Origin of the sequence: Haloferax gibbonsii, from assembly GCF_001190965.1 — an archaeon.
GTDB classification, from domain to species: Archaea; Halobacteriota; Halobacteria; order Halobacteriales; family Haloferacaceae; genus Haloferax; species Haloferax gibbonsii.
Window position 1 is genome coordinate 653568 of record NZ_CP011947.1, and the last position, 875291, is coordinate 1528858.

Below are 875291 nucleotides of genomic sequence, written 5' to 3' on the forward strand. Positions count from 1 at the left end.
GTCGGCGGCGCGCTCGATTTCGCCGGTGTCCTCGCGCAGCTCCGGCGGGACGAGCGGGAGGTCGAGCGCGGCGTACATCGACTCCTCGGTGTCGCCGGCGACGCGGGTTCCGGCCCGCGGGCCGTCGTCGGGGGCGTCCACGTCGGAGACGTCGAACATCCCGTACTCGTTCATCTTGAGGCCGCGGTCGATGGCGATGTTGCGGAGGTGGACGTTGTGGTCCTTGCTCCCGGTGAAGTACTGGAGCGCCGCGCCGTACTCCGCGGGGGCGACGACCCGGAGGTCGACCCGCATCCCGTTCACCCGGACGCTCGCCTTCTGCTCGCCCGCCTCGATGGTGTCGCCGACGAGGTCCCACGCGAGGAAGCGGTCGATGACCGCCTCGGCGTCGGCGCTCTCGGCGAGCACGTCGATGTCGCCGACCGTCTCGCGCCACCGCCGCATCGACCCCGCGGGCTCGACCCTGCCGACGGCGTCGTGGTCGCCGAGGTACGAAAGCAGGTCGTCGGCGACGGGTCGCGCCTTCCCGAGCAGTTCGCGGCCGGTCGCCTCGCGGGCGAACTCGATGCCGTCGAGGATGTTCGCCTCCGTCTTCGCGCCGAACCCCTTGACCTCCTGTATCTCCCCGTCGCGGGCGGCCGCTTCGAGGTCGTCGAGGTCGGCGACGCCGAGCGCCTCGTACAGTTTGCCGACCGTCTTCGGGCCGACGCCCTCGACGCTCGTCAGCCCGGCCATGTCCACCGGGAGGTCCGCGCGGAGCTCCTCCAACTCCTCGATGCTGCCGGTCTCGACGTACTCGACGATTTTCGAGGCGATGGCGTCGCCGACGCGGTCTATCTCTTGGACCGCGTCTTCGCCCTCCGCGGCGAGTTCCTCGACGGGCTTCGGATGCTCGCGGACGTTCTCGGCGGCGCGGCGGTAGCTCGACGGCTTGTAGGCCACGTCCTTCGCCTCCAACAGGTCGGCGAACTCCTCCAGCAGGCTCGCTATCTCGTCGTTTCGGCTCATCGGCCGCCCCGTTTGCCCTTGCCGCCGTCGCGCCCCAGCGCCTTCTTCAGGAAGCTCATCCACCGCTTCTGGTCCGCGGCGTTCTGGCGGTTTTCCTCCTGTTCGAGGTCGACCGCCCGAAGCTGTTCGAGGGCGTTCAACGCCCGGTCGATGCCGACGATGTCCTCGGCCAGCCGCCGCCCCTCGTCGTAGCTCACCTCGTTGTCCTCGATTCGCTGGAGCCGTTCGAGGCGCTCGCGGCGGAGGTTCCGCTTCGCCTGGTCGACGCGCTCCCGCTCGCCCGAGGGGATGGTGTCGCGGCGCTTGATCTCGAAGACGAACTCCCTGAGGTCTATCTCCTCGCCTTGGACCTCGATGCGGTCGGGAATCTGCGTGCCGACGGTCGCACCTTCCCGATTGACGCGCTCCAAGAGCTGTTTACGCTCGAACTCCTTCACGTCCGGTCGTTGTCCCGCGCGGCACTTCGCTCCTTCGCCCGTTCCGACCCGACTCTCTCGACTCGCTGAGCGTCCGGCGGAGAAACAGGTCCGAAACCCCCGAATAACGGTTATTCTCTCGGCCGTCGTACTCTCTCCTGAACCATGTCTATTGGTACCAATCAACATAGTAGTACCGACGCTCCGGACGCCGGCGACTCGTCGACCGCGTTCGGTCGGGCCCGGCTGTACGCGTTCTACCTGCTCGCGGTCGTGACGCTCGGGATGGCGGCGGTCTTCGTCAGCGAACTGCTCTCGTTCGCCGTCGTCGGCTGGGGCGCGGGCGGCGACGTGCTCGCCGAACACCGCCTGCACGTGATGGTCATCGCGGCGAACGTCTGGATAATCATCCTCGGCGTCGCGAGCCAACTGTACCGTCCGCTGAAGCGGGTCGCACTCATGCAGGTGGCCTTCGCCGTGACGACGCTCGTCCTCGTCGGCACTATCGTCGGCGGCGGGCCGGTCGAGGAGGTCGTCCCCTTCTTCGTGCTCACCGGGCTGATGCTACTGTTCCATCCCGCGGGACGGGACGTCATCTCGGTCGGCGACGACTACAGCCCGGCGCTCCTCGGCCTCGTCGCGGTCGCGGCGCTCCCGGTGCTCGCGTTCGCGGTCAACCAGTTCGGTCTGCAGGCGACCGGCGACGTTCACGCCGTCGCCGGCCACTACATGGAGATGACGACGATGGCAATCGGACTGCTCTTGCTCGGTCTCGTCGCGGCCGCGGGCGCGCCCGGACACCGCTTCGTCGCGTGGCTGACCGGCGGCCTCGCCGTCTACTTCGGCGCGGTCTCGCTCGTCTTCCCGACCCAGGTGTCCAGCGTGGGGTCGATGTGGGCGGTCGCGCTCGTCGCGTGGGGGCTGGCGTTCGTCGTCGCGAGCGAACTTCGGGTCAGCGGTCGGACCGCCGTCGCTCAGGAGCGCCCGTTCTCGATGCCCGGGCAGCCGCGGGTCTAGGCTGCGCGGACGGTCCCGCACGCGGGCTGCCCGGCCGGTCGAGATAGCCTGATTCGCGTCTGACACGTCGTCGTCGGTGGTAGCGCCCCGCCCTCGTCCGGTGAGATTCGCCGCTTTCTCCGACAGCGGCCCCGTATCCGTCGTCTCTCGTCGCAAACTCCGGCGGAGAGACGAACCTTCTTATGGTTCTCTTGGATACCGTGAGGTATGGGTTTGTTCGACCGACTCCGCGGCAAAGACCACCCCCGCGTCGCCTTCATCGGCATCGACGGGGTTCCGTTCACTCTCCTCTCTGAGCATCCCGACGAGTTCCCCAACTTCGCGGCGCTGGCCGACGCGGGCTCGGCGGGCGACATCGACAGCATCGTCCCGCCCGAGTCCTCGGCGTGTTGGCCGGCGCTCACGACCGGCGTCAACCCCGGCGAGACCGGCGTCTACGGCTTCCAGGACCGTGAGGTCGGCTCCTACGACACCTACGTCCCGATGGGTCGGGACGTGCAGGCCACCCGCGTCTGGGACCGCGTCACCGACGCCGGCCGCAAGGCCACCGTGATGAACGTCCCCGTGACGTTCCCGCCCCAGCGCAACGTCCAGCGCATGGTCTCGGGCTTCCTCTCGCCCGGCGTCGACAAGGCCGCCTACCCCGACGACTTCCGCGACGCGCTCTCCGAGATGAACTACAAGATCGACGTGAACGCGAAGCTCGGTCACGACGAGGACAAGACCGCGTTCATGGAGGACGCCCGCAAGACGCTCGACCGGCGCTACGAGGCGTTCGAGCGCTACATCGACCAGGACGACTGGGACCTCTTTTTCGGCGTCTTCATGACGACCGACCGCGTCAACCACTTCCTGTTCAAGGACTACGAGCGCGACGGGAAGAACAAGGACGCCTTCATGGATTTCTACCGCACCGTCGACGACTACCTCGGCCGCATCCGCGACGCCCTCCCCGAGGACGTGACGCTCATCGTCGCGTCCGACCACGGCTTTACCTCCCTCGACTACGAGGTCCACTGCAACACGTGGCTCGAGGAGAACGGCTGGCTCTCCTACGAGGACGACGACCACGACTCGCTTTCGGACATCGACAAAGACTCGAAGGCGTACTCGCTCATCCCCGGCCGGTTCTTCATCAACCTCGAAGGGCGCGAGCCCCGCGGGTCGGTCCCGCAGTCGGAGTACGAGGACGTCCGCGACGAGCTCAAGGCCGAACTCGAAGCGCTCGAAGGCCCCGACGGCAACAAGGTCGCAGACCGCGTCGTCGTCAAGGAGGACGCCTTCCGCGGCGACCACGACGACATCGCCCCCGACCTCGTCGTCATCCCGAACCACGGCTTCGACCTGAAGTCCGGGTTCAAGGGCCACGACGACGTGTTCGGCGTCGGCCCCCGCAACGGCATGCACTCGTTCGACAACGCGACGCTCTACGTCGACGACCCCGGTGCGGTCATCGAGGACGCCGACCTCTACGACATCGCGCCGACCATCCTCGACCTCATGGACATCGAGTACAGCCGCACTGAACTCGACGGCGCGAGCCTCATCCAGCAGTAAGCGACCGCTTCGGCTTCCGGTTCCGTCTTTTCGCGGACGCTCGCGGCGGTTTATCGCTTACTGCCGGACCGCGCTCCGCACGTCTTGTTCGAGACGGTCGGCGTGAGCCAGTCGCGCCTCTCTCGCCTCGGCGGCCGTGACCGTCTCGCGGTCGGCTACCTCGTGCGACACAGGGCTGTACGCGTCCACGTCGAACCCCATCCGGTCGAGGTACGACCGCACCGCCTCGGAGTCGAGGCCGTCCTCGATGGCGGCGTCGACGTAGCCGAGAACCGCGTCGAACTCGGGGAGGACGACCCGGTCGTCCGTCACGCCGCCGGCCTCGCCCTCGATTGCGAGGGCCGCGTCGTCGAGGCGGTTCACCACGCCCGCGACGCTGTTCGCCAGCCTGAGCACGTCGCTCGGGAGCGCGCAGTCCGGCGAGCGCCACTCGACCGTGCCGAACTCGGCTCTGAGTTGCACCGGCGTCCAGACCGCGCTCTCGGGGTCGAAGTTCGCCTCGACGGTCGCCCGGTCGACGCCCGCCTCCTCGGCGCGCACGACGAACTCCTCGAACCGGCGTTCGAGGCGGCGCGACCACTCCCGCGTGTCGTCGGCGTAGCGCCACAGCCGGCCCTGGTGGGGCACGTCGTCGTAGGCCATCCGGCGGTACAGCTTCGACCGCGCGCCCGCCGCCAACCGCGTCCCGTCGTAGTACGGCGAGGAGTTCACCAGCGCCAGCGCGGGGTCCAGCGCCACGAGCGCGTTGTACTGGTCGATCTCGCGGCCGGGGCGCTGTTCGACGTGGACGTGCGTCCCCACGCAGTGCCGCGCGTACCGGAAGTCCGACCCGATGACGCGGTTCTGGATGCGGGTTCGGTCGCTCTGACGCTCCGTCACCGTCTCGGTGCTAATCGGCGTGGCGAGCGGGACGAGCCGCTTTCCGACGTCCTCGGCCCGCGAGAGGACGTCGCCGAGCCGCTCGTACAGCTCCTCGCGCAACTCGGCCGCCGAGTCGCACGGCGTCGTCTTCACCTCCAACACCGGCTCGACGAACTCCCGCTCGGCCCCCGGCGAGGCGTCGACGAGCTCGCCCGGGTCGGTGAGCGACCCGTCGCCGTCGGTGACCCAGTACTCGACTTCGACGCTTCGCCGGAGCGGGTCGACCGTCGACTCAGACATGGTGACCCCGGCGTCGCGCCGAGACGGCTCCTACGCTCATCGTTTCGTTCCACCCACATCCAATCATTGGTAACACATAGCACGGATTGGGGGCATGACGGAAAAGTCATTCGCAGATTGGGGAGAAGTCCGTCATTCGGTGGACGAACGTCTTGAAAAAGTGGAATTATGTGGTCGTTAGTCGCGCCAGTGTTGGCCGGTCGCCATCACAGCAGGTCGTCGAGGTCGTCGTTGTGCCACATCTCTTTGGGGTCCTCTCGCGTTTCGGTCTTCGCCTGGTCGATGGCCTCGCGGGCGCGTTCCATGAACGACTCGACCCGCTCGGAGCGCTCGACGCCGCCGAGGAGGACGAGCGACGCGAGACGGCCGCTCTCCAGCGGGAAGTCGCCGCCGCGGACCTGCAGGCTGCCGGTCTCCTCTTCGACCCAGCGGCGCGCTCGCTCGACGCCCTTCCGCGGGATGGTGTCGGGTTCGCCGGCGATGATGACGAGCGCAGAGTCCGCGTCGCTGGCGTCCGGCAGGCTCGTGCCCGTCAGCACGGCGCGACGGGTCGTGCTCATGACCGCGTTGATGTTGTCCTCGGCGTCGGGAGAGGCCTCGGCGCTCGCGTAACCGAGCGCGGCGATGCCCCCGGAACGGAGGGTGTTGATGACCTCAGAGGTGTCGACGACGCTCTCACCGACGCCCTCGGTCGCCTCGCCGGCCGCCAAGAGCAGACCGACCCGCCGGGCGATGGCGTCGTTGATGGCGTCGTAGCCCTCGCTCATCGACTCGCCGGACGAGCGGAAGGCGTCGTTGTCGACGAGGAGGACGGCGTCGGACTCGCGGGCGATGGTCTTGAGCGAGCGGCCGGCGTTCACCTGATACATCGCTCCTTCGTCTTGTCCGGGCAGGATTCCGAGGACGTACACCGGCACGTCGTAGACGCGGCGGAGCGCCTTCGCGAGGACGGGCGCGCCGCCGGACCCGGAGCCGCCGCCGAGCCCGGCGACGACGAAAATCGACTCCGCTTCGGCCGTGACGCGGCCGTCGAGGGCGGACATGACCTCGGTCTGGTCCGCCTCCATGACCTCGGCTCCGAGCTCGTTGTCGCCGCCGACGCCGTGACCGTTGACGCGGTCTTGGCCGATGAGCACGGTCTCGACCGGAAGCGGCTGGAGGTCCGCTTTCGCGGTGTTCACCGCGACGGCGTCGAGCACCGCGCCGAACCCCATCTGTCGGTCGAACGACTGGAGGGCGGTGGTGAGCTTCCCACCCGCTTGGCCCACACCAATCAGGACGGTTTTCATACCACAGTCCACTCCGTCGCTCGTCTTGAACGTTCCCCACGGGAGAACTGCTCGGCCGCTCGAACCCCGTTCAACCCCGGAGCTTTATCAGGGATAACGGGACCAGGCCGCCCCATGACAGCCGACCCAGTCCACTTCGACGCTGACGGTGACGCAGACGCCGGCACGCCCGCTTCCCGCGGACCGGTCGCGGCGGACCACACCGCCGACCGCACTGCCGACCTCGCCGCGCGGCTCGACGCGGTCGAGCGAACCATCACCGACGGCGACGCCGACTTCTCGTCGCTGGAGGACCTCGCGTCCGTCGAGCGTCGGGTCTCCAAGCTCGAATCGGCGGTCGAGTCGCTCACCGAGCGCCTCGACGAGGTGGACGCCGCGACGCAGGCGGTGCGCGGCTACCTCGGCGGCGTCCGCGCGGTCAACGAGGACGTCGAGCGCCGGGCGAACGCCGCGCTCGCCAAGGCCGAATCGCTCGAAGCCGACCTCGTCGACGAGACCGCGTCTCCCGCGCCGTCGCAGTCGGCTGACACACTCGCTGCGGAGGCGGTGTCGCACGCCGAACGACCCGCCGACGGGCGCGGCGGTACTCCCAGGCGCGAACCTAGCAGCCGAGCCACCGACTCCCGGGCCGCCGACTCCGCCGACCGCGGACTGGCCGCCCGCCTCCGCGACGCGCTGTGATTCGCGTCGTCCTCGCGTGCCTCCTCGCGGTCGCCATCGCCGGCGTCGTCTTCCCGGCGGCCGACGCGGCGAGAGCGGACGCGACGACCGTGAAAATCGGCTCGATGGCCGACGACGTCGCGCACGCCGCGACGGCGCTCGCGGCCGCGGAAGACCCGACACCCGCCGGTGTGGCGGGTGCGCGGCGTCACGTCGTCCTCGACGTTCCCGTCGGGTCGTGGCGGGCCGCCGGCGTCTCCGAACTCGCGGTTCGCGGCGGCGACGGCGTCGAACTCTCGGCGAGCGTCGCCGGCGGCCCGACCGTCGTCCGTCGCGTCGGCGGTCCTCGGATTCGCGTCGTCGGCGACCGACTCGTCCTCGGGCCGGGCGAACACCGACTCAGGCTGACGCTCGAAGCCGACGCGGGCGGTTCGGTCGTCGTCCTCGCCCCCGCGACGGCCGACCCGCCGGCGGCGTAGGTTCAAATACCCGGACGGGACCACGCCCCCGTATGCCCCTCGACTCCTCTTCCATCGGACCCCTCTCCGAAACCGTCGCCGCGGCGCTCCCGGACGCGCTCGGCGACCGCCTCGCCGACGCGACCGGCGTTCGGGTCGCACCCCGCGATTCTCCCGACGAGTGTGGCTGTGTGACCGCGTTCTCGACGCCCGCCGACCGCCCCGACGACGACACCGTGACGCTCGCGGTCGACGCCGGGGACTGCCCGCACCGCGGGTCGCTCTCGACCGCGCCCGCCTGTCGAGCGACGGTCGTGGGCGCGCTCGAAACCCGCGACGCCGACCGGCTCGTCGTCCGCGCCGACGGACTGGAGCGCCGGTACGACGACGCCGCGACCGGCCTGCTCGTCGCCGCCGGCCGGTTCGCGGAGCGCGTCCGCTTCCGCGACGACCGCCTCGCCGACCGCGCCCGCGAAGACCCGCTCGGGGCCGCCCACGAGGCGACGGGTCGCGCGGGGCCGGTCCGCCGCGCGGCCATCGAGACCGGACTCGCAGCGGGTGCGTCTCGAAGCGCCGACTACGGCGACGCGCTCCGGGCGGTCGTCGGCCCGACGCTCGCGCGCTCCCGAGTCGACCCCCGTCCCCCGGCCGACGGGCGACTCGTCGGAGCGACCGACCTCGACACCGGCGCGGTCGCCCGCCGGTACGAGAGCGCTCGCGGCCCCGTTTACCACCTCACGCCGCCCGAATCGGCGCTCGACCAGCGCGCGGCGCGGACTCTCGAAGCCGCCCACGACAGACTCGCCAGCGGTGCCGTCGACGCCGGCCCGCGCGCACCGGGCCGCGCCGTCAGACTCGTCGCCGACCCGGACGACCCGGTCGAGACGCTCGCGGCGATACTGGCGAAGCACACCGCGGGCCACGGCGTCCTCGACGACCTGTTTTCCGACCCCGCGGTCTCGGACGTGTACGTCTCGACGCCCGCCGACGAGAACCCGATTCGCGTCGTCGCCGACGGCGTCTCGATGCCGACGAACGTCCGCCTCGCCCCCGGCGGGGCGGAGTCGCTCGCCTCCCGCCTGCGTCGCGTGAGCGGCGCGTCGTTCTCCCGCGCCGACCCGACGCTCGACACCGTGGTCGAGGCCGGCGGCGCGACCGTTCGGGTCGCGGGCGTGACCGCGCCCGCCAGCGACGGCCTCGGCTTCGCGTTCCGCCGCCACGACGAGACGCCGCTGACGCTCCCCGCGCTCGTCGCCAACGGGACGCTCTCGGCCGAGGCCGCGGCGCTCTGCTCGCTCGCGGTCGAACGCGGTGCCTCGGTCCTCGTCGCCGGGTCGCGCGGGGCCGGCAAGACGACGTTCCTCGGCTCGCTCCTGTGGGAACTCCCGCGCGACGTTCGCACGGTGCTCATCGAGGACACGCCGGAACTCCCGGCGTCGAGTCTGCTGGACGCCGACCGCGACGTGCAGACGCTCCGAACCGACACGACCGGCGGCCCCGAACCGACGCCGCAGGAGGCGCTTCACGCGGCGCTCCGGCTGGGTGACGGCGCGCTCGCCCTCGGCGAAGTCCGGGGGGAGGAGGCCGCCGTGCTCTACGAGGCGATGCGCGTCGGGGCGAACGCCAACGCGGTCCTCGGAACGATTCACGGCGACGGGGCCGCCGACGTGCGCGAGCGCGTCGTCTCCGACCTCGGCGTCCCGGCGTCGTCGTTCGCCGCGACCGACCTCGTCGTCACCTGCGAGCGCGCGAACGCTCACCGGGTCGCACGCGTCGAGGAGGTCCGGCCCGTCGGCGACGACGCGACGTTCGAGACGCTGTTCGAACACGACGGACGCACCCTCGAACCGACGGGGTCGGTCGCGCGCGGCGACAGCCTCGCGGTCGAGTCCGTGGCCCGTCCCGACGAGTCGTACGCGGACGTACTCGACGCGCTCGACGCTCGCGCTGCGCGTCTCGAATCGCTGGCTGACACGGGACGAACGACGCCGGACGACATCGCCGCGGCCCGTGCGGAGCGTGGTTCGGGATGCTGAGTCCGGACACGGCCACGAGCACGGGAGCGGGAGCGGACTCCGCTTCGACTCGGATACTTCACTCGGCCGCGACGACGCTCGCGCGGCTCTCGCCCGACTCAATCGACGCCGAGCCGAGCGACGACCTTCGTCGGTCGCTCGCGTTTCTCGGCTCGAATCTCGCCCCCGAGACGGTCGTCGCCGCGGGCTACGGCTCGTCGCTTCCCGCCGGGCTACTCGGCGGACTGGTCGCCCATCTCGCTCGACTCCCGACCGTCACGGTCGTCTTCGTCGCGCTCGCGGCCGCGCTCGGTGCGGCCCACGCGATTCACACGCTCCCGGTCTGGCTGGCGACGCTCCGCCGGACGCGGGCGCTCGGGAACGCGCCGGAACTCGTCGGCCGTATCGCGCTCCGGATGCGCATCGAGCCCTCGGTCGAGCGGGCCAGCGCGTTCGCCGCGCACGGCGGCGACGACCCGCTTTCGGCCTCGCTCGCCGCACACGTCGACCGCGCCCGCGGGACGCCGACGGCGGGGCTCTCCGAGTTCGCCGACGCCTGGCGCACGTGGTTCCCGGCGCTCGACCGCTCGACCGCGCTCCTGCAGACCGCCGCCGACGTTCCCGCCGGCGAGCGCGACCGGGCGCTCGACCGGGCCCACGAGGTCGTCCGCGAGGGCACCCGCGACCGCCTCGCCGACTTCGTCGGCTCCGTCCGCGGGCCGGTGACGGCGGTCTACGCCTTCGGCGTCCTGCTCCCGCTCGCGCTGGTCGGCGCGCTCCCGGCCGCCCGCGTCGCCGGCGTCGGCGTCACCGCCGGGCACGTCGCCTTCGTCTACGACGTGGCGCTTCCCGCCTGTCTCCTCGCCGCGGTCGGATGGGTGCTCGTTCGGCGGCCGGTCGCGTTCGCGCCGCTCTCGGTCGACGCGTCTCACCCCGCGGTCGACGACCACCGCGCTCTCGGCGTCGCCGGTGGCGCAGTCGCCGGAATCACCGGCTTCGTCGCCGCCGACGCGCTCGTCGCGCCGTGGCTCGCGCCGCTCGCCGTCGTCGGCATCGGAACCGGAACCGCGCTGTTCGTCGCGGCCCGCCCGGTCGTGGCGCTCAGAGCCCGCGTCCGCGCGGTCGAAGACGGCCTCTCCGACGCGCTCTACCTCGTCGGTCGCGCCGTCGGCGAGGGCGAGGCCGTCGAATCCGCGCTCGCCCGCGCGGCCACCTCGGTCCCGGGCGAAACCGGCGACCTGCTCGAAGAGGCCGTCGGCGTCCAGCGTCGCCTCCGCGTGGGCGTCGTCGAGTCGTTCCGCGGCGAGTACGGCGTCCTCGAATCGACGCCGAGCCCCCGCGTCGCGGGCGTGGCGACGCTCCTCGGCCTCGCCGCCAGCGAGGGTCGACCCGCCGGTCGCGCAATCGTCTCGATGGCCGACCAGCTCTCGGCGCTCTCCCGACTCGACGCCGAGGCCCGCCGCGAACTCGCCTCGGTCACGGAGACGCTGTCGAACACGGCCGCCGTCTTCGGGCCGCTCGTCGCCGGTGCGACCGTCGCGCTCGCCGACGGGATGGCCCCCGCGAAGACGCTCGACCAGACGGCCGTCGCGACGCCGCTTTCGACCGCCGACCTCGGGCTGGCCGTCGGCGCGTACGTCCTCCTCTCGGCGGTCATCCTGACGACGCTCTCGGTCGGCGTCGAACACGGTCTCGACCGTCACCTCGTGGCCTCCCGCGTCGGCCGCGCGCTCGTCTCGGCGACGACGACGTTCGCAGTCGCGTTCGCCGCCGCGGGGACGCTCGTCTGAGTCGCGGTCCTCGGGACGCTCGTCACCGGTTCCGTTTCCGTCGCCGTCCCGTGCTGAGGTTTATATACCCGGACGGGACCACCCCGGTCTATGCTCGACGCACCGCTCGATACGCTCTACACGTGGGCCGCACTCTCGGTGGCCGCGACCGTCCTCGTCGGGACGGTCGCCGGCCTCCCGACGGCGCCCGCGCCCGACGCCTCGGGAGTCGCCGACGCCGTCGACGCCGTGGCCGTCGCCGAGTACGACGCGACCGCCGAACACGAACTCGACGCCGACGCCGTCCGCATCGGCTCGCACCGAATCGGCCTCCGCAACGACGGCGGCGCGGCGCACGCCGCGTTCGCCTTCGGCCCGGTGACGCCGGCGACCCCCGACTCCCGGCTCGGGTCGGTCGCCGCCGGCGCGTCCCCGAGCGCCGTCTTCGACTCGCCCGCCGCGTTCGCCGCCGCGGCCGAGACCGCACGCGACCGGAACGTCTCGTGGCGGCCCGCCAGCGAACCGCTCGTCGTCCGCCACGTCACCTGGGAGGGAACCGATGTCACCGTCGTCTCGGCGTAGGGCGCAGACCTCGCCGGTCGCCGCGCTGACCGCGCTGTTCGTCGTCTGCGCGGCCATCTCGGGCTACGCGACGGTCCTCGACGACTCGCTACCGACGACCGACCGCGACCTCGCGCCGGCGACGCTGTCGAACGTCGAGTCCGCCCTCGCCGACGACTCCGGCGTGGTCGTCAGCTCCCGGCTCTCGGACGCGCTCGACGCCTGTCCGGACGGGTTTTCCTGCCGCGTCGTCGTCGCGGTCGACGGCGACCGCCGCGCCGTCGGCCCCGCCGCGCCTACCGACGCCGACGCCGATTCGACTCGGGTCAGCGTTCGCGTCGAACCCGGTCGCGTCGGCTTCGGGACGCTCCGCGTCGAGGTGTGGCGATGACCGACCTCGTCTTCGACGTGACCGTCTGCTTGCTGCTCGTGACCGCGAGTATCGGTCTCGTCGTCACCGCTGACGCCGGCGCAGACACCGGAATCGACCGTGACACCGCCGCTATCGACGCCGACGGGGTCGCCTCGTCGCTGGCGACGAGCACCGCGACGGTCACCTACTCGCTCGCCCCCGGCGTCGAGGCCGCGGACCCGTCGCTCCTCGATGCCGGCGGCGTCGACGCCCGCGAACTCGACCGAACCGCGCACAGCAGCCTCGCCGGCCTCCTCGCCCGCGCGACACTCGGGGCGGTGACCGTCGACGGCGTTCGGCTGACCAGCGCCCGCGACGACTTCCGGGCCCGGGCCGCCGCCCGCGTCGCGTCCGAACTCCCGACTCGCGGCGTCTCCGTCGCCGTCGCGTGGACGCCGTTCCCCGGTGCGCCGGTCCGCGCGACCGACGCCCTCGGACCCGAACCGCCGTCCTCGGAAACGGTTCACTCCGCGACGCTCGACGTGCCGAGCGGGTTCCCCGCGGCGCGCGAAGACGCTGTCGCCGCCAGCGACGACGGCTTCGACGCCGTCGCTCGCGTCGCTGCGAACCGGACCGTCGCCGGGCTGTTCCCGCCCGCGCTCGCCCGCCTCGCGCTCCGCGGCGACGAGCCGGTTTCGACGCTGATGACCCACCGGTACGAACGAGCCGGCGCGCTGGTGAACGCCTCCGTCGCGCCCGAAGTCGCCCGCGAGGAGACCCGCGCCGCCAACGCCGACCTCGCGGCCGCGCTGGCGCCGCGCTTCGCCGACGCGATGCGCGCCCGGTACGACACCCCGCGCGCCGCCGCCGAAGCGGTCTCCGTCGGACGCGTCACTGTCGTCGTCAGGACGTGGTCGGCGTGAGGCTCGCCGACGACGACCGCGGTCGGGTGCCCTTCGCCCTGCTCGGCGTGTTGCTCCTCGTCGGGAGCGCGACGTTCTCCGGCGCGCTCTCGGCTCACGACCCCGTTGCCGACCGCCGCGTCGACGACGCGATGGACCGCGCGACCGCACAGGCCGACGCCGCCGTCCGCGCGGCGGTCGGAGACGCGGCGCGCGAGGCCGCGGCGAACCCCGTCACCTCGCCCGCGAACACGACCGTCGGGCGACTGCTCTCCGAGGAGCGAACCTTCCGCGACTACCTCAGGCTCCGAATCGCCCTCGCCGCGACAGAGCGGCTTCGGGCCGTCTCCGTCGCCCGCGGCGACGTGAACGCGACCGCGACCCTGCCGCGACCGACGAACGAGTCGGCCCTCCGCGACGCGATGGACCGCGTCTCGATTTCGGGCCGCGAGAACGGGACCGTCCTCGTCGCGACCGTCGAGAACGTCTCGGTCGAGGTCGCTCGCGGCGGTCGCACGGTCGCCGCCGAGTCCGTCACCGCGACGGTCGGCGTCCGGACGCCCATCCTCGCGCTCCACGACCGAACCGAGACCTTCGAGCGCCGCCTCGACGCGAACGCGCTGGACGGCGGCACGCTCGACGCGACGGTGACGACCGCGCTGTGGGTCTCGGCGTGGTCCCGCGGCTGGAGCCAGTACGCCGGCGCGCCCGTGGACAACGTCGTCTCGAACGACCACGCGGCGCTGGCGACGAACGCCGGCGTCCTGCTCGCCGAACAGCAGGCGTTCGGAACCACCGACGCCGATGCTCGCGGGGCGACCGGGCGTGCCGCCGTCCACGCGGGTGCCCGGAGCCTGCTCTCGCAGACCGGCGTTCCGGCCGCGCCCGAACTGGCGAACGCGCTTCCCGCACCGAACCCGTCCGCCGAGTCGGCCGCGAACGAGATTCCGACGAACCGGACCATCGACGCCTCCGTCGGCTCTGCGGCCGACCACGCGCTGGTCGGTCTCGTCGACGGCCACGGCGACGCGCCCACCTCCGACGACGTGGTCGCGGACGCCCATCGCGCCACCGTCGCAATCGAATCCGACGCGACCGTCATCTCCCGGAGCGACGACCCGCCGGTCGACCTCGGAACCGAGTGGGAACTCGTCGACACCGCGACCGAGACGGCTTCGTCGGTCGAGACGGTGGCGACGCGAACGCCGGCGCTCGAAGCCGATACCGTCGTCGTCGACGCGGGCTCCCGCATCGTGACGACGAGCGAGACGACCACTCGGACGTGGCGTCGGGGCAACGAGACGTTCCACACCGAAGAAACGACGGAGACGAGGACGCGCGTCGACCTCGCGGCCGTCGTGGACCCGGCCGCCGTGTCCGCCCCGGAACGACCTCTCGACCCGGCGGTCGAACCCGGCGGCGCGCTCGACGGCGAGAACTTCGCCGCGGCCGCGGACGCGGCCGAAGACGCGGTTGCGACCCGCGGCGGCTTCGATGACCTCGCCCGCGACGTCGCCGACGGCGACGCGCCCGCCCGACAGCAGACGACCGCACCGATGGCTCCCGGCCTCGACCGCTGGATTCGCTCCGACCTCGTCGCGCTCGCCGACCGCGTCAAAAACCGCAGTGTGACGGTGTCGGCTCGGCGGGTCGCCGCGGGCGAGGTGAACCCCGCCGCGGAACTCGCCGCCGGACTCCGCGCCGACCGTCCCGAACTCGTCGGCGCGCCGGCCGCCTACGACGGCGTCTCCGACCGGGCGCGCGTCGCGGTTCGCGCCGCGTACCTCGACCGCGTGCTGGCGGCGCTCGACCGCCGGGCGAACCGGACCGCGGCGGCGACCGGCGCGGCCGACGACGCGAGTACGGACGCGAACCTCGGGTCGCTCTCGGAGGCGGTCCGAGCCGAGGAGGTCGCTCGCGCGACGCTCGGCGAGACCCGAGCGGACGGCGCGAACGGAACCGGCAACGAAAACGGCGTCCGCTTCGTCCCCGACGCGGACCCGATGTACCTCTCGCTCGGCGGCCTCTCGGGGTCCGCGATGCCGACCGTCTCCCGCGGCGGCACCTACCACCCGCTCGTCGCCCGCAACACCAACCTGTTCACGCTCCCCTACGGCGACGCCGCCGACACCGTCCTCGAACCGGTGTTCGGCGCGAACCGCCGCGTCCCGCTCCGCGTCGCGGCCCGCGCTCTCCTCGCCGCCGACTCGACGCTCGCGGCGACGAACGGCACGAACGAGACGCTCGCCGACCGGCGCGACAGGCTCGAAATCGCGGTCGACCGGTCGACGGTTCCCGCCGAAGAGGCCGCCAGAGACACGCTCCGCGCGCACACCGACCGCTCGATGACGGAGCGTCAGCGGATTCTGGAGCGCGCGCTCGGCGAGTGGGACGACCCGGCCCACCGGGCGCTGGCGGTGACGAACGGCTCCGCGGCCCGCACAATCGCCGTCGAGGCCGCCGGCGCGGGAACCGTCGAGGCCGACCTTCTCGAACGCCGCCTCGACGAGGCGTTCCGAACTGTCCGCCGGGACCGCTCGACGACGGTCCCACAGCGGCTCACGAACCGGACCGTCGAGACGACGCGGACCGCCCGTCAGCAGGCCGTCGCCGACACGGCGACCGACGCGGCGATGAGCGCCACCGAGAAGGCGGTCACCGACCGCGTGAACGACACGCTCGATTCCCGCTTCGACACGTCGTTCAAGCGCGTCCCCGCCGGGATGCCCGTCGCGCCCGTCCCGGGGTACTGGTACGCGACGGTCAACGTCTGGGACGTGGAAGTGGCCGGCGAGTTCGCGCAGTTCCGCGTCCACGCCCGCGGCGACGCCGAATCCCTCACGTACGCCCGCGACGGCTCGACCGTCGCTCTCGACTGGGACGGCGACGGCGTCGCGGAGACGGTCGGCCACGGCGACCGCGTCACGTTCGACGTTGAGACGACAATCGTCGTCGCGGTGCCCCCGTCGGGCGTCGGCGTCGGCGACATCGACGGCGACGCGGACGAGCGCTCCGAGGGCTGGGCTGGCGGACCGGGATGCACCGTCGCGGGCGACTGCCATGCGGACGGGTAGCCGCCAATACGACCCGAGTGGCAACCGTTTTGCCGCCGGAACGCCGAATCGCGGTGTATGTTGCACGACGCCGCCGCGGAGCCCGGAACCCTCTCGGCAGACGAGTTGCGAGCCGCCTACGAGGACGAGATTCGCCGCGCAGTCGACGCCGCCGGGTCGGAGACGGCCGCCGAGGCCGCCGGCGTCTCGGAAGCCGCGCTCTCGAACGGCGTGTTGGACCTCACGCTCGAACAGGCCGCCGCGGTCCTCGAACTCGCCGACGGCAACCCCGACGCCGACGCCATCGTCTGGGAGTTCCGCGACCACCTCCTCATGGGTATGACGAGCGGCATCCTCGACGTCGACACGCTCGCGGCCGAGGTCGACCTCGACCTCTCCGGACAGGAGATTCAACAGGCAATCGAGGGGCGCACGGCCGCCACGCTGAACGAACTGGCCGCCATCCACCACGTCATCGCCGTCCGAAACGAACGATGAGAGTCGCCATCCTCGGCTGCGGCTACGTCGGCCTCGAACTCGCACGCACGCTCGTCGCCGACGACCACGACGTATGGGGCGTCCGCCGCTCCGACGACGGCCTCGCCGCCGTCGAAGCGACCGGCGCGGAAGCGGTCCGCGCCGACGTGACTGACGCCGACTCGCTGGCGTCGGTCCCCGACGTGGACCACGTCGTCTTCGCCGCGAGTTCCGGCGGCCGCGGGGCCGACGCCGCCCGGACCGTCTTCGTCGAGGGTCTCCGAACGGCAATCGACCAGTTCGCCGCCCGCGACTCGCCGCCAGAACGCCTCGTCTACACGTCGAGCACGGGGGTCTACGGCGACCACGGCGGCGACTTCGTCGACGAGTCGACGCCGCTCGACCCGACGACCGACAAGACGCGCGTCCTCGCGGAGGCCGAGCGCGTCGCCCGCGAGCACGCCGCCGAGCGTGGAATCGAGGGAACGGTCACCCGGTTCGCCGGGCTCTACGGCCCCGACCGCTACCGGCTCGAACGCTACCTGAACGGCCCGGTCACCGCGGGCTACCTCAACATGGTCCACCGGGACGACGCCGCGGGCGTCGTCGCGTACCTCCTCGAAACCGACCGCGCCCGCGACGACACGGTCCTCGTCGTCGACGACGAACCCGTCTCGAAACACGAGTTCGCCGACTGGCTGGCCGACGAGTGCGGCGTGCCGCGTCCGGAGAAGCGTACGAAGGAAGAACGCCTCGACGTCGGCGACCTCTCGGAGGCCGCCCGTCGCCGCATCCTGACGAGCAAGCGCTGTTCGAACGACCGCCTCCGCGACCTCGGCTATTCGTTCACGTATCCGACGTATCGCGAGGGTTACCGGGCGGCAATCGACGCCTACCGGGCCGGCGACGACTGAGCGTATTCGGGGGGCGACAGGTTCGAATCCCCGAAATTCTGTCACTCAGGACAACTCGATTAGGGGGAATATTCATACGGTAGGCCCCGGTCGTGTTGTGTATGTTCGGTCCGGTGGGGCAGTTCGACACGGGTGCTATCTTCGAGTCTATCGACTCGTTCGTGCGCGCGCACCCCGAAATCGCGGCGGCGCTCGTCGTCGCGCTCGGTGCCCTCTCGCTCGTCGTCTACGCCGCGATTCGCTTCAAGCGGCCGATGGGCACGCGCTTCGCCGAGGCGCTGGAGGACGTCGACGAGGTCGCCGTCCTCATGCACCCGAACCCGGACCCCGACGCCATGGCCGCGGCGATCGGCGTGGCCTGTCTCGCAGAACAGGTCGGTACCACACCGACCATCCAGTTCGCCGGCCAGATTCGACATCAGGAAAATCGCGCGTTTCGCACCGTTCTCGACCTCGACTTAGACCCTATCGACCACGTGAGCGACCTCGCCGCCGAGGCGGTCGTCCTCGTCGACCACAACGCGCCTCGCGGCTTCGCGGGGGCAGAGGGCGTTCTCCCCTACGCCGTCGTCGACCACCACCCCGGCGACGGGACCGGCGAGGTGTTCACCGACGTGCGCACCGACTACGGCGCGTGTTCGAGCATCATCGCCGAGTACTTCCGCGACGTGGGCGCGAAGCCCGTCCCGCCGGACATGCACGCCAGCGAGGTGAACGCCTCGTACACCGTCCCCTCGCAGGTCGCGACGGGCCTCGTCTACGGGATTCTCACGGACACCAAACACCTCACGGCGGGCTGTTCGGCGGCCGACTTCGACGCCGCCGGCTTCCTCTTTCCCGGCGTCAACGAGGACCACCTCGACCGCATCGCCAATCCCGAGGTCTCCCGCGAGGTGCTGGAGGCGAAGGCCCGAGCCATCGCCGGCCGCGACGTGCGCGGTCCCTTCGCGGTCGCCGACATCGGCACCATCTCGAACGTCGACGCCATCCCGCAGGCGGCCGACGAACTCATCCAACTCGAGGGCGTCACCGCGGCGGTCGTCTGCGGCGAGCGCGAGAGCAACGTCTACCTCTCGGGTCGCTCCCGCGACGACCGGGTTCACATGGGTCGGACGCTGGAGGCCGCCCTCGACCACTACCGCGGGGCGAGCGCCGGCGGCCACGCCCGGATGGGCGGCGGCCAGATAATCCGCCCCGACGCCGTCACCGACGGCGGCAACGGCGAGTCCATCGCCCGCGACGAACTCATCGAACACGTGTTCGAGGCGCTGTCGGGCGATATCTGACTCGCAGGCGGCCGCCTCCGAACCCGGACCGGTGGCCCTTAACCGTCGGCAGCCGTAGCCCCGCCCATGGCTACAGGACGGGCGACGTGGGCCTACCGCGACCGGTTCGGTGACAGTTTCGGCCGCACCTTCTACCGCCGGTTCGGCCCCGGCGTCGTCTCCAGTATCGGCATCGGGACCTACCTCGGCGAGCCGACCGACGCGGTCGACGACCGCTACCGCGAGTCGCTCGTCTCCGCGCTCGAACACGGCGTCAACCTCGTCGACACGGCGTCAAACTACCGTCACGGCCGCGCCGAGCGGGTCGTCGGCGACGCGGTCCGCGGGGCCGACGTCGACCGCGACGCCGTCGTCGTCGCCTCGAAGGCCGGGTTCGTCCCCTTCGACCGCGAGCGCCCCGACGACCCCGGCGCGTACGTCCGCGAGACGGTCCTCGACGCGGGCCTCGCCGACCCGCACGAACTCGCCCACGGCAGCCACACCATCGCACCCGCCTTCGTCGACGAGATGGTCGACCGGTCGCTCGACCTGACCGGACTGGACCACGTCGACTGCTACTACCTGCACAACCCCGAGACGCAACTGGCCGTCGCCGACCGCGAGACGGTGTACGACCGAATCGAAGCCGCCTTCGAGGTCCTCGAACGCCGGGCCGCCGCCGACGACATCGGTCGCTACGGCGTCGCCACGTGGGAGGCGCTCCGGGTCGCGCCCGACCACGACGCGTACCTGTCGCTCCCCGAACTCGTCCGCCGGGCCGAGCGCGCGGCCGACACCGTCGGCAACGACGAGCACTCGCTCGAAGCGATTCAGCTCCCGTTCAACGTCGTGATGGCCGACGCGTTCACCGTCGAGGCCCACGACACCGACGCGGGCGAGGCGATGAGCGCGCTCTGGTACGCCCACGAGCACGGCCTGCACGCCTTCACGAGCGCCAGCCTCGCGCAGGGCGACCTCGCGACGGAGATTCCGGCGTCGGTGAACTCGGTGCTCGCCGGTGACACGGCGGCACAGCGGGCGCTCAACTTCTCGCGGAGCGCGCCCGGCGTGACCGCGGCGCTCGTCGGCGCGTCGTCGGTAGCACACGTCGCGGAGAACATCGCGGCCGGCACGTTCGACCCCCTCGGGGCGCGGACGTTCGATTCGGTGTTCGAGTGAGCGGCCGCCGGTTCCCGTCGGGCGTCCGCTGTCAGTCGGTTCGTCTTATCTGAGTTCTTTCCACTCCCGCCCGCAGTCGGCGCAGATGCGGAGGGAAAACACCTCGTCCGGGTCGTTTTTCTTCTTCAGCGACTCGCCGCACTCGGAACAGGTCAGTCGTCCGTAGGTATCCTTCTCCAACTCCCCGTCTCGAAGCCCCTTCCGCGTTGTCTTCATAGGTGTCCGTTTGTGCAACGAACATAAAAACCCGACGACGAACCCCCGTTTTCGCCCGCACGACGCGCCGACGACCCCGCTCAGTCGAAAGTGTTGTGACCCCGCGGCGCGCGGTTCCGTCCGTGTCACGTGGCCGCCTCTTCGGAACGCTCTGCGGGATGGTGCTGCTCGTCAACCTCGCGCGGGTCGTCTTCGCACCCCTTCTCGGGGAGTTCATCACGTTCTTCGCGGTCGACCGGGCCACCGTCGGCATCGTCGCCACCCTCGTCTGGCTCGGGAGCGCCGTCCTCCGCGTGCCCACCGGCTGGCTGCTCACCCGCGTTCCGAGACACCGCGTGGTGCTCGGGACCGGCGTCGTCCTCGTCGTCGCCTCGGGCGTGACCGCCAGCGCGACCACCGTCGAGACGCTGATGGTCGGCGCGGTCTCGATGGGGCTCGCCTCGGGGGCGTACTTCGTCGCCGCCAACCCGCTCGTGAGCGAGCTGTTCCCCGACCGCGTCGGCCGCGCGATGGGCATCCACGGCACCGCCAGCCAGCTCGCGGCCGTCGGCGTCGCCCCCTTCGTCACGCTCGTCCTCGCGGTCGGTCCCGACCTCGTCCCCCGGCTCCCGTTCGTCTCCGCGGCGTGGCAACTCGTCTTCGTCTGCGTCGGCCTCGCGGCCGCCGTCGTGACCCTCGCGCTCTTTTTCACGGCCCGCTCGACCGACCTCCCCGACGCGGGCGCGGCCGACCGCGACCTCCTCGGCGCGGCCCGGAGCGAGTGGCGCGTCATCCTCACCGGCATCGTCATCCTCGGCTTCACCGGCTTCGTCTGGCAGGGCCTGTTCAACTTCTACGAGCTGTACATGGTGTCGAAGGGACTGCCGGCGACGACGGCGCGCAACATGCTGACGGTCATCTTCGGCGCGGGCGTGCCGGCGTTCTTCCTCTCGGGGCGGCTCGCCGACAAGCTGCCGCGCATCCCGTACATCCTCGGCGTGCTCGTCTCCTTCGTCGTCTCGGTGTTCGTCCTGACCGTGACGACGAGCCTCGTCGGCCTCCTCGTCGTCACCGCGGTCGTCGGCTACGTCATCCACAGCCTCTTTCCGGCGCTCGACGCCTACCTGCTCGACACGCTGCCCGACGAGAGCCGCGGGAGCGCCTACTCGGTGTACTCGTTCGGCATGATGATATTCCAGGCCAGCGGGTCGGGCGTGGTCGGCACCCTGACCGACTTCGGCTACGCGTTCGACGAGGTGTTCTTCTGGTTCTCGGTCGGGCTGGCGGTCGTCGTCACGGGTCTCATCGCCTTCCAGCGCGCCGGGCGCATCCCGAACTGACCCCCCGGACCGCCCGGCCGCTCCCGGAGCGAAGCCGGCAGCCGGCTCGGCTCTCGCCGCACTTTTGCTCGCCCGGTCCCTCGACCGACACGATGGAGTACGTACAAGAGCGGGTCACGACGCTCCACGACCTCTCCGGTTCGGTCCCCGACGCCCCGACCGACCGCGCCGCCGTGGTCGTGCCGATGACGGAGCGCGAGTACGCCGGCCTCGCCGCCGAGCGGGTGCTCTCGACGCTGGAGTCGCTCTCGCCGGCGCGGGTCGTCGTCCCCCTCCGCGCGCCCGCCGACCGGGTGGCCCCGTTCGCCGACTGGCTCGACGAGTACGACCTGCCGCTCGACGTGCTGTGGTGCGACGGCCCCCGGGTCGCCGACCTCCTCGACTCCCACGGCCTCGACGGCGAGCGGGGCAAGGGCCGCGACGTGTGGCTCGCGCTCGGCTGCGCCGCCCGCGAGGAGTACGTCGTCGTCCACGACGCGGACACGAAGACCTACGACGAGCGCTACGTCCCGCGGCTCCTGTTTCCGCTCGCGCACGGCCACGACTTCTCGAAGGGCTACTACGCCCGCGTCGAGGAGGGGCGGCTCTACGGCCGGCTGTTCAGGCTGTTTTACGCCCCGCTCGTCCGGGCGCTCGAGGACGAGACTGACGCGCCCATCGTCCGGTATCTCGACTCGTTCCGGTACGCCCTCGCGGGGGAGTTCGCTGCTACCTCGGACCTCGCGTTGCGGATGCGGTCGCCGCGGAAGTGGGGCCTCGAAGTCGGCACCCTCGGCGACGCCTTCGCCCGCGCCGGCTTCGACCGGAGCGCGCAAGTCGACCTCGGCGAGTACGAACACGACCACCGCTCCGTGAGCGGGCCGACCGGCCTCTCGGACATGAGCGAGTCGGTCGGGCGGACGCTCCTCCGGGCCGTCGTGGAACACGGCGGGAGCGTCGAGTTCGACACGCTCGCGGAGCGCTACCGCGAGGCCGGGAACAGACTGGTCGAGCAGTACGCGGCCGACGCCGCGTTCAACGGGTTCGACTACGACCGGGCGGACGAGCGCGAGCAGGTCGCCACCTACGCCGAGGCCATCTCGAAGCCCGGCGAGGACACGCGGCTCCCGGCGTGGCGGGACACGTCGCTGTCGCCCGACGCGGTGCTCGCGGCCGCGAGCGACGACCTCGCCGACGTGCGGGAGGCTGCGGGCCGATGAGCGAGGCGACCTACGACGACCTCGCGGGCGTCGTCGACCTCTTCGGGGCGCTCACCCGCGAGGAACTGGAGACCGCGCTGGACGAACTCGCGTTCAAACAGGGCCGCGAGACCGACGGCGACGCCCTCTCGGACGCGATTTCCGACGCGGTCGACGCCTACTACCTCGTCCCCTACGAGGACGACGAGACGGACGCGGAACTCCTGACGGTCGGGCCGATGGCGTTTCCGACGCTCCCCGACCGGGCGGAGGACCTGCCGCACATCCTCGATTACCCCACTCGCGAGGTGCCGCGGGACGAACTGGCGACGCAGGTCGAAAGCCGTCTCCGGGCGGCGGCCGCGAGCGCGGTGCAGACGGGAGACGACGACGAAATCGATCGCCTGCTGGACGTGACGTACGACCTCGAAGCGTGGGCCGACACCGACGTCGGGTCGATTCGCGAGCGCCTCGACGCCGCGCTGGACGCGGAGGGGCAGGCCTAAGTCTCGGCATCTCTTTACGAATCGTGACGATGGACCTCGCGGGCGTCACCCGACACGAACCGGTGACCGTCGACGCGGGCCGGCGGGCGGCCGTCATCGCTCCCGTCGTGTTCCGCGACGAGCGGCCGCACATCCTGTTTACCAAGCGCGCCGACCACCTCGGCGAGCATCCGGGCCAGATGAGTTTCCCCGGCGGCGGGCGCGAGCCGAGCGACGCCGACCTGCGGGCGACCGCGCTCCGCGAGTCCAACGAGGAAATCGGGCTCCGGCCCGAGGAGGCGGCCTTTCACGGCCGACTCGACGACATCCTCACCGTGACCGACTACGCCGTCTCCCCGTTCGTCGCCACGGTACCCGACCGCGAGTACGAACCCGACCAGCGCGAGGTGGCCGAAATCGCGGTGCTCGCGGTCGACGACCTGACCGACCGCACGAACTACGAGTCGGAGCGCCGCGACCACCCGCAGTACGGCGAGATTCGACTCCACTTCTTCCACGTCGACGGCTACACCGTCTGGGGCGCGACCGGGCGGATGCTCGTGCAACTGCTCGAACTCACGACCGACTGGCGCGCCCCCGAGGAGGTCGACCGCGTGGTCGACCCCGACGCCGACTACCCGGTGTAGCGTCCCCGCTCGGCGTCTCGTTCTCCTCGGCGTACTGCCCCCGGTGCGCCCGCTCGCGGTGCCTGAGTCAGTTCCGAAAAACAGCGTCAGCGTGTCGTCGCCCCCGCGACAACTCCCTTTCCGCCCCCCGTGCCCCCCGAGTACCTCCTCAGCCGAGGAGGTACTTGAGCGCGGGGCGCTGGCGGACGAACTCCATCTTCTCGATGATGGCGTCGAGGCCGAGGATACGGCCCGCCGCGAGGGTGCCGACGATGGCGAACATCATCAGCCCGAACAGGTCGCTGTTGACGAGACCGTGGCCCCAGTCGGCGTTCCCGAGGTAGAAGAACACCATCAGGACGCCGCCGAAGAAGGCGGCGAGCCGGACGAGTGCCCCCACGATGAGCCCGAGACCGATGAGGAACTCGCCCCACGGAACCATGATGTTCGTGAGGTCGAGGAGCCACGGAGTCGCGGCGGCCCACGCGAAGAAGCCCTGCAGCGGCGAGGCGGCGGGGGCGTTCGCGAGGTAGCCGCCGGCGTTGAACGCTTCACCGGTTATCTTCCCCCAGCCCGCGTGGAGGAACCAGTAACCGGTGATGAGGCGGGTCAACACGAGCACGTAGCCCGTGACGCCCCGCGAGTAGTCGAAGTCCATCCTGTTCCCCAGCATCTCGATTTGTGCGTTAGCGGCCATCTCGGTTCACCTTACATCTGAATCGTCGGCCGCGAACCCCATATAACGGCGACGCGATTTCCGAATCTATAGAACTGGGAATCACCGAAAACGGGCGTCTGAGACTGTCACGATTCATTTTCGACTACTACTTCGAGTTTAGAATTGCGTCCTGAATACAATCGTGGCAGTACGACGGACGAATCATCGGTATTCCGCCGTGAGACGAGTCGTCACGCGATTCGCCGCCGCTCGCCGCCGCTTCGAAACGGGGTATATAAACGTCGTCGGGAGAGCTATCATCGCCGTCACCGACAGGGTTTTGGCCTCCTCCGCGCTATCCGTTCTCACATGGTCGCACAGACGATGGATCGCGTTCCGCGACGGTACTGAAAGTTCTGTGGTGATAGTATGTTGACCGCCGAGCGTGCGGTCTCGAAAGCCGGTCTGGACGCTGTCGCACTCAAGCCCGCCGAGTGCGACGTGCGCGAGGCGCTGTCGGTCCCGCTCGACATCGTGGCTATCGACTACGAGGGCCGCGAGCGACTCCCCGACGAGGACGTGCTTCGCGAACTCGCGGCCGAAAAAGAGATTCGACTGACCACGCCGGTCCGCGCCGACGGCTTCGACCCGCTCGGCGACGACTCGCTGTACGAGTGGCTCCCCGACGGGATTCGGCAGGTGCTCGTGGCCGGCCACGGCGCGTATCTGACCGACGACGAGGCGCGCCGCGCGGTCGCGCCCCGTCTCCGCGCCGCGAGAGAGCGCGCGCCCGACGCGTGGGTCGGCACCGAGGGCATCGAACGAATCGCCCTCGCCGCCGGCGGCACCCAGTACGAACTCCTCTCGCGGTCGACCCGTAGGGACGTTCGGGCGCTCCGGGCCGCCGGCTTCGACGGCGAAATCGCGGTCTACGCCCCGACCGCCCTCACCGACGACGACGACGAGATTCTCGACGCCGTCGGCGCGTACGTCTCTCGCCGCCGTCCCGTCGCTCGCGCGCTCCCCGACGACGCCGCGACCGACGCCTCGGCCGAGGGCCGCGCCCGCGAGGTGCTCCTGAAGGCCTCGCGCGACTACGCGCTCATCGGCTCCGTGACCGACGTGCGCCGGCGAATCGACGACCTCCGCGACGCCGGCATCGACCTCGTGGTCGGCTACCCGGCCCGCGGCGTCGACGAGTTCGCCGAGTAGTCCGGCGCGCCGCCAGCCGGTCACCCGCGCTCGTCCCGTCCCTGCACCGAGCACCGGAGGCCTTTTACGCGGCCGCCGGAGAGGACAGGTGACGGCACGGTCGGGTGGCTCCTTTCGGACCCACGTGGTTTCCACGCGGGCCACGGCCGGCCGACCTACCCCGTCTCTCTACACATCCTGAGCGACCGCGCCGCGCGGGTCTCGACCGACGTTACGACCGCGAGCGGCGGCCATTCAAGTCGCTCGCCGACGCAGACGGGGTATGAACGAATCGGCGCGCGTCGCCGTCGTCGGCGCGGGCGCGGTCGGCCTGACGACCGCCTTCGACCTCGCCGAGCGCGGCGCGCGAGTCACGCTGTTCGAACGCGACGCGCCCGGCGGCGGGTCGACGGGCCGCGCCGCCGGCATCTGCTACGACGCCTACGCGGAGGACATCGACGTGGCCGTCGCCGACCGCGCGATGGCCCGGTTTCGGAGCCTCTCGGGCGAGGGCGGGTTCACCTTCCACGAGACGCCCTACGTCTTTCTCGCGCGCGAGGGCGACGACGCGGCGGCCGCGGCCCTCGAAGAGTCGGTCGAGCGAATGCGGGTCCACGACCGCGCGGTGTCGCTCGTCGGAGCCGACGAACTGGCCGACCGGTTCCCGATTCGGACCGACGACGTGCTCCTCGCGGGCGTCGCCGAGAACGCCGGCTGGGCCGACCCGGCGGCCTACGCGGACCTGTTCGTCGAGAAGTGCGAGTCCGCGGGCGTCGAGTTCCGCGTCGGCGACGCGGTGTCGCTCCGAACCGACCCGCCGGGCGTCGCCGTCGACGACGTGGTGACCGCCCGCTTCGACGCCGTCGTCGTCGCGGCCGGCGTCCACTCGCGCCGCCTGCTGGCCGACGCCGGCCACCCCATCGCGCTCAAGCCGTACCGGGCGCAGGCGCTCGTCGCCGACTGCGACTACCGCGGACCGACCGTCTACGACGCGACCGACGAGTCGTACCTTCGGCCGCACCCCGGCGGCGTCCTCGCCGGCGACGGCGTCGAACCGGTCGAGCCCGACCCCGACGACTGGGACCCGACCGCGGACGACTGGTTCGTCGCCGACGCGCTCGACGCGGTTCGGCACCGGGCGACGGTCGGCGACGCGGGCGGGTCAGAGCTCGAACTCGACCGCGCGTGGGCCGGCCTCTGCGGGGCGACCCCCGACCGGAACCCGCTCGTCGGCGCGGTCGCCGACGGCGTCTACGTCGCCGCCGGCTGGCACGGCCACGGCTTCATGTGGTCGCCGGCAATCGGTGAGCGACTCGCCGAGGCGGTGCTCGGCGACGGTCGGGCGTCGATACCGGACGCGTTCGACCCTCGGCGCTTCGACGGCGACGAGGAGTTCGCGGTGGTCGAGGGGATGACGCTCGACGGGGAATGAACGAACGGGAAAAGAGGGCGGTCGCCGCGTCGCGCCCGAAACGACACTTCAGGCGTCTTGGTCGTCCACGTCGCCGAAGTCGACTTCGTCGTCGGCCTCGGACTCGGTGTCGGTGTCGGCCTCGCCTTCGTCTTCCTCCTCGGTCACGGCGATGTCGCTCGCGCGCTCGTCCTTGGGAATCCGAATCTGGAGCGTGCCGTTCTTGCCGACCGTGGCGGTCCCCTCGGCGGCTTCGACCGACGCGTCGGAGGGGATGGTCGCCTTCCCCGAGAGCGTGAGGCCGCGGCCGGGGAAGCGCATCTCGTAGCCCTCGTGGAAGTCGCGGAAGCGGTCGATGCGAATCTCGACCTCGCCGTCGAGGAAGCGGACCTGCACGTCCTCGGCGCGGGCACCGGGCGCGTCGAAGACGACGAGGTAGGCGTCCTCGGATTCGAGCAGGTCGTGGGCGAGGGGCTTGCGCTCTTGCATCTGGCTGACGCCGCGGCCGACCCGTTCGAGGACGGCGTTCGCCGCCGACTCGCCGAACTTCCGCAGGTCGCTCATAGCTGAATCTCCTCCAGGAAGCGGGACTCGCCGCAGTACGGACAGGAGAAGTCCGCCACCGTCACGTCGTCGGGCATGTCGTAGGTGTAGTGCAGCTCGAACATGTCGAGTTCGCAGTCCTCGTTGGCGCACTTGACTTCGAGGGTCGCGGGCATGGCCGTCAGTTACGCTCCCACGCTCATAAACGCGCGGGAGGCGGAAGCGACTCACGGACCGCGCCATCGTCGACGCCTGCGGTCGCCCTCCCACGACTACCCCCGTCTGCGACCGCCGACCGGTTGCGTTTTCCGCGTCGAACCCGAACCGCGACCGATGACCGACCCCGCCGACCTCACCGTGACTATCGTCGACGGATACGTCGACGAGCCGGCGCACTTCGGCGTGCCGCCGTACATCTCGACGTATCCCAGGTTCACCGCGGGTGCGGTGGTCGACGCGGGCGTCCCCGAGTCCAACGTCGTCTACCACACCATCGACGAACTCCGCGAGGACAGACAGAAGTGGCGCGACGTGGCCGACGCCGACCTCATGATTTACATCGGTGGCATGACCGTCCCCGGCAAGTACGTCGGCGGGACGCCCGCCGAACCCGACGAGGTCCGCGAACTCGCGTGGGTCGCCGAGGGCACCGCGCTCATGGGCGGGCCGATTCGATTCGGCGTCGGCGACGAGAACGCCGGCGGCCAGGACATGGAGCGCAAGAACCTCGACTACGACTTCGTCGCCAAGGGCGACATCGAGGCGGCCGCGTACGACCTCGTCGACACCGGCCTCGAAGGCTTCGGTAACCGCATGCGCGACAACGAGGAACTCGACCGCTGGGCCGCCACGGGCGCGTTCGTCGTCGAACAGCACCCCAACCACCCCGACCACCTCATCTGCGAGATGGAGACCTCGCGTGGCTGCGCCTACCGCTGTTCGTTCTGCACCGAACCGCTGTACGGCAACCCCGCGTTCCGAACCGCCGATTCCGTCGTCAAGGAGGTCGGGAACCTCTACAACCGCGGCGCGCGGCACTTCCGGCTCGGCCGACAGGCCGACATCCTCGCGTTCGGCGGCGACGGCGAGGCCCCGAACCCCGACGCGCTCCGCCGGCTCTACGGCGGCATCCGTGAGGTCGCCCCCGACCTCGGCACGCTCCACCTCGACAACGTCAACCCCATCACCATCGTCGGCTGGCCCGAGAAGTCCCGCGAGGCGCTCCGCATCATCGCCGAGCACAACACGGCCGGCGACACCGCGGCGTTCGGCCTCGAATCCGCCGACCCCGTGGTCCAAGAGGAGAACAACCTCAACGTCTCCGCCGACGAGTGCTTCGAGGCGGTCAAAATCGTCAACGAGGTCGCCGGCTGGCGGCCCGGCGACGACCCGGCGGACGCGCCGACCCACGGCCCGGACGCCGCGAACCGACTGCCGAAGCTCCTCCCCGGAATCAACCTCCTCCACGGGCTGAAAGGCGAGCGCGAGGAGACGTTCGAGCACAACAAGCGGTTCCTCCAGCGCGTCTACGACGAGGGGCTGATGGTCCGCCGCATCAACATCCGGCAGGTGATGGCGTTCGACGGCACCGACATGTCCGACACGGGTGCCGACATCGCCCGCGACCACAAACAGCTGTTCAAGACGTACAAAAAGGAGGTCCGCGAGGAAATCGACCGCCCGATGCTCCGCCGGGTCGCCCCCGCGGGCACGGTCCTCCCGAACGTCCACCTCGAATACCACCAGGACGGCCGGACGTTCGGCCGCCAGCTCGGGACCTACCCGCTTTTGGTCGGGATTCCGGGCGAGCGCGAACTCGGGAAGACCATCGACGTGGCCGTCGTCGACCACGGCTACCGCTCCGTCACCGGCGTTCCCTACCCGCTTGACTTCAACGAGGCGTCGATGGACGAACTCACCGCCATCCCCGGCATCGGTCGCTCGACCGCCGGCGACATCGTGGTGAACCGACCCTACGCCGACGCGGCCGACGTGGGCGTCGACGCCGACGTGACGAAGTACGTTCAGTAGCCGACTCAGTTCCCAGAACCTGATTCTTCACGTGCAACCGCGCTCTCTCTGCGCGCCGACAACGGCCGTGCGTTCACTCGCAAGCGTGGTGCGTCGTTCACTTGCAGCCGTGGTCTGTCGGTCGCGGGAGAGCGTCCCGTCGAGACGAACGGCGTCGAACCGCGAAAAGAGCGCCGTCAGAAGTCGTCTTCGACGACTTCGCCGACGGCGAAGTTAGACTTGACCTCGGTGATTTCGACCTTCACGCGCTCGCCGACTTCGGTGCCGGGGACGATGATGACGTAGCCGCGTTCGACGCGGGCGATGCCGTCGCCCTGCTTGCCGATGTCCTCGATTTCGACGTAGCGGAGTTCACCGGCTTCGACGGGCGGTTGCGGTTCGGCCGAGGGCGTCGGTCCGGCGTTCGATTCGGACTCGGCGGGCTCGTTCGACTCGCGGGAGATGAGCGCGACGCGGTAGGTCTCGCCGGGTTCGACGGTTCCGGTCTCGACTTCGCGGCGCGGGATTTCGACGACGTATCGGTCGTCCTCGGTGCGAACGTCAGCATTGAACAGACACAGGAGTTTATCTGAGATTTCCACCGTAAGACCTCCAATATGTGGTCAGGCCGGAGTGTTAAAGATGTACCGCAGTCATCGGGATTCGACTACTGAACCCGCGTCCCGTCGAGCCGTTTCGCGCCCTCCGAGTCGTGGACGACCACCTCGCCCGGCCCGGTCTCGACCGGCTCGTAGGCCTCGGTGACACCCCGCGCCTCGCGTAGCTCTCGGACCGCCCGCTCTTTCAGCGCCCGCGCCAGCTCCTCTGCGTCCTCCCGAGAGATGTCTCGTCCGAGCCCCTCGCACTCGTGGGCGCGGACGACGCCCTCCTCGTCGACGGCCTCGCCCATCGGCTGGCTCGTCCCGCCGAGGGCGACGCTGAACGGGTAGGTCTCGCAGATGAGGGGGCGGTCCTCGTGGACCTGACAGGCCCCCTGCCCCTCGTCGTCTTCCTCGTAGAACCGGCAGTCGCCGCAGGCGCTCGTCTGGAGCGCCCACTCGAACGTCTCGCCCTCGGGGCCGTCGTCGCCCTCGACGAGGCCGTAGGGCATCGGGCGAGCAACGTCCCGCCACTCCATCGGGGTTCCCGACTCGTCGTTCGAGTCGTCTCCGCCGGTCCCATCGCCGTCGGGGTCGGTGGCTCCGCCGGCCTCCTGCAGGGCGCGCACCTCGTCGGGAAAGACGGTCGCGGTGTGCGGTTCGGGGCCGTCGTCGCCCTCGTAGCCCTTGCAGCAGGCCCCGCAGCGCGTGCACTCGAAGCCGATGGACTCGATGGCGTCGGCGAGTTCCGACACGTCGAGGTCGCGGGCGCGGTCCAGTTCGGCGTCGAGGTCCATACCCGCGATGCGGGCGCGAGCCCAAAGAGGGGCGCGGTTTTTCGCGGGAGCGCGAGCCTCGGCCACCCGCGGACCCGGACGCCGACGACGCGCGACCTACCGCGGTTCGACTCGCTTCGCCTCCGGGTCCCACCGGACCCGACGCTCGGCGGCGAGTTTCTCGATGTGCGCGACGACCGTCGCGCGGGCGAGGTCGCGCACGGCGGACACGTCCTTCTCGTAGGCGGCGTCGGTCACGGCGTCCGGCGTCGCGTTCCCGGCCAGCACCGCGTCGAGGACGGCCCGTTCGCGGTCGTTTCGGTGCGCGACGAGCCGTGCCAGCGTCGCCCGCGGGTCCGTGATTTCGGGGCCGTGACCCGGAAGCAGCCGCTCGGGACCGCGCGCGTGGAGTCGCCTGAGCGCGACGAGGTAGGCGCGCACGTCTCCCTCGGGCGCGCCCACGACGACGCTCCCCTCGGCCACCGCGAGGTCGCCGCAGAGCACGCCGTCGCCGGCGACGAAGCTCACGTGGTCGCGGGCGTGCCCCGGCGTGTCGAGCACTTCGACGCCCGCGCCGACGGGGAGAACCGACCCCTCTGAGAACGTTCGGTCCGGTTCGACGCCGGTCGCGTCCGAGAAGGCGCGCTCGCGGCCGCGACGACACCAGACCGTCGCGCCCGTCTCGCGGGCGTAGGCGGCGACCGCGCCGACGTGGTCCGCGTGGGTGTGGGTAACCGCGATGTGGTCGACGCCCTCGCGCGCGACGAGGGAGTCCAGTTCGTCGGTGCGGGCCGCGGGGTCCACGAGCAGCGTGTCGCCGCCGTCGGCGACGAGGTAGGCGTTCGTCGCGCCGGTCGGCGCGCGGGTGGCGACGGGGACGGAGACGCGCGTGACGTGCATACCGGCGGCTACGCTCGCCGACGGGTTATAGTAGCGTTTGCAAGTCAATGTACACTCAATCGTACGCTGTCGTGCGATTGGATGTGTAACCAGTGCAAACGCTACTATAGATGGTTCGAGAGAAGTGGTGGCTTGGTCTGCGGGAGTGCGCCCCCGCGGGCGTGTTCTGTCGCGCTATCGGTGGACCGCGTGCTTACGTGTTGAGGAAGTAGACCTGCTTTCGCGCGTCCTTGAAGGAGTAACGCGAGCCGACGAGGTCAGACTCTTCGAGACGGTTGAGCGCGTAGCGGACGGTGCGGTCCGGCAGCAGCGACTCCTCCGCGAGCTGGCCCTGCGAGAGGGGCGCGTCGCTTTCGAGGACTTTTGCGACGAGCTTCGCGCTCGGGGGAAGCTCGCGGAGGCGCTCTCGGAACTCGGATTCCGAGAGCAGGTCTTCAGTATCTGGCTCTGCAGTGGTGGTGCTCATACCCGACACAGTCGGTTGCTCCGTGTTAAGGGTTAGCTACAAGTGTGTGAAAAGAATCCAGACACATAATACACATATTAATATCGTGCGTTTGTTGGAAAATCGCCCGCGAGTAGGCGTCTCACTCCGCGTTTCGCATTCTATCGACCGAAGGAGTGCCGAGTCGATAGCTCCCGAGCGGCGCGTGACACGCCGGGCAGTGGACGACGAGCCACCCCTCGCTGACGTGGCGCGTCAGTTCAGCCGCATCACAGGTCTCACCGCAGTTTCTGCATGTTGGCATATGGCACGATACGCGCTCAGCGGGGGAAAACCTCTCTGTCGTCGCTCGCCGAACCCCGCTTCCGCACCGCGTATCCAGTACCGTTTTAGGCTCCCCCCCGCGAGTATGCGTAGCGTGAAAGGAAAGGAGTGGTACCAGGCCGACGAGGTCGCCCAGGAGTACGACTCGAAGCGGTTCTCCAAGGGCGGTCGCCTCATCGACCGGCGAGAGAAGGAGGCGGTCCTCGCGGCGCTCGGCCCCGTCGAGGACAAGAACGTCCTCGAAATCGCCTGCGGGACCGGCCGGTTCACCGTGATGCTCGCCCAGGAGGGGGCGAACGTCGTCGGACTGGACATCTCGCGGGCGATGATGGTACAGGGGCGGGAGAAGGCCCGCAGAGCGGGCGTCGCCGACCGCATCGAGTTCCTCCGCGGCGACGCCGCGCGGCTGCCCTTCCCGGACGACCACTTCGACGCGGTGTTCGCGATGCGGTTTTTCCACCTCGCGGACACCCCGGCGAAGTTCTTAGCCGAAATGGCTCGCGTCTCGAAACAGCAGGTGTTCTTCGACACGTTCAACGACGGGAGCCTCCGGGTGGCCTACAACTGGCTGCTCCCGATGGGGTCGCGGCTCTACTCGGAAGGCGACGTGCGGCGGCTGCTCGGCGACGCCGGGCTCGACCTCGCCGACGCGAAACACGACTTCGTCATCCCGTTCGGCTTCTACCGGAAGGTCCCCAACGGCATCGCACAGCCGTTCCGTTCGCTGGACCTCGCCGTCGGCGACTCGCCGGTCGGCGACGACCTCGCGTCCGTGTCGTACTGGAACGCGCGGGTCGAGTCGGCCGACGAGCAGTCCCGCGCGGCGACCCGGGCGAGCGACGCCGAGTGAGGCGTTCTCACGGCAGAATTTAACACGATTCTCGATTCACATTTAAGTACGTCCACCGCAACTGTCGGGTATGGATCTCTCGGTTGTGCTCCCGACGCTCAACGGTCGGGACCGGCTCGCCACCAGCCTCGACGCGCTGGCCGAGCACGCCCCCGACGCGGAAGTCGTCGTCGTCAACGGCCCCTCCGCCGACGGCACGACCGGGATGGTGAGAGAGCGCGACGACGTGGACGTGCTGGTCGAAATCTCCGACCGCAACCTCAACGTCGCCCGCAACGCCGGCCTCGAAGTCGCCGGCGGCGACGTGGTCGCGCTCCTCCGATACGACCTCTCCGTGGAGTCGTCGTGGCTGTCGGCGCTCGAAGACGGCATCGCCGACGCCGACGTGGTCACCGGGCCGATGCACCAGACGCTCCGCAACGGCATGACGACGGAATCCCTCGAACGGAACGCCATCGGCGGCCGCACGGTGACGTACTTCAACGGCGGCAACGTCGCGTTCCGCCGCGAGATCATCGACGCCCTCGACGGCTTCGACGAGTACCTCCAGACGGGCGGCGCGCGCGACGCGGCGCACCGACTCGCCGGCTTCGACCGCTCGGTCGCGTGGGCGCCCGAGATGTGCGTCCGCCGCGAGTTCGAGGCCGACGGCGGCATCTCCGAACGCGACTGGGGCTGGAAGTACCGCTCTCTGACCTATCGGCTCGTGAAGAACTACGGCGTCAGGCCGGGGACGGTCAAGCGGACGACGAAACACGCGATTTCGGACGGCGTCGACGCCGCGCTCGGCGTCGTGAAAGGCGACGTGACTCCCTCCGGGTGGGTCGGGACCGGCCGCGACGTGGTCGGCGGCATCGCCACGGGCGTCTCGGACGGGTTGGTCGCCCGCGCCCGCGACCGAACCCGCGCCCGAAACCCCCACGGCCGGTCGAAGCGCGCCGACCGCGCCGTCGCCCGGTACGACTGGCGCTGACTCGTTTTACCGCTCTCCGGGGCCGAGCGCCTCGATGACCCGCGCCGCGTTCTTCGAGAACGCCTTCGCCAGCGCGTCCTCCGACACGTCGAGCGTCAGAATCTCCATGACGCCCACGTTCGGGTGGGTCTCGGGCGCGCCGCTGCCGAACAGCACGCGGTCCGGGTGTTCGAGGAGCGCGCGTTCGAGGACGCTCCGGTAGCGGACGAAACTCGTGTCGAGGTAGAGGTCGTCGTGGTCGTCGAGGAGGTCGATGGCCTCGTCCATCAGTCCGCGGTCGAGCGGGAAGCCGCCGAAACTCGACAGGATGACGGGGAACCGACCGAGCAGCGACTCGGCGACGGCGCTCGGCTCGAACGCCTGTCCGCCCTCGACGAAGACGGGAAGCCCGACGTCCTCTAGCATCGCGAGCGTCTCGTCGTCGGGGAGCCCGTCGACAGCCGGCGCGAGCGAGAACCCGTGGAAGCGGTCGTCGTAGGCGTACTGCTCGATGTCGCCGGGGTCGGCGTGGTGGTCCGCCCGCGACGACGTGAGGTTTCGGAGCCGCGCCGAGGCACGACCGCTCGGGTCGCGCGGCCCGTTGATGCGGGCGAACGCCAGAAACGGCCGGTCGACGCTCATCCGCGCGACCGCGTTGTTCGGACGGAGGTAGCTCTCCTCGACCCGCTGTGCGCCCGGCGAGACGACGGCGCGGACGACGCCCGCCTGATGCAGTTCGCGCTCCAGCCGCTCGGGGCTTATCTCCCGCCCGCGCGCCGCAATCGACTGCTCGTCGGGGTCGAGGCGGGCGTTCACGTCCACGACCCTGAACCCGTGTTCCAACTCCAGCATTGTCGAGTCACTCATCGGTGTCCGCCAAATAGGTTGCAGAATCCGCCGTAGTCGTTTCATCGAGTACACAGTACCGACGCGTTCGTTCAGCGTCGCGTGACGTTCATTCCTTCACGACGGTAGGGAGAGACGCTGAAACGCAGTTTTTTGGCCTACTCCACCTATCGTCCACGCGTGTGCCTCATCGTCGAGGTCGTCGCCCCGCTGTCCGCGCTCCCGTTCGGTCCCGCGGCCGAGGAACACGACGTCGAACTGGAGCTGGAACGGTCCGTCCCGACCGCCTCGCAGGCGGCGTCGTTCGTCTGGGTCCGCGGTCCCGACGCGGGGGCGTTCGGAGAGTCGGCGCGGTCGCTTCCGAGCGTCGACGACCTCACGCTCGTCGAATCCGTCTCGGACCGGGCGCTCTACGGCGTCTCGTGGGACGTCTCTCAGGCTCCGATTTTCGACGCGTTAGTGTCCAGAGACGCGGTTCTCTTAGAATGTCTCTCGACCGATGACTCGTGGTGGCTCAAGCTCCGCGTCTCCTCGCACCGCGTGCTGACCGACCTCAGACGCGAGTGGGCGGCCCACGGCATCGACGCCGAGTTCGACCGCATCACGTCCGTCGCGGCCGAGGAAGCGCCGGCGAGCGAGGGACTGACCGACACGCAAGTCGAAGCCCTGATCCTCGCGCTCGACCGCGGCTACTTCGACGAGCGACGGGACACGTCGCTCGACAAGCTCGGTACGGAGCTCGGAATCTCGCGGCAGGCGGTCGCGGCCCGCCTCAAACGCGCCTATCGAACGCTCGCAGAGCGAATTCGCGACGAGCGACCCCCACAATAACGGGTTACATAATCAACGCACACCAATAGGTACCCGACTACCCATTCGGACTATATGGACGACCCGCTCGAAGATGGAGCCGGGTCCGTGGTAACCACCTCCGTCGACCGCTACGACGAGGTGGCGGTCGCCATCGCTTCGGCGGTCGCGACTGCCACGGAACTCAGCCCACTCGAACTCCCGCCGCTCTCGGACATCGGTGTCGACCCCGAAGCGCTCGACGTTCTCTTTCGCCTCTCTCACGACCCGTCTCGAAGGTTCTCGTTTCAGTACGCGGGCTATCTCGTCTCGCTGTTCGGCGACGGAACGCTCACCGTCGACACGCTCGACGAGTAGCGAGGCGCGACCGGCCGCCGACCGCGACACGAACCCCATGGCGGCTCCCCGAACCCTGCGACGCCCGCCCCGCGCTCGAATTCGAAAACCGTCGCCCTGTCGTGCGATTTCGTAGCTCGGCCTCGCCGAAACGTATTTATAGAACTGCAATCGTTGATAGCGGTTGAGGTTTCAACATGGCTTCACGAATGCAGCAACCGTTATACATTCTCGCAGAGGGGACGAACCGAACGCACGGCCGCTCCGCGCAGGACTCCAACATCCGCGCCGGAAAGGCGGTCGCCGAAGCCGTACGGACCACACTCGGCCCGCGCGGCATGGACAAGATGCTCGTCGACTCCTCGGGCGAGGTCGTCATCACGAACGACGGCGCGACCATCCTCGAGAAGATGGACATCGAGCACCCCGCCGCGCAGATGATCGTCGAAGTCTCCCAGACCCAAGAGGAGGAAGTCGGCGACGGCACGACCACCGCGGCCGTCCTCACCGGCGAACTCCTCGCGCACGCCGAGGACCTCCTCGACGACGACCTCCACCCGACGGTCATCGTCGAGGGCTACACCGAGGCCGCCCGCATCGCCCAAGAGGCCATCGACGACATGGTCCTCGACGTGACGCTCGACGACGACCTGCTCCGCAAGGTCGCCGAGTCCTCCATGACCGGCAAGGGCACCGGCGACGTGACCGCCGACGTGCTCGCCAAACACGTCGTCAAGGCGGTCCAGATGGTCCACGGCGACGCCGACGGGGCCTTCCACCGCGACGACGTTCGCGTGCTCACCCGCACGGGCGCGTCCTCCTCGGCGACCGAACTCGTCGAGGGCGTCGTCCTCGACAAGGAACCCGTCAACGAGAACATGCCCCGCGCCGTCTCCGACGCGACCGTCGCGGTCCTCGACATGAAACTCGACGTGCGCAAGGGCGAGGTCGACACCGAGTACAACATCACCTCCGTCGAACAACTCACCGCCGCCATCGACGCCGAGGACAGCGAACTCCGCGGCTACGCGAAGGCCCTCAAGGACGCCGGCGTCGACGTGGTGTTCTGCACCAAGTCCATCGACGACCGCGTCGCGGGCTACCTCGCCGACGCGGGCATCCTCGCGTTCAAGAGCGTGAAGAAGTCCGACGCTCGCGCCCTCGCCCGCGCGACCGGCGCGAAGCGCCTCGGCTCGCTGTCCGACCTCGACGAGTCCGACCTCGGTCACGTCGACTCCGTGAGCATCCGCACCTTCGGCGACGACGACCTCGCGTTCGTCGAGGGCGGTTCGGCGGCGAAGGCCGTCACGCTGTTCCTCCGCGGCGGCACCGAACACGTCGTCGACGAACTCGAACGCGCCATTCAAGACGCGGTCGACGTGGTCGTCGCCGCCATCGACAAGGGCGGCGTCGTCCCCGGCGCGGGCGCGACCGAAATCGCCATCGCCGACCGCATCCGCTCGGAGGCCGCCGGCATCGAGGGTCGCAAGCAACTGGCCGTCGAGGCCTACGCCGACGCCATCGAGGCGCTCCCGCGCACCCTCGCCGAGAACACCGGCATGGACCCCATCGACGCGCTCGTCGACCTCCGCTCCCGATACGAAAACGAGGGTATCGCCGGCATCATCTCCACCGGTCGCTCCGGCGAAATCGGTGACCCCGTCGAACAGGGCGTCATCGACCCCGCCGCGGTCAAGCGCGAAGCCATCGAGTCCGCGACCGAGGCCGCGACGATGATCGTCCGCATCGACGACGTCATCGCGGCCAAGTAACCGAACCGTCCGCAGAACACACTCCCCCATCCAACCCATCCTCCGGCGGCGCGCTCCGCCGCCGGGCCACTTCGTGTCGCTTTTTCCGTCTGTCCGCTCTCACACGGCCGCTCCAGAGCCGTGCCGCGGCGCGAGCACATATCAACTGGCCGCTACGTTCTTCAGTCGCGAGCGTCGAACTGCACTCCATGTCCGACGAAGTCGGGCTTCCGGAAGCCGTGTCGATGGCGATCGGTGGAATGGTCGGCGGGGGTATCTTCGCCGTGCTCGGCGTCGTCGCCGGCGCGGCCGGGACCCTCGCGTGGGCGGCGTTCGTCGTCGCCGGCGTGCTCGCGGTCTGTGCCGGTTACTCGCTCCTCCGGCTGAACGGTCTGTGCGAGTCGCCGCGGTCGCCCGTCGGCTACGTCGAGCGGTTCACCGACAGCACCACGCTCTCGGGCGTCGTGGGTTGGACCTTCGTCTTCGGCTACGTCGGGACGATGGCGATGTACGCCTACGCCTTCGGCGGCTATTTCGTCGAACTCACCGGCGTCTCGTCGGTCGCGTCGGTCTCGATACAGCCGTTCGTCTCCGCGCTCACCGTCGCCGCGTTCGTGGGCCTCAACGTCTTCGGCGCGCACGCCTCCGGGCGGGCCGAAGACCTCCTCGTCGGACTCAAGGTCGCCATCCTGCTCCTGTTCGGTCTCGGCGGCGTCGCCTACGGCGCGACCCACGGCGGCCTCGGGTTCGGCCTGTCGAACGTCGGTATCGGCCCGCTCGTCGCGGCCGCCGTCTCCTTCGTCGCCTTCGAGGGGTGGGAGCTCCTGCTGTTCGACCAGGAGAACATCGCCGACCCCCGGGAGACGGTCAGAAAGGCGGTTTACATCTCCATCGCGGGCGCGACCGCTCTGTACGTCCTCGTCGCGCTCGTCACGACCAATCTCGCCGGAATCGACGCCATCCAGCGGCACGCCGAGACCGCGCTCGCGGTCGCGGCCCAGCCGTTCCTCGGACAGGCCGGGTTCGTCCTCATCTCGGTCGCGGCGCTGTTCTCCACGGGCAGCGCCATCAACGCCACGCTGTTCAGCTCCGCGCGGCTCTCGAAGCGCCTCGTCGCCGACGACCTGCTCCCGAGTCGGCTCCGCGACGACTCCGCCGACGAGCCGATTCGCCCGCTCGTGACGCTCGGGGTGCTCGCCGCCGGGTTCGCCTTCCTCGGAAGTCTGGACGCCATCAGTTCGTTCGCGTCGCTCGCGTTCATCAGCATCTTCGGCGGCCTCTCGCTTCTCGCGTTCCGGGAGCGCGAGAACCTCCGGACGACCGTGATTCCCGCCGTCGGAACCGTCGGCGCGCTCGGCTCCGCGGTCGCGCTCCTGTGGCACCTGTTCGACGCCGAGCGCGGGACGTTCTGGACCGTCCTCGCGCTCGCGGTGGTCGTCGTCGGCGTCGAGGTGCTCTACTTCGAGCGCGAGGCCATCGCGGACGAGGTCCAGTCCGCGGAGCGGCGCGTGGAAAACGAACTGTAACGTCCGGCGCGCGGCCTCGGATTCGCCACTCAGACCCGCGGTAACCGCCAGTCGTAGCGGAGCGCGAGCAGCCGAACCGAGAAGACGAGCGCGGCGCACAGCCCCGAGGGGACGCCGGTCGGCGCGCCGGCCGCGCGGGCGGCGAGGAACCCGATGCCCCCGACGACCGCGGGCGTCGCGTAGAAGTCGTCGCGGAGGACGACCGGCACGCGCCCGATGAGAATATCGGCGATGGAGCCGCCGCCGACGGCCGTGATGGTCGCGAGGATGACGACGCCGAACGACGTGACGCCGGCGTCGACGCCGACGAGCGCGCCGGTCGCCGCGAACGCCGACAGCCCGACCGCGTCGGTGGTCAGGAACGCCGGGTGGTCGCGCACGCGGCCCTCTATCGAGTGGATGAGGACGATTGCGAGGCCGACGCCGACGAGCGCGACGCTCATGTCCCACGTCGCCGCGAGCGAGGCCGGCAGCCGGTCGACCAGCACGTCGCGGGTCGTCCCGCCGCCGAGGGCGGTCACGATGCCGAGCACGGAGACGCCGAACACGTCGAGACCGGCCTCGGCGGCCTTGAGCGCGCCGGCGACCGCGAACGCGAGGAGGCCGACGACGTTCATCACCGCGAAGGGGTCGACCTCGGGGACGACGACGGTGACGGGGACGGCGGCGGAACTGAGGGCGAGGGCGGAGACGAGAACGCCCATCAGTCGACCCGGAGTTCCACGCGGTCGCCGGGCGCGAGGCCGAACGCCTCGTCGCCGCGGCCGTGGTTCACGTCGCACTCGACGTTGCCGTGACTGCCGACGGTGACCAGTTTCTCGCCGCGCGGGACGGCCTCGAAGGTGCGACCGACCGGGACCGACTCGCCGTTTACCGTCGCGCGGTCGCCCGCCGCGTCGCGGACGAACTCGCCCGGGACGTTGGTGATGCAGTTGCCGAAGTCGTCGACGACGAGCACCTCGCCCGTCGCCTCGCGGCCGTCGGCCGAGACGGTCGCCTCGGGGAGGCGGCACTCGGCGAGCGAGTCGACGGGAATCGGTTCGAAGCGGTCGACCGACCCGAGCGCCGACGCGCCCGCGACGTGGGCGTCGGCGGCCGCGGGCGCGAACACGTCCCGCCCGTGGAAGGTCGTCGAGTCGGGGTTCGGAACGTCGATTTCGTAGGCTTCGACCGGTGCGTCGGCGTCGCCGAGGGCGTCGACCACGCGTCTCGCTGGCGGGCGGAGAACGCCGTTGTCGGGGCCGACGAGAACGTGGTCGCCGACGCGGAGGACGACCGCGCGCCGGTCGGTCCCGACGCCGGGGTCGACCACGACGAGGTGGACCGCGGGCGGGAAGTACGGAAGCGTCTCGCGGAGCCAGAAGGCGGCCGCGCGAACGTCCTGCCGCGGGAGGTCGTGGGCCACGTCCACGAGTCGCGCGTCGGTCCGCGAGAGGACGACGCCCTTCATCGCGGCCGGGTACGCCAGCCCGAAGTCGGACGCGAGCGTAATCATCTCAACAGGGGTTCGAGTCGCGGCTCCCGTCGTCGCCGACGCGCTCCGACCCGTCGGTGGCCGTGACGCGCTGGAGGCGCTCGATACCGTCGATTTCGCGGACCACGTCGGCCACCTCGTCGGGGACGAGCGACTCCCAGTCGCGGTCTTCGATCATGCGCTGGCGAACCTCCGTGCCCTCCAGCACCTCGCGGTTGAACATGGGCGACTGGTGGACCTCGACGCCCGCCTCTTTGAACAGTTGGATGACGAGCGGGTTGTTGGAGTACGCCACCTCGAAGGCGGGGGACATCGACTGGACGTGGCTGACCCACACCGAGTTGCGGTCGAGGTCCTCGATGGGGACCGCGTAGGTCGCGATGTCGAAATCCGAGACGGCCTTGTTGACCATCATGATTCGTTCGCCCGCGGTGAACGGGTTCCGCGGCGAGTGCGAGTCGCCCGCGGACCCGATGCCGAGGACGAGCTCGTCGACCTCGGTGGCAATCTCTTCGACCATTCGGTGGTGGCCGTTGTGGTACGGCTGGAACCGGCCGATGTAGAACCCCCGCATGCATCGGGCGTTAGTCCGGATTACTTATAAATACGCCGAGTCACGAGAATTCCGGTATTCTGGTGGTAGGGCCGTCGAAACGCGAGGTTACGGCAAGGTACGCCGGATGCACCCGGGGAGAAAGTATATCAGTCGCAGGGCCTACGTTAGAAGTAGCGACGACAGTTCTATGAGTAACGATACGAACACCGACGACAGCCTCCACGAGCGGGAGGATTCACCCGACGACGCGCCCTCCGAAGAGGGCATCGACGACGGGGGGACGCTCCAGCACGACGAGGCCGAAGAGGTCGACAAGAAGACAATCGACGACCTCGGGAGCGATGTCGAAATCGACGCCGACGTGGCCGAGAACGTGGACGAAGACGACCTCCTCGGTGGTCTCCGGATAGAGACGACCGACGAGATTCCCGTTCCGGACCGCCTCGTCGACCAAGTCATCGGGCAGGAGCACGCCCGCGACGTCATCATGAAGGCGGCCAAGCAGCGCCGCCACGTCATGATGATCGGCTCCCCGGGGACGGGGAAGTCGATGCTCGCCAAGGCGATGTCCGAGCTTCTCCCCCGCGAGGAGCTTCAGGACGTGCTCGTCTACCACAACCCCGACGACGGCAATCGCCCCAAGGTCCGCACGGTCCCCGCGGGCAAGGGTGACCAAATCGTCGAGGCGCACAAAGAGGAAGCACGCAAGCGCAACCAGATGCGCTCGTTCCTCATGTGGATCATCATTGCGGTCGTGCTGGGCTACTCGCTCATCATCGCCCAGCAGGTCCTGCTCGGCATCCTCGCCGCGGGTATCATTTACCTCGCGTTCCGCTACGGCTCGCGCGGTAGCGACGCGATGATTCCGAACCTCATCGTGAACAACGCGGACCAGAAGTCCGCGCCCTTCCAGGACGCGACGGGTGCCCACGCGGGTGCCCTCCTCGGCGACGTCCGCCACGACCCGTTCCAGTCCGGCGGCATGGAGACGCCCAGCCACGACCGCGTCGAACCCGGCGCGATTCACAAGTCGAACAAGGGCGTCCTGTTCATCGACGAGATAAACACCCTCGACGTGCGCAGCCAGCAGCACCTGATGACGGCCATCCAGGAGGGCGAGTTCTCCATCACGGGCCAGTCCGAGCGCTCCTCGGGCGCGATGGTCCAGACCGAACCCGTCCCGACGGACTTCATCATGATCGCCGCGGGTAACCTCGACGCGATGGAGAACATGCACCCCGCGCTCCGCTCCCGTATCAAGGGGTACGGGTACGAGGTGTACATGGACGACACCATCGAGGACACCCCCGAGATGCGCCGCAAGTACGCGCGCTTCGTGGCCCAGGAGGTCACCAACGACGGCCGGCTCCCGCACTTCACCGAGGAGGCGGTCGAGGAGCTCATCCTCGAAGCCCGCCGCCGCGCCGGCCGCAAGGGCCACCTCACCCTCGAATTCCGTAACCTCGGCGGCCTCGTCCGCGTCGCTGGCGACATCGCCCGCGGCGAGAACGCCGAGCTGACCACCCGCGACCACGTGCTGCAGGCCAAGCGCCGCGCGCGCTCCATCGAGCAGCAGATCGCGGACCAGTACATCGAGCGCCGCAAGGACTACGAGCTCTCGGTCAACGACGGCTTTGTCACCGGCCGCGTCAACGGCCTCGCCGTCATGGGCGAAGACTCCGGCATCATGCTCCCCGTGATGGCCGAAGTCACGCCCTCGCAGGGCCCCGGTCAGGTCATCGCGACCGGCCAGCTCAAGGAGATGGCCGAAGAGTCCGTCCAGAACGTCTCGGCCATCATCAAGAAGTTCTCCAACCAGGACCTCTCGGAGATGGACGTGCACGTGCAGTTCGTCCAGACCGGCCAGCAGGGCGTCGACGGCGACTCCGCGTCCATCACGGTCGCGACCGCCGTCATCTCCGCGCTGGAGGACATCCCCATCGACCAGTCTGTCGCCATGACCGGCTCGCTGTCGGTGCGCGGCGACGTCCTCCCGGTCGGCGGCGTCACCCACAAGATCGAAGCCGCCGCGAAGGCCGGCTGTTCGACGGTCATCATCCCCGCCGCCAACGAGCAGGACGTGATGATCGAAGACGAGTACAAGGAGATGGTCGACATCATCCCCGTCTCGCACATCAGCGAGGTCCTCGACGTCGCCCTCGAAGGCGAACCCGAGAAGGACTCGCTCGTGGACCGCCTCAAGAGCATCACCGGCTCCGCCCTCAACAAGGGCAAGGGCGTCAAGGGGCCGTCCAGCCCCAGCCCGCAGTAACGCCGGATGACCGACTGGGCGGCGTTCGCAGGCTTCACCGGCCTCGTCCTCGCCGTCTTACTCTCTCTCGCGCACCTTTCTCGCGGCGTCCCGCACGCGGAGGGGACCGGCTCCGACGCACTCGACGCGCCCGCCGCTCCGGGCGACGGCGCTTCCGATTCCGACTCCCGAGCGACTGCCGCGGGCGACTCCGTTTCGACCGCTGCCGAGTCGGACGAGACCGACCACTCGGCCGAACTCGACACCGTCTCTCTGGCTTCCTTTTCGGTCGATTCGGCCGACGCGTCACCGCGTCCCGAGTCGTCGACGCCCGCGGAGGGCGACGTTGCGGACGACGACCACGCTGACGTTGACACCGCCCCTGAGTCCGAATCCGAACCTGAGTCCGACACCGACTCCGACCGGGCGACACCCCCCGGCGTCACCGCGGCCCCCGTTTCGGCCGTCTCGGAACGCTCCGGCTCCGCCGAGGACCTCCCGCCGCACCTCCTGCTGGCTAACGTCGCGCTCTCGCAGGCCTTTCTCGGCGGCTTTCTCGGCCTCGGCGCGTGGTACGCGGGCGTGCCGGCCGCGGCGCTCGGCCTCTCCGCCGCCGACCTCCCGACGCAACTCGCCGTCGGCGCCGGACTCGGACTCGCGCTCTACGGGGCCAACCGGGTCGGTTCGACGGTCAGCGAGCGGTTCGGCGTCGCGCCCGACGAGGCGGTCCGCGAGTCGCTGACGCCGCGGACGACCGCGGGCTGGGTGTTCCTGTTCGCGGTCGCGCTTCCGCTCATCGCCGGTTTCGAGGAGTTGCTGTTTCGGGGGGCGCTCGTGGGGGCGGTCGCCGCCGGCTTCGACGTGTCGCCGTGGCTCATGGCGGCGGTGTCGTCGGCCGCCTTCGGCGCGGGTCACGGTGCGCAGGGCCGACTCGGCATCATCGTCACCGGCCTCCTCGGGTTCGTCCTCGCGGCGGCGTTCGTCCTCACCGAGAGCCTGCTGGTCGTGGTCGTCGCCCACTACCTCGTGAACGCGTTGGAGTTCGCCGGCCACGAACTGTTCGGCTGGTAGCGGGCGTCGGACGCGCCGCCGAGTCCCGCCGAACCGCTCGCCGTCGCGGCGGCGGCGCGGGGATGCGTTCAAGTGCCCGCATCACGCGTAGCCAGTATGGATATCGATACGCGGCAGTTGACGCAGGCGGGGCTCATCGGCTATCTGGCGCTCGTCGTCGCGGCGTTCGCCACGGGGAACCCGACGCTCCGACTCGCGGCCGACGCCGCCTTCGGACTGACGGCGATTCTCCTCGGCGTCGTCACGCTCAGGATTCCGGTCGACAGCCGACTCAAGTACGTCGCCGGCGGCGGCTTCGTCCTCGCGGGCATCTCACAGTTCGCCGAACTCGCGACCGGCGTCGGCTCCGTCGGCCTCGCGAGCACGCTGTTCCTCCTCGGCGGCCTGCTCGGCTACCTCGCGCTCCGCCGGGAGACCGACGCGATGCCCTTCTGAATTCCGGCGACTGCGACGGTGACCGCGACGATGACGGCGGTGACCGCGGTTGCGACAACGACCGAAAACTAGATTCCTTCCGACTTCCGGAGCGCCTCGACCACGTCGTCGGGGGCGGCGCTCGGGCCGTCTTTCACGCGGTGGTCGGGGACGACGACCGGAACGGGATTGGCCGCGAGCGCCTCGCGGACGACGCGCTCGGAGTCGTCGTCCTCCGGGTCGAGGCCGGACATGCGGACGAGCAGGGCCACGTCGACGGTGTCTCCTCGCGGGACGTTGCGAAGCGACTCCAGCACGCTCCGCTGGTCGGTCGGGACGGTCAGACCGATGGGGACCGACGAGAGGTCCGTCTCGCCCCGGTCGATGGCGGCCAACACGGCGTCGAGGTGGTCGTGGTCCGACTCGGCGTCTGCCGGCAGCGAGTCCGGAAACGAGACGTTGATGACCTTTCCGCTGACCACGCCGACCTGCACGGGGCGACCGAGCGTGGACGATTCGCGCGCGTAGATTCCCGAGACGGGCATACGTTCGGCTCCCGTCGCCGGACGCTTGACCCTTCCGGCGACGGCGCGCGGTTTCGGGTCCGTCTCCGCGCGCCGCTCGCCCGCGTGCACGCGAGAGACGGTGAGTGTCCCCGACGACGCAAGCCTTATGTACAAATACGTGCGTTAGTGTACATCAATGAACGCTAGTGGAGACGAATTAGCTCCCGACGTGCGCGCCATCTTGGAGGCCGCGCGGGAGCGACCCGGCGGGGAGACGCGCGTGTCGGTCGACGCGCGGTCGTTCCCCGAGGCCGTGGCCGCGACGGAGGCCGCGGGCCGGGTCCCGGTCATCGCCGAGGTGAAGCCCACGAGTCCGACGACCGAGGGCGTCCGCGAGGACGACCCGGTCGAACTGGCCCGCGAGATGGTCGCCGGCGGCGCGACGGCGCTGTCGGTCCTCACAGAGCCCGAGCACTTCGGCGGCTCGGCCGAGTCGCTGCGGCAAATCCGGGAGGCCGTCGACGTGCCCGTCCTCCGCAAGGACTTCATCATGAACGAGGACCAACTGGACGTCGTGGAATCCGACCTCGTGCTCCTCATCGCGCGGTTCGTTGGCAGCGCGGAACAGAGTTCCGCGGGCGATTCGAGCGGGCGAGGCCCGCGAGAACACGATGACCTCCCGGACCTCGTCGAGGCGGCTCGCGACCGCGGCTTCCAGCCGCTCGTGGAGGTCCACACGCGCGAGGAACTCACCGCGGCGCTCGCGGCCGGAGCCGACATCGTCGGCATCAACAACCGCGACCTCGGGAAACTCGAAGTCGACCTCGGCACGTTCGAGGAACTCGCGCCGGAAGCGCCCGACGACGTGCTTCTCGTGGCCGAAAGCGGCGTGAAGACGGTCGAAGACGCGCAGCGGATGCGCGAGGCCGGTGCCGACGCCCTCCTCGTCGGGACCGCCATCATGGACGGCGACGTACGACGGAACACGGAGACACTCACACAATGAGCGCAGACGGCAAATTCGGCGACTACGGCGGACAGTACGTTCCCGAGGCCCTCATGCCGGCCATCGAGGAACTGACCGACGCGTACGAGCGATACGTCCTCGACAACGAGGACGGCTTCATGGACGACTTCCGCGCGCGACTGCGGGACTTCGGCGGGCGGCCGACGCCGCTTCAGCGCGCGGACCGGCTCTCCGAGCGCTACGACCGCGAGGTCTACCTCAAGCGCGAGGACCTGCTTCACGGCGGCGCGCACAAGCTCAACAACGCGCTCGGGCAGGTCCTACTGGCGAAGTACATGGGCAAAGAGCGCATCATCGCCGAGACCGGCGCGGGCCAGCACGGCACCGCCACGGCGATGGCCTGCGCCCACCTCGATATGCCCTGCGAGATTTACATGGGCGAACGCGACATCAACCGCCAGCGCCCCAACGTCTTCCGGATGAAGCTCAACGGCTCCGAGGTGAACCCCGTCACGGTCGGCCGCGGCACGCTCAAGGAGGCCATCTCCGAGACGATGCGCGACTGGGCGACCAACGTCGAAGACACGCACTACGTCATCGGCTCCGTCGTCGGCCCGCACCCGTTCCCGAGCATGGTCCGCGACTTCCAGTCGGTCATCTCCGAGGAGGCCCGCACGCAGGCCAGAGAGAAACTGGGTCGGCTCCCCGACGCCGTCGTCGCCTGCGCGGGCGGCGGCTCGAACACGATGGGCGCGTTCGCCGAGTTCGTCGACGACGAGGAGACCGCGCTCTACGCCGTCGAGGCCGGCGGCTCGACGCTCGAAGTCGACGAGGAAGCCGGCGTCGCGCCCAACTCGGCGTCGCTCACGACCGGCACGGAGGGCATCCTCCACGGCGCTCGCACCCGGCTCCTACAGGACCGCGACGGACAGATTATGGAGTCGCACTCGGTGTCGTCCGGGCTCGACTACGCCGGCGTCGGTCCCGAACTCGCGTACCTCGTGGACACCGGTCGCGTCACCGCCGTCAACGTCGACGACGACGAGGCGCTGACCGCGTTCCACCGGCTCTCGCAGATGGAGGGTATCATCCCCGCGCTGGAGTCGGCCCACGCGTTCGGCTACCTCGAATCGGTCGCCGGCCCCGACGCGCCCGACTCGGCGGAGGCGGACGCCCTCGGCGAGTACGTCGTCGTCAACGTCTCCGGCCGCGGCGACAAGGACCTCGAATCGGCCATCGAGGAGACCTACGAGCGCGACATCGACATCGCGCCGAACATGGACGAGTTCACGGGGGGCCTGTGATGTCGCTCGAAGACGCCTTCGCCGACGGCCCGGCGTTCATCCCGTACCTCGCCGCCGGCGACCCCGACTACGAGTCCTCGCTGAAATACGTCGAGGCGCTCGAACGCGGCGGCGCGGATATCATCGAACTCGGGCTTCCGTTCTCGGAGCCCATCGCCGAGGGGCCGACCATCCAGAACGCGGTGGTTCGGTCGCTCGAAGGTGGCATGACGCCGACGCGCTTCTTCGAGTTCGTCGAGGACCTCGACGTGTCGGTGCCGCTGGTCTGTATGACCTACTACAACCTCATCTACCGCTACGGAGACGACCCCGGCCCGCGGCCGTTCGTCGAGAAGGCGGCCGAAGTCGGCATCGAGGGCTTCGTCGTTCCCGACCTGCCGGCCGAGGAGGCCGGCCCGCTCCGCGAGGCCTGCGACGAGTTCGGCCTCGACCTCGTCTTCATCGTCGCGCCGACGACCCGCGGCGAGCGCCTCGACCGCATGATGGAACAGGTCTCGGGCTACGTCTACGTGCAGGCGCGTCTCGGCACGACGGGCGCGCAGTCGAGCGTCTCCGACCAGACCGGCTCGTCGCTCGAACGACTCGCCGACTACGACGTGCCCAAGGCGGTCGGCTTCGGTATCAGCAGCGGCGACCACGCGGAGCGCATCGTCGCGAGCGGCGCCGACGGCATCATCGTCGGCAGCGCGCTCGTGGACATAGTCGCCGACGGCCACGAGAACGGCGACGACGCCGAGACGGTCGCCGACCGCCTCGAAACGCTCGCCCGCGAACTGAAAGAAGGTGCAGTGGCCGGCGCCTCGCAACGCCCACCGCATCCGGAACGCACATAACCGCTCTGCCACCCTTTCTCATACATGAACACAGACATCGGACTCTCCGCACGACTCGAACGCATCTCCACAGACGGGCGATACCTCATCGTCCCGATGGACCACGGCATCACCCTCGGCCCGGTCACGGGCCTCGTCGACATCGAATCCACCATCGACGGCATCACCCGCGGCGGCGCGGACGCCGTCCTCACGCACAAGGGCACCGCCCCGCGCGTCCACCCGAACAAGAACGGTAAAGGCTACATCGTCCACGTAAACGGCTCGACCGTCATCGGCCCGGACGAAAACGACAAGCGACTCACCGGCACCGTCGAAGACGCCCTCCGCGTCGGTGCCGACGCCGTCTCCTTCCACATCAACGTCGGCTCGAACTACGAGCCCGACCAGATGACCCAGCTCGCCGACCTCTGTTCCCGCGCCGCCGACTTCGGCGTGCCCGTGCTCGCGATGTCCTACGCCCGCGGCCCCGGCATCGACGAACAGGACCCCGAGGCGCTCGCCCACGCCGTCCGCCTCGCCGAGGAAGTCGGTGCCGACGTGGTGAAGACGGCCTACAGCGGTGACGCCGACTCCTTCGGCCGCGTCGTCGAGGCCACGCGCCTGCCGGTCGTCATCGCCGGCGGGAGCCGCGGCACCGACCGCGAGACGGTCGAGATGGTCCGCGGCACGATGGACGCCGGCGCGGCCGGCGTCTCGATGGGCCGTTCCATCTTCCAACACGAGAACCCCGAAGCCATCACCCGCGCCGTGAGCGCCGTCATCCACGACGACGCCGACGCCGATACGGCTCTCGAACGCGCCGGCCTCGGAATCGAAGCGTAACGCGGCCCTCTTCGGACGACGGTTCTGTTTTCGGCTCCCTTCGGTAGCCAGCCTACAGATAGATACCCGCCGAGCGCGAACCCCGAGTATGCGCGTCACGATGTGGGAGTTCGCGGTCGACGTGGACGAACGACTCCTCGAATGTCCGACCGACTCGCTCCGAACACAGCTCGCCGAGTACGAACGCGGGGAGCGACGCGAGTTCGACGTGGACGTGCGATTTCCCGACTCCTTTACCGGCGACGTGATGCGCGTGATGGCGTCGATTCCGTACGGCGAGACGCGAACCTACGGCGAGGTCGCGGCCGAACTCGACAGCCACGCGGTCGCCGTCGGCCAGGCCTGCGGGCGGAACCCGGTCCCGCTCGTCGTCCCGTGTCACCGCGTCGTCGGCACGGACTCCCTCGGCGGCTTCTCCGCCGCCGCCGGCGTCGAACTGAAGCGCGCGCTCCTCGACCACGAGCGCGGCGCGGTCCAGACGGGGCTGGACGCGTTCTAACCGATTTCATATCGCCGTAACTGGTTTATCGAGCTTCGATTTGGTCGGGAAACGCCGCGCGGGCTAGTATTTCTCGACGACCCTCGGTCGAACCCAACACAGTTCGACTTCCCGTCCGGCGCTCGCCGAACGGTCCAGCTCGGCCCGCATTCGATTGCTCCGTCTTTCTGTGTCGGCGACGGCGTACCGTTCCCGGAACGCGACCCGAGTCACCGGCCCGCTGTCGATGACGGTGACGGACATGCGTCTTTCCCACCGCAACCCCCGGAGTTTCGTGCGGAATGTCGGGTGGTGCGTGTACGGTTCCGACCGATTCTGTGCCTGGAGTCAGTACCGCGATAGCCCGGTCGAACTCGCCTCCCAACCCGTCGGAGGTTCGGGCATCACAATCGATTCCGGGCCGTGCAGTCGATTCGTCTCTCGACTGACCGCCGCGGTCAACCTGTCTGACCGCGAAATTTCGTTCCGAACCGCGTCTCAGTCATCGTCCTATCTGAACGACGTTTTGGACTCGACAGCCCCGGTCGAAGTCTTCGATTCGACCGCGAGTACCCTCCGAACTCGGCCGTAACCACCGTGTGCTCTACGAACCCGTTTTCCGGACCCAACAGCCGGAGTCTCGGACTCGCGTCAGCGCGTTCGAATCGGTCGTTCGACTCCGAATTTCGACCCGGGTCCCCCAAAATAAATCGTATAGCGCGATATAGAATTGCGGGGGCGCGGCCACACCGACCCCGAGGGACCCGTTCGCCGTCCGTTGATTCATTCGCCACGTTCAAGCCCACCCACCGAGTGAAGTCGATAATGACACGAAGCGTCTGGCTCAAAGCCGACGACGCGGTCGGCGACTGGGAGACGCGGAAGCGACGCATCACGGCCGGACTGGAAGCCGGCGTCGACTGGGTTCTCGTCGACGAGGCCGACGTCGAGAAGGTGCGCGAACTCGGTGACGTCAACATCGCCGCGTTCCGGACCGACGCCGACGTTCACGTGATGGAAGCGGAAGAAGACGACGCGGACCCCGAGGCGCTCGCCGACGCCTATATCGTCGGCAAGGACGGCGAGGGCGACGCGACCGTCGAACTCCCCTCCGATTTCTCCGGTTCTGCCGACCTGACGACGCTCCGCCGCGGCGACGACCTCGCAAACGGGTCGTACGTCCGCATTCTGAGCAAGGACTACGAGGCGTTCGCCGAGGAGGCCGCCCGCGACGGCGACTACACCATCGTCATCGGCGAGGACTGGACCATCATCCCGCTGGAGAACCTCATCGCCCGCATCGGCGACGAGACCGACCTCATCGCTGGCGTCACGACCGCCGAGGAGGCCAAGACCGCCTTCGAGACGCTCGAACTCGGCTCCGACGGCGTCCTCCTCGACAGCGACGACCCAGACGAGATTCGAAAGACCGTCGAGGTCCGCGACGAGGCCGAACGCGAGTCGCTCGACCTCGTCTGGGCCGAGGTCACGGAGGTCGAACGCACGGGCATGGCCGACCGCGTCTGCGTCGACACGGGCACCATCATGGACCACGACGAGGGGATGCTCGTCGGCTCGATGGCTCGCGGCCTTTTCTTTGTCCACGCCGAGACGGCGAAATCCCCGTACGTCGCGTCTCGGCCGTTCAGGGTCAACGCCGGCGCGGTCCACGCCTACGCGCGGACCCCCGACGGCGGCACCGTCTACCTCTCCGAACTCGAAAGCGGCGACGAGGTGCAGCTCATCGACACGAACGGGAACACCCGCGAGGCCATCGTCGGGCGCGTGAAGATAGAAAAGCGACCGATGTTCCGAATCTCCGCCGACTACGAGGGCGACCGCGTCACCACGCTCCTGCAGAACGCCGAGACCATCAAGGTCCACACCCGCGAGGGACGGACCGCGGTCACGGACCTCGAACCCGGCGACGAGATGCTCATCTACTACGAGGACACGGCTCGCCACTTCGGCGAGGCCGTCGAAGAGAGCATCATCGAGAAGTAATTCCGGAGAACCGTTTTTTCGGGGCGGACCACCGACGCGAGCGCCTTATCCTTCGACCGTGTACCACTCGAGTTCCGTCGCACACCACGGACAGAAGTCGAGGTTTCGGTCGAGTTCGCCGCCGCAGACCGGACAGGTCGGCTCGCCGTTCGCGTTGCGGCCGCGGGGGCGAATCCCGACGCGGTAGGCGTCGAACGCGCTCAGGAACAGCAGTCCGAGGACGGGAATCAGCACCTCTCTCGGAACCGAGTCCACGGTCACGGTCGCCGGGTCGGCGAACGTCGAGAGCAACACCAGCCCCGCGCCGACGACGAAGGTGAACCACGCAATCGCGCGTCGCCACTCGCGGAGGTAGACGTGGCCCGCCCCGGCGATTCCGAGCGAGGCACCAACCACGCCGACGAGGGCTGCGACGAACGCGCGACGACGAGCATCGGGCATTGTTCGTTGGCGTCGTCGTCCGCACTCTTAAACGTCTGGATTATCCGATAGTCAGTCAACCGGAACCGAAGCCCGACGGGACGCGTTCGAACGCCCCGGATTCGAGCGTTTCGAGGTTAGTCGGTCGTCTGCGCGTCTTCCGGAGTCGGCGTCGTCCCCGCGGCGCTGGCGGCCCCGGCCCCGTCGTGCGGTTCGTGTTCGACGACGAACTCGCGGTCCGACCCGTCGGCCGACGCCTCGACCGACGTCACGCGGTACAGACGGATGCGACGCTCCTGTTTCGTCACGACCGGGAAGTCGTAGTGCTCGGCGTCGTGGCCGGGGCGCTCGTCGCGGTCGGCGACGAACTCCCGGTGGTCGTCGAGCCGGCGTTCGACCTCCGCGCGCGAGCGTTCCGGGAGGTCGTCGAGCCGCGTTTCGAACCCGGAGACGAGGTCGGCGTCGAGGTCGTAGCCGACCGAGTTCCGGCCCGCGAGCATGGCCGCGAGCGTCGTCGTCCCGGTCCCGGCGAAGGGGTCGAAGACGGTGTCGCCGTAGACGGAGTACATCCGAATCAGCCGGAGCGGAAGCTCGACGGGGAACGCCGCCGAGCGCTCTCTAGTGCCCGAATCGAGGCGCTGGTCGGTCCCGCCGAACTCCCAGAGGTCGGAGAACCAGCGGTTTCGCTCCTCCCAGAAGAAGGCGCTCTCGTAGCGCCGGTCGTCGCCCGGCGGGAACGACCGCGCTTCGCCCTTGCGGACCACGAGCACGTACTCGTGTTCGAGCGTAACGTAGGCGTTCGTCGGGAGCGTTCCCGACCCCATGAACTTCGTCAGGCTGTTGGTCGGCTTGCGCCAGACGGCGTCCGGAAGCGGCGTCAGCCCGCGCTCGCCGAGCGCGGTGAGCACGCGGGCGTGGTTGGGGTACTGGCGAAACGACCCGTCGAGGCTCCGGGTCGCGTCGCCGACGTTCACGCAAGCCAGCCCGCCGGGGGCGAGCACGCGGGCCACCTCGTCCCAGACGGCGTCGAGCTGCTCGTGCATCGCCTCGAACGCGGCGTCGCCGTCGCCCTCGTCGAGCGCCGCCGCGACGGCGTCGTCGCGCGCCGAAAAGAGGTCGTCCCACATCTCTATCATGGGGTACGGCGGCGACGTGACGACGAGGTTCACGCTCTCGTCGGCGAGTCCGGTGTCGGCGGCGTCGCCCACCGTGAGGGCGTGAGTCGTGCGCATCGTACGGACGTGTTCGCCCCGAAACAAAACCCTTCGCCTCGGTGCGGAGCCGGTCGCCCCCGCGCCGCCGGTCCCCGCGGTTCGAAGCCCCGGCCGGCCGCTCGCCGCGTCGAGCGCCGCCGCTGGCGAGCGAATAACCGAAAATCGAGTCGTCTCGTCCGATTCGAACCGCCGTCCGGCGCGGTCGTCCGGCGCGCGTGCTCAGACGAGGCCGAGGTTCTCCTCGGCTTCGAGGAGTTCGTGGTAGCGGTTGCGGATGGTGACCTCGGAGATGTCGGCCACGTCGCTGACGGCGGCCTGCGTGGTCTTCTCGTTGGTGAGGAGGGCGGCGGCGTAGACGGCGGCGGCGGCGAGGCCGACCGGCGACTTACCCGAGTGGACGCCCTTCTCCTTGGCGTTCTTCAGGAGTTGGCGCGCGCGCATCTTCGACTCGTCGGAGAGGCCGAGTTCGCTGGCGAACCGCGGGACGTACTGTTCGGGGTCGGCGGGCTTGACCTCCAGCGAGAGTTCGCGGGCGATGTAGCGGTAGGTGCGGGCGACCTCGCTCTTCTCGACGCGCGAGACCTCCGCGATTTCGTCGAGCGAGCGCGGGACGCCGGCCATGCGGGCGGCGGCGTAGGTACACGACGTGGCGACGCCCTCGATGGAGCGGCCGGGCAGCAGGTCGTCGTCGAGCGCGCGGCGGTAGATGACCGACGCCGTCTCGCGGACGTTCTCGGGCAGGCCGAGCGCGGAGGCCATGCGGTCGATTTCGCCGAGCGCCTGCTTCAGGTTGCGCTCTTTGGAGTCGCGGGTGCGGAACCGCTCGTTCCACTTGCGGAGCCGCTGCATCTTCTGGCGCTGGCGCGCGCCGAGGGAGTTTCCGTACGCGTCGCGGTCGCGCCAGTCGATGTTCGTCGACAGGCCCTTGTCGTGCATCGTGTTGGTCGTCGGCGCGCCGACGCGGGACTTCTCGTCTTTCTCGCGGGCGTCGAACGCGCGCCACTCGGGGCCGCGGTCGACGGAGTCCGCGGTCACGACGAGTCCGCAGTCGTTACAGACGGTCTCGCCGTGTTCGTCGTCGGTGACGACGTGACCGCCGCACTCGGGACACTGCAGCGTGTCGCCCTTCGTGTCTTCCTGTTCGGTTTCGGCCTCCTGTCGGCCGTTCTGCGTGTTTCGTTCCTGCTCCTGTGCGCCGGGGTTTCGGGTCCAGATTCGTTCACTCATGGATACGACGGCGGGTGCTCCGGGATGGGGTGGTTAGAGGCGGCTAGAACCCGGATGCTGTCCGTAACACCAGCAACCGCAGACGACCGCATAAATGGTTTGGTATCGCTTTCGGCGAGCGGCCTCGTTTGGCTGTGTGAGGCCGTCGCACGGGTGATTGAGGTTCATGAGGGATTCGGCGATTCACCGGTCACTCAGCGGCGGCTTCCCACCGACCGTAACGCGATACATACTTTTCTCGAAGGGGCGTTGCCACGACTACGCATGGCCGCCCACCCCCGCGTCGTCTCGCTCGCGCCGAGCGCGACGGCCATCCTCGATGCCGCCGGTCTCGACGCTCACGTCGTCGGGGCGACCGCTCACTCGCCGACCGACAAGCCGGTCGTCGGCGGCTGGCTGAACCCCGATTTCGACCGGGTCGACGAACTCGACGCCGACGCCGTCTGCACCTGCGACGACCTCCAGTCGGACGTCGCGGCGGCGGCCCGCGACCGCGGCTACGACGTGTTTCACGTCGCGCCCGCGACGCTCGCCGAGGTGTTCGACTCGTTTCCCGTCGTCTGCGACGCCGCGGGCGACGCCAGCGCCGGCGCGACGCTCGCCGAGGACTGCCGCGACCACCTCGCCCGCGTCGCCGACGCGGTCGACGACCGCGACCGCCCGACCGTCTACTGCGAGGAGTGGGCCGACCCGCCGATGGCCGCCGGCAACTGGGTCCCCGACCTCGTCCGCGCCGCCGGCGGGTCCGCCCCGCTCGTCGCGCCCGGCGAGCGGTCCGCCGAAGTCGACCCCGAGACCGTCGCGGCCGCCGACCCCGACCACGTTGTTCTCCACCCCTGCGGGAAGGGCGAACGCGGCGACCCCGAGGCGTTCGAGGCCCGCGGGTGGAATCTCGACGCCGCGGTCCACGCCGTCGACGACTCGCTTCTCAACCAGCCGAGCCCGACGGTCGTCTCCGGCGTCGACCGCCTCGCGCGACTGCTACACCCCGACGCCGACTTCCCCGAGCCGTGGGAGCCCGCGACCGCGACCGAATCCGACGAAGGGAAATAACCGGGCGACGCGCTACCGACATGGACATCGCGGTCGGAAGCGGTAACCCGGTGAAGCGGCGCGCGGTCGAACGAACCTGCCCCGACGCCTCCGTGGCGGCGGTCGCCGTCGACTCCGGCGTCTCCGAACAGCCGACGGGGAACGACGAGACCATCGCGGGCGCGGTCACCCGCGCGGAACGAGCCCTCGACGCGGGCGACTACGACTTCGGCGTCGGCATCGAGGGCGGCGTCGCGACCTTCCCGGCCGGCGACGGCACCGACGGGCGGGACACGTATCTCGTGATGTGGGCGGCCGTGACCGACGGCGAGCGCGTCGGTCGCGCCGCGGGGCCGAGCCTCCCGCTCCCCGCCCGCATCGTGGACCGCATCGACGCGGGCGAGGAACTCGGGCCGGTGATGGACGACGTGCTCGGCACCGACGACATCGCGAAAAACGAGGGCGCGGCGGGCGTGTTCACCGGCGGTCGGCTCACCCGAACCGACGCGCTCGAATCGGCCGTGACGGGCGCGTTCGCGCCCTTCCGGTGTGAACTGTACTGAGTCGCTCCGTTACTCCGACTCGGCGAGTTCGTGGTCGCGGTCGCGCACGTCGGCGCTCTCTTCGACCGCGGTCGTCAGCGAGACGTTGAGCGACAGCATCGACGCGACGCCGCCGACGATGGTGACGGCGTTTTTCACCGCGTGGTCGAGGACCGCCGCGGCGAGCGCGGCCGCGGGCGTAATCGGCGCGAGGGCGGCCATGAACACCGTGAAGGCGATTTCGTAGAGGCCGACGCCGCCGGGCGAGAGCGGGAGCACCTTCGCGAGGTTGCCGACGCTCACGGCGAAAAACGAGACGCCGACGAGGACGACGGGGTCGATGTCGACGCCGAGCGCGAGCAGGACGACGACGGCCGTCACCACGTCGACGGTCCAGATGGCGAGGCTCGTCAGGCCGACGCGGCCGAAGGCGGCGCGGTTGCCGGCGACCGCCTGCAGGTCGGAGACGAACTGCTCGATGACGCCCGCGACGAGTTCGACGTAGGAGTCCGACGAGAACCGGCCGACGAACGCCCGGACGACGTTCCGGTCCGCGCGGGCCGACAGCGCGATGCCGATGACGCCGAGGATGGCGACGACGCCGACGCCGGTGGCGACGTAGGCGACGGTGCGCACGTCGTCGGCGGACACGTCGACCGTGCCGCCGCTCACGCCGGTCGCGAGCACCGTGGCGATGTCGTCGAGGCCGCCGGTCGCCGCGAGGCCGACGAGGACGACGCCCGCGAGCCCCGCGATGGTGAGCAGGTCGAAGACGCGCTCGACCGCGAGCGACGCGAAGCCCGAGGGGTACGGGATGTTCCGGCGTGCCTTCACGACGTAGGCGCGCACGGCGTCGCCCGCGCGGGCGGGGAACACGAGGTTCCCGGTCTGACTGATGAATATCGCCCCCGTGAGGAAGCCCGCCTTCTCGCGGTAGCCGAGCTCGGCGAGGATGTCGCGGTAGCGAATCCCCCGGAGCGGCCACGAGACGACGTAGATTATCGCGGCGGCCGCGACGAGCGCGGGGTCGGCCTCGCCGAGGACCGCGATGACCTCCGAGGGGTCGATGTAGAGCGTCATCAGCGCGAGCGCGAGGACGGTCAAAAGCAGGCCGGCGACGATGGTCACCCGGCGGGTGATGCGCGGCCGGACCGTGAGCTGCCACCACGTCCGGAGAATCTGGCTCCCCATCCCGAGGATGTCGCGGACGAGGTCGACTTTCGTGTCGCCTTTCGGCTCCCAGTCCACGGGGAACTCGGCGACCCGAAAGCCCGCGCGCTGGGCGCGGACGAGCATCTCCGTGTCCCAAAACCAGTGGTTGTCTTCCACGTCGTCGCGGAGCGCCTCGAACGCCTCGCGGCTGAACGCCTTGAAGCCGCACTGGTGGTCGCGGAGGTCCGAGCGGAGGAACAGGCGGACGAGCCCGTTGTAGGCCCGGCTCGGCACGCCGCGTTTCCGCGGGCGGTCGGCGACGCGGTCGGGCATCCAGCGCGACCCGGTCGCGGCGTCGTACTCGCCGGAGCGGACGCGCTCGACCAGCTCTTCGAGGTGGCGCATGTCCGTCGCGAGGTCCGTGTCGAAGTAGACGAGCGTGTCGCCACGGGCGGCCTCGAAGGCGCGTTCGAGCGCGCCGCCGCGACCGAGGCGGGCGTCGCTGTGGTAGTGGCGAATCCGGTCGTCCTCGGCGGCCAACCGGTCGGCTATCTCCGGCGTCTCGTCGTCGCAGCCGTCTTCGGCCACGATGACTTCGAAGGCGTCGGCGGGGAGGAACGATTCGAGCGTCTCGACGGTGACGCGGACCGTGTTTTCGATGGTCCGCGCCTCGTTGTAGGCGGGGAGGACGACGCTCACTTCGACGCCGGCCGCGGTCGCGGCGGCCGGGCGTCGTTCTGTCGGGCGACCCATTGTCGTCGTATGGTCGCTATCCGCGTATGAATTTTCTGTCTTGGAACAGGTACGGTCCGTGAGACGGACAGTTCGGAACGTTCGGGTGTTCGGCGGCCGCTTCGATGCGCCCCGGCGCGGCCCGACGCGCTCCGATGCGTCCGGCCTGTTCCCTCGTTGGTGTGTCCGCGTCGCGTGGGTGTTAGGCGACTGTACCTGCGACGGCTCGGTGGAGCCCTCCCGGCGGCTCGTTTTCGGTGAAAATCGCAAGACAGCGCCGTGTTAAGTTCCCGTACCAAACCCCTGATAGGCGTCTCGTCTCTCTGTGTAGGTATGAGCACGACCGCCTCCGCGACCGCAGTCGAGGGCGAGGTCCTCGACGCCAACCGCAGTCTCTCGGAGAAACAGCTCCGCATCCTCGACTACCTCCGCTCCAACGCCGGGGCGAAGACGTACTTCAAGTCCCGCCTCATCGCCGACGACCTCGACCTCTCGGCGAAGGAGGTCGGCGCGAACATGCGCCCCATCCTCGACGGCGACTTCGACGTGAGCGTCGAGAAGTGGGGCTACTCCTCGGGCACCACGTGGAAGGTGACCGTCTGAGCCCCCGCTGACGTTTCACTCAGGCCCCGCCGCACGCCGTCCTCGGCGTGCACCCCGGCGCGTCCTCCCTCGCGCCGCTCCCACCCGGAACGCCGTCGTCTCCCACCCACGCGTCGTTCCATCCCCGTTTTTCGGGTTTTCTCGCGTCCCAGCCCCGCCGCTGGGAGTCGGTATGGACACGGAACCGTCACACGGTACAGCGTCAGTCGCCCGTCTCGACCGCCGGCCTCGACTCGTCCGACCTCGTCAGGGGTCGAACCGGATGAGTTCGGCCGCGTCGTCGGCGAACGCCGCGGCGTCGGAGCCGAAGGAGTCGGCGTAGCGAATCAGGAGCGTGATGACCGTCTCGGGGTTGCGGACCGCGTAGCCGTCCTCGCGCGAGAGGAGGCCCACGGCGTCGAGTTTCTTCGCGTACGTGCTCACCGTCGCCCGCGAGACGCCGAGGCGGTCGGCGAGTTCGCTTCCCGTCGCGTCGGGGTCGCGAAGCAGGTGGACGAGCATCCCGCGCGGCGTGTCGCGGCGGAGATAGCCGAGCGCGACCTGCTCGAACTCGGAGAACCGACTCGCGGGGAAAAACCGCTTGTAGTCGCCGTCGCGGCGCACTTCGAGCGTGTCGTCGTCGACGAGGTTCCGGAGGTGGTACTGCGTCTCGCCGGTCCCTAACTTGAGGTCGTCGCGGACCTTCGAGAAGTGCGCGCCGGGCGTGGACGCGACGTAGCCGACGATGGCGTCCCGCGCGTCGCTCGACCCGGACGAGTCGTCCTCGCTGTCGTCGCCACCCCCGAGGCCCACGAGCGGCGTGGCGGCCCCGAGCGCGGCGAACCGACGGAGGGTCGCGCGCTTGTCTTCGTCTACCCGGCGGTTCGACATCTACTCCCACATACGAGACGGCGCGAAGAAAAGGGCTTCGGCATTTACAACCGTCCGAGTCCGGGACCGTCCGCCGATGCGACTATTCGAGGTCCTTCTCGAAGGACATCTCGCTTTCGTCGTCGCCGTCACCGTCGGCGTCGGGTTGCCCGTTGCTCGCGGTCTCCGTGTCCGCCGACCCGCCGGTCGCGGCCGCGTCGTCGGCGCCCTCGCTTTCGGCGACGACCTCGTCGGACGACTTGATGGGTTCTTCTTCCTCGTCGGCCTCGGCGATGACCTCGTCGGGCGACTTGATGTCGTTGACCTCGGCGCCGGCCTTGATGGCTTCGGCCTCCTGTTCGAGCTGTTCGACGTCCATCTCGGCGGCCTGGTCTATCTGGCCGAGAATCTCCTCGATGTCGTCGAGCCCGATGAGTTCGCGGGTCTCCTCGTCGAACTGCTTGCTGGAGAGGCCTTCCATGTCCTGCACGTCGGAGCCGGTGAGCTGTTTGCCGTAGCGGCCGACGAGCGACGTGAGCTCCTGCGGGAGGACGAACGTCGTGGACTCGCCCTGTCCGATGCGTTCGAGCGTCTCCATGCCCTTGTCGATGATGGCGCGCTCGCCCATCGACTCGGCGGATTTCGCGCGAAGGACCGTCGAGATTGCGTCACCCTGCGCTTCGAGAATCTGCGACTGCTTTTCACCCTGCGCGCGGATGATGTTCGACTGCTTTTCACCCTCCGCGGTCTCGACGGCGGAGCGGCGTTCACCCTGCGCTTCGAGAATCATGGCGCGGCGGCGGCGCTCGGCGGAGGTCTGCTGTTCCATCGCCTGCTGCACGTCGGCGCTGGGGTTGACCTCGCGGACCTCGACGGACTCGACGCGGACGCCCCACTCGTCGGTCGGCTCGTCGAGTTCCTTGCGGATGCGCGCGTTGATTTCCTGACGCTTGTTGAGCGTGTCGTCGAGCTCCATGTCGCCGAGGACGGCCCGGAGGGTCGTCTGGGCGAGGTTGGAGACAGCGCGCTTGTAGTTGTCGACCTCGAGGAACGCCTTCTTCGCGTCCATCACCTTGATGTAGACGACGGCGTCGGCGGTCACCGGCGAGTTGTCGCGCGTGATGGCTTCCTGTCGGGGCACGTCGAGCGTCTGGGTCCGCATGTCGAACGCGTAGGTCCGAGAGACGAACGGCGGGATGAAGTTGATACCCGGTTCGAGGAGGCGTCGGTACTCCCCGAACACCGTGAGCGCCTTCTTCTCGTAGGCGTCCACGATTTCGACCATCTGATACACCGTCACGATGGCGAGGACGAGCACGAGGAGGCCGACGACGACGCCTCCGATGCCCAGTCCCGCCTGGAGGGCAAGTAAGTCCATACGCCCGTGTTGGGTTGGACGAATGATAAGTATTCGTGTGGTGCGGCCGTCACGTCGGACGATTTCGGCGGCGACGAGGGCGCAGTCGGCCCGAACCGCGCCGGTCGGCGCGCGGCGGCCGCCGGTCAGACGCCTTCGGTACCCTCTCGTTCGAGTTCTTCTTCGCGCTCCGCGGACTCCTCGCGTCGCTGCCGCGCCCGCTCGCGGGCGAGTTCGCGGTCGATTTCGTCTTCGCCGGGGCCGACTCCCTCGACGGTCACGACGTTGCCGCCGCCGGGGTCGACGACGATGACTTCGGTTCCTTCCTCCAGTTCGCCGTGGACGGAGCGGGCGGCGTAGTAGGGGTTAAAGCCGCCCTCGTCGAGTTTGACCTCGCCGCTGGTCGGCGTGACGCGCTCGGTGACGCGCCCCATCTTCCCCGTCAACGCGTCCGAGTCGCTCGTCTTTCCCTCTCCTTTCCCGCCGTAGAGGTCGAGCTCTCGGTAGCCGTAGAGCGCGAGCGCGCCGAAGACGAAGACGAGCAGACCCAGGATAAGCGGGGTCGCGAGCGGCGCGATGAGGAGGCCGGCCAGTCCCGCCGCGAGGAGGGCGACGCCGAGGACGACGAAATGTGCGCCGGGGGCGATGGCCTCCGCGAGCGACAGGCCGAGCCCCGCGAGCACGAGCAACAGCGGAAGCGTCTCGGGGGTGATGAGACCGGTCTGTAACGGGAACGGCAGGTATGCCATACCGGCTCTAGGGCCGTCGCCCGATTAAGGATTGAGGGTCGAATTCGTCGCGGGGGGCGCGGTCGGTGCGCGATTCCCGTGGCGGGGCGGACTCGCCCGCGCTCAGTCGTCGCCGTTCGGGTCGGTCGAGACGGTGTCGTCGTGGACGAACGCCACGGTGTCCTCGTTCGTCGGCTGGACGAGGACGGTCCCGGTGGTCGCGTTCGTCGGCACGGCGAAGACGGTCCAGACGTGCGTGCTCTCGCCGGGAGCGAACAGCGCGCCGTTGTCGAAGCCGGTCGCGTTCGACAGCGGCTGGTGACCGTAGCTGACGCCGTCAGACTCGAACACGAGCGCCGACTGCGGTAGGTTCCCGGGTGAGCCGCTCGCGGCCGTCGCATTGAGTCCGACGACGACGAACCGCTCTCCCTCCGGCGCGGCGTACGTTTGGTTACCCACCTGAAGCGAGTCTGCCGTCCGCGCGTTCCACCGAGCGACCAGGTCGGCCGAGTCGGTGCTCGCGCCCGAGAGCGCGGAGATGGCGACGCCGTTTCCGCCGGCGCTCGACCCGCCGAGCCCGTCCACCATCGGCCCGAGCACGGCCACGGAACCGAGCGCGAGGACGAGCAACAGGACGGCGACGACGACCACGCGGACGCTCGGCGGCGACCCCGATTTCAGGTCGTCGACCGACGACGGCAGTCTGTCGCGGAGCGAGCCTCCAGAGGAGTCACCACCGCCGCCGCCGTCGCCGCCATCGCCGCCGGTGAGCCCGGCGAGCCGTTCGCGTACGGCGGCTATCGGGAGCGACGCCAACGCCTCTTCGACCGGCTCGGGCAGGTCGAACGGCAGGCCGAACTCGACCTCCGCCGTCTCGAACACCTCGCCGTCCGTGTACTGTTTGACGGTCTGTTCGAGTCCCTCGTCGGCGACGGTCTCGCCGAGTTCGTCGCGGTCGAGCAGCGTCACGTCGTGGTTCGTGGCGAACCCGCGGACCGAGTCGTCGAACTCGCCCTGCGTGGCGACGACGACGGTGTCGATGCCGCGTTTTTTCGCGTGCGCGACGAACCCCTTGACGTGCCCCGTTCCCACCGTCGTCTCGACGGACGGGAGCACGAGCATGAGCCCTTTCGTGCCGTCGCCGCGCTGCCCCTGTACGAGGTATCGACCTTCGCCTCGGGGCTGGGCGTTCGTCTGCCAGTTCCGTTGGGTCCAGAGGTCCGAGAGGAAGTGGACGAACTTCGTCGGTTCGAGTTCGACGAGTCTCGTCACTGTTCGCGTCCCTCCGGTCCGTCGGGGGCGGGTCGTCGGTCGTGTCCGCGTCGGTCGTGTGTCATCTTGTCGCCTCGGTGTTCGTCAGCGTCGCAGTCGCCGCGCGGCCAGTCCGGTGAGGACGAGCGCGACGACCGTCAGCCCCGGCGAGAACGGGATTCCGGTGTTCGTTCCGGCGGCGGCCGGTTCCAGCGGCGTCCGTTCGACGACCGGGAACGGCGTCTCGGTTGTCGTTTCCGCGGTCGGTTCTGTTGGCGTCGCGGTCGGCGTGGCCGTCGGCGTCGGCGTCTTCGCGCCGGGTTCGAGTCGGACCATCGCGTCGTCGGCGACGATGGTGCCGACCGTCTCGTTGTCGTCCGCGGTCGCGTTGCCGTCGGTACCATTACCGTCGCCGCCGGTCCGGTACGGCGCGTCGACCGCGACCGAGAAGTTCCCGTCGCGGTCGCGGTCCGCGTAGGCGATGGCGAGCAACTCCGCGTCGGCCAACTGTCGGCGGTCGAAGTCTACGACGACGTTTCGATGCGTCCCCGGCGGGAGGTACGCGCTCGTCCCCAGCGGCTCCTCGTCGGCGGTCTCGACGGCGACGAAGCCGCCGACCGAGAGGTTCACGCGGCTGATGGTGACGAACGTCCCGTCGGTCTCCTGGTCGACGAACCGGAGGTTCGCCTCGGAGTCGAGGATGCGCATCGTGTGTTCGGTCTCGTCGCGGTAGTCGCGCACCCAAAGCGGGAACGTGAGCCCGCGGTCCTCGGGCGCGAACGTGAGGTTCTGCGAGACGGTCCGGTTCGCCGTGACCGTCATCGGCACGAGCCTCAAGAACGGCTGGCCGGGGGCGCGCGCCCGGAGTTCGACGACGCTGTTCGGCGCGAGGGTGGTCTCACCGGTGACGTTCACCCGCAGTGACTCCCACGGGTACACCGTCTCGTTTCGCACCTCGATGGAGACGGTCGGTTCGACGAGCCGCACCCGCGAGCGCGCCGTGATGGTGTCCTCGTCGACGAAGTCGCTGTGGTCGCCGCGGAGCGTCACCTGCAGTTCGTACTCCTCGGTGTCACCTTCCAGCGGGAGCTCCGAGGTGTCCCAGACGACCAACACCTCGTCGTTCTCGAAGTCGGTGACGACGGTCGTCCCGTTTTCCGGCGTCGCGAGGAACGTCTGTTGTTCTCGGTTCGGCCGGACTTCGAGCTGATTCAGCGTGATTTCGATGCCGCGCGCGTTCGCGCCGCCGGTCACGTCGTCCGGGTTCAGCGCCGATTCGAGCCCGCTCTCGTCGAGGCGGACGACCGCGAGGTCGCCCTTGGCGACGGTCGTCCGCTCGGTCATCACGCCCCGAACGTCCCCGGGCGACACCGACGCGTCGGAGTCGTTCAGGCTCGCGGGCGCGACGTTGGTCGTCGCCGACGTGTTCCCGCGCTCCGCGACGTCGAGTTGGCCGATGGCGCGTTCGACGCCGTCGATGGTGACGTTCATCATGTACGTCGCCGGCTCGATGGGCTCGCCGAGGTGGCCGGTGTGGAGCGTCTTGTTGCCGCCGCCGGAGACGTACGTCTCGGGCGCGCCGGTCGAGTTGTAGGTGTCGACGGTCAGGGTGGTCGTCCCCGACCCGACGAGGGCGACGGTCAGGTGGTAGCCGTAACCGTCGCCGCCGATGTGGAGCGTGCCCGGCTGGGAGTGCTGGACACGTATCTCGACGACGTCACCGCGGGTGACGGTGGTGACGTCCTCGCCGAACGACGCGGTCGGCTCGTCGGCGGCGACTGCGGGCGTCGGAACCCAGAGCGCCGCGAGGAGAATCAACGCGGCGACCAACACGGAGGGTGCGCGGACTGCGTAACTCATTTGGTGTGTCCCGGTCGGGGGGTTGACGGTGGTTCCCCTCGGGGTCACATAAATCAACAGTCCCGATTATCAAAACGGAAAGTCGGATGGTCGAGGTTCGGACCTCGCGGCGGCTCGCGACCGGCGCGCCGTTGGGCGGTCAGACCGCGCCCGGGAACACGGTGATGACGATGAGCCCGACCGCGAGGAGGACGCCGAGGAACACGAACGCGACGTTTTCGGCCCGCGGTGACCCGGGCTCGATGGGGAGCTGTTCGATCTCGGGTTCGTCGTCGACGATGCCGTCGGGGCCGACGTCGTCGACGCCGAAGCGCCACTCGCCGTCGCCGTCGCGGTCGTCTTCGGCCTCGGGAGAGGGTGCGCGGGACATCGAATCGTGGGTAGGCGTCGCGGCGGGAAAGGGCTACCGCACTACTGCCGGTTGCCGCGGTCGTGGCTGATGACGTCGCCCTCGTAGACGATACCGCGCTCGGCGTGGAGCGTGACGGTCGCGCCCTGCTTGATGGTCTTCGGGAGCGGCGCGCCCGACACCATCGGGATGTCGAGTTCGCGCGCGACGAGCGCCGGGTAGCCGGTCATGCCCGCGCGGGCGTCGACGATTCCGGCGAGCTTGTCGGCGTCGCCGTCGAACTCGCCGTCGAACTCGGCCGACAGCGCGAGAATCGCGCCCTCGGGCACGTCCGTGAGGTCGCCGTCCTCGGTGCGGTAGAGGGGGCCGGCGACCCGGCCGCTGACGATTTTCCGGCCCGTGGCGACGGGCTCGGCGGCGACGTGAACCTTGAGCATGTTCGTCGTGTTCGTCCCTTCGAGCTCCGTCATCATGCCGGAGAGGACGACGATGGTGTCGCCGGACTCCGCGACGCCGGCGTCGAGCGCGGCGGTGACGGCGTCGTCCATGACGCCCTCCACGCTCGGGCTGTAGTCGGCGTACTGCGCCGAGACGCCCCACGAGACGGCGAGCTGACGGCGCGTCCGGTCGTTCGGCGTGACGGCGACGACGGGGACGCCGGGGCGGAACTTCGCGGTCTTCCGGGCGGTGTAACCGGACTCGGAGACGGCGACGACGGCCGCGGCGTTCACGTCGCGGGCGAGGTAGCGCGCCGAGCGGGCCAGCGCCTCGGTGCGGGAGCCCTCGTCGGCGGTCGGGACGCGCTGTTCTTGGCTCTCGTCGTACTCGGGGCTCTCTTCGACTTCCTCGACGATGCGGGACATCGTCTCGACGACGCGGACGGGGTGGTCGCCGACGGCGGTCTCGCCGGAGAGCATCACGGCGTCGGTGCCGTCGAGGACGGCGTTGGCCACGTCGGACGCCTCCGCGCGGGTCGGGCGGCGCGAGCGGACCATCGAGTCGAGCATCTCGGTCGCGGTGATGACCGGCGCGCCCGCGGCCTGCGCTTTGCGGATGGTGCGCTTCTGGATGATGGGAACCTCTTCGAGGGGGCACTCGACGCCGAGGTCGCCGCGGGCGACCATCACGCCGTGGGCCGCCTGGATGATTTCGTCGAGGTTCTCGACCGCGCCGGCGCGCTCGATTTTGGCGATGATGGGAATCTCCGCGCCGAGGTTCTCGAGGGTGTCGCTGATGGTGTAGACGTCCTCCGCGTCGCGGATGAACGAGGCGGCGACGTAGTCGACTTCCTTCTTCGCGGCGAGCTTCAGGTTCTCGTAGTCGGAGTCGGTGATGAGGTCGATGTCGAGGTCGACGCCGGGGACGTTCACGCCCTTGCGCGAACTGAGTTTCCCGTCGGAGACGATGGTCGCGTGGACCGAGTCGTCCTCGACGCGCTCGACGGTGGCCTCGATGCGGCCGTCGTCGAGGAGGATGGTGTCGCCGGACTCCGCGGCGGTGATGGAGTACGACAGCCCGACCGCCTCGGGCGTGGCGTCGTCGCCCTCGTAGAAGCGGACCTCGCTTCCGGTTTCGAGGTAGATGTCCTCGTCGATGTCGGCGGTTCGGACCTCGGGGCCCTGCAGGTCGAGCATGGCCGCGAGCGGTTCGTCGGTCGCGTCGTCGACGGCGCGGATGCTGTCGATGACGTCGGACCGGTGTTCGACGTTGCCGTGGCTCGCGTTCATCCGGGCGACGCTCATGCCGGCGTCGGCGAGCCCGCGAATCGTCTCCCGGTCGAAGGACGCGGGACCGAGGGTGCAGACGATTTTTGCGTTTCTCATGGCGTCGCCTACGAGTGACTGATAAAAAAGCCCGATGATGAACTCGGTGTCGAGTAACGGGTTCGCATACGTACTCTCTATAGTTCGCCCGTCGAACTGACCGCTCGGTCGCCGTCACGAAACTATAATGGTCGTTCGGTAAATTCCTCCGTCGTATCTGACGTAGCCGGGGTCGCGGAACTCGTTTCTGTCCGTTCCCTCCCGGAGGGTCACGGTCTCGCCTCCGAGCGCCTCCCGAAACGCCGACTGCTGGGCCGGCGCGAGGTTCTGGTACGAGACGGCCCCCTCGCCCTGCGGGAGGTCGTCGACCCGGGCGACGCTCAGTCTCGCGGTCCCGCTCGCGCCGCCGAGACAGCCCGTCGAGACGACGAGCGCCGCGGCGAGTAACACGCTGAGTCGCATGGCGGCGCTCCAGCGTCGCCGCTCAAATCGGCTCCGGTTGCGACGCGGGATTCGAGCGTCGAACGCCGACTCAGCCGGAGACGGTCGTCCGGTAGATGTCGCCGTCGTACCGGACGTAGCCGGGGTCGGCGAACTCGTTTCTCGCGGCCTCGTTCGGTATCGCCGCCGGTTCGCCGGTCGAGACTGCCTCCTCGAACGTCTCGCGTTGGTCGGGGTCGAGGTTGCCGAAGGCCACCGCGCCCTGTCCCTGCGGGAGTTCGTCCACGCGCTCGACGGTCAGGGTGCCCGCGCCGCCGCCCGTGACCGCGGCGACGACGCCCGCGAACACCGCGAGCGCGACGACGATTCCGACCGCTTCCCGTCTTCCGATTCGCATGGGCGACGCTCGGGAGTCGGCGCAGTTAGGCGCTGTGGTCCACGCCTGATACGAGGGCGGTGGGGCGGTCGAGACGGCGAGTCGGAAAAACCGGGTCGCGAGCGGTCGCGTATCGGGTCGCAGACGGTCGCTTACTGGACTTTCGTGCCGGGGACGGCGTCGCCGTGGGTCGTCAGGATGTCGGCCTCGTCGCCCGCGGCCAACAGCATCCCGTTGGACTCGACGCCGAACAGCTCGGCCTTCTCGAGGTTGGCGACGATGATGACCTTCGACCCGGCGAGCGAGTCGAGGTCGTGAAGCTGTTTGATGCCGGCGACGATTTGGCGCTCTTCGACGCCGATGTCGACGGTGAGCTTGGCGAGTTTGTCCGCGCCGTCGATGCCCTCGGCGGCGACGATTTCGCCCACGCGGATGTCGAGCTCCTGGAAGTCCTCGAAGGAGATGCGGTCGTCGGCGAGGGGTTCGAAGTCGATGTCGGCGTCAGAGTCGGAGTCTGCGTCCATATCCTCCTCGGCGTCCTCGTCGGACTCGTCGCTTTCGGATTCCGTCTCGGCCACGCGCGCTTCGAGCTTCTCGTTGAGTTCCTCGACGCGCTCGTCTTCGATTTTCTCGAACAGCGCCGCGGGCTCGCCGAAGGACGCCGGTGGAGCTTCGAAGGCGTCGTCGACGCCGGTGTCGGTCACCGAGCCGTCCTCGCCGAGTTGCTCCCAGAGCGCCTGCATCTTGCCCGGCGCGACGGGGAAGAACAGCACGGCGATGGCCTTCGCGATTTGGACGCAGTCGCGGATGACCTGCGCCGCGGCCTCGGGGTCCTCGTCGGTGAGCTTCCACGGCTCGTTGTGCTGGATGTACTCGTTGCCGAACTGCGCGAGGCGGACGGCGGCGTTGCCGGACTTCCGGACCGAGTAGTCGTTGATGCCGGCTTCGAACTCGTCGATGGCCTCCTGAATGCGGGCTTCGACTTCCTCGGACACCTCAGCCTCGGGCGTCCCCTCGAAGTTGCGGTACGCGAAGAGCATCGACCGGTAGAGGAAGTTGCCGACCGTACCGACGAGTTCGCTGTTCACGCGGTCTTTGAACTTCGACCACGAGAAGTCCACGTCCTGCTGGAATCCGCCGTTGGTGGCGAGGTAGTACCGCAGCAGGTCGGGGTGGAAGCCCTCGTCGAGGTACTCGTCGGCCCAGACGGCGCGATTGCGCGAGGTGGAAAAGCCCTTGCCGTTGAGCGTGATGAAGCCGGAGGCCATGACCGCGCGCGGCTCGACGTAGCCCGCGCCGCGGAGCATCGCCGGCCAGAAAACGGTGTGGTGCTGGATGATGTCGCGGCCGATGATGTGGACGATGTCACCGCCGGACTCCGTCCGGCGAGCCTCCGAACCCGCGTCGGATTCAGAGACACCGGCGTCCTTCCACGCGGCCTCCCAGTCGAAGGTGTCGGCGCCGACGCGCTCCGTGTACTGCTTGGTCGAGGAGATGTATTCGATTGGCGCGTCGACCCAGACGTACAGCACGAGGTCGTCGCTATCGTCACGCCCAGACTCCGTCTGGTCTGCCTCCGAATCCTCGGCGGATTCGGAGACGCCGGGGTAGTCGATGCCCCAGTCCATGTCGCGGGTGATACACCAGTCCTGCAGTTCGCCCTCTATCCACTCGCGGGGCTGGTTCTGGGCGTTCGAGGTGCCTTCGAGGCGGTCGATGAACTCCTGGAGGTAGTCTTGGAGGTCGGAGACCGCGAAGAACTTGTGCTCGCGCTCGCGGTACTCCGCGGCGTTGCCGGTGAGCGTCGAGGTCGGGTCTTCGATTTCGCCGGGTTCGAGGTGGCGGCCGCAGCCCTCGTCGCACTCGTCGCCGCGGGCGTGCGCGCCGCAGTACGGACAGGTGCCCTCGACGAAGCGGTCGGGGAGCCACTGGTCCGCCTCGGGGTCGTAGGCGACCGGAATCTCTTTCTCGTAGACGTAGCCCTCGGCTTCGAGCGTGCGGACGATTTCCTGGGTCAGTTCGGTGTTCGTCTCGTCGTGGGTGTGGCCGTAGTTGTCGAACTCGATGTTGAAGCGGGGGAACGTCGCCTCGTACTTCTCGTGGTGGCGGAGCGCGAACTCCTCGGGCGTGACGCCCTCCTTCTCGGCGTTGACGGCGACGGGCGTGCCGTGCATGTCCGACCCGCTGACGAAGGCCGTCTTTTGGCCGAGTGTTCGCAGCGAGCGACTGTAGATGTCGCCGCCGACGTACGTTCTGAGGTGGCCGATGTGGAGGTCGCCGTTGGCGTACGGCAGTCCACACGTCACCACCGCTGGCTTCTCCGTGGGGAAGTCCTCGTGACTCATATGTGTCGTGTATCTCGGAAGCGGGCCTAAAGCCCGCCGCTTCGGATGCGTCTGTCTGGCGGTGCGATATCGCCCCGAGGTTCGCCGGACCCGACCGTCGTCTCACGTTACCGAGGCGACGGCCGGAGGCGGGTCCACCCGCGGCTAAAAGGGAGCGCGCATACGCATGTTGTCGGGGAGACCCGTCGCGGTCACACCGGTACTGAAGCCGAGCGCGCGTATAAATTATCGGGACCGCTCGGGACCGCCGCACTCGACTGGCTGCGGACGACCGGGCTGCGGACGACCGCGACGGCGACGCGCCAGCACGAGTCACGCAACCGCTATCTCGTCGGCCGACGCCCTGTTCGGCGTGACTACGACTACCGCCTCCCAACCCGCCCGGAGCGTCGGCTTCGCCGCCGTGTTCGCCATCCTCCTCGGGCTGTTCGTCTCCGGCTACGGTCTCCTTCTCGTCCCGCAGTCGCCGCTCGGCGGCGGCTGGATTCTCGCCATCGGCGTCTCGCTCGCGCTCGCCGGTGTCTTCGCAATCGAGTCGGTCGGCCGACGCCTCGGCCTGTCCGCGGCCACGTGCCGGACGCTGTCGCTGTCGTTCGCGGCGCTCGCGGCCGTCCTCTTCGTCGCGTTCGTCGTCGTCAACTACGCGTCCGTCGAGTCGTTCGAGGCGACGTCCGAGACGGCGACGGGTTCCGAAGCGAGTGGCTGACAGCGGTACTGACGGCGGCGCGACGACGACAGCGAGGTGAGCCGACCCGCGCGCGCCCCGCTCAGAGGAACGCCAGCGCGGCCTCGATACCGATGACCGTCACGATGAGTCGGCCGCAGGAGCCGACGAACGTCGCGGCCGCGAACTTGAGGTAGTCGTCTTCGAGGACCGAAAACGCGTAAATCGAGAGCGTGTCGGGAAAGCCCGGCACGCAGAGCGCGGCCGCGAGTCCGGCGAAGCCCCAGTTCTGTGCGATTTGGACGGCCTTGCGCTCGGTCCACCCCATCACGTCGACCGGGAGCCGTTCGAGCGCCCGTTCGACGTAGCCCGACTCCGTCGTCTGACGGCCGATGTAGAAGGCGAAGACGCTGCCTGCGGCCTTGCCCGCGCCGCTGACGAGGATGATGACCGCCAGCTTCGCGCCGTAGGGGAGCCCGAGGTCGAGCGGGGCGGCGAGGACGATTTCGCTCACGCCCGGGAGGGCGAAGGCGATGAGAAACGAGTACGCGAAGATGATGACCAGCCCGACCCAGCCGGTGGCCGTCTCGACGAGCGACGAGAGCCACGAGAAGTCGGGGTACAGACTGAGCGTCAGGTCTGCGAGCGATGCGAACGCGGTGAGAGACACACGAGAGGGTCGAAGCCAGTCGGTTGTAAGTTTTCAGGTTCGGACCGGCTCAGTTGCGCGTCGGCCCCGACCGGAGGTCGTCGAGGTCCGAGAGGAACGCCCGGAGCGACTCGCGGGAGACGTGCGGCATGCAGACGATGCGGAGTTCGCCGCTCGCGGTCCGCGAGATACGCCAGCCGAGGTCCCGAAGCGACTCGAACTGCCCGTCGGGGACGCTCGCGGCGACCAGCGGGAGGTCCGGTTCGACCGCGTCGTAGCCCCGAGAGCGGAGTTCGTCGTAGAACCACTCGGCGTTCGTCTGCTGGCGCTCGTAGGCGTCGCGGTAGCCGTCGGGCCAGAGTTCGCGCATCGCGGCGGCCGCGGAGGCGACGCCCGCGCCGCTTCGGGTGCCGGTGAGGCTCGCCTGCGACGCGGATTCGAGGTACGGCGTGTCGACCGCCAGCGAGTCGACGACCGACTTGTCGCGGAACAACAGGCCGCCGGCGGGGACGACCGCCTGCCCGTACTTGTGGGGGTCGATGGTCATCGAGTCGATTGGCGCGTGAGCGAACGACCACTCGTGGTCGGTGAAGGGGAGGATGAACCCGCCCCACGCGGCGTCGACGTGCATCAGCGCGCCGGCGTCGTGGGCGACCGCGGTCAGCTCGGGTATCGGGTCGACGCGGCCGAACTCGGTCGTGCCGGCGACGCCGGCGACGAGGACGGTGTGGTCGTCGACGGCCTCGCGGACGGCCGCGACGTTCGCGCGGTAGTCGTCGTCGACGGGGACGATTCGGAGTTCCACGTCGAGCACGTCGGCGGCCTTCTGGAAACTGAAGTGGATGCTCTCGGGGGCGACGACGTTCGGGTCGTCGTCGCGGGCGTGGTTGCGCGCGGCTCGGATGGCCTGGATGTTGGCCTCGGTCCCGCCGCTCGTCACGTAGCCGTGGGGGGTCGAGAGGCCGGTGATGTCGCCGAGGTACGAGAGTGCGTCTTCTTCGAGGGCGGCGACGGCCTGATAGGTCGCCGGGTCGCCGGGGTTGGTGGCAAAGAACCGCTCTGCGGCCTTCCGGGCGGCCGGGTGCGGTCGGGTGCACATCGAAGAGAGGACGCGGTCGAACTCCTGCGGTGCCGCGCGCTGCATGCATCCCACTATAACCACACCCAGTATATCGGTTCCGCTCCATTGCGCCGCGTCGCCCAGCCGATGGCGTCGCTACCCGGACGAGAAAAGACGGGAGAGGGTGGTTCGACCTCGACGTTCGCCGGAGTCAGCGAACCGAGTCGAGGAGGAGTCGCTGTTCGACGCGCTTGACCTCGTGTTGCACGTCGCGGACGGCGTCGATGTTGGCCGAGATGGAGCTGACGCCCTTGTCGACGAGGAACTGAACCATCTTGGGCTTCGAGCCGGCCTGCCCGCAGATGCTCGTCTTCACGCCGACCTCGCGGCACGTCTCGATGGTGTCGCCGATGAGTTTGAGCACCGCCGGGTGCAGTTCGTCGTAGATGTCGGCGACGTGCTCGTTGTTGCGGTCCACCGCGAGGGTGTACTGCGTCAGGTCGTTCGTGCCGAACGAGGCGAAGTCGATGCCGGCGTCGGCGAGCTCTTCGATGCAGAGCGCCGCGGCCGGCGTCTCTATCATGACGCCCCACTCGCGCTTTTCGGGGTCGATGCCGGCCTCGCGCATGTGCTCTTTCGCCCGCAGCACGTCCTCGGCGTCGTTGACGAGCGGGAACATGACTTCGAGGTTGTCGTAGCCCATGTCGAACAGGCGGCGGAACGCCTGCAGTTCGAGACGGAAGACGCTCGGGTTGTCGAGGCCGCGGCGGATGCCGCGGTAGCCGAGCATCGGGTTGTGCTCGCGCGGCTCGTTCTCGCCGCCTTCGAGCTGTCGGAACTCGTCTGTCGGCGCGTCGAGGGTGCGGACGCGGACCGGCCGCGGGTAGAACTCCTCTGCGGCCTCGCGGACGCCAGAGACGATTTCGTCCACGTAGGCGCGCTCGCCGTTCTGCTCGATGAACCGCTCGGGGGTCTTGCCGAGCGTCAGGACCATGTGCTCGATGCGGAGCAGGCCGACGCCGTCAGCGCCCGTCGCGGCGGCGCGCTCGGCCGCCTCGGGGATGGAGACGTTGACCTTGACCTCGGTCGCGGTCATCGGCTTGACGGGCGTCTTGGGGCGGGCCTCCTCGACGGGCTGGCGCTGTTTCTCCTCGGGCTCTTCGCCCTCGCGGACGGTTCCCTTGTCGCCGTCGATGGTGACGACCTCGCCGTCTTCGAGGGTCTTCGTCCCGTCGCCGGTGCCGACGACCGCGGGCACGCCGAGTTCGCGGGAGACGATGGCCGCGTGGGAGGTCATGCCGCCCTCGTCGGTGACGATGCCGGCGGCGCGCTTCATCGCGGGCACCATGTCGGGCATGGTCATCTCGGTGACGATGATGTCGCCCTCGGCGACCTGGTCGAGGTGGTCGAGCTTGGTGACGATGCGGGCGCGGCCGGAGGCGATGCCGGGGCTCGCGCCGAGGCCGCGGATGAGCACGTCGTCGCCGGTCGCGGCCGCCCGCGAACGTCCGCTGTCGCCCTCGTCTTCCTCGCCGTCGTCAGCCTCGGCGATAGTCGTAATCGGGCGCGACTGGAGCATGTAGACCTCGCCCTCGTAGACGGCCCACTCCACGTCCTGCGGCGTCTCGTAGTGGTCTTCGACCAGTTCGCCGAGTTCGAGCAGGCGGGAGACCTCGTCGTCGGTGAGGACGCGCTCGTGGCGGCGGTCGCTCGGCACGTCGCGCATGACGGTCTCGCCGCTCTCCTCGTCGCGGACGCACATCGTCTTCTTGTCCGCGATGGTCGCCGTCTCGACCTCGCCGGTCTCGCGGCTGATGACGTAGTTGTCGGGCGAGACGGTGCCGGAGACGACGGCTTCGCCGAGACCCCACGCGGCCTCGATGATAATCTCCTTCTTGCCGGTCGAGGGGTGTCGGGTGAACATCACGCCGGACTTCTCGGCGTCGACCATCTGCTGGACGACCACCGCGATGTCGACCTTGTCGTGGGGGAAGCCCTTGCGGTTGCGGTAGTAGATGGCGCGCTCGGAGAACAGCGAGGCCCAACACTCCTTGACGCGGTCGAGGAGGTCCTCCTCGGTGATGTTCAGGAACGTCTCCTGTTGGCCCGCGAAGGAGGCGTCCGGCAGGTCCTCGGCCGTCGCGGACGACCGGACGGCGACGAAGGCGTCGCCCTCGCCGACGCTCCGGTAGGCGTCGAGGATTTCCTCCCGCACGTCGTCCGGCATCGGCGTCTCCATGATGAGGTCGTGCGCCGTCTCGTGGGCCGCCTGCAGCGCCTCGGAGTCCTCGTGGTCGACCTCGACCGCGGCGAACAGCTCGTCGTCGATGCCCGCGTCCTCGATGAACGCGCGGTACGTGCTCGCCGTCACGACGAATCCCGGCGGGACGGGAAGCCCCGCACCGGTTAGTTCGCCCAGCGACGCGCCTTTCCCGCCGACCAGGTCGAGGTCGTCAGCCCGTACGTCGTCCAGCCAGACTACAGCCATGTGATGTTCGTATGGTCCCGCACCCCGATAAAGAAGTTTGCGAACGAAACAAGTATGAATGAAAACTCACTCGAAGGCGAGTATGAAATTGCGGCGTCGACCCGGAGACGGACGTTCTCAGGACTCTCGGCGCGCCCGTCCGTGTTCTTCGCAGAGGATTTCGCCGGTGTCCGGGTCGAGGTAGAACGTCGACCCGGCTTCGACCGGCTTCCCGCAGACCCCACAGCCGTCGTCGTGTCGGAGGAAGTACTTCCCCTCGGCGTGGCCCGTCTCCAGTCGTCCGGCGGCGACGGCCGGTCGCGTCAGTCCCTCGCCGATTTGGGTTCGCTCAGCGCTGTCGGCCTCCTCGAAGCGAATCGGTCGCATGCCGGCTCTTCGTTCTCCCGCGGCAAATCGGTACGGGCAGCGAGGGGTTCATAATCGCTCGCCACGTGACTTCTAGCGTGCTTCCGGAGTGGGTCTTTCTGCTCCCGCCGTGGCTCCTCGTCGGCCTCGCCGCGGGCGCGGTCGCCTCCGTCGTCGTCGCCGGCGTCTTCGTCGTCGGCGGTCGTGTCTTCCCGGAGCGGCGGGTCTCCCGCGGCCCCCGCGTCGACGGGACGGGCCGCCGCCGCCACGAAATCCGCGACTACCTCACCGCCATCGACGAGCGGTTCGTCGAGGACCGCCTGATCCGCGGCGAGACGGTGGCGTTCTTCCTCCCCGACCGCGGCGTCGCCATCACCTTCGACGCGCAGGCGTTCTTCCGCCTCGAACGCGCCGGCGTCTACGCCGTCCTCTGCGAACACGAGATGCCCGGCGGCCAACTCGGCCGGCGGCTCCCCTTCGACGTGCCGGACATCGAGCCCGAACTGGCCGACCTCGACGACCCCGTGTCGGCCGCGTTCGACCGGCTCGACCTCCCCGCGAACGCCTCTTCGGACGCCGTCAGAGACGCCTATCGCGCGCGGGTGAAGGACGTACACCCCGACCACGGCGGCGACCGCGAGCGGTTCCGCGAGCTACGGGAGGCGTACACGATGGCCCGAGAACACGCGGAGAGTTAAGCGGCGAATTCGACGTCGAGAAACCCCGAAACCGGCGCGGAGCTACGGCTCCGTCACTTCGAACAGCACGCCCGCGTCGCGGAGCGCGTCGGTCACGCGCCCGGCGGTGTCCGTGCTGGCGACGACCGCGGCGTCGAGTCCGCGGGCCGCGGCGTCGGCGGCGACCTCGCCCGGCGCGAACCACGTCTTGACCTCGACCGACGCGTGTCGGCAGGCGACGACGGCCTCGACGCCCGCGGCGACGACGATGTCGGCCTCGTCGCACGCCGCCGCGAGCGCGTCCGCGTCGACCGCGTCGGACTCGGCGAGCCGCGCGGGCGGCACCTGCAGCACGCGGACCGAACCGGGTTCCATCTCGATGACGCCCTCGAAGCCGGTGACGCTGGCCGCGTCGCCCGCCTCGGCGTCGGTGGTGGCGACGCCGATGGCCGGCCCGTCGTCGCCGGGCGTGGCGTGTAGCAGGCCGTCGCGGAGCGACAGGGTCACCGTGTCGCCGGCCGCCACGTCGTCGGTGACGATTGCGGCGTCCTCGTTGACGCTCTCCAGCACGTCGTCGGTGACGTGTTCGGCGAACCGCTGGAGGGCGCGCGCCTCCTGAAACAGCCAGTCGACGCCCTCTTTCGTCACGCGGTAGCGCGACCGGCCCTGCTTTTCGACGAGCCCGTCTTCGACGAGGTCGCGGATGTACTCGGAGACCGCCTGACTCGTCACCCCGACCGCCTCGGCGATTTCGCCCTGACTCACCGCCGGCTGCCGGTCGGCTATCTCGGCGAGGATGCGAAAGCGGGTCGCGGTGCGCTTGTCCTCCAGTGCGCCGCTCATGTGCCGAACGTGGGACGCACCGACTAAAAAGGCCCCTGCTCCGACGCCGGCTCCACCTCCAATTCCGCCGGCCTCTCGCGGGCGTTCGCCCCGGCGCACGCCGCCGATGGTGATTTGTCTCCGACGCCCCTCGATTCGGTCGTGACCCGCGTCTCCGTCCGCGAGCGCGCCGTCTTCTTCCCCGACGCCGACGCGCTCGTCCTCTCGGACCTCCACGTCGGCCGAGCGGACGCCTCGGCGGTCGATTTTCCGCTCGGCGAGGGGACCGACCTCGCGGAGCGCCTGCGAGCCTACTGCGCCGAGTTCGCCCCCGGCGAGGTCGTCTTCGCCGGTGACGTGCTCCACCGGTTCGACCGCGTCACGGAGCGCCACGTCGCGGCCCTCGAAGCCCTCGCGGAGACGTGCGGCGACGCCGGTGCCGACCCGGTGTTCGTCGCCGGCAACCACGACACGATGCTCGCAGAGGGCTGGTCGGGAGACGTACACGACGAGTACCGCCTCGCGGACGGGACGCTCGTCTGCCACGGCCACCGCGAGCCCGACGGCGACGCCGACCGGTACGTCGTCGGCCACGACCACCCGACGCTCGCCGTCGAGGGTCGGCGGCGACCCTGCGTCCTCTACGGCCCCGACGCCTACCGCGGCGGCGACGTGCTGATGCTCCCGGCGTTCACCCGCCTCGCCGCGGGCGTCGAAGTAAACGGGATGCGCGGGGCCGACTTCGACTCGCCGCTGGTGCGCGACGCGGACGATTTCAGGCCGCTCGTCCGCGACGCGGAGGCGGGCGAGACGCTCACGTTCCCGCCGCTGGGGAAGCTCCGTCGGTTGCTCTGAGCCGTCGGTTCCGGGCGTTTTAGCCCGCAGAGACCGACTTCTGCTTCTCGCCCGACGAGAACCGAGATTGGTGGCTTTGGCTCGCGGCGACGTACTGCTAGTCGTCATGCCCGCCATCGCCACCGCCGTTCGAACGCACCGATTCGTCAGTTTCGTCGCGCTGACGTTCCTCTTCACGTGGCTCGCGTGGGTCCCGGCGGCGCTCCTCGTCAGCGCCGAGCGCATCGTTCCCGTGTCGTTGCTCGTCCTCGCGGGCGGATTCGGGCCGTTCCTCGCCGCCATCGTCGTCGCCGCGGCCACCGGCGACCTTCGCCCGTGGCTTCGTCGCGTCGTGAGTCCCCGCGCGCCGCCGTTCGTCTGGGTCGCCGCCGCGGTCCTCCCCCCGGTCCTGTTCGGCGCGACCCTCGTGTTCACCGTCGCGCTCGGGTGGACGTTCGAGTCCGCGGCGCTCGGTCCGGCGACCCTGTTCGCGGCGCTCCTCGTCTCGTCGTTCATCAGGGGCGGACTCGAAGAACCGGGCTGGCGTGGATTCGGACTGCCGGTCCTCCAGCGGCGACTCGGCGCGTTCCGCGCGTCCCTCGTCATCGGCGTCGTCTGGGCCGCGTGGCACGCGCCGCTTTTCGCCATGCCCGGGAGTTCGCAGGCGGGCACGTCGTTCGCCTTCTATCTCGTGTCGGTCGTCGGAATCAGCGTCGTCACGACCTGGCTCTACAACGAGTCCGGCGGGCGCGTCCTCGTCCCCGTCGCGTTCCACTCGGTCTGGAACGCGACCTCGGTCTTCCTCTCGACGGGAATTAGTGGTGACGGCCTGCTCCCCGCCGAGGCCGCTCTGGCCGCGGCCGCGTGGCTGTTCGTCGGCGTGCTCGTCTACCGATACGGCGCGGCGCGCCTGTCTTCGAAGCCGCTCCCGACGAACGGGCTCTCGTTCGCGGGCGAGCGCACTCGCAAGGCCGAACTGCCGCGCGAAGACGGTCCCGCGCGGTCACTCGACTGACCGCCACAGAAGGTAGGCAGACCGCTCCGCAAGGCGCGCACCGGCTCAGGAGAGGTCGTCGCGGACGGCGTCGGCCGCCTCTTTCCCGCTCCGCATCGCGCCCTGAATCGACGACCACGCGGTGTAGTCGCCGGCGAGGTACGCCCGGCCGGGGGCGTCGCGGGTGTTCGGAAGCGACTCGTGGACGCCGGGCGGTTGGGCGAACTGCGCGAAGGAGATGTAGTCGGTGTGGAGCAGTTCGAGGTCGTCGAAGTAGCGGTCGGGGTACCACGCTTCGAGCGTCCGCCGAGTCTTCTCGAACAGTTCCTCCTCGGAGTTGTCCTGTGCGGCCGCGCCGAGGAACGTCGCGTTCAGGAGTTCAGCGCCCGGCGGGGCGTACTCCGGTGCGACGGTCGACAGCGGGACGACCGTGTTGGGGTCGGGGCTCGGCGCGTTGAGCATGATTCGCTTGCCCGCGTCGAGGCCGCTCCCGCTCGGGAGCGTGTAGTACTGGGTGACGCAGCCGTGTGCCTCGGTCGGAATCGACCCGACGCCGGTCAGTCGCCGCGCCTCCTTGGGGTCGGTGGCGACGACGACCGCGTCGGCTTCGAGCGACTCGCGGCCCGTGGTGACGACCGCGCCGTCGCCGTCGGACTCGACCGACTCGACGCGCTCGCCGAGGCGGACGGTCGCGCCCTCGTCGCGGGCGGCGTCGGCGAGTTGCTCGGGAACCGCCTGCATCCCCGCCGCGGGGACCGCGGTGCTCCCCGTCGAGAGCATCTTGAAGGTGTACTCGAACACCCGCTTCGACGAGGAGAGCGAGCGATCGAGCGTGATGCCGCCGTAGAAGGGCGCGACGAAGTGCTCGATGTAGTCCTCGGAGAAGCCCCAGTCGCGGAGGTACGACCGGATGCTCCGGTCCGCCGAGGCGAAGATTCCCTCTTCGTCGCGGGTGCTCACGTCCTGTCTGAGCGCCAGCGTCCGGAGCTTGTCGCTCGTCGTCACCTCGGGGTTGCGGACGGACTCGAACAGGCTCCCGATGTCGCGGAAGGGGTCCGAGAGGACCGCGCGCCTGCTCGGTCGGCAGATGGTCGCGCCGGGCGTGAACCGCCGGAGGTCGAGCGCGTCGAGGTCGAGTTCCCGCCGGACCGCGGGGTAGTCGGTGAAGAGGACCTGAAACCCGCGGTCGAGCGTGAAGCCGTCTTTCGTCCGGGTGCGGACCCGTCCGCCGACGTCGTCGCGCCGCTCCACGACGGTCACGTCGGCCCCGTCGGCGGCGAGGTGTCGCGCGGCGACGAGGCCCGCGAGGCCCGCACCGACGACCGCGATGTGGCTATCGTCCATATCTCGTCTCTCGGACGGGCGACACAAAGCCGCTACGGGTGGCGGCCATCGGCCGACGGGAAGGGCTTAGTCCCTCCCCCCGTAAGCCCCGCCCATGCAGACGTCCGACACCTTCTCCGGGCTGGTGTGCACGGAGACCGGCGACGAGTACGACGCGGACGCGACCGGCGCGAGCGACGCCGACGCGCCGCTTGACCCCACCTACGACCTCGACGCGGTCGAGTGGGACGCCGAGACGCTCGCCGAGCGCCCCTTCGACACGATGTGGCGCTACCGCGAACTGCTCCCCTTCGCGGAGCCGGTGACCGCCAACGAGGGCGCGACGCCGCTCGTCGCGGCCGACGCGCTCGGCGAGGAGGCCGGCGTCGGCTCCTTCCTCATCAAGGACGAGGGTCGCAACCCGACCGGGACGTTCCTCGACCGCGGCTTCTCGCTCGCCGTCACCGCCGCGCGCGAGGCCGACGCCGAGGTCGTCGCGCACGCCTCGCCCGGCAACGGCGCGCAGTCGGCGGCCTCCTACGCGGGCCTCGTGGACGCTCGCTCCTACGGCTTCGTCCCCTCGCGGACGCCGTTCCCGAACAAGGCCATGGTGAACGTCCACGGCGGCCAGATGAAGGTCGTCGGCGGGCGCTACCCCGACGCCCTCTCGGCGCTCCACGAACAGCTCAAGAGCGACTGGCACACGCTCCAGGAGTTCGACAACCCCTACCGCCACGACGGCGCGAAGACCATCGCCTACGAGGTCGCAGAGCGCCTCGACTGGTCGGTGCCCGACTGGGTCGTCGTCCCCGTCTCGACCGGCGAACTCGCCTACGGCGTCCACAAGGGCTTTTCCGACCTCGTCGAACTCGGACTGGTCGAGTCGGTCCCCAAACTCGTCGCCGCGCAGTCCGTCGGGTGCTCGCCGGTCACCACCGCGTGGGAGGCCGAAAGCGACGCCCACGAGGCGTGGAACCACCCGGACACCATCGTCGGCGAACTGGAGATTCCGGACCCCGCGGGCGGGTCGCTCGCGCTCCGCGCCGTCCGCGAGTCCGGCGGCGCGGCCGTCGCCGTCAGCGACGACGACGCGCTCGAATCCGCCGTCACCGCCGCCCAGACCGCCGGCGTCGAGGTCGGTCCCGCGGGCGGCGTCGCGCTCGCCGGCGCGTGGGAACTCGCGGACGAGTTCGACGAGGACGACACGGTCGTCGTCGTCAACACCGAGTCCGGGACGAAGAACGCCGACATCCTCCGCAGTCACCTGATGGGACAGGGCGTCTGAGGACCGCTTCGGCCGGCTGGTTCCCCGTTCGAACGTCCACGTTACCTCCATCAGACTTTTACTTTAGACGCATCTAATCCGTGGTATGTTGAGCGACGTGATGGAGGACTACCTGAAGGCAATCTACACGCTCCAGATGGAGCAGGGACCGCCGGTTTCGACCTCCGACATCGCGGAGTACCTCGGGAAGACGCCGCCGACCGTGACGAGCATGGTCGGCAAGCTCGAAGAGCGCGGGCTGGTCGACCGCGAGAAGTACAAGGGCGTCGAGCTGACCACGGAAGGCGAGACCGTCGCGCTGGAAGTCCTCCGGCACCACCGCCTCTTGGAGGCGTACCTCACGGAGCACCTCGACTACTCGTGGAGCGAGGTCCACGACGAGGCGGACGCGCTCGAACACCACATCAGCGAGGAGTTCGAAAAGCGGGTCGCGGCCGCCCTCGGCGAACCCGAGGTCGACCCCCACGGCGACCCCATCCCGAGCGCCGACCTCACGCCGCCGGACTCCTCGGGCCTGTCGGCGCTCTCCGAGTGCGAGGTCGGTGACCACCTCGTCGTCGCCCGCGTCAGCGACCGGGACCCCGCGGAGTTGGAGTACCTCTCCGAGGCCGGCGTCACGCCCGGCACGACCATCGAAGTGACCGACATCGCCCCCTTCGGAATGGTGACGGTGCGCGTCGGCGACGACGGGCGCGAGCAGAGCCTCCCGGAGTCGGTGGCCCGAACGATTCGCGTCCGACCGCCCGACGAGCCGAGTAGCGAGGAGGTGTCGCCGGCGTGACCGGCTGGTGGGAGATTCTCGTCATCGCCCTCGTCTCCCAACTTGCGGTCCTGCCGGGCGAGAAGGTCCAGTTCATCATCGCGGGCCTCTCGACCCGCTTCGACCCGAAGGTCGTCGTCGCGGCCGCGGGGTCGGCGTTCGCACTCTGGACGGCCCTCGAAATCATGCTCGGGCAGGCGCTCAAGAGCGCGCTCCCGCCGGCCGCGCTCGACGCCATCACCGCCGTCCTGTTCGCCACGTTCGCGGTGTTGCTCTATCGCGCTGCACCCGACGCGTCCGCGGGGAGCGAGGTCGCGACCACCGACGGCGGCGTCTCCGGGTTCGACGACGCGCCGACGGTGTTCGGTCGCGAACTGTCGACGCAGGGCTTCGGCGGCTTTCTGCCCATCTTCGCCATGATGGCCGCTGGCGAGTTCGGCGACAAGACCCAACTCGTCACCATCGGTCTGGCCGTGCAGTACGGCGCGACCTCGGCCATCTGGGTGGGTGAGATGCTCGCCATCATCCCCGTGAGCATCGCCAACGCGTACTTCTTCCACCGCTTCTCGGGCCGGGTCGACACGCGCAAGGCGTACCTCGGCGCGGCCGCCCTGTTCGGCTTCTTCGCCGTCGATACCCTGCTCGCCATGGCCACCGACTTCTCCGTCTGGGAGACGCTCGTCGGCACCGTCAGCGACGCCGTCCTCGCGCTGGTCTGACCGGCGGCCGACTATCTGTTCGGGGGGCTGAACCCCTGCGCCGTCGCTTCCGCGCCATTTTTCACGGCATCGCGCCCAAGAGAGAGCCATGTCTACCCTCCTCCCGTCCTTGGGTGCCGGCTTGGTGTTCGGGCTGGCCCTCGCCGCGCCGCCCGGCCCGATGAACGCCGTCATCGCCGAGGAGAGCGTCGTCCGCGGGTGGACCGCGGGCGCTCGCGCCGGACTCGGCGCGATGAGCGCCGACGCGCTGTTTTTCGTCCTCGCGGCGCTCGGCCTCGTCGCGTTCGTCGAGCAGTTCCCGACGGTGCAGGCCGTCATGGTCGGTGCCGGGGGCGTCCTCATGCTCTACTTCGCCTACGGCGCGGCACAGGAGACGGACACCACGTTCCGCGAGGCCGCCGACCCCGACGAGGACAGCGCCGGCTTCACGAAGGCGTTCGTGCTCGCGCTGACGAACCCCTATCAGATTCTGTTCTGGCTCACCATCGGCGTCGGCCTGCTCGAAACCGGGACCGTCGACGTGCTCGCCCACACGCCCTATCTCGGCGCGTCGCTGTCGAATCTGCTCATCGTCGAGACGGGCAGCCCGGCGCTCATCCTCGGCTTCTTCGGCGGTATCGCGCTCTGGGTGACCGGGTTCCCCGCGGCGCTCGTCGCGGCCGAACAGCGCGTCGACTCCTTCGCGCCCGCCGTCGCCGCCGTCAGCGCCGTCGTTCTCGGCGGGTTCGGCGTCGTCTTCATCTGGGACGCGGTGCGGTCGCTCGTGCTCTGACGCGCGGAAAAATGAGTTTCTGAGCCGCTACATGTCGCCGACGATGTCGTCGGCAATCGTGTTCAGGTAGTTGCTGTGGTCGTCGCCGACCTGCCCCTCCACGTCGTGGTCGGTGTAGTTCCCGGGCGGCGTGTCGCCGTCTTCGAGACCGGTCTCGCCGAGTGCCTGGTCGAACTCGATGGTGTTGTACACCCACTGGAGCACGTCGTCGGCCTCGTTGTAGTAGTTGTGAACGTGGCCGGTCCGGTCGCGGATGGCCTCGTAGGTGGCTCGCCCTTCTTCCTCCCCGGGGACCTCGTTGTCGGTCGCGGCCCCGAACGGGTGGACGGTCGCCACCTCGTGGCCCGGGTCGGTCCAATCGCTTCGGCCGTCGAGGGTTCGGAGCGCGCTGAAGACGACCTGCGCGCCGAGCGAGTGGCTGGCGAACCGGAGGGTCGCGCCCGGACAGGCCGCCTTGAGGTCGACGGCGAACTGCGCGAGTTTGCGGCCGTTCGCCCGGGCGATGTCCTGCGACTCGGACCAGCCGTAGTCCCAGCCGCCGCCCTTGTCGTTGTCCCACGTGTAGCCGACGACCGCCCCGCTGTAGCCGGCGGCGGAGAGTTCGGCGTCGGCCGTCGCTATCTTGTCGAGGGCGGCCGCCTCGGGGTCGTCGCCGTCCTTGTCCCAGCCGTGGACGAACACGGTCAGGTCGGAGGCGCACCCGGCGTCGACGCCGGGCACGTCGCCGGAGGTGTCGTAGCCGCGGGTGGTGTGACCGGACGCGAGCGAGCCGTCGTCGTCGAAGTGGTCGCGCGTCGAGACGTGCGGAACCGACGCAGCGGCCGCGGAACCGCTTCCGAGGGCCGCGAGTCCGGAGAGCGCTGCTGCTGTCGTCGCGAGGAACTGCCGTCTGTGTGCCATGGGTTGTCTACCCGCGCGTCTGCGGGTGTCTTTCGTGCGAAGCGAAACGTGATAAATCAAACTACGGTTCGGTACGTTGAGATACTGTCCCACGAGGCGGCCCAAACCGGGTTACCGTGTCGCGCTCGGGGTGACAGACGGGGGGCCGTCCGGCCGCCGAGACGAGAAACACTATGAACCGCCGTGGCCGATTTCCGCGTATGTTCGACAAATCGACGTGGATAAAGCTGCCCCGGAGCGTCCTTCAGGGCCACGGCGTGCTCGACGACCTCTCGGCCGCGGTCGACGAGTTGTACCTCTCGGGCGAGCCGTTTCTCGTCACGAGTCCGTCGCCGAACCGCATCGCCGGCGACCGGGTCCGCGAGCAGTTCGACGGTATCTCCTCGGTCTCCTTGGACCGCGCGAGCTTCGAGTCGGTCGAGCGCGTCGTCGACGCGGCGCGCGAGGCCGACGCGGGCTACCTCATCGCCCTCGGCGGCGGCAAGCCCATCGACGTGGCGAAGATGGCCTCCGACCGCCTCGACTGCGGGTTCATCTCGGTCCCGACGGCGGCGAGCCACGACGGCATCGTCTCGGGTCGGTCCTCGATTCCCGAGGGCGACACCCGCCACTCGGTCGCCGCCGACCCGCCGCTCGCGGTCGTCGCCGACACGGAACTGCTCGCGGAGGCTCCGTGGGAGCTCACGACCGCCGGCTGCGCCGACATCATCTCGAACTACACCGCGGTCAAAGACTGGGAGCTGGCCCACCGCCTGAAGAACGTCGAGTACTCCGAGTACGCGGGCGCGCTCTCGCAGATGACCGCCGAGATGCTCGTCGGCAGCGCCGACTCCATCAAACCGGGGCTCGAAGAGTCCGCGTGGATCGTGACGAAGGCGCTCGTCTCCTCGGGCGTCGCCATGTCCATCGCCGGCTCCTCGCGGCCCGCGTCGGGCGCGGAGCACCTCTTTTCGCACCAGCTCGACCGCATCGCCCCCGGAAGCGCCCTCCACGGGCATCAGGTCGGCGTCGGCTCCATCATGACCGAGTACTTCCACAGCGGCGCGCGCGGCGAGTGGACCGACATCCGCGACGCCCTGTCGACGATGGGCGCGCCGACGACCGCGGACGAACTCGGCATCGACGACGAGACGATTATCGAGGCGCTCACGACCGCGCACGAGATTCGCGACCGCTACACGATTCTCGGCAACGGCGTGAGCGAGGAGGCGGCCATCGAGGCCGCGACCATCACCGGCGTCATCTAAGCCCACCTTTTTACGCCTCGGGTCGCGGGACGACCACTCGGCGCAAAAACCTGGAGGGTAAAAGCCACGAGACTCGGCCTCCGGCCTCGCTCGTGGTACAGCACTTTCGTGTCACACGACGTGGTGCTCTCGGGACTCCGTAACACGGGGTTCCGACCGAAGCAAGTCGACTTCGCACAGTCGCTGGATTGAGTCGAGTCTTGGTGGTACCACTCTCAAACGCCGTCCGGAACCCGAAGACGGAATACGCCGTCTTCCCAAGCCCCGCCCATGGCAACTGCGAGCGCAGACAACCCCCTGAAGGAACACCCCGCGGCCGCGACCGCCGTCCTCTCGGTCGTCGGGTACGCCCTCGTCATCGGGACGTTCCTCGGCGTCGTCCCCGGCAGGGTCTTCCCCGACCTGTCGCTCCCACAGGTGAACCTCCTCTCCGACGCCATCGCCGTCGTGAACACGGTGAACGTCCTCGTCATCGCGGCGGGCTGGCGCTGGATTCGCCGCGACGAGGTCAAGAAGCACGCGGCTGCGATGGTCACGTCGTTCGGCCTCATCCTCGTCTTCCTGGTGATGTACCTCGCCAAAATCGGCGGCGGCGGCACCAAGGAGTTCGTCGGCCCCGCGTTCGCGTACTACCCGTATCTGGCGATGCTGGCGATTCACATCATCCTCTCTATCGTCTCGGTGCCGGTCGTCCTCTACGCGCTCATCCTCGGGATAACCCACTCCGAGCGCGAACTCCGGACCGAGACGCCCCACCGGAAGGTCGGCCGCATCGCGGCCGGCGCGTGGCTCGTCTCGCTCGCCCTCGGCGTCGTGACGTACCTGCTTCTCAACCACATCTACAGCTGGGAGTACACGGTCACCGCCGTCGAGTCCGCGGGCGCGCTCGTCGCACCCGCCGTCGGGCTCTGAGGCGCGTCGCCGGACCGCGCTCCGTTCTGTCGGCGCTCCGGCGGCCGCTCGTGTCGCGCCCTCGAAAACTGTGGATTTTTATTGCGCGGCGTAGTGGCGGCGAATATGCGAGTCGCGCTCGTCTCGATGTACACGACGCACCACGAGGAGACGGGAGCGACCAGACGGCTCCGACGGACGGCCGAACTCCTCGCCGAGCGCGACCACGAGGTGACGGTGCTCTGTGCGAAGTGGTGGGACGGCGAGGTCGTCGAGTTCAAACAGGACGGGGTGACCTATCACCGCGTGACCGACGCGCCCTCCGTCGGCGGCTTCGCCTCCCGCGTTCCCTTCGCCCTCCGCGAGGTTTCCCCCGACGTGATTCAGGTCGCGAGCTACCCGCCGTCGCACGTCGCGGCGGTCAAGACCGCGGCGCGGTTCCTCCGGACGCCGGTCGTCGCCGACTGGTGGACCCGCGACGACCGCGGCGGCTCGCGGGCCTACCGGCGGGCGGCGAAGGCCCCGAACGCCGTCTTGGTCCCCTCCGAGATGGTCCGTACGCAGGTCCGCGAACTCGGCGCGCCGGTCGACGCGACCCGTCTCGTCCCCGAGCCCATCAGCATGGACCTCGTCCGGAGCGCCGACGCCGAGGAGCGCGCGGACGTGGTGTACGCCCGCGACCTCGACGAGCACGCGAACGTCGAGAGCTTCCTCCTCGCGCTCGCGGAACTCCGCGACAAGGAGTGGTCCGCCGCCGTCATCGGCGACGGCCCGGAGCGCTCGACGGCCGAACAGACCGCCCGCGACCTCCGCATCGACGACCGCGTGGAGTTCCTCGGCGAACTCCCGGCTGACGAGGCGGTGCCCATCATGAAGGGCGCGCACGTCTTCGCGCAGACGGCGACGGTCGAGCCTTTCGCGACGAACCTGCTGTGGGCGCTCGCCTGCGGCTGTGTGTCCATCGTCGAGTATCAGGCCCGCTCGTCGGCCCACGAACTCGTCGAGGGCCGCGAGCGCGGGTCGCTCGTCACGAGTCCGCAGGAACTCGCGGACGAAATCGTCGCCGCCCGCAGGTACGACCACGAGACGGTCGACGACGACTTCGCGAGCTACGACTACCGTCGGGTCATCGAACAGTACGAGTCGGTGTACGAGACCGAGCGCGACGACTACGGCTTCTTCTGACTCGGCCACCGTGCCGGCGGCTGTCGCGGCGGCGACCGAACCCGAGCGAGTGCGGCCGCTCGTGACTGGTAAAAATCGAGAGGAGTGACGACCGCGTCAGTCCTGGACGTCGTAGTCGCCACCGTACTTCATGAAGAAGTACGCGAGGCCGAGCGTCGCGACCATCGCGAACGTCGTGGCCACGCCGAGGGACTTCGCGCTGTCGGGGACCTGCGGGAGGTTCGAACCGCCGCCACCGCCGGTGCTGACGGTCGGCACGTCGCTGCCGACGGCGACCGCGCCGAGCATGCCGAGCGCCTCGTGGGGCACGCAGTGGTACTTCGTGATGCCCGCGTCGCCCTCTTCGAAGGTGTATTCGTAGGTGCTTCCGGCCTCGGAGACGGCCGAGCCGGAGTCGAGCGACGCGCCCTCGCTCGCGACGACGTTGTGGCCGCCGCCCTCGCCGGTCCACTCCCACGTCACGGTCGTTCCGGTGTCTATCCAGACGCCGGCGGGCGCGAACGCGAGTGCGCCGCCGTTACCTTCCGCGCCCACTTCGATGGTGACCTCGCTCTGGCCGCGGAGGTCTTCGTAACCCCCGTCGATGCCGTCGAGGTGGCCACCGAAGTCTGGTTCTTCCGTCTGCGCCGCGGCCGTGCCGGAAGTGGCGGCGACCGCCGCGCCGCCAGCGGCCGCCCCGAGGAACGCCCGCCGAGACATATCCACGTTGCCGTCGGTCATGTCCGCCGCTTGGTGTGGGCCTGTAGTGAATACTTTGGTTCTCGTCCGCCGGTCGGGGGTGCCGCGCCTCGATATAGGGGGGCGCCCCGCGGTATCGGCCGCGCCGCCGGGGGGTCGCCTACAGCGTGTAGTCGAACTCGCCCGTCTCGCTCTCTAGGAAGGCCGTCAGGAGGTCGATGTAAGCGACCACGTCGTCCTCGTGGACGCTCTCGGTGACGGTGTGGAGGTAGCGCGTCGGCATCGAAATCGCGCCGACGGGCTTCGCGCCGTAGCTGTTCTGGAAGCCCCCGGTGTCGGTGCCGCCCGCGGGGAGCAGTTCCAGCTGGTAGGCGATGTCGTTGTCCTCGGCCACGCTGCGGAGGCGACGGTGGACCTTCGGGTTGGCGATGGCGCTGGAGTCCTTGAGCTTGATGCCCGCGCCCTCGCCGAGTTTCGTGACGTGGTCTGCGGGGTCGAATCCGGGCACGTCGTTGGCGACGGTGGTGTCGAGGCCGAGCGCGAGGTCGGGGTCGAGGTCGACGCCGAGCGCCTGCGCGCCGCGGAGGCCGACTTCCTCCTGGACCGTCGCGGCGAAGTGGACCGTCACCTCGGGGTTCTCGATGCGCCGGGCGGCCTCCAGCATGGCGAACAGGCAGACGCGGTCGTCGATGGCCTTGCCCGTCACGTGGTTCCCCATGCGGACGGTCGTCTGCTCCATCGTCACGAGGTCGCCGACGGAGACGGTCTCCTCGACGGTCTCTGCGGGGAGGCCGAGGTCGACGTACACGTCCTCGACTTTCGGCTCTTTCTGCTTCTGTTCTTCAGTCAGCGTGTGCGGGGGGACCGAACCGATGACGCCGGTGCGGTCCTCGTCTTCGGTGTGAACCGTCACGCGCTGGGCTTTCAGGACGCGGGGGTCCCAGCCGCCGAGGGCGTCGAGTTGCAGGAAACCCTCGTCGTTGACGTGGCGGACCATGAAGCCGATTTCGTCCATGTGGGCGGCGACGGCGACCTCGTAGTCGCCTTCGCCCTCGATGGTGCCGACGACGTTGCCCATCGCGTCGACCCGGACGGAGTCGGTCGTCGCTTCGAGGTCCTCGCGGACGAGCGCGCGGATTCGGTCCTCGTAGCCGGGGACACCGCTGGTCTCGGTGAGTTGCTTCAGGCGGTCGAAGTCGAAGTCCATGCGAGTGCATGAATTGCCGTTGTAGATAAGTCCATCAGTCCCGGGCGAGCGTGCCGACACTCGGCGGGCCGCCGCGCCGTCTCGCAAAGAACTCTAAATATATTCATTATTGTTCCGGAACCCTTTTCCACCTCTCTACGTAGGTACACGGTATGTCCGACACCGAAGCTCAGCTCCGCGAGCAGTTCATGGACGCCTTCGCGAACGCCGATTTCCCCGTGAAGAACCAGATGTCTCTCGTCCCCGCGCTCCCGAACGGTCCGGGCACGAAGTTCAAGGCCGACGACGTGACCATCACGGCGATGGAGCTGGCCGCGAAGCTCGGCAAGCACCAGGACTTCCCGTACGAGGACGCCGAGAGCCTCGTCGACGACATCATCGCCGGCCTCAAGGCCGAAGACATGATCTGAGTTCGGTCGTCGCGTGACCGAGACGAAACGCGCGCTCTGGGACCGCTTCGTCGACCGCTTCGTCGACGCCGCGGACCCGATTTCACTTTTCGAGACCGCCGCCGACGGGACCGTCGAGACCATCGCGTACGGCCGTTCCGGCCGGCGGACGCTCCGCCGCGGCGAGCGCATGGAGCGCCGACTCCGCGAGGCCGGCGGTCGCGTCGTCGCCGACTACGACCGACGCGAGGGCCGCTACGAGGGGCTCGTTTACATGATGTACACCCTCGACGGCGACGAGGTGGTCCCCCGGTACCTCGGCAAGTGCGGGAAGTTCGGCGCGTCCGGCACCGACCTCAACAGCAACCTCAAGAACGTCGACACGAACGACGGAAAGCTCGCGCGCTGGGGCTACGGGAACTACTACCACGTCGGCGACCTCTCGTCGGCGGTCTTCCGCGGCGACGGGCCGGGGAAGTACGACCGCTGGGTGGACGCGCTGTTCGCCTCGATAGACCCGCCGCGGCTCCGCGAACCGGTGTACTTCTGGGTCGAACCGTGGGCGGTCGGCACCGAGGGGCCGTACCCCGACACGCGGCCGTACCTCGAAGAACTGGAGTACCAACTCATCGGCATCGCCTTCGAACTGTACCCGGAGCGCCTGCTCAACACCGAGGGCGTGCCGACGAACCCCGAGGCCTACGCGAAGATGCGCGGGTGGACCGACCGCGAGGACGCGCGGCTTTCGGACTTCTGACACCCAAACCGATTTCTCGTCGCCGGGGCAATTCGAGGTATGCGAACGTACGACATCGAGCGCTACCTGAACATCAGGAGCGCCTACGGCGCCTCGTTCTCGGCCGACGGCGAGCGCCTGTCGTTCCTCATGGACACGACGGGCGTCCCGCAGGTCTGGACGGTCGATTCGCCCGGCGCGTGGCCCGAACAGCGGACGTTCTACGAGGAACGCGTCACCTTCGCCTCGTGGTCGCCCGAGCGCCCCGAACTCGCCTTCGGCATGGACAAAGGCGGCAACGAGCGCGCGCAGTTGTTCCGACTCGAACCCGACACCGGCGTCATCGAGAACCTGACCGAACACCCGGACGCCAAGCACCGCTGGGGCGGCTGGAGCCACGACGGCGAGCGGTTCGCGTTCACCTCGAACCGCCGCGACAACGCCGTCTTCGACGTGTACGTGCAGGCCCGCGACGCGAGCGGCACCGACGCCGAACTCGTCCACGAGGGCGACGGCTGGCTCACCGTCGGCGGCTTCTCGCCCGACGACTCGAAGCTCATCGTCCAAGAGGCGTACTCGAACTTCGACCAGGACGTGTCGGTCCTCGACCTCGCCACGGGCGAGCTGACCCACCTCACGCCGCATCAGGGGACGGTCCGCTTCCAGAGCCCCGAGTGGGGGCCCGACGGAGAGAACGTCTACATGGTGACCGACCGCGGGAGCGACACGCTGGAACTCGTCCGCTACGAGCTCGCCTCCGGGGAGTTCACGACCGTCGACACCGGCGGCGACCACGAACTGGACGGCATCAGCATCGACCGCGAGTCGCGTCGGCTCGTCTACTCCCGGAACGTCGAGGGGTACACGGAACTCACCTTCGGCGAACTCACCGCGCCCGACCGCATCGACGTGCTCCCCCAACCCGACCTGCCGAACGGTGTCGCCGGCGGCGTCTCGTTCTCCCCGGACGGCGAGCGCGCCGCGGTCACCGTCACCGCCAGCGCCGACACCGCGAACGTCTACGTGGTCGAGTTGGCCACGGGCGACGCCGAGCGATGGACGCTCGCGGCGACGGCGGGCATCCCGCGGGACACGTTCGTGCCGCCCGAGCTCGTCCGGTATCCGACGTTCGACGGCCGCGACATCCCGGCGTTCTTCACGCTCCCCGAGGAGTCGCCGGAGGGCGAGACGCCCGTCATCGTGGACATCCACGGCGGGCCGGAGTCCCAGCGCCGGCCGTCGTTCTCGTCGGTCAAACAGTACTTCCTCTCGCGGGGCTACGCCTACTTCGAGCCGAACGTCCGCGGCTCCGCGGGCTACGGGAAGGCGTACGGCCACCTCGACGACGTCGAAAAGCGGATGGACTCCGTCGCGGACATCGAAGCCGCCGTCGAGTGGCTCCACGACCACCCGGCTGTCGACCCCGACAAAATCGTCGCCATGGGCGGCTCGTACGGCGGGTTCATGGTGCTCGCGGCGATGACCGAGTACCCGGACCTGTGGGCCGCCGGCGTCGACATCGTCGGCATCGCCAACTTCGTGACGTTCCTCGAAAACACGGGCGACTGGCGGCGCGAACTCCGCGAGGCCGAGTACGGGTCGCTCGAAGACGACCGCGAGTTCCTCGAATCCATCTCGCCCATCAACAACGTCGAGAAGATTCGCGCGCCGCTTTTCGTCCTCCACGGCGAGAACGACCCGCGGGTGCCGGTCAGCGAGGCCCACCAGCTCGTCGAGGAGGCGAGGGAACACGCCCACGTCCGCGAACTCATCTTCGACGACGAGGGCCACGGCTTTTCCAAACTGGAGAACCGCATCGAGGCGTACTCCCAGATAGCCGACTTCCTCGACGAGTACGTCCGGAGCGCGCCCGCCGCGGACGACTGAATCGGACCTGCCTTATTTTCCGTTAGAGTCAAAGCGCGGGACATCGAATCCCCGTCTATGAGCGCGGACTCCGAACAGCGAACGATCCGGTGTCTCATCGCGAAGGTGGGACTGGACGGCCACGACCGCGGTGCACACGTCATCTCTCGCGCCTTCCGCGACGCGGGCTTCGAAGTCATCTACTCCGGACTGCATCGCGCTCCGGACGAGATTATTCAGGCGACGGTCCAAGAGGACGTGGACGTACTGGGCATCTCTATCCTCTCCGGCGCGCACAACACGCTCGTCCCGAAGGTGATGGCCGGCCTCGAAGAGTACGGCGCGCTCGACGACACGCTCGTCATCGTCGGCGGCATCATCCCCGAAGAAGACCGGCCGAGACTCCTCGAACAGGGCGTCGACGCCATCTTCGGTCCCGGCACGCCGATGCAGGAGACCATCGACTTCGTGAAGGAAAACGCGCCCGAGCGAGCGTGACGATGAGCCGGGCGGTCGAACCCGACCTCGTCGAGCGACTCCTCGACGGCGAGCACCGAGCGCTCGCGCGGGCCATCACGAAAATCGAGTCGCAGTCGCCGGGCTACCGGGACATCGTCTCGGAACTCCACGCCCACACGGGCAACGCCTCCGTCGTCGGCATCACGGGCAGTCCCGGTGCCGGCAAGTCGACGCTCGTCGACAAGCTTGCGAAGCACTACCGCGACCAGGGAGAAACGGTCGGCGTCATCGCCGTGGACCCCTCCTCGCCGTACACCGGCGGGGCCGTCCTCGGCGACCGCATCCGCATGGCCTCGAACGTCGGCGACATGGACGTGTTCTTCCGGTCGATGAGCGCCCGCGGCCAGCTCGGCGGCCTCTCGACCGCCACCGCGGACGCCGTGAAGGCGCTCGACGCCTTCGGGAAAGACCGCATCATCATCGAGACGGTCGGCGCGGGGCAAAACGAGGTGGACGTGGTGAAGACCGCGGACACGGTCGTCGTCCTCGTCCAACCCGGCAGCGGCGACGACGTGCAGATGCTCAAGGCGGGCATCCTCGAAATCGGCGACCTGTTCGTCGTCAACAAGGCCGACATGGAGGGCGCGTCGCGCACCGTCGCCGAGCTACAGGAGATGATTCACCTCCGCGACGACCCGCGGGCGAACCTCGACACCGGCCACCACGGGGCCGAGGCGTTCGACGACGCCGGTCACGGACACGGCGGGCACGGCGACCACGCGGACACGGGCGAGACCGAGACCGACGCCGACGCCGAGGGCGACCCCTCCGACGCCGACGAACCGCCCGTCTGGACGCCGCAGGTTCTCGAAACCGTCGCCACGACCGGTGAGGGAATCGACGAGTTGGTCGAGACGCTGGACGACCACCGCGACTACCTCGACGCCTCCGGCGAGTTGGCGGAGAAGGCCCGCAAGCGCGCGGGAGAAGAGATTCGCCAGCTCCTCCGAAGCGACGTGAACCGGCTCCTCGAAGCCGAGCTCGACCGCCGCGGCGGAGTCGACGCGTTCGCCGAGGCGGTCGTCGAAAAGGAGACGGACCCCTACGCGGTCGCAGAAGACGTGCTCGAACCGCTTCGGGAGTGTCTGGACGACCGAGACGACTGACGCCGAGCGCCGGGCCGACGTTTTTCCTGCCCACCACCCCGCCACGGGCGGGCGAATTAAGGCCACCGCGCACCATCTACGTGACATGAAACTCCGACGAGCCATCGGACTGGCCGCAGCGGGCGTCGGTCTCGCCGCCGCGACCAACGCCGCCCTCTCGAAACGCGTGGGTCCCCTCGAACCGCCGCTCTCCGGAAACCACGGGACGTACCGCTGGCGCGGCATGGACGTCTCGTACGTCGAAGCCGGCGACGAGGACGACCCGACGCTCGTCTTCCTCCACGGCATCAACGCCGCGGGGTCGTCCGGCGAGTTCCGCGAGGTGTTTTCGACCCTCGCCGAGGACTACCACGTCGTCGCGCCCGACCTCCCCGGATTCGGGCTTTCGGACCGGCCGGCGCTGTACTACTCGCCCGCGCTCTACGAGGACTTCGTCGGCGATTTCCTCGCCGAGTACGACGACCCCGCAGTCGTCGCCTCGTCGCTCACCGCGGCCTACGCCGTCGCCGCCGCGGAGCGAGACGACGTGTCGGTCTCGCGGTTCGTCCTCGTCTGTCCCACGTCGCGCGGCGGCCCGGACCCCAAGGAGTGGCTCCGCGAACTCGTCCGCGCGCCGGTCGTCGGCGAGGCGCTGTTCAACGTCGTCGCCTCCCGGCCGTCGATTCGCTACTTCAACGCCGACCACGGCTACTACGACCCCGAGAAGGCGGGCGAGGAGTGGCAGGAGTACGAGTGGCGCACCGCCCATCAGGAGGGCGCGCGCTTCGCGCCGGCGTCGTTCATCTCCGGCTACCTCAACACCGACGTCGACCTCGGCGAGGCGCTGTCGGCTCTCGACGTCCCGACGACGCTCGTCTGGGGCCGCGAGAGCGACATCACGCCGCTGAAGCGGGGCCGCGACCTCGCGGACGCCGCGGACTGCACGCTCGTCGTCTTCGACGACGCGATGTTGCTCCCGCACGTCGAGTTCCCGAACGCCTTCGTCGACACCGTCCGCGACGCCCTCGACTGAACGGGGCCGAAGCCGCGGCCGCGGCCGCGACCACGAGCCGAACCGACCCAACCCCCTGAACTGAACCGATGTTCGACTCCCTGTCGCTGTTCTCGCTGTTCCTGTACGGAGCTATCGCGCTCCTCGCGGCCGGCTTCTGGGCGTGGCTCCTCGGTTCGTACGTCTTCGGCTGGCGCTCGCCGCTGGAGGCCGTCGAGGCGCGCGAGAGATAACGTGCGACGAGTGTGGCGCTACTCGCTCGCGGGCCGGAACACGAGCAACCGCTCGTCAGTCGTCGCGTTCGTGCCCACGTCTACCGAGACGGTCGTTCCGAGGTCGACCTCGTCGGCGGGGAGGTCGCGGACGACGCCCGTGAGTTTGACGGGGCCGAACGACGCGATGGCCGTCACGTAGGGCGCTTCGTCTGCGAAGTTCGGCGCGGGGACGTGCACCTCGGTGAAGGTGAGTACCTCGCCCGTCTCCGGGAGCGGTTCCGCCGTCAACTCGGCCGCGCCGCAGTGCGGACAGGAGCGCCGCGGCGGGAGCGAGCCGTGACCGTCCGGACACGCGAGGTAGTAGCCCTCGCCGTCGGCGATTGCGGCCAGCCACTCGTCGTAGCCGGTGTCGCTCATCGGTCCACCTCCAAGACGTGGACGACCGCGCTGGCGACGGTTCCGCCCGCGTTGTGGGTGACGCCGACCCGAGCGTCCGGGACGGCGTCGCTGTTGCCGTGGTCGCCGCGCAGGAGCTTCGTCATCTCGACGATTTGGGCGGTCCCCGTCGCGCCGACGGGGTGGCCCTTCGCCTTGAGGCCGCCCGAGAGGTTCACCGGGAGGTCGCCGTCGCGGGTCGTCTCGCCGCGGGCGGCCGCGCCGACTCCCTCGCCGTGGTCGTAGAGGCCGAGCGATTCGAGCGCGAGCACCTCGGCGATGGTAAAGCAGTCGTGGACCTCGGCCACGTCCACGTCGTCGGGGCCGATGCCGGCGTCCGCGTAGGCCGCGTCGGCGGCTTTCGTCGCTGCGGGCGTCCGCGCGAGGTGGGGTCTGTCTTGGAGCGCGGCCTTGTCGCCGCCCTGCCCCGACCCGGTGACGGAGACGGGCGCGTCGAGGCCGCGTCGCTCGGCGTAGTCGTCGCTGACGAGGACGACCGCGCTCGCGCCGTCGGTGATGGGGCAGGCGTCGTAGAGGGTGAGCGGGTCGGCGACGACGGGGCTTTCGAGCGCGTCGTCGACGGTGATTTCGCGGTGGAACTGCGCGTAGTCGTTGTGCATCGCGTTGGCGTGGTTCTTCACCGCGATGTGCGCGAGGTCCTCGCTGTCGCCGCCGAAGGCGTCGAAGTACGCGCGAGCCATGAGCGCGTACGCGCCCGGGAACGTGACGCCCGCGCGGACCTCGAACAGTTCGTCCGCGGCGATGGCGAGCGACTGGGTCACCTCGGCGGTCCCGAGGTTGTTCATGCGCTCCATGCCGCCGGCGAGGACCACGTCGGCCGCGCCGCTCCGAATCGTGGCGACGGCCTGTCGGAAGGCGACGCCCGCGGAGGCGCAGGCCTGCTCGTAGCGGGTCGCGGGGCAGTCGAGGCCGGCGGCCTCGGCCATGACCGGCCCCTGATGGCCCTGCTTCTCGGCGAGTTCGCCCATGAAGTTGCCGTAGAAGATTTCCTCGTAGTCGTCGCGGGAGACGCCGGCGTCCTCGCGGGCGGCGAGGGCGGCCTCCGCGAACAGGTCGCGGCCGGTTCGCTCGGGGTGACTGCCGAACTTCGTCAGTCCGACCCCGGCGATTCGCACGTCAGTCATGAATGAACGTACGTGATAGATGGTCCTTGAACCTGCCGTTCGCCCGTGGGTCGAGTCGCGGTTCGCTCCCGTTTGCCCGCCGTCGCGGGCGCGGCGACTCGAACTGAGTACCTTGTCGGAGTCGGTCGGTTTCGCGCCGAGTCTGACGCCCGTTTTCGACCCATCGCAACGGTTACCACGGCCCCGCGAGACGGTCCACTATGAGTGACTGGATAGGCGACACGTTCACCAGCGAGGTCGGCTGGAACCACCTGGAGACGCTCGTCGACATCGGCAACCGGATGACTGGCTCGCCCGGCGAGCGCGAGGCGATGGAGGCGACCCGAGACGCCCTCGAACGCGTCGGCGCGCGCAACGCCCGCATCGACCCGTTCGAGATTCAAGGCTGGGAGCGCGGCGACAGCGCCCTCTACGCCGCAGACACCACGCAGGACTGCATCGCGCTCCCGCGCAGCCCCGCCGGAACAGCGAGCGGCGAGCTGGTCGACCTCGGCTACGGGCTGCCCGAGGACTTCGACCGCGACCTCTCGGGGAAGGTCGTCGTCGTCTCCACGACGGTCCCCGACCACTACGACCGCTTCATCCACCGCCGCGAGAAGTACTACTACGCCGTCGAGGCCGGCGCGGCCGCGTTCGTCTTCGCCAACCACGTCCCCGGCCAACTCCCGCCCACGGGGAGCGTCGGCACCGCCGAAGCGCCCATCGGCGACATCCCCGCCGTCGGCGTGAGCAAGGAGGTCGGCGCGCGCCTCCGCCGCCGGTTCGACGGCGACGAGGTGACCGTCGACGTGACCTGCGAGACGCCCGCGGCCGAAAGCGGGAACGTCCACGCCGAACTCGGCCCCGACACCGACGAGGAGGTGCTCGTCACGAGCCACCTCGACGCCCACGATATCGCCGAGGGCGCGATGGACAACGGCGCGGGCACCGCGATGGTGGTCGAGGTCGCCCGCGCGCTCGCCGCCCGCGAGGACGAACTCGACACGCGCGTCCGCTTCGTCTGCTTCGGCGCGGAGGAAGTCGGGCTCGTCGGCTCCGACTACGAGGCCGACCGCCTCGGCGACGACCGGGCGAACGTGAAGGCCATCGTCAACAACGACGGCGTCGTCGCCGGGCGGACGCTCAAGCTCACGACCCACGGCTTCGACGAGCTCGAAGCCGCCGCCGACGCCGTCGCAGAGCGGTTCGACCACGATATTTCGACGCTTCCCGAACAGCTCCCCCACAGCGACCACTGGCCGTTCGTCGCCCGCGGCGTCCCGGCGTACATGGTCGGCAGCGAAAAGGAGGGCCGCGGCCGCGGGTGGGGCCACACCCACGCCGACACCATCGAGAAACTGGAATCGCGGACGCTCCGCGAGCAGGCGATTCTCCTGACGGAACTGACAGTCGAACTCGCCGACGCCGACCGCGAGATTCCCCACGCCGACCCGGCGGACATCGCGGCGGCGCTGGAAGCCGAAGACCAGGCCGAGGGGATGAAAGTCACCGGCGACTGGCCGTTCTGAGGCGGTCGGCGACGCGCCCGTCCCGCTCGGGTCGCGCCGGACCTCGCGCAACCGAACCACGAGGGCTTTTATTCGCGGCGGCGTAGCACGGGACGATGCTACGGGGGCTCGCCGCGGGTGGACGACGATGAGATTCGGTATCGTCGGTGACGACTCGGTCGCCACCGCCGTCAGAGCGGCCGGTGCGTCGGTCGAACCGACGTCGGCCGAGGCGGACGCCGTCGTCGCGGTCGGCGAGTCGGCGCTCTCGACGGTCGCGCTCGGCTCCGAGTGGTCGTGTCCGGTCGTCCCCGTCGACTGCGGCGCGCCGTGGTCGACCCCGCGGCGCGGACTCGAATCGCGGCTGTCCTCGGTCGCGGCGGGTGACGGTCGAGTCGTCGACCACCCGACGCTCTCGCTCCGCGTCGGCGGGGACCCCGCGACCCGCGCGCTCTTCGACGCGATGCTCGTCACGAGCGAGCCGGCGCACATCTCGGAGTACGGCGTCACCCACGCGGAGGCGGCGGTCCCCTTCTCGTCGGACCCGACCGACGAGTCGCGCGCGGCGGCGCGCTGGACGCCGGTCGACGAGTTCCGCGCCGACGGCGTCGTCGTCGCCACGCCGCTCGGGAGTTCCGGCTACGCGCGCGCCGCGGGCGGCGCGGTCGTCGGTCCGGCCGCCGGGCTCGCCGTCGTCCCCGTCTCACCGTACGCGACGCAGACGGACTCGTGGGTCCTCCAACCGCCCGTCCGGCTGTCGGTCGAACGCGACGACGCGCCCGTGTCCCTCGTCGCCGACGACGAGGTCGTCCGGGAAGTTCTCCCGTCCGAGTCGGTGGTCATCGACCGCGACGGGAGCGTTCCGCTTCTCGTCGAGTGAGCGCCTCGCTCGGCCGTGATTCAGACACCGAGCGGCGGCGCTCGGCGCGGCGAAAATACGTGTTCCTCGTGAGCGGTGCGAGCGTGACGACGCGGAGAAGAGTGCGTCGCGGAGTTAGACGATGAGGTTCCAGTAGTCCGCGACGAGGAAGAAGAGGCTCTGGAACGCCGCGTACAGGAGCACGAGCGTCGCGGCGACGAGCGAGCCGTTCGGGCGTTCGAGCGGCTTGTCGGTGCGGGCTTCGACCTTACGCGCTTCGAACTCGAAGAAGTCGGTGACGAACATCCCGACGACCAGCACGGTCAGCACCATGCCGCCGTGCGGCTCGACGAGCAGGTAGAGGAACGAGGTCAGGACGAGCGCACCCGAACTAATCGAGTGCGGGAGGTACCGGGAGACTGCCTCCTCTCCACCCTCCTTGGCCTGTCGGACGTGCGACCGGTGACCGAGGAAGCGCGTCGCGAAGTTCGCAAGCACGAGCACGAGCGCCACGTGCGGGACGACCGGTTCGACCGCCGCCAACTGGTCGAGCGGGACGAGGAACTGTAGTGGGTGCATACAGGACCGTCGGAGCGAGACTCATTAGAGTTTTTCCAATCCGACGCGGGAGCGGCGGGGAGGGCGACCGCTATTGTGGGGGGTCTTCGTCGACTCGAAGCGAGATGAGAGGAGAACGGAGCGCGGTGTCGGCTTACTGCGCGTTGCGGCGCTCTTCGAGCGCGGACATAATCTGGTGACCCGCCGGGATGAGCACCCAGAAGGTGAGCGCGCCGAGAAGCGCGAACCAGAGGAACACGTCCATCAGGGTGACGGCGATGATGTTGAACAGTCCCTCGGTCGCGCCGGACGACAGCGGCTCGATGAGCTGTTGTGTGCTCTCGAAACTGCTCGTCCGGTACCACGACGCGAGCACCAGCCACGCGAGTCCGGACCCGGTCAGGATACCCAGACCCTTGATGAATTCGTCAGCCATTGTTCGAGTCTTCGCCGGAGTCCTCTTGAGACTTTCCCATTCCTTGGGCGCGAAATCGGGTGCCGAGCGTGTAGACGACCGCGCCGAACGCGATGATGCCGAGTCCGAAGACCGCGAGGGCCGTGCTCAGTAGGCCGTCCGCGACGCCGATTCCGAGCGCGCCGAGCGCGCCCGCGATGACCGCGCGGAGCGCGCTCACCTGCAGCGTCGCGGCGTCGAGGAAGACGAAGCCGAGGACCACGCTGACGACGGCGATGAGCGTCGAGAAGACGGTGATAGTCTTGTAGAGCCGCATGGGAACGACGATGTCGCGCCGGCCGCGGCGTCCCCGCCGCGTCTCGTCGGCGTCGCCGGTTCGACCGGTTGCGTCGCTGTCTGTCATCAGTGACGCTAAGAAGGGACGGTTGGTAGTGGTTCCGCTCTATTTCGGCGGGCGAAGCCGGTAGTAGCGGCGGTTGAGGTTGTACATGTACCCCTCGCGCATCGTCTTCAGCACCGCGTAGGTGATGGTCCCGAAGACGAACGGGAGCAGGAACGTCAGGTCGAACAGCAGGTCGACGTTCATCGGCATGAGGTTCTTGATGGCCAGAAGCGAGATGGTCATCGCGAACACCACGCCGAAGACGCCGACAGCGGACCAGAACGGCTGCTCGACGGGTCGCCGGGCCGAGCCCTTGTTGAGGAAGGGCACGATGGCGATGAAGCCGACGACGACGCCGTTCGCCAGCACGCCGTAGGTACGGTCGGCCATCAGCTTCTGTCCGCCGAGGATGGCCAGCTCGGGGTTCAGCGGGTTGAGCTTGAGCAGGCCGAACGACCAGTAGAGGTACCAGTCGGGCAGGATAATCGCCGGGGTGCTCGACGGATTCGCGGGGTTGCCGATGTGCGGCGGCATGGTCGCCGAGAGGAACAGAATCATCCCGACGAAGAACGACGCAATCGAGAGGTTACGGACGGTCTCGTGGGGCCACGTGGGGAACGCCAAGACGTCGCGTTCGACGTAGTCGGACTCCGTGCGAAGGTCCTGGTCTTCACGACGTGCGCGCTCGAAGTACTCGTAGGTGAGCCGGGAGAGCCCCGTCTTGCGAGCCTTGCGCTCGCTCCACGTGGGCGTCTCGTCGTCCGGGGCCACGATGCCCGCGCCGTCGGATCGAATCTCCTCGTTTTCGGGTTCGTTGTCGCTCATGATTGTCACCTCAGTGCGGCTCCGCGATGCCCTGCACCCACACGATGCCGATGTGGATCGCGATGAGCGTCGTCACGACGAACGGGAGCAGGAACACGTGGATGATGTACATGCGCTGTAGCGTCGACTGGCTCAGCGAGAAGCCGCCGAACAAGAGCTGTGCGACCCACTCACCGGCGAGCGGGACCGACAGCGACATCTCGACGCCGATCTGCCCCGCCCAGTAGGCTAGCTGGTCCCACGGGAGGAGGTATCCGGTGTACCCGAACACCATCGTCAGGCTGATCAGGACGATGCCGAGAAGCCAGTTCAGCTCGCGGGGTTCCTTGTACGACCCCGTGAAGTAGACACGGAGCATGTGCAGGAACACGGCCGCGACCATGACCTGCGCCGCCCAGCGGTGGACGGAGCGGAGCATGAAGCCGAACTGCAGGTCGCGCATGATGAATTCGATACTGCTGTAGGCCGTCGTGGGGTCACCGGTCGTCGCCGGGGAGTAGTAGAACCCGAGAAGGGCACCACTTATCGCCGCGACGACGTACGCGAGCGTCGAGAACAAGCCGAGCGTGTACAGGGGGTACCAGTACCAGAACTTGTTGTCGAGGTTGTACTGCTCGGTGTGGCTCTTCGGCATCTGGAGGTTGACTCGGTAGTAGAGCGTCTCCAGAAGTTCCAGATAATCGACGATGCGGAGTCGCTTATCCAGCCAGATGAGCGTGGTGAGGAAGGTGGCCTCGACCGGGGTGAGGTCCTTCTTTTTCATCCAGGCCTTGTGGTCGTAGTCGTCTTTGCGTTCGAGACTCATGGTTTATCGCTTGTAGTAGGGGTACACCGCGCGTTTGACCTGTTCCCACGCGTCGTCGCTGCTGAAGGTGACACCGTCGACGTCCTCCTCGCGGACGTAGAGGTCTTCCCACTTGCGACGCCGCTTTTTCACGATCATCACGTCGGGGAGGAACTCCTTGCGGTACAGCGCGAGGATGAACGCGAGGTCCACGAAGATGACGGCGAGGACGCCGCCGAGGAACATGTTCCCCGTGTCCGTCAGGCCCCACCCGGAGACGAAGCCGTAGGTGAAGAGGAACACGAACACGACCTCGATAATCGTCAGGAGGACGATTGCGATGGCCGCTGCGGTGCTCTCGCGCGCCGGTTCGTATCGGTGAATATCGCCGTATGTGCTGCCGGTCGAAGACATTATTCGCCACCTCCGGTGTTACCCGTATTTGGGGACTCGCCGTACTTCAAGATGAAGAACGTGTAGATGATGGTGACGAGGATGCCCAGAATCGTCGCCGAGCCGACCCAGTGGGCCTGAATCGGGACGCCGAGTTCGTGCAGTTCCTTCTCGCCGCCACCGCCGGTGCTGATAGTCGCCACGTCGTCGCCGACGGCGACCGCGCCGAGCATGCCGAGCGCCTCGTGGGGCACGCAGTGGTACTTCGTGATGCCACCGTTCTCGAACGTGAACTCGTAGGTCGTTCCGGCCTCGGAGACGGACGCGCCGGAGTCGAGCGACGCGCCCTCGCTCGCGACGACGTTGTGGCCGCCGCCTTCGCCGGTCCACTCCCACGTCACGGTCGTGCCGGGGTCGATCCAGATGCCAGCCGGTCCGAACGCAAGGTTACCTCCGTTGCCGGACGCGCCGACCTCGATGGTGACTTCGCTCTGACCGCGGAGGTCTTCGTAGCCTCCGTCGATGCCGTCGAGGTAGCCACCGAAGTCGGGTTGAACCTGCGCTCCACCGCCGCCTTCCTGCGCAGCAGCGGTCCCGGCGGCAGCGGTCGCGGCGGCTGTCGCACCGCCAGCCGTTCGGAGAAACTCCCGCCTTTTCATACGGTCGTTCGTCAGGATGGGACGCGCTTAAACCCACCGACTATGCCGTCACGGAGGGTGTTTGCGAGGTGAGCGCGCGCCGGTCTCAGCCCTCAGAACTGAGGGCGTCTCCCTCGGGGGCCTCGACCAAGGACGCGACGTTCTCGTCCCCGTCGAACGTCGGGACGAACTCGGGGCGCGACCCGCCTTCGAGACCCATGACGCGGAGCCTGTCTCGGTACTCCTCGGCGCGGAAGCGGTCCGAGAGTCGGGCGTTCGCCACGACGACGAAGAGGAAAAAGCCGATGACGAGAAAGCCCAGGCCGGCCAGCGGCGCGATAATCGAATCGAGGTCGGGGAGGACGAGCCACGCGCCGATGAGCGCGAACCCGCCGAGTAGCTGCCCGAACGCGACGATTTGGAGCATTCGGTTGCCGAAGTCGCCGGTCCCCTGTGCGACCTCTTCGGGTTCGGGGAGCCTGACGGTCTCGGGCGCGTCGTTCACCTCGAAGTCCTCCATCGAACAGAGCGCGACGGTCGGTTTCACGTCGCGGAGGACGGTCCCCTCGCCCTCGACGCTCCCGTCCGGGTAGACGACGGCGTAGCCCTCGTCGGAGTACGCGAGAATCCGTGGCTCGCCGTTTTCCGTCACGCGTTCGAGGACGGCGAACACTTCGCGAATCGCGACGCGGTAGCGGAGTTCCTGTTCGACGCGGTCGAGCAACTCCTCGCCGACGACCCACGAGTCGGGGTCGAACGCGGCGTCCCACTCTTCGGGGGTCATCTTCGCCATGTCGGCCGGGCCGAAGTTCTCGAAGTCGTACTTGGCTTCGACCTCCTCGCGGAGGGCCGCGAGCTCCGCGTCGGACATCGCGGCGTCGGCGTCCGCGTCCGGTGACGAGCCGTCGTCGGCCGGGGCGGAAGACGAGTCTGACATCGCCACGGAGTAGGGTCCACGCCGGTAAACGTGTTCCGACCCCGAACCGTGTTCGTCGCGTGCGGTCGGCCACGAGCCGCCCATCGGACGCGACCGCTCGCTGGTCCAGCGCTCGAACGGCGGTGGTCCGGTGCTCGAATCCCGGCGGTCGCGGCCGACGTTTAGCTCCTGTCGCGTGGTCTAGCGCTCGAACGGGACGCGGCGCATCGGTCCCTTTAGGCCGACCGGGTGCTAACGCCGTGCGATGGCAGACGAGACGACGCTCGCCACGCTCGCCGCGATTACCGTCACGGCCAGCTTCCCGTTCTACATCTACGGCGCGTGGATAATGATCGACGCCGAGACGGTGTCGTGGGACGTGCTCGTCTACCACCTCAAAATCATCTTCCCCGGGCTCGTGTTGAACACGGTCCCGGTCGTCACGTGGATGCTCCCCCGGCTCTTTCAGCAGCTCAACGGGCTCAGCGCCCTCCACGCGATTCTCGGCCTGCAGGCGTACGCGATGCTCATCTTCGCGCTCACGGGAATCGTCCGCATCTTCCAGGCCAAGTGGGAGGCCGACCTCTACCGCGACCCGGACCAGGACGTGTCGCTCGACGACCTCCACGAGAACATGGGCGCGTGGCGCGGCCGCCTCCGCGTCGGCGTCTTCGGCTACGTCATCTTCTGGGTGTTCGCGTGGCTGCTCGGTATCTACCGCTACCTGAGCGGTTACGTGTTCGTCTGAGCGCTCACCACGCCTCGCCGCTGGCGAGGTCGACCTCGTGGTCGAGCTTCGACGAGGGGCAGACGTCTTCGAGCACGCAGGCGTCGCAGTCAGGGTTGCGCGCGTCGCAGACGGCTCGGCCGTGGCTGATGAACAGGTGGGTGAACTGCTGCCAGTCGCGCTCGGGGACGACCGGCATCAGGTCCTCCTCGATTCGCTCGGGGTACTCCTCTTCTGTCAGCCCGAGGCGGCGCGAGAGCCGCTGGACGTGGGTGTCGACGACGATTCCCTCCACGATGTCGTGGCCGTGCTGGAGGACGACGTTCGCGGTCTTCCGGCCGACGCCGGCGAGGTCGGTCAGCGCCGACATGGTGTCCGGAACCTCGCCGTCGTGCTTCTCGATGATGTCCGCGCACGCGGAGCGGATGTACTTCGCCTTGTTGTTGTAGTAGGTGATGGAGCTGATGTCGTCGGCTAACTCCTCTTGGTCGGCGGCGGCGTAGTCCGCGGCGCCGTCGTACTTCTCGAACAGCTCCGCGGTGACCTTGTTGACGCGCTCGTCGGTACACTGCGCCGAGAGCATGACGGCGATGAGCAGTTCGAGGCGGTTCGAGTAGGAAAGCGAGATAGTGGTGTCGGGGTACTCCTCGTACAGTCGGTCGAGGACCTCCTCGGCTTGCGCCTCGCGGCTTTCGAGTGGCGTGCCCATACCTGTGGGTGCGACCCGGTCGGTTTCAGTCGTTCGGGTTGGGGCGAGGGGTGCGGATTCCTGACCGTCCGGATTCTCGCGGTTTAAGAGCCAGCGTTCGGTGTTATCGACGCGTCAGTCGTCTAGACGGACGGAGTGAGCACGATGACACCAACCACCGACTCCCGACGGGACGGCAGTCCGCCGACCGAGACGCGACCCGAACGAATCGCCGAGACGCCGGGCGCACACGACCGCCGGCGCGACCGGTTCGTCGCCGGCGCGATGCTGTTCGCGTTCGGCCTGCTCGCGTTCATGGGAATCATCACCGCCGAGGCGTTCTACCCCGGCTACAACGCGGGCGTACAGGAGATAAGCGACCTCGGCGCGACCAGGCCGCCAAACAGCATCATCCTTCAGCCGTCGGCGACGATTTTCAACGCGACGATGGTGCTTTCGGGGCTGTTGGTCCTCGGCGCGAGCTACTTCGCGCACCGGGGGCTCCGCGACCGCGTCGTCACCGCCGCCGTCGCGATGCTCGGCGTGGGCATCCTCGGCGTGGGCGTCTTCGACGGGAGCGAAGCCCCGATGCACGGGCTGTTCGCCCTCCTGACGTTCTTCGCCGGCGGCCTCTCCGCGGTCGTCGCCGCGCGGGTCATCGAGACCCCGTTCCGGTATCTCTCGGTCGCGGTGGGCGGGTTCGTCCTCGCCCTCCTGGCGAGCATCTTCGCGTTCGGCCTCCTCGGCCTCCCGCACCCGCTTTCGTTCCTCGGCGCGGGTGGTATCGAGCGCTACGTCGCCTACCCGGTGCTCCTGTGGTTCATCGGGTTCGGCGGCTACCTGATGGGGTCCGCGTCGGAGACGGCCCTCCCCGACCCGACCGATTCGGCCGCGTGAATACCGACGATTTATCATTCACGACCGCGACCGACCGAGTATGTCCGCGCTCGAACTTCCCGGCCGGCGCGAATCGTGGTTGACCGCGGCCGCGACGCTCGGCGGGTACGGTCTCATCCTCGCCGCGATGTTCCTCGCGCTGTTCGTCCTGCCGTACTTCGCGTTCGCCGCGTAGCCACTCGGCGGTCGGCGTCGCGCGAAAAGCGAAGTAGAATCGAAACCGAAACGAAACGCGACTCGCGTCGGTTACGCGAACGCGCGGGAGACTTCCGTCTCGTCCGAGGCTTCCTGCTGAATCTTCTCCCAGGCGTCGAGGAAGTCCTGCATGTATATCTCCGTGCGGTCGTCGCGGATGGCGAACATCCCCGCTTCCGTACAGACTGCCTTGATGTCGGCACCCGAGGCGTTGTCGGCCATCTCAGCGAGCTCGACGAAGTCCACGTCGTCGGAGACGTTCATCTTCCGGGTGTGAATCTGGAAGATTATCTCGCGGCCGTCCTCGTTCGGCTTGGGCACCTCGATGAGGCGGTCGAACCGCCCCGGCCGGAGAATCGCGGGGTCGAGCATGTCGAAGCGGTTGGTCGCCGCGATGATGCGGATGTTACCGCGCTCGTCGAAGCCGTCCATCTCGGCGAGCAGCTGCATCATCGTGCGCTGGACCTCGGCGTCGCCGGAGGTCTTCGAGTCCGTGCGCTTCGAGGCGATGGCGTCTATCTCGTCGATGAAGATGACGGCGGGCTCGTTCTCGCGGGCGACCTCGAACAGGTCGCGGACGAGCTTCGCGCCCTCGCCGATGAACTTGTGCACCAGCTCGGAGCCGGCCATCTTGATGAACGAGGCGTTCGTCTGGTTGGCGACGGCCTTCGCGAGCATCGTCTTGCCGGTCCCCGGCGGGCCGTACAGGAGCACGCCGGACGGCGGGTCGATGCCGACCTTCTCGAACATCTCGGGGCGGTCGAGCGGCATCTCGACCGTCTCGCGGACCTCCTGCATCTGCTCTTCGAGTCCGCCGATGTCCTCGTAGGTCACGTCGGGGCTGTGTTCGACCTGCATCACGCGAGCCCGGACGTCCGTCTCCTTGTCGAGTCGCTTGACGATAGAGAGGGAGTTGTTCACGGCGACGCGCGCGTCGGGTTCGAGCTCCTCGCGCATCTCGTCTGTCACTTCGGTGAGGGCCTCTTGGTTGTTACCGTGCTGCTTGATGATGACCCCCTCGTCGGTGATTTCCTGAACCGTCGCAACGAAGAGCGGCGACTGCTTGAGCTTCTTGTTCTCGTGGGTAAGCCGCTCGAGCTTCTGTTGATACTTGTTGTTCTCGGCGTTCGTGTCGAGGAGCTTGTCGCGCATCTCCTCGTTCTGCGTTTCGAGAACTTCGAGCCGCTCTTGAAGGGCGGTGATCTTCTCCTGCTGCGACGCCGAGTCCTTATCGTAGGGGAGGTCGACGTCGTCCACAGTATCGGTCATCATCCGGCATAGGGTGCAGGTTCATAAGAGGCTTCGGGTGTGTGAGGGATTCGCCGCCTAGGGCCCGTCTGCCGCCCGGATGACGAGTCTGACGCGCGTCACATAAATTCCCCATAGTAATAAATCTGGATAGCAAATATTATCTAATAGCATTGCATGGTACCTCGTACGATGAGCACCACGGAAGCAGTCGAACGCGAGTCCGAGCCCCAGTCAGACGACCGGTGGGAATCGGTTCGGGACATGCCCCCGAGCGCGAAGTTGGTCGCGAAGATTCTCGATTACGAGGACACGCTCACCCAGAGCCAAATCGCCGAAGAATCGCTTCTCCCCCCGCGTACCGTCCGCTATGCGCTCTCCCGGCTGGAAGACGAGGGCGCGGTCGACTCCCGATTTTCGTTCTCCGACGCGCGCAAGCGCCTCTACACGCTCAACATTTAAATCCGAACGCGCGGCCACGTCGCCGCATGTCTTCGCCCGCTCCCGACGACGTCGGCCGCGCGCTCGCCGCGCTCGCCGACGCCGACGCTGACGCCGGTATCCCCGACTACGAGTCGCGCCCGCCCGCCGAAGTCGTCGCCGAGGCGCGAAACGCCTTCGAGTCGCTCCGTTCTGCCGCCCAGTTTCTCTCCGACGGAGGCGAACTAACGCTCCGCCGAGCGGTCGGCGAGGCCGCCCGGCGCGGACACCACGAGTGCGCGCGCACCGGTCGGGCGCTCCTCGCGGACCTCGACCGCCTGCGCGGCGCGCTCGTCGACGTGGGCGCGACCGAGGTGTCGAATCGGCGCTCCCGAACCGCACAGCGGCGACCGCGGGATGCCGACCACTTCCGCTCCGGTCGCACAACCGTTTTCAGCGGCGGTGGCGAACCGGTTGATAGATGACACGGGTGATACACACCGGCGACACCCACATCGGGTATCAGCAGTACCACTCGCCGGAGCGCCGACAGGACTTCCTCGACGCCTTCGAGCGGGTCGTCGCGGACGCGCTCGACGGAGACGTGGACGCCGTCGTCCACGCCGGCGACCTCTACCACGACCGCCGTCCCGAACTCCCCGACCTCCTCGGGACGCTCGCCGCGCTCCGCCGCCTCGACGACGCCGGGATTCCCTTCCTCGCCATCGTCGGCAACCACGAGTCGACCCGCGGGGGCCAGTGGCTCGACCTCTTCGAGCGCCTCGGACTGGCGACGAGACTCGGACGCGACCCCCACGTCGTCGGCGACGTGGCGTTCTACGGGCTCGACCACGTCCCGCGCTCGCGCCGAGACGAACTCGACTACCAGTTCGAACCGCACGACGCCGAGCGCGCGGTGCTCGTCGCTCACGGTCTGTTCACGCCCTTCGCGCACGCCGACTGGGAGACCGAAACCGTCCTCGCCGAGTCGAACGTCGACTTCGACGCGGTCCTCCTCGGCGACAACCACGTCCCCGACACCGCCGAACTCGACGGGACGTGGGTGACCTACTGCGGGTCGACCGAGCGCGCGAGCGCGAGCGAGCGCGACCCGCGCGGGTACAACCTCGTTCAGTTCGGGCCCGACGAGGTCGACATCCGTCGGCGCACCCTCGAAACGCGCCCGTTCGCCTTCGTCGAGGTCGACCTCGCCGGCGACGAGGGCATCGAGCGCGTCCGCCAGCGGGTCCGCGAGTTCGACCTCGAAGACGCGGTCGTCATCGTCGAACTGCGAGGCGAGGGCGACGCCGTCACGCCCGCGGCGGTCGAGTCGTTCGCCGTCGAGGAGGGCGCGCTCGTCGCCCGCGTCAACGACAAGCGCGATATCGACGACGGCGCGGAACTGGCGACCGACGTGAGCTTCGCCGACCCCGACGACGCGGTGCGCGAGCGGGTCCGCGAGATGGGCCTGTCGAGCGCCGCCCTCGACGTGGACGAGACGGTCCGGGCGAGCAAGGTCGCCGACTCGAACGTCCGCGACGAGGTCCGCGAGCGCGTCGAATCGCTGCTCTCCGACGACCCGGGAGCCTTCGTCGCCGCCGAGAGCGGGGATGACCTCGAGAGCGACGACGGCGTCGGGGCCGGGGATTCGGAGGCCATCGAGGGCACGGCGGACGCTGAGAACGCGGAAGCCGCCGAAGACGCGGCCGAGTCCGACACAGGGACGACGACCGAGACCACCGCTGAAACGACGACCGAATCCGACTCTGAGGCCGCCGCGGAACCGGCGGCGAGCCAAGACAGCTCGCTGGGTGATTTCGCGTGAGGTTCACCCGAATCGCCATTCGGAACTTCAAACCCTACGAGGACGCCGAACTCGACCTCAGAGACGGCGTTACGGTCATCCACGGCGTCAACGGCAGCGGCAAGTCGTCGCTCCTCGAAGCGTGTTTCTTCGCGCTCTACGGCTCGAAGGCGCTCGCGGGGACGCTCGAAGACGTGGTGACGACGGGCGCCGACGACGCCGAAATCGCGCTCGAATTCGTCCACGACGGCGGCGAGTACCGCATCGAGCGTCGGATTCGCGTCTCCGGCGACCGCGCGACCACCGCCAAATGCGTCCTCGAAGGCCCCGAGGGAACCGTCGAGGGCGCGCGAGACGTTCGCCGGCACGTCGCGTCGCTCCTGCGCATGGACGCCGAGGCGTTCGTGAACTGCGCGTACGTCCAGCAGGGCGAGGTCAACAAGCTCATCAACGCGACGCCGAGCCAGCGCCAGGACATGATAGACGACCTCCTGCAGCTCGGAAAGCTCGAAACGTACCGCGAGCGCGCCGGCAACGCCCGGCTCGGGGTCGAAGACGTGCTGACGAGAAAGCGGAGCGTCCTCGAAGACGTCGAGTCGCAAATCGAGACGAAAGAGGAGGCGGACCTCCACGCGACGCTCAACGCGCTCGAATCCGAACTCGACTCCCTCGACGAGGAGATTTCGAACTACGAGGGCCAGCGCGACAAGGCGAAGGCGGCGCTCGACGCCGCCGAGGCGACGCTCGACGAGCACGCCGAAAAGCGGGAGCGACTCGACGAGGTCGAGGCGGCAATCGAGGACCTGACCGCGAAAATCTCCACGGACGAGACGAAGCGCGACGACCTCTCGGAGCGCGTCCGCGAACTCGACGCCGCCGCCGACGACCTCGAATCCGACATCGACGACGCCCTCGACCGGGCCGACCTCGACGACGCGAGCGACGAGGCGATTGCCGGCGCGCGGGAGGCGCTTTCGGAGCGCGAATCCGGGCTGCGCGACGACCTCTCCGAGGCGCGGACGCGGGCGCAGGCGTTCGAGACGCAGGCCGAGCGGCTCGCCGAGCGCGCTGCCGACCTCGAATCACGCGCCGAGGAGAAACGCGAGGCCGCCGAGGCCGACGCGGAGACCGCCGCCGAGGCCGAGCGGGAGCTCGAAGCGTTCCGCGAGACGCGCGCGGAGCTTCGGTCGTCGCTCGACGACGCCGAAGCGCGGTTCGAGGACGCCCCCGTCGAACTCGGCGAGGCCGCCGACCTCCTCGAAAAACGTCGTGAGGCGCGGTCCGACGCCCGCGAGTCGCTCGCGGAGACGGAGACCGAACTGAAGAACGCGCGCGAGCGCCTCGCCGAGGCCGAGCGCCTCCGCGACGCGGGCAAGTGCCCCGAGTGCGGGCAGCCGGTCGAGGGCTCGCCCCACGTCGACGCCATCAGCGAGCGCGAGGCCGCCGTCGAATCGCTGGAAGCCGACCTCGACTCGCTCGAATCGGACGTCGAGTCGCGCTCGGCGGCCGTCGAGGCGGCCGAGGCACTGGTCGAAATCGAGAACCGCGCGGGCTCTCAGCGCGACAAACTCGACCTCGCCGAAGAACGCATCGCCGACCGCGAGGAGACCGTCGAGAGCCGCCGGGAGGCCGCCGCGGAGAAGCGCGAGGCCGCCGTAGAACTCGAAGCCGAGGCCGAGGAGAAACGCGAGGCCGCGACGACGCAGGCCGAGCGGGCCGAGGAGGTCGCGGAGACGGTCGAGTCGCTCGAAGCGGACCTCGAAGCACTCGACGAGCGGCGCGACCGACTCGACCGCGTCGAGTCGCTGGTCGACGCGCGGGCCGAGAAAATCGACGCGCGGGACCGGCTCCGCGAGAAGCGCGAGACGCTCGCAGACGTGAACCGCGAGCGCCGCGAACACCTCCGAGAGCGTCGCGAGCGCCGCGACGAACTCCGCGAGACGGTCGACGAGGAGGCGGTCGAGGGGGCGAGACAGCGCAAGCAGAAGGCCGCGGCGTACCTCGAACGGGTCGAAGACGAGGTGCTTCCCGAACTACGAGACAAGCGCGACGAACTCCAGAGCCGCGTCGGCGGCGTCGAGGCCGAACTCGAACAGTTGGACGGCCTCCGGGAGCGCCGCGAACACCTCGCCGAGCGCGTCGACGCCCTCGAATCGGTCCACGAGGAGGTGTCGACGCTCGAATCGACCTACGGCGACCTCCGGGCGGAGCTTCGCCAGCGCAACGTCGAGGTCCTCGAACGGATGCTCAACGAGACGTTCGACCTCGTCTACGCCAACGACGCCTACTCGCGAATCCGGCTCGACGGCGAGTACGGGCTGACGGTGTTCCAGAAGGACGGCACCGCGCTCGAACCCGAACAGCTCTCTGGCGGCGAGCGCGCCCTGTTCAACCTCAGCCTCCGGTGTGCCATCTACCGGCTCCTCGCTGAGGGTATCGACGGCGCGGCCCCGCTCCCGCCGCTCATCCTCGACGAGCCGACGGTCTTCCTCGACGACGGCCACGTCTCGCGGCTGGTCGACCTCGTCGAGGACATGCAGAACCGCGGCGTCAAGCAGATTCTCATCGTCAGCCACGACGACGAGCTGGTCGGTGCGGCCGACGACCTCGTCCGCGTGGAGAAGAACCCGACGACGAACCGCTCGACGGTCGAGCGAACCGACGCGCCGACCGTCGAGAGCGCGCTCGCGGACGACTGAGAGCGGGTCGGTTCCGCCGCGGACGACTGAGAGCGGGTCGGTTCCGCCGCGGACGACCCGAGAGCGACCCTATTCGCTCGCCCGCAGCAGTTCGACCCCTTCTTTCGCGGTCTCAGTCGCCTCGTAGCCGCGCTCCCCGTAGACCGTGGTCTCGGCGACGAGGCCGGCGACCCGGAACTCGGTCAGGAGGCCGTGGAGGTCGCTCTCGCAGAGGTCGTAGGCCCCGAGGAGGTCGACCGCGGGGAGCGGCCCGCGGTCGACGAGGTCGACGAGCAAGCCCAGTCCGCGCTCGGTCGGGACCGCGACGAGTATCTCCCGGACCGGCCCGGGAACGGCTCGTGCGGCGGTTTCGAGCGGAGACTCGCCGCTCACGGCTTCGAGTTCGTCGTTCGGCAGGTGTCGCTCCTCGCCGGTCTCCGGGTCGCGGACGCGGCTGGCGTCGCTCGACTGCTTGACGAGGAGGTACGTCCGGCCGTCTGGCCCGCGAACGGTTCGCATATGTCTCGGCGAAGGGCGCGACGACTGTTAGCGGTTGCGCTCGGGAGCGTCTTCGTCGGTGTCGCTTACATCACCGTCGTCCGCATCGTTCGCATCGTCCTCGTCGTCCCGCCACTCCCCTCGCTTGAACTCTCGGTAGACGGAGTAGACGCGGGCGAGCACGACCACACCGAACAGAAACAGGCCTGCGCCGAGGAGCGTGTCGCCGCGGAAGTAGGCGAGCATCGGGCCGACCGTGACTCCCGCGAGGCCGACGTTCGCGAGGACGACGCTCGCCCAGAACAGGCGGGCTACCTCGGGGTTCACGTCGGGGGAGAACTCCGGCGCGTCGTCGCCGTCGCTCTCGCCGTCCGAATCCTCGTCGGCGTCCTCGCCGGGGATGCGAACGCGGGGAATCGTCGGGAGCTCCTTTTCGGGGTTCCCCCAGCGGGCTTCCGGGTCTCCCCAGCGGGCCTCGGGGTCGCCCCATCGCGTTTCGGGGTCGATTTTCGAGGCCATGTCCGCCGACGGACGCTCCGCGTCGTCGCCTTCGTCTTCCGCGTCAGCGGCGGGCGTTCCCTCGCGTCGCTCGTCGTCCGTCACGCTCGCGTCGAGACGCCGTGCCGAGAAAAAGTGTCCGTTTCGGCCGAGTCAGGCGCAGTCGTCGAGGCGCATCGACCGCGATGCCTCGACCCACGCGAGTGGGTTCTCCGCGTCGTAGAACACCACGCCACCGTCGATATCGTAGGATTCGACCGTCTCGGCTCCCGTCGGACCAGCCGGTCCGTCGCCGTCGATCGTGCCATCCCACCGCTCCGGAGTTGCGTGGTCGGTCATATCGTGTGACAAGGAATGTCACACATGGATATATGTCTTTCCGTGGTTCGGGGTGCAGTTCGCGGAAACGCCGGGGTTTTTAGCCGCGCCATCGAAGCGACTGGCATGACGCAGACGGGTCTGACCGACTTCGGGGGGAACGACGCCGACGGCGCGGGCGACGCGCGGCCTGACGAGGAGGCCGCCATCGTCGCCGGCGACGCCGGCCAGCACGTCTCCGACGTCATCGACACGGACGAGGTGCGGTTTCCCGACCCGGACGGGACGGTCGAACTGGCCGTCACGCAGGTCGACTACACCATCGAGGGCGCGGGCCGCGAAGAGTACCCGGTGATTCACATCTTCGGTCGGACGGCGGACGACGAGACCGAACACGTCCGCGTGCTCGGGTTCCGGCCGTACTTCTACGCGCCCACGGACAGCCTCGACGACGACGCGCTCGACAAGGACGTCATCACCGGCACCGAGGACGGCTACGAGAGCATCCGTGGCGAGGAGCTAACGAAGATTTACGGCCGCACCCCCCGCGACGTCGGCCAGATTCGCGACGAGTTCGACCACTACGAGGCGGACATCCTCTTTCCGAACCGCCTGCTCATCGACAAGGACATCAAAAGCGGCGTCCGCGTCCCCGAGCGCCGCCTCGACGACGGGTCGATTCAGGTTCCCCACCAGGAGGTCGCGCCCGCGGCGGTCGACGCGAGCCTTCGGGTGAACACCTTCGACATCGAGGTCAACGACCGGAACGGCTTCCCCGAGGAGGGCGAAGAGCCGATTATCTGTCTCACCAGCCACGACTCCTACCGCGACGAGTACGTCGTCTGGCACGCCGTCGCCGACGAGGGCCTCGGCAAGCGCCCCGAGTCGTTGCCGAACTACGAGTTCCTCGGGGAGGACGCGGACGTGGAGGTCAGGACGTTCGACGAGGAGGCGGCGATGCTCGACGCCTTCCTCTCGTACATCGAGGAGACCGACCCCGACATCCTCACCGGGTGGAACTTCGAGGACTTCGACGCGCCGTACTTCCTCGACCGGTTGGAGGAGGTCGACAGGACGACCGACCTGAACCTCGACTACAACCGCATGTCGCGGCTCGGCGAGGTCTGGCGCGGCGGCTGGGGCGGCCCGGACATCAAAGGGCGCGTCGTCTTCGACCTGCTGTACGCCTACAAGCGCACCCAGTTCACCGAACTCGAATCCTACCGCCTCGACGCGGTGGGCGAACTCGAACTCGACGCGGGCAAGGAGCGCTACTCGGGCGACATCGGCGACCTCTGGGAGGAAGACCCCGAGCGCCTGCTCGAATACAACCTCCGCGACGTGGAGCTGTGCGTCGAAATCGACCGGAAACAGGACATCATCGCCTTCTGGGACGAGGTGCGGACGTTCGTCGGCTGTAAGCTCGAAGACGCGCCGACGCCGGGCGACACCGTCGACATCTACGTGCTCCACAAGGTCCACGGCGAGTTCGCGCTCCCCTCGAAGGGCAAACAGGAGTCGGAGGACTACGAGGGCGGTGCTGTCTTCGACCCCATCACCGGCGTCAAGGAGAACGTCACGGTGCTCGACCTGAAATCGCTGTACCCGATGTGCATGGTGACCATCAACGCGTCGCCGGAGACGAAAGTCGACCCCGAGCGCTACGACGGGGAGATGTTCCGCGCGCCCAACGGGACGCACTTCCAGCAGGAACCCGACGGCATGATTCGGGAGATGGTCGACGAACTCCTCACCGAGCGCGAGGAAAAGAAGTCGCTTCGGAACTCCCACGACCCCGGCTCGTCGGAGTACGAGCAGTTCGACCGCCAGCAGGCCGCGGTGAAGGTCATCATGAACTCCCTGTACGGCGTGCTGGGCTGGGACCGCTTCCGACTCTACGACAAGGAGATGGGCGCGGCGGTGACGGCGACCGGGCGGAAGGTCATCGAGTTCACGGAACAGGCCGCGAACCAAATCGGCTACGACGTGGCCTACGGCGACAGCGTGACGGGAGATCGCCCGGTCGTCGTCAGAGACCCCGGTGGGACTGTTCGAATCCTTCCTATCGAGGACTTGTTTGCCCGCGGAACGACTGAGTCTGAGGTACTCATCGCTGCCGACGGGGACGTCGTCGCAAGTGCCACTCCCGGGAAGACTCGCCGAGCGCTCGACGGGTGGGAGGCCCTCTCTGTGAACGAAGATGGAGAGGCGGAGTGGCAGCCGATTGCGCAGGCGATTCGCCATAAAACGGACAAACCGGTGGTGAACCTCCAACACAAGTTCGGTGAGTCGACGACGACGAGAGACCACTCGTACGTCGTCCCCGGTGAAGGCGGCCTCACAACTGTCTCTCCGGACGACGTGGCGGAGCCGTATCGCGTCTCCGGGGTGCCCGACGTCGAGCCTGTCGAGCAGGTCGACGTCTACGAGGTCCTTCGTGGGTACGAACGCGAGTACGAGGACGGACGGAGCGTCGGGAGCGATAATTCGATAACGAAGCGGAAACAAATCCACGCGGACGACGAGTATGTCTGGTTCGGCCACGAGCACCACCGAGACGTCGACTCGACCGTCAAAGTCAAACGATTCGTCGATATCGACAGCGAAGACGGTGCAGCACTCATTCGGCTCCTCGGTGCGTACGTCCCTGAAGGAAGCGCATCCACTGGCGAGACGGCGGCGTCGAAATTCGGGGCAAGTATCGCTGAATCCGACCGTGAGTGGCTAGCCCAACTCCAGCGAGATTACTCTCGACTGTTCGAGAACACGACCGCCGGTATCATTACGAGCGACCGACGAGCGGAGCGAACCGTCGAGTATCAAACGGACACAGGCGGTGCGTCGGTCACGTACAACGACGAGACGCTGAAACTGCAGATGATGAACGAACTCGCTGCTGTGTTCTTCCGCGAGTTCGCAGGGCAGACGTCGCGTGGTAAACGGATCCCCTCATTCGTCTTCCACCTTCCTGAGGAGAAGCAAGACTTGTTCCTGACGTTGCTCGTCGAAGGCGATGGATCTCGCGAATTCCCACGATACACCGAAGCGTACGCACAGCGAAACTTCGACTTCGAGACGACGAGCCGAGAACTTGCTGCCGGTCTCTCGATGTTGCTCACGCAACGGGGACAAAAACACTCGCTCAAGTATCGGGACAGCAAAGGCTCGTACACTATTCGGACGTGTAGCTCCTACCGGGAAGGCCGAGACCCCGTGCTGACCGAAGTCGACCACGACGGCTACGTGTACGACCTGAGCGTCGAAGAAAACGAAAACTTCGTCGACGGTGTTGGAGGTATTGTCCTTCACAACACCGACAGCGTCATGCTCGAACTCGGCCCCGACGTGTCGAAACAAGAAGCCATCGAGCAGTCGTTCGACATCGAGGAGCACATCAACGCCGCCTACGACGACTTCGCGCGCGACGAGTTGGGCGCGGACGAACACCGCTTCCAAATCGAGTTCGAGAAGCTCTACCGGCGGTTCTTCCAGGCGGGGAAGAAAAAGCGCTACGCGGGTCACATCGTCTGGAAGGAGGGCAAGGACGTCGACGACATCGACATCACGGGCTTCGAGTACAAGCGCTCGGACATCGCGCAGATAACGAAGGAAGTCCAGAAGAACGTCATCGACATGATCGTCCACGGCGAGGAGACGGAAGTCATCAAAGACTACCTCCACGACATCATCACCGACTTCGAGTCGGGGAACCTGCCGCTCGAACAGGCCGGCATCCCCGGCGGAATCGGCAAGCGCCTCTCGGCGTACGAGACGCCGACCGCGCACGTCCGCGGGGCGCAGTACGCCAACGCCTTCCTCGGGACGAACTTCGGGCGGGGCTCGAAGCCGAAGCGGGTCTACCTCAGGAAGGTCCACCCGTCGTGGTTCCGCGAGATGGAGACCGGCGAGTTCGACCCGCAGGTCGACGACCTCTACCGCGAGTTCAAGCGCGACCCCGACGTCATCTGCTTCGAGTACGCCGACCAGATTCCAGAGGCGTTCGAGGTCGACTGGGACACGATGCTCACCAAGACGCTCGAAGGGCCCATCTCCCGCGTCATCGAGGCGCTCGGGATGTCGTGGGACGAGGTGAAAAGCGGTCAGGAACAGACCGGCCTCGGGAGCTTCATGTGACCGGTCGTATCACCAGGTGATGAAACCGAATTCAGTTACGTAGATGGCGATACCGTAACGTCGTTCGGCTGTCCGAAACCCGGACGAGTGTTCCGAACTGCCGTGATTCTTTGCGGTTTTGAAAACAAATTTTCTTTCTACAAAAGGTGGCGGGGGTGAATGCGCAAGCATTATGGGCGATACTCCCCACCCTTCGAGTACGAGGCAACGAACCAACGATGGCAACTCTCGAGATCAAGAACCTCCACGCACGTGTCGCGGAGGAAGACGGTGAGCAGATTCTGCGAGGTGTCGACCTGGAAGTCAAATCCGGCGAGATCCACGCACTGATGGGTCCCAACGGGTCCGGCAAGTCTACGACTTCTAAAATCATCGCCGGGCACCCCGCCTACGAGGTAACCGACGGCGAAATCCTCCTCCACCTGGAGGACGACGACTTCGGCGACCTCGAAATTCCGGACGACGCCCGCACGTGGAACCTTCTGGAACTGGAGCCGAACGAGCGCGCCGCGCTCGGCATCTTCCTCGGCTTCCAGTACCCCGCGGAAATCGAGGGCGTCACCATGACGAACTTCCTCCGCACCGCGCTCAACGCGAAGATCGACGAGCGCGAGGAGCTCCTCTTCGGCGAGGACGACGAGGAAGAAGAAGAGGAAGCCGGCTACGACACCTCCCCGATGGAGGGTAACGTCGACGACGGCGAAGTCGGCGTCGCCGAGTTCCAGAAGCTCCTCAAAGAGAAGATGGAGCTTCTCGACATGGACGAGAAGTTCATGCAGCGCTACCTCAACGCCGGGTTCTCCGGCGGCGAGAAGAAACAAAACGAGGTCCTTCAGGCCGCGATTCTCGAACCGTCGATTGCGGTTCTCGACGAGATCGACTCCGGTCTCGACATCGACCGCCTGCAGGACGTCTCGAAGGGTATCAACGCGCTGCGCGACGAGCAGGGCACCGGTATCCTCCAGATCACTCACTACCAGCGTATCCTCGAATACGTCGAGCCGGACCACGTCCACATCATGCTGGACGGCAAGGTCGTCAAGAGCGGCGACGCCTCGCTCGCGTCCGAACTCGAAGACAAGGGCTACGACTGGGTCCGTGAGGAAGTGTACGAAGCCGCGTAATCCCCCAACATCATGAGTTCCGACCAAGACCACCTCAAAGAGACAGACACGGAAGCTCGCTTCGAGTTCAAGAAGGAGCAGAAGGCCGCGTTCGTGGCCGAGAAGGGTCTCACCGAAGAGACCATCCGCGTCATCTCGGAGGACAAAGACGAGCCCGAATGGATGCTCGAGCGCCGCCTTCGCGCGCTCAAGCAGTACCAGAAGATGCCGATGCCGACCGACTGGCCCGGCCAGCCTGACCTCTCCGAGGTCAACGTGGACGAAATCGTCCCGTACATCCGACCCGACGTGGAAGTCCGCGGCGGCGTCGACGACTGGCGCGACCTGCCGGACGACATCAAGGACACCTTCGACAAACTGGGTATCCCGGAAGCCGAGAAGAACGCCCTCTCGGGCGTCGGCGCCCAGTACGAGTCCGAAGTCGTCTACCAGAACATGCAGGAGCGCTGGGAGGAGAAAGGCGTCGTCTTCATGAACATGGACCAGGCGGTCCAGGAGCACGAAGACATCGTCAAGGAGTACTTCATGACGAAGTGCGTCCCCCCGAGCGACAACAAGTTCGCGGCGCTTCACGGCGCTATCTGGTCCGGCGGCTCGTTCGTCTACGTCCCCGAGGACGTGACGGTCGAGATGCCGGTCCAGGCGTACTTCCGCATGAACTCCGAGGGCATGGGCCAGTTCGAGCACACGCTCATCGTCGCGGAGAAGGGCTCCGAAGTCCACTACATCGAGGGCTGTTCGGCTCCCAAGTACTCCGCGTTCAACCTCCACTCCGGCGGCGTCGAAGTGTTCGTCGGCGAGGACGCCCACGTCCAGTACTCGACCGTCCAGAACTGGTCGAAGAACACCTACAACCTCAACACCAAGCGCGCCATCGTCGAGAAGGGCGGCCGCATGGAGTGGATTTCGGGCTCGATGGGCTCGAAGGCCACCATGCTGTACCCGGCCTCGATTCTGAAGGGCCGCGGCGCCTCCGACAACCACATCACCATCGCCTTCGCGGGCGAGGGCCAGAACATCGACACCGGCGCGAAGGTGTACCACAACGCCCCCGAGACGAAGTCGACCATCGAGTCGAAGTCCATCTCGAAGGACGGCGGCCGCACGAACTACCGCGGTCTCGTCCACATCGCCAACGGCGCGAAGAACTCCTCGACCGCGGTCGAGTGTGACGCGCTCATGTTCGACAACGAGTCCACCTCGGACACGATGCCGTACATGGAGATCAACGAGTCCACGGTGGACGTCGCCCACGAGGCGACCGTCGGCAAGATCGGCGACGAGGACATCTTCTACCTCCAGTCGCGCGGTCTCGACGACGACGACGCGAAGCAGATGATCGTCTCCGGGTTCATCGAACCCATCACGGAGGAACTGCCCATCGAGTACGCGGTCGAACTCAACCGACTCGTCGAACTCGAGATGGAGGGTAGCCTCGGATAACCAATGAGTGCGCAACTTCCCGCAAACCTGTCCGCAGAGACGGTACGAGAGATTTCGGACGCACGGGACGAGCCGGAGTGGCTCCTCGAGACCCGACTCGAGGCCCTCGAAGCACTCGACGAGCTCGAACTGCCGGACGTCATCCAGACGCCCGGTCGCCGCTGGACGAACCTCGAAGCGCTCGACTTCGAGTCGCTCGTCGACCCGCTGAACCAGGCCGACGAGACGACCCGCGAGTCGCCCGAGGGCGTCGTCGTCCTCCCCTTCACGGAGGCGCTCTCCGAGTACGGCGACCTCATCGAGGAGCGCTTCGGCTCCGTCGTCGACCCCCAGTCGAACTACCTCACCGCCCTCTCGGCGGCGCTGTTCACCACGGGCACGTTCATCTACGTCCCCGAGGGCGTCGACGCCGAGGACGTGAAGATTCGCGCCGAGATGAACTCTCGGTCGCTGTTCAGCCACACGCTCGTCGTCACCGAGAAGTCCTCGTCGGTCACCATCCTCGAAGCCGTCGAGTCCGGCGACAGCGTCGACGACGCGCGGTACTTCTCGAACCTCGTCGAAATCGACGCGGGCGAGAACTCGTACGTCCAGTACGGCTCCCTGCAGAACCTCGACGAGGAGACGTACACGTACTCGCTCAAGCGCGCCGACGCCGACACCTACTCGACCGTCAACTGGATCGAGGGTAACCTCGGCTCGCGGCTCACCCGCAGCGACGTCGAGACCGAACTCAACGGCGAAGCGTCGGAGACGAAAATCGTCGGCGCGTTCTTCGGTCACGACGACCAGCACCTCGACGTCAACGCCCGCGTCTGGCACAAGGCCGAGAACACGACGGCCGACCTCGTGACCCGCGGCGTCCTCGACGACGAGGCGCGCTCGGTGTACGAGGGCGTCCAGGACGTCGGCCGCGACGCGTGGAGTACGAACTCCTACCAGCGCGAGAACACGCTGATGCTCTCGGACCAGTCCGAGGCCGACGCGTCGCCGAAGCTCATCATCAACAACCACGACACCGAGGCGTCTCACGCCGCCTCCGTCGGGCAGGTCGACGCCGAGGACCTCTTCTACATGGTCTCTCGGTCCATCCCCGAAGAACAGGCCCGTAACATGCTCGTGGAGGGCTTCTTCGTCCCCGTCCTCGAAGAGATCGAAGTCGACGAGTTCCGCGACGACCTCGAGGAACTCATCGCGGCCCGCCTGCGGTAGGCAGACCGCTCCGCGGCGCGGCTTCGACGACCGTTTTTCTCGTCCCGCCGACCCGCGAGGGAACCGCTTAAGTCGGTTACTCCCGGAGAGGTGTGTATGTACGTCGTGGGACCGTGTCTTCGAACGTCGAGGGGGACGAGTCCGTGAGCGTCGGGTATCAGGTCACCTCGGACCACCAGCTCGCCCGACTCCTCCAGATCGGTATCGTCCTCGAAGAGGTCGTGGAGGCACGCGCCTACCACCACCACGAGGAACTCGGCGAAGACGCGCTCGACGAGGAGGTTCGAGCCCTTCTTTCGCACGCCGCCGAGGAGTCTGCCGACCACCGCGAACGCCTCGAAGCCGTCATCGACCGGCTGGAGGTCGACAGCGTCCCCTTCGAGGAGATAGAGGCGCTGGTCGAAGCCCAGTACGGCCAGACGAAACCCGAGGACTTCGACGGCGTTCTCTACGACCAACTCTGTAACGAGGAGACCGCCTACAAGTTCTACGACGACGTCATCGAGGCCATCGAGGCGAGCGACGCACAGTTCTCTATCGACCGCGAGGAACTCGTCGCGACGCTGTCGGCGATTCGCGAGGAGGAAGCCGAGGGCGTAGAAGAAGTAACGCGAATCATGGAAGACCGCGAGTGAAACGATGAACACGGCAGACCAATACGTCAAGGCGATTTACCTGCTGCAGGAGATGGAGAACGGCCCGGCAGCCACCGGCGCGCTCGCGGACATGATGGAGGTGAGCCCGGCGAGCGCGAACGAGATGATCGGCAAACTCGAATCCCGCGGCCTCGCCGAACACGAGAAGTACAAGGGCGTCACCCTCACCGACGAGGGAATCGTCCGCGCTCGCGACGCGCTCCAGACCTACTGCATCATCGAGCGCTTTCTCTCGAACGTCCTCGACGTCGAGGAGTTCCGCGCGGAGGCCCGCGAACTCGAACCCGTCATCGACGGGATGATCGCGGAGCGACTCGACACCATCATCGACCGCAACTCCGAGTGCCCCGACTGTTTCGACCCTGAGACGGACGCCTGCGAGTATCTCGAGGTGTGCGGCGCGGAACCCGAGACGGAGACGGAAGTCGCCGATTAATCGCCGCCGGCGACCGGCCGGAACCGAAGCGTTTTCATTTACCAGCGGATAACCGACGAGTGCGCAGTCCCGTGGTGGTGAGCAATCTCGAAGAGATTGCGAGGCACAGGGGACGAGTGAACGACGTGACCGAAGTCCCGTGGTGTAGTGGCCAATCATAGCGGCCTTTGGATTGGTACGGTTCAATGCGTGCCGAGAAGACAGCCGCTGACGGCGGTTCGAATCCGCCCGGGACTACTCAAACTTCTCCGACGAACTAACGCGAAGAGCACGTCGCTTGGCCACGATTCGACGCACGAAGCGTCGGTCAGACGAAAACGCCGCCGACAATACGCCGCCGAGCGATTTTTAATACCGGACAATGACAGTATACTAACATGTCTCTGCTGCACCCGGTGTCGACCGCTCGCCACCTCGCGTACTCCCTCCACTACGCGCTCGTTCGGGCGAACTACGAACGACGGTTCGTCGCCACGAAGAAGCACGTCGGGCGCACGAGTTTCAGGAGCTACGAACTGTACAACCGCCACGGCAACGACGTGCTCCTGCAGGCGCTGTTGCTCGGTCTCGACGACGATGACGTCGTGGTCGACGTGGGCGCGAACACGGGAACCTACACGCTCGCAACCGCGGCCAGCGAGTCCTCCGCGCGGGTGGTCGCCGTCGAACCGCATCCCGAAGTCGTCGGCCAGTTGCGGGCGAACGTCGAGGTCAATGACTTCGACGACCGGGTGGACCTTCTCGAGTGCGGCCTCGGCGAGGCCGACGAGTCGCGGGAGTTCCACCTGTCGAGTTACGACGAGTTGGGTTCGTTCTCGCGGGACCACGCGAGCGCGTGGGAAGCGCAGGTCGTCGACACGGCGTCGGTGTCGATGCGGCGGCTCGACTCGCTCGTCGATTCCGGGACGGTTCCGCCGCCGGACCACCTGAAGGTAGACGTAGAAGGGTTCGGCCTGAACGTGCTCCGGGGGGCGGAAACGGTCCTCCGCGAGTACCGGCCGACGGTGTATTTCGAACTGCACGACGCCCGCGGGAGCCACGACGAGGCGGCGGCGAAGGCCCTGCTCCGGGAGGCGGGCTACGAACTGGTCCCGGTCAAGGAAGGTTGGGTGTGCGAGCCGCGGGCGCGGACCGAGGCGGCCCAGTCGGCGTAGTCGCGGGCGGTCAGTCGGGTTCGGTCGGGGTCGAATCGGCTATTCGAGGACGAAGTTCACGCGCTCGTGAGCCGAGCCCTGGGTGGTCCGGCCGGTGACGGAGACCGTGCCGATGTCGCCCGTCGCCGAGACGTGCGTCCCCGCGCAGGCGGTCCGGTCGAAGGGGCCGTCCGGGTCGCCGATTTCGACGATTCGGACCTCTCGAATCGAGTCCGGAAGCAGGTGCAGTCGGGTGCGCTCGGGGTCGAGCGTCGCCTCGGCCTCGTCGCGGTCGAGGCCGTACCACCGAACGGGGAGGTCGGACGCGACGAGGTCGTTCAGGCGCGTCTCGATGGTCCGGAGGTCGTCGCCGTCGAAGCGGTCGTAGGCGCAGTCGAGATGCGCGTGGTCGGCGTACAGCTGGTTACCGGTCGTCTCGGCGTCGAACTCGTCGAGGAGGACCGCAGAGAGGAGATGCTGGGCCGTGTGGTAGCGGCTGTGTGCCCGCCGCCGCGCCGCGTCGACGCGTCCGAAGACGGCCGTTCCCGGCTCGGGGGCGTCGCCCGCGACGACGTGTTCGATTCGGTCGCGTTTCCGTACGTCCGTCACGTCCCACGTCTCGCCGTCGCCGCTCTCGCCGTCTCTCGATAGGGTGCCCGTGTCGTTCGGTTGGCCGCCGCCGGTCGGGTAGAAATAGGTCCGGTCGAGGACGACGCGGTCGCTTCCGCGGACCGTCTCGACGGTCGCCTCGAACTCGTGTGTCGTCGCGTCGTCGAGGTATCGTGCTTCGGTCACGGCGGGGACGACGCGGTCGTTCGAGTTAACTCCCGCCGATGTGGCACCGAGTCACACCGCCGGCCACGAGACCCGGTCTGGTCGCCCGAGAGCCCGGTTCGCGCGACTCAGGGTGGTCGTAACGCCTAAGAGTGGAACGACCCTCATTCCGTGTAATGAGAATACGCACGTGCCAACACCTACGGAGGTTCTGCCGTGGGCGTTGAAATCAAAGAGTCGGCCGTCTCCGACGCGGAGTTCGAGGATATGAAGCGCTTCGTCTCGGACTATCTCTCTGCGAGCGTCGAAAACGAAGACGACGGCGGGCGGATGCGCTGGTACCCGTGGCACTCCGCGGAGTACCGGTTCAACCACATCCTCAACGTCGTCGACCTCGCGACGCGCATCGCCGACCGCGAGGGCGCTGACGTCGACGTCGTCCGCGTCGCCGCGCTCTTTCACGACATCTCGAAGCTCGAAGCCGACCAGGAGGTCCACGCCGAGGAGGGCGCTCGCGTCGCCCGCGAGTTCCTCAGCACCCACGGCGACTACCCCGAGTCCTTCGTCGACCAGGTGTGTCAGGTCGTCTCCGACCACTCGTATCAGGGCCCGCTGACGGACGTGTCGCTGGAGACCCGCTGTCTCATCGAGGCCGACATCCTCGACAAGATCGGCGCGAACGGCACCGCGCTGATGCTCCTGCGGATGGGCTACGAGGCGCGGACGCACATGGACGCCGCCGAGATGGTCGAGCGCGTCTTCGAGCGCGGCCGCGACGCGTCCGCGCGTCTCGAGACCGACACGGCCCAGAGCTTCGCTCACCAGCGGCTCAAGCGCGTTAAATGGTTCCGCGAGTGGCTCGAAGACGAGGTCCCCGAGATGGACCACGACGGCCAGTTCAGCGGCTGAACGCCGGCGCTCTCAGAGCGTATCGAGAATCGACAGCACGCGTTCTTCGGCGTCGCGGCCGGGGTCGTGTTCGGAGCCGTCGCGGTCGCTGTCGCGGTGGTCCGCGACCGACCGGCGCATCGCCTCCTCGACGGGGGTGGACTCCCACCCGAGACGGGCGAGTTTGTCCGTCGCGAGGACGTGCGGGTAGTCGCGGTAGAGGATGAAATCGTCCATCGAGAGGTCCGTGGCGGCGAGTTCGCGCTCGCCCGCGTGGACCACCTCGACGTCGGTGCCCGCGGCGTCGGCGATGACCTGAACCATCTCTTCGAGCGTGACGAGCCGCCTGTCGCCGACGTTGTAGGCCTCGCCGGCCTCGCCCTCCTCGGCGACGACGCGCATCGCGCTCGCCACGTCCTCGACGTAGGCGCGGTGCCAGACGTTCGTTCCGTCGCCGGGGACGACGACGCGGTCGTAGTTCAGCACGCGGTCGATCCAGTAGTCGAGGCGCTCGGTGTAGTCCTCGGGACCGTAGACGATACACGGGCGGACGGACATCGCGTTGATGCCCCGCGAGGCCGCCTCGAAGACGACGCGGTCGCCCTCGGCCTTCCGCGGGCCGTAGCTCGCGCCCGAGTCGTCTGCCGCCTGCTCGTCGGTGCAGTCGCACAGCGGCGTCTCGTTTTCGCGCTTCGGGATGACCTCGCTTCCGTAGGCCGCGCCGCTGGAGATGTAGACGTAGGCGTCCACGTCGGCGAAGATGTCGACCGCGGAGGCGACCTCGGCGGGCTTGTACGCCACGCAGTCGAAGACGGCGTCGGGGTCGACGGTCAGCTTCGCGGTCCGAAGCGCCTCGTCGTCCGTTCGGTCGCCCTGGACGTGCTGGACGCGCGGGTCGTCCTCGAAGGGGTTGTCGTGGTTCCCGCGGTTGAAGATGGTCACGGCGTAGCCGCTGTCGAGGAGTTCCGAGACGAGGTGGCGGCCGATGAATCGCGTGCCGCCGATGACGAGTGCGTTGTCCATGTCTCGGTCGAAGGCGCGCGCGGTGAAAAACGTGGGAGAATCGGCGGTGGGTTCCGGGGACCCGCGCTATTCGTGGGTGTCTCACTCCACCCGTTCGAGTACCACGCCGTCCTCGAATCCACCGCGCTCGGCCGCCTTCTCTCTCGCCACCGCCTCGACCCACTCCCAGTCCTCGTCGCACCGGTCGAGAACCGCGTCCACGACGGCGAACACGTCTGCGAGTTCTTCGAGGCGTCCCGATTCGGCGAACTCCTCGGCCTCTTCGACCAGTTTCTCGCGCAGCCGCTGGTCGAACTCTTCGTCGTCTGCAATGTGGACGACCGGCGTCTCGCCCGACTCGCGGATGATTCGTGGAATGTCGTCGCGGACGAGTTTGTCGTACTCGCGGGGCATATCGTCGAGTTCGGACGGTCGGTGAAAAAATGGGACGGCAGAGGGGTGACGGAGGGTCTTTCCCCCGAAATCAGTCGGTCGAGAGGCTGACGGTGTCGGTGCTCCGGTTCCCATCCGGCCCGGTGACGCGGAGCGTCACGTCGAGTGTGCCACAGAAGTCTAGCGTGATCTCTGTCGTCGAACCGCGTTCTCCGAACGATGCGCCCTCGCCGAACTGCCACTCGTAGGTCGCCACCTCACCCGTCGACGCGGTTCCGTCGAGGCCGACGGTGGTCCCGGAATCGAGGTCCGTCGAGTCGGCGTCTTCGGGGTCGGTGACGATGCGGGCGACCGGGGCATCCGAGGAGCGCGGGAGATTCCTCGAATCGGGGGCGGTGGGACTCCCTTCGAGGGCGAACACCCCGGCTTGCTCGGTGGACTCTTCTTCCAGATAGCCGGCGAAGATTCGTCCGCCCGCGAGTGCCGGCGTCGATGCTTTTCGGGACGGTGCGCCCTGCTCGTGTCGAACCAGATAGGACCACTGCTGGGACCCGTCTTCGGTCGAGAGCGCGTGTATCGTGGGGTGTCGGCGTTCGCGTTCGAACTCGCCGACGGACTTGGGGATGGCGCTCCCGCCGAGGTAGACGGTGTCGCCGGCGACGCTCGGGTCGCCGTGGAGTTCGGTCGAGGTGTCGTGCGTCCACAGCACGTCTCCGGTGTCGGCGTCGAGCGCGTAGACCGTCGAGAGGACGCCCTCCTCGGCCACCGAGTCCACGTCGAGCGCGGTGGTGACGTAGACGGTGCCGTCGGCGACGGCCGGTGCGCTGATGAACCGCGCCGACTCCTCGCCGTCGGGTGTGAGTCTCGTCTCCCACTCGATGCTCCCGTCCTCGTCGCTGTGTGCGACGACTCGGTTTATCTCGTCCGTGCGGAACCGATTCCCGGAGGAACGGTAGATGCGACCGTTTTTGTGGGCCGAGTCGACGAAGTTCACACCGTCTTCCAGCACCGCCGTCCACCGCCTGCTCCCGTCGTTGGAGTTCCACGCGACGAGTTCGTTCGCCGCGTCGGTGTACGTCGCCATCCCGTAGAGCGTCTCGTCGTCGCCAATGTAGGGATAGGACCGGTACGACGCGTCGGAGCGCCACACGACTTCGCCGCTCTCGGGGTCGAGTTCCGCGACGACCGACTCCTGTTGGTCCGGGTCTGCGCTGGCGTTTGTCAGGTGCTGGACGTAGAGGGAGCCGTCGGCGATGAGCGGCGTCCCGAGCCACTCCTCGTCCGGACTTGCGTAGTCCGCTGGTGTCTTCTGCCAATTAATTTCGCCGGTATCCAAGTCGAGCGCGTGGAGGCCACCGTATTTGACGTCCGAATCGGTGTATCCTGCCTCGCTCGTCACGAAGAGCGTCCCTTCTGCCACGGCTGGTGTGTCGGTCACCCGGCCGATTCCGGGCTCTGACGCCCCGTACTCCGGTGCGATGTATTTCCAACGTTCTTCGCCCGTGTCGACCTCGTAGGCGACGACGCCCCCGCGGAACGTGCTGTCGTTGGTGTAGAACGTCTGGAAGACGGCCCCGTCGTCGACGAGTACCTCGTTCGCGCTGGTCTTATGCCACGTTCCGTCCAGCCACGACAGGGCGGCGTACTCGTCGTCGGGCGCCGATTCGGGAGCGACTGCGCCGGTGCGTCCCGGTTCGGCACGAGACTGCGACCAATCCTCGGTCGTGACCGTGTCCGATTCTGCCGTCGAGTGACTGTCCGCGAGCGAGGTGCCGGCCACGCCGGATGCCGTGAGGGCACCGAGCGTGGCGAGGACTGTCCGCCGCGAGTAATCTCGGGTCATGTCCACGCCGACATGGCCCCGGACGGCTCATCATTATCTGTTCGGTAAGTGATACGAAACAGTCCGAAAAAACACACCGAACAGCAAGAAAACGCGGGATGGCGACCGGACCGTCAGTCGCTGACGGTCGAGTCGGTCCTCAGTCGTCGCTCGTCGTCGCTGCGCCGACTCTGTCGGTACCGGCGTCGACGATTGCGCCCGCCTTCGCCGGAAGTTCGTTACGCACGTCCTCGCGGCCGTCCTCGGCGATGACCTCGGCGTACGCGTCGGGCATCACCTTCACGAAGTCGCCGAGCACCGACTGCCAGTCGTCGAGCAGTTCGGCTGCGCGGTCGGACTCGGTGTACGCGAGGTGGTTCTCGACGAGTCGGGTGAGCATCGCCTCGTCCTTGTCGTCGAGGTGGGTTTCGAGCGTCACCATCTCGGTGTTCGCCTTCGCGGCGAACTCGTCGTCGGGGTCGTAGACGTAGGCCACGCCGCCGGACATGCCCGCGGCGAAGTTGCGCCCCGTCTCGCCGAGTACGGCGACGACGCCGCCGGTCATGTACTCGCAGCCGTGGTCGCCGACGCCTTCGACGACCGCCTTCACGCCGGAGTTGCGGACGCCGAAGCGCTCGCCGGCGAGGCCGTTGACGTAACATTCGCCCTGCGTCGCGCCGTAGAGGGCGACGTTGCCGATGAGGATGTTCTCTGCGGCCTCGTAGTTGGCCTCGGCGGGCGTGTTGACGATGACGCGGCCGCCGGAGAGGCCCTTGCCGACGTAGTCGTTCGCGGCCCCGGTGAGCCGCATCGTGACGCCGCGGGCGAGGAAGCCGCCGAACGTCTGGCCGGCGATGCCGTCGAACTCGCAGCGGATGGTGTCGTCCGGCAGGCCCTCGCCGCCGTGGGCGTTGGAGATGCGGTTCGAGAGCATCGCGCCGACCGCGCGGTCGACGTTCGAGAGGTCGCGGCGGATGACGACCGGCTCGCGGTCCTCGATTGCCTCCGCGGCCTCGTCGATGAGCTTGTGGTCGACGTGCGTCCCGATGTCCGCGTGGACCTGCTCTTCGGTCTTGCGGCGCGCGCCCGTCTTGGGCTCGGCCAGCACCGACGAGAGGTCGAGGTGCTTGGCCTTCTCGTGGTCCGTCTCTATCTGCCGGAGCAGGGACGGACGACCGATCATCTCGTCGAGCGAGGTGAAGCCGAGGTCGGCCATGATCTCGCGGAGCTCCTCCGCGATGAACGTCATGTAGTTGATGACGTGGTCGGGCTCGCCGGGGAAGCGGCGGCGCAGGTTCTCGTCCTGCGTGGCGACGCCGACCGGACAGGTGTTCTCGTGGCACTGGCGGGCCATCACGCAGCCCGAGGTGACGAGCGACGCGGTCCCGAAGATGTACTCCTCGCCGCCGAGGAGGGCGGCGATTGCCACGTCGCGACCGGTCTTCATGCCGCCGTCGACGGAGACGCGGATGCGGGAGCGAAGCCCCGTCGCGCGGAGCATCTGGTTGGCCTCGGCGAGGCCGAGTTCCCACGGGAGGCCCGCGTTCTTGATGGAGGTCTTCGGCGACGCGCCGGTGCCGCCGTCGTGGCCGGAGATGTGGACCACGTCGGCTTTCGCCTTCGAGACGCCGGCGGCGATGGTGCCGATGCCGGCCTCGGAGACGAGCTTGACGTTGATGTCGGCGTCGGGGTTGGCCGACTTCAGGTCGAAGATGAGCTGTTTGAGGTCCTCGATGGAGTAGATGTCGTGCAGCGGCGGCGGCGAGATGAGGCCGACGCCCGGCGTCGCGTAGCGGACGTGGGCGATCATCTCGTTGACCTTCTTGCCGGGAAGGTGGCCGCCCTCGCCGGGCTTCGAGCCCTGCGCCATCTTGATCTGAATCTCGTCGGCCGACGAGAGGTAATGCGAGGTGACGCCGAAGCGGCCGGAGGCGACCTGCTTGACGTTACACTCTTTTTCGGTGCCGAAGCGCTCCGGCGGTTCGCCGCCCTCGCCGGAGTTGGACTTGCCGCCGATACGGTTCATCGCGATGGAGTTGTTCTCGTGGGCCTCCGGCGAGAGGCTGCCGAGCGACATCGCGGCCGTCGAGAAGCGCTTGACGATGTTTTCGACGGGTTCGACCTCGTCGATGTCCACGGGCTCGCGGTCGGAGTCGAACTCGAGCAGGCCGCGGAGCGCCTTCAGCTGCTCCGACTGGTCGTTGACCAGCTCGGCGAACTCCTTGTACTTCTCGTAGTCGCCGGCGCGGACCGACTGCTGGAGCGTGCCGACGGTCTGGGGGTTCCAGCCGTGGTGGATGCCGGCCGAGCGGTTCTCGTACTCGCCCTGCCGTTCGAGCTTCGGGTCCGCGCCGAAGGCGGCGGCGTGGCGGGTCAGCAGGTCCTCTTCGATGACGTCGAGTCCGATACCCTCGGTGCGGATTTCGGTGCCCTCGAAGTACTCGGCGACGAAGTCGGAGGCGAGGCCGACGGCTTCGAAGATCTGCGCGCCGCGGTAGCTCTCGACCGTCGAGATGCCCATCTTGGCCATCGTCTTGAGCAGGCCGTCTTCGAGCGCGTGAACGTACGCGTCGATGGCCTCGCCCTCGTCGGCCCCGTCGGGGCCGGCGACGATGTCCTCGATAGTCTGGTAGGCGAGGTAGGGGTTCACCGCGCCCGCGCCGTAGCCGACGAGCGTGGCGAGGTGGTGGACCTCACGGGGGTCGCCGGATTCGACGACGAGCCCGGCGTGGTTCCGCAGGCCGTTGCGGACGAGGCTGTGGTGGACCGCGCCCGTCGCGAGCAGGCTCGGGATGGCGACCCGGTCGGAGCCGACGTTGCGGTCGGAGAGGACGACGATATCCGCGCCGTCTTCGATGACCGCCTTGGCCTCGTCGCGGACGGCCTCGATGGCCTCGCGGAGGTCGCCGCCCTGCTCGTAGGTGATGTCGACGACGGCGCTGCGCATGTCGTCGTCGAGGTCCTTGATGGCGGCCGTCTCGGCGTCCGTGAGGACGGGCGAGTCGAGGACGAGCTGGCGCGCGTGGTCGGCCGACTCGTCGAGCAGGTTACGCTGGAAGCCGAGCCGCGACTCCAGGCTCGTCACGAGCTTCTCGCGGATGTAGTCGATAGGCGGGTTCGACACCTGCGCGAACAGCTGTTTGAAGTAGGTAAACAGCGGGCGGTTGAGGTCCGACAGCACCGAAAGCGGCGTGTCGTCGCCCATCGAGCCGACGGGGTCCTTGCCGTCGCGGGCCATCGGCTCTATCATGTGGTTGAGCTGGTCGTGCGTGTAGCCGAACGCCGCCTGCGTCGCCCGGAGCGACTCGACCTGTCCGCGCGAGGTGGAGTCCGCGTCGCCGGCGAGCTCGTCGAGGTGGCGCTGCTGTTCGTCGAGCCACTCGCCGTACTTCTCGTCGGTGAGGGAGTCGAACACCTCGGCGTCGGGGATGACGCGGCCCTCGTCGGGGTCGGCCATGAAAATCTCGCCGGGTTGGAGGCGGCCGCGGGACTCGATTTCCGCGGGGTCGGTGTCGAGCGCGCCGACCTCGCTGGCGACGATGAGGCGACCGTCGGTCGTCACCTCGTAGCGGCACGGCCGGAGGCCGTTGCGGTCGAGGACGGCGGCGATGCGGTCGCCGTCGGTCGCCGCGACGAGCGCGGGGCCGTCCCACGGCTCGACCAGCGAGGCGTGGAAGTCGTACCAGTCGCGGCGCGCCTGGTCCATCGCGTCGTCGTTGCGGTACGCCTCGGGGATGAGCATCCGCAGGACGTGCGGGAGTTCGCGGCCGCCCTTGAGGAGCAGTTCGACCGCGTTGTCGACGCTCGCGGTGTCGGACTGGTCGGCCTTCGTGATGGGCCTGAGCGTCTCGATGTCGTCGCCGAAGGCCTCGTGCTGGAGGTCCGTCTCGCGGGCGCGCATCCAGTTGACGTTACCGCGGATGGTGTTTATCTCGCCGTTGTGGATGACCTGGCGGTACGGGTGGGCGAGGTGCCACGCGCCCAGCGTGTTGGTTGAGAAGCGCGCGTGAACGAGCGCGAGTTCGGTCACCATCCGCTCGTCGCCGAGGTCGGGGTAGTAGTTCGGGAGCTGTTCGGCCGTGAGCAGCCCCTTGTAGACGATGGTCTTGCGGTCGAGCGAGCAGACGTAGAACCGGCCTGCGCCCTCGATGGCGAGGGTATCGACCGCCTTCTCGGCGGCTCGACGGGCGAGGTAGAGCGCCCGGTCGAACTCGTCTGCGGTCATCTCGTCGGCCGGCTCGACGAACAGTTGCCAGACGTCGGGTTCCGATTCGAGCGCGGTCGCGCCGAGTTCGGAGTTGTCGGTCGGCACGTCGCGCCAGTCGAACACGGACAGCCCGTGGTCGGCCAGCGAATCCTCGACAACCGCCGAAACGCGCTCGCGGACCTCGTCGTCGGTCGGCATGAACACCGAACCGGCCGCGTAACGGTCCGGAAGCTCGGTTTCGAGGACTGCTTCGAAGAATTCGTCCGGTCGCTGGAACAGGATACCCGCCCCGTCTCCGGTGTTCTCCTCGGCGCCCGTGGTGCCGCGGTGCTCGAGGTTCTCCAGGAGTTCGAGGCTGTCTGCGACGACTCGGTGCGAGGCGCCGTTTTCAAGGTCTACGACGGCCCCAACGCCGCAGTTCGACCGCTCGTCGGTCGGGTCGGCTAACCCGCCCTGAGCGAAGGGTGCGTCTATGTGTGGCTTGGTCATACGCCAATGGTACAGCTACCACCATAAGCAACTTTTCCTGAAACCATAAGGGTGTTACAATGTCATATAAGGATGTATCCATACATAGTATGTCGACTAATGATGATTCGACGCACGACGAAAAATATGAATAATCGTGTGGAACTGTGGGGCGGGCGGCTCAGTAGGACTTCGCGAAGTACGCGGTCTCCTCGGCGTCGTCGCCGCAGACCGCGCAGTCCTCGCCGTCGTGAATCTCCGCGTCCTCGTCGTTCAGGGGAACCATGACGATTTCGGCGGCGATCTGGTCTTTAATCTCGTCCTCGCAGGCCTCGTCACCGCACCACGGCGCTTTCACGTAGCCGCCGTGCTGGCCGATGGTGCCGAGAATCTCGTTGCGGGCGGACGCCTCGCGGACGTTCTCTTCGAGGTTCTCCTCGGCGGCGGCGTAGAGCTTCGCGTACACCTCGTCGAACTGCTCTTGGACGGCCTCGGCGATGTTCTCGCGGTCGAGTTCGACCGACTCGCCGTCGGGGCGGTGGACGGCGGTGACGACGTCGTCGTCGACCTCGTTCGGGCCGATTTCGAAGCGCACGGGGACGCCCTTGAGCTCCCACTCGTTGAACTTGAACCCGGGGTTGCGCTCGTCGCGGGCGTCGAGTTCGACGCGGACGCCGGCGTCTTCGAGCTCGTCGGCGATGTCCTCGGCGTACTCGAGGACCTTCTCCTGCGTGTCGGCCTGCCAGATGGGGACGATGACGACCTGCTCGGGCGCGATGGTCGGCGGCAGGACGAGGCCCTGGTCGTCGGAGTGCGTCATGATGAGCGCGCCGAGCGAGCGCCACGACAGGCCCCACGAGGTCGTGTGGGCGGGCTCTTCGTCCTCGTCTTCGGTCGTGTAGGTGAGGTCGAACGCCTCGGCGAAGGAGGTGCCGAGGTAGTGGGAGGTGCCGGCCTGCACGGACTTGCCGTCGGGCATGAGCGCCTCGACGGTCGTCGTCGTGTCCGCGCCGGGGAACTTGTCGTGTTCCGGCTTCGCGCCGCGGAGCACGGGGATGGCGAGCACGTCCTCGTAGAGCGACCGGTACTGCGAGAGGCGAGTCATCGTCTCGTCCCACGCGCCGTCGCGGGTCTCGTGGGCCGTGTGGCCCTCCTGCCAGAGGAACTCCTTGGTGCGGAAGAACGGCTTCGTCTCCGTGGCCTCCCAGCGCACGACGGAGGCCCACTGGTTCACGCGGAGCGGGAGGTCGCGGTGGCTACGGACCCACCGGGCCATGTAGGGCGCGATGATGGACTCGGAGGTCGGGCGGACGGCGAGGCGCTCTTCGAGTTCCTCGTGGCCGCCGTGGGTGACCCACGCGACCTCGGGGTCGAAGCCCTCGACGATGTCCTTCTCGCGTTCGAGATAGCTCTCGGGGATAAACAGCGGGAAGTACGCGTTCTGGACGCCCGTCTTCTTGAACTCGCCGTCGAGGTAGTTCTGGATGGACTCCCACAGCGCGTAGCCGCGCGGGCGGGTCACGATGAAGCCGCTCATCCCCTCCGGACCGTAGTTCGCGAGGCCCGCCTTCTGGACGACCTCGGCGTACCACTCGCCGGTGTTGTACTGCTTCGACTCGGTGATACCGAGTTCCTGCTCGTCGCTCATTGCCCATCGGTAGCCGCAGCGAACCCTTAAACGCCCCGAAGGTGCCGGCGGGCCGCCCCGCCGCACGGACCGTCTTTCGCCGACGACGTTCGGCGACTCCGGCGGACGCATAGATACATATCGTCGGGTGTCCTACCAGAATGTGGTGGTTGGCGTGCTAACAATGGACACAATTGTGAGCGACGAGCGGCCGACTCCTCGGGAGGAGGCGGTCCGAATCGAACTGTGGGTTCCGAGCGGCCGGCGTGCGGAGTTCACACCGGTTATCGAGCGACTGGACGATATCGTCGAACGCGGCCTCGTCTCGGAGTACACGGTCGAGACGTGGGACCGATTCGTGGACCTTTCCGGCAAGTTGAGCCCGCGCGAGCGCCGCGCCCGCGACCGACTCGCGTCGTACGCGCGGTGGGCGGCGACGCGCGGCGAGCGCTTGGCGGGGTTAGGCGACCCCGAGGTGCGCGGCATCGGCCGGATGGGACCGGAACGACCGACGCGGCGGACCCCGCGGGCGGTCATGGCGGAGTACGAGGACGGCGTTCTCGCGCACGTGACCGCGTGCGAGGAGTGTATCGGTGCGTTCCGCGGACGTCTCAGCGACCTCGATTCGCAGGCCGAACGCGAGTCCGAGCAGTCGTCGGAGCGCGTCCGAATCGAGTGGTAAGCGGTCCGAACACAGTTTTTCCGGCGACACCGCCCCGTCGTCAGCGCCGGCTGTCGAACGGTGAGTCGCCCTCGCGCCACGACCACCCCGGTAGGCGGGTCTGAAACCCCGCGGCGAGCGCGGCGTCGAGGTCGTCGCGTCCGGCGGGACCGTCGGTGTGGACGGCCACGTCCGCGAAGTGGAACGTCGCCTGCGCGAGCAGTCGAAGCGGTTCGCCGCCGGCGATGGTCGCCGCGAGTTCGCGGCCGAGCACCTCGTCCACGACGAACCCCGGATAGTCGTCCTGCACGTCCAACTGTTTGAGGATGCGCACGTAGGCCGCGACGTTGACGCCGACCTCGCCGTCGGCGAACACCGCGTCGACCGCGTCGAGGTAGGCCGCGTCGTCGACCTCGCCGACGCGCGTGTCGAACTGCTCGCCGAGTCGGGTCCGCGTCTCGTTGATGAGCGGGACGACCACGTCCGCGCGCTCTCGAACCCAATCGTGTTCCGCCGAGACGGCCGCCGGTGTGAGTTCCATGGTCGTCGGTCGCCCCCGAGACGCTTCGACTTTGCGAAGGGTTTTATACTGGCGACATGGTACTGTCGGGTAAGCGGGTTTTCCCTGCCTCTTCCCGCAGTCGAGATACCACCGTATTCAGTTCACTATGCTCTCTCCGCAGTTGGCCGAGACTGGCACTCGTACACGTGGACCGTCTCGTGTCGACGCTCCTGAGGTAGGGGTTCCCGAGACCTGCCGGCGCAGGACCGGACGGGTCGCTCGTAACTATGAGCTCCGTAGATAAACAACTCGAGAATTTGAAGGCAGAGATTACGAACGAACTCCCCCGCGACATCTCGGTTTCCGACGTCAAGTACGAGGGTCCCGAACTCGTCGTCTACACGCGCGACCCGAAGAAGTTCGCTCAGAACGGCGACCTCATCCGGAAACTCGCGAGTAAGCTCCGAAAGCGAATCACGGTTCGCCCGGACCCGGACGTGCTGTCCGACCCCCGAGAGGCCGAACCCAAGATTCTGAGCGTCATCCCCGAGGAGGCCGGCGTCACCGACCTCGACTTCCACATCGACACCGGCGAAGTCGTCATCGAGGCCGAGAAACCGGGCATGGTCATCGGTCGCCACGGCTCGACGCTCCGCGAGATTACGCAGAAAGTCGGTTGGACGCCCGAAGTCGTCCGCACCCCGCCCATCGAGTCCTCGACGGTCTCGAACGTCCGCAACTTCCTGAAGCAGGAACGCGAGGACCGCCGCCGCATCCTCGAACGGACCGGTCGGCAGATTCACCGCGAACAGCTCTCGGACGACGAGTGGGTCCGCATCACGACTCTCGGCTGCTGCCGCGAGGTCGGCCGCGCGTCCTTCATCGTCTCGACGCCCGAGACCCGCATCCTCGTCGACTGCGGCGACAAGCCCGGCTCCGACGACGTTCCGTATCTGCAGGTCCCCGAGGCGCTCGGGTCGGGCGCGAACTCGCTCGACGCGGTCGTTCTCACCCACGCCCACCTCGACCACTCGGCGCTCATCCCGCTTCTGTTCAAGTACGGCTACGACGGTCCCATCTACACCACCGAGCCGACCCGCGACCTCATGGGCCTGCTCACGCTCGACTACCTCGACGTCGCCTCGAAGGAAGGTCGAACCCCGCCGTACGAGTCCGAGATGGTCCGCGAGGCCATCAAGCACACCATCCCGCTGGAGTACGGCGACGTGACCGACATCGCGCCCGACGTGAAGCTCACCTTCCACAACGCGGGCCACATCCTCGGCTCCGCCGTCTCGCACTTCCACATCGGCGACGGCCTCTACAACGTCGCGTTCTCCGGCGACATCCACTACGAGGACACCCGCCTGTTCAACGGCGCGGTCAACGACTTCCCGCGCGTGGAGACGCTCGTCCTCGAATCGACCTACGGCGGCCGCAACGACTACCAGACCGACCAGCAAGACTCCGAAAAGCGCCTCATCGAGGTCATAAACGAGACGTACGACCGCGGCGGGAAGGTCGTCATCCCGGCGTTCGCCGTCGGTCGCTCCCAAGAGATCATGCTGGTCCTCGAAGAGGCGATGCGCTCCGGTAAGATTCCGGAGATGCCCGTCCACCTCGACGGGATGATCTGGGAGGCGACGGCCATCCACACGACCTACCCCGAGTACCTCCGCGACGACCTCCGCGACCGCATCTTCCACGAGGACGAAAACCCGTTCCTCGCCGAGGAGTTCAACCACATCGACGGCGGCGAAGAGGAGCGACAGGACGTCGCCGACGGCGACCAGGCCATCATCCTCTCGACCTCCGGGATGGTCACCGGCGGCCCCATCATGTCGTGGCTCCGCCACGTCGGCCCCGACCCGAAGTCCCGGCTGGTCTTCGTCGGCTACCAGGCCCAGGGGACGCTCGGCCGCCGCATCCAGAACGGCTGGGACGAGATTCCGGTCAACGGCCGCGACGGCATGGGCCGGTCTGACACGCTGAAACTCGAGATGGACGTCGAGACCGTCGACGGCTTCTCCGGTCACGCCGACCGGCAGGGCCTCGAGAACTTCGTCAAGACGATGAACCCGCGCCCGGAGAAGGTGCTGTGCGTCCACGGCGACGAGCGCTCCGTGCAGGACCTCTCGTCGGCGCTCTACCACGACTACAACATGCGGACGTTCGCGCCGAAGAACCTCGAGACGTTCCGCTTCAAGTAACGACTCTCGTCCACGGCGACCACACCAGCGCGTCAATCCCCCGCCGCGCGACGATTTCTCACGGACGGCTTCCGGGCGAAGATTAATCACGACGCTCGAACGAGTGTTTGCCATGCGTCTCGCACTTATTGCTCACGACGAGAAGAAGCCGGACCTCATCTCGTTCGCCGAGGAGCGACAGGCCGACCTCGAACGCTTCGAGCTCATGGCGACGGGGACGACCGGTCAGCGACTCATCGACGCCACGGGCCTCGACATCGAGCGCAAGCAGTCCGGGCCGCTCGGCGGCGACATGCAGATCGGCGCGGAGATAGCCAGCGAGACCTGCGACGGCGTCATCTTCCTCCGCGACCCGCTGACCGCCCAGCCCCACGAGCCGGACATCACCGCGCTGCTCCGCATCTGTGACGTGCACCAGACGCCGCTGGCGACCAACCTCGCCAGCGCGGACGCCGTCCTCGACGAACTCATCAGACAGCTCGACGGCGAGGAGTAACCGCCGGGTCCGAGTTGCGTCCGCGGTTTCGTTTGCTTCGACACACGGTATCATCCCTGAGAACCGCGGCGTATCCTTAATTACCAGCGCGCCGGAGGCGACGGTATGAACGCCGCGACCCGCGCGTCCCTGACGCTCGCCGTGATTCTCGCCGTCGCGACCGCCCCGGTCGCCGCCGCGACCGGCCCGACCTCGCCGTGTTTCCCCGGCGAGGGCCACCAGTTCGACATCGGCGGCGAGGGCGCAGGCATCGACCTCGTGGTCTTCCTCTCGGTCTTCGAGAACCTCGGCGGCGAGGGCGGCTTCGGGATGGAAGCCAGCGGCTCCGTCGGCAACGACTCCGTCGTCCAGCTCCGGGCGGGCGTCGCGTTCGATGGCGTCGGCCCCGCGTCGGCGTTCCTCTCGAACCCCTTCTCGCGGTTCAGCGTCGTCTACGACTACTCGATGAACCTCCCGATGTTCGCCGACTCGGGTATCGAATCGAGCTACGAGGACGACGGCTCGCCGGTCAGCGGGCTCAAAACGAAGTCCTGTTAATCAGTCGTCCGCGGCCGCGGGGTCGGTGACGGACTGCGCCGCCGCGTCGACGCCGACCATGTCGCACACGTCGGCCATCGGGCACGCCTCGGGGCCGTCGAGACACGCGGGTTTGCGGGCCGTGCAGAACTCGCGACCGAACTGAATCATCGCGGTGTGGCCGAAGCCGCATTTTTCGTCGGGAATGTCGCGTTCGAGCGCCGCGCGAACGCCCTCGTGGTCGGCGTCGGCCGGCGCGAGCCCGATTCGCCGAGCGATGCGGTGGACGTGCGTATCGACGGGGAAGACGCCGCCGCGGCCGCCCGCAAAGAGGAGGACGCAGTCGGCGGTCTTCGGGCCGACGCCTTTCATCTCTAGGAGCCGGTCGCGGACCGTCGAGGGGTCTTCCTCGCGGACGTAGCGGTCGAAACCGGCCTCGCTCCCGAAGTCGGCCAGCACGTCCTCGGCGACGCCTTGGATGAGCTTCGACTTCTGGTTGTAGAGCCCGCCGGAGCGGATGGCCTCGACGATGCCCTCGCGGTCGGCCGCCGCCAGCGACTCGGCGAGGTCGCCGCCGCCGTACTGCGCCATGAGTTGGTCGTGGGCGGGCTGGCTCGCCTTGTCGCTCGTGTTCTGACTCAGAATCGTCCGGACGAGGCACTCGAAGCCGCCCTGTCCGCCGTAGGCCTTCCGCCAGTAGCGTTCGCCGAGTCGGTCGACGACGACCTCGGCGCGCGTCGCGGTCTCGGGGTCAGCGGGGTCGAACGCCGTCTCTCGACCGCCGCCGCTCGCGCCGCCGCTGATGTTCTCGGAGGGTTCTTCGGGCATGCCCGAAGGTTACGACCGCGCGGTGAAAAGCGCATTCCGTCGGTCGGCTCGCGTCGGTCCGCCGTCCGCGCGGGACTATTCGACTTCGATGGTGACCGTCAGTTCCGCGCCGTCGGCGAGCGCCGAGACGAGGTCGCGGTCGAAGCCCGCGGCGGCGTGGGCCGCGCCGACCGCACCCGTCCGGTCGTCCACGTAGTCGCTCGTGCGGAAGACGACGCTGCGGTCGCCCTCGAAGGAGAGGTCCGGGTGTCCCCGGGCGCGGACCGTCTGTTCGTAGGTGTCGCCGTCCGCGTCCACGCGGACGCGCACGTCGATAGTGGCGTCGTGGGACTGACAGGCCTCGACGAACGCCGGGTCGAAGTCGGCGGGGGTACGGTCGGCCTCGACGCCGATGATGCAGTCGCCCGCGGGGGTGAGCCAGTCGTCGCTCGTCACCTCGAACGTGCTCGCGTGCTCGGCGCGCACGTGCTCGTGGCCGCGTGCGCGGATGACTTCTCTCATGGCGTGGCATCCGACCCGACTCGGTTTAGCCCCCACGGTTCGCATCCCATTTATATACGACCATGGCAAACACTGACATGGTGAATACGGTCGATACGAGCGGTGTGGTAACTGTTTTCACCCGAATTTCCACCGAAGTATTTATTAACTGGTCGCCTGTATGTGTATGTACCTGAGCGCCTCCGGCGTTCCGGCGGCATCGCACGCAGAATGATCGGGAATTCTTATCCACGGTCGGTCGCACTCCCACGAGCAGCCGCCACGCACGGAGTGGTGATGGTATCGAGGATTGATTACGCATGGTAACGAAGCAGGAAGTACTTAGCGAGTTCGACGTGCAGGAACTCGACGAGGCACGAAACATCGATCTCCCAGACGAAAAGCTCGAGAGCGGCTCGAAAGGCGAACTCATCAAACTCGCCGGTCAACTCCGTGACCGCCGCAATGAACTAAACCAGATGGCTTCTGAGCGCGCATCCAAGCGCGACGACCTCAACGCGATGACTCGCGAGAAGGTCGACGAAGCCCAGAAGCACCGCGAGAAGCGCGACGAAATGAACTCGCAGGTGCAGGAACACAAGCAGAGCCGCAACGAGCTCAACGCGAAGGCCAACGAGCTCTTCGACGAGGTCGACGAGATGAAAAGCGACCTCGAGCTCGATGACGGCAAGGACATCGACGAGCTCAAAGAGGAGATCGAGCAACTCGAGTTCCGCCAGCAGACCGAAGTCCTCTCGACAGAAGACGAGCGCGAGCTCATCGAGAAGATCGAGAACAAGCGCGAAGAACTTCGCCAAAAAAAGGACAAGGTCGAAGAGAGCGGTGACCTCGAAGAACTCATCGAAGAGGCAGAAGAGGTCCGCTCCGAGGCGTCCCAGCACCACCAGAAGGTGACCGAGCTGGCCGACGACGCCCAGGAACACCACAACCAGATGATCGAGGCCTACCGCGAGGCCGACGACATCCGCGACAAGGCCGACGAGATGCACGAGCTCTTCGTCGAAGCCCAGGAAGCGGCCGACCGTCACCACGAGGACTTCGTCCGCGTCCAGAAGCGCCTCCGCGAGCTGGACAAGAAGGAAGAGCGCCAGCGCAAGGACTCCCGCGCCGAGGAGCGCGAAGCCGCCAAGGCCGAGGCCGAGGAGATCTACCAGAAGTTCAAGGAAGGCGAGACCCTCGAGACCGAGGACCTGATGAAGCTTCAGAAGTCCGGTCTGCTCTAAACCCCGGTCACTTTCTCTCTCTTCGTCGCGCTTGCGACGTATCATTTTTATCCCGTTCGAAGCCCCAGCGACAGCCATGAGTGATTCACCGTGACCGACAGCTTCACGCGCATCTACCGGTTGGCTATCGTGGTCGTCCTCGCCGTCGTCGCGGCGGCGGTCGGCTGGGTCCTGTTCTACCGCGTCCCCGACACGCTCGCGGACCTCGCGGGGCTCCTCTTGGTCATCGGAACCGTCGTCGCCGCGCTCCGCGTCGGCGGTAGGCTCGCCGCCGCGGCCTTCCCCGACTACGACGTGGCCGAGGTCGCCGTCGAAGGGCCAATTTCCCGCGACGGCGGCGGTGGTCCCGTTCCGGGTCGCGGCGGCGGGACGCCCGCCGACGACATCGTCGAACAGATCGACGCCGCGGCCGACGACGAGAACGTCGACGCGCTCCTCGTCAAACTGAACACGCCCGGCGGCGAGGTGCTGCCGAGCGACGACATCCGCCGAGCGGCCGCCGACTTCGATGGGCCGACGGTCGCGTACGCCACGGACACCTGCGCCTCGGGCGGCTACTGGATCGCCAGCGGCTGCGACGAGCTGTGGTCCCACGACGTGAGCGTCGTCGGCTCCATCGGCGTCATCGGCTCGTCGGTCAACGCCTCGGAACTGGCCGACAAGGTCGGCCTCTCCTACGAGCGGTTCGCCGCGGGGAAGTACAAGGACGCGGGGATGGCCCTCAAAGAGCCGACCGAGGACGAACGCGAGTACCTCCAGGGGCTCATCGACGACTACTACGACGACTTCGTCGAACGGGTGGCCGAGGGCCGGGACATGGACCCGCAGGTCGTCCGCGACACGGAGGCCCGCGTCTACCTCGGCGAGGAGGCGCACGAACTCGGACTGGTCGACTCGCTGGGCACCCGCGACGACGTCGAAGCGCGCCTCGCCGAACTCCTCGGCCGCGACGAGGTCTCGGTCAGGGAGTTCACCCCCGAGGTCGGCCTCACCGACCGGCTCCGCGGCGGCGTCGAGGGCGCGGCGTACGCCTTCGGCGCGGGGGTCGCCTCGTCGGTCGAACCGGACGACGGCTTTTCGTTTCGGTTCTGACGACTGGGAGGCTTTTTAGCCCGCGCCCGCGTTCGTCTTCGACGTGACAACGCTCGTCCTCTGTGTCGACCGGGCGAACGACATCGGCCGCAAGACCGGGCTCTCGACGCCCGTCGTCGGCTGGGAAGCGGTTCGGTCGCTCGTCACCGACGTGGGCCTCGCGGACCCCGAGGATTCGAGCGTCAACTGCCTTCTCGCGGCGCTTCGGACGACGCGCGAACTCAGGGACGAGCGCGAGGACGCCGAAATCGCGGTCATCTCGGGAACGAGCGACAGCCCCGTCGGAGCCGACCGCGCCGTCGCGCGACAGCTCGACGACCTCGCCGAGCGGTACGACGTCGAGTCCGCGGTCGTCGTCATCGACAGCGCGGAGGACGAGCGGCTCGTCCCCGTCGTCGAGAGCCGGTTCCGGGTCGACGCGGTCGACCGCGTGGTGGTCCGACAGGCCCACGACATCGAGTCGACGTACTACCTGCTCAAGCAGTTCCTCGGCGACGAGGAGCTTCGCTCGACGATACTCGTCCCGCTCGGGGTCGGGCTGCTCCTCGTCCCGCTGCTTCTCGTCCAGTTCACGCCCGCCGTCGCGATGGCCGGGCTCGCCGCCCTGATGGGCGCGGTGCTCCTCTACAAGGGGCTCGCTATCGACGAGTTCCTCTCGGACGCGCCCGACCAGATTCGCGACGCCCTCTACTCCGGACAGGTGTCGGTCGTCACCTACGCGGTCGCCGCGGGGCTGGCCATCGTCGGGCTGTTCCTCGGCGCGCTCGCCATCCGGACGCCGGGCGTCGGCGGGAGCGAGGAGGTGCTCGTCCCGTCGCTCCTGTTCGTCTACCACAGCGTCCCGTGGCTGGCGCTCGCCGCGCTGACCGCGAGCGCGGGCCGTCTCTTGGACGAGCTCATCGGGAGCGAGCGCGTCTCCACATCGTATATGAACCTCCCGTTCGGCGTCGTCGCCATCGGGCTGGTCGTCCGCGGGTTCGCCGGTTTCCTCCTCGAACGACAGGGGGAGTTGCCGAACCTCGAACTGCTCGGGCGGCTCGCGCTCACGCCGGTCCAGCGGCTGGCGATGTTCATCGTCGCCGGCATCGTCGTGAGCGTCGTGGGCGTCCGCATCTCGGCGAGCGTCTCGGACGAGACGCTCGAAGACGTGGTCGACACGCCGCGAGAAAACGAGAGCTGAGGTCTTCCGCGCCGCTTTGTCGCTTCGCTCCGCGCCGTTAGTTCGCCGCTCGGTACTCGCCGTGCTTGACGCCGATGGCGAGACAGACAGCCCCGAAGACGAGCATCGCGGGCGTCACCATCATCAGTACGGTACTCGTGGCCATGACGCCCATCCCGACGAGGGCCGCGGTTCCGACGACGACGAGCGCGACGAGCAACGCGACTGTCTTGGGGAGGTCGAATTCCATGCGATTCTGTCGGGACTCGTTCGACAAATCCGTTGCGGCTTCCGACGGCGAATCGAGAGGCGAACCGGAAAAACGCGGGTTCAGTCGCTTACCAGGGCGCGAAGTCGGGGTCGATGCAGCGCTCTTCGGTCTCGATGGCGTCGATGGCGGCCACGTCTTCGTCGTCGAGGTCGAGCGCGAGCGACTCCCAGTTGTCGCGGATGTGGCCCTCGCTCGTCGCCTTCGGAATCGCGGTGACCCCCTTCTCGCGGAGCCACGCCAAGGACACCTGCGCCTCGCTCGCGTCGTGCTTCTCGGCGATGTCGGACAGCACGTCGACGTCGAAGACGTTCCCGCGGGCGAGCGGCGAGTACGCGACGATTTCGATGTCCTCCTCGGCGCAGACCTCGCGGAGCTCTTCCTGCTGGAGGAGCGGGTGCATCTCGATCTGGTTGGCGAAGGCGCCCGACTCGGACAGTTCGACGGCCTCGCGGACCTGCTCGGGCTCGAAGTTGGAGATGCCGACGCGCTTTGTCAGCCCGCGTTCGACGAGTTCGTCGAACGCCGCGAGGGTCTCTTCGGCGTCGTACTCGCGGGACGGCCAGTGGACGTACAGGAGGTCGACGTAGTCCACGCCGAGCTTTTCGAGGCTCTCTTCGGTGCTCTCGATGACGTCGTCGTGGGACAGCTTGTCGGCCCACACCTTCGTCGCGAGGAACACCTCGTCGCGGTCGACGTCGGCGGCGGCGATGCCCTCGCCGACCTCCGCTTCGTTCTCGTACGCTTGGGCGGTGTCGATGTGGCGGTAGCCCATCTCCAGCGCCGTCTGCACCGCGTTGCGACACTCGTCGGCGTTCGTGTTCTGCCACGTCCCGAGCCCGAGCATCGGCATCCCGTTCGCCCGCGGTGCGTCGTCCGCTGAAGCGGCGTTCTCCGTCATGGGCGAACCGTGGGCCGCGAGTTGAAAAGACGTTCCGAAAGGGCGGGCGAATTTCCGGCTTTCACGGCCCGAGAGTGTGTCACACGGCGTCTCACACCCTTCGACGTCCCGCGGCGGATAGTTTATGTGACATGTGGTAGCATATCTGAACGGTGGTCAGGAATGTCGTCCGCATCAGAACCCTTGACAGAAGAGAACACGAACGCGTTCGCACACCGCATCGCGGGTGACTCGCTCGTCTACGAGTGTCCGAACTGCGAGTTCGGCGAGGTGTTGGTGACGGAACTCATCGAATCCGACGACGCCCGGTGTCTCGATTGCGGGACGCGCTACCGACTCCACGTCGAGTCGGTAGAGTAACGAGCGGGTTGGCGGGCGTCCCGGCGACGGTCCCAGTTCGACCCGTTCGCCTCGATTCGCCCGGCCGGTTTTCTCCGCGGCGGCGAGACTGTCATACTCTCAGAGCGCCTCTAGGTGGCATGCCTCAACTACGCACAGCCCTCGCGCTCGCGCTCGTCGTCGCGCTCGCGGGATGCCTCGGTGGACTCGGCGGCTCGACCACGTTCGCGGCCCAGCCCGCGACGATTCCCGCGTCGACCTACGAGGCACACGGTTACGTCCACGGCAACAGCACCGTCGTCCCGCTTTCGTACGACGTCGGCGTCGGTCCCGCCTCCCGCTCCGTCGGCGCGGACGTCTGGGTGTCCGGATACTCGAAGACGACCGACGACGACGATATCACGGCGCTCGTGGTCGTCTCGTCGCCGAACGCCGAGGTCGCCGGCCAGTCGGTCAACCCGCTTTCGAACCTCGGCAACCGCGAGCTCGTCGCGGCCGGTCTCGACTTGCTGGCCGACGCGCAGGCGCTCGGAAACGTCCCCGAGGTCAACGGCGTCCGCGAGGTCGGTGCGCGAAACGTCACGATGCTCGGGTCGGAGACGGAACTCGTCACCTACGCTGGCACGGTCGAAGTTGAAGCCGGCGAGACCGCAGTCGACGGCGAGACGGTCGCCTACGAGGGCGGGACGGCCGAAGTGAGACTCCACCTCGCGACGGTCGAACACGACGGCGACGTGGTGGTCGTCCTCGCGGTCCACGGGGCGGACGTGGACGAGACCGAGGCGGTCGCGGCGCTCGCGGGCGCTGTCGAGCATCCGGGGACGGTCGAAAGAACGGTCGAAGTTCGATGAGCGGGCGGCGCGGCGTCGGCCGCGAGTTCGGCGTTAGTAGAACTCGCGGACGAGGTCCATCGCGTCGTCGGGCGCGCCCGACGGGATGTCCGACATGTTCTGGTCGACGCCGAACTTCTCCTCGTAGGAGACGGAGCTTTCGTCCTTGTAGATGACGCCCTCGTACTCCTTCGACGAGTCGAGAATCTTCTCTTTGGCCGCGTCGTAGTCGGTCGGGTCGTGGTCGGTGTCCGCGAGGTCCACGAGGTTGTCGCGGAAGTAGTCGTAGGTGTCCACGTCGTTGAACGTGACACAGGGACTGAACACGTTCACGAAGCCGAAGCCGTCGTGCTCGATGGCCTCCTGGACGATTTCCGCGTGGCGCTTGTGGTCCGTCGCGAACGACTGCGCGATGAACGTGCCGCCGGCCGCGAGCGACAGCGCGAGCGGGTTGACCGGGGGCTGCTTCGGTCCCTCGGGGGTCGTCGAGGTCTCGAAGTCCTCGCGCGAGGTCGGCGAGGCCTGCCCCTTCGTGAGGCCGTAGATGCGGTTGTCCATGACGGTGTAGGCCATGTCCACGTTGCGGCGGACGGCGTGGATGAAGTGACCCGCACCGATGGAGTAGCCGTCACCGTCGCCGCCGGCGGCGACGACGGTCAGGTCGGGGTTCGCCAGCTTGACGCCGGCGGCGACCGGGAGCGAGCGCCCGTGGACGCCGTGGATGGCGTACGAGTGCATGTACGTCCCGATTTTCCCGGAACAGCCGATACCGGCGACCATGAACGTGTTGTCGGGGTCGGTGCCGGAGTTGGCGAGGGCTTTCATGATGCCGTTCATCGTCCCGAAGTCCCCACAGCCGGGACACCAGGTCGGTTGTTTGTCTGACTTGAAGTCGGTGAAGCGGACGTTTGAGCTCATGCTGAGACCTCCTCTGCGTCGAGGGTGGCTTTGATTTCGTCTGCGAGTTCGTCCGCCTTGAAGCGGACGCCGTCGTATTTGTTAATGCGCTTGACACGGGTCAATGTGTCGTGCTCGACGACGTTGGCGAACTGCCCCGTCGCGTTACACTCGACGACGATGACCTCGTCTGCCGCCTCGATTTCCTCGGTGAGGTCCGGCCGCGGGAACATGTACGGGACCGACAGGAAGCGAACGTCGATGCCGTCCTCTTCGAGGAAGTCGAGCGCCTCGACGAGCGCGCCCTCGTTGGAGCCCCACGAGAGGATGAGCGTGTCCGAATCGGCGTCACCGAACTCGCGCGGCGAGAAGTCCTCGGTCTCCTTTGCGGTCTCGACCTTCCGGTCGCGCTTGTCGACCTGCTCGACGCGCATCGACCGGTCTTCGGTCCGCCGACCGAGTTCATCGTGTTCGAGACCGGTCGACATGTGTGCGCCCTGTTCCGTGCCGGGGAACGCGCGCGGGCTGACGCCGTCGTCAGTGAGCGCGTGCGGCTGGAAGCGACCTTCCTCGTCGAGCCACTCGTCGATGGAGTCGTCGTCGACGACCTTGCCGCGGTCGATTTCGACTTCGTCCATGTCGAACGCCTCGGGGGAGAACGTCTGTTCCGTGACCGCCATCGCGAGGTCGGCCGCGACGTAGACCGGAACCTGGTACTTCTCGGCGAAGTTGAACGCTTCGACGGTCTTCCAGAAGCACTCGTCGATGCTCGTCGGCGCGACGACGAAGCGCGGAATCTCGCCGTGGCCGCCGTAGAGCATCATGTTGAGGTCGCCCTGTTCCTGCTTGGTCGGCATCCCCGTCGAGGGACCGGAGCGCATCACGTCGACGATGACGAGCGGCGTCTCCGAGGTGGCGACGAGACCGAACGTCTCGGTCATCAGGTCGATACCCGGACCGGACGTCGCGGTCATCGACCGCGCGCCGGCGCGTGCCGCACCGAGCGCGAGGTTGATGGCCGCGAGTTCGTCTTCCGCCTGTACGACGTGACCGCCGTAGCGTTCGATGCGGCCGGTGAGATACTCCATCACGTCCGTCGCGGGCGTGATGGGGTAGCCGGCGTAGAAGCGGCAACCGGCGGCGATGGCGCCCATGCCGATGGCCTGGTCGCCGTTGATGAGCACGTAGTCCTCGTCGGTCGTCTCGAGGTCGTAGTCGAACTCGTGGTCGTACTCGTCGTGGACGTATTCGAGGCCCGCGCGAGCCGCCTTCTTGTTGTTCTCGACGATGGCCTCGCCCTTCCCGCCGAAGCGCTTCTGCAGCGCGCTGTCGAGGTTCTCGATGGGGAAGTCTGCGACGGCGCACGCCGCGCCGAGCGCGACGACGTTGCGCATGATAGCGCCGCCCGCCTCCTCGGCGAGCGCCTTGAGGGGGATGTCCAGCCCGACCATTCCCTCGGGGATTTCGACGTCCGCCATCGTCGAGCGGTCGCCGTCGTAGATGATGACGGAGCCCTCGTGCAGTTCGTCGAGGTTCTCGTCGATTGTTCGTTGTGTGAGTGCGATGAGCACGTCGAGTCGGTCGACGACGCTCTGTACGGGGTCGATGGCAGTCCGAACCTTGTACGCGGTGTATCCGCCCCGGATTCGCGAAGCGAAGTCCTTAGAGGTGAACACGTGGCGTCCAGCCCGGGATAGCGCCTGAGCGAAAATCTTCCCCGTGGAGTCGATGCCATCGCCAGCCTCGCCGCCGATGGCCCAGTTGAAGTCCGCAGGCATGCTGAGTGAAATCTACCCATAGCCGGGTCAAAAGCCTTCTGAAAATTGGTGTTAAACGACGGTACCGGCAACATATAGAAATTTAACGAACAAGTTTTAGAGGCGCTAATTGAGATGGTTATGTGAAATAAGGACCCGCCTATGTGGGAAATAACTGGACGAACATCCAATCAAGGTGTGTTTTGCCCTCTCGTGGCAATTCTTTCCGGTTCACACTATGTGCACGGCCGGGACGGTTTGTCCTGCTCTCCGGCGCACGCGTCCGGGAAGGCAAGGCCCTTGTGAGCCTGCGACCAAGCCGCTCGCATGGACGCAATCGTCACCGTCGCCGCGGTCCGCGACGTCGGCCCCGGAACGGTCGCCATCGAGTTCGAGACGCCCGACGGCTTCGAGGCCGAACCGGGCCAGTTCGTCAAGCTCTCCGCCGAGGTCGACGGCGAGTCGTACGCGCGGTTCTACACGCTCTCGTCGCCCGGCGTCGGCGACACGTTCGAGGTGACCGTCGGCATCGACCCCGAGGAGGCCGGGCCGTTCAGCCAGCACCTCGACTCGCTCGCCGCCGGCGACGACATCGAGATTTCCGGGCCGTTCGGTCAGAGCTACTACGACGGCGAGTCGCGCGTGGTCGTCCTCGCGGGCGGCCCCGGCGTCGGCCCCGCGGTCGGCATCGCCGAGGCCGCGGTCGCCGACGGCAACGAGGCCGCCGTGGTCTATCTCGACGACGCGCCCGCGCACGAAGACCGGCTCTCCGCGCTCCGGGACGACGGCGCGAGCGTCGTCGTCACCGGCGACGAGTCCGCCCTCGCCGACGCCGTCTCCGACGCGCTCACCGGCGACGAGGGCGAGCAGGTGTTCGTCTACGGCTTCGCCGACTTCGTCGAGCGCGCGACCGACGCGGTCGAAGCGGCCGGCGGCGACGCCGACGCGGCGAAAGTCGAGAACTTCGGGTAGGCGCTTCGACCGCCTGCCCGCACGCCCAGCGCTGTCCAGCACTGCCCAGCACTATTCTACCGGTCGCCACGCCGTCAGCACCGCGACCGCGAGCGCGACGGCGACCCACCCGACGAGCCCCGCGAGCGCCGCGCCCGGCGAGGTCGAACCGCCGGTCTCGACGGCGACGCCGAGGACGAGCGACCGAAACGCGCCGTTCGGGCTCGCCGCGAGTGCGAGCGGGACCGCGTCGACGCCGAGGTGCCCCGAGGCCAGTCCGGCGACAGCGGCGGCGTCGACGCCGACGACGAAGGCGACGAGCAGGCCGACGGCGAGCGCGATTGCCTGCCGGGCGGTCCGCGCGGCGGCCGAGACGGCGAGCGCGACGGCCGCGACCGCGAGGGCGAACAGGACGGCGAGGACCGAAAACCGGAGGAACGCGACCGGCGAGTCGGCGGCCTCGTTCAGCGCGAGGAACGTCGGGTCCGGCGGCGAGAGGACGGGGACGGTCGCGCCCGCGGCGAGCAGCGACCCGAAGACGACGAACACGAGCGCGAGCCCGCGGCCGAGGTAGACGCCGCCGACGTAGGCCGGACGAGACACGTCGAACGTCCTGAGCACGTCGAGTTCGCCCGACTCGCGGTCCGAGAGCACCGCCCGGTAGCAGAGCGCGACGGCGAGAAGCGGGACGAGCGCCTCCACGAACGGGACCAAATCCAGCACCAGCGGGACGTACCCGCCGCGCGCGCCGGAGCCCGCGGCCGCGACCGCGACGACGGTCAGCGCGAAGACGGCCGAGAGCGCGACGACCGCGGGGGTCCTGACGACCGTCCGAAGCTCGCGCGCCGCGATGGCGAACAGGTCGCCGAGGCCGTCGCGGCCGCCGGCGCTCATCTCCCCGTCACCTCCTCGGTCGCCACGAGGTCGCCGAAGGCGGTCTGGAGGTCGGCCGCGCCGACCGATTCGACCACTGCTCGCGGGTCGCCGTCGGCGACGAATCGCCCGCCGTCGAGGACGACCACGCGGTCGGCGGTCCGCTCGACGGGGCCGAGGTTGTGCGACGAGAGGACGACCGCGACGCCCGCGTCGGCGAGGTCGGAGACGATGTCGAACAGCCGTTCGACCATGCCGGGGTCGAGGCCGCTGGCCGGTTCGTCGAGGACGACCACGGCCGGGTCGCCGACGAGCGCCCGCCCGAGGCCGAGCAGGCGCGTCATCCCGCCGGAGAGCGCGTCGACCCGGCGGTCGGCGGCGTCCGCGAGGCCGACTCGCTCCAACACGTCGGCCACGTCCACGTGGTCGTCCACGAACTGCGCGTAGAATTCGAGCGTGTCGGTCGCGGAGAAGCCGGCGCGGAAGCCGGGCTGTTGCGGGAGGTAGCCCACGCGGGCGCGCCCGTCACTGGCTCCGATGGTGACCGTTCCCTCGTCGGGCGCGCGGACCCGCGCGAGAAACCGCAGGAGCGTGGACTTCCCCGAGCCGTTGGGGCCGACGAGCGCGACGATTTCGCCGGGGGCGACCGACAGCGAGACGCCGTCGAGGACGCGCACGTCGCCGAAGGCGTGGCTGAGGTCGGTCGCGGCGATAGCCGGTCGGTCGGCGGCCGCGGCGGCGGCGCTCTCGCCCGTCGATTCGTCGGAATCCGTCTCGGCCGTCGTCGTGGATTCGGGGTTCGACATCGTGGTGGGTTCGTCAGTCGCTGGCTCCGCCGATTCGCGGTCAGCCATCGGTCTCCTCCGTCGCGTTCAGGGCGGCGAGCGTCTCGGGGCGGACCGGTTCGGCCCGCGGCGCGGCGTCGACGACGCCGGACCCGCGGAGGCCGGACACCGCGTCGCGGGCGCGGCGGAGCGCGCGCACCGCGGGCGACTCCGAGAGCGCGAGCGCGCCGGGTTCCCGGCCGAGTTCGGCGTCGACCGCCCCGGAGGGTTGGTACGCTCGGTCGTAGACCCCGTCGCCGTCGGCGTCTTCGAGCGGGAGGTCGCCCCAGTAGTTGCCCTCGCCGCCGGCGGTCCACGTCCGCATCGGGCCGAGCGACGACTCGACGCGCACGTCGTTGTCCACGATGTCGTTTCGAACGACGACGTTCGTCGGGAACGTCGAACTCCCGCGGATACCGACCCCGTTTCCGGCGACGACGTTTCCGACGTACACCTGCCGGTCGCCGCTCACGTCCATGCCGTAGTCGTTGTCAGCGAAGACGTTGTCCGCGACGTAGGTGTCGCTCCCGGCGGGCATGAACCCGAAGTCCGACTCGCGCACGTCGTTTCCGACCACGAGGTTGCCGACGGGCCGGGTCATGAGGACGACGCCGATGCGGTCCCCGCGGACGACGTTGTCGGCGACGAGCGCGTCCGAGGTGTACATCTGGTGGACGCCGTAGCGGCCGTCTTCCATGCGGTTGTCGCGGACGACGCTCCCGTCGGCGCGGTGGGTGTAGACGCCGTCGCGGCCGTCGAGGAACGTCGAGTCCTGTACGATCGACCGCTCGCCGATGAGGACGACGCCCATGAAGCCCTCGGAGGGCTCGTCGGCCCCGCGGACGGTCACATCGTCGACGACGCTGTCGGCGCTCTCGCGGGCGATGATACCGCTCGCGGGCGTGTCGATTTCGAGCCCGCGGACGGCCGACTGGTTCGCGCCGTCGAGGACGACCCCGGCGTCGCCACGGCCGTAGGCGAGTTCGACGCGGGTGTCCCAGTCGACGGACTCGTTGCTGGCGCGGACCCGGCGGGTCCCGGTCTCGCCGACCCCGGCGATAGAGAGGTTCCCGACCGCGCTCCTGTCGGCGCGGAGGTGGACGACGCTGCCGTTTCCGTCGCCGACGAGTCGCGTTTCGGGTCCGGCCCCGAGGAGCGTCACCGAGCGGTTCAGTTCGACCGCGTCGACCGAGTAGGTGCCCGCGGGGACGTAGACGGTCGTGTTCGCGGGGGCCGACGCGACGGCGGCTTCGACGGTCGGCGCGTCCTCGCCGACGACGGTCGAGACGGGCCTGTCGAACAGCGAATCACTCGCAACGGTGGTCTGGTTCGCCCACTCGTGGTGGGCGGCGACCGACGACTCGAAGGCGTCGAGCCGTGACGAAAGCGGGTCGCCGGCGCGGTCGCGGAGCGTCGCCCAATCGACGATTGTGCCGCCATGGGCGTCCGCGAACGAGCGGGCCGCGTCGGCGTCGGAAAACGGGACGGCAATCGGCCCGGAGGGGACTCGCGCGCCGGAGTCCACGACGAACGACGCCTCGGACGCCTTCGTCCAGCCGGGGGCGCGGCCGTGTTCGGTTCGGAGGTAGCCGTCGTCGTCGAGGTCGGGCGAGACCGTCGCGTAGTCGGTGACGAACACCGCGAGCGGGTCGCCGAACTGGCGGGCGCTCTCGGTCGTGGACACGTCCGCGGCGGCCGTGGTCACGTCGTAGTAGCCGATGATGAAGCGGTACCGCGAGAAGTGGACCTGCGCGAGCGGGACTTCGAAGCCCTCGACTTCGGCCGTGCGAACGTCGACCGACGTGCCGCCGGTCTTGACGGTGTCGTCGAAAGGGACCGGCGCGACCGACCCGGAAGCGGGGACGACGAAGGAGACGCTCGCGAGGACGAAGACGAGCGCCGTCGCGGCGGCGACCCAGCGGGTCGTCTCGGGCGTGACGAGCGCCATCGGTCAGCGCCCGACCCCGTCGAATGCGGGGACCCCGGCGGGGTGAGCCGCCGCGTCGAGGTGCCCCCTGCCTGTCGCGCGGTCGTACATGCCGGTGGCTAGGTCTTCGGGGGGTGATATGCGCGATGGTCTGTCCGTCGAAGCTCGCGGTCGGGGAGCGAACCGACCGAGGGGTCGACTTCGACCCGAATCCTTAATCATCGTCCATACGGATTCACGAGCATGTACGACGAGGAAGATTTGGCGTCCATCCGCGAGGCGCGCGACGAGTGGGAATCGGAGACCCGCGACCCCTTCGTGGAGAAGGGCGGCGAGCGCAAAGACCGGTTCGCCACCGTCTCGAACCACGAGGTAGACGACCTCTACACGCCCGACGACGTGGCCGACCTCGACTACGAATCGGACCTCGGCTTCCCCGGCGAGTCCCCGTACACGCGCGGGGTGTACCCGACGATGTTCCGCGGGCGGACGTGGACCATGCGGCAGTTCGCCGGCTTCGGCACGGCGAAAGAGACCAACGAGCGCTTCCACTACCTCATCGAGAACGGTCAGACCGGGCTCTCGACGGCGTTCGACATGCCCTCGCTCATGGGCAAGGACTCCGACGACCCGCTTTCCGACGGCGAGGTCGGAAAGGAGGGCGTCGCCGTCGACACCCTCCGCGACATGGAGGTGCTGTTCGACGGCATCGACATCGGCGAGGTGACGACCTCCTTTACCATCAACCCCTCCGCGCCGGTCGTCTTCGCCATGTACGTCGCGCTCGCGGACAACCGCGGCGTCCCCCGCGAGCAGATAGGCGGCACCTTCCAGAACGACATGCTCAAGGAGTTCATCGCGCAGAAGGAGTGGGTCATCCCACCGGAACCGTCGCTCAAACTCGTCACCGACACCGTCGAGTTCGCCGCTGAGGAGACCCCGCGCATCCGACCCATCTCGGTGTCGGGCTACCACATCCGCGAGGCCGGGTCGACGGCGATTCAGGAACTCGCGTTCACGCTCGCCGACGGCTTCGCCTACGTCGAAGACGCGGTGGACCGCGGCCTCGACGTGGACGAGTTCGCCCCCCAGCTGTCGTTTTTCTTCAACTCCCACAACTCCATCTTCGAGGAGGTGGCGAAGTTCCGCGCCGCCCGCCGCATCTACCACGACGTGATGTCGGAGTGGTACGACGCCGAAGACGAGCGCTCGAAGCAGTTGAAGTTCCACACCCAGACGGCGGGGCAGTCGCTGACGGCCCAACAGCCGCTCAACAACATCGTCCGCGTCACGATTCAGGCGCTCGCGGGCGTCCTCGGCGGCACGCAGTCGCTCCACACGAACAGCTTCGACGAGGCGTTGGCGCTCCCCTCGGAGGAGGCCGTCACCGTCGCCCTGCGGACCCAGCAGATAATCGCCGAGGAGTCGGGCGCGGCCGACGTCATCGACCCCCTCGGCGGGAGCTTCTTCGTGGAGACGCTGACCGACGAGATCGAGGCCGAGGCGATGGCCTACATCGAGGAGATTCGGGAGATGGGCGACGGCTCGGTCCGCGACGGCGTCCTCGCCGGTATCGACGAGGGCTACTACCACCGCGAGATAAGCGAGGCGTCCTACGAGTACCAGTCGCGGGTCGAAGACGGCGAGGAGGTCGTCGTCGGCGTCAACAAGTACGCCAGCGACGACGACAGCCGTCCCGACCTGCTGCACGTCGAAGACGAGGTGCAGGACCGACAGCTCTCGCGCCTCGAATCCGTCAAGGAAGACCGCGACGACGAGGCGGTCGAAGCCGCCCTCGACGAACTCCGCGAGACGGTCCGAAACGGCGGGAACGTCATGCCGGTGCTCGTCGACGCCGCCAAGGAGTACGTCACGATGGGCGAAATCATGGACGTGTTCGCCGAGGAGTACGGCACCTACCGCGAGACCATCGGCGTGATGTGAGAGTCGCCGGCGCGGCGAACCCGCCCGAAACGTTGGGGATGACATGAACGTTCGCTGACTGGAACGCGCGCCGCCGGCTCGCGTAACCGACCGACGGACCGGTGACTGCCCGCGACGAGAGTCCCCGCTCGGACTGCTGGACTACATAGATTTATCATGGAGGATTGGTGTAGTTAGCACGTACTATGGCAGACGGTGACACCGAACTGGAGGCACGGCTGGTCGAGCAAGAGGAGTTCGAACCCTCCGAGGAGTTCGTCGCGCAAGCGAACGTCTCCGACCCGGCCGTCTACGACGAGTTCGAGGAGAACTGGCCCGAGTGTTGGGAGGGGGCCGCCGAGATGCTCGACTGGGACGAAGAGTACGACGAGGTGCTGGACGACTCGAACCCGCCGTTCTACAAGTGGTTCACGGGCGGCAAGCTCAACGTCTCGTACAACTGCGTCGACCGGCACGTCGAGAACGGGGACAAGAACCGCGTCGCCATCAAGTGGGAGGGTGAACACGGCGAGACGCGGACGTACACCTATCAGGACCTCTATCGCGAGGTGAACGAGTTCGCGGCGGCGCTGCGCGACCTCGGCGTCGAGGAGGACGACGTGGTCACGCTCTACATGCCGATGATTCCCGAACTGCCCATCGCCATGCTCGCGTGCGCCCGCATCGGCGCGCCGCACTCGGTCGTCTTCGGCGGCTTCTCCGCCGACGCGCTGGCGACGCGGATGAACTCCGCGGACTCCCGGTTCCTCGTCACCTGCGACGGCTACTACCGCCGCGGCGACCCGCTCGACCACCTCGACAAGGCCAACGAGGGCCTCGACGGCGTCGACCACGGCGTCGACGCGACGGTCGTCGTCGACCGCCTCGGCGACGACGGCTTCGGCCACGACCTGAAGGGCAATCAGCACGACTGGGACGACCTCCTCGACGAGCACGCCGGCGAGCGAATCGACCCCGTCGAGCGCGACGCCGAAGACATGCTGTTCCTGATGTACACCTCGGGCACGACGGGACAGCCGAAGGGCGTCAAGCACACCACCGGCGGCTACCTCGCGTACGCCGCGTGGACCTCTCACGCGGTGCTCGACATCGAGAAGGAAGACACGTACTGGTGTTCGGCCGACATCGGCTGGATTACGGGCCACTCCTACATCGTCTACGGGCCGCTGGCGCTCGGGACGACGACGGTCATGTACGAGGGGACGCCCGACTTCCCCGACCGCGACCGCCTGTGGGACATCATCGAGAAGTACGCCGTCGACATCTTCTACACGGCCCCGACGGCGATTCGCGCGTTCATGAAGTGGGGCAGCAGGTTCCCCGAACAGCACGACCTGTCGAGTCTGCGCCTGCTCGGCACCGTGGGTGAGCCCATCAATCCGCGGGCGTGGAAGTGGTACTACAAGCACATCGGCAACGAGGACTGCCCGGTGGTAGACACGTGGTGGCAGACCGAGACCGGCGGCATGATGATAACGACCCTCCCGGGTATCAAGAACATGAAACCCGGGTCGGCCGGCCCGCCGCTGCCGGGCATCGACGCCCAAATCGTCGACACGAAAGGAAAGCGGGTCGACGCCGGTCGGGCGGGCTATCTCACGGTGAACAAGCCGTGGCCGGGGATGCTCCGGACGCTCTACAAGAACGACGAGCGCTTCATCCAGGAGTACTGGCAGGAGTACTCCGACACCGACAGCGACGACCCCGACGACTGGGTCTACTTCCCCGAGGACGGCGCGAAAATCGACGGCGACGACTACATCACCATCCTCGGGCGCGTGGACGACGTCATCAACGTCTCGGGCCACCGCCTCGGGACGATGGAAATCGAGTCGGCTATCGTCGGCGTCGAGGGCGTCGCCGAGGCCGCCGTCGTCGGCGGCAATCACGAGGTGAAAGGCGAGGCGGTCTACGCCTACGTCATCACCGAGGAGGGACAGGACGAAGACGACGAGATGCGAAAGCGCATCATCGAGGGCGTCGAGGACGCCATCGGTCCCATCGCCCGCCCCGAGATGGTCGTGTTCACGCCGGAACTGCCGAAGACGCGGTCCGGGAAGATTATGCGCCGTCTCCTCGAGGAAATCGCGAACGGCGAGGAACTCGGCGACACGACGACGCTCCGGAACCCCGAAATCGTCGAGTCGATTCAGCGGCAGGTCGAAAGCGAGTAACCACCGGCTTCACCACCGTCGGCCCCGTCCTATCGCGGCTTTTCTTCGACCCACGCCGACAGCGACGGCTCGTCGCGGAAGTACAGTCGTTCCCGGACGCCGTCTCGTTCGACCACGGCGAGGAGGTGTTTCTCGGAGAGCCGAATCTCCTCGCCGCTGTAGGTGCAGGGTTCGATTCGCTCGTCGCCCGGCCGCCACAGCCGATGGGGGACGACGCGAACGATGGTCTCGTCCCGGCCCGTCGGCGAGCGCCCGGTGTAGTCTGAAAGCGCCATACGCGCGCTACGGACTCCTCGAATAAGGTATTTTCCTGCATAGTTTGTGTAGTAATATAGTCTCTCGCGGCGCGAGTCGTGGGATATTGTGGCTCGGTGTGAGAATAGTTCTCAATTATCCGCGCCGCGGTACCAGCCCGCACATTTATTTTGAACGTTAGTGAAGGATAGCGCGTATGAAGAAACCACTCCTGGTGACGGAGTTCCTCGACCGCGCGCGGCGGTACTACGGGGACGAGGAGGCGGTCGTGGCGACGACCGGCGAGCGCTTTACCTACGACGAACTCGGCGAGCGCGCCGACGGCTTCTCGGCGGCGCTCCAGTCCCGCGGCGTCGAGAAGGGAGACCGGGTCGCGGTGCTCGACCCGAACACCCACTACCACCTCGAAGCCGCCTACGGGTCGATGCAGCTCGGAGCCGTCCACATGCCGCTGAACTACCGGCTCGTCCCGGCCGACTTCGAGTACATGCTGAACGACGCGGACGTGACGGCCGTCTACGCCGACTACGCCTTCGCCGAGAAGATAGACGAGGTCCGCGACGAGATTCCGACGGAGATCTTCGTCACGAACGACCCCGAGAAGGCCGCCGAGTCGACCGACGGCGAGTGGCTCGACTTCGACGAGTTGGTCGCGGAGTCGACCGACTACGAGCGCCCGGAGATGGACGAAGACGACATCGTCACCATCAACTACACCTCGGGGACGACCGGCGACCCGAAGGGCGTCTGTCGGACCCACCGCGCGGAGACGATTCACGCCTACCTCGTCTCGATGCACCAGGACATCGCCGACGACGACGTCTACCTCTGGACGCTCCCGATGTTCCACGTCAACGGCTGGGGGCACATCTACGCGATTACCGGACACGGCGCGAAGCACGTCTGCACCCGCGGGGTCGACGCCGAGACCGTGTTGGACGCCATCCGCGACGAGGACGTGTCGTATCTCTGCGCCGCGCCGACGGTGCTGAACATCCTGATGAAACACTACCGCGAGGAAGGCGGTGTCGAGACGACCGGCGCGAGCCCCGTCCGGGCGGCGACCGCGGGCGCGGCCCCGCCGGAGGCGACGATTCGGACCGTCGAAGACGAGTTCGGCTGGCGGCTCATGCACGTCTACGGGGCCACCGAGACCGGCCCGCTCATCACGACCTCGGAGGCCGGACGCTACCTGGGGGACGGCGACGACCGCTTCGGCGTGAAGAAGAAACAGGGCATCGGCTACCTCGGCACCGACGTTCGCGTCGTCGACGAGGACGGAAACGACGTGCCGAGAGACGACCAGTCCATCGGCGAAATCGTCGTCGCGGGCAACCAGGTGATGGAGAAGTACTGGAACAAACCCGAGGAGACGGAGGAGGCCTTCTCGGCGCGGCTGGAGGGCTACTACCACATGGGCGACCTCGCGGTCGTCGACGAGAACGGCTTCATCAGCATCCAGGACCGCAAGAAGGACATCATCATCTCCGGCGGCGAGAACATCTCCAGCATCGAACTGGAGGACACGCTGTTCGACCACGACGAGGTCGCCGACGTGGCGGTCATCCCCGTCCCGTCCGACGAGTGGGGCGAGTCGCCGAAGGCGTTCGTCGTGCCGACGAGCGGCGACCCCGACGCGCCGGGCGTCACCGCCGAGGCGCTCATCGAGTTCTGTCGGGAGCGCATCGCGACGTACAAGGTGCCGAAGGAAATCGAGTTCGTCGCCGAACTCCCGAAGACCGCGACCGGGAAGATTCAGAAGTACGAACTGCGCGAGCGGGAGTGGGAAGACGAGGGGCGGATGGTCGGGGAAGGATAGGAACGACCGCGTTAAGCCCGCGTTTCTGCGGGTAGCAGGGTCTTAACCGCGGCCGAGGGGTCTCGTTTGGAGGGCGTGCGCGGTTCAGCGGTCGTTGCAGGGGCAGTCGAGGCCGAGGGAACCCGGGTTGTTGTTGAACGCGTCGAGGGTGTCTTTGAGCTTCTCGCCGTCGACGCCGCCGGCGTACCAGCTCGTCTGTTTTCCGTTGCCGTTGCTTCCCCAGCTAGAGTTGCTGAGCCACGTGCCGGCCATGTTCTTGACTTCCTCGATGGTGTAGCCCGCGTAGTAGCCGTACTGGATAGTCGCGCCGCCACTCGTGCATCCCGGGTCGTTACCCGGTCTGTTCCGGAGGTTGAGGATGATGGCGAGGTAGTGTTTCGCCATGATATTCGCCTTATCGCCCTTCGTGGGCGCGACGAGGAACTCGCGCCACTCGTCGTGGGTCTTGGTGACGCCGCGGAGGGTGTATTCCGAGTTGGGTCCCTCGCCGAGAACCGCCCAGTTGTCTTCGGGGTCGCTGTACTCCGCGTGGTTCGCCCAGTAGCCGGGCGTCTTGGGACACATGGTCGCTGCCACGGAGCCGGAAACCGCGGGGATGCCGATACCGATGCCGAGCGCCGACATCGCGCCGAGTCGGAGCACGGAGCGTCTTGTCGGTTTGAATCCGTCGTTCGTGTCGTCTGTCATAGTAGTGCCACGGAGGGTGGCTGATGCATTATTTGCGCTTTGCCGGGTTAGTTATAAATCGGACATTCACGAAGGGCGGGAGCTTAACGGTCGCTGTCGAACCGGGAGAATCACGTTGAAACGGTGGAATCCGCGTATATATATCTAGTATTCTGATAGTTGTGAACCGATAGTCGACCCGCCCACGCGGTCGGCGACGCTGCGGACTCGCGGGCGCAGTGCCCTCACTGAAGCGAGTTCGTCGGCTCTGTTCGCCGCCCTCGACGACCGGCCTAAGGGGGAGGAACGTGGCGAGCAAGTCCACCACCGGCGCGTATTTTACGTCTGCAACGCGTGGGACGTAACGAAGCGCCCGCTCCCCCGGTGCCTCCGGCCGGTGGCTCCCTTATACTATCCCGTAGACGACCCGATACTATCATTATTGTTAATACAAGTAATAGGGAATCCATACATAACTATTATTAACGATGTATCCGCCGATGTGTCTATGGCACGGGATAACAAGTCTCTAAATCGACGAGACGTGCTGAAGGCGACTGGTGCTGTTGGGACCGCTGGCTTGGCAGGGCTGGCGGGGTGCACCGGCGGCGGTGACGGAAGCGATGGAAGCGGCGGTGGAGGGGGTGGCGGCGGAGACGACGAGTATCCGGCGCTGGGCAACTTCCCCATCGAGGGCGACACGGCCACGTTCGGCTTCAACGTCCCGCAGTCGGGACCGTACGCCTCGGAGGGTGAAGACGAGCTTCGGGCCTATCAGCTCGCGGTGAAGCACCTCAACGAGGGCGGCGGCTGGGTCGACTCGCAGTTCGACGACCTCTCCGGCGACGGCGTCCTCGGCTACACCATCGACCACGTGGACGGGGACACGGCCACGGACGCGGACCAGGCGCGGCAGTCCGCCTCGGGGATGATTCAGCGCGACGACGCCATCATGATTTCGGGCGGGTCGTCCTCGGCGGTCGCCATCGCGGTGCAGGGGCTGTGTCAAAACGAGAAAGTCATGTTCATGTGCTGTCTGACGCACTCGAACGACACCACCGGAAAAGACTGCGTCCGCTACTCCTTCCGCGAGATGTTCAACGCCTACATGACGGGGCAGGCGCTCGCCCCGGTCGTCCGCGACGCCTACGGCGAGGACCTGCAGTTCTACCAGCTCTACGCCGACTACAGTTGGGGGCAGACCCAGCAGGCGTCGATGGAGCAGTTCATGACGGACGTCGCCGGGTGGGAGCAGATCGAGTCGGTCGCGACCCCGCTCGGGACGTCCGACTACTCGACGTACCTCTCGGAGGCACAGAGCTCCGGTGCGGACGTGCTCATCTTGAACCACTACGGCCTCGACGGCGCGAACTCCATGCAGCAGGCCATCGACGCCGGCATCGACGAGGACATGGAGATCATCGTTCCGCTGTACAACCGCCCGATGGCGGAGGCGGCGGGCGGTGCGATAGAGGGCATCTACGGCACCGTCGCGTGGGACTCGCAGATAGACAACACGCCGTCGCAGGAGTTCACGCAGGCGTTCCGAGACGAGTACGACCGGACGCCGTCGGGCCCCGCTCAACTGGCGTACGCACAGACGCTCCAGTACGCGGCCGCCGTCGAGCGCGCGGGCACGTTCTACCCGCCGGAGGTCATCAAGCAACTCGAAGACTACGAGTACGACAACATCGGGATGGGCTCGGAGACGATGCGCGGCTGCGACCACCAGGCGCAGCGAGACGTGCCGGTCGTCCAGGGGCTTCCCGCCTCCGAGCAGAGCGAGGGGACGTACTTCAACATCGTCAACATCACCAGCCGCGACGACCTCGGCTACGCGTGCGACGCCGGGCCGGCGGCCGAGTGTGAACTCGGGTCCTACGAGTAGACACTCACCTCCACCGTTATCTTAATGAAAGTTAATCGCAGACAACCACGCACACGTAAATGAGTAAGTTTAGCATACCCATGGTAGTTCGCGCTTCGAACATCCGAGGCGGAGGTGGGGGGCGATGAGCCTTCTGTCGGACGTACTCGTCATCCTGCTCAACGGGCTGCAGCAGGGGGCTATCTACGTCCTCTTAGCGGTCGGTCTCTCCATCATCCTCGGCACGCTCAAGTTCGTCAACTTCGCGCACGGCGCGCTGTATCTCGTCGGCACGTACGCGGGGCTGTTCGTCGCGCTGAACGTCCCGCTTTCGAACGGGAAACTGGCCGAGTGGGGCTTTTCGAGCTTCGGGCTCGACATCGGCTTCTTCGCCGCCCTGCTTTTCGTCCCGCTTTTCGTCTTCGGCGTCGGCCTGCTGATGGAGCGGTACCTCGCGCGGGCGTTCTACGACCGGCCCGACACCGACCAGATTCTCGTCACGTTCGGGCTCGCAATCGTCGTTCAGGAGCTGTTCCGCGTCCTGTTCGGCAGCAACAGCCTGCCGTTCGAACAGCCCGAGCGAATCCTCTCGTTCGGCTCGTTCGCCGGTCTTCCCGTCTCCGGCCCGATAGCGCTGCCCATCGTGGGTAACTTCCCGCAGTGGCGGCTCTGGGTCATCGGCATCACGGCCGTCCTCGTGGCGCTCGTGTACCTGCTCGTCGAGTACACCGACTTCGGTCTCGTCGTTCGCGCCGGGACCCGCGACGCCGAGATGGTCCGACTCCTCGGCATCAAAATCACCCGTCCGTACATCGTGGTCTTCGGCATCGGCGCGGCGCTCGCCGGGGTTGCGGGCGTCGTCGGCGGCCCGCTGAACGTCGTCAACCCGACCATCGGGACGAACATCCTCGTTCCGGCGTTCCTGACGGTCGTCATCGGCGGGGTCGGAAGCATCGCCGGCGCGGTCCTCGGCGGTATCGTCTTCGGCCTCACGACCGCCGCCCTCGTCTCCTTCGCGCCCGCGTGGTCGCAGGTCGGCCTGTACGCCATCGCGGCCATCGTCCTCCTGACGCGGCCGCAGGGCCTCCTCGGCGACGAAGAGGTGACGCCATGAGCGAGAAGGACGCCAACCCGAGCGCGAAGGACGCGCTCGTCGGCGGCACCCTCTTCGGTCGCTGGGAGAAACTCCGCGGCCGCGAGGGGACGGTCGTCGGTATCACGGCCATTCTCGTCGCGGTGTTCCCGTACCTCTTCGCCCGCGCACCCGTCGTCTCGGGGTTCCTGCAGGGCTACCAGAGCCTCGCGACGCTCATCCTCATCTGGGGCATCTTCGCCATCGGCTTCGACCTGCTGCTCGGCTACACCGGACTGCTCTCGTTCGGCCACGCGGCCTTCTGGGGCGGCGCGGCGTACGCCGCGGGCATCGTCGCCAAGAACGTCAGCGGCGACCCCATCGTGATGGTCGTCTCGGGGACGCTTTTCGCCGTGCTCCTCGCGTGGGTGCTCGGCTTCCTGTCGCTCCGCCGCGGCGGCATCTACTTCTCCATCCTCACGCTGGCGTTCGCCCAGATGTTCTACTACATGGCCGCGTCGCCGCTGGCGTTCCTGACCAACGGCGAAAACGGCCTGACCGGCGTCGAGGTCGGCAGTTTCCTCGGCGTCATCCACCTCGAAGCGGACGTGCCGTCCATCGGCGGGATGCTCCTCGGAACGTGGCTCTACGCCTTCGTCGGCGTCTTCTTCGTCGGCGCGGTCGCGGTCGCCTACCGCATCCTCAACTCCCCCTACGGGATGGTGTTCCGCGCCATCCGCGAGAACGAACAGCGCGCGGAGTTCGTCGGACTCAACGTCTGGCGGTACAAGCTCATGGCGTTCATCATCTCGGGCGGGTTCGCGGGCGTCGCCGGGAGCCTCTTTACCATCCACGGTGCGTACGTTCCGCTCCAGTCGCTGTTCTGGACGGAGTCCGGCGACATCGTCGTCATGACCGTCCTCGGCGGCGCGGGCTCGATGTTCGGACCGGTCCTCGGTGTCGGACTGTACCTCTACATCGAGAACATCGTCAGCACCATCCAGGCGCTGACGATTCCCTTCACGGGCATCGTGCTCGTCCGGGACTTCGGGTTCTACTGGCACCTGCTCTTGGGCGTCGTCTTCGTCGCGGTCGTCTGGGTCGTTCCGGACGGCCTGTGGGGCATCCTGAACCGGCTCCGCGAACTCGCGGTCGACCTCGGTTCGAAGGCGGCGAAGCGACTTCGCGCGCGCTCCGAGAACGGAGGTGGCGGCCAATGACGCTCCTCGAAACGGAGAACCTCGTCAAGGAGTTCGGCGGCCTCGTCGCGACCGACGACGTGAACCTCACCGTCGAGGAGGACGAGCGCGTCTCTATCATCGGCCCGAACGGCGCGGGGAAGTCGACGCTCATCAACCTCATCACGCGACGGCTCGACCCGACGAGCGGCGATATCCGGTTCAAAGGCGAGTCAATCGTCGGCCTCGAACCGCATCAGGTGGTCCAACGCGGCGTCTCGAAGTCGTTCCAGACCGCCTCTATCTTCCCCGACCTCACCGTCAGGGAGAACGCCGAAATCGCGGCGCTGGCGGCCGAGCGCGGTGCGTTCGGCTTCGAGTTCCTGAGACACCGCGACAGCCTCACGGACGTACACGGCGTCGCCCGCGACACGCTCGACTCGGTCGGGCTGTTGGACCGCGCGGACACTATCGCGACCGACCTTCCCTACGGCGACAAGCGTCGCCTCGAAATCGGTATCGCACTCGCGAGCGAGCCCGACCTGCTCCTCATGGACGAACCGACCGCCGGCATGTCTCCCGAGGAGACGAAGTCGACGGTCGACCTCATCGAGCGGGTCAAACGCGACCACGGGCTCACGTTCGTCCTCGTCGAACACGACATGGAAATCGTCTTCAGCATCTCAGATCGCATCGTCGTCCTCAGCCGCGGCGGCATCATCGCCGAGGGGACCCCCGACGAGATTCGGGGCAACGAAGCCGTCCAAGAGGCGTACCTCGGAGGTGTCGAGCTATGAGCCTCCTCGAAATCGACGGTATCGACGCCTACTACGGCGAGAGCCACATCATCCGCGACCTCTCGATGAGCGTCGAGGAGGGGGAGATCTGCGCGCTCCTCGGCCGCAACGGCGCGGGCAAGACCACCACGCTCCGGTGTATCGCCGGCGCGACGCCGCCCGACGTTCGGAAGGGGCAGATTCGGTTCAAGGACGGCGACATCACGGGCGTCGCCGCGGAAGACGTGTCGGTGCAGGGAATCTCTCTCGTGCCCGAAGAGCGGCGCATCTTCCCGAACCTCTCGGTCGCCGAGAACCTCCACCTCGCGGAGGTCGTCAACAACAAATCGAACACCTGGGGTCGGTCGCTGTCGTTCGGTCACAAGGGGATGTCGACCGAGGAGGTCTACGACCAGTTCCCTCGGCTGGACGAGCGGAAAGACCAGCGCGCGGGGACGCTCTCGGGCGGCGAACAGCAGATGCTCGCCATCGCGCGCGCTCTGAAGCAGAACACGGACCTGCTTCTCCTCGACGAGCCGTACGAGGGGCTCGCGCCCAAGATTATCGAGGACGTGGAGGACGCGGTCGAGCGCATCAGCGACGCGGGGACGACCATCCTCCTCGTCGAACAGAACGCCGCGGCGGCCATCAAACTCGCCGACCGCGCGTACGTCATCGACCAGGGGAGCATCGTCTTCGACGGGAGCGCCGACGAACTCCGCGAGGACGACGAGACCCGCGAGCGGTACCTGGGGGTCTGACCGTGGCCGCGACCCACGCCGACCCCGAGACGGCGCTCGAAACGCTCATCGCCGCCGGCGCGGTCGACGAAGCGCCCGACGGGACGCTCTCGACGACGGCGGAGTTCGAGAAGACGCTCGCCGTCTACCACGACATCTACGGCGCGGTTTCGACCGAGGAGTTCCACCAGACGGTCTCGGACCTCTTCGGCGTCGCGCCCGAGAACGTCGAGGAGCGACTCGACGAGTTCGGCGTCACCAGAGCCGACGTGGTCGCCTACCTCGCGGCGAAGTCGTTCCTCGACGCGCCGGTCGAACAGGACTCGCTGTTGGTCATGGCGGGCCTGCTCGTCGAGATGACCTCGTCGTCGCCGGTGCCGGCCGCGCTCGACGAACTCGACGACGACACCTTCGAATCCTACCTCGCAGACCACTCGGACGCCGTCGTTTTCGTCTGGCGACGCTTCTGCGAGCCCTGTGACGCGATGAAGGAGGACCTCGGCGCTGTCCTCGACCGAGTCCCGGACGGCGTCGCGGCCGCGGGCGTCGACGGCGAGACGGCCGACGAGTTCTGTCGGTCTTTCGAGGTCGACGCGGCGCCGACGGTGCTGTGCGTTCGCGACGGCGACCTGCGAGAACGAGCGTCCGGCCGTCAGACCCCCGACGAAGTCGCGGGACTCTTCGACCGGGTCTACTAGTCTTTTCGCTTCGTCGTGCCCGTCACCATGACGGGCCGCTCGGAGTTCAGAATCACCGTCTGCGTGACGCTCCCGAACAGCGCCTTCCCCGCCGGCGAGCGCTTCCGCCCGGCGGTGACGATGAGATCCGCGTCCTCCTCGTCGGCGAACTCGATGATGACCTCCGCGGGGTCGCCCGACGACTCGTTGACGTCGTACTCGATACCGCGGTCTTCGAGGAACTCGCCGGCCTCCCGGACCGAGTGAATCTGCGTCGCCGACGCCCCGCTCGGGTTGTCGGTGAAACTGTGGACGAGCGTCACCTCCTTCTCGTCGGGTTCGCCGGGGAGATTCGCGACCTCTTCGACGCACGCGAGCGCGTGCTCCGCGTCGTCATCGACACCGATTACCACGTGATACATACTACCACGTCCCGGTCGCCGGTCTTAGTATTTGTGCTGAACGTTCGTGCGAATTAGGCCGCGTCGTCGAGTCCCGCCGAGACGTAGACCACGAGCGCGAGCGGGGCGCCGAGGACGAGCGCGATGGTCAGCGCGCCGTAGGCCGCAAAGCCGAGGGGCGTCGGCGGGAACGGCACCAGAAAGAGGAACCGGGGGGCGCTGAGCCCCGAGACGAACGTGCCCGTGAGGTAGCCCGCGGCCCCGGCGACGGCGACGAGGGCGGCGTACAGTCCGAGGACGAAGCGGTGACCGCCGACGTTCGAACTCACGGTCCACGCTCGGGGGCGGACGCTGTTAGGGGTTTCCGTTCGCCTCGGGAGGAGGCGGTTCCCGTCCGCGTACCGATGCACCTTTTGCCGCACGCCCTAAGGGTGAGCTATGTCGGATACCGATATCCTCGGACTCGTGCTCGGGGCCATCGCGATACTGATGTTCGCGACGGGCGTCCTCCTCGTCGTCTGAGCACCGCCCGGTTTTCCGCGCCGCCGCATCGAGAGCAGTCGCTTTTCTCCACCGTGACCGTCGTCGCTCGCGAGCGGCGGCGCTGGCGATGTCGTGCTGGCGATGTCGTGATGTTTCAGCGCACGCGAGCGACCGACAGCTACGATAACACAAGTGCGGGCGCGTGGACGCACGGACAGTCAGCGCCGTCGGGCGCGTTCGCTCTCGAAAGACAGCGTCCGAAAAATGAAACCGAAACGCCGGCGAGCGGCGTCGACTACGCGTCGTCCGCGGATTCCGCGTCCGCGTCGTCGACCGTCTGTCCGCCGTCGGTGGCGAGTTCGGTCTCTTCTTCGCCGCCGTCGGTGACGGCCGTCTCCAGTTTGCGCTCGAACCAGGTCCACTCGGCCGTGACGAGGTCGTCGTCGGCGAGGTCCCACGGGTCGCCGTCTTGGACTTCGCGGCCTTCGAGCCACGACTGGACGAAGTTCCAGACGAAGATTATCTGGCCGACGAGCAGGATGAGCGCGCCGACCGTGGCGACCTGATGGAGCGTCGCGAACTGCGGCAGGTAGGTCGCGTAGCGACGCGGCATCCCGCCGTAGCCGAGCAGAATCATCGCGAAGAACGTCAGGTTCGTCCCGACCATCGAGAGCCAGAAGTGCCACTTACCGAGCGTGACCTGGTACATCCGGCCGGTGTAGATGGGGAACCAGTAGTAGAGCCCGGCGAAGCCGGCGAAGGCGATGGCACCCATGACGATGTAGTGGAAGTGTCCGACGACGTAGTAGGTGTCGTGGAGCACGAGGTCCACCGGAATCGACGCGAGGAAGACGCCCGTCACGCCGCCGATGATGAAGTTCGAGACGAAGCCGATACAGAACAGCATCGGCGTCGTGAGGCGAATCTTCCCGTTCCACATCGTCGTAATCCAGTTGAACGTCTTGACCGCGCTCGGTATCGCGATGGCCAGCGAGACGGCCATGAACGAGGCGCGGAGACGGGGGTCGATACCCGTCGCGAACATGTGGTGCGCCCAGACGCCGAACGAGAGGACGCCGATGGCGAGCGTGGAGTAGACGACGAACTTGAACCCGAAGAGCCGACGGCCCGCAAAGCGCGGGAGCACGAGGCTCACGATGCCCATCGGGGGCAACACGAGAATGTACACTTCGGGGTGGCCGAAGAACCAAAACAGGTGTTGCCAGAGAATCGCGCCGCCGTCGACCGAGAAGAACATCGTACCGAAGTTCCGGTCGAGAAGCAGCATCACGATGGCGCTGCCGAGAAGCGGGAACGCGAAGAGGATGAGCCCCGACTGGGTCAGAATCGTCCACGAGAAGATGTCGAGATTCGCCCACGAGACCTTCTCGTTGCGCTCCGTGAAGATGGTCGCGATGAAGTTGATCGCACCCATCGTGGCCGAGACACCGGAGAGGTGCAGGCCGAGGAGCATCAGGTCGACGCCGGCGTTCATCTGGTTGCCGGAGCCGACACCGGCGGAGAGCGGCGTGTACATCGTCCAGGCCGTCTGCGCCGGGATGACGTCCGGGATGGGGAAGAACCCGGCCCAGATGAGAAGCGCCGCCGGCGGCAGGAGCCAAAAGGCGATGGCGTTGATACGCGGGAACGCCATGTCGTCCGCGCCGATGAGAAGCGGGATAAAGTAGTTCGAGAACGCGGCGATGATGGGCGTCCCGAACAGGAACAGCATCGTAATCCCGTGGCTTGTGAGCAACGAGTTGTAGAACGTGTTCGAGATAAGCGTCATCGACGGGTCCGCCAGTTCAATCCGCATCAGGACGACCATGAGTCCGCCCACGGCGAACGCGACGAGCGCGTACGCGCCGTAGAGCATCCCGATGTCCTTGTGGTCGACCGTCGTCAACCAACGGATGACCCCGGATGGTTTCTCCTCCGAGACGTACTGCTCTGCGGTACCACCGACCGTGCCTCCGCCCGCGAGCGGGGTGTACGACCGCCAGTCTTCGACCCGCGCGAGCCACGCGGCGACGGCGATGAGGAAGACCCCCATGAGCACCGTCAGTGCTAACTGTCCGTTAACCTCCATGGAAGTGCCTGAGTAGTGCAGGGTAATGAAAGATTCGGGACCGCCCTGCGATTCGAGGTGCTTTAAGCCGTCTCGTCCGCGGCTTCGACGGCGTCGTCATCCGTCGATTCTTCGAGTTCGGCCGTCTCTTCGCCCTCCGCTTCGTGAAGCGGCTTCGCGCCGGGAACGGTCGCCTGTCCGGGCGCGTAAACGGTGCCTTCCTTCTCGGAGCCCGCGATGGCCTTCCCCGAGAGGTAGGTGAGCGCGGCGAGGAGCACGAACGGCGCGATGAGAAGCGTGTACTGGAGCCCCGAAGTGAGCGATTCGAACCCAAACGGATTGACGAAGGTGAAAGCCACCACGAAAAACAGGATGATGGCCAGCGGAACCATGTTGACCGTGAGGTCGAGGATGGTCTCCTTGTCGAACGTCTTGGTTGCCATATCGAGACAGTCGGGGACGCCGTTCAAATAGATTGTTGGTTTCTCGTCCGGTCGGGGCGGGGTGGGACGGTCGCGTGGGCGTCCGCGGCGGTCAGAAGGTCTGTCGCTGCTCGCGGACGAACAGTTCGAAGACGACGCCGCCGACCACCAGCAGAATCGCGGCCGCGATGACCGCGTAGCCGCGGGTGACGAGGGCGATGTCGGTGAACGCGAGTCCCGCGCCGAACGCGAGGAAGATGGCCGCAAGCGCGGTGACTGCGCGAATCGTCGAGGTGACGTAGCCGGACTCCTTGAGGATGCCGACGACGCTCCCGCCGAACAGGAGCAGGCCGCCGACGGCGAGTGGAAACAGGCCAAACAACAGACCCAACTCGGAGATGGGTATCCCGAGCGCGATGAACACGGGCCACGGACTGGCCGTGCGGTACTGGTCGGAAAGTCCCGGCGCTTCGTCCATACCCGTCCGTTGGACTGTGTGGTAACAAGCCCTTCGGAACCGAGACTAGCGGAGGGAGATGCCCTGTCGCGCGAGAAAGTCGCTGACCGCACGAATCTCGACCGGGCTCCCGATGATTCGGCACGTGCCGCCGTCCTTTCGGTGGACGGAGACGATGAACTCCGTTTCGAGGTCGTCGCGCACGCTCTCCAAGAGGTCGCACGGGAGCACGATTTGCGTGCTATCGCGGAGCGTCCGAGGGTCGGGCATCGGTGTTCATCGGGCGGTCGAAGGGGTCGTGTATAACCGTGCCGATACTTGTCTGTTCGCGCACGCGCGACTACCACGATACCCGACGCGTCGGCGCGTCGAAATCCGCCGCGCGGAAGGAAAGGGTTTTTCGACGGACGCGGCGGAACTGTTGACGATGGGACTGGAGGAGGAGATCGAAGATATCCGCGAGGAGATATCTAACACGCCGTACAACAAGTCGACCGAGGCGCACATCGGTCGGCTGAAGGCGAAACTCGCGGAACTGAAAGAGAAACTCGAAAACCAGAGTTCGGCCGGCGGCGGCCAAGGGTACGCCGTCGAGAAGACCGGCGACGCGACGGTCGCGCTCGTCGGCTTCCCCAGCGTCGGCAAATCGACGCTCATCAACGCCCTCACCAACGCCGACAGCGAGACGGGCGAGTACGAGTTCACGACGCTCAACGTGAATCCGGGGATGCTGAAGTACAAGGGCGCGAACATCCAGATACTCGACGTGCCGGGCCTCATCGAGGGGGCCGCTGGCGGTCGCGGCGGCGGCAAGGAGGTCCTTTCGGTCGTCCGCACCGCCGACCTCGTCGTGTTCATGCTCTCGGTGTTCGAGATAGAGCGCTACGAGCGGCTGAAACACGAACTCTACAACAACAAGATTCGGCTCGACACGTCCCCGCCGAACCTCTCTATCAACAAGAAGGGCAAAGGCGGCATCAACGTGACAAAAAGCGACAGCGTCGACCTCGAAGAGGAGACCATCAAGGGCATCCTCCGCGAGCACGGCTTCGTCAACGCCGAGGTGACCCTCCGCGGCGAGACGACCATCGACGAACTCGTCGACGGCATCATGAAAAACCGGGTCTACCTGCCGTCTATCGTCGCCGTCAACAAGGCCGACCTCATCGACAAAGACTACCTCCCGACCGTCGAGGAGAACCTCCGCGAGATCGGTCTCGACCCCGACGAGGTCACGTTCATCAGCGCCGAGGCCGAGAAGGGTCTCGACGCGCTGAAAGAGGAGATCTGGGACGCCCTCGGGCTCATCCGCATCTACATGGACAAGCCCGGCCGCGGCGTCGACTACGACGAACCGCTCGTCCTCCGCGAGGGCGACACCATCGACGACGCCATCCACGAACTCGGGGCCAAACTCGACGAGCGGTTCCGGTTCGCACGCGTCTCCGGGCCGAGCGCGAAACACGACGACCAGCAGGTCGGCCGCGACCACGTCCTCGCCGACGAGGACGTGCTCCGCATCATCGCCCAGCGGTGACGACCGACCCGGCGACCCGGTCGGCTTCGCGGTCGTCCGCGCGCCGCCGACTCCAGCTACTCCTCGTCTTCGTCCTCGGTCTCGTTCCGTGGTCCGTCCAGACGTTCACGACCGGGGCTCTCACGCTCCTGTTCCCGTGGGGGCTCGTCGGCCCCTCGACCGGGAGCGTGACGACCATAACCGACTTCTTCCTGCGTTTTACGATGGGGCTTCCGGACTACATCCTCGTGTGGCCGGTCGGCGTCGCCTGCTACGCCGTCGCGCTCGGAAGCGCGCTCTCGGGCGTCCTGTTCGGCCGCGAGGACGTTCGACTCACCGCGGCCGGGCTCGCGCTCGCCGGCGTGACTCAGTTAGAGGTCGCCCGCGGGTTTTCGGTCCAACCGGGACGGACCGCGTGGCCGGTCGGTACCGTCCTCCTGTGGGCCGTGGCGGGGTTCGTATATTGGTCGCGCGCGAGCGAGCGCGACCCGCGGTGACGCCGCTTCAGTCGTCCGCGGCCGTCTTGGGCCGGTAGTTTCGACTGACGGCCTTCCACGTCCCCGTTTTGAAGCGGTAGTAGTTCAGCGCCGCCGGAATCGTCGTCTCGGCGAGGAACGCCAGATAGAGTCCGACGAGCCCAAGCGAAGTGACGGAGCCGATGTAGGTGAGCGGAATCGACCCGAGGAACATCCCGACGAACTGGCTGCCGAACGTCCAGCGGGTGTCGCCGCTGGCGTCGAGCGGACCCGCGGACCCGCCGGAGACGCCCTGTAAGATGACTGCGATGCAGGCGACGTAGACGAGGTCGATGGCGATGGGGACCGCCGGATCAGCCGGGTTGTCCACGAATCCGAGGACGATGGGGCGAGCGAATATCGCCACGAGGGCCGCCGAGACGATGTACGTGGCGACGGCGAACCGAATGACTTCGTTGCCGTAGGCCTCGGCGGTCTGCTCGTCGTCCTTGCCGAGCGCCTGCCCGACGAGGCTCGACGACGCCAGTCCGAATCCCCAGCCGGGGGTGTTCATCAGTCCCCAGATACGGCGGGCGATGACGAACGCCGCCACCACGTCCGGCCCGAAGCTGTCGAGGATGGCGAGCATCGGGAACTCGGCGACCGTCCAGACGAGCCCGCGACCCATCACGGGGAGGCCGATTTTGACGAGGTCGACGAGCGTCCGGGGGTCGACGAACGACCCGAAGGGGTCGATGGTGACGGGGAACGCGCCGACCCCGGGAAGCGACCCGCGAGACAGGCCGACTGCGAACGCGCCGGCGACGACGACGTTCGAGAGGACGGTCCCGAGGGCCGCGCCCTCGACGCCCATGTCGAGGCCGAAGATGAGCACCGCGTTGAGGACGATGTTGATGACCGCGCCGCTCGCGCGGAGCGTCATCGCGGTGTAGGCGTCGTCGCTGCCGACGAGGACGCGGCTCCCGATGAGGTTCAGGCCGGCGAAGGGGACGCCGAGGCCGACGATTCGGAGGTACGCCGCCCCGAGTTCGATGGCTCCTTGGTTGCTGCTCAGCACGGAGATGAGTTCGGTGGGAAACAGCCAGAAGACGGCCGTGACGGGGAGCGTGGCGACGACGGTCAAGAGCGCGCTCGACCGTACCGCGAGTCCTAACTCGTCTATCGCGTCCGCGCCGAAGCGCTGGGAGACGAGTGCGATGGTCCCCCCGGCGATACCGCCGCCGAGTGCGAAGGCGAGCCCCCAGTACGGCCCGGCGAACCCGACGCCGGTGATGGCGACGGTCCCGGAGGCGATACCCACCATCGCCACGTCGACGGCGTTCTTCGACATCCGGGCGATGCCGGTGACGACGCGGGGCCACGAGAGGTCGGCGATGCGGACCGCGCGCTCGCGGTCGAGGAGACCGAGTCGGGCGAGCGCCAGCCCGATGCCGAGGATGAGGAGGCGAACGGGATTGGGGACCGGGAACACTGCCGAATCGTAACTTCGGGGAGTACTTATGCACCACGTAACGGACCGAAAGTTCCGGTAGACGGCGTGTGGCAACCATCGACGGTGGGTTCCGCGTTCGGTACGTTTTTCGCCGGCGCGACACATCACTCGGGTATGTCCGGAACCCTCGACCACGTGATGATTCGCGTCGAAGACCTCGAGGAGTCGCTCGACTGGTACACGACCCACCTCGGCTACGAGGAGAAGGGTCGCTGGGAGGCCGACACGTTCACTAACGTCTACCTCGGTCCCGAGGACCTCCACGAGGAGGGCGCGGTCCTCGAACTCACCTACAACCACGGCGACCACACCTACGAGATGGGCGACGCGTGGGGCCACATCGCGGTCCGCGTCCCCGAGGACGAACTCGAATCCTCCTACCAGCAGCTCATGGACGAGGGCGTCGAGGACTACCGCGACCCCGAGTCCTGCGGCGGTCGCTACGCGTTCGTCAAGGACCCCGACGGCCACGAGGTCGAAATCGTCAAGCGGGATCACGGCGCGAAGTGGAGCCTCGACCACACGATGATTCGCGTCGAGGACGCCGACGAGGCGCTCGGCTTCTGGACCCGCAAGTTCGGCTACGAGCACACCGGCCGCTGGGAGTCCGACACCTTCGCGAACTACTTCATGAAGCCCGAGGGCGCGGCCGAAGAGGCGATGGCCGTCGAACTCACCTACAACTACGACGGCCGGAGCTACGAGATGGGCGACGCGTGGGGCCACCTCGCCGTCAGCGCCGACGACCTCCACGACTACTGGGAGACGCTCATGGAGCGCGAGGCCGAGGACTACCGCGACCCCGAGTCCTGCGACGACATGTTCGCGTTCACCAAGGACCCCGACGGCCACGAAATCGAAGTCATCCCCGCCGACTTCGAGTCACCGGAATAACAGGTAGATTTTCTAACACACCGCCGGTTCTGTTTATTCGCTGAACAGTACTCGTTTCTCGACGCTCTCCACGGAGAGACATTCCACAAAGTATTTATCCAATCTCCGGAGAGTCGCTTTCGTACCCCTACCCAAGGTGAAAATCAGCGAGTAATCCCCCCGCCCGACTACCCACGGGCGTACGGGAAAAAGCTGCTTCGCCGCTTATAGACTCATCTATAACAATGACAGCAAACAAACAAGTTCGCGCGGTTCTGCTCGCTGCGCTGATGGTTTTCTCGGTCTTTGCCGGGTCCATCGCGTTCACGGGCACTGCCGCTGCGGCGGCTACGTCGGCTACGGTATCTCCTGATACCGTCGACAAAGGCCCGTCTGCATCCGTCGATGTTACCGTTAACTCTGGCGGAGCGAACGATGTTCACGTATGGCTCGACCTGAACGACGACGGCTACTATAACGCCTCGGAGCCGAACAGCACGGATACCGCGGCCGCTACGGCAACCCTCTCGCTCTCGATTCCGGAGAGCGTCTCCGCCGGTGAGTACAACGTCTCCGCCGCAGAGAGCGCTAGCCTGACCGCCGGTACCACCCAGCAAGAGGCTTACGACACGCTTGATGTCGTTGCCGCCAACCCTGCTGACTTCAACTCCGCCACCCACTTCGACGATGGCACGCCGAAGGTCGAAGTCGCCTTCGACGAGGCCGTCACGGTCAACGAGATGAACGTCACGGACGGCGAGACCAACCTCTCGCAGTCCGTCTCCGTCTCCAGCGGCCAAGTCAACGTCACCCTCAGCCAGGTTTACACCGACGACCTCGAAGTCACGTACAACGTGACGGACACGTCCGGTAACACGGCCACCGCGACTGAGGACGTCACCTTCGCTCCGATCTACGTCGCAAACGAGTCCAACAACACGGCCTACCAGGGCTCCAACGTCGCGGTCGTCGCGAGCGCGGTGGACACCGACGTCGAAGTCGAAGGCGCTGACGACGACAACAACTACCAGTTCTCCGGTTCCACTGGCCCCAACAGTCAGGTCTTCGTCTTCGACACGGACGGCAAGACCCTCGACACGTACCAGTTCACGGTCGGCGGCGCCCAGAAGGCGCAGGTTGACGTTCGCGACCTCGGTCTCGAACTCACCGTCGACGACCTCAACATCACGACCAAGGACGGTATCGAAGGCTCCGTCTCGGCTAACGCGGGCGACCGCACCGTCGACATCGTCGCACTTGACGACGACGGCGACGAGGTCGAGGACACCGAGACGACCGTTACGCTCAACGGCCAGGGTGAAGCCGACTTCAACCTGAGCTCGGTCGACGCTGGCGAGTACACGATTGAGGCGACTGACGCCTTCACGGGCGTCACGCTCGAGTCCGACACGGTCACCGTCTCGAAGGCCAAGGACTCCACGGGTGACTTCGCGTCGTCCGTCATCAACGAACAGGTCGGCGACGTTGCCGAAATCACCGTCACGCTCGACGGCACGGACACCGGGACGGTCACCATCGGTGACTACAGCCTCGGTTACAGCGCGAACGTCACCGTCGAAGACGACAACGACGACGGTGAAGTCGTCCTTCTGTTCAACAGCTACGCACCGAAGAAGACCTCCTCGTTCGACGTTGACGACAGCGACGACGAGTACACGGTCGAGGACATCACCACGGATATCCCGAGCGGTGAGACCCTCGACGCCGGCGATTACGACCTCGAGGTCGCCACCGGCGGCGAGGCCGACAACGTCGCGACGCTCGTCCTCGAAGACCGCAGCACCGACAGTGTCGCCACCTGGACGGCACCCACGGGCGCTGACCTCACCGAGACCGAAGACGTCTACGACGCCATCGAGAACGAGAACCTGACGCAGACGGACTCGCTTGCTAACGGCGACGTCGTCGTCACGCAGGTCTCCGCGACGGGCCTCGAAGGCGCGTTCGACGCGTCGAACTTCGACGCCCTCTCGGGCACGCAGTTCAACCTCACGGTCGAGCAGACGAACCCCGGACCGAACCGCGACGCGAAGGTTCTGGGTATCAACAGCTCGAGCGCCACGATCATCGCTGACGGTGACAACGACACGTACTTCATCGTCTACGACCTCGACGACGTCTCTGCCTCGCGCACGGACTACTACGACAACACCTCGACGCTCTACGAAGTCGAGGACGACGACGCGTTCAACGCGACGTTCACCGTCCTCGAAGACGGTGACCTCGCCGAAGACGACGAGTCGGCCTCCGACGAGTTCGAAGTCGTCACCCCCGAACTCGAACTGGACCAGGACGAGTTCGCGGTCGGTAACGCCGCCGAGCAGTCCATCTCGGGCACGGCCACCGTCGCCCCCGGTACGGAACTCACCATCCGCGTGACCTCCGACGGCGACACCCAGCCGCGCTTCCTGAAGACCGCTTCGGTGTACGTGCAGGCCGACGGCACGTTCTCCTCCGCGTTCGACTTCTCGGAGCAGAACCTCAACGACACGTTCGAAGTGACGGCTTCCGTCGACTCCGGCACGGCTGACGATGCGACCGCTGACGGCATCGTCGGCGAAGCCATGGAGACGACGACGGCCGCGGAAACGACCACCACCGAGGAATCCACGGAAACGACCACCACCGAAGAGTCGACCGAGGAGCCCACGGAAACGGCAACCGCGACCGAAGAGCCGACTGAGGAAGCGACCGAGGAGACCACCGAGTCCAGCACGCCTGGCTTCGGTGTCGTTGTCGCCCTCGTCGCCCTCGTCGCCGCGGCACTCCTCGCAGTCCGCCGCGACAACTAACGACCGCTAATCCACCACCGGGGTTCTCCCGGTCCCCTCAACACTTCTTTATCGACCGCCCACACAGCGGCGGCGCTGCGCGTTCGGGTCGACCCAACGGTCGCGTGGATTCGACGCCCGGAACGACAAGGGATTTATTCGCTCCACCGCATCGAACACGTATGCCCGGTCTCCTCTCCGACGTCCTCGCGTGGCTGGTCATCGGTACCTTCGTCGCCGGCGCGGTCGCCAACGGGCGGGACCGCGAGCTCGGACGGCGGGTGATGACCGCAGCGTGGGTGTTGTTTGCGGTCTTCTGGCTCCAACTCATCCCGCATTTCACGCTCGTTCACAAGAGCTACATCGAGGGGCTGTTGACCATCGCGGCCGTCCCGGCGTCGCTCTACGCCGGCTGGCTCCTCTACAACGGCCGCGACACGCTGTTCGTTCTCTCGCGGGCCGTCGCCGCCATGGGCGTGGTCTACCTTCCCTTCGAGACGATTCCCGCGCTGACGCTGTTCGGGACGACCATCCCGGCCCCGCGGGGCGTCCTCATGGAGTCCGTCGCGGCGCAGACGCGCTTCCTCATCGAGTCGCTGGGCTACACCCCCCAGATGATTCCCGGCGACGAGGGCTATCTGAACACGTTCCTGTGGATGCAGGGCTCTCACCGAATCGAAATCTCGGTCGTCCTCGCCTGTACCGGTCTCGGTAGCATCGCCATCTTCGCCGGGCTCATCGCCGCCGTCGACGCCCCGATGCGACGGAAGCTCCGCGGACTCGCTATCGCCGTTCCCATCATCTACGCGCTGAACCTACTGCGGACGACGTTCATCACCATCTCAGTCGGCAAACAGTACTTCCAGTGGTTCGTCGACGAGGTTCTGTTCCTCTTCGGCTCGTCGGACCCCTACATGGTGTCGTTTTTCATCTCCGACCGCATCATCAGCCAGGCGCTCGCGGTCGTCGCGCTCGTCGGCATCACGTACCTCGTCGTCCAAGAGGTGCCGGAACTCCTCACCGTCATCGAAGACGTGCTCTACATGGTGACCGGCGAGGAGTACGACCTCAGAAGTGAGTTGGGCCTCGACGGCCGGGCGTAGTCGGCTCCGTGCGGACGTAGTCCCGGTTTCGTTCTCGTTCGGTTCGATTCTCGTCTCGCCTCAGTTTTCGTCGTCGAACAGTTCTTCGGGCGCGCCGCCGAGCGCCGAGAGCGCGTCGGCTTCGACGTGGTGGACCTCGCCGGGGATGACGAGCATGTGCAGCGGTTCGCCGAAGTCGCGCTCGGCGAGCGCCGACAGCCGGTCCGCCGCGACGACGGGGTCCGGACTCCCAGCCCGGCAGACGGCCACGCCCAGGGCGTCGCCGTCCCAGTGTTCGGCGAAGAGTTCGGCGGCGTAGTCGGCGGTCATGTACTGGTCGCCGTCGACCTCGACGCCGCGACGACCCTCCCAGTCGACCTTGATGTCGAGGTAGACCAGCGTGTGCAAGCCGAGTTCGCGGTTCGCTTCGAGCGAGTCGACGACGCTCTTCGGCACCGGGTCGCCGCCGTGAACGTACGGGAACGGGAGCGTCACGGCCTTCCCGAAGCGGTAGTTCTGGAGTCCAGTCAGGCCGCTGGCGGCGGACTGGGCGGTCACGCCGTGGACGAGTCGCGTCTCGATACCGCGTTCTTCGGCCCGGAGGCGCAGGTCGACGTGCGTGGTCGAAATCATCGTGTCGCCGGCGGTGAGGAACGCGATGTGATCGTCCTCCGCGGCGTCGAGTATCGGCTCGGGGTCCTGTTCGACGCCGGCGCGGTCGCGGACCTCGATGTCGATGTCGTGGTAGGCTTCGAGTTCCTCGACGGTCGCGCCGACGAGGTGGCTCGTGTAGAACTCCGCGAAGGCGCGGTCGGCGTCCGCGAGCGCCTCCCGCCCTTCGACGGTAATGGAGCGCTCGTCGTACAGCCCGAGGCCGATGAAAGTGAGCATGTCCGTCCTCTGTCGCGGGCGATGATAAGCGGCGTGACCTCCGACGAGACGACGATGCCCATTGTTTGAGATTGTCCAACACACTATTGTAGTTTGGCGGAAAATATCACCTCTGCATGGCAACCGACAGCCGCACACTAGAGACGGAGATGTTCGGACGACCGGTACGGTTCGACTACTCGGAGCGGTGGGTGGGCTACTCGCTTTTCCTCCTCAGAGTGGTGATGGGGTGGACGCTGTTCCAAGGCGGCATCACGAAGCTCGTGACGTACCTCGATGCGGACCCCTCGAACAACTGGACCGCGGCGGGCTACCTCGCCAACGCGATTCCCGCGGGGAACCCCCTGATGGGGCTGTGGAGTTCGATGGCGGGGAGCCCGCTCATCGACATGCTGAACATGTGGGGCTTGACGCTCGCGGGATTGGCGCTCATCCTCGGCGCGTTCGTCAGATTTAGCGCCTTCTGGGGCGCAGTTATGATGCTGTTCTACTGGGCGGCGGCGCTCGAAGGCGGCATCCTCGCCGGACTACCGCTGGCTCACGGCTGGGTCGTCGACGACCACATCGTCTACGCGGTGTTGCTGTTCGGTCTCGGTGCGTTCGGTGCGGGTCGTATCCTCGGCGTCGACGCCTACCTCGAAAACATGGAGTTCGTGCGGCGTAACCGGTGGATGAGTCTCGTCATGGGCTGACGACCGCGCACCAGCGACCGTTCTTTGGCCCCCGGCGCCGAACCCGACGGAACTTTCTCGACTGCCGCGTTTCGTTCGACTGATGTCGACACCTCGTGCGACGGTCTCCTGTCCGACGTGCGGCCTCGAAGAACACTTCTCTAAGCTCGCCGACGCGCGTCTCCGAATCGAAGAACACCGCGCGGAGACCGGACACGACCCCACGTGGGAGTTGGGACGGTTCGCACCCGGCGTGGAGAAGATGGGCGACGAAGCGGGCGTCTGCGGTGTGAACCTCGACGGGGACCGCTGACCGACATTCCGCACCCCAGCCCCGCCGAGCGTCGAGTCAGTGGATATGAGATTCATAACAATACGATATTCCGCCGAACGAGTGGGTATGTGGTGTGAACGGTGCGGACGGGATACGACGGTTCGGAGACACGCGGTAGACGAGTTCACCGGATTCCTCTGTAGCGACTGTCGGGTCGTTTGGGACCGGTTTACCTCGGCGTAGCCGACGGAGGCGGTTCGGGAATCCGTTTCGCCGGCGCCGATAGCTACTTTTCGACCCGGTCGATAGCTGTGTCCGATGGTCGATGGAACCCGAGTCGCGGCCGTAGACGACGTCCCCGAAAACGGGTCGTACCTGTTCACCGCGGAGGACGCGTATTCGCGGACGAAAGAGCTCATCCTCGTCCGATGCGACGACGAGTCGGGCATCGAAGCGTGGCCGAACACGTGCACCCACGAGAACCAGCGGTTCGACCGCGGGACCGGTGCGGCGATGCGCGACGGCGAGATCATCTGCCCGAAACACGGGTCGATGTTCGACGCCTGTTCCGGCGCGTGCGAAAACGGCGAGGCGGCCGGTACCAGTCTCCCCGAGGTGGATGTCACGGTCGCCGACGGCGGCGTCTTCCTGATTGACGACGAGTACACCTATCTCTACGAGGGCGCGGCCCGAGATGACGAGGACGACGAGGATGACGACGATATTCCGAGTTCGACGTCACACATCGGATTTTAGGCCGCCCCTGCGACGCCCCGCCGCCGCGACCGTCGGTGCAGTGGTTGCCTACTGGTCGGAACCGGGCGAGAAGACGCGCTCGGGTCTCGACGCGCTTAGGTCCGGCTCGGGTTCGAGTTCGACGACGTTTCGACGCGGGCTGACCGCCGTTCGCACGGCGACTACTCGAACGGGTTAGTCGACGCTCGCCTTTTCGGAGCGTCCACAACTACTCAGAGATGGGCGCGTGGTTCTGACGCGGCTGCTGCGGGATGGACCATCATCTCTGGGTTTTGAGTTCGGCAGAAAGAGCCGGTGGAGGGATTTGAACCCTCGGCCTATTCCTTACGAAGGAATCGCTCTGCCAGCTGAGCTACACCGGCGCGGTGGGCTTTCGAACGCATTCTTCCGTACCCCGGTTACGTAATTAAGACTTGCGAATCAACCCGGTGTCTGCCGTTCGGCACCAGCTCGCTCACGTCCGCTTCGTCAGGCGAACGTCGAGACAGACGTTGTACTCGTGGGGGGCGTACGACCGGACGACGTGCTCGGTTACGACTTCGACCTCGTACGCCGGCTCGGCGGCGGCGCGGACGGCGGCCAGTCCCGGTCCGAACGGGTCGTCCTCGTGTTGGATGTCGTAGAGGTGAATCACGCACTCGTCGCTCGCGAGGCGGACCGCCGTGTCGAGGAAATCGCTGGCGCTGTGCGGGAGATTCATGATGAGTCGGTCGGCCCAGCCCTCGTAGTCGGCGGCGACCTTGCGCACGTCGCCGTGAATCGCGGTGAGTCGGTCGGCCACGTCGTTCCGCTCGGCGTTCTCGCGGAGGTACTCGACTGCCGCCTCGTTGAGGTCGCAGGCGACGACTTCCGCGCCCGCGGCGGCGGCGGGGACCGCGAAGGGGCCGACGCCGGCGAACATGTCGAACACGCGCTCGCCCTCGCGAATCGCCTCGACGACGCGGTGGCGCTCGGTCGCCAGCCGCGGCGAGAAGTAGACGGTGTCGATGTCGAGCCGGAACTCGTGGCCGTACTCGCGGTGGACCGTCTCGGTCGAGTCGCCGACGAGCACGTCCCAGTCGCGGACGCGGAGCTCGCCTTTGACCTTCGAGGCGCGGTTGACGACGGTCTCGGCCTTGAGGTCTGAGGCGACGATGGCGTCGGCGATGTCGCGGGCGCGGTCGGGGTCGTCCTCGTCAAGGATGACGATGTCGCCGAGTCGCTCGTACGAGGGTTCGAAGCCGAGCAGGTCGGCGGGCGTGGTCTGCGTCTCGCGGGTGGGTGGCTCGTAGTCGACGACCGTCAGGTCGTCGGGGACGGCGTCGGCGTCGACGACGGGAATGTAGAGGGTCCCCTCGGCGACGGTAATCTCGTGGTCGTGGTCGAGCAGGCCGGCGTCGGCGAGGCGCCGGCGCGCCGCCTCGCCGGACTCGCGGGGCACGCGGACGCAGGGGACGTTCATACCCCCACCACTACACGGCTCCGAGTAAGGGTGACGCTTCGCCCCGGACGTATATACGACCCTGATGTATCAGGGACCAAGTATAGATGACTGGCGAGGAAACGATGATTCGCCCACACTCTCGACGACAGTCGTCGTTCGAGTGGGGTGCCTCTGACACGGTCGGGCCTTGCCCGGGCCCACTTCCGGTACCGAGTCTGGGGCGAGTGATTCGGGCGTACGCCGCCGGAATCGCGTCCGTCGATGGCGACGTTTCTCGCGGAACACATCGTTCGAAAATCGACCGTCTCGACCGGGTGGCGTTGTTTTCGTAGCCACGAGTCGGAGACTCGTCCCCGCTTACACCTCGACGTGCTCGCGGTCGATACCGAGGAACGACTCGGCGGTCTCGACCCAGTCGGCGAGCGTTCGAGTCCCATCGTCTCGCTCGTGCGGATAGACGGCCTCGATTTCGTCGTCGCGGAAGACGACGCCCAGCGTCGGCGGAAGGACGACCGCGTCGTGTTCGGGGCCCATCCGGCCCGACCCGACCGTCGCCCGCTCGTCGAGCGTCGGGAGCGCGACCCCTTCCGTTCGCGCCCACAGCCGACACTCGGCGAGTCGCTCGCGGACGACCGCGTCTCGTTTCGTCGGCGCGGTGTCGGACTCGACATCCACCTCGCGCCCCCACGTCCGGACGCACACGTCGTCGACGAGCCCTTCGTCCGCGAGCCGTTCGAGTCGGACCACCAGCGTCTGGTGTTCCTCGCCGAGGCCGTCCCGAATCGGACGAATCCACAGTTCTACCCTCCGTTGTTGGTCGGTCTGCATGCTCCTCACCACCCGGATTACGATACGCTCGCTCCGGACATAAGGCGGACTCTTCCTTCCCGGTGGCCGGGAATCGAGACGGTGGTGGCGGGGCTTCGGTCGGCCGTGAGGTGACCGGAGGCCGAAGCCCGGGCGACCGGGTTCGGTTTTATTCGCTCGGCGCGCGTCTGTGACGGCATGTTCGACCACATCCTCGTCCCGACCGACGGCAGCGACCACGCGGTCCGCGCCGCCGAGTACGCGGTCGACCTCGCGGCGACCTACGGGGCCGCGCTCCACGTCCTCTACGTCGTCGACGTTCGGACCGGACACGCGGACGCGCCCGTCGACGACGGCGATTCCCGGACGCGCGGGGAGGCGGCTGTCGGCGTCGTCGCCGACTTGGCGGCCGACCGCGACGTGCCCGTCGAGACGGAGATTCGGGTCGGCCTGCCGCACGAGACAATCGTCGACTACAGCGAGGAACGCGGCATCGACCTCGTGGTGATGGGCACCCACGGGACGAGCGGGCTGGAGCGATACCTGCTCGGAAGCGTCGCGGAGCGGGTCGTCAGGCTCTCGGACGTCCCGGTGCTGTGCGTACCGCCCGCGGGCGACGGCGAGTGAGGTGCGTCGCTCGGGACTGGCAGACGAGCCGTGAGGCGTGAGTGGCGACCCTCAGCGGACGACCATCACGCTCATCGGCGCACGGCCGGAGACCAACTCGGCGACGCTGCCGAACAGCAGGTCCGTCTCGCCGGCGCGGCCGTGGCCGCCGAGGTAGACGGCGTCGACGCCCTCCCGTCGCGCGAAGTCGACGATAGTCCGCGCGGGGTCGCCGCGGAGGGTCTCGGTCCGGAGTTCCACGCCGCTCCCGTCGGCCAGCGCCGCGAGTTCGTCGAAGATGTCGGCCGCGAGTTCGTCGGCGCGTTCGTACCACTCCTCGGAGCCGTGGAGCGGTTCCGTGCTGATATCCACGTCGAGCGGCGCGCTGTAGCCGGGGTCCGTCGGGTCGATGACGTGCAGGGCGACGACCGTCGAATCGGCGTGCGCGAGGGCCTGTTCGAACGCTCGCTTCGACAGCGGCGAGCCGTCGACGGCGACGAGAATCGTATCCATCACGATTATTCCTACGTCATCTCGACACAAAAACGCTCCCGCGCCGGGTTTTTCTCCGCGGCGTGCGAGGGGCCATCCGTGCTATCCGTCCCCGAACTGTTCGAGTCGCCGCGCGACCGGTGGCGGACGCTCGCGCTCGCCGCCGTCGTCGTCGCCGTCGTCGCGCTCGCCGGCACGACGCTGGTCGACCGCTTCCCGTTTCTCGCCAACCCGACCGCGCTGCGGGCGTGGCTCCTCGGGTTCGGCGCGCTCGCCCCCCTCGCGTTCGTCGGCGTGCAGATCGCGCAGGTCCTCGTCGCGCCCATCCCCGGACAGGCGCTCGGGTTCGCCAGCGGCTACCTGTTCGGCGCGCTCTGGGGGACGGTCTACAGCATGGTCGGCATCGTCCTCGGCACGGCGCTCGCCGTCGGAATCGCGCGGTCTCTCGGTCGCCCGTACGTCGAACGCGTCGTCACCGCCGACGCGCTCTCGGTGTTCGACGACGCGATGGAGACCCACGGGCTGGCCGTCCTCTTTCTCGTGTTTCTGGTTCCCGGCCTCCCCGACGACGCCATCTGCTTCGCCGCCGGCCTCACCGACATCCCGGTCCGCAGGGTCGTCCTCGTCGCGGCGGTGGGTCGGCTCCCCGGCTTCCTGCTCGTGAACCTCGCTGGCGCGGCCGCCGCCGACGGCAACGCCGAACTCACCGCGGTCTTCGTCGGCGCGCTGCTCGGTGCGTCGGTCCTCGGCTACCTCTACCGCGACCGGCTCATGGGCGCGCTCGGGTCGCTCACTGGGCAAACAGCCGGTCGTTGAGCCACACCAGACACAGGTTCGCGGCGAGGAACGGGACGAACGCGCCCGCGACCCAGCCCCACTCGGTGAGCCCGAGCGGGACGACGCCGAAGAGGTCCGCGACCGGCGTGTAGAGGAGTACGAGGTGGAGCGCGAGCGACAGCCCGACCGCGCCGAGGAGCCACGGGTTCGAAAGCGGCGACAGCCGGTAGCGGAGCCGCACCGACTGCGTGCGGACCAACTCGGCGGTGACGAGGAAGGTGAAAAGCACCGTCTGGGCGACGACGAGGTCGCCGGACCGAGAGAGCGCGTAGAAGAACACGCCCAGTCCGGTCGCGGTGAGCGCGACGCCGATGCCGAGAATCGAAGCGACGGTCCGGCGGTCGAGGACGCCCTCGTCGCGCGGGCGCGGCGGCCTGCGCATCACGTCGTCCGACTTGGGGTCCGCGCCGAGCGCGAGCGCGGGGAAGCCGTCGGTGACGAGGTTGAGCCACAGGAGCGCGACGGGCGTGATGACGAGCGCCGACTCGGCCGCGAACACCGCGGGGAACAGCGCCGCGCCGAGGAGCGTCCCGAGGAAGACGACGAACACCTCGCCGGCGTTCGCCGACAGCAGGTAGTTGACGAACTTGCGGATGTTGTCGAAGATGCCGCGGCCCTCCGCGATGGCGTCCCGGATGGTGACGAAGTTGTCGTCGCGGAGTACCACGTCCGACGCGCCCTGTGCGACCTGCGTCCCGCGGTCGCCCATGGCGATGCCCACGTCGGCGTTGCCGAGCGCCGGCGCGTCGTTGACGCCGTCGCCGGTCATCGCGACCGTGTAGCCCGCGTCCTGGAGCGCCCGGAGGATGCGGACCTTGTGCTCGGGCGCGACGCGGGCGAACACGTTCGTCTCCTCGACGACCCGGCCGAGTTCCTCGTCGTCCATGGCGGCCACCTCGGTGCCAGTGACGACCGAGTCGGCATCGATGCCGACCTCGCGGGCGATGGCGCGGGCCGTCCGCGGGGTGTCACCGGTCGCCATCGTCACCCGAACCCCGGCGTCGAGGCAGTCGGCGACCGCCTCGGCGACGCCCTCGCGCGCCGGGTCGGTCATGCCCTGTAACCCGAGGAAGACGAGTCCCGATTCGAGCGTCTCGTCGTCGTCGTCGGGGTCCGCACCGGGCGCGTAGGCGAACCCGAGCACGCGGAGGGCGTCGTCTGCGAAGGCGGCCACGGTCGCTTCGACGCGCTCGCGGCGCTCGTCGGTGAGTGATTCGATTTCGCCGTCCACGAGGACGCGGTCGCACCGCGCGACGATTTCCTCGGGCGCGCCCTTCACGAGCGCGACGGGGCCGTCGCCGGGCGCGTCGAACGCGTCGACGACGACCGACATGCGCTTTCGCTCGGAGGTGAAGGGGACTTCGCGGAGCCTCTCGTCGGGGTCGCGCGAGCCGTCGAGGCCCGCGTCGGCGGCGGCGTTCACGAGCGCGACCTCGGTGGGGTCGCCCCGGTGGGCTCCGTCGTCGAGTTCCTTGGTGTCGTTACAGCGAGCCCCGCAGGACAGGAGCGCCGCGAGCGCCGGGTCCGAGTTGGGTTCCGGGTCCGCGGTGGTCGCCGATGCCGAGTCGGCCGTGGATACTGAGTCGGCCGCGGTCGACGCGCCGCCGTCTCCGGAGGCCGTCCCGGCCGACGCCGAACCGCCGTCCAGTTCGACCGTCCGGTCGTCGGGAAGCCACGCGCGGGTGACGGTCATGCGGTTTTCGGTCAGCGTGCCGGTCTTGTCGGTGACGATGTAGTCGACCGCGCCGAGGCTCTCGACGACCGCGAGGTTGCGGACGAGCGCGTTGCGCTCCATGAGCGTCCGCGACCCCAGCGCGAGGGTGAGCGTGACGACCGCCGGAAGTCCCTCGGGGACGGCCGCGACGGCGAGCGTGACGGCGACGAGGAGCACGACCACCGGGTCGGTCGCGGTGAGGAACAGCTGGACCGCCGCGATGAGCAGGATGAGCGCGACGATGCCGACGCCGATGCGGCGGCCGAGGCGGTCCACCTCGATTTCGAACGGCGTCTCGCGCTGGCGGGCCTGCCCGAGTTGGTCGGCAATAGCCCCGAGTTCGGTGTCCATCGCGGTGGCGACGACGACGGCCTCGGCGCGGCCCCTGACCACGGTGGTCCCGGCGTGGAGGACGCTCCCCCGGTCGGCAAGCGCCGCGTCGGCCTCGACGGGGTCGGCCGCCTTGTCCACCGGGACGCTCTCGCCGGTCAGCGTCGATTCGTCGGCCCGGCAGTCGGCCGCGGTGATGATGCGGGCGTCGGCGGGGACGGCGTCGCCCGCTTCGAGGACGACCACGTCGCCCGGGACGACCTCGGTCGCGGGGACCGCCCGAATCGAGCCGCCGCGTCGAACCGTCGCGTCCGGCGTCGCCATCTCCCGGAGCGCCGCGAGCGCCTGTTCGGCGCGGTAGTCCTGCACGAAGCCGAACAGGCCGTTTCCGAGCAGGATGAGTAGGATGAGCGCCGCGTCGGTGTAGCCCGGGTCGCGGCCGGGTAGGAGGCCGACGGCGAGCGAGAGCCCGGCGGCAAAGAAAAGCAGGAGGATGAGCGGCCCGGTGAACTGCGAGGCGAGGAGCGAAAGCGGCGAGACGCCCTCCTCGTCGGCGAGTTCGTTCGGACCGTGTTCGTCGAGTCGGCGGGCGGATTCGTCGGTGTCGAGGCCCTCGCGGCTCGATTCGAGTCGCTCCAGCGCCGCCTCGCGTTCGAGCGCGTGCCACGGGACGTCCTCGCGTCCGCTCGCGTCCTCCGACTCCCGATGCGCGGTTGCCTGCTCGTGCACGGTTCGACCGAACGACACGAGCGGACGTATGTCCACCGGCGATTTTCACGCCGTCGAAGCCGGCGGTACGATGAATATCGTTCGGGCCACACGTTCGACCATGTGTGTGGTGTGTCAGCGTGTCTAATCGGGTGGCGGAACCGAACGAGAGCGTCTGTCCGTACTGCGGCGTCGGCTGCGGCATCCGCTACGACGCCGACCGGGGGAGCGCCGTCGGGTGGAACGGCCCGGTCAACACGCGGGGCGAACTCTGTCCGAAGGGAGCCGCGGCGTGGGACGTGGTCGAACACGACGAGCGCCTGACCACCCCGCTGGTGCGAGTGAACGGCCGGCTCGTCGAGGCGACGTGGGACGAGGCGTTCGACCGCATCGAACGCGAGTTCTCGCGCGCCGTCGCCGACCACGGCCCCGACTCGGTGTTCTTCTTCTCGTCGTCGAACTGCACGAACGAGGAGAACTACCTGCTCCAGAAGGCGGCGCGGGCGCTCGGGACGAACAACATCGACAACTGCGCGCGGCTCTGTCACGCCTCGACGGTGGCGGCGATGGGCGACCGATTCGGCGCGGGGGCGATGACCAACTCGCTTTCGGACCTCGGGGAGGCCGACGTGTTCCTCGTGACCGGCGCGAACCCCGCCGAACAGCATCCGGTCATCTTCCGGTCGTACCTGCTCCCGGCGCTCAAGTCGGGGACGACGATGATTCACGTCGACCCCCGCGAGAACCAGACGACGAAGGCGGCGGACATCCACCTCCCGGTCAGGCCGGGATTCGATATCCCGCTTCTCAACGCGATGGCCGCCGTCGTCGTCGAGGAGGGACTGGTCGACGAGGCGTTCGTCGCCGAGCGGACCACGGGGTTCGAGGCGCTCCGCGAGCACCTCTCGGGACTCGATATCGACGCGGAAGCCGAGCGCGCCGGCGTCGACCCCGCCGACCTCCGCGCCGCCGCGAGAGCCTACGGCGAGGCGGGCCGCGCGGCCATCTTCACCGGGATGGGAATGAGCCAACACCACTACGGCACCGACAACGTGCAGGCGCTCATCAACCTCCCGCTCCTGACCGGCAACGTCGGGAAGGCGGGCACCGGCGTCAACCCGCTCCGCGGGCAGAACAACGTGCAGGGCGCGGGCGACGTGGGCGCGCTTCCGAACGTCCTGCCGGGGTATCGACCCGTCACCGACGACGACGCCCGCGCCGCCGTCGCCGACGTGTGGGGGTTCGAACCGCCCGCCCTGCCGGGACTCACGGAGGTCGAAGCGACCCACCGCTTCGGCGACGAGGTGCGAGCGACCTACGTCTTCGGCGAGAACCCCGCCGTGACCGAGCCGAACGCGAACCGCGTCCGCGAGGCGTTCGAGGCGCTCGACTTCTGCGTCGTCCACGACGTGTTCCCGACCGAGACGACCGAGTTCGCCGACGTGGTGCTCCCCGGGAGCGTCTGGGCCGAGAAGTCGGGGACGGTGACGAACACCGACCGGCAGGTCATCCGGATGAACCGAAACGTCGAGCCCCCGGGGGACGCCCGCGCCGACCTCGATATCCTCCGGGAGTTCGCCGCCCGCGTGGCCGGCCTCGACGCGCCCGCGACCCCCGAGGGCGTCTTCGACGAACTCCGGCGGGTGACGCCCATCTACGCCGGCATGTCCTACGAGGGAATCGGCACGGGAAGCCAGCGCTGGCCGTTCCCGGTTGGCGCGACCGAGGGGACGGCGATTCTCCACGCCGACGCGTTCGAATCCGGGTCGAAGACCGCCCCGTTCCGGGTGGTCGAACACGTCGACCCGGCGGACCCCGCCGCCGACGGCGAACTCGTACTCATCACGGGGCGGGTCCTCCAACACTTCAACAGCGGCGCGCTCACCCGGCGGTCGGGCGTGCTGATGCGGATGCGCGGCGAGGACTCCCTACAGATTCACCCCGACGACGCCGCCGCTCGCGGCATCGAAGACGGCGCGACCGTGCGCGTGGAAAACGACCGCGGCGGTGTCACGGTCGCGGCCGAGGTGACGCCCGCGGTCCGCCGCGGGACCGTCTTCGCCACGTTCCACTACGCGGAGCCGCTCGTGAACCGGCTGACGGGCGACGCGCTCGACCCGGTGGCGAAGATTCCCGAGTACAAACACAGCGCCGTCCGCGTGGCGGTCGAGCCGGAGGTGGCCGCCGATGACTGACGAACCGTTCGCGTCGTCTACATCGCCCCCGACGCTCGCCGACGCGCTCGGCATCGGCCCCGACGACCTCGTCTGCGCCGTCGGCGCGGGTGGCAAGAAGTCGCTTCTCTACCGGCTCGCCCGCGACCTCGACGGCGTGGTCACGAGCACCGTCCGCATCCCCATCTTCGACGACGAGGTCGCCGAAGTCATCGTCACGGACGACCCCGAGACTGCGGTCGCGGAGACGCCGACCCGCCCGCTCGGCGTCGTTCCGGAGCGCGAGCGCTCCGACCGCTACCGCGGCTACGACCCGGCGACGGTCGACCGAGTCGCGCGCGCCACCGACGACGTGGTGCTCGTCAAGGCCGACGGGGCGCGGTCGCGCTGGCTGAAAGCCCCCGGCGAGGACGAACCGCAACTCCCCGACACGGCGGACCTCGTCTGCCCGGTCGCCAGCGTCCGGGTCGTCGGCGAGCCGCTTTCCGACGAGCGCGTCCACCGACCGGAACTCGTCTCCGACGTGTCGGGCACGGCCGTCGGCGACCCGATATCCGAGTGGGACGTGGCCGCCGTGCTGTCGAACGACTGCGGCGGGATGAAAGACGTGCCCGAGACGGCGCGGGTCGTCCCGGTGCTCAACATGGTCGACGACGAGCGACTGGCCGAGACGGCCGAGGAAATCGCCAGGTGGCTCTGTGAACACCCGCGCGTCGACCGAGTGGTGGCGACGTCGCTCGCCGCCGACGAGCCGGTCGTCGGGTTCTACTGACCCGGCTCCCGGTCCCGGAGGGCTCTTTCTACCGCACCGCGATGGCTCCTGCCAGCGGGGAGCGGGGCTCGGCCGCGAGGCGGCTTATCTGGCGGTTTCGCGGCCCGTCAGCTCGTCGAGTTCGAGTTCGACGAGGTGGAACTCGAGGTCGTCGACCTCCTCGTCGAACACCCGGACGCCGCCGAACAGTTCGTTGATAGTCGTCGCGTCGGGGCGCTCGTCGTCCGGGAGGACGCGAATCGGCCCGCGGGCCATGATACTCCACGAGTCTTTGCCCGCGTCCTCGTAGCAGACGAACGTCGCCTCCTCGGTCTCCTCGATGAACGCGAACTTCTCGCTTCGCCCGTCGTCGGTCAGGCGGAACAGGAGTCGACCGCCGTCGGCGTCGTAGGAGACGTGCGCGGGAATCGCGTAGGAGCGCCCGCCGTCGGCCAGCGACAGCACGCCCGACGAGGCGTTCGAAAGCCGTTCGGTGACGGTCTCGGGGTCGGTCCCGACGGTGTAGACGTACCTGATATCTCGCATACGTGACGTTCGCGGCCGCGACACATGAAACGGTGGTGCGCGAGGCGAGTTCGCTGGACGACGGGTCGGGGATTCAGGGGAGATAGAAGTGCGACTTCGGGAACCGTCTGTGGATTTCCGGGGACGCGTGGCGGACGATGTGCACGTCGTGGGAGTCGTCGCTCGCGACGTTCCCGCCGACGCTGACGAGCGGGACGATGACGCGGCCAGCGTTCTCGCTGCCGACGAAGATGACGCTCGCGTCAGTCTCGGACGCGACCGCTTTGAGTTCCGCGACGATGTTCCCCGGGGCTGGGTTTCGACCGACCGACACGGCCCGAAACGACGCCGACGGTGCGATGTCGACCGCGGTTTTGTGGAGTTCCCCGACGACCGTCTGGCGGTCGAAGACCTCCCGCGACGGGACCCATCCCGCCTCGACGGCGTACTTCGAATCGTCCGGGACGACGGCGACGGCGAGCACGTCGTGGCCGGTTGCCGGTGCGAACCGCGCGGCCCTGTCGAGCGCCGCGTTCGCCAGCGCGGAGCCGTCGTAGGCAACGAGATACATGTCTGCCGGTCGTGCGGCGGCCGTGATAAATCAGTCGTCGGCTATCGATTCGACCCGCTCGCCGGACACCGAGAGTCGGTCGAGCGCGTCCTGTGCGGCGTCGCTCACGGCGTCCGCGTCTCGGTAGGAGTCGCCGAGGCCGACCTCCCGGCGGTGCCACTCCCCGTCGGCGAACGCGAAGATGTCGACCCACCAGTAGAGCGTCAGCCCGCGCGCGAACTCGGTGATGGTGACGCGTCGGTCCGAGTCGGGCGACTCGTAGACGGTCTTAGCGCTCGCCTCGTCGGTGTCCACGTCGGTCTCGACGGTCCACCCCTCCGGAACGGCGAGCGAGAAGGGGTCGTCTGTCATTATCGTTCCCGACGAGGCGGAGCGACTTGATTGGTCCGCTTTCGGCGACCGTCTCGAGAAGGTGTCTCAGTCGAGCGACCGCGCCGAGTTGGCGACGACGAGCAGGCTCGACGTGCCCATGGCGACGGCGGCGAAAAGCGGGTTGAGCACGCCGAGGGCGGCCAGCGGGATGGCGACCGCGTTGTAGCCGAACGCCCACGCGAGGTTGCCGCGGATGCGGCGGTTCACCCCGGCCGAAAGCGAGAACACCTCGGGTATCGCGTCGATGGCGCGGCCGACGAGCACCGCGTCGGCGGCGTCGCCCGCGATGTCCGTCCCCGTGCCGAGCGCGATGCCGATGTCGGCGGCGGCGAGCGCGGGCGCGTCGTTGCTCCCGTCGCCGACCATCGCCACGGTCCCCCGGGTTCGGAGGCGCTCGACCGTCTCGGCTTTCGCCTCCGGCGGGACGCCCGCGAACACGTCTGTCACGTCCGGGTGGTCGCGGAAGCGTCGCGCGGCGCGCTCGGAGTCGCCCGTGAGCACCACGACCTCGCGGCGGCCACCCTCGGCGACGGCGGCGACCACGTCGTCCCACGCCGCCCGCGGTTCGTCGCCGACGACGAGCACCGCCCGAGAGCGTCCGGCCCATCCGACGACGACCGGGACCGCGCCCTCGTCGCGAGCGGCCTCGACGGCGGTCTCGTGAACCGGCGCGAGCGTCACGCCCTCGTCGCGGAGGAGGTCGGGGTGGCCGACGACGACGCGCTCGCCGTCGACTTCGCCCGAGACGCCGCGGTCGTGGACGGTCACGTCATCGGCCGAGACCTCGGGAACCGACGCGCCGGCGTCCTCGGCCGCCTCCACGACGGCGGTCGCGAGCGGGTGGGCGGAGAAGCGTTCCAGCGCGGCGGCCGCGGCGACTGCGGCGGTCTCGTCGCCGACGACCCGAAGGACCGCCATGTCGCCGTCGGTGAGCGTCCCGGTCTTGTCGAAGACGACCACGTCCACGTCGGGGACGGCCTCGAAGACGGCCTCGGAGGCGACGACGATGCCCCGACTCGCGGCCTCCTTGATTCCCGAGGCGACCGCCAGCGGCGTGGCGAGGCCGAGCGCGCAGGGACACGAGACGATGAGGACCGTGAGGCCGACGAGGAGCGCGTCCGTCGGCGTGCCGCCGCTGAACAGCGTCCAGCCGAAGGCGACGGCGGCGAGGACGAGCACCGTCGGGACGAAGATGGTCGCCAGTTTGTCGGCGAGGCGCTGGACGCCCGAGCGGGCGCTCTGGATGTCCCAGAGCAGTTCGACCAGCCGGTCGAGCGTGCTCGTCGCGTCCTCGCCGACCGCGACGACGAGCGGGCGGTCGGTGACGACGGTCCCGCCGAGCACGTCGTCGCCGGGGCGTTTCGTCCGCGGCATCGACTCGCCGGTGACGAGCGCCTCGTCGACCGCGGCGGTCCCCTCGCGGACGGTGCCGTCGACCGGGACGCGCTCGCCCGGCCGGACTTCCACGAGGTCGCCCGGTTCGAGCGCGTCGAGCGCGACCATCTCGACGGCGTCGCCGGCACCGTCAACGCCGCCTTCGACCCTGCGGCGGGCCTCCGAGACGCGGGAGGCCGCGAGGTCCGAGAGCATCCCGGCGGCCTTCCGCTTGATGCGGTCCTCGTAGTAGTTGCCGAGCGTGACGACGAGGATGATTGCGACGGTCACGTCGAAGTAGACGTGGGTCTCGCCGACGAGGACGGCGGCCGTCGAGTAGACGTAGGCGCTCGTCGCCGCCAGCGAGACGAGCAGGTCCATGTTCGGCTGGCCGGCGCGGAGGCTGACGAGCGCCCCGCGGAGGATGGGAAAGCCGGTGTAGAACAGGACGATGGAGGTCATCACCCAGATGTTGCCGAGGATGTAGATGCCGTCGAACACGCCGAGTTCGACGACCGGTTGGACGCCGACGTAGGTCGGGTACAGAAACAGGACGTACCACAGCATCACCATCATGCCGAAGACGCCGCCGCCGATGACGAACCGGGCGACCTGATTGTCGGACCGCTCGGCGGCCTCGCGCTCCTCGGGGTCGCGCGTGCCGTAGCCGTAGCGCGCGAGCGTCCCCGACAGGCCGTCCAAGTCGGCGGTCTCCGGGTCGTAGGTGACCCGGACCATGTCGTTGGCGTAGCTGGCCTCCGCGGCGTAGACGCCCTCGCAGGTCCGCGCGGTCCCGGAGACGAACGCCTCGCAGGTGGCGCAGTGCATCCCGTCGACGGCCATGTACGTTCGCTCGGCGTCGTCGGGCACCTCGTCGGCCCCGCCCGCGAGTTCGCGCTCGACCGTCTCCGGGTCGGCGCTCGCGGCGTCGCCGAGCGCGCGGGTGATTTCGAGACAGCCGCGACAGCAGAACTCGCCGGACACGTCGTCGCCGGTGACGGGCGGCGTCGGCGTCGGCAGTCCGCAGAGGTCACAGCCCTCGGCGTCGGCGTCGCTCCCGGCGCCGGCCGACCCGCGGGACCGCGTCGTGGTCGACATCGTCACAACGGTTGGTAGAAGGGCACGTGAAGGTGCGGGACCGACACGCCCAGAAGCATCAGCCCGTGGGACAGCGGGATGTAGCCGAGGACGAGGAACGCCGCCCCGAGCGCCCGGTGGAGCGTCGCCCGCCGCCGCGCCGAGACGCGCCCGAGGAGCGTCCCGTAGAGGAACAGCGTCGGAATCGTCCCGAGGCCGAGCAGACCGAGCAGGGCGGCGGCCCGGAGCGGTTCGCCCGTCGAGAAGGCGTAGAGGTACGCCGGATAGATGATGGGACACGGGAGCAGGCCGTGAATCGCCCCGAGGCCGAGGATTCGCGGGCCGCCGACGAGCCTATCGACCCGGGCGGTCGCCCACCCGCTGACGCGGCCGAACAGGCGCGTCACCGCGGTCGGGGTGAACCGGTCGATGGCGGCCGACTGCCCGACGAGGTAGCCGACGCCGGTGAGGATGATCGCGCCCCCGACGAGCAGGCCGGTCGTCGCGCGGACGCCGCTCCCGACGGCGGCGACCGAGTCGAACGCGTCGAAAAACAGGCCGCCGACGAGGGCGAAGACGGCCCCGATGGCCGCGTAACTCAGCGCCCGGCCGACGTTGAACAGGGCGTGTTGCCGGACCTGTCGGACGGTGAGCGACCGGCGGTCGACGCCCTCGCGGTCGGCGAGGCGGTCGGCGTAGACGCTGACGAGCGGGCCGCACATCCCGAGGCAGTGCGCCCCGCCGAAGAGGCCCACGAGGAGGAACGCGACGGCCTCGGGCGTCGCGGCCGGCAGTCCGAGCGAGATGCCGCCGTCCATCTCAGGCGGCGTGTTCGCCGTCGGTCTCGGCGTCGCCGTCGCCGTCGTGACCGTGGCCGCCCTCGGTCGGACTCATCAGGAAGTAGATGACCGCGGAGATGAGGAGCACGTTGACGGCCGTGACGACGCCCGCGAGGGGGTTTTTCGTCACGCCGAAGATGACCGCTGGCAGGAGCGCGAGCAGTGCGACGGTTCCGGCGCGTCGTGGCGTGAGTTCCATACCGGTCCATTCGCGACCACGGTGTTTCTGATTTCGCCCATTCCCACCGCGTTGGAATGGGGTGTTGCGTTAAAGTCCCGTTCTTCCTCATGACCGGGTATGGCCGTTGATTCGACAGCAGAGGGAGCCGCGTCCTCTGCCGCGCGCACTTCCACCGACGGAGGCGTGCCAGCAAACGCGGATTCCCAAGGTGATTCCGGGCAGGCAGACCCCCCGGTCGACTCCATCGTCGGGACGGCCGACGACGGCATCGTTCGCGAACTCGGGCACGACGATTTCGACCCGGTCGGGACGCTCGTGATCGTCCTCATCTACATGGCGATTCTCATCGGCATGTGGGTGTTCATGTACTTCGTCGAGTTCCTCGGACGGGGTCTCACGGTGGTGGGATAGATGGAGATTCACGCCTACGAGAAACTCTGGTTGGCGCTGGCGCTCGTCCTCATCGTCGGGTTCATCGGGACGATTACCTACGGGGCCGCCGGCGCGGGAATCGACATGATAGACGACAAGGGCGGAACGGTCGACCCGGCGACGCTCGACCAGCATCCGAAGTTCGGCGACCCCGGCATCGAACGCAACGGCGAGAACAGCTACGACGTGTACGTCGTCGCTCGCCAGTTCGTCTTCGAACCCGGCACGACCGAACCGCTCCGCGTTCCCGCCGGCAGCACGGTCACGTTTCACGTGACCGCCGCCGACGTTATCCACGGCTTCGAGGTCGTCGGCACGAACGCGAACACGATGGCCATCCCCGGGCAGGTCGCGGAGTTCACCGTCGAGTTCGGCGAGCCGGGCGAGTACGGGATGCTGTGCAACGAGTACTGTGGCTCCGGCCACCACGTGATGGAAGGGAAGATTGTGGTTATGGAACAGGAAGAATTCGACAGTTGGTACGACCAGCAACAGGCACAAGGGGAGGCTGAGAACTGATGGCGACCGCATCCGGCGGCGGCGGCGAGTTCGTCGATAAGTTCCCCGACGAGGCGGCGATCATCAAGGCGAGTTTCCTCATCGCGTTCGTCTCGCTCGGCATCGGTGCCTTCTTCGGCCTCGTCCAGGCGCTCCACCGCACGAACGTCCTCCGCGTCATCGACTCGGCGGACTACTACACCATGCTGACGGGCCACGGCGTGCTGCTCGCCATCGTCTTCACCATCTTCTTCCTCTGTGGGGTGTTCCACTGGGCGGTCGCCAGAAGCCTCGACCGACCCGCCGAAAGCGCGCTGTTTTCGTGGGCGTGGGTCGGCCTGATGACGACGGGCGCGGTTCTGGCCACCATCGCCATCCTCGGCGGCTTCGTCCCGAACCTCGGCATGAGCGCGGACGTGCTGTTCACGTTCTACGCGCCGCTCCAAGCCCACCCGATATTCTACATCGGGCTCGCGATGTTCATCGTCGGGACGTGGCTCTCCGGCGCGGACTGGTTCCTCTCCTACCGCGCGTGGCGAAAGGACCACCCGGACGAGCGCATCCCGCTGCAGACGTTCATGGTCCTCACGACCATGATTATGTGGTACATCTCCACCCTCGGCGTCGCCGTCTCGGTGGTGTTCTTCCTCATCCCGTGGTCGCTCGGCCTCATCGAGAGCGTCAACCCGCTTCTGACGCGGACGCTCTTTTGGTACTTCGGCCACCCCATCGTCTACTTCTGGCTGATGCCGGCGTACCTGCTTTGGTACACCGTGCTCCCCAAACTCGCGGGCGGTCGCCTGTTCAGCGACCCGCTCGCACGCGTGGTGTTCCTCCTGTTCCTCCTGCTTTCGACCCCGGTCGGGATTCACCACCAGTACCTCGACCCGGGCATCGCGGAGGGCTTCAAGTTCATCGCCATGACGAACACGATGTTCCTACTCCTCCCGTCGCTGCTCACGGCCTTTACGGTCGTCGCCAGCGTCGAACACGGCGCGCGCCAGCGCGGCGGTGAGGGCTACCTCCGCTGGCTCGGCGCGCTCCCGTGGCGCGACCCCGCCTTCACCGGGATGGCCCTCGCGGGTGCGATGTTCGCCGCCGGCGGCTTCTCGGGCATGATAAACGCCGGGATGAACATCAACTACCTCATCCACAACACGCTGTGGGTGCCGGGGCACTTCCACCTCACCGTCGGCACGGCCGTCGCGCTGACGATGATGGCCGGCTCGTACTGGCTCGTCCCGCAGGTCACGGGCACGAAGCTCTACAGCCGTCCCATCGGCCTCCTGCAGGTCATCATGTGGTTCGTCGGCATGGTGTTCATGTCGAACGCGATGCATCGCGCCGGCCTCGCCGGCATCCCGCGGCGCACCGCCGAACCGCAGTACCAGAACTTCGAGTTCCTGACGCCCATCGGGAGCATCTTCGAGCTTCGGGTGCAGATCGCCCTCGGCGGGACCCTCCTGTTCCTGTCGGTGGTGCTGTTCCTGTTCAACATCCTCCTGACCTCGCTCGGCGAGGAGTCCGACCGGCCGGTCGATTCGTACCTCCCCGAGCCGCTTTCGGGGCCCGAGGGGAGCCCGCGTATCCTCGACAACCTCGCGATGTGGACCGGTATCGCGGCGGTGCTCGTCGTGCTCGCGTACACGCTCCCGCTGGCCGGCATCATCCAGAACGGCGGCGGACTGTTCGGCGGCGGCCTGCCCGTTCCGGCGACCGTCTCGGCCGGCTTCGACCTCGTGATGACGACGGTCACGAGCGCGTTCAACACCCTCTGGGGGGTCGTCGCGTGAAGCTCACGAAGGCGCGGGCGCTCATCCTCATCGCGTTCAGCGTCCCCGTCGCCATCGAACTGCGCACGGTGGCGGGCTTCTTCAACGTCGAGCTCCCGCTCATCGCCGTGGCGGTCATCGAGTTCCTCTTTCTCGCCCTGCTGTTCGTGCTGTACGGGCTCTACGGCGAGGGGTCGGAGTCGGCGGCGTAGCCGACGACTCGAACAACGCTTCGACAGACCGAGCGCTCGTTTCGACGCCTGATTTTCCGATTCGTTGCCGCGAACTCCTCCACGCGACGGCCGCCGTATCGACATAAAACCCCCGCGATAGCGTGGGAGACGACCGCTTCGTTTCCCGGTCGCTGGGAAGCAGTCTCCGTTTATATTCGGTCGTTTCGCGTAGGTACAAGCGATCATGAGCAACCTCGACTTGATGAAGGCCGGAATCGGCCTCGCGGTCGTCATCGGCATCGTCCTCACGGCGGTCGCCGGCTACGCGCTGTTCGCAACGTTCGGCGGTATCGAAGGCCTGACCGTCGCGCCGGAACTCCTCGTCTCCGTCCTCTTCGGCGGCCTGCTCGTCGCGGCCGCCGCGGGCGTCCGGCAGGTCGCTCCCCGGCCCCGAACCCGTATCTGAGCGTTCGAACCGGCCGCACGACCGACTCCGCTGGCCTCCGTTCTCCGTCACCCGACCCGCCGAGCGACCGCGCCGACCCGACGGCCGCGTCGTCGAGGCGAAAAGCGATACCGCTCGAACACCAATAGAATGACATGTACCACACCGTCCTCGTCCCCACCGACGGCAGCGCCCGCTCCCGCGCGGCGGCCCGTCGCGCTATCGACCTCGCGGGCGTCTACGGTGCGTCGATTCACGCCCTCGCGGTCATCGACACCGCCGACCTCGGACTGTGGACCGCTTCCGACGTGCCGGTCGAGCGAGTGCAGGCGAGCCTCCGCGACGACGCCGAGATGGCCGTCGAAGAGGTCGCGTCGCTCGCCGCGGACGCGGGCGTCCCCTGCGAGACGGCGGTCAGAATCGGCGTGCCGTACCGGGAGATACTCGACGCGACGGCCGAGGCCGACGCGGACCTCGTGGTGATGGCGACGCACGGACGGACCGGTCTCGAACACGCGGTTCTCGGGAGTACGACGGAGCGGGTCGTCAGGCTCTCCGACGTGGCGGTATTGACGGTCAGGGAGTGAGTCGACCTCGGCTCAGACCAACGCTCTGAACCCGTCGCGGAGCGCCCGCCGGCCGTAGACCGCGAGGCCGACGGCCCCGGCCGCGCCCAAGAGGAGCGGAATCACGTCGAAGCCGTCGACCGCAAGCCGGAGCGCGCCCCAGACGAGGAACGCGGCGGCCTGCGCGACGTAGAACGCGAGCGTCTCGTTGAACGGGACGAACCCCCCGGCGAGGAAGACGACACAGAGGAGCGCGATGCCGATAACGTCGACGCTCGTCGGCGGGAGCCAGCCGAGCGCGACCGCGCCGACTGCGAACGCGCAGAAAACGACGCCGACGGCGAGCCGTAGCGGCGCGATTTCGGCGAACAGCGATTTGTCCGGCGGGACGACGTTCGAACCGCCGTCGGTCAGGGTCGTCGATGTCGGAGGCACAGTCGCACGTTCGTCCGGAACTGTCAAAATTCTATTCTCTGGTCCGGCCGCGGTCCGCTTACTCCACGGGGATGCGACTGCCGCCGTCCCTGTCGGTCCGGTCGTCGCGGTCGACGGCGGGGCGCTCGTCGAGTTCGACGACGAGCGTCAGCGGGTCGCCCCCGCGGACGATGCCGACGGCGACCGGTTCGCCGGGTCGCGTCTCGGTGATGAGGTAGCGCATCAGTTCCTCGTGGGTGCGGACCGGGTTGCCCTCGATGGCGACGAGCACGTCGCCGCCGACGGGAATCGAAGCGCCGCGGTAGTCGGCCGATTCGTGACAGCCGCGGAGGAACCCCTCGTCACTGTCGGCACCGGCGGCGTCGACGACGAGGACGCCGTGAGGCGCGTCGAGGCCGTTCGCCTCGGCGACGGTCGGCGTCACGTCGAGGGTGCGCGCCCTGAGGTACGAGTGGCGGTAGCGGCCGTCGGCGACGAGGGCCGGAAGGATGCGGTTGGCGATGACGGGCGAGACGGCGAAGCCGATGTTGTCGCCCTGTTTAGCGCGGTTGACGCCGACGACCTCGTAGCCGGGGTCGGCGGTGTCGCCGCCGTCGGCGGGCGAGTCGCCCTCGGGGGCGGCGAATCCGACGAGCGGCCCGCCCGAGTTCCCGGGGTTGATGGGTGCGTCCGTCTGGACCACGTCCGGGATGGCGAACCCGTTCGAGGTGGGAAGCGACCGGTTCGCCCCGGAGACGATACCCGCGGAGATGGAGCCGTCGAGCCCCAGCGGGTTGCCGAGCGCGGCCACCGACCGTCCCGGCGCGGGGTTCTCGGTCGCCAGCGGGAGCGCCGCGGCGTCTTCGGGCAGGTCGTCGACGGCGACGACGGCGAGGTCGGTGTAGGCGTCCGCGCCCACGACCTCGCCGACGCGCCACGACCCGTCGGCAAAGCGGAGTTCGACCCGGCCGGCGTCTGCGGCGTCGGCGAGCCGAGAGACGTGCTCGTTGGTGACGAGATGCCGGTCGTCGTAGACAAAGGCGCTCCCCGCCCCGCCGGGCCGACGGCGGCCGCCGACGTAGACGGAGACGACCGAGGGGATGACGTCGCGGTACAGCGCTTCGAAATCGGGATACGTTGGCATGGTGGTGCGACGGGGCGGCACATACCGCCGGGGCGTCGCTTACCTCGGGTTAGCGCCCAGCGGATTTGAGCGTGTCGTGTGGTGACAGCCGACACGACTGTCACGGGCGTCGACGCGGTCGGTGGCGGCGGCCGCGGGTCGCGAGCGAAACGATGCCGCGAGGCCCCCAATTTAATACTATCTGTAGTAAACGTCGAGACAGCAATGGTCGCACTCGACGTACACGAGGACATGCAACGACTCGCCGACAGCGGCGTCGTCGCGGTGATGCGCGGCGCGGACGCGGACACCATCATCGACGTGGCCGACGCGCTCCACGAGGGCGGCGTCACCGCCTACGAAATCACGGCCGACAACCCCGACGCGATGGACCTCATCCGCGAGGTGTCGGCGTCCTTCTCGGACCGTGAGGCCATCGTCGGAGCCGGGACCGTCCTCGACGCGCCGACCGCCAACGCGGCCATCCAGGCCGGCGCGGAGTTCGTCGTCGGGCCGAACTTCGACGAGGGCGTCGTCGAGACCTGCAACCGCTACGGGACGCTCGTCGCGCCGGGCATCATGACGCCGACCGAAGCGGTCGACGCGTACTCCGCGGGCGCGGACCTCGTGAAGGTCTTCCCCGCCTCCTCGCTCGGCCCCGGCCACCTCAAGAGCATGAAGGGGCCGCTCCCCCAGATTCCGATGATGCCGACCGGCGGCGTCGGCCTCGACAACGCCGCGGACTACATCGACGCCGGCGCGGTCGTCGTCGGCGCGGGCGGCGCGCTCATGGACGGCGAAGCAATCGAAAACGGCGACTTCGAGGTCATCACCGAGACGGCCCGCGAGTTCTCGAACGTCATCGACGACGCTCGGGACGACTGAGATAGGCGGGGCTGGGTCGCCCGAATCGAGAGGCAGGCTGAACTGGCCGGCTTTTTGACGTTCTCAGTTGGTGCTGAGGTTTGGAGTCGTACTGAACAGCGGCCGCTGATGTATTCTCCGACTGGTTTTCGTCCCCAGTTTCTGTCACAAGTGAGGTGCAAGACTATAGTAGCGTTTGCAACTGGTTACACATCCAATCGCACGACAGCGTGCGATTGAGTGTGCATTGACTTGCAAACGCTACTATAGCGGGAGAGTTCAGCAAGACTTCGATGTTCGTTTAACGCGACCAGAAACAGCCGTTAGGTCGGTGTGCATAGTAATCCTCGTGGTTTTCTAGCGTTCACCCGCTTCATCGAGACGGCGAGAGTGGTACTTTTGAAAGAAATGCAATGACAATCCGACAATAATTAGCATGAGACCGAGTGGGAGCGATATTAGTGCAAGAATCGCTCCGGCGATAGCGATGTAAATGAACTTCATGTGTTAGTGATATGCCATTTATAACGTGATAGACCTTGTGGGATTTATAATAATCCCCATATCTCTCACTCTCGGTCCCCGTCCAGATGACGACTGGCCAATGACCGACCCGCGCCCGCGATTCAGCACATCTCGTCGCTGTTATCAGACGAGTGGCTATTCGAGGTAGCCGATCAACGACTGAACTGCGTCCTCGACGACTGCATCCCGTAGCGTTCCTTGCCAGTAGTCGATATCCCCGCTTCCGAGTGACTGGACGCCCCAAGGGACGATGCGACTATCGTCAGGGGTTCCTCCACGTGACCAACTCGCCTCGGGTATTTCGAGGAAATCCTCGTGCCACGTCTTTGTCGTTAACGTCAACGCGATGTACTGGTCGCCGTGAAACGGTTGTCCCTCGTGATTCGAGATGATGAGTCACGGCCGCGCGTCTTCGTTACCCTTGAACGGGTCGTCACCGAAGACGACATCCCCGGGTTCGTACGTCGGGGTGTTCTCTTCGTCCGTCACACCTCGTCCCTCTGACTCGGATGGGCTTCTTCGGGTGCGTGTTCCTGCCACTCGTCTTTGTTCTCGGTCCCCAACTGTTCGTTGAACAGCGCCGTCGCTCGTTCGTATCCACTGTACGAGTGCAGCCGGTCCTCGTCAGTCGTGACTGCCCAGTAGGTCGCCTTGTGCTCGACGAGTCCACGTTGTTTCAACCGGGTCAGCGCGGTGCTTACCGCCCCCTCGTCGAGGTCTGTCTGTGTCGCAATTTCGCGGGCCTGGAACGCCCGGTCGTCGTGGGCGACGAGGAATCCGAGGACTTGGTCCGGGACAGACAGGTCCGTGAGTTCCTCTTCGCTCGTGTTCTCGAAGGTCTCCCTGTCTATCGACATCGTCGAGTGAACGTACTGTTCCCAGCGATAAGAGTGTAGCTAGTGAAATCTGTGAAAATACACTCGGTATGAGCCTTCCCCCTACCCATCCCGGAACTCACGGTTGTTAACAGAGTCAGTCTCTCCGACTCGAACCACCCGCCAATCGCTGTTACCGAATCGACCGCACGCGTTCTTCGAACCCATCGGGAACCACGTCGGCGAGCGCGTCGGGGTCCGACTCGCCGTTGGCCGCGACGAGGTAGGCCGCGCCGTCGGCGTCGCCGTAGACGCGCTGGAAGTCGTAGACGAAGCCCCAGCAGTCGGTCGATTCGGGCACCTCGTCGCTCTCGGTGAGGTACTCCACCTGCCGGACGACCGCGTACTCGACGAGTCGGTTGACCGCCTCGCCGCCCGGCGTGTCCGCGTCGAACACGCCGAGTTCGCGGGCTTCCTCGGCGAGCGGGACGAGCCGCGAGACGGCGGCTTCGACCCCCGGGGGCAGGTCCCCGACGCTCCCGCCGGCGACGGTCTCGTAGGCGGCCGTCACCGCGCCGCAGCCCGTGTGGCCGAGGACGACCACGTCGGTCGTCCTGAGCGCCGAGACCGCGTAGCCGACGGCGTCGTTGACGACGAGTCTCCCGTCGACCTCGGTCCACACTTGGTTGCCGACGTTGACCGACGTGAACAGCTCGCCGGCCCTGTCGGCGCTCCAGGCCGCGTCGGCGGGGACGCGAGAGTCCGAACAGCTCACCGAGACGACCGCCGGCGACTGCGCCTCGCGCACGCCGTCGAAGTGGTCGGCGGCGAGGCTCTCGACGTGCCGTGCGTTCCCGGCCAAGAGTGACTCCAGCACCGTTCGCGTCATTGGTGTAGGTTGCGTCCGCGCGTCTATATAGCTCCCCGCTCGTCGCTCGATTCCTCGGGTTCGTCGGTGTCGCCGGTCTCGTCGGCGTCGTCGCCTTCGTCACCGTCGTCCGAGTCGGAGTCGGTGTCGTCGTCGTTCTCTGCTCCGTCGTCCCTCTCGCTTTCGGACTCGGGTTCGGGTCCGGGCCCGGGTTCGGGTTCGGACTCGACCGACTCGCCCCAGATGAAGGGGTCGTCCGCCTCGGCTTCGTCGCCCTCACCGACCTCCTCAGCGTCTTCGTCGTCCCCGCCGACCGCGGGTTCGGCCTCCTCGACGAACTCGGGCGTCTCGCTCACGTCGGCCTCGGCGTCAGGGGTCGAGCCCGAGTCCGATTCGTCGGGGTCGCGGCCCGGCTCCGCGGCGCGGATGCCGAGCGCGGCCTGTCGGGACTGTTGTCGCGCCTCCCGGCGCGCCGCCAGCGCTTCGCGGAGGCGGTCGTTCAGCGTCTCCCGGAGCTCCGCCGCGTCGTCGACTTCGATGTCCACGGCCGTCGCGTCGCCGCCGACGAGGGAGATGCTCCCGGCCGTGTCCGCCGTGACCGTCGAGACGCGCCAGCGGCGCTGGAAAACCGTCCGCCGCTCGATGACCGTCTGGACCCGGTAGTAGGGGACGAAGCGCATCTCGCGCTTCCAGAAGCCGTTTCGGGTGACGAAGTGGTTCTCGGCGAGCGCGTAGCCGCGGTGCCGCCACTGCAGCGCGCCGGCGACGACCGCAACCGGGACGAGCGCCAGCGGCACGAACCACGGAATCTCCTGCGGGAGGAACCGGTTCGCCCCGTAGAGCGCGAGGGTCGCCGCGCCGAGGACGAGCGAGTACCGGACGGCGTAACGCCGGCGGATGCGCGTCGGCGGTCCTTCGAACGTCGGCTCCTCGACGCCTTCGAGGTCGGCGACGAGGCCGAGCACGCGGTCGCGGGTCGCAAGCGGGATGGCCGCCTCGGAGCCGCGACCGCCGCCGCCCGACCCGTTCGACCCGTCGGAGCTTGGGGCGTAGCCCGCCGTCTCCACGAGGAGCGTCGCGTAGCCGAACCGGCGCTTCAGGGGGTTGTCCTCGACGGTGAGCGTCTGGAGCTTGTCGAGCGGAATCGACCCGTTGTAGCGCTGGAGGAGGCCGCGCTCGTACTGGAGTTCGTCGCCGACGCGGGTCAGCCGGAAGCCGTAGTAGTTCACTACCGCGGAGGCGAAGCCGGCGGCCCACGAGACGAGCGCGACGAGGAGCCCCAGCGCGACGACGCCGACGCCCGCGGCCGCGACGCTCCCGGCGGGGACCGGCACGTCCACGTACGAGGCGACGATGGGGAAGGCGGTCGACCCGAACACGAAGACGAGGCCGGGCAGTCGGAGGTCGAACGACAGCGCGCCGACGATGGCCAGCTCTCGGGGCGTCAGTTCGAACAGCAGTTCCTGTTCGGGTTCGGCCGCGTCGCCCTCGGTACCGCCGCGCTTCAGGCGGGCGACCTCCGACTGGATGCGGCGGGCCTCCTCGTAGCTGACGAAGCGGAGACTTCCCTCGGTCTCGCCGCCGCCGGCGGTTTCGAGGTTCACGGCGGCGATGCCGACCAGCCGCTGGGCGACGTTGCGGGAGATGTCGACGTTCTGGATGCGACGGTAGGGTATCTCGCGGTTGCGCCGGGAGAACACGCCCGAGCGGATGTCCAGCGTGTCCGGTGTGAGTTCGTATTCGAACCGCCGGAAGTAGGCGAGTTCGTAGCCCGCGATGGCGACCACGACGACGCCGACGAGCGCGACGGAGCCGAGGCCGCCGAGGAACCCGCCGAAGGCGGTTCCGCCGGTGAAGGCGAAGAAGGCGAGCGCGAAGACGATGCTGGCGCTGCGCTGGACCGCCCGGTAGGGGACCGAGAGCGGCGACAGCCGGGTCATACCGCGTCGTCGCCCTCAGACGCGATTGCGAGGCGCTTCAGCCGGTCTTGGAGGTCCTCCGCGCCCTCCGGCGTCAGCCCGGGAATCGACACGTCAGCGCCGCGGGAGCCGGCGGTGTAGACGACGGTCGACGCGAGGCCGACGAGTCGTTCGAGCGGGCCGCGGGTCGAGTCGACGTGCTGGACCCGGACGAACGGGACGACGGTGTTGACCTTGGTGAGGACGCCCCGCTGGAGGTACAGCGAGTCGTCGCGGACCTCGTAGCCCCACGCCCGGTACCGGAGCAGGGCGACGGCGACGCCGACGACGAGGAAGACGCCGCCGACCGCGACGGGGACGTACGAGGGTATCGAGACGGGCGCGAACAGCGTCGCCGCGGTCGCCACGCCGCCGACGACGAGCGCGAACACGACCGCTCGGGCGACCCAGAGAAGACGGATACGGGGGTGGAGGCGATTCACGGGAATCCCTCCGAGCGCGTGAACATCGTATACTCCGGCGTCTCTTCGAACGGGTAAATAACTGTGGCCGCGGGAATCGGCCTACGGTGTGGCGGCGAGGCGACGCTCGACCCGGCGGGTCGCGGTGTCGAGCGTCGCGCCGACCTCCGCGAGCGTCGCGAGCACCGGGTACCGGACCGGCAGGTCGGCGTAGAGGAACTCCGTCACGTCCGGCACCAGCCCGGAGAGCGCCCGCCGGTGGTGGGAAATCGTCTCCTGTCGCGCCGCGACGAGCTCCGAGAGCCGCTCGCGGAGCGCGGAAAGGTCGCCGTAGAGCGTCAGCAGCGCGTCGAAGCCGCGTTCGGACAGCGGCGTCCGGTCGAGGTCGTCGAGCCGTTCGAGGAGGGCTTCGATATCGCCGCGCATCGACGCCACCGACTCGGTCTCCTCGTCGACGACTTCGATGAACTTCTCGCGCTCGTCTCGCGACGACGTGGCCGCCGCGGCGACGGTCCGCCGGAGCGGCGGCGAGAGGACGCTCGCCGACCGGAACGCGGTCGCCACGTCCGGGCCGAACTCGGCGGCGAGGCTCTCTTCGAAGGAGTCGCCGTACTCCTCGTCGTAGTGCGGGACGGACATCACGGTCCGCTCGTAGCTCCGGCGCAGGCCGGAGAGCGCCGCGTCGGTCCTTCCTCGCCCGCCCCGCTGGCCCACGAGCGTCGCGGCCGCGGGGGCCTGATTCGGAGTCGACGCCGTCGCCCGCGACGCGGCGACCTCCCGGCGGAACGCCCGGAACGCCTCGCGTTCGTCCACGCAGCGGCGGCGCTCGGCGCGGAGGGCGCTGCGGGCGTCGTCGAGGCGGTCGAGGCTCACCGCCATCGGACCGCCCCCGGAACGTCCGAGCCGACGGCCCTCCCGGGCGGCGCTCGCTCGTCGACGAGGGGGAGCGCCGACAGGTGGCCGCGGTCGGCGTGCGCGGCGATACCCTGTCCGTGGGCGGCCCCGCTGGCGGCGAGGGTGTACGCCTCGGCCATGCCCTTCGGTCCCGCGAGCGGGACGAGTCGGACGGTCGTCCCGCGGCGGTCGATGTCGACCACGACGAACGACTGCGGGAACGAGCAGGTCGCCGGGGCGATGAGTTCGCGGACGCCGCCTCGCACCGCCGTCGCGGGCCAGTGGATGTGCCCGGAGAGCACCAGCGGCACGTCGTGGCGCGCGAGCACCGCGGCGAGGTCGTCGGCGTTGCGGAGCTGGTAGAAGTCGGCGTCGGGGAACTGGCCGGTGTGGCGGCGGGGGTGGAAGACGTTGTGGTGGAGGACGACGACCGGAGTCGCCGCGTCAGCGAGGACGGTGTCGAGCCAGCGGAGTTGAGAGTCGGGTACGGCCCCCTCGTGGGTGTCGGTGAGGGCGAGACCCGGACCGCCGCTGGCGGAGTCGAGGCCGACGATGTCGACGCCGCCGACCCGGCGGACGAACGGGAGAGAGCCGTCGGCGTAGCGAGACGCGAACTCGGCCGGCGTCGGGGCGTCGTAGTCGTCCCAGCGCTTCGGCACGTCGTGGTTGCCGGGGACCGCGACCCGCGGCCCCGGGAGGTCGCGGAGGATTTCGTCGACGACCTCGTACTCCTCGGGGCGGCCGTCGCGGGTCAGGTCGCCGAGGAGGACCGTCGCGTCGACGTCGAGGTCGGCGATGGTCGAGACGGCGGTCCGAAGCCGCGTCTCGCTCCGGTGGTAGACTTTCCACGTGCCGGACCCCGTCGGCGTGACGTGCGGGTCGGCGACGACCGCGAGCCGGGTCGGCGTCTCAGAGACCGGTCGTGCGAGGCGCGCGAGCACCGGGCCGGGACCTCGCTCGGCCGACTTCCCGACCGGCGTCTCCCCGATGGTCGGCGGGGCGTCCGGACTCATCGGTCGATGGTCCGCGTGAACGTCCCCAGCGCGGTCTCCCGGTGGACGCGTATCCGCCCGGTGTCGGGACACAACTCGATTCGAAGCGGCGACTCGGTGGCGCGCGTCTCGTCCCCGTGCATACACGTGGACTCACCCGGACCGAGATGATAAACATGTCGTACAGAATATATATTTTAGAACGTAGATATAGATACTCTCCGGAGCCCTCCGGAGTCGGCTCCGGCGTCAGTTGAGGAGCAGGCCGGCGTCGACGAGGAGGAGAACGGCGACGAGCGCGGCACCGAGGTAGAACGGTGCGGCCTTCTCGGCGGGCGTTCGGACCTTCTTCTCCGCGAGGCCGTCTTTCGCGCGGGCCCGGCCGACTTCGACGAGGCCGGTCAGGACGAACCAGAGCGCGAGCATCCCGAGGACGAGGTGGCCGCGGCCGGAGCCGAACAGGCTGTCGACCGTGTAGCGCGTGCCGGCGAGGTGGCCGCCGGTCGCGAACATCACGAGCGAGGCCCCGCGAGACCACATCGTCAGGCGCGAGACCACCGATTCGAACGCGGCGGCGCGGATGTTCCCGGCGCGGGCGGTCGGCAACACGGCGAGCGCGAAAAAGAGGACGCTCCCCGTCCAGAGACCGCCCACGACGAGGTGGAGCGTTGCCATCACGGTGTCGATGAGTGCCATGTCCGTCGGGTTAGTTCAGCGATGCTTGAAGGTTTCACCTTCGCTCGGGCGGGACCGGCGGGGAGCTGGATGCGGACGACGGCGCGTGAGCGAGTCAGCGAGTCACCGCCGGGGCACCGACCTCAGCGAAGCACGGCGGGCGGCTTCGCCGTCACGTCGAGGTCGGCCGCGTAGTGGAGTATCGGGTCGCCGCCGGGGTGGTCGAAGCCGCAGGCCTCGAACATCGTGTTCGCGCGAATCTCCGCTTCCACGTCCTGTATCGGCCACGGGTCGTGGTCGATGTCGCCGATGACGACGGGCCAGTCGTCCGTGTAGAACCGGTAGTTCTCGACGAGGAACACGTCGAGCGAGCTGGGTTCGAGGGTTCGAACCTCGCCGGTCGGTCGGTAGGTCGCCTCGAACCGCGCTTCCGGCGTCTCGGCCGTCGCGGGCCGGTAGCTCTCGTAGTCGACCGTGCCGTCTCGCTCCTCGACCGAGATGTTCGCGTAGTGGTACGGGAGCCGGTAGCCCAGCCGAGCCATCGTCACGCCGAGGCGGTCCGCGGCGTCGAGGGTGAAGAAGTAGACGCCGCGGGGGCCGCCGTCGGCGGGTTCGACGTAGGTCCGGAGGTTCACCTCGGGGAACCCGAGCCCCACGGGCGACCCGCGCGGGCGGATGTCCGTCATGTCGAACGAGACGACGCCGAGCCACGCCCGCCCGTCGTGGGTGGCCACCGAGAGCCGGTCGGGGAGTCGCGGCTCCACGAGGTCGGGGTCGACCGGCCAGTGGGCGAACAGCGTGTGCCGCCAGCGCATCGACAGGAGGTCCATGACGGCCGTTAGGACCGACGACGGGTGTGGGTTTCGGCGGCCGTGCGGTTGGGCACCCGCGTCGCCGGCCGTCGCCCGCCCACCCCGCCGAAACGAACACCTGTCTGGCGACCAATCTCCGCCCATGGGACTCGAAAACGAAAGCGGCACGTTCGACATCGGCGGCGACCTCACGGTACACCGACTCGGCTTCGGCGCGATGCGCATCACCGGCGACGACATCATCGGCGAGCCCGCCGACGTGGAGAACGCGCGAAAGGTCCTCCACGAGACGCTCGTCCACGGCATCGACCTCATCGACACGGCCGACTCCTACGGCCCCGCCGTCTCCGAGCGCCTCATCGGCGAGGCGCTCGCGCCCTATCCGGACGACCTCGTGGTCGCCACCAAGGGCGGCCTGCTTCGCAACACCGACGGCGACTGGAAGCCAAACGGCGACCCCGACTACCTCCGGAACGCCGTCCTCGGGAGCCTCGACCGCCTCCGAACCGACACCATCGACCTCTATCAGCTCCACCGACCCGACCCGCACGTCGCCTTCGAGGACTCGGTCCACGCGCTCGCCGAGATGAAAGACGAGGGACTGATTCGGCACGTCGGCCTCTCGAACGTCTCGGTCGAACAGCTCGACGAGGCGCGCGACATCGTCGACATCGCCACGGTCCAGAACCGCTTCAACGTCGGCGACCGCGAGTTCGAGGCGAGCCTCGACGCCTGCGAGGAGTACGGTATCGGCTTCATCCCGTGGTACCCGCTCGGCGCGGGCGACCTCGGCGACCGGGCCGACGCCGTCTCCGCGGTCGCGACGAAACACGATGCAACGACCCAGCAAATCGCTCTCGCGTGGCTCCTGCACCGCGCCGACGTGATGCTCCCCATCCCCGGCACGTCCAGCGTTTCGCACCTCCGAGACAACGTGGCGGCCTCGCACATCGACCTCGACGACGAGGACATGGACCGGCTCGCCTGACATGGAGTTCACCGTCGTGCAGGGCGACATCGCCGCTCAGTCGGCCGACGCGCTGGTGAACGCCGCGGGAACGAGTCTCCGCATGGGGTCGGGCGTCGCGGGCGCGCTCCGTCGCGGCGGCGGTCCCGAACTGAACGAGGCCGCGATGGCGAAGGGGCCGATAGACCTCGGCGCGGTCGCCGTCACCGACGCTTTCGACCTCGACGCCGAGGTCGTGATTCACGCCGCGGCGATGCCACACTACGGCGACGGGCGGGCGACCGCCGAGAGCATCCGTGACGCCACGCGAAACGCCCTGCGAGCCGCGGACGACCGGGGTTGCGAGTCGCTCGTGATTCCGGCGCTCGGCTGCGGCGTCGCCGGGTTCGACCTCGCCGACGGCGCGCGACTCATCTGCGAGGAACTCCGGGCGTTCGAGCCGAGTTCGCTCCGCGACGTTCGGTTCATCGCCTACGCGGACGACGGGTTCGAGACGGTCTCGCGGGTCGCCGACGCGGTCGGGGCGGAGACGGAGGAATAATAGTGGGCGACGCGGGCGACCCGGGACTGTCGGCGGGCGGGATTGACGCCGCCGGAGTCGCCGACGAAGACGCCGCCCCGGAGCTGTGCCCCGTCTGCTCGACGCCCTATGACTCCGTCTCGCTCCACGACCGCGGCCTGCTCGTCAATCTCCTCGACAACGAGCGGTACCGTCGCGTCTGCTTCGAGCCGGTCGAACGCGACGGGCGGCCGCACGTCCGGTTTTTCCACCACACCCACGAGCAGGTCGGCGGGGACGACTGACCGAGTGAGAGCGGGGTGGCGAGCGGGTGCGGAGGCGCAAGCGACGCGACCGCACCTGATTCACCTCGACTCGCCTAACTCCACGGGCGTTCCGTGAACTCGCCGGCCTCGATTTCGCGCTCTATCTCGCGGAGCGTCGCGTCGTCGACGCTGACGAGGTGGCAAAGCGGGTGACCGGGCGCGGCGACCGGGTTCTGGAGGACGCCGGCGACGAGGCCGGTGAAGGGGGCCGAGACGCGCTTTTCTCTCGTCTTGAAGTGGTCCGAGATGGTGCAGATGGTGTCGCCCTCGTGGACCAGCGGCACGTCGCCGTACTGCATCTCGACGAGGCCGCCCACGTCGGCGCGGAGCCACGTCTTGTCCGTCGCGGAGTCGATGACGCGCGTCCAGCCCGGCCAGCTGACCGGCTTCTTCGGGAGGACGCCGTACTCGGCGAGGACGCTCTCGACGCCTTCGAGCGCGCGGTCGACCATCGCGGGCTGGAAGCGGTGGGCGCGGCCCATCTCGACGGTGATGGTCGGAATCCCGTCGTTCGTGGCGACGGTGCGGAGCGAACTCGCCTCGGCCTCGCCCGAGAGGATGAGGTTCGCGCCGAACGACCGCGCGAGGCGGGCGACCTCGGGGCGGTTCATGTCGGCGCGGACGTGGTACATCGTCGTCCGGTTGCGCGTCGAGGTGTGGAAGTCGATGCCGAGGTCGCAGGGCTCGACGAACCGACGGTAGATTTGGTTCGCCATGCGCTCGGCCGTGTTCGCGCCGTCGCGGCCGGGGAACGACCGGTTCAGGTCGAGGTCGTAGATGGGGATGTAGCGCTGTTGGGCGAGGTACCCCGGAACGTTCGCCACGTGGATGCAGACGATGGTACCGTGGATGTCGGCGGGGTTGTACCGGCTCGCGACCTCCTGCATCACCTTCACGCCGTTGAGTTCGTCGCCGTGGAGCGCCGCGGTCATGAAGACCGACGGCCCGCCCTGCTCGCCGTTGATGACAGTGACGGGTATCTCGACGGGGTCGCCGAGGTACGTTTCGCTGATTTCGTACCTGAGATGTCGCACCTCGCCCGGCGGCACCTCCGAGTCGTACCTGAACGGTTCGGGGTCCATGGGACGTTCATCGGAGCCGACGGGTAAGAAGGTTGACCGGCTTCCGGCCTCGTCCGGACAGACGCGGGACAATACGGCTATCTCCGCCGCAGTCGTCTGTCTCTCCGAGAGATGTGTATCCACAGATGACGGCGAAACGTCCGGTCTGCAAGCGGTGCGGTTCCCCCGTGGGCCCCGGTGGCGTGGTCGTCCGACACGCCGGCTCGGACCCCTTGCAGGTGTCGGAGTGCGGGCGCTGCGGCGCGATTATCGATATCGGCGGCGGGACCCGTTGGTGAACTGACGCGGCGACGACCGTCGCGTCGATTTACGTCGCTCGCGCGCCATGTCGTCCTCATGGCGACTCCTCGGCTCGACGACCCGCTCGACATCGGCGGGCTCACGCTGCGAAACAGGCTCTATCGCGCGCCGGTGCTCGAATGCGCGGGGACCGGTCCCGAGACCCCCGAGCGCCTCGCGGCCGAACTCGAACCCGCGGCGCGGGCCGGTGCGGGACTCATCTGTCAGGGAGCGACTATCGTCCGCGAGGCGGGCGGCTGCGCCGCGCCGGGGATGACGCGAATCGCGGACCCGGAGTTCGCGGCGTCGCTGTCGGCGGTGACCGAGCGAATTCACGACCACGGCTCGGCCGTCGCGGTCCAGTTGGAGTACGGCGGCCTGCGGAGCATGGAGACGTGGCACGCCGAGTACCGACGCGACCACCCGGATTTGCGACAGCTCGCCGTCTCCCGGCCGCCGCGACTCCTCAGACTCCTCGACGCCCTCGGCTTTCTCGACTACGACGCGCGCGTCATGACGACCGACGAGGTGTACGACCTCGCGGCCGACTTCGGTCGCTCCGCGGCGATGGCCGTCGACGCCGGCTACGACGTGGTCCACGTCGCCGGCGCGAACATGGGTATCGTCCACCAGTTCCTCTCGCCGTTCTACAACCGCCGGGACGACGAGTTCGGCGACGGCGTCCGGTTTCTGGAGGTCGTCGCCGACGAGGTTCGCTCGCGGGCGGGCGACGTGCCGCTCATGACGAAAGTGCCGGCGGAGACGGCCGCGCCGCCCGGCGTCCGCCGACGGCTGACCGAGGACGACGCGGTCGAACTCTGTCGTCGACTCGACGGGGCGGGCTACGACGCGCTCGTCCCCGTCTCGGGGTCGGTGTTCTGGGACGCGAGCATCGTCCGCGGGTCGTTCCCGGCCCGCGCGTGGCGCGACGACCGCTACCGCGACGGCTACGCCGCGGCCTTCGGCGGCCCGCTTCGCGCGCGACTCGTCGAACTCGGCAACCGAATCGAGGCGGCGTGGTACGACTTCGACCCGGCGTGGAACGCCGACCTGTGCCGTCGGGTCCGCGACGCCGTCTCGGTGCCCGTGCTCTGCGAGGGCGGCATCCGAGAGCGCGGCGAAATCGACCGACTGCTCGGTGACGCCTGCGACGCCGTCGGGATGGCGCGGCCGTTTTACGCCGAGCCGGAGCTCCCCGCGCGACTGCTCGGCCGCGACGTCTCGGCCGACACGCGGGTCGTCTGCGAGAACTGCAACAACTGCGCGGTGCCGCAGGCGACGGGCGCGCCGGGCGTCTGTCGAACGCCCGACGTGTTGGCCCGCGCGGGAACCCTCAGAATGGAGGGAGCATACGACACAGACTCCGAGACGGCGGACGACGACGAGCCCGACCCGGTGGGTTAATAAGGCTCTCGTCGGTCAATCTGGGTAATGGCGCGCGACCGGTCCGCGATGGAGTCGGCCGAACTGACGGCGGTGCTCGACGCGCTCGACGACGCGGACGCACGAGCCATCATCAGAGGACTCGAAGAACCCATGACGGCAAGTGAAATTTCAGACACGTGTGACATCCCGCTTTCGACGACGTACAGGAAGTTGGACCTGCTCACCGAGGCGGCGCTCCTCGCCGAGGGGACCCAGATTCGCGCGGACGGTCACCACGCGACGACCTACGAGGTCGCCTTCGACGAGGTTCGAATCGCTCTCAACGAGGACCGCGACTTCGACGTCGCGGTCGGCCGCCCGGAGCAGACGCCCGACGAACGCCTCGCGGACATCTGGTCGCGGGTCCGGAGGGAGACCTGATGGGGCACCTCAGCGCCTCGCCGACGATTACGACGATGATTATCGTCGTCAAGACGGGCATCCTCGTCCTCGGCGGGCTCATCACCTACTTCAGCTACAAGGCGTACCGGAACACCGGGGCGGCGTCGCTCCGCGCGCTCGCGCTCGGCTTCGGTATCGTCACGCTCGGCGCGATGCTCGGCGGCGCGCTCGACGTGATTCTCAACGTCGACCTCGCCACCGGACTGCTCTTCGACTCGGTGCTGACGCTCGTCGGCTTCGCGGTCATCACCTACTCGCTGTACGTCGACTGAGCTGGTTCGGGAGGCCGACCCCGGCCGACTCAGCTCGAACCGTCTCCGGACCAGCCCGTAACTCGCGGTCGCGCCCCCGCCGTTTCTGTCACGTCTCTCGGTCGTGAACCGCAGCGATATCCCGGGGCGTGTCGCTCGTCACCACGAACCAATGGCTGCAGGTATTATTGCTTGAATTGTGCAAAACCGTTATTAGGGAGCGGCCGGTACCAGTAGGTATGTCCGACGACGAACTGAACGATATCCGGCAGCAGAAACGCGAACAGCTCGAATCTCAGCTCCGCGGCGACGGCGGAAGCACGGCGAAAGAAGCCGCAGCTTCCCCCTCGGAGCCCGTCCACGTCGACGGCGCTGAGGACCTGGAAGACGTCGTCTCCACGAACGACGTGGTGCTCGTCGATTTCTACGCGGACTGGTGCGGTCCGTGCAAGATGCTCGAACCCACGGTGAAGAAGCTCGCGCAGAACACCGACGCCGCGGTCGCCAAGGTCGACGTGGACGCGAACCAGGAACTCGCCGCCCAGTACCAGGTCCGGGGCGTCCCGACGATGGTGCTTTTCGCCGACGGCGAGGCGGTCGAACAGCTCGTGGGCGTCCGCGGCTACGACGACCTGAAGAACCTCGTCGAATCCCACCTCGGGTAAGCGTTCTCTCCCCCCGAGACTCGGGGTCGATTTATTGGCGCTCTCGTCCGACCTTCGGGTATGCAACTCCTCGCCGAGCCCATCGACATCGGAACCCGGTCGCCGACGGTCCTTCTGAACGAGAGCGACGCGGCCGAGCTCGGGGTCCACGCGCTCGAACGCGTCCAACTGCGGCGAGACGGGCGGACGACCATCGCCATCGTGGAGCTGACCGACGAACTCGTTTCCGAGGGGACCCTCGGCGTGACGCGCCGGCTCGGTCACATCGAGGGCGAGGTCGAGGTGTCGGTCGCGCCGCAACCCGACTCGGTGTACTACATCCGCAAGAAGCTCGACGACATCGAACTCGAAGCCGACGAACTGTCCCAACTCGTCCGCGACATCTACGAGGAGCGCCTCGCCGACGTGGAACTCGGGGCGTACGTCTCCGCGACCTACACGAACGGGCTGTCGATGGAGGAGACGATGCACCTCACGGAGTCGATGGCGGACGTGGGCGAGACCATCGCGTGGGAAGAGCCGGTCATCGCCGACAAGCACTCCATCGGGGGCGTCGCGGGCAACCGCGTCACGCCGATTCTCGTCCCCATCGTCGCCGCGGCGGGGCTGAAGATTCCGAAGACCTCCTCGCGGGCCGTCACCTCCGCGGCGGGCACCGCCGACACGATGGAGGTCCTCTGCGACGTGGAGTTCTCCGTCGCGGAGATACGCGACATCGTCGGGAAGACCGGCGGCTGTCTCGTCTGGGGCGGCGCGGTGAACCTCTCGCCGGTCGACGACCGCATCATCCGCGCCGAGACGCCGCTCTCCATCGACCCGAAGGGGCAGCTCATCGCCTCCGTCCTCTCGAAGAAACAGAGCGCCGGCTCGACCAACGTCGTCGTCGACATCCCCTACGGCGAGGGCGCGAAAGTCGAGAGCCTCGCCGAGGCGCGCGAACTCGCGAAGGACTTCAACCGCGTCGGCGACCACCTCGGGATGGCGGTCGAGTGCGCCATCACGAACGGGGCCGCGCCGGTCGGCCGCGGGGTCGGTCCCGTGCTCGAAGCCCGCGAGGTCCTCGCCACCCTCGCCGGCGGCGGCCCGAACGACCTGCGGATGAAGGCGGTTCGCCTCGCCGACCTGCTGTTCGAGTCCGTCGGCGTCGACGCCGACGCCGCCGAGATTCTCGACTCCGGGCGGGCCGAAGAGACCTTCCGCGAGATACTCGCCGCGCAGAACGGCGACCCCGACGTGGAGGCCGCCGACCTCTCGCCGGGGCGGCACACCGTCGCGGTCCGCGCCGAACGCGACGGCGTGGTCACGCACGTCAACAACCGCCTCGTCAACGAGGTCGCCCGCCGGGCCGGCGCGCCGAGAGACCCCGGCGCGGGCCTCGAACTCCACCGCCGCCTCGGCGAGATGGCCGCCAGCGGCGAGACGCTGTTCACGGTCCACGCCGAGTCCGAAGACAAGCTCGCCGACGCGAAGGCGCTCACCGAGCGCGTCGAGACCGTCCGGGTTCGACACCCCGACGAGGCGCTCGTCGACCGGGTCTGAGAGCCGTCTCCGCGGCGACCTTTTTGCGTCCGACGCCCGTAGTTCCCGCATGGACGACCGCGTACATCCCGAGGTCCGACGCACCGCGACGGAAATCGACACGATGGAGATTCGCGGCGCGGCGACCATCGCCGACGCGGCCGCTCGGGCGCTCCGGATGCAGGCCACGGAGAGCGACGCCGCCGACGCCGAGGCGTTCCGGGCCGAGCTCCGCGCGGCCGCCCGGACGCTCCACGAGACGCGGCCGACGGCCGTGAGCCTCCCAAACGCCCTCCGGTACGTCCTCCGCGGCATGTCGAGTACGACCGTCGAGGGGCTCCGACAGAACGTCGTCGACTCGGCCGACGAGTTCTGCGCCCGGCTCGAACGGGCGCAGGCCGACCTCGGACAGGTCGGCGCGAACCGCCTCCGCGACGGCGACACCATCATGACCCACTGCCACTCGACGGACGCGCTGGCGTGCGTCGAGGCCGCCGTCGAGCAGGGAATGCACATCGAGGCGGTCGTCAAGGAGACGCGGCCGCGAAATCAGGGACACATCACCGCGAAGCGACTCCACGAACTGGGCGTGCCCGTCACGCTCATCGTCGACTCGGCGGCCCGCCGCTACCTCAACGACGTGAACCACGTGCTCGTCGGCGCGGACGCCGTCGCGGCCGACGGGAGCGTCATCAACAAAATCGGGACGAGCGGCCTCGCGGTCAACGCACGCGACCGGGGGACGCCCATCACGGTCGCCGCCCAGACGCTCAAGCTCCACCCGGGGACGATGACCGGTCACACCGTCGATATCGAGATGCGCGACACCGCCGAGGTCGTCGACGACGAGACGCTCGCGGAACTCGGCAACCCGACCGTCAAGAACCCCGCGTTCGACGTGACGCCGCCACGCTACGTGGATGCCATCGTCACCGAGCGCGGGCAGTTCCCGCCGGAGAGCATCGTCATCCTGATGCGGGAACTGTTCGGCGAGGGGACCAGCGAACCGTGGGCGGAGCCCTAGTCACGACCGGCCGACGAGGTCGGCCATGACTTTCATCTCCGCTTTTCGCAGGTGCTCCGCCGCGGTGCTCGTCGAGCAGTCGAGCCGCGCGGCCACGTCGGCGACCGACCCGGTCCGCGGCTCGCGGTAGTAGCCGCAGTCGACGGCCGCCTCGACGGCCTCGCGCTGGCGGGGCGACAGCGACCCGGCCGAAACGCTCCCCGGCCCCGTGTACTCCCGCACCCGCACGACTTCGAGGCCGCGGCCCTCGGGGAGCTGTTCGACCGCCGACTGGAGCGCCCCGTCGGTCCCGACGAGCGTCATCGAGACCGTCCCGTCGCCGTCGAAGACGACCGGCGGGACGACGATGAGCCCGCCCCGCGTGACGGCGGCCGTCTGCCTCGTTCCCGCCGCGTCGAGCCGCTCGTCGACCACGATGAAAAAGGAGTCGCCTGGGAGCTGGGAGAGCTCGTACGACAGGATGCGCTCCGTCTCCGCGAGCGCCGCCTCGTAGGCCTCGACGTCGGTCCCGAAGACCTCGAAGACGATGGTGTTCCTGTCGGTCACCGCCGGGTTCCAGTGGTGGAGTTCGGTCCGCTCGAACGCCTCGTGTTCGACGACGAACTCGTGCATCGGATGCAGCTGTTCGTCGTCGGGCGTGAAGCGAAGCCTGACCGATTTCATGCCGGCGAATTGATTCGACTGCGACATAAAAACCGGCCGCACTCGTGAGGCAGAACGAGGAACCGACGACCGGACGAACGGGCGGATGTCAACCGTCATGTCACTCGAACGCCCGCAGCAGTCCCCCGAGTCCGACGCCGACCCCGCCGCGCTCGCCGACGACACTTCCGGTCCCCTCGACGCCGACGCGCTCCGGCGGGCGTTGAGCGACGCCGTCCTCGCCACCGAAGCGCACGTCCACGCGCCCGCGGTGCAGGTTCGCCCCGACGCGGTGCAGTCGTCGCTCTCGACGCTCCGCGACGACCTCGGCCTCGACCACCTCTCGTGTGTGACCGCCCAAGAGTACGAGGACCGCTACGAGTCCGTCTACCACCTGAAGTCGTACGACGACCCGACCCGAGAGGCGAGCGTCGTCGTCCCGACGCCCCGCTCCGACCCCGTCAGCCAGTCGGCCGCGCCGGTGTTCCGGACGGCCGAGTGGCACGAGCGAGAGGCGTACGACCTCGTCGGCATCGAGTACGAGGGACACCCGGACTTACGTCGTATCCTCCTGCCGGAGACGTGGCAGGGTCACCCGCTCGGGCTGGACTACGACCAGACGCGCCCGCAGGTGGTCCGGTACGACGAGAACGCGAACCCGCTGGCCGAGGACGGCCGCGCCGGCTCGAACACGATGCTTCTCAACATCGGGCCGCACCACCCGGCGACCCACGGCGTGATGCACCTGCAGGTCACGCTGGACGGCGAGCAGGTCGCCGACGTGGAGCCGGACATCGGCTACATCCACCGCTGCGAGGAGCAGATGTGCCAGCGGGGCACCTACCGGCACCAGATTATGCCGTACCCCGACCGCTGGGACTGGGGCGGCGGCGGCCTCCTGAACGAGTGGGCCTACGCCCGCACCGCCGAGGCGCTGGCGGACATCGACGTGCCCGAGTACGCGCAGGTGCTCCGGACGCTGGCGGCCGAACTGAGCCGCATCCTCTCGCACATGCTCGCGGTCGGCGCGTACGCGCTCGACGTCGTCGGCGACTTCACCGCGACGTTCATGTACGCCATGCGGGACCGCGAACTCGTCCAGAACGTCCTCGAAGACCTCACGGGCCAGCGGCTGATGTTCAACTACTTCCGGCTCGGCGGGGTCGTCTGGGACCTCCCCGAACCCCGCGAGGAGTTCTTCGAGAAGATTCGGACGTTCGTCGACGGCCTCCCCGAGAAACTGCGGGAGTACCACGACCTCCTGACGGCGAACGAGATTCTGCAGGCCCGCACGCTCGAAACCGGTATCCTCCCGCCCGAGGTGGCGAAGGACTACGGCGTGACGGGACCGGTCGCCCGCGGCTCCGGCATCGACTACGACCTCCGCCGCGACGACCCCTACGGCTACTACGACGAACTCGACTGGCAGGTCGCCGTCGAGGACGACTGCGACAACTTCGCGCGCCTGCTCGTCCGCCTCCGAGAGGTCGAGGAGTCGGCCAAAATCGTCGCGCAGTGCGTCGACCTGCTCGAAGAGTGGCCCGACGACGAGCGGACCATCCAGTCGAACGTCCCGCGCACCATCAAGCCGGACGACGACACCGAGGTCTACCGCGCGGTCGAAGCCGCGAAGGGCGAACTCGGCATCTACATCCGCGCCGACGGCACCGACACCCCGGCGCGGTTCAAGATTCGCGGCCCTTCGTTTTCGAACCTCCAGTCACTCCCCGAGATGGCCGAAGGCGAGTACATCCCGGACCTCATCGCTGCGCTCGGGAGTCTCGACACGATAATGGGAGAAGTAGACCGGTAGCCGGGGTGGGACGGCGGGTGTCGCGCGCCGGCGACGGTTCAGTCGTCCGACGGCGGGGCGGGGCCCGTCGCGTTACCCGACCCGTCGGCGACGGCCTGCGGTCCCGACGGCGGCGACCCGTCGGGGGACGTCCCGGCCGACGCGGGAGCGTCGCCGCCGCGCCCGTTTCCGCCGGTGTCGCCGACGTCGAACCGTCCGACGAGGTCTTTGAGCGACTCCGCGGACTTCGACACCTGCCGGATGTTCCGCGTGACTTCGTTTATCGCGGCGGTCTGTTCTTCGGTCGCCGCGGAGACCGTCGCCGTCTCCGAGGTCGTCTCCTCGCTCACGCTCGACACGTCGTCGACCATCGAGACGACCTCCTCGGTCGAGACGGCCTGGTTCTCGGTCGCCTGCGAAATCTCCTCGACGCCGTGTTCGGCCTCGCGAATCGCCCCGGAGATGTGGTCGAACATCTCGATGGCGTCGCCGATGGTCTCGGACCCGCTCTCGACGCTCTCCTGCATGGACTGCATGTCGTCGACCGTGTCGTCGGCGCGGTCGCGCACCTCGTCGATTTGCGCTTCCACCTCGTCGGTGGCCTGACTGGCCTCCTTGGCGAGCGCCTTGATCTCGTTGGCGACGACGGCGAAGCCCTCGCCGGCCTCGCCCGCGCGGGCCGCTTCGATGGATGCGTTGAGCGCGAGCAGGTCCGTCTGCTCCGCGATGTCGTTGATGAGTTGGACGATTTCGTTGATTTCGCCCACCTGCTCGCCGAGGGCTTCGACCCGCTCGACCGCCTCGTCGGCCTCGGTCTCGATGGTCGATATCTCCTCGGTCGCCTCCGCGGCGTGGTCGCGCCCCTCGTCGGCGAGCGACACGGCCTGGTTCGCCGACTGGACGACGCCGTCGGCGGAGGCGGCGACCTCCTCGATGGTCGCCGAGAGGTCGTTCATCTCGTTTGCGACCGTCTGGAGCCGTTCGGTCTGCTGTTCCGCGCCGTGGGCGATTTCCTCGACCGACCGCGCGGTCTCCTGGCTCGCGGACTCGATTTCCTTCGCGCTCGACACCGTCTCGTTGCTCACCGCCGCGAACTCGTCGGCGACGGACTGCACCTCGACGAAGCCGTCTTGGAGCTTCTGAATCCCGGCGTCGAGGTCGGTCATGATGGCGCCGAACTCGCCGGGCAGGTCGGTCCGGAGGTTCTGGTCGAGGTTGCCGTCGCCGAGTTCCTTCCCGGCGGTTCGAAGCGCCGAGACCTGCCGTTGGAGGTTCGACTGCATGTCGTCGAACGCCTCGACGAGCTCCCCGAGTTCGTCGTCGTTGGCGTCGATGTCTTCGTCGTCGTCGAACCGGCCGCGGGCGAGCGACTGCGCGCGGTCCCGAAGCGCCTCTATCGGCTCCGAGAAGTACCGCGCGGCGACGTAGCCGACGCCGACGACGACCACGATGATACCGACGATTAACAGGAGCATGACGTTCCGTGAGGTGTCTGCCCGACTGTTCATCGCCTGTCCGAGCTGTTTGACCGGCCCCGTCACGTCCGACTCGGGGACGGTCGCGACGAGTTTGTACTGCCCGTTGCCGAAGTGGAGCGGCGCGTACCCGACGAAGTACCGGTCCGAGTCGCCGCCTTCGCCGGCCGTCTCGTAGGTGGTGAGGCCGCGCTGGACGAGGCCGGCCGAGAGGTTCTCGGCGACTTCGCCCTCGACGGTTCCGAGCGATTCCTTCGAATCGGTCAGGAGCCTGCCCCCTTCGCCCACGATGGTCATGTGACCGCTCTCGCCGACCTGGATGTCGTCGATGAGCACGTCGAGGAGGTCGAAGTTGAACTGGAGCGTGATGGTCCCCGTAAGTTCGCCCCCGTGGTAGACCGGCGCAGTGACGTAGACCGTGGTCCCGTCGTCGGTCGGTACCACCTCACTGACCTGGATTTCACCCTCCTGAAGTCCGGTCGCGCTCTCGAACCACTCCTCTTCCGCGTAGGAGACGTCGGAGACCGACCGGGTGGTGATGCCGTCTTCCGTGCGAACCGTTTGGACGATCCCCTGTCCGTTTTCGTCGGTGAACAGAACCTCGTCGTAGGCGGGGCGTTCCTCGCCGTCGATAGTCACGGAGCGCGTTCTGAGGTAGCTCTCGAACGAGTCGTTAATCTGGCCGCGGGCGTCGGCGACGGCGGCCGTCTGAAGCTCGTAGTAGTAGACGCTCGGCGCGAGCACCCAGTCGAAGTCCTCGTGGTAGGCGTACGCGACGAACTTCTCCTCGACGGGGTTGCCCTCCTGCGTGGTGTCTTCCCACTCGTACTCGACGATGCCCCAGTCCTCGCCGTTGCGAACGGCGGCGTTAGACTCGATTTCGGCCGGCACCTGGTTGAACGCCGATATCTCGGTGTCGTCGACGGCGTTGACCCCGTCTTCGAGGCCGTGGTGGACGACGAAGTCGAGGTCGCCGTTCAGGACGAACGCGTAGCCGGTCGACCCGACGTAGCCCGGGCGGAACGCGTCGGAGAGCGTCCCACTCTGTTGAACGCCGTTTCCGGCCGTCCCGGCGATTCGCGCCTCGACTTGGTCTTTCACCTGTTGCTGCTCTGCCGAGGTGAGTTCCTCCCAGTCCCGGCCGCCGTACTGGTTCGCGAGCACCGTCTCTTTCGTCGTCTCGACGGTCGCACGCATCTGGAGCGCCATGTACCCTAACTGCGCCTGGCTCTGTTCCTGGACGAGTTCCATCTGGCCCGCCCGGGCGGCCTCGTAGTTCTGTACCGGTGCCGAGTCCGCCAGCGCGAGCGCGTCGATTCGGCGGACGTCGAGCAGGTTCTGTATCTCCTCTTGCCGGGCGGCGACGGTTTGGTTCAGCTCGCCGGTAATCTGCGCTTCGAGCGTCGCCTCGCTCTGTTCTTGTGCGTAATCGCCAATACTTGACATCCCTTGGACGCCTGCGACGCCCACGACTGCCACGGGTAGCAGCGAGATGGCGAGACACAGCGCGATAAGTTTCGTTCGTATCTTCATGATTTAGTTGATATCGGCGGACCCCGGCACCCCCCAATACACGCCGAGCAGCCGGGTGTGTGACCGAATAGCTCTGAGTTTAGCTCTGCAAAAACAACCGTATAAAACTCACCCGCTAATTATTATCGTCGATATTCGACCCCCGAACCACTTCGGGGAACCGTGGAATGACGGGGAATATCCTCTTCGATATTGTAGTAATAACTCAACACATCTCTGGAGATTGTCACGAACTAGCAACACTTGCGGCCGCGGCGGCGGTCGCGCCGCCTCGTCAGCCCCTACCGCGGCGTCTCCGTCCCCCACTTATCGAGGGCGACGGCGAGTTCGGGCGTCTCCTCGGCGGCCTCCGAGATGGACCGCCCCTCGACGTAGGCGTCGATGGCCGACCGGAGCGCGACCGCGCCCGCGCGGGTGCCGTCGGGGTGGCCGTGGATGCCGCCGCCGAGTTGGACGCAGACGTTCGTTCCCGTGGCGTCGAGTAGGTCGGGGAGCAGGCCGGGGTGGAGCCCGCCGGAGGCGACCGGCAGCACGTCGTTCATGCCGTAGAGGTCGCCCGCGAGCCACTCGTTGATGCCGACGGTGTCCTCGTTGGCGAGCTTGCCGAGGCCGGCGGTGCCGGTGTGGAGCTGGTCGACGCCGCAGAGGCGGCTCACCTGCGCGAGCACCCGCATCGAGACGCCGTGGGCCGGGAGCCGGTCGAAGGCGGCGTGCATGGCGCGGTGGGCGTGGATTGCGATGCCGTGTTTCTCGGTGCGCTCGCGGACGGTCTGGAGGCCCGCCCAGCCCGCGGTGATGATGTCCACCATGACGTACTCGCCGCCCTGCGCGGCCACCTCGTCGACCCGGTCGAGCATCGTCTGGGTGTCGGCGGTGACGTTGATGAGGTAGGACTTCTTCTCGCCCGTCTCGTCCTCGGCGTCGTCGCGGAGCGACAGCGACTCCGTGAGGCGGTCGGAGAAGGGGTTGAACGCCTGGTCGGTCAGGTTCTCGTCGTCCTTCAGGAGGTCGACGCCGCCGACCCACGCGTCGTAGCCGACCTGCGCGTGCGCCGCCGTCGAGAGGCCGACTTTCGGCTTGGGGACCGTCGCCGTGATGGGGCGGTCGGTGACGCCGAATACCTCCTCGCGGACCGACGACCCGTACAGCGGACCGGGGTACGACGAGACGACCGACTCGGGCCACTCGCAGTCGAGGAGCCGAATCGTATCGACCGCCTTCATACCCATGATGTTGCCGGCGATGCACGACAGCACCTGCGGCATGTTTCCGGGTTCGAACAGTCCGGCGGGGTAGGCGACCCGAATCAGGTCGCCGTCGATGTCGAACGTCGTCGCGCCCATGTCGGTGAAGTCCGCGCCGGTCTGGAGGGCCGCCCACGTGCCGTTGGAGGACTCCGAGGCCACGCGACTCGCCGCCGCCTCCGTCGACATCCCCGTCGCGGGGTCGATGCGGAAGGTGCAGACGAGGTCCTCGTCGGTCGGTTCGTACTCGAGGTCGAGGAAGTCTTCGTACGTGATACCCATAGCTTCGCCTACGCTCCCGCGGAGCTTAAAACGGCATCCCGAAGCGACTTTGCCCCCTCGACGCGAAGGAGAACGGTTCGGCGCGCAGCGGCGTCATTACGGGGACGTCACGGGGTCACCATGGGTGCGCCACGCGGGCGGCCCTCCGCGTCAGGGCGACAGCAGCGCCCGGACCTCGCGGAACTCCGGCACGTCGGCGTTGAGGGCGGCACAGAGCGCGTCGGCCGCGCCCAGCAACCACTCGGCGCGCTCCACGCGGGACTCCACGTCGCCCGGCCCGATTCGGTAGCGCTCGACGAGTTCCTCGATGTCCGAGCCCTCGGTCCACTCGTGGAGGATGCGGGCGGTCTTGACCGCCGTCAGCCACTCCTCGAAGGGGTCGGCGTCGTGCATCGCGGTGGTGAACTCCGCGGCGTGGCTCCGGGCGTACTGGTACATCAGCGCCCGCTCGCGGTTGCCGAGGTAGGTGTCGTGCATGTCCGGCGTGTCGCAGACGACTTCGAGGGCGGTCCGGGCGGTGACGTGCTCGTCGGCCATCGTCTCGATGGTGCGGATGCCCGAGACGATGCGGGCCCCGGTCGTCGGCGAGACGTACTGTCTGGAGGTCTGTGCGCCCAGCGTCGTCGCCGACAGCGTCCCCTCGGTCGCGTCGAGGAGCTCCATCGCTTCGAGCTCCGAGACCACGTCGGCGACGAGCCCCGCGAGGTCCACGCTCGGGTTCTGGTGGGCGTAGTAGGTCGCCGAGAACACGTCGGCGACGCCGTCGAGGCTGTCGGCGAACCCGGAGGCGACGACCGAGAGGACGTGCGTCCGGAGCGCCTCGGGGTCGTCGAACTGCGAGTCCACGGCCTCCGCGTCGGCCGTCACGTAGCGGTCGAACAGCTCGGCTTTCGTGTCCGCGTCGCCGACGAGGACCGCCTCCCCGAACGGGTCGAGGTGCGGGCGGCCGGCGCGGCCGCACATCTGGTGGACGTCGAGGACGGGAATCCACGCCATCGAGTCGCCGGTGTAGCGCTTCTGGTCGCGGATGACGACCCGGCGGGCGGGGACGTTCACCCCGGCGGCGAGCGTCGGCGTCGCGCAGATGACCGCGAGCCGGCGGTCTCGAAAGGCGTTCTCGACGGCGACCCGGTGGGCGCTCCGCAGGCCGGCGTGGTGGAAGCCGACGCCGGTCCGGGCGCACTCCGAGAGCTGGCGGCCGGTCGCGGTGCCGCCGAGTTCGTCGAGTTCGTCGCCGAGGGCGGGCGCGGGCGAGAGGTCCTCGTCGGCGAGGCGGTCGGCGAGCGCCTCGGCCTCGCGGCGCGACCGGACGAACGCGAGACACTGCCCGCCGGTCTCGACCGCGTCTTCGACGAGCGCGACGGTCGCCTCCGTGGCCTCGTCGTCGTTCGGGCCGGTCGGGGGGACGACCACGTCGAGGTCGGTGCCGTCGTCGAACTCGACGGTCTCGTCGGCGTAGACGCCGGTCCGGAGCGAGACGGGTCGCCACGTGCTCTCGACCAACGCCGCGTCGAGCCAGTCGGCGATGACCTCGGGGTTGTCGACGGTCGCCGAGAGGGCGACGAGTTGGAGGTCCGGAACGCGGCGCTGGAGCGTGGCCAGCGTGACTTCGAGCGTCGGTCCGCGCCCCGGCGCGCCGAGGAGGTGGACCTCGTCGACGACGACGCAGGCGAGGCGCTCGACCCACGGCGCGCCGTTTCGAATCGCCGAGTCGACCTTCTCGCTCGTGGCGACGACGATGTCGTGGTCGCCGAGCGCCGCCTCGTCCGCGTCGAAGTCGCCCGTGGAGATGCCGACGCTCACGCCGGGAAGTCGGTCGAACGTCTCGTACTTCTCGCGGGCGAGCGCGCGAAGCGGAACGATGTAGAGCGCCGGCCCGTCGGCGGTGAGCATGGCGAGTTCCGCGATGAAGGTCTTGCCGCTGGCGGTCGGAATGGCGGCGACGACGCGGCCGCCCTCCGCGACGCCCGCCTCGACCGCGGCGGCCTGCGGCGGGTAGAGTTCCTCGATACCGTCCGACTCGTAGTGGGAGACGAGGGCCGCCGACAGCGGGAGGTCACGCACGCGCATCTGTCACAGTTCTGGTGGCGGACTCACATAAGTATCTTCGCCGAGCGGGGGTTCGCCGACCGACGGCCCCCGAACCGGGCCGAGACGTTCGGCCTCGTGCGACCGTCAGCCACGGCAGGTATTTCCGTCGGCTTCTCGATATATGGATTGATAAACATGAGCAGGCGCGCCCTCTCGGTCGCCCTTCTCGTCGTCGTCGTGTTCGCCGGACTCCCGGCACCGACGCTCGGCGCGGAGGCGACCGCTTACATCGACGACGTCTCCGTCTCGCCCGCACAGCCGACGCCGGGCGAGCGGTTCATCCTCTCGACTACCGTACAGAACGCGCAGAACAGCCCGTCGAACCTCCAAGTGACGGACGTGTACGTCCGCACCGCGAGCGGCTCGAACGACCTCGCGCGGGCCGAAGACCTCGGGACGATTCCGCCCGGGAGCGACCTGCAAATCCCGCTTTCAGTCCGGCTCGCCGACGCGGGGACCTACGACCTCCGCGTGACCGTCGTCGGCCGGAGCGACGGCCAAGTCCAGCGACTCCAGTACCCCGTCGTCGTCCGCGTCCGCGAGGGCGGCCCGCAGGTGACCGTCGAGGTCGGCGACGCGGTCATCGGCACGGAGACGCCCGTCCAGGTCACCGTCTCGAACGGCGAGGAGGAGGTGGCGCGCAACCTTCGACTGTCGGTAGCGGCCGAGGACGCGACCGTGCGGAACGACACCCGCGTCGTCCCGCGCCTCGACTCCGGACAGGCCCAGACGTTCCAGTTCGACGTGACGCCCGGCGCGACCGACTCCGAGGTGACGGCGACGCTGCGCTACACCACCGCCGACGGCAACGCCCGGACGACGACGACCACCGCGCCGCTCGCCGCCGACGAACTCCGAGAGAACGTCCGCCTCGACGCGACCCTCGGCGACGGCGCTCGACCCGCGGTCGTCGTCGACGTGACGAACCTCGGCAACGCGCCCCTCGAAGACCTCGTCCTCTCGCTTCGCGATGGCGACGCGACCGTCGTCGGGAACCCCGTCGGAACCGTCGCGGCCGAGTCCACCCGGACCGTCCGGCTGAACGTCTCGTCGGTCGACCGCGCGACGCTCGACGTGGTCGCCGACTACGAGACCGGCGGGCGCGACGGCTCCGCGGCGACGACCATCGACTACGTCGCCGCCCCCGGTCGGATTTCGCTCACCGGCGTCGACGTGGAGCGCGAAGACGGGAAGATACACATCTCGGGCAGCGCGAGCAACGTCGGCCTCAGCGACGCCCAGAGCGTCGTCGTCCGGGTCGTCCCGACCGACAGCGTCACTCCCGAGCGCCCCTACAAGGAGTACTTCGTCGGCTCGGTGCCCGCGAGCGACTTCGCCTCGTTCGACCTCTACGCCACCGTCGACGACGGCGTGACCTCCGTCCCGGTCGAGGTGACCTACCTCGCCGACGGCCGCGAGCGGACCGTCGAAACGACGGTGGACGTGAGCGACCTCTCGCAACCCGTCGACTCGAACGACGGCGGCGGCGGTCTCGGCACCACGCTCCTCCTCGTCGGCGGCCTCGTCGCCCTCCTCATCGTGGTCGGCGTCGGAATCTACGCCTACAGACGACGCTGATTCGAGATGAACCACATCATCGAACTCCAACGCGTCTGGAAGCGCTACGACACCGGCGGCGAGGTCGTCGAGGCGCTCAGGGACGTGGACTTCCACGCCGACCCCGGCGAGTTCGTCGCCGTCATGGGGCCCTCGGGTAGCGGGAAGTCCACGATGCTGAACGTCCTCGGCCTCCTCGACACGCCGACTGAAGGGACCGTCTACCTCGACGGACAGGACGTGACCGACCTCTCCGACCGGGAGATGACGGTCCACAGAAAGCGCTTTATCGGCTTCATCTTCCAGAGCTTCCACCTGATTCCGACGCTGTCGGCGCTGGAAAACGTGGAGATGCCGACGCTGTTCGGCGACGACCCGACCGCCCGCGACCGGGCGACGCGCCTGCTCGAACGCGTCGGCCTCGGCGAGCGCCTCGACCACCGACCCGACCAGCTCTCGGGCGGGCAGAAACAGCGCGTCGCCATCGCGCGGGCGCTCATCAACGAGCCGCGCATCCTGCTCGCCGACGAGCCGACGGGGAACCTCGACCGGAAGACCGGCCGGAGCGTCCTCGACCTGTTCGACGAGATTCGCCGCGAGGACGACGTGGCGGTCATCGCCGTCACCCACGACCCCCAACTCGGCGACTACGCGGACCGAACGGTCGAACTCATCGACGGGAGGATACAGTGAGCGTCCTCGACGACCTCTTCCGGCGCGTTCCCGCGCTGTTGATGGCGCGTCGGAACCTCTCGCGCAACCGCATCCGCTCGGGGCTCGCCGTCCTCGGCATCATCATCGGCGTCCTCGCCATCGCGTCGCTCGGCATGTTCGGCACGACGCTCCGCACCGGCGCGAGCCAGCAACTCGGCGACATCGGCAACGAGATCAGCGTCTCGCCCAACTTCCAGGAGGGAATCGAGGAACTCACCGAACGCGACGTCGACGAGATTCGTCGCGCGGTCACCGACGGCGCGGTCGTCCCCGTCCGCTCCGAGTCGAAACTCGTCTCGCGAGGTGATCGACAGACCGTCACAACGGTCTACGGGATGGAAGACCCCGGCGCGCTCTACGAGGCCGAGGAGGGGCGTATCCCCGACCGGCTCAGACAGGGCGCGCTCGTCGGCTCCGGCACCGCCGGCCTGCTCGACATCGAGCCCGGAAACACCATCTCCGTCGACGGTCGAACCTACCGCGTCTCGGCCGTGTTGGCCGAACAGGGCGGCATCTCGCTCGTCAGCCCGAACAACGCCGTCATCGTCCCCGTCGAGGACGTCAACGGCACGGGCTACTCGCAGGTCGTCGTCAGCGCCGACTCCGGACAGGCCGCGAACGAGTCGGCGGTCGCCATCCGCGAGGCCCTCAACGAGCGCGAAGAGCGCGTCTCGGTGTTCGAACTCCAGTCCATCACGGCGGGCATCAACGAGTTCTTCGGCATCCTCAACGCCTTCCTCATCGGCATCGGCTCCATCTCGCTGGTCGTCGCCGGCGTGAGCATCCTGAACGTCATGCTCATGAGCACCATCGAGCGCCGCCAGGAAATCGGCGTCCTCCGCGCCGTCGGCGTCCAGCGCGGCGACGTGATTCGCATGATTCTCGCCGAGGCCGGCCTGCTCGGCGTCGCCGGGGGCGTCATCGGCGCGATACTCGCGGTCGGCGCGGGCGTCGCGCTCAACGCGTTCGTCCTGAACGACCCGCTCGCGACCTTCCAGGTGGCGAACCTCCTCTACATCGTCCTCGCGGTCGGCTTCGGCGTCGGCACCAGCGTCCTCTCGGGGCTGTACCCGGCGTGGAAGGCGGCCAACGAGCGGCCGGTGGAGGCGCTCAGGAAGTAGTTGGGACTCCGGGAGCGGAGTTTTGATGAAAAATGGGGCGTCGTCGGCCGCGCGTTGACCGATTACTGCAAAATTTTTTGAGGTTGATTAGGCGTTGGGTCCAGACCATCTCTGGAGAGTCGCGGAACTCGAACCAGACTCGTCGGTCCAGACGACGCGGACGGTCGCACCTGCGAGGTTAATGTCATCTCCTGGCGCGTCTGTCGCGGCTAGACCAAACGATGTGTCATTGACCTCAATTGTTTTGCCGGCATTCATCGGGTCTGGTATGTCCGGTCCGGCAGCCGTGAGCGACTCACTATTTCCTGCACCGTCTACTGCGCCGCTAATCGCTACTGAGAGCCGAGCGGCCGCAATTTGTGACCCACTCTCGTGCGTTATTTTGAGTACGTCTCCCTGCACACCGTCACCGCCGGCTGCATCTGCAGAGTTGTTGTTGTAATCGAAACTGAAACTCGCCTGCGGAGCGGTCGCCGTCTGCTCACCCAGCCCGAGGACGAACGTCCCGATAACGGCCGCGAGAATCACCGTAATCGCGACCATGAGGATAACCCCGATGACCGGCGATACCGCGTCCTCGTCCGTGATGAATTGTGTTAATTTCATGATTGTTTACTGTCGATCATACGCGGCCCACCCACGGTTTCCCTCGTGCACCGGTATGTCCAAGTAGGTACTTTGTAGCCGATTAGCATAAATCTAATCTGCTATAGTATAGCAATAATTAAAATCTGCGAGAGAATAATTTCCACTCAGATGTCATTCTATACAGCCGGACCGCTGGTGGCTGCTACGTCCCTCGAAAAATAGAGTCGAAAACTGCCTAGATGTAGTCGTGCTCGGCGAGGCGCTCGACGGCCTCGCGGAGTCGCTCTTCGCTCGCGGCGTAGGAGATGCGGGCGTAGCCCGGGGCGTTGAAGGCGCTACCGGGGACAGTCGCGACCTTCGCGTCCTGAATCGCGCCCTCGCACCACGCCTGGTCGTCGTCGTCGACGGGGAGCATCATGTAGAACGCGCCCTTCGGGACGGCGACATCAACGTCGTGTTCGGCGAGGAGGTCCACGAGCATGTCGCGGCGGGCCTCGAACGCCTGTCGCATCTCCTCGACGTCGTCGTCGGTGCGCTCCGAGAGCGCCTCGACGCCGGCGTGCTGGACGAAGTTCACGGCGCAGGAGACCGAGTGCGAGTGGAGCTTACCGGCCTGCGAGATGAGGTCCGACGGGGCGTGGAGGTAGCCGAGCCGCCAGCCGGTCATCGAGAACGCCTTCGAGAAGCCGTTGATGGTGATGGTGCGGTCTTCCATCCCGTCGAGGGAACCCAGCGAGGTGTGCTCGAAGCCGTCGTAGACGATGCGCTCGTAAATCTCGTCGGAGATGACGGCGAAGTCGTGTTCGACCGCGAGGTCGCGGACGCCTTCGAGCGCCGCGTCGGAGAAAACGCCGCCCGTCGGGTTCGACGGTGAGTTGACGACGAGGAGCTTCGTCTCGTCGGAGACCGTCTCGGCGAGTTCGTCCAGTGCGGGTTCGAGCCTGAAGTCGTGCTGTGCGAGGTCGACGCGGCTGAGCGTGCCGCCGGCGAGTTTGACCATCGCCTCGTAGGAGACCCACGCGGGGTCGAGGAGAACGACCTCGTCACCGTCGTCGACGAGCGTCTGGAACGTCTCGAAGAGCGCCTGCTTGCCGCCGGGCGTGACGATGACCTCGTCGGCCTCGGCGTCGACGCCGTTGCCGCGGAGCTTCGCCGCGATTGCGTCCTTGAGTTCCGGGATTCCGTTCGACGAGGTGTAGCTCGTGTGTCCCGCGTCGAGCGCGTCCTTCGCCGCCTGCGTGATGTTGTCCGGAGTCGGGAAGTCCGGCGCGCCGACCGAGAGGTCGACCACGTCTTCGCCCTGCGCTTCCAGTTCGCTCGCGAGGTTCGAGATGGCGAGCGTCGCGCTCGGTTCGACGCGGCCGACTCGGTCGCTGAAATCGAAGTTCATGCCAACGCCTCCACCATATCAGTCGCAGCGTAAACCGCTTCCGCACCTTTGCTGACGCGCTCGCGCGCCTCCGCGCCGCTCATGCCGGGGCCGGAGACGCCGAACGAGACCGGCGTGTCGCGGTCCAACGAGACCTCCGTCAGCGACTTCGCGGTCGCGTCGGCGATGACGCGGTCGTGGTCGGTGTCGCCGGTGACGATTGCGCCGACGACGGCGACGGCGTCGATATCGTCGCGGCGGGCGAGTCGGTCGGCCGCGAGGGGCGAGTCGTACGCGCCGGGGACCTGAATCGTCTCGACCACCTCCGCGTCGCGCTCGGCGGCCGCGTCGCGGGCCGCCGCTTCCATCTGCTCCGTGACCGACGAGTTGAATCGGGCCACGACGAGTCCGAGTGAGACCATGGCCGACCCTTCCCGCCTCGGATAAAAGAACTACCGACACCGACCGAATTTGGTCTCCGGCGACGGGCAAGCACAAAAGTTGTATTGTCGGCGTTGCGATGGGTGGGCATGAGTACTGACAGTGGGACCGAGACGGTCACTCGGTCCCGTGCCCTCCTGGCGCTTTCGGGCGCGGTGGTCGTCGCCCTCCTCGTCCGCCTCGTCGACCTCGGCGGCCGAATCTTCCACTGGGACGAAGGCCGCGTCGGCTACTGGATTCTGCGCTATCACGAGACCGGCGAGTTCTCCTACCGGCCCATCATCCACGGCCCGTTTCTCCCCGTCGTCAACGACTATCTCTTCGCCGTCCTTCCGGCGACCGACTTCACGGCTCGACTCCCCGTGGCGCTCGTCGGCGGCCTGCTTCCGCTTTCGGTCTGGCTGTTCCGAGAGCATCTCCGCCGCGACGAGATGGTCGCGCTCGCGCTCTTCTTCGCGGCGAACCCCATCTTGGTCTACTACTCGCGGTTCATGCGCAACGACGTGCTGGTGGCCGCCTTCTCGTTCGTCGCGCTCGGCTTCGTCGTCCGCGCGTACGACACCGGCCGCCTCGCCTACCTCATCCCCGCGGGCGTCTCCTTCGCGACCGGGTCGGCGGCGAAGGAGAACTACGTCGTCTACCTCGCGTGTTTCCTCGGGGCGGCGTTCCTCGTCTTCGACCACCGACTGCTCGCCCGGACCTCGGCCGGCGAGTCCGCCCGCGACATCCTCTTTTCGGAACTGCCCGCGAGCATCCGCGACCGACTTCGCGCACGCGGGGCGGGAAGTCTCGGTTACGGCGCGATTCGGTACGCCGCGGGCGTCCTCGGGGGTCTGCTCGCCTTCCTCGCCGTCTTCGTCTTCTTCTACGCGCCGCGGCCCGACCTCTGGAACGCGCTCGGCGGTTCAACTGCGGTTCTGCCCGTCCTCGAAGCCGGGACCGTCGGCGCGGTTTCGGAGATGTTCGGCAGTTGGCTCGGCGGCGGACACCAGTCCCACGAGTACCTCCCGTATCTGAAGGACTTCCTCGAAACGTTCGTCTACGGCGCGCCGGTGCTCATCGTCTTCGCGCTCGTCGGCATCGTCGTGGACCGCTACGGCGTCGTCGCGGGGCGGGTCCGGTGGCTCGTCGCCTTCGCGACCTACTGGGGCGTCGTGAGCATCTTCGGTTACCCGCTGGCGACCGACATCCAAGCGCCGTGGGTCGTCGTCCACGCGATCGTCCCGCTCGCGGTCCCGGCGGCGGTCGGCGCGGCGTTCGTCTTCCGCTCCGGCGTGCAGGCGCTCGACGCCAAGGACACGGTCGGCGTCGGCCTCGCGGCGCTCGTGCTCGTCGCCTCGGTCGGCGGCGTCGCGGCCGCCAACGTCGACTACTGGAACGCCTCGACCGACGAGGACAAGGAGGTGCTCCAGTGGGCCCAACCCGAAAACGACCTCAAGGCCACGCTCGACGACGTGGAGCGCGTCTCGGCCGCCAACCCCGGAACCGACGTGCTCCTGTACGGGACCCACCCGCCGGACAGCGACGAGACGCACTTCTACGTCTCCAACGAGTCGAACCCGCTCGGCGGGCCGTCGTGGCACAGTCGACTCCCGCTCCCGTGGTACTTCGAGGGCTCGGGCGTCGAGCGCACCAGTAGCGCACCGGACGCGAACGTCTCGGAGGTGACCGCCGACGCGCCGCCGGTCGTCATCGCCTACGAGTGGGACCGAACCGAACTCGAATCCGAACTCGACGGCTACGTCGCGCGCCAGCACGCCTTCAAACTCTGGAGCGAGGACGTGGTCGTCTTCATCGACGAGGACGCCCTCGCCGCCGCGAACGAGACGCGGGGCTGACGCCGGTCGGCGGCGTCCGACGAACCGATTTTCCCCGCGTTCGACGCGTTCCAGCGCCCGTCCCGCCCTGCGTCTTCTGCACCGTTTATATCCACGAATGTGCTCATTTGAACGCATAATGTGGCAACGTTTATGCACCGACGTACTGAACCCGCGACTGTGACCGTCACCGTACCCGGACCCACGCTCGGCGTCGTCGGTGGGGGCCAGCTCGGGCGTATGCTCGGCGAGGCCGCCGCACCGCTCGGCGTCGACATCGTCGTGCTCGACCCGACACCCGACTGCCCGGCATCGGCCGTCGCCGACCAAATCGTCGGCGACTTCGACGACCCCGAGGCGATGGCGGAACTCGCCGCGCGGGCCGACGCGCTGACGTTCGAAATCGAACTCGCCGACCCGGACCTGCTCGACGAACTGGCCGCCGAGGAGGGAATCGAGGTCCACCCCTCGCCCGACGCGCTCCGGACCATCGAGGACAAACTGGTCCAGAAAGACACCTTCGGCGAGGCGGACATTCCGATTCCGCCGTTCCACCGCGTCGACGACGCGGCCGACCTCCGCGACGCGCTCGACGAGTTCGGCTCGGTCATGCTGAAAGCCCGGACCGGCGGCTACGACGGCCGCGGAAACGTCCCCGTCACCGACCCCGAGGACGCCGAGTCCGCCATCGAGGCGGTCGGCGGCCCGGCGATGGCCGAGGCGTTCGTCGACTTCGAGCGCGAACTGTCGGTCATCGGCGTCCGCGGCGAAGACGAGATTCGGACCTTCCCCGTGGGCGAGAACGTCCACGAGGAGGAGATTCTCCGCGAGACCGTCGTCCCGGCGCGGACGACAGACGAAGTTCGCGAGGAGGCCGACCGCGTCGCCCGCGAGGTGCTTTCGCACCTGCCCGGCCGCGGCGTCTTCGGCATCGAACTGTTCGAGACGGCGGCTGGCGACGTGCTCGTCAACGAGGTCGCCCCGCGCCCGCACAACTCCGGCCACTGGACCATCGAGGGCGCGCTCACCTCGCAGTTCGAACAGCACGTCCGCGCCGTGCTCGGGTGGCCGCTCGGCGCGACGACTCGCCGGTCGCCCACCGTGATGGCGAACGTCCTCGGCACCGTCGACGAGAGCCGACCCGCGCGGCTCGGCGGCCTCGACGACGCCCTCGGTGAATCGGGCGTTTCGCTGCACTGGTACGGCAAAGACGAGGTGCGCCCGCTCCGCAAGATGGGCCATCTCACCGCCGTCGGCGACGACGACGTCGACCTCGAAGCGCTTCTCGCACGCACGCGAGACCTCCGGGACGGACTCCACTTCGACTGATACACAATGACGACAGAACGGGACCTCATCGACAAACTGCACGCACAGGCCGACGCCGACCGCGACCCCGAGACGACGCCCGACGTGGGCATCATCATGGGGTCTGACTCCGACCTCGACGTGATGTCCGGCGCGCACGAGGCGCTGGACACGCTCGGGTTCGGCGAGCAGACCGACTTCGACGCGCCGCCCGAAGAGCGGTTCACCTACGAGACGTACGTCGTCTCCGCGCACCGGACGCCCGACCTGATGTACGCCTACGGCGACACCGCGCGCGACCGCGGCGTCGAGGTCATCATCGCCGGCGCGGGCGGCAAGTCCGCGGACCTACCGAACATGACCGCCTCCATCGCGTACCCGATTCCGGTCGTCGGCGTCCCCGTCCAGGAGAAGTCGGTCGACTCGGTCATCGGGATGCCGACGGGCGCACCCATCGTCGCGGTCGACGCCGGCAAGTCGTTCAACGCCGCGCTGTCAGCCGTACAGGCGCTCTCCCGCGGCTACCCCGAGCTCGAAGACCGACTCGTCGAGTACCACGAAGACCTCGTTTCCGACGTGGCCGAGACCTCGGCCGCGCTCCACGACCTCGGCGTCGCGGGCTTCCGCGAATCGCGGTAGCGAAGCGTCCGTCGTCGCCGGTCAGTGTTCCGCAATCGGGGGTCGCTCCGGGCGTCGAAACCCTGCCCGTGCGGGGTTCCGGGCGTCTCTCGCGTATTTTCCAAATAGAAGCTCTCTCGCGCCCGAAACACACAAATCAATGTTTATAGGGGAGCGCTTCTAACCGCCGCACGTCAGGGAGACACGGCATGAGTGATTGGATTGCAATCGGTGCGATGGGGCTGGTTGGTGTCGGCATACCGCTCGCGATGATGGCGGTGTCGGCGCTGCTGCGCCCAAGCGTACCGGAACAAGGAAAGAGTGCCACGTACGAGAGTGGTGAGGTGCCGACAGGCACGGCGCGCGTCCAGTTTAACATTCAGTACTACATGGTCGCGCTGCTGTTCCTCGTGTTCGACATCGAGACCGTCCTGATTTTCCCGTGGACGGTCATTTACCGCTCGGCCCTCGAACAGGGCGCGTCGCTGGCGACGATTCTGACGCCGATGCTCGTTTTCATCGGTATCCTCGTCGTCGGCCTCGTCTGGGCGTGGCGCAACGGCGCAGTCAAGTGGGTCAAAAGCCCGCAGGCAAACCGTCGTAAGACAGAGAGGCAAGATGCATGAGTAGCGAACAGAAGCCATTCGTCACGGACGACACACAGGTACAGACCGAGACTCGCGACGCCCGGATGGCGGGGGCGGACGACCGGTTCAACTCGAAGCTTCGGGAGGCGTTCGGCTCGTCACCGTTCATCCTCACGAAGTTCGACAAGTTCATGAACTGGGTCCGCGGGTCCTCGATGTTCATGCTGCAGTTCGGTATCGCGTGCTGCAGCATCGAGATGATGCACACCTACGGAATCAAGCACGACCTCGACCGGTTCGCGGCGGGTGTGCCGCGCGCGTCGCCGCGACAGGCCGACGTGATTATCGTGCCGGGGACCATCGTCTCGAAGTTCGCCCCGCGCATGAAGCGCGTCTACGACCAGATGCCCGAACCGAAGTTCGTCGTCGGCATGGGGTCGTGTACGATTTCCGGCGGCCCGTTCCAGGAGGGCTACAACGTCATCAAGGGCGCAGAAGAGGTCATCCCGGTTGACATCCACATCCCCGGCTGCCCGCCGCGCCCGGAGGCGCTCATCTACGGTATCGCGAAGCTCCAAGAGCGCATCGCGAACGGCGAGTCCAGCCCGGTGACGGTCAAGCCGTACGAACTGGAGCAGTTCGGCGACCTCGAACGCGACGAAATCGTCGACAAGCTCGCGGCGGAAATCGACGAGGAAGACCTCGTCATGCGGTACAACTGGGCTGATTCGCCATGAGCCTCGAAGAACAACAGTCCGACGACCCCGCGGAACTCGAATCGGGCGTCAGCCGCGGCGACGAACTCGCCGACCTGCTCGGCGACCTCGTCGTCGGCCGCGAAGAACACCTGAACGCGCCAGGGCTCGTCATCCGTCCCGACGAGGTCCAAGACGCGCTGTTCAAGCTCCGCGACGAGGCCGGGTTCGACCACCTCTCGTGTGTGACCGCACAGGAGTACGAGGACCGCTACGAGTCCATCTACCATCTGACGAAGTTCGACGACCGGACCGACGAGGTCTCGGTCGTCGTGCCCACCTCGAAGGACAACCCGGTCAGTCAGTCCGCCGAGCCGGTGTTCCGGACGGCCGACTGGCACGAGCGCGAGGCGTACGACCTCGTCGGCATCCAGTACGAGGACCACCCGGACCTGCGTCGCATCCTGCTTCCGGACACGTGGCAGGGTCACCCGCTCGGACTGGACTACGACCAGGACCGCCCGCAGATAGCGACGCTCCGCGAGCACGCTAACCCGCTCGAGGAGGACCACCGCGCCGGGGACAGCAACACGATGTACATCAACATCGGGCCGCACCACCCGGCGACCCACGGCGTGCTGCACGTCGAGACGGTCGTCGACGGCGAGCAGGTGGTCGACCTCGATTCCGACATCGGCTACCTCCACCGCTGCGAGGAGCAGATGTGTCAGCAGGGGACCTACCGGCACCAGATTATGCCGTACCCCGACCGCTGGGACTACATCTCGGCGGGACTGCTGAACGAGTGGGCCTACGCCCGCACCGCGGAGGACCTCGCGGACATCGAGGTCCCCGAGTACGCCCAGATCATCCGCACGATGGGCGCGGAACTGTGCCGCATCGCGTCGCACATGATCGCGCTCGGCACGTTCGCGCTGGACGTGTACGGCGACTTCACGGCCATCTTCATGTACGCCATGCGGGACCGCGAAATCGTCCAGAACATTCTGGAGGACCTCACCGGTCAGCGCATGATGTTCAACTACTTCCGGCTCGGCGGGGTCGTCTGGGACCTCCCCGAACCCCGCGAGGAGTTCTTCGAGAAGATTCGCGACTTCATCGACGAGCTCCCGCAGGCGCTCGAGGAGTACCACGACATGATCACCTCGAACGAGATTCTCCAGGCGCGGACGGTCGGCACGGGCGTCCTGCCGCCTGAGGTCGCCAAGAGCTACGGTGCGACCGGCCCGGTCGCCCGCGGCTCGGGCATCGACTACGACCTCCGCCGCGACGACTCCTACGGCTACTACGACGAACTCGACTGGGACGTCGTCGTCGAGGACGGCTGCGACAACTTCTCGCGCCTGCTCGTGCGCATGCGCGAGGTCGAGGAGTCGGCCAAGATCATCCAGCAGTGCGTTGACCTGCTCGAAGACTGGCCCGAAGACGAGCGGAACATCCAGGCGAACGTTCCGCGCACCCTGAAGCCCGAAGAGGACACGGAGATCTACCGCGCCGTCGAAGGCGCGAAGGGCGAACTCGGCATCTACATCCGCGCCGACGGCACCGACAAGCCGGCCCGATTCAAGATTCGCAGTCCGTGCTTCTCGAACCTCCAGACGCTCCCCGAGATGTCCGAGGGTGAGTACATCCCGGACATGATTGCCTCGCTCGGCAGTCTCGACATCGTTCTCGGAGAGGTGGACCGGTAATGAGTCTGCAAGCGGTCCTTCCGGACACGATCAGCGGCCTCCTCGGTCTCGAAGGCATCCTCGGCGACGTCGTCGGGGGTCTCGTTGGCGCGTTCCTCATCGCCAACATCATGCTCATCATGACGGCGTTCGCCGGACCGTGGGCGAAGCGGAAGATCACGGCCGCCTTCGGTGACCGCATCGCAGTCAACCGAATCGGTCCGTTCGGTCTCCTGACCATCGTCACGGACGCGGTCCGACTGCTGTCGAAGGAACTCATCGTTCCCGAGGGCGTCGACCGTCCCGCGTGGGACCTCGCGCCGATGGTCATTCCCTTCTCCGCGCTGCTCGGATTCGCCGTCATCCCGATGGGTAACGGTATCCAGCTCGCGGACCCCGAGACCGGTCTCGCGTTCGCCTTCGCCGCGGCGTCTATCGCCTCGCTGGGCATCGTCATGACCGGCTACGCATCGAACAACAAGTTCTCGCTCATCGGCGCGCTCCGCGCGGTCGCGTCGAACATCGCCTACGAGATCCCGCTCGTCGTCACGGCGGCCTCCGTCGTCATCTTCGCGGGGTCGCTCCGCATGAGCGAAATCGTCGCCGTGCAGGCCGAGCCGCTGCTTTCGGTCGCGGGCGTGACGATTCCGACGTGGTTCGCGTTCGTGAACCCCTTCGCGTTCGCGCTGTTCATCATCGCGAACCTCGCGGAGGTCGGTCGTAACCCGTTCGACATCCCCGAAGCGCCGACCGAGATTGTCGCCGGGTTCCAGACCGAGTACTCCTCGGTCTACTTCGTGCTCATCTACCTCGGTGAGTTCATCCACATCTTCCTCGGCGGCGCTATCGCGGCGACGCTGTTCCTCGGCGGTCCGGCGGGCCCGGTCCTGCCCGGATTCGTCTGGTTCACCATCAAAATCTGGGCGTTCTTCCTGTTCACCCAGTGGGCGCGCTCCGCGATTCCGCGCCTTCGCGTCGACCAGTTCCTCGAAATCGGTTGGAAGGGGATGCTCGTGCTCTCCTTCGCCAACCTGGTTCTCACGGCCATCATCGTGGGGGTGATTGTATGATCGGAATCCTGAAAGGCATGGCAGTGACGCTGAGGCACGCGCTCGACGGCGAGACGTTCACGGTCGAGTACCCCGAGACCGCGCCAGAAGTGAGCCCGCGTTTCCGCGGCGTCCACAAGTTCAGCCAAGAGCGGTGTATCTGGTGCCGTCAGTGTGAGAACGTCTGTCCGAACGACACGATTCAGATCGTTCAGGACGACAAGCGCAACGGCGAGCAGTACAACCTCCACATCGGCCAGTGTATCTACTGCCGGCTGTGCGAGGAGGTCTGTCCCGTCGACGCCATCCTACTCACGCAGAACTTCGAGTTCACGGCGGACACGAAAAACGACTTCGTCTACAACAAAGAACAGCTCAAGAACGTCCCGTGGTACAAGGATATCGACCCGCTCAACTCTCGCAACCCCGACCGCAACGCGTGGATCGGCGAGGGCGAAGGAGAGGTCGACTACCAGTAACATGACCGCGAGTGAATCGTTCGAGTCCCGTCAGCCCGCGTCCGCTACCGGACGCTGAGGACGTTCTCGAAATGTTCAAAGGGATATCTCAAGGAGACATACACAATGGTTTATGAAACCATCGCGTTCGCGCTGTTCGCCCTCGTCACCGTGGGCTGCAGCCTGGGCGTCGTCCTCGTGCGGGACATCTGGCATTCCGCACTCCTGCTCGGGGGCGCGCTCTTGAGCGTCGCGGTGCATTACGTGATGTTGCAGGCGGAGTTCCTCGCCGCCATGCAAGTCCTCGTCTACGTCGGCGGGGTACTGATTCTCATCACGTTCGCCGTGATGCTGACGCGTATCGATCCGGAGGTGAGTAGTACATGACCACGAAACCGCAGCTGAAACTCGGTTCGCACCTCGTGCCCGGACTGGCTGCCGTCGCGCTGTTCGTCGTGATGGCGGTCGTGTTCCTCGGCGCGTCGTTCCCGAACCCACAGGGGTTCGCAGAGGGAGCAAACATAACCGCGAGCATCGGCTATTCGATGTTCAACCTCGACTTCGGGGACGTCGCCGGGGAAGGGTTCCTCGCCGCGTTCATCGTCATCGCGGTAACGCTCGACGTCGCTCTTGACGGTGCCATCCACCTCGCACGGCGCGAGGAGGGTGGTCAGATGCGGACTATTCTGACCGACGGCGGCCGTGAACTCAAGCGAACGTTGTTCGACGACGAGGAGGATGACCGCTGATGGTGCCCCCGCAATACTATCTGCTCTTGTCGGCGGCCGTGTTCTGCATCGGCGTTTTCGGCCTCTTGACTCGACGGAACGCGCTGTTGTTCCTGATGTCGGTCGAACTGATGCTGAACGCCGCGAACATCAATCTCGTCGCGTTCTCGCTCTACTGGGGGAACGTCACGGGGCAAACGTTCACCCTGTTCACGCTGGCGCTCGCGGCCGCGGAGGTCGCAGTCGGTATCGGTATCATCCTCGTACTGTACCGTAACTTCGACGACGTGGACGTGACCAACGCGACCACGATGAGGTGGTAATATATGGCAGGTATCTTAGACTTCGCTCCGGCCATCGTCCTCCTCCCGTTCCTCTCGTTCCTGATCGCACTCGGGGCGGGACGGTACATGCCGAAGGGAGGCGCGCTGGCGGGTATCGGCGCGACGGCAGGCTCGTTCGTCCTGTCCATCGCGACGTTCTTCGCCGTCAGCGGCGGACAGACCTACAACCAAACGATTTACACGTGGGCGGAGGGCCTCGACGCCATCAACCTGACGTTCGGTCTGCTCATCGACCCGCTTTCGTCGATGATGCTCGTCATCGTGACGCTCGTCGCGCTCCTCGTCCACATCTTCAGCCTCGGATACATGAACGACGAGGGCGAGACGGGCCTCCCGCGTTACTACGCCGGACTCGGCCTGTTCACGGCCTCCATGCTCGGGTTCGTCGTCGCCGACAACCTGCTCATGGCGTTCATGTTCTTCGAACTGGTGGGCCTGTGTTCCTACCTGCTCATCGGCTTCCACTTCCGGCAGGACGGCCCGCCGAGCGCCGCGAAGAAGGCGTTCCTCGTCACCCGCTTCGGTGACTACTTCTTCCTCATCGGCGTCGTCGCCGTCTTCGCGACGTTCGGCTCCGCCGCCTTCGCGGGCCCCGATGCCTTCCCGGTCCTCGCCGAGGAGGCGCTCGCTGGCGAACACTCGGTCAACACGTTCCTCGGCATGGGCGAACAGGCGTGGTTCACCGTCGTCGGCCTCCTCGTTCTCGGAGGCGTCGTCGGTAAGTCCGCGCAGTTCCCCCTGCACACGTGGCTTCCGGACGCGATGGAAGGTCCGACGCCCGTCTCCGCGCTCATCCACGCAGCGACGATGGTCGCGGCCGGCGTCTACCTCGTCGCCCGGATGTACGGGTTCTACGTGCTGACGCCGACGACGCTCGCCATCATCGCCCTCATCGGCGGATTCACCGCCCTCTTCGCGGCGACCATGGGCGTCGTCAAGAAAGAGATCAAGCAGGTGCTCGCGTACTCGACTATCAGCCAGTACGGCTACATGATGCTCGGCCTCGGTGCCGGTGGCTACGTCGCGGCGACGTTCCACCTCATGACGCACGCCTTCTTCAAGGCGCTGCTCTTCCTCGGTGCCGGTTCGGTCATCATCGCGATGCACCACAACGAGAACATGTGGGACATGGGCGGTCTGAAAGACAAGATGCCCGTGACCTACTACGCGTTCCTCTCCGGGTCGCTCGCCCTCGCGGGCATCGTCCCGTTCGCGGGGTTCTGGTCGAAAGACGAGGTCCTCTACGAGACGCTCATTCACGGCCTCGGCGGCAGTCCGATTCTGCTCGCCGCGTACGCGATGGGTCTGCTCGCCGTGTTCTTCACGGGGTTCTACACCTTCCGGATGGTGTTCCTCACCTTCCACGGCGAGCCACGGTCGGGAACGGCGCGTGACCCCCACGGCGTTCGCTGGAACGTCAAGGGTCCGCTCGCCGTCCTCGGCGTGCTCGCCGCGACGACCGGGCTCGTCAACATGGTCCCGGTCGAGAAGCTCTTCGGCATCGAGGGAATCGACTTCCTACACCAGTTCCTCGACGGGAGCTTCAGTTCGCTGAACGCGCACCACTACGCCGAACTCATCCCGTACAGTTCGGGCTACATCGGCGGCGAGGCCGGAACGGTTGCCATCGGCGCGGCCGTCTCGCTCGGCTTCGCGCTCGGCGGTGCCGCGCTCGCGCACGTGCTGTACAACGTCCCCGAACCCGTCGAACACACGGACAAGCTCGGGAGCATCAAGACCGTACTGTACAACAACTACTACCAAGACGAGTACCAGGTCTGGATCGCGACCGGCGTCGTCCAACCCATCTCGCGCGTCCTCGATAAGTTCGACCAGGGTATCGTCGACGGCGTCGTCAACGGTATCTCCAGCGTGAGTCTGTTCGCTGGCGGTCGCGTCAAGCGCGTTCAGACCGGTGTGGTGAGCAACTACGCCGCGCTCCTCACGCTCGGTCTGACCGCGCTGCTTCTCGGTCTCGGTCTGCTCGGAGGTTGGTTCGCATGATAATCGAAGCGCTCATCGCAGTCACGTTCCTCGCCGCGCTGGTCACCTTCGTCGTGCCGAACCGGTACGCCGGCAAGGCGGCCTTCGCGCTGAGTCTGGCTCCCGTCGTCGGGAGCCTCTACATGTGGCAACAGTACGACGCGAGCGGGAACGCCTTACTCGGCGGGAACATCGCGTTCGAGACAGACGTCGCCTGGCTGCAACTCGGCCAGTACGACATCCACTGGATGGTCGGCGTCGACGGCATCAGCATGCCGCTTGTCGTCCTTACGACCATCCTCACCACGCTCGCTATCGTCAGCGCGTGGACGCCCATCTCGGAGCGTCAGTCCCAGTTCTTCGGTCTGATGCTTCTCATGGAGGCGAACCTGCTCGGCGTCTTCACGGCGCTCGACTTCTTCGTCTGGTTCATCTTCTGGGAGGCTGTGCTCCTGCCGATGTACTTCCTCATCGGCGTCTGGGGCGGCCCGCGCCGCAAGTACGCGGCTATCAAGTTCTTCGTCTACACGAACATCGCGTCGCTCGTGATGTTCATCGGGTTCATCTCGCTCGTGTTCGGTCTCGGCGACTCGATCTCGTCGTTCCGCCTGCCCGAAATCGCGCAGGCGTTGCAGGCCGGACAGCTCGGAAGCTTCGCGGGCCTGTCGGCCGGCGCACTCGCGTCGGTCGCGTTCATCGCGATGTTCTTCGGGTTCGCGGTGAAGGTCCCGGTCGCCCCGCTCCACACGTGGCTGCCGGACGCACACGTTGAGGCCCCCACGCCGGTGTCGGTCATGCTGGCGGGGGTCCTCCTGAAGATGGGTACGTACGCCCTGCTCCGGTTCAACTTCACGATGCTGCCGGAGACGGCGCGCGCCTTCGCGCTGCCCATCGCCCTGCTCGCCGTCGCGAGCGTCATCTACGGCGCACTGCTCGCGCTGGCCCAGCAGGACCTCAAGCGCATCGTCGCGTACTCCTCCGTCTCGTCGATGGGGTACGTCATCCTCGGTCTCATCGCCTACACCACCTACGGCGTCGGCGGTGCGACCTTCCAGATGGTCGCCCACGGCCTCATCTCCGGACTGATGTTCATGGCCGTCGGCGTCATCTACAACACGACCCACACGCGCATGGTGTCGGACATGTCCGGCATCGCCGACCGGATGCCCGTCACGGCGGGCATCTTCGTCGCCGGCGCGTTCGGGTACATGGGTCTGCCGCTCATGGCCGGCTTCGCGGCCGAGTTCTTCATCTTCAAGGGCGCGTTCGAGTCCACGGTGATGGAGGCCATGCCGCTGTTTACCGGCGCCGCGATGTTCGGTATCGTCATCGTCGCCGGTTACCTGCTGTTCGCGATGCAGCGGACGCTGTTCGGACCCTTCCGGTTCGACGGCGACTACGACATCACGGAAGCGCCGTTCCACGACGTCGCACCCCTCGCGGTGCTGCTCCTGCTCACCATCGTGCTCGGTGTCTCTCCGGACATCTTCTTCACGATGATTCAGGACGCGGTTAACCCGATTCTCGAACTGGGAGGTGCGTTCTAGATGACGCCCCTCCAGACGCTCCCGGAGTGGGCGGCGACGGCTCCCGCCATCGTGCTCGCGCTGACGGGGCTCGCGCTGCTGCTCATCGACACTATCGACCCGGACTCCACGAACAACGGCCTTCTGGCCGGCACGGCGACGCTCGGCGCGCTCGCCGCCGGCGGCATCGCCGGCTGGTTCCTCATCGGCGGAACCGGTATGGAGTCCACGGGCGGCGCTATCTCGCTGTACGGCGACGCGCTCGTCGTCGACGGGATGAGCCTGTTCTTCACGCTCATCTTCACCAGCGTCGCTGCGATGGTGACCGTCGCCTCCTACGACTACCTCGCGGACGAGCCCCATCAGGGTGAGTTCTACTCGCTCGTGATATTCGCCACGACCGGCATGACGCTCATGGGGATGTCGAACTCGCTGGCGACCGTCTTCATCAGCCTCGAACTGGCGTCCCTGCCCTCGTACGCGCTCGTCGCGTTCCTCAAGAAGGACCGCGGCAGCATCGAGGCCGGTCTGAAGTACTTCCTCATCGGCGCGCTGTCGTCGGCGGTGTTCGCGTTCGGTATCAGCCTCGTGTTCGCCGTCACCGGCTCGCTGGTGCTCCCGGAAGTCGCCGCGTCGCTCGCCGAAGGCACCGAACTCGTCGGCGTCCTCGGTCTCGGCGTGCTGATGATCGCCGGGGGCTTCGCGTTCAAGACCGCCTCCGTCCCGTTCCACTTCTGGGCCCCGGAGGCCTACGAGGGCGCGCCCGCTCCCGTGAGCGCGTTCCTCTCGTCGGCGTCGAAGGCGGCCGGCTTCGCCGTCGCCTTCCGCGTGTTCACCGTCGCGTTCCCCCTCGAAACCGTCACCGCGGTCGGCGGCGGGAGCGTCGACTGGTCGCTGCTGTTCGCGGTGCTCGCCGTCGTCACCATGACGCTCGGTAACTTCGCGGCGGCGACCCAGAACAACGTCAAGCGGATGCTCGCGTACTCCTCTATCGGTCACGCGGGGTACGCACTCATCGGCCTCGCGGCGATCACCACCGACGGCGGTGCCGCGAACGGTGACGTGCTCGGCGCGAGCATGGCCCACCTGTTCGTCTACGGCTTCATGAACACGGGCGCGTTCCTGTTCATCGCCATGGTCGAAAAGTGGGGCCTCGGCCGCACCTTCGAGGACTACAACGGTATCGCGTCGAAGGCGCCCATCGCCGCCTCGGCGATGACCGTCTTCATGTTCTCGCTCGCGGGGCTTCCGCCGTTCGGCGGCTTCTTCTCGAAGTACGCCCTGTTCGAGTCGGCTATCGGGTCGGGCTTCTGGTGGCTCGCCGCGGTCGGCGCGGTCAACAGCGCGCTGTCGCTGTTCTACTACAGCCGCGTCGTGAAGGCGATGTGGATCGAGGAGCCGTCGAAGCCCCTCGAAATCGGCAGCCAGCCGGTCGGTCTCTACGTGGCGATTATCTTCGCCGCGGTCGGGACGGTCCTGCTCCTGCCCGGCTTCCAACCCGTCATCGAGACGGCGCAGACCGTCGCCGCGGCGCTCTTCTGAGCGTTTCGGCGATTCGGTTCGATTCGGTTTCTTTTATTCTCGCAGTAACTCGCCGAGCGCCGACGCCAGCTCCTCGGAGCGCCTGAGCGTCAGGCCGTCGGTGGTGACGAACACGCCCTTGTCGTCGGCCGTCACCCGGGTGAGGTACCCGTGGTCGAACGCACGGACGGTGTATCGGTAGTTCCCGAGTTCGGAGCCGCGGTAGGCGGTCCGCGCCTGAAATCCGTCGGTCTCGTGTTCGACGAACCCGGTGAGGTCGGCGTCGGCTTCGAGGTCGCTTCGGAGGTATATCTGGTCGCAGCGGTCGTGCGTGAAGTACGTCACGCTCCTGAGGTCGTCGCCGACGACGGTTCGACAGGTTCGGACGAACGACTCGGCTCGCGACTCGGGGAGCAGTTGCGTCTCGAGTTCCATCGTATATGTGTCATGCGTTGGCATGACATAATATCATCGCCGGATGGGAGGACGGTAGGGTTTTGCGGCCGGAGTCCGACCCTCCGTGTATGGTACGTCGCCTGGTTCTCGGCTGCGGGTCGCTCGGCGGGAACCTCGTCGGGCTACTCGCCGACCGCGGGGGGACGGTAACGGTCGTCACGGACCGGAAGGGCCGCGCCGACGACCTCCGCTCGGACGGCATCGCCGCGAGGGAGGGTGACCCCGCAGACCCGTCGAACTACCCCGACGCGGTCGACCTCGTCATCGTCGGCGGGCAGTCCTCGGCGCCGAACCTCGACGCGGCGCGCGCGGCCCGCGACCGATTCCCCGACGCGCCGCTCGTCGTCTACCTCGGCGACGACGCGGACCCGTCGGTCCGCGCCGACATCGACGCGATCGCCGACGAGGTCATCGACCCGCGTCGAATCGTCTCCGGGCGAATCCTCGACGCCGTCGGCACGTCGCACACGGAGCGGTTGAACCGCCTGATGCGGGTCCTCCGCAACCTCGACGGCAGGCTCGCGGTCGTGATGCACGACAACCCTGACCCCGACGCCATCGCCGCGGCGCTGGCGTTGCAGGCCATCGCCCGGCGGGCGAGCGTCGACGCAGACGTGTGTTACTTCGGCGACATCTCTCATCAGGAGAACCGCGCGCTCGTGAACCTCCTCGATTTGGACCTTCGGGTTCTCGACGAGGTTCCGGCGGACGACGAGTACGCCGGCTTCGCGCTCGTCGACCACTCCCGACCGGGCGTCAACGACCGCCTGCCGCCGGAGACGACCATCGACATCGTCATCGACCACCACCCGCCGCGCGCGCCGGTCGAAGCGGCGTACGTGGACCTCAGACGCGGCGTCGGCGCGACGAGCACGCTGCTCGCGGAGTATCTCGAACGGCTCGGAATCGTCCCCGACACGACGGTGGCGACGGCCCTCCTGTTCGGGATTCAGGTCGACACCAACGACTTCACGCGGGAGGTCTCGACCGCCGACTTCGAGGCCGCCGCCTTCCTCATCCCCCACGTCGACGTGGACCTGCTCGAACGGGTCGAGACGCCGAGTCTGACCTCCGAGACGATGGAGACGCTCGCCCGTGCCATCTCGAACCGCGACGTTCGGGGGAACGTCCTCACGACGAACGTCGGCGACATCCGCGAGCGGGACGCGCTCGCGCAGGCCGCCGACCACCTCCTCGGGATGGAGGGCGTCGAGGTGACGGTCGTCTACGGCCTGATGGACGGCACCGTCTACGTCTCCGGTCGCGCCCGCGGGGCGAAAGTCGACCTCGGCGAGACGTTCCGCGACGCCCTCGGCTCTATCGGGAGCGCCGGCGGCCACGCGGACATGGCGGGCGCACAGATTCCACTGGGCATCCTCGACGACGTGGGCGACGACTCGCGGGAGTCGCTCGCCACCATCGTCACGGACATCGTCGCCGGGCGGATGTTCGAGACGCTGGAGCACGCGACGCCGACGCCGAGTCTGGATACCGACGTGGCCTTCGAGTACCCGCTCGATGAGTGAACGCCCACACGTTTTTGCCGACGGTGGCCCTATGGGGTGGGAGATGAGTACCAAAGCGACCGTCAAGGAGTACATGACGCGCGAGGTCCAGACCGTCTCTCCGACCGACACGGTCGCGGACGTCGCCCAACGCATCGCAGAGAGCGACGGGCACAACGGCTTTCCCGTCTGCGACGGACGCAAGGCCGAGGGATTCGTCACGGCGCGCGATATCCTCCTCGCCGACGACGCCGCCCCCATCGAGACGGTGATGGCGACGGACCTCGTCGTCGCTCACCCCGAGATGGACGTGAACGACGCCGCCCGCGTCATCCTCCGGTCGGGAATCCAGAAGCTCCCGGTCGTCGACGACGCGGGCAACCTCGTCGGCATCATCTCGAACACCGACGTCATCCGGAGCCAAATCGAGCGCGCGACGCCGGAGAAAGTGGGCAAACTCATGCGGACGCTCGAACAGATTCACGGCATCACGGTCCACCAAGAGCGCCGCACGGTCTCGCTTTCGAACCTCATTCCCACGCAGGCCCGCGTCTACGCCGACGAACTCGACGGTCGACGGTACGAACTCGAACGCGGCCTCGCGGAGCCGCTCGTCGTCATCGACAACAACGGGACGCTACTCCTCGCCGACGGCCACCACCGCGTCCTCGCGGCCGACCGAATCGGCATCGAGGAGATGGACGCCTACGTCATCGTCGTCGACGACCCCGTCGAACTCGGAATGCAGCGGACCGCCGAAAAGGAGGGCCTCAAATCTATCTCGGACATCGACATCGTCGACTACGCGCGACACCCGCTGGTCGAGACGACGCGCCGGCTCCAGTAGCCCAGTTCAGTTCTCCACGTCGTACTCGTCCTTCCACGCCTCGATGGTCTCGCGGGCCTCGGATTCCGACTCGAACCGCTCGCCCTCGTAGCCGCGGCCCTCGGTGGACTGATAGAGTCGGTCGACCCTGACGTGCCACGCGTTCGGCCCGCGACGGAGCCGAATAGTCGCGTGGCCGTCACTCCGCTCCCACTCCACGATGCGGTCGTCTCGGCGGACCTCCGTCCAACTCATACCGGTGGATGTCGTCCGAGCCCGAAGTGCTTACCCATCCACCAGCGTCGAGGCGTCGACCGTCGCCGAGGCGGCCGGGCGCGTCTCCGCGCCGCAACTCGGGCAGACGGCGTATCCGAGGCGGTCGTAGGGGACCTCCGGAGACGGGCGTTCCAACCCACACTCCTCGCACGTGAAGTACGAGACCCATTCGAAGGACATACTGACACTCAGGATTGTCAACGTATTAATTAATCACCGCTTACCCTCCGAGACGGAGGGTATCGGTGCGGTTATTCGACTCCCCGCCAACGGAGAGACGATGACAGTCGAGAACCCGCGTCGGGCGCTCGGGGTGGTCTTTTTCATCGTCTTCGTCGACCTCCTCGGCTTCGGTATCCTCATCCCGGTGATTCCCCTGTACGCGCTCTCGTTCGGGGCGACGGAGTTCGTCGGGAGCCTGCTCATCGCCTCCTACTCGGCGATGCAGTTCCTCGCCGCGCCCTTCCTCGGTCGCCTCTCGGACTCCCGCGGTCGGCGACCCGTGCTCCTCCTGTCGCTCACGGGAAGCGTGCTCGCGTGGCTCCTGTTCGGCGTCGCCGGGTCGCTCGCGGTGCTGTTCGCCGCCCGGATGCTCGCGGGCGCGATGGGCGGTAATATCGCCACCGCGCAGGCGTACATCGCCGACATCACCGCGGCGGACGAGCGTGCAAAGGGGCTCGGTCTCCTCGGGGCCGCGTTCGGCCTCGGCTTCGTGTTCGGCCCCGCGCTCGGCGGCTTCTTCGCCAGCGAGCCGGTCGTCGCGGCCGCCCGGGGCCTCCTGCCCGCGTTCGTCCCCGTCTCCGAGTTCTCGCTGCCGAGCTTCGCCGCCGCGGCCATCACCGGAACGAACCTCGTCGTCGCGTTCTTCGTCCTGCCCGAGTCGCGGCCGCCCGAAGCGCGCGGGACACCGGCCGGGGACCGCGAGTCCCGCGTCCAACAGCTCCTTTCTGCGCTCCGGTCGCCCGGGCTGGGCACGCTCGTCGCCTCCTTCTTCCTCGTCTCTTTCGCCTTCTCGGCGCTCGAAAGCCAGTTCATCTTCCTCACCAACGACCAGTACGGCTACGGCGCGACCGAGAACGCGATTATCCTCACCTACGTCGGCGTCGTCCTCGCGGTCGTTCAGGGCGGCCTCGTCGGCCCGCTCACCGACCGCTTCGGCGAGTACCGGCTCGCGGTCGCCGGCGCGGGGATTCAGGTGCTCACGCTCGCGGCCGTCCCCTTTTCACCCCAACTGGGCGCGTTCGTCCCCGACCTCGGAAGGATACTTCCAGTCGGTCCCGTCCTCCCGGCGGGCGTGCTCGCGCTCCTCGTCGTGATGACGCCGCTGTCGTTCGGCAACGCCCTCACGAACGTCTCCTTGAACACGCTCGTCTCTCGTTCGGCGACGGACGACGAGCAGGGCGGCGCGTTCGGCCTCACCCAGAGCGCGGGGAGCCTCGCCCGGACGTTCGGGCCGGCGCTGGCCGGCGGGCTCTACACGGCCGTCGCGTTCTGGGCACCGTTCGTCGTCGGCGGCGCGCTGATGATTCCGATTCTCGTGCTCCTCGGACGGCTGGACCGCGAGGCGGTCACGTCGGCGACGGCGTGAAAAAAGGACGCGGAACGGCGAAGCGAGTCGCCGGTCCTTACGCGGGGGTCGGGCCTTCCGGGGCCGACGAGTCGTCGTCGGACCGGAACTGCGAGACGAGGTCGAGCGAGTCGTCGGCGCTGCCCAGCAGGAACAGCGAGTAGTACCGGAAGTAGGTCACGACGGGCATCTGGACGACCGCGCCGACCGCGATGGCCGCGAGGACGAACAGGAGCCCGAGCGCGCCGAAGACGACCAGTCCGACCGTCGAGGTCAACGCGACGTTCGCGGCGTTGAGCGCGAGGAACGCCCCGCCGCCGACGATGGCGAAGGGGATGGCGACGACGAGCAGGGCGAGGAGGGCCGCGATGCCGATACCGATGCTCGCGAGGATGCCGAGGATGAACCGGACGATGACGTACAGCCCGAACTCGGAGAACTCGGCGCGGAACACCGGGACGACCCGCCCCCACGACGAGAGGAGGGTGCGGTCTTCGGCCATCATCGTCGGGACGACGAAGTCGGTCGTCAACTGCATGACGATGGCGACCACGAACACCAACAGGAGCCCGAGCAGTACGAGCGGGATGGCGAAGAGGGCCACCGCGGGCGTGAACGCGACGGAGCCGAGGAACACCGCCGCGACCGGGATTCCGATGACCGCGAGCACGGCGACGAGCAGGCCGACTTGGAACCCGAACAGCCTGACGCCGAGCCAGAAGCGCTCGCGGAACGGTTCGCGGATGCGCACGTCCTTGGAGACGACGGCGTCCACGAGGACGAACTGCATCACGGAGCCGACGAACGACCAGACGATGCTGAGGGCGATAGCGACCGCCGCGAGCGCGATAACCGCGGCGACGACGTTTTCGGGCGTCACGAAGCCGGGCAGCGAGTCGACCGGGATGTCGGTCGACCCGCCCCCGGTCGGGGTGGTCGTTCCGGTGTTGCTTCCGGCACCGCCGCTCCCGCCGAGGCCGCCGACGAAGAGGGCGATGAGTGCGAGGCGCGCCCATCGACCCGCGTCGAACGGGAGGAGGAGCGACGCCGTGGCGTCACGGGCGTCGTCGAGGGCGTCGATTGCTTTCCAACTCATAGCTGACAATGCGACGCCTCGCGAGATAAAGGTGTTCGAGAGCTAAGGTATCAGTTCGCTCGGTGGACTTTCTCGGGGGTGCGGAGGCAGTTACTCGGTGACGGCGGCCAGCGGGTCGAGGTAGCCGGCCCCGTAGTACGCCTTGTCGGAACCCTCGGGTACGGTCGCGGTGCGGCCGAGTTTCGACGCGACCTGATTCGCGTTCAGACCCGGTTCGACCGACCGCACGAGCGCGACGGCGGCGGCGACCTGCGGCGCGGCCATCGAGGTGCCGGCCTTCCAGCCGTAGCCGTTCGCCGAGCCGACGTAGTTCCCGTCGTCGTCGTAGGCGGGCGTCGAGACGGTGTTGTAGACGAGGTCGTAGAACCACGTCTCGGGGTGGGTCTCCTGCGCGGAGAGGAGGGCGTCGCCGCCCGGGGCGGCCACGCCGACGGCGTTGGTTCCGTAGTTCGTGTAGAACGCCGGCGTCTTCGGTCCCTCCTCGGCGTCGCCCGCGTCGAAAGCGGTCCCTTTGGGTCCGGTCGCGCTGACGCTGAGCGCCTGCGCCCCCTCGTTGGGGAGGCTGATGATGCCGCCGTCGTGCTGGAGGTCGGCGCTGTCGTTGCCGGCGGCGACGACGACGACGGTCCCCGAGCGGTTGGCGTGGGTCAGCGTCTTGTTCAGCACGTTCCCGTAGAACTGCCCTTCGCCCTGTCGCGGGACCGGGTAGGAACCGAGGCTGAGGTTCGCGGCGTCGCAGCCGATTTCGGCGCTGTAGACGAGGGCCGCGAGGATGTCGGCGAACGAGGCCAGCGTGTTCGGCGAGAACACGCGGCAGTCGACGACTTCGGCCCCCGGCGCGGAGCCGACGACGCCCGTCTCGTTTCGGTCGTTCGCGGCGACGATGCCCGCGACGTGGGTGCCGTGGCCGCCGCCCGCGGGGACGCCCGCGCCGAAGCCGTCGCCGGTGAAGTTCCGCGAGAGCGACGCGTTGACCGCGTGTTCGAGGTCCGGGTGGTCGGCGGCGACGCCGGTGTCGATGACGGCGACGCGCGCGCCCTCCCCGCGGGTCACGTCGTGGACCGCGGGAATCCGCTGGCTCTGTTTGTCCCACTGCGCGGCGTAGCCGGGTTCGTCGACCGCATCGGCCGGACCCGCGTCCTCGACCGCCGGCCCGTCGAGCGTTATCTCCACGTCGGGCGCGTAGGCCGCGTTCAGGGCGGAGACGGCCGACTCGCTCCCCTCGACGACCACCACGCCGGCCGGCGAGAGGTCGTAGACGACCTCCAGGTCGGCGCTCGTCGCCGCCGACGCGTCGCCGCCCCCGAGGTCGACGATGAACCGGTCGGTCCGCTCGGCCGCGACGACGGTCGACCCGGCGGCGACCCCACCGAGGAGGGAACCACTCAGTTTCAGGAACGTCCGCCTGTGTTGCTGACGCATACCAGACACCGCGGCCGTGAAAAACATAGTTGTTACGGCACATTTTTGAGTTTAAAATAATTCCCCGAAAAACCACAACGTCGTACCGGAGCCGACACGCTCAGGGGAGTCCGGGTCGAACGCTCGGCCCACATGGTAGGTGTCGAAACCGCGCTCCGGCTCGGCGGCGGCCTCGTGTTGTTGCTCGCGAACGCCTTCTTCGTCGTCTCGGAGTTCGCGATGACGCGCGTGCCGCAGTTCGACGAGTCCGCCTTCGAGGGGTCTCGCGGCCTCGAACTCGCGTGGGAGATGACCGAGCGACTGGAGGTGTACCTCTCGGGCTGTCAGGTCGGGATTACTATCGCCAGCGTCGGCCTCGGCGTCGTCGCCGAACCGGCCGTCGCGGCCACCTTCGACGCGGTCCTCGGCGGCGGCGGGTCGGCGGGTTCCCACACGTCGCTGTCGGTCGGACTGGCGCTCGTCGTCATCAACCTCTCGCACGTCGTCCTCGGCGAGCAGGTGCCGACGTACCTCGGCGTCGAGCGCTCTCGCACGGTGGCGAAGTACACCGCGCCCGTCCTCTACGGCTGGACGAAGCTCATGTACCCAGTCATCGTCGTCGCCGACTGGCTGGCAAAGCGCCTGCTGTCGCTCGTCGGCGTCGAGATAACCCGGTCGTGGCAGGAAGCCGAAATCGACGAGGAGGAAGACGGCGACGGCTCCGCCGGCGAGGGACCCCGCCTCAGCCGCGGCGAGGTCCGAAGCCAGATGGGCGACATCCTCGCGCAGGGCTCGCTCCCCGAGGACCGCCGCGAGGAGGTCCTGAACGCGCTTCGCATCGGCGAGTTACCCGTCCGCGACGTGATGGTCCCCGCGGACCGCGTCGTCGCGCTCTCGGTCGACGCGAGCACCGACGAGAGCCTCGAACGAATCCGGGCGAACCCCCAGCACTCGCGGTTCCCGCTCGTCGGCGACTCGCTCGACGACGTTCGAGGCGTCGTCTACGCGCCGACGGTCCTCTCGAACATCGACCGCCTCCAGTCGGGCGACCGCCGCCTCGAAGACATCGCCGCGCCCCCGCTTTCGGTTCTCTCGGACCTCTCGGTCAGCGACCTCATCGACCGCTTCCAGGCGGAGAATCAGGAACTCGCCATGGTCCGCGACCCCGAAGGCGGCTCCGTGGTCGGCCTCGTGACCGCCTCCGACGCCTTCGAGTCCATCACCGGCCAGCTCTACGACCCGCTCGACCTCGGGGCGTAGGCCGCCCGCGGGACGCCCTCGTACCGGCTCCACCCGATGGTTCGCGCCTCGACGCGCTCTCGCGGACCGCCCACGCTTTTCATCCGCCGCCCGTATCCACTCGCATGACGCCCTTCGAACGACGGACCCGCGCGTGTCAGGAACGATTGGCCGACGCGGACGCCGACGCCGCCGTACTGTTCCCCAGTCGAAACCTGCTGTACCTCTCGGGCTTCGACGAGGAACCCGCGGAGCGCCACCTACTGCTTTTCGTCCCCCGCGAGGGCGACCCGGTGTTTCTCGTCCCCGACCTCTACGAGACGCAGGTCCGAACCGAGTCGTGGGTCGGAGACGTGCGCACGTGGAGCGACGACGACGACCCGCGTGACGCCCTCGCCGACGTGGTCTCGAATCTCGACCTCGCCGGCGGGCGCGTCCTCCTCGACGACACGATGTGGGCGCGCTTCTCGCAGGACCTCCGGACGGCGCTCCCCGACGCCGACTTCGGGCTCGCGAGCGAGGTCGTCGCCCCGCTCCGCGCGCGGAAGGACGACGCCGAACTCGACGCGCTCCACCGCGCCGGCGCGGCCGTCGACCGCGCGGTCGAGCGCGTCCGCGACATGGGTGCGGACGCCGTCGGTATGACCGAAAACGAACTCGCGGCGGAAATCGAGCGCCTCCTCGCCGACGAGGGCGGCGAGGGGATTCCCTTCGGCCCGCTCGTCGGCTCCGGCCCCAACGGCGCGATGCCCCACCACAGCCACGGCGACCGCGTCATCGAGTCGGGCGACCCGGTCGTCCTCGACTTCGGCACCGTCGTCGACCACTACCCGAGCGACCAGACGCGGACCGTCGTCTTCGCCGGCGAGCCGCCCGCGGAGTTCGCTGAGGTCCACGGCGTCGTGCAGGCCGCACGGACCGCGGCCGTCGAGACCGTCGAACCGGGCGTCGCCGCCGGCGACGTCGACCGCGCGGCCCGCGAGGTCATCGAGGAGGCGGGCTACGGCGACCGATTCATCCACCGGACCGGCCACGGCGTCGGCCTCGACGTGCACGAAGCGCCCTACATCGTCGCCGGGAGCGACCGCGAACTCGAGGTCGGGAACGTCTTCAGCGTCGAGCCGGGAATCTACCTCCCCGACGAGTTCGGCGTCCGAATCGAGGACCTCGTCGTCGTCACCGACGACGGCGCGGAACTCCTGAACGACACCGACCGCGGCTGGCGCTGTTAGGCGCAAAGCTGTTAACTTCCTGACTGACGTGGCGGGCGTATGGTCTCCCGACAGACGCTCGTCGTCACCGCCTTCGTCCTCGCCGCCCTCCCCGTCGCGTATCTCGTGGAGGCGGCCACCGGGCAGTTCACGGTCTCGTTTCTCGCACTCCTCGCCGTCGGCGTCGTTGCGCCGTCGCTCGTCAACGACTACCTCGACGGGCGCGAGCGCGACGGAAACGGAGTCTGAATCCGGATTCCGAAAAAGCAGTAACGCAGTCGACGCTATCGGCGCGTCGGTCGTTACTCGTCGTCGCCGTCGGCCGCGCCGTCACCGGAGGGTTCGATGTTCCCGATGATGGCGTCGATGTCGGCGTGTTCGTACAGCAGGTCGCGCATGCGCCGGACGGTGCGCTCGTCGCGGGTGCGCCCCGTGCTGACGATGTCCTCGGCGCGGTCGGTCACCGAGAGCGTGTCGCCGTTGACGAGAAGCACCGGAACGCCCTTCTCTTCGGCCTTGCCGATGACGGCCCCGACGGGTCGGTGGCCGCCGGTGAGGATGATGCACTTGACGCCGGGGGCTTCGAGCGCGGCGCGCTGGATGTTCGCGCGGTCGCCGCCGGTGATGACCGCGGCGTTCTTCGTGCGGCGGAAGTAGCGGAGCGCCGCGTCGCCGCCCATCGCGCCGACGAGGAAGCGCTCGACGAAGGCGTCCGTCGGCGCGTCGGTCGCGAAGTCCGCGCCGAGTTCGTTCGCGAGTTCCTCGACGGTGACGCCCGCGAGGTCCTTTTCGGTCGGGACGACGCCGAGGACGGGGACGCCGCGGGCTTCGAGGAACGGCGCGACCTCCGTTTCGAGCTCGTCGTAGGAGGCGTCGCTCACGCGGTTGAAGACGACGCCCGCGAGGCGGTCGGGGCCGATGTCTTCGACCGCCGCGACCACGTCGTCGAGGTCGCTCGGGTGCTGGTAGTCGGCGACGAGGATGACCTCGGCGTCGAGGAGGTTCGCCACGTCGCCGTCGGTGAGGTCCACGATGCCGCCGGTGCGGTAGGAGCCGCCGCCCTCGACGAGCATCAGGTCCTTGCCGGCCGAGATGTCCTCGAAGTGGTGGGAGATGACCTCCGAAAGCTCCTCGGCGTTCTCCTTGCCGCGGACGGCACCCTGGATGAACGTCGGGGAGTAGACGACGGGTTCGAGCTGGTGCATCTCCGCGTCGATGTCGAGCAGTTCGCGGGCGAGCATCGGGTCCTCGTCGAGGGTCTTGCCGGTGCTGGACTGCAGGCGGGTGCCCTTGGGCTTCATGTAGCCCACGTCCAGTCCGCGCTCCTTGGCGAGGACGCCGAGTGCGAGCGTGATTGCGGTCTTCCCGGTGCTTTCTCCGGTCGAGGTGACGAGTACCGTGTTCATTGTTGAATGGTAGGGTAGTGAAGTGTTTAAAGTTCGTCCGGGTCGACGGTGAGTCGAACGTCGACGGCCTTCACGCCGTCCGGCAGCGCGACGAGCGGGTTGATGTCGAGTTCGAGGATGGCCGGGAAGTCGGTGACCAGTTGGGAGAGCCGCTGGATGGTCTCCGTGATGCCGCCGATGTCGACCGGGTCGTTCCCGCGGGCACCGCGGAGCATCGGCGCGGCGTCGATCTCCTTCGTCATGTCCTCGGCTTCCGCCTCGGAGACGGGCGCGACGCGGAACGTCGTGTCCTCGAGGATTTCCACGAAGATGCCGCCGAGGCCGAACATCATGAGCGGGCCGAACTGCGGGTCGCGGTTCATGCCGACGATGGTCTCGACGCCGTCGTCGAGGTTCACCATCTCCTGGACCTGCACGCCGAGGATGTTGGCGTCGGGCTGGTAGTTCTTCGCGCGGGTGATGAGGTCCTCGTAGGCGTCGTAGACCTCCTCGTTTTCGACGCCGACCTTGACGCCGCCGATGTCGGACTTGTGGAGGATGTCCGGGCTGACGATTTTCATCACGACGTCGCCGTCGATGCGCTCCGCGACGTCGAGCGCGTCGGCGGGGTCGTCGACGATGTCGCCCGTCGGCGTCTCGATGCCGTAGGCGTCGAGCAGTTCCATCGCCTCGACGCCGAGGCGGGTCTCGTCGCGCTCCTTGACGGTTTCGAGGATGTCGCGGGCGCGCTCGCGGTCCACGTCGAACTCGGTGGGCGCGTCGTACTCGCGCTGGCGGATGTCGGCGTACTCCGAGAGGGCTTCGAGGCCGTCGACGGCGCGCGAGGGGTCGAAGTAGTTCGGGATGCCGGCGTCTTTCATCACGTCGGAGGCGGCGTCGACGCGCTCGCCGCCCATGAAGCAGGCGGCGATGGGCTTGTCGTACTCCTGTTGGAGTTCGACGGTGTCGGCGGCGAGCTGGTTGTAGTCGAGGACGGCCGTCGGACAGGTCAAGACGAGCGCCATGCCGACGTTGTCGTCGGCGAGCGCCACGTCGAGGGCCTCCTTGAACCGGGCGTTGTCGGCGTCGCCGACGATGTCGACCGGGTTGTAGATGTTCCCCTCGGCGGGCAGCGACTCGGAGAAGGCTTCGAGCGTCTCGTCGGTGAAGTCGGCCATCTTCAGCTCCGACTCGCCGATGGCGTCGGTCGTCATGACGCCGGGGCCGCCGGCGTTCGTGATGACGGCGACGTCCTTGTTCTCGGGGAGCGGCTGGTCGCCCAGCACGCGGGCGGTGTCGAACAGGTGCTGGACGGAGTCCGCGCGGATGACGCCAGCCTGTTCGAGGCCGGCCTCGTAGGCCGCGTCGGAGCCGGCGATGGTGCCGGTGTGCGAGGAGGCGGCCTGCGCGCCGGCGTCGGTCTTGCCGGACTTGACGAGGACGATGGGCGTGTCCTTCGTCACGTCGCGGGCGGAGTCGATGAACTCGCGGCCCGCCGAGATGCCTTCGAGGTAGCCGATGATGACCTCGGTGTCGGGGTCGTCGTTCCACGCCTCGATGAAGTCGGCCTCGTCGAGGACGGCCTTGTTACCCAGCGAAACGATGTCCTTGAAGCCGATGTCCTCGTCGTTGGCCCAGTCGATGACGGCCGTGATGAACGCGCCCGACTGGCTCATGAACGACATGTTGCCGTCGAGGGCCATGTCGGGGCCGAACGTCGCGTTCATGCCGACGTCCGTGTTCATGATGCCCAGACTGTTCGGGCCGACGACGTTGAGGTCGTACTCCTCGGCGATGTCGCGGAGTTCCTGCTCGCGGGCGGCGCCCTCGCTGCCCGTCTCGCCGAAGCCGGCGGTGATGACCACCACGTTCTCGATGCCCGCTTCCCCGGCGGACTTCATCGCGGGGAGGACGACCTTCGGGGGAACGACGATGACCGCGAGGTCGGCGTTCGTCTCGCCGACGTCGCCGTAGCACTGCAGGCCGAACAGTTCGTCGTACTTGGGGTTGACCGGAACGACCTCACCGTCGAACTCGTCGATGAGGTTGTCCATGATTGCCCGCCCGATTGCTCCTTCGCGCTCGGTCGCACCGACCACCGCGATTCGGTTCGGCGCGAACAATTCGGATAGCTCTCCCATTGGTTGTTGATTCCCGTCATTGACTGATAAACTCGGTGGTGTGGGGCGTCTCACGGCCTTTGGTGGCACGATACAGTGGCGCAATTAATCGGTATGGTTCGTGATTTATACCACAGAATTGGGCCGGTTACGCTCGTCAGTAGGGGGTCGACACCGCCGGCCCGCGGCGGCCAAACACATAATGTCATCCCCTGAAAACGATGGGTTGTGTCGAACCCCTCCCCCGACGCGCCGCTTCATCGGTCCACCGGCGCGAAAGTCGCCGTCGTCGTCTTCCTCGTGTTGACGCTCGCCTACGCGCTCCTCATCGCCCAGCAGATTCTCGCGTGGGTGTTCCTCGTCGTCGCCGTCGTCGTCCTCTGGTACGCCGCTCGGCTCGTCGTCGCCATGGAAGAAATCGCGACACAGCTCGGCCGCCTCGCCGACGAGCGCACCGAGTCCCGCGACCGCGGCGACGAATCAAGCTGAGATTAAATCACGGCGGACCCACCCGCACCCGAGACTGTCTCGCCGGTGAGCGAGTCGAACGAGGAACGGACGTTTCGACCCGCAGCCCGCCGCTCCGTCCGGTTTCTCCGAGTATCGGCGAAATCGGAGGGTTCCGATTACGAGATAATTTTATTCATGGTTCTTCTATTCTTAACTAACTATCGGGCGCGCGATGTTCCACCCGGAACAATGTACCCGTTACAAGTCACGTTGACAGAGTCCATCGCAGAGTTGACTAACGCCGTGCTCGCGTTCGTCCCGCGGCTCGTGGGCGCGCTCTTAATACTCATCGTCGGCTGGTTCATCGGCAGCATCGCCGCCCGACTCATCACGCGGGTCGCCGACCGCGTCGAGGTCGACAAGGCGGTGTTGGCGACGCCCGTCGGGAAGATTCTCGGCGGGACCGAAAAGGCCGTCTCGGGCGCGTTCGGGACGCTCGGTAAGTGGTTCGTCTACGCCATCGCCGTCCTCGCGGCCGCCGACGTGCTCGCGGTCGACCTGTTCTCCGAATGGGTCTCGACCGCGGCGTCGTACGCGCCGTCGTTCGTGGCCGGCCTGCTCGTCATCGTCCTCGGGTTCGTCGTCGCCGACTTCATCGGTGACGCCATCACGCGGACCCGCGCCGCGACCGAGACGCCGTACACGAGCGTCTTCGCGGTCGGAACCCGGATGTTCCTCTACTTCACCGCCGTCGTCATCGGTCTGAGCACGATGGGCATCGACGTGGCCATCCTGTTCACCATCGCGCAGGCGTTCGCGTGGGGCATCGCCGCGGCCCTCGCCATCGGCGTCGGCGGCGCGGTCGCCTTCGGCGCGCGCGACTACGTCTCGGCCAACGTCGAGCGCTGGATGGGTTCGGCCCGCTCCGTCGCGGCCACCCCCGTCTCGCCCATGGGCGGCGACAGCGACTCGCCGGAGGGCGCGTCGCCGGCCGACGACTGAACACGCTCCGCCCGGTGCGCTCGGTACGAGTGTACCGCGGAACCGACGTCTTTTCTTCACCGTCTATCGCCGGCGAGCAATCGCTCTCGACGACGAATATATCAGAATACAGATTATAAATACGACGGGAATTTTTGGCCCGTCTAAATCAGTAGAGCGCAGCTATCCGCAATTCAGAGTTTAGGCTAACCAAAAGTATATGGGATATGATAATACTTATCGGCACCGAATGATTACGTTCGGTATGGACCAGTTTTCTGCGCTCGCGTTCGTCTTTCTCGCCGGGCTCGTCACGGCCATCGCGACCGGACTCGGCGCGATTCCGTTCTTCTTCGTCTCCGACGTGAGCGACCGCTGGAACGTGGCGCTGTGGGGCATCGCCTCGGGCATCATGGTGTCGGCGTCGCTGTTCGGACTCGTCTTCGAGGGCCTCGCCAACGGGACGCCGCTGCAACTCGGTATCGGGATGCTCGCGGGCGTCGCGCTCGTCCTCGTCGCCCACCACGTCATCGAGGGCGCGGAGGTCAACCCCAAGCAGTACGAGGAGGCCGACTTCCGCAAACTGCTGTTGATTCTCGGCATCCTCACCGTCCACAGCTTCCCCGAGGGCGTCGCCGTCGGCGTCTCCTTCGCCGACCTCGGCCTCGACGGCGGCTTCCAGCTGTTCGGCTTCGTCGTCCCGCTGCTCGCGGTGTTCATGACTATCGCCATCTCGATTCACAACGTCCCCGAGGGGCTGGCTATCTCCATCCCGCTCCGGTCGATGAACGTCTCGAACTGGAAGCTCGTCTGGTGGGCCATCTTCTCCAGTCTGCCCCAGCCCATCGGCGCGGTCATCGCCTTCTACTTCGTCCGCATCGCGCGGGAGTTCCTCCCGTTCGGCTTCGGCTTCGCCGCGGGCGCGATGGTCTTTCTCGTCCTCACGGAGTTCATCCCCGAGGCGCTCGAACTCGGCGAGCGCCTCCCGCGCGGCGGTCGGGTCGAACTGCTCGCCGGACTCGCCGCCGGCTTCGCTATCATGGTCCCGCTGGCGTTCATCTGAGCGCCGCGGACCCGCCACGACGGCTCAGACGCGCGGCTCTCGCCTTCGACTCGGAACGGCAGAGAAAACAGCGACCGCGAACTCGACTTAGTGCGAGTGGCCGAGCGCGTCCGAGAGCGGGACGCCGAAGCGCTCTTCGAACAGCTCTTCCATCTTCTCGTTGATTTCGGCGATGTCGGCCGGCGCGCCGCCCTCGCTGTGGTGAGCGACGACGTGGGCCTGCTGTGCGAACGCCTGCACGACGACGTCGGCGACGACGTCGGTCGGGTCTTCGCCCTGCTCCGAGAAGATGTCGACGAGGCCCGCGGGGAGTTCGAGCGCTTCGGTGTCTCCGTCCGGTCCTTCGATGGTGTACGTCTCAGTTTCGACCATGCCCCCACGTGGGGTCGGCCGCGGGTTAAGGCTTGAGTTTGCGGGCGCGTCGAACGCCCTCGCGAGCGCCCCGGGCGCCGCGGGCGGGCGGTACGCCTCCTCAGTCGGTCCGCGGAATCGCCGCCGTGCCCGCCGCGAAGAACGCGACCGCGAGCACCGCGAGCACCGCGAGGTTGGTGACCCAGTCGCCGCCGCCGTAGGTGAGCGCCCGGACGCCGCGGGCGAAGTACGTGAGCGGCGAGAGGTTCAGCGCCGGGACGAACCACGGCGGGAGCAGGTCGGGCGTCACGAACGTCTCCGAGAGGAAGAGCAGGGGAAGCGCGATGGCGTTGCTCGCGGCGATGACGCCGTCCTGCGAGTCGGCGACGCTCCCGATGACGGCCCCGAGGCCGCAAAACAGCGTCACGCCGAGCGCGACGAAGGGGACGATGGCGAGCGTCGCGGGCGTCAGCGGAATCGACGCGCCGGTCACGAGCGCCGACAGCGCGAGGAGCAACAGCGCCGCGAGGCCGATGACGACGACGTTGACGAGCGAGTGCGCGAGGAGCCACTCGGCCCGAGACAGCGGCGTCGTCGCCAGCTTCTCGAAGCGGCTTCCCTCGCGGTGGCGCGCGATGGTGCTACCCACGCGCGACAGCGGGGTGAACAGCACGACGACCGCGAGGTAGCCGGCGATATAGTACTCCTTCGGCTCGGCGAACAGGCCGCCGCCGGTCGGCTGGGTCTGCACGAGCGCCCCGAAGATGACGACGATGATGGCGGGGAAGAAGAACGTGAAGAACACCGCCGTCCGCCGCCGGAGGAACGCGTGCCACGAGGCGACGAACTCAGCGCGGACGCGGGCGGCGAGGCTCATCTGTCACCTCCGACCGCGGCGGCCGCGGCGGGCCGGGCCGCCTCGAACTGCTCGCCGGTCAGAGAGAGGTAGACCTCTTCGAGGCCGGGCTGTTTCCAGACGAGCGACTCGTAGACGACGCCCGCGTCGTCGAAGGCGGCGACCACGTCGCCGATGTCGCGCGGGCCGACGCCGTGGACGGTGATGCCGTCTCCCGACACCGTCGCGTCGAGCGCGGCCGGCAGCGACACCGAACCGAGGTCCGCGCCGGCGTCGCCGTCGGTCCGGACCACGAGGCGGCTCTCGCCGCCGTACTCGGCGACGAGGTCGTCCGGCTCGCCGACCGTGACGAGTTCGCCCGCGTTGAGCAGGCCCACGCGGTCGGCGAGGCGCTCTATCTCTTCCATCGAGTGGCTGGTGAGAAACACCGTCGTCCCGCCGGCGGCGAGGTCCTCGACGAGCCCCCACAGCGACCGGCGGCCCGCGGGGTCGATGCCGGTCGTCGGCTCGTCCAAGAACAGCACGTCGGGGTCGTTGACGAGCGTCAGGGCGATGCAGGCGCGGCGCTGTTGGCCGCCCGAGAGGTTCTCGTACCACGTGTCGGCGGCGTCGGCGAGGCCGACCTCGTCGAGTACCGCGTCGGGGTCGCGGGCGTCGTCGTAGAGCCCAGCGTAGTAGGCCACGAGTTCGCGGGCGGAGAGCCGACCCGCGGGTCGGAACTCCTGCGGGAGGACGCCGAGGCGCTGGCGGTCGACCTCGGTCGGGTCGCGCCCGAGGATGGCCGCCGACCCCGAGTCTACCGCGGTCGTGCCCGTGAGGGCGCGAACCAGCGTCGTCTTCCCCGCGCCGTTCGGACCGATGAGGCCGAAGACCTCTCCCTCGGCGACCGACAGGGAGACGCCCGAGAGCGCCTCCACGTCGCCGTAGGACTTCCTGAGGTCGTCGGCGGCGAGTACCGCGTCCATGTCGTACCCGTCGTCACTATCGGGTGGTAAGGGATTCGGAATCGCCGCTCGATTCGAGTCGCGGGGCCGTGGGCGAACGGGAGAGGGCTCGCCAGCCCGGTCGTAGCAAGCCTTACTCCGGTCGCGCCGCTCTACGTCGACATGAACGGTTCCCGACGCGATTTCCTCGCCGCGACCGGCGCGACCCTCCTCGGCGGCCTCGCGGGCTGTGCGAGCGCCCCGACCGACGACGGAGCCGGGGGAACGACCGACAGCGACGCGACGCCAGACGAGACTGACGGGGCGACCGCGACCGCGAACGGCGGGTCCGACGGCTCACTCGCGGGCCTCGAAGTCGCCTACGAGACGCTGGCGACCGGGTTCGCCTCGCCGGTCGACGTTGCCGTCCCCGAGGCGTTCGGCGGGTCGCGGCGGTTCGTCGTCGACCAGCCCGGTCGAATCTGGCTGCACGACGACTCGGGACTACAGAGCGAACCGTACCTCGACATCACCGACCGCGTCGTCGACCTCAACGGCTACGACGAGCGCGGCTTCCTCGGCGTCGCCTTCCACCCCGAGTTCGCCGACAACGGGCGGCTCTACCTGCGGTACAGCGCCCCGCGACGCTCGGGGACGCCCTCGAACTACAGCCACACGTTCGTCCTGAGCGAGCTGACGGTCGACCCCGAGGCGACGACGGTCTCGGCCGACACCGAGCGGGCGCTGCTCGAACTCCCCGAACCCCAGTCGAACCACAACGCCGGAGCCGTCGCGTTCGGCCCGGACGGCTACCTCTACGTCGCCACGGGCGACGGCGGCGGCGCGAACGACGAGGGGCGCGGCCACGTCGACGACTGGTACGACGCCGTCGCGGGCGGCAACGGACAGGACGTGACCGAGAACCTCCTCGGGAGCGTCCTCCGCATCGACGTCGACTCGACCGGCGGCGTCTCCGGCGACGACGACCGCCCGTACGGAATCCCCGAGGACAACCCGCTCGTCGGCTCCGACGGCCTCGACGAGCAGTACGCGTGGGGGCTCAGAAACCCGTGGCGGCTCTCGTTCGACGGCGAGGACTGTTACGTCGCCGACGTGGGACAGGGCGCGTGGGAGGAGGTGAACCTCCTGGAGCGCGGCGGCAACTACGGCTGGAACGTCCGCGAGGGCGCACACTGCTTCCGCGCCGACGACTGCCCGACCGAGACGCCCGACGGCGCGCCGCTTCTCGACCCGGTGTTGGAGTACCCCCACAGCGGGGACGGGCCGTCCGGCGTGGCCGTCATCGGCGGCCACGTCTACCGCGGGGAGTCGATTCCGGCGCTCTCGGGCGCGTACGTCTTCGCCGACTGGCAGTCCGAGGGGAGACTGTTCGCCGCCCGCCCGAGCGAGTCGCGGCCGTGGGACATCGCGGAGATTCCCGTGACGGACCGCGACGACGGCGGGACGAACGTCCTCGCGTTCGGCCGCGCCCCCGACGGCGAACTGTACGTCTGCACCAGCGGGCGGCCGATTGTCACCGGGTCGTCGGGCGCGCTGAACCGGTTGACCGGCGTCTGAGGTCGGGGGCAGGTCGTTCCAGCGCCCGCGAATCAGGCGTCGCCGTCGACGTTGACTCGCCTGCCCGTCGTCGCCGACTCGTAGGCCGCCTCGGTCAGCGCGGTCACTCGGAGAGCGTCCTCGGCCGGGATGGCGAGGTCGGCCTCGTCGCGCGCGGCGTCCACGAAGTTCCGGAGCTTCTTCCGGGTCAACTCCTCGAAGTCGGGCGTCGGCGGCGTGGCGGTGTAGGTCATCCCCCCCTCGGCCACCTCGATGGTCTCGCCGTCGAAGGCGACCATCCCCTCGGTGCCGATGACGCGGAGCGACTCGCCGGGGTCGGGGACGCTCTGTCCGTCGCCGGAGACGCCCACGCTCGCGGTGAGGCGGTCGCCGTCGCGGTCGAGGACGACCGCGAGCGCCGAGTTCACGTCCACGTCGTGGCCGCGGTGGTCGACCGCCGCGGCGACCGTCACCGGTTTCGAGCGCGTCACCCAGAGCATCGCGTCGAGGAGGTGCGACCCCGAGTCGTACAGTTGGCCGCCGCCCGACAGCGACGGGTCGCCGCGCCACTCGTCTTTCGTCCAGCGAATCCACTCCTGTTCGAGGTGGCAGACCACCATGTGCGGGTCGCCGATGCGACCGCTGTCGACGACGCGCCGCAGTTCGTGGAACCGCGGGTCGAAGTGCCGCTGATAGCCGACCGCGAGCGTGAGGCCGCGTTCCTCGGCGCGGTCGACGAGCGCCCGCGCGCCGCCGAGGTCGGTCACCATCGGCTTTTCGAGGTGGACGTGGAGGTCGGCGTCGAGCGCCGCGAGCGCCTGGTCGAAGTGCTTGGTGTGCGGCGAGGCGATGGTCACCGCGTCGAGGAACTCGGCGTCCAGCAGTTCCTCGGTCGTCTCGTAGGTCGGCACGTCGAACTTGTCTCCGAACTTCTCGCGAACCTCGTCTACGGGGTCGACGCCGGCGACCACGCGCACGCCGTCGAGTTCGTTGAGGAGACGGCACTCCAGCACGCCGAGGCTTCCGAGGCCGATACCTGCGACTCTGAACATGCCGTACCAGTCGCGGGGAAGCCGCAAAAGCGTGCGGGCGAGTCGCAAGGAATTACCGGGGGACCGGCGTGGGTCGGCTATGGACGACGCAGTCCTCCAGCGGTTCGCCGTCGTACTCGCGTTGGTCGGGGTGGCTCTCCACGTCACGTCGCTCGCCGAGAACCCGTCGCAGGGGTTCGTCACCGTGGGGTTCGCGGTGCTCCTCCTCGCGCTCGCGCTCGGCGGCGCGCCGGTCGCGCGCGAACTGTTCGAGACGGACGCGACCCGCGCCGAATCGCCCGACGCCGACGAACAAGGCTGAACGTCTCGCCGCTACTCGCACGCTTTAGTCGCCCGCCGTCGTGGCATCGACCATGAGCCTCGACTATCGACGACTCGGGTCGACCGGCACCCGCGTCTCTGAGTTGTGCTTCGGCACGTGGCGGTTCGGACGGAAGAGCAGCGGCGTCCTGGAGACCGACGAGGAGGAGGCCCACGAACTCCTCGACGCGTTCGAGGAGCGCGGCGGGAACTTCATCGACACCGCCAACGTCTACGGCAACCCGAACGGTACGTCCGAGGAGTACATCGGCAACTGGCTGGCCGAGCGCGACCGCGAGGACTACGTCCTCGCCTCGAAGGTGTACTTCCCGTTCGACGAGGACAACCCCAACGGTCGCGGCCTCTCGCGGACCCACATCCGAAACCAGATCGAGGGCACGCTCGACCGACTCGACACGGACTACCTCGACCTCTACTACATCCACCGCTGGGACGAGGAGACGCCCATCGAGGAGACGCTCCGGGCGCTCAACGGCCTCGTCGAGGAGGGGAAGGTCAACTACCTCGGCGCGTCCACGATGGCCTCGTGGCAGCTCACGAAGGCGCTGTGGAAGTCCGACGTGCACGACTACGCCCGCTTCGACGTGACCCAGCCGCTGTTCCACGCCGGCTACTACGAGGACGTGAAAGACTACCTCGACGTCTGCGGCGACCAAGACATCGCGGTTTGTCCGTACTCGCCGCTCGCTGGCGGTTTCCTCACGGGGAAGTACGAGCGCGCCGACCCCGACGACCCCACCGAGTACGTCGCGCCCGACGGCGCGCGCGGGTCGTTCGACGAGCGGTTCGACCGGTTCTACGTCTCCGAGCGCGGCTGGAAAGTGCTCGACGAGATTCGCGCGGTCGCCGACGAGGTCGACGCCAGCCCCGCGCAGGTCGCGCTCCGCTGGCTGATGGACTACCCCGAGGCGACCGTCGTCCCCATCGTCGGCGCGCGGACGACCGAGCAACTCGACGAGAACGTCGGCGCGGCCGACGTGGACATCTCGACCGACCAGTGGGAGCGCATCATGAACGCCCGATACGACGAAGACGGTCGGCGCTGGGGCCACTAAGCGACCGCGGGCGGCGCGGGCGACCGGACCGGCGTTCGACTCTTTTCACGCGATGCCCAGGTCTCGCAGGAAATCGCAGACGACGTGGACGTAGAGCACGACCGCGAGGAACGCCGCGAGCGACCCGAGTCCCGAGAGCGCGAGCGCGCCGACCGCGACGCCGCCGACGAGGTGGTGGCTCAGGAGTCGCTTGCGGTTGAAGTCGGTGCCGAACTCCTCGAACACCCGCTCTTGGTCGAGGAGGCCGACCCGCGGGTTCGTCACCGCGAGCCGCAGGTTCGCCCAGTCGCCGCGCTGGACGCGGGCGATGACGAAGTGGTCGAGGTCGATGAAGACGCTCACGAAGACCGCGCCGGCGACGAGAAGCGGCAGGCTCCCCGGCGGGTCCAACGCGACCGCGGCGACCGCCCCGGCGACTGTCCCGACGACGGCGTGTTCGAGTGACTTCACGTCCCGCCCCGCTCAGTCGACGTGCGGACGGACCCGCCGGAGCACGAGGTCCGGGTCGAACTCGTCTTCCGACTTGTCCCAGACGCGCTCGTCGTCGACGGTGACGGTGAGAACGCCGTGGTCGCCCGTCACGAGCGCTACGCGGTCGAGCCGGTCGCCGAACTGTTCGAGCAGCGCGTGCTGTAGTTGCTCGGCGCGGTCGAGGAAGCCGCAGGGAACGCAGTATTCGATTTCGACGCTTGTCATGGTCGGACGTTCACGGCGAGCGCGTAAAAGCGAGGGGGCGAGTGACCGCTGCCGCGACCGCGACTGTCACTTCCCGAAGCCGGGCCGCCACCGGAGCAAGACGACGGTGACGAGAAAGACCAGCGTCGAGAGGTCGTACGAGAGCGTCGTCACGGTCGCCGCGATGGCCGTCCCGCCGCCGAAGACGCTCGTGGCGACCGAGGCGAGAATGGGCCACGAACACGAGACGCAGGAGAACAGGCCGACGACCCCGGAGACGGCCGCGCCCGCCGCCTCGACGACCGTGTCGTAGACGAGGAACGCGAGCGCCGCGTAGCCGACCACGCGCGCCGGCATGAGGACGAGGTTGAACAGGTCGCCGCCGTAGACGAGCGCCGGACCCCACCCCGGCGGGAGGAAGGCGACCCGAAGGCCGTCGGTCCCGCCCGGCACGGGCGAGGTGACGAGGCCGCCGGCGACCGCCAACAGCGCGAAGTAACCGACCGCGACGGCGGCCGCCTTGCGCTTCGTCGCGGCCGAGGCCGGTGTCACGTCGGTGTCGAACATGACCCAGAGGCCGACGATGACCCACGCGACGCCGTAGAGCGCGTACCGCGGCGCGCCGACGCTCGCCTCGGTGAAAAGCAGGTAGACGAACGCCAGAATCAGCGTCGTGTTCACGGCGAAGGCGGCGCGGAGCAGACTGGCCCGCGAGGGGCGGGGAAGTGCGGATGCGGTTGCCATGTGTGGGGGAGTAGCGGTCGGGGCTCAGAGCGCGAGCGTGTCGACGACGATGGCGAGGAGCAGCATGCCGAGGTAGGCGTTCGAGGCGTGGAACGCCCGGAACGCGGCGGTGTCGTCGCGCTCGTAGTGCAGGCGCACGACGAAGTAGAGGAACGTGCCGCCGAAGAGGATGCTCGTCACGAGGTAGACGACCCCGAGGGCGTCCATGACCGCGAGGCCGGCCGCGGCGACGAGCGTCGCGCCGAGCCACCAGAGGATGTGCTTTCGCGTCTCGGTCTCCCCGCGGACGACGGGCATCATCGGGAAGCCGCCGCGGGCGTAGTCGTCCTTGTAGGCCAGCGCGAGGTTGTAGAAGTGCGCGGGCGTCCACAGGAAGATGACCACGGCGAGGACGACGCCCCCGAGGCCGATGTCGCCGGTGACGGCGACCCAGCCGATGAGCGCCGGAAGCGCGCCGGCCGCGCCGCCGATGACGGTGTTCTGGACCGTGTTTGGCTTCAGGATGAGCGTGTAGACGACGCTGTAGAAGGCGATGGCGACGACGCCGAGGACGGCCGCGAGCCAGTTGACAGACGCGAACAGCGCAACCGACGCGACCGTCAGGAGCAGGCCGAACGCGACGGCGTTGCGGACGGGGACGAGGTCGACCGCGAGCGGCCGGTCGCTGGTCCGCTGCATCCGGCGGTCCACGTCGCGTTCGAGGACGTGGTTGAACGTGCCGGATGCGCCGATAGAGAGGACGCCGCCGCCGAGCGTCGCCGCGATGACCTCGGGCGTGAGGCCGGGCGAGACGGTGCCGGCGAGCGCCATCGCCGCCGACGCGACGAGACAGAGGAGCCACATCAGCCGCGGCTTCATGAGCCGGAAGTACGCGTTGACCGTCGCCTTCGCGCGGGCGATGGGCTCGGTCGGGACGGGCGGTCGCTCGCCGTCGTCGGTCGGGGGACTCATCGAGGGGGTGCCGACCGGCGCGTCGTCGGGGTCGCCGGTGGCCGCTTCGAGCGTCCACGCGAGCGCGGCGACGAGGCCGCCGAAGATGACCATCCCGAGAACCAAGTGGAGCGTCGAGAGCGCGGGGCCGACGCCGACGGTGGCGACGACCGCGCCGAGACCGGCCTGCGCCGGGTAGAGCACCGCCGACGCGGTGACGGTCGCTCTCACGCGGCGGGACGTGTCGGTCCGCCACGCCGAGACGAGCGTGGCGAGCGTGAGGAGACCGACGAGGACGGCCGCGACGCGGTGGCCGAGGGCGACCCAGCCGTCGAGCGTCGCGGGGAGCGAAAAGCCGTCTCCGCACGCGGGCCAGGCGCTACACGCGGCGGTCGCGTCCGTGAGCGCGGTCGTCGCGCCGACGATGAGCAGCAGATAGACGCCCATCGCGGTCGCGGCGAGCAGGCCGTGGAACGTGTTCGAATCGCGATTCGTGGCCACGAAATTCACCTACGGGCCTGTTGGGCCGTCCCGTATTTAGGACCCGCGCTTTTCCGCCTCGCGTTCGGGTGCCGCTCCCCCCGATATGGCGGGGGCGGGTTGATAAACGGCGGGCCGAGAGTCGGTATGCATTTATGCGGTTGTTCCTAAGTCTCGCTCAGCATGAGAAAGACGCGTTTCGCGCTCGCGTCCCTGCTCGCGACGGTCGTGATGGCGCTCGTTGCCACCCCCGCCGCCGCGCAGGCGTCCGCCACGTCGGAACTTATCAATCAGCTCAACGGGAAGCTGCTGTACGTCGCTATCCCGATTACCGTGCTGGTGGAGGTCATCCTCCTCTACACGGTCATCAAGTTCCGCAACAGCGAGCGCGCACTGCCGACCAAGGAGAACCGCCGGCTCGAAATCACGTGGACCATCGCGACAGCGATTATCCTGCTTTTCGTCGGCGTCGCCTCCTACGGCGTGCTGGCCAACGAAAACGTCACGCACCAGGGCAACGACATCGCCATGGACGACGACCCGGTCGTCGTCACGGCCGAGGCCTACCAGTGGGGCTGGAACATGTACTACCCCGAGGAGGGCAACTTCACGTCCGGCAACGAGATTGTCATCCCCAAGGACCGCCCGGTCTACTTCCAGGTGACCGCAACGGACGTGATACATGGATTCCACGTCCCTAAACTCGGCCTCAAGCAGGACGCGATGCCGGGTTCGACGAACACCATCAAGACCGTCGCCTACGAGGAAGGCACCTACCAGGGCTACTGTACTGAGTACTGCGGCGTCGCGCACTCTCAGATGTACTTCACCGTCGAAGTCGTCTCGCAGGAAGAGTACCAGAACTGGCTCGACGAGCAGCAGTCGGCCAACAGCGAGTCGTCGTCCGGCGGCTCGAACTCGACCGCGACGAACTCCACGCAGTAACGGACCTCCCTTCTCTTTCGACGCACCACGCCGAGTGACGACGCTCGCGCTCGTCGCGTTCGGCCGTCGGAGAATGCTTCGAAACGTCGGAATCGAATCGGGTCGTGCCTCGAAGGCGGGCGAGGTCTCAGCAGCGCCGCTCGACGATGCGGTCGATGATGCGGCCCGTCGAGAGGAGTTCGTCGTCGTGGCGCTGCTCGCGCGGCGTCGCGCGCGTGACCTCGCAGTCGATACCGCGGGCGTCGAGGGCGGCTTTGATGCCCGCCTCGTCGTGGTGTTGGTCGTAGCCGAGGACGATGACGTCGGGGTCGATTTTCTCGATAGGGACGAAGATGTCCTCGGCGTGGCCGAGGTGGGCCTCGTCGACCACGTCGAGCGCGGCGACCATGTCGCGGCGCTGGCGGTCGTCGAGTATCGGCTTCGGCTTGTGCGTCACGTTCTCGCCGCGGGCGATGATGACGTGGAGTTCGTCGCCGAGCGACGCGGCGTCAGACAGGTAGTGGACGTGGCCGGGGTGGAGGATGTCGAAGGTCCCCTGGGCGATGACCCGTCTCATCGGTCCAACTCCGCGTCGATGTCGTCCTGCGTGAAGTCGAAGAACGATTCGGGGTCGGGGAGGTCGACGTCGAGCACGTCGAGGTCGCGAACCTCGCCCGACTGGTCGAACGCCTCCCAGTCATCGAGGCCGTAGGGCGCGCCGATGATGATGTGGACCCGGCCGCTCCCGAAGGTGTCGAGGTCGGCGTCGCTCGGTCGGAGGACGCCGTTCGGGTGCGAGTGAATCGACCCGACGGCGCGGAAGTCGTTCGGCACGAGGTCGTTCCTGACGGTCGCGCTGTAGGGGTCCGAGACGGTCCCCGGGATGATGAGCACGTCCGTCACGACGTAGCCGTCGCGGTCGACGCCGAGTCGGCGGGCGTCCTCGCCGCGGAGGAGTCCCATGTACTCGTTCGGATGCGTCTCCGCAGAGGCTTCGAGCGCGAAGTCGAGGGCGTCGGCGGCGATGCCGACGACCTCCCGCGACCGGAAGAGTCGCATACCGAACCGTCCGCGGGCGCTCCATCTAAGGGTTCCGGAACGCCGAGTCGGTCGCCGGAACGGAACCGCCATACTGAGGTCGGCGCTCGCCCAAACTCGGGTGTGACGCTCGATTCCGACCTCGTCGCCCGAGCGACGAACGCGCTCTCCGCGGACGCGCCGCCGACCGCGACGACCGAGCTCGACGGCGGGCACGTCGGGCGCGTCTACCGTCTCGACTTCGACGGGCGCGACCCCGTCGTCGCCAAGGTCGGCGACACGCCGCTCGACGTGGAGGCCGCGATGCTCGACTCGCTCGGTTCCGCCGGGCTCCCGGTCCCCGCGGTCCACCACGCCGACCCCGACCTGCTCGTCCTCGACTACGTCGAGGGTTCGTCCGAGTTGACCCCCGCCGCCGAGCGCGACCTCGCGGCCCACCTCGCCGCGCTCCACGAGACGACCGCGCCGGCGTTCGGCTTCCCCTACGACACGCTCTCCGGCCCGTACCGCCAGCCGAACCCGTGGACCGACTCGTGGGTCGAGTTCTTCCGCGACCAGCGCCTCCTCCCGTGGACCGATGCGGCGCTCGATTCGGGACTCCCGGACGCGACCGCCGAGCGAATCGAGTCGGTCGCGGGCGACCTCGACGCGCTCCTCGTCGAGCCGGCGGCACCCCGACTCGTCCACGGCGACGTCTGGGGCGCGAACCTCCGCGTCCGCGACGACCGCGTCGTCGCCTTCCTCGACCCGGCGTGTTACTACGGCCACCCCGAGGTCGAACTCGCCTACATCGACTGGTTCGACGCCGCCGGCGACGATTTCTTCGACGCCTACGACGAGTCCCGACCCATCGCCGACGGCTTCTTCGAGGAGCGCTCGCCCGTCTACGCGCTGTTTCCCCTCCTCGAACACGTCCGCGTCTTCGGACGAGACTACGTCCCGTCGGTCGAAGACGCGCTTGACGAACTCGGGTACTGACGCCCGGGTCCCCGCAGTTTTCGGGGCGAATCGAGTCGTGGGAACCGGTCGCGCACGTGAGATGCTTTTGTAAAGCTTAACACTACCCCCTGACCTAGCGGGACCATGAGCGACGAGCACGCCGGGGATTCCGGCGACGACTCGGGTCCGAATTCGGACGCACGACCTATCGTCTACGATCTCGCACCGAACTGTACCGCCGACGACGTCGAGACCGACGCCTACTACCACGCCGTCGTCAACGGCGTCGTGGAGTACGGCATCTTCGTCGACATCTCCGACTCCGTCTCCGGTCTCATCCACGAGTCCAACCTCTCGACCGACTACGAGGTCGGCGACCGATTGGTCGTCCGCCTCGAATCCGTCCGAGAGAACGGCGACATCGCGTTCGCCGAGGAAACGCCCGACGACTACCGCACCCTGACCATCGACCACGAGCCGACCATCACGCCTATCTCCGACCTTACAGTCGGCGATTCGGTCACCGTCGAGGGCGTCGTCACGCAGATTAAACAGACCGGTGGCCCGACGGTCTTCCGCATCGCCGACGACTCCGGCATCGTCGCGGCCGCCGCCTTCGAGGAGGCCGGCGTCCGCGCGTTCCCCGAAGTCGACCTCGACGACGTGGTCCGCATGGCCGGCACCGTCGAAGACCACGAGGGAACCCGCCAGCTCGAAGTCGACGGGCTGACCGTTCTCGACGACGAGACCGCGGCCGACGCCCGCCAGCGCATCGACGCCGCGCTCGACGAGCGCGCCGAGCCCGAGCCGGTCGAACCGCTCGTGGAGTGGCCGGCGTTCGAGAAGCTCCGCGGCGACCTCGAAGACGTGGCGCGCCTGCTCCGCCGGACGGTCCTCGAAGGCCGCCCGATTCGCGTCCGCCACCACGCCGACGGCGACGGCATGTGCGCGTCCGTTCCGGTCCAGCTGGCCCTCGAACGCCTCATCACCGAGGTCCACGACGACCCCGACGCGCCGCGTCACCTGTTCAAGCGCCTGCCGAGCAAGGCCCCGTTCTACGAGATGGAGGACGTGACCCGCGACCTGAACTTCGCGCTCGAAGGCCGCGCCCGCCACGGTCAGCGGCTCCCCTTCCTGCTCATGCTCGACAACGGGTCGACCGAGGAGGACGTGCCCGCCTACGAGAACCTCGCGCACTACGACGTGCCCATCGCCGTCGTCGACCACCACCACCCCGACCCCGAGGCGGTCAACCCCCTCCTCGACGCGCACGTCAACCCGTACCTCCACGACGAGGACTACCGCATCACGACCGGCATGATGTGCGTCGAACTCGCGCGGATGATTCACCCCGACGTGACCGACGAACTGCGTCACGTCCCCGCAGTCGCCGGGCTGTCGGACCGCTCGAAGGCGGAGGTCATGGACAACTACATCGCGCTCGCCGAGGACGAGGGCTACGATCGCGAACAGCTCCTCGACGTGGGCGAGGCGCTCGACTACGCCGCCCACTGGCTGCGCTACAACGACGGCGCGTCCATCGTCAACGACGTGCTCAACGTCGGCTGCGACGACGAGGAGCGACACCGCGAGCTCGTCGAGTTCCTCTCGACGCGCGCCGAGCGCGACGTGGACCGTCAGCTCGAAGCGGCCGAACCGCACCTCGAACACGAGCGCCTCGACAGCGGGGCCAACCTCTACCGCATCGACCTCGACAAGTGGGCCCACCGCTTTACCTACCCCGCGCCGGGCAAAACCACGGGCAAGCTCCACGACCGCAAGGTCCAGGAGACGGGCGAGCCGGTCATCACCATCGGCTACGGTCCCGACTTCGCCGTCCTCCGCTCCGACGGCGTCCGCCTCGACATCCCGCGGATGGTCGCCGAACTGAACGAGGAGGTCGTCGGGGGCGGCGTCTCCGGCGGCGGCCACCTCGTCGTCGGCTCCATCAAGTTCGTCAGCGGCATGCGCGAGGAGGTCATCGACAGCCTCGTCGAGAAGATGGCCGAAGCCGACATCGACGAAGAGCTGTCGACGACGGCGTAAGGTCGCAGTCGCGGCTCACGCGGACACTTATTTTATTCTTCGAACTCCAGTCGCCTGAGCGCCGCGACTCCGACGACGACCGCGAGGGCGGCCGCGGCGACGAGCCCCGGCTTCGACTCCGCCCCGCGCCCGCTCGCCCGCCAGTCCGCCGCGAACGCCCCGCGGAAGTACGCCGCCGCGGCCGGGTCCGACAGCGCGAGGACGACTTCGCGGTTCTCGCGGGCCGAGTGGCGGTTCCAGTTGAGACTGCCGACGAGCGCGGTGTCGTCGGCGACGACGCCCTTCGCGTGAATCGCGCCGTACCGGCCGCCGGGTCGCGCGAGGCGGACCGAAAGCGGCGTTCCGGTCCTGTCGGCCCACTCGTTCAACCGCTCCGCGAGCGCGCGGTTTTCCTCCTCCACGTACCACGCGCTTCCGAGGAGGAGCCGAACGCGGACGCCGCGGTCGGCGGCGCGCTTGAGCGCGCGGACGAACGGCCCGTCCGCTTCGACGGTCGGCTGTAACACGTCGATTCGGGCGTCGGCGGCGTCGAGTCGAGAGACGACCGCGGACTCGGCGTTGTCGGGCGCGCGGAGGACGGCGATGCGGTCGACTCGAACGGACTCGGGGGCGATGCGCGAGGGGTACGAGCTGTTCGCCGACTCGGTGCGGACGAACGACCGGCCGACCCGGTACGTCTCCCACGGGGCCGTCCCCGGGAGCGACGCGTCGTCAGCGAAGGTGGCCGCGAGGTCGGCCGCGACGCTCGGCGAGCGCGCGACGACGCCCCAGCCGCGGCTCTTTCGCCCGCCGGTCCCGGCCGGTTTCCAGTTCTCGGTCATCACGAGCGCCGCGTCGTCGACGACGGCGTACTTCGGGTGGTGAAACGAGTGCGGGTCGCCGACGACGCGGACCGAGACGCCGGCGTCGACGAGGCGGTCGAGGACCCGCGCCGACCGCCGCGGAAAGCCGCCGACCGGGCTGTCTTCGACCAGCACCGACACGGCGACGCCGCGCTCGCGGGCGGCGACGAGTTCGTCGGCGACGCGCGCGGAGGAGACGACGTAGCCGGCGAGCAGAATCCGCTCGTCGGCGGACCGGAGCGTCGAGACCGGGCGCTCGGGCGAGTCGGGAAGGACGAACAGCGTCGCGTTCGCGGGGCCGTGGGTCGCGACGCCCCGTCGGGGGAGGGACCGTGGCCACCACGACCACGCGCCGTCCCGGCGTTCGAGGAGCGCGCCCTCGCGGCTCCGGTCGTAGGTAAGGCGGTCGGCGACGACGCCGTTTCCGCCTTCGATGGCGGCGCTGGCGCTCCCCTCGTAGCCGCCGTCACCGACGACGCGGAGCGTGACCGTCTCGCCACCGTTGGCGAGGCCGAGGCCGGGCGCGACGACGGGGAAGTCGGTCAGGTTCGCCGCCGCGTTCGGGTCGGCGGCGACGGCGACCGTCCCGCCGGGTGCGGCGAACGAGACGGTGTCTTCGCCGTCGGACAGCGAGAGTTCGGTTCCCGCGGGCGCGGCGACGGCGACGAACTCCCCGCGGTCGCCGGGCGTCGCCGGGTCGGGCAGCGCGGAGACGATTCGAGGGCCGCCGGACGCCGACGAGTCGGCGGGCGTGGGCGAGTCGGTCGCGTTCGTCGCGCCCGGCGCGGCCGCTATCGGCGCGGGAACGACGGCCGCGAGCAGGACCACGAGCGAGGCGGCGAGCGCGGCGACGAGAGCGCGACGGGACACACCCCGCGGTGGTCGCGTCACCCTACAAAAACGTTCGCGACCGGTGGCTCAGCGCGAGCGGTTTCGAGAGAAAGAACACGAGAGGAGAACCACAGAACCGCGAGGGTGTCGCGTCGTCGTGCGGCCTCAGACGGTCGCTTCGGCTTCGACGTCGTCGCCGAGGAACTCGGCGGCGAGTTCGGCCTCGCGCTGGACGAGGAACGAGCGGTCGTCGACGTAGCCGGCGGCCGCTTCGAGCGCGTCTTCCGTGCCGATCTGTCGGAGCGCCCACGCGGCGCTGGCGCGGACGGAGTCCACGTCGTCGTCGGCGGCGACGTCCGAGAGCGGTTCGACGGCGCGGGTGTCGCCGATGAGACCGAGCGCGCGCGCGGCGGCCGAGCGGACGTTGTCGTTCTCGGTGACGAGTTTGTTCGCGATGGGCTGGGTCGCCTCCTCGGAGCCGATTTCGCCGAGCGCCTTGAACACGACCTTCTGGAGCGCGGGGTCGCTGTCGGTGTCGACGTAGTCGACGAGCATCTCGACGCCCTCCTCGGCCGCCATCTTGCCGATGGCCTTGATGACGCCCTTGTCGCGGCGCTTGGCCTGCCCCTCGATGGTCTCGTAGGCGCTGTCGTCGTTCATCCGCGTGAACGCCTCGATGCAGTACTCCTGCATGAAGTCGGACTGGAAGCTCTCGAAGGCGAGCGCGATCATCTCGACGTTGCCGCGCTTTTCGTGTTCCTTCAGCGCCGACAGCTCCGGCGGGTAGTCCTTGTAGTGGCCGAGCACGTCGTAGAAGCCCTGCACTTGGAGCTTCTCTCGCGTTTCGAGGTCGTCCCACTCCTGGGCGTCGTCGAGGCCGTCCGCGAGGCCGTCGGCGACCTCGATGAGGTCCGCGATGGTCTCCGCGTCCTCGTCGGCGTCGAGGTCGGCGGCTTCGACGGCCGCGATGGCGTCGTCGACGGCGGCGGTCAGCGCGTCCTCGTCGTCGCCGTCGACCGAGACGCCCGCGTCGAGCACGCCGTTGAACTCGTCGGCGAACGTCTCGACCGCGGCGACGATTTCGCCTTCGCCCTGCTCGGTCCACCGGGTGTCCGCGATGGTGGACTTGGCCTCTTCGAGCGTCTCGACGGCGTCTTCGGCGTAGGGACCGCGCTGGGATTCGAGTTCGTCGCGCAGGTCGGACAGGCGCGATTCGAGTTCCTCGGCGGGGTCGTCCTCGTCTTCGTCGTCCGGTTCGGGCAGGTCCGCGGCCTCCACGTCGGCCTCGATGTCGTCGAGCGTGGCCTCGACCTCGTCGAGGTCGGCTTCGGTCTCGGCCGCCTCGAGAGCCTCCTCGGCCTCGGTCAGGCGCTCGTCGAAGCTCTCGGGCGAGAGTTCTGTCGTATCGTCGTCCCCGTCACTCATATGCCGGAAGTCCGTTCGACTGTAAAAAGAGCGTTTCCCTTCGCTTCGCGTCTCCGGGTGGCACCGACCGCCGATTCCATCCGGGCCACTTTTTCGCGGCCCGTCCGTTCCTCCGAGCGTGACCGGTCCAACCATCGCCGTGCCACAGCGCGCGGCGTTCGACCTCGACCCGGCGCGAAACGAGGCTGACGTGCGCGCCCGCGTCGCCGACCTCCCCGAGTCGGTCGACATCGCGCTGTTCTCCGAGTACGCGCTCACGGGCTTCGTCGCGGACAACCGCGCCTTCAGCGGTGCAATCTCGCGGGAGCGCGCGACCGACTTCCTCGCGTCCGTCGCCGCCGACAACGAACTCGACGTGCTCGCGGGCTACCTCGAACGCGACGGCGAGACGCTCTACAACGCGGCCGCATACGTCCGTCCCGACGGCTCCGCCGCGGTCTACCGAAAGCGACACCTCTGGGGCGGCGAATCCGAGGTCGTCACGCCGGGCGACGAACTCGTCGTCACGGACACGCCCGCCGGACGGACGGGACTGCTCACCTGCTACGACCTGAACTTCGTCGGCGACAGCGCCGCGCTGACCGACGAGCGAATCGACGCCCTGTTCGTCGTCGGCGCGTGGCCCGCCGCCCACTCGACGAACTGGCGACTGCTCTGTCGCGCCCGCGCCCTCGACGGGGTGCGGTGGCTCGTCGGCGCGAACCGGACGGGGAGCGGAACGGTCTCCGGCTCCGCGGGCTCGGAGTACGCGGGACGCTCGCTCGTCGTCAGACCCGACGGCGTCGTCGCGGCGGCGCTGAACCGCGGCGAGCGCGACCTCGTCTGGACGCTCGACCGCGACCTGCTCGCCGAACAGCGCGCGTTCGTCGGGTCGGTGGAGTAGCCGAAACCGGACTGCATCACCGGAACCGAGGGGGGTTTTTCCGACCCCGCCCAATCGGGGTCGATGACGGACACGCTCTTTACGCCGCTTTCGCTCCGCGACACCGAGGTTCGGAACCGAATCATGGTCTCGCCGATGTGCCAGTACTCCTCGACTGACGGGTTCGCCGAGGACTGGCATCTCGTCCACCTCGGGAGCCGCGCCGTCGGCGGCGCGGGCATCGTCATGTCCGAGGCGACGGCCGTCTCCCCGGAGGGTCGCATCTCGCCGAACGACCTCGGCATCTGGTCGGACGACCACGTCGAGAAGCTCCGGCAGATAACCTCGTTCGTCTCGTCGATGGGGAGCGTACCGGCAATCCAACTCGCCCACGCGGGCCGGAAGGCGAGCAAGTCCCGGCCGTGGGAGGGGAGCGAGCCGGTCGCGCCCGAAGACGGCGGGTGGACCACCGTCGCCCCCAGCGACGTGCCGTGGCCCTACGAGGGCGAGGCCCCGCCGCTCCGGAAGCTCTCGACCGACGGAATCGACGGCGTCGTCGACGACTTCCGCGCCGCGGCCGAGCGCGCCCTCGACGCCGGCTTCGAAATCGCCGAGGTCCACGCGGCCCACGGCTACCTCCTCCACGAGTTCCTCTCGCCGGTCACGAACCGCCGCGACGACGAGTACGGCGGCTCCTTCGAGAACCGGACGCGGCTCCTCCGCGAGGTCACGGAAGCGGTCCGCGAGGTCTGGCCCGACGACAAGCCCGTCTTCGTCCGCATCTCCGCGACCGACTGGCTGAACGACCGCGAGTCGTGGGACATCGAGCAGTCGGTCCGCCTCGCGGCCGACCTCGACGACCTCGGCGTCGACCTCGTCGACGTGAGCGCCGGCGGCATCCACCCCGACCAGCGGATTCCGAACACCGGCCCCGGCTATCAGGTCCCCTTCGCCGAGGTCATCCGCGAGGAGACCGACGTGATGGTCGGCGCGGTCGGCGGTATCCGAACCGCGCGCCACGCCGACGAGGTCGTCAGCAACGGCCGGGCCGACCTCGCCATCGTCGGGCGCGAGTACCTCCGCGACCCGTACTTCGCGCTCCACGCCGCCGAGGAACTCGACGCCGACGCGGCGTGGCCGCCGCAGTACCAGCGCGCCGTCCCGCGCCGGTAGGGTACCGACCCCGACCCGCGCGGGTCCGCCACCCCTCGAATCCCTCGAACGCTTATCCCCGCGGCGGTCCAACCGTGGGCCATGAGCGACCGACGACGCGACGACGACATCCTCGACTTACTCGACGAACTCGGGGACACGCTCGACGAACTCGGCGCGGAACTCCGCGAGGAGCGCGACCGCGGTCGCGGCCGCGACCGACGCGGCTACGGCGACGACCGCTTTCGGCCCCCGCGTCCGCCGACGTTCGGCGAGGTACTGCGATTCACCGAGTCGTACACCATCCCGACGGTCATCGCCGTCCTCGAAGCGACCATCGCCTCCCTCGAACTCCTCCGCCGTCTCATGCGGCTGTCCGACCCCGGCCGCGCGATGGAAGACGCCAGAAGCGAGACGGAGTCCCGGATGCGGAACGTCCCGAAGAGCGCCGTCTCCGGCGTCGACCGCGCCCTCGACGAACTCAGAAACGCGCTGTCGGAGGCCGACCTGCCGACGAACCCCGAGGCGCGCGACGTGATGGACCGCGCCCGCTCGCTCGCCGACGAACTCGACGAGCGAATCACCGAGGCCGAGCGCGAGCGAACGACCCGAGAGCGTCGCTGGCGCGAGGACGAACGCACGTTCGAATCGGAGTGGCAACGGCGCGACGACGCCCGGCGTTCCCGCGACGAGGGCCGCGCCTCCAGCGACGCCGAGCCGATCGGCACGGGGCCGGTCCGAATCGACGTGACAGAGGAGGCCGACCCGGACGGCGGGGACGACGAGAGCGACGGGCCGAAGGTCGACGTCGACGCCGAACTGGAGTCGATTAAGCGCGAGGTGAAGGGCGGTGAGGCGGGCGACGACGACGGAGACGGGTCCGACGCCGATGCGGGCGACGAGCCGAGCGACCGCTGAGCGGCGGCACGCGCGCCCTCCGTGCGGAGCGATTCCCGGTTACCGCGCCGGTCGAACGTCCACGCGAACCACGTCGCCGACCCACGCCGCAAGCGCGAGGAGCGCGATACCCGCGCCGCCGGTCACGAGGACGGGCGTGAACTGCACGCCGTTGACGAGGACCAACAGCGCGAACAGCAGCGAGATGACGCCCACGAGCGCCAGCGCCGACGCCGCGCCGACGCGCCACCACGCGAGGCCGGTCGTCTTCGACTTCCCGCGGACGACACGGGAGACGCCCGCGGCGACGACGCCGAGGCCGACGAGATAGGCGGCGAAAAACAGGTCGTAGCCCGCGCCCGCGGAGCCGAACGCGACTTCGAGGGCGTCGAAGCCGACGATGAGCAGGTACGTCGGCAGTTGGAACGGTTGGAACTGGACGCCGTAGCCGAGGCCGTACAGCCCGGCCAACACCGCCGTGGCGACCGCCGCGTCGCGCGCGAAGGTGACGCCGCTGGTGCGGTTCATAGGCGAGATAGAAGGTGTAGTTATATCAACACTCGCCCGCTCAGAGCGGTTCGAAGCGGTAGCCGTCCCACTCCTGACTCGCGGGCTCGCGGATTCCCGCGCCGGGTTCGCGGAGTTCCTCGCAGTAGACCGGGCGGACCTCGTCGCCGATGTCGACGTCGTCCTCGCCGGTGACCTGCCCGATGGCGCGGACGGGTTCGCCGTCCACGTCGAACTCGACGATTGCGAGCGTGTTTGGCTGTCGGACGCCCGGCGGCGTCGCCGTGGAGGTGGTCCACGTCAGCACCGTCGCCGTGTAGTCGCTGAGGTCCACCGTGCCGACCGGTTCCTCGCCGCCGGGACCGACCGGGTGGCCGGGGTAGGTGATGCTCCCGTCGGGGTAGCGGTACGCCTCCATCGCGGGTTCGTCGTCGGACATTATCGGGACTCCATGATGGTCGTGGTCACGCAGTTGCCGAAGCCGCCGACGTTGCACGCGAGGCCCACGTCGGCGTCGACCTGCCGCTCGCCTGCGTCACCGATGAGCTGTTTGTAAATCTCGTACACCTGCGCGACGCCCGAGGCCCCGAGGGGGTGGCCCTTCGACTTCAGGCCGCCGGACGTGTTGATGGGAAGGTCGCCGTCGCGGTCGGTGACGCCCTCCTCGACCGCCTTCCAACCCTCGCCCTTCTCGAAGAAGCCGAGGTCCTCCGACTGGAGGAACTCGAGGATGGTGAACATGTCGTGGAGTTCGGCCACCTCGATGTCGTCGGGTTCGAGGTCGGCCATCTCGTAGGCGATTTCCGAGGAGTTGACGACGCCGCCCATCGTGGTCGGGTCGGCGCGCTCGTGGACGACGTGGGTATCGGTCGCGCCGCCGATGCCGGAGATGACGGCGTAGTCGTCGGTGTACTCGCGGGCGACCGACTCGGGGCAGAAGACGAGCGCCGCCGAGCCGTCGGTGATGGGACAGAAGTCGTAGAGGCGAAGCGGGTCGGCGACGACCGGCGAGTCCATGACGGTGTCGAGGTCGACCTCCTTGCGGAACTGGGCGTGGGGGTTGTCGACGCCGTTTTTGTGGTTCTTGACGGCGACCTTCCCGAGCGACTCCCGCGGGGCGTCGTAGGTGTCGAGGTAGAGCCGTGCGGTCAGCCCCGCGAAGGAGGGGAGCGTCACGCCGTGTTTGTACTCCACCGGGTGCGTCAGCGAGGCGATAACGTCGGTCGCCTCGGCGGTCGAGCGGTGGGTCATCTTCTCGCCGCCGACGAGCATCGTCATGTCGGACGCGCCGGAGGCGACCGACTGCCACGCGGCGTAGACGCCCGCGCCGCCGGACGAGGAGGTCTGGTCGATTCGGGCGGTGTAGGCGGGCATCGCCGCGAGGTCGTGGGCGAGGGCGTTCGGGACGCCCGTCTGGCCCTCGAACTCGCCGCTCGCCATGTTCGAGACGTAGAGGTGCTCGATTTCGTCGGGTGAGACGTCGGCGTCCGCGAGCGCGGCCTGTCCCGCTTCCGCGAGCAGTTCGCGAATCCACGCGTCTCGCTGCCCGAACTGGGTCATCGATGCACCGATAATCGCTACGCGGTCCATACGCGCACGTCGTCGCAGCGCGATTTAAAACCGGGCAATCCCTCGCCGGCACGTCTCAAACCGTTTATCAGTCGGTCGCCCGAACGACCGGCCATGGACGCCGAACGCCTCGCGCCGACCGTCGGAATCGTCGGCGCGCTGCTCCTCGCAATCGCCGTCGCGATTCCCGCCGTCGCCATCGAGGGTGGGGACGGACAGGTGGCCGCCTACTACGCCGCCGGTCCGGTCGGCATCTCCTTCGTCGGGATGCTCGCGCTCCTCGAAATCATCGTCTTCCTCTCCGGCGGACAGGAGCGGACCGACCCGGCGACGGCCGCCGGACTCGCCTTCGTCCTCTCGCTTTCGATGCTCGGCATCGCCGCGCTGTGGTCGTTCTCCATCGACCCGACGCTCCTGTTCAGCTTCGACCAGCAGTACTCGTGGCTCACCTACCACCGCTGGTCGGTCGTGGCCGCCGCGTTCGTCACCTTCGTCGGCGGCGCGTGGTACGCCCGCGGCGTGTTGTAAGCCGGCGTCGGCGGTGCCGGTGTCGACGCCGGTATTGACTCGTTTTCTCGCGCTCCGCTCTCGGAGCGCCGCGTCGAATCACCCCGACGGTGTCCCTCGATTTCACCGCACCCGAGTCGAAAGGCCCTTAACAGTCGATGGATAATGAGGGAGTGGACTAGGTCGGGCAGTTAGGCCCTGCTCTCTACCCGCGAAATAGGTCTTCAGCGGGGACCGAACACGGGCGCGTCCGGTCAGACCGGCGCGGGCCCCGGAAGCCAACGTAGAAACCTCGTCCTTCGGGGACAGCGGCTCCGCGTACCCCTTCCGCAGGGAAGGGTTCGCGCGGTTCATCGGTGGTACCCCGCCAGGCGCGGAAGCGAGCAGCGGACCATCGGACGTGCGTCGCTCGAGGGATCGCGGGGTGGAGGAGGCAACCGGGATTCCCCACGTCGGAACGCCGGGCAACCTCGCTGTCCACCCATTCATACCTCATCGCAGTTACCCGCCGACCGGCCGGTCTCTCGGTCGCGGATTCGACGTACAGCGTCCGAGAGCCCTTGCTCCGGCGGTGCGTACCGCACGCGCGACTGTCGGCACTCGGCGAACTGAAATACCGCACAAGGGGTCTGTTTCCCCGGGGGAGACGCTTACTGTTTGTTCTCGGCTTCCGTCTCGGTCGCTTCGGCCGCGGCCTCGGTCTCGTCTTCTTCTTCGTCGTCGTCGCTCTCGCCTTCCTCTGCGCCCTTCTTCAGTTCGTCTTCGATCTCCTCGCGGCCGCGGCGGAACTCGCCCATCGCCTGGCCCGACGACCGGGCCAGTTGGGGGAGTTTGTTCGCGCCGAACAGGAGGACGATGATGAGCAGGACGATGAGCAGTTCTGGGCCGCCCGGGAGTCCGGGGAACAGCGGAATGGAATCCAGCATTACGTTCGGTTACGTTCGGGGGGAAGATAAGAGAGACGGTCCGGGATTGAGACCCGAAGTCGCCGTAGTCCGCGTATCTCGGGGGCTCATGGACGTTCGAGCGGTACGACGGACCGAGCGTCGGACCGACCGCGTCAACCGCGTATCGGTCCCGCCTCAACCTCGGAACTGACCGCGTCAGCCGCGGGCCAGCCCCGCGTCACCGCCAACTGGTCCAGCCGCCGTCGACGACGATGGATTCGCCGGTGACGTACTTCGAGAGGTCGCTGGCGAGGAAGACCGCCACGCCGGCCACGTCGTCCGGTTCGCCCTGCCGACCGAGCGGAATCATCGCGTTCAGCTGCGCCATCTGTTCCTCGCTCGTCTCCTCGGCCCCTTCCGGGCCGATTTTGGTCTTGATAGCGCCGGGGTGAATCGCGTTCACCCGGACGTTGTCCCCGCCGAGCCCGTGGGCGAGCGAGTACGAGAGCGTCCGGACGGCCCCCTTCGACGCGCTGTACGTCGGGTAGTTACCGTTGCCGAAGATGCCGTTGACGCTGGAGACGTTGATGATGCTTCCGCCGCCGGACTCGACCATCCGCGTTGCGGCCGCCTGCGCCCCGAAGTAGACGCCCTTCAGGTTGATGTCCATCATCTCTTGGAACTCCGCTTCGGTGACTTCGAGGAACTCCTCGGGCCGCCAGATGCCGGCGTTGTTCACCATCACGTCCACGCCCCCGAACGCCTCGGCGGCGTCCATCGCCTCCTCGAACGCGGCCGGGTCGGTCACGTCGAGTTCGACGTACGTCGCCGACGAGTCGGTGTCCGATTCGATTTTCTCGTGGGTCGGCGCGCCGCCTTCCTTCGGCTCTTCGCGGATGTCGCAGACAACCACGTCCGCGCCCGCCTCGGCGTAGGCCAGCGCGATTCCCCGTCCGATACCCGAGCTACCGCCGGTGACGACCGCGACGCGGCCGTCGAGCAGACTCATCTGTAATACACCTCACACGAATATGGTGGGAACGATAGTTAAGGATGACCGCCAGTTCCGACGACGTGAGAGTCGCTGAACGCTCTCCGTGGCGAACAGCGGTCCGGAGAAGATGCACCGGCTGGGAATCGAACCCAGATAATTGGCTTGGAAGGCCAATGTCTTACCATTAGACCACCGGTGCTCATTTCATTCGCACCGTGCATCGACGGACTCCGTCCGTCTCAACACCGGTGCTCGCTCGCTTCACTCGCTCGCACCGAGCCTCGGCCTCGCTTCGCTCGGCCGAGACACCGGTGCGCGCGAACGTCGCGTCTATCCCTTCATTCTCGACGCCCCAATAAGGATGTTACCTTTTCGGTCAGGCGACGAGGGAGGTCGATTCGCCGCCCTCAGCGGGGTTGTCGGGGGCGCTCCCGAGGAACTCGAACTCGAACTCCGACTCGGCCTCGGTCTCACCGTCGACGACGACGACCGTCACGTCCCGCTCGTCGGGGATGGCGACGCCTAACTCGCCGTCGGCGTCGGTCGTGCCGGCGGTCTCGCCGTTTATCGTCACCGTCGCGTTCTCCACGGGCGTCCCGTTCCGCGTGACGACCACCGTCACGTTCTCGCCGGCGGAGACGTTCCCGTCGAAGCTCACGGTGAGGTCGCTCTCGGCGTTGACTTCGGCGCGCTCGCCGTCGTCGGTCCCGTTTTCGCCCGCTTCGACCTCGGCGTTCGCCTCAGCCTCGGCCTCGGCTTCCGCGTCTGCCTTCTTTTCCGCGCCGACCTTCGTAATCGGCACGTCCGTCCCGGACTCGCTCACGACGGGCTTGAGGATGTACTTCCCGCTGCCGCCCGCCTCGAACGCCGTGATGTCGAAGACGAAGTCGACGGATTCGCCGTTGCCGACTTCGAAGTCCGTGTTGAGCTGAAGCTTGTTACTCGGGAGCTTCACGTTGACCCGTTCGCCGGTCTTCAGCGTCCCATTCACGTCGCTCACGTGCACGAAGACCTTCGTGTAGTTGCCCTCCGGCACGTCGTACTCGCCGACGAGACTCGCGTTTTCGCCCTGCAGTTCGGTCAGGTCGACGGTCACGTTGTCGACTTCGTAGGTGACGCTCGACTCGCCTTCGGCCGCGTCGGTGTCGTTCGTGTCGGCCGATTCTTCGACCTCGGCGTCAACGTCGGCGTCAGCGTCGACCGACCCGTTGGTCGAGGCGGACGCGTTCGTCGCGTTCGCCGTCGCGTTGGCTTCGAGTTCGACCTCGACGCTCGCGTTCGCCTCCGCGTCGGCGTTCGTGTCGTTCTCGGCGGACTCGGAGTCCGCGTCCTCGGTTTCGACCTCGCTCTCCGACTCGGCGTCGCCGTCCGCGCGGACGAGCGTCACGCGTTCGATGGTGACGTTGAGGTGTTCGAAGTCGGCGATGGCGTTCTGCTCGTCGCTCACGTAGAAGTTCACGGTCCCCGTCCGGGCGGCGTCGCCGTCGGACGACGCGGTCGTCGTCGCGTCGGCGGCCCCGTCGGTCTGCGTCTCGGTCAGCGTGCCGGTCCCGCCCGCGCAGCCGGCCAGTACGACCATGAGCGCGAGCAAGACAGTCGCAAGTCCAGTACGTTTCATCGTGGGAGACCGTACTGGCCGAGAGAACTTTAGAAGGGTGTTCGTACGCCTCGGTTTTCACCGAATTTCGCCGAATTACGGCCTCAGTCGTCCGCGTGTGACTCGTTAAACTGTTTCGCCTTGTCGAGCAGTCCGGGAGAGATACCGGGCACGTCGTCGACGCTCACCGCGCCCTCAGCGCGAATCTCGTCGAGGCTCTTGGGGAACTCGCGGAGCTCCATGTGGATGGCGATGCCGGCTTTCGCGCCCTTGCCCATCGCCACCGGAATCTGGTTGTGACCGGGGGTGATGTCGCCGACCGCGAACACGCCGTCGACGTTGGTCCGGCCGTGGTCGTCCACCGGGACCGTCTCGTCGTCGTTGAGCTCCACGTCGAGCGCCTCGAACAGCGTCGTGTTGTAGTTCGAGCCGTACATGGCGAAGCCGCCTTTGTACTCGCGGACGGTGCCGTCTTCGAACTCGAAGCTCTCCAGCCAGCCGTCGTCGCGCTTCGTCATGCCCGAAATCTCCGATTCGACGATGTCGACGGGGTGCGCGCGGACGAGTTCGTCCGTCTCGTCGGACCATGTCGGCTCGTCGCCGCGGAGCAGCAGGTCCACCTCGTCGGTGAAGTTGAGCATTATCATGGCGACGTAGGCCGCGGAGTCCGAGTGGCCCATCACGTACACCGACTCGTCGACGAACATGTAGGCGTCGCAGTGCAGGCAGTAGTGCAGGCCCTTCCCGGTGCGGGGAAGTGGCGGGTCGGGTCGCTCGTCGTTGAAGCCGACGCCGAGGACGACGCGGTCGGCGACGAACTCGCCCTCGTTGCCGACGAGGCGGAACCGGCCGTCGTCCAACCGCTCCGCGTCGGTCACGAAGTCGCGGTGGATGTCGGTCCCGTAGTCTTCGAGTTGCCCGCGCGCCGTTTCGAGGAACTCGTTGCCGGAGACGTCCTCGGTGACGCCGATGACGTTGTGCGTGTCGAGCATCATGGCCGCGCGGCCGCCGCCGCGGTCCACGAGCGCGGTGTCGTGGCCCAGCCGCGTCGTGTAGAGCGCGGTCTGGAGCCCCGCGGGGCCGCCGCCAACGACGACAACCTCGTACTCCCGTGGTTCGTCGGTCTCGGTCATACACGGAGATTCGTCCCGGCGCTCTTAAGCCCACATCACCTGTGCGCGGCCGGCATCCACCCGGAACGTGTTAGCAATTAACACTGAGAGCCGCGCCCGCGACGCCCGCAGTCCCCAACCGACGTTCAGCGGCCGGCGACGACGGCGTAGCAGTTCCCGCTGGACACCGTCGATTCGACGACCGCGAGGTCGCTCGCGTCGAGGTCGGCGTCGAACTCGTCGGGCGCGTAGATGTGGTAAAATCGGGGCACCGTCTCGCCGCCGGGGAGCGTCCAGTCGACCGTCGTGTCGAAGCCGTCCTCGCGGTCGAACGTGTCGTGGGCGGTGCTCCACGCGCTGACGACCGCGCGGCCGTCGGCGTCGAGCACGCGCGCGAGTTCGTTCAGGCTCGCCACGCGCGCCGCCCGCGGCGCGAGGTGGTGAATCGTCGCCACGTACACCGCGAGGTCGAAGGCGTCGTCGGCGAAGGGGAGCCGCGAGGCGTCGCCCTGCACGAGCCCGGCGTCGAAGCCGCGCTCGGCCGCTCTCGCGACCGCCTCGTCGAGCAGGCCGCGGCTCACGTCGAGGCCGACGACTTCCTCGGCGTGCGCGGCGAGGAGTTCCACGTGCCGGCCGTTGCCGCAGCCGAGGTCGAGCGCGCGGGCCGCCGCCCCCGACTCGGTCGCGTCGGCGACGAACGACTCGACTTCGGGCCACGGGTACTCGCGGGTCGACGCGAAGTGCGACGCGATGCGGTCGTACGTCTCGCGGACCCCGTCTCGGGGTTCGTCTCCGTCCATGCCGGTCGGTCGAGGCGGCGAGACAAAGACCGCACGGGTCGCGGGCGCGGCCGGCGGCTCCGGTCGTCGGCCGAGCCGCGCCGGTTCAGATGAACATGAACGTCACGTAGGTGATGACGAGCAGGACGGCGGCGTGTTTGACCCCGTCGGCGACCTGTCCCTCGCCGAGCTGTCCGGCGATGAGTCCCGAGCAGAGCCCCTGAATCGCCGTGACGTGGAAGAACAACAGCGTGTAGGAGGCGGTGTTCACGTCGCGGAGGCCGGAGAACGCGCCGGAGGTGACGCCCGCGACCTCGCCGGAGCCGATGGCCCCGGCGCTGGCCTGCTCGACCGCCGGGATGAACGACACCGTCAACGCGGCGACGATGCCGAGGAAGACGAGAAACGAGATGTAGATGACGAGCAGGTAGGTGACCATCTCCTGGTTCCGCTCGCGGGCGAGTCGGCGGCTGTCTTGGGCCTCGTTGGCCGCGATGCGGAGCACGGGCGCGAGGTCGCCGCTCGCGCTCATCGCGTTGGTGATGAGCGTCACCGACCGCGACACCATCGGACTCGTCGTCCGGCGGTCCATCCGCCGGAGCGCGGTCTGGGCGTCGGCCCCCCAGTCGATGTCGCGGACGGCGCGGTCGACCTCGTCGCCGAGGGGGCCGAGGTCCGACGCGGACACCCGGCGGAGGCTCTGGACGACCGTCAGCCCGGCCTCGTTGACGCTCGCGAGGCGGTCGAGGAAGTCGGGCATGCTCCGCTCGATGGCACGAATCCGCCGCTTCCGAAGCTCGTGAAACGCCGAGACGACGACGAGCGCGCCGATTGCGGCCTCCACGACGTGTTGGTCCACCGCGTCGGCGACGCCGAGGAGCGTCGGGTCCGCGGGGAACGTGGTCCGCAGGGCGACCCAGACGAGCCCCAGCGGGACGGTGAGCGCGAGCGTGGCGAGCGGATGGCGGCCGAGGGTGTCGAGCGGGCGGTCGAACCAGTCGCGAACCGCGCGGAACCGGTCGTAGGCGGCGAGTCGCTCGCGGTTCGCGCGCCACGGGTCGCCTCCGGCGTCGGTCTCGCCGCCGTCGGTCGCCGGGGCCGAACCGACGCCGCCAGTCGCGTCGATGCGCCGGAGCGACGCGCCCGCGGTCTCCGCGTCGTCGTCGGCGACCGCCGCGCCCCGGAGCGACTCGGTGATGCTGTCGATGTAGACGACGAAGCCGAAACTCGCCAGCGGGATGCCGAGGTAGCCGACGATTCGGATGAGCGTCAGCGTGTCCGCGAGGACGAGACCGATGACGACGAGGACGGTGATGAAAAACAGCGGCCCGGCCACGAGGACGGTGACGTACACCTCGGCGAACGTCGACAGGAGGTCGAGGTACTGCTGTTGTTGGGCCTCCGCCTCCGCCTGAAACCGCTCGTACTGCTCTTGGAGGAACGACGAGAGGTTGCGACCGCTCCCCAGCACGCTGGCGAGGTTCTCGGCGAACTCTTCGAGGCTCGGACTCGGCGTCCGCGTGGCCATCGTCTGGAGGGCGGAGAGCACGTCGGTGCCGAAGGCGTCCATGTCGCGGACGACGATGCTGACCTCCCGCGCCGCCTCGCCGTAGATTGCCTCGTTTCGGGCCAGCGTCTCCAGCACCTGCGGGAACGGCATCCCCGACCGCGACAGCGCGAAGACGAACGCGACCGTCCGCGGGAGCGTCGCCTCGATTTCCGACGAGCGGGTGCGGGCGCGCTCGGTGAGGACGTACCACCGACCCCAGTAGACGCCGAGCGCGAGGAGCGCCCCGAGCGTCGCGCTCGAAAGCAAGAGCGCGAGAAACAGGTCGCGGAGCGGGAGCGCCTGGATGCTCGTGAGCCCGCCGAGGAAGCCGAGGGCGGCCGGAAGAACTTCGCGGATCGCCTCGGACTGAACGGCGAGCGTTTCGAGGGTCACCGCGGCGAGATAGACGCCGAAGACGCTCCCGGCGACGCCGAAGACGGCCGCCATGAGGAGCGTCCGCGAGGCGTACACGCGGTGGGTGACGCTCACGTGGGCCGCTCGCAGTTGGTTTCGCTGCTCCCTGCGCCGGGGGTTCTCGTTGGCGACGTAGAAGCCGAAGACGGAGAGGGCGACCCGCGAGACGAGGAGGTCGGCCGAACGGCTCACCGGCGACAGGACGACGGGGAGAACGAGGAGGACGGCGAGAACGAGGGGGAGCAGGTACAGGTACTGCGCGGCGGCCATCTCAGGCCTCCGTGCCGGCGTCGACGATGTCCTCGTCGGCCTCGACGCGCCGCATCACGTCCTCGGAGTCCGCGTAGTACTCGTTGATGAGCGCGGTAAAGCGCCGGTAGTCCGAGACGTCCTTGTCGAGGAGGTACTTGAGGAACACCTCGCGGCGACGGAGTTCCCGACGGAGCTCCGTCCGCGACCAGCCGTTTTCGCGCTGGATTTCGGTGAGCAGCGAGCTGTCGTTCTGACTGAACGTGTCGGTCTCTGGCTCCCACGCGAACGCCGACGAGTAGTCGAGTTCCCCGGTCCGCTGGTCGATGTCGCCGATTTCGCCGATGGTCTGCGAGCGGCGGACGCGCTCGCCGTCGTGGCGGGTGAGCGTCTGGACGCACAGCAGGTCGAGCGACTGCACCATCGCGCGCGGGACGTTGATGGGCTCGTTTTCGAGGCGGTTGATGACCGTCTCGATGCTGTCGGCGTGCATCGTCGAGAACGTTGTGTGCCCCGTGTTCATCGCCTGGAACAGCGTCACGGCCTCGTCGCCGCGGACCTCGCCGACGATGATGTACTCGGGGCGGTGCCGGAGCGCCGAGCGAAGCAGGTCGTACATCGAGATGTCGGTCCCCTCGTGGAGGCGCTCGCGGGTGACAGACGACAGCCAGTTATCGTGGTAGAGCGCGAGTTCGCGGGTGTCCTCGATGGACAGCACCTTCGACCGCGGGGGGACGAACATCGACACCGCGTTCATCGAGGTGGTCTTCCCCGAGGCGGTGCCGCCCGCGAAGATGAGGCTCTTGTTGTGTTCGATACAGAGCCACAGGTAGGCCATCTGCTCGATGGAGAACGTGCCGTAGCGAACGAGGTCGATGGGCGTGAACGGCTCTTCGGCGTAGAGGCGGATGGTGAAAGCCGACCCGCGCGGGGTGACCTCCTCGCCGAGGGCCAACTCGGCGCGCGCGCCGTTCGGGAGCGTCGTCCCGAGCACGGGGTCGCCGACGCTGATGTGCTGGCCGGAGCGCTGGGCGAGGCGGATGACGAAGTTGTCGAGTTCCTCGGCCTCGAACGAGACGTTGGTGGCGATGTCCGTGTACTCGTCGTGGTAGACGAAAAGCGGCAGGTCGTAGCCGTCACACGAGATGTCCTCGATGTGCGGGTCCTTCATCAGCGGGTCCAGGCGACCGTAGCCGTGGAAGTCCCGCCGGAGGTAGTACAACAGCGTGTAGAAGGTGTTCATGTCGAGCTCCAGCCCGTACTGTTCGAGAAGCGACTGGAGCTCTTCGACGAGCGCCGACTCGGTTCGCGGGTCCGCCTCGCGGCGGTACAAAAGCGGGTCGCGCACGTCGGTTCGAACGCGTTCGAGCAGCGACGCCTCGAACTCGTCGAGGTCGGGTTCGACGGTGTGGTACTGGTGGGCGGTCGCGTCCGTGTCGTAGGTGACGACGACGTAGGCGAAGGGGGCGTTCACCCAGTAACGCTCGACCTCCTCGTGGCCCTCGGGAATCTCGTAGGTCCCGAGCGGCGTGTCGTCCGGCGTCAGCGGGAGCACGTCGAGCTTCGACCCCCGGAGCATCTCCGCGGTCCGGCGCAGGAGCCGCTGGGTCTCGGCGGTCGCGGCGTCGAACTCCCCGTCGGCGAGGAGTCTCAACACCCCTCGGTCGCCCCGCGGGTCGCGCGTCGCCTTCGTCTCGCTCGTGATATCTCGTGCCATCGTCACCCGGTTGGTTGGTCGGGAGGTATGGGGGGTTGGAACTTAAAAGGTCCGCGCGGGAGACTGTCACTCGGCGAGAACGACCCGGCCCGCGGCTCGCGTTCAGGTCCGGTCGACCGTCAGGAGCACGCCGGCGAGAACGAGCGAGATGACGACGCCGAGCGGGAGCGGGATGCCCGGAAGCCCGCGCGTCGCGAGCAGATACGTCGACGCGGCGAGGACGACGCCGACGACGCCGAGGAGGCCGCCGAGGACCCGAACGGGGTCGACCGGCCCGGCTTCGACCCGCTCGTCGCGCAGGTAGTAGACCAGCGAGAACAGGACCGCGAGCGCCAGGACGGCCGCGCCGACGACCCACGCCTGGTAGGCGACCGCGACGGTCTGTCCCGACTGGAGCGACAGCGCGGACAGCGGGCTCCTGACCGCGACGCGGCTGGAGAGGCCCCACGCGAACTGAATCTCGGCGAAGGGGAACCGGACGAAAAGCAGGCTCACGCCCGAGAGGTTCGGCGTGTACGTGACGTTCCACGGGAGGAGCGCACAGAGCCACGTCGAGACGACGGCCAGCGCACCCGCGTGTTCGGAGCGGACCCAGACCATAGGACAATCGCACGGGCTGACAGGTAAAAACTACCGACAGTAGGGGCGGGCCGACGAGACGACGGGCCGCGGGCGGGAACGAACACGCCCGGCCACCCCTCAGGAGAGCCGTTCGGGGTCGCCGTGAGTCAGGTCGCTCGCCTCGACGTCGCCGGTGTTGAGCGTCTCGGTCGGCTCGACGAGGAGGACCTCGGTCGGTTCGAGCGCCACGGGCCGGTGTTCGACGCCGCGGGGGACCACGAGGAGGTCGCCCGACCCGAGTACCGCGTCGTCGCGGTCGCGGAACTCGATTCGAAGCCGCCCGTCGCGGACGAGAAACAGCTCGTCGGTCTCGTCGTGGGCGTGCCAGACGAACTCGCCGTCGAGTTTCGCGACCTTCACCGCGTAGTCGTTCAGCTCCGCGGCGATTCTCGGGGCCCACGTCTCGTCGAACGACGCGAAGCTCTCGTCGAGGTTGACGGGTTCCATATACGGTCCGCTCGCGGCGGCGGCCGATAACCGTTGCGTCGAGAGCGCGTCGAACCGGCGTAATCGGCCGGTTTCGGCGTCGGAACGAGGGTCCGGCGGCGTCACGTTAATAGGCCGCGCAGTACAATCGACAGTACGGAATGCGGCGTGACTACTTCGAACTCGATGTCCGCGATGTCGATTGGTACGAGGACGACGGCGACCCTCGCCAACCGACGGTATCTATCGACTTCTACGGCCCGGCCGAGGAGCTCCGGTCGCGGTTCCTCTCGACCAGCGGCGACGTGCTCGCCGCGGAGGAACTGGACGTCTCCTTTCGGCTGCAAGACTCCGTCGACGACTCCGACGCCCGAGGCGTCGTGAGCGTGACGGACCGACTCACCGGCGACTACGTCCTCGAACTCAACGCTCGCGCCGACGACGTGTTGGACTTCATCCGCGCGGCCCGCGAGTACGGGCGCGCCGCGGGCGACGACGAGGGCCGCTACCGCGTCGACGTGGCCATCGAGGGCGACCACTTCGAGACCTTCGAGAAATCGACGTTCCTCGTCTACGACGGCGACGGGACGCTCCTGCGGAGCCAGAGCCTCATCCCCTCGGGCGTCGAACTCTGACCGAGGCCCTCGGCGGGGCGACCGCGCGGACGACGTTCTCTCTCGACGCGTCCCTCACGCTCGTTCGTGTACGATATCGGGGCGAACCACGTCTTCTTTACCGACCGCTCCCACAGAGAGTACCGTGAGAAACGTAACCGACCGCACGAGAAACCCGTTCGACATGCGACCGTCGTGTGACCGGTACGTCCCCGGCTACGGCGACGCCAACGCCGACTTCCACGTCATCGGCGACCACCCCGGCGTCCACGGGGGCATCGAGACCGGTATCCCCTTTTCGGGGGATGCGGGCGACAGACTGTTCCCGGCGCTCGAAGACGGCGAGTTGCTGGCCGAGGCGGGCGACGAACCGACGGTGAACCGCACGTTCTTCTCGTATCTGCATATGTGCGTGCCGGACGGGACGCCGTCGGCGGCCGACTACACCGACATGGAGCGCTTTTTCGACGCGGAACTCCGCGCCATCGCCGCCCACGTCCTCCTGCCGGTCGGCGCGGTGGCGACGAAGCACGTCCTGAACAACTACACGTCCGTCGGCTGGAAGACCGACGTCGACATGGAGACGCTCCACGGGAAAGAACTCCGCGGGAGCGGCTTTCTCGTGTTGCCCATCAAGGACCCCGACGAGTGGGACGACGGCGACCACGACGAACTCGTCGCCGGCCTGCTGGAGCTCCAGTCGACCGACTTCCGCCGCGAGTCAGACCTCGGTCGCTTCATGCCCGGAGCGGACCCGTACCTGGTCAGATAGCGTATTTTCCGCCGTATTCGACCGTCGTCCGCGGATTCGATAGATTCTTCACGATTCTGCCGTTCGTTCGTCCAGTAACAACCATGAAGGTTACGATATGTTCAGTTGATGCGGCTATATGACTCACATAAGAGCATATTTATCCAGTCGTTCTGGAGGGCGTGGTTCTAATTGGCGATAACAAAGGACTTTTTACAACTAGTGTCCAACGTGGTGTTGACGCGCGTGGTTCGATTCACTTCCGCCGGGCGCGTCAGGCAGCTGTGAGACTGGTGCTCCTCACAGTGGCTTGGTCAGTCCGGGGACCTGCGCTCGGCCGCGGTCCCCGCTCTTAACTCAGACGCGAGCGACAGCTCGGTTTCTCGCCGTCACGCGACCGCGTAATACCTCCCGAGAGCGGTCGCTGTCGGATTAGAGCCTGTCCGCGAGTCGCTTCAGCGCGCCGTATCCGTACGCCGTGACCGGTTCGCCGTGTCCCATGGCGACCACGTCGACCGGCGGACAGCGCGCCGCGAACTCGCGGACGCTCCGCCTGTTCTCCGCGGCGTCGGTCGCGAGTACCCCCGGCAACAGCCCGAGGCTCCCGTTCGACTCGCGGACCATGTCGCCGACGAACGCGACGCCGTGGTCCTCGTGGACGAACGCGGTGTGGCCGGGGGTGTGTCCCGGCGTCCGATACGCGACGAAGCCGCCGAGCTCGTCGCCGTCGCGGACGACCTCCACGGGGTTCGTCGGTCGGTCGAGAAACGACGTGAGCACGCGCTGCGCCGCGCCCTTCGCCGACTGGAGCGACGGCTTCGACGCGCCGGCCAGGTGCGAGGCGTCCGGCTCGGCGAGGTGAATCGGCACGTCGTCGCGGAGGCTGAGCGAGGCGAGCGTCCCGACGTGGTCGAGGTCGAAGTGGGTCACGAGCACCCGGTCGATAGCGCCGGGGTCGAGGTCCACGCGGGCGAGACCGCGGAGGAGTCGGTCGCGGTCCCGCGGCGTCCCGGCGTCGACGAGCACCGTCTCCGAGCCGTCGGAGACGAGGTACGCGTTCACGCCGCGGAGTCGGAACCGCCGGACCGAGTCGGTCGGGATGGCCATACCGAACCGTCGGACGCGAACGACAAAAATCGTGGGCGACGGCGACGCCGCGGTTCGAGACGTTACCGCGAGGCGAAGAGATACCGACCCGCGTCGACGACGAATCCGCCGGCTCCGAGGAGCGGACAGACGACGAACCCGAGGAGGTCGACCGCGACGGGTCGCCCGACGCCGACCGCGCCGGCCGCCACGAGCGCCAGCGGCACGGTCGCCGCGAGCGCGTAGAACCACGTGGTCCACGCGTGGCCGAACCGAGCGATGACAGCGGCGAGCGAGACGGCGAGCAGCGCCGCCGCGACCGGGAAGACGAGCACCGTCGGCGTCGACGTCGAGGCCGCGGCTTGCAGGGCCGCGAGGCTCGGCAGCGACAGCGGCGACGACGCGAGGAGTCCAGCGGCGGGCGCGGCGGTGTCGAGCGACGCGAGCGCGGTCACGAATCCCGCGCCGTCGCCCGCGAGGTGCCACGCGAAGCCGCCGAGGTACGCGAGGAGCGCGAGGAGCGAGACGCCCCACCCGTACCAAAGCGGGTTCGTCGACCCGGATGCGGTCGCGGCCGCCGACTCGGACCCGCCGCGCTCGCGTTCGAACCGGCCGGTCGTCCCCGTCCGACCGGACTGCGAGTTTTGGGCGCGGGTGCGCGACGACCCGCCCGCGGTGGTCGACTGTGTGGAGCCCGTGGACCGCGACGAGGACGACGAGGAAGCCGACCCCGAGGTGCGCGAGCGACTCGTCCGATTCGACCGCGACGAACTCGCGGTCGAGGACGAAGACGACGCGCGTCCGGAACTCGACCGTCGGGAGGACGACGACCGGGACGACGAAGAAGTGGACCGCGACGAGGACGACGAGGACGAAGACGATGTTGTGGACGAAGACGACCGCCCCGACGACCGACTCGAAGTCGACCGGTCGCCGGCGTTCGACCCGCCGGAACCGCCGTCCTCTCCGGCTTTCCCGGGGTATTTGAACTTCGTCAGACCGTCGAGGCGCTTCTCGACGTACGTCCCGTGACCCATCCGGTCGTAGTCGGCGCGCTCGGCGTCGTCGGTGAGGACTTCGTAGGCCTTCCGGACGACGGTGAACTGCGCGGTCGCTCGCTCGTCGTCGTTGACGTCGGGGTGGTACTCCCGAGCGCGCTGACGAAAGGCCTGCTTTATCTCCGCCGTCTCGGCGTCGCGTTCGACCCCGAGGAGTTCGTAGAAGTCCACCGGCATTCGACGTGCGATTCGATGCAACGCCGGCTTTTGAATGTACCGGGCGTTCGGTCGGCGAGCCGGGCCGTCAACGGACCGGCCGACGGCGACCGCCCGACAAACCGCGGGACGCTGGGGTCGCCAAGACCATTCGGAATAATCATGAAGCTCGACGGCCAGGTGGCCGCATGGAACGGATACGGCTGGGTAACACCGTCTTCGAGGGCTTGAACAACGCCTACCTCCTCCCCGGCGACCGGCCGACGCTGGTCGACGCCGGCGTCGCGACCGACTCGGTTCGCCGAGACCTCCGCGAGGGACTCGACGCGGCCGGCTACGGGGTCGCCGACCTCGAAGCAATCGTCCTCACCCACTGGCACGCCGACCACGCCGGTCTCGCGGGCGAACTGCAGGCCGAAAGCGGCGCGCCGGTGTACGTCCACGCCGACGACGCGGGCATCGTCGCGGGCGACCCAGACGCCATCGCGGCCGAGCGCGAGATTCGCGAGCGCCGCTTCGGGGAGTGGCGTATTCCCGAGGAACCGCTCGCCGAAGTGACCGCGTTCCTCGACGGCCACGACGACCTCCGAGGCGACCGGGTCGACGTGACGCCCGTCGAGGACGGCGACCGCATCGCCGCCGGCGACGGCGACCTCGAAGTCGTCCACCTCCCCGGCCACGCCGCGGGGCTGAGCGCCTTCGCCTTCGACGGCGAGCGCGGCCGCGAGGCGTTCGTCGGCGACGCGATTCTCCCGAAGTACACCCCGAACGTCGGCGGCGCGGACCTCCGGGTCGACCGCCCGCTCGAAACCTACCTCGACAGCCTCGCGCGCCTCGTCGACCTCGACTTCGCGCGGGCGTGGCCCGGCCACCGCGACCCCATCGACGACCCCGCCGGCCGGGCGCGCGTCATCGCCGAGCACCACCGCGAACGCACCGAGCGCGTCGTCTCGGTCCTCGACGAACACGGCCCGGCCGACGCGTGGACCGTGAGTGCGCGCCTGTTCGGCGACCTCTCGGCCATCCACATCCTCCACGGCCCCGGCGAGGCGTTCGCCCACTTGGACCACCTCGTCGCCGAGGGCGTCGTCGCGGCCCCGGACGGCGACGGGCGGTACGAACTCCTCGACGCGGACCCGGACTTCGACGAACTGGTCGCGGTCCCCGAGACGAAACGTTAAAACGCCGCTGGAGGGAACGGAGAGCCATGGAACTGCGGGTCATCGACAAGACCGACGAGGAACTCCGCATCGAAATCGGCGGCGAGGACCACACCTTCATGAACGTCCTGAAGGGCGAACTCCTCCAGACCGACACCGTCACGGCCGCGACCTACGACGTGAACCCCGAGCAGTCCGGCGGACAGACGGACCCTGTCCTCTCTATCAAGACGGAGTCCGGCGTCGACCCCCTCGACGCGCTCGCGGAGGCCGCCCGCGGCGTCCAGCGCACCGCCGACGACTTCACCGACGCCTACCGCGCCGGTATCGACGCGTAATCTGCGGGTTCTCTCTCGTTTCGCTCCGACCGTGAGCGGCGCGTTTCTCGGTTACTCGTCTCCGCCGCCCGGTCCCTCGTAGTCCTTCTCGCCGGCTTCGATACGGACTTCGAGCCAGTTCTCCATCGGGACGAGCGGACACTCGTAGCGCGGCGAGTAGGCGCAAAACGGGTTGTACGCGTCGTTGAAGTCGACGACCCACCGACCGTCGTCGGTCCGGTCCGCGGCTTCGAGGTCGAGGTAGCGGCCGGCCCCGTAGGTCTCCTCGGTGTTCGTCTCGTCGCGGAAGGGAACCCACAGGCGGTCCTCGTCGGCGTCGGCGCGATAGGCGTCGAGGGAGTATGCCTCTCCGTCGACCTCGAACTCGAAGCGCCCCCACGCGAGGTACTCGCGCTCGCCGTCGGTCGAGGTGCCGATAGTGATGCGCTCGGGGTCGTCGTACGCCCGGAGTTCGAGTTCGAACCGGAGGTCGGGGTCGGGGTCGAAGTAGTCGAGGCCGTCGAAAAACTCCCGCTGGTCCGGCGGAATCGGCGAGTTTCGGTCCGCGGCGAGATAGCGGTCCTTCTCTTCGCGGTGCGTTCGGAGGGCGTCGAGCCACGCGTCGTCGGTCATCTCGGGTCGAGATACGGCGCGCGAGCGGGTTAAGATTAGTTCCGACTGTGCGGGGGGCGCACGACCGGCGGGCAGGGTCGGTGGCGGGCAGGGCCAGTGGCGGGCGCGGAAAGAGGGACGAAGAAGGACGAAGAGGAGCGAAGAGAGACGAAGAGTGTCGGAGAAGGGACGCGGACGCTTACAGTCGCACCGGCACGTCGCGCTCGTCGAGGTACTCCTTGACGTCCCGAATGGTGTACTCGTCGAAGTGGAAGATGGAGGCGGCGAGACCGGCGTCCGCGCCGGCCTCGGTGAACACCTCGTACATGTCTTCGGGGCCGCCACAGCCGGAGGAGGCGATGACGGGCGTCGAGACGCTGTCGCAGACGGCCTTCGTCAGCGGGATGTCGTAGCCGTCTTTCGTCCCATCGGCGTCGATGGAGTTGATGAACAGCTCGCCCGCGCCGCGCGATTCGGCCTCGCGGGCCCACTCGACCACGTCGACGCCGGTTCCCTCGCGGCCGCCTTTGACCGTACACTCGAACCAGCAGGACTCGCCGTCGACCTCGACGTAGTGCTCGCCGTCCTCGTCGTAGCGTCGCCGGGCGTCCACCGAGATGACGATGCACTGGCTGCCGAAGGAGCGCGCGCCCTCCTCGATGAGGTCGGGGTTCTGGAGCGCCGCGGTGTTGATAGAGACCTTGTCCGCGCCGGCGCGGAGCGTCTCTTTGATGTCGTCGCGGGTGCGGATACCGCCGCCGACGGTCAGCGGGATGAACACCTCGTCTGCGACCTTCGAGACGGTGTCGAGCATCGTCTCGCGCCCCTCTGCGGAGGCGGTGATGTCGAGGAAGACGAACTCGTCCGCGCCCGCCTCGTTGTACAGTTTGGCCATCTCGACCGGGTCGCCCGTGTACTTCAGGTCCTCGAAGTTGACGCCGGTGTAGACGGCCGGGTTCCCGTCCTCGTCGAGGTCGACGTCGATACAGGGGATGATGCGCTTCGTGAGCATTCGCTACCGAATCGTTGGCGAAAGAGCCGTTTCACCGTTTCGACTACGGCAGGTGGTGGGCGGAATTCCGACCACCTCGCCGAGTCGCTCGGTGTCCGCGAGACTGAGCCGGTTCCCTCGCCGTTCCCCGCGGTAGAGCCACCTTGATGACCCGTCCGTGAGAACCACGACGCGATTCCAGTCCGAACGATGGTGGATTCAGCCGAGCTACTCAGCCTGCTGGTGGTCGTCGAGTTCGTGGTGATGGCCGCGATAGTGGCGCTTCTGGTCCCGCTCGACGCCGCGACTCCGTTCCTCCCGCTCGCGCTCGCGTTTGTGGTCGTGCTGTATCTGTCCCGGACCTGACCGTGCTGTTCCGGTCCTGCCCCGTCCGGCGAGGCGTTCTCCCGCGACTGGCTGCCGACTCGTCGGCCGCGCCGGTCGCGCCGTCCGCGGACGACGGTTAGGTGCGTTTTTGTACCGCGAACCCGTCGCCCCGCGTATGAGCGACGACCACGACCACGGCGACCACGGACACGACGACCACCACGCGGACGAGGACGCCCGCGTCACCTCCCCGATGCAGGACTTCTCGATGAGTCAGGTCACGACCGGTATCCTCGTTCTCGTCGTCGGCCTCGTCGTCGTGTTCGGCCTCCCGCTGGCGCTGGCGTAAGCGCGCTCGGGACCCCCGGAACCGGCAATTTGTACGAACTTCCGCGTTCTCTCCGCTTTTACGACCCCCGGCGCTACGACCCGGCGTGAAATCTATCGTCGTCACCGAGTACGGAAGCTCCGACAGCCTCGAACTGCGCGAGACCGAGACGCCCGAGCCGGGGCCGGGCGAGGTCCGCATCGCCGTCGAGGCCGCCGGCATCAACTTCGCCGACATCATGCAGCGGCGCGGGACCTACCGAGACGCCCCGGAGCCGCCGTACACGCCGGGGATGGAGGCCGCGGGGACCATCGACGCGGTCGGCGACGGCGTCGACCGCGAGGTCGGCGAGCGCGTCGTCGCCATGACCGGCGGCGGGGCGTACGCCGAGTACGTCACCACGCCGGCCCCGACGCTGTTCGACGTGCCCGAGTCGATGTCGTTCGCCGAGGCCGCCGGCTTCCCGGTCCAGTTCCTCACCGCGTACAACTGCCTCCACGAGTGGGGCGACCTCGACGACGACGAGCGCGTGCTGATTCAGGCGGCCGCCGGCGGCGTCGGCACCGCGGCGGTCCAACTCGCCGCCCACGCCGGCGTCGAGACGTTCGGCACGGCCAGCACCGAGGAGAAACTCGACCTCGCGGCCGACCTCGGACTCGACCACGGCATCCAGTACACCGAGGAGGACTTCCGCGAGGTCGTCGCCGACGAGACCGACGGCGCGGGCGTCGACCTCGTCCTCGACGGCGTCGGCGGCGAGACGTTCCGGCGCAGTCTGGACGCCCTCGCCGACTTCGGCCGACTCGTCACCTACGGCGCGGCGTCCGGCGACGCGGCCGAGGCGGACCCGACGCGCCTGCTGTTCGAGAACAAGTCGGTCATCGGCTTCCACCTCGGAAGCGCCATGCAGCAGCGTCCCGAATCCATCCTCGGCGCGGTGCCGGAACTGTCCGAACTGCTCGCCGCGGGCGAACTCGACGTGGTCGTCGGCGAGACGTTCGCCCTCGAGGACGCCGCGGCGGCCCACGAGTACATCGAAGCCAGAAAGAGCAGCGGAAAAGTCGTCCTCGAACCGTAGCGAAAGCGGCGTGACGCGGCACCGCGTTTTTTCAGTTTAGTTTCGGTTCAGTCGAGTTCGCGAGCCAGCACGTCGCGCAGATCGGCGATATCGGCCGCGTCGTAGGCGGCCTCGTCGCCGTCGACCGCGACCGAGAGCGTCGCGTCGTCGGTCGTCGTCCCGAGGTCGACGACGGGCACGTCGCCCGCGAGGTCGCGGAGCGCGGCCTCGTCGGTCGTCTCGACGACGACGCGACCGGGCGTCTCCTCGAACAGCGAGACGTAGTCGGCGACGGACACGTCCGCGCCGACCTCCTCGGTGACCATCTCGGCCAGCGCGACCGCGAGGCCGCCGTGGCTCACGTCGTGGACCGCGACGGTCGCCTCGTCCGCGGCGACGGCCTGAATCGTCTCGACCGCCGTCGCGGCGTCGGCGTCCTCGGGGAGCGCCGGGAAGGCGTCGGAGCCGCCGGCGTGTTCGAGGACCGCCGAGCCGCCGAGCGCCCCGCCGGAGTGGCCGACGAGGAACAGGTCGCCCTCGCCCGAAAGCGAGAGGCCGGGCGAGGAGCCGTCCGCCTTGCCGACCATCGCCAGCGTCGGCGTCGGCGGAATCGGGCCGGAGACGGAGTCGTTGTACAGCGAGACGTTGCCGCCGACGACCGGGACCGAAAGCGCCCGGCACATGTCGGCGAGGCCGTCGACGATGCCCTTGAAGCCGCCGTACACGTCGGGCTTCTCGGGGTTGCCGCCGTTGAGGCAGTCGACCGTCGCGAGGGGCGACGCGCCCTTCGCGGCGAGGTTGGTCGCGTTCTCGAAGGCGACGGCGCGCGCGCCGTCGTAGGGCGCGGCGGTCGTCCAGTTGGGGTCCGCGCCGCCGGTGAACGCGAGTTTCGTGTCGGCCTCGGGCACGTCGAGGAGCGCCGCGTCGTCGCCGGGGCGGCGGGCCGTCCGCAGGCCGACCTCGTGGTCGTACTGGCGGTAGACCCAGCGCTTCGACGCCGTGTTGGGGTCGGCGACGACCGCCTCGAACGCCGCTTCGAGGTCGAACACGGGCAGGTCGCGCGTCGCCGACTCGGGTTCGACCGAGTCGAGGTCGTTCATCGGCGCGCCCTCCGCGAGGAACTCCGGCGGCACGTCGACGACGGGTTCGCCGTCGAAGGTACAGACGTAGTTGCCCTCGGCGACCTCGCCGATGACGGCGCTCCCGAGGTCGAAGCGGGCGGCGAGTTCCTGCACGCGCTCGACGTTCTCGGGGGTCACCTCGTAGCACATGCGCTCTTGGGACTCCGAGAGGAGAATCTCGAAGGCGTTCATGTTCGGCTCGCGCTGGTGGACCTTCTCGAGGTCGATTTCCGCGCCGAAACCGCCCTTGGCGACGAGTTCGGAGGACGCGCCGCCGAGACCGGCGGCCCCGAGGTCGCGGGCGGACTCGACGAGGTCCTCGTCGATGAGCGCCTCGTTGCACTCGATGAGCAGTTTCTCCGTGTAGGGGTCGCCGACCTGCACCGCGGGCCGGTCTTCGGTCTCGGCGTCCTCCGCGAGGTCCTCGCTGGCGAAGGACGCGCCGCCGAGGCCGTCGCGGCCGGTCGAACTGCCGACGAGAACGAGTTTGTTACCCGCCTTCTGCGCTTCGGCCGTGACGAGGCGGTCGGCCGAGAGGAGGCCGACGCAGGCGACGTTGACGAGCGGGTTGCCCTCGTAGTTCTCGTGGAACGAGGTCGAACCGGTCACCGTCGGGACGCCGATGGCGTTGCCGTAGTCGGCGATGCCCTCGACGACGCCGTCGAGGAGGTACCGCGAGTGCTCGCGGTCGAAGTCGCCGAAGTAGAGGCAGTCGGCGAGCGCGATGGGGTACGCGCCCATCGAGAGGGTGTCGCGGACGATGCCGCCGACGCCCGTGGCCGCGCCGTCGTAGGGGTCGACGTAGGAGGGGTGGTTGTGGCTCTCGATACCGAGCGTGATGTAGGTGTCGTCGTCCAGAGCGACGACCGCGGCGTCGTCACCGGGACCGATGACGACCTGGTCGCCCTCCGAGTCGAACGCCGACAGAAGCGGGCGAGACGACCGGTAGGCGCAGTGTTCGCTCCAGAGGTTTTCGAAGAGTATCTCCTCGGCCGGCGTCGGGTCTCGACCGAGTTCGGCGACGACGAGGTCGCGGTCCGCGTCGGAAAGCGTCATTCACTGGTATGGTCAGAACGCACATTGTAAACCCTTTCTATGTGCACGAACGTGCGTAAAATGTGGTCGGAGTCGCCGTCGTCGCCCGCATCCGACTCACGCGGGCGTGTACGGCGGCGACTCGGCGCGGATTATCTCCGTCAGCTCGTGCATCTCGTCTTGGAGCAACACGAGCAGGTCGTCCATCGTGACGATACCCGTCAGCCTGCCGCCGTCGGTTATCGGCGCGCGCCGGACGCCGTGTTCCCGCATCTGCCGGAACAGGTCGAAGACGCCCACGTCGGCGTCGACGGTGAACGGTCGCTCGGTCATCGCGTCTTTCGCCGTCATCCCGCTCGCGTCGCCGCCGGCGGCGACGCACTTGAGCGCGATGTCGCGGTCCGTCACGATACCCCGGATGTCGTCGCCGTCCGCGACGACGACCGAACCGACCTTTCGGTCCTCCATCAGCTTCGCCAGCTCTCGAATCGGCGTGTCTTCCCTCGCTGTCACCAGTTCGTCTCTCGGTCGTGCGATGTCTCGTACGGTCATCTCTCTCACTCCGGTGGAACCACGCGGTGTGGGTACGCCACCGTTCGACACGTTCGTCGCCCGCGATATTATTTCTGTATTCTTACATCTCGACCAGTTTCGGCGGTATGTCGGCGCGCGCGGAGTGTCCGCGGACGCGGACGGTCTCTCGCATCGTCGTCATCAACGGCGGCGTGCTCCGATACCCCACCGGAAGCCGTGCGTGAGGTCGACACGCCAATCACACCGGGACCGGGGCGCTTTTTTAGCCTCCATCGTTAGGAGACGGTGTGTTATCGGTCGAGTTGCACTCGCATTCGTCTCTGTCCTACGACGGCCGGGACCCAATCGAGTACCTCCTCGAACAGGCGGTCGCGGTCGGCTTGGACGCCCTCGCCGTGACCGACCACGACGAGATAGATGCCAGCCTCGAAGCCGCGGAACTCGCGGCCGACTACGGACTGGTCGGCATCCCCGGGATGGAAGTCACCTGCGCCGCGGGCCACGTCCTCGCGCTCGGCGTCGAGGAACTGATTCCAGCGGGGCTGTCGTACGACGAGACGCTCGACCGCATCCACGACGCCGGCGGCATCGCCGTCGTCCCGCACCCCTTCCAGAAGTCGCGTCACGGCGTCGCCCCGCACATCTCCAGCGCGCAACTGGCCAGCGCCGACGCCATCGAGATCTACAACTCGCGGCTCCTCACCGGCATCGCCAACCAGCGCGCCGAGCGGTTCGCCAAGCGGCGGAACCTCCCGATGACGGCCGGGAGCGACGCTCACATCGCGGAGATGGTCGGACAGGCCGTCACCGAGGTCGGCACCGACATCCGAAGCGCGGACGCCATCCTCTCGGCCGTCGCCGAGGGGCGAACCAGCGTCGTCGGCAACAAGACCCCGTGGCGTATCTCGTTCCGGCAGGCCGCGGGCGGCGCGACCCGGCGCCTGAAACACGCCCTGACGGACCTCTTTTGATGCGCGGCGCGTCCCCCGACCTCGTCCGGCGCGCCCTCGGCGAGCGCGACCCGCTCCCCGGAACCGCGGGCTTCGCGGGCGAACTCGACGGCCGACTCGTCCGCGACGTGCTCGGTCGCCAGCCCCTCTTCTCCGAGCGCGACGACCCAGAGCGGTGGTCGTTCGACCACCGCGACCTCGACGACCCGGTCGCCGTCCCCGCCGGTCACGCCCGCGAGACGACCGGCGAGGCCGCCGGCGACGACGAACGCGTCTGGTCGCTCCCCGACCCGCCGGCAGCCACCGACCGCGACGCCGCGCTCGAACGCGTCCGCGAGGCCGTCTTCGACTCGGTTCAGTCGGTCGATGACGACGGCCTCGCCGTGGCCTTCTCCGGCGGCGTCGACTCCGCGGTCGTCGCGGCCGGCGTCCCCGACGCCCCCTGTTACGTCGCCGGCTTCGAGGGCTCCCACGACGTCGCCGCCGCCCGCGAGGCCGCCGCCGCGATGGACCGCGACCTCGCCGTGGTCGAACTCACCCACGAGGCGCTCGAACGCGCCGTCCCGGAAATCGTCGCCGCGCTCGGCCGGACGAACCCGATGGACGTGCAAATCGTCCTTCCCCTGTACCTGCTCGCCGAGCGGGTCGCCGAAGACGGCTACGACCGCCTCGCGGTCGGACAGGGCGCGGACGAACTGTTCGGCGGCTATGCGAAGGTCCAGAAGGCCCCCGACGACCCGCGCGTCGAGGCCGAAACCGTCCGCGGGGCGGCCCGCGAGCTGATTCTCACGCTCCCCGACCAGCTCGAACGCGACCTGCTCGTCCTCCGCGCCGCCGGGGTCGAACCCGTCGCGCCGCTGCTCCACGACCGCGTGGTCTCGGCGGCGCTCCCGCTTCCCGGCCAGTTGCTCGTCGACGGCGACCGGCGGAAGGTCGCGCTCAGGGAGGCCGCGAGCGGCGTGCTCCCCGAGTCGGTCGCGGAAGCGGACAAGAAGGCGGTCCAGTACGGGACCTACGCCTCGCGCGAACTCGACCGGCTCGCGCGGCAGGCGGGGTTCAAGCGGCGGATGGAGAACCACGTCCAGCGGTACGTCGAATCGTTGGTGGAGTAGGTCGGTCCCGGTCGGTCTCGTCGCTCCGTTCGACTCAGTTCTCCGTCTCGTCGCCGACGACCTCGATGGCCTCCAGCGCGAACTGCACCGTGTCGGGGTCGAGGTCGCTCTCGCGGAGGGCCGACTCGTCGTACCACGACCAGACCTCGGGGTCGGCCTCGCCCGCCGCGGGGTCGATGTCGCGGGAGTCCACGCGGGCGTAGAAGATGTGGTCGATGTGCTGGTGACCGACCGAGCCGTCGCCGTGGACGTTGATGTCGTAGAGCATCTGCTGGCGGGGCTGGGGGAGCGCCCGGCCGTCGGGCGCGGGGACGGACGGCGTGTCGTCGACGAGTTCGGGGTCGAGACCCGTCTCCTCACGGACCTCGCGGAGGCCGGCCTCGTGGGGGAGTTCGTCGCGGTCGACGTGGCCGCCCGGCGGGATGCGGATGCCGAGGCGCTCGTGTCGGTGAAGCGCCACCGCGCCGTCGTTGACGATGTACACGGTCGAGGTGAAATGTCGGGTCGTCTCCATGGCTGTGGCTCCGGAGCGAGCGGCATGGCTGTTGCGGAACGAGACGAAACGGAGCGGGACGAGACGAAACGGAGCGAGACGCGGCGGGGCGAACCGAACGAACCGGCCGGGTTAGGGCAGTTGGACCTGCTCTTCGGCTTCGAGGAGTTCGTGGTAGCGGTTGCGGATGGTGACCTCGGAGATGTTGGCGACCTCGGAGACCTCGTTCTGCGTCACCTTCTCGTTGGTGAGAAGCGAGGCCGCGTAGACGGCGGCGGCGGCGAGGCCGACGGGGGACTTGCCCGAGTGGACACCCTGTTCTTTGGCGTTCTTCAAGAGCTGTCGGGCGCGCCGCTCGGACTCGTCGGAGAGGCCGAGTTCGCTGGCGAACCGCGGGACGTACTGCTCGGGGTCGGCGGGCTTGATTTCGAGTTTTAGCTCGCGGACGACGTAGCGGTAGGTGCGGGCGATTTCGTCCTTCTCGACGCGCGAGACGCTCGTAATCTCGTCGAGCGACCGCGGGGTGTCGGCCATGCGGGCGGCGGCGTACAGCGCCGACGTGGCGACGCCCTCGATGGAGCGGCCGGGGAGCAGGTCGTCGTCGAGCGCGCGGCGATAGATGACCGAGGCGGTCTCGCGGACGTTATCCGGGAGGCCGAGCGCGGAGGCCATGCGGTCGATTTCGCCGAGCGCCTGCTTCAGGTTGCGCTCCTTGGAGTCGCGGGTGCGGAACCGCTCGTTCCACGTGCGAAGCCGCTGCATCTTCTCGCGCTGGCGGGACGACAGCGAGCGCCCGTAGGCGTCTTTGTTCTGCCAACCGATGTTGGTCGACAGCCCCTTGTCGTGCATCATGTTCGTCGTGGGCGCGCCGACGCGGGACTTCTGGTCTTTCTCCGAGGAGTTGAACGCGCGCCACTCGGGGCCGTGGTCTATCTCGTTTTCCTCCACGACGAGGCCGCAGTCCTCACAGACCGTCTCGCCGTGTTCGGAGTCGGCGACGAGACTCTCCGAGTCACACTCGGGACACGAGAGCGTCTGCTCCCGCTCGGCGTCGGTCTGCTCGGTATCTTTCGTATTCTCATTGCGCACGCGCGCGTTGCCGGTCGTGAAACGTCGGACACTTTCTGTCATTTGTGTGCGAGAGAAGCAACTGGGAACGGTCGTTCTCCGTCTATTCGTATTGACCCTCGTTACTTATATCTGACGGCGGCAGAAGGACGGAATGGGCCGTGTTCGCAGGGTCGGTTCCAGTCGTCTCGTCGGCGAGCTCGCCCGGGCGGTCCCACCCCGCGGACCGGAGGAAACGACCCACACCGAAACTCTTACTCCCGGTCTCCGTCACCTCCGATACATGAGCGATACGCCCGTCGACGCCGACGAGGTTCGACACGTCGCCGAGTTGGCGCGGGTCGACCTCGACGAGGACGAGGTCGAGGAGTTCGCGGCGCAGTTCGCGGACATCCTCGGCTACTTCGACGCCCTCGACGAGGTCCCCGAAGTCGACCGCGAGGACGAACTGGTGAACGTGATGCGCCCCGACGAGGTCCACGACGGCCTCACCCAAGAGGAGGCGCTCTCGAACGCCGCTGAGACCGAAGACGGCTTCTTCAAGGGCCCGCGGGTGTCGTAGATGTCGCTGAACGCCTTCATCACGAAAGAGACGCTCGACGGCTCCGACGACGGCCCGCTGGCCGGCAAGACGGTCGCCGTCAAGGACAACATCTCCACGGAGGGGCTGCGGACGACCTGCGGCTCCGCGATGCTCGAAGACTACGTCCCGCCGTACGACGCGACCGTCGTCGAACTCCTGAAGGACGCCGGCGCGACCATCGTCGGCAAGGCCAACATGGACGAGTTCGGCATGGGGACGACGACCGAGACCTCGGCGTTCGGCCCGACGAAGAACCCCGTCGACGAGTCCCGCGTCCCCGGCGGCTCCTCCGGCGGCTCCGCGGCCGCCGTCGCCGCCGGCGAGGCCGACCTCGCGCTCGGCACCGACACCGGCGGCTCTATCCGCTGTCCCGCGGCGTTCTGCGGCGTCGTCGGCATCAAGCCGACCTACGGCCTCGTCTCGCGGTACGGCCTCGTCGCCTACGCGAACTCCCTCGAACAGATCGGCCCCATCGCGCCGACCGTCGAGGACGCCGCCGCGCTCCTCGACGTCATCGCCGGCCCTGACGACCGAGACGGCACGACCCGCGACGCCGGTGCCGACTCGAACTACGCCGCGGCCGCCGACGGCGACGTCGAGGGGCTCACCATCGGCGTCCCGACCGAGTTCGTCGAGGGCGCGGACGAGGGCGTCGAAGCGGCGTTCTGGGCCGCGCTCGACGAACTCGAAGCGCAGGGCGCGGAGTACCGCGAGGTCAGCATGCCCTCCGTCGAGAAGGCCGTCGCCGCCTACTACGTCATCGCCATGTCCGAGGCGTCGTCGAACCTCGCCCGCTTCGACGGGGTCCGCTACGGCAAGTCCGGCGGTTACGACGGTAACTGGAACGAGGCGTTCGCCCGCGCCCGCGAGGACGGCTTCGGCTCCGAGGTCAAGCGCCGCATCCTCCTCGGCACGTACGCCCTCTCTGCCGGTTACCACGACAAGTACTACGCGAAGGCGCAGGACGCCCGCGCGTGGGTCAAACAGGACTTCGACGAGGCGTTCGAGGACGTGGACGTGGTCGCGTCGCCGACGATGCCGGTCCCGCCGTTCGAACTCGGCGAGAGCCTCGATGACCCGCTGCAGATGTACCTCGCCGACGCGAACACCGTGCCGGTGAACCTCGCGAACCTCCCCGCCATCTCGGTGCCGGCGGGCGAGACCGACGGCCTCCCGGTCGGTCTCCAACTCATCGGGCCGAAGTTCGGCGAGGAGACCATCGTCCGCGCCGCGTCCGCGGTCGAGAACTAACACGAGAACGGCTTTTCACGGCACCGAGCGCCGACCGAGTCGCTCGGTTCCGCGTCGTCGGTCGTCGTCGCGGGTGGACTATCCCCGAAACAGATTCATCACTTCGTCGGCCACGTCCGACTCGACGCCGAGCACGTAGCGGTGACCGGCTTCGAGGACGGTGTCGGGGCCGCCGATTCGGTTCCCCTGATAGTCGACGATGATGAGACTCCCCTGTGGGAGCCGAACCTCGTCGAGTCGCTTGCCGGCGACGGGCGCGTCTTCGGCGACTTCGACCTCCACGATTTCGACGTTGCCACCGATGTCTTCGATAGTTCGAACGCCGCCGTTCGCGATTTCGTTGGTCGCCGCCCGCGCACCGAGTCGCTCTGGGAAGACGAGTCCGTCCACGAACTCCCCGTAGAGTTCGTCCGGCGTCCCGGTGATTCGCATGACGGTCCGAACGTCCGACATCCGCTGCGCGGCCAGGCAGACGGCGAAGTTGGTCGACTCGTCGTCGGTGAGTGCGGCCACCACGTCGCTCCGCTCGGGTTGGGCCTGTCTGAGTATCTCCGGGCGGGAGGCGTCCCCCTCGATGACGGTGGCGATGTACTTGTCGGCGACGTCCGGGATTCGGTCCGGGTCCGCCTCGACGATGACCACGTCGTGGCCCCGGTCGGAGAGGAGTTCGGCCGTCCGCAGGCCCAACTCTCCACCGCCGGCGACGACGACGCGTAAATCGTGTGTTACTGGGTCGGGCATGTGTGTGAATTGGTGTCGGCGTGTAGTAGTCGTCTCGGTGCGGTGTTTCGTCGGCGGGTAGTCTTCGGACGCTCGGGTCGATTCGTCGGTCAGTCGTCGGCTCCCTCCGCCGGTTCAATCGGCTCCGGGTCCTGAATCTCGGGCGGTCCCGCCGGGCCGACGTCGTCGCGCCTCGACAAGAGGAGGTAGACGCCGCCGCCGACGACGAGCCAACCGATGGCCAGCACCCAGGTGAACCAGTCGATAAAGAGGCCCAAAAGCACGTTACAGACGATGCCGAGGACCGGAGTGACGGGGTACAGCGGCACTTCGAAAGGTCGCTGTAGGTTCGGCTGTCGCCGCCGAAGCCGAATCAACGCGTAGTTGACGATGATGAACCCCAGAAGCGAGAACAGGCTCGCAAGGTTCCCGACGATGCGGATGGGAACGACGAGGACGGCGACGAGCATCACCACGGCCGACGCGAGAATGGCGACGAGCGGCGTCCCGTACCGGTGGTGGAACCGGCCGAGGCGGGCGGGTAACTGTCGCTCGCGGCCCATGGCGAACGCCACTCGGGACGACCCGATGACGACCGCGTTGAGCGCCGAGATGGTCGAAAAGACCGCCCCGAAGGCGATGAGCGCCGCGCCCGTTCCGACTATCGGGAACGTCGGCATGAAGCCCTCCGCCGCCTGCGCGATTGCCGTCTCGCCCGCGCCAGCGAGCCCGTCCGCGCCGAGCGTCCCGATGGCGACGAAGACGACGAACAGGTAGACGACCACGGTGACGGCGACCGAGAGGAGGATGGCCCGCGGGATGTTCACCTGCGGGTTCTCGACTTCCTCGGTGACGGTGGCGATGAGGTCGTACCCCTGAAACGCGATGAACGTCAGCCCCATCGCGGGGAGGACCGACAGCGCTCCCTCGGTGAAAAGCGGGTCGAACTCCCCCGCGTCCGCGGCCGTGAGACCGAACGCGACGAACACGCCGAGGATAGCGATTTTGAGTAGCGTGATGGCTGTCTCGCCCCGTCCCGAGGCTTCCGTCGAGAGGGCGTTGAGCGCCACGAGCGTCACGACGGCCCCGAGCGCGTACAGGACCGGCGGCCCCGGGAGGGCGTAGCCGTAGATGTGCCCGAACTCGACGAAGTTCGAGGCGAACCCGAGCGCGTACAGCGACCCCGCGATCATGTACGTGAACCACCGCGTCCACCCCATGACGAAGGCGACGGGTGCGGAAAACACCTCGCGGACGTACGCGTACCCGCCGCCGTTTCGCGGAATCGCGGCCGCGAGTTCGGCGTACGAAAGCGCCGTGAACGTCGTCACGCCACCGTTGAGAGCGAACGCGACGATGGCCGCCGGGCCGGAGATGTCGACTGCGAGCCCCGTCAACACGAAGATTCCCGCGCCGATCATCGCGCCGATTCCGACCATCGTCGCGTCGAGCAGACTGAGACTCACCGTCGGTTCGCGCCCGCCCGAGTGACTCACGGGCGGACCCTCGCTTGGTCGCGGGACCGACTGGCCGGGACCGTCATGTGTCCACATATACCACATCTGTTGATAAATATCCGGTCCACCACCCCGACCGAGACGCCGTAGACGCGCGGGCGGGCTGGACGAACACTCGGTTTACTCTCCAGTAGGGTGACCGAACACGCGGCGACGCCTCATTCGGTAGCTGTTTGCGCGGAAAGTCCCCGTTTGACCAACGAAACGACATGCCGACAGTTTTTCCACCACCCGATGCGCACGCCGGAACGTCATGTACATCATCGTCGTCGGTGCGGGCAACATCGGCACGCCGCTCATCGAAATCGCCACCGAGGGCGGCAACGAGGTCGTCGTCGTCGAGCGCGACGAGGCGAAGGCCGAGGCGGCCGCCGCGACGTTCGACTGCCTCGTCCTCAACGACGACGCGACGGTCAAACAGACGCTCGACGAGGCCGGCGCGGACCGCGCCGACGCCATCATCACGACGACGGACAAGGACGCGACCAACATCATGGTCTGCCTCCTGGCGAAGGAGCTCGACATCCCCGACATCGTCTCCGTCGTCCACAACCCCGAGCACATGAGCCTCTACCGCCAAATCGGCGTCAACACGATGGAGAACCCCCAGCGACTCATCGCGGAGTACCTCTATCGGGCGGTCAAGCGCCCGTCCATCGTCGACTACATGCGCATCGGCGAGCACGCCGAGGTGTTCGAAATCCGCGTCGACGAGGACGCGCCGATTGCGGGGATGACGATTCAGGAGGCTGCCCAGGAGAACCTCCTCGACGGCGACACTCTCATCGTCGCTATCGAGCGCGAGGGCGACGACGACCCCGTGACGCCCCGCGGGAACACGACCATCGGTTCGGGCGACCTCCTGACGGTCTACTCCGCGAAGGGCGCGACGCCCGACGTGACCGACGTGTTCGGCCACTACGAGGACCACTGATGCCCCGCCGCGGACGAACCGTCTCGGGATGGCCCGCCGACCTCGCGGTCATCGGCCGCGACGTGGGCTCGCTCCTCGCCATGGAGTCGGCGATGATGACCGCGTCGGTCCTCGTCGCGGTCGGCTTCGGCGAGTGGTACGCCGCCCTCGCGTTCCTCGTCGCCGGGGGCGCGACCGCGTTCGTCGGGCTGGGCGCGCGGAAGGCGTTCGAAGACGCCCCCGCGCCCCGCATGAAACACGGGATGATAATCGCCGCCGCGGGCTGGTTCGCCACCGCCGCCTTCGGGTCGCTTCCCTTCTTCCTCACGGCGCAGTTCGCCCCGCAGAGCGTGTTCACGGCGCTCGTTCCCGCCGGGGTCGACTACGCCCAGTCGAGCCTCGTCTACTTCCGCGACCCCTTACACGCCCTGTTCGAGAGCATGAGCGGGTGGACCGGCAGCGGACTCACGATGGGCATCCACGAACCGTCGCTCCCGCGGACGATTCAGTGGTGGCGCTCGCTCATCCAGTGGGTCGGCGGCGTGGGCGTCATCGTCCTCACCGTCTCCATCCTCTCGCGGCCCGGCAGCGGGAGCTACGCGCTCTACCGCGGCGAGGCCAGAGAGGAGAAGATTCACCCGAGCGTCGTCTCGACGGTCCGGACGGTGTGGAAGATTTTCGTCGGCTACACGCTCCTGTCGGTGGTCGTCCTCTTTTTCGCCATCCGCGCCAGCGACTACGGGGCCGCGCTCCCGCTGTGGGAGGCGGCGTGGCAGGCGCTCAACCACGCGATGACCGGCCTGTCGACCGGCGGGTTCGCCGTCACCGACGGCTCCATTGGGACGTACGACTCGCCGCTCATCGAGACGGTGTTGCTCCCCATCATGGCGCTGGGTGCAATCGCCTTCCCCGTCCACTACGCCGTCCTGAAGAACCGCGACGTCGACCGCCTCTGGGGCGACCTCCAGACGCGTTGGCTCCTCGTCCTCTTCGCCGTCGGCGCGGTCGCGCTGGCCGTCCAGAACCTCGTCAGTCTCCCCGCGACCGCGGGGTCGGCGTTCGTCGAGACCGCCGACTACTTCGGGCTCTCGGGCGTCGTCGGCGGGCCGGAGTCGGACGCCGTCCGCGACGCCGCGTTCCACTGGGTGAGCGCGCTCACCTGCACCGGCTTTCAGGCCGCGCCGCTCGGCGAGTGGTCAGACGGCGGGAAGATTCTGCTGTCGGGGGCGATGACCCTCGGCGGGGCCGCCGGGTCGACCGTCGGCGGCATCAAAATCATCCGCGGCTACACCATCGCCCGCGGCATCCGCTGGCAGTTCTCCCGCGTCTTCCTCCCCGAGAGCGCAATCGTCAACATCGAGATGAACGGCCGCCGGCTCTCGCGGACCGAGATGGACCGCGAGTTCTCCGAGGCGGCCATCGTCTCGATGCTCTGGCTGCTGTTGCTCGTCGGGTCGAGCGTCCTCCTCGTGAACCTCGCCGGGCCGGAGTTCACCTACGCCGACGCGCTGTTCGAAGTCGCGTCCGCGCAGGGGAACGTCGGCATCTCGACGGGCATCACCGGCCCGTGGATGAACCCGTGGGTCGAGACGATGTTCCTCTTCAACATGTGGGTCGGCCGCCTCGAAATCATCCCGGTGTTGGTGTTCGCCCGGTCGGTCATCTACGGGCTGAATCCCTGACGAAAAGCGGCACTGACTCCCGTTTTTCCGGCGCTATCGCCGCCAGTACTCCGGCGTAAAGATGACCAGCACGGGCAGAATCTCCAGTCGGCCCACCCACATGAGAAGCACCATGTACAGCTTCGAGCCGTTGGAGAAGTCGAGATAGCTCCCCATCGGGCCGACGATGCCGAAGCCCGGCCCGACGTTCCCGAGGGTCGCGGCGACGGCGCTCATCGTTTCGAGGATGCTCACGTCGAAGCCGGTTCGCGCGGCGTCGAGGTGGAGCAGACCGGTCGAGACGAAAAAGAGCACGAGGTACAGGAGCGTGAAGGCGTAGATGCCGCGGATGGCCCGCTCGTCGACCGCGCGGCCCGCGAGCCTGACCGGGCGGACCGCCTCGGGGTGGGCCGTCGTGAACAGCTCTCGGCGGAGCGATTTCACGATGACGTACCAGCGGACGATTTTGACCGCGCCGCCGGTCGACCCGCCGGAGCCGCCGATGAACATCGCGAAGAGGAGGCCGTACTGCGTCGGCGCGCTCCACGCGTTGAAGTCGATGCTGGCGTAGCCGGTCGTCGTGACGATGGAGACGACCTGAAACACCGACTGGCGGACCGCGGGTTCGACGTTGCCGATGATGGCCGTGCGGATACCTTCGAGGTAGAGTTGGTCGTAGGTCTCGCCCGCCGGCGCGACGGACATGAGGCCGTCGCCGAGGAAGAGAATTCCGGCGAGAATGGCCGAGATGACCCCGATGACGCCGAGGTAGGACTTGAACTCGGTGTCCCGGAACAGCCGCTTCGGCTCGCCCGTGAGGACGTGCCAGAAGAGCGCGAAGTTGGTCCCGGCGGCGACCATGAAGGGAACGATGACCCACTGCGCGGCCGCCGAAAACGCCTCGATGCTGCGGGCCTCCGGGGAGAACCCGCCGGTCGGCATCGTCGTCAGCCCGTGGGCGATGGCGTTGTACACGTCCATGTTCGGGGCGTTGCCGGTGACGTGCAGGCCGTAGAGGAGGACGATTTCGAGCACCGTGAGGCCGAGGTACGCGCCCCAGAGCGCGCGGGCCGTCTCGGCGATGCGCGGGGTGAGTTTCTCGATGCCGGGGCCGGGCGCTTCCGCGTCCATCAGCTGTGCGCCACCCACGGAGAGTTCGGGGAGGATGGCGACCGCGAGGACGACGATACCCATCCCGCCGAGCCACTGGGTGAGCTGTCGCCACATCATGATGCCGCGGGTGTGGGAGTTAAACGAGATGTCGCCGAGCACCGTCGCCCCGGTCGTGGTGAAGCCGCTCATCGTCTCGAACAGCGCGTTCACCGGGCTCCCGAGGGTCGACTCGGGGTGGATGGGCGACGCGAGGAAGGGGATGCCGTGGGCCTCGATGAGAAACGGTATCGCGCCGACAATCGTGACGGCCAGCCACGTCACCGCGACCATCAGGAAGCCCTCGCGGGCTCCGATGTCGGGCTCGTCGGCGAGCCGTTCGAGCCCCGCGCCGACGAGGACCGTGACGGCCATCGTGACGACGAACGGGAGCACCGACTCGCCGTAGTACAGCGCGACCACGAGCGGGAAACAAAGAGGCACCGCGAGATACTTCAGGACGGTCCCCACGAGACGCAGGCTGGCTCTGTAATCGACCCGCAATTTCATCCGTGGACTAACGTACCGGGCGCCGGGTTCTTCCCTGTTCGGGTTCGCGGTCGCCCGCGCGACGACGTGACGGGGTCGAGTGTTCGGCGCAGAACGAGGACCGTGCGGCGACGGACCGACTTACAGGTTTGGTCCCACGTCGTCGATGACGCAGCTATCGACGAAGACGACGACGTGGTCGCCGGGTTCGATGACGGTGTCGCCGCGGGGGGTGATGAACTCGCGGCGGCGGGTTATCGCGCCGATGACGACGCCCTCGGGGAGCGTCGCGACCGACTCCCGAATCGGCTTGCCCGCGAGGACGCTCTCGGCGTCCACCTCGATTTCGAGCACCTCGGCCTTGTCCGATTCGATGAGTGCGACGTTCTCCGCGCCGCCCTCGCGGGTGAACCGCGTTATCTCTTCGGCGACGACCTCGCGGGGGCTGACGCCCACGTCGACGCCGACGGCCTCGAACAGGTCCACGTACGGCGTCGTGTCGATGACGGCGACGGTGCGTTCGACGCCGAGGCGGGCGGCGAGCAGCGACACGAGCAGGTTCTTCTCGTCGGAGTCGAGCGCCGAGACGAGCAGGTCGGCGTCGCCGATGTACTCGCGTTCGAGGAAGTCCACGTCGGTCGCGTCACTCTCCATGACGATGGTCCCCGGGAGCAGCTCCGCGAGTTCGCGGGCGCGCTCCGCGTCGTGCTCGATGAGTCTGGGCTTGAAGCCGCGCTCTTCGAGCAGGCGGGCGACGTGGTAGCCGATTTCGCTCCCGCCGACGATGACGACCTCCTCGGCGGTTCCCGGCGGTTCGTCCGGCGAGACGGAACTGGCGAACCCTTGGACGCTCTTGGGGCTGCCGATGACGACGACGCGGTCGCCGGGGCCGATGACGGAGTCGCCGCGGGGGATGGTGACCTCGCCGTCGCGGAGGATGGCCGCGAAGGTCAGCGAGTCGAACCGGTCGGCCTCGCTCACGGTCTGGTTGGCGACGGGGCTCTCCTCGTCGACTTCGAACTCGGCCATCTGGACCTGCCCGCCCGCGAAGGGGTCCACGTCGCGGGCGGCGGGGAGGCCGACGACGCGGACGATGGACTCCGCGGCGAGCAGGTTCGTACAGACCATGAAGTCGATGCCGAACGCCTTCTCGGAGCGCTGCCACGTCCGGAGGTACTCCGTGTTCTTGACGCGGGCGATGGTGAAGGCGTTCGAGATGGCCTTGGCGGTCGCGCAGGCGACGATGTTCGTCTCGTCGTCGTCGGTCGAGGCGATGACCATGTCGGCGCGCTCGACGTCGGCCTCTTCGAGCGTGTCCACGGAGGTTCCGTCGCCGTGGAGCGCCAGCACGTCGAGCGAGTAGTTCAGTTCGTCGACGCGCTCCGGGTCGCAGTCGATGACGACGACCTCGTGGGTCTCGTCGAGGTCGGCCGCGATGGACGACCCGACCTGCCCGGCACCGATGATTATCACGCGCACCAGAGACCAGCCCCTGTCATACCCCTGTGTTGGACAGCGGGCGCGTATGTGCATTTCCCTTCGCGAATACCCCGGCCACCGTCGCTCACGACCCCGGTTTCGCGTGTATCGTGAGTTCAACGCGCCGCGGCCGCCCCTCGATGTCGGCGACGATGCGCTCGACGATGCGCTCGGCCTCCTTTTGGAGCACCGGTCGGAGTTTGTCGATGACCCAGCCCAGCGAGACGAACCGCGGGAGGTCGATGTCGCCCGCGGAGACGCTGTCGGGGTCGTACTCGACCTCGAAGAAGACGCGGCAGGCGGTGTCGGCGTCCGACGGGGCCTCGTCGGGCAGGTCGTCGAGTTCCGCCACCCGCCAGCGGCCGACGGCGTGGACGTCCTTGGTGATGGTCCAGTCGATTCGCGTCGGCGGGGTGACGTCCGTCACCTTCGACTCGGCGGTGTAGGTGAGCTTCCACCACGAAAAGTACAGGGCGTACCGCGTGCCCGGCGACCCGTCGCCCGACTGTCGAACGTCCCGCAGGTGCTTCGAGTAGTCGGCGTACCGCGGGAAGTCCACGAGGAACTCGTATATCTCCTCGGGAGGCAGGTAGACGACGGTGCTGACGGCTATCTCGTCCACGAGCGTCGAATGGGGTCGGCGGAACCAAAGCCTTGTGGGCCGGAGCGCGTCGCTTCGACTGTCAGCCACAGATACAATCGCAACCTATAATCGGCCGGTCTCACCACCTAGAACCGAGATGGTGGGGGGGGACGCTTCGGGACATCAGAGCCGAGATTCGGTCTCTGGCGCGTTCCGACGGCGACTACGCGATAGTGTGCGGTCGAACGGGTTCGGAGCCCGGTGCCGCGACGGGCCGGCGGTTTCCGGACCGTCGCACCGCCGGGGCGGCCGCGGAACTGACGAGAGACTACCGGGCGGCGCTTCGGCGATACGACCCGAACATCCCGTACGACGACCCGCAGGTGTACGAGGTGTCGAAGGGGCCGCCTCGATCGGCCGCAGCGGGGTCGGAAGACGACTACACCCGCTACAGTGCCTTCTGTCACGACACCGCGGGTGCGCTGTTCGAGGCGCTGTCGGAACTCGGCCACCGGGAAGCCGAGACCGCCGCGATGGAGACGTACCTCACGCTGGCCGAGGTCGTCGACGACCACGACGACTTCTGTCTCACCTTGGTGTGGAGCCTGATGAGCGAACTGGACGTCCGCCTCTCGCCCGCCGAGCAGCGGGCGGTCGTCGAGGCGGCCGCGGACCTGTTTTGTCCGACTGCGACGCCGAACCCGGTTGACGCGACGCTCGGGCACCTCGAAACGGCCGGCTTCGTCGAGGGCTACTCGGTGCGGCCGATTCCCGACGCCGAGGCCGATGTCGGGACCGACCGGGCGTCCGAAACTGGCGTCTCCGCGAACGCCCGTACCGACGCTCGGACCGACGGCGACGACAGCTCTCGGACGTGGGAACTCACTTTCGGCGACTACGCGCTCGCGGAGCGGACCGGCCGGATTCCGACGCTCCCCATCGCCGTGTCGCTCCTCCGCCGGACGCCCGGGCGGGCGGTGCGCTTCATCGACGGCGAGGCGCTCTCGGACGGGCGCTGGCGGCTTCGCGTCCGGATGACCCCGGAAGGCGACTCCGCGGGGCTCGTCAGCGTCGAGGCGGCCGAGAACCGCTGGCTCAACGACCCGAGCGCGTCGCTGGGGCGGTAGCGCGCGTCTCGCGCGGCACGGGATTCGGCAGACTTCGGCGACATCCGCACGGTTTTACTCGCCGCTGAGCTATCGCACGGCATGAGCGAGACGAATCCACGAGACGCGCTCGTCGTCGGCGGCGGCGTCGCCGGCCTCACCGCCGCGACGTTCCTCGCGCGCGCCGACCTCGACACCCTCGTCGTCAACGACGGCGAGCCGATCGTTCGCCGAAACGCCCACCTCGAAAACGTCCCCGGCTTCCCGGCGGGCGTCAACAGCCGACTGTTCACCGACCTGCTCTCCGAACAGGCCGACCGAAACGGCGCGGACCGACTGACGGGTCGCGTGACCGACCTCGACGTGCTCGGCGACGACGAGGACCCGCTGTTCCGCGCGACCGTCGAGACCGACGACGGTGAAGAACGCGTCGAGGCGTCGCGGGTCGTCGCGGCCTCGTGGTCCGACGCGTCGTACCTCGAAGACACGGGCGTTGACCTCCGCGCCGCCGGGTCGAAGACCTACGTCGGCGTGGACGACCTCGGCCGGACCGCCGTTTCCGGCATCTACGCCGCGGGCCGACTGACCGAGATTTACCACCAGGCGGTCGTCGCCGCCGGCGACGCCGCGGAGACGGCCATCACGCTGGTCCACGACTCGGGGACGGCGTTCTACAACGACTGGGTCGCGCCGACCGGCTACTTCACCGACCGCGGCCGCGAGGTGCCACCGGCCTGCGAGGAGATAGACGCCGACGAGCGCGCCCGCCGCGAGCGCGAGTCCCGCGAGGTCATGCGCGAGTTCTTCGCCGAGCCCCACGACGAACCCCAGCGCACGCACCCGAGCCTCGTCGACGACGAACTCGGGCGACTCGACGAATAACCGACTCCGATTCGCGCGGGTGCGGTCCGAGACCACCCCGCGCGGACGCGAATCCTTTTAACCGATAGCGGGCGCAGAGACGAGTGAATGCTCGAAGGTGTGAACGTCGCGCTCGGGGTGACGGGGAGTATCGCGGCCGTGAAAGTCGTCGAGTTGGCGCACGAACTCCGACGGCGGGGCGCGTCGGTCCGCGCGGTGATGACCGACGCCGCGACGGGAATCATCCACCCGTGGGCGGTCGAGTTCGCCACCGACAACGACGTCGTGACCGAGATTACCGGCCGCGTCGAACACGTCGAACTCTGCGGCCGCGAGGGCTGGGCCGACGTGTTCCTCGTCGCGCCCGCGACCGCCAACACGGTCGGCAAGATAGCCGCCGCCGTCGACGACTCCCCCGTGACGACCACCGCGACCACCGCCATCGGCGCGGGCGTCCCGGTCGTCGTCGCGCCCGCGATGCACGAGCCCATGTACGACCACCCCGGCGTCCTCGACGCCATCGAGCGGGTGCAGTCGTGGGGCGTGGAGTTCGTCGACCCGCGCATCGAGGAAGGGAAGGCGAAAATCGCCACCGAGGAGGCCATCGTCACCGGCGTGGCGAAAGCGACGACCGAACAGACGCTCGCCGGGAAGTCGGTCGTCGTCACCGCCGGCGCGACGACCGAATCCATCGACCCAATCCGAACCCTCTCGAACCGCGCCTCCGGTCGCACGGGGCGCGCCGTCGCCCGCGCGCTCGCGATTCGCGGCGCGGACGTGACGCTCGTCCACGACGGCGACGACGTACACTACGCCGACGTGCTCGCCGTCGAGTCTGCGGCCGAGATGCTGGAGGCCGTCGAGGCCGCGGTCGAGGCCGACGCCGACGCGCTCGTCTCCGCGGCCGCCATCTCCGATTTCACCGTCGAGGCGGCCGACCAGAAGATTCGCTCCGGCGAGGCGCGCACGCTCGACCTCGAACCCGCGCCGAAGCTCATCGACGCGGTTCGCGAGTCGAAACCCGACCTCACCATCGTCGGCTTCAAAGCCGAGACGACCGGCGACGACGAGGCGATGGTCGGCGAGGCCCGCCGCATCATGGACCGTGTCGGCCTCGCGTTCGTCGTCGCCAACGACGCCTCCGTCATGGGCGCGGACGAGACCCGCGCGCTCGTCGTCCGCGCCGACGAGACGAGCGAGTACGTCGGGTCGAAAGACGGGCTCGGCGCGCGCGTCGCTGACGAACTGAAAACGGAACTCTCGTAAAAAACGACCCGGGCCGGCTCGGGACTACGCGAGTAGTCCGACGAGCACGCCGCCGAGTATCAACACGACGAGTGCGATACTCGTCGCAATCGTCGCCCGAAGGCTCCCGACGGTAATCGAGTCCGCATCGGATCGACCGAGACCGCCGGCGACCCGACGCAACGCGGGGTACGGGTTCGCAATCGCGCCCGCGACGTCGTAGGACGCGGTCGAGACGGCGCGGTCGACGGCGGCGAAGAGACCGGTCGAGCCGCGAACCAGCGCGCGGGTGCCGTAGAAGACAGCGGGATTCAACACGGCGTCGACGTCCGGCACGTTTCCGACCTTCGAGAGCGGTTTCTTCACGACGACGAAGCCGACGACCCCGAGCACGGCGAGCGCGAAGCCTTCGCCGAGGTGGCTGAGCGTGAAGGGGTGCGCGTCGGCGGTGCTTCCGGGCAGTATCGCGAACAGCGCGTCTGGGTACAGCCCGAAGGCGACACAGAGCCCCGCGACGCTGAGCATCGCGACCGACTGGCCCGTCCCGGCGCGGTCGAGCGACCAGTCGCGGTCCGCATCGCGGAAGAACGCGTAGTAGCCGAACTTGATGAACGACATGAACGTTCCGACGCCCCCGGCGAGGAGGAGATAGAAGATGCCGTCCAGATGTTCCTTGTGGGCGGCGGCGGTGATCATGCCCTTGCTGACGAACCCGTTGAAGCCGGGGAAGCCGCTAATCGAGAGGGCGGCGACGGTGAACGCGAGCGCGGTCGCCGGCAACGCCCCGCGGAGGTTCCCCAGGTACTTGAGGTTCTCTTCGCCGGTCCGCGAGAGGACGACGCCGGCGGTCATGAACAACAGCGCCTTGTAGAGGATGTGGTTGTAGACGTGCGCGAACGCGCCGGCGGTCGCGAGCGCCGTGCCGATGCCGACGCCGGCGACCATGTACCCGACCTGTGACTGGATGTGGTACGCCAGGAGCCGTCGCATGTCGTTTTGCATGAGCGCGTAGCCGACGCCGACCACGGCCATCGCGGTCCCCATGTACGCGATTGCGAGGTTCCCGTCGGGGAACGCGCGAGCGAGGCCGTAGACCCCGGTCTTCGTCGTGTACACTGACAGGAAGACGCTCGCGGCGAAGTGGGGACGCGGATACGTGTCGGGAAGCCAGGTGTGCAACCCGACGTATCCGACGTTGACGCCGATACCGAGCGCCGCGAGCGCAGCCGGAACGCCGGCCGCGATACCGCCGGTCGCCGAGAAGAGGAACGACCCCACCTCGACGTAGTGCCAGACGATAGCGCCCATGAGCAGGCTGCCGCCGAGCCCGTGGGCAATCGCGTAGCGGTAGCCCGCGCGCACCGCTTCGCCGCCGTAGTCCCAGACGAGAAGCGTGCTCGTGACCGCCATGAGCTCCCAGAAGAACACCATGGTGAGCCAGTCGCCGGCGAAGACAGCGCCGAGGCTCGTCCCCACGTAGCCGAGGGCGTAGGCCGTCTGGATGTTCCGCGCGTCCGACGAGTACGAGTAGAGGACGGCGGCAGCGCCGATGAGGCCGAAGATAATCCCCATCAACCGAGAGAACTCGTCGACGTTGAACAACACGGCGTCGAAGCCGAGGAACGTCACCGGCAGGTGTGCGCCGGCCGGGGCGAGAAGCGACCAGACGGCCACCCCGCCGGTCGAGAGCACGCCCAGGGCGTGCCCGACCCGACGCGAGACGAACGGCATGACGAGCGCGACCGCGAGCACGACGAACGCCGGCGGCAGGAGTGTGGCTGTCGACATCAGAACACCACCCCCGTCACGTCGGCGACGACGCGCTGGACGAGCGCGAGGAACACCGCCGTCTGGGGAACGACTCCGAGGACGATAGCCCCGGCCGCGGCAATCGTAATCGGGGCCATCATGAACCACGTGCTCTCGGTGCCGAGTCGACGACGTTCCCACCCGCCAGCCGGTGCGCCGCCGTGGTGGTGGTCGTGGTCGGATTCGCCGTCGGTCGCGGCGTCGTGGTCGGACTCGCCGTCAGCCACGGCGACGTGGTCGCTCGGATTCCGGTCGACGGCGTACTGCTCACCCTCGGCGACCGAGTCTTTCGACCCGCCGTCGGCGACTGCCCGCACGCCGCCGATGGGGAACTCGATGAGCGGTTTCGCGTCCGAGTCCTCCGGCGTCTGGAAGAACGCCTGGTAGATGACCGGCCAGAAGTAGCCGATGTTCAACAGGCCGGACGCCAAGAGCACGAACACGAAGACCGTCTGTCCCGCTTCGATGCTCCCGATGAGGAGGTACCACTTACTCACGAACCCGGCGACCAGCGGTAGACCGGCCATCCCGAGGCTCGCGACGGTGAACGCAATCATCGTCAGCGGCATCCGCCGGCCGATTCCCGCCATGTCACTGATATCGTCGGTGTGCGTCTCGACGTGAATCACGCCCGCACAGAAGAACAGAGTGAGCTTCATGAACGCGTGGGCGGGGATGTGGAGCAGCCCGCCGACGAGCGCCGCGGGGGAGAGTAGGGCCAACCCGAGGACGATGTACGAGAGCTGGCTGACCGTCGAGTACGCCAACCGCCGTTTGAGGTTGTCCTGTCGGAGAGCGATGATACTCGCGACGACGATGGTGAACGCGGCGACCGCGGCGAGCGGAAGGCCGACTCCGAGCGAGCCGACTGCGTCGGGACCGTACACGTCGAGGATGACGCGGGCGATACCGAACACGCCGCTTTTGACGACCGCGACGGCGTGGAGCAACCCGGAGACCGGGGTCGGGGCGACCATCGCGTCGGGGAGCCACGAGTGGACCGGCATGAGCGCGGCCTTCACGCCGAAGCCGGCGACGAGCAGCGCGAACGCGGCCCGCGCGACGACCGGGTCGGCGTTCGCGAGCGCGGCGATGCCGCCAGCGGAGAACTCGACGGTTCCGGTCGTCAAGAACACGAGCGCCGTCCCGGCCAGGGCGGCGACCCCGCCACCGAAGGTGTACGCGAGGTACTTCCGACCGGCCTTTCGGGCCTCCTCGGTCTCGTCGTGCGTGACGAGCGGATACGTCGCCACCGTCAACAGCTCGTAGAAGACGTACAGGACGATGAGGTTCGAGGCGAACGCGACGCCGAGGGCGGCGCTGACGCTCCCCGCGAAGGCCGCGAAGTACCGCGTCTGGGCGTGTTCGTCCAGCCCGCGCATGTAGCCGATGCTGTAGAAGCTCGTGATGAGCCACAGGAGGCTCGCGAGCAGGGCGAATATCATCCCGAGCGGGTCGGCCCGGAGGACGAACCGAACTCCGGGGACGAACGTCCCGAGGTCGGTGACGTACGTCGTCCCGTTGAGAACCCCCGGAACCATGCTTGCGACGATACCCAGTGCGGAGACCGCAGAGAGGACGGTGAAGCCCTCCCTGACGTTGGGACTGCGTTTCGATGCGACGATAGTGACGATACCGACCGCCGCGGCTAGCACCGCCGCGAGCGGTCTCAGTGAGAAAACGTCTGTCATTTAGAAGTACACCTCCAGTGCCGGTTGGATGACGGTGATGAGGTCGGAGCCGAGAACGCCGAGCACCACCGCGGCGACCGCCGAGACGACGACGACCGCGCGCATGCCGAACGACACCTCGACGGTTTCGTTTCCGCCGTCGGTCGAGACGGCGTCAGCCTCGGGTTCGGGCGCGGTGAAGTACATTCGCTCGATGACCCGGCCGAAGTACGCGAGGGTGAGAAGCGTGCTCACCACGACGACGGCCGCGACGGACCACGCGCCGGCTTCGACCGCACCGACGACGATGTTCCACTTCCCGACGAACCCGACGGCCGGCGGGATGCCGACCATCGAGAAGGCGAGCACGGCGAACGCCGCGCTCGACACCGGTGCCTTCGCGGCGAGTCCCGCGAAGTCCTCGACCGTCCGCACGCCGAGACCGGTGGCGAATACGCCGACGGTGAGGAACAGCCCGCCTTTCATCACCGCGTGGCCCACGAGGTGGACGACCGCTCCGACGAGCGCCGTCTCGTTCGCGAGGCCGATTGCGGCGACGACCAGACCGAACTGCGAGACCGAGGAGTACGCGAGCATGCGTTTGAGGTCGGACTGCATGACCGCGAGGACCGCCCCGACGACGATACTCACCGACGCGAGCACCACGAGGGCGTCGCCGGCGAGCGAGACCTCGTCGAGGAACTCAGTCGTGTACACCGCGTAGATGATTCGGACGAGCGCGTAGCCGGCCGCCGTCGAGACGAGCGCGGAGATGTACGCGCTGACGGTGTCGGGCGACTCGGCGTAGGCGCCGGGCTGCCACGTGTGCAGCGGGAAGACGGCGACCTTGACCAGGAGGCCCGTCACGATGAGCCCGAAGCTCGCCAGTATCGCCGGCGAGGAGTAGCCGACAGACGCGACCGCCTCGGTGAGGTCCGCCATGTTGAGCGTCCCCGTCATGATGTAGAGGTACCCGACGCCGAGCAGGTAGAGGGACGCGCCGATGGTCCCGACGAACAGGTACTTGAGGCTCGCTAACGCCGCGCTCGGCGACCGACCGCTGGCGACGAGGGCGTAGGTCGCGAGTCCCGTAATCTCCAGGAAGACGTACAGGTTGAACACGTCAGCGGTCGCGAAGACGCCGGAGATGCCGGCCGTGAGCAGTGCGAGTTCGCTGTAGAACGCGTTCGAGTGCGGCCCCGCGCGGCGGGCGTAAGCGAGCACGCCGAGCGTCGAAAGCGACACGAGCACGAGCAGCGGCGCGGAGATGCCGTCGGCGACGAGTTCGATGCCGAACGGCGGTTCGAACCCGCCGACGGCGTACGAGATCCGGCCGACGTCGAGAACCCGCGCCGCGACGGTCGCGGAGAGTCCGAGGTGGACGAGGCCCATCGCGGCCGCGACGAACCAACCGATTCGCTCGAACCGCCCCCCGAGAGCGACGGGGAACAGCGACGCGGCGATGGGAACGACCACGAGGAGGACGAGCGCGTCAGTCATCGACCTGCACCTCCTTGATGACGTCTTCGTCCAGCGAACCGTAGCCGTCGTAGATGCGGATGACGAGCGCGAGCGCGACCGCCGTCAGGCTCACCCCGACGACGATAGCCGTCAGGATGAGCACGTGCGGAAGCGGGCTCACGAACGTCTCTTCGCCGTGGCCGACCACGGGCGGAGCCCCGCCGTCGACGTACCCGGTCGTCACGAAAAACAGGAAGATGCCGACCTGGAAGATGTTCATACCGATGATCTTCTTGACGAGGTTCGGACTGCCCATGACGACGTAGAGTCCGATACCGAACAGCAGGATGCTCGCGACGTAGTTGTAGTGCGTCGTGAGGAGGTCGATCACGCGTCGTCACCTCCGGAGTCGTGGTTGAATCCACCCGCGAGGTTCATGAACAGCGAGACGATGACGCCCGCGACGATTGCGCCGATGCCGAGTTCGACGAGTTCGATACCGTACTTCACGCCGTGGCTGATACCGTAGGCGGCGTACTCCAGGAACGCCCCGTCGAACGCGAGCGCACCGATTCCGATACCGACGAACGTCGTCGCGCCGACGCCGACGAGGAGTCGGATGACGCTGTCGTCGAGCCACTCGCGCGTCGGCTCGATACCGAACGCGAACGCGAGCATGATGATGCTCGACGCGACGATCGCGCCGCCCTGGAACCCGCCGCCGGCGGACTCCGCGCCGTGGAACATGACGAACAGCCCGAACGTGAACACGAACGGGCTGACGACGCGAACCGTCGTCATGATAATCGTACTCTCGACGTACGCGCTGAGAGAGCCGTCGGTGGCGCTCATACGTACACCTCCTTGCGGAGGACGACGAGGACCGCGAGCCCCGCCGCGAGAACGACCGCGGCCTCACCGAGCGTGTCGAACCCGCGGTAGGCGGCCAAAATCGCCGTGACGACGTTTTCGACTTCGGTCTGCGGATAGGCGTTTTCGAGATAATACCGGGTGATCTCCGAGGTCGCGACCGGCGAGGTCGGGTCGCCGATAGTGGGGAGCGACCGAACCGTCGTGAGCAACACGCCCACGAGACCGGTCGCGATTATCGCGGGCCCCCACGCGACGCGCTCGAAGAGTCGGTCCCCGCCCGGCCGGACCGTTCGGACGATTGCCAGGAGGAACAACACCGTCGTGACACCCGCCCCGACGGCCGCTTCCGTCAGCGCGACGTCGGGCGCTCTGAGGAGGATGTAGACGATTGCGACGCCGAAACTGAACCCGGCGAACGCGATAATCGCGCTGAGGATGTCTCGGAGGAAGGCCACGGCGAGCGCGGCGAAGACGACGAACGTCAGCAACACGCCGTAGAGGAGTAACTGCACGTTCAGTCGCCCTCCTCATCGCTCGCGGTCCACGGTTCGATACCTTGGTCGTGGGCCGCCCGTGCGATGGCGTGAGCGGCCGTCGGGTTAGTGATGAGCATGAACAACAGAAGCAAGACCGTCTTGACGGCGGAGACCTCCGCGCCGAACAGGAGCGCGATGCCGCCGAGGGAGAGCACCGTTCCGAGCGTATCGCTCTTCGAAGTCGCGTGGGCGCGGGTGTAGAGGTCGGGCAGTCGGATGATTCCGACGACCGCGACGAAACTGAAGAAGACGCCCGCGAGGACGAGTCCCACGACGAGGTATTCGAGGGGCGTCATCTCAGAGGACACCCCCGCGCTCGACGATGAACTTGGAGATGGCGATGCTGGCGAGGAAGTTCAAGAGCGCGTACACGAGCGCGACGTCCAGGAATCCGGAGAGACCGAACGCGGCGGCGACGAGCGCCAACACGACGACCGTGTTCGTCCCGATGGCGTTGATCGCGATGACGCGGTCTTCCATCGTCGGTCCGCGGACGACGCGGTACAGGAGGACGACCGCGAACGTGATGAACGCGCCCGCGGCACCGAGTAACACCGTCTCGAACGTCGAGAGCTGTCCGAGCATCGTCACTCGTCACCGTCCGTTTGGTCGTCGTCGGTCCACGAGGCTATCGTCCCGCGCTCGGCGGGCGTCGGGATACGCGCCGCCGAGCGTCCGTAGAAGACGAACCGAACGGCGCGTTCGAGCGCGCCGCCCGCGAGCCCGTCTCGGGCGGAGCCGGTGAGCGAGTGGATGATGAGACTGTCGCGGTCCATATCGACGGTCAGGGTCCCCGGCGTGAGCGTGATGCTGTTCGCGAGGGTCGTCACCGAGAGGTCGCCCCAAATCGCCGCGCGGTACCGCTGCATCTCCGGGTCGATGGGGAGGTCCGGGTGGAGGATGATGTAGGCCACAGAGAAGTTGGCCTTCACGATCTCCCACAACAGGTAGGGAACGTAGAGGAGAAAGCGGGCGATTCGGGCGACGCTTCCGGTCGCGGACGGCGTGTTCACGAACGAGATGCGCGCGAAGACCGCCGTCACGACGCCGGCGGAGACCGCGCCGGTGACGAGGTTGAACGTGTCGAAGACGCCCGCGAGGAGGAGGTAGAACCCGAACGAGACGCCGAACATGGCGAGGGCCTTCGAGACGTTCGCTCGGCTGGGAAGTCGGCTGCGCTCGACGACGCGGTCGACCGGCGCTTCCTCGACCAGTAGCCCCGACCGCGCGAGTTCGAACTCGAGGGGCTGGAGCATCGGCGCGCTCCCGCCGGGTTGGTACTCCGGGTCGAGAACGATGCGGTCGAGGCCGCGGTCACGAGCGTACTCGAGGAGTACCTCGGCGAAATCGTTCGGTGAGAAGAGGTATCGGTCCTCGCCGACGACGGCGGTTTCGATAGAGACCGAGACGTCCTCGGCGTCGAGGTCGCCGTCGTCGTCGTAGTCGAGGTCGTCGTTCGCCCAGACGCGCGCCCGTTCGAGGGTTTCGGCGACGGCGTCGGCCGCCGAACGCTCGCTCTCGTCGACCAGTTGCCATCGGACGGGGTACACGAAGTGAACGGTCGATTCTTCGCCGGTCTCCGAGGCGATGCGCCGCGCCTCGCGGACCGCGTATGCGACGGTGTTCCGGAACGTGGACGACTCTCCGACCGGAACGAGAATACGGGAACTCGTATCGGGCATCAGCCACCTCCGAAGTCGGACCGGACGATTCGTCGGGACGTTCGATACTGGCTCATTGGTACTACGTGTCTGTAGCGAAAGCCAAGCAAAACCCTTTCCGCTATCCGACGGTCAGACGCGGGTCGCAGTGTCCAATCGAGACCGCTGAAACGGCGTCGACATCCGAGGTTACGGCTCGTTCGTCGAGTCTCCGGCGAACGGGCTGTAGGGACAAGTGTACTCGTTGCGGATTATCTCTTCTTCCGCAATCTCGAACCCCATATCGCTGAGTTCGCGCCCGATGCGACTCAGGTCGTCGCTGTTTCGACCGAGCGCGACGATGTGGACGTTCTTCTCGCCGGACATGATCTCCCGAACCGAGATGACTCCCTCGACCGAGAGGGCGTTCTTCGCGAGTTCTTCTCGCTTCGAAATCGGCGCCGTACAGAAGATGATCGTGTGGAGCTGGTAGCCGAGCGCCTCGTAGTCGATGTCGAGGTGGCTCCCCCGGATAATCCCGCTCGATTCGAGCTTCGAAATCCGGTTTCGAACCGTGCTCGAAGAGACGTTACGTGCGGACGCGATATCGTTTCCCGACGTGTGTCGCGCGTCTTTCTGCAGCGCATAAAGGATGTATCTATCGAGCTCGTCGATGGATGTCGACGCCATGAGCCGACCAATGGGGCTCCTGAAAATATGTGTTTTGGTCGCGTAAACCACCGACGAACGCGCGGAACGCGGTGAACTGTCCGCCGGGGTCAGAACAACCGACGGTCGAGCGCGCGCATGAGTCGCCCGCGCCGAGCCGCGTCCTGACCGTGAACCGCGAGTACCGAACCGCTCCACTCGTCGATGACCGCCTTCGCGTCCGACGCCCCGTTCCACTCGTCGGCGGCCACAACGAGGAGGTCGCTCTCGGTCGACGGGGCGTGGCGGCCACCGTCCGTGGAGAGCGTCCCCATCTCGACGGGCGCGCTACACAGCTCCGCGATGTCGGCTTTGTACTGTTCGAGGGACTGTCGCCGGGCCGCCGAGTCGGTGGTGTCCCCGCAGTGGCTCAGGTGGATTCGACCCTCGGACTCGCTCGCCAGCGCGTCCGCGACAGCGACTTTCGTCGGGTCGTACGGCCCCTGGCTCGCGAGCAGTTCGACGGTGTGAATCCCGTCGAGTTCGGGTCCCTTGAGTAGACCGGCTTCGCAGGGTGCGTGGCGGAGAATCCACGACGTGTCGGTTCCGAAGAGCCGCTCGCTCACGCGCTTTGTCCCCGTCGGGTGCTCTACGAGGAGGAAGTCGACGTCCTGGTTGTCGGCGTAGTTGACGACCGCGTGTCGCGTGTCGTGGGTGACGATGGTGCCGCACCGTATCGGCACGCCGAACTCGTCGTCGAGCTCGTCGGTCTGTCGTTCGAACTCGACGTCTGCGGGCGATTCGACCGCTGACGCGTAGGCCAAGGACGTCTGGTCCGGCACCGTCTCGAACCGCGCGACCGTGACCCGCCCGTCGTTGGCGCGAGCGAGCCTCGAAGCCACCTGAATCAGCGCCCGCTCTCTGGCTTTCGAGATGTCGTGCGAAATCGCCACGAGGGCGTGGTACTCGTCGCGGTGCGCTTGGATGGCCGCTTCGGCTCGTTCGACCGCGTTGCGGCTGACCTCTTGGCGAACAGCGTCGGCGGCCGCGCCCTCGCGGTCGACGCGAGACCGGGCGTAGACGAAGAACCAGAGGGCGCCCGCGATTGTGAGAACGACCGCGCCGACGAGCGGGACGGTCCCCATCTGCGTGAGGAGGACGAGACCGCTGACCGCGCCGAACACCTGCATCCACGGGTACAGCGGCGAGGTGAACGACGGTTCGTACTCGACGTGTCCCTCTCGGAACGCGACGACGGCGAGGTTGATGAGGACGAACACGAGGAGCTGGAACGCGCTCGCGAGCTTCGCGATGTCGAGCAGCGGAACGAACGCGATGAGGAGCAACAGCACGACGCCCGTGAGGGTAATCGACGTGCTCGGGGTTCCGAACCGGTCGCTAATCGTCGACAGCGACGGCGGGGCGAGTTTGTCTCGGCTCATCGCGAACGGGTACCGCGACGAGGAGAGAACCCCGGCGTTCGCGGTACTGACCAGCGCGAGGACCGCAGCCACGACGACGGCGACGACGCCGGCGGTTCCGAGCGACGCCTCCGCGGCGAGCGCCATCGGCGTCGCGCTCTCGGCGAGGACGCCGCGGTCGGTGACTCCGACCATCACGGCGACGATGAGGACGTAGAGGACCGTCGTGAACCCGAGCGACCCGAGGATGCCGAGCGGGATGTTTCGGTCGGGGTCTTCGACCTCTTCGGCGACGCTCGCTACTTTCGTCACGCCCGCGTAGGAGACGAACACGAGACCGGTCGCGGTGAGCAAGCCGCCGACTCCGCCGTTGAAGAACGGACGGAAGTTCGTCGACTCGACGGTCGGCGTCCCGCCGAGGACGAACCAGACGAGCGCGACGAGCATGATGGCGACGATTCCGACCTGTAGCCTCCCGGTCTGTTTCGCCCCGACGAGGTTGACGACGACGAGGAGCGCCGCGAGCGCGAGCGCGACCGGCGTGACGACCGTGGAGGGGACGTCGAACAGCAACAGCAGGTACGGCACGCCGCCGACGAGTGCGAGCGCACCCTTGAACGAGAGCGAGAACCACGTGCCGATACCGGCGATGGTTCCCAACAGTGGGCCCATCCCTCGCTCGATGAACAGGTAGGTGCCGCCGGCTTCGGGCATCGCCGTCGCCATCTCGGATTTCGACAGCGCCGCGGGCAGCACGAGAATGCCGGCGATCAAGTACGCCAGGATAACCGCGGGACCCGCGATGTCGATCGCAAGCGCCGGTAAAATGAAGATTCCGCTGCCGACCATCGCCCCGATACTGATCGCGAGCACCGAGAAGAGACCGAGGTCTCGTTCGAGCGTTTTTTCCACGTTTATCCTCCCGCTCGGGCGTCCTCTGCCGGTTCGGCGCTCGACCCGACGACCATGTCAGTGACGAGCGACGTGACGCAGATGACTTCCACACCGAGGTCCTCGAACACGTCCGTGTTCTGCGGGTCGTTAACGAGTACGGTGATTCGGTCGACGTCGAACGTCGTCCGCGAGGCCTGCGTGAGAAGCAGGTTCGTCGGGTCGACCCGCCCCACGACGATGACCGCGTCCGCGTCTGCGTTCCACGCGGTTCGGAGGGACTGTGGCTCGTCGAACGCCGCGACTCGCGCGTCGATGCCGCGTTCGATCGCGTGGGCGACCACTGCCTCGTTCTCGTCGATGAACGTGACGGATTCGTACTCCTCCAGTAGTCGCTCGGCGAGCGCGCGACCCGCGTGCTCTCCACCGAGTACGAGTGGTTGGTGTATCATGGGTATGGTCGTGACTCAAACTGGGCGCAGCGTTCGGTCACTCACGCTATCTATGGGACGGAAGCTTATATTTCAATCGGGTTTTGTAGCCAATCGACAAAATGAAAGGATAATATTTGTCGAATCGTCCTAGGATGCTGGAGAAGGCGGAACCGACCCCGAACCACTACGCTGTCTGTTGGTTTTGAGATGAGATAACTGAAAATTCGGGTACTGTAGTTCATTAAAAATCAATGTGTTTGTGCGATATCGCGCTCGCGGACACGTTTCGTAACGGTTCCTACCAGCCACGAGGGGGTCGAAACGCCGCCCTCGAGACCGGGGTCAAATCAGGGAGTCAGCTCTCGTAGTAGACGGCGGTTTCAGGTGGTCTCCGGCCGGATTTGGCGGGGGCGAATTATTACCTCCAGTGTGACCCTCAAATTTATAATACTGACTCACAATCGGACATCTATGATACGTCCAGGCGCGCGCTCCGGGCAGGGAGACGCGCAGCGTCAGGGCAAGGGGGGAAACGAATGATAATCGACCCGTCACGGATGGCATCCGTCAACGGACCGGGGCCCGACAGCGAGGTCGCGATGGACGCGCTTCGGGGGACTGCGAAGGGGGCAGTCTCTCTGGTCGCCGTCTACGGTGCGACGGCCTTCGACCTGTTTCACGTCGGGGAGTCGGTCCGCGAGGACTTCGGGAGTCGCGACGAACTCGTGACGCACCTGAGTTCGCTCGCCGAGGAGACTCGGCGCGAGTTCATGGAGCGCGGGCTGTTTTCCGGGCTTAGTCCGGTACAGAACAGCGTCGAGTACCGGTTCGAGGAACGCGACGGCTACGGCGTGTTGCAGGTCTACTGCGGCGGCCGTGGCATGCTGCTTTTCGTCGAGCCCGACGAAACCGTCGAACCGCTGGTGAAGACCGCGTCACAACTTCTCGGCGGGATGTAACCGTCCACGGAGCGGCGCGCTCCGTGCGGAGACCGTTGTCGGAGAGCGGTCGCGCTCGGCGTCGGTCGGTCCACGGTAGTCGATACCGCGAGACGTGGGTCGGCGTGTCCGAGAGCCATCGAACCGCCACATTTTATGCCTAACCGGGGAAACGAGCGCCATGGACCAGTTGCGTCAGTCCCTTCTCGACGCGCCGATCATCGAAAAAGGAGATTACGAGTACTTCGTCCACCCCATCAGCGACGGCGTTCCGATGCTGAAACCGGGGCTCCTGCGCGAGATCGTCATCAAGATCATCCGCAAGGCGAACCTCGAAGACGTGGACAAAATCGTCACGCCCGCGGCGATGGGCATCCACATCTCGACGGCCGTCTCGCTCATGACGGACATCCCGCTCGTCGTCATCCGCAAGCGCGAGTACGGCCTCGACGGCGAGGTCTCGCTCCACCAGCAGACGGGCTACTCCGAGGGCGACATGTTCATCAACGACGTGAACGAGGGCGACCGCGTGCTCGTCCTCGACGACGTGCTCTCGACCGGCGGCACGATGAAGGCCGTCCTCGACGCGCTCGACCACATCGGCGCGGACGTCGTCGACACCGTCGCCATCATCAAGAAGGCCGGCCCGAACGAACTCGACGACTCGGACCACCACGTCAAGACGCTCATCAACGTCACCGTCGAAGACGGCGAAGTCGTCATCGTCGACGAACACGGCGACGACTGACCCGACACCGACGCGGCCGCGACGCCTCACCGTCGCGCCGCCCTCCCCCGCGGATTTCCGCCTCCGCGGGGCCTTTTTGTGGCCGGACCGTACCCGGGAGCGATGACATCGGCGCTTTTCATCGTCAGCGAAGACGGCTACTGGGGAGAGGAATGTATCGAGCCGCTCACTACCCTGACCGACGCCGGAGTGGACGTGACGGTCGCGACGCCGACGGGCGCGCCGCCGGTCGTCGACGAGCGCTCTATCGACCCCGAGGAGGTCGGCGAGGAACTCGCCGAACGCGTCGTCGAGGTCCACGAGAACGACGAGCGACTGCAGAATCCGGAGCCGATTGCGCAGGTCGACGCCCGCGAGTACGACGCCGTGGTGTTCCCCGGCGGCCACGGAACCGCGTGGGACATCAATCAGGACCGACACGCCCGACAGGCGCTCTTGCAGGCGGTCGCCGGCGACGACTCGAAGGCGCTCGTCGTCTGTCACGCGGTCGGCATCCTCGGGTTCACCCGCGAGGCCGACGGCTCGTTCCTCGTCGAGGGACGCGAGGTCACCGGCTTCCCCAACGAGTGGGAGGAAGGCATCGTCGACGAAAACGACCTGATGCCCGACGGCCGAAAGCTCCCGTACTGGGTCGAAGACGAGGTGAAGGCCGCCGGCGGCGTCTGGGACGCCGAACTCGACAGCGACACCAGCGTCACGGTCGACGGCGACCTCATCACCGCGCGCGGTCCCGGCTCCTCGTCGGCGGCGGCGCGGACGCTCTTGGACGAGTTAGACGCGGCATAAGCGGCACCGCCCGGTGGCAACGAACCATCGTGGGGAACCCTTTTTCGTGACTCGTCCGTCAGTTCCGTCGTGAAACTCGCAGGGCTCTCGCTCGAACCCGGAGAGCGGTTGAGCGGGTCGGAACTCCGGTCCCGATTCGACCGCGGAATGACGGGCCGCGGCATCGAAATCTGCTACGACGACGACGACCAGCGGTATCTCCGCCTCTTTTCGAGCGACACCGGACCGTACGGTGACGACGTGACCGGCGGCCAGTTCACGTACATCGGAGAGGGGCGGACCGGCGACCAGACGCTCACCGGTGGCAACAAGTTCCTCGCGCGGGCCAAACACCATCCGTTACCGATATTTTTCTTCCATCGAGGGTCGGCCGGGGCTGACTGGGAGTACCAGGGTCAGGTCGAAGTCGTCGACTACGCGCACGGCCCGTTCGAGGGAGACGACAGGGACGTCTACCGATTCGTGCTCCGCCGCCGTCACGAGAGGCGAGAGCGGATCGACGAGGAAGAAGCCGCGGCGGACCTCGCGCCCGCGGAACGCACCGAGACGACGCGAAGCCGAATCATTCGAAACACGGCGCTTGCGACCGAGTTGAAAGAGCGGTACTCTCACACGTGCCAGGTCTGTGGAGAGCGTCGCCGTCGAGGAGTCCACGACGGCTACGCGGAGGCGCACCATCTCAAACCGCTCGGGCGGCCCCACGACGGCCCGGACGTCGAGGCGAATCTCCTCGTTCTCTGTCCGGACCACCACGCTGACTTCGACTACGGAATGATAGCCGTCGACCCCGAGACGTACACTATCGCCCACGCCTACGAACGCGAGTTGGACGGCACCTCGCTTTCGGTCCGCGAGGACCACGACCTCGACGCCGACTCCCTCGACTACCACAATCGGACCGTGGCGTCGTTTTAGACCGACCGACTACTCGATTTTGAACACGGCCTCTTCGATGCCCTCGCTTCGACACTCCGGGCACCGCGAGGGGTAGTTCACGGGGTCGTCGAAGGCGCTGAAGCCGCAGTGTTTGCACTCCGGCGGCGCGACGAGGAACTGCTCGCCGTCCGCTCCGTGGACTGTTTGAGCGACGTGCTGGAGGTGGCCGTACACCGACGACACCGAGACGCCGACGCTCGCCGAAAGCTCGGAGGCCGTCGCGGGGTCGTCGCGGAGGGCGTCGGCGATGCGCTGGCGGGTCGTCGTGTCGGACTCCCGGGCTGTCATATCGCTCGATTGGGAGTCGAAGGGAAAATCCCTTGCGCCGCCTTCCGCCCGGAAGTGTCAGCAGAATAGAGAGGATGCAAAAAGGCCTTGTCCACGTGGCGGGATTTGGGGGATATGAAGGCAGTCGTCCTTGCCGGTGGGTACGCAACGCGTCTGTGGCCGATTACCAAACACCGACCCAAGATGTTCTTGCCCGTCGGCGACCAGACGGTCATCGACACCATCTTCGAAGACCTGGAAGCCGACGACCGGGTCTCTGAGGTGTTCGTGAGCACGAACGAGCGCTTCGCCGGCGCGTTCGAGGAGTACATCGACGAATCGCCGTTCGAAAAGCCGACGCTGTCGGTCGAAGACACCAGCGAGGAAGACGAGAAGTTCGGCGTCGTGGGCGCGCTCGCCCAGCTCATCGACCGCGAGGAGGTCGAAGAGGACCTCGTCGTCATCGCGGGCGACAACCTCATCAGCTTCGACGTGGGCGACTTCGTGGACTTCTTCTACGAGAAAAACGAGCCGTGTCTCGCCGCCTACGACGTGGGCGACAAGGAGCGCGCGAAGTCCTACGGCCTCGTCGAACTCGACGGCGACCGCGTCATCAACTTCCAGGAGAAGCCCGAAGACCCCAAGAGCACGCTCGTCTCCATCGCCTGCTACGCCTTCCCGGCGGACGACCTGCCCAAGTTCGACGAGTATCTCTCCGGCGACAACAACCCCGACGAGCCCGGCTGGTTCATGCAGTGGCTCCAGCAGAACGGCGACGTGTTCGCCTACACGTTCGACGGCGCGTGGTTCGACATCGGCACGCCCCAGAGCTACCTCGACGCCGTGGCGTGGTACCTCGGCGGCGAGAACTTCGTCCACGAGTCGGCGACGCTCACGAACACCGAGGTCGGCACCAACGTCCACGTGATGGCCAACGCGGTGGTCGAAGACTCCGTGCTCGAAGAGTCCGTGGTCTTCCCCGGCGCAGTCATCCGAAACGCGGAGCTGAAGAACTCCATCGTCGACGAGGAGACGCACATCGAGAGCCTCGACCTCTCGAACGCCCTCATCGGGGCGCACTCGCGGCTGACGAACGGCCAGTAACGCGAACGCGGTCCGAACTGTAACCGCGGTCCGAACTGTAACCGCGGACGCTCTTTCTTAGCCGAGGTACGCGTCGGTGATGCGGAGCCTGCCGTGAGTCCCCTCCCACTCCGTCTCGTACTCCAGTTCGATGGGGCGGTCCATGTGCGGGCCGTCGGTGACGAGCGTCTCGAACTCGCCGCCCTCGCCGAGGATGTGGACGCCGTACTGCTCGTTGAGCGCCTCCAGTTCGTCGAGCGCGTCGGCGTCGAGCGTCCGGCCGAGCCACGACTCGTCGAGGCCGTGGGCCGCGACCTGGATGATGGTGATTTCGAAGCCCGCCTCGAGCATGGCGTCGCCGAGTTCGCGGGGGTCTTCCTGCCACAGCGGGGCGAACAGGTCGATTCCGAGGCGGTCGCACATCGCCTGAATCCGGTTGGTCTGGAACTCGCTTTCGATGGCTCCGGCCGTGACGCCCGCGAGGTCGATTTCGGACTGGAGGTCCGACAGCGCCGCTTCGAGGGGTTCGAGTTCGGCGTCGCCCTGCGCGCCCGAGTCGTCGGCGTCGGTCGCTTCGAGGTCGCCGGGGTGGACCTCGACGAGTTCGATGCCGGTGCTTTCGGCGGCGAGCGCGGCGAGGTCGGTCGCCGGCACGTGGTACATGTACGAGTCGTCGCTGGGGTGGACGGTCAGAAGACGGGTGACGTTCAGACCCTCCTCGAGCGCGCGGTAGAGCGCCCACGAGGAGTCCTTCCCGCCCGAAAAGAGGCTGACCCACTCGGCTGTCATGGAGGCGATAGCGTGTTGGGGGAGATAGGCGCTACGGTGTGGACGCCGCGGACTCGTTTCGAGCAGCTCGCATTACATGTAACCCAAGTCGCGAAGCCGACCCATCAGGTCCTCTTTGTCCTGCGCGCGCCCCTCGCGTTCCGCGCTCGCGCCGAGGTCCTGCACCCACGCGGGTCGGTCGTCGGACTTCGCGGAGCCGGATTCGGTGCCGAGCGAGCGGTAGCCCTCGAAGTACTTCGGCGAGACGGGGAGGTCGGCGGGTTCGACGCCCTCGGGCAGGTCGTCGAGGGCGGCGGGGACGTGGCCCGCGGGGTAGCCTTCGACCGAGTCGGGGACGATGTAGTTCCAGAACGCCGCCCACACGTCGGCCTCCTCGAACTGGAGGATGGAGTGGACGCGGTCGTGCGGCGGATATCTCTCGGAGTCGTGGCGGGGGCTGAAGAACGTCTCGTCGGCGCGGGCTTCCTGTTCGTCCCAGCGGACGCCCGAGAAGACGCCGTCGAAGCCGCGGTCTTCGAGCGTGTCGTTGAGCGCGACGGTCTTCAGCAGGTGGTTGCCCTCGAAGGTGTCGGCGTCGAGGACGATGGTCTCGCCCTCGTAGCCGAGGCGGGCGAGTTCGCGGCGGGTGTCGTCGCCGAGCTCCGAGAGGGGAATCTCGTCGCCGGGCGACGCGCCGAGTCGCGCGAAGTCCTCGTTGCGGGCGACGACGAGGTCGAGGCTCCATCGGTCGGCCCACTCGCGGACGAACGCCTCGGTCTCGTCGAAGTGCTCGAAGTGGTCGATAAAGACGACGGGCGGGACGGGAACGCCCATGTCGGCGGCGACCTCGCGGACGACGTAGAGGACGAGCGTGGAGTCCTTGCCGCCGGTCCACATGACGGCCGGGCGCTCGTACTGTTCGAGGGCGGTCGCGGTCACCGCGGCCGCTTTCTGGAGTTTGTCTTCGAGCGTCGGGTAGTCGGCGGCGGTCTGGTCTCGGCCGTCGGCGTAGTCGAGGTCGAGATAGTCGGGGAACGCGAGGCTCATGCCACAGATGTCGCTCGCCGAGGATATCCCTGTTTCCGCTGCGAGACAGTCGCAGTCGCGGTCACTCTCTGCAGTCGGCGTCGGGGAGCCAGCGTCGAAAAAGAACGTCTCGTCGGGTTAGCCGTCGACCGACTTCACATGTAGCCGAGGTCGCGCAGGCGCTCCATCAGGTCCTCTTTGTCCTGGGCGCGGCCCGCGCGCTCGGTCGTGTTTTCCATGTCCTGCAGCCACGCCGGTTCCTCGGCGGACTTGTCGGTCGAGACCTCGCTGCCGAGACTCCGGAAGCCGGCGAAGTACTTCGGCGAGACGGGAACGTCCTCCTGCGTGACGCCCTCGGGGAGGTCGGTGTCACTCGTGGGGACGTAGCCGTCCTCGGGGTAGTTCTCGACGGTGTCCGGGACCGCGAAGTACCAGAAGGCGTCCCAGACGGCGCTCTCTTCGAACTGGAGGATGGGTTGAATGCGGTCGTGCGGGGGGTAGATGTCGGGGTTGTGACGGGGGCTGAAGAACGTCTCGTCGGCGCGGGCTTCCTGTTCGTCCCAGCGGACGCCGGAGATGACGCCGTCGATGTCGTACTCCTCGAGCGTGTCGTTGAGCGCGACGGTCTTCAGCAGGTGGTTGCCGACGTAGGTGTCGAGCAGGAAGGGGAAGGTGTCCTCTTCGTACTCGAGGATGTTGCGGATGTGGTGCTGGTTGTGCTCGGAGAGTTCCGAGACGGGGATGTCGTCGCCGGGTTCGAGGCCGTTCTCGTCGACGTACGCGCCGACGTCCTCGTTGCGGGCCCAGATGACGTCGAGGTCCCACTCGTCGGCCCAGTGCTTGACGAAGTCCATGATCTCGTCGAAGTGCTGGTAGTGGTCGATGAAGACCGCCGGCGGGACTTCGAGGTCGTAGCGCTCTGCGACCTCCTTGATGAAGTAGAGCGTGAGCGTGGAGTCCTTGCCACCGGTCCACATCACGGCGGGGTTCTCGTACTGCTCGAGTCCCTGCTTCGTGACCTCGATGGCCTTCTCGATCTTGTCCTCGATACTCGGGTAGTCCTCCGGCGTCTCGCCCTCGCCGTCGGTGTAGTCGACGTCGAGGTAGTCCGGGAAGGCTTCGGCTTCCGACATGATGTGTAATTACATCTAATTAGGCGGTGTAAATGCTTTTTGCCCGAGGATTAGTGTGATGCGTGATACCGCCGAACACGATTTGGGCCGCTGACTCACGTGGCTCGGCGGTGACGGGGTGGGAAGATACGACGCGGTTAGGAGATGAACTTGTTGTCGCGCCAGTTGATTCCGCTGTCCGAGGACCCGTTCTGCTGGGGGTTCTCGACGACTTCGACGGAGGCGGCGCGGACTTCGCCCTCGACGATGCGCGTCGCCTGGAGTTCGTCGCTTTCCTCGGTGATGGCGGTCAGCGTCCCCTTCTCCGAGAGCATCGCGATCTCGCGGAGGACGAGGAACATCGGGTACTGGAGCGCCGTGTTCTGGAGCACGGTTTCGAGGTCGCCTTTGAAGCAGGCGAACTCGACGAGTTCGGAGGGTATCTCCTCTTCTTCGTCGTCTCCCCAGTTGGGCGCGCCCGCTCGGGGCGGCTCTTCCTCGTAGACGCGATTTTCCGTCACGCTCGCTTTCAACTGGGCCGTCGGCGTGTACTTGCTGAGGTTGTCGTCGGCGGAGACGGCTTTGATGATGAGGGTGTTGTTTCGGCGGGTGATGTCTACGTTCTCGACCTCAGGCGGCAGTTCTGGGTCGTTTTCGAAGTAGTCCATCACGTCTTCGAGTGGCAGTTCCAACGTCGAATGGAGTCGATATACGCGGCCTGACATTGTTGGCTTCGGTATCGACGAGAGCCACGGTGCGGGCGCACCCGGATGGCGATACCTGTGTGCATGTACGAGTTCGAGGCTTATATGGCCTCCCCTTCTCGTTAGGCGACAGATAAGAAGTCGGCGTCGGGCCGCGGTCCGGCGGTCTGCCGGGGTCGCTTCCGGCGGTCAGTTCGCGCCGGTCAGCGTCGCTTCGAGTTCGCCGCGTTCGTCGAGTTCTTCGAGGATGTCGCTGCCGCCGACGAACTCGCCGTCGACGAACGTCTGGGGGATGGTCTCCCAGTCGCTTTTCTCCTTGAGCGCCTCGCGGTAGTGCGGGAGCGCGGGCAGCACGTCGACGGTCTCGAACTCGTCGACGTACTGGGAGATGAGGTCGACCGCCTTCGCGGAGTAGCCGCACTGCGGCATCAGGCGGTTACCCTTCATGAACAGGACGACGCGGTTGTCCGCGACGGCTTCGTCGACGCGGGACTGTACTTCCTCTGGGTCCAAGCTCTCCGGTTGGAACGTCATGCGCCCAGATAACCGCCGGGCGGACAAAGGAGTTGCGTCGCCGGTGGGTTCGGTCCGCAGGGCCGACTCCGACTGCGCGGCGGCCCGTGCTGGGCGTTACTGCTCGCCGACGCGGACGACGTTGATGAGCGAGTGAACCGGGACGCCGTCTATCTCTTCGACGCCCTGCTTGTCGACGATGACCACGCACGCGAGGGGTTCGCCGCCCTCGGAGCGGATGGCGTCGATAGTCTCGCGGAGGGTCGTACCGCTCGTCACCGTGTCGTCGACGATGAAGCAGTTCCGTCCCTCGACGGGGGCGAAGTTCCGGGAGAAGCCGCCGCCGAGGTCCTCGATGTCGCCTTCGTCCCACTGGTGTTTCGCGGGCGAGTAGGCCGCGAGGGTCGTTTCGAGTTCGCGCGAGACGGAGGTCGCGAGGGGGACGCCCGCCTTCTCGATACCGACGGTCACGTCGGCCTCGCCGTTCGTCTCCATGAGCAGGTCGGCGAGTGCGCGCCCGACGTAGGTGAGGCGCTTGCCGCCGCTGCCGATGGCGTTCCAATCGACGTGGATGTCGTCGGGGCCGTCGGGCTCTACCTGGGGTTCGGGTTCGGTCGCCGCGCCGCTCCGTTCGACCAGCCAGCTTGCGGTCTCGCGGGAGACGTTCAACTCGTCGGCAATCTCGCCCTTCGAGAGGCCACGGTCCGCGAGCTCCGCCGCGCTGGCGATGAGGTCGTCGACGTTCTTCATACAGTATCGAATTCGATGGCCGTTTTTATAGTGGTGTCGTCGTCTTCGAATGCTGCTTCGAACTCCGAAAGCGGGTGGACGCCGGTGACGAGGTCGCGGAGGAACCACCGCGGGAGCTTGGTGAACGTCACGGTCGCGGCCTCGAAGTGCTTGACGTGGGAGTTGACGCTGCCGACGAGCGCCTTGTTGTGGAGAACCATCTCGCGGTGGAACGCGCCGGCGTCGACCTCGAACTCCCAGTCGCTCGGGACGCCGAGGAGCGCCGCGACGCCGTTCGGCGCGAGCGCCTGCACCGACTGGATGGCGTGTTTGGGGAACCCGGTCGCCTCGTAGATGAAGTCCATGTGCTCGTGTGCGTCCGGAATCTCCTCGACCGAGGTCTCGCGGGAGTCGACGTAGGTCGCGCCGAGCTTCTCCATGATGTCGATGGTCGGGTCGGGGCGGTCGCGCCGACCGAGGCAGTAGAGGTCCTCGTAGCCCTTATCGTCGGCTTTCAGCATGGCGAGCGTCAGGAGTCCGAGGCTCCCGTTGCCGAGGACGAGCGCCGACGAGGGGGTCCAGTCGAACGCGGAGCGGCTCGCGTAGGCGTGCTCGCGGGCCTTCTCGGTGATGGAGATGGGCTCGATGAGGAAGCCGAGTTCGGCCTGCGAGCGCGGGATGCGGACGAGGTAGTCCGACGGGCTGGTGAAGTACTCGGACATGAACCCGTGCGCGCCGACGATACCGCGCTCGGCGTACATCCCGTCGGGAGCCATGTCGGGTTGGTCCTTCTCGAAGTACTCGTTCGTCCCGGACGCCGGGGGGCGGCGGACCGTCGGCACGACGATGTCGCCTTCCTCCAGTTCGGTGTCGTTCGGGTCGACGACGATACCGACCGCCTCGTGGCCGAGCACGAGGTGGTCTTCGCCCTCGGGGAACCCCCCGTGGCCGCCGGCGATGACCTCGTGGTCCGTCCCGTCCACGCCGACCCGAAGCGTTCGGACGAGCGCCTCCCCGACGTCGGGTTCCGGTCGCGGCTTCTCGATGACGACCGGTTTGTCTTCCCCGCGCTTGACGGCGATTGCTTTCATACCCCCACCAATGCACCACCCCACCAAAAGACTTATTCTATGATGAGTAAATAATTCAGCCACGGTGAGCGCCCTGCGTCGTCGCACCAGCCCATGACGAACCGCCTCGCGCGGACCAGCCTGTCCAGCCCAACCGTGCCGGCGCTCGCCGAACCCGTGCCCGAACCGCACCGAAGCCGATACCCCGTGCCCGTCGGCTTCTGAGGCGGTCTCGGTTTTCTCCTGACGGTCGCTCGGCTCAGCGACGCGTTCGACCGACCGCAGAAAGTAGCGTACCGCTTCGCCGGGCCGACGTTCCAACGACCCGGTCGACGGTTCAGTTCTCGATGTCGTCGACGAGTTCGTCCGCGAGACCGACGTACGTCGCGGGCGTGAGCGCGAGCAGTTCCTCGCGAGTTTCCTCGTCAACGTCGAGGTCCGCGAAGAGGTCGTGGAAGTCGTCGAGGGTCACCTCGCGGCCGCGGGTGAGCTCCTTCACTCGCTCGTAGGCCTGCGTGTCGCCCTCGCGGCGGAGAATCGTCTGGACGGCCTCGCCGATGATGGCCGGCGTGTCGTCGAGTTCGTCGCGCATGACCTGCTCGTTCGGGACGACCTTGCCGAGGCCGGTCTGGGTCTTCTTGTAGCCGATGAGGCAGTGGGCGAACGCCGCGCCGATGTTCCGCTTGACCGTGGAGTCCGAGAGGTCGCGCTGGAGGCGCGAGGTCGTCACGTAGTCGGCGAGGAACGTCAGGTCCGCGTTGGCCTTCGAGAGGTTGCCCTCGGAGTTCTCGAAGTCGATGGGGTTGACCTTGTGCGGCATCGTCGACGAGCCGGTCTCGCCCTCGACGGCCTCCTGTCCCAGATAGCGGTCGGAGACGTAGAGCCACGCGTCGCGGTCGAGGTCGACGAGGACGTTGTTGACGCCGCGGACGGCGTCGAACAGCGCCGCGAGGTCGTCGCAGGGGTTGACCTGCGTGGCGAGCGCGGTGTGTTCGAGGCCGAGCGACCCGACGAACTCGCGGGAGAACGCCCGCCAGTCCACGTCGGGGTAGGCGGCGACGTGGGCGGCGTAGACGCCCGACGCGCCCGCGAGCTTGCCGGCGAGTTCGTCGGTCGCGGCCTCGACGCGGGCGAGCGTCCGACCGAGACGGGCGGCGTAGACGGCCATCTCCTTGCCGAACGTCGTCGGGGTCGCGGGCTGCCCGTGAGTGCGCGCGAGCATGGGCACGTCGCGGAACTCCCGCGCGAGCGAGACGAGTTCGTCGCGGGTGTCGCGGAGTTCGGGCACGAGGACTTCCTCGACCGCGCCCTTCACCATGAGACGCTGGGCGAGGTTGTTCACGTCCTCGGAGGTGAGCCCGAAGTGAATCCACGGGTGGACCGACTCGTCGGTCTCGGTGCGGATGAAGTACTCGACGGCCTTCACGTCGTGATTCGTCGCCGAGAACCCTTCTGCGCCCTCGACTTCGAGCCGTTTCACGAGGTCGGCGTCGTCGGCGTCGAACGCCTCGTAGAGTGCTCGGAGGTCGGCGCGCTCGCTCTCGGAGAACGAAAGGGGCGTCGCGTCGAGGTCGGCGAGCGCGAGGAGGTACTCCACTTCGACTTCAACGCGGGCGCGCATGAGGGCGGCCTCGCTGACGTGCGGCGCGAGGGGTGCGGTTCGGGAGGCGTATCGCCCGTCGAGCGGGGACACCGCGTACAGCGGGTCGTGCCGGTCGGCGTCGGTCATGTCTGAGTCGTCACGATGGGGGAGGTTAAACGCCGGGGGTTCGTCGCCGCCGCGGAGGCGATACTTGCGCACAAGTATGCCCACTCAGACGCGCTCTGCGGCTGCGTGTCGTCACACATATACACAATCGAGTATATATTGCCGTCGAGGACCGCAACCACTTTGAGGGCCGCGAGTCCCCTTTCTCACATGGTCACCATCGCCGGTCTCGCGAGCAACCGCGGACGAAACCTTCGCAACGTCGCCGACCGCGCCCCCGGCGGGGCGGAACTCGGCGTCGTCGTCTCGAACAGCGCCGACGCGCCCGTCCTCGACTGGGCGGACGAACACGGCATCCCCAGCGAAGTCGTCGAGCGCGGCGACGACGAGGCCCGCGAGTCCCACGAGGAGCGCATCCTCGACGCCCTCGCGGACTACGACTTCGACCTCGTCTGCCTCGACGGCTACATGCGCGTGCTCACTTCGACGTTCCTCGACGCCGCGCCGACGACGCTCAACGTCCACCCGTCGCTGCTCCCCGCGTTCCCCGGCATGGACGCCCACGAACAGGTGCTCGACGCCGGCGTCAAGACGACCGGCTGTACGGTCCACGTCGTCAACGAGGAGGTCGACGCCGGCCCCATCGTCACGCAGGAGGCCGTTCCGGTCTACACCGACGACGACGCCGACGACCTCAAATCGCGCGTCCTCTACGACGCCGAGTTCAAGGCCTACCCGCGCGCAGTCCGCTGGTTCGCCGAGGGCCGCGTGACGGTCGAAGACGATTCCGTCACCGTCGAGGGCGACGTTGACGCCGGGCTCCCCGAGCGCCGCGTCACCTCCGAGGACCGCTACGACGAACTCCGCTACGGCGAGAACCCGCACCAGGACGCCGCGGTCTACGTGGACGAGACGTGCGACGAGGCGTCGGTCGTCGGCGCGCCCCAGCTCAACGAGGGCGCGAAGGGGCTTTCGTACAACAACTACAACGACGCCGACGGCGCGCTGAACATCATCAAGGAGTTCGACGAGCCTGCCGCGGCGGTCATCAAGCACACGAACCCCGCCGGCTGCGCCACCGCCGACACGCTCGCGGAGGCCTACGCCGACGCCCTCGCCACCGACCCGATGAGCGCCTTCGGCGGCATCGTCGCGCTCAACCGCGAGTGCGACGCCGAGACGGCCGAGCTCATCATCGACTCGTTCAAGGAAGTCGTCGTCGCGCCCGGCTACACCGACGACGCGCTCGACGTGCTGACCGAGAAGAAGAACCTCCGCGTCCTCGATGTGGGCGAACTCGGCGACCGGACCGAGACGTACACCGAAAAGGCGCTCGTCGGCGGGCGACTCGTTCAGGAGCGCGACCTCTGGACGCCGACGCTGGACGACCTCGAAGTCGTCACCGAGACCGAACCCACGGACGAGCAGTTGGAGACGATGCTGTTCGCGTGGAAGGTCCTGAAGCACGTGAAGTCCAACGGGATTCTCTTCGCCAAGGGCACCGAGACGGTCGGCGTCGGCATGGGGCAGGTCTCCCGGGTCGACGCGGTCGAACTCGCCGCGATGAAGGCTGAGGAACACGCCGAGGGCAAAGACGCGCAGGGAGCCGTCATGGCCTCCGACGCGTTCTTCCCGTTCCCGGACGGCGTGGAGAAGGCGGCCGACGCGGGCATCGAGGCGGTCATCCAGCCCGGCGGCTCGGTGAACGACGAGGACGTCATCGAGGCGTGCGACGAGCGCGGAATTGCGATGGTCTTCACCGGCCAGCGGTGCTTTAGACACGACTGAGCGGAGCGAAGGAGCGTCTAAAGCTCGAAGCACGACCGGAGGGAGTGCTTCGGTGTTTCCGCCACGATTAGTGGTGGAAACTCGTGGCCGCGCGTAGCGCGGACGCGATGCTTCCGTCACGACTGAACAGCGTGAAGGAGTGACGGAAGTCAGTGAGACGAACGAATGTGAGTCTCGCGCGATTTTGGGCACGACTGGACATCTCCTCTCTCACTTCCAGACGCCCCGAGACCGTTCCCACGTCCTAACACCGACGGTGTCCCTTCAAGTGTCGGCGAGGCGAACACAGAGGTATGTACGAACACATCCTGGTGCCGACCGACGGGAGCGAGGGGACGATGCAGGCGGTCGAACACGCGCTCGAACTCGCCGACGCGGAGTCGAAGATTCACGTGCTGTCGGTCGTCGACCAGCGGGTGTACCTCGCCGCCGGCGGCGACCAACAGGACGCGGTCATCCAGTCGCTCCGCGACGACGCGGTACAGGCGGTCGAGCGGTGCGCCGAGAAGTGCGAGGGGAAGGCCTCGACGGCGACCGCAATCCGCGACGGCGTGCCGCACCGGGTCATCCTCGACTACGCCGACGAACACGACGTCGACGTGGTCGTGATGGGGACCCACGGGCGGACCGGTCGCGACAAACTCACCTCGCTCGGGAGCGTCACCGAGCGCGTCATCGAGAACGCCAAGCGCCCGGTGCTCGTCGTCCACATCGACTGAAGCCGGCGCGTTAAGCGCACTCCGGTGACGTTCCGGGTCGCCCGCGGAGCGTCGCCGATGACGGCGGTGGCGGTCGGGGCTGTCGGGCGACCGGCGTCGTGTCGCAGGAGTGACGTGGAGCGTTAGGCCTAAGCCCACCGTCCGGTTTCTCACGCGTATGGAGTACCACGAGGCGGTGAACTTCCTTTTCGACCTCCGGCGGTTTCAGGTCAAGCCGGGGACCGAGTCGATTCAGCGGTTGCTCTCTCACCTCGGCGACCCCCACGAAGGCGTGTCGTTCGTGCAGGTCGCGGGGTCGAACGGCAAAGGAAGCACCGCCCGGATGGTCGACGCGATACTGCGCGAGTCGGGCGCGCACGTCGGCCTCTACACCTCGCCGCACTTCGACGACGTGCGGGAGCGAATCCGCGTCGACGGCCGGAAGATTCCGAAGGCCGCGCTGTCGACGTTCGTGGCCGAAGCCAAGCCGTACCTCGTCGAGCGGGCCGCCGACGGCGAGCCGCTGACCTTTTTCGAGACCGTGACCGCGCTCGCGCTGTGGTACTTCGACCGCGCGGACGTGGACGTGGCGGTCCTCGAAGTCGGGATGGGCGGCGAACTCGACGCGACGAGCGCCGTCGACCCGGTCGCCAGCGCCGTCACCAACGTCTCGCTCGAACACACCGCCGTCCTCGGCGATACCGTCGCGGAAATCGCGAAGACGAAAGCGGCCGTCGCGCCCGCCGACGCGCCGCTCGTAACCGGGGCGACCGGCGAGGCGCTGTCGGTCATCCGCGAGGAGGTCGGCGACGTGCTGACCGTCGGCGACGCCGGCTCCGACGCCGACGTTCGCGCCTCCTACGGCGGCCGCGTCAACCACCAGGAGGCCGCCGTCACCGTCGAGACCGACGACGAGACGCTCGACGTTCGAATCCCGCTTTTGGGCGCGTATCAGGCGCAAAACGCCGGTATCGCCGTTTCGCTCGCCCGGCAGGTCCGCCCCGACATCGACGAGGAGGCGATTCACCGCGGCCTCCGAAACGCCCACTGGCCGGGTCGGTTCGAGGTCATGGGCACGGAGCCGACGGTCGTCCTCGACGGCGCGCACAACCCCGACGCCTGCGCGCAGGTCGCCACCGTCCTCGACGAGTTCGACTACGACGACCTCCACCTCGTCTACGGGGCGATGCACGACAAGGACCACAGCGAGATGGTCGGAGCGCTCCCGGAGGTCGCGTCGGTCGTCACCTGCAAGGCGGACATCTCGCGGGGCGAAGACCCCGAGATTCTGTCGTCCGTCTTCGAGCGCCTCGACGGCCCCGAAGTGGAGACCGGCGGCGCGGTCGCCTCGGCGCTCGACCTGGCGCGCGCCCGCGCCGCCCCGGACGACTGCGTGCTCGTCGTCGGCTCGCTGTACGTCGTCGCCGAGGCGCGCACGACGTGGACGCGGGCGGTCGTCCCGAAATCCCACCGCACCCTCGACGACGCTCGCCGGACGCTCGAACGCGCGAACGTGTCGGACGCCGCCGACCGGGGGGCGCGCGCGAAGCGGGCGGTCAATCGAACTGTCCACACCCGCGTCCAGCGCCGACAGGCCCGAGTGCTCCGCGAGGAACTGCTGTCCGTCGGCGGCGACTGCGCCGTCTCGGGCCACGAGTTCGGCGGCGAACTCGTCGACGTGGTCCTGACCGGGACGCTCGACCAGTTCGAGCGACTGACGGCGGCCCTCGAAGCCCGGCCGTACGCGCTCGCGGGGGTCGCAGCGGAGATTCGGGAGGCGTTCGGCGCGAGCGGCACCGACCGCGACGACGCCGGCGAGTACCCGTGGGACGACGGCACGGCCGTCATGGGTATCCTGAACGTGACGCCGAACAGCTTCCACGACGGCGGGGAGTTCTACGACATCGACGACGCCGTCGAACAGGCGCGGGCGATGGTCGACGCCGGGGTAGACATCATCGACGTGGGCGGCGAGAGCACCCGTCCCGGCGCGGACGAGGTCCCGGTCGACGAGGAGATTCGCCGCGTCGCGCCCGTCATCGAGGCCATCGCCGACCTCGACGTGCTCGTCTCGGTCGACACCCGGAAGGCGGCCGTCGGCGAGGCCGCCCTCGACGCCGGCGCGGACATCCTCAACGACGTGACCGGCCTCGAAGACCCCGAGATGCGCTTTCTCGCGGCCGAGCGCGACACGCCCGTCATCGTGATGCACAGCATCGACGCGCCGGTCGACCCGTCCCGCGAGGTCGACTACGACGACGTGGTCGAGGACGTCATCGACGAACTGACCGAACTGGTGTTACTCGCCGAGAAGGCGGGCATCCCCCGGCGGAACCTCATCGTCGACCCCGGCCTCGGATTCGGGAAGTCGAAGGCCGAGAACTTCGAACTCCTCGGGCGCGCCGACGAGTTCGCCGCGCTCGGCTGTCCGATTCTCGTCGGCCACTCCCACAAGTCGATGTTCTCGCTCGTCGGCGAGGAGCCGGGCGACAACCTCGCGGCGACCGTCGCGGGCACGGCCATCGCCGCCGACCGCGGGGCCGACATCGTCCGCGTCCACGACGTGCCGGAGAACGTCGCGGCCGTGAACGTCGCGCTCGCCTCGCGGGACCCGAGCCGGTTCGAAGGCGACTCGGAGAGCGAAGACTGAGACACGGCTGCCGGCTCAGGTCCCGCGCTTCGACAAACTCTTGTCACACACTTGATTCGATTCGCGTATGTCCCTCCTCCCGTACTGGCTCTCGACGGAGTTCCCACACGTGCTGGTCGTCGCCGTTCCCCTCCTGTTGATACTTCTCCTCGCCGGCGGCCTCGCCGCGAAGGCGGTCGCCTCGCGGGTGCTCGAACCGCGGCAGGACCTCGAACGCCGAGTGGCGGAACTGGAAACGAAACTCGACGAGCGGTCCGACGAGTGAGTGGCGTTTCCCGGTCGTTCGGGAGCCGAATCAGGTACTGGACCGGGAGCCGAAGGCCGGGTCAGCAGTCGGAGCCGGTGTTTTTCTGCGCCGGGTGCCTACTCTCTCTTCGTGTGCACACTCATCCTCGCGTGGCAGGTGTTCGAAGACGCGCCGGTCGTCGTCGCCGCCAACCGCGACGAGCAACTCGGCAGGCCCGCCGAACCGCCACGGCGGTGGGACGACGGCGACGGCCCCGCAATCGTCGCCCCGCGGGACGCCGAGGCGGGCGGGACGTGGGTCGGCTACAACGACGCCGGCGTCTTCGTCGGCATCACCAACCGCTGGGTCGAGGTCGCGGGGGGCGGCGAGCGTTCCCGGGGCCGCCTCGTCCGCGACGCGCTCCGCCGTGAGACCGCCGAGGACGCCGCCCGGTTCGTCGAACACGCGGTCGACGACCACACCTACGACGGCTTCAACCTCGTCGTCGCCGACGAGAACGCCGCGCTGTTCTTCGAGTGGGACGGGAGCGTCTCGGTTCGGAACTTCGACCCCGGCGTCCGCGTGGTCGTCAACGTCGGCACGCCCGACTCGTGGTTCGTCCCCGAGCGACGGCCCGAAGTTGGGGAGCGGCAGGCCGACAACGCCCGGCGATTGGAGGAGGCGCTCCAGCCCGAGCCCGACGAGTCGGTGACTGCGTGGCGCGAGCGGGCGAAGGCGGCGCTGGGCGACCACGATTTCGGCGTCTGCGTCCACGACCCGGAGGGTCGGTTCGGCACGCGCTCGTCGTCGGTCATCACGCTCGGCGAGGCGGAATTCGCCTACGAATTCGCCGACGGCCCGCCGTGTCAGACCGCCTTCGAACCGGTCGAACGTCAGGATTAAACCGCTCGCACGACGTGTAGGTGGTATGAGCGCGAGCGAAGCCGAGCAAGACCTTTCTTCCGACGAGCACGCGGGACTGGAACTCATCCGCGAGTCGGGCGGCATCCACCAGAGCGACTTCTGGAAAGAACTCGACATCTCCTCCCGGAAGGGGAGCCGCATCGCCGAGGTGCTGGAGTCGCTCGGTCTCATCAAGCGAACCGAGACCGTCTACAACGGCCACACCACCTACTACCTCGAACCCGCCGCGCGCGACCTCAGCTTCTCGATGCTGATGGCGGGCGACATGCTCTCGCCGCTCATCGGTGAAGAAGAGATAAACGCCAACAGCAACGCCTTCTCGCAGTGGCTCATGAACCTCGCCTACGAGGAGTACTGAGACGACTGCGGTCTCGTTCGAGAACCCGATAGACGACCGCTTTCCCGATTCTGTTTCCCGTCCGTTTTCCTTCCGTCCGGGTCTGTTTTCATCCCGTTCAGCGTCTCGCTTGCACCCGTCACCGACCGTGAGCGACGCGACGCTCCGCCCGCCGCGTCCGAGCCGACGGTGCGGTCGCTCGGGGGAGATGGGAGTCGAAGAAGAACGCGCGAGAACGGGAACCGCGGGACGCGGTTTACTCTTCGGTCTGTTCGTCGTCCTCGGTCGCCAACAGGTCGTTGGCTTCGAGGTAGCTCTCGATTTCGTCGTTAGACAGCTCGACGAAGCGCTCGGTCTCCGCGGAGACCGTCGCCACGTCGACGCCGTCGGGCGAAGTGCCCTCCTCGCTGGTCGAGCCGATGGCTTCGAGCGCGAGTTCGATACCCTCGTCGAGGGTCAGGTCGTCGCGGAAGTTCTCTTCGAGGTGCTCTTGGTGGTCGCCGCGGTCGGCCCCGATGGAGACGGCCTTCCACTCGTAGGGGGTCCCCGAGGGGTCCGTCTCGTAGAGACGGGGGGTGCCGTTTTCGACGCCGCCGATGAGGAGCGCGACGCCGAACGGGCGCGCGCCGCCGACCTGCGTGTACTGCTGGATGTGGTCGGTGACTTCCTTGGTCAGCGTCTCGATGCCGATGGGTTCGCCGTAGCGGAGGCGGTTGACCTGCGACTGGCGGCGGGCGAAGTCGATGAGCTGGCGGGCGTCGGCGACGTGGCCGGCGCTCGCGATGCCGATGTGGTCGTCCGCCTTGTGAATCTTCTCGACGCTCGTCGGCTCCATCAGCGGCGAGCGAGAGCGCTTGTCCGCCGCGAGGACGACGCCCTCGGGCGTTCGCACGCCGATGCTCGCGGTGCCGCGCTTGACGGCCTCACGAGCGTATTCGACCTGATAGAGTCGACCATCCGGCGAGAAGATCGTAATCCCGCGGTCGTACGCCTGTTGTTGCGCTTGTCCCTGCATGGAATATCACTCGAAATCGAGTTGCGTCGCGCCCGTGAACCCGTCCGGACCGCCGACGTCCAAGAGTGAGTCGCGGACGACGGCGGTTCGGGATTCGTTCTCGAACACGACGGTTCTCTCCTCGGAAATTCCGGCCCGGCCGTGTAAATACCTTTCCGAACAGGCACGCACTGTCCCCGAGACGCCTCGCACTCTCACCCCGACGGGGTCGCCGCCGACGGCGTCGATGCAGGCGAGCGCGGCCCGGGCGTCTTCGACGTGACCGCGACGGGCGCGGACGATAGTCTCGGCGATACCGTCGGCGTAGTCGAATCCGAGGACGGTGAGGTCGGCGTCGGCGCTCCCGGCGTCGCCGTAGAGGTTCTGGGCGGCGTACCAGAGTTCGCGCTGGAACGGCCCGCGGCCGAGGTCGGCGTCGGGCCACGTCTCGACTTCGACGGCGAGGTACCGCCGCCGCGGCCGGAGGTGTTTGGGCAGGTGTTTCATCGGTTCAGTTCACTCGTCGGCGGTCGGCGCTCGCTCGGCGACGAGGACGCCCACCTGCTCGTGGACGGACTCGACGGCCGTGAGGACGAACCCGGCGTCCGTGAGCGCGTCGGCGAGGAAGCCGACGGTCGCGGGGTCGTCCACCTCGGGCGAGTAAAACGGCTCGTCGGGGTCGGGCGTCCCGAAGAACATCACGTCGCCGAGGACGAACCGCCGGGGTTCGAGGTCGGCGATGACCCCGATTGCCTCGCGTTTCTCCTCGTCGGAGAGGTGGTGCATGGCGAAGTTCGTGACCACGATGTCGATTTGCTCGTCGTCGTCCACGTTCGGTTCGCGGAACCGGCCCTCGCCGAACTCGACGTTCTCGATGCCGACTTCGGCCGCCTTGGTTCGGGCCTGTTCGAGCATCCCCTCGCTGATGTCGCGGCCGACGACGCGCTTCGCGTCGGGGGCGAGCGCGAGGGCGATAGCGCCCGTTCCGGTGCCGAGGTCGAGGACCACGTCCTCGGGGGAGGGGTCGGCGTAGTGGACGACGAGCGAGACGCACGCGCGGTACTCATCGCTGTCTTGCGAATCGTCGTACTCCGCGGCGATGTGGGAAAAGCGGGCGGCGTGTTCCTCAATCGTCTTCTTCATACCGTCCCCGTTTGACGCCGGGGGCTATGAACGACTCGGACATGCGCTCGCGGTTGCGCGCCGCGAGGCGACCCCACTCGCGGAGGCCGTCGAGCACCTGCTCGGGGTCGAAGCCGATGACCTCGCCCAGCCCCGCCAGCTCGCGGGGGCTCCGCAGGTGGAGGTGCGACGACGGGGTCGCGGAGACGACGTAGGGCGCGTCGTAGTACTCGACGAGTTCGCGGAGTTTCCGGAGGGCCGAAATCGCCTGTACGCGAGTCCCCCCGTCGCTTCGAAGCACCGGACCGAAGTCGAACTCCACGCGGACGCCGTTGTCGCGGGCGGCCTTGGCGAGGACGTGATTGAAGTTGCCGTCGCCGTCCATCGGACGCGAGAGCACGTCCACTCGCGGCTGTTCGACGGCGAAGCGGTTGAGCGCGTTCGTGCCGCCGCGGAGGATGAGCAGTTCGCGCTGCGGGCGGTAGTTCCCGACCGCGCCGCTGGCGCGTTCCGGGTTCGACGCGTCGATTTCGACGGCGTCGACGAGGTCCACGTCGAGGTCGTCGCGCAGGCGGTCGTAGTCGGGGCTGGCGTCGAGCGCGCGGACGACGACGCCGTCGTAGTCGTACCGACCGGCGGCGACGGCGGCGCGGCTGGCCGTGCTCTCGCCGTCGGGGTGTGCGTAGACCGCCTCGTACATACGCCGACACAGGAACGGGTGGGAAAAGGGCGTTGCGTTCCGGAGCTCCGGCGCGAGGGCGGGCGACGGACCGTCAGAACCGGGCGTACGCAGCGAACGACGCGAGGCAGAGCGCGGCGACGCCCGCACCGACGCCGAAGCCGGGGACCTCGAACCCGGACCGCGAATCGGTCGTCGTCGCCGTCGACGGCGGGGCCGTTTCGGTCGTCGTCGCCGTGGTCTCGACGTCGGGCGTGAGCGTCGAGTCACCGGGCATGTTGTGCGTCACGAGCGTGGCGTTTTCTTGGTAGATAGACTGCTGGTTGTGGCGAATCGAGACTTGAACCGGACCGCCGCGGAGCTGGGACAGCTCCGAGAGGTCGAACGTGACGTCGAACGTGCCGTTTTCGCCGACGCGGACGGCCTTCGAGACGAGGAACGGGTGGGTGTCACCCACGGACTTCACGCGGACGCCGATGAGTGTCCCGGACGAGAACGAGGTCGTCCCGTGGATGTGCTCGTCATCGGCCGCGTCGAGCGTGAGTCCCTCGCCGGAGTGGTCGATAACGGTGCCGTCGGCGGCGACGGCTCCCGGAAGCGACAGCGCGACGACGACGAGGAGGGAGACGACGAGATGGGGAGGGCGCATCGTCCGAAACGTATCGTTCGGACAACAAGTACGTTTTGATTAATTAACAGTTAGGCGGTGAGCGCGGCGACGGCGGCGCGGAGCGCGGCGGCCGCGGTTCGCACGTCGTCGGTGCGCACGTACTCTCTGTCGGCGTGCGCGACCGCGCCCTCGTCGTCGGCGAGGTCGCCGGGACCGAAGACGACGACGGGCGCGGGCGAGAAGTAGGAGGCCTCGGTCGCGGCCGTGAAGGGCCGGACGTCCGCCCGCCCGCCGGCGTCTCGGGAGGCCGCGGCGAGCGCCGTCACGAGTTCGTGGTCGGGGTCGGTCGCGAACGCTTCGAGGAACGGCGTCGGGCGCTCCGTGAGCGCGAAGTCGACGCCAACGTCGTCGGGCGCGGCGGCCCGGAGCGTCGATTCGAGTTCCTCGCGGAAGCCCTCGGCCGTCTCCGGCGGGACGCTCCGGCGGTCGACCACGAGTCGGCAGTCGGCGGGCACCTGATTCGAGTTCGCGCCGCCGTCGACCATCGTCGGCGTCAGCGTCGCCGGGCCGAGTTCGGGGTGGGCCTCGCGGTCGTCGTCGAACGACCGGAGCGCGTCGAGGACCGGCGCGAGCGCGTCCACGGCGTTGACGCCCGACTGCGGCTCGGCCGCGTGCGCGGCGACGCCCGACAGCGACACCGTTCCCTCGAACCGACCCTTCGCGGCCGTACAGACGTCGAGGCCGGTCGGCTCGCCGACGATGTACATGTCGCCGCCGAGGTCGAGTTCGGCGGCGCCCGTCGAGAGGAGTTCCTCGTCGGGCGTGATGGCGAGCGTCACTCGGGCGTCGGGGCCGGGGTCGGCGGCGAAGAAGGCCGAAAGCAGGGCCGCGAGTGGGCCCTTGGCATCGCAGGAGCCGCGGCCGTGGATGACGCCATCGTCGCGGTCGTACGGGACGTGCGGCGAGACGGTGTCGATGTGCGTGTTGAGGACGAGGTGCGTCGCCGGCTCCGCCGCTCCCTTCGAGGCGACGGTGTTGCCGGCGTCGTCCACGGTCGGGGAGACGCCCTCGGCTTCGAGCGTCTCGACCAGCAGGTCGCGCATCTCGCCCACGTCGTCGTTCGACGCGACGGGGACGGCCCGTTCGAGGAACGCCACGGGGTCGAACCCGTCGGCGTCGCCGCTCATCGCTCGCGGAAGACGATGTCGGCTTCGCCGTCGCCCTCGTAGACGGCGGGTCCGCCGAGGAGCGCGGAGCCCTCGTCGGGGACGGTCACGGAGAGCGCGCCGCCCGGCGGGGTGACGGTTACGGGGTCGTCACCGGAGACGTGTCCGAGTCGCTTCGCGGCCGCGACGACGGCGACCGCGCCGGTGCCGCAGGACTGCGTCTCGCCTTCGACGCCGCGCTCGAAGGTGCGCTGGCGGAAGCCGCCCTCGCCGTCGGGGGAGGCGAGCGTGACGTTCGCGCCCTCGGTGAACACCGGTGCGTGACGGACCGCCGGCGCGACCGATTCGAGGTCCACGTCGTCCACGTCGTCGACGAAGGCGACGGCGTGGGGCACGCCCGTGTTGACGGCCGTGACGGTCAGGCCCTCGACCTCGGTGTCGACGAGTTCGTCGTCGGACGCGAGCGGTACGTCGCGGGGCGCAAACGAGGGCGCGCCCATCTCGACGGTCACGTCGGTGCCGTCGAGGCTCGCGCGACGGGTCCCGGCGGGCGTGTCTATCATGACTTCGTTCGTGCCGGTTCGCTCGGCGGCCCACGCGGCCGCGACGCGAGCGCCGTTGCCGCACATGGCGGCGACGGAGCCGTCGGGCTGGACGAGGGTCATGACGACCCGCGGCGGGTCGTAGCGCGATTCGAGCGCGAGGAACAGGACGCCGTCTGCGCCGCGGCGTTCGCTCTCGCTCAGGGTGATTCCGGCCTCGCGGTCGCAGTGGGTGCGGGCGAAGGCGGGTCGGTCCGGGACCGGGTCGTCTGCGTCGACGACGAAGAAGTCGTTTCCAGTGCCGTGGAACTTTTCGAAGGGAACGGTGTTGAGTACGCTCATGATTCTGTGTTGGTGCTTGGTCAGTTGGGGATGTGCTCGGATGCGGTTCGTTCGAGTGCGGTGACGTCGTCGAGGGTCTCGCGCCGGCGGGCCAGTCGGGGGCCGTCGGCGTCGAGGACGACTTCCGGGGGGCGCGGACGAGAGTTGTAGGTGCTCGCCATCTCGTAGCCGTACGCCCCCGCGTTGCCGAGCGCGAGACAGTCGCCGCGCTCGGGTTCGGGGAGTTCGCGGCCGTCGGCGAACACGTCGCTCGTCTCGCAGACGGGGCCCGCGACGATGGTCGAAACCGGGTCGGCGTCGGGCCGAGAGAGGTTTGAAATCGCGTGGTACGCGTCGTACATCGCCGGTCGGAGCAGGGTCGTCATACCAGCGTCGATGCCGACGACGGTCGTCTCGGGGGCCTCCTTCACGGTGTTGACCCGCGAGAGGAGGACGCCGGCGTCGGCGACGACGTAGCGGCCGGGTTCGATTGCGAGTCGCGCGTCCACCTCGCCGAGCGCCTCGCGGGTCGCGTCGGCGACGGCGTCGAGGTCGAGCGGCGGTTCGTCCTCGCGGTAGGGGACGCCGAAGCCGCCGCCCACGTCGACGAATTCGAGGTCGCCGACCTCTCGGGCGAGGTCGCCCATCCGGCGGACCAACTCGCGGTGCGCCGAGAGGTCGTCGCCGGAGATGCCGCTTCCCGCGTGGGCGTGGACGCCGACGAGGTCGAACTCGTCGCGCGCGTCGGCGGCGATGTCGGGGACGCGGTCGATGGGGATGCCGAACTTCGCGTGCCCGCCGGTCGTGACCTTCTCGTGGTGGCCCGCGCCGACGCCGGGGTTCGCCCGGAGGCAGAGCCGACCGTCGAAGCCGCGCTCGCGCAGGCGGTCGATAGTGTCCGCCGCGCCGACCGTGACGGTCATCTCGGGGTTCGACTCCCACCGCGAGACGACGTGGTCGAGGTCGGCGTCCGGCGGGTTGACCGCCGTGTAGCGGACGCGCTCGCCGGGGAAGCCGGCGTCGAGGGCGCGCTCGACTTCGCCCGCGGAGGCGCACTCGGCGTCGACGCCGGCCTCGCGGACGGTTTCGAGCACCGCGCGACCGGCGTGGGCCTTGACGGCGTAGCTGACGTGCGCCTCGGGGAACGCCTCGCGGAGTCGGTGACAGTTCTCGCGGACGCGACGGAGGTCGGTCACGTACAGCGGCGAGCCGAACTCGTCGGCGAGCGACAGCAGGTGCTCGCGGTCCCAGTCCGAGAGCCGCCGGACGGCCGGCCCGCCGCCGCTCATTCGCGCAGCGCCTCCTCCCGACGGGTGGCGTCGAGGGTGTCGTCCTCGATGTCGAGGGCGACGACCGCGGGCTTGTACGCGCCGCCGGCGAACAGGTCGTGGTCGCCGAGCGACGACTCCACGAAGCGCGTGAAGGCGCGGCGGTTCGCGGGCAGGTGGCCGTAGTAAATCTCCTCGTCCACGAGGTCGTAGACGGGGATTCGGGGCGTCAGAAGCGTGTTCTCGCCGACGATGGAGTTCTCGCCGACGACGAAGCCGGAGGTGACTCGACAGCCCGCGCCGAGCGCCGCGCCGTCTTCGACGACGACCGGGGCGTCCTCGACGGGTTCGAGCACGCCGCCGATGAGCGTGTTCGCGCCGAGCTTGACGTTCGCGCCGATCTGCGCGCAGGAGCCGACGGTGTCACAGGAGTCCACGAGCGTGCCGTCGCCGACGTGCGCGCCGACGTTCACGAACGAGGGGCTCATCATGATGCAGTCGGAGCCGAGGTACGCGCCGCGGCGGATGGCGGTGCCGTCCGGGGTGTTGCGCGTGCCGCGCTCGCCGAGGTCTTCGGTGTCGCGCAGGGGGAGCACGTCGTGGTAGCGGACGTCGCCGTACTCGCGGGCGAGCGTCTCGCGCAGGCCGAAGTTGAGCAGGATGCCCCGCTTGACCCACTCGTTGGCCTCCCACGAGGTCACGTCGGAGCCGGTCTTCTCGGCGGCGCGCACCTCGCCCGCTTCGAGGGCGTCGAGGAACGCGTCGAGCGTGTCGAGTTCGTCGACGGTCGCCGATTCGGCGTCCACGTCGCCGTCGTTGTATCGCTGCCACAGGTCTCGTACGTCGGATTCCAGGTTCATTCGAGTACCTCGGTGAAGTCGTACCACCCGGCGTCGCGGTCGGAGAGCCACGCCGCGGCGTCGAGCGCGCCAGCGGCGAAGACCCCCCGCGACCCCGCGCGGTGTGTGAGTGATAGTGACTCGTGATTTCCAGCCAGTAATACCTCGTGCTCACCGGCAATATCCCCCGCCCGGCGAGCGTGGACGCCGACTTCGCCCTCGGACCGGGGCGCTTCGCCCTCGCGGCCGTGGACGCGCGGGGACTCACCGCGTGCTTCGTCGATGTCGTCGAGGATGGTCAGCGCCGTTCCGCTCGGGGCGTCGCGCTTGGCGTTGTGGTGCGTCTCCGTGAGTTCGATGTCGTAGCCGTCGAGGGCGGGAACCGCCTCGCGGACGGCCCGGCGGAGCGCCGCGATGCCGCGCGAGAAGTTCGAGGCGTACAGCACCGGGACCTCCGATGCGGACTCGCGGAGCGCGTCGAAGCCGCCCTCGCTCAGCCCGGTCGTGCCGGTGACGAAGCCGACGCCCGCCTCCGCGCAGGCCGACGCGTACTCGATGCAGGAACCCGGGCCGGTGAAGTCGACCACGACGTCGGGGGCGCGCGAGGCGAGCAGGTCGGCGAAGTCGGCCGCGTCCTCGACGGCGACGCCCTCGACCTCGTCGCCGGGCGAGCGACTGACTGCGAAGGCGACCGAGAGGTCGTCGCGGTCGACGGCCGCGGCGAGGACTTCCCCGCCCATGCGGCCGGTCGCGCCGGTGACGCCGAGAGAGACCGTCACTCGGCAGCACCCCCGTCCGGAATCGCCTGTTCGGCTTCGAGGTCGGACAGCAGGCGGCGCAGTTCCTCGGTGTTCTCCTCGGTGAGGCGGGTGAGCGGCGGGCGCAGGCGCGCCGGGCCGTAGCCCCGAATCTCCATGGCCTCCTTGACCGGGATGGGGTTCGTCTCGGAGAACAGGTGGCGGTTCAGCGGGGCGAGGTCGTGGTGGATGTCCCGGGCGCGCTCGTAGTCGCCCTGCAGCGCCGAGTGGACCATCGCACCGACGCGCGCGGGTTCGACGTTCGCCGTGACCGAGATGGCTCCGACGCCGCCGACCGAGAGAATCGGGAGCGTGAGCGCGTCGTCGCCCGACAGCACCGCGAACTGCTCGTCTCGGGTCCGCTCGACGACCTCCGAAATCTGGCCGAGGTCGCCGCTGGCGGCCTTGTAGGCGGTGATGTTCGGGTGCTCGGCGAGCGTCGCGGCCGTCTCGGGCAGGATGTTGCTCCCGGTGCGCCCGGGGACGTTGTAGACGATCTGCGGCAGGTCGATTTCGTCGGCGATGGTCCGGTAGTGCTCGACGAGACCGCTCTGCTCGGGCTTGTTGTAGTACGGCGAGATGAGAAGCAGCGCGTCGGCCCCGGCGTCGGCGGAGCGCCGAGAGAGTTCGAGCGCCTCGCGGGTCGAGTTCGACCCGGAGCCGGCGACGACGGGCACGTCCTCGACGGCCTCGACGGCCGCCTCGACGACCTCGACGTGTTCGTCGTGGGTGAGCGTCGCCGACTCGCCGGTCGAACCGACGGGCACGATGCCGTCGACGCCGGCCTCTTCGAGGCGTCGCACGTCGGCCTGGAACTGTTCGAAGTCGATACTGCCGTCGTCGTGGAACGGCGTGGTCATCGCGGGATAGACGCCGCGGAAGTCGAATGATGTCATGTGTCGGTGATGGGTGTGGTGACGGTCGTGGGAAGGTCGGTATCGGTCGTGTGACCGGAACGTGCGTCAGCCGAAGGCCGCCCGAGACGGGATCGCTACTCCCGCAACGAGCGATTCAGTACGCACGTTTTTTCGAAAAGAAAGCGGCACGCGACGCTGTCGAGGGTGTGGTGACCTCCGAGGGCCGCGTCGCGTCGTTCACACCGGATGCAGGTGCTGGAAGCGTAATATAACTTGCGTCGTCTGCAGGACCTGCCGGACCTCGACGGCCCGCCTCCGGCGGCTTTGGGGCGCTCTCCGTCCGGTTTCCGGTCACCGAGGTGGACACTCGTCCGACGCGTGCCCGCCTCCCCGGACGGTTATTAGCCCGCGCCGCCCAAGCGTCGTACGAATGACCGAGATTCACCCCGACCAGCGCGTCGCCATCCTCGCCGACGCGCAGAACCTCTACCATACGGCACAGAGTCTGTACTCGCGGAACATCGACTACTCGTCGCTCCTCAAGAAGGGAACGGCGGGCCGCGCGCTCACCCGCGCTATCGCCTACGTCATCCGAGCGGACTCGCCCGACGAGGGGAGTTTTTTCGATGCACTCGTCGACATCGGTTTCGAGACGAAAATCAAGGACATCAAGACGTTCGGCGACGGCTCGAAGAAGGCCGACTGGGACCTCGGCATCGCGCTCGACGCGGTCAGCCTCGCCGACCACGTGGACACGGTCGTCCTCTGTTCGGGCGACGGCGACTTCGAGCGGCTCTGTACCCACCTCCGCCACGAGGGCGTCCGCGTCGAGGTGATGGCGTTCAAGGAGTCCACCGCGGACGAACTCGTCGAGGCGGCGGACGCGTTCATCGACCTCTCCGAACGAAAAGAGACGTTCCTGCTGTAGGTCGCAGGGCGATTATTCGAACTGCGGAATCACCGAGTCGCCGTCGATATCGGGGCCGGCCGCTCCGGCCGGTCCGTTCGAGCCCGAGTCGTGGGCCTCGAAGAAGGCGACCGCGTAGACGTACTGGAACGTCGCCAGAACCATCTGCGTCGCCAGCGAGATGGCGGCGATGGCGGCGATTTCGGTCGGCGAGAATCCGAGGCCCGCCTGCGCCGCCGCGGGGTTCGCCGCGTCCTGTACCTGCTGGACGTTCTGGAACGTCCGAAAGACGATGAATCCCGTGACGGGGATGCTGATGAGGAGGCCGACGACGAACCGGATGACCGAGTAGCCGAGCGAGGGGACGATGTTGTTCCGGACGAGTCGGTAGCTCTCGCCGAACGACTCGATTGCGCCCTTGTCGCCGACGACGACCGCGACGGGGTAGAACTGAACGAGGAAGATGACGACGAAGTACGCCAGCCCGATGAGGCCGAGCACGGCGAGGCCGACGAGGAAGCCGCCGCCGAGAGCGAAGTTGGAGACGTCGCCACCGCCGGCGGCGAGGCCGCCGAGGCCGAGCGAGATGGCCATGACGACCGCGGCGATGAGGAACACGATACCGAAGGCGATGACGATGCCGAGTTGGACGATGTTCGCGAGGAGCATCGGGACGTACTTCTCGCGGCCGACGTCGGTCAGGGTCGAAAGCGAGGTCGACCCCCCGCTGTCGACCGCCTCGTCGGCCATCCCGTAGAGGCCGGCGGCGACGAACGGCGTGACGAAGAACGTCACCGCCATCAGGGCGGTCGGGACGATGGGTATCTGCGCCAACTGCGTGGCGAGTTGCGGGAGCGTGACGAGACCTAAGGCGAGCCCGGCGAGGAACAACACCGGGTTCGAACGGATGCCTCGGAGGGCGGTCTGGAGGGAGCTAATCGCAGCCATACCTCGACGTGTCGATGCGATAATACGTAAAACGGGTGGGTCGAGACGGCGGCGTACTGGGGTCGCGGCCGAGTCCGCGAGCGGCGTGTCAGGCCGTTGGCGTCGCCAGTCGGGCGACGGTGGCGACCGCGCCGAACGCCGCGATGGCGGCGAGCACCGTCGGGAGCCGCCAGTCGAGCGCCGTCTGGGTGAGGAGCGCGCTGCTCGCGAGCAGCAGCACAGTCCCCACGGCGGCGAGTCGAACGTCCACAGACATACTCCGACGGGGGTCTGTCCCGTACTTAGGGCTTTCCGTCTCGAACGTGCGTGCTAACCCGGTACACGCGGCCGGGCGGGACCGCGACCCACTTTAGCCGGCGGGGCGAACGACTGGGTATGACCGAAGGTCACGCGACCGATTTGGACGACCTCCGGGTCGTCGCCGACTACCAGTTCGGGGCCGGCGCGGGCGACGCGCTGTTCCCGACCGACGCGGACATCGAACTCTCGCGCTCGCGCAGCGGCCGCCCGCGGCAGGTGTACGTCGAGGGCGACCGCGTCACCTCCTACGGAACCGACGGCCGGTTCACGCTCGGCGTCGCCGGCGGCCGCCGCCTCTACGACAGTCTCGACGGCGACGCCTACGTCGTCCGCGTCGGCGACGAGTCGGTTCCGTTCGTCAGCGACGGCAAGAACGCCTTCGCCAAGTTCGTCACCGACGCCGACCCGGCGGTTCGCTCGGGCGACGAGGTGTGCGTCGTCGGCCCGGACGGCGACCTGCTGGGCGTCGGTCGCGCGGAGCTCTCCGCGGACGCGATGCTCGACTTCCAGGCGGGGATGGCGGTTCGCGTCCGCGAGGGCGCGGACGAAGAATAGGGAAAACAGACGCGGCCCGCGGACCTCGATTCTACAGGTACGGTGCGAGTCCGAGCGCGGAGACGAGCGGGACGCCGGCGACGACCGAGCCGACGAGGTAGCCGCCTATCGCGCCGCCGTTGAGAAGCGGCAGGCCGGCGTGCGCCCGCCCCTTCATCACGGCCCACATCAGCCCGCTGAACCCGGCGAACGTCCCGACCATGGCGAGGAGCGCCGGGAGGTTCAGCGCCGGGAGCGCGCCGAGGCCGAGCGACGGCGCTTCGGAGAAGAACGCGCCCGAAGCGACCATCACGGTCGGCATGACCGCGTCGCCGAGGCCGATGAAGAAGGCGTCGCGGTCGCCGGGGTCTGACTCGTCGGCGTCGGCATCGGCATCGGTATCTGCGTCAGCCGCTTCTGCGTCAGCCGTCTCCGCGTCGACCGCACCCGCGGGTTCGCCCCCGTCAGTCGCGTTCTCGCCGTCGCCGACCTCGTTGGCGTCGCGGGCGAAGTCGTCGTCGAGAAGCGAGTACGACAGCGTCGTCGGGATGACGAGCACGACCGGGATGCGGAGGTCCATCACGCCCTCCGCGAGGTCGAGCATGTGCTTCGTCTTGTAGACGCTGATGGCGTCGTAGATGGCGAGGACGGAAAGGAGCACGATGGCCGGGAGGAGGCCGAAGCTGATGCCGAACAGGGCGGCCGCGCCGGCACCCATGAGCGCCCCGGCGGCGTCGATGACGTACCACTCGGGGTAGACCAGCAGGGCGAGGGAGACGCCCGCCGAGAGGGCGATGGCGACCAACCCGTTGGGGACGAGCGCGGCGAAGACGTACCACGCGAGCAGGCCGCTCGTGAAGACGATGACGAGGCGGATGAGCTGGTCGAGGTCGTACTTGAACGCCGCGAGCATGAACGCGGTCATGACGATAATCGCGCCGATGTAGAGGAGGCTGTTCGTCGGGTCGGTGGGGTCTTCGACCGTCTGGTACCCCTGTTCGAAGAACGTCGGCACGAGGGCGAGCGCACCCACCTGCACGACGAGGAAGATGAGGGCGGCGAGGGCGACCCCCCGATAGGCGCGGCGTGACATGCAGGGGCGTTCCCACCCGAGGAGTATGGGGGTTGCGCTCTGGAGTCGTCAGCGAGCGTAGAGCTTGCTGCCGACGAGTCGGGCGGGAGAGCCGTCGTCCGCCGTGACGGCGACGTAGGGGCGGTCGACCGGGCCGAACACGTCCACGATGCGGCCGACCGTCGACAGCGACTCGTCGAGGACCATGGTTCCGATGTCCGGCGTGTCGTCGTCGTCGAGGCGGACGATAGCGAGGCCCTGCGCCGTTCGGGAGACCGTGCCGATTCGCCGCATCAGTCGCGGAGGATTCCGACGTAGGCGGCGACCGCCTGCACGATGTCGTTTTTCGTGGCGTCGTCGGCGTTGTTCACGAGGACGCGCCCGCGGGTTTCGAACTCCCGAGAGTACCGCTTGTCCCGTTCGATGACGGCGTCGTAGCCGACCTGCTGGACGGCCTTCGCAATCTCGTCGACGGTCGGCGCTTCGACCGCCGCGGACTGGGCGACCCGTCGGCCCTCGCTGCGCGAGAGCGCGGCGTCGAGGTAGGCGGGGTAGATGACGTTCTCGACCATACCCGTGTGTCCGCCATCCGCCGGTAATACGGTTGTGGTCTCACGGAGCCGGACGACGAGAAGTGGAAAACGACGCGCGGGTCGGTCCGGTTACCGGCGACGCGCGAGCAGGACGACCGCGCCGATGGCGGCGAGGCCGACGACGACGCCGAATCCGGGCGCGTCGCTCTCGGTGGTCGATTCCGACGACTCGGTCGTCGCGGGCGACTCGGTCGCGTCGGTTTCGGTCGCGTCCGCGTCCGCGGTCGTCTCAGTTGCGTTCTCGGTGGCGTCCGTCGCCGACTCGGTTTCGAGCTGCTGGTAGCGCTCGTAGGCGTCGGGGTGGACCGCTTCGAGAATCTCCTCGCTCGCCTCGATGGCGCGCGGGGCGGGCTGTTGGAGCTTGTGCGCCTCGATGACGATGACGTTGCCCTCCTGTATCGCCGTCGTGCTGTTGTACGCCGGACTGCTCGGCACCGGCGCGTGGTCGGGGACGACGATGTACTCGGGGTTCATGTCGACGACGAGTTCCTCGTTAATCTGGGCGAAGCCGGTGAGGTTCGCCTCCGCCGCGCCGTTGCGCAGGCCGGCGGTCGTCATGATGTCGGAGATGAACGTCTCGGAGCCGGAGGTGTAGCCGAAAAAGGAGTTGAGACCGACGGGACGCTCCGCGCCGTCGAGGGCCTGTCGCATGTGCTCCATCGACTCGCGCATCTCGCCCGCGCGCTCGACGCCGGCCTCGCAGTTGCCGGTCATGCGGCCGACGCGCTCGGTCTTGTTGGCGACGGCGTCGAGCGACTTCCCGGACTCGAAGACGACGACCGAGATGTCCGCCGAGCGAAGCTGTCCGACGCGGTCTGGCTCGGCGTTGTACGAGGAGTTCGGGACGAGCACGAGGTCGGGTTCGAGGCCGATGACGGCCTCGACGTTGAGGCCGCCGGAGCCGGAGACGTTCCCCTTCTCCGACGCGCCGTCGAGGTACATGGCGTACTGCGAGACGCCGACGACCTCGTCGCGCGCGCCGAGCTCCCACATGGTCTGGGCGGCGCTCGGGTTGGTCGTGACGACCCGCCCGGGGTCGTCGGTGATGGTGACTTCGGTTCCCGTGGCGTCGGTGACTGTCATCGGGAACGTACACTGCGCGGGCTGCTGCTGTGCGGTCTGGTCTACCGCGGCCGCGGCCGGTGCCGGAACCCCGGCGAACACGGTCGCGAGCGCCAGTAGGGCGACGACGAGTTGTCGGTTCACGGTAGTGGCCTCAGCGACTGTTCAATAAATATTTACCTACTGAAAGCGCGGTTGTGTTCAATGAGCGTTCGCACGCGGGCGACCACGTGGTCGCTCGGCCTCTCCGGGCTCTTGCTTCTCGTCGTCGTCGTGAGCGCCGGCATCGGGGCCGTGACCATCCCGCCCCGGACCGTCGCCGCCATCCTCGCCGACGCGGTTCCCGTCCCGGTCGGCGTCTCCCTCGGCGGCGCGACGGTCCTCCCCCTCGTCGGGCCGGTTCCGACGCCGACGCTGGAGTTCGTCTCGCCGTTCGCGTTCTCCGTACCGAGACCCGCCCGTATCATCGTGCTGTCGGTCCGCCTGCCGCGCATCCTCCTCGCGGCGCTCGTCGGCTTCGCGCTCGCCACCGCGGGAACCGTGATGCAGGGCTTCTTCCGCAACCCGATGGCCGACCCCTCCATCGTCGGCGTCTCCTCGGGGGCCGCCGTCGGCGCGGTCGCGACCATCGTGCTTTCGCTTTCGATTCCGTTCGGTCTCGAGGGCGCGGCCTTCGTCAGCGCCGTCGTCACCGCCTTCGTCGTCTACCTCCTCGCCAGCGAGAACGGTCGGACGCCCGTGGCGACCCTGCTTCTCGCGGGCGTCGCCATCCAGACGTTCCTCGGCGCGGTCATCTCGTTTCTCCTCCTCCAGAGCGGCGAGAGCCTCCGGCAGGTCGTCTTCTGGCTCATGGGCCACCTCGCGGGCGCGACGTGGAGCGAGGTCGGCATGCTCGCGCTCGTCCTGCCGCTTCCGTTCGTCGTCTTGTTGGTCCACGCCCGCGACCTGAACGTCCTGCTGCTCGGCGAGGAGGACGCCCACGCCCTCGGCATCGAGGTCGAGCGGACGAAACAACTGCTCCTCGCCACCGCGAGCGTCGTCACCGCCGCGGCCGTCTCGGTCTCCGGCGTCATCGGCTTCGTCGGCCTCGTCGTCCCCCACATGCTCCGACTGCTCGTCGGCCCCGACCACCGGGTGTTGCTTCCGGCGTCGGCGCTGGCGGGCGCGTCGTTCCTCGTCGCCACCGACACCGTCGCCCGCTCCGGCGGCGCGGAGATACCGGTCGGCGTCGTCACCGCCGCCGTGGGCGCGCCGTTCTTCCTCTACCTGCTCCGCACGCGGGAGGTGCGCTCGCCGTGAGCGACTTCGACCGCTCCGGCGACACCGACCTCGGTGCCGACGCGGACTCCGCCGACTCCGCCCCCTTCGGCGACGCCGACCCGGCGATTCGACTCGACGACGTGTCGCTCTCGCTCGGCGGACACTCGATTCTCGACTCCGTCTCCGTCGACGTGGGCGAGGGAACCTTCGTGGGCCTCATCGGTCCCAACGGCGCGGGGAAGACGACCCTGCTCCGGACGCTCAACGGCGCCCTCGCGCCCGACGAGGGGTCGGTCCGCGTCGTCGGCGAGGACGTGCACGCCCTGTCGTCGAAGGCGGCGAGCAGGCTCGTGGCGACGGTCCCCCAGACGACGAGCGTCACCTTCGACTTCCCAGTCCGCGACGTCGTCGAGATGGGGCGGACCCCGCACCGCGGGCGGTTCGACGGCTGGCGCGAGCGCGACACGGCCGCCGTCGACGACGCCATGCGCCGGACCGCCGTCGAGTCGCTTGCCGACCGTCCCGTCACGGAGGTCAGCGGCGGCGAGCGCCAGCGCGTCCTCATCGCCCGCGCGCTGGCACAGGAGACGCCCGTCTTGCTCCTCGACGAACCGACCGCCAGCCTCGACATCAACCACCAGGTCCGCACGCTCGAACTCGTCTCCGACCTCGTCGCGGACGGGACGACCGCGGTCGCGGCCATCCACGACCTCAACCTCGCGGCCCACTACTGCGACGCGCTCGTCCTCCTGTCGGGCGGGCGCATCCTCTCGGCGGGCGACCCCGCGGCGGTGCTCTCCGAGGAGCACTTACGCGAGGCCTTCGACGCCGAGGCGGTCGTCTCCCGCCACCCCGTCACCGGTTCGGTGTACGTGACCGCCCTCCCGCCGTCGTCGGACGACGCCAACGGTCGGGTTCACGTCGTCGGCGGGGGCGGCACCGGCGCGCGGGCGCTCCACCTGCTCTCGGCGGCCGGCTACGCCCTCTCAGCCGGCGCGCTCAACGAGGGCGACACGGACGCCGAGGCGGCCCGCCGGGTCGGCGCGGACCTCGTGACCGTGCCGCCGTACTCGCCCGTCGACGACGCCGCGCGGGCCGCGGTCGAGTCGCGGGTCGAAGCCGCCGACGTGACCGTCGTCGCCGACGTGGAGGTCGGAGACGGCAACCTCGCCAACCTCGACGCGGCCGCCGAGGCCGACCGCCTCGTCCTCGTCGAGGAACGCCCCTTCTCTGAGCGAAACTACGCGGGAGACGAGGGCTTCGCGGTCTACGAGCGCCTCCGGGAGCGCGGCACCATCGTCGAACCCGGTGACCTGCTCTCGGTCGTCGGCGAACTCGCCTGCGACTCGTTCCGCGAGCGCGGCGACGGCGCGGACGGCACCCGCGACGGCGAAACCGGTCCGGGCGACGCCGACGCCGGCGCGAACGACGCAGAACCGACCCACGACGACGCCGGTGGCGACGACACGGCGGCCGACCTGTTCTCCGATTAAGCTGTCGTTGCACAGCGCTACGCACAGCATATTCAAGGCCTGAGCGCGCGTCTAGTGGTTCGTTTTCTGAGAGGAACACGGACATGAAACTCGCACTCATCGGTATCGGACAGGCTGGCGGCAAGGTCGTCGACGCCCTCGTCGACTACGAGCGGCGGACGAAGACGGGGTTCGTCGTCGACGCCATCGCGGTCAACTCGGCTCGCGCGGACCTCCGGGGGCTCCGAAACGTCCCCGAATCGCGGCAGGTGCTCGTCGGTCTGACGCGCGTCAAGGGCCACGGCGTCGGCGCGGACAACGAACTCGGCGCGGAGGTGACCGCGGAGGACGTGGGCGACGTGCTCTCGATGGTCGACGAGCTCCCGGTCCACGAGATAGACGCGTTTCTCGTCGTCGCCGGGCTCGGCGGCGGCACCGGCTCGGGCGGCGCGCCCGTCATCGCGCGCGAACTGAAGCACATCTACACCGAGCCCGTCTACGGCCTCGGTATCCTCCCCGCGCGGGACGAAGGCGGCATCTACACGCTCAACGCCGCGCGGTCGCTCCAGACGTTCGTCCGCGAGGTGGACAACCTCATCGTGTTCGACAACGACGCCTGGCGGAAGACCGGCGAGTCGCTCGAATCCGGCTACGGCAGCCTCAACGCCGAACTCGCTCGCCGCCTCGGCGTGCTGTTCAGCGCCGGCGAGGGCGACGGCTCCGGCGCGGTTGCGGAGTCCGTCGTGGACGCCTCCGAGATAATCAACACGCTCGGGAGCGGCGGCGTCTCGACTATCGGCTACGCCGCCGTCGAACTCGACCGCCCCAAGCGCGGCCTGCTCTCCCGGCTCTCCGGCGGGAAGGCCGACGCCGAGGACGGCGGCGACTCGACGAACCGAATCACCAGTCTCGTGCGCCGCGCCGCCCTCGGCCGGCTCACGATGCCCTGCGAGATTGCCGGCGCGGAGCGCGGCCTCGTCGTCATCGCCGGCCCGTCGGACGTGCTCTCGCGCCGCGGCATCGAGCGCGCGCGGACGTGGCTCGAAGACGAGACCGGGACGATGGAGATTCGCGGCGGCGACTACCCCGTCGACTCGGACTTCGTCGCGGCGGTCGTGCTCCTGTCGGGCGTCTACGACGTGCCGCGGGTGAAAGAGTTGCAGGCGGTCGCCATCGAAACCCAACGCGACATGCTCGCCAAGCGCGAGTCCAGCGCGGCGTCGCTCGACGACCTCGTCTCGACCGGCGACGACCGCATCGAACCGCTGTTCTGACCGTCTCTCCGGCGGTTCCTCTCACGTTCATCACGGGGAAGGGTCATAGTGCCGCGGTACCAATTGACGACCGATGGCCGAGTACCCGCTGAAACAACGGTTCGTGCTCGACACCTCGCTGTTTCTCTCCGAGGAGATTCGAGACGACGACGAGACGTTCGAGGAGGGAATCGAACGGCTCCTCGACACCATCGCCGCCGCGCGGCTGGACCTGAACATCTCGTGTTACATGCCGCCGTCCATCGCCGCGGAGCTGGAACACATCCTGCGCGAGCGCGGCGTCTCGGAGGACGTACTCGGCAAACTCGACACGTGGGTCATCAAGAAACACCCCGACCGCTACGAGGTGTACATCCCCGCGGAGGTCGTCTACCGCTTCATCGACGAGATGTCCGACCGGGTCAACCGCGGGCTCCGCGTCTCCGAGAAGGCCGTCCGAAAGGCCGAGGAGTCGAAACAGCGGTCCAACGGCGGGTCGAAGCTCTCCGACGTGGACAAGGTCATCTCCGACCTCCGCGAGGACTACCGCGGCGCGCTCAGACAGGGCGTCCTCGACTCCCGCGAGGACTTCGACCTCCTCATCCTCGCCCGCGAACTGAACGCCGGCGTCGTCACGGAGGACACCGGCATCATCAGTTGGGCCGCCGACTTCGGCCTTCGAAACCTCCGCGGGCGGGCGTTTCCGACCCTCTTAGAAGAGTACCTCATGGCGCTCGACAGCCCGCGTCCGTGGAGCAAGGGCGACGACGGCGTCGACGCCGACCGACTGTAACGCCGCTCTCACTCCATCGCTTCGAGGTCGACGAAGCTTCCCTCGAACGCCGATAGCCACCGGGTTAGCTGCGCTTCGGGCGTCGCGTCGGCCGGGTAAACCGTGCACTCCTCGCGCCCGTCGGGATGCGTGGTCATCCGAGACGCGAGCCGCGGGCGGACGGGGTGTTCGCCCCCCGAGTCCGGCGGGTGCGCCGGCTCCGACCCCATCAGCGGTCTCCGCCGAGGGCGACTTCGAGCCCTCGGTCGTCGTTCAACGAGACGGTGACCGACTCGACGCTCGACCGGTACTGGTGGGTGTGGGTCCCGTTCGCCCGCAGTTGGAGCGTCTCTTCGAGCAGGGCCGCCTCCGAGAGCTGTTCGACCTTCCGGTAGGTCGTCGACAGCGGCACGTCGCACACCTCGGAGAGGTCCTGTGCGGTCATCGGCTCGGTCGCGCTCTGTAGCGTCGTGAGGATTCGCCGGCACGCGCGGTCCGAGAGCGCTTCCAGCACCTGTTCCGCCTCCAGTTCGGCGGGCTTCGGTCCGGTCGGCGTGCGTCTGAGGCCGGTCTGCATGCTCGCCCGTAGATTAGCCCGCGTCGCCCGTCGAAGGGCACCCAGAATATGCGGGGCGCTTTATACACCCCGCGACCCGCCGTGGTCCGCGCGACGGCAGTCGGCGGGGGAAACGAACCACGATATAAAGGCCCGGTGTATCGGGGGTGTTTATATCAGGGGGTGGAGCGACTGCATACTCTTATGACGAGCGCAGCGGGCATCAGAGCGGAGTTGAAAGTGACGGGGCCGGACGGCTGTCCGGTCGCGACCGTCTCCGAGGGCGACACCTCGGGCTACGCGCTCTCGCGGAGCATGGCTCCCAACGAGCGCGGGTCGGTCGTCGAGGAGTTCGTCTTCGACGACGACGCCGAGGTCCCAGAGGAGATGGAGGAGTTGTTCGAGTACGGCGACGGGAGCGTCTACCGGTTCGACCGCGAGGGCGGCATCGGCTGTCCCTGCGAGCGCGTCGAAGCGTTCGACTGCCCGGTCGTGGACGTCCAGACGCGCGACGGCGCGCTGTTTTTGACCTTCCACGCGCCCGACGTGGAGACGCTCCGCGACGTGGTCGCCTCCCTTCGGGAGTCGTCGGGCTCTGTGGACGTGCGCCGACTGCTCCAGTCGTCGTCCGACGAGTCGCGGGACCTCGTGTTGGTCGAGCGCGGCCAGCTCACCGACCGCCAGCGCGAGGTGCTGGAGACGGCCCACGAGATGGGCTACTTCGACCACCCGCGGCGCGCGAACAAGGGCGAGGTCGCAACCGAACTCGGCATCACGACCTCGACGTTCTCCGAGCACCTCGCCATGGCGCAAAAGAAGCTCATGGGTGCCATCCTTCAGGGGTGACGAGATGAGACGCGCCGACGGGGTATCAGCCCCCCGCGAATGCAGGGTGCGCCCCCTCGGGTCTCCGCGGCGTACCGCTACCCGGTGAGCAACGATGCGCGAGTTCGACGTGACCTGTCCCGAGTGCGGCGAGCGCTATCGGGTCAACGAGCCGATGATGCGGACGCTCCGGGAGACCGGCTGCGTCCTCTGTACCGCACCGCTGAACGACGCCCTGCGGTCCGCGTGACGCCGACGTCGGCCGGCCTGCCCGCGGACTGAGGGGCGAGGAGTTCACTCGCCCGCGACGACGCGCGGACGACGACGCACGCTTACTCGACGACGACGACGCCGACCATGCCGAGCGTCTCGTGCGGGACGCAGACGTACTTGTACTCGCCGGACTCCTCGAACGTGTACTCGAAGGTGTGGCCCTCCGAGACGGTGAGTTCCGACTCGAACAGCCCGTCTTCGCGGTTGACGACGTTGTGGGTGCCGCCGTTTCCGGTCCACTCCCAGACGACCGTCGTCCCCGGCGAGACCTCGGCTGCGGCGGGGGCGAACGCGTAGCCGCCGCCGTTGCCGTCCGCGCCGACCGCGACCGTGACGGTGTCCTGTCCCGTCAGGTCGTGGACGCCGTCGTAGTTCCCCGTCCGGTCGAACCAGCCGCCGAAGTCCCGCATCTCGCGGTCGGCGGTGTCCTCCCCGCCGGACGAGTCGCCGCCGTCGTCCGCGCCGCCGGAGCCGTCGCCGGACGAACTCGAACAGCCCGCCAACAGCGCGATACCTGTCGAAGCCGCCGTTGCGCGGAGAACCGACCGCCGGGTGAACCGTTGCGTCATTAGCTGGCCGTAGTGAGTGGCCGAACAAGTCTAAAGCTTCGATTCCCACGCGCTGAAAACGGGCGAAACGAGCGTGGCCACTCCACCCGAAGGCGACGACATGGACGACGACGACCCGAGGCGACGACCGCGAATCGACGGCAGCCGCCAGTGGGAAGTGTTCTACCGCGACGCGTCGGCCGAGCCGATGCGCCACGTCGGCAGCGTGAGCGCGCCCGCCGAGGACCTCGCGACCGAGCAGGCGCGGACGCTGTTCGGCGACGGCGACGCGGACCTCTGGCTCGCGCCGGCCGACGAGTTCCTCCGACTCGGCGGGAACGACCTCGCCGCGAAGGGCGACGCGGCGGACGGCGAGACGGCGGGGGCCGCCCGCGGTGCCGAAAACGGGGTGTCGGTCGAGTGATTTCCATCAGCAAGCTCCTGTGCGGGCAGGGCGCCGAGGGCGACGGCCTCCGCTACGACGACCCCGACGCCGACATCGACCAGATACGCGAGGAGAAACAGAAACGTCCGGTCGTGGTCTGGAACACGACGCGGCGCTGTAACCTCTACTGCGAACACTGCTACGCCGGGGCCGACCTCGACCCCGCACAGGGCGAGCTCTCGACCGCCGAGGCGCAGGGGCTCATCGACGACCTCGCGGCCTACGACGTGCCCGTCCTGCTGTTTTCGGGCGGCGAGCCGCTCGTCCGCGAGGACCTCGTCGAACTCGTCGACTACGCCACCGACGCCGGCATCCGGGCGGTGCTTTCGACCAACGGGACGCTCATCACCGAGGAGAAGGCCCGGGCGCTCCGCGACGCGGGGCTCTCCTACGCCGGCGTCTCAGTCGACGGGTTAGAGGAGCGCAACGACCGCTTCCGCGGGAAAGACGGGGCGTTCGACGCCGCCGTCCGCGGCATCGAAAACTGCCTGTCGGTGGGGCTCAAGACCGGCCTCCGGTACACCATCACCGAGCACAACGCCGCCGACATGGAGGACGTGGTCGACCTGCTGTACGACGTGGGCGTCGACCGCTTCTGCTTCTACCACCTCGACTACGGCGGCCGCGGCGGCGACATCGCCGACGCCGACCTCGACGACGAGGCCCAGCGCCGCGCCGTCCGCCGGCTGTTCGACATGACCCGCGAGTACCACGCCGAGGGCGAGGAGATAGAGACGCTTCTGGTCGGCAACTACGCCGACTCCGCCTACGTGGTCGAGTACGCCCGGGACGAACTCGACGCCGAGCACGCCGAGCGGATTCACCGGTACCTCCGCGTCAACGGCGGCGACCCGACCGGCGAGCGCGTCGCCGACGTGGACTACCGCGGCGACGTCCACCTCACGCAGTTCTGGCAGGGCTACAGCCTCGGCAACGTCCGCGACCGGCCGTTCGGCGACATCTGGGACGACGAGTCGAACCCGCTTCTCGCCAAGCTCCGCGAGCGGGAAGAGCATCTGACCGGCAAGTGTGCTTCGTGCCAGTATCAGGACGTCTGCCGCGGCTCCTCGCGGCTTCGGTCGCTCGCGGCGACGGGCGAACTGTTCGGTCCCGACCCGCAGTGCTACCTGACGCCAGAAGAGCGCGGCGCGGGTGCCGACGCGAGTCCGGGCGCGGCCGACTGAAGTTCCCTTTCACCCGCTGGGAACGCACCCTACGCGGCTCTGTTGAAACCCTCAGGTTCTGACAAGAGATACGTGACACAGACAGAGGATGGATGCAGCATAGCGGTACCGATAGGTGAAGTAGATCACGGATAGAATTATCAGACGAGATTGGTAGGGCGGCTGTAAGTGGCATCTCTACCGCCGGAACTCAAATCACGCCATCCGAATACTTCACTGGGGTGTGATTCGTCCCGGCTGTACGTTCGGATCGTGGTTCGGGAGTACCGCGACACAGTCCGAGCGGCCGGCCACGGAACGGACCCACTCCAGGGAGGTTCGTGCTGCTTCTCGGTCGGTTGTCAGACCCGGAATGGTCCCATCTTGGAGTGACTGCCTTCCGTAGATGACGTCACTTGTCAGGAGAACCCAGCCCTCGTCTGTCCGGGCCAGAATCGCAATCTGTCCCTCGTCGTGGCCCGGTGCCCAGACCAACTGTATTGCCCCGTCACCGAAAAGGTCGTATGAGCGTCCAAACGGACCGAGACCACTCTCCTCGAACCCAAATGGTGAGAACTCGATTCCGTCCCACATGTTGCCGGCGAGGAACCGATTCTGCGAAAACCGGCTCGTTGCATCAGCTAATGCTCGCTCGCTCACGAGAATTTCCGGCGCATCTCGAACCAGGTCAAGTCCGCTGACGTGGTCTGAGTGCATGTGTGTGATGACGACAGACGCGAGGTCTGCCGGTGTGAGTTCCCTGGCGGCCAACTGCTCGGTCACTGCTGCACCGTCGGGAAGTCGGGCGTCGAACATCGACGAGAGTACCCTGCCGAGATGACCGCGTTCGTCGGTTCGAACGTCGGTATGCCATCCAGTGTCGACCAGTACTGGCCCTTCCGGGTGTGAGAGCAAGTACGCCGACACCGGCACCCTGATCCGATTCGAGTCCGACCGAAACCAGCCCGTTTCCGGGGCCGGGTGCCAGGTCTGTTCCTCGTATGCGAGTGCGCGGTCGATGGCTACTGATCCAGTGTGTAGGACGTCGACAGTCACGGTCGTCTGCTCGTGTTCAGTACTGGGAACTGCTGCCGCCTCTGGGATTGGTTCCATACGCTTTCCTACGAACCGACGTGTCATAAAATGGTCAGTACATCTACATGTAGCCACTACAGCTGCCAGTAGCGACAATATCATTATATTGGTTCGAGCAAGTAGAGAGGATATGGCCCACGAGCATCCGGAGTACGATCCGGCGGACCGTGTCGCCGAGGATGCCGAGTTGGCCGAGTTTTTCGACTTACTCGGTCGGCCACATACGACGGCGATCCTCCGTCGTTTCGCCTGTGATTCCGGCCCCTGGCGCTACTCGGAGCTACAGGAGACGCTCGATATCTCTCCGACGACGCTCTCGAACCGGCTGGCCGCACTAACTGAGGCTGGCATCATCGAACGTGAGTCGTACGACGAGATTCCACCGCGGGTCGAATACTCGACCACGGCAAAGGGCGAAGCGCTTCGCCCGCCGTTCGAGGAACTGTTGGTCTGGATCGACAGCTACGACTGATCTCACTGGCCAGCCGTAAACCCGTTGAGACGGTTTCAGATTCGTCGTTCGTGCACCTCTACTGGAGACGAGGTATTTCTGAACCAAGCTTCTGACCGACCCGCGCCCTGTATTCAGCACGGCTTCAGAAAACTATCAGCGACTGAGGGTTTCAACAGAGCCCCCTACGCTTATTTTTCGGCGAGTCCAACCGCGGCTATGGAAACCAAACGAGGGGTCCCGAACATCCTCGGGAACGGTCTCGTCGGCGTCGGACTCGTCCTCTTCGCCGTGGCGGTCGCGGGCGCGGTCGGCGTCGTGGACGTGCGCTTCTCGCCGGGGGTCTACCTCATCTTCGTGGCGATTAGCTTCATCCTCGCGTGGCTGTTGCGGTCGCTGACGTAGGGAGCCGAAGAGAAACCGAGTGAGATGAAACCCGAACGCCGAGCGCGGAGGTCGCTCGCTCGCCTTACTCGGCCGCGCCCGCGGCCGCTCGCTTTTCCTCGCGTTCGAGCTCTTCGAGGTAGTCGTCGGCGTCGAGGGCGGCCTTCACGCCCATGCCGCCGGCGGTCGCGGCCTGCTGGTAGTGGTAGTCGACCACGTCACCCGCGGCGAAGATGCCGGGCACGTCGGTCGCCGTCTGGCCGCCGCCGGAGCCGCCCTTGGCGACGATGTAGCCGTCGTCGTCGCGCTGGACGCCCGTCCCCTCGAGGTAGTCGGCGTTCGGCGTGTGGCCGATGGCGTAGAACACCGCGCCCACGTCGAAGTCGAACTCCTCGGTCTCGGGGTCGTCGAGCTTGTCGCTCGGGTGGCCCTCGGGGTTGCGGACGAGCGTCACGTGGTCGACGCCCTCCTTGGGCGAGCCGTGAAGCTCCGTCGCCTCGGTGTTGAGCATGAGTTCGATTTCGCCCTCGTCGACCTTCTCCATCAGGCGGTCGACCCAGTAGTCCTCGGCGCGGAACTCCTCGCGGCGGTGGACGAGGTAGACCGTCGAGGCGAACTTCGTGAGGAAGTTGGCCTCCTCGACGGCGGCGTCGCCTCCGCCGATGACCATGATTTTCTCGCCGCGGAAGAACGCGCCGTCGCAGGTCGCACACGTCGACAGGCCGTAGCCCATCAGGTTCTCCTCGCCGGGGATGCCGAGGGTGCGGGCCGACGCGCCCGACGCCGCGATGATGGCGTCCGCGGTGTACACGTCGCCGTTCTTGAGCGTGACCGTGAACGGGCGCTCGGAGGCGTCCACGTCCTCGATGATGCCGTGGCGAATCTCCGTGCCGAAGCGCTCGGCCTGCTCTTTCATGTTGTTGATGAGCTCCGGCCCGGAGATGCCCTTGGGGAAGCCGGGGTAGTTGTCGACCTCGGTCGTGAGCGTGAGCTGTCCGCCCGGCTCGTCGCCCTCCAGCACCAGCGGCTCGTTGTTGGAGCGGGCCGCGTAGATGGCCGACGAGAGCCCGGAGATGCCCGAGCCGGCGATGATGAGTTTCCTGTGTTCCACGAACGAATCGGCGTCCTCTGTCATAGCCGATAGTTCGCTACACCGGTGTCTTAAGGTTTCGCTGTATTGCGAGGAGCGCTACAACACCGGCACGATAACGCATGCCACAGCGCCGCCGGCGCACAGAGCGAAAGACCGGTATCCGTCGCCGACGCATCACTCCGCATGGCCGCCGACCTACAGGAGAAGACGAACCGCTACGAGGGGATGCTCGCCGACGCGCTTGACGAGGCGGTGCAGGCCGTCCCCGACGACACGCACCTCGGCGACGCAGCCGCCGACTGCCTGGAGATGGCCGAATCCTACCTCGACGACGGCCGGCACTTCAAGGCCGACGACGACTGGGTGAACGCGCTGGCGTCGTTCTCGTACGGCTACGGCTGGCTCGACGCGGGCGTCAGGATGGGGCTGTTCGACATCCCGGACGACTCGCACCTGTTCACGATGTGACCCGCTTCGCACCTGCCTCGCACCCGTTCGGCGTGTGACCGGTTTTTCTCCGGCGGGGTCGTACGAATACGCGAACAGATGTCCCCGACGACCGCCACTGCCCGCGTTTCGGACGCACAGCGAACCCTCGAACAGCGGTTCGCCAACCCGTTTCTGCGTCGCGTGCTCCGCTCACCGCTCCATCGACTCGCCAGTCACTGGTTCGTGCTCGTCTCTTACGTCGGCCCCAAGAGCGGCCGGCGGTACACGTTCCCCGTCGCCTACGCCGTCGCGGGCGGCGGTCTCGTCGCCGTCACGCCCGAAGCGGAGAGCAACTGGTGGAAGAACTTCCGCCGGCCGATGGCGTGCCGCCTGTGGTACCGCGGCCGGCGGCGGGACGCGACCGGCGAGGTCGTCACGGCGGAGTTCGCCGCGGACCTGCTCGACCGCTACGCCGCGGCGCACGGCCTGTTGGCTCGCGAACTCGGGCTCTCGGAGAACGGCGGCGGTCGCACCGCGGCCGACGAGGCGGCGCGAGACGACCTCGCGGTCGTGCTGTTTCGGTTCGACTGACTACTCGAAGCGGAACGTCGCGCCGTCGGGGCCGTCTTCGACCTCGACGCCGAGCGCCGTCAGGTCGTCGCGCAGGTCGTCGGCGCGCTCGTAGTTGCCGGCATCGCGCTCGGCCTCGCGCACGTCCAAGACGAGCTGCACGAGGTCTTCCGCGACCGACACGTCGCCGCCCTCGCCCGCGCCGCCGAACGAGAGCCCGAACACCTCGCCGCCGAGGTCCTCGAACGCCTCGATTGCCCGCCGGAGCGCGCGGTAGTCGTACTCGTCGGCGTCGGCGACGTGGCGGTTGACCGCGCCGGCGAGGCCGAGCAGTTCGGCCATCGCCTCGCGGACGTTGAAGTCGTCGTTCATCGCCTCGCGGAAGCGCTCGCGGGTCTCGGTCACGGTGTCGCGTAGTTCCGTCGCCTCGACTTTCGTCCGGGCGTCGGGGCTGTCGACCGCGTCGACGGCGGCCTCGTAGGCCCGTTCGAGGCGCTCCCAGCGCTCTTCGGCCTCGGCGATGGTCTCCTCGGAGTACGTCTGTTCGGAGCCGTAGGCCGTCGAGAGGTAGAACGTCCGAATCACGTCCGCGCCGAACTCGTCGAGGGCGTCGCCGACGGTGAAGAAGTTGCCGAGGCTCGAACTCATCTTGTCGCCCTCGGTCTGGAGCAGGCCGACGTGGAGCCAGTAGCGGGCGAACTGCTGGCCGGTCGCCGCCTCCGATTGGGCGATTTCGTTCTCGTGGTGCGGGAACACGAGGTCGCGGCCGCCGACGTGGATGTCGAGGGTGTCGCCGAGGTGCGTCATCGACATCGCCGAGCACTCGATGTGCCAGCCGGGTCGGCCCTCGCCCCACGGCGACTCCCACGTCTCGCCGCACGGCTCGTGGAGCGGTTCGAGGTCGGGGTTCCGGTGTTCGGCGGCCGTCTTGGGGTCGACCGCGCCGGCCTTCCAGAGCGCGAAGTCGGTCGGGTTGCGCTTCTCGGAGCGCTCGTCTTTCGTGGCCCGCGACTCCAGTTCCTCGAGTTTCTGGTTCGAGAGCTTCCCGTAGTCGTCGAACGTGGACACGTCGAAGTAGACGGAGCCGTTTGACTCGTAGGCGTGGCCGCGGTCGACGAGCGTCCGAATGAGGTCGATAATCTCGGGGATGTGCTCGGAGACGCGCGGGTAGACCTCGGCGCGCTTCAGGTTGAGCCCGCGCATGTCGCGAATCACGTCGCCGACGAAGTGCTCGGCGACGCTCGCCTCGTCGTCGCCGAGGTCGCCCTCGCCGATGCGGGCGGCTATCTTCTCGTTCACGTCGGTGAAGTTCTCGACGTGGCGCACGTCGTAGCCCTCGTAGGCCAGCCAGCGGTGCATCAGGTCGGCGTGCATCCACAGGCGGGCGTGGCCGAGGTGGGCGTCGTCCGAGACCGTCAGTCCGCAGACGTAGAGCAACACTTCGTCGCCGTGCGACTCGAACTCCTCGCGCTCTCCCGTCAGGGTGTTGGTCACGGACAGGGTCATCACACTCGGCTACTTCCGGGACCACTTTCAACCCGTCGGAAGCGCGGTCGGTCTCTCGGGGCCAAACGTCTCCCTCTCGCAGTCGTCACCCTCGTCGCCGCCGCTACTTCGTCCACTCCGGACGGTCGGCCTCGCCGCGACGAATCTTCGCCAGCGTCTCCTCCGAGAGCAGTCGCTTGACGAACGCCGGAATCCGGTCCGTCGGGTCGCCGTCGGTCGCATCGCCGTCGGTCGTGGCCGGCCCCGCTTTGCCGACTCGGTCGCCGGTCGCGTTCGTCGGTGTCGTGTCTCTGCTGACCGCGCGGTCGGCGTTCGTCGCCGACGCGAGCGCGTAGTGGCCGCCTCTGGTCGCGACGCCGCCGTCGGTCGTCGTCTCCGCGCGCCGGCGGAACGATTCGAGGTCGGCCTCGCGGTCCAGACTGTCGACGGCCGTGTCGAGGTCGGCGGCCTGTTCGGCCTGCTCGGAGACGCTCTCGGAGATGCGGTCTATCTCCGCGGTCACCTCGTCGACCTGCGTCGCCGCGTCGTCGACGAAGGTGGCGATGTCGGAGGTGAGCGTCGCCTGCTCGTCGGTCGCCCGCGCGACCTCGTCGATGCCGTCGGTCACGTCGGCGACCGAGTCGGTTATCTCGTCGAGGCTCTCGACGGTCGATTCGACCCGCTCGATGCCGTGGTCGATGTTCTCGTCGGCCGACGACAGCGCCTCGGCGGTGTCCTCGATGTGGTCGGTCACGTCCTCTATCATCTGGCCGATGCGCTCGGCCTGCGACTTCGACTCGTTGGCGAGCGACTTCACCTCGTCCGCGACGACGGCGAACCCGGAGCCGGCCTCGCCGGCGCGGGCGGCCTCGATGGAGGCGTTGAGCGCGAGCAGGTTCGTCCGGTCTGCCACCTCGTCGATGACCTCGACGATGTCCTGAATCTCGTCGATGGCGGCCACGAGCGCCTCGACGTTCACGGTGATCTCGTCGCGGTCGTCGCCGACCTGCCGCATCGCGTCGATGGCCTCGCCGGCCTCGGCGCGGCCCTCCTCGGCCCGCGTGGTTGCCTCGTCGCTCCGGGAGGACACGTCGTCGGCGGTGGCCGCGACCTCCTCGACGGTCGCGCTGAGGTTCGACAGCTCGGCGGCGATTTCCTCGGTCATGTCGGCCTGTCGGGCCGCCAGTCCCTCGATTTCCGCGATGCTCTGGCTCGTGCCGGCGGTCTCCTCGTGGAGCTGGGACGCGACCGACTCCAGATTCCCGCGGCTCTCCCTGGCTCGGCGGACCTCCTCGCGGACGTCCAGCGAGTACGAGTAGAGGTAGGTGGCGTTGACGACCTGTCGGTCGAGGTTGAGCCCGCGGACGACGGCCATCATATCGGCGAACGCCTCCTCGACGGCGCGTTCGACGCGGTCGGCGTCGTCGCCGGACAGCGACTCGGTGGCGTCGGCGACGGCGCGCCCGCGGAGTTCGTCCGCGAAGATGCCGGTGACGTTGGCGAACATCCCGCCGAAGTAGTGCAGCGGCATGTCGAGTTTGTCGTGGAGCAGGCCGATTCGCGTGCGCGCCGCGTAGTGGTTCCGGTCGTAGTTCCCGTCGGTGAACGAGCGGTAGTAGCCGGAGACGACCGCGCGGAGGCCGTCGACGTCTGTCTTCGAGCGGTCGATGACGTCCGTCGTCCGCTCGTTGGCGAGAATCGGCTCGACGAAGCCGTCGACGAGCGCCTCGTCGCGGGCCTCGACGACGCCCCGGAGGTCCGCGAGGCGCGCGGCGTCCTCGTCGTCGAAGCCGACGAACGACTGCCGCCAGCCCAACTCGTCGGCGTCGAGGTCGAGCTCGTCGAGGAGTTCCGTGGATGAAAGCGAGATGTTCCCGGCGTCGTCGCGGGGGCTGGGCGAAACCATTGACGTACTCACCGGCTCCGAGGTAATAAGCGCCGGCTGCCGGCTATCACGGTTGATAGCCGGAAATCAGACGTATAAATCGCTGACGGCCGCTTCGACCACGCGGAGGGCGGCGGCCCCCTGTCGGCGCGGAACGACCACGGCGAGCGCGTCGCCCGCGACGCCGGCGGCGTCGACGACGACGGACTCGGCGTCGAGTCGGGAGAGGACGGCGGCGAGGACTTTCGGGTCGACCTCGCCCTCAGCGATGATAGCCGTGAGCGGGCCGCCGCCCGCGAGGTCGACGCCGGCGACCGAGAGCACGGGGTCGCCGTCGGTCTCCTCGACGTCCTCGCCCACGAGGCCGACGCCGCTTCGCATCGTCACGGCGGCGTCTCGGGGGTCGGCTTCGAGCGGCGGGAGGTCGGCGGCGAACCGGCGGAGCGCGGCCGCGACCGCCTCGTCGTCGCCGAGGTCGAGTTCGGCCGCGGCGGCGGCGTAGTTGACGACGCCCGCGCGGAGCGCGGCGAGGAGGTACGGTCGTTCGCGGACTGCGTCGCGCGCGTCGGCGGCGAGGGACATGTCTGCCGGGTCGTCGGGCGCGCGCAAAAAAGCGCCGCTCGCCGGGCGCTGTCGCGGTCGTCCGCGGGTCGCGACTCCCCGCGCCCCGTCTCGCGTCTCCTGAACGAGTGGCGAACGCGAGTTGTCCGAATCCGAAGATTCCTTTCTTCGATGCGAAGTCCATAAGACAGTCGCCTCGTAACCCCCGGACATGCAAGCCCTGGTCATCGTGGCGCACGGGTCGCACCTGAACCCGGATTCGAGCGCCCCCACCTACGACCACGCGGACACGGTCCGCGAGGTGGGCGCGTTCGACGAGGTGCGGACCGGCTTCTGGAAGGAAGAGCCGTCGATTCGCGAGGTGCTCCGGACCGTCGAGGCCGACGAGGTGTACGTCGTCCCGCTTTTCATCAGCGAGGGCTACTTCACGGAGCAGGTCATCCCGCGCGAACTCCGCCTCGAGGGGTGGGACGTGGCCGACTGGGACTCCGACGGCCTGTCGGCGTCGCACGTCACCCTCTCCGCGACGGACGTGCCCGAGAAGACGATTCACTACTGCGGGCCGGTCGGAACCCACGCGGCGATGACCGACGTGTTGGTCCGCCGCGCCGAGACGGTCACCGGCGACCCGAACGTCGGCGAGGGCTTCGGCCTCGCCGTCGTCGGCCACGGCACCGAGCGCAACGAGAACTCCGCGAAAGCCATCGAGTACCACGCCGACCGCATCCGAGAGATGGACCGCTTCGACGAGGTGCAGGCGCTCTACATGGACGAGGAACCCGAGGTCGACGACGTGACCGACTACTTCGAGTCCGAGGACGTGGTCGTCGTCCCGCTGTTTATCGCCGACGGGTTCCACACCCAGGAGGACATCCCGGAGGACATGGGCCTGACCGACGACTACCGCACGGGCTACGACGTGCCCGCCGAGGTCGACGGCCACCGCATCTGGTACGCCGGCGCGGTCGGGACCGAGGGGCTCATGGCCGACGTGGTGCTCGAACGCGCCGCCGACGCGGGCGCCGACATCGGTAACAGCCTCGAAGTCGTGCGCGAACGCACTCGGAAGACGCCGCAGGAGGCGAACTGATGGGGCACCACCTCGACGCCCTCGTCGACGCCGCGGCGACCGGCGACGGCGTCTCCCTCGACGGGTTCACCGTCTCCCGTTCCGACGACGGATTCCGCCTCGAAACCGCCGATTCGACGCTGAACGGGCTCACGGAAGGAGGTCTCCGCGAGGCCCTCGCCGACTACGACGACTACGCGACGAACTGGTACTTCTGGTCCGAGGTCGTCGGCGAGTCCAGCCCCCAGCGGCGGGCGTTCCTCCGCTGGGTCGAGGGCGCGTCCGTCGATGCGGGAGGCGACGGCGGTGGAGACGGAGACGGAGACGACAGCGAGAACGACGGCGACGCCGCCTCAGTCCCCGAGCGCTACGACGCCCTCAGAGACGGGGTCAGCCGCGAGTGGGGCCAACTGCTCGTCACGGTCACCGTCGACGACCACGGCGAGCGGTCCTACGAACTCCGCCACGCCGACGAGGTCGACGCCGACCGCGACGACCTCGACCCCTACCGCGAACCGCTCGCGGCCCGCCAGTTGGCGACCTACGACGAGAAGGGGCGCTATCGCCCGCTGAAGACCGGAAACAACCTCGCCGGCGGCTGGGTGTTCCCCGACCTCGACGCTCGCGACCTCGTCGAGACCGTCGAGACGTTCTACCCCGCGTCGGTGCCGAACTGGTACCGCGAGCGCCGGGGCGAACTCGACGTGGCCCACTGGGAGGACGCCATCGGCCGCCAGACCGGGATGTACAGCGTCGTGAAGACGTGGAACCGCGGCGACGGCCACGAGCACGTCGACTGGGTCGCGGAGGCCTGCTGCGACGACAGCCAGTGCGTCAAGCGCCGCGAGTGGCAGTACGACGACGACACCGACCTCGACGTGGACGGCGGCGACGGCGCGTTCCCGTGCCGCGAGCCGTGTTCCGTCGTCATCGCGGCGTCCCGAAAGTGGACGCGGCTGGAGGGCGAGGGGACCCAAACGTACGAGTTCGAACTCACGCCCTCGGAGAAGGAACAGGTCGAAGATATCATCGAGGCCGTCGCGGACGACCGCACCGACGACATCCGCGAGGCCGACGTGTACGAGGGCGCGAACCGCTACCGGGCGCGGTTCCTGCGCGCGAAACTGTTCGACGACGAGGGCAACCTCGGCGGCGTCCCGACCGACGCGTCCGACGACGAGTAGGTCGCGCCGCGAGCGCTCCGCGTTTCGTTTTCCGATTTCGTCACCGCATCGTCAGCACCAGCGCCGCGAGGACGCCGCCGACGACGACGCCGGCACCGAGGGTGATGGCGAAGCTCTCGAACACCGACGCGAGCGCCACCGCGAGGACGAGCGCGACGAGCGCGAGGCCGAAAAGCGGGGCGGCCCGCGGGTCGACGCTCGGGAACACGTCCGCGATGCTCTCGGTCACGCTCGGCTCGGGGTCGGGTTGCTTGGGCTTCGAGAGCGTCTCGTCCACGTCGACCGGCGGTTTGCCGCCCTCGCCGGGTTCGACGGTCACGTCGACGTACCTCGTCTCCGAGCCGTGGCCGGAGACTATCTTCAGCTTCCCCGACACTGGCTCCGGCGGCGGGGTGACGAACACCTCGACGTGCTTCGTCTGGCCGCCGTCGACGAAGTGATTTCCTTCGGACAGGCTCGCCGCGCGCGAGAGTTCGTCGTCGATGTGGAGGTGGACGTGCACCGCCTGTCCCTTGTTCACGAGTTCGACCGAGAACGGGCCGTTCGTTGCGAACGACGGCGCTACCGAGAGGTCGTGGGGGCGCTCGTCGTTCAGCGTGACGGTGAGCGGCGCGTTCGACACGGCTTCACCGTCGATACGAGAATAGAAAAACGTTCAGGTCCGATGAGGTGCGCGCCTCAGTCGTCGCGCATGTCCGGCGGCAGGAGGTTCGGGATGCCGTCCTCGATGGGGTACACCTCGCCGGTGACCGTACCGATGAGCCGCCCCTCGAGGATTTCGTCGCCGTCGCGCTCGTCGACTTCCAGCTCGAGTTCGCTCTTGTCGAGGGGGTCACAGAGGATGTCCATCAGGGATTCTTTCATCGTCGTGACGGTGGATTGCGCGAAGTAAAAGCGTACGGGTTCGCCGCCGTCGCGGCGGGCTCGGCGGAGGGGACGGCCGCCGCAGTCGCGTCAGCCGCGAATCGGTGGCCGGTCGTCGAGGCTCAGTTGTCGAACGGGTTTTCGAGGTGGACCGTCTGCTCGCGGCCCGGGCCGACGCCGACGGCGTAAATCGGCACGTCGAGTTCGTCCGAGAGGTATTCGAGGTAGTCCTGTGCGGCGTCGGGGATGGCGTCGTAGCCCTCCTCGGCGACCGCCGCCCAGTCCACTTCCGGCCACGTGTCGAACTCCTTGAGGACGGGTTCGCACTCGCCCCAGCGCTCGGTCGTCGCGGGCATCGTCAGGCGTTCCTCGCCCTCCAGTTCGTAGGCGTGGCCGACCGTGACCTCGTCGAGGCCGGCGAGCACGTCGAGGTGGTTGACCGCGATGCCGGTGAACCCGCTGACGCGGGCGGCGTGGCGGAGCATCGGCATGTCGAGCCAGCCGATGCGGCGCGGACGGCCGGTGACGGTGCCGAACTCGCCGCCCTTCTCGCGGATGAAGTCGGCGAGTTCCTCCTCGCGGTCGTCGTCTTTCAGTTCGGTCGGCATCGGGCCCTCGCCGACGCGGGAGAGGTAGGCCTTGACGATGCCGACGACCTCGCCCTGTCCGACGACGGTCGGGCCGACGCCGGTGCCGGTGGCCGCGCCGCCCGCGGTCGGGTTCGAGGAGGTCACGTACGGGTAGCTCCCGTGGTCGATGTCGATGAGGGTGCCCTGTGCGCCCTCGAACATCACGTTGTCGCCGGCCTCGCGGCGCTCGGCGAGGAAGTCGCCGCAGTTGACGGCCATGTCGTCCTCGCGGAGGCGGCGGCCGATTTCGGTGTACTCCTCGACGAGCGCTTCGACGTCGCACTCCTCGCCGGCTTCGAGGCCGTACACGTCCTCGATGAGCGCCTTCTTCTTGGGAACCACGTACTCCAGTCGCTGGCGGAGCACGTCGGGGTCGAGCAGGTCGCCGACGCGGATGCCGCGGCGGCCCGCCTTGTCCTCGTAGGTGGGGCCGATGCCGCGACCGGTCGTGCCGACGGTGAGGTCCGAGTCGGCCTTCGCCTCCTCTTCGATGTTGTCGAGGCGGCGGTGGTACGGCATGATGACGTGCGCGCGCTTGGCGAGGCGCACGTCGGGGTCGAGGCCGCGCTCGCGGAGGTCGTCGATCTCGGAGAACAGCGTCCGGGGGTTGATGACACAGCCGTTTCCGAGGACGCCGACCTTGTCGCGGACGGCCCCGCTCGGGACGAGCGAAAGCTTGTACTCCTCGCCGTCTTCGACGACGGTGTGGCCGGCGTTGTCGCCGCCCTGATAGCGGACGACGATGTCAGCGTCGCCGCCCCACAGGTCGACGAGCGCGCCTTTGCCCTCGTCGCCGAGTTGCGAACCGACGATGGTAACAGTCATACGTCGGCCGTTCCCCGCGCCGCACTAAACAGATTACGGTCGCGGCCGACGAGCAATGCATATTCGTGCCTAATTGCCGAGTCGTCGCCGAAGAATACGCCATGAACACGCATTGGCGTGACGACGGATAACACAACGGTTAATTAGTGTCCTCGTTAAGGTCGCGTTATCTCATTATTCGCCGACCCGGAGGGCAAGGCTTAAAGCCTCCCAAGAAGAGTTAACAAATGGCATGATAGACCGACTTGAGAAGGAAGTCGATATGTTGGAGCGCCATCTCCAGGTCCTGAAGATGGTCATCGAAAGTGAGCCAATCGGCATCGTGAAGATGTCCAACGAGACAGGCTACCCGCACCACAAAGTCCGCTACTCCCTCCGCGTTCTCGAAGAAGAGAACCTCATCGAACCCTCCAGCCAGGGCGCAATCACCACCGAGCGCACCCAAGAGTTCGTCGACGAACTCGACGACAAGCTCGACGAAATCGTCGGCAAACTCGAATCGATGAAGATCGAGGAAGCGGCCGAAATCGAGAACTAACCACACTTCAGGCGCACGCGGTCGTTCTATCCTGTTTCGTCCGACGAGTCTTTCCGGGCACGACATCGGACCGACCGCGTTAGCTGCGCTTCGATTCAGTCGGTACCGAACGGTTCCGACACGACACCACGGACACTCGCCGCGGACGCGCTCCGAGCGCCGCGGTCGTTTCACTATCGTTCAGTAACGTCGACAGCCGCGGCGCTTCGCGCGCGACCGCCGAGCGGAACGCGAGAACGAAAAATAACACAGCGACGGCGCCGGTCGACGCGAGCCGTCGCCGACTCAGAGGTCGGGGACGTTCAGGTGGAACTCGCCGCCGCGGGCCTCCACCAGACAGAGGTGGTACCCCTGCTTCCGCGAGAGTTTCACGAAGCTCTTGCGCTTCGACCGACTCAGGAGGCCGCCGCCGGTCTCGGCCGTGGCGGCTTCGAGCGCCTCCGGCTCGAAGAAGCTCCTCGTGACGACGAACGCCGAGCCGAGGGTCTCTTTCGCGTCGGCGACGGCCTTCGAGTCCTTGATGAGTTGGGTGACCATCGGCTGGGTCGCCGGGTCCCGCGAGTCGTTCAGGTTCGCCACGAACAGCGGCTCGCCCATCTGGTCGCGGACGATGACGTCGAACTGCCGCGACTCGGTTTCGCCGTCGCCGATGGGCACCGAGACGCTCCCGTACAGCTCGATTCGGTCGGCCTTCGGAATCGAGTCGAAGACGCCGGCGAGGCTCGACCGGTTGCCCGTCTCGCCGATTTCGTAGAGCAGGTCGGTGACGACCCACTTGGCGAAGCCGTACTCGGGCGTCCCGCGGAGGAACTCCTCGTAGGGCTGGCCGTCGATGCCGAGCCCCTCCGTGTCGAACGTGGTGTGGTGTTCCAGCCGGAGGTTCTCGATGACCTCCTCACGGGAGGCCTGCCCGTCGTGGGCCTTCTCCAGCGTCGCCTGCCCTTTCTGGGCGTAGCGGACGAAGAGGTTCGTCCCGCGGAGCGCCTCGTCGGCCGACATAGACCGGTCGGTCGACCGGACACCCGCCTCGTCGAGCCGGTCGCGGAGGCGTTCGACCTCGGATTCGAGTTCGGCGACGCGGTCTTCGAGCTCCTCGGCGCGCGAGCGGTGTTCGTCCCGCTCCTCGCGGAGGGCGTTTCGCTCGGATTCGAGCCGGTCGCGCTCGGTCGCCAGCGCCTCGACTCGTTCTTTCAGCGACTCGGCTTCCGCCGGGTCGACGGCGGGCTCGTCCGGCGTCTGTTCGGTCGGCTGGGACTGCTGCTGGTTCGACTGGTCTTTCGGCGACGGTCGCGCCTCGCCGCCCGTCCCACTCCGGGACGGACGGTGATGCGTCGCCTGCGTCGTGTTCCCCCGACGGCTTCGGGGGGTTCCGGGGCGATCGTCCACGGCCTCGCCCTTTGCGTCGCGGGGGTCGAGCGAGGGTATCGACCGGGCGTTCCGCCACTGCGCCTCGGCGGAGAACACGTCGTCGTCGGTCGCGCCGTCCTCCGCGAGCGGGTCCGGAGACGACGCTTCCCCGTTCTTCTGCGGGGCGTCGGCGACGACGGGCCCCTCGGACATCGGCGAGGCCGGTTCGTCGGACGCCGGCCGGTCCGTCGCTGCCGCCTCTGTCTCGGCGGGCTCCGGGGACTGTGACTCGATGGGGCCCGCGGACGGGTTGTCGGTCGTCTCGGTGCCGTCGTCGTCGGGCGTCGATGGCTCCGGGTCGGCCGCGGTCTCGGCCGGGGGTTCCGCGCTCGCCGGGGTGTCGGCCGTCGCCGGCTCCGGCTCCCCGTCGGCGGGGTTGTCCTCGCCGTCGGCAGCGCGCTCCGACGCGACGTCGTCGGCTGCCGCGGTCGTACTCGGCTCGTCCGCGGTCGTGGTCGTCGGCACCTCCGGCTCTTCGGACGTGTCCGTCGCGTCGGCCTCGCCGCCCGCCGCGGCGACTCCCGCGGCGTCCTCGTCCTCGTCGGACTCGGGCTCCGGGATATCGACGAGGTCGAGGTCCACGTCGTAGACTTTGTAGATGCCGACCTCGTCGCTCGCGCGCTCGAACGCGTCGTCGCCGGTGACGAGTCGCTTGCTGTTGCCGACGAAGGCCGCGCTCATCGACTTCCCCCCGTGGTAGACGACGTAGTAGTCGCCCGAGAGCACGTTCTCGGACAGTTCGACGTAGCCGGTGAAGCCGCCCGCCGAGAGCGTTCCGTCGGCGTCCCCCAGCGGCGTCTCCTCGGTGTAGTACTGCGCGCGGATGTCGCCGCCGGTCTCCCGCATCGCGTACAGAAGCGGCAGCGCCGGGTCCGGTGCGCGGTGCGCCTCGAACGATTCACCCTCGAAATCCGCGACCGTCCCGTCGAAGACGCCGAGGAGACGGCCGTTGAGCATGAATCCCCACGTCATGCCAGCGACGACGGCTCCTGTGAAGCCGTCGTCCGCGAGCGACCGGAGGCCACCGTAGCCTCGTCCGGCGGGCGCGGAGTCCCACCCGGTCACCGCGTCGATAATCTCGCTATCCATTTGGGGTTACATCACCGGAACCGAATCAAATACTTTCCGGGCGAATCGAGCGAACGTTTCGCTCAGTTCACACTTCAGCGTGCCCACTGTAACCGATTCGCTCGTACCCGTCGGGCCGGCGTCGGGAGAACGGTTATACGAGTCCGCCGAGACGGGGCGGTCGTGACCAGCCACGACGACCGGTTCGTCCACTACCTCCACGCGAAGGAGTCGGTGGACGACCGCGCGCTCCACCGACCGACCCTCGCCAGTCTCATCGACCGGCTGGAAGCGCGCGCCGAGTCGCGGTCGGGACAGCCGCTTCGCGTCGTCTCCGTCGGCGCGGGGACGGGCGCGATGTGTCGGCGACTCCTCTCGTGGGGCGTCTTCGACGCGCACGACGAGATAAAGTACGTCATGGTCGACCGGAAGCGCGGGATGGCCGACCACGCGGCCGCGGCGTTCGCGAAGTGGGCGCGCGCCGCCGGCTGGACCGCCGAGCCGACGCCCGACGGCTTCCGCATCGAGCGCCACGGTCGCAGCGTCTCTCTCACCTACGTGACGAGCGACCTCTTCGAGGCGATGACGGTCCTCCCGAAGGCCATCGACCTCGTGGTCGCGCACGCGGTCCTCGACGTGCTCCCGCTCCGCCGCGCGGTCGACGCGCTCCTCTCGCGGCTGACGGACGAGGGGCTCTTCTACGCGCCTATCACGTTCGACGGCCGAACCGCGTTCCGCCCGAGTCACCCCGACGACGACGCGGTTCTCGGCGCGTATCACGAGACGATGCGCGGCGGCGAACGCGCGGGGCCGGACACCGGTTCCGACCTCCTTTCGGTCCTTCCCGACCTCGGCGCGCCGGTCGTCGCCGCCGGCGGCTCCGACTGGGTCGTCCACCCGCCGCACGACGACGAGGCGCGAATCTTCCTCGACCGCGTCCTCGGCTTCGTCGAGGAGTCAGTCGGCGAGTCGGCTGCGGTCGACCGCGAGAGCCTCGACCGGTGGCTCGAGGCCCGGCACGACGACCTCGCGGGCGACGAACTCGCGTACGTCGCCCACAACCTCGACGTGTTGGCCGAACTCGACTGATTACTCCGGAACTGACGCGTCTCCGTCGCCTTCTCTCCCGACCCGGCCCGAGACGTAGCCCCAGTCCCGAGCGAACCCGAGCAGGAGCGCCGCCGCCGCGACGCCGGTCACGAGGGGCATCCACGCGTCGAAGACGCCGGGAGCGAGCGCCAGCGGGACGACGGCCATCTGGACGCCGGCGAGGACGCGCCGCGAGGCGCGAGGCGGGAGGTCGAACGTCGGTCGGCCCGCTCGCTCGCGGAGCCGGAGGCCGAGGAGAAAGACGTACCGCGCCGCCCCGACCGAGAGGTACCACCACGCGAGTTCTCCGAGGAAGACGCCGGCCAGCGGGGCCACGAGGAGGCCGAAGGCGTCGACCGCGGTGTCGAGTCGCGCGCCGAGTCGGCTGACGCGGTCGAGTCGGCGGGCGAGCGCTCCGTCGAGGGCGTCGAGCGCGGCCGCAGCCCCGTAGCCGACGGCGGCGGCCCACGCCCACGACGGGCTCAGCGGCCCGTAGAGCGCCACGCCGGCGATGCCCGCGACGCCCGCGACGAGGAAGCCCCGAGCGAGCGTGACAGCGGTCGGGAGCCCGAGGCCGTCGTAGGGCCGCCCCGGCTCCGACTCGGTCGCTCCGCCGCCGGGCGCGACGTTCTCGTCCGCGTTCGCGTAGGCGTACGCGCAGAGGCCGACGACGACGAGCAGGGTTCCGGCGGCCCACGTCGCCGCGGCGGTCTCGGGCGAGGGCTCGGCGCGCGAGACGAGCCACACCCACTCGGTCGCGAGGAGCGCGCCGAACCCCAGCGTGGCCGCTGCCGCCGCGCCGCCGGTTTCGAGCACGCGGCGTCTCGTCCGGCGGGTCGTCCGAGCAGTCGCCCCGCTGCTCCCCGAGAGCGTCACGGTCGCGGACTGTCGCCTCGGCTGTCGGACGGTGTGCTGCACATACCCGTACTGGTGGACGGGCGCGGGTTAAGTATTCCTCGCGTAACAGGTCGGCGGGACCGACTCACGGGCGGCGCTCGGGACCGGAACCGCGGCTTCGGAGTTCCACGGCCGCGAGGAGGAGCAGATAGGTCGAGAGCCCGGCCGCGACGGCGAGTAGCGTCGCGCGTCCGAAGACGACAGCACCCAGGGTGGTTCCGACGACGGCGACCGCGACGGAGGCGGCCTGCACGGTTCGTCGCTCCCACAGCGCGCGGACGCTCGACGCCCGAAGCGACAGCGCCGCTTCCAGCGCGAGTGCCCCGACGACGCCGACGAGGACCGCCCCCGGTGTCACCGGCGTCCGTAGGAGGACCGCCGCGGCCGCGATGGGGACGAGCAGCGCCCCCGCGAGTGCGGCGTCCCGTCGGCGGGTCATGAGAGCACTACCGCGTCAGGACGCTTTTAGCCACCGGCGCTCATAGCCCGACTATGTCTATTTCGGGCGACGGCCCCGGGTTGTCGAAGGCGAAGCGGCGACTCGGTCGCTATCTCGCGGGAGCCGGGCTGTTGATGCTCGCGTTCTCCATCGCCTACCAGTGGGCGGCGGGCTTTTTCGCCGGGGAAGATATCACCTTCCTGCAGGCGGTCCACGTCGTCGTCGAGACGTTCACGACGACGGGCTACGGCGAACAGACCCGGTTTTGGGTCGACCACCCGCCGCTGCTCATGCTGTCGATTCTGATGCAGCTCACGGGCGTCACGACCGTCTTCCTCACGCTCCCGCTGTTTCTCGTCCCGCTCGTCGAAGACGCCCTGCGGACCGCGCCGCCGACGACCTCGACGCGCACGGACCACGTCGTCATCTGTACGTTCACCCCCCGCGGCGACGCCCTCGTGGACGAACTCGACTCGATGGACGTGCCCTACGTGATTCTCGAAGCCGACCGCGACCGCGCCGAGGAACTGTACGGCGAGGGCTACGAGGTCGTCCACGGCGACCCCGAGGCCATCGAGTCGCTCGAAGCCGCGAACGCGGCCGAGGCGCTCGCCATCGTCGCCGACGACGACGACGAGACGAACGCGAGCATCATCCTCGCCGCCAAGCAGGCCGCTCCCGACGCCCGCGTCGTCAGCCTCATCGAGGACCCCGAGGTCGCCGACTACCACCGCTACGCCGGAGCCGACCGGGTCGTCTCCCCGCGCCGACTGCTCGGCGAGAGCCTCGCCGGCAAGGCGACCACGTCCATCTCCTCGGAACTCGGCGACGCCATCGAAATCGGCGAGGACTTCGAGGTCGCGGAGCTGCTCGTCCAGCGCGGGAGCCCCGTCGAGGGGCGGACCATCGCCGAGAGCGGCATCGGCGGAGTCACCGGGGTCAACGTCATCGGCGCGTGGTTCACCGGCGAGTTCGTCTCCCCGCCCGCCCCGGACGCCGTCATCGACGAGCACACCATCCTGCTCGTCGTCGGCCGCGAGAAGCAACTCGAAGAGCTCCGCGCGCTGACGCTGTCGTCGGCGCGGCGGTTCCGCCGCGGGACCGTCATCGTCGCCGGGTACGGCGAGGTCGGCTCGACCGCGGCCGAGACGCTGGCGAGTGCCGGCGTCCCGCACCTCGTCGTCGACAAGCGGGACAAACCCGGCGTCGACCTCGTCGGCGACATCACCGACCCGCAGACGCTCTCGGAGGCGAACGTCACCGAGGCTCGCGGCGTCCTTCTCGCGCTCGACAACGACACGACGGCGGTGTTCGCCACGCTCGTCTCCGAGCGCGTCTCCGAGGAGACGGAGGTCATCGCCCGCGCCAACGAGACCGAGAGCATCGCCAAACTCTACCGCGCCGGCGCGGACTACGTCCTCGCGCTGTCGACGGTCGCCGGCCGGATGCTCGCCTCGACGGTCCTCGACGAGGAGGTCATCGCGCCCCAGTCGCAGATAGAAATCGTCCGGACCCACGCGCCCAGCCTCGTGGGACGGACGCTCGCCGGGGCCGACGTTCGCGCTCGGACGAACTGCACCGTCATCGCCGTCGAGCGAAACGGCGCGCTCGTCACCGAAATCGGCCCGGAGTTCCGAGTCGAGGCCGACGACGACCTCATCGTCGCCGGCGTGGACGAGGACATCTACCGGTTCAACGAACAGTTCGGGTGAGCGGTCGCGGGCGAGGGTTACGGTCGCGGACGTGGGCGTGGCTCTCGGTCGGTGTACCGGACCCGCCGCTCGGCGGTCGAGACGTCCGACACGTCCACGTCGCGTCCGAGGACGTGGTCCGAACAACCCATGGCAGTGGACGCCCGTTACCATCCCTCGACAGGACGTGCCGGCGTCCGTGGCTCTCGGAGGAGTAGATTAAAAAAGAATCGGTCGCCGTCGCGTCGCGGCGACGGGGGTTACGCGCCGACTTCCGCGCCGACGTAGAGGACGACGACGAGGAATATCCAGACGACGTCCACGAAGTGCCAGTACATCGAGGCCGTGCTGACGGAGACGTGACGCTCGGCGGAGTACTGTCCGCGGAGCGCGCGGACGAAGACGATACCGAGAAGCACCGCGCCGAGGCTGACGTGGAGGCCGTGCAGGCCGGTGAGGCCGTAGAACGCCGACCCGAAGATGCCGTCGGTGATGGAGAAGTTCGAGTGGACGATGAACTCGTAGTACTCGTAGACCTGCCCGCCGATGAATATCACGCCGAGCAGGAGCGTGACGGCGAGGCCGAGGATGAAGTTACGGTGGTTCTCCTCGCGGATGGCGACGTGCGCCCAGTGGAGCGTGAAACTGGACACGATGAGGATGGCGGTGTTAGCCAACACCAGTGACCCGGTGAGATGCGGTAGCTCTTGCGGTGGCCACGTTCCCGCGCGGATGAAGAAGTAGTACGCGAACAGCGCGCCGAACGTCCCGAGCTCGGAGCCGAGGAAGGCAATCATGCCCCAACGGAGCTTCGATGCGCTCTTCTGGCTCGCGTCGCGCGACCAGAAGTGGCTCACGAACGCGTGGTACAACCAGCCGTAGAGTCCGGCCAGGAAGAGGAAGATACTGCCGATGAACACGGCGGGGCCTGCCGTCTGGCCGACGATTCCGTCCTGTGCCATGACGTACAGCCCGGCACCGGCGTAGATGCCCGCGCCCCCGACGGCGGTGACGAACGGCCACCAGCTCGCCTCGCCGAAGCCGCGCGGCCAGTCCTGAACCGCCGGCAGGTGATGGCCGTGGTCGTCGTGTGCTTCTTCGGTACTCATAGACGCCCGTTATGCTTGGGTTACTAAAAATCCTCCCAAACTGCGTTCGTCACGGGACCGCATGGGTCTCGGACCGCGGTTCCGACGGCGACCGCCGCGGGTGCGAAACACGGCGCTCGCGAGACCCGAAGCTGCCGGCGCGTTCGGCGGCGCTCGGCGCGAAGCGACGCGAGAAGAGAAGCGAGACAGAACCGGGCCCGACCGACAGCGCCTCTGCGTCGTTCAGTCGGCGTTCGTCGTCGCTCGGTGGAACGGCTGGCGCGAGATGATTTCGCGCATCTCGGCGAGCGACTCGGCGCTCGCGCCGTTCATCTCGGAGACGACGGCGAACACCTCTTGGCGGGAGATTTTGACCCCCTCACCCGTCACCGCGTGTTCGGGGTTGGCGACGAGTTCGCGGAGCGTGCCGACCGCGAGCAGGAACGGAATCGCCCACGCGGCGAGCGTGTTACCCTCGCGGAGCGGCACCGTCTCCAGGTAGGTCTGGGCGTCGTCGAGGAACGACTTGGCGTGGTCGGCGGTCCGCTTGACCACCGAGGCCGCCCGGTCGTTGTGCTCGGGGGCGACGACCTCCTCTTGGGGGACGCCCGCGTCGTCGAGCCAGTCGGCGGGGAGGTAGACGTTGTTCTCCGCCGTGTAGTCGTCGTGAACGTCCTTCGCGATGTTCACGAGCTGGAGGAGCAGGCCGAACTCCTCGGCGGTGTCGTAGAGCCGCGAGCGGCGCTCGCTGTCGACGTTGCCGCGGGTCACGAGGTTCGTGATGAGGTTGCCGACGGTGCCGGCGGCGTAGTAGCAGTACTCCTCTAGCTCCTCGCGGGACTGGATGCGGAGCCCGCCGGTCTGGGAGTAGCGTTCGACGAACATCGCCATGCCCGAGACGAGTTCGCGGACCGGCGGCGTGACCGCCTCCCGCACGTCCTCCGGAAGCGCCTCGAACGTCCGGAAGACCCGAGCGGTGTTGGCGACGACCATCCAGTCGTCGGACTGTTCGCCCTCCGGGGGGAGGTGCGGCTGTACTGCGCTCACGAACTCGTCGACGGTGGTGTCGTCGTCGGGGTCGAGCGCGCGGTCGTAGAGTCGAAGGAGGTGTGCCTGCTCGTCGGGCGCGATTGAAGACGAATCCTCCACGGTGTCGGCGATTCGACAGAGGAGATATCCGATACAGATGTGCGACGCCATCGGTTCGTCGAGGACGTCGACCGTGAGGGCGAAGGTACGAGAGACCCCCTGAACTGCATCGTGACACCAATCGAGGTCGTCATCAGTTGCCGGTGGCCGGGCATCGGCGTGTCGAGACATTCGAAGCGTACCGGTATTACGGAAGGGGGGATAAAAAGTCTCGTGGGGGAGTCCACGCTCAAACGGCCGAGACGGCGCAGGAGAAAATCATAAGCATAGTCGATGACAGACTCACGTATGGACTTCGCGCTCACTGCGGAGCAGAAGCAAATCAAGGACATGGTCTCGGAGTTCGTCGACGAGGAGGTCAAACCTCGCGCGGCGGAGATAGACGAGACCGACGAGTTCCCTGCCGACCTCGTGCGCGAGATGGGCCAACTCGGCTTGATGGGCATGCCCTTCCCCGAGGAGTACGGCGGTGCCGGCCTCGACTATCACTCCTACGCCATCGGTCTCGAAGAGATTTCCCGCGGCTCCGGCGGCCTCGGCACCATCGTCGCCGCCCACACGAGCCTCGCCGGCAACATGCTCTACGAGTTCGGGAACGAGGACCAGAAGCAGACCTACCTGACGCCGGTCAACGAGGGCACCGACATCGGCGCGTTCGCGCTCTCCGAACCCGGCGCGGGCAGCGACGTGCCGGCCATGGAGACCACGGCGGTCAAGGACGGCGACGAGTACGTCGTCGACGGCGGCAAGCTCTGGATTTCGAACGGCTCGGTCGCGGACACCGTCGTCGTCTTCGCCAAGACCGACCCCGACGCGGGCAACAAGGGCATCTCGTCGTTCGTCGTCCGCCCCGAGGAGGACGACGGCTTCGTCGTCGAGGGCACGGAGCACAAACTCGGCGACAAGGGCTGTCCGACCGCCGAACTCCGCTTCGACGACATGCGCATCCCCGAGGACCGGCTCCTCGGCGACGAGGGCGACGGCTTCGTGCAGGCGCTGAAGACGCTCAACGGCGGCCGCATCACCATCGCGGCGCGCTCTATCGGTATCGCCCGCGCCGCCCTCGACGACGCCGTGAAGTACGCCGGCGAGCGCGAGCAGTTCGACCAGCCCATCGGCGACTTCCAGGCCATCAAGCACAAACTGGCCGACATGGACACGAAAGTCCAGGCCGCGAAGCTCCTCATGCACAAGGCCGCGGACCTGAAGATGCGCGACGAGACGTTCATCAAGGAGGCCGCGCAAGCGAAGCTCTACGCCAGCGAAATCAGCCGCGAGGTGGCGAACGAGGGCATCCAGATTCACGGCGGCTACGGCTACACCAAGGACTTCGCCGCCGAGCGCTACTACCGCGACGCGAAGCTCAACGAGATTTACGAGGGGACGAGCGAGATTCTCCGCAACACCATCGGCGACTGGCTCCAGAAGTAACCGTCAGTCGACGACCGATTCGTTCGCGTCGGCCGTGTCACCTGCCCGGCGCTCTCCGTTTTCGACCCGCTCCGCGAGCCACGCGTGGTACGATTCGACCCGGTCTGCGCCCGCGTCGGTGAGGCCGTACACGTCGTAGATTCCCTCGGTTCGCCGTTCGAGGTGGTCCCCCTCGACGAGCGCGTCGAGCGTCCCGTAGAACGCTTGGGGGTCGATTCGGAGGTCGTAGTAGCGTTCCAGTCGGGTCTTCAGCTTCTGTCCGCGGAGTTCGCCCGCGTCGTAGAGGATGGCACAAAGGTCGCGCCGGCGGCCGCTCTGAAACCACATAGCTCACCCCTCGGCGGAGACACACACGTCACTTTCGTTCCGCCGGCCCGCCGCGACGACTCGCCCGCCGGAACCGGTAGTTTAGACAGTCCCTACTCCCTAGCGCCTCGCATGACCGACGCAACCAAAGAAGCGAACGGCGTCACCGCGCGGTACTACGTCACCGACTCCGAGCGCGTCCTCGAATTCGACCGCGACGGTCGAACCGCCGCCGTGGCCCAGAACATCGACGGCTACGCCATGCTGAAAGTCCGCCCGACCGCCGACGGCGACGAACTCGAACGCTACTACGGCTTCGACATGGCCTTGGACCACGCCGCGGAGCTCCTCGGCGTCTCGCCGCACGACCTGCCGGTCCCGGACGACGCGGCCGACATGGGGATGTGACTCTGGCGCGCGGCTCTCGTCGCGCCGATTAGCCCCAGTAGAAGCGCGGCCCCAAAAACAGGTAGCCGAGCGCCAAGAACAGCAAGCCGAACGAAAAGCCCTGCCCGAGCGTCCCCGAGCAGACGATGGCGAGGCCCTGCACCACGCCCATGACGAGCGCGTCCTGCGCGTGGAGGTCCGGGTAGGTCACGTCCGAGAGCATGAGCGCGGCCATAACCGCCGAGAGGACGACGAGTAACATCGGCTCGACGAAGCCGACGAGGACGCCCGCCGACAGAATCGTCGCGGCGAGCGTCGTCGGCACGCCGACCGTCTCGTCGGAGCCGCTGTCGTAGGCGGTGTAGAGCGCCAGTCTGACGACCGCGGCCGCGACGAACAGCGCGGCGACGGCGACGCCGGCGACGACCCGAATCCGGTCGAAGCCCCACATCTCGCGGACGACGGTGACGACGAGCAGGGCGGGGGCGACGCCGAAGGAGGCCACGTCCGCGAGGGAATCGAGGTACGGCCCCGCGTCGGTTCCCCCGTAGCGCCGGGCGACCACGCCGTCGAGGCCGTCGGCCATCGCGGCGAGCAGGATGGCCTTGGCCGCGAGGCGCACGTCGACCGCGGTCAGCACCGCCGCGACGAATCCGAGCGCCGCGTTCCCGGCGGTGACCACGTCGGCGGGCCCCAACCGACCGACGAATCGGGGTCTCATACCGATGCGATTGCGTACCTTCCCTTTCCCTCTTACGTTCCGTCCGTCGGTGGGCGGCTCCGCGCACCGACCTCGAACCGGCGGCGTTCCGGCCGGTCCCGGTCGATTCGGCGGTTCGGCGAGCGAACCATGCGACATTTATCGGTCGCGTCCCGAGAGGCGACTATGCGAGACCACGGGTCCTCGGACGGCGGTCGGACGCGGCGTCAGTTCCTCGCGGCGGCCGGAGCGGCCGCGACGACCGGCCTCGCGGGCTGTGCGACCTTGATGGCTTCGGGCGACGACTTCGACATCGGAATGACCGCGGTCGCGTTCGACCCGCCGACGCTGACCGTCGAGGTCGGCGACGAGGTCGTCTGGCGGAACACGAGTTCGCGCGGCCACACCGTTACCGCCTACGAGGGCACGCTTCCCGAGGACGCCGCGTTCTTCGCCAGCGGGAACTACGAGACCGAGCAGGCCGCCCGCGACGCCTACTCTAACTCGCTCGGCGGGCTCATCGGGAGCGGCGAGACCTACACGTACACCTTCGACGTGCCCGGCGAGTACGAGTACCTCTGTATCCCCCACGAGCAGGCCGGCATGGTCGGCACCATCGTCGTCGAGGAGTAAACTCGGCGCGTACCGTCGCGCCCGGGATTCAACGGCCGAGAGCGGCGTGGCTCTCGCTCCGCGCGCTATCGCGAAAAAGTCGAAATTCGAAGTCGGGCCGTCGGCGAGACGGGCTTACGCTTCGGTCTCTTCGTCGACGTCGACTGCGACGTCGTCCTCGTCGACGCTGACGGCGGCTTCCTCTTCGGCCTCGACCTCTTCGGGGCGGGCTTCGAGGGAGAACTTCTTGACCTCGACGCGGCGCAGGGGGTAGATGACCTTCGCGTCGCCGTAGATGGCCGACGAGAGGCGACCTTCGACGACGCTCTCGGTGAGCGCGTCGTAGGTGTGGCCCGTGATGGCCTCGCGGGTGAGCTTCGTCATGATGCGACGAATCTCGTGTTCCTGGCTGCGGTCGGCCTTCTTCGTGGTGAAGGCGACGGGCTGGACCTGGACGCGGTAGTCGTCCTTGGTGATAGCCGTGACGTTGGCCTCGATTTTGGACGCGCCGCGGCGGACGAGGCTACGGAGGTAGTCTCGGGTGAGCTCCTGCTGGATGAACTCGGTGTAGGCGGCGTCGCTGCCCACGTCGGTAATCTTGAACGTGAGCTTGACGTTGTTCGCGCCCTGGTCGTCGTTGAGTTCGCCGAGGGTGGACTCGACGGTGCGACCGTTGATCTTCTCGGGTTCGTCCGCGAAGGTCGAACCGAGTTCCTTACGGTCGAAATTCTCGGGAGCGATGACGGTGTACCATCGCTTTCCGCGCTTCTGCTTGGAGACGGATCGTTCACTCATGGTTAGTGTCTGTGTGCGTTCGTGTGGCTTCGATGACGGTCTCGGCGACCGTCACGTTGACGACGTAGTCATCGACCGTGGCGTGCAGGCCACCGGTCGAATCGCGTTCGATTGTGGTGATGAGTTCGTCCCCCTCGACTCGGGTGCGCATCGACTCCGTGTTGTCCGGTTCGAGCGCGCCGGCGACGATGCCGGGGTCGTCGTGGGTCGTCCGCAGGGTCGAGCGCCGCGTCATCGGCGCACCTCCCTGACGGCCGCGACGACGTCGCTCGGCTCCGCCGCGGAGTCGAACGTCATCGTCGCCTCCGACGGCGACCCGGTCGCGGACGCGTCCGGCAGTTCGTCCGCGGCCGCGGCGAGGTCCTCGTCCAGTCCGGCGGGGCCGGTCGAGACGAGGGCCGCGGCACCGACGCCGACCGCGAGAACGGTCGGCTCGGGCGAGCGGAAGTCGCGGGCGAGCCTCGCCACCGTGGCGAGTCGCCCCGGCGACGACAGGTCACAGGAGAGCGCGTAGAGGCTCTCGTAGCGTCCCGTCGTCGCCTCGCGAAGCGCGCCGTGGGTCGCCTGCGCGTGGTCGCGCCACGCGTCGAGCGCCGCGTCTCGAACGCCGTGTCCGAGCGCCAGCGCGACGGCGGTTCCGGGCGACTCCCGGACGGTCGCGTCGAGCACGTCGGCGAAGCCGCCGACGGTTTCGAACGGCCCGTTCGGGGTCGCCTCCGAGCGCAAGACGCGCTCGACGGCGGTCGCCGCTCGGGCGGTCGCCTCGCCGGTCGTCGCGTCGATGGCGACGAGGGAGGCGACGCGTCTGCGGGCGTCCGCGTCGAGTTCGGCCGGGAGCGACAGTTCGGCGAGCGTCGCCTGCGCGCGCTCCCTGTCGGCCGAAAACGACGCGTGAACGAACGTCGAGTGCGCCAGCCCGTCTGCGAGGTCGCCCGTCGGGACGGCCACGCCGGGTCCGGCTTCGACGCCCGCGTCGGCCGCGGCGTCCGCGAGGTCGTCGTCCGGGGCTACGCCGGCGGCGTGGAAGCCGGCCAGCGCGACCGCCGGGTCGGGGTCGACCCCGAGTTCGCGGACGATAGAGACGGCGTCGGTCGGGTCGAGTTCGAGGTCCGCATCGGCGTTCGACAGGCCCACGACTGCCACAACGTCGTCGTTTGCGACAGTGTCCGGGGCGTCGGTCGCGCGGATGCGGAAGGGGACGTCGAGTGTCCTGAGCGCCCGGCCGATGACACCGGCGGCCGCGACGGCGGCACCGCTCGCGCTGACGCGGAGGCGAACGAACGTCGCCTCGCGGAGCGTCGCGGCGGCGTCGGCGGCGGGTGTCTGTTCGGCGGGGCTCACGGACATTCAGTTATTCTTCGAGGAGTTCGACAGCGACGTCGTAGCTGTAGGTGAAGTCGTCGTCGAGCTTGTCGCCGCGGTAGTACGAGACGAGGCGGCGAATCTTCGATTCCGTGTTCTGCAGGGCGCGACGGTTGGACTTGTCCTGCTGGTTCTCCTCCATGTGCTCGCGGAGGCGGACGGCGCGCTCCATGAGGTTACGGAGGTCCTCGGGGAGGTCGCCTGCGGCGTCGTTCTCCTCGAGGATGGTGGTGACCTTCTTGCCCGTGGCGAGCTTGACGTCCGGGACGGGAACGCCCTTGACGCCTTCGTCGCGCAGGGACAGGCCGATCTGGCTCGGGTCCTTGCCCTGTTCTGCAAGTTCGACGACGCGGGCTTCGATGTCAGCCGCGTCGACGTCGCTCCACTCCGGTGCTTCGTCTGCCACCGGCTTGTCCGAGCTGGACGAGCCACGGCGGCGGGTGTGCATTCGTGCCATTGTTGCGGGTTGGAACCGCACTGACCGCAGAAACGAGTACCCCGCAGTCGTCTCACCGACTGCTGGGGCACTACCGCAATCCCAAGCCCGAACCGGGCGAGTCAGATTTGCGGCCGTGCTGGATTCCCATCGGGTTGTCCACGCGCGCCGGGTTAAACCGTTTCGACTCGGATTCGACTCGGTCTCAACTCGCCTCGGTCGGAATCGAAGGGCTTCTAAACGGGCGACGGCTATCGGAGGATGCGGGCTCGTAGATCAGGGGTAGATCACTCCCTTGGCATGGGAGAGGCCCCGGGTTCAAATCCCGGCGAGTCCATCAACTTCTGTCGATACCACCGGCGAGCGCAGCGAGCCGCGTGTATCGACTGTATTGATGTCTGTTCGAGACGGGATTTGAGCAGCGAGCAACGCGGAGCGTTGCGAGTGAGTTCAAATCCCGGCGAGTCCACTCACTTCCTTTCGGTCACTTCGTTCCGTCAGTCGTTCGTGGACTCGCACTCGAACAACTGGTGGATTCCGGGTCAGCTGTTTGCCCCGCTACGGGTGTCCCACAAGTCCGGCAATCGGTATCCGAGCTACCGCGGCTGAAAAGAGCCGATGCGGCGCGCCAGCGCCTCCCGCGGCTCACGCCTCGTCTTCGAACACGCTCATGTCCTTCGCCGCGAGGTCGGTCACGTGCTTGACGATTTCGGGGTCGACCTGCGCGATGTCGTCCCCGTCGTGGACCTGTTCGTTGTGTCGCTCGATGGCGTCCGCGACCTCGGAGAGCGAAACGCGCGTGGTCGTGTCGCAGGCCTCGCACACGACCGGGACTTCGGGAGCGTCGTCGTCAGTCATACCGAATCGTTCCGTCAGCGACGGAAAAAACGAGTCGGTTCGTTGCCGGGAGCGGAGAAACGTTCGGAACGCGTCTCGGCCGTTCCAACAAGCCAATACGGGATAACGCCGACAGCGGTTACACGATGCAATACGGAGCCGGCGAGTATGAACTCGTTTTCAGGCGGTTGACGGGGACCAGCACAATCGAGGGGGAGGGGCGAACCTACCTAGAGAAGGATTGGGCGACGGACACGGCGTCGTACCCGGGGTCGTTCGAATCGCCGGAAACGTACGAGTATTGCTACGAGGGCGATGCGGTCAACGCCGAGGATTTGGTTTCGACCTACCTCACCGAGTGTCTCGGCGGCCTCGTCATCAATATCGACAGCACGCGGAATCGTCCCGTCCTCGACGGCGAACAGTTCGTAGAGTCGGCGTGGGAGACCGACAATCTGGACGAACACGGTCGATTTTCGCGTGTCAGATTCGCGGACGCGATTGAACGGGGCCTCCGCGAAATCGCCGGACCGATGCGGACCGACACGTCTGAAACGGTTCTCACCGAAATATTCGACCGAACCGAACCCCTCGAGCGCTTGCGTGAGGCACTCGGGTTCTCCGGCGCACCAGACCTCGTTGGTATCGACCAACAGCTGTTCGGCGGCCCGGTTCTCGTGGAAGTCAAAGCACACACAGACCAGTTTCAGGACACCCAAGAGCATTGGATGGGGACGTTCCGAAACCTGTTCACGGATGTGTACGTTTGTGAAGTTCGGCCCGCGTAGGCAAGGCCCCGACGGAATGCGATCTGTGTCCGCACCCCACAGCAGTCGAACGATTCGAAGCCCTTATTTATTCGACCGGGGAATGAATGATTGCGTTTGAGGGCTCGTAGATCAGGGGTAGATCACTCCCTTGGCATGGGAGAGGCCCCGGGTTCAAATCCCGGCGAGTCCATTTCTGAACGGAGTGAAGAAATGGCGAGCAGAGCGCTCGCTGCAGCGAGCGCGTGGATTTGAGCAGCGAGCAACGCGGAGCGTTGCGAGTGAGTTCAAATCCCGGCCAGTCCACTCACTTCCTTTCGGTCACTTCGTTCCCTTCAGTCGTTCGTGGACTCGCCGACGTCCCACTCGCTCCGTCTGCGGGCGACCCGCGAGTCGCCCGCATGGCATGCGAGACGGCAGTGCCGTCTCGCTCTGCTCGCGGGACTCCCGGCGAGTCCATCAACTTCTGTCGATACCGCCGGCGAGCGCAGCGAGCCGCGTGTATCGACTGTATTGATGTCTGTTCGAGACGGGATTTGAGCAGCGAGCAACGCGGAGCGTTGCGAGTGAGTTCAAATCCCGTGAACTTCGTTCACGACCTTCGCAAACCTCCGGTTTGCTCAGTCCTGCCCAGTCCGGCAATTGAACCGGGTGATGAACCAATCGGGACTCGCCTGTGAGCGCTCTATCGGTCAATACACGCTATCTACCCGACGAGCGCCGCGAGCCCACCATCACCCGTCGCCGCGAGGGCGATTCCCGCGATGAGCAGGAGGACGCAGCTGAGCGTCAGGCCGATTGCGATGCCGATTCGCCTGGCGTTTCGGTAGTATATCTTCGTCGTCTCCTCGGGGAGTTCGTCGTCGTCGCCGCCCTCAAGAACTTCCTCGATGGCGCTGGAACTCGCTCCCGAGGTGCGACACGAATGATACGCCAAGAGGGTGAACCCCGTGGATAGCACCCACGCGAGTCCGCCGGACCCGACGCCGAAGTTCACCAACGCGGAGACATCCGTCACGACGTCCGCTTGGAGGAGCACCGTGACGCCCGTCCCGAAGACGCTCGCGATGAGGACGTTCAGTTTCGTTATCTCGATGGCGTCGCCCGCGAACGCCTCGACCGTGCTCGCGTGGTTTCTCGCTTTCGCCCGCTCGCGGAAGTCGCGCTGGAGGCTCGACGCGATTCTGTCGCCGAGTTCGCCCATGTCGAACCGCCGGTGGCAGTTCGGACACAGCGTGACGAGGTTCTCGGGGGTGTCGGCATCGTTGGAGTTCTCGAAATCCCGCGTCGGGCGCTGATGGGCGACCTCCAAGATGTTCGAGCCCTCGTCGTACTCGCGCCCGCAGTTCTGACACGTGTAGTCGTCGCGGCGAAATATCCGCTCGCGGTCGATGGTTCTCCGCCTTCGCGTCGTCCGCCCGGTCGTCGTCTCGGCGTCCTCCGACATCGGTCACTCGTCTGTCTGTCTCGTATCCCGGTGAAATTCGTTTTCCTTGACACGGAACCGGTCGACGCGGCGCAGGTCAGCCCCAGCGAACGGTTCCACTTACCAGACTGTCAGGTACCCCGCGAGGTTTTCACCCCGCGTCGCCTTCAGTCAGGTAATGAGCGGTCGTCCCCGTGTTCCACTGGTCTATCGCGTCGTCAGAGACCGGACGGCGCAGACCTCGCCGATTGCGGTCGTTCTCCTGTTGGCGATTACGGTCGCCGGAACGACCGCCGTCGTCGCGCTCGGCGGGGTCGCCCTCGAGGAGACGAAACAGGAGTCCCAACTGACGCGCGCCGAGCACTCGATGACGCTGTTCGACTCGCGGGTCGCCATCTCCGCGCTCGGCGAGGGAGAGACGCAGTTCGTCGACCTCGGCGGGACCGGCGGCGGCACCTACGTCGTCGACGACGACACCGGCTGGATACGCGTCACGCACAAGAACTACACGGACGCCGGCGACGACCAAGAGCTCTACAACGAGTCGCTCGGGAGCGTCGAGTACCGCGACGGCGACGCCCGAATCGCCTACGAAGGAGGCGGCGTCTGGCGCACGCAGGACGGCGGGACGACGATGGTCTCGCCGCCGGAGTTCCACTACCGCGGCGCGACGCTGACGCTTCCGGTCGTTCGGGTCGCCGGCGACGGGTCCGCGTCGGGCGACGTGTCCGCGAGGGTCTCGGCGACCGAGCGCGCTCGGCGCGTCTACCCCAACGACACCGCGAGCTACGACACGATACCGGCCACCTTCGACAACCCCGTCAGCAACGGGACGGTCGTCGTGACGGTCCACAGCGACCACTACCGCGGTTGGGCCTCGTTCTTCGAGTCGCGGAGCGAGGGCACGGTGACGGTCGACGACGCCAACCAAACCGCGAGCGTGGAACTGGAGACGCTCGGGCTCGTCGGCGAGTTCCAGATGCCGAACGAGGGCACGTCGGTCGACGTGCGCGGGATGGCCGCGAACCACAACGTCTCGGCGTTCTCGCTCACGCTCTCGAACGACCAACACCTCCAGAACATGGAGTGGGGGATGTACTACGACGGCGACCAGAAGGACCTCGAACTCCACGTGCAGGCGGACGACAAGTGCAAGAGCGGGAGTTACGACGGCACGTTCGACCTGACGCTCTACTACGCCACCGAGGACGGCAGGTACCACGGTTGGCAGGCGACCGACCTCGACCCGGACACGAGCGACGCGGTGAGCATCGACTGCACGGCCAGCACCCCCGAACTCACCGTCGACTTCACGAGTTCGGAGACGATGACCTACGGCGACATCCAGTCGGATAAGGGCTTCGGCAACCAGAACAAGTGGCAGTTCGCCCCCGAAATCGTCGACGGCGAGGCCTACGACAGCGTCACCTTCGACGAACACGACGCCGACGGCGGCCAGACGTTCTCGAAGGCCGACGGCGACACCGCTCGGATGGACTTCGTCGTCAACCACTACTTCTCGCTGGCCGCGCCGCAGTTCGAACTGACCGTCACGGACGGTCCGGGCAACAGCCAGAGCGTCGACGAGGCAGGCTCGCGCGGCGAACTCGTCTACGACCAGGCCGAGGGCGGCCAGTTCATCACCTTCCTGCACGTCACCGAAAACGAGGTCGAAGTCGACGTCGAGTGAGCGACCGGAGCCGGCCCTGGCGGCGTCCTATCCTCAGTCGGCGAACGTCATATCGACCGACGTCGAGACGACGTAGACGCGGTCGGCCCCGTTCACGTAACACGAGACGCTCGGATAGCCGTCGGGCGTCGCGGCCGGGACGACCGGGTCGCAGGTCACGTCGGGACGGCTCGATAGCTCCGCGCGCCAGAGCGCCGCACGCGGGGAGCGAACGGTTAGATTCACGTCGTACTGCCCGTCGGTCCGCGCGGCCAACACGTCGCTCGCGGCCTTGTCGGCTCGGATGAGGAACGTCCCCGACCCGCCGACCGAGGTCGTCGCCTCCTCGTCGGGGCGCGTCACGAACGCCGGAATCAACACCCGCTCTTCGGTGAGCACGAACGACGGTCGCCGGACGAACGTCCCGCTGTCGCCGCGGGTCCTGAGGAGCGCGTCGAACGCGTAGACCACTCGTTCGTCGCTTGAATCGGCCGCGTAGACGACCGGCGAGACGTCGTAGGTGTTCGTGAAGTTGACCGACGGGTCCGACGTCAACTCCCCGGAGACGACGAACTCGACGGGGCGGTCGAGTGTCAGGCGGGCGTCCTGCAACTTCACCTCCGTGGCCCGACTCGGCGCGCCGCGGTCGGCGATATCCTCCATGTTGTCGCCGAGGATGTCGAGGGCGCGCTCGGCGTTGTTGACGCGCTCCACGTCGCGGGCGTCTTGGAGACCGGTCATCCCGACGGCGGACACGAGACCGACCATCGAGAGGACGATGGCGAAGACGAAGACGAACCCGAGGGTGTCGCTCACCGCGCGGTCGCTCACGAGCTCACCTCCAGCCCCGACGACGGGTCGTAGGTGATGGTCACGTCGCCGCCGTCGACCCGGCTCGCGGTCAGCGAGGTCTCGGTCGAGACGGGGACGCGAACCGTCACCTCGGGGTCGGTCGAAGTGAGCACGAGTTCGTTCGGCGACCCCGACACCACCTCGATAGAGTAGGTCGTGCCGGCGACCCTCGGGGGCAGTCGAACCGTCGCCTCGACCCGCGACTCGCCCGGCGCGGCCCCGATTCGGTCGACCGATTCGACGCCGGCCGCGAGCCGGTTTCCGACCACGTCGAGTTCCGTCTCGGTGACCCGCTCGCGCTCGTCGGAGACGAAGCCGCCGGCGGCGACCAACAGCCCCGAGATGAGAACGACCGTGATGGAGAGCGTGAGGACGTAGCCGAGCGCCGTCGAGACGCCGCGGTCGGTCGAACGGGAGCGGGAGCGGGCGCGGCTCCCGCGGCTCCCGCGCCGAACGCGGTCCCCGCGTCCGTCCGGAGCCGTCGGCGGCGTCACGCAATCTCACCCGGCGCGACCCGAAGCTCTCGGTAGACGTACGTCTCGCCGGTCTCGTAGACGTACGAGACGGTGACGGCGTACAGCGCCTGCTCTGCGACCGGCGACGACCCGCTCTCGGCGGACGCGTACTTCGCCGCGTCGAACACCGTCGCGTTCGTCTCGTTCACGTACAGTTCGTAGCTCCCCTCGGCCTGCACGGCGTTCCGGTACGAGACCGCGACCGTGCCGTCGAGGTCGGTGTGGACCGCGTCGAGCGGGTCGCAGGCGGTCCCGTTGAGTCGGCCGTCGGCAACGTCAATCGTGACGTAATCGCCCGCGTCGGCCGCCACGCTACAGGTCGCCCGCGTCCCGCCGGCGTCCTCGACGGTCACGAAGGCCCGCGTCGAATTCCGGTAGACCTCCGTCTCGACGACGTTCGTCCCGTCGTCGACGACGAGTTCGAACGCCGACCCGCTACTCGTCGCGAGCGAGTCGCGCGAGACGTTGAACCGAACGCCGCGGACGCCGACGTCGCTCGCGAGCGTCCAGTCGGTCGACTCGCTCCCGTCCGTGAAGTTCCGCGCCGCGTCGGTCTGCGAGATTCGGGTGCCCTCGACGTGGTCGACGCGCGAGGCGTTCGTCGCGGCTCCCCTGACCGCGGCGAGCGTCGCGGCCGCGTCGCTCCAGTTGCCGAACGTCTCGTCGAACGAGCCGGCGAGTTCGGCGTACGTTCCACCCTCGCGGTTGGTCTCGTCGAGGAGGACTCCCGCGCCGGCTTCGACCGTGCGGCCGTGGCTCACCGCCCCGTCGAGGCTCGTATCGGTCGTCCGCGTGGCGAGGTTCTCCGTGTAAATCGCGGTGTTGAGCGTCAGCGCGAGACCGACGAGGAGGACCGCGATTGCGAGCGCGGCGACGAGCATCAGTTGGCCGCGGTCGTCGCCGGTGAAGCGCGCGGCTCCCGTCGCCTCGTCGCTCGCGCGCTCGAAGGAGTCGGTCACATCCGCCATACGACCACCTCCACTTCGACGACGCCGTAGAGCGGCCCCGCGCTCCCGTCTTGGATGAAATACGTCTCGTCGCTCGCGGCGGCGACCGATTCGAGCGTCTTGGTCGTCTCGACCGCGCGCGGCTCGCCGCCCGGCGACGTTCCCGGCTCGGTCAGCGCGTCGTCGTCCGCGAGCGTCACGACCCGAGTCCGCGAGACGGCGTGGTCGCTCGGCTCGCCCATGAACACGAGGCGGGTCGTCCGGCGGACCTCCCGGTCGCGGAGGTAGTGCACGTAGACGTTGAACGCGATGCCGCGGTCCAAGAAGGACTCGTCGAGCATCGCCCCGAAGGCGGTCGGCGGGCCGCCGTCGACGTAGTAGCCGCGCGCGTCGATGCCGTAGAAGCTCCCGTTTTCGGGGTGCGTGAACAGCACCGTCCGCTTCAGCGCGCCGGTCTCGGCGGCCGCCGTCAGGACGCCGTCGGCGACGGCGGCCTGCTGGTTCTCGATGTGCTGGCTCGACGTACTCGCGGTCAGGGGCGTCACCGCGGTCACCTGCAGCGCGAACGTGACGCTGGCGAGGAGCACCATCGCGGCGACGATGGCTTCGAGCGCGTGGGCCTGTGCGCGAGACACGGTCACCACACCCTCACCGATAGCTCGTGGAGTTCGCCGTCGAGGAGGACGGCCCGCCGGGCGGCGACGACGCTCCGGGTTGTCGAGACCGGCTCGCCGGTCGTCTCGACGACGGTCCCACCCCGCGAGAGCGTGACGTTGAGGCCGTAGGACGCGTCGATTCCGGTCGCGGCGTTGGGGTCGGCGCTCCCGTAGTCGCAGTCGCCGGGCGGCGGGTCCCCGTCGAAGAACGCCTCGGTGCAGACCGCGTCGAGCACGTCCGGATTCTCGTCGTCGACGAGCAGGCGCTGGGTGAGCGAGTCGGCGGCGCGGTTCGCGACGAGCGGGCGGTCCTGTTCGGCCTCGAAGGGGTCGAGAATCTGCGGGATGGTGCCGACGACCCACGCGACCGCAAGGAGGAAGATGCCGACGCCGACGGCGAAGTCGATGGTCGTCTGGGCGCGGGCGCTCCGGCCGCTCGTCTCGCGTCGGTCGTCCGGCGGGCCGCGTCGCCGCATCAGCCGACCACCATCCACACCGCGAGCGAGAGCGTCTGGAGGATGACGACGAACTTGACCCCCGAGAGGAGGTCCGCGTTGCGGATGTAGCCGCTGATGAACCCCGAGAGCATCGCCTGGATGGTGACGCCGTGGAAGAACAGAAGCGACAGCAGGTCGGGGTCGATGCCGCCGCCGAAGCTCGGGCCGCCGGTCGTCGCGCCGCCGGAACTCGACGCCTGCGAGGAGAGGCCGGCCATCACGTCGAGGAACTGCGTCTTCAGGATGGCCATCACCGCCAGCAGCGTCACGTAGGTCATGAGGATGATTGCGACCTGCATCCGGGTCCGCGAGATGCGCTCGCGCTCGATGTCGTCTTGGTTCTCGGAGGCCTGCGCGGCCGTCGTCAGGACCTCGGTTATCTGGCTCGACGCCTCCTGGGCCTTCGTGATGAGCTTGACCGTCCGGGCGAGCCGCGGGATGTGGTACTTGTTGTTGAACTCGACGAGCGCCTCCTTGAGGCTCATCCCGTAGTGGACCTTCGCGTACATCACCTCGAACTCGTCGGCGAGCTTCCCCGAGGAGGTGTCCGAGACGGTCTTGATGGACTCGAGGAGCGTCTGGCCGGTGTCGTTCGCGCTCGACAGTTTTCGGAGGTTGTCGGAGAGCTTCCCGGTGATGGCCGCCCGCGAGTGGACGTTCCACTCGTGGAAGACGGCGAGCGGCACCGCGACGAGGTAGACCGGGACGTAGAACCAGATGAACGTCCCCCAGACGGGGTTGGAAACCATCCCGTCCCACGTCGTCGGGGCGGCACCTTCGACGACGGAGACGGCGAGGAGCGAGAGCGCCGCGGGCACCGTCAGCGCGAGGGTGAAAAGCGGATGCCGCTTGAAGAACAGATGCGGGCGACGCAGGAGTTCTTTCGTCTTGAACGTCCCCTCGCGGGATTTGATGCGCGAAAAGAGGCTGAACTCGCCGACGTAGCTCTCGACGAGCCCCATGTGGACGAGCCCCTCGCGCTGTTGGCCCTGCAGGCGGTCGCTCTCGTCTTCGGGGCTGAGGAAGCCGTCGCCGATTTCGTCCTGCTTGACCGTCGAGACGAGGACGAGGAAGCCGACGCCGGTCAGCGGGATGAGCCCGTAGACGGTCGCGTACAGCAGCCTCGACTGGGCCTCCCCGAGCATGCTCATGATGACGAGGATGATGATGAGAAGCAGCGGAAACAGCGAGAGCGTCATGTACATCTCGCCGAACAGTTCCATCGTCTCCAGCGTCTGTTCTTGCTGTTGTTTCGCGGTCCGGAGGTGTTTGTCCTTCTTGTCGTCGAGGAAGCCCTGCATGTTGCCGCCGGAGTTGACGATAGAGAGCATGTCCGTCAGGAACTGCGAGAGGTCGTCCGAGGGGGTCAAAATCGCCTGCTGGCGGATGGCGTTTCGGTAGTCGGTGCCGAAGTACTCCGTCTCCTGAACGATGCTCTGGAACTCCCGAGAGACCTCCCCGTAGGTGTCTTCGGCGCGCGCCATCGCCTCCAGAATCTCCAGTTGGTTCAGCCCGCCCACCGAAAGGGCGTACATGAACGAGATGGAGTCCGACAGGAGCATGTTTATCTCGCGCTTGCGGGCGGACGCGGTCGAGTACGGAATCGCGACGAGCGTCCCGAACCCGCCTGCGAAGCCGAGCGACCCGAAGAAGAGCCCCGAGAGGACGACGGCCGCGGGCATCGCGAGCGACCGGAGCGTGGCCGCCGTGGACTCGCTTCCGACCGGAATGCCGAGGCTCAGCGAGTCCGCCGAGACGAGGCCGAGCGCGAAGACGCCGTAGCCGACGACCATCCCGACGAGCCACAGCGCGAGGCCGACGAGCACGCCGACCGCGAGCGCCCGCGAGAGGTAGAGTTCGACGGTGTCGGGCATCCGCGCCTGCTGCAGTTTTTCTTCGATGTCGGCGACGAACTCGCCGTCCTCGTCGAAGATGAGCTGAAACAGCGGGTAGAAGGCGTCGCCGAGGGTGTCGGTGCTGCGGTCGAGACCGCCCGAGGTCTTCGAATCGAGGTTGCTCATCTACTCGCCCTCTCCGGAGTCGGCCCCGCGAGCGCCCGCGTCGTCGGCCTCGTCGCCCTCGTGTGGGTCGTCGGCCTCGGCGGCCTCGAACCCGCCCCACGTCTCGTCGGCCGCGTCTTGGTCGTCGGCCGCGTCGTCGGCGTCGGCCTCATCGTCGGGGGCGGCCCTGTCGGGTTCGCCTCGCCCCGCCGTGCCGTCCGAAGCCGCGGCCGAGTCCGACTCGTCGTCGATACCGAACGCGCCGAAGAAGTCGTCGAGGTCCGGGTCGTCGCCGTCGGAGTCGGGGAAGGAGGGCGCGTCGTCGAAGCCGAACGCCCCGCTGGTGTCGCCGAAGCCGGTCGGCTCGTCGCCCTCGCGGTCCGCGTCCGCCTCGTCGCGCCCCGCCTCCAGCGCCGGCGTCTCGTCCTCGCCGTCGAGCGAGGAAGGCCCGTCGTCGCCTTCGATTTCGGGGGTTTCGTCGCCGGCGTCCAGTTCGTCGCGGTCGTCTCCCTCGTCGAGTTCGGGGTCTCGGGTCGACGCGTCGAGCGAGTCGAGTTCGCCGCGCTCGCCGGGCGTCGCCTCCACGTCCGGCTCGTCGCGCATGTGGTTGAGCGCCTCCGCGACCTCGCCCACGTCGCGGTCGCGGTAGTCGGGGAACAGTTCGTCTTCGGCCCGGCGGAGGATTTCCTTCGCCAGCTTTCGGACGTGTTCCGGCGGGTCGGGTCGCGGGACCATCGCCTCGCTCTCGGGGTCGATGTTGATGTGGACCGACTCCATCTCCCGGAGGTCTTCGAGGCTCCGTTCGAGGTCGTCGGTCGCCATCAGCCCGAGGATGGTGTCCTGGTCGTTGATGAACGCCTGGAACGTCGCCGCGACCTGCGTGTAGGTGTTGAGCCCGCGGTCGATGAGGTACGCGAGGATGACCTGTCGCTTGAAAATCTCCAGTTCGAGCGTCTCCTGATTCCAGCCGCGGTCGAACTTGATCTCTTCGAGCGTGTTCGACGAACCCATCTGGAGGAACTCGTCGGTCTCGGCCTGCCACTGGTAGACGTCTTGGACGTTTATCTCGTCGTTCTCGGGGTCGTAGTGGTTGATTTCGGTGAGCGACTTGTTCCGGCGCACCTTGTTGCCGCCGACCCGCGTCGAGGTCTGGATGGACACGAGGTCGAGGGCGGTGAACATCGTCTTCGAGACGTTGATGGGCGCGGTCGTAAACCGCTTGAGCACCTCGCCGACCGAGTCGGCGTGGAACGTCGTGTAGGTGGTGTGACCCGTGGACATGACCTGAAACAGCGTCCGGCCCTCCTCGCCGCGAATCTCGCCCATGACGATGTAGTCCGGGCGCTGGCGGAGCGCGGCTTCGAGCAGGTCGAACTCGTCCACGTCGCCCTTGTCGTCGTCCGCGAACGACGGCCGGGTGACGGAGGCGATCCAATTGCGCTGGGGCAGTTCGACCTCGCGGGTGTCCTCGATGGAGACGATTTTCGTGTTCGACGGGATGAAAAGCGAGACGGCGTTGAGCGAGGTGGTCTTTCCCGACGCCGTGCCGCCCGCGAAGATGAGGCTCTTGTCGTTCTCGATGCAGAGCCAGAGGAACGCCATCTCCTCCAGCGAGAACGTCGACCAGTTGATGAGGTCGATGGGCGTGAAGGGGACGTCCTTGAACTGGCGGATGGTGTAGTTCGTCCCGTGGTCCGACACCTCGCGACCGAGGGTGAGTTGCGCGCGAGACCCGTCGGGGAGCGTCGCGTCCACCTGCGGGCGGCGCTTCGAGATGCCCTTCCCGGAGCGCTGGGCGAGTTTCACGACGAAGTCGTCGAGTTCGCCCTCGCCGTGGTAGACGTTCGAGATGATCTGCTCGTAGTCGGAGTGGTAGACGAACACCGGCGAGTTGTAGCCGTCGCAGGAGATGTCCTCGACGTTGATGTCGTGTTTGATGCCGTCGATGCGCTCGTAGCCGATGAAGTCGCGGCGGAGGTAGTACTGGAGTTTCCGGACCTGGTAGTCGTTCAGGTCGTCGGCGTCGTCGGCGAGCACCGCCGGTTCGGGTCGAGCAGCGATACCGTCGATGCCGCCGAGCGGGGCGTCGTCGTCGGCGTCGCGGGCGCGACCGCCAAAGACCGAGCCCAACCCGAGTCGGGACCCGATGCCGCCGAGTCCGCCGAATCGCCCGGCGGTCGCGGGAGTCGCCGAAGAGCCGTCCGGCGACCCACCTCCGCCACCGAGGAGGCCGCCCAGTCCGAGCCGAGACGCGAGGCCCGGAGAGGCAGCCGACGCCCCGTCAGCGTCTGAGCCGTCGTCGCTTTCGCCAGCCGCGGATGCCGTCGCCGGCGGGTCGTAGAGGTCGTACCGCGAGAGCAGTTCGTACGTCTCGGCCTCGATGACCCGCCCGCGGTTGTCGCGGCCGCCCTCGACGACGCTCTCGTCGCCGTACTTGATGGCGGTCCGAAGCTTGTTCGTGAGGAACTCCGTCAGGTCGTCTTCGATGCGGTTCAGGTGCGGTTCGACCACGTAGTACTTCTTCTCGTTTTCCTTGACGGAGTGGAAGATGATGACGAACGCGTAGGGCTTGTTCACCCAGTACCGTTCGACCTCGCGGAAGTGCGTCTTCTTCTCCATCGGGACCGCCTTTTCGAGGTCGTAGCGGTTCGCCAGCGTGGTCGTGCCGTCGACGCTGGAGAAGAACGCGTCCTCGTCGAACTCGGGGTCCACGTCGACCGTGCGCTCCTCGACGACGGCGTCGAGTTCCTCGGCGCGCTGGCCGGCCCGCGCGAGCGCGTTCTCGATGTAGTCGGGGTCGAACCCGAGCGCCTCCTCGGCGTCGAAGCGGACGATTTCGCCCTCGGAATCCCGCGGGCGGGAACCGTCGTCCTCGTAGTAGTACTCCCGCTTGTAGTGTTCCCACAGCCAGACGTCCTTGACGACGGGGGTCGTCTCGGGGTCGCAAAACGCCTCGAACTGCTCGTTGATGTCCGTCGCGTGCGCGCCGCGATTGCCGATGAACTCCGCCGCGTCGACCGGGTGACAGTCGAGGTACTCTTCGGGGTCGAGGTCGACGCGGTCCCAGTCGGTCCGGGTCGGCGTCGAGGCCGCCCGCTCGTCGTCTTCCTCCCACCGGGACGTGCCGGGCGCGTCGCGTCGCGTCCGCGGGTCGGTCCCGTAGAGGGCTTCCACGTCGCCGTCGCTTCCGTACTCCTCGAGAAAGTCTGCCCACGTGTACGACCCGACGCGCGCGTTCGACGCCTGCTCCGGAGCGGTGTCGCTCTCCACGGGCGGCGTTACATCACCCGTTAACGCCTTTCGCTCCCCTCCGTCGGCGTCGTCGGTTGCCATTGTCACCGGGTATCCGGGCCGATGGAAAAGTCTTTTTCTCAGCTAATTCACAGTTTAAGTCCTGTTTAAGTTGTCTTTTTATACTATTTTATCAGGGAAGGTCGTGGCGACGCATCCAGACGGCCGGCTAAATCGGGGCTTTATCGCGGCGTGAACCGGGGCGAATCGAGGGACGCCCGCGGGATAGTTGTTTTCTGATATGTCGTGCAACACGGGAGACGGACCGTCGCCGTTGCGGGCTGGGATTCCGCCGTGGAGACGAAAGAGCGGTGAGTCAGAGGCGTTTGCGACGGGATTGGAACCGAGGGTTTGCGATTCTACCGCGGCCGTGCAGCGAGAAGCGTCGCGACGAGCGAAGCGGGCGTGACGGGAGTCCCGCGAGCAGAGCGAGTGGGACTCAGGAACGGCCGCTGAGCGAACGAAGTGGCGAACGGGAGTTGTTTTCTGATATGTCGTGCAACACGGGAGACGGACCGTCGCCGTTGCGGGCTGGGATTCCGCCGTGGAGACGAAAGAGCGGTGAGTCAGAGGCGTTTGCGACGGGATTGGAACCGAGGGTTTGCGATTCTACCGCGGCCGTGCAGCGAGAAGCGTCGCGACGAGCGAAGCGGGCGTGACGGGAGTCCCGCGAGCAGAGCGAGTGGGACTCAGGAACGGCCGCTGAGCGAACGAAGTGGCGAACGGGTGTGACGGGATTGAGCGAATCCAGCGGATTCGCGATGTCCGTCGCGGCCGCTGAGCGAACGAAGTGAGCGAAGCGGGCGTGACGGGATTCGAACCCCGGTCGCTCACTGACGTTCGCTCCCCGATTCGAATCCCGCACGTTGCGTTATCGGATTCGCTCCGCTCGTCACGATAACGGGCGTGACGGGATTCGAACCCGCGATCGAGAGGTTAGGAACCTCTCGCCCTGTCCACTAGGCCACACGCCCTACGGCGCAATCTCTCAGGACTGGTCAAAAATCGCGTGGTTCGCCCTGCGCGGGCAGAAGAGAGAGAGTGAGCTGGCGGGCGTGACGGGATTCGAACCCCGGTCGCTCACTGACGTTCGCTCCCCGATTCGAATCCCGCACGTTGCGTTATCGGATTCGCTCCGCTCGTCACGATAACGGGCGTGACGGGATTCGAACCCGCGATCGAGAGGTTAGGAACCTCTCGCCCTGTCCACTAGGCCACACGCCCTACGGCGCAATCTCTCAGGACTGGTCAAAAATCGCGTGGTTCGCCCTGCGCGGGCAGAAGAGAGAGAGTGAGCTGCGGTTAGTTCGACGATTTGGTCGAAGCGGATTCGGTTTCGACCGAGTCGGCCGAACTCTCGGTGGCGTCGTCTTCGTCTTCGTCGTCGCCTTTCATATCCTGCAGTTCGTCCTCGATTTCCTCGCGGCCGCGCTGGAATTCGCCGATGGCCTGCCCGGAGGACCGAGCGAGCTTCGGAATCTTGTTCGCGCCGAACAGCAGGACGACGATGAGCAGAACGACGAGCAGCTCGGGCCCGCCCGGGAGTCCCGGGAACAGTGGGGTGATGGTCTCGAACATCGCTATTTCTGCGTTACCTAGTGGCAATTATAGGCTTTTTGCCTTCTGCGGGTTCTGGAAAGACGGAATATCGGCGTACCGGAACTCCCGCATCGCCCGAATCGACGCGTTTCGGCGCGTAACTCCTACGAAAAGCTTGTGGCCGGGGTGCCGGACGCGCTCGGGCGTTCCGCTGCGCCGACTGGGTCGGTCCGTCACCACCGGTCCCCTGAATTTCCGACGACGGTGAAATAATGTGTGCGGAGTCGAATGCCACCCGTATGGTATCAGTCGGCGACGCAGCCCCGGACTTCACCGCACCGCTTACCGACATCGACGGCGACATCGAGTCGTTCACGCTCTCCGAGAACCTCGACGACGCGCCCATCGTCCTCGCGTTCTTCCCCGCGGCCTTCACCGGCACGTGCACCACCGAGATGTGCACCTTCCGCGACCAGATGGCCAACTTCGAGGACGTCGGCGCGACGGTGTACGGCATCAGCATCGACACGCCGTTCACGCTGACGGAGTTCGCCGAGCAGAACGGCCTCAACTTCGGACTCATCAGCGACACGAACCGCGAACTCGTCGACGCCTACGACGTGGCGATGGACTTCGCGAGCCTCGGCGTCAACCGCGTGGCGAAGCGCGCGGTGTTCGTCGTCGACGGAGACGGCGAGGTCACCTATGCGTGGGTCAGCGACGACCCCGGCGTCGAACCCGACTACGACGCGGTCGAGGCCGCCGCCGCGAAGCTCGAAGAACCGACCGAGGCCGCGTAGGCGCACCCCGCCACGCGACGCGTTAGCGCACCTGATTCGGAGCCCAAGTTCTTTTCTCTCCGTGCGACCACCTGCGGTTCATGAGCGATACCGAAGACACCCTGAACGGCGGCCGCGTCTACGACCCCGAGGCGGACCACGCCTTCCCCGACGAGAAGCTCAACGAGGTGCTCCCCGCGCTCCTCGACGACGAGGAAGTGACGACGCTCCTCGAAGCGCAGAACGTGAACGCGGTGACGCGCAAGGGCTACAACGACCACGGCCCGAAGCACATCGAAATCGTTCTGAACCGCGCGCTTCGGCTGTACGACCTGCTCAAGGCCGGCGGCTGCGAGTTCAACGGCGCGGCCGAGCAGGGACTCGACGAGGCCGACGAAGCGGTCATCATCGCCCTCGCGGCGCAACTGCACGACATCGGTCACATCGTCCACCGCGACAACCACGCGTACTACTCCATTCCGCTCGCGTCGGACGTGCTCGACCGCTTCCTCCCCGAGTTCTACGGCCTCGCCGACGCGGTCCGAATCAAGGCGGAAGTCCTCCACGCCATCCTCTGTCACCACCGCGAGGAGGACCCGCTCACGCTCGAAGCCGGCGTCATCCGCGTCGCCGACGCGCTCGACATGGAGCGCGGCCGGTCGCGCATCCCCTACGAGAAGGGCGGCCGCGGCATCAACACGCTCTCCAGCCGCGCCATCAACAACGTCGTCCTGAAGCCCGGCGAGGACTCCCCCGTCCTCGTCGAAATCGAGATGGTGAACGCCGCGGGCGTCTATCAGGTCGACAACCTCCTGAAGGCGAAACTCGACGGCTCCGGTCTCGAAGAACACGTCCGCATCGTCGCGGTCAACACGAAGTCCGACGACAGGCTCGTCGAGCGCATCGAACTCTAGGCGGCGCGTCGGGAGTCGGAAAAATCGGGTCGCGGTCGACCGCCGCGGGTCGGTCCCGCGGTCGGCGTTGTTTTTCCTCAGTCGTTCGACTGCGCGAGGCGCTCCGCGCCGCCGACCGAGAGTTCGCCGCTGAGGGTGCGGTTCGGGTAGGGGATGTCGATTCCCTCCTCGTCGAACCGCTCTTTGACGGCGGTAACGTACTCACCGCGGGTCTTCACGAAGTCGGCGCGGCTGGGCTGGGAAATCCAGATGCGCGACTTGAGCGTGACCGACGAGTCGCCGAGTTCGGTCAGTCTGACCGACGGCTCGGGCGTCGTCATGATTCCCTCGTGGTTTTCGGCCTCGTCGAGGATGATGTCGGTCGCCTGCTGGATGTCGTCGTCGTAGCCGATGCCGAACGGCACCTGCAGGCGGAGTTTGTCCTTCGCGACGGGGTTCTTGATGACGCCGTCGGTGAGCTGCGAGTTCGGCACGGTGAGCAGTTCGTTGTCGAAGGTGCGAACGCGCGTCACGCGGAAGGAGATGTCTTCGACGACGCCGGAGTTGCCGTCCCATTCAATCCAGTCGTTGATGCGGAACGGCTTGTCGGTGAAGATGAAGATGCCGGCGACGAAGTTGGCGATGACGTCCTGCATCGCGAAGCCGATAGCGAGCGTCGCGGCCGCGCCGATGGTGGCGAGCGACTGCAGGATGTTGCCGAGGCCGGCGAACGCGAACCCCGCGCCGAGGGCGACGAACGCCACGACGAGGGTCGCGATTTTCATCAGGGGCTTTTTGGCGTGTTCCTCCGCGCCGCGCCGGTCGAGGACGCGGTTGAGCGCGGACGACACGACCGCCTTGCCGACGATGTAGACGACGACGAAGCCGAGAACGAGACCCAGGAGCGTCCCGAGCGTCTCGGCGTACGGGACGTTCTGCTGGGTGAGGAGTCGACCGATAGCGCCGCCGTCACCCTGCAGTTGGAGCGGGAGTGCGAGCGCGTTCATCGGTGGTAGACCGCGGTCTTCCCCCTCGTCTCTATCAGTTCGGCGTTCACCCGGTCTGCGAGGTCAGCCGCCGCCTCGTCGACCGTCGTGCCGCCGAGCGCCGCCCGGAGGAACTTCGCTTTCACGAGGTTCCGGTCGGCCAGCTGGTCGTTGAGTTCGCCGACCACCGCTTCGATTCCGCTCTTACCCACCCAGACGGTCACGTCGACGTCGTGGGCCTCCTTTCGCAGCTCCTGCGTGTTCATGTGTGGCCTCCACTATGTGCCAGAGGGCTTCAATAGTAAGGCTTTGGCGGCCGTTTGGTTGTCGTACACACGCGAGAACGGGTCGATACTGCCGGAATCGCCGGCAGGCGGTCAGTACGGATAGCGTTTCGTCGCCCCGCAGTCGCATCTGACGACGACGCGGCCGCCGGCGCGGGTCCGGACGCGGGCGTTGACGCCGGGACGGAGGTAGGCGTCGCAGCCGTCGCAGGTGAACCGGCGGAACGCCTTCGGGAGGCCGCAGCGGTTCCGCTCTGCGACCCGGCGGGCGAGGCGGACGTACTCGCGGGCGCGCTCGTGGTCGCGGTCGCTCGCCGCCTCGCGGGCGAGGTCGTGGAGTCGGTCGATGCGCTCCTCCGCGATGTTCATACACGTTCGGGCGAGCGGCCCGGACAAAGACGTTCCGAACCGCGACGCGGAGCCGAAGCCGGTAACGTGAAACCCCGGCCGGAAAAACGGCGACTGTGCGCGTCCTGAACTACCTCGAGTTCGCCTCGCAACTCGAACGCAGCGGCATCGGCACCGCCACCGACCAGCAGCGGGCGGCCCTCGCCACGACCGACGTGGAGGTCGTCACCTCCCCGTGGCCCGAGTCGGCCGCCGCGGGTGCCGCGGGCCTCCTGCGGGGCGACGGGGTCGTCCGCGACTACGACGTGGCCCACTGCAACCTCATCGGCCCCGGGTCGCTCGCCGTGGCCGGACACGCCAAACGGAACGACATCCCGCTCGTGCTCCACTCGCACGTCACCCGCGAGGACTTCGCCGAGAGCTTCCGCGGGTCGACCGCGGTCGCCCCCGCCCTCGGGAAGTACCTCAAGTGGTTCTACTCGCAGGCCGACGTGGTGCTCTGTCCCTCCGAGTACACGAAGCGAACGCTCGAATCCTACCCGGTCGACGCGCCGATTCGACCGGTTTCGAACGGCGTCGACACCGAGGCGCTCGACGGCTTCGAGGACCTCCGCGACGAGTACCGAGAGAGGTACGACCTCGACGGCATGACCGTCTTCACCGTCGGCAACGTCTTCGAGCGCAAGGGCCTCACGACGTTCTGCACGCTCGCCCAGGAGACCGACTACGACTTCGCGTGGTTCGGCCCCTACGACACCGGCCCGCACGCCTCGAAGAAAGTTCGATACTGGGTCGAAAACGCCCCGGAGAACGTCACGTTCACCGGGTGGATAGACGACATCCGCGGCGCGTTCGGCGCGGGCGACGTCTACCTCTTCGCGACGAAAAACGAGAATCAGGGCATCGCCGTCCTCGAAGCGATGGCCTGCGGGAAGGCGGTCGTCCTCCGCGACATCCCGGTGTTCGAGGAGTTCTACACTCACGGCCACGACTGCCTGAAGTGTTCGACCGACGCGGAGTTCCGCCGGGCGCTCGACCTGCTCGCCCGCGACCCCGACCTCCGGCGGCGACTCGGCGAGAACGCCCGCGAGACGGCCGCCGAACACAGCCTCGACCGCGTCGGCGACAGGCTCGTCGAGACGTACGAGGACGCGCTGTCCGGGCGACTCGAAGGCTGAGTGGCCGCCCCCCGACCGGCGAGTCTCGTTGGCCGACCCCCGGGAGGCGGCCGATTGATTCGGTAACACACGACAGTCCAGCGGGAAGTCACAACGGTTTATCCCGTCGGGGTCGCACGAACGGCCATGCAGTCGGTCGCCGCGTTCACCGACACGTACCTACCGACCGTCAACGGCGTCACCTACACGATTCAGACGTGGCGCGAGCGGTGGCACCGCCGCGGCGGTCGCATGGACGTGGTGTTCCCGGCGGACGAAGACTACGACCCCGAGCCCGGCGAGTACGGCGTCCGAAGCCTTCCCTTCCCGTTCTACGAGGGGATTCGAATCGGCGCGCCGCGGATTCCGGGGGCCGTCGACGACGTCGACGTGGTCCACGCCCACACCCCGTTCGGCCTCGGACTGGCCGGCCTCCGACTCGCCCGCCGGCGCGACCTCCCGCTCGTGGCGACCTACCACACCCCGACCGGCGAGTACGCCGAGTACCTCAGCTCCGTCGGCGCTATCGAGCGCGGCGTCGAGCGCACCGCCGAGCGGTACGAGCGATGGTTCTTCGACCGCGCCGACGCGGTCATCGTCCCGAGCGAGGACGCCGAGCGCCGCCTCGTCGACGAGGTCGGCGTCGAGGCCGAAATCGTCGTCCTCTCGAACGGCATCGACGTGGAGCGGTTCGAACCCGTCGAGGGCGACGACTTCCGCCGCCGCTACGACCTCGGCGACGGCCCCCTCATCGGTTACACGGGCCGCCACGGCTACGAGAAGCGTCTCGACGAACTCGTCCGGGCCGCGGCCGACCTCGACGCGACGCTCGTCTTCGGCGGCGACGGCCCCGCCCGCGACGAGCTGTCAGCCCTCGCCGACGACCTCGGCGTGGACGCGCACTTCCTCGGCTTCCTCGACCGCGAGGAGCTGCCGGCGTTCTACTCCGCGCTCGACGTGTTCTGTTTCCCGAGCCCCGTCGAGACGCAGGGGCTCGTCGCGCTGGAGGCCAACGCCTGCGGGACGCCCGTCGTCGGCGTCAACGAGGGCGCGCTCGAGGACACCGTCCTCGACGGCGTGACCGGCTACCACTACGAGTCAGGCGACTTAGACGGCTTCCGCCACGGGATTCGGCGGGCGCTGGCGGAGCGCGAGGCACTCAGCGCGCGGTGTCTCGACCGCCGTGACGAGGTGAGCGTCGACCGCTCTGTCGACCGACTCGCGGCGCTCTACGACCGGTTGGCGTCGGAATAAAAAACAGCGAGACCGACTGCGAAACCGCGTTAGTCGCGACCTTCGAGCGCGTCGGCGATGCGGCGCAGTTCGCGGTTCACGTCGCGGACCTCGTCGCGGAGCTGTCGGACCTCGCGGACGAGCTGTTCGTCGCTTCCGCTTCCCTGCTCGGGGTCGCGCGGGCCGCCGCCCATACTTCCGGGACCGCCGCCCATGCCGCCGGGGCCGCCGCCGCCGCCCATACCGCCGGGGCCGCCGCCACCCATCATGCCGCTCATCATCTGCGCGAACGGGTTGCCGCCGCCGCCCATGCCGCCGGGGCCGCCGCCGCCCATCATCTCTTCGGGGTCGGGGCGCTCGCCTTCCTCGCGCTCTTTCTCGCGGCGCTGTCGAATCTCTTCGACCCGCTCGCGGAACGACTTCTCTTCTTCGCCGTCGTCGCCCTCGTCGGGCGTCTGCGTCTCGTCTGCGGGTTCGTCGTCAGCCATGAGAGCGAGTTGGCCGTCCTCCCGGAAAGTGCTGACGGTCTCTGAGAATCGTGACGTCGCTCACCCGAACGCGCCGAGGCTCGACTGGAGGTCGCGGTCGGTCCCGCCGTCGCCGAGTTCGTGGCCGACGAGGTCGCGCATGTCGACCGCGTAGGTCGTCCCGCGGTGGTCGAGGACGAGCACGCGCCCCTTCACGCCGCGGACCGTTCCCGTGGCGACGGTTTCTGCGACCGGCGAGCCGTCGAGGTCGAGACCGTAGTCGAACGCGAACGTCTCGATGGGGTCGAACTCGGCGACGAGGGCGTCCCACGCCGCGGCGTCGACCGCCCGGCCGAACCCCTCGATTTTGGTCGGGACGCGGATGCGGTCCGGAATCTCGGTCGCCAGTTCGGCCTCGTACTCGCGGGCGACGCGACCGTCGGAGAACGTTCGGACGTGGGCCGCGCGGTCCGCGCCCTGCTCGCGCAGGCGGGTGTCGAGCCGCCACTCGCGGGTGACGCCGACTTTGAACGTGTCGGGGGCGAACGCCGCGAGGTAGACCGCGTGGTCCTCGTAGCAGTCCATCTCGTCTTTCAGACACGTCCCCGTGCACTTCGCGCAGACCCACGTGTGGCGGTGGTCCGAGCAGTAGGGTGCGCGGTCGTTGTCGCAGGAGACGTGTCGGTCGTCGTGGACGGTGCCCGCGCAGTGGCGCTCGCCGAGGCGGTAGTCGAGTTCGGTGCCGGGGTCGAGCGCGACCGAGTCGATGCCGCCGCTCGCGCTCACGAACAGCGCGGGGGTTCCGGTATCGTAGCCGACGACCTGCACGCTCCGGGGTAGGGAGTCGCGGTAGAAAGGTGGCTCGCTCCCGGGGCGAACTGCGGGGCCCGCCGGGCGTCGCCCCGCGGTGTCGGCCGCGGGTATCGGTCGGCGTTATTCGTACTCGGCGCGGAGCTCTTCGGCGAGTTCCTCGGCCGCGCGGCGGACGGCCTCGTCGCTCGACCCGTCGGGCTCCCAGCCGAGCGCGGAGAGCTTCTCGATGGAGAGGCGCATCTTCGGCACGTCGCCGGTCCAGCCGCGGTCGCCGCCGGTGTACTCGAACTCGGGGTCGAGGTCCAGCACGTCGGCGACGATGTTGGCGATGGTCGTCACGGAGGTGGTCGTCCGCGTGCCGAGGTTGTAGACGTTGTAGTCGCGCTCGGCGTGCTCGACGATGTGGCACATCGCGTCGATGCAGTCCTCGACGTGGAGGTAGGACTTCTCCTGTCGGCCGTCGCCGAGGATTTCGAGCGTCTCGGGGTCTTCGAGGAGCTTCTCGATGAAGTCGGGGATGACGTTGCCGCGCTGGTTCGGGCCGACGATGTTGGCGAAGCGGTACATGTAGACCGTGACGTCGTAGGAGTGGGCGAACGTCGACAAGAGGCCCTCGTCGGCGAGCTTGGAGGAGCCGTAGATGCTGATTGGTTCGAGCGGCGCGTAGTCCTCGGGCGTCGGCCGCGGGGCCTCGCCGTAAATCGTCGACGAGGAGGTAAAGGAGATGTTCGACACGCCGACTTCCTGCATCCGTTCGAGGATGTTGTAGGTCATCTCGGTGTTCTCCTCGAACAGCTGACGGGGGTTGCCGTAGTTCGTGTCCGTGTAGGCCGCGAAGTGGAAGACGATGTCGAGGTCCTCGGTGACGGCCTCGGCGACGTCGTCGGGGTCGGTCATGTCGGCCTGTACGAACTCGACGCCGTCGGGGACCTGCTCGCGGTCCCCCTTCGAGAGGTCGTCGGCGACGACCACGTGGTTGTCCTCGGAGAGGCGCGCGGCGAGGTGAGAGCCGACGAGTCCCGCGCCCCCGGTCACGAGGACGCGCTTGTCGGAGAGTTCCAGCGACATGGCTCAGATGATTCGACCGAGTGATAAGTCCGTTTCCCCTCCGGGCCGCGGCCGGGCGTCGGTGACGGCCCGCGCTACCGGGGCCACGAGATTCCGGTCAGGTCCTCGCTCAGCCGCCACAGCTCCCGGACGTGCTTGGGGTCGGTCGCCGCGGCCGACGGCTCGGCCGGCGCGCAGTCGGAGAAGTACGACCCGGTTACTCCCGCGACGGCCGGCGACGCGGCGAGGTAGACGGGCGTGTCGGCGGCCGTCGCCGGCGTATCCGCGAAGCCGCCGACGAGTCGGTGCGGGAGTCGGGAGAGCAGGCCGACCCCGGCGCGGACGGGGAGCGAGGCGTCGCGCCACAGGCCGCTCGACGGGACGAAGCCGGGGTGACAGCAGTTCGCGGTCGGGCCGTCGAGCCTGTCGGCGAGCCCGACGGTGAAGAGGACGTTCGCCAGTTTCGACCGGGTGTAGGCGTCGAGACCGTCGTAGTCGTCGAGGCTCGTCGCGTCGAGCGGGCCCTCGAACCGGCGGTGGACCTCCGAGGAGACGGTGACGACGCGGCCGTCGTCGGGAAGCAGGTCCCGGAGCCCGTGCGTGAGGACGAACGGCGCGAGGTGGTTGACGGCGAACGTCTTCTCCGCGCCGTCGGCGGTCAGTTCGCCCGTCGAGAAGTGCGCGCCGGCGTTGTTGACGAGCACGTCCACGCGGTCGGTCCGGTCGCGAACCGCCTCGGCGAGGCGGCGCACGGTGTCCCGTTCGGCGAGGTCGGCGCGAAAGAAGACCGCGTCGCCGCCGGCGTCCTCCACGGCCGCGGCGACGGTCCGGCCCGCGTCCCGGTCGCGGCCGTGGACGAAGACGGTCGCACCGAGACGACCGAGGGCGAGCGCGGTCTCGCGGCCGACGCCGGAGGTCGCGCCGGTCACGAGCACGGTTCGGTTCGACAGGTCGGCGCGCTCGACGCCCGCGCCGACTTCGGGGCGGTGGCTCATGGATACGTCTGCGGCGGGCGCGCAGATAAACCTCGACCGCTGGGACAGACAGGTGGACGAATAGACAGGCGGACGAACAGACGAACGAACGAGGGATCGCCGCGCCGCCGCCCGCGTTCCGAAAGCGCCACTTTCCCCCGCCGTCTTCGGAGAGACATGCACAACGAACCCGAGGTCGCCGTCCTCCGGTACGGACACCGACCGGGGCGCGACGACCGGATGACGACGCACGTCGGCCTGACGGCCCGCGCGCTCGGCGCTGACCGGGTCATCCTCCCGGACAACGCCGGCCACTCGATGGAGACCGTCGAGGACATCACGGGCCGGTTCGGCGGCCCCTTCGAGGTCGAACTCACCGAGGCGCTCAACGGCGTCATCCGCAACTGGGAGGGCAAGGTCGTCCACCTCACGATGTACGGCGAGCGCGTTCAGGACGTGGAGGCCGACATCCGCGAGGCGCACGCCGAAGAACCGCTTCTCGTCGTCGTCGGCGGGGAGAAGGTCCCCTTCGAGGTGTACGAGGGGGCGGACTGGAACGTCGGCGTCACGAACCAGCCGCACTCGGAGGTCGCCGGCCTCGCGGTGTTCCTCGACCGCCTGTTCGACGGGCGCGAGCTCGACCGCGAGTGGGAAGACGCCGAAAACCGGGTCGTCCCGATGGCGACGGGCAAGAAAGTCGTCCCGGCCGACGAGGAGTAATCGGACGCGTCGGCGCGCCCGCCGGCGGTTCTCCGCTGCCCGGGAGTAATAAGACTTAATGGCGTTCCTGACGCCATTTCGCACAATGGCTTTTGAGGAGTTACTGAACGACCCTGTTATCCAGAAGTACCTCCACGAGTTGGTTGGGCCCACTGGGATGCCGGTCGCGGCGGCACCCCCGGACGGCGAGGTCACCGACGAGGAACTCGCCGAGGAACTGCGGCTCGAGCTCAACGACGTGCGTCGTGCGCTCTTTATCCTCTACGAGAACGACCTCGCGTCGTATCGTCGCGTCCGCGACGAGGATTCCGGCTGGCTCACCTACCTCTGGACGTTCCACTACGAAAACATCCCCGAGAACCTCGAAGAGGAGATGTACCGCCTCCTCGAGGCGCTCGAGGAGCGACTCGACTACGAGCGGGACCACGAGTTCTACCTCTCGGAGCCCGCCGGCATCCGCTTCGAGTTCTCCGAGGCGATGGAGCTCGGCTTCCAGTGCCCCGAGACCGGCGCGCCCCTCGAACCGATGGACAACGACGACCTCGTCGACGCGATGGAACGACGCATCGAAGAGCTTCGAGACGAGCTCAACGTCGAAGTGACGGGGACGAACTGAATGGTCGTTCTCGCAACGAAGTGCTACATCGACGGCGACGCCCGCGACCGCGCGCTCGACAGCCTCACCTCGCTCGTCGCCAACGACATCGGCGACCTCGACGTGGAGTACGACATCGGCGTCCGCGACGACGATTTCATCTCCGTGACGGTCTCCGGCGACGACGAGACGGTCGCGCGCAACGTCCTCCGCGAGGAGTGGGGCGAAGTCACGCCGCACCTCTCGGCCGGTGAGACCTACGTCGGCACGCTCGAACACTGGGACGACGACGGCTTCGTCCTCGACGCCGGCATCGAGGTGCGCATCCCGACCGAGGAACTCGGCCTCGGCCGCGGCTCCGCGACCCAGATTCGCGACCGCTTCGGCCTCGTCCAGCACATGCCGCTGACGTTCGTCTACGGCGGCGACGACGAGCCCTCGCGGCTGGCCGACGAGCAGGTCGACCGACTCTACGACTGGACCCGCGGCAGCGGTCGCGTCAACGTCAACAGCGCGACCCGCGGCGAGGTCCGCGCGACGGTCAACCGCGCCGGTCACGCGAAGGACATCGTGACCGTCGAGCGCCTCGGCCTCCTCGAACAGAGCATCGTCTGCCGGGACGAGACCGACCCGCCGGGCCTCCTCGCCAGCATCGGCTCGTACCTGCCGGCCGAACTGAAGTGCGTCATCGGCCAGTAAGACGATGAACAGGCGACTCCTCGTCGGTATCGCCGCGCTCGCCCTCCTCCTCGTGACCGCCGGCTGTCTCGGCGGCACCTCCAGCGTCTCGAACGACCGACTCGACGCCGCGCCCGACGGCGAGTACGCGTGGACCGCCGAGACGGACGCGCACATCACCGTCCAGGACAACGGCCGATTCCGCGCGGTCTACGAGATGAACGACTCGTTCGTCGAGCTCTACCGGTTCGACGGCTTCGGCAGTCGGACGCCGCTTCCGGTCGAGGCGGTCCGCTACCGCTACGAGAACGGGACCGTCATCAACGGGACCGAACTGAAGGCCCGCGGCGGCGACGTGACCCAGAACGACCGCATCACGAACGTCACGCTCCCCGCGGACGCCGGGAGCGCCGGCAAAGTCGCGTTCAGTTCGTCGTCCTCGCCGAAGCGGTTCTCGCTTCCCGTCTTCGTCGAGGGGAGCTACGAGGTCGTCCTGCCCGCCGACCGCCGCGTCGACTTCCCGATATTCGGGTCGGTCCGGCCGTCGGGCTACGAGACTGAAGTCGTCGACGACCGGCTCCACATCCGGTGGCCTGAGGTGACCGACGGGAACGTCGTCGTGCAGTTCTACCTCCAGCGCGACCTCGGCATCTTCGCGGCGGTCGCCGCCGTCTCGGTGCTCGTCGGCGGCGCGGGGATACTCTACTACCGCCGGCAGATTCAGGCGCTCCGCGACCGCCGACAGGAACTCGGCTTGGACGTCGAAGACGACGACCGCTGACGGACGCCCGATAGACGCGGCGTCGGTCGGCCGACTCGGGTCGCCGGTGTGAACGCTTTTTTGCCTCGCAGCCCGCTACCTCGGGATATGCAAGTCGCCGTGGTCACCGTCGGGGACGAACTCCTCGCCGGCGACACCGTCAACACGAACGCCGCGTGGTTGTGCACGGAACTGACAGAGCGGGGCGTCTCCGTCGAGCGCGTGACGACGGTCCCCGACCGCGTCGCCGACATCGCCCGCGTGGTAAACGAATACCACGCCGAGTACGACGCCGTCGTCGTCACCGGCGGGCTCGGGCCGACCCACGACGACGTGACGATGGAGGCCGTCGCGGCCGCGTTCGGTCGCTCTCTGGAGCGGAACCCCGACGCCGAGGAGTGGCTGGAGACGAACGGCGGCTACTCCGCGGCGGACCTCGTGGAGGGGACGACCGACCTTCCCGCGGGGTCGCGGATGCTCCCGAACGACGAGGGCGTCGCGCCCGGCGCGGTCGTCGGCTCGGTGTACGTGCTCCCCGGCGTCCCCGGCGAGATGAAAGCCATGTTCGCCCGCGTCGCCGACGAGTTCGCGGGCGAGCGGACTCACGTCCGGTTCGTCCACACGTCGGAGCCCGAAAGCTCGCTCATCGAGCGGTTCGAGGCCGTCCAATCGGAGTTCGACGTGACCGTCGGGAGCTACCCCGGCGACCACGTCAGAATCAAACTCGCCGGGGCCGACGAGGGGACCGTCGAATCCGCGGCCGCGTGGCTCGAAGCGCGAGTCGAGTCGTACGAAGAATAGGGTCGGTCGGCCGACGGGTCAGCGCTGGAGGTACCAGAGCCACCCGGCGGTCATGAGGATACCCACGAGAAGCACGGTCGCGGCCGTCTCCGAGGTCGGCAGCACCTGTCCGGCGGATTCTAACGGAATCATGGATGACAATTGCTCGGTCCCCTTGTTAAACGGTGAGGTTCCGGCGACGGTCGGCCCGGGCTGAACGTCGCCGCCGTGGTCGACGCGCGCTGCCCGCGGCACCGCCGCTCGCGGCGGGCGGTTCGACCGCCGGCTACCGCGTCGCTTTTCCCCCGGGCGCGGGTTCGTTCAGTCATGCGAATCGGTGTCGTCGTCAACCCCGTCGCGGGGATGGGCGGCCGGGTCGGCCTGAAGGGAACCGACGGGAAAGTCGAGGAGGCAAGAGCGCGCGGCGCGGAGCCGCGGTCGCCGGAGCGGGCGCGACGGGCGCTCTCGCGGCTCTTCGAGGCCGACCCCGAGGCGGAACTGCTCGCGTGGGGCGGAGAGATGGGCGCGTCGGCCGCCCGAGACGCCGGGTTCGACCCCGACGTACTCGGCGGTCCGTCCGGCGACGAGACGAGCGCGGCCGACACCGTCGCCGCCGTCGAGGCGTTCGTCGACGCCGACGCGGACCTCGTGTTGTTCGTCGGCGGCGACGGCACCGCGGCGGACGTGGCCGAGGCGCTCGACGGGACCGACGTCCCGATGCTCGGCGTCCCCGCGGGCGTGAAGGTCTACTCCTCCGTTTTCGCCGTCTCGCCCGAAGACGCCGCCCACGTCGTCACCTCGTTCGAGCGGACCGAGGCCCGCGAGGTCATGGACATCGACGAGGACGACTACCGCGCCGGCGAGGTCAGGCCGGAGCTTCGGGCGGTCGCGCACGTCCCCGTCGCCGAGGACCTCCAGTCGTCGAAACAGACCGGCGGCGGGACCGTCGAGGCGCTCGCCGCGGGCGTCGCCGACGACATCCGTGCGACCGAGGGCGTCACCTACGTCCTCGGGCCCGGAAGCACCGTCGGCGCGGTGAAAGCCGAGTTGGGAATCGACGGGTCGCCGCTCGGCGTCGACGTCTACCGCGACGGCGAGGTGCTCGCCCGCGACGCGACCGAGGCCGAAATTCTGGCGAGTCTCGGCGAGGAGAACGTCATCGTCGTCACGCCCATCGGCGGACAGGGGTTCGTCTTCGGCCGCGGCAACCCCCAACTCTCCCCCGACGTGATTCGCCGCTGCGACGTGTCGGTCGTCGCCTCGCGGTCGAAACTCGACGCGATTCCGGTCCTCCGGGTCGACACCGACGACCCGGTCCTCGACGCCGACCTCCGCGGGTGGACGAAAGTCCGCGTGGGCCGGGTCGAGCGGCGGATGATGAAAATCGAGTGAGCGGCGCACCTCAGTCGCGGTCGACTCGTCGCGCCAACAGAAAAATCGAGCGAGAGGCCGCTCCCGTCGACCGTCTCGTCAGTCGTCAGCCGGTGCCTGTTGTTCCGTGATGTACTGGACGATTTCGTCCGTTTCGGTCTTGAAATCGTCGAGGTCGGTCTCGTTCCCGTGGAGAACCGTCGAGAAGTACTTCGTGTCGGCGGCGAGGTTGACGGCCTCCCGGAGTTCTTCGTCTGTGACGCCGTCCAACCGTGCCTCTTCTTTGTGGAAGTAGGTACAGTACGGACAGTTGGTCGCGGCCGCGACGCCGACCCCGATGAGTGCTTTCTCTCGCCCGGATAGTTCGGTGTCTTTCCCGAGGTTGAGGTCGCGGAAGAGCCCCCAACTGTGCTCACTCGCCGGTTCGGCCAAGCTCTCCATCCAACCCGGGACTTGACCGAGCATTCCCTCCATCTCTTGTCGTGTGGTTTTCGATACCATCTTGCTCCCCGTTACCTCCGCAGTCCTGTCGCTAGGGAGGCACTTATTACGAGGTGTCGGAGAAGTAAAGTTATGAACCGTCTGGACAGTCATAATCTGTCCGTATCGACGACGTTCCGGAGAAATGCGCCGTTAATACGCCGGTCTACGGGACGGTTCTCTCCCCCGTCCCGGACGCTCGACGTGAATGATTTAATATTTGGAACCATATCCAATGAGAACCACAAGGCATTATTCATGGAGGGTGTAATATAGTGAGATTTAAGGTCATTGGATGGGTTCTGACTGACATGGAAACCCGGAAAGTCCAGCGTCTCGGTCCCTCCACGCTGGCGATGACGCTTCCAGCGGAGTGGGCCAAGGAACACAACGTCGAGAAGGGCGACGAGGTGACGATTCGGACGAGCGGCAAGGGAACGCTGACCGTGCTTCCCGAGTCGGTCAACACGGAGGACTCGAAGGCGACGATTCGCGCTGACAGTCTGAACGCGGAGGCGCTCGAACGCGCCATCGTGGCGCAGTACGTCCTCGGACGGCGCGTCATCCACATCGAGAAAAGCGAGGGCGCGCTCGATTCGGACCACATCAACGCCGTCTACAAGGCCGAGACCCAGCTCATGGGCCTCGGCGTCATCGAGGAGACGCCCGAGCGAATCGCGATTCGCTGCTCGGTCGACGCGGAGGACTTCAGCCTCGACAATCTGCTCGAGCGCCTCGAAAACACGGGGAGCACGATGCGCGGCGAGGCCATCAAGGCGCTCGCCCACGGCAACCCCGACCTCGCCCAGCGGGCGCTCAACCGCGAGCGACAGGCGAACAAGATTTTCGTCCTCCTGCTCCGGCTCATCTTCACGTCCTACCAGAACCCCAACCTCGCGCGGGCGGTCGGCCTCGACTCCGGCTTCCCGCTCATCGGCTACCGCTCGGTGGCGAAGAACCTCGAACTGACCGCCGACAACGCCGAGGACATCGCCAACATCGTCATGGACGCCGAGGGGCACACCATCGACGTCGACCAGTCGACGATGCGGCGCATCCGCGAGTTCACCGACCACGTCGACGAGATTACGACGACCGCGGTTCGGGCCGTCGTCGAGCGCGACTACGACCTCACCATCGAGTGCCGAGAGCTGTTCCGCGAGATAAGCGACCGCGAGCGCGACATCCTCAACGACCTCCCGGAGATGGAAAACCAGAAGCTCCTCCAGATTCGCGAGGTGCTCGTGAGCCTCCAGCAGACCGCGCAGTACGCGATGCGGAACGCCGAAATCGCGTCGAACCTCGCGCTCAACGAGGAGTCGGACCACGTCACGATAGACTGAGGAACGAAAGACCGCGGGCGGCGCGCCGTCGCGCTCAGTCGGCGATGACTTCCATCGCCTCGTTGTTCTCGGTCTCGGACGACTCTTTTTCGCCCGTCAGCGGGTTGCGACTGGCGATGCGGCAGTCGAACGCCGGATGCTCGCCGAAGTGCCGGAGTATCATGTGACGCCGCGACCCCGTGATGCCGGTTCGGCCGATGTCCTCGGCGGTAAAGCGCTCGGGCAGGCGGTCGTACAGCCGACGCAGTTCGTCGAAGCTGGTGAACACCTTCGCGTTGCCGGTGGAGTCCGCGCCGCGGCGGGAGACGACGTAGCTGCCGTCCCGACGGTACTCGCCGGCCGTGCGGAAGAACTCTCGTTTCTCGGTCAGCGCCGAGCCGATAGCCTCCTGCAGGTCGGCGGCGGCGTCTCGGGACAGTTCACAGGACTGGTCGCCAAAGGAGACGACGATGGTTTCGTCGTCGCTCTCGACGGACACAGGGTTCTCATTACGGGAGAAGAACTCGATCAGGAGCGTGGGTACTCCGTGTCATATCATCGAATATCTCGTCCGACGGTAAAGGGTTGTCGGCTGAGTCAGGAATCACCGAAGATTTCTCGGCGAATCGGGACGGTCGAACGACGGTTCGACTCCCCGCCGCCGCGGGGCGGAACGCGGCCGCTACAGGAGGCCGTCGTCCGTCGTGGTGGTCCCGCCGTCCGACGTGGTGGTCCCGCCGTCCGACGTGGTGGTCTCGTCGTCCGACGTGGTCGTTGTCGTCTCGGTTGTCGTCGTTGTCGTTGTCGTCGCAGTCGCGGTGTCTGTCGAAGTCTCAGTTGTAGTCGCGGTCGAGGTGGTCGCGGTTTCCGTGGTCGTCTCGGTCGCCGTCGTCGTCTCAGTCGCCGTCTCGTTCCCCGCCGACGCCGCCTTGTTCCCGAAGATGTCCGTCTCGAACGTCTTCTCGTAGGTCAGCGGGTCGAGTGGGACGCGGAGGGTCGTGCCGCCGGCGTCGAGGTTCGCGTAGAAATCGATGCGCAGGTCGGTCGTCTGGTCGCGTTCGAGGTGCGAGACCCACCACTCGTCGAGTTTGTCGTTTTGGATGTAGGTCGTCGCCTCGATGGTCTCCGTCGACTTCGGGGAGATGACGTACTCGGAGTTCGTCGTCCCCTCGCCCACGTCCACGTCGTTCATGGAGATGTCGTAGCCGAGTTCGGAGACCGCAATCGGGTACGGCTTGGGGTTGTGGACGACGAACGTGAGTTCGAGCGCCGTGCGCTCGCCCGTGGACTCGCCCCACTCGGCGCTCGTCTCGTTGACGTACAACACGGGGTCCGAGACGACCGGCGAGTCCGCGTCTATCTCGCGGGTCTCCGTGGAGTTGAACGCCGACAGCAGGTCGGTGTCGATGCTCCGGGTTATCTCGGGCGCCTGGAAGGTCTGTCCCAGCGTCTCCGAGGAGACGTTGGCGTCCACGACGAGGTCCGTGTGCTCGCCGTTCTGGATGTGCGAGACCCACCACTCGGGGATGCGCTCGTTTTCGAGGGTCGTCCGGAGCGGGACCGCCGAGGTCCCCCGCCCGATAGCGACGCCTTCCTTCTCGCCCGTCGCCATCCGAATCCCGTTCATCTCGACGCCGTAGTCGACTTCGAGGCCCGAGAGGTTCGCGGACAGCGGGTTGGGGTTCGAGACGTACAGGTCGGTCTCGATGACCGTCGCCGTCTGGTTGACCCCGGCGAACCGGTTGTCGACCCGGTCGACGCTCGGCGCGCCGATGACGCCGGTCGCGTACGCCCCGCCGACGCCGGCCGCGACGAGCACCAGCGCGACGAGTGCGATACGGAGTTTTCCGCCGAACAGCGCGGATGTCAGTCCCATCGTTGTGGACACACGAGACTAGTGGTACATATGTCGAACGGCCGAGCGCGGGGTCGGTCCGTGGGACCGCACCGCACGCCTCGCGCCCCCGTCACGCCGCCCCACGACAGGCGGTGTCGAATGAACTAAGTGCGCACCCGCGAAGGTCGGAAACATGGAAACCAAGACGGTGCAATCCGACAAGTCCATCGGCTTTGCGGCGTTGTTCGGCGTGCTCACGCTCGTCGGCGCAGGGCTGATGGTCGCCGGACCGGACCAGTTGACGAAGGCGCTCGGATTCATGGTCGCGATTATCGCGGCCTCGCTGGCAGTCTGCGGTGCGCATCTGTTCCAGTAGCTATCAACGTTGAGGAACACGGGTAACCGTTAATAACGCCCATTCCCTAGACGGCCCGAGGATGACTGAGTACACCGACGAGGAACAACGCATTCTCGCCTACCTCCGCGACAGCGTCAGCCGTGGAGAGGGCTACTTCCGGGCGAAGAACATCGCCGAAGCCATCGGTCTCACCGCGAAGCAGGTCGGGTCCCGTCTGCCGCGGCTGGCCGAGAAGTCCGAGGACGTCGAAATCGAGAAGTGGGGACGCGCCCGCTCGACGACGTGGCGCGTCACCCGAAGCTGAGGCGATTCCACGGCTTTTTACTGTGGAGGTGTGATGGTATCCCATGACCGTCCGCGTGAAACGAACCTTCGAGTTCGACGCTCCCGGCGCGCGCGTCTGGGAGTTTATCGCCGACCCGGCCAAGCGAGCGGGGGCTATCAGCGTCGTCGACCGCTTCGACGTGGCCGACGACGGCCGCCACGCGACGTGGTACCTCGAACTGCCGATTCCGCTCATCCGCTCGACGGTGACCGTCGAGACCGAAGACATCGAAGTCGACGAGCCGACGCACGTCAAGTTCGTCGGCAAGTCGCGGGTGATGCGAGTGACGGGCGAACACACTATCGAAGAGCACGACGGCGGCAGCCGCCTCGTCAACGAGTTCATCGTCGACGGCCGGCTGCCGGGTGTCGAGGCGTTCTTCGAGCGCAACCTCGACCGCGAACTCGACAACCTCGAATCGGCGCTCCGGCGCGAGTTCGAAGCGACCGCCTGAGGCCGGAGACGACCGCTCATTCACGGTGAGTCCGGAGCGACGGACCGCGGGAACCGTGCGCTCACGGGGCGTGGGAACCCCTGTTGCGGTGGGTTTATACATCGCGGCTCCTAAGCGAAAGTCGCCGACGCAATAGGCGCTTTTCTCGCCAGTCGTCGGCGACTCCACATCCGCCGCACCCGCCGCAACGTTTCGGGGTCCGTTGCGGCATCCGAAACGACGTGGCCACGTCGTTTCACGCCCCCAAGCCCGGTGGGGGCACTCCCCTCGTCTCACTTCGCCAACTGGTGACACGAGATTCGGTGGGAGGCGAATTCGCCTCCGCCTTTTGACGACCGCTTCGCTCCGAGCCACGGCGCCGTCGGTCGCCGATACCGGCCGCGCCTCGGAGCGCACGCTTCTTTCCGCCGGGGGCCGTGGAGACACCATGACCGAGACGATTCGAGGCGACGTGCTGCACGCCATCCCGCCGGACGAACTCGACGAAGAGGACCTGTCGCCGGAGCTCCGGGCGCTGGCCGACTCGCGCCACGTGCTCGTCATCCGGAAGGGCGGTCACCCCTCGATACTCGACCTCGTCTGGGCGTTCGTCCGCCGCGACCCCATCGAAGCGGTGACCGTCGTGACCGACCGCCCGGCCGAGGAGGACGAGGAGGTGACGCTGACCGTCGAGGAGACGGAGATGCCCGGCGTCTACGTTACGGCGGCCGCTCGCGGAGAGGAGGAGTCTGCGGACGACGGGTGAAACGACGGAACGAAAACGTGGGACAGATGCGGGGCCGCGGCGGGTGACCGACCTTACTCGTCTTCTTTGGTCTTGATGTCCGCGGAGAGGCCCTGCGCCATGCGAATCTCCTTGGAGTTGTTGAGCGTCCACGCGGTGCGCTCGGTGACGGCCTCGATGATTTCGCGGGCCGAGGGGTAGCCGTTTCCGGACTTCTTCACGCCGCCGAACGGGAGGTGGACCTCCGCGCCGATACACGGGAGGTTCCCGTAGGCGAGGCCGACCTCGGCGTGGTCGCGGAAGTAGTTGATCTGGCGGTAGTCCTCGGAGATGACGGCACCGGCGAGACCGTAGTCGGTGTCGTTCTGAATCTCGACGGCGTCCTCGATGTCGCCGGAGTACTTGAGCAGGGCGACGTGGGGGCCGAAGACCTCCTCGTGGGTGCAACGGAGGTCGTCGTGGGGGTCCGCCTCGTAGACGAACGGTCCGACCCAGTGGCCGTCGTCGTGGCCCTCGGGAATCTCGTCGGCGTCGAGTTCGGTGCGGTCGACGAGGACGTTCACGCCCTCCTTCTCCGCGAGTTCGTTGTACTTCGTGACCTTCTCCTTGTGGCCCTCCTCGATGAGGGGGCCCATGAAGGTGTCCTCGCGGAGCGGGTCGCCGACGGAGACGCTCTTGGCGTTCTCGACGAAGCGCTCCTTGAACTCGTCGTACACGTCCTCGTGGACGACGATGCGCTCGGAGGAGACACAGCGCTGGCCGGTGGTCTTGAACGACGACATCGTCGCGGAGTGGACCGCGATGTCGAGGTCCGCCTTCTCCGTGATGACGATGTTGTTCTTGCCGCCCATCTCACACGCGGCGAGTTTGCCGGGCTGTTGGGCCACCTTGCTCGCGACCTCGTGGCCGACCTCGGCGGAGCCCGTGAACAGCACGGAGTCGACGCGCTCGTCGTCGACGATGGTCGCGCCGGCGTCGCCGAAGCCCTGCACCATGTTGAACACGCCGTCGGGGATGCCGGCGTCCTCGAACATCTCGGCGATAATCTGACCGCACCACGGCGTCTGCTCGGCGGGCTTCCAGACGACGGTGTTGCCCTCGACGAGCGCGACGGCCATGTGCCAGAAGGGGATGGCGACGGGGAAGTTCCACGGGGTGATACAGCCGACGACGCCGCGGGGCTTGCGGCGCATGTAGGCGTCCTTCGCGGGAATCTCGGAGGGAATCACGTCGCCCTTGGGGTGGCGGGCGTCGCCCGCGGCCCACTCGACCATGTGGTACGCCTCGATGACGTCGGCGCGGCCCTCGGAAATCTCCTTCCCGCACTCTTTGGTGACGACCTCCGCGAGTTCTTCGGTGCGGTCGCGCAGTTCGTGGTAGATGTCCCAGAGGTACTCCGCGCGGTCGATGTGCGAGAGTTCGCGCCACTCCTCGTACGCCTCGTCGGCCGCGGCCGCCGCGGCGTCGACGTCCTCGGGCGTCCCTCGTCGGAACGTCCCCAGCGACTCGCCCGTCGCGGGGTTCGTGCTTTCGAACGTCTCGTCGCCGGTTCCGTCCGTCCACTCGCCGTCGATATAGTGTCGATATTCGTCCTGCGGCATATGACTCTAGACTCACAACTAGGATTAATAACCCCGGACCCTCCCATGGAAGGGACGCGCCCGAGTCGACGCGTCGATCCGCCCCCGAGCGACCACAGACAACATCTTACGTAGCGGCGTATTACCCGGTGTATGAGCGAGCGCACGTCAGGTGAAGGCACGCGCCTCACGCTCGACCTGTGGCATCCGAACTGCTGGGCGATAGAATCGACGAGCGAGTACGACGGCGGCATCCTCGCACACGCCATCTACGACGCCCCAACCGCGGGCGTCGAGCGGTCGAACGGGCTGTTCACCGCCTACGGCGAGTCGCTCGACGAGGTCGAAACGCTCCTCGACGTCATCGCCGACTCGGACCTCACCGGCGAAGTGTTGGAACTGCAAGAGCGGTTCGACTCCCGCGGAAAGCACGTCGCGCCCGGCCCGGTCGCCCGCGAGTTCTTCTTGGAGTACGACCCGAGCGACATGATGTGTCCGCAGTTGCTCAAGCAGGGCTTCGTCCACAGCGCCCCCACGCAGATAGAAAACGGCCGAGAGCGGTGGGAAGTCTGGTTCGCGGGCGCGCGCGAGGAGATACAGCCGCGTATCGAGACCGTCATGGACGAGACCGGAGCCGAGATTCGCGTCGCCTCCATCTCCACGTCCGAGGGCGCGGAACCGGAGCGCAGTCGGCGGCTCGACACGCTCACCCGGAGTCAGCGGCAGGCGTTCGAACTCGCGCGCGAGGAAGGCTACTACCGCTGGCCCCGCGAGGTTTCCACCCGCGAACTCGCCGCCGAGATGGACATCTCGAAGACGACGCTGCTCGAACACCTCCGAAAGGCGGAATCGAAACTGCTCGACCCGCAGTAGCGCGAGGCGAGCCGAGGTCCCCGTTCCGACTCAGATGCCGGCGACGGCGCGGAGCGCGAACAGCGCGTTCGACTTCCGCTCGCGGACGCGCCGGTAGAAGTAAGAGAACCACTTGTCCCCGTAGGGGACGTACTGCCACATCTCGATGTCGGCGTCCGCGAGGTCGCGCTGGCCGTCCTCGCGCACGCCCATGAGCATCTGTACCTCGTAGGGCGTCCCGTACCGCTCGTGGAGGTGGCGGGCGTGCGCGATCATGTGCGGGTCGTGACTGCCGACCGCGACGCCGTCGTCGAACTCGGTGAACATGTACTCGAGGAGTTCTTCGTACACCTCGTCCACCTTCGACTTCTCCTTGTACGCGATGGACGCGGGCTCGTTGTACGCGCCTTTGACGAGACGGACCTTCCCGGGCACCTCCGCGAGGCGTTCGAGGTCGTCGCGCGTGCGCTTGAGGTTCGCCTGCACGCAGACGCCCACGTTCCCGCCCGTCCGGTGGCCAAGGTCGTCGACGGCGTCGAGGGTCACGTCGGTCGTCTCGTGGTCCTCCATGTCGACCCAGACGAACACGCCCTCGGCGTCCGCGGCGTCGACGATGCGGTCGAGGTTCTCCCGGAAGGCGCGGTCGCCGATGTCGAGGCCGATTTGCGAGGGCTTCACCGAGACACAGCCGTCGAGGCTCGTCGCGCCGAGTTGGCGGACGAGGTCGACGTACGCGTCGGCGTCGGCGTCGGCGTCGGCCCGGTCGGTGTAGTGCTCGCCGAGCAGGTTCAGTATCCCCGCGATGCCGTCGCGGTTCAGGGACTCGACGTGCGAGACCGCCCCGTCGGCCGTCTCACCCGCCACGAAGTTGTTCGCGATGGGGGGTATCATGGCCGGCTATTGTGAGACACGTACCCTAAAGAGAGACCCTACCAAATGATTCTGAAAAATATTGGTGAAATAAAACGCGGATGCTCGTTTCGTCCGGCGGGTTTCGCCGCACCGACCATGGACGGTTACAGGTATATTTACGATAATTGGGGAGCATAGCTTGTTATGTCACCACACGACATGGACCGCAGAACGCTGCTGAAGCTGTCGGGACTCTCACTTGTCGGGGCGACCGCCGGTTGTCTCGAAGGCGAAGACGAGGACACGACCACGGCCACGACGACTGAGGAGAGTGGCGGTGGCGGCGGCGAGGAGACCACGACGACCGAGGAAAGCGGTGGCAGCGGCGAGTCGTACACCATCGGCATGGTCGATTCGCTCACCGGGTCGCTCGCGCCCTACGGCGAGCGCAACACCCGCGGTCGCGAACTCGCGCTCGCCGCCATCAACGATGTCGGCATCGGCTCCGAGAGTGGGTCGCTGAGAATCTCCGTCGAGGACGACGAGAGTACGAACCAGGGCGGGGTCAACGGCGCACAGAAGCTCGTCAACCAAGACGGCGTGCCGCTCCTCATCGGCTCCGTCGGCTCGGGCGTCTCCATCGCCATCCACGACAGCGTCACCAACGACGCCGGCGTCGTCCAGATCAGCCAGAACAGCACGAGCCCCGAACTCACGTCGCGGCCGGAGCTGCTCCGCATGAGTCCCTCGGGGGCGGCGAAGGGGCAGGCGCTCGCCAGCCTCGTCAGCGACGACGGCCACGACACCGTCGCCGTCACGTGGATCAACAACGACTACGGGACGGGGCTGTCGGACGTGTTCGCCGAGACGTTCGAGTCCGAACTCGGCGGTACCGTCGCCTACAACGAGCCCCACGACCAGGGTCAGTCGTCGTACAGCGGCATCCTCACCGAGATGGCCTCGACGGACGCCTCGGCGTGGATTTTCATCACCTACGCGAACGAGTACACCGTCATGGTCAACGAGGGGTTCGACCAGGGCTACAACACGACCGTCGACTACTACGGCGCGGAGTCAACCGTCGCCGACTCCATCATCGAGAACACGGCCCCGGGCAGCATGGACGGGATGAAGGGTATCACCGAGAGCGCCCCGCAGGACCAGGAGAACTACCAGAACTTCGTCTCCGCGTTCGAAGAGAACTACGACGCGACGCCGACAGTCTGGTCGGCCTACGCCTACGACGCCGTCACGGTGGCGGCGCTCGCCATCGAGGCTGCCGACGAGTTCTCCGGCGAGGCGCTTTCGTCGGTCGTCCGCGACGTGACCCGCCCCGAGGGCGAGGAGGTCTTCAACTTCGAGGAGGCCGCGGCCGTCCTGCGCGACGGCGGCTCGCCGAGCGACATCAACTATCAGGGCGTCAGCGGTCCGGTCGACCTCGACGAGAACGGCGACCCGCCGGGCTACTACCAGATTTACAGCGTCCAGGACCACGAGTACGTCTTCGGCGACTACATCACGAGCTAACCATGCACGCACGGAACGGACGCCGAACGACCCTTCGGGGGGCCACCGAGCCGTGATACCGCTCCAAGTCAGCCCCTTCCAGTACGTCGCAAACGGCGTGGTGTTCTCGAGCATCATCGTCCTCGCGGCCATCGGGCTGTCGCTCGTCTACAGCATCGCGGACTTCGCGAACTTCGCCCACGGCGACCTCATGACCGTGGGGGCGTTCTCCGCGCTGTTCTCGGTCGGGTTCCTCCGACCGATGCTGGGCGACGCGGGCGTGTTCGGCCTGCCGCTTTGGTTCTTCCTCGCGCTCGCGTTCGGCATGGGCGCGGCGGCGGTCATCTCCGTCATCACCGACCGCGTCGTCTACCAACCGGTGAAGGGGTCCGACTCCATCGGCCTGCTCATCTCCAGTATCGGGGTCGCGCTCGTCTATCGCGCGCTCGTGTTCCTGTCGTTCGGAACCGAGCCGGAGCGCTACGGCGTGCCCAGACAGGGACCGATACCGTGGGTCCGCGAAACGCTCGGCATCGCGGTCACGCCGCGCAACCTCGTCGTCGTGATGCTCACTGTCGTCCTCGTGACGGCGTTGCACCTGACGCTGACGCGGACGACCCTCGGCCGGAAGATGCGCGCGACCGCCGACAACGCGGACCTCGCGCGCGTCAGCGGGATTCGGACGAGAGAGGTCATCTTCGCCATGTGGCTCATCGGCGGCGCGCTCGCCGCGGCCGGCGGCGTCTTCCTCGGGTTAGAGGAACTCGTCCGCCCGCGCATGGGCTTCGACATCCTGCTTATCATCTTCGCCGCCGTCATCCTCGGCGGCATCGGCTCCGTCTACGGCGCGATGCTCGGCGGCCTCGTCATCGGGATGGTCCACGAACTGGTTCCGCTTTTCAACCAGTGGGGGATCATCCCCGTCGGCTCGCGGTACGCCGCGGCCGTCGCGTTCGTCATCATGGTCGCCATCCTGCTCGTTCGCCCGAGCGGAATCGCGGGTGATAGCGGATGAGCGCCGTGTCCTCGTGGGTGAGCGAGACGCTCGTCCGCGACGCGACCGAGCGGCGCATCTTCGCGACGCTCGGACTCATCACGGTGCTGCTCGTCGTCGGCGTCCTCACCGGCGTCATCGGGCCGCGGTTCCTCCTGTTCCAAATCGCGCTCGTCGGGATGTACGCCCTGCTCTCGCTCGGACTCAACGTCCAGTGGGGCTACGCCGGGCTCATCAACTTCTCCGTCGCGGCGTTCTGGGGCATCGGTGCCTACTGCGCCGCGCTGTTGACCGCGCCGAACTCCCCGCTCGGACTCGGACTCCACCCGGTGTTCGGGTTCCTCGCGGCCATCGTCGTGAGCGCGTTCGTCGCGGTGCTCATCGGCATCCCGACGCTCCGCCTGCGCGAGGACTACCTCGCCATCGCCAGTCTCGGACTCGCCGAAGTCATCCGCGCCATCATCCTGAACGAGGACCAGTGGACCGCCGGGTCGAGCGGTATCAGCGGTATCCCGGAACTCCTGTCGTGGTTGCCGCTGACCGACGCCGCGACGACGGCCGCCGTCGTGGTCTTTCTCATCGCTGTCGTCTACCTGTTCCTCCGGCGCGTCCACCGGTCGCCGTGGGGCCGCGTCCTCCGGACCATCCGGTCCGACGAGGACCTCGCCAAGGCGCTCGGCAAAAACACCTACCAGTTCAAGATGCAGGCGTTCGTCATCGGCTCGGTCATCATGGCCATCGCCGGGGCGTTCTACGCCCACTTGAACCTCTACATCGACCCCTCCGACCTCGTTCCCCTGACGACGTTCTACATCTGGATCGCCGTCATCCTCGGCGGGACCGGGTCGAACCGGGGGGCGGTCGTCGGCGCGGCCGTCGTCATCGCCATCCGCGAGGGGACCCGCTTCCTCAACGACATCGGGTTCATCCAGACGCTCGGGGTCGACCTGGCCCCGCTTCGACTGCTGTTCGTCGGCGGGCTCATCATCCTCATCATGCGCTTCCGGCAGGACGGACTCCTTCCGCCGAAGGACGAACTCATCTGGCCGGCGGCGCGCGACGGGAGCGGTGCCGGCGGCGCGTCCGCGTCGGGTGCCGCCCCGGACGGCGGCACCTCCTCGAACGGGGGTGACGACCGATGAACGACGACGCGTACGAGGGTGCCCGCCTCGATAAGTCGGACGTCGTCCTGAAGACGACCGGCTTGGAGAAGACGTTCGGCGGCCTCGTCGCCACCGACAGCGTCTCCATCGAGGTCCAACGCGGGACTATCACCGGGATGATCGGTCCGAACGGCGCGGGCAAGTCCACGCTGTTCAACCTCATCTCCGGCTTCTACGAGAACGACGCCGGTCACGTCACCGTCAACGGCGAGGACGTGACCGACCTCGAACCGCACGAGCGCGCCCGAAAAGGGCTCGTTCGGACCTTCCAGACGCCCCGGCGGCTGGAGGGGATGTCCGTCCGCGAGGCGATGCTCGTCGGTCCCGGGCCGCAGAAAGGCGAGTCCATCTTCTCGCTTTTCTTCTCCGGCTCCGACGTCACCGAAGAGGAGCGGGCGAACATCGAACAGACGCGCGAGTTGCTCGAACGGTTCGAAATCGGGCACCTCATCGACCAGCCGTCGACCGACCTCTCCGGCGGGCAGATGAAGCTCGTCGAGCTGGCGCGGGCGTTCACGACGAACCCCGACATCCTGCTTTTGGACGAGCCGGTCGCCGGGGTCAACCCGACACTCGCGAACGACATCAAGCGGTTCATCCGCGAACTCAACGAGGAGGGTCAGACCTTCCTCATCATCGAACACGACATGCCGTTTATCATGGACCTCGCAGACCCCATCATCGTCCTCGACCAGGGGAAGGTGCTCATGGAGGGCTCGCCGGACGAAGTCCGCTCGGACGACCGCGTCATCGAGGCGTACCTCGGAGGGGCCGGCCCATGAAGCGCGCACTCGACGTCTCGGGCGTCGACAGCGGCTACGGCGAGGTGCAGGTCCTCCGGGACCTGACGCTCCACCTCGAATCCGACGAAATCGTCTGCATCATCGGGCCGAACGGCGCGGGGAAGTCGACCGTCCTCAAGACGGTGTTCGGCCTCCTCAAGCCGTGGACCGGGACGGTCGAACTGAGCGGGCGGGACATCACCGGCGAGGAGCCGGAGGACCTCGTCCGCGTCGGGATGGGCTACGTCCCGCAGGTGGACAACGTCTTTTCGTCTCTCACCATCGACGAGAACCTCAAGATGGGCGGGGTCGCCCGTGAGAGCGGCCTGCAAGCGCGAATCGACGAGCTGTACGACCAGTTCTCGATTCTCGACGAGAAGCGCTCGGCGAAGGCGCGGACGCTCTCGGGCGGCCAGCGGCAGGTGCTCGCGTTCGCCCGGGCGCTCGTGATGGAGCCCGAGGTGCTCCTCATCGACGAACCCTCGGCGGGCCTCGCGCCCAACATCGTCAAGTCGGTGTTCGAGGACGTGAAGAAGGTGAACGAACTCGGGACGGCGGTCCTGATGGTCGAGCAGAACGCCCGCGAGGGGCTCGGCATCTCGGACCGCGGCTACGTCCTCGACCAGGGGACCGTCGCCTACGAGGGCGACGCCGACGGCCTCCTCGACGACCCCGAAGTCTCGCGGCTCTACATGGGCGGCGCGGACTACGAGGGCGTCGAGGGCGAGTAGCCCGCGACTCGCGTCCGAACTCCCGCTGAACTGCGGTCCGCCCACGACCCCCGCCGTTCCCGGCGGGGTGGGGCGTCAGTCGGGCGGAATTTGGGACATCGCTTATTCTTCGGGTGGCCCGACCACCGGTATGCGACTCACGAGACGACGAGCCCTCGCCGCCGCGACCGCCGGACTCGGACTGCTCGCCGGCTGTACCGGCGACGACGCTGGAGAGACGGACGACGAGACGGAGCCGACTGGGCCCGCGACCACAACCGCGACGACGGCGTCTCCGGAGACGGCCACGTCGCCGGACACGACGGCGACGCCGACACCGACCGAGTCGCCAACGTCGGTGACCGAGTCGCCAACGCCGACGAGCGAACCGGCGTCGGACGACGGGTCCGACCCGCTCGTCACCATGGAGAGCGTCGCCTTCTCGCCGATGCGGCTGTCGGTCGAGTCGGGGACGACGGTCACGTGGGAGAACAGAGAGGCGCTTCGGCACAACGTCCGCGCCGCGAGCCTCGACGACGCGGCGGCCGACTGGTCGTTTCAGTCCGAGACGGTCGGCCGCGACGGGCGGGTCACCTACCGGTTCGACGACCCCGGCGTCTACCAGTACGACTGCGGCGTCCACGGCTCGAAGGCGATGTGCGGGGTCGTCGTGGTCGGCGACGCGAGCTACGACGACACGCTCCCCTGCGAGTGAGTCGGAGGACGTCGAGACACGGGGAACCGGAGACAGCTACGCCGCGTGCTTTTCTATCTCGCCTTTGAGCGACGCGGCGTCGAAGTCGTGGTCGGGCCGGATGTTGACGAAGTCGAGGAAATCGACGGCGTCCAAGAGCGCGTTCACCTCGTAGGAGTCGAGCGCCGCGGCGACGGCTTTCTTGGGACCGACGAGCGGTTCGAGCGCCGCCAGCCCGCAGGCGAGGTCGTACGCGCGGGCGTCGCGCATCCCCTCGTCGTTGACGTTCGTCGCGTCGATGAAGTAGATGCCGTCCTCGCGGACGAGGACGTTCTCCGCCCGGAGGTCGCCGTGGGCGAGGTGGTTGTCGTGCATCTCCGCGAGCGCCGCGAACAGCTCGGGCGCGAGCCGTTCGACCTCCTCCCGCGGGGCGGTGTCGAGGGTGTGGAAGTTCGGCAGGTATTCGAGGACGAGGACGCCGAGGCCGTCAACCTCGAACGCCTCGACCGGCGCGGGCGCTTGCAGGCCGATGTTTCGGAGTCGCTTCGTCGCTTCGAGTTCGTGTTCGGCCATCTCGAGCGGCGTCCCGAAGTGGCCGAAGAAACCCTCCGTCCCGCTGGAGAACGCGCCGAGGTTCCGCCCGGTCGTGAAGACGGCGTGGACGAGCGAGTTCTGTTTGGAGATGACCTTCACGAACCACTCATCGTCGACGACCATCGGGGTCGAAAGCCAGTTGTCCGCCTCGAGAAATCGGATGTGGAGGGTGTCGCGGTCGTATCGCCGGGCGAGTTCGCGGGCGACCGTCTCCAGACGCGGCCACCCGAGGCGGCCGCGGACGAGCCGACGGAGGTCCATGCACCCCCGTAAGACGAGGGGCGGCTTAACCTCGTGGGCCTACGCCGATTCCTGTCGGACAGTCAACACGGGTGCGTCGGAGCCGCGGACGACGCGCTCGGCGACGCTGCCGATGAGATAGCGGTCGATGCCGCTTCGGCCGTGGGTGCCCATCACGACGAGGTCGATGTCCCGCTCGTCGGCGTGGCGGATAATCTCGCTCGCGGGCGTGCCCTCGCTGACGACGGTCTCGACCTCGACGCCGGCCTCGCGGGCCCTCTCGGCGACGCGGTCTAACACCTGCTCGCCGCTTTCGAGGAGCGCCTCTCGGACCCGTTCGAGCGAGAGCGCGGGCGCGGCGTAGCCGACCTCGCGCACGTCGGCGACGTAGAGCGCCACGAGCGTCGCGTCGTAGGTGCGGGCGTGTTCGATGGCGTGGTCCAAGGCGGCGTCGGCGCAGTCGCTTCCGTCGGTCGGAAAGAGGATGTGGGAGTACATACGAGAGCCTCGGACCGCGGCGCAAAAAGACCCGGACGCCTATTCCCACGCGGTGAGAGCGGACCAGCCGGGAATGGTCGGTCCGAAAGAGGTCGACCGCCCCCGGTTCGCCGCCCGCGACGGCACAATCCTTCATGGTCGTTCGATTAGTTTATGTCCGACACGGCGATAGTTGGTCGCATGGACTTCGACATCCCGGCCGAACACCGGATGATTCGCGACACCGTCCGCGAGTTCTGCGAGGAAGAAATCGCCCCCATCGCGCAGGACATCGAGGACGAACACCGATTCCCCGCGGAGGTATTCGACCAGTTGGCCGAGTTGGACGTGATGGGCGTCCCCATCGACGAGGAGTACGGCGGCCTCGGCGGCGACCAGCTGATGTACGCCCTCGTCGTGGAGGAGCTCGGTCGCGTCTCGGGCGGTATCGGCCTGTCGTACGCCGCCCACGTCAGCCTCGCGTCGAAGCCCATCGAGCTGTTCGGCACCGACGAGCAGAAGGAGCGCTGGCTCACGCCGCTCGCGACCGGCGAGTACCTCGGCGGCTGGGCCCTGACCGAACCCGGTTCCGGGAGCGACGCCAGCGACATGGACACCGTCGCGGAGCGGGACGGCGACGGCTACGTCATCAACGGAACGAAGCAGTTCATCACGAACGCGAGCGTCGCCGGCTCCGTCCTCGTGAAGGCCGTCACGGACCCCGGCGCGGGCTACGACGGCATCTCGACGTTCATCGTCGACCCGGAGAACGACGACGGCTTCGAGGTGACGACCGAGTGGGACAAGATGGGCCTCAACTGCTCGCCGACCTGCGAGCTCTCCTTCGACGACTGCTGGGTTCCGGAAGACCGACTCCTCGGCGAGGAGGGCGAGGGCTGGAAGCAGACGATGAAGACGCTCGACGGCGGCCGCATCTCCATCGCGGCGCTCTCGGTGGGACTCGCCGAGGGCGCGTACGGCCACGCGAAATCGTACGCCCAAGAGCGCGAGCAGTTCGACCGGCCGATTGCGAAGTTCGACGCCATCCGCGACAAACTCGTCTCGATGCACCGCAAGACCGAGCGCGCGCGACTGCTCACCCACAAGGCGGCGACGCGGTACGACGCCGGCGAGCGGGTCAGTCGAGAGTCCGCACTGGCGAAACTCGACGCCTCGGAGGCCGCCCGCGAAGTCGCCGAAGACGCGGTGCAGGTGCTCGGCGGCTACGGGTACACGACCGACTTCGCCCCCCAGCGGTTCTACCGCGACGCGAAGCTCATGGAAATCGGCGAGGGGACGAGCGAGATTCAACACCTCATCATCGGTCGCGAACTCGGACTCTAGGGACTCGTCGAAGCCGTCCTCTTCTCACTCCGAGTCGGCCATCACCGACAGCCGGGCGACGTACGAGAAACTGCGGACGTGGTCCTCTTCGGTCGGCGCGTCCTCGAAGTCCGAGGGGACGGTAAAAGAGACGACGCGCTCGCGAATCGCGTCGTGGGGGCCGTCGCCGATCCAGCCGATATCGCGGTAGTACGACGCCATCTCCAGCGCGCCGCGGCCGCCCAATCGCTCGACGAGGTGCACGCACCACTCGAGGAGCACCCGCTCGGCCCGCGGCGTCCGCGGAATCTCGTCGAGAAACGGCTCGCCGTCCGACGTGACCGCCGCGGTCGTCGCGAGCAGGCGCTCGTGGGCCACGTCGCTCCACGTCCGATTCGTCGGCGCGTCGACCCAGTCGAACGACCGGTCGCTGGTGTCCCGACGGGGTCCGGGTCCGCTCGGGCCTTCGGCGACGTTGGGACGACGTGACTCGCGCGGCATCTATCCCTGCGTGTGCATCCATCCGAATTAAGCGTTCGGGCGAACGTCCGAATATCGACATTTCTGCGCCGCGCGAGAACCGTCGGTGTTCCCCGTGATGTTATCTCTGATAATGTAACCGACCATTCAGTGAATGAAGGCCTTATTAAGGCGTACGAGGCGCTCGAACCGGCCGCTCGTCTCTCAACCGAAACCAAGTATCAGCGTTGATAGAGAGGGCGAACCGCTTAAGTTCAGAAACGGATACACGTTTGATATCGCTCCGATGTGACACTCATCGGAAAGAATAGTTCCAGAGACTCACAGATGCGCACCACGACCAACCCATGACCAGCGTTGGGCAGTTCCCGTACGCGTACGCGCTGTTCGCCGCGGGCATCCTCGCGGGGGTCGTGACGCTCGTCGTCCTCGGTCGGTTCCGACTCTACTCTCGGCGGGTCCGCCTCCCGTTCGCGCTCCTGACGCTCTCCGGAAGTATCTGGGCCACCGCGTACGGCTTCGCCTTTCTCGCGACGACGCCGGGTGCCGAGTTGTTCTACGCGTATCTGGCGTGGGCCGGCGCGGCCGTCCTCCCCACGATATGGCTCGTCTTCGCCCTCGTCTACGCCGGCGAGGACCAACTGCTCACCACCCGGATGGTCGGCTTCCTCGCCGTCGAGCCCGCCGTCGCAATCGCCCTCGCGCTGACGAACCACTCCCACGGACTCCTCGGGTCCTCGCTCGACCTCTGGGCGGCCAGCGCACCGGACACCTCTGGAGGAGCCGGTCTGCACCTTCTCGTCCCGCCCGGTCCGGAACTCCTCTTCGTCGTACACGTGATTTACGGCTCCGGCGTCGCCCTCACCGGGCTGACCGTCATCGGAAAGACGTATCTCCGGAGTTCGAGCATCCATCGACGACAGGCCGGGTTCCTCGTCGTCGCCGGGCTCATACCTCTCGCCGCACTCGCCGGTGAGTTCTTTTTCCCGATTCGAATCAACCCGGTTCCCCTCTCTATCGGCGTCAGCTCGGTCGTCGTGCTCTGGGCGCTCTTCAGACACCAGCTGTTCGACATCACACCCATCGCCCGCGACGCGATTCTCTCGGAGATGCGGGACGCAGTCGTCGTCCTCGACGAACAGGACCGAATCGTCGAATCGAACGGTGCCGCCTCGGAGCTCCTAGAGCGGCCGGTCGACGAGTGCATCGGCGAGTCGGTCCTCGAAAGCGTTCGCGTTCCGGCCGAGGTCCGGACGGTTCTGGAGGGTCGAGACAGGGCTGAGGCGGTCGTCGAAGACGGAGGCACCTGTCGTTACTTCGAGATCCGTTCCGAGGCGGTCGGCGACCAGACGCACGACCGCGCACTCTTGCTCGTCTTCTACGACGTGACGGAGCGCCGGCACACCGAAGAGGAGTTCCGCGCGCTCATCGAGAACTCCCGGGACGTCATTACCGTCCTCAACGAGGACGGCGAACGGACCTACACGAGCCCCTCGATGACCGAGGTGCTCGGCTATCAGACCGACGCGCTCGTCGGCGAGTCGGTGCTCGACCTCGTCCACCCCGAAGACAGAGAGCGGGTCGCCGGCTGCCTCGACGAGGTGATAGCCGGCGACTCTCCCGTGCGCTCGGAGTTCAGAATCCGCCACAAGAACGGCGTGTGGCGGCGGTTCGAGACGGTCGGTGTGAACCTCCTCGACGACCCCGCCGTCGACGGCGTCGTGTTGAACTCGCGGGACGTGACCAGTCGCCATCGCTACGAACAGCGCCTCCGGGTGCTGAATCGCGTCCTTCGACACGACCTCAGAAACGACATGAACGTCATCCTCGGCCACGCGGACCTCCTCCTCGACGAGCGCATCCCCGCCGAGTCGAAAGACCACGCTCGAACGATAAAGCGGAAGGCGTCGTCGCTGGTCGAACTCGGCGAGCAGACTCGCCACATCGACACGACGCTGACCCGCGGGTCGTCCGGAATCGAACCCGTCGAGGTCGTCGAGCGCATCGAGGCGCAGTTGGACGACATCGAGTCCGATTACCCCGAGGCCATCGTCCACCGGAGCCTCCCCGACGAGATGTGGGTCTCGGCGGACGACCTCATCGAATCGGCCATCAAACACCTCATCGACAACGCGCTCGAACACAACGACCGCGTCATTCCGGAAGTCGGCGTCACGGTCGAGCGGAGGGCGACCTCGACCGACTACGTGGAGATTCGAATCGCCGACAACGGGCCGGGCGTCCCCGACGCCGAGCTCTCCGTCCTCGAATCGGGGACCGAGACGCCGCTCCAACACATCAGCGGGCTCGGGCTCTGGTTGGTCCAGTGGATAATCGACCGCTCGAACGGTCGGCTCCGGTTCGCGGAGAACGACCCCAGGGGAACCGTCGCAATCGTCGGCCTCCGGAGCGCCGACCGAGCGGTCTCCGTCGGCGACGGCGGAACGGTGGCGACCGAGTCGGAGACGGACTGAGTTACGCAGCGACTGGGTGAGTCGAACAGAAAACGAGACGACCCGAGAGCCGAGCGTTCAGGCCGCGTCGCGGAGCCGCACCGCGAGTCTGTGTGCGCCCTCGGCCGCGGCGGTCACCGGGTCGTCGGGGACGACCACGCTCACCGGGCGGTCGAGTTCCGCGGCGAGACGCGCTTCGAGTTCCTCCACCAGTCCGGGAATGCACGCCATCCCGCCGGAGACGACGAGCGGGCGTGCGCGAGCGAGCTGATAGGTTTTCATGTGCGAGCTCGCCAGTCGCGAGAAGAAATCGCAGAGCTCGGCGACCACGTCGTCGAGATACTCGTCCAACGGCTCCATCACGCCCCGTTCGACGGTGAACTCGTGCGCGCCCTCGCTCCCGCGTTCGACCGCGTCGGTGAAGGGGTCGACCCCGCCGAAGTCGGCGCGGGTCTCCTTGTACTCGCGGGCGGTGGCGGGGTCGATCGCCACTCGCCCGCCCGTCTCGGCTTCGACCGCCTCGGCGATGCGCCGGTCGACGCGGTCGCCGGACGCCTCCGCGGAGACGAACGGGAGTAACCGCTCTCCGCGTCGGTACGCGCACGCTTCGAGGTTCGTCGCGCCGAGGTTGAGAGCGACGAAGACCTCGTCGACCGCCTCGATTCCGTCGCCGAGCGCCGGAATCGACGCGCACAGCGATTCGGGGAAGCCTCGCGCGAGCGCCTCACCGATGCCGCACTCGCCGACCGCGGTGCCGAAGTTCGCGAGGCCGACATCGTCGTCGACGGTCGGCATCGCGTACACGACGGCGCTCTCGGCGGGGAGGTCGTGTCGCGCGCAGAGTTCGCGGACGAACCGCTCGAACGACTCGGCGTCGCGGGCGGTCGCCGGGACGCCCGAGCGGAGCATGAACTCGACTCGCTCGGGGGACTCCCGGACTGTCTCTCCGCCGTCGTGGACGCCCTCGTCGCCGGCGGGCGCGTCTTCGCCGTCGGTCAGGCGCGAGGGGAGGTGAACCGTCCTCGCCGCGTCGCCGTCGTCGAAGGCGAGCGCCGTCCGGGCGCTCCCGAACTTGACGCCGACGGCCGTCGGCACGTCGGTCTCGTCGGACTCGGAGGTCACACTAGCGTCGGTAGCGGCGGCTGCGTCGTTCGTCATGCGGTATCAACTCGGTTCGGACTCGGCGGGCGGGTGGTTCGCGCAGTCATGGTATACACTCGGTTGTCGGAAGGAGAGACCGTATTCGAGACCCGTCGGTCGGCGTCACACCATCGAGGAGAGACGTGCGACGTAGACCAGACTCAGCAGGTGGTCGTCGACGTCGAGGTCGGTCGGTTCGTCGACGTCAGCGGAGAACCCGAGGAGGTAGTCCCGGAGCGTCTCCTCGACGCCGGGCGTGACCCAGTCGACCGTCTGGTAGTACCGGAGGGCGTCCATCGCCCGCTTGAACCCGCCCTTGAGGACGAGGAACTCGAGCCAGTCGAAGACGACGCGTTCCGCGCCGTACTTGTCCGGCAGCGAGCGGAGGTACGGCTTTTCGACGCCGTCTTCCTCGTCGCGAGACTGGTGGACGAGCAGGTGTTCGAGCTGGCTCGACCGGAGGGCTTCGGACGCCTCCTGTCGGCTCCGGTCGAAAAGCGGGTTGTCGAACCGGAACGGACTCCGGTCGTCGAACCGGCCGTCATCGAATCTGCCGTCATCGAATCTGCCGTCGTCGAATCGGCTGTCGTCGAACCGGCCGTCACCGTTCCGTCTGGGCCGTGGGGCGTCACGCGCGATACGTCGAAGTTCGTCTGGGTCGTATTCGTCCGGGTCCAAGTACATAGGTCACCTCGTTGGGGACGGCACGACTCCCCCGAGTCCCCCGACTCAGGGCGGCGGAGAGCGCGGAGCGCTGTCCGCGGTGTCACACGCGATATCGTACCGTTTCGGTGAAAGCATTCGAAGGAGGCGACATAAATCTATTCGAGGCGCTATCAGAACTGATATCTCGGGTGGAGGGTCGAACCGGCTTCGGTCGGTTCTCACGCGTCGGCCGCTTTCGGTTCCCTGCTCGCGGGCGGCGCTCGACGCAGTTGAGACGGCCGAGAGACAGGAGAGACGGTCGTCGAGCCGAACTTCGGCCGGTGACGCCCTCAGAGAACGTGGTTGCCGCTCTTCGCGCTCCGAACGCGGAGGTCGCCGGTCTGGCTGTCGAGCTCCAACGAGCGGCCGTGGGAGCCACCGACGTCTTCGGCGACGACGTCGATGCCGAACCCGTCGAGCGTCGTTCGCGTCGCGGCGACGTTTCTATCGCCGATACTGCCGTCGCCGTCGGCCGAGGTGAAGTCGAACATGGTGCTTCCCCCGGCGATTTTCGCGACGACGCGGTCTATGTCCGCGCCGGCGGCTCGCATCTCCGAGAGCAGGAGTTCGATGCCGGTGTCGACGAACTTCGCCGGCTCGCTGCCGTCGTCCGCCTCCGGGAGCATCGCGTGTGCGAGACCGGAGACGCCGGTCTCGGGGTCGTACAACGCGACGCCGATACAGGAGCCGAGACCGCTCGTGGTCAGCGTGCTCTCGTCGCCGGAGACGGCGTAATCGGCGATTCCGACCTTGATTCGACCGGAGCGAGCCGCGGGCGTGTCCGTGGTGTATACTTGCATTACTGGGTGCCTCTACGGAGGGTTCACGCGGCGGGAGAGAGCTTCCTGAGCGCCTTGCGCAGCTCCGTCTCGTCGGGGAGCGCGTAGATGTCGCAGGTGAACTCGTCGTCGTCCGTCCGGATGGTCGAATCGATGAGGAACGCGTACTCCTGAGACTGCGCGAGGTCGGTCGCGAGCGGGTCGATGATGGCCGACCCGATGTCGTGGACGTGCTTCGGCGGCGAGATGTCGATGGTCGTCTCGAGCGCGTTGGCCCAGCCGTCGAGGAAGCCGGAGGTGGTGATGTTGCCAATCTCTTGAATCGCGCTCTGGCGCATCGCCTCGTCGCCTTCCATGCCCGGCAGGAGGCTGCTCGCGATGTTCTCTGCCGACGGCTCGTCGAAGAGGATGGCGATGTAACCGCTCGGCGTCCCGCTGAACTCCAACACGACGCCGCGGCGGACCGCGTCGGTCAACGACATGGGGACGCCCTCGATGGGGACGAAGCTCAGCCGGCTCACCTCGACGGTCGTGTCGATGCCCGTCATCGCCGTGATGTCTTCCGAGGCCTGGTTCGCGCCGTCGTTTATCATCTCGGAGAAGGCGGCGAACGACTCGACCGGGAGCGCGCCGTCCTCGCCGCTCGCCTCGACGATGGTCCCGATGGACGAGGCGGTCGGCACCATGTACAGGTCGAACTCGATGGCGTTGTCCGCGGCCTCCAACTGGTTACGGAAGACGAGGACGTGCTCGTCGTCGCCGCCGTTCTCGAACCCCTCGGCGTCGACGTGGTCGAGCGGGCCGTCGTTTTCGTCGTCGACGTAGGTCGGCGTCGTGATGTCGACGGTGGTGTCGAGGTAGTCGGCCCAGCCGTCGATGAAGCCGCCGAGCATGATGTTCGCAACCTCCTTCAGGCTACTCTCGGCGAGTTCACCCTCGGCGTCGGTGGCGTCGATACCCGGCATCAGCGCGTCGACCAGACGCTCTGCGGACTCCGGCGAGAACGCCAACACGGTGTGACCGTCCAACCCGCCCGAAAAGCCGATGTGGACGCTCACGAGGTCGCGCTCGGCGAACTCGTTTTCGACGTCCGCCTTCGTCCCGAGTTCCACCTTGGTGACGTTGACGTACGTGTCGATGCCGGCGAGCGTGGTCAGCGAACCCGCGGCTTTCTCCGCGCCCGAGTGGGCGAGCCGACTGAACGTGCGAAGCGACCGGACGTCGAGATTCATGCCTCTGCCTGAATCACGTCGGCGATAGCCTGGAGCACGTTCGGCTTCTGGAACGGTTTCGTGATGTAGCCGTCTGCCCCCGCTTCGACCGCTTCGCGCATCTTCTCTTCCTGTCCGACCGACGTGCACATGATGACCGATGCGCCGGCGTCGAGCGACTTGATTTCTGACGTCGCTTCGATGCCGTTTCGAATCGGCATCACGACGTCCATCGTGACGACATCGGGTTCGAGTTCGCGGTAGAGTTCCACCGCTTCGACCCCGTTTTCGGCCTCGCCGACGACTTCGTGTTCACCCTCGAGGAGCTGTTTGAGGAGGTTCCGCATGAACGCAGAATCGTCCACGACCAGTACCTTGCTTGCCATACCTCCAGATTTCCGAAAATCACACCATAAACCCTTCCTCCCCATTATCAAGGATGATACGGCATTGGACGGGCGGTTCGCCCGCGTCACATCGTGTCGCCCGGAGATTCGGGAGCTCCGATGCTCGAACCGGAACCTGTCACCGTCGCATCATCGTCGACGCGGCGGGAACGAAGCGCCGGTCTCTTCGACGGCGTCGAGGAGGTCACCGATACTGTCGTCGCGGTCGAGTCCGTTCGCGGTCGCGAGCGCCTCGACGGCCCGACCGGGATAGGTGACCTGTACCTCCGAGGCTAAAAGCAGGATGCCGAGCACCTCGTCGGGCGGCGTATCGGGGCTGCCGACAGCGTCGGCGTACCACGAGAGAAACGAGTTGACGACCTCGGTCACGTCGTCGGAGACGGTCTCGTGGCGGGTTACCTCGCCATCGACGAGGGCAGTGGTGACGAGCGCGTGGTCCGCGTTGACTGCCCCGACGCGCTCTGCGAGCAGTCGGCGGGCGAGCACGGCCCGTTTTTTCGGGTCTTTCGGGAGGACGAGTTCGGGAGCGCCGGTGTTCCGGTCGCTCTCTCCTCGCTCGCCGGTCGGCTCGGAGTCGGATTGGGTCGCTCCGTCCGGACCGGGCGGTCGGCGGTCGTCACCGTCACCGTCACTGCCCCCGTCGTCGACCGGCGCGGGCGGCCTGTTTTCTCCCGTCGAGATGACGTACCGGCCCGTGTCGAGCGCCGCGACGTGCTCGTCGCGGCTGATATCCAGTTCGTCCGCCCCGACGACACCCTGTTCCCGCGGGTGATTGGGAGGACGTTCGTCCTCGTCGTCCATCGGCGAATGCTCGGTGCCGTGGCATATAATCCCATCGTCACCGGGCGTGACAGACTCACTACTATGACTGAGAACGTGGCAGAGAGACAACCAACACATTGACAAGCGGTGCGTTCCGATAAATTTCCATCTATGGAGTCTGACAGGACCCTTTCCGCACTGGGGAACGAATACAACCCTGATATCCTCCGTGCCGCGGACGAACCGCACTCGGCACAGGAGTTCAGCGAGATGCTGGATATCCCCATCGCGACCTGTTATCGCCGAATCGAGGAACTGACGGCGGCGGGCCTCCTCGAACTTCACGACCGGGTTCTCTCCGACGAGCACCGCCGGACGAACGTTTACCGCCGCGAAGTCGACGAAATCGTCGTCCGCTTCGAAGGCGACGACTACACGGTCAGCGTCACCGAGCGCCCGGAGGTGAAGAACAAACTCGACGACGTGTGGCGGAAGATTACGCAGGACTGAACCGCTCCGGCTCCGGACTCTTTTCTTATATTTCCTGAGGTAAGTGTCGACTAGCGTCTCGCGTGAGCGTGCGAAGAAGTTTACTTATCGACGTACCGGCCGTGTGATATCATTCTTGATATTGGGGGCCGTAGCGTTATGTAGCACCTCTCCAAGTTGACGAGTGACGGTTCCCCGCTCCCCGCTGAGTGTGGGACCAAACCCACGAAACTCATGTTCGAAAACATCAAAGAAGACCGGGGTCAGGTCGGTATCGGGACCCTCATCGTCTTCATTGCGATGGTTCTGGTCGCCGCAATCGCGGCGGGCGTCCTCGTGAATACGGCTGGCTTCCTGCAAGCTACCGCCGAGGACGCTGGACAGCAATCTGTGAACAAGGTCACCAACCGCGTCGACGTCGTCAACGCGCACGGGCTGGTCAACCAGTCCGGTGAGGAACGCACGGTCGACCAAGTCTTCCTGACCGTCCGCCTCGCGGCCGGTTCCGGAAGTGTCTCTCTTGAAGACACGACGGTCAAGTACCTGAGTGAGACGACCGCGCGGACGCTCACCTACAACGACACCGTCAACAACGCTGACACCGCAGACCCCGCTAACCTGACGACGGGGAACAACTTCACCGCGGGCGTCCTCGAGGACAGCGACGGTTCGTTCGAGGTCCTCAACGAGCAGTCCGACCGCGCTGAGATCGTCATCAACACCTCGACGGTCGAAGGCTCCTCCGCCAACGGAACGGCGACGGGCCAGACGGTCAAGCTCGACATCACCAGCCGCAACGGTGGCACGACGCAGGTCATCCTGACGATGCCCCAGCAGCTCGCGGGTAAGGACGACAACGACCCGATCGCGCTCTAAGGAGATTCATATGTTTAACAAGATTACTGACGACGACCGCGGTCAGGTCGGTATCGGTACGCTCATCGTCTTCATCGCGATGGTTCTGGTCGCCGCAATCGCGGCGGGCGTCCTCGTGAACACGGCCGGCTTCCTGCAGGCGACTGCCGAAGACGCCGGTGAGCAGTCCGTGAACAAGGTCACCAACCGCGTCGAAGTCCTCAACACGCACGGAACGGTCGGCGGAGAGGCTGACATCGACAACATCACGCTCACCGTTCGTCTGGCGGCCGGCTCGGACGCGGTGGACATGAACGAGACCTCGATTAAGTACCTCAGCGGTGACAGCGTCGAGACTCTGACTAACCAGACGCAGTACGACGGCGACGGGACGGAGCCGAACCCCGACGCCGATGAGTTCGGTCTCACCGAGGTCACCGACGACGACAGTTCGTTCGGTGTCCTCAACAGCATGAACGACCGCTACGAGGTCAAGATCGACACCGCCGCCATCGAGGACAGCAACGGTGACGAGACCGACCTCGTCGGCGGCCTCTCGACGGGCGAGCAGGTCACCCTCGAAATCACTTCCCGCACGGGCGGTACGACGCAGGTCATCCTGACGATGCCCCAGCAGCTCGCGGGCAAGACGCAGGGCGAACCGGTCGAACTGTAACCCGACTTCACGCTTTCCGTTCATTTTATCGACCTCAGCCGCCGAGCGGCGGCGCTGCCGTGCGTCCGTAGACACCGCGCACACAGGAGCGATTGGACTGAGACGGCAACGCTCTCAGACGCCGGCATCGACCTCGCTCGGAGACAACTATCACAGTCGAGTCGAGACGGCCAGAGAGGCGAGGCGAGCCGATACGTCTACAGCGAATGACCCCGGGCGAAGTTGACGAGCGCGGCGCGCGCTCCGCGTCCGGGGACGTCAGAACAGTCGATTCGGCGAAGACAGAAAAGGAACCGTCGGGACCGGGGTCGCTCGCCGCCGAGTCCGCGGTTATTCGGTCTCTTCGCCGAACCACGGCGGCGACTCCCCGACCATGGAGAACCCGGCCGCCTGCTCGTATATCTTGATGCCGCCCTGTGCGATTTCCAGCGGGAACATCGAGTTCTTGATGCTCTGCTTGCGCATCTTCGCCACCCAGACGTAGCGGTTGCTCGTCGCGCCCGCGGGGCTCTGGATGAGGTAGATGTTCCCGTCGGTCAGGAAGTTCTCGAGGCCGATGTCGGTCTCGGGGAAGATGGCCGACTGCTCGGTGGTCAGAAGCGAGGTGAGGCCGCTGTCCTTCAGAATGTCGATGAACTTCAGGAGGTACTGGCGCTGTTCTTTCTCGTCGTCGAAAAACAGCTGGAACATCGTCAGCGAGTCGAGGACGAGTCGGTCGTAGTTGGTGTCCTGGAGGTCGCCGAGGATGCGGTCGAGCGTCGTCGAGAAGTCACCGTCGCGGAGGAGCGTCCGCTTGTCGTAAACCTTGATATCTCCGGACTCGACGTACTCGTGCCAGCGGTCGAAGCCGATGGACTCGGCCGCCTCGCGGATGTCGTCTTCGGTCTCCTCGAAGGTGAGATACAGGCCGCCCTCGTCGAACTGGTCGACGCCGTTGTAGAGGTACTGGAGGCCGAGGATACTCTTTCCCGTCCCCGGGTTTCCGCTGATGAGCACCGCGGCGTTCTTGACGATACCGCCGTTCAGGATGGAATCGAGTCCTTCGACACCGGTCTTGACTAGTTCTGTCATGATTGTGTTGGAACGTGTGTTGGCTGTCGGAAGAACGTCCGTGCCGACGCCGGATAATTCTTCTTACCGCCGCTACGGCGCCGTCTGACTTTTATTACATACTTGACGGGCGAAAATTCCGAACGTCTAAAATATCGCGACTGATAACGGGACGGGAACTTTCTTGTACCGACTTACGTACCTTGCACCAATGTTACCTGCTCCCCCGAGTCCGTCGGACCGCCCCGGCCGGTCCGCCGCTCGGCCGGGTGACAGGCCGTCGCTCGAACGAAGCGCCCCGCGAACGGTACGGAGGTGCTCGCTGCGAGCATGATGGAGTGGCAGAACGACGAAGACACGGCTGACGCCGGGGACGAAACGGAGACGGAAGAACAACACATGTCATCAGACGATGGACTTGGATTCGAGGAGGGGATAGACGACCTCTCCGACGAGTTTGGTGACTTCGGCGACGACCTCGACGACGGATTCGACGATGACGATTTCGGCGGATTCGACGACGACAACAGCGAGGAACTCGCAGAGCTCGAAGATCGCGTCGGCGAACTCGAGAACGAAGTAAGCGCCATCTCGTCGGGGATGAACACCGTCCGCGAAGAGAACAAACAGATCGGTGAGACCGTCGAAGAGCTCGACGACACGATTCGAAAACTGCTCGACATCTACGAGATGGTCACCCGCGGCATCAACCCGTTCGTCGACGACGCCCGCGAGATGGGCGGCCTCGACGGCGGCGGAGCGTTCGGGCTCTTCGAGGCGGAAGCCGAGGACGAAGAGCACCTCGACCCCGAGGTGGCGAACGCCGACGCCGAGTCGTTCTTCGACGACGACTTCGGCGAACTCGACGCCGAGGAGGGCGCGAAGGAAGCGGAACTCGCCGCGGAAGACGAACTCGCGGAAGCGGAGCGCGAGAGCCCCGCGGACGCCCTCGACGACGGCGACGAAGAGGCCGACGAAGCCGACGAAGCCGACGACTCGGGTGCCGCGGGCGGCGCGAGTTTCGACGACCTCAAAGAGCAGTACGAGGAGGGCGGTGGCTGGGACGAAGAAGACGAAGCGGAGGCGAACGAAGCAGAGGCGGACGAAATGGAGGCGGACGACGCCGAAACGGACCTCGCCGACGCGGCGGTCGACCTCGAAGACGGGTTCGAAGACGAGCCGGTCGGCGGCATCGAAGACGAGTTCGAAGCGGTCGCCGACGAGGCCGACGAGACCGACGACCCGAGCGACGAACCATCAGAGCCCGAACACGAACCCGAGGTCGAAGACGCCGACGGTGACGTCCGCAAGACGCTCGACGAGCTAGAGGCGGAGTACGCCACGGCGGCGATGGCCAAAGACGAGCTTTCGGACGACGACGAGGACGACGCGGCCGCCGAACCCGAGCCGTCCGCGGCGGTCGAGGAGTCCGACGCCTACCTGGCGGCTCTCCCGTCGAACTACGTCTCCGAGGTACTCGTCCTCGAATGGGTCGAACACCTCGTCGCGGTCGGCGGCGCGCTCGGCGCGTCGCGCGCGCTCCGCCAGTATCGGGAGCAGGACTGGATATCGCGCGCCGTCGAGAGCGAACTGAACGCCCACGTCGGACAGATTGCGCCGTCGGTCGCTGACGCCGACGGGGGCGAACTCCGCATCGACGACCACCAGACGAGCCTCGCGTACGTCTGCCGGCTCGCGGAGGACGTCCCGCGGGGCCAACTGTACGAGGAGTTAGTCGCCTACGGGAGGAGATTCGATGGGATTCGGTGTTAGCGGCTCGACCGCCGTCATCTTCCTCGGCGTCCTCGTCGCCACGGGGACGCTGTACACAGCGACGTCGAACGCGTCGGAAAACGTGCTCGAAGCGCAGGACGCCGACGCGGAGCGGGCCCTCGAACGGACGAACACGGACATCGCCGTCACGAACGCGACCTACGACGCGGGCAACGAGAGCCTCACGGTGAACCTGACGAACGCCGGCTCGGAGACGCTCTCGGTGAGCGAGACCACCCTGCTCGTCGACAACACCTACGTCGACGTGCCGGCGGCCAACGCGACCGTCGACGGCGACGCCGGAACCGACCTCTGGTACGCCGGCGAGAACCTCAGTCTCGTCGTCGACGCCGACCCCACGCCCGCACGCGTGAAAGTGGTCACCGGAAGCGGCGTCGCCGCCACGGGGGCGGTGAACTAAATGGCAGACATCTCCGTTCCGAGCCTCATCCTGTTCATCGCCAGTATCGTCGTCGCCGCCGGCGTCTCGGGCGTCCTCATCGACACCGTGACCGGCATCAGCAGTTCGCTCGACGAGCGCGGCGGCGACGTGAGCACGGAGATCAGAACCGACATCGAAGTCATAAGCGACCCGCAGGCGGGTGTCTACGACGGTGCGAACGACAACCTCTCGGTATACGTCAAGAACACCGGCCTCAGGACGCTCCCGGCGACCAGCGGCGGCTTCGATATCATCGTCGGTGGACAGTATCAGACCAACGTCACGGTGAACGTCGTCGACGGCACCGAGTGGCGGCCGAGCAACGTCATCGAACTCACGGTGACGGACATCGCGTTGAGCTCGGGCGACTACCGGATGACCGTCGTCGTCGACGGTGACGAAGAGGTGTTCGAATTCCGCGTATCATGAGCAGTCAATTCTCTCTCGGGCTATCCGGGCACGACCGTCTCGAAAAGGAACTCGGCGGCGGCATCCCCAAGGGTGCAATCGTCCTCATCGAAGGGGACTACGGCGCCGGAAAAAGCGTGCTGTCGCAGCGATTCAGCTACGGCTTCTGCGACGAGGAAACGGTGGTGACGCTCGTCTCGACCGAGCTGGGCGTCCGCGGCTTCCTCGACCAGATGCACTCGCTTTCGTACGACATCGTCAAGCATCTGCTCGACGAGCGAATCCTGTTCTTACAGGCCGAAATCGACAGCAGCGGCGCGCTCTCCGGCGGCAGCAGCCAGAAGGAGCGCAAGCAGCTCCTCCGGCGGCTGATGGACGCCGAGACGCTCTGGGACGCCGACGTCATCATCATCGACACGTTCGACGCCATCCTGCGCAACGACCCGCAGTTCGAGGCGCTGGTCCGGCAGAACGACGAGCGGCAGGCCGCCCTCGAAATCATCTCGTTTTTCCGCGAGCTGACGACGAAGGGCAAGACCATCATCATCACCGTCGACCCGTCGTCGGTCGACGAGGGCTCTATCGGTCCGTTCCGCTCTATCGCCGACGTCTACTTCGAACTGGAGATGGTGGAGGTCGGAAACGACGTCCGACGGAACATCTTCGTGAAGCGCTTTGCGGGGATGGGCCAGCAGGTCGGCGACCGCGTCGGCTTCTCGGTCCGGTCGGGAATCGGGCTCGTCATCGAATCGAGGAGCGTGGCGTAGATGGCGAGCGAACACGGCTCCGCCAGGCTGTCGGACGACCTCAAGCGCCTCGCGATGCAGTGGCCGCACCTGCGGGACCACCTCAAGCGGTTCCGACAGATCACCGGCGAGTTCCCGATGCTCGTCGACGAGCCGGGCGACTACGAGTCCCGGCGTCCGAACATCATCTACCCGCTGGGCGGCCCCGTGTTCTGCCAGGTGTACGGCAACTTCGGCGAGACGACGAAGTACTACACCATCGAACCCGAGATGGACGACGACGAACTCGAGGTGTTCGGCCGGGTCAAGGACAAACTGCTCGAACGCAGCGTCTCGAAGCCGGCGCCCGAAGAAAGCGCCGACTACGAAGAGCGCATCGAGGAGTTGCTCTCCGAAATCGTCCACATCGAGGGTGACGACCGCGGGCCGCTCGGCTCGGTTGCCAAGCGGCTCGACGTGGCCGGCATCGAGGTCTCCCAGACGACCTACGACAAGATACAGTACCGACTCGTCCGCGACATCGTCGGCCTCGGGCCGCTCGAACCCATCATGCGCGACCCGGAGAACGAGGACATTCACGTCATCGGCCCCAGCCAGGTCGACGTCGACCACGGGACGTTCGGCCTGCTGGAGACGAGCGTCGAGTTCGACAGCACGGAGCAGTTCGATAACTGGCTCCGCAACATGGGCGAACGCATCGGCGACCCCGTCTCCGACGCCCACCCCATCGTGGACTCCACGCTCCCCGACGGCTCGCGTATCAACATCATCTACTCCGACGACGTGTCGCTGAAGGGGTCGTCGCTCACCATCCGTCAGGGCGACGACGTGCCGCTTTCGGTGTTCCAAATCGCCAAGTGGGGGACGCTCTCGCCCGAACTGGCCGCGTACCTCTGGATCGCGCTGGAGAACGAACGCACTATCTTCGTGGTCGGTGAGACGGCGTCGGGGAAGACGACGACGCTCAACGCCATCCTCTCGTTCATCCCGCAGGACTCGAAGATATACACCGCGGAGGACACCGCCGAGGTGCTCCCGCCGCACGACACGTGGCAGCAACTCCTCACCCGCGAGGGACGCGGCTCCGACTCCGAAGTCGACATGTTCGACCTCGTCGCGGCCGCGCTGCGCTCTCGCCCCGACTACATCATCGTCGGGGAGGTCCGTGGTGAGGAGGGTCGCATGGCGTTCCAGGCGGCCCAGACCGGTCACCCGGTGATGCTCACGTTCCACGCGTCCGACATCGTCTCCATGATTCAGCGCTTCACCGGCGACCCCATCAACGTCCCCGAGACGTTCATGGACAACTGCGACATCGCGCTGTTCCAGAACCGCGTCCGCCGGGGCAACGACATCCTCCGCCGGGTGACGAGCGTGCAGGAAATCGAGGGCTACTCGAAGGAGATGGGCGGCGTCGTCACCCGCGAGGCGTTCTACTGGGACCCCGTCCAAGACGAGATTATCTTCCAGGGGATGAACAACTCCTTCATCATGGAACAGAAGGTCGCGACGCTCCTCGGTTACGACGACACGCGGAAGATATACGACGACATCCAGTTCCGCGCCGAACTCGTCCGCCGGGCGATTCAGGAGAACGTCCTCGGCTACCACGAGGTGAACGAACTCATCGAGGACTACCAGCGCGACGGCGTCGAGGGACTGCCGTTCGACATGGCGAGGGTGTAACGACATGGCAGGGGAACAGAGCGCGTCGATGCAGGCGGTGCAGGTTCGGGACTTCATCAGCGACATCATCGAGTCCTACGAGAAGATGCCGATGGCGCTGCCGCGGTACCTGCTCGCGGTGCTCGGCCCCGCCATCGTGTTCTTCATGCTCTCTCTGGCCGGCGCCATCGCGCTCCCGCTTCCCCTCCTCGTCCGCATTCCCGTGTTCCTCCTCGGGGTGTTGCTGCTGGGCGGGGCCGTCCTCTACCCGCGCCTCCTCGTCGAGCAGACGCGCCGCAGTCTGGAGAACCAACTCCACCTCCTCATCACGCACATGACCGTGCTCTCGACGACGAACATCGACCGCGTCGCCGTGTTTCGAACGCTCGCGCGCGAGGAGGAGTACGGCGAGCTAGCGACCGAGATGAACCGCATCGTCCAGCTCGTCGACGCGTGGAACCAGTCGCTCGACGACGCCTGTCAGCGCCGGGCCCGAGAGGTCCCGTCGAAGCCCCTCGCGGACTTCCTCGACAGGCTCGCGTACTCCATCAACGCCGGCCAGAGCATCGACGACTTCCTCCTCGGCGAGCAGAACGCGATGATTCAGAAGTACATCACCGTCTACGAGAGCGCCCTCGGGAACCTGGAGGTCATGAAGGACCTCTATCTCTCGATGATTCTGTCGATGACCTTCGCCATCATCAACGCCATCGTCCTCCCCATCCTGACCGGGACCGACGCGACGATGACCATCGGCGCGGTCATCGTGCTCTTCGTCTTCGTGCAGTTGGGGTTCTACTTCGTCATCCGGACGATGTCGCCGTACGACCCGCTGTGGTTCCACCAGCGCGAGTACCGGACGAAGGCGGACCGGCAGATAGACATCACCCTGTACGGCGCGGTCGGTCTCTCTATCACGATGGTGCTCGTGCTCGCGTTGGGCACGTTCAACCTGACCGTCGTCGGCGAGACGGTCCGGCCCATCATGATGGAACTCCCGATTCCGCTCCTCATTTCGACGCCGCTGACGCCGCTTGCGGTCCCCGGCATCGTCGCGCGCCGCCACGAGAAACGTATCGGCGAGCGCGACGAGGAGTACCCCGGGTTCATCCGCGCGCTCGGGGCGTCCGAGACGGCAAAACAGAGCACGACCACGGCCGTCCTGAAGACGCTCAAGACGAAGGACTTCGGCGTCCTTTCGCGGGAGATATCGCGGCTGTACACGCGGCTTCGGATGCGGCTCGACCCCGACCGGTCGTGGTTCTTCTTCACCGCGGAGACGAACTCCTACCTCGTCCAGAAGTTCTCCGAGATGTACAACGTCGGCCGGTCGATGGGTGGCAAACCGAAGCTCCTCGGCGAGCTCATCAGCCGTAACATGAACGAGATAATCAAGCTCCGCCGACAGCGAAAGCAGTCGACGGTCACCCTCATCGGCGTCCTCTACGGCATCACGGCCTCCGCGTCGTTCGCGTTCTTCATCGGACTGGAAGTCGTCGAGATTCTGGCGTCCTTCTCGACGCAGATGAACCTCGACAGCCTCCAGTTCGGGACGCTCATCTACGCCGGCGTCTACGACGTGCCCTTCATCGAGTACATGCTGACGCTCATCATCCTGTTTAACGCCCTCCTGTCGTCGCTCATGATTCGGATGGTCGACGGCGGACACAAGGCGAACGCCTACCTGCACTTCGTGATGCTCGTCTGGGTGGGCTCCCTGATGGCGGTCGCCACCTCGTCGCTCGCAGGAGCGCTGATTAGTATATGACTGAAGACGGACAACAGACCCGAGATTCGATGCCAGACGCGGCAGGCGAACAGACCCCACAGGAGGCCCGTTCCCGCGCGCCCGAGGGGGGCGACGTGGCGAAAAGCGACCTCCTACAGGCGTACCGCCGGAAGAAGTCCGAACCGTCGGACGAACGCGAAGAAAAAGAGCGGGCGCGCTCGAAGAGACAGACGGAAAAACAGACCAGCGACGGCGAGTCCATCGTCGTCGACTTCGTCGCCAACTTCGTCGCCGGCGGCAACGCCTCGTTCGAGCCCGTCAAGGGCCGCGTCCTGATGAGCCAGCGCCGGCTCATCCTCGCCACGTCGAAGGCCAAGACCGTCATCCCCATCACCTCCATCTTCGACATCGCCGTCGGACAGGTCCCCCCGGAGGTCGAGGAGTTCTTCGACTACACGGTGATGGTCGGCTATATCATCGGTCGCCAGCGCCGGACGACCGTCATCGGCGGCGACCGAGATACCATCGAGAAGTTCTCGCTGTTGCTGTTCCGCGCGGCGCTCAACGGCTCGCGCGCGCAGGTCACCCACCCGGCCCGTATCGGCGGGCGCGTCCTCGACACGGAGCGACAACCCTCCGGGCTCCACCTCGACTACGAGGCCGTCACGTTCCCCGACGACGACGGCCCACTCACGGAGAACGGCGACCCGTTCCACATCGACCTCGCGAGCGTCATCTTCTTCGAGGTGCTCGAACGGACCGTCGACGGCGAAAAGCGGCTGGTGCTTTCGGTCCAGCACGTCAAGCAGGGCCAGACGGTCACCTCAGAGATAACGCTCGACTCGCGACGGAAGATGAACATCCTCGGGCGCTACCTCCGACTCGTCTACCACTGGATAAAGTCCGGCGTCCGCAACGTCGAGGTCACGGAACAGGGCCTCGAAGTCCTCGTCGGACTGTACTCCGCCGGCGAGATGGCCGCGGAAGTCGACTTCAGCGAACTCCTCGGCGTCGAAGAGGCAGTCCTCGACGCGGAACTGGAGAAGCTCCACGAGGAGGAACTCATCGGCGACGACGAGCTTCCGACCTCGCTGACGCCGCAGGGGCGGTTCGTCGTCAACGAGGAAATCGAAGACGTGAACGTCTGAAGCTGTTTTCCGGCGGAACCGGTGCCGTCCGGTAGTTGCGAAGAACTATCAGCCCTTCAACCAATTCTGTCACTATGCGGACGCGGACTTCGGCGCTCGTCGGACTGGGAATCGGAAGTGCGGTCAGCTACTCCTTCGGCTTCCGACACGGCAACGCGTTGGTCGGCGTCACCCTGCTTCTCACGTACACAATCGCTGGCTTCGGGTTCGTTGCCTTTCCCGCGTACCGCTGGCGGTGGTCCGGGCCGAACGACCACTTCTGGTACACGATAATCGGGGTCTTGAGCGCTCTGTTACCGATTCTTGCGATTCACGGTCTAGGCTTCGAACCCGGCGAGCGCGTGCGGGGCATCGTTCTCTTAGCCGGGGTCTGGTTGGGAGGCGTCTACGCCGGAATCGCGCTCGAACGCGCCTCGCGGCGCGCGAGCGACGACTGATGAGCGCGACGCGTCGCTCTCCGTCCGGCGACTGCGCCGCGAAAAACCGAGTCCTGACTACTGTTCGTTGATGGCGTCGGAGGCGATGCTGCGGCCGCGGGCGTTGAGCTGCACCTCGTGACGCACGCGAATCTCCTCGACGACGTTGTGGTCGATGAGCCGCTGAAAGAGCTCCTCGACTTCGTCCACGTCGAGGCCGAGGAAGCTGGGGATGTCGAACGGGGAGACGCCGGAGTACAGCGCCGTGAGGACCTGTTTGTCCGTCTCGCTCAGCTCGATAGAGGTCTCCGAAAGCTCCTCGCCCTCGCGGAGGAGCGTGTAGAGGAAACTGACGGCGCGGTCGGAGCCGGAGATGTACGTCTGGAGGCTCGTCCCCTCGTCGTCGGAGTGTTCGACCTCGATGACGCTCCGGTGTTCGTCGACGATGGTTCGCTCGCCGGTCTTCACGTCGCCGATGTCGTCGAGGCGGACCTCGACGAACTTGCCGCCGACGGTCGCCATGCTCACGGCCTCCGCTTCGACTTTGAGCCGGGACTTTTCCCACTCGGTGTTCTGGACGACGCCGCCGGCGACTGCGGGATGTCGCGCGAGGAACTGCTCGGTGTTGAGGAGCGCCCCGAAGAAGTCCGTCTCGAACTCGTCGTAGTCGACGGGCGCGAGCAGGACGACGCCCGACGGGATGTGGACGCTGAAGTAGTCGGAGACGGTCGCGATGCGCTGGTTCACGTCGTACCGGCCGCCGAACTCCTGTATCTTCGAGAGCTGAATCGTCCGCTTGCCGCCCGTGCCCGCGAGGATGAGCCGCCTGTTCGAAAGCAGGATTCGGCCGCTCGTCCAGTCGACGTCGTGTATCTCCCGGCCGTTCTTGATGACTTGAAGGAACCGCCCGCGGGTGTCTCCGAGTTTTTGCTCACCGGGTTTCATCGCTCACCTCCCGACCGCGGCGTCGCTCGCGCGGTAGATGCGGAGTCGTTTCTCGACGGGGTCGAACTGCTGTCTACACGTCGGCGGGATGGTCTCTGTCATACCGATGGTGAGGTACCCGTCCGGCTTCAGCGCGGAGCCGAGCGTCTCGAAGACCGCCCGCTTCGACTCGGCGTTGATGTAGATGAACAGGTTCCGGCAGACGACGAGGTCGAACGTCCCCGGCGGCTCCTCGCGGATGAGGTCGCGTCGCTCGAAGCGGACCATGTCGGTGACGGCGTCTTTCACCCGGAAGGTGTCGTCGTCGCGGTCGACGAAGCGCTCCCAGCGGCCGATGGGGTCGAGCTGTTCGCCCACGTCGTTGGTCTCGGAGGCGCGGTACTCGCCCGCCCTGGCGGCGCGGAGAATCTCGCGTTTGATGTCCGTGCCGACGATTTCGATGCGGCGCTCGTCGACGCGGTCGTCGTCGTGGGCGAGCATCGCCAGCGAGTAGGCCTCGCGGCCGTCCGAGCAGGCCGCGCTCCATATCTTGATGGGGTCGTGGCGGCTCCCCCGCGAACTCAGGTCGCGGAGCACCCCGCGGAGCGCCTCCCACACCTCGGGATTGCGGAAGAAGCTCGTGACGTTGACCGACAGCGCGTCGAGGAGCGCCTGCTGTTCTTCCTCGTCGTCGGTGAGGAGGTCGTGGTACGACCCGTAGTCGTCGACGCGTCGCCGCCGCATCCGCGCGGAGATTCGGCGGTCGAGGTAGGCGTCGTTGTACGAACTCGTCTGGAACTGCAGGGAGTCTTCGATGTAGTCCAAGAGCCGGCCGAACGCCGGGTCGTCGGTCGCCGACGAGGGCATCAGTCGGCCGCCTCCTCGGCGGTGTCGGGGAGCTGGCTCGGGTCGAACTCGCGCATCGCCTGTTGGCCGTCGGCGGGGAGTTCGAGCGTCGAGACGTCCAGAATCGGGATGACGTTGCCGTCGCCGATGACGGCCGTTCCCGACAGCCCACCGACGCCCGACAGCGGTCCTTGCAGGGGCGTCACGACGACTTCCTCCTGTTTCGTCACGCCGTCGCAGTGGAGCGCGACCTGCCTGTCGTCGGGACGGATGCGAACCACCATGCCGTCGTCGGGTTCGGGCGAGTCGATTTCGAGCGCCTCGCGGAGCCGAATCAGCGGGAAGATGGTCTCCTCGTGGACGATGACCTCCGCGCCGCTGACCGTCTGGACGCGGTCGCGCCGGCTTATCTCGTCGATGTACTTGATGGGGACGCCGAACTCGCGGTCTTCGACCTGCACGAAAAGCACCTTGATGATGGCGACCGACACCGGCAGCCGGATGTTGAACGTGCTTCCCTCGCCGGGTTCGCTCTCGACCGACACCGAGCCGTCGAGCGATTCGACGGTCGTCTTCACCACGTCCATGCCGACGCCGCGGCCGGACACGTCCGTGATTTCGTCGTTGGTCGAAAAGCCGGGGTGGAAGATGTAGTCGTACACCTCGCTGTCGGGCATCTGGTTCACCTCCTCGCGGGTCGCAACGCCCTTGTCGACGGCCTTCTCGCGGACGGCGTCGGCGTTGATACCGCCGCCATCGTCCTCGACGGTCACGATGACGGTGTCGTGTTGGCGGCGCGCGGAGAGCCTGATGGTCCCCGTGCGGGACTTGCCGTTTTCCTCGCGCACGTCGGGTGCTTCGATGCCGTGGTCGACGGCGTTCCGGAGGACGTGCATCAGCGGGTCGGAAATCTCGTCGAGGATGGTGCGGTCGAGTTCGATGTCCGCGCCCTCGACCTTGAACGAGACGCGTTTGTCCTGCTCGCGGGCGAGGTCGCGCACGAGTCGGGGGAACTTGTCGAACACCTTCTTCAGCGGGATGAGCCGCATGTCCATCACGGTGTTCTGGAGGTTCGAGGATATCTTGTCCAGTTCGTCGAGCGTGTCGAGCGCGGTCGTCTGGCCCACGTCGATGGCGTTTCTGAGCTTGATGCGGCTCGTGACCAACTGCTCGACGAGCTCGTGGAGTTCGTCGAGCTGGTCGACGTCCACGCGGACGGACTTGACCGCGGAGATGGAGCGTGCCTCCTTTTTCTTCTCCGTGCCGGACTCCGATTTTTCGTCGCTCTCGGTCGACTCGGCCTCGTCGGCGTCTCCTTCGCTCCCGTCGTCGACGCTGGGTGCGTCGTCGGACGCAGCGTCGCTATCACTGTCACTGTCGACAGCGCCGTCGGCGTCAGTAGACCGGTCGGAGTCGTCCGATGCCGGGGCGTCAACGTCGGTGTCAACCTCCGACTCGGCCGCCGGAGCGTCGTCGGCGTCCGCGGCCTCGTCGCCGGCGGCGAGCGCGTCGGACACGTCGGTCGTCTCGACCGTCGAGACCTTCCAGAGCCCGCCGAGTTCGCTTTCGACGACGGCGGCGTCGCGCTCGGCCACGAACAGGTCGAAGCCGTCGCCGAACTCGCCGTCTTCGATGGCGTCGCGGTTCGGGTTCGCCCCGACCACGTCGAGTTCTTCCGGGATGCTACTGAGGAAGATGCCGGCGTCGACGCCCTTCATCTGGCCCGCGTCGAGTTCGACGTGGGCGTGGGTGAGCGTGGTCGCATCGAGCGCATCGGCGTCGACGCAGTCGGCGGCGAGAGAGTCGAGGTCGACCGACTCGCGGTCGGCCTCGTCAGACGCCGCCGGGTTCGAGTTTCCCGCGTCACCTCCGTCTTCGACGGCGGCGCGAACCTCCTCGACCGTGTCGGTCGGGTCGATGGTGGACTCGCCGTTCTCCTCGATGTCGTGGAGAATCTCCACGATGAGGTCCATCCCGTCGAAGACGAGGTCCATCCGCTCGGCCGTCACGTCGAGTCGCTCGTGGCGAATCTCGTCGAGGAGGTCCTCGACGGCGTGGGCGACCGTCGCGGCGTTGTCGAATCCCATCGCCCCGAAGTTCCCCTTCAGCGTGTGGGCCTGCCGGAAGATGTCGTCGATGGCCTCGGTGTCGTCCGGGTTCGACTCCAGCGACAGCAGGGAGTTGTTCAACTGCGTGATGCTCTCTTCGCTCTCGGTGATGAATGCTTGGTAGAGTTCTTCGTCCATGGTCAGGTAGTGAGCCCGCGGAGTGCTTCGTCTGCGATTCGCCCGTCGGCCGAGACGGTGTCGACACAGCCGGCCTCGATGGCCCGCTTCGGCATTCCGAAGATCGCGGAGGTCGATTCGTCTTGTGCGACCGTGTGGCCGCCCGCCCGCTTGATTCGGGTCATCCCCTCGACGCCGTCGCGGCCCATGCCGGTGAGGAGCACGCCGGCCAGCGGCGCGTCCACCGCCTCCGCGGCCGACGCCATCGTGAGGTCGATAGCCGGTTTGACGCCGTGAAGCGGCTCGTCGTCGGAGAGTTCGAGCCGGAGACGTCCGGCCCGGTCGCCGGTCACGAGGAGGTGGGAACCGCCGGGCGCGATGCGAATCTGCCCGGGGCCGATTCGCTCGCCGTCGCTCGCCTCTTGGACCTCGTAGTCACAGCGGCCGTCGAGCCGCGCCGCAAAGCGCTTCGTGAAGCCGGCCGGCATGTGCTGGACGACCAGCACGCGGAGGCCTGCCTCCTCGGGGAGCGCCGCGAGCAACCGCTCGACGACGTTCGGCCCGCCCGTGGACGCGCCGATAATCAGCGTCGAGCCCTCGGTCGGCAGCGACCCGCTCGTCCCCGAAGACGCCGGTTTCGACCCCGCGGTCGCCGCCGGCTTCGGCTCCGTCTTCGGCGGCCGGGAGCCCCGGCGCGTCGCCGAGAGGTCGACCGCCGCGGCGGACTGAATCTTCTCGACCAGTTCCCGCTTGACGCGGGGCATCTCGGAGGTGACCTCGCCGCCCGGTTTCGTCACGAAGTCGACCGCCCCCCGGTCGAGCGCCTCGAACGTCACGTCGGCGTCCTCCTCGGCGTGCGCCGAGAGCATGAGGACGGGCGTCGGACACTCCTCCATGATGGCCTCGACCGCGTCGAGTCCGTTCATCTCGGGCATCTCGATGTCCATCGTCACGACGTCCGGTCGGTTCGCCTCGACCACCGAAATCGCCTCGCGGCCGTCGGCCGCCTCGGCGACGACCTCGACGTCGGCGTCCTCGAGGAGCGTGCGAATCAGCGTCCGCATGAACCGCGAGTCGTCGACGACGACCGCGCGAGTCGGGTCCGCGCCGGCGGACGCGCTCATCGTCCCCACCCGGCGGTTCCGGGTCGGCGGGAACTCGACGACGCCGAGTGGCCCCCCCGCCGAGGGCTCGGTGGATTCGTTAGTGTGCCGTTTCGTTGACCGCTCATCTACCTCCGAGGTTCGGAAATCGGGTATATAAACACTCGGCGAGGATAATCACGGCTGATAATCGGGTACGTATCTTTATACGCTGAATCTCACCACTCTGAAGCAGACAGGTGGCGGCGGATGTCGCCGCCGGGGATGACCATGCGACAAGATGCAATCACGACCGAGATGAGCGCGGACGAGACCGACGCGGAGGACTCCGCCGAAGAAGTACAGGTGCTGGAATTCCAACTCGGCCCGGAGACGTACTGCGTCGATATCGAGTACGTGAGCGAAATCGTCGACAAGGGCCAGCTCACGGCGGTTCCGAACGCGCCGGACTACGTCGAGGGCGTGATGGACCTCCGCGGGCGGACCACGTCCATCATCAACCCGAAGTCGCTTCTCAGCATCGACGACGAGGGCGAGTCGAAGCGCATCGTCATCTTCGACCCCAACAAGTTCGAAGACGAGGCCGCGACCGGCTGGCTCGTCGACGAGGTGTACCAGGTCGTGCGCGTCTCGATGGACGACGTGGAGGACCCGCCGCTCGAAAAAGACGACTCCATCGAGGGCGTCATCAAGCGCGACGGCGACCTCGTCGTCTGGATTTCGCCGGTGCACGCCATCGAGTAGGGACGTCCCGCGACCGGCCCCGCTTTCGTTTTCGAGAACCTAATCGGCGAGCGACTGCTCTCCCGCCGCGACGCCCCGCCCGCCGGTGAGTAACACCACGACGAGCGCACAGCCCACGACGACGCCCGCGAGGCCGAACGCGGCGACGTAGCCGGCGGCGTCGGCGACGAACCCGCCGAGCGCCGACCCGACTCCGCCGCCGAGGCTCGAAAGCGCCGTGTACGCGCCGAGGGCCTCCCCGCGAATCCGGTCGGGCGCGAGTCGCGTCACCATCCCCGTCGCCGTCACCGCGATGACCGCCCACGTGACGCCGATGACGAGGAACGTCGCGCCGAGGGTGACGAGCGCGGCGAGCGCCGCGAACTGCGTGCCGACGACCGCCACCGCCGGGAAGGCGAGTCCGCGGGTCGCCAGCGCGCCGGCCTGGAGGCGACGGGGGTCGTGTCGCGCCGCGAACGCGCCGACCTTCGCGTAGCTCACCGCCGACCCGAGACTCGACAGGACGAACAGGGCGAACACCTCGTCGGCGGACCGGCCGGAGCCGACGAGGTACGCGGGCAGCGGCCCGAAGAAGACCGAGAAGCCGACGAAAAACAGCGTCGCGGCCGCGAGGTACCGGAGGAGTTCGGGGCTCATCCGCGCCCGGAGGTCGTCGAGGTCGAGGCTCTGGAGCGCCCAGTAGAGCCGCGAGGGACCGTACGGGACCGCACGGACCGAACGCCCGACGAGGCCGCTCTGCCGGCGGATACTGGCCGACACGCGGGCGAACCGCCGCGCCGACAGCGTCGAGCGCTCGGGGTACCAGACGCGGACGAGGACGGCACCGAGCGCGGCGGCGACCGCGGCCGCGACGAGGAACCGCCGCTGGACCGCGAGCGCGTCGAGACCGAACAGCCGCGGGGCCAGCGCCGACCAGACCGCGCCGACGACGAGGCCGCCGAGCCAGCCGTACCCCTGATAGTGGTTGAGGACGCCGAAGCGGCGGTCCCAGTCCTTCGACGGGACGCCCTCGACGACGATGAGGTTCAACACCGGCGCGGCCGCGGCGACGACGAACCACAACAGGGCGTTGGCGACGAGGACCGCGGCCGGCGACGACACGGTGGCCGTGAGAGAGAGCGCGCCGGCGGTCGCCACGAGCGCGACGAGGATGAACGGTCGCCTGCGCTTCGCGCGGGCGGCCAGCCGGCCCCAGAGCACCGCGCCCGGCGCGCCGGCGAAGGCGGCGGTCGCGGCGATGAGGCCGACGAACAGCGCGTTCGCTCCCAGTTCGATGGCGTACAGCGGGACGACGAGCGACGACGCGCCCACCGCGGCGTAGCCCAGCGCCCACCCGAACAGCCACCGGTCGCGGTTCCCCGTCTTCGAACGTCCGTGTCGGTCGGTCACGCGTCACGAATGAAACCGGTGAAACAAAGTCGTTACCCCCCGAACGCGCGCGAAAAGCAGGACATATATAGTCTGAACAAAATCCTCGGACAACCATGCTCGGGAGCGAACCACCACACACGGGGGGATGGTCGTGACGGACGACTCCTCTCCCTCCTCGTTCGTGCAGTACGGTATCGACGACAAACCACCCCTTCCGACCGCTCTCCTTCTCGGCGCCCAACACTACCTCACCATGGTGGGCGCGAACATCGCCGTCCCCCTCATTCTCGCCGGAGCCCTCGGCATGCCCGCCGACGTGGTGCCGCGGTTCGTCGGGACGTTCTTCGTCGTCTCCGGCATCGCGACGCTGATGCAGACGACGTTCGGGAACCGCTATCCCATCGTGCAGGGCGCGCCCTTCTCGATGCTCGCGCCGGCGCTCGCCGTCATCGGCGTGGCGACGGCGGCCGACCAGTCGGGCGTCGCGTGGCAGAGCGCCCTCTTGCAACTGCAGGGCGCGATTATCGTCGCGGCCGTCGTCGAGGTGTTCGTCGGCTACTTCGGCCTGCTCGGACGTCTCCGAAAGTTCATCTCGCCGGTCGTCATCGCGCCGACCATCGCGCTCATCGGGCTGTCGCTCTTCAACGCCCCGCAGGTCGCGTCGGCGACCAACAACTGGTGGCTCCTCGGCCTGACGCTCGCGCTCATCGTCCTGTTCTCGCAGTACCTCGACACCGCGCACCCGGCGTTCAAGCTGTTCCCGGTGCTGCTCGGCGTCATCGTCTCGTACGTCGTCGCCGCCGGCCTCTCGGTCGCGGGGGTCATCGCCCCCGGCGCGGCGGGCTACGTGAACCTCCAGACGGTCGTCGAGGCCCCGGCGCTCATGACCATCTACCCCCTGCAGTGGGGCTTCGCGGGCGGCGCGGGGACGACGACCGTCGCGCTTCCCGTCGTGGGCTCGGTCGCCTTCGGCATCCCGCAGTTCACGACCTCCTTCATCATCGGGATGCTCGCGGGCGTCGCGGCCTCGATGGTCGAGTCCTTCGGCGACTACCACGCCGTCGCCCGGCTCTCGGGCGTCGGCGCGCCCTCCGAGCGCCGCATCAACCACGGCATCGGCATGGAGGGCGTGATGAACGTTTTCTCGGCCGTCATGGGCGGTAGCGGCTCGACCTCCTACTCCGAGAACATCGGCGCTATCGGTCTCACGGGCGTGGCCTCCCGCTACGTCGTGCAGGTCGGCGCAGTCGTGATGCTCGTCATGGGCTTCGTCGGCTACTTCGGACAGCTCATCGCGACGATTCCCGACCCAATCGTCGGCGGCCTCTACGTCGCCATGTTCGGCCAAATCGTCGCCGTCGGCCTCTCGAACCTGAAGTACGTCGACCTCGACTCCTCGCGTAACGTGTTCATCGTCGGCGTCGCCATGTTCGCCGGCCTCGCCGTCCCCGCCTACATGGGTAACGTCGGGAGCGCGGCGGCGTTCCGCGAGGGGATGCGGCAGGTCGCGCTCGTCGGCCCCGTCCTCGGGACCCAACTCGTCGCCGACACCGTCTTCGTCATCGGTTCGACCGGTATGGCAGTCGGCGGCCTCATCGCCTTCTTCTTCGACAACACCATCGCGGGCACCCGCGCCGAGCGCGGCCTCGAAGAGTGGGAAGACACCGTCGAAGACGACGGCGACTTCGAGTCGGCGCTGGACCGGTTCCGCGGCGACGAGTCGGCGACGGCCGACTGAAGCGAGCGCCGCACAATCTTTTTGACCCGCGTGAAATCGGATTCTCTGCGATAATCAGGCAGGTCTACTCTGGCCAGTCCTACAGCCACACCTTCGAGACGGCCGGCGAACACGCGTACTACCGCGTACCCACGAGGCCGCCGGCATGACGGGTACTATCGTCGTCGAAGAGTAGCCTCGTCGTTGAGGAGTAACTCAGCGCTCGTCGCGGCCGGTCCGTCCGAGCGCGACGAGCACGAGATAGCCGACGAACCCGGCGACGAACAGCAAGACCGGAATCGCGAAGGGACCGAACGTCTCGATGAGCCCGTCCACGGGGCCGAGTTGGAGCATATCCGAGCCACGGCCGCGCCGCGGTTAACGTTCCCGGCGGGCGGTCGTCGCGGGCGTTCGCGGCGGCCGACGCCGGTCGCTCACTCGTCGTAGGCGCTGTCGTCTTCGTCCGTCGTCGCTTCCGCGTCCGCGTCCGCGTCCGCGACTTCGTCGGCCGCGCCCTCGCCCGCCACGTCGGGGGTGCGAGCCGGTTGCCGGACCCCGCCGTTCGAGAGTCCGGCCGCGGGCGACTGCCGGGTCGCCTCGGCGTCCGTCGAGTGGACGTGCACGTCTCGCTGGGGGAACGGAATCCCGATGCCCGCGTCGTTCAGGCGCTTGTATATCTCGCGGTTGAGGTTGTGCGTCGCCTTCCCGCGCTTGAGCGGGCTGTTGACCCAACAGACGAGTTCGTACTCCAGCGCGTCGGGGCCGAACCGGCGGAACCGCGGCCGCGGCCGGGGGCTGTCGAGGACCAGCGGCTCGTCGAGGGCGATATCGGTCAGGAGCTCTTCGAACTCGTCCACGTCGGTTCCGTAGGCGACGCCGACCGGGACTTTCAGCCGGCGGCGGCGGTTCGGCGCGGACTCGTTGATGATTTTCGCGGCGTTGAGCACCGAGTTCGGCACCGTCACGAGCAGTTCGTCGCGGGTGAGAAGCGTGGTCGAGCGGATGCCGACCTTGACGACGGTCCCCGCCTCGCCGGAGTCGAGGACGACGTAGTCGCCGATTTTGTAGGTGTCGTCGAAGTACAGCGCGATGCCGCCGAAGAAGTTGGCCACGGTGTCTTTCGCGGCGAAGCCGACGGCGATGCCGGCGATGCCCGCGCCGGCGAAAAGCGGCGTGATTTCGATGCCCCAGATGTACAGCAGCGCGCCGATGGTTCCGACCGAGACGACGATGGTCCAGACGTTCGAGAAGACGGGCGCGAAGTCGTAGCGACTGCCCTTGTCCTTGACCGCCTCGACGAGGCGGTTGACGAGGCGGTTGAGCGCCCACGCCCAGACGACGATGCCGACAGACAGCGACGGCAGGCCGAAGAAGTCGTTGAGCGTCGCCGAATCGACGACGAGCGCCTCGGCGACCGCGGGGGCCCTGGAGAACAGGAAGATACCGGTCAACGAGACGGTGACGACGATGGGCCACCGAAGCTCTTGGACGACGATGTTGTCGAGCGAGGTCTCGGTTCGGCTGGTGTACTGAAACAGGAGGCGGATGACCACCTTCTCCATGACGAACGCGCCGCCGACCGAGATGAGGAGCACGAGGGCCGTCACCTCAAGCGCCGACAGGCCCGAGAGGAACGACGAGAGGTGTTGGCTCATGCCGCGGAAATCGCGGCCACCGGGGATAACGATTGCTCCCCTGACGGTCGCGGAGGCCGAAAGGTTTTGTTCGCCGCGGGCGCGAGGGCACACCAGATGTACCGATTCGGTCACTGGGGCGTCTCGCTCCTCGTGTTCGCCCCCCTCGGCTTCGCGCTCGTGCAGGCCGGCCGCCCGGAACTCGCGTTCGCCGCCGGCGCGGCGATGTGCTGGCTGGCGATGCTCCCCGACTACGACATGCGCGTCCCCGGCATCTCCCACCGCGGGCCGACCCACACGGTCCTCTTTGCGGCCCTCGTCGGCGGCGTCGGCGGCGGCGGCGCGTACCTCCTCGCCAGCAACGCCGGCCAACCCGAGGCCGCGGCGACGGCGCTCGGCGCGTTCGGCTTCGCCGTGGGCGCGCTCACCGTCCTCGCGCACCTCCTGGCCGACGTGCTCACGCCGGCCGGCATCCGCCCCTTGTGGCCGCTTTCGTCCCGGAAGTTCACGCTCTCGTTGTGGACCGCGGACAACACCGTCGCCAACTACGGCCTGTTCGCCGTCGGCGTGTTCGCCGTGGCCGCGGCGGCGTACCTCTCGGTCGCGCTCTGAGCGACCCCGGACTCGGGACGGCGAGCGCCCCTCGAACCTGAGGAATCGTTAAGGTCCGCCCGGGAGAGCGGAGACGCATGGACGACGACGCCATGCGCCGCTTCCCGGTGCCCGACCGCGACGACCTCCCGGACGACCTGCGCGAGCGCATCGACGACGAGACCGAGCGCGCCGGCTTCACCCCGAACGTCTTCGCCGCCTTCGCGTACAAGCCCTCGCACTTCCGGCCCTTTTTCGAGTACCACGACGCCCTCGTCGAGGACACCGACCTCGAACGCCACGAGGTCGAGATGATAATCGTGGCCGTCTCCGGCGTCAACCACTGTTACTACTGCAACGTCGCCCACGGCGCGCTGGTCCGCATCTACGCGAAAGACCCGCTGCTCGCGGACCAACTGGTCGCCAACTACCGCACCGCCGACATCCCCGAGAAGCACAAGACGATGCTCGACGTGGCGGTGAAACTCACCGAGTCGCCCGTCGAGGTCGGCGAGGACGACCTGCAGCGACTCCGCGACGCCGGCTTCTCCGAGGAGGCGGTCTGGGACATCGGCGCGGTCACGGCCTTCTTCAACCTCAGCAACCGCATGGCGATGTTCGCCGACATGCGGCCGAACGAGGAGTTCCACACGCTCGGCCGAGAGCCGCGCGACGACTGACTCGGAGGATAGTAAACAGTACCACGGTCTGTGGTAGCAATCGGCGGAATCCTTATGGCCGATAGCGGTGCATTTCGACACGCAATGGCGAAAGGTAAGGTTGCATTCTTCAAGTCCTCCGGCGGCTACGGCTTCATCGAGACCGAAGACCACGACGACGACGTGTTCTTCCACATGGAGGACATCGGCGGCCCCGACCTCGAAGAGGGCCAAGAAGTGGAGTTCGACATCGAGCAGGCCGACAAGGGCCCGCGAGCGGTCAACGTCACGCGACTCTGAGTCCGGCGCGTTCCGCCCGACGGCGACTCGACAGCGAACAGCGTTCTGCATTTTCACCCCGCCAGCCGCGGCGTTCGCGCCCCGCGGTCGCCGGCCTCGGTCGGGTCGTGGTCGCTCGTCGTCGCTCCGGTCGCTCGCCTCAGAGCGTTCCCGCTCGGCCCATCCGCCGAATCTCGTCGGCCCGCGCCCGGATGGCGTCCCACTCCTCGTCGTCCTTCCGGTCGACGTGGGAGTACATGAGTCCCATCCGACCCGTCCCCCGGAGGCGCTCTTCGTTCTCCTTCAGGAAGTCCCAGTAGAGCGCGTTGAACGGGCAGGCGTTCTCGCCGGTCGTCTTCGACACCGCGTAGGGACACGACGAGCAGTAGTCGGACATCTCGTTGACGTAGTTCCCCGACGAGGCGTAGGGCTTCGACGAGAGCACGTCGGTGCCGAACGAGCCCATGGCGACCACGTTCGGCGTCGTCACCCAGTGGTACGCGTCGACGAAGCCGAGGTGGAACCAGCGGTCGAGTTCCGCCGGGTCGACCCCGTAGACGAGCGCGAAGTTCGAAAGCACCATCAGGCGCTCGATGTGGTGGGCGTAGCCGCGGTCGCGGACGTGACCCACGGCCTCCGAGAGACAGCGCATGTCCGTCTCGCCGGTCCAGTACGCCTCCGGGAGCGATTCGGTCTGGTCGAGTTGGTTCGCCGCGGCCAGTTCGGGCATCGACCGCCGGTAGACGTGCCGCACGAACTCCCGCCAGCCGAGGACCTGCCGGACGAACCCCTCGGCGCTGTTGAGCGGGGCGTCGCCCGCCTCGTAAGCTTCCTCGACCGCTTCGACCGCCTCGCGCGGGTGGAGCAGGCCGAGGTTGATGGCCGCCGACAGCAGGGAGTGACAGAGCGCCCACTCGCCGTCGACCATCGCGTCCTGATACGGGCCGAACTCGGGAAGGCGGACCTCGACGAAGTGCGACAGCGCCTGCTTCGCCTCCTCGCGCGTTACCGGCCAGACGAACGGTTCTGGCGACCCCCACGCGTCGGGGTAGCGCTCGCGGACGAACCCGATGACCTCGCGCGTCGTCTCGTCCGGTTCGAACCGCGGGGCCTCGGGCGGCGTCCACCCCTCCGGCGGCGTCTCTCGGTTCCGGTCGTCGTAGTTCCACTCGCCGCCGACGGGGTCGTCGCCGTCCATCAGGACGCCCGTCTCCCGGCGGGCGTGTCGGTACCAGTGTTCCTGTCGGTAGGTGTCGGCGTCGCCGGCCCAGTCGTCGAAGTCCGTGGGCGTCGTGAGAAACAGGTCGTTCTCGACGAGCGTGAGCGACCCGCCGCGGGCGGCGACGAGTTCCCGAAGCCGCTCGCCCGCGCCGTGACTGGGCGGGTCCAGCATGACGAGGTCGTCGCCGGGGGCGGCGTCGAAGTAGCGGTCGAGCCCCTCGCCGAACGTCTCGGCTTCGACGTAGGTCACCTCGTACCCGCGCTCGCGGAGGTCGTCGCGGAAGTGCCGCATCGCCGAGAAGACGAGCGCGAGCTTCTGGGGATGGTACGGCAGTCGGTCGCCGAAGGCGTGGGCCTCTATCATCAGCACGCGGTCGTCGGACTGCGGCGGCGCGGCCGACGGGTCGAGTTGGTCGCCGAGGACCCAGACGGTCATAGGCGTCCCTTCGGCGGCGGAGAAAAGAGCGTGTCGGCCAGTCGATTGATTAGCGACGCGAGCCCGGTTGCGGGTCGACGTGTGCGGGCGCGAGCAGGTCCGCAATCGGCTGGTCGTCGAGCCACGACAGCAGGCGGACGAGCTGGTCCGCCGCGGCCTCGAACAGTTCCTCGCCGGCTTCGGGCGACGCGTCGGTCTGGTCGCCGAAGACGCCGTTTCCGGAGTTCTCGACGGCGTCGTAGAACGTCCGCGCGCCGTGTTCGCGGAGGTGGGCGTCGCTCAGGTCCACGACGCCGCCGTCGCGGGCCGAGTCGAGTTCGCCCTCGCGGACGAGGTCGCGGGCGATGTGCATGATCATCGAGGTCTCCTTCGGCCCGCCGTGGGGGCCGGGGTGGTCGAACAGGTCCGTCACGAGGTCCGGAATCGACTCGTCCCACATCCACTCGATGGCGTACATGGTGCCGTCGTCGCGGAGGCGGCGACCGACCTCCCGGAGGTGCTGGACGTTGCCGCCGTGGGCGTTGACGAACACGACCCGGTCGACGCCGTGGTACGCGAGGTTCCGCGTCATCGACTCCACGTAGTCGCGGAACTGCGGCGCGTCCACCCACATGGTCCCGTGGAACTGGCGGTGGTGCGGGCTGACGCCCACGTTGACGGTCGGCGTGCAGAGGTAGCCGGTCCGGTCGGCCGCCTCGCGGGCCAACGCCTCCGCGATGAGGTGGTCTGTGGCGAGCGGGAGGTGCGGGCCGTGCTGTTCCGTCGAGCCGAGCGGCACGACCGCGAGCGACGATTCGGCCACGTAGTCGCCGAGTTCGGGCCACGTCTGGTCCGCGATGTACATGGGCGTCACCAAGCGACGACGCCTAAAGAAAGGTGACAAAGGGGAAATGGGTTCCCCGGGCGACGCGGCTCAGTCCCGTTCCTGCGAGCGCAGTTCGATGCGGCGAATCTTCCCCGAGGAGGTCTTCGGCAGTTCCGCGACGAACTCGATTTCGCGCGGGTACTTGTACGGGGCCGTCTGCGCTTTCATGAACGACTGGAGTTCGTCCACGAGGTCGTCGGAGCCCTCGTGTCCGTCGGTGAGGACGACGAACGCCTTGACGATGCTGCCGCGTTCCTCGTGCGGGCTGGCGACCGCGGCGGCTTCCGCGACCGCCTCGTGGGAGACGAGCGCGTCTTCGACCTCGAAGGGGCCGATGCGGTAGCCCGCCGAGATGATGATGTCGTCGGCGCGCCCCTCGAAGAAGAAGTAGCCGTCCTCGTCGCGGGAGGCGAGGTCGCCGGTGCGGTAGTAGTCGCCCGAGAACGTCTTCTCGTCGAGGTTCGGCTTCTCGTAGTAGCCGTCGAAGATGCCGGGACAGCCGACCGGGACGGCGATTTCGCCGATTTCGTCGACGCCGACCTCCGCCTCGTTCTCGTCGATGATGGTCGTGCCGAGGCCGGGCGTCGGCTTGCCCATGCTGCCGGGTTTCACGTCGATGCCGGGGTAGTTCGTGAGGAGCGCGACCGTCTCGGTCTGGCCGTAGCCGTCTCGCGGGATGACGCCGAACGCCTCGCGGAACGCCTCGATAGGTTCGCGGTTGAGCGGTTCGCCCGCCGACAGCGCCTCTTTCAGTCGGAGGTCGTACGAGCCGAGGTCGCGCTGGGCGAACATCCGGTACTGGGTCGGGACGGCGCAGAGGCGGGTGACGCCCTCTTCTTCCATGATGTCGAGGAACGCGTCCGGTTCGAAGTCGCCGCGGTAGACGAACTGGGTCGCGCCGGTCGTCAGCCCGACGCCGACGGGGCTCCAGAACCACTTGGCCCAACCGGTTCCGGTCGTCGCCCAGAGCAGTTCGTCGGAGAGGTCGTCGTCGGCCGTGACGCCCCACCAGTAGGGGGCGTTGACGAGTTCGAAACAGCGCATCCAGCGGTGGCGGTGGCGGACCGGCTTGGGCTGGCCGGTCGTCCCCGACGTGTAGTTGATGGACATCGGGTCTTCGGCCCGGAGGTCGGGGCCGTCGTGGTCGGCGGACTCGTCGGCGACGAGGTCGGAAAACGAGGACCAGCCGTCGGCGTCGCCGCCGAGGACGACGAAGTTCGAAAGCGGCGTCTCGTCGCGCACCTCGTCGACCATGTCGACGAGCGACTCGTGGACGACGGCGGTCGTCGCCTCGCAGTCGTTCGCGCGGAACGCGATGTCCTTGGGCTTGAGCATCGAGGAACTGGGGACGAGCAGCGCGCCGCGCTTGAGCGCGCCGAGCTGGACGGCGAACACGTCGGGGTCGCGGGGAAGCAGGTGGATGAGCCGGTCGCCCTTCCCGACGCCCATGGATTCGAGCGCGTTGGCGAAGCGGTTCATGTCGTCCCGGAGGTCGCCGTAGGTCCGCTCCTCGCGGCCGCCGTCGGCGTCGCGGAACTTCAGGGCGACGCGGTCGCCGAAGGCGTCGGCGTGCGATTCGATGACCGCGGGGATGTTGTAGTCCTCGGGGATGTCCCACTCGAACGATTCCGACTCGGCCTCGTACTCGACTGCCATGGCTCGACAGACAGAACAGACCATAATAATTGTTCGTCCGGATTGTGCGAGGTCGCCGAGCCGTCAGGCCATCGGCGAGCCTTCCTGGGGGCCCTCACCGGGGGCGCTCACGCCCTCGTCGCCGTCGTCGGCGGACTCCCCGCGGAGCGCCAGCGCGAACGCGCCGAGGCCGACGAGGAGGACGACGAATTCGAGGATTCCCCCGAGGGGGACGAAGTCGAGGACGGCGAGGACGAACAGGCCGGCGAACAGCGCGGCCCAGCGGTTGTCGTAGTCCGCGAGCGACAGGAGCCACGTCCCGAGGACGAGCGCGCCGTAGATGCCCGCGACCCAGAGGGCGAGGACGAATCCGACCCCGCCGGCCAGCGAGAGCGGGATGCCCACGATGGTCAACAGCAGGAGCAGCAGGACGATGGGTATCGCGACGATGGCGAGGAGGCCGACGCTGCCGCTCCGCACGGCCTTCTTCGTCCCGAGGCCCGTCACGCGGCGGGCGAAGTCGGGAGCGACGAGGACGATAATCGCGCCGAGGACGAAGTTGGCGAGCAGCCAGTAGCCCGAGACCACCCAGCCGGGGATGACCGGGGCTTCGAACTGGCCGAACTGGAACGGCGCGCCGGCGACGACGGGACTGGCGACCACGAGGTCGTCGACCTGTCGCACGCCGCCGTCGACGACGGCCGCGGAGTCGACGGTCGCGGTCGCCGCGTCGTATTCGAGCGAGCCGCCGACCCGAGCGGTCGGGCCGACGGCGAACTCGTCGGCCCCGACGCGGACGTTTCCGGCGACCGCGCCGTCGAGCTGGACGGTGCCGCCGGCGGCGTCTAACGACCCGCCGATGTCGGCGGTGTCGCGGACGAACACCGCGCCGCCCGCGAGGCTCACGTCGCCGCCGACGGTCCCTTCGAGGGTCGCGGAGCCCGCGACGCCGTCGAGGTTCCCGTCGACGGTTCCGGTCTCAGTCAGGAGGACGGTCCCGGCCGTCGCCGACACGTCGCCGGTCACCGTCCCGGCGATGACGACCGTGCCGCCGACGGCTTCGAGGTCGCCGTCGACGGTCTCGCCTTCGCCGACGACGACGGTCCCGCCGGCCGCCGGGCCTTGTTGTGCGGCCGCGACGCCCGCGAGCGACCCCACCACGAGGAGGCTCAGGAGGACCGCGACCAGTTGTTTCGTTGTGAACATCGGAATCACCGAGGCAACGCCTCGGATGAATGATAGGACTCGCAGCGGCATAAATCGAGAGAGACGGTTTCAAACCCCGAGAAACGGCCGTTTTACCTGAATCTCGTGAGTCGACGACCGGCCGAGAAGGGAGGGTCCCCGCCGCGGCTACCGCTTGGTCCACCTTTTTGCCGACTCGCGGGGATGTTCCGGCATGGAGTACACGACGCTCGGAGACACCGGCATGGAGGTCTCCCGCATCTGTCTCGGCTGTATGAGCTTCGGCACCCCGGAGTGGCGCGAGTGGGTCTTAGAGGAGGAGGCGGGCCTCGAACTGGTCGACCGCGCCATCGAACTCGGTATCAACTTCTTCGACACCGCGAACATGTACTCGAACGGCGAGTCCGAGCGCGTCCTCGGGAAGGCGCTGGAGGGCCGCCGAGACGAGGCCGTCGTCGCCTCGAAGGTGTACTTCCAGATGGACGAAACCGACCCGAACTCCGGCGGCCTCTCGCGGAAGGCCATCGAGCAGGAACTCGACAACTCGCTGGACCGCCTCGGGATGGACAGCCTCGACCTGCTGCAGATTCACCGCTACGACGACGACACGCCCATCGAGACGACGATGCGCGCGCTCGACGACGCGGTTCGCCGCGGCAAGACGCGCTACGTCGGCGCGTCGTCGATGTGGGCCCACCAGTTCGCCGAGGCGCAGTACACCGCCGACTCGCTCGGACTGGACCGCTTCGCCACGATGCAGAACCACTACAACCTGCTCTACCGCGAGGAGGAACGCGAGATGCTCCCCCTCTGCGAGAAGCAGGGCGTCGGCGTCATGCCGTGGTCGCCGCTCGCCCGCGGCTACCTCACCCGCCCCCACGAGGAGTTCGAGGCGACGACCCGCGGCCGGACCGACGAGCACGCCAAGGGCCACCCGTACTTCGAGGGTGGCGGCCGCGAAGTGAACGAGCGCGTCGAGGAACTCGCCGACGAGAAGGGCGTCAAGATGGCGCAACTCGCCCTCTCGTGGGTGCTCCACAAGGACTGGGTGGACGCGCCCATCGTCGGCACGAGCAGTATCGAACACCTCGAAGACGCGGTCGAGGCCCTCGACATCAAGCTCTCGGACTCCGACATCGACTACCTCGAAGCGCCCTACCGGCCGGTTCGCGTCTCCGGGCACGACTAGGGCCAAGGGAAACAGCCTTCAGCACCCGCCGAGAGCGTCGGTTGTGTACCGGACACTCGCTCGAATCGCCCGCGACGAGCCGGAGACGGCGATTCTCGGCGTCGAGTCGCTCCTCGCGGCCGGCGTCCTCCTCGGCGTCGCGCTGACGCTCGTCTCGCCGCTCGCGTCGTCGCTCCCGCTCGCAGACGTCGGCTTCGGGCTCGCGGCCGCCGCGACGGTGCTTCTCACGGTCGTCTCGCTCCTGGCCGCGTCGCGGCGAATCGCCCTCCTTCTCACCGGCCGCGGCGGTCTGCGAATCGAGACGTTCTGGCGGCTCCTCGAACTGCTGCTCGCGTTTCTCGTCGCCGGCATCGTCGCGTTCGCGGTCCAGCTCGGCGAGTTCGCGGCGACCGTCCCCGACCCGCGGGGCGGCGGCGTCTTCGTCGGCCTGTTCTTGGCGTTCGTCCTCGCGGGCGTCGGCCTCGCCGTGGTCGTCTGCCTCCGCGGGATGTGGCTCGTCGTGAACGCCGAGCTTCAGTCGGCGCTCGACGGGGTCTGAGCCGCGTCGATGCCGTCGAGTCGCTTCACCGCCCGGAGCGCGACGACGGCGATTGCGACCTCGGCGAAGCCGACGACGAGGAACGACGGGAGGTAGCCGACCGCGTCGGCGACGACGCCCCCGACGAGGAAGCCGGCGAGGAAGCCGAGGCTTCCGAAGACGTTGAACCCGCCGAGGGCCGCCCCGCGCTCGCCCGGCTCGGCGAGGTCGGTCACGAGCGCCATCGTCGCGGGCGCGACGAGCGCGCCGAAGACGCCGACGACGACCATCAGGCCCGCCGCGAGTTCGAAGACGGGGGCGAGCCCGACCGCGATGATGGCAACCCCGTAGAGCATCGACCCCGCGACGACGGGGACGAACCGGCCGACGCGGTCGGACAGCGACCCGAGGGGGTACTGCAGGAGCGCGAAGGGGACGAAAAAGAGCGCGAGCACCCCGCCCGCGACGGCGGCGTTCGCGCCAAACGTCTCGCGGAAGTAGTACACGCCGACGAGGGCGAAGAAGCCGGCCGTCATGCGGTCGATGAAGCCGAAGGCGTAGGGGACCGCGAACGCCGGGCGCGCGGCCAGTTTCTTGAGGACGACGCCGACGCCGACGCGGGTCGAATCGGGCGTCCGGTCGGTGACGGTCGTGACGAGCAGCGCGACGGCGGTGAGCGCCGCGGCGGACGCGTACAGCGGCGCGAGCGGGTCGATGGTGGTGAGTTGGCCGCCGACGACCGAGCCGAGCGCCGCGCCGAGGCCGATGGCGATGCCCGCCGCGCCCATGTTCCGTCCGTTGCCTCCGGAGAGGTCCGCGAGCATCGTAATCGACAGCGAGAACGCGCCGATGGTCATCGCGCCGCCGACGAGGCGGACGGCGAGGACCGCGCCGAAGGTCGCGTCGAGCCACGGGAGCGTCGCGAGCGCGAGGAGCGCGACGTAGCTGGCCGCGCCGCCGAGCGCGCCCGCGACGATGAGCCACGTCCGCCGACCGAGGGCGTCCGAGAGCGCGCCCCAGACGCTGGAGAAGGCGACGAACGAGGCGAACTCCGCGACGAGAAACAGCATCCCGGCCGAGAGGTCGTACTCCCCCTGTCCGCCGCCGAGGGCGGTCACGAGGTCGGAGACGCCCGGGTAGAGGAGCACCTGCGAGACGAGGACGCCCCAGACGGCGAGGGCGAGTGTCGCTCGTTCGCGGCGCGTCGAGTCCATACGGGGTCGGTCGGTCCGGACGAAAATAGCCCTGTCCTTGTTCGACTCGGTTGCCGTTACCCGAGGCGAACGGGGCCGAATTCGAGAAAGGCCGTCTCGTAGCCCTCGTGGCGGGCGACCTGCGGCGGCACGTCCACCGCGAGGTCCGCGGTCGCGTCGTCGCCGGCGAGCCCCGGAACCGACGCGCCGTAGTGGAAGCCGAGGTCGGCGTCGAGGCCGGGGTCGAGCCGGCCGTCGAAGCGGGTCGACCCGCCGGACGCGACGGTCGCGGTGAGCCCCAGCCGCGGGACGAGAAGGCGGTTGTAGGGCGTCTGCGGGGAGACAGCGAGGTAGGGGTCGTCGCCGAAGCGGTCGGCATCGAGGACGGTGCCGACGAGTCGGAGGCTGCCCGTCGTCGCCGACCCGAGCGCCGTCCCCGGAAGCGTCTCGGGGGCGCGGCCGAGGGGAAGCCCGTCCATCTCCATCGGCTTGACCGCGCCGGGGTCGCCCTGCTGGTCGTCGAGCGTCGTGTACGGGAGGTCGTCGCGGTCGCGGGCGCTGTACTCGAAGTCCAGCGTCGCGGTCGCCGGGGAGTCGAACCGGCCGACGAGGTCGCCGAACAGGCGCAGGGAGGGCGCGCCCACGTCCACCGTCACCTCGTAGGTCCCGTCGCCGTCGAGGCCGAAGTTCGAGCCGTAGTGAAAGCCCATCCGCTGGGAGAGCATCGCGTAGACGACCTCCTCGCTCACGAGGTCGCCGTCGCGGGCGATTTCGAGCGAGAGGCCGGTGTCGGGGACGACGACGCCCGTCTCGGCGTCCCAGACGGACGCCATGAGATGCACGTCGGCGCCGGCCTCGACCGAGATTTTCGACGTGCCGAAGCCGTCGCCCTCGTCGGACATCACCCAGAACCGGTGGGGATAGCTGTAGAAGACCCCCACCCGGAGGTCGCCGGCGTCCGCGCTCCCGACCATGCGCATCCCCTCGGTGTGGGTCGGGACGTACACCTCGTCGGGGCGGTTCGAGACGACCGGCGGTTCGTTCGACGTGTAGAGTCGACCGAGTTCGGCGAGACAGCCGGAGAGCCCGGCGGTTGCGACGGTCCCGCTCGCCGCGAGAAACCGACGCCGACTCGTCATGCCTCCCGGAGCGCGGTGAGGTCGTCGATGAGCGTCTGTTCGTCCGGTTGGTTGCCGCGGTAGGTCCGCTCGACGTAGCCGTCGCCGTTGACGAGCGAGACGAGCCCGAGGTGGGTGAACATGTAGTTGCCCTCGTCGTTCGGCTCGTTCTTCTGGAAGAAGACGCCGAACTGGTCTTCGACGACCGACTTCGCCTCGGCCTCGTCGGCGGGGCGGAGGAAGTGCCAGTTGCCCGCGTCCATGTCGACGTTCATCTGGTCGGCCTCCGCGCGGAAGGCGTCGGCGTCGTCGCGAGCGGGGTCGAACGTGATGGGGTAGAACGACACCTCGTCGGCGTAGCCCTCGCTGACCGAGTGAATCTGGACCTCTCGGAGCGCGCTGATGAGGACCGGACAGACGGTCATGCAGTTGGTGAAAAAGTACGTGTGGAAGTGCGGCACGTCGATGTCGCGCACGGACACCTCACCCCCCGCGATGGGGTCCGCGAGCGTCACGTCGGGGACCTGCTGTCCCCACGCCGGGTAGGGGAGGTCCTCGCTGGACACGTCGTTCTCGCGGTCGGGCTTCGACAGCGAGACGTTGGGATTGGCGTCGCCGCCGCCGAGACAGCCCGCGAGACCGAGCGCCGCGCCCGCCCCCGCGGCGCGGAGATACGTTCGTCGTTTCATTACCCACCGCTAGCGGCCCGATACTCAAATGCCGTTTGGTGTGCGTTTCGAACGCCAGCGCGCGTGTTCTCGTCTCGCACGACCGCGGCGAAATCTTCGACGCACACACCAGAACGGACTTCCCCGAGAGGTCCCTAGCCGGGGTATGTTCGACGGGTCTCCGTCCCGCCGGGAGTTCCTGAAGGCCGCGGTCGCGGCCGGGGGCGCGGCGGCGCTCTCCGCCTGCCTCGACAGGGCACCGGACGACCCCGTCCCGGCGGGGACCGACGCGTTCGAGACGCTCCCGAGCAGGCAGCACGCGTGGAACGAGTTCTGCCGGGCTGACGACCACGGCAACGTCGAGATGCCCCGGCATCAGGTGCTTCTCTACCTCGACCTCGCGGGCGAGGGACCGCCCGCCGAGGCCGACCGCGAGGCCGTCGAGAACGCCTTCCGCGTCCTCGACCGCGCCTACGAGCGGAGCCACGAGGGTGTCATCTGGTCGGTCGCCTACTCCCCGCGGTACTTCGACCGCTTCGACGACCCGCTCCCGGCGGGCGTGGACCTGCCCGAACCGCGGGCGCTGTCGCCCTTCGAGACGCCCGAGTTCGACCGGCAGGACGCGCTCGTCCACCTCGCGTCCGACCGCGCCGACGCGGTCCTCGAAGCCGAACAGGCGCTCCGCGGCGAGGTCGACGAGGCCAACGGCGTCGCCGTCGACGCCGACCTCTCGGGGGTCTTCTCAGTGGACTCCAGACGGACGGGCTTCGTCGGGGCCGGCCTCCCGGCGGAACACCAGTCCGACCTGAACGGCGTCCCCGAGGGGAACCCCGTCCCCGAGGAGTCGCCGCTGTTCATGGGGTTCAAAGCCGGCTTCGCCAAGAATCAGGCCACCGAGGAGTACGTCACCATCGACGCGGGGCCGTTCGCGGGCGCGACCACGAAGCACGTGGCGAACGTCCGCCAGCGCCTCTCGGACTGGTACGACGAGGAAGACCGCTACCATCGGGTCATGAAGCTGTTTTCGCCTGCCCACGCCGAGCAGGACCTCGTCGAAGGCGTCGGCGACAACCTCGGTGACGACAGCGGCATCGACGCGATGCTCGACAGCCTCCGCGACGACGCCTTCGAGTTCGGCCACGTCGGCCACGCCCAGAAGGCCGCCCGCGCCAACCGCGACGACGAGGGCAACGTCAAACTGCTCCGCAGACACTTCGAGTCGGCCGACGACGGCGTGGCGAGCCTGCACTTCCCGTCGCTCCAGCGCGGCATCTCCGAGTTCGAGGCGGTCCGCGAGGCGATGAACGGCACCGACCTGACCGACGTGCCGACCGTCCGCCAGCGCGTCAACAACGGCATTCTGGAGTACATCTTCGTCAAGCGCCGCGGCAACTTCCTCGTGCCGCCGCGGGAGATTCGGTCGCTGCCGACGCCGACCGGCGAGGCTCCGGGGCTGGGCGACTGAGTCGGCCGCCGCGGGCTATCGGGCGGCCGACCGCCCGCCCCCTCAGACGTGTCCCAAGAACGACAGCGCCAGCCAAATCTGCCAGAGACCGGCGAGCACCATCACGCCCGCGGCGACCTTCTGGACCGAGCCGACGTGGCCCGACAGCGACCGGATTCGGTCGCCGCCGAGCGCGGCCGCGACGGTGACGACCGCGAGCGGGAGCGCGGCGGCCGCGGCGTAGGCCCCCAGCGAGACGACCGCCTGCGGGGTCGGGAGCGCGAGCGACTGCGTGACGACGCCGAGGAAAATCGGGACGACGCAGCCGGCGGCCGCGAGGCCGTACACCGCGCCGAAGACGCCGAATCCGGTCACCGACGACCGGTACTCCGGGAGGACGACGTGGAGGCTCGGCGCGCGACCGGAGAACATGAGGACGCCGAAGCCGACGAGGGCCACGCCGACGAGCGGTTCGAGGAGCGCGAGGTGCGAGGCGATGCGGCCGCCGACGACCGCGAGCGCGCTCCCGATAGCGCCGAGGACGAGCAGGGCGGCGAGCGAGGCGACCGACCCGCGGACGGCCGCGCCGCCGAGGTCGGCCTCCTCGCGGGAGAGGTAGTAGCCGACGTAGCCCGGGAGAAGCGGGTAGGCGCAGGGCGCGAAGAAGGTGGCGACGCCCGCGCTGACGGCGAACGCGAGCGTGCCCGCGAACCCGGGGTCGAGTCCCAGCACGGGACCGAGACCGAACCCGGGCATCAGGCGACGTCCTCGACGGCGGCGCGGAGGTTCTCCTCGCTGGCGAGGCCGCGGTGGGTCCACGACACCTCGCCGTCGGCGTCGAAGACGACGAGGTACGGGAGGCCGTTCGCGCGGACCGCGCGCATCAGGTTACTGTCGGGGTCGTGGCCGACCGTCCAGTTCCCGTCGTGTTCCGCCCACCACGCGCGGATGTCGTCCATCGTGAGGCCGCCGCCGAGGCGCTCGTTCGTCACCGAGACGAACGCCACGTCGTCGCCGAACTCCTCGTGGAGCGTCCGAAGCGACTCCATCTGGGCGACGCAGGGCGCACACCACGTCGCGAAGAGGTCGAGGACGGTCGGCGTCCCGTCCGCCGGGATTTGTGCCTCGCCGGCCGACGACCCCTGTGCCTCCACGGTGTCGACGACGAGCGGGAGGTCGCCGGAGTCGGGCGACGCGGTTGCCGAGTCGGTTCCGGTGCCGTCGTCTCCGGTTCCGGCGGTCGCTGTGGTCGTCTCGGCGGACCCCTCGGGGGTCGAACCGTCGCCGAGACAGCCCGCGAGGCCGGCGACGCTCGCGCCCGCGAGAAGAGAGAGGAGGGCGCGTCGTCTCACCGGTCGTCACCTCGTCGGGGTCGGCGGAGCGGTCGCGTCGCGTGCATACTCGTGGCTAGTGAATCTCTGCGTAAAGAGTCGCTGGTGTCGTGCGCGAATCCCGCGAGAGAGGTAGTGTGCGAGTCGAAACCGGTTATCGAGCGTCCTCGACGGCGCTCTGGAGGTCGGACCACCGCGGGGGGACCTGCTCGCCGTCGACGAGGACGGTCGGCGTCCCCTGGAATCCGCGCTCGTCGACGGCCTCGGTCCGCTCGGCCTCGATGAGCGGACGGTAGCGTTCCCGGGAGGCGGCCGCGGCGACCGAACAGCCGTCGAGGTCGGCGTCGTCCGCGAGCGACCGGAGCGTCGAGAGCGAGCCCTCGGCGTCGCCGCCGGTGAACTCCGACTGGTTCTCGTAGAGCGTGTGGGCGAACTCGAAGAAGGTCTCGTCGTCGGCCTCGTCCTGGACGGCGCGGGCCGCCGAAGCGCCCTTCCACGACCACCAGTCGTCGACCGGAATCGGGAGGTCGTGGTGGCGGTAGCGGACGACGCCCTCCGAGACGTACTCGGACCGGAGTTGCGGAGCGACCTCGACCGCGAAGGTCGCGCAGTGAGGGCAGGCGAAGTCCTCCCAAACGTCGACGACGACGCTCGCGTCCTCGGCCCCGATGACGGGCGTGGGGAGCGAATCGACCGTGTCGCGTGCGGGGACCTCGCAACCGATGGCGGCGACGGCGTCGTCGCCGGAACCGCCGCTTCCGCCGCCGAGACAGCCGGCGGTTCCCAGCGTCAGCGCACCCGCCGTGGCGGCGAGGTAAGCGCGTCGTGTGTTGCGCATGGTCGGGGTCGGGGACGAACGAACTTAGATTCTCCGAGGCGAATCGCGGGGTTTCGGAGGCCCTTGCCGCTTTTCGTGGTTCGGTTCGGGAACCGCGGCGGCGGCGCGATGGACGGTCGGCGGCCTTTTGCCGGCTCTCTCCCGTCGCCGCTCGAACGACACCGCTTAAGCCTCGCGTGGCGTCACCCGACACGTGCCAACCGTCCACTTTCGCGGCCGGGAAATCGAGTGCGACCGCGGGGACGTGCTCCGCGACGTGCTTCGAGCGGCCGGCGAACCGCCGCACAACGGTCACTCGTCGTGGTTCAACTGCCGCGGCGGGGGCTCGTGTGGCACCTGCGCCGTCCGGGTTCGCGGCCCCGTGACCTATCGGACGAAAAAGGAGCGCCGCCGGCTCCGGTTCCCGCCGCACGACTCCGACTCGGGGCTCCGACTCGCGTGCCAGACGGTCGTCCTCGGCGACCTCTGGGTGGAGAAGTACCCCGGGTTCTGGGGCCAACGCGTCGAAGCCGACGAGAGCGAAACGGGAGACGCGCAGGACGCAGAAGACGCGCAGGGACCGACCGGCTGAGCCGGCGGCCCGGTCAGTCGCCGGCGACGTGGTCGTACCACGACAGCAGGTCGTCGCGGTCGCGGGTGTCCGGCGGGAGCTCCGAGACGCGGAACCACCGCGCGGCCGATATTTCCTCGTCGGGGTCGTTCACGCTGAGCTCCGCGGCCTCGTCGGCGCGGGCGCGGTAGACGGGCATCACGCCCCACGTCTGGTGGCCGTCGCAGCGGATGTCGACGCGGGTGGCCATCGCGAGGCCGCCGTAGTCGGCGGTGATGCCGGCCTCCTCGGCGAGTTCGCGCCGGGCGGCCTCGGTGAACCCCTCGTCGCCGTCGACGCCGCCGCCGGGGAGGACCCAGAGGTCGACGCCCTCGTGGCGGACGAGCAGTATCTCGTCGTCGCGGCGGCGGACGACGGTGTGGACGCCGTAGGGCGTCCCCGTGGACTTCACGCGGGCGGCGAGCGTGCGAAACCGCGGGCGGGAGACGCGGCGGGTGTGGACCGGTTCGAGGTAGTCGGCGTCGGCGTGGCTCCGGCGCAGGCGGTGGTAGGCCTGCTCGGCGCGCTGGCGCGCCTCGTCGGCGAGGAACCACAGGTCGTCGACCGTCATCGGCGCACGGCCGGCGGTCGATGTGCGAGCGGGCGACTCGGCATAGCTCACGGTTCGGCGCGGCTCCACAAATCGGCTTCGACACGCGCCGTCGCGAGGTGGAGCCGGCGACTTCGCGGCCAATCATCGCCCTTTTATCCGGTGACGCGGAACCTGTGCGTATGAGCTTCGAGAAAGACGACAAGGTCGTTCTGCACGACAAGCACAGCGAGTTCGACGGCGAGACCGGGACGGTCACGCAGGTCATCGAGAGCATGTTCGGCGAGCCGACCTACACCATCAGCTTCGACGAGGGCCAGGAGGTCGGCATCGCGCAGGACCAGCTCGAAGCCGCCGACGCCGACGACGAAGCCGACGAAGAGTAAGCGACCGACACCGACCGACGCCTCTTAGACCCACTATGCCACGCGTTCCGTTCCACTACATCGACCTCCGAACGTTCTGTTACGAGACGGAAGACGAAAAACGGGTCGAGGAGGCGCTGCGGACGTTCCTCCCCGACGAGTTCGACGTCGACCGCGTCGAGAGCACCGGCCACCACGGCGACCGCATCATCGTCTTCTCCGCGCGCGTCGAGCGCGCGAACGACGTGCGGCACGTCCTCGCCAAGATTCGCGACCTCCCCGACTTCGAGACGCTCCTCGACGAACTCGACCAGCGCGTCACGGACAACACGGAGTTCTTCCTGCGGCTGGACAAACAGGCCGCGTTCAAGGGCGAGGCCCGCCGCGGCGGCGGGCTCACGCTCCGCGCGAAAGTCGAAGCCTATCCGGCGAAGAAGGAGGCCGCGGTGGAGAACGCCCGGGAAGCCCTCCTCGGCGACGAGTAGGGCCGCGAGTCGGGCGAGCGCGGTCGCGCTATTTTACTGGTCTTTCCACTTGATGGAACAGCCCTGCGAGGGGGACTCCTCGACGGGGATGTCGTCGCCGGCGAGGAGCGCCTCGACGGCCGTGCGCATCTCGTAGTCGGTCACCTCGTCGTCGGGGCTCATCGCGTCGTCGATGCGGGAGTGGAACGCGAGTTCGAACCCGTCGCCGGTGTTCTCGAAGAGGAACGGGTCGGGCGTGCAGACCGCGCCGTACTCGGCGGCGACTGCCTGCGACTCGTCGCGGAGGTAGGCGGTGTACCCAATCGTGCCGTCCTCGACGAGTTCCTGCATCTTCTCGAAGGAGTCTTCGGGGCGGTCCTCGGCGTCGTTCGGGTTGATGCCGACGACCGCGAGGTCGTCGTAGGCGCTCGCGAGGTGGTTCAGCTCCTCGAACTTCGCCTTCGCGTACGGACAGTGGTTACAGGTGAAGACGACGAGGAGCGCGTCGTAGTCGACGAACGACGAGAGGGAGTACGTCTCGCCGTCGGTGCCGGGGAGTTCGAAGTCGGGTGCGGCGTCGCCGCGTTCGAGTTCGGAGTCGGATTCCAGGAGTACCATGTCGGCGCGTTAGCCCGCGAGCATCAAAAGCGGTTGGCCCGCGGCAGTTCCGCGTCGCCTTCGGCGGCGGTGTGAGCCCGCTCAGTCGATGGAGACGAGGGCGATTGCGAGGACGGCGAAGCCGATACCGGCCGCCTTACGAACCGTCAGCGGCTCGCCGAGCGCGACGATGCCGACGACCGACGAGAGCGCGAGGAACATCCCGAAGATGGGGGCGACGATGGAGACGGGACCGAGCGCGAGCGCCCGGTAGTACGCGAGGATGCCGACCGCGAGGCAGACGCCAGCGCCGAGGACGTAGGGGAGCTTCGAACTCACGACCGAGTCCGTGACGCTCTGCCCGGAGACGACGATGACCCCGACGGTTCCCGCAATGAGCACGCTGTTAGCGACCAGCGCGGCCACGTCGCTCGGAATCTTCCCCTGTCCCGTCGTCGCCACTTTCATCAGCGGCGCGACGAGGGAGTAGGCCCCGAGCGCGACGACCGCCCACGAGATGTAGTTCACGGATAGAACGGGGTCCCGAGTCGTGTATAGGGTTACGATTCGGCATCGAAACCGGGCGAACGAGCCGGGATAACACGGGGACGGAATCGGAGTACTCGGTTTAGAATCAAGTACAAAATTCTCCTCTAAGTAGACGAAGTAGACCATATACGGGCCACGTCCAAATTTTTATCAAGTATTATCGCATATTGGTGTGTATGTCCCAGGAAGTACAACCCTCGGTCATCGCGCACACGTGGGACGACCCGACTCGGTGTCCGTTCTGTCTCGACGAACTGGAGAGCGAAGGAGAGGGGTTCATGAACCACCTCGAAGAGAGCCCCATCTGTCAACAGGGGTTCGGCATGTGGCGCGACGCGGTCGCCGACGACGTTCGCGGCGAGTGGTCCGGATAGGCGGCCAAAAACGGTCGTTTTTCGCGACTCGGTCGGCTCACTCGGGAGCGACGCCGAGCTGCGACAGCATGGTCATGATGTCGGTGCTGTTCCACTCTTCGACGCACAGGCCGCCCTCGTAGCGTGCCTGCACCATACCCCACGTGTCCATCTTGCGGTGGGTCGCGGGGATGTCGCCGCGGGCGCTTCGGAGCGTCCCGTCGTGGGTGCCGGTCAGGTGATACCGGGCGTACACGCTGTCGTCCCGCGCCGCCACGTCGAACAGTTCCACGTGGAAGTCGGAGAAGGCGTCGTGGTACCGCCGGGCCCACTCCTCGACCGCGTCGGTCCCGATGATGCCGTCGGGGTCAGAGAAGGCGTGGACCTCGACCAGCGGGTCGTACTCCTCCCTGATGACCTCGTAGTCGCGTTTGTTCCACAGTTCGTCCGCCACGCGCAGGAACGACGCTCGGTGCTGTTGTTCTTTCTCGGATGTTGCTGCCATTTCCACCACCGTTCGGAGAGACGCGAGGCGACCGCTTAGTTATGAATTGTTGTCATCATGAACGTGGCCGGAGAAGGGAATCGGGATTCGGGCTCCCGCGACCGCGAAGTGTCAATGGAACTATCACCGCGGAGACGGAATCGCGGGGCATGTCCGCTGCTGTCTCGCCGATTGCGGTGTTCGTTCCGGCGCTCGTCTTCGGCGGCGCGGGGTTCGCGTTTCTGGGGCCGTTCGGTGCCGGGTTCGGCGCGGCCGTCGGCATCGCGCTCGGGGTGCTCGTGGGTCGAGGAGACGAGTACTGAGCGCGAACCACCGGAGTAACCGCCGCGAGCGAACGCGCCGTCGTCAGTCGCTCGGGGTCGCCTGCGGCCGCCGCGCCGACCCGTCGACCCGGCCGAGGAGCCACCGGGTCAACCCGAACGAGAGCAGGCCGAGGACCGCCACGACGCCGAAGGTGACGCGCACGCCGGCGAGGTCGATGAGCGCCCCGAACGCCGGTGGCGCGACGGCCCCGCCGAGCGAGATGCCGATGGTGACGACGGCGAAGTTCTTGCCGAGGTCGGCGCGCTCCGAGAGGCGGTCCGCGAGGGTCGACCGCGCCGGCCGGGAGACGCTGATGGTCCCGCTGAAGGGGAGAATCAACACGACGAGCGCGAGCGGGAGCGACCCGCTCGCCAGGAGCGCCGCCAGTCCGGCGAGCGCGGCGTAGCCGCCGAGGGCGACGTTGCCGGGGCCGACGCGGTCGGTGAGCGCGCCGCCGACGAGAATCGTCCCCGCGCCGACGACGAGCATCCCCGAGACGAGGAGGTTCGCCGCCCCCGGCGCGAGGTCGTAGCCGGCGGTGAGCAGTTGCGGCGAGTACGTCCGGATGCACCACGCGGCCGCCGAGGTGAGAAACGAGAGGAGCGCGAGGCCCATCAGCCCCGCCGACGAGAGGAGTGCCGACGCGCCCCGCCGAACGCCCGCGAGCGTGGGGCGAGACGACGGGCGGTCCTCCGCCGCCGGCTTCTTGATTCGCTCGGGGAAGCCGCGGGCGACCGGGAGCGCGACGAGCGCGAACGCCGCGCCGAAGACGGCGATGGCCGCGACGGTCCAGCGCCAGCCGAACCCGAGCGCGCCGACGCCGGCGGCGATGGCGTACGAGACGGCGAAGCCGAGCGACCCGCCGAGGGCGTGCAGCGAGTACGCCCGCCCGCGGTTCGTCTCCGAGGAGGCGGTCGCCAAAAGCGGGTAGTGCGCGGGGTGGTGGCCCGCGATGCCGACGCCGAGGAGCGCCTGCGAGGCGAGGAGCCACGGGTACGAGGGCGCGAGCGCGGTCGCGGCGATTCCCACCGCGCCGACGACGAGCGAGACCGCGAGGACGAGCGTCCGACTCCGCGCGTCCGAGAGGTAGCCGAAGGGGAGTTGCAGGAGCGTCACGACCCCGCCCTGAACGCCGATGGCGAGGCCGACGGCGGCGATACTCACGCCGAAGTCGTCGGCGACGAGGCCGATGACGGGCGCGAGCGCGACGAGGTAGGCGTGGTTGACGACGTGCGAGCCCGCGACGAGGCCGACCACGCGGCGCTCCTGTGTCTCCGTCACACCGGCCAATGGGGGGTGATTCGTGAAAAGCCCGCGGTCCGCGGCGATGTTGGTCCCGGGGTCGGATTAGCCGCGGCCGCGACGTTCCCCGCCGAGGCGCGCGCCGAGCCAGAGGTCGGCGAACGTGTCGAAGAAGTCCGCGCCGGTGTCGACGAGTTCGCGCTCGATGCCGAGCGCCTGACACCGCTCGTCCACCGCCGCGAGATGCGATTGGAGTCGGTCCGTGTACTGCCGCGCCGCCGACCCCCCGAAGTAGGTCCGGCGGGTCGCCTCGGACTCGGGGTCCTCGAAGATGGCGTCGCCCGTCGCCTCCGGGCCGAGTTCCTCGGGGGTGAGCACCTGCGCGACGAGCACGTCGTTCCGCGCGAGCGCGGCGAGGCCGGAAGCGACGTCGTCGGGGTCGAAAAGCAGGTCGCTCACGACCACCACGAGCGACCGCGAGCGGATGGTCTTGGCGTAGGTCGAGAGCGCGGCCGTGATGTCGCCGTCGCCGCCGGGCGTCGTCTCGTTGAGGCGCTCGACGAGCCGGAGCACTTCGCCGCGGCTCGACGCGTCGGTGTCGATGCGGTCGGGCAGGTCGCCGAGGAGCGAAAAGCGGAAGTCGTTGTTCTCCTCGGCCGTGAGGTGGCAGAAGCCGAGGCCGAGCTTCGCGCCGTACTCGAACTTGTTCGCGTCGCCCTCGCCGAAGTCCATCGAGGCCGAGGCGTCGAGGAGGACGTGGACCGTCAGGTTCCGCTCGGCCTCGAACCGCTTGATGAACAGCTCCTCGGTCCGGGCGTACACCTTCCAGTCGATGAGCCGCGGGTCGTCGCCGGCGGCGTACCGCCGGTGGTCGCTGAAGGTGAGCCCCTCGCCCACGTCCGGCGACTCCTGGTCGCCCTGCCGTCGGGCGTTCGAGACGCGCTTCAGCGAGGTGTCGAAGCGGTCGAGTTCGTCGAGGAAGCCGGGGTCTATCATCGGTGCGTCACTCGTTCAACAGCCGCGCAATCACGTCGTCGGGGTCGAGCCCCTCGCGCTCCGCCCGGAAGTCGAGGATGATGCGGTGTCTGATGACCGGTGGGGCCATCTCGACCACGTCCTCCCACGAGACGTGGGTGCGCCCGTGGACGAACGCCCGCGCCTTCGCGGCGAGGACGAGCGCCATGCTCGCGCGGGGGCTCGCGCCGAACTCGACCTGCTCGTCTTCGCGGGTCTTGCGGACCAGTTCGATGGTCCGGTCGCGGATGTCGTCGGAGATGGGGACCTGCCGCACGAGCCGTTGGGCCGCGAGCAGGTGGGTCCGCGGCAGGACGCGCTCGACTTCGGGCGACGCGCCGCCCTCGGCGTACTGCTTGACGATGGACCGCTCCTCGTCGAACTCGGGGTAGTCGACGAGAATCTTCATCAGGAAGCGGTCGGTCTGCGCCTCGGGGAGCGGGTAGGTGCCGCCCTGGTCGATGGGGTTCTGCGTCGCGAGGACGAAGAAGGGGTCCGGAAGCTCGTAGGTCTCGCCCGCGGCGGTCACCTGCTTTTCCTGCATGGCTTCGAGGAGCGCGGCCTGCGTCTTCGGCGTCGCCCGGTTTATCTCGTCGGCGAGGACGACGTTGGCGAAGATTGGCCCGCGCTCGAACACGAAGTCCCGACCGTCCGGCGTCTCGCGGATGATCTCGGTGCCCGTGATGTCCGAGGGCATCAGGTCGGGCGTGTTCTGCACCCGCGAGAACTGCAGGTCCGTCGCGTCCGAGAGGGCGCGCACGAGCGTCGTCTTCCCCAGTCCGGGGTTCGATTCGAGCAACGCGTTGCCGTCGCAGAGGACGCAGACGAGGAGTCGCTCGACCACGTCGTGCTGGCCGATGATGCGCTTTCCGACCTCGTCTTTGACCGCCGCGACGCTCGCCTGGAGGTCCTCGATGCTGAGGTCAAGGTCGTCGTCTGTCTCGACCGCGATATCGCCTTCGGCCGCGGTCTGCTGTCCGTCGTCGCCGAGCCAGTCTCGTTTGTCACTCATCGTCGTTCTCTCGTATCTTCAGGGTGTAGTCGCGAATCAGGTCGGCCTCTTCGAGCGTGTCGTCGGCGAGGTAGCCGGCGCGCTGGCTCTCGACGGCGCTGTCGCCGCCGTAGCCGGTCGAGTCGTAGGCCGCGGCCGACGACTCCGGTCCGTCGCCGCTCCCGCCGGTCCCGGCGACGGTGGCGTTCAACTGCTCCGAGCCGGCGTCCACGTCCTCGGGGTCGCCGAGAATCGAGCTCCCGTTCTGGAGCCCCGTCTCCTCGTCGGGTTGGTCGAGGCCCTCGCCCGCCGGCCCGCCGTCGCCGGCGAGCCCATCGAACTGGATGTCCGAGACGGCCACCTGGATGCTCCCCGCCGAGAGGAGCAAGGCGACGAGCAGCGCGCCGACGATGCGGCGGGTCGGCAGGAGCTCAACCGACGACGACTCCCGCAGGCGGGACAGCACGTCGTCGTAGAGCGCGACCGACATGCGCGAGTCGCGGTTCGGGTTCCCCTCGTCGGCGACGAGGTCGCGGGCGGTCCGAAGCGCCTCGGCGACGGAGGGGTTCACCGCCTCGAACTGCTCGACCGGCGGTACCCGCATCAGGATGAGGTACTCCGCGACGCCGACGAGGAGACCCACCGCGAGGGCGATCGGGACGGCGACGTGGACCGAGACGGCCGGGTCGACCCGCGGGAGGAAGCCGAGCGACACCGACGACTGGACGGGTAACTCGACGACCCGGAACGCGATGTTCGCCAACAGCGTCGCGACCGCGGCGTCGACGACGCTGGAGACGACGGCGGCCTTCACCGCCTCGCGGCGGACCTCGCTAACGGCGTCGGCCATCGCCTCGCGGCGGGTCGCTCCCGATTCCGAGCCGGCGGCCGTGTCTGGTGCGTCGGACGCGTCGGGTGCGTCGGAAGCATCAGGAACGTCGCTGCCGTCGGTGCCCGGTTCGGGCGGGGGTGATTCAGACACCGCTGCACACCGCCGGTTCGTTGCCGTCTTCGAACTCGGAACAGGCCCGCCGGAGGTCGGATTCGAGGTCGTCGACCCGGTCTTCGAGGTCGTCGATGTCGGACTGGAGCGTCTCTATCTGGGCCTCCAGTTCGGCGTTCGTCTCCTCCAGTTCCTCGTTATCCGTTTCGAGGTCGTCTATCTGGTTTTCGAGCCGGTTGCGCTGTTCTTCGAGTTCGTCGAGCGTCGCCGTGAGTTCGCTGATACGGTTGCGGGCGTCTCGGAGATTGCTTTCGGTCTCTTGGAGTTCGCTCCGCGTCGACGACAGCTCGCTTTGGGTCGATTCGAGCTGCGACTCCGTGTCTTCGAGGTTGTTCGCGACCTGCGAGACGTCGCCGCGGGTGCGTTCGAGGCTGCTGTTCAGCTCCTGGAGCTCCGCCTGCGTCGCCGACAGATTCTGTCGGGTTTGCGAAAGGTCCTGTTCCAGCGCCTCGTTTCGCTCGCGCAGTTGCTCGTTTTGCTGGTCGAGCGAATCGACCGAGTACTGGTAGAACATCGTCGCGCCGACGGTTCCGGCGGTGAGGAGGACGACGACGAGGACGAGACCGAGGTTCAGGGACCGACCCAGGGAACTCATATCAGACCACCTTCACTTTGCGTTCGACCCCGATACACTTGAAGACGCCGGACGAGCACCTCGGCGAGGTAGAGGAGGAACGCGGCGGCGACGAACGCGGCCGCCCAGTCGTCGCGGACGGGTTGGACGCCGGCGGCGTTGTCGCGGGCGGAGGCGGCGATTTCGGCCGCGTCCTCGGAGTCGTACATCGTCCCGCCGCTGTCGGAGACGGCGGCTTCGAGCGCGGCCGACCGACCGAACCCGGCGTACTCGGCGGGGTAGTTCACCGCGAAGGCCGTGTCGAGCACGTTCTGGTAGCCCGTCTCCGTGGGGACGACCGTCGCCTCGTAGACGCCGGAATCGACCGCCGAGAAGGACAGCCCCTCGACGCCCCGCGGGCGCTCGCCGCCGCGGTAGACGACGGTCGTCGGCTGGTCGACGCGGGTGTCCGCCACCTCGGCGACGCCGGTCGCCTTCCGCTCCGGGTCGCCGATGACGTAGTTCGTGGACTTCGTGAGCAGGAGCGAGTCGGGGCTCCGGAGCAGGCCGTCGAGCGTGCCGTCGCCCGCGTACGTGGTGATGGTGGCGACGCGGCCGAGGCCGTAGCGCCACGAGGCGACTGCGGGGGTCCCGTCGTCGGCCGCGACGAGGAAGTTCGCGCCGCTCCTGACCGACACGTCGTTGACGCTGCCGGGGTTCGCGGTCAGTTCGACGCCGGCGGTGACGAAGTCGTTCTGGTCGACGACCGTGAGACCGTCGCCGGCGTACTGGCGGTTCGACCCGCCGAAGAGGATGCGGAGTCGGTCGGTCTCGTCGGCCCTGAGGTAGTTCCCGCCGGACGCCCGCGCGATGGTCCGGAGGGTCTGTTCGTTCGGGCTCGGCCCGGTCCCGATGGTGATGACGCGGACCCCGTCGCGGCCGAGTTGGTCCGCGACCCTCGCGGCGTCCTGGAACCGGTCGTGTCCGTCGCTGATGAGGATAATCGTCCCGCGCCTGTCGCCGAGTTGCTGGGCCGCGCCCTCGAGGCCGACGGAGATGTCGGTCGCGCCGCCGGACTGGAGCCGGCGGATGAGGTCGGCTGTCGACTCGCGGTTCGGCCCGAGCGGGCGGAGCGGCGAGACCTCGTAGGCGCGGTAGTTGAAGCCGACGATGCCGACCTGGTTCTCGTCGCCGAGCTGGTCGAGCGCGTCGAGCGCGACCGACTTCTGGACGCGCATGCCGCTTTCCGCGCTGCCGGACACGTCGATGGCGAAGACGAGGTTCGTCTGCTGGGACGTGCCCTCGCCGGTCGTGACCGGGAGCATCGACGCGAGGCTCGACCCGTCGTAGCCGCCGTTTTCGAACGAGTTGCGCCCGCCGACGGTCAGGAGACCGCCGCCGTCGATGACGAACCGCTGGAGCGATTCTGTGTTGCCAACGTCCTCGGCCCGGATGTCCTGCAAGACGACGGCGTGGTACGCCGAGAGGTCGGCGGGGACGGCCTCGGCGGTCTCCACGTCGTACAGCTCCGAGAGGTAGTCGCGGAACGGGTAGTCCCCACGGGAGACGTACAGCACCCGCGGCGGCTCGACCACGCGGACGGTCTTGCGGAACACGTCGTTCGTCTGGAAGCGGTCGTCGCTCTCGATGCGGGCGGTGACGCGGTGGGTGCCGGTGGTCTCGAACGTCTGGGAGAACTCGACGCCGCCGGTCGTGTTGACCACTTCGCGGGCGACTTCCTCGCCGTCGACATCCACGACGAGTTCGACGGTCGCGCCCTCGGCGTCCTCGGGAACGACCCCGTCGACCTGCGCGAGGAACGCGTTCTCGACGCCGACGCTGGTCTTCGACGGGCCGCTGACGGTGACGTAGTGTTCGGCCTGGGTCGGTTCGAGCGCGACCGCGCTCACGGTCGCGTTGAGGTCGCGGGCGAGCGTCGTCGCGGACGCGAGGCTCCGCCCCGAGGTGACCCGCCCGTCCGAGACGAGGACGACCGTCCCGTCCGGTCTGAGGTTGGCCGCGACGGCGTCGCCGATGGGCGACTCCTCGCCGCGGGCGACCGTCGAGGTCGTGACGGGGACGCCCTCGGCCTCGATGTCCGCCGCGAGCTGCGACGCCACGTCCTCGGTGACGGCCGCGCTGTCGGAGTCGTCGACGAGGAGCGTCACCTGCGGGTCGCCGTCGGTCATCCGCGTCGTGACGGTGTACGGGCCCGCGGCCGCGACGACCAAGCACAGGACGACGAGGAATCGGGACGCGAACAGGAGTCGCCGGGAGCGCCCGCCGGCGGTCCCGTCCGCCCCGCGGAAGATGAGTGCCCACGCGAGGAGCGCGGCCACCGGGAGCGCGACGAGGAACAGCGGGCGCTGCACGCCGATTGTCCGACCGGCGGCCTCGACGGTCCACGCGAGGGGAGTCAGCGGGGAGCCGGAGGCGACAGAGCCGAGCGCGGTCAGCGCGGCCGACGTCGATCCGAGCGCCGCCATCAGAGGTCACCCCGCCGGCGCAGGTAGGCCAACTCGACCATCGTCGCCGCGAGCGCGATTAACGCGGCCCACTTGGTCAGCGGGTCCGGAACCTCGCGCTCTTCGACCCGCGTCGGGTAGTCCGAGGGGGCCGACTCGCCGTCGAGCGGCGCGGCGACCACGTCGGACTCGGCCTCGCTGAGGAGCGACGCCGCGAACCGCTCGTCGCCGACGCGGTAGAAGCCGGCGTCGGCGAGGCGGACCTCGGGGCCGGTCGCCTCGCCCGCGGGCGTCTCGACGGTCTGGTTCGCGCCCGCCGCGAGCGACCCGCCGGTCGCCCGGTTCAGCTCGGAGAGCGTCGAGCGCCCGGCGAGGTAGAACACCGAGCGCTTCCAGAACACGGGGTACTGGTAGTTGTACTTGAACGCCGAGCTGTCCTCCATGAAGCCGTAGTAGAGGACGCGGCCGGCCTCGCGGCGCTCGACGGCGACGAGCGAGGTGCCGCCGGTCGTGGTCACGAGCGACTGACCCGACCGGAGGTCGCCGGCAACGTACTCGGTCGGCGGCGGGAAGGTGATGTCGCGGGTTATCTGGTGGCTCTCGACGGTCCCGATGGTCGGGTTCGTCTCGATGCTCGCCTGCGAGACGAGCTGCAGGTCGCCGTAGTTCGGCGACTCCTCCTGTGCCTGAATCGCCACGCCGCCGCCGTCGGCGACGACCTCGCGGCCGGCCTCGACGTTGCCCGAGAGCAGGCGACCGGGGTTGACGTTGCTGTAGATGACCACGTCGTAGTTCGTCGAGACGGCCGTCGGCGGGTTGTCAACGGTCAGCGACACCTCGGGGATGACCGACAGCGCGGCCGTCAGGTAGCGGTTCTCGTCGTTCGTGAGGACGAGCACGTCCACCGAGGCGTCCTCGGGTGCCGCGACGTACAGCGCGTCGTCGGTCGGGAAGGCGTCGCCCGGCGAGAGTTCGGCGCGCCCGCCGCCCGCGGGGACCGGAAGCGTCGCGGTCGCCACGTCGCCGGGGTCCATCCGGACCTCCCGCGTGACGCCGGCGAGAGAGAGCGTCCGAGTCGTCGCCGAGTCGCCGTAGTTCTTCACTGTCACGGTGACGTTCGTGCCCGAGAAGCGCCGGTCGACGATACCGACGTTGCCCTGTCCGCCGCCCGCGAACTGCCGGAGTTCGACCACGAGGCCGCGGGCGCGGGCCTCGCGGACCGCGTCGCTCCACGGCGAGTCGTCGGCGAAGTCGCTCAGGACGACGACGCGGGCGTCCTCGCCGGCGATGGAGGCGGCGGCGGTAATCGCGGAGCGGAGGTCGCCGGGTGCCGCGCTCGCGCGCAGGCCGTCGAGGGCGGCGCGGGCGTCGGTCGCGCTCCCTCGGCGGAGCACCACGTTCGCGTTCGACCCCGCCGCGACGACCGAGGTCGTACCGGAGACCTCGTCTCGCGCCGCGGCGAGAGCGCTGTCGAATCGGGTCCCTCCGCCGTCCCGGACGCCCATGCTCGCGCTCGTGTCCACGACGAGGACGGTCTCTTGGACCGTCTCCGACTCGGGAACCATCACGTACGGCGTCGCCAGCGAGCCGACGAGCGCGACGAGCGCGAGCAGTTGGATGAGGAGGAGCAGGCTCCGGAGCAGGCGGTCGAAGATGGGGTTCGACGCGTTTCGTCCCGCCGAGTCCGCGAGGAACCGGAAGGTCGGGAGGGTGCGCCGGACCGGCTCCGGCCGCAGCAGATAGAGGATGACGAGGGGGACCGCCCCCAAGAGGGCGACCAACCCGAGGGGAAACAAGAAGAACTCGTCGAGGGCCATGCCCGACCCGTGGCGCGCCTCCGGTATGTCTGTTTCCCTATTTGTTGACACGTTCCGAAATATCGACCTATCGGAATACGTGAATGTTCGGAGCGACCGCCCGCGGCGACTCACCCGTAGGATTACTGTCGGGAATTATATTGTCAAGCGAAAGTACGTCATTGCATAACAATGCACTCAAAGCATAACACGACACAATTTTATGCTCTAAAGTTATTTGTCGAGCTACGATGGGAACTGATAGGTACACACCGCGGTCGTACGACGACATCGCCCCGGAGCAGCGCCCGACGCTCAAACAGGCGCTCGTTCCGGTGCTCGGACTCGTCGCCTTCCTCGGTCTCGGGTCGGCGTGGCTGGGACTCGACCCGCACATCCCGCTCATCTGGAGTATCGCGCTGGTCGGCCTCCTCGGTCGTTTCGTCTGGGGCTACACCTGGGAGGACCTCTACGAGGGCATCGAACGCAGCCTGGCGATGGGGCTACAGGCGATTCTCATCCTGTTTGTCATCTACGGCGTCGTCTCGACGTGGGTCGCCGCGGGGACGATTCCGGCGCTGATGTACTACGGTCTCGACCTGCTGTCGCCGCAGGTGTTCCTGCCCGCGACGGCGCTCCTCGTCGGCATCGCCACCTTCGCCATCGGCTCGTCGTGGACCGCGGTCGGCACGCTCGGCGTCGCCTTCATCGGCATCGGCTCCGGCCTCGGCGTCCCCGAGCCCATGACGGCCGGCGCGATTCTCTCCGGTGCGTACGCGGGCGACAAGCAGTCGCCGCTTTCGGACACGACGAACCTCGCAGCCGCCGTCACGAACACCGACCTCTACGACCACATCCGCGCGATGCGAAGCGGGACGGCCGTCGCGTTCGGCCTCTCGCTCGTCGGCTTCGTCCTCCTCAGCCTCGGCATCACCGGCGCGATTCCGGCCGGCCAAATCGCCGAGATTCAGACCGCCCTCGCCTCCTCGTACGACATCACGCTCCTCGCGTTCCTGCCGCTCGCGGTCACGTTCGGCCTCGCCGCGGCGGGCTACCCCGCGCTGACGGTCCTCCTGGCGGGCGCGTTCGCCGGCGCGTTCACGAGCATCCTCGTGCAGGGCGCGTCGTTCGTCACGGCGTGGCAGACGTTCATGAGCGGCACCGGCCCCGAAACCGGCTCCGAACTCGTCAACAGCCTGCTCGCCTCCGGCGGCGTCTCCGGCTCCGCGTGGACTATCGCCGTCGTCGTCGCGGCGCTGACGCTCGGCGGCCTGCTCGAACAGACCGGCGTGCTCGCCGTCCTCGCCCACCGCCTCCAGCGCGGTATTCGGAGCCCGCGCCTGCTCGTTGCCTCCACCGGCCTCTCGGCGATACTGACCAACGCGCTCACCGCTCAGCAGTACATGAGCATCGTCGTCCCCGGCATGACGCTCCGCGACACCTACGACGAGTTCGGCCTCGACAGTTCGGACCTCTCGCAGGCCATCGAGTCCGCCGGGACGCCGACCGGCGCGCTCCTCCCGTGGCACGCCGGCGGCGCGTACATGGCCGGTGTCTTGGGTGTGGCGACGTTCGACTACATGTGGTACTACTTCTTCGGCTACCTCTCGCCGCTCGTGCTGTTCGCCTTCGTCCTCGCGGGCGTCGGCTTCTCGGGCAACGGCACGGCGCAGCCCGGTCCCGCCGCTCCGGCGGCGGACGACGACTGACGCGACGCGAACCCGCGCCGCGAACCGAACCGAAAACTCCCGTTTTTCTACCGCTCTAAGGCCGCCCTGAGCGCCCGCACCTCGTCGCGGACGGCGACCCACTGTTCGACCGTACCGGGGAGTTCGTCGCCATCGCGGTCGTCGCGTCCCTCGATTCGGTCGCGGACGGCACCGGGGTCGTCAACGTCCTCGAAGCGGATTGCGCCGCCGCCCGCGGCCTCGACCGAGACGGTCCCGTAGCCGAACAGCGACCCCGCGACGCCCTGCGAGAGCGCGCTGTTCTGGACGCGGTCGAGGGAGACGCGCTGGACGGTCCGAGACAGGACGCCCGACTTCCGGTAGAGCGCCCTGTCGGTGACGACGAAGCGCGTGTTGGTGACGCGGAGGTATGACCACGCCGGCAGGAGGAGTCCGACGAGGGCCGCGAGCGCGAGCGCCGGCGCGTCGTTCACGACGGCCACGGCGACGGCCACAACGGCGATTGCGCCCCCGACGACCGCGGCGGGGATGACGGTCTGTATCCGCGGGCGACCCGCCCAGCGGACGGTCTCGTCGTCGCCGCGGGCCAGCCAGTCGTCGATGGCCGCGACTGTCTCCGAGTCGGTCGCTGAGTCGGTCGTCATCGCTCGTCGGTCGTCGCGTCGAACTCGAAGTCGCTCGGTTCGAGCGCGTCGGCCGACGCGTCGGCGTCGGAGTCGGTTCCGCCCTCGTCGGGACCGTCGTCGCCCGCGGCGGCGCCCTCATCGCCTTCGACGGCCCGCCGAATCGCGCGGAGTTCGGTCAGGATGTCGTCGAGGACGGCGGCCTTCCCCTCGGCGTCGGTCTCCGGCCCCGCGCGGCGCTTGATTCGCTCGTTGATGAGCGACTGGAGCGACTGCGGTTCGGCGACGTTCTGGAAGCTCATCTCGATGCCGCTCCCACCGGCGGTGCTGATGTTGACGGAGCCGTAGCCGAACTGCGCGCCGAGGAACGTCTGGCTGTAGGAGGTGTCTTGGACCTTGTCGAACTCGATGCGCTGGACGCTCCGAGAGAGGACGCCCGACTTCCGGTAGAGCGCGTCGGACGTGACGACGTAGTTCGTGTTCTTGTGCGAGAGGTACGACCCGACGAGAAGCGGGATGCCCACGAGGACGAGCGAGAGCGGGACGCCGACGATGAAGGAGGGCACGAGGCTGTAGGGATGCGGGGTGTCGGCCCAGAGTACCTCTTCGTCGTCGTCGAGGGTGAGCCAATCGAACTCGGCGTTCATGGCGGACACGTTTCCGCCGGCGGCGGAATAGTGTTCCGCCGGACAGGTCGGCGACGACGCCCGTCGCATGACACTGAGTGACACGACAATTCCGCCCGGTTGGGCAAACCATTTTACGGATGCCTGCAACGGACTGTCCATGGACAAGCAGTCACTGCTCGACTTGCTGCGTCACGACGCTCGCGAGAGCGTAGATGACATCGCCCGCCAGCTGGGCGCAGACGCCGAAGCAGTGGCAGCAGCGCTCGAGGAACTCGAAGAAGACGGGGTCATCCGCGGCTACCAGGCGGTCGTCGACTGGAACAACGTCGACGAGGAACACGTCCGGGCGCAGGTCGAAGTCGACGTCGAACTCGACCGCGAGACGGGCTACGAGGAGATCGCCCGCCGCATCGCGCGGTTCCCCGAAGTCGCCACGCTGCGACTCGTCTCCGGCGACTACGACTTCTTCATCGAGGTCGAGGGCGCGTCGATGCACGCCGTCTCGAACTTCGTCTCCGAGCGCATCGCCCCCATCCCCGAGGTCACGAAGACGGTCACGCACTTCGTGATGGACTCCTACAAGGAGGAGGGCATCGAACTCGGCGACGGCGACGACGACGACCGGCTCTCAGTGTCGCCATGACGCTCGGCGACCAGCTTTCGGACCGCGTCAAACAGGTGCCGCCGTCGGGGATTCGGAAGTTCTTCGAACTCGCCGAGGAGGTCGACGACGTCATCTCCCTCGGCGTCGGCGAACCCGACTTCTCCGCGCCGTGGGCCGCCCGGACCGCCGCCATCGACTCGCTCGAACGCGGCAAGACCTCCTACACGTCGAACCGCGGGATGCGCGAACTCCGCGAGGCCATCTCGGAGCGCGTCACCCGCTACGGACAGGAGTACGACCCCGAAGACGAGATTATCGTCACGACGGGCGCGAGCGAGGCGGTCGACCTCGCGTTCCGGGCGTTCGTCGACCCCGGCGACGTGGTGGCGATTCCCCAGCCGTCGTACATCTCGTACACGCCGGGAGCCATCTTCGCCGGCGGCGAACCGCTGCCGGTGCCGACCCGCGCCGAAGACGAGTTCACGCTCACCCCCGAGGCGCTGGAAGCCGCCGGGGCCGACGAGGCCGACGTGCTGGTGCTCTGCTACCCGAACAACCCGACCGGCGCGGTGATGACCGACGACGAACTCGCCGACGTGGCCTCGTTCGTCAGGGACCACGACCTCGTCGTGCTCTCCGACGAAATCTACTCGGACCTCCGGTACGAGGACGACCACGCCTCCATCGCCACCCACCCCGGCATGCGCGAGCGGACCATCGTGTTCAACGGCTTCTCGAAGGCCTACGCGATGACGGGGCTGCGACTCGGCTACGCCATGGGGCCTGCCGGAGCCATCGACGCGATGAACAAGGTCCACCAGTACGCGATGCTTTCGGCGCCCACGACGGCGCAGTACGCGGCGCTCGAAGCGCTGCGGTCGTGCGACGACTCCGTCGACGAGATGCGCCGCGAGTACGACCGCCGCCGTCGGTTCGTCCTCGCCCGCTTCGAGGAGATGGGACTCGACTGCTTCGAGGCGAAAGGCGCGTTCTACGTCTTCCCCGAGGCCCCCGACGGCGACGACGAGGCGTTCGCCGAGGGCCTCCTCGAAGAGCAGAACGTCGCGCTCGTCCCGGGGAGCGTCTTCGGCGAGGGCGGCGAGGGCCACCTCCGAGTCTCTTATGCGACGGGGATGCGCGAACTCCGCGAGGCGATGGACCGTATCGAGGCGTACGTCAGCGACTGAGCGGACCCCATCCGTCCACCCCGCCCGTCGGCCCCACCCGTCCGCCCCGACCTGCCGGCAACTCCGTTTTTTGACCGACCGAGCGGCGCACCGTGGTGTGCGAAGGATTCACACATTTGGGGCGCGTACATCCAGCGATGTACGACGAAATCCTGCTCCCCGTCGACGGGAGTCCGGCGGCCGAACAGGCGATACCGCACGTGTTCGACCTCGCGGAGCGGTACGACGCGACGGTACACGTGTTGTTCGTCGTGAACACGGCGCGGGACAACGCGGGTATCATCGGCGGGACGGTCCTCGAAACCCTGGAGCAGGAGGGCCAACGCGTCGTCGACGAGGTCGTCGAACGCGGCGAGAGCCGCGGCATCGAGACGGTCGGGGCCGTGCGGCGGGGCGCGCCCCACGAGACCATCCTCGACTACGCGACGGAACACGGCGCGGAGGTCATCGCGATGGCGACGCACGGCCGGACGGGCGTCGAACGCGTGCTCCTCGGGAGCGTCACCGAGCGCGTCGTCCGGACCGCGCCGGTTCCCGTGCTGACCGTCCGGGCGACGGGGTAGTCTGACCCGCCGTCTCGGGCGGTCGAAGCGGCCGAACACGCCCCAATCAGAGTGCACCATCGATAATGACACTTGGTGGCACATTTCGAGAGACCAACACGCAAAGTATTATTAAATATGGTTTCGTCGTGCAACACGAATGGTTTCGGGAGGTGACACGGACATCGCCGTGACGGAGGACACGTCCACGTTCCAACTCGGGCTGGACGACCTCAAGCGACGAGGGAGCGCGCTCCTCGTCGTCGGGTCGGTTCCGACTGAACTCTACTCGCGCGCGTCCAAGCAGATGCTCGGCGCTCCCGACGAGCCTCGACGCCGCCTGTTAGTTCTCAACGACTCGACGCCGCTCGACACCCGCCTCGACACGGACATCCAACGCTCGAAGGAGTGGACCCGCGTGGTGCGGTACTCGACGCTCGAACGGAGCGCAGCGGCGTCGCCGTCACCGTCGGCCGCCGTACCGACTGCGGTCGAGACCTGCGAACGCCGGGTGAGCGGAGGCCTCGGCCAACTCGGCGCGGAACTCGCGACCGACGTGACCGAGTTCGACAGCCTCGCCGGGGGGCTCTCTCCGGCCGAACTCCGCGTCGCGTTCGACTGTCTGCCGTCGCTCCTCTCGCGGTACGAGCGGGACCACGTGTTTCGATTCCTCCACGTCATGACGTCTCACGTCCGCGCGCGAAACGGGATGGTCCACGTCTGGTCCCCCGGCGGCCGCGAGGACGAGATTAATCGGATGCTCGAACCGCTGTTCGACGCCGTCGTCGAACTCGACGTCGAGGGCGCGGAAGTCCGCCAACGCTGGCACCTCCGGCGGAAGGAGGTCTCGTCCGGCTGGTTTCCGTTGGAGCCGTGACGTTCTCGCGACCAATACGTTTTTTACCCTAATCGTGTCACATAGACTCAATGGAATCGTCCGGGCAGGGCAAGCGAGCTGACGCGTCTTCCACGCTGGAAGTCGGCTTTTCGCTCCCTTCGGAAGGCGCGGGGTTGGTCGTTCGGGATAACGTCGAACGCCACCAGTTCATGCTTCGCACGCCGTCGCCTGTCGCGCCCGAGCCGGCCGACCGGCGTCGGTTCTCGCTCCCGACGGACGCGGCGGTCCGCATCGAGACCGACCGTATCGGGTTGGCGGCGAACACGGTCGTCTGCGTCCGCGACGAGGCGGGGTCGATGCTCGCGCAGGTCGACCAGCAGGGACACGAGGAACTCGACGCGGCAACCTACAGCATCGAGCTCTTCGGTGCGGTCAAGACGTACCTCAGAGTCGAGGGACCGCTGACCGTCGACGCGAAGCCGCTCGAAACCGTCCTCTCGTTCGAGGAGCCGCAGACGGTGTACGTCGGCGCGCGGTCGTCGCACGAGAGCCCCGCGACGACGGTCACGACGACCGACGACCCGCTGGACGTGATGGAGGCCGTCTCGGCGTTCAGCTCCGCGCTCAAGACCACGAGCGTCGAGCGGTCGTACCCCACGCTCCGAGGTCACCCGCCGCTTCTCGAGTTGGGCGACGAACTCGACATCCCGGAGGGGCTTCACGTTCCCGAGACCGGCGTCCGAATCGAACTCCCGCCGACGCTGAGTCACATCTTCGTGGCGACGCCGCTGGCGTACTATCTCGGCGCGAGACTCGTCCCCGGTGACGCCCCCCGACTCGTCGCCGAAGACGGGTTCGTCCACGACTTCGACGGCCCCCACGGCTTCGAGGAGTCGGTCGCGCGCGCGCTCAAACGGACGTTCTTCCTCGACTGCGTCGTTCGGACGGAGGGCATCTACGACGTGCCGCTCCACGAGCGCCAGACGGTCGAGTCGCGGACGGACATCGACGTCGAGCGGCTGTACGACGCGTCGCTCGGCGAACAGCTCTCGGCGTACTTCGAGATACCCTACGAGCACATCGCCGACCTCGTCCCGGAGTGGAAGCTGACGACGCACGTCGCGCCGCAGACCGACAACATCGAGCTCCTGCCGTTCATCACGAACGACCTCGCGGTCGTCAGGACGCCCACGGGGACCGAAGTCCCCCACTCGGAGGTGCAAGCCGCCGTCGTCGACGATTTCCTCCGCGACGACATCGTCAGGAGCGCGGGCGCGACGACCCCGAACGAGACGTACGTCAAGCCCAGTTCGACCGACTCGGTCGAGCAGGCGTGGATAAGCGACGGAACGCCGGTCGGCGCGAGCAAGACCACTCCCGCCGCCTACCGGAACCGGCTTCAGCGCAAGCCGACGCAGGGAGACATCGGTATCACGGTCGTCTGCAACGACCCGGAGATGCTCGCCGAGACGGACATCGTCGACGACGTCTACGGCTCGCGCGACGGGCTGTCGTTTGACGTCGACGCCCACTACGACCTCAGCCGGGCGGAGCTTCGGGAGATACTCGCCGAGCCGACGGACTTCCTCCACTACATCGGCCACATCGACGACGACGGCTTCCAGTGTCGCGACGGCAGGGTCGACGCCGAGACGCTCGACCACGTCGGGACGGGTGCGTTCTTCCTCAACGCCTGCCAGTCGTACGACCAGGGACTCGCGCTCGTCGAGGCCGGCGCTATCGGCGGTATCGTCACGTTCAGCGAGGTCATCAACAGTCAGGCGGTCGGCGTAGGGCGCACGCTGGCCCGACTGCTTAACGGGGGATTCCCGCTGCAGGCGTCCCTCGACGTGGTCCGAACCGACAGCGACATCGCCCACCAGTACGGCGTGGTCGGGGACGGGAGCCTCTCTGTAGTCCAAGCCGAAAGCGGAGTCGCGATACTCTGTGAGGTCGAGCACATTGACTCGGACACGTACGAACTGTCGTACAACGCGTACCCCACATCTCGGAGTGGGCTCGGTTCGCTAATCATACCTGCATTACCGAACAACTCCGAGTATTTCCTCTCATCACAGTCTCTCTCGGACATCAGGCTATCGACCCAAGAACTTCGAGACTTCCTCGCGTTAGAACAGATTCCGGTCGTCTACGACGATACCGTCTACTGGGATTGCGAATTCCTTCCGTGATTACGGACCGTAGATGATTCCGGTGTTGCCGGCTGCCACGCTTCCCGCCTGTGAGAGCAGGAGCGTGAGCGTGAACAGGACGCCCATCATGCGGGGGTTCTGACGGAGGTACGCGACCATCTGGTTGCTGTCGTCGGACATGTGCACTTACCCCAAGGAGCGAGCGCGAAATATAATTTTTCGTGTATATCTGATATGAAAATAACTTAATTAAGTGAACACGTGTCGCAAGTAATCGTCGAGGTCGCAAACGGCGCTGTAGGCGCGCGAAAGCGGGAAAGAGAGGTGAAAGGGGTCGGCGACCGGAACGCCCGCACCCGATTAGGAGCTGTCGATGTCGACTTCGCCGCCGATGTCTCGGTAGACTGCGGAGATTCCCTCGGTCTCGTCGAGTTGGCCGAGCGTCTCGTCGAGCTCGCGCCGGAGTTCGGTCAACCGGGCGGTGAGCTGTTGATACTCCTCGTTTTCTTCGAGCGCCGCTTCGTCCTTTTCGGACTCTAAGAGCGCCTTCTTCGACGCGAGGGAAAACAGGTCCTGAATCCCTACGTCGTAAGCGTTTCGCAGGATGAGGTTAGAGACGGTGTCAGTCAGCGCTTCGCGCGAGACGGGCTTGACGAGGTAGTCGTCGAAGCCCATGGCGATGATATCGAAGTCGGGCTCGACCGCGGTCACCATCGCGACGCGGCACTCGAAGCCACGGTCCCGAATCTCCGAGAGCGCTTCGTCGCCCGAGAGGTCGGGCATTCGACGGTCGAGGAGAACAACGTCAACCTCGTCGTCGAGCTTATCGAGCGCCTCGCGGCCGCCGTAGGCGACACGAACGCTGTAGTCGTTCCTAAGCCAGGTTGCGTACAGATCGGCGAGGTCAGGCTCATCTTCAACGATGAGCACCAGTGGCTGTTCTGCGCTCATTGGTAGTGTAGGGGTGTTCCGGGGACGCTCACGAAACTCAATGTCGTGCAGTGGTATATCAAAATACCTCTTGTCTAACGCCGTCCGAAACTGCGCTTGTGCGCACTAATTGCCCCCCGGAGTTGTTATACATTCCGGCGAATCGAACAGATTTCACCTGTCAGATGTCTCTGATATCTCTTCGACGGTGATTCGGTTCGCCTCGACGTCCTCCAAGACCGCGCCCCACCCGCCGACGGTGTAGGTCCCCTCGTCGGTCTCGACGGTCAGACAGACCTGTCCCGCGAGTTCGGAAAACGACAGCGTGTCCGTCGGCGCGGAGACCGCCGTGTAGTACACGTCGGTCACTTCGCCGGTGAACTCTATCGGGTCGCGCTCGTCGGTCTCGTAGCCTTTGATGTGGGTGATGATACGCTTCCCGTCGCGGATGAGCGGCTCCGTGTCCTGCACGAAGTGTCTGATGTCTGAGTACACGAACGGGGGTTCGTCCGTCTGTGCGTCGTAGACGACTTCCCAGACCTCCCACAGCGCCGTCTGGAAGTACCAGTGGAAGACGTACGCCAGCGTGTAGTCGTCGACGAGGACGCCGTACTGGTTCATCGAGCTGTCGTGCGGCGCGAAACACGCGCCCGTCCGGTCGACGATAGCGACGAACGGCGTCGGGAGGGTTCGGTGTCTGACCTCCGTGGCGACTCCCTCGTACTCCTGTTCTGCGAGCGGTTCGAGTTCGTCGGTCCGCTCGGGATGCAACACGACCTTCACCAGCGCGCCGTTCTCGTACGCCTCCGAGAGCGCCGGCTTGAGTTCGTCGAACTGCTCGGGGGTGACGGACAGTTGCACCTCGCCGTCTGCCTCCCGAATCATCTCCTCGGCTCGGTTGAACACCGTCTCGAAGCGCTTGACGATGCTCAGCATGTGTCGGTCGACCGCGGGCTGCTGCCAGCGCGTCTCTATCTCGGAGGCGGCCTCGTCGAGCTGGACGGCGCGGCTCTTGAGGTCCTCCATCACCGACTTCGGGTCGCACGCCCGCGCGTGCAAACTGTCCTGTTCGTAGGTCTCGATGTAGCCTTTGGCCTCGAGGTCGCGGAGAACATCGTAGATACGGGCAGTCGGTACGGCGCAGGCGTCGGCGAGTTCGGTCGCACTCGCCGCGCCGAGCTGCAGAAGCGCGACGTAAGCCTCCGCCTGATACTGTGACAACCCGGCGTTCCGAAGTGCGGTCCGTAGCTCCGCGGTATCCATCGCTTGTAGATGCACGACATACATCCGTATTAATTATCCCATGTCCTCGTCCCGCTCGCGTGACAGGAAGTGGCCGCAGACGGGGGCGGAGCGTGCGGCGAGAGAAAGAACAGCGGAGCGGCGACCGGCAAAACGAGGTACGTCGGGGAACGGTTCGGGGGCGACGAAGCCGGGGTGCGGGAGAGCGCGTTACTCGCTCGGGCTGTAGTTCGGCGCTTCGTCGGTAATCATCACGTCGTGGGGGTGGCCTTCGGTCTGGCCGGCGGCGGAGACGCGGACGAAGCGGGCGCGCTCTTTGACCTCGGGGATGGTCTCGGCCCCGACGTAGCCCATGCCGGACTGCATGCCGCCGACGAGCTGGTGGAGCTCGGACGCGAGCGAGCCCTTGTACGGCGTCGCGGCCTCGACGCCCTCGGGGACGTACTCCTCGTCCTCGTTGTCCTCCTTGAGGTAGCGGTCGGCACCGCCGGACTGCATCGCGCCGACGGAGCCCATGCCGCGGTACTGCTTGTACTTCTTGCCGTTCATCGTGATGACGCGGCCGGGGGCCTCGTCGGTGCCGGCGAAGTAGGAACCGAGCATGACGGCGTCGGCTCCGGCGGCGACCGCCTTGATGGCGTCGCCGGAGTAGCGGATGCCGCCGTCGGCGATGACCGGGATATCGTACTCGGCGGCGACGTCGGCGACCTCCGCGACGGCCGAAATCTGGGGCATACCGGAGCCGGAGACGACGCGGGTCGTACAGATGGAGCCGGGGCCGATGCCGACCTTGATGCCGTCCGCGAAGTCGACGAGTTCGGCCGCGGCCTCGCGCGTGCCGACGTTCCCGACGACGACGTCCGCCTCGACGGACTCCTTGATTTCGCGGGCGGTGTCGATGACGTTGAGGTTGTGCGCGTGGGCGCAGTCGATGAAGATGACGTCGACGCCGGCGTCGTCGGCCATCTGCGCGCGCTCACCGTCGAACGGACCGACGGCGACGCCGCAGACGAGGCGACCGTCGTCGTCGCGGGCGGCGTTCTCGTGTTCGCGGCGCTGGAGGATGCCCTGCATCGTGACGAGGCCGACGAGGCGGCTGTCGTCGTCGACGATGGGGACGCGCTCAATCTTGTGGTCGTACATGAGTTCGAGCGCGTCGCGGGCGGTGACCTCGCGCTCGGCCGTGATGACCTCGTCCGTCATGGCCTCGCTGACCTCGTCGGACTCGCCGACCTCGAGGTACGGGCGGATGTCGGTGCCGGAGATGATGCCGAGGACCACGTCGTCGTCGTCGACGACGGGCGCGCCGGAGACGCCGGCGCGCTCCATCATCTCGTCGACCTCGCTGATGGTCTGGCCGGGGTTGGCCGTGACCACGTCTTCGCGGCGGATGACGAGTTCGTCGGCGCGCTTGACGCGCTCGATTTCGTGGACCATCTGCTCGGCGTTCATGTTGCGGTGGAGCACGCCGATGCCGCCCTCACGAGCCATCCCGATGGCCATCCCGCTCTCGGTGACGGTGTCCATCGCCGCCGAAAGGATGGGAATGTTGAGTTCGACGTTCTTCGAGACGCGCGTCGACACGTCGGCGTCGTCGGGTTCGACGCGGCTCTCCATCGGGCGGAGCAGCACGTCGTCGAATGTGAGGGATTCGGGTACCCGTAGCTTCTCGGTGAAGGGTTCTCGGTCAGGAACGTCGTTCGCCATATCAAGCGTGGTTGCGGCGACGACAAAAGGGTTGCGAGATAGCACGGGCGTGTCGATGTATCGCAAACCAGTTCGGTGATATATGCATGTTCGTGATTATTCTTCGCATCGCCGGCGGACCGAGACGACCGCCAGAACACGTGACGACACCCGCGAGCGACGGACGCCGTCGGCCGCGACCGCTCGGGGGTGTTCGTCCCCTCGTCACGGTGTACCGAATCACAAGACCATCGTGAATAATCACCATATTCACGAACTTGTACCACGGTATCTTCGAGATTTCAATCTATATCCGACGAATCTTCAGCTCTTTTTATAAGGTAGACAGAGATACCTATGGTCCATGCGGTCGTATCCCACACAACGTTTAATACTCCTGTCCTAATGTAATCTTGTATGGACTCCACGCGTCCCGCCGCATCGCGCATTGCCGGTCAAACGACCTCCGACTCCGGCATTCTCTTTACAGCGATGTGGCAGACATTTAAACGGGAGTTCAATTTCGGACGAAATGGGCTTCGCGTGCAGAGCGCCAGCACGCCCCTGTCCGAATTGCGTTCGTATCGCCGCTTGGGCCATGGTGAAGGCCAGTAACATCGAATGAGTGTCTCACGCCACCCGGTCGCCCTTCGCCTCGAGCAACAGGTAGGGGGTGCCACCCGTCTGCTCGCAACCGTCATGGGGCTTCCCCTCATCGACGGCATCTTCCCCGCGCTCATCATCGCGGGGGCGCTGACGACCTCAGCGGGCGACCCCTCGGTCGCGGGCATCCTCCAGACCGGCCTGCTCATCTTCGGTGGGTCCGCGACGGTCGCGGTCATCCTCGCCGAGATGGACGGCACGCGCCGCGAACAGCTCACGTCCATCCTCCTGCTCGGCGCGTTGCTCATCCCGGTCGCGGTCGCCGAGGCCGCCGTCGCGGAGACCATCGAGACGCTCCTGAACTTCGAGGTGTTCCACCGCTTCGCCGGCCTCGTCATCCTGGCCGTGGCGGCGAAGACGGCCTCCTCGAAGGTCGGCGAGTACCTGCCGTCGCCGAGCATCATCATCGGTCTCGGCCTCGTCGCGAGCTTCAATCCCGCCGGGTTCGAGCTCATCGTCAACCCCGACCCGATGCGCCTGCTCAGCGCCGGCGCGGCGGCCGGCACGGGCGTCGGCTTCGCCGGTGCCATCGCGCTGTTCGCCCCGCGGCTCCGCGGCAACGTCGACATCGACCTGTTCCGCTTCGGTAGCTCGGTCGCCCTCGGCATGCTGGCGCTCGACGTGCTCGGCCTGATGCCGACGCAGGCCCCCGTCGCTCTCGGCGTCCTCGGCGTCACCGCGCTGTTCGCGTTCGACCCCGGCTCCGACGGTGCGGACCTCGACGAGTTCGTCGACGACGCGTCCGACTCCGAATCGGCCACGCCGAACGCGAACGGCGCGGCCGCGGCCGGCCCGGTCGCAGACGGCGGCGACGACGTCGAGTCGTCCGAGGACTACGAGGCGTTGGTCGACAACGCGGACGAGACCGACGACGACTCGGAGCCGGGGTACGGCTACCCCGGCGAAGAGGAGTCCCGCGCGCCCTGGCTGTAATCCGCCGGTCGACTTTTTCTCCCGGCCGACGAACCCCGTCGCATGCGACGGACCTTCGACGTTCGAACCGAGCGCCGGCTTCAGGTCATCGACGTGACGGACGAAGTCGCCGACGCGGTGTCCGCGAGCTACGACGGCGTCTGTACGGTTTTCTCGAAACACACCACCGCGGGCGTCTGCGTCAACGAGGCCGAATCGCGGCTGCTCGGCGACATCGAGTCGATGCTCGCCGAGGCGGTCCCCGACGACGGCTGGGACCACGACGAACTCGACGGCAACGCCGACTCGCACCTCCGGGCGCTCCTCGTCGGCAACGGCGTCTCGATACCGGTCGCGGACGGCGGCCTCGACCTCGGTCGGTGGCAGTCCGTCCTCCTCGTGGAGTGCGACGGTCCGCGCACCCGGACCGTGACGGTTGCGACGCCCTGAACCGGACCGGGATGCGGCCGCGCGGACGCCCGCGGCGACGTGGACTCCAACCGCTGGCGGAGGGCTTACTTACTTCGGGACGGTTGCACGGGTATGAGCAACCGCGTCGTACAAGGACGGATGGTCACGCCCGAGACGCTCGCCGAACTCGTCGAGGGCGAACGCCCGATGGACGCCGAGCCGATTCAGGACGCCGACTTCGACTGCCCGGAGTGCGGCGAGAACGTCATCCAGGTGGGCTACATGCCGAGCGTGACGGAGTTCGTGACGGCCTACAAGTGCCAGGAGTGCGACTGGGCCGACGACGACCGCGACGAGTAGAATCGAAACCCCTTTAAGAAAAATCGCCATACGAGAGAGTGCAGACAGCACGAATCGGGGCTGTGGCCAAGCCCGGCATGGCGACTGACTCCAGAGGCTTGGCGCCCGGGACGACACTCCAGCTGATATACTGAGCGGCCGACTGATCATCGGTCGTGTTGACGACCCTCTGGAGTTCCGAGGTGCCCACCGGAGATATCAGTCGATCGGGGGTTCAAATCCCTCCGGCCCCACTCTAACCTTAATTCTAACGCAGGGTTTTAACAAGGAGCAGCGGCGCTGTACCGCCGGTTTAGCGGAAACCGGGAGGTGCGTTCTCTGTGAGCGATTCTCCACCAGAGAAGAGCGGCAGCGCCGTTGAGGAGGACGGATTAACAGCTCGGTAGGCCAGCCAGCACAGGTTATCCCCGAGAGCCACGAAGCGACCCTCACAGTAGAAACACGAGGGAACCCAGCGCGAACCCCACGGCCACCGCGGCCGTCAACCGAAACGCCTGCTCGTCGGGCACGCGGAAGACGCCCGCCGCCATCACCGAGACGGACCCGCCGAAGAGGCCGCCCCGAAACATCTCGGCAACCCCCGTGACCGAGTCCCTGGGGACCAACACCTGAAGCGCGACCAACCCCGCGAGCCCGAGGAGGACTAACGCGCCGTCGCGCCGGACGTCCCGCGGTTGCTTCTCCATACCCCGCAGTTGTTGTCGCTCGTTTGAAAACTATTGGCGTTCGGTTCGGTGCCGATACCACAAAGATACCAATAAACTATAGGCGCTTGGAGCGACGGCGCGGTATGGTACGGGACACAGCGCGCCGACTCGCGGCGTATCTGAGCAGGCGAATCGGCGACGGACTCCGGACGGTTGTCATCGCCGACGACGACGGGTACGAACTGGAGTATCTCCGCGACGACCTCTCGGAGCGATACACCAAAGAGACGTTGACCGAAGTCGTCTCCGACCTCCGCGTCGAGACGCCGTTTGCGACGCCCGGCATCGACACCCATCCCATCGGCGAGCGCCGCGCCGTGGTCCACTACTACGAGAACGCGTTCGTCCTGCAGTTTCCCTTCTCCGAGGCGGAGCGAATCATCATCAGCATCGGGACCGACGCCGGGACGGACCTCCTCCAGTTCATCGAGGACTGCCGGCGAATCGTCGACCGGGGCGGCTGAGCCTCGGTCCGCTGGTTGTCGAAGGTCCGACGACGCCGGGACGGTCCCCGGGCGACGCCGGCGCTGCACAACGATTTTCTCTCACGCGCCCGACGTGAGAGTGATGGAACTCGTCTCTGTCGCCGCGCTCGCCGAGAACCGCGTCATCGGCCGCGACGGCGAACTTCCGTGGCCGAGCATCCCCGCCGACAAGGAGCAGTACCGCGCCCGCATCGCCGACGACCCGGTGGTGCTCGGTCGGACGACGTTCGAGTCGATGCTCGACGACCTGCCGGGGAGCGCCCAAATCGTCATGAGCCGAAGCGAGCGGTCGTTTCCGGTCGACACCGCTCACCGCGCGGCGAGCGTCGAGGACGCGGTCGATATCGCGGAGTCGCTGGGCGCGGAGACGGCCTACGTCATCGGCGGGGCCGCCATCTACACGCTGTTCCAACCGCACCTCGACCGGATGGTGCTGAGCCGCGTCCCCGGCGAGTACGAGGGTGACACGTTCTACCCCGAGTGGGACGACGACGAGTGGGAGCTCGACGACGAAACCGACTACGAGGGCTTCACGCTCCAAGAGTGGGTCCGCGTCGACCTCGACTGAGACCGTACCGGTCGCCTCCGAGTGCGCCCCCTGTGCGTTTCTGCGCCCGCGGCGGCTACTCGTGGGCCCCGTGCGACCCCGCGTCGTCGGCGTCGACGAGGTCTAACAAAAACGAGCGAATCTCCGCGGCCGTCTCGTCCCACGTCGGGTGCGCGAGAAAGCGGTCGCGGGCCGAAAGCGAGAGCGACAGCAGTCGCCGACGGTTCCGACACAGCGGAGCCACGGCGTCGGTGAGTTCGGCCGAATCGGTCGGGTCCACGACGAAGCCGTCCTGTCGGTGGGTGACGAGTTCGCTCGCGCCGCCGGCCGAGGAGACGAGCGCCGGCAGGCCGAACCCCATCGCCTCGACCGCGGCGATGCCGAACCCCTCGTAGTGGGAGGGGAGCGCGAACAGGTGGGACTCCCGGAGCGTCGCGGCGAGGTCGGCGTCCGACAGCCGGCCCGCGAAGGTCACGCGGTCGTCGATGCCGCTGTCGGCGGCGAGGTCCGAAAGCGAGTCGGCGTAGTCGGCGTCGACCGCCGCGCCGACGACCGTCAGCTCCCAGTCGCCGCGGACGCGGGCCAGCCCGCGGAGCAGGCCGTCGACGTTCTTCCGGGGTTCGAGGTTACAGACCGTGACGACCCGGAGCGGCCCGTCGGCGGCGCGGGCCCGTATCTCGTCGTCCCCGAGGGGCGCGCCGAACGACGAAAAGCGGTCGCCGGCCGGGCGCGCCACGACGCTCGGTTCGGGGTCGGTGACGGCCGCGACCGTCTCCTTCGTCGTCTCGCTGTTGAACACGAACGCGTCCGCGGAGCGGAGATACCGGGTCTCGACGGCGCGTCTGGCGTGTCGTCGCCACGCCCGGAAGCGCTCCAGCGAGTTGAGGTGGTGGACGACCGAGACGACCGGGACGTCGTCGTCGAGCGCGGCGTTCGCGCCGGCGAGCGAGGGGTGGCACAGTTCGTCTTGCAAGAGCACGTCCACGTCGAGGCCGCGGAGGCGACGCGCGGCGGAGACGTTGTCTCGGAGTCGCTTTCGGTACGACCGCTCGGGGAGCGAGACGACGGTCACGTCGTCGCCGGCGGCGCGGAGCCCATCGACGAGTTCTGAGTCGTAGCGATAACCGCCCGAGCGGGCGTCGAGCGGGCCGTAGACGACGATTCCGACCCGCACGTCAGAGCGGGGTCTCGTAGGTCGCGCTCGCGGTGTCGTCCTCCCAGATGCGAACGGAGACGTGTTGGGGCGCGTCGAGCGACGCCGCCTCGACGAACTGTTCGCACACCTCGCGGGCGAACCGCTCGACGCTCGGGTTCTGCCCGGCGAACTCGACGAGTTCGTTCATGGTCTCGTCGCGGTAGCGAGACAGCGTCGCGTCCAGCGCGGCCTTCACGTCGTCGATGTCGACGAGATAGCCGTACTCGTCGAGTTCCGGCCCGGAGAGTTCGACCTCGACGGTGAACGCGTGGGAGTGGAGCTCACCCTCCGGCCCGGGGTTCGGAACCGTCAGGTAGTGCTGGGCGATGAGGTCCCTGCGAACCGAGACGCGGTACATGAACTGTCAAGCGTCCCGGTAGGTAAAGAGGATTTGGACGGCCTCGTCGGGGGCGTCTTCGAGGAGTCGGTAGGCGCGCTCGGCGGACTCGACGCCGATTCGGTGGGTCACGAGCGGGTCCAAGGGGAGGTCTTCGAGGTGGTCCCACGCCAGCGAAAAACGGCGGTCGGCGTCCCAGCGCCCCCGGAGGTCGGGGTCGATGGTGCTGACCTGACTGCTCTCGACGCTGATGCGCGAGCGGTGGAACCGCCCGCCGAGGTCGAGCGTGGCGGGCTTGGTCCCGTACCACGACCCGACGACGACCCGGCCGTCGTACCGCGTCACCGACAGGGCGTCGTCGAGCGCGTCGGGGTCGCCCGAGAGTTCGAGCGTCAGGTCGGCCCCGTCGGCGGGGGCGTCCAGCGACTCGGGGTGGACCGCCTCGTCGGCACCCAGACTCTCGGCGATTGCTCTGCGCTCGGCCACGCAGTCGACCGCGGTCAGGCTCCCGAGCGGGAACTGCGCGAGGAGTGCGGTGGTCACGAGGCCGACGACGCCCTGTCCGAAGACGACGACGTGTTCGCCGATGAGCGGTCGACCGTCCATCACGAAGTTGAGCGCGGTCTCCATCGTCGGCAGGAGCGCGGCGCGTTCGTCGGTCACGTCGTCGGGGACGGAGATGAGTTCCGAGGGGGACGCCAGAAATCGGCTCTCGTGGGGGTTGAACGCGAAGACGCGGCTTCCGAGCCGCGAGTCGGGCACGTCGTCGCCGACGGCCTCGATTTCGCCGACGGCGGCGTAGCCGTAGCGGAGCGGAAACGAGAGGTCGCCGTCGAGTGCCGCGATGGACTCGTCGGCGGCGAGGTCGGTCGGGGCCTCGCCGCGGTAGACGAGTCGCTCGGTCCCGGAGCTCACGGCGGAGGTCAGGGTGCGGACGCGGACCTCCTCCGGTCCGGGGGCGGGAACGTCGCGGTCGCGGACCTCGACGCGTTCGGGGGCCACGAAGTAGACCGCGCGACCCTCCATCGTTCAGTCGTCTGCGGTCTCAACCGCGGCGTCGGCGAACTCGACGGTCGTGCCGCGGTGGCGGCAGTCTTCGAGCGCGTGCTTCGCCGCGAAGCCGGCCTCGTGGGCGTTCGACGCCGTGCCGACGCCGACTTTGAGTTCCACGTCCGCCTCGGCCTCGACGTGGTCGATGGCGTCGCGGTACTGGTCTTCGGTGAGGTCGGGCGTGACCGAGATGATGTTGTCGCCGCCGACGAAGAACGACAGCGCGCCGTGTTCCTCACGCAGGTAGCGCATGAGCGACGCGTAGCCCTGTTCGATGTGGATGAACGTGTCGAACTCGTTGAGGCGGTCGGTGTACTTGCCGGTCGCGTCGTTCACGTCGAAGTGCGCGATTTGGAGGTCGGTCGCCGAGCGGTCGGCCTCGGGGAGCGTCTCCCCGGAGAGCACCTCGCGGCGGTCGCCGTCCTGTGCGCTTCCGGCGCGCTGGATGCGGTCGGTGGCGCGTTCGAGCGCGACCGCGGGCGACCGGTCGACGCCGATACCGAGACTGAGCGTTACGGGATAGCGATTTCCGATAGATTCCTGCAGCAGTTCGTGGTCGTCGTGGTCGAGCCCGTTCGTGACCGCGACCATGTTGTCGAACCGGGTGAAAAACGCGTACCCGTCGCGAGAGCCGACGAACTGGGCCAAGTCGGCGAAGAGCCGCGACTGGAGCGTCTGGAGGTCCATCTCCCGCCGCGGGTCCGGGGTGACCGTCCACGGCCCGTAGTTGTCGATTTGGACGAGTGTCAGCTGCGTGTTCGTCACGGTAGACGAGTAGGGCGACGCGCATATTGGTCTTTGGTTCTGTGACGGTTCCGCCGCTACGTCGAACCCGACGCACGTGACGCTCGCGGCGCGCTCACCGCCGACGCGAGCGCGTCACGCCGTCAGAGTCGTCGGCGACTCAGGTCGACGACTCGCGAATCGTCCGGCTGGCGACCACGTCGAGGACCGCCCACGTCAGCACCCACACGACGAGCGCCGCGAGGACGATGGCCGTCGTCGACAACAGCGGGACGACGACGGAAAACGTGGCCACGATGGAGTAGGTCAAAAACAGCGCGACCATCGCCGTCACGAGCCCGTAGACGCCCATGGCGCTGTTGCCGGTCGCCGGCCCGCGCAGCCACCCGACCAACCGCTTCGAAGAGACACCCATATGATGACATATGCCACCAATGAACATAATAGTTCTCTCGGGCGAACGTTCAACAGCCCCGCCTCCCTACCGAGGACGATGGACTACCGAGGCGTGGTTTTCGACGTTGACGGAACGGTCGTCCGCGGCGACGAAGCGATACCCGGCGCGCTCGACGGCCTCGCCGCCGTCGACGCCGCCGGGCTCGACCGACTGTTCGTCTCGAACAACCCGACGAAGGCCCCCGTCGCCTACGAGGCGCGGCTCCGTCGGGCCGGAATCGACGCGACCGCCGACGAGGTCGTCACCTCCGGCACGACGACGACGGCGTACCTCGCCGACAGACACCCCGGCGCGCGGACCTTCTGCATCGGCGAGCCGGGCTTCCACGACCAACTTCGTGACGCCGGGTTCGAACTCGTCCGTGCCGGCGACGACCCCGAGGTCGTCGTCGTCGCCATCGACCGCGAGTTTCACTACGACGACCTCCGCGACGCCAACAACGCGCTCCGCTCCGGGGCCGCCTTCTACGGCACCGACCCCGACGTCATCATCCCGACCGCAGACGGCAACATTCCCGGGTCGGGCGCGATTATCAACGCCGTCGCGGGCGTCGCCGAACGCGAACCCGACGCGATTCTCGGCAAGCCCTCGAAGGTCGCCCAAGAGTTCGTCCTCGACAAGTTGGACCTGCCGCCCGAAGAAGTCCTCATCGTCGGCGACCGTCTCGATACCGACATCGCGTTCGGCCTCGATGCGGGCATGGGGACCGCGCTCGTCCGAACCGGCGTGACCGACGAGGCGGCCCTCGCGGCGAGCGAGTACGAACCCGACCACGTCCTCGACGACCTCGGCGACATCGGGCGCATCATCTCGAAATAGCCGGCTTCAGCCGCTCTCGCGGCCAGACCCTGACTCCCGAGCCGCCGCTATTCCCACCTACACAATCATTATCGTTCTGACGCGACAACTACCGCGTGGGTGATGCCCATGTCCGGAAAGAAGATTCTGCTCCTCGCCGGCGACTTCGTCGAGGACTACGAGATTATGGTACCGTTCCAGGCGCTGCAGATGGTGGGTCACGAGGTCCACGCGGTGTGTCCCGAAAAGGAGGACGGCGACCGGTGTAAGACCGCCGTCCACGACTTCCGCGGCGACCAGACGTATCTGGAGACCCGCGGCCACGACTTCGCGCTGAACGCGACGTTCGCCGATATCGACCCCGCGGACTACGACGCGCTCGTCGTCCCCGGCGGGCGCGCCCCCGAGTACCTCCGCGGCTACGACGAGGTGCTCGACGCCGTCCGGCACTTCTTCGACGAGGGGAAGCCGGTCGCCGCAATCTGTCACGGGCCGCAGATTCTCGCCGCCGCGGGCGTCCTCGACGGCTACGAGATGACCGCCTACCCGGCCGTTCGCGCGGAAGTCGAGCGCGCGGGCTGTTCGTGGGTCGACGAGGTGACCGTCGACGGCAACCTCGTCACCGGGCAGGCGTGGCCGGACCACCCCGAGTGGTTGGCGGCGTTCCTCGACGTGCTCGGCACCGAAATCAGCCACGAACCGGCCGCCGCGGCCGCTGACGACTGATTGGCCGCGGCGCTCACGCGGTATCACGCGTGAGAATGTCTGACAAAGATTTTTATTAGGTGCGACGAAGGGAGTGGTATGGAAGAGCCGAACAGCCCATACTTCCGCGAACAGGTCGACGACGTCGTCGAATCGGACCCCCAAGACCGCGAGGTTATCATCGTGGAAGGCGAGGCTATGAGTCTTCGAAGCTATAAGAAGCGCCGCTACTGACCCGGCGGGGCGTCTCCGAACCCGCCGCGACACCCGTCGCTGGCGGCTTCGACTTCTGCGAAAAGAATGCGTATCGGCCCGAGCGGCGAGCGACGCTTAGAACGCGTCGCCGACGACGGTCACGTCGGCCTGCAGTTCGCCGCGGAGCGCGTCGTGGACGTGGCAGATGTCCTCGGCGAGTTCCGTGATTTCGGCGAACTCGTCGTCCGCGAGGTCGGACTCCACGTAGACGTCGAAGCTGATGCGCTCGAGGTCGTCGCCGTCGTCGAGGTCGGCGTCGGCGTCGATCTGGACCTTACCGAGGTCGTCGAAGCCCGTCTTCTGACCGCCGACGCGGAACGCGGGGAGGAAACAGGAGGCGTACGTCGCGACGAGCGCGGCGTTCGGGTTCGGGCCCGTCTCGTCGGTCGCGTCGATCTGGAGGTCGAAGTCGCCGACCTGGCTCGTGCATGCGAAACCTTCTTCGCTGACAGTAGAGGTCTGGATGTCGGACATTCGTTCCGAGGAAAGGAGCGACCGACCCTAAAAGTTCCTCAATAGGACAACGGTGTGCACAAGCGACGACCCGAGACGGGCCGTCGCCGAGCGAGGCGAGGGGTTATTCGAGCGTGAACGACTCGTCGCCGTCGAGGGCGTGGACCTCGGCCTGACTGCCGGCGGCCTTCACCTCGCGCTCGAAGTCGCGCACGTCGATTTCGATGGCCGGGAACGTGTTGTAGTGCATCGGGAAGACGTGGTCGACGCCGAGCCAATCGGCGGCGACAGCGCCCTGCCACGGGCCCATCGTGTAGTGGTCGCCGACCGGGAGCGCGGCCGCGTCGGGTTCGAAGTACGCGCCGAAAATCTCGCGCATGTCGGTCATGAGTCCCGTGTCGCCGGCGTGGTAGAACGTCGTCGAGTCGGCGTCGGTCTCCTGTGTCGGCAGCGTATCGCTAATCATATAGCCGCCGGGCATCCCGGCCTCGTGCTCGTAGCCGGTGTTGATGCCGTTGGTGTGGTCGGCCCGGACCATCGTGACGAACGCGTCGCCGAGTTCGACCGTCCCGCCGATGTTCATGCCGATGGTGTCGTCGACGCCCATCTCGGCTTCGACGTAGCCGGTGAGTTCGGGCGTGCCCACGACCGTCGCGCCGTCGAACTCGCCTGCGTGGGCGATGTGGTCCGCGTGCCCGTGGGTGAGAAGCACGTAGTCCGGCGTCTCCACGTCGCTCGGGTCGAGAGACGTGGCGGGGTTGTCGAAGAACGGGTCGATGAGAAGCGAGGTGTCTCCGACCGTGACGTACCACGTCGAGTGACCGTGCCAGGTGAGTTCCATAGCACCCGAACGTTACACGCGAAATACACAAAAAGCTATTCGCAGGGGGCGGTGTGACCGCTTTTCGGCGGGCGCGCTCGTCGGGGATTCGTAGCGACGTTCCGGGAGTTCGTGGCGACGTTCGAGGAGCCGGCCCCGCCGCTCTCGTCTCGAATCCGACAGCAGAATCGGCCGCCCGAGTCCACTCGAACGAACTGTCCGGGACGGCCGATACACGTCCGTCACCCCACGGCCACAAAAGGGATGAGAATCGTGCAAGAATGTCCCACGTCACCGAGCGACTCGCGCGATGTAAAAGCCTATCACGCCCCCCGCCGACGCGTGGGGCATGCATCACGTCCGATTCCGCGACCCCGCGGGCGCGGTTCGAACCGGCGAGTGGCACGGCGATTCGGTCTCCTTCGGCGGCGAGCGCTACGACCTCGACGAGGTCGACGTGCTTCCCCCGTGCGAGCCGTCGAAAATCGTCTGTATCGGCCGCAACTACGCCAAGCACGCCGAGGAGCGCGACGAGGAGGTCCCCGACCGACCGCTCCTGTTCCTCAAGCCCCCGAACGCGGTCGCTGGCCACGGCGACACCGTGACGCTCCCCGCGGGCAAGGAGAACGTCGAACACGAGGCCGAACTCGCGGTCGTCATCGGCGAGCAGTGCCGGAACGTCGCGGCCGAGGACGCCGAGGCGGTCATCGCGGGCTACACCGTCATGAACGACGTGTCCAACCGCGACGACCAGGATATCGAGACGAACTGGGTCCGCGGGAAGGCGTTCGACGGCTCCGCGCCCCTCGGGCCGGCCCTCGCCGACCCCGACCACCTCCCCGAGGACGCGAGCATCTCGCTTCGCGTGAACGGCGAGACGCGACAGGACTCCAGCATCGAACACCTCATCTTCTCGATTCCCGACCTCGTCGCCGAAATCACGTCCTACATGACGCTCGAACCCGGCGACGTCATCTCGACCGGCACGCCCGAGGGCGTCGGCCCGCTGGAAGACGGCGACCGCGTCGAGGTCGAAGTCGAGGGCGTCGGCGTCCTCGAACACCGCGTCAGACAGGACTGACCCCGACCGACGGTCCGTTTTTTCATCGTCGAGCCACGACCCGACCGTATGCGTGTTCCCCGGTTGACACTCGTCGGCGTCGCGATGCTCGCGCTCAGCGCCGTCGCGGGCGTCGCGCTCCTTCCCGTACTCCCCTCCTCGGTCGCGGTTCACTTCGGAACCGGCGGCGAGGCCGACTCGTTCGTCGCCGCCCCGCTCGGCGTGCTTCTCATCCCAGTCGTCGGCGTCGGCGCGCTCGTCGTCACCCGACTCGCCGGAGCGACGGGACGCGGAACCAGCGTTCCGCCCGTCTTCGATACGATACTGGCGACGTTCCTCGCGTACGTGCAGGCGCTCGTCCTCGCGTACAACCTCGGTGCGCGGTTCGATATGCTCGTCGCGGTCGTCCCCGTCGTCGTCACGTTCGGCGTCGTCGCCGTCGTCCTCGACCGCGTGGGACGAGAGGACAAACCCTATAATTAGGCTGGCCTAATTCCCGCCGAATGCGACTGACTCGACGGGACGCGCTGGCCGTGCTCGCCGGTCTCGGCGTCACCGGCGGGGCCGTGTCGCTGACGCAGTTCGACCCGCCGACCGCCGATTCGACCGGCAACGAAGGCGGGTCGACTGGCGAGGACGGAGCGGTCGGCGACGACACCCCGCCGACCGCGGTGCGCGACACGATGGTCGCCGCCGCCGAGGCGGTCTACCCGAGCGCGGCCGAGGGCGTCTCGGAGTTCGTCGAGGCCTACGTCGTCGGGCGCGCGCGAGACGACTCGCGTCGGGCCGCGATGGTCGACGCCGCGACCGAGTTGGACGACGTCGCCCGCGACTGGGAGGGCGCGGCCTTCGCCGACCTCCCCGCGGCCGACCGCGACCGCCTGCTCCGCGAACTCGGCGTCGACGCGGCCGACCCGATTCCGGACGGCACGCTCTCCGAGCGCCTCCGGTTTCACGTCGTGAACGAACTGCTCTACGCGTTCTACGCCTCGCCGACCGGCGGCCGCCTCGTCGGCATCGAGAACCCCATCGGCCACCCCGGCGGGGCCGAGAGCTACCGGCGGGCGACGATGGACGAGACCGAAACGGCCGACTCCGGGGGCGAGACCGATGGATAGGACCCCCGTCGCCGACGCCGACGTGTGTATCGTCGGTGCCGGGCCCGCCGGCGGTCTCGTGGCCCATCGGCTCGCCGAGTCGGGCGCGACGGTCGTCGTCCTCGAAGCCGGGCCGCGGTTCGACGGCGACAGGCGGGAGCAACTGGAACAGCACATCCGCCCCGGCCTCGACGGCCCGTGGGAGATGGGCGGCCCGCGGGACGCGTTTTCCTCCACCGGCGAGTCGTTCTACCCGCTGAACGCCGCCCGCGTGAAGGGCGTCGGCGGGTCGACGCTCCACTGGCAGGGGATGGTGATGCGCCTCCACGAGCGCGACTTCGAACTCGACACCAGACACGGCGTCGGGGCCGACTGGCCCGTCGGCTACGACGACCTCCGGCCGTACTACGCCGCCGCGGAGCGCGAGTTCGGCGTCGCGGGCGCGGCCGACAACCCCTACGCGCCGCCGCGGGACGAGCCCTATCCGCTTCCGGCATTCCGGCCGTCGCACTCGGACTCCATCTTCGCCGAGGCCTGCGAGCGCCTCGGCATCGACATGCACTCGGTGGGCAACGCCCGCAACTCCGAGCCCTACGACGACCGGTCGCCCTGCGTCGGCTACGGGACGTGCAAGCCGGTGTGTCCCTCCGGCGCGAAGTACACCGCCGAGTCCCACGTCGAGAAGGCCGAGGCCGCTGGCGCGCGGGTCGTCGACCGGGCGCGGGTCCGGCGACTCGAACACGACGAGGCGGGCGAGCGCGTCGTCGCCGCCGCCTACACGACCCCCGACGGCGAGACCCACAGACAGGAGGCGACCCAGTTCGTCCTCGCCTGCGGCGGCGTCGAGAACGTCAGACTGCTGTTGCTGTCCGACTCCGACCGCTACCCCGACGGCCTCGCCAACTCCTCGGGCGCGGTCGGTCGGTACTTCATGGACCACCTGTTCGCCGGGATGGGCGGCCGCCTCGACCGACCCACGCGCCAGAACCACGTCGGCTTCAACACCAGCGAGTGCCACCAGTTCTACGACGACGCCGACCCGGTCAACGGCCTCAAACTGGAGTTTCTCAACTACGCCGGCCCGTCGCCGGTCATCGACGCCCTCCACGCCGACACGTGGGGCGACGACCTGCTCGACCAGTTGGACGAGAGCTACGGCACGCACGTGTCCATGGGCGCGCTGGTCGAACAGCTCCCCCGCGAGGACAACTACGTCGGCCTCGACCGGGAGACGACCGACGACCTCGGCGACCCCGTCCCCGAAATACACTGGTCTGTCGACGAACAGACTGACGCCGCGCTCTCGCGGGCCAACGAGATTCAGGCGCGCGTGCTGGACGAACTCGGCGTCGAGGACCGCTGGACGGTCGGCCCCGACGAGACCGGCCCCGCGTACCACCACATGGGGACGACGCGGATGGGTGACGACCCCGAATCGAGCGTCGTCGACGCGGAGTGTCGCACGCACGACCTCGGCAACCTCTGGATTTCGGGGTCGAGCGTCTTCCCGACCGGCGGGGCGATGAACCCGACGCTCACCATCGCGGCGCTCTCGCTTCGGCTCGCCGAGTCGCTTCGGGCCGAACTCGAATGAGGACCTCACCGTCCCGGAGTACGCACGCTTAAGAACCGCGACCCGCATTTTCCGACCATGCAACCACGGGACCTCTCCGCACACGCTCCCTACGTACCCGGCCGCGGGACAGAGGAGGTCGCCCGCGAACTCGGGATGGACCCCGAGGACCTGACGAAACTCTCCTCGAACGAGAACCCCCACGGCCCGAGTCCGAAGGCGGTCGCCGCCATCGAGGACGCCGCGCCGACCGTGAGCGTCTACCCGAAGACGGCCCACACGGACCTGACCGAGCGCCTCGCCGACAAGTGGGGCCTCGAATCCGAACAGGTGTGGGTCTCGCCGGGCGCAGACGGCTCTATCGACTACCTGACGCGCGCGATGCTCGAACCCGACGACCGGATTCTCGAACCGTCGCCCGGCTTCTCGTACTACTCGATGAGCGCCCGGTACCACCACGGCGACGCCGTCCAGTACGAGGTGTCGAAGGGCGACGACTTCGAGCAGACCGCCGACCTCGTCCTCGACGCCTACGACGGCGAGCGCATGGTCTACCTCACGACGCCGCACAACCCGACGGGCTCCGTGCTCCCGCGGGAGGAACTCGTCGAACTCGCCGAGTCCGTCGAGGACCACACGCTCCTCGTCGTCGACGAGGCCTACGGCGAGTTCGCCGACGTGCCCTCGGCCATCGACCTGCTCTCGGAGTACGACAACGTCGCGGTCCTGCGGACGTTCTCGAAGGCGTACGGGCTGGCCGGCCTCCGCATCGGCTACGCCTGCGTGCCCGAGGCGTGGGCCGACGCTTACGCCCGCGTGAACACGCCGTTCGCCGCCAGCGAGGTCGCCTGCCGCGCCGCGCTCGCCGCGCTCGACGACGAGGAACACGTCGAGAAGTCCGTCGAGTCGGCCCGGTGGTCCCGCGAGTACCTCCGCGAACAGCTCGACGCGCCGACGTGGGAAAGCGAGGGCAACTTCGTCCTCGTCGAGGTCGGCGACGCGACCGCCGTCACCGAGGCCGCCCAACGCGAGGGCGTCATCGTCCGCGACTGCGGGAGCTTCGGCCTGCCTGAGTGCATCCGCGTCTCCTGCGGCACCGAAGCACAGACGGAGCGCGCCGTGGACGTGCTCAACCGAATCGTCTCGGAGGTGCCGCCGGCGTGAGAGTCGTCGTCACCGGCACCCCCGGCACCGGCAAGACCACCGCCACCGAGCGCGTCGCCGACGACCTCGACCTCGACGTGGTCCACCTCAACCGACTCGTGAAGGACGAGGGCCTCTGGAGCGAACGCGACGAGGAGCGCGACACGCTCGTCGTCGACCTCGACGCCGCCCGCGACCACCTCGGGGACTGGGACGGGCTCGTCGAGAGCCACCTCGCACACCACTTCGAGGCCGACCGCGTGGTCGTGCTTCGGTGTCGCCCCGACATCCTCGAACAGCGGCTCCTCGACCGCGGCGAGTCCGAGGCCAAGGCCCGCGAGAACCGCGAATCGGAGGCGTTGGACGTGATTCTCGGCGAGGCCGTCGAGTTCCACGGCGAGGACTCGGTGTACGAGATAGACACGACCGACCGCGACCCAGACGCCGTCGCCGACGACATCGCGTCGGTCGTCGCGGGCGAGCGAGAACCCTCGGCGGGGACCGTCGACTTCATCGACTACCTATGACGCTCGACCAGTACCGCGACACCGCCGACAAGCTGCTCGCCCCGTTCGTCTCGGTCGCCGACGCCGCCGGCCTCTCGCCGAACGGCGTGAGCGTCGTCGCCTTCGGGTTCGCCGTCGCCGCCGGCGTCGCCTTCGGCCTCGCCGACCCGCTTTGGTACGGCCTCGGCGCGGTGTTCGTCTTCTGTAACGGCTGGCTCGACCTCGTCGACGGCGCGCTCGCCCGCGAGCAGGGCGTCTCCTCGAAGGCCGGCGACCTGCTGGACCACGTCCTCGACCGCTACGCCGACATCGTCGTCCTCGTCGGCCTCGCCGCCGGTATCGACTCGTTCGCGCTGGGTCTCGCCGCCGTCACGGGCGTCCTGATGACCTCCTACCTCGGCACGCAGATTCAGGCGGTCGGGCTCGGCCGCGCCTACGGCGGTCTCGTCGGGCGCGCCGACCGACTGGCGCTCATGGGCCTCGTCGGCCTCGCGTCCGCCGTCTACACCGGCACGCTCGGCGGGTTCACGCTCGTCGGCTGGCTGCTCGTCTTCTTCGCCGTCGTCGGCCATCTCACCGCCGTCCAGCGCTTCTGGGGCGCGTGGAGCGACCTGAGGTAACCCGACCGACTGCCCGAGGATGTTGCCCGCTACCGCGGATTTATATGTTTCAGATTATCACCAGAGAACGAATCGAATGAGACACAACCGCGCAACACACACTCACATACTCGCGCAATTTCGCCACCGGGCCCCACGATATCTGTTTTCTCGAACCGAGAGTGAGCGCCCTCGGTGCTCGGCCCTCGTCGAGTGATGTTCGTCCTCGACGCGGCGGGCGTCGTCGTCCACGCGGGAGAGGGATTCGCGGCACACCACGGGACGGACACCGAGGCGCTCCGCGGGCGACCGTTTTCGGACCTCCTCGCCGACGGGGACTGGCCGGAGGTTCGCGAGGCCGCGGACGCCGTGCGAGCGGCGAGCGGGTGGGAGAGTCGTCGGTGCCGCTGCCGGCTCTCGGGAGTCGGCGGCGGGGCGACCGGAGCCGTCGGGGTCGAAATCGAGTTCGCCCCGTACCCCGGCGGGGAAGTCGGCAGTGGCGGAGCCGGTGACGGAAGCGGAGACGCCGACAGCGTCGCCACGGGCGCGGGCCGGGTCGTCGGCGCGGTCTGTCGCGAACTGCCGGAGCCGGCGGCCGCGCGACTGCACACGGAGCGCGACCGGTTCGACCACCTGTTCGACCTCGTCGACGACGCGGTCATCGAGTTCGAAATCGTCGGCGTCGAACCGATTATCCGGGCGGTCAATCCGGGGTTCGAGGCCGTCTTCGGCTACGGCGCGGCCGAGGTCCGCGGCGAGTCGCTCAACGACTTCATCGTCCCGCCGAACGCCGACGACGAGGCGGTCGACTTCGACCAGCGGACCGCCGACGGCAAGGCCAACCACGCCATCGTCACCCGCCAGACCGCGTGGGGGAGACGGGAGTTCCTCTATCGCGGCATCCCCTACAGCCGCGGCGACGGGAGGCGGTACGGGTTTTCCATCTATTCGGACATCACCGGTCAGCGCCGTGCCAGAGAGCACTTACAGGTGCTCCAGCGCGTCCTCCGGCACAACCTCCGAAACGAGATGAACGTCGTCCTCGGCATGGCGGAAGAGATACGCGAGGCGACGGCGGACCCGCGCGTCGACCACGCGGCCGCGCGAATCGCCCAGCACACCGAAACCCTCCTGCGGGTCAGCGAGAAGGCTCGGACCGCCGCCGCCGTCCTCGACGACCAACGACCCGACGAGGTGGTCGACGCGACCGCGACGGTCCGCGCGGTCGTCGAGTCGCGGCGAACCCGATACCCCGCGGCGACGTTCGACCTCGACCTCCCCCCGTCGCTCCCGGTCTCCGTCGGGCCGAAACTCGCGCAGGCGCTCGCCAACGTCGTGGAGAACGCGCTGGAACACACCCCCGAGGACGTGACGGTCCGCATCGAGGCGGCGGCGTGCGAGAACGACGCGACCCTCCGCATCAGCGACGACGGCGACGGTATCCCCGAAATCGAGTGGGCCGCCGTCTTCGGCGACGAGGACATCACGCAACTCAGCCACGGTTCGGGGCTGGGGCTGTGGGTCGTCAAGTGGGTTGTCGAGTCCGCGGGCGGCCGAGTCGACTACGACCGAAGCGACGGGTGGAGCACCGTCCAACTGGCGCTTCCGCTGGCGGACGAGGCGCGGTGCTGACTGTCCCGGAACCCCGCCAAAACTACTATGAGGTGACACGAACGACGACGATTCGTGCCCTCCATCGTTCCGTCGCCCGCGGAGGCGACGCTGTTTTTCGTCCCGGTCGTCGTCCTCGTCGCCACGTCGCTTTGGGTCTCGCAGAACGCCGCCGCCCGCGGCCACGGGTTCCCGAACCTCCTCGGGGCGCTCGTCGCCTTCGTTCCGGTCGGACTGGTCGCGTACCTTTTGTTTTTCGTCAGCGGGTCGTCGAGGCGGCGACCGGCGTCGAGGACCGAACGCGCCGCGCTCGCCGTGATGCTCGCCGGTGTCGCCTCGTACGTCGCCGGCGCGTTCACGCTCCCGCCCGACCCGTTCACGCAGGGGCGCTGGCTCATCGTCGCGTTCGTCGCGCTCCTGCCGGTCTCGTACGTCGTCGTCTATCGGCGAGGCCACCGCGTCGTCACGCGACCCGTCCGTCGCCAGATTCGAGCGCGCATCGGGCGCGAGTGACGCGGACGGTCGCGTTTCGGTCGCGTCAGTTGCGCCTCGGTCGCGTCGGGTTAGTGGCCGGTGGCGTGCCTTTTATACGCGGCGGGCGGGTACGTGAGTGTATGCCTCAGTGCGAGATGTGCGGCTCCGACCAAGCCTCTCTGAAGACTGTGAAGGTCGAAGGCGCAGAACTGCAGCTGTGTGACGACTGCGCCGAGTTCGGCACGGAGGTCCGCACCGAGTCGACTTCCAGCGCGAGCACGAAGTACTCCACCTCCTCCTCGTCGGGCTCGAACTCCTCTCGCTCCTCGGGGTCGTCTTCCTCCTCGTCGTCGAAGCGGCGTCGCCGCGACATGTTCGACGACATGGACGAAATCGCGACCGACTACGACGACCGCATCCGGCAGGCGCGGGAGTCCCGCGGAATGAGCCAAGAGGAACTCGCCCAGTCGCTCAACGAGAAGGCGAGCCTCATCCGCAAGCTCGAACGCGGCGACATCATGCCGCCGGACTCCGTCCGGAAGAAAATCGAGCGCAAGCTCGACATCTCGCTGGTCGAAGGCGAGAGCGACGACGACTCCGAGTGGTCGGGCGGCGGCTCCACGACGACCACCCTCGGCGACGTGGTCAAGCGTAAAGACTGACGCGAGCCGGCGTCGCCAAGGTCGACGGCCCGTCCCGGGAACCGCGCGGCCGAATCCCCCGTTCCGTTTATCACGATTTTCCGCCCGCGAGACGCCGTCTCGTGGCAATCGCGGCCCCGAAAACCAATTTATTAGTCTCGCCGGACGCGACTTTGACTGTGTTCATCCTAGTCAACCTCAAGGCGTACCCGTGTGACCCGATCGAAGTCGCCACCGCCGCGCGCGACGTGGCCGAGGAGTCCGGCGTCCGCATCGCCGTCTCCCCGCAGGCGGCCGACATCTCCCGCGTCGCCGACACCGGCGTCGAGACGTGGGCCCAGCACGTCGACCCGAACGGCCACGGCAGCCACACCGGCAGCACCCTCGCCGAGGCCGTCGCCGAGGCCGGCGCGGTCGGCACGCTCATCAACCACTCCGAAAAGCGCCTGAAGCTCGCCGACATCGACGGCTCCGTCCAGGCCGCCGAGCGAGCGGACCTCGAAACCTGCGTCTGCGCCAACAACCCCGCCCAAATCGGCGCGGTCTCCGCGCTCGGCCCCGACTCGGTCGCCGTCGAGCCGCCGGAACTCATCGGCGGCGACGTCTCCGTCGCGACCGCCGACCCCGGCATCGTCACCGACGCCGTCGACGCCGCGGCCAACGTGGACGACGACGTCGATGTCTACTGCGGCGCGGGCATCTCGACCGGCGACGACGTGGTGACCGCCGAGGAACTCGGCGCGTCCGGCATCCTGCTCGCCTCCGGCGTCGCCAAGGCCGACGACCCGCGCGCGGCGCTCGAAGACCTCGTCTCCGGACTGTAAGCGCGTCAAAACTCTCCTTCCGACCGACGGCCCGCGTCTCGACGTCTACTCGCCGTCGGCTTCTTCTTCGACGAACGACGCCTCGATAGCCGCGACCGTCTCCCGGAGTTCGTCGTCGCCCAAGAGGTCCGCGTACTCGTCGCTCACGAGGTCCGGCAGCGCGTACTCGTACTTCCCGCGGCCGGCGTGGCGGATGAAGCCCGCCCGGCGGAGCGACCGGTTCCGGCCGTAGGCGAGGTGCTGGTCGCCGGTCTCGCCCGCGGCGACGTGGGCGGCGAGCGGGTCGGAGATGCCGCGTTCCCGGTAGTGCGCGAGCATTCCGTGGTGGACGTCTCCCAGCGCGTTCACGATGGCCGTCATGCGGTCGACCACGTCGCGGCGGCTCTCGGCACCCGGCGCGGGGTGGAGTTCCGCCGGCTCGAAGTCGCCCATCTCGGCGGCCGCCATCCACGACTCGTCGTCGGCCGGCGCGGCCGCAGCGCCCGCGTCGCCCGCGCCGTCGGCCTCCGCCTCGTCGCTCTCGGAGAGCAGTCCGTGCGTCGGCCACGGCGGCCCGGACGGCGCTTCGAGCGGTCGTCGGGGCGGTGTATCGCCGGCGTTCTCGGTCCCGTCGCCGCCCTCAGCGGCGGCGTCGGCCGCCGCGTTCGCCACGTCGCCGTCGGTGGCCTCGTTGTACTCGCCGAGCGCGGCCTGCTTTTCGGTGGGGCGGTTGAGGTTACGGCCGTCGCCGCCGCGGTAGGGCGCTTCTGCCTTCTGGAACATCGCCTGCGCGAACTGGTCGGCCATCCGCGAGAGGTCTCGCGCCTCCTCCAACTCGCGTTCGAGCTGTCGAATCTTCGCGTCCTTCTTGTCTATCTCCTGTCTGAGGTCGGCGATGCGGCTCTCCTGTCTGGCCTTCTCGTCGGAAATCTCCTTGAGGTCGGAGACGAGGTCGCCGTCGACGGACTTCAGGTCCGGACGCTCGAAGTCGTCGAGGCCCGGCGTCGCGCCCGCGTCGAACGTCTGTTTCTTGTGGAACTGCACGCGTCGAATCGACTCGGACCAGTCGGTGACGAGGAAGCCCTCGCCGTTGCCCATGTCCTCGATGGCGTCGGCGTACTCCGACCCGAGGATGCGCCCGACGACCTTGGTGTCGTTGCGCCACGTGAGGCGGTGCCAGACGAGCCAGTCACACTGGGTGATGAAGTCCTTTTTCACGTCGGCGGGGCGCTGGGAGATGCCGACGACCCCGAGGCCGTGTTTGCGGCCGCGCTTTCCGATTTTGATGAGCATCTTGCCCGCCTCGTCCATCCCGCCCTTCTCGGGGATGTACTCGTGGCACTCCTCGATGAGCATCAAAAACGGCTTCTTGAGCTTCTTCTCCTTCGCGAAGAGGTGTTTCGCGACCTCCGTCACCAGTTCGTCGGAGGCCGCGTCGTCGAGGTAGCCGGACACGTCGAGGATGATGGGAACGTTCTGTTCGAGCGCGAGCGTGGCGAGTCGCTCCGCGTGCTCGGGGCTCACCTGGATGTCGCACTCCTCGTCGGCCCCGGCGTGGAGCAGTTCGAACTCCTGTTTGAGGCCGTAGTACTCGCCGTCCGTGTCGACGATGAGCACCGGGAAGTTGGCCGACAGCAGGTTCTCGATGATGACCGACGCCGTGTTCGACTTGCCCGACCCGGACTTGCCGGTGACGAACCCCCGACCGGTGAGGATGTCGACCACCGGCAGGTCGACCGTCGTCCCCGGCTCTTCGACTCCCTCTCCCCCTGGACCGTCGCTGATCTCGGCGACCGAGATGGTTTCCGTGTCCGAATCCGTCATCCGGTTTGGTGGACTCCCTCGGAGGCCATAGTTCCTCCCCCTCGCCCCGTCGGTCCCGCGGCGTCAGTCGAACTCGACGAGCGACGACTGGCCCTCGTGCGAGCGGGTTCCACCGCCGGCGTTCGGGGGCTCGTCGTCGCCGGCGTCGTCGCTGGTATCGTCGCTGGCGCCGTCGCCGACGCGGTCGTCTGAGATGTCGTCGCCGCCGGCCCCGGCCGACTCCCAACCGTCGAGGCTCGACTGGTCCGCGTCCGCGAACGAGAGCTTCGAGACGCGGACGCCGAGCTTTCGGACGGTCGTCTCTTCGAACTCGGCGTCGAGTAAGTCGAGCGCGACCGACTCGACGAGTCCCGGGTCGTCCACGGGCCCGGAAAGCGACGTCGCCCGCGTGTTGATGTCGAACGGCGGGACGACCACCTTGATGCCGATGGTCCGGTACATCGCCCCGCGGGAGTTCGCGCGGTCGGCCACGTCGGCCGCGAGGGCGCGGACGACCTCCCGCTTGTCCCCGATGTCGTCGGTCGGCTCGGTGAACGCAGACTCCCGCGAGAGGCTCTTGGGCCGGCCCGTCGGCGTGACCGTCCGGTCGTCGTAGCCGCGGGCCCGCTCGTGGAGTTCGCGGCCGCGGGAGCCGAACTCGGCTTCGAGGACCGAGGCGTCGGCCTCGGCGAGGTCGCCCGCCGTCTCGATGCCGAGCGAGCCGAGTTTCCGTGCCGTCACGGGGCCGACGCCGTGGACCTCCTCGACAGGGATGGGTGCGAGAAAGGACCGCACCTCGCCGGGGCGGACGACGACCAGCCCGTCGGGCTTGTCGAAGTCGGAGGCGATTTTCGCGGTCGACATGTTCGGCGCGACGCCGATGGAGGCCGCGACGCCGACCTCGCGGGCGATGCGCTGTTTCACGTAGCGGGCGAAGCCCTCCGCCAGCGTCCGGTCGCCCGAGGCAGCGAGGTCCCACGCGGTCCGGTCGGTCACGTCGAGGTAGGCCTCGTCGATGCTCACCTCGCGAACCACGTCGGCGCAGTCGTGGAGAATCGCCTTCACGTCGGCGGCGACCTCCTTGTAGAACTCGAGGTCGACGGTGCGGTAGTGGCCCGCCGCCGCGGGGTCGCCGTCGGGGCCGAGGCCCTCGATTCGCGGGAGGCGTTCGAGCGCGGTCGAAATCGGCTGGGCGCTCTCGACGCCGAACTCGCGGGCCTCGTAGCTCGCCGTGGCGACCGCGCCGTGGCCCTCGCCGGGTTCGTAGCCCATGCCGACCACCACCGGCTCGCCTTCGAGCTCGGGCTCGCGCAGGCGCTCGCAGGCGGCGTAAAAACAGTCCATGTCGACGTGAAGGACGATGCTGTCGGGGCCGTCGTCGGCGGTCGTGCCCGGCAGCGTCTCCTCCGCCATGGTCGAGGGGACGGGCGCGACGTACCTGAAGCTTCAGATAGCGCGGCGAAAGTAAAACGACGGGGAAGGACGCGGCGGGTCGGTCGCGGCGGACGAAATCGGTCGCGTTACTTCAGTCGCTCCTGCAGGAACGAGGGGTGTGCGGCCGTGACGCCGTCGATAGACAGAATCTCGTCGGAGATGACGTCGCCGAGGGAGTCGCCGTCGACGGCGCGGACCTCGGCCATCAGCATGTGGTCGCCGGAGGACGTGTACAGCGCCTCCACCGAGTCGAGTTCCTTGAGGATGCGCGTGACCTCGACGTAGCGCTCGCTGGTCGCGTCGATGCCGACCATGGCGATAGACTGCCCGGCGAGTTTCTTCGGGTCGATGTCGGCCGAGTAACCGATGATGACGCCGTCGTCCTCGAGTTTTCGGATGTACTTCCGAACCGTCGGCTTCGACACGTCCGCCCTGTCTGCGATCTGGGCATACGACGCCTTCGCGTCTTCCTCCAAGACCGCGAGGATGCGTCCTTCCGTGGACGTGGTTTCCATGCCCGTTGGTTTTCCGACGGGAGAAAAATATCTTGCGAATCCGAAAAGGGTTCTCGGTCACATCGAACCGGCGCGGCCGCCGGCCGTGAACCGAGCGCCGACTACCGCGTCGTCGGCGTTACTTGTGCTTGTCGAGGAAGTTGTCGAACGTCCGCTCCCACTCGTAGGAGTCGTCGAAGTAGCGCTCCGCGAGCGGCTCTTCGGGCATCTCGCCGATGCGCTGTTTCTCCTGCTGGTAGGACGGGCGGTCTTCGTCGACGTAGTACCGGCCGGTGAGGACGGTGCCCTCGTGGAGGGCGTTCTCCGTCTCGAACATCATCTCCGAGGCCTCCGAGCGGTTCGTGTTGTCGAACTCGTAGTCTTCGGAGTCGTTGATGTCGATGTACGGGACGTACTGACGGGCGTCCTTGTTCCACGTCGGACACTGCGTGAGGAAGTCGACGTGGGAGAAGCCATCGTGCTGGATGGCTTCCACGATGATGTCCTTCGCCTGGTTCGGGTTGACGGCGGCCGTCCGCGCGACGTACGACGCCCCGGCGTTCAGGGACATCGAGAGCGGGCGGAGCGGCGTCTTGGCCGAGCCGTGGGGCTGGGTCTTCGACTTGTGACCCATCGGCGACGTGGGCGAGGTCTGGCCCTTCGTGAGGCCGAAGATCTCGTTGTTGAACACGATGTAGGTGATGTCGTGGTTCTCACGAGCGGTGTGCATGAAGTGGTTGCCACCGATGCCGTAGCCGTCGCCGTCGCCGCCGGCGGCGACCACGGTCAGACCGGGGTTCGCCAGCTTCGCGGCGCGGGCGATGGGCAGCGAGCGGCCGTGGATGGTGTGGAACCCGTAGCTGTTGAAGTAGCTGTTGAGCTTGCCGGAACAGCCGATACCGGTCGTCACCATCATCTCGTCGGGCGAGAGGCCGAGTTCGGCCGCCGCGCCCTTGAGCGCCTTGAGGACACCGAAGTCACCGCAGCCCGGACACCACGTCGGCTGGGGTTCGAGTCCGGGGGTGAACTCGTTTTGGTCCTGCTCCGTTTCTTCACCGATTGCGCTGAATGCACTCATGATTTATTCACCCACCTTGGGGACGAACTTCGTGCGGTTGTCTGGGAGCTCCTCGCCTTCGAGGAGCGCCGTCTCGAAGCCCTCGACGATGTCGGCGGGCTCGAACGGGTTGCCGTTGTACTTGAGGAGGCTCGACATCTGGTCGCCGTAGCCGCCGAGTTCCTTGGAGATGAGTCCGCGGAACTGGGCGGAGGCGGTCATCTCGACGACGAGCGCCTCGTCGACGCTGTCGAGGAAGTCCGCGACCTGCTGTTTCGGGAACGGCATCATCTCGGAGACGCCGAGGACCTTGACCGAGTGGCCCTTCTCGTTGAGAACGTCGGCGGCCTCTTCGACGGTGCCCTGCTGGCTGCCGAAGGTGATGAGGCCGAGGTCGGCGTCTTCGTCGCCGTAGACCGTGTTGAACTCGCCGTCGGCGTCGAGTTCGGCGCGGATGTTGTCGACCTTCTGCATGCGGCGGTTCATCTGCGCGACGCGGTTCTCGGGGGACTCCGAGATGTGACCCGCGGGCATGTGCTCGTTACCCGTGGCGAGGTAGCGACCGCCCTTCTGGCCCGGCAGCGAACGCGGCGAGACGCCGTTTTCGGTGTCGTGCTGGAAGCGCTGGTACTTGCCGGAGTCGTCGTGCGGCGCGTCTTCGAGTTCCGCTTCCGTCAGGACCGAACCGAGGTCGGCGTTCGGCTCCTCGTCGAAGACCGACGCCGGGACGTTCGAGAGTTCGCCCCCGAGCTTCTGGTCGTAGAGGACGATGGACGGAATCTGGTACTCGTAGGCGATCTGGAACGCCTTGCGCGTCTGGTAGTACGCCTCGGCGGCGGTCCCGGGCGCGAAGACGATGCGGTGGGAGTCACCCTGCGAGGTGTACAGGACGTGTTCGAGGTCGGACTGCTCGGGCTTCGTCGGCATGCCCGTCGAGGGACCGGCGCGCATGGCCTCGACGAGGACGAGCGGCGTCTCGGTAATCTCCGCGAGACCGAGCGGCTCGGACATGAGCGAGAAGCCGCCACCGGAGGACCCGGACATCGCCTTGACGCCCGCGTGGGAGGCACCGATTGCCAGCGCGGCCGCGGCGATCTCGTCCTCCACCTGCTCGGAGATGCCGCCGAGTTCGGGGAGGTTCTGGGTCATGATGGTGAAGACTTCCGTCCACGGGGTCATCGGGTAGCCCGCGATGAAGCGGCAGCCTTCGTCGATGGCACCGTACGCGATGGCGTCGGAGCCGGAGAGAAGCACCTGCTCTTCGTCGTGTTCGCCGGTCGGCGCGGACACGTCGGGAGCCTCGACGTCGTACTCCTCTTGGACCATCTCGTAGGCGTCGTCGAAGACGGTCAGGTTCGGTTCGAGAATCTTGTCGGGCATCGCGTCCGACATCAGGCTCTTGATGACGTCGGGTTCGATGTCGGCGATGGCGCACGTGACGGCGACACCGGCGGTGTTGCGCATGACCTCGCGACCGTGTTCGCGGGCGATGGTGCGCAGGTCGATGTCGTAGACGTGCCAGTTGTTCTCCTCGACGCGCTCGTCGAAGTCCTCGATCTCGGAGGCGTCGAGCAGACCGGAGTCGTAGACGATGACGCCGCCTTCGTTGAGTTCGTCGAGGTTCTCCGAGAGCGGCTTGATCTCCTCGTTGCCGTAGTAGGCACCTTCGCTCGGGTTGCGGGCGAAGGAGTCACCGAGCGCGAGGAGGAAGTTGTACCCGTCGCCGCGAGACTTGACGGGGTCTGCGCTCACGCGCACTTCGGTGTACGTGTGGCCACCGCGGATGCGCGATGGATAGTGGCGATGCGTGAAAACGTGTAGCCCCGCTCGCATCAGGGCTTTGGCGAAGTTCTGGCTCGTCGAGGCGATACCGTCACCGGAACCCCCTGCGATCCGCCAGATAAGTTCGTGGTCAGTCATATGTTGAGCTCACGGCCCCGCTGGGGCGCTACCTGAAAAGTTGGGGAGGGTCCGATTAAAGACTTTGCTATGGATTAACAAGGAAAGATAATGAAGGACTTAATATTGTTAAACTGACTCACCCTCCCACCGTCAAAAGTGGACGAACGGGCTGTCACGCCCGCCGAATAGAGTGAACGATAACGCGGAATCGGATTCGCTACTCGTTGTCCGGACTGGACGGGTGGTACGGCGTGTCGTACTCGCCGGCCTGCCCGTCGAGGCGGTCGGGGTTGATGCGTCCGCCGAGGAGCATGAAGTCGAGGATGGTCACGTAGAGCATCGCCTCGACGACCGGGACGCCGCGTGGCGGGAGGACGGGGTCGTGCCGGCCGACGACCTGAATCTCCTTTTCCTCGCCGGTCTCCCAGTCGACGGTCCGTTGCTTCTTCGGGATGGACGTGGGCGCGTGGAGCGTCAGTTCGCCGTACACCGGTTCGCCGGTCGTGATGCCGCCCTGGATGCCGCCGTGTTTGTTGCCGACGGGTCGGGGGTCGCCCTCCTCGTCGAACTCCCAGTTCTCGTTGCGGTCGTGGCCGGTCCACTCGCGGGCCTCGCGGCCGAGGCCGAACTCGAACGCCGTCGTCGCCGGCACCGACATGAGCGCCTGCCCGAGTCGGGCCGAGAAGGAGTCGAACCGCGGCGCGCCGAGGCCGCGAGGGACGCCCTGCGCCTCGAAGTATATCGAGCCGCCGATGGAGTCGCCTTCCTTCTGGTACTCCTCGATGAGTTCCTGCATCTCCGCCGCGGTCTCGGGGTGCGCACAGCGCACGTCGTTTTCCTCCGTGTGCTCGCGCAGGTCGTCGAAGGAGACCTCCGGCGCTTCCACGTCGCCGATCTGGTTCACGTGCGCCTTCACCTCGATGTCGTAGTCGCTCTGCTCGATGACCTGCTTGGCCACCGCGCCGGCGGCGACCCAGTTCACCGTCTCGCGCGCGGACGAGCGCCCGCCGCCGCCCCAGTTGCGCGTGCCGAACTTCGCCGAGTACGTGAAGTCGCCGTGGGAGGGCCGCGGCGCGGTCACGTAGGGCTCGTACTTGCCCGAGCGGGCGTCCTTGTTCTGGACGACCATCCCGATGGGCGTGCCCGTCGTGTAGCCGTCCTGCACGCCGGAGTTGACGACGACGGCGTCCGGTTCGCCGCGGCTCGTCGTAATCATCGACTGGCCCGGCTTCCGTCGGTCCAGTTCGTGCTGCACGTCTTCGACCGAGAGCTCCACGCCGGCGGGACAGCCGGACACGGTGACGCCCATCGCGTCGCCGTGGCTCTCGCCGTAGGTGGTCATCCGAAAGAGACGACCGAATTCGTTGCCGTTCATTACCCGACCCTCGGGTGGCCGCCCATTTAGTGTTTGTAGAAAGGCGCAATCGTGGGCGGTGGTTCGGCGACCCCACGTTCATGGTCGACGACGACGAATCCGCCGTATGGAACCGACGCCCCCCACCGGCCCCGCCGCCTCCGACTCCGACCCCGACTCCGACGCCCCGTCCGGACTCCGCGGCCGCTTCGAAGCGACGTTCTGGGAGCGCCACGCCAACCCGTGGAGCGCCGGCACGCGAATCCTCGTCTATCCGGTGTTGATGTACGCCGTCTACCGACGGGACCGCCGGCTCTTTCTCGCCGCCGTCGCCTTCACCGCGATTAACCCGGTGTTGTTCCCGCGGCCCGCGCGCACGGACAACTACCTCAGCCGAATCGTCCTCGCCGAGCGCGAGTGGCTCGACGCCGAGCGCGGGACGATGGGCCTCGACTACCCGAACGTGCTTAACGTCCTCAACGTCCCGGTCACGCTCTACGCCTTCGTCTCGGCGATTCGGCGCAGACCGGTCGGCACGCTCCTCGGCACGCTCGGCGTGATGGTTCTCAAGCTCTGGTGGGTCGACGCCGTCGTGAGAGAGACGGGCGTGACGGGCCGCGGACCCGACCCCGACTCACCGGAGTGAGTCCAGCGTCGCCGTGGCGAACGGAATCAGCATCTCGTCGGGGTGGAGTCCGCCGTGCATGCCGACGAAGCCGAGGTTCCCCGGCTCCTCGTCGCCGTACCAGACGCCGAGGTCGCGGTGGACGACCACGAGGTCGCCGAGTCGTCGCTCGAACGTCGGCGAGGGAGCGGGGCCGAACAGTTCCCGCTCCAGCACCTCGCACTTCCGGAATACCCGCGCGTCCAACTCGGTCGTGAGCAGGTCGTAGACGGGGTCGGTTCGCTCGTCTCGCAGGTGGAGGTGGACGTTTCGCGGACTCCCCGAGAACCGAATCGGCGTCCCGTCCGTGAGCGTCCGGAGGTCCGAGACGAGGTCGAACGGCGGCTCCGAGAGGTCGGGGTTGCGCTCGGGGTCGGTGTCGACGAGGCCGTGGTCGGCGGTGAGACAGACGAGCGTCTCGCCCGCGTCGTCTTCGTCGGTCGCTTCCGCGAGCGTCGCTATCGCGTCCGCCACGCGGGCGAAGGTCTCTGCGGCCGTCTCGCGGTACGCCTCGGAGTCGACGCCCTCGCCGTGAGCCACGGCGTCGGTCTGTGGGAGGTACGCGAAGACGTACGACGGGTCCGCGGCCGACTCGGCCGCCTCCGCGAAGGCGTCCGAGAACGTCGAGACGTCTTCCGGGTCGTAGGTGTGCGGGACCGTCTCCTCGGACGGGAACGGCGTCACGTGGTGCGTCTCGACGCCCGCGGCGGCGAGGTCGGGATAGACGCTCTCGCAGTCGGCCACGTCGGCGCGGTCGATTCGCTCCGGCTGGGTGCCGTCCTTCCGGAGGAAGGGCAGCGCCTCGAACATCTCGTCGGCGTCGGGGTCGTAGACGTTCCAGCCGACGACGCCGTGTTCCGACGGCAACGCCCCCGAGTGGAACGTGTTCATCGCGGCGGCCGTCTCCGAGGGGAAGACCGTGGTGAGCGGGGTGACGCGGCCCGCGCGCTCGAACTCTCGGAGGAAGGAGATCCGGTCGCGCTCGCCGTCCCACTGGGCGAGGCCGAAGCCGTCGACGAGGAAGACGACCACCCGCGACACGTCGTCGTAGTCCGCGGTCGCTTCGGCGGGGAGCCGCGGCCCGGCGTCCGCGCCGAGCAGGTCGGCGACGGTCCCCGGAATCCGCGAGAAACACCAGTCGTCGTAGGCCGGCAGGAGATAGTCGCCGTCCGACTGTCGCTCGCGGAGCGCCTGCGCGTCGGCGTCGAACATACACGGTCGGCGTCCGGGCGGGCGAAAAAGGTACCGTCCGGAAGTTGAACCGAATGCGTCCGCTCAGTTCTCGGTCACGTCGGCGCCGAGGTCGGACATCGCCTCGAAGAAGTTCGGGAACGACACGTCGACGTGCTCGCTGCCCGCAATCGTCGTCTCGCCGTCCGCGACGAGGCCGGCGACCGCGAGCGACATGACGATGCGGTGGTCGCCGCGACCGTCGACCGCCGCGCCGACGAGGTCGGTCTCGCCGCCGTGTACCGTGAGCCTGTCTTGTTGTTCGGTGACGTTCGCGCCCATCTTCGCGAGTTCCTCGGCCATCGCGCTCACGCGGTCGGTCTCCTTGAACCGGACGTGCTCGCAGTTCTCGATGACCGTGTCGCCGTCGGCGATAGCCCCGAGGACCGCGATGGTCGGGAGCAGGTCCGGCGTGTCGCCCACGTCCACGGTCGTGCCGGTCAGGTCGGCCGCGGAGACGGTCAGTTCGCCCGCGTCCTCGTCCCAGTCGACCGTCGCGCCCATGTCGCGGACGATGTCGACGATGGCGCTGTCGCCCTGTGCGGACGGGCGCGCGCCCTCGATGACCACGTCTTCGCCCGCAGCGCCCGCGACCGCGCCGGCCGCGAGCAGGTAGGAGATAGACGAGAAGTCGCCGGGGACGCTGTACGCGCCGCCCTCGGGGGCGTACGACTGGCCGCCGGGGACCGAAAAGCCGTCGTCGGTCCGGGTCGCTTCCACGCCGAAGTCGGCGAGGAGTTCGAGCGTGATATCGACGTACGGCGAGGACTTGAGCTCGGTCGTGAGTTCGACGTCGATGCCCTCCTCCGTGACCGCGCCGGCCATGAGGAGCGCGGTGATGAACTGCGAGGACACGTCGCCGGGAATCTCGACGGTACCGCCGGTCATGCCGTCGCCGACGACGAGCGGGGCCTGCCCGTTCCGGCGCGTGCTCTCGGCGCGGCCGTCGAGGTCGAAGACGGCGTCGAGGAGCGGGCCGTGGGGCCGCGAGCGGAGCGAAGCGTCGCCCGTGAGGACCGTCAGCCCCTCGCCGAGGGCCGCACAGCCGGTGACGAGGCGCATCGTCGTCCCCGAGTTCTCGCAGTTGACCACGTCGTCGGGCGTGCCCGGGCGGCCGCCGAAGCCGGCGACCTCGACCGTCTGTCCGTCGCGGTCGACCGACCCGCCGAAGGCCTCGACCGCGCGCATGGTCGCCTTGGTGTCGGCGCTGACGAGCGCGTCGCGGACGACCGCCTCGTCGCTGTATCCCGCGGCGAGGACGGCTCTGTGGGTGTAACTCTTCGACGGCGGCGCTCGGGTGCGTCCGGCGACCCGAGACGGGGAGACGTGCGCGTCCATACGCGAGGGGTCGGCAGGGTCCGGTATCAGGGTACCGGACGCGGCGACGTTCTCCCGGACGCCGACGGGGCCGCGGTCGCTCGGTTTCTTGTTTGCCAACAAACATATATCGCGGGCGAGCGTACTGTGTTCGGGATGAGCGCCGCGGGCCGCGGCGCTCCGCCGCACCGCGCGCGCGACGAGTTCCGGCGGCCGATTCGCGGCGCGTCTCCTGCCCGAAGAGGCGTGTCGCGGAGTCGATACCGGAACCCGCCGACCGCGACGCGAGAGCTTTACTACCGGCCGGGCGAACCCCGGAGTATGGAACCCGATTTCTCACCGCTGGCCGAGTTCCTCGGCGACGAGTTCGACGGCTATCTCATCTCGGCCGACGGGAGCGACTCCAACCAGCTGTACCTCTCTGGGTTCGACGCGCCGGACCCGTACGTGACGCTCTACACGCCCGAGGGCATCCACCTCCTCGTCTCGACGCTGGAGTTCGGCCGCGCGAAGAAAGAGAGCCGCGCCGACACCGTCTCGCGGCTCTCCGACTACGACTACCGCGACAAGCACGCCGAACACGGGGCAGTCGTCGGGAAGGCGAAGACGGTCGCGGCGTTCCTCGCCGACTACGGGGTCGGGTCGCTCGCGGTCCCCGCGGACTTCCCGCTCGGCACCGCCGACGCCTTGCGCGAGGAGGGCGTCACAGTCGAGGCCGAGACCGACGACGTGCTCACGAACATCCGCGCGGTGAAGACCGACGAGGAAGTCGAGCACGTCCACGCCGCACAGGACGCCAACGAGGCCGCGATGCGCGCCGCCGAGGACCTCATCCGCGCCGCCGACGTGGCCGCCGACGGTACGCTCACCTACGAGGGCGACCCGCTGACGAGCGAGCGCGTCAGGGAGGAAATCGAGGTCACGCTCCTGCGACACGGCTGCGCCCTCGACGAGACCATCGTCGCCTGCGGGGCCGACGCCGCCGACCCGCACGACCGCGGGAGCGGCCCGCTGCGCGCCGACGAGGCCGTCATCATCGACATCTTCCCGCGCGACAAGGAGACGAAGTACAACGGCGACATGACCCGGACGTTCGTGAAAGGCGAGCCGTCGCCCGAGATACGCGAGTGGTTCGACCTCACCGAGGAGGCGTTCGAGGCCGCCCTCGACGCCATCGAGCCGGGGGCGACCGGAGCCGACGTCCACGACGCCGTCTGCGACGTGTACGAGGCGGCCGGCGAGAACACGCTCCGCGCCGACCCCTCGGCCGAAACCGGCTTCATCCACAGCACGGGCCACGGCGTCGGCCTCGACGTGCACGAACTCCCGTCGCTGAGCCCGAGCGGCGAGGAGCTTCGCCCCGGTCACGTCATCACCATCGAGCCGGGGCTGTACGGCCCCGAAATCGGCGGCGTCAGAATCGAAGACCTCGTCGTCGTCACCGAAGACGGCTACGAGAACCTGACGGAGTACCCGGTCGAACTCGTCGTCGAGTAGCCGGCGCGAGAGCGCGGAATCGAAACGAGCGCCGAATCCGAATCGGCGTCGGCGGAGAAAATCAGCTGTCGAGGACGTTGTCGCCGGTCGAGCCGCAAGCGGCGGGCGCGTCGGTCCAGCCGGAGTTGGCCTCGCGCCACTGTTTTAGCAGGTCTTCCAGCGCATCGCCCGTCTCGGGCGTGAGTACGCCCGCTGCCTGCCGGACGACGGTCCCGTCCTCGATGAGGAGCGCGTAGATGTTGCCCTCGCCGAGCAGCCCGAGACGGCGCTGGAGCGCGGTCTTGTCCACCCGCGCGATGAGCGCGTTGTCGTGGGTGCGGCTCCGAGCGGCACCCGGCGACATTCCGCCGCCGGACATCGGTGGCATCATCCCGCTCCGTCCGCCGAGGACGAGCAGTTCGTAGTACTCGAAGTGTCCGTACGTCTCGCACAACTCCGTTGCGAACCCGCGCCACGACCCGACCAGCGACTGCTGGCGGCGGTCGAAACTGATGAGCACGAGCGTCTGTTCACCCTCTAAGTCGTCCGGCAGGACGACTTTCTGGCCGCTCGTGTCTCGTGTCGGGAGGCGAGGGAACTCCATGGGCTAGGCGATTCTCCACCAGTAGATAAGTCTAATTGCCGATTCGACAAACCGTCGCGTCGAGAGGACTGTCTCTCTAGCTGCGACGACGTCTGAACCCATTGCGAGTGGTTTCGAGTTCATTCGATATAAACGCCCGCTCCCGAGTCTCAGCGCCGATAACCGGGGTCAGCGTTCGTATTCGGGGTCGAACAGTTGGGCCGACATCGGTCCCGGCTCGCTTCCCTCGACGACGGCGTACGAAGAGAGGTCGTCGACGCCCGCCTCGGACAGCAGTTCCTCGTCGTAGAACGCGTTGCCGGTGCAGTCGGTCGGGTCGCGCGAGAACAGCTCGGCGACGGCGTCGCACATTATCTGCGGGGTGCGCCAGTCCTCGGGCGTTCCCATCCCGAAGTGCCGGGTCGCCTCGGACTCGATGGCGGCGACCGGCCACAGCGCGTTCACGCCGATGTCGTCGGCGTCGAGTTCGCCCGCGAGCGACTGCGCGATGAACGTCATGCCGTACTTCGAGAGCGCGTAGGCGACCTTGCCCGGGGCGGGGCGGGCGGGCATCGGCGGCGAGAAAGTGACGACGTGGGCGTGGTCGCTCTCGCGGAGGTGCGGGAGCGCGGCGTGCGTCGTCGCGTACGCCCCGCGGGCGTTCACGTCCATGAGGAGGTCGAACCGCTTCGGCGGCGTGTCCTCGAAGCCCGCGATGTGAATCGCGCCCGCGTTGTTGACGACGAAGTCGATGCCGCCGAAGGCGTCGACCGTCTCGTCGATCGCGGTCTGCACGGAGGCGTCGTCGCGCACGTCGAGTTGACACCAGATGGAGTCGCCGCCGCGCTCGCGTATCTCCTCCGTCGTCTCGACGATGGTCCCGGGGAGGTTCTCGCGCCCGTCGACGGTCTTGCCCGTCGAGACGACGTTCGCGCCCCGGTCGGCCAAGTCGAGCGCGATGGCCTTCCCGATGCCGCGACTGGTTCCCGTGATGAAGGCCGTCCGACCCTCGAAATCTACATCATCGAATGCCATAGTTTCCTATCGGTCATCGACCACTTGATGGTTCGTACACCGGGCGTCGGTTGAACGTGGTTTGCGGGCCGGGTGCAGGTGGGCGTCTCGCCACACCCGCCGCCACCGATTCCCTTTTGCCCGCTGCACCTCCACACCCGTACCGATGGACGTGCTCATCGTCGGCGCGGGCGCAATGGGACGCTGGTTCGGCCGCACCGTCGACGCCGACCTCGCGTTCGCCGACGCGGACCCCGAGAGCGCGGTCGCCGCAGCGGACGCGCTGGGCGGGCGGGCGGTCCCGCTGGACGGCGACGAGCGGTTCGACGTGGTCTGTCTCGCGGTTCCGATGCGACTCGCGGCCGACGCCGTCGCCGACAACGCCCACCGCGCTGACGCCGCGATGTGCGACGTGACCGGCGCGATGAAACCGCCGGTGGCGGCTATGCGCGACCACCTCCCCGACCGCGAGCGACTCAGCCTCCACCCGCTTTTCGCGCCGCACAACGCCCCCGGCAACGTCGCCGCCGTCGCCGACGAATCGGGGCCGAAGACGGACGCCCTGCTCGCCGACATCGACGCGGCCGGCAACCGCGTCTTCGAGACGACGCCCGAGGAACACGACGCGGCGATGGAGACGGTGCAGGCGGCCGCCCACGCCGCCGTTCTCGCGTTCGGCCTCGCCGCCGACGACGTGCGCGAGGAGTTCGCCACGCCGATTTCGGCCGCGCTCGACGAACTCGTCGCCTCGGTGTCCGGCGGCACCCCGCGCGTGTACGCGGACATCCAATCTTCGTTCGGCGGCGGGGCCGACCGCGTCGCCGACGCGGCCCGCGCACTCGCAGCGGCCGACGACGAGGCGTTCGCCGACCTCTACCGACGCGTCTCCCGCGGCGACACCGGAGTCGGCGCGGGTGCCGACCGCGTCGCCGACGACCGCACCCGCGACCAGACCGACAAGCACGACCCTATCGAGTGACGAGTGAAGGGAGACACCGACGCCGACGCCCCGTCGCGGGCCCGATTCCCGCCGCGCGGGCGACGGCGACTCGCTCCACAGCCCACCGATGATAGACAGAGACGCCGTCCGCGACAACGCGAAGTACCTCAGAAACGTCCGCCCCATCGACCCCGACGAGATAGCCGACTACATCGAGGGCGCGCCGCACCCCGCCGTGGTGAAACAGACGCTCCGCGAGGAGGCCCACGACCTCGGCCTCTTCGAGCGCGACGACGGCACGTTCGTCCCCGCGAACGACGACCCCGCGCCGTTTCAGAACTGGTCGCCCGCGGCCTTCCCCGACGACTACTCCTTCGCCCTCGAAGACCTGCTCATCGGGCGCTACGGCGCGAACTGGCACGTCGACGACTCCGGCGACCGCCTCCGGGAGCGCGTCCGCCAACTCAAGGAGGACTACTACCGGGGTAACCCCGTCGAGTACGACGAGGACGCCGCGCTCGGCTACGGGATATACCACCTCCCGGACTACTACGCCGCCGTCGGCTACGTCCTCTCGGACCTCGCCGAACGGAGCCTGCTCCCCCGTAATCCCCGCGTGCTCGACGTGGGTGCCGGAACCGGCGGCCCCGCGCTCGGTCTGCACGACTACCTCCCCGACGACGCCGTCGTCGACTACCACGCGGTCGAACCGAGCGCCTCCGCCGACGTGCTCGACCGGATGCTCGGCGAGACGCGCCGGAACTTCCGGACGACCGTCCACCGCGAGACCGCCGAGGCGTTCGACCCCGACGGCGAGTACGATATCGTCCTCTTCGCCAGCGTCCTGAGCGAGCTCGACGACCCGGTCGCGGTCGTCGAGAAGTACCTCGACGCCCTCGCCGACGACGGCGCAATCGTCGCCATCGCGCCGGCGGACAGAAACACGAGCATCGGCCTCCGCGAGGTCGAACGCGAGGTCGCGCCCGCCGACGGCGACGTGACCGTGTACTCGCCGACGCTCCGCCTCTGGGACGGCTACGCGCCCTCTGACCGGGGCTGGTCGTTCGACGTGAAGCCGGACCTCGACGTGCCGGGGTTCCAGCGCCGCCTCGACGAGGGTCGCGACGGCGACGAGGACGAGGGAACCTTCGTCAACGTGGACGTGCAGTACTCCTACAGCGTCCTCCGGACCGACGGCGAGCGCCGCCTCGACGTTCGCGGGAACCCCGCGCGGTTCGCCAAGATGGCCGAGATGGAGCGCCACGTCACGAACCGCATCGACCTGCTGGCGGTCAAACTGAGCCACGACCTCTCGGAGGGCAACAACCAGGTGTTCAAAATCGGCGACGGCAGCGAGGCGGTCGACCACTACGCCGTCCGCACGCGCGAGACCGTGCTGAACGCCGACGTGGCCGACGCCGACTACGGCGACGTGCTCGTCTTCGAGAACGTCCTCGCGCTCTGGAACGACGACGAAGAGGCGTACAACCTCGTCGTCGACGACGAGACGCTCGTCGACCGCGTCGCCTGAGCGGGGCGCGTCGGCCGCCGCCGTTCCTCGGGACACGTTGCGTCCGACGGGTGGCTTTTTGCGCGCTCCGTCCCCAGTCGGACCATGAGCGAACCCAGCATCCTCCTCACCAACGACGACGGCATCGAGAGCGTCGGCTTCCGCGCGCTCTACGACGCCCTCTCGGAGTTCGCCGACGTGACGGCGGTCGCGCCCGCGACGGACCAGAGCGCGGTCGGCCGGAAGATGTCCACCGACGCGGTCGTCACCGAGCACGAACTCGGCTACGCGCTGGAGGGGACGCCCGCCGACTGCACGGTCGCCGGCTTAGAGGCGCTGTGTCCCGACGTGGACATGGTCGTCTCCGGCATCAACAAGGGAGCCAACATCGGCGCGTACGTCCTCGGCCGGTCGGGGACCGTCAGCGCCGCCGTCGAGGCCGCGTTCTTCGACGTGCCCGCCATCGCCCTCTCGCTGTACGTCCCCGCCGGCGGCGACCTGCCGTGGCACGAGAAGGCGACCGACCCGCGGGACTTCCGCGAGGCGACCCACGCCGCGTCGTACCTCGTCAAACACGCCGAGCCGGCTGGCGTCTTCGAGCAGTGCGACTACCTCAACGTCAACGCGCCCATGCGCGACCCCAGCGGCGACCCCGCGGACATGCAGGTGACCGTCCCCTCGGAGCTGTACGACATGACCGCGGAGTTCGAAAACGGGACCGTGAAGCTCCACGACCGCGTCTGGGAGCGGATGCGAACCGGCGACATCCCGGACCCCGACGGCACCGACCGCCGGGCCGTCGTCGAGGGCCGCGTGTCGGTCTCGCCGCTGACCGCGCCGCACACGACCCACCGCCACGAGGCGCTGGACGCGCTCGCCGAGACGTATCTGGAGTGAGCGCCCGAGGGCAACAAAACGTATGTCGGCGGGGTCTGAAACCCCGACGAGACCGATGACCCTGTTTCTCCAAGCCGCCGCCGAGTCGGGGAGCGTCACCGGCTTTCTCGCCACTATCGCGGTACTGTTTAGCATCCCGCTCGTCATCCTCCTCCTCGGGCGACTGTTCGAGCAGTTCTTCTGAGGTCCGCGACTGCGGAACACCTGCCGACCGGACGGGACGGTTCATGTGGCGGTTCACGAGACGATTCACGTCACTGCACCTCCCACGCGACTCGACTTTCCACCGTCGCCTTTTCAACCCATTAGTGTGAGGTAGTTAACATGAACCGCAACGAACTCAACGAGTATCTGAAACAGCGGCCGCTCTTGGGAGGTCTCTGGGTCGTCGCGGTGCTCGGTGCGGGTACGCTGCTGTGGCTGAAACTGCTCCGACCGGCGCAGTCGGTCGTCGACATCGTTTCGAACACCGGCTACCAGTTCGTCTTTCTCGTGATGGGCGGACTCTGTTACGTGGCCTTCGTCGGCTTCTCTCGGGCGGTGAACTGATTTCTCACTCCGACACCGCCCGGCGACTGTCCACCAGCAGTTTGTACGCGAGGCCGACGACGCCGGCGAACATCGCGAGCGCCCCGGCGAGTGAGGCGAGGATTCCGAGAGCGAACATCAGTCCGAACCCGTAGCCTGCGAGGGCGAAACTGCCGACGGTCAAAAACACCCAGCCGCCGAGGATGACTGCAAAGAGCGCGATGGCGTCGTCTTCGGTCGCGTAGCGGAGAGCGTCGCGGGCGGAGACGCGTGACATACCGAACGCGTCGCCGAGGTCGGAGTTGGACCTTTCGGTCGACCGACACCAAAGATTGAATCCCGGGCCGGCCGACGGACGCGTATGTCCGAAGCAGATGCGGTCGAGCGCGTGGACGAGCCGGGAACCGTCGAGTCGCTCGCCGCGGACCTCCGCGCGCTCGGCGTCGCGGCCGGCGACACCCTCCTCGTGCACTCGTCGCTCAGTTCGCTCGGCTGGGTCGCCGGCGGCCCGCAGGCGGTCGTGGACGCCCTCCAGACGGTGCTGACCGACGACGGGACGCTGGTCATGCCGACCCACACGGGCCAGTACACCGACCCGTCGGCGTGGGAGAACCCCCCGGTCCCCGACGGCTGGGTCGACGTCATCGGCGAGTCGATGCCGCCGTTCCGCCCCGACGTGACGCCCACCCGCGGGATGGGCGCGGTACCCGAGTGCTTCCGCAACTACCCCGGCGTCGTCCGCAGCGAGCACCCGACGGTCTCCTTCGCGGCGTGGGGCGCGGCCGCCGAGGAAATCGTCGGCGGCCACGAACTCGACGACGGCCTCGGCGACGGGTCGCCGCTGGCGCGGGTGTACGACCGCGGCGGCGACGCGCTCCTGCTCGGCGTCGGCCACGGGAACGACACCTCGCTCCACCTCGCCGAACACCGCGCGGACTTCGAGAAGACGCGGACGACGGAGCGCGCGCCGCTGCTCCGAGACGGCGAGCGCGTCGTCGTCGAGTACGAGGACATCGAGGTCGAGACCGACGACTTCGAGGAAGTCGGCGAGGCGTTCGAGACGGCCGTCGGCGCGACCGAGGGCTCGGTCGCGGCCGCGACGGCGACGCTCCTCGACCAGCCCGCGCTGGTCGACTTCGCCGAAGACTGGTTCGAGTCGAACCGCTGAAGTGGAGTGCTGCGGCCGACTCGGTCGGCTCGCGACGACGGACGCGATGCCGGATTCGACGCGCCCGCTCGCCCGCTCAGGCGAGCGTCGCGGTCAGCGTGATTTCCGGTCCGGCGAGCGCCTTCGACACCGGACAGCTCTCCTTCGCGCGCTGGGCGAGTTCGGCGAACGTCTCCTCGTCGATGTCGGGCACGTCGGCGTCGAGCGTCAGGTCGATTCGAGAGATTTCGAAGCCGCCGCCGTCGGCCGGGTCGAGGTGCACGTCGGCCGATGTGTGGAGGCTCGTCGGCGCGTAGCCCTCGCCTTCGAGGAACGCGGTCAACTGCATCGAGAAACAGCCGGAGTGGGCCGCGCCGATGAGTTCCTCGGGGTTCGACCCGAGTTCGTCCTCGAACCGCGTCGGGAACGTGAACGTTCCCTCGACGGTCCCGCTCTCCGTCGAGAACTCGCCGCTGCCGTCTTTGCCACCGGTCCAGGTCGTCTCCGCTTTGTGCGTGGGCATCTCACGCACGCCTACGGTCGCCAGCGATATGGAGGTGACGACGAGAAGCGGTTCGAAGAAGGTCGGCGGGACTCGGCGGGGCTCGGCCGGAGCCGGGAGTCGGGGCGGCGCGCTACAGGCCGCTCCAGAGCGCGGCGACCCCGAACCCGACGATGACGACGCCCGCGAGTTGGTTCACCCGCCGGAGGACCGCCGGGGTGACTCGCTCCCGGACGCGGTCGACGGCGGCGCTCAGGACGAACCACCAGAGCGCCGACCCGGCGAAGACGCCCGCGACGAGGACCGTCGCCGCCAGGTAGTCGCCCGAGACGCCGACGCCCAAGCCGGCGAAGATACCCACGAAGGCGAGTATCGTCACCGGGTTCGTCAGCGTCAGGAGGAACGTCGACCCGAAGTCGGCGACGAGCGTCCGGGGGTTCGAGTCGGGCGGTGCGACGGTCGACTGCTCGGTCGTCGGTGCCGACTCGACGGACGCCGGGTCGCCTCGAATCGACTGCAAGCCGATGTACAGGAGGATTACCCCGCCAGCGAGGGCGATTCCGTTACGGTGTCCGAGCAGGACCGACGAGAGCGCGGCGAGGCCGAACCCCGCGATGGCCCCGTAGACCGCGTCCGCGGACGCCGCTCCGAGTCCGCTGACGAAGCCCGAGAGACGACCCTTAGAAAGCGTTCGCTGGATGCACAGGACGCCGATTGGACCGACCGGCGCGGCTATCGAGACGCCGAGAACGAGTCCGCGGACGAAGATTCCGATTGTGGTCGTTAATAGACATCACCTCGTGGCCGCTTCGATGCGTCGCCGGGTGATAGCTCTATCGCCGGGGGTCGAACGCGGACCGATCCGGGGCGAATCGGATGCCGACCCACCGGCCGAGACCTGCCAATCAATCGAGTTTCTGCGCGAACTCCACCTGCTTTTCCTCGAAGCCGGCGTCCTCGTAGAACGACCGCGCGCCGCGGTTGTCCCACTCGCAGGAGACCTTGAGGTGGTCACAGCCCGACTCGCGGGCCCGCCGTCTCACCTCGTCGACGACCGCCGAACCGTACCCTCGCCCCCGGTGGCCGTCTTCGACGTACAGGTTCACCAGCCGCGTGTATTTCGAGTACTCCCGCGAGGGGTGCTCGCCGAGCCGCGTCGTCGCGAACCCGACGGCCTCGCCGTCGACCTCGACGAGGTACTCGGTCACGCCGTCGCTATCGAGGTGCGCCCGGAACGGGTCTTCCGGCACGTCGGTCGAGGATTCGTAGACGAGCCCGTTGAGGTCGGCGTACCGCTCCATCTCCGTCGCGAGGTCGTACCACAGCTCGACGAGTCGGGGAACGTCGTCCGCCGTCGCTTCTCTCAGTCGCATCGGTCTGTCGTCCGTGGGGATGCCCGCCGACGCAATCAACGTTGGTGCCGGCCGACGGAGGCCGATTAGAACACCCCTGTGATGAAGCCGAGACCCATCAGGACCAACACGGCCGCGGAGAACGCCGGGAGATACGGCGTGTACTTCTCCACCTCGTCTTCGTACTGCTGGTAGCCGGCGATCAGCAGCATCGTCAGCCCGACGATGCCGACGATGACGGTGACGGCGTAGGCGCTCATCAGTTCGAGGCAGTAGTTCGACCCGGCGCAGAGCGCGATAATCTCGAACTCCTCCTCGTGGGCGAACCCGAGGACGAACGCGAACCACGCGATGCCGAGGAGGCCGCGGTCCGCGGCTTCGTCGAGGTCGCCGTGTGAGTGAGAGTGGGAGTGCCCGCGGTCGTGCGAATGGCCCTCCTCGTGCGAGTGACTGCTCTCGTGTGAGTGGTCGTGGTCGTGAGTGTGCCCCTCTCCGTCGTCGTGCCCGTGAGTCCCGTGAGCGTGTCCGTGAGTGTACTCGCGGATGCCGAGCGCGATGAGTAAGACGCCGGCCACGAGGCTGACCTGTCCGCCGATTTGGACGCCGCCGAGTATCGTAATCGACTCGTTGACCTGCGTGAGGTCGAAGTACTCCTTCGCGTAGAAGAACACGCCCACCATCGCGATACTGCTGACGAGGTGGCCGACTCCGAGGATGAAACTCGCCGCGAACCCGTACACCCACTTGTTCGCTTGGTCGAGCGCGTACGAGGCCGCGACGGGCCAGCCGTGACCCGGTTCGACGCCGTGGATGGCTCCGAGAGCCACCGCGCCGACGACGAGCCCGAGCAGTTCGTTCGAGGCCATGTACTACCGTATTCGTGGAAAACGAGGGGTATAGGGGTTGTTAATACCGAATCTGGGGTGTCGTCATAACGGGAACTCTTGTAGCTGCGCACGTCAGTTCGAACCGATGCGGACGAGTTTCAACATCCCCGACGAACTGGTCGAGGAGTTCGACCGGGCGTGGCGCGACGAGGGCATCGAAAACCGGTCGCGGGCGGTTCGAGAGGCCATGCAGGAGTTCATCGAGTCCCACGCCCGACTCGAAGACGTGTCCGGCGAGGTCGTCGCGCTCGTCGGCTTCGACTACCGCCACCACGACGTGATTCGCGAGCTGCACGGGGCGCAACACGAGTTTCAGGACGTCATCCTCAACACGAGCCACACCCACCAAGGCGAGTGGTGTCTCGAATCGCTGTTCTGCCGCGGCCCCGCGGAGCGCGTCCGAGAGCTAACGTACCGACTCCGGGACTTCGACGCGGTCCGGCGGGTGAAGGTGATGGTCATCCGCGAGTGACGCGGCGTCAACGGCCGCGTCGCGCCGAGCTACCGACGCTGCCGCTGTTCGGCCCGTCAGGCCCTCACTTGGTGTGACAGATTCCGTCTACTTCGCCGCATCCTGTCTGGCACGGGGGAGCGACGGTGGTTTACCGGCGACTAACGAATCAGCCGGTAGATGAACTCGAAGCGGTGGCTCCAACGGCATCAAGTTGCCGTCTATGCAGCCTTCGTTCTCTCGGCCGTCGGAGTCGGCGTCTATCTTCCGAACTCGGCCCCGCTCTCCGAGTCGCTCATCGACCCGGTGCTGGCCGCCCTGCTCTACGTCACGTTCCTCGAAATTCCGTTCGTTCGGCTCCGTCGCGCGTTTCGGAACGGGCGATTTGTCGCGGCGGCACTGGGTATGAACTTCTTGGTCGTCCCCGTCGTCGTCTGGGGACTCACTCGGTTCCTCCCCCAGCGACCGGTCATCCTCGTGGGTGCGTTCATGGTGCTTCTGACGCCGTGTATCGACTACGTGATTACCTTCACCGAACTCGCAGACGGCGACGCCGAGCAGATCACAGCGACGACCCCGGCTCTGATGCTCGTCCAACTGTTGTTGCTCCCGCTGTACCTGTGGCTGTTCATGGGTTCGACGGTCGCAGCGGTCATCGAACCGGGGCCGTTCGTCGAGGCGTTCCTGGTACTCATCGCGCTCCCGTTGACGCTCGCGTGGCTTACCGAAGCGTGGGCGGAACGGTCGTCGAGGGGCGACGCGTGGCAGGAGGCGATGGGGTGGGTACCGGTACCGATGATGGGCGCGACGTTGTTCGTCGTCATCGCGTCGCAGCTCCCCCGGGTGCAGGGTTCGATCGAGGAGATTGCAGTCGTCATTCCGGTGTACGTCGCCTTCCTCGTCGTCATGCCGATACTCGGACGACTCGCGGCGGGAGTCTTGCAGATGGATGCCGGGGAGGGCAGGGCGCTCGTGTTCACGTCGGTCACCCGTAACTCGCTGGTCGTCCTGCCGCTTGCACTTGCGCTTCCGGCGGGTTACCGACTGGCACCTGCGGTCGTCGTGACCCAGACGCTCGTCGAACTGGTCGGGATGGTCACGCTCACGCGAGTCGTCCCGGCGTGGCTCGTCCCGGACTCGCCGAAGCGACTCTCACTTCCCGAACTGGTGACTCGCGAGTGAGGTCTATGGAAACCGTATCCTCGTGACTATGGGAACCGTGTCCTCGCGAAGACCGAGGAACAACAGAACAACGGCCCAAAGAAGAGTCAACTAACAGAACTCCGATGTGCGGTCTTGGAACCCCGAAATCGGCTACCGGTTCTGCCGCTGTTCGGCCTTGTTCATCTCGATGAGCAGCCGGAAAATCGCCTTCACGAGGTTCGAGTCGACCTCGAAGTGAGCCGCGTTCTGCCCGGCGCGCTCCATCACGCGCTCTTCTTGGGACTCGTCGGTCGTCGGCAGGTCCTTCTCGGCTTTGACCTGCGCGACGGTGTCGGCGACGTAGGTCCGGCGGGCGATGAGTTCGACGATGCCGCGGTCGATATCCTCTATCTCCTCGCGGAGTTCGTCGAGCGACATGTCCTGGAACGGTTCGGCTGCGGTGTCGGTGTCGTCTGTCATTGGATTCGTGCTCCGTCGGTTCGGGTGGTCGTCAGTCGGGTCTCTCCGTCGCGGGCGTCCCACAGTTCCTTGACGCGTTCGAGGTCGGCGCGGTCGCCGACGGCGACGACGCTCGGGCCGGTCCCGGACAGCGAGACGCCGTCGGCGATGGGCATCGCCTCGACGGCGGGGTCGGTCGGGAAGTCGAGGGCGGCCGAGAAGGCGAGGCCGTTGACGGTCATCGCCTCGGCGTAGCGCCCTTCGAGTGCGAGGTCGGAAACGAGGTCGGCCATCGGGGCGACGTTCTCGCAGCGGCTCACGTCCGCGTCGGCGCTGTAGGCGCGCTCGGGGGGCGTCCACACGAGCACGTCCCAGTCGACCTCGTCGCGGGCGATGAGTTCGTCGTCGGTGTTGTCGGTGACGACGACGCCGCCGACCATGGAGGCCGAGGCGTCGTCGAACGCGCCGGTCGCCGTGACGCCGACCTCGCGGGCGGCGCGGACGCCCATGCGGCAGGCGTCGAGCCGGGAGATGTCGGCGTCCGGGCCGGGACCGACCGAGCGACCGAGGGCGGAGAGCGTCGCCAGCACCGTCGCGTTGGCCGCGGCGCTGGAACTCTTGAGGCCGGCGGCCATCGGCAGGTCGCTTTCGGTCTCGACGGTGCCGCCCTCGCCGTCGCCGAACGCCTCGACCACAAGCTCGACGCAGCGCTCGATGAGCCGCGTGTCGGCGTCGGGGGCCTCCGCGATGCTGCCGCGGACCGCGCCGGAGTCGTCCAGTTCGACCGACGCGGTGGTCTCCGCGTCGATGGCGAACGCGGAGCCGGTCGCCGTCGCGAGGGCGTTCAAGACGGTGCCCGCCCCGAGGGCGGTGGCTCGGCCGTGCATACTTGCCGGAGGTCGGCACATCGTGTTATGTGTGGCGGTCCGTGCCGTTTTCGCCCGTAGGTTCGGGGACCGACGCGGCGGCGACGCGTTCGATTCCGACGCTAGCGGGTCGACCCGAGACGCGACGTTTTTGCCGTCCCCGCGGCAACGGTGAGCCATGAGCGCCCGCAGCGACATCGCCCCGAGCACACTCGGCGTCGAACTCCACGACTACGGCGTCGAAGTGGAGTACATCGACAACCGAACCACGGTCTACCGGGGCGTCCCCGAAGCGGTCACGGGCACGCTCGCCACCGCCCCCGGCAAGGAGGTCCACGTCCTCGTCACCGACCCCACCGAGACCGAGGGAGTCATGATGTACGTCAACGACCTCAAGAGCCACGACGACGTGCTCGAATCGAGCGGCGTCGGCCGCGTCATCCTCGGCGAGGGCGAAGAAGAAGAGCTGTTCCCCGGCGTCCTCGTCCGGCGTGTCCCCGGCCACCGATTCGAAATCGAGGCCGACCCCGAGGTCGCCCGCGGCCGCGTGTTCGTCTTCGTCGAGGACGACTGGGCCGAGCACTCCTACGAGTTCGTCGCCGAGTGATGCTCCGGAAGCGCTGGGAGCCGCTGGAAAAGCGGACCGTCGGAAAGGCTCCGGAAGCCTACGGCTACTACGAACTCGGCGACGCGGACGGCGACCTCGTCGGCCGCGGCGTGGGCGTCCTCCGCGACGAACTGAAGGAGGCGCTCGCCTACGGCGACGCCGAGCGCGTCCGCTGGGAGCGTGCGACCTCGCTGGACCACGCCGAGCGACTCGCGGACGAACACGACCCGGCGTAGCCGCCCTCGCACCCGCCGCGCGCCGCTACTGCAAGTACGACGGGCTGTCCGTGTCGCAGTTCTCCTCGTGGGCCTCGGCGTCGGGCTCCACGTCGAACAGCATCCCGCACTCTTCGCATCGGTACCACGTCGCACCGTCTTTCTCCGTCGTGGCAACCATGCGTATTGTTACCGCGCCGTCCCGGAAAACGGTTACTCCGGGCGAACCCTCAAGGGTCGAGCGGCCGAACCGGGGGGTATGTCAGAAGATGGGGTGACGCTCGTCGTCCGCGCCGCGGAGAAACGCGACGCGGGCCGCGGCATCGCCCGCCTCCCCGAGGCCGCCCGCCGTGAACTCGGCGTGCTCAGCGGCGAGACGGTCGTCATCGAGGGGTCCCGAGAGACGGTCGCGAAGATGTGGCCCGCCCGCCCCGGCGCGGCGGCGGGCGAGATGCTCGTCGACGCCGACACGCGGGCCAACGCCGGCGTGAAAATCGGCGACAGCGTCCGCGTCAGGAAGATAGCCGTCGAGGACGCGCGCTCGGTGACGCTCGCCGGACCCAGCGCCTTCGAGCGGACCAGCGTGGACCGCGAGACCATCGAGGAGGTCGTGAAGGCGGAGCTTCGGAACCGGCCGCTCCGCGAGGGCGACCGCGTCCGCGTCGAGCGACTCGGCGGGGCCGCCCTCGTCGTCAGCGAGACGAAGCCTGAGGGCGTGGTCCGCGTCACCGACGCGACGGCGGTCTCCGTGACGGCGACGAGTTCGAAGGGCGCGAGCGAGACCGTCCGCGACGCCGTCAAGAGCGTGACCGGCGGCGACGGCGGCGACGCCGGGAGCCGCGGCCGGGCGACAGGCGTCACCTACGAGGACATCGGCGGCCTCGACGACGAGCTCGACCTCGTCCGCGAGATGATAGAGCTCCCGCTGTCCGAACCCGAGGTGTTCGCCCATCTCGGCATCGAGCCGCCGAAGGGCGTCCTCTTACACGGCCCGCCGGGCACCGGGAAGACCCTCATCGCGAAGGCCGTCGCCAACGAGGTCGACGCGAGTTTCACCACGATTTCGGGCCCGGAGGTGCTCTCGAAGTACAAAGGCGAGTCCGAAGAGAAACTCCGCGAGGTGTTCCAGTCGGCCCGCGAGAACGCGCCGGCCATCATCTTCTTCGACGAAATCGACTCCATCGCGTCGAAGCGCGACGACGGCGGCGACCTCGAGAACCGCGTCGTCGGCCAACTGCTGTCGCTCATGGACGGACTCGACGCCCGCGGCGACGTGGTCGTCATCGGCGCGACCAACCGCGTCGACAGCCTCGACCCGGCGCTCCGCCGCGGCGGGCGCTTCGACCGCGAAATCGAAATCGGCGTCCCGAACGAGGCGGGCCGCCGCGAGATTCTCGACGTGCACACCCGGCGGATGCCCCTCGCCGAGGGCGTGGACATCGACCGACTGGCCTCCCGAACCCACGGCTTCGTCGGTGCCGACCTCGAATCGCTGGCCAAGGAGGCCGCGATGACCGCGCTCCGGCGCGTCCGCCGCGAGGGCGGGGGCGGAAGCGGGGACGGTGGCGGGAAGGTCGCCGTCGCGGACATGACCGTCACGCGCGCCGACTTCGAGTCGGCGATGGCGACGGTCGAACCCTCGGCGATGCGCGAGTACGTCGCCGAACAGCCGACCGAGGGCTTCGAGGGCGTCGGCGGCCTCGACGACGTGAAGCGGACGCTCGAACGGGCGGTGACGTGGCCGCTGACCTACGCGCCGCTGTTCGAGGCGGCCTCGACCGACCCGCCGACCGGCATACTCCTGCACGGTCCACCGGGGACGGGCAAGACGATGCTCGCCCGCGCCATCGCGGCCGAAAGCGGCGTCAACTTCATCCACGTCGCCGGCCCCGAACTGCTGGACCGCTACGTCGGCGAGTCCGAGAAGTCCGTCCGCGAGGTGTTCGACCGCGCCCGACAGGCCGCCCCGAGCATCGTCTTCTTCGACGAGATAGACGCCATCGCAACCGACCGCGACAGCGCCGGGTCGGACTCGGGCGTCACCGAGCGCGTCGTCTCCCAGCTCCTGACGGAGATGGACAACGCCGCCGACAACCCGAACCTCGTCGTCCTCGCGGCGACGAACCGCCGGGACGCGCTCGACCCCGCGCTCCTCCGCCCCGGTCGGCTGGAGACCCACGTCGAGGTCCCCGCCCCCGACATCGAGGCGCGCCGCGCCATCCTCGACGTGCACGTCCGCGACAAGCCGCTCGGCACCGACGTGGACCTCGGCGACGTGGCCGCCCACATGGACGGCTACACCGGGGCCGACGTGGCCGCGGTCTGCCGCGAGGCCGCGCTCCGGGCGATTCAGGACGTGGCCGACGCCTACGAGGGCACCGAGGCGAACGACCACGCCGACGAGGTGCGCATCACCCGCGCGCACTTCGACGCGGCGCTGGAATCGGTCTCGCCGACACGGGTCTGACGGGCGGCGACCGCGGGGGACGCCCGCGTCACTCCACCTGCGAGATTATCTCGTTTCGCCGCGTACTGTGTCCCATGTTCACTCGCAACAGAGGTGTGTCGTGAACGCGGCGTGGCGGCGGAAGGTCCGTCGGGAGTGGGACGCGCTCACCGGCGGCCCGCTCTCCGCGACGTGGTGGGTCACGAAAGCCGGCCTTCGAGTCGCGTTCGCCGAGGCGATATTCATGTTTCTCGTGTTATTGAACAACGACCCGAACGCGGTCTCGGCCGTCGCCGACGGCGAGGCGTCGGTGTTCTCGCTCGTCGCGGTCGTCCTCGGGTCGCCCGAGTACCTCGCCATCGCGGGCATCGTCTTCGCCGTCGCACTCTTGCTTCCGTTCCTCCCGCGGCGCAACGAGGCGACCAACCGCTGGGAGTAGGCCGTAGCGCGTGGGAAGGGACGGCCGGCGACGGCCTCGCCCCGAAGTGCCACCGCGAAGTGCCGCAGCGACCGCGCCGGCTCACGCCAGTCGCGCTCGGTAGTAACTCGATTCTGCGTTCGGGACGGTCACCTCGCGCACGTCGAGGCCCGCCTCGGTAGCGACCGCCCGGAGTCGGGCCGGCGAGACGAGAACGAAGTCGAGCGTCGGCCCGCGGAGGTCGCCGTACTCGACGCGGAACGACCGTCGGGCGACGCCTTCTCGCGGGTCCGACCGGTAGCCGAAAAAGCGCTCGGGGTCGATGCGCGTCGGGTCGTACGAGTCGACGACGACCTCGCCGGCGGACGAAACGAGGTCGGCAAACGACGCGAGGAGGTCGGCGAGTCGGTCCAGCGAGCCCGCGAGTCCGACCTGCGTCCCGTTGGCGAGGACCGTCTCGAAGCCTCCTGCCGGCAACCCCGCCCGACTCGCCTCGACCGGCGGGTCGAACATGTCGCCGACGACCGCCGCCTCGACGCCGCGCTCGCGGGCCGCGCGAACCGCGTTCGGGCTCACGTCGAAGGCGACGACGTCGCCGCGCCCCTGTACGGCGAGGGCGTGCTGGCCCGCCCCGCACCCCACGTCGAGGACGGGCGTCCGAAGCGAGTCGACGAACTCGCGCTTCGCGGCGGGCCACCGCTCCGACGGGACGAGATAGTTCTCGTAGACGTGCGCGTCGCCGACAGTACCGCGGGCGTCGTCGCCGGCGCGGTAGACGCACGGGGCGCGCAGACAGCCGCGAACCCGGTCCAACATCGCCAGTCCGAGGGCGTCGTCGGGCATGACGAGTCGTTCGTCGCCCTCGTGTAAACTATAGTTAATGTGCTGCTAGATAGCACTCACCATGAACCGGCGAGAGCGTCAGTCCAGCCGGTCCAAGTCGCCGTGTAGCTCGCGGTTCATCACGTCCGCGACGAACAGTCGGATGCGCTTGTGTAGCTCCGCTTCGGTGTCGTAGGTCTCGACGCGGAGGTCCCAGCGGGCGCGCGCCGCGCGAATCATCTCGCTCGTGACCGTCGCTTCGTGGACGAAGACGATTCTGTCGCCGTGCGTCTCGGAGAGCCGTTCGAGTATCGACCCCGCCTCCTCGCCGACGCCGAAGTTGTGGCCGAGAAACGGCAGCACGAACACGGTGGCGTTGCTCGCCTCGGCGAACGCGAGCGACTGCGTGGCGGCGTCCACCTCGTCGGTGCTGAGGTCCGCGTCGACGGCGAGAAAGGCGTTGACGCCCGGGTCCGCGCGGAGGCTCCCTTGCACCCGTCGGAGGAGCGCGAGCGCGTCGTCGACCTCGTCTCGCGCGGCGAACAGCTTTCGAATCGGTCCGGGGAGGTCCTCGATGTCGATGGCGGCGAGTTCCTCCTCCGAGAGGACGTAGTTGAGGTTGAACGACTTGTACGGACCCATCACGTAGACGAGAAACCGGTCGTAGGTCGTCCGCCCGAGCGCCGCCCGTATCTCGTCGCGCGAGATGGCGTCCGTCATGGACACACGTACCGCACGGTAGTATATAAAATTCGGATTTTTCAGCGAAGTTCGACTCAAGAACCGTTAAATCGATACGCTCCGTCTAGCGAACCGAGATGGCGACGAACGACCCGGTCGATTCGGACGGGCTGCCCGAGGACCCCGCCGAGTTGCTGCCGCCGACGAGCGTCCTCACGCTGGACGAGTACCTCGACATGCAGGCCGCACTCGGCGACCGGACGCGCTTCACCCTGCTGTACCGACTGGTCCACTTCGGCGAGCGAAGCCCGAAAGCGCTGGCCGAGGCGCTCGACGTGCAGGCGAACACGCTCCACTACCACCTCAACAAACTCGTCGACGCCGGGTTGGTCGAGAAGCGAAAACGGTCGCAGGCCGACGACGAGGGGCTGTTTTCGTACTACCGCGCCACGTCGCTCGGCTCCGACATCCTCGAACACGGCGTCGAGGAGCTCATCCGGCGCGAGCGCGACTACCGGGACGCCTACGCGTCGGAATAGCGGCGTCACGGACCGACCGGCGCGTCTCAGCTCCCACCCGCCCGCTGCCGAAGCCGCCGCCTATTTGGCGCTCGCTCGCGCAGGCTGAAGCGATGTCCAATCTCCTCCCCGAGGAAGCAAAAGAAAAGCTCGTCACCGTCTGCCGCACGGCCGTCGGCGACAGCCTCCGGTCGCTCACGTACTTCAGCCGCTTCGACTACGTGCAGGTGTACCTCCGCGAGGACCTCGAACAGGAGGCCGACCTGAACTCCTTTATCGGCAACGAGTGGCACGACTTCAAGATGACCCAGGACGCCTACCGCGGCTCCGAACTCGGCGACTACGAGTACACGATTCGCGTGTTCGAAAACGGCTACCTCGTCCGCATCACCGTCGAGGACTTCGGCGTCTTCGTCACGACCGACGGCATCTCGATGCAGGACTTCGAGGCGCTGGCGGCCGCGACGACCGAGATTCTCGACGAGTGGGCCATCGAGGAGTAAGCGGGCGAACCGGAATCCGCCCCGTCAGTCCCAGAACGACTGGGTTCGGGCGTACTCGCGCTCCCGTTCGAGGATGTCGCGGTAGAAGTCGTCTTCGTCCTCGCGGAGCTTGTTGATGATGCGCGCGGCGTTGTGCGGGCCGACCCCGCGGGCCGCGAGCGCGACGACCGCCCGCTTGCCGTGGGCCTGCACCAGACTCGCCGAGCGGTACGCCCGCTTCGTCAGCCGCTCCTGTTCGTCGTCTTTCTCCGGCGCGCGGACCGCTTTCACCGCCTCGTCGTCCCACGGATTGAGCGCGGCGACGCGGGTCGCGCCGCACTCGGGGCACTCCACGGGGTCGCGGACGCGCTTTACCTTCGTCTTTCGAGTCCAGTCCTTGCAGTGGAGACACGCCAACAGCACGCGGTCGTTCTGAATCCGGTCCCGAACCGTCTCGATGACGCTCGCGTCGGCGTTCTCGGGGACGAGCAGGTCGGTTCCCGACCCGCGGCCGCCGGTGCCGATGGCGGTGGGTTCGCGGGCGACGGCGAGTTCCACGTCGCCCTCGCGGACGCGCCGGAGCAGTTCGACCGTCTCCTCGACGGCGAGGTCGGTGTGGAACACCTCGCGGACGGCCTCGTCGTAGACGGGCGTGTCCTCCAGCGCGGCGAGGAGTCGGTCGCCGCCGAAGCGGCCCTTGCCCTGATAGCGCTTGAGCGCGCCGAACTTCGCGGCCACCTGCGCGAGCGTGAACTTCAGCGAGTCCGATCGCTTGAGCGCGAGTTCGAGCAGCGCCTCGACGTGGTCGGGGTCGGTCTCGCGGAGCACCTCGGCGAACGTCGTCGGGCGGACCTTCCCGGGCACGTCGAACTCGACGCGGTAGGGGTCGACCTCCATGCCGACCGAGGAGCCGGTCCGCTGGCCGATGAGCGCCGACAGGAGCCGACCGAGCGTCTCGTTCACCCGGTGGCCGTACGGCGAGTTCAGCGTCACCTTCCGGGGCGAGCCTTCGAGGACGAGCCTGTTCGCCGTCGGAATCGGTGCGTCGGCTTCGACCTGTCTCTCGATGGGGCCGAGCGCCGAGCGGACCGTGGCCTCGTCGGTCGGATAGCGCATGGCGATGTCGCGGGCGACGGCCTCGCGGTCGGCCCCGGACTCGAACTGCGGCGCGGCCACGTCGCGGAGTTCGCCCACCTCGCCGGCGACCGGCGCGGGCACCGGAATCTCCGAGCCGACCCACGACGGCACCTCGCCGCCGGGGTCCTCGATGGGCGAGACGTTCACTCGCGCCTCCTCCTCGTCCACGTCGTTGACGCGCCACATCTCGCCGCGCTGGATGAACGTCGCGCCCGGCGAGGCGAAGTTGAGGACGAACTTCTCGTCGAGCGTCCCTATCTGCCGGCGCGAGGAGATGTCGTGAACGTCGTAGGTCTCCTCGTCGGGAATCATCGAGAGGTTGGCGTAGAAGTACTGCCACGTGCCGCCGGACTTCTCGAGGAGGTCCTTGTCCTCGTCGAGCCAGAGGAGGCGGTTCCCCGAGAGTTCGCGGACGACGGCGCGGAAGTCGTCCTCGGCGAGGTCGCGGAAGGGGTACGCCCGCGTGATAATCTCGTAGGCGCGACGGGCCGACACGTCGCCGTAGTCCATGACGACGCCGACGATTTGGTTAGCGACGGTGTCGAGGCTCCCGTGGTGGACGCGGGCGGGTTCGACCTCGCCGGAGACGGCCCGCCGGGCGATGGCGAGCGCTTCGAGCGTGTCGTCGGGGTGGTCGGTGACGACGGTCCCGCGGGAGACGACGCCCAGGCGGTGCCCCGCGCGGCCGACGCGCTGGAGGAGCCGCGACACCTCGCGCGGGCTGTTGTACTGGACGACGTGGTCCACCCGACCCACGTCGATTCCGAGTTCCATCGACGACGTGCAGATGAGCGCGTCCAACTCGCCGGCCTTGAAGCGGTCTTCCACGTCGATTCGAACGTCCTTCGACAGCGAGCCGTGGTGGACCTCGATTGGGTCGCCGAGCGCCTTGAACCGCGAGCCGAGCGCCTCCGCGGTCTGTCTGGTGTTGACGAAGACGAGCACGGACTCGTGGTCGCGGACGAGGTCTCGAATCGTCCGGACGTGGCTCGCTATCTCGGGGTCGGTGGCGAGTTTGCCCGCCAGCGCCTCGTCCTCGTTCGTCACCTCGGGGCGGACGACTTCGAACTCGACGCGGTTGTCCACGTCGACCTCGATGACCTCGAACGGTCGGTCGCCGGTCAGGAACTTCCCGACCTCCTCGGGCGACCCGACCGTCGCCGAGAGCCCGATTCGCTGGAACGGCCCGGCCAACTCGCGGAGGCGCTCTAACCCGATTGTCAACTGCGCGCCGCGCTTGGCCGACGCGAGTTCGTGGACCTCGTCGACGACGACGTGGTGCACGTCCGACAGCGCCGTCCGCAACTTCTTCCCAGTGAGCATCGCCTGCAGCGTCTCGGGCGTCGTCACCAGCACGTCCGGCGGGTCGTTGGCCTGCTTCTGTCGCTGGTACTGCGTGGTGTCGCCGTGGCGAACGTCGATGTCGACGTCGAGCTGTTCGCCCCACCAGTCGAGCCGCTGGCGCATGTCGCGGTTCAGCGCCCGAAGCGGGGTGATGTAGAGCGCCGAGATACCGAATCGGTCCTCGGCGTCGGCGATGGCCGAAAACACCGGCAGCATCGCCGTCTCCGTCTTGCCGGTGCCCGTGGGCGCGATGATGAGGCCGTGTTTCCCGTCGGACAGCGGGGGAATCGCCCGGCGCTGCGGCTCGGTGGGCGTCGTGAATCCGCGCTCCGAGAGCGCGTTTCGAACGGGCGACGAGAGCGTCGCGAAGGCGTCCATTCCGGCGGCGGCCTCGCCGTCTGGCATCGCCCGAGGTTACGGTTCGAAGCGATTAAGCGCACCGCTCGGGGCGGTCCCGACCGGGAGATTCATGTCGCCCGTGAATCAATTTCGGGCGTGTCCCCGAAACGAGTCTACTGGTCCGCGTTCCTCGTCTTCGGTCTCTGTGCCGCCGTCGATATCGCGCTCGACGTTTCCGCGGGAGACGTGGGTATCAACACCGCCGCAGCGGCCGCGGGCGTCGTCGTGGTCGGCTACGCGTCGGTCGTCGCCCTCCGCGACCCCGACCGCGCTCGGGTCCCGTCGGACTGGGGCCCGCTCGTCTACCTCGTCGTCGTTGGCGCAGCGCTCTACGCGTTCGGCGTCGCCCTCCAACTGTACTCGGTGGTGATGTGACTCCCGAACGGTCGTTCTGGCTGTCGCAGGCCGGCTTCACCGGCGGCAATCTCCTTATCGTCCTCGGCAATCAGCGAGGCGACCTCGCGGCGTGGCAACTGGTCTTCGCCGCGGTGCTGGTACTCACGACCCTCTGGTTCGTCGGCTACGCCGTGCAAGAACGAGAGGAGGGCGTGCCGGAGTTCTTCCGCGAGTGGACCGGCTGGCAACGACTCGCCAACGTGACGGCCGTCTCCGTGTTCGTCCTCGGCACTCTCACGTTCGCCTTCGCGTAGGAGTCGAAAAAAGCGGGAAGTCGCGTTTGGCGACCGCGACGACTTCGGCCCCTCAGACGTTCCGATAGTCGCCCAACCGCGTGCCGTCGAGCAGGTAGGCTTCCCCGTCCGCGAGGCCGTCGGGCAGGAACGGCGAGAGAAATCCCTGACCGGGGACGTTGACCCACGTCCCGCCCGAGGTGTCGTTGAACGCCGGGAACACCACGAGTTCGGCGTCGGCCCGCGTCACCTCCGCGGGGTCGACCTCGTAGTGCTCCGCGAACACCTCGGGAGCGAGAGTGCCGCGGAGCCAGACGCGCTCTTTCCGCGCGCCGCCGACCTCGTCCTCCAGCCTGACCGCCGGGTGCTCGTGAGCCGAACAGACCACGTCGGCGGCGAGCACCTCCCGCGAGGGCCACGTGTGGCCGTGGCAGAATCCCACGTCGCCGAGGCGGACGCCCGCGGGGTCTGTCACCTCCACGTCGTCGCCGAAAAACGCCGCGAGGCCGCCGTCGTGGTTGCCGGGGACGACCGTCAGTTCGGCGCGGTCGGCCACGGCGTCCGCGAACTCGCGCAGTTCCTCGGCCTCGTCTCCCTTCGGGTCGCCGATGCGGTGGCCGAGGTCGCCGAGGACGACCAGTCGGTCGGCGTCGGTCCGGTCGAGAAGCGACAGCAGGCGCTCGCGGCGGACCGCGGCCTTCGACGGGAGTTCCACCCCGCGTTCGTACCGCAGGCCGGCCTCGATGCCGGCGTGGTAGTCGGCGACGACGAGCGAGCGCTCGGGGAACCCGCGTCTGCTCGTCCGCGCCACCGCGGCCGGGTGGCCGGGAATCGGTTCGACGAGCGGTCCGGGCACGGCCTCAGATGGCCTTCAGCACGCCGTCCTGCGGCTCGTAGCACCGACCGCCGAGGAGCGCCTCCTGAATGGCGTCTTCGACCGCGCCGGGGTCCGCGCCGTACTCGTCGACGACGGCCGCGACGACCTCGTCGTGGGACGCGCCGTCGCCGTCGTCGAGGTCGTCCATGGCGTCCACGACGACCGATTCGAGGTCGATGTCCTCGGCGGCTTCGTCGGCGTCGGCCTCGCTCTCGGCGTCGTCCGACCCGACGTCGAGCGTCGGCTCGGGTTCGGACTCCGGTTCGGCGTCGACCGCCGGTTCGGGTTCCGGGGCGGCGTCGGCCGCGGGTTCCGGCTCCGGTTCGTCGGCGACGGGTTCGGATTCGAGTTGCTCGGTGAGGTCGTCCGCGTCGGGCACGTCGATGTCCGCCTCGCCGGCGGGGTCGACGTCCGCGCCGGAGGTGAACTCCGTGCCGAACTCGGACTCGATTTCGGCCCGCTCGTCCTCGTCGAGTTCGTACATCCCGTCGGGGTCGACCGACTCGTCGGCGTCGGTGGTCGCGGAGTCGGTCGCCGCGTCGGTGGACGACTCGTCGGCCGCCGCGGCCGACGCGTCCGTCTCGGGTTCGGGGTCGTCGAAGCCGTCCTCGAAGTCGCCGAGCGTGCCGTCGTCGGAGCCGCCGAAGGTGTCGGCGTCGGCCGTCTCCGCGTCGGTGGCGTCGTCCTCGAAGTCGCCGAGCGCGCCGTCGTCCGAGCCGGCGTCGAAGTCGGGCTCCGAGTCGGCGTCGAGCGAGTCGGACGCGAGGTCGGGTTCCGCCGCGGGTTCCGGCTCTGCGTCAGATTCGGGTTCCGCGGCAGGTTCCGGCTCTGCGTCAGCTGTCGTCGACGGCGCGGTCTCCGGTTCTGACTCGGACGCCGGCTGGTTCTCGGTCGCGGTGGTCGCCTCGGCGGCGACGGGTTCCGAGTCGGGCGCGGGCTCCGACTCGGGTTCGGCGTCCGCGACGGAGTCGGTCTCTGGCTCTGCGACGGGCTCGGACTCGATGTCGGCGTCGGCCCCGGCGTCGAGCTCGGATTCCGCGTCGGCGTCAGCGACCGGCTCGGCGTCCGGGTCGGCGTCGAACTCGCCCGCGTCGGGCTCCGAGTCGTCGAGTTCGTCCCCGTCGTCCGCGTCCGCCTCGCCGACCTCGATATCGACGCTCGCGGCCGGTTCGAGGTCGAGTTCGGGGAGCGGGCCGAGGACGGCGTCCCCGCCGTCGCCGGGGGCGACGTCGAGGGGGTCGACTTGGTCGCGGTCGCCCGCGACGAGTTCGAGCGCCTGCACGGCGACTTCGCGCAGGGCTTCGAGGTAGGTTCGGGTCGTCCCGTAGTGGTCGATGGCGCGGGGGACGCCCTCCGCGAGCGTCGAGTCCACGCCGCGCGCTTCGAGCGCGCGAGTCAGGTCGTCGCCGCGGTGGGACATCGACAGCGCCTCGTCGAACACCGCGATACGGCGGAGCGTCGCCTCGGCGGCCGAGACGATCCAGCGGTCGCGCACGTCGGCGTCGACGGTGTTGACGCTCTCGGGGCGGACCGAGGAGTAAACCACGTCGGCGTCGTCCGGTTCGTACGTCCGGGCCTTGCCCGCGAGCGAGACGAACGCCGGGGGCGTCGCCGCGTCGAGGTAGGCCATCGGCTCCGGCTGGTACTGCCCGGCGTAGGTGACGAACGCGCCCGTCGGGTCCGCGATGCGCCCGCGGAGCACCTCGTCGTTGACGTGTTCGACCTCGGTGAGCACGCCCGCGACGAACGTCCGGTTGAGTCGCGCGCCGGTGGGCGTGACCACGTAGTTCGGCGCGCGCTCCTCGTCGCTCTCGGAGTACGAAAGCGAGGCGTCGTCGAACTCGGCGGCGAAGACGCGGTAGGCGATTTCCCGCGTGCCGACGACCGGCGAGGCGCTCATGCGCGCACCTCCGTGAGGAGGGCGGCCGCGCGTTCGGCCGGGTCGTCGTCGGTCTCCTCGAACTCGTCGGCTTCGAGGTTCGCGCCGTACTCGTCCACCGAGAGGTTCCCGCGGACGCGGTACTCGCGACCGACGAGCGTGTCGGCGATGTCGTCGGCGACGACCTCCTTGTCCATCGCCTCGCGGGCGGCCTCCATCGCGTCGGCCATCGTCCCGCCGTAGATCTCCTCTGTGAGGTCGCGGTCGAGGATGGCGGTCACCGTGCCGGTTCCGTCGTCGAGAATCGCCTTCACGCGCATGTCGTCCTCGCCGTCGACCTCGCCGTGCTGTCGGCACTGGCCGTTCTGGACGACGCGACTGCATTTGGGACAGCGCTCGATGAGTCCGGAGCCGTCGCGCACTTCGAGGACGTTGCCGAGCACTTCCACGTCGAACATCCCGCCGGCGTCGACGGCCTCGCCGATTTTCAGGCGCGGTGCGGAGTCCGTCACGGCGACGGGGTCGTCGAGGGCCTCGAGCGTCGTGAACTCCGAGAGATTCACCTGCGGCACGCCTCGGAACTCCCGGACGTACACGTCCGAGAGACGCAGGCTCGCGCCCTCTTTCACGTCGGGGCGGGGGGCCCAGTCGGTGAAGGGGAGCCGGCCGGTCTCGTCGGCGACGACGCCCGAGAGGATTGTCGTCTCGCCGTTGCGGCCGTCGATGGTGCGCGAGTCGACTTCGAGGACGCGGACCTCGACGGTTCGGCCGCGGTCGCCGGCCTGCAGGTCGATGAGGTCGGCCTCGCCGCCGATGCGGTCGTCGTAGGGCGTCTCGACCGTCTCGGACTCGACGCCGACCGTCGAGGACGCACCGATGTTCAGTTCGGGCTTCCCGTCCCACTCGCGGACGCCGGCGTTACCGATGACGACGGAGTCGCCCGGTTCGAAGCCGAAGTCCTGCCACGCGGTGTAGGAGATGACGCCGGACTCGTCGGCGAGTTCTCCCTCGCGGATGGTCTGTTCGTCGCCCTGATAGACGATAGAGCGGGTGCCCACGGTGAGCACGCGGACCGTCACGGAGACGTTGCCGCCGTCGGGGTCGATGTCGGCGATTCGCTTCGTCGAGGGCGCGCCGTCGCTGCCGCCGGAGCTTCCGCCGCCGTGCTTGCGGCGGACGCTCTGTTTCGCCTCGTCGAGCGGGACGCTGTACTGCAGGAGGTTCTGCAGGTCGGATTTGACCTCCTCTTTGTCGACACCGAGGGCGGAGGCAAGCTCCTCGGCGTGCTGGTCGAGTTCCATCGAGTCGGGATTCGCCCCCGTCGGATAAAAAGTGTTGCCGGGCGTGCGGGCGGCGACCGGCGGGCGAATCACTAAGTGCTCGCGTGTCAGTTGGAGTCGTATGTCGAACGACGAGACCCCGGACGCCGACGCCGACGACGAGGAGGTCTCCTTCTCCGTGACCATCGAGGACGGCTGGACGACCATCGTGATGGAGGGCGACAAGGACACCGCGGTCGTCGTCCGCTCGGCGTCCGGCGAGCGAATCTACCTCCCGCCGGAGGGATTCGACGCCGAGGCGGCCACCGACAGCGCGTACCAGTCGTCGGACAGCCCCTACCAGTCGGCGTACGACTCGCCGTACCAGTCGGTCCAGACCGACGACTCGCCGTATCAGTCCGCCCGCGGCACGATGCCGCGAGAAGGGATGGTGCCGACCCGCGGTGGCTACCGGATTCGCCACCCCGAGCCGGTGACCGACGTGCGACTCCTCCGCTGAACGGGGGTCGCCCGCTCAGTTCGCGTCCGCCTCGTCGGCGTCCGCGTCGCTGGCTTCGACTTCGTTTTCCGCCCCGGCCGAGACGTCGGTGTCCCCGTCGAGGATGCTGTGGTAGTACTCCACCGTCTCGTCGACGACGCGGTCCCACGTGTACGGTTCGTACTCCGGCTTCCCCTCCAGCGAGAGGCCGTACTCGATGCCGTCGGCGATAGAGCGCGAGTCGGGTTCGACCTCGATAACGCAGTCCTCGGGGAGGACCTCCGCCGCGCCGCTCTCGGTGGCGACGACGCGCGTGCCGGTCGAGAGCGCCTCGACGATGGTGATGCCGAACGGCTCGGACAGCGACGGCGAGACGAACAGGTCCGCCGAGGCGTAGTAGTCGCCGAGGGCCTCCTCGGGGACGTAGCCGGCCCACTTGATGCGGTCTTCGACGCCGAGCAGTTCGGCGAAGCGCTTGAGTTGGGCGGTGAGGTGCCCCGACCCGCCCATGACGAGCGTCACGTCGTCGCGGGCGAGTTTCTCCATCGCGTAGACGAGATGCGAGATGCCCTTCTGGTCGGTGTGCCGGCCGACGAAAAACAGCATCTTCCCGTCGATGCCGAGTTCCTCCTTGAGGTCGCGCCCCGTCGTCTCGCACTCCGAAAAGCCGTTGTAGATGACGTGGCAGTCGCCGCCGTACTCCCGTTTGACCTTGTCGGCGAGGAGTTCGCTCACCGCGAGCAGGTGGTCACAGCGCTCGGCGATTCGGCGCTCGGTCTCGACTTCCCGCTGCGGCGGGTCGATGTTGCGGTCGGACGAAAGCGAGTGGAACGTGGTCACCCACTCCACGTCCTCGTTGTTCGATTTCGCGCGCGACCCCGGCCCGTAGCCGAACCAGTCGTGGGTGTGGACGATGTCGGCGTCGGCGGCGCGCTCGGCGAACGTCGACCCCAGCCGTCCGATTCGGGTGATGATGTCTCCTTCGCCGGTCGGGACCCCGACGATTCCCTCGCGGTCCGGCGCGTACTCGGCGGGAAGCACGAGTTCGATGTCCACGTCCTCGCGGTCGTCGAGTCGCTCGAACATCTCGCCGACGTGCGTGTCGAGTCCGCCGCTGACGTTCGGCGGAAACCCCCACCCCAGCATCAGGACCTTGGCAGTCATAGATGACACAATGTACCACAGAGGCCTATTTAATTCCTGTCCGGCAATACTGCGACGGCACCCCACCGAAAGGCGTTTTCGACGCGGTGACGACCCGCGAGTATGCACGTCCACGTCAACGCCGCCGCCAGCCTCGACGGCAAGCTCTCGTCTCGCCGCCGCGAGCAGGTGAAGATAAGCGGCGACGAAGACTTCGCCCGCGTGGACGAGATTCGCGCGGCAGCCGACGCCGTCGCCGTCGGCGTCGGGACCGTCCTCGCCGACGACCCGCACCTCACGCTCGACGACCCCGACCTCGTCGCCGCCCGCGAGGACCGCGGCGACCCGCCCCACCCCGCGCGCGTCGTCGCCGACTCGCGCGCCCGAACTCCGACCGACGCCCGGATTCTGGACGACGCGGCGACGACCTACGTGCTCGTCTCCGAGGCCGCGCCCGACGCTCGCCGCGAGGCGCTCGAATCGGCCGGGGCCGAACTCGTCGTCGCGGGCGCGGAGCGAGTGTCACTCCCCGACGCCTTCGACGCGCTCGAATCGCGCGGCGTCGAGCGGCTCATGGTCGAGGGGGGCGGCGAGCTCATCTTCTCGCTGTTCGAGGCCAGCCTCGTCGACGAACTCACCCTCTACGTCGGTTCGATGGTCATCGGCGGCCGAGACGCGCCGACCCTCGCCGACGGCGAGGGCTTCGTCGCCGACTTCCCCAGGCTATCGCTCCGCGACGTGGAGCGCGTCGACGACGGCGTGCTCCTGACCTACGACTGCTGAGCCTCGCTCCCCGAATCCGGCCGGTTTCGCCGCGAACACGGAGTTTCGCGGTCGTGCACCGTCACGCAAACAGGCGCAATGGGTAAGAGTGTCGCGCCGATACGTGGTGGTATGAGCACTCCGAAGACAACCGATGCACCCGTCCACGTCGAGAGTTCGGACCACCTCGACGAACTCATCGCCGACAACGCGGTCGTCCTCGTGGACTACCACGCCGAGTGGTGCGGCCCGTGTAAGATGCTCGAACCCACCGTCGAGGAAATCGCCGAGGAGACCGACGCCGTCGTCGCCAAGGTCGACATCGACGAACTCCAAGAACTGGCCCGCGAGCAGGGGATTCGCAGCGTTCCGACCCTGCAGTTCTACGCCGGCGGCGAGCAGGTCAAAGAGGTCATCGGTGTCCAGAGCAAAGAGGACCTCGTCGACATCATCGAAGCCGCCGCGTAACTCGGCGTCCGCTCGACTCGACTCGGTTCCTCAGTTTTCTCCCACGGCGAGCTACGGTGCGGCGCGCGCTTGGGGCGGCGTCGCTCGTCGGGACGGTTCGGTCGAAAAGCGATGTCAGAGGGCCGCTCAGAAGGGCGCGTCGGACACGTCGGGTTCGAACCCCGCGCCCGGTTCGTCGTCGTAGAAGCCGCCGGTCGAGGCGTGGACCGCGTCTATCTCCTCGAACTCGGCGACCATGCGCGCCTTCAGCGCCTGAATCGTCATCGGCGAGATGCCGCAGCCGGAACACGCGCCGGTGAGGGAAATCCACACTTCTCCGGTCTCCTCGTCGATGGCTTCGATACCCGCGTCGCCGCCGTGCATCTCGATTTGGGGGAAGTTCCGCCGCATGAACAGGTCGAGCCGTTCTTCGAGGGACTTCTCCGACGTCTGCGAACTCATACCGAGACGTGGGGTGCGGGCGAGCATAACGATTGCTCCGAACGAGGTCGCGGCGAATTTCGCGAGACGCTGTCGGGGGAGTCGGTCGGCGAGGGCTTTTTACCACGGAGAGAGTATCGGAACCTATGATTTCACTCGACGAGGCAGTCACGGCCCGCCTGGAATCTCACGGCGCGCGGTTCGAGGTGCTCATCGACCCCGACGCGGCGCTCTCGATAAAGCGCGGTGAGTTCGACGGCGACCTCGAAGAGGTCATCGCCGCCGAAGACGTGTTCGAGGACGCCTCCCGCGGCGACCGCCCCGCCGAGAACGACCTCGAGAAGGTGTTCGGAACGACCGACCCGCTCCAGATAATCCCCGAGGTCGTCAAGAAAGGGGAGATTCAGATCACGGCCGAACAGCGCCGCGAGATGCAAGAACAGAAGCGCAAGTCGCTCATCAACCGCATCGCCCGCAACGCGGTCAACCCGCAGATGAACGACTCGCCGCACCCGCCGGAGCGAATCGAGCGCGCGCTCGAAGAGGCCGGGTTCAAAATCGACCCGATGGAGCCGGTCGAGTCGCAGGTCGACGACGCGCTCGACGCGCTCCGACCCGTGTTGCCGATCAAGTTCGCCGAAGTCACCGTCGCCGTCCAACTTCCGGCCGAGTACGCCGGCAGCGGACAGGCGCAGATTCGGAGCTACGGCGACCTCGAACGCGAGGAGTGGCAGAACGACGGCTCGTGGGTCGGCGTCATCACGTTCCCCGCGGGGATGCAAAACGACTTCTACGACAAGGTGAACAACATCACGAGCGGCACGGCCGAGACGCGCATCGTCAAGGACGAAGACGAACTCTGAGGCGCGTCGGCGAGTCTCGAACGCGAACTACCCCTTTTTGAAGCCGACGAGGAAGCCGCCGGAGAAGCCGGCGGAGATAGAGAGCGTCGACAGAATCGTCGAAATCCAGTCCGGCGGCGCGCCGCTCGCGGCGTCCTGCGTGGCGCTCACGAGGCCGCCGGTGAGGCGCTCCCAGTCGACGGTGATGATGCCCCGCGATTCGAGGAACTTGAACACGGCGAGTTCGAGGCCGACGATGACGGCGATGAGCTTCGCGATTTTCTTGGCCGCGAAGCCGATGATGCCGCCGATGACGGCCCCGCTCCCGAACTCGATGCCGAGCTGCTGCGGGTCGATGCTCAGTTGCAAGGGGTCCATACGGCGAACATCCCGCCCGTTGGTATAAGTGATTTGTGGGGAGACTGTCGCCATCACCGAACTGTCAGGTCGCATCCGGGCAACCTACAAGAGTCCCGGCGTCCAAACGCGGCCATGGAACGGGAGGTGACGGGACGCCATCTCGACGCGTGACCCCGGCCGAGCGGGGCTTAAGTGCCTCCGGCGGCTAGTACCGACTGACACAGTGCAGGCTACGTACCCCACAATCGAGGTGCGGCGATGAGTCGCGTCGTCGTCGCGAAGCGCGTCGACCGCGGCGACGCCGACCTCACGGAGATTTCCGACCTCGCCCGCGCGGCGGGCTACGAGGTGGTCGGCGAACTCACCCAGACCCGCGAGGAGGACGCCGCGTTCCACTTCGGCGAAGGGAAGGTCGGCGAGTTAGCGTCGCTCGTCGTGCGCGAGGACGCCGCCGCCGTCGTCTTCGACAACCGACTGGGCCCCTACCAGACGTACAACATCGCCCAGAAGCTCCCGGACGACGTGGAGGTCATCGACCGCTTCACGCTCATCCTCGAAATCTTCGGCCAGCGGGCGAACACCCGCAAGGCGCAGCTACAGGTCGAACTCGCCGAGCTACGCTACGAACTGCCCCGCGCCGAGGCGAAGGCGTCGCTGGCGAAGCGCGACGAGCGCCCCGGGTTCATGGGGCTCGGCGAGTACGACGAGAGCCGCGAGCAGGACATCAAGGCCCAGATTTCGCGCATCAAGAACGAACTGGACGCCATCGCGGACAAAGAGGAGACCCGGCGCGAACAGCGCCGCGAGTCCGGCTTCGACCTCGTGGCCCTCGCGGGCTACACGAACGCCGGGAAGTCGACGCTGATGCAGCGGCTCGCCGCCGACCTCGAAGTCGGCCAGAACGACGACCTCCACCCGGACCTCGACCCGACCGCGGAGTCCCAAGACAAGCTGTTCACGACGCTCGGGACGACCACGCGCCGCGCCGAGACGGGCAAGCGAGACGTGCTTCTCACCGACACCGTCGGATTCGTCTCCGACCTCCCCCACTGGCTCGTCGAGTCGTTCAAGTCCACGCTCGATTCGGTCTACCGGGCCGACCTCGTGTTGCTCGTCGTGGACGCCTCCGAGCCCATCGAGGAGATGCGCGAGAAGCTGGTGACGAGCCACGACACGCTCTACGAGCGAAACGAAGCCCCCATCGTGACCGTGTTCAACAAGGTGGACAAGGTCGAGGCCGAGGAACTCGAAGAAAAGCGCGCGGCGCTGTCGGCGCTCGCGCCCAACCCCGTCGCCGTCTCGGGGCTGACCGGCGAGAACGTCGAGGAACTGGCCGACCGCGTCGAGGGCGAACTGCCCGCGTGGAAGCGCGAGCGCCTCCTGTTGCCGATGGCCGACGACACGATGAGCCTCGTCTCGTGGCTCTACGACCACGCCCACGTCGAGGCCGAGGAGTACGAGGGCGAACAGGTCCACGTCGAGTTCGAGGCGCGCCCCGCAATCGTCGAGAAGGCGCGGGCGAAGGCCGCCGACCTCTCCGCGCCGGCCGACTCGGCCTGAGTCGGACCGTCGGAGCCGCCCGCCTCGGCGCGGACGGCGGAAGTCGGACCGCCGACCCGACTCAGTCGAGCGTCTCTTTTTCCTTCGTGACGACTTCGACGTCCGAGATTCGCGTCCCCGGATACTGGCCGTCGTCGTCTTTCTCCGCGGCTTTCACCATGTCCCAGACGACGTTGAGGCCGGTCGTCACGCCCTCTAACGCCTCCATCTCACAGCCCGTCTTGCCGGTCGTGCCGACCGTCACGGAGAGCGCGACCGACTCGTCGGCCACCTCGAACTCGGTGTCGACGTTCGTGATGGGTATCTGGTGGCACATCGGAATCGTCTCCCACGTGTGTTTGACGGCCTGAATCGCGCCGATTCGGGCCGTCGCCAACACGTCGCCCTTCCCGATTTCGTCGTCGCGGATGGCCCGAACGGTGTCGGCGCTGAGGTGGATGGTCCCGCGTGCGACCGCGCGGCGGCGGGTGTCCGGCTTCGCCCCCACGTCGACCATCTGGACGTTGCCCTCCTCGTCGACGTGGGTCAGGTCGCGGTCGTCCGAGTCGTTCGACTCCGAACCGGCGCGGTCGTCGCTCATTCCGCGTCACCTCGGAGGCCCGCGGGCAGTCGTTCGAGCAGGTCGGTCGCGACGAGGCCGCCACCGAACGCCTCGGCGGCGAGGTCGCCCGCGCGGCCGTTCGCGTAGGCCGCGACGGCGGCCGCGTCGAGCGGGGGCAAGACGGCCGCGAGCGCGCCGGTCGCGCCCGCGAGCACGTCGCCGGTCCCGCCGACGGTCATGCCGGGGTTCCCGGTCCGGTTGACGCGGACCCCGTCGCCGTCGGAGACCACGTCGTACGCGCCTTTCACGAGGAGCGTGTGGCCGAGGTCGGCGGCGAACTCGCGGACGAGGTCGCGCCGCGTCTCCCAGTCGGCGTCGGTCTCGCCGCCCATCTTCCGCAACTCGCCCTGATGGGGCGTGCAAATCAGGGTCGCCTCGGTCTCCACCTCGGGGACGACCTGCAGGGCGTCGGCGTCGACGACGGCGGTCCCGTCGTAGGCGGCGAGGAACTCGCGGACCGCGTCGAGCGACTCGTCGGCGTCACCGAGACCGGGGCCGAAGACGACGACGTCGCGGTCGGCGGCGAAATCGAGGAGGTCGGGGACGTGTTCGGGCGCGAGTCGGTCGCCCGAGAAGCCGCGGACGATGAGGTTCTCGGAGTAGCCCTGCACCTCGCGGGCGACGGCTTCGGGACAGGCGACGCGGGCGAGGTCCGCGCCGGCTCTGAGGGCCGACTGCGCGGCGAGCGCGGGCGCGCCGGTGTACGGGCCGCCGCCCACGACGAGCACGTCGCCGTGGTCGCCCTTGTGGCTCTGTGCGTCGCGGTCGAGCGCGAGGAGGTCGCCGGGGCCGGTGAACAGTTCGGCCGCCTCGGGAATGCCGATGTCGGCGACGGCGACCTCGCAGTCGAGGTCCCCGAGACCGGGCTTGTCGTCGTGGAAGGTGACGACGCGGTCGGCGTCGACCGCGAGACCCGCCGCCTCGCCCGTGTCGGCGTCGACGCCGGAGGGAACGTCGACCGCGAGGACGGTCGCAGCCGATTCGTTGATGGCGCGGGCGGCCGTCGCCTCGGGTTCGCGGAGCGCGCCGGCGACGCCGGTGCCGAGCATCGCGTCCACGACGAGGTCGGGGTCGCCGAGGTCGAAGGCGGCCGAGTCGGCGACGGTCCGCCGGTCGGCCTCGCCCGCGACGAGGGCGTCCCAGTTCTCGCGGGCGATGTCGGTCGAAATCGTCTCCGGGCGGCCGAGCAGGTGAACGGTCACGTCGTACGCCTTCAGGAACCGCGCGGCGACGAGCGCGTCGCCGCCGTTGTTGCCGCGTCCGGCGACGATTGCGACCGACGCGCCGGGGTCCGCGAGGTCGCGGCAGGCCCGCGCGACGGCGTTCCCGCTCGACTCCATGAGCTGTTTCCGCGGCACGCCGAGCGCCTCGGCGTTCAGGTCGACCGCGGCCATGCGTCGACTCGTAATCATACGCCCCCGTTGGCCCGGGGCCGCGTTAACACATGTGGTCGCGGACCGGATTCGCAACGCTTGACACGGCGGCGACTGAATCCGGGGTAGTGACTCGCCGCCTCTTCGGAACTCTCTGCGGACTCGTCTTCCTCGTCAACTTCGGCCGCGTCGCGTTCCCGCCGCTCGTCGAGACGCTCCAGACGCAGTTCTCCGTCGGCCCGGCGACCATCGGCGTCGTGACGAGCCTCGTCTGGCTCGGGACCGCCATCCCGCGAATCCCCGTCGGCTACCTGCTCACGCGCGTCTCGCGGTCGAAGGTCGTCCTCGGGTCGGGCACGCTGCTCGTCGTCGCCGCGGCGTTCACCGCGAGCGCGACGTCGGTGCTGACCCTCCAAATCGGCGCGTTCGGCCTCGGCCTCGCCTCGGGCGCGTACTTCGTCTCCGCGACCCCGCTCGTCGGCGAACTGTTCCCCGAGCGCGTCGGCCGCATGGTCGGCATCCACGGCGCGGCCAGCCAGGTCGCCGCCGTCGTCGCCGCGCCCGTCGTCGTCATCATCCTCGCGTCGTACACGTGGCGCGAGACGTTCTGGGTCTTGGCCGCCGCCGCCGCGCTCGTGACGCTCCTCCTCTACGCCGTCTCCCGCGACGGGAGCGCGGGGGCCGGCACGGGTGCTGACCGCGACTTCTCGGCCGCGCTCGGCCACTGGAAGCTCATCCTCACGGGCATCCTCCTCATCGCGCCCGCGGGGTTCGTCTGGCAGGGCCTGTTCAACTTCCTCGTGTCGTACATGACCCAAGCGAAGGCGTTCGACGCCGCCACGGCGAGCACGATGCTCACCATCGTCTTCGCCGCCGGCGTCCCCGCGTTCTCGCTGTCGGGCCGGCTCGCCGACAAACTCCCGCACGTCCCCTACATCTTCGGCCTGCTCGTCGCCTTTATCGGCGCGCTCGTCGCCCTGACGTACGCGCAGGGCTTCGTCGCCGTCGCCGTCGTCGTCGCGGTGCTCGGCTACGTCATCCACAGCCTGTTTCCCGCGCTGGACACGTTCATGCTCTCGTCGCTGCCGAGCGACGCCCGCGGGAGCGCCTACGCCGTGTTCAGCGGCGCGGCGCTCCTCTTGGAGGCCAACGGGAGCGGCGCGGTCGGCTTCCTGACCGAGGCGAACTACGCTTTCGAGTCGGTCTTCCGGACGCTCGCCGGGGGGCTCGCGGTGTTCGTCGCCGCGCTCGCCGTCCTCTACGCGCTGAACCGACTGCCGGGCGTCGACCGGACCGGGGCGGACCGGAGCGCGCCCGAGCGCGCCTGACCTCCCGAAACGGTTTACTTCCCGCACCGAAATGTCGATTGTATGTCAGGGTTGCTCCCGTCCGACGGGTCCGTCGATTCGAGCGTCGAGACCGCCCCGCGCGTCCACTGGCTCGACGACGACGAGACGGAGCAACTCCTCGGCTGCCTCTCTTGTGACACCGCCCGCGACCTGCTGTCGTGCCTGCAGGACTCGCCGGCGACGGCGACCGAGCTCTCGAAGCGGGTCGAGACCTCCGTCCAGAACGCCCGCCACCACCTCGGGAACCTCATCGAGGCCGACCTCGTCCGCGTCGCCGGCACCCGCTACTCCGAGAAGGGGCGCGAGATGAAGGTGTACGCCGCCGCCGCGCCGTTCGTCGTCTGCGTCGGCGGCGACGGCGGGGACCGTGAGGCGTTCGCCGAGGCGATCGCCGCCTTCCTCGAATAGCGTCGCCGGCCCGGCCGCCATCCCTCGCGCGAACGTTCAAGTGCGAGTCCGCGGCCAGTCACCGACACCCCTATGGCCGTCGCAACTGGACCACAGAGCGTGACCTGGCAGGAGGTGTTCGGCCACCCGGAGGCGTACCCGGAGCAGGCCGACGGAATCGAGACCGCGATACAGACCGCCCGAGACGACGGGTTCGCCGTCGTGGAGGGCGCGTGCGGGACCGGCAAGACGATGCTCGCGCTCACCGCCGGCATCGACCTCGTCCGCGACCCGGACTCCGACTACGAGCGCGTCTTCGTCCTCACGAGCGTCAAACAACAGCTCCGGCAGTTCGAAGCCGACCTCCGAACCATCAACGAGAACCTCCCGAGCGACTGGAAACCCGTCTCGGGACTCACGCTCGTCGGCAAGTCCGACGTGTGTCCCTACAGCCGCGAGGGCTGCGGCGGCATCGACGACGCGACCGTCTACGACCGCTGTGAGGGCCTCCGCGACCGGACCCGCGGGCTCGTCGGCGACGGCGGCCGGACCAGCGCCGAGGCGCTCGCGAAAGACGCCCGCGAGCAACAGACCGGCCTCCTCGACACCGGTTCGACCACCGCGGGCCCGAACTACCTCGAAACCGCCGGCGACCCGACGCCGTACCCCAAGTCGATGCCGGACTACGAGGACGTGGAGTACTGCCCGTTCTACGCGAACTTCCTCGCTGACCTCCCCGAAGACGGCGACCCAATCGAGGCCGTTCCCTTCGAGTTCGACGATAAGGGCCTCATCGCGACCGAAGACCTCGTCTCGCTGGCCGCGGGCGCGGGGTCGTGTCCCCACTCGGTGATGGGCGCGCTGTTGCCCAACGTCGAGGTCGTCGTCGGCAACTACTACCACGCGTTCGACCCGACGACCGTCGGCACCTTCACCGGCGCGCTCGTCGACGACTCGACGTTCGTCATCTGCGACGAGGCGCACATGCTCGAACCCCGCGTCCGCGACCTCGTCTCGGTCGGCGTCGGCGACCGGACGCTCCGCGACGCCGAAAGCGAGTTCACCCGCGTCATCCAGCCCGTGAAGTTCGACGACGCCGGCAAGTCGACCGTCGACGCCGAACTCGTCCGCGGAGAGCTCCAAGAGGCCGACGTGACGCTCCGCGAACTGGAGGAGACCCGGGACTTCATCCGCGACCTCCGGGAGGAACTCGACCGGCGCGTGACCGCGCACCTCGACCGCGAGTACGTCGGCTGGCGCGCCGACCTCACCGAACTCGAAGACGAGGAACTCCCCCTGCGCGACCCCGAGGAGCCCGGCGTCGACGAACTCACCGAGTGGGCCGAGGAGAGCGGCCACGACGAGGGGACGTGGGTCCGCGCCGAGGCGACCGGCTCGGCGGTCGCCCGCATCCTCGACTCGGTGGAGGAAGACGACAAGCGCCGGGCCGCGCCGGCGGCGGGGCGGGCGCTGGCGACGTGGGCCTACGCGGACCACGAAAAGCACTTCCGCGAAATCGAGCTCGAGCGGACGTGGGACGAGATGGAGCCGCCGGAGTCGTGGCGTCGCGCGTACAACGCCCGGGTGTCGGTCCACAACTGCGTCCCCGGCGAGGCCATCGCCGAGCGCCTCGGCGACTTCGGCGGCGGCGTCCTGATGAGCGCGACGCTCGAACCCATCGACGTGTTCCGCCGCGTGACCGGCCTCGACGCCCTCGCCGACGACGGCCGCCCGGTCGCCGAGCGGACGTTCGGCCTCGGCTTCCCCGAGTCGAACCGCGCGAGCTTCGCCGTCGACGTGCCGAAGTTCACCCACAGCAACCGCGGGCCGCCCGGCGAGGAAAACGAGACGCGGCTCGCGTACACCGACGCCGCCGTCGAGGTGTGCGAGCGCTCGCCGGGCAACGTCCTCGTCGGGATGCCGAACTACGCCGAGGCCGAGTGGATGGCGGGCGCGCTCGAAGCCCGCGTCGACAAGCCCGTCCTCCTCGACGAGTCGTCGGACGACGGGGCCACGGAGCGGCTCAAGCGCGACTTCTTCGGCGGCGACGGGAAGGTGCTCGTGACGAGCCTCCGCGGCACGCTCACCGAGGGCGTCGACTACAGCGGCGACAAGCTCTCGGCCGCCGTCGTCTGCGGCGTCCCGCTCATCAACACGTCGTCGCCGCGGACCCGCGCGGTGAAGACGGCCTACGACCGCGAGTTCGGAAACGGCTTCGAGACGGCGCTCACGGTGCCCGCGGTCAGAAAGGCGCGGCAGGCCATCGGGCGCGTCATCCGCGGGACCGACGAGGTCGGCGTCCGCGTCTTCGTTGACGCCCGGTACGCCCGCGACTCGTGGAACGGCGTCCGCGACTACCTGCCGGAACAGGAGCGCGAGGAGTTCAGGCCGGTCAGTCCCGACATGCTCGGCTTCGGCCTCGACCGGTTCTGGTCGTCGGTCGAGTAGTCGCGGGCGCGCCGCGCCGCGGCCGGCGTGCCGAGGGCCAGACGTGTCGTCAGGAGAGCGTCAGCGTTCGTCGTCCCACGCGTCCCGGCAGTCGTCGTCGCAGAAGTGCCGCGCCTGCACGGCGTCGTCTTCGACCCACGTGACGACGCGGTGCGTCGGATTGTTGGCAACCGGCTCCCCGCACGTCGCGCAGGTCGGGGCGTCTTCGGGGTCTACGTTCTCTTCCAAATCGGACGTGGGATCGACCATCGACAGCCAGATGGCGGTCCCGGGCACTTCAACCCGTCTCCGCCGGCAGAAGTCGCCCGGCGGGGCGGATTCTCCCGCGGAACTGTGGAATCCACACCCGCGCGAGGGGAACCGAAGCTATGTATCACTCCGTACTCCCACTTGGTGCAACGTTTTGTAACCAACGGGTATTGTCAATCACTACCACACTTAGTGAAGGTTATGTAATCACCGTCGCGTGTGTATAGGTGACGGCGAATGTCAGAAGTGCCCGCCTCTCAGGACTCGGTTGCAGGGACCGCTGACCGCACCGGCGCGGATACCACCGGGGATTGCTACCTCCATAGCGTCGTCGTCACCTATCGAGGGAGCCCCGACCAAGTGACCGTTTACCCCCGGCGCGACAGCTGCTGCGACCGAATGGAGGCGTGGTTGACCGCCGACGCCGACGCGTTCGTCTCGCTCGACGAGATGTGCTGAGTCGTCGCCGCCGCGGTCGCCGCGCAGCCGACGAGAACGCACGCCGCCGATAGCTCTCCCCGCCGCCGCGTCGGCTCAGCCGACGAACTCGGCGTCGGACAGCGTCTTTTGTACCGCCTCTTCGCCCACCGCCGCCGCCAGCGCCTCGAAGCCGGCGCGCTCGGCGCGGTCGCGGGCGTTCGCCACCAGCCGCGAGACGATGAACTCCGGCGTGGACTTGCCGACCGTCCCGAACCGCGGCTGGTAGTCCACGCGCAGTTCCAACTCGTCGGTCAGACCCTCGGCGAAGATGCCGTCGATGCGCGCCTCGGGCGGGAGCGGGCTCAGTTCGTCCGCGAGGTGCGTGACGTAGACGCCGAACGCGTCGCGCTCGACGGTGAGGTTCACGAGGCCGTTGAGCAGGTCGGCCGCGCGGCCCGGCTCGGTGATGGCCTCGAACTCGTCGACGAGCATCAGCGTCCGGCCGTCGCCCGACAGCGGCGGCACGATGGACTTGAGCGTCGATTCGAGCACGCCCGCGTTGAAGCTCGCGTGCCGGCGGTGGAACACGACCGAGTCGAACCGGCCGACGACCGCCGACTCGGCGGGGACCGGAAGCCCCATCGACGCGAGGATGGCGACCTGCGAGAGCGTCTCTAGGAGCGTCGTCTTCCCGCCGCTGTTGGCCCCGGTGAGGACCGACACGCGGTCGCCGACCGGCGGCGTCGGCCCGGCGGCGCACGCGAGTTCGTGGTCGCCGACGGCGTAGGAGACGGGCTGTGGGTCGTCGATGAAGAGGTTTCGTGCCCCGCAGACCGCCAGCCCCGTCTCGGCGATGTCCGGCCGCGTCAGGTCGTACTCGTCGGCGAACCGCGCGAGCGACAGCGACAGCGCGACCTCGTCGACGGCCTCGACCGCGAGGTCCACGTCGTCGCGGGCGGCCCAGATGCGGTCGCGTAGCTCCTCGGCGACGGTCTCCTCGCGCGCGGCGACGTCGGCTTCGAGGTCCTCGACGAGCGCCCGGAGCGACGCGCTCACGAAGTCGGTCGCGTCGCGGGCGTCCTCGGCGGCGACCGCCTCGACCTCGCCGCGCGAGAGGTCGGTCTCCTGGGCGACGTACTGGACGAACGCGGCGCGGAAGTCGTCGAGCGAGCGGACGCCCCGCGACTGGATGGTTTCGAGCACGTCGAACGAGCCGGATTGGAGTTCGTTCGCGGTGTCGAGCCGGCTCCGCAGGCTGTCGAGGCGGTCGTCGGTACCCGCGGCGACCGAGCCGTCCTTGTCGACGTAGCCCAGCGCGCCGAGGGCGTCGCGGAGGGAATCCGGGTCGGCCTCCTCCAGCGCGTCGAACGGCTCCCCGCGAAGTCCGGCCTCCCGGAGTTCGAGCGCGGCGCGAACGGCGGCGCGCTCGGTCTCGCCGGCCTCGTCGTAGTCGCGGAACGTCGCTTCGACGGCGTCGCGGGCGTCGTCGTCGAGGTCGGCCCACGCCTCCCGCGCCGCGAGGACGCGGTCGAGGCGGTCGCGCCGGTCTCCGACGGTCGGGAGCGGCGTCAGCACGCGGATTCGGTCGGCGGCGTGTTCGGTCAGCGCGCGGTCGCTCGCGAGCGACAGGAGGTCGTCGTACACGTTTCGGGCGTCGCGGGTCGACAGCGCGTCGATGCCGGCCTGTCCGTCGGCGCGGCGGAGGATGCGAACCGCCCGCCCGCGCGTGACGCCGGCGTCGACGAGCGCCCGCACGTCGGCCGACTCGATGGCGGCGACCGCCCCCTCCCTGCCGAGAGCCGATTCCAGTCGGTCCGAGGTCTTCGGGCCGACTCCCCAGTAGTCTTCGAGTCGCATACCGGGGGCGTCTCGCCGGGCGCTCTTAGGTCCATCCGTCGGCCGGTGCCGCCGCTGTTCGAGGGGGAGTCCGCGAAGAAAATATCAGTGTGACGTGACGCGCTGGTCGGTGTCGGGGTCGGTGTCGGTCGCCTCGTCGGGACGGAGCAGGTGTCGGCCGGGCACCGACTCCGCGTCGAGGTCGAGGTCGCGGGCGGCACCGACCGCGAGCGCGGTCGTGAGCGTCCGGACGGCGTGCTCGTGGTCGGCCCGGCAGTCCCGGAGGGCCATCGGGCCGATTCCAAGTCGGTGGTACGGTTCGAGGTCGGCGCTGGTGAGCACCCCGCGGTCGAGGTAGTCTGTGGCGATTTCTACGAGCAGCGAATGCACGTGAATGAGCTCGTTTTTCTTCATGGGTTGCACGTATGTGCTCATCCGGCGTAAATGGCGCGGTGGTGCGTGCTTTTGGTCTTGTATCTGCCTCGGCTAGAAATGAATGTACGCGCCGGGGACACGAACGAAACACCCGTCGCTCGTCGGTCGATTTCGCGGAAAGGGAGTTGGGGTTTGGGCAGGGACACGTCCCCAGGGCGGAGAGAGGGGGTAGGTTGTCGATTCCGCCGTAGGGTCGTGCGGGCACGACGAGTGACCCGGGCAGGTCACTGTGGCCATATAGTCGAATGGCGCGGTCGGTACTAATTCACGGCCCTACGTAGTTAGGGACGGCTCGGGCCGACCGAGAAACGCACAAGTCAGTGGGGGTTAGAGTCGGGGTATGCACGCACGACGGGACGCCGGTTCGAGGGGGGGTCGAGACGGATGACCGACGGGGCTCCGCAGTCGGTCGACGACCCGTCTGCGACGGAGCGCGAACTGCGCCAGCGACTCGACATCCTCGCGACGTTCAACGAGGTCGTCGCGGACGTGAACGAGGCCATCGTCGACGCCGGCGGGCGCGCGGACATCGAACGGCAGGTCTGCGAGCGACTCGTCCAGACCGACGAACTCCGGTTCGCGTGGGTCGGCGTCGTCGACGAGGCGACCGGCGACGTGGAACCGACCGCGTGGGCCGGCGTCGAGGACGGCTACCTCGACGAGATAGACGTGTCGGTGTCGGCGGAGCGCCCCGAGGGAAACGGCCCGGTCGGCCGCGCGGTCCGGTCGAACGCGGTGCAGGCGACCCACAGCATCGCCGACGAACCGGCGTTCGGGCCGTTCCGCGAACCGGCGCTCGAACGCGGCTACCGCTCGGCGGCGTCGGTGCCGCTCGTCTACGACGACGCGCGCTACGGCGTGCTCACGATGTACGCCGAACACGAGCGGGCGTTCACCGCGGAGCTCGCCGAGCCGATTTCGAATCTCGGCCACGCCGTCGCCCACGGCATCGACACCCACGTCCGGCGGGAGCGCGAGCGCGAACTCGAACGCCGCGAGCAGGCGTTTTCGCGCATCGTCGAGGACATCGAGGAGTACGCGCTGTTCCGCCTCGACGCCTCGGGTCGCGTCGAGAGCTGGAACCGCGGCGCGGCGGCCATCAAGGGCTACGATACGGAGGAGATACTCGGCGAACACATCGAGACGTTCTACACCGACGAGGACGCCGAAGACGGCCTGCCAGAGCGCCTTCTCGACCGAGCGCGGACCGAGGGCCGAGCCGAAAACGAGGGGTGGCGCGTCCGTGCCGACGGCACTCGCTTTTGGGCGTCTGTCACCATCACCGCCCTGACCGACGACACCGGTGAGGTCATCGGCTTCGCCAAGGTGACCCGCGACATGACCGACCGGAAGCGCCGCGAGCGACAGTTGGACGCGGTGTTCAACAGCACGTTCCAGTACATCGGGCTGGTCGAGCCCGACGGAACGGTCCTCCGGGTGAACGACGCCGCGCTCGACCTCGTGGACGGCGACCGCGACGACATCGTCGGACTGCGGGCGTGGGAGACGCCGTGGTGGCGCGGCGACGACGAGCGAATCGCCGACCTCCGGGCCGCGCTCGACCGCGCGGCCGACGGCGAGTTCGTCCGCTACGAGGTCGAAATCGAGCGACAGAACACCGACCGGCCGGTCGTCATCGACTTCTCCGTCACCCCGGTCCGCGACGACGACGGCGAGGTGTCGCTTCTGGTCCTCGAGGGCCACGACATCACCGCCCGCAAGGAGCGAGAGCGGGAGTTGCGGCGCGAACAGGAGCGACTGGAGTTCGTGAACCGCATCATCCGCCACAACCTCCTCAACGGGCTCAACGTGGTCGGCGCGCGGGCGGACATCGTCGAGGACTTCGTGGACGACGCGGGGCTGACCCACCTCGAAACGATACAGGGGCGCGTCCGCGAGATGACCGAACTCGTCGGGACGATGCGGACGTTCATGAAGGTCATCGTCGAGCGCGAGTCCCACGAGTTCCGACCGCGTCGAATCGACGAGGCGGTCGACCACGGCGCGGAGTCACTGCGGAGCGAGACCGACGCCGCGAGCGTCGAAGTCGGACGGCTCCCCGACGTCTCGGTCGTCGCCGACGACCTGCTGGACGAGGTCATCGAGCACCTGCTGAAAAACGCCGTCCAGCACAACGACAAGCCGAACCCGGCGGTCGAAGTCGAGGTTGGGGCCGGCGACGACGCGGTCGAACTCCGCGTCTCCGACAACGGCCCGGGCGTCCCGGACGAGGAGAAACACCGCATCGTCGACCAGCGCATCGAGGACCTGTCGAATCCGGGCAACGGGTTCGGGCTGTTTCTGGTCCGCGAAATCGTCGAGAGCTACGGCGGGACGGTCGCAATCGAGGACAACGACCGCGGCGGAGCCACGTTCGTCGTCACGCTCCCGCGAGCGTGAGTTCGGCCCGGGGCCGTCTCGCGGGTCGGTTCGCAGTCGGTCGCGGGAGTTCCCCGTCCGTCGGAGACGACCGAATCGGGTCACTGAACCGCCTAAATTCCACCTGCTGCGATGGGCAGATATATTACTGTTCGCCGTTACTGTGTGTTCGATACGATGGTCACCGAACGCTCGGCGCGCGAGAGCCCCGAACAGCGGGCCGCCGAGCAGGTCGTTCTCGTGGTCGACGACGACGAGGACCTCGCAGACACCTGCCGGTACTGGCTCGACGGCGAGCGGTTCGCCGTCGAGACCGCCTACGGCGGTGAAGAAGCCCTCCACCGACTCGACGACACCGTCGACGTCGTCCTCCTCGACCGCCGAATGCCGAACGTCACGGGCGACGACGTGCTCGACGAGATTCGCGAGCGCGGCCTCGACTGCCGCGTGGCGATGATGACCGCGGTCGAGCCCGACACCGACATCGTCGACATGCCGTTCGACGCCTACCTCGTCAAGCCCGTCTCGGAGTCGGAGGTCAAAGAGACGGTCGAAGAGCTGCTCGTGCGGTCGGGCTTCGAGTCCGAGGTCCGCGAGTACTTCGCGCTCGAATCCACGGAGGCGGCGCTCGACAGCCGCGACGTGGAGGAGCTCCGCGAGCCCGAGGCGCTGTCGGACCTCCGCGGTCGACTGGAGGCGGTCCGAGCCGAACACGAGGCGGCGATTCGTAACCGCGAGGCGCAGCTCGACCGCCTGAACCGGACCAACGAGCTCCTCCGCGACATCGACCGGGCGATAATCGACGCGCGGAGCCGCGACGAAATCGAACGGACCGTCTGCGACGCGGTCGCGAGCGCCCACGAGGCCGCGTTCGTTCTCAGACGCACCGCCGCCGGCACGCTCCGGTGTACCGCCGCGGCGGGCTACGGACTCGACCCCTCGGGCGTCGACCTCGACTTCGTCGACGAGGCGTTCGACATCGACGGAACGGTCGAAGACGGCTTCGCCTTCGAGGACATCTCCGAGGCGCACCGCGCGGCGGTCTTCGGCGACGACGCCGCCGACCTCGACGCGGTGTCGGCGCTCTGTGTCGCCATCGACTACCGCGAGACGGTGTACGGCGCGCTCGTCGTCTACGACGAGACCGACGGCTTCGACGAGGAGTCCGCAGGACTGTTTTCTGACCTCGGCGCGACCGTCGGCAACGGCATCAACGCGACGCAGAGCAAGCAGCTTCTCAACGGCGACAGCGTCGTCGAACTGGAGTTTCAGGTCGGCGGCGGCGCCGGCGTGCTCGCCGGGCTCTCGGCGACGCTCGACTGCCGACTCTCGCTGGACGGCGTCACCCGAGCCGGCGACGAGCTCACCTGTTTCGTCAGCGTCGCCGGCGCGTCGGGGTGCGACGCGGTCGCGGCCGCTATCGACGCCGCCGACGTCTCGCAGGCCCGCGTCGTCGCCGACGGCGACGAGGAGTCCGTCGTCGAACTCCGCACCGACGCCGAGGCGATGCTGTCGACCGCCATCGACCACGGCGCGAGCGTGGAGCGGTTGACGCTCTCCGAGGGGAGCGGCACCCTCGCGCTCCACGTCGCGGCCGACGCCGACCACGGCGCGCTCGTGGAGGCGGTGACGACGGCCGCGGCCGGCGTCTCGGTCGTCGCAAAGCGCGAGGTGGAGCGGTCCGTCCAGTCGGCCGACTCTTTCCGGCGGACGCTCGACTCCAAACTGACAGACCGGCAGAAGACGGTCCTCGAAACGTCGCTCGTCTCCGGCTACTTCGAGTGGCCCCGCGGGAGCACGGCAGAAGAGGTCGCCGACTCGCTCGGCATCTCGCCGCCGACGCTCCACGAACACCTCCGGACGGCGGAGCGGAAGCTCATCGAGACGTATTTCGACGAGCTGAATCCCGCGTCGGCGGACGACTGAAGCGGGCGGCCACGGACCGTTGGAAGGAGATTAGTCGAGTTTGGCTTCGGGCGCGTCGCCGACGAATCGGTCGGCGGCGTCGAAGACGTCGCGTTTGGTGACCGGCTTCGTGAGCACGGCGTCAACGGGGAGGTCGGCGAGTTCGTCGCCGGGCGCGGCGCTGAGCATGACGACCGCGAACGACGACGGGTCGACCCGTCGGGAGAGTTCTTCGAGGACGGACTCGCCGGAGAGACCGGGGAGGTTGTGGTCGAGGAAGACGAGGTCGACGCTCTCGTCGAACGTCTGGAGGGCCTCGCGCCCGGAGTACGCGACTCGGACGCGGTAGCGGCGTTCGAGCCACAGCGCGAGGCTATCGGCGAGGGCGGCCTCGTCGTCGACGAGGAGGACAGTCGGCGCGTCTGGGGTGGGTTGCTGTGTCATGGCTCGGACCGTGGCTACGTCGGTGTCGCGGAGGCGGTCGGTCGGGGTCGGGGTCGGGGTCGGGGTTGGGGTCGGGAGTGGTCTGCCGAGGGTGGCCGGCGGTCGGCGGGGGTATCGCTCACGCGTCGTTCATTCGCTGGGACCGCGTGTTCCCGCAGCGCGTACAGCGCGTGACACGGTACGGCTCGCGGGAGAACTCGCGGTTCTCGCGTTTCCGGCTCTCGGTCTTGATTTCGATGGAGACGTCGTGCGGCGTCCGGGACTCACACGACTGGCACTCTTCGACGAACTCGTTGTTTCGGGGACTGCTTTTACTCTTCGACATAGAGTGGTCGTGGCAGTAGCTATGGACTCAGAGGCGTTGAATACGGAACCTAATCGATTTGGGAGGAGGACCAATCGAGAGGCGGCGGCCGCTCGTCGGTCGAAGAAAACTACTCCGCGGGGACGATTTTCTCGTCGTACTTGTCGCGGAACTCCTGGATGAGCGTGCCCATCTGGGCGTACCAGTCGTTGAGCATGCGCTGCATGTCGTCTGCGACCTCGTTGGGGTCGGTCGGGTGGTAGACGTGGTAGTAGCCACCGTGTTCGTAGTTCACCTGTTCCTTCTGGATGAGCCCCGCCTGCAGCAGGCGCTGGATGGAGCGGTACGCGGTCGAACGTTCCCGCTCGACCGCCTCGGCGACCTCGTCGACGGTCAGGTGTTCGTCGGTCTCGACGAGCACCTCGAAACACCGCCGGTCGAGTTGCTTCAGTCCGTGGAGACACTCGAGGAGTCCCTCACACTCCATGTCCGATTGCAGGTATTCGACCATCGAGCTAGCCATTGTCGGTTCGGGCTACGTGGTCAGCCCTCAAAAGGGTTTGTATAGTTTGCACAACACCGGGGGAGAAACGGCGTCCCGGTGTCGTGGATTCGGGTTCGATGCGAGTGCGGTTCGCGTGCGAGCCGTCGTCCTCAGTCGGCGGTCGAACTTCCGGCGGCCGAAGGCGCGCGAATGGACTTGACGGCGCTGTAGAGTACCGCGCCGGAGACCATGAGCGCCGACCCGAGGATGAGCGCGAGGCTGACGTAGTCGAGGACGCCCATGCCGAGGTAGTTCCCGGCCTGCCGCACGGCGACGGCGAGCGCGCCGAGGAGCAGCATCAGGCCGAAGTAAATCTTGATCTCGTCCTCGTCGACGATGGAGGTCGCGGCGGAGCCGACGCGCGCGCCGAGCGCCGACCCGGCGAGGAGCGGCGCGACGATAGAGAGGTCGACGCCGCCGGACTGCGCGTAGAGGAACGAGCCGATACCGCCCGAGAACATGATTTCGAACAGGTCGGTGCCGACCGCGATGGGCACCGGAACGCCGATGAGGTAGAACAGCGCGGGCATGCGGATGAAGCCGCCGCCGACGCCGAGGAAGCCCGAGAGGAGCCCCGTGGCGAACGCGACCAGGAGAATCATCCACAGCGAGACTTTGACGCCGCCGCGGAGGGTTATCATCGGCGGGAGCGAGTAGCTCTGAATCTTCTTGGCCAGTTCGGGGATGTCGTCGGCGTCGATGTCGGCGTCGCCGTCCACGTCGTGGCTCACGCCGCCGCCGTTGCCGCCCTTCAGCGCCTCGTAGGTGACGAACAGCCCGATACCGCCGAGAAGCAGCACGTACGTGACGCTGATGATGTTACCGGCGAGTCCGAGCTCTTCGAGGTAGAGGACGATTTCCTTCCCGACTTCGAGGCCGACCGTGGTCCCGATAATCATCGAGATGCCGAGTTTGTAGTCGACCTGTCCGAGGTCGCGGTGCTTCAGCGTCGCGATGACGGAGGTCCCGAAGACGAACGCGAGCCCGGAACCGACGGCCACGCGCGAGGGGTAGCCCATGACGAGCAGCGCGGGCGTCACGAGGAACGACCCGCCCATGCCGAAGAAGCCGAACAGGACGCCGATGAGAACCCCGAACGCGACGAAGAGGGCCAGCATCCCGGCAGACATGCCGAGTAGTTCGAACACGCTCACTCACCACCGATGGCCTTCCGAACGGTCGGTCCGAGTGCGGCGGTCAGCGCGCCGTACCCGACGTACAGCACCATCGCCTCGACGAGGACGACGCCGACGAGCGCGGCGGCCTGTGCGTTCCCGCCCAACGTCTCGATTCCGAACATCTTACCAGCACCCCTCGGGGTGCCCGGAGTGTATTGCACGCATCATACTATCTTGTACACCGCTGGCTAACCGGAGTGAGGATATAACGCTTTTGGGAATACTGTACAATACCATATCGCTGTTGCATACTCGTAAGTTATAGAATGGACATAGAAATACCACTAAATCGAGCTATATTTTGTATCACGAGACGTTACGAACATATTTGTCCGCTATCTATGACAAAATAGTTGTTTGCTTCTTGTGCAATACTATATCCGGCCGGTTACAATCGCATAGACTCGGTCGAGAGCCGCTCACGACGACGTTCTCGGACATCGGCGGCGAGCGTCGAACGTCGACTCGCGGAGGAAACGACCACCGACTGCTCGACAGCGCGCGCGAGCCGCGGCCCATCGGCGGCGGTTCGCCGACAGGGAGGCGAGAACGTCGTCGCCGTCGCTCTGCGGGCGACGGACGGGAAAAGAACGAGATCGGATTCGCCGACGAGGGGTTCAGTCGGCTGAGGTGCCGGTTACGGCGCTCTCGGCGCGGCGGGCCCGCCAGAGCCCCTGCAGGTACGCGCCGACGAACATCCCGCCGATGGCGATGAGGATGGGGTAGTTGCCGACGCCGAGGCTGGCGTAGGCGGCGCCGGGACAGATGCCGGAGATACCCCAGCCGGCTCCGAAGACGACCCCGCCGACGACGACGTTCTTGTCGAACGACTTCAGGCGGCGGCCGTAGTCGCGCCCGGTGAGGGGCGCGCGGTCGCCGAACGCCTCGGCGAGCGCGAAGACGGTGCCGGTGACGACCGCGGCCCCGCCCATTACGAAGACGAGACCGAGGTCGTCGAACTGAAGGAAGTCGAGGACGACCTCCGGGCGAGCCATGTTGCTGACGGCGAGGCCGAACCCGAATATCAGGCCGCCCGCGACGACGACCAGCATGAACCCGAGTCCGCGTTCGTCGTCGCTCACGGCGACACCCCCAGCGCGCTCAGGAGCTGTGCGACCCCGATGGCGACGAGCATGAACGTGGCGACGTTGACGAGCGAGGTCCGCGAGCGCGAGCCGACGCCGCAGACCCCGTGGCCGGACGTACAGCCCTTCCCGATGCGGGTGCCGACGCCGACGAGGACGCCGCCGACGGCGAAGCGCCACGGTTGCACGTCGGAGACCCACCAGCCGTCACCGAACAGGACGGTGTAGATGGCGGCCCCGGCGACGATGCTCAGGGTGAACACGACCCGCCAGTCCCGCGAGGCGACGTACTTCGCCTTGTTGAACCGCGGGAGGTCGGAGGCGTACGACAGCGTCGATTCGAGGAAGGTGCTCGCGCCGGCGATGATGCCCGTCCCGAGGTAGATGACAGCGGTCCCGAGGCCGATGAGGAGACCGCCGAGCGCGTAGTGCGCGATACCGTTCGGAAAGAGCCCTTCGACGAGGAGCGGCGTCAGACCCGACATTTAGTTCGTGAGGGCTTCGTTGCTGGCCGCGCAGTTGTTCGGCCCGAGTTCGAGCTCGAAGGCGCGGTCGTCGTCCGACTCCTGCACGCCGAGGTTCGTCTCGATGATGTCGACGTAGTTGGCCGGCCGCGGCGGCATGTCCGAGAGGATGAACTCCACGAACTCGTCTTTGGGCATCGAAAGTGCGTCCATCGTGTCCTTCAGTTCCCCGAGCGTGGCGGTGTAACTGCCGTCGGCGGCGGGGATTGCCGCGTCGCTGAAGTGCGCGGAGGCGACGATGGCGTCGTCGTCGTGCGAGAGGACGCGCTCCTGCAGCGAGTCGTAGAGCATTCCGGCCGCGTCGGGCGCGCCCTCGTCGCCGTCTTCGAGGTCGGGGCGGGCGACCGACTCGATGAACAGGCCGTCGCCCGTGAACAGCACGTTGTCGACCGCGTAGGTCGTCATGCCGGTCGTGTGGCCGGGCGTGTGGATGGCCTCGATGTCGGTGTCGCCGACGGTGAGCGTCTCGCCGTCCGCGATTGTGTCGTAGGGCGTGTCGTAGTCGACGCCGCGGTCCTCGGCGGCCTCGGGGATGACGCCCGTGACGCCGTGGTCTTCGACCAGCGTGCGGACCCCGCTGATGTGGTCGGCGTGGATGTGCGTGTCGACGGCGTACTTCAGTTCCGCGCCGAGGGCCTTCGCGTCGGCGACGTACTCGTCGGCGAAGTACCGAAGCGGGTCGACGACGGCCGCCTCGTCGCCGTCGACGACGAGGTACGCCAGACAGCCGCTGGAGGGGCGCTGGTACTGCGCGACGAGCGCGTCGCCGTCGGTCTCCAGTTCGGTGTACTCGTAGATGCTCGCCCAGCCGTTCATCCCGCGTTCGAGCGCCACGGCGTCGTAGCCCTCCTGAATCAGGAGCCCGGCGACGTACTCCGAGGAGTGGCCCTTCGCACAGAGGACGACGAATTCCTCGTCTTCGGGGAGGTCCTCGAACAGCGCCTCGTCGAGCTCCTCGTCGAGGAACTCGAAGTAGGGGATGTTGACGTGGGAGACGTTCTCGCCGTCGATGCGCCAATCCTCGTGTTCCGACGGCACGCGATTGTCGAGGATGGTGAGCGCCTCGCCCTCGTCGATGCGGGCTTTCAGCGTCTCGGGCTCGATGACTGGCACGTCGACTTCGAGTTCCGGCAGGTCTGGAACGGTCATGTATGCATCACCCACTATCGGGTGGTTCGACTTAAGCTTTCGGATGGTAGTTTGAATTTCTTGCAATACTAACTCAGAATACATCGTCGGAATGTAGTGCGATTTCGCACTCGTGCGAGCGTGTAATGACACTAAGCCCCGTTTAACCGCCGGTTTCGGCATGCATCGCTGTCGAGCCTAAGTATTGTGTAGTCTACCCAAGAACCGACACACTTTTACGAAGCACCCCTATATTGTGGAATACACCCAACACAGGTGACCCCGAAAAATGAGTACATACGAACCCACCGAAACCCTCGACGTGAAAGGACTGTCCTGCCCGATGCCCGTCGTCAAGACCCGCGGCGCGGTCGACGACCTCGAAAGCGGCGAGATTCTGCAGGTCGTCGCGACCGACTCCGGCAGCATGAGCGACCTGAAGGGCTGGGCTGACTCCACCGACGGCGTCTCCATGCTCGACCAGGAAGAGGCCGAGGAAGACGGCGACGCGGTCTTCCGCCACCTCATCCAGAAGGAATGAGCTCGGACGCCGACGCGCCCGTCGACGCGGGAGCCGCCTCCGTCGAAGACCTCCGCGCGCAGATCCAAGCCCTGCAGGAGGAGGTCTCCGACCTCCGGGAGGCCACCGACGACGACGGACAGAAGTCGATGACCATCATCGCGACCAAAGGCACCCTCGACATGGCGTACCCGCCGCTCATCCTCGCCAGCACGGCGGCCGCCTTCGGCTGGGACGTCGTGGTCTTCCACACGTTCTGGGGGCTCGACATCCTCCACGAGGAGAAGTCGAAGAACCTGAAGCTCAGCGCGGTCGGCAACCCGAGCATGCCGATGCCGAACGCCGTGGCCGCGTTGCCCTTCATGGACAACGTCGCCACGAGCATGATGGAAAAGAAGATTCAGGAGAACGGGACCGCGACCGTCGAGGAACTCATCGAGACCTCCCTCGACATGGGCGTGGACCTCCAGGCCTGCCAGATGACCATCGAGCTGATGGGCTACGACGAAGCCGAGTTCTACGACGGCGTCACCACCGGCGTCGGCGCGGCGACGGCCCTCCAGCACATGGCCGACGCCGACGTGCAACTCATGATTTAGGCCGGTCCGTCGTCTCCACCGGCCATTCAATCCCCCACTCCACCTCAACCCACACCACCCAACCCAGCCAATCCCTGCGGTTCCCTTCTTACGTTCTTCGGACGCGATGAGTGCCGCGGCCGCCCGCCGTTCTGCGGTTGACGCGTGAAAATCAGAGCCTCGTCGGGCGCGCCGTCGCCCGTCTCAGGCGTTCCAGCCGTCGCCGAACGACTCGAACCGTTCGAGGTCGTGGCCGAACAGCACGTCGCCGCCGGTCCGGCGTTCGAGCTCCTTCACTTTCTGGAGGCTCTCGAACCAGTCGCGCTCGCTCCAGAGCAGGCCGGGGCCGAGCGGCACCTCGTCCGTGTAGTTGCCCTCGACGTAGCACTCGTCGCCCGCGACGAGCACGTCGCCGTCGGGCGTCTCAATGTGCGCGCCCAGCACGCCGGGGGTGTGACCCGGCAGGTGGACGAGCCGGAAGCCGTCGAACAGCGTGTGCTCGCCACCGTGGACGACGTTCCAGTTCAGGTCGCGGTCGAAGTCCGACGCGAGGTACGCGATGGAGCCCTCGGTCGTCTTCGCCGAGTAGTACGCGAACTTCAGTTCCTCCTCGTGGACGTATACCGGCACGTCCGTCCCGGCGAACTCGGCGAGGCCGCCCGCGTGGTCGAGGTGCAGGTGGCTCATCACCACGGCGTCGATGTCGCCGAGGTCGTAGCCGACCGAATCGAGGTCGCCTTCGAGCGTGTGTTCCGCGGCGTCGACGTACTCGAACGCCTCGTACAGCGGGGCGGGCCAGTAGCCGTCGCCCGCCTCGGGGTTCGCTCCGGTGTCCCACAGCACCGTCCGGTCGGGGCCGTCGACGACGGCGTTCCAGACGACGAACTCGGCCGTTTCGTGGTCGGGGCTTCGGTTCGACGCGCTCCCCATGGTGTACCCGTCGAGGACGTACCCCATATCCGTGAGAACGCGACCGCGGTCGACCAGATGGACGCTGATGTCACCCATACGCCGGGATTAGGACGGAGTCGGCATAACAGTTCAGGCAGACAATATATGTCCGCCGGGCACGAGAGATACGCGCCGTCTCGGCCCGTTCGGTCCGAGTAACGACGAAAACGGCCGAAAAACGGCCGCTGAGCGCAAAACTGGAGTCGGAGTCGCGCCGGGCGACTACTCGCCGGGGCCGACTTCCTCGAACGGCTGGACGATGACGAAGCCGCCTTCGCCCGCGAATTCGAGCTGGTAGGACTCGCCCGACGAGCGGCCGAGCAGGCCCTTGATGTTGATGTCGCGGTTCGACGACGGCGAGACGGTTCCGCTCCACGCGACGGTCGCGTTGGGGTCGGTCTTGGCCGGCGTCTGGAGGACGATGGGCTCGCCGTGGGTCGTGATGGCGACGTGGCCGGGGCCTTCGAGGAAGACGTTGAACAGGCCGCCGGAGGACGCCCCAGCGATGCTCGTCAGCATCTTGATGTCCCAGTTCACGCTCGACTCGAACGCGAGCACGTCGTTACCGTTGACGCTCAGTTCCTCGCCCGCGTCGAGTTCGAGAATCTGGACCTCCTTGGCCTGGTCTGCGAGATAGAGGTGCCCGGTTCCGGTCGCCTGCATCATGACGTCGCCCTCGCCCGTGGCCTTCTTCTTGAGCATCCCCGTCAGGCCGCCGGCGGACTTCCGCTCGAAGGAGATGTCGCCGGTGTAGCCGACCATCGACCCGGCCTTGGCCATGACGCTCCCGTCGAGAGCCACGTCGAGCAGTTTCGAGTTTTCGAGTTCGAAGGATTCGCCGCCTTCGGACGGTGCGTGCGTGCTGACGAATTCGTCTAAATCCATTGGAGTCACCGAGTCGCAGCGGAGACGACTCTACCGGAGAGGCGACTGTCAGGGATATAGTTCTATGTGCCGCGAGAATTCGAAACGCGGAGCGACGACCGAAGGGCGTCCGGCGCGCTCAGTCTCGCCGACTTCGGTGGCCGGGGTTCCACTCGGCGTCGAGCGCTTCGTGGGTGAAGGGGACGGCGTCCTCGCCGGCGTAGGTGGCGACCAACTGGCCGTCGCCTTCGAGGTAGTACTTGTAGGTCGTCAGCCCTTCGAGACCGACCGGGCCGCGGGCGTGAATCTTGCCCGTCGAGATGCCCACCTCGGCGCCGAGACCGTAGCGGTAGCCGTCGGCGAACCGGGTCGAGGCGTTGTGGAAGACGCTGGCGGCGTCGACGCCGGTCATGAACGTCTCGGCGCGCTTGGCGTCCTCGGTGACGATGGATTCGGTGTGTTTCGAGCCGTGGGCGTTGATGTGGTCGACCGCGTCGTACAGGTCCGAGACGACCTTGATGGAGAGTTCGAGGTCGCCGTACTCGGTGTCCCAGTCGTCGTCGGTCGCGGGGTCGACAGCGACGTGCTCGCGGGTCGCCTCGTCGCCCCGGAGGACGACGCCCTCGTCGCGGTAGCGCGCGACGACCGTCGGCAGGAAGTCGGCGGCGACGGACTCGTCGACCAAGAGCGTCTCGACGGCGTTGCAGACCGCGGGGTACTGCACCTTCGCGTCGAGGGCGATGTCGGCCGCCATGTCGAGGTCGGCCGCCTCGTCGACGTAGACGTGGCAGATGCCCTCGGTGTGGCCGAGGACGGGAATCTGGGTGTTGTCCTGGATGTAGCTGACGAACTCCGAGGAGCCGCGGGGCATCACGAGGTCGACCATGTCGTCGAGTTCGAGCAGGCGGTCGACCTCCTCGTGGGCCTCGATGAGCGTCGCCCAGCCGTCGGGGAGCTCTTCGGTGGCGGACAGAATCGTCTCGTACAGCACGCGGTTCGACTCGCTCGCCTCGCTGCCGCCCTTGAGGATGACGGCGTTGCCGGACTTCAGCGCCAGCGCGGCGATTTGGACGAGCGCGTCGGGCCGCGATTCGAAGATGGTCGCGACGACGCCGATGGGGACCGAGAGCTTGTACAGTTCGAGGTCCGCGTCCAGTTCGCGCGCTTCCAGCGTCTCGCCGAGCGGGTCGTCCTGCTCGGCGACGGACTCGACCATCCCGGCGATGTCGTCGAGTTTCGCCTCGTCGAGTTTGAGGCGGTCGACGAGCGCCTGCGTGTACTCGCCCGCTTCGAGCATCGCCTCGGCCTCCTCGACGTCCTCGCGGTTGGCCGCGAGAATCGCCTCGCTGTTGTCGCGGATGGCGTCCGCGATGGCTCCGAGCGCGGCGTCGCGGTCGGCCGCGTCGACGTTCGCGAGGCGCAGCGCCGCCGACTGTGCCTGTTCGACCTGCGCGGTCGTGTCTCGCTCAGTCATCGAGTTCACCATCGAGGGGGAGGAACATTGTTCCCACCGATTCGCGCTCGGCGATCTTCGCCAGCACGTCGGGTTCGGTCGACTTCGCGATGACGGCGGGGATGCCGTACTCGGCGGCGTCGCGCGCGCCGCGGACCTTCGTCTGGATGCCGCCGAAGCCGCCGGTCGAACTCGCGGTGACGATGTCCTCGACGTCGCTGTAGTTGTCGCCGACGACCTCGATGCGCTCGGCGTCGGGGTCCTCCTTCGGGTTCCCGGTGTAGACGCCGCCCACGTCGGTGAGCGTCACGAGCAGGTCGACGCCGATGCCGACCGCGATGTTCGACGAAATCATGTCGTTGTCGCCGATTTGGAGCTCCTCGGTGGCGACCGCGTCGTTCTCGTTGATGATGGGCACGACGCCCCACTCCAACAGCGTCTCGACCGTGTTCCGGAAGTTGGTGAACCGTTCGGGGTTCTCCAGGTCGTGCTGGGTGATGAGAATCTGGGCGACTTTCCGGTCGTAGCGCTCGAAGCTCTCGGTGTAGCGGTGCATCAAGAGGCTCTGGCCGACCGTCGACAGCGCCTGCGACGCTTCGAGGGTGTCGCGGTCCGCCGTGGGATGGTCGAGGCGGCCGATGCCGGCACCGACCGCGCCCGAGGAGACGAGAAGCACCTCCTTGCCGCGCGAGAGGAGCGATTCGATGTCGTCGACGAGCTTGTCGAGCTTGTCGTCGTCGAGGTTGGAGTCCTCGTCGGTCAGCGAGTTCGTGCCGGCCTTGACGATGACGCGCTTCGCCTCGGCGGCGGCGTCGCGGGCGGCGGCGACCGCGTCGGGGTCGGGCTCGGCGACCTCGGAGGTCTCCGTCGTCTCGCTCACCTCACTCATCGGCGAAGTCCTCCGCGAGCTCCTTCGACCGGCGCTCGGCGGCGACGACCGCCTCGGTGACGGCCTCGTCGGCGGCGCTGTCCCAGAGGACCTCCATCCCCTCGATGGTCGTCCCGTTCGGCGAGCAGACCGCGTCGATGAGTTCGTCGGCGCTGCGGTCGTCCTGCACGACGGTCTCGGCCGCGCCCTTGAACGTCTGGGCGGCGAGAATCTCGGCGTCTTCCTCGGAGAGCCCGCCCGCGACGCCGGCCTGCGTGACGGCCTCGATGAGATAGAAGACGAAGGCCGGGCCGCTGCCGTTGACCGCGGTGGCGATGTCCATCTGCGACTCCTCGACCTCGACGAACTCGCCCACGTCCGAGAGGAGTTCGCGGACCTCGTCGGTCAGGTCGCCGGTCGCCGCCGCGGCCATGTCGCGGGTCTCGGCGGCGAGGTTCGGCATGATGCGGACGACGCGGGCGTCGGTGCGCGCCTCGACGAACGAGGTCGGGACGCCCGCGGCGATAGTGACGAGAGTCTGGTCGGGAGACAGGTCGAGTTCCGAGAGGACGGCCTCGACGATGTCGGGCTTGACCGCGACGAACACCACGTCGGCGTCGGCGGCGCGCGACACGTCGTCCGTCGTCGCTTCACAGTAGTCGGCGACCGCGGCGAGGGCGTCGGGGTCGAGGTCGCAGGCGACGACCGAGTGACCGCCCGCCTTCCAGAGCCCGGTGAGGAGGGCGCTCCCCATGTTTCCGCAGCCGATAACGCTCGTGCGTACCATTTGCTGAGTCAAGGTACGACGCTCAGATAGTAACTGCGTTCCGGTCAAGCGATGCCAAACCGGAAAACGAGTTGTCAGTTCTCCCCCCGGTCTCGGGGTCGCCTCAGAGCGCGCCCTGCCGGTAGATGAGGTTGCGCTGAATCTCGTTCGCGCCCTCGTAGATGACCGGGATGCGAACGTCGCGGTAGACCCGCGAAATCTTGTACTCGTTGAGGACCGACCGACCGCCGTGGAGCTGCATGCCGCGTTCGGCCACGTCGACGGCCGTCTCGGTCGACTTCGTCTTGGCGGCGGCCGCCCAGAAGCCGGCGTCCTCGTTGGTTTCGACCTTCTCGGCGGCGCGCCAGTTGAGCGCGCGGGCCGCCTCGAACTCCATGCGCATGTCGGCGAGGATGTGCTGGACCGCCTGGAACTCCGAGACGTTGCGGCCGAACGCCCGCCGCTCGTGGACGAACTCCCACGCCTCCTCGATGGCGGCGGCGGCGAGGCCGAGGCTGTGGCCGCCGACGATGATGCGACCGTGGTTGAAGAAGTCCGCGAGCATGTAGAAGCCGCCGCCCTCGGTGCCGATGAGGTTCTCCTCGGGAACCTCGCAGTCGTCGAAGACGATGTGGCCCTGCTTGGACGCGCGCATGCCCATCTTCTCGGGGATGTGCTCGGCCTCGTAGCCGGGCGTGTCCGTCGGCACGATGAACATCGAGTAGTTCGAGTAGCGGTCGTCGGTGTCGGCGGTCTTGGCGTACACCGTCAGCCAGTCGGCCTCGACGGCGTTGCCGACCCAGTACTTCTCGCCGTTGAGGACGTAGCCGTCGTCGGTCTTCTCGGCGGTCGTCTCCATGCCGGCCATGTCGGAGCCGGTCTGCGGCTCGGACACCGCGAGCCCCGAAATCTGCTCGTTTTCGGCGACCGGTCGGAGCCACTTCTCCTTCTGTTCTTCGCTGCCGTAGTCCTCCATAATCTCGCAGCCGAACGAGGCGAGTTGGAGCGTCAGCGCGATGCCGGCGTCGGCGCGGTAGAACTCCTCGGAGATTGCCAGAATCTGCTGGAGGTCGAAGCCCTTCCCGCCGTACTCCTCGGAGATGTCCTGCGCGACGAGCCCCGCGTCCATCCCCGCCTGGAGGACCTCGTGGGGGTACTCGCCGGACTCGTAGTATTCCTCCGCGACCGGTTCGATGTGCTCTTTGGCGAACTCGCGGGCCTCCCGCTTGAGTTCGCGGGCGTGTTCGGGCACGATGGAGTCGTCGAGAAGTTCCATGTCCCGACATAGGATTGTACAGTAAAAATAGTGTATGGAACCAGTCTAAACTTCAAACTGGTTCTTCGTTAGAACCCACGACCGACCCGGCGCTCACTCGTCCGACGGGGCCTCCGCGTCGGGTGTCTTGCCCTCGATGAGCGAGGAGTCGTCGTACTGGTCTCTGAGTACCTTCTTGTCGAACTTGCCGGTCGCGGTCTTCGGCACCTCGTCGATGAAGACGACTTCGTCGGGTGCCCACCACTTCGGGAACTCGTCTTCGACGAGCGCGACGAGTTCGGTTTTGAGCGCGTCCTCGTCGACGCCACCCTTCGGGACGATGAACGCCACGGGGCGCTCCTGCCAGCGCTCGTGAGGCACGCCGATGACAGTCGCCTCGGCCACGTCGTCGTGAGCCATGATGCTGTTTTCAAGTTCGACCGACGAAATCCACTCCCCGCCGGACTTGATGACGTCTTTCGCTCGGTCGACGATTTGGACGTAGCCGTCTTCGTCCACCGTGACCACGTCGCCGGTCTTCAGCCAGTTGCCCTCGTAGTCTTCCTCGTTCGCGTCGGGGCGCTCGAAGTACTCGGTCGTCACCCACGGGCCGCGCACCCAGAGTTCGCCGAAGTCCTCGCCGTTCCACGGGACCTCGTCGCCGTCGTCGTCGACGACGCGCATCTCCAGTCCCGGCGCGAGCAGGCCCTGCTTGGCCCGCTTTTCGTACTGTTCTTCGGCCGGGAGGTCCTCCATCCCCGGCTTGAGATGCGCGACGGTGCCGACCGGCGACATCTCGGTCATCCCCCACGCGTGGAGCACGTCCACGTCGTACTCCTCGTCGAACCGGCGGATGACCGACCTGGGCGCGGCCGACCCGCCGATGATGATGCGTTCGAGCGACGAGATGTCCGCGTCGTGCTCGTCGAGGTAGTCGAGCAGGCCGAGCCACACCGTGGGCACGCCCGCGGTCATCGTCACGCCCTCCTCCTCGATGAGTTTGGCGAGGTCCTCGGGCGTCGGGGACGGGCCGGGATAGACGTGTTTCGCGCCCGCCGCAGTCGTCGAAAACGGCAGGCCCCACGCGTTGACGTGGAACATCGGCACGACCGGCATGATGACGTCCTCCGCGCCGATGTCGAGACCCGACTTGGGGAGCGTCGCCATCGTGTGCGCCCACAGCATCTGCTGGGAGTACTCGACGCCCTTCGGTTCGCCGGTCGTCCCCGACGTGTAGCACATCCCCGCCGGTTGGTCCTCCGGGAGGTCCGGCCAGTCGTACTCGTCGGGGTAGTCGGCGATGAACGACTCGTAGTCCGTCACCGGGGACAGCCCCACGTCGTCCGGCACCTCGGAGGCCATCACGACGAACTGCTCGACGGAGGCGAAGGCGTCCTCATCGACCGCGCCGGCGAGTTTCGGCGCGAGCGACGGGTCCACGAAGATGATGCGGTCAGCCGCGTTCTCGACGATGTACTGGATGTGGTGGTCGGGGAGAAGCGGGTTGATGGTGTGCAACTGCGCGCCCATCGACGGCACGCCGAAGTACGTCTCGAAGTGTCGGTTGTGGTTCCAGCAGAACGTCGCCACCCGGTCGCCGTCCCCGATGCCGGCGTCCGAAAGCGCCCCCGCGAGCCGTGCCACGCGTCCCTCGTACTCCGAGTACGTGTAGCGTTCCAGCCCTTCGGCGGTCCGAGAGACGATTTCGCGGTCCGGAAAGAGCTTGCCCGCGCGCCACAGGAACGGCCGAAGCGTCTGGTTGGTAGCACCTACCATACAGTCCACTTGCGGTAAAACGTAATGATTGTTTGGACACAACCCGGCGAGACGCGGGCTGTGGGTTTTGCTTCACCCGCGGGCGCGTTCACTCACTCGTCGCGGTCGGGTGCGGGTTCGTCGTCGCCGCCGTCGCCGTCGTCGATGTCGCCCTCCGCGCTCTCGACGTCACCGCGTTCGTCTTCGTCGGCTATCGCCTCACCGTCGTCGTCGTCTCTTATCGCCTCACCGTCGTCGTCTCCGCCACGTTCCGCGTCCGCGTCCGCCGGGTCGGCCTCGGCGTCGTCGATGGCGGCCCCGTCGGCGTCGCTCGCGGGCGTCACCTCGTCGACTTCGGCTTCGGGGTCGTCGGCTTCGCGTCCGCTCTCGCTCGCGCGCGCTTCGTCGCGTTCCTCGGCCGCCGCGCGCACCGGTTCGGCCTCCGCGACCGGTTTGGCCGCGACCAGTCGCTCGCGGACCGCCTCGCGGTCGATGGTCCCCGAGACGGTCCGCGGGAGTTCCTCCGCGGTCTCGACCAGTCGCGGACACTTGAACCCGGCGAGCCGCTCGCGGCAGAAGGCGTCGAGGTCCTCGTCGTCCGGGGGATTCTCCGGGTCGGCGGGGACGACGAGCGCGGCGACGCGCTCGCCCCACTCGGAGTCGGGGATACCCAGCACGACGGCGTCGTCCACCGCCGGGTGTTCCCGCAGGACCGCCGCGACCTCGCCGGGGTCGACGTTCTCGCCGCCGGTGATGATGCGGTCGTCCTTCCGGTTCAGGACGTACAGGAGGCCGTCGTCGTCGCGGTAGCCGATGTCGCCGGTCCGGAGGCCGGCGTCGGTGAAGGCGTCGGCGGTCGCCTCCGGGTTCCGGTAGTAGCCGGGCGAGACGGTCGGTCCGGAGACGACGAGTTCGCCCGGCGTGCCGGGTTCGACGGCGGTGCCGTCCTCGTCGACGACCCAGAGGTCGGTGAAAAACAGCGGTCGCCCGACGGTCCCCACGTCGGCGAACGCCTCGTCCGGGGTCGCGGTGGCGACCTGCGAGGCCGTCTCGGTCATGCCGTAGGTCGGGTAGACCGGCACCGAGTAGTTCCGACAGCGCTCGACGAGGTCGTCGGGGGCGGGCGCGCCGCCGAGGAGCACCACGCGGAGCGAATCGGAGAGCGTGCCCCTGCTGTCGAGCATCCGCTTGAGCATCGTCGGCACGAGCGAGACGCCCGTCGCGTCGTACTTGCCGATGTCGTCGGCCGCGCCGCCGGCGTCGAACCCCTCGCGGAGGACGACGGTCGTCCCGTACAGCGGGCCGCGGAGAATCGGGCCGATGCCGCCCATGTGGTGCAGCGAGAGCGTGACGAGCCACCGGTCGTCGGGCGAGACGCCGAGTCGGAACGCCCCGGCGACGGCGTTGGCGAGCAGATTGCCCATCGTGAGTTTCACCGCCTTCGGCGTCCCGGTCGTCCCCGAGGTGAAAAGCAGGAGCATCGTCTCCGAGAGCGACCAGCCCGCGGGTTCGACCCGCTTCGGCGCGATAGACGAGAGGTTGATGACGCCCTCCCAGCGCGGGTCGTCCACGGAGACGACGGGCACGTCGGTCGTGGCCTCGACCGCCGTCGACTCGGTAGACTCGCCGCAGACGAGCGTCGTCACGTCCGCGAGTTCGACGTTGCGGCCGACCTCGTCGGGGGTGAGTCGGTCGCTGAGCGGGACGAGCACCGCCCCGAGCCGCGTCGCGGCGTGGATGAGTCGGACGTAGTCCACGCCGGGGTCGAGAACGACGCCGAGGTGGTCGCCGGCCTCGACGCCGAGCGCGGCGAGTTGGCCGGCGGTCTCGTCGACGAGCGCGTCGAGTTCGCGGAAGGTCCACGAGTCGCCGGTCGCTGCGTGGATGAGCGCCTCTCGGTCGGGCGTCGCGGCGACCCGGTGGGAGAGCCAGTCGCGCATCGGTCCGGCGAACCCGCGGCCCTCGCCGCCGGGTGCGGAGCCGTCAGCGGCGGAGCCCTCATCGCCACCGTCTGAACTGCCGGTGGCGGCTGCGTCGTCGTCGGTCGACCCGTCCGCGGGCGCGTCGTCGTCGGCCGTGTCGTCGGGGTAATCTCCCGTCATCGCTCAGTGCGAGACGAACTCGACGAGGACGCCGCCCGTGGACTTGGGATGGAGGAAGGCGACCTCGTGGCCCCACGCGCCGGGGCGCGGTTCCTCGTCGATGCGGTCGACACCGGCGGCCTCGGCGGTCCGGAGCGCGGCCTCGATGTCGTCGGTCTCGATGGCGACGTGGTGGATGCCGCCGCCGCGCTTGTCGAGGAACTTCGAGATGGCACCCTCCTCGTGGGGTTCGAGCAGTTCGAAGTAGCCGTTTTCGAGTTCGAGGAAGACGACCGACATGCCGTCGAACGTCTCCTCGTGGGCCACGGGCGCGTCGAACAGCTCCGCGAACAGCGCGGCCAGCCCGGCGGCGTCGGGCGTGGCGATTCCGACGTGGTCGAAGTGCATGTCACCAGTTCGTCGGGCGCAACGGATAAACCCAGACGGTTCGATACTCATGTCATGATAGTAACTACAACTGAGTCGGTCGTCGGCCGCGACATCGAGGTGACGCTGGGTGCCGTCCGCGGGAACACGATTCGCGCTCGGAACGTCGGCCGCGACATCACGCAGGGGCTCCGGAACATCGTCGGCGGCGAGCTCAAGTCCTACACCGGGCTGATGGCCGAGGCGAGAGACGAGGCGACAGACCGGATGGTTGCCGAGGCGGAGGCGATGGGTGCCGACGCCGTCGTCGGCGTCCGGTACGTGACCGCCGAGGTAACGCAGGGCGCGGCCGAGATTCTGGCCTACGGGACCGCCGTCAAACTCGTCGGCGACGACGACGCCGACGCGGAATCGGCGTCCGAGTCGAACGCCGACGTGGCGTGAGCCGACGATGACGCCGACGTCCCGGCGCGCCGCCCGCGACCCGCGGCGGCTCGCGCGCGGGTTCGCTCGACTCGCAACAGACCGGGCCACAGTCGCCGTCTTCGCCGTGCTCGCGGCCGCGTGGGCGGTCGGCTTCTTCGGCGTGTTGCCGAAGGAGATTTGGGTCGTCGACTTCCCCGCGCTGGTGGCCGCCTTCTTCTTCGACACGCTCGCCGCCAACGAGTTCGGCGTCCGCGAGACGGCGACGTTCTACCCGGCGCTCGCCGTCTTCGGCTACCTCCAAGCGATGCTCGTCGTGGCGGTCGTGCGGGTGCTTCGAACCCGACTCGCCGGGGTCGGTGAGTGACCTAAGAGCGGGAAACGCGTCGAGAGCGGGAACGAAAATGAGCGCGGAAGCGCGCGTCAAGAGCGGGACGCGGGAGTCGTGACGGTCGAGAGGGGTGTGACGGCCGTGAGGGGTGCGGTGGTCGTGAGTGGCGTGGAGCGTGCGAGGTGTGTGAGGGACGCGAGCGGGGGCGGTGTGGAACTCACGGCGTTCGGCCGGTCCTCAGTCGCGGGCGGTCCGGGCGACCGTGACCTCGACGGGGACGCCGGGCACGTCGACCGTCAGCATCGAGCGGTCGGCCCGGGTGACGACGGCGCGGGCGACGGCGACGATGGCGGCGACGGTGACGGCGACCGCGAGCGACGCCACGGGGAAGGTGACGACCGCGACGACCGCGGCCATCGACGCGAGCAGGACGGCCTGCGTCGCGAGCGAGGGCGCGGGTCGGTGATGGGAGGGTCGGTAGTCGGAGACGGTACGACTGTCTCGGGAGCGTCTTCGTGACATTCGTCTGGTGAGGTGGACAATCGGATGCGATACCGGGGGCTCTCCGGTCGAAGAGCCCCGCAACGCGACGGCCGCCGCTCGAAACGTCGAGCGACTGGTGGCGCGAACCTCGCGCCGACAGACGGCGGCCGGGCGTGTGACGGGTTTAGAATACGATAAGCGGCATCATAAGCCTCGATTGTCTCCACTCGGGGGGTGATAATAAAACTCGTTAGCCGGGTGAATGTATAATTCGAGTGACTAGTTGGCACGGGGCGAGACGGGCTGGGCGGTCGGACTGGGGTGGAGACGGAACCCGACCGCCGGCGTTGGTCGCCGCCGAGTCTCGGGGGCCGACTCAGGCCATGCCGGGTTCGTACTCGCCGAACTCCTCGCGGAGAACGCCGCATATCTCGCCGACCGTCGCGTAGGCCTTGACCGCCGTGACGATGAGCGGGAGGAGGTTCTCGTCGCCGTTCGCGGCGGCGCGGATGTCCTCCAGAGCGGCCTCGACGGCCGCCTCGTCGCGGTCGTCCTTCCGGGCTTCGAGCGACTCGACCTGCTTGGTCTCGTCTTCTTCGGCGACCTCCTGGACCTCGACGGTCGGCTCCTCGTCCACCTGATACTCGTTGACGCCGACGATGACGCGCTCGCCCTCCTCAATCTCGCGTTGGCGCTCGTAGGCCACGTCCTGAATCTCCCGCTGGACCCACTGGTTCTTCACGGCGTCGAGCATGCCGCCGCGCTCGTCGACCTCGTCGAGCAGGTCGAACGCCTCGTCTTCGATGTCGTCGGTCAGCGCCTCGACGTAGTAGCTCCCCGCCAGCGGGTCGATGGTGTCCGCCGCGCCCGACTCGTGGGCGAGAATCTGCTGGGTGCGGAGCGCCGTCCGAACCGACTTCTCGGTCGGCAGCGACAGCGCCTCGTCCTTCCCGTTGGTGTGCAGCGACTGCGTGCCGCCGAGGACGGCCGCCAGCGCCTGATAGGCGACCCGGACGACGTTGTTCTCGACCTGCTGGGCGGTGAGCGTCGACCCGCCGGTCTGGGTGTGGAACTTCAACTGCATCGACTTCGGGTTCTCCGCGCCGAAGCGCTCTTCCATGATTTTCGCCCACATCCGCCGGGCGGCGCGGAACTTCGACACCTCTTCGAGGATGTTGTTGTGGGCGTTGAAGAAGAAGGACAACTGGGGGGCGAACTCGTCCACGTCGAGGCCGGCGTCGACCGCGGCCTGCACGTACTGGATGCCGTTACCGAGGGTGAACGCGACCTCCTGGGCGGCCGTCGACCCGGCCTCGCGGATGTGGTAGCCGGAGATGGAGATGGTGTTGAACTTCGGCGTCTCCGCCGCGCAGAACTCGAAGATGTCCGTGATGAGCCGCATCGACGGCTCCGGCGGGAAGATGTAGAGATTCCGCGCGATGTACTCCTTCATGATGTCGTTCTGGATGGTGCCGCGGAGCTCCTCGCGGGGGACGCCCTGCTTGTCGCCGAGCGCGACGTACATCGCCAGCAACACGGCCGCCGGGGCGTTGATGGTCATCGACGTGGAGACCTCCCCGAGGTCGATGCCGTCGAACACCGTCTCCATGTCGTGGAGGCTGTCGATGGCGACGCCCGACTTCCCGACCTCGCCGGCGGCCATCATCGCGTCGGAGTCGTAGCCCATCTGCGTCGGCAGGTCGAACGCGAGCGACAGCCCCGACGAGCCGTTGTCGATGAGGTAGCGGAACCGCTCGTTGGTCTCGGCGGCCGTCCCGAAGCCGGCGTACTGCCGCATCGTCCAGAGCCGCCCGCGGTGCATGGTCGGATAGACCCCGCGCGTGTAGGGCTTTTCGCCCGGGAAGCCCACGTCCTCGTCGTAGTCCACGTCGGCGTCGTCGGGCGTGTAGAGCCGCTCGACGACGTTTCCGCCCGTGTCCGTCGTGAACTCCTCCTTTCGCTCCCCGAAGCGGTCGAGGGTCGGCCCCAGCGTCTCCTCTTCCCACTCGGCTTTCGCCTCCCGAATCTCTTCGAGCTCGTCGGGATCAAACATGGTCGAAGATGTGGTTTGTCCCTACTTAAGCGTACGCGGGTCGGCGAATCGCGGTGCTGCCGCCGACTGCGGGCGCGACGAGGGCGGACGCGAGACCGTGAGACCGAGACGACGGACGCGGTGAGGGCGGAGCGCAAACGCGCCCGCGACGGAACCCACGAATCCGGCCGCTGCGACCGATTTTATGTCGCTCGCGCGCCCTGCTTCGCCATGGACATCCTGACCGACGAGACGCGGCGGTTCCTCGCGGCGACCGCGCCCGAACACGACGCGGTGCAGGCCGAGATGGCCGCGTACGCCGACGAGCACGGTTTTCCGATTATCGGCCCCGAAGCGGGCGGCGTCCTCCGCGTCCTCGCGCACCTCGCGGACGCGGAGCGGCTGTTCGAGTTCGGCTCCGGCTTCGGCTACTCCGCGACGTGGTTCGCCGAGGGGATGGCGGACGACGGCGAACTCTACCTGACGGAACACGACGCCCACGAACTCGACATGGCGCGGGACTTTCTCGACCGCGCCGGCCTCGCCGACCGGACGACCTTCCTCGAAGGCGACGCGCTCGACCTGTTCGAGGGCGTCGACGGCGAGTTCGACCTCGTGCTCTTGGACCACCAGAAACACCGCTACGCCGAGGCGTTCGACCTCGTCGCCGACCGCGTCACGGAAGGCGGCGTCGTCGTCGCCGACAACGTGATGCGCGGCCCCGTCGACTTCGGCGCGCTCACCGACTGGAGCGAGGGGCAGGCTGAAGCGCTCGACGGGGCCGACGCCGACACCCGCGGCATCGCGGCGTTCCTCGACGCGGTGCGGGCCGACCCGCGGTACGAGACCATCGTCCTCCCGGTCGGGAGCGGTCTCGCGGTCAGCACGCGGGTCGAGTGAGCCAGCGAGCGTCGGCCCGGGCTCGCCCCGCCGCGCACCGACGTTCGCCACGCTTTTGAGCGCTCACCCCGACCCTTCGGGTATGTTTGGAGGCGGCGGGATGAACCCACGCAAAATGCAGCAAATGATGAAGCAGATGGGCATCGACGTGACGGAGCTCGATGCCGAGGAAGTCGTCATCAAGACGGCCGACGAGGAACTCGTCTTCTCTGACGCGCAGGTCACGCGCATGGACGCGCAGGGCCAGGAGACCTACCAAATCGTCGGCGAGCCCGAGACGCGCGAACTCGGTGCCGGTGACGACGGCGACGACGAGGCCGCGGCGGCCGCCGACGCCATCCCGGCAGACGACGTGGCCATCGTGGCCCAGCGCGCCGGCGTCCCCGAAGACGAGGCCCGCGAAGCGCTGGAGGCCGAAGACGGCGACCTCGCCGCGGCCATCTCGCGACTGGAGTGATACTCCTCGTCCACGGCGACCGGGAGTACCTCCGGGCGCCCGGCGACGAGCTGCACACCGACCTCGGGATGCTCACCGTCCCCGAGGACGTCGAAGCCGGCCAGACGCTCGAAACCCACATCGGCGAGGAGTTCCTCGTCCGCGAGCCGCGCGGCCCGGACCTCTTCAACCACTTCGAGCGCACCGGCGCGCCGATGATGCCGCGCGACATCGGCCTCATCGTCGGCCACACCGGCGTCGCGGCCGGCGAGCGCGTCCTCGACGCGGGCACCGGCACGGGCGTCCTCTCGGCGTACCTCGGTCGCCTCGGCGTCAACGTGACGACGTTCGAACGCGACGCCGAGTTCGCCGACGTCGCCCGCGAGAACATGCGACTCGCCGGCGTGGAAGAGCGCGTCGACGTTCGCACCGGCGACATCACAGACGAGGTCGACGACCTCGCGGCGTCGGCGTTCGACGTGCTCACCCTCGACACCGAGAACGCGCCCGAGGTCGTCCGCCACGCGCCGGACCTCCTCGTGACCGGCGGCTACGTCGCCGTCTACTCCCCGTTCGTGGAGGGCACGCGCGCGGCCGTCGAAGCCGCCAGGGAGGCGGGCCTGTCGGACGTGGAGACGTTCGAGACGATTCAGCGGCACATGGACTTCAACGACCGCGGGTCGCGCCCCTCGACCGCCGGCGTCGGCCACACCGGCTACCTCGTCTTCGCCCGCAACGAGTGAACGACGCCGACGCCGCCGGGCCAGCCCTGCTTTCGGTCCGTCGGCGTCGCCTCACCCGACGCGGCGAATCACGCGAAACAGCTCTTCTCTGAACCGCTCCGGCTCGATTACCTCGCGGAGCGCCGCCGCCGTCTCCGCGTCGCCGCCGCGGACCTCGCGGGGGTACGCGCCGCCGGTCAGGAGGAACTCGCCGTCGACCGGCGTCACCGCGAGGTAGGCGTCGGCCGCGAGTTCGACCCCCGCGAGTTCGACGGTCGCGGCGTACCGGACCACGTCGGCCTCGGCTTCGGTCCCGCCGTCGCCGGCGGAACCAGTCTCGTCGCCGCCACCGACTCGAACCCGAAGCGTCCGCGACTCGACGCGCCGAACGTCCGAGAAGCCGCGCGCTCCGAGGCGGGATTCGAAACCGGCGCTCGCGCGCTTGCCGACCAGTTTCGTCAGCGCCTTCGACGGCGGCGTGTGCGGCCGAATTTCGAGGCGGCTGGCGAACAGGAAGCGCCACGGGCCGTCGGCGGTCGCCGGGACGCGCTCGCGGATGGCGGCGTCCTCGTAGACGACGGTTCGGGCGACGACGCTGACGGGACCGAGCTCGAACGGCCGGTCGGTCGCGTCGTCGACGCGGACCCACCCCTCGAGCGGCGGGAGCGTCGGCGGGGCGAGCGCGTCGGACATACCCCGCGTTACGGACGGAGGGCTGAAAAAGGCGAGTCGCTCAGTGGTCGTCTTCGCGCCACTTGTGGTCGCACTCGACGCAGGTGAAGAAACGCGTCTCGGACTCGTCGGCCGAGCGGATCTGCTTCATCTCGTAGCGCGCCACGTCGTGGCCGCACTTCGGGCAGATGGTCTTCGTCGTCGGGCCGATGTCGGCGTTGTCCACGTCGGACATGTCGACGACCTCGCTGGACTCTTGGCCCTCGGTCGTGACCATCGACTTCTCCTTTTCGCTGTCGCGCGCTTTCTCGTGGCCGTTCGGACAGACCCAGACGCCGTCTTGCGGCGTCATCAGGGACCCGCAGTCGTCGCAAAACTCCATGATAGTACGTCCTACCGCTTGAGGGACTTAAGCGTCAGGATTGCGCCCCGCTCGCGGGGTGAGCGGTAAAAAAGCCGGTGTCGAACGGGCGGCTCAGGCGTCGCCGTCGGACTGCCCCGGCTCGCCGAGCGCCTCGATCGGCATCGCGTTGTTCAGTTCGTAGTACAGGTCCTTCGCGTCGGCGAACTCGGCCGTGAGGCAGTTCCCGACCAACTCGCCGAGGTCGGCGTTCCCGTCGGCCATGAGCACCGTCACACCGTCGAGGGAGGCCGCGGCGTCCCGGCGCGAGACCGGGTACGAGAGGTCTTCGAGGAGGGATTCGACGCGGCCGAGCGTGATGGAATCTTGCACGATTATTCATTATACATGCAGCGCCTTAGCAGTTGTAGGAGCCGTGCTAGCACGGGTATCACTGAGTACGGACGAAGCTAATTGACCGATTGCGCCGTCGAAACGGGGCTTCCCGTCGGTTTCCTACTCGAAGTCGGGGTCGCGCTTGTCGAGGAAGGCGTCCATTCCTTCGCGCTGGTCGTGGGTGCCGAACAGGCCGCTCCAGACGCGGGCCTCGAAGTCGAGCGCGGCGTCCCGCGGGGCGTCATGGGACATGTTGATGGCGGCTTTCGCGCCCGCGAGGGCGTGTCGCGGCTTCGACGCGAGGTCCGCGGCGAGGTCCTCGACGTGCGAGTCGAGTTGGTCGTGGGCCACGACCTCGCCGACGATGCCGTACTCGTGGGCGTCGCTGGCGTCGATGCGCTCGCCGAAGAAGATGAGTCGGCGGGCGACTTCGTCGCCGACGAGCGCCGGCAGGCGGACGCTCCCGCCCCACCCGGGCATGATGCCGAGGTCGATTTCGGTCTGGCCGAGCAACGCGCGCTCGGAGGCGACCCGGAGGTCGCACGCCAGCGCGAACTCCATGCCGCCGCCGAAGGCGTAGCCGTTGATGGCCGCGATGGTCGGCGCGGGGAACTCCTCCAAGCGCGTCGCGATGCGGTGACCCTGCTCGGCGTACGCCTGCGCGGCGGGCGACCCGATGTCCTTCATGTAGCCGATGTCCGCGCCCGCGATGAACGCCTTCTCGCCCGCGCCGGTGAGGACGACCACCCGCGCGCCGCCGTCTTCGGCCTCGTCGAGCGCGTCTTCGAGCGCGTCGAGCGTGTCCGCGTTGAGCGCGTTCATCTGCTCGGGGCGGTCGATGGTGATGGTCGCCACGTCGCCGTCCCAGTCGAGTCGGAGGGTGTCCCAGCTCATGGTCGAGCCGACGCAAGGGACAGGGATAATAATTAACGTTCCGCGGTCGCGCTGAAGAATCCAGAACAACGTTATACCCCCTCCGTCGAATCCACCGATATGACGCTCTCCGACGAGGCGAAAGAACGCCTCGCCGACATCGTCCGGCTCCAGCCGACGAAGAACAAGGAGTTACAGAACCGCTGGGACCTCGAAAGCGGGAGCGAAGTCCACCGCTACCTCGAGTCCGAGCTCAAAGACTACTACTACCGCGACGACAACAGCCTCATCCGCGCGACGGCCGAGGCCGCCGAACTCGTCGGCGTCGAACCCGGCGTCGAGGGCGACGACGAGGCCGAGTCCGTACCGAGCGTCATCCGCGTCCCCTCGCTCGAAGCCCGCGTCTTCGAGGTCGTCGCCGGCCCCGACGAGCGCTCCGAGAGCGTCGTCAGCGTCCTCAACAAGCTCCGAGAGGAGTTCGACATCGACCCCGACGTGGACGACGTGCGCCGGGCGCTCCAGAGCCTCCGCCGCAAGGGCGTCATCGAGGTCGTCTACCGAACCGTCCCCACGTTCCGCCTCGCCGTCGAGCGCGACGAGGTCGACGTGGAAGTCGTCTAATCCCCCGTTCCACGGTCGCTACGCTCGCCGCTCGAACACCAGCGCGTAGTGGTACGGCGGGATGTCGATTTCCGCCGTCACCGCGAGGCCGGTCGCGTCCTCGACTATCGCGGCGGTCTCCTCGGGACCGAGCCGTAGCTCGGTCGGCGGGCCGCGGGGCTCGCCGGCCACGGTCGTCTCCGACCGGGGGAGCGGTCGCCAGTTGACGACGACGAACCGGCCGTCGTCGGCGAGGACCGACTCGACTTCCGTCAGGAACTCGTCGCGGTTGTCGACCCCGTGGAACGCGTTCGCGAAGAGCGCCACGTCGACGGGGTCGGACACGTGCGCCGATAGCTCGCGGGCGTCGCCGCGAACCGTCGCCACGTTGTCGATGCGCTGCTGGTCGGCGAGGTGTTCGAGTTCCGCGAGCAGTCGGTCGTCGAGGTCAACCGCGTACACTGGGGCCGGCGCGACGATTCGCGCCGCTGGGAGCGCGAAGTAGCCGTTTCCGCAGCCGATTTCGACGACGGTGTCGCCGGTCGACAGCCCGAGTTCCCGAAGCGTCTCGCCCGGCGTCGGCCAGAGCTTTCCCCACCAGTCCCAGTCCGGCAGGCTCGTGTTCTGGAATCGCTCCATACTGCCCGGTCAGAGGGGCGCGAATTTAGGCGTTCTCACTATCGCGTTCGGCACGGTCTCTGGCGCGCTCGCGCCGCGCGTCCAGAATCCGGCGCACGCCCTTGCCGGGGCCGCCCTCGATAGGCCAGCCCTTCATCCGCCACGCCGGGGGTTCCGGCTCGAACGACGGACACGAGTGGGCGCACTCGCGCTGGCTCTGATAGCAGTCTTTCGCGGCGCACCGCGGGACGAGCGCCCGCCCGCGCCGGTCGAGTTCGAAGTGCCGGCAGTCGGGGCGCATCGTGTCCACGTAGTTCCGCCAGCCGCGGTCGTAGGCCCGCTCGGCGAGGACGAGTCGCCGCCGGGCGTCGTCGGGGTCGGGCGAGAGCGAACTCGGATGCCACAGCACCTCCGCCGAGTCGCCGTCGACGCCGAGGATGCCGACTTCGACCGGCAGGTCCTCCAACAGGGCGGGTTCGACCCGCCGGCCCGTCACCTCGGTGGCGACCCAGACCTCGTCGGCGAGCGCCCGAGACACGTCGTGTTCGAGTTGGTCAGCGAGCGCGCGGGCGGCGCTGGCGTCGAGGTCCGGCTTGTTCTCGATGGCGACGACGCGCTCGACCCAGTCGGGGTACGGGGCGGTCCGGCGGTACTCGACGCGGTTCCGCGAGCCGCGGCGCTTCTCGACCAGTCCGAGCCCCGCGGCGCGGTGGACCGCCGGCACGACGTGTCGCCACGGGAAATCCGGTTCGGGAATGGCGTCTCGGTACCACGCCCACTCGGCGGGCGCGTGGCGGACGACACGCAAGAGGTCCGAGTCGAAGCCGTCGGCGGAGAGGGCGCGCCGGGCGGCGAACGCCTCGGGGTCGACCTCCACGACGACGGTGTCCCAGCGGCGCTCTCGGGTGCCGAGCTGTCGGGCGACGAACGCGGGGCGCGGGCCGTCGGGGTGCCACGCGCGCTCGGCCCAGCGGCAGACCCGCAGCTCGAAGGCGAACTCGGGGTCGCGGTCGGCGGCGTCGCTCACGACCGGGAGTTGCGGCGGGAAGCCGAAGGCGTTTCGGTCGGGTGGCTTCGGGGTGCGAGCCGACGACGACGCAGACGACGCCGCGGGTGTTGCCCCCGCGCCGACTCGCGGCGCTGTCGCTCGCTCTCGTCGCGTCTCGGGCGTCGGTCGAACCGACCGACGCTACTTCAGGTACTTGTGTTCGCCCTCGTTCCGCTCGGCGAGTTCGTCGAGGAACTCGTGTGCGCGCTCGAATATCTCGCGGGGGCCGTCCTGCGTGATGGTGTTGATGGCCTGCTCGTAGTCGCGCCACTGGAGGTCGCGGTGCTCCGTCGAGAGCTCCGCGGACGCCTCGAACGAGCGCGCGATGAAGAGGTGGACCGTCTTGTGAATCGTCGTACCGTTCGCCTCGAAGACGTAGCTGTAGTCCTCGCGGAAGCCGTCGATGAGACGGAAATCTTGGATTCCCGCCTCCTCTTTGACCTCCCTGATTGCCGTTTGCTGAAGCTCCTCGTCCCCTTCGACCCCGCCCTTCGGGAACTCCCAGTCCCCGGGACGGCTCTTCAGGAGTAAGTACTCCCTCCGGCCGCGGGTGTCGCGGAAGAGAATGGCTCCAGCGCTAACCGCTTCGACTGCCATTACCCGAAATAAACGTGCCACCCTTTAAGAGGGTATCGGAGATTGTAGCGCGTTCGCACGGTCGTTCGTTCGGGATTCGGGTGGCGGAAGCCCGGAGTCCCCGGTTCGTGTAGATGCGCTTTTACCGTCGGAGCGTGCAACAAGGAGTAGTACCCAGCTATGGCCTTCGTCACAAAACTCACCTTTCAAAGCGGTGATAAGGCGGTCCTCGACCGAGTGGTCGACGACCTCAAGCAGTTCGTCGAGCGGAAGGGCGCGGAGTGCCGCGGCCCCCACTCCGACCAGCCGAAGCAGGTGAGCGTCCCGCAGTATCGGACGCTCCAGCCCGGCGACCAGTTCTCGTCGTGGTCATACCCCGTGTACACCCGTCGGCTCGAAATCCACGGCGCGGACCAGATCGCCCGCGAGGTCGGCCTCAAGGAGTTCCCCGACAGCGTCCACCTCGAAATCGAAGTCGAACAGAAGAAACCGCTCGGTCACCGTCGCTGACGGCGGTCACGGAGCGCGAAAGAAGACGCGGGTCTGCGCTTTTTTGTCTGTTTTTCGACCGCTCAGGCGTCCGGCCCGAGGACCTCGACTACCTCGCCGGTACCGACGTGATTGGTCGCGTCGAACGACGTGACCTCCAGCCGAACCTTGTCCTCGACGGCCGCGCCTCGGCCGTCTTCGACCCGGATGACCGAGTCGCCGATGCGGACGGTGAGACCGTCGCCGTTGCGCTCGCTGACGTAGGCCGTGATGACCTCGCCGGGTTCGAACGTCGGCGTCGCGGTGCGGAACGTCCAGCCGGCCAAGAGCTTATCGAGGCGGCTCATACGCGGCTCACCTCCTCGCTCGTGCGGTCGGAGACGTACTCGCGGCCGTAGCCGGTCCACGCGGCGAACAGGAACACCGCCACGAGGAACCAGCCGTGGAACACGTAGGGGAAGACCGACGCGGGATTCACGAGCATCTCCGCCGTGAACCACGGCGTCGCCTCGCCGCCGACGAGGCCCTGCATGGCCCCGTAGCCGGCGAGCAGGCCGCCGCCCCACGGGAAGATGTAGCCGAGCGCCGAGGTGTTGGCGTCGAGGATGTTGGCGCGGCGGTAGCCGTTGATGTTGAAGCGCTTGCCGAGCGTGGCGACGTAGGGCGCGATGGCGATTTCGGCAGCCGTGTTGATGGTGACCGTCGCGTTGACGAGCGCCGTCCCGACGACCATCGTGGTCTCCGCGCGGCGGACCGTCGTGGCGACGCGGTCGATGACGAGTTCCTGAATCGCGTCGAAGCCGCCGCCGGCGCGCATGATTTCCGCGCCCGCGACGAGCAAGAGCGTCAGGACGATGAGCGGGAAGAAGCCGGCCGCGCCGGAGTAGACGCTCCCGCCGACGCCGACCTGCCCCGCGGGGACGGTCTCGACGACGGCCCCGAGAAGCGGGAGCGCCTCGACCGCCTGCGTGAGCCCGTTCTGCGGCGCGCTGAACAGGAGCATGCTCCCGACCGAAACGTCCACCAAGTTCGCCGCGCCGAGCGCGACGTTGAACGCCGCCGCGAGGAGCAGTCCCCACGAGACGGCCTCGATGATGTGTCGGCCGCGGACGGCGAGCGCGATGACCACGGCGATGTCGAGCAGGTGGACGAGTCCCCACGGCGACACGGACGCGGAGACTTCGCCGGCCACGTCGACGTACGGCATGCCGCCCCAGACGCCGGGGATTCCGAAGCCGGCGACGAGGTACGCCGCGATTGCGAGCGTCGCCGCGACGACGGCGTACTTCACCCGCGAGGCGACGACGCCGCCGATGTCGGCGTCCTGCGTGACCGCGGAGACGATGGTGGTGTCACTGACGGGCGCGAGGTTGTCCCCGAACACCGCGCCGGAGAGAATCGCGCCGAACAGCAACACGGGGTTCGCACCGAGGAGGAGTCCCGCCGGGAAGACGAGACTCGTGAAGGCGATTGCGGTGCCGTAGCCGGTGCCGATACCGGTCGCCAACAGCGCCGCGAGCAGGAACGTCACGGCCGGGAACAGCCCCGGGCCGACGTTCAGGACCGTGGCCGCCCAGACGAGGCCGTCGACGAAGCCGCCGACCTGGATGGTCTCGGCGAACATGCCCGCCCAGAGCCACGCGACGACCGCCGTCGCGGCGACCCGGCGGGTCATGCCGGCGAAGACGACGTCCGCGTAGTCCTTCCAATCTCCCCGGACGAACAGTAGTCCCACGATGAGTCCTGTCAGCATCCCCGCGACGAGGCCGGTCGTATCGCCGATACCGAGGATACCACTCTGGAAAATCGCCCACGCGATGAACAGGGCGATGGGCAGGGCGCTCACGAGGCGCCCGCCACGGAAACTGAGCTCGATGTCCGGTTCTTCTGGCATCGTTTGTCAGAGATTGACTGTGATATATAATAGGCACGAATTTCCTCCAACTATTTCTTCCAAACTTGAGTTTCTCGGCCACGAAACGTCGGGAGCGTTTATCATCGCCGGGAGAAAAGAGTCCGGACATGAGCAACCGAGCGACGATGGACGACCTCGTCTCGCTTCGCCGCGACCTGCATCGCCACCCCGAACCCGCGTGGCGCGAGTTCTACACCACCGCCCGCCTCGTCGACGAACTGGAGACGCGCGACCTCGACGCGCTCTACGTCGGCCCGGAGATACTCGACGCCGACGAGCGCATGGCCGTCCCCGACGACGCCGAACTCGACGCGTGGTTCGAGCGGGCCCGCGAGGCCGGCGCGCGCGAGGACGTTCTCGACCGCCTCGTCGGCGGCTACACCGGCGCGGTCGCGGTCGTCGAACGCGGCGAGGGCCCGACCGTCGGGCTCCGCGTCGACATCGACGCGCTCCCCATCACCGAGTCCGAGGACGGCGACCACCTCCCGGCCGCCGAGGGCTTCCGCTCCGAGAACGAGGGCTTCATGCACGCCTGCGGCCACGACGCCCACGCGACGATCGGTATCGGCGTCCTCGACGCCGTCCTCGACTCCGACTTCGAGGGGACGTTCAAGGTGTTCTTCCAGCCGAGCGAGGAACAGGTCGCCGGCGGAAAGGCCGTCGCCGAGGGCGGCCACCTCGACGACGTGGACTACCTGCTCGCGCTCCACGTCGGTCTCGACCACCCGACCGGCGAGGTCGTCTGCGGCGTCGGCGGGTTCCTCGCGGTGTCGCACTTCCGCGCCGAGTTCACCGGCGCGCCGGCCCACGCGGGCGCGAAGCCCGAGGAGGGAAGGAACGCGAACCTCGCGACCGCAGCGGCCACGCAGAACCTCTACGGTATCTCCCGGCACTCCGACGGACCGACCCGCGTCAACGTCGGCCTGATGGGCGGCGGCACGGCCACGAACATCGTCGCCGAGGAGGCGTTCATCGAAGGCGAGGTGCGCGGCGCGACGACGGAACTCATGGAGTACATGGAAGACCGCGCCCACACCGTCATCGAGTCGGCGGCCGCGATGCACGACTGCGAGGTCGAAATCGGGGTCGAGGGGAAGGCCCCGAGCGCCCGGAGCGACGACGCGCTCGCGGCCATCGTCGGCGGCGTGAGCGAGGGGGTCGAGGGCGTCACCTCGATTCTCGAAAGCGACGACCTCGGCGGCAGCGAGGACGCGACCTACCTCATGCAGTACGTCCAGGACCGCGGCGGCCTCGCGGCCTACGTCGGCGTCGGCACCGACCACCCCGGCGGCCACCACACCCGGACGTTCGACGTGGACGAAGCGACCATCGGCATCGCCGTCGACGTGCTCGCCGGCAGCGTCGAACGAATCGCCGCCGGCCGCCCCTGAGGCGAGCGAAGCAACCCTGAGTCGCGCCGAGAGCGCCGTTCGAGCGATTTCCGACCGCCTCGACTCGCCGGACCGACGCGCGCTCGACCGACCTGCCCGCGACGAACCGCCAGCGGTTATTTGTCCCCCCCGTGCATAGCCGGCAGCGATGGGGCTCCTCGGAGGTGAATCGACCGAAGACGCAGACCTGCGTCCGGGTCTCGCAGTCGTCGGCATCGCCGTCGGCGTCGCGGTCGTCCAAGTCGCCGTCTTCCCCGACAGCCCCGAGGTTCACTGGCTCCGGTTCGCCGTGGAACTCCTCTTGGTTCCGATTCCGCTCGCCGGCGCGTTCGTCGTCGGGAGCGTCCGCGACGTGCAGACGGTCTGGCGACCGCTGTACGCCGGGACCGCGCTGTTCGCCGTCTACGCCGTCAGCGACGCGGTCGACGAGGTCGTCGTCCAGCCCGAGGCGTTCACGCTCGTCTTCGAGGACGGAGCGCTCCTCGTCGGGTCCGCCGCGCTCGCGGTCGGCGCGGTCCGGTGGTCGACCCACCGCGACGCCCGCGAGGCGGACCTCCGCCGCCGCAACGACCGGCTCGACCAGTTCGCGTCGGTCATCACGCACGACCTCAGAAACCCGCTGAACGTCGCCCAGATGCGGCTCGAACTCGCCCGCGACGGCCACGGGACCGAGCACCTCTCGACGGTCGCCGACGCCCACGACCGGATGGAGGCGCTCATCCAAGACGTGTTACAGCTCGCCCGAGCCGGCGAGTCGGTCGGCGAGGTCGAGCGCGTCAGCCTCGCCACCGTGGCCGCGGACGCGGTGACGAACACCAGCCTCGGCGCGTCGGGCCTGACCGTCGAGGCCGACGCGGAACTGCTCGCCGACAGGGGACGACTCACCGCCGTCTTCGAGAACCTGTTTCGGAACTCGGTGGAACACGGTTCGACAGGCCGTCGGGATACTCCCGGCGACACTGTGGAACAGGGTTCCACGGGCAGTCGGATTTCATCCGACGACGCTGTCGAACGCAGTTCGACAGGCGACCAGACCGCGTCTGACGCCGTCGAGCGCGGCGCGGCAGGTGGTCGACCGTCGGCCGACGAGGCACCGAATCCGGGGGTCAGACGACCGGTGCCGGACGCCACTGACGGGGGAACGCCCGGCGTCAACGTCCGGGTCGGTCCGCTGGAAGACGGCTTCTTCGTCGAGGACGACGGCCCCGGCATCCCACCGGAAGAACGGGAGCGCATCTTCGAGTCGGGCTACAGCACCGACTCGCGGGGGACCGGCCTCGGCCTCGCTATCGTCTCCGGCGTCGCCGACGCGCACGGCTGGGAGGTGGCGGCGACGGACGGCGAAAACGGGGGTGCCCGGTTCGAGTTCCGAAACGTCTCGTTCGCGGCGGAGTCCGAGGTCAGTACTTCGGGTCCGCGCCCGTGAGTTCGTAGATGTCGTCCATGATGCGGTCCCGCTCGACCTTCCAGCCCTCGAGGGCGCTCGGTCGGGTCGGGTAGCGGCCGTAGTGGGCCAGCAGTTCGTCGGCGAGGCGCTTGATTTTGAAGAACTCGTAAATCTGGCTCCAGTGACCGTAGCTCGACGCCGCGGTCTGCGCGAGGAGGACGGGGCCGAACGAGGTCGTTCCGGAGTAGAGCGCCTCGGCGAGCTTCTCGCCGGGGATGGAGGCGATGAGGCCCATCAGGTCGTCCACGTCGACGGCGGTCGAGAGGATGTTGTACACGTCGAGGCTGGCGTAGCGGCCACCGAAGTGGTCCATGACGCGCTGGTTGTAGCGCCAGAGCATCTCCTCGCTCACGTCGCCCGCGTCGAGCGCGATTGCGGCCTGCTCGCCGGCGTACTTGCCGGCGTAGGCCGCGCCGGCGATGCCGCCGCCGGTCGTCGGATTGACGTGGGCCGCGGCGTCGCCGACGGCCATGTAGCCCGGCGCGGTCGCCGAGTCGTAGGGCCGGCGGGTCGGGAGCGCGGCACCGAGCTTGTCGATGACCTCCGCGCCCTCGAACTCGGGGCGCTCCCGGAGGTCCTTCTTCAGGTCGTCGACGAGCTTCATCGGCTCCTCCGTCATCTGGAAGCCGAGGCCGGCGTTGATTTCGGTCTCGGTCCGCGGGAAGTACCAGACGTAGCCCGCGGCGACCTCGGCCGGCTTGAACACGAGCGCGTCGGACCACTCGACGGGTTCGGGAACCTCGACGACCTCGCGGTACGCCGACGAGAAGTGCTGGTAGGAGACGTTCGTGTCGAAGGTGGCGTCGGAGAAGTCCACCTTGTCCTGCAGGAGCGACAGCGAGCCCGCGCCGTCGATGACGATGTCGGCGTCGTACTCGACGACCTCGCCGTCGTGTTTGCCGACGATGCCGGTGACGGTGCCGTCGTCGTCCTGTTTCACGTCCTGGACGACCGTGTCGTAGTGGAGTTCGACACCGGCCTCGTCCGCGCCCTCGATGATGAGGCGGCCGTACTCCCAGCGGTCGATGACGGCGAGTTCGCCGGGGACCGGGATATCGAGGACGGTGTCCTCCTGCGGAATCTCGAAGCGGCCGTGGTCGACCTCGGTGTTGGTGAACGCGGGCTCGATTTTCGACTTCGGAATCGCCTCGGGGAAGGCGTCCGCGCCCTTCAGGGCGTCCCCGCAGGCGATGTGCCCCGCTTCCTCCGCGGACTTTCGCTCGACGATGGTCACGTCGTAGCCCGCGTTCGCGATGGTGGCGGCGGCGTAACAGCCGGAGGTTCCCGCGCCGACGACCACCACGTCCACGGACTGGGTCCGTGGGCTCGCCGAGGACTCCTCGGCGGTGTCGTTCTCGTCTGTGGACATGGTATCACCTCCATATCGCGGGCTGAAAACTCTTTACTCCCGCACCGACCGTTCGGGAGGGGTTCGACGGAGACCGGCCCGCCCGAGATGCGGCGCTCGAACGGGCGAAAACGGAGAACAGGGGAGCGGAAAAGACGGGGGAAACGAGGATTCCGGGTCGCTCAGCGGTTGTCGTCACCAGTGTCGTAGTGCTCGCCTGCCGCCTCCGGGATGCGGGTGCGGCCGACGAGCGCGAGGACGACGAGGACGGTCACGTACGGAATCGTCTGGATGAGCGAGTCGGGGATGGCGTAGCCGGGTACCTGCTGGAGGCGAATCTGGGCGGCCTCCAGCCCCGCGAAGAGGAACGACGCGCCGAACGCGCCGATGGGGTTGTAGTTCCCGAAGAGGTACGCCACGATGGCGATGAAGCCCTTCCCGTTGACCATCGTCTGGTTGTTACCGACGAACTGACCGAGGCCGAGCGACAGCGCGGAGCCGCCGATGCCGGCGAGGAAGCCCGAGAGGAGGACGCCCGCGTAGCGGACGCGGCTCACGTCGACGCCGACGGTGTCGAGCGCCTTCGGGTTCTCGCCGGACGCGCGGACGTGGCGGCCGAACGCCGTGCGGTTCAGGACGTACCACGACGCCGGGACCGCGACGAGCATCATGTACACCGCGGGGTCGGCGTCGAAGAACGCGCCGAAAAACGGGATGTCCGAGAGGACGGGAATCGTCCACGTCCCGAGGGTCGTCCCGAGGTTGTCGGTGTTGACGCCGCCGTAGTAGACGGTCGCCGCGAACGGCGCGAGACCGAGCGCGATGAGCCAGACGGCGAGGCCGGCGATAATCTGGTCGGCCTTGAATCGGATGCAGACCACGGCGAACAGCGCCGAGAACAGCACCGACGAGAGGATGCCGGCGAAGAAGCCGATCCAGATGGCCGGGAGGCCGAGGACGGTCATCTCGGGGCCGACGACGGCCGTCGTGATGACCGCGGTGAACGCCGAGATGATGAGCAGCCCTTCCAGCCCGATGTTCACCACGCCGGCCTTCTCGGAGAAGATACCGCCGAGCGCGGCGAAGGTGATGGGTACCGAGAGCCGGAGCGCCGACGAGAGCGTGCTCCGACTCGTGAGGATGGCGAGGAAGTTGCCCCAGATGCTGCCCGGGAACGCGAGACCGAGGAGCGCGATGAGCAGGAAGACGCTCAGCGCCCCGCCGGCGAGGGTCGCTCTGTAAGACAGTTCCGTGTCGCGGAGTCGGTCGATGGTGGTCGTACTCATTCGTCGTCACCTCCGAGGGAGCCGCCGTCCGTGGCGACGGTCTCGCGGTCCGGTTCGAGGTCGATCGCGGAACCGAGCATGCGGAAGAACTCGGGCATCGCGACGAACAGGATGATGAGGCCGCGGAGGACGCCGACGAGCTGTTTCGGGACGCCGGTCCCGAACTGAACCGCGAGCGAGCCGGATTTGAGCGTCCCGAACAGGAGCGCCGCCGGGACGACCCCGAACGGGTTGTTCCCCGCGAGGATGGAGACGGTGATGCCGTCGAATCCGAGCGCGGGGACGCCGGCCTGCCACTTGCCCATGACCATGAGCACCCAGATGGCGCCGCCCATGCCGCCGAGCGCGCCGGAGAGGAACATGCTCGTGACGGTCGTGCGCTTGGCGTCGACGCCGCCGTACTCGGCGGCTTCCGGCTGTTCGCCGCTCGTCCGGAGGTCGTACCCGAACGAGGTCTGTTCGAGCAGGAACCAGACGGCGACGACGAGCGCGAGACCGAACGCGAGCGCGAGAATCGAGAAGTCGCCGCCCTGCGGGAACGCCACCGGGAGGAGCGTCGCCCAGTCGGGAAGCGGCGTCGTCTCGACGACCTGCGAGTCGGGGTTGCCGTAGAACTCGCTGACGAGGACGAACGCGATCTGCGCCGCGATGAAGTTCAGCATGATGGTCGTGATGACCTCGTTGGCGTCGGCGTAGGCCTTGAGCGCCCCCGGAATCGCGCCGTAGAGGCCGCCGACGAGCGCGCCGACGACGACGGCGAGCGGAATCAGGATGAGGCCACCGAGGAGCCCCGACGGGAGCAGCGGCGCGACGAAAAACGAGAACAGCGCCGTCGCGAGGCCGCCGAGGACGAGCTGTCCCTGCGTCCCGATGTTGAACAGGCCCGCGCGGAAGGAGACGGCGACCGAGAGGCCGGTGAAGATGAGGAGCGTCGTCTCCTTGAGCGTGAGCGCGAACCCGAAGTTCAGCGGGTTCCAGTTGGGGTTGAACAGCGCGGGGTCGTTCAGCAGGAACGGCTCGCCGAGCGCCCCGTTGAACAACACGAGGTACACCTCGACGGGGTCGTAACAGAAGCCGGTCCCGAACAGCGTCGTCGCCGCGGTCTGGCACGTCGTGATGCGGCCCGAGACGAGGATGATGACCGCGCCGACGAGCACGGCCATGACGAGCGCGGCGAAGCTGATGAGGATGCGCTCGGTCGCGGAGGCGGCCGTCAGCCGTCGGAGGACGGCCTTCGCGTTCTCGGTCGCGCTCATTTGGCGTCACCCACCGGCGGTTCCGCGTCGGTCGCGTCGGCGTCGGGGCGTTCGCCGGCCATGAGCAGGCCGATCTCTTCTTCGGTGGTGTTGCGTGGGTCTACGATGTCCATGAGTTCGCCGTCGTGCATGACGCCGAGGCGGTCCGAGAGGCCCTGTACCTCGTCGAGCTTCGAGGAGACGAGGAGCACCGCTTTGCCCTCGGCTCGGAGGTCCAAGAGCCGCTCGTGGATGAACTCCATCGCGCCGATGTCCACGCCGCGGGTCGGGTGGGTGGCGACGACGAGGTCCGGTTCGCGTTCGAACTCGCGGCCGACGATGAACTTCTGTTGGTTGCCGCCGGAGAAGGACTCGGCGTCGGCGTCGGCGTGGGGCGGTCGAACGTCGTATTCGTCGATGATTCGCTCGGCGTGGTCGCGCGCGTCGGACCAGTTTATCCGGCCGTCGGCGGCGAACGTCGGGCTGTGCTGGCTCCCGAGGATGCCGTTTTGGACGAGGTCGAAGTCCATCACGAGCCCGCGCTCGTGGCGGTCCTCGGGGATGTACGCCATCCCGTCGGCGATGCGGGAGCGGCGAGAGGCGCCGGTGATGTCCCGGCCCTTGTAGGAAATCGCCCCCCCGGTCGGCGTCCGCAGGCCGGTGATGGCCTCGACCAACTGCGACTGGCCGTTGCCGTCGACGCCGGCGATGCCGAACACCTCGCCCTCGCGGATGTCGAACGACACGTCGGAGACGGCGGGGATACCGCGGTTGTCCTCGGCCGAGAGGTGCTGCACCGCGAGCACCTCGTCGCCCGGTTCCTGCGGTTCGGCCTTCGGTTCGAGGAGAACTTCGCGGCCGACCATCAGCTCGGCGAGCTCCTCGTTGGAGGTCTCGTCAGCCTTGACGGTGCCGACGTTCTTCCCGTCTCGGAGGACGGTGATGTCGTCGGCGGCGTGCATCGCCTCCCCGAGCTTGTGGCTGATGAAGATAATCGTCTTGCCTTGGGCGGTCAGCTCCTCGAAGACGCGGAACAGCTCTTCGACCTCCTGCGGGGTGAGGACCGCGGTGGGCTCGTCCAGAATGAGGATGTCGGCCCCGCGGTAGAGTGCTTTCAGAATCTCGACGCGCTGTTGAACGCCGACGCTCACGTCTTCGATGGCGTCGTCGGGGTTCACGTCGAATCCGTATCGGTTCGAGAGGTCGATGACCTCCTGGCGCGCACGCTCCCGGTCGACGGTCGTGCCGAACCACTTGCGCGGTTCGTTGCCGAGGACGATGTTCTCGGCGACCGTCATGGGGTCGACCAGCATGAAGTGCTGGTGAATCATGCCGATTCCGGCGTCGATGGCGTCCGCGGGCGAATCGAAGTCCCGCGGTTCCCCGTCCACGTGGACGGTCCCCTCAGTGGGTTCGTAGAGCCCGTAGAGGATGTTCATCAACGTCGTCTTGCCGGCCCCGTTTTCTCCCAGAAGTGCGTGCACCGTGCCGCGCTCGACGGTCAGGTCCACGTCGTCGTTCGCCACGACGCCGGGGAACCGTTTTGTGATTTCGTCGAGATGAACAGCGGTGCTCATCTTGACCCTTTTTTCGGGGGGGTTCGCTTAAACTCGTGGGATTCGAGTCGGCGCGGGAGTGGTCCACACGGAGCGTCGCGGCGGTTCTCGGGGAGTTCGAACCGTTCAACCCGCGAGCATGTTCGGCCGACCGCGGTGTGAAAGCGGCAACATTGACCCCAAGGTTCGGGAATGCCGTCACTCGGCGGGCGGCGTCGAAAGAAATGTGAGTGTCGAGTGCGGCGTTACTCGGTCGTCGTCGGAATCTCGATGTCGCCGGCGATGATAGCCTCGCGGGACTCCGAGAGCGAATCCTTCACGTCCTGCGGGATTTCGGAACCGAGTTCCGCGCCGTAGACGGCGGCGACGCCGTCCTCTTCGAGGCCGAGCGTCGTGGTGGAACCGCCGTTGAACTCGTCGTTGACGACGTTCTCGACGGAGGTGTACACCGCCGACTCGACGCGCTTGACCATCGAGGCGAGGATGACGTCGGCGTAGTTCGGTTCGGTCTGCGACTGGTCGGAGTCGACGCCGATGGCGAACTTGCCCTGTTCTTTGGCCGCCTGGAAGACGCCGAGGCCGCTGCCGCCGGCCGCGTGGTAGACGACGTCAGCGCCGTTGTCGTACATCGAGGTGGCAATCTCCTTGCCCTTCGCGGAGTCGGAGAACGACCCGACGTAGGCCACGTCGACGGAAATTTCCTCGTCCGCGTGCGCCACGCCGGCCTCGTAGCCGGCCTGGAACTTGCGGATGAGCTCGGTCTCGGTGCCGCCGACGAAGCCGACGCTCTTCGAGTCGGCCGTCGTCGAGCCGGAGCCGGCCGAGAACTCCTGGGTCGTGATGAGGCCGGCGAGGTAGCCGACCTGGAACGAGCCCTGCTCCTCGCGGAACAGGTAGCTCGCCACGTTGTCCTCGTCGACCACGTCGTCGACGATCATGAACTTCTGGTCCGAGAAACTCGGCGCGGTTTCGGAGAGCGCGGACTTCTGCGCGTAGCCGATACACGACACGAGGTCGTAGTCCGGGTTCGACGACTGCGCGAACCGGCGCTGGAACTGCGGGAACTCCTCCGCCGCCGAGGGCTGGGCCTCGTCGTAGGCGATGCCGAGTTCCGATTCCGCCTGTTCGATGCCGCGCTTCGCGGCGTCGTTGAACGACTTGTCACCGAGACCGCCGAGCGCGTAGACCATGCCGACGTTGGCCGCCGGACCGGACTCCTCGGTCGTCTGCTCGGCCGTGGTGGTCTCCTCGCCGCCGGACGACTCGGTCGTCGTCGCCGTCGTGTCGTCGCTCCCCTCGGACGGTCCGCCCGTACAACCTGCGAGGCCAGCGATACCCGCGACCCCTGCCGCTTTGACAAAAGAACGTCTGTCCATATGTATGAACTCCTATTGAGACAGGGGCCGCGAAAATTGCATAAAGGTGTCGTTTCGCGGTTTCATCGGCGTCACATCACCACGTTTGCAAATCGTAGAGAACGGGAGCGAGGTTCACGTCCGCCGGCGTCGAGTTCGCACCTGGCCGGCCGCTTGCGCCGGCGAAAAACCTCTTCGAAGCCCGTTCAGGCGTCCTCGATTTCGGCCTCGACGACGGCCGTCACCTCGTCGACGAGGTGGTCCACGTCGTCGGCCTCCGCGTACACGCGGATGTAGGGTTCCGTGCCGGACGGGCGGACCAGCGTCCACGACGCGTCGGCGAACTCCAGTCGGACGCCGTACTCGGTGTCGACCGACTCGGGGGCCATCGCGTCGGGAAGCGAGGTTTCGAGCGCCGCCATCGCCGCCCGCTTCTTCTCGTCGGGACACGGGACGCTCACCTTGCGGTACGGGCGCTCCGTGACCGGTTCGCGCAGGCCGGCCATGCCGGATTCGGCGGCGAGGCGGGCGACGAGCGCCGCCGACGCGACGCCGTCTATCCAGCCGCCGAGCGACGGGTGGATGTGCTTCCACGGCTCGGCCGCGAACACCACGTCGCCGCCGCCGGCGCGGGCGCTGGCGATGCCCTCGTGGAGCGCGCCGAGGCGGACGCGTTCGACGCGACCCCCGGCCTCGCCGACCCGCTCGTCGATGCGACCCGAGGCGTTGGGCGTCGTGACGACGACGGGGTCGTCGGCGTCGGAGACGCGGACGTAGTGCTCGGCGACGATGGCGATGACGGTGTCCTCGTGGACGACCTCGCCGTCCCCGTCGATGATGACGATGCGGTCGGCGTCGCCGTCGTGGCCGATGCCGAAGTCGAAGTCGCCGTCGGCGACGAACGCGATGAGGTCCGCGAGCGTCTCGGGCGTCGGCTTCGACTCGCGCCCGGGGAAGTGGCCGTCTATCTGCCCGTTGAGCGTGACGACGCGCGCGCCGAGGTCGCGGAGGACCTGCGGCGTGCCGAGCGCGGACATCCCGTTGCCGCAGTCGACGGCGACGTTGAGGCCGTCGAGGTCGTCGCCGTGCCGGCCGGCGAACTCGACGATAGCGCTTCGGTAGGCGTCGAGGACGCCGCTCATCCCCGTCGCGCCCCAGTCGTCCCAGTCGGCCGGGGACGCGCCCGCCTCGACCCGCGTCTCGATGTCGCGTTCGAGGTCGCGGTCGTACTCCTGCCCGTCGACGAACATCTTGATGCCGTTGTCCGTCGGGGGGTTGTGCGAGGCGGTGAGCATGACGCCGCGTCGACCCCGCGAGGCGAACGCGAGCGCCGGCGTCGGGACGACGCCCACGCGGGTCACGTCCGCGCCGGCGGAGAGCAGACCGGCCTCGACGGCGGCGGCGAGGCCCTGCCCGGTCGTCCGTCCGTCGCGGCCGACGACGAACTCGGCGGGCGCGTCCGATTCGAGCGCGGCGAGGCCGGCGGCGCGGCCGACGCTGAGGGCGAGTTCCGGCGTGACTCGCTCCGTCGCGCTCCCGCGGATACCGGCGGTGCCGAAGAGTTCCATAGTCCAGCGTTGGGTGGGTCGTACTTAGATGCTGACGGTTCGCCGGATGCGTGCGGGTCGGGGGCACGGGGCGGCCGGCGCGGTCGCGGCGACGGGCGGAGAGACGGCGACGCCGGCGTCGGACGGACCGCCGAACCGACCGCCCGAGGCAGCACGCCTTTGACGACGGATGACGAATCGGGTGCCATGAGCGAACACGGTCGAACCCGCGCGCACGTCTACGTCTCGGGACACGTACAGGGCGTCTACTACCGGGCGACGACCCGCGACACCGCCCGCGACCGCGGCGTCGACGGCTGGGTGAAGAACCTCTCGGACGGCCGCGTCGAGGCCGTCTTCGAGGGGCCCCGCGACGACGTGGAGGCGATGGTCGAGTGGTGCCACGAGGGGAGTCCGATGGCGTCCGTCGAGGACGTGGACGTCACCTACGAGGAGCCGGACGGCGAGACCGGCTTCCGCGTCGAGCGCTGACGAGAACCCGACAACCGCCCGATAACATCAACGAGACGGCCAAATCGTTCAAGCGGGGCTCGGGGGACCTGTCCCCATGCGCTTCCGGAACGACACGCGGGGAATCGGCGTCGCAAAACTGTTTTTCACGCTCGTCACGAGCGTCGGACTCGGCCTCTCGATGGGCACCTCGTTTCTCATCGTCCGCGGGCCGTTCCTCGGCGGGCCGTCGCTCGACCCGTTTCCGATGATGGCCGCGCTCGCGGTGTTCATCGTCGGCATCGTCGTCCTCTCGTGGGGGTCGACGCGGCTGTTCGGCGTCGGAACCGGCGCGTGAGTGGGTCGAATACCAGCCGGCGCGTAAGCGGGAGCGCGAATACGAGCGGGGCGTGAGCGGGGACGCGAGTCTCAGTCGGCGGTCGCCGCCGCGCCGGACTCGCGCTCGACGCCGCCGAGGGGAACGAGCGGGTCGTTGCCGCTGAACCGGTCCCAGAGGACCAGCGCCGAGGGCAACACGAGCATCGACGCGAGGAACGAGTAGACGATGCTCGCGGCGGTGAGCAGGCCGAACTGGCCGAGGACCGAGAGCACCGCGAGGACGAGCACGCCGAGGCCGAAGACGGTCGTGAGCATGCTGCCCGCGAGCGCGCCGCCGGTGCCGCGGACCGTCCGGTCGAGCGCGGTTTCGAGGTCGTGGTCGGCGCGCTCGTCGACGAAGCGGTGGACGACGTGGACCGAGTAGTCCACGCCGAGGCCGATGGTCAGCGCGAGCACCGTCGCGGTGAAGGCGTTGAAGGAGATGCCGGCGAGTCGCATCGTCCCGGCGACGAACGTGACCGCGACGAGGATGGGCACGAGGTTGGCGAGCGCGAGCGACGGGCGGCGTTCGAGCCACCAGTAGACGAACACGAGGAACGCGCCGGTGCCGGCCATCGAGATGGCGAGGCTCTGCACCGCGGAGTCGAGGATGAGGTCCGAGATGGCCGAGAAGACGACGACCGCGCCGGTGGCGGTGCTCGGACCGCGGAAGCGCGCGGCGACCTCGCGGGCGTCGGCGACGACCGCGTCGTCGTCCGCGTCGGCCCGGACGCGGTAGTCGACCCGCGAACTCCGGTAGTCGTCGGCGAGGTACTCGCCGGCGCGGGCGGCCGAGTCGGTGGCGAACAGCGCGTCGTACACCTCGGCGAGGTTCCGGTCGGGGACGCCGTCGCCGTCGCGGTCGTGTCGCGCGACGACCGCGGCGAACTCGGGGTTCTCCCGGGCCTCGGCTTCGATGACGGTGAGGACGCTCGTCGAGTCGGCCCGGCGGTCCTCGACGATGAAGGTGTCCGGCGGGTCCTGTGCGACCCGGTCGAGCGTTTCGAGGTAGGCGTCGTCCGTGGGCCGACCTTCCAGATACACCGTCACGACCCCGCTCTGGGAGGACGAAAAGCGCTCTTCGAGGAACTCGATGTCGGCGACGACGCTGTAGTCGCCCGGCGCGAAGGGCTCTGGGAGGGATTTCAGGTACGCCGGGGCCTCCGCGGGCGGCAGGAAGTCCTCCTGTCCGAACTCGGTGTCGACGCCCGTGGCGTACCACATCGCCGACCCCGAGAGGACGAGCGCGACGACGAGCACGACGGCGGGGGCGCGGAGGGCGGGCGCGACGCCGACCCGGAGAACCGTCCCGAGGGAACTCCCCTCGCGGCCGAGCGGCGACTGGCTGAACGTCGGAATCGGGTAGCGCTCCCGGAGCCTGTCGACCTCGACTTTCGTCGCCGGGAGGAACACGCCGAACACGAGGAAGGTGAAGACGATGCCGATGGCCGCGACGACGCCGAAGTCCCGAATCGGCGTGAGGTTGCTCACGAGGTTCGACAGGAAGCCGATGACGGTGGTCGCGGTGACGATGAAGAACGCCACGAGGAGCTGGTCCGTCGCCTTTCGCATCGCATCGCCGACGGGAAGCCCCTCGGCGCGGTCCTCGCGGTAGCGGTTGACCGCGTGGATGCCGAAGTCGATGCCGACCGCGAGGAGCAGCGGCGGCACGGCGATCATAATCTGGTTGAACGGGATGCCCGCGAGTCCGAGGAAGCCGAACGTCCAGACGATGGCCATCCCGAGCGCGGCGGTCCCCAACAGCAGGTCCACGAGGTCGCGGTAGGCGACGACGAGAAAGAGGAGGATGAAGACGACGGCCGCGGGCACGACGAGGACGAGCGAGTCGGCGATGACGGTCCCGAACTCGTCGGCGATGACGCCCGAGCCGAAGACGGAGATGTCGCCGCCGACGGTGGCGACGACGCGCCCGGCGGTCCGCTGAATCGGGGTGAGCGGGCTGTCGCCGCCCTGTCCCGCGCCGGCCTCGTCGGCCAGCGGAATCGAGTGGGTGACGACCGCGATCGTCGCCGAGGCGCTCGCCGCGGTCGGGTTGAAGTCGTCGGCGAGGAGACCGGTGAAGCGCTCGTTGTCGGCGTTCTCGCGGACCGCGGCGGCGACCTCGCTGTCGGTCGCGCGTTCGAGCGCCGCAATCTGCTCGTCGAGGCCGTCGGCGTCGGCGTCGAGCGTCTCCGCGACGACCGAGGCGGCGCTGGCGGTGCCGACGACGCGGAGGTCGCCGCGGTCCGAGAGGCGCTTTTGCGCTTCGAGCATCCGCAGGAGTTCGCGCCTCGTCAGGACGTTCGGCGCGCGCTGGATGAGCTGCGTGCTACCGGTCCCCGCCTCGAAGCGCGGCGAGAACTCCTCGGTGACGCGCGAAAACGCCTCTTCTTCCGGCACCTCCTCGGCGAACTGCTCGGTCCCCGCCTCGGTCGAGACGGCGCTCAGTCCCGCCCCGAACACCAGCGTGAGGACGAGGAAGACGAGGATGACGCGCCGCGAGCGGTTGACGATGCGGTGGTCGACCCAGTCGACGAACCGCTGGAACTCCAGTCGGGCCACGGCTCAGCGCCGCCCCCGCCGGCGGACGACGAGGACGCCCGCGCCGCCGACCGCCGCGAGGAGGACGACCGCGCCGACGAGCGGGGCCGAGAGGCCGAACGGGAGGCCGCCACTGTCTTCGGGTGTCTCGACGCGGACGGGCACGCGGTAGGCGTCCGAGATGGTCGTCTCGCCCGCGCCGTCGTCGTAGCGGAAGTCGAGTTCGGCCGGGTAGTCCTTCTCCAGCGCGCCGCGGGCGGCCGACACGTCGAACACGAGCGTCGCCGACTCGCCGGGGGCGAGTTCGTCCACGAACGCCTCGGAGTCGGCAGACGACAGGGGGTCTTCGAGGTATATCTTCGCGGAAATATCGGTGAGCGTCTCGTCGCGGTCGTTGACGACCGTCACGCGGAGTTCGCCGTTTCGGCCCGGCGCGACGGTGCCCTCGTCGACGGTCACGCCGAACTCGGGGGTCGCGGCCGCGACGGCGACCCGGAGGTCGATGTCGTCGCCGGTGCGCCGGTCGCCCCCGGCGTCGCGGTAGGCGACCGTCGCGGTGAACTGCCGGGGGCCGGCGTCCGCGTCGTCCGAGATTCCCACGTCGAACGAGAACGGGACGCGCTCGCCGGGTTCGAGGTCGCCGAGGGCGAACTCGGTCTCGGTCGCCGTCGCGCTCCCCTCGGGGAGCGAGAGCGTCACGACCGCGTTGCGCGCGAGGGTCGTCCCGTCGTTGACGACGACGCCCTCGATTCGACCCTCGTCGCCGACGCGGAGCGTGCTCGTCACGTCCGCGACGGAGAACGACTGCTTGGGCGAGGGGACGAACCCGGCGGCGAGGTCGGGGTACTGTCGGCGCGCGCCGTCGGGGTCCTCGTAGGCGACGGCGACGCCGAGGACGTAGCCGCGGACGGACGCCTCAGAATCGAGCGCGGTGTCGTAGACGAAGGTCCGATTCTCGCCGGCGGGCCAGTCGGCGGCGAAACTGCTCGCGGTCTGCGCGCCGTCGAAGCTCACGTCGGCAGACTGGGCGGTCACCGCGACGACGGCGTTCCGCGCGTCGAGTTCGCCCGTGTTCTGCAGGGTCAACGCGACCGCGCCGCTCCCGCCGACGGGGACCGACGAGTCCGCACCGACGACGGCGAACCGCACGCGCTCTTCGATTCTGACGGGCACGTCGAGGCGGTAGACGCGGCGGTGGGCGTTGTCGAACTCGTAGAACACGTCGAGGCGGAGGTTGTACTCGCCGGCCGCGACGTTCTCGGGGGCCTCGACCCGGAAGGCGACCTCGCGGGTGTCGCTGTCGTTCATCGTGCCGACGAACAGGTCGCCGGTCCTGACGGTGAACGGCGTGTTTCGCGGGGAGAGCCTGACGCGGACGTTCTCCGCGGTTTTCGCCACGTCTTCGGTGTCGACCGGGTCGTTGGCGAAGACCACTCGCACCGTCGTCTCGACGCCGGGTTCGACCACCGGGTCGACCACGTACGCGCGGAAGACGGGGACGTTGTTCGGTTCGGCCTGCTGGCCGGCGACGGGTGTCGGGAGCGCGGCGAGGACGAGCAGTACGGCGACCAAGATAGCGGTGTAACTCTTCATCGTGAGGTCCCGGCGGGCGGCACCGACGGCGTCCGGGTCCGCGGACATCGGCGCGGGGGCGGCGACGGACCGACCCAACTGGTCTCTGATACGTCCCCTGCGGAGAAATACGGTGTGCGGCCTACGCGAGACAGTCAGCCCGGTGAGAACGTCCGAGTCGACGGTTCCGTGGGACTCACCGAACGCGACTCACGCGGGCCTGTCGACGCCGAGTTCGGCCAGCGCGCGGACCACGACGTGGGCCTCCACGAGGTCGCGCGCTTCGACCATCGGGTCGTCGGCGTCGTCGATGACGGCGCGGGCCTCGGCGAGCATGCGGTCTTCCTGTGCTGTCTGGTCTGGTTCCTCGCGGGTGCTGTTCAGGAGCGCCTCGAAGTCCTCGCGGATACTGAAGTCCGCGCGGGCGACGTTGCACCGAGAGAGAGGGTGCATGCCGAGGTCCAAGACCAACTCGGTGACGAGTTCCCAGTCGCTCTTGCAGAACTGGAGCGTCACGTCGCCGACGATGTCGCGCCACGCGATGGGGGCGGCGTTCTCCATGAGCGTCACCGCTCGCGGGGGGACCGCGATGCGGGCGACCGTCTTCGGGTCGTCGCAGAGACAGCAGGGCTGGTCCGTCCTGCCGGTGTACATACGCGGGGTTAGGATGGGTTGTAGATGTAGCTTCGGGCCGGGGACACAGGACCGAAACCGGGCGATAACAGGGCGGTAAACCGACCGTAGCGGGCGCTCAGAGCGTTGAAACGGTCGGGTTCGAGTCCGGGGCGGGGACGTCGAACCCGCGTAGAGGCAGCGGGAGGCGCGACCGACTGCGTGCTGGCACTGAATCACGCATTGGGCTGGGCTGAGTATTCCGTGGTGGCGACAGTGGCCGCGCCATCTATCCGATTGAACACCGTGCATAAATATCTTCTCCCCGGAGAATACCCAACACTATTGTTGACTATATACTCATGTGTTTCAAGATTTTACGGATAGATGCTAGTGATTGTCAAACTTCTGTATTCGTCTCGAGAGCCCCCGTCGGGACGCGAATCGCCATCTCCAGTCCGGCGGCGTCCCGCGGCGGGTCGCTCGGGAGCGTCCCGAGCGGTCGCCGGGCCGCGGCCGCGAGCGCGAGCGCGTCGAGCACGTCGTCGCGAGCCACGTCGCGTCGGAGCGTCCGGGCCAGCGTCTCGCGGTAGGCGCGCTCGGCGTCGAACTTCGGCGCGTCCGTCCCGTCGGCATTCGACCCGTCGTCGCCGACTCCGGCTCCGGCGAACGCCGTCCTGAGCGCGTCGAGACGACGGTCGCGCCCCTCGGGCGTCGACTTCGGTTCCGAGAGCGGTTCGCCGGCGAAGGCGGCAAAGGCGAGTTCGGGATGGGATTCGAACACGCGCTGTCGGGCGCGCTGTGTCTCCCGAAGAACGGCGTCTACCTCGCGGATTTTGGGCACGAGGTGCCACGCCTGAATCGAGAGCCCCGCCCCGGTGCGCTCGCGGTTCGCCGCGCTTGCCGCCTCGTGGGAGTCGGCGTCGAGGACGGCCCGGACGGGCGCGAAGAAGACGGTGGCGGCCCGAGCGCCGAGCAGGTCGCGGGCCTCGCGGTCGCACGCACGGCGGTCGGACTCGGGAAGACCGATAGGGATGTCCACGAGCACCCGCTCGGCGTCACGCTCGCGGGCGAGGTCCCAGACGGCGGCGAAGTCAGAGACGACCCGCACGGAGAGGCCGTCCGCGGCGGCGACGGCGCACACCCAGCCCGACCGACAGCCGTCGACACCGACGACGGAGCATCGCTGTGGCACGGCTCGCAGTACGGGGCTGGGAGACAAAAGCGTCGGAGTTAGGAGTCGAGGGCCGTAGCCGTCATCTGCCGGCAGGAATCGCGGAGTTCGTTGAGCGTCACGTCGACGGTCGCGTCGAGCGAGACGAGCAGTTTCACGCCGTCCTCGAGGGGCACCCTGACGATGAGCGCGTCGTCGATGGCGAACGCGACGAGTTCCGGCCCTCCGATTGGCAGGTCTTCGAGGGGTTGGTCGATGGCCTCCTCGTTCGTGAGCGTCGCGACGAGCGTCTTGACGGTGTCTTCGTCGTAGCGCTCGATGAGCGACTGCTCGAAGAAGCGAATCCGCGTCTGAATCGGCTCACACCACGCGATTGCTCGGAGCGCGCCCCCGTACGCTTCCTGTAGCTCCGAGGACAGTTCGGGCGCGGGGAATTCGCCGTCGTTGACGACGGTAATGTCTGCTTCCTGGTCGAGTGCGACCCGCTCGTAAGCGAGTTCGCCGAGGTCCGTCAGTCCGTAGAGTCGCCCCTTCTGCTGTGACTCCGGAACCAAGAGTTCGACGATGCCCCGCTCCCGCAGCTCGGAGAGCGCCCGAGACACGTGCGGCTGTGCGAGGTCGGTCTCCGCGGCGATTCGGGACGGAAGCCCCGAACCGTGCTCCGAGAGATACCGACACACGGCCAGTCGATACCGAGAACTCGCGATGTACCCCGCGGAGTCCCACGTCTCGGTCATAAATGAGACCCTCCGCTGGTTGTTTTCATCATGATTGACACGTCCCGTACTGATATGCACTGCCAAGCGGGGTATATCTTTCGAGGGTCGGACAATACTACCATATACGTACCATATATCGGCCGAGAACGAAACGTGCTCCCACTTACTCGCCCAGAGTGTGCCGATTCAGCCACCGAACGACCGAACTCTTCGTGGACATCACCGACTTGGAGTGACGCCGGCGTAACCGGATACCTGCACGGTTACCCGGTGACATGTATGTCAGCAAACACATATATCGGTTCCGTCTCGTACCAGGTAACGTAATGATAGTACCACACCCGACGACGGACCGTCACAGAACCACCGCCGCGACGGAGGTACCGAGATGAGCGTCGCGCTCCAGTTCGCCGCTCCCGGTGCGGACATCGCGTTCCTCCTCGCGCGCGTCCTCTTCGGCGCGGTGCTCGCGTTCATGGGACTCAACCACTTCCTGAACCTCGACCACATGACCGGCTACGCCGAGATGAAGGGCCTGCCGGCGGCTCGCCTCGGCGTCGTCGTCTCCGGCGGGATGCTCGTGTTCGGCGGTCTCGGTATCGCCCTCGGCGTCCTGCCCGCGCTCGCCGCCGGTGCCGTCGCCGTCTTCCTCGTCGTCGGGACGCCGGTGTTCCACGACTTCTGGGCGGTTCCCGAGGACCAACAGGAGTCCGAGATGACGAGCTTCCTCAAGAACGTCGTCATGCTCGGCGGCGCGCTCGTCTTCCTCGCGCTCAGCGGGACGACGTGGTCCTACGCCGTCGGCCTGACGCTGTTCTAACCGCGCCGAGGCGACTCCCACGCGACGACGAGCCTCCCGACCCGCCGCAGCCCCACAGATTCATCGGCGTCCGAACCCACCACACACCCATTCATGACCGACGCAATACCGGACTCGACACCCGCACGTCTCCCGCCGCATAGCCGACCCCGTCCGCCCGCGGAGGCGGGTCGCTGATGGACGGCGCGCCCGACGAGTTCGGCTCGCCGTACCGCCTGCTCTCGGGGGCCGTGGTCCCCCGCCCCATCGCGTGGGTGAGCACCCGCGGCGACGACGCCGACAACCTCGCGCCGTACAGTTTTTCCACCGTCGCCAGCGTCGACCCGCCGGTCGTCGTCTTCGCGCCGGTCGGCCGCGGCCCGTCGCTGAAGGACACGCCGCGAAACGCCATCTCCCGCGGCGAGTTCGTCGTCAACGTCGTCACCCGAGACCTCGTCGAGGCGATGAACGAGACCGCCGCGACGGTCCCGCCCGGCGTCGACGAGTTCGAACACGCCGGCATCGAGAAGGCCGAGTCCGTCCGGGTCGACGCTCCCCGCGTCGCCGACGCCAAAGTCGCCTTCGAGTGCACCCTCTACGACAGCGTGGAGGTCGGCTCCTCGACGCTCGTCCTCGGCGAAGTCGTCCACGCGCACGTCGCCGACGAAGTGTTGACCGACGGCAAACTCGACACGAGGAAACTCGACGCGGTCGGCCGGCTCGCGGGCAACGAGTACGCGACGACCGACGACCGGTTCGAACTCGTCCGCCCCGACTGACGTCCCGACGAGGCTGCGCCGACGACCCGCCGGTTATCACAAATTGATAATGAGGCGCGAAGGTTTATCGCGGGATGCGAAGTCTGTCCGAACAATGAGCGACGTGTCGTTGTCGAGTGTGCTCTCGTTTCTCGATACCGACGACGCGGCGACCGTCGTCGAGCGGGTCCGCTCGGCCCGCGGGGAGCGGACGAAACGGACCGCCCGCGACGAGCGGACGTTCCTCTTTGCGGCTCCCGAAGGCGAGTCACAGCCGACCGAGGTCGTCTGGATAGACGTCGAGGCCGCGTTCGACGCCCGGAGCGTCGAGGCGTTCGCGGAGCGCTGCGACGGCCGCGGTATCGACGGGACGCTCCTGACGACCGGCGACGAAGCGCGGGCCGAAGAGACGCTCGCGCTCGCGTTCGCGGACGATGAACAGCTCGACGAGCCCGACGACAACGGCGACCGGGCGCTCCTCGTCGACCCCGTCGAGATCGAAGCCCCCATCGAACTCGTGACGCTTCCCGACCTCGTCGGAGCGCTCGAGGACGCCGACCTCGACGAGGCTATCATCGACGAGTATCACGAGCCGCACGAACCGGAGTTCGAGGACATCGTCGACGAGATCGACGCCGAGGAAGCCCGCGCCGCGGCCGAGGCGGACGCCGCCGAGGACGCCGGCTCCGGTCGCGCGCTCGCACTCCTCGTCGCGGCCGTGGTCATCGCGGCGGTCGCGGCTGCGTTCGTGCTGTTCGGCCCGTTCTGAGCCGTCGCTTTGAGATACGTCCTCGGCTCGCTGACTCACCTCACTCACTCACTTCGGCCCCGGCTCGCCTCGTCTGTGAGCCGCCGCTTCGCGAGCCGCTCGATTCTGCGCAGCGCGAGCGCACAGACCGCGGCGTACGGCCCCGCGAGAACCGGCACTTCGAACGCCACCTCGCAGCGGTCGGCCCCGACCGACTCCACGCGGTGTCCCGTCGCCGGAATCCCGGCCACGCGCCACGTCCACCGACGGGACTCGTCGTCGCACGTCTCGATGCTGAACGGGACCCAGACGCCGGCGACGCGGACCTCGCCGCGACTCCCCGCCTCGATGCGTCCGTCGACGCCGCGGACGGCCGACACGCTCGGCCCCCAGTCGGGCCAGTCGGCGACCGACACCAACACGTCCCACGCCGCGTCCGCGGGAGCCGAAATCCGTCGGGAGACGGCCAGTCGCCGCCCCTCCGGCGTGCGCTCCGCCCGCGTTCGGGTCCGGCTCGACTCGCCCCTCATATCTCCTAGTATGCTAATAAGTCGTAATATAACATCGCCGAAATCTTTATCCACGAACCGTGGTAGCAACTACCAAGGAAACACATGAGCAACACAAGTGACCGCCCGAAGACGATGCGAGACGTCAGCCACACACCGCCCACAGGCGAGAGCGTCATGAACGTCTGGGAGCGAGGACACGAATCCGAGTCCACAGAATAGCCGGGCAGAACCAATCGCACGACGACGAACAGCAACGAACCACCCGCATCGAACTCGAACGACCAGCCAACCAATCGAATCGTAACGAACCACCCGCATCGTAACGAACCGCCCGCATCGAACTCGACTAACCAGCCAACCAATCGAACCGAACCCAGCGAATCAATCACGAGACAGCCAACACGATACGACTACCCAAGTAACCGAACGAGCGACCCACCGTATCGAACTCGACCGCCTCCCGCTGGAGAGGGAGAACGTGCGTCCTTCCTGCGCACCGTTGCGACCGACCCGCGCCGGCCGTCCCGCCGGCGCGCACTCGATTTCCGACCGACTGTACCCGTTACCCGCCGGTGTCGACACCTATCGGGACGTTTAACCCCGAGTCCGACGGGCGTTCGAACATGAAGGCCACCGCCAAGGCCCACCCGATTCAGGGCCTCGTGAAGTATCACGGGATGCGAGACACGGAGCGACGGATGCCGTACCACGACAGCATCAGCGTCTGCACGGCCCCGAGCCACACGAAGACGACCGTCGAATTCCTCCCCGACGCCGACGAAGACGTCTACGTCATCGGCGGCGAGGAAGTCGAGGGCCGGGGCGCGGAGCGCATCCGCGCCGTCGTCGACCGGGTCCGCGAGCTGGCCGACTTCGACCACCGCGTCCGCCTCGAAAGCGAGAACTCCTTCCCCTCGAACATCGGGTTCGGTTCGTCGGCGTCCGGGTTCGCCGCGGCCGCGATGGCGCTCGCCGAGGCGGCCGACCTCGATATGACGCATCCCGAAGTCTCGACCATCGCCCGCCGCGGGTCGGCGTCCGCCGCCCGCGCCGTCACGGGCGCGGTCTCGCACCTCTACTCGGGGATGAACGACACCGACTGCCGCTCCGAGCGCATCGAGACCGACCTCGAAGACGACCTGCGCATCGTCGCCGCGCACGTCCCCGCCTACAAGGAGACCGAGCAGGCCCACGCCGAGGCCGCCGACAGCCACATGTTCCAGGCCCGGATGGCCCACATCCACGCCCAGATAGACGACATGCGCGACGCGCTGTACGACGCCGACTTCGACGCCGCCTTCGAACTCGCCGAGCACGACTCGCTGTCGCTCGCGGCGACGACGATGACCGGGCCCGCCGGCTGGGTCTACTGGCAGCCGCGCACCATCGCCGTCTTCAACGCCGTCCGCAGGCTCCGGAACGAAGAGGACGTGCCGGTCTACTTCTCGACCGACACCGGCGCGAGCGTCTACGTCAACACCACCGAGGAACACGTCGACCGCGTCGAGGAAGCCGTCGCCGACTGCGGCGTCGAAACCGACGTGTGGGGCGTCGGCGGCCCCGCCGAAGTGCTCGACGAGTCCGAAGCGCTGTTCTGAGCGTCCGGCCGACCGCCGCGTACCGCGACCGCCGTCACCCTCTTTTTGCTCGCGCCCGACGAGACAGCCATGCGTGTCCTGGTTCTCGGTGCCGGGTACGCGGGCCTCACGCTCGCCCGCGACCTCGAACGCCGACTCCCCGTCGACGCCGACCTGACCGTGGTGAACGACTCCCCGCACCACCTCGTCCAACACGAAGTCCACCGCGCGATTCGACGGCCGGCGGTCGCCGACGCGATTCAGGTCCCCCTCGACGAGGCGCTCGACCGCGCCGAGGTCGTCGTCGACCGCGTGACGGGCGTCGACCGCGACGCGCGGACCGTCGAACTGGCCGAGGGCGACGCGCTCGACTACGACTACTGCGCGGTCTGTCTGGGCGCGGAGACCGCCTACTACGGCATCCCCGGCCTCGAAGCTCACTCGGTCCCGCTGAAGCGCGTCGCCGACGCCGAAACCATCCGCAAGCGGTTCTTCGACGACTGCGACGAGGGCGGGACCGTCGTCGTCGGCGGCGCGGGGCTGTCGGGCGTGCAGGTCGCGGGCGAACTCGCCGCGCTCCGCGACGAGGAGGACGCGCACGCCGACGTCGTCCTCGTGGAGCAACTGGACGCCGTCGCGCCGTCGTTCGCCGAGCCGTTCCAGCGGGCGGTCCGCGACGAACTCCTCGACAGGGGCGTCGAGATTCGGACCGAGACGACCGTCGAGTCGGTGACGGACGCGACCGTCGCGACCGACACCGGCGACCTCGACTACGACCTGCTGGTCTGGACCGGCGGCATCGCCGGCGACGACGCGATGGGCGGCGAGCGACCCCCCGTCAGGGCCGACCTCCGGCTCGACCGGCGGACGTTCGTCGTCGGCGACGCGGCCCGCGCGGTCGACGCCGACGGCGAGCCGGTCCCCGCGAGCGCCTCCGCGGCCCTCCGCGAGGCGAAAACCGTCGCCGGCAACGTCGCGGCGCAGGTCGAATTCGAACTCGACGGCGACGGGAACGACTTCGCGCCGCGGCCCGACCCCTACCGGTTCGAAGTGCCCGGCTGGATCGTCTCGGTCGGCGACGGCGCGGTCGCGCAGGTCGGCCCGAGCATCTTCCGCGGGAAGGCCGCGAAGGCGATGAAAGCCACCGTCGGAGCCGGTCATCTCACCTCGGTCGGCGCGATTTCGCGGGCGGTCGACCTCGTCGACGAGGAACTGCACGCCTGACGCCGCCCCCGGTGGAAGCGCTCCCGCAGTCCGGCGGTTCCCCTGAGAAGTTCTTTATCCGATGGCGGAGTATCGCCGTCCATAGTCAACGATGCCGGGCACCATCTCCGAGACGACGCCTCCGAGGGCACCGCTCGAACCGTGACTGACGAGCGAGGTGTTCGATGAACTGGCAGCACACCGCCTACGCCTACCCGATGGTCTTCGCGGCGGTGGTCGCCGGCGTCCTCTCCGCCTACGCCGTCCAGTTCGTCCGCCGCCGCGGGCGGAACCCGACCGTCGTCTCGTTCGCCGTGCTGACGGCCGCCGTCGCCTTCTGGACCGCGACGACGGCGGTCAAGCTGTTCCTCGTCGACCCCGGCGCGAAACTGCTGGCGTACAAGCTCCTCCACGTCGGGGCGATGACGGCCGCGCCGACGTTCTTCGTCTTCGCCCTCGCGTACACCGACCGCCGGGAGCTGCTCGACCGCCACGTGGTGGCGTCGCTGTACGTCGTCCCCGCGGTGTTCCTCGCCGTCCTCTTTGTCAACCCGCTGGAACTGGGTTACACCGGCTGGGAGCTGTCGACCGTCGACGGCGTGGCCGTACTCTCCGTCGCCGACGGCCCGGTGAGCGTGTTCGGCCTCGTCTACGGGTTCGTCCTGCTGTTTCTCGGACTCGGCATCATCGGTCAGTACGCGCTCGAACTCGACCGCCCCTACCGGACGCAGGCGACGCTCCTCATCGTCGGGATGCTCGTTCCGTCGGTCGTCGCCGCGCTCGAACTCACCCACACCCCGCCGCTCGCCGGGGGCGTCAACCTCATCCCCGCCTCGCTCGCGGTCCCCTCGGTGACGTTCGGCATCGCCGTCTACCGCTACAAGCTCCTCGACATCCTCCCGCTCGCCTACGCGACCGCCGGCGCGCACTCGGCTGACGGCCTCGTCGTCCTCGACGCCGACGGGGTCGTCGTCCACGTCAACGACCACGTCCGGCCGCTGTTGGGAACCGGCGACCCCCTCCTCGGTCGTCCGGCGAGCGAGGCCCTCCCGAACTACGGCGACCTCGACGACGACCTCGACGGCGAGCACTCGTCGTGCGACGTGCTCGTCGAGGGCGAGCGCTACGTCGAACTGACGCGCATCCCGCTCGACCGCGCCGGCGACCCCCTCGGGTGGGTGGTCTCGGTCCGGGACGTGACGCCCCGGAAGCACTACGAACTCGCCCTGGAGTCGAGAAACGACGAACTGGAGGTGCTGAACCGAATCGTCCGCCACGACATCCGAAACGACATGCAGCTCGTGACGGCGTACATCGACATCGTCCTCGAACACGAGCCGCTGTCCGACGAGGCGCGGTCGCAGTTGGAGACCGCGCTCCGGCGGGCGCTCAACACCGTCGACCTCACCGACGTGCTCGGACAGCTGATGCGCGCGACGAACGACGACGAGCGCCGTCGTCACCTCGACGTCGGCGCCACGCTCCGGGAGGCCGTCGAAGACGTTCGCGAGGGGCACCCGAACGCGACGTTCGCGGTCGCCGACCTCCCGTCCGCGACGGTGTCCGCCAACGACCTGCTCGACTCCGTGTTCGTGAACGTCCTGAAGAACGCGGTCGTCCACAGCGACCGCGACGAGCCGTCGGTCGCCGTCTCGGCGGCGGCGGACGACGGGCGCGTCACCGTCCGCATCGCCGACGACGGCCCCGGAATCTCCGACGAACAAAAGTCGGTCGTCTTCGGGAAGGGCGCGAAAGGGTTAGAGAGCCCCGGCACCGGAACGGGACTGTACCTCGTCGAGACAATCGTCACCAACTTCGGCGGCACCGTGCATATCGAGGACAACGAACCCCGGGGGAGCGTCTTCGTCATCGAACTCCCGCTCGCGGCCGTCGAGGCCGCGGACCGACCCGACTCGGTCGACTGACTGAGCGCCCCGGGCGCGGCCGACGCCACGTCCGTCGAATCAACTCGCCGCACGTTTCCCGCTGTGTGACAACTGTTATCGGTCATGTATGTGATTATCAATCATGGACTATTCGCTCTCTGACGAACAGCGGGCCATCCGCGAGGAGGTCCGGCGGTTCGCCGAAAACGAGGTCGCACCGGTCGCGGGCGAGTACGACGAGGCGGAGACGTATCCCGCGGAGGTCGTCCGCAAGGCGTCGGAGATGGGACTAACGGGGGCGCACTTCCCCGTCGAGTACGGCGGCGTCGGCTACTCCTCGCTGGAGAACGCCCTCGTCACAGAGGAACTGTTCGCGGTCGACCCCGGTATCGGGCTCTGCATCACGAGCGCCGGGTTCGGCGCGGAGGCCATCATCAGCTTCGGCACCGACGACCAGAAAGAGCGCTTCCTGCCGCCGATTACGGAGGGCGAGTCCGTCATGGGCGCGGCCATCAGCGAACCGCAGGCGGGCTCAGACGTGACCTCGGTTCGCACCCGCGCCGAGAAGGACGGCGACGAGTGGGTGATAAACGGCACCAAGATGTGGATAACGAACGGGAGCGTCGGCGACTACTTCGTCGTCATGTGCCAGACCGACCCCGACGCGGACGACCGCTACGCGGGCTTCTCGCAGCTCATCGTCGAGGCCGACCGCGACGGCTTCTCCGCCGACAAGATAACGGGGAAGATGGGTATCCGCGCCAGCGACACGGCCGAACTCGTCTTCGACGACGTGCGCGTGCCCGAGGAGAACCTCGTCGGCACCGAGGGAATGGGCTTCCTCCAGCTCATGCAGTTTTTCGACGAGACGCGGACCGCGGTGGCCGCGCAGGCGGTCGGCATCGCGAAGGGGGCCTGCGAGCGGGCGCTCGACTACGCCAAAGAGCGCGAGCAGTTCGGCCGCCCCATCGGCGACTTTCAGGCGATTCAACACAAGCTCGCTGAGATGCACACCGCGACCGAGGCCGCCCGGCAGTTGACCTACAAGTCGGCGTGGAGCGTCGACAACGACGAGGACCAACTGACCGCGCTCGCGTCGATGGCCAAGGAGTTCGCCTCGAACGTCGCCACCGACGTGGCCGACGAGGCCGTCCAGATTCACGGCGGGGCCGGCTTCGTCAACGACCACGACGTCGAACGGCTCTACCGCGACGCGAAAATCACGCAGATTTACGAGGGGACCACGGAGATTCAGAAGAACATCATCGCCCGCGAACTGCTCGGTAAGGGCTTCTGAGGCCCGCTGGCGGCAAGCTATCGACCCGTCGTCTCCCTCCGCCGACCGCCCGACTCGTCGTCGCCGCGGACGGCGTCGCCCGTGGACGAAGTTTTATCGCCGCCGCGCCAAGGGAGCGTGTGGCACCGTTCGACGCGATTCTCTTCGACCTCGACAACACGCTCTGTACGAACGACCAGAGCGGCGAGACCATCTACACCGGCGCGTTCGACGCCGCCGGCATCGACCGCTTCGGCGAGCCGTCGGACCTCTGGACCGCGCTCGACGGCCCGCCGGACCACGACGACCACGAGGCCTACCTCGCCGACGGCTTCGAGCGCGTCGCCGCGAAACACGACCGCGAGGGAGTCGACGTTCGGGCGCTCGCCCGCGGGTTCGTCCAGACGGTCGACTACTCGGCCGTCTCGTTCCGACCGGGTGCCGAGGGGGCTCTCGCCGCCGCCCGGGACCACGCGCGGGTCGGTCTCGTCACCAACGGCCCCGAGCGGCGGCAGTCCGTCAAGCTCGACGCGCTCGGCATCGCCGACGCGTTCGACGCGGTCGTCTTCGCGGGCGACATGCCGCGGCGAAAGCCTCACCCCGACCCGTTCGACCGGGCGCTCGACGCCCTCGACGCCGAGGCGGACGCGAGCCTCCACGTCGGCGACTCGCTGGAGTTCGACGTGGACGGTGCCCACCGCGCCGGCCTCGACGCCGCGTGGTGTCCGGTCGAGGCGGAGGTCGCTGACGCGGCCGGTCCCGACGCCGAGTCGTACGCCCCGGCGTACGTCCTCCGGTCGCTCTCCGAGTTCTCGGCGATTCTCGACGGCGGACCGTGACGACCTCCTACGGTCGGCCGCGCGGGAGCCGTCCGCTGCACCTTTGTTCGCGTCGCCCCTAGAGTGGCTCCATGGACCCCGTCGCAACCGTGCTCGCCCGCGAGTTCCCCGAGCGACGCGTCGCGACGACCGCACGCGTCCCGAACGGAAACCACAAGCGGACCGCGGTCGCGACGTTCGCCGACGGCGGCGAGGTCGTCGTCCAGACGGCGGCCGACGCCGCGGCGCTGACCCTCGAAGCCGCCCTCTCCCGGGCGGTCCGCGAGCGCACGACGATTCCGGTCCCCCGCGTCCTCGCGTCGGGCGCGGTCGACGGGTTCGGGTACGTCGTCGCAGCGCGCGCCGCCGGCGACGAACTCCACGAGCGGTTCGTCTCGCTCGATTCGGCGACCCAACGCCGCGTGGCACGGTCGTTCGGCGTCGGCCTCGGCCAGCTTCACGAAGCGTTCTCTTTCGGAGGGTACGGTCGGCTCGGACGGTCGGCTTCCGGGAGACTGCGGGCCGACGGTGGCGATGCTTCCGACTCGCCGACCGACCGCGGATTCGACGCCGTGAGCGCCGCCGACGCCGACTGGGAGGCGTGGTTCTCCGCCTACGTCCGGGAAGGAATCGCGGCGCTCCCGCCGGCGTTCGACGGGGTTCGAAGCCGGCTGGAGGAGGTCGCCGCGACCGCCTCGCTCCCCGCGAACCCGCCGTCGAACCTCTACCCGTGGGACTTCCGGCCGGGAAACGCGCTCGTCGCCGACGGCCGCGTGACCGCCGTCCTCGACTGGGGCCAGCCGATGGCCGCCGCGCCGGGCCTCGCCGTCGCCAAGGTCGAACACCTCGTCGCCGACTGGTACGTCGAAGACGGCGCGCCGCTCCGCCGGGCGTTCCGCGCGGGCTACGAGTCGGTCCGGCGGCTCCCGTCGGTACCGCGCGCCTATCAGGTCGCCGCCGTCGTCCGCTCGGCGGTCGATTCGACGGGAGAGGTGACTCGCCCCGGTTACCCCGAGCGAACCGGGACGGCGGCGGTCGACTTCCACCTGACCCGGCTCGACGCGCTGTTGTAACCCCGCTCGGAGTCGGTGCCGTCGGCTCCATTCGAAGGCGTGCCGCGCCCCGCGGCGACACGAACTACTAATTCGGAGTGCGTGGTAGGGACAAGCATGGTACGAGAAGACGGCAAGCGAAACTTCGTCCTCGTCGAAGACGGCGAGGAGACGAGCGTGTTCAGCGGAACGTATCCCCGGCAGGCGGCGCTGAAGGCCGCTCGGCGGCTCCACCCCGCCCCGAGCCCCGACGACATCGACGGGAAAGCGACGCTCAGGCTCCGCGAGCGTGGGACCGACCGGGTCCACGTCTACGAGGGGTGGGCGTGGACCGAGGAGAAAGGCGACGACGACCCCGAGTGGATGGACGACTACGTCACCCGAGCGAACGTCTCGAAGCAGGGTATCGAGCACCGATAGACGTTAACCGGGGATTCGGCCGGTCTGGAGAACCCCGACTTCGTTTTTTGCGGTTCGTGGGTTACGTGTCGAGTCGGCGGCTCAGCCGCCGGCGTTCGCCGCCTCACCGTGGCCGCCGCGGCCCTCGTCGCCGACCGACTCCGAGCGGTGGAGCCAGTAGAGGACGCCGAACAGGCCGGTGGCGAACACGTTCAACGCGAGTTTGTAGTCCGCCTCGATACTCACTTCGGCGATTTGGACGCTCTCAGGCGACGGGATGAGCCCCGCGCCGAGGAAGACGAAGTGGACGACCACGCCCGTCAGGACCGCCGAAACGAATATCATCCCCGAGAGAATCGCCGCGAACTTCGTCCCGTAGTACTCGCGGTAGGCGTCCATGATGGGCGGGACGATGAGGTCCGCGTAGATGTAGCTCAGGACGCTCCCGAACGGCAGGCCGTTCGAGAACAGGACCGCCCCGAACGGGACGTTCCCCACCGAGCAGACGAAGGTGGCGACGCCGATGACGGCCCCGAGGACCGCGGTCCAAAACACGTACACGGGAACGCCGAACGTCGGTCCCGAGAACACCGAGGTCCACACCGACTCGGGGATGAACCCGGCGATGAGGCCGGCGAAGACGAACCCGATGGCGATCTCGTCCCAGAGCATCCCCCACTCCTTCCACTGCTTGTCGGCGAGCGCCTTCCACCCCGACAGCGACGTCGCCTGTTCGCGGACCGTCGTGTTGGCCTCCTCGGGGTCGAAGCTCTCCTTGCACGACTTCGAGCAGAAGTAGAACGTCCGCCCGTCGTGTTCGACCGAGTACTCGGTCTCGTCGGGGTCGACTTCCATCCCGCAGACCGGGTCGCGGACGGTCTCCGAACCCCCGTCTTGGACGTTCTGTCGGGCCTGTTCGACCACCTCGTCGGGCACGAGGTAGACGAAGCCGAACGCCATCAGCCCGATGAGGATGAACCCGCCGAGGATGTCGGCCACGAGGAACTGCCAGCCGAGGAGAATCCAGATGACCGCGCCGATTTCGATGACGAGGTTGGTCGAGGCGAACATGAACGCGCCGAGGGTCGCCGCCGCCGACCCGCCCTTCTTGAACAGGTTCTTCGCGGTGGCGATGGCGCTGTAGGAACACGACGAGGAGACGAAGCCGAACAGCGAGCCGTAGCCGATTTCTCTCGGACCGTGGCCCTCCAGAAGCTCCGAGACCTCCTCGCCCGAGGTCCACGCCTCCACGCCGCCGGCGATTGCGAAGCCGACGACGAGCGCCCACCACGTCACCCACGCCATGGCCGCGGTCGTCGAAAGCGCCTCTCGGGCGCTCTCGACGAGGAACGTCCCCAGCGGCTCCGTGGTCGTGAACACGCCGATGCCGACCGTCGCGAGTGCGATGACCGTGAGTATCGCGTATTCGGTCCGGTCCATGTGGTCGGATATGAGGGGAGCCGTACCTAACTGGATTGTGCCTAGGAGAATCGGGGTTTCGGCGCGGCGCGACTTTGGGTTGTGAAGTCGAGTCCGCCGTCGATTTTGGAGCGGAAAGCCGAGCGCCGGTGCGACGACTCCGACGACTGCTCGGAAGGTGCGTGATGCGTGCGACGGCGGGCGATTGTCTTGACCCAGAAGATTGTGAAGCGCAGTCGCTCACTCCCTTCGCTCCCTGGTTCAACTCCTTCGGCCCAGATTCCGCTCGTCACCAAGTTCCTCGCAAAATCATGGGCGCTGCAGGATTTGAACCCACGGCAACTTGGTCCGAAGCCAAGCACTCTGTCCAGACTGAGCTAAGCGCCCTACATGACTTCGTCTGTCGTGGATTGTTTTAAATGGATTGATTCGAGGCGGCGACTCCGCGCGATTTATACCCGACCTCCGAACAGTACGGGGTATGTCTCTCGGTACGCGAGCGCGCGGGTTCGCCGAACTCACCCGACCGGGAAACGCCGTCGCCGCCGGCGTCCTCACGTTCACCGGGGCGTTCGTCGCCGGGGCGTCCCCGAGCGACGCGCTCGTCGTCGTCGCGGCGATGCTCGCCACCGTGTTCGCCACGGGCGCGGGTAACGCCATCAACGACTACTTCGACCGCGATATCGACCGCATCAACCGCCCCGACCGGCCGATTCCGCGCGGCGCGGTGACCGCGACCGAGGCGAAGTGGTTCAGCGTCGCGCTGTTCGGCGGGGCGGTCGTCTCGGCGTTCGTCCTCCCGGTCGTCGCCATCGCCATCGCCGTCGTCAACCTCGTCGCGCTCCTCGCGTACACGGAGTTCTTCAAGGGTCTCCCGGGTGTCGGCAACGTCGTCGTCGCCGCGCTCACCGGCTCGACGTTCCTCTTCGGCGGCGCGGCCATCGGCGAGCCGTTGGGTGCGGTCGTTCTCTGTGTGCTCGCCGCGCTGGCGACGCTGACCCGCGAAATCGTCAAAGACGTGGAGGACATCGGCGGCGACAGGGAAGAGGGACTGCGGACGCTTCCCATCGTCGTCGGCGAGAAGGCGTCGCTGTGGCTCGGCGTGGTCGTCTTGGTCGTGGCCGTCGCCGCGAGCGCGGTGCCGTTCGTCTGGGGCGGGTTCGGGCTGGCGTACCTCGGAATCGTCGCCCCCGCCGACGCGGTCATGCTCGCGGCCGCGGTTCGGTCGTTCGCCGACCCGGCCGCGGCGCAGCGCCGACTCAAATACGGGATGTTTTTAGCGGCGTTCGCCTTCATCGTCGGACGGGCGACGGCGCAGACTGGAGGAACCATATAAATGTATGCGGACGAACAATCGGTCGGATTCCGGGGAACGCGCCGACGAGCGGGGAGCGTTCTATCCGCCAATCAAAAAGAATATTACCGGCTCACCGCATGGTCGTACTATCCGATGACCCTCGGCGAGCGGAAGCGTCACGCGATTGCGTTCCTCGGAGTCGATACCGTCGAACCGAGGTACCCGCATGTATAAGCTAGGCGCTGACCTCGACGTCGAGGTCGAACCGGGCACGAACCTCCTTCTCGTCGGGCCGCCGCTGACCGGCAAGCGCTCGCTGGCGCTCGACATCCTCGCCGAGGGCACCCGAAACGGCGAGGGCGCGGTTATCGTCACGACCAAAGACGGCGCGGACCGCATCCTCAACGACTTCGGCAAGCGACTCGACTACGAGGGCAAACCCGTCGCAGTCGTCGACTGCGTCACGAAACAGCAGGGCGTCGGCGAGGTCCGCGACGACGAGCGAATCCGATACACGTCGTCGCCGGTCGACATGACAGGAATCGGAATCAAGCTCTCGGAGATTCTCCAGGAGTACTACCAGGACCGCGGTCTGCCGGAGAACCGCATCATGCTCCACTCGCTGTCGACGCTCCTGATGTACGCCGACCTCCAGACCGTCTTCCGGTTCCTCCACGTGTTCACCGGCCGCATCCAGAGCGTCGGCGGCCTCGGCCTGTTCACCATCGACGCCGACGCCCACGACGACCGGACGATGAACACCATCAAACAGCTCTTCGACGGCATCATCACGACTCACGAGGACGCGCCGCCGGACATCCGCATCGCGGACCACTAAGTCGTATCCTCGATTCCGGACTGGGACGGCGGCCGCGCCGCACAGCCGCCCGAGATTTTTATCCGCAGCCGGTCACGTCGTAGGTATGCCCATCACCAGCGACGACGACATCCGCGGGCTGTTCGACGCCGAGACCATCGCGGTCGTCGGCTGTTCGGCCACGCCCGGCAAGCCCGCCCACGACGTCCCGGCGTACATGCAGCGCCACGGCTACCGCGTCGTTCCGGTCAACCCCTTCCACGACGAAATCCTCGGCGAGACGGCGTACGACTCGCTCGCCGACGTGGACGAGGAAATCGACCTCGTGGACGTGTTCCGGCCGTCTGAGGAAGCGGGCGACATCGTCGACGCCGCGATCGAGCGCGCCGACGCCCGCGGCGACGTGGCGGCCGTCTGGCTCCAACTCGGCATCAGCGACGACGACGCGGCCGCCCGCGCCGAGGAGGCGGGGCTCTCGTTCGTCCAGGACAGGTGCTTCAAGGTCGAACACTCGCGGCTCGCCTGAGCGGACGGCGGAGCGACGAGTCGGCCTGAGCCGGCCGCTGAACCGCCGTTTTCACCCTTCCCACGACTCGAAGTCGCCGTAGACGCCCTTCGAGAGGTATCGCTCCGAGGAGTCGGGGAAGACGGTGACGACGGCGTCGTACGGGAGGTCGAGGTCGCCGGCGGCGGCGCGCTCGGCCACGTCGACGGCGGCCAGCGAGTTGGCGGCGGCGCTCGACGCGACGAGGTGGCCCTCCTCGGCGGCGAGGCGCTGCATCTCGTCGTGGGTGTCGCGGTCGGCGATTTGGACGATTTCGTCCACCAGCTCGGGGTCGAACAGCTCGTTCGTCGCGGGGTCGTGCGTCCCGATGCCCTCGGTCTTGTACGACGCCTCCGCCACGTCGCGGCCGTGGAGCCGGGCGTAGAGCGAGCCCTCGGGTTCCACCGCGGTGACGAACGTGTCCTCGTGGTGCTCGCGGCCGTACCGCGCCATCCCCATGAGCGTGCCCGCGGTGCCGCAGCCGGCGACGAGCGCGCCGACCTCGCCGTCGAGGGCGTCGTAAATCTCGGGCGCGGTCGTCTCGTAGTGCGCCTCGGGGTTGAGCGGGTTTGAGAACTGCTGGGGGACGACGGCGTCGTCGAGTTCGTCGGCGAGCTTGTGCGCGCGGTCGATAGCGCCGCCCATCCCGTCTTCGGTGGGCGTGTTCACCACGTCGGCACCGAGCGCGCGCATGAGCGTCTGTTTTTCCACGCTGAACCGCTCGGGGACGACGAACACCGCGCGGATGCCGAGCTGTCCGGCCGCGACGGCGAAGCCGATGCCGGTGTTGCCGGCGGTCGGCTCGACGATGGTGCCGCCCTCGGGGAGTGCGCCCGATTCGAGCATCCGTTCGAGCATGTACGTCCCGATGCGGTCCTTGACGCTCGCGCCCGGGTTGAACGATTCGAGCTTCGCGTAGACGGGCACCTCGTCGGGCGACGCGTGGACTCTGACGAGCGGCGTCTCGCCGACGGCGTCGAGCACCGAGTCGAGGGGGTCGCGGTGCGTGGTCATACGTGGGCAAAAGTTGCCCCTGGCCCTGAACGTTTTCATCCCGGTTCGTCCCCTCGTCGGCGGGCGACTCGCGGCCGGAGCGACTGACGCCGGTCGAAAACAAAGCGTCGTCTTCGGGACTGGCGGCGGGGCTGCGGCGGGGACGGGATGTCGAAAGAGAACGGAGAGAGACGGAGGGGCGGTCGGATTACGCTTCGTCGGTGGTGTCGCTCGATGCGTCGGCATCGGCGTCGGACGCGTCGGCGGTCGCCCCGGTGTCGTCTCCGGCCGAGCCTTCCTCGGCTTCGGAGATGTGCGCCTGCGCGATTGCGGCGTCGAGGTCGACGCCCTGTTCTTCCGCGATGGCTTCGAGAATCGCCCGCTGTTCGGCGTTCTCGGCTTCGAGTCGGTCGACGCGCGACTTCGTCTCGTTGACCGTCTCGCGGACCTCGACGACCTGCTCGCGCAGTTCGTTGAGCTTCTTGTACACGTCTTCGGCCATCTCTGCGACCTTCTGGAGCTTCTTCGCGGTGCCTCCGAGTGCCATGTGTCGCCTCTCGGACTCGGGGCTTGTACGACTTCCGGTGCGGTGTCACAGGGAGGGCGGGCGGGAACGCCGAGCGCGGAACTGAGAGACGGGGCCTCAGCCGAGTTCGTTCGGGTCCACCCGGTCGACGACGAACCGGAGGCCGACGAGCGCGACGACGCCGACGAAGACGAGCCCCGCGACGGCGACTTTCGCGCCGACCCCCGCCGTCCCGAGCGCCAGCCGCGCGGCCGTGTTCGCGGGGCTCAATGGAAGGAGCGACGTGCCCGCGAAGACGAGGAGCACGCCGATGGAGTACAGGAGTTGGGCGACCCGGCGGTCGGGCGAGGTAATCGCCACCGCCGCGCCGAGCGTGACGACGACGGCCGAGAGCCCGGCGACCATGCCGAACAGCCACGGGACGCTCTCGATGGTCGACCCGTTCAGTTGGAGGAGGAGCATCCACGCCACCGCCTGCACGGGTGCCAGCCCGCCGGCCGCGAGGAGCTTTCCGTCGACGACGGCCGCGAAGCTCACGGGCGCGACCCGCAGGAGTTCGAGCGTCCCGCGGGCCACCTCCTCCGTGAGCGAGTCGACCACCAGCGACCCGGAGATGAACACGGGCAGGAACAGCAACAGCGGGACGAGCACCGTGTAGGTGAAGCCGAAGTACGGGCTCGAATCCGCCGCCGGCGGGAGTGACAGCGGGTCCGTGGCGAGGAACGCGCTCCGTTCCGCGCGCTCGTTGCGCTCCAGTTCGCGGAGCGCGTCGCGGAGGCGGGTGACGACCGCCGTCGTCTCCACGCCCGTGTCGGGCGCGACCGCCGCGACTCGTATCCTGCCGTCCTCGCCCGTAGACGCCGCTAAGACGGCATCGACCTGCCGTTCTTGGAACGCCGTCATCGCGGCCGACGTGGACGAGTACGGCCGCCCGCTGAGTCCGTCTTCCGTCCCGACGGCGCGAAGCAGGTCCTCGACGGCCTCTTCGTCGCCCGTGACGGCCACGTCCACCTGATAGCTCGCCGCGCCGGGGTCGTACAGCGAGACGAGCCCGACGACGAGGAACGACGAGAACGCCGCGACGAACAGCTGGATGGCCAGCGCCAGCACGATGGTCTTTTCCTTGCGGAGACTGCCGAGTTCGCGCCGGGCGATGGCGAGTCGCGGGCTACCCAAGGGCGCTCACCACCTGGAGGTTGTAGACGAGGTGAATCGCGATTGCGCCCGCGAGCGCGACCCCGTAGGCCGAGCGCCCCCGACTCGCCCCGAAGGCGGTCACGCTGGCGGTCACCGCGTGGAGCGCCAGCGGCGCGAGGAACAGGCCGAGCACGACGAGGGCGCTCACGCCGGTCCCGTCGCCGATACCGACGCCGGAGGGCGCGAAGGCGGTCTGCCCGAGCGTGAGCGACTGCAACCCGGCGAGTTGGGCGATGGCGGTGAACTTCTCGCCGACGAAAAAACCGAGTCCCGAGAGCCCGCCGAGGACGAGCGACGACCGGAGCGTCCGGGAAAAGCGCGCCTTCTCGAAGGCGGCGAGGACGTGGAGGCTCTTGGCCAACTCCTCGATGACCGCGACCGCGAGGAGAATCATCGGGACGGTCAGGTCCACCGGGAGGACGAACAGCACCGCGATGGCCAGCAGTTCGGCGATGAAGACGAACGGAATCGACAGCGCCGACAGGGTCGCCACGGAGCGCGCCCGCGAGATGCGACTGTCGAGCGCGTCGAGGAACTTCAGCGGGACCGGCCGCTGGGTGAACATGTCCTCCTCGCGGTAGACGCCGACGCCGAGGAGGAACAGCACGCCCGCGGCGAGGAGAATCGGCCCGACGGAAAACAGGAACTCGCCGAGCGGAATCGACTCGCCGGCGAGGTCGCGGACGACGAGGGTCAGCGGCGAGATGAGCGCGATGGGCGTGACGTTCGTGAAGATGGCCGGGACGAACGTGTACGTCGTCAGGAACACCGACACCGTCACCGTGACGAACGTGAGTTCCTTGAACGAGCGGGCGAACATCGCGCCGACGAACGTCGACGCGAGAAACAGGAGGCCGATGGGGACGACCGCCGCCACCGAGACGACGCCGCCGCCGACCGCGGCCGCGATGGCGATAGTTATCGCGACCGTGCCGAGCAGGTACGGGAGCGTCTTGCCGGCGACGATGTCGCCCGGCGAGATGGGCGCGACGAGGAGCAGTTCGCCGCGGCGGTTGATGCGCTCGTTGAGGATGCTCGACCCGTAGGCCTGAATCACGAAGTTCATCGGCACGAGGAAGGCGAATGCGAGGACGAGCGAGGCGAAGGGGAACGGCGGGCTGATGCTCGCCGGCGACCCGCTGGTGTCGCCGCCGAAGAGGCTCGCCATCCCGCCGAACGACGGGGCGTCGACGCCGCCGTCGTCGGCCGCGGCGGCGTCCGAAGCGTCGGGTCCGTCGGCGGCCGAGTCACCCGCGGTGTCGCCGTCGGTGGTTCCGCTTCCGGTTCCGGCGTCGGTTCCGCCCCCGCCGCCGGTACCGGCGTCACCGCTCCCACCTGCGCCGCCGTCGACGCGGCTTCCGGCCGGGACGAGCGCGGCGCGCTCGCGGTACTGGAGGTCGACGACGACCGGGAACGCCGCGGACTGGTTCTCCTCGCGGGCCATCTGTCGCTCGTTGTACGACTGGACCGCGTCGCGGAACGCGCTGTAGGCGGCCCGACCGGTCTGCGTGTCCGCGACCGAGATGTGCGTCTCGCTGACGACGAGTTCGACGTTCGGGTCCGAGACGGGTCGCGGGTCGAGCGTGGACGACTGGTCCACGGCGTCGTAGTAGGGACTGTCGCCGGCGATGCCGACGCGGTAGAGGTCGCGGTCGAGCGCGACCCCGCCGCCGGCCGCCCCGGCCGCGATGCCGCCGGCGACGAGGACGGCGACCAGTCCGATAACGGCGGTCCGGCGGTCGAGCGTCCCCGCCGAGCGCGACACCTCCCAGCGGGCGATTCGGAGAACGGTCCGGGCGTGTGCGACCAGTCGCGTTCGGAGGTCGGTCACGACTGCCCGTTACCTCCGGGGGCGCGCTGTCCGTGCTCACCGGCGACGCCCTCCCCGCCAGCGGCCCGTCCGCGACCGCCCTCGGCCTCGCTCGTCGTCGGCGCTTCGCGGGCGAGTCGGAGGAAGATGTCCTCCAGCGACGCCTCGTCGGTTCGGATGTCGGCGACGCGGCCGCCGGCGGCCTCGGCCGCCTCGCGGAGCGACTCGACGGCCGCCATCTCGTCGACGACGGCGACGTGGCGCTCCTCGCCTTCGCCTCCGACCTCGTCGTCCGCGGGCAGGGTCTCCGGGAGCGGCACGGTCGTGAAGACGCGGTAGGTCGTCTCGCCGTGTTCCGCGCGAATCTCGGGGACCGTCCCGCGGGCGATGATTTCGCCGCGGTTCATGATGACCACGCGGTCGCAGATGGACTCGACGTGAAAGAGGTTGTGCGCGCTGAAGACGACGGTCTTGTCCTCGTCGCGGAGCTCGCGGACGAACTCCAAGACGACGTTCGTCGTCAGGGGGTCGAGGCCGCTGGCCGGTTCGTCGTAGATGAGCAGGTCGGGGTCGTTGACGAGCGACCGGGCGATGGCGACCTTGCGCTTCATCCCCTTCGACATGTCGCCGAGCCGGCGGTCGCGGTATTCGAGGTCGAGGCGGTCGAGCACCGCGCCGGTTCGCTCGTCGGCCACGTCGCGGGGGACGTCGTAGAGGTCGGCGAAGAATCGGAGGTACGACCGCGCGGTCATGTCCTCGTACAGCGGCGACTCCTCGGGGAGAAAGCCGAGTTTGCGCCGCATCGCCGGCTCCTCGGGGTCGTATCCGAGCACCGACGCCGACCCGCCGGTCGGTTCGACGAGCCCGGCGAGCATCTTCAGCGTCGTCGTCTTCCCCGCGCCGTTGGGGCCGACGATGCCGAACACCTCGCCCGACTCGACCGAGAAATCGCTTCCCACGACGGCGGGGAAGTCGCCGTAGGTCTTCCGCAGGTTCTCGACCGTAATCATTGAGAGACCTTCACGCGGGACGGGATAAAAGGGTTCGCGCGGGATTTCAGGTTTGATAGCCTTCTCCTTCGCGGGGCAACAGTTTCGTCACCTCGCGGTCAAGGTGAGCGTATGCCCGCAGACGACTTCCTCTCGCCGTCGTTCGTCCTCTTCGTCGGCGGATTCGTCGCCGCCGTGTTCCTCTTCGGCGCGCTCATCGCCTTCGTCGCCGCCGCCGGGTCACAGACCGTCGAAGGGTTGGCGCTGGCGCTGGCGGGGCTGGGCGGGCTGTTTCTGGTCGCGGGAGCGGTCGGTGCCGGTGTGATGCGCTATCGCCGCGGTTCGGATTCGGCGTCGAAGACGGCGGCGACCGGAGAGCGCCGTTAGTCGTACTCGTAGAAGCCCTTGCCCGTCTTCTTGCCGAGGTCGCCCGCCGCGACCTTTCGCTTGAGCAGGTACGCCGGCTTGTAGCGGTCGCCGAGTTCCTCGAACAGCGTCTCGGAGGCGTCCAGACAGATGTCGAGGCCGATGTGGTCCGCGAGGGTGAGCGGGCCCATCGGGACGTTCGTGCCGAGGGTCATGCCGCGGTCGATGTCCTCCTTGGAGGCGACGCCCTCGTCGTAGGCGCGGATGCCCTCGTTGAGCCACGGCATGAGGATGCGGTTGGTGACGAAGCCGGGCTTGTCGTCGGACTCCCACGTCTCCTTGCCGAGGTCCTCGGAGAAGTCGTGGGCGAAGGCGACGACCTCGTCGTCGGTCTTCTCGCCGCGGACGACCTCGACGCCCTTCATAATCGGGACGGGGTTCATGAAGTGGAGGCCGATGACGAGGTCGGGGCGCTCGGTCGCGGCCGCGATGGTCGTGATAGAGAGCGTGCTGGTGTTGGTCGCCAGCACGACGCCCTCGGGGACGATGTCGTCGAGGTCGGCGAAGACCTCGCGTTTCACGTCCATGTTCTCGACGGCCGCCTCGACCACGAGGTCGCAGTCGGCGAGGTCCGCGAGCTCGGTCGTCCCCGAGATGCGCCCCTTGGTCGCGTCGGCCTCCGCCGCGGTCAGTTTCTCCTTCGAGACGAACCGCGAGAGGCTGTCGTCGATGGCCGACAGGCCGCGTTCGACGTACTCCGCTTCGAGGTCGCGCATGACCACGTCGTAGCCGGCCATCGCGGCCACCTGCGCGATGCCGTTGCCCATCGTTCCCGCGCCGACGACGCCCACCGTGTCGATATCTTCGGTATCGTACATGTCCGGTTCTGCGCGAGGTGGGGAGGTAAAACTTGCCGATGCGTTCGGAATAGTGACAGACTCGTGACTTTCACGGGAAGACTCAAGTCGGGCGCAAGAATGGGGATATGCAACGGTGACTGGGGTGAACGACGCCGGCAGATACGACGAAGACGACGCGGGCGGGGACGGAGGGGAAGCCGTCTCGGACGCGCGCCGGAGCGACGGCGAGGGCACGAACCGGGCAAACGAGGCGGACGAGGCGAGCGAGGCGGACGAGGGGCCGTCGAACCCCGACGAGGCGCTGACGCACCTGCTCAGACCGCGGGGTCGACGCGCGAGCGACGCCGTGCCGACCGAGCTACAGGACCTGAAGTACGTCGGGCCGGCGACGGCCGAATCCCTCGCCGAGTCGAACATCGACGTGGACGCTATCGTCGACGGCGAGGTGTGCTACCGCGACCTCGTCGCCGCCGGGACGAACCCCGGCGTCGCGGCGAAGATTCGGCGCTGGCACTCGCTTTCGTGGTCGTTCAACTCCGGCGACGACCTCGACCGACGCTCCTCGCAGGTTCGCGGGCTGGGCGACGACGAGCGCGCGTGGGTCGCCGCGAGTTCGGGTGACTGGGACGCCACCGACGAGGCAGGTACCGGTGACGACGAGCGCGACGCCGGCGATTGGACCCCGAGCGGAACGGAGGCGGCGGGGTCGAACGGGCCAGCGCGGGACGGAGACTGGACGCCGTCGGGGTCGGACGACGGCGCGGAAGCGCGCTCGGAGCCGACGACGTCGGGCGACTGGACACCGAGCGGGGCAGAGGCGGCGGACGCGTCAGCCGACGGCTCGGGAGACGCGCTCGCGGCCGAGGCGGCGTGGCGCGAGCGGTCGAAGCCGAAGTCGCTGACGACGCTCGCGGGCGTCGGCGAGGACGACGCGGAACTGCTCGCCGAGGCGGGCGTCCGCTCCGTCAGGCGACTCGCCACCGCGGACCCGGAACACGTCGCCGACGCCCTCCGAATCGACCCGACCGTCGTCAGCGCGTGGAAGGCGCAGGCGCGCGACGCGATGGAGTGAGCGTCCCGCCCCGCACGTCCCGAATTTTTACTATCTGAGTAGTAATTTTCATTCGGAGAATCATTTCCCGTAATATTTCGTTACGAACCCCATAACGGACGAATTCGGCAATATCTCCTAAACCACATTAGACGCAGATTTTATATAGGTAGTTACACCACTTTGAATCAGATGATGCCCGGCTCCGACACGGCCGTCGACTCCCCGCAGACGGTATCTCCCGCCCCGACGACGCTCGGGGAACGCTCCCGCCTCGCCGACGATTCACGCCCGACTCGCCGACGCTCCGAGGGGTGGGCCTGATGGCGACGACGGACATCAACACCGCCGACACCGCCCGCGACGTGCGGACCATCGACGGCGTGGTCGACGTCATCGCGACCACCGCGCCCGAGATTCGAACCGGTCTTCCCGGCCGCCGCGTCACCGCCGAGGACGAGAATCCGAGCGGCGAGACGCAGATGGCCGCCGACGTGTTCGCCGACGACCTCCTCTGCGAGCGCATCGGCGCGCTCGAGGGCGTCGGCGAGTACGCCAGCGAAGAGCGCCCCGAGTCCGTCGACGTGGGAACCGGTCGGCTGTCGGTCGCGGTCGACCCCCTCGACGGCTCGTCGAACCTGAAGCCGAACAACACGATGGGGACCATCTTCGCGGTGTACGAGGCCCCGCTGCCGGCCCACGGCCGCGACCTCGTCGCCGCGGGTTACGTCCTCTACGGCCCCGTCATGACGATGGTCGTCGCCCGCAACGGCACCGTCGACGAGTACGTCATCCACGACGACGCGAGCTACGAACTCGTCCGCGAGGACGTCACCCTCCCCGACGAGGGGTCGGTCTACGGCTTCGGCGGCCGCGTCCCCGACTGGACCGACGACTTCGAGACGTTCGCCCGCGAGGTCGAACAGGACGCCTCGCGCAAGCTCCGCTACGGCGGGTCGATGATCGGCGACGTGAACCAGATTCTCACCTACGGCGGCATCTTCGCGTACCCCACGCTGGAGTCCGCCCCCGAGGGCAAACTCCGCGTCCAGTTCGAGGGCTACCCCATCGGCTACGTCATCGAGACGGCCGGCGGCGCGACCTCCGACGGCGCGAAGTCGCTCCTCGACGTGGACAAGGACGACCTCCACGCGCGGACCCCGATGTACGTCGGCAACACCGACCTCGTGGCGAAGCTCGAAGCGGCGCTGGACTGACGCGCGGCCGACCCGTCTATTGGCGGGACTAGTCCGCCGACCCCACCGACCGTCCCGAGCGAACCGAAACGACCGGGCACACTCGTTTTTCGCGGACTCCGTCGTCGACAGCGACCGGTCTCCGGCCAGAGAGCAGTGGCCCCGTTCGACCGACCGGCAAATCGTGCATGGAAAACCATTTTGAATACGGTGGTGCATCACCGAGTATGAAGGTCAGAATCGGCGACGGCGCGACCGGCGACGAGGCCGAGGCCATCGCCAGCGCGCTGGCGCGACACCTCGGGACGGACGTGAACGTCTTCGTCGGCGACGGCGAGGAGGCCGTCGCGGACGCCGAACCGCCCGCGGACACCTTCCCGCTCGACGACGACATGGGACCGACCGAGCGCGAGGAGAAACTCCGCGAGGAAATCGCCGACATCCTCGGCGGCGGCCCCGAGAAGTACAAACAGCGATTGCCGGAGTCCGGCAAACTGTTCGTCCGCGACCGCCTCGACCGCTGGTTCCCGGAGGGACTGAAGTTCGAAGACGGCAAGTTCGCCAACTTCGACTCGTGGCACGAGAACTCCCCCGAGGTCGACGAGGCGGACCCGAACACCCGGCTGCCCGGTGACGGTCTCCTCACGGGTGCCGCCGAGTTCGAGGGTCGCGACCTCCACTTCATGGCCAACGACTTCACCGTCAAGGCCGGGTCGATGGCCCGCCGCGGCGTCGAGAAGTTCCTCCGCATGCAACAGCGGGCGCTCAAGACCGGCAAGCCGGTGCTCTACCTGATGGACTCCTCGGGCGGCCGCATCGACCAGCAGACCGGCTTCTTCGCCAACCGCGAGGGCATCGGGAAGTACTACTACAACCACTCGATGCTCTCGGGGTACGTCCCGCAGATATGCGTCCTCTACGGGCCGTGTATCGCCGGCGCGGCCTACACGCCCGTCTTCGCCGACTTCACCATCATGGTCGAGGGGATGTCCGCGATGGCCATCGCCTCGCCGCGCATGGTGAAGATGGTCACCGGCGAGGAGATATCCATGCAGGACCTCGGCGGCGCGCGGATGCACGCCGAGGAGTCCGGCAGCGCCGACCTCGTCGCCCGCGACGAGGCGCACGCCCGCGAACTCGTCTCGCAGCTCGTCACCTACCTCCCCGACAAGGCCGGCGAGAAGCCGCCTCGTTCGGAGCCGAAACCGCCGCGGTACTCGCCCGACGGCATCGACGAACTCATCCCCGAGTCGCCGAACCGCCCCTACGACGCCCACGACCTCATCGAGCGCGTCGTCGACGCGGAGTCCGTGTTCGAACTGAAGCCCGACTACGGCAAGGAAATCGTCACCGCGTTCGCCCGCATCGACGGCCGGCCGGTCGGCATCGTCGCCAACCAGCCGACCGAGCGGTCGGGGGCCATCTTCCCCGACGCCGCCGAGAAGGCCGCGGAGTTCATCTGGACCTGCGACGCCTACGAGATTCCGCTTCTCTACCTCTGCGACACGCCCGGCTTCATGGCCGGCTCGCAGGTCGAAAAGGACGCCATCCTGGAGAAGGGCAAGAAGTTCATCTACGCCACGTCGTCGGCGACGGTGCCCAAACAGACCGTCATCGTGCGGAAGGCCTACGGCGCGGGCATCTACGCCATGGGCGGCCCCGCCTACGACCCGGAGAGCGTCATCGCGCTCCCCTCGGGCGAAATCGGCATCATGGGTCCGGAAGCCGCCATCAACGCGGTCTACGCGAACAAGCTCGCCGACATCGACGACCCCGAAGAGCGGGCGCGGATGGAAGACGAACTCCGCGAGGAGTACCGCGAGGACATCGACGCCCACCGGATGGCGAGCGAGGTCGTCATCGACGAAATCGTCCCGCCGTCGAGCCTCCGCGACGAGCTCGTCGCCCGCTTCGAGTTCTACGCCGACGTGGACAAGTCGCTTCCCGACAAGAAGCACGGAACGGTTCTCTGAGCCGACCTCGGCGGTTAATGCTCCGTTTTTCCGGCGGGTAATCTCACGGTAACTGACCTAAGCGGCTCGTACTGAGGACGGTCGGGATGCTACGGACCTCATCGTCGGCCGACTCCCGTTCCGTCCCACTCGGTCCCACCCGACCTGTCACGTCCCGGCTTCGGGGCCGTCGCCTGCCGATAGCCCGCCATGAGCCACGAAGTTCCCCTTCCCGAGACGCCCCGAGCGGCACTCGCACACGCGGTAAGCGACGAGCACGTCCTCTGGACCGTGACGATGCTGGCGTTCGTCCTCGACGTGTTGACGACGCTCTACGGGCTCGGCCGAGGCCTCGCCGAACTGAACCCCGTCGTCCTCGCGCTCATCCCCGCGTTCGGCCCGGTGGGCGCGCTCATCTCGCTGAAGCTCGTCGTCCTCGCGGTCGCGGTCGTCGCGTGGCACGTCCTCCCCGGCCGCTACCGCGGCGCGATTCCCATCGGCGTGGCCGTTCCGTGGGGCGTCGCCGGGCTGATGAACACCCAGCTCATCCTCGTCACGGTGTTCGGGTAGGCCGCCGGAGCGACTCGACCAAGACGGCCCACGCGAGCCCCGCGAGCCCGATGTCGCGGGCGAGCACGTCGCCGAACAGGCCGCCCTCCGCGACGAAGACGACCGCGAGGTAGAGACACGTCGCCGACAGCGAGACGGCCGCGACGGCGCTCCCGAGGGCGGTGTAGCGGTCGGCGACGATGGCCGCGCCGAACCCGACTTCGAGGACGCCGTTTGCGAGCATGAACGTCACCGGCGAGACGACGAGCAGCGGCGCGAGCCACGGGACGACGTAGGCCGACCACGAAAGCGGGTCCAGAAGCTTGTGGACGCCCGCGGCGAACACCATCGCGCCGAGGCCGACCCGGGCGACCGTCATCGGCTCCGGGGCGCGGGCGGCGACCGAAGCGGACCAGTCGGCCGCCGAAGCGGCCCGCGCGGAGAGGCCGTCGAAATCCATGTCCCGGCTAGCGACCCCGGGGAGAAAACGGTGCGGGTGGGTCGCGGAGACGCGGGGCGACGCGCCGTGGCTCGACCCAGTCCGACCCGGCCCGGCCCGGCTCAGGCGTCGTCCGCGTCGGCGGCGAACTCGCGTTTCAGCGACAGCGCCGTCCGCTCGAACTCGCAGACCAGGTCGTCGTCCTGATTGAACATCTCGACTTTCATCGTCACCACGCCGCGCTCGCCGTCGGAGGTCTCGCGCTTGTCGAGGACGGTCGTCTGCGCGCGGAGCGTGTCGCCGTGGAACACCGGGTTCGGGTGGGACACGTCGTCGTAGCTGAGGTTCGCCACGATGGTCCCGTCTGTCGTGTCGGGAACCGAGAGACCGACCGCGAGGCTCATGGTGTAGAGACCGTTGACCAGTCGCTCGCCGAACTGCGAGTCGCCCGCGAACTCGGCGTCGAGGTGGAGCGGCTGCTGGTTCATCGTCATGTCGCAGAAGCGCTGGTTGTCCGACTCCGAGACGGTCCGTCGCTTCTCGTGTTCGATGGTCTGACCGACCTCGAACTCCTCGTAGTACAGCCCGGTCATGGTGAACCGTGTGATAGACCGTGATAAAATCGTGCCGGTCGGCCCTCCGGTGTGACAACTATTGCCCCGAGCGAAACTAGATAACAACCATTATAATTATCCACAATAGAGGATTGCGAAAGCGCCCGATGGCGGCCGATTCGCCGGCCGCGACGGGCGCGGGACAGCGCGTCTGTCTCCCGGCTCAGCCGGCATCCGCCCGGCACGAACCATCATGGCATCCGCAGCACCATCCACCGCGACGGACGACGAACCGACGGAAGAGACAGCCCTCGAGACGGCCCGCCGGCAGCTCGAACGCGCGGCGGCGCACCTCGACGTCGACCCCGGCGTCATCGAGCGGCTCCGACACCCGAATCAGGTCCACCGCGTCTCGGTGCCCCTCGAACGCGACGACGGCTCGACCGCGGTCTACACCGGCTACCGCGCCCAGCACGACAGCGTCCGCGGGCCGTACAAGGGCGGCCTCCGGTTCCACCCCGGCGTGACCGAAGCCGAGTGCATCGGGCTCTCGATGTGGATGACCTGGAAGTGCGCCGTGATGGACCTCCCGTTCGGCGGCGGGAAAGGCGGCATCGTCGTCGACCCCAAGGACCTCTCGACCGACGAGAAAGAGCGGCTCACCCGCCGGTTCGCAGAAGAGCTTCGCCCCTTCATCGGCCCCACGAAGGACATCCCCGCGCCCGACATGGGCACCGACGCCCAGACGATGGCGTGGTTCATGGACGCCTACTCGATGCAGGAAGGCGAGACGACGCCCGGCGTCGTGACGGGGAAGCCGCCTGTGGTCGGCGGGAGCAAGGGCCGCGACACCGCGCCCGGCCGCTCCGTCGCCATCATCGCCCGCGAGGCCATCGACTACCTCGGCTGGGACATCGAAGACACCACCGTCGCGGTCCAAGGGTTCGGGTCCGTCGGCGCGCCCGCAGCGCGCCTCCTCGACGACGAGGGCGCGACCGTCGTCGCCGTCTCCGACGTGAACGGGGCCATCTACGACCCCGACGGCCTCGACACCCGCGACGTGCCGACCCACGAGGAAGAGCCCGAGGCGGTCATGAAGTACGACGCGCCGCGGAAGCTCTCGAACGAGGAACTGCTCGAACTCGACGTGGACGTGCTCATCCCGGCGGCCGTCGGGAACGTCCTGACCGCCGAGAACGCCCGCGACGTGCAGGCGAACCTCATCGTCGAGGGCGCGAACGGCCCGACCACCTCCGCCGCGGGCGAAATCTTCGAGGCGCGCGAGCTTCCGGTCGTCCCCGACATCCTCGCCAACGCCGGCGGCGTCACCGTCTCGTACTTCGAGTGGCTGCAGGACCTCAACCATCGCTCGTGGTCGCTCGAACGCGTCCACGACGAACTGGAGACCGAGATGCTCCGCGCGTGGACCGCCGTCCGCGAGCGCGTCGAGGAACACGACGTGACGTGGCGCGACGCCGCCTACATGGTCGCGCTCGAACGCGTCTCCGAGGCCCACGAACACCGCGGCCTCTGGCCCTGAGCCGGGTCGGCGACGAGTCGATATTTCACCGCTCCCCCCGATACACACACCATGCCCCGACGAAGCGTCCTGTTTTCCCCCGGCGACCGACCCGAACTGCTGCGGAAAGCCCCCGGCGCGGGCGCTGACGTGCTCGTCTTCGACCTCGAAGACGCCGTCTCGCCCGACAGGAAAGCCGAGGCTCGGGAGACCGTTTCCGCGGTCCTGTCGGACCCCGACTTCGACCCCGACGCCGAGGTCGCGGTCCGCGTCAACCCCGGCGAGGCCGGCCGCGACGACATCGCCGCCGTCTGCGCCGCCCACCCGCCGGACGCGCTCGTGGTCCCGAAGGCGACGAGCGCCGACGACGTGACGAGCGTCGCCGTCGCGGCCCGCGAGGCCGGCGCGGACTGTCCCGTCATCGCCATCGTCGAGAGCGCGGCGGGCGTCCTCGCCGCCCCCGAGGTCGCGGCCGCGCCCGACACGACCGCCGTCGTCTTCGGCGCGGAGGACTTCGCCGCCGACGTGGGTGCGACTCGGTCCGACGAGGGAACCGAGGTGCTCTACGCCCGCGAGCGCGTCGTCGTCGCGGCCGCGGCCGCCGGCGTCGACGCCATCGACACGCTCCACGTCGACTATCGGGACGAGGGGGGGCTCCGCGAGGACGCCGCGTTCGGTCGACGACTCGGTTACGACGGGAAACTCGCCATCCATCCCGCGCAGGTCCCCGTCATCAACGAGGCGTTCTCGCCCGACGACGAGGACGTCGCGTGGGCCAAGAAGGTGCTCCGCGCCCGCGACGAGGCCGCCAGCGAGGGTCGAGGCGTCTTCGGCGTCGACGGCGAGATGATAGACGCCCCGCTCGTCAAACAGGCCGAGAACATTCTCGACCGCGCCGGCGAGTCGTACTGAGCGCGCTCGGGCCGGCGCGACCCCCCGTCGGTCCAACCTCCGTTAGCTGTTACCTTTTATCAATGAGTATGTGTCTCAATAGTGTGGTATGCTAAAATCCCCGCTACGCTTAACCGGATGCCCGGAGCGTATTAGGACATGGCACAAGAGGCGAATCCCTTCGAGAGTCTACAGGAGCAAATCGACGACGCGGCCGCCTACCTCGACGTGCGCGACGACGTTATCGAGCGGCTGAAGAACCCCGAGCGAGTCCTCGAAACGAACCTCGCCGTCGAGATGGACGACGGCGACGTCGAACTGTTTCGCGCCTACCGGTCGCAGTTCAACGGCGACCGCGGCCCGTACAAAGGCGGGATTCGCTACCACCCGAACGTCAGCCGCGACGAGGTGAAGGCGCTGTCCGGCTGGATGGTGTACAAGTGCGCCGTCGTGGACATCCCCTACGGCGGCGGCAAGGGCGGCATCGTCATCGACCCCAAGGCGTACTCCGAGTCCGAACTCGAACGCATCACCCGGTCGTTCGCCAAGGAGCTTCGCCCCCTCATCGGGGAGAACCGCGACATCCCCGCGCCCGACGTGAACACCGGCCAGCGCGAGATGAACTGGATTAAGGACACCTACGAGACCCTCGAAAACACCACCGCACCGGGCGTCATCACGGGGAAGGCGCTCTCGAACGGCGGAAGCGAGGGCCGCGTCGAAGCGACCGGTCGCTCGACGATGCTCACCGCCCGCGAGGCGTTCGACTACCTCGGCCGCGACATCGAGGGCGCGACCGTCGCCGTCCAGGGCTACGGGAACGCCGGCTCCGTCGCCGCGAAGCTCATCGACGACCTCGGCGCGTCGGTCGTCGCCGTCTCCGACTCCTCCGGCGGCATCTACGACGCCGACGGCCTCGACACTCGCGCGGTCAAGCAGTTCAAAAACGAGACCGGCACCGTCTCGGACTACGAGGGAACGGAGGCCATCTCCAACGAGGAGCTTCTCACCCTCGACGTGGACTTGCTCGTCCCCGCCGCGCTGGAGAACGCCATCGACGGCGAGCTCGCCCACGACGTGAACGCGGACGTGGTCGTCGAGGCCGCGAACGGCCCGCTCACGCCGGACGCCGACGACGTGCTCACCGAGCGCGAGGTCCACGTCTTCCCCGACATCCTCGCCAACGCCGGCGGCGTCACCGTCTCGTACTTCGAGTGGGTCCAGAACCGCCAGCGGTTCTACTGGACCGAAGACCGCGTCAACGACGAACTGGAGCGCGTCATCGTCGACGCCTTCGAGGAGCTCGTCGACGCCTACGAGACCCACGACCTGCCGAACTTCCGCACCGCGGCCTACGTCGTCGCCATCCGGCGCGTCGTCGACTCCTACGACTCCGCCGGGAACTGGCCGTAAGGTCGAGTCGGGTCGGCGTCGGTCGTCGCCGCGTGTTCCGACCGTTTCGACCGAGTTTCTGTTTCCGCCGCGGTCGGCGGTGTCGGCGATTCTGTGCATGGTGGTGAATATCACGCGGAGCGTCCGATGCCGGGGGATTCAAGTCGGTGTAGGTCGCGTCATTCATCGATGCGTCAGGACCACCTCATCTCCGCGTCGCACCTCTCGCGGGAGGACATCGAGGCGGTGCTCGACCGCGCGGCCGACATCGACGACGACCCGGCCGCGTTCCGGCAGCGACACGCCGGAAAGGTTCTCGGGCTCTGTTTCTTCGAGCCGAGCACGCGAACTCGGATGAGCTTCGACTCCGCGATGAAACGCCTCGGCGGCCAGACCGTCGATATGGGACCGGTCGAGTCGTCGTCGGTCAAGAAGGGCGAGACGCTCGCCGACACCGTCCGCGTGGTCGAGGGCTACGCGGACGCGCTCGTGCTCCGTCACCCGAGCGAGGGCGCGGCCACGATGGCCGCCGAGTTCGTCGACGTACCGCTCGTCAACGCGGGCGACGGCGCGGGCCAGCACCCGAGCCAGACCCTCCTCGACCTCTACACCATCCGGGAGAACGCCGGACTCGACGACCTCACCATCGGCATCATGGGCGACCTGAAGTACGGGCGGACGGTCCACTCGCTGGCCGAGGCGCTGACGAACTTCGACGCCAGCCAGCACTTCATCAGCCCCGAGAGCCTGCGGCTCCCCCGGAACGTCCGCTACGACCTCCACGCCTCGGGCGCGCAGGTCAGAGAACACACCGAACTCGACGAGGTGCTCCCCGAACTCGACGTGCTCTACGTGACGCGCATCCAGCGCGAGCGCTTCCCCGACGAAAACGAGTACCGAAAGGTCGCGGGACAGTACCAAATCGACTCGGAGACGCTGGAGGCGGCGGCGGACGACCTCACCGTCATGCACCCGCTCCCCCGCGTGGACGAGATTTCGCCGGACATCGACGACACCGACCACGCGACGTACTTCGAACAGGCCCACAACGGCATCCCGGTCCGGATGGCGCTGTTGGACATCCTCCTCTCCCAAGACCGATGACAGACGACCACCAACTCCGCGTCTCGAAGATTCGAAACGGCACCGTCATCGACCACGTCGCCGCCGGACAGGCGCTCAACGTCCTCGCCATCCTCGGCATCGACGGCACCAGCGGGGAGGCGGTCTCGGTCGGGATGAACGTCCCCTCCGACCGCCTCGGGCGCAAGGACATCGTGAAGGTCGAAGGCCGCGAGCTGAGCCAGTCCGAGGTGGACGTGCTGTCGCTCATCGCGCCCGCCGCGAGCATCAACATCGTCCGCGACTACGACGTGGTCGAGAAGAACCGCGTCGTCCGCCCCGACGCCGTCGCGAGCATCATCTCGTGTCCGAACAGGAACTGCATCTCCAACGCCGACGAACCCATCCGGTCCCGCTTTACGGTCCTCTCGGACGGCGTGCGCTGCGACTACTGCGAGACCATCGTCCGCGAGGACGAAGTCGCGGCCAACCTCGACGTGAACTGACCGGTTTAGGAGTCGTTCGACGCCCTTTTTCCCGCGGCGCTCGCCTGACAGCGGTGGTCCTCGTCGGCGAACTCGACGCCGTCGAACTCGAAGCGCGCGCCGCCGGTCGCCGCCGACCCGACGGAGACGGTCCAGCCGTGGGCCTCCGCGAGCGACCGGACGATGTCGAGGCCGAAGCCCGTCCCCTCGGCCGAGGTGGTGAAACCGCGTTCGAACACCCGCGCGGCGACGGCGGCGTCGATGCCGAAGCCGTCGTCTTCGACCGCGAACGTCTCGTCGGCCGGCGACGCGGTGACGCGGACGGCCAGCGCCGGGGTGCGACCGCCCGTGGAACCGTGTTCCACCGAGTTCCGAAACAGGTTCTCGAACAGCCGCTGGAGCCGACCGGGGTCGGCGTGAGCCGTCGCGCCGGACTCGACGACGAGCGTCGCGTCGCCCGTCTCGACCGTGTTCCACGCCCGGCGAGCGACCGCTTCGAGCGAGACGGGCGCGAAATCGATGACCGCCCTTCCGCTTCGGGCCGCGGCCAGCACGTCGTTGACGATGTCGCTGATGCGGGTCAGCGAGGTCGCGACCCGTTCGAGATGTTCGGAGTCGTTGGCCTCCCGTTCGAGGTCGAGAAAGCCCATCGAGATGGAAAGCGGGTTTCGGAGGTCGTGCGAGAGGACCCGGGCGAACTCCCCGAGTCGCTCGTTTTGCTGTGCGAGCTGCTCTTCGTGCTGCCGGCGGGTCGTGATGTCGCGGCCGACGCCGCAGAAGCCGACGACCTCCCCGTCAGGCCCCGTGAGCCGGCGGCCGGTGAGTTGGAACAACAGCGTCTCGTCGTCGGTCGGGAGCCGCGCTTCGACGACGGTCGTCCCCGTCCGCATCACCTCCTCGACGGCGCGCTCGACCGCCGGACGGTCGGCCTCGTGGAAGAACGCGTCGGCCGACATGCCGGTGAGTTCGGCGTCCGACAGGCCGGTGAGTTCCGAGAGTCGCTCGTTCCACGAGACGAGTTTCCCCTCGCGGTCGTAGACGTAGAACACGTCGTCGAGGGCGTCGAGCGCGTCTTCGATGAACCATTCCGTGTCGACTGCCTCCTCGACCGATTCGGCCGTCTCGCGGGCGTCCCGCGTCCTGTGGCGCTCGCGGGCGAGTCGCTGGACCCGCGAGCCGAGCGGGTCTTCGGTGCCGTCGGCACCACCGGCGTCGTCGGCCGTCGCCGTCGCCCGCGCGAGGACTTCCTCGCGGGCGAGGTACGCGTCGATATCCAAGTCGACCAGTTCGGTCACTGAGTGGTCGGCGTCACCGGGCGCGAGAAAGACGACCGGGAGGTCGTCACCGGCCGCGCGAATCTCGCGGAGCAGGGAGACGCCGTCACCGTCGGGAAACGCCGAACCGAGAACGAGACAGTCGTACGCGTCGTCGCCGTCGAGGGCGCGGCGAGCGGCGGCGAGCGTCTCGGCCGACTCGACGACGGCGTTCGAGACCGTCCGCTGGACGGCGCGGGTAATCGCGCGGTCGCCGTCGGCGGAGAGGACGCGGAGCGGAGTATCGAGTTGCATCGGGCGGAGCAGAGGAAACTGAACGAGTGACGGAATGCTCTCAGATAAGATAACGTTTCTGCGCGTTCTGTCATTTAATTAACGCCAGTTCGGAACGTGCATCCAGTTTTTAAATCGCTCGCCGCAGTTGCCCCGGTGTCGTAATCACTTAGTGCGGTGCGGTCGAAGTTCTCGGCATGTCCAAGAAGGCCAAACTGGTTCTGGTACTGGCGCTCGTGGCGGTCCTCTACACCGTGTTCTCCGGGAGCGGAGACACCGTCGAAGTCGAAATCGAAGAGTAACCACGTTTTCGCGTGCTCGGCCGCGTTCGGCCGGGTTCGCCTCACTCGCGGCCGGTCAGTGACGACGCCCGAAGAGGAGGTGCACGCCCGAGAGCGAACGACTTACCCGCCGCCCGCGCGAAGGCGGAGCCATGTACGGGGTCGTCACGCGCAACGAGGAGGAAGTCGACTGGCCGGAGTTCGACCGCGGCTTCTACGAGGTCAAGGACGTCACCGGCCGGGCGGCCGAACCGCTGTCGAACGCCGTCAACATGATATCGTGTTTCGGCGACAACGCCGCCGCCAACGAGAGCCCCGAGTTGGTCCCCGTCGACGGCGAGGGGAACCCGGCGACGCGGGACCGAACGTACTTCGACTGGGCGTACATCTGCCCGACGAACGAGAAGTACCGCGCCGGCCTGCTCGAAATCGTCGAGGACGCCGCCGCGGCCAACGGCGACGTTCGCCTCGACGACGTCGGCTTCCCGCGCGACGAGTACTGCCGGTGTGACCGGTGTACCTCGCAGTTCGAGGCGTGGGCCCTCGACCGCGGCCGCGACGCCGACGACGAGGACGCCTGGTTCGAGTGGCGCGCCGAGGTCATCACCGACTTCGTCGCCGACGCGGCCGAGCGCGTCCCCGGTCGCCTGTATCTCACGCTCTATCCCGACCCCTATCCGGGCCACCTCTACCGCCGCGCCGGCCTCGACATCGAGGCGCTCTCGGCGCACGTCGACGAGTTCGTCGTCCCGCTCTACGACACCAACTACGGGACGACCTACTGGCTCGAAACCATCGCCCGCGGCTTCGTCTCGCTTTTGGAGCCCTACGACGTCGACTTCTCGCTCGAACTGTACGCCGTGAACGTGGACGTGGACGACCTCATCCACGCCATCGAGGTCGCGGACGAGTACGCGAAGGACGTGCTGTTCGGCTACGACGCGAGCAACGCCGCCGCGACGCTCCGCCGGATGACCGCCGACGGCTCTCGCGGGAAGACCTACCACCCCGAAGACGCGACCCGCTGAGCCGGCCGCTGTTCGCCGTCCCGAGCCGCGGGGACGGTCGCGGGTGCCCTCGGGAGTTTCAGAACGCGCCGGCGAGGTAGCCGATGACGACGATGCCGAGGAGGAAGACGAGCGCCGCGAACGCGAACAGGGCGAACATGAGTCGCCGCTGTCCGCTCGTCGGTTGTGCCATGGGCGTTCTCCGGACCGCACCCACTTATGATAGTCGGCGCTCCGGACGGTCCCGTCCGGGCGGGCGAACTCGGGCGGTGAAAATCGGGCGGTGAAAAAACGGGACTCTGCGCGGGTCGGCTACGGGACGACGTAGCCGCCGTCGACGACCATCGGGTGGCCGGTGACGAACGAGGCGTCGTCGGAACAGAGGTAGACGACGGCGCTGGCAACCTCCTCGGGTTTGCCGAGGCGGCCGATTGGCTCGTCTTCGAGCAGTCCGGCCCTCGCCTCGTCGTTGCCGGCGGTGAATCGCTCTATCATCGGCGTCTCGATGACGCCCGGACAGACCGCGTTGACGCGGACGTTCTCGGCCGCCACTTCGAGCGCCGCCGAGCGGGTCAACCCGATGACGCCGTGTTTGGCGGCGTAGTAGTGCGCGAGGTTCGCGCCGCCGGTCAGTCCCGCCACGGAAGACGTGTTGACGATGGCGCCCCCGCCGTTCTCGACGAGGCGGGGAATCTCGTACTTCAGGCCGAGGAACACGCCGGTCAGGTTGATGTCGATGACCCGCTGGAAGTCCTCGATGGACATCTCGGCGATGGGGCCCGGCGTCCCCTCGATGCCCGCGTTGTTGTGCGCGAAGTCGAGGCCGCCGAACTCGCTTACCGCCCTGTCGACGAGGCTCGCCACGTCGCTTTCCTTCGAGCTATCGGCCTCGAAGAATGCGGCGTCGCCGCCCTCGCTTTCTATCTCTCGGACGACCTGCTCGCCGGCGTCCACCTGCACGTCCGAGAGCGCGACCATCGCGCCCTCCTCGGCGAACCGGAGCGCGGTCGCCCGACCGATACCCGACGCCGCGCCCGTGACGAGCGCGACTTTCCCATCGATTCCCTTCATGATATCACCACGACCCGCCGGCCGCGTGGGCGGCGCGGTCGTGCGTGCCAGTAGGTGTCACTCGGAAATAACGCCTCTTCAGGGACGCGTGACGCTCTCACGGCCGAGAAAAACCGATTACTTCGCCCCGCGCTCAGCGACCGACGGCTCAGTCGAGGTCTTCGATGGGCTCCGCGTTACCGAAGTACGGGTCGGGACCGTCGCCGGGGGCCGCCCAGTCGACGGCGTTGTCGAGGACGGTCCGGATCTCCTCCTGCTCGTAGATGGGGTAGGTCTCGTGACCCGGCCGGAAGTAGAAGACGCGGCCCTTGCCGCGGGTGTAACAACAGCCGGAGCGGAACACCTCGCCGCCCTCGAACCACGACGTGAAGACGAGTTCGTCCGGCGCGGGGATGTCGAACCGCTCGCCGTACATCTCGGCGCGGGGGACCTCGAACGACTCGGGAAGTCCGTCGGCGATGGGGTGGCCGGGCTCGACGACCCAGACGCGCTCTTTCTCGCCCGACTCGCGCCACTTCAGCGAGCAGGTCGTCCCCATCAGGCGCTTGAACGGCTTGGAGTAGTGGCCCGAGTGGAGGACGAGCAGGCCCATCCCGTCGCGGACGCGGTCGACCACGCGGTCGACGATTGCGTCGTCCACCTCGTCGTGGGCCTTGTGCCCCCACCACGCCAGCACGTCGGTGTCGTCGAGGACCGACTCGGTGAGGCCGTGTTCGGGCTCGTCCAGCGTGGCGGTCTGCACGTCGTAACCCGCCTCGCGGAGCCCCTCGGCTATCGTCGCGTGGATGCCGTCGGGGTAGATTTCTGCGACCTCGTCGTTTTCCTTCTCGTGTCGGTACTCGTTCCAGACGGTGACGGTGACCATACTCCCGCCGTCGCCGGGCGGCGACAAGTATGCACCGACAGCGAAATGCGCCGAAGGCGAGGGCGAGGGCGGCCCGTGGCGGTCCCCCGCCGAGTCGGCTACTTGCCTTCGAACTCCGGTTCCCGCCGGCTCATGAACGACTCCACGCCCTCGGCGTGGTCGTCGGTCCCGAACATGACCGCCTGCGCCGACGCCTCGTGTTCGATGGCCGCCTCGATGGAGTCGTCGGGGCGGCGCAGCAGGCGCTTGGAGGCGGTGAGCGCCTTCGTCGGGCCGCCGGCGATCCGCTCCGTGAGGGCGTCGAGTTCCGCCTCGAACTCGTCCTCGTCGGCGACGCGGTTCACGACGCCGAGTTCCAGCGCCCGCTCGGGGCCGAGTTTCTCGCCCGTGTAGACGAGTTCCATGGCGACGTTGCGCCCGACGAGTCTGGGAAGGAGGTACGACAGCCCGGAGTCGACCGCGAGGCCGACCCGGCGGAAGCCGAAGCCGACGGAGGCGTCTTCGCGGAGGAGTTGGAGGTCGCAGGCGATGGCGAGCGCGCCGCCCGCGCCCACGGCCGGGCCGTCGATGGCCGCGACCGTCGGCAGGTCGCACTCGTAGACGCGGCGCACGCAGTCGGCGGTGTCGCGGACGACGTGGTCGACCGCCTCGGGGAGCGTCATCGCGTCGGCCTGTAGCTCCAGCATGGCGTTCACGTCGCCGCCGGCGCAGAACGCGCCCGCCTCGTCGCTGCCGCGGAGGACGACACAGCGCGCCTCGTCGGGGAGCGAGCCCAGCGCCTCGCGCACGCCGGCGGTGACTTCGACCGTCAGCGCGTTCCGAACCGCCGGGGCGTCCAGCGTCACCGTCGCCACGCCGTCGTCGAGCGCGAGCCGTACCGCGTCGGAGTCGAGTTCGACCTCGGTCATCCCCCGGTTCGACGTGCAGAACCGTGAAAAACGTTTGGACCGTGGAGAGTTGAATCGTTGCCGACCGGTTCAGGAGAACAGCCCGGACACGTCGATACCGAGGCCCGGACCCTCGGGGACGCGCATCCGGCCCTCGCGCACGGGAGCCGGGTCGGCCGCGAGGTCGGCGTCGAGGAGCGAGGCGGTCGCCAGCCCGTGGGCTCGTTCGCCGGGAAGCGACGCCGCGACGTGGAGCGCGCCGAGTCGGGCGACGACGGCGTCGATGGTGGTCGTGACGACGACGTCGACGCCGGCGTCGCGGGCGCGAGCCGCGAGGTCGCGGACGCGGTCCGGGCCGCCGAGCGCCATCGGCTTGCAGACGAGCACGTCCGCCGCGTTCGAGGCGAGCGCCCGCTGCGGCGGGACCGCCGCCAGCGACTCGTCGAGCGCGATGGGCGTGTCGTGGAGCCGCCGGAGGACGGCGTGGCCGTCGAGTTCGTCGGCGGGAAGCGGCTGTTCGAGGTAGTCGAGGTCGAGGCCCAGTTCCTCGACCGAGTCGAGAAAGCGGTCCGCGGTCCAGCGGTCCCACGCGGCGTTCGCGTCGGCCCGGAGCGACACGTCGGGACCGACCGCCTCGCGGACGGCACGGAGGCGCGCCACATCGTCGGTCGGGTCGCGCGCGCCGACCTTCAGTTTGAGGCAGCCGTACCCCGATTCGACGGCGGTCTCGGCGGCCTCGACGGTCGCCTCGGGACCGTCGTCGCCGAGAGTCGCGTTCACCGGAAGCGAGGTGTGCGAGTCGGTGGCTAGGGACGCGGCGAGCGGTCGGTCGGCGGCGCGAGCGCGGGCGTCGGCGACGGCGAGCGAGACGGCGTGTCTCGCGGCGGGCGCGTCCGCGAGCGACCCGTCTTCGAGTGCGGATACGGGGTCGGCGTCGGCCGCGGCGTCGCCTTCGGCGAGGTCGGCGAGCGCGTCGCGGCAGTCGCCGAGCGACTCGGTCCAGCCCGGAAGCGGCGTCGCCTCGCCGACGCCCGTCTCGCCCGCGGCATCGACCGCGACGAGGAATCCCTCGCGGCGCTCGATGTCGCCCTTGGCGGTCGAAAGCGGCGTTTCGAGGTCGACGGCGAACTCGCGGAGGCGCATCGTCACGCGAGGACGAGGCCGACCGAGAAGAGGACGGCGTAGAGCGCGAGGAGTTTGCCCGTGTCTTCGAGCGCGGGGTTGAGCTTCTCGCCTTTCGTCTCGGTGACGACCGTCCGCGCGATGCGGGCCGCGACGGGCATCGAGAACATGGGCAGGAGGACGAACCAGTCGAAGCCCGCGCGGGTCCACAGGTAGGCGGGGACGACGTAGGCGAGCGCGAGCATGGCGACGTACTCGGCGCGGGCGAAACCGTAGCCGAACCGGACCGCGAGGGTCCGCTTGCCCGTGGTCGCGTCTTCCTCCTTGTCGCGGACGTTGTTCACGACGAGGATGTTCGTGGAGATGGCCGCGATTGGGAGGCTGGCGACGACGGCGACGAGCGTGACGGTTCCCTCCGGGATTCCGACCGTGAGCGGGGCGGCGAGGACGCTCGCGGCCTGCACGTAGAACGTTCCGACGACGGCGACGAGGCCGAAGAAGACGAAGACGAACAGGTCGCCGAGGCCGTGGTAGCCGAGGGGGTACGGGCCGCCGGTGTAGGCGATGCCCGAGGCGACAGAGAGCAGGCCGATGACGAGGATGGGCACGCCGCCGACGTAGACGAGGTAGGTGCCGAGGAGGATGGCGGCGGCGAAGGTGAGGTACATCGCCCGCTTGACCTCGGCCGGCGGGATGAGCCCGCCGGCGGTGACGCGGGTGAAGCCCTCGCGGGCCTCGGTGTCCGCGCCCTGCACCGCGTCGTAGTAGTCGTTGGCGAAGTTGGTCCCGACTTGGATGAGAAGCGCGCCCACGAGCGCCGCGAGCGCGGGGAGCGGGGCGAACAGGTCGGCGTGGACGGCGACCGCGGTGCCGACGACGACCGGCGCGGCGGCCGCCGGGAGCGTCTGCGGCCGCGACGCCATCACCCACGCCCGCCTGCGAGAGATGTCCTGCGTGCTCATTGTCTGCATACGAGGGCCGAAGCAGTGAGTAAGTTCCTATCCGAAAGCGCGCGACGCCGGGGCGGTGGGTGGGAGACGACGGCCCCCCGGCGTGCGCGCCGGTCCTGACGAGCCGGTCGCGCCCCCGGTGTCGGCGACGACGTGGTCATCGCCGTCGCCGACCGGGGTCGTCGATGACTCGCTATTCGGAGTCGGAAGCGGAATCGGCGGCGGGACCGGAATCGGCGTCGACGCCGAGGTGGTCGGCGAGTCGCTCGCGACCGCGCTCGGCCCGGGATTCGACCGTCCCCTCGGAGACGTACATCTCGCGTTGGCGCTCCACGTCGGCCTCGCGGAGTTCGCGGAGTTTCTCGTCGGCGAGGTCGCAGTCGTCGGGGACTCGGCTGTCGAACCGCTCGCGCCAGTCGTCGCGGGCGGTCTCCTCGTCGGCGAGTTCCGCCTCGGGACGTATCCAGTCCCAGTGGGCCGCGAGTTCCTCGGGATACCCCTGTTCGAGGCGGTGGTCGGTGATGACCGACCGGCCGACGCGCGCGCCCTGTCCGGCCGACATGATGGCCTGCACGTTGACCTCGCTCACCGGCGCGGCGACGTACAGCCCGTCGATGGCTGTCCGGCCCTCGACGTCGGCGTAGTCGCGGTCGAACTTCGTCCGCGTCTCGCCGTCGTACTCGTAGGTGACGAACATCTCGTCGTCGCCGAGCGGTTCGAGGAAGTCGCCGCCGTAGCGGGCGGCCGCGACGACCCGCCTCGCCGTGACGGTCTCGCCGTCCTGCGTCGTGACCTCGAAGCCCGGCCCGGCGGCGTCCGCGGTCTCGCTCCCGTCGCCGCCGGCGGGTTCGACCGCCTCGACGAGCTCCGGAACGAGGTCGCAGCCGGCCGCCTCGACGTGGTCGTGGATGAGTTCGTAGAACGTCTCGACGTCGACGCCGCCGGGGAAGCCGAGGTAGTTCTCCAGATAGGCACAGCGCTGGAGCGACGACCGGCCGCGGTCGAAGACGACGGTGTCGAGGCCGTACCGGCCGGTGAAGACGCCCGCCGAGCAGCCCGTCGGCCCGCCGCCGACGATGGCCACGTCGTAGTCGAACGCCGCCGCTTCGGGGTCGGTCGCTGTCGCCGTCGCCGTCCCCTCCGAGCGCTCGGCGTCCGCCATCTCAGAACTCCCCGTTGACGATGTCCGCGACGCGCTGGCGGTCGAACAGTTCGGCGTCGTCCGTCACGTCGCCGAACACGTCGGGGTACATCTGCTTCGCGGCGCGCTCGGTCAGGAACAGGTTGTGAATCGGCCCCTGGAACAGGTAGCCGCCGCGGTAGACCCGACCGTTCTGGACGGCCGCCAGTTCGCCGCCGACGGGGTGGTCCTCCATGTACGCGAGGACGGTGTCGCGGAACTCCTCGGGCGTCTTGCGCTCGTGGCCGCGGACCAGAATCACGTCGGGGTCGATTTCGAGGAGGTTCTCGTAGTCGAGTTCGCCGCGGTTGGTCGTGCTGAGGTTCTCGATGTCGGTCCCCGAGAGCGCGTCGGTGACGCCGAGGTCGTTCCACTGCTTTTTGCTCGTCCCCTTGTCGTTGAGGCGGTACGGCGAGAACGTCTCGGGCTCGGTCGTCCCCTCGAAGGTGAGAAAGACGTTCGGGCGCTCGTCCGCCGGCGGCAGTTCCGCCTGTATCTCCGCGATGAACTCGTCGTGGAGCGCCTCGAACGCCTCGTAGCGGTCCTCGCGCTGGAACACCTGCGCGACCTTCTCGAACGCCTCGTAGAGCGTGTAGTAGCGGTAGTCGTGCCAGCCGTCCGACCGGCGGAAGACGAGGTTGCCGACGAACGGGGCGACGTTCTCCGCGATTTCGTCCACGTCGGCTTGGTCCCAGTCGAACCAGTTGACGAGCATGTTGGGGTCGTAGAGGTGGACGTCGCTGTCGAGTTCGTAGAACTCCTCTTTCGTCCGGACCTCGGGGTACGCCTCGATTTGCTCGCGGTCGACGCTCACGCCGGGGAGTTCGTCGTAGACGTAGGTGTAGTACCGACCCGCGCCGCCGACGCCGGTCAGCCCGTCGCCGACGCCGAGCGCGACGGCCATGTCCGCGTAGCCGCCGTCGTAGGCGGCCCACGACTCGGGGACCGAGTCGAACGCGACCTCGCCCATCGGCTCCATCGTCACCGAGTACGAGGAGTCCGCCTCGGTCGTCTGGGTCGCGGTCTCCGTTTCAGTCGCTTCCTCGGTCGTCGTCTCGGCCGCCGTGGTCGTCTCGTCGCTCCCCGACGAGTCCGACGTACAGCCGGCGAGCATCCCGGCCCCGAGAGCCGTGCCGCCGTACCGAATGTAGTTGCGTCGCGTGAGTCCCTCCCGCCCGGTGGATTTCTCTTCCATGGGATTTAGGCTAACCTAAATGTATAAGAGCGTTCCTATTTTTCGGCCGGCCTAAACCTTGACAACCCAACGAGTTCCGGCCCGGTGGCGGGGCTGTGGCCCGATAGCGTCGGTTCCGTCAGACCCTCAGTAGTGCCACGGGTAGTCGCGGAAGCGCGGTTCGCGCTTTTCGAGGAAGGCGTCGCGGCCCTCTTGGGCCTCTTCGGTCATGTAAGCGAGCCGGGTCGCCTCGCCGGCGAACACCTGCTGGCCGACCATGCCGTCGTCGGTCATGTTGAAGGCGTACTTGAGCATGCGCATGGCCGTCGGCGACTTCTTCGTCATCTCGTCGGCCCACTCCAGCGCCACGTCCTCTAGCTCCTCGTGGGGAACCGCCTCGTTCGCCATGCCCATGTCGACGGCCTCCTCGGCGGAGTAGGTCTTGCCCATGAAGAACACCTCGCGGGCCTTCTTCTGGCCGACCTGCTTGGCGAGGTACGCGGAGCCGAAGCCGCCGTCGAAGGAGGCCACGTCGGGGTCTGTCTGGAGGAACTTCGCGTGCTCCTCGGACGCGAGCGTCATGTCGCAGACGACGTGCAGGGAGTGGCCGCCGCCGACGGCCCAGCCCGGCACGACGGCGACGACGGGTTTGGGCATGAAGCGGATGAGCCGCTGGACTTCGAGGATGTGCAGGCGACCGGCCTTCGCCTCGCGGACGAGCGGGTCGTCGGAGGCGTCGGCCTCGTCGTCGTCGCGGTACTCGTAGCCAGAGCCGCCACGGACCGACTGGTCGCCGCCGGAACAGAACGCCCAGCCGCCGTCCTTCTCGGAGGGACCGTTACCGGTCAGGAGGACGCACCCGACGTTCGCGCGCTTTCTGGCGTCGTCGAGCGCGGCGTAGAGTTCGTCCACGGTTCCGGGTCGGAAGGCGTTCCGGACCTCGGGGCGGTCGAACGCGATGCGGACCGCCGGCACGTCGACGGCGCGGTGGTAGGTGATGTCGTCGAACTCGTCGGACCCCGGGACGGGCTCCCAGCGGTCGGGGTCGAAAATCTCCGAGACCATACCGAGTGGCGGCGCGGGCGGCGCAAAAAGATTCGCTTGCGGCGATGGTCGGGGCCGAGTGGCGGCGCGTTCCCCGCTCGGCCCGGAACTATTTGTCAGCCGACGAACTACTCTCGCGTATGTCGGCCGCGACCAGCCTCCTCGTCAGATTCGTTCACATCGTCGGGATGGCGCTCGTCTTCGGTGGCGCAGTGTTCGCGTGGGCGACGCTCAGAGCGCCCGGCTCCGGGAGCAAGAGAGTAGATAGCTCGGCCGGGGCCGTCGGCGACCCGTCGCCTCTCGCGACCACCTACGAGTGGGTCTTCTGGGCGGCGATGGGCGCGATGGTCGTCACCGGCGTCGGCAACCTCGGCGCGCTCGGTCCGCCCGGCCCGTCCGGCCGCTGGGGAACGATACTGACGGTGAAGCTCCTCGCGGTGACCGCGTTCGTCCTCGGGTCGTTCGTCCGGACGCTCGTCGCGCTCAGAGTCCGACGAGACCATCCGGCGGGTGCCGGGCGCTCGCTCCTCGCGAAGAGCTACGGCGCGACCGCCGCCGCGCTCCTCGTCCTCGTCGCGCTCGCGGAGGTGTTGGCCCATGGCTGAGGTCGCTGCCGGCCGCTTCGAGGCGTGGGTCGTCTCGTCGTTCAACCTCGTCGCCCTGAGCCTCGTCGGACTCGTCGCGGCGCACGCGAGCGGCGCGCTCGAAGGCGAACTCGCCAACTTCGGGACGCTCCCCGGCGTCGCCGTCTTCGCCTACCTGTGGCTCCTCACCGCGGCCGCGACCCGGTGGGCGCTGGCTGACGGCGGACTGGCCGACCTGCGGAACGGTCTCCGCGGACTCTGGCGACTCGTCCTCCGCGGGTTCGCGGCGGGCGCGCTCATCGGGGCGGCGTTCCTCCTCGGAGTGGTCCTCGTCGGCGCGGTTCTGAACGGAGCCCCGCTCCTCTCGCTGGCGTTCATCGCGCTCATCGGCGTCGCCGCCGCGAGCGTCGTCGGCGGAGTCATCGGCGGCCTGTCGGTCGTCCTCGACGCCGGCTGTTACTGGGCGGCCGGGCGGCTCGTCGGGCCGTGGGCGAAGTCAGCTGTCTCGGCCGAGGCTCCCGACGCGGAGTGAGTGGGTCAGTCAGTCTCGAAGCGGGCCGCGCGGACTCGTCAGCCACGACGCCAGTCCGACGAGTACCGCGGCCGCGATGCCGACGAGAAAGGCGGTCGTTCCGGCCACGGAGCCGTAGGCGACGAGCCCCGTCCCGACGAACGCGGTCGCGAGCGACCGGCGGCGGCCCATCGACTCGGGGTAGCCGCCGGCTTTGAACCGCGCGAGCCCCCACGCGACCACGGCGACGAGCGGCGCGAGGCCGAGGCCCGTCAGGGGCCGCTGGACGACGAACCAGAGGACGGGAAAGGCGACCACGACCGCGACGAGCGCGAGCGTCCAGTAGCGGCCGAGCGCCGGGGGATAGCCGCGCTCGGCGAGGTCCGAGAGAAGCACCACGCCGAAGACGACGGTCCCGCCGGCGAAGACCCCGGCGAGGGGTTCGTACGCGGCGACGACCGCGCACACGAGAACGCCGAGGAACCCGGCGACGGCGTAGACGCTGCCGCGGTACTGGCGGAAGAGTTCGGAGGGCATGTCGCCACGATTCGGAGCGCGGGAGAAAAGTCAGTCGGTCGACTGGTTCGGTCAGTCGGTCAATCGGACAGTCGCTCGACCGCGCGCTCGGCGATGCGCTCGCGCACGCGGTGCGAGGACTCGGCGTCGGTCCGGACCTCGATGACGTCGGTGCCGTCGGTGGCGACCGACTCGGCGTAGGCGTCGCGGAAGTCGTCCGGGTCGACCGACGCGAACGAGAGGTCGTAGAGGTCCTCCGTGGCCGCGAAGTCGAGACCGTGGGGCGTCTTGAACTGGTCCGTGAAGGGCGGCTCGTACCCCTCGATGGGGAGCATGTGGAAGATGCCGCCGCCGTCGTTGTTGACGAGGACGATGGTCGCGTCCACCCCGAGGCGGCCGAGCGCGAGCAGGCCGTTCATGTCGTGGTAGTACGCGAGGTCGCCGGTCAGGAGCGTCAGGTGGTCGGTCGCCGCGGAGCCGGCCCCGAGCGCCGAGGAGACGATACCGTCGATGCCGGACGCGCCGCGGTTCCCGAGGACCGTGCGGGACTTCGTCGAGGGTCGCGCGAAGCGGTCGAGGTCGCGGACGGGCATGGAGTTCGAGACGAACAGCGTCGCGGGCTCGGGCGCGAGGTCGGCCACGTCGGCCGCGAGCCGGCCCTCGAAGGCGTCGCTCTCGTCGTCGACGAGGCTCCAGTAGGCGTCTTCCGCGTCGGTCCACAGCGCGTTCCACGACTCGTCCGGGCGGTTGCGGATGAGTTGCGAGAGCCGCCACGCGAGTACCGAGGGCTCGGCCTCAACGAGGTCGGTCGCCCCGAACTCGGCCTCGCGCCAGCGGCCCGTCGGGTCGACGAGGTACTGCCGGGCGTCGGTGCGCGCGAGGTACTTCCGGAGCGCCTTCGAGGTCGGCGACGCGCCGATGCGGACGACGACTTCGGGGTCGGGCCAGTCGGCGGTGACGCGCTCGTCGAGGTAGGCGTCGTAGCCGCCGAGGACGGTCGTCGTCCGGGTGTGGCCGCCGAAGCGGAGTCCCGAAAGCGGGTCGGCGACGACGGGGAAGCCGGTCGCGTGGGCGAACGCGGCGACGGCCTCGGCGTTGAATCCGGGCGGGTCGGCGGGACCGGCGACGATGAGTCCGCGGTCGACCGCGAGGTCGTCGGCGAGCTTTCGGAGGTGGTCCTCGGAGAGTTCCGGCGCGCCCGCGGTCGTCTTGACGTAGGGTCGGCTCCCGCTCCGGCCGTCGAGCGCCTCGGGGTCGAGGTCGGCAGGCACGTCGCCGTCGACGTACGTCGGTTCGAGCGGCTTTCTGAAGGGGAAGTTGAGGTGGACGGGACCGGCGTCGACGCCGGTTGCCTCGGAGACCGCGCGGCCGGCGGTGGTTCGGAGGCTCCGGAGTTTCCTGTCGGTGGCCTCCGGTTCGGGCATGTCCTTGTACCAGCGGACGGCGTCGCCGTAGAGCTTCTCCTGGTCGATAGTCTGATTGGCCCCGCTGTCGCGGAGTTCCGGCGGTCGGTCGGCCGTGAGGACGAGCATCGGCACGCGGGCCTGCGACGCCTCGATGACGGCGGGGTGGAAGTTGGCCGCGGCGGTGCCCGAGGTGCAGACGATGGGCGTCACCTCGCCCGTGCGCCGGGCGCGGCCGAGCGCGAAGTAGGCCGCCGAGCGCTCGTCGAGGTGCGAGAACGTCTCGATGTCGTCGTGGCGGTCGAACGCCTCCGTGAGGGGCGTCGAGCGACTGCCGGGTGCGATGCACACCGCGTCGATGCCGGTGCGTGCCAGTTCGTCGGCGAAGGTCCGTGCCCAGAGGGCGTTTCGGTTCGGTGCTGTCATCTCGTCTGGGTCGTCAAATCGGGGTGAATCGAGTCGGAGTCGGTCGTCGGCGTCGGTCGCCAGCCTCGAACTCAGTCGTCGCGTTCGAGTTCGTCGAGGATGGGTCGGTACTTCAGTTGCACCTCGTCCCACTCCGCGTCGGGGTCGGAGTCGGCGACGAGGCCGACGCCCGCAAAGAGCGTCGCCAGCGTCTCCTCGACGATGGCCGAGCGGAGGGCGACCGCGAAACTGCCGTCGCCGTCGGCGTCGAACCAGCCGACCGGCGCGGCGTACCAGCCGCGGTCGAACGGTTCGGTGTCTCGAATCACGTCGAGGGCGGCCTCCGGCGGGAGGCCGCCGACCGCGGGCGTCGGGTGGAGCGCGTCCACGAGAGAAAGGACGTGTTCGTCGCGTTCGAGCGTCGCGTCGATGGGCGTCCAGAGGTGCTGGACGGTCGCCAGCTTCCGAATCCCGCGGTCGCCGACGCGAATCTCGGCCGAAAGCGGGGCGAGCTGTTCCCGAATCGTCTCCGCGACGAGTTCGTGTTCGTGGTTGTCCTTCTCGCTTCCGAGCAGTTCGTTCGCCAGCCACTCGTCTTCGTCGTCGGTGTCGCCGCGGCCGGTCGTCCCGGCGAGCGCGCCGGTCTCGACCTCGCGGCCGCGGAGCGAGACGAGTCGCTCGGGCGTCGCGCCGAGGAAGCTCGCCCCGCCGTTCGGTTCGACGAGGAAGCGGTGGCAGTCGGGGTACGTCCGACCGAGGCGGGCGAGCAGGTCGGGCGCGGCGGCGGGGCGGTCGAGTTCGACTTCGAGCGCCTGCGCGAGGACGACCTTCTGAAGGTCGCCGGCGCGGATGCGAGAGACCGCGGCGTCGACGCTCTCGTGCCACGCCTCGACCGAGGTCGTCCGGTGGCGGTTCGAGACGCCCGGCGGTCCCTCGGGGGGAGTGTCGTCGAGCGATTCGAGCGTCTCGCGGACCTCATCGAGTCGGTCGCCGACGACCTCCGGGTCGGCGTCCGCGCCGACGGCGGTGACCGTGAGCCACGCGTCGTCGCCGTCGAAGGCGACTTGCACCTCGGGGACGACGAAGCGCGCGGCCGGGAAGTCGGCCCACGGGTCGCGGCCGGTCGCCTCCTCGTGGAAGGCGAGGCCGCCGAAGAATCGCGGGCGTGCGACGTCGGGGGCGTCAACGTCAGCGCCGTCGAACAGCGCCGTGGCCGACTCGCGAATGCGCGCGAGTCGCTCAGGGCCGTCGGCCTCGACGGCCACGGCGACGCCGCCACTGACGACTGTCGGCTCGTCGGGGGCGGTCCACAGCGCCCGCGGGCGGCGCATCGTCGCGAGCGACGCCGAGACGGGCGGCGCAGACAGTCGAACCGACCTGCTGACGAGATGGTCCCCCACCTCGTCTGTCCGCAACGGTTCCATCGACCGTGGGTCAGGACCGGGGACGCTTGAAACTCTCCCTTCTGTCCCGCGCGCCGCCCCGGGGAGACAGCGGGACGCGCACATCCGTCCACCGAACGACAACGCTGGTGGCTCGGACGCGAAGCGACCGCCGAAAACGCTGGAAAATCAGCTCAGCTGTACCGCTCTTCGTTCCACGGATTCGCCGTGTTCGAGTAGCCGCGTTTCTCCCAGTAGCCGCGTTCGGGTTCGGTGAGGAACTCGACGCCCGAGACCCACTTCGCACCCTTGTAGGCGTACTTGTGCGGGGTGACGACCCGGAGGGGTCCGCCGTGGTCGGCGGGCAGGTCCTCGCCGTCGTAGCCCCAGACGAACATGACCTCGTCGCGCATGCACTGGTCGAGAGGCAGGTTCGTGGTGTAGCCGTCCATGGCGTGGAACATCACGTGGACCGCGTCGTCGTCGACGCCGACCGCGTCAGCGAGCGTCGGGAACGTGACGCCCTCGAACTCGCAGTCGAACTTGCTCCAGCCGGTGACGCAGTGGAAGTCCTGTACCTGCGTCTCGGAGGGGAGGTCGCGGAACTCGTCGAACGAGCGGTCCAGTTCGGTCTCGACCGCGCCCCACGCCTCGAACGACCACGTCTCCGGGTCCCACGAGGGCGTGCCGCTCTTGGAGAGCACGGGAAACCGCTGGGTCTCGCGTTGGCCCGGCGGGAGTCGGTCGTCGCCGAACTCCTCGTAGAGGTGGGTCACGTCGTTGGCCATGGTCGAATCTTCGGCCCGACGCACCTATCACTAACGACTCCGGACACCCGTCGGCGACCGGGGCGGCAGCCGCACTAACCGAACGTAAGCGGAGATTCGCGTTCGCCGGAACGACCTTCGGAAAACCCGAGTATTCCCCCGGTAGAGTTATATACGGCCCTTCCAAAGCGACGGACGTTCAGATGCCCAAAGTAGAGATTACCGTGCCGGAACACCTGGAGATGCAGATCGTCCAACTCGTCGAACAGGGCGAGTTCGTCAACCGCGACGAGGCCATCGAGGACCTGCTGTCGACCGGTATCCGCGCGTACAAGACCAGCGGTCCGATGTCCGACGAGGACCGCGCGTACGAAGACGACGGAATGATGGGCCACGAAGACGAGTACGTCTTCTGAGCCGAGTGACAGTATCCCCCAATAACGCTTAAACCGCCCTCGCGCCTAACCAACGCTCATGCACAAGGACGAACTGCTGGAGCTGCACGAACAGATGGTTATCATCAAGGACCACTTCTCGGCCCGCGACCACGTCGATTCGAGCCTGTTCGACCCCTACGACGAGCTCGCCGTCGAGCCCTCCCACGTCCACAAATCGAAAAGCGAGCACAAACACGCCGTGTTCGTGCTGGGGAACGCCCTCGCGACCGCGATGAGCGACGACGAGTTCTCCAGCGCGGGCCGCGTCGGCAAGCGCATGGAGGAACTGGCCGACGACGCCGAAGGGAAAATCTGAGCGGCCGTCCGCCGCAGCGCGCCCCGCGACCGACTGCCCGACGCTGAGCCGTCACCCGCCGTCGGATTCGTGTCGCTCGCTAGCACTTCTCAAGCAGTTCTCCGCGGGTTTCTTTATCACCCATTCGTACGACACAGGTAGCTAATGCTAGAGATACCGGGCTGGATACCGTTCCAGCGACTCGCCGCGCTCCTCGCGCTCCTCGCGGCCGCCGTCGCGCTCGCCGTCGTCGACAGACCGACTCGGCTCTCGGCGGCCCTCCGGCGGCGCTTCCTGTTCGGCCTCCCGCTCGGAACGCTCGTCAGCGTCGGCGGCGTCCTCCTCGTCTATCTCGTCGTGCAGGACGGCTGGTCGTCGTGGTACCGGCCCGTCGTCATCCCGTTCCGGGCGTGGTCGTACTTCTACCCGACCGGGATGCTGACCGCCGCGTTCGCTCACTCCAGCGCCGGCCACCTCGTCGGCAACCTCGTCGGCACGCTCACGCTCGCGCCGGTCGCGGAGTACGCGTGGGGACACTACCCGACGCGCCGCGGGTCCACCTCGTTCGGGTCGGCCCGCGAGAACCCCTACGTCCGGTCGCTCGTCGTCTTCCCCGCGGCCGTCGTCGGCGTGGGGCTTCTGACCTCCGTCTTCGCGCTCGGCCCGGTCGTCGGCTTCTCCGGCGTCGTGTTCGCGTTCGCCGGCTTCGCGCTCGTCTTCCGGCCGCTGGCGACCATCTTGGCGTTCGTCTCCGGGCGCGTCGTCAGCCTGTTTTACAACGCGATGCTGTCGCCCGAAGTCGTCTCGTCGGCCCGCCCCATCTTCTCGACGCCGTGGTGGTCCCAAATCGCCATTCAGGGCCACGCCATCGGCTTCCTGTTCGGCGTCCTCCTCGGCGTGTGGCTCAGCCACCGCCGCGAGGGGTCGAACCCGCCCGCCCTCCGGAGCTTCGCCGGCGTCCTCCTGTTTTCCGTGAGCGAGTCGCTGTGGGCGGTGTACTGGTACCGCGGCGGCGAGACCTACGTGCTGTTTCGCGCCGTCGGCTTCGCGCTCGTCGTCGCGCTCGCGACCATCGTCGCGCTGACCGTCGCGGCCTCCGACAAGCCGCTCCGCGAGTACGCACCCGACAACTCGGTGTTTTCGGCCCGCCGCTGGCAGGCCGGCCTCGCCGTTCTCCTCGTCGTCGTCGCGGCCCTGTCGGGGCCGGCGATGCTGTACAACACGTTCACCGCGAGCGGCGACGACCTGCCGGGCGAGAGCGTCTCGGTCAGGGACTACGACGTGACCTACGCCGAGGACGTGCCGAACGGGCTGACCGCCGTCTTCGACATCGAACTGTTCGGCGAGTCGACGACGACCAACACCTCCGGGGTCATCGTCAGAAGCGAGCGGCGCGGTATCTGGACGACGGCCGTCTCCACGAGTCGGCTGGCGTTCGACGGCGAGTCGGCGGTCAGGCTCGGCGGCCTCGGCTGGCGCGACCAGGTGACGGCGGTCCGCGACGGCTACGTCGTCTCGGGCGCGGGAACCGCCTACCGGGTGTTCCTCGTCGCCGACGGCGAGGCACGACTGGCCTACGAGACCGGGCCGGTCCGGGCCGAACCGGTCGTCGCCCGGCGGAACATCTCGGTCGTGCCGACGGCGACGGGCTACGACATACAGGTGTCGTCGGACAGCGGGACCGTCAGAGGACCGATGCCGACCGAGAACGCGAGCACGACGCTCGACGGCATCCGGTTCGTCCGCGAGAAGTCGTTCGTCTTCGCCGAGTCGCGGGGGACGAAAGTCCGAGTCGCGCGAAAAGAGACGTACAATTAGTCTGGGTCGGGGGTCGACGCGCGCGCCGACGACGGCGCGGTCACGGCCGCCTCACCACTCGATTCTGAACACTTCGGCGTCGAGCTGTCGGCGGTCCTCGTCGTGGAAGTCGAACTGGCGGTCGAGGTCGAACGTCGCCCGGAACGCGTCCGTGAGGTCGCCGCCCGCGTCGGCGACGAACGACTCGACGAACTCCTTGCTCCCCTCGTTGTGGACCGAGTAGGACACGTCGGCGACCGACGCGACCGATTCGAGGAAGGCGCGGTCGGCGTGTTCGTTACCTCGCTGCGCGCCGAACGGCGGGTTCATGAGCACCGTGACCTGCCGGTCGTCGGGGAGACAGAGCGGCAGGCGGGTCGCGTCGGCGCGAATCCAGTCGATGGGGGCGCTCGCGCCGACCCGGCGGGCGTTGTCCGTCGCGGTTTCGAGCGCCGCGTCGTCGAGTTCGACGCCGACGACGCGGGCGGGCGAGCGGAGCGCCGCACCGAGTCCGAGCATGCCGGTTCCGGAGCCCAAATCGAGGACCGTCGCGCCCTCGATGTCGCCGCGGAGGTCCGCGAGGTGGACGAGGTGCGCGGCGAGGTCCGGCGGCGTCGGGTACTGTTCGAGCGAGACCTTCGGGTTCTCGAAGCCGGCGACCACCGCCAACTGCGCCTCCAGCGCGGCCTTGGTTGCCATCAGCCGTCGATGGAACCTCGAAGCTCAAAAGCGACACCCTCGCGCCGGGCGCGCTCGCCGAGCGCCGCGAGCGCGGACTCGGCGTCGTCGGGGCGACAGCACTCCGCGACGTCGACGGCGACGCGCCCGACGCCGAGGAACGCGGCGGCGCGGACGTACTCGCGGAGGCGGTCGGACTCCGACTGCACCGCGAGGGGGTCGTCCTCGCAGAAGCGGGCTTCGACGGTGAGTTCGGCGGGGAGGTAGCCCTCCTCGGCGAGTCCGGCCTTCAGGTCGCGGAGGTGCGACGGGGCGGTCGACTCCAGCCCCGCGGCGTCGAGAACGACGGGAGTCAGGTCGGCGGGACGGCCGGCGACGAGTCCGGCTTCGACGGACGAGGATTCGAGCGTGCTCATGTTGCACACACATTTCCTTTGGTTATGTATATATCTTTGTAAATGCCCAGTAGTAATTCCTGCGCGTGGAATCCGCCGATGGCAGGGCGGTTCGCCACGCAGACATGACAGCCTAGAGAGTAATGTCCGTTGGTACCGTACTGCTTGTGGGGGCACACGCTCCGCCCCCATTCCCCCTGACCCCGCGGGGTGGTTCCGCCCGGAGCCGGCGACTCTACTCGTACGCGTACGCGAGCACTTCGGTTCCGGCGGCGTCCCGAATCGTGACCGTGTCGCCGCCGTTGTTCCACACCGCGCCGCCGCGACCCCAGTAGACGTCTTCATCGGTGTCGGTTCCCGAGCCCGTGTGGAGCGTCAGCGACGCGCCGGGGTCGAGTTCGGTCCCCTCGGCGAACGTGTAGGTCGCGCCCGCCGCGTCGGAGACGGTCCACCCCGAGAGGTCGACGGGGTCGTCGCCGTCGTTCCGGAGCGTGACGTACTCCTCGTTCAGGTTGTCGTTGTCGTTGCCGGGCGCGTCGGCGACGACCGAGACGGAGAGGCCGTCGTCGGTGGTCGCGTCCGCGCCGCCCGCGGCCGCGCCCTCGGTCGCGCAGGACCAGAGGCCGACCCCGCGCTCTCTGGCGTCGCGCTCGGCGCGCTCGTAGCGCTCGCGCTCCTCGAACGAACTCTCGTAGAGTCGGGCGTGGCCCTCGGTGATGAGGTCGTAGTTGAACTCCGCGCCGTCGACGACGACGTACGCGAGGAGCCGGCCGTAGTAGCCGCGCTCGCCCGCCTTCTCGTCGTATCGGAGCTCGACCGTCCGGTCGGCGAGCCGGGACTTCGCGTAGGCGCTCGCGTCCTCGCCCGCCGTGCGGAGGCAGGTCCGGCCGGCCTCGGTCTCGGGGACGCCCTCGAACTCGTCGGGCGTGTTCTCGGCGTGGACCTCCGGCGTGTCGACGCCGAGGAGCCGAACCGTCTCGCGCGCGCCGTCCGGCATGACGACCTTGATGGTGTCGCCGTCGACCACCTCGACCACCTCGACTGTCACGTCGCCTTCGGCGGCCGCGGTCGTCGGCGACCCCGACTGCGCCGTCGGCGATGCCGTCTCTGTCGCGGTCGATTCGACCGTCGTCGCCGCCCCCGCGCCGCCCCCGCCGAGACAGCCCGCGAGGACCGCGAGAACGACGACGACGAGTGTCGCGGTAGCACGTCTGACCATTCGATTCACCGTTAGTCAGGGAACTGTATAAGTAGCTGCGTCCGAGCCGCCCGAATCCGAGCTCGTCGAATCGCCAGACAGCGGCCTGTATCATATTTCTGTTACAAAGGTTTAAATTCACGCTCCACCAGAAACCTTTTAATGGAACGTCCGAGCCGGCAGCGTCAACGAGAGGAGGAGGCAACGGCACAAGAGGACGAGCAAGTCAACTGTCCGGAGTGTGGCTCTGACCAGATCGTCACGGACGCAGACCAGGGGGAGCTGGTGTGTGACGACTGCGGACTCGTCCTCGACGAGCGACAGATCGACCGCGGCCCGGAGTGGCGGGCGTTCAACCACTCCGAGCGGCAGTCGAAGTCGCGCGTCGGTGCGCCTATCACGGAGACGATGCACGACCGGGGGCTGACGACGACCATCGACTGGAAGGACAAAGACGCCTACGGTCGCTCGCTTTCGTCCGAGAAGCGGTCGCAGATGCACCGCCTGCGCAAGTGGCAAGAGCGCATCCGCACGAAAGACGCCGGCGAGCGCAACCTCCAGTTCGCGCTCAGCGAAATCGACCGCATGGCCTCGGCGCTCGGCGTCCCGCGGTCGGTCCGCGAGGTCGCCTCGGTCATCTATCGCCGCGCGCTCAACGAGGACCTGATTCGGGGGCGCTCCATCGAGGGCGTCGCCACCTCGGCGCTCTACGCCGCCTGCCGTCAGGAAGGCATCCCGCGCTCGCTCGACGAAGTCGCGGAAGTGTCGCGCGTCCCGCAGAAGGAAATCGGTCGCACGTACCGCTACATCTCCCAGGAACTCGGCCTCGAACTCAAGCCCGTCGACCCCAAGCAGTTCGTCCCGCGGTTCGCCTCCGCGCTCGACCTCTCCGAGGAGGTCCAGGCCAAGGCGACCGAAATCATCGACGTGTCCGCCGAGCAGGGGCTTCTCTCCGGGAAGTCGCCGACCGGCTTCGCCGCCGCCGCAATCTACGCCGCCTCGCTTCTCTGCAACGAGAAGAAGACCCAGCGCGAGGTCGCGGACGTGGCGCAGGTGACGGAAGTCACCATCCGGAACCGCTACCAAGAACAGATCGAAGCGATGGGCTTCCGCTGAGCGTCGGCCCGCCGACCCGACCCGCGACCCGGCTCACCGTCACCGACTGACGACGTCGACGACACGCAGTTTTAGTTTTTCACGAACACCACGACCGGCCGGCCCCAGAGGCCGGTGTCGTACTGGTGTGCGACGTAGCCGTCGAGGAGCGGCGCGACCGTCCCGCGCTCGTCGGCGGGCGCGATGACTACCGGCGGAACCGACGACCGAGATTCGAGCGCCTCGGGCGTCGCCGCCGACGTCGAGTCGGCGCCGATTCGCTCGACGTACCACGCCATCGGGAGCTGTTCGCCCCACGAGTCGGGGACCGGCGGATAGTCGGCCGCGCCGTCGGCGACGTACATCGAACTGCCGTAGTAGAGCACCTCAGGCCCCTCGTCGTCGGTCGGCCCGACCCACGCCGAAAGGTTGTCGCGGAACGACGAGAACTCGCTGGACGGCTGTGCGAAGTGCGCGAGTTCGGTGTCGCGGTCGCTCGGGCCGTACACCTCGGTCGTCGCCACCGCGCCGGTCTGGGCGACGAGCGCGAGCAGGACGATGACCGCGGCCGCGACGCGGGGCACGTCCCGCGAGTCGAACGCGCTGCGACCCCAGCGGACGAGCGCCGCGAGGCCGATACCCGCCGGGAGCGCGAGCGGGGCGACGACGTAGACGCCGAGCCACGGCGCGGACACCTCGGTCAGCATGGGGACGAACGCCAGCGACGCGCCGGCCCAGTAGACCGCCGCCGACACCTCAGAACGCGGCCCGCCGGCCGTGTAGCGGTCGACGAGGAAGACCGCCGCGCCGAGGAGGACGACCGGGAGCGCCGCGAGCGCGAGCGCGCCGAGGAGGTCGCCGAAGTACGGGAGATACTCGTGGGTTCCCTCCGGGTAGCGGTCGACGACGCGGACGCCGACGAAGCGACGGACCGAGCCGAACAGCGCCGCGTCGATTGCGCCGAGAATCGTCCCCGGCGTGTAGAGCCCCGCGCCGTCGGTGTCGCCCGCCCGCGGGGCGAACGCGAAGACGTAGAGTCCGACGAAAACGAGGAGCGCGCGGGCCGCGGGGGTCGCCGCGCCGCGGAGTCGGGCGGCGTACTCGCCGAGGCGCATCGCGGCCGGTCGCGCCGACGGGAGAAGCGCCGCGTGGTCGAACACCAAGAGGCCGGCGACGGCGAGACAGCCGAGGGCGACGACGCCGAGCCCCGACGAGGCGACGGCGAGCGCGACGGCCGCGGCGAGTCCGTAGGCGTTGCGCCGCCCCGCGCCGTCGACGAGACGGACCGCGAAGCCGAAGGCGACGAGCGCGAAGCCGACCGCGAGCACGTCGCCGCGGGCGAACCGGCCGTAGTAGACGAGAATCGGGTTCGCCGCGAGGACGGCCGCGAACCCGACGGTCTCGTCGGCGGCGAGGCGGCCGCGGAAGAGGAGCGCCGCGAGCGGGAGGGCCGCGCCGAACAGCGCGAAGGGGAGGCGGAGCGCGAAGTCGGTCGCGCCGAAGAGGGCGATCGACGGCCGCGAGAGGTGATAGACGAGCGGGCCGCCGGCGACGGGGCGGTACGAGAAGAAGCCGGTTTCGAGCGACCGGAGGCTCCAGTAGCCGACGCGGGCCTCGTCCCAGTGGAGCGGCCGGTCGCCGAGTCCGACGAGGCGGACGACGAGCGCCGCGGCGGCGAGCGCGACGACGGCGAGCGTCGTTCGGTCGGGTCGCCGCCCGACGCGGGAGGGAATCATGGGATGACGTGGCGCGCCGGACGGCAGAAAGGTTACGACTTGGAAGGCCGGCGGCCCGCCCCTTCGAAAGCGTCATCCCCGCCGACCGGTAGCACTCGGATATGTCGCTCATCGAGTCGCTACCCGCTCGCCCCCTCGAACCGCAGGAGCTGACGTCTCTGAACCGCGCCGACGCGTTCGACCTCGTCGTCGCCGTCGAGGACGACGGCCCCGCCCGCAGCCTGCTTTTCGCCACCGAGGCGTGGGTCAAGGCCGCCGCCTACGAGGACGACGCCGGCTGGTCGGTCGTCGAGACGGTCGAACTCGACGAGGAGACCGAGCGAATCGACGGACTGCGGGCGTGCGAGGAGGCCATCCTGTCGTTCCGAGACGACGGGAACGAGGAGTAGTATTAACCGCGTTCCGAACTAAGTACAATTTATCATGTACAGCGAAATCCTCGTCCCGACCGACGGAAGCAGGGCCGCCGAACGCGCCATCGACCACGCCCTCGACCTCGCGACGACGTACGACGCGCGGATTCACGCGCTGTACGTCATCGACACCAGCATCTACACCTCGCTCGACGCCGGCGCGGACGTGGTCATCGACGCCCTCGAACGGGAGGGCGACGCCGCGACCCGACACGTCGGCGAGGCCGCAGAGGAAGCCGGTGTCGACGTGCAGGCCGAGGTCGTCACCGGGACCGCCTACCGCTCCATCCGGGAGTACATCGACGACCACGACATCGACCTCGTCGTCATGGGTACCCACGGGCGCACGGGGCTGAGCCACTACCTCCTCGGGAGCGTCACCGAACGCGTCGTCCGCACCTCGCCGGTCCCGGTGCTCACCATCCGACTGGACGACGAGGACGAAGAAGACGACGCTGACGAGAGCGCGGACGCGGACGCCGAAGCCGCGGAGTAGCCCGAACTCGGGCGCGAGTCGCGCGTTCCCGACTCGTTCGGCAGCCTGCTCCGACCGCGCGGTCGGCGACGAGGTCGCCGCGACTTTGATAAACAGTTTTGGTGCGGTCGCTCATACGCCGCGGTATGACCGAGTACACCGTCGAGTTCGTCGGCACGGGCGAGACCATCACCGTATCCGACAAGCAGACCATCCTCAAGGCCTGTATCGAGGAGGGCATCGCACAGGAGTACTCCTGCCGCGTCGGGATGTGCCTCGCCTGCTCCGCCGAGATTCTCGAAGGCGACGTCACCCAGCCCGCCGCCCGCGGGCTGACCGACGAGGAGGCAGAGCGGTTCGCCCTCACCTGCATGGCCCGCCCGCAGAGCGACCTCAAACTCGACCGCGGCGTCTACCCGCCGAGCATCGAAGGCGACGCCGCGGCCGCCGGCACCGCCGCCGACGACGACTGACGACGGGTACTCTCCGGGGCCGGCGCGCCGGCCCGCGTTTCTCCGTTTCGTACCGAGTCACCGAGCCGATGCGTCGGCCCGACGCGTCGGACCGACGCACTCGCTCGGCCCGCGGACCGCGCCTCACGCCTCGCTCGTCGCCGCGCAGTTGTTCGGCCCCAACTCGACTTCGAACGCCTCCTCGTCCGACAGCGAGTCCCGACCGAGGTTCGTCTCGATGATTCGCTCGTAGTTTGCCGGCCGCGGCGGCATGTCCGAACAGACGAACGAGACGAACGCCGCCTCGTCCATCGAGAGCGCCCCGAGTCGGTCCCGGAGCGCCCCGAGTTCCGCGACGTACGCGCCGCTTCCGTCCGGGACCGTCCGCGGGCCGTAGTGTGCGGGCGCGACCCGCGTGTCGTCCGTGAACTCGCCGTACCGCTCCGTGAGCGTCGCGTGGAGCCGCCTCGCGGCGTCGGGCGCGCCCTCGTCGCCGTCTTCGAGGTCCGGGCGCGCGACGCTCTCTAGGAAGAGGCTGTCGCCCGCAAAGAGCAGGTCGCCGAGGCGGAACGCGGTCATCTCGGTCGTGTGTCCCGGCGCGTGGACGGCGACGAGTTCCGCGTCGCCGACGCTGATGGTCTCGCCGTCCGCGACGAGTCGCGCGTCGAAGTCGAGGCCGCGGTCTGTCGCGCCCGCCGGGAGGACGACGGTCGCGCCGGTTCGCTCGGCGACGGCGCTGACGCCGCTGACGTGGTCGGCGTGGACGTGGGTGTCGACGGCGGCGACGACCTCAGCGCCGCGCTCGCGGGCGTCTTCGACGTACCGCCCCGCGAACGCCCGAAGCGGGTCGACGACGACCGCCTCGTCGCCGGCGACGACGAGATAGGCGAGACAGCCGCTGGAGGGGCGGTCGTACTGGAGAACCGTCGCGTCCGCGGTTCCGACGGGGAGTTCGCGGGCGCGATAGACGCGCGCCCAGCCGTCCATTCCCGTTTCGAGATTCTCCGCGGGGACACCGGCCTCGGAGAGCAACTCGGCGACGTGCGCGCTCGACCGACCCTCCGCGCAGACGACGACCACGGGCGAGGGGGCGTCTTCGAACCCCGCCGTGAGTTCGGAGACCGTCCCGCGAATCTCGGCCTGCGTGAAGCGAATCGCCGGAATCTGGGTCGCGGTCACGGCCGGGCCGTCGACGCGCCACGCCTCGAACTCGTCGCGGTCGCGCACGTCGAGAATCGCCGTCGGGTCGCCGCGGGCGAGTCGGGCCGACAGTTCCTCGGGAGTCATACGCACACGATACGCGCGCCGGGCGGAAGAACGCTACGCGGACCGAAGAGAGAACAGTGACCCGCGCTACTCCGACGTTCCGCCGTCGTTGCTCAGGCGTCTCGATGGCGGTTCGTCGAAGCCGGACTCGTCGAGGACGCCGGCCGGCGGGCCGTCGACACCGCCGGTTGTCGGAGTGTCGGAGTTCGGTTCGAGGGGCGTGCCCGCCCCGCCGGCGCCGCCCGTCTCGCCGCCGCCGAGTCGCGCGGCCGCGTCGCGAATCGAGAGCACCTGTTCGGTCTGCGAGCGGTTGGCGTCGGCGATTTCGCCGATTTGGTCCGACACCGCGGTCGCGCGCTCCGTCGCGTCGTCGACCATACCGGCGATTTGCTCGGCGCTCTCGGCCTGGTCGTCGGTCGCCGAGGCGACCTCGCCGACGCCGACGGTCGCCTGCTCGACCGCCGCCGAGATGTCAGAGAGACTTCGCATCACGTCCTCGCCGCGGTCGATGCCGTCGTAGAGCCGGCCGGTCGTCTGCGAGAGGCTCTCGATGGTCTCCCTCGCCTCGGACTGGATGTTGCCCACCGTGCCCTCGACCTCGGCGGCGCGGGCCTGCGACTCCTCCGCGAGGTTCTTGACCTCGCTGGCGACGACGGCGAAGCCCTCGCCCGCGTCGCCGGCGCGGGCAGCCTCGATGGAGGCGTTGAGCGCGAGCAGGTTCGTCTGTTCGGCGATGTCGTTGATGGCGTCGAGCACCTCGTCTATCTCCGCGATTTGGTCGTGGAGTTGCTGGACGTCCTCGGAGGCCGTCTCGGCGGCCTCGCTCACGTCGCGCATCACGTCGATGGCCTCGTCGGCCGCGTCCTCGCCCTCGGCGGCGCGCGTGGCGGCGTCGGCGCTGGTCCGCTCGACCTCCTCCGCGGTCGCCGCAATCTCCTCGACGGTCGCGCTCATGTCCGACACCTCGGCGGCGACCGTCGCCATGTCGTCGGCCTGCGCCCGCGCCGTGGTCTCGATGTCGTCGGTTCGCTCCGTGACCTCCTCGGAGGTCCGCAGGAGCGACTCGACCGGCTCGCTCACGTCGGCTTCGACCTCGTTTGCGAGGGCGCGTCGGCGCTCGGCCGCCTCCCGCGCGGCCTGACTGTACGAGTGGATGTACGTCTCCATCGCCACCTGCTGGTCGAGAGACAGGAGCTTCAACACGGGGAGGATGCGCGCGACGACCTCGTCGACGGCGTCTTCGACCCGGTCGTCGCCGCCGCGGAGCCCGCCTGAGACGCCGGCCGCGCCGCCGAGGAGCCCGGAAAGCAGACCGCCACCGTCCTCAGCGTCGCCCGCACCGTCGCCGTCTGCGCCGGACTCGTCGCCGACCGTCCGCCCGCCGCCGGTGAACTCGGCTTTCACCTCGTCCGCGACGGCACCGAGAATGCCCTCGTAGTAGACCGAGTACGCGCCGAGGTAGAACTTCGGCCCGAGGTCTATCATGTCGTGTAACTTCCCGATTCGCGCCCGCTTCGCGAAGTAGTCCTCGCCGTACTCCCCGCGGCCGAGTTCGCGGAGGTACGCCGCCTGGTCGGCCTGCAGCATCTCCGTGTTCTTCGTCGAGCGACCGAAGAACGTCGTCGCCGCCGCGTGTTCGCCGAGGTGGTCGTAGAACTCCGCGGCGAACTCGTCCGCGAACTCGTCGAAGAGCGGTTGAAGGTCGCTCAATCGTCGCTCGTCCGCCGCCGAGAGGCGAACGAACGACTTCCGGCGGTCGATTTCCGCCGCATCGATGTCCAGTTCTGAGAGTAGCGCATCCCCGTCGACACGCGCTCGCGCGTTGGCGTCGACTGGTGCCGAGGAGTTCGTCATACCCGTTCCCAATAGGTTCCAGTATTTCAAGCCTCACCGCGGAGTATCACGAATGATACCGGAACTGATTGCCGTGAGAATCCCACATTCGTGGACCGGTCCGAATGTTCAGGTGACTGGCGGACCGATGAACGGTATGGACGCCGATTCGTTCCGCGAGTCAGTCGAGGCGGCGAAACGGACGCAACTCGACCGACTCGGCTCGTCGAAGCTCCTGTTAGCGCTGACCGATGCGGACCTCTCCGAACCGGCGGTGCTCCGCGCCGCCGCGTACTCCGAGCACGCGGCCCGCGGGACGTTCGAGGCGTGGGCCGACGACGAGCCCGACGACGACGCGAGAGCCGCCTTCGAGGCCACCGCGGCCCAAGAGGCCGAGCACCTCGACCGCGTCCTCGACGCGCTCGACGAGGAGGTCGACCTCCCGGACGAACCGGGCGTGATGCACGCGTACCTCCGCGGGCGCGAAGACACGGTCGAGCGGGCCGCCGCCGGGATGGTCGGCCGCGGCCTCGTCTCGGTTCGGACCCACACGCAGGTCATCGGCTTCTTCGTCAACGAGGCCGACGAGCCCCGCGCCGACCTCTTCCGCGAGTTGAAAGCCGAGACCGAAGAGACGCTCGCGACCGGTCTCGACCTCTTGGCCGAGCGCTGCGAGAGCGACGACGACTGGGAGCGCGCCCGGATGGTCGCCGAGTACGTCGTCCAACTGGCGTACGACGACTACGCCGACGGCCTCGCCGAACTCGGCGTCGACCCGAAGCCGCTCTGCTGAGTCGGCTCGGTTCGGCGCTTCGGACCCCGGACTGCACCGCCGCGCCCCGCCGACCCAACCTATTCGTGTCCCGGAGTGGTAGCCGGAGGTATGACTTCCGAGGTTCGCGGACGCGTCGAGGCGCTGTACACCGCGCCGTCGAAGGGCGAGCCGATGGTCTCCCACGAGACCGTCGCGGTCGCCGAGGGCGGTATCGAGAGCGACCGCTACTTCGACGGCGACGGCTTCTACTCGGCGACCGACGGCTGTCAGGTGACGCTCGTCGACGCCGCGGTGCTGGACGACGCGAAGCGCGAGTACGACCTCGACCTCTCGGCCGGCGAGCACCGCCGGAACGTCGTCGTCCGCGGCGTCGACCTCGACGCCCTCCTCGACGCGACGTTCGAACTCGGCGGGGCCGAACTCCGCGGGACGAAGCGCAGACCGCCCTGCGCGCACCTCGCGGACCTCGTCGGCGACGACGTGGGCGACGCCCTCCGCGAGTCCCGCGGCGGCATCTGCGCGGACGTGCTTTCGCCCGGCCGGGTCGCCGTCGGCGACGACCTCCGCGTGACCGAGGCGAACCCGCGCGAACTGGGTCGGCAGATAGCCCACCGTCTCGGCGGCGAGGCCGTCGCGGCCGACGAAGACGCGACGAGCGCCGAGGAACCGCACGGAGACGGCCACGTATGACCGGCGACGACGATGCTGACGACGCGGTGACCGACGACGCCGGAACGCCGGTCGAGCGCGCGAAGACCGCTCTCGCGGCGCTCAGAGCCGGCGGCGACGCCTCCGATTCCGATTCGACTTCGACCCCGGAGCCGACGGAGCCTGCGAATCTGACGGTCGCCGTCGCCCCCGGTCGCGTGAACCTCGTCGGCGGCCACACCGACTACAACGACGGCCTCTGTCTCCCGATGGCCGTCGACCGCCACGTCGCGGTCGCGGCCCGCCCGCGAGACGACGACCGGCTCCGCGTCCGCGCCGCCGACTTCGACGAGACGGCCGAACTCGCCCCCGACGACGACCCCGATGGGTGGGCCGCCTACGTCGCCGCGGTCGCGCGCGTCCTCCGCGAGGACGGCCCCGTCGGCGGCGCGGACCTCGCCATCGCCTCCGACGTGCCCACGGGCGCGGGCCTCTCCTCGTCGGCCGCGCTCGAACTCGCAGTCGGCCGCGTGCTTCTCGCGGTCTCCGGGCGCGACCTCCCGACCGCCGACCTCGCGCTGGCGTGCTGGCGGGCCGAGGTCGAGGGCGTCGGCGTCGAGTGCGGCATCCTCGACCAGTTCTCCGCGGCGCTGTGCGAGGCCGACTCGGCGCTCTTTCTCGACTGCCGAACCCGCGAGTTCGAGTCGGTGCCCGTCGGCGACGACGTCGGCGTCCTCGTCATCGACACCGGCGTCTCCCACGAACTGACCGAGTCGGGCTACAACGACCGCGTCCGCGAGTGCGCGGCGGCGCTCGACCGCCTCCGGGAGCGCGCCGGCCGCGACCTCGACTCCCTCCGGGACGTGGACCGAGACCTCCTCGACGCCCACGCCGACGCGCTGGAGTCGATACACCGCCGCCGGGTTCGACACGTCGTGACGGAAAACGAGCGCGTCCGTCGCGCCCGCGACGCGCTCGCTGCCGGCGACCTCGACCGCGTCGGCGACGCGATGCTCGCGGCCCACGAGAGCCTGCGCGACGACTACGAGGTGAGCTGTCCGGAGCTCGACGCGGCGGTCGAACTCGCCGCCGAGACGCCGGGCGTCTACGGCGCGCGGATGACCGGCGGCGGCTTCGGCGGGAGCGCGGTCGCGCTGGTCGACGGCGACGCCCTCGACCGGGCGGCGCGCGCGATTCGAGACGCCGCCCCCGAGCGCGTCGGCCCCGACGCCAACGTGTTCGCCTGTCGACCCTCCGGTGGCGTTCGGCTGGTCGACGAGGAGCGAGGGGACGAGCCGACGGCTCCGCGTTGAGCCTCGGAAAAATCGGAAGCCAGTCTGTGAGTTCGGGTTCGATTCGTCGAATGAGGCGAATCAGAGATTCGCCGATTCGACTTCGGCTTACGCCTCGTCGAACAGCGCAGCACTCCGTGCTGCTGGCTCGACGAGTCGTTTCACTCCTCGTCGAATCGCGCCGAGCGAAGCTCGACTGATTCGACTTCGGCTTACGCCTCGTCGAACAGCGTCTCGCCGTCGACCATGTGTTCTTCGACGGTGTCCATGTCCAGCGTCACGCCGAGGCCCGGCTTCTCCGGAATCTCGATGTAGCCGTCCTCGATGACCGTCTCCTCGACGAGGTCGCCCCACCAACCCAGCTCGTAGGAGTGGTACTCGACCGCCAGCGAGTTCGGAATCGCCGTGCCGACGTGCGCGGAGGCCATCGTCGCCACCGGCGACGAGACGTTGTGCATCGCGACCGGCACGTAGTACTGGTTCGCCACGTCCGCGATTTTCTGCGTCTCGCGCATCCCGCCGACCTTCGGCATGTCGGGCGCGACGATGTCCACGGCCTGCTTCTCGATGAGCCGACGAAGCTCCGTCACGCGGTAGCGGTTCTCGCCGACCGTGATGGGCGTGAGCGTGGACTTCGTGACCTCCTCCTGCACGTCGAGGTTCTCCGGCGGCACGGGGTCTTCGAGCCACCACACGTCGTAGTCTTCGAGCGCGGCGGCGAGGCGCTTGGCGCTGCCGCCCGAGAACGTCCAGTGGCAGTCGAACGCCACGTCGGCCTTGTCTTTGACGCGCTCCGTCACCTTCTCGACGATTTCGGCCTTGTGCCGAATCTCGCCGGGTCGCAGGTGGCGGTTCGCGCGGTCCTTCTCGAAGCCGGAGGGCACGTCGAGGTCGAACTTCAGCGCGTCGTAGCCGAGCTCGTCGACGACGCGCTCTGCCTCGTCGGCGCACGCTTCGGGGTCGGCCTCCTCTTCGGTGTGGCAGTCGCAGTAGACGCGGACCTTGTCGCGGTACTTCCCGCCGAGAAGCTGATAGGCGGGGATGTCGAGAATCTTGCCCGCGAGGTCGTGCAGCGCGATTTCGATGCCCGCGATGGCGGTGACCGTGACGCCCTCGACGGAGCCCTCACCGGACATCTTCTGGACGAGGTGCTCGTACAGGCGGTCGATGTCGAGGGGGTTCTCGCCGATGACGAACGGCTTCATGCGCTCGATGAGTTCGGGCACGCCCGCGCCCCAGTAGGCCTCGCCGGTGCCGACGACGCCCGCGTCGGTGTAGATGCGGACGAGCGTCCACGGGAAGTTGCCGTCGACCATCGTCGTCTGCACGTCGGTGATTTCGACGTCGCGGCCGCCGCCGCGCTTGGCCGTCACGCCCATCGTCTCCGCCGACAGCTCTCGCATCGTGTACTCCGCGTTCGGATCGTGCAACTCCGCGTAGTTCTTACCCATGTAGAGTGGTTTACTCGGACGTTAGTAAAGTTTTTCCGACCGAGACATATCCCCGCTCGGGACTCGCGGGAACAGGTCAGACCGGCGCGCGTCGGTCGAGCGTGTCGCGGAACGTCTCTCGGACGAGCGCGTCGAGGTCGGCGGGGAGGCCGAGTCGCCGGAGGTCGGTGTCGGGGTCAATCGCCGGGTCGAGGTCGACGCCGCGGCGGCGGAGCGCGAGCAGTCGCCAGAGGTACGCGAGCCTGAGCAGGCGCATCGCGCCCGGCACGTCGGCGGCGCTCCGGACGCGGTAGGTCACCCACGCCGAGTCGGGGAGCACGTGGTGCGGGTCCGCGAGGCCGTCGGTGAGGAGCACGTCGCGGACGCGTTTCGTGAGCGCGAGGTCGACGACGCCGGCGTCGTGGACGTGGCCGATCTCCCGGCCGGCGACGAGGAACTCCGTTCCCCCGAAGCGGTGCGGCGCGGTCTCGACGCCGGGCCACCGCGAGACCCGCGAGACGATTCTGTCGATGGAGGTAGTCATTCGGTGAATGTACGCGTTCCGAGGAGATAACTGCGAAGTCGGACCGGCGGGAGGTGTCGGGCCAGACACCGTCCGTCAAACGCTCCGTAGTCGGGCGATAACCACAGGATTTCCAGACATTCAGTTCACGGTGAGAGTCAACCGAAAATAGACACTCAGACCGGCGCGGTATTCGCGTATTAACACGGGTTAGGAACGCGAATTTTCGCGTCCCGCGACGACTTCGCGTCGGGCCCCCGTCGCGGGGCGCGCTCTCAGACCGACGGAATCCCGAACTACCGCGGCGTCCGGGGTAGACGATTCGTAACGAAAGCCTCGGGACGCAAATAACGGGACGAACCATGTCTCTGACTGCCACCGATGTACCGACACAGGGTCCCGACTTCGACTCCCGGGAGGCCGCGCGATGAACCTCGGCCAACTCGGCGTCGGTGCCGTCGTCCTCGTCATCGTCGTGTTCGCCCTCCTCTCCGGCGGCGTGAATACGCCCGAGACGCCCGCTCCCGCCGACGACGCCGACAGAAGTATCGGCGCCGACGTGACCGACCCCGACGGCGACGCGCCGGACGAGGACGTCGAAATCCAAGAAGAGCCCGTCGTCGGCGACGACTCGGGTGACGCCGACGATGCCGACGGCGGCTCGTCCGCGGACGACTCCGAGAACGCGACCGGCGCGTTCGAGACGGTCGAAACCGACGCTGCCGACGACGACACCGACTCGACGACGAAGAAGTCCTCGAAGAAACGCAGCAGTTCGAAATCGAACGACAGCGACGACTCGAACGACGAGAGTTCGTCCGACGACTCGAACGACGACGACTCGAACGACGACGACTCGAACGACGACGACTCGAACGACGACGACTCGAACGACGACGACTCGAACGACGACGACTCGAACGACGACGACTCGAACGACGACGACTCGAACGACGACAGTTCGAGCGATGACAACACCGACGACAGTTCGAACGATGACAACGCCGACGACAACTCGAACGACGACGGGTCGAACACCGACGACAGCGGCTCGTCCTCGGACGATTTGACCGACGACGACTCGGGTGACGACATCGGAATGTGCACGGTGTGAGCTGAGACACCGTGCGGCGCGCCACCCTCAGTCGACCAAGAGGTTGAGCGCGTAGGCCGTCCGGAGCACCGAGGCGGCGTCCCCGCGGGGAAACACCAGTTCGTCGGTCTCGCGGACGTGTTCGAGCACACCCGGAGAGGAGTGCTCGGGGGCGGCCGCGAGCCCGCACTCGTTTTCGGCGGCCCAACTCATCACGTCGAGGTCGGACTTCGAGTCGCCCATCACGAGGACGAACGGGTCGTCCACCCCGAGCACGTCGAGCGCGGCGCGGACGCCCGCCGCCTTGTTCAGGTCGACCGCGGAGAGTTCCGCGGCGTCGGCGTGGTAGTACGCGACCGTCACTCGCTCCAGCGTCCGCCTCGCGTCCTCGGGAATCTCCGCCGCCTCCGAGGCGGGAAGCGCGTCGCGGTCGTCGAGCACGCCCGCTATCTCCGGGTCGCGCTCCGCGAAGTACGCCCGCGCCCAGTCGGGACCGGCGGGGTCGTCGGTGAGCGCCTCGCCGAGGAGGTCGAGCAAGTAGACGAGCGCGCCGTCGATGACTTCCTCGGCGTCGTCGCTGCCGGTCTCGAAGTTCGGCTTGAGCGTGACGTTGAACTCGTTGCCCTGCAGGTGAACGCCCCCGCGGAGCGCGTCGGGGAGGTCGCTGATCACGCGCCCGCGAACCGACTCGAAGACCGACTGCACCGGGTCGTCGAGCGTCTCGTAGAGGAGGCGCTTCGTGTCCGAGCCGTGTCCGGGCGTGAAGACGCCGGTGCCCGCCTCGTAGACGATGCTCACGTTCCCCGAGTGGACGAGTTCGTTGCCCAATCCCTGAATGGCGAAGCCCTTGACGTTCTCCAATGTCTGGCCGGTGCAGATGACGATGGGGACGCCCTCCTCGTGGAACTGGGTGAGGAGGTGCAGCACCTCGCGTGGAATCTCGTTGTCGGTCTGCCCCGCAGAGCGCAGCGTCTCGTCCACGTCGAGGACGAGCGCGTTCACCGCCCGACCGTACTTCGTGTAGAGGTCGAGGGCGGTGAACGCCTGGTCCCGCGTCGCGCGCGCGGCGAGTTCGGCGTAGCGGTCGCCGTCGGAGAGCGCCCGGCGGATGCGGTCTTTCTTCGCCGTGAGTTCGTCGTCGACCGCCTGCCAGTGCGACAGCGCCACCGGCGAGCCGAGCGGCGGCAAGAGGTCGACGAAGTCCTGTGCGTCCCGGACCGCGTCCGCGTCGAAGTTCCCGTACAGTCTGTACAGGAGGTCGTACCGCTCCATGATTCGGGGTCGTCACCCAACCGCATTAAACCCGCGTGGGAGGCAATCCGTCCCGTCGCCCCGTCGGCTGACTGGGATGCGGTCGCCTCCGCGGTCGGTCGCCTCCGGAGCCGGTCGGCCCCGCAACTCTGATACCGACCGGCCGACGACGTGTGCACATGGCACATTGGACCGACAGCATCGTCGGCGACCGGATGACGGTGGACCGCGAGTTCAACGACCAGGTGATGAACTCCCGGTTCAACAGTCAGGAATGGGGGCTCATCATGACGGCGACGGAGTTCGAAATCGAGAACGCGGACGACCCCGAGGAGGCGCGCATCGTCGCCGACACGGAGAAAGTCCCGCAGATAATCCCCGAACTCGACAACATCCGCAGCCAGATGGGCGCGATGGGTGGCGGCGGCGGAGGCGACTCGTCGTCCGGCGGCGGCGGCGGCATCGTCGACTCCATCAAGGGCGCGCTCGGCATGGGCGGCGGCGGCAAGAAGGGCGAACAGGAGAAACTCGAGGACGCGGAACGGCTCACACAAGAGTACGCGGACGCGCTCCAAGACCACCTCGAAAAGAAGGGCAAGTGGAATCAGGTCCGCGTCAGCTACCTCGAATAGCGGGCCGGGCGACCGGCCGCGGCGGGAGCGCTCACCCGGCTCCGGTGTCGACATTCCGTTCGAGGGCCACAATTCGTAACAGGCGCGGGCGCGACGTCGCTGCTAGATGAGACCGTCAACGCTGATATTCGCGTTCGGTGGACTCCTGTTCGTGCTTCCGATTCCCGGCACGTTTATCGCCGGCGCACTGGTGCTCCTCGCGGGAGCGCTCGCGCGGTGGCTCGGTTCGTAACGGACCACCGCGAGCGACCACGAACCGGTCGGACGGACGGCCGAGCGTCGGCGGCGACGACTCAGTACTCGTCGCCGGCGTGGAACAGCGTTCGCTCGCTCGCCTCGTAGATGTTCATCAGTTCGTTGATGAGGTCGTCGTACTCCTCGTCGTCCTCGCGGAGCGCGTCGAGTCGGGCGACCGTCTCGTCGTCGAGGTGAATCTGCGGCATACGTACGTCCACGCCGCGTGACACCTTAAGCGACGTGGGGCATCGAACTCGACTGCCGTCGACCCCCGAGAGCGCCGCCGCTGGGCGAGAAGCGTATCGAAACGAAGAGCCGGCGGAGTGCCGGGTGGAGACGACAACCGGGTTCCGGTCCGCCGTGCGGACGCGGCGAACGCTCGACGGTGAACGAATCACCGCCCGCGCGGGTTACTTGAACAGGGACTGGCCGGCGCTGCCGGAGACCTCGGTCAGACCGGCGTGCACGTCGGCGATGCGCTCGCGGATGTCGCGACCGACGACGCGGGGGTCGAACACGTCCTTGTTCGGCGACCACTCGGTCTCGTTGAAGAACGTGTCGCGGGCGTCCTCGACGCCCTCCGGCGGGACGATGGCGTTGGGGTCCTCGCTGTAGAGGTCGTAGGCGGTGCGCGTGTACTCGTACTGGTAGCGGGTGTCCTTGTTGACCTTGCAGATGCCGTGTTTGAGCATCTCCTGCAGTTGGTCGGGCTGGACGCCCGAAGAGCCGTGGAGGACGAGCGGCGTGTCGAGGCCGTGGTCGCGCAGGGCCTGTCGGATGTCCTGGGCGAGATCCGGGCGGAGTTCGAGGTCCTTGCCCTTGGCGACCCCGTGCTGCGTGCCGACGGAGATGGCGAGCAGGTCCGCGCCCGTCTTGTCGACGAACTCGACGGCCTGTTCGGGGTCCGTGTAGAACGCCTCTTCGGCCTCGATTTCGTCCTCGACGCCCTTTATCTGGCCGAGTTCGGCCTCGATGAGGACGTCGGAGTCCGCGGCCTCGACCATCTCGACGACCTCGCGGCTCGTCGCGACGTTCTCGTCGAACGGCTCGTGGGAGGCGTCGATCATGATTGACGACGGGATGTCGAGTTCGATCTGCTGCTCGATGAACTCGAGGTCCGTCTGGTGGTCCATGTTGAGGAAGACGCCGATGTCGTACCGCTCGGCGATGGTCTCGATGTAGTTCCCCATGGCTTTCAGGCCCGCGACGGCGTCGCCGTCACCGGCGAACCGGCAGGCACCACCGCTCATCTGCAACAGGAGGTCCGAGTCCATCCGGTCGGCCCCCTCCATGAGACCCATCATAATGTTCGGCTCCGCGATGTTACTCGCGATGAGGCCGAATCCTTCGTCGAGCGCCTCGTCGTACACTGTGGCGAGTTCCTCCCCGCCGTAGAACGGCATTATGCGTTCACCTCGGTTTCGTCAACGACTGCGAGACTAATAATGTATGGGAAGCGAGTTTCGATTCTGCACGTTTTCGTTTGTTCGCGTTCGAGTTAATTTTCGGCGGCGGACGAAGCGCCGCCGCTGGCGGGCGAGCGAAAAACGGAAAACCGGCGGCGGCGTTACGAGAACAGCTTCTTCAGCCGGGCGAACAGCCCCTTTTCGGGGTCGCCGCCGCGGCGCACGGGTTCGTCCGATTCCGCGGCGTCGCCGGACGAGCCGTCGGTGCCGGCGTCGGCGTCGGCGTCCTCGCCGTCGTCGCCGCTTCCGAACGTGACCGAACCGGTCTTGCCGGCCTCGGCGAGTTCGACCGCCTTCTTCACGACGGCCTCGGCGTTGTTGACGCCGTCTTTGACCGTCCCCTTGACGACGAGTTTGCCGTCGAAGCGGTCGCGGCTGACCGACGTGTCCGAGGTGATGATGACCGCGTCGGCCTCGGCGATGGCGTCCGAGGACAGTTCGTCCTGCGTGCCCATCGCGCCCTGGACCTCGACGTCGATGTCGTGGCCGAGGCGCTCGCCGGCCTGCAGGAGGTTCTCGGCCGCCATCTGGCTGTGTGCGATTCCGGTCGGACAGGATGTGACTGCGACGAGTTTCATTGGTCTAGTGTAAGGATTTCCGCGACTTCAGCCTTGGTGTCGGCCTGCAGGACGCGCTCCGCGAGTTCGCGGGCGTCCGCGGTGTCGGTCTCCGCGACGGCCGCCTTGACCTGCGGCACCGTCACGGCGCTCATGCTCAGTTCGTCGAGGCCGAGCCCGACGAGCAGTTCGGTGAGGTCCGGGTCGCCGGCCATCTCGCCGCACATGCCGACCCAGCAGTCCTCGCCCTCGGTCGCCGAGACGGTGGCGTCGATGGCGCGGAGGACCGCCGGCTGACGGTAGTCGCCGAGGTCAGAAACGCGCTCGTTGCCGCGCTCTGCGGCCATCACGTACTGCGCGAGGTCGTTCGTCCCGATGCTGAAGAAGTCGACGTGCGGCGCGAACCGGTCGGCCATGAACGCCGCGGCGGGCGTCTCGACCATGATGCCGAACTCGGGCAGTTCGTTTTCGACGCCCTCGGAGTCGAGGTCGGCCGCGACCGACTCGAACCGCTCTCGGCCGGCGCGAAGCTCCTCGACCGTCGAGACGAGCGGGAGCATCACCGACAGGTTCGCCCCGTCGGCGCTGGCCGCCGCGCGCAGGAGCGCGCGCACCTGCGTCTCGAAGAGGTCCGCGTCCGGGCCGAGCGACCGCCGGATGCCGCGCTCGCCGAGGAACGGGTTCTCCTCGTCCGGCAGGTCGAGGTACGGGACCGGCTTGTCGCCGCCGATGTCGAGCGTCCGGACGACGACGCGGCCGCCGTCGAACGATTCGAGCGCCTCGACGTACGCCTCGTACTGCTCGTCTTCGTCCGGCGGCGACTCGCGGTCGAGGAAGAGGAACTCGGTGCGGAACAGGCCGACGCCGTCGGCCCCGCGGTCGACGGCCGGCCCGAGGTCCGCCAGCGTGCCGATGTTGGCCGCGACCTCGATGTCGACGCCGTCGGCGGTCTCGACCGACTCGTGTCGGATGTCCACGTCGGCGGCGGCCGCGGCGGCCTCCTTGCGCTCGTCGGTCGGGTCGACCACGAGGTCGCCCGACTCGCCGTCGACGACGACTTCGGTGCCGTCCTCGACGGACTGGAGTTCCTCGCCCACGCCGACGATGGCCGGCAGGGCGAGCGAGCGCGCGAAGATGGCCGCGTGGGAGGTGCGGCCGCCCGTCACCGTGACGAAGCCGGCGACGCGCTCGGGGTCGAGCTGTGCGGTGTCGCTCGGCGTGAGGCGCTCGGCGACGACGACGCTCCCCTCCGGCAGCGACGAGAGGTCGACCCGCTCGCCGTCCGAGAGGACGCGCACGAGCCGGTCGCGCACGTCGCGGAGGTCGTCGGCGCGCTCGCCCATGCGACCGCCCATGTTCTCGAACTGCTCGACGAACTCGGAGAACGTCTCCTGAACGGCGTGTTCGGCCGGGAGTCCGCCCTCGATGGCGTCGGTGACGCCGTCGGTTATCTGCGGGTCGTTGAGGAACTGGACGTGCGCGTCGAACACCGCGGCCTCCTCCTCGCCGACGCGCTCGGCGGTCCGCTCGCGCTCGGCTTCGAGTTCGTCTTCGGCGGCCGCGCGGGCGTCCTCGAAGCGCGCCAGTTCGGCGTCTCCGTCCACGTCTTCCGGGGCCGGCGGCTCCGGGAGGTCGGCGTCCGGTCGGTACCAGACGACGGTGCCGACGCCCGAAAGCGGTGTCACGCCGATGCCGGAGAGGGTTCGTTCGGTCATGGCTTACTGTTTGGCTTCGGGCGTCGAAAGGATGTCCTCTAGGGCGTCGAGTGCCGCTTCCGCGTCGTCACCCTCGGCGACGAGTCGGACCGACTCGCCGTGTCCGACGCCGAGACCGGTGACCGCGAGCATGCTGGCGGCGGGGACGAGGTCGTCCTCGTCGGCGCGGCCGAGCTGTACGTCGGCGTCGAAGGAGTTCGCGGTCTCGACGAACTGCGAGGCCGGGCGGGCGTGGAGCCCGTCTTCGGGGACGACCGTGACGGTCCGCTCCATCACTCGACCACCTCGGCGAGCACGTCCTGGACGGTCTGCTTGCTCTCGGCTTCGAGGAGCTTCTCGCGCACGTCCTCGTGCATGAGCGACCGCGAGAGGGCGCTCAGAATCTGCAGGTGGTCCTCGCCGCCCGCCGCGGGGACGAGAATCATAAAGAGGAGCTTCGCCGGCTTGTCGTCCATGGCGTCGAAGTCGATGCCCTCGGTCGAGCGCGCGAAGGCGACCGTCGGCTTCGAGACGGCGTCGGTCTTCGCGTGCGGGATGCCGATGCCGAAGCCCACGCCGGTCGTCGCCTCTTCCTCGCGTTCGAGGAGGGCGTCGAGCGCGGCGTCTCGGTCGTCGACGCGGCCGGCGTCGACCGCGAGGTCGAGGAGGAACTCGATGGCTCCCTCCTTCGTCGCCGGCGGCTCTTCGAGCGATATCAGTTCGAGCGGTGTGATGGTGCTGATGTCAGTGACGTCCATTGTATTGTACTTCGTTCGGGTCTGGAAAGATTAGTTCGGTGTGGTCAGTCGTCGGAGCTCTGGGCGGCCACCTTGGCGTCGAAGTTCGGCTTGATGGCCGTCGCGATGACCGCGGTGACGATGGAGCCCAGCAGGATGCACGCGATGAACATGAACGGCTGGTTCGACAGCGGAACCACGAAGATGCCGCCGTGCGGAGCCGGCATGTTCACGCCGAGCGCCATCGAGGCCGCGCCGGCGACGGCGCTGCCGGCGACGACGCTCGGGATGACGCGGGCCGGGTCGGCCGCCGCGTACGGAATCGCGCCCTCAGTGATAAAGGAGAAGCCGAGGAGCACGCCGCTCTTGGCGTTCTCGTACATCTCGGCCGCGTACTTCTGCGGCGCGATGAAGTTCGACAGCGCGAGGCCGATCGGCGGGACCATACCCGCGATCATGACCGCGGCCATCGGCGCGGTGACGCCCTCGGAGATGAGGCCGACGGAGAACACGTAGGCGACCTTGTTGATGGGGCCGCCCATGTCGGCCGCCATCATCGCCCCGAGGATGCCCCCGAGGAGAATCGCCTGTCCGCCGCCCTGCATGTTGCTCAGGAAGTTCGTGAGTCCCGCGTTCGCGATGGAAATCGGGACGCCCAGCACGAACAGCATGATGGGCGTGAGCACCGCGGTCGTCGCGACCGGGATGAGGAGCACGGGCATCATCGGTGCGATGAACTCGGGCACGTCGCGCTGCTTGAACCAGCGCGCGACGATGCCGGCGAGGAACCCGGCGACGATAGCGCCGAGGTAGCCCGCGCCGGCGGAGCCACCCTGGAGACCGATGACGTCACCGGCCGCCTGCAGGACGTTGCCCTGCTGGATGATGTACGACAGGATGAAGCCCGGTGCGAGGCCCGGACGGTCGGCGATGGCGTACGCGATGTACGCGCCGAGCACCGGAACCATCAGCGTCAGCCCAGCGACGCCGATCTGCGCGAGGAACCAGCCGGCGGTCCCCGTGCTGTTGAATACGTCTTGTACGTTGTTCGAAAGCGAGGCTACGGCGTAGCCCAGCGCCAGGAAGATTCCGCCGATAGTCACGAACGGAATCATGAACGATACCCCAGTCATGAGGTCCTCCTTCACCGAAGTGAGGTAGGACCGAACCGCGTCTTCTGCGTCGTTTGCCATAGTGTTGCCACCCCTACGAAAGAACATACGCAAATGTGCTCAAAAACCCTTTCGAATATGAACGTTACTGAGCGTTTCAGTCGTTAACAAACGTTCATCTGAGAATCACCGGCTCCGAACCGTCGTCACCTCGACGTGCGTCTCGTTCGTCAGCACGTCTTCGAGGTGCGGGACGCGGGTGCCCGCGACGCCGACGACGCGGGACGCGGTCAGAACGCCCATTCGGAGGGCGTCGGCGTCCGAAAGCCCGTGTTCGCGCGCGGCGAGGAAGCCGGACATGACGGCGTCGCCCGCGCCGACCGTATCGACGACCTCAACGTCGAGCGCGGGCGCAGAGAGGACCTCGCTGTCGGTGACGAGGAGCGCGCCGTCCGCGCCGAGCGAGGCCAGCACGTACTCGAACCCGCGCGCGTGAAGCTCCTCGGCGGCCGCGATGGCGTCGGCTTCGGTCTCGACCGTTCGACCCGTCGCCGTCGCGAGTTCGGAACGGTTGGGTTTGCAGACGTAGTAGTCGGCGTCCAGTTCGGCGAGGTACTCGCCGCCCATGTCCACCGCAATCTGCCAGTCGCCCGCGCGGGCGAGTCTATCGACGTCGGCGAGGGACATCCCCGGCGGGAGACTGCCGCCGACGAGGAGCGTGTCGGGCTCGTTCGCCTGCGCGGTTTCGACGAGTTCGTCCACGTCGGCTGCACGAATCTGCGGGCCGTTGTGATTGAGTTTGTACTCGCCGTCTTCCGCGAGCACGGTCGTGTTCAGGCGCGTGTCCGCGTCGACGGTGACGAAGTCCGAGGCGATGCCGTCGGCGTCGAGTCGGTCGCGGACGAACTTCCCGAAGTGGCCGCCGAGAAAGCCCGAAGCGGTCGCGTCGGCGTCGAGCGCCGAGACGTACTTGGCGACGTTGATGCCCTTGCCGCCCGCGGTGAACACCGCGTCGTCGGTCCGGTGGACGACGCCGGGCTGAAGCGGTTCGTCGAAGTGAATCGTGTGGTCTACTGCTGGGTTCGGGGTGACTGTGAGAATCATCGTGCAACTCCGTCGACGACGGTGACGCCCGCGTTCTCTATCTCCTCGCGAGAGTCGGCGTCGAGCGTTCCGTCGGTGATAAACAGGTCGATGTCTTCGAGCGATGCGAACTGGACGAAGCTCCGTCGGCCGAGCTTCGAGAGGTCCGCGACGAGAACGACCTTCGCGGCCTTCTCGACCATCAGCTCCTTCATCCGCGCCTCGTCCTCGTTCGGGGTCGTGAGGCCGGAGTCCACGTCCAGCCCGTTCGTGCCGAGGAACAGCAGGTCGAAGTTCGTCCGCTCCATGAACGACTCCGCGGTCGGCCCCACGAGCGCCTTCGTCCGCCGCCGGAGCGTCCCGCCGGTGAGTTTGACCTCGTTGTCCTCCTCGTTCAGTTCGATGGCGAGTCGCGGCGAGTTGGTGACGCCGAGTGTCGTCCCGTCCTTGGGGACCTTCCGGGCCACCTCCATCGTGGTCGTCCCCGCGTCGAAGAACACGACCTGTCCCTCGGCCAGTTCTTCGACCGCGCGGTCCGCGATCGCGCGTTTCCCTTCGAGATTCTGTACTTCCTTCTGGCCGTAGGTCTGCTCGCGCCCGACGGAGGTCACGGGGACGGCTCCGCCGTGCGACCGCTCGATGAGCCCACGGTCTTCGAGTTCGCGCAGGTCACGTCGTATCGTCGCCTTCGAATAGCCGAGGTGGTCGGACAGCGACTCGACCGACCGGCCGTCCGAGTCGGAGACGAGTTCGACGATGCGGCGTTTGCGCTCTGCTGGTAACATCGGTAGCGATTCCTCGTTAGGTGGAAGATAGGTCGGGGAGTAGTGTTAATTGTTTATGTTGGATTCCGCCCGTATCTGTTCGAAACAGCCAAATCTCACACAAGAACGAACACGGTGTGCTCGCCGGTGAGAAAACGATCAAAAACGAAAACGAGAACGCTCGAAACGAACGTCGAACCGCCGATTCGGTGGGTCGCCGACGCTCAGAGTCGGTCGAGAATCGCGGCGGTCACGTCCTCCGTGGAGGCGTCGCCGCCGAGGTCGGGCGTGCGCGGCCCGTCGGCGAGGACGCCTTCGACGGCCGACCGGACGCGGTCGGCTTCCTCCTCGTAGTCGAGGTAGTCGAGCAGCATCGCCGCGGACAGAATCGTCGCGGCCGGGTTGGCGATACCCTCGCCGGCGATGTCGGGCGCGGAGCCGTGGACCGGTTCGAACAGCGCGGCGTCCGGGCCGATGTTCGCCGAGGGGAGCAGTCCGAGACCGCCGACGAGGCCGGCGGCGAGGTCGGACAGCACGTCGCCCGCGAGGTTCGGACAGACGATGGTGTCGAACTGCGTGGGGTCGAGACAGACGCGCGTCGCGAAGGCGTCCATCAGGACTTCCTCGGTCTCGACGCCGCGGTCGTCGGCGACGGAGACGACGGCATCGCGGAAGCGACCGTCCGTCTCGCGCATCACGTTCGCCTTGTGGGCGACCTGGAAACTGCCGCCCTCGCCGCCGACGTAGTCGCAGGCGTACTCGGCGAGTCGCTCGGACGCCGAGGTGGTGACGACGCGCGTGAGCGTCGAGAGGTCCTCGGAGAGGCGGTCTTCGTGACCGGCGTAGACGCCCTCGGTGTTCTCCCGGAGGAAGACGAGGTCCGTCTCCGGACGGAGCGCGTCGACGCCGGGGTAGGCCTTCGCCGGGCGGACGTTGACAAAGGAGTCCACCGCGGTCCGAAGCGGGAGGATGACGTCCGCCGCGGTCTCGCCGGCCGCGCCGAACAGCGTCGCGTCGGCCTCGGCCGCGAGGTCGTAGGTCTCCTGCGGGAGCGCCTCGCCCGTGGCTTCCTTCACGTGGTCGCCCGCGTCGGCCTCGACGAACTCGAAGTCGCCAACGGCCTTCAGCACGTCAACAGCCGCCGGGATGACCTCCGCGCCGATGCCGTCGCCGGGGATGACGACGATTTCCTCAGTCATCGACGTAGGGCAGGGAAGCGGCTTTCTCGGCGACCGCGTCGGCGTTCGACTTCATGAGCGCCGTCGTGTCCCAGACGCCCTCGGTGAGCGCCTTCCGTTGTGCGTCGTCGACGGTCACGTCCACGGTCTTCTCGCCGTAGGTGACCGTCTCGTTTTCCACGTCCACGTCGATGTCTGCGTCCGGGTGCTCGTCGACCCAGTCCTGCAGTTCGGTGATGGTGTCGTGGTCGGCGGTGACCGTCGGGATGCCGAGCGCGAGGCAGTTGCCCGCGAAAATCTCGGCGAACGACTCGCCGATGATGGCGTCGATGCCCCAGCGCATGAGCGCCTGCGGGGCGTGCTCCCGGGAGGAGCCACAGCCGAAGTTGGCGTTGACGACCATGATGGCGGCGTCCTGGAACTGCGGCTCGTTCATCGGGTGGTCTTTGGGTTCGTCGTTCTCGTCGTAGCGCTGGTCGAAGAACGCGAACTCGCCGAGGCCGTCGAACGTGACGACCTTCATGAACCGCGCCGGAATTATCTGGTCCGTGTCGATGTCGTTGCCGCGGATGGGAACGCCGGAGCCGGACGCCGAGTCGATTTCGGGAATCTCGTCGGTCATGCGACGCTCACCTCCTTCAGTTCGCGCACGTCAGTCACGTGCCCGGTGACGGCCGCGGCGGCGACCATTCGCGGGTTCATCAGGACGGTGCGGCCGTCTTTCGACCCCTGCCGACCGATGAAGTTGCGGTTCGACGAGGACGCGGAGGCCTCGTCGCCCTCCAACTGGTCCTCGTTCATGCCGAGACACATCGAACAGCCCGCCTCGCGCCACTCGAAGCCGGCTTCCTTGAATATCTCGTCGAGGCCCTCCGCCTCCGCGGCGGCCTTGACGCGCTGACTGCCGGGGACGACCATCGCGCGGACGCCGTCGGCGACCTGCCGCCCCTCGACGACTCCCGCCGCGCGGCGGAGGTCGGGCATTCGGGCGTTGGTACACGAGCCGAGGAACGCCACGTCGATTTCGTAGCCCTCCATCGTCTCGCCGGGCGTGACGCCCATGTGTTCCTGCGCCATCCGGGCGGTGTCCTGCTTCTCCTCGGGCAGGTCCTCGGGGGCCGGAATGGGCTGGGTGATGCCGACGCCCTGTCCGGGCGTGGTCCCCCACGTGACGACGGGTTCGAGTTCGGAGCCGTCGATGGTGACGACGTCGTCGTACTCGGCGTCCTCGTCGGAGCGGATGGACTCCCAGTACGGCTTGAGTTCGTCGAACCGCTCGGGGTTCTCCTGGAAGTACTCGGTCTCTTTCAGCCAGTCGTAGGTGGTCTCGTCGGGGTTGACGTAGCCCGCGCGAGCGCCGCCCTCGATGGACATGTTACAGATGCTCATCCGACCCTCCATGTCGAGGTTCTCGATGGCCTCGCCGGCGTACTCGTAGACGTAGCCGACGCCGCCTTCGGTCCCGAGGCGACGGATGATTTCGAGGATGACGTCCTTGGCCTCGACGCCGGGGCCGAGTTCGCCCGTGACCTCTATCTTCCGGACCTTCTTTTTCTCCATCGCGACCGTCTGGGTCGCCAGCACGTCACGAATCTGGCTCGTGCCGATACCGAACGCGAGCGCGCCGAACGCCCCGTGGGTCGAGGTGTGGCTGTCGCCGCAGACGATAGTCATGCCGGGTTGGGTGAGTCCCTTCTCGGGCCCGATGACGTGGACGATACCCTGTTCGCCCGAGGTCGGGTCCGAGAAGTTGATGCCCGCGTCGCGGACGTTCTGTTCGAGCTCGGCCATCATCTCCTCCGCGGCGTCGTCGCGGAACGGCCGCGACTGGTCCGACGTGGGGACGATGTGGTCGACCGTCGCGTGCGTCCGGTTCGGGTAGGCGACTTCGAGGTCGCGCTCCTGCAGCATGCCGAACGCCTGCGGGCTCGTCACCTCGTGGATGAGGTGCAGGCCGCAGAACAGCTGCGTCTGGCCGGTCGGTAGCTCCGAGACCGTGTGTTCCTCCCAGACCTTGTCGTACAGCGTTCCCTCACTCATGTCCGTCACCCGGTACGACGCGGTCGTCGTGGCCGCGTTCCCAGACCTGGTTCGCGCCCTCGCCGTTGCGGGGCGTGTGGTCCACGTCGCCCATCGTCTCGGTCTCGGTCGCGTCCGTGTCCGCCGCCGCGGGCGTCGCGTCGCTCTGTCCGCCGTCGGTGACGGCCGGGCCGCGCTCGTAGACCGTGGTGAACGTCTCGCCCGTATAGGGGTTCGTGTGGCTGATGTCTCGCATTCGGTCGGTCGTGTCGTCGCGTGTCATTGGTGTCGTGTTCAGTCGTCCGCCGGTGCTTCGGCTTTCTCCGCGTCCGCTTCTTCTTCGTCGTCGGCCCACGCGAACAGGTCGCGCAGCGGCGCGCCGACCTGTTCGATGTGGTGGTTCTCTTCTGCGTCCTTCAGCTGGGAGTACGACGGCCGGCCCGCCTGATTCTCCAGAATCCACTCGCGGGCGAAGGTGCCGTCTTGGACCTCCTCCAGAATCTCTTCCATGTTCTCGCGGGCGTGCTCGTCGACGACGCGGTCGCCGCGGGTCAGCCCGCCGAACTCGGCGGTGTCGGAGACGGAGTCCCACATCTCGCCGAGCCCGCCTTCGTACATCAGGTCGACGATGAGCTTCAGTTCGTTCAGACACTCGAAGTAGGCCATCTCGGGGGAGTAGCCCGCGTCGACGAGCGTCTCGTAGCCCTGCTTGACCAGCGAGGTGACGCCGCCGCAGAGGACGGCCTGCTCGCCGAACAGGTCGGTCTCGGTCTCCTCCTGGAACGTCGTCTCGATGACGCCCGCGCGGGTGCAGCCGAGGCCGTGGGCGTAGGCCAGCGCCTCCTCCTTGGCGTCGCCCGTTACGTCCTGGTAGACGGCGATGAGACCCGGCGTCCCCTCGTTCGCCTCGTAGTTACGGCGGACGAGGTGGCCCGGCGACTTCGGCGCGACCATCGTCACGTCGACGTTCTCCGGGGGCCGAATCTGGTTGTAGTGGATGTTGAAGCCGTGGGCGAACTGGAGCGTGTCGCCGGCCTCGAGGGAGCCTCGAATCTGCTCGAACACCGCCGGCTGGACGGTGTCGGGGACGAGAATCGAGACGATGTCGCCCTCGGCGGCCGCCTCGGCGGGCTCTTTGACGCGGAGGCCGTCGGCTTCCGCGGCGGCGCGGGACGAGGAGTTGGCGCGGAGGCCGACGACCACGTCGACCCCGCTGTCGGCGAGGTTCTGTGCGTGGGCGTGGCCCTGGCTGCCGTAGCCGATGACGGCTACGGTCTTGTCGTCGATTTGGGAGCGGTCGGCGTCGTCGTCGTAGTAAACTTCCGTGGTGAGTTCTGTCATTGCGTGTTCGTGTTTGGTTTGGTGGGTTCGCCGGAGGTTCCGGGTTCCTCTCCGGGGACGGTCTTCTTCGAGCCGTGGGCGAGCGCGGTCTGGCCGGTCCGGGCGATTTCGATGATGCCGAACCGCCGGAACGCGTCCACGGCGTCGTCTATCTTGCGCTCGTCGCCGGAGAGTTGGACCGTGATGGTCTCGGGGCCGGCGTCGAGGGTGCGGCCGTCGTACATCTCCGTGATGGCGTGGACCTTGTCGGGGTCCTCTCCGCGGACCTTCAGGAGGACGAGTTCCGCGCGGACGGCGTCGTCGTCCAGTTCGCCGACTGAGATGACGGGTTTGAGCTTCGCGAGCTGTTTTTCTATCTGGTCGATGCCCGGTTCGGGCTCCTCGACGACCATCGTGATTCGGGAGTGGCCGTCGACGGTCGTCGGGCCCACGGTGAGGCTCTCGATGTTGAACTGACGGCGGGCGGCGAGGCCGGCGACGCGCGAGAGCACGCCGGGTTCGTCCTCGACGATGGCCGAAAAGACCGTTCGCCGCGGTTCGTGTTCCGATTCCGCTTCGGGGTCGATGCGGATGCCCTGCGCGTTGCGTCGGCCGTCGGGGTGTGGCCGCTCGTCGGGCGCGGGGCCTTGCAGTCCTGTCCGATTGTCGCTCATAACTGGTCCTCCGAGAGTGCGAATTTGCCGTTCGCGCCGCCCGAGGAGACCATCGGGTAGACGTTCTCCGCCGGGTCGACGTGGAAGTCGATGACCGAGGGGCCGTCGTACGCGAGCGCTTCCTCGATGGCGCCGGGGACCTCCTCGTAGGAGTCGACGGTCCAGCCGCGCGCGCCGAACGCCTCGGCGAGCTTGTCGAACTGGGGACACCAGTCGTAGCCGGCGGCCATGCGTCGCCCCTCGAAGAAGGCGTCCTGCCACTGGCGAACCATCCCGATGTACTCGTTGTTCAGGATGGCGACGGTGATGTCGAGGTTCTCGCGGACGGCGACCGACAGCTCCTGAATCGTCATCAGGAACGAGGCGTCGCCGTCGACGCAGACGACCGTCTCGTCGTCGTCGGCCGCGACCCGCGCGCCGATTGCGGCGGGCAGGCCGTAGCCCATCGTGCCGAGGCCGTGGGACGAAACCCACCGCCGCGGCTCGGTGAACGTCCAGTACTGGGCGGCCCACATCTGGTGTTGACCGACGCCGCTCGTGACGATGGTCTCGTCGGGGGTGGCCTCGTCGAGCGCCTCGACCACGAACTGCGGCTTCAGCGGCTCGTTGTCCGGGGCCGCGTAGTCCATCGGGTACTCCTCCTTCCAGGTGAGACACTGTTCGACCCACTCGCGCGCGTCGGGGCTCTCGCCCAGTTCGGCGTCGACGCGCTCGATGGCGCGACCGGCGTCGCCGACGACCGGATAGTCCGCGTGGACGTTCTTCGAGATTTCCGCCGGGTCGATGTCGATGTGGACGATTTCGGCCTCGGGCGCGAACGTGTCGATACCGCCGGTCAGGCGGTCGTCGAACCGCGTGCCGACCGCGATGAGGCAGTCGGTGTGCGTGATGGCCATGTTGGCGTAGCCGGTGCCGTGCATCCCCGCCCACGAGAGGCAGAGTTCGTGGTCCTCCGGCATCGCGCCGATTCCGGGCATCGTGGTGACGACCGGAATCCGGTGTTCGGTCGCGAACTTCCGGGCGACCTCGGTCGCGTCGGCCTTGACGACGCCGCCACCGAACAGCAAGAGGGGCTTCTCCGCGCGCTCGATTGCGCGCGCGGCGGCCTCGACCTGCGAGTCGGCCGGGTCGGTTCGGGCGCGGCACGTCTCGGGTGCCTGCGCCGGACCGGGCTCGCGGTCGGTCTCGTTGAGCGAGACGTCCTTCGGGAGGTCGACGAGCGTCGGGCCGGGTCGGCCCTCCGCGGCGAGCGCGAACGCTTCGCCGACGGTGTCGCCGACGGTGTCGGGCGACGAGGCGAAGTAGTTGTGCTTCGTGATGGGCGCGGTGACGCCCGTGGTGTCGGTCTCCTGGAACGCGTCGGAGCCGACCATGTCGGACGGGACCTGCCCCGTGAGCGCGAGCACCGCGTCGGAGTCCATGTTCGCGTCGGCGATGCCGGTCACGAGGTTCGTCGCGCCCGGACCGGACGTGGCGAGGCAGACGCCGGGGTCGCCGCGAACGACGCCGTACGCGTCGGCCGCGTGCGCCGCGCCCTGCTCGTGGGCCATCGTCACGTGACGGATGTCAGAGTGGTACAACGCGTCGTAGATGGGCATTATCGCCCCGCCCTGCACGCCGAAGGCGGTCTCGACGCCGGCGTTTTCGAGGGCGCGGACGACTGACGTCGAACCCGAGGTAATCTCGGTCGGCGTCTCGGTCGAATCGTCTGCCCCGTCGGTCGCGTCGGGGTCGGTCGTGGCTGCGGTTCGTTCGCTCATGTGTGGGCTCCGTGGTGTGTGGTCGGTCGTCGATACGGGCTGTCTGGTGACTGCGTGTGGTGCTGGTGCGCCATTGTGGGGACTGCGGACGTGTCTGAAAACGGTGCGAATACGCGGGACGGAGAGATGGTGTGGTAGGGGGCTATGCCCCTACAATAATGAGCGACCGAATCGCACCGACGGCGGCGGCGCTGGCCCCGGCTTCCGGGGTCGCGCGAACCGCGTGTTCGTCGTGCGAGGTCATCGTATGCCACACGTCCGTCCCGGCCGTAATAATGCTTTCGCGGCGGGCAACGATTGCACGCCGCGCGGGAGGTCGGACGCGAGCAGGGCGGTCGCCCCGTAGGGCCACAGCCCGGCGCCATCAGGCGCGGACCTCCTCCTCCGTGTCGTCCTCGTGGGTGATACCCACGTCGCGGGCGAACACCTCGAGCGTCGCGTCGTCGACGCGTTCTTTCTCCGCGCCGTGGTCTTTGACGCGGCGGGTGACCTCCCGGACCTCGGCGTCCGAGGGCTCGAACCCGATATCTGCGAGGCGCTTGCGTACCGAGTGCGTCCCCGTGTGCTTGCCGAGTACGAACTCGCGGGTCGCGCCGACCATCTCCGGGGTCATGACGCCCGGTTCGAAGGTGTCGGCGTTCTCGATGACGCCGGCGGCGTGGATGCCGCTCTCGTGGGAGAAGGCGTTGCGGCCGACGACCGGCTTGTTCGCCGGGACCGGGATGTCGGACGCCGCCTCGACGACGCGAGCCAGCTCGGTTATCTTCGTCGTGTCGATGCCGGTGTCGACGCCGTAGAGGGATTCGGCGGCCATGACGACCTCCTCGTAGGCGGCGTTTCCGGCGCGCTCGCCGATGCCGTTGACCGACACCTGCGCCTGTGCGGCGCCGGCTTCGAAGCCGGCCATCGCGTTCGCCGACGCCAGTCCGAAGTCGTCGTGCGCGTGCACGTCGATTCTCGCGTCGGTGTGTTCTCTGACCGTCGCCACCATGCGGGCGAAGCGAGTCGGCGTCGCCACGCCGCAGGTGTCCGGCAGGTTGATCCAATCGACGCCCGCCTCGGAGACGGCCTCGACGACTTCGATGAGGAAGTCCTCGTCCGTCCGGGTGGCGTCCATCGGCGAGAACATTACTTCAACGCCCGCGTCGCGGACGTGTTCGACACTGCGGACGGCCCGCTCGACGGCTTCCTCGCGGGAAGCGTGCATCGAGTCGGCCAACTGGACGTCGCTGGTGCTCACGAACGTGTGCACCATGTCCACGCCGGAATCCAGCGCGGCTTCGATATCCTTGTCGACGACGCGGGCCAACCCGCACGTCGTCGCGTCCGTCGAAGCAGCGATATCTGCGACTGCTTCGAACTCCGCTTCCGAGTTCACCGGGAACCCGGCCTCGATGACGTGGGTACCCATGTCGTCGAGGGTTTCGGCGATGTCGCGCTTTTCCTCGTAACTGAACGAGGTTCGCGGTGACTGTTCGCCGTCGCGGAGTGTCGTGTCGAAGATTCGTACGTCTTCGATTTCAGATTGTTGGGCTAATGTGCCCTGGAAGAACTCGACCCGCCGGGGAACCCGACGAATCCTCCGTGTCGTTGTGAGACATCGTGTCAGTGACGTGCCCGAACTCCTATTTAAACGTTTCTCCCCGACAGTATCACGAACGTTCAGCGGGTGTTGCGTGACAACTACTCTCGGGGCTAATCGCTGTACCTAAACGTCCTTATACGATATCATGACATATGTTGACTTGATATGTCCGCTCGGCGTTCGACGGCTCCTGAGCGATAATATAACTAAATAGAATTTAGAAACAAAATTTAGCACCCGGTGCGCGCGCTCTCGACTGGACAAACGTGGAGCAAACTGCGACTGTCGTGTGAAACGTGATACCAATGGGCGCGTTTGTGCCGTCAGAGCCGTTCGCGGCTCGACCGAACCCTTTTCTCGTCGCTCGACAACCGAGCGGGTATGGGCGATTTCAATCTCAACTTGCAGACGGCCGAAGAACACCTCGACGAGGACGACGCCGAGGGTGACGTGGTCCTCGGCGTCCTCGACGGGTCGACCCCGCCCGACGAGTGGGTCCAGTCCGTCGCCCGCGGAAACGTCCTCTTTCTCGCCATCGAGGGCGACCTCAACAAGCTCGCGTCGGGCTTCGCACGCGACATCAAGGATATGGGCGGCCAGCTGATGCACTTCCGGAAGTTCCTCGTCGTCTCTCCGCCGGGCGTGGACATCAACACGGACGACCTCTGACCGGGCGGCCCGCTTCGCGGTCTCCGCGGTCCCGACGAACGGAACGACCCGACCGGAACCGGGCGCATCGGCCGCGGGGAGAGTCCTTATGCGCCGCGCGCCCCACGATACTGGCATGCCGATGAAAGGTCGCGGCACTTCCGACCTCCGCGAAATCGACCGATGGGACCACGGCGTCGGATGGCTCGCGTACCCCGACGAGACGATGCAGCGGGCCAGTCACGCCGTCGAAGTCGACGGCGACGTGTGGCTGTTCGACCCCGTCGATGCCCCCGGCGTCGACGACCTGTTCGCCGAGTTCGGCGACGTGGCCGGCGTCGTAGTCGGACTCGACCGACACAAACGCGACTCGGCGGCCATCGCCAACCGCCACGAAGTGCCGGTCTACGTCGCCTCGTGGATGACCGGCGTCGCCGACGAACTCGACGCGACCGTCGAACGCTTCGGGGCCGACCTCGCCGACTCCGGCTTCGAGGCGTTCCGTCTCGTCGACCGCTCCGTCCCGCCGTGGCAGGAGGTCGGCTTCTATCACGACGAGTACGACCTGCTCGTCGTCCCCGAGACGCTCGGCACGGTCGGCTACTTCTGCGCCCGCGGCGAGCACCTCGGCGTCCATCCGATGCTCCGGCCGTTCCCGCCGCGGCGCGTGCTCTCCCGGTACGACCCCGAGCGACTGCTCGTCGGCCACGGCGCGGGCGTGCCCGTGAACGCGGGCGACAAACTCCGGACCGCACTCGGCAACGCCCGACGAAACCTCCCGAGCGCCTACTTCCAGGCGTTCACCTCGATGCTCTCGAACTGATGTCAGACGACACAACCGCCGTCGGCAACGAGAGCACGCCCGGAACCGAGACTGAGCCTGACCGCGCGACCGATGGAGCGGTCGACGAGTCGGAGCGACAGCGAGTCCACGTCACGCGAGGGCTCGTCGACGTGCTGCTCGATATGGCCGAGGAGGCCGAGCCGACGTCGGTGAACCTCGTTCTCGCGCCGACGGCCGCCGGCGAATTCGACGACGACCTCGGCCTCGACCCGGAGACGCCGGTGCTCACCCACTTCTACATGGCCGAGGCCGGCCAGTCCGTGAGCGCCGTCTTCGGGATGGACCTCGGGACGCCGGCCGGCCGCGGCCGCGCCCGCTTTCTCACCCACCCGCAGGGACCGTTCGAACTCACGGAGCGCGACGACCTCGCGGCCGTGGTGCTCCTCGCCGTTCCCCCGTGGGAGCGGCGGACGCTGGCCGCCTTCGACCGCGCCGGGCGGAAGTTGAAACTCGTCGTGCACGACGCCGAACCGCCGCAGGAAGAACTCGACTGAGCCGACCCCGTTCGGCCGGCCGGCGCTGCCGCCCCGCGGGTGGCGGCCGCTCGCCTCGGCAGACTACCGCAGATAGCCGAGGTCGGTCAGCTGTTCCGCTATCTCCTGAAACTCCGACTCAGAGAGGTCGCCGCCGGAGCGCTCGTGTTGGATGACGATGCTGCGAAGGAGGAACCGGACGAGGTCGCTCGTGCTCGAGAACGTGGTTCCTTCGAGCGTGTCGTCGACGCGAGCGGCCAACTCCTTCGGGATGGAGACCGTCGTGTACTCCGTCATGGCTCGAACGTCGCGCCGGGCGGGGTTAACCCCAACGGTGGGTCGCGAACCAAACGTCCGTCGCGGTTTTTCGGCGCTCACTGGCAGTATCACCGAAGGTCGGGGGTTTTTCCATGCGGGACATCCTATACACGTTCGATGGCCGCGAGACCGCCCCAAAACGATACGTCAGAGCCGGACTCAATCGAATTCGGTATTGCCGCGCTCGCCGCCGACGTCGACGCCGCAGACATCGACTACCCGGCAGACGCGAGAGCGATTGCGCGGGCGCTCGACGACGTCGCCGTGCCGATAGACGCCGCGGGCAACACGGTCGCGATAAGCGACGCCCTCGCCGCCGCGCCGAAAGACCGGTTCGACTCCCGCCGCGACCTCTTGGAGACGCTCCACCCCGTGTTCGAGGAGTTCCGCGCCAAGGCGTCGAAGAGTCTGATGGGGCGGCTCCGTTCGCTCGTCCCGTTCTGAAGGCGGTCTCGGTCGATTCACCCGGTTCCGACGCCCCGGCGCGAGCCGACGCCGACGCTCACTCCAGTTCTTCGATTCGTTTCATCTGCTCGCGGTGTAACGAGAGGATGAGGTCCGAGAGCACGCCGAACATCAGTAGTTGCACGCCGAAGAGGATGCCCGCCGCGGAGACGACGGCGATGACCTCGTGGGAGATAGAGCGGATGAACCACTCGTAGGCGACGTAGCCGGCGAGGCCGACCCCCGTCGCGGTCGACGTGAGCCCGACGCTGCCGAAGTAGAAAAGCGGGTTGTTGGTCTTGGCGCGGCGGTACAGTTCGAGGAAGATGATACCACCGTCGCGGACCGGGTTGAGGTTCGTGTCCGACCCGTTCGGTCGAGGATAGTAGGTCGTGGGGACGACCGTCGTCTCGATGCCGCGTTTCGCACACTCGACGGCCATCTCCGTCTCGATGCCGAAGCCGTCGGAGGTGAGCGTCATATCGAGGAACGACTCGCGGGTGAACGCCCGGTAGCCGCTGAGGATGTCGCGGAAGTCCTGGCCGTGGATGAACGCGAACGCTCGGTTGATGATGCGGTTTCCGACCTTGTTGAGCCGCGTCATCGCGCCGGGTCGCATGTCGGCGAAGCGGTCGCCGATGACGTGGTCGTACCCCTCGGTGAGCGGGTCGAGCATCTTCGCCGCGTCGCCCGCCTCGTAGGTGCCGTCGCCGTCGAGCATCAGGACGTACGTCGCCTCGATGTGCTCTTCGACCGCCTCCCTGACCGCCTGTCCCTTCCCGCTCCCGCGCTGTACGACGACGTGCGCGCCGGCCTCCTCGGCGAGTTCCCGCGTCCCGTCCGTGGAGTCGCCGTCGATGACGAGGACGTTGTGGAACCCCTCGTCTCGGTAGCTGGCGACGACCTCGGCGATAGTCTCCGCCTCGTTGTAGGTCGGGACGAGGACGCAAACGTCCGCGTAGTCCATCAGCGGGACATCCAGCGGACAGTATAAAAGGACTTCTGGATGTGTCCCCGCGAATCCGCGGGGCGAGAGCAACCTACAGCACTTTTATTCTTGGTGGGAAAACCACATTTCATGCGCGCACGCCTCCGTCGCCTCCTCGCCGCGACGTTCGGACTCCTCTCTCTGACGGGGGTCCCCTACCTCGTCTACCTCGCGTTGCTCCGGGTCGTCGACACTTCGGGGTCGCCCGCCCGGAAGTCCCCTGACGAGCCGACCGTGAGCATCGTCCTCCCGACCTACAACGAGGCGAGCATCATCGAGGCGAAGCTCGAAGACATCCTCGCGCTCGACTACCCGATGGAGAAGGTCGAGGTGGTCGTCGCCGACGCGAGCGACGACGACACGCCCGCTGTCGTCCGCGACTTCTTCGCCGGACGCGACGCCCCCGAACTGACGCTCCTCCACGACGACGAGCGTCGGGGGGTCGCACCCGCCCTCAACGAGGCGTTCGCGGCGGCGAGCAACGAACTGCTCTTCCGAACCGACGCCGACTCGAAGCTCGCCCCGGACGTGCTCCGGCAGGCGGCGGCGAACCTCTCGGACCCGACTATCGGCGCGGTGACGGGCCAACAGTCCGAAGTCCTCGGCGACAGCGAGGTCGAATCGGACTACCGCGGCATCCTCACGAAGATTCAGGGCCTCGAATCCCACCTCGACTCGACGTTCATCTTCCACGGCCCCTGCTTCGCGTTCCGCGCCGAGGACTTCGTCCCGATCTCCGACAACTCCCTCGCCGACGACACCGAACTCGCGCTCCGCATCCGCCGGGCCGGCAAGCGCGTCGTGATGGACCCCGCGATGGCGTTCACCGAGTCCGGCGTCTCCGAGTTCTCGAAGCGCCGACAGCGCAAGGACCGCCGGGCGATGGGCCTGCTCAAACTCCTCGTCCAGAACCGAGACATGCTCGGCCGCTACGGGTTCTACGGGACCGTCGTCCTCCCGTTCAACTGGTGGTTCATGGTCGTCTCGCCGTGGCTGCTCGCGGCGACCGTCGCGCTGGCGACCGCCGCCGGCGTCCTCCTCGCGGGGCCGCTCGGCCTCGCCGTGCCGGGTGCCGTCGCCGCCTTCGCGTGGGCGGGGCAGTCCGAACGCCTCGGTCCGCTCCAGCCGCTGTACGCCGTCTTCGACTCGCAGGTGTCGCTGCTCGTCGCCGCGGTCGAACTCCTCCGCGACGAGGGCGACGGCACGTGGGAACTCGACCGCGAGTCGAGGGAGTACTTCGAATGAACGTCCTCTACGTCACGACGCGGTATCCTCCGCACACCGGCGGCGTCGAGGCACACGTCGCCGAGCTCGCGACCCGGCTCGCAGCGGTGGGACACGACGTGACGGTCCTGACCGCCGACGCCGAGGGACTCACCCGCTCGGCGGAGTACCGAGACGGCGTCCGCGTGATTCGACACCCCGGCGTCGCCCCCGGCGGCGCGTTCCACGTCGCCCCGGAGATACTGGCGACCGTGCGCCGCCTCGCCCGCGGCGCCGACCTCGTCCACGCACACAACTACCACTCGCTTCCACTCCTGTTCGCGGCGCTCGGCACCGGCGCGGAGACGCCGTTTGTCGCCACCCCGCACTACCACGGCGGGAGCGCCTCCGACCTGCGAGACAAACTGCTGTCCGTCTACCGAGTCCCGGGCGGGTGGGCGCTCCGCCGCGCCGACGCCCGCATCGCCGTCAGCGACTGGGAGCGCCGGCAGCTCGAAGCCGACTTCGGCGTCGAGGCGACGGTGATTCCGAACGGTCTCGACGTGTCGCGGTTCGCCGAGGCGTCGCCCGACCCCGAGTGGGCGGACCGCGACTACCTGCTTTCTGTCGGTCGGTTAGCGGAGTACAAAGGCGTTCAGCACGTGATTCGAGCCCTCCCCGGCCTCGACTACGACCTCGCGGTCGCCGGCTCCGGCGACTACGGGTCGGAGCTGAAGCGACTCGCCCGCGAGGTCGGCGTCGAAGACCGCGTTCACTTCCTCGGTTTCGTCGCCGACGAGGACCTGCCGGGGCTGTACGCCGGCGCGGCGGCGTTCGTGACGATGTCGGAGTTCGAGGCCTACGGGATGACGGTCGCCGAGGCGCTCGCCGCGGGCACCCCGTGCGTCGTCCGCAACGCGGGAGCGCTCGTCGACTGGGCGGACCGCGACGACTGCGTCGGCGTCGACCCCGCGGCCCTCGTTTCGGGCATCGAGCGCGCGGTCGACCTCGACGCGCCGGCGGAACCGCTTCCGACGTGGGAGTCCGTGGTCGAGCGGACGACCGCGGTCTACGACACGGTCTGTCGCGGCGGCTGGAACGCGGCGCACTGAGAACCGAACCGGGTCGGGTCGGGTCGGACTGGGTTGATGCGGCGGCCCCCGACGCCGGCGTCGCTCGCTTACTCGCCCGAGAGCCCGGGGACCGTGTTTCTGACCGTCTCGCGGAAGTGGCTGCTCAGTCCGAGGAGCGCCGCGAAGTAGGCGACGGCACCGAACCCGACGACGAGCAGCAGCGAGACCCACCCGGTAATCGAGACGGCGTATTCGAGGACCGACCAGACGAGGGCAAACATGACCGCGCCGGCGACTGTCTGTTCGAGCATCGGACGCGTGAACACGACGCCGCCGAACTCGCGGTGGGCGACGTACTGGAAGACGGCGTGTCGAACGACCTCCGCGGCGACCGTGCTGGCGACGACGCCGACGAGCCCGTAGACGCTCCCGAGCGCGACCGCGGCCGGAAGGTGCAGGAGGACGATGAAGCTGTTCACCCGGAAGACGAGCTCCGGGCGGTCGGTGCCCTGTAAGACGGCCTCGAAGGGGTGGCGGTAGGCATTGCCGATCTGGAACAGGGTCATCCCGACGACCACGAGCACCGGCGTGTTGGCGAAATCGCTGCCGAACAGCGTCGTCACCAACTCCTTCGGCATCGCGGCCGCGCCGAAGAAGACCGGAATCGCGATGAGCCCCGCGTAGGAGATGGAGTTTATCAGGTCGAACCGCACGTCGCCGCCGACGGAGTCGACGCCGCTCGACTTGACGTTCAGCACGTTTCCGATGGTCGTCGCGAACATCGCCCCGGGCTGGGCGAGCTGAATCGAGACGGAGTAGTACGCGACCGAGGCCGGGCCGACGAACGCCTGGATGATGAGCACGTCGGCGCTGGAGTAGAAATTCGACAGCATCGAGGTCGGGACGCTCCACCGGGCGAAGTCGTAGATTCGCTCTGCGACCCGTTTCGTCGGGCGCGCGGGGAGAACGCGCGAGAGGACTGCGGCGAGGACGGCCGTTCCGACCGTCGCGATGGCCAGGCCGAGAACGAGCCCGAACGCCTCGAAGCCGAGCCAGTAAAAGAGCAGCTGGAGCGCGATGGTCAGGAGGCTCCGGATGCCGTCGACCCACGAGGAGACCGCCGGGTGACCCGTGCCGGCGTAGAGCTTGTTCGCGATGTTGAACAGTCCGAGCGACACCACCACGAGCACCACGCCGACGGCCAGTTCGCGGGTTCCGAAGTAGTCGACGGCGTAGGGCTCGAGGAGTACGTACGCACCGGCGACGACGAGCGAGAACGCGAGGTGCGCGAGGAGCGCCGTCCCGAAAAAGGAGCCGGGCTCGACGCCGACCTCGCTCACCCGCTTTTTGACCGCCGCGCCGATACCGCTCGGAACCTGCGTGAGGACGAATGCGGCGGCGAGGACGGTCCGGTACTTTCCCCAGCCGACGTCGCCGAGGAGGTTCGCGAAGATGACGACGCCGGCGAAGCCGGTACCGGCGGTGAGGACTTTCGAGAACAGGGAGAGGAACGCCTCGCGGCCGATGGAGAGGCTGTCTGTCTTTTTCATGGGAGGCTGAACGACCGGCGTGCGAGGGAGTGGTCAGTCACGGCTGGGTCAGAGATAGCCGAGTTCGCGGAGTCGGTCCGCCGTCGCGCCGTCGACGCCGAGTTCGTCTTCGGCGGACCGAGCGCGCTCCGCGTAGTCGGCGACGGGCATCTCGAAGAACGAGTCGTCGAGCGACTCGGCGTCGAACGGTTCGTCGGTCTCGGCCTGCCAGCACGGGCGGTCGGCGTCGAGACGGTAGGTCTCTCGACTCCCGTCGTCCGCCCAGACGAACTTGCGGTCGCCGTCGTAGACGGCGCGGAGCATCCGGTTCGTGTCCCGCGCCTGTTCGGCGAGCTTGTGCTGTTTGCCGCTGTGACCGATTCGCTCGACGGGAATCCGCGCGTCGGTCACGTCGGGGCGCTCCCCGCGGGCGAGGCCGACGAGGAGGTCGCCGAGCCGAAGGTGCGAAACGTAGCCGTCGACGACGTCGGTGCCCTCACCGGGCGCGTTCACGACCACGAGTGGGACGTGCGTCAGCGCTTCGTTGAGGCTGCTTTCGGTGTGACCCCACAGGCCGCCGTCGGCCTCGAACGCGAGGTTGTCGCCGTGGTCGGAGGTGACGACGAACGTCGTCTCCTCGTCTGTCGCCGCCCGCACCTCGTCGATGAACGAACACACTTTGCGGTCGAGGTAGTCGATGGCCGCGCCGTAGAGGTCGCGGTAGCGCGTCATCTCGGTCTCGTCGCCCTCGGCGACGATTCGCGACCAGTCGAGGCGCTCGGAGCTCCACGAGTTCGGCGCGTCGTGGAGACTCCCGTCGTAGCCGAGGATGTGCCGCAGGGGACCGTGGGCGTCCATGAAGTTCGTAAAGAGGAAAAACGGCTCGTCGGACGCGCCGACGAGGCGGTTTGCCTGCCCGATGAGCGTCTTCGCGCCGTCGTCCATCGGCTTCGGCACCGGCGCGGTCGCCAGCATGTTGTCAACTTGGACGGCCGCGCCGTTGAGGAGGCTCTGAACCGGCTGTTCGTGTTCGAGCGCGCGCCTGAGGAACTCGAGTTGTTTCCCGAGGCCGGTCTTCTCGCAGGACTGGCCGAACCGGGCCACGTCGATGCCCTCGGGGAAACGTCGGTCGGGAGAGATGTTGGAGAACTCGTCGAAGAAGCCGTCGAACCCGAACGACGACCCGGCCCAGACGTTGGCGCTCACGCCGAGCGCGCGGTGGTCCGGAAGCTCGGCGAGAAACGTGTCGTCGCGACCGATACCCGAGAAGTCGCGGTGGTAGGCGTGGACGCCGTGTTCGTGGGGGAGCGTCCCCGTGAACATGCTCGCGTGGCTCGGGGCGCTCCAGGTGCTGGCGGTTCGGCACTGGTCGTAGATGATGTCCGCCCGCTCCTGGAGCCGCGAGGAGAAGGAATCGAAGAAGTCCTTTCGGACAGTATCGAGACAGATAAGGACGACATTTCTCATACGTCGGTACAGGTGGGTGATGCGGCGGCCATAGAAAGGTTCTTCGGGACCGAAATCACGCCGAAACCGCCCGAAATCGGGAGGAAACGGTCGCCGACCGGCGCGTCAGCTGTTCAGATGTAGCCGAGGTCGCTCAGGCGCGACTTCGTCGTCTGGTCCACGTCGTGGTCGGTGCTCGCGGTGACGGCCTCGCGCTTGTACTCGTCGAGCGGAGCGTCGAAGAACGCCTCGTCGAGGTCGCCGATATCGACGTCCTCCGCCGCGAGTTCCTGCCAGTTCGGTCGGTCCGGGTCGAGTCGGTGGCGAAGCCGAGTCCCGTTGGAATCCCACTCGTACTTGTCGGCCCCGTCGTAGACGACGCGGATCATGCGGTCCCACTCGCGGCGCTCCGCCTCGGACGCGTCGGCGGCCATGTTGGAGCCGATTCGCTCGGCGGCGATGCGCGCTTCGAACACGTCGGGCGTCTCCCCGCGCGCGAGTCCGACGAGCAAGCGACCGAGGTCGACGTGCGAGAAGTAGCCGGTCTCGCTGTCGTCGTATCCCTCGGGCGCGTTGACGACGAGAAGCGGGACGTGGAGCAGCCCCTCCGTGAGGACGCCCTTGTGGGCGAGGAGGCCGCCGTCGGCCTCGAACGCGAGGTTCTCGCCGTGGTCGGCGGTGATGACGAACGTCGTCTCTCGGTCCGTCTCGTCCTGCACGCGGTCGATGAACGAACACACCTTGCGGTCGAGGTAGTCGATGGCCGCGCCGTAGAGCCCGCGGGTGTGTTCGATGTGCTCCCAGTTCTCTTCGAGTTCGCCGGAGACGTTGACCTCGTGGGTGCTGTACTCGCCCGTCGTCCACGAGTACGGCGCGTCGTGGAGGTCTGAGTCGTAGCCGCGGACGTGGGTGAGCGGACCGTGGGCGTCCATGAAGTTCGTGAACATGAAAAACGGGTCCGCGTCGCCGTGTTCGCGGACGAGCTTCACCGCCTCGCGCGAGACGATGTTCGCCCCGTCGTCGAGCGGCTTCGGCACGGGGAGCTCGGCGAACTGTCGGTCGAACTCGACGAGCGCGCCGTTGGCGAGGCTCTGGACCGGATGGTCGCTGGCGAGCGAGGCTTTCAGGAAGGCGAGGTAGCGGGCGAGCCCCGTCTCCTCACACTCCTGTCCGAACTTTTCGGCGTCGATGCCGTCGGGGAACCGCCGGTCGGGCGAGACGCTGGTGAAGTCGTCGAAAAGCAGGTCGAAGCCGAACGCGTCGCTGGCGTAGACGTTCGCGCTCGACCCGAACGCCCGGTGGTCCGGGAGGTCAGCGAGAAACGTGTCTTCCCGACGGAGCCCTGAGAAATCCCGGTTGTACACGTGAATCCCGTGTTGGTGCGGTAGTTTCCCGGTCATCATGCTCGCGTGGCTCGGAACGCTCCAGCCACTCGCAGCCCGACACTGGTCGAAAGAGGCGTCGGCCCGCTCGCGCAACCGCTCGGCGAACCGGTCGAAGTAGTCCTTCCGGACGGTGTCGAGACAGATGAGGACGACGTTTCTCATTTCGGGTTGTCGGCGATTCTTCGCCGGAGGTTATAGCACCTTCGAGTGTGCCGACCGCTGAGCAACAGATATTTGAACGCACCTGCCACACCACCGAAGCAATGAACACCGTGTTGATCACCGTCGACGCGCTCCGGGCCGGCCACGTCGGCCAGTACGGCTACCAGCGGGACACGCTTCCGGTCCTCGACCGCCTGCTCGACGACGACTCGACGCTGTTCACCGCCGCCTTCGCCAACGGTACCAACACGGGAATCTCGGTGCCGTCGCTTCTCACCTCCCGGTACCGCGGGGACGAACACGCCCGCGACGGGCCAAACATCGCCTCTCCGCTCCCCGACGAGGTATCGACCGCCGGCATCCATTCGAACACCTATTTCGCGAGCCGCGTCCCCCGCCCGGCCGACTTCGACCACTTCGACGACTTCGGCATCATGGACTCCGAGGACTCGGGGTCGCCGTCGGCGGCCCACAGGCTGTTTCGGCGGACGATGGACCTCGTCCGTCCGACGGTCGAGTCGCTCGGGATACGTCCCCTCGCCGAACGGATTCAGGAGGCCGTCTTCCCGGCGTCGCTCATCATGGAGCAGACGGTGTACGAGAACGCCGAGAAGACGACCGACCGGGCCCTGGAGTGGCTCGACGGCGTCGACGGCGATTTCTTCCTGTGGGTCCACTACATGGACCCACACCGCCCCTACGGCATCGACCTCGAGGACCCGGCGTACGCCGAGCCCGCCGACGAGTCGGAGATTCGCCGTCTCATGTCCAAGGCGGGAATCCACCCCGAAGACGTGACCGAAGCGGAGCGTCGGCGAATCGTCGACCTCTACGACTCGGATATCCGGTACACGTCCGACCACATCGACCGCTTCCTCGACGGGTTGCAGTCGCTCGGCCGCTACGACGAGACGGATATCATCCTCACCGCCGACCACGGCGAGGAGTTCGCCGACCACGGGAACTACTACCACCGGAACCGCCCCTACGACGAACTGACGCACGTCCCGCTCGTGGTGAAGTCCGACCGCGGCGACGGCGGGGTCGTCGACGACCAGCGCGAACTCCTCGACCTCGCGCCCACGGTAGCGCGAAACCACGGCGTCGAACCGCCGAGCGCGTTCCGCGGAACCGACCTCTTCGAGGGCGGTCCCCGGCGGGTCGTCTCGACCGGATCGTTCAGCGACGCCGGCCCCGTCGTCGGCGTCCGCGAGGACGGCTGGAAGTACATCGCGGTCGACGGCGAGGAAGACGAACTGTACGACCTCCGTGCCGACCCCAAAGAGCGCGAGAACGTCGCGGCCGACCACCCCGACCGCTGTGCCTCGTTCCGGTCGGAGATTCCGCCGCACCTGCTGCGCGAGACGACCGAGGGCGTCCCGGAGGCCGACGACGTGAGCGAGGACGTACAGAAGCGACTCGAAGAGCTCGGATATATGGATTGACCGCGAGGAGACGTCGTCAGCGGCGATAGCGTGGTGTCGTCCCGCTACGACGGGACGCTACAGGTAGCCGAGCGAGGAGAGCTTGCTGTCGAGACCGACATCGTCGGGGTCGGTGGATGCGGCGGGCGGCTCGTGAGTTCCCTCGTCAGTCGCCTCGGTGACGACCCACGGAACGCGAATGAGTTCCGGGACTGGAGTCGATCTGTGGTGGCCGTACAGTCCCCACTCGCCGAAACACTCGCCGTGGTCCGACGTGAGTATCACCCGCTCCGCATCGAGGTTCGAGAGGAGGAGTTCGAGGTCGTCGAGCGCCCAGCGTAGGTTGTCTAGGTAGCCCTCCCACGCCTCCTCGCGAGTTATCTTTCCGTCGAGAATCGCGCCGAATATCCCGGACCGGTCGTTCGCGTCGTCCTCGATGGCGAGCGCCCCGCAGTCGTGCTTCTCGAAGTGCGGGTACGGCGTGTGCGGCTGTTGGTACTGGATAATCGTTCGCTCTGGATCGAGTTCGCGGTGAGCCGCTATCGAGCGGTTCGTCACCGTCCGCGGCCGGACGCTCCCGATGTCGGCCTCCCAGGCGTCCCGCCACACCTCGTCCAACAGCAACCAGTCGTTGGGGTCGAGCATGGCGTCAGAGTTCGGGTTGAACGTGACGAACGCCGTCTGGTCCATCTCCTCGCGATACTCCTCGGTGAAGTTGTACCGCATGAACTCGCGGGAGTTCGACCCGAGCGAGGTGGCGGTCGGGACGCGACCGTTGGGGAGGAAGTCGTACTCCGATGCGACCGCTTCGAGGGCGTCGGGACGGCACGTGTCCAAAATAATCAGCGCGTCCCAGTCCCGCTCGTATATCGGTCTCCCAAGTCGTGGAGCGTGCGAATACGCCCGCCGAACCGCGCCTCCCAGTAGCTCCGCGGCGCTGACTTTCGCCGCGGTCCCGAGGTTCAGATTCTGATAGTACCACCGTGCGTTAGATGCCCAATCGCCAAGCCCCATAGGAGACACTCCCTTCAGGGGGTTTTGAACGTTTCTCCACAGAAATACAGTTTGATAATCAGGCACCGAGTATCCCACCGGTCGGCGCGAGACGTTCCAGCGTCGGTCACGTGTCGGCGTACTCGCAGAACGCCTTCCTGCCCGCCTCGCTGAACTCGTCGCAGTCGACCTCGAAGCCGTAGTGGGCTTCCATCTCGGGGAGCGTCATCCGCGTCGCTGCGATGCGCGCTTCGAGCGCGCCCTTCCGCCGGAACTCCGCCGGGGCCTCGTGTCGTTCGAGCGGGAGCGATTTCAGGTAGGCGTACGGGAACGTCGCGAGGTCGTAGAGGCGCTTTAGGACCTCGCGGGGGAGGCTCCGCGGTCGCTCGAAGATGTAGTGGTGTTCGTGGTGGAGCGTCCACCGAATCGCGCTCCAGAAGGAGACGCCCGACTGGAAGTCGGTTATCTTCCCGTGGATGTCGCGGCTGATTTCGCCGCGCAGGTCGAAGTCGTAGCCCAGCGAGTCCGAGACGTGACCGTGGTCCAGCCAGATGAGCGCGTCGCGGGCGTACAGCCGTCGCCAGTGGTCGCGGTCCTCTGCGCCGCCCACGTCGTAGTACGGCACGTCGAGCAGGAGTCCGCGGGGGGCGATGTTCATCCCGCGCCCGCTGAGGAAGAAGGGACGGTCGACCTGCGCCTCCAGCGCGTGGAATATCTCGACGAAGTCCTCGATGACCCCCTCGTGGTAGTAGTCGTCCGTGTCGAGCGATTCGAGGACGTACTCGCCGCGGGACTCCTCGAAGGAGATGTTTCGGTCCCCGCCGAGCCAGTCGCACTCGTCCGACCGGTCAAGAACCGCCCGCAAGTTGTCGAATTCGGCCTCCAGCTCGCGGAGGATACCGCGGCTACCGTCGGTCGAACCGCCGTCGACGACGACGACCTCGTACAGTTCCTCGTCGACCTGCTCAACCATGCTCCGAAGCGACTCCTCGATGGTCTCGGCCATGTTGTAGTTACAGACCGCGATGGAGTAGCGAGGGGAACTGGACATACTCAGAGTGCCCCACACGAGGTTAAAAATCAACTGTCCGGTCGTCATCGCAGTCGCGTGCTCATCGCCCTTTCCTATCAATGTTGATAACTGAAGGGCAAGGGTAATATAGTACCACGCGGAGACTCCGTACAATGCGGAGCATAAAGACGACTGTCGAATCCGTGGTTTCGCGGCTTGGTTACCCCGAGATCGCCACGACGCTCATCGACAAGTCGCCCGCGGAGACGAACTTCTCACGGGGGCGGAACGTCGGCATCGAATCCGGCTGTTCGATGCGAGGAGATATTTCACTCGGTGACGACGTGCACGTCGGTCCCGACTGCGTACTCAACGGGACGGTAGGTCTCGGACGGGGGACGAATCTCAACGGTCGGAACACACTCAGAGGGACCGTCGATATCGGACGGTACTGTGCCGTTGCCCCCGGCGCGGAGTTCCGGTCGCAGAACCACACGACCGCGAATCCGACGCTGCAATTGAAACTGTACCGACAGGTCACCGGCGACGAGTTGGCGTGGACCTCGAAAGGAGACATCGACGTCGGAAGTGACGTGTGGATCGGTTCGAACGCGACCGTCCTCTCGGGAGTCTCTATCGGCCACGGCGCAATCGTCGGCGCGGGGGCCGTCGTGACGAGCGACGTAGAGCCCTACGCGGTTGTCGCGGGCGTCCCCGCCGAACGAAAGAAGTGGCGGTTCGACGAACACATCCGAGAGGAACTGCTCGACACGGCGTGGTGGAACTGGTCGGAGGAGAAGGTGGCAGAGAACAGACAGTTCTTCGAGACGGACCTCACGAGCATCGAGAGCGTCTCCGACGTGCTCGGGTGAGACTGCCGAACGAATTCGAATCGGAACCCCGGCTGACTACTTGTAGCCGAGATTCTCCAGTCGCTCCGTGACCTCCGCGGAGGTGGCGCGGCTGCTGGACTCGACGCCGTCGTCGGTGATAGTCGGCCGCTCGCCGTCGAGGACCGCCCACGGGACCGTCACGAGGCCGGGGTGGCGGTGGTACGGCAGGTGTTGGTGGTAGGTGAACGGCAGCGGCCACGACTTCGCTTCGACCACGTTGCCGTGGTCGGACGTGAGGACAATGCGCTCGTCGAACGCGTCGATGAGCCGTTGGACCTCGTCCATCGCGTAGGTCAGGTTCTCGCCGTACGCCTGCCACATCTCTTCTTCGTCGACGATGCCCTTGGCCGCGGCCTCGAAGACGTTTCCGGCGCGGTCGTCGCCGTCCATGTCCAGGTCCTCGAACAACTGGTAGGTACAGAAGTGGAGGTCCGGGCGGCCGACGAACGGGACGTGCGGTTGCATCAGGTGAACGATGAGCCGCTTGTCAGGGTACTCTTCGCGCGCTCGAATCGCGGCGTCGATGATGGGTCCGGGGAGAATCGCCTCCACGTCGTCGTCGTAGGCGTCCTGCCACACTTCGAGGAGCTTGTGCCACTTGTCCGGCACCTTCTTCGAGACCTGCGGGTTGCCCGAGACGTAGACGATGTCGCCGTACTCGTCGGGGAACGAGACCGGGAGCCACTCGGGAGTCGCACTCGCTCGACTGGTCTCCGCGCGGTAGTCGTCGAACTGGTCGAGGTCGACGAACTCCTCGAAGAGGTCGGCCCGGCACGCGTCAAGGACGACGAGCGTGTCCCAATCCGCGTCGACCACGTCGATTCCGCGCCTGCCCGGATACAGTTTCGTCTGAATCGCCCCGTTTCCCCGCCGCATCAGCGTCCCCCGCCACCAGTTCAAACTCCGGCCGTTCTCGGCGATCTGCGAGAGGCCGTATTTGATCCGGTCGAATGCGTTCGACATAGAGGACCGGACCCAACCGACCAAAGAAAAACTTTCTATGGCTTCGGAACGGGGCGGGCCACGACGACGACCCGCCGTCACACCGGCCCCGCAACCGTAGACGCCCCGCTACAGGTACCCTAAGTCCTTCAGGCGCTCTTTCGTTGCACCCTCGGCGGCATCGATGCCCTCGCTCTCCTCGCGGACGCCGAGGTCGTCGAACGCGCCGAACGTCTCCGAGACGACGCCGTCGTCGGTATCGGCGGCCTTCCACGCGGTCTTCGCGTCGAAGATGCGAACCGTGCTGGCGGCGTCCTCCCAGGCCTGATACTGCACCACGCCCTCGTCGGTCGTCTCGTAAACGGTCCGTGAGACGCCTCCGTAGGGCATGACGGACCCACAGAACTCCTCGGCGAGCGCCTGTGAGGGTTCGTCGAGGCCGTGGGTCGAGGCGACGACCGCCCCGTCGTCGGGGACGAACGCGTCGCGGTCCCACTCGCCGTCGAGGACGGCGTCGACCACGCGCGGGAACTCGGTGAGCGAGGCCGCCGCGGAGACCGTCTCGGAGTCCGCCTGCCCGGGGAACTTGACGACGAGCGGGACGTGGAGGACCGCCTCGTGTACGTCCTTGCCGTGGCCGGCGAGTCGCACATCGGGCTTGACCTGACTCTTCTCGCCGAAGCCCTCGCCGTGATCGCCGGTGACGACGATGAGCGTGTCCTCGTACTCGCCGCGCTCTTTGAGCGTCGAGACGAGGCGTTCGATTTGGGCGTCCATCTGTCGGATGGTTCCGTCGTACAGCCCCTCCATGGCGCGTTTCTCCCACCAGGGTCGGTGGCCACCGAGGTACTCCCACACCTGGTCGTCGACGTCCTGTTGGAGCTTCTGGAGGCGTTTCCCGCCCCAGTTGTCGTGTTCCGGGCGGGGTTCGTACGGCATGTGGCCGTCCATGAGGTTGATGCAGGCGGCCCACGAGTCGTTCCGCGTCTCCTCCCAGTCCAGAAAGAGGTCGACGTACACGTCCGCGGGCGTAGTCGCCTTCAGCGAGTCGGGGAGGTACTGCGGGTAGTCCCACGCGAGCTTCGTGACGACCCCATTTGCGAGCGACTTCGCCGGGTGGTCGTGGGACAGACACCGCTTGAGGTAGCCGGCGTAGTTGCCCTGTCCCTCGGTGAGCACGAAGTTGCTCGGGTCGAGACCCTCGACGTACGGGATGTTCCGCGCGCCCTCGACGGTCTGGAAGGTCTCTTTCAGTCCCACGTCCATCTCGGTGACCCACGTGTTCTCGGAGAAGATGCCGGTCGAGTAGCCCTCCTCGTCGGCGAGCCGCTCGAAAATGGTGTGTCCGGGTTCGAGCTTGTTTTTCGCGCCGGTGACGCCGTGTTCGGCGACGTGGTAGCCGGTGAAGATGCTGGTGTGGCTCGGCAGGCTCCACGAGCCGGGGCTGATACCGGTCTCGTAGACCGTGGCCTCGTCGGCGAGCGATTCCAAGAACGGGGTCGTCCGGTGTTCGTGGCCGTGCAGGCTAGTGTTGCTCGCACGGACGCTGTCCATGATGAGGAGTAGGATATTCATGATTCGGAGGTCTGAAACTCAGTGGTCGAGCGGTGCGTCGTCGGTGTCGCTGAGCGAGAAAACGTCACCGGCCCACGACGCGTCGTACTCGATTTTCGACGGGGAGATGACGTTCACCTTCGCGAGCGCCAGTTTGAGCGCGGGGACCGCGACCTGCTTCGGGTGGCGCTTGAACAGGTAGAACAGCCATTCGAGGTGGGTCCCCACGTCGAAGTCGGACTCGGTGTCGTGGTGCGGGACGATGCGACGGGGCAGGCGGTGAACCTCCGCGCCGGCCTTCTCGGCGCGAATCGCGAAGTCTGTGTCGCCGCCGTGTTCGCGGTGCTCGTCGAAGCCACCGACGCGCTCCCACAGGCTTCGGTGAAATATCATGAATCGCGTGAGCGTCCACCGCATGGGCCAGAAGTCCTCCAGCCCGACGACCTGGAACTCGTGCATCGAGTCGACGAGGTGTGCCGCGAGCCGAGTGGGGAAGGTGATGTCGTCGTCGGCGACGATTATCCACTCGTTTTCGGCCTCCTCGATGGCTCTGTTTCGCGCGTAGTTGCGGCCCTTGTCGGTGCGGACGACGACGTCGAGCCACTCCGGGGCGGTCTCACTGGAGTAACATCGCTCTCGGTTGCTCGCGACGACGAGCGACGCGTCGGAGAGCGTGGCGGTCACGTCGAGCGCCCGCGCCGTGTCGTCGCGGTACGACGCGCCCTCGTGGCTCCTGTCTTCCGTATCCCCGTCGGCCATACTGAGTGCTATCAGAAGGTCCCGTATAAAGAGTGTCGTTCGCGCGGGTCGGCGCTTGATCGGCCGCGAAACTGCGACCTGACGGCCGCAAAACCACGCTGAATCGGGTCTCGACGGGAGCGAGCCCGTCTCGCCGATGAAACCGAGTCATAAGGCTTATGCGGGTTTTCCCAGTCCATCGAAGCGATGAGCGCAGACACAGAGCGCATCGAGGGCCCCGACTCGAAGTCGGTCCTCGACCTCGCCAAAGACTGGTATCACGTCCCCGCCCTCCTCGTGATACTGGTCGCCATGTTGGCCGTCCGTCTTCGGTCGTATAGTAACTTTATCAGGGACGGTGATGTCCTCTTCTCCGGAAACGACGCCTGGTATCACCTCCGAGAGGTGACGTACTCCGTCCAGAACTGGCCGTCGACGATGCCGTTCGACCCGTGGACCTACTTCCCGTTCGGGACGAGCGTCGGCCAGTTCGGGACGGTTTACGACCAGATTATCGCGACGGCCGCCATCGTCGTCGGCCTCGGCAGTCCGTCGGCCGACCTCGTGGCCAAGACGCTGCTTGTCGCGCCGGCCGTCTTCGGGGCGCTCGTTGCCATTCCGACGTTCCTCATCGGCCGTCGTCTCGGGGGTCGCCTCGGCGGCATCTTCGGGGTCGTCATCCTCGCTTTGCTCCCCGGGACGTTCCTCCAGCGCGGCCTCGTCGGCTTCGCCGACCACAACATCGCCGAGCCGTTCTTCCAGGGCTTCGCGGTCGTCGCCATCATGATCGCCCTCACCGTGGCGAACCGCGAGAAGCCCGTCTGGGAACTCGTCGCCGCCCGTGACTTCGACGCCCTCCGCTCCACCCTCATCTGGTCCGCGCTCGCCGGCGTGGGCATGGCGCTCTACATGTGGGCGTGGCCGCCGGGCGTCCTTCTGGTCGGTATCTTCGGCCTGTACCTGGTCCTCCAGATGGTCGCCGACTACGTCGGCGGACAGTCCCCGGAACACGTCGCGTTCGTCGGTGCGGTCTCGATGCTCGTCACCGGCCTCCTGATGTTCGTCCCGCTGACCGACTTCTCGTTCAGCGTGACGAACTTCAGTCTCCTCCACCCCGTGTTCGCCTTCGGTATCGGCGCGGGCGCGGTGTTCCTCGCTGCGCTGGCCCGGTGGTGGGAGTCCAACGACGTCGACGACCGCGGCTACCCCGTCGCGGTCGCCGCCCTCGGCCTCGTCGCCGTCATCGGCACGGCCGTCGTCCTCCCCGACGCCTTCCGCCAGGTGAGCGTCAACTTCCTCCGCACCGTCGGCTTCAGCGCCGGTGCGGCGACGCGCACCATCGGCGAGGCACAACCCTTCATCGCCGCGAGCGTCCTGCAGAACAGCGGCATGACCGCAACCGAGCGCATCATGTCCGAGTACGGCTTCACGTTCTTCACCGGCCTCGTCGGTGCCATCTGGCTCGTCGGCAAGCCGCTCGTCCGCGACGGCGACACTCGGAAGATCGGCTACGTCGCCGGCAGCCTCGCCGCCTTCGGCGTTATCTTCCTGATTCCGGCCATCCCGGCCGGCATCGGCGGGCTCCTCGGCCTCGAATCCTCGCTCGTCAGCCTCGCCATCGCGAGCGCCCTCATCGTCGGCGCGGTGCTGCAGGCCGACTACGAGAGCGAACACCTGTTCGTCCTCGTCTGGGCGGCCATCATCACCTCGGCCGCCTTCACGCAGGTCCGCTTCAACTACTACCTCGCGGTCGTGGTCGCGGTGATGAACGCGTACCTCCTCCGCGAGATTCTCTCGCTCGGTATCATCGACCTCGCCGGCACCGACCGCCTCGACGACGTGTCGTACGGGACGGTCGCGGTCGTCGCCGTCGCCCTGCTTCTCGTCCTCACCCCGGTGCTCGTCGTGCCGATTCAGCTCGGCAACGCCGGCACCAGCAGCAACGCCCTCCAGTCGTCCCAGACCGGACCGGGTACGGTGACGCAGTGGCAGGACAGCTTCGAGTGGATGCAGAACAGCACGCCCGAAGAGGGGCAGTTCGGCGGCGCATCCAACGAGATGGACTACTACGGAACTTACGAACGGACCGACGACTTCGACTACGCCGAGGGAACGTACGGCGTCATGTCGTGGTGGGACTACGGGCACTGGATAACGGTCCTCGGCGAGCGCATCCCGAACGCTAACCCGTTCCAGCAGGGCGCGACCGAGGCCGCGAACTTCCTCCTCGCGCCGAACGAGGAGCAGGCCTCCGACGTCCTCGCCGACATGAGCGAGGAGGGTAACGAGACCCGCTACGTCATGGTCGACTGGCAGATGGCCTCGACCGACTCGAAGTTCGGTGCGCCGACCGTCTTCTACGACGAGTCGAACGTCTCCACGTCCGACTTCTACAGTACGATGTACCGCCTGCAGGAGCAGGAGGGACAGACGAGAGTCGCCGCCGTGTCGAGCCTCAAAGACCAGCGGTACTACGAGAGCCTGATGGTCCGGCTCTACGCGTACCACGGCAGCGCCCGTGAGGCGTCGCCCATCGTCGTCGACTGGGAAGAACGAACGTCCGCCGACGGCGAGACCACGTTCAAGGTGACGCCGTCCGACGGGCAGGCGGTCAGAGTGTTCGACAACATGACCGCCGCCGAGGAGTACGTCGCGAACGACCCGACCTCGCAGATCGGCGGCATCGGCACGTTCCCCGAGGAACGCGTCGCCGCCCTCGAACACTACCGCCTCGTGAAGTCCTCGAACAACTCGGCGCTCCGTTCGGGGTCCTACCAGAACTCGTTCATCCGGGCGGGCAACACCTACGGCATCCAAGCGCAGGCGCTCGTTCCCAACAACCCCTCGTGGGTCAAGACGTTCGAGCGCGTCCCCGGCGCGACGGTCGAAGGCAGCGGTGCCCCGGCCAACACGACGGTGACCGCCCGCGTCCAGATGCGCGACCAGACCACGGGCACGAACTTCACCTACACGCAACAGGCGCAGACCGACGCCGACGGTGAGTTCACGATGACGCTCCCGTACTCCACGACCGGCTACGACGAGTACGGTCCGGACAACGGCTACACGAACGTCGACGTCCGCGCGACGGGCGACTACACGTTCACCGGGCCGACGACCTTCGCCGGGAACAACACCATCGTCAGCTACCAGGCGCAGAACGTCGCCGTCGAGGAAGGCCTCGTCAACGGTGCCGAAGACGGAACCGTGCAGGTCACTCTCGAACGGAACGAACAGGAGTTCAACCTGACTGAGAACTCCGATTCAGACGACTCGCAGACGAACGAGTCGGCATCGACCTCGGCGTCAGTCGACGCCAGCGCGGTTTCGGTCGCCGCGTAAGGTTTCGAACCGGGCCGGGCAGTCGCCCGGTTTCAGACCGCCGTTTCGACGCGTTCCTCTTCTCGCCGCCGACCGACAGAGCGGTGGACTGATATCCTTCCCGAGAGAGCATCCGACAACGAAATGTCGAGGAACTCAGACGGGGCGACATCCCGTTTCTCGTGGCTTCTCATCTACCTGAAGGGCGTCTGTATGGGTGCCGCCGACGCCGTTCCGGGCGTCTCGGGCGGCACCATCGCGCTCATCACGGGCATCTACGAACGGCTCATCAGCGCGGTGACGGCCATCACGCCCGGCCGCATCAAGCGCGCTCTCGGCGTCGTCGTCCCGGGACGCCGGGCCGACGCAATCGCGGCGATGCGCGAGGTCGATGTCGGCTTCCTGCTCGCGCTCGGCGCGGGTATCGCCACCGCCATCGTGACCGTGATGCGCGTGCTACACATCGCGCTCAACGACGCACCGGTCCCCACCTACGGCTTCTTCTTCGGGCTCATCGCCGCGTCGGCGGTCGTCCTGTACGCGCAGGTCTCGCTCGACGGCCCGCGACAAATCGCGGCCGCCGTCGCCGGGTTCGTCCTCGCCTTCGTCGCCTCCGGCGGGAGCGGCGGCGCGTTCGGGCACTCGCTCCCGGCGATTGCGGTCGCCGGCGGCATCGCCGTCAGCGCCATGATTCTCCCCGGCGTCTCGGGGTCGCTTCTCCTGTTGATTCTCGGCCAGTACGAGTACATGAACGCGGCGCTCAACACGTTCATCGACCGCCTCATCGACATCGCCGGCGGCGCGTCGCTGTCGGTCATCGTCGAACCGGGAACGGTCGTCATCACGTTCATGCTCGGGGCGGTCGTCGGCCTGTTCAGCATCGCGCACGTCGTCCGCTGGGCGCTCGAACACCACCGCCGGGCGACGCTGGCGTTCCTCGTGAGTCTCATCGTCGGGGCGCTCCGCGCTCCCGTCGTCGAGAGCACCAACGCGCTCGTCGACGCGGGTCGGTCGTGGTCGACCGAGCTCTACGCCGCGTTCGCCGTGGCCGCGGTCGTCGGCGCGGCGGTTGTCCTACTCGTCGACCGGTACACGGGAATCATCGAATCCTGAGCGGGCCGTCGTGGCGGGCGGCCACGGCGACCCGGTGAGAAGGAAGTCGGCCGTCTGTTCGGACTCGATGCGCTCACGGACTCGCGCGGGCGGCGGCGAATCTCACTCGCGGGCGACGGCGATGTTACGAACCGACCCGCCGCAGTCGGGGCATTCCGACAGGTGAGACGCACTGACCGTTCGCGTGCGACAGGAACGACACTCGTAGTACCCCTCTGTCGGGTGATAGTCGTCGATGACTGAGTTATGTAATGCCATGACACCAAGTACCACAGTTTTCGTGGTAAGCGTTGTCCTGATATTCACCAAATTACTCTAGCATGTTAATATTCAACACCGAATTGGTGTGTGAGTGGAAACTACATCAACCACACAGACTCACACATTCCAATTCCTGTGAGGGATTTTCGCTTCCGCCCTGTCGGTCGCGTCAGCGCCGGGCGACGCAGACGAAGGTCTCGCGTCTCGTTTCTCCGTGAGCGACGGTGAAGCCGACCGATTCGAGCGCGTCGACGGCATCGCCGAGACCGAAGCGCTCGTCGAGCGGCGGCCCGTCCTCGCCCGAACCGGATGTGGACCAATCGACCACGACCACGGTGCCGCCGGGGCGGACGACGCGGGCGAGTTCGGCGAGCGCGTCGTCGGTGGCGAACTCGTGGTAGGTCATCGTCGAGAACGCGGCGTCGAGGTGGTCGTCGTCGAACGGGAGGGACGCCACGTCGGCCGTGACGAACTCGACGTTGTCGGGCGCACCCTTCTCGCGGTAGTAGTCGTGCATGACCTCCTGTACGTCCACGGCGTAGAGCGTGCCGACGTGAGGCGCGACCTCGTCGGTGAAAAAGCCGGTGCCGCTGCCGAGGTCGGCGACGACCCGGTCGGGAGCGACGCCGAGGTGCGAGAGCAGTTCCTCTCGGGAGACGAATCGGAACCGCGCGGGGTCGTCGAGTTTCGCCGCCCTGTCGGCGTCGAAGGTGTGAAAGCCCATGCGAACCACTCCGCGCCCCGACCCGTAAGTCCCATCGGTTCCGGAAGACGCGTGTTCGACTCGTACACAACCGCCCCCGGTTAGTTCGCTCCGGCGGCGAGGAGTCGGACAGTCGGGACGGTCGGCCGTGCGACCGCGAAACTGCCGACGGCGATGGGCTTTTTTGCCCGGCAGTCAGTCTCACACGTATGGAACCCCAACTTCGACGACCGACGCGACGCGTCTGCGAGCGCTGCGGTCGGGTGGAACGCTGGGACGACGACGCCGCGACGTGGGTCGTCGCCGAAGAGGACGGCGAAAAACGGGTCGGAAGCCCCTACTGCATCCACGAGTGGGACATCAACGGCCGCTTCGCTCCCTTCGAAGAGCCGGCCTGAGACGCCGACGAACTGCGCGCGGTCGGCGGCTACGCGCTACGCCGCGTCTTCTTCCCGGAGCGATTCGAGCACCGAGAGCGTGCCGTCCATGTACGACTGTTCGAGCACCGTGTCGGCGGCTTCCTTGGCCACGTCGTCCGCGTTGGCGACGGCGAACGACCGACCGGCGACGCGGAACGTCGAGGCGTCGTTGACGCTGTCGCCGACGGCGACGAACTCCGCCGGGTCGTAGCCCATCGTCTCGCAGACGCGTTCGAGGCCGACGCCCTTCTCCACGCCCGGGGTCTTGATGTGGTACGCGTAGCCGGTGTCGATGACTTCGAGGTCGAACTCGTCGGCGACCTCCCGGAGGAGCGCCTCGTCGGCGTCGAGACGGGCGATTATCTCGGTCTCGCGCCAGCGGTTCGCGGTGTCTGCGGCGTCCCATCCGAGGTCGCCGCCGCGCGCGACGAACTCGTCGGCGGCGGCCTGCGCGGCCTCGCGGTCGCCGGTGAACGTCACCTCGCCGTCGGCGAGGACGACCCCGCCGTTCTCCGCGATGACGGTCTGCGGGAGGCCGAGGTAGTGACACAGCGAGACCGGGTAGGGAAACGCCTTGCCGGTGGCGAGGATGACGGGCGCGTCCCACGTCGGGAGCACCTCGAACGCGCGCGAGTCGAGGCGGCCCTGCGCGTCGGTGAGCGTCCCGTCGATGTCGAGTACGAGCGGCGGAACCATACCCGGAGTTGGGAGACGGGGGAAAAAGATTCAGCGGTCGGGGAGAAGCGCGCCGCAGGACGGCCCGGGCGGGTCGTCGCTCTCGCGGGTGGCGCAGGTCTCGTTCTCGCAGGTCGCCCCCCGCGGCTCAGCGTTCGGCGTCGTCCAGTCCGCGGAACGCCAGCGTCGAGAAGTTCGGGATGGGCCGCGTCGCCGGCCGACCCGGCCCGTCGGTGGAGTCGCAGTCCGAGACGCGGCGGACGATGCCGAGGTCCGAAAGCTCGTAGAGGACGCGCCGGATGGTCGCGGGCGACAGCGACACCCGCGGGGACGCGGCGATGTTCTCGGTCGCCGCCGAGACGGAGGCCGTCGCCTCGTCGTCGAGCGCGACGAACGCCCGGAGGACGCGCCGGCGGCTCTCGGGGAGCGCGAACACGCGGCCGAGCGAACAGCCGTCGTCGGGGACGGCGTCGATGCCGGCGCAGACGTACTCGGTGTCGAGGGCGTCCGCGCCGTCGGCGGCGGCGAGCGTCGCCGCCCCGTAGAGCGCCGAGAGCGCGTCGTGGGCGTCGCCGTCGGCCCACTCGGCCACCTCGCGCGTCGCCTCGTGCGGGAGCGCGTTGCGGGTGACGCCGTCCGAGGCGCGCGCGACGAGGATGTCCACGAGGCTGTGGCGCTCGTAGGCCGGCACCGCGATGGACGCCGCGTCGGTGGCGTCGGTCGCCCCGTCCCCGTCGTCGCGCTCGCTCGCGTCGCTTCGAGGGTCGCGGCCGACCGTGAGCACCGAGACGTGTGGCGATACCGACGAGAGCGTCTCCACCGCCGTCGCCGCGGGGTAGGTCTCAGGCTCGCCGACGTGGTCGACGGCGACGACCGCGTGTTCGTCGTGGGCGACACGGTCTGTGAGCCGCTCGCGGAGCGCCTCGACGCCGACGCCCTGCGACGGCACCGGCTCCTCGCAGAGCGCGTCGAGCGCCGCGTGGAGGAGCGCGAACTCGGTCGAGGCGTCGCGGGAGTCGACGTAGGCGAAGGAGGTCGTCGGCGTGGCGGCGGTGCGCGTGGCGGTGTGGATGACCGACCGCTGGGAGGGGAGCGCGCTGGAGAGGTGCTCGAAGAGCGTCGCGACGACCGCCGACTTCCCGGCTCCCTTCGGCCCGTGGACGTGGGCGTCGGACGGCAGGTCGCCGTCGAACACCGGGTCGAGGTGGTCGAGGATGCGTTCGAGCGTCGGCCCGCGGCCGGTCGGCTCCTCGGGGTGGGCCGTCGGGTCGAGCGCGTTCAGGTCCCGGACGAGCCGACGTCTCGTCCCGCCGCGGCGGCGTCGCCTGGTGATTCTGTCTTCGAGGCGCATGGCGTGGAAAGTCCGTGGCAGACGGTATCCGGCGCACGCGTAAAAATCGACCACTACCGACATCATCCCTGAGAAGTGAGAACATGAAACACGGAAATCGGCCGTCCGGGGCGCTTCAAAGCCAGTTGAGAGGTTCGTTGCCGGCGGAGATTCCATACCGGACGTAACTAATAAGAACAATAATTTTGAATTATTGCCGTCGTTTCGAATAGGCGTAGAAACGCCGAGCTACGGTATTCTACGGCCAGTACGATGGCAATCCGGCCGCCGAAGTGGTCCGTTCCGTGAGACGAACGGGACGCGAGACGAGTGAAGGTAAAATAAAGTGCCGTCGGTCCTACCTCACGAAAGACAGATGAAAAAATCGCCGAGCGTCCTCGTCATTGGCGGGGGGTCGACCGGCACGGGCATCGCGCGCGACCTCGCGATGCGCGGGCTGGACGTGACCCTCGTCGAGAAGGGGAATCTCACACACGGGACGACGGGGCGGATGCACGGACTCCTCCACAGCGGGGGCCGGTACGCGGTGTCGGACCAGCCGTCCGCCAAGGAGTGTATCGAGGAAAACCGGGTCCTGCGGCGAATCGCCGGCCACTGCGTCGAGATGACGGGAGGGCTGTTCGTCCAGCGCCCCGAGGACTCCGACGAGTACTTCGAGAAGAAGTTAGAGGGCTGTCGCGAGTGCGGCATCCCCGCCGAGGTGCTGTCAGCCGAGGAGGCGCGAGAGATAGAACCGTACCTCGCGAAGGACATCAAGCGCGCCATCAAGGTGCCGGACGGCGCGGTCGACCCGTTCCGCCTCTGCGTGGCGAACGCCGCGAGCGCCGTCGAACACGGCGCGCGCATCGAGACGCACTCGGAGGTCACGGACGTGCTCGTCGAGGACGGCGAGGTCGTCGGCGTCGAGGTCACCCACCAGACCGGCACCGGGCCCTACGTCCACGGCGAACCCGGAGAAGTCGAGGAAATCCGCGCCGACTACGTCGTCAACGCGACGGGCGCGTGGGCCGGCCAAATCGGTGACCTCGCCGGCGTCGACGTGGAAGTCCGCCCGTCGAAGGGCGTCATGACCATCATGAACACCCGGCAGGTCGACACGGTCGTCAACCGCTGTCGGCCGAAGGGCGACGCCGACATCATCGTCCCGCACGAGACGACGTGCATCCTCGGGACGACCGACGAGGAGGTCGAGGACCCGGAGGACTACCCCGAGGAGGGCTGGGAGGTCGACCTGATGATAGAGACGCTGTCGGAGCTCGTGCCCATGCTGGCCGAGGCGCGGACGATTCGCTCCTTCTGGGGCGTCCGTCCGCTGTACGAACCGCCGGGCACCGGCACGGAGGACCCGACGGACATCACCCGCGAGTTCTTCCTGCTCGACCACGACGACCGCGACGACCTGCCGGGCATGACGAGCATCGTCGGCGGCAAACTCACGACCTACCGGATGATGGCCGAGCAGATTTCGGACCACGTCTGCGAGAAGCTCGACGTGGAGGCCGAGTGCCGCACCGCCGACGTGCCGCTGCCGGGCAGCGAGGACTTCACCGTCCTCCGCGACTACATGGACGACTTCGGCCTGCGGTCGCCCATCGGCCGCCGGTCGGCCCAGCGACTCGGCTCGCGCGCCGACGAGGTGCTCAACAGCGTCGACCCCAACCCGGTCGTCTGCGAGTGCGAGGCCGTCACCCGCGCCGAGATTCAGGACTCTCTCGACACCGCGGGTACGGAACTCAACTCCGTGCGCATCCAGACGCGCGCCTCGATGGGCAACTGTCAGGGCGCGATTTGCTGTCACCGGATGGCGAACGAACTCGCCCCCGAGTACGACGAGGAGACCATTCGCGCGTCCCTCGACGACCTCTACCAGGAGCGCTGGAAGGGCGAGCGCCACGCCATGTGGGGCACGCAGCTCTCACAGACCGCGCTGAAGCACATGCTCCACGCGGCGACGATGAACCGCGACGAGGACCCCGCGGCGGCCGACGCCGACATCGACTTCGCCGCCTTTGACGACGGCGGTGCCTCGGAGGGCGACGCCTCGGGCGTCGCGTCCGGCGGGGCGGTCGCGGACGGCGGCCGCGAGCGAACCGACCGCGCGGACGACGACGCGCTCGGAGGTGCCGATGGCGATAACTGACGACGTGCTCGTCATCGGCGGCGGCATCGCCGCCTGCACGGCCGCGCTCTCGGCCGCGGAGACGGGCGCTCGCGTGCGCCTGCTCGCCCACAAGAAGAGCACGCTCCGGCAGGCCAGCGGCCTCGTCGACGTGCTCGGCTACGCCGGCGGCGACGGTCCCCTCTCGGACCCCTACGCCGGCCTCGACGCGCTCCCGGAGGGACACCCCTACCACGTCGTCGGCGAGGACGGCGTCCGAGCCGGCCTCCGCATCTTCGACGAGGCGGTCGGCGACGCCTACCGCGGCGGCCACACCGACTCGAACGCGCTCGTGATGACTCACGGCGGCGCGGTGAAGCCGACCGCCCGGTACCCCGAGTCGGTCGCGCCCGGTCTCGCCAGCACCTCCGGCGACATGCTTCTGGTCGGCTTCGCGGGCCTCACGGACTTCGACGCGCCCGTCGCGGCCGACCACCTGACGGCCGCCGGCGCGCCGTTTTCGCCCCGCGGCGTCACCGTCGAGTTCCCCAAGCGGTTCCGCGCCGACGCGAAGGTGACGCGGTTCGCCAAGGCGCTCGACCGCGACGAGGACGTCGACGGCGGCACGGTTCGCTCGGCTCTCGCCGACACGGTCGCCGAGGAACTGGACGGCGAGTCGCGCGTCGGCTTCCCGGCGATGCTCGGCGACGACCACGACGAGGAGGTCCGCGCGGAGCTTTCGGACCGCCTCGGCGTCCCCGTCTTCGAGGTGCCGACCGGCCCGCCGAGCCTGCTCGGGCTCAAGCTCGAAGACATGCTGTTCGACGCGCTCGACGAGGCGGGCGTCCGAATCTCGGCGGGCAACCCGGCGGTCGACTTCGAGGCCGAAGACGGCCGCGTCGAGACGGTCGTCGTCGACCAGAAGAGCCGACCGACGCCCTACTCGGCCGACCAGGTCGTTCTCGCGACGGGCGGCCTCGTCGGCAAGGGCCTCGACTCCGACCGAGAATCGGTCACTGAGCCCGTCTTCGGCTGTCACGTCCCGCACCCCGAGGACCGCTACGACTGGTCCGAACCCGAGGCGTTCGGCGACCACGCGTTCGCGCGCTTCGGCGTCGTCCCCGACGACGGACTCCGACCGACCGGCGAAGACGGCGAACCGCACTTCGAGAACCTGCGCGCCGCGGGCGGCGTCGTCGGCGGTGCCGACGTGGCGCGCGAGAAATCCGCGAGCGGCGTCTCCTTGGCGACGGGTGCCGTCGCCGGCCGACTCGCGGGCGAGGAGGCAACCAGATGAGTGACGCAGAATCCCCAGGCAACCCGACGCTGACTCCCGACGCACAGACAGACGACTTCGAGGCCGTCGAGGTGTTCCCCGACAGCACCGACATGGACCTCCGACCGGGCGCGGACAACTGCTACAAGTGCACCGCCTGCGACGTGTCCTGCCCGGTCGCGGAAGTCGACGACGAGTTCCCCGGGCCGAAGTTCCAGGGCCCGGAGCAGTGGCGGCTCAAGCGCAAGGAAGACGAGGCCGTCGACGACTCCATCATGTCGTGTTCGAACTGCATGCGCTGTGACGACGCCTGTCCCTCGGGCGTCCCGCTCAGCCAGATGCACAACACGGCCCGCGGCGAGTACGTCGACGAGGAGATGGACAAGCTCTCGCGGGAGTACATCCGCAACCGCATCCTCGCCAACTACGGCACGCTCGCCCAGTTGGGCAGCATGTTCCCCCGGCTGGCGAACGCCGTCATGGGCAACTCGGTCGTCCAGCGGATAAACGAGAAGGTGCTCGGCATCACGGCCGAGCGCGACTTCCCCGAGTTCGCCACCCAGACGTTCCGCGAGTGGTGGAACGAACGCGGCGGCCCGCAGGTCCGCTCCGAGGAGAAGCGCGTCGCCTACTTCCACGGCTGTTACTCCAACTACAACACGCCCGAGGTGGGCAAGGCGATGGTCCGCCTCTTCGAGTCGTTCGGCTACGAGGTCGTCGTCCCCAAACAGCGCTGTTCGGGGACGCCGATGTTCGCGAACGGCATGCTCGACGACGCAAAGCGCGCCGCCGGCATCAACGTCGAGAACTTCGCGGGGCTCATCCCCGAGGGCTACGACATCATCGCGTCGTGTACCTCCTGTTCGATGTCGCTCCGCCAGGAGTACCCCGAACTGTTCGACATCGACGGCATCGAGGACCTCTCGGCGCACACCTACGAGGCGCTCGAGTACCTGCGCATCCACGAGGACCTCGAAAGTGAGGTTCGAGAAGCGTCCGTCGAGGACCAGTCGTTCGCGTACCACGCGCCGTGTCACGGCCGCAATCAGGGGCTCGACCGGCAGGCGGTCGAGCTGTTCCGCCAGCTCGACGGCGTCGACATCGAGGACGTGGGCGACTCCTGTTCCGGCATCTCCGGCACCTACGGCTGGAAGGAAGAGAAGTACGACAAGTCGATGCAGATCGGCGCGGACATGTTCGACCACATGGAGCACGCCCAGGGGGACGTCGGCATGACCGAATGTCCCACCTGTTCGATGCAGATGGAGCACGGAACGGGCTACGACATCAAACACCCGCTCCAGCTCCTCGAAGAGGCGCTGGTCTGACACGCGCGCACGGCTGACGAACGACTTCGTTCGAGCGCCGGACCACTCGAACGCCGTCGCGCTCGGCGCGCGCGACGATTCGACGGCGACTTTCCGGTGATTGTTGCTCATTAATCGCCGGATTTGTCCGTCGTTCGACCGAATCGTCTGTTTTGTCCGCCCGATTCTGTCCTCGATTAAAACGGGTGAAATAGTGCCCGTGTGAAATAGTAGACGCCGTATTCTGGCGTTTCAGTCCCTATAGAGTGATTTTGCTCTCCACAATATGCGAGGCAGTAGTAAAGAAACATTTATCATATAATTTGTACACGTTTGTAGTGGTAGGACTCTCACACCGAGAGTTCGTATCGAGGTTGGTTAGAAATGTCAGGAGAAACTTACGTCGGTGCCATCGACCAGGGTACCACAGGCACGCGGTTCATGGTGTTCGACCACGACGGCAAGGTGGTCGCCAACGCCTACGAGAAGCACGAACAGATCTACCCAGAGCCCGGTTGGGTCGAACACGACGCGAACGAGATTTGGGACAACACGAAGAAGGTCATCGACGAGGCGCTCGGAAGCGCCGGACTCGACGCCGAGCAGTTGGAAGCCATCGGTATCACGAACCAGCGCGAGACGACGCTCATCTGGGACCGTGAGACCGGACAGCCGATTCACAACGCCATCGTCTGGCAGGACCGTCGAACGACCGACCGCATCGAGACGCTCGAGGCGGACGGCAAGACCGACGACGTGCGCGCGAAGACGGGTCTCGAACCCGACGCGTACTTCTCCGCGACGAAAGCCGAGTGGCTGCTGGACAACTCCGACCCCATCAAGCTCCAGCGCTCCCGACCCGAGGATATCCGAGACCGCGCCGCCGACGGCGAACTCGCCTTCGGGACCATCGACACGTGGCTCATCTACAATCTGACGGGGAACCACATCACGGACGTGACGAACGCGTCGCGGACCATGCTGTTCAACATCCACGACATGGAGTGGGACGACGAACTCCTCGACGAGTTCAACGTCCCCCGCGAACTCCTCCCCGAGGTCCGCCCGTCGTCCGACGACGACCACTACGGCGAGACCGACGCGGACGGCTTCCTCGGCGCGGAAGTCCCCGTCGCCGGCGCGCTCGGCGACCAGCAGGCCGCGCTGTTCGGCCAGACCTGTTTCGACGCCGGCGACGCGAAGAACACCTACGGCACCGGCTCGTTCATGCTGATGAACACCGGCGACGAGGCCGTCATGTCCGAACACGGCCTCCTCACCACCGTCGGCTTCCAGCGCTCCGGTGAACCGGTCCAGTACGCCCTCGAAGGCTCCATCTTCATCACCGGCGCGGCGATCGAGTGGCTCGAAGACATGACGCTCATCGACAACGCCGCCGAGTCCGAGAAGCTCGCTCGGTCGGTCGAGTCCACCGACGGCGTCTACTTCGTCCCCGCGTTCACGGGCCTCGGCGCTCCCCACTGGGACCAGCGCGCCCGCGGCACCATCGTCGGTATGACCCGCGGCACCCGCCGCGAGCACATCGTCCGCGCGACGCTCGAGTCCATCGCGTTCCAGACGCGCGACGTGGCCGAGGCGATGGAGTCCGACAGCGACATCGACCTCTCCAGCCTCCGCGTCGACGGCGGCGCGGTCAAGAACAACTTCCTCTGCCAGCTCCAGTCGAACATCCTCGACACGGAGATCGTCCGCCCGCAGGTCGACGAGACGACCGCGCTGGGCGCGGCCTACGCCGCCGGCCTCGCCGTCGGCTACTGGGAGACGCTCGACGAACTCCGCGAGAACTGGCAGGTCGACCGCGAGTTCGCCCCGAAAGACCCACAGAACGTCGAAGCGCGCTACGGCCGCTGGAAAGAGGCCGTCGACCGCTCGCTCGACTGGGCACGGGAGGAGTAACTCGTGTTCGAAGCATTCGCACTCCAGATTCCGGTCATCGGCGTCAGCGCCGAGCGGTTCGTCGTCCTCCTGCTCGCGGCGTTCGCGGGCGGGATGTTCGGCGCGGCCATCGGCGCACTGCCGTCGTTCATCTTCACCGGCTTCGTCGTGCTGCTCGGCGAGACGGCTGGCATCGTCATCCGACAGTTCGAAGGAGCCGACCTCATCACCGCCGGCGAACTCGGCACGGGTATCACCGGCAGCATCGGGTTCGGCCCGTTCGTCGGCCCGCACATCGCCTTCGCCGGCGGCGTCGCCGCCAGCGCCTACGCGGGCAAGCGGTACGCGGACATGAACCCCAGCGAGGGCGGCTACCACTTCGGTAAGGACATCACGTACGCGTTCGGCACGCAGCCCGACATCCTCGCAGTCGGCGGCCTCTTCGGCGTCCTCGGGCTCCTCATCTCCCGCGTCGCCGGCGGTATCGGCCTCCCGCTCGACAGCGTCGCGCTGTCCGTCATGACGACGGCGTTCATCGCGCGTATCGCCTTCGGCTACCCGCTCATCGGCTCGCCCGCCGGTAGCGGCCTCCTCGACATGTCGCCGTTCGAGAAGGGAACGATGCGCGGCGACGGGAGCGGCCGGCCCGCGACCGAACCGTGGCTTCCCCACCAGTACAAGTGGGTCAACATCGTCGTCATCGGTCTCGGAGCCGGTATCCTCGGCGGCTGGACGTGGCTCATCACGGAGAGCTTCTTCCTCGCCTACGGTATCTCCGCGGCCAGCCTGCTGTTCTTGAACCTCGGCGTCGAGAAGATTCCCGTCACCCACCACATCACCCTCGGTGGGTCGGCGTTCGGAGCCGTCGCCGCGCCGATGGTCGGCGGGAGCGAACCGCTCATCATCGTCGCCGCCGCGGTCGGTGGTCTCATCGGCGCGCTGCTCGGCGAAGTCACCCAGCGTGTCGCGTACGCCCACTCCGGGACCCACGTGGACCCGCCGGCGATGTCGATTACCATCTACTCGCTGCTCATCGGCGTGCTGTTCCTGCTCGGGGCTATCCCCAACTCGGCGTACCTCGGACTCGGGCCCTAACAGCCCGGACGCCTCCGGCCCCGCACACGTCGTTCGCGATTTTTCTTCGCCGCGTTCCGCAACCGGTAGCGATAACGCTCCCCGGTCGATACCGAACGTATGGAACGCATCGTCGCTGTCGTCCCGAAAGACGGCCTCCACGCTCGTCCCGCCTCGCAGTTCGTCGAGACCGCGAACTCCTTCGACGCCGACGTGCAACTCGGCCGCGCCGACGAGGACGACCTCGTCCCCGCCGCCAGCATGCTCGCCGTCACCGGCCTCGGCGTCGGACACGGCGAGGAGATTCGCCTCGTCGCGGAGGGCGACGACGCGGAAGCGGCGCTCGACGCCCTCGAAGCAGTGCTCTCGACGCCCGAAGCCGGCGACGAAGAATAGGAAACCCCGGTCCGGGTCCGCCGCGCCCCGCGGCGGTGTCTCTTCTCGGCACGCGTCGGCGACTGCGGCCGGGTCGCCAGCCGGTCGCTCAGTTCAGCTTTCGGTAGTCGCGGGCGTCCTCGGCGCGCTCGACGACCGAGTCGAGCGTCGCCTTCTTGCTCGTCGTCTCGACGGCCGCGTTGAGCGTCCCCTCCAGAATCGGTGCGTCGGCGATGACCGCCTCGGAATCCGTCGCCATCTCGATGGCGAGTTCCGCGTTCATCACGGCGCTTCCGAGGTCCACGAGGACGACGACGCCGTCGCCGTCGTCGGCCTCCTCGATGCCCTCGCGGATGCGGTCCGGCGAGGTTCCGATGCCGTCCTCGTCGCCGCCGGCGGGAACGATGCGGGCGTTGCCGCCGCCCATCTGCGCGGCGACCTCGGCGATTCCCTCGGCGGCCTTCGCGCTGTGCGAGACGACGACGAGGCCAATCATTCCGCTCTCCCGACAGCGTCTTCGGCCCGAGCGTCGCGGTCGACCTCGCCGTCGAGGTACTCCTCGGCCGTCTCCAGTAGCTCTTCGAGGATGAACAGCGTACTCGTCGCGCCGGGGTCCTGATGGCCGACCGAGCGCCAGTCGAGGAACGACGCGCGGCCCTTCAGCGCCTTGATGGGGACCGTGAAGGCGACGCCGCGCTCGGCCGCGTCGACGGCTTTAGCGAGGGCTTCGAGCGGCGGGAGGTCGTCCTGCTCGATGGACTTCTTGTAGGTGTGGACGGCGGGGACGAGCGCGTCGACCATCGTCTTCGCGCCGACCTGCGCGCCGCCGCGGTCCTTGACCTTGTCGAGGTACGCCTCGGCGAACGCCACCGACGTCTCGGCGGTGATGCCGCCTTCGAGTTCCTGACTGGCGAACATGATAGAGCCGCCGTAGAGGGGACCGGAGGCCCCGCCGACGTTCGAGATGAGCGTCGTCCCGACGTTCTTGACGACCTCGTTCGGCTCCATCTCGGCGAACTCCTCGCGCTTGTCGGCGGCCTTGCCGAAGCCGCGCTCCATGTTCGCGCCGTGGTCGGCGTCGCCGATGGCGGAGTCGAGGTCCGTGAGGTACTCCTTCTCCTCGGCGAGGCGCTCGGCGACGTTGTCGAGCGCGTCCAGCACCGCTTCGCGTTGTGTCTCTGCGTCAGCCATGGCTGTCCTTCGTCGGCCTGTCGTTAATCCCTTGTCCCGCGGGACTGTTCTGCCGCGAAAAATCGGTGGACGCGTCGGGAGTCGCCCCCGAACGTGCTCGGCGAGCGTCGCCGCTTACTCGGTGACGGTCAGGCCGGGCGTCTCCGCGGGCGCGCCGAGCAGTTCCTTCAGCTCGTCGTCGACGCGGAGTACGGAGACCGAACAACCCATCATGTCGAGCGAGGTCATGTAGTCGCCGACCCACGCGTCCCACGTCTCGATGCCGCGGTCGTCGAGGATGGACTGGAGCTTGCGGTTGACGATGTACAGCTCCGACAGCGGCGTGCCGCCCATGCCGTTGACCATCGTCACGACCTCCTCGCCCTCGTCGAGTTCGAGGTCGTCGAGGACGTTCTCGGTCAGGTGTTCGGTTATCTCGTCGGCGCTCATGATGTCGGCGCGCTCGGTGCCCGGCTCGCCGTGGATGCCGATGCCGAGTTCGATTTCGTCCTCGCCGAGGTCGAACGTCGGTTCGCCCTTCTCCGGCGTGACACAGGAGGTGAGCGCCATCCCCATCGTGCGCACGTTGTCGACGACCTTCTCGGCGACGGCTGTGACCGCTTCGAGGTCGCCGCCCGCGGCGGCCTTCGCGCCCGCGCACTTGTGGACGAAGATGGTGCCCGCGACGCCGCGACGACCGGACGTGTACAGCGAGTCCTCGACGGCCACGTCGTCGTTGACGACGACCTGCTCGACCTCGACGCCCTCCATGGCGGCCATCTCGGCCGCGGTGTCGAAGTTCATCACGTCCCCCTCGTAGTTCTTGACGACGCAGAGGACGCCCTCGCCCGCGTCCGTGGCCTGAATCATCTCGTTCAACTGGTCGGCCGTCGGCGAGGTGAACACCTCACCCGCCGCCGCGCCGTCGAGCATCCCCTCGCCGAGATAGCCCGCGTGCGTCGGCTCGTGGCCCGACCCGCCGCCGGAGACGACCGCGACCTTCCCATCGACCGGCGCGTCGCCGCGGACGAGGACGTTCGTGCCGTCGAGCCGGCGGAGTTCGGGGTGCGCCGCCACCATCCCGTCGAGCATCTCGTCTACGACCGCTCCGGGTTCGTTGATGAGTTTCTTCATGACTCACAGTCCATCACGGTCGATGAGGCCAAAAGTGTTGGTCAGCCGGAAGTCAAAGCCGGCGTCGTCTGCGAAAATCGAGGCACGTCACCCGCTATTTTGCGGGAGGTGGGCGCGGCGACCGAGTGACGGCCGACCGCCGCCAGCGACCGGGGACCGCGCGGGGCCGCCTCAGTCGAGCTGCGTGACCGCGATGGTCACGGACACGTCCTCGACGTCCCACGTCTCGACCGTCTCGCCGTCGGCGCTTCCGAGGTCGAGTTCGCGGGCGCGGACCTCCTCGGCGATGAGGTCGCGGTTCTCCTCGACGAAGCCGGCGACGCGGTCGTCGTCGACCGCGAGCGACACGTCGATTTCGGCCTCGACGTCGAGGTCGAGCTGTTTGCGCATCTCCTGGATGCGGCGGATGACGTCGCGGGCGTAACCCTCGGACTCGATGTCGTCGGTGAGTTCGGTGTCGACGTAGACCGTGCCGCCCTCGAAGTCGGCTCCGGTGACGTGTTCCGGGGGTTCGGCGCGGTACGAGACCATCTCGTCTGTGAGGTCGTACGTCTCGCCGTCGACCTCGACGCCCGACTCGACTTCGGCGCGCGAGAGGCCCTCGACGGCCTCCATGATTTTCTGGGCGTCAGCGCCGAACTCCGGCCCGATGACGCTCATCTGCGGCTCCGCGGTCTCGACGAGCTCGTCGAAGCCCTCGACGACCTGCACGTCGCGGGTGTTCACGCGCTCCGCGAGGAGGTCCGAGAGGGCTTCGACCGCGTCGGCGACCTCGGCGTCCTCGGACTCGACGACGATGCGCGAGACGGGCCAGCGGAGCTTGCGACCGCCGAGCTGGCGGGCGTGCGCCGCGGCCTCCTCCACGTCGCGGAGGACGGCCATGTTGGCTTCGAGTTCCTCGTCGCGGCGCTCCTCGTCGGCCTCGGGGTACGACAGCATGTGGACGGTCGTCTCCGAGCCGTCGAGCCGCTGGTACATCCGTTCGGCCATGTAGGGCGCGTAGGGCGCGATGAGCCGGATGGACTCCGAGAGCACCGTCGAGAGCGTGGCGTACGCGCCGAGCTTCGACGCCGAGTCCTCCTCGTCCCACATGCGCTCGCGGATGGCCTTCACGTAGAAGCGCGAGACGTCCTGCGTGATGAAGTCCAGAAGCGTGTTGAGCGCGGTGGAGACCTCGTAGTCGTCCCACGCGTCCGCCATCTCGGCTTCGACGGTCTGGAGCCGCGAGAGCACCCACTCGTCGACGACGGTGAGTTCGCCCTCCGAGAGGTCGGCCTCGGCGGGGTCGTAGCCGTCGAGGTCCATGTACGGAAGCGGGAACCGGAAGACGTTCCAGAAGATGTTGAGCGTCGACTGGGTGTCGGCGAGGCCGTCCCACTCGAACGAGAGGTCCACGCCCTGCTGGTCGTGGCTGAGGAGATAGGCGCGAAGCGGGTCGCGGCCGGCGCGGTCGATGGCCTCCTCGGGCGTCACGATGTTGCCGACGGACTTCGACATCTTGCGGCCATCCTTGTCGTTGGCGAAGCCGTGCATGATGACCTCCTTGTACGGCGACTCGCCGGTCGCGGCGGTTCCCATGCCGAGTTGCGACCAGAACCACCCGCGGGTCTGGTCGTGCGCCTCGATGATGAGGTCGGCGGGCCACAGCTCGTCGTAGGCCTCGGTCTCGCCGGGGAAGTCGAGCGTTCCCCACGTGGCGACCGAGGAGTCTATCCACACGTCGAACACGTCGGGGACGCGCTCGTAGGTCACGCCATCCTCGGTGATGGTGATGGGGTCGACCGAGGGCCGGTGGAGGTCCACCGTCTCGGGGTCGACGTCCTGGTCGGCGCGCTCTGCGAGTTCCTCGCGGGTGCCGACGACAATCATCTCCTGTGCGCCCTCGGCGTCGGCGTCCTGCGGGACCCAGATGGGAAGCGGGATGCCCCAGTAGCGCTGTCGGGAGACGTTCCAGTCGGGCGCGTCGCTCACGAAGTCGCGGAAGCGGTTGTCGCGGGCCCACTGCGGGTGCCACTCGGACTCCTCGATGTTGTCGAGAAGCTGTTCTTTCACGTCCGTGACCGTGATGAACCACTGGTCGGTGGCGAGGAAGATGATGTCCGTGTCACAGCGCCAACAGTGGCCGTAGCGGTGGTCGTGCTCGCCGGCGTGGAGCAGGTGGCCGAGCTCGTCGAGGTCCTCGATGACTTCGGGGTTGGCGTCGCGGACGAAGGTGCCCGCGTAGTCGCCGCCCTGCTCCGTGAACTCGCCTTTGTCGTCGACGGGGACGAACACGTCCAAGCCGAGTTCCTGCCCGCGGGCGAAGTCCTCCTGCCCGTGACCGGGCGCGGAGTGGACGAGTCCGGTTCGGTCGGCCTCGACGTAGTCGGCGGTGTACACCTGTCCCGCGCCCTCGAAGTCGGCGTACTCGGCGACCACGCCGTCGAGCGGGTGGTCGTACTCCCAGCCGACCATCTCCTCGCCCGTGACCTCCGAGAGGACCTCGTAGTCCTCGTAGCGGCCCTTCTTCAGGACCTCCTCGACGCAGGGTTCGGCGAGGTAGAGCACCTCGCTCTCGCCGTCCTTCTCGGCGCGGACTTCCTGGTACGTCATCTCGCCGTCGACGGCGACGAACGTGTTGGCGGGGATGGTCCACGGCGTCGTCGTCCAGATGACGAGGTTGCCCTCGCGGCCCTTCAGCGGGAACTTGACGTAGATAGAGGGCGAGGTGATTTCGTCGTACTCGACCTCGTTTGCCGCGATGGCGGTCTGACAGCGCGGGCAGTAGTTGACGCTGCGCTTGCCCTGTTCGACCAGCCCGTTCTCGGCGACCTTCGAGAAGGCCCACCACGCGGACTCCATGTACTCGGGCGAGAGCGTCTGATAGGGGTTGTCCCAGTCCATCCACGCGCCGATGGACTGGAAGTCCTCGTCCATCGCCTCGCGGTTGCGGACGGCGAACTCCTTGCACTTCTGGATGAACTGCTCCATGCCGAACTCCTCGATGTCGCGCTTCGAGGTGAAGCCGAGTTCCTCTTCGACTTTGACCTCGATGGGGAGGCCGTGCATGTCGTAGCCGGGGCGGTCCGTGACCTGATGTCCCGTCATGCGCTTGTGCCGAATGACGGCGTCCTTCAGCGTCTTGTTCCACGCCGTGCCGAGGTGCATCTGGCCGGACGTGTACGGCGGGCCGTCGACGAAGAAGAACGACGGGTCGTCGGCGTGTGCCTCCTTCGTCGCCTCGTACGCGTCGTTCTCGTCCCAGTACTCGCCGACGACGGACTCCACGTCCGACGGCGTGTACTGGTCTGCGATGTCTTCCATACCCCGTCCTTCTCGCGGATATATATCAAAACGGCGGGTCTGGTCCGCGTCGGTCGGGCGTTCCGGCGGGTCCGACTCAGACACGGGAGACCCTCCGCTGTCGGCGGTCTGTTGGTCGCTGTCGATACGCCTGTCGGGTGTGGTGCGTGTGTCGCTCCATGGGAGTTCCGGTGTGTCACACCGGAAGGGACTGCAGTCGCTCGGAGGTCGATACGGACGGTAGTCGAGGATGAGGTGTGTGCGAGGCTACTGCCCCGCAATAATGAGCGACGGAGCGACGACCGACGGTCGGGACTGGCCGACCGCGGGTGAGCGAGAGAGGCTCCGGTGTCGTCGCATGCTATCCGAACGAAGTCTCGGAAGCGGCATAACGCTTACTCCGGCGACGACACCGACATCGACGCCGTCATCGACGCTATCGGTCCGACCATCGACCGACGCGGTGGGTCGCGATGACCGACTCGACCGCCGACCCGTGCGTGGTCCCGGACTCGTCGTCGCGCTCGAACATCCGGAGCGTGGCGTTCGTCGGCGCGGCACCCCTCGCCACGTCGAACTTCGAGAGGTGAGTGCAGACGAGCGTGTCCGCGTCGAACGGTTCGAGGTCTGACGGCGGCGACCGCCGAATCGGGAGGTCGGCGTCGCGCCAGCCGGTCCACGACGGGGACCCCGCGGCGTTGTAGAACGCGGCGTCCTCGCGGGGCATTCGGACCTCGAACAGCAGGACGAACGAGTCGCCTTCGGCCCACAGCAGGTCGTTCGAGTACTGCCCCTGCATCGCGCGGTCGGTGAACACGTCCGTCTGGTCGTCCGGCGGGTCGGCGAACAGCCACCCGCGGAAGTCGGCGTCGTCGGGGAACGACCCGTTTACGTACTGCTCGTCTGCCGGGTGGAGTTTCGAGTGGCCGGTGTCGGCGCGGATTCGACCGCTCGCGGTCCGTCGGGCGTCGGCGAGACAGCCCGAGAGGCCCGCCAGCGAGAGCGCGGCAGCGCTCGAAAGGAGGGCTCGGCGGTGCATGTCCGACGCTGACGGCGGCTATCGGTTTAATCCCACGTAATCCACAGGAGGACCGCCAGCGCCACCGCCTGGAGGACGTGGACGCCCATCAGCACCCGCCACGCCGCGGCGGGAACGGCGGTGGCGAACCAGACCGACAGCGTCGGGTCCACGAGGTAGTAGTACAGCGCGAAGAGGCTCTGCGCGAGCAGAAAGACGCCGAAGACGACGAGGCCGAGCGCGTGTTTCGACCGGAACAGCAGGTAGTTCCGCCCCCAGATTCCGAGCAGGACGACGAGGAACACCGCGCTCGCGCCGAGCGCGAACCGCGCGGCGTCGACCAAGACGCTCATGGCCGCCGCTGGGCGCGAGGCGGTTCACGTCGTCGGGTTCGCATCGGCGTCATTCGTTCGGGAGGTGGTTCGCTCGAAACCGGCGTCGGAGCGGGGGCGACGGCAGGGCGGGTGGGCGGCTCGCTCCGGGTCAGTTGTCCGCGACGACGCTGAGGTCGAACGCGGCGTCCGCCGGCTCGTCGTCGGGCGTCAGGTAGCCGAGCGCGATAGCGGTGTACGCGCGACCGCCCTCGACGGTGACGTCGAACTCGGCGACCACGTCGCCGTCGTTCGACTCCGTGTCGCCCCGAATCTGGAGCGTGTAGTCCCCGGCGGGGACCTCGACGGTCGCGGCGTCGCCGAAGGCCGCGCCGTCGACGAGAGCGTCCCCGGAGCCCGCGACGGTCACGTCGACCGCGGGCGCGTCCGGCGAGGCGTGTAGCACCCGAACGCGGGCCGCGTCGTCAGCGGGGGCCGAGCGGTCGTCTTCGAGGAGGGAGACGGCGAAGCCGTTCTCGGCCGCCGAGTCGAGTTCGCCGAGCGCCGCGGCGGTGTACGCGCCGGCCGCGAGGTCGAGCGTCTCGTCGAAGACGACCGTGTCGGGCGCGTCGGTCGCGCGAATCGTCACCTGGTGGGACCCGGCGGTCAGCGCGAGGTAGTCGCTGACCGCGCCGAACGGCACGTCCGAGAGCGCGACCGCGCCGTCGACGAGCACGTCGACGTTCGGCGCGTCCGGCGAGAGGTGCGCGGCGCGGAGGGACACGTCGCGCTGGACGAGCCCGCCGCCGCCGGACCCGGCGTCGACGACCGCGACGGGCCGGAACGCCTCGTCGGTCGGCTCGTCGTCGGGCGTCAGGTAGCCCGCCGCGAACACCGTGTAGACGGTGCCGCCGGCGAGTTCCACGTCGAACTCCGCGACCGCGTCGCCGTCGTTCGACTCCGTGTCGCCCCTGACCTGGAGCGCGTAGGTGTCGGCCGGCACCTCGACGCTGCCGGACTGGGTGAACGACACGCCGTCGAAGAGCACCGTGTCGCCGGCGGTCACGTCGACCGCGGGGGCATCGGGCGAGGCGTGGACCACGCGGACCCGGGCCGTGTCGTCGTCCGGGAGCGACACGTCGTCTTCGAGGACGAGCGGTTCGAACGTCTCCTCGGTGAGTTCGCCGACCGCGGCGACGGTGTAGGTCGCCTCGGCGACGTCGAGGTCGCCCTCGAAAGCGACCGTGGACTCGTCGCCGGCGGCGGTGACTTTCACCGTCCGGGTCCCGACGGGAACCGAGAGGTAGTCGCTGACCGCGCCGAACGGCACGTCAGAGAGGGCTACCGAGCCGTCGACGTACACGTCGACGTTCGGCGCGTCGGGAGAGAGGTGGGCGACGCGGAGCATCGCCGTCTCGGGTTCCGGCGTCGGTGTCGGGGTGGGAGTCGGAGTCGCCGTCGTGGTCGTCTCCGTCTCGTCGTCGGTCCCGCCGCCGCCCATACAACCTGCGAGCCCGCCCGCGATGGCGACGCCACCGAATCCACGGAGTACGTCGCGGCGTTTCATGTTCGTCATAGCGACGAGAGATGAGAGCGGCGATTGGAATATCACCGTTTTCCCAAATTCAGCCACAATGCTTCCAGAAATATGTCTTTCCTACGTGAATGTCAACATATAACGTCGTTATTTTGTGAATTTTCGGAACCGAGCTCCAAGCGGCGTCGGAGTCGGCACGGAAGCCAACGAAGGGAGGGGAGACCGGCCTCAGAAGTCGGGCAGGTCGTCGGGCGCTTCGTACTCGGACTCCCAGTCGATGTAGTCGTCTTTGAGCACGTCGCACACGTCCTGTCCGAGTTCGGTGAGGCCGGCGTTGATAGACGACACCTCGCCCCACGAGGTCAGTTCGGGGTGGAGTTCGCGCTCCTTCCAGTCCTCGGGGATGCCCGGCGCGTGGTAGCCGACGCGGTCGGCGAAGTCGTCCCAGAAGAAGTCGAAGTGGGAGAGGAGGTCGAGGTCGAGGACGATTTCCCACTGCGCCTCGGTGACGGGCGTCTCCGCGGCCCACGCCTCGAAGGCGTCGGCCCACGCGCCGGCTTCGAGGAAGTCCTCCAACTCGGCGCGCTTGAAGTCGGCGTCGGCCGCCACCTGCGCGTCGTCGTACTGGTTCGGGTCGACGGTCGGGAGCGACGGCGGGTCCGGAACGGGAACGTCGAGCATGGTCGCCAGTCGGTCGCCGTCCGGGAAAAGGGTTCGGCGCTGACGCCAGTTTCCTCAGTTCTCCATGCGCTCGATGACGGATTCGAGCTGTTCGGCGCGGGCGGCGACCGCCTCAGCGCGGAGCTCCGCTTCCTCGTCGGTCTCGCAGACGAGTCGGGGGACCGGCGTCGGCTTCCCGTCGTCGTCGAGCGCGACGAACGTCAGGAACGACGTGGTCGTCTTCCGGAGTTCGTCGGTCTTCGGGTTCTCGGCGTGCACGTCGACTTTCACGTCCACGCTGGTTCGGCCGACGTTGAACACGTACGCCTCCATCACGGCGACTTCGCCGAGGTCGATGGGGCTGATGAAGTCGACGTGGTCCATCGACGCGGTGACGCACTGGCGGTTCGAAAAGCGCATCGCCGCGATGGCCCCGCAGATGTCCATCCAGTGGAGGACCGCCCCACCGAGGGCTCGCCCGAGGTTGTTGGTGTCGTTCGGCAGGAGGAGTTCGGTCATCTCGGTGCGCGACTCGTCGAGCGTCGCGGTGGATTCGCTCATGCGAGCAGGGTCGCGCCGAGGGGGCTTGAAATCGTGGGGCGCGGCGGCGACGGCCCCGGTTCACTCCTCGAAGTCGGCGTCGAACGCCTCGGGCGACTGCCCGGCGGCGTCGAGCACCTCGTCGGAGATGAGAATCGGACAGTCCACGCGGATGGCGAGGGCGATGGCGTCGCTCGGGCGGGCGTCGAAGACGAACGTCCGCGCCTCGCCGTCGTGGTACCGCTCGGCGTCGACCTTGGCGAGGAACGTGCCGTTCGAGAGGTCGTCGATGCGGATGCTGTCGATGGCCCCGCCGAACTCGGTCACCATCTCGACCAGGAGGTCGTGGGTCAGCGGGCGCTCGAACTGCTCGCCGGAGAGCCCGAGCTGGATGGCCTGAGCCTGGTCCGACGTGATGACGATGGGCAGGAACTCGTCGCGCGCTTCGAGGACAACCGCCGGCACGTTCGAGCCGTCTTCGCCGACGCCGACCCCGATACCGCGGACCACGGCACGGTGTTTCATGCTATGCTGTAGTTGGCCGGAGTACGAATAGTTACCCCAGAACGAGTCGCCGACCCGGTCGCCGTCGCTCCCCGTGAGCGCTCAGCGTCGGGCGAACTGAACGGCCGCGATGACGAGCAGGATGGCGAGGCCGCCGGCGAAGAAGGCGAGCCCCGGCGGGATTCCCTGCGCCGCCGCGGGCGCGGCCTCCGCGGCCATCGTCGAGACCGTCCCGGCGTCGGCGGACTCCGCGGCACCGCCGGCACCGCCGAGAACGCCGAGGCCCCGCGACGCGACCCACTGGACGAACGCCGAGAGCAGGCCCAAGACGGCGACGCCGCCGAGCAGGCTCGTCAGCATGGACGCCAGCCCCGTCCGCGTCTCCTCGCCGGCGGCGACGACGACCAGCGGCCTGTCGGCGGGCGCGTACACCTTCATCTCGCGGCCCTTCTCGGAGTAGACGGTGTCGACCACCTCGACGAGGCCCGCGTCGTCGAGCTTTCGGAGGTGGTACTGGACGTTCTGAAGCGACGTGTCGACGCGTTCCGCGAGGTCCGCGGCGTTCGTCGGCTTGTCGTGGAGCGCGGCGAGCACGCGGCGGGCCGTCTCCGACGAGAGCGCCGAGAGGAGGTCCGACGCCTCGTCGTCGTCGAGTCCGATGACCCGCGGGGAGGATTCGTCCGCGGCGGAGGTGTCGGGAGTGGAGGGCAACAAACCGGCCATGGGGGTGAGTACTCCGCCGGAGGATACAAACCTGTTGTCCGTCGCCCGCGGAACTGTCGGCGCTCAGACGCCCTCGCCGACCACGACGACGCGCAGGTCGTTGACGTTCGTCCCCGTCGCGCCGGACTCGACGAGCGCGCCGGCCTCCCGAAGCACCGGGAGCGCGTCGTTTCTCGCCAGCGCGTCGTGGGCGTCCCCGGCGTCGACGGTCGACGAGTCCACGACCGCGCCCGCGACCTCCGTCCCGCCGTCTTTCCCGTCGCTGTCGATGCTGGCGAGGACGGTCTCCTCGGGGAGTTCGGCGGCGGCCGCGAGGCAGAATTCGAGGTTCGGCCCGCCGTCGCCGTCCCCGCGGACCGTCACGGTGCACTCGCCGCCCGAGAGGACCACGGCGGGCGCGGAAATCGGGTTCCCGGTCGCGAGCGACTCCTCCGCGACGGCGACGTGGGTCTTCGCGGTCTCGCGCGCCTCGCCGCGCACGCGAGAGGAGAGGACGAGCGGGTCGTAACCGCGGTCCGCAGCCACCTCGCGGGCGGCGTCGAGCGCGGTGAACGTGTCCGCGAGAACGTGGTTCGTCACCCGGTCGAACACCGAGTCGCCGGGTTTCGGCGTCTCCGGGATGTCGCCGGCGGAGCCGCGGGCGAGGCGCGTGCGGACCGATTTCGGCACGTCGAGGTCGAAGCGGTCCAGCACGTCGAGGGCGTCGTCGTAGGTCGTCTCGTCGGGCGCGGTCGGGCCGGAGGCGATGACGCCGAGGTCGTTTCCGACCACGTCCGAGAGGACGAGGCCGACGACCGTCGCGGGGGCGGCGAGCCGTGCGAGGCCGCCGCCTTTCAGCGTCGAAACGTGCTTTCGGACCGCGTTGAGGTCGTGAATCTCCGCGCCGCTTTCGAGCAGCCTGTCGGTCGTCTCCTGCAACTCGGCGAGCGAGATGCCCTCGGCGGGTGACGGGAGAACCGCGCTCGCACCGCCCGTGATGGCGGCGAGGACGAGCGTGCGGTCGTCGAGGTCGGAGATGAGGTCAACGAGCCGCCGGGTGCTCTCGACGCCGCGCGCGGAGGGGACCGGGTGGTCGCCGGGGAGTCGCTCGATGCGCCCGTCGGGGCTCGGCGTCGGGTCGGGCGTCACGACGACGCCGTCGTCGATGCGGTCGCCGAGGACGGCTTCGAGGGCGTCTGCGACGCCGTCGCCGGCTTTGCCCCCGCCGACGACGAGGATGCGGTCGTAGGCGGTCAGGTCGTAGGTCTCGTCCGCGACGGTCAGGGCGTCGCCATCGAGCGACACCGACTCGCGGACGACGCGGTCGGGGAGGACGGCCTCGACGCCGGCCTGCAGGCAGTCGATGGCCGTCTCGTGGGCGGGCGTCGGGGTGTGCGCGTCGAAATCCTGCATAGTTCGTGGGAGATGCCGACACGGATAAAAACCGTGGGGCGGTAAACCCGGCGATGAACGATTCGTCGCCCGGCGAGGGTCACGTCCGCGTCGTCGGCACGGCCCACGTCTCGGCCGACAGCGTCAGAGAGGTCGAAGAGACCGTCAGGGAAGAGCGTCCCGACGTCGTCGCGGTCGAACTCGACGAGGGTCGCTACCGGCAGATGAAGGGCGGAACGCCCGATGACATCGAAGCGCGCGACCTGCTTCGCGGCAACACCGTCTTCCAGTTTATCGCCTACTGGATGCTCTCGTACGTCCAGTCGCGGATGGGAGACAAGTTCGACGTAAAGCCCGGCGCGGACATGCTCGCGGCGGTCGAGACCGCCGAAGACGAGGGCCTCGACGTGGCGCTCGTCGACCGCGACATCCAAGTCACCATCCAGCGCTTCTGGCGGCGGATGGGCACGCTCGAAAAGGTGCGCATGGCCGGTGACCTCCTGTTCGGCGTCGCCGACGCCCGCGGGGTCGGCGCGGTGTTGGGCATCGCCGTCGGCGTCTTCCTCGGGCCGCTCGTCGGCCTGTTCGGGGGCGCGGTCGGCGTCACCGACCTCCTGTTGACGCGCACCGCGACCGCCGCGGTCATCGGGGCCGCGTCCGCGTACCTGCTCTACACCGCCGCCTCGTTCTCCCTCGACGGCGACGACGCGGTTCTCGCGGGGCTCGGCGGCGGCGCGGCAATCGGTATCGTCGCCGGCTTCGGCCTCGGACTCGGCACCGGCCTCGTCTCCGGAATCCTCGGGAGCCTCGGCACCGCCATCGTCGGGAGCCTCGTCATCGGCGTCCTCGCGGGCGTCGTCGTGGGCGTCACCGCCGGCGCGGTCCTGAACACCTTCGGCCTGTTCGTGCCCGCCGAGGGCGACGCCGACTACGAGGAGTTCGACATGGCCGAACTGACCGACGGCGACGTGGTCTCGGCGATGATGGAGGAGTTCCGTCGGTTCAGCCCCGGCGGCGCGGAGGCGCTCATCGACGAGCGCGACGCCTACATCGCCCACCAACTCGTCGCGCTCCGGCAGTCCGGTCGGCACGTCGTCGCCATCGTCGGCGCGGGCCACCGCGAGGGCATCGAGAACTACCTCGCACACCCCGAGACGCTCCCGCCGATGGAGTCGCTCGTCGGCGTCGCGGAGAAGGACGGCTTCCCGTGGGGGAAACTGCTCGGCTTCGGCGTCACCGCCGTGTTCATCGCCTTCTTCGTCCTCCTGGCGATGGCCGGCGTCGGCAACGAGCGGCTCTTGACCATCTTCGGCGCGTGGTTCCTCATCAACGGCGTGTTCGCCGCCGCGCTCGCCAAGGTCGCCGGCGCGCGGTGGACCTCCGCCCTCGTCGGCGGCCTCGTCGCGTGGATGACCTCCATCAACCCGCTTCTCGCGCCCGGCTGGTTCACCGGCTACGTCGAACTCCGACACACGCCGGTCAACGTCGGCGACATCGGCAAACTGAACGAACTGCTCTCCGACGAGGAGACGCCCATCGTCGAACTCGTCGGCCAGATGTTCGACGTGCCGCTGTTCAAGCTCATCATGGTCGTCGCCATGACGAACATCGGGAGCATCATCGCGAGCTTCCTCTTCGTCACCTACGTCATCCCCGTCATCGCCTCCGACCTCGGCGGCGTCGCGGGCGTGGCGAACCTGATGTTCGAGGGCGCGCGTAACAGCGCCGACCTCATCTGGAGGTCCCTGACGTGAACGTCTCCTTTTCCTCGCGCGAACTCCGCGACCTGCTCGTCGCGTGGGTCGCGCTCGGCCTCGCCTTCGCCATCTTCTTCGCCGGCGGCGGCAACCGAACCATCCAACTGCTGACAAGCGGGTCGTTCGGCCTCGCGCTCGTCGTGAGCCTGCTGACGGCCGGCGTGGGCTTCCTCCTCCACGAGGTCGCACACAAGGTCGTCGCCGTCAGGTTCAATCAGGTCGCCGAGTTCCGCGCCGACTACGGCATGCTCGCAGTCGCCATCATGAGCGCGCTCGTCGGGTTCATCTTCGCCGCGCCCGGAGCGGTCTACCACCGCGGCGTGCTCACCGAGCGCGAACACGGCCTCATCGCCCTCGCGGGCCCGGTGACGAACCTGCTGCTCCTCGTCGCCTTCGCGCCGGTGCTCGTCGTCGGCGTCCTCGTCGGCTCCGACGTGGTCCAACTCGTCGGCTCTCGCGGGCTCATCATCAACGCCTTCCTCGCGGCGTTCAACATGCTTCCCTTCGGGTCGCTCGACGGCAAGACGGTCAAGGCGTGGAGCACGCCGGCGTTCGCCGGCGTGCTCGTCCTGTCTGTTCTCCTCACGGTCGGTCTGTTCCTGTTCGTCGGGTTCTGACCCACTGACGGGGATTCGGGGCGGTTCCGAGATTCGGGACGGCTCCGAAATTCGGTTGCTGGACCGTCCCGCTTCGACTTCTCCGCCACGTCCCCGAAGCGACAACCGATAGCTGCGGCGTCACGCGGGCGGCGGCCCCGGTTCACCGAAGCGGCGAAAGCGGGAGACCGGAAGGAACTGCCGAGGCGTACGGGTTCAACGGATGAAACAGACGAGGGGGAACGACCCGGCGGGGGACGGGGTCTGCGGGAACGAACGGAGAGAAGAGGGGACCGCGCGAGTGCGACGGGAACAGGTCGGGCCGTCGAGGTTGGAGTTGGAGTTGGAGTCGGCGTCGGAGTCAGGTTGGGCTGGGTTGGGCCAGTGTCAGGTGGGCTGGTTTGCGGGCGGTTCGCGGTCGGGCAGGGGGTGCTGACGCGCGCCGTGGGGAGGGGAAAGCGTCGGCGGGGAACCGAGACGAATCCGGGTTGGTCGTACGCGTCGGGGTCGCGGTTACTGCTGGCCGTGGTCGCGCCCGAGAACGAGCGCGACGGCGTGGACGGCGATGAGTCCGGCGAAGAGGGGGAGTTCGCCGGCTGAGAGACCGCCGCTGAGGACGGGCAGGTACGCGAGGGGCAGCGCGACTGCCGACCAGAACGCGACGGTCTCGAGGGGGGCGTACGCGAGGCGGCCGATGGTCGATGCGAAGTCGAGCGCGATCGAGTCGGTCGTGGAGGGGATTCCGGACATCGTCACTCCTGCATACGACGGGGACCATCATATAAGGGGCCGAGCGTTACCGTGAATTCGCTTCTTTTTCGACTGTTCAGACCCGGCTTAGGGCGAACATTCTTCTTTCGTAACGTTTTATGAAGGCACCAGAAGCGCCGAGAAATTTTATACTGTCCTCTGGTGCTTTTTCGCAAATATTGCAAAAGTTATAGATTATTCAACACAATCGGCTCGGAGAGCCGTCGATTAGGAGGGTCGTAGCGGGGGTCGTCAGAGCGTGCGCGCGACCGGCAGGATGTGAACAACCGAAGGGGCGACCGCCGGTGCGACCGACGACCGACCGGCGGCGAACGCTCACTTATGCGAGAACGTGTATGATTCGTACCCTGTGATTTTATATTTCGGCCTATCTCGTACACGAACATGACGAACGACGACTCCGAAGGGATGACCTACGCCGACGCGGGCGTCGACATCGAGGCGAGCGAGGCCGCGACCGCCGCGCTCGTCGCGCAGGTCGGCGGCGGGTCGGGCGACTACGCCGGCCTGCTCGACATCGGCGACCGCTACCTCGGGCTCGCCACCGACGGCGTCGGCACCAAACTGCTCGTCGCCGAGGCGCTCGGCGACTACTCGACGGTCGGCATCGACTGCATCGCCATGAACGCCAACGACCTCGTCGCGGCCGGCGTCCGGCCCGTCGCGTTCGTGGACTACCTCGCGGTCGACGCGCCCGACGAGACGTTCGCCGAGCAGGTCGGACAGGGCCTCGCCGCGGGTGCCGAGGAGGCGGACATCGAACTCGTCGGCGGCGAGACGGCGGTCATGCCCGAGGTCATCAACGGTCTCGACCTCGCGGGCACCTGCGCCGGACTGGCGAAGAAGGACGCTATCTTCCCCGGGGAGGCCGAGGAGGGCGACGCGCTCGTCGGCTTCCCGTCGTCGGGTATCCACTCGAACGGACTCACGCTCGCCCGCAAGGCCGCCACGGCCGACGGCGACTACGACGACGCGTGGGACGGCGACGACTACGACACCGTCGGCGAGGCGCTCCTCGAACCGACGCGGCTCTACACCCACCTGCTGGACGACCTGCGCGCCGCCGAGACCAACGCCGCGGCCCACGTCACCGGCGGCGGCTGGACCAACCTCGAACGCATGGGCGAGTTCCGCTACGTCGTCGACGACGCCTTCGACCCCCAGCCGGTGTTCGAGTTCGTCCAGGAGCGCGGCGGCGTCTCCGACGAGGAGATGCACACGACGTTCAACATGGGCACCGGCTTCGTCGCGGCCGTCCCCGAGGCGAACGCCGAGGCGCTGGTCGAGGCGACCGACGGCCGCGTCATCGGCCGCGTCGAAGCGGGCGACGGCGTCTCGATTCGCGGCCTCGACCTCTGAGCGCGGATAGCTTGTCAAATCGAACTGTTCGATTAGAAGCACTATTTTATCGATGTTCGCCATAGTGGAGGTGTGACTTCACCGCCACCGACACCGAACGGCCTCCCGCTCGTGGGCCACACCGTCGGCTTCGCGGCCGACCCGTTCGGCTTCGTCGCCGACCTCCTCGCGGACCACGGCGTCGAGGACGCGGTCGGACTCGACGTGGTCGGTATGGGCGACCTGTACGTCCTCGCCCACCCCGACCACTTCGAGCGGGCGTTCGTGACCGACCGCGATACCATCGTCAAGGGCGGCGAGTTCGAGGCCGCCTTCGGCGACGCCGTCATCGCCGCCGAGGGGGACGAGTGGCGGCGACAGCGCGACGAGCTAGAGCCGTTCTTCCGCTGGGAGCGGGTCGACGAGTACGCGTCCGTGATGCGCCGGCAGGTCGAGCGCCGCCTGCGGACGTGGCCCGACTCGGGGACGCTGTCGCTCGAAGCCGAGATGAAGTCCGTCACACTGGACATCATCTTCGCCACCATCCTCGGGCGGGAACTCGACCTCGACGGCGACCACCGAGTTCGCTCGGCCGCCGACGGCCTCAACGGCCGCTTCGCGCCCGCCTCGTGGGTGTTGCCGTCGTGGGTCCCGACGCCGAGCAGGCGTCGGTTCGACCGGGCCGACCGAGTCCTCCGCGAGGAGGTCAGAACGCTGGTCGAGACCGCCGACGAGGAGAGCCTGACGCGCCGACTCGCCGACGCGCTCGGGACCGACGCCGACTACCCGGCGACCGTCGAGTCGCTGGAGAACCAGCTCGTGGGCCTGATTTTCGCCGGCCACGAGACGACGGCGCTCGCGCTCACCTACGCGCTGTACCTGCTCGCGACGCACCCCGATGTCCGCGAGCGCGCCGCCGACGAGGTCGACCGCGTCGTCGGCGACGGCCCCGTGACCGCCGAGGCGACCGGGGAACTCCCGGTGCTCGAACGCGTCATCAAGGAGACGCTCAGGCTCTACCCGCCGGTTCACACGCTCCCGCGGGAGACGGCGAAGCCGTTTCCGACCGGCGACCGAGTCGTTCCGGCGGGCGCGGACATCCACCTCTCTGTCATCCGCATCCACCGCGACGACCGGTGGTACGACGACCCGCTCGCGTTCCGACCCGAGCGCTGGGACGGAGAGACCGACCGCCCCGCCTACGCCTACCTCCCCTTCGGGGCCGGGCCGCGGAGCTGTCTCGGGCGGGCGTTCGCGCTCACGGAGGCGAAAATCGTGCTCGCGACCGTCCTCCGCCACTTCGACCTCGGCTGGGGCGGCGACGGAGAGTTAGAAATCACGCCCGAGATGACGACCCAACCGAAGGGCGAAACGCCGCTCGTCGTCCGTCGGCGCTGAGTCCGTCGCGTGGGAGTGCCGGTGTTTCGCAGTTTCGCAGTTTCGGACGGCGGACCGCCTCCGGCGTCTCGCCGGTCACCGGACTCGACCTCAGATGTGGGCCGCGATGTCGGCCTCGGTGATGATGCCGACCGTCTCGCCGCCCTCGACGACGATGATAGCCGAGTTGTGGTCGAGGTAGACGCCGATTTCGTCCAGCGTCGTCTCGGGTTCGACGGTCGTGACGCCCTCGGACATGACCTCGTTGACCGGGCGGTCGGTCACGTCGTCCTCCTGGACGTGGCGGATGTCGGCGTTCGAGATGATGCCGAGCGGGCGGCCGTTCTCGATGACTGGCAGTTGGGAGAACCCGGCGTCGAGCATGATGTCGCGCGCCTCGCGGACTGAGTTGTCGGGAGCGACGCTCCGGACGGTCGTGTTCATGATGTCCTCCGCGCGCACGATGCGACCCTCAGCCTCGTCCAGCGCCTCGACGATGCGCCGGAGCGTCGAGAGGCGCGGGTCGACGTCGCCGCCTTCGATGCGGGCGATGAGCGGCTGGGAGACCCCGGCCATGTCGGCGAGTTTGCTCTGCGTCAACTCCAGGGAGTTCCGCCGTTCCCTGAGGTCCTGCGGCGTGGGGAGTTCCATGCCGGAGTGATAACCCGTAGTTATGAAAAAGTGTTCCGGTCGCTCATCGGGGCAGGGGTTCGCAGGCGCCGCGAAAATCGCTCGCTCGTGTCGGGCGGTCGCACCAAGTACACCGGTCGGTGCGGTTTGGCACGACCCGACGCGGCCGGGCGCGACGGCGCGGGGTTACTGGTCTTCGTCGGAGTCGAACTCGCGGATGTCGATGACGTCGAGGGGGACGTCGCGGAGCGCGCCGCCGACCTCGCTTTTGGCGATGCGGGAGGCGTGCTTCTCGCCGTCCGCGTTGAAAATCTTGATTTCGAGGAGCAGGCCGACGAGGGCGGTGTTGGCCGCGATGAACGCGGAGTCGAACGGTTCGCCACAGGCGGGACAGGGCGTCGCGCCGACTTCGACCTCGACGTACTCCTTGTCCTTCTGGTTGAGTCGCTTGCCGGCCTCGCTGACCGCGACGCCGATGGCGTCGTCGATGTCTTCTACGTCCCGGACCAACCAGGCCGCCTCCATCGCGACGAGATAGTTGCTCATACACACGTTACGCGCCGGTGGGGTTTCGTGTCTTGTGGTTCGAGCGCCGGGGCGCGTGGGATTCACACACCCGGGCCGCGAACCGACCGCGACGCGTCCGAATCCACGACACTCCCGTCCACGGACCGGAGCGCGCACGACCCGCGCATGCCACGGGGATTATCGCTATAACTTATGGAAAAGCGCTCCGCGGGTCACGCGCGTCTCACGCCGAATAGTCGGTCTAGTTGGTGTAGAGACAAGTGTACTTTAATCGATAGACAGCGTCGGGGTATCGCGCGGCCGGCTGAGAGAAGATTTATATACCGACACCTCCCGAGCCTCGACTGAGGACACGGTGATGATACCCCGCCTAACGAAGTACGTCCTGTTCGCCGCCTACCAGCTATCGGTCGCGATGGGCATCGCGCTGCTCCCCGTCGCGCTCGCCGCTCGCCGGATGGGTGTGACCCTCCCGATTCGCCGGCTCGTGGAAACGACCGGAACCGCCTACGAACGCGCCGCGGCTCGCTAAGCCGACTCGCGCGCCCTCCCTCCTCCCGACGGTACTTCCCGCGAGCGACCGCACCGCGCGGCCGCCGCCGACGCGCGTCTGACGCTTTGGCACCGGCAACGGCGAGGTGAAGGGTTGCATTTATCAGCGCCGAAGTGCAATCGCTGACAATGCGTACCCCGACTCACGACGAGTTCTCCGGCCGTCTCGACTCGCTGAACGGCGACCGCTCGAACGTGTTCGGTCCCGAGCTCGGCGAGTTCCCACACGCCGAGCGTCGCGCCGACTCGCTCGGAGACAAGGAGACGAAGACCGGAACGACCACCGTCGGTATCAAGACCGAAGACGGCGTCGTCCTCGCGACCGACATGCGCGCGAGCATGGGCTACATGGTCTCCTCGAAGGACGTCCAGAAGGTCGAAGAGATTCACCCGACGGGCGCGCTGACCATCGCCGGCTCCGTCTCGGCCGCCCAGTCGCTCATCAGCTCCCTCCGCGCGGAGGTCCGCCTCTACGAGGCCCGCCGCGGCGAGGACATGAGCATGCAGGCGCTGTCGACGCTCGTCGGCAACTTCCTCCGCTCGGGCGGGTTCTACGTCGTCCAGCCCATCCTCGGCGGCGTCGACGAGACCGGCCCCCACATCTACAGCATCGACCCCGCCGGCTCCATCCTCGAAGAGGAGTACACCGTCACCGGCTCCGGCAGCCAGTACGCCCTCGGTGTGCTCGAACAGGAGTTCGAAGACGGCCTCAGCATCGACGAGGCGAAGCAGGTCGCCACGAAGGCCATCCGCTCGGCGGTCGAGCGCGACCTCGCCTCGGGTAACGGCATCAACATCGCCGTCGTCACCGAGGACGGCGTCGACATCCAGCGCCACCAGAACTTCGAAGGCCTCGAATAAGTCGCCCGCAGTCGGCGGTTTCTCTTCGTTTTAACGAGCCGCGACCGGCTGGACTGGTCGGACTCCCGCGACCGAACCCCCGCGGAGAATCCGCTCACTCGTCGCCCGGAAGCGGCCGCAGGAGCCCGTACCACGCCCGGTAGCCGAGCACGCCGAGAACGCGCCCGAGTCCGAGGCTGTACCGGAACGACTCGGTTCGGGGGAGCAGCCGGCGCTCGACCGCGATACCGAGGAGGCTGACGACCAGCGCGCGACGTCGGCGCGTGCGAACCTTCCAGCTATCGCGGTCGTACGCCCACACCTGCCCGGCTCCCCACGCCCCGCCGACGGCGAGTCCGCCCGGCGAGAGCGGCGTCGGCTCGTACGACTCGTCGTCGCTGGAGCGGAGCAGACGGCGCATCGACACCATCCAGAGCGCGGTGAGAAGCGCGAGACCGAATTCGGCGACGGCTTTCGTCCGGCGGGAGACCATACGCGGCGTTCGAGCGGCGCGATAATAGTTATTTCTCCGACAAAAGTGCGTGAAGCCGAGACCGCCCCGCCGTCGTCGAGGCGCGCGGAGCCGGGTGCGCCCGCCGGCTCAGAACCAGTCGGCGAACGCGCCTTCGAGCAGCGAGTCGGACTGGCGCTCGACGTACTCGCGTTGCATCTCGCGGAGCGCCGTCTCGAAGTCGTCGGCGTCGTCGAGGGCGTCGCGGACGCGAGCGCGCTTCCAGTCGGCCGGCGTGACGCCCGTCTCGACGCGCTTGCGCAGGGGTTCGAGGTAGTAGTTGGCCTCCTCCTCGGAACAGCCCGCGAGCCGAAGCCCGTCGCGGGCGTGGACGAGCAGGTCCTCGTAGAGGTCCGCGCCGGTCACGTCGTCGCCGTCGACGTCTATCCAGCGCAGGTCGCCGTGGGGGCCCTCGCGCATCGCGGTGTAGAAGTTCTCCTCCGCGGTCTCCCAGTCGAGGTCGATGACGGGGTGGTCCAGTCGGGGGAGTCGCTCCATGAGTCCCGCGAAGGCGGCCTGGAACGCCACGGAGTCGCGGACGGTTGGCTGGCCCGCGATGGGGCGGAACTCGATGCGTGCGTTGGCCGACGAGCGGGACGCGCCGTCGAACACCGGACGGACCCACCGCCAGTAGGTGCCGTGTTTGCGGCGGAGCGTGGCGAAGTCGTCGTCGAAGCGGTCGCCGCGTTCGACCGACATGGGAACCATCGTGGAGTCCTCGACGACGCGGTCGACGGCGTCTTCGACGGTGTCGAGGTCGCCGGGGAAGGCGACCTTCTCGTGGTCGCCGGAGTTGAGCACCGACTCGAACACCGCGATGCGGTTTTCATCCCAGCCGTCGGCGAGAATCTCGTCGGCCGTCACGCCCCCGTCGTAGAGGTCGGCGGGGAAAAACGGCGAGTTGACGCCGAGCGCGAGAAGCGGCCCGGCGACCCGCAGCGCGTAGTTGAAGTGGTACGGCAGGTCGGCCGCGTGCGGGACCTGATAGTGCGGCTGGATGGACGTGATGAGCGCCTCGGGCATCACGGTGTCCGCTTCGAGCGAGACGTGCGGCGCGTCGAGCGTGAACGACTCCGGGGCGGTCGGCCCGTTGGCCATCGCGTGGTACCGCACGGAGTTGCTCATGTTCGTCGCGAGGCGGACGCCGCCGTCGGTGACGGAGTCTGTCAGGTACTCGCGGGCGCTCTCGCCGGCCGGCGGGATGCTCCACATCCCGTCGGAGACGAGGCGCATCCCCTCGGCGGCGGCGCAGTCGAGCGCGGCGTCGAGTCGGGCGCGGACCTCGGACTCCTGCGCGCGGAGCCCGTGGGGGTTCAGCGGCTGGGGGCTCGTGGTCATCTCGGCGTTGTGGAGCCCGAGTTCCTTCTCGAAGCCCATGAGCCCGAGCAGCCGGCGCGGGACCCGCATGAGCGCGTGCACGTCGTCTTCGCTCGCGGACCAGCGACCGTCGGAGACGGCGTAGAACTCGTACTCCAAGCCGACGATGGACTGGTGGTTGTCGAAGGTCCCCTCGCGCAGTTCGCGCTTGAGTACCTCGGCGTCGGCTTTCGCTTGCGCTTCGAACTCGGCCGCGTCGACCGCGAGCACGTCTTCGACGCGCTCTGCGAGGTCGTCGCTCATACCCGGCGTTCCGGCGTCGAACGCCTTCAACTTCCCGGCACCGCGGTCGTTCGGCAGCGAATCACATCCCCGACGACTGTCGAGACGCTTTTGCCCCGCGCGGAGATACCCACGGACGATGCAGTTCGCCGAGTTCGCCGCCCGCGCCGCCGAGATAGAAGCCGAGCCAGCGGACCTCGCGGTCGTCTCGCTCCTCTCAGACCTCTTTTCGGACGCCGGCGACGACCTCCCGACGGTCGCCCGGTTCGTCCAAGGCCGCGTCTTCCCGGCGTGGGACTCAACCACGCTCGACATCGGCCCGCGGCTCTGCCACGAGGCCATCGCCCGCGCGGCCGGTCCGAACGTCTCCGCCGACGACGTGGAAGACCGCCTCGCCGACCGCGGCGAAATCGGCGCGGTCGCCGCGAGCTACGACTTCGGCGGCCAGCGCGGCCTCGCCGCCTTCGGCTCGGGCGGTCAAGACGGCCTAACCGTCGCCGAAGTCGATTCGGAACTCCAGGCGCTCGCGGCCGCCTCCGGCTCGGGGAGCGAAGAAACGAAGCTCAAGACGCTCTACGGCCTGTTCAACCGGACCGACCCCGACGAGGCGCGCATCCTCGCACGGCTCGTCCTCTCCGAGATGCGCATCGGCGTCGGCGAGGGGGCCGTCCGCGACGCCGTCGCGGAGGCGTTCTTGGTCGACCCCGCGGACGCCGCCGCCATCCGCGACGACGACGCCGACGCGGAGACCGAAGCCGCCGCCCGCGACCGCCGGAACGAGGCCGTCGCCGCCGTCGCCCGCGCCCTACAGGTGTCGAACGACTACGGCATGGTCGCCGAACTCGCCCGCGACGAGGGCGAAGCCGGCCTCGACGGGGTCCGACTCGAAGTCGGCCGCCCCGTACAGGCGATGCTGGCGCAGGCCGGCACCGCCGCCGACGCGCTCGACGAGTGGGACGCCGCCGCGGTCGAGACCAAGTTCGACGGCGCGCGCGTGCAGGTCCACCGCGACGCCGACGGCGAGGTCTCGCTGTTCTCGCGCAACATGGAGGACGTGACCGGCGCGCTCCCCGAGGTGGTCGAGTTCGTCGCGGACGCGGTCGACGAGCCGGTCATCCTCGACGGCGAGGTCGTGGCGATGGACGACGACGGCGAGCCCCTCCCGTTTCAGGAGATTCTCCGGCGCTTCCGCCGCAAGCACGACGTGGGCCGGATGCGCGAGGAGGTCCGGGTCGAACTCCGGGCGTTCGACTGCCTGCACGCCGGCGGCGACGACCTCCTGACCGACCCGCTGTCCGACCGGCACGACCGACTGGCCGCGGTCCTCGGCGACGACTCGGCGGCCGTCTCCGACCTCCTCCTGACCGACGACGCCGACGAAATCGCCGCCTACGAGGCCGACGCCCTCGACGCCGGCCACGAGGGAATCATGCTGAAGAACCCCGACGCGACGTACTCGCCGGGCGACCGCGGGAAGAACTGGCTGAAACGCAAGCCCGACGTGGAGACGCTGGACCTCGTCGTCACCGGCGCGGAGTGGGGCGAGGGCCGCCGCGCGGAGTTCCTCGGGACGTTCCTGCTTTCGGCCCGCGTCGAAGCCGAGTCCGGCGACGACGCCTTCGAGACCATCGGCAAGGTCGCCACGGGCATCACGGACGAGGAGTTAGTCGAGTTGACCGACCTCCTCGAACCCGAAATCGAACGGGAGTCCGGCAAGGAAGTCGACATCCGCCCCTCGGTCGTCTTCGAGGTCGGCTACGAGGAGATTCAGGCGTCGCCGACGTACTCCTCGGGCTACGCGCTCCGGTTCCCGCGGTTCGTCACCGTCCGCGAGGACAAGACCGCCGAGACGGCCGACTCGCTGGAGCGCGTCGAGCGACTGGCCGACTCGCAGTGACCGGCGCTCGCCGCGGGTCGCCCAAAGAGATATAGTATCTGTGTGCCGACAGCTTCGGACGGTGGTCCTCCATGAATCTTGACGCCCTCTGGAAGCCGGTCGTCCTCTACACCGGCCTCCTCGGTCTGCTCACGGTCGGCGCGGTGTATCTCGCGACGCACTCGGGATTGTACATACTCGGGTTGACGGGAGCCGGCGTACTCCTCGTCGTACTCGGCGGCGGGGCCGTGGGACAGATGGGCCCAAGTAACGTCGAACACGCGGGCGAGAAGGGCGGGACGAACAGAGTCGTCTCGAACGCGGGGCTGTGGTCGCCCGTGGAGACGGACACCTCGCTCCGCCTCACCCTCCTGTTCTACGGGGCCGGGTTGTTCCTGTGGAGCCTCGTCGTGTTCGGCGTCCTGCGCGACACGCTCGTCTGAGTCGGGGGTCGCGCACCCGCCGCCCGACACTCGTCTCCGTCCGCATCGACCGCCTCGCCCCGAGAGCCGCGCTTTTTACCCCTCGGTTCGAGGTGTCGCGTATGACCATCAAACACGACGGCCTCGACGTGTCGTGGCTCGGCTACGCGACCGTCAGAATCGAGTCGCCCGACGGCTTCGTCGTCTACTTCGACCCCGGCCGCTACGGCGTCCTCGACGACTACTACGCCCGCGACGGCGACCTGATTTTGGTCACGCACAACCACCACTACGACTCCGACGCCATCGAGCAGGTCGCCGACGCCGACGCGACGGTCGTCGCCTTCGAGGGGGTCGACGCCGCGACCATCGACCGCGACGTGGTGCCGGTCGAGGAACTCCCCTACGAGACGGTCCGCGTCGGCGAGGAGGACCACCTCACCGTCGGCGAAGTCGACGTGTGGTCGCTCCCGGCGTTCAACGACCCCGACGGGCCGCATCTCCGCGACGGCGATATCGTCCACCCGCAGGGCTTCGGCTGCGGCTACCACATCTCGATCGCCGACCGGACCGTCTTCTGGCCCGGCGACTCCGACGTGCTCGAAGGCCACAAACACCTCGAGGTCTCGCTGTTTCTCGCCAACATCGGCGGTTCGGTCGTGATGGACCGCCACGAGGCCGCCGACCTCGCGGAGACGCTCGACCCCGACCTCGTGCTCCCGATTCACTACAACACGATTCCGCTTCTCGAAACCGACCCGGACGCCTTCGTCGTCGACGTGGCGAACCGCGGCATCCCGGTCGTCCTCGACGACCCCGACCAAGTCTGAGACGGCGAGGCGGACAGACGGACAGACGGACAGAACGATTTTGCCGCGCCGGGCCGTCCGTTCGCGTATGGACCTCGACTACGGCATGCTCGGCGGCCGGCGGCCCTACTACCGCTTCGGTGACGCCGACGCCGACCCGCTCGTGGTGCTTCCCGGCCTCTCGGACGCCTTCCAGCGCACCGACCCGAACCGCGCGACCGCGGCGGCGCTCGCCGGCCTGTTCCGCGAGTTCGACGACCGCGACGTGTGGGTGGTCGGCCGACCGCGACACCTCCCGGTCGGGTCGACCACGCGCGACATCGCCGCGGGCTACGCCGGCGTCATCGACGAACAGGACCTCTGGCCGGCCGACGTTATCGGCGTCTCGATGGGCGGCCTCGCCGCCCAGTATCTCGCCGCCGACTACGGCGACTACGTGGACTCGCTGGCCGTCGTCTCCGCCGGGACGCGACTCGGCGGCCACGGCGAGAACGTCGTGACGCGCTGGCGCTCGTTGGCGGGCAAGGGACGGTGGGCCGAGGTCGCCGCCGACGCGGAGCGAGAGGCGGCGACGGGCCTCGAAGCGACCGTCGCCCCGCCGCTCATCGAGGCGGCAGGCCGAGTCGTCGACTTTCGGCCCGCCGTTCCCGCCGACGCCGTCGTCTCCTGTACGGCCTGTCTCGAACACGACTCCCGGGAGATACTCGCCGACATCGACGCGCCGACGCTCGTCGCCGCCGGGAAGGCCGACCGACTCTTTCCCGAACCGCGGATTCGAGAACTCAAAGACGGCGTCGCGGACGCGACGCTCGCGCTGTTCTCCGGAGCGGGTCACAACCTCGCGACCGGCGAGCCGCGAACGCTGAACGGCGTCGTCAGGCGCTACTTCGACGGGTTCCGCGGCGACGGGCTCTATCCGTGAGTTCGCACCGGGAGGGGTAACACCCCGAAACCACTCGCGGCACCAGACTCATACGCCGGGCGGCCGTCGAACCGCCATGCGCGACGCCCTCCGGTCGAGCCCGCTTTTCAGCGGCCGCCGGCTCCTCGTCTGTTTCGTCGTCACGCTCGTCGTCGTGACGACCGACGCGCTGTTTTTCCACGTCCAAGCAGTCCGAACCGCCGCCGAGTTCGCGACCGAAGTAACGATTCACACCCTCGGCTTCTACGGCGGCTACACTATCGTGGCGCTGTTCAATCGGTCCGGGACCTAGAAAAGCGGCGACCGGGATGCCCGGGTTAGATGACGCCCATCTCGTCGAGCCGCGTCGGCAGGTACTCGTCGGTCACGAAGTCGAGACCGCGGGAGGCGAGCGCCTGCTGTTCGGCCTTCTTGCCGATGTCGAGCTGCAGTTCTATCTGTTCGGTCCAGTAGTCGCTCATGAACCGCGGGTCCTCCAGTTCGGACTGGAGCGCGTTGATGTCGGAGTCCGCGAGCGGGTCGGTCGGGAGGTCGTAGTCCACGATGTCCTGCGGCTGGATGCCGACGAACCTGGCTTCCGGCGTCGCGAGGTGTTCCGAGAGGTGCGCGGACTTGATGGAGCCGTAAGCGACGGAGCCAAAGATGCGGTAGGACCACGGGTCGCCGTCGGTGAAGACCACGACCGGCAGGTCGAGTTCGTTGTGCAGGCGCTTCGTGATGCGCCGGGTCGCCCGCGCGGGCTGGCCCTTCAGGTGGACGATGAGCACGTTGTACTCGTCGTCGAAGCCGTTTTCGACGAGGCGGTCGCGCATCCCACCGGTCTCCACGCAGAGAACGAAGTCGATGTCGTGGTCGAGGAACTCGATGGTGTCGGGGTTGTTCGGAATCTGGTAGCCGCCCTCGCCCACGTCGAGTTGGCAGTGGATGTCGCGCTCGCCGCGGCGGGTCTGCTCGCGGAGTTCGAGCGGGCCCATGAGGGTCGCCCCCGACTCCTCGGGCCGCATGTGGAAGTCCTCGCGGGTGACCTCGGAGACGATTTCGAGGTCCTCGATGAGCTGGTTCGACTCGTCCTGGTCGGAGAAGTGCGCCTCTTCGGCGTCCCACGACTCGGAGATGTAGTACAGCTCACGCAGGGTGGACGAGCGGTCCTCCTCTAACTGCCGCGCGAGGAACTCGATGGTGTAGGCGGCCTTCAGGAGCTTTCGCGCCCCCCGGACGCTGTTCGCAGAGCGCGTCGAGGTCCGGTCGCCGTACACCCAGACGTTCGAGTTCTCGTCGTACTCGATGTTGCTTTTCGTCCGCGTCGGGAGCGTCATGTGCGGAATCTCCCCCGCGTCGAACTGGTCGTAGAACTCCGCCGCGAGGTCGATGAGACGCTCGCGGGCGCGTTCCTCGGATGTGTTCGGTTCTGGAGCCATTATACGTTCACCGTGAGTTTCTCCGTCTCGACGCCGTCGACGTTGATGTCGAACGACGCGTCCTGTGCGACCGAGTACGTGAGCGTCGCCGTCTCACCGGACGACACCTCGGGGTTCCATTTGACGAACCACTCCCCGTCGAGGTCGACGACCGTCGCCTCGCCGTCGAGGCCGGCCGGCTCCGCCGAGACGATGTCCGTGATGTCCGGCGACTCGTTCGTGTTGGAGTAGTTCTTCACCGTGAGCGTCACCTCGCCGTCCTCGACGGCCCGCTCGACGGTCAGGTTGTTCATGATGCGGCCGAGCGCGCCGTCGATGTTGGGCTCGGGTCGCCCGGTGACCTCCGAGAGCTTCGTCGCCATCTGCGGGAGGATGCGGCCGAGCACGTCCTGTTTCTTGCGGCGCTTCTGGAGCGACCGCCGCTTCGAGAGGTAGGACTTGAGTTCGCGGGCCGCCTCGCGGATGGCGAGTTCGACCTCGTCTTGAATCGCCGGCACGTCCGCGAGCGCGTCCTTCGACTCGCTCGTAAAGGGGACGTTCGTGGAGGCGACGTGGACCATGAGGACGGCGGGGCCGTTCGGCATGCCGCTGCCGCCCGGTTGGTCGAGGCCGTAGTTCCGCCAGCCGATGTCCTTGACGACGTGGGTGATGGTACACGCGCCCTGCTGGTAGACGAGCGGGACGCGGTTGGCGAAGCGGAGCAGGTCGATTTTCCCCTCGGACCGCAGTTCGCCGCCGTAGGCGATGCCGGCCTCGACGATGAACGGGTCGCCGCCGTGGACCTCGGCGTCGCGGGTCGCCGCGGCGTAGAAGTCGGCGTCGAACTCCTTTTTCAGGCCGGCTTCCACGAGGTCCGCGGAGATGGGAGAGAGACAGTCGGTCGGCGGCGCGAGGATGTCCGTCCGGCGCATCGCGTCGAGCAGGTCGCGGGCCACGTCGCGGTCGTCGGCGATCTCGCGGACCTTCGGCACCTCGTCGGAAACGGTGCGCATCCGCGACCAGATGGCGTCGGCGACGTTCTCCTGTGCCGTCTCGCCGTAGGTCTCGTCTTCGCGTTCTTTGGTTCGCTCGGCGGCCCACGCGACGAACTCGGCCACGTCGTCGCGGGTGGCGCGGTCGGCCGGGCCGGTCGTCTCGGCGAACTGCGTGGCGATGGAGCGCGCCATCGACACCTTGCCGGCGTCGTCTTTCTGCGTGGTCGTCACGTCGTCGACGATGGCGTACACGTCGCCCTCGCGGTCGTCGGTGAGGACGGGCCACAGCGCCTCGACGACGTTCTCCCGAACCGTCTCGCCGAACGAGGTGTCGGTCTCCTCGCCGACCGTCTCGGCGACGTTTTCGACGATGGTGACGAGTTCGCCGTGGGCGATGCGGTCCTTGCCGACGACGATATCGACCAGTTCGTCCGCGAACGCCGCGGTCGCCTCCTTGCCCTTGTTGGCGACGGCGTCCTCGACGACGGCGACGAGTTCGTCCGCCTCGGTCGCGTCGGGCGTCCGCCACGTCATCTCGCGGCCGAAGTGCCGGTCGCGGAAGGCGTCGTGAATCTTGTCGGATGTCTTCGCGCCCACGCGGGTGAACTCCTCTTGGAGGAAGCCGGAGACGGAGTACGACTCGGTCGCCGCGAGCATCTTCAGGAGCGTCCCGAGTTCGACGCCGTGGGGATGGGGACGAATCTCCTTCGTCTGTTTCGGAAGCTGGTCGGTCGCCCGCTCGAACTTCATCGGCTCGTCGAGGCCGGGTTCCCGGAGTTCGATGCGGGCGTGGGGGTTGACGACCGCCGTGTGGAGGATGTAGTCGTGGAGCTGCTGGCGGGCGCGCATGTTGGCTTCCATCTCCAACTCGATGCGCGTGCCGTGGGGGCGGTCCCACGAGGTCGTCTTCTCGGTGCGAATCTCGGGTTCGTTCTGGTCCGTGTTGATGACGAGTTCGAAGTACTCGGCGTCCTCCGAGCCCTGCGTCCGGCTCGTCACCTTGGCGGGCTTCCCGCTCGTCAGCTGCGAGTAGAGGACCGCCGCGGAGATACCGATACCCTGCTGGCCGCGGGACTGTTCGCGCGCGTGGAAGCGAGAGCCGTAGAGGAGCTTCCCGAACACTTTGGGCACCTGCTCTTTCGTGATGCCCGGCCCGTTGTCCTCGATGACGAGGCGGTAGTAGTCGCCCGCCTCGGCGATTTCCACGTAGATGTCGGGCTGGATGCCCGCCTCCTCCGTGGCGTCGAGCGCGTTGTCCACCGCCTCCTTGACGGCGGTGACCAACCCGCGGGCTCCGCTGTCGAAGCCCAACATGTGCTTGTTCTTCTCGAAGAACTCGGCGATGGAGATCTCCCGCTGGCCCTTCGCCAGCTCCTCTGCGATCCCCGGCTCGTCACCGAGTGTCGACTGGAACGAGGTCATTTCCTGATGCGCATCTACCCAGTCCCGCGTTAAGTACTCACCGGCAACGGAGTGAAAGTGAAATTCCGACGTTGACGCGCTTCGAGGCCCGCTCGCGACGAAGACCCGAATCGTGTTATACAGAGTCACCCACGACGTTCGCGCCGGCCAGTCGAACTCGGCGAGCGCGGAAACCGCTACGCGGGACTCCAGTAAGTAGTACGCGCCCGCGCGTGCGAGCCTTTAAGGGACGGGCTATCCTAGGCCAGTTCAGATGTCACAGGATAACGAGTACGGGGCCGGACAGATTCAGGTCCTCGAAGGGCTCGAAGCCGTTCGAAAGCGTCCGGCGATGTACATCGGGTCCACCGATTCTCGCGGACTCCACCACCTCGTCTACGAAGTCGTCGACAACTCCATCGACGAGGCGCTCGCGGGCCACTGCGACGCCATCGAGGTCGCCCTCCACGAGGACGGCTCTGTCAGCGTCACCGACAACGGCCGCGGGATTCCGGTAGATACGCACGAACAGTACGACCGACCCGCGCTGGAGGTCATCATGACCGTCCTCCACGCCGGCGGGAAGTTCGACAACAAGTCCTACCAGGTCTCCGGCGGCCTCCACGGCGTCGGCGTCTCCGTGGTCAACGCGCTGTCGAGCGAACTCGAAGTCGAGGTCAAACGCGACGGCGCGGTGTGGACACACCGCTTCGAGTTCGGCGAGCCGCAGGTCGACCAGTTCGAGCGCGTGCGCGACCTCGAACCCGACGAGGACACCGGGACGACCATCCGGTTTTGGCCGGACGACGGTATCTTCGAGACGACCGAGTTCGACTTCAAGACGCTCGAAAACCGCCTGCGCGAACTCGCGTTCCTCAACTCCGGCGTCGAGATTTCGCTCGGCGACGAGCGGACCGGCGAGTCGAGCACGTTCCTCTTCGAGGGCGGCATCCGCGAGTTCGTCGAGTACCTCAACGAGACCAAGACGGCCCTCCACGACGACATCATCTACTACGACGACGAGTCGGAGGGAATCGAGGTCGAAATCGCCATGCAGGCGACCGACGAACTGCAGGGGTCGATTCACGCCTTCGCCAACAACATCAACACGCGCGAGGGCGGCACGCACCTGACCGGGTTCAAGACGGCGCTCACCCGCGTCGTCAACGACTACGCGAACACCCACGACATGCTGGACGACCTCGACGGCGACAACCTCCGCGGCGAGGACGTCCGCGAGGGGCTCACCGCCGTCATCTCCGTCAAGCACCCCGACCCGCAGTTCGAGGGCCAGACGAAGACGAAGCTCGGTAACTCCGAGGTCCGCGGTATCGTCGAGAGCGTCACCCACCAGCAACTCGGGACGTTCTTCGAGGAGAACCCGGACACCGCGACGGCCATCATCTCGAAGGCCGTCGAGGCCGCCCGCGCCCGCAAGGCCGCGAAGCAGGCCGAGGAGCTCACCCGCCGCAAGTCCGCGCTCGAATCCACCTCGCTACCGGGGAAGCTCGCGGACTGTCAGAGCCGCGACCCCTCGAAGTCCGAACTGTTCGTCGTGGAGGGCGACTCCGCGGGCGGCTCGGCCAAGCAGGGCCGCGACCGCAAGTTCCAGGCGATTTTACCCCTCAAGGGGAAGATTCTGAACGTCGAGAAACACCGTCTCGACCGCATCCTCGAAAACGACGAGATACGGGCGCTCATCACCGCCATCGGCGGCGGCGTCGGCGACGAGTTCGACATCGAGAAGGCGCGCTACCAGCGGCTCATCCTGATGACCGACGCCGACGTCGACGGCGCGCACATCCGGACGCTGCTTCTCACGCTCCTGTACCGCCACATGCGCCCGCTCATCGAGGCCGGCTACGTCTATGCGGCCCAACCGCCGCTGTACCGCGTTCGCTACCGCGGCAACACCTACGACGCGATGGACGAGGCCGAGCGGGACCGCATCATCGAAGAAGAGTGCAACGGCAACCCCACGCAGGTCCAGCGGTTCAAGGGACTCGGCGAGATGAACCCCGACCAGTTGTGGGACACGACGATGAATCCCGAAAACCGCGTCCTCAAGCGCATCACCGTCGAGGACGCCGCCGCCGCCGACCGGATGTTCAACATCCTGATGGGCGACGCCGTCGGGCCGCGAAAGCAGTTCATCAAGGACCACGCGAACGACGCCGAGTGGGTGGACATCTAACATGAGTTCTGACGCACCAGATTCCTTCGAACCGGGCGCGGGTATCGCGGCCGAAGTCAAGAACGCGCGCATCGAAGACGAGATGGAGCAGTCGTACATCGACTACGCGATGTCGGTCATCGCGGGGCGGGCGCTGCCCGACGTGCGCGACGGCCTCAAGCCGGTCCACCGGCGCATCCTCTACGCGATGCATCAGGCCGGCGTGACCTCCAACTCGTCGCACCGCAAGTCCTCGTCCATCGTGGGCGAGACGATGGGTGACTACCACCCCCACGGCGACTCCGCCATCTACGACACCCTCGCGCGCATGGCGCAGGACTTCTCCATGCGCTACCCGCTCGTCGACGGCCAGGGGAACTTCGGCTCCGTCGACGGCGACCCGCCGGCCGCGATGCGGTACACGGAGGCCCGGATGTCTCCCATCGCCGAGGAACTCCTCGACGACATCGACAAGGACACCGTCGACTTCCAGTCGAACTACGACGACCGCAAGCAGGAGCCGACGGTCCTCCCGTCGTCGTTCCCGAACCTGCTCGTCAACGGGTCGTCCGGCATCGCGGTCGGGATGTCCACGAACATCCCGCCGCACAACCTCGGCGAGGTCATCGACGCCACGGTCGAACTCATCGAGAACCCCGAGGCGACCATCCCGGACCTGATGGAACACATCAAGGGCCCGGACTTCCCGACCGGCGCGAACATCGTCGGCCGCAACGCGGTCCACAAGGCGTACAAGACGGGGCGCGGCCGCGTCCGCGTCCGCGCCGACTACGACGTGTTCGAAGAGGAAGGCCGCATCGTCATCAACGAACTCCCGTATCAGGAGAACAAGGCCCGCCTCATCGAGCGCATCGCCGACGACGTGAACGAGGGGAAAATCGAGGGCATCCGCGACATCCGCGACGAGTCCGACCGCGACGGCATCCGCGTCGTCATCGAACTCAAGCGCGGCGCGATGGCCGAGGTCGTCAAGAACCAACTGCTCGACAACCACCTCGAATCCACGTTCGGCGTCATCAACCTCGCGCTCGTCGACGGTCAGCCGCAGGTGCTGACGCTCAAGGAGACGCTCGAACACTACCTCGACCACCGCCGCGACGTGGTCCGCCGGCGCTCCGAGTACGAGCTCGCCGAGGCCGAAGACCGCGCGCACATCCTCGAAGGCCGCCTGAAGGCCCTCGACAACATCGACGACGTGGTCGAGACCATCCGGAACTCCGAGAGCCGCGACGACGCGAAGGCCGCGCTCCGCGGCGAGGTCGAAGTCGAAGTCGACGGCGAACCGCTGCCGACGTTCGACTTCTCCGAAGAGCAGGCCAACCACATCGTCTCGATGCAGCTCGGCTCGCTCACCTCGATGGAGGCGGCCGAAATCGAAGACGAGTACGAGGACGTGCAGGCGACCATCGAGCGCCTCGAAACCATCCTCGGGGACCGCTCGGAACTCGACGCGGTCATCGAGTCCGAACTGCTCGACATCAAAGACGAGTACGCCGACGACCGGCGGACCTCGTTCGTCGCCAACACCGGCGAGGTCACCCGCGCCGACCTCATCCCCGAGGAGGACGTGGTCGTCGTCGTCAGCGAGGACGACTACATCAAGCGGATGCCGGTCTCCCGGTTCCGCGCCCAGCACCGCGGCGGCAAGGGCATCATCGGCACGGACCTCAAGGAGGGCGACAACGTCTCGTCGGTGTTCGTCACGAACACCCACGACGACCTGCTCTGTTTCACTAACCACGGACAGGTCTACCAACTGAAGGCCTACCAGGTGCCCGAGATGTCGCGGACCGCCCGCGGGAAGTCGGCGGTCAATCTGCTCGACTTCGACGACGGCGAGGAGATTACGGCCGTCGTCAACTGCGACGACCTCGAAGATATCGAGGGCTACCTGACGATGGTGACCCAGAACGGCTACATCAAGCGGACCGGCACCGACCGGTTCCAGAACATCCTCTCGACGGGCATCATCGCCACCAAACTCGACGAGGGCGACGAACTCGTCGACGTGGAGGTCACAGACGGCGAAAGCGACCTCGTCATCGGCACCGAACAGGGCATGTCCATCCGCTTCGACGAGGACGAGGTGCGCGCGATGGGCCGCTCGGCCCGCGGCGTCCGCGGCGTCAAACTGACCGGCGACGACGTGGTCGCCGGCGTGGCCGCCATCGACGAGGACCACCACAGCTGGATTCTCACCGTCACCGAGAACGGCTACGGGAAGCGCACGGACCTCGACGCCTACCGCAAGCAGTCCAGAAACGGCAAGGGACTCATCGACATCAAGACCAACGAGCGGAACGGTCCGGTCTGCGCCATCAACACCGTCGGCGAGGGCGACCACCTCGTCGTCATGTCCGACGAGGGACAGATTCTCCGGACGCCCGTCGAGGACATCTCGACGGTCGGCCGCAACACGATGGGCGTCATCGTGATGGACCTCGACGACGGCGACGACGTGGCCTCCGTCGACGTGATTCCGGCCGCGATGACGACCGAAGACGAGGAACTGGACGACGTGGAAGCCGATTCGGACGACGTGGAAGCCGATTCGGACGACGTGGAAGCCGACGCGGACGACGAGTAGGCCGTCTCCTCGCGACGGCGGATTTCTTTGTACGGATTCCCACCGGTGAGCGACCGCGCTGAACGTCACTCCCCGAAGGCATTTACCCCGGCCGACGGGTCGTCTCGGTATGAGAGTGCGACCCCGGTCGAGAATCGTCGGCGTCTCGGCGCTCGCATTCGTCGTCGTTCTCGGCGGCCTGACCGCGCTTCGGGCGTGGAACCTCGAACCGCCGACGCACGTGCAGTCGCTCGTCGTCGACGCGGGCGCGGTGCTCGTCGTCGCCGGCGTCGCGTCTCACGTCGCCCGAGGCGAGCGCGTCGGTGAACGGGCCGGCGAGGGTATCGTGCTCGCCTTCGGTCCGTGTCTCGCGTTCGCGGTCAACCTGTTCGCCCCGGTATCGACGATGGAGTCGCCGCTGTGGCTCGGGTATCCGCTCGTCGCCGGCGCGGTGCTTTCACTCGCGCTCGGCGGTCTCGGAGCGGGTGTCGGGTACGTCGTTCGAGTCGTGAGAGCGAGAAAAACCAGCGACAGCGCGTCGTAGCTTCTATTTCTCCACGTCCGACGGCTCTCTCGTCAGGTCGTAGGTGTAGTGTCGCGGCTTTCGGTCCCGGAGCCAGTCGCGGAGCGGTTCGACCCGCGGCCGGTAGGTGAGCGTCGACCCGAGCGCGGTGAGCGGGAGGAACTTCGCGGCCTCGATTTCGTCGTCGGGGTCGCTCGGCGACGGGGTCGGGTCGTCGGCGACGGGCGTCGCGTGATAGAACCGCTGGAGATAGATGCGGTGGTCTGGCGCGCGAATCTCGCTCGTGAAGGCCAGCGACTGGATTTCGACTTCGACGCCGGTCTCCTCTGCGGCCTCGCGGGCGGCGGTCTCGAAGAAGAACTCGCCGGGTTCGGAGCCGCCTTTCGGCAGCCCCCAGCGATCCTTCTCGTAGACCGCGAGCACCGAGTTCTCCTGTAGGACGACGACGCCGGCGGCCAGGTCGTGCGGAGCGGGGGCTTCTCTCGGCGTCGACATCAGAGGATGCGCTTGCCGAAGGCGCTTGCGGCGAGTTCGGTCGCGAGCGTCGCGGTCTCGTTGTGCTCGTCGAGGATGGGGTTGACCTCCACGAGTTCGAACGAGCGCATGGCCTCCGAGCGGGCGACGAGCTCCATCGCCGCGTGGGCCTCGCGGTAGGTCACGCCGCCGCGGACGGGCGTCCCGACCCCGGGGGCCTCGCGGGGGTCGAGCCAGTCGAGGTCGAGGCTGATGTGGACGCCGTCGGTGCCGTCGGTCGCCACGTCGAGGGCGTCGTTCGTCACGTCGGTGATGCCGCGCTCGTCGATGTCCGACATCGTGTAGACCGTGACGTCGGTGTCGCGAATCGCCTCGGCCTCCGGGCCGTCGACGGAGCGCAGGCCGACGATGGCGACGTTCTCCGCTTCGAGACCGGCGGCGTTCGCCCACTCGACGCCCTCGAAGTCGCCGATGCCGAGCGCGGCGGCCAGCGGCATACCGTGGACGTTTCCGGACGGCGAGGTGCTCGGCGTGTTGAAGTCGCCGTGGGCGTCGAACCAGATGACGCCGATGTCGGCGTCGCGGGCGCTCCCGACCAGCGAGCCGATGGCGATGGAGTGGTCGCCGCCGAGCGCGAGCGGGGTCGTCCCCTCCGCGAGCGCGGTCGAGACGGCGTCGGCGAGGCTCGTCGTCACTTCTTCGACCTCCTGGACGTGTTTCGCGTTCGCCGGCCCGGCGTCCGCGTCCCGCGTCGCGTGGTGCGGGACCGCGAGGTCGCCCGCGTCCGTCGGCGAGACGCCGGCGGACTCGAGTTGCCCCGCGAGTCCGGCGTATCGAATCGCGGAGGGCCCCATGTCCACCCCGCGTCGATTGGCACCGTAGTCCGTCGGTGCACCGAGAATCCTGACGTTCCGTTCCATAGTTCACCCACTCGTTCGGGGCGTTTAGTGGCATCGGAAAAACACCCTTATCGATAATGCCGCCCGTCGCCTTCTGGGAGGTCGCCGCGTGGCGAAGTGGACTCCGGCCGGTCGCAAGGCCCGTCTCGCTTTTCCGCGACCGCGTCGTATCGAGTGCCATGCGGCACTTGCAGATTCGCGTCGAGGCGGGGGAACTCGACGCGGTCGTCGATGCGCTCCGAGGCGAGGACGTCGACCCGGTCGTCCTCCCGGTCGGCGAGTCCGACGCCGACGCTCGCTCGTACCTTATCGAGTTCCCGCTGCCGACGGAGGCGGTCGACAGAATCAGAGAGACGCTCTCCGAGGCGGGGTTCGAGGAACGCTACCTCGTCATCGGTAACATCGAGTCGGCGACGACGCCGCACTACGACCGACTCGTCGAGCGGTACGTCGAGGGCGACGAGGAAGAAGAGCGCGTCTCGAACGAGGAGATTCTGACGAAGGCGCACGACCTCAACCCCCAGCCGACGGCGTACTACGGGATGACGGTGCTGAGCGCGCTCGTCGCCACGGCGGGGCTGTTGCTCGACTCGCCCGCGCTCGTCGTCGGGTCGATGGTCATCGCCCCGCAGATCGGCGCGGCGCTCATGGCCAGCGTCGGCGCGGCGCTCGGCGAGGACGCGATGTTCACGGGCGGGGTTCGCTCGACGGTCGTCGGCCTCGCCGTGGCCATCGTCGCCGCCGCGGCGCTGGGGTGGGGACTCAAGACGGCGCAGTTCGTGCCGTCGGCGCTGAACGTGACCACGGTCCAGCAGATTGCCAGTCGGTCGTCGCCGGGGCTGTTGACGCTCGTCGTCGCGCTCTGTGCGGGCGCGGCCGGGGGCGTCGGCTTGGCGACTGAACTCCCCGTCTCAATCGTCGGCGTCGCGGTCGCGGCCGCGACCGTTCCCGCGGCAGCGGCCGTCGGTATCGGCGTCGCCTGGGCGATTCCGGCGGTCGCCGTCGGCGCGCTCACGCTCCTCGCGGTCAACGTGGCGAGCATCGTCCTCGCGGGGACGCTCGCGCTCTGGTACCTCGGATACCGGCCGAGTTACTGGGACTCGCCGGGGTCGACGAGACGGCGGCTTCGCTCGTTCTTCGGGACCAGAGCGACGTGGGTGGCGCTCGTCCTCCTCGGGCTCACCGTGCTCGGCCCGGGGTCGCTTCTCGCCTCGCAAATCGCGTTCGAGAACCGTGCGACCGGGGGCGTCCAAACCGTCCTCGACGACTCGGAGTACGACTCGCTCGAACTGCTGTCGGTCGGCGTCGAGTTCGGAACCGCCGGGCTCGACGACGGCCCGCGACGGGTGACGGTCGCGGTCCAACACCCGGTCGGTCGTCAGTACCCGGAGTTGTCGTCGCGAATCGGAGACCGAATACGCGAGGCGACTGGAGAGGACGTCGTCGTGACTGTGAACTTCGAACAGCGGAGTCGGTCGGGGCCGTCGTGACCGACTGAAAGGGAGACGAGCGTCCGGAGAACGAGGCGCTACTCGTCGAGGTACGGTTCGCAGACGCGTCGGACGCCCTCCTCGAAGGAAATCTGGGGCTCCCAGCCGGTCTCTTCGCGTATCTTCGTGCAGTCGGCCATCGTGTCGTGGACGTACACGTCGAGGGGGTTTTCGATGTAAACCGGGTCGACGTCGGTTCCGAGGGTCTCGTTTATCATCCCGACCATCTCGTTGAACGAGTAGCTCTCGGCAGTCCCGAGGTTGTAGATACCCTGGAGTCGGTGGTCGGCGGCGAGTTCGATGCCGCGGACGATGTCGTCGACGTGCGTGAAGTCGCGCGTCTGAGTGCCGTCGCCGAACAGCTCCGGCGACTCGCCGTTGGCAATCTGGTCGGCGAACTGCGCGACCGTGTTGGCGAACTCGCCTTTGTGTGCTTCCGCGCCGCCGAAGCCCTGATAGACCGAGAAGAACCGGAGCCCGGCCGTCCGCATGTCGTAGTGGTGGTGGAAGTACTCCGCGTAGCGCTCGCGGGCGAGTTTCGACGCCTCGTAACCCGTGCGCGCTTCGACCGGCATATCCTCCGGCGAGGGCTCCGTCCGAGAGCCGTAAATCGAGGAGGTGGAGGCGTAGACGACGGTGTCGCAGCCGTCGTTTCGGGCCTGTTCGACCGTGTTCACGAAGCCTTCGACGTTGACGCGCGCGCCTTTCGTCGGGTTCTCTTCGTGCATCTTGTACGACGACAGCGCCGCCAGGTGAAACACCACGTCGACGCCCTCGGTCGGGAGGTCGTCGTCGAGGACGCTCGCGTCGTGGAATTCGACCGCGTCGTCGAGGTTATCGGGCGTTCCGAGGTAGCGGTCGTCGACCGCGACGACCTCGTTTTCCGCCGCGAGATGGTTCGCGAGGTTCGAGCCGATGAAGCCGGCACCGCCGGTGACGAGGACTCGTTTCCCATTCATGTGCTACCGAACTCTCGTGAGCCGTATAGTGCTATCGACAGCATCGAGGCCGAATTAGGGTTCAAAATGAACATTCATGAGTGTCCCGCGGTTACAAAGTAGACGAACGGCAGATTCGAGGCGTCATCCATCGGATTTAAGGACGTATGTAGCGAACCACTCTCCATGTCATCAATCGAGCTCACTTCGAGTCAGAAAACTATCTTGACCGCCCTCATCAACCTCTATCGGGACTCCGAGGACGCCGTGAAGGGTGAGGATATCGCGACCGAAGTCAACCGAAACCCCGGCACCATCCGAAACCAGATGCAGAGCCTGAAGGCGCTCCAGTTGGTCGAGGGCGTACCCGGTCCGAAGGGCGGCTACAAGCCGACCGCGAACGCCTACGAGGCGCTCGACGTGGACAAGATGGACGAGCCCGCGTTCGTTCCCCTGTTCCACAACGACGAGGAAGTCGAAGGCGTCAACGTGGACGAAATCGACCTCTCCAGCGTCCACCACCCCGAGCTGTGCCGCGCCGAGATTCACGTCCAGGGCTCGGTCCGCGAGTTCCACGAGGGTGACAAGATTCGCGTCGGTCCGACGCCCCTCTCGAAGCTCGTCATCGACGGCACGCTCGACGGCAAGGACGACACGAGCAACATCCTCATCCTCCGCATCGACGACATGAAGGCACCCGTCGGCGAGCCCCAGCACTAACCACGCTCCTCTCTTCGTCTTTTTCCGGGCACTCTCCGCGCGCTCCGACCGACGGGTCCGGCGTTCGGTGGGCGGGCGGTCCCACTTACGCCGACTCGTCGATGAGACCCGCGACTCCGGCCACTAGCCCGAGAGCCATGATAACGAGGCCGAGCGTGCCGAATGCGTTGGAATCCGCCGCGAACAATCCGCGACCGAGCAGGAGAAAGCCGCCGAATACGACGACCAGCAGACCGAAGTGATACGCTCTGTGGGGCATACGTCCCGTCCGCGTTCGTCGAGTAATAAACTTCTCCTCAACTGACATACGACCCTCCCTGCGCAGTCTGGCGGACCGCAGAACGTCGCGTCCGTGGCTCGCTCGCGGCCGCTGTGTGGCGCGACGCTCGCGGCTTAGTAGTGCTCAAAAATCAAAACAGAGCCGAAAAATCGAAACCGAGTCGGCGAGCGTCGGGCGTCGCGTCACCCGGCGGCCGGGCGCGGCGACCGAGTTACAGGTCGTTCCAGGCGGAGAGCGCGCGCTTCGGCGACGTCACGTCCGCAATCCAGTTCGCGGCGATGCCCTTCTTCAGCGTCCGCGCGAGCGGGCCGCCGAAGACGTTGACGGGGAACTCGCCGAAGACGGGGAACTTCACGCCGTGGGCGACGGCGTCGTGACCGATGGAGATGACCGTCCCCTTGTCGGTGAACGTCCAGCGCTTGAGCGGCTTGCCGGCGATGGCGCGGGCGATGTTCTCGCCGGCCACGTCCGCGGCGTCCCAGGCGGCCTGCGCCGTCGGCGGCGCGACGCTGTCGGGGCCCTGCTCGACGAGGGCGCAGTCGCCGACCGCGAAGACGCGGTCGTTACTGGTCTGGAAGTCCTCCTCGGCGAAGAAGCGGTGGGAGCGCTCGTCCTGTTCGAGTTCGACGTCGGACGCCTCGGGCTGGCCGGTGATGCCGCCGGTCCAGACGAGCACGTCGTAGGCGAGTTCCTCGGGCGCTTCGTCCTCGCCGCCGCCGATGAAGACGGTCTCCTCGTCGACCTTCGAGATGAAGTCGCCGGTGAGGATGTCGATGTCGAGGTCTTCGACGCGACGCCGGAGCGCGCCCTGCAGTTCGGGGTCGTTGCCGGGGAAGATTTCGTCCATCCCCTCGACCAGTTTGATGTCGATGGGCGCGCGGTTCGTGTCGCGGTACTCGGCGACCTCGGCGGCCGTCTGGATGCCCGAGAGGCCCGCGCCGCCGATGACGACCTGCGCGGGGTCGTCGCGGGAGGCGTCGGCGGCTGCCTCCTTGATGTCCTGGTGAATCTCGCGGGCGTCGTCGAGACCCTTGAGCTGGTGGGCGAACTCCTCGAGGCCCTCGATGCCGAAGAAGGCGGTCGAAGAGCCGATGGCGACCAGCAGATAGTCGTAGTCGACGGTGTCGCCGCCTTCGAGTTCGACGACCCGGTCGTCGACGTTCACGTCGGTCGCGCGGCCCTTGACGAAGTCGGTCGAGTCCTCCTTGACATCGTCGACGGGGATGGCGATGCTGGACTCGACGCTCGGGTCGCGGATACAGCGGTGGACCTCGTGGAGGACGAGGTGGTAGTCGTGTTCGGCGACCCACGTGAGTTGTGCGTCGTGACCGAGCTCTTCTTCGAGGGTTTTGACCGCGCCGGCCCCGGCGTACCCCGAGCCGAGAACGACGACCTGCGTGCTCATGTCGTCGTCTGTGCAGTCATCCGATAAAGGGGCTTTGAAACCGTCTCCACGACTGTGGTAATTTTGGCCTCCACGGCCCCAGAGCGTCGAAATCCGGGTTCGACGGTTGTCGGATTAATCGAGGCTGAGACCCGCGTGCCAGCGGTCGACGCCCGCGTCTCGCTTGACCGCGTCCATCTTGGCGAGGAGGTGGACCGCGAGACTGGCGGTCTCCGCCGCGCGCGACTCGCCTTCGGTGCGGAACTCGCCCGTGACTCGGTTCGCGTAGACCGAGCAGACGGCCCCCGCGCGGAGGCCGTAGACGTTGGCGATGGTCAGAAGCGCCGCGGCCTCCATCTCGATGTTCTTCACGTTCGCCTCGCGGAGCTCCTCGACCAGCGAGTCGGAGCCGGCGGCGCGGAAGCCCTCGAAGCCGGGGCGTCCCTGTCCCGCGTAGAAGGAGTCGGCGCTCATCGTGAGGCCGACGTGGTAGTCGTAGCCGAGGCGTTCCGCGGCCGCGACGAGCGCCGAGACGACCTCGTGGTCGGCGACAGCGGGGTAGTCCTCGCGGACGTACTCCTTGGAGGTACCCTCCTGTCGGACCGCGCCCGAGGTGATGACGAGGTCGCCCACGTCCATCTCGGGCTGAATCGCGCCGCAGGAGCCGACGCGGATGAAGGTGTCCGCGCCGACGCGGGCGAGTTCCTCGACCGCGATGGCCGCCGAGGGGCTGCCGATACCCGTCGAGGTGACCGAAATCGGCGTTCCGTCGTAGTTCCCGGTCGCAGTCCGGTACTCCCGGTGGTAGGCCTTCTCCTCGTGGTCGTCCCACAGCGCCGTCACCTTGTCCACGCGCTCGGGATTTCCGGGGAGCAACACCGCGTCGGCGAGGTCCTCGGGACCGACTTCGAGGTGGTACTGAACCTCGTCGTTCGGGTCCTCGCTATCGTTCATGGCTCTACTCGCGGGCCAGCGGTGGAAATTCTTGCGTTCTCCGGAGGCGTCGTCGCGTTCCCTGTCGGTCTCTCGACCGCCGCGTCGACCGTCGCCTCGCCCGCGACCCCGCGCCACGCCGGGTCGTCGGAGAGGTCGCCGTCGCGGAACGGCGGCGGGAGGTCGGCGCGCTCGTCGGCCGCCAGCAGGTAGCCGAGTCCCGCGCCGACGTACCAGTCGACGAGCGACGGGTCGAGGTCGGCGTCGACGACGAGGTCACCGCCGGTGTACCACTCCAGCGCCTCGTCGTCGTCGGCGTCGACACCGGTCCGTCGCCAGCGCACGCCCGAGTCGCCGTCGCCGAACGCCGACACCGAGAGCGTCACGTCCGCCATCGCGGGGTCGGAAACGCGCTCGAACGAGAGGTTCGCGGGCGCGACGCCGTCGCCCCCGGCCTCGTAGTACGACAGCGCGTGGTCGAGTTCCGCCTCGTAGGTCGCCCGGTCGTCGGGCGAGACGTTCGAGAGGTCGACGTGAACCGCGACGGTCCGCTCGCGGAAGGGCGTCTCCCGGTCGGCGGCGTCCGGTTCGGGCAGTCGCGTCGTCTCGATGCGCTCGGACAGCACGGCGAAGTCGCCGGCGTCGTCGTGGGTCAGCCCGAGCAGGTGGCCGAACTCGTGGCGCAGGACCGTCTTGGTCGTCCGGTCGTCGTAGCCGGCGGCGACGACCACCGACACCGGTTCGCTGGGCGCGGTCGGGTCGTCGCCGTCCAAGAGGGGCGCACAGCCGACCGCGTCGGTGCCGTCGTAGTCGCCGCAGGCGTCGATTCGCTCGACGACCGAGACGGTCACGTCCGGGGCCGAGGCGTTCGGCACCACGACGAACGCCGGGTCGTAGGCGGTCGCCGACGCGTTCGCTCGCCAGTAGTCGACCGCCGATTCGACGAGCGAGGCGTAGTCGCGGCCGTCCGCGGGCGCGTCGATGCCGACGACGATGGGCGCGCGACGCCACGGGTTGTCCGCGGGTCGCGTCTCCGGCATCGCCGCGGAGCCGGTTCCGCCGCGGACGGCCGAGACGGCTCCGTCGTCGCCGTCGGTCGCGTCGGCCGGAGCTCCGAGGGCCGCGTCTACGACGGGTGGCGCGGGCGACAGAGACGTGCACCCAGAGAGTACCACGAGAAGGGCGAGCGCGAGGGCGGCGGTTCCGCGGCCGACGGCGAGGGACACGTTATTCGTCGGGCTCGGCGTCGGCGTCGCGCTTCGCCGCGGCGGCCTCCAGCGTGTCCAGCGAGATGGTGTTCGGGAGGAGTTCGCCGAGCGCGTACTCGGCGACGTCGTCGCCGCCGAGGTCGCAGACGACCGGGAGGTCCTCGTCGCAGAACTCCGCGAGGGTCTGGCGGCACATCCCGCAGGGCGTCACGCCGTCGCGTGCGCCCGAGGTGACGACGAGGCGGTCGAACTCCGTGTGGCCGTTCTTTACCGCCTCCGCGACGGCGACCTCCTCGGCGTGGAGGCTGTTCGAGTAGTTCGCGTTCTCGATGTTGCAGCCGACGTAGACCTCGCCGTCGGCGGTCCTGAGCGCCGCTCCGACGGTGTACTCCGAGTAGGGAACGTAGGCGTTGTCGAGCGCTTCGCGGGCGCGTTCGACGAGTGCTTCGGGCATTGGGCGCTCATTCGCGTGGGGTGGCTTAGTTCGTTCGGCTCCCCGAGACTGTCGTGTCGGCCGACGGACACGGACCGACACGGGCGAGATTACGGGGTCGCTCGCCCGTCGCGTCGTCCCGCAAGCGACTATACGGCTCGGCCCTAACGCGGCGTCGTGAACGACACATCCGGCGGACGACGAATCCTGCTCCTCGTCGGCGCGAGCGTCGTGGCCATCTCCGGCATCCTCGGCGTCTTCATCGGCGAGAACGGCGGCCAGGTCGCCGCCGAGATATCGCTGTTCGGCCTCCTCTCGCTGCCGACGACCCCGCTCGCGTTCAGCCTCTACGGGATGGTGTTCTCGGCCGTCATCCTCGGCGCGCTGTTCGCGCTCGTCGAGTACGCCTCGCGCGTCGAAAACGCCCGATAGGACGGCGGCTACCGACGCTGGCGGCGAAGGCGTATCGGCCGGGGAACTCCGACCGAAAGGCGGACCGTTTTTGCTCGTCCGGCCCCGACGAACCCGCATGGACGCGCCCTCGTCGACCTCGACCTCGGACGCCTCGGCCGGCGACGCCTCGCCCGGCCCGCTCCCGGAGGACACGGGCGGCAAGAACCGAAAGCGCGCCGCGCTGGCGACCGCGCCGTTCCTCGCGCTCGGACTGGCCGACGTGGTGCTCATCCTCCTGCAGGGGCTCGAACCCCTCTGGGGGTTCGCCATCCTCCCGCCGATTCTGTTCTGTAGCGTGCTGACCTGGATCGTCTTCAGCACCGACTTCCTCGACGACCGGACCTGACTCGGTCCCGGCTCGGTGCCGGAGATTCAGCGCCGCAGGTTCGTGGAGTACTTCGTCGGCGTCTCCTCGTCGTAGCCGAAGTCCTCGGCGGTCAGCTCCGGCTCGGCGTCCCCGACGCTCGCGGGCGCGGCGACTTTGAACCGCTCGCGGAGGCGCTCGGGCATCGAGAACGCCTCGCGGTCGAGTCGGAGCGCGATGGCGTCGCCGTCGACCTCTCTGACCCGGTCGAGTCGCCGACGCGGTCCCGCCGGGAGGTCCTCGGCGTCGACCGCCTCGAAGCCGAACTGCGCGCAGTAGCCGTGGTCCGAGGTGAAGCCGTAAACCGTCTCGAACTCCTCGGCCGCGGCGCGGTCGACCAGTCGCTCGACGACGTGCGCGCCGACGCCCTGTCCGCGCCACCGCTCCGAAACGCCGACGCAGGTGACCTCGCAGAACGGCTCGTCGGTCTTGTGGACCCGGATTCGCCCGAACCCCGCCTTCTCGCCGGACTCCTCGTCGAGCGCGATGACGTAATCGCGGGACCGGAAGGAGCCGTCGTCGAGTCCGAGTTCCTCCAGCGAGTCGAGCAACCAGACCTCGTCTCGGTTCTTCGCGTCTCGGACGTACATGCTTACTCGTAGCACACCGGCCGACAAAAACGACTCGGGCCGGTACGACGATTCCCGCCGCGTCCGGCGAACTCAACGAAAGAACACTAAAGATTCATGGTCGCGGTCGCGGTACCTCGATTCATGGACGTACCCGACACCGACACCGTGGTACACGAACCGGACCCGGCGTTCGTCGAGGACGCCAACGTCACCCGATTCATGCGGGAACACGACATCGAGGACTACGACGAACTCATCGAGCGGACGACGACCGAGGTCCCGGGCGTCGGTGCCTCGGGCGTCGAGTGGTTCTGGGACGAACTCGTCGACTACCTCGATATCGACTTCTACGAGGAGTACGACGCCGTCCGCGACGACTCGGAGGGGCCGCAGTTCTCCCGCTGGTACCCCGGCGGCGAAATCAACGTCGCCCACAACACCCTCGACCGCCACGCCGCGGTCGACTCCGGGAACCGGAACCGGGTCGCCTGCATCTGGGAGGGCGAAGACGGCGAGGTCGTCCAGCGGACCTACCACGACCTCTACCGCGAGGCCAACCGCGTCGCCAACGTCCTCGAATCGTACGGCGTCGAGACCGGCGACACCGTCGGCCTCTACATGCCGATGGTCCCCGAGGTCATCTCCATCCTCTACGGCTGTTTCAAGGTCGGCGCGATAGCCGTCCCCATCTTCTCCGGGTTCGGCGTCGACGCCACCGCGACCCGCCTCGAAGACCCCGAGTGCTCGGTGCTTTTCACCGCCGACGGCTTCTACCGCCGCGGCTCGGAGGTCCGACTGAAACCGACCGCCGACGAGGCGATGGACGAAGCGGGCTGCGTCGAGAACGTCGTCGTCTACCGGCGGTTCGGTGACGAAAGCGGGGGTAGCGACGCCGACGTGCCGTGGACCGAGGGCCGCGACGAGTGGTGGGACGACACCGTCGGCGAGGCCGACGCGGCGTACGAAACCAAGCGCCTGCCGTCGGACGCCGAGTCGATGCTCCTGTACTCCTCGGGGACGACCGGCAAGCCGAAAGGCATCGTCCACACCCACGCGGGCGTCCAGATGCAGACCGCCAAGGAGATTCACTTCGGCTTCGACCAGAAGCCCGAAGACCGCTTCTTCTGGGTCTCCGACATCGGCTGGATGATGGGGCCGTGGACGCTCATCGGGAACCACACCTTCGCCGGCACGGTCTTCATGTACGAGGGCGCGCCCGACTACCCGAACCCGGACCGCTTCTGGGACATGATAGAGCGCCACCGAATCACCACCTTCGGCATCTCGCCGACGGCCATCCGCGCCCTGCGGAAGTACGGCGACGAGGAGGTAGAGAAACACGACCTGTCGAGCCTCCGCCTGCTCGGGTCGACCGGCGAGCCGTGGGACCCCGAGTCGTGGATGTGGTTCTACGAGCGCGTCGGCGGCGGCGAAGCCCCCATCATCAACATCTCCGGCGGCACCGAAATCTGCGGCTGTTTCCTCATGCCGATGCCGACCCAACCGCTCAAGCCCTGCTCGCTCGGCGGCCCCGGCCTCGGGATGGACATCGACATCGTGGACTCCTCGGGCGCGTCCATCGCCGACACCCACGAACGGGGCTTCCTCGTCGCCCGCGACTCCTGCCCGTCGATGACCAAGAGCCTCTGGGAGGGCGACGAGCGCTACCTCGACACCTACTGGTCGTCGTGGGACGACCTCTGGGACCACGGCGACTGGGCGCAGAAGGACGAAGACGGCTTCTGGTTCCTCCACGGCCGCGCCGACGACGCCCTCAACGTGGCCGGCCGCAAGGTCGGCCCCGCCGAGGTCGAAGGCGCGCTCATCGAACACGACGCGGTGAATCAGGCCGCCGCCGTCGGCGTCCCGGACGACACCACCGGGACCGCCGTCGTCGCCTACGTCGTCCTCGAAGACGGCGTCGAAGAGAGCGACGACCTCCGCGAGGAGCTTCGCGGCGTCGTCGGCGACGAGTTGGGCAAGCCGTTCCGCCCGCGCGAAATCCTGTTCGTCGACGAGTTCCCGAAGACGCAGTCGGGCAAAATCATCCGCCGCGCCATCGCCTCGATTTACGCGGGCGAGGACCTCGGCGACATGAGCAGTATCGAGAACCCCGAGTCGCTCGAAAAGATAGAAAACGCGTCCTGAAGCGGTTTTTTCCGCCTTCGTTCAGTCGGACAGCGCCGCGCCGACACCGTCGTTCCACGCGTCGGCGGTGAAGTCGACCGCGTCGTTCCACGTGGCAACGACGGTCGTCACCGCGAGGTCGCCGGTCACGTTCACCATCGTCCGGATGCGGTCGAGGATGGGGTCGACGCCGGCGACGAGACCGACGATTTCCAGCGGGAGTCCCAACTGCGTCAAGACGAGCGTGAGCATGATGAGCCCCGACCCGGGGACGCCGGCAGTCCCGATGCTCGCCAGCACGGCGACCGCGACGACCGCGAACTGGTCGGCCAGAGAGAGGTTCACGCCGACGATGTTCGCCGCGAAGATGGCCGCGACGCCCTGATACATCGCCGTGCCGTCCATGTTGATGGTCGCACCGAGCGGAAGGGTGAAGCCGTAGATGCGTTCTTCGATGCCGAGGTTGTCGTCCGCGTCGGACATCGTCACCGGGAGCGTCCCGGACGACGACCGGATGCTCAGCGCGGTCACCATCGCGTCGCGCGCGCCGGAGAGGAACGCAACCGGCGACCGACCCGCGACCCCGACGACGAACGTGCCGAGGTAGACGACCCCGATGTGGACGACGGCCGCGAGGAGCATCGTTCCGATGAGGAGCGCGAAGGGCAGGATAGCGTCGACGCCGGCGGTGCCGAAGACGTTCGCCATGAGCGCGAAGACGCCGAGGACGCCGAACTCCATCGCCCCCCAGACGACCTTGTACATCGCTTCTGCGCCCGCGTCGGCGAGGTCGAAGAACGCCTCGATGCCGCGTTTGACCTGCTCGTCGTCCGTCTCTTCCCACGCCAGCGTGAGGCCGAGGCCGAACACGACGACGAAGAAGATGGTCGGGAGCACGCTGCCCTCGGCCATCGCACCGACGGGGTTCGTCGGGACGATGTTGAGGACGACCTCGACCGCGTTCGGGGCCTCCGCACTCTGGGCTTCAGCGCCGGCGAGCAGCTCTTCGAGCCCGCGAGAGCCGGGGGACACGAGGTTGCTCACGCCGAGACCGATGGCGACCGCAAACGCGGACGTGAGCGCGTACAGCCCGACTACCTGCGCACCGACGCGGCCGAGCGACGACGGCGAGAGCTGTCGAACGCCCATCAGGAGCGTGAACACCACGATGGGAACGATGAGCATCTTCAGCAGTCGGACGAACAGGTCGCCGACCGGTTTCAGGGCCGTCGCCGGCTCACCGACGACGAGGCCGACGAGCGACCCGAGGACGAACGCGACCCCGATTCGGTAGACGATGCCGACCGACCGATACCGGTTCCACAGAGACACAATGCTAGACTGTGACATGTAACGTGTTTGCACTAACGATACAGCCAGAATATAAATATAGCGGTGGAAATCCTGAATTTAACACCGGGGTGGAATTCAATCTCAAATATGAATTAATAGTTGGAGTCTTCGGTGATTTCTCTCCACCCCACGCGTCGTCGTCAGTACGCGTCGTCCGGCGCGAGGGCGACCGCTTCGGGAACCCCGTCGCCGACTGCGAGCGCCGCTTCGACGGCCTCGTCGCCCGCCGGGATTCGAATCGTCCCGCCGGCGAGAAGCGGGGCGAGCACGCCGGCGACGACGGTTCCCGGGTGGCTGAGCGACGACCTGACCGCGACCGTGTCGTCCTCGCCGAGGTCGAAGTCGGCGGCCACCCGTCGGGCCGCGTCCAGCAGGTCGCCGTGGGTGAACTCGCGGTCGTCGGCGACGAGCGCCGGGTCGTCGGGCGCGACGACTTCCGGGTGGACCGCCGGGTTCTCGCTCCAGACCTCCTGTTCCCAGTGCGTCGTCGCGGGCGAACTCGGCGGGCCACCGAACACGGCGAGTTTCTGCCCCGGCGGCAGGTCGGCGAACTCCGTCTCGCGGTCGACGGCGACGACGGTCGCTCGCGCCTCGACCGCCGGGTCGAACGCGGTCACCGCGCCGAGTTGGGCCGCCCCGAGGAACGTCAACAGCGGTTCGGGGAGCGAGACCGGGTCGACCGCGACGCGAGCGCCCTTGCGGACGCCGAGGTAGCGGAGGACGTTCCCGGCCTTGTACGAGGTCGTGATGAGGTCGTGGTACGTGTAGGTCCGGCCGGGGCCGTCGACCCGGAGGGCGAGTCGGTCGCTCCGCCGGTCGCGGGCCATGAGGTCGCCGATAACGTCCATGGCCGGTCGTAGGGAGTCGGCGCGAAAAAAGGCCCCGAGGCGCTCTCGCGGTCCGAGAACGCGGCGGGGCGGGCGTCGACGTCTGAGTCCCGGCTCCGTCGCTCAGGGCGCGCCCGCGATGACGAACGTGCTCTCTTCGGGACCGTTTCGGAGTTCGCGGGTGTCCTCGGGCGAGACGCGTACTGCGTCGCCGGGTTCGAGGTCGACTTTCTTGTCTTCGACGACGAGCGTCGCCCCGCCGGAGACGAGGAAGTACACTTCTTCGTGGCCCTGTTCGGCGTGGTCGTGCGGCTTGCCGGACCAGTCGGGGTCGGTCTCTAACACGCTGAAGCCGAGTTCGACGCAGTCGAGTTCGTCTCGCAGGAAATGGAGGCCGCCGCCGACCGCGTCTACGTCCTCGTAGTTCGCTTTCGTGTAGGACATCGCCTGAACTGACGGCCGCCGGACAAGAGAGCGTGGTGGTGCCGGAAATCCGTTACAGCGAGTTCTTCAGCTTCTGGAAGAGGCCCTCTTTGACCTCCTCGCCGCCGGCCTCGGCGAACTCCTTGAGCGCCTCGCGCTGTTCCTTGTTGAGGTCCTCGGGCGTGACGACGTGGACCTCGACGTGCAGGTCGCCGTGACCCCGACCGTCGAGGTGGGGCATCCCCGCGCCGGAGACGGTGAACGTCGACCCGCTTTGGGTGCCCGCGGGCACCTTCAGTTCCTCCTCGCCGTCGAGCGTCGGCACCTCGACGGTCGCGCCGAAGACGGCCTGCGGGAAGGAGATGGGGTGGGTGTAGCGGAGGTCGTCGCCGTCCCGCTCGAACTCCTCGTGGTCGCGGACGTTGACCTCGACGAACAGGTCGCCGTTGGGGCCGCCGTTCTCGCCGGGTTCGCCCTCGCCGCGGTAGCGGAGGCGCTGGCCGTCGCGGAAGCCGGCGGGGATAGTGATGGTCACGTCGCGAGTACGGCGGACGCGCCCGCTGCCGCGACACTCCGAGCAGTCCTCGCTGTAGGTCTCGCCCTCGCCGCCGCAGGCGCGACAGGTCGTCGTCTGCTGGACGCGGCCGAAGGGCGTCTGCTGGACCGTCGTCTGCTGGCCCGAGCCGTTACACTCCGAACAGGTGTTCACGTCGGCGTCCTCGGGGTGGCCCTCGCCGTCGCACTCGGGACAGACCTCGCGGCGGCGAATCGTCACGTCGCGCTCGACGCCGTGGTAGGCGTCTTCGAGGTCGATGGAGATGCGCTGGGCCACGTCGCGACCCTGCTGGGGACGGTTGCGCTGTTGGCCGCCCGCGCCGCCGTTGAAGAGGTTGTTGAAGATGTCCTCGAAGCCGCCACCGCCGCCGCCCATCCCGCCGAAGGGGTTGCCGCCGCCGCCGAAGGGATTGCCTCCCCCGCGGCCGCCGCCACCGCCGCCGCGTTTCTGGGACTGCTGGAAGCGCTCGTGGCCGACTTGGTCGTACATCTGCCGCTTCTCGTCGTCCGTGAGCACCTCCTTTGCCTTCTGGACCTTCTTGAACTTCTCCTCGGCGTCGTCCTCGTCGGAAACGTCGGGGTGGTACTTCGCGGCCTTCTTGCGGTACGCGTTCTTGATCTCGTCTTTCGAGGCGTCCCGCGAGACCCCGAGTACGTCGTAGAAGTCCTCGCTCATCAGTTGCTCTCTTGTAGCCGGTGAAGGTATTTGAAAAGTCCGTCTCTCGTATCGCGGCGAGCGCGAGCGGCGTCAAATCCGGGATTCCGACCGGATTCGACCGCCGGCGTCGGGTCTCTCGGCGACCCGAGAGTCGGTCAGGTGGTTAGCGTTAGTTGTCCTCGTCTTCCTCGTCGAAGTCCGCGTCGGCGTCGACGAAGTCCTCGGGGTCCGCACCGCCGGGGCCGCCGGCCGCGCCCGCACCAGCGCCAGCGCCGCCGGCACCGCCGGCCTGCGCCTGCTGTTGGTACATGCGCTTGCCGATTTCCTGCAGTTCCTTCGAGAGGTCCTCGGTCACGTCTTCGAGTTCGTCCGTGGAGGCGTCGTCGTCTTCGAGGACCGCTTCGACGTCCTCGATGGCCGCCTCGATGTCGGCGCGGAGTTCGTCGTCGACGTTCTCTTCGTTCTCTTCGAGGAGCGTCTCGGCGCGCTGGACCGCGCCCTCGGCCTCGTTGCGGGCCTCGACGGCGCGGCGGCGCTCTTTGTCCTCTTCGGCGTGCTGTTCGGCCTCCTGCTGCATGCGGTCGATCTCGTCGTCGGAGAGGCCCGCACCGCCCTCGATGGTGATGGACTCGGCGTTGCCGGAGCCCTTGTCCTCAGCGGAGACGTTGACGATGCCGTTCTCGTCGATGTTGAAGCCGACTTCGATCTGCGGGGTGCCCGCGGGGGCCGGCGGGATGCCGGAGAGCGTGAACTCGCCGAGGAGCTCGTTGTCCTCGGCCATCTCGCGTTCGCCCTGGAAGACGCGGACCTGCACCGTCGTCTGGTTGTCGGCCGCGGTGGTGAATATCTTCGACTCCTCGGTCGGAATCGTCGTGTTCTTCTCGATGAGGCGCTCGAAGAGGCCGCCTTTGACCTCGATACCGAGCGACAGCGGCGTCACGTCGAGGAGGACGATGTCGTCGACCTCGCCGCCGAGAACGCCGCCCTGGATGGCCGCGCCGAGCGCGACGGCCTCGTCGGGGTTGACGGACTTCTTCGGCTCGGAGCCGAGCAGCTCTTCGACCTTGTCGAGGACCTGCGGCATCCGGGTGGAGCCGCCGACGAGGATGACGTCGTCGATGTCGCCCTTGTCGTAGCCGGCGTCTTCGAGCGCCTGCTCGGTCGGCTCGACCGTCCGGTCGATGAGGTCAGCGGTGAGCGACTCGAACTTCGCGCGGGTCAGGTCGTATTCGAGGTGGACCGGCCCGGAGTCGGTCGCCGTGATGAACGGGAGGTTGATGGTCGTCTCCTTGCGGGAGGAGAGCTCGATTTTGGCCTCCTCTGCCGCGTCCTTGAGGCGCTGGAGGGCCTGTCGGTCCTCGCGGAGGTCGATGCCGTGGTCGTTCTTGAACTCGGTGGCGAGCCAGTCGATGATGGCCTCGTCCCAGTCGTCGCCGCCGAGGTCGTTGTCCCCGTTCGTGGCGACCACTTCGTAGACGCCGCCGCCGAGGTCGAGGACGGACACGTCGAAGGTGCCGCCGCCGAGGTCGTAGACGAGCACGGTCTGGTTCGACTCGTCGTCGAGGCCGTAGGCCATGGAGGCCGCGGTCGGCTCGTTGACGATGCGCTCGACTTCGAGACCCGCGATTTCGCCGGCGTCCTTCGTCGCCTGACGCTGCTTGTCGTTGAAGTACGCGGGGACGGTGATGACGGCCTTCTTCAGTTCGTCGCCGAGGTAGTCCTCGGCGTCGCGCTTGATCTTCTGGAGAATCATCGCCGAAATCTGCTCCGGCGTGTACTCCTCGCCCTCGATGTCGACGGAGTAGCCGTCCTCGCCCATGTGGCGCTTGATGGACCGAATCGTGCGCTCGGGGTTCTGGATGGCCTGGTTCTTCGCCGGCTTGCCGACCAACCGCTCACCGTCGTCGGTGAACGCGACGACGGAGGGGGTAGTTCGGTCGCCTTCTGCGTTCACGATAATCTCCGGGTCGCCGCCCTCCATCACCGCGAACGCGCTGTTCGTGGTGCCGAGGTCGATACCCAGAATCTTGTTGCTCGCCATCTTGCCCGCAAATACCGTCTTTTGCCGGTTAAAGGTTACTAGATACTGCGACACACGGCGCGCACCGAGGTCGACGCTGTCTTGCGATTTTGCGTTCTCGCGTCGAAACAGGTCGGTCGATTTATGTAGAACCGCCGACCGCGTCGCCAGCGTCGCGTCCGGCAGAGTCGATGTCGATGGCGACGGCGTCTCAGTCCATCGACTGCGGTCGCTCCGTTCCGTCGGTCGAGTCGTCGGAGCCGGGCGCGCCCGCACCGCCGAGTCGGAGCGACGACGGGTCCGCTCCGGCGAGGGCGTCGAGCACCACCGAGAGCGTCCGCTCCCTGCCCTCGCTGGCGAAGAACTCGTGGCCGCCGTCGTACGGGACGAGGTTCGACGCGGGGGTCCGGTCGCCAATTGCGCGAACGTCGACGACCCGGTCCGACAGCGAGACGAAGACCACGTCGTCGGGACGGAACGGCGGCAGCGACTCCTGCGCGCCGTGAATCGTGCGGAGGAAGGCGGGCGAGGCGTTGTCCGGGCCGTCGGCCAGTTCGGCGGCGAGTTTCAGTTCGCCGAGGTCCGTACGAGAGATGCCCGCGGGGACGAACGGGCGCGTCGTCGGCAACCGCCTGACGACGGGGAGCAGCAGGCCATCGAGGCCGGCGGTCGCGGTCCCCCACCACGGGCTCAAAAAGACGTTCCGGACCGCGAGGTCGAGGTGGGCGGCGACGAGGCCGCCGGTGCTGTGGCTGAGGACGAGGTCGATGTCGCGGTCGACCGCGTACGCCCGCACCGGGCTCACGTACTGGCCCTCGAACTCCCAGCCGTTCGTCGGGAGTTCGACGGCGTGGACGTGGTAGCCCTCGTAGGTGAGGCGGTCGAGGAGCCACTCGACGCTCCGGTGACCCGGCTTGTTGCCCCATCCGAGGACGAAAAGCAGGTCGTCGTCGCCGGGGTCACCGTGTTGGGTGACGCGCACGGTCGGCCGCCGCCGACGGGAACGAAGTCGCATGCCGTAGTGATTGCGAGGTGAGAACAAAAGTCCTCCCCGGGTCGGCGACGCGTCAAGCCGCCGTGGCCGGCCGCGGGGAGACAGCCGCGTCGCTCGCGACTACTCGCCCTTACTGACCGTGATCTGCGCGGCGCGGATGACCTTGTCGGCCATCTCGTAACCGGGCTGGAACACGTCGGCGACGGTGTCCGCGGGCTCGTCGCTGTCGACGCGCATCATCACCTCGTGGCGGTTGGGGTCCACGTCCGTCCCCGGTTCGGGGGCGATGATTTCGACGTTCTCGTCTTCGAGGATGCGGTCGAACTCCTTGAGCGTCGATTCGAGGCCGCCGCGGATGTCGGCGTCCTCGTCCTGGTCGAGCGCGCGGACGAGGTTGTCGCGGACGGTGACGACGCGCTCGACGAAGTCCTCGGTGGCGCGCTCTTTTATCTGGTCCTGTCGCTTCTTCGCGCGCTTCTTGTAGTTCTGGAAGTCCGCCTGCGTGCGCTTGAGGCGGGACTGGAGTTCCTCGGCCGTCGCTTCGGCCTCGTCGCGCTCGGCTTCGAGGTCGGCGACGCGGGCTTCGAGCGCCGCGACCTCGGCCGCGAGGTCGTCGTCGTACTCGGCGACGCGGTCGGAGACGGCCGGCCCGTCGCCCGTCGCGTCGGGGTCCTCGGCCGCCGACTCGGCGCTCGACGCCTCGCCCTCGGCGTCCGTCGCCGCGTCTTCGGCCGCCTGCGCCGCTGCGTCGGGTGCCGCGTCGGGCTCGGATTCCGCGTTCGCGTCCGTGGCCGACTCGGCAGGGTCGTCGCTCATGGGCGGGAGAAGTGGCCGGCGCGGCTTAAACGTGTAGACTGCGGGCCGGCCGAAACGCTTCTCACCGTGGGGCGGCCGCGCGGGTCGATACCCGCCGTCACCGACCGACAGCGGCCTTACTGGTACATCCCGAGCGGCCGGGCCTGCGTGCTCTCCTCGTCGGACTGCTGCATCCGCCGGGCCAACTGCTCTTTCGCCTGCCGTATCTCGGTAGCGCTGTCCACGAGGTCGTCCACGGGGACCTCGACGCCGACGAGCGGTTCGATGCCGTGTTTGATGATGACCCGGGCCGCCTCGGGGTCCGGGAACTGCGGGTCCGACTCGACGACCAACGCGAGCGCCGGGCGGCCGACCGAGACGGCGTTGCTCAGGAGCGCGCCCGTCGGTCCCGAGACGAGGCCGGTCTCCGTCGGACGGTCGATGCCGGCGTCTTCGAGCCGCGACGTCGCGCCGTCGGTGCCGACGCCGTAGAGCGCGGGCACGTCCTCGGACTTCTCGTGGGCGATGCCCGAGAGGAACACGGGAAGCACGTCGAGGTCTTCGAACCACGGGCCGAGACAGCTGGCGAGTTCGGTCGCCGCGTCGGGCCGGATGGGGATGTCGCTCTGGAGGACGAGCAGGTCCCGCTCCGCGTCGGCGTAGAGCCTGACTGGCGGGTGAAGTGTCGGGTCGTCCTTCATGTAGACCGCAACCTTCGGGACGCCCTCGCAGAACACGTCCGCGTAGTGGGTCATGTCGAACGCCTCCACCAGGTGGTCGGCCGCAATTTTGCCGACCAACCCGACGCCCGGCAGTCCTTCGACCAGCGTCGGCGACTCCAGTTCGTCGGTGAGTTCCTCCGCGAGGACGCGAATGCGTGCCATACGTGAACATGGTCGCCGGGGCGAAGTAAATCCGACGGGCGACTGCGTCGCTATCGACGGACGGGTCCGCGTCCGTGAACCGTCCCGCGTCGCCTCCCCGCGGCTCCGAGCTCGTCACCCGACGACTCCGAAACCGACAAGCGCGCCCCCGCGGAATCGAGTGTCATGAACCCGCTCCAGCGGTACGCGCCGCTCGTGGACGACGAGGAGGCCTTTTTCGCGGCCTGCGAGCGGCCGCTTCCCTCCGTCGTCCGCGTCAACACCATCAAGACGACGGTGGCGCGCGCCCGCGAGGCGCTCGACGACGAGGGCGTCGCCTACGAACCGACCGACTGGCACCCCGGCATCCTGAAGCTCGAAGACAGCAGTCCGGGGACGAACTGGCCGTACTTCCACGGCTGGCTCCACGGCCAAGAGGAGGTGTCGGCGCTCCCGGCTATCGCACTCGACCCGCAACCGGGCGAGCGCGTCTGGGACACCTGCGCCGCGCCGGGGTCGAAGACGACCCAGATTGCCGCCATGATGGACGACGAGGGCGTCCTCGTCGGCAACGACAACAACCTCGGTCGGCTGTCGGCGCTCCGCCACAACGCCGAGCGCCTCGGCGTGACCAACCTCGTCGTGTCGAATCAGGACGCCCGCAACTTCTCGATGAAGCCCTTCGGGGACCGGACCCCCGAAAAGTCCGGGTCGTTCGAGCAGTTCGACCGCGTCCTCGTCGACGCCCCCTGTTCCTGCGAGGGCACCTGCCGGAAGAACCCCGACGTGCTCGACGAGTGGACGATGAACCACGTCAAAAGCGTCGCCGGCATCCAGAAGGGCATCCTCCGGCGCGCCGTGCAGGTGACGAAAGCCGGCGGCACCGTCGTCTACTCCACGTGTACCTTCGCGCCCGAGGAGAACGAGGCCATCCTCGACTTCGTCCTCGAACGGGAGGACTGCGAGGTCGTCGAGTGGGACGTCCCCGACGGCTTCGAGACCGCGCCCGGCATCACCGAGTGGGAGGGCGACGAGTACGACCCGTCGGTGACCAAGGCCCGCCGCGTCTACCCGCACCACAACGACACGGGCGGCTTCTTCACCGCCAAACTGGAGGTGAACGCATGAGCGACGACACCGCCCCCGACGAGAACTGGGGCCAGCAGTTCGACCGCCTGCCGCCGACGCCCGACGACCGCGTCGTCGAGGGGCGGCCCTCCCGCGAGGAGGTCGTCGACTGGTGGGAAGAGCGGTTCGGCGTCGACCCGGCGGTCTTCGACGGCTACACGTTCTGGGAGAAGGGCGCGGGCAAGATTTGGGCGTTCCACGGCGAGGTCGTCGACCCCATCAAAGTCGAGGGGCTCGGAATGCGCATCCTCCGGACCCGTCAGCGCCACTGGAAGCCCTCGACCAACGCGGTCCAGCGGTTCTGCGGCGACGCGACGAAGAACGTCATCGAACTGAGCCCCGGCGAGGCGAAGGCGTTCGTCGACGGCCACGACCAACAGCTCGACCGATGGGAGGGCGACTGGGGCTACCTCACCGCCGCCCACGAAATCGCCGGCGAACTCGAACCGCTCGGCGTCGGGCTCTACCTCCACGGGGAACTCCGCTCGACCGTCCCGAAGGGTCGGCAGGAAGAACTCGTCAAACTCGACTGAGCGGTTCGGGGTCGCCCCCCGAGACTACTTCTCTTTGACCGTTCCGCCGGTCAGACCCTCCCACTCGACCCGGTAGCCGAGCCGCGAGAGGACCGCGCTCGCGTCGTCGAGGCCGCGGTCGTCGAGGACGGACTCGACCGCCGACAGCGACATCCCCGCCTCGACTTCCCCGGCGAGCGCGTCGAGGACGGCGGGCCGAACCAGGGTCCGCCCGACGAGCTCGTGTTCCGGGAAGACCACGTCGTCGAGCGCGTCGACGGAGACGCCGCGGGCCGCCGCGAGGTCGGACAGGATGACCACGTCGTCGTCCGGCGCGAGTTCGGCGGGGAGCGACGAGGCCGCGTCGGCGACGAGGTCGGACTCGTAGTCGCGCAGCACGTCCACCACGTCCTTCACGCGCACGGAGCCGGAGTAGGGGACCGCGCGGTGGTCGCGGGCGGCGATGTCCTCGCCGACGCCGAGCGACTCGTCCACGGCGACGACGAGTTCCACGTCCTCCACGTCGGCGAGTTGGCCCAGCTTCTTTTCGACGTACTCGGGCGTCCAAAAGCCCATAATCTCGAAGAAGACGCGGAAGTCGGCGTGCGCGTAGTCGAACGCGAAGTCCGGAATCATCACGCTCGTCCCCGTTTCGAGGGGCTCCGGCTCCCGGACGAGCGACCAGTCGAGGTCGAGGCCGCGGAAGCGGGCGGCGAAGTCGGCCTCCACGTCGCTGTCGAAGCCGGGTTCGGCCATCGGCTCGACGCCGGGGACCGACACGTCCTCGCTCGTGAGCGTCAGTTCGCGTTCCGTCCCGCGGTCGTCGATGGTCGCCACGAGTCGCCAGTCGCCGGCGGTTGCGACCGACCGAAGCAGGCGGGCGAAGGCGGTTCCGTAGCGTCTGGTTCGCTGAAAGAGCGCGTCGGGACCGGTGACGACGACCTCGCGCCCGGCGTCGGTCTTCCGGACCTCGTACATGAGGCGGAGGCGCTTGACCGCCGAGACGACTGCCTTCGGGTCGGAGCTTCGGACCCGAACCTCGGTCGCGTCGAACAGGGCGGTCTGGGCGAGCGAAAGGTTGTACTGCGCGAGCAGTTCGTCGGGCGTCCACCGCGGGTCGAACTCGGAAAGCACCTGTTCGACCTCGCGGTCGGCCGTGAGCGACTCGTCGACCGCCTCGGGCGACGACCCGAGCGAGGACGCCGCGCGGTCGAGCGCCGCGGCTCGCTCCTCGTCGGTCGTTACGCCACCGACCGCCATCGCGGCCTCGAACGCGGCGCGGCGGGCGCGAACGGGCGGCAGGGGAGCCGCCGTCTCGAACACCGCCTCGCGGTCGAGCAGCGACGCGAAGCCGCGGGCGAGTTTGAAGTCGTCGGCCTCGGCTTCGAGGTCCGCGAGGGCGTCGTCGAGGTCGGCCCGCGCGTCGCCGACGTGCCGCCGGAAGACGCCGATGGCCTTCGCGGCCAGCGGGCGGTCCCCACGGTCGGCGAACTGCGGGTGGTAGCCGCCGCCCGCCCGCGACACGCGAAGCAGGTCCTTCGTCAGCACGCTCGCCACGACGGGACCACGGGACAAAAACGACTCGGGCGGCGGGGCGAGAGTGAGCGACGGCGCGGGCGGACACCGGCCGACGGCACGGACGACAAGGTTCATTGCGCCCGCGGCGGACGCCATCGTATGGAGCGACGACGCCTCCTCGGACTGGTCGCGGTCGGCCTGTCGTCCGGCTGTCTCGGGTCGCTTCCGGGCGCGACGGGTCCGCGAAACCCGCCCGAGGCACCGGCAGGGGAGCCCCGAGACACCCCGGAGGTACCGCCGGTTCGTATCTCCGAGGTCGACTTCGAGGCGACCGACGACGGCCGCCTCCGCGTCTTCGGGACGGTCGTCAACGACAGCGGGGCGGAGCGAATCGCCACGGTCGAAGCCCGCGTCAGCGTCCGCGACGAGGAGTCGACCCGGTCGCAGGAGCTCGCCGTCCCGGCAGCCGGGAGCGCCGACTTCGCAATCGAGTTCGAGTTCGAGTACGACGCCTTCGCCAACAACGGCGACCTGAACGTCTCGCTGGCCTGACTCCGAAGGCGACCGCTTTCCCGCCGGTGCCGACCCGCGTCACCGACGCCGGGCCGCGACCCGTTCTTCCGCCGTCTCGACGCTCACGAGTTCGTAGAGCGTCGCGGTCGCGCCGTCGGCCTTCGGTCGGAGGATGCGACCGAGGCGCTGGGTGAACTCGCGTTCCGACCCCGACCCCGAAAGGAGGATGCCGACATTCGCGTCGGGCACGTCCACGCCCTCGTCGAGCACGTTGGCCGCGACGACGGTGTCGTAGGTGCCGTCGCGGAAGCGGTCGAGGATTTCGCGGCGCTCTTTCGTGCCGGTCTCGTTGGTTATCGGCGGGACGAGGAAGCGCCGCGAGATGCGGTAGACGAGGTCGGTCGAGGCGGTGAAGACGATGACGCGGTCCTCGCGGTGTCGCGCGAGCAACCGGGCCAGTTTGTCCACCTTCGCCTCGGAGTTCATCATCACGTCGCGGGCGCGCTGCTTGGCGAGGAGCGCCGCCCGCGCTCTCGGGTCGTTCCCGGAGCGCATCACGAGTTTCTGGTAGTCGCTGCCCGACTGCATCGACAGCCCCGAGGTGCGCAGGTAGTTCACGAACGTCTCCTGTGCCTCGTCGTACGTCTCGCGCTCGGCAGCCGTGAGTTCCACCTCGATTCGGCGGACCTCGTAGTCGGCGAGGTGGTCGCCCGCCAAGTCGTCCACGTCGAGGCGGTACACCCGCGGGCCGACGAGTTCCTCGACGCGCTCGTGTGCGCCGTCGGGGCGCTCGAACGTCGCCGTCAGACCGAGGCGAGCGGGCGCGGCGAGGAATCTGGGGATGTCTTGGTATCCCTCGCCGCCGAGGTGGTGGACCTCGTCGAAGACGACGAGGCCGAAGTCGCCGCCCACGTCGTCGGCGCGGAGGTACGCCGAGTCGTACGTCGAGACCGTGATGGCCTCTTGGGTCTGTTCGCCGCCGCCGAACCGACCGACCGGCACGTCGAACTCGGTTTCGAGTTCGCGTATCCACTGGTCCTGTAAATCGATGGTCGGCACGACGACGAGCGTCGGCACGGAGCGGGCGACCATCGCGGCGACCGCGAGGACCGTCTTGCCCGCGCCGGTCGGCAGTTCCACGACGCCGCGACCGCCCGCGTCGAGCCACGCGTCGAGCGCGGCGCGCTGGTAGTCGCGGAGGTCGTAGGTCGTCGAAAGCGAGAGGGGGGCGTCGAGGGCGAGCGTGTCTTCGAACTCGGTTCCCCGTCGCTCTAATTCGTCTCGAATGGCGGCGTACCGCATCGCTGGGGCTCGATAGCCGCCGCTTCGGGGGTCGGCTTCGACGCCGGGAATCGAGATATCGAGGTCGGTAGCGAGGTGAATCGTTCCGTCCTCGAAGCGGAGGGTCGTCACTACCGGCGCGTTGGCGGGGCGCGGTCATAAATCGACGGTCCCGCGGTGCGGCGGTCGGGCCGGAGTCCCGTGCGCTTCCTGTCCCGCCGTCCGCGGGCCGAAGGTTCAAATCCGATGGCGGGGCTACGGACGTGTATGAGCGACGACCTCGACGACGCGGTCGCACAGTTCCTCAGCGACTACAACAGCGCGATGAAGGAGTACGAGAAGGGCTACGTCGACGCCGACGCGACGCTGTCGGTCATCGACGCGCACATCGACGAGTTGCGAGAGGCGCGGGAGTAGTTCAGTACCACAGCGAATCATCGCTACACCCGGTCCCTTTGAGTTTAATCTCCCCCTCCGTGGAGATGACGATGTACAGTCCGGGGGTTGGTGAGTCGTACCCAGAACAGTCGGGCAGGTACGTGAACTCTCGGTCGCCAATATTGTTGCTCCGGGCTTCGATGTGGACGATGTACGGCCGAGCGGGAGCAACCGCCGGAAAATTCAGTCTCGGAACGTCTCCGTCCTCGGGTTGCGCCTCGATGTCGATATACTCCATCCATGCGAGTCCTTCGCTCCACTCGTCGGCGCCTCGGCGAACGAGTTGCACGGTCAAGGAGTGCGGTTGGTCGTGGAAGTTCATCACCGAGAGCAACAGCTTCGGCCTGAGTTCTTGATACACCGTGTTTCCGACGAGGCCAATACCACCGAGTCCGGCGACTGCGCCAGCGATGACCTGTCGTCTAGATATCATAAACCGAGGTACCGAATCGAGGGTGAAAAGCTTACTCGCCTATCAGCCCGCGAATCCGCTCGACGTATTCTGCAAATTCGCTTTCGGTCCGCTCGCGCGGACGGTCGATATCGACCGAGACGATTTCGCGGACGCGGCCCGGGTTGGCGGCCATGACGACCACGCGGTCGGCGAGCGTGACGGCCTCTTCGACGTCGTGGGTGACGAACAGCACCGTCTTGTCCGTCTCCGCCCAGATATCGAGCAGTTCGCCGTGGAGCATGTCGCGGGTCTGGGCGTCGACCGCGCCGAACGGCTCGTCCATGAGGAGCAGTTCGGGGTCGACCGCGAGCGCGCGGGCGATGCCGACCCGCTGTTTCATCCCGCCGGACAGCTCCTTCGGGTAGGCGTCGGCGAAGCCGTCGAGACCGACGAGTTCGAGCATCTCAGTCACGCGCTCCGAGCGCGCCGGCTCCTCGACGCCCTGTTCTTCGAGGCCGAAAGCGACGTTCTCGGCGACGGTTCGCCACGGGAACAGCCCGTACTCCTGAAACACCATGCCGCGGTCGGTGCCGGGGCCGGTGACGGGCGAGCCGTCGAGGGTGACCGCGCCCGACGTGGCGTCTTCGAGGCCGGCGATGATGCGGAACAGCGTCGTCTTGCCGCAGCCGGAGGGACCGACGATACAGACGAACTCGCCGTCCTCGACCGCGAACTCGACGTCCGACAGCGCCTCGACCGTCCGGCGGTCGGAAGCGTAGGTCTTGCCGAGCGAATCGACCCGGACCGTCGCGGTCTCGTCGGGGTCGGTCGCGGTCTCGTCGGGGTCGGTCGCGGTCGCGTCGGCTCCCGCGTTCGCGTCCCCGCTCATGCTCTCCACTCCAGCGCCCGCCGTTCGACCCGGCGGAACAGGCCGTCGCTCACGAGGAAGACGATGCTGATGACGAGCATGTAGGCGACCGACACGTCCATGGCGAGGTTCTGCGCCGTGTTGAGAATCTCGTAGCCGACGCCGACGCCGACGATGAGTTCGGCCGCGACGACGATCATCCAGCACTGGCCGATGCTCGTCCGGATGCCGGTCATGATCGAGGGGCTGGCCGCCGGGATGACGACCTTCCGAATCATCGTCCAGTCGTCGTCGACGCCGAGGCTCGCGGCGACCTCTTTGAGGTCCTCGGAGACCCCCTCGACGCCGCCGTAGGCGCTGTAGAAGTTAATCCAGAAGGAGCCGATGGCGACGATGAACGTCGCGCCCTGGTGGTTGACGCCGAGCCAGATGACGGCGAAGCCGATCCACGCCAGCGGCGGAATCGGCCGGAGGAGGCGCGTGACGGGCGTGAAGACGCTGTCGACGCGGGTGTTCCAGCCCATGGCGACGCCCGCGAAGACGCCGAGCGAGGTCCCGATGAGCAGGCCCGGCACGTAGTGGTAGAGGCTCTGAATCAGCTTGACCACCAGTCGAGTCGCCGGGAGTTCCGCGCCGGTGAAGGGAATCGAAAGCGACGCCGGCGCGGTGAGTTCGACGACGAATGCCGCCAGCACCTCGACGGGCGAGGGGAGCAGATACGTCGGCTGGAACAGCGCGGCGACGTACCAGACGGCGAGAAAGCCCGCGAAGCCGGCGACCGCGAGCCCCGTCTGTTCAGAGGAGAACCCCGCGAGCCGGTCGAGCAGTCGCTCGTCCGCCTCCGTCTCCGAGAGGGCGACGCCGCTGCCGACTTCGTCGTTGCTCATAGCGAGTCGTAGATGCCGTAATCGAACATCTCGTCGACGGTCAACTGCGCTTCCGTCTTCCCGAGCGTCTGGGCGTAGTCGGCGAAGATTTCAGCGCCGCCTTCGATATCGTGGGGGTCGGTGATGAAGTCCGACGCGGGGGAGTCGAGCGCCGCGCGAGCGGTCTCGACCGGGAGCGCGCTCTCGCCGATGACCGAACTCGCGTGCTGGGCGGCCGTGTCGGGGTTGTCGGCGACGAAGTTCGTCGCCCGCTGGTGGAGTTCGACGAACTCCGTGGCGAGGTCGCGGTTGTCCTGCCGGAGGCGGTCGTGCATGAGCGTGACCGCCGCGGGCTGGCCGGGCATGAAGTCGCCCGCCCACGCGATGGGCTGGAACGGCGCGTCGTTGGCCTCGATGACCGTCGGAACGGGCTCCATGATGCTCGTGCCGTCGATGTTGTTCGAGAGGAGCGCCTGCTGGACCGCGGCCGCGCCGCCGAGGCCCTTGATGTTCACGTCCTCCTCGGGGTCGAGCCCGAGCGTGTTCTGAATCCAGTAGCGGAGCAGGATGTCGGGGACCGACCCCGGCGGGAACGTGCCGAAGGTGAACTTCCGGCCCTCTCGGGCCTCGAACTCGGCGAAGGCGTCCGCACCGTGTTCCTCCCAGAGGGCGGCGAAGTCGTCGGTGGCGAGAATCTGCATCGCGTTCTTGATGTTCGCCGCGGTGATCTTCGCGGGGATGCCCTTGTCCATGACAATCATCGCCGGGACGATGCCGAACATCATCACGTCGAAGTCGCCCGTCGCCGACGCCTGCACGATGCTCGGACCGTCGGAGAACTTCTTGCCCGCGACCGGGACCGAAAGCTGGTCGAACAGCCCCTCTTCTTCCAACACGAAGTACTGCATGTCCGGGTAGATGGGCATGTAGGCGACGTTGAGTTCGTCCAGCCCGCTCCCGCCGGACCCGCCGAGACAGCCCGCGAGGCCGGCGGTCGCGGCGAGGCCGGAGCCCTGCAGGAATCGTCTACGGCTGAGTGAAGTCGAGCGTGGTGCCTCTGTCATTGCCATCGTTACGAATCAGCGCCTTATTCCGGGCGCGTACGCGGTAACGATAGACGCGGTAGATGACGCGCGAGAACCGATGAAAATCCACCTCACGGCCGCATTCGGGGTTGAAACAGTCGGTTCTCCTGAATTGTCCCCTCCAAGATAGCGGCAGTAAAATCCGTCACTGTACGTCGGTCACGTCACGGAGCCGACGGGTCGGCCGCGACCGTGCGTGGGAAGAACTATCCCGAACCGCGACGCGGGATAGGATATGACGCACTTCTCCGACCGGGTGGAGCGCATCTCCATCAGCGGCATTCGCAAGGTGTTCGAGGCGGCTGGCGAAGACGCTATCAACCTCGGGTTGGGCCAGCCAGACTTCCCGGCCCCGGACCACGCGCGACGGGCAGCCGTCGAGGCCATTGAGGCCGGCGAGGCGGACGGCTACACGGGGAACAAGGGACTCCCGAGCCTGCGCGAGGCAATCGCCGAGAAGCACCGCCGCGACCAGGGCGTCGACCTCGACCCCGGCGACGTCATCGCCACGGCCGGGGGGAGCGAGGCGCTCCACATCGCCATCGAGGCGCACGTGAACGAGGGCGACGAGGTCATCATCCCGGACCCCGGCTTCGTCTCCTACGACGCGCTCACCAAACTCGCCGGCGGCGAACCGGTGCCGGTCCCCCTCCGCGACGACCTGACGCTCGACCCCGAGGCGGTCGAAGACGCCATCACCGAGGACACCGCGGCGTTCGTCGTCAACAGCCCCGGCAACCCGACGGGCGCGGTGTCGCCGCCCGACGACATCGCCGAGTTCGCCCGCATCGCCGACGAGCACGACGTGCTCTGCATCTCCGACGAGGTGTACGAGTACACCGTCTTCGAGGGCGAACACCGCTCGCCCATCGAGTTCGCCGAGACCGACAACGTCGTCGTCGTCAACTCGGCCTCGAAGCTCTTTTCGATGACCGGCTGGCGACTGGGCTGGGTGTACGGCTCTACCCGCCGGGTCGAGCGCATGCTCCGAGTCCACCAGTACGTGCAGGCGTGCGCCTCCGCGCCGGCGCAGTTCGCTGCCGAAGCCGCGCTCAGCGGCCCGCAGGACCGAATCGAGGAGATGACCGAGACGTTCCGCGAGCGCCGCGACCTCGTCGTCGAGGGGCTGGAGGACATCGGCCTCACCGTCCCGTCGCCGGGCGGCGCGTTCTACGTCATGCCCGAGGTTCCCGAGGGCTTCGTCGACGAGTGCATCGACCGCGGCGTGATCATCGTCCCCGGCGAGGCGTTCGGCGAGCACGGCCACGGCTACGCCCGCCTGTCGTACGCGACCGACACCGAGTCGCTCCGCGAGGCCATCGAGATAATGGGCGAGGCGTACGACGCGGTCGTCTGAAATTCGCTCACGGCCGTTATCGGACGATTCGTCGACCGAACTACGACAACTCACGGCATCCGATACGTCTTATTCTCGGCGTTCGAAGTGAAAACCCTTAAATTCGGGAGCCGGTGACGAAACGTTTGTCATGCCCGCAGAGACGCAGGGAGTCATCAGCCTGCTGCCGGCGCTCTTCGCAATCGTGCTGACGCTGCTCAGTCGGCAGGTGCTCCTCTCGCTTTTCACCGGCATCTGGATCGGTGCGACCATCCTGGTGGGATGGAACCCCATCGGCGGGGCGGCGTACTCCCTCCAGTTGGTCATCAACAACGTGACCGAGTCGTTCAACAGCAAACTCCTCCTGTTTACCTTCCTCTCGGGCGCGATGCTCGGGATGATATTCCTCTCGGGCGGGATGAACGCGCTCGCACAGCGCATCATCGCCCGCATCAAGACACGGAAACAGGCCGCGTTGGGGACGAGCGTCCTCGGGATGCTCATCTTCGTCGACTCCTACGCGAGCACGATGATTACGGGCTCGGTGATGCGCCCCATCACCGACAAGTTCGACATCAGCCGCGAGAAGCTCGCGTACCTGCTCGATTCGACCACCTCGCCCGTGGTGAGTGTCGCCGTCGTCTCGACGTGGGTCGGCTTCGAGGTCGGACTCATCCGCGAGCAGTTCGCCTCGCTCGGCATCGACCAGAGCGCCTTCGTGGTGTTCCTCCAGAGCATTCCGTTCCGCTTCTACAGCCTGCTCGCGGTCGCGCTCGTGTTCATCCTCGTCGTGATGGACTGGGACTTCGGGCCGATGAAGCGCGCCGAGCGCCGCGCGAAAGAAGAGGGGAAGCTCCTCGGCGACGACGCCGACCCCCTCATCGAGACGCGCGAGGAGGACATCGTCACGCCCGACCACGTCGACTCGCGCTGGTGGTACTTCGCCGCGCCCATCGTCGCGCTCGTCGCCGTCACCGGCTTCGGCCTGCTGTACTCCGGCGGCTGGCCCGGCGTCGCACCCGTCGAGGCGCTGAAGGATGCGGCCACCGCCGACGCCATCCTCTGGGGCGTCTTCTCGGCGTGCGCGCTGCTGCTCGCCATCCTCGTCGGCCACGCCCGCGTCGAACTCGAAGCCGTCAGCGACGCCATCTTCGAGGGATTCAAGATGGTCATGTTCCCCGTGGCCGTCCTCTCGCTGGCGTGGACCATCGGCAGTGTCAGCCAGGCGCTCGGCGTCGGTGCGTTCGTCGTCAGCGTCGCCGAGGGCGTCATCACGCCAGAAATCCTGCCCGCGGTCGTCTTCCTCGCCGCGGCCATCATCTCGTTCTCGATAGGCACGTCGTGGGGAACGATGAGTATCATGTTCCCCGTCGCGGTGCCGCTTGCCTACCAGCTCGGCGCGCCGCTCCCCGGTGCCATCGGCGCTATCCTCACCGGCTCGCTGTTCGGTGACCACTGTTCGCCCATCAGCGACACGACGGTCCTCTCGTCGATGTTCGCCGGCGCGGACCACGTCGACCACGTGAACACGCAGATTCCGTACGCCGTCCTCTGCGGAGCCGTCGCGACGGGGCTGTTCCTCGCGAGCGGCTACGGCGTGGGCTCGCTGGCGCTCCTCGGAATCGGCGTCGTCGCGCTGTTCGCGCTCGCGTACTACCTCTCGCAACACGCCGACGTGAGCGTCCCGACCGCCTTCGGCTCCTCGTCGGAGTCGGACTGACGAGTCGGAATCGGACCGCCGCTCCGCGCCCTATTTTTCGCGTCGTCGCGCGTGACTGAGCAGAAGAGAGGAGCGCCGCACCGTCGCCGAGCGGCGGCTCGACGATGGGAACGTCAGCCCGAACCGAGTCACTGACCGACGAAGCCCGCGACCAGCACCGTCGCGTACGCCAGGAGCAACAGCCCGCCGAAGAGCCCCGCGGCTTCGAGCCCCATGTTCGGGTAGACGAGCGAGAACAGCGCCGTCGAGACCGCGTCGACGAGCATACCCGGGACGACGAGCAGCGCCGCGGCCTCCCGTTTCGCGCCGCCGGAGAGCCCGCGCCACCGGAAGACCCCGACCGCGAGCGCCCACATCGCGGGCACCGTCAACGCGAACACCACGGCCGTGACCAACGGACGAGAGGGCACTAACACGAGCTGGCCGACGACGCGGAAGACGAGGCCGGCGACGAGGGCAATCGCCAGTCCGACGCCGAGAAGCACCCGCGTCTCGGACAGCGGGAGCCGGCGAGCGTCGGCCTCGGAGACCTGTGAACCGATTGTCATGCGTCCCGTACGCGGGCGAGAACTATCAGCGTTCGTACGGGGCCGTAGGTTATTATGTCATTCGGAATTAACGATTGGGCGGATGTCAGTTCTCTCGACCGCCGACGAAGGGAAGTTCCTCATGGACGAGGAAGCCGAACAGATCGGAATCGTGACCGAAGTCGACACGGACGCCCAAATCGCGTACGTCGAACCCGACCCAGACATCGCCGAGGCGGTCGTGCAGGGCCTCGGCTTCGGCGACGCCGACGGCGACGACATCGAGGTCCCCGCCGAGTCGGTGGCGACGGTCACCGATACGGAACTCCGCGTCGCCAAAGACCTCTAAGCCGCAGTCGGTTAGGAACCGGCGGTTTCTGTTTTTATCGCGTAAACCCGGACGAGCGACCGCCACACCCCGGTGAACGATACTCTCGACCCCAGTCTCTGTCGTACGCCGGTGAGCTGCTGAACTCCAATTCTGTATAGCGTTATTTAGTTTACCTGTAGCGTGGCGGACGAGGTACTGACCCAAGAAGAGCGACAAAATTCGCAGAAAAGACGAATCTGTGACAGTTACTTCGCCGTCGAGACGATTTTGATAACGTCGCCCTCTTCGAGTTCGTGGTCTTCGGCGATGCGGCGTTTCGCTCGCGCGTCGACCGCGTGGAGGTAGCCGTCGCCGATGTCGGAGTGGACCGCGTACGCGAGGTCCCGCGGCGTCGACCCCCGCGGAAGGAGGAAGGCGTCGGGGAGGACGTTACCCGTGCCGTCGGTCCACTTCGACTCGTTTTGGACCGGGTAGACCGTGATTCGGTCGAGCACGTCGTAGACCGCGGTGTCGATGGCCTCCTGCGTGCCGGTGCCGCCGTGTTCGCCCATCAGGTCGCGGATTCGTTCGAGGCCCTTCTCCTGTGCGCCGCTCACGTCGCCGACGAGTTCGAAGTCGTCGTCGCCGGGGTGGTAGTCGATGATGCCCGCCTCGCGGGCCCGCCGGAGCGCGAGTTCGCCGTCCGCGGTGGCGGCGATGACGGGCTTTCCGGTCTCGGCGAGTCGTTCGAGGTTCTCCGGGGGCGCGATGTCGACCTTGTTGGCCACGAGGACGATGGGCTTGGTCCGCCGGCGAATCGCGCGGGCGAGTTCCACGCGGTCCTCGTCGTCCCAGTCTTGGGGGTTCGGCGAGTAGTCGAGGTCGCGCAGGACGGCGGCGATGTCGTACTCGCTCGCGCCGACGCCCGTCAGGAGGTCCGAGAGGGCGTCGTCCATGTCGAAGTCGGGCGACCGCGACTTGCGGACCACGGACTCCCAGTTCTTGTGGACGATGCCGGCGAGCCACTGTTCGAGTTCCTCCTCGATGAAGTCGACCTCCTCGACGGGGTCGAAGCTCCCGACTTCGACGGGTTCGCCCTCGGCGTTCGTTCCCCCAGAGGCGTCGACGACGTTGACGATTGCGTCCGCGTTCGTCAGTTCGTCGAGGAACTGATTGCCGAGGCCGCGGCCCTCGTGCGCGCCGGGGACGAGCCCGGCCACGTCCACGAGTTCGACGGCGACGTAGCGGATACCGTCCTCGCAGTTGCCGCAGCGCTCGTCGCGGTCGAGACAGGGACAGCGGGTGCGGGCGTGCGTGACGCCGCGGTTCGCGTCGATAGTCGTGAAGGGGTAGTTCGCCACGTCGACCTCGGCGAGCGTCGAGGCCGTGTAGAACGTCGATTTGCCGGCGTTCGGCTTGCCGGCTAACGCGAGAGAGAGCATGGCTCGACGATGGTCGCGGACGCGGAAAAACGCTCGCGTGCGAGGAGGCGCGAGCGACGAAAAGAAGCCGGCGAACAGTTAGTCCGTCAGTCGCCTGTAGGCGGCGCGGCCGGCGAGCACCACCCCGCTCCCGAGAATCGCGAGGAGGCCGCCGAAGACGACGAGGTACGGGACCGCGTAGGCGACGGCGACGACGAGCGCCCGAAGGGCGACGAACGCGCCGTTGACCGACTCGGAGAACGCCTGTAAGACCGGCGTGTCGTACCACTGCGCCGGGCCGGGCGGCCGCTCCGACAGCGAGACGCGGACGGTCGAGAGCGCGACCCGGTCTTCGAGCGACTGCTTCTGGGCTTCGAGCCGCTCGATTTCGGTCTGGACGTCCGTCAGGCGCTCTTCGACAGCGAGCACGTCTTCGGTCGTGTTAGCCGACTCGTAGAGTTCGCGGAGGCGGTCGCGCTGCGCGCGGAGATTGCTCAACCGCGCTTCGATATCGACCAGTTGGTCGGTCACGTCCTGCGAGTTCGTCTCGACGCGCTCGACCTCGCCGAGGTCCTTCATGTCGGCCATGAACGCCGAGAAGTCCTCGGAGGGGACGCGGACGACAAGCTGACCCGAGCGGTAGGTGCCGCCGCTCCGGCGGTTGACGTACTCGTTGGAGTCGCTGACGTAGCCGCCGTAGGATTCGGCGGTCGATTCGACCGCGTCGCGCGACTCGTTGAACTCGTCGACGGTCAGTTCTATCTGGCCGTTCTTGATGACCGCCCGCCGCTGGACCTGCGGGAGGTCGTCGCCGCCCGCCTGTTCGGCCTCGGCGGAGCCACCGGTATCGGCGGCGAGCGAGACGCTCTCCGACCCGCCCGCACCGCCGTCAGCCGCGCCGCCGGTACACCCGGCGAGAAGGACGAGGAGGGCGACCGAGAGAAGTTTCAGTCGATTGTCCATAGACGACACTCACCACGTGAGGGATTAATCGTTGGGTAAGCACAAACGGCGACTGTTGCTATCGCGGCGCACGGGCGGCATGGTCGCTCGGGCGACCCGGTTCCGGTTACTCGGCCTCGCGGGGGAGGTTATCGCGGTGGATGCGCATCTCGCCCCGGGCGCGCATCGTGCCGTCGACGTGCGCGCCGGCTTCGAGCACGAGGTCGTTACAGGACACGTCGCCGAGGACGCGCGCGTCCTCGTGGATGCGGACCTCGCCGTTTCGGGTGGTGACGTCGCCGTGGATGCGCGTTCCGCTCCCGACGACGATGTCGTCGCGGGCGCGGAGGCTCCCGAAGACGTTGTTGTCCTCGGCGAGGTCGATGGACTTCGCGCGGATGTTGCCGTGGATTCGGCAGTCGGAGCCGACGTGCGCGGGCGTCGAGACGCGCCACGCGTCGTCTGAGACGGTGGCGTTCCGGGGAATCACGAGCGGGTCGTGCGGCGACTCGCCCGAGAGGGTTTCGGCGAGTTCGTCGGCCGCCTCGTCCTCGCCGAGTCGGAGGAGTTGCGAGAGGACGATAAAGTAGAACACGAGCGTCGGAATCGGGTTGCGGATGACGATCCAGCCGTTGGCCTCGAACCCCTCTTCGATGTCGACGTCGTCGCCGATGTCGAGGTCGCCCGAGACCATCAGGCGGCCGGCGATGTGGACGCGCTCGCCGAGGTAGGCGTCGTTGCCGACGAGCACGTTGCCGGCCACGTCGTCGAGCATGTCGAGCCGGCAGTCGGCTTCGGCCTCGATGTCGCCGCCGAAGGTGACGCGCTCGCCCGCGAGGACGTTCCGCCCGCGGACGCCGAACTCGACGGTGCTCTGCCCGCCGACGACGACGTCGCCGTCGGTGACGAGGTCGTGTTCCTCGACCGTCGTCCCGTCGGGAATTTCGAGCGCATCGAGCGGGTCCGTACCCAGTGACACGCTCCGAACCAACACCCGTGCCGTAATAAACCGTCCGCAAGACGACCGTCAGACACGACGGGGGCCGCCGGTTTCGCGACGACGACGCGTATTTAACTACTCGCGGAAAACAAAGACAGGTATGACGATTCTCTCTTTCGACGACGACGGCGTAGACGTGGTCTACGAGGGAACGGAGTTCCGTCTCGAAAAGGCCCTCATCGAGGAGGCCATCGGGAAGTCCTACCCCGACGTGACCGACCACGAGGTGCTGAAAATCGTCGAGAAGGAGCCCTCCCTCTCCGGCGAGCCCCGGCGCGTCCGCGACATCCTGAACTCGTCGTAACCGCCGTCCGAACGACCGAAACTCCGTTTCTCCGCGTATCGCCCTCGAACCACGCGCGCTCGCCGCGCGAACGACTACTCCTCCTCGCCGGTCGCGCTCTTTACCCCGTAAATCTCCGTCTCCGGGTTGAAGTCTGCCCACGCGAACCAGAACATCGGCGAGCGGTCGTTGGCCCGCGTCAGGACCGACCCCTCGTGGGGGCCGTCGAGCGCCCGGCCGGTGAGGAGGGTCCAGCGCGACCCGGCGGCGACGAGAACCGGCCCGTCACGTTCGAACTCGACGGAGTCGCCGTCGACCCGGCGGACGTAGGCGACGAGGGTTCCCTCGGCGGAGGCCGCCACGACGACCGGGAGGCCGCCGACGGTGTCGTTGACGACGCCCGCGCGCTCGACCGCGTCGAGCGGGTAAGCACGGGCGACACCATCGGCGGCGACGCCGACGACCGACGTTTTCGGGTGCAGTCGGTCGTCCGCCGCGTCGTTGAAGCCGATGCCGATGGCGCTCGACTGCTGATAGCTCGCGTAGGGGTTCACGTCGTACCGGCGGGTCTGCCGCCCGCGAATCGTGCCGGAGACCGGCGGCGGAACCAACACCTCGGTCTCGGGGTGGGCCGTCCGCCACTCGCCCCACGTCGAGATAGTCGAGGGGAGAAGCGACAGCGTCTCGCCGGTCAGTTCCCCGCGAATCGCGGTCGCGAGCACCTGGCTCCACAGCGAGTTCGTCCGGTCGTCGTACATCACGAGGTCGGACATCCAAAGCAGGCCCGAGACGCCGAAGTACGTCGGCTCGCCGCCGGCGAGCCTGTCGGCGACGACGGCGCTCCCGCACAGCGGACAGTAGGTCACGACCACGGGACGACCGTCGAAGTCGTCGTTGACGATTTCGTGCCAGTTCAGGACCGCGAGCGGATAGGCGCGGGCGACGCCGTCGAGTTCGACGCCGACCACCTCGTCGCCGTCGTCGAGCGTCGCGTCCACCTCGTCGAACCCGCTCCAGTCGGCCGCGAAGACGGGGGCGGTGATGGCCGGGATGGCGTCTTTCGACGCGCCGCGGCGCAGTTCGTCCTCGGGGACCGGAAGCTCGAACGGACCCGAGTACTCGCCCGCGGTGGAGTCGGATGTTTCGGCGGGCTCGGACGCGTCATCGGCTCCCGCGTCGTCGTCCGCGACCGGCGGGTCGCTTCCGAGACAGCCGGACAGAGCGACACCGGCACCGAGTGCGGCGAGAACCCGGCGTCGGTTCGTTGTCGAATCCATACCCGATATTCGACCGAGTCGCCTATGAGAAGTGTGCGGTTAGGTATCGATGCGCACGACCGTCGCGGGTCGTCAGTTCGGAGTCGGGCCTGAAGGGAGAAAGCGAGCGAAACGGCCGCTCAGAGCCGAAGCCGCTCTTCCAGGCAGACCTTGACGATGGACGTTCCGATGGCTGCACCGCCGGCGAAGGGGTCGAGTTTCGTCTCGCCGGCGCGCTCGCGGTAGGGGATGGGCACCTCGGCGATTTTGTAGCCGCGCATCGCGGGGCGGATGAGGAGTTCGGCCGACAGCCCCGTGTTCTCGGTCCACTCGATGTCGTGGAGGAGTTCCCGGCGGTACGCCCGCATCCCGGTGGTCGTGTCGTGGACGGTCGCGCCCATGAGGAAGCTGGCGAGGCGGGCGAACGCGATGTTCCCCGCGCGGTTGAGCCGGGGCATCGTCTCCGCGCCCTTCGTGATTCGGTCCCCGGAGACCACGTCGTAGCCGTCGTTGATGAGGTCGAGGAACTTCGGCAGATACTCCATCGGATAGGTGTCGTCGCAGTCGGTGGTGACGACGACCGGCCGGTCGGGCGCGAGCACCGCGGCCTCGACCGCGACGCCGTACCCCTGCGGTTCCTGTTCGATGACGCGCGCGCCCATCTTGCGGGCGATTTCGGGCGTTCGGTCGTCGGAACCGTCCACGCAGACGACCTCGGCGCGCCCGTCGGTGATTCGGTCGATGTCCGCCAGAACGGACCCGATGGCCTGTTCTTCGTTGTACGTCCCCATCACGACCGCGAGGTCGTCGAAGGTGTACTCGGTCATTGGACGGGGTTATCGACCGTCACTCTTGAACTTTTAGGTTTGCCAAAACCGTGGCGTTCGAGGGCCGGTGTTAGCTCAGTCCGCGGCTATCAGGCTGGTCTTCCAGTTCTTTCGCGTGGTCGACGAGGTAGTCCATGAGGCGGGTCGCCGACGCTTCCACGTCGTCGAGTTCGTCGCTCGACTGCCCGCTAACGCGGACGGAGAGTTCGTAGAGGTCGAGTTCGACGTGCGGGACGGTATCGTCGCCGTTGCCGTTACCGTTGTCGTGCTCGTCCGTGCCGCCGTCCGCCGCTTCGACAGTCGCTTCCGCGTCGACCGGCTCGTCGCCGTCTGTCGGTTCGGTCGCATCCTCGGACGGCGGGGTCGAATCGGCGGGGTCGTCCGCCTCGGCGTCGGCGTCGGGGTCGTCGGTCATGTGCGGCGCGTCGCTTCGGGGGATGAAAAAAGCGCGGGGTTCCGGCACGCGCTCGCGGGTCGTCGACCCTCACCGAATACGGCCGCGAACACGCCTCGGCGACCGATTCAGGCGAGTTCGGCGTCGAGCCCTTCGCAGGCGCGGTCGTGGAGACGGCCGGTGACCGTCTCCATGAGGCGTTCGAGGTTGACCGCGTCCTCGCGGTTGTACGACACGAGCGTATCGAGCGACGACTGGTCGCCGCGCTCGTACTCGCGCCAGAGGCGGACGGCGTCGCGGCCGGAGATGTCCGGGCGGTCGCGGTCGATACCCACGTCTTTCTCGATTTGCTTCAGTCCGCCCGTGAGGTCGAGCGTTCGGCACGGATACATCAAGTCGACGTGTGGCACGTCGACGGAGACGTCGAACGAGGTCTCGAGGAACGGCACGTCGAAGCGCGCGCCGTTGAACGTCGCGATGAGTTTCGCGTCGGCGAACTGCTCGCGGAGGGCGTCGGCGGTCAGGTCCTCCCCGCTGACGAGCGTCGTCGTCCCGCCGTCCTGATAGAACGAGACGGTCGTCACCGAGTCGCGCTCGGGCGAGAGGCCGGTCGTCTCGATGTCGAAAAAGCACGTCTCGTCGCGGAAGTTCTCGTACAGTCGCCAGCGCTCGCCCGAGGGGAAGCAGTCGTCGAAGAACCGCGAGTTGCCGTCGTCGAGGTGGGCGTACGCGTCCGCGATGAACGTCTCGATTCGGTCGCCCGTCTTCGCGCCGACGAGCGAGGCGTCGAACTCGTCCCAGTGGGTCGACCCGGCCCGCCAGAGGTTCCGCTCCGTCCGCTCGCCCACGCCGCGGACGGGGATGAAGCTGTTCTCGATTCGCATGTCCGACAGGGGGGCGTCGGCGACCCTAAATGCGTCGTCGTGGGTCGGCGGCCGCGCTCCCGGCACGCACCCGGACGCCCCCGCCGCGGGCGTTTTACCCGCAGGGCCCGAAGCCGGGGGTATGTGCGGCCGCTACACGCTGTTCACCCCGCCCGAGGAACTCGAAGCGCGGTTCGACGCGACGCCGACGCGCCCGCTTTCGGCGCGGTACAACTGCGCGCCCGGCCAGGAACTCCCGGTCGTGACCAACGAAGCTGACGACGAGTTCCGCTTCCTCAAGTGGGGGCTCGTCCCCTCGTGGGCCGACAGCGCCAGCGTCGGCAACGACCGAATCAACGCCCGCGCGGAGACCGTCCGGGAGAAGCGGAGTTTCGCCGACGCCTACGAGGCCCGCCGGTGTCTCGTTCCCTCGGACGGCTTCTACGAGTGGGTCGACCGCGGCGGGCGAAAACAGCCCTACCGCGTCGCCTTCGAGGACGACCGCCCGTTCGCCATGGCCGGCCTCTGGGAGCGGTGGACGCCGCCGACGAAACAGACCGGCCTCGGCGACTTCGGAAGCGGCGGCCCCTCGCGCGAACAGGAGCCGCTTGAGACGTTCACCGTCGTCACGACCGAGCCGAACGACCTCATCTCCGAGCTCCATCACCGGATGGCCGTCGTCCTCGACCCCGAGGAAGAAGAGACGTGGCTCCACGGCGACCCCGACGAGGCGGCGGCGCTCCTCGACACCTACCCCGACGACGAACTCGCGGCCTACCCCGTCTCGACGCGGGTGAACAGCCCCGCCAACGACGGCCCCGAACTGATAGAGCGAGTCGAGGCGTAGCACGCCGAGGAAGAGCCGCCAGCGCACGGCTGTCCCGACACCTCCGACGCGAATCGGCTGGGTTCGACAGGACGTCGAATTTTCCGAAATCGGTTGAGCCCGAGAACCGAGGTTGTGTATAGCGAGATACGATATACGAGTCTCGGATCGGACAAGCGACGACTCGACAGAGGGACCGAGATATCGAGAGAGTTGATGACTGAGAACGCTGACGTGGAACGTCTGAGTTCCAAGAGTCGATAGTGCTGAAATCTACGTCAGCATCACAGAGCGACAGCCGCGTCGCTCGCGGCTCGGTGGTTCGTATCGCGTCGGAAGTACAACGGTTGCGGGGACGCGGCCGCGAGTCCGGTCGTGCAGACGGAGTGCGGCGTCGCATTCGAAATTCGAGACGGTCAGCTCGACGAGTCGGCGGCCGAGGAGGTGGTTCGCTCGAACGGTCATCGTCGCCGAGCGAGTGGTTCGTCGAATCCGACCGAAAGCAAGCCACCGAAACTCAGGATTCACGCGAGTCCGTCAGAACGGCCACAGCGCCGTCAAGCGCCGCTTCACCTCTGAGATGGGGAGCACGTCCCGAGTTGCTGGCTCACCGCGAAGACGAGGGCTGTGAAGGCGTCAAAAGAGAACGAATCGGGCCGGCAAAGACCTCGGTTAGGTTCGTCTTCGAGCGAATTCGGAACGGCGTCACCCCGGTAGTTGCGTGTTCGAATCAGACAACACTCCGGGAGAATTCTACGTAGTGACATCAACATAATCACAGCTGAATTTATTCCGAAACGAAGGACCGTCCGACGACATATATTCAGCGTTCGATAATGATATAATCGAAAAGATATCGAGTCATTTCTGGTCGAAATATACCCGTTCGAGAGAACACAGATAGTGCGTCGTCTCGCAAATATATTTCCGTGGAAATAGTCAGAAATTATGTCTAGAATATTTCATAAATTAATGCAAAGAAATAAAAGAGAGTCTAAGCCCAGCGGTATCCGTTTCTATAATAATTCAGTAAATTAAGAAGTGAAATAACGAAACTCGTGTAAGTGGTTCTTCCATGTGTTACTCCGGGGGTAAACGATGCAAGGAATGCCATCCAAAAATGGGTTGTCATCACAGAAATGGGAAGCTATTGTGCAAAATTCGACCTATTGAAAGCAACGGAAAATTGGTCGAGTCTCAGATTCGCTCGAAACGTCCGAAATCGGCATTCTCCGAGGTATTCTAATATCCCGAATACTGAATGCAAATTGCCAAAAATGCGATTGCACAATTCAGGATAACTCAATTTCACCGCGAGAAATTCGCATGTACTACTCAGGATAACTTCTCTTATTCTGGACTGTGCCGGTAGATTGAATATCGACCCCCGTGTCAACCCGTCCATGAGCGACGAGGCCGACCGCGCGACGGTACAAACCTACCTCCCGGCCCACCAGAAGGCCATCTGGAAGGACCACGCGGACCGACTCGGGATGAGCCAGAGCGAATTTGTCAGAACGATGGTACAGGCCGGTCGGCGCGATTTCGACGTTCCGGCGAGAGGCGATGAGACGGCCACAACCCCCGGGGTTGACGGGGTGAAAACGGGACTCCAGAACGGCGGTTCAAATCAAGATAATGAAGGTGAAAATAACGGCCAGTTCGAGGCCCGAATCGTCGAGGCGCTCGCGGTCGATTCTCACCGGTCGTGGGACGACCTCGTTTCGGCGCTGACTGACGACATCGAAGACCGCCTCGAATCGACGCTGCAGGAGCTGCAATCGAGCGGCCGAGTCGTGTACAGCGGGCGACACGGCGGCTACACGCTGGCGGAGCGCGATGGCCGCTGAGCGCCCCACCGACGCGGAGGACCCGGTCGGCTACTTCCTGCAGGATATGACCTACCACGGGAAGACCGACCGGACCCGCGACGCCTACGAGCGCGTCCTCCGGGCGTTCGAGTCCTTCCTCGGCGACCCCTCGCGGAACCCCTCCGGGACCGCTCGGTCGGTCGACGACGCGACCCACCGCGACTGCATGGCGTGGATACACACCCTGCGAAACCGCGACGTCGCGCCGAGCACCGTGGCGACGTACGCCTCCTACCTCCACCGATTTTACGCCTACATGGCGCAGGTCGGCGCGTTCGACTCAAATCCGATGAGCCTCGTGATGGAGGAGATGGACGAGCGCATCGACACCAACCCCGCCCGTCGGGAGCTTTCGGTCCCCCAGATGCGGGCGTTCGTCCGCGAAATCACCCATCCGCTGGACCACGCGCTGGTGGTCACCCTCCTCAAGACCGGGATGCGCGTCGGCGAACTGTGCAATCTCGACCTTCGAGACGTGTCGTTGTCAGTGGATACACCCCTGTCCGGTGTATCGACCCGCGCCGCCCTCGACGGACGCGGGCCGTCGATATACGTCGCCGCCGACCCGAGCGTCGGAAGCGTCACCAACGGCGAAGCGCGGACCGCCTCGAACAAGCGAAAGCGGTCGACGGTGGTCCCGGTCGACGAGGAGTTGGAAGGCGTCCTCCTACGCTGGCTGGCGATTCGACCGGATTCGCCGTCGCCGGCGGAGCCGCTTTTCGTCGGCACCGCATCGGGCTGGGGCCAACGACTGGAACCCGACGCCGTCCACCACGTCGTCACCTCTCACGCCGCCGACGCCGGGTGGTACCGGGCGGGCGGCGACCGCGAGGAGAACGTCACGCCGCACTACTTCAGGCACTTTTTCACCACCCACCTTCGGGACCGGACCGGCGACCGCGGCATCGTCAAGTACCTCCGCGGCGACGTTGCCGGCGACATCATCGACACGTACACCCACAATTGGGGCGACAGAGTGCGCGAGACGTACGAATCGAACATCTACTCGCTCCGCTGAGGAGCGTAATCGCTGTCCGAAGCGCGACTTGTAAACTGTATCTCGCTATATTGAATTGGTGGGCGCGCGACCTATCGTTTGACGCCCGTCGCCTCGATTTGGACGGTGGCGTCGTTCGGGAGTTCGGAGACGCCGACGACGGTCATCGCCGGCCGTCGGGCGTCGAAATAGGCGTCGTATGCCGACTCGATGGCATCGATTCGGTCGAGGTCCGTCGTGTAGACCGTGGTCCGAAGCACGTCGTCTAACTCGAGCCCCGAGCGTTCGACGGCCGCTTCGACGCGTTCGAGCGCGCTCATCGTCTGGCTCTCGACCGACTGGAGACCGTCCGCCGTCCACTCCGGTTCGGGATACTGCGCGTCGAAGAAGGCGAGTTGCAGGTTCTGCTTTCGGGCGCCGCAGCCGGCGGTCGCCTTGAAGTGGTCGCTCTCGAACCGGACCGCGTCGCCGTTCATCTCCGTTCCTCCGTTGGGTTCGTTCGACTCTGGTTCACGGTCGTACTACCCCGCGAGCGGCCATCGACGTGTCGCTAGCACCTACTAACTCCGGGAGAGCGGTACTCGCGCGAGGGGCGAGGGTCAAACGGACGCTTGACTTATGCCCGTCTCTTTATCCGCGGAGCGAGAACGACGGCCGAGACCGTGAGTTCGTTGCTCCCACTGAAACCCGCTGCAGCATCGGTTCGAGACCGGTCCCTAAGCCCGCTTCTCGTCGAACTCGACGACGACGACGCGGACGAGGTTCTGTCGGCGCTCTCGTCGGCCACCGCGAGACGGCTCCTCGCCGCCGTCTACGACAACCCGTGCCCCGCCTCGGAACTGGCCGACGAACTCGACACGACGCTCCAGACCGTCGGCTACCACGTCGAGCGACTGGTCGACGCCGAGCTGATAGAACCCGTGACGACGTGGGTGTCCGCGCAGGGCCGCGAGATGGCCGTCTACGGCCCGACCCGCTCGGCCGTCGTCCTCTTCGCGGGCGCGGAACGGACCGAGTCGAAGCTCTCCTCCGGACTCCGGACGCTGGTCGCCGGCGTGGGCGTCACGCTGGTCGGTAGCGTCGCCGTGCAGGCGCTGTGGACCGCGCGGCGACCGCAGGTCCGGTACGCCGCGCCGGCTCCGGCCGCCCCCGAACCGAGCGTCGCGGAGTTCGTCGCCTCCTACCTCGCCGGTCCCGGCGCGCTCGTTCTCCTCGTCGGCGTCGTCCTCGCCGTCCTCGTGAGCCTCGGCGCGGTCTGGACTCAAAGGCGCGTTTGAGCCATACACAGGGGGAAGTGACCCCTACACGTTGGGAGAGACGTGCAACGACGAACCCTCCTCGCCGCGGCCGGAACCGGCCTCGCGGCGGCGCTGACTGGCTGTATCGCGAGTGCCGGCAACGGCGCTGACGACGCTGACGACGACGGAAACTCGACGACAGATCCGACTCCCGACCCGACGCCGACGCCCGAGCCGGTCGACGCCGTCTCGGTCGCGACCGGCGAGCGCCTCACGGCAGTCGTCGGCGACGGCCCCGCCAGCGACGACGGGCGGCTGAAACCGCACCACGTCCGCCTCGAAAACCCGACCGACGAGCCGTGGACCGCCCGCATCGACGTCTCTCGCCCGCTCGGGCCGGGCCACACGGAGACCTACGAACTCGACCGCGACGCGACGGTAAACGTCTCGCTTCGCGTTCCCGCGGAGTACGAACTGACGGTTACCGACATCACCTCGGACGCCGAGGCGACCGAGTCAGTCGGGCCGGCCGACTTCGACTGTAACCGCTCGTGGACCGCGTTCTCGCCCGGCGACGGCGGTGTCTCGGTCTCCGGGGCCTCGACGCGGATGGCTTGCGGGCCGCACACCGTCGCGGCCGACGGCGCGGTCACGGTCGCGCTCGGCGACGGAACCCTCCCGACCGAGGACACCAAGCCCCACGGCCTCGCCGTCGTGAACCCGACCGACGCGGCGGAGACGGTCGAATTCGCCTACGAAACGCCCGCGGGCGCGGTCGCCTTCGGCGGCACCTACCGCCTCGAACCCGGCGCGCGGGTCGGCGCGTCGCTGACCGAAGCCCGCGAGGTCACGCTCCGCGTCGCTCGGCGGAACGAATCCGGTGAAGAAACGACCGAAGCAGTCACCGTCGAAAAATCACAGTTCGACTGCAACGCGTCGAACACGACCGTCTCGCTCACCGACGACGGCGGCTTCGAGGCGCGGACGCTCTCGACGCTGATGTTCTGCGGCGACGCGGACCCGAAAAACGAGAGTTCGACGTAGTCAGACCTTCAGTTCGGTCTCCAACTCCGGCGACGCGATGGCCCGCTTGACGGTTTCCGCGGCCGGCGTCGCCTCCGCGACGTTCTCCATCAGGACCGTCTCGCTCGGGAACAGGTGTTCGCCGAGGACGAGCCCGTGCTCGCGCGCGGTCGACCCGGTCATCGTGAGATAGACGCCGAGACCGGTCTCCGCGATGGCGGCTTCTTCTTCGGGCGCGCCGTTCGGATACGCGAACGTCACGTCGTCGAGACACCGCGTGCCGAGGACCGCCTCCACGAGGCGCTCGTAGCGCGGCGAGATACACAGTTCGCCCTCGTAGTCCGCGACGAAGTCGCGGTCGAGTTCGGAGCCCGGCGGGAGGAGTTCGGGGTCGGCCATGAGCGTGTGGTAGACCGTGTCGCCGAGGCCGGAGACGACCCGCACGTCGGTGTCCATCGGGTCGATGCGGGCGTTCACGTCCTCGATGCTCCCGAGGCCCTCGGGGCGGAGCTTGACGACCTCTTCGAGCACGAGGTCGGCGCTGTCGAAGCCGAGACCGAACTCGTGGGTCCGGAGCGCGCGGAACGGCTCCTCGCGCCCGACGAGGTGAATGTCGACCCCGTCGATTTCGAGGACGACGCTGTCGAAGACGATGCGCCGCGGCATCCCGTCTCGGTCGTCGCGCAGGAGCGTGTACTCCGGCGCGGCCGGGTCCGAGAGGTCGCTGTAGTCCGCGAGTCGCTCGTACACGTCGCGTTCCGGCTGGGTATGGCCCTTCGTGACCGACTTCTCGTATCGGAGCGTCGAGGTGATTTCGTCCGCCACCTCGGCGATGCTCTCGGTCGTGGCGAACCGTTCGAGCACCGCTTCGAGGGGGCGACCCTTTCGCGGAACAGCGACGCGCACCGTCTCTGTCATCATCGGAACGTCGGGACGGCCCGCTAAACAGGTTGCGCTTCGGGAAAACGTCTCTCGGGAGGGGACTCGACCGGACTACTCCGCGTCGCCGTCGCCGCCGGCGGCCGGCCCGCCGCCCATGCCGGTTCCGAACGCCCCCGCGAGGCGTTCGCGGAAGGTTTCGAGTTCGGCGACGGTGTCGTTTAGCTCTTGGATGTCGTCGCGCAGGGCCTCGATTTCCTCGTCGGCCGCGGCGTCTTCGACCCGCGATTGAACGTCCGCGAGGCGGTCGTCGAGGGCCTCGCGCGTCTCCACGATATCTCCGTCGAGTTCGGCGATGTCCTCGCGGATGTCGCCGACCTCGGCGTGGAGCGTCGAGGCCTGTTCGGTCGCTTCCGCGGCGCTGTTTTCGGTCCCTTCGAGCCGCTCGACGGTCTCGTCTAACCGACCGGCGATGTCGTCGAGGCGCTCGCGGACCGTCACGAGTTCCTCCTCGCGCTTGGCGAGCGTCTCCTCGACGCTGTCGAGGCGCGCGGAGCCGGCGTCGATGTTCCGCGAGGCGGTTTCGAGCCGCTCGTCGTGGTCCTCGAACCGACCGTCGTGGTCGTCGAGCCGGCCCTCGACGGCCTCGAACTGCTCGTTGTGGGATTCGAGCCAGCCGTGGTGGTCGTCGAGCGTGCCGTCCGCGGTTTCGAGGTCGGACGCGAGGCCTTCGAGCCGGCCGTCGTGGTCGTCGAGGCGGCTCTCGGCGTCCGCGACCCGCGTGGCGACGCGGTCGGACCGCTCGTCGACCGTGGCGATGGTTTCCTCGGCCGCGTCGAGCCGGGAGGTCGCGTCGTCGACCGACTCGACCGCGCCGTCGACCATCGAGTCGAGGGCGTCGAGGTCCTCGCGGAACGCGGTCATCTCGGCGCGGAACTCGGAGACGAGTTCGCTCCCGGTCCCCTCCTCGTCGATGAACTCGGCGAGCGCGTCGGAGTACGCCGCGAGGTCCTCCATCTGCGACTGGAGACGGCGGATGCGAACGTCGGTGCTCCGGCGCGTCTCGGCGTCGACCGCCTCGCGCAGGACTTCGATGTCCTCCTCGTCGGCCGACCCCGACCGAATCTCGGCGGCGAGCGCGCCGACGAGGGTGTCCGCGTCAGGTGCGGGCGCGCTTCCGGCCGCGTCCGCGTCGTCGGCCTCACCCGACTCGCTGTCCGACGGTTCGGCGTCCGCGTCAGCGGTGGCGTCCGCACCGGCGTCGCCCGCGGCGTCGGCATCGACATCGGGCTGTTCGAGGTGCGCGGTGACGGCCGGCGCGGTGTCGGTGGCGACCGCGCGCGGGCCGGTCGGGTCGGCGGAGCCGTCGTCGGTTTCCGCGTCGTCGACTTCCGCGTCGTCGCCGAGAACGTCGGTGTCGACCTGGCTGACCTCGCCCGCCTCGCTGTCCCCGTCGTCTTCCCCCTCGAAGGCGGCCGCGAGGTCGTCGTCGGTCGGCTCGTCGTCGATGAGTTCGGAACCGTCGGACGCGGCGGGACCCGCCTCGGCTTCGCTCTCCAGTTCGGCCTCTAGTTCGGCCTCAACGGGCTCGTCGGCGGCGGGTTCTTCGAGGACGACTTCCCCTTCGTCCTCGCCATCCGCGTCGGCGTCTGACTCGTCGTGGAGCGGTTCGCGGTTCCCCGCGAGCACGTCTCGAACGAGCTGACTGCGGTCCTCGCCGAGGATGTCGTCGATGTCGTCGGGGTCGATACCGCCGTCGACCGGGATGCGTTCGAGCGTCGGCTCTTCGAGGAAATCCGTCTGGTCGTGGCCGTCGGTGATACGGATGCCGTAGACCGTCACGAGTTCCTCGCCGGGGTCGAGCGTCCGCTCGTACTCGACGCGGTGGTCCTTGTAGGCCGTCCAGTTGTCGCTCTCGAACTCGGGGTGGAACCCGACGCTCTCCATCGGGAACGACTCCGGAATGCGGTCGATGACCCGGATTCGGGTCGCCTCGTCTCGCGTCGAACTGATGACGAACTTGATAGCGGGAACGGGAAACTCGTCGGCGGCGAAGGTCTTTTCGACCGTAACCTCGCCGTCGGAAACCGATGTAACCCCTTCGGACTCGCGGCTCATGGCCGCCACTTTCCCGACATCCATTATAAAACAACCGGGGGCCGTGGGGCTACCCCGCCGCGGTCTCTCGATTCGACCGTTTCGACGCGGTGACTGTCCGCCTGTGTCGACCGTCGCTAAAAGGGCCGTCGCGGGAAACGCGGTTCTGGACGCGACCTCAGAGGTCGACGCGGTCGCCGATTTCGACGAGGTCGAGCGAGCGCGGGGCCTCGAAGCTCTTTGCGTGGTGGTGCAGCACCTTCGGGTCGGCGGTCATGCCCTTCCACATGTCCCAGTGGGTCGGCACGAGGCGGTCGAGGTCGAGGTCGCTGGCGGCCTCGATAATCTGGTTCTCGTCGTTGTACCACTTCGTTCGAATCGGCTCGCCCGTCTCCTTGTCGGGGATGTTGCCGATGGTCCCGAACGCGAGGATGCCGAGGTCGAGGTCGTAGCGCTCGCCGATGTCGGCGAACTCCTCGGCGGGCTTGGTGTCGCCGCCGTGGATGAACGTGCCGGACTCGTGTTCGAAGACGTAGGCGACCGGGTGGCTCGCGTCGGGGTCGTAGGCGGGCTCGACGTGGACCGTGAACTCGCCGATTTCGACGCTGTCGCCCTCGGTGACCTCCTCGAACTGGTCGTCGGAGAGGTCGTAGTCGTCGAACCACGCCTCGTCGTCGTAGGCGACGGCGAGCGAGTCGTCGGGGGCGACGAACGTCGCGCCCGTGTTCTCGAGGATAGGTGCCTGACTCGGGCCGTGGACGTGGTCAGTATGCTCGTGCGTGGCGAGGACCGCGTCGGCCTCGGTCACGTCCTCGGGGTCGAACGGGACGGGAATCATGCGGACCGTCCGCGGCGGGTCGCCGATGCCGACGTACGGGTCGACGAACAGCGTCGTGCCCTCGCTGCCCTTGATGACGAACCCGTTGCATCCCAGATACCAGATGGCCACCGTCTCGGGGTCGGCCGATTCGACCGCGCGCGGGAGCCAGTCGCTCCAGTCGCTGACTGTCATAGACACGTGTCCTCGCGCGGGGGGACTAAGCGTTGCGCTCTCTCGCGTTCGACCCGTCGCGACAGTCGCCGCCGCGGGCGACACTCGTCGGTGGCGCGTCCGAGAATTCGGACGATTTCCGTACGATACGAGAAAATACCGTAGAACGCAATAGAATCGGGTGGTGTATGTGGTGTATAAGGTAGTACCCCGACAAGATATTTAGTGTAGGCACACATGGCATCAATTACCATGTCAAGAACTCACAAACAAACGGCGGATTTCTCGTCGATGGCTCGGACGATGCGCGCGTGCGGTGCGTGGGAAGCGGTTTCCCCGCTGGACGACGACGCACGGCGAACAGACGAGTTCTGACGCGACCGAACACCGACGCGGCCCCGCACTTATCTTCTTCGACGCGGTCCGATACTCCATGCCCGCAGCAATCAGTCACCACGGCGAGCGCCGAGCGGACACCGCAGAGCGCGGAGCGGAGGGTTCGCCGTGCGCGTGAGCGTCGTCGGCGGCAGCGTCGTCCCCGACCCGGTCGAAACTATCGCCGAAGACGTGGGCCGCCTGCTCGCTCAGCGCGGCCACACGGTCGTCTGCGGCGGTCTCGGCGGCGTCATGGAGGCAGCTTGCCGCGGCGCAAAAGACGCCGGCGGCACGACCATCGGCGTCCTCCCGGGAGAGGACCGCGACGAGGCGAACCCCTACGTCGATATCGCCGTCGCGACCGGTCTCGGCCACGCGAGAAACGCGCTCGTCGCCATGAACGGCGACGCCGTCATCGCCATCGACGGCGGCGGCGGAACCCTCTCGGAAATCGGCTACGCCAACGTCTTCGACCGCCCCGCGGCCGGGCTCAGAACCCAGCAGGTCGGCTCGCTCGACGGGTTCGAACCGTGCGACTCGCCGGAGGATGCCGTGTCGTTCATCGAGGACGCGGTCTGAGAATCGGACCGTGCCGCGCTACGCGTCCGCGACGCCCTCGTCGCGTTCGACGCAGTCGCGGAGCAGGTCGTCGACGACGGTCTCTCGGAACGACTCCCAGTCGGTCGTCGACGTCCAGAGCCGACCCGCGTCCGTGGGTTCGAGCGCGTCGCGGCCGCGTTCCCGCTCGCGCGTCGTGACGAACCCGTTCGCGGTGAGTCCCTCGACGGCCACGTCGAGGCGCGGGGCGAGCGCGTTCGAGAGCCGTTTTTCGAATCGGTCGCCGGTCACGCTATCGCGAGCGACGCCCACGCAGAACGAATCGAAGGCCGACCACGTCTCCTCGTCGCGCGCGCCGGCGACGATGCCGTGGTGTTCGGCGCGCTCGCGGAGTTCGGCGGCGACCGCGCGACGCGTCCGCTGGCGGGAGCGCGGCGGGCCGCCGGCGAGGACGGACAGAATCGTGGCTTCGAGGTCGCCCAGCGGCGAGAGCGCGTGGCCGTCGAGTTCGAGAGGTGACTCGCCCGTCGCGTGGCCCGCCTCGTCGAGCTCCGAGAGGCTCGTCGCGGCCTCGGCGGCCCGTTCGGTGAGGTCCGTCGTCCGCTCGGCGACCGGGCCGGCGGCGGCCGAGAGCTGCGCCCGGGCGTCCAGATAGGCGTCGAGGTGCGCCTCGAAGCGGTCGAGCGACTCGAACAGCTCGATGGTCGCCCGGTCTTCGAACTTCCCGAAGCGCGCCTCACAGCTCGTTCGGAAGCGGGCGACCAGTTCGCCGGGGTTCTCCTCGACCGACGCGAGCAGGCGGCTCTCGTCGTCGAGCCACGCGTCGAGCGCATCGAGCACCGCGTTCGGGTCGCGCGTGTCCTCGGGGTCCGGGCGGGGTGCCTCGGACTCGACGAGGTCCGCGAGCTGCTCGCGGGCGCGCCCGACGTAGGAACTCATCGCGCCGAGCGGCGAGTCACCGTTGGAGCGCGCCCCGCGAGCGCCCGCGGTTCGGCCGGCGCGGGAGTTCGGACGTGACCGGGACTCGCCGCTGGCCTCGGCGAGCGCGTCTCGCAGGTCCGACAGGGCGATTCGGAGCTGTCGGGCGACGGCGGCGGCCGCGGGGCCGTCGGCGACGCGGCGGAACTCGGCGAACGCGTCGGACGCGGCCTCGACGTCGGAAACGAGAGTCCGGAGGTCGTCGATGGCGGCGAGGTCGGGACGGTCGGTCGCGGGGACGGTCAGAAGCGAGACGGTCCCGCGGTCGAGTTCGCCGCCGTCGACGAGGGCGGTTCGCGCGGCGTAGAAGGCGGCGGCGACCTGCGGGGGCGCGCCGGCGAGGTTCACCCGTACGTCGCCGTCCGCGGCCGCCTCGCGGAGCAGGTCGGTCGTCGCGGCGTACAGCTCCTCGAAAGAGCCGGTGAAGGGGAGCCGTGCCTCGTCGAGCGTTCCCCGACCGGCGAGCCGTTCGCTGACGGCTTTCGCGGCGTGTGCGCTCGCTCGCGGCGCGCCGGGTGCGCAGTCGTCCGGGTCGCGACCCTGCTCGGGGTCGGCCTCGTCGCGGACCAGACGAACCCGGTCGGCATCGACGTCGCCTGCTTCGAGCGGGGTGACGACCCGCTGCACGTCGAGTCCGAGGACGGAGAGGTGGGTCGTCGGCATCTGTCTGACCCATTCGCTACCGGTACCCTGAATGTTGTGGTGGCTCCTGAGAGTCGCCTGTCAGAAGCGTCGGCGCGGGGTCAGGACCACGAGCGGTAGAGGTTGCGTCCGATGACGCCGAGCCCGAGCGTGTCGACGACGAACAGGATGACGCCGCCGATGATGGGGACGAGCGACAGGACCGCCGCGACGAGCGCGCCGACGACGAGCGAGACGCCCAGCGAGGGCGGCCCGCCGGAGGCGACGCCGGTCACGAGCGACCCGAGGAGAACGGTTGCGAGCGCGCTCCCGACGATACTGAGGAGAATGAACGCGAGGAGCCCCGGAATCGCCACGAGGAGGCCGATGATGGTGATTGCGAGGAGGACGAGGACGATGAGGCCGCCGATGCCGACGCCGAGACCCCAGAGGAACGACCCGCCGGGGTCGTCCCGAATCTCGGCGATGGCGTCTCTGGTGTACGCCGGGGCCGCGGCGACGAGGATGCCGCCGACGACGAGGTCGATGAGGAAGCTTCCGCCGGCGCGGAACACCGGCGAAAGTTGCTGTGCGGATTCGAGGTTCTGCGCGGCGGCGGTTCCCGCGAGCGCGAGGACGCCGAGCAGGCTCAGGAGGGCGGTTCGTGTTCGTGGAGGGACCATACGTGTCCGTCGAATGGCGACCCGTATAGGTATTCTGGATGGACTGTCAGGAAATCGGATACGTCCGAAGCGAGACGAGAGAGTCGAAACAGGACGCGACCCGCGGCGGCGTCGCGAGAGCGACGCGCTGGTGGCGGCCGGGGGCGCTCACCGGGAGTCTCGGGCTACCAGGTGCCGTGGAACGTGTCGAACTGCAGGGAGTCGAGGGGTTCGTCGCCGACGGCGATGCGGTACTCCTGCGGCGTCAGCATCGGCTTGTGGAAGCGCGGGCCGTCGTCGGTCGTGATGCGCGGACAGCCGGTGTTGACGAACGCGTCCATGTCGAAGTTCCGGAGCCTGTCGGGCGTCACCTCGTCCATCGTGATGAGGTAGGCGTTCTCGTTGTCCTCCAGAATCTTCTCGGCGATTTCCATGCGGCCCTGGCCGATTTTCGTACAGAAGATGACGCCCCACTTCTCGGCGTCCATCGCCTTGTGGACCGAGGCGTAGCGCTGTTTCATGAACTTCCGCGTGTCGGCGATGGTGACGACGTTGTTGACGGGGTCGGCGATGACGACGTTCTTGTCGGGGTGTTCCATCGCGAGGCCGAGCGGGTGGAACTTGCCGCCGCCGACGTAGAGCACGTCGTCCGCCGGGATGTCCGCGGAGGCGTAGTTACAGCCGAGGACCTGTCCCTCGTAGGTGAGGCGGTCGTCGCCCTTGCGGGTCTGGACGGTGTAGCCGCGCTCTTCGAGCCAGTCGCACATGTCCTCGAAGCGGTTCATGTGCTGGGCGGTGGTGACGAGACCGACCTCGTCGCCCTCGATGTCGTCGAGCGCGTCCTCCATGATGGGGAAGGGGTCGACGTTGGAGAACAGCGGGACGTAGATGATTTTGTCCGACTCCTTCATCGGCGAGTGGCCGAAGTGGACGAACACGTCGGTCCGCCGCATGAGGTAGGTGTCGAGGTCGCACGCGCCGTAACACGGCTGGCCGGAGAGCATGAACGTCACGTCGTCGTCACAGAGCTGTCGGAGGTCGTCGGCGACCGCCGGGCCGCGGCGCTTCAGTCCCTCGGGGAACTGGAGGCCGACGCGCTTGGCGTCGCGCTCCTCGATGGCTTCGACGATCTGTTCGAGTTCGTAGTCCCACTCCCGGTCGTGCTTGAGCGACATCCCGGTGTTTCGAAGGTCTCCCTCCGAGGTGGCGTCCTGACTCATTGCCCCATCGTTGCGGACGGAGCCGTTTAACCACCGCGCTTCCCCACGAACGAGCGTCACACACCCGCACGCACGCCGAAGCGAACCGCGGCGTCGACGGCGGCGTCACCCGGTTACCCCGTTGTCACTCGGGGATTCAAGACTCGCCGCGGCCTACCGCCGTCCATGTCCGACATCCCTCTCGAACACGTCCACGTCGAACCGTCGGAACCGGGCGACGGGCCGGCTCCCGCCGTCGTCCTGCTCCACGGCCGCGGCTCGAACGAACAGGACCTCCTGTCTATCGCACAGGAGTTCCCCGACCACGTCCACGTCGTGAGCCTCCGCGCGCCCGACCGCCTGCAGGGCGGCTACACGTGGTACGAACTCGACCTCTCGGAGGGCGGCCTCCACCAGAGCCAGCCCCACGCCGAGCAGTTCGAACGCTCGCGGAACCTCGTCCGCGAGGCTATCGCCGGAGCGGTCGAGGCGTACGACATCGACCCCGACCGAATCGGCCTCCTCGGGTTCAGCCAGGGCGCGATTACCAGCCTCTCGCTCCTCCTCGACGACCCCGACGACTACGCGTGGGTCGTCGCGCTCCACGGGTATCTCGCGGACTCCCACGCCGACCTCGAACCCGAGGGGATCGCCGGCAAGCCGGTGTTCGTCGGCGGCGGGTCGATGGACCAAATCATTCCGTCCTCGCGGGTCGAACGCGCGGCCGACCGCCTCCGCGAACTCGGCGCGGACGTGACCGCGAACCTCTACGGCGCGCCCCACGGCGTCAGCCCGGACGAACTGCAGGACGTGGTCGCGTTCGTCGAGTCCCACGTCTGAGCCCTCCGCGGGGGCGACCGCTCGCCCCCTCTCCTTCCCCGTTCGGCAGGTTGAAACCGCTCGCACCCCAACGCGCGGCTATGAGCACGCAGACGACGCGGCTCGAAGAACTCGGGCGCGAACTCGGCGAGGCCATCGCCGACCATCCGAAGTACGAAGCCTACGAGGAGGCGAAGGCCGCTGTCGAAGCCGACGACGACGTGCAGGAACTCATCACGGAGTTCAACCAGCTCCGCGAGGAGTTCAACGTGGCCCGACAGATGGGCGAAGCGACCCAAGAGGGGCTCCGAAAGGTCCAAGCGGCCCAAGAAGAGCTCCACTCCGAGCCCGTGATGGAGGAGTACCTCCTCGCGCAGGCCGAACTCGTCGGCGAGTTGGAGAAGATTAACGAGGCCATCTCGGAGCCGCTCGCGGTCGACTTCGGCGGCGAGGCCGGCGGCTGCTGTAACGACTGAGGCCAACTCGACGCGGCTCGTTTTCGCCGCAGGTTCAAGTACCAAGCCGGGGCCAGCCCCGGCTATGTTGGCAATCGCGGGCGGTAAGGGCGGCAGCGGCAAGACCACCACGACCCTCGGACTGGCGAGCGCGCTCGACGGCCCGGTGCTCGCCGTCGACGCCGACAGGGACATGCCGAACCTCCACGCGATGGCCGGCGTGGAGCGCCGAGTGGACGCCGTCTCGGGCAAATCGGTGTGCGAGCCCTCGGTTCGGTCGCACCCGACCGACTCGACCGTTTCCGTGCTCCCGGCACCCGCCGGAACCGACGACGACGCCTTCGAGCGGTGGCTTCGTACCGCCGCGGACGACGAACGTCGCGCGGTCGTCGACTGCCCCGCGGGCGCTGGGCCCGATGCCGCCGTCCCGCTCCGCGTCGCCGACGCCGTGGTCGTCGTGTCGCCGCTGTGCGCGCCGGCGCTCCGCGACGCCGCCAAGACGGCCGCGATGGCGCGGGCGCTCGGCACCCCCGTCGTCGGATGTGTCGTCTCGCGGTCACGAATGGCTCCCGAGGCGGTGTCCGACCTCGTGGGCGCGCCGGTGCTCGGGACCGTTCCGGAGGAGTCGTCGCCAGTTCTCACCCGTCCGACAGTTCGGGCCGCGTACCGTCGAATCGCCGACAGGATACCGGGGAAGAAGTAATATGAGCGACTTCCTTACAGTGGGGTATGTCTCGACTGGCGACGGGAATCGACGTGCTCGACCGCCAACTCGGCGGGGGCATTCCCGCGGGGAGCATCGTCCTCCTCGCCGCCGACCCGGCCAGCCAGTCCGAACTGTTCTTACACGAACTGACGACCACGCGGGGGACGCTGTGGCTGACGACGATTCGCTCGGCCGAGGCCGTCACCGACGCACTCGAACGGAACCCCGGTCCGACCGGAAACCCCACCGTGCGCGACGTGGGCGGCGACGCGCCGCTCGACACGGCGAGCAGTCTGGTCCGCGACCTCCCGGAGGGCGCGAACCTCGTCATCGACGTGGTGGACGTGCTCGAACGAAGTGAGGGCGCTCGCTACCGGAAGTTCCTCAACGACCTGCAGACGCACATGGTCAACACCCGCGGGCTGACCGTCCTCCACGGGCTGAAAGGCGAGTCGGTCCCGGACAACCGCGACCTGACCGAACACATGGCCGACGTGGTGTTCGACCTCGACACGAAGATAGACGGCTCGGAAATCGTCAACCGCCTCGCAGTCCCCAAGTTCCGCGGGGGCCGCGCACTCGACGAGACCATCAAGCTTCGGCTGGCGGAGCGCGTCACCGTCGACACCAGCCGCGACATCGCCTGAGCGAGGCCGAGTCGCCGCTCAGAGCGCGAAGAACCCGAACGTGCCGAGCGTGACGGCCGCGATGAGCGCCATCCACGTCCGGGCGGACAGCGCCGCGCCGCGGGAGAAGACGTAGGCGAAGTACGGTGCGAGCGGGGAGAGACGGTAGATGAACGGCACCTCGATTCCGGCGCCGTACTTGAGCGAGAGCGTCAATGCGACGGTACAGAGCCCGGCGACGAGTGCGACTTTCACGTCTGTGAGGTCGCGGAACTCGGCCGTCGCGTCGTCGTCTGACGAAGCCATAGCTACGAGGCGGTCGGAAGGCGAGTATCAAGAAGCCGCCGATTCGCCGAGACGGCGAGGGCGGCGGACTCGCTTACTCTTCGTCGGCGTCGAGTTCTGCGGCGAGTTCGTCGGCGTCGATGTCGACGTCCTCGATGGCCTCTTCGATGTCGGCGCCGCCCGCGCCGCCCATCATACCGCCGAGGCCGCCCATGCCGCCCATGCCGCCCTCGATGGTCTCCTGGACGATGACGCGGTCGATGTCCAGCCGCTGCATGATGTCCTGCGCGATCTGCTGCTTGGAGAACATCCACTGCTGGTTCATCGTCATCTGGGGCGTCGCCTCGATGTAGAGCGTGTCCTTCTCGACGGTGACGGTCTCCGTCTCGGGCTCGGCGTCCTCATCCTCGTCGTCGTCGGACTCGACGACCTGCTCCTCTTCGACCTCGTCCGTCTGAATCCAGACTTCGGGGGCCTGCTGGAGGTACATGCCGAGGAGGCCGGAGGCCTGCTCCTCGCGGTCGTCGACGAGTTCGAGCACTTCGTACTCGTATTCGAGGTCCTCGCCGGCGAGAGGGTGGTTGAAGTTGACGCGGGCGCGACCGCCGATGATGGTCTCCAGACGGCCCTGCTCGCCGTCGATGGTGACCTGCGCACCGGGGTAGCGGTCGTCCTCGTCGATCTTGTTGGCGCTGACCGTGCGCACGTCGTCCTCGTCGTACTCGCCGAAGGCGTCGACCGCCGGAATCTCGACGGTCCCCTCGTCGCCGGCCTCGGCGCCGATGAGTGCCTCGTCGACCTCGGGGAAGACGTGGCCGGCACCGACGATGACGACGCGGGGCTCGAACTCGTAGCCCTCGACGTCGATCTCGGCCTCTTCGGCCACTTCTTTGTCCGTCGTGTCGACGACGTCGCCGTCCTCGATCGTTCGCACCGTGTACGCGAGGCGGACGAAGTCGCCGTCCTGAATACCGGACTCGACCTCTTCATCGACCTGCTCGGCCTCCGCCTGCTGTTCGTCGCTCATACACGCTACGTGACTCGTGCGACCCTTAAGAATCACGTTTCGCCGCCGCGACGCGTTCGAGGCGGCCGACGCCCGGGAACTCGACCCCGAGGGCCGCTGTGGGGTCGAATCGCTTATATCATTGTCAATAGTTATAGAAAACGAGGCGTGTTCACATGGCACAGACTGGCTTGTTCCTCGGGTTCGTCCTCGGCGTCGTACTGCTGGCGCTCACCGTGTTTCTGACCGGCCGCGGCTGGCGACACTACTCCGTCACGAGCGTTCCGACTCCGACCGGCGGGGGTTCGGCGGGGAGCGGGAGCGGAAGCGGAAGCGACTCGCGTCGCTGGGCCGACGACCCGACGGTGCTGTCGCTCGTCTTCGTCCTCGCGGCGCTCGGCTTCGGCGCGATGGCGGTGCTGTTCGTCGGCGGGAGCGCCATCCCCGAGAGCGTGACGAACGTCGCCGGACCGGCGCTCGTCGCCGGGACGCTCGGGGTCGTCGTCGCGTACCTCTTCTACGGGACGTACCACGCCGCGCGGGGGCGCGGGCTGGCGCGGTCGCAGGCGGCGCTCCTCGGGTCGTGGGTCCTCGGCCTGCTGTTCGTCGTCGGCGTCGCCCTCAGGTTGGTGGGCCTCCTCTGAGATGGCGACCTCGTACGCGGGGCGACTCGACCCGCGACACGCGCCGCGGTTGTGGTGGCTCGCGGCGCTCTGCTGGGTCGAGGCGCTCGCCGTCGGGGCGTACCTCTACGCCGCGCCGGAGCGCGTCGAGAGCCTCCGGTACCTGTTCTACCCGTTCGTCTGGATAACCGTCGGCGCGGCGGCCGTTCTCTGGACCGACCCGCCGCGAGCGAGCGGCCGAGCGCGACTCGCCGCCGGGGGAGTCGCCGTCGCGTACTTCGTGACCCTCGCGTCGCTGGCCGGGTTGGTGTCCGTTGACTTCGCTGCGCTCCTCGGCGGGAGCCACGGGCACGTCGCGACCGCGCGGCACCCGACCGGCTGGCAGTTCTCGCTCGCCGCGCCGGGGTGGGGTCCGCGGGTCGGCTACGCCGGTGAAGTCGTCTCCGGGACGTTCGTCCCGTACCGCGTCGCCGGCTACCTCGCGCTCGCGTACCTCGTCTACGCCGCGGTCCTCGACGCGGCGAAGAGCGCGCTCTCGGGGGCGCTCGGGCTCGTTTCGTGCGTCGGCTGTACCTTCCCGCTCGTCGGCGGTCTGGTCGCGGGCGCGGCCGGCGGCACTGGCGTCGTGAGCGCACTCCAGGCGCTTTCGGTCGACATCTCGACGCTGGTGTTCGTCGTCGCCGCGGCCCTACTCGCGTTCGGACCGTCGCTTGCGGAGCGGGCGCGACGATGAGCGAGCGCGACGGCTCCGCGGTCGGCGTTGCGGTTCGACGCGGTGCCGTCTGGACAGTCGCGCTGGCAGTCGCGTCGCTCACCTTTTCGGCTCCGGGGCTCGCGCACGCCGGCTCGCTGGCCGGGTCGCTCCGCTCGGTTCCGGCCCCGTTCTGGCTCGTCGTCGTCTCCGGCGGCGGCGTCGTCTGCGTCTCCTTCCTGCTGTCGGCGTTCGTCACCGACGACGAGACGCTCGACGCCTTCGAGCGGGTCGGCGTCCGAATCAGAGGACTCGCCGGGGCCGTCGCAACCGCGGCGGTCGCACTCAAACTACTCGGCGTCGCCGCACTCGTCCTCGTCGTCGGCTTCGGGCTGTTCGGACCGCCCGTCGGCATCGCCAACCTCGGCGTCCTGCTCGTCTGGGTCGGCTGGTGGGCCGGATTCACGATGGTCACCTACCTCGTCGGGAACGCGTGGCCGCTCGTGAACCCGTGGCGGACGCTCGGCGCGGCGCTTCGAGGTCGGTTCAGGGAGACGTTGGGACTGTCGCGGTCGTACCCCGACCGGCTCGGGTCGTGGCCGAGCGTCGCCGGCCTGCTCGGACTCGTCTGGCTGGAGGTCGTCAGCCCGCTCGCGGCGGACCCGCGGGCGCTCGCGGCCGTGGTCGTCACGTACAGCCTGCTTACTGTCGGCGGCGCGGTCGTCTACGGCGACGCGTGGTTCCGCCGCGCCGACCCCGTCGCTCGGGTGTTCCGGCTGTACGGCCTGCTCGCTCCGGTCCAGCGGGGCGACGACGGCGGCCTCTCGGTTTCGGTTCCCGGCGCGGGACTGGCGCGCGCCCGCGAGCGACTGGGAGCCGACGACGTGGCGTTCGTCGTCGCGCTCCTCTGGGTGACGACGTTCGACGGCCTCGTCGTCACCGTCGCGTGGGGTCGCGTCCTCGACGCCGCGGCTCCGGTTCCCGCGTGGCTCGCGAACCTCGTCGGAATCGTCGCCGGCTTTCTCGTCTTCCTCGGCGGCTACCGGCTGGCGGCGCGAGTCGCCCGCGGAACCGCCGACACGTACGTGACCGTCGGCTTCGTCGCCGGTTGGTTCGCGCCCGCGTTGGTCCCCATCGCCGCCGGCTACCACCTCGCACACTTCCTCGGCTACGTCGTCGGCCTCGCGCCCGCGCTGGTCGCGGTCGCGGCCTCGCCGCTGTCGCCGCCCGCGAACCCCTCGGTGCTGGTCGTTCCGGCGTGGTTCGGCGGCCTCCAGTTAGCGTTCGTCGTCCTCGGTCACCTGCTTTCGGTGTGGGTCGCCCACGCCCGCGCGTTCGACCTCTTTCCGGGTCGCCTGCAACCGCTCCGGAGCGAGTACCCCTTCGTCGCCGTCACAGTCGGCTACACGATGGCGAGCCTCTGGGTCGTCGCCCAGCCGACGGTCGGGGGTGTCACAGGGTGAACCGCGAGAAATCGGCCGTCGTCCCCGAGACCGTCGTCCCCGACGGCGAGACCGCGGCGGCGACGTGTCCCTACTGCGACCGCCCGTTCCGGCGGGAGCGACTCCGAGACCTCCACGTCGGCGACGCGCACGAGGGACTGAGTGACGGCGAAGCCGCGGCGTACGAGGCCGCGGTCGAGGCAGAGGACGAAGAGCTGTTCGTCTATCACCTGAAGGTCGCTGGCGCGCTCGGGGTGGTCTTCACGGCGCTGTTCCTGCTCGCGGTCGTCGGGTTCAGCCTGTGACGGGGCCGGAGAGTTCAGGCGTGACCGCTGTCCCCGCCGTGTTCACCTTCGGCGGGGTCGGGCAGGCGCATCACGACGCCGGTGAGGACGCCGACGCCGGCCAGCGCGACGACGCCGCCGACCACGACGAACGATTCGCTCGCGCCAACCGCCTCCGAGCCGAGGAGGACCGCGAGTCCGAGGACGACTGCTCCGAAGGCGGCCGCGAGTGCGACGGTAGTCCGATTCATGCGTAGTGTTACCACGGCAAAGTCAAAGAAGGTACGTGCGAGTGCGGAGGAGGAAAAAGAGATTCTGTCGAAGCCCTCAGTTACGGATGGTTTTCTGCGGTTGTGCTGAATAGAGGGCGCTTAGTTATCGGCAGACAGTTCGTCTCTTTTCACGAGGAGCACTATCGCCATAACCACCGCAAATGTCGTGTGTGACATCCTCAGAGTGTTGGTATCAACTACATCCGAAAACTGAGTTAACACGATAACGAACGCGGAACCATAGAGTAGACACGGAACAATGAGGTAAACGGTAAGCGCCCTGTTTCGTTCCATACCGACTTATTTCTCCGACAGAACGTATATTCGCCGGAGATACGTGTGTTCCCTGTCTGTATCACACAGTTCTATCAGCTTCTAACGAGTTCGACAGAGCCACAGAAAGAGACGAATAGCGCCCAGTCAGACCGCGTTCTCGCCGGTCGTCGCGGCGGCGACGACGAGCGCGAAGACTGCCACCGCGAGCACGAGACCGGGACCGACGACGAGCGGGTCGGTGAGTCCGCCGGGGGTGACGCGGGTCATCATGACGGTCACGCCGACGCCGACGGGGACCGAAAACAGGAGGGCGTAGCCGACCGCGGTGAGGGTCTCGCGGGAGCGCCAGCGGGAATGGGAGTCGGCCCGCACGGTCACAGGAGCGAGTACGACGCCGCGAGCGTGAGCGCCAGCGCGGCCGCGAGGCCGATGCCGACCAGATACGTCAGCGAGCGCGGCTCGAACCGGAGGTGCTGGAAGTACGCCGCGACCAGCACCGCCTTCGCGGCCGACAGGACCATGATGACGCCGAAGGCCAGCCAGTAACTCAGCCCGGCGAACTCGACCAGCACCTGGACGGTCGCCGAGACGAACAACACCACGTAAATCGCCGTATAGAGTTTCGTTGATACCATTTCTGTCACCTCACAGGATGTAGAACAGCGGGAACAGGAACAGCCAGACGATGTCGACGAAGTGCCAGTAGAGGCCGAAGTACTCCACCGAGCGGCTGTCTTCGAGATACGCGCCCCGCCAGGCGCGCGCGGTCAGGTACAGCGCGACGACGAGCCCCGCGATGACGTGAGCGGCGTGGAGGCCCGTCGTGAGGAAGAACGTCGAGGCGCGGACGTTCGTCGAGAGCCACAGCCCCTCGTGGAACAGGTGCTGCCACTCCAGCCCCTTGTTGACGAGGAAGCCGATGCCGAGGACGAACGTGGCCCCGAGGCTCGTCACGAGCCCCCACTTGTGTTTCTTCTCGGCCGCGACGAGCGCGAGCACGACCGTGAAACTGCTCGTGAGCAGGATGTAGGTGTTCACGAGCCCGGGAATCGGGTCGGACGGAATCGGCTCCCAGCCGGTCCAGCCGAAGGCGACCCGAGTGAACACGTAGGCCCCGAGGAAGCCGCCGAACAGCACCACGTCGGACGCGAGGAATATCCACATCCCGACCTTGCCGTTGTCGATGCCGGCGAAGGGCCACGCCTCGCCCTCCTCGAAGACCGGGCCGTGGAACGGTTCGAGCCCCATGGCGACGAGCGACCCGAGGGTGACGACGCCGCCCGCGACCGCCGTGGTCGCGTAGGCGGCCCCGACCATCCCCTCGGGGAAGGCAGCGTCTTGGAGCGGCGAGAGGCCGAGGAGGACGAGGAACGCGCCGGCCGAGAGGACGAACGGCCAGATGCTCGCGTGACTCGGTCCCTCGACTTCGGTCGCTTCGGCGGTCGGCAGTTCCGCGTCCGCGGTGACCGCTCTCGTCGCCGACGCGGTGACGCCGCCGTCGGAGACGGCCGCACCGGTCGGCCCGCCGGAACGCTCCTCGCTCGGCGCGACCTCGCCGTCGTCGATGAATTCGAGGTGGCCGTCGCGGTAGGTCGGCGTCCCGTCGAAGTTCTCAAGCGGCGGCGGCGACGAGACGGCCCACTCGGCCGTGGTCGCGTACTCCCACGGGTTGTCGGGCGCGGGGTCGCCGACGAAGGCGCTCTTGAACAGGTTGTAGAACATGATGAGGAACGACAGCCCGAGGACGAACCCGCCGACGGTGGCGAGCTGGTGCCACGGCGCGAGTTCGGGCGCGTAGTCGAACACGCGGCGGGGCGTCTCCCACGCGACGAAAAGCGGGAAGTACAGCAGGTTGAAGCCGACGAAGTAGACGGCGAAGTGGAGTTTGCCGAGGAACTCGTCGTACATCCGGCCGGTCATCTTCGGGAACCAGTAGTAGAGGCCGCCGACAAGGGCCGTCACTCCGCCGACCATCACGTAGTGGAAGTGGGCGACGACCCAGTAGGTGCCGCGGAACTCGTAGTCGAGGACGACCGCGCCGAGGAAGACGCCGGTGATGCCGCCGATGATGAACAACAGGAGCGCCCCGAAGACGAACAGGAACGGCGTCGTGAAGCGTATCTTCCCCTTCAGCATCGTGTAGATGAGCGCGAACACCATCAGGTCGAACGGCAGGGAGATTCCGATGGTGGTAATCATGAACAGGGTCTTCACCTGCAGGTTGATGCTCGTCAGGAACATGTGGTGCATCCAGACGGCGAAGCTCTGGATGGCGACGAGCACCATCGCGAGGATGAACCACTTGCGGCCGACGATGCGGCGGCCGGTGAACGTCTGGAACACCTCCGCCATGACGCCGAGCGCCGGGAAGAAGACGATGTACACCTCGGGGTGGCCGAAGAACCAAAACAGGTGCGTCCACAGGAGCGCCCCCGCCGGCGACTCCATGGCGAAGTAGGTCGTCCCGAGCAGGCGGTCCGACGAGAGCACCAAGAGCGCCGCCAGAAGCGCCGCGAAGGCGAACAGCATCATCCACGCCGTCAGGAGAATCGTCCAGCTAAACAGCGGGACGTTCCGGAGCGTCAGCCCCTCGGCGCGCATTCGGTGCATCGTCGTCAGGAAGTTGACCGACGAGACGGTGACCGAGGCGACGAACAACACGAGCGCCAACACGGCCGTCGACGCCCCCACGTCCGGCGTGAACGTCGGGACGTTCAGCGGGGCGTACATCGTCCACCCGCCGGAGAACGTCCCCCCTTGGAAGAACGAGACGCCGAACAGGATGCCAGAGAAGAGATAGAGCCAGTACGACAGCGCGTTGAGCCGCGGGAACGCGAGGTCCTTCGCGCCGAGTTGGAGCGGGACGACGTAGTTGGCGAAGCCGAACGCGAACGGCGAGAGGAACCAGAACACCATCAACAGCCCGTGGGCCGAGACGGCCTGGTTGTACGCGACGGGCGCGAGAATCCCCTCGCCGAGCGCCCGCGGGGCGAGCAGTTGGATGCGCATCAGCCACGCGAGGACGCCGCCGAGCACGAGGAAGAAAAGCGACGTGACGATGTAGAGGATGCCGACGTCCTTGTGGTTCGTCGTGACGAACCAGCGCTTGATGCTCCCCGTGCCGGGGAAGTCGTGGCCGTGGTCGTCGCCGCCGCGGGCGACCTCGTGGCCCCCGTCGGCCGCGGCGTCCCCTCCGGGAGACGCGTCGGTCATGGGACCACCGCCGGTCGGAGACTCGATTTCGCGGCGACCGATTCATCGGCGCTCGACTCGCTCGCGGTCGCGTTATCCGCAGTCGTGTTCGCGTACCACGCCTCGTACTCGTCGGGCGGCATCACGATGACCTCGGCGGACATGTAGGAGTGGCCCGCCCCGCAGAGTTCGTAACACTGGGCGGTGTAGGTCCCGGGCTCGTCGGCGGTGAACCACGTCTCGGTCTCCTGGCCGGGGATGGCGTCGGACTTGACGCGTAACTCCGTGATGCCGAAGTTGTGGAACACGTCCGCGGTGGTAATCGTCAGTTGGACGGGCCGGTCGGCGGGGACCCGGAGCACGCCGTCGGTGGTGTGGCCGTTCGGATAGGTAAAGCGCCAGCCGAACTGGTAGCCCTCGACCTCGACGTCGAGCGACTCGGCGTCGGAGGGGCCCTCCTCGACGTACAGGAGCGTCAGGTACGTCCACGAGACCAGCGAGACGACGATTATCATGCTCATGAAAAACGAAGTGAACAGCTTTCGCCCGCCGCCGCTCCCCGACGGGAGTTCCCCGAGGACGAGGCGGTCCTCGTCGTCGATGTGACCGTTTCCGGAGCCGGAGCGATACTTGTACGCGTTGTAGAGCATGTACCCCACGACGACGACCCCGACGAGCGTCCCCAAGAGCAGGAACACCTCGAAGATGCTTTCGAAGACGAACGTGCGCGTCCCTCGCGGGACCAACCCCGACTGGAGCGGGAACGCGGCCGCCGGTACGAGTTCCGTGACCATTGATAACACCACCCAAATAGTATAATTAACGTTCGTGATGATTATTGTTTCGGAGAAGTCGGTGGTGTCCGGCCTCGAACGGACGTTTCCGGTCGCTCGGCGAAAGAAGAGAACAGAACGGACGGCGGTCGGGGTCGCGGGCGACGGTGGACGACGGAGAGCCCGACCGCCGGCGACGCCCGGTCAGACCTCGTGTTGCGGGATGCCCGCGAACAGGTCGAGCAGGTAGCCGAGCGAGAGGCCGTACACCCAGTGGGCCAGAAGCGAGAACACGAGGAACGAGAGGATGACGAACGCGTCGGCCTGCGGCCAAAACGCCGGGACGAACCCGACCCAGTAGAGCGTCGCGAACGACACGCCGCGGAGGTACTCCGGCGACTCCGGCGGGAGGAACGCCCCGACGACGACGAACGTCACCGGGAGGACGATGACCCCGCCGATGCCGAAGAGGAAGGCCCCGAGCGCGAGCGTCGGTTCGTAGCCGAAGAACGCCGCCATCCCGGCGAACCGCGTGATTGGCTCGGTCGTGAAGAGACCGAGCAGTTCGGGGATGCCGACGAGGACGGGCAGCATCAACACCGTCCCGACGAACCCGCTCGCCATCGCGGTGAGGATGACGCGGCCCGTGATTTCGTAGTCGGCGGCCTCGCCGACGCGCTGTTCTACTGCGGTGGCCGGGTTCGGCGTCTCTTGGCTCATACTCCCGTCGTACTACGCGGTCTTGCATGATAAAAGGTAACAAATACCTCGATACTGAGGGGTCGCCGGCGCGAGTCACCGAGGTTTTTGCCCCCCGGACGCGCCGGTCGAAGCATGTACGAAGTCGAGGTCAAGGTGCGCGCGGACCACGACGCGGTTCGGGAGCGACTCGACGCGACCGAAGCCGAGCAGGTCAACCGCGTCGCCCAGACGGACACCTACTACGACGCCCCGCACAGGGACTTCGCCGAGACCGACGAGGCGCTTCGACTCCGGCGCGAGTCGCGCTACGAGGGCGGCGACCTCGCCGACGAGGAGACCGTCGTCACCTACAAGGGACCGCTCGTCGACGAGTCGTCGAAGACCCGCCGGGAGTACGAGACGGGCGTCGAGGACGGCGAGACGATGGACGCTATCTGCGAGGCCGTCGGTTTCGACCCCGCCGCGACCGTCGAGAAGGACCGCGAGCGGTTCGCCCTCGACGGCTACACCGTCTCGCTCGATTCGGTGGCGGGACTCGGCGAGTTCGTGGAGGTCGAAGTCGAGGTCGAGTCCGGCGTCGACGACGCCCGCGAGGGGGCGTTCGCCGTCCTCCGCGACCTCGGTCTCGACCCCGACGACCAGATTCGGACCTCCTACCTCGGGATGCTGCTGGGCGCGCCCGAGGAGTAGTCGGGTCGTCGGCTCCCGCAGGCGTCCGTTCTCTCGGCAGATACTGCCCGAGCATACTCTCAGGTAATACGAGTGTGGCCAAAGGTTTCCGCAAGTTATAGAACCGCCCGCCGGGTACGTCCCGCCAATGAGCGACCGAAATATCCGCCTCGAATCCGCCGACAAGCGCGCGGTCGAGGACCAGGAGGTCGAAATCGTCGAGCGAAAGGGCATCGGGCACCCTGACTCCATCTCCGACGGTATCGCCGAGAGCGTCTCCCGCGCCCTCTCGAACCTCTATCTCGACCGCGTCGGCAAGGTGCTTCACTACAACACCGACGAGACCCAGCTCGTCGCCGGCACGGCCGCGCCCGCCTTCGGCGGCGGCGAGGTCATCGAACCCATCTATCTCCTCATCGTCGGCCGCGCCACGAAGGAGTACGACGGCGAGAAGATTCCCGTCGATTCGACGGCGCTCCGGGCCGCCCGCGAGTACCTCAACGAGAACATCCCCGGGCTCGACGTGGGCACGGACATCATCGTCGACGTGAAGCTCGGCGAGGGCTCCGGCGACCTCCAGGACGTGTTCGGCGAGGAGACCCAGCAGGTCCCCATGGCCAACGACACGAGCTTCGGCGTCGGCCACGCCCCCCTGACCGAGACGGAGCAGATCGTCCTCGAAGCCGAGCGCGCCCTCAACGGCGCGGCCTACGGCGACGACCACCCCGAACTCGGACAGGACATCAAGCTCATGGGCAAGCGCGAGGGCGACGTCATCGACGTGACCGTCGCCGCCGCCATGGTCGACAAACACATCGAGGACATCGACGACTACGTCGCCGCCGTCGACGACGTCCGCGAGTTCGTCTCCGACCTCGCCACCGACTACACCGACCGCGAGGTCAACGTCGAGGTCAACACCGCCGACGACTACGAGGAGGGCTCCATCTACCTCACCACGACCGGCACGTCCGCCGAGCAGGGCGACGACGGCTCCGTCGGCCGCGGCAACCGCGCCAACGGCCTCATCACGCCGAACCGCCCGATGAGTATGGAGGCGACCTCCGGCAAGAACCCCGTCAACCACATCGGGAAGATTTACAACCTGCTTTCGACCCACATCGCCGAGACGGTCGTCGCCGAGGTCGACGGCATCCGCGACCTGCAGGTCCGCCTGCTCTCGCAGATCGGCCGCCCCATCGACGAACCGCACGTCGCCGACGCGAAAGTCATCACGGACGAGGGCGTCACCGTCGCCGACATCGAAGACGAGGTCGTCGCCATCGTCGACCGCGAACTCGCGAACGTGACCGACATCACCCGTCGGACCATCGAAGGCGAACTCAGCACGTTCTAATCGGCGCGGCTCGCAGGGCCGCGAAAACAGAACACCGCTTCGCCCGCGAGGGCGGTGCGATTATTCCTCGCCGTAGTACTTCTCGACCAGCCGCGCGGCCGCCTCGGCCGTCTTCCGGTAGTCGCGGTCGCCGTCCGGCGTCCGAACCGCGTACTCGTAGTGCCGACTGCTCGGCACGTACCACTTCTCGGGGAAGTCGTCGAGGACGTGCTGTGGGTCG

At 67.9% G+C, this 875291-nt stretch carries 913 protein-coding genes, 9 tRNA genes, 1 other RNA gene and 3 pseudogenes (2 of these 926 cut by a window edge); 430 read left to right on the forward strand and 496 right to left on the reverse strand.

Annotation, left to right across the window (positions count from 1 at the left end; translation table 11 throughout):
* A protein-coding gene (polX, locus tag ABY42_RS03520) for a DNA polymerase/3'-5' exonuclease PolX (RefSeq protein ID WP_050458729.1) crosses the window boundary here: on the reverse strand, positions 1-1008 show its 5' portion. It extends 741 nt beyond the left edge of the window; only the first 1008 of its 1749 coding nucleotides appear in the window; it begins with the start codon at positions 1006-1008; its stop codon lies off the left edge, out of view.
* Positions 1005-1445, reverse strand: a complete 441-nt coding sequence (locus ABY42_RS03525) for a DUF5788 family protein (RefSeq protein ID WP_004972771.1) — start codon at positions 1443-1445, stop codon at positions 1005-1007. Before ABY42_RS03525 ends, polX begins: the two co-directional genes overlap by 4 nt.
* A 144-nt stretch (positions 1446-1589) precedes the next feature.
* Between ABY42_RS03525 and ABY42_RS03530 the strand changes: the two genes are divergently transcribed.
* Both ABY42_RS03530 and ABY42_RS03535 read left to right on the forward strand, forming a co-directional pair.
* Positions 1590-2441 carry a hypothetical protein gene (locus tag ABY42_RS03530; RefSeq protein WP_050458730.1) on the forward strand — a complete coding sequence of 284 codons (852 nt, stop codon included), beginning with the start codon at positions 1590-1592 and terminating at the stop codon, positions 2439-2441.
* Between the two features lie 207 nt (positions 2442-2648).
* A complete protein-coding gene (locus tag ABY42_RS03535; protein ID WP_050458731.1) occupies positions 2649-3998 on the forward strand; it encodes an alkaline phosphatase family protein in 1350 nt (449 codons plus the stop codon).
* Positions 3999-4055: 57 nt separating this feature from the next.
* On the opposite strand, the gene ABY42_RS03540 is transcribed toward ABY42_RS03535, so the two are convergent.
* A complete protein-coding gene (locus tag ABY42_RS03540; RefSeq protein WP_050458732.1) occupies positions 4056-5159 on the reverse strand; it encodes a glutamate-cysteine ligase family protein in 1104 nt (367 codons plus the stop codon).
* Positions 5160-5365: 206 nt separating this feature from the next.
* Positions 5366-6448, reverse strand: coding sequence for a tubulin/FtsZ family protein (locus ABY42_RS03545; protein WP_004972763.1), 1083 nt, complete (start codon positions 6446-6448; stop codon positions 5366-5368).
* Between the two features lie 114 nt (positions 6449-6562).
* Here ABY42_RS03545 and ABY42_RS03550 point away from each other — a divergent pair, with 114 nt between their 5' ends.
* The 12 genes from ABY42_RS03550 (at position 6563) to ABY42_RS03605 (ending at position 20053) form a co-directional block, all read left to right on the forward strand.
* Positions 6563-7129 (forward strand): DUF7310 family coiled-coil domain-containing protein, encoded by a 567-nt coding sequence (locus tag ABY42_RS03550; RefSeq protein ID WP_050458733.1) that lies wholly within the window; start codon positions 6563-6565, stop codon positions 7127-7129.
* Positions 7126-7587: a DUF7311 family protein gene (locus ABY42_RS03555; RefSeq protein ID WP_050458734.1), complete on the forward strand. Its 462-nt coding sequence runs from the start codon at positions 7126-7128 to the stop codon at positions 7585-7587. The genes ABY42_RS03550 and ABY42_RS03555 overlap by 4 nt, the downstream gene beginning before the upstream one ends.
* Positions 7588-7619: 32 nt before the next feature.
* Positions 7620-9602 carry a type II/IV secretion system ATPase subunit gene (locus ABY42_RS03560; RefSeq protein ID WP_050458735.1) on the forward strand — a complete coding sequence of 661 codons (1983 nt, stop codon included), beginning with the start codon at positions 7620-7622 and terminating at the stop codon, positions 9600-9602.
* On the forward strand, positions 9596-11371 hold the full coding sequence (locus ABY42_RS03565) for a coiled-coil domain-containing protein (RefSeq protein WP_050458736.1): 1776 nt from the start codon (positions 9596-9598) through the stop codon (positions 11369-11371). The genes ABY42_RS03560 and ABY42_RS03565 overlap by 7 nt, the downstream gene beginning before the upstream one ends.
* A 90-nt stretch (positions 11372-11461) precedes the next feature.
* Positions 11462-11932: a DUF7283 family protein gene (locus ABY42_RS03570; RefSeq protein ID WP_050458737.1), complete on the forward strand. Its 471-nt coding sequence runs from the start codon at positions 11462-11464 to the stop codon at positions 11930-11932.
* Positions 11910-12302, forward strand: coding sequence for a DUF7285 family protein (locus ABY42_RS03575; protein ID WP_050458738.1), 393 nt, complete (start codon positions 11910-11912; stop codon positions 12300-12302). The genes ABY42_RS03570 and ABY42_RS03575 overlap by 23 nt, the downstream gene beginning before the upstream one ends.
* A complete protein-coding gene (locus tag ABY42_RS03580) occupies positions 12299-13186 on the forward strand; it encodes a DUF7284 family protein (protein ID WP_050459886.1) in 888 nt (295 codons plus the stop codon). Before ABY42_RS03575 ends, ABY42_RS03580 begins: the two co-directional genes overlap by 4 nt.
* Complete coding sequence (locus tag ABY42_RS03585; protein WP_050458739.1) at positions 13174-16239, forward strand: DUF7286 family protein; 3066 nt, start codon at positions 13174-13176, stop codon at positions 16237-16239. The genes ABY42_RS03580 and ABY42_RS03585 overlap by 13 nt, the downstream gene beginning before the upstream one ends.
* Positions 16240-16296: 57 nt before the next feature.
* The gene (locus tag ABY42_RS03590) at positions 16297-16716 is read left to right on the forward strand and encodes a DUF5791 family protein (RefSeq protein ID WP_004972745.1); all 420 of its coding nucleotides are present in this window, start codon (positions 16297-16299) and stop codon (positions 16714-16716) included.
* The gene (locus ABY42_RS03595; RefSeq protein ID WP_004972743.1) at positions 16713-17609 is read left to right on the forward strand and encodes an SDR family oxidoreductase; all 897 of its coding nucleotides are present in this window, start codon (positions 16713-16715) and stop codon (positions 17607-17609) included. The genes ABY42_RS03590 and ABY42_RS03595 overlap by 4 nt, the downstream gene beginning before the upstream one ends.
* Positions 17610-17710: 101 nt before the next feature.
* Complete coding sequence (locus ABY42_RS03600; protein ID WP_004972741.1) at positions 17711-18895, forward strand: DHH family phosphoesterase; 1185 nt, start codon at positions 17711-17713, stop codon at positions 18893-18895.
* A 66-nt stretch (positions 18896-18961) separates the two neighbouring features.
* Positions 18962-20053: an aldo/keto reductase gene (locus tag ABY42_RS03605; protein ID WP_050458740.1), complete on the forward strand. Its 1092-nt coding sequence runs from the start codon at positions 18962-18964 to the stop codon at positions 20051-20053.
* A 45-nt stretch (positions 20054-20098) separates the two neighbouring features.
* Here the strand turns inward: ABY42_RS03605 and ABY42_RS19715 are convergent, their stop codons facing one another.
* Positions 20099-20269, reverse strand: coding sequence for an HVO_0758 family zinc finger protein (locus ABY42_RS19715; protein WP_004972738.1), 171 nt, complete (start codon positions 20267-20269; stop codon positions 20099-20101).
* Between the two features lie 158 nt (positions 20270-20427).
* Here ABY42_RS19715 and ABY42_RS03610 point away from each other — a divergent pair, with 158 nt between their 5' ends.
* The 4 genes from ABY42_RS03610 (at position 20428) to ABY42_RS03625 (ending at position 23898) form a co-directional block, all read left to right on the forward strand.
* On the forward strand, positions 20428-21588 hold the full coding sequence (locus ABY42_RS03610; protein WP_004972735.1) for an MFS transporter: 1161 nt from the start codon (positions 20428-20430) through the stop codon (positions 21586-21588).
* A 92-nt stretch (positions 21589-21680) separates the two neighbouring features.
* A complete protein-coding gene (locus ABY42_RS03615; protein WP_050458741.1) occupies positions 21681-22787 on the forward strand; it encodes a glycosyltransferase family protein in 1107 nt (368 codons plus the stop codon).
* Positions 22784-23272, forward strand: a complete 489-nt coding sequence (locus ABY42_RS03620) for a DUF7109 family protein (protein WP_050458742.1) — start codon at positions 22784-22786, stop codon at positions 23270-23272. Before ABY42_RS03615 ends, ABY42_RS03620 begins: the two co-directional genes overlap by 4 nt.
* Positions 23273-23301: 29 nt before the next feature.
* Positions 23302-23898, forward strand: coding sequence for an NUDIX hydrolase (locus tag ABY42_RS03625; RefSeq protein ID WP_050458743.1), 597 nt, complete (start codon positions 23302-23304; stop codon positions 23896-23898).
* Between the two features lie 148 nt (positions 23899-24046).
* Here the strand turns inward: ABY42_RS03625 and ABY42_RS03630 are convergent, their stop codons facing one another.
* Positions 24047-24535 (reverse strand): DoxX family protein, encoded by a 489-nt coding sequence (locus tag ABY42_RS03630; RefSeq protein ID WP_004972722.1) that lies wholly within the window; start codon positions 24533-24535, stop codon positions 24047-24049.
* A 429-nt stretch (positions 24536-24964) separates the two neighbouring features.
* Here ABY42_RS03630 and ABY42_RS03635 point away from each other — a divergent pair, with 429 nt between their 5' ends.
* Together ABY42_RS03635 and ABY42_RS03640 are read left to right on the forward strand one after the other, a co-directional pair.
* The gene (locus ABY42_RS03635) at positions 24965-25747 is read left to right on the forward strand and encodes a DUF7388 family protein (protein WP_050458744.1); all 783 of its coding nucleotides are present in this window, start codon (positions 24965-24967) and stop codon (positions 25745-25747) included.
* 262 nt (positions 25748-26009) lie between these two features.
* Entirely contained in the window at positions 26010-27158 is a 1149-nt protein-coding gene (locus tag ABY42_RS03640) for an NAD(P)/FAD-dependent oxidoreductase (protein ID WP_004972718.1), read from the forward strand.
* Positions 27159-27206: 48 nt separating this feature from the next.
* Here ABY42_RS03640 and ABY42_RS03645 read toward each other — a convergent pair whose 3' ends face one another.
* Entirely contained in the window at positions 27207-27701 is a 495-nt protein-coding gene (locus ABY42_RS03645) for an Hsp20/alpha crystallin family protein (protein WP_004972716.1), read from the reverse strand.
* Complete coding sequence (locus tag ABY42_RS19720; RefSeq protein ID WP_004972714.1) at positions 27698-27856, reverse strand: DUF7559 family protein; 159 nt, start codon at positions 27854-27856, stop codon at positions 27698-27700. The genes ABY42_RS03645 and ABY42_RS19720 overlap by 4 nt, the downstream gene beginning before the upstream one ends.
* 157 nt (positions 27857-28013) lie before the next feature.
* On the opposite strand from ABY42_RS19720, the gene ABY42_RS03650 reads away from it, so the two are divergent.
* On the forward strand, positions 28014-29711 hold the full coding sequence (locus ABY42_RS03650; RefSeq protein WP_050458745.1) for a radical SAM protein: 1698 nt from the start codon (positions 28014-28016) through the stop codon (positions 29709-29711).
* Between the two features lie 176 nt (positions 29712-29887).
* On the opposite strand, the gene ABY42_RS03655 is transcribed toward ABY42_RS03650, so the two are convergent.
* The 5 genes from ABY42_RS03655 to ABY42_RS19725 form a co-directional block, all read right to left on the reverse strand.
* Positions 29888-30292 (reverse strand): TRAM domain-containing protein, encoded by a 405-nt coding sequence (locus ABY42_RS03655; RefSeq protein WP_004972711.1) that lies wholly within the window; start codon positions 30290-30292, stop codon positions 29888-29890.
* A gap of 65 nt (positions 30293-30357) precedes the next feature.
* Positions 30358-31086 carry a YkgJ family cysteine cluster protein gene (locus tag ABY42_RS03660; protein WP_050458746.1) on the reverse strand — a complete coding sequence of 243 codons (729 nt, stop codon included), beginning with the start codon at positions 31084-31086 and terminating at the stop codon, positions 30358-30360.
* A gap of 96 nt (positions 31087-31182) precedes the next feature.
* A complete protein-coding gene (locus tag ABY42_RS03665; protein ID WP_050458747.1) occupies positions 31183-31965 on the reverse strand; it encodes an MBL fold metallo-hydrolase in 783 nt (260 codons plus the stop codon).
* Between the two features lie 193 nt (positions 31966-32158).
* Positions 32159-32431: a winged helix-turn-helix domain-containing protein gene (locus ABY42_RS03670; RefSeq protein ID WP_004972706.1), complete on the reverse strand. Its 273-nt coding sequence runs from the start codon at positions 32429-32431 to the stop codon at positions 32159-32161.
* Positions 32432-32552: 121 nt separating this feature from the next.
* The gene (locus ABY42_RS19725) at positions 32553-32714 is read right to left on the reverse strand and encodes a hypothetical protein (RefSeq protein ID WP_004972703.1); all 162 of its coding nucleotides are present in this window, start codon (positions 32712-32714) and stop codon (positions 32553-32555) included.
* Between the two features lie 114 nt (positions 32715-32828).
* Between ABY42_RS19725 and ABY42_RS03675 the strand changes: the two genes are divergently transcribed.
* Both ABY42_RS03675 and ABY42_RS03680 read left to right on the forward strand, forming a co-directional pair.
* Positions 32829-33584 carry a class I SAM-dependent methyltransferase gene (locus ABY42_RS03675; RefSeq protein ID WP_004972701.1) on the forward strand — a complete coding sequence of 252 codons (756 nt, stop codon included), beginning with the start codon at positions 32829-32831 and terminating at the stop codon, positions 33582-33584.
* A gap of 70 nt (positions 33585-33654) precedes the next feature.
* Entirely contained in the window at positions 33655-34557 is a 903-nt protein-coding gene (locus ABY42_RS03680) for a glycosyltransferase family 2 protein (RefSeq protein ID WP_004972699.1), read from the forward strand.
* Between the two features lie 6 nt (positions 34558-34563).
* Here ABY42_RS03680 and ABY42_RS03685 read toward each other — a convergent pair whose 3' ends face one another.
* Complete coding sequence (locus ABY42_RS03685; protein WP_004972697.1) at positions 34564-35388, reverse strand: amidohydrolase family protein; 825 nt, start codon at positions 35386-35388, stop codon at positions 34564-34566.
* A 174-nt stretch (positions 35389-35562) separates the two neighbouring features.
* Here ABY42_RS03685 and ABY42_RS03690 point away from each other — a divergent pair, with 174 nt between their 5' ends.
* The 4 genes from ABY42_RS03690 (at position 35563) to ABY42_RS03705 (ending at position 39805) form a co-directional block, all read left to right on the forward strand.
* Positions 35563-36213: a helix-turn-helix domain-containing protein gene (locus ABY42_RS03690; protein WP_050458748.1), complete on the forward strand. Its 651-nt coding sequence runs from the start codon at positions 35563-35565 to the stop codon at positions 36211-36213.
* 54 nt (positions 36214-36267) lie between these two features.
* Positions 36268-36549: a HalOD1 output domain-containing protein gene (locus tag ABY42_RS03695; protein ID WP_004972693.1), complete on the forward strand. Its 282-nt coding sequence runs from the start codon at positions 36268-36270 to the stop codon at positions 36547-36549.
* Positions 36550-36737: 188 nt separating this feature from the next.
* Positions 36738-38300: a thermosome subunit alpha gene (thsA, locus tag ABY42_RS03700; protein ID WP_004972691.1), complete on the forward strand. Its 1563-nt coding sequence runs from the start codon at positions 36738-36740 to the stop codon at positions 38298-38300.
* A 188-nt stretch (positions 38301-38488) separates the two neighbouring features.
* On the forward strand, positions 38489-39805 hold the full coding sequence (locus ABY42_RS03705) for an APC family permease (protein ID WP_050458749.1): 1317 nt from the start codon (positions 38489-38491) through the stop codon (positions 39803-39805).
* Positions 39806-39834: 29 nt separating this feature from the next.
* Here ABY42_RS03705 and ABY42_RS03710 read toward each other — a convergent pair whose 3' ends face one another.
* The 3 genes from ABY42_RS03710 to ABY42_RS03720 are packed head-to-tail and all read right to left on the reverse strand — an operon-like array spanning position 39835 to position 41853.
* A complete protein-coding gene (locus ABY42_RS03710) occupies positions 39835-40509 on the reverse strand; it encodes a trimeric intracellular cation channel family protein (RefSeq protein ID WP_050458750.1) in 675 nt (224 codons plus the stop codon).
* Positions 40509-41300 carry an SAM hydrolase/SAM-dependent halogenase family protein gene (locus tag ABY42_RS03715; protein ID WP_050458751.1) on the reverse strand — a complete coding sequence of 264 codons (792 nt, stop codon included), beginning with the start codon at positions 41298-41300 and terminating at the stop codon, positions 40509-40511. The genes ABY42_RS03710 and ABY42_RS03715 overlap by 1 nt, the downstream gene beginning before the upstream one ends.
* A 1-nt stretch (position 41301) precedes the next feature.
* Complete coding sequence (locus tag ABY42_RS03720; protein WP_050458752.1) at positions 41302-41853, reverse strand: nicotinamide-nucleotide adenylyltransferase; 552 nt, start codon at positions 41851-41853, stop codon at positions 41302-41304.
* 169 nt (positions 41854-42022) lie between these two features.
* Between ABY42_RS03720 and lonB the strand changes: the two genes are divergently transcribed.
* The 3 genes from lonB to ABY42_RS03735 all read left to right on the forward strand — a co-directional run bounded on the left by lonB (position 42023) and on the right by ABY42_RS03735 (position 45592).
* A complete protein-coding gene (gene lonB, locus ABY42_RS03725; RefSeq protein ID WP_050458753.1) occupies positions 42023-44107 on the forward strand; it encodes an ATP-dependent protease LonB in 2085 nt (694 codons plus the stop codon).
* Positions 44108-44113: 6 nt separating this feature from the next.
* Positions 44114-45157 carry a CPBP family intramembrane glutamic endopeptidase gene (locus ABY42_RS03730; RefSeq protein ID WP_050458754.1) on the forward strand — a complete coding sequence of 348 codons (1044 nt, stop codon included), beginning with the start codon at positions 44114-44116 and terminating at the stop codon, positions 45155-45157.
* 96 nt (positions 45158-45253) lie between these two features.
* A complete protein-coding gene (locus ABY42_RS03735; protein ID WP_004972673.1) occupies positions 45254-45592 on the forward strand; it encodes a hypothetical protein in 339 nt (112 codons plus the stop codon).
* 68 nt (positions 45593-45660) lie between these two features.
* Here the strand turns inward: ABY42_RS03735 and ABY42_RS03740 are convergent, their stop codons facing one another.
* A complete protein-coding gene (locus ABY42_RS03740) occupies positions 45661-46116 on the reverse strand; it encodes an MGMT family protein (RefSeq protein WP_049905008.1) in 456 nt (151 codons plus the stop codon).
* A gap of 157 nt (positions 46117-46273) precedes the next feature.
* Between ABY42_RS03740 and trpC the strand changes: the two genes are divergently transcribed.
* The 6 genes from trpC to ABY42_RS03775 all read left to right on the forward strand — a co-directional run bounded on the left by trpC (position 46274) and on the right by ABY42_RS03775 (position 52488).
* Positions 46274-47083, forward strand: a complete 810-nt coding sequence (gene trpC, locus ABY42_RS03745; RefSeq protein ID WP_050458755.1) for an indole-3-glycerol phosphate synthase — start codon at positions 46274-46276, stop codon at positions 47081-47083.
* A complete protein-coding gene (gene trpB, locus ABY42_RS03750; protein ID WP_050458756.1) occupies positions 47080-48348 on the forward strand; it encodes a tryptophan synthase subunit beta in 1269 nt (422 codons plus the stop codon). The genes trpC and trpB overlap by 4 nt, the downstream gene beginning before the upstream one ends.
* A complete protein-coding gene (gene trpA, locus ABY42_RS03755; protein WP_050458757.1) occupies positions 48348-49181 on the forward strand; it encodes a tryptophan synthase subunit alpha in 834 nt (277 codons plus the stop codon). Before trpB ends, trpA begins: the two co-directional genes overlap by 1 nt.
* A gap of 24 nt (positions 49182-49205) precedes the next feature.
* Positions 49206-50006: a 2-amino-3,7-dideoxy-D-threo-hept-6-ulosonate synthase gene (locus tag ABY42_RS03760; protein WP_004972661.1), complete on the forward strand. Its 801-nt coding sequence runs from the start codon at positions 49206-49208 to the stop codon at positions 50004-50006.
* Positions 50007-50094: 88 nt separating this feature from the next.
* Positions 50095-50505 (forward strand): methylated-DNA--[protein]-cysteine S-methyltransferase, encoded by a 411-nt coding sequence (locus ABY42_RS03765; RefSeq protein WP_050458758.1) that lies wholly within the window; start codon positions 50095-50097, stop codon positions 50503-50505.
* 804 nt (positions 50506-51309) lie between these two features.
* Entirely contained in the window at positions 51310-52488 is a 1179-nt protein-coding gene (locus ABY42_RS03775; RefSeq protein ID WP_004972657.1) for a 3-dehydroquinate synthase II, read from the forward strand.
* 45 nt (positions 52489-52533) lie between these two features.
* Here the strand turns inward: ABY42_RS03775 and ABY42_RS03780 are convergent, their stop codons facing one another.
* The 3 genes from ABY42_RS03780 to ABY42_RS03790 all read right to left on the reverse strand — a co-directional run bounded on the left by ABY42_RS03780 (position 52534) and on the right by ABY42_RS03790 (position 55349).
* Positions 52534-52929 (reverse strand): DUF7575 domain-containing protein, encoded by a 396-nt coding sequence (locus tag ABY42_RS03780; RefSeq protein WP_004972655.1) that lies wholly within the window; start codon positions 52927-52929, stop codon positions 52534-52536.
* 116 nt (positions 52930-53045) lie between these two features.
* Positions 53046-54140, reverse strand: a complete 1095-nt coding sequence (locus ABY42_RS03785; protein WP_050458760.1) for a DNA-methyltransferase — start codon at positions 54138-54140, stop codon at positions 53046-53048.
* A 201-nt stretch (positions 54141-54341) separates the two neighbouring features.
* Positions 54342-55349, reverse strand: coding sequence for a transcription initiation factor IIB (locus ABY42_RS03790; protein ID WP_004971221.1), 1008 nt, complete (start codon positions 55347-55349; stop codon positions 54342-54344).
* Between the two features lie 264 nt (positions 55350-55613).
* Here ABY42_RS03790 and ABY42_RS03795 point away from each other — a divergent pair, with 264 nt between their 5' ends.
* Both ABY42_RS03795 and yjjX read left to right on the forward strand, forming a co-directional pair.
* Positions 55614-56402, forward strand: a complete 789-nt coding sequence (locus tag ABY42_RS03795; RefSeq protein ID WP_050458761.1) for a helical backbone metal receptor — start codon at positions 55614-55616, stop codon at positions 56400-56402.
* A gap of 20 nt (positions 56403-56422) precedes the next feature.
* Positions 56423-56944: an inosine/xanthosine triphosphatase gene (yjjX, locus tag ABY42_RS03800; protein ID WP_004972648.1), complete on the forward strand. Its 522-nt coding sequence runs from the start codon at positions 56423-56425 to the stop codon at positions 56942-56944.
* A gap of 9 nt (positions 56945-56953) precedes the next feature.
* Here the strand turns inward: yjjX and aglD are convergent, their stop codons facing one another.
* Positions 56954-58828, reverse strand: a complete 1875-nt coding sequence (gene aglD / locus ABY42_RS03805; protein WP_050458762.1) for a flippase domain-containing glycosyltransferase AglD — start codon at positions 58826-58828, stop codon at positions 56954-56956.
* Between the two features lie 312 nt (positions 58829-59140).
* Here aglD and ABY42_RS03810 point away from each other — a divergent pair, with 312 nt between their 5' ends.
* A complete protein-coding gene (locus tag ABY42_RS03810) occupies positions 59141-59410 on the forward strand; it encodes a DUF7123 family protein (protein WP_050458763.1) in 270 nt (89 codons plus the stop codon).
* A gap of 246 nt (positions 59411-59656) precedes the next feature.
* On the opposite strand, the gene ABY42_RS03815 is transcribed toward ABY42_RS03810, so the two are convergent.
* The 10 genes from ABY42_RS03815 to metG all read right to left on the reverse strand — a co-directional run bounded on the left by ABY42_RS03815 (position 59657) and on the right by metG (position 70729).
* Positions 59657-60280: a winged helix-turn-helix transcriptional regulator gene (locus tag ABY42_RS03815; protein WP_004972642.1), complete on the reverse strand. Its 624-nt coding sequence runs from the start codon at positions 60278-60280 to the stop codon at positions 59657-59659.
* An 82-nt stretch (positions 60281-60362) separates the two neighbouring features.
* A complete protein-coding gene (locus ABY42_RS03820; protein WP_050458764.1) occupies positions 60363-61637 on the reverse strand; it encodes an SPFH domain-containing protein in 1275 nt (424 codons plus the stop codon).
* Positions 61638-61762: 125 nt separating this feature from the next.
* Positions 61763-62365 carry an NfeD family protein gene (locus ABY42_RS03825; RefSeq protein WP_004972638.1) on the reverse strand — a complete coding sequence of 201 codons (603 nt, stop codon included), beginning with the start codon at positions 62363-62365 and terminating at the stop codon, positions 61763-61765.
* A 102-nt stretch (positions 62366-62467) separates the two neighbouring features.
* Positions 62468-63616, reverse strand: coding sequence for a restriction endonuclease (locus ABY42_RS03830; RefSeq protein WP_050458765.1), 1149 nt, complete (start codon positions 63614-63616; stop codon positions 62468-62470).
* A gap of 84 nt (positions 63617-63700) precedes the next feature.
* The gene (locus tag ABY42_RS03835; protein ID WP_050458766.1) at positions 63701-65455 is read right to left on the reverse strand and encodes a DUF7282 domain-containing protein; all 1755 of its coding nucleotides are present in this window, start codon (positions 65453-65455) and stop codon (positions 63701-63703) included.
* Positions 65456-65594: 139 nt separating this feature from the next.
* Positions 65595-65825 carry a DUF7312 domain-containing protein gene (locus tag ABY42_RS03840; protein ID WP_004972634.1) on the reverse strand — a complete coding sequence of 77 codons (231 nt, stop codon included), beginning with the start codon at positions 65823-65825 and terminating at the stop codon, positions 65595-65597.
* Between the two features lie 41 nt (positions 65826-65866).
* The gene (pyk, locus tag ABY42_RS03845; protein ID WP_050458767.1) at positions 65867-67627 is read right to left on the reverse strand and encodes a pyruvate kinase; all 1761 of its coding nucleotides are present in this window, start codon (positions 67625-67627) and stop codon (positions 65867-65869) included.
* 114 nt (positions 67628-67741) lie between these two features.
* On the reverse strand, positions 67742-68029 hold the full coding sequence (locus tag ABY42_RS03850; RefSeq protein WP_050458768.1) for a hypothetical protein: 288 nt from the start codon (positions 68027-68029) through the stop codon (positions 67742-67744).
* 70 nt (positions 68030-68099) lie between these two features.
* On the reverse strand, positions 68100-68405 hold the full coding sequence (locus tag ABY42_RS03855; RefSeq protein ID WP_008092278.1) for a hypothetical protein: 306 nt from the start codon (positions 68403-68405) through the stop codon (positions 68100-68102).
* 131 nt (positions 68406-68536) lie between these two features.
* Positions 68537-70729, reverse strand: a complete 2193-nt coding sequence (metG, locus tag ABY42_RS03860) for a methionine--tRNA ligase (protein ID WP_050458769.1) — start codon at positions 70727-70729, stop codon at positions 68537-68539.
* Positions 70730-71081: 352 nt separating this feature from the next.
* Between metG and ABY42_RS03865 the strand changes: the two genes are divergently transcribed.
* A complete protein-coding gene (locus ABY42_RS03865) occupies positions 71082-71435 on the forward strand; it encodes a hypothetical protein (RefSeq protein WP_050458770.1) in 354 nt (117 codons plus the stop codon).
* A gap of 61 nt (positions 71436-71496) precedes the next feature.
* Here the strand turns inward: ABY42_RS03865 and ABY42_RS03870 are convergent, their stop codons facing one another.
* The 4 genes from ABY42_RS03870 to ABY42_RS03885 all read right to left on the reverse strand — a co-directional run bounded on the left by ABY42_RS03870 (position 71497) and on the right by ABY42_RS03885 (position 75956).
* A complete protein-coding gene (locus ABY42_RS03870; protein WP_004972628.1) occupies positions 71497-72063 on the reverse strand; it encodes a YqaA family protein in 567 nt (188 codons plus the stop codon).
* A 49-nt stretch (positions 72064-72112) separates the two neighbouring features.
* On the reverse strand, positions 72113-73186 hold the full coding sequence (mfnA, locus tag ABY42_RS03875) for a tyrosine decarboxylase MfnA (RefSeq protein WP_050458771.1): 1074 nt from the start codon (positions 73184-73186) through the stop codon (positions 72113-72115).
* A gap of 127 nt (positions 73187-73313) precedes the next feature.
* Positions 73314-75590 (reverse strand): phosphoenolpyruvate synthase, encoded by a 2277-nt coding sequence (ppsA, locus tag ABY42_RS03880; protein WP_050458772.1) that lies wholly within the window; start codon positions 75588-75590, stop codon positions 73314-73316.
* A gap of 117 nt (positions 75591-75707) precedes the next feature.
* Positions 75708-75956: a hypothetical protein gene (locus ABY42_RS03885; RefSeq protein ID WP_050458773.1), complete on the reverse strand. Its 249-nt coding sequence runs from the start codon at positions 75954-75956 to the stop codon at positions 75708-75710.
* A 77-nt stretch (positions 75957-76033) separates the two neighbouring features.
* On the opposite strand from ABY42_RS03885, the gene ABY42_RS03890 reads away from it, so the two are divergent.
* Positions 76034-76633 (forward strand): J domain-containing protein, encoded by a 600-nt coding sequence (locus ABY42_RS03890; RefSeq protein ID WP_050458774.1) that lies wholly within the window; start codon positions 76034-76036, stop codon positions 76631-76633.
* A 42-nt stretch (positions 76634-76675) separates the two neighbouring features.
* Here ABY42_RS03890 and ABY42_RS03895 read toward each other — a convergent pair whose 3' ends face one another.
* A complete protein-coding gene (locus tag ABY42_RS03895; protein WP_050458775.1) occupies positions 76676-77455 on the reverse strand; it encodes a DUF7839 domain-containing protein in 780 nt (259 codons plus the stop codon).
* Between the two features lie 141 nt (positions 77456-77596).
* On the opposite strand from ABY42_RS03895, the gene ABY42_RS03900 reads away from it, so the two are divergent.
* Entirely contained in the window at positions 77597-78289 is a 693-nt protein-coding gene (locus ABY42_RS03900) for a metallophosphoesterase (RefSeq protein WP_050458776.1), read from the forward strand.
* Positions 78290-78359: 70 nt separating this feature from the next.
* On the forward strand, positions 78360-79283 hold the full coding sequence (locus tag ABY42_RS03905; RefSeq protein ID WP_231608300.1) for a CPBP family intramembrane glutamic endopeptidase: 924 nt from the start codon (positions 78360-78362) through the stop codon (positions 79281-79283).
* 45 nt (positions 79284-79328) lie between these two features.
* On the opposite strand, the gene ABY42_RS03910 is transcribed toward ABY42_RS03905, so the two are convergent.
* Positions 79329-80606, reverse strand: a complete 1278-nt coding sequence (locus ABY42_RS03910; protein WP_050458778.1) for an NAD(P)/FAD-dependent oxidoreductase — start codon at positions 80604-80606, stop codon at positions 79329-79331.
* 94 nt (positions 80607-80700) lie between these two features.
* Between ABY42_RS03910 and ABY42_RS03915 the strand changes: the two genes are divergently transcribed.
* The 4 genes from ABY42_RS03915 (at position 80701) to ABY42_RS03930 (ending at position 84121) form a co-directional block, all read left to right on the forward strand.
* Positions 80701-81870 carry a threonine synthase gene (locus ABY42_RS03915; protein WP_050458779.1) on the forward strand — a complete coding sequence of 390 codons (1170 nt, stop codon included), beginning with the start codon at positions 80701-80703 and terminating at the stop codon, positions 81868-81870.
* 85 nt (positions 81871-81955) lie between these two features.
* Positions 81956-82651, forward strand: a complete 696-nt coding sequence (locus ABY42_RS03920) for a metal-dependent transcriptional regulator (protein ID WP_004972618.1) — start codon at positions 81956-81958, stop codon at positions 82649-82651.
* Positions 82648-83349 (forward strand): TMEM165/GDT1 family protein, encoded by a 702-nt coding sequence (locus ABY42_RS03925; protein ID WP_004972617.1) that lies wholly within the window; start codon positions 82648-82650, stop codon positions 83347-83349. Before ABY42_RS03920 ends, ABY42_RS03925 begins: the two co-directional genes overlap by 4 nt.
* A gap of 124 nt (positions 83350-83473) precedes the next feature.
* The gene (locus tag ABY42_RS03930) at positions 83474-84121 is read left to right on the forward strand and encodes a LysE family translocator (RefSeq protein WP_050459887.1); all 648 of its coding nucleotides are present in this window, start codon (positions 83474-83476) and stop codon (positions 84119-84121) included.
* A 27-nt stretch (positions 84122-84148) separates the two neighbouring features.
* Here the strand turns inward: ABY42_RS03930 and ABY42_RS03935 are convergent, their stop codons facing one another.
* On the reverse strand, positions 84149-85021 hold the full coding sequence (locus ABY42_RS03935) for an alpha/beta hydrolase (protein ID WP_050458780.1): 873 nt from the start codon (positions 85019-85021) through the stop codon (positions 84149-84151).
* A gap of 200 nt (positions 85022-85221) precedes the next feature.
* Here ABY42_RS03935 and ABY42_RS03940 point away from each other — a divergent pair, with 200 nt between their 5' ends.
* The 3 genes from ABY42_RS03940 (at position 85222) to ABY42_RS03950 (ending at position 88344) form a co-directional block, all read left to right on the forward strand.
* On the forward strand, positions 85222-86268 hold the full coding sequence (locus ABY42_RS03940) for an NAD(P)-dependent glycerol-1-phosphate dehydrogenase (protein ID WP_004972614.1): 1047 nt from the start codon (positions 85222-85224) through the stop codon (positions 86266-86268).
* 270 nt (positions 86269-86538) lie between these two features.
* Positions 86539-87180: a DUF420 domain-containing protein gene (locus tag ABY42_RS03945; RefSeq protein ID WP_050458781.1), complete on the forward strand. Its 642-nt coding sequence runs from the start codon at positions 86539-86541 to the stop codon at positions 87178-87180.
* Between the two features lie 105 nt (positions 87181-87285).
* Positions 87286-88344 carry a glycosyltransferase family 4 protein gene (locus tag ABY42_RS03950; protein WP_004972612.1) on the forward strand — a complete coding sequence of 353 codons (1059 nt, stop codon included), beginning with the start codon at positions 87286-87288 and terminating at the stop codon, positions 88342-88344.
* 96 nt (positions 88345-88440) lie between these two features.
* On the opposite strand, the gene ABY42_RS03955 is transcribed toward ABY42_RS03950, so the two are convergent.
* The gene (locus tag ABY42_RS03955; RefSeq protein ID WP_004972609.1) at positions 88441-89064 is read right to left on the reverse strand and encodes a halocyanin domain-containing protein; all 624 of its coding nucleotides are present in this window, start codon (positions 89062-89064) and stop codon (positions 88441-88443) included.
* Between the two features lie 118 nt (positions 89065-89182).
* Positions 89183-90229, reverse strand: coding sequence for a M42 family metallopeptidase (locus ABY42_RS03960; RefSeq protein WP_004972608.1), 1047 nt, complete (start codon positions 90227-90229; stop codon positions 89183-89185).
* A 152-nt stretch (positions 90230-90381) separates the two neighbouring features.
* Between ABY42_RS03960 and ABY42_RS03965 the strand changes: the two genes are divergently transcribed.
* From ABY42_RS03965 to ABY42_RS19730, 7 genes are all read left to right on the forward strand, one after another.
* Positions 90382-90639 (forward strand): MTH865 family protein, encoded by a 258-nt coding sequence (locus ABY42_RS03965; protein WP_004972607.1) that lies wholly within the window; start codon positions 90382-90384, stop codon positions 90637-90639.
* A 13-nt stretch (positions 90640-90652) separates the two neighbouring features.
* Positions 90653-91375, forward strand: coding sequence for a hypothetical protein (locus tag ABY42_RS03970; RefSeq protein ID WP_050458782.1), 723 nt, complete (start codon positions 90653-90655; stop codon positions 91373-91375).
* A gap of 39 nt (positions 91376-91414) precedes the next feature.
* A complete protein-coding gene (locus tag ABY42_RS03975; RefSeq protein ID WP_050458783.1) occupies positions 91415-93241 on the forward strand; it encodes a S9 family peptidase in 1827 nt (608 codons plus the stop codon).
* A gap of 57 nt (positions 93242-93298) precedes the next feature.
* Positions 93299-93718, forward strand: a complete 420-nt coding sequence (locus ABY42_RS03980) for a cobalamin B12-binding domain-containing protein (RefSeq protein ID WP_004972603.1) — start codon at positions 93299-93301, stop codon at positions 93716-93718.
* 2 nt (positions 93719-93720) lie between these two features.
* On the forward strand, positions 93721-94845 hold the full coding sequence (meaB, locus tag ABY42_RS03985; RefSeq protein WP_050458784.1) for a methylmalonyl Co-A mutase-associated GTPase MeaB: 1125 nt from the start codon (positions 93721-93723) through the stop codon (positions 94843-94845).
* Between the two features lie 85 nt (positions 94846-94930).
* The gene (locus ABY42_RS03990; protein WP_004972601.1) at positions 94931-95857 is read left to right on the forward strand and encodes an alpha/beta fold hydrolase; all 927 of its coding nucleotides are present in this window, start codon (positions 94931-94933) and stop codon (positions 95855-95857) included.
* Between the two features lie 68 nt (positions 95858-95925).
* On the forward strand, positions 95926-96069 hold the full coding sequence (locus ABY42_RS19730; RefSeq protein WP_004972600.1) for a hypothetical protein: 144 nt from the start codon (positions 95926-95928) through the stop codon (positions 96067-96069).
* Positions 96070-96087: 18 nt separating this feature from the next.
* Here ABY42_RS19730 and ABY42_RS03995 read toward each other — a convergent pair whose 3' ends face one another.
* Both ABY42_RS03995 and ABY42_RS04000 read right to left on the reverse strand, forming a co-directional pair.
* The gene (locus tag ABY42_RS03995; protein WP_004972598.1) at positions 96088-96468 is read right to left on the reverse strand and encodes a Zn-ribbon domain-containing OB-fold protein; all 381 of its coding nucleotides are present in this window, start codon (positions 96466-96468) and stop codon (positions 96088-96090) included.
* Positions 96465-97631, reverse strand: coding sequence for a thiolase domain-containing protein (locus tag ABY42_RS04000; RefSeq protein WP_050458785.1), 1167 nt, complete (start codon positions 97629-97631; stop codon positions 96465-96467). The genes ABY42_RS03995 and ABY42_RS04000 overlap by 4 nt, the downstream gene beginning before the upstream one ends.
* A 200-nt stretch (positions 97632-97831) precedes the next feature.
* On the opposite strand from ABY42_RS04000, the gene ABY42_RS04005 reads away from it, so the two are divergent.
* Together ABY42_RS04005 and ABY42_RS04010 are read left to right on the forward strand one after the other, a co-directional pair.
* Positions 97832-99139: a M28 family peptidase gene (locus ABY42_RS04005; RefSeq protein WP_004972595.1), complete on the forward strand. Its 1308-nt coding sequence runs from the start codon at positions 97832-97834 to the stop codon at positions 99137-99139.
* Between the two features lie 127 nt (positions 99140-99266).
* Positions 99267-99998, forward strand: a complete 732-nt coding sequence (locus ABY42_RS04010; RefSeq protein WP_050458786.1) for an NAD(+)/NADH kinase — start codon at positions 99267-99269, stop codon at positions 99996-99998.
* Positions 99999-100112: 114 nt separating this feature from the next.
* On the opposite strand, the gene ABY42_RS04015 is transcribed toward ABY42_RS04010, so the two are convergent.
* The 8 genes from ABY42_RS04015 to ABY42_RS04050 form a co-directional block, all read right to left on the reverse strand.
* Positions 100113-100556, reverse strand: coding sequence for a DUF7313 family protein (locus ABY42_RS04015; protein ID WP_004972593.1), 444 nt, complete (start codon positions 100554-100556; stop codon positions 100113-100115).
* Between the two features lie 133 nt (positions 100557-100689).
* On the reverse strand, positions 100690-100971 hold the full coding sequence (locus tag ABY42_RS04020; protein WP_004972591.1) for a DUF7314 family protein: 282 nt from the start codon (positions 100969-100971) through the stop codon (positions 100690-100692).
* On the reverse strand, positions 100964-101353 hold the full coding sequence (locus ABY42_RS04025; protein WP_004972590.1) for a DUF7315 family membrane protein: 390 nt from the start codon (positions 101351-101353) through the stop codon (positions 100964-100966). The genes ABY42_RS04020 and ABY42_RS04025 overlap by 8 nt, the downstream gene beginning before the upstream one ends.
* Before the next feature lie 39 nt (positions 101354-101392).
* Positions 101393-102157, reverse strand: a complete 765-nt coding sequence (locus ABY42_RS04030; RefSeq protein ID WP_004972588.1) for a cytochrome b family protein — start codon at positions 102155-102157, stop codon at positions 101393-101395.
* A gap of 10 nt (positions 102158-102167) precedes the next feature.
* Positions 102168-102962, reverse strand: coding sequence for a cytochrome b (locus tag ABY42_RS04035; RefSeq protein ID WP_004972586.1), 795 nt, complete (start codon positions 102960-102962; stop codon positions 102168-102170).
* 3 nt (positions 102963-102965) lie between these two features.
* Positions 102966-103355, reverse strand: a complete 390-nt coding sequence (locus ABY42_RS04040) for a DUF7318 family protein (RefSeq protein WP_004971171.1) — start codon at positions 103353-103355, stop codon at positions 102966-102968.
* Positions 103355-103993, reverse strand: a complete 639-nt coding sequence (locus ABY42_RS04045; RefSeq protein ID WP_004972585.1) for a halocyanin domain-containing protein — start codon at positions 103991-103993, stop codon at positions 103355-103357. Before ABY42_RS04045 ends, ABY42_RS04040 begins: the two co-directional genes overlap by 1 nt.
* A gap of 85 nt (positions 103994-104078) precedes the next feature.
* Positions 104079-104909 carry a DUF7319 domain-containing protein gene (locus tag ABY42_RS04050; protein ID WP_049904945.1) on the reverse strand — a complete coding sequence of 277 codons (831 nt, stop codon included), beginning with the start codon at positions 104907-104909 and terminating at the stop codon, positions 104079-104081.
* A gap of 244 nt (positions 104910-105153) precedes the next feature.
* Between ABY42_RS04050 and ABY42_RS04055 the strand changes: the two genes are divergently transcribed.
* Complete coding sequence (locus tag ABY42_RS04055; protein ID WP_004972583.1) at positions 105154-105636, forward strand: DUF7321 family protein; 483 nt, start codon at positions 105154-105156, stop codon at positions 105634-105636.
* Positions 105637-105640: 4 nt separating this feature from the next.
* Here ABY42_RS04055 and nth read toward each other — a convergent pair whose 3' ends face one another.
* Entirely contained in the window at positions 105641-106324 is a 684-nt protein-coding gene (nth, locus tag ABY42_RS04060) for an endonuclease III (protein ID WP_050458787.1), read from the reverse strand.
* A 144-nt stretch (positions 106325-106468) separates the two neighbouring features.
* Between nth and ABY42_RS04065 the strand changes: the two genes are divergently transcribed.
* Together ABY42_RS04065 and ABY42_RS20050 are read left to right on the forward strand one after the other, a co-directional pair.
* Positions 106469-107200, forward strand: a complete 732-nt coding sequence (locus tag ABY42_RS04065; protein ID WP_004972581.1) for a DUF998 domain-containing protein — start codon at positions 106469-106471, stop codon at positions 107198-107200.
* 40 nt (positions 107201-107240) lie between these two features.
* Positions 107241-107375, forward strand: a complete 135-nt coding sequence (locus tag ABY42_RS20050; protein WP_004972580.1) for a hypothetical protein — start codon at positions 107241-107243, stop codon at positions 107373-107375.
* 71 nt (positions 107376-107446) lie between these two features.
* Here ABY42_RS20050 and pan1 read toward each other — a convergent pair whose 3' ends face one another.
* Positions 107447-108664 carry a proteasome-activating nucleotidase Pan1 gene (pan1, locus tag ABY42_RS04070; RefSeq protein ID WP_004971162.1) on the reverse strand — a complete coding sequence of 406 codons (1218 nt, stop codon included), beginning with the start codon at positions 108662-108664 and terminating at the stop codon, positions 107447-107449.
* 171 nt (positions 108665-108835) lie between these two features.
* Between pan1 and ABY42_RS04075 the strand changes: the two genes are divergently transcribed.
* The 4 genes from ABY42_RS04075 to rad50 are packed head-to-tail and all read left to right on the forward strand — an operon-like array spanning position 108836 to position 113566.
* Positions 108836-109105 carry a helix-turn-helix domain-containing protein gene (locus tag ABY42_RS04075; RefSeq protein WP_004972579.1) on the forward strand — a complete coding sequence of 90 codons (270 nt, stop codon included), beginning with the start codon at positions 108836-108838 and terminating at the stop codon, positions 109103-109105.
* Between the two features lie 26 nt (positions 109106-109131).
* Positions 109132-109548 carry a hypothetical protein gene (locus ABY42_RS04080; protein ID WP_050458788.1) on the forward strand — a complete coding sequence of 139 codons (417 nt, stop codon included), beginning with the start codon at positions 109132-109134 and terminating at the stop codon, positions 109546-109548.
* Positions 109545-110888 carry a DNA double-strand break repair protein Mre11 gene (gene mre11 / locus ABY42_RS04085; protein ID WP_050458789.1) on the forward strand — a complete coding sequence of 448 codons (1344 nt, stop codon included), beginning with the start codon at positions 109545-109547 and terminating at the stop codon, positions 110886-110888. The genes ABY42_RS04080 and mre11 overlap by 4 nt, the downstream gene beginning before the upstream one ends.
* Positions 110885-113566, forward strand: a complete 2682-nt coding sequence (gene rad50 / locus ABY42_RS04090) for a DNA double-strand break repair ATPase Rad50 (RefSeq protein ID WP_050458790.1) — start codon at positions 110885-110887, stop codon at positions 113564-113566. Before mre11 ends, rad50 begins: the two co-directional genes overlap by 4 nt.
* 69 nt (positions 113567-113635) lie before the next feature.
* On the opposite strand, the gene ABY42_RS04095 is transcribed toward rad50, so the two are convergent.
* The 3 genes from ABY42_RS04095 to ABY42_RS04105 are packed head-to-tail and all read right to left on the reverse strand — an operon-like array spanning position 113636 to position 114880.
* Positions 113636-114064, reverse strand: a complete 429-nt coding sequence (locus ABY42_RS04095) for a DUF7346 family protein (protein WP_050458791.1) — start codon at positions 114062-114064, stop codon at positions 113636-113638.
* 27 nt (positions 114065-114091) lie between these two features.
* A complete protein-coding gene (locus tag ABY42_RS04100) occupies positions 114092-114646 on the reverse strand; it encodes a DUF7322 domain-containing protein (protein WP_004972573.1) in 555 nt (184 codons plus the stop codon).
* 48 nt (positions 114647-114694) lie between these two features.
* On the reverse strand, positions 114695-114880 hold the full coding sequence (locus ABY42_RS04105; protein ID WP_004972572.1) for a DUF7331 family protein: 186 nt from the start codon (positions 114878-114880) through the stop codon (positions 114695-114697).
* 105 nt (positions 114881-114985) lie between these two features.
* Between ABY42_RS04105 and ABY42_RS04110 the strand changes: the two genes are divergently transcribed.
* The 8 genes from ABY42_RS04110 (at position 114986) to ABY42_RS04145 (ending at position 125018) form a co-directional block, all read left to right on the forward strand.
* On the forward strand, positions 114986-118993 hold the full coding sequence (locus ABY42_RS04110; protein WP_050458792.1) for a DNA polymerase domain-containing protein: 4008 nt from the start codon (positions 114986-114988) through the stop codon (positions 118991-118993).
* A gap of 218 nt (positions 118994-119211) precedes the next feature.
* Positions 119212-120117: an ABC transporter ATP-binding protein gene (locus ABY42_RS04115; protein WP_042663526.1), complete on the forward strand. Its 906-nt coding sequence runs from the start codon at positions 119212-119214 to the stop codon at positions 120115-120117.
* Between the two features lie 12 nt (positions 120118-120129).
* A complete protein-coding gene (sufB, locus tag ABY42_RS04120; RefSeq protein ID WP_004044077.1) occupies positions 120130-121560 on the forward strand; it encodes a Fe-S cluster assembly protein SufB in 1431 nt (476 codons plus the stop codon).
* A 3-nt stretch (positions 121561-121563) separates the two neighbouring features.
* Entirely contained in the window at positions 121564-122772 is a 1209-nt protein-coding gene (sufD, locus tag ABY42_RS04125; protein ID WP_004972569.1) for a Fe-S cluster assembly protein SufD, read from the forward strand.
* Between the two features lie 143 nt (positions 122773-122915).
* Positions 122916-123407, forward strand: a complete 492-nt coding sequence (locus tag ABY42_RS04130; protein WP_004972568.1) for a hypothetical protein — start codon at positions 122916-122918, stop codon at positions 123405-123407.
* A 4-nt stretch (positions 123408-123411) separates the two neighbouring features.
* A complete protein-coding gene (locus ABY42_RS04135; protein ID WP_004972567.1) occupies positions 123412-123864 on the forward strand; it encodes a metal-dependent transcriptional regulator in 453 nt (150 codons plus the stop codon).
* Between the two features lie 133 nt (positions 123865-123997).
* Positions 123998-124101: transfer RNA gene (locus tag ABY42_RS04140), tRNA-Gln, on the forward strand.
* 158 nt (positions 124102-124259) lie between these two features.
* Positions 124260-125018: an FkbM family methyltransferase gene (locus ABY42_RS04145; protein WP_004972564.1), complete on the forward strand. Its 759-nt coding sequence runs from the start codon at positions 124260-124262 to the stop codon at positions 125016-125018.
* Positions 125019-125057: 39 nt separating this feature from the next.
* On the opposite strand, the gene ABY42_RS04150 is transcribed toward ABY42_RS04145, so the two are convergent.
* The gene (locus ABY42_RS04150) at positions 125058-125792 is read right to left on the reverse strand and encodes an alanyl-tRNA editing protein (RefSeq protein WP_050458793.1); all 735 of its coding nucleotides are present in this window, start codon (positions 125790-125792) and stop codon (positions 125058-125060) included.
* A 195-nt stretch (positions 125793-125987) separates the two neighbouring features.
* Between ABY42_RS04150 and ABY42_RS04155 the strand changes: the two genes are divergently transcribed.
* A complete protein-coding gene (locus ABY42_RS04155; protein WP_004972562.1) occupies positions 125988-126680 on the forward strand; it encodes an HD domain-containing protein in 693 nt (230 codons plus the stop codon).
* Between the two features lie 12 nt (positions 126681-126692).
* Here the strand turns inward: ABY42_RS04155 and ABY42_RS04160 are convergent, their stop codons facing one another.
* From ABY42_RS04160 to proS, 5 genes are all read right to left on the reverse strand, one after another.
* Entirely contained in the window at positions 126693-127682 is a 990-nt protein-coding gene (locus ABY42_RS04160) for an NAD-dependent epimerase/dehydratase family protein (protein ID WP_004972560.1), read from the reverse strand.
* A gap of 81 nt (positions 127683-127763) precedes the next feature.
* A complete protein-coding gene (locus ABY42_RS04165) occupies positions 127764-128075 on the reverse strand; it encodes a nucleoside triphosphate pyrophosphohydrolase (RefSeq protein ID WP_050458794.1) in 312 nt (103 codons plus the stop codon).
* A gap of 70 nt (positions 128076-128145) precedes the next feature.
* The gene (locus ABY42_RS04170; protein ID WP_050459888.1) at positions 128146-129897 is read right to left on the reverse strand and encodes an outer membrane protein assembly factor BamB family protein; all 1752 of its coding nucleotides are present in this window, start codon (positions 129895-129897) and stop codon (positions 128146-128148) included.
* A 139-nt stretch (positions 129898-130036) separates the two neighbouring features.
* A complete protein-coding gene (gltB, locus tag ABY42_RS04175; protein ID WP_050458795.1) occupies positions 130037-134572 on the reverse strand; it encodes a glutamate synthase large subunit in 4536 nt (1511 codons plus the stop codon).
* 160 nt (positions 134573-134732) lie between these two features.
* Positions 134733-136199, reverse strand: a complete 1467-nt coding sequence (gene proS, locus ABY42_RS04180; protein ID WP_004972554.1) for a proline--tRNA ligase — start codon at positions 136197-136199, stop codon at positions 134733-134735.
* A 163-nt stretch (positions 136200-136362) separates the two neighbouring features.
* Here proS and ABY42_RS04185 point away from each other — a divergent pair, with 163 nt between their 5' ends.
* On the forward strand, positions 136363-136860 hold the full coding sequence (locus tag ABY42_RS04185; RefSeq protein ID WP_050458796.1) for an HTH domain-containing protein: 498 nt from the start codon (positions 136363-136365) through the stop codon (positions 136858-136860).
* Between the two features lie 40 nt (positions 136861-136900).
* Here ABY42_RS04185 and ABY42_RS04190 read toward each other — a convergent pair whose 3' ends face one another.
* Positions 136901-137380: a hypothetical protein gene (locus ABY42_RS04190; protein WP_004972552.1), complete on the reverse strand. Its 480-nt coding sequence runs from the start codon at positions 137378-137380 to the stop codon at positions 136901-136903.
* Positions 137381-137628: 248 nt separating this feature from the next.
* Between ABY42_RS04190 and ABY42_RS04195 the strand changes: the two genes are divergently transcribed.
* The 3 genes from ABY42_RS04195 to ABY42_RS04205 all read left to right on the forward strand — a co-directional run bounded on the left by ABY42_RS04195 (position 137629) and on the right by ABY42_RS04205 (position 140584).
* A complete protein-coding gene (locus ABY42_RS04195) occupies positions 137629-139551 on the forward strand; it encodes a beta-CASP ribonuclease aCPSF1 (protein ID WP_004972551.1) in 1923 nt (640 codons plus the stop codon).
* A gap of 112 nt (positions 139552-139663) precedes the next feature.
* Positions 139664-140047 (forward strand): methylglyoxal synthase, encoded by a 384-nt coding sequence (locus ABY42_RS04200; protein ID WP_004972550.1) that lies wholly within the window; start codon positions 139664-139666, stop codon positions 140045-140047.
* 105 nt (positions 140048-140152) lie between these two features.
* Positions 140153-140584 carry a DUF7332 family protein gene (locus ABY42_RS04205; protein WP_004972549.1) on the forward strand — a complete coding sequence of 144 codons (432 nt, stop codon included), beginning with the start codon at positions 140153-140155 and terminating at the stop codon, positions 140582-140584.
* Here the strand turns inward: ABY42_RS04205 and ABY42_RS04210 are convergent, their stop codons facing one another.
* Positions 140585-141391, reverse strand: a complete 807-nt coding sequence (locus tag ABY42_RS04210; protein WP_004972548.1) for an endonuclease III domain-containing protein — start codon at positions 141389-141391, stop codon at positions 140585-140587. It abuts the gene before it with no gap.
* Between the two features lie 75 nt (positions 141392-141466).
* On the reverse strand, positions 141467-141892 hold the full coding sequence (locus ABY42_RS04215; RefSeq protein WP_004972547.1) for a DUF371 domain-containing protein: 426 nt from the start codon (positions 141890-141892) through the stop codon (positions 141467-141469).
* Positions 141893-142191: 299 nt separating this feature from the next.
* On the opposite strand from ABY42_RS04215, the gene ABY42_RS04220 reads away from it, so the two are divergent.
* The 3 genes from ABY42_RS04220 to ABY42_RS04230 all read left to right on the forward strand — a co-directional run bounded on the left by ABY42_RS04220 (position 142192) and on the right by ABY42_RS04230 (position 145387).
* Entirely contained in the window at positions 142192-143115 is a 924-nt protein-coding gene (locus tag ABY42_RS04220) for a coiled-coil protein (RefSeq protein ID WP_004972546.1), read from the forward strand.
* Between the two features lie 90 nt (positions 143116-143205).
* Positions 143206-144207, forward strand: a complete 1002-nt coding sequence (gene sppA / locus ABY42_RS04225) for a signal peptide peptidase SppA (RefSeq protein WP_050458797.1) — start codon at positions 143206-143208, stop codon at positions 144205-144207.
* 43 nt (positions 144208-144250) lie between these two features.
* Entirely contained in the window at positions 144251-145387 is a 1137-nt protein-coding gene (locus ABY42_RS04230; protein ID WP_004972544.1) for a DUF373 family protein, read from the forward strand.
* A gap of 37 nt (positions 145388-145424) precedes the next feature.
* Here the strand turns inward: ABY42_RS04230 and ABY42_RS04235 are convergent, their stop codons facing one another.
* On the reverse strand, positions 145425-145616 hold the full coding sequence (locus ABY42_RS04235; protein ID WP_004972543.1) for a DUF7333 family protein: 192 nt from the start codon (positions 145614-145616) through the stop codon (positions 145425-145427).
* Positions 145617-145704: 88 nt separating this feature from the next.
* Complete coding sequence (locus ABY42_RS04240; protein WP_004972542.1) at positions 145705-146487, reverse strand: aldo/keto reductase; 783 nt, start codon at positions 146485-146487, stop codon at positions 145705-145707.
* A 210-nt stretch (positions 146488-146697) separates the two neighbouring features.
* Here ABY42_RS04240 and ABY42_RS04245 point away from each other — a divergent pair, with 210 nt between their 5' ends.
* Positions 146698-146895 (forward strand): hypothetical protein, encoded by a 198-nt coding sequence (locus ABY42_RS04245; RefSeq protein WP_049904942.1) that lies wholly within the window; start codon positions 146698-146700, stop codon positions 146893-146895.
* A 119-nt stretch (positions 146896-147014) separates the two neighbouring features.
* A complete protein-coding gene (locus ABY42_RS04250) occupies positions 147015-147725 on the forward strand; it encodes a DUF6517 family protein (RefSeq protein WP_050458798.1) in 711 nt (236 codons plus the stop codon).
* 33 nt (positions 147726-147758) lie between these two features.
* Here ABY42_RS04250 and ABY42_RS04255 read toward each other — a convergent pair whose 3' ends face one another.
* Entirely contained in the window at positions 147759-148622 is an 864-nt protein-coding gene (locus ABY42_RS04255; protein ID WP_004972539.1) for a 2-oxoacid:ferredoxin oxidoreductase subunit beta, read from the reverse strand.
* Positions 148619-150379 carry a 2-oxoacid:acceptor oxidoreductase subunit alpha gene (locus ABY42_RS04260; protein ID WP_004972538.1) on the reverse strand — a complete coding sequence of 587 codons (1761 nt, stop codon included), beginning with the start codon at positions 150377-150379 and terminating at the stop codon, positions 148619-148621. The genes ABY42_RS04255 and ABY42_RS04260 overlap by 4 nt, the downstream gene beginning before the upstream one ends.
* A gap of 306 nt (positions 150380-150685) precedes the next feature.
* Between ABY42_RS04260 and ABY42_RS04265 the strand changes: the two genes are divergently transcribed.
* Positions 150686-151330, forward strand: coding sequence for an FAD-dependent oxidoreductase (locus ABY42_RS04265; protein ID WP_050458799.1), 645 nt, complete (start codon positions 150686-150688; stop codon positions 151328-151330).
* A gap of 51 nt (positions 151331-151381) precedes the next feature.
* Here ABY42_RS04265 and ABY42_RS04270 read toward each other — a convergent pair whose 3' ends face one another.
* Genes ABY42_RS04270 through ABY42_RS04280 form a run of 3 tightly spaced genes read right to left on the reverse strand, consistent with a single transcriptional unit; the run spans position 151382 to position 154954 of the window.
* Positions 151382-152203, reverse strand: coding sequence for an ABC transporter permease (locus ABY42_RS04270; RefSeq protein WP_050458800.1), 822 nt, complete (start codon positions 152201-152203; stop codon positions 151382-151384).
* Positions 152200-153036: an ABC transporter ATP-binding protein gene (locus ABY42_RS04275; RefSeq protein WP_050458801.1), complete on the reverse strand. Its 837-nt coding sequence runs from the start codon at positions 153034-153036 to the stop codon at positions 152200-152202. Before ABY42_RS04275 ends, ABY42_RS04270 begins: the two co-directional genes overlap by 4 nt.
* Positions 153029-154954 (reverse strand): NosD domain-containing protein, encoded by a 1926-nt coding sequence (locus ABY42_RS04280; protein WP_050458802.1) that lies wholly within the window; start codon positions 154952-154954, stop codon positions 153029-153031. The genes ABY42_RS04275 and ABY42_RS04280 overlap by 8 nt, the downstream gene beginning before the upstream one ends.
* Positions 154955-155176: 222 nt before the next feature.
* On the opposite strand from ABY42_RS04280, the gene ABY42_RS04285 reads away from it, so the two are divergent.
* Positions 155177-156877: an acyl-CoA mutase large subunit family protein gene (locus ABY42_RS04285; RefSeq protein WP_050458803.1), complete on the forward strand. Its 1701-nt coding sequence runs from the start codon at positions 155177-155179 to the stop codon at positions 156875-156877.
* Between the two features lie 185 nt (positions 156878-157062).
* On the forward strand, positions 157063-159051 hold the full coding sequence (acs, locus tag ABY42_RS04290; protein ID WP_050458804.1) for an acetate--CoA ligase: 1989 nt from the start codon (positions 157063-157065) through the stop codon (positions 159049-159051).
* 29 nt (positions 159052-159080) lie between these two features.
* Here the strand turns inward: acs and ABY42_RS04295 are convergent, their stop codons facing one another.
* A complete protein-coding gene (locus ABY42_RS04295) occupies positions 159081-159326 on the reverse strand; it encodes a hypothetical protein (RefSeq protein ID WP_004972531.1) in 246 nt (81 codons plus the stop codon).
* A 176-nt stretch (positions 159327-159502) separates the two neighbouring features.
* Here ABY42_RS04295 and ABY42_RS04300 point away from each other — a divergent pair, with 176 nt between their 5' ends.
* On the forward strand, positions 159503-161125 hold the full coding sequence (locus tag ABY42_RS04300) for a long-chain-fatty-acid--CoA ligase (protein ID WP_050458805.1): 1623 nt from the start codon (positions 159503-159505) through the stop codon (positions 161123-161125).
* An 84-nt stretch (positions 161126-161209) separates the two neighbouring features.
* Here the strand turns inward: ABY42_RS04300 and ABY42_RS04305 are convergent, their stop codons facing one another.
* Positions 161210-161812: a hypothetical protein gene (locus tag ABY42_RS04305; RefSeq protein WP_004972529.1), complete on the reverse strand. Its 603-nt coding sequence runs from the start codon at positions 161810-161812 to the stop codon at positions 161210-161212.
* Between the two features lie 559 nt (positions 161813-162371).
* Between ABY42_RS04305 and ABY42_RS04310 the strand changes: the two genes are divergently transcribed.
* The 6 genes from ABY42_RS04310 to ABY42_RS04335 all read left to right on the forward strand — a co-directional run bounded on the left by ABY42_RS04310 (position 162372) and on the right by ABY42_RS04335 (position 168122).
* Complete coding sequence (locus tag ABY42_RS04310) at positions 162372-163679, forward strand: substrate-binding protein (protein ID WP_197092924.1); 1308 nt, start codon at positions 162372-162374, stop codon at positions 163677-163679.
* Positions 163680-163803: 124 nt separating this feature from the next.
* Entirely contained in the window at positions 163804-164772 is a 969-nt protein-coding gene (locus ABY42_RS04315; RefSeq protein ID WP_050458806.1) for a branched-chain amino acid ABC transporter permease, read from the forward strand.
* A complete protein-coding gene (locus ABY42_RS04320; RefSeq protein WP_004972526.1) occupies positions 164769-165950 on the forward strand; it encodes a branched-chain amino acid ABC transporter permease in 1182 nt (393 codons plus the stop codon). The genes ABY42_RS04315 and ABY42_RS04320 overlap by 4 nt, the downstream gene beginning before the upstream one ends.
* Positions 165947-166705: an ABC transporter ATP-binding protein gene (locus ABY42_RS04325; RefSeq protein ID WP_004972525.1), complete on the forward strand. Its 759-nt coding sequence runs from the start codon at positions 165947-165949 to the stop codon at positions 166703-166705. Before ABY42_RS04320 ends, ABY42_RS04325 begins: the two co-directional genes overlap by 4 nt.
* A complete protein-coding gene (locus tag ABY42_RS04330; RefSeq protein ID WP_004972524.1) occupies positions 166702-167445 on the forward strand; it encodes an ABC transporter ATP-binding protein in 744 nt (247 codons plus the stop codon). Before ABY42_RS04325 ends, ABY42_RS04330 begins: the two co-directional genes overlap by 4 nt.
* 2 nt (positions 167446-167447) lie before the next feature.
* Entirely contained in the window at positions 167448-168122 is a 675-nt protein-coding gene (locus ABY42_RS04335) for a thioredoxin family protein (RefSeq protein ID WP_004972523.1), read from the forward strand.
* Here the strand turns inward: ABY42_RS04335 and ABY42_RS04340 are convergent.
* The 6 genes from ABY42_RS04340 to ABY42_RS04365 all read right to left on the reverse strand — a co-directional run bounded on the left by ABY42_RS04340 (position 168119) and on the right by ABY42_RS04365 (position 172202).
* Positions 168119-168523 carry a universal stress protein gene (locus ABY42_RS04340; protein ID WP_004972522.1) on the reverse strand — a complete coding sequence of 135 codons (405 nt, stop codon included), beginning with the start codon at positions 168521-168523 and terminating at the stop codon, positions 168119-168121. The two genes, ABY42_RS04335 and ABY42_RS04340, sit on opposite strands and share 4 nt — an antisense overlap.
* Before the next feature lie 53 nt (positions 168524-168576).
* Positions 168577-168831: a DUF7520 family protein gene (locus ABY42_RS04345; protein WP_004972521.1), complete on the reverse strand. Its 255-nt coding sequence runs from the start codon at positions 168829-168831 to the stop codon at positions 168577-168579.
* Between the two features lie 449 nt (positions 168832-169280).
* On the reverse strand, positions 169281-171038 hold the full coding sequence (locus ABY42_RS04350) for a cbb3-type cytochrome c oxidase subunit I (protein WP_004972520.1): 1758 nt from the start codon (positions 171036-171038) through the stop codon (positions 169281-169283).
* Positions 171039-171136: 98 nt separating this feature from the next.
* A complete protein-coding gene (locus ABY42_RS04355) occupies positions 171137-171496 on the reverse strand; it encodes a DUF6684 family protein (RefSeq protein ID WP_049904941.1) in 360 nt (119 codons plus the stop codon).
* Positions 171497-171587: 91 nt separating this feature from the next.
* On the reverse strand, positions 171588-171953 hold the full coding sequence (locus ABY42_RS04360) for a DUF7541 family protein (RefSeq protein WP_004972518.1): 366 nt from the start codon (positions 171951-171953) through the stop codon (positions 171588-171590).
* A gap of 45 nt (positions 171954-171998) precedes the next feature.
* On the reverse strand, positions 171999-172202 hold the full coding sequence (locus ABY42_RS04365) for a VNG_1110C family protein (protein ID WP_050458807.1): 204 nt from the start codon (positions 172200-172202) through the stop codon (positions 171999-172001).
* Positions 172203-172359: 157 nt separating this feature from the next.
* Here ABY42_RS04365 and ABY42_RS04370 point away from each other — a divergent pair, with 157 nt between their 5' ends.
* Both ABY42_RS04370 and ABY42_RS04375 read left to right on the forward strand, forming a co-directional pair.
* Positions 172360-173469 carry an OBG GTPase family GTP-binding protein gene (locus ABY42_RS04370; RefSeq protein WP_004972516.1) on the forward strand — a complete coding sequence of 370 codons (1110 nt, stop codon included), beginning with the start codon at positions 172360-172362 and terminating at the stop codon, positions 173467-173469.
* Positions 173466-173945 carry a TIGR04206 family protein gene (locus ABY42_RS04375; protein ID WP_004972515.1) on the forward strand — a complete coding sequence of 160 codons (480 nt, stop codon included), beginning with the start codon at positions 173466-173468 and terminating at the stop codon, positions 173943-173945. Before ABY42_RS04370 ends, ABY42_RS04375 begins: the two co-directional genes overlap by 4 nt.
* A gap of 7 nt (positions 173946-173952) precedes the next feature.
* Here ABY42_RS04375 and ABY42_RS04380 read toward each other — a convergent pair whose 3' ends face one another.
* Complete coding sequence (locus tag ABY42_RS04380; RefSeq protein WP_050458808.1) at positions 173953-175395, reverse strand: MATE family efflux transporter; 1443 nt, start codon at positions 175393-175395, stop codon at positions 173953-173955.
* A 135-nt stretch (positions 175396-175530) separates the two neighbouring features.
* Here ABY42_RS04380 and ABY42_RS04385 point away from each other — a divergent pair, with 135 nt between their 5' ends.
* The 3 genes from ABY42_RS04385 (at position 175531) to artA (ending at position 180184) form a co-directional block, all read left to right on the forward strand.
* Positions 175531-176310, forward strand: a complete 780-nt coding sequence (locus ABY42_RS04385; RefSeq protein ID WP_049904940.1) for a VOC family protein — start codon at positions 175531-175533, stop codon at positions 176308-176310.
* 224 nt (positions 176311-176534) lie between these two features.
* Positions 176535-179102 carry an ArtA-dependent S-layer glycoprotein gene (locus tag ABY42_RS04390; protein WP_050458809.1) on the forward strand — a complete coding sequence of 856 codons (2568 nt, stop codon included), beginning with the start codon at positions 176535-176537 and terminating at the stop codon, positions 179100-179102.
* 161 nt (positions 179103-179263) lie between these two features.
* Positions 179264-180184, forward strand: coding sequence for an archaeosortase A (gene artA / locus ABY42_RS04395; protein WP_004972511.1), 921 nt, complete (start codon positions 179264-179266; stop codon positions 180182-180184).
* Between the two features lie 60 nt (positions 180185-180244).
* On the opposite strand, the gene dph5 is transcribed toward artA, so the two are convergent.
* Positions 180245-181054, reverse strand: coding sequence for a diphthine synthase (gene dph5, locus ABY42_RS04400; RefSeq protein ID WP_050458810.1), 810 nt, complete (start codon positions 181052-181054; stop codon positions 180245-180247).
* Between the two features lie 149 nt (positions 181055-181203).
* Between dph5 and ABY42_RS04405 the strand changes: the two genes are divergently transcribed.
* The 3 genes from ABY42_RS04405 to ABY42_RS04415 all read left to right on the forward strand — a co-directional run bounded on the left by ABY42_RS04405 (position 181204) and on the right by ABY42_RS04415 (position 182755).
* Complete coding sequence (locus ABY42_RS04405) at positions 181204-181746, forward strand: DoxX family protein (RefSeq protein ID WP_004972507.1); 543 nt, start codon at positions 181204-181206, stop codon at positions 181744-181746.
* 82 nt (positions 181747-181828) lie between these two features.
* Positions 181829-182038, forward strand: coding sequence for a DUF7542 family protein (locus tag ABY42_RS04410; RefSeq protein WP_004972506.1), 210 nt, complete (start codon positions 181829-181831; stop codon positions 182036-182038).
* A gap of 279 nt (positions 182039-182317) precedes the next feature.
* On the forward strand, positions 182318-182755 hold the full coding sequence (locus ABY42_RS04415; protein ID WP_004972505.1) for a Rieske (2Fe-2S) protein: 438 nt from the start codon (positions 182318-182320) through the stop codon (positions 182753-182755).
* 289 nt (positions 182756-183044) lie between these two features.
* On the opposite strand, the gene ABY42_RS04420 is transcribed toward ABY42_RS04415, so the two are convergent.
* From ABY42_RS04420 to ABY42_RS04430, 3 genes are all read right to left on the reverse strand, one after another.
* Positions 183045-183117: transfer RNA gene (locus ABY42_RS04420), tRNA-Thr, on the reverse strand.
* A 92-nt stretch (positions 183118-183209) separates the two neighbouring features.
* Positions 183210-184196, reverse strand: a complete 987-nt coding sequence (locus ABY42_RS04425) for a class I SAM-dependent methyltransferase (RefSeq protein ID WP_050458811.1) — start codon at positions 184194-184196, stop codon at positions 183210-183212.
* Between the two features lie 339 nt (positions 184197-184535).
* Complete coding sequence (locus ABY42_RS04430) at positions 184536-185006, reverse strand: HTH domain-containing protein (protein WP_004972383.1); 471 nt, start codon at positions 185004-185006, stop codon at positions 184536-184538.
* A gap of 177 nt (positions 185007-185183) precedes the next feature.
* Between ABY42_RS04430 and ABY42_RS04435 the strand changes: the two genes are divergently transcribed.
* Positions 185184-185612: a universal stress protein gene (locus ABY42_RS04435; RefSeq protein WP_050458812.1), complete on the forward strand. Its 429-nt coding sequence runs from the start codon at positions 185184-185186 to the stop codon at positions 185610-185612.
* A gap of 51 nt (positions 185613-185663) precedes the next feature.
* Here the strand turns inward: ABY42_RS04435 and ABY42_RS04440 are convergent, their stop codons facing one another.
* Positions 185664-186104 (reverse strand): universal stress protein, encoded by a 441-nt coding sequence (locus ABY42_RS04440; protein WP_004972377.1) that lies wholly within the window; start codon positions 186102-186104, stop codon positions 185664-185666.
* 78 nt (positions 186105-186182) lie between these two features.
* Between ABY42_RS04440 and ABY42_RS04445 the strand changes: the two genes are divergently transcribed.
* Complete coding sequence (locus ABY42_RS04445; RefSeq protein WP_004972373.1) at positions 186183-186899, forward strand: TVP38/TMEM64 family protein; 717 nt, start codon at positions 186183-186185, stop codon at positions 186897-186899.
* Here the strand turns inward: ABY42_RS04445 and ABY42_RS04450 are convergent.
* On the reverse strand, positions 186874-189729 hold the full coding sequence (locus tag ABY42_RS04450; protein ID WP_050458813.1) for a cation-translocating P-type ATPase: 2856 nt from the start codon (positions 189727-189729) through the stop codon (positions 186874-186876). The two genes, ABY42_RS04445 and ABY42_RS04450, sit on opposite strands and share 26 nt — an antisense overlap.
* A gap of 95 nt (positions 189730-189824) precedes the next feature.
* Here ABY42_RS04450 and fdhF point away from each other — a divergent pair, with 95 nt between their 5' ends.
* Positions 189825-191867, forward strand: coding sequence for a formate dehydrogenase subunit alpha (gene fdhF / locus ABY42_RS04455; protein ID WP_050458814.1), 2043 nt, complete (start codon positions 189825-189827; stop codon positions 191865-191867).
* Complete coding sequence (gene yqeC / locus ABY42_RS04460) at positions 191860-192618, forward strand: selenium cofactor biosynthesis protein YqeC (RefSeq protein WP_004972368.1); 759 nt, start codon at positions 191860-191862, stop codon at positions 192616-192618. Before fdhF ends, yqeC begins: the two co-directional genes overlap by 8 nt.
* 84 nt (positions 192619-192702) lie before the next feature.
* Here yqeC and ABY42_RS04465 read toward each other — a convergent pair whose 3' ends face one another.
* The 6 genes from ABY42_RS04465 to ABY42_RS04490 all read right to left on the reverse strand — a co-directional run bounded on the left by ABY42_RS04465 (position 192703) and on the right by ABY42_RS04490 (position 197554).
* On the reverse strand, positions 192703-193143 hold the full coding sequence (locus ABY42_RS04465; RefSeq protein ID WP_004972367.1) for a pyridoxamine 5'-phosphate oxidase family protein: 441 nt from the start codon (positions 193141-193143) through the stop codon (positions 192703-192705).
* 73 nt (positions 193144-193216) lie between these two features.
* Positions 193217-193693 carry a universal stress protein gene (locus tag ABY42_RS04470; RefSeq protein WP_050458815.1) on the reverse strand — a complete coding sequence of 159 codons (477 nt, stop codon included), beginning with the start codon at positions 193691-193693 and terminating at the stop codon, positions 193217-193219.
* 30 nt (positions 193694-193723) lie between these two features.
* Complete coding sequence (locus ABY42_RS04475) at positions 193724-194044, reverse strand: hypothetical protein (protein ID WP_004972360.1); 321 nt, start codon at positions 194042-194044, stop codon at positions 193724-193726.
* Positions 194045-194110: 66 nt separating this feature from the next.
* On the reverse strand, positions 194111-196537 hold the full coding sequence (locus ABY42_RS04480) for a heavy metal translocating P-type ATPase (protein WP_050458816.1): 2427 nt from the start codon (positions 196535-196537) through the stop codon (positions 194111-194113).
* Positions 196538-196539: 2 nt separating this feature from the next.
* Entirely contained in the window at positions 196540-197334 is a 795-nt protein-coding gene (locus ABY42_RS04485; protein WP_004972355.1) for a sulfite exporter TauE/SafE family protein, read from the reverse strand.
* 1 nt (position 197335) lies between these two features.
* Positions 197336-197554, reverse strand: a complete 219-nt coding sequence (locus ABY42_RS04490) for a hypothetical protein (protein ID WP_004972354.1) — start codon at positions 197552-197554, stop codon at positions 197336-197338.
* A gap of 165 nt (positions 197555-197719) precedes the next feature.
* On the opposite strand from ABY42_RS04490, the gene ABY42_RS04495 reads away from it, so the two are divergent.
* From ABY42_RS04495 to ABY42_RS04520, 6 genes are all read left to right on the forward strand, one after another.
* The gene (locus ABY42_RS04495) at positions 197720-197947 is read left to right on the forward strand and encodes a hypothetical protein (RefSeq protein WP_004972352.1); all 228 of its coding nucleotides are present in this window, start codon (positions 197720-197722) and stop codon (positions 197945-197947) included.
* Entirely contained in the window at positions 197948-198487 is a 540-nt protein-coding gene (locus ABY42_RS04500) for a cytochrome c oxidase subunit II (protein ID WP_004972350.1), read from the forward strand. It abuts the gene before it with no gap.
* Entirely contained in the window at positions 198487-200259 is a 1773-nt protein-coding gene (locus ABY42_RS04505; protein WP_004972349.1) for a b(o/a)3-type cytochrome-c oxidase subunit 1, read from the forward strand. The genes ABY42_RS04500 and ABY42_RS04505 overlap by 1 nt, the downstream gene beginning before the upstream one ends.
* Positions 200256-200450, forward strand: a complete 195-nt coding sequence (locus ABY42_RS04510; RefSeq protein ID WP_004971074.1) for a hypothetical protein — start codon at positions 200256-200258, stop codon at positions 200448-200450. The genes ABY42_RS04505 and ABY42_RS04510 overlap by 4 nt, the downstream gene beginning before the upstream one ends.
* 205 nt (positions 200451-200655) lie before the next feature.
* Entirely contained in the window at positions 200656-200877 is a 222-nt protein-coding gene (locus tag ABY42_RS04515; protein ID WP_004972345.1) for a hypothetical protein, read from the forward strand.
* 134 nt (positions 200878-201011) lie between these two features.
* Positions 201012-201443 (forward strand): universal stress protein, encoded by a 432-nt coding sequence (locus tag ABY42_RS04520; protein WP_050458817.1) that lies wholly within the window; start codon positions 201012-201014, stop codon positions 201441-201443.
* A 12-nt stretch (positions 201444-201455) separates the two neighbouring features.
* On the opposite strand, the gene ABY42_RS04525 is transcribed toward ABY42_RS04520, so the two are convergent.
* Both ABY42_RS04525 and ABY42_RS04530 read right to left on the reverse strand, forming a co-directional pair.
* Entirely contained in the window at positions 201456-201857 is a 402-nt protein-coding gene (locus tag ABY42_RS04525) for a hypothetical protein (RefSeq protein ID WP_004972343.1), read from the reverse strand.
* A gap of 58 nt (positions 201858-201915) precedes the next feature.
* Complete coding sequence (locus tag ABY42_RS04530; protein ID WP_050458818.1) at positions 201916-202980, reverse strand: S1C family serine protease; 1065 nt, start codon at positions 202978-202980, stop codon at positions 201916-201918.
* A 204-nt stretch (positions 202981-203184) separates the two neighbouring features.
* Here ABY42_RS04530 and ABY42_RS04535 point away from each other — a divergent pair, with 204 nt between their 5' ends.
* Positions 203185-203844 carry a bifunctional 4-hydroxy-2-oxoglutarate aldolase/2-dehydro-3-deoxy-phosphogluconate aldolase gene (locus tag ABY42_RS04535; protein WP_050458819.1) on the forward strand — a complete coding sequence of 220 codons (660 nt, stop codon included), beginning with the start codon at positions 203185-203187 and terminating at the stop codon, positions 203842-203844.
* Positions 203845-204483: 639 nt separating this feature from the next.
* On the opposite strand, the pseudogene ABY42_RS04540 reads toward ABY42_RS04535, so the two are convergent.
* The 10 genes and pseudogenes from ABY42_RS04540 to ABY42_RS04580 all read right to left on the reverse strand — a co-directional run bounded on the left by ABY42_RS04540 (position 204484) and on the right by ABY42_RS04580 (position 211802).
* Positions 204484-204837: pseudogene (locus tag ABY42_RS04540) on the reverse strand (type II toxin-antitoxin system PemK/MazF family toxin).
* Complete coding sequence (locus ABY42_RS04545) at positions 204834-205205, reverse strand: MarR family transcriptional regulator (protein ID WP_004064181.1); 372 nt, start codon at positions 205203-205205, stop codon at positions 204834-204836. Before ABY42_RS04545 ends, ABY42_RS04540 begins: the two are co-directional and overlap by 4 nt.
* A gap of 151 nt (positions 205206-205356) precedes the next feature.
* Positions 205357-206052: a carbonic anhydrase gene (locus tag ABY42_RS04550; RefSeq protein WP_004972335.1), complete on the reverse strand. Its 696-nt coding sequence runs from the start codon at positions 206050-206052 to the stop codon at positions 205357-205359.
* Between the two features lie 23 nt (positions 206053-206075).
* The gene (locus ABY42_RS04555; protein ID WP_050458820.1) at positions 206076-207971 is read right to left on the reverse strand and encodes a PH domain-containing protein; all 1896 of its coding nucleotides are present in this window, start codon (positions 207969-207971) and stop codon (positions 206076-206078) included.
* Complete coding sequence (locus ABY42_RS04560) at positions 207968-208432, reverse strand: PH domain-containing protein (RefSeq protein WP_004972329.1); 465 nt, start codon at positions 208430-208432, stop codon at positions 207968-207970. Before ABY42_RS04560 ends, ABY42_RS04555 begins: the two co-directional genes overlap by 4 nt.
* 81 nt (positions 208433-208513) lie before the next feature.
* On the reverse strand, positions 208514-209290 hold the full coding sequence (locus ABY42_RS04565; protein ID WP_050458821.1) for a DUF7260 family protein: 777 nt from the start codon (positions 209288-209290) through the stop codon (positions 208514-208516).
* A complete protein-coding gene (locus ABY42_RS04570; protein ID WP_050458822.1) occupies positions 209281-210318 on the reverse strand; it encodes a metallophosphoesterase family protein in 1038 nt (345 codons plus the stop codon). The genes ABY42_RS04565 and ABY42_RS04570 overlap by 10 nt, the downstream gene beginning before the upstream one ends.
* A complete protein-coding gene (locus ABY42_RS20055) occupies positions 210315-210440 on the reverse strand; it encodes a hypothetical protein (RefSeq protein ID WP_004043988.1) in 126 nt (41 codons plus the stop codon). The genes ABY42_RS04570 and ABY42_RS20055 overlap by 4 nt, the downstream gene beginning before the upstream one ends.
* Before the next feature lie 106 nt (positions 210441-210546).
* Complete coding sequence (locus ABY42_RS04575; RefSeq protein ID WP_004972323.1) at positions 210547-210993, reverse strand: hypothetical protein; 447 nt, start codon at positions 210991-210993, stop codon at positions 210547-210549.
* Between the two features lie 122 nt (positions 210994-211115).
* Positions 211116-211802 (reverse strand): YqjF family protein, encoded by a 687-nt coding sequence (locus ABY42_RS04580; RefSeq protein ID WP_050458823.1) that lies wholly within the window; start codon positions 211800-211802, stop codon positions 211116-211118.
* Positions 211803-211926: 124 nt separating this feature from the next.
* On the opposite strand from ABY42_RS04580, the gene ABY42_RS04585 reads away from it, so the two are divergent.
* The 3 genes from ABY42_RS04585 to ABY42_RS04595 are packed head-to-tail and all read left to right on the forward strand — an operon-like array spanning position 211927 to position 213555.
* Positions 211927-212772, forward strand: coding sequence for an aldo/keto reductase (locus ABY42_RS04585; protein WP_050458824.1), 846 nt, complete (start codon positions 211927-211929; stop codon positions 212770-212772).
* Position 212773: 1 nt separating this feature from the next.
* Positions 212774-213292: a macro domain-containing protein gene (locus tag ABY42_RS04590; RefSeq protein WP_050458825.1), complete on the forward strand. Its 519-nt coding sequence runs from the start codon at positions 212774-212776 to the stop codon at positions 213290-213292.
* A gap of 2 nt (positions 213293-213294) precedes the next feature.
* Positions 213295-213555 carry a hypothetical protein gene (locus tag ABY42_RS04595; RefSeq protein ID WP_231608301.1) on the forward strand — a complete coding sequence of 87 codons (261 nt, stop codon included), beginning with the start codon at positions 213295-213297 and terminating at the stop codon, positions 213553-213555.
* Between the two features lie 74 nt (positions 213556-213629).
* On the opposite strand, the gene ABY42_RS04600 is transcribed toward ABY42_RS04595, so the two are convergent.
* Positions 213630-214658, reverse strand: a complete 1029-nt coding sequence (locus tag ABY42_RS04600; RefSeq protein WP_004972312.1) for a succinylglutamate desuccinylase/aspartoacylase family protein — start codon at positions 214656-214658, stop codon at positions 213630-213632.
* A gap of 336 nt (positions 214659-214994) precedes the next feature.
* Between ABY42_RS04600 and ABY42_RS04605 the strand changes: the two genes are divergently transcribed.
* The 6 genes from ABY42_RS04605 to ABY42_RS04630 all read left to right on the forward strand — a co-directional run bounded on the left by ABY42_RS04605 (position 214995) and on the right by ABY42_RS04630 (position 220222).
* Complete coding sequence (locus tag ABY42_RS04605; RefSeq protein ID WP_050458826.1) at positions 214995-216341, forward strand: oxidoreductase; 1347 nt, start codon at positions 214995-214997, stop codon at positions 216339-216341.
* Positions 216342-216368: 27 nt separating this feature from the next.
* Positions 216369-216743 carry a winged helix-turn-helix domain-containing protein gene (locus ABY42_RS04610; RefSeq protein ID WP_004972307.1) on the forward strand — a complete coding sequence of 125 codons (375 nt, stop codon included), beginning with the start codon at positions 216369-216371 and terminating at the stop codon, positions 216741-216743.
* Complete coding sequence (locus ABY42_RS04615) at positions 216743-217036, forward strand: DUF7521 family protein (protein WP_004972305.1); 294 nt, start codon at positions 216743-216745, stop codon at positions 217034-217036. Before ABY42_RS04610 ends, ABY42_RS04615 begins: the two co-directional genes overlap by 1 nt.
* Before the next feature lie 218 nt (positions 217037-217254).
* Positions 217255-217680, forward strand: a complete 426-nt coding sequence (gene trxA, locus ABY42_RS04620) for a thioredoxin (RefSeq protein ID WP_004972302.1) — start codon at positions 217255-217257, stop codon at positions 217678-217680.
* Positions 217681-217740: 60 nt separating this feature from the next.
* Entirely contained in the window at positions 217741-219219 is a 1479-nt protein-coding gene (locus ABY42_RS04625; RefSeq protein ID WP_050458827.1) for an AMP phosphorylase, read from the forward strand.
* A 49-nt stretch (positions 219220-219268) separates the two neighbouring features.
* Positions 219269-220222, forward strand: a complete 954-nt coding sequence (locus ABY42_RS04630) for a ribose 1,5-bisphosphate isomerase (protein ID WP_050458828.1) — start codon at positions 219269-219271, stop codon at positions 220220-220222.
* On the opposite strand, the gene ABY42_RS04635 is transcribed toward ABY42_RS04630, so the two are convergent.
* Positions 220223-220885 (reverse strand): helix-turn-helix domain-containing protein, encoded by a 663-nt coding sequence (locus tag ABY42_RS04635; RefSeq protein ID WP_050458829.1) that lies wholly within the window; start codon positions 220883-220885, stop codon positions 220223-220225.
* Between the two features lie 97 nt (positions 220886-220982).
* Here ABY42_RS04635 and ABY42_RS04640 point away from each other — a divergent pair, with 97 nt between their 5' ends.
* Positions 220983-222677 (forward strand): NADH-quinone oxidoreductase subunit D, encoded by a 1695-nt coding sequence (locus ABY42_RS04640; protein WP_050458830.1) that lies wholly within the window; start codon positions 220983-220985, stop codon positions 222675-222677.
* A 38-nt stretch (positions 222678-222715) separates the two neighbouring features.
* On the opposite strand, the gene ABY42_RS20120 is transcribed toward ABY42_RS04640, so the two are convergent.
* The 4 genes and pseudogenes from ABY42_RS20120 to ABY42_RS04655 form a co-directional block, all read right to left on the reverse strand.
* Positions 222716-223939: a methyl-accepting chemotaxis protein gene (locus ABY42_RS20120; RefSeq protein ID WP_394325150.1), complete on the reverse strand. Its 1224-nt coding sequence runs from the start codon at positions 223937-223939 to the stop codon at positions 222716-222718.
* Positions 223934-225664: pseudogene (locus ABY42_RS20125) on the reverse strand (cache domain-containing protein); the annotation flags it as partial. The gene ABY42_RS20120 and the pseudogene ABY42_RS20125, both read right to left, overlap by 6 nt.
* A 281-nt stretch (positions 225665-225945) precedes the next feature.
* Positions 225946-227190: a type III ribulose-bisphosphate carboxylase gene (gene rbcL / locus ABY42_RS04650; protein WP_004977657.1), complete on the reverse strand. Its 1245-nt coding sequence runs from the start codon at positions 227188-227190 to the stop codon at positions 225946-225948.
* Positions 227191-227340: 150 nt separating this feature from the next.
* Positions 227341-229260 (reverse strand): DEAD/DEAH box helicase, encoded by a 1920-nt coding sequence (locus ABY42_RS04655; protein ID WP_050458832.1) that lies wholly within the window; start codon positions 229258-229260, stop codon positions 227341-227343.
* 156 nt (positions 229261-229416) lie between these two features.
* Between ABY42_RS04655 and ABY42_RS04660 the strand changes: the two genes are divergently transcribed.
* The 3 genes from ABY42_RS04660 to ABY42_RS04670 are packed head-to-tail and all read left to right on the forward strand — an operon-like array spanning position 229417 to position 232673.
* Positions 229417-230859 (forward strand): COG1361 family protein, encoded by a 1443-nt coding sequence (locus tag ABY42_RS04660; RefSeq protein WP_050458833.1) that lies wholly within the window; start codon positions 229417-229419, stop codon positions 230857-230859.
* Between the two features lie 6 nt (positions 230860-230865).
* Positions 230866-231531, forward strand: a complete 666-nt coding sequence (locus tag ABY42_RS04665; protein ID WP_004977654.1) for an ABC transporter ATP-binding protein — start codon at positions 230866-230868, stop codon at positions 231529-231531.
* Entirely contained in the window at positions 231528-232673 is a 1146-nt protein-coding gene (locus ABY42_RS04670; RefSeq protein ID WP_004977653.1) for an ABC transporter permease, read from the forward strand. The genes ABY42_RS04665 and ABY42_RS04670 overlap by 4 nt, the downstream gene beginning before the upstream one ends.
* Before the next feature lie 87 nt (positions 232674-232760).
* Here the strand turns inward: ABY42_RS04670 and ABY42_RS04675 are convergent, their stop codons facing one another.
* The 3 genes from ABY42_RS04675 to ribH form a co-directional block, all read right to left on the reverse strand.
* Positions 232761-233279, reverse strand: coding sequence for a type IV pilin (locus tag ABY42_RS04675; protein ID WP_050458834.1), 519 nt, complete (start codon positions 233277-233279; stop codon positions 232761-232763).
* A 217-nt stretch (positions 233280-233496) separates the two neighbouring features.
* Positions 233497-234651: a pyridoxal phosphate-dependent aminotransferase gene (locus ABY42_RS04680; RefSeq protein ID WP_004977651.1), complete on the reverse strand. Its 1155-nt coding sequence runs from the start codon at positions 234649-234651 to the stop codon at positions 233497-233499.
* Positions 234648-235052, reverse strand: a complete 405-nt coding sequence (gene ribH, locus ABY42_RS04685) for a 6,7-dimethyl-8-ribityllumazine synthase (RefSeq protein WP_004977650.1) — start codon at positions 235050-235052, stop codon at positions 234648-234650. The genes ABY42_RS04680 and ribH overlap by 4 nt, the downstream gene beginning before the upstream one ends.
* A 108-nt stretch (positions 235053-235160) precedes the next feature.
* On the opposite strand from ribH, the gene ABY42_RS04690 reads away from it, so the two are divergent.
* The 14 genes from ABY42_RS04690 to ABY42_RS04755 all read left to right on the forward strand — a co-directional run bounded on the left by ABY42_RS04690 (position 235161) and on the right by ABY42_RS04755 (position 249417).
* Entirely contained in the window at positions 235161-236909 is a 1749-nt protein-coding gene (locus ABY42_RS04690) for a flippase activity-associated protein Agl23 (protein WP_004977649.1), read from the forward strand.
* Positions 236910-237068: 159 nt separating this feature from the next.
* A complete protein-coding gene (locus ABY42_RS04695; protein ID WP_004977648.1) occupies positions 237069-238217 on the forward strand; it encodes a 5-(carboxyamino)imidazole ribonucleotide synthase in 1149 nt (382 codons plus the stop codon).
* A gap of 6 nt (positions 238218-238223) precedes the next feature.
* On the forward strand, positions 238224-238835 hold the full coding sequence (gene purE, locus ABY42_RS04700) for a 5-(carboxyamino)imidazole ribonucleotide mutase (protein WP_050458835.1): 612 nt from the start codon (positions 238224-238226) through the stop codon (positions 238833-238835).
* A gap of 188 nt (positions 238836-239023) precedes the next feature.
* A complete protein-coding gene (locus ABY42_RS04705; RefSeq protein ID WP_004977646.1) occupies positions 239024-239440 on the forward strand; it encodes an NADH-quinone oxidoreductase subunit A in 417 nt (138 codons plus the stop codon).
* Positions 239437-240138 carry an NADH-quinone oxidoreductase subunit B gene (locus tag ABY42_RS04710; protein WP_004977645.1) on the forward strand — a complete coding sequence of 234 codons (702 nt, stop codon included), beginning with the start codon at positions 239437-239439 and terminating at the stop codon, positions 240136-240138. Before ABY42_RS04705 ends, ABY42_RS04710 begins: the two co-directional genes overlap by 4 nt.
* Positions 240135-241808, forward strand: a complete 1674-nt coding sequence (locus ABY42_RS04715) for an NADH-quinone oxidoreductase subunit D (protein WP_004977644.1) — start codon at positions 240135-240137, stop codon at positions 241806-241808. Before ABY42_RS04710 ends, ABY42_RS04715 begins: the two co-directional genes overlap by 4 nt.
* On the forward strand, positions 241808-242857 hold the full coding sequence (locus ABY42_RS04720; protein WP_004977643.1) for a complex I subunit 1/NuoH family protein: 1050 nt from the start codon (positions 241808-241810) through the stop codon (positions 242855-242857). Before ABY42_RS04715 ends, ABY42_RS04720 begins: the two co-directional genes overlap by 1 nt.
* The gene (locus ABY42_RS04725; protein ID WP_004977642.1) at positions 242854-243315 is read left to right on the forward strand and encodes a NuoI/complex I 23 kDa subunit family protein; all 462 of its coding nucleotides are present in this window, start codon (positions 242854-242856) and stop codon (positions 243313-243315) included. The genes ABY42_RS04720 and ABY42_RS04725 overlap by 4 nt, the downstream gene beginning before the upstream one ends.
* A gap of 105 nt (positions 243316-243420) precedes the next feature.
* Positions 243421-243681, forward strand: coding sequence for an NADH-quinone oxidoreductase subunit J (locus ABY42_RS04730; protein ID WP_004977641.1), 261 nt, complete (start codon positions 243421-243423; stop codon positions 243679-243681).
* Positions 243678-244043, forward strand: a complete 366-nt coding sequence (locus ABY42_RS04735) for an NADH-quinone oxidoreductase subunit J family protein (RefSeq protein WP_004977640.1) — start codon at positions 243678-243680, stop codon at positions 244041-244043. Before ABY42_RS04730 ends, ABY42_RS04735 begins: the two co-directional genes overlap by 4 nt.
* Positions 244043-244345, forward strand: coding sequence for an NADH-quinone oxidoreductase subunit NuoK (nuoK, locus tag ABY42_RS04740; protein WP_004977639.1), 303 nt, complete (start codon positions 244043-244045; stop codon positions 244343-244345). Before ABY42_RS04735 ends, nuoK begins: the two co-directional genes overlap by 1 nt.
* 3 nt (positions 244346-244348) lie before the next feature.
* Positions 244349-246370: an NADH-quinone oxidoreductase subunit L gene (gene nuoL / locus ABY42_RS04745; protein WP_004977638.1), complete on the forward strand. Its 2022-nt coding sequence runs from the start codon at positions 244349-244351 to the stop codon at positions 246368-246370.
* Positions 246367-247896, forward strand: a complete 1530-nt coding sequence (locus ABY42_RS04750; protein WP_004977637.1) for a complex I subunit 4 family protein — start codon at positions 246367-246369, stop codon at positions 247894-247896. The genes nuoL and ABY42_RS04750 overlap by 4 nt, the downstream gene beginning before the upstream one ends.
* Positions 247897-249417, forward strand: coding sequence for an NADH-quinone oxidoreductase subunit N (locus ABY42_RS04755; RefSeq protein WP_004977636.1), 1521 nt, complete (start codon positions 247897-247899; stop codon positions 249415-249417).
* 33 nt (positions 249418-249450) lie between these two features.
* On the opposite strand, the gene ABY42_RS04760 is transcribed toward ABY42_RS04755, so the two are convergent.
* Positions 249451-249831, reverse strand: a complete 381-nt coding sequence (locus ABY42_RS04760) for a DUF7522 family protein (protein WP_008092512.1) — start codon at positions 249829-249831, stop codon at positions 249451-249453.
* Positions 249832-249920: 89 nt separating this feature from the next.
* Between ABY42_RS04760 and ABY42_RS04765 the strand changes: the two genes are divergently transcribed.
* Positions 249921-251378, forward strand: a complete 1458-nt coding sequence (locus ABY42_RS04765; RefSeq protein ID WP_004977634.1) for a DHHA1 domain-containing protein — start codon at positions 249921-249923, stop codon at positions 251376-251378.
* A 43-nt stretch (positions 251379-251421) separates the two neighbouring features.
* Positions 251422-252204: a CBS domain-containing protein gene (locus ABY42_RS04770; protein WP_004977633.1), complete on the forward strand. Its 783-nt coding sequence runs from the start codon at positions 251422-251424 to the stop codon at positions 252202-252204.
* Positions 252205-252210: 6 nt separating this feature from the next.
* On the opposite strand, the gene ABY42_RS04775 is transcribed toward ABY42_RS04770, so the two are convergent.
* Positions 252211-252438 carry a DUF7543 family protein gene (locus ABY42_RS04775; RefSeq protein WP_050458836.1) on the reverse strand — a complete coding sequence of 76 codons (228 nt, stop codon included), beginning with the start codon at positions 252436-252438 and terminating at the stop codon, positions 252211-252213.
* Positions 252439-252468: 30 nt separating this feature from the next.
* Positions 252469-252639 carry a hypothetical protein gene (locus tag ABY42_RS19735; protein ID WP_004977631.1) on the reverse strand — a complete coding sequence of 57 codons (171 nt, stop codon included), beginning with the start codon at positions 252637-252639 and terminating at the stop codon, positions 252469-252471.
* Positions 252640-252739: 100 nt separating this feature from the next.
* Between ABY42_RS19735 and ABY42_RS04780 the strand changes: the two genes are divergently transcribed.
* Positions 252740-254047 carry an MFS transporter gene (locus tag ABY42_RS04780; protein ID WP_004977630.1) on the forward strand — a complete coding sequence of 436 codons (1308 nt, stop codon included), beginning with the start codon at positions 252740-252742 and terminating at the stop codon, positions 254045-254047.
* Positions 254048-254084: 37 nt separating this feature from the next.
* Here ABY42_RS04780 and ABY42_RS04785 read toward each other — a convergent pair whose 3' ends face one another.
* Together ABY42_RS04785 and ABY42_RS04790 are read right to left on the reverse strand one after the other, a co-directional pair.
* On the reverse strand, positions 254085-255122 hold the full coding sequence (locus ABY42_RS04785) for a DUF7544 domain-containing protein (protein ID WP_004977629.1): 1038 nt from the start codon (positions 255120-255122) through the stop codon (positions 254085-254087).
* A gap of 90 nt (positions 255123-255212) precedes the next feature.
* Positions 255213-256544 (reverse strand): S8 family peptidase, encoded by a 1332-nt coding sequence (locus ABY42_RS04790; protein WP_050459891.1) that lies wholly within the window; start codon positions 256542-256544, stop codon positions 255213-255215.
* A 132-nt stretch (positions 256545-256676) separates the two neighbouring features.
* On the opposite strand from ABY42_RS04790, the gene ABY42_RS04795 reads away from it, so the two are divergent.
* From ABY42_RS04795 to ABY42_RS04805, 3 genes are all read left to right on the forward strand, one after another.
* A complete protein-coding gene (locus tag ABY42_RS04795; protein ID WP_004977627.1) occupies positions 256677-257783 on the forward strand; it encodes a hemolysin family protein in 1107 nt (368 codons plus the stop codon).
* Positions 257784-257887: 104 nt separating this feature from the next.
* Positions 257888-258994 (forward strand): M24 family metallopeptidase, encoded by a 1107-nt coding sequence (locus tag ABY42_RS04800; RefSeq protein ID WP_050458837.1) that lies wholly within the window; start codon positions 257888-257890, stop codon positions 258992-258994.
* 39 nt (positions 258995-259033) lie between these two features.
* The gene (locus ABY42_RS04805; protein ID WP_004977625.1) at positions 259034-259222 is read left to right on the forward strand and encodes a hypothetical protein; all 189 of its coding nucleotides are present in this window, start codon (positions 259034-259036) and stop codon (positions 259220-259222) included.
* 53 nt (positions 259223-259275) lie between these two features.
* Here ABY42_RS04805 and ABY42_RS04810 read toward each other — a convergent pair whose 3' ends face one another.
* Together ABY42_RS04810 and ABY42_RS04815 are read right to left on the reverse strand one after the other, a co-directional pair.
* Complete coding sequence (locus tag ABY42_RS04810; RefSeq protein ID WP_050458838.1) at positions 259276-260379, reverse strand: phosphotransacetylase family protein; 1104 nt, start codon at positions 260377-260379, stop codon at positions 259276-259278.
* Positions 260380-260405: 26 nt separating this feature from the next.
* Positions 260406-262499 (reverse strand): acetate--CoA ligase family protein, encoded by a 2094-nt coding sequence (locus tag ABY42_RS04815; protein WP_004977622.1) that lies wholly within the window; start codon positions 262497-262499, stop codon positions 260406-260408.
* Between the two features lie 207 nt (positions 262500-262706).
* Between ABY42_RS04815 and ABY42_RS04820 the strand changes: the two genes are divergently transcribed.
* From ABY42_RS04820 to ABY42_RS04830, 3 genes are all read left to right on the forward strand, one after another.
* The gene (locus tag ABY42_RS04820; protein WP_004977621.1) at positions 262707-262967 is read left to right on the forward strand and encodes a hypothetical protein; all 261 of its coding nucleotides are present in this window, start codon (positions 262707-262709) and stop codon (positions 262965-262967) included.
* Between the two features lie 210 nt (positions 262968-263177).
* Positions 263178-263930: a mechanosensitive ion channel family protein gene (locus ABY42_RS04825; protein ID WP_004977620.1), complete on the forward strand. Its 753-nt coding sequence runs from the start codon at positions 263178-263180 to the stop codon at positions 263928-263930.
* A 244-nt stretch (positions 263931-264174) separates the two neighbouring features.
* Positions 264175-264972, forward strand: a complete 798-nt coding sequence (locus tag ABY42_RS04830) for a ZIP family metal transporter (RefSeq protein WP_004977619.1) — start codon at positions 264175-264177, stop codon at positions 264970-264972.
* A gap of 87 nt (positions 264973-265059) precedes the next feature.
* Here the strand turns inward: ABY42_RS04830 and ABY42_RS04835 are convergent, their stop codons facing one another.
* The 3 genes from ABY42_RS04835 to ABY42_RS04845 form a co-directional block, all read right to left on the reverse strand.
* Positions 265060-265344 (reverse strand): DUF7545 family protein, encoded by a 285-nt coding sequence (locus tag ABY42_RS04835; RefSeq protein WP_004977618.1) that lies wholly within the window; start codon positions 265342-265344, stop codon positions 265060-265062.
* Between the two features lie 100 nt (positions 265345-265444).
* Positions 265445-266200, reverse strand: coding sequence for an ABC transporter permease (locus ABY42_RS04840; protein WP_004977614.1), 756 nt, complete (start codon positions 266198-266200; stop codon positions 265445-265447).
* Positions 266197-267144 carry an ABC transporter ATP-binding protein gene (locus tag ABY42_RS04845; protein ID WP_050458839.1) on the reverse strand — a complete coding sequence of 316 codons (948 nt, stop codon included), beginning with the start codon at positions 267142-267144 and terminating at the stop codon, positions 266197-266199. The genes ABY42_RS04840 and ABY42_RS04845 overlap by 4 nt, the downstream gene beginning before the upstream one ends.
* A gap of 141 nt (positions 267145-267285) precedes the next feature.
* Here ABY42_RS04845 and ABY42_RS04850 point away from each other — a divergent pair, with 141 nt between their 5' ends.
* Positions 267286-268680, forward strand: a complete 1395-nt coding sequence (locus ABY42_RS04850; RefSeq protein ID WP_050458840.1) for a PQQ-dependent sugar dehydrogenase — start codon at positions 267286-267288, stop codon at positions 268678-268680.
* Positions 268681-268712: 32 nt separating this feature from the next.
* Here the strand turns inward: ABY42_RS04850 and ABY42_RS04855 are convergent, their stop codons facing one another.
* Entirely contained in the window at positions 268713-269711 is a 999-nt protein-coding gene (locus ABY42_RS04855; RefSeq protein WP_050458841.1) for a Gfo/Idh/MocA family protein, read from the reverse strand.
* A gap of 79 nt (positions 269712-269790) precedes the next feature.
* On the opposite strand from ABY42_RS04855, the gene ABY42_RS04860 reads away from it, so the two are divergent.
* Positions 269791-270012 (forward strand): hypothetical protein, encoded by a 222-nt coding sequence (locus tag ABY42_RS04860; RefSeq protein WP_050458842.1) that lies wholly within the window; start codon positions 269791-269793, stop codon positions 270010-270012.
* 52 nt (positions 270013-270064) lie between these two features.
* Positions 270065-271087 carry an aldo/keto reductase gene (locus tag ABY42_RS04865; protein ID WP_050458843.1) on the forward strand — a complete coding sequence of 341 codons (1023 nt, stop codon included), beginning with the start codon at positions 270065-270067 and terminating at the stop codon, positions 271085-271087.
* A 45-nt stretch (positions 271088-271132) separates the two neighbouring features.
* Here ABY42_RS04865 and ABY42_RS04870 read toward each other — a convergent pair whose 3' ends face one another.
* From ABY42_RS04870 to ABY42_RS04885, 4 genes are all read right to left on the reverse strand, one after another.
* Positions 271133-271537 (reverse strand): metal-dependent hydrolase, encoded by a 405-nt coding sequence (locus ABY42_RS04870; RefSeq protein ID WP_050458844.1) that lies wholly within the window; start codon positions 271535-271537, stop codon positions 271133-271135.
* A gap of 12 nt (positions 271538-271549) precedes the next feature.
* Positions 271550-271783 carry a SelT/SelW/SelH family protein gene (locus ABY42_RS04875; RefSeq protein ID WP_004977605.1) on the reverse strand — a complete coding sequence of 78 codons (234 nt, stop codon included), beginning with the start codon at positions 271781-271783 and terminating at the stop codon, positions 271550-271552.
* A gap of 66 nt (positions 271784-271849) precedes the next feature.
* Positions 271850-272506: a DUF7546 family protein gene (locus ABY42_RS04880; protein WP_050458845.1), complete on the reverse strand. Its 657-nt coding sequence runs from the start codon at positions 272504-272506 to the stop codon at positions 271850-271852.
* A 24-nt stretch (positions 272507-272530) separates the two neighbouring features.
* Positions 272531-273937: a heme o synthase gene (locus ABY42_RS04885; RefSeq protein WP_050459892.1), complete on the reverse strand. Its 1407-nt coding sequence runs from the start codon at positions 273935-273937 to the stop codon at positions 272531-272533.
* Between the two features lie 162 nt (positions 273938-274099).
* Between ABY42_RS04885 and coxB (ABY42_RS04890) the strand changes: the two genes are divergently transcribed.
* Positions 274100-274861 (forward strand): cytochrome c oxidase subunit II, encoded by a 762-nt coding sequence (gene coxB, locus ABY42_RS04890; protein WP_004977602.1) that lies wholly within the window; start codon positions 274100-274102, stop codon positions 274859-274861.
* A gap of 127 nt (positions 274862-274988) precedes the next feature.
* Here coxB (ABY42_RS04890) and ABY42_RS04895 read toward each other — a convergent pair whose 3' ends face one another.
* Positions 274989-275417, reverse strand: a complete 429-nt coding sequence (locus ABY42_RS04895; protein ID WP_004977601.1) for an adenylyltransferase/cytidyltransferase family protein — start codon at positions 275415-275417, stop codon at positions 274989-274991.
* Complete coding sequence (locus ABY42_RS04900) at positions 275414-275899, reverse strand: Mov34/MPN/PAD-1 family protein (RefSeq protein WP_004977600.1); 486 nt, start codon at positions 275897-275899, stop codon at positions 275414-275416. The genes ABY42_RS04895 and ABY42_RS04900 overlap by 4 nt, the downstream gene beginning before the upstream one ends.
* A 102-nt stretch (positions 275900-276001) precedes the next feature.
* Here ABY42_RS04900 and ABY42_RS04905 point away from each other — a divergent pair, with 102 nt between their 5' ends.
* Together ABY42_RS04905 and ABY42_RS04910 are read left to right on the forward strand one after the other, a co-directional pair.
* Entirely contained in the window at positions 276002-276856 is an 855-nt protein-coding gene (locus ABY42_RS04905; RefSeq protein ID WP_050458846.1) for a fructosamine kinase family protein, read from the forward strand.
* Between the two features lie 105 nt (positions 276857-276961).
* Positions 276962-278863, forward strand: a complete 1902-nt coding sequence (locus ABY42_RS04910; protein ID WP_050458847.1) for a DHH family phosphoesterase — start codon at positions 276962-276964, stop codon at positions 278861-278863.
* 32 nt (positions 278864-278895) lie between these two features.
* On the opposite strand, the gene ABY42_RS04915 is transcribed toward ABY42_RS04910, so the two are convergent.
* Both ABY42_RS04915 and ABY42_RS04920 read right to left on the reverse strand, forming a co-directional pair.
* Positions 278896-280575, reverse strand: a complete 1680-nt coding sequence (locus tag ABY42_RS04915; protein ID WP_050458848.1) for a phospholipase D-like domain-containing protein — start codon at positions 280573-280575, stop codon at positions 278896-278898.
* A 126-nt stretch (positions 280576-280701) separates the two neighbouring features.
* Complete coding sequence (locus ABY42_RS04920; RefSeq protein ID WP_050458849.1) at positions 280702-281961, reverse strand: HEAT repeat domain-containing protein; 1260 nt, start codon at positions 281959-281961, stop codon at positions 280702-280704.
* A gap of 118 nt (positions 281962-282079) precedes the next feature.
* Here ABY42_RS04920 and ABY42_RS04925 point away from each other — a divergent pair, with 118 nt between their 5' ends.
* From ABY42_RS04925 to ABY42_RS04935, 3 genes are all read left to right on the forward strand, one after another.
* Entirely contained in the window at positions 282080-282844 is a 765-nt protein-coding gene (locus ABY42_RS04925) for a carbon-nitrogen hydrolase family protein (RefSeq protein WP_050458850.1), read from the forward strand.
* Positions 282845-282907: 63 nt separating this feature from the next.
* Positions 282908-283996, forward strand: coding sequence for an NADH:flavin oxidoreductase/NADH oxidase (locus ABY42_RS04930; protein ID WP_050458851.1), 1089 nt, complete (start codon positions 282908-282910; stop codon positions 283994-283996).
* Between the two features lie 81 nt (positions 283997-284077).
* Positions 284078-284893: a DUF7547 family protein gene (locus ABY42_RS04935; protein WP_050458852.1), complete on the forward strand. Its 816-nt coding sequence runs from the start codon at positions 284078-284080 to the stop codon at positions 284891-284893.
* Between the two features lie 39 nt (positions 284894-284932).
* Here the strand turns inward: ABY42_RS04935 and ABY42_RS04940 are convergent, their stop codons facing one another.
* The 3 genes from ABY42_RS04940 to ABY42_RS04950 are packed head-to-tail and all read right to left on the reverse strand — an operon-like array spanning position 284933 to position 286969.
* A complete protein-coding gene (locus tag ABY42_RS04940; protein WP_050458853.1) occupies positions 284933-285400 on the reverse strand; it encodes a hypothetical protein in 468 nt (155 codons plus the stop codon).
* Positions 285401-285440: 40 nt separating this feature from the next.
* Positions 285441-285818: an OB-fold domain-containing protein gene (locus ABY42_RS04945; protein WP_004977590.1), complete on the reverse strand. Its 378-nt coding sequence runs from the start codon at positions 285816-285818 to the stop codon at positions 285441-285443.
* The gene (locus ABY42_RS04950) at positions 285818-286969 is read right to left on the reverse strand and encodes a thiolase family protein (RefSeq protein ID WP_004977589.1); all 1152 of its coding nucleotides are present in this window, start codon (positions 286967-286969) and stop codon (positions 285818-285820) included. Before ABY42_RS04950 ends, ABY42_RS04945 begins: the two co-directional genes overlap by 1 nt.
* Before the next feature lie 93 nt (positions 286970-287062).
* Here ABY42_RS04950 and ABY42_RS04955 point away from each other — a divergent pair, with 93 nt between their 5' ends.
* Together ABY42_RS04955 and ffs are read left to right on the forward strand one after the other, a co-directional pair.
* Entirely contained in the window at positions 287063-287476 is a 414-nt protein-coding gene (locus tag ABY42_RS04955; protein ID WP_004977588.1) for a DUF7548 family protein, read from the forward strand.
* 150 nt (positions 287477-287626) lie between these two features.
* Positions 287627-287938: signal recognition particle sRNA (gene ffs, locus ABY42_RS18950), an RNA gene on the forward strand.
* 167 nt (positions 287939-288105) lie between these two features.
* Here the strand turns inward: ffs and ABY42_RS04960 are convergent.
* The 10 genes from ABY42_RS04960 to ABY42_RS05005 all read right to left on the reverse strand — a co-directional run bounded on the left by ABY42_RS04960 (position 288106) and on the right by ABY42_RS05005 (position 297821).
* Positions 288106-288381, reverse strand: coding sequence for a twin-arginine translocase TatA/TatE family subunit (locus ABY42_RS04960; protein ID WP_004977587.1), 276 nt, complete (start codon positions 288379-288381; stop codon positions 288106-288108).
* Between the two features lie 199 nt (positions 288382-288580).
* The gene (locus tag ABY42_RS04965; RefSeq protein WP_050458854.1) at positions 288581-289351 is read right to left on the reverse strand and encodes an SDR family oxidoreductase; all 771 of its coding nucleotides are present in this window, start codon (positions 289349-289351) and stop codon (positions 288581-288583) included.
* Between the two features lie 113 nt (positions 289352-289464).
* Positions 289465-289535, reverse strand: a tRNA-Gly gene (locus tag ABY42_RS04970).
* A 177-nt stretch (positions 289536-289712) separates the two neighbouring features.
* Complete coding sequence (locus ABY42_RS04975) at positions 289713-290915, reverse strand: DUF4382 domain-containing protein (RefSeq protein WP_050459893.1); 1203 nt, start codon at positions 290913-290915, stop codon at positions 289713-289715.
* Positions 290916-291037: 122 nt separating this feature from the next.
* Entirely contained in the window at positions 291038-292066 is a 1029-nt protein-coding gene (locus tag ABY42_RS04980) for an NAD(P)/FAD-dependent oxidoreductase (RefSeq protein WP_004977584.1), read from the reverse strand.
* A 125-nt stretch (positions 292067-292191) separates the two neighbouring features.
* Positions 292192-292845: a class I SAM-dependent methyltransferase gene (locus ABY42_RS04985; RefSeq protein ID WP_004977582.1), complete on the reverse strand. Its 654-nt coding sequence runs from the start codon at positions 292843-292845 to the stop codon at positions 292192-292194.
* Between the two features lie 85 nt (positions 292846-292930).
* Positions 292931-295057, reverse strand: a complete 2127-nt coding sequence (locus ABY42_RS04990) for a type II secretion system F family protein (RefSeq protein ID WP_004977580.1) — start codon at positions 295055-295057, stop codon at positions 292931-292933.
* A gap of 1 nt (position 295058) precedes the next feature.
* Complete coding sequence (locus ABY42_RS04995; protein ID WP_004977579.1) at positions 295059-296753, reverse strand: type II/IV secretion system ATPase subunit; 1695 nt, start codon at positions 296751-296753, stop codon at positions 295059-295061.
* Positions 296754-296855: 102 nt separating this feature from the next.
* A complete protein-coding gene (locus tag ABY42_RS05000) occupies positions 296856-297353 on the reverse strand; it encodes a DUF7549 family protein (RefSeq protein WP_004977578.1) in 498 nt (165 codons plus the stop codon).
* Between the two features lie 99 nt (positions 297354-297452).
* Positions 297453-297821 carry a cupin domain-containing protein gene (locus tag ABY42_RS05005; protein ID WP_050458855.1) on the reverse strand — a complete coding sequence of 123 codons (369 nt, stop codon included), beginning with the start codon at positions 297819-297821 and terminating at the stop codon, positions 297453-297455.
* A 140-nt stretch (positions 297822-297961) separates the two neighbouring features.
* Between ABY42_RS05005 and ABY42_RS05010 the strand changes: the two genes are divergently transcribed.
* On the forward strand, positions 297962-298435 hold the full coding sequence (locus ABY42_RS05010; RefSeq protein ID WP_004977575.1) for a DUF5793 family protein: 474 nt from the start codon (positions 297962-297964) through the stop codon (positions 298433-298435).
* A gap of 124 nt (positions 298436-298559) precedes the next feature.
* Positions 298560-299186: a uracil-DNA glycosylase family protein gene (locus ABY42_RS05015; RefSeq protein WP_082220638.1), complete on the forward strand. Its 627-nt coding sequence runs from the start codon at positions 298560-298562 to the stop codon at positions 299184-299186.
* A 411-nt stretch (positions 299187-299597) separates the two neighbouring features.
* On the opposite strand, the gene ABY42_RS05020 is transcribed toward ABY42_RS05015, so the two are convergent.
* Both ABY42_RS05020 and ABY42_RS05025 read right to left on the reverse strand, forming a co-directional pair.
* Positions 299598-300272: an MBL fold metallo-hydrolase gene (locus ABY42_RS05020; RefSeq protein ID WP_050458856.1), complete on the reverse strand. Its 675-nt coding sequence runs from the start codon at positions 300270-300272 to the stop codon at positions 299598-299600.
* A 62-nt stretch (positions 300273-300334) separates the two neighbouring features.
* Positions 300335-301486, reverse strand: a complete 1152-nt coding sequence (locus ABY42_RS05025; protein WP_050458857.1) for a J domain-containing protein — start codon at positions 301484-301486, stop codon at positions 300335-300337.
* 167 nt (positions 301487-301653) lie between these two features.
* Between ABY42_RS05025 and ABY42_RS05030 the strand changes: the two genes are divergently transcribed.
* Both ABY42_RS05030 and ABY42_RS05035 read left to right on the forward strand, forming a co-directional pair.
* Positions 301654-302646, forward strand: coding sequence for an MBL fold metallo-hydrolase (locus ABY42_RS05030; protein ID WP_004977571.1), 993 nt, complete (start codon positions 301654-301656; stop codon positions 302644-302646).
* A gap of 26 nt (positions 302647-302672) precedes the next feature.
* Complete coding sequence (locus ABY42_RS05035; protein ID WP_004043899.1) at positions 302673-302963, forward strand: DNA-directed RNA polymerase subunit L; 291 nt, start codon at positions 302673-302675, stop codon at positions 302961-302963.
* A 51-nt stretch (positions 302964-303014) separates the two neighbouring features.
* Here the strand turns inward: ABY42_RS05035 and ABY42_RS05040 are convergent, their stop codons facing one another.
* Positions 303015-303575 carry a DUF1684 domain-containing protein gene (locus tag ABY42_RS05040; RefSeq protein ID WP_050458858.1) on the reverse strand — a complete coding sequence of 187 codons (561 nt, stop codon included), beginning with the start codon at positions 303573-303575 and terminating at the stop codon, positions 303015-303017.
* Between the two features lie 178 nt (positions 303576-303753).
* Complete coding sequence (gene hisF, locus ABY42_RS05045) at positions 303754-304566, reverse strand: imidazole glycerol phosphate synthase subunit HisF (RefSeq protein WP_008092627.1); 813 nt, start codon at positions 304564-304566, stop codon at positions 303754-303756.
* A 189-nt stretch (positions 304567-304755) separates the two neighbouring features.
* On the opposite strand from hisF, the gene ABY42_RS19740 reads away from it, so the two are divergent.
* The 3 genes from ABY42_RS19740 to ABY42_RS05050 all read left to right on the forward strand — a co-directional run bounded on the left by ABY42_RS19740 (position 304756) and on the right by ABY42_RS05050 (position 306278).
* Complete coding sequence (locus ABY42_RS19740; RefSeq protein ID WP_197092914.1) at positions 304756-304911, forward strand: hypothetical protein; 156 nt, start codon at positions 304756-304758, stop codon at positions 304909-304911.
* Between the two features lie 136 nt (positions 304912-305047).
* On the forward strand, positions 305048-305221 hold the full coding sequence (locus tag ABY42_RS19745) for a DUF7550 family protein (protein ID WP_162832764.1): 174 nt from the start codon (positions 305048-305050) through the stop codon (positions 305219-305221).
* Positions 305222-305306: 85 nt separating this feature from the next.
* Entirely contained in the window at positions 305307-306278 is a 972-nt protein-coding gene (locus ABY42_RS05050) for a quinone oxidoreductase family protein (RefSeq protein ID WP_050458859.1), read from the forward strand.
* Between the two features lie 47 nt (positions 306279-306325).
* On the opposite strand, the gene purL is transcribed toward ABY42_RS05050, so the two are convergent.
* Both purL and ABY42_RS05060 read right to left on the reverse strand, forming a co-directional pair.
* Positions 306326-308434, reverse strand: coding sequence for a phosphoribosylformylglycinamidine synthase subunit PurL (gene purL, locus ABY42_RS05055; protein WP_050458860.1), 2109 nt, complete (start codon positions 308432-308434; stop codon positions 306326-306328).
* A gap of 96 nt (positions 308435-308530) precedes the next feature.
* Positions 308531-308965 carry a CBS domain-containing protein gene (locus tag ABY42_RS05060; protein ID WP_050458861.1) on the reverse strand — a complete coding sequence of 145 codons (435 nt, stop codon included), beginning with the start codon at positions 308963-308965 and terminating at the stop codon, positions 308531-308533.
* Between the two features lie 269 nt (positions 308966-309234).
* Here ABY42_RS05060 and ABY42_RS05065 point away from each other — a divergent pair, with 269 nt between their 5' ends.
* Positions 309235-309918 carry a PHP domain-containing protein gene (locus tag ABY42_RS05065; RefSeq protein WP_050458862.1) on the forward strand — a complete coding sequence of 228 codons (684 nt, stop codon included), beginning with the start codon at positions 309235-309237 and terminating at the stop codon, positions 309916-309918.
* Entirely contained in the window at positions 309918-311009 is a 1092-nt protein-coding gene (locus tag ABY42_RS05070; RefSeq protein WP_004977562.1) for an asparagine synthase-related protein, read from the forward strand. The genes ABY42_RS05065 and ABY42_RS05070 overlap by 1 nt, the downstream gene beginning before the upstream one ends.
* Before the next feature lie 34 nt (positions 311010-311043).
* Here ABY42_RS05070 and ABY42_RS05075 read toward each other — a convergent pair whose 3' ends face one another.
* Together ABY42_RS05075 and ABY42_RS05080 are read right to left on the reverse strand one after the other, a co-directional pair.
* Positions 311044-311523 carry an NUDIX hydrolase gene (locus tag ABY42_RS05075; protein WP_004977561.1) on the reverse strand — a complete coding sequence of 160 codons (480 nt, stop codon included), beginning with the start codon at positions 311521-311523 and terminating at the stop codon, positions 311044-311046.
* Positions 311524-311634: 111 nt separating this feature from the next.
* Complete coding sequence (locus ABY42_RS05080; protein WP_004977560.1) at positions 311635-312591, reverse strand: transcription initiation factor IIB; 957 nt, start codon at positions 312589-312591, stop codon at positions 311635-311637.
* A gap of 262 nt (positions 312592-312853) precedes the next feature.
* Here ABY42_RS05080 and gatC point away from each other — a divergent pair, with 262 nt between their 5' ends.
* Both gatC and gatA read left to right on the forward strand, forming a co-directional pair.
* Positions 312854-313132 carry an Asp-tRNA(Asn)/Glu-tRNA(Gln) amidotransferase subunit GatC gene (gene gatC / locus ABY42_RS05085; RefSeq protein ID WP_050458863.1) on the forward strand — a complete coding sequence of 93 codons (279 nt, stop codon included), beginning with the start codon at positions 312854-312856 and terminating at the stop codon, positions 313130-313132.
* Complete coding sequence (gene gatA / locus ABY42_RS05090) at positions 313133-314404, forward strand: Asp-tRNA(Asn)/Glu-tRNA(Gln) amidotransferase subunit GatA (protein ID WP_004977558.1); 1272 nt, start codon at positions 313133-313135, stop codon at positions 314402-314404.
* Between the two features lie 78 nt (positions 314405-314482).
* Here gatA and ABY42_RS05095 read toward each other — a convergent pair whose 3' ends face one another.
* Both ABY42_RS05095 and ABY42_RS05100 read right to left on the reverse strand, forming a co-directional pair.
* On the reverse strand, positions 314483-315145 hold the full coding sequence (locus ABY42_RS05095) for a potassium channel family protein (RefSeq protein WP_050458864.1): 663 nt from the start codon (positions 315143-315145) through the stop codon (positions 314483-314485).
* Between the two features lie 89 nt (positions 315146-315234).
* On the reverse strand, positions 315235-316620 hold the full coding sequence (locus tag ABY42_RS05100) for an APC family permease (RefSeq protein ID WP_004977556.1): 1386 nt from the start codon (positions 316618-316620) through the stop codon (positions 315235-315237).
* A 274-nt stretch (positions 316621-316894) separates the two neighbouring features.
* Here ABY42_RS05100 and ABY42_RS05105 point away from each other — a divergent pair, with 274 nt between their 5' ends.
* Positions 316895-317575: a potassium channel family protein gene (locus ABY42_RS05105; RefSeq protein WP_050458865.1), complete on the forward strand. Its 681-nt coding sequence runs from the start codon at positions 316895-316897 to the stop codon at positions 317573-317575.
* Positions 317575-319236, forward strand: coding sequence for a TrkH family potassium uptake protein (locus tag ABY42_RS05110; RefSeq protein ID WP_050458866.1), 1662 nt, complete (start codon positions 317575-317577; stop codon positions 319234-319236). The genes ABY42_RS05105 and ABY42_RS05110 overlap by 1 nt, the downstream gene beginning before the upstream one ends.
* A 33-nt stretch (positions 319237-319269) precedes the next feature.
* On the opposite strand, the gene ABY42_RS05115 is transcribed toward ABY42_RS05110, so the two are convergent.
* The 3 genes from ABY42_RS05115 to ABY42_RS05125 all read right to left on the reverse strand — a co-directional run bounded on the left by ABY42_RS05115 (position 319270) and on the right by ABY42_RS05125 (position 322954).
* Entirely contained in the window at positions 319270-320874 is a 1605-nt protein-coding gene (locus tag ABY42_RS05115) for a TrkH family potassium uptake protein (RefSeq protein WP_049905250.1), read from the reverse strand.
* Positions 320875-320994: 120 nt separating this feature from the next.
* Positions 320995-322332 carry a Trk system potassium transporter TrkA gene (gene trkA / locus ABY42_RS05120; protein ID WP_050458867.1) on the reverse strand — a complete coding sequence of 446 codons (1338 nt, stop codon included), beginning with the start codon at positions 322330-322332 and terminating at the stop codon, positions 320995-320997.
* Positions 322333-322417: 85 nt separating this feature from the next.
* Positions 322418-322954, reverse strand: coding sequence for a type II toxin-antitoxin system RatA family toxin (locus tag ABY42_RS05125; RefSeq protein ID WP_050458868.1), 537 nt, complete (start codon positions 322952-322954; stop codon positions 322418-322420).
* An 89-nt stretch (positions 322955-323043) separates the two neighbouring features.
* Here ABY42_RS05125 and ABY42_RS05130 point away from each other — a divergent pair, with 89 nt between their 5' ends.
* The 3 genes from ABY42_RS05130 to coaBC all read left to right on the forward strand — a co-directional run bounded on the left by ABY42_RS05130 (position 323044) and on the right by coaBC (position 326148).
* Complete coding sequence (locus ABY42_RS05130; protein WP_050459895.1) at positions 323044-324042, forward strand: DUF7551 domain-containing protein; 999 nt, start codon at positions 323044-323046, stop codon at positions 324040-324042.
* An 81-nt stretch (positions 324043-324123) separates the two neighbouring features.
* Positions 324124-324903 (forward strand): FAD-binding protein, encoded by a 780-nt coding sequence (locus ABY42_RS05135; RefSeq protein ID WP_050458869.1) that lies wholly within the window; start codon positions 324124-324126, stop codon positions 324901-324903.
* An 87-nt stretch (positions 324904-324990) separates the two neighbouring features.
* On the forward strand, positions 324991-326148 hold the full coding sequence (coaBC, locus tag ABY42_RS05140; RefSeq protein ID WP_050458870.1) for a bifunctional phosphopantothenoylcysteine decarboxylase/phosphopantothenate--cysteine ligase CoaBC: 1158 nt from the start codon (positions 324991-324993) through the stop codon (positions 326146-326148).
* Positions 326149-326172: 24 nt separating this feature from the next.
* Here coaBC and ABY42_RS05145 read toward each other — a convergent pair whose 3' ends face one another.
* From ABY42_RS05145 to ABY42_RS05200, 12 genes are all read right to left on the reverse strand, one after another.
* A complete protein-coding gene (locus ABY42_RS05145; protein ID WP_050458871.1) occupies positions 326173-327915 on the reverse strand; it encodes a Na(+)/H(+) antiporter subunit D in 1743 nt (580 codons plus the stop codon).
* The gene (locus tag ABY42_RS05150) at positions 327915-329627 is read right to left on the reverse strand and encodes a cation:proton antiporter (protein WP_050458872.1); all 1713 of its coding nucleotides are present in this window, start codon (positions 329625-329627) and stop codon (positions 327915-327917) included. Before ABY42_RS05150 ends, ABY42_RS05145 begins: the two co-directional genes overlap by 1 nt.
* The gene (locus tag ABY42_RS05155) at positions 329628-331106 is read right to left on the reverse strand and encodes a monovalent cation/H+ antiporter subunit D family protein (RefSeq protein WP_050458873.1); all 1479 of its coding nucleotides are present in this window, start codon (positions 331104-331106) and stop codon (positions 329628-329630) included.
* Positions 331099-331458: a cation:proton antiporter subunit C gene (locus ABY42_RS05160; protein WP_004977544.1), complete on the reverse strand. Its 360-nt coding sequence runs from the start codon at positions 331456-331458 to the stop codon at positions 331099-331101. The genes ABY42_RS05155 and ABY42_RS05160 overlap by 8 nt, the downstream gene beginning before the upstream one ends.
* Positions 331455-331919: an MnhB domain-containing protein gene (locus ABY42_RS05165; RefSeq protein WP_004977543.1), complete on the reverse strand. Its 465-nt coding sequence runs from the start codon at positions 331917-331919 to the stop codon at positions 331455-331457. The genes ABY42_RS05160 and ABY42_RS05165 overlap by 4 nt, the downstream gene beginning before the upstream one ends.
* Complete coding sequence (locus tag ABY42_RS05170) at positions 331916-332452, reverse strand: DUF4040 domain-containing protein (protein ID WP_004977542.1); 537 nt, start codon at positions 332450-332452, stop codon at positions 331916-331918. The genes ABY42_RS05165 and ABY42_RS05170 overlap by 4 nt, the downstream gene beginning before the upstream one ends.
* Positions 332453-332454: 2 nt before the next feature.
* Positions 332455-332772, reverse strand: a complete 318-nt coding sequence (gene mnhG, locus ABY42_RS05175; protein WP_004977541.1) for a monovalent cation/H(+) antiporter subunit G — start codon at positions 332770-332772, stop codon at positions 332455-332457.
* Between the two features lies 1 nt (position 332773).
* The gene (locus tag ABY42_RS05180; protein WP_008092688.1) at positions 332774-333061 is read right to left on the reverse strand and encodes a cation:proton antiporter; all 288 of its coding nucleotides are present in this window, start codon (positions 333059-333061) and stop codon (positions 332774-332776) included.
* 2 nt (positions 333062-333063) lie between these two features.
* Positions 333064-334158 carry a monovalent cation/H+ antiporter subunit E gene (locus ABY42_RS05185; protein ID WP_004977539.1) on the reverse strand — a complete coding sequence of 365 codons (1095 nt, stop codon included), beginning with the start codon at positions 334156-334158 and terminating at the stop codon, positions 333064-333066.
* A 168-nt stretch (positions 334159-334326) separates the two neighbouring features.
* Positions 334327-334806: an Lrp/AsnC family transcriptional regulator gene (locus ABY42_RS05190; RefSeq protein ID WP_004977538.1), complete on the reverse strand. Its 480-nt coding sequence runs from the start codon at positions 334804-334806 to the stop codon at positions 334327-334329.
* Positions 334807-334895: 89 nt separating this feature from the next.
* Positions 334896-337097, reverse strand: coding sequence for a universal stress protein (locus ABY42_RS05195; protein ID WP_004977537.1), 2202 nt, complete (start codon positions 337095-337097; stop codon positions 334896-334898).
* A 2-nt stretch (positions 337098-337099) separates the two neighbouring features.
* The gene (locus tag ABY42_RS05200; RefSeq protein ID WP_050458874.1) at positions 337100-337528 is read right to left on the reverse strand and encodes an NAD-binding protein; all 429 of its coding nucleotides are present in this window, start codon (positions 337526-337528) and stop codon (positions 337100-337102) included.
* A 539-nt stretch (positions 337529-338067) separates the two neighbouring features.
* On the opposite strand from ABY42_RS05200, the gene ABY42_RS05205 reads away from it, so the two are divergent.
* The 4 genes from ABY42_RS05205 (at position 338068) to ABY42_RS05220 (ending at position 340897) form a co-directional block, all read left to right on the forward strand.
* Positions 338068-338469 carry a hypothetical protein gene (locus ABY42_RS05205; protein WP_004977535.1) on the forward strand — a complete coding sequence of 134 codons (402 nt, stop codon included), beginning with the start codon at positions 338068-338070 and terminating at the stop codon, positions 338467-338469.
* A gap of 160 nt (positions 338470-338629) precedes the next feature.
* Positions 338630-339196, forward strand: a complete 567-nt coding sequence (gene hpt / locus ABY42_RS05210) for a hypoxanthine/guanine phosphoribosyltransferase (protein WP_004977534.1) — start codon at positions 338630-338632, stop codon at positions 339194-339196.
* 102 nt (positions 339197-339298) lie between these two features.
* On the forward strand, positions 339299-339982 hold the full coding sequence (locus tag ABY42_RS05215; protein ID WP_050458875.1) for a type 1 glutamine amidotransferase domain-containing protein: 684 nt from the start codon (positions 339299-339301) through the stop codon (positions 339980-339982).
* A gap of 69 nt (positions 339983-340051) precedes the next feature.
* Positions 340052-340897: an HNH endonuclease gene (locus ABY42_RS05220; RefSeq protein WP_050458876.1), complete on the forward strand. Its 846-nt coding sequence runs from the start codon at positions 340052-340054 to the stop codon at positions 340895-340897.
* Between the two features lie 9 nt (positions 340898-340906).
* Here the strand turns inward: ABY42_RS05220 and ABY42_RS05225 are convergent, their stop codons facing one another.
* On the reverse strand, positions 340907-341206 hold the full coding sequence (locus tag ABY42_RS05225) for a transcriptional regulator (RefSeq protein ID WP_050458877.1): 300 nt from the start codon (positions 341204-341206) through the stop codon (positions 340907-340909).
* Positions 341207-341320: 114 nt separating this feature from the next.
* On the opposite strand from ABY42_RS05225, the gene ABY42_RS05230 reads away from it, so the two are divergent.
* Positions 341321-342289 carry a sugar phosphate nucleotidyltransferase gene (locus ABY42_RS05230; RefSeq protein WP_004977531.1) on the forward strand — a complete coding sequence of 323 codons (969 nt, stop codon included), beginning with the start codon at positions 341321-341323 and terminating at the stop codon, positions 342287-342289.
* A gap of 57 nt (positions 342290-342346) precedes the next feature.
* On the opposite strand, the gene ABY42_RS05235 is transcribed toward ABY42_RS05230, so the two are convergent.
* The 8 genes from ABY42_RS05235 to purB form a co-directional block, all read right to left on the reverse strand.
* Positions 342347-343057 (reverse strand): diphthine--ammonia ligase, encoded by a 711-nt coding sequence (locus ABY42_RS05235; protein ID WP_050458878.1) that lies wholly within the window; start codon positions 343055-343057, stop codon positions 342347-342349.
* 72 nt (positions 343058-343129) lie between these two features.
* The gene (locus ABY42_RS05240) at positions 343130-344083 is read right to left on the reverse strand and encodes a phosphoadenosine phosphosulfate reductase family protein (RefSeq protein ID WP_050458879.1); all 954 of its coding nucleotides are present in this window, start codon (positions 344081-344083) and stop codon (positions 343130-343132) included.
* A 134-nt stretch (positions 344084-344217) separates the two neighbouring features.
* On the reverse strand, positions 344218-345195 hold the full coding sequence (locus ABY42_RS05245; RefSeq protein ID WP_004977528.1) for a phosphoadenosine phosphosulfate reductase family protein: 978 nt from the start codon (positions 345193-345195) through the stop codon (positions 344218-344220).
* A gap of 137 nt (positions 345196-345332) precedes the next feature.
* Positions 345333-345899: a DUF7110 family protein gene (locus ABY42_RS05250; protein ID WP_004977527.1), complete on the reverse strand. Its 567-nt coding sequence runs from the start codon at positions 345897-345899 to the stop codon at positions 345333-345335.
* A 168-nt stretch (positions 345900-346067) separates the two neighbouring features.
* Entirely contained in the window at positions 346068-346412 is a 345-nt protein-coding gene (locus ABY42_RS05255) for a glutaredoxin family protein (RefSeq protein WP_004977526.1), read from the reverse strand.
* 96 nt (positions 346413-346508) lie between these two features.
* Entirely contained in the window at positions 346509-347141 is a 633-nt protein-coding gene (gene gfcR, locus ABY42_RS05260) for a transcriptional regulator GfcR (protein ID WP_004977525.1), read from the reverse strand.
* Positions 347138-348211 carry a glucose 1-dehydrogenase gene (locus tag ABY42_RS05265; RefSeq protein ID WP_050458880.1) on the reverse strand — a complete coding sequence of 358 codons (1074 nt, stop codon included), beginning with the start codon at positions 348209-348211 and terminating at the stop codon, positions 347138-347140. The genes gfcR and ABY42_RS05265 overlap by 4 nt, the downstream gene beginning before the upstream one ends.
* A gap of 316 nt (positions 348212-348527) precedes the next feature.
* The gene (gene purB, locus ABY42_RS05270) at positions 348528-349919 is read right to left on the reverse strand and encodes an adenylosuccinate lyase (RefSeq protein ID WP_004977523.1); all 1392 of its coding nucleotides are present in this window, start codon (positions 349917-349919) and stop codon (positions 348528-348530) included.
* Between the two features lie 189 nt (positions 349920-350108).
* Between purB and purH the strand changes: the two genes are divergently transcribed.
* The 6 genes from purH to ABY42_RS05300 all read left to right on the forward strand — a co-directional run bounded on the left by purH (position 350109) and on the right by ABY42_RS05300 (position 356542).
* Positions 350109-351686 (forward strand): bifunctional phosphoribosylaminoimidazolecarboxamide formyltransferase/IMP cyclohydrolase, encoded by a 1578-nt coding sequence (gene purH / locus ABY42_RS05275; protein ID WP_050458881.1) that lies wholly within the window; start codon positions 350109-350111, stop codon positions 351684-351686.
* Between the two features lie 293 nt (positions 351687-351979).
* Positions 351980-352405, forward strand: a complete 426-nt coding sequence (locus ABY42_RS05280) for a universal stress protein (RefSeq protein WP_004977521.1) — start codon at positions 351980-351982, stop codon at positions 352403-352405.
* A gap of 157 nt (positions 352406-352562) precedes the next feature.
* Positions 352563-355034, forward strand: a complete 2472-nt coding sequence (gene folP / locus ABY42_RS05285) for a dihydropteroate synthase (protein ID WP_050458882.1) — start codon at positions 352563-352565, stop codon at positions 355032-355034.
* A 67-nt stretch (positions 355035-355101) separates the two neighbouring features.
* A complete protein-coding gene (locus tag ABY42_RS05290; protein ID WP_050458883.1) occupies positions 355102-355299 on the forward strand; it encodes a hypothetical protein in 198 nt (65 codons plus the stop codon).
* 111 nt (positions 355300-355410) lie between these two features.
* Entirely contained in the window at positions 355411-356163 is a 753-nt protein-coding gene (locus ABY42_RS05295; RefSeq protein ID WP_004977519.1) for an NRDE family protein, read from the forward strand.
* A gap of 25 nt (positions 356164-356188) precedes the next feature.
* Positions 356189-356542: a helix-turn-helix transcriptional regulator gene (locus tag ABY42_RS05300; protein ID WP_004977518.1), complete on the forward strand. Its 354-nt coding sequence runs from the start codon at positions 356189-356191 to the stop codon at positions 356540-356542.
* Positions 356543-356777: 235 nt separating this feature from the next.
* On the opposite strand, the gene psmA is transcribed toward ABY42_RS05300, so the two are convergent.
* The 11 genes from psmA to dapA form a co-directional block, all read right to left on the reverse strand.
* Entirely contained in the window at positions 356778-357536 is a 759-nt protein-coding gene (gene psmA / locus ABY42_RS05305) for an archaeal proteasome endopeptidase complex subunit alpha (RefSeq protein WP_004977517.1), read from the reverse strand.
* Between the two features lie 6 nt (positions 357537-357542).
* On the reverse strand, positions 357543-358022 hold the full coding sequence (locus ABY42_RS05310) for an Rpp14/Pop5 family protein (RefSeq protein WP_004977516.1): 480 nt from the start codon (positions 358020-358022) through the stop codon (positions 357543-357545).
* 9 nt (positions 358023-358031) lie between these two features.
* Positions 358032-358658, reverse strand: a complete 627-nt coding sequence (locus ABY42_RS05315) for a class I SAM-dependent methyltransferase (protein ID WP_004977515.1) — start codon at positions 358656-358658, stop codon at positions 358032-358034.
* A complete protein-coding gene (locus ABY42_RS05320) occupies positions 358642-359337 on the reverse strand; it encodes an RNase P subunit p30 family protein (RefSeq protein ID WP_004977514.1) in 696 nt (231 codons plus the stop codon). The genes ABY42_RS05315 and ABY42_RS05320 overlap by 17 nt, the downstream gene beginning before the upstream one ends.
* Before the next feature lie 73 nt (positions 359338-359410).
* Positions 359411-359965, reverse strand: coding sequence for a BGTF surface domain-containing protein (locus ABY42_RS05325; RefSeq protein WP_004977513.1), 555 nt, complete (start codon positions 359963-359965; stop codon positions 359411-359413).
* A 50-nt stretch (positions 359966-360015) separates the two neighbouring features.
* Positions 360016-361113, reverse strand: coding sequence for a M20 family metallopeptidase (locus ABY42_RS05330; protein WP_050458884.1), 1098 nt, complete (start codon positions 361111-361113; stop codon positions 360016-360018).
* Positions 361110-361976 (reverse strand): diaminopimelate epimerase, encoded by an 867-nt coding sequence (dapF, locus tag ABY42_RS05335; RefSeq protein WP_004977511.1) that lies wholly within the window; start codon positions 361974-361976, stop codon positions 361110-361112. The genes ABY42_RS05330 and dapF overlap by 4 nt, the downstream gene beginning before the upstream one ends.
* A 20-nt stretch (positions 361977-361996) precedes the next feature.
* On the reverse strand, positions 361997-363244 hold the full coding sequence (gene lysA, locus ABY42_RS05340) for a diaminopimelate decarboxylase (protein ID WP_004977510.1): 1248 nt from the start codon (positions 363242-363244) through the stop codon (positions 361997-361999).
* Entirely contained in the window at positions 363241-364083 is an 843-nt protein-coding gene (locus ABY42_RS05345; protein WP_004977509.1) for a 2,3,4,5-tetrahydropyridine-2,6-dicarboxylate N-succinyltransferase, read from the reverse strand. The genes lysA and ABY42_RS05345 overlap by 4 nt, the downstream gene beginning before the upstream one ends.
* Positions 364080-364841, reverse strand: coding sequence for a 4-hydroxy-tetrahydrodipicolinate reductase (dapB, locus tag ABY42_RS05350; protein ID WP_050458885.1), 762 nt, complete (start codon positions 364839-364841; stop codon positions 364080-364082). Before dapB ends, ABY42_RS05345 begins: the two co-directional genes overlap by 4 nt.
* The gene (dapA, locus tag ABY42_RS05355) at positions 364838-365755 is read right to left on the reverse strand and encodes a 4-hydroxy-tetrahydrodipicolinate synthase (protein WP_050458886.1); all 918 of its coding nucleotides are present in this window, start codon (positions 365753-365755) and stop codon (positions 364838-364840) included. The genes dapB and dapA overlap by 4 nt, the downstream gene beginning before the upstream one ends.
* 391 nt (positions 365756-366146) lie before the next feature.
* On the opposite strand from dapA, the gene ABY42_RS05360 reads away from it, so the two are divergent.
* Entirely contained in the window at positions 366147-366644 is a 498-nt protein-coding gene (locus ABY42_RS05360) for a LabA-like NYN domain-containing protein (RefSeq protein WP_004977506.1), read from the forward strand.
* A gap of 12 nt (positions 366645-366656) precedes the next feature.
* Here the strand turns inward: ABY42_RS05360 and ABY42_RS05365 are convergent, their stop codons facing one another.
* Entirely contained in the window at positions 366657-367571 is a 915-nt protein-coding gene (locus ABY42_RS05365; protein WP_050458887.1) for a DUF7847 domain-containing protein, read from the reverse strand.
* A gap of 88 nt (positions 367572-367659) precedes the next feature.
* Positions 367660-367827, reverse strand: a complete 168-nt coding sequence (locus tag ABY42_RS19330) for a hypothetical protein (RefSeq protein ID WP_156224355.1) — start codon at positions 367825-367827, stop codon at positions 367660-367662.
* A 119-nt stretch (positions 367828-367946) separates the two neighbouring features.
* Here ABY42_RS19330 and ABY42_RS05370 point away from each other — a divergent pair, with 119 nt between their 5' ends.
* A complete protein-coding gene (locus ABY42_RS05370) occupies positions 367947-368426 on the forward strand; it encodes a PUA domain-containing protein (protein WP_050458888.1) in 480 nt (159 codons plus the stop codon).
* A 31-nt stretch (positions 368427-368457) separates the two neighbouring features.
* On the opposite strand, the gene ABY42_RS05375 is transcribed toward ABY42_RS05370, so the two are convergent.
* The 4 genes from ABY42_RS05375 to ABY42_RS05390 form a co-directional block, all read right to left on the reverse strand.
* Positions 368458-369498 (reverse strand): presenilin family intramembrane aspartyl protease PSH, encoded by a 1041-nt coding sequence (locus tag ABY42_RS05375; RefSeq protein WP_050458889.1) that lies wholly within the window; start codon positions 369496-369498, stop codon positions 368458-368460.
* 48 nt (positions 369499-369546) lie between these two features.
* Positions 369547-369771, reverse strand: a complete 225-nt coding sequence (locus ABY42_RS05380) for an H/ACA ribonucleoprotein complex subunit GAR1 (protein WP_004977496.1) — start codon at positions 369769-369771, stop codon at positions 369547-369549.
* Complete coding sequence (srp19, locus tag ABY42_RS05385; RefSeq protein WP_004977493.1) at positions 369771-370049, reverse strand: signal recognition particle subunit SRP19; 279 nt, start codon at positions 370047-370049, stop codon at positions 369771-369773. Before srp19 ends, ABY42_RS05380 begins: the two co-directional genes overlap by 1 nt.
* Positions 370050-370139: 90 nt before the next feature.
* Positions 370140-371276: a PGF-CTERM-anchored ABC transporter substrate-binding protein gene (locus ABY42_RS05390; protein WP_050458890.1), complete on the reverse strand. Its 1137-nt coding sequence runs from the start codon at positions 371274-371276 to the stop codon at positions 370140-370142.
* A gap of 60 nt (positions 371277-371336) precedes the next feature.
* Between ABY42_RS05390 and btuC the strand changes: the two genes are divergently transcribed.
* From btuC to ABY42_RS05410, 4 genes are all read left to right on the forward strand, one after another.
* A complete protein-coding gene (btuC, locus tag ABY42_RS05395) occupies positions 371337-372431 on the forward strand; it encodes a vitamin B12 ABC transporter permease BtuC (RefSeq protein ID WP_004977489.1) in 1095 nt (364 codons plus the stop codon).
* On the forward strand, positions 372428-373885 hold the full coding sequence (locus ABY42_RS05400; protein WP_050458891.1) for a heme ABC transporter ATP-binding protein: 1458 nt from the start codon (positions 372428-372430) through the stop codon (positions 373883-373885). The genes btuC and ABY42_RS05400 overlap by 4 nt, the downstream gene beginning before the upstream one ends.
* An 83-nt stretch (positions 373886-373968) precedes the next feature.
* Positions 373969-375138, forward strand: a complete 1170-nt coding sequence (cetZ3, locus tag ABY42_RS05405) for a tubulin-like protein CetZ3 (protein ID WP_050458892.1) — start codon at positions 373969-373971, stop codon at positions 375136-375138.
* Positions 375139-375211: 73 nt separating this feature from the next.
* Positions 375212-375910 (forward strand): RNA ligase partner protein, encoded by a 699-nt coding sequence (locus tag ABY42_RS05410; RefSeq protein WP_008092760.1) that lies wholly within the window; start codon positions 375212-375214, stop codon positions 375908-375910.
* A gap of 8 nt (positions 375911-375918) precedes the next feature.
* Here ABY42_RS05410 and ABY42_RS05415 read toward each other — a convergent pair whose 3' ends face one another.
* Both ABY42_RS05415 and ABY42_RS05420 read right to left on the reverse strand, forming a co-directional pair.
* The gene (locus ABY42_RS05415; RefSeq protein ID WP_050458893.1) at positions 375919-376119 is read right to left on the reverse strand and encodes a DUF7511 domain-containing protein; all 201 of its coding nucleotides are present in this window, start codon (positions 376117-376119) and stop codon (positions 375919-375921) included.
* Positions 376119-376466, reverse strand: coding sequence for a winged helix-turn-helix domain-containing protein (locus tag ABY42_RS05420; protein ID WP_050458894.1), 348 nt, complete (start codon positions 376464-376466; stop codon positions 376119-376121). The genes ABY42_RS05415 and ABY42_RS05420 overlap by 1 nt, the downstream gene beginning before the upstream one ends.
* Positions 376467-376649: 183 nt before the next feature.
* On the opposite strand from ABY42_RS05420, the gene ABY42_RS05425 reads away from it, so the two are divergent.
* Both ABY42_RS05425 and ABY42_RS20060 read left to right on the forward strand, forming a co-directional pair.
* On the forward strand, positions 376650-377291 hold the full coding sequence (locus ABY42_RS05425; RefSeq protein WP_004977482.1) for a helix-turn-helix domain-containing protein: 642 nt from the start codon (positions 376650-376652) through the stop codon (positions 377289-377291).
* 94 nt (positions 377292-377385) lie between these two features.
* Positions 377386-377520: a DUF7560 family zinc ribbon protein gene (locus ABY42_RS20060; protein WP_004977481.1), complete on the forward strand. Its 135-nt coding sequence runs from the start codon at positions 377386-377388 to the stop codon at positions 377518-377520.
* An 82-nt stretch (positions 377521-377602) separates the two neighbouring features.
* Here ABY42_RS20060 and ABY42_RS05430 read toward each other — a convergent pair whose 3' ends face one another.
* Positions 377603-378112 (reverse strand): halocyanin domain-containing protein, encoded by a 510-nt coding sequence (locus ABY42_RS05430; RefSeq protein ID WP_049905249.1) that lies wholly within the window; start codon positions 378110-378112, stop codon positions 377603-377605.
* Positions 378113-378185: 73 nt separating this feature from the next.
* Here ABY42_RS05430 and ABY42_RS05435 point away from each other — a divergent pair, with 73 nt between their 5' ends.
* Both ABY42_RS05435 and ABY42_RS05440 read left to right on the forward strand, forming a co-directional pair.
* Entirely contained in the window at positions 378186-378515 is a 330-nt protein-coding gene (locus ABY42_RS05435; RefSeq protein ID WP_394325146.1) for an Htur_1727 family rSAM-partnered candidate RiPP, read from the forward strand.
* The gene (locus ABY42_RS05440) at positions 378512-379720 is read left to right on the forward strand and encodes a TIGR04347 family pseudo-SAM/SPASM protein (RefSeq protein WP_050458895.1); all 1209 of its coding nucleotides are present in this window, start codon (positions 378512-378514) and stop codon (positions 379718-379720) included. Before ABY42_RS05435 ends, ABY42_RS05440 begins: the two co-directional genes overlap by 4 nt.
* 213 nt (positions 379721-379933) lie before the next feature.
* On the opposite strand, the gene ABY42_RS05445 is transcribed toward ABY42_RS05440, so the two are convergent.
* Positions 379934-380812 (reverse strand): N-acyl homoserine lactonase family protein, encoded by an 879-nt coding sequence (locus tag ABY42_RS05445; RefSeq protein ID WP_050458896.1) that lies wholly within the window; start codon positions 380810-380812, stop codon positions 379934-379936.
* Positions 380813-380924: 112 nt separating this feature from the next.
* Between ABY42_RS05445 and ABY42_RS05450 the strand changes: the two genes are divergently transcribed.
* Both ABY42_RS05450 and ABY42_RS05455 read left to right on the forward strand, forming a co-directional pair.
* Positions 380925-381266: a winged helix-turn-helix transcriptional regulator gene (locus tag ABY42_RS05450; RefSeq protein ID WP_050458897.1), complete on the forward strand. Its 342-nt coding sequence runs from the start codon at positions 380925-380927 to the stop codon at positions 381264-381266.
* A gap of 198 nt (positions 381267-381464) precedes the next feature.
* Positions 381465-381650: a hypothetical protein gene (locus ABY42_RS05455; protein ID WP_004977475.1), complete on the forward strand. Its 186-nt coding sequence runs from the start codon at positions 381465-381467 to the stop codon at positions 381648-381650.
* A gap of 64 nt (positions 381651-381714) precedes the next feature.
* Here ABY42_RS05455 and ABY42_RS05460 read toward each other — a convergent pair whose 3' ends face one another.
* A complete protein-coding gene (locus tag ABY42_RS05460; RefSeq protein ID WP_050458898.1) occupies positions 381715-382764 on the reverse strand; it encodes an NAD(P)/FAD-dependent oxidoreductase in 1050 nt (349 codons plus the stop codon).
* 141 nt (positions 382765-382905) lie between these two features.
* Between ABY42_RS05460 and ABY42_RS05465 the strand changes: the two genes are divergently transcribed.
* The gene (locus ABY42_RS05465) at positions 382906-383190 is read left to right on the forward strand and encodes a DUF357 domain-containing protein (RefSeq protein ID WP_050458899.1); all 285 of its coding nucleotides are present in this window, start codon (positions 382906-382908) and stop codon (positions 383188-383190) included.
* Between the two features lie 78 nt (positions 383191-383268).
* Entirely contained in the window at positions 383269-383742 is a 474-nt protein-coding gene (locus ABY42_RS05470) for a PNPOx family protein (protein ID WP_050458900.1), read from the forward strand.
* On the opposite strand, the gene cysS is transcribed toward ABY42_RS05470, so the two are convergent.
* From cysS to ABY42_RS05485, 3 genes are all read right to left on the reverse strand, one after another.
* The gene (cysS, locus tag ABY42_RS05475; protein ID WP_004977471.1) at positions 383743-385227 is read right to left on the reverse strand and encodes a cysteine--tRNA ligase; all 1485 of its coding nucleotides are present in this window, start codon (positions 385225-385227) and stop codon (positions 383743-383745) included.
* Between the two features lie 103 nt (positions 385228-385330).
* Positions 385331-387112: a globin-coupled sensor protein gene (locus ABY42_RS05480; RefSeq protein WP_050458901.1), complete on the reverse strand. Its 1782-nt coding sequence runs from the start codon at positions 387110-387112 to the stop codon at positions 385331-385333.
* A 66-nt stretch (positions 387113-387178) separates the two neighbouring features.
* A complete protein-coding gene (locus tag ABY42_RS05485; protein WP_004977469.1) occupies positions 387179-387673 on the reverse strand; it encodes a DUF7523 family protein in 495 nt (164 codons plus the stop codon).
* A gap of 190 nt (positions 387674-387863) precedes the next feature.
* On the opposite strand from ABY42_RS05485, the gene ABY42_RS05490 reads away from it, so the two are divergent.
* Together ABY42_RS05490 and ABY42_RS05495 are read left to right on the forward strand one after the other, a co-directional pair.
* Positions 387864-388742, forward strand: coding sequence for a CbiX/SirB N-terminal domain-containing protein (locus ABY42_RS05490; RefSeq protein ID WP_004977468.1), 879 nt, complete (start codon positions 387864-387866; stop codon positions 388740-388742).
* Positions 388742-389905 carry a DR2241 family protein gene (locus tag ABY42_RS05495; RefSeq protein ID WP_050458902.1) on the forward strand — a complete coding sequence of 388 codons (1164 nt, stop codon included), beginning with the start codon at positions 388742-388744 and terminating at the stop codon, positions 389903-389905. Before ABY42_RS05490 ends, ABY42_RS05495 begins: the two co-directional genes overlap by 1 nt.
* A 40-nt stretch (positions 389906-389945) precedes the next feature.
* On the opposite strand, the gene ABY42_RS05500 is transcribed toward ABY42_RS05495, so the two are convergent.
* From ABY42_RS05500 to ABY42_RS05510, 3 genes are all read right to left on the reverse strand, one after another.
* Complete coding sequence (locus ABY42_RS05500; RefSeq protein ID WP_050458903.1) at positions 389946-390527, reverse strand: DUF7524 family protein; 582 nt, start codon at positions 390525-390527, stop codon at positions 389946-389948.
* Positions 390528-390583: 56 nt separating this feature from the next.
* Positions 390584-390769, reverse strand: coding sequence for a methytransferase partner Trm112 (locus tag ABY42_RS05505; RefSeq protein WP_049905248.1), 186 nt, complete (start codon positions 390767-390769; stop codon positions 390584-390586).
* A 122-nt stretch (positions 390770-390891) separates the two neighbouring features.
* Positions 390892-392223 carry an adenylosuccinate synthase gene (locus ABY42_RS05510; protein ID WP_004977464.1) on the reverse strand — a complete coding sequence of 444 codons (1332 nt, stop codon included), beginning with the start codon at positions 392221-392223 and terminating at the stop codon, positions 390892-390894.
* 232 nt (positions 392224-392455) lie between these two features.
* Here ABY42_RS05510 and ABY42_RS05515 point away from each other — a divergent pair, with 232 nt between their 5' ends.
* The gene (locus ABY42_RS05515; RefSeq protein WP_004043804.1) at positions 392456-392761 is read left to right on the forward strand and encodes a hypothetical protein; all 306 of its coding nucleotides are present in this window, start codon (positions 392456-392458) and stop codon (positions 392759-392761) included.
* Positions 392762-393046: 285 nt separating this feature from the next.
* On the opposite strand, the gene ABY42_RS05520 is transcribed toward ABY42_RS05515, so the two are convergent.
* Positions 393047-395257: a DUF7527 domain-containing protein gene (locus ABY42_RS05520; protein ID WP_050458904.1), complete on the reverse strand. Its 2211-nt coding sequence runs from the start codon at positions 395255-395257 to the stop codon at positions 393047-393049.
* Positions 395258-395419: 162 nt separating this feature from the next.
* Between ABY42_RS05520 and ABY42_RS05525 the strand changes: the two genes are divergently transcribed.
* Positions 395420-396325, forward strand: coding sequence for a methyltransferase domain-containing protein (locus ABY42_RS05525; RefSeq protein ID WP_050458905.1), 906 nt, complete (start codon positions 395420-395422; stop codon positions 396323-396325).
* Here ABY42_RS05525 and ABY42_RS05530 read toward each other — a convergent pair whose 3' ends face one another.
* A complete protein-coding gene (locus ABY42_RS05530) occupies positions 396326-397141 on the reverse strand; it encodes a CDP-alcohol phosphatidyltransferase family protein (protein ID WP_004977461.1) in 816 nt (271 codons plus the stop codon).
* Between the two features lie 166 nt (positions 397142-397307).
* Positions 397308-397661 (reverse strand): hypothetical protein, encoded by a 354-nt coding sequence (locus tag ABY42_RS05535; RefSeq protein ID WP_050458906.1) that lies wholly within the window; start codon positions 397659-397661, stop codon positions 397308-397310.
* Positions 397662-397714: 53 nt separating this feature from the next.
* Here ABY42_RS05535 and ABY42_RS05540 point away from each other — a divergent pair, with 53 nt between their 5' ends.
* Positions 397715-399373 carry a potassium channel family protein gene (locus tag ABY42_RS05540; protein WP_004977458.1) on the forward strand — a complete coding sequence of 553 codons (1659 nt, stop codon included), beginning with the start codon at positions 397715-397717 and terminating at the stop codon, positions 399371-399373.
* Positions 399374-399612: 239 nt separating this feature from the next.
* On the opposite strand, the gene ABY42_RS05545 is transcribed toward ABY42_RS05540, so the two are convergent.
* Positions 399613-400461: a cytochrome c oxidase subunit 3 gene (locus ABY42_RS05545; RefSeq protein WP_004977455.1), complete on the reverse strand. Its 849-nt coding sequence runs from the start codon at positions 400459-400461 to the stop codon at positions 399613-399615.
* A 222-nt stretch (positions 400462-400683) separates the two neighbouring features.
* Positions 400684-401760, reverse strand: coding sequence for a phytoene/squalene synthase family protein (locus tag ABY42_RS05550; protein WP_050458907.1), 1077 nt, complete (start codon positions 401758-401760; stop codon positions 400684-400686).
* Between the two features lie 117 nt (positions 401761-401877).
* Here ABY42_RS05550 and ABY42_RS05555 point away from each other — a divergent pair, with 117 nt between their 5' ends.
* Positions 401878-403020, forward strand: a complete 1143-nt coding sequence (locus ABY42_RS05555; protein WP_004977450.1) for an acyl-CoA dehydrogenase — start codon at positions 401878-401880, stop codon at positions 403018-403020.
* 3 nt (positions 403021-403023) lie between these two features.
* Here ABY42_RS05555 and ABY42_RS05560 read toward each other — a convergent pair whose 3' ends face one another.
* Positions 403024-403347 (reverse strand): hypothetical protein, encoded by a 324-nt coding sequence (locus ABY42_RS05560; RefSeq protein WP_050458908.1) that lies wholly within the window; start codon positions 403345-403347, stop codon positions 403024-403026.
* A gap of 111 nt (positions 403348-403458) precedes the next feature.
* On the opposite strand from ABY42_RS05560, the gene ABY42_RS05565 reads away from it, so the two are divergent.
* On the forward strand, positions 403459-403734 hold the full coding sequence (locus ABY42_RS05565) for a DUF7111 family protein (RefSeq protein WP_004977446.1): 276 nt from the start codon (positions 403459-403461) through the stop codon (positions 403732-403734).
* 28 nt (positions 403735-403762) lie between these two features.
* Here the strand turns inward: ABY42_RS05565 and ABY42_RS05570 are convergent, their stop codons facing one another.
* The gene (locus ABY42_RS05570; protein WP_008092815.1) at positions 403763-404434 is read right to left on the reverse strand and encodes a protein sorting system archaetidylserine synthase; all 672 of its coding nucleotides are present in this window, start codon (positions 404432-404434) and stop codon (positions 403763-403765) included.
* 165 nt (positions 404435-404599) lie between these two features.
* On the opposite strand from ABY42_RS05570, the gene ABY42_RS05575 reads away from it, so the two are divergent.
* Complete coding sequence (locus ABY42_RS05575) at positions 404600-405046, forward strand: cupredoxin domain-containing protein (RefSeq protein ID WP_050458909.1); 447 nt, start codon at positions 404600-404602, stop codon at positions 405044-405046.
* Between the two features lie 114 nt (positions 405047-405160).
* Here the strand turns inward: ABY42_RS05575 and ABY42_RS05580 are convergent, their stop codons facing one another.
* The 4 genes from ABY42_RS05580 to ABY42_RS05595 are packed head-to-tail and all read right to left on the reverse strand — an operon-like array spanning position 405161 to position 407639.
* Positions 405161-405820 (reverse strand): 30S ribosomal protein S3ae, encoded by a 660-nt coding sequence (locus ABY42_RS05580; RefSeq protein ID WP_004977443.1) that lies wholly within the window; start codon positions 405818-405820, stop codon positions 405161-405163.
* Complete coding sequence (locus ABY42_RS05585; protein ID WP_004977441.1) at positions 405813-406055, reverse strand: KEOPS complex subunit Pcc1; 243 nt, start codon at positions 406053-406055, stop codon at positions 405813-405815. The genes ABY42_RS05580 and ABY42_RS05585 overlap by 8 nt, the downstream gene beginning before the upstream one ends.
* Positions 406052-407167: a hypothetical protein gene (locus ABY42_RS05590; protein ID WP_050458910.1), complete on the reverse strand. Its 1116-nt coding sequence runs from the start codon at positions 407165-407167 to the stop codon at positions 406052-406054. The genes ABY42_RS05585 and ABY42_RS05590 overlap by 4 nt, the downstream gene beginning before the upstream one ends.
* 4 nt (positions 407168-407171) lie before the next feature.
* Entirely contained in the window at positions 407172-407639 is a 468-nt protein-coding gene (locus ABY42_RS05595; protein ID WP_004977438.1) for a 30S ribosomal protein S15, read from the reverse strand.
* A 244-nt stretch (positions 407640-407883) separates the two neighbouring features.
* Between ABY42_RS05595 and ABY42_RS05600 the strand changes: the two genes are divergently transcribed.
* Positions 407884-407955: transfer RNA gene (locus ABY42_RS05600), tRNA-Ala, on the forward strand.
* 308 nt (positions 407956-408263) lie between these two features.
* Here the strand turns inward: ABY42_RS05600 and ABY42_RS05605 are convergent.
* Positions 408264-408476, reverse strand: a complete 213-nt coding sequence (locus ABY42_RS05605) for a hypothetical protein (protein WP_004977436.1) — start codon at positions 408474-408476, stop codon at positions 408264-408266.
* 125 nt (positions 408477-408601) lie between these two features.
* Here ABY42_RS05605 and ABY42_RS05610 point away from each other — a divergent pair, with 125 nt between their 5' ends.
* Both ABY42_RS05610 and ABY42_RS05615 read left to right on the forward strand, forming a co-directional pair.
* Complete coding sequence (locus tag ABY42_RS05610; RefSeq protein ID WP_050458911.1) at positions 408602-409243, forward strand: VRR-NUC domain-containing protein; 642 nt, start codon at positions 408602-408604, stop codon at positions 409241-409243.
* 100 nt (positions 409244-409343) lie between these two features.
* Positions 409344-409415 (forward strand) — tRNA-Ala (locus ABY42_RS05615).
* Between the two features lie 513 nt (positions 409416-409928).
* Here ABY42_RS05615 and ABY42_RS05620 read toward each other — a convergent pair.
* Positions 409929-410669: an HNH endonuclease gene (locus ABY42_RS05620; protein WP_050458912.1), complete on the reverse strand. Its 741-nt coding sequence runs from the start codon at positions 410667-410669 to the stop codon at positions 409929-409931.
* Positions 410670-410826: 157 nt separating this feature from the next.
* On the opposite strand from ABY42_RS05620, the gene ABY42_RS05625 reads away from it, so the two are divergent.
* Positions 410827-412338 carry a DUF7289 family protein gene (locus ABY42_RS05625; protein WP_050458913.1) on the forward strand — a complete coding sequence of 504 codons (1512 nt, stop codon included), beginning with the start codon at positions 410827-410829 and terminating at the stop codon, positions 412336-412338.
* Positions 412339-412371: 33 nt separating this feature from the next.
* Here the strand turns inward: ABY42_RS05625 and ABY42_RS05630 are convergent, their stop codons facing one another.
* The 10 genes from ABY42_RS05630 to ABY42_RS05675 form a co-directional block, all read right to left on the reverse strand.
* Positions 412372-413148 carry a DUF7289 family protein gene (locus tag ABY42_RS05630; RefSeq protein WP_004977430.1) on the reverse strand — a complete coding sequence of 259 codons (777 nt, stop codon included), beginning with the start codon at positions 413146-413148 and terminating at the stop codon, positions 412372-412374.
* The gene (locus ABY42_RS05635) at positions 413145-413663 is read right to left on the reverse strand and encodes a DUF7266 family protein (protein ID WP_050458914.1); all 519 of its coding nucleotides are present in this window, start codon (positions 413661-413663) and stop codon (positions 413145-413147) included. The genes ABY42_RS05630 and ABY42_RS05635 overlap by 4 nt, the downstream gene beginning before the upstream one ends.
* Complete coding sequence (locus ABY42_RS05640; RefSeq protein WP_004977428.1) at positions 413660-414652, reverse strand: DUF7261 family protein; 993 nt, start codon at positions 414650-414652, stop codon at positions 413660-413662. The genes ABY42_RS05635 and ABY42_RS05640 overlap by 4 nt, the downstream gene beginning before the upstream one ends.
* Complete coding sequence (locus ABY42_RS05645) at positions 414640-415275, reverse strand: DUF7288 family protein (RefSeq protein WP_050458915.1); 636 nt, start codon at positions 415273-415275, stop codon at positions 414640-414642. Before ABY42_RS05645 ends, ABY42_RS05640 begins: the two co-directional genes overlap by 13 nt.
* Complete coding sequence (locus tag ABY42_RS05650; RefSeq protein WP_004977426.1) at positions 415269-415763, reverse strand: DUF7287 family protein; 495 nt, start codon at positions 415761-415763, stop codon at positions 415269-415271. The genes ABY42_RS05645 and ABY42_RS05650 overlap by 7 nt, the downstream gene beginning before the upstream one ends.
* Positions 415763-417805: a type II secretion system F family protein gene (locus ABY42_RS05655; protein WP_004977425.1), complete on the reverse strand. Its 2043-nt coding sequence runs from the start codon at positions 417803-417805 to the stop codon at positions 415763-415765. Before ABY42_RS05655 ends, ABY42_RS05650 begins: the two co-directional genes overlap by 1 nt.
* Positions 417806-421117 (reverse strand): type II/IV secretion system ATPase subunit, encoded by a 3312-nt coding sequence (locus tag ABY42_RS05660; protein ID WP_050458916.1) that lies wholly within the window; start codon positions 421115-421117, stop codon positions 417806-417808.
* Between the two features lie 859 nt (positions 421118-421976).
* Positions 421977-422049: transfer RNA gene (locus tag ABY42_RS05665), tRNA-Arg, on the reverse strand.
* Between the two features lie 177 nt (positions 422050-422226).
* Positions 422227-422299 (reverse strand) — tRNA-Arg (locus ABY42_RS05670).
* Between the two features lie 78 nt (positions 422300-422377).
* Complete coding sequence (locus ABY42_RS05675; protein ID WP_004977421.1) at positions 422378-422653, reverse strand: Sec-independent protein translocase subunit TatA/TatB; 276 nt, start codon at positions 422651-422653, stop codon at positions 422378-422380.
* Between the two features lie 260 nt (positions 422654-422913).
* Between ABY42_RS05675 and ABY42_RS05680 the strand changes: the two genes are divergently transcribed.
* Together ABY42_RS05680 and ABY42_RS05685 are read left to right on the forward strand one after the other, a co-directional pair.
* On the forward strand, positions 422914-423414 hold the full coding sequence (locus ABY42_RS05680; protein WP_004977420.1) for a redoxin domain-containing protein: 501 nt from the start codon (positions 422914-422916) through the stop codon (positions 423412-423414).
* 80 nt (positions 423415-423494) lie between these two features.
* A complete protein-coding gene (locus ABY42_RS05685) occupies positions 423495-424307 on the forward strand; it encodes an HD domain-containing protein (protein WP_050458917.1) in 813 nt (270 codons plus the stop codon).
* Between the two features lie 77 nt (positions 424308-424384).
* Here ABY42_RS05685 and ABY42_RS05690 read toward each other — a convergent pair whose 3' ends face one another.
* The 3 genes from ABY42_RS05690 to ABY42_RS05700 form a co-directional block, all read right to left on the reverse strand.
* Positions 424385-425293, reverse strand: coding sequence for a mechanosensitive ion channel family protein (locus ABY42_RS05690; RefSeq protein WP_004977418.1), 909 nt, complete (start codon positions 425291-425293; stop codon positions 424385-424387).
* Entirely contained in the window at positions 425290-425538 is a 249-nt protein-coding gene (locus tag ABY42_RS05695; RefSeq protein WP_004977417.1) for a YhbY family RNA-binding protein, read from the reverse strand. The genes ABY42_RS05690 and ABY42_RS05695 overlap by 4 nt, the downstream gene beginning before the upstream one ends.
* Positions 425539-425649: 111 nt before the next feature.
* Positions 425650-425925 carry a ribonuclease P protein component 4 gene (locus tag ABY42_RS05700; RefSeq protein ID WP_050458918.1) on the reverse strand — a complete coding sequence of 92 codons (276 nt, stop codon included), beginning with the start codon at positions 425923-425925 and terminating at the stop codon, positions 425650-425652.
* Between the two features lie 95 nt (positions 425926-426020).
* On the opposite strand from ABY42_RS05700, the gene ABY42_RS05705 reads away from it, so the two are divergent.
* Complete coding sequence (locus ABY42_RS05705; protein ID WP_050458919.1) at positions 426021-427082, forward strand: glycosyltransferase family 4 protein; 1062 nt, start codon at positions 426021-426023, stop codon at positions 427080-427082.
* 126 nt (positions 427083-427208) lie between these two features.
* Positions 427209-428315: a glycosyltransferase gene (locus ABY42_RS05710; RefSeq protein WP_050458920.1), complete on the forward strand. Its 1107-nt coding sequence runs from the start codon at positions 427209-427211 to the stop codon at positions 428313-428315.
* A gap of 29 nt (positions 428316-428344) precedes the next feature.
* Here the strand turns inward: ABY42_RS05710 and ABY42_RS05715 are convergent, their stop codons facing one another.
* The 4 genes from ABY42_RS05715 to ABY42_RS05730 all read right to left on the reverse strand — a co-directional run bounded on the left by ABY42_RS05715 (position 428345) and on the right by ABY42_RS05730 (position 431616).
* Positions 428345-428782 (reverse strand): hypothetical protein, encoded by a 438-nt coding sequence (locus ABY42_RS05715; RefSeq protein WP_004977413.1) that lies wholly within the window; start codon positions 428780-428782, stop codon positions 428345-428347.
* 60 nt (positions 428783-428842) lie between these two features.
* On the reverse strand, positions 428843-429589 hold the full coding sequence (locus tag ABY42_RS05720; RefSeq protein WP_050458921.1) for a DUF2797 domain-containing protein: 747 nt from the start codon (positions 429587-429589) through the stop codon (positions 428843-428845).
* 105 nt (positions 429590-429694) lie between these two features.
* Positions 429695-430642 carry an NAD-dependent epimerase/dehydratase family protein gene (locus tag ABY42_RS05725; RefSeq protein WP_004977411.1) on the reverse strand — a complete coding sequence of 316 codons (948 nt, stop codon included), beginning with the start codon at positions 430640-430642 and terminating at the stop codon, positions 429695-429697.
* 74 nt (positions 430643-430716) lie between these two features.
* The gene (locus ABY42_RS05730) at positions 430717-431616 is read right to left on the reverse strand and encodes an SDR family oxidoreductase (protein ID WP_156224357.1); all 900 of its coding nucleotides are present in this window, start codon (positions 431614-431616) and stop codon (positions 430717-430719) included.
* 156 nt (positions 431617-431772) lie between these two features.
* Here ABY42_RS05730 and ABY42_RS05735 point away from each other — a divergent pair, with 156 nt between their 5' ends.
* From ABY42_RS05735 to ABY42_RS05760, 6 genes are all read left to right on the forward strand, one after another.
* Entirely contained in the window at positions 431773-432315 is a 543-nt protein-coding gene (locus tag ABY42_RS05735; protein ID WP_004970839.1) for a tRNA (cytidine(56)-2'-O)-methyltransferase, read from the forward strand.
* A gap of 85 nt (positions 432316-432400) precedes the next feature.
* On the forward strand, positions 432401-432931 hold the full coding sequence (locus tag ABY42_RS05740) for a transcription factor TFIIE subunit alpha (protein ID WP_004977409.1): 531 nt from the start codon (positions 432401-432403) through the stop codon (positions 432929-432931).
* A complete protein-coding gene (locus ABY42_RS05745) occupies positions 432932-433609 on the forward strand; it encodes a DUF2110 family protein (RefSeq protein WP_004977408.1) in 678 nt (225 codons plus the stop codon). It begins immediately after the preceding gene.
* 4 nt (positions 433610-433613) lie between these two features.
* Positions 433614-434369, forward strand: coding sequence for a DUF5803 family protein (locus ABY42_RS05750; protein WP_050458922.1), 756 nt, complete (start codon positions 433614-433616; stop codon positions 434367-434369).
* Between the two features lie 87 nt (positions 434370-434456).
* Positions 434457-435149: a competence/damage-inducible protein A gene (locus ABY42_RS05755; protein ID WP_004977406.1), complete on the forward strand. Its 693-nt coding sequence runs from the start codon at positions 434457-434459 to the stop codon at positions 435147-435149.
* A 306-nt stretch (positions 435150-435455) separates the two neighbouring features.
* Positions 435456-436520, forward strand: coding sequence for an ATP-NAD kinase family protein (locus tag ABY42_RS05760; protein ID WP_050458923.1), 1065 nt, complete (start codon positions 435456-435458; stop codon positions 436518-436520).
* Between the two features lie 78 nt (positions 436521-436598).
* On the opposite strand, the gene ABY42_RS05765 is transcribed toward ABY42_RS05760, so the two are convergent.
* Entirely contained in the window at positions 436599-436973 is a 375-nt protein-coding gene (locus ABY42_RS05765; protein ID WP_004977403.1) for a carboxymuconolactone decarboxylase family protein, read from the reverse strand.
* Between the two features lie 317 nt (positions 436974-437290).
* Here ABY42_RS05765 and ABY42_RS05770 point away from each other — a divergent pair, with 317 nt between their 5' ends.
* Positions 437291-438322, forward strand: coding sequence for a phosphate signaling complex PhoU family protein (locus tag ABY42_RS05770; RefSeq protein ID WP_050458925.1), 1032 nt, complete (start codon positions 437291-437293; stop codon positions 438320-438322).
* Between the two features lie 34 nt (positions 438323-438356).
* On the opposite strand, the gene ABY42_RS05775 is transcribed toward ABY42_RS05770, so the two are convergent.
* Both ABY42_RS05775 and ABY42_RS05780 read right to left on the reverse strand, forming a co-directional pair.
* Positions 438357-438800 (reverse strand): DUF7528 family protein, encoded by a 444-nt coding sequence (locus ABY42_RS05775; RefSeq protein WP_004977401.1) that lies wholly within the window; start codon positions 438798-438800, stop codon positions 438357-438359.
* Positions 438801-438983: 183 nt separating this feature from the next.
* On the reverse strand, positions 438984-440177 hold the full coding sequence (locus ABY42_RS05780) for an LEA type 2 family protein (protein ID WP_050458926.1): 1194 nt from the start codon (positions 440175-440177) through the stop codon (positions 438984-438986).
* A gap of 154 nt (positions 440178-440331) precedes the next feature.
* On the opposite strand from ABY42_RS05780, the gene ABY42_RS05785 reads away from it, so the two are divergent.
* The 4 genes from ABY42_RS05785 to ABY42_RS05800 all read left to right on the forward strand — a co-directional run bounded on the left by ABY42_RS05785 (position 440332) and on the right by ABY42_RS05800 (position 442020).
* On the forward strand, positions 440332-440514 hold the full coding sequence (locus tag ABY42_RS05785) for a DUF7525 family protein (protein WP_004043756.1): 183 nt from the start codon (positions 440332-440334) through the stop codon (positions 440512-440514).
* Between the two features lie 61 nt (positions 440515-440575).
* Positions 440576-440800, forward strand: a complete 225-nt coding sequence (locus ABY42_RS05790) for a DUF7123 family protein (RefSeq protein WP_004043755.1) — start codon at positions 440576-440578, stop codon at positions 440798-440800.
* 43 nt (positions 440801-440843) lie between these two features.
* A complete protein-coding gene (locus tag ABY42_RS05795) occupies positions 440844-441275 on the forward strand; it encodes an SRPBCC family protein (protein WP_004977395.1) in 432 nt (143 codons plus the stop codon).
* A 427-nt stretch (positions 441276-441702) separates the two neighbouring features.
* Positions 441703-442020 carry a DUF7526 family protein gene (locus ABY42_RS05800; RefSeq protein WP_049905233.1) on the forward strand — a complete coding sequence of 106 codons (318 nt, stop codon included), beginning with the start codon at positions 441703-441705 and terminating at the stop codon, positions 442018-442020.
* 53 nt (positions 442021-442073) lie between these two features.
* On the opposite strand, the gene ABY42_RS05805 is transcribed toward ABY42_RS05800, so the two are convergent.
* Positions 442074-443600 carry an aldehyde dehydrogenase family protein gene (locus ABY42_RS05805; RefSeq protein WP_004977392.1) on the reverse strand — a complete coding sequence of 509 codons (1527 nt, stop codon included), beginning with the start codon at positions 443598-443600 and terminating at the stop codon, positions 442074-442076.
* A gap of 132 nt (positions 443601-443732) precedes the next feature.
* On the opposite strand from ABY42_RS05805, the gene ABY42_RS05810 reads away from it, so the two are divergent.
* Positions 443733-444452 carry a helix-turn-helix domain-containing protein gene (locus tag ABY42_RS05810; protein WP_004977390.1) on the forward strand — a complete coding sequence of 240 codons (720 nt, stop codon included), beginning with the start codon at positions 443733-443735 and terminating at the stop codon, positions 444450-444452.
* Positions 444453-444482: 30 nt separating this feature from the next.
* On the opposite strand, the gene ABY42_RS05815 is transcribed toward ABY42_RS05810, so the two are convergent.
* Positions 444483-445322, reverse strand: coding sequence for a proline dehydrogenase family protein (locus ABY42_RS05815; protein WP_050458927.1), 840 nt, complete (start codon positions 445320-445322; stop codon positions 444483-444485).
* A gap of 180 nt (positions 445323-445502) precedes the next feature.
* Between ABY42_RS05815 and ABY42_RS05820 the strand changes: the two genes are divergently transcribed.
* The 6 genes from ABY42_RS05820 to ABY42_RS05845 all read left to right on the forward strand — a co-directional run bounded on the left by ABY42_RS05820 (position 445503) and on the right by ABY42_RS05845 (position 451153).
* Positions 445503-446810, forward strand: coding sequence for an ABC transporter substrate-binding protein (locus ABY42_RS05820; protein ID WP_082220684.1), 1308 nt, complete (start codon positions 445503-445505; stop codon positions 446808-446810).
* Between the two features lie 52 nt (positions 446811-446862).
* Positions 446863-447804 carry a branched-chain amino acid ABC transporter permease gene (locus ABY42_RS05825; protein ID WP_004977385.1) on the forward strand — a complete coding sequence of 314 codons (942 nt, stop codon included), beginning with the start codon at positions 446863-446865 and terminating at the stop codon, positions 447802-447804.
* On the forward strand, positions 447801-448925 hold the full coding sequence (locus tag ABY42_RS05830) for a branched-chain amino acid ABC transporter permease (RefSeq protein ID WP_050458929.1): 1125 nt from the start codon (positions 447801-447803) through the stop codon (positions 448923-448925). The genes ABY42_RS05825 and ABY42_RS05830 overlap by 4 nt, the downstream gene beginning before the upstream one ends.
* Complete coding sequence (locus tag ABY42_RS05835; RefSeq protein ID WP_050458930.1) at positions 448922-449728, forward strand: ABC transporter ATP-binding protein; 807 nt, start codon at positions 448922-448924, stop codon at positions 449726-449728. Before ABY42_RS05830 ends, ABY42_RS05835 begins: the two co-directional genes overlap by 4 nt.
* Positions 449725-450459, forward strand: a complete 735-nt coding sequence (locus tag ABY42_RS05840) for an ABC transporter ATP-binding protein (RefSeq protein ID WP_004977382.1) — start codon at positions 449725-449727, stop codon at positions 450457-450459. Before ABY42_RS05835 ends, ABY42_RS05840 begins: the two co-directional genes overlap by 4 nt.
* A gap of 130 nt (positions 450460-450589) precedes the next feature.
* Positions 450590-451153 (forward strand): cupredoxin domain-containing protein, encoded by a 564-nt coding sequence (locus tag ABY42_RS05845; protein ID WP_050458931.1) that lies wholly within the window; start codon positions 450590-450592, stop codon positions 451151-451153.
* 36 nt (positions 451154-451189) lie between these two features.
* On the opposite strand, the gene ABY42_RS05850 is transcribed toward ABY42_RS05845, so the two are convergent.
* Both ABY42_RS05850 and ABY42_RS05855 read right to left on the reverse strand, forming a co-directional pair.
* Positions 451190-451987, reverse strand: a complete 798-nt coding sequence (locus ABY42_RS05850; protein WP_004977379.1) for an RIO1 family regulatory kinase/ATPase domain-containing protein — start codon at positions 451985-451987, stop codon at positions 451190-451192.
* Positions 451988-452026: 39 nt separating this feature from the next.
* Positions 452027-452464, reverse strand: coding sequence for a universal stress protein (locus ABY42_RS05855; RefSeq protein ID WP_050458932.1), 438 nt, complete (start codon positions 452462-452464; stop codon positions 452027-452029).
* A gap of 180 nt (positions 452465-452644) precedes the next feature.
* Here ABY42_RS05855 and ABY42_RS05860 point away from each other — a divergent pair, with 180 nt between their 5' ends.
* The gene (locus tag ABY42_RS05860; protein ID WP_004977376.1) at positions 452645-453787 is read left to right on the forward strand and encodes an acyl-CoA dehydrogenase family protein; all 1143 of its coding nucleotides are present in this window, start codon (positions 452645-452647) and stop codon (positions 453785-453787) included.
* Between the two features lie 24 nt (positions 453788-453811).
* Here the strand turns inward: ABY42_RS05860 and ABY42_RS05865 are convergent, their stop codons facing one another.
* Positions 453812-454267: a FlaD/FlaE family flagellar protein gene (locus ABY42_RS05865; protein ID WP_050458933.1), complete on the reverse strand. Its 456-nt coding sequence runs from the start codon at positions 454265-454267 to the stop codon at positions 453812-453814.
* Between the two features lie 326 nt (positions 454268-454593).
* On the opposite strand from ABY42_RS05865, the gene ABY42_RS05870 reads away from it, so the two are divergent.
* Positions 454594-456720: a histidine kinase N-terminal 7TM domain-containing protein gene (locus ABY42_RS05870; protein WP_050458934.1), complete on the forward strand. Its 2127-nt coding sequence runs from the start codon at positions 454594-454596 to the stop codon at positions 456718-456720.
* Between the two features lie 57 nt (positions 456721-456777).
* Here ABY42_RS05870 and ABY42_RS05875 read toward each other — a convergent pair whose 3' ends face one another.
* The 6 genes from ABY42_RS05875 to ABY42_RS05900 form a co-directional block, all read right to left on the reverse strand.
* Positions 456778-457857: a hypothetical protein gene (locus ABY42_RS05875; protein ID WP_050458935.1), complete on the reverse strand. Its 1080-nt coding sequence runs from the start codon at positions 457855-457857 to the stop codon at positions 456778-456780.
* A gap of 105 nt (positions 457858-457962) precedes the next feature.
* Entirely contained in the window at positions 457963-458523 is a 561-nt protein-coding gene (locus tag ABY42_RS05880; protein WP_050458936.1) for a FlaD/FlaE family flagellar protein, read from the reverse strand.
* Between the two features lie 311 nt (positions 458524-458834).
* Positions 458835-459344: a chemotaxis protein CheD gene (locus tag ABY42_RS05885; RefSeq protein WP_004977367.1), complete on the reverse strand. Its 510-nt coding sequence runs from the start codon at positions 459342-459344 to the stop codon at positions 458835-458837.
* A 23-nt stretch (positions 459345-459367) separates the two neighbouring features.
* Positions 459368-460555 carry a chemotaxis protein CheC gene (locus tag ABY42_RS05890; protein WP_050458937.1) on the reverse strand — a complete coding sequence of 396 codons (1188 nt, stop codon included), beginning with the start codon at positions 460553-460555 and terminating at the stop codon, positions 459368-459370.
* A complete protein-coding gene (gene cheY, locus ABY42_RS05895; protein WP_004043735.1) occupies positions 460552-460920 on the reverse strand; it encodes a chemotaxis protein CheY in 369 nt (122 codons plus the stop codon). The genes ABY42_RS05890 and cheY overlap by 4 nt, the downstream gene beginning before the upstream one ends.
* A gap of 150 nt (positions 460921-461070) precedes the next feature.
* A complete protein-coding gene (locus tag ABY42_RS05900; protein WP_050458938.1) occupies positions 461071-461742 on the reverse strand; it encodes a DUF7500 family protein in 672 nt (223 codons plus the stop codon).
* Positions 461743-461874: 132 nt separating this feature from the next.
* Between ABY42_RS05900 and ABY42_RS05905 the strand changes: the two genes are divergently transcribed.
* The 3 genes from ABY42_RS05905 (at position 461875) to flgA2 (ending at position 463723) form a co-directional block, all read left to right on the forward strand.
* A complete protein-coding gene (locus ABY42_RS05905) occupies positions 461875-462213 on the forward strand; it encodes an ArsR/SmtB family transcription factor (protein WP_004043733.1) in 339 nt (112 codons plus the stop codon).
* Between the two features lie 213 nt (positions 462214-462426).
* Positions 462427-463068: a flagellin A1 gene (gene flgA1, locus ABY42_RS05910; RefSeq protein ID WP_004977363.1), complete on the forward strand. Its 642-nt coding sequence runs from the start codon at positions 462427-462429 to the stop codon at positions 463066-463068.
* Between the two features lie 10 nt (positions 463069-463078).
* Positions 463079-463723, forward strand: a complete 645-nt coding sequence (gene flgA2 / locus ABY42_RS05915; RefSeq protein WP_004977362.1) for a flagellin A2 — start codon at positions 463079-463081, stop codon at positions 463721-463723.
* 330 nt (positions 463724-464053) lie between these two features.
* On the opposite strand, the gene ABY42_RS05920 is transcribed toward flgA2, so the two are convergent.
* A complete protein-coding gene (locus tag ABY42_RS05920) occupies positions 464054-464794 on the reverse strand; it encodes an RAD55 family ATPase (protein ID WP_004977361.1) in 741 nt (246 codons plus the stop codon).
* A gap of 309 nt (positions 464795-465103) precedes the next feature.
* On the opposite strand from ABY42_RS05920, the gene ABY42_RS05925 reads away from it, so the two are divergent.
* The 8 genes from ABY42_RS05925 (at position 465104) to ABY42_RS05960 (ending at position 473121) form a co-directional block, all read left to right on the forward strand.
* Positions 465104-466546, forward strand: a complete 1443-nt coding sequence (locus ABY42_RS05925) for a flagella accessory protein C (protein ID WP_231608302.1) — start codon at positions 465104-465106, stop codon at positions 466544-466546.
* Positions 466530-466967 (forward strand): fla cluster protein FlaF, encoded by a 438-nt coding sequence (locus tag ABY42_RS05930; protein WP_008092920.1) that lies wholly within the window; start codon positions 466530-466532, stop codon positions 466965-466967. The genes ABY42_RS05925 and ABY42_RS05930 overlap by 17 nt, the downstream gene beginning before the upstream one ends.
* On the forward strand, positions 466968-467417 hold the full coding sequence (locus tag ABY42_RS05935) for a CARDB domain-containing protein (RefSeq protein WP_050458939.1): 450 nt from the start codon (positions 466968-466970) through the stop codon (positions 467415-467417).
* On the forward strand, positions 467414-468163 hold the full coding sequence (locus ABY42_RS05940; protein ID WP_004970800.1) for an ATPase domain-containing protein: 750 nt from the start codon (positions 467414-467416) through the stop codon (positions 468161-468163). Before ABY42_RS05935 ends, ABY42_RS05940 begins: the two co-directional genes overlap by 4 nt.
* A complete protein-coding gene (locus tag ABY42_RS05945) occupies positions 468164-469828 on the forward strand; it encodes a type II/IV secretion system ATPase subunit (protein ID WP_004977357.1) in 1665 nt (554 codons plus the stop codon).
* Between the two features lie 4 nt (positions 469829-469832).
* Positions 469833-471575 (forward strand): archaellar assembly protein FlaJ, encoded by a 1743-nt coding sequence (gene flaJ / locus ABY42_RS05950; protein WP_004977356.1) that lies wholly within the window; start codon positions 469833-469835, stop codon positions 471573-471575.
* Positions 471576-471670: 95 nt separating this feature from the next.
* Positions 471671-472684: a CheF family chemotaxis protein gene (locus ABY42_RS05955; RefSeq protein WP_193363464.1), complete on the forward strand. Its 1014-nt coding sequence runs from the start codon at positions 471671-471673 to the stop codon at positions 472682-472684.
* 74 nt (positions 472685-472758) lie between these two features.
* Positions 472759-473121: a hypothetical protein gene (locus ABY42_RS05960; RefSeq protein ID WP_050458940.1), complete on the forward strand. Its 363-nt coding sequence runs from the start codon at positions 472759-472761 to the stop codon at positions 473119-473121.
* A 57-nt stretch (positions 473122-473178) separates the two neighbouring features.
* Here the strand turns inward: ABY42_RS05960 and ABY42_RS05965 are convergent, their stop codons facing one another.
* From ABY42_RS05965 to ABY42_RS05980, 4 genes are read right to left on the reverse strand one after another with little or no spacing between them, the layout of a single operon-like run.
* Positions 473179-474045 (reverse strand): CheF family chemotaxis protein, encoded by an 867-nt coding sequence (locus ABY42_RS05965; RefSeq protein WP_004977353.1) that lies wholly within the window; start codon positions 474043-474045, stop codon positions 473179-473181.
* Between the two features lie 3 nt (positions 474046-474048).
* Positions 474049-474891 carry a CheR family methyltransferase gene (locus ABY42_RS05970; RefSeq protein ID WP_050458941.1) on the reverse strand — a complete coding sequence of 281 codons (843 nt, stop codon included), beginning with the start codon at positions 474889-474891 and terminating at the stop codon, positions 474049-474051.
* Positions 474891-477116, reverse strand: a complete 2226-nt coding sequence (locus ABY42_RS05975) for a chemotaxis protein CheA (protein ID WP_050458942.1) — start codon at positions 477114-477116, stop codon at positions 474891-474893. The genes ABY42_RS05970 and ABY42_RS05975 overlap by 1 nt, the downstream gene beginning before the upstream one ends.
* A 2-nt stretch (positions 477117-477118) precedes the next feature.
* Positions 477119-478219: a protein-glutamate methylesterase/protein-glutamine glutaminase gene (locus ABY42_RS05980; protein ID WP_050459899.1), complete on the reverse strand. Its 1101-nt coding sequence runs from the start codon at positions 478217-478219 to the stop codon at positions 477119-477121.
* 249 nt (positions 478220-478468) lie between these two features.
* Here ABY42_RS05980 and ABY42_RS05985 point away from each other — a divergent pair, with 249 nt between their 5' ends.
* The gene (locus ABY42_RS05985) at positions 478469-478942 is read left to right on the forward strand and encodes a chemotaxis protein CheW (protein ID WP_042662095.1); all 474 of its coding nucleotides are present in this window, start codon (positions 478469-478471) and stop codon (positions 478940-478942) included.
* 39 nt (positions 478943-478981) lie between these two features.
* On the opposite strand, the gene ABY42_RS05990 is transcribed toward ABY42_RS05985, so the two are convergent.
* Complete coding sequence (locus ABY42_RS05990) at positions 478982-480331, reverse strand: MFS transporter (protein ID WP_050458943.1); 1350 nt, start codon at positions 480329-480331, stop codon at positions 478982-478984.
* Between the two features lie 127 nt (positions 480332-480458).
* Between ABY42_RS05990 and ABY42_RS05995 the strand changes: the two genes are divergently transcribed.
* Positions 480459-482051: a uracil-xanthine permease family protein gene (locus ABY42_RS05995; RefSeq protein ID WP_050458944.1), complete on the forward strand. Its 1593-nt coding sequence runs from the start codon at positions 480459-480461 to the stop codon at positions 482049-482051.
* Positions 482052-482113: 62 nt separating this feature from the next.
* Positions 482114-482226, forward strand: a pseudogene (locus ABY42_RS20130) (plastocyanin/azurin family copper-binding protein); the annotation flags it as partial.
* 20 nt (positions 482227-482246) lie between these two features.
* Here ABY42_RS20130 and ABY42_RS19750 read toward each other — a convergent pair.
* Together ABY42_RS19750 and ABY42_RS06000 are read right to left on the reverse strand one after the other, a co-directional pair.
* Complete coding sequence (locus tag ABY42_RS19750) at positions 482247-482384, reverse strand: hypothetical protein (protein WP_197092915.1); 138 nt, start codon at positions 482382-482384, stop codon at positions 482247-482249.
* An 80-nt stretch (positions 482385-482464) separates the two neighbouring features.
* Positions 482465-483685, reverse strand: a complete 1221-nt coding sequence (locus ABY42_RS06000) for a mechanosensitive ion channel family protein (RefSeq protein WP_050458945.1) — start codon at positions 483683-483685, stop codon at positions 482465-482467.
* A gap of 96 nt (positions 483686-483781) precedes the next feature.
* Between ABY42_RS06000 and ABY42_RS06005 the strand changes: the two genes are divergently transcribed.
* The 3 genes from ABY42_RS06005 to ABY42_RS06015 all read left to right on the forward strand — a co-directional run bounded on the left by ABY42_RS06005 (position 483782) and on the right by ABY42_RS06015 (position 485214).
* Positions 483782-484276 carry a metal-dependent hydrolase gene (locus ABY42_RS06005; protein ID WP_004977344.1) on the forward strand — a complete coding sequence of 165 codons (495 nt, stop codon included), beginning with the start codon at positions 483782-483784 and terminating at the stop codon, positions 484274-484276.
* A gap of 77 nt (positions 484277-484353) precedes the next feature.
* Positions 484354-484935 carry a peroxidase-related enzyme gene (locus tag ABY42_RS06010; RefSeq protein WP_050458946.1) on the forward strand — a complete coding sequence of 194 codons (582 nt, stop codon included), beginning with the start codon at positions 484354-484356 and terminating at the stop codon, positions 484933-484935.
* Between the two features lie 84 nt (positions 484936-485019).
* On the forward strand, positions 485020-485214 hold the full coding sequence (locus tag ABY42_RS06015) for a cold-shock protein (protein WP_004967996.1): 195 nt from the start codon (positions 485020-485022) through the stop codon (positions 485212-485214).
* 139 nt (positions 485215-485353) lie between these two features.
* Here the strand turns inward: ABY42_RS06015 and ABY42_RS06020 are convergent, their stop codons facing one another.
* From ABY42_RS06020 to ABY42_RS06035, 4 genes are all read right to left on the reverse strand, one after another.
* Positions 485354-486850 carry a cryptochrome/photolyase family protein gene (locus ABY42_RS06020; RefSeq protein ID WP_050458947.1) on the reverse strand — a complete coding sequence of 499 codons (1497 nt, stop codon included), beginning with the start codon at positions 486848-486850 and terminating at the stop codon, positions 485354-485356.
* Positions 486851-486899: 49 nt separating this feature from the next.
* Positions 486900-487694, reverse strand: coding sequence for a creatininase family protein (locus ABY42_RS06025; RefSeq protein WP_004977339.1), 795 nt, complete (start codon positions 487692-487694; stop codon positions 486900-486902).
* A gap of 69 nt (positions 487695-487763) precedes the next feature.
* Positions 487764-489371: an acyl-CoA synthetase gene (locus ABY42_RS06030; RefSeq protein WP_050458948.1), complete on the reverse strand. Its 1608-nt coding sequence runs from the start codon at positions 489369-489371 to the stop codon at positions 487764-487766.
* Positions 489372-489434: 63 nt separating this feature from the next.
* Positions 489435-490556, reverse strand: a complete 1122-nt coding sequence (locus ABY42_RS06035; RefSeq protein WP_050458949.1) for a bactofilin family protein — start codon at positions 490554-490556, stop codon at positions 489435-489437.
* A gap of 193 nt (positions 490557-490749) precedes the next feature.
* On the opposite strand from ABY42_RS06035, the gene ABY42_RS06040 reads away from it, so the two are divergent.
* Both ABY42_RS06040 and ABY42_RS06045 read left to right on the forward strand, forming a co-directional pair.
* Complete coding sequence (locus tag ABY42_RS06040; protein WP_050458950.1) at positions 490750-491724, forward strand: aldo/keto reductase; 975 nt, start codon at positions 490750-490752, stop codon at positions 491722-491724.
* A 43-nt stretch (positions 491725-491767) separates the two neighbouring features.
* The gene (locus tag ABY42_RS06045) at positions 491768-492262 is read left to right on the forward strand and encodes a hypothetical protein (RefSeq protein ID WP_050458951.1); all 495 of its coding nucleotides are present in this window, start codon (positions 491768-491770) and stop codon (positions 492260-492262) included.
* Here the strand turns inward: ABY42_RS06045 and ABY42_RS06050 are convergent.
* Genes ABY42_RS06050 through ABY42_RS06060 form a run of 3 tightly spaced genes read right to left on the reverse strand, consistent with a single transcriptional unit; the run spans position 492238 to position 495241 of the window.
* A complete protein-coding gene (locus ABY42_RS06050) occupies positions 492238-493455 on the reverse strand; it encodes an MFS transporter (protein ID WP_050458952.1) in 1218 nt (405 codons plus the stop codon). The two genes, ABY42_RS06045 and ABY42_RS06050, sit on opposite strands and share 25 nt — an antisense overlap.
* Before the next feature lie 56 nt (positions 493456-493511).
* Entirely contained in the window at positions 493512-494573 is a 1062-nt protein-coding gene (locus ABY42_RS06055; protein WP_050458953.1) for an iron transporter, read from the reverse strand.
* The gene (locus tag ABY42_RS06060) at positions 494570-495241 is read right to left on the reverse strand and encodes an SCO family protein (protein ID WP_050458954.1); all 672 of its coding nucleotides are present in this window, start codon (positions 495239-495241) and stop codon (positions 494570-494572) included. The genes ABY42_RS06055 and ABY42_RS06060 overlap by 4 nt, the downstream gene beginning before the upstream one ends.
* Positions 495242-495386: 145 nt before the next feature.
* On the opposite strand from ABY42_RS06060, the gene ABY42_RS06065 reads away from it, so the two are divergent.
* Positions 495387-496685: a DUF7405 family protein gene (locus ABY42_RS06065; RefSeq protein ID WP_050458955.1), complete on the forward strand. Its 1299-nt coding sequence runs from the start codon at positions 495387-495389 to the stop codon at positions 496683-496685.
* A 42-nt stretch (positions 496686-496727) separates the two neighbouring features.
* On the opposite strand, the gene ABY42_RS06070 is transcribed toward ABY42_RS06065, so the two are convergent.
* The 3 genes from ABY42_RS06070 to ABY42_RS06080 form a co-directional block, all read right to left on the reverse strand.
* The gene (locus ABY42_RS06070) at positions 496728-497420 is read right to left on the reverse strand and encodes a cytochrome c biogenesis CcdA family protein (RefSeq protein WP_004977329.1); all 693 of its coding nucleotides are present in this window, start codon (positions 497418-497420) and stop codon (positions 496728-496730) included.
* Entirely contained in the window at positions 497420-498016 is a 597-nt protein-coding gene (locus ABY42_RS06075; RefSeq protein ID WP_050458956.1) for a TlpA family protein disulfide reductase, read from the reverse strand. The genes ABY42_RS06070 and ABY42_RS06075 overlap by 1 nt, the downstream gene beginning before the upstream one ends.
* A 133-nt stretch (positions 498017-498149) precedes the next feature.
* Positions 498150-498833, reverse strand: coding sequence for a DsbA family protein (locus ABY42_RS06080; protein WP_050458957.1), 684 nt, complete (start codon positions 498831-498833; stop codon positions 498150-498152).
* A 193-nt stretch (positions 498834-499026) separates the two neighbouring features.
* Here ABY42_RS06080 and ABY42_RS06085 point away from each other — a divergent pair, with 193 nt between their 5' ends.
* Positions 499027-499404 (forward strand): 2Fe-2S iron-sulfur cluster-binding protein, encoded by a 378-nt coding sequence (locus ABY42_RS06085; protein WP_004977326.1) that lies wholly within the window; start codon positions 499027-499029, stop codon positions 499402-499404.
* 13 nt (positions 499405-499417) lie between these two features.
* Here the strand turns inward: ABY42_RS06085 and ABY42_RS06090 are convergent, their stop codons facing one another.
* The gene (locus ABY42_RS06090; RefSeq protein ID WP_004977325.1) at positions 499418-499993 is read right to left on the reverse strand and encodes an NUDIX hydrolase; all 576 of its coding nucleotides are present in this window, start codon (positions 499991-499993) and stop codon (positions 499418-499420) included.
* 161 nt (positions 499994-500154) lie between these two features.
* Here ABY42_RS06090 and ABY42_RS06095 point away from each other — a divergent pair, with 161 nt between their 5' ends.
* Together ABY42_RS06095 and ABY42_RS06100 are read left to right on the forward strand one after the other, a co-directional pair.
* A complete protein-coding gene (locus ABY42_RS06095) occupies positions 500155-500358 on the forward strand; it encodes a hypothetical protein (protein WP_004977323.1) in 204 nt (67 codons plus the stop codon).
* A gap of 35 nt (positions 500359-500393) precedes the next feature.
* Complete coding sequence (locus ABY42_RS06100) at positions 500394-500822, forward strand: RNA-binding protein (RefSeq protein ID WP_004977322.1); 429 nt, start codon at positions 500394-500396, stop codon at positions 500820-500822.
* Between the two features lie 33 nt (positions 500823-500855).
* Here ABY42_RS06100 and ABY42_RS06105 read toward each other — a convergent pair whose 3' ends face one another.
* Both ABY42_RS06105 and ABY42_RS06110 read right to left on the reverse strand, forming a co-directional pair.
* Complete coding sequence (locus ABY42_RS06105; RefSeq protein WP_050458958.1) at positions 500856-501419, reverse strand: thioredoxin family protein; 564 nt, start codon at positions 501417-501419, stop codon at positions 500856-500858.
* Positions 501420-501500: 81 nt separating this feature from the next.
* Positions 501501-501926, reverse strand: coding sequence for an EamA family transporter (locus tag ABY42_RS06110; protein WP_050458959.1), 426 nt, complete (start codon positions 501924-501926; stop codon positions 501501-501503).
* Positions 501927-502123: 197 nt separating this feature from the next.
* On the opposite strand from ABY42_RS06110, the gene ABY42_RS06115 reads away from it, so the two are divergent.
* Positions 502124-502321 (forward strand): DUF7501 family protein, encoded by a 198-nt coding sequence (locus ABY42_RS06115; protein WP_004977318.1) that lies wholly within the window; start codon positions 502124-502126, stop codon positions 502319-502321.
* A 37-nt stretch (positions 502322-502358) separates the two neighbouring features.
* Here the strand turns inward: ABY42_RS06115 and ABY42_RS06120 are convergent, their stop codons facing one another.
* Positions 502359-502805, reverse strand: coding sequence for an ester cyclase (locus tag ABY42_RS06120; protein WP_004977317.1), 447 nt, complete (start codon positions 502803-502805; stop codon positions 502359-502361).
* Between the two features lie 149 nt (positions 502806-502954).
* On the opposite strand from ABY42_RS06120, the gene ABY42_RS19755 reads away from it, so the two are divergent.
* Positions 502955-503107, forward strand: coding sequence for a hypothetical protein (locus ABY42_RS19755; RefSeq protein WP_004977316.1), 153 nt, complete (start codon positions 502955-502957; stop codon positions 503105-503107).
* A gap of 43 nt (positions 503108-503150) precedes the next feature.
* On the opposite strand, the gene ABY42_RS06125 is transcribed toward ABY42_RS19755, so the two are convergent.
* The 7 genes from ABY42_RS06125 to ABY42_RS06155 all read right to left on the reverse strand — a co-directional run bounded on the left by ABY42_RS06125 (position 503151) and on the right by ABY42_RS06155 (position 512193).
* On the reverse strand, positions 503151-504389 hold the full coding sequence (locus ABY42_RS06125; protein WP_050458960.1) for an MFS transporter: 1239 nt from the start codon (positions 504387-504389) through the stop codon (positions 503151-503153).
* A gap of 66 nt (positions 504390-504455) precedes the next feature.
* A complete protein-coding gene (locus ABY42_RS06130) occupies positions 504456-505346 on the reverse strand; it encodes a DUF58 domain-containing protein (RefSeq protein WP_050458961.1) in 891 nt (296 codons plus the stop codon).
* Positions 505347-505353: 7 nt separating this feature from the next.
* Positions 505354-506376 (reverse strand): AAA family ATPase, encoded by a 1023-nt coding sequence (locus ABY42_RS06135; RefSeq protein WP_004977310.1) that lies wholly within the window; start codon positions 506374-506376, stop codon positions 505354-505356.
* On the reverse strand, positions 506369-507205 hold the full coding sequence (locus ABY42_RS06140) for a DUF7502 family protein (protein ID WP_050458962.1): 837 nt from the start codon (positions 507203-507205) through the stop codon (positions 506369-506371). Before ABY42_RS06140 ends, ABY42_RS06135 begins: the two co-directional genes overlap by 8 nt.
* A 124-nt stretch (positions 507206-507329) precedes the next feature.
* On the reverse strand, positions 507330-507953 hold the full coding sequence (locus ABY42_RS06145; protein WP_004977305.1) for a hypothetical protein: 624 nt from the start codon (positions 507951-507953) through the stop codon (positions 507330-507332).
* Positions 507950-510397 carry a VWA domain-containing protein gene (locus ABY42_RS06150; protein WP_050458963.1) on the reverse strand — a complete coding sequence of 816 codons (2448 nt, stop codon included), beginning with the start codon at positions 510395-510397 and terminating at the stop codon, positions 507950-507952. Before ABY42_RS06150 ends, ABY42_RS06145 begins: the two co-directional genes overlap by 4 nt.
* The gene (locus ABY42_RS06155) at positions 510397-512193 is read right to left on the reverse strand and encodes a vWA domain-containing protein (RefSeq protein WP_050458964.1); all 1797 of its coding nucleotides are present in this window, start codon (positions 512191-512193) and stop codon (positions 510397-510399) included. The genes ABY42_RS06150 and ABY42_RS06155 overlap by 1 nt, the downstream gene beginning before the upstream one ends.
* A gap of 230 nt (positions 512194-512423) precedes the next feature.
* On the opposite strand from ABY42_RS06155, the gene arcD reads away from it, so the two are divergent.
* Positions 512424-513881 carry an arginine/ornithine antiporter ArcD gene (gene arcD, locus ABY42_RS06160; protein WP_050458965.1) on the forward strand — a complete coding sequence of 486 codons (1458 nt, stop codon included), beginning with the start codon at positions 512424-512426 and terminating at the stop codon, positions 513879-513881.
* Positions 513882-513928: 47 nt separating this feature from the next.
* On the opposite strand, the gene ABY42_RS06165 is transcribed toward arcD, so the two are convergent.
* Positions 513929-514504: a PH domain-containing protein gene (locus ABY42_RS06165; protein ID WP_050458966.1), complete on the reverse strand. Its 576-nt coding sequence runs from the start codon at positions 514502-514504 to the stop codon at positions 513929-513931.
* Complete coding sequence (locus ABY42_RS06170) at positions 514501-515130, reverse strand: PH domain-containing protein (RefSeq protein WP_050459900.1); 630 nt, start codon at positions 515128-515130, stop codon at positions 514501-514503. The genes ABY42_RS06165 and ABY42_RS06170 overlap by 4 nt, the downstream gene beginning before the upstream one ends.
* Positions 515131-515269: 139 nt before the next feature.
* Here ABY42_RS06170 and ABY42_RS06175 point away from each other — a divergent pair, with 139 nt between their 5' ends.
* From ABY42_RS06175 to ABY42_RS06195, 5 genes are all read left to right on the forward strand, one after another.
* Positions 515270-515755: an Lrp/AsnC family transcriptional regulator gene (locus ABY42_RS06175; RefSeq protein WP_004977292.1), complete on the forward strand. Its 486-nt coding sequence runs from the start codon at positions 515270-515272 to the stop codon at positions 515753-515755.
* The gene (locus ABY42_RS06180) at positions 515752-516903 is read left to right on the forward strand and encodes a pyridoxal phosphate-dependent aminotransferase (protein ID WP_050458967.1); all 1152 of its coding nucleotides are present in this window, start codon (positions 515752-515754) and stop codon (positions 516901-516903) included. Before ABY42_RS06175 ends, ABY42_RS06180 begins: the two co-directional genes overlap by 4 nt.
* A gap of 137 nt (positions 516904-517040) precedes the next feature.
* Positions 517041-517466 carry a universal stress protein gene (locus tag ABY42_RS06185; protein WP_050458968.1) on the forward strand — a complete coding sequence of 142 codons (426 nt, stop codon included), beginning with the start codon at positions 517041-517043 and terminating at the stop codon, positions 517464-517466.
* Between the two features lie 139 nt (positions 517467-517605).
* Complete coding sequence (locus tag ABY42_RS06190; protein ID WP_004977286.1) at positions 517606-518322, forward strand: DUF7504 family protein; 717 nt, start codon at positions 517606-517608, stop codon at positions 518320-518322.
* Positions 518323-518456: 134 nt separating this feature from the next.
* The gene (locus tag ABY42_RS06195; RefSeq protein WP_004977284.1) at positions 518457-520475 is read left to right on the forward strand and encodes a hypothetical protein; all 2019 of its coding nucleotides are present in this window, start codon (positions 518457-518459) and stop codon (positions 520473-520475) included.
* Here the strand turns inward: ABY42_RS06195 and ABY42_RS19760 are convergent, their stop codons facing one another.
* From ABY42_RS19760 to guaB, 4 genes are all read right to left on the reverse strand, one after another.
* Positions 520476-520616, reverse strand: a complete 141-nt coding sequence (locus ABY42_RS19760; protein ID WP_004977279.1) for a DUF7503 family protein — start codon at positions 520614-520616, stop codon at positions 520476-520478.
* Positions 520617-520796: 180 nt separating this feature from the next.
* On the reverse strand, positions 520797-521387 hold the full coding sequence (locus tag ABY42_RS06200) for a HalX domain-containing protein (RefSeq protein WP_004977278.1): 591 nt from the start codon (positions 521385-521387) through the stop codon (positions 520797-520799).
* Positions 521388-521540: 153 nt separating this feature from the next.
* A complete protein-coding gene (locus ABY42_RS06205; protein WP_004977277.1) occupies positions 521541-522629 on the reverse strand; it encodes a TrmB family transcriptional regulator in 1089 nt (362 codons plus the stop codon).
* A gap of 189 nt (positions 522630-522818) precedes the next feature.
* Positions 522819-524315 (reverse strand): IMP dehydrogenase, encoded by a 1497-nt coding sequence (gene guaB, locus ABY42_RS06210; protein WP_004977276.1) that lies wholly within the window; start codon positions 524313-524315, stop codon positions 522819-522821.
* A gap of 396 nt (positions 524316-524711) precedes the next feature.
* On the opposite strand from guaB, the gene ABY42_RS18955 reads away from it, so the two are divergent.
* The 5 genes from ABY42_RS18955 to ABY42_RS19335 all read left to right on the forward strand — a co-directional run bounded on the left by ABY42_RS18955 (position 524712) and on the right by ABY42_RS19335 (position 526873).
* Complete coding sequence (locus ABY42_RS18955; protein WP_081605248.1) at positions 524712-524909, forward strand: hypothetical protein; 198 nt, start codon at positions 524712-524714, stop codon at positions 524907-524909.
* A gap of 84 nt (positions 524910-524993) precedes the next feature.
* Complete coding sequence (locus tag ABY42_RS06215) at positions 524994-525890, forward strand: DUF5794 domain-containing protein (RefSeq protein ID WP_050458969.1); 897 nt, start codon at positions 524994-524996, stop codon at positions 525888-525890.
* A gap of 42 nt (positions 525891-525932) precedes the next feature.
* Positions 525933-526319, forward strand: a complete 387-nt coding sequence (locus tag ABY42_RS06220; RefSeq protein ID WP_050458970.1) for a secondary thiamine-phosphate synthase enzyme YjbQ — start codon at positions 525933-525935, stop codon at positions 526317-526319.
* Between the two features lie 93 nt (positions 526320-526412).
* Positions 526413-526640: a DUF5795 family protein gene (locus ABY42_RS06225; RefSeq protein ID WP_013035372.1), complete on the forward strand. Its 228-nt coding sequence runs from the start codon at positions 526413-526415 to the stop codon at positions 526638-526640.
* 56 nt (positions 526641-526696) lie between these two features.
* A tRNA-Trp gene (locus tag ABY42_RS19335) sits at positions 526697-526873 on the forward strand.
* A gap of 195 nt (positions 526874-527068) precedes the next feature.
* Here the strand turns inward: ABY42_RS19335 and ABY42_RS06230 are convergent.
* Positions 527069-527326 (reverse strand): hypothetical protein, encoded by a 258-nt coding sequence (locus ABY42_RS06230; protein WP_050458971.1) that lies wholly within the window; start codon positions 527324-527326, stop codon positions 527069-527071.
* 104 nt (positions 527327-527430) lie between these two features.
* On the opposite strand from ABY42_RS06230, the gene ABY42_RS06235 reads away from it, so the two are divergent.
* Positions 527431-527811, forward strand: a complete 381-nt coding sequence (locus ABY42_RS06235) for a hypothetical protein (RefSeq protein ID WP_004977272.1) — start codon at positions 527431-527433, stop codon at positions 527809-527811.
* A 103-nt stretch (positions 527812-527914) separates the two neighbouring features.
* Positions 527915-528400, forward strand: a complete 486-nt coding sequence (hdrA, locus tag ABY42_RS06240) for a dihydrofolate reductase HdrA (protein WP_050458972.1) — start codon at positions 527915-527917, stop codon at positions 528398-528400.
* A gap of 55 nt (positions 528401-528455) precedes the next feature.
* On the opposite strand, the gene ABY42_RS06245 is transcribed toward hdrA, so the two are convergent.
* The 5 genes from ABY42_RS06245 to ABY42_RS06265 all read right to left on the reverse strand — a co-directional run bounded on the left by ABY42_RS06245 (position 528456) and on the right by ABY42_RS06265 (position 532120).
* Positions 528456-529553: a glycosyltransferase family 4 protein gene (locus ABY42_RS06245; protein WP_050458973.1), complete on the reverse strand. Its 1098-nt coding sequence runs from the start codon at positions 529551-529553 to the stop codon at positions 528456-528458.
* A gap of 1 nt (position 529554) precedes the next feature.
* Positions 529555-529932, reverse strand: a complete 378-nt coding sequence (locus tag ABY42_RS06250) for a 6-pyruvoyl trahydropterin synthase family protein (RefSeq protein WP_004977269.1) — start codon at positions 529930-529932, stop codon at positions 529555-529557.
* Between the two features lie 6 nt (positions 529933-529938).
* Positions 529939-530937 carry a zinc-binding dehydrogenase gene (locus ABY42_RS06255; protein ID WP_004977268.1) on the reverse strand — a complete coding sequence of 333 codons (999 nt, stop codon included), beginning with the start codon at positions 530935-530937 and terminating at the stop codon, positions 529939-529941.
* A gap of 3 nt (positions 530938-530940) precedes the next feature.
* Positions 530941-531726 (reverse strand): GTP cyclohydrolase III, encoded by a 786-nt coding sequence (locus ABY42_RS06260; RefSeq protein WP_050458974.1) that lies wholly within the window; start codon positions 531724-531726, stop codon positions 530941-530943.
* 139 nt (positions 531727-531865) lie between these two features.
* Positions 531866-532120 (reverse strand): hypothetical protein, encoded by a 255-nt coding sequence (locus ABY42_RS06265; RefSeq protein ID WP_049905228.1) that lies wholly within the window; start codon positions 532118-532120, stop codon positions 531866-531868.
* Positions 532121-532198: 78 nt separating this feature from the next.
* Between ABY42_RS06265 and ABY42_RS06270 the strand changes: the two genes are divergently transcribed.
* The 3 genes from ABY42_RS06270 to ABY42_RS20065 all read left to right on the forward strand — a co-directional run bounded on the left by ABY42_RS06270 (position 532199) and on the right by ABY42_RS20065 (position 533899).
* On the forward strand, positions 532199-532981 hold the full coding sequence (locus ABY42_RS06270; RefSeq protein WP_050458975.1) for an HAD-IIA family hydrolase: 783 nt from the start codon (positions 532199-532201) through the stop codon (positions 532979-532981).
* A gap of 108 nt (positions 532982-533089) precedes the next feature.
* Positions 533090-533686 carry a DJ-1/PfpI family protein gene (locus tag ABY42_RS06275; protein WP_004063616.1) on the forward strand — a complete coding sequence of 199 codons (597 nt, stop codon included), beginning with the start codon at positions 533090-533092 and terminating at the stop codon, positions 533684-533686.
* A gap of 78 nt (positions 533687-533764) precedes the next feature.
* A complete protein-coding gene (locus ABY42_RS20065) occupies positions 533765-533899 on the forward strand; it encodes a hypothetical protein (RefSeq protein ID WP_004968055.1) in 135 nt (44 codons plus the stop codon).
* 96 nt (positions 533900-533995) lie between these two features.
* Here the strand turns inward: ABY42_RS20065 and ABY42_RS06280 are convergent, their stop codons facing one another.
* Together ABY42_RS06280 and ABY42_RS06285 are read right to left on the reverse strand one after the other, a co-directional pair.
* On the reverse strand, positions 533996-534394 hold the full coding sequence (locus ABY42_RS06280; RefSeq protein WP_004977258.1) for an OsmC family protein: 399 nt from the start codon (positions 534392-534394) through the stop codon (positions 533996-533998).
* A 103-nt stretch (positions 534395-534497) separates the two neighbouring features.
* Positions 534498-535214: a metal-dependent hydrolase gene (locus tag ABY42_RS06285; protein ID WP_004977257.1), complete on the reverse strand. Its 717-nt coding sequence runs from the start codon at positions 535212-535214 to the stop codon at positions 534498-534500.
* Between the two features lie 328 nt (positions 535215-535542).
* On the opposite strand from ABY42_RS06285, the gene ABY42_RS06290 reads away from it, so the two are divergent.
* The 11 genes from ABY42_RS06290 (at position 535543) to tpiA (ending at position 544721) form a co-directional block, all read left to right on the forward strand.
* On the forward strand, positions 535543-536274 hold the full coding sequence (locus ABY42_RS06290; protein ID WP_050458976.1) for a fumarylacetoacetate hydrolase family protein: 732 nt from the start codon (positions 535543-535545) through the stop codon (positions 536272-536274).
* 63 nt (positions 536275-536337) lie between these two features.
* Positions 536338-536736 (forward strand): DUF1648 domain-containing protein, encoded by a 399-nt coding sequence (locus ABY42_RS06295; RefSeq protein ID WP_082220685.1) that lies wholly within the window; start codon positions 536338-536340, stop codon positions 536734-536736.
* A gap of 20 nt (positions 536737-536756) precedes the next feature.
* On the forward strand, positions 536757-537371 hold the full coding sequence (locus ABY42_RS06300) for a gluconate 2-dehydrogenase subunit 3 family protein (protein ID WP_050458978.1): 615 nt from the start codon (positions 536757-536759) through the stop codon (positions 537369-537371).
* Entirely contained in the window at positions 537364-538944 is a 1581-nt protein-coding gene (locus ABY42_RS06305; RefSeq protein WP_050458979.1) for a GMC family oxidoreductase, read from the forward strand. Before ABY42_RS06300 ends, ABY42_RS06305 begins: the two co-directional genes overlap by 8 nt.
* Before the next feature lie 57 nt (positions 538945-539001).
* Positions 539002-540087 (forward strand): histidinol-phosphate transaminase, encoded by a 1086-nt coding sequence (gene hisC, locus ABY42_RS06310; RefSeq protein WP_049905226.1) that lies wholly within the window; start codon positions 539002-539004, stop codon positions 540085-540087.
* The gene (locus ABY42_RS06315) at positions 540084-540593 is read left to right on the forward strand and encodes an adenylate kinase family protein (protein ID WP_050458980.1); all 510 of its coding nucleotides are present in this window, start codon (positions 540084-540086) and stop codon (positions 540591-540593) included. Before hisC ends, ABY42_RS06315 begins: the two co-directional genes overlap by 4 nt.
* Entirely contained in the window at positions 540590-541192 is a 603-nt protein-coding gene (locus ABY42_RS06320; RefSeq protein ID WP_004977249.1) for a CDP-alcohol phosphatidyltransferase family protein, read from the forward strand. Before ABY42_RS06315 ends, ABY42_RS06320 begins: the two co-directional genes overlap by 4 nt.
* A gap of 195 nt (positions 541193-541387) precedes the next feature.
* The gene (locus ABY42_RS06325; RefSeq protein WP_050459901.1) at positions 541388-542803 is read left to right on the forward strand and encodes a sensor histidine kinase; all 1416 of its coding nucleotides are present in this window, start codon (positions 541388-541390) and stop codon (positions 542801-542803) included.
* A 54-nt stretch (positions 542804-542857) separates the two neighbouring features.
* Positions 542858-543295: a hypothetical protein gene (locus ABY42_RS06330; protein WP_050458981.1), complete on the forward strand. Its 438-nt coding sequence runs from the start codon at positions 542858-542860 to the stop codon at positions 543293-543295.
* 101 nt (positions 543296-543396) lie between these two features.
* Positions 543397-543918: a multiprotein bridging factor aMBF1 gene (locus ABY42_RS18960; RefSeq protein ID WP_081909201.1), complete on the forward strand. Its 522-nt coding sequence runs from the start codon at positions 543397-543399 to the stop codon at positions 543916-543918.
* Between the two features lie 158 nt (positions 543919-544076).
* A complete protein-coding gene (tpiA, locus tag ABY42_RS06345; RefSeq protein ID WP_004977244.1) occupies positions 544077-544721 on the forward strand; it encodes a triose-phosphate isomerase in 645 nt (214 codons plus the stop codon).
* 45 nt (positions 544722-544766) lie between these two features.
* Here the strand turns inward: tpiA and ABY42_RS06350 are convergent, their stop codons facing one another.
* From ABY42_RS06350 to aroC, 6 genes are all read right to left on the reverse strand, one after another.
* A complete protein-coding gene (locus ABY42_RS06350; RefSeq protein WP_050458982.1) occupies positions 544767-546524 on the reverse strand; it encodes a helicase HerA domain-containing protein in 1758 nt (585 codons plus the stop codon).
* Positions 546525-546587: 63 nt separating this feature from the next.
* Positions 546588-547916, reverse strand: a complete 1329-nt coding sequence (gene dinB, locus ABY42_RS06355) for a DNA polymerase IV (protein ID WP_050458983.1) — start codon at positions 547914-547916, stop codon at positions 546588-546590.
* A gap of 107 nt (positions 547917-548023) precedes the next feature.
* Positions 548024-548452 (reverse strand): HTH-type transcriptional regulator LrpA1, encoded by a 429-nt coding sequence (gene lrpA1, locus ABY42_RS06360; protein WP_004043634.1) that lies wholly within the window; start codon positions 548450-548452, stop codon positions 548024-548026.
* 118 nt (positions 548453-548570) lie between these two features.
* The gene (locus ABY42_RS06365) at positions 548571-549509 is read right to left on the reverse strand and encodes a thiamine pyrophosphate-dependent enzyme (protein ID WP_004977240.1); all 939 of its coding nucleotides are present in this window, start codon (positions 549507-549509) and stop codon (positions 548571-548573) included.
* A 3-nt stretch (positions 549510-549512) separates the two neighbouring features.
* Positions 549513-551408, reverse strand: coding sequence for a 2-oxoacid:acceptor oxidoreductase subunit alpha (locus ABY42_RS06370; RefSeq protein WP_049905225.1), 1896 nt, complete (start codon positions 551406-551408; stop codon positions 549513-549515).
* A gap of 199 nt (positions 551409-551607) precedes the next feature.
* Complete coding sequence (aroC, locus tag ABY42_RS06375; protein WP_004977238.1) at positions 551608-552765, reverse strand: chorismate synthase; 1158 nt, start codon at positions 552763-552765, stop codon at positions 551608-551610.
* Between the two features lie 106 nt (positions 552766-552871).
* Between aroC and ABY42_RS06380 the strand changes: the two genes are divergently transcribed.
* Positions 552872-553390 (forward strand): DUF6653 family protein, encoded by a 519-nt coding sequence (locus ABY42_RS06380; protein ID WP_004977237.1) that lies wholly within the window; start codon positions 552872-552874, stop codon positions 553388-553390.
* Here the strand turns inward: ABY42_RS06380 and ABY42_RS06385 are convergent.
* Positions 553379-554620 (reverse strand): alkaline phosphatase family protein, encoded by a 1242-nt coding sequence (locus ABY42_RS06385; RefSeq protein ID WP_050458984.1) that lies wholly within the window; start codon positions 554618-554620, stop codon positions 553379-553381. The two genes, ABY42_RS06380 and ABY42_RS06385, sit on opposite strands and share 12 nt — an antisense overlap.
* Before the next feature lie 63 nt (positions 554621-554683).
* Complete coding sequence (gene aroA, locus ABY42_RS06390; protein WP_050459902.1) at positions 554684-555976, reverse strand: 3-phosphoshikimate 1-carboxyvinyltransferase; 1293 nt, start codon at positions 555974-555976, stop codon at positions 554684-554686.
* 300 nt (positions 555977-556276) lie between these two features.
* Between aroA and ABY42_RS06395 the strand changes: the two genes are divergently transcribed.
* Positions 556277-557452, forward strand: coding sequence for a M24 family metallopeptidase (locus tag ABY42_RS06395; protein ID WP_050459903.1), 1176 nt, complete (start codon positions 556277-556279; stop codon positions 557450-557452).
* A 61-nt stretch (positions 557453-557513) separates the two neighbouring features.
* On the opposite strand, the gene ABY42_RS06400 is transcribed toward ABY42_RS06395, so the two are convergent.
* Together ABY42_RS06400 and ABY42_RS06405 are read right to left on the reverse strand one after the other, a co-directional pair.
* Entirely contained in the window at positions 557514-558035 is a 522-nt protein-coding gene (locus ABY42_RS06400) for a hypothetical protein (RefSeq protein WP_050458985.1), read from the reverse strand.
* A 168-nt stretch (positions 558036-558203) separates the two neighbouring features.
* Positions 558204-559049 carry an SDR family oxidoreductase gene (locus ABY42_RS06405; protein WP_049905224.1) on the reverse strand — a complete coding sequence of 282 codons (846 nt, stop codon included), beginning with the start codon at positions 559047-559049 and terminating at the stop codon, positions 558204-558206.
* 145 nt (positions 559050-559194) lie between these two features.
* On the opposite strand from ABY42_RS06405, the gene ABY42_RS06410 reads away from it, so the two are divergent.
* From ABY42_RS06410 to ABY42_RS06425, 5 genes are all read left to right on the forward strand, one after another.
* Positions 559195-560007, forward strand: coding sequence for a prephenate dehydrogenase/arogenate dehydrogenase family protein (locus ABY42_RS06410; protein WP_004977231.1), 813 nt, complete (start codon positions 559195-559197; stop codon positions 560005-560007).
* A gap of 88 nt (positions 560008-560095) precedes the next feature.
* Positions 560096-561499 carry a small ribosomal subunit Rsm22 family protein gene (locus tag ABY42_RS06415; protein WP_004977229.1) on the forward strand — a complete coding sequence of 468 codons (1404 nt, stop codon included), beginning with the start codon at positions 560096-560098 and terminating at the stop codon, positions 561497-561499.
* An 84-nt stretch (positions 561500-561583) separates the two neighbouring features.
* A complete protein-coding gene (gene surE, locus ABY42_RS06420) occupies positions 561584-562375 on the forward strand; it encodes a 5'/3'-nucleotidase SurE (RefSeq protein ID WP_050458986.1) in 792 nt (263 codons plus the stop codon).
* Positions 562376-562430: 55 nt separating this feature from the next.
* Positions 562431-562559, forward strand: a complete 129-nt coding sequence (locus ABY42_RS20070) for a hypothetical protein (RefSeq protein WP_255564049.1) — start codon at positions 562431-562433, stop codon at positions 562557-562559.
* A gap of 140 nt (positions 562560-562699) precedes the next feature.
* Positions 562700-562924, forward strand: a complete 225-nt coding sequence (locus ABY42_RS06425; RefSeq protein ID WP_050458987.1) for a hypothetical protein — start codon at positions 562700-562702, stop codon at positions 562922-562924.
* Positions 562925-562928: 4 nt separating this feature from the next.
* Here the strand turns inward: ABY42_RS06425 and ABY42_RS19765 are convergent, their stop codons facing one another.
* Positions 562929-563180, reverse strand: coding sequence for a hypothetical protein (locus tag ABY42_RS19765; protein ID WP_197092916.1), 252 nt, complete (start codon positions 563178-563180; stop codon positions 562929-562931).
* Positions 563181-563264: 84 nt separating this feature from the next.
* On the opposite strand from ABY42_RS19765, the gene ABY42_RS06435 reads away from it, so the two are divergent.
* A complete protein-coding gene (locus ABY42_RS06435) occupies positions 563265-564071 on the forward strand; it encodes an aminoglycoside N(3)-acetyltransferase (protein WP_050458988.1) in 807 nt (268 codons plus the stop codon).
* A 76-nt stretch (positions 564072-564147) separates the two neighbouring features.
* Here ABY42_RS06435 and ABY42_RS06440 read toward each other — a convergent pair whose 3' ends face one another.
* From ABY42_RS06440 to ABY42_RS06455, 4 genes are all read right to left on the reverse strand, one after another.
* Positions 564148-564573: an OsmC family protein gene (locus ABY42_RS06440; protein WP_004977224.1), complete on the reverse strand. Its 426-nt coding sequence runs from the start codon at positions 564571-564573 to the stop codon at positions 564148-564150.
* 112 nt (positions 564574-564685) lie between these two features.
* Positions 564686-565327 (reverse strand): LysE family translocator, encoded by a 642-nt coding sequence (locus tag ABY42_RS06445; protein WP_331458226.1) that lies wholly within the window; start codon positions 565325-565327, stop codon positions 564686-564688.
* A gap of 130 nt (positions 565328-565457) precedes the next feature.
* The gene (locus tag ABY42_RS06450; protein WP_050458990.1) at positions 565458-565925 is read right to left on the reverse strand and encodes a GNAT family N-acetyltransferase; all 468 of its coding nucleotides are present in this window, start codon (positions 565923-565925) and stop codon (positions 565458-565460) included.
* Between the two features lie 65 nt (positions 565926-565990).
* Positions 565991-566770 carry a hypothetical protein gene (locus tag ABY42_RS06455; RefSeq protein ID WP_050458991.1) on the reverse strand — a complete coding sequence of 260 codons (780 nt, stop codon included), beginning with the start codon at positions 566768-566770 and terminating at the stop codon, positions 565991-565993.
* Between the two features lie 106 nt (positions 566771-566876).
* Between ABY42_RS06455 and ABY42_RS06460 the strand changes: the two genes are divergently transcribed.
* Both ABY42_RS06460 and ABY42_RS06465 read left to right on the forward strand, forming a co-directional pair.
* Complete coding sequence (locus ABY42_RS06460; protein ID WP_004977218.1) at positions 566877-567263, forward strand: CopG family ribbon-helix-helix protein; 387 nt, start codon at positions 566877-566879, stop codon at positions 567261-567263.
* Between the two features lie 159 nt (positions 567264-567422).
* On the forward strand, positions 567423-568424 hold the full coding sequence (locus ABY42_RS06465) for an arsenic resistance protein (RefSeq protein ID WP_004977217.1): 1002 nt from the start codon (positions 567423-567425) through the stop codon (positions 568422-568424).
* A 132-nt stretch (positions 568425-568556) separates the two neighbouring features.
* On the opposite strand, the gene ABY42_RS06470 is transcribed toward ABY42_RS06465, so the two are convergent.
* Together ABY42_RS06470 and ABY42_RS06475 are read right to left on the reverse strand one after the other, a co-directional pair.
* Positions 568557-568865 (reverse strand): chorismate mutase, encoded by a 309-nt coding sequence (locus ABY42_RS06470; RefSeq protein WP_004977216.1) that lies wholly within the window; start codon positions 568863-568865, stop codon positions 568557-568559.
* On the reverse strand, positions 568862-569731 hold the full coding sequence (locus ABY42_RS06475) for a shikimate kinase (RefSeq protein ID WP_050458992.1): 870 nt from the start codon (positions 569729-569731) through the stop codon (positions 568862-568864). Before ABY42_RS06475 ends, ABY42_RS06470 begins: the two co-directional genes overlap by 4 nt.
* A 157-nt stretch (positions 569732-569888) precedes the next feature.
* On the opposite strand from ABY42_RS06475, the gene ABY42_RS06480 reads away from it, so the two are divergent.
* Together ABY42_RS06480 and ABY42_RS06485 are read left to right on the forward strand one after the other, a co-directional pair.
* Positions 569889-570317, forward strand: a complete 429-nt coding sequence (locus ABY42_RS06480; protein ID WP_004977214.1) for a DUF5796 family protein — start codon at positions 569889-569891, stop codon at positions 570315-570317.
* Positions 570317-570553, forward strand: a complete 237-nt coding sequence (locus ABY42_RS06485; protein ID WP_004968096.1) for a DUF7508 domain-containing protein — start codon at positions 570317-570319, stop codon at positions 570551-570553. The genes ABY42_RS06480 and ABY42_RS06485 overlap by 1 nt, the downstream gene beginning before the upstream one ends.
* A 25-nt stretch (positions 570554-570578) precedes the next feature.
* Here ABY42_RS06485 and ABY42_RS20075 read toward each other — a convergent pair whose 3' ends face one another.
* Positions 570579-570713 (reverse strand): DUF7128 family protein, encoded by a 135-nt coding sequence (locus ABY42_RS20075; protein WP_004977212.1) that lies wholly within the window; start codon positions 570711-570713, stop codon positions 570579-570581.
* Between the two features lie 78 nt (positions 570714-570791).
* Between ABY42_RS20075 and ABY42_RS06495 the strand changes: the two genes are divergently transcribed.
* Together ABY42_RS06495 and ABY42_RS06500 are read left to right on the forward strand one after the other, a co-directional pair.
* Positions 570792-572999 carry a CDC48 family AAA ATPase gene (locus ABY42_RS06495; protein ID WP_050458993.1) on the forward strand — a complete coding sequence of 736 codons (2208 nt, stop codon included), beginning with the start codon at positions 570792-570794 and terminating at the stop codon, positions 572997-572999.
* Positions 573000-573099: 100 nt separating this feature from the next.
* Positions 573100-573417, forward strand: coding sequence for a hypothetical protein (locus tag ABY42_RS06500; RefSeq protein WP_004977208.1), 318 nt, complete (start codon positions 573100-573102; stop codon positions 573415-573417).
* A gap of 81 nt (positions 573418-573498) precedes the next feature.
* Here the strand turns inward: ABY42_RS06500 and ABY42_RS06505 are convergent, their stop codons facing one another.
* The gene (locus ABY42_RS06505; protein ID WP_050458994.1) at positions 573499-574239 is read right to left on the reverse strand and encodes a class I SAM-dependent methyltransferase; all 741 of its coding nucleotides are present in this window, start codon (positions 574237-574239) and stop codon (positions 573499-573501) included.
* Between the two features lie 78 nt (positions 574240-574317).
* Entirely contained in the window at positions 574318-574938 is a 621-nt protein-coding gene (locus ABY42_RS06510) for a DUF7509 family protein (protein WP_004977204.1), read from the reverse strand.
* 98 nt (positions 574939-575036) lie between these two features.
* Here ABY42_RS06510 and ABY42_RS06515 point away from each other — a divergent pair, with 98 nt between their 5' ends.
* Both ABY42_RS06515 and ABY42_RS06520 read left to right on the forward strand, forming a co-directional pair.
* Entirely contained in the window at positions 575037-575438 is a 402-nt protein-coding gene (locus tag ABY42_RS06515; RefSeq protein ID WP_004977202.1) for an ArsR/SmtB family transcription factor, read from the forward strand.
* 92 nt (positions 575439-575530) lie between these two features.
* Positions 575531-575920 (forward strand): DUF7522 family protein, encoded by a 390-nt coding sequence (locus ABY42_RS06520; RefSeq protein WP_004977200.1) that lies wholly within the window; start codon positions 575531-575533, stop codon positions 575918-575920.
* A gap of 24 nt (positions 575921-575944) precedes the next feature.
* Here the strand turns inward: ABY42_RS06520 and ABY42_RS06525 are convergent, their stop codons facing one another.
* Positions 575945-578785: a DEAD/DEAH box helicase gene (locus ABY42_RS06525; protein ID WP_050458995.1), complete on the reverse strand. Its 2841-nt coding sequence runs from the start codon at positions 578783-578785 to the stop codon at positions 575945-575947.
* A 90-nt stretch (positions 578786-578875) separates the two neighbouring features.
* On the opposite strand from ABY42_RS06525, the gene ABY42_RS06530 reads away from it, so the two are divergent.
* Entirely contained in the window at positions 578876-579154 is a 279-nt protein-coding gene (locus tag ABY42_RS06530) for a hypothetical protein (RefSeq protein ID WP_050458996.1), read from the forward strand.
* Positions 579151-579429 (forward strand): hypothetical protein, encoded by a 279-nt coding sequence (locus ABY42_RS06535; protein WP_050458997.1) that lies wholly within the window; start codon positions 579151-579153, stop codon positions 579427-579429. The genes ABY42_RS06530 and ABY42_RS06535 overlap by 4 nt, the downstream gene beginning before the upstream one ends.
* 52 nt (positions 579430-579481) lie before the next feature.
* On the opposite strand, the gene ABY42_RS06540 is transcribed toward ABY42_RS06535, so the two are convergent.
* The 3 genes from ABY42_RS06540 to ABY42_RS06550 are packed head-to-tail and all read right to left on the reverse strand — an operon-like array spanning position 579482 to position 583465.
* Positions 579482-580264, reverse strand: a complete 783-nt coding sequence (locus ABY42_RS06540; protein ID WP_050458998.1) for a metallophosphoesterase — start codon at positions 580262-580264, stop codon at positions 579482-579484.
* A 4-nt stretch (positions 580265-580268) separates the two neighbouring features.
* On the reverse strand, positions 580269-582185 hold the full coding sequence (locus ABY42_RS06545; RefSeq protein WP_050458999.1) for a rpa-associated protein: 1917 nt from the start codon (positions 582183-582185) through the stop codon (positions 580269-580271).
* Positions 582182-583465, reverse strand: coding sequence for a Single-stranded DNA binding protein (locus tag ABY42_RS06550; protein WP_050459000.1), 1284 nt, complete (start codon positions 583463-583465; stop codon positions 582182-582184). The genes ABY42_RS06545 and ABY42_RS06550 overlap by 4 nt, the downstream gene beginning before the upstream one ends.
* A 100-nt stretch (positions 583466-583565) precedes the next feature.
* On the opposite strand from ABY42_RS06550, the gene ABY42_RS06555 reads away from it, so the two are divergent.
* Positions 583566-583943 carry a DUF7510 family protein gene (locus ABY42_RS06555; protein WP_004977185.1) on the forward strand — a complete coding sequence of 126 codons (378 nt, stop codon included), beginning with the start codon at positions 583566-583568 and terminating at the stop codon, positions 583941-583943.
* Positions 583944-583958: 15 nt separating this feature from the next.
* On the opposite strand, the gene ABY42_RS06560 is transcribed toward ABY42_RS06555, so the two are convergent.
* Positions 583959-585068, reverse strand: a complete 1110-nt coding sequence (locus ABY42_RS06560; protein ID WP_050459001.1) for a glycosyltransferase family 4 protein — start codon at positions 585066-585068, stop codon at positions 583959-583961.
* 120 nt (positions 585069-585188) lie between these two features.
* On the opposite strand from ABY42_RS06560, the gene ABY42_RS06565 reads away from it, so the two are divergent.
* Positions 585189-585848 (forward strand): 2,5-diamino-6-(ribosylamino)-4(3H)-pyrimidinone 5'-phosphate reductase, encoded by a 660-nt coding sequence (locus tag ABY42_RS06565; protein ID WP_050459002.1) that lies wholly within the window; start codon positions 585189-585191, stop codon positions 585846-585848.
* A 111-nt stretch (positions 585849-585959) separates the two neighbouring features.
* Positions 585960-586295 carry a thioredoxin gene (gene trxA / locus ABY42_RS06570; RefSeq protein ID WP_004977180.1) on the forward strand — a complete coding sequence of 112 codons (336 nt, stop codon included), beginning with the start codon at positions 585960-585962 and terminating at the stop codon, positions 586293-586295.
* Between the two features lie 126 nt (positions 586296-586421).
* Here trxA (ABY42_RS06570) and ABY42_RS06575 read toward each other — a convergent pair whose 3' ends face one another.
* Positions 586422-586736 (reverse strand): NifU family protein, encoded by a 315-nt coding sequence (locus ABY42_RS06575; RefSeq protein WP_004043595.1) that lies wholly within the window; start codon positions 586734-586736, stop codon positions 586422-586424.
* Between the two features lie 125 nt (positions 586737-586861).
* Here ABY42_RS06575 and ABY42_RS06580 point away from each other — a divergent pair, with 125 nt between their 5' ends.
* Positions 586862-587578 (forward strand): ribosome assembly factor SBDS, encoded by a 717-nt coding sequence (locus tag ABY42_RS06580; RefSeq protein WP_004043594.1) that lies wholly within the window; start codon positions 586862-586864, stop codon positions 587576-587578.
* A gap of 27 nt (positions 587579-587605) precedes the next feature.
* Here ABY42_RS06580 and ABY42_RS06585 read toward each other — a convergent pair whose 3' ends face one another.
* A complete protein-coding gene (locus ABY42_RS06585; RefSeq protein WP_004977178.1) occupies positions 587606-587935 on the reverse strand; it encodes an FUN14 domain-containing protein in 330 nt (109 codons plus the stop codon).
* A 240-nt stretch (positions 587936-588175) separates the two neighbouring features.
* On the opposite strand from ABY42_RS06585, the gene hflX reads away from it, so the two are divergent.
* The gene (hflX, locus tag ABY42_RS06590; protein WP_004977177.1) at positions 588176-589477 is read left to right on the forward strand and encodes a GTPase HflX; all 1302 of its coding nucleotides are present in this window, start codon (positions 588176-588178) and stop codon (positions 589475-589477) included.
* 61 nt (positions 589478-589538) lie between these two features.
* On the opposite strand, the gene moaC is transcribed toward hflX, so the two are convergent.
* On the reverse strand, positions 589539-590057 hold the full coding sequence (gene moaC, locus ABY42_RS06595; protein WP_004977176.1) for a cyclic pyranopterin monophosphate synthase MoaC: 519 nt from the start codon (positions 590055-590057) through the stop codon (positions 589539-589541).
* The gene (locus ABY42_RS06600; RefSeq protein ID WP_269433869.1) at positions 590054-591490 is read right to left on the reverse strand and encodes an NAD(P)H-hydrate dehydratase; all 1437 of its coding nucleotides are present in this window, start codon (positions 591488-591490) and stop codon (positions 590054-590056) included. Before ABY42_RS06600 ends, moaC begins: the two co-directional genes overlap by 4 nt.
* Positions 591491-591579: 89 nt before the next feature.
* Here ABY42_RS06600 and ABY42_RS06605 point away from each other — a divergent pair, with 89 nt between their 5' ends.
* The 3 genes from ABY42_RS06605 (at position 591580) to ABY42_RS06615 (ending at position 595635) form a co-directional block, all read left to right on the forward strand.
* Positions 591580-592779: an MFS transporter gene (locus tag ABY42_RS06605; RefSeq protein WP_050459003.1), complete on the forward strand. Its 1200-nt coding sequence runs from the start codon at positions 591580-591582 to the stop codon at positions 592777-592779.
* 42 nt (positions 592780-592821) lie between these two features.
* Entirely contained in the window at positions 592822-593208 is a 387-nt protein-coding gene (locus ABY42_RS06610; RefSeq protein ID WP_050459004.1) for an ArsR/SmtB family transcription factor, read from the forward strand.
* A 72-nt stretch (positions 593209-593280) separates the two neighbouring features.
* Positions 593281-595635, forward strand: coding sequence for an ATP-dependent DNA helicase (locus tag ABY42_RS06615; protein ID WP_050459005.1), 2355 nt, complete (start codon positions 593281-593283; stop codon positions 595633-595635).
* Between the two features lie 60 nt (positions 595636-595695).
* Here the strand turns inward: ABY42_RS06615 and ABY42_RS06620 are convergent, their stop codons facing one another.
* Positions 595696-595884, reverse strand: coding sequence for a DUF7576 family protein (locus ABY42_RS06620; RefSeq protein ID WP_049905241.1), 189 nt, complete (start codon positions 595882-595884; stop codon positions 595696-595698).
* Between the two features lie 237 nt (positions 595885-596121).
* Here ABY42_RS06620 and ABY42_RS06625 point away from each other — a divergent pair, with 237 nt between their 5' ends.
* Positions 596122-596343, forward strand: coding sequence for a DUF7511 domain-containing protein (locus ABY42_RS06625; protein ID WP_049905220.1), 222 nt, complete (start codon positions 596122-596124; stop codon positions 596341-596343).
* Positions 596344-596418: 75 nt separating this feature from the next.
* Here ABY42_RS06625 and ABY42_RS06630 read toward each other — a convergent pair whose 3' ends face one another.
* Positions 596419-598161, reverse strand: coding sequence for a DNA mismatch repair protein (locus ABY42_RS06630; protein WP_050459006.1), 1743 nt, complete (start codon positions 598159-598161; stop codon positions 596419-596421).
* 84 nt (positions 598162-598245) lie between these two features.
* Positions 598246-598554, reverse strand: coding sequence for a UPF0058 family protein (locus ABY42_RS06635; RefSeq protein WP_050459007.1), 309 nt, complete (start codon positions 598552-598554; stop codon positions 598246-598248).
* A gap of 405 nt (positions 598555-598959) precedes the next feature.
* Between ABY42_RS06635 and ABY42_RS06640 the strand changes: the two genes are divergently transcribed.
* Both ABY42_RS06640 and ABY42_RS06645 read left to right on the forward strand, forming a co-directional pair.
* Entirely contained in the window at positions 598960-600975 is a 2016-nt protein-coding gene (locus tag ABY42_RS06640; protein WP_050459008.1) for a sensor histidine kinase, read from the forward strand.
* Between the two features lie 156 nt (positions 600976-601131).
* Positions 601132-602880 (forward strand): bacterio-opsin activator domain-containing protein, encoded by a 1749-nt coding sequence (locus tag ABY42_RS06645; RefSeq protein WP_050459009.1) that lies wholly within the window; start codon positions 601132-601134, stop codon positions 602878-602880.
* Between the two features lie 30 nt (positions 602881-602910).
* On the opposite strand, the gene ABY42_RS06650 is transcribed toward ABY42_RS06645, so the two are convergent.
* From ABY42_RS06650 to ABY42_RS06680, 8 genes are all read right to left on the reverse strand, one after another.
* Positions 602911-603303: a response regulator transcription factor gene (locus tag ABY42_RS06650; protein ID WP_004977166.1), complete on the reverse strand. Its 393-nt coding sequence runs from the start codon at positions 603301-603303 to the stop codon at positions 602911-602913.
* Positions 603304-603421: 118 nt separating this feature from the next.
* A complete protein-coding gene (locus tag ABY42_RS06655) occupies positions 603422-603628 on the reverse strand; it encodes a DUF7835 family putative zinc beta-ribbon protein (RefSeq protein WP_004977165.1) in 207 nt (68 codons plus the stop codon).
* Positions 603629-603737: 109 nt separating this feature from the next.
* Positions 603738-604118, reverse strand: coding sequence for a helix-turn-helix domain-containing protein (locus ABY42_RS06660; RefSeq protein ID WP_004977164.1), 381 nt, complete (start codon positions 604116-604118; stop codon positions 603738-603740).
* Between the two features lie 143 nt (positions 604119-604261).
* On the reverse strand, positions 604262-605305 hold the full coding sequence (locus tag ABY42_RS06665; protein ID WP_004977163.1) for a sulfite exporter TauE/SafE family protein: 1044 nt from the start codon (positions 605303-605305) through the stop codon (positions 604262-604264).
* Positions 605302-605451, reverse strand: coding sequence for a DUF7512 family protein (locus ABY42_RS19770; RefSeq protein WP_004043577.1), 150 nt, complete (start codon positions 605449-605451; stop codon positions 605302-605304). The genes ABY42_RS06665 and ABY42_RS19770 overlap by 4 nt, the downstream gene beginning before the upstream one ends.
* A 495-nt stretch (positions 605452-605946) precedes the next feature.
* A complete protein-coding gene (locus ABY42_RS06670) occupies positions 605947-606411 on the reverse strand; it encodes a DUF6691 family protein (protein ID WP_004977162.1) in 465 nt (154 codons plus the stop codon).
* Entirely contained in the window at positions 606408-606899 is a 492-nt protein-coding gene (locus ABY42_RS06675) for a YeeE/YedE family protein (protein WP_004977160.1), read from the reverse strand. Before ABY42_RS06675 ends, ABY42_RS06670 begins: the two co-directional genes overlap by 4 nt.
* Positions 606900-608087 (reverse strand): MBL fold metallo-hydrolase, encoded by a 1188-nt coding sequence (locus ABY42_RS06680; protein WP_050459010.1) that lies wholly within the window; start codon positions 608085-608087, stop codon positions 606900-606902. It lies immediately after the preceding gene.
* A gap of 268 nt (positions 608088-608355) precedes the next feature.
* Here ABY42_RS06680 and ABY42_RS06685 point away from each other — a divergent pair, with 268 nt between their 5' ends.
* A complete protein-coding gene (locus tag ABY42_RS06685) occupies positions 608356-608607 on the forward strand; it encodes a sulfurtransferase TusA family protein (RefSeq protein ID WP_049905219.1) in 252 nt (83 codons plus the stop codon).
* The gene (locus ABY42_RS06690; RefSeq protein WP_050459011.1) at positions 608604-609185 is read left to right on the forward strand and encodes a DsrE/DsrF/DrsH-like family protein; all 582 of its coding nucleotides are present in this window, start codon (positions 608604-608606) and stop codon (positions 609183-609185) included. The genes ABY42_RS06685 and ABY42_RS06690 overlap by 4 nt, the downstream gene beginning before the upstream one ends.
* A 183-nt stretch (positions 609186-609368) precedes the next feature.
* Here the strand turns inward: ABY42_RS06690 and ABY42_RS06695 are convergent, their stop codons facing one another.
* The 9 genes from ABY42_RS06695 to mce form a co-directional block, all read right to left on the reverse strand.
* Complete coding sequence (locus tag ABY42_RS06695) at positions 609369-610172, reverse strand: N-acyl homoserine lactonase family protein (protein WP_050459012.1); 804 nt, start codon at positions 610170-610172, stop codon at positions 609369-609371.
* Positions 610173-610337: 165 nt separating this feature from the next.
* Positions 610338-611000, reverse strand: a complete 663-nt coding sequence (locus ABY42_RS06700) for an AIM24 family protein (RefSeq protein WP_004977155.1) — start codon at positions 610998-611000, stop codon at positions 610338-610340.
* A 118-nt stretch (positions 611001-611118) separates the two neighbouring features.
* Positions 611119-612453 (reverse strand): glutamate-5-semialdehyde dehydrogenase, encoded by a 1335-nt coding sequence (locus tag ABY42_RS06705; RefSeq protein ID WP_050459013.1) that lies wholly within the window; start codon positions 612451-612453, stop codon positions 611119-611121.
* Positions 612446-613321, reverse strand: coding sequence for a glutamate 5-kinase (gene proB / locus ABY42_RS06710; RefSeq protein ID WP_004977153.1), 876 nt, complete (start codon positions 613319-613321; stop codon positions 612446-612448). The genes ABY42_RS06705 and proB overlap by 8 nt, the downstream gene beginning before the upstream one ends.
* Positions 613314-614087, reverse strand: a complete 774-nt coding sequence (proC, locus tag ABY42_RS06715) for a pyrroline-5-carboxylate reductase (RefSeq protein ID WP_081605245.1) — start codon at positions 614085-614087, stop codon at positions 613314-613316. The genes proB and proC overlap by 8 nt, the downstream gene beginning before the upstream one ends.
* A gap of 103 nt (positions 614088-614190) precedes the next feature.
* Positions 614191-615342: an acyl-CoA dehydrogenase family protein gene (locus ABY42_RS06720; RefSeq protein WP_004977150.1), complete on the reverse strand. Its 1152-nt coding sequence runs from the start codon at positions 615340-615342 to the stop codon at positions 614191-614193.
* Between the two features lie 93 nt (positions 615343-615435).
* Positions 615436-617097, reverse strand: a complete 1662-nt coding sequence (locus ABY42_RS06725) for a long-chain fatty acid--CoA ligase (RefSeq protein WP_050459014.1) — start codon at positions 617095-617097, stop codon at positions 615436-615438.
* A gap of 92 nt (positions 617098-617189) precedes the next feature.
* Complete coding sequence (gene menE / locus ABY42_RS06730; protein WP_050459015.1) at positions 617190-619178, reverse strand: o-succinylbenzoate--CoA ligase; 1989 nt, start codon at positions 619176-619178, stop codon at positions 617190-617192.
* 3 nt (positions 619179-619181) lie between these two features.
* A complete protein-coding gene (gene mce / locus ABY42_RS06735; protein WP_004977146.1) occupies positions 619182-619565 on the reverse strand; it encodes a methylmalonyl-CoA epimerase in 384 nt (127 codons plus the stop codon).
* Between the two features lie 54 nt (positions 619566-619619).
* On the opposite strand from mce, the gene ABY42_RS06740 reads away from it, so the two are divergent.
* Both ABY42_RS06740 and ABY42_RS06745 read left to right on the forward strand, forming a co-directional pair.
* Positions 619620-619988: a YbjQ family protein gene (locus tag ABY42_RS06740; RefSeq protein ID WP_004977145.1), complete on the forward strand. Its 369-nt coding sequence runs from the start codon at positions 619620-619622 to the stop codon at positions 619986-619988.
* A 7-nt stretch (positions 619989-619995) separates the two neighbouring features.
* Positions 619996-620334: a hypothetical protein gene (locus tag ABY42_RS06745; protein ID WP_050459016.1), complete on the forward strand. Its 339-nt coding sequence runs from the start codon at positions 619996-619998 to the stop codon at positions 620332-620334.
* A 201-nt stretch (positions 620335-620535) separates the two neighbouring features.
* On the opposite strand, the gene ABY42_RS19945 is transcribed toward ABY42_RS06745, so the two are convergent.
* Together ABY42_RS19945 and ABY42_RS06755 are read right to left on the reverse strand one after the other, a co-directional pair.
* Positions 620536-620820 (reverse strand): hypothetical protein, encoded by a 285-nt coding sequence (locus ABY42_RS19945; protein ID WP_004977143.1) that lies wholly within the window; start codon positions 620818-620820, stop codon positions 620536-620538.
* Between the two features lie 337 nt (positions 620821-621157).
* Entirely contained in the window at positions 621158-622834 is a 1677-nt protein-coding gene (locus tag ABY42_RS06755; RefSeq protein WP_004977142.1) for an acyl-CoA mutase large subunit family protein, read from the reverse strand.
* 210 nt (positions 622835-623044) lie between these two features.
* Between ABY42_RS06755 and ABY42_RS06760 the strand changes: the two genes are divergently transcribed.
* From ABY42_RS06760 to ABY42_RS06770, 3 genes are all read left to right on the forward strand, one after another.
* Positions 623045-623713 carry an O-methyltransferase gene (locus tag ABY42_RS06760; protein WP_004977141.1) on the forward strand — a complete coding sequence of 223 codons (669 nt, stop codon included), beginning with the start codon at positions 623045-623047 and terminating at the stop codon, positions 623711-623713.
* Positions 623714-623795: 82 nt separating this feature from the next.
* The gene (locus ABY42_RS06765; protein WP_082220642.1) at positions 623796-624170 is read left to right on the forward strand and encodes a nascent polypeptide-associated complex protein; all 375 of its coding nucleotides are present in this window, start codon (positions 623796-623798) and stop codon (positions 624168-624170) included.
* A complete protein-coding gene (locus ABY42_RS06770) occupies positions 624167-624892 on the forward strand; it encodes a methyltransferase domain-containing protein (protein WP_050459018.1) in 726 nt (241 codons plus the stop codon). Before ABY42_RS06765 ends, ABY42_RS06770 begins: the two co-directional genes overlap by 4 nt.
* A 51-nt stretch (positions 624893-624943) precedes the next feature.
* On the opposite strand, the gene ABY42_RS06775 is transcribed toward ABY42_RS06770, so the two are convergent.
* The 4 genes from ABY42_RS06775 to ABY42_RS06790 form a co-directional block, all read right to left on the reverse strand.
* Positions 624944-625564: a DUF6517 family protein gene (locus ABY42_RS06775; RefSeq protein WP_050459019.1), complete on the reverse strand. Its 621-nt coding sequence runs from the start codon at positions 625562-625564 to the stop codon at positions 624944-624946.
* 40 nt (positions 625565-625604) lie between these two features.
* Positions 625605-625925: a transcription factor S gene (locus tag ABY42_RS06780; RefSeq protein ID WP_049905217.1), complete on the reverse strand. Its 321-nt coding sequence runs from the start codon at positions 625923-625925 to the stop codon at positions 625605-625607.
* A 93-nt stretch (positions 625926-626018) separates the two neighbouring features.
* A complete protein-coding gene (locus ABY42_RS06785) occupies positions 626019-626276 on the reverse strand; it encodes a DUF5789 family protein (protein WP_004977136.1) in 258 nt (85 codons plus the stop codon).
* 123 nt (positions 626277-626399) lie between these two features.
* Positions 626400-627173, reverse strand: coding sequence for an enoyl-CoA hydratase/isomerase family protein (locus tag ABY42_RS06790; RefSeq protein WP_004977135.1), 774 nt, complete (start codon positions 627171-627173; stop codon positions 626400-626402).
* A gap of 99 nt (positions 627174-627272) precedes the next feature.
* On the opposite strand from ABY42_RS06790, the gene ABY42_RS06795 reads away from it, so the two are divergent.
* Complete coding sequence (locus ABY42_RS06795) at positions 627273-627773, forward strand: DUF5797 family protein (RefSeq protein ID WP_004969904.1); 501 nt, start codon at positions 627273-627275, stop codon at positions 627771-627773.
* Between the two features lie 18 nt (positions 627774-627791).
* Here ABY42_RS06795 and ABY42_RS06800 read toward each other — a convergent pair whose 3' ends face one another.
* The 3 genes from ABY42_RS06800 to ABY42_RS06810 form a co-directional block, all read right to left on the reverse strand.
* A complete protein-coding gene (locus ABY42_RS06800) occupies positions 627792-628391 on the reverse strand; it encodes a class I SAM-dependent methyltransferase (RefSeq protein ID WP_050459020.1) in 600 nt (199 codons plus the stop codon).
* 25 nt (positions 628392-628416) lie between these two features.
* On the reverse strand, positions 628417-629397 hold the full coding sequence (locus ABY42_RS06805; protein WP_050459021.1) for a DUF5787 family protein: 981 nt from the start codon (positions 629395-629397) through the stop codon (positions 628417-628419).
* Between the two features lie 162 nt (positions 629398-629559).
* Entirely contained in the window at positions 629560-630015 is a 456-nt protein-coding gene (locus ABY42_RS06810) for a bis(5'-nucleosyl)-tetraphosphatase (RefSeq protein WP_004977131.1), read from the reverse strand.
* A 159-nt stretch (positions 630016-630174) separates the two neighbouring features.
* Here ABY42_RS06810 and ABY42_RS06815 point away from each other — a divergent pair, with 159 nt between their 5' ends.
* Positions 630175-630504 (forward strand): uS10/mL48 family ribosomal protein, encoded by a 330-nt coding sequence (locus ABY42_RS06815; protein WP_004977130.1) that lies wholly within the window; start codon positions 630175-630177, stop codon positions 630502-630504.
* Positions 630505-630566: 62 nt separating this feature from the next.
* Here the strand turns inward: ABY42_RS06815 and ABY42_RS06820 are convergent, their stop codons facing one another.
* Positions 630567-630830 carry a DUF7513 family protein gene (locus ABY42_RS06820; RefSeq protein WP_004977129.1) on the reverse strand — a complete coding sequence of 88 codons (264 nt, stop codon included), beginning with the start codon at positions 630828-630830 and terminating at the stop codon, positions 630567-630569.
* Positions 630827-632377: a Na+/H+ antiporter NhaC family protein gene (locus ABY42_RS06825; RefSeq protein ID WP_050459022.1), complete on the reverse strand. Its 1551-nt coding sequence runs from the start codon at positions 632375-632377 to the stop codon at positions 630827-630829. Before ABY42_RS06825 ends, ABY42_RS06820 begins: the two co-directional genes overlap by 4 nt.
* Before the next feature lie 128 nt (positions 632378-632505).
* Here ABY42_RS06825 and ABY42_RS06830 point away from each other — a divergent pair, with 128 nt between their 5' ends.
* Positions 632506-633789 (forward strand): amidohydrolase, encoded by a 1284-nt coding sequence (locus ABY42_RS06830; protein WP_050459023.1) that lies wholly within the window; start codon positions 632506-632508, stop codon positions 633787-633789.
* A gap of 148 nt (positions 633790-633937) precedes the next feature.
* Entirely contained in the window at positions 633938-635215 is a 1278-nt protein-coding gene (locus ABY42_RS06835; RefSeq protein ID WP_050459024.1) for a sensor histidine kinase, read from the forward strand.
* Here the strand turns inward: ABY42_RS06835 and ABY42_RS06840 are convergent.
* From ABY42_RS06840 to ABY42_RS06865, 6 genes are all read right to left on the reverse strand, one after another.
* A complete protein-coding gene (locus ABY42_RS06840; RefSeq protein ID WP_004977119.1) occupies positions 635190-636605 on the reverse strand; it encodes a geranylgeranyl reductase family protein in 1416 nt (471 codons plus the stop codon). The genes ABY42_RS06835 and ABY42_RS06840 overlap by 26 nt on opposite strands.
* A gap of 161 nt (positions 636606-636766) precedes the next feature.
* The gene (locus tag ABY42_RS06845; protein ID WP_004977118.1) at positions 636767-637870 is read right to left on the reverse strand and encodes an ABC transporter permease; all 1104 of its coding nucleotides are present in this window, start codon (positions 637868-637870) and stop codon (positions 636767-636769) included.
* Positions 637867-639126: an ABC transporter permease gene (locus ABY42_RS06850; protein ID WP_050459025.1), complete on the reverse strand. Its 1260-nt coding sequence runs from the start codon at positions 639124-639126 to the stop codon at positions 637867-637869. Before ABY42_RS06850 ends, ABY42_RS06845 begins: the two co-directional genes overlap by 4 nt.
* On the reverse strand, positions 639123-640682 hold the full coding sequence (locus ABY42_RS06855) for an ABC transporter ATP-binding protein (RefSeq protein WP_004977115.1): 1560 nt from the start codon (positions 640680-640682) through the stop codon (positions 639123-639125). The genes ABY42_RS06850 and ABY42_RS06855 overlap by 4 nt, the downstream gene beginning before the upstream one ends.
* Positions 640683-640906: 224 nt before the next feature.
* Positions 640907-642037, reverse strand: a complete 1131-nt coding sequence (locus tag ABY42_RS06860; protein WP_004977114.1) for a BMP family lipoprotein — start codon at positions 642035-642037, stop codon at positions 640907-640909.
* A gap of 185 nt (positions 642038-642222) precedes the next feature.
* Entirely contained in the window at positions 642223-643584 is a 1362-nt protein-coding gene (locus ABY42_RS06865) for a phosphopentomutase/phosphoglucosamine mutase (RefSeq protein ID WP_050459026.1), read from the reverse strand.
* Between the two features lie 186 nt (positions 643585-643770).
* Between ABY42_RS06865 and ABY42_RS06870 the strand changes: the two genes are divergently transcribed.
* Positions 643771-644055: an acylphosphatase gene (locus tag ABY42_RS06870; RefSeq protein WP_004977112.1), complete on the forward strand. Its 285-nt coding sequence runs from the start codon at positions 643771-643773 to the stop codon at positions 644053-644055.
* Positions 644056-644131: 76 nt separating this feature from the next.
* Positions 644132-644371, forward strand: coding sequence for a hypothetical protein (locus ABY42_RS06875; RefSeq protein WP_004977111.1), 240 nt, complete (start codon positions 644132-644134; stop codon positions 644369-644371).
* A gap of 71 nt (positions 644372-644442) precedes the next feature.
* Here the strand turns inward: ABY42_RS06875 and ABY42_RS06880 are convergent, their stop codons facing one another.
* The 5 genes from ABY42_RS06880 to ABY42_RS06900 all read right to left on the reverse strand — a co-directional run bounded on the left by ABY42_RS06880 (position 644443) and on the right by ABY42_RS06900 (position 651027).
* On the reverse strand, positions 644443-646953 hold the full coding sequence (locus ABY42_RS06880; RefSeq protein ID WP_050459027.1) for an efflux RND transporter permease subunit: 2511 nt from the start codon (positions 646951-646953) through the stop codon (positions 644443-644445).
* Between the two features lie 3 nt (positions 646954-646956).
* Entirely contained in the window at positions 646957-648573 is a 1617-nt protein-coding gene (locus ABY42_RS06885; RefSeq protein WP_197092917.1) for a COG1361 S-layer family protein, read from the reverse strand.
* 141 nt (positions 648574-648714) lie between these two features.
* On the reverse strand, positions 648715-649158 hold the full coding sequence (locus tag ABY42_RS06890; RefSeq protein WP_050459028.1) for a hypothetical protein: 444 nt from the start codon (positions 649156-649158) through the stop codon (positions 648715-648717).
* Positions 649159-649516: 358 nt separating this feature from the next.
* Entirely contained in the window at positions 649517-650311 is a 795-nt protein-coding gene (locus ABY42_RS06895; protein ID WP_050459029.1) for a DUF429 domain-containing protein, read from the reverse strand.
* Between the two features lie 38 nt (positions 650312-650349).
* Positions 650350-651027, reverse strand: a complete 678-nt coding sequence (locus tag ABY42_RS06900; RefSeq protein WP_050459030.1) for a winged helix-turn-helix domain-containing protein — start codon at positions 651025-651027, stop codon at positions 650350-650352.
* 370 nt (positions 651028-651397) lie between these two features.
* On the opposite strand from ABY42_RS06900, the gene ABY42_RS06905 reads away from it, so the two are divergent.
* The 3 genes from ABY42_RS06905 to ABY42_RS06915 all read left to right on the forward strand — a co-directional run bounded on the left by ABY42_RS06905 (position 651398) and on the right by ABY42_RS06915 (position 653335).
* Complete coding sequence (locus ABY42_RS06905) at positions 651398-651829, forward strand: DoxX family protein (protein ID WP_004977104.1); 432 nt, start codon at positions 651398-651400, stop codon at positions 651827-651829.
* 176 nt (positions 651830-652005) lie between these two features.
* Positions 652006-652587 (forward strand): flavin reductase family protein, encoded by a 582-nt coding sequence (locus tag ABY42_RS06910; RefSeq protein WP_004977103.1) that lies wholly within the window; start codon positions 652006-652008, stop codon positions 652585-652587.
* A gap of 94 nt (positions 652588-652681) precedes the next feature.
* Entirely contained in the window at positions 652682-653335 is a 654-nt protein-coding gene (locus tag ABY42_RS06915; protein WP_050459031.1) for a hypothetical protein, read from the forward strand.
* 44 nt (positions 653336-653379) lie between these two features.
* Here the strand turns inward: ABY42_RS06915 and ABY42_RS06920 are convergent, their stop codons facing one another.
* Complete coding sequence (locus tag ABY42_RS06920; RefSeq protein ID WP_004977101.1) at positions 653380-653844, reverse strand: SRPBCC family protein; 465 nt, start codon at positions 653842-653844, stop codon at positions 653380-653382.
* Between the two features lie 605 nt (positions 653845-654449).
* Between ABY42_RS06920 and mvaD the strand changes: the two genes are divergently transcribed.
* From mvaD to ABY42_RS06960, 7 genes are all read left to right on the forward strand, one after another.
* On the forward strand, positions 654450-655424 hold the full coding sequence (mvaD, locus tag ABY42_RS06930) for a phosphomevalonate decarboxylase MvaD (RefSeq protein WP_004977100.1): 975 nt from the start codon (positions 654450-654452) through the stop codon (positions 655422-655424).
* 69 nt (positions 655425-655493) lie between these two features.
* On the forward strand, positions 655494-656627 hold the full coding sequence (locus ABY42_RS06935; RefSeq protein ID WP_050459033.1) for an NAD(P)/FAD-dependent oxidoreductase: 1134 nt from the start codon (positions 655494-655496) through the stop codon (positions 656625-656627).
* A gap of 164 nt (positions 656628-656791) precedes the next feature.
* Positions 656792-658531 carry a histidine kinase N-terminal 7TM domain-containing protein gene (locus tag ABY42_RS06940; protein WP_004977098.1) on the forward strand — a complete coding sequence of 580 codons (1740 nt, stop codon included), beginning with the start codon at positions 656792-656794 and terminating at the stop codon, positions 658529-658531.
* A gap of 103 nt (positions 658532-658634) precedes the next feature.
* Positions 658635-659789, forward strand: coding sequence for an acyl-CoA dehydrogenase family protein (locus ABY42_RS06945; protein ID WP_050459034.1), 1155 nt, complete (start codon positions 658635-658637; stop codon positions 659787-659789).
* A 119-nt stretch (positions 659790-659908) separates the two neighbouring features.
* Positions 659909-660607 carry an HAD family hydrolase gene (locus tag ABY42_RS06950; protein WP_050459035.1) on the forward strand — a complete coding sequence of 233 codons (699 nt, stop codon included), beginning with the start codon at positions 659909-659911 and terminating at the stop codon, positions 660605-660607.
* 71 nt (positions 660608-660678) lie between these two features.
* Positions 660679-661659, forward strand: a complete 981-nt coding sequence (locus tag ABY42_RS06955) for a phosphotransferase family protein (RefSeq protein ID WP_050459036.1) — start codon at positions 660679-660681, stop codon at positions 661657-661659.
* Between the two features lie 96 nt (positions 661660-661755).
* Positions 661756-662058, forward strand: coding sequence for a non-histone chromosomal MC1 family protein (locus ABY42_RS06960; RefSeq protein WP_049968431.1), 303 nt, complete (start codon positions 661756-661758; stop codon positions 662056-662058).
* A gap of 81 nt (positions 662059-662139) precedes the next feature.
* Here ABY42_RS06960 and ABY42_RS06965 read toward each other — a convergent pair whose 3' ends face one another.
* Both ABY42_RS06965 and ABY42_RS06970 read right to left on the reverse strand, forming a co-directional pair.
* Complete coding sequence (locus ABY42_RS06965) at positions 662140-663477, reverse strand: permease (RefSeq protein WP_050459037.1); 1338 nt, start codon at positions 663475-663477, stop codon at positions 662140-662142.
* Positions 663478-663768: 291 nt separating this feature from the next.
* Positions 663769-663843, reverse strand: a tRNA-Arg gene (locus ABY42_RS06970).
* 94 nt (positions 663844-663937) lie between these two features.
* On the opposite strand from ABY42_RS06970, the gene ABY42_RS06975 reads away from it, so the two are divergent.
* The 3 genes from ABY42_RS06975 to ABY42_RS06985 all read left to right on the forward strand — a co-directional run bounded on the left by ABY42_RS06975 (position 663938) and on the right by ABY42_RS06985 (position 666096).
* The gene (locus tag ABY42_RS06975; RefSeq protein ID WP_050459038.1) at positions 663938-664792 is read left to right on the forward strand and encodes a geranylgeranylglycerol-phosphate geranylgeranyltransferase; all 855 of its coding nucleotides are present in this window, start codon (positions 663938-663940) and stop codon (positions 664790-664792) included.
* 187 nt (positions 664793-664979) lie between these two features.
* Complete coding sequence (locus ABY42_RS06980) at positions 664980-665591, forward strand: RAD55 family ATPase (protein ID WP_004977073.1); 612 nt, start codon at positions 664980-664982, stop codon at positions 665589-665591.
* 85 nt (positions 665592-665676) lie between these two features.
* Positions 665677-666096: a CoA-binding protein gene (locus ABY42_RS06985; protein ID WP_050459039.1), complete on the forward strand. Its 420-nt coding sequence runs from the start codon at positions 665677-665679 to the stop codon at positions 666094-666096.
* Positions 666097-666147: 51 nt separating this feature from the next.
* On the opposite strand, the gene ABY42_RS06990 is transcribed toward ABY42_RS06985, so the two are convergent.
* The 5 genes from ABY42_RS06990 to ABY42_RS07010 all read right to left on the reverse strand — a co-directional run bounded on the left by ABY42_RS06990 (position 666148) and on the right by ABY42_RS07010 (position 671650).
* On the reverse strand, positions 666148-667128 hold the full coding sequence (locus ABY42_RS06990) for a PLP-dependent cysteine synthase family protein (protein WP_004977071.1): 981 nt from the start codon (positions 667126-667128) through the stop codon (positions 666148-666150).
* A gap of 187 nt (positions 667129-667315) precedes the next feature.
* On the reverse strand, positions 667316-667654 hold the full coding sequence (locus ABY42_RS06995; protein WP_050459040.1) for a DUF5798 family protein: 339 nt from the start codon (positions 667652-667654) through the stop codon (positions 667316-667318).
* 96 nt (positions 667655-667750) lie between these two features.
* Positions 667751-668809, reverse strand: coding sequence for an ABC transporter permease (locus ABY42_RS07000; RefSeq protein WP_004977069.1), 1059 nt, complete (start codon positions 668807-668809; stop codon positions 667751-667753).
* Positions 668802-670661, reverse strand: coding sequence for an ABC transporter permease family protein (locus ABY42_RS07005; protein WP_004977068.1), 1860 nt, complete (start codon positions 670659-670661; stop codon positions 668802-668804). The genes ABY42_RS07000 and ABY42_RS07005 overlap by 8 nt, the downstream gene beginning before the upstream one ends.
* Complete coding sequence (locus ABY42_RS07010; protein ID WP_004977067.1) at positions 670658-671650, reverse strand: ABC transporter ATP-binding protein; 993 nt, start codon at positions 671648-671650, stop codon at positions 670658-670660. The genes ABY42_RS07005 and ABY42_RS07010 overlap by 4 nt, the downstream gene beginning before the upstream one ends.
* A 111-nt stretch (positions 671651-671761) precedes the next feature.
* Between ABY42_RS07010 and ABY42_RS07015 the strand changes: the two genes are divergently transcribed.
* Complete coding sequence (locus ABY42_RS07015; protein WP_004977066.1) at positions 671762-672016, forward strand: hypothetical protein; 255 nt, start codon at positions 671762-671764, stop codon at positions 672014-672016.
* On the opposite strand, the gene ABY42_RS07020 is transcribed toward ABY42_RS07015, so the two are convergent.
* A complete protein-coding gene (locus ABY42_RS07020) occupies positions 672013-672873 on the reverse strand; it encodes a 3-hydroxyacyl-CoA dehydrogenase family protein (protein WP_050459041.1) in 861 nt (286 codons plus the stop codon). The genes ABY42_RS07015 and ABY42_RS07020 overlap by 4 nt on opposite strands.
* A 124-nt stretch (positions 672874-672997) precedes the next feature.
* Here ABY42_RS07020 and ABY42_RS07025 point away from each other — a divergent pair, with 124 nt between their 5' ends.
* From ABY42_RS07025 to ABY42_RS07040, 4 genes are all read left to right on the forward strand, one after another.
* Entirely contained in the window at positions 672998-673927 is a 930-nt protein-coding gene (locus ABY42_RS07025; RefSeq protein ID WP_050459042.1) for a helix-hairpin-helix domain-containing protein, read from the forward strand.
* Positions 673928-674229: 302 nt separating this feature from the next.
* Entirely contained in the window at positions 674230-675123 is an 894-nt protein-coding gene (locus ABY42_RS07030) for a class 1 fructose-bisphosphatase (RefSeq protein ID WP_004977061.1), read from the forward strand.
* Between the two features lie 206 nt (positions 675124-675329).
* Entirely contained in the window at positions 675330-677075 is a 1746-nt protein-coding gene (locus ABY42_RS07035) for an acyl-CoA carboxylase subunit beta (protein WP_050459043.1), read from the forward strand.
* A 189-nt stretch (positions 677076-677264) separates the two neighbouring features.
* Positions 677265-677624 (forward strand): DUF5658 family protein, encoded by a 360-nt coding sequence (locus tag ABY42_RS07040; RefSeq protein ID WP_004977058.1) that lies wholly within the window; start codon positions 677265-677267, stop codon positions 677622-677624.
* Here ABY42_RS07040 and ABY42_RS07045 read toward each other — a convergent pair.
* On the reverse strand, positions 677608-678063 hold the full coding sequence (locus ABY42_RS07045; RefSeq protein ID WP_082220643.1) for a DoxX family membrane protein: 456 nt from the start codon (positions 678061-678063) through the stop codon (positions 677608-677610). The genes ABY42_RS07040 and ABY42_RS07045 overlap by 17 nt on opposite strands.
* A gap of 101 nt (positions 678064-678164) precedes the next feature.
* Positions 678165-678665 carry a MaoC family dehydratase gene (locus tag ABY42_RS07050; protein ID WP_331458227.1) on the reverse strand — a complete coding sequence of 167 codons (501 nt, stop codon included), beginning with the start codon at positions 678663-678665 and terminating at the stop codon, positions 678165-678167.
* Positions 678666-678849: 184 nt separating this feature from the next.
* Between ABY42_RS07050 and gdhB the strand changes: the two genes are divergently transcribed.
* The 5 genes from gdhB (at position 678850) to pyrI (ending at position 683966) form a co-directional block, all read left to right on the forward strand.
* A complete protein-coding gene (gdhB, locus tag ABY42_RS07055) occupies positions 678850-680136 on the forward strand; it encodes a glutamate dehydrogenase GdhB (protein ID WP_004977053.1) in 1287 nt (428 codons plus the stop codon).
* A gap of 51 nt (positions 680137-680187) precedes the next feature.
* Positions 680188-681027: an HpcH/HpaI aldolase/citrate lyase family protein gene (locus tag ABY42_RS07060; protein ID WP_050459044.1), complete on the forward strand. Its 840-nt coding sequence runs from the start codon at positions 680188-680190 to the stop codon at positions 681025-681027.
* Between the two features lie 138 nt (positions 681028-681165).
* Positions 681166-682419, forward strand: a complete 1254-nt coding sequence (locus ABY42_RS07065) for a Glu/Leu/Phe/Val family dehydrogenase (RefSeq protein WP_050459045.1) — start codon at positions 681166-681168, stop codon at positions 682417-682419.
* Positions 682420-682587: 168 nt separating this feature from the next.
* Positions 682588-683502, forward strand: a complete 915-nt coding sequence (gene pyrB / locus ABY42_RS07070) for an aspartate carbamoyltransferase (RefSeq protein WP_004977050.1) — start codon at positions 682588-682590, stop codon at positions 683500-683502.
* Positions 683499-683966, forward strand: a complete 468-nt coding sequence (gene pyrI / locus ABY42_RS07075) for an aspartate carbamoyltransferase regulatory subunit (protein ID WP_004977049.1) — start codon at positions 683499-683501, stop codon at positions 683964-683966. Before pyrB ends, pyrI begins: the two co-directional genes overlap by 4 nt.
* Positions 683967-683971: 5 nt before the next feature.
* Here the strand turns inward: pyrI and ABY42_RS07080 are convergent, their stop codons facing one another.
* Positions 683972-685513 carry an ATP-binding response regulator gene (locus tag ABY42_RS07080; protein WP_050459046.1) on the reverse strand — a complete coding sequence of 514 codons (1542 nt, stop codon included), beginning with the start codon at positions 685511-685513 and terminating at the stop codon, positions 683972-683974.
* Positions 685514-685925: 412 nt separating this feature from the next.
* On the opposite strand from ABY42_RS07080, the gene ABY42_RS07085 reads away from it, so the two are divergent.
* Positions 685926-686801, forward strand: coding sequence for a hypothetical protein (locus ABY42_RS07085; RefSeq protein WP_050459047.1), 876 nt, complete (start codon positions 685926-685928; stop codon positions 686799-686801).
* A gap of 291 nt (positions 686802-687092) precedes the next feature.
* Here the strand turns inward: ABY42_RS07085 and ABY42_RS07090 are convergent, their stop codons facing one another.
* From ABY42_RS07090 to ABY42_RS07125, 8 genes are all read right to left on the reverse strand, one after another.
* Positions 687093-687851, reverse strand: coding sequence for a glucose 1-dehydrogenase (locus ABY42_RS07090; protein WP_050459048.1), 759 nt, complete (start codon positions 687849-687851; stop codon positions 687093-687095).
* A 148-nt stretch (positions 687852-687999) separates the two neighbouring features.
* Entirely contained in the window at positions 688000-688716 is a 717-nt protein-coding gene (locus tag ABY42_RS07095) for a ThuA domain-containing protein (RefSeq protein WP_050459049.1), read from the reverse strand.
* 98 nt (positions 688717-688814) lie between these two features.
* Positions 688815-689624 carry an enoyl-CoA hydratase/isomerase family protein gene (locus ABY42_RS07100; RefSeq protein ID WP_004977043.1) on the reverse strand — a complete coding sequence of 270 codons (810 nt, stop codon included), beginning with the start codon at positions 689622-689624 and terminating at the stop codon, positions 688815-688817.
* Positions 689625-689693: 69 nt separating this feature from the next.
* Positions 689694-690746, reverse strand: coding sequence for an o-succinylbenzoate synthase (menC, locus tag ABY42_RS07105; protein WP_197092918.1), 1053 nt, complete (start codon positions 690744-690746; stop codon positions 689694-689696).
* 2 nt (positions 690747-690748) lie between these two features.
* On the reverse strand, positions 690749-691687 hold the full coding sequence (locus ABY42_RS07110) for a 1,4-dihydroxy-2-naphthoate polyprenyltransferase (RefSeq protein ID WP_049905205.1): 939 nt from the start codon (positions 691685-691687) through the stop codon (positions 690749-690751).
* A gap of 181 nt (positions 691688-691868) precedes the next feature.
* Positions 691869-692837, reverse strand: a complete 969-nt coding sequence (locus ABY42_RS07115; protein ID WP_050459051.1) for an NAD(P)/FAD-dependent oxidoreductase — start codon at positions 692835-692837, stop codon at positions 691869-691871.
* 1 nt (position 692838) lies between these two features.
* Positions 692839-694050, reverse strand: coding sequence for an ABC transporter substrate-binding protein (locus tag ABY42_RS07120; protein ID WP_050459052.1), 1212 nt, complete (start codon positions 694048-694050; stop codon positions 692839-692841).
* 126 nt (positions 694051-694176) lie between these two features.
* Complete coding sequence (locus ABY42_RS07125) at positions 694177-695094, reverse strand: 1,4-dihydroxy-2-naphthoyl-CoA synthase (RefSeq protein WP_050459053.1); 918 nt, start codon at positions 695092-695094, stop codon at positions 694177-694179.
* A 119-nt stretch (positions 695095-695213) separates the two neighbouring features.
* Between ABY42_RS07125 and ABY42_RS07130 the strand changes: the two genes are divergently transcribed.
* On the forward strand, positions 695214-695678 hold the full coding sequence (locus ABY42_RS07130; protein ID WP_050459054.1) for a hypothetical protein: 465 nt from the start codon (positions 695214-695216) through the stop codon (positions 695676-695678).
* The gene (locus ABY42_RS07135) at positions 695671-696189 is read left to right on the forward strand and encodes a magnesium transporter (protein WP_050459055.1); all 519 of its coding nucleotides are present in this window, start codon (positions 695671-695673) and stop codon (positions 696187-696189) included. Before ABY42_RS07130 ends, ABY42_RS07135 begins: the two co-directional genes overlap by 8 nt.
* A gap of 9 nt (positions 696190-696198) precedes the next feature.
* Here ABY42_RS07135 and ABY42_RS07140 read toward each other — a convergent pair whose 3' ends face one another.
* The 4 genes from ABY42_RS07140 to ABY42_RS07155 all read right to left on the reverse strand — a co-directional run bounded on the left by ABY42_RS07140 (position 696199) and on the right by ABY42_RS07155 (position 700662).
* Positions 696199-696705: a hypothetical protein gene (locus ABY42_RS07140; protein ID WP_050459056.1), complete on the reverse strand. Its 507-nt coding sequence runs from the start codon at positions 696703-696705 to the stop codon at positions 696199-696201.
* A gap of 59 nt (positions 696706-696764) precedes the next feature.
* Positions 696765-698513, reverse strand: a complete 1749-nt coding sequence (menD, locus tag ABY42_RS07145; RefSeq protein WP_050459057.1) for a 2-succinyl-5-enolpyruvyl-6-hydroxy-3-cyclohexene-1-carboxylic-acid synthase — start codon at positions 698511-698513, stop codon at positions 696765-696767.
* A gap of 71 nt (positions 698514-698584) precedes the next feature.
* Positions 698585-699916 carry an isochorismate synthase gene (locus tag ABY42_RS07150; protein ID WP_050459058.1) on the reverse strand — a complete coding sequence of 444 codons (1332 nt, stop codon included), beginning with the start codon at positions 699914-699916 and terminating at the stop codon, positions 698585-698587.
* 152 nt (positions 699917-700068) lie between these two features.
* Positions 700069-700662 (reverse strand): sulfite oxidase-like oxidoreductase, encoded by a 594-nt coding sequence (locus tag ABY42_RS07155; RefSeq protein ID WP_004977033.1) that lies wholly within the window; start codon positions 700660-700662, stop codon positions 700069-700071.
* A gap of 182 nt (positions 700663-700844) precedes the next feature.
* Between ABY42_RS07155 and ABY42_RS07160 the strand changes: the two genes are divergently transcribed.
* The 3 genes from ABY42_RS07160 to ABY42_RS07170 all read left to right on the forward strand — a co-directional run bounded on the left by ABY42_RS07160 (position 700845) and on the right by ABY42_RS07170 (position 703191).
* Complete coding sequence (locus ABY42_RS07160) at positions 700845-701057, forward strand: ribbon-helix-helix domain-containing protein (RefSeq protein ID WP_004043463.1); 213 nt, start codon at positions 700845-700847, stop codon at positions 701055-701057.
* Between the two features lie 58 nt (positions 701058-701115).
* The gene (locus ABY42_RS07165) at positions 701116-701394 is read left to right on the forward strand and encodes a UPF0058 family protein (protein WP_004977032.1); all 279 of its coding nucleotides are present in this window, start codon (positions 701116-701118) and stop codon (positions 701392-701394) included.
* A gap of 144 nt (positions 701395-701538) precedes the next feature.
* The gene (locus tag ABY42_RS07170) at positions 701539-703191 is read left to right on the forward strand and encodes a rhomboid family intramembrane serine protease (protein ID WP_004977031.1); all 1653 of its coding nucleotides are present in this window, start codon (positions 701539-701541) and stop codon (positions 703189-703191) included.
* A 51-nt stretch (positions 703192-703242) separates the two neighbouring features.
* Here the strand turns inward: ABY42_RS07170 and ABY42_RS07175 are convergent, their stop codons facing one another.
* From ABY42_RS07175 to ABY42_RS07185, 3 genes are all read right to left on the reverse strand, one after another.
* The gene (locus tag ABY42_RS07175; protein WP_004977029.1) at positions 703243-703869 is read right to left on the reverse strand and encodes an METTL5 family protein; all 627 of its coding nucleotides are present in this window, start codon (positions 703867-703869) and stop codon (positions 703243-703245) included.
* Positions 703869-704264 carry a hypothetical protein gene (locus ABY42_RS07180; RefSeq protein WP_004977028.1) on the reverse strand — a complete coding sequence of 132 codons (396 nt, stop codon included), beginning with the start codon at positions 704262-704264 and terminating at the stop codon, positions 703869-703871. Before ABY42_RS07180 ends, ABY42_RS07175 begins: the two co-directional genes overlap by 1 nt.
* Positions 704265-704478: 214 nt before the next feature.
* Positions 704479-705462: a lamin tail domain-containing protein gene (locus tag ABY42_RS07185; RefSeq protein WP_050459059.1), complete on the reverse strand. Its 984-nt coding sequence runs from the start codon at positions 705460-705462 to the stop codon at positions 704479-704481.
* Positions 705463-705603: 141 nt separating this feature from the next.
* Here ABY42_RS07185 and ABY42_RS07190 point away from each other — a divergent pair, with 141 nt between their 5' ends.
* Positions 705604-706557, forward strand: coding sequence for a transcription initiation factor IIB (locus ABY42_RS07190; RefSeq protein WP_004043457.1), 954 nt, complete (start codon positions 705604-705606; stop codon positions 706555-706557).
* 71 nt (positions 706558-706628) lie between these two features.
* Here ABY42_RS07190 and ABY42_RS07195 read toward each other — a convergent pair whose 3' ends face one another.
* A complete protein-coding gene (locus ABY42_RS07195) occupies positions 706629-708272 on the reverse strand; it encodes a flippase activity-associated protein Agl23 (protein WP_050459060.1) in 1644 nt (547 codons plus the stop codon).
* A gap of 101 nt (positions 708273-708373) precedes the next feature.
* Here ABY42_RS07195 and ABY42_RS07200 point away from each other — a divergent pair, with 101 nt between their 5' ends.
* The 3 genes from ABY42_RS07200 to ABY42_RS07210 all read left to right on the forward strand — a co-directional run bounded on the left by ABY42_RS07200 (position 708374) and on the right by ABY42_RS07210 (position 709633).
* Positions 708374-708661: a hypothetical protein gene (locus ABY42_RS07200; RefSeq protein WP_004977025.1), complete on the forward strand. Its 288-nt coding sequence runs from the start codon at positions 708374-708376 to the stop codon at positions 708659-708661.
* Between the two features lie 34 nt (positions 708662-708695).
* Positions 708696-709181 carry a universal stress protein gene (locus ABY42_RS07205; protein WP_004977024.1) on the forward strand — a complete coding sequence of 162 codons (486 nt, stop codon included), beginning with the start codon at positions 708696-708698 and terminating at the stop codon, positions 709179-709181.
* A gap of 125 nt (positions 709182-709306) precedes the next feature.
* Complete coding sequence (locus ABY42_RS07210) at positions 709307-709633, forward strand: 2Fe-2S iron-sulfur cluster-binding protein (RefSeq protein WP_004969999.1); 327 nt, start codon at positions 709307-709309, stop codon at positions 709631-709633.
* Between the two features lie 123 nt (positions 709634-709756).
* Here ABY42_RS07210 and ABY42_RS07215 read toward each other — a convergent pair whose 3' ends face one another.
* Positions 709757-710899: an MBL fold metallo-hydrolase gene (locus tag ABY42_RS07215; protein ID WP_050459061.1), complete on the reverse strand. Its 1143-nt coding sequence runs from the start codon at positions 710897-710899 to the stop codon at positions 709757-709759.
* Between the two features lie 66 nt (positions 710900-710965).
* The gene (locus ABY42_RS07220) at positions 710966-712732 is read right to left on the reverse strand and encodes a globin-coupled sensor protein (RefSeq protein WP_050459062.1); all 1767 of its coding nucleotides are present in this window, start codon (positions 712730-712732) and stop codon (positions 710966-710968) included.
* Between the two features lie 136 nt (positions 712733-712868).
* On the opposite strand from ABY42_RS07220, the gene ABY42_RS07225 reads away from it, so the two are divergent.
* From ABY42_RS07225 to galK, 3 genes are all read left to right on the forward strand, one after another.
* Entirely contained in the window at positions 712869-713504 is a 636-nt protein-coding gene (locus tag ABY42_RS07225; protein WP_004977021.1) for a hypothetical protein, read from the forward strand.
* 90 nt (positions 713505-713594) lie between these two features.
* Positions 713595-714176, forward strand: a complete 582-nt coding sequence (locus ABY42_RS07230) for an MOSC domain-containing protein (RefSeq protein WP_050459063.1) — start codon at positions 713595-713597, stop codon at positions 714174-714176.
* Entirely contained in the window at positions 714173-715447 is a 1275-nt protein-coding gene (gene galK / locus ABY42_RS07235) for a galactokinase (RefSeq protein WP_050459064.1), read from the forward strand. Before ABY42_RS07230 ends, galK begins: the two co-directional genes overlap by 4 nt.
* Before the next feature lie 191 nt (positions 715448-715638).
* On the opposite strand, the gene ABY42_RS07240 is transcribed toward galK, so the two are convergent.
* A complete protein-coding gene (locus ABY42_RS07240; RefSeq protein WP_004977018.1) occupies positions 715639-716877 on the reverse strand; it encodes a mandelate racemase/muconate lactonizing enzyme family protein in 1239 nt (412 codons plus the stop codon).
* A gap of 76 nt (positions 716878-716953) precedes the next feature.
* Positions 716954-717400 carry a luciferase domain-containing protein gene (locus ABY42_RS07245; protein ID WP_004977017.1) on the reverse strand — a complete coding sequence of 149 codons (447 nt, stop codon included), beginning with the start codon at positions 717398-717400 and terminating at the stop codon, positions 716954-716956.
* 406 nt (positions 717401-717806) lie between these two features.
* Between ABY42_RS07245 and ABY42_RS07250 the strand changes: the two genes are divergently transcribed.
* A complete protein-coding gene (locus tag ABY42_RS07250; RefSeq protein ID WP_050459065.1) occupies positions 717807-718493 on the forward strand; it encodes a hypothetical protein in 687 nt (228 codons plus the stop codon).
* A 27-nt stretch (positions 718494-718520) separates the two neighbouring features.
* On the opposite strand, the gene ABY42_RS07255 is transcribed toward ABY42_RS07250, so the two are convergent.
* Entirely contained in the window at positions 718521-719744 is a 1224-nt protein-coding gene (locus ABY42_RS07255) for an HAD family hydrolase (RefSeq protein ID WP_050459066.1), read from the reverse strand.
* A gap of 158 nt (positions 719745-719902) precedes the next feature.
* On the opposite strand from ABY42_RS07255, the gene ABY42_RS07260 reads away from it, so the two are divergent.
* On the forward strand, positions 719903-720355 hold the full coding sequence (locus ABY42_RS07260; protein WP_050459067.1) for a DUF5799 family protein: 453 nt from the start codon (positions 719903-719905) through the stop codon (positions 720353-720355).
* Between the two features lie 106 nt (positions 720356-720461).
* The gene (locus tag ABY42_RS20080; RefSeq protein WP_255409903.1) at positions 720462-720587 is read left to right on the forward strand and encodes a hypothetical protein; all 126 of its coding nucleotides are present in this window, start codon (positions 720462-720464) and stop codon (positions 720585-720587) included.
* A 61-nt stretch (positions 720588-720648) separates the two neighbouring features.
* Here ABY42_RS20080 and ABY42_RS19775 read toward each other — a convergent pair whose 3' ends face one another.
* From ABY42_RS19775 to ABY42_RS07340, 17 genes are all read right to left on the reverse strand, one after another.
* Positions 720649-720798 (reverse strand): DUF7557 family protein, encoded by a 150-nt coding sequence (locus tag ABY42_RS19775; RefSeq protein WP_004043442.1) that lies wholly within the window; start codon positions 720796-720798, stop codon positions 720649-720651.
* Between the two features lie 204 nt (positions 720799-721002).
* Positions 721003-721995 carry a class II fructose-bisphosphate aldolase gene (gene fba / locus ABY42_RS07265; RefSeq protein WP_004977010.1) on the reverse strand — a complete coding sequence of 331 codons (993 nt, stop codon included), beginning with the start codon at positions 721993-721995 and terminating at the stop codon, positions 721003-721005.
* 164 nt (positions 721996-722159) lie between these two features.
* Positions 722160-722636 (reverse strand): fructose PTS transporter subunit IIB, encoded by a 477-nt coding sequence (ptfB, locus tag ABY42_RS07270; RefSeq protein WP_049905204.1) that lies wholly within the window; start codon positions 722634-722636, stop codon positions 722160-722162.
* Entirely contained in the window at positions 722633-724330 is a 1698-nt protein-coding gene (ptsP, locus tag ABY42_RS07275; RefSeq protein ID WP_050459068.1) for a phosphoenolpyruvate--protein phosphotransferase, read from the reverse strand. The genes ptfB and ptsP overlap by 4 nt, the downstream gene beginning before the upstream one ends.
* A 3-nt stretch (positions 724331-724333) precedes the next feature.
* Positions 724334-724603, reverse strand: a complete 270-nt coding sequence (ptsH1, locus tag ABY42_RS07280) for a phosphocarrier protein HPr (protein WP_004977004.1) — start codon at positions 724601-724603, stop codon at positions 724334-724336.
* Positions 724603-725067, reverse strand: coding sequence for a fructose PTS transporter subunit IIA (gene ptfA / locus ABY42_RS07285; RefSeq protein WP_004970773.1), 465 nt, complete (start codon positions 725065-725067; stop codon positions 724603-724605). The genes ptsH1 (ABY42_RS07280) and ptfA overlap by 1 nt, the downstream gene beginning before the upstream one ends.
* A gap of 44 nt (positions 725068-725111) precedes the next feature.
* A complete protein-coding gene (gene ptfC, locus ABY42_RS07290) occupies positions 725112-726239 on the reverse strand; it encodes a fructose PTS transporter subunit IIC (RefSeq protein ID WP_004977002.1) in 1128 nt (375 codons plus the stop codon).
* A 105-nt stretch (positions 726240-726344) separates the two neighbouring features.
* Positions 726345-727262: a 1-phosphofructokinase gene (pfkB, locus tag ABY42_RS07295; protein WP_004977000.1), complete on the reverse strand. Its 918-nt coding sequence runs from the start codon at positions 727260-727262 to the stop codon at positions 726345-726347.
* Positions 727259-728026: an HTH-type transcriptional regulator GlpR gene (gene glpR / locus ABY42_RS07300; protein ID WP_004976998.1), complete on the reverse strand. Its 768-nt coding sequence runs from the start codon at positions 728024-728026 to the stop codon at positions 727259-727261. Before glpR ends, pfkB begins: the two co-directional genes overlap by 4 nt.
* A gap of 203 nt (positions 728027-728229) precedes the next feature.
* Entirely contained in the window at positions 728230-729204 is a 975-nt protein-coding gene (leuB, locus tag ABY42_RS07305) for a 3-isopropylmalate dehydrogenase (protein ID WP_004976994.1), read from the reverse strand.
* Positions 729197-729805: a 3-isopropylmalate dehydratase small subunit gene (leuD, locus tag ABY42_RS07310; protein WP_004976990.1), complete on the reverse strand. Its 609-nt coding sequence runs from the start codon at positions 729803-729805 to the stop codon at positions 729197-729199. Before leuD ends, leuB begins: the two co-directional genes overlap by 8 nt.
* Complete coding sequence (gene leuC / locus ABY42_RS07315) at positions 729802-731223, reverse strand: 3-isopropylmalate dehydratase large subunit (protein ID WP_004976987.1); 1422 nt, start codon at positions 731221-731223, stop codon at positions 729802-729804. The genes leuD and leuC overlap by 4 nt, the downstream gene beginning before the upstream one ends.
* Positions 731216-731485: a hypothetical protein gene (locus ABY42_RS07320; protein WP_050459069.1), complete on the reverse strand. Its 270-nt coding sequence runs from the start codon at positions 731483-731485 to the stop codon at positions 731216-731218. The genes leuC and ABY42_RS07320 overlap by 8 nt, the downstream gene beginning before the upstream one ends.
* An 11-nt stretch (positions 731486-731496) precedes the next feature.
* Entirely contained in the window at positions 731497-732543 is a 1047-nt protein-coding gene (ilvC, locus tag ABY42_RS07325; RefSeq protein WP_004976982.1) for a ketol-acid reductoisomerase, read from the reverse strand.
* Entirely contained in the window at positions 732540-733196 is a 657-nt protein-coding gene (gene ilvN, locus ABY42_RS07330) for an acetolactate synthase small subunit (RefSeq protein ID WP_050459070.1), read from the reverse strand. The genes ilvC and ilvN overlap by 4 nt, the downstream gene beginning before the upstream one ends.
* Entirely contained in the window at positions 733193-734956 is a 1764-nt protein-coding gene (gene ilvB / locus ABY42_RS07335) for a biosynthetic-type acetolactate synthase large subunit (protein WP_050459071.1), read from the reverse strand. Before ilvB ends, ilvN begins: the two co-directional genes overlap by 4 nt.
* Before the next feature lie 364 nt (positions 734957-735320).
* Entirely contained in the window at positions 735321-736565 is a 1245-nt protein-coding gene (locus ABY42_RS07340; RefSeq protein WP_231608308.1) for a LeuA family protein, read from the reverse strand.
* Between the two features lie 357 nt (positions 736566-736922).
* Between ABY42_RS07340 and ABY42_RS07345 the strand changes: the two genes are divergently transcribed.
* From ABY42_RS07345 to ABY42_RS07355, 3 genes are all read left to right on the forward strand, one after another.
* Positions 736923-737210 carry a DUF5779 family protein gene (locus ABY42_RS07345; RefSeq protein WP_004976976.1) on the forward strand — a complete coding sequence of 96 codons (288 nt, stop codon included), beginning with the start codon at positions 736923-736925 and terminating at the stop codon, positions 737208-737210.
* 115 nt (positions 737211-737325) lie between these two features.
* Positions 737326-738012, forward strand: coding sequence for a hypothetical protein (locus ABY42_RS07350; RefSeq protein WP_050459072.1), 687 nt, complete (start codon positions 737326-737328; stop codon positions 738010-738012).
* A complete protein-coding gene (locus ABY42_RS07355; RefSeq protein ID WP_050459073.1) occupies positions 738012-738527 on the forward strand; it encodes a hypothetical protein in 516 nt (171 codons plus the stop codon). Before ABY42_RS07350 ends, ABY42_RS07355 begins: the two co-directional genes overlap by 1 nt.
* A 63-nt stretch (positions 738528-738590) precedes the next feature.
* Here ABY42_RS07355 and ABY42_RS07360 read toward each other — a convergent pair whose 3' ends face one another.
* Entirely contained in the window at positions 738591-738803 is a 213-nt protein-coding gene (locus ABY42_RS07360; protein ID WP_004976972.1) for a ribbon-helix-helix domain-containing protein, read from the reverse strand.
* A gap of 138 nt (positions 738804-738941) precedes the next feature.
* Here ABY42_RS07360 and ABY42_RS07365 point away from each other — a divergent pair, with 138 nt between their 5' ends.
* A complete protein-coding gene (locus ABY42_RS07365; RefSeq protein WP_004976971.1) occupies positions 738942-739268 on the forward strand; it encodes a hypothetical protein in 327 nt (108 codons plus the stop codon).
* A gap of 58 nt (positions 739269-739326) precedes the next feature.
* Here ABY42_RS07365 and aglJ read toward each other — a convergent pair whose 3' ends face one another.
* Complete coding sequence (gene aglJ / locus ABY42_RS07370) at positions 739327-740235, reverse strand: S-layer glycoprotein N-glycosyltransferase AglJ (RefSeq protein WP_050459074.1); 909 nt, start codon at positions 740233-740235, stop codon at positions 739327-739329.
* A 111-nt stretch (positions 740236-740346) separates the two neighbouring features.
* Between aglJ and ABY42_RS07375 the strand changes: the two genes are divergently transcribed.
* Together ABY42_RS07375 and ABY42_RS07380 are read left to right on the forward strand one after the other, a co-directional pair.
* Positions 740347-741501, forward strand: a complete 1155-nt coding sequence (locus ABY42_RS07375) for a glycosyltransferase (RefSeq protein WP_050459075.1) — start codon at positions 740347-740349, stop codon at positions 741499-741501.
* Complete coding sequence (locus ABY42_RS07380) at positions 741498-742571, forward strand: glycosyltransferase family 4 protein (protein ID WP_050459076.1); 1074 nt, start codon at positions 741498-741500, stop codon at positions 742569-742571. Before ABY42_RS07375 ends, ABY42_RS07380 begins: the two co-directional genes overlap by 4 nt.
* 68 nt (positions 742572-742639) lie before the next feature.
* On the opposite strand, the gene ABY42_RS07385 is transcribed toward ABY42_RS07380, so the two are convergent.
* The 3 genes from ABY42_RS07385 to ABY42_RS07395 all read right to left on the reverse strand — a co-directional run bounded on the left by ABY42_RS07385 (position 742640) and on the right by ABY42_RS07395 (position 747054).
* Positions 742640-744082: a lipopolysaccharide biosynthesis protein gene (locus ABY42_RS07385; protein ID WP_004976960.1), complete on the reverse strand. Its 1443-nt coding sequence runs from the start codon at positions 744080-744082 to the stop codon at positions 742640-742642.
* A gap of 48 nt (positions 744083-744130) precedes the next feature.
* A complete protein-coding gene (locus ABY42_RS07390; protein WP_004976958.1) occupies positions 744131-745528 on the reverse strand; it encodes a sulfatase-like hydrolase/transferase in 1398 nt (465 codons plus the stop codon).
* 113 nt (positions 745529-745641) lie between these two features.
* Positions 745642-747054, reverse strand: a complete 1413-nt coding sequence (locus tag ABY42_RS07395; RefSeq protein ID WP_004976955.1) for a sulfatase-like hydrolase/transferase — start codon at positions 747052-747054, stop codon at positions 745642-745644.
* Positions 747055-747155: 101 nt separating this feature from the next.
* Between ABY42_RS07395 and ABY42_RS07400 the strand changes: the two genes are divergently transcribed.
* Positions 747156-748499, forward strand: coding sequence for a sulfatase (locus ABY42_RS07400; RefSeq protein WP_050459077.1), 1344 nt, complete (start codon positions 747156-747158; stop codon positions 748497-748499).
* Positions 748500-748556: 57 nt separating this feature from the next.
* Here the strand turns inward: ABY42_RS07400 and ABY42_RS07405 are convergent, their stop codons facing one another.
* Positions 748557-749492: an alkaline phosphatase family protein gene (locus ABY42_RS07405; protein ID WP_231608303.1), complete on the reverse strand. Its 936-nt coding sequence runs from the start codon at positions 749490-749492 to the stop codon at positions 748557-748559.
* Positions 749493-749598: 106 nt separating this feature from the next.
* A complete protein-coding gene (locus ABY42_RS07410; RefSeq protein WP_082220644.1) occupies positions 749599-750522 on the reverse strand; it encodes a glycosyltransferase family 2 protein in 924 nt (307 codons plus the stop codon).
* 134 nt (positions 750523-750656) lie between these two features.
* Here ABY42_RS07410 and ABY42_RS07415 point away from each other — a divergent pair, with 134 nt between their 5' ends.
* Positions 750657-751355 (forward strand): CatB-related O-acetyltransferase, encoded by a 699-nt coding sequence (locus tag ABY42_RS07415; protein ID WP_050459078.1) that lies wholly within the window; start codon positions 750657-750659, stop codon positions 751353-751355.
* Between the two features lie 36 nt (positions 751356-751391).
* Here ABY42_RS07415 and ABY42_RS07420 read toward each other — a convergent pair whose 3' ends face one another.
* From ABY42_RS07420 to ABY42_RS07430, 3 genes are all read right to left on the reverse strand, one after another.
* Positions 751392-752339, reverse strand: a complete 948-nt coding sequence (locus tag ABY42_RS07420) for an alkaline phosphatase family protein (RefSeq protein WP_050459079.1) — start codon at positions 752337-752339, stop codon at positions 751392-751394.
* A gap of 108 nt (positions 752340-752447) precedes the next feature.
* Positions 752448-753893 (reverse strand): sulfatase, encoded by a 1446-nt coding sequence (locus ABY42_RS07425; RefSeq protein ID WP_050459080.1) that lies wholly within the window; start codon positions 753891-753893, stop codon positions 752448-752450.
* A gap of 18 nt (positions 753894-753911) precedes the next feature.
* On the reverse strand, positions 753912-754631 hold the full coding sequence (locus tag ABY42_RS07430; RefSeq protein ID WP_004976940.1) for a glycosyltransferase family 2 protein: 720 nt from the start codon (positions 754629-754631) through the stop codon (positions 753912-753914).
* Positions 754632-754817: 186 nt separating this feature from the next.
* Here ABY42_RS07430 and ABY42_RS07435 point away from each other — a divergent pair, with 186 nt between their 5' ends.
* Together ABY42_RS07435 and ABY42_RS07440 are read left to right on the forward strand one after the other, a co-directional pair.
* The gene (locus ABY42_RS07435) at positions 754818-757952 is read left to right on the forward strand and encodes an oligosaccharyl transferase, archaeosortase A system-associated (RefSeq protein WP_050459081.1); all 3135 of its coding nucleotides are present in this window, start codon (positions 754818-754820) and stop codon (positions 757950-757952) included.
* 123 nt (positions 757953-758075) lie between these two features.
* Positions 758076-759044 carry a DUF368 domain-containing protein gene (locus ABY42_RS07440; protein ID WP_004976937.1) on the forward strand — a complete coding sequence of 323 codons (969 nt, stop codon included), beginning with the start codon at positions 758076-758078 and terminating at the stop codon, positions 759042-759044.
* A 102-nt stretch (positions 759045-759146) separates the two neighbouring features.
* On the opposite strand, the gene ABY42_RS19340 is transcribed toward ABY42_RS07440, so the two are convergent.
* Positions 759147-759302, reverse strand: a complete 156-nt coding sequence (locus tag ABY42_RS19340) for a rubrerythrin-like domain-containing protein (protein WP_115804853.1) — start codon at positions 759300-759302, stop codon at positions 759147-759149.
* A gap of 172 nt (positions 759303-759474) precedes the next feature.
* Positions 759475-760029, reverse strand: a complete 555-nt coding sequence (locus ABY42_RS07445; protein WP_004976936.1) for a class I SAM-dependent methyltransferase — start codon at positions 760027-760029, stop codon at positions 759475-759477.
* 188 nt (positions 760030-760217) lie between these two features.
* Here ABY42_RS07445 and ABY42_RS07450 point away from each other — a divergent pair, with 188 nt between their 5' ends.
* Positions 760218-760406: an HEWD family protein gene (locus ABY42_RS07450; RefSeq protein WP_049905201.1), complete on the forward strand. Its 189-nt coding sequence runs from the start codon at positions 760218-760220 to the stop codon at positions 760404-760406.
* Positions 760407-760442: 36 nt separating this feature from the next.
* On the opposite strand, the gene ABY42_RS07455 is transcribed toward ABY42_RS07450, so the two are convergent.
* A complete protein-coding gene (locus tag ABY42_RS07455; RefSeq protein WP_004976934.1) occupies positions 760443-761123 on the reverse strand; it encodes a phosphoglycolate phosphatase in 681 nt (226 codons plus the stop codon).
* 127 nt (positions 761124-761250) lie between these two features.
* Complete coding sequence (locus ABY42_RS07460; RefSeq protein WP_004976933.1) at positions 761251-762453, reverse strand: Cdc6/Cdc18 family protein; 1203 nt, start codon at positions 762451-762453, stop codon at positions 761251-761253.
* A 355-nt stretch (positions 762454-762808) separates the two neighbouring features.
* On the opposite strand from ABY42_RS07460, the gene glpA reads away from it, so the two are divergent.
* From glpA to ptsH1 (ABY42_RS07490), 6 genes are all read left to right on the forward strand, one after another.
* Positions 762809-764593: an anaerobic glycerol-3-phosphate dehydrogenase subunit GlpA gene (gene glpA / locus ABY42_RS07465; protein ID WP_004976931.1), complete on the forward strand. Its 1785-nt coding sequence runs from the start codon at positions 762809-762811 to the stop codon at positions 764591-764593.
* The gene (gene glpB, locus ABY42_RS07470; protein WP_050459909.1) at positions 764580-765848 is read left to right on the forward strand and encodes a glycerol-3-phosphate dehydrogenase subunit GlpB; all 1269 of its coding nucleotides are present in this window, start codon (positions 764580-764582) and stop codon (positions 765846-765848) included. The genes glpA and glpB overlap by 14 nt, the downstream gene beginning before the upstream one ends.
* On the forward strand, positions 765845-767155 hold the full coding sequence (locus ABY42_RS07475; protein WP_004976926.1) for an anaerobic glycerol-3-phosphate dehydrogenase subunit C: 1311 nt from the start codon (positions 765845-765847) through the stop codon (positions 767153-767155). The genes glpB and ABY42_RS07475 overlap by 4 nt, the downstream gene beginning before the upstream one ends.
* 363 nt (positions 767156-767518) lie before the next feature.
* Entirely contained in the window at positions 767519-769051 is a 1533-nt protein-coding gene (gene glpK / locus ABY42_RS07480) for a glycerol kinase GlpK (RefSeq protein ID WP_050459082.1), read from the forward strand.
* A 3-nt stretch (positions 769052-769054) separates the two neighbouring features.
* A complete protein-coding gene (locus ABY42_RS07485) occupies positions 769055-770125 on the forward strand; it encodes a hypothetical protein (protein WP_050459083.1) in 1071 nt (356 codons plus the stop codon).
* Positions 770126-770224: 99 nt separating this feature from the next.
* Positions 770225-770500, forward strand: coding sequence for a phosphocarrier protein HPr (gene ptsH1 / locus ABY42_RS07490; protein WP_004976923.1), 276 nt, complete (start codon positions 770225-770227; stop codon positions 770498-770500).
* A gap of 88 nt (positions 770501-770588) precedes the next feature.
* Here ptsH1 (ABY42_RS07490) and dhaM read toward each other — a convergent pair whose 3' ends face one another.
* From dhaM to ABY42_RS07550, 12 genes are all read right to left on the reverse strand, one after another.
* On the reverse strand, positions 770589-770975 hold the full coding sequence (dhaM, locus tag ABY42_RS07495) for a dihydroxyacetone kinase phosphoryl donor subunit DhaM (protein ID WP_004976921.1): 387 nt from the start codon (positions 770973-770975) through the stop codon (positions 770589-770591).
* Positions 770972-771670 (reverse strand): dihydroxyacetone kinase subunit DhaL, encoded by a 699-nt coding sequence (dhaL, locus tag ABY42_RS07500; protein ID WP_004976919.1) that lies wholly within the window; start codon positions 771668-771670, stop codon positions 770972-770974. The genes dhaM and dhaL overlap by 4 nt, the downstream gene beginning before the upstream one ends.
* Before the next feature lie 114 nt (positions 771671-771784).
* A complete protein-coding gene (dhaK, locus tag ABY42_RS07505) occupies positions 771785-772783 on the reverse strand; it encodes a dihydroxyacetone kinase subunit DhaK (RefSeq protein ID WP_004976917.1) in 999 nt (332 codons plus the stop codon).
* A 171-nt stretch (positions 772784-772954) separates the two neighbouring features.
* A complete protein-coding gene (ileS, locus tag ABY42_RS07510) occupies positions 772955-776086 on the reverse strand; it encodes an isoleucine--tRNA ligase (protein ID WP_050459084.1) in 3132 nt (1043 codons plus the stop codon).
* A gap of 415 nt (positions 776087-776501) precedes the next feature.
* Complete coding sequence (locus tag ABY42_RS07515) at positions 776502-777104, reverse strand: hypothetical protein (RefSeq protein ID WP_050459085.1); 603 nt, start codon at positions 777102-777104, stop codon at positions 776502-776504.
* A gap of 26 nt (positions 777105-777130) precedes the next feature.
* Positions 777131-777436 carry a hypothetical protein gene (locus ABY42_RS07520; protein ID WP_008093441.1) on the reverse strand — a complete coding sequence of 102 codons (306 nt, stop codon included), beginning with the start codon at positions 777434-777436 and terminating at the stop codon, positions 777131-777133.
* A 130-nt stretch (positions 777437-777566) separates the two neighbouring features.
* A complete protein-coding gene (locus ABY42_RS07525; protein ID WP_050459086.1) occupies positions 777567-778970 on the reverse strand; it encodes a DUF4397 domain-containing protein in 1404 nt (467 codons plus the stop codon).
* A 189-nt stretch (positions 778971-779159) separates the two neighbouring features.
* Positions 779160-779612 (reverse strand): hypothetical protein, encoded by a 453-nt coding sequence (locus ABY42_RS07530; protein ID WP_004976910.1) that lies wholly within the window; start codon positions 779610-779612, stop codon positions 779160-779162.
* 54 nt (positions 779613-779666) lie between these two features.
* Complete coding sequence (locus ABY42_RS07535) at positions 779667-780152, reverse strand: acyl-CoA thioesterase (RefSeq protein ID WP_004976908.1); 486 nt, start codon at positions 780150-780152, stop codon at positions 779667-779669.
* A 60-nt stretch (positions 780153-780212) separates the two neighbouring features.
* Positions 780213-780656 (reverse strand): bifunctional nuclease family protein, encoded by a 444-nt coding sequence (locus ABY42_RS07540; protein WP_004976905.1) that lies wholly within the window; start codon positions 780654-780656, stop codon positions 780213-780215.
* A gap of 81 nt (positions 780657-780737) precedes the next feature.
* Entirely contained in the window at positions 780738-781358 is a 621-nt protein-coding gene (locus ABY42_RS07545) for an ArsR/SmtB family transcription factor (RefSeq protein ID WP_004976902.1), read from the reverse strand.
* A 63-nt stretch (positions 781359-781421) separates the two neighbouring features.
* Entirely contained in the window at positions 781422-782750 is a 1329-nt protein-coding gene (locus tag ABY42_RS07550) for a glycerate kinase type-2 family protein (protein ID WP_050459087.1), read from the reverse strand.
* 53 nt (positions 782751-782803) lie between these two features.
* Here ABY42_RS07550 and ABY42_RS07555 point away from each other — a divergent pair, with 53 nt between their 5' ends.
* Positions 782804-784483, forward strand: coding sequence for a TraB/GumN family protein (locus tag ABY42_RS07555; RefSeq protein WP_050459088.1), 1680 nt, complete (start codon positions 782804-782806; stop codon positions 784481-784483).
* Positions 784480-785103 (forward strand): zinc metalloprotease, encoded by a 624-nt coding sequence (locus ABY42_RS07560; protein ID WP_004976894.1) that lies wholly within the window; start codon positions 784480-784482, stop codon positions 785101-785103. Before ABY42_RS07555 ends, ABY42_RS07560 begins: the two co-directional genes overlap by 4 nt.
* A 492-nt stretch (positions 785104-785595) precedes the next feature.
* Here the strand turns inward: ABY42_RS07560 and ABY42_RS07565 are convergent, their stop codons facing one another.
* Positions 785596-785832 carry a hypothetical protein gene (locus tag ABY42_RS07565; RefSeq protein WP_004976891.1) on the reverse strand — a complete coding sequence of 79 codons (237 nt, stop codon included), beginning with the start codon at positions 785830-785832 and terminating at the stop codon, positions 785596-785598.
* A gap of 405 nt (positions 785833-786237) precedes the next feature.
* On the opposite strand from ABY42_RS07565, the gene purM reads away from it, so the two are divergent.
* Both purM and ABY42_RS07575 read left to right on the forward strand, forming a co-directional pair.
* Entirely contained in the window at positions 786238-787212 is a 975-nt protein-coding gene (gene purM, locus ABY42_RS07570) for a phosphoribosylformylglycinamidine cyclo-ligase (RefSeq protein WP_050459089.1), read from the forward strand.
* A gap of 72 nt (positions 787213-787284) precedes the next feature.
* Positions 787285-788589, forward strand: a complete 1305-nt coding sequence (locus tag ABY42_RS07575; RefSeq protein ID WP_082220645.1) for a cytochrome P450 — start codon at positions 787285-787287, stop codon at positions 788587-788589.
* Positions 788590-788679: 90 nt separating this feature from the next.
* Here ABY42_RS07575 and ABY42_RS07580 read toward each other — a convergent pair whose 3' ends face one another.
* On the reverse strand, positions 788680-789219 hold the full coding sequence (locus ABY42_RS07580; RefSeq protein WP_004976886.1) for a CBS domain-containing protein: 540 nt from the start codon (positions 789217-789219) through the stop codon (positions 788680-788682).
* 165 nt (positions 789220-789384) lie between these two features.
* Complete coding sequence (locus tag ABY42_RS07585; protein ID WP_004970698.1) at positions 789385-789744, reverse strand: DUF555 domain-containing protein; 360 nt, start codon at positions 789742-789744, stop codon at positions 789385-789387.
* A 340-nt stretch (positions 789745-790084) separates the two neighbouring features.
* Here ABY42_RS07585 and ABY42_RS19780 point away from each other — a divergent pair, with 340 nt between their 5' ends.
* A complete protein-coding gene (locus ABY42_RS19780; protein ID WP_004063248.1) occupies positions 790085-790258 on the forward strand; it encodes a hypothetical protein in 174 nt (57 codons plus the stop codon).
* Between the two features lie 149 nt (positions 790259-790407).
* Positions 790408-791139 carry a proteasome endopeptidase complex subunit beta gene (gene psmB, locus ABY42_RS07590; protein ID WP_004976882.1) on the forward strand — a complete coding sequence of 244 codons (732 nt, stop codon included), beginning with the start codon at positions 790408-790410 and terminating at the stop codon, positions 791137-791139.
* Between the two features lie 94 nt (positions 791140-791233).
* Here psmB and ABY42_RS07595 read toward each other — a convergent pair whose 3' ends face one another.
* The gene (locus tag ABY42_RS07595) at positions 791234-791611 is read right to left on the reverse strand and encodes a hypothetical protein (RefSeq protein ID WP_050459091.1); all 378 of its coding nucleotides are present in this window, start codon (positions 791609-791611) and stop codon (positions 791234-791236) included.
* Between the two features lie 108 nt (positions 791612-791719).
* Positions 791720-793249 carry a hypothetical protein gene (locus ABY42_RS07600; protein ID WP_050459092.1) on the reverse strand — a complete coding sequence of 510 codons (1530 nt, stop codon included), beginning with the start codon at positions 793247-793249 and terminating at the stop codon, positions 791720-791722.
* 118 nt (positions 793250-793367) lie between these two features.
* On the opposite strand from ABY42_RS07600, the gene ligA reads away from it, so the two are divergent.
* The 5 genes from ligA (at position 793368) to ABY42_RS07625 (ending at position 797549) form a co-directional block, all read left to right on the forward strand.
* The gene (gene ligA, locus ABY42_RS07605; protein ID WP_050459093.1) at positions 793368-795125 is read left to right on the forward strand and encodes an ATP-dependent DNA ligase LigA; all 1758 of its coding nucleotides are present in this window, start codon (positions 793368-793370) and stop codon (positions 795123-795125) included.
* 71 nt (positions 795126-795196) lie between these two features.
* On the forward strand, positions 795197-795547 hold the full coding sequence (locus ABY42_RS07610; RefSeq protein ID WP_004976874.1) for a hypothetical protein: 351 nt from the start codon (positions 795197-795199) through the stop codon (positions 795545-795547).
* Between the two features lie 101 nt (positions 795548-795648).
* Entirely contained in the window at positions 795649-796356 is a 708-nt protein-coding gene (locus ABY42_RS07615; RefSeq protein WP_004976872.1) for an MBL fold metallo-hydrolase, read from the forward strand.
* Between the two features lie 67 nt (positions 796357-796423).
* A complete protein-coding gene (locus tag ABY42_RS07620) occupies positions 796424-797257 on the forward strand; it encodes an alpha/beta fold hydrolase (RefSeq protein WP_004976870.1) in 834 nt (277 codons plus the stop codon).
* A gap of 76 nt (positions 797258-797333) precedes the next feature.
* Positions 797334-797549 carry a hypothetical protein gene (locus ABY42_RS07625; RefSeq protein WP_004976868.1) on the forward strand — a complete coding sequence of 72 codons (216 nt, stop codon included), beginning with the start codon at positions 797334-797336 and terminating at the stop codon, positions 797547-797549.
* 25 nt (positions 797550-797574) lie between these two features.
* On the opposite strand, the gene ABY42_RS07630 is transcribed toward ABY42_RS07625, so the two are convergent.
* On the reverse strand, positions 797575-798675 hold the full coding sequence (locus tag ABY42_RS07630; protein ID WP_004976866.1) for a DNA topoisomerase IV subunit A: 1101 nt from the start codon (positions 798673-798675) through the stop codon (positions 797575-797577).
* Positions 798675-801071 (reverse strand): DNA topoisomerase VI subunit B, encoded by a 2397-nt coding sequence (locus ABY42_RS07635; protein WP_050459094.1) that lies wholly within the window; start codon positions 801069-801071, stop codon positions 798675-798677. Before ABY42_RS07635 ends, ABY42_RS07630 begins: the two co-directional genes overlap by 1 nt.
* Positions 801072-801324: 253 nt before the next feature.
* Here ABY42_RS07635 and gyrB point away from each other — a divergent pair, with 253 nt between their 5' ends.
* The 3 genes from gyrB (at position 801325) to ABY42_RS07650 (ending at position 806354) form a co-directional block, all read left to right on the forward strand.
* A complete protein-coding gene (gene gyrB, locus ABY42_RS07640) occupies positions 801325-803244 on the forward strand; it encodes a DNA topoisomerase (ATP-hydrolyzing) subunit B (protein ID WP_004976862.1) in 1920 nt (639 codons plus the stop codon).
* A 1-nt stretch (position 803245) separates the two neighbouring features.
* Entirely contained in the window at positions 803246-805831 is a 2586-nt protein-coding gene (gene gyrA / locus ABY42_RS07645; protein ID WP_050459095.1) for a DNA gyrase subunit A, read from the forward strand.
* Positions 805832-805940: 109 nt separating this feature from the next.
* Positions 805941-806354 carry a hypothetical protein gene (locus ABY42_RS07650; protein ID WP_050459096.1) on the forward strand — a complete coding sequence of 138 codons (414 nt, stop codon included), beginning with the start codon at positions 805941-805943 and terminating at the stop codon, positions 806352-806354.
* Between the two features lie 3 nt (positions 806355-806357).
* Here ABY42_RS07650 and ABY42_RS07655 read toward each other — a convergent pair whose 3' ends face one another.
* Together ABY42_RS07655 and rocF are read right to left on the reverse strand one after the other, a co-directional pair.
* Complete coding sequence (locus ABY42_RS07655) at positions 806358-806828, reverse strand: NUDIX domain-containing protein (protein WP_004976857.1); 471 nt, start codon at positions 806826-806828, stop codon at positions 806358-806360.
* The gene (gene rocF / locus ABY42_RS07660; protein WP_049913445.1) at positions 806828-807727 is read right to left on the reverse strand and encodes an arginase; all 900 of its coding nucleotides are present in this window, start codon (positions 807725-807727) and stop codon (positions 806828-806830) included. The genes ABY42_RS07655 and rocF overlap by 1 nt, the downstream gene beginning before the upstream one ends.
* Positions 807728-807885: 158 nt before the next feature.
* Here rocF and ABY42_RS07665 point away from each other — a divergent pair, with 158 nt between their 5' ends.
* Positions 807886-809196 carry a DUF389 domain-containing protein gene (locus tag ABY42_RS07665; RefSeq protein ID WP_082220646.1) on the forward strand — a complete coding sequence of 437 codons (1311 nt, stop codon included), beginning with the start codon at positions 807886-807888 and terminating at the stop codon, positions 809194-809196.
* Between the two features lie 38 nt (positions 809197-809234).
* Here the strand turns inward: ABY42_RS07665 and ABY42_RS07670 are convergent, their stop codons facing one another.
* Positions 809235-810155: an NAD-dependent epimerase/dehydratase family protein gene (locus ABY42_RS07670; protein ID WP_050459098.1), complete on the reverse strand. Its 921-nt coding sequence runs from the start codon at positions 810153-810155 to the stop codon at positions 809235-809237.
* 165 nt (positions 810156-810320) lie between these two features.
* Between ABY42_RS07670 and ABY42_RS07675 the strand changes: the two genes are divergently transcribed.
* Complete coding sequence (locus tag ABY42_RS07675; RefSeq protein ID WP_004976849.1) at positions 810321-810854, forward strand: Rrf2 family transcriptional regulator; 534 nt, start codon at positions 810321-810323, stop codon at positions 810852-810854.
* An 85-nt stretch (positions 810855-810939) separates the two neighbouring features.
* On the opposite strand, the gene ABY42_RS19345 is transcribed toward ABY42_RS07675, so the two are convergent.
* The 5 genes from ABY42_RS19345 to cdd all read right to left on the reverse strand — a co-directional run bounded on the left by ABY42_RS19345 (position 810940) and on the right by cdd (position 815113).
* Complete coding sequence (locus ABY42_RS19345; protein ID WP_156224360.1) at positions 810940-811113, reverse strand: hypothetical protein; 174 nt, start codon at positions 811111-811113, stop codon at positions 810940-810942.
* A gap of 232 nt (positions 811114-811345) precedes the next feature.
* Positions 811346-812539: an NAD(P)/FAD-dependent oxidoreductase gene (locus tag ABY42_RS07680; RefSeq protein ID WP_004976845.1), complete on the reverse strand. Its 1194-nt coding sequence runs from the start codon at positions 812537-812539 to the stop codon at positions 811346-811348.
* Positions 812540-812653: 114 nt separating this feature from the next.
* A complete protein-coding gene (locus ABY42_RS07685; RefSeq protein ID WP_004976843.1) occupies positions 812654-813472 on the reverse strand; it encodes a nucleoside phosphorylase in 819 nt (272 codons plus the stop codon).
* Positions 813469-814677: a zinc metalloprotease gene (locus tag ABY42_RS07690; protein WP_004976841.1), complete on the reverse strand. Its 1209-nt coding sequence runs from the start codon at positions 814675-814677 to the stop codon at positions 813469-813471. Before ABY42_RS07690 ends, ABY42_RS07685 begins: the two co-directional genes overlap by 4 nt.
* A gap of 1 nt (position 814678) precedes the next feature.
* Complete coding sequence (cdd, locus tag ABY42_RS07695) at positions 814679-815113, reverse strand: cytidine deaminase (protein WP_004976840.1); 435 nt, start codon at positions 815111-815113, stop codon at positions 814679-814681.
* 156 nt (positions 815114-815269) lie between these two features.
* On the opposite strand from cdd, the gene ABY42_RS07700 reads away from it, so the two are divergent.
* Together ABY42_RS07700 and ABY42_RS07705 are read left to right on the forward strand one after the other, a co-directional pair.
* Complete coding sequence (locus ABY42_RS07700; RefSeq protein ID WP_004976838.1) at positions 815270-815524, forward strand: DUF7520 family protein; 255 nt, start codon at positions 815270-815272, stop codon at positions 815522-815524.
* A 97-nt stretch (positions 815525-815621) separates the two neighbouring features.
* Positions 815622-815891, forward strand: coding sequence for a hypothetical protein (locus ABY42_RS07705; RefSeq protein WP_004976836.1), 270 nt, complete (start codon positions 815622-815624; stop codon positions 815889-815891).
* A 26-nt stretch (positions 815892-815917) separates the two neighbouring features.
* Here the strand turns inward: ABY42_RS07705 and ABY42_RS07710 are convergent, their stop codons facing one another.
* Positions 815918-816499, reverse strand: a complete 582-nt coding sequence (locus ABY42_RS07710) for a GNAT family N-acetyltransferase (protein WP_004976834.1) — start codon at positions 816497-816499, stop codon at positions 815918-815920.
* Between the two features lie 123 nt (positions 816500-816622).
* Between ABY42_RS07710 and ABY42_RS07715 the strand changes: the two genes are divergently transcribed.
* The gene (locus ABY42_RS07715) at positions 816623-818629 is read left to right on the forward strand and encodes an AMP-binding protein (RefSeq protein WP_050459099.1); all 2007 of its coding nucleotides are present in this window, start codon (positions 816623-816625) and stop codon (positions 818627-818629) included.
* Positions 818630-818650: 21 nt separating this feature from the next.
* On the opposite strand, the gene ABY42_RS07720 is transcribed toward ABY42_RS07715, so the two are convergent.
* The 8 genes from ABY42_RS07720 to ABY42_RS07755 all read right to left on the reverse strand — a co-directional run bounded on the left by ABY42_RS07720 (position 818651) and on the right by ABY42_RS07755 (position 827117).
* Complete coding sequence (locus ABY42_RS07720; RefSeq protein ID WP_049905196.1) at positions 818651-819958, reverse strand: dicarboxylate/amino acid:cation symporter; 1308 nt, start codon at positions 819956-819958, stop codon at positions 818651-818653.
* A gap of 143 nt (positions 819959-820101) precedes the next feature.
* Positions 820102-820809, reverse strand: a complete 708-nt coding sequence (locus tag ABY42_RS07725) for an AMP-binding protein (RefSeq protein ID WP_004976828.1) — start codon at positions 820807-820809, stop codon at positions 820102-820104.
* Between the two features lie 102 nt (positions 820810-820911).
* Positions 820912-821232, reverse strand: a complete 321-nt coding sequence (locus ABY42_RS07730) for a cupin domain-containing protein (RefSeq protein WP_004976826.1) — start codon at positions 821230-821232, stop codon at positions 820912-820914.
* Between the two features lie 52 nt (positions 821233-821284).
* Complete coding sequence (gene dnaJ / locus ABY42_RS07735; RefSeq protein ID WP_004976824.1) at positions 821285-822442, reverse strand: molecular chaperone DnaJ; 1158 nt, start codon at positions 822440-822442, stop codon at positions 821285-821287.
* A 151-nt stretch (positions 822443-822593) separates the two neighbouring features.
* Positions 822594-824465, reverse strand: a complete 1872-nt coding sequence (gene dnaK, locus ABY42_RS07740; RefSeq protein ID WP_004976822.1) for a molecular chaperone DnaK — start codon at positions 824463-824465, stop codon at positions 822594-822596.
* A 190-nt stretch (positions 824466-824655) separates the two neighbouring features.
* The gene (locus ABY42_RS07745) at positions 824656-825426 is read right to left on the reverse strand and encodes an alpha/beta hydrolase (protein WP_197092925.1); all 771 of its coding nucleotides are present in this window, start codon (positions 825424-825426) and stop codon (positions 824656-824658) included.
* 132 nt (positions 825427-825558) lie between these two features.
* Positions 825559-826254 (reverse strand): nucleotide exchange factor GrpE, encoded by a 696-nt coding sequence (locus ABY42_RS07750; protein ID WP_004976816.1) that lies wholly within the window; start codon positions 826252-826254, stop codon positions 825559-825561.
* Positions 826255-826370: 116 nt separating this feature from the next.
* Positions 826371-827117 carry a proteasome assembly chaperone family protein gene (locus tag ABY42_RS07755; protein WP_050459102.1) on the reverse strand — a complete coding sequence of 249 codons (747 nt, stop codon included), beginning with the start codon at positions 827115-827117 and terminating at the stop codon, positions 826371-826373.
* Between the two features lie 165 nt (positions 827118-827282).
* Between ABY42_RS07755 and ABY42_RS07760 the strand changes: the two genes are divergently transcribed.
* Together ABY42_RS07760 and ABY42_RS07765 are read left to right on the forward strand one after the other, a co-directional pair.
* Positions 827283-828224: an RsmB/NOP family class I SAM-dependent RNA methyltransferase gene (locus ABY42_RS07760; RefSeq protein ID WP_050459103.1), complete on the forward strand. Its 942-nt coding sequence runs from the start codon at positions 827283-827285 to the stop codon at positions 828222-828224.
* Positions 828221-828757, forward strand: coding sequence for a DUF7122 family protein (locus ABY42_RS07765; RefSeq protein ID WP_004976811.1), 537 nt, complete (start codon positions 828221-828223; stop codon positions 828755-828757). The genes ABY42_RS07760 and ABY42_RS07765 overlap by 4 nt, the downstream gene beginning before the upstream one ends.
* A gap of 24 nt (positions 828758-828781) precedes the next feature.
* Here ABY42_RS07765 and ABY42_RS07770 read toward each other — a convergent pair whose 3' ends face one another.
* On the reverse strand, positions 828782-830284 hold the full coding sequence (locus tag ABY42_RS07770) for a DUF790 family protein (RefSeq protein ID WP_050459104.1): 1503 nt from the start codon (positions 830282-830284) through the stop codon (positions 828782-828784).
* 129 nt (positions 830285-830413) lie between these two features.
* Between ABY42_RS07770 and ABY42_RS07775 the strand changes: the two genes are divergently transcribed.
* The gene (locus tag ABY42_RS07775) at positions 830414-830806 is read left to right on the forward strand and encodes a hypothetical protein (protein ID WP_049905210.1); all 393 of its coding nucleotides are present in this window, start codon (positions 830414-830416) and stop codon (positions 830804-830806) included.
* A gap of 39 nt (positions 830807-830845) precedes the next feature.
* Here the strand turns inward: ABY42_RS07775 and ABY42_RS07780 are convergent, their stop codons facing one another.
* Positions 830846-832180, reverse strand: a complete 1335-nt coding sequence (locus tag ABY42_RS07780) for a DEAD/DEAH box helicase (protein WP_050459105.1) — start codon at positions 832178-832180, stop codon at positions 830846-830848.
* 135 nt (positions 832181-832315) lie between these two features.
* Between ABY42_RS07780 and ABY42_RS19785 the strand changes: the two genes are divergently transcribed.
* Complete coding sequence (locus ABY42_RS19785) at positions 832316-832465, forward strand: hypothetical protein (protein WP_004970650.1); 150 nt, start codon at positions 832316-832318, stop codon at positions 832463-832465.
* A gap of 1 nt (position 832466) precedes the next feature.
* Here ABY42_RS19785 and ABY42_RS07785 read toward each other — a convergent pair whose 3' ends face one another.
* The 4 genes from ABY42_RS07785 to ABY42_RS07800 are packed head-to-tail and all read right to left on the reverse strand — an operon-like array spanning position 832467 to position 835678.
* Positions 832467-832919 (reverse strand): hypothetical protein, encoded by a 453-nt coding sequence (locus ABY42_RS07785; RefSeq protein ID WP_050459106.1) that lies wholly within the window; start codon positions 832917-832919, stop codon positions 832467-832469.
* A 31-nt stretch (positions 832920-832950) separates the two neighbouring features.
* Positions 832951-833778 (reverse strand): ABC transporter ATP-binding protein, encoded by an 828-nt coding sequence (locus tag ABY42_RS07790; protein ID WP_050459107.1) that lies wholly within the window; start codon positions 833776-833778, stop codon positions 832951-832953.
* The gene (locus tag ABY42_RS07795) at positions 833766-834635 is read right to left on the reverse strand and encodes an ABC transporter permease (RefSeq protein ID WP_050459108.1); all 870 of its coding nucleotides are present in this window, start codon (positions 834633-834635) and stop codon (positions 833766-833768) included. Before ABY42_RS07795 ends, ABY42_RS07790 begins: the two co-directional genes overlap by 13 nt.
* Positions 834632-835678 (reverse strand): ABC transporter substrate-binding protein, encoded by a 1047-nt coding sequence (locus tag ABY42_RS07800; RefSeq protein WP_050459109.1) that lies wholly within the window; start codon positions 835676-835678, stop codon positions 834632-834634. The genes ABY42_RS07795 and ABY42_RS07800 overlap by 4 nt, the downstream gene beginning before the upstream one ends.
* Before the next feature lie 256 nt (positions 835679-835934).
* On the opposite strand from ABY42_RS07800, the gene ABY42_RS07805 reads away from it, so the two are divergent.
* Positions 835935-837056 (forward strand): pyridoxal phosphate-dependent aminotransferase, encoded by a 1122-nt coding sequence (locus tag ABY42_RS07805; protein ID WP_050459110.1) that lies wholly within the window; start codon positions 835935-835937, stop codon positions 837054-837056.
* Positions 837057-837186: 130 nt separating this feature from the next.
* Positions 837187-838755, forward strand: coding sequence for a Na+/H+ antiporter NhaC family protein (locus ABY42_RS07810; protein WP_004976792.1), 1569 nt, complete (start codon positions 837187-837189; stop codon positions 838753-838755).
* Positions 838756-838883: 128 nt separating this feature from the next.
* On the opposite strand, the gene ABY42_RS07815 is transcribed toward ABY42_RS07810, so the two are convergent.
* Entirely contained in the window at positions 838884-839303 is a 420-nt protein-coding gene (locus ABY42_RS07815; protein WP_004976788.1) for a DUF5367 family protein, read from the reverse strand.
* An 82-nt stretch (positions 839304-839385) separates the two neighbouring features.
* Here ABY42_RS07815 and ABY42_RS07820 point away from each other — a divergent pair, with 82 nt between their 5' ends.
* Entirely contained in the window at positions 839386-839631 is a 246-nt protein-coding gene (locus ABY42_RS07820) for a hypothetical protein (RefSeq protein WP_004976785.1), read from the forward strand.
* Positions 839632-839858: 227 nt separating this feature from the next.
* Here the strand turns inward: ABY42_RS07820 and ABY42_RS07825 are convergent, their stop codons facing one another.
* From ABY42_RS07825 to ABY42_RS07835, 3 genes are all read right to left on the reverse strand, one after another.
* Positions 839859-841034, reverse strand: a complete 1176-nt coding sequence (locus tag ABY42_RS07825) for a redox-regulated ATPase YchF (protein WP_004976783.1) — start codon at positions 841032-841034, stop codon at positions 839859-839861.
* A 78-nt stretch (positions 841035-841112) separates the two neighbouring features.
* Positions 841113-841976 (reverse strand): DUF4349 domain-containing protein, encoded by an 864-nt coding sequence (locus ABY42_RS07830; RefSeq protein ID WP_004976781.1) that lies wholly within the window; start codon positions 841974-841976, stop codon positions 841113-841115.
* Between the two features lie 106 nt (positions 841977-842082).
* Positions 842083-842934, reverse strand: a complete 852-nt coding sequence (locus ABY42_RS07835) for a polymer-forming cytoskeletal protein (protein ID WP_004976778.1) — start codon at positions 842932-842934, stop codon at positions 842083-842085.
* A gap of 121 nt (positions 842935-843055) precedes the next feature.
* Here ABY42_RS07835 and ABY42_RS07840 point away from each other — a divergent pair, with 121 nt between their 5' ends.
* Positions 843056-843259, forward strand: coding sequence for a DUF5800 family protein (locus ABY42_RS07840; protein ID WP_004976775.1), 204 nt, complete (start codon positions 843056-843058; stop codon positions 843257-843259).
* A 74-nt stretch (positions 843260-843333) separates the two neighbouring features.
* Here the strand turns inward: ABY42_RS07840 and ABY42_RS07845 are convergent, their stop codons facing one another.
* The 4 genes from ABY42_RS07845 to ABY42_RS07860 all read right to left on the reverse strand — a co-directional run bounded on the left by ABY42_RS07845 (position 843334) and on the right by ABY42_RS07860 (position 846599).
* Positions 843334-844515 carry a DUF3179 domain-containing protein gene (locus ABY42_RS07845; RefSeq protein ID WP_050459111.1) on the reverse strand — a complete coding sequence of 394 codons (1182 nt, stop codon included), beginning with the start codon at positions 844513-844515 and terminating at the stop codon, positions 843334-843336.
* A 119-nt stretch (positions 844516-844634) separates the two neighbouring features.
* Positions 844635-845321, reverse strand: a complete 687-nt coding sequence (locus ABY42_RS07850) for a dolichyl-phosphate hexose transferase (RefSeq protein ID WP_050459112.1) — start codon at positions 845319-845321, stop codon at positions 844635-844637.
* 70 nt (positions 845322-845391) lie between these two features.
* Positions 845392-845736, reverse strand: coding sequence for a hypothetical protein (locus ABY42_RS07855; RefSeq protein ID WP_050459113.1), 345 nt, complete (start codon positions 845734-845736; stop codon positions 845392-845394).
* Positions 845737-845843: 107 nt separating this feature from the next.
* A complete protein-coding gene (locus ABY42_RS07860; RefSeq protein ID WP_050459114.1) occupies positions 845844-846599 on the reverse strand; it encodes a ribonuclease H-like domain-containing protein in 756 nt (251 codons plus the stop codon).
* Positions 846600-846720: 121 nt separating this feature from the next.
* Between ABY42_RS07860 and ABY42_RS07865 the strand changes: the two genes are divergently transcribed.
* The 3 genes from ABY42_RS07865 (at position 846721) to ABY42_RS07880 (ending at position 850293) form a co-directional block, all read left to right on the forward strand.
* Positions 846721-847425: an SOS response-associated peptidase gene (locus tag ABY42_RS07865; protein WP_050459115.1), complete on the forward strand. Its 705-nt coding sequence runs from the start codon at positions 846721-846723 to the stop codon at positions 847423-847425.
* A gap of 1382 nt (positions 847426-848807) precedes the next feature.
* Positions 848808-849254, forward strand: a complete 447-nt coding sequence (locus ABY42_RS07875; protein ID WP_050459117.1) for a DUF5805 domain-containing protein — start codon at positions 848808-848810, stop codon at positions 849252-849254.
* Positions 849244-850293, forward strand: a complete 1050-nt coding sequence (locus ABY42_RS07880; RefSeq protein WP_050459118.1) for a tyrosine-type recombinase/integrase — start codon at positions 849244-849246, stop codon at positions 850291-850293. Before ABY42_RS07875 ends, ABY42_RS07880 begins: the two co-directional genes overlap by 11 nt.
* 71 nt (positions 850294-850364) lie before the next feature.
* Here ABY42_RS07880 and ABY42_RS07885 read toward each other — a convergent pair whose 3' ends face one another.
* On the reverse strand, positions 850365-850748 hold the full coding sequence (locus ABY42_RS07885) for a RidA family protein (RefSeq protein WP_050459119.1): 384 nt from the start codon (positions 850746-850748) through the stop codon (positions 850365-850367).
* A 186-nt stretch (positions 850749-850934) separates the two neighbouring features.
* Here ABY42_RS07885 and ABY42_RS07890 point away from each other — a divergent pair, with 186 nt between their 5' ends.
* Together ABY42_RS07890 and ABY42_RS07895 are read left to right on the forward strand one after the other, a co-directional pair.
* Complete coding sequence (locus ABY42_RS07890) at positions 850935-851549, forward strand: ArsR/SmtB family transcription factor (protein ID WP_004976746.1); 615 nt, start codon at positions 850935-850937, stop codon at positions 851547-851549.
* A gap of 42 nt (positions 851550-851591) precedes the next feature.
* Positions 851592-852554, forward strand: a complete 963-nt coding sequence (locus tag ABY42_RS07895) for a hypothetical protein (RefSeq protein WP_050459120.1) — start codon at positions 851592-851594, stop codon at positions 852552-852554.
* On the opposite strand, the gene ABY42_RS07900 is transcribed toward ABY42_RS07895, so the two are convergent.
* The 3 genes from ABY42_RS07900 to ABY42_RS07910 all read right to left on the reverse strand — a co-directional run bounded on the left by ABY42_RS07900 (position 852555) and on the right by ABY42_RS07910 (position 856521).
* Positions 852555-853451 (reverse strand): hypothetical protein, encoded by an 897-nt coding sequence (locus tag ABY42_RS07900; RefSeq protein ID WP_004976743.1) that lies wholly within the window; start codon positions 853449-853451, stop codon positions 852555-852557.
* 75 nt (positions 853452-853526) lie between these two features.
* A complete protein-coding gene (locus ABY42_RS07905; RefSeq protein WP_050459121.1) occupies positions 853527-855530 on the reverse strand; it encodes a hypothetical protein in 2004 nt (667 codons plus the stop codon).
* A 157-nt stretch (positions 855531-855687) separates the two neighbouring features.
* The gene (locus ABY42_RS07910; RefSeq protein ID WP_004976740.1) at positions 855688-856521 is read right to left on the reverse strand and encodes an MBL fold metallo-hydrolase; all 834 of its coding nucleotides are present in this window, start codon (positions 856519-856521) and stop codon (positions 855688-855690) included.
* 483 nt (positions 856522-857004) lie between these two features.
* On the opposite strand from ABY42_RS07910, the gene ABY42_RS07920 reads away from it, so the two are divergent.
* A complete protein-coding gene (locus tag ABY42_RS07920) occupies positions 857005-857454 on the forward strand; it encodes a TIGR00725 family protein (protein WP_050459124.1) in 450 nt (149 codons plus the stop codon).
* Between the two features lie 18 nt (positions 857455-857472).
* Here the strand turns inward: ABY42_RS07920 and ABY42_RS07925 are convergent, their stop codons facing one another.
* The 3 genes from ABY42_RS07925 to dph2 form a co-directional block, all read right to left on the reverse strand.
* A complete protein-coding gene (locus tag ABY42_RS07925; RefSeq protein ID WP_050459125.1) occupies positions 857473-859074 on the reverse strand; it encodes a hypothetical protein in 1602 nt (533 codons plus the stop codon).
* An 80-nt stretch (positions 859075-859154) separates the two neighbouring features.
* A complete protein-coding gene (locus ABY42_RS07930) occupies positions 859155-859715 on the reverse strand; it encodes a hypothetical protein (protein ID WP_050459126.1) in 561 nt (186 codons plus the stop codon).
* A 164-nt stretch (positions 859716-859879) separates the two neighbouring features.
* Complete coding sequence (dph2, locus tag ABY42_RS07935) at positions 859880-860914, reverse strand: diphthamide biosynthesis enzyme Dph2 (protein ID WP_050459127.1); 1035 nt, start codon at positions 860912-860914, stop codon at positions 859880-859882.
* A gap of 165 nt (positions 860915-861079) precedes the next feature.
* Between dph2 and ABY42_RS07940 the strand changes: the two genes are divergently transcribed.
* From ABY42_RS07940 to ABY42_RS07955, 4 genes are all read left to right on the forward strand, one after another.
* Complete coding sequence (locus tag ABY42_RS07940; protein ID WP_004976730.1) at positions 861080-861733, forward strand: alpha/beta hydrolase; 654 nt, start codon at positions 861080-861082, stop codon at positions 861731-861733.
* Positions 861734-861813: 80 nt separating this feature from the next.
* Positions 861814-862188 carry a YlbF family regulator gene (locus ABY42_RS07945; RefSeq protein WP_004976728.1) on the forward strand — a complete coding sequence of 125 codons (375 nt, stop codon included), beginning with the start codon at positions 861814-861816 and terminating at the stop codon, positions 862186-862188.
* Positions 862189-862252: 64 nt separating this feature from the next.
* On the forward strand, positions 862253-862870 hold the full coding sequence (locus tag ABY42_RS07950; protein ID WP_050459128.1) for a MinD/ParA family ATP-binding protein: 618 nt from the start codon (positions 862253-862255) through the stop codon (positions 862868-862870).
* 26 nt (positions 862871-862896) lie between these two features.
* Positions 862897-863520 carry an RAD55 family ATPase gene (locus tag ABY42_RS07955; RefSeq protein ID WP_004976723.1) on the forward strand — a complete coding sequence of 208 codons (624 nt, stop codon included), beginning with the start codon at positions 862897-862899 and terminating at the stop codon, positions 863518-863520.
* A gap of 18 nt (positions 863521-863538) precedes the next feature.
* Here ABY42_RS07955 and ABY42_RS07960 read toward each other — a convergent pair whose 3' ends face one another.
* The gene (locus tag ABY42_RS07960; RefSeq protein ID WP_004976721.1) at positions 863539-863805 is read right to left on the reverse strand and encodes a hypothetical protein; all 267 of its coding nucleotides are present in this window, start codon (positions 863803-863805) and stop codon (positions 863539-863541) included.
* 73 nt (positions 863806-863878) lie between these two features.
* Positions 863879-864811, reverse strand: a complete 933-nt coding sequence (locus tag ABY42_RS07965) for an FKBP-type peptidyl-prolyl cis-trans isomerase (protein WP_004976719.1) — start codon at positions 864809-864811, stop codon at positions 863879-863881.
* Positions 864812-864966: 155 nt separating this feature from the next.
* On the opposite strand from ABY42_RS07965, the gene ABY42_RS07970 reads away from it, so the two are divergent.
* The 4 genes from ABY42_RS07970 to ABY42_RS07985 are packed head-to-tail and all read left to right on the forward strand — an operon-like array spanning position 864967 to position 867851.
* Positions 864967-865434, forward strand: a complete 468-nt coding sequence (locus tag ABY42_RS07970) for a hypothetical protein (RefSeq protein ID WP_050459129.1) — start codon at positions 864967-864969, stop codon at positions 865432-865434.
* Between the two features lies 1 nt (position 865435).
* Positions 865436-866146: a DUF7546 family protein gene (locus tag ABY42_RS07975; protein ID WP_050459130.1), complete on the forward strand. Its 711-nt coding sequence runs from the start codon at positions 865436-865438 to the stop codon at positions 866144-866146.
* The gene (locus tag ABY42_RS07980; RefSeq protein ID WP_050459131.1) at positions 866143-867567 is read left to right on the forward strand and encodes a hypothetical protein; all 1425 of its coding nucleotides are present in this window, start codon (positions 866143-866145) and stop codon (positions 867565-867567) included. The genes ABY42_RS07975 and ABY42_RS07980 overlap by 4 nt, the downstream gene beginning before the upstream one ends.
* Positions 867564-867851, forward strand: coding sequence for a DUF7410 domain-containing protein (locus ABY42_RS07985; protein ID WP_050459133.1), 288 nt, complete (start codon positions 867564-867566; stop codon positions 867849-867851). Before ABY42_RS07980 ends, ABY42_RS07985 begins: the two co-directional genes overlap by 4 nt.
* 14 nt (positions 867852-867865) lie before the next feature.
* On the opposite strand, the gene ABY42_RS07990 is transcribed toward ABY42_RS07985, so the two are convergent.
* The 6 genes from ABY42_RS07990 to ABY42_RS08020 all read right to left on the reverse strand — a co-directional run bounded on the left by ABY42_RS07990 (position 867866) and on the right by ABY42_RS08020 (position 873063).
* Entirely contained in the window at positions 867866-868081 is a 216-nt protein-coding gene (locus ABY42_RS07990) for a hypothetical protein (RefSeq protein ID WP_004976708.1), read from the reverse strand.
* Between the two features lie 441 nt (positions 868082-868522).
* Positions 868523-868756, reverse strand: a complete 234-nt coding sequence (locus ABY42_RS08000; protein ID WP_050459134.1) for a hypothetical protein — start codon at positions 868754-868756, stop codon at positions 868523-868525.
* The gene (locus tag ABY42_RS08005) at positions 868753-869013 is read right to left on the reverse strand and encodes a cytochrome C oxidase subunit IV family protein (RefSeq protein ID WP_049913451.1); all 261 of its coding nucleotides are present in this window, start codon (positions 869011-869013) and stop codon (positions 868753-868755) included. Before ABY42_RS08005 ends, ABY42_RS08000 begins: the two co-directional genes overlap by 4 nt.
* A 10-nt stretch (positions 869014-869023) precedes the next feature.
* The gene (locus tag ABY42_RS08010; protein ID WP_050459135.1) at positions 869024-871591 is read right to left on the reverse strand and encodes a cbb3-type cytochrome c oxidase subunit I; all 2568 of its coding nucleotides are present in this window, start codon (positions 871589-871591) and stop codon (positions 869024-869026) included.
* Positions 871588-872364 carry a cytochrome c oxidase subunit II gene (gene coxB, locus ABY42_RS08015; protein ID WP_004976692.1) on the reverse strand — a complete coding sequence of 259 codons (777 nt, stop codon included), beginning with the start codon at positions 872362-872364 and terminating at the stop codon, positions 871588-871590. The genes ABY42_RS08010 and coxB (ABY42_RS08015) overlap by 4 nt, the downstream gene beginning before the upstream one ends.
* Positions 872365-872547: 183 nt before the next feature.
* Positions 872548-873063 carry a DUF6789 family protein gene (locus tag ABY42_RS08020; RefSeq protein WP_050459136.1) on the reverse strand — a complete coding sequence of 172 codons (516 nt, stop codon included), beginning with the start codon at positions 873061-873063 and terminating at the stop codon, positions 872548-872550.
* A gap of 114 nt (positions 873064-873177) precedes the next feature.
* On the opposite strand from ABY42_RS08020, the gene cyaB reads away from it, so the two are divergent.
* Positions 873178-873735 (forward strand): class IV adenylate cyclase, encoded by a 558-nt coding sequence (cyaB, locus tag ABY42_RS08025; RefSeq protein WP_050459137.1) that lies wholly within the window; start codon positions 873178-873180, stop codon positions 873733-873735.
* Positions 873736-873862: 127 nt separating this feature from the next.
* Entirely contained in the window at positions 873863-875071 is a 1209-nt protein-coding gene (locus tag ABY42_RS08030) for a methionine adenosyltransferase (protein WP_050459138.1), read from the forward strand.
* 60 nt (positions 875072-875131) lie between these two features.
* On the opposite strand, the gene ppk1 is transcribed toward ABY42_RS08030, so the two are convergent.
* On the reverse strand, positions 875132-875291 hold the 3' portion of the coding sequence (gene ppk1 / locus ABY42_RS08035) for a polyphosphate kinase 1 (protein WP_050459139.1). It continues 2405 nt past the right edge of the window; 160 of the gene's 2565 nt are visible here — the last part of the coding sequence; the start codon falls outside the window, past its right edge; its stop codon occupies positions 875132-875134.

What these genes read in the sequence shown, in the direction of transcription:
- ABY42_RS03530 (WP_050458730.1), top strand. Translation starts at nt 1,590, where the DNA reads ATGTCTATTGGTACCAATCAACATAGTAGTACCGACGCTCCGGACGCC.
- ABY42_RS03535 (WP_050458731.1), top strand. Translation starts at nt 2,649, where the DNA reads ATGGGTTTGTTCGACCGACTCCGCGGCAAAGACCACCCCCGCGTCGCC.
- ABY42_RS03540 (WP_050458732.1), bottom strand. Translation starts at nt 5,159, where the DNA reads ATGTCTGAGTCGACGGTCGACCCGCTCCGGCGAAGCGTCGAAGTCGAG.
- ABY42_RS03545 (WP_004972763.1), bottom strand. Translation starts at nt 6,448, where the DNA reads ATGAAAACCGTCCTGATTGGTGTGGGCCAAGCGGGTGGGAAGCTCACC.
- ABY42_RS03550 (WP_050458733.1), top strand. Translation starts at nt 6,563, where the DNA reads ATGACAGCCGACCCAGTCCACTTCGACGCTGACGGTGACGCAGACGCC.
- ABY42_RS03560 (WP_050458735.1), top strand. Translation starts at nt 7,620, where the DNA reads ATGCCCCTCGACTCCTCTTCCATCGGACCCCTCTCCGAAACCGTCGCC.
- ABY42_RS03565 (WP_050458736.1), top strand. Translation starts at nt 9,596, where the DNA reads ATGCTGAGTCCGGACACGGCCACGAGCACGGGAGCGGGAGCGGACTCC.
- ABY42_RS03570 (WP_050458737.1), top strand. Translation starts at nt 11,462, where the DNA reads ATGCTCGACGCACCGCTCGATACGCTCTACACGTGGGCCGCACTCTCG.
- ABY42_RS03575 (WP_050458738.1), top strand. Translation starts at nt 11,910, where the DNA reads ATGTCACCGTCGTCTCGGCGTAGGGCGCAGACCTCGCCGGTCGCCGCG.
- ABY42_RS03580 (WP_050459886.1), top strand. Translation starts at nt 12,299, where the DNA reads ATGACCGACCTCGTCTTCGACGTGACCGTCTGCTTGCTGCTCGTGACC.
- ABY42_RS03590 (WP_004972745.1), top strand. Translation starts at nt 16,297, where the DNA reads ATGTTGCACGACGCCGCCGCGGAGCCCGGAACCCTCTCGGCAGACGAG.
- ABY42_RS03595 (WP_004972743.1), top strand. Translation starts at nt 16,713, where the DNA reads ATGAGAGTCGCCATCCTCGGCTGCGGCTACGTCGGCCTCGAACTCGCA.
- ABY42_RS03600 (WP_004972741.1), top strand. Translation starts at nt 17,711, where the DNA reads ATGTTCGGTCCGGTGGGGCAGTTCGACACGGGTGCTATCTTCGAGTCT.
- ABY42_RS03605 (WP_050458740.1), top strand. Translation starts at nt 18,962, where the DNA reads ATGGCTACAGGACGGGCGACGTGGGCCTACCGCGACCGGTTCGGTGAC.
- ABY42_RS19715 (WP_004972738.1), bottom strand. Translation starts at nt 20,269, where the DNA reads ATGAAGACAACGCGGAAGGGGCTTCGAGACGGGGAGTTGGAGAAGGAT.
- ABY42_RS03610 (WP_004972735.1), top strand. Translation starts at nt 20,428, where the DNA reads ATGGTGCTGCTCGTCAACCTCGCGCGGGTCGTCTTCGCACCCCTTCTC.
- ABY42_RS03615 (WP_050458741.1), top strand. Translation starts at nt 21,681, where the DNA reads ATGGAGTACGTACAAGAGCGGGTCACGACGCTCCACGACCTCTCCGGT.
- ABY42_RS03620 (WP_050458742.1), top strand. Translation starts at nt 22,784, where the DNA reads ATGAGCGAGGCGACCTACGACGACCTCGCGGGCGTCGTCGACCTCTTC.
- ABY42_RS03625 (WP_050458743.1), top strand. Translation starts at nt 23,302, where the DNA reads ATGGACCTCGCGGGCGTCACCCGACACGAACCGGTGACCGTCGACGCG.
- ABY42_RS03630 (WP_004972722.1), bottom strand. Translation starts at nt 24,535, where the DNA reads ATGGACTTCGACTACTCGCGGGGCGTCACGGGCTACGTGCTCGTGTTG.
- ABY42_RS03635 (WP_050458744.1), top strand. Translation starts at nt 24,965, where the DNA reads ATGTTGACCGCCGAGCGTGCGGTCTCGAAAGCCGGTCTGGACGCTGTC.
- ABY42_RS03640 (WP_004972718.1), top strand. Translation starts at nt 26,010, where the DNA reads ATGAACGAATCGGCGCGCGTCGCCGTCGTCGGCGCGGGCGCGGTCGGC.
- ABY42_RS03645 (WP_004972716.1), bottom strand. Translation starts at nt 27,701, where the DNA reads ATGAGCGACCTGCGGAAGTTCGGCGAGTCGGCGGCGAACGCCGTCCTC.
- ABY42_RS19720 (WP_004972714.1), bottom strand. Translation starts at nt 27,856, where the DNA reads ATGCCCGCGACCCTCGAAGTCAAGTGCGCCAACGAGGACTGCGAACTC.
- ABY42_RS03650 (WP_050458745.1), top strand. Translation starts at nt 28,014, where the DNA reads ATGACCGACCCCGCCGACCTCACCGTGACTATCGTCGACGGATACGTC.
- ABY42_RS03660 (WP_050458746.1), bottom strand. Translation starts at nt 31,086, where the DNA reads ATGGACCTCGACGCCGAACTGGACCGCGCCCGCGACCTCGACGTGTCG.
- ABY42_RS03665 (WP_050458747.1), bottom strand. Translation starts at nt 31,965, where the DNA reads ATGCACGTCACGCGCGTCTCCGTCCCCGTCGCCACCCGCGCGCCGACC.
- ABY42_RS03670 (WP_004972706.1), bottom strand. Translation starts at nt 32,431, where the DNA reads ATGAGCACCACCACTGCAGAGCCAGATACTGAAGACCTGCTCTCGGAA.
- ABY42_RS19725 (WP_004972703.1), bottom strand. Translation starts at nt 32,714, where the DNA reads ATGCCAACATGCAGAAACTGCGGTGAGACCTGTGATGCGGCTGAACTG.
- ABY42_RS03680 (WP_004972699.1), top strand. Translation starts at nt 33,655, where the DNA reads ATGGATCTCTCGGTTGTGCTCCCGACGCTCAACGGTCGGGACCGGCTC.
- ABY42_RS03685 (WP_004972697.1), bottom strand. Translation starts at nt 35,388, where the DNA reads ATGCTGGAGTTGGAACACGGGTTCAGGGTCGTGGACGTGAACGCCCGC.
- ABY42_RS03695 (WP_004972693.1), top strand. Translation starts at nt 36,268, where the DNA reads ATGGACGACCCGCTCGAAGATGGAGCCGGGTCCGTGGTAACCACCTCC.
- thsA (WP_004972691.1), top strand. Translation starts at nt 36,738, where the DNA reads ATGCAGCAACCGTTATACATTCTCGCAGAGGGGACGAACCGAACGCAC.
- ABY42_RS03705 (WP_050458749.1), top strand. Translation starts at nt 38,489, where the DNA reads ATGTCCGACGAAGTCGGGCTTCCGGAAGCCGTGTCGATGGCGATCGGT.
- ABY42_RS03710 (WP_050458750.1), bottom strand. Translation starts at nt 40,509, where the DNA reads ATGGGCGTTCTCGTCTCCGCCCTCGCCCTCAGTTCCGCCGCCGTCCCC.
- ABY42_RS03715 (WP_050458751.1), bottom strand. Translation starts at nt 41,300, where the DNA reads ATGATTACGCTCGCGTCCGACTTCGGGCTGGCGTACCCGGCCGCGATG.
- ABY42_RS03720 (WP_050458752.1), bottom strand. Translation starts at nt 41,853, where the DNA reads ATGCGGGGGTTCTACATCGGCCGGTTCCAGCCGTACCACAACGGCCAC.
- lonB (WP_050458753.1), top strand. Translation starts at nt 42,023, where the DNA reads ATGAGTAACGATACGAACACCGACGACAGCCTCCACGAGCGGGAGGAT.
- ABY42_RS03730 (WP_050458754.1), top strand. Translation starts at nt 44,114, where the DNA reads ATGACCGACTGGGCGGCGTTCGCAGGCTTCACCGGCCTCGTCCTCGCC.
- ABY42_RS03735 (WP_004972673.1), top strand. Translation starts at nt 45,254, where the DNA reads ATGGATATCGATACGCGGCAGTTGACGCAGGCGGGGCTCATCGGCTAT.
- ABY42_RS03740 (WP_049905008.1), bottom strand. Translation starts at nt 46,116, where the DNA reads ATGCCCGTCTCGGGAATCTACGCGCGCGAATCGTCCACGCTCGGTCGC.
- trpC (WP_050458755.1), top strand. Translation starts at nt 46,274, where the DNA reads ATGAACGCTAGTGGAGACGAATTAGCTCCCGACGTGCGCGCCATCTTG.
- trpB (WP_050458756.1), top strand. Translation starts at nt 47,080, where the DNA reads ATGAGCGCAGACGGCAAATTCGGCGACTACGGCGGACAGTACGTTCCC.
- trpA (WP_050458757.1), top strand. Translation starts at nt 48,348, where the DNA reads ATGTCGCTCGAAGACGCCTTCGCCGACGGCCCGGCGTTCATCCCGTAC.
- ABY42_RS03760 (WP_004972661.1), top strand. Translation starts at nt 49,206, where the DNA reads ATGAACACAGACATCGGACTCTCCGCACGACTCGAACGCATCTCCACA.
- ABY42_RS03765 (WP_050458758.1), top strand. Translation starts at nt 50,095, where the DNA reads ATGCGCGTCACGATGTGGGAGTTCGCGGTCGACGTGGACGAACGACTC.
- ABY42_RS03775 (WP_004972657.1), top strand. Translation starts at nt 51,310, where the DNA reads ATGACACGAAGCGTCTGGCTCAAAGCCGACGACGCGGTCGGCGACTGG.
- ABY42_RS03780 (WP_004972655.1), bottom strand. Translation starts at nt 52,929, where the DNA reads ATGCCCGATGCTCGTCGTCGCGCGTTCGTCGCAGCCCTCGTCGGCGTG.
- ABY42_RS03785 (WP_050458760.1), bottom strand. Translation starts at nt 54,140, where the DNA reads ATGCGCACGACTCACGCCCTCACGGTGGGCGACGCCGCCGACACCGGA.
- ABY42_RS03790 (WP_004971221.1), bottom strand. Translation starts at nt 55,349, where the DNA reads ATGAGTGAACGAATCTGGACCCGAAACCCCGGCGCACAGGAGCAGGAA.
- ABY42_RS03795 (WP_050458761.1), top strand. Translation starts at nt 55,614, where the DNA reads ATGGCCGCCCACCCCCGCGTCGTCTCGCTCGCGCCGAGCGCGACGGCC.
- yjjX (WP_004972648.1), top strand. Translation starts at nt 56,423, where the DNA reads ATGGACATCGCGGTCGGAAGCGGTAACCCGGTGAAGCGGCGCGCGGTC.
- aglD (WP_050458762.1), bottom strand. Translation starts at nt 58,828, where the DNA reads ATGGGTCGCCCGACAGAACGACGCCCGGCCGCCGCGACCGCGGCCGGC.
- ABY42_RS03810 (WP_050458763.1), top strand. Translation starts at nt 59,141, where the DNA reads ATGAGCACGACCGCCTCCGCGACCGCAGTCGAGGGCGAGGTCCTCGAC.
- ABY42_RS03815 (WP_004972642.1), bottom strand. Translation starts at nt 60,280, where the DNA reads ATGTCGAACCGCCGGGTAGACGAAGACAAGCGCGCGACCCTCCGTCGG.
- ABY42_RS03820 (WP_050458764.1), bottom strand. Translation starts at nt 61,637, where the DNA reads ATGGACTTACTTGCCCTCCAGGCGGGACTGGGCATCGGAGGCGTCGTC.
- ABY42_RS03825 (WP_004972638.1), bottom strand. Translation starts at nt 62,365, where the DNA reads ATGGCATACCTGCCGTTCCCGTTACAGACCGGTCTCATCACCCCCGAG.
- ABY42_RS03835 (WP_050458766.1), bottom strand. Translation starts at nt 65,455, where the DNA reads ATGAGTTACGCAGTCCGCGCACCCTCCGTGTTGGTCGCCGCGTTGATT.
- ABY42_RS03840 (WP_004972634.1), bottom strand. Translation starts at nt 65,825, where the DNA reads ATGTCCCGCGCACCCTCTCCCGAGGCCGAAGACGACCGCGACGGCGAC.
- pyk (WP_050458767.1), bottom strand. Translation starts at nt 67,627, where the DNA reads ATGAGAAACGCAAAAATCGTCTGCACCCTCGGTCCCGCGTCCTTCGAC.
- ABY42_RS03850 (WP_050458768.1), bottom strand. Translation starts at nt 68,029, where the DNA reads ATGCGACTCAGCGTGTTACTCGCCGCGGCGCTCGTCGTCTCGACGGGC.
- ABY42_RS03855 (WP_008092278.1), bottom strand. Translation starts at nt 68,405, where the DNA reads ATGCGAATCGGAAGACGGGAAGCGGTCGGAATCGTCGTCGCGCTCGCG.
- metG (WP_050458769.1), bottom strand. Translation starts at nt 70,729, where the DNA reads ATGAGTCACGAGGACTTCCCCACGGAGAAGCCAGCGGTGGTGACGTGT.
- mfnA (WP_050458771.1), bottom strand. Translation starts at nt 73,186, where the DNA reads ATGCAGCGCGCGGCACCGCAGGAGTTCGACCGCGTCCTCTCTTCGATG.
- ppsA (WP_050458772.1), bottom strand. Translation starts at nt 75,590, where the DNA reads ATGGCTGTAGTCTGGCTGGACGACGTACGGGCTGACGACCTCGACCTG.
- ABY42_RS03885 (WP_050458773.1), bottom strand. Translation starts at nt 75,956, where the DNA reads ATGCGACCGATTCGCTTCGAGGAGGCCGACAGCGCTGAGCGAACCCAA.
- ABY42_RS03895 (WP_050458775.1), bottom strand. Translation starts at nt 77,455, where the DNA reads ATGAGCGGCGCACTGGAGGACAAGCGCACCGCGACCCGCTTTCGCATC.
- ABY42_RS03910 (WP_050458778.1), bottom strand. Translation starts at nt 80,606, where the DNA reads ATGGACGATAGCCACATCGCGGTCGTCGGTGCGGGCCTCGCGGGCCTC.
- ABY42_RS03915 (WP_050458779.1), top strand. Translation starts at nt 80,701, where the DNA reads ATGCAGACGTCCGACACCTTCTCCGGGCTGGTGTGCACGGAGACCGGC.
- ABY42_RS03920 (WP_004972618.1), top strand. Translation starts at nt 81,956, where the DNA reads ATGTTGAGCGACGTGATGGAGGACTACCTGAAGGCAATCTACACGCTC.
- ABY42_RS03935 (WP_050458780.1), bottom strand. Translation starts at nt 85,021, where the DNA reads ATGGCACACAGACGGCAGTTCCTCGCGACGACAGCAGCAGCGCTCTCC.
- ABY42_RS03940 (WP_004972614.1), top strand. Translation starts at nt 85,222, where the DNA reads ATGTTCGACAAATCGACGTGGATAAAGCTGCCCCGGAGCGTCCTTCAG.
- ABY42_RS03945 (WP_050458781.1), top strand. Translation starts at nt 86,539, where the DNA reads ATGGCAACTGCGAGCGCAGACAACCCCCTGAAGGAACACCCCGCGGCC.
- ABY42_RS03950 (WP_004972612.1), top strand. Translation starts at nt 87,286, where the DNA reads ATGCGAGTCGCGCTCGTCTCGATGTACACGACGCACCACGAGGAGACG.
- ABY42_RS03955 (WP_004972609.1), bottom strand. Translation starts at nt 89,064, where the DNA reads ATGACCGACGGCAACGTGGATATGTCTCGGCGGGCGTTCCTCGGGGCG.
- ABY42_RS03960 (WP_004972608.1), bottom strand. Translation starts at nt 90,229, where the DNA reads ATGGACTTCGACTTCGACCGCCTGAAGCAACTCACCGAGACCAGCGGT.
- ABY42_RS03965 (WP_004972607.1), top strand. Translation starts at nt 90,382, where the DNA reads ATGTCCGACACCGAAGCTCAGCTCCGCGAGCAGTTCATGGACGCCTTC.
- ABY42_RS03975 (WP_050458783.1), top strand. Translation starts at nt 91,415, where the DNA reads ATGCGAACGTACGACATCGAGCGCTACCTGAACATCAGGAGCGCCTAC.
- ABY42_RS03980 (WP_004972603.1), top strand. Translation starts at nt 93,299, where the DNA reads ATGAGCGCGGACTCCGAACAGCGAACGATCCGGTGTCTCATCGCGAAG.
- meaB (WP_050458784.1), top strand. Translation starts at nt 93,721, where the DNA reads ATGAGCCGGGCGGTCGAACCCGACCTCGTCGAGCGACTCCTCGACGGC.
- ABY42_RS03990 (WP_004972601.1), top strand. Translation starts at nt 94,931, where the DNA reads ATGAAACTCCGACGAGCCATCGGACTGGCCGCAGCGGGCGTCGGTCTC.
- ABY42_RS19730 (WP_004972600.1), top strand. Translation starts at nt 95,926, where the DNA reads ATGTTCGACTCCCTGTCGCTGTTCTCGCTGTTCCTGTACGGAGCTATC.
- ABY42_RS03995 (WP_004972598.1), bottom strand. Translation starts at nt 96,468, where the DNA reads ATGAGCGACACCGGCTACGACGAGTGGCTGGCCGCAATCGCCGACGGC.
- ABY42_RS04000 (WP_050458785.1), bottom strand. Translation starts at nt 97,631, where the DNA reads ATGACTGACGTGCGAATCGCCGGGGTCGGACTGACGAAGTTCGGCAGT.
- ABY42_RS04005 (WP_004972595.1), top strand. Translation starts at nt 97,832, where the DNA reads ATGAGTGACTGGATAGGCGACACGTTCACCAGCGAGGTCGGCTGGAAC.
- ABY42_RS04010 (WP_050458786.1), top strand. Translation starts at nt 99,267, where the DNA reads ATGAGATTCGGTATCGTCGGTGACGACTCGGTCGCCACCGCCGTCAGA.
- ABY42_RS04015 (WP_004972593.1), bottom strand. Translation starts at nt 100,556, where the DNA reads ATGCACCCACTACAGTTCCTCGTCCCGCTCGACCAGTTGGCGGCGGTC.
- ABY42_RS04020 (WP_004972591.1), bottom strand. Translation starts at nt 100,971, where the DNA reads ATGGCTGACGAATTCATCAAGGGTCTGGGTATCCTGACCGGGTCCGGA.
- ABY42_RS04025 (WP_004972590.1), bottom strand. Translation starts at nt 101,353, where the DNA reads ATGACAGACAGCGACGCAACCGGTCGAACCGGCGACGCCGACGAGACG.
- ABY42_RS04030 (WP_004972588.1), bottom strand. Translation starts at nt 102,157, where the DNA reads ATGAGCGACAACGAACCCGAAAACGAGGAGATTCGATCCGACGGCGCG.
- ABY42_RS04035 (WP_004972586.1), bottom strand. Translation starts at nt 102,962, where the DNA reads ATGAGTCTCGAACGCAAAGACGACTACGACCACAAGGCCTGGATGAAA.
- ABY42_RS04040 (WP_004971171.1), bottom strand. Translation starts at nt 103,355, where the DNA reads ATGTCTTCGACCGGCAGCACATACGGCGATATTCACCGATACGAACCG.
- ABY42_RS04045 (WP_004972585.1), bottom strand. Translation starts at nt 103,993, where the DNA reads ATGAAAAGGCGGGAGTTTCTCCGAACGGCTGGCGGTGCGACAGCCGCC.
- ABY42_RS04050 (WP_049904945.1), bottom strand. Translation starts at nt 104,909, where the DNA reads ATGTCAGACTCGTCTTCCGCCCCGGCCGACGACGGCTCGTCACCGGAC.
- ABY42_RS04055 (WP_004972583.1), top strand. Translation starts at nt 105,154, where the DNA reads ATGGCAGACGAGACGACGCTCGCCACGCTCGCCGCGATTACCGTCACG.
- nth (WP_050458787.1), bottom strand. Translation starts at nt 106,324, where the DNA reads ATGGGCACGCCACTCGAAAGCCGCGAGGCGCAAGCCGAGGAGGTCCTC.
- ABY42_RS04065 (WP_004972581.1), top strand. Translation starts at nt 106,469, where the DNA reads ATGACACCAACCACCGACTCCCGACGGGACGGCAGTCCGCCGACCGAG.
- ABY42_RS20050 (WP_004972580.1), top strand. Translation starts at nt 107,241, where the DNA reads ATGTCCGCGCTCGAACTTCCCGGCCGGCGCGAATCGTGGTTGACCGCG.
- pan1 (WP_004971162.1), bottom strand. Translation starts at nt 108,664, where the DNA reads ATGACCGATACTGTGGACGACGTCGACCTCCCCTACGATAAGGACTCG.
- ABY42_RS04075 (WP_004972579.1), top strand. Translation starts at nt 108,836, where the DNA reads ATGAGCACCACGGAAGCAGTCGAACGCGAGTCCGAGCCCCAGTCAGAC.
- ABY42_RS04080 (WP_050458788.1), top strand. Translation starts at nt 109,132, where the DNA reads ATGTCTTCGCCCGCTCCCGACGACGTCGGCCGCGCGCTCGCCGCGCTC.
- mre11 (WP_050458789.1), top strand. Translation starts at nt 109,545, where the DNA reads ATGACACGGGTGATACACACCGGCGACACCCACATCGGGTATCAGCAG.
- ABY42_RS04095 (WP_050458791.1), bottom strand. Translation starts at nt 114,064, where the DNA reads ATGCGAACCGTTCGCGGGCCAGACGGCCGGACGTACCTCCTCGTCAAG.
- ABY42_RS04105 (WP_004972572.1), bottom strand. Translation starts at nt 114,880, where the DNA reads ATGACCGACCACGCAACTCCGGAGCGGTGGGATGGCACGATCGACGGC.
- ABY42_RS04110 (WP_050458792.1), top strand. Translation starts at nt 114,986, where the DNA reads ATGACGCAGACGGGTCTGACCGACTTCGGGGGGAACGACGCCGACGGC.
- ABY42_RS04115 (WP_042663526.1), top strand. Translation starts at nt 119,212, where the DNA reads ATGGCAACTCTCGAGATCAAGAACCTCCACGCACGTGTCGCGGAGGAA.
- sufB (WP_004044077.1), top strand. Translation starts at nt 120,130, where the DNA reads ATGAGTTCCGACCAAGACCACCTCAAAGAGACAGACACGGAAGCTCGC.
- sufD (WP_004972569.1), top strand. Translation starts at nt 121,564, where the DNA reads ATGAGTGCGCAACTTCCCGCAAACCTGTCCGCAGAGACGGTACGAGAG.
- ABY42_RS04135 (WP_004972567.1), top strand. Translation starts at nt 123,412, where the DNA reads ATGAACACGGCAGACCAATACGTCAAGGCGATTTACCTGCTGCAGGAG.
- ABY42_RS04160 (WP_004972560.1), bottom strand. Translation starts at nt 127,682, where the DNA reads ATGGACAACGCACTCGTCATCGGCGGCACGCGATTCATCGGCCGCCAC.
- ABY42_RS04165 (WP_050458794.1), bottom strand. Translation starts at nt 128,075, where the DNA reads ATGCCCCGCGAGTACGACAAACTCGTCCGCGACGACATTCCACGAATC.
- ABY42_RS04170 (WP_050459888.1), bottom strand. Translation starts at nt 129,897, where the DNA reads ATGACCCGAGATTACTCGCGGCGGACAGTCCTCGCCACGCTCGGTGCC.
- gltB (WP_050458795.1), bottom strand. Translation starts at nt 134,572, where the DNA reads ATGACCAAGCCACACATAGACGCACCCTTCGCTCAGGGCGGGTTAGCC.
- proS (WP_004972554.1), bottom strand. Translation starts at nt 136,199, where the DNA reads ATGAGCGACGAGCAGGAACTCGGTATCACCGAGTCGAAGCAGTACAAC.
- ABY42_RS04185 (WP_050458796.1), top strand. Translation starts at nt 136,363, where the DNA reads ATGGACACAATTGTGAGCGACGAGCGGCCGACTCCTCGGGAGGAGGCG.
- ABY42_RS04190 (WP_004972552.1), bottom strand. Translation starts at nt 137,380, where the DNA reads ATGGAACTCACACCGGCGGCCGTCTCGGCGGAACACGATTGGGTTCGA.
- ABY42_RS04195 (WP_004972551.1), top strand. Translation starts at nt 137,629, where the DNA reads ATGAGCTCCGTAGATAAACAACTCGAGAATTTGAAGGCAGAGATTACG.
- ABY42_RS04200 (WP_004972550.1), top strand. Translation starts at nt 139,664, where the DNA reads ATGCGTCTCGCACTTATTGCTCACGACGAGAAGAAGCCGGACCTCATC.
- ABY42_RS04205 (WP_004972549.1), top strand. Translation starts at nt 140,153, where the DNA reads ATGAACGCCGCGACCCGCGCGTCCCTGACGCTCGCCGTGATTCTCGCC.
- ABY42_RS04210 (WP_004972548.1), bottom strand. Translation starts at nt 141,391, where the DNA reads ATGCCCGAAGAACCCTCCGAGAACATCAGCGGCGGCGCGAGCGGCGGC.
- ABY42_RS04215 (WP_004972547.1), bottom strand. Translation starts at nt 141,892, where the DNA reads ATGAGAGAAGTCATCCGCGCACGCGGCCACGAGCACGTGCGCGCCGAG.
- ABY42_RS04220 (WP_004972546.1), top strand. Translation starts at nt 142,192, where the DNA reads ATGGTAACGAAGCAGGAAGTACTTAGCGAGTTCGACGTGCAGGAACTC.
- ABY42_RS04235 (WP_004972543.1), bottom strand. Translation starts at nt 145,616, where the DNA reads ATGGAATTCGACCTCCCCAAGACAGTCGCGTTGCTCGTCGCGCTCGTC.
- ABY42_RS04240 (WP_004972542.1), bottom strand. Translation starts at nt 146,487, where the DNA reads ATGCCGATGCTCGGGCTCGGGACGTGGCAGAACACGAACGCCGACGAG.
- ABY42_RS04245 (WP_049904942.1), top strand. Translation starts at nt 146,698, where the DNA reads ATGTCGTCCGCATCAGAACCCTTGACAGAAGAGAACACGAACGCGTTC.
- ABY42_RS04250 (WP_050458798.1), top strand. Translation starts at nt 147,015, where the DNA reads ATGCCTCAACTACGCACAGCCCTCGCGCTCGCGCTCGTCGTCGCGCTC.
- ABY42_RS04255 (WP_004972539.1), bottom strand. Translation starts at nt 148,622, where the DNA reads ATGAGCTCAAACGTCCGCTTCACCGACTTCAAGTCAGACAAACAACCG.
- ABY42_RS04260 (WP_004972538.1), bottom strand. Translation starts at nt 150,379, where the DNA reads ATGCCTGCGGACTTCAACTGGGCCATCGGCGGCGAGGCTGGCGATGGC.
- ABY42_RS04265 (WP_050458799.1), top strand. Translation starts at nt 150,686, where the DNA reads ATGGACGCAATCGTCACCGTCGCCGCGGTCCGCGACGTCGGCCCCGGA.
- ABY42_RS04270 (WP_050458800.1), bottom strand. Translation starts at nt 152,203, where the DNA reads ATGAGCGCCGGCGGCCGCGACGGCCTCGGCGACCTGTTCGCCATCGCG.
- ABY42_RS04275 (WP_050458801.1), bottom strand. Translation starts at nt 153,036, where the DNA reads ATGGCTGACCGCGAATCGGCGGAGCCAGCGACTGACGAACCCACCACG.
- ABY42_RS04280 (WP_050458802.1), bottom strand. Translation starts at nt 154,954, where the DNA reads ATGGCGCTCGTCACGCCCGAGACGACCCGCTGGGTCGCCGCCGCGACG.
- ABY42_RS04285 (WP_050458803.1), top strand. Translation starts at nt 155,177, where the DNA reads ATGTACGACGAGGAAGATTTGGCGTCCATCCGCGAGGCGCGCGACGAG.
- acs (WP_050458804.1), top strand. Translation starts at nt 157,063, where the DNA reads ATGGCAGACGGTGACACCGAACTGGAGGCACGGCTGGTCGAGCAAGAG.
- ABY42_RS04295 (WP_004972531.1), bottom strand. Translation starts at nt 159,326, where the DNA reads ATGGCGCTTTCAGACTACACCGGGCGCTCGCCGACGGGCCGGGACGAG.
- ABY42_RS04300 (WP_050458805.1), top strand. Translation starts at nt 159,503, where the DNA reads ATGAAGAAACCACTCCTGGTGACGGAGTTCCTCGACCGCGCGCGGCGG.
- ABY42_RS04305 (WP_004972529.1), bottom strand. Translation starts at nt 161,812, where the DNA reads ATGACAGACGACACGAACGACGGATTCAAACCGACAAGACGCTCCGTG.
- ABY42_RS04315 (WP_050458806.1), top strand. Translation starts at nt 163,804, where the DNA reads ATGAGCCTTCTGTCGGACGTACTCGTCATCCTGCTCAACGGGCTGCAG.
- ABY42_RS04320 (WP_004972526.1), top strand. Translation starts at nt 164,769, where the DNA reads ATGAGCGAGAAGGACGCCAACCCGAGCGCGAAGGACGCGCTCGTCGGC.
- ABY42_RS04325 (WP_004972525.1), top strand. Translation starts at nt 165,947, where the DNA reads ATGACGCTCCTCGAAACGGAGAACCTCGTCAAGGAGTTCGGCGGCCTC.
- ABY42_RS04330 (WP_004972524.1), top strand. Translation starts at nt 166,702, where the DNA reads ATGAGCCTCCTCGAAATCGACGGTATCGACGCCTACTACGGCGAGAGC.
- ABY42_RS04340 (WP_004972522.1), bottom strand. Translation starts at nt 168,523, where the DNA reads ATGTATCACGTGGTAATCGGTGTCGATGACGACGCGGAGCACGCGCTC.
- ABY42_RS04350 (WP_004972520.1), bottom strand. Translation starts at nt 171,038, where the DNA reads ATGGGGGTCTTCCTCATCGCCGTCGCCGCGTGGCTCGCGCGGGTCGAA.
- ABY42_RS04355 (WP_049904941.1), bottom strand. Translation starts at nt 171,496, where the DNA reads ATGGCAACCAAGACGTTCGACAAGGAGACCATCCTCGACCTCACGGTC.
- ABY42_RS04360 (WP_004972518.1), bottom strand. Translation starts at nt 171,953, where the DNA reads ATGGACGAAGCGCCGGGACTTTCCGACCAGTACCGCACGGCCAGTCCG.
- ABY42_RS04365 (WP_050458807.1), bottom strand. Translation starts at nt 172,202, where the DNA reads ATGCCCGACCCTCGGACGCTCCGCGATAGCACGCAAATCGTGCTCCCG.
- ABY42_RS04370 (WP_004972516.1), top strand. Translation starts at nt 172,360, where the DNA reads ATGGGACTGGAGGAGGAGATCGAAGATATCCGCGAGGAGATATCTAAC.
- ABY42_RS04385 (WP_049904940.1), top strand. Translation starts at nt 175,531, where the DNA reads ATGTCCGGAACCCTCGACCACGTGATGATTCGCGTCGAAGACCTCGAG.
- ABY42_RS04390 (WP_050458809.1), top strand. Translation starts at nt 176,535, where the DNA reads ATGACAGCAAACAAACAAGTTCGCGCGGTTCTGCTCGCTGCGCTGATG.
- artA (WP_004972511.1), top strand. Translation starts at nt 179,264, where the DNA reads ATGCCCGGTCTCCTCTCCGACGTCCTCGCGTGGCTGGTCATCGGTACC.
- dph5 (WP_050458810.1), bottom strand. Translation starts at nt 181,054, where the DNA reads ATGCTCACTTTCATCGGCCTCGGGCTGTACGACGAGCGCTCCATTACC.
- ABY42_RS04405 (WP_004972507.1), top strand. Translation starts at nt 181,204, where the DNA reads ATGTTCGGACGACCGGTACGGTTCGACTACTCGGAGCGGTGGGTGGGC.
- ABY42_RS04410 (WP_004972506.1), top strand. Translation starts at nt 181,829, where the DNA reads ATGTCGACACCTCGTGCGACGGTCTCCTGTCCGACGTGCGGCCTCGAA.
- ABY42_RS04415 (WP_004972505.1), top strand. Translation starts at nt 182,318, where the DNA reads ATGGTCGATGGAACCCGAGTCGCGGCCGTAGACGACGTCCCCGAAAAC.
- ABY42_RS04425 (WP_050458811.1), bottom strand. Translation starts at nt 184,196, where the DNA reads ATGAACGTCCCCTGCGTCCGCGTGCCCCGCGAGTCCGGCGAGGCGGCG.
- ABY42_RS04430 (WP_004972383.1), bottom strand. Translation starts at nt 185,006, where the DNA reads ATGCAGACCGACCAACAACGGAGGGTAGAACTGTGGATTCGTCCGATT.
- ABY42_RS04435 (WP_050458812.1), top strand. Translation starts at nt 185,184, where the DNA reads ATGTTCGACCACATCCTCGTCCCGACCGACGGCAGCGACCACGCGGTC.
- ABY42_RS04440 (WP_004972377.1), bottom strand. Translation starts at nt 186,104, where the DNA reads ATGGATACGATTCTCGTCGCCGTCGACGGCTCGCCGCTGTCGAAGCGA.
- yqeC (WP_004972368.1), top strand. Translation starts at nt 191,860, where the DNA reads ATGACTGACGAACCGTTCGCGTCGTCTACATCGCCCCCGACGCTCGCC.
- ABY42_RS04465 (WP_004972367.1), bottom strand. Translation starts at nt 193,143, where the DNA reads ATGCGAGATATCAGGTACGTCTACACCGTCGGGACCGACCCCGAGACC.
- ABY42_RS04470 (WP_050458815.1), bottom strand. Translation starts at nt 193,693, where the DNA reads ATGTATCTCGTTGCCTACGACGGCTCCGCGCTGGCGAACGCGGCGCTC.
- ABY42_RS04475 (WP_004972360.1), bottom strand. Translation starts at nt 194,044, where the DNA reads ATGACAGACGACCCCTTCTCGCTCGCCGTTCCGGAGGGGTGGACCGTC.
- ABY42_RS04480 (WP_050458816.1), bottom strand. Translation starts at nt 196,537, where the DNA reads ATGTCGACCACGACGCGGTCCCGCGGGTCGGCCGGCGCCGGGAGCGAC.
- ABY42_RS04485 (WP_004972355.1), bottom strand. Translation starts at nt 197,334, where the DNA reads ATGGACGGCGGCATCTCGCTCGGACTGCCGGCCGCGACGCCCGAGGCC.
- ABY42_RS04490 (WP_004972354.1), bottom strand. Translation starts at nt 197,554, where the DNA reads ATGGAACTCACGCCACGACGCGCCGGAACCGTCGCACTGCTCGCGCTC.
- ABY42_RS04500 (WP_004972350.1), top strand. Translation starts at nt 197,948, where the DNA reads ATGGAGATTCACGCCTACGAGAAACTCTGGTTGGCGCTGGCGCTCGTC.
- ABY42_RS04505 (WP_004972349.1), top strand. Translation starts at nt 198,487, where the DNA reads ATGGCGACCGCATCCGGCGGCGGCGGCGAGTTCGTCGATAAGTTCCCC.
- ABY42_RS04515 (WP_004972345.1), top strand. Translation starts at nt 200,656, where the DNA reads ATGAGCAACCTCGACTTGATGAAGGCCGGAATCGGCCTCGCGGTCGTC.
- ABY42_RS04520 (WP_050458817.1), top strand. Translation starts at nt 201,012, where the DNA reads ATGTACCACACCGTCCTCGTCCCCACCGACGGCAGCGCCCGCTCCCGC.
- ABY42_RS04530 (WP_050458818.1), bottom strand. Translation starts at nt 202,980, where the DNA reads ATGCCAACGTATCCCGATTTCGAAGCGCTGTACCGCGACGTCATCCCC.
- ABY42_RS04535 (WP_050458819.1), top strand. Translation starts at nt 203,185, where the DNA reads ATGGTCGCACTCGACGTACACGAGGACATGCAACGACTCGCCGACAGC.
- ABY42_RS04545 (WP_004064181.1), bottom strand. Translation starts at nt 205,205, where the DNA reads ATGTCGATAGACAGGGAGACCTTCGAGAACACGAGCGAAGAGGAACTC.
- ABY42_RS04550 (WP_004972335.1), bottom strand. Translation starts at nt 206,052, where the DNA reads ATGACGCGAACGGTGCTGGAGTCACTCTTGGCCGGGAACGCACGGCAC.
- ABY42_RS04555 (WP_050458820.1), bottom strand. Translation starts at nt 207,971, where the DNA reads ATGACCCGGCTGTCGCCGCTCTCGGTCCCCTACCGGGCGGTCCAGCGC.
- ABY42_RS04565 (WP_050458821.1), bottom strand. Translation starts at nt 209,290, where the DNA reads ATGGCGGTGAGCCTCGACCGCCTCGACGACGCCCGCAGCGCCCTCCGC.
- ABY42_RS04570 (WP_050458822.1), bottom strand. Translation starts at nt 210,318, where the DNA reads ATGAGTCCGGACGCCCCGCCGACCATCGGGGAGACGCCGGTCGGGAAG.
- ABY42_RS20055 (WP_004043988.1), bottom strand. Translation starts at nt 210,440, where the DNA reads ATGCACGGGGACGAGACGCGCGCCACCGAGTCGCCGCTTCGAATCGAG.
- ABY42_RS04575 (WP_004972323.1), bottom strand. Translation starts at nt 210,993, where the DNA reads ATGGCACTCATCGACACCGTGATGGCAACGCTCCACCTCGTCGTGGGC.
- ABY42_RS04580 (WP_050458823.1), bottom strand. Translation starts at nt 211,802, where the DNA reads ATGGACCTCCTGTCGATGCGCTGGCGGCACACGCTGTTCGCCCACTGG.
- ABY42_RS04585 (WP_050458824.1), top strand. Translation starts at nt 211,927, where the DNA reads ATGGGACTCGAAAACGAAAGCGGCACGTTCGACATCGGCGGCGACCTC.
- ABY42_RS04590 (WP_050458825.1), top strand. Translation starts at nt 212,774, where the DNA reads ATGGAGTTCACCGTCGTGCAGGGCGACATCGCCGCTCAGTCGGCCGAC.
- ABY42_RS04600 (WP_004972312.1), bottom strand. Translation starts at nt 214,658, where the DNA reads ATGGACCCCGAACCGTTCAGGTACGACTCGGAGGTGCCGCCGGGCGAG.
- ABY42_RS04605 (WP_050458826.1), top strand. Translation starts at nt 214,995, where the DNA reads ATGGCGACTCCTCGGCTCGACGACCCGCTCGACATCGGCGGGCTCACG.
- ABY42_RS04610 (WP_004972307.1), top strand. Translation starts at nt 216,369, where the DNA reads ATGGCGCGCGACCGGTCCGCGATGGAGTCGGCCGAACTGACGGCGGTG.
- ABY42_RS04615 (WP_004972305.1), top strand. Translation starts at nt 216,743, where the DNA reads ATGGGGCACCTCAGCGCCTCGCCGACGATTACGACGATGATTATCGTC.
- trxA (WP_004972302.1), top strand. Translation starts at nt 217,255, where the DNA reads ATGTCCGACGACGAACTGAACGATATCCGGCAGCAGAAACGCGAACAG.
- ABY42_RS04625 (WP_050458827.1), top strand. Translation starts at nt 217,741, where the DNA reads ATGCAACTCCTCGCCGAGCCCATCGACATCGGAACCCGGTCGCCGACG.
- ABY42_RS04630 (WP_050458828.1), top strand. Translation starts at nt 219,269, where the DNA reads ATGGACGACCGCGTACATCCCGAGGTCCGACGCACCGCGACGGAAATC.
- ABY42_RS04635 (WP_050458829.1), bottom strand. Translation starts at nt 220,885, where the DNA reads ATGAAATCGGTCAGGCTTCGCTTCACGCCCGACGACGAACAGCTGCAT.
- ABY42_RS04640 (WP_050458830.1), top strand. Translation starts at nt 220,983, where the DNA reads ATGTCACTCGAACGCCCGCAGCAGTCCCCCGAGTCCGACGCCGACCCC.
- ABY42_RS20120 (WP_394325150.1), bottom strand. Translation starts at nt 223,939, where the DNA reads ATGCAGTCGAACCTCCAACGGCAGGTCTCGGCGCTTCGAACCGCCGGG.
- rbcL (WP_004977657.1), bottom strand. Translation starts at nt 227,190, where the DNA reads ATGGGTATCACGTACGAAGACTTCCTCGACCTCGAGTACGAACCGACC.
- ABY42_RS04655 (WP_050458832.1), bottom strand. Translation starts at nt 229,260, where the DNA reads ATGCGCGTGCGTGACCTCCCGCTGTCGGCGGCCCTCGTCTCCCACTAC.
- ABY42_RS04660 (WP_050458833.1), top strand. Translation starts at nt 229,417, where the DNA reads ATGAGCAGGCGCGCCCTCTCGGTCGCCCTTCTCGTCGTCGTCGTGTTC.
- ABY42_RS04665 (WP_004977654.1), top strand. Translation starts at nt 230,866, where the DNA reads ATGAACCACATCATCGAACTCCAACGCGTCTGGAAGCGCTACGACACC.
- ABY42_RS04675 (WP_050458834.1), bottom strand. Translation starts at nt 233,279, where the DNA reads ATGAAATTAACACAATTCATCACGGACGAGGACGCGGTATCGCCGGTC.
- ABY42_RS04680 (WP_004977651.1), bottom strand. Translation starts at nt 234,651, where the DNA reads ATGAACTTCGATTTCAGCGACCGAGTCGGCCGCGTCGAACCGAGCGCG.
- ribH (WP_004977650.1), bottom strand. Translation starts at nt 235,052, where the DNA reads ATGGTCTCACTCGGACTCGTCGTGGCCCGATTCAACTCGTCGGTCACG.
- ABY42_RS04690 (WP_004977649.1), top strand. Translation starts at nt 235,161, where the DNA reads ATGAGTACTGACAGTGGGACCGAGACGGTCACTCGGTCCCGTGCCCTC.
- purE (WP_050458835.1), top strand. Translation starts at nt 238,224, where the DNA reads ATGACGACAGAACGGGACCTCATCGACAAACTGCACGCACAGGCCGAC.
- ABY42_RS04705 (WP_004977646.1), top strand. Translation starts at nt 239,024, where the DNA reads ATGAGTGATTGGATTGCAATCGGTGCGATGGGGCTGGTTGGTGTCGGC.
- ABY42_RS04710 (WP_004977645.1), top strand. Translation starts at nt 239,437, where the DNA reads ATGAGTAGCGAACAGAAGCCATTCGTCACGGACGACACACAGGTACAG.
- ABY42_RS04715 (WP_004977644.1), top strand. Translation starts at nt 240,135, where the DNA reads ATGAGCCTCGAAGAACAACAGTCCGACGACCCCGCGGAACTCGAATCG.
- ABY42_RS04720 (WP_004977643.1), top strand. Translation starts at nt 241,808, where the DNA reads ATGAGTCTGCAAGCGGTCCTTCCGGACACGATCAGCGGCCTCCTCGGT.
- ABY42_RS04725 (WP_004977642.1), top strand. Translation starts at nt 242,854, where the DNA reads ATGATCGGAATCCTGAAAGGCATGGCAGTGACGCTGAGGCACGCGCTC.
- ABY42_RS04730 (WP_004977641.1), top strand. Translation starts at nt 243,421, where the DNA reads ATGGTTTATGAAACCATCGCGTTCGCGCTGTTCGCCCTCGTCACCGTG.
- ABY42_RS04735 (WP_004977640.1), top strand. Translation starts at nt 243,678, where the DNA reads ATGACCACGAAACCGCAGCTGAAACTCGGTTCGCACCTCGTGCCCGGA.
- nuoK (WP_004977639.1), top strand. Translation starts at nt 244,043, where the DNA reads ATGGTGCCCCCGCAATACTATCTGCTCTTGTCGGCGGCCGTGTTCTGC.
- nuoL (WP_004977638.1), top strand. Translation starts at nt 244,349, where the DNA reads ATGGCAGGTATCTTAGACTTCGCTCCGGCCATCGTCCTCCTCCCGTTC.
- ABY42_RS04750 (WP_004977637.1), top strand. Translation starts at nt 246,367, where the DNA reads ATGATAATCGAAGCGCTCATCGCAGTCACGTTCCTCGCCGCGCTGGTC.
- ABY42_RS04755 (WP_004977636.1), top strand. Translation starts at nt 247,897, where the DNA reads ATGACGCCCCTCCAGACGCTCCCGGAGTGGGCGGCGACGGCTCCCGCC.
- ABY42_RS04760 (WP_008092512.1), bottom strand. Translation starts at nt 249,831, where the DNA reads ATGGAACTCGAGACGCAACTGCTCCCCGAGTCGCGAGCCGAGTCGTTC.
- ABY42_RS04765 (WP_004977634.1), top strand. Translation starts at nt 249,921, where the DNA reads ATGGTACGTCGCCTGGTTCTCGGCTGCGGGTCGCTCGGCGGGAACCTC.
- ABY42_RS04770 (WP_004977633.1), top strand. Translation starts at nt 251,422, where the DNA reads ATGAGTACCAAAGCGACCGTCAAGGAGTACATGACGCGCGAGGTCCAG.
- ABY42_RS04775 (WP_050458836.1), bottom strand. Translation starts at nt 252,438, where the DNA reads ATGAGTTGGACGGAGGTCCGCCGAGACGACCGCATCGTGGAGTGGGAG.
- ABY42_RS19735 (WP_004977631.1), bottom strand. Translation starts at nt 252,639, where the DNA reads ATGTCCTTCGAATGGGTCTCGTACTTCACGTGCGAGGAGTGTGGGTTG.
- ABY42_RS04780 (WP_004977630.1), top strand. Translation starts at nt 252,740, where the DNA reads ATGACAGTCGAGAACCCGCGTCGGGCGCTCGGGGTGGTCTTTTTCATC.
- ABY42_RS04785 (WP_004977629.1), bottom strand. Translation starts at nt 255,122, where the DNA reads ATGAGTTGGAAAGCAATCGACGCCCTCGACGACGCCCGTGACGCCACG.
- ABY42_RS04790 (WP_050459891.1), bottom strand. Translation starts at nt 256,544, where the DNA reads ATGCGTCAGCAACACAGGCGGACGTTCCTGAAACTGAGTGGTTCCCTC.
- ABY42_RS04795 (WP_004977627.1), top strand. Translation starts at nt 256,677, where the DNA reads ATGGTAGGTGTCGAAACCGCGCTCCGGCTCGGCGGCGGCCTCGTGTTG.
- ABY42_RS04800 (WP_050458837.1), top strand. Translation starts at nt 257,888, where the DNA reads ATGACGCCCTTCGAACGACGGACCCGCGCGTGTCAGGAACGATTGGCC.
- ABY42_RS04805 (WP_004977625.1), top strand. Translation starts at nt 259,034, where the DNA reads ATGGTCTCCCGACAGACGCTCGTCGTCACCGCCTTCGTCCTCGCCGCC.
- ABY42_RS04810 (WP_050458838.1), bottom strand. Translation starts at nt 260,379, where the DNA reads ATGAACACGGTACTCGTCACCTCGACCGGAGAAAGCACCGGGAAGACC.
- ABY42_RS04815 (WP_004977622.1), bottom strand. Translation starts at nt 262,499, where the DNA reads ATGGGAGAGCTATCCGAATTGTTCGCGCCGAACCGAATCGCGGTGGTC.
- ABY42_RS04825 (WP_004977620.1), top strand. Translation starts at nt 263,178, where the DNA reads ATGTACCCGTTACAAGTCACGTTGACAGAGTCCATCGCAGAGTTGACT.
- ABY42_RS04830 (WP_004977619.1), top strand. Translation starts at nt 264,175, where the DNA reads ATGGACCAGTTTTCTGCGCTCGCGTTCGTCTTTCTCGCCGGGCTCGTC.
- ABY42_RS04835 (WP_004977618.1), bottom strand. Translation starts at nt 265,344, where the DNA reads ATGGTCGAAACTGAGACGTACACCATCGAAGGACCGGACGGAGACACC.
- ABY42_RS04840 (WP_004977614.1), bottom strand. Translation starts at nt 266,200, where the DNA reads ATGAGCCTCGCCGCCCGCGTCCGCGCTGAGTTCGTCGCCTCGTGGCAC.
- ABY42_RS04845 (WP_050458839.1), bottom strand. Translation starts at nt 267,144, where the DNA reads ATGGACGCGGTACTCGCCGCCGACGACCTCAGGAAGTCCTACGGCGAC.
- ABY42_RS04850 (WP_050458840.1), top strand. Translation starts at nt 267,286, where the DNA reads ATGAACGGTTCCCGACGCGATTTCCTCGCCGCGACCGGCGCGACCCTC.
- ABY42_RS04855 (WP_050458841.1), bottom strand. Translation starts at nt 269,711, where the DNA reads ATGTTCAGAGTCGCAGGTATCGGCCTCGGAAGCCTCGGCGTGCTGGAG.
- ABY42_RS04860 (WP_050458842.1), top strand. Translation starts at nt 269,791, where the DNA reads ATGGACGACGCAGTCCTCCAGCGGTTCGCCGTCGTACTCGCGTTGGTC.
- ABY42_RS04865 (WP_050458843.1), top strand. Translation starts at nt 270,065, where the DNA reads ATGAGCCTCGACTATCGACGACTCGGGTCGACCGGCACCCGCGTCTCT.
- ABY42_RS04875 (WP_004977605.1), bottom strand. Translation starts at nt 271,783, where the DNA reads ATGACAAGCGTCGAAATCGAATACTGCGTTCCCTGCGGCTTCCTCGAC.
- ABY42_RS04880 (WP_050458845.1), bottom strand. Translation starts at nt 272,506, where the DNA reads ATGGCAACCGCATCCGCACTTCCCCGCCCCTCGCGGGCCAGTCTGCTC.
- coxB (WP_004977602.1), top strand. Translation starts at nt 274,100, where the DNA reads ATGAGAAAGACGCGTTTCGCGCTCGCGTCCCTGCTCGCGACGGTCGTG.
- ABY42_RS04895 (WP_004977601.1), bottom strand. Translation starts at nt 275,417, where the DNA reads ATGAGACGGGTCATCGCCCAGGGGACCTTCGACATCCTCCACCCCGGC.
- ABY42_RS04900 (WP_004977600.1), bottom strand. Translation starts at nt 275,899, where the DNA reads ATGCGACTCTTCCGGTCGCGGGAGGTCGTCGGCATCGCCGCCGACGCC.
- ABY42_RS04910 (WP_050458847.1), top strand. Translation starts at nt 276,962, where the DNA reads ATGAGCGACGAGCACGCCGGGGATTCCGGCGACGACTCGGGTCCGAAT.
- ABY42_RS04920 (WP_050458849.1), bottom strand. Translation starts at nt 281,961, where the DNA reads ATGAGTGACGGGGACGACGATACGACAGAACTCTCGCCCGAGAGCTTC.
- ABY42_RS04930 (WP_050458851.1), top strand. Translation starts at nt 282,908, where the DNA reads ATGACGGACACGCTCTTTACGCCGCTTTCGCTCCGCGACACCGAGGTT.
- ABY42_RS04935 (WP_050458852.1), top strand. Translation starts at nt 284,078, where the DNA reads ATGAGCGACCGACGACGCGACGACGACATCCTCGACTTACTCGACGAA.
- ABY42_RS04940 (WP_050458853.1), bottom strand. Translation starts at nt 285,400, where the DNA reads ATGAACCGCACCAGCGGCGTCACCTTCGCGCGCGACGCGGCGGTCGCC.
- ABY42_RS04945 (WP_004977590.1), bottom strand. Translation starts at nt 285,818, where the DNA reads ATGTCCGACGACGAACCCGCGATGGAGGCGTACCGCTACCCCGACGGG.
- ABY42_RS04950 (WP_004977589.1), bottom strand. Translation starts at nt 286,969, where the DNA reads ATGGACCGCGTAGCGATTATCGGTGCATCGATGACCCAGTTCGGGCAG.
- ABY42_RS04955 (WP_004977588.1), top strand. Translation starts at nt 287,063, where the DNA reads ATGGACGCCGAACGCCTCGCGCCGACCGTCGGAATCGTCGGCGCGCTG.
- ABY42_RS04960 (WP_004977587.1), bottom strand. Translation starts at nt 288,381, where the DNA reads ATGCTGGATTCCATTCCGCTGTTCCCCGGACTCCCGGGCGGCCCAGAA.
- ABY42_RS04965 (WP_050458854.1), bottom strand. Translation starts at nt 289,351, where the DNA reads ATGAGTCTGCTCGACGGCCGCGTCGCGGTCGTCACCGGCGGTAGCTCG.
- ABY42_RS04975 (WP_050459893.1), bottom strand. Translation starts at nt 290,915, where the DNA reads ATGGTCGTACTGGCCGGCTGCGCGGGCGGGACCGGCACGCTGACCGAG.
- ABY42_RS04980 (WP_004977584.1), bottom strand. Translation starts at nt 292,066, where the DNA reads ATGACCGAGACCGACGAACCACGGGAGTACGAGGTTGTCGTCGTTGGC.
- ABY42_RS04985 (WP_004977582.1), bottom strand. Translation starts at nt 292,845, where the DNA reads ATGGACGGAGACGAACCCCGAGACGGGGTCCGCGAGACGTACGACCGC.
- ABY42_RS04990 (WP_004977580.1), bottom strand. Translation starts at nt 295,057, where the DNA reads ATGGCCGCCGCGCAGTACCTGTACCTGCTCCCCCTCGTTCTCGCCGTC.
- ABY42_RS04995 (WP_004977579.1), bottom strand. Translation starts at nt 296,753, where the DNA reads ATGGCACGAGATATCACGAGCGAGACGAAGGCGACGCGCGACCCGCGG.
- ABY42_RS05000 (WP_004977578.1), bottom strand. Translation starts at nt 297,353, where the DNA reads ATGGTCTGGGTCCGCTCCGAACACGCGGGTGCGCTGGCCGTCGTCTCG.
- ABY42_RS05005 (WP_050458855.1), bottom strand. Translation starts at nt 297,821, where the DNA reads ATGGAACCCGTCAACCTCGACGAGAGCTTCGCGTCGTTCGACGAGACG.
- ABY42_RS05010 (WP_004977575.1), top strand. Translation starts at nt 297,962, where the DNA reads ATGCGGCGTGACTACTTCGAACTCGATGTCCGCGATGTCGATTGGTAC.
- ABY42_RS05020 (WP_050458856.1), bottom strand. Translation starts at nt 300,272, where the DNA reads ATGGCCATCCCGACCGACTCGGTCCGGCGGTTCCGACTCCGCGGCGTG.
- ABY42_RS05025 (WP_050458857.1), bottom strand. Translation starts at nt 301,486, where the DNA reads ATGCCGGTGGACTTCTACGAACTCCTCGGGGTCGAACGCGACGCCGAG.
- ABY42_RS05030 (WP_004977571.1), top strand. Translation starts at nt 301,654, where the DNA reads ATGGAACGGATACGGCTGGGTAACACCGTCTTCGAGGGCTTGAACAAC.
- ABY42_RS05035 (WP_004043899.1), top strand. Translation starts at nt 302,673, where the DNA reads ATGGAACTGCGGGTCATCGACAAGACCGACGAGGAACTCCGCATCGAA.
- ABY42_RS05040 (WP_050458858.1), bottom strand. Translation starts at nt 303,575, where the DNA reads ATGACCGACGACGCGTGGCTCGACGCCCTCCGAACGCACCGCGAAGAG.
- hisF (WP_008092627.1), bottom strand. Translation starts at nt 304,566, where the DNA reads ATGCTCACGAAGCGCATCATCCCCTGTATCGACGTCGACCTCGACGAG.
- ABY42_RS19740 (WP_197092914.1), top strand. Translation starts at nt 304,756, where the DNA reads ATGGTGGATTCAGCCGAGCTACTCAGCCTGCTGGTGGTCGTCGAGTTC.
- ABY42_RS19745 (WP_162832764.1), top strand. Translation starts at nt 305,048, where the DNA reads ATGAGCGACGACCACGACCACGGCGACCACGGACACGACGACCACCAC.
- purL (WP_050458860.1), bottom strand. Translation starts at nt 308,434, where the DNA reads ATGACGCTTTCCGACGCGGACCGCGACCTCGTCGTCGCCGAACTCGGT.
- ABY42_RS05060 (WP_050458861.1), bottom strand. Translation starts at nt 308,965, where the DNA reads ATGACCGTACGAGACATCGCACGACCGAGAGACGAACTGGTGACAGCG.
- ABY42_RS05070 (WP_004977562.1), top strand. Translation starts at nt 309,918, where the DNA reads ATGCGCGGCGCGTCCCCCGACCTCGTCCGGCGCGCCCTCGGCGAGCGC.
- ABY42_RS05075 (WP_004977561.1), bottom strand. Translation starts at nt 311,523, where the DNA reads ATGGAGACGACCCGACATTTCACCTCGACCGTGTACATCGTCAACGAC.
- gatC (WP_050458863.1), top strand. Translation starts at nt 312,854, where the DNA reads ATGAGCGATACGCCCGTCGACGCCGACGAGGTTCGACACGTCGCCGAG.
- gatA (WP_004977558.1), top strand. Translation starts at nt 313,133, where the DNA reads ATGTCGCTGAACGCCTTCATCACGAAAGAGACGCTCGACGGCTCCGAC.
- ABY42_RS05095 (WP_050458864.1), bottom strand. Translation starts at nt 315,145, where the DNA reads ATGCCCGACCCAGTAACACACGATTTACGCGTCGTCGTCGCCGGCGGT.
- ABY42_RS05105 (WP_050458865.1), top strand. Translation starts at nt 316,895, where the DNA reads ATGTACATCATCGTCGTCGGTGCGGGCAACATCGGCACGCCGCTCATC.
- ABY42_RS05110 (WP_050458866.1), top strand. Translation starts at nt 317,575, where the DNA reads ATGCCCCGCCGCGGACGAACCGTCTCGGGATGGCCCGCCGACCTCGCG.
- ABY42_RS05115 (WP_049905250.1), bottom strand. Translation starts at nt 320,874, where the DNA reads ATGAAATTGCGGGTCGATTACAGAGCCAGCCTGCGTCTCGTGGGGACC.
- ABY42_RS05135 (WP_050458869.1), top strand. Translation starts at nt 324,124, where the DNA reads ATGAGCGAGACGAATCCACGAGACGCGCTCGTCGTCGGCGGCGGCGTC.
- coaBC (WP_050458870.1), top strand. Translation starts at nt 324,991, where the DNA reads ATGCTCGAAGGTGTGAACGTCGCGCTCGGGGTGACGGGGAGTATCGCG.
- ABY42_RS05145 (WP_050458871.1), bottom strand. Translation starts at nt 327,915, where the DNA reads ATGTCGACAGCCACACTCCTGCCGCCGGCGTTCGTCGTGCTCGCGGTC.
- ABY42_RS05150 (WP_050458872.1), bottom strand. Translation starts at nt 329,627, where the DNA reads ATGACAGACGTTTTCTCACTGAGACCGCTCGCGGCGGTGCTAGCCGCG.
- ABY42_RS05155 (WP_050458873.1), bottom strand. Translation starts at nt 331,106, where the DNA reads ATGACTGACGCGCTCGTCCTCCTCGTGGTCGTTCCCATCGCCGCGTCG.
- ABY42_RS05165 (WP_004977543.1), bottom strand. Translation starts at nt 331,919, where the DNA reads ATGAGCGCCACCGACGGCTCTCTCAGCGCGTACGTCGAGAGTACGATT.
- mnhG (WP_004977541.1), bottom strand. Translation starts at nt 332,772, where the DNA reads ATGACGCCCCTCGAATACCTCGTCGTGGGACTCGTCCTCGCGGGCGTC.
- ABY42_RS05180 (WP_008092688.1), bottom strand. Translation starts at nt 333,061, where the DNA reads ATGCTCGGACAGCTCTCGACGTTCGAGACGGTGTTACTCGGTGCCGCG.
- ABY42_RS05185 (WP_004977539.1), bottom strand. Translation starts at nt 334,158, where the DNA reads ATGCCCGATACGAGTTCCCGTATTCTCGTTCCGGTCGGAGAGTCGTCC.
- ABY42_RS05190 (WP_004977538.1), bottom strand. Translation starts at nt 334,806, where the DNA reads ATGGCGTCGACATCCATCGACGAGCTCGATAGATACATCCTTTATGCG.
- ABY42_RS05200 (WP_050458874.1), bottom strand. Translation starts at nt 337,528, where the DNA reads ATGATACACCAACCACTCGTACTCGGTGGAGAGCACGCGGGTCGCGCG.
- ABY42_RS05205 (WP_004977535.1), top strand. Translation starts at nt 338,068, where the DNA reads ATGGCATCCGTCAACGGACCGGGGCCCGACAGCGAGGTCGCGATGGAC.
- hpt (WP_004977534.1), top strand. Translation starts at nt 338,630, where the DNA reads ATGGACCAGTTGCGTCAGTCCCTTCTCGACGCGCCGATCATCGAAAAA.
- ABY42_RS05215 (WP_050458875.1), top strand. Translation starts at nt 339,299, where the DNA reads ATGACATCGGCGCTTTTCATCGTCAGCGAAGACGGCTACTGGGGAGAG.
- ABY42_RS05225 (WP_050458877.1), bottom strand. Translation starts at nt 341,206, where the DNA reads ATGACAGCCCGGGAGTCCGACACGACGACCCGCCAGCGCATCGCCGAC.
- ABY42_RS05230 (WP_004977531.1), top strand. Translation starts at nt 341,321, where the DNA reads ATGAAGGCAGTCGTCCTTGCCGGTGGGTACGCAACGCGTCTGTGGCCG.
- ABY42_RS05235 (WP_050458878.1), bottom strand. Translation starts at nt 343,057, where the DNA reads ATGACAGCCGAGTGGGTCAGCCTCTTTTCGGGCGGGAAGGACTCCTCG.
- ABY42_RS05240 (WP_050458879.1), bottom strand. Translation starts at nt 344,083, where the DNA reads ATGAGCCTCGCGTTCCCCGACTATCTCGACCTCGACTACGCCGACGGC.
- ABY42_RS05245 (WP_004977528.1), bottom strand. Translation starts at nt 345,195, where the DNA reads ATGTCGGAAGCCGAAGCCTTCCCGGACTACCTCGACGTCGACTACACC.
- ABY42_RS05250 (WP_004977527.1), bottom strand. Translation starts at nt 345,899, where the DNA reads ATGTCAGGCCGCGTATATCGACTCCATTCGACGTTGGAACTGCCACTC.
- ABY42_RS05255 (WP_004977526.1), bottom strand. Translation starts at nt 346,412, where the DNA reads ATGACGTTCCAACCGGAGAGCTTGGACCCAGAGGAAGTACAGTCCCGC.
- gfcR (WP_004977525.1), bottom strand. Translation starts at nt 347,141, where the DNA reads ATGAAGAACGTCGACGACCTCATCGCCAGCGCGGCGGAGCTCGCGGAC.
- ABY42_RS05265 (WP_050458880.1), bottom strand. Translation starts at nt 348,211, where the DNA reads ATGAAAGCAATCGCCGTCAAGCGCGGGGAAGACAAACCGGTCGTCATC.
- purB (WP_004977523.1), bottom strand. Translation starts at nt 349,919, where the DNA reads ATGACCGACGCCGACCGGCACGACCCGCTGTACGCGGTGTCCCCGCTC.
- purH (WP_050458881.1), top strand. Translation starts at nt 350,109, where the DNA reads ATGGTCACCATCGCCGGTCTCGCGAGCAACCGCGGACGAAACCTTCGC.
- ABY42_RS05280 (WP_004977521.1), top strand. Translation starts at nt 351,980, where the DNA reads ATGTACGAACACATCCTGGTGCCGACCGACGGGAGCGAGGGGACGATG.
- folP (WP_050458882.1), top strand. Translation starts at nt 352,563, where the DNA reads ATGGAGTACCACGAGGCGGTGAACTTCCTTTTCGACCTCCGGCGGTTT.
- ABY42_RS05290 (WP_050458883.1), top strand. Translation starts at nt 355,102, where the DNA reads ATGTCCCTCCTCCCGTACTGGCTCTCGACGGAGTTCCCACACGTGCTG.
- ABY42_RS05300 (WP_004977518.1), top strand. Translation starts at nt 356,189, where the DNA reads ATGAGCGCGAGCGAAGCCGAGCAAGACCTTTCTTCCGACGAGCACGCG.
- psmA (WP_004977517.1), bottom strand. Translation starts at nt 357,536, where the DNA reads ATGCAGGGACAAGCGCAACAACAGGCGTACGACCGCGGGATTACGATC.
- ABY42_RS05310 (WP_004977516.1), bottom strand. Translation starts at nt 358,022, where the DNA reads ATGAAACACCTGCCCAAACACCTCCGGCCGCGGCGGCGGTACCTCGCC.
- ABY42_RS05315 (WP_004977515.1), bottom strand. Translation starts at nt 358,658, where the DNA reads ATGAAGAAGACGATTGAGGAACACGCCGCCCGCTTTTCCCACATCGCC.
- ABY42_RS05320 (WP_004977514.1), bottom strand. Translation starts at nt 359,337, where the DNA reads ATGTACGAGGCGGTCTACGCACACCCCGACGGCGAGAGCACGGCCAGC.
- ABY42_RS05325 (WP_004977513.1), bottom strand. Translation starts at nt 359,965, where the DNA reads ATGCGCCCTCCCCATCTCGTCGTCTCCCTCCTCGTCGTCGTCGCGCTG.
- ABY42_RS05330 (WP_050458884.1), bottom strand. Translation starts at nt 361,113, where the DNA reads ATGAGCGGCGACGCCGACGGGTTCGACCCCGTGGCGTTCCTCGAACGG.
- dapF (WP_004977511.1), bottom strand. Translation starts at nt 361,976, where the DNA reads ATGAGCGTACTCAACACCGTTCCCTTCGAAAAGTTCCACGGCACTGGA.
- lysA (WP_004977510.1), bottom strand. Translation starts at nt 363,244, where the DNA reads ATGAGCGGCGGCGGGCCGGCCGTCCGGCGGCTCTCGGACTGGGACCGC.
- ABY42_RS05345 (WP_004977509.1), bottom strand. Translation starts at nt 364,083, where the DNA reads ATGAACCTGGAATCCGACGTACGAGACCTGTGGCAGCGATACAACGAC.
- dapA (WP_050458886.1), bottom strand. Translation starts at nt 365,755, where the DNA reads ATGACATCATTCGACTTCCGCGGCGTCTATCCCGCGATGACCACGCCG.
- ABY42_RS05360 (WP_004977506.1), top strand. Translation starts at nt 366,147, where the DNA reads ATGACCGAGATTCACCCCGACCAGCGCGTCGCCATCCTCGCCGACGCG.
- ABY42_RS05365 (WP_050458887.1), bottom strand. Translation starts at nt 367,571, where the DNA reads ATGGCTGCGATTAGCTCCCTCCAGACCGCCCTCCGAGGCATCCGTTCG.
- ABY42_RS19330 (WP_156224355.1), bottom strand. Translation starts at nt 367,827, where the DNA reads ATGTCTGTGGACGTTCGACTCGCCGCCGTGGGGACTGTGCTGCTGCTC.
- ABY42_RS05370 (WP_050458888.1), top strand. Translation starts at nt 367,947, where the DNA reads ATGACCGAAGGTCACGCGACCGATTTGGACGACCTCCGGGTCGTCGCC.
- ABY42_RS05375 (WP_050458889.1), bottom strand. Translation starts at nt 369,498, where the DNA reads ATGTCACGCCGCGCCTATCGGGGGGTCGCCCTCGCCGCCCTCATCTTC.
- ABY42_RS05380 (WP_004977496.1), bottom strand. Translation starts at nt 369,771, where the DNA reads ATGCGGCGAATCGGCACGGTCTCCCGAACGGCGCAGGGCCTCGCTATC.
- srp19 (WP_004977493.1), bottom strand. Translation starts at nt 370,049, where the DNA reads ATGGTCGAGAACGTCATCTACCCCGCCTACCTCGACGCCGCGCTCTCG.
- btuC (WP_004977489.1), top strand. Translation starts at nt 371,337, where the DNA reads ATGAGCGTTCGCACGCGGGCGACCACGTGGTCGCTCGGCCTCTCCGGG.
- cetZ3 (WP_050458892.1), top strand. Translation starts at nt 373,969, where the DNA reads ATGAAACTCGCACTCATCGGTATCGGACAGGCTGGCGGCAAGGTCGTC.
- ABY42_RS05410 (WP_008092760.1), top strand. Translation starts at nt 375,212, where the DNA reads ATGGCCGAGTACCCGCTGAAACAACGGTTCGTGCTCGACACCTCGCTG.
- ABY42_RS05415 (WP_050458893.1), bottom strand. Translation starts at nt 376,119, where the DNA reads ATGGGGTCGGAGCCGGCGCACCCGCCGGACTCGGGGGGCGAACACCCC.
- ABY42_RS05420 (WP_050458894.1), bottom strand. Translation starts at nt 376,466, where the DNA reads ATGCAGACCGGCCTCAGACGCACGCCGACCGGACCGAAGCCCGCCGAA.
- ABY42_RS05425 (WP_004977482.1), top strand. Translation starts at nt 376,650, where the DNA reads ATGACGAGCGCAGCGGGCATCAGAGCGGAGTTGAAAGTGACGGGGCCG.
- ABY42_RS20060 (WP_004977481.1), top strand. Translation starts at nt 377,386, where the DNA reads ATGCGCGAGTTCGACGTGACCTGTCCCGAGTGCGGCGAGCGCTATCGG.
- ABY42_RS05430 (WP_049905249.1), bottom strand. Translation starts at nt 378,112, where the DNA reads ATGACGCAACGGTTCACCCGGCGGTCGGTTCTCCGCGCAACGGCGGCT.
- ABY42_RS05445 (WP_050458896.1), bottom strand. Translation starts at nt 380,812, where the DNA reads ATGGAACCAATCCCAGAGGCGGCAGCAGTTCCCAGTACTGAACACGAG.
- ABY42_RS05450 (WP_050458897.1), top strand. Translation starts at nt 380,925, where the DNA reads ATGGCCCACGAGCATCCGGAGTACGATCCGGCGGACCGTGTCGCCGAG.
- ABY42_RS05455 (WP_004977475.1), top strand. Translation starts at nt 381,465, where the DNA reads ATGGAAACCAAACGAGGGGTCCCGAACATCCTCGGGAACGGTCTCGTC.
- ABY42_RS05460 (WP_050458898.1), bottom strand. Translation starts at nt 382,764, where the DNA reads ATGACAGAGGACGCCGATTCGTTCGTGGAACACAGGAAACTCATCATC.
- ABY42_RS05465 (WP_050458899.1), top strand. Translation starts at nt 382,906, where the DNA reads ATGGCCGCCGACCTACAGGAGAAGACGAACCGCTACGAGGGGATGCTC.
- ABY42_RS05470 (WP_050458900.1), top strand. Translation starts at nt 383,269, where the DNA reads ATGTCCCCGACGACCGCCACTGCCCGCGTTTCGGACGCACAGCGAACC.
- cysS (WP_004977471.1), bottom strand. Translation starts at nt 385,227, where the DNA reads ATGACCCTGTCCGTGACCAACACCCTGACGGGAGAGCGCGAGGAGTTC.
- ABY42_RS05480 (WP_050458901.1), bottom strand. Translation starts at nt 387,112, where the DNA reads ATGGTTTCGCCCAGCCCCCGCGACGACGCCGGGAACATCTCGCTTTCA.
- ABY42_RS05485 (WP_004977469.1), bottom strand. Translation starts at nt 387,673, where the DNA reads ATGTCCCTCGCCGCCGACGCGCGCGACGCAGTCCGCGAACGACCGTAC.
- ABY42_RS05490 (WP_004977468.1), top strand. Translation starts at nt 387,864, where the DNA reads ATGCAAGCCCTGGTCATCGTGGCGCACGGGTCGCACCTGAACCCGGAT.
- ABY42_RS05495 (WP_050458902.1), top strand. Translation starts at nt 388,742, where the DNA reads ATGGGGCACCACCTCGACGCCCTCGTCGACGCCGCGGCGACCGGCGAC.
- ABY42_RS05505 (WP_049905248.1), bottom strand. Translation starts at nt 390,769, where the DNA reads ATGAAAGAATCCCTGATGGACATCCTCTGTGACCCCCTCGACAAGAGC.
- ABY42_RS05510 (WP_004977464.1), bottom strand. Translation starts at nt 392,223, where the DNA reads ATGACTGTTACCATCGTCGGTTCGCAACTCGGCGACGAGGGCAAAGGC.
- ABY42_RS05515 (WP_004043804.1), top strand. Translation starts at nt 392,456, where the DNA reads ATGATAGACCGACTTGAGAAGGAAGTCGATATGTTGGAGCGCCATCTC.
- ABY42_RS05520 (WP_050458904.1), bottom strand. Translation starts at nt 395,257, where the DNA reads ATGGATAGCGAGATTATCGACGCGGTGACCGGGTGGGACTCCGCGCCC.
- ABY42_RS05535 (WP_050458906.1), bottom strand. Translation starts at nt 397,661, where the DNA reads ATGACCCGCCGACGGGACGCCGCACTCGCGGGGGCGCTGCTCGTCCCC.
- ABY42_RS05540 (WP_004977458.1), top strand. Translation starts at nt 397,715, where the DNA reads ATGTCTATTTCGGGCGACGGCCCCGGGTTGTCGAAGGCGAAGCGGCGA.
- ABY42_RS05545 (WP_004977455.1), bottom strand. Translation starts at nt 400,461, where the DNA reads ATGAGTACCGAAGAAGCACACGACGACCACGGCCATCACCTGCCGGCG.
- ABY42_RS05550 (WP_050458907.1), bottom strand. Translation starts at nt 401,760, where the DNA reads ATGTCTCGACACGCCGATGCCCGGCCACCGGCAACTGATGACGACCTC.
- ABY42_RS05555 (WP_004977450.1), top strand. Translation starts at nt 401,878, where the DNA reads ATGGACTTCGCGCTCACTGCGGAGCAGAAGCAAATCAAGGACATGGTC.
- ABY42_RS05560 (WP_050458908.1), bottom strand. Translation starts at nt 403,347, where the DNA reads ATGTGGTTTCAGAGCGGCCGCCGGCGCGACCTTTGTGCCATCCTCTAC.
- ABY42_RS05565 (WP_004977446.1), top strand. Translation starts at nt 403,459, where the DNA reads ATGACCGACGCAACCAAAGAAGCGAACGGCGTCACCGCGCGGTACTAC.
- ABY42_RS05570 (WP_008092815.1), bottom strand. Translation starts at nt 404,434, where the DNA reads ATGAGACCCCGATTCGTCGGTCGGTTGGGGCCCGCCGACGTGGTCACC.
- ABY42_RS05575 (WP_050458909.1), top strand. Translation starts at nt 404,600, where the DNA reads ATGCGAGACCACGGGTCCTCGGACGGCGGTCGGACGCGGCGTCAGTTC.
- ABY42_RS05580 (WP_004977443.1), bottom strand. Translation starts at nt 405,820, where the DNA reads ATGAGTGAACGATCCGTCTCCAAGCAGAAGCGCGGAAAGCGATGGTAC.
- ABY42_RS05585 (WP_004977441.1), bottom strand. Translation starts at nt 406,055, where the DNA reads ATGACGCGGCGCTCGACCCTGCGGACGACCCACGACGACCCCGGCATC.
- ABY42_RS05590 (WP_050458910.1), bottom strand. Translation starts at nt 407,167, where the DNA reads ATGTCCGTGAGCCCCGCCGAACAGACACCCGCCGCCGACGCCGCCGCG.
- ABY42_RS05595 (WP_004977438.1), bottom strand. Translation starts at nt 407,639, where the DNA reads ATGGCACGAATGCACACCCGCCGCCGTGGCTCGTCCAGCTCGGACAAG.
- ABY42_RS05605 (WP_004977436.1), bottom strand. Translation starts at nt 408,476, where the DNA reads ATGACTGACGACGACGCTCCCGAAGTCCCGGTCGTGTGCGAGGCCTGC.
- ABY42_RS05610 (WP_050458911.1), top strand. Translation starts at nt 408,602, where the DNA reads ATGCAATACGGAGCCGGCGAGTATGAACTCGTTTTCAGGCGGTTGACG.
- ABY42_RS05620 (WP_050458912.1), bottom strand. Translation starts at nt 410,669, where the DNA reads ATGTCGGAGGACGCCGAGACGACGACCGGGCGGACGACGCGAAGGCGG.
- ABY42_RS05625 (WP_050458913.1), top strand. Translation starts at nt 410,827, where the DNA reads ATGAGCGGTCGTCCCCGTGTTCCACTGGTCTATCGCGTCGTCAGAGAC.
- ABY42_RS05640 (WP_004977428.1), bottom strand. Translation starts at nt 414,652, where the DNA reads ATGGCGGATGTGACCGACTCCTTCGAGCGCGCGAGCGACGAGGCGACG.
- ABY42_RS05650 (WP_004977426.1), bottom strand. Translation starts at nt 415,763, where the DNA reads ATGCGGCGACGCGGCCCGCCGGACGACCGACGCGAGACGAGCGGCCGG.
- ABY42_RS05655 (WP_004977425.1), bottom strand. Translation starts at nt 417,805, where the DNA reads ATGAGCAACCTCGATTCGAAGACCTCGGGCGGTCTCGACCGCAGCACC.
- ABY42_RS05660 (WP_050458916.1), bottom strand. Translation starts at nt 421,117, where the DNA reads ATGGCAACCGACGACGCCGACGGAGGGGAGCGAAAGGCGTTAACGGGT.
- ABY42_RS05675 (WP_004977421.1), bottom strand. Translation starts at nt 422,653, where the DNA reads ATGTTCGAGACCATCACCCCACTGTTCCCGGGACTCCCGGGCGGGCCC.
- ABY42_RS05680 (WP_004977420.1), top strand. Translation starts at nt 422,914, where the DNA reads ATGGTATCAGTCGGCGACGCAGCCCCGGACTTCACCGCACCGCTTACC.
- ABY42_RS05685 (WP_050458917.1), top strand. Translation starts at nt 423,495, where the DNA reads ATGAGCGATACCGAAGACACCCTGAACGGCGGCCGCGTCTACGACCCC.
- ABY42_RS05690 (WP_004977418.1), bottom strand. Translation starts at nt 425,293, where the DNA reads ATGAACGCGCTCGCACTCCCGCTCCAACTGCAGGGTGACGGCGGCGCT.
- ABY42_RS05695 (WP_004977417.1), bottom strand. Translation starts at nt 425,538, where the DNA reads ATGAACACGCAGGAGCTGCGAAAGGAGGCCCACGACGTCGACGTGACC.
- ABY42_RS05700 (WP_050458918.1), bottom strand. Translation starts at nt 425,925, where the DNA reads ATGAACATCGCGGAGGAGCGCATCGACCGACTCCACGACCTCGCCCGC.
- ABY42_RS05710 (WP_050458920.1), top strand. Translation starts at nt 427,209, where the DNA reads ATGCAGTCGGTCGCCGCGTTCACCGACACGTACCTACCGACCGTCAAC.
- ABY42_RS05715 (WP_004977413.1), bottom strand. Translation starts at nt 428,782, where the DNA reads ATGGCTGACGACGAACCCGCAGACGAGACGCAGACGCCCGACGAGGGC.
- ABY42_RS05725 (WP_004977411.1), bottom strand. Translation starts at nt 430,642, where the DNA reads ATGTCGCTGGAACTCTCCGACAAGCGCGTCCTCGTGACCGGGGGCGCG.
- ABY42_RS05730 (WP_156224357.1), bottom strand. Translation starts at nt 431,616, where the DNA reads ATGAGCCACCGCCCCGAAGTCGGCGCGGGCGTCGAGCGCGCCGACCTG.
- ABY42_RS05735 (WP_004970839.1), top strand. Translation starts at nt 431,773, where the DNA reads ATGCACAACGAACCCGAGGTCGCCGTCCTCCGGTACGGACACCGACCG.
- ABY42_RS05740 (WP_004977409.1), top strand. Translation starts at nt 432,401, where the DNA reads ATGGCTTTTGAGGAGTTACTGAACGACCCTGTTATCCAGAAGTACCTC.
- ABY42_RS05745 (WP_004977408.1), top strand. Translation starts at nt 432,932, where the DNA reads ATGGTCGTTCTCGCAACGAAGTGCTACATCGACGGCGACGCCCGCGAC.
- ABY42_RS05750 (WP_050458922.1), top strand. Translation starts at nt 433,614, where the DNA reads ATGAACAGGCGACTCCTCGTCGGTATCGCCGCGCTCGCCCTCCTCCTC.
- ABY42_RS05755 (WP_004977406.1), top strand. Translation starts at nt 434,457, where the DNA reads ATGCAAGTCGCCGTGGTCACCGTCGGGGACGAACTCCTCGCCGGCGAC.
- ABY42_RS05760 (WP_050458923.1), top strand. Translation starts at nt 435,456, where the DNA reads ATGCGAATCGGTGTCGTCGTCAACCCCGTCGCGGGGATGGGCGGCCGG.
- ABY42_RS05765 (WP_004977403.1), bottom strand. Translation starts at nt 436,973, where the DNA reads ATGGAGGGAATGCTCGGTCAAGTCCCGGGTTGGATGGAGAGCTTGGCC.
- ABY42_RS05770 (WP_050458925.1), top strand. Translation starts at nt 437,291, where the DNA reads ATGGAAACCCGGAAAGTCCAGCGTCTCGGTCCCTCCACGCTGGCGATG.
- ABY42_RS05780 (WP_050458926.1), bottom strand. Translation starts at nt 440,177, where the DNA reads ATGGGACTGACATCCGCGCTGTTCGGCGGAAAACTCCGTATCGCACTC.
- ABY42_RS05785 (WP_004043756.1), top strand. Translation starts at nt 440,332, where the DNA reads ATGGAAACCAAGACGGTGCAATCCGACAAGTCCATCGGCTTTGCGGCG.
- ABY42_RS05790 (WP_004043755.1), top strand. Translation starts at nt 440,576, where the DNA reads ATGACTGAGTACACCGACGAGGAACAACGCATTCTCGCCTACCTCCGC.
- ABY42_RS05795 (WP_004977395.1), top strand. Translation starts at nt 440,844, where the DNA reads ATGACCGTCCGCGTGAAACGAACCTTCGAGTTCGACGCTCCCGGCGCG.
- ABY42_RS05800 (WP_049905233.1), top strand. Translation starts at nt 441,703, where the DNA reads ATGACCGAGACGATTCGAGGCGACGTGCTGCACGCCATCCCGCCGGAC.
- ABY42_RS05805 (WP_004977392.1), bottom strand. Translation starts at nt 443,600, where the DNA reads ATGCCGCAGGACGAATATCGACACTATATCGACGGCGAGTGGACGGAC.
- ABY42_RS05810 (WP_004977390.1), top strand. Translation starts at nt 443,733, where the DNA reads ATGAGCGAGCGCACGTCAGGTGAAGGCACGCGCCTCACGCTCGACCTG.
- ABY42_RS05815 (WP_050458927.1), bottom strand. Translation starts at nt 445,322, where the DNA reads ATGATACCCCCCATCGCGAACAACTTCGTGGCGGGTGAGACGGCCGAC.
- ABY42_RS05820 (WP_082220684.1), top strand. Translation starts at nt 445,503, where the DNA reads ATGGACCGCAGAACGCTGCTGAAGCTGTCGGGACTCTCACTTGTCGGG.
- ABY42_RS05830 (WP_050458929.1), top strand. Translation starts at nt 447,801, where the DNA reads ATGAGCGCCGTGTCCTCGTGGGTGAGCGAGACGCTCGTCCGCGACGCG.
- ABY42_RS05835 (WP_050458930.1), top strand. Translation starts at nt 448,922, where the DNA reads ATGAACGACGACGCGTACGAGGGTGCCCGCCTCGATAAGTCGGACGTC.
- ABY42_RS05840 (WP_004977382.1), top strand. Translation starts at nt 449,725, where the DNA reads ATGAAGCGCGCACTCGACGTCTCGGGCGTCGACAGCGGCTACGGCGAG.
- ABY42_RS05845 (WP_050458931.1), top strand. Translation starts at nt 450,590, where the DNA reads ATGCGACTCACGAGACGACGAGCCCTCGCCGCCGCGACCGCCGGACTC.
- ABY42_RS05850 (WP_004977379.1), bottom strand. Translation starts at nt 451,987, where the DNA reads ATGGACCTCCGTCGGCTCGTCCGCGGCCGCCTCGGGTGGCCGCGTCTG.
- ABY42_RS05855 (WP_050458932.1), bottom strand. Translation starts at nt 452,464, where the DNA reads ATGTACTCCCACATCCTCTTTCCGACCGACGGAAGCGACTGCGCCGAC.
- ABY42_RS05860 (WP_004977376.1), top strand. Translation starts at nt 452,645, where the DNA reads ATGGACTTCGACATCCCGGCCGAACACCGGATGATTCGCGACACCGTC.
- ABY42_RS05865 (WP_050458933.1), bottom strand. Translation starts at nt 454,267, where the DNA reads ATGCCGCGCGAGTCACGTCGTCCCAACGTCGCCGAAGGCCCGAGCGGA.
- ABY42_RS05870 (WP_050458934.1), top strand. Translation starts at nt 454,594, where the DNA reads ATGACCAGCGTTGGGCAGTTCCCGTACGCGTACGCGCTGTTCGCCGCG.
- ABY42_RS05875 (WP_050458935.1), bottom strand. Translation starts at nt 457,857, where the DNA reads ATGACGAACGACGCAGCCGCCGCTACCGACGCTAGTGTGACCTCCGAG.
- ABY42_RS05880 (WP_050458936.1), bottom strand. Translation starts at nt 458,523, where the DNA reads ATGTACTTGGACCCGGACGAATACGACCCAGACGAACTTCGACGTATC.
- ABY42_RS05885 (WP_004977367.1), bottom strand. Translation starts at nt 459,344, where the DNA reads ATGCAAGTATACACCACGGACACGCCCGCGGCTCGCTCCGGTCGAATC.
- ABY42_RS05890 (WP_050458937.1), bottom strand. Translation starts at nt 460,555, where the DNA reads ATGAATCTCGACGTCCGGTCGCTTCGCACGTTCAGTCGGCTCGCCCAC.
- cheY (WP_004043735.1), bottom strand. Translation starts at nt 460,920, where the DNA reads ATGGCAAGCAAGGTACTGGTCGTGGACGATTCTGCGTTCATGCGGAAC.
- ABY42_RS05900 (WP_050458938.1), bottom strand. Translation starts at nt 461,742, where the DNA reads ATGGACGACGAGGACGAACGTCCTCCCAATCACCCGCGGGAACAGGGT.
- ABY42_RS05905 (WP_004043733.1), top strand. Translation starts at nt 461,875, where the DNA reads ATGGAGTCTGACAGGACCCTTTCCGCACTGGGGAACGAATACAACCCT.
- flgA1 (WP_004977363.1), top strand. Translation starts at nt 462,427, where the DNA reads ATGTTCGAAAACATCAAAGAAGACCGGGGTCAGGTCGGTATCGGGACC.
- flgA2 (WP_004977362.1), top strand. Translation starts at nt 463,079, where the DNA reads ATGTTTAACAAGATTACTGACGACGACCGCGGTCAGGTCGGTATCGGT.
- ABY42_RS05920 (WP_004977361.1), bottom strand. Translation starts at nt 464,794, where the DNA reads ATGACAGAACTAGTCAAGACCGGTGTCGAAGGACTCGATTCCATCCTG.
- ABY42_RS05925 (WP_231608302.1), top strand. Translation starts at nt 465,104, where the DNA reads ATGATGGAGTGGCAGAACGACGAAGACACGGCTGACGCCGGGGACGAA.
- ABY42_RS05930 (WP_008092920.1), top strand. Translation starts at nt 466,530, where the DNA reads ATGGGATTCGGTGTTAGCGGCTCGACCGCCGTCATCTTCCTCGGCGTC.
- ABY42_RS05935 (WP_050458939.1), top strand. Translation starts at nt 466,968, where the DNA reads ATGGCAGACATCTCCGTTCCGAGCCTCATCCTGTTCATCGCCAGTATC.
- ABY42_RS05940 (WP_004970800.1), top strand. Translation starts at nt 467,414, where the DNA reads ATGAGCAGTCAATTCTCTCTCGGGCTATCCGGGCACGACCGTCTCGAA.
- ABY42_RS05945 (WP_004977357.1), top strand. Translation starts at nt 468,164, where the DNA reads ATGGCGAGCGAACACGGCTCCGCCAGGCTGTCGGACGACCTCAAGCGC.
- flaJ (WP_004977356.1), top strand. Translation starts at nt 469,833, where the DNA reads ATGGCAGGGGAACAGAGCGCGTCGATGCAGGCGGTGCAGGTTCGGGAC.
- ABY42_RS05960 (WP_050458940.1), top strand. Translation starts at nt 472,759, where the DNA reads ATGCGGACGCGGACTTCGGCGCTCGTCGGACTGGGAATCGGAAGTGCG.
- ABY42_RS05965 (WP_004977353.1), bottom strand. Translation starts at nt 474,045, where the DNA reads ATGAAACCCGGTGAGCAAAAACTCGGAGACACCCGCGGGCGGTTCCTT.
- ABY42_RS05970 (WP_050458941.1), bottom strand. Translation starts at nt 474,891, where the DNA reads ATGCCCTCGTCGGCGACCGACGACCCGGCGTTCGGCCGGCTCTTGGAC.
- ABY42_RS05975 (WP_050458942.1), bottom strand. Translation starts at nt 477,116, where the DNA reads ATGGACGAAGAACTCTACCAAGCATTCATCACCGAGAGCGAAGAGAGC.
- ABY42_RS05980 (WP_050459899.1), bottom strand. Translation starts at nt 478,219, where the DNA reads ATGAGCGCGTCCGCCGGCGCGGACCCGACTCGCGCGGTCGTCGTCGAC.
- ABY42_RS05985 (WP_042662095.1), top strand. Translation starts at nt 478,469, where the DNA reads ATGCGACAAGATGCAATCACGACCGAGATGAGCGCGGACGAGACCGAC.
- ABY42_RS05995 (WP_050458944.1), top strand. Translation starts at nt 480,459, where the DNA reads ATGGTCGTGACGGACGACTCCTCTCCCTCCTCGTTCGTGCAGTACGGT.
- ABY42_RS19750 (WP_197092915.1), bottom strand. Translation starts at nt 482,384, where the DNA reads ATGCTCCAACTCGGCCCCGTGGACGGGCTCATCGAGACGTTCGGTCCC.
- ABY42_RS06000 (WP_050458945.1), bottom strand. Translation starts at nt 483,685, where the DNA reads ATGAGCCAACACCTCTCGTCGTTCCTCTCGGGCCTGTCGGCGCTTGAG.
- ABY42_RS06005 (WP_004977344.1), top strand. Translation starts at nt 483,782, where the DNA reads ATGTACCGATTCGGTCACTGGGGCGTCTCGCTCCTCGTGTTCGCCCCC.
- ABY42_RS06010 (WP_050458946.1), top strand. Translation starts at nt 484,354, where the DNA reads ATGGACGACGACGCCATGCGCCGCTTCCCGGTGCCCGACCGCGACGAC.
- ABY42_RS06015 (WP_004967996.1), top strand. Translation starts at nt 485,020, where the DNA reads ATGGCGAAAGGTAAGGTTGCATTCTTCAAGTCCTCCGGCGGCTACGGC.
- ABY42_RS06020 (WP_050458947.1), bottom strand. Translation starts at nt 486,850, where the DNA reads ATGACCGTCTGGGTCCTCGGCGACCAACTCGACCCGTCGGCCGCGCCG.
- ABY42_RS06025 (WP_004977339.1), bottom strand. Translation starts at nt 487,694, where the DNA reads ATGTACATCGCGGACCAGACGTGGCCCGAACTCGGCGACTACGTGGCC.
- ABY42_RS06030 (WP_050458948.1), bottom strand. Translation starts at nt 489,371, where the DNA reads ATGGCAGTCGAGTACGAGGCCGAGTCGGAATCGTTCGAGTGGGACATC.
- ABY42_RS06035 (WP_050458949.1), bottom strand. Translation starts at nt 490,556, where the DNA reads ATGTTCACAACGAAACAACTGGTCGCGGTCCTCCTGAGCCTCCTCGTG.
- ABY42_RS06040 (WP_050458950.1), top strand. Translation starts at nt 490,750, where the DNA reads ATGGAGTACACGACGCTCGGAGACACCGGCATGGAGGTCTCCCGCATC.
- ABY42_RS06050 (WP_050458952.1), bottom strand. Translation starts at nt 493,455, where the DNA reads ATGGACTCGACGCGCCGCGAACGAGCGACACTCGCCCTCGCCGTCTGG.
- ABY42_RS06055 (WP_050458953.1), bottom strand. Translation starts at nt 494,573, where the DNA reads ATGACGAGTCGGCGTCGGTTTCTCGCGGCGAGCGGGACCGTCGCAACC.
- ABY42_RS06060 (WP_050458954.1), bottom strand. Translation starts at nt 495,241, where the DNA reads ATGAAACGACGAACGTATCTCCGCGCCGCGGGGGCGGGCGCGGCGCTC.
- ABY42_RS06065 (WP_050458955.1), top strand. Translation starts at nt 495,387, where the DNA reads ATGTTCGACGGGTCTCCGTCCCGCCGGGAGTTCCTGAAGGCCGCGGTC.
- ABY42_RS06070 (WP_004977329.1), bottom strand. Translation starts at nt 497,420, where the DNA reads ATGCCCGGGTTCGGTCTCGGTCCCGTGCTGGGACTCGACCCCGGGTTC.
- ABY42_RS06080 (WP_050458957.1), bottom strand. Translation starts at nt 498,833, where the DNA reads ATGCGCAACACACGACGCGCTTACCTCGCCGCCACGGCGGGTGCGCTG.
- ABY42_RS06090 (WP_004977325.1), bottom strand. Translation starts at nt 499,993, where the DNA reads ATGACGGTCGACGACCTGTGGTTCCTCGCCGACGAGGCGCGCCAGCGC.
- ABY42_RS06095 (WP_004977323.1), top strand. Translation starts at nt 500,155, where the DNA reads ATGAGCTTCGAGAAAGACGACAAGGTCGTTCTGCACGACAAGCACAGC.
- ABY42_RS06100 (WP_004977322.1), top strand. Translation starts at nt 500,394, where the DNA reads ATGCCACGCGTTCCGTTCCACTACATCGACCTCCGAACGTTCTGTTAC.
- ABY42_RS06105 (WP_050458958.1), bottom strand. Translation starts at nt 501,419, where the DNA reads ATGGTACTCCTGGAATCCGACTCCGAACTCGAACGCGGCGACGCCGCA.
- ABY42_RS06115 (WP_004977318.1), top strand. Translation starts at nt 502,124, where the DNA reads ATGTCCCAGGAAGTACAACCCTCGGTCATCGCGCACACGTGGGACGAC.
- ABY42_RS06120 (WP_004977317.1), bottom strand. Translation starts at nt 502,805, where the DNA reads ATGGCAGCAACATCCGAGAAAGAACAACAGCACCGAGCGTCGTTCCTG.
- ABY42_RS19755 (WP_004977316.1), top strand. Translation starts at nt 502,955, where the DNA reads ATGTCCGCTGCTGTCTCGCCGATTGCGGTGTTCGTTCCGGCGCTCGTC.
- ABY42_RS06130 (WP_050458961.1), bottom strand. Translation starts at nt 505,346, where the DNA reads ATGATAGACCCCGGCTTCCTCGACGAACTCGACCGCTTCGACACCTCG.
- ABY42_RS06135 (WP_004977310.1), bottom strand. Translation starts at nt 506,376, where the DNA reads ATGAGTGACAAACGAGACTGGCTCGGCGACGACGGACAGCAGACCGCG.
- ABY42_RS06140 (WP_050458962.1), bottom strand. Translation starts at nt 507,205, where the DNA reads ATGGCCGACGCCGTTAGCGAGGTCCGCCGCGAGGCGGTGAAGGCCGCC.
- ABY42_RS06145 (WP_004977305.1), bottom strand. Translation starts at nt 507,953, where the DNA reads ATGAGTTCCCTGGGTCGGTCCCTGAACCTCGGTCTCGTCCTCGTCGTC.
- ABY42_RS06150 (WP_050458963.1), bottom strand. Translation starts at nt 510,397, where the DNA reads ATGGCGGCGCTCGGATCGACGTCGGCCGCGCTGACCGCGCTCGGCTCT.
- ABY42_RS06155 (WP_050458964.1), bottom strand. Translation starts at nt 512,193, where the DNA reads ATGGCCCTCGACGAGTTCTTCTTGTTTCCCCTCGGGTTGGTCGCCCTC.
- arcD (WP_050458965.1), top strand. Translation starts at nt 512,424, where the DNA reads ATGGGAACTGATAGGTACACACCGCGGTCGTACGACGACATCGCCCCG.
- ABY42_RS06165 (WP_050458966.1), bottom strand. Translation starts at nt 514,504, where the DNA reads ATGACGACCGACTCAGCGACCGACTCGGAGACAGTCGCGGCCATCGAC.
- ABY42_RS06170 (WP_050459900.1), bottom strand. Translation starts at nt 515,130, where the DNA reads ATGAACGCCGAGTTCGATTGGCTCACCCTCGACGACGACGAAGAGGTA.
- ABY42_RS06175 (WP_004977292.1), top strand. Translation starts at nt 515,270, where the DNA reads ATGGACAAGCAGTCACTGCTCGACTTGCTGCGTCACGACGCTCGCGAG.
- ABY42_RS06180 (WP_050458967.1), top strand. Translation starts at nt 515,752, where the DNA reads ATGACGCTCGGCGACCAGCTTTCGGACCGCGTCAAACAGGTGCCGCCG.
- ABY42_RS06185 (WP_050458968.1), top strand. Translation starts at nt 517,041, where the DNA reads ATGTACGACGAAATCCTGCTCCCCGTCGACGGGAGTCCGGCGGCCGAA.
- ABY42_RS06190 (WP_004977286.1), top strand. Translation starts at nt 517,606, where the DNA reads ATGGTTTCGGGAGGTGACACGGACATCGCCGTGACGGAGGACACGTCC.
- ABY42_RS19760 (WP_004977279.1), bottom strand. Translation starts at nt 520,616, where the DNA reads ATGTCCGACGACAGCAACCAGATGGTCGCGTACCTCCGTCAGAACCCC.
- ABY42_RS06200 (WP_004977278.1), bottom strand. Translation starts at nt 521,387, where the DNA reads ATGAGCGCAGAACAGCCACTGGTGCTCATCGTTGAAGATGAGCCTGAC.
- ABY42_RS06205 (WP_004977277.1), bottom strand. Translation starts at nt 522,629, where the DNA reads ATGGATACCGCGGAGCTACGGACCGCACTTCGGAACGCCGGGTTGTCA.
- guaB (WP_004977276.1), bottom strand. Translation starts at nt 524,315, where the DNA reads ATGGCGAACGACGTTCCTGACCGAGAACCCTTCACCGAGAAGCTACGG.
- ABY42_RS18955 (WP_081605248.1), top strand. Translation starts at nt 524,712, where the DNA reads ATGGACTCCACGCGTCCCGCCGCATCGCGCATTGCCGGTCAAACGACC.
- ABY42_RS06215 (WP_050458969.1), top strand. Translation starts at nt 524,994, where the DNA reads ATGGGGCTTCCCCTCATCGACGGCATCTTCCCCGCGCTCATCATCGCG.
- ABY42_RS06220 (WP_050458970.1), top strand. Translation starts at nt 525,933, where the DNA reads ATGCGACGGACCTTCGACGTTCGAACCGAGCGCCGGCTTCAGGTCATC.
- ABY42_RS06225 (WP_013035372.1), top strand. Translation starts at nt 526,413, where the DNA reads ATGAGCAACCGCGTCGTACAAGGACGGATGGTCACGCCCGAGACGCTC.
- ABY42_RS06230 (WP_050458971.1), bottom strand. Translation starts at nt 527,326, where the DNA reads ATGGAGAAGCAACCGCGGGACGTCCGGCGCGACGGCGCGTTAGTCCTC.
- ABY42_RS06235 (WP_004977272.1), top strand. Translation starts at nt 527,431, where the DNA reads ATGGTACGGGACACAGCGCGCCGACTCGCGGCGTATCTGAGCAGGCGA.
- hdrA (WP_050458972.1), top strand. Translation starts at nt 527,915, where the DNA reads ATGGAACTCGTCTCTGTCGCCGCGCTCGCCGAGAACCGCGTCATCGGC.
- ABY42_RS06250 (WP_004977269.1), bottom strand. Translation starts at nt 529,932, where the DNA reads ATGTACCGCGTCTCGGTTCGCAGGGACCTCATCGCCCAGCACTACCTG.
- ABY42_RS06255 (WP_004977268.1), bottom strand. Translation starts at nt 530,937, where the DNA reads ATGGAGGGTCGCGCGGTCTACTTCGTGGCCCCCGAACGCGTCGAGGTC.
- ABY42_RS06265 (WP_049905228.1), bottom strand. Translation starts at nt 532,120, where the DNA reads ATGGGTGTCTCTTCGAAGCGGTTGGTCGGGTGGCTGCGCGGGCCGGCG.
- ABY42_RS06270 (WP_050458975.1), top strand. Translation starts at nt 532,199, where the DNA reads ATGGACTACCGAGGCGTGGTTTTCGACGTTGACGGAACGGTCGTCCGC.
- ABY42_RS06275 (WP_004063616.1), top strand. Translation starts at nt 533,090, where the DNA reads ATGTCCGGAAAGAAGATTCTGCTCCTCGCCGGCGACTTCGTCGAGGAC.
- ABY42_RS20065 (WP_004968055.1), top strand. Translation starts at nt 533,765, where the DNA reads ATGGAAGAGCCGAACAGCCCATACTTCCGCGAACAGGTCGACGACGTC.
- ABY42_RS06280 (WP_004977258.1), bottom strand. Translation starts at nt 534,394, where the DNA reads ATGTCCGACATCCAGACCTCTACTGTCAGCGAAGAAGGTTTCGCATGC.
- ABY42_RS06285 (WP_004977257.1), bottom strand. Translation starts at nt 535,214, where the DNA reads ATGGAACTCACCTGGCACGGTCACTCGACGTGGTACGTCACGGTCGGA.
- ABY42_RS06290 (WP_050458976.1), top strand. Translation starts at nt 535,543, where the DNA reads ATGCATCACGTCCGATTCCGCGACCCCGCGGGCGCGGTTCGAACCGGC.
- ABY42_RS06300 (WP_050458978.1), top strand. Translation starts at nt 536,757, where the DNA reads ATGCGACTGACTCGACGGGACGCGCTGGCCGTGCTCGCCGGTCTCGGC.
- ABY42_RS06305 (WP_050458979.1), top strand. Translation starts at nt 537,364, where the DNA reads ATGGATAGGACCCCCGTCGCCGACGCCGACGTGTGTATCGTCGGTGCC.
- hisC (WP_049905226.1), top strand. Translation starts at nt 539,002, where the DNA reads ATGCAACCACGGGACCTCTCCGCACACGCTCCCTACGTACCCGGCCGC.
- ABY42_RS06320 (WP_004977249.1), top strand. Translation starts at nt 540,590, where the DNA reads ATGACGCTCGACCAGTACCGCGACACCGCCGACAAGCTGCTCGCCCCG.
- ABY42_RS06325 (WP_050459901.1), top strand. Translation starts at nt 541,388, where the DNA reads ATGTTCGTCCTCGACGCGGCGGGCGTCGTCGTCCACGCGGGAGAGGGA.
- ABY42_RS18960 (WP_081909201.1), top strand. Translation starts at nt 543,397, where the DNA reads ATGCCTCAGTGCGAGATGTGCGGCTCCGACCAAGCCTCTCTGAAGACT.
- ABY42_RS06350 (WP_050458982.1), bottom strand. Translation starts at nt 546,524, where the DNA reads ATGACGGATTCGGACACGGAAACCATCTCGGTCGCCGAGATCAGCGAC.
- dinB (WP_050458983.1), bottom strand. Translation starts at nt 547,916, where the DNA reads ATGGCGGAGGAGACGCTGCCGGGCACGACCGCCGACGACGGCCCCGAC.
- lrpA1 (WP_004043634.1), bottom strand. Translation starts at nt 548,452, where the DNA reads ATGGAAACCACGTCCACGGAAGGACGCATCCTCGCGGTCTTGGAGGAA.
- ABY42_RS06365 (WP_004977240.1), bottom strand. Translation starts at nt 549,509, where the DNA reads ATGAGTGCATTCAGCGCAATCGGTGAAGAAACGGAGCAGGACCAAAAC.
- ABY42_RS06370 (WP_049905225.1), bottom strand. Translation starts at nt 551,408, where the DNA reads ATGACTGACCACGAACTTATCTGGCGGATCGCAGGGGGTTCCGGTGAC.
- aroC (WP_004977238.1), bottom strand. Translation starts at nt 552,765, where the DNA reads ATGAACGGCAACGAATTCGGTCGTCTCTTTCGGATGACCACCTACGGC.
- ABY42_RS06380 (WP_004977237.1), top strand. Translation starts at nt 552,872, where the DNA reads ATGGAACCGACGCCCCCCACCGGCCCCGCCGCCTCCGACTCCGACCCC.
- ABY42_RS06385 (WP_050458984.1), bottom strand. Translation starts at nt 554,620, where the DNA reads ATGTTCGACGCCGACGCGCAGGCGCTCCGCGAGCGACAGTCGGACGGC.
- aroA (WP_050459902.1), bottom strand. Translation starts at nt 555,976, where the DNA reads ATGGACGCGCACGTCTCCCCGTCTCGGGTCGCCGGACGCACCCGAGCG.
- ABY42_RS06395 (WP_050459903.1), top strand. Translation starts at nt 556,277, where the DNA reads ATGGAACCCGATTTCTCACCGCTGGCCGAGTTCCTCGGCGACGAGTTC.
- ABY42_RS06400 (WP_050458985.1), bottom strand. Translation starts at nt 558,035, where the DNA reads ATGGAGTTCCCTCGCCTCCCGACACGAGACACGAGCGGCCAGAAAGTC.
- ABY42_RS06405 (WP_049905224.1), bottom strand. Translation starts at nt 559,049, where the DNA reads ATGGCATTCGATGATGTAGATTTCGAGGGTCGGACGGCCTTCATCACG.
- ABY42_RS06410 (WP_004977231.1), top strand. Translation starts at nt 559,195, where the DNA reads ATGGACGTGCTCATCGTCGGCGCGGGCGCAATGGGACGCTGGTTCGGC.
- ABY42_RS06415 (WP_004977229.1), top strand. Translation starts at nt 560,096, where the DNA reads ATGATAGACAGAGACGCCGTCCGCGACAACGCGAAGTACCTCAGAAAC.
- surE (WP_050458986.1), top strand. Translation starts at nt 561,584, where the DNA reads ATGAGCGAACCCAGCATCCTCCTCACCAACGACGACGGCATCGAGAGC.
- ABY42_RS20070 (WP_255564049.1), top strand. Translation starts at nt 562,431, where the DNA reads ATGACCCTGTTTCTCCAAGCCGCCGCCGAGTCGGGGAGCGTCACCGGC.
- ABY42_RS06425 (WP_050458987.1), top strand. Translation starts at nt 562,700, where the DNA reads ATGAACCGCAACGAACTCAACGAGTATCTGAAACAGCGGCCGCTCTTG.
- ABY42_RS19765 (WP_197092916.1), bottom strand. Translation starts at nt 563,180, where the DNA reads ATGTCACGCGTCTCCGCCCGCGACGCTCTCCGCTACGCGACCGAAGAC.
- ABY42_RS06435 (WP_050458988.1), top strand. Translation starts at nt 563,265, where the DNA reads ATGTCCGAAGCAGATGCGGTCGAGCGCGTGGACGAGCCGGGAACCGTC.
- ABY42_RS06440 (WP_004977224.1), bottom strand. Translation starts at nt 564,573, where the DNA reads ATGCCCACGCACAAAGCGGAGACGACCTGGACCGGTGGCAAAGACGGC.
- ABY42_RS06450 (WP_050458990.1), bottom strand. Translation starts at nt 565,925, where the DNA reads ATGCGACTGAGAGAAGCGACGGCGGACGACGTTCCCCGACTCGTCGAG.
- ABY42_RS06455 (WP_050458991.1), bottom strand. Translation starts at nt 566,770, where the DNA reads ATGGCCTCGAACGAACTGCTCGGGCTCGTCGTCGGCGCGGTGGCTCTC.
- ABY42_RS06460 (WP_004977218.1), top strand. Translation starts at nt 566,877, where the DNA reads ATGCGGACGAGTTTCAACATCCCCGACGAACTGGTCGAGGAGTTCGAC.
- ABY42_RS06465 (WP_004977217.1), top strand. Translation starts at nt 567,423, where the DNA reads ATGAACTCGAAGCGGTGGCTCCAACGGCATCAAGTTGCCGTCTATGCA.
- ABY42_RS06470 (WP_004977216.1), bottom strand. Translation starts at nt 568,865, where the DNA reads ATGACAGACGACACCGACACCGCAGCCGAACCGTTCCAGGACATGTCG.
- ABY42_RS06475 (WP_050458992.1), bottom strand. Translation starts at nt 569,731, where the DNA reads ATGCACGGCCGAGCCACCGCCCTCGGGGCGGGCACCGTCTTGAACGCC.
- ABY42_RS06480 (WP_004977214.1), top strand. Translation starts at nt 569,889, where the DNA reads ATGAGCGCCCGCAGCGACATCGCCCCGAGCACACTCGGCGTCGAACTC.
- ABY42_RS06485 (WP_004968096.1), top strand. Translation starts at nt 570,317, where the DNA reads ATGCTCCGGAAGCGCTGGGAGCCGCTGGAAAAGCGGACCGTCGGAAAG.
- ABY42_RS20075 (WP_004977212.1), bottom strand. Translation starts at nt 570,713, where the DNA reads ATGGTTGCCACGACGGAGAAAGACGGTGCGACGTGGTACCGATGCGAA.
- ABY42_RS06495 (WP_050458993.1), top strand. Translation starts at nt 570,792, where the DNA reads ATGTCAGAAGATGGGGTGACGCTCGTCGTCCGCGCCGCGGAGAAACGC.
- ABY42_RS06505 (WP_050458994.1), bottom strand. Translation starts at nt 574,239, where the DNA reads ATGCCCGACGACGCCCTCGGACTGGCGATGTTGGACCGGGTTCGCGGC.
- ABY42_RS06510 (WP_004977204.1), bottom strand. Translation starts at nt 574,938, where the DNA reads ATGACGGACGCCATCTCGCGCGACGAGATACGGGCGGCGCTCGGGCGG.
- ABY42_RS06515 (WP_004977202.1), top strand. Translation starts at nt 575,037, where the DNA reads ATGGCGACGAACGACCCGGTCGATTCGGACGGGCTGCCCGAGGACCCC.
- ABY42_RS06520 (WP_004977200.1), top strand. Translation starts at nt 575,531, where the DNA reads ATGTCCAATCTCCTCCCCGAGGAAGCAAAAGAAAAGCTCGTCACCGTC.
- ABY42_RS06525 (WP_050458995.1), bottom strand. Translation starts at nt 578,785, where the DNA reads ATGCCAGACGGCGAGGCCGCCGCCGGAATGGACGCCTTCGCGACGCTC.
- ABY42_RS06545 (WP_050458999.1), bottom strand. Translation starts at nt 582,185, where the DNA reads ATGAGCGCCTCGCCGGTCGTCGGCACGCGGGAAATCGCCTACCGCGTC.
- ABY42_RS06550 (WP_050459000.1), bottom strand. Translation starts at nt 583,465, where the DNA reads ATGGAACTCGACCAGCACGCCGAGGAGCTTGCCTCCGCCCTCGGTGTC.
- ABY42_RS06555 (WP_004977185.1), top strand. Translation starts at nt 583,566, where the DNA reads ATGTCGAACGACGAGACCCCGGACGCCGACGCCGACGACGAGGAGGTC.
- ABY42_RS06560 (WP_050459001.1), bottom strand. Translation starts at nt 585,068, where the DNA reads ATGCTGGGGTGGGGGTTTCCGCCGAACGTCAGCGGCGGACTCGACACG.
- ABY42_RS06565 (WP_050459002.1), top strand. Translation starts at nt 585,189, where the DNA reads ATGCACGTCCACGTCAACGCCGCCGCCAGCCTCGACGGCAAGCTCTCG.
- trxA (WP_004977180.1), top strand. Translation starts at nt 585,960, where the DNA reads ATGAGCACTCCGAAGACAACCGATGCACCCGTCCACGTCGAGAGTTCG.
- ABY42_RS06575 (WP_004043595.1), bottom strand. Translation starts at nt 586,736, where the DNA reads ATGAGTTCGCAGACGTCGGAGAAGTCCCTCGAAGAACGGCTCGACCTG.
- ABY42_RS06580 (WP_004043594.1), top strand. Translation starts at nt 586,862, where the DNA reads ATGATTTCACTCGACGAGGCAGTCACGGCCCGCCTGGAATCTCACGGC.
- ABY42_RS06585 (WP_004977178.1), bottom strand. Translation starts at nt 587,935, where the DNA reads ATGGACCCCTTGCAACTGAGCATCGACCCGCAGCAGCTCGGCATCGAG.
- hflX (WP_004977177.1), top strand. Translation starts at nt 588,176, where the DNA reads ATGAGTCGCGTCGTCGTCGCGAAGCGCGTCGACCGCGGCGACGCCGAC.
- moaC (WP_004977176.1), bottom strand. Translation starts at nt 590,057, where the DNA reads ATGAGCGACGACCGCGCCGGTTCGGAGTCGAACGACTCGGACGACCGC.
- ABY42_RS06600 (WP_269433869.1), bottom strand. Translation starts at nt 591,490, where the DNA reads ATGATTACGAGTCGACGCATGGCCGCGGTCGACCTGAACGCCGAGGCG.
- ABY42_RS06610 (WP_050459004.1), top strand. Translation starts at nt 592,822, where the DNA reads ATGTCAGGGTTGCTCCCGTCCGACGGGTCCGTCGATTCGAGCGTCGAG.
- ABY42_RS06615 (WP_050459005.1), top strand. Translation starts at nt 593,281, where the DNA reads ATGGCCGTCGCAACTGGACCACAGAGCGTGACCTGGCAGGAGGTGTTC.
- ABY42_RS06620 (WP_049905241.1), bottom strand. Translation starts at nt 595,884, where the DNA reads ATGGTCGATCCCACGTCCGATTTGGAAGAGAACGTAGACCCCGAAGAC.
- ABY42_RS06625 (WP_049905220.1), top strand. Translation starts at nt 596,122, where the DNA reads ATGTCAGAAGTGCCCGCCTCTCAGGACTCGGTTGCAGGGACCGCTGAC.
- ABY42_RS06630 (WP_050459006.1), bottom strand. Translation starts at nt 598,161, where the DNA reads ATGCGACTCGAAGACTACTGGGGAGTCGGCCCGAAGACCTCGGACCGA.
- ABY42_RS06635 (WP_050459007.1), bottom strand. Translation starts at nt 598,554, where the DNA reads ATGAAGAAAAACGAGCTCATTCACGTGCATTCGCTGCTCGTAGAAATC.
- ABY42_RS06640 (WP_050459008.1), top strand. Translation starts at nt 598,960, where the DNA reads ATGACCGACGGGGCTCCGCAGTCGGTCGACGACCCGTCTGCGACGGAG.
- ABY42_RS06645 (WP_050459009.1), top strand. Translation starts at nt 601,132, where the DNA reads ATGGTCACCGAACGCTCGGCGCGCGAGAGCCCCGAACAGCGGGCCGCC.
- ABY42_RS06650 (WP_004977166.1), bottom strand. Translation starts at nt 603,303, where the DNA reads ATGACACAGCAACCCACCCCAGACGCGCCGACTGTCCTCCTCGTCGAC.
- ABY42_RS06655 (WP_004977165.1), bottom strand. Translation starts at nt 603,628, where the DNA reads ATGTCGAAGAGTAAAAGCAGTCCCCGAAACAACGAGTTCGTCGAAGAG.
- ABY42_RS06660 (WP_004977164.1), bottom strand. Translation starts at nt 604,118, where the DNA reads ATGGTCGAATACCTGCAATCGGACATGGAGTGTGAGGGACTCCTCGAG.
- ABY42_RS19770 (WP_004043577.1), bottom strand. Translation starts at nt 605,451, where the DNA reads ATGTTCGGAATCGAGACGTTGGGCGGGAACGCACAGGCCGCCGCGCTC.
- ABY42_RS06675 (WP_004977160.1), bottom strand. Translation starts at nt 606,899, where the DNA reads ATGTCGGGTCTGACGCCGCTCCTCGTCGAAGGGCTCTTTCCGAACGGT.
- ABY42_RS06680 (WP_050459010.1), bottom strand. Translation starts at nt 608,087, where the DNA reads ATGACCGTTCCAGACCTGCCGGAACTCGAAGTCGACGTGCCAGTCATC.
- ABY42_RS06685 (WP_049905219.1), top strand. Translation starts at nt 608,356, where the DNA reads ATGAGTACATACGAACCCACCGAAACCCTCGACGTGAAAGGACTGTCC.
- ABY42_RS06690 (WP_050459011.1), top strand. Translation starts at nt 608,604, where the DNA reads ATGAGCTCGGACGCCGACGCGCCCGTCGACGCGGGAGCCGCCTCCGTC.
- ABY42_RS06695 (WP_050459012.1), bottom strand. Translation starts at nt 610,172, where the DNA reads ATGGGTGACATCAGCGTCCATCTGGTCGACCGCGGTCGCGTTCTCACG.
- ABY42_RS06700 (WP_004977155.1), bottom strand. Translation starts at nt 611,000, where the DNA reads ATGGATTTAGACGAATTCGTCAGCACGCACGCACCGTCCGAAGGCGGC.
- ABY42_RS06705 (WP_050459013.1), bottom strand. Translation starts at nt 612,453, where the DNA reads ATGACTGAGCGAGACACGACCGCGCAGGTCGAACAGGCACAGTCGGCG.
- proB (WP_004977153.1), bottom strand. Translation starts at nt 613,321, where the DNA reads ATGAGTGAGGTGAGCGAGACGACGGAGACCTCCGAGGTCGCCGAGCCC.
- proC (WP_081605245.1), bottom strand. Translation starts at nt 614,087, where the DNA reads ATGGTACGCACGAGCGTTATCGGCTGCGGAAACATGGGGAGCGCCCTC.
- ABY42_RS06720 (WP_004977150.1), bottom strand. Translation starts at nt 615,342, where the DNA reads ATGGAACTTCTCGACGACTCCATCGTGCCCGAACACGCCCGCGAACTC.
- ABY42_RS06725 (WP_050459014.1), bottom strand. Translation starts at nt 617,097, where the DNA reads ATGGTAGGTGCTACCAACCAGACGCTTCGGCCGTTCCTGTGGCGCGCG.
- menE (WP_050459015.1), bottom strand. Translation starts at nt 619,178, where the DNA reads ATGACGGGAGATTACCCCGACGACACGGCCGACGACGACGCGCCCGCG.
- mce (WP_004977146.1), bottom strand. Translation starts at nt 619,565, where the DNA reads ATGCACTTCGACCACGTCGGAATCGCCACGCCCGACGCCGCCGGGCTG.
- ABY42_RS06740 (WP_004977145.1), top strand. Translation starts at nt 619,620, where the DNA reads ATGATAGTAACTACAACTGAGTCGGTCGTCGGCCGCGACATCGAGGTG.
- ABY42_RS06745 (WP_050459016.1), top strand. Translation starts at nt 619,996, where the DNA reads ATGACGCCGACGTCCCGGCGCGCCGCCCGCGACCCGCGGCGGCTCGCG.
- ABY42_RS19945 (WP_004977143.1), bottom strand. Translation starts at nt 620,820, where the DNA reads ATGTCACGAAGACGCTCCCGAGACAGTCGTACCGTCTCCGACTACCGA.
- ABY42_RS06755 (WP_004977142.1), bottom strand. Translation starts at nt 622,834, where the DNA reads ATGTTTGATCCCGACGAGCTCGAAGAGATTCGGGAGGCGAAAGCCGAG.
- ABY42_RS06760 (WP_004977141.1), top strand. Translation starts at nt 623,045, where the DNA reads ATGGACATCCTGACCGACGAGACGCGGCGGTTCCTCGCGGCGACCGCG.
- ABY42_RS06765 (WP_082220642.1), top strand. Translation starts at nt 623,796, where the DNA reads ATGTTTGGAGGCGGCGGGATGAACCCACGCAAAATGCAGCAAATGATG.
- ABY42_RS06775 (WP_050459019.1), bottom strand. Translation starts at nt 625,564, where the DNA reads ATGTCCGACGCGCTCGCCCCGCCGACGCTCCCGCCGCTCGAGGGGTGG.
- ABY42_RS06780 (WP_049905217.1), bottom strand. Translation starts at nt 625,925, where the DNA reads ATGGAGTTTTGCGACGACTGCGGGTCCCTGATGACGCCGCAAGACGGC.
- ABY42_RS06790 (WP_004977135.1), bottom strand. Translation starts at nt 627,173, where the DNA reads ATGAGCTGGGACACCCTCCGACTCGACTGGGACGGCGACGTGGCGACC.
- ABY42_RS06795 (WP_004969904.1), top strand. Translation starts at nt 627,273, where the DNA reads ATGACGCTCTCCGACGAGGCGAAAGAACGCCTCGCCGACATCGTCCGG.
- ABY42_RS06800 (WP_050459020.1), bottom strand. Translation starts at nt 628,391, where the DNA reads ATGGAGCGATTCCAGAACACGAGCCTGCCGGACTGGGACTGGTGGGGA.
- ABY42_RS06810 (WP_004977131.1), bottom strand. Translation starts at nt 630,015, where the DNA reads ATGGCAGTCGAAGCGGTTAGCGCTGGAGCCATTCTCTTCCGCGACACC.
- ABY42_RS06815 (WP_004977130.1), top strand. Translation starts at nt 630,175, where the DNA reads ATGGCCTTCGTCACAAAACTCACCTTTCAAAGCGGTGATAAGGCGGTC.
- ABY42_RS06820 (WP_004977129.1), bottom strand. Translation starts at nt 630,830, where the DNA reads ATGAGCCGCCTCGATAAGCTCTTGGCCGGCTGGACGTTCCGCACCGCG.
- ABY42_RS06825 (WP_050459022.1), bottom strand. Translation starts at nt 632,377, where the DNA reads ATGCCAGAAGAACCGGACATCGAGCTCAGTTTCCGTGGCGGGCGCCTC.
- ABY42_RS06830 (WP_050459023.1), top strand. Translation starts at nt 632,506, where the DNA reads ATGAGCAACCGAGCGACGATGGACGACCTCGTCTCGCTTCGCCGCGAC.
- ABY42_RS06835 (WP_050459024.1), top strand. Translation starts at nt 633,938, where the DNA reads ATGGGGCTCCTCGGAGGTGAATCGACCGAAGACGCAGACCTGCGTCCG.
- ABY42_RS06840 (WP_004977119.1), bottom strand. Translation starts at nt 636,605, where the DNA reads ATGTCCACAGACGAGAACGACACCGCCGAGGAGTCCTCGGCGAGCCCA.
- ABY42_RS06845 (WP_004977118.1), bottom strand. Translation starts at nt 637,870, where the DNA reads ATGAGTACGACCACCATCGACCGACTCCGCGACACGGAACTGTCTTAC.
- ABY42_RS06850 (WP_050459025.1), bottom strand. Translation starts at nt 639,126, where the DNA reads ATGAGCGCGACCGAGAACGCGAAGGCCGTCCTCCGACGGCTGACGGCC.
- ABY42_RS06855 (WP_004977115.1), bottom strand. Translation starts at nt 640,682, where the DNA reads ATGAGCACCGCTGTTCATCTCGACGAAATCACAAAACGGTTCCCCGGC.
- ABY42_RS06860 (WP_004977114.1), bottom strand. Translation starts at nt 642,037, where the DNA reads ATGGACAGACGTTCTTTTGTCAAAGCGGCAGGGGTCGCGGGTATCGCT.
- ABY42_RS06865 (WP_050459026.1), bottom strand. Translation starts at nt 643,584, where the DNA reads ATGGAACTCTTCGGCACCGCCGGTATCCGCGGGAGCGCGACGGAGCGA.
- ABY42_RS06870 (WP_004977112.1), top strand. Translation starts at nt 643,771, where the DNA reads ATGAGCGAACACGGTCGAACCCGCGCGCACGTCTACGTCTCGGGACAC.
- ABY42_RS06875 (WP_004977111.1), top strand. Translation starts at nt 644,132, where the DNA reads ATGCGCTTCCGGAACGACACGCGGGGAATCGGCGTCGCAAAACTGTTT.
- ABY42_RS06885 (WP_197092917.1), bottom strand. Translation starts at nt 648,573, where the DNA reads ATGTCCGCGGACCCGGACGCCGTCGGTGCCGCCCGCCGGGACCTCACG.
- ABY42_RS06890 (WP_050459028.1), bottom strand. Translation starts at nt 649,158, where the DNA reads ATGTACACCGGCAGGACGGACCAGCCCTGCTGTCTCTGCGACGACCCG.
- ABY42_RS06900 (WP_050459030.1), bottom strand. Translation starts at nt 651,027, where the DNA reads ATGACCGAGACGTGGGACTCCGCGGGGTACATCGCGAGTTCTCGGTAT.
- ABY42_RS06905 (WP_004977104.1), top strand. Translation starts at nt 651,398, where the DNA reads ATGAGCGTCGCGCTCCAGTTCGCCGCTCCCGGTGCGGACATCGCGTTC.
- ABY42_RS06910 (WP_004977103.1), top strand. Translation starts at nt 652,006, where the DNA reads ATGGACGGCGCGCCCGACGAGTTCGGCTCGCCGTACCGCCTGCTCTCG.
- ABY42_RS06915 (WP_050459031.1), top strand. Translation starts at nt 652,682, where the DNA reads ATGAGCGACGTGTCGTTGTCGAGTGTGCTCTCGTTTCTCGATACCGAC.
- ABY42_RS06920 (WP_004977101.1), bottom strand. Translation starts at nt 653,844, where the DNA reads ATGAGGGGCGAGTCGAGCCGGACCCGAACGCGGGCGGAGCGCACGCCG.
- mvaD (WP_004977100.1), top strand. Translation starts at nt 654,450, where the DNA reads ATGAAGGCCACCGCCAAGGCCCACCCGATTCAGGGCCTCGTGAAGTAT.
- ABY42_RS06935 (WP_050459033.1), top strand. Translation starts at nt 655,494, where the DNA reads ATGCGTGTCCTGGTTCTCGGTGCCGGGTACGCGGGCCTCACGCTCGCC.
- ABY42_RS06940 (WP_004977098.1), top strand. Translation starts at nt 656,792, where the DNA reads ATGAACTGGCAGCACACCGCCTACGCCTACCCGATGGTCTTCGCGGCG.
- ABY42_RS06945 (WP_050459034.1), top strand. Translation starts at nt 658,635, where the DNA reads ATGGACTATTCGCTCTCTGACGAACAGCGGGCCATCCGCGAGGAGGTC.
- ABY42_RS06955 (WP_050459036.1), top strand. Translation starts at nt 660,679, where the DNA reads ATGGACCCCGTCGCAACCGTGCTCGCCCGCGAGTTCCCCGAGCGACGC.
- ABY42_RS06960 (WP_049968431.1), top strand. Translation starts at nt 661,756, where the DNA reads ATGGTACGAGAAGACGGCAAGCGAAACTTCGTCCTCGTCGAAGACGGC.
- ABY42_RS06965 (WP_050459037.1), bottom strand. Translation starts at nt 663,477, where the DNA reads ATGGACCGGACCGAATACGCGATACTCACGGTCATCGCACTCGCGACG.
- ABY42_RS06975 (WP_050459038.1), top strand. Translation starts at nt 663,938, where the DNA reads ATGTCTCTCGGTACGCGAGCGCGCGGGTTCGCCGAACTCACCCGACCG.
- ABY42_RS06980 (WP_004977073.1), top strand. Translation starts at nt 664,980, where the DNA reads ATGTATAAGCTAGGCGCTGACCTCGACGTCGAGGTCGAACCGGGCACG.
- ABY42_RS06985 (WP_050459039.1), top strand. Translation starts at nt 665,677, where the DNA reads ATGCCCATCACCAGCGACGACGACATCCGCGGGCTGTTCGACGCCGAG.
- ABY42_RS06990 (WP_004977071.1), bottom strand. Translation starts at nt 667,128, where the DNA reads ATGACCACGCACCGCGACCCCCTCGACTCGGTGCTCGACGCCGTCGGC.
- ABY42_RS06995 (WP_050459040.1), bottom strand. Translation starts at nt 667,654, where the DNA reads ATGGCACTCGGAGGCACCGCGAAGAAGCTCCAGAAGGTCGCAGAGATG.
- ABY42_RS07010 (WP_004977067.1), bottom strand. Translation starts at nt 671,650, where the DNA reads ATGATTACGGTCGAGAACCTGCGGAAGACCTACGGCGACTTCCCCGCC.
- ABY42_RS07015 (WP_004977066.1), top strand. Translation starts at nt 671,762, where the DNA reads ATGCCCGCAGACGACTTCCTCTCGCCGTCGTTCGTCCTCTTCGTCGGC.
- ABY42_RS07020 (WP_050459041.1), bottom strand. Translation starts at nt 672,873, where the DNA reads ATGTACGATACCGAAGATATCGACACGGTGGGCGTCGTCGGCGCGGGA.
- ABY42_RS07030 (WP_004977061.1), top strand. Translation starts at nt 674,230, where the DNA reads ATGGCGACGACGGACATCAACACCGCCGACACCGCCCGCGACGTGCGG.
- ABY42_RS07035 (WP_050459043.1), top strand. Translation starts at nt 675,330, where the DNA reads ATGAAGGTCAGAATCGGCGACGGCGCGACCGGCGACGAGGCCGAGGCC.
- ABY42_RS07040 (WP_004977058.1), top strand. Translation starts at nt 677,265, where the DNA reads ATGAGCCACGAAGTTCCCCTTCCCGAGACGCCCCGAGCGGCACTCGCA.
- ABY42_RS07045 (WP_082220643.1), bottom strand. Translation starts at nt 678,063, where the DNA reads ATGGATTTCGACGGCCTCTCCGCGCGGGCCGCTTCGGCGGCCGACTGG.
- gdhB (WP_004977053.1), top strand. Translation starts at nt 678,850, where the DNA reads ATGGCATCCGCAGCACCATCCACCGCGACGGACGACGAACCGACGGAA.
- ABY42_RS07060 (WP_050459044.1), top strand. Translation starts at nt 680,188, where the DNA reads ATGCCCCGACGAAGCGTCCTGTTTTCCCCCGGCGACCGACCCGAACTG.
- ABY42_RS07065 (WP_050459045.1), top strand. Translation starts at nt 681,166, where the DNA reads ATGGCACAAGAGGCGAATCCCTTCGAGAGTCTACAGGAGCAAATCGAC.
- pyrB (WP_004977050.1), top strand. Translation starts at nt 682,588, where the DNA reads ATGCGTCAGGACCACCTCATCTCCGCGTCGCACCTCTCGCGGGAGGAC.
- pyrI (WP_004977049.1), top strand. Translation starts at nt 683,499, where the DNA reads ATGACAGACGACCACCAACTCCGCGTCTCGAAGATTCGAAACGGCACC.
- ABY42_RS07080 (WP_050459046.1), bottom strand. Translation starts at nt 685,513, where the DNA reads ATGCAACTCGATACTCCGCTCCGCGTCCTCTCCGCCGACGGCGACCGC.
- ABY42_RS07085 (WP_050459047.1), top strand. Translation starts at nt 685,926, where the DNA reads ATGTACGGGGTCGTCACGCGCAACGAGGAGGAAGTCGACTGGCCGGAG.
- ABY42_RS07090 (WP_050459048.1), bottom strand. Translation starts at nt 687,851, where the DNA reads ATGAAGGGAATCGATGGGAAAGTCGCGCTCGTCACGGGCGCGGCGTCG.
- ABY42_RS07095 (WP_050459049.1), bottom strand. Translation starts at nt 688,716, where the DNA reads ATGGTCACCGTCACCGTCTGGAACGAGTACCGACACGAGAAGGAAAAC.
- ABY42_RS07100 (WP_004977043.1), bottom strand. Translation starts at nt 689,624, where the DNA reads ATGACCGAGGTCGAACTCGACTCCGACGCGGTACGGCTCGCGCTCGAC.
- menC (WP_197092918.1), bottom strand. Translation starts at nt 690,746, where the DNA reads ATGCGCCTCCGCGAGTTCGCCGTCGACCTCGAAACGCCGCTTTCGACC.
- ABY42_RS07110 (WP_049905205.1), bottom strand. Translation starts at nt 691,687, where the DNA reads ATGAGCACGCAGGACATCTCTCGCAGGCGGGCGTGGGTGATGGCGTCG.
- ABY42_RS07115 (WP_050459051.1), bottom strand. Translation starts at nt 692,837, where the DNA reads ATGGCGGACGCCGAGCGCTCGGAGGGGACGGCGACGGCGACAGCGACC.
- ABY42_RS07120 (WP_050459052.1), bottom strand. Translation starts at nt 694,050, where the DNA reads ATGGAAGAGAAATCCACCGGGCGGGAGGGACTCACGCGACGCAACTAC.
- ABY42_RS07125 (WP_050459053.1), bottom strand. Translation starts at nt 695,094, where the DNA reads ATGGTCTCGGAGATTTTCGACCCCGACCGCTGGGAGCCCGTCCCGGGG.
- ABY42_RS07130 (WP_050459054.1), top strand. Translation starts at nt 695,214, where the DNA reads ATGTCGGCCGCGACCAGCCTCCTCGTCAGATTCGTTCACATCGTCGGG.
- ABY42_RS07135 (WP_050459055.1), top strand. Translation starts at nt 695,671, where the DNA reads ATGGCTGAGGTCGCTGCCGGCCGCTTCGAGGCGTGGGTCGTCTCGTCG.
- ABY42_RS07140 (WP_050459056.1), bottom strand. Translation starts at nt 696,705, where the DNA reads ATGCCCTCCGAACTCTTCCGCCAGTACCGCGGCAGCGTCTACGCCGTC.
- menD (WP_050459057.1), bottom strand. Translation starts at nt 698,513, where the DNA reads ATGACAGCACCGAACCGAAACGCCCTCTGGGCACGGACCTTCGCCGAC.
- ABY42_RS07150 (WP_050459058.1), bottom strand. Translation starts at nt 699,916, where the DNA reads ATGGAACCGTTGCGGACAGACGAGGTGGGGGACCATCTCGTCAGCAGG.
- ABY42_RS07155 (WP_004977033.1), bottom strand. Translation starts at nt 700,662, where the DNA reads ATGGCCAACGACGTGACCCACCTCTACGAGGAGTTCGGCGACGACCGA.
- ABY42_RS07160 (WP_004043463.1), top strand. Translation starts at nt 700,845, where the DNA reads ATGCCCAAAGTAGAGATTACCGTGCCGGAACACCTGGAGATGCAGATC.
- ABY42_RS07165 (WP_004977032.1), top strand. Translation starts at nt 701,116, where the DNA reads ATGCACAAGGACGAACTGCTGGAGCTGCACGAACAGATGGTTATCATC.
- ABY42_RS07170 (WP_004977031.1), top strand. Translation starts at nt 701,539, where the DNA reads ATGCTAGAGATACCGGGCTGGATACCGTTCCAGCGACTCGCCGCGCTC.
- ABY42_RS07175 (WP_004977029.1), bottom strand. Translation starts at nt 703,869, where the DNA reads ATGGCAACCAAGGCCGCGCTGGAGGCGCAGTTGGCGGTGGTCGCCGGC.
- ABY42_RS07180 (WP_004977028.1), bottom strand. Translation starts at nt 704,264, where the DNA reads ATGAGCACGCTCGAATCCTCGTCCGTCGAAGCCGGACTCGTCGCCGGC.
- ABY42_RS07185 (WP_050459059.1), bottom strand. Translation starts at nt 705,462, where the DNA reads ATGGTCAGACGTGCTACCGCGACACTCGTCGTCGTCGTTCTCGCGGTC.
- ABY42_RS07190 (WP_004043457.1), top strand. Translation starts at nt 705,604, where the DNA reads ATGGAACGTCCGAGCCGGCAGCGTCAACGAGAGGAGGAGGCAACGGCA.
- ABY42_RS07195 (WP_050459060.1), bottom strand. Translation starts at nt 708,272, where the DNA reads ATGATTCCCTCCCGCGTCGGGCGGCGACCCGACCGAACGACGCTCGCC.
- ABY42_RS07200 (WP_004977025.1), top strand. Translation starts at nt 708,374, where the DNA reads ATGTCGCTCATCGAGTCGCTACCCGCTCGCCCCCTCGAACCGCAGGAG.
- ABY42_RS07205 (WP_004977024.1), top strand. Translation starts at nt 708,696, where the DNA reads ATGTACAGCGAAATCCTCGTCCCGACCGACGGAAGCAGGGCCGCCGAA.
- ABY42_RS07210 (WP_004969999.1), top strand. Translation starts at nt 709,307, where the DNA reads ATGACCGAGTACACCGTCGAGTTCGTCGGCACGGGCGAGACCATCACC.
- ABY42_RS07215 (WP_050459061.1), bottom strand. Translation starts at nt 710,899, where the DNA reads ATGACTCCCGAGGAACTGTCGGCCCGACTCGCCCGCGGCGACCCGACG.
- ABY42_RS07220 (WP_050459062.1), bottom strand. Translation starts at nt 712,732, where the DNA reads ATGACGAACTCCTCGGCACCAGTCGACGCCAACGCGCGAGCGCGTGTC.
- ABY42_RS07225 (WP_004977021.1), top strand. Translation starts at nt 712,869, where the DNA reads ATGGACGCCGATTCGTTCCGCGAGTCAGTCGAGGCGGCGAAACGGACG.
- ABY42_RS07230 (WP_050459063.1), top strand. Translation starts at nt 713,595, where the DNA reads ATGACTTCCGAGGTTCGCGGACGCGTCGAGGCGCTGTACACCGCGCCG.
- galK (WP_050459064.1), top strand. Translation starts at nt 714,173, where the DNA reads ATGACCGGCGACGACGATGCTGACGACGCGGTGACCGACGACGCCGGA.
- ABY42_RS07240 (WP_004977018.1), bottom strand. Translation starts at nt 716,877, where the DNA reads ATGGGTAAGAACTACGCGGAGTTGCACGATCCGAACGCGGAGTACACG.
- ABY42_RS07245 (WP_004977017.1), bottom strand. Translation starts at nt 717,400, where the DNA reads ATGACTACCTCCATCGACAGAATCGTCTCGCGGGTCTCGCGGTGGCCC.
- ABY42_RS07250 (WP_050459065.1), top strand. Translation starts at nt 717,807, where the DNA reads ATGAACCTCGGCCAACTCGGCGTCGGTGCCGTCGTCCTCGTCATCGTC.
- ABY42_RS07255 (WP_050459066.1), bottom strand. Translation starts at nt 719,744, where the DNA reads ATGGAGCGGTACGACCTCCTGTACAGACTGTACGGGAACTTCGACGCG.
- ABY42_RS07260 (WP_050459067.1), top strand. Translation starts at nt 719,903, where the DNA reads ATGGCACATTGGACCGACAGCATCGTCGGCGACCGGATGACGGTGGAC.
- ABY42_RS20080 (WP_255409903.1), top strand. Translation starts at nt 720,462, where the DNA reads ATGAGACCGTCAACGCTGATATTCGCGTTCGGTGGACTCCTGTTCGTG.
- ABY42_RS19775 (WP_004043442.1), bottom strand. Translation starts at nt 720,798, where the DNA reads ATGCCGCAGATTCACCTCGACGACGAGACGGTCGCCCGACTCGACGCG.
- fba (WP_004977010.1), bottom strand. Translation starts at nt 721,995, where the DNA reads ATGCCGTTCTACGGCGGGGAGGAACTCGCCACAGTGTACGACGAGGCG.
- ptfB (WP_049905204.1), bottom strand. Translation starts at nt 722,636, where the DNA reads ATGAAACTCGTCGCAGTCACATCCTGTCCGACCGGAATCGCACACAGC.
- ptsP (WP_050459068.1), bottom strand. Translation starts at nt 724,330, where the DNA reads ATGACCGAACGAACCCTCTCCGGCATCGGCGTGACACCGCTTTCGGGC.
- ptsH1 (WP_004977004.1), bottom strand. Translation starts at nt 724,603, where the DNA reads ATGGAGCGGACCGTCACGGTCGTCCCCGAAGACGGGCTCCACGCCCGC.
- ptfA (WP_004970773.1), bottom strand. Translation starts at nt 725,067, where the DNA reads ATGGACGTCACTGACATCAGCACCATCACACCGCTCGAACTGATATCG.
- ptfC (WP_004977002.1), bottom strand. Translation starts at nt 726,239, where the DNA reads ATGGCAAACGACGCAGAAGACGCGGTTCGGTCCTACCTCACTTCGGTG.
- pfkB (WP_004977000.1), bottom strand. Translation starts at nt 727,262, where the DNA reads ATGATTCTCACAGTCACCCCGAACCCAGCAGTAGACCACACGATTCAC.
- glpR (WP_004976998.1), bottom strand. Translation starts at nt 728,026, where the DNA reads ATGTTACCAGCAGAGCGCAAACGCCGCATCGTCGAACTCGTCTCCGAC.
- leuB (WP_004976994.1), bottom strand. Translation starts at nt 729,204, where the DNA reads ATGACTGAGGAAATCGTCGTCATCCCCGGCGACGGCATCGGCGCGGAG.
- leuD (WP_004976990.1), bottom strand. Translation starts at nt 729,805, where the DNA reads ATGACCGACGAGATTCCCGAAATCGACTCGGCGTCCGGCTCCGGCGTT.
- leuC (WP_004976987.1), bottom strand. Translation starts at nt 731,223, where the DNA reads ATGAGTGAGGGAACGCTGTACGACAAGGTCTGGGAGGAACACACGGTC.
- ABY42_RS07320 (WP_050459069.1), bottom strand. Translation starts at nt 731,485, where the DNA reads ATGACACGCGACGACACGACCGACCGAATGCGAGACATCAGCCACACG.
- ilvC (WP_004976982.1), bottom strand. Translation starts at nt 732,543, where the DNA reads ATGACAGAACTCACCACGGAAGTTTACTACGACGACGACGCCGACCGC.
- ilvN (WP_050459070.1), bottom strand. Translation starts at nt 733,196, where the DNA reads ATGAGCGACAATCGGACAGGACTGCAAGGCCCCGCGCCCGACGAGCGG.
- ilvB (WP_050459071.1), bottom strand. Translation starts at nt 734,956, where the DNA reads ATGAGCGAACGAACCGCAGCCACGACCGACCCCGACGCGACCGACGGG.
- ABY42_RS07345 (WP_004976976.1), top strand. Translation starts at nt 736,923, where the DNA reads ATGGGCGATTTCAATCTCAACTTGCAGACGGCCGAAGAACACCTCGAC.
- ABY42_RS07350 (WP_050459072.1), top strand. Translation starts at nt 737,326, where the DNA reads ATGCCGATGAAAGGTCGCGGCACTTCCGACCTCCGCGAAATCGACCGA.
- ABY42_RS07355 (WP_050459073.1), top strand. Translation starts at nt 738,012, where the DNA reads ATGTCAGACGACACAACCGCCGTCGGCAACGAGAGCACGCCCGGAACC.
- ABY42_RS07360 (WP_004976972.1), bottom strand. Translation starts at nt 738,803, where the DNA reads ATGACGGAGTACACGACGGTCTCCATCCCGAAGGAGTTGGCCGCTCGC.
- ABY42_RS07365 (WP_004976971.1), top strand. Translation starts at nt 738,942, where the DNA reads ATGGCCGCGAGACCGCCCCAAAACGATACGTCAGAGCCGGACTCAATC.
- aglJ (WP_050459074.1), bottom strand. Translation starts at nt 740,235, where the DNA reads ATGGACTACGCGGACGTTTGCGTCCTCGTCCCGACCTACAACGAGGCG.
- ABY42_RS07375 (WP_050459075.1), top strand. Translation starts at nt 740,347, where the DNA reads ATGCGCGCACGCCTCCGTCGCCTCCTCGCCGCGACGTTCGGACTCCTC.
- ABY42_RS07380 (WP_050459076.1), top strand. Translation starts at nt 741,498, where the DNA reads ATGAACGTCCTCTACGTCACGACGCGGTATCCTCCGCACACCGGCGGC.
- ABY42_RS07385 (WP_004976960.1), bottom strand. Translation starts at nt 744,082, where the DNA reads ATGAAAAAGACAGACAGCCTCTCCATCGGCCGCGAGGCGTTCCTCTCC.
- ABY42_RS07390 (WP_004976958.1), bottom strand. Translation starts at nt 745,528, where the DNA reads ATGAGAAATGTCGTCCTTATCTGTCTCGATACTGTCCGAAAGGACTTC.
- ABY42_RS07395 (WP_004976955.1), bottom strand. Translation starts at nt 747,054, where the DNA reads ATGAGAAACGTCGTCCTCATCTGTCTCGACACCGTCCGGAAGGACTAC.
- ABY42_RS07400 (WP_050459077.1), top strand. Translation starts at nt 747,156, where the DNA reads ATGAACACCGTGTTGATCACCGTCGACGCGCTCCGGGCCGGCCACGTC.
- ABY42_RS07405 (WP_231608303.1), bottom strand. Translation starts at nt 749,492, where the DNA reads ATGGGGCTTGGCGATTGGGCATCTAACGCACGGTGGTACTATCAGAAT.
- ABY42_RS07410 (WP_082220644.1), bottom strand. Translation starts at nt 750,522, where the DNA reads ATGTCCAGTTCCCCTCGCTACTCCATCGCGGTCTGTAACTACAACATG.
- ABY42_RS07415 (WP_050459078.1), top strand. Translation starts at nt 750,657, where the DNA reads ATGCGGAGCATAAAGACGACTGTCGAATCCGTGGTTTCGCGGCTTGGT.
- ABY42_RS07420 (WP_050459079.1), bottom strand. Translation starts at nt 752,339, where the DNA reads ATGTCGAACGCATTCGACCGGATCAAATACGGCCTCTCGCAGATCGCC.
- ABY42_RS07425 (WP_050459080.1), bottom strand. Translation starts at nt 753,893, where the DNA reads ATGAATATCCTACTCCTCATCATGGACAGCGTCCGTGCGAGCAACACT.
- ABY42_RS07430 (WP_004976940.1), bottom strand. Translation starts at nt 754,631, where the DNA reads ATGGCCGACGGGGATACGGAAGACAGGAGCCACGAGGGCGCGTCGTAC.
- ABY42_RS07435 (WP_050459081.1), top strand. Translation starts at nt 754,818, where the DNA reads ATGAGCGCAGACACAGAGCGCATCGAGGGCCCCGACTCGAAGTCGGTC.
- ABY42_RS07440 (WP_004976937.1), top strand. Translation starts at nt 758,076, where the DNA reads ATGTCGAGGAACTCAGACGGGGCGACATCCCGTTTCTCGTGGCTTCTC.
- ABY42_RS19340 (WP_115804853.1), bottom strand. Translation starts at nt 759,302, where the DNA reads ATGGCATTACATAACTCAGTCATCGACGACTATCACCCGACAGAGGGG.
- ABY42_RS07445 (WP_004976936.1), bottom strand. Translation starts at nt 760,029, where the DNA reads ATGGGCTTTCACACCTTCGACGCCGACAGGGCGGCGAAACTCGACGAC.
- ABY42_RS07450 (WP_049905201.1), top strand. Translation starts at nt 760,218, where the DNA reads ATGGAACCCCAACTTCGACGACCGACGCGACGCGTCTGCGAGCGCTGC.
- ABY42_RS07455 (WP_004976934.1), bottom strand. Translation starts at nt 761,123, where the DNA reads ATGGTTCCGCCGCTCGTACTCGACATCGACGGGACGCTCACCGACGCG.
- ABY42_RS07460 (WP_004976933.1), bottom strand. Translation starts at nt 762,453, where the DNA reads ATGCGCCTCGAAGACAGAATCACCAGGCGACGCCGCCGCGGCGGGACG.
- glpA (WP_004976931.1), top strand. Translation starts at nt 762,809, where the DNA reads ATGAAAAAATCGCCGAGCGTCCTCGTCATTGGCGGGGGGTCGACCGGC.
- glpB (WP_050459909.1), top strand. Translation starts at nt 764,580, where the DNA reads ATGGCGATAACTGACGACGTGCTCGTCATCGGCGGCGGCATCGCCGCC.
- ABY42_RS07475 (WP_004976926.1), top strand. Translation starts at nt 765,845, where the DNA reads ATGAGTGACGCAGAATCCCCAGGCAACCCGACGCTGACTCCCGACGCA.
- glpK (WP_050459082.1), top strand. Translation starts at nt 767,519, where the DNA reads ATGTCAGGAGAAACTTACGTCGGTGCCATCGACCAGGGTACCACAGGC.
- ptsH1 (WP_004976923.1), top strand. Translation starts at nt 770,225, where the DNA reads ATGGAACGCATCGTCGCTGTCGTCCCGAAAGACGGCCTCCACGCTCGT.
- dhaM (WP_004976921.1), bottom strand. Translation starts at nt 770,975, where the DNA reads ATGATTGGCCTCGTCGTCGTCTCGCACAGCGCGAAGGCCGCCGAGGGA.
- dhaL (WP_004976919.1), bottom strand. Translation starts at nt 771,670, where the DNA reads ATGGCTGACGCAGAGACACAACGCGAAGCGGTGCTGGACGCGCTCGAC.
- dhaK (WP_004976917.1), bottom strand. Translation starts at nt 772,783, where the DNA reads ATGAAGAAACTCATCAACGAACCCGGAGCGGTCGTAGACGAGATGCTC.
- ileS (WP_050459084.1), bottom strand. Translation starts at nt 776,086, where the DNA reads ATGGAAGACATCGCAGACCAGTACACGCCGTCGGACGTGGAGTCCGTC.
- ABY42_RS07515 (WP_050459085.1), bottom strand. Translation starts at nt 777,104, where the DNA reads ATGCACCGCCGAGCCCTCCTTTCGAGCGCTGCCGCGCTCTCGCTGGCG.
- ABY42_RS07520 (WP_008093441.1), bottom strand. Translation starts at nt 777,436, where the DNA reads ATGAGCGTCTTGGTCGACGCCGCGCGGTTCGCGCTCGGCGCGAGCGCG.
- ABY42_RS07525 (WP_050459086.1), bottom strand. Translation starts at nt 778,970, where the DNA reads ATGACGAACATGAAACGCCGCGACGTACTCCGTGGATTCGGTGGCGTC.
- ABY42_RS07530 (WP_004976910.1), bottom strand. Translation starts at nt 779,612, where the DNA reads ATGCTCGACGTTCCCGTTCCGGACCCGCCGTCGCTCCCGACCGTCGAC.
- ABY42_RS07535 (WP_004976908.1), bottom strand. Translation starts at nt 780,152, where the DNA reads ATGAGCGAATCCACCGCGACGCTCGACGAGTCGCGCACCGAGATGACC.
- ABY42_RS07540 (WP_004976905.1), bottom strand. Translation starts at nt 780,656, where the DNA reads ATGAAACACCGTGCCGTGGTCCGCGGTATCGGGGTCGGCGTCGGCGAA.
- ABY42_RS07545 (WP_004976902.1), bottom strand. Translation starts at nt 781,358, where the DNA reads ATGGCCGGTTTGTTGCCCTCCACTCCCGACACCTCCGCCGCGGACGAA.
- ABY42_RS07550 (WP_050459087.1), bottom strand. Translation starts at nt 782,750, where the DNA reads ATGCAGGATTTCGACGCGCACACCCCGACGCCCGCCCACGAGACGGCC.
- ABY42_RS07555 (WP_050459088.1), top strand. Translation starts at nt 782,804, where the DNA reads ATGAACGATTCGTCGCCCGGCGAGGGTCACGTCCGCGTCGTCGGCACG.
- ABY42_RS07565 (WP_004976891.1), bottom strand. Translation starts at nt 785,832, where the DNA reads ATGTCCGGAATCCCCTCCACGACCGACTCGATCGCGCTCGACTTCGCA.
- purM (WP_050459089.1), top strand. Translation starts at nt 786,238, where the DNA reads ATGACGAACGACGACTCCGAAGGGATGACCTACGCCGACGCGGGCGTC.
- ABY42_RS07580 (WP_004976886.1), bottom strand. Translation starts at nt 789,219, where the DNA reads ATGGAACTCCCCACGCCGCAGGACCTCAGGGAACGGCGGAACTCCCTG.
- ABY42_RS07585 (WP_004970698.1), bottom strand. Translation starts at nt 789,744, where the DNA reads ATGAGCAACTATCTCGTCGCGATGGAGGCGGCCTGGTTGGTCCGGGAC.
- ABY42_RS19780 (WP_004063248.1), top strand. Translation starts at nt 790,085, where the DNA reads ATGATACCCCGCCTAACGAAGTACGTCCTGTTCGCCGCCTACCAGCTA.
- psmB (WP_004976882.1), top strand. Translation starts at nt 790,408, where the DNA reads ATGCGTACCCCGACTCACGACGAGTTCTCCGGCCGTCTCGACTCGCTG.
- ABY42_RS07595 (WP_050459091.1), bottom strand. Translation starts at nt 791,611, where the DNA reads ATGGTCTCCCGCCGGACGAAAGCCGTCGCCGAATTCGGTCTCGCGCTT.
- ABY42_RS07600 (WP_050459092.1), bottom strand. Translation starts at nt 793,249, where the DNA reads ATGAGCGACGACCTCGCAGAGCGCGTCGAAGACGTGCTCGCGGTCGAC.
- ligA (WP_050459093.1), top strand. Translation starts at nt 793,368, where the DNA reads ATGCAGTTCGCCGAGTTCGCCGCCCGCGCCGCCGAGATAGAAGCCGAG.
- ABY42_RS07610 (WP_004976874.1), top strand. Translation starts at nt 795,197, where the DNA reads ATGAATCTTGACGCCCTCTGGAAGCCGGTCGTCCTCTACACCGGCCTC.
- ABY42_RS07615 (WP_004976872.1), top strand. Translation starts at nt 795,649, where the DNA reads ATGACCATCAAACACGACGGCCTCGACGTGTCGTGGCTCGGCTACGCG.
- ABY42_RS07620 (WP_004976870.1), top strand. Translation starts at nt 796,424, where the DNA reads ATGGACCTCGACTACGGCATGCTCGGCGGCCGGCGGCCCTACTACCGC.
- ABY42_RS07625 (WP_004976868.1), top strand. Translation starts at nt 797,334, where the DNA reads ATGCGCGACGCCCTCCGGTCGAGCCCGCTTTTCAGCGGCCGCCGGCTC.
- ABY42_RS07630 (WP_004976866.1), bottom strand. Translation starts at nt 798,675, where the DNA reads ATGGCTCCAGAACCGAACACATCCGAGGAACGCGCCCGCGAGCGTCTC.
- ABY42_RS07635 (WP_050459094.1), bottom strand. Translation starts at nt 801,071, where the DNA reads ATGACCTCGTTCCAGTCGACACTCGGTGACGAGCCGGGGATCGCAGAG.
- gyrB (WP_004976862.1), top strand. Translation starts at nt 801,325, where the DNA reads ATGTCACAGGATAACGAGTACGGGGCCGGACAGATTCAGGTCCTCGAA.
- gyrA (WP_050459095.1), top strand. Translation starts at nt 803,246, where the DNA reads ATGAGTTCTGACGCACCAGATTCCTTCGAACCGGGCGCGGGTATCGCG.
- ABY42_RS07650 (WP_050459096.1), top strand. Translation starts at nt 805,941, where the DNA reads ATGAGAGTGCGACCCCGGTCGAGAATCGTCGGCGTCTCGGCGCTCGCA.
- ABY42_RS07655 (WP_004976857.1), bottom strand. Translation starts at nt 806,828, where the DNA reads ATGTCGACGCCGAGAGAAGCCCCCGCTCCGCACGACCTGGCCGCCGGC.
- rocF (WP_049913445.1), bottom strand. Translation starts at nt 807,727, where the DNA reads ATGGAACGGAACGTCAGGATTCTCGGTGCACCGACGGACTACGGTGCC.
- ABY42_RS07665 (WP_082220646.1), top strand. Translation starts at nt 807,886, where the DNA reads ATGCGGCACTTGCAGATTCGCGTCGAGGCGGGGGAACTCGACGCGGTC.
- ABY42_RS07670 (WP_050459098.1), bottom strand. Translation starts at nt 810,155, where the DNA reads ATGAATGGGAAACGAGTCCTCGTCACCGGCGGTGCCGGCTTCATCGGC.
- ABY42_RS07675 (WP_004976849.1), top strand. Translation starts at nt 810,321, where the DNA reads ATGTCATCAATCGAGCTCACTTCGAGTCAGAAAACTATCTTGACCGCC.
- ABY42_RS19345 (WP_156224360.1), bottom strand. Translation starts at nt 811,113, where the DNA reads ATGCCCCACAGAGCGTATCACTTCGGTCTGCTGGTCGTCGTATTCGGC.
- ABY42_RS07680 (WP_004976845.1), bottom strand. Translation starts at nt 812,539, where the DNA reads ATGAGCACGCAGGTCGTCGTTCTCGGCTCGGGGTACGCCGGGGCCGGC.
- ABY42_RS07685 (WP_004976843.1), bottom strand. Translation starts at nt 813,472, where the DNA reads ATGAACGATAGCGAGGACCCGAACGACGAGGTTCAGTACCACCTCGAA.
- cdd (WP_004976840.1), bottom strand. Translation starts at nt 815,113, where the DNA reads ATGCCCGAAGCACTCGTCGAACGCGCCCGCGAAGCGCTCGACAACGCC.
- ABY42_RS07705 (WP_004976836.1), top strand. Translation starts at nt 815,622, where the DNA reads ATGGACGCGCCCTCGTCGACCTCGACCTCGGACGCCTCGGCCGGCGAC.
- ABY42_RS07710 (WP_004976834.1), bottom strand. Translation starts at nt 816,499, where the DNA reads ATGTACGTCCGAGACGCGAAGAACCGAGACGAGGTCTGGTTGCTCGAC.
- ABY42_RS07715 (WP_050459099.1), top strand. Translation starts at nt 816,623, where the DNA reads ATGGACGTACCCGACACCGACACCGTGGTACACGAACCGGACCCGGCG.
- ABY42_RS07720 (WP_049905196.1), bottom strand. Translation starts at nt 819,958, where the DNA reads ATGTCACAGTCTAGCATTGTGTCTCTGTGGAACCGGTATCGGTCGGTC.
- ABY42_RS07725 (WP_004976828.1), bottom strand. Translation starts at nt 820,809, where the DNA reads ATGGACGTTATCGGCGACCTCATGGCCCGCGACCGGCGGAGCGACCGA.
- ABY42_RS07730 (WP_004976826.1), bottom strand. Translation starts at nt 821,232, where the DNA reads ATGTCCTACACGAAAGCGAACTACGAGGACGTAGACGCGGTCGGCGGC.
- dnaJ (WP_004976824.1), bottom strand. Translation starts at nt 822,442, where the DNA reads ATGAGCGAGGACTTCTACGACGTACTCGGGGTCTCGCGGGACGCCTCG.
- dnaK (WP_004976822.1), bottom strand. Translation starts at nt 824,465, where the DNA reads ATGGCGAGCAACAAGATTCTGGGTATCGACCTCGGCACCACGAACAGC.
- ABY42_RS07750 (WP_004976816.1), bottom strand. Translation starts at nt 826,254, where the DNA reads ATGAGCGACGACCCTGCCGAGTCGGCCACGGACGCGAACGCGGAATCC.
- ABY42_RS07755 (WP_050459102.1), bottom strand. Translation starts at nt 827,117, where the DNA reads ATGGCACGCATTCGCGTCCTCGCGGAGGAACTCACCGACGAACTGGAG.
- ABY42_RS07760 (WP_050459103.1), top strand. Translation starts at nt 827,283, where the DNA reads ATGAACCCGCTCCAGCGGTACGCGCCGCTCGTGGACGACGAGGAGGCC.
- ABY42_RS07765 (WP_004976811.1), top strand. Translation starts at nt 828,221, where the DNA reads ATGAGCGACGACACCGCCCCCGACGAGAACTGGGGCCAGCAGTTCGAC.
- ABY42_RS07775 (WP_049905210.1), top strand. Translation starts at nt 830,414, where the DNA reads ATGGAGCGACGACGCCTCCTCGGACTGGTCGCGGTCGGCCTGTCGTCC.
- ABY42_RS19785 (WP_004970650.1), top strand. Translation starts at nt 832,316, where the DNA reads ATGAGCGACGACCTCGACGACGCGGTCGCACAGTTCCTCAGCGACTAC.
- ABY42_RS07785 (WP_050459106.1), bottom strand. Translation starts at nt 832,919, where the DNA reads ATGATATCTAGACGACAGGTCATCGCTGGCGCAGTCGCCGGACTCGGT.
- ABY42_RS07795 (WP_050459108.1), bottom strand. Translation starts at nt 834,635, where the DNA reads ATGAGCAACGACGAAGTCGGCAGCGGCGTCGCCCTCTCGGAGACGGAG.
- ABY42_RS07800 (WP_050459109.1), bottom strand. Translation starts at nt 835,678, where the DNA reads ATGACAGAGGCACCACGCTCGACTTCACTCAGCCGTAGACGATTCCTG.
- ABY42_RS07805 (WP_050459110.1), top strand. Translation starts at nt 835,935, where the DNA reads ATGACGCACTTCTCCGACCGGGTGGAGCGCATCTCCATCAGCGGCATT.
- ABY42_RS07810 (WP_004976792.1), top strand. Translation starts at nt 837,187, where the DNA reads ATGCCCGCAGAGACGCAGGGAGTCATCAGCCTGCTGCCGGCGCTCTTC.
- ABY42_RS07815 (WP_004976788.1), bottom strand. Translation starts at nt 839,303, where the DNA reads ATGACAATCGGTTCACAGGTCTCCGAGGCCGACGCTCGCCGGCTCCCG.
- ABY42_RS07820 (WP_004976785.1), top strand. Translation starts at nt 839,386, where the DNA reads ATGTCAGTTCTCTCGACCGCCGACGAAGGGAAGTTCCTCATGGACGAG.
- ABY42_RS07825 (WP_004976783.1), bottom strand. Translation starts at nt 841,034, where the DNA reads ATGCTCTCTCTCGCGTTAGCCGGCAAGCCGAACGCCGGCAAATCGACG.
- ABY42_RS07830 (WP_004976781.1), bottom strand. Translation starts at nt 841,976, where the DNA reads ATGGACAATCGACTGAAACTTCTCTCGGTCGCCCTCCTCGTCCTTCTC.
- ABY42_RS07840 (WP_004976775.1), top strand. Translation starts at nt 843,056, where the DNA reads ATGACGATTCTCTCTTTCGACGACGACGGCGTAGACGTGGTCTACGAG.
- ABY42_RS07845 (WP_050459111.1), bottom strand. Translation starts at nt 844,515, where the DNA reads ATGGATTCGACAACGAACCGACGCCGGGTTCTCGCCGCACTCGGTGCC.
- ABY42_RS07850 (WP_050459112.1), bottom strand. Translation starts at nt 845,321, where the DNA reads ATGACCGAGTACACCTTCGACGACCTCGCGGTCGTGATGGGGACGTAC.
- ABY42_RS07855 (WP_050459113.1), bottom strand. Translation starts at nt 845,736, where the DNA reads ATGACCGACGACCCCGACGCCGACGCCGAGGCGGACGACCCCGCCGAT.
- ABY42_RS07860 (WP_050459114.1), bottom strand. Translation starts at nt 846,599, where the DNA reads ATGCGAATCGAGAACAGCTTCATCCCCGTCCGCGGCGTGGGCGAGCGG.
- ABY42_RS07865 (WP_050459115.1), top strand. Translation starts at nt 846,721, where the DNA reads ATGTGCGGCCGCTACACGCTGTTCACCCCGCCCGAGGAACTCGAAGCG.
- ABY42_RS07875 (WP_050459117.1), top strand. Translation starts at nt 848,808, where the DNA reads ATGAGCGACGAGGCCGACCGCGCGACGGTACAAACCTACCTCCCGGCC.
- ABY42_RS07880 (WP_050459118.1), top strand. Translation starts at nt 849,244, where the DNA reads ATGGCCGCTGAGCGCCCCACCGACGCGGAGGACCCGGTCGGCTACTTC.
- ABY42_RS07885 (WP_050459119.1), bottom strand. Translation starts at nt 850,748, where the DNA reads ATGAACGGCGACGCGGTCCGGTTCGAGAGCGACCACTTCAAGGCGACC.
- ABY42_RS07900 (WP_004976743.1), bottom strand. Translation starts at nt 853,451, where the DNA reads ATGACAGAGACGGTGCGCGTCGCTGTTCCGCGAAAGGGTCGCCCCCTC.
- ABY42_RS07905 (WP_050459121.1), bottom strand. Translation starts at nt 855,530, where the DNA reads ATGAGCCGCGAGTCCGAAGGGGTTACATCGGTTTCCGACGGCGAGGTT.
- ABY42_RS07910 (WP_004976740.1), bottom strand. Translation starts at nt 856,521, where the DNA reads ATGACAGTCAGCGACTGGAGCGACTGGCTCCCGCGCGCGGTCGAATCG.
- ABY42_RS07925 (WP_050459125.1), bottom strand. Translation starts at nt 859,074, where the DNA reads ATGCCGACGACCCACCTCTCCGTCCTCGGACTCGACGTGCAGCGGGTC.
- ABY42_RS07930 (WP_050459126.1), bottom strand. Translation starts at nt 859,715, where the DNA reads ATGGTCCCTCCACGAACACGAACCGCCCTCCTGAGCCTGCTCGGCGTC.
- dph2 (WP_050459127.1), bottom strand. Translation starts at nt 860,914, where the DNA reads ATGAGTCAGGACGCCACCTCGGAGGGAGACCTTCGAAACACCGGGATG.
- ABY42_RS07940 (WP_004976730.1), top strand. Translation starts at nt 861,080, where the DNA reads ATGTCCGACATCCCTCTCGAACACGTCCACGTCGAACCGTCGGAACCG.
- ABY42_RS07945 (WP_004976728.1), top strand. Translation starts at nt 861,814, where the DNA reads ATGAGCACGCAGACGACGCGGCTCGAAGAACTCGGGCGCGAACTCGGC.
- ABY42_RS07950 (WP_050459128.1), top strand. Translation starts at nt 862,253, where the DNA reads ATGTTGGCAATCGCGGGCGGTAAGGGCGGCAGCGGCAAGACCACCACG.
- ABY42_RS07955 (WP_004976723.1), top strand. Translation starts at nt 862,897, where the DNA reads ATGTCTCGACTGGCGACGGGAATCGACGTGCTCGACCGCCAACTCGGC.
- ABY42_RS07960 (WP_004976721.1), bottom strand. Translation starts at nt 863,805, where the DNA reads ATGGCTTCGTCAGACGACGACGCGACGGCCGAGTTCCGCGACCTCACA.
- ABY42_RS07965 (WP_004976719.1), bottom strand. Translation starts at nt 864,811, where the DNA reads ATGAGCGACGAACAGCAGGCGGAGGCCGAGCAGGTCGATGAAGAGGTC.
- ABY42_RS07970 (WP_050459129.1), top strand. Translation starts at nt 864,967, where the DNA reads ATGGCACAGACTGGCTTGTTCCTCGGGTTCGTCCTCGGCGTCGTACTG.
- ABY42_RS07975 (WP_050459130.1), top strand. Translation starts at nt 865,436, where the DNA reads ATGGCGACCTCGTACGCGGGGCGACTCGACCCGCGACACGCGCCGCGG.
- ABY42_RS07980 (WP_050459131.1), top strand. Translation starts at nt 866,143, where the DNA reads ATGAGCGAGCGCGACGGCTCCGCGGTCGGCGTTGCGGTTCGACGCGGT.
- ABY42_RS07990 (WP_004976708.1), bottom strand. Translation starts at nt 868,081, where the DNA reads ATGAATCGGACTACCGTCGCACTCGCGGCCGCCTTCGGAGCAGTCGTC.
- ABY42_RS08005 (WP_049913451.1), bottom strand. Translation starts at nt 869,013, where the DNA reads ATGGTATCAACGAAACTCTATACGGCGATTTACGTGGTGTTGTTCGTC.
- ABY42_RS08010 (WP_050459135.1), bottom strand. Translation starts at nt 871,591, where the DNA reads ATGACCGACGCGTCTCCCGGAGGGGACGCCGCGGCCGACGGGGGCCAC.
- coxB (WP_004976692.1), bottom strand. Translation starts at nt 872,364, where the DNA reads ATGGTCACGGAACTCGTACCGGCGGCCGCGTTCCCGCTCCAGTCGGGG.
- ABY42_RS08020 (WP_050459136.1), bottom strand. Translation starts at nt 873,063, where the DNA reads ATGAGCCAAGAGACGCCGAACCCGGCCACCGCAGTAGAACAGCGCGTC.
- cyaB (WP_050459137.1), top strand. Translation starts at nt 873,178, where the DNA reads ATGTACGAAGTCGAGGTCAAGGTGCGCGCGGACCACGACGCGGTTCGG.
- ABY42_RS08030 (WP_050459138.1), top strand. Translation starts at nt 873,863, where the DNA reads ATGAGCGACCGAAATATCCGCCTCGAATCCGCCGACAAGCGCGCGGTC.